The following is a 922,746-nucleotide window of genomic DNA, read 5'->3' as shown; positions in this document are numbered from 1 at the left end:
AAACCAATTTCCACCCGTGGGCGACCTGTTTCCTGGACCTGCATTAAACGCTCATAGACGCCGGGCGCATGCACTAACAGGTTCAGCAATTGCGCCCCAGCCCAAAAGCAAAACAGCACAAACAACGCATAGGCAATGTTGCCAGGCGTTGAAGAGGCATTGCGATATTTTCCGCTAAACAGCGATTTTGACAGGGTGAAATCAGCCATAAAAACCTCCGGAAGTCATCTGCTTCTCTTCTGGTGTGATACCAGCGGCTTATGGCAAGTCTGACAGGTCATTTAGATTGTCAATATCAGAATCATGGTAAATTGATGTTGGGAATATTCCCGAAGCGTGAATCTTCGTTGTGAGTCACAAAATGGCAACCTTAAGTTAAATTTATTAACAATTACAAAAATGTTGTCTACACCACAGACGGTTGTTACAGAATATGCAAGGATGTTGTTTTTCGTTAACGGAGCTGCCATGAATCTGCCTGTAAAAATCCGCCGTGACTGGCACTACTATGCGTTCGCCATTGGCCTTATATTCATTCTTAATGGCGTGGTGGGGCTGCTGGGATTTGAAGCAAAAGGTTGGCAGACCTATGCCGTCGGTCTGGTGACGTGGGTGATTAGTTTCTGGCTGGCGGGGTTGATTATTCGTCGTCGCGATGAAGAAACTGAAAACGCCCAATAAGAATATTATCGGGCGTTAAAATATTACATTGTGGTTTTCAATGCGTTATCCGCAGCGTGACGCTCCAGCGCCAGCTCAATCAAACGTGTGATCAGATCGGTGTAACCCAGACCGCTGGCTTGCCACAGCTTCGGATACATACTGATGTTGGTGAAGCCAGGCAGTGTGTTGATCTCGTTGATCACCACTTCGTTCTCTGGGGTTAAAAACATGTCTACACGCGCCATGCCTGCGCATCCCAACGTCTGATAAGCCTGAACGGCAATCGCCCGGATCTTATCGTTGATCTCTGGTGCAATGGCTGCCGGAACTACCACTTTCGCGCCATCTTCGTCAATGTACTTGGTGTCGTAGGCATAGAAATCGCTGGTGAGTACGATCTCGCCACAGGTGCTGGCTTGCGGATTGTCGTTGCCCAGAACTGCGCATTCGATCTCACGACCTTTGATCCCTTGCTCAACGATCACTTTATGATCGAACTCGAACGCCAGATCGACGGCAATTGCGTACTGTTCTTCACTGGTTACTTTGCTGACACCAACAGAAGAGCCCTGATTAGCCGGTTTTACAAACAGTGGTAACCCCAGTTTAGACTCCACTTCGGCAAAACTGATGTTGTGACGATTAGCGCGCGTCAGAGTAATAAATGGCGCAATGTTCAGCCCGGCATCGCGTAGCAGACGTTTGGTGACATCTTTATCCATACAGGCTGCTGAAGCCAGAACATCAGAACCTACAAACGGTAAATTGGCGACCCGCAGCATTCCCTGCAAGGAACCATCTTCGCCCAGCGTACCGTGGACAATCGGGAAAATGACATCCACCGTCAGCAACGGCTGACCGTTTTGCGCGTCGATAAGCTGATGCTCATGTTTACCTGGCACCTGCGCAAGGCTGGTCGCCGAAGGGCGTAACGCAATATGGGCAGGATCGTCTGCATTTAGCAGATAATTGCTGGCATCGCTGACGTGCCATTGCCCTTGTTTATCAATGCCCAGCAGCACAACGTCGAAGCGACTTTTATCAATGGCATCGACAATGTTTTTTGCCGATTGCAGAGACACTTCATGTTCCGCTGATTTACCACCAAAAACGATTCCTACCCGCAGTTTTTCCATCTTAAAAACCTATCCCGTCTAACACAAAGTGCATACATTACCACGACAAAACGGGGGATTCGCGGCCTTCTGAAAGATTGTTGCAATCTTCTGCTGACGAAGCGTGCAACGTACTGGTGAAGAAAGTGCGTTATCTCAAAGATGTGCGCAAGATCACAAAAATGATGAACGGGAAGCTAATTTATTCCTGGCTTAAATGGCCATGCGGTGAGTTTTTTTCTCTTAATTATAAGTTAACGAAGAGAATATATTTCATAACTTTTATTTATAATAAAGGTTGATAATTAAAAGCCTATATTTTGTGTGGGTAATTATTTAAATAAGAGAAACGTTTCGCTGGTAATCAAACAAAAAATATTTGCGCAAAGTATTTCCTTTGTCATAAAAATAATACTTCCAGACACTATGAAGTTGTGAAACATAATGTTAACTTCTCCATACTTTGGATAAGGAAATACAGACATGAAAAATCTCATTGCTGAGTTGTTATTTAAGCTTGCCCAAAAAGAAGAAGAGTCGAAAGAACTGTGTGCGCAGGTAGAAGCTTTGGAGATTATCGTCACTGCAATGCTTCGCAATATGGCGCAAAATGACCAACAGCGGTTGATTGATCAGGTAGAGGGGGCGCTGTACGAGGTAAAGCCCGATGCCAGCATTCCTGACGACGATACGGAGCTGCTGCGCGATTACGTAAAGAAGTTATTGAAGCATCCTCGTCAGTAAAAAGTTAATCTTTTCAACAGCTGTCATAAAGTTGTCACGGCCGAGACTTATAGTCGCTTTGTTTTTATTTTTTAATGTATTTGTACATGGAGAAAATAAAGTGAAACAAAGCACTATTGCACTGGCACTCTTATCGTTACTGTTTACCCCTGTGACAAAAGCCCGGACACCAGAAATGCCTGTTCTGGAAAACCGGGCTGCTCAGGGCGATATTACTGCACCCGGCGGTGCTCGCCGTTTAACGGGTGATCAGACTGCCGCTCTGCGTGATTCTCTTAGCGATAAACCTGCAAAAAATATTATTTTGCTGATTGGCGATGGGATGGGGGATTCGGAAATTACAGCCGCACGTAATTATGCCGAAGGTGCGGGCGGCTTTTTTAAAGGTATCGATGCCTTACCGCTTACCGGGCAATACACTCACTATGCGCTGAATAAAAAAACCGGCAAACCGGACTACGTCACCGATTCGGCTGCATCAGCAACCGCCTGGTCAACCGGTGTCAAAACCTATAACGGCGCGCTGGGCGTCGATATTCACGAAAAAGATCACCCAACGATTCTGGAAATGGCAAAAGCCGCAGGTCTGGCGACCGGTAACGTTTCTACCGCAGAGTTGCAGGATGCCACGCCCGCTGCGCTGGTGGCACATGTGACTTCGCGCAAATGCTACGGTCCGAGCGCGACCAGTGAAAAATGTCCGGGTAACGCTCTGGAAAAAGGCGGAAAAGGATCGATTACCGAACAGCTGCTTAACGCTCGTGCCGACGTTACGCTTGGCGGTGGCGCAAAAACCTTTGCTGAAACGGCAACCGCCGGTGAATGGCAGGGAAAAACGCTGCGTGAACAGGCACAGGCGCGTGGTTATCAGTTGGTCAGCGATGCTGCCTCACTGAATTCGGTGACGGAAGCGAATCAGCAAAAACCTCTGCTTGGACTGTTTGCTGACGGCAATATGCCAGTGCGCTGGCTAGGACCGAAAGCAACGTACCACGGCAATATCGATAAGCCCGCAGTCACCTGTACGCCTAATCCGCAACGTAATGACAGTGTACCAACCCTGGCGCAGATGACCGACAAAGCCATTGAATTGTTGAGTAAAAATGAGAAAGGATTTTTCCTGCAAGTTGAAGGTGCGTCAATCGATAAACAGGATCACGCTGCGAATCCTTGTGGGCAAATTGGCGAGACGGTCGATCTCGATGAAGCCGTACAACGGGCGCTGGAATTCGCTAAAAAGGATGGCAATACGCTGGTCATAGTCACCGCTGATCACGCCCACGCCAGCCAGATTGTCGCGCCGGATACCAAAGCTCCGGGCCTCACCCAGGCGCTAAATACCAAAGATGGCGCAGTGATGGTGATGAGCTACGGGAACTCCGAAGAGGATTCACAAGAACATACCGGCAGTCAGTTGCGTATTGCGGCGTATGGCCCGCATGCCGCCAATGTTGTTGGACTGACCGACCAGACCGATCTCTTCTACACCATGAAAGCCGCCCTGGGGCTGAAATAAAACCGCGCCCGGCAGTGAATTTTCGCTGCCGGGTGGTTTTTTTGCTGTTAGCAACCAGACTTAATGGCAGATCACGGGCGCATACGCTCATGGTTAAAACATGAAGAGGGATGGTGCTATGAAAATAACATTACTGGTTACCTTGCTTTTTGGTCTGGTTTTTTTAACCACCGTCGGCGCTGCCGAGAGAACCTTAACCCCACAACAACAGCGTATGACATCCTGTAATCAGCAGGCGACGGCGCAGGCGTTGAAAGGGGATGCTCGTAAGACCTACATGAGTGATTGCCTGAAGAACAGCAAGTCTGCGCCTGGTGAAAAAAGTTTGACGCCACAGCAGCAAAAGATGCGCGAATGTAATAATCAAGCAACGCAACAATCTCTGAAAGGTGATGATCGTAATAAGTTTATGAGTGCCTGCCTCAAGAAAGCCGCCTGATACCTGATAGTGCTAACGGGTGAGCTACGAAAGTGGCTCACCCGAAATTTCATACTTCTGCCTTTAGCCCCGTCTCTATAATTTGGGAAAATTGTTTCTGAATGTTCCCAAAAATAATGAATGATGAAAACTTTTTCAAAAAAGCGGCGGCGCATGGGGAGGAACCTCCTTTAACTCCTCAAAACGAACATCAGCGGTCCGGGCTGCGCTTCGCCCGTCGCGTCAGACTACCCCGTGCGGTTGGCCTGGCTGGCATGTTCTTACCGATTGCTTCAACGCTGGTTTCGCACCCGCCGCCGGGCTGGTGGTGGCTGGTGTTGGTCGGCTGGGCGTTCGTCTGGCCGCATTTAGCCTGGCAGATAGCGAGCAGGGCCGTCGATCCGCTTAGCCGGGAAATTTACAACTTAAAAACCGATGCAGTATTAGCGGGAATGTGGGTAGGCGTAATGGGCGTAAACGTGCTGCCTTCCACCGCTATGTTGATGATTATGTGTCTGAATTTGATGGGGGCAGGCGGCCCCCGTCTGTTTGTCGCGGGTCTGGTGTTGATGGTGGTTTCCTGCCTTGTCACCCTCGAGCTTACGGGCATTACCGTGTCGTTCAATAGTGCGCCGCTGGAATGGTGGCTCTCCCTTCCCATTATTGTCGTTTATCCTCTGCTGTTTGGCTGGGTCAGCTACCAGACGGCAACCAAACTGGCGGAACATAAACGCAGGTTGCAGGTCATGAGTACCCGCGACGGCATGACGGGCGTGTATAACCGACGTCATTGGGAAACTATGTTACGCAATGAATTTGATAACTGTCGGCGGCATAATCGCGATGCAACGTTACTGATTATCGATATCGACCATTTCAAGAGCATCAACGATACCTGGGGTCATGATGTGGGCGATGAAGCGATTGTGGCGCTTACCCGACAGTTACAAATTACCCTGCGCGGTAGCGATGTGATTGGTCGGTTTGGCGGCGATGAGTTTGCAGTAATCATGTCCGGTACGCCAGCTGAGAGCGCCATTACCGCCATGTTACGGGTGCGTGAAGGGCTAAACACGTTACGCTTGCCGAATACGCCACAGGTAACTTTACGGATTAGTGTGGGGGTTGCGCCGCTGAACCCACAAATGAGTCACTATCGTGAGTGGTTGAAATCGGCAGATTTGGCGCTTTACAAAGCAAAGAAAGCCGGACGTAACCGCACCGAAGTGGCGGCCTGACGTCCGGCGAAAGTCATCAGGATTTGCTGAGTTTTTCTGATTTTTCCATACACTTCGTCATCGCTTCGATCACTGCGGCACGGAAGCCTTTCTCTTCCAGTACGCGTACCGCTTCAATGGTGGTGCCTCCCGGTGAGCAGACCATATCTTTCAGTGCCCCCGGATGTTCTCCCGTTTCCAGCACCATTTTTGCGGAACCCATTACCGCCTGAGCGGCAAATTTATACGCCTGGGCGCGTGGCATCCCGCCCAGCACGGCGGCGTCGGCCATCGCTTCGATAAACATAAATACGTAGGCTGGCGAAGAACCGCTCACACCGACCACCGGGTGGATCATCGGCTCAGCAATTACTTCCGCTTCGCCAAAGCAGCGGAAAATATTCAGCACATCAGCGGTATCTTCTGGGGTTACCAGCGCGTTTGGCGTTACGGAGGTCATCCCGGCATTAACCAGCGCGGGAGTGTTCGGCATGGCGCGAATAATTTTCCGGTCATGGCCCAGCGCGCGGGCAAGCTGGTCGAGCGTGACACCTGCAGCAATAGAAACGACCAGAGAGTCTTTATTCAGGCTGGAGGTGATTTCGCTAAGCACTTTAATCATGATGCCAGGTTTAACGGCGGCAAAAATGATGTCGGCGATTTGCGCCACTTCTTGCGCCGATTCTGCGGCGTTGATGCCGAACTGGTCATGCAGGGCGGCGACTTTATCCGGGGAGGGGGTGTATACCCAGATTTGCCCTGGAAGCACCTGACCGCTGGCAATCAGACCGCCGAGAATGGCTTTTCCCATATTGCCGCAGCCAATAAAACCGATTTTCTTTTCCATTGCCTCACTCCTGCCGTGAAATTCATTGTTTTGATAATCGCTGGCAGAAGCATAAACAGAACTATGCCGGAAGGCAAAAGCGCGACACAATAGAGGATTACCCAACAAAGGATGACTTTATGACAATTTGGGTGGATGCCGACGCGTGTCCCAATGTAATTAAAGAGATTTTGTATCGCGCGGCGGAACGTATGCAGATGCCGCTGGTACTGGTAGCAAACCAGAGTTTACGCGTGCCGCCATCGCGATTTATTCGTACGCTGCGCGTCGCGGCAGGTTTCGACGTTGCCGATAACGAAATTGTCCGGCAGTGTGAAGCGGGCGATTTGGTGATCACCGCAGATATACCTTTGGCTGCTGAAGCCATCGAGAAAGGCGCAGCGGCGCTTAATCCGCGCGGCGAACGTTACACGCCAGCGACCATTCGTGAGCGCCTGACGATGCGCGATTTTATGGATACCTTACGTGCCAGTGGGATCCAGACCGGCGGACCAGATAGCCTTTCACAACGTGACCGCCAGGCCTTTGCCGCGGAGCTGGAGAAGTGGTGGCTGGAAGTGCAACGTAGTCGTGGCTAAATGTAATTTATTATTTACACTTCATTCTTGAATATTTATTGGTATAGTAAGGGATGTATTGATATTTTCACTTTAAGTGGAATTTTTTCTTTACAATCGAAATTGTACTAGTTTGATGGTATGATCGCTATTCTCATGACACCGGCTTTCGCCGCATTGCGACCTATTGGGGAAAACCCACGATGACACAACCTCTTTTTCTGATCGGGCCTCGGGGCTGTGGTAAAACAACGGTCGGAATGGCCCTTGCCGATTCGCTTAACCGTCGGTTTGTCGATACCGATCAGTGGTTGCAATCACAGCTCAATATGACGGTCGCGGAGATCGTCGAAAGGGAAGAGTGGGCGGGATTTCGCGCCAGAGAAACGGCGGCGCTGGAAGCGGTAACTGCGCCATCCACCGTTATCGCTACAGGCGGCGGCATTATTCTGACGGAATTTAATCGTCACTTCATGCAAAATAACGGGATCGTGGTTTATTTGTGTGCGCCAGTATCAGTCCTGGTTAACCGACTGCAAGCTGCACCGGAAGAAGATTTACGGCCAACCTTAACGGGAAAACCGCTGAGCGAAGAAGTTCAGGAAGTGCTGGAAGAACGCGATGCGCTATATCGCGAAGTTGCGCATATTATCATCGACGCAACAAACGAACCCAGCCAGGTGATTTCTGAAATTCGTAGCGCCCTGGCACAGACGATCAATTGTTGATTTTAGAGCGCCTATACTTAACGTTCATCCCGTGAAATAAGGAAGAACGATGCCAACGAAACCGCCTTATCCTCGTGAAGCATATATAGTGACGATTGAAAAAGGAAAGCCAGGACAGACGGTAACCTGGTACCAACTCAGAGCCGATCATCCTAAACCAGACTCGTTGATCAGTGAACATCCGACGGCTCAGGAAGCGATGGATGCGAAAAAACGCTATGAGGACCCTGACAAAGAGTGACCGCATCAGACTGCTCGGAAGGGATTCTGAGTGCCACTACAAGGGATCTGCGTCACATTTTTCATAATTCATGTTTTTCTAATAATTAGAATATTAAACAATAACAATCCATTACTGGAATCATTTGGAATCTTTACATTATGCCGTGCACGTCTGCTGCTACGCTTTTTGTCATTTGTAGCACAAGTAAGTGTCAGCAGTGGTGCTTCACACTTGCCCGGTAATTAACGACGAAAGAAAAGTAAGGTGGATGAACAATGAGTGCGTCGTTGGCGATCCTGACCATCGGCATTGTACCTATGCAGGAGGTTTTGCCGCTCCTGACGGAATACATTGACGAAGATAATATTTCCCATCATAGCTTGCTGGGGAAGTTAAGTCGTGAAGAAGTGATGGCGGAGTACGCGCCAGAAGCAGGCGAAGACACCATTCTCACATTATTAAATGACAACCAGCTGGCCCATGTTTCGCGTCGTAAAGTGGAGCGAGACCTGCAAGGTGTGGTTGAAGTGCTCGATAATCAGGGTTATGACGTCATTTTATTAATGAGTACAGCAAACATTAGTAGTATGACTGCGCGTAATACGATCTTTCTTGAGCCGTCGCGAATATTGCCTCCACTGGTTTCCTCTATTGTTGAAGATCATCAGGTGGGGGTTATCGTTCCGGTTGAGGAGATGCTGACCGTTCAGGCGCAAAAATGGCAAATTTTGCAGAAATCGCCGGTATTTTCATTGGGCAACCCCATTCATGATTCAGAACAAAAAATCATTGATGCCGGGAAAGAATTACTGGCAAAAGGGGCTGATGTCATCATGCTGGATTGTTTAGGATTTCACCAACGTCATCGCGATTTACTGCAAAAACAGCTCGATGTTCCTGTCTTGCTGTCTAACGTATTGATTGCACGGCTGGCTGCGGAATTACTGGTGTAATTTTGCGTGACAGCCAGCGCCTCTGGCCCCTATAGTGAAGTAGATGTTCAACTACCAGACAGGGCCAGTTTATGCTTCAAAGTAATGAGTACTTTTCCGGCAAAGTGAAATCAATCGGCTTTTCCAGCAGCAGCACTGGTCGCGCCAGCGTGGGTGTTATGGTTGAAGGCGAATACACCTTCAGCACCGCTGAGCCGGAAGAGATGACGGTAATCAGTGGCGCGCTGAATGTGTTACTGCCTGACGCGACCGACTGGCAGGTGTATGAAGCCGGTTCGGTGTTTAATGTTCCCGGTCACAGTGAGTTTCATCTGCAAGTTGCCGAACCCACCTCTTATCTGTGCCGCTATCTGTAATTCCTCGCCTTCCCCTTGAACGGGAGGGCATTTTTCTGAAATATCCTCTCTTTAACCCATAATAATATTTCCTTTGCTGCGATTTTTTCAATTTCCGATATATTCATAATTCATCAAGGTTGATATAAATATCAGTGAAGATCTCCAGATATTGTTGCGGAACTGGCTACGATAAAAGATAAATCAGATGATGAATGGTGGCGTGCATTGCTGCAAAGTCGCAATGATCATTTGCGCCAAACGGCATTACGCAACGCACATACCCCGGCGTCGTTGTTAACGACATTGACCGAGTCTCGGCATCGGTCGCTAGCTATGAATAATCCACAGCTCGCTGCCGATGTGAAAACGACGTGGTTAAAAGAGGATCCATCATTACTCTTATTTGTCGAACAACCCGATCTTTCGCTGTTACGGGATTTAGTGAAAACCGGGGCAATGCGGAAAATTCGCAGTGAAGCGCGTCACTGGCTTGAGGAAAAACAATGACACAACGTCCATGGAGCAAGTTACAGCATAAAACGCATAATATTGCTGCGCTAAAAATTATTGCCCGCCGTAGCGAATAATTATATGCCTGGTGTGGCTTCGTACGCCGGATAAGACGCGGCAGGCGTCGCATCCGGCATTAAAGGAAAATCAGCAATTAACGTTGTGCTTCGCCACCTAATCCTTCAATCAGGTTTTGAATTAACGCTGCCAGTTCACCAGTCATCAGGATGAAATCGGCATCAAAACGCTGGGCGAAATCTTCACGGTCGATATCTTCGTTTTGATCGCGCAGCTCGTCGCAGAACTTCAGACGCTTAAGCGAACCATCGTCGCACATCACAAACTGAATGCGCTGCTGCCAGTCGAGCGCCAGTTTAGTCACCACTTTTCCGGCTTCAATGTGATTGGTGATCTCTTCGCTGGTCAGATCTTGTTTCTTCGCGCGGATCACGCCGCCATCTTCCAGCAACGATTTCAGCTCGGCTTCATCAAGCAGCTGGAAGCCCTGTGCCGCACTACCGGAGCGAACCCATTCGGTCAGCGTCAGTTCAATCGGGTTTTCCATGCTCAATGGTACAACCGGTAACGACCCCAGGCTTTTACGCAGTAATGCCAGCGTATCTTCCGCTTTTTTGGCACTGGCGCAGTCCACCATAATCAAACCGTTAACCGTGTCGATCCACATCATTGTCTGGCTAAAACGGCTGAAAGCACGCGGCAGCAGAGAGTGCAGCACTTCGTCTTTCAGCGAATCTTTTTCGGTTTTCTTCAGCTTACGCGCCTGTTCCGCTTCCAGTTTGGCGATTTTCGCTTCCAGCGCCTGTTTAATCACCGGAGACGGGAGGATTTTTTCTTCTTTGCGCGCGCAGATAACAATTTGACCATTGGCAACGTGCGTTAACGCATCGCTGTGCGATCCCATCGGAGGAACCCAGCCCATCTTCGCCATGTCCTGGCTGCCGCATGGGGTAAATGCCATCGAGGCTAGCTGTTTTTCCATCTCTTCTGCACGCAGCGAAATCTCGCGGCTAAGACGGTAAACCATTAAATTTTTGAACCACAGCATGATAATTTCCACGGCCTTGTCGTTAAATTTAGCGGGCATGATAACGAATTGTCGGCGGCCTTGCATTGCCAATCCGGTTGTCCGTCTCTACGCTATTGATATTGAAAAAAATAAGGAGAGTACCGTGCGTATAGGTATCGATTTAGGCGGCACCAAAACTGAAGTGATTGCACTGGGCGATGCAGGGGAGCAGTTGTACCGCCATCGTCTGCCCACGCCGCGTGATGATTACCGGCAGACTATTGAAACGATCGCCACGTTGGTTGATATGGCGGAGCAGGCGACAGGGCAGCGCGGAACGGTAGGTATGGGCATTCCTGGCTCAATTTCGCCTTACACCGGTGTGGTTAAGAATGCCAATTCAACCTGGCTCAACGGTCAGCCATTCGATAAAGACTTAAGCGCGAGGTTGCAGCGGGAAGTGCGGCTGGCAAATGACGCCAACTGTCTGGCGGTTTCAGAAGCAGTAGATGGCGCGGCAGCGGGAGCGCAGACAGTATTTGCCGTGATTATCGGCACGGGATGCGGCGCGGGCGTGGCATTCAATGGGCGGGCGCATATCGGCGGCAATGGCACGGCAGGTGAGTGGGGACACAATCCGCTACCGTGGATGGACGAAGACGAACTGCGTTATCGCGAGGAAGTCCCTTGTTATTGCGGTAAACAAGGTTGTATTGAAACCTTTATTTCGGGCACGGGATTCGCGACGGATTATCGTCGTTTGAGCGGACATGCGCTGAAAGGCAGTGAAATTATCCGCCTGGTTGAAGAAAGCGATCCGGTAGCGGAACTGGCATTGCGTCGCTACGAGCTGCGGCTGGCAAAATCGCTGGCACATGTCGTGAATATTCTCGATCCGGATGTGATTGTCCTGGGGGGGGGGATGAGCAATGTAGACCGTTTATATCAAACGGTTGGGCAGTTGATTAAACAATTTGTCTTCGGCGGCGAATGTGAAACGCCGGTGCGTAAGGCGAAGCACGGTGATTCCAGCGGCGTACGCGGCGCTGCGTGGTTATGGCCACAAGAGTAAAAAACGTAGGCAATTGGCGCATCATGCCTGATGCGACGCTTGCCGCGTCTTATCAGGCCTACAAAATGTGCCGGAACCGCGTAGGGCGGATAAGGCGTTCACGCCGCATCCGGCAATAAGCAACGCGCAACGTGACTGCAATCTACCCCAGTGGTTTCGCCAGCACCGGACTATCCGCCGCTTGCTGGCGCTTATAGCGACCATACAGCAGCAATGACGACATCGCAGCAAACGAAAGCAGGGCGGCAGGCAGCGCCACGTAATTATATGCCAGCCCCAGCGTCAGCATCATACCACCGCAATATGCGCCGACGGCGCTACCAAGGTTAAACGCTATTTGCCCACCTGCGGCACCTAATAACTCTCCGCCTTTGGCATTTTGTAGTAATAATATTTGCAGAGGTGCTGAAAGGGCAAATAATCCCGCGCAACAAATAAAAGCAAAAATAAGCGACGTTGTTTTCATGCCGCCGCAGAAAAAGAGCATCAGCAGTGCCAGTACAATTATAAAGTCAGTCACTGCTGCAATGCGCAGTGGTGAATAACGTCCTGAAATCCTGCCACTTAGCATATTTCCCAACACCATCCCTAGCCCAACTAACATCATAATAAAGGTCATCGCCGTTTCCGAAAAACCGGAAATAAACATCATGTATGGCTTTACGTAGCTGAACCAGGCAAACACACCTGCGTTGCCAAACATCGTGGCGGCGAAAATTAACCACGGGGCCGGGCTGCGTAAAAAGTGAAATTGTTCGCGCAGCTTTCCTTTCGCCTCGTCGCGAATATCCGGCACCCAAAAATAGACCGATGCCATCACCGCAATATTAAAAACAGCGATCAATAAAAAGGTGTAACGCCAGCTAAATTCCTGACTTAAATACGTTCCCAGCGGAATGCCCAGCAAATTGGCGACTGTCATCCCGGAAACCATCCCCGCCACGGCGGCGGTGACTTTTCCGGGTTTGATAATTTTTGATAACACGATCGCGCCGACGCCAAAAAATGCGCCATGCGGAAAGCCGGAAACCAGGCGACCAATGGCAAGCATCAGGTAAGACGAAGAGAGCGTGAACATGGCGTTGCCAATGACGCACAACGCCACCAGAAACAACAAGATATGTTTGAGTGAGTAGCGGCTGGAAAAGAGTGCGATGATTGGCGCACCGACCACCACCCCCAGTGCATAATACGAGATCATATGCCCGGCAGCAGGAATCGAAATTCCTACGTTATGCGCCAGCTCCGTGAGCACGCCCATAATGCCAAATTCGGCCATCCCCAAACCAAACGTGCCCAGAGCCAAAGATAAAATGACTTTTTTCATACCACCATCACAACCACCAGAACGGCTACCAATCACCGTAGCCAATAAAGTGATAGCTTGCAGGATAACGACCAGCAAGGCCAAGAGATAATTCGCCCCTCTGTATTCATTATCCTGCTGAATAGTTATTTCACTGCAAACGTACTTTCCAGTTTGCTGTAGCCCAGGCCGTTGATCTTTTTCACTTTGATCTGCACCGGAATACGCTCTTTCATCGCTTCTACGTGGCTAATCACACCGATGGTTTTGCCACTGGCGTTCAGGGCATCCAGCGCATCAAGGGCGGTATCCAGCGTTTCGCTATCCAGCGTGCCAAAACCTTCATCAAGGAACAGCGAGTCAATACGTGTTTTATGGCTGACCAGATCCGAAAGCGCCAGCGCCAGCGCCAGACTAACGAGGAAACTTTCGCCGCCGGAAAGGGTACGGGTATCGCGTACCGCATCTGCCTGCCAGGTATCAACAACCTCGACTTCCAGCGCCTCGCTGGCTTTGCGCTGTAACAGATAGCGCCCGTGCAGCCGGGTAAGTTGCTGATTAGCGAGATGGACTAAATTATCCAGCGTCAGCCCCTGGGCAAACTTGCGGAATTTATCGCCCTCTTTGGAACCTATTAGCGAATTCAGGTATCCCCAGTCCTCAACCTGCTGCGTCATTTGAGCAATTTGCTGCATTAAGGTTTGTTGTTGCTGACGGTTATCTGCATCCTGCTTCAGCTGCTGGCGAATCTCGCCTTGACTCGTGGTGTTTTCACGCAACTTTTGGTGAGTTTGCGCTAACTCTTGCTGAATCTGCTCCACCGTCACAGTGAGAGCCAACCCGTCAGGTCGGTGTTGTTGATGCTGTGCCAGCGTTTCTGCTGTCTGAGTGACCAGCGTTTGCGCCTGACGGCGCTGGTTTTCCAGATTCTGCTTGAGCTGTTCCAGCTGCGTTAGTGTTTGTTCATCCATTAGCGCCGCAAGGAACGCCTGCTGATCGTCAAAGACGCTGGCCTGTAGCGCGGTGTCAAACTGCGCCTGGGCTTTTTGCAGACTTTGCGCCGCCAGAACATCCTGTTGCTGTAATGTCTGCTGCTGGCTGTGTAATGCGAGACATTGTTCATGAACCTGCCGCCAGTTATCCAGCGCCACAGTTTCTTCGCTGTGCGGGAGATCATCACTTTGCGGCAACGTTTCCAGAATCGGCGTCAGCTGCTGAATACGGTTTTGCAGCGCGGTTAATTCGTTCTGGCGTTGCTGCCAGCTCTGCGCTTCTTGCTGACGTGTCGCCAACCAGCTCTCTTCTTCATCTTCCTGTGGCAATGTCAGTGCATAACCCGCCAATGCCGTTAAGAGCTGCTGCTGGCGTTGTTCAATTTGCTGTTGATACTGGATAATTTGCTGATTATGCGCGGCAATCTGCCCTTGTAATTCATGTCGTTGGCTGAGTAACCGCAGCTGGCGTTCGTGCTCATCTTGTGCATCAAGCCACGGTTGAATATCGTCCTGTGGCTGCAAGGTGATATTGAGGCTGGCCGTGACGGCTTGCCATTGTTGAGTAAGTGCTTGCTCATCTTGTCGGAGGCTTTGCGCTTCGTTTTCATCGCGCTGAAGCTGCTTCGTTAATGCATCCAGTTGCCCGCGCAGCGCCGCACCTTCTTCGCCGAGCTTTTTAACTTCGTTTTCCAGCGCCAGTAATCGAGACTGATTAACGCCAGGCTCCAGCGCCTGATACGCCTCGACCGCCGGGTGGCTGGTGGAACCACAAAGTGGACAAGGCTGACCCGCCTGTAACTGTGCACGTTGAGCTTCCAGCGTTTTGATGCGCGCTTCCTGCTCGCAAATGGTTTTCACATCGGCAAGTTGCTGCGTCTTTTCTTTATAACGCTGGCGCATTTCGTTAAGTGCGGCGTTACGTTGCGTCTGTTCTTGCGTGACATTCTGGATAGCGACCTGTAACTGCGCCAGACGTTTTTGTTGGGGAACAATCTGCCCATGCAGCGCGACCAGGCGCTGACGCAGTGGGCGTTGCTCGGCATGTTGCGCCAGGGCGCTAGCAACTTCATCGGCGGTTAACGTCAACGTGATCGCCGCAAGCGTATTAAGTTTTTGCTCAGCATGGGTTAACTGTTGCTGCCATTGCCGCAGATGCTCGCGATCGCTGGTTTGTTGGGAGAACTGCGCACGCCAACCCGCCAGTTCGTTGTTCCACTGACGGAAGCGGTCGTGTTCCTGTAACCAGGTATTCAGGCTTTGTTGCTGCTGCTGTAATTCTGCTGACTGATTCGCCGCGTGGTGGCGAATGCTCGCGCGAAGCGCCATTGTGCTCTGTAAGCGAGTATTTACTTCTTCAATCTGCTGGCGAGTATGCGCCAGCGCCGCGCTGTGTTCTGCGATGCGTTCCCAGTGCGGACGAAGATTTCGTGCCGGTTGTGCCAGACTGAGCGCCGCCAGTTGAGGTTGCGCTTTTTCTTCTTCGGCTAACGCCTGTTGCAAGGCCTGCTGACGGCGGCTGGCTTCTTGCTGCAATTCGTCCAGACGCGTTAACCAGTTTAGTGATTGTTGTTCTTGCTGCTGCGCGGTAAGTAACTGTTTTTCTTCGTCAGTAAGTACCTGCAAACTCGCTGTCAGCGATTGCACTTGTTCCGGCGTGAGCAACGCGACGCCGCTGGCCTGCGCTTGCAGCTTCTCCAGCTCTGTGCGGGCCGATTTGTGCTGCTCAAAAACCATCGCCGAGATTTGCCCGTAGATTTCAGTGCCGGTTAACTCCTCGAGCAATTCCGCGCGTTCTTTGGGTTTGGCATTCAGGAAGGCAGCAAATTGCCCCTGCGAAAGCAGCATCGAACGGGTGAAGCGCCCGTAATCCAGCCCGGTTAACGTCGCTGTCAGTTCCAGCTTATCTTTCACTTTGTCGGCGAGAATTTTGCCGTCGGCGCAGCGCGCCAGCTCTACGCGTGGCACCTGCAAATTACCGTCGGGTTGGTTACGCGCCCGATTCTGGCTCCAGAATGCACGGTACGCTTCACCTTTCACTTCAAACTCCACCTCCGCCAGACATTCGGCGGTATCGCGGGTCATGAGATCATTTTGCGATTGTGAAACGTTAGAGAGACGCGGAGTTTCGTGATACAGCGCCAGACAAATGGCGTCCAGCAGGGTGGTTTTCCCCGCACCTGTTGGGCCGGTAATAGCAAACAGCCCGTTGCTGGCGAACGGCTCGCGGGTGAAATCAATCTTCCATTCGCCTTTTAATGAGTTCAGGTTTTTCAGGCGCAGGCTGAGAATTTTCATGCTTCGTGTTCTCCGGCGAGGGTATGCAACGTCGTGGTGAAAAGATGCTGCAGACGTTGCTGCTGCGATTCATCCAGTTCTTCCAGTGCCAGACGGCGATTGAACACCTCTTCGACGCTGAGTTCGCTGAGGGTTTCACGCTGTTGGCTGGCTAACACACGCTCGCGCTGTTCACGACTCCGGCGTACCAGCAATACTTCGACAGGCAATGATTCGGTTAATGCCTGGATTTTGCGCTGAATATCATGCAGATACTCATCAGTAGTGATTTCGATATCCAGCCAGACAGGTGGCTCCTGCGATACATCGCGCCACTGTTCCAGCTGTGCGGTAATCGACGCCAGATCGCCTTTCAGCACTGCCATGGGTTGCGTTACCGGTACGTTCAGGTTTTCCACGCTCTCTAATTTGCCGTTTGAAAATGTCACCAGATGGACATATTTACTCTTACCGCATTCATCAAAACTCAGTGGAATGGGGGAGCCGCAATAGCGAACATGTTCCATGCCGCCAATAATCTGTGCGCGGTGAATATGCCCGAGCGCGATGTAGTCGGCTGGTGGAAAGTTTTGTGCCGGAAACGCGTCCAGCGTGCCAATATAAATGTCACGCACGGCGTCACTTTTACTGGCCCCCACGGTCGTTAAATGTCCCGTGGCGATGATGGGCAGAGGCTGATCGCCGCGCAGTTTGCAGGCATCGGCATAGTGTTGTTGGTAATAATCGGTAATCGCTGCCAGTAAATGCTGCTGTTTTTCAATACCGTTAAGCCCCGCCTGGCTGGTAATAATGTCACGCGGACGTAAAAACGGAATGGGGCACAGCACTGCGCCTGGCGTCCCGTCGCGACGAGGCAAGATTTGCGGCGCATGTCCGGCGCTGGCGACCACGGTAGTATTGAGGAACGCCATGATATCGCGCGATTCATTCAGCGTGGCGACCGAGTCATGGTTTCCTGCCAGTACCACCAGATGACAGCCAGTTTGCTGTAAATTGACAACAAAACGGTTGTATAACGTGCGGGCGTAACTGGGCGGCGAGCCGGTATCGAAAACATCACCGGCAACAATAATCGCATCCACCTGATGGGTTTGTGCTGTCTCCAGCAGCCAGTCAAGAAAAGCCTGATGTTCAGCTTCGCGGCTTTTACTGTAGAAGTTCTGGCCGAGATGCCAGTCTGAGGTGTGAAGGATGCGCATAACGGTTCCCTGGCGAAAAAGCATGGGCGCGATTATACCCAAACAGATGTGCCATTTGCTTTTTTCTGCGCCACGGAAATCAATAACCTGAAGATATGTGCGACGAGCTTTTCATAAATCTGTCATAAATCTGACGCATAATGACGTCGCATTAATGATCGCAACCTATTTATTACAACAGGGCAAATCATGGCGAGACGTATTCTGGTCGTAGAAGATGAAGCTCCAATTCGCGAAATGGTCTGCTTCGTGCTCGAACAAAATGGCTTTCAGCCGGTCGAAGCGGAAGATTATGACAGTGCTGTGAATCAACTGAATGAACCCTGGCCGGATTTAATTCTCCTTGACTGGATGTTACCTGGCGGCTCCGGTATCCAGTTCATCAAACACCTCAAGCGCGAGTCGATGACCCGGGATATTCCAGTGGTGATGTTGACCGCCAGAGGGGAAGAAGAAGATCGCGTGCGCGGCCTTGAAACCGGGGCGGATGACTATATCACCAAGCCGTTTTCGCCGAAGGAGCTGGTGGCGCGAATCAAAGCGGTAATGCGCCGTATTTCGCCAATGGCGGTGGAAGAGGTGATCGAGATGCAGGGGCTAAGTCTCGACCCGACATCTCACCGGGTGATGGCGGGTGAAGAGCCGCTGGAGATGGGGCCGACAGAATTTAAACTGCTGCACTTTTTTATGACGCATCCTGAGCGCGTATACAGCCGCGAGCAGCTGTTAAACCACGTCTGGGGAACCAACGTGTATGTGGAAGATCGTACGGTCGATGTCCACATTCGTCGCCTGCGTAAAGCACTGGAGCCAGGCGGGCATGATCGCATGGTGCAGACCGTGCGCGGTACAGGATATCGTTTTTCAACCCGCTTTTAACGCCTTGCTCATCGGACGCAGAGCAGGGCTTATGATTTCTTAACTGGAGTATCTTACGTGCTGGAACGGCTGTCGTGGAAAAGGCTGGTGCTGGAGCTGCTACTTTGCTGCCTCCCGGCTTTCATCCTGGGTGCATTTTTTGGTTACCTGCCCTGGTTTTTGCTGGCATCGGTAACAGGACTGCTTATCTGGCATTTCTGGAATTTATTGCGCCTTTCATGGTGGCTGTGGGTGGATCGCAGTATGACCCCGCCACCGGGGCGTGGTAGCTGGGAACCGCTACTATACGGCTTACACCAGATGCAGCTGCGAAATAAAAAACGCCGCCGTGAACTGGGCAATCTGATTAAACGCTTTCGTAGCGGCGCGGAGTCGCTGCCCGACGCGGTGGTGCTGACCACGGAAGAGGGCGGTATTTTCTGGTGTAACGGTCTGGCGCAACAGATTCTTGGTTTGCGCTGGCCGGAAGATAACGGGCAGAACATCCTTAACCTGCTGCGTTACCCGGAGTTTACGCAATATTTGAAAACGCGTGATTTTTCTCGCCCGCTCAATCTGGTGCTCAACACCGGGCGGCATCTGGAAATTCGCGTCATGCCTTATACCCACAAACAGTTGCTGATGGTGGCGCGTGATGTCACGCAAATGCATCAACTGGAAGGGGCGCGGCGTAACTTTTTTGCCAACGTGAGCCATGAGTTACGTACGCCATTGACCGTGTTACAGGGTTACCTGGAGATGATGGATGAGCAGCCGCTGGAAGGCGCGGTACGCGAAAAAGCGTTGCACACCATGCGCGAGCAGACCCAGCGGATGGAAGGGCTGGTGAAGCAGTTGCTGACGCTGTCGAAAATAGAAGCCGCACCGACGCATTTGCTCAATGAAAAGGTTGATGTGCCGATGATGCTGCGCGTTGTTGAGCGTGAGGCTCAGACTCTGAGTCAGAAAAAACAGACATTTACCTTTGAGATAGATAGCGGCCTCAAGGTGTCTGGCAACGAAGATCAGCTACGCAGTGCGATTTCGAACCTGGTCTATAACGCCGTGAATCATACGCCGGAAGGCACGCATATCACCGTACGCTGGCAGCGAGTGCCGCACGGTGCCGAATTTAGCGTTGAAGATAACGGACCGGGCATTGCAGCGGAGCATATTCCGCGCCTGACCGAGCGTTTTTATCGCGTTGATAAAGCGCGTTCCCGGCAAACCGGCGGTAGCGGATTAGGGTTAGCGATCGTGAAACATGCTGTGAATCATCACGAAAGTCGCCTGAATATTGAGAGTACAGTAGGAAAAGGAACACGTTTCAGTTTTGTTATCCCGGAACGTTTAATTGCCAAAAACAGCGATTAATCCGCCTTTGTCATCTTTTATTGCCATAAGCCAGCCGATGCTGGCTTATTTTCTTTGCAGTCAAAATATGGGCGTTAGATTTTACAACGGTTGGTGATTTTTTGTTCGCATGATTAGCCATGTCTTTTTCACGGAAATAGTGTTTTATACTGGTTGGTGATTTCTTATCGCTATATACCTCTGGTTTTTAGATCCCTCCTTGCTTTAAAACGTTATAAGCGTTTAAATTGCGCTTCAGGTGCTGTCATACTGACTGCATTAACGCGGTAAATCGAAAAACTATTCTTCGCCGCGCCTGGTTGGGAGTATTTCCCGCTAAAATTGTTTAAATATACCGCTGTATCATCCCCAGGGATTGGCACAAAAATTTAACGTTACAACACCACATCCACAGGCAGTATGATTTATGACCCATCAATTAAGATCGCGCGATATCATCGCTCTGGGCTTTATGACATTTGCGTTGTTCGTCGGCGCAGGTAACATTATTTTCCCTCCAATGGTCGGCTTGCAGGCAGGCGAACACGTCTGGACTGCGGCATTCGGCTTCCTCATTACTGCCGTTGGCCTGCCGGTATTAACGGTAGTGGCGCTGGCAAAAGTTGGCGGCGGTGTTGACAGCCTCAGCACGCCAATCGGTAAAGTCGCTGGCGTGCTGCTGGCAACGGTTTGTTACCTGGCGGTGGGGCCGCTTTTCGCTACGCCGCGTACAGCTACCGTTTCCTTTGAAGTGGGGATTGCGCCGCTGACTGGTGATTCCGCGCTGCCGCTGTTTATCTACAGCCTGGTCTATTTCGCTATCGTTATTCTGGTTTCGCTCTATCCGGGCAAGCTGCTGGATACCGTGGGCAACTTCCTTGCGCCGCTGAAAATTATCGCGCTGGTCATCCTGTCTGTTGCCGCGATTGTTTGGCCGGCGGGTTCTATCAGCACGGCGACTGAGGCTTATCAAAACGCTGCGTTTTCTAACGGCTTCGTTAACGGCTATCTGACCATGGATACGCTGGGCGCAATGGTGTTTGGTATCGTTATTGTTAACGCGGCGCGTTCTCGTGGCGTTACCGAAGCGCGTCTGCTGACCCGTTATACCGTCTGGGCTGGCCTGATGGCGGGTGTTGGTCTGACTCTGCTGTACCTGGCGCTGTTCCGTCTGGGTTCAGACAGCGCGTCGCTGGTCGATCAGTCTGCAAACGGCGCTGCTATTCTGCATGCTTACGTTCAGCACACCTTTGGCGGCGGCGGTAGCTTCCTGCTGGCGGCGTTAATCTTCATCGCCTGCCTGGTAACGGCAGTTGGCCTGACCTGTGCTTGTGCAGAATTCTTTGCCCAGTACGTACCGCTCTCTTATCGTACGCTGGTGTTTATCCTCGGCGGCTTCTCGATGGTGGTTTCTAACCTCGGCTTAAGCCAGCTGATCCAGATCTCCGTACCGGTGCTGACCGCTATTTATCCGCCGTGTATCGCACTGGTTGTATTAAGTTTTACACGCTCATGGTGGCATAATTCGTCCCGCGTGATTGCTCCGCCGATGTTTATCAGCCTGCTTTTTGGTATTCTCGACGGGATCAAAGCATCTGCATTCAGCGATATCTTACCGTCCTGGGCGCAGCGTTTACCGCTGGCCGAACAAGGTCTGGCGTGGTTAATGCCAACAGTGGTGATGGTGGTTCTGGCCATTATCTGGGATCGCGCGGCAGGTCGTCAGGTGACCTCCAGCGCTCACTAAATCACTGAACATTTGTTTTAACCACGGGGCTGCGATGCCCCGTGGTTTTTTATTGTGTTGATGGGTTAGGAATTGATGGAAAGTAAGAACAAGCTAAAGCGTGGGCTAAGTACCCGCCACATACGCTTTATGGCACTGGGTTCAGCAATTGGCACCGGGCTGTTTTACGGTTCGGCAGACGCCATCAAAATGGCCGGTCCGAGCGTGTTGTTGGCCTATATTATCGGTGGTATCGCGGCGTATATCATTATGCGTGCGCTGGGGGAAATGTCGGTACATAACCCGGCCGCCAGCTCTTTCTCGCGTTATGCGCAGGAAAACCTCGGCCCGCTGGCAGGTTACATTACCGGATGGACCTACTGCTTTGAAATCCTTATTGTCGCCATCGCCGATGTGACCGCTTTTGGTATCTATATGGGTGTCTGGTTCCCGACGGTGCCGCACTGGATTTGGGTACTGAGCGTGGTGCTGATCATTTGCGCCGTAAACCTGATGAGCGTGAAGGTCTTCGGTGAGCTGGAATTCTGGTTCTCGTTCTTTAAAGTCGCCACCATCATCATCATGATTGTCGCCGGTTTCGGCATCATCATCTGGGGGATTGGCAACGGCGGGCAACCGACCGGTATTCATAACCTGTGGAGCAACGGCGGCTTCTTCAGTAACGGCTGGCTTGGCATGGTAATGTCGTTGCAAATGGTGATGTTTGCTTACGGTGGGATCGAAATTATCGGGATTACCGCCGGTGAAGCGAAAGATCCTGAGAAATCGATACCGCGTGCGATTAACTCCGTGCCGATGCGTATTCTGGTGTTCTACGTCGGTACGCTGTTCGTCATTATGTCTATCTACCCGTGGAATCAGGTTGGCACTGCCGGTAGCCCGTTCGTGCTGACGTTCCAGCATATGGGCATTACCTTTGCCGCCAGCATTCTTAACTTTGTTGTGCTGACTGCTTCGCTGTCGGCAATTAACAGTGATGTATTTGGCGTAGGCCGTATGCTCCACGGTATGGCAGAGCAGGGCAGCGCGCCGAAAATTTTCAGCAAAACGTCGCGTCGCGGTATTCCGTGGGTTACGGTGCTGGTGATGACTACCGCGCTGCTGTTTGCGGTGTATCTGAACTACATCATGCCGGAAAACGTCTTCCTGGTGATCGCTTCGCTGGCAACCTTCGCCACGGTGTGGGTGTGGATTATGATCCTGCTGTCGCAAATTGCCTTCCGTCGCCGTTTGCCGCCAGAAGAAGTTAAGGCGCTGAAATTTAAAGTGCCGGGTGGGGTAGCAACGACCATCGGCGGGCTGATTTTCCTGCTCTTTATTATCGGGTTGATTGGTTATCACCCGGATACGCGTATCTCGCTGTATGTCGGTTTCGCGTGGATTGTTGTGCTGTTGATTGGCTGGATGTTTAAACGCCGCCACGATCGTCAGCTGGCTGAAAACCAATAATACTTGCGTTCTGTAAGCCGGTTCAGGAGGAAATCCTGATCCGGCTATTCCGAAAGTTATCCGCCCCCGTCCTCCTCCCCCAAATATCCTTCAGATGATGAGTGATCCTGCATTAGGCTATGGCAAGGTGATCAGATTTTCATCACAGGGGAATTATGATGTTAAATGCATGGCACCTGCCGGTGCCCCCATTTGTTAAACAAAGCAAAGATCAACTGCTCATTACACTGTGGCTGACGGGCGAAGTCCCACCGCAGCGCATTATGCTGCGTACAGAACACGATAACGAAGAAATGTCAGTATCGATGCATAAGCAGCGCAGTCAGCAGCAGCCTGGCGTCACCGCATGGCGTGCGGCGATTGATCTCTCCAGCGGACAACCCCGGCGGCGTTACAGTTTCAAACTGCTGTGGCACGATCGCCAGCGTTGGTTTACACCGCAGGGCTTCAGCCGAATGCCGCCGGCACGACTGGAGCAGTTTGCCGTCGATGTACCGGATATCGGCCCACAATGGGCTGCGGATCAGATTTTTTATCAGATCTTCCCTGATCGTTTTGCGCGTAGTCTTCCTCGTGAAGCTGAACAGGATCATGTCTATTACCATCATGCAGCCGGACAAGAGATCATCTTGCGTGACTGGGATGAACCGGTCACGGCGCAGGCGGGCGGATCAACGTTCTATGGCGGCGATCTGGACGGGATAAGCGAAAAACTGCCGTATCTGAAAAAGCTTGGCGTGACGGCGCTGTATCTCAATCCGGTGTTTAAAGCTCCCAGCGTACATAAATACGATACCGAGGATTATCGCCATGTCGATCCGCAGTTTGGCGGTGATGGGGCGTTGCTGCGCTTACGCCACAATACGCAGCAGCTGGGAATGCGGCTGGTGCTGGATGGCGTGTTTAACCACAGTGGCGATTCCCATGCCTGGTTTGACAGGCACAATCGTGGCACGGGGGGAGCTTGTCACAACCCTGAATCGCCCTGGCGCGACTGGTACTCGTTTAGTGATGATGGCACGGCGCTCGACTGGCTTGGCTATGCCAGCTTGCCGAAGCTGGATTATCAGTCGGAAAGTCTGGTGAATGAAATTTATCGCGGGGAAGACAGTATTGTCCGCCATTGGCTGAAAGCGCCGTGGAGTATGGACGGCTGGCGGCTGGATGTGGTGCATATGCTGGGGGAGGCGGGTGGGGCGCGCAATAATATGCAGCACGTTGCTGGGATCACCGAAGCGGCGAAAGAAACCCAGCCGGAAGCGTATATTGTCGGCGAACATTTTGGCGATGCACGGCAATGGTTACAGGCCGATGTGGAAGATGCCGCCATGAACTATCGTGGCTTCACATTCCCGTTGTGGGGATTTCTTGCCAATACCGATATCTCTTACGATCCGCAGCAAATTGATGCCCAAACCTGTATGGCCTGGATGGATAATTACCGCGCAGGGCTTTCTCATCAACAACAATTACGTATGTTTAATCAGCTCGACAGCCACGATACTGCGCGATTTAAAACGCTGCTCGGTCGGGATATTGCGCGCCTGCCGCTGGCGGTGGTCTGGCTGTTCACCTGGCCTGGTGTACCGTGCATTTATTACGGTGATGAAGTAGGACTGGATGGCAAAAACGATCCGTTTTGCCGTAAACCGTTCCCCTGGCAGGTGGAAAAGCAGGATACGGCGTTATTCGCGCTGTACCAGCGAATGATTGCGCTGCGTAAGAAAAGTCAGGCGCTGCGTCGTGGCGGCTGTCAGGTGCTGTATGCGGAAGATAACGTAGTGGTATTTGTCCGCGTGCTGAATCAGCAACGTGTACTGGTGGCAATCAACCGTGGCGAGGCCTGTGAAGTGGTGCTCCCCGCGTCACCGTTTCTTAATGTCGCGCAATGGCAACGCAAAGAAGGCCATGGGCAACTGACAAACGGGATTCTGGCTTTGCCTGCCATTTCGGCTACGGTATGGATGAACTAACGTTTTATAACGCCTTGTGTGACGCCTGCGCCATCATCCGCGGATAAAACTGCCAGAAGCGGGTTTCGAGGGCGTCATAATGAGCGTCTAAATCGTACCAGGAGTCACGCAGGGCATCCAGACGTGGGCGGCGGCTTGCCATGCCGTTTAACACGTTCTGGATGAAATCCATATCGCGATAGCGCACCAGCCACTGCTCTGACCACAAGTAATTGTTCAGATTGATAAAACGTGGCGGTGAGTCCGGCAAAATCGTCATCACTTGCTCGCGGGCATAACAGACAAATTCCTGTAGCGGAAAGTCCGGCGACAGCTGCGACCAGTGGCGGGAAAGAAAGTGATCCCACATGACATCCAGCGTAATAGGCGCAACGCGGCGAGTTTCACTACGAAACCATTCCCGTGCTTCGCGGACTTCCGGCAGATTGTCGGTTAATACGTCGATACGTCGATGCATATGAATGCCAGCCACGACGTCGGGCGGAAAACTTTCTTCAGGATTTCCGCGTACGAAATCAGCCAGTAAATTGCCGGAAAGCGAGCTTTCCGCGAGATGGGCTAAATGCAGGTGAGCTAAAAAATTCATCGATTATATTCTATCCAAAAGGGGGTAAAGGTTGCAGGGAGAGCGCCCCGGCACTAGACTACCCGCCTCTTATTTTAGTCTGAGTCAGTGTCATGCGCGTTACCGATTTCTCCTTTGAATTGCCCGAATCCCTGATTGCCCACTATCCCATGCCTGAACGCAGTAGCTGTCGTTTACTGTCGCTGGACGGGCCGACGGGCGCGCTGACGCACGGTACTTTCACCGATTTACTTGATGAGCTCAACCCCGGCGATCTTCTGGTTTTTAATAATACCCGCGTGATCCCGGCGCGCCTGTTTGGGCGTAAAGCCAGCGGCGGCAAGATTGAAGTGCTGGTTGAACGGATGCTCGACGACAAACGCATTCTTGCGCATATTCGCGCCTCGAAAGCGCCAAAACCTGGCGCAGAACTGCTGCTGGGCGATGACGAAAGTATTAACGCAACAATGACCGCGCGCCACGGCGCACTGTTTGAAGTCGAATTCAATGATGATCGTTCGGTACTGGATATCCTCAACAGTATCGGCCATATGCCGCTGCCGCCGTATATCGACCGTCCGGACGAAGACGCTGACCGCGAACTTTATCAAACCGTTTATAGCGAAAAACCGGGCGCGGTTGCAGCCCCGACCGCTGGTCTGCATTTTGACGAGCCTTTGCTGGAAAAATTGCGCGCCAAAGGCGTGGAGATGGCGTTTGTGACGTTGCACGTTGGTGCGGGCACCTTCCAGCCGGTGCGCGTCGACACCATTGAAGATCACATCATGCACTCGGAATACGCTGAAGTACCGCAGGATGTGGTAGACGCGGTACTGGCGGCGAAAGCGCGCGGTAACCGGGTGATTGCGGTTGGCACCACTTCAGTACGTTCGCTGGAAAGCGCGGCTCAGGCAGCGAAAAACGATCTCATTGAACCGTTCTTCGACGATACCCAAATCTTTATCTATCCGGGCTTCCAGTACAAAGTGGTCGATGCGCTGGTGACGAACTTCCACTTGCCAGAGTCGACGCTGATTATGCTGGTTTCGGCCTTTGCCGGTTATCAACACACCATGAACGCCTATAAAGCAGCGGTAGAAGAGAAATATCGCTTTTTTAGTTACGGTGATGCGATGTTTATCACGTACAATCCGCAGGCAATTAATGAGCGCGTCGGGGAGTAATTCCGCGGCGCTGGTTTAAAACGTTGGACTGTTTTTCTGACGTAGTGGAGAAAAAATGAAATTTGAACTGGACACCACCGACGGTCGCGCACGCCGTGGCCGCCTGGTCTTTGATCGTGGCGTAGTGGAAACGCCTTGTTTTATGCCTGTTGGCACCTACGGCACCGTAAAAGGGATGACGCCGGAAGAAGTTGAAGCCACTGGCGCGCAAATTATCCTCGGCAACACCTTCCACCTGTGGCTGCGCCCGGGCCAGGAAATCATGAAACTGCACGGCGATCTGCACGATTTTATGCAGTGGAAGGGGCCGATCCTCACCGACTCCGGCGGTTTCCAGGTCTTCAGCCTTGGCGATATTCGTAAAATCACCGAACAGGGCGTGCACTTCCGTAACCCGATCAACGGCGATCCGATTTTCCTCGATCCTGAAAAATCAATGGAGATTCAGTACGATCTTGGTTCGGATATCGTCATGATCTTTGATGAGTGTACGCCGTATCCTGCTGACTGGGATTACGCAAAACGCTCCATGGAGATGTCTCTGCGTTGGGCGAAGCGTAGCCGTGAGCGTTTTGACAGTCTCGGAAACAAAAATGCGCTGTTTGGTATCATTCAGGGCAGCGTTTACGAAGATTTACGTGATATTTCTGTTAAAGGTCTGGTAGATATCGGTTTTGATGGCTACGCTGTCGGCGGTCTGGCTGTGGGTGAGCCGAAAGCAGATATGCACCGCATTCTGGAGCATGTATGCCCGCAAATTCCGGCAGACAAACCGCGTTACCTGATGGGCGTTGGTAAACCAGAAGACCTGGTTGAAGGCGTACGTCGTGGTATCGATATGTTTGACTGCGTAATGCCAACCCGCAACGCCCGAAATGGTCATTTGTTCGTGACCGATGGCGTGGTGAAAATCCGCAATGCGAAGTATAAGAGCGATACTGGCCCACTCGATCCTGAGTGTGATTGCTACACCTGTCGCAATTATTCACGCGCTTACTTGCATCATCTTGACCGTTGCAACGAAATATTAGGCGCGCGACTCAACACCATTCATAACCTTCGTTACTACCAGCGTTTGATGGCGGGTTTACGCAAGGCTATTGAAGAGGGTAAATTAGAGAGCTTCGTAACTGATTTTTACCAGCGTCAGGGGCGAGAAGTACCACCTTTGAACGTTGATTAATATTAATAATGAGGGAAATTTAATGAGCTTTTTTATTTCTGATGCGGTAGCGGCAACGGGTGCACCGGCGCAAGGTAGCCCGATGTCTTTGATTTTGATGCTGGTGGTATTCGGTCTGATTTTCTATTTCATGATCCTGCGTCCACAGCAGAAGCGCACCAAAGAACACAAAAAGCTGATGGACTCCATTGCCAAAGGTGATGAAGTTCTGACGAACGGTGGCCTGGTTGGTCGCGTAACCAAAGTAGCGGAAAACGGCTACATTGCTATCGCGCTGAATGACACCACTGAAGTAGTTATTAAACGTGACTTCGTAGCTGCCGTCCTGCCGAAAGGCACCATGAAGGCGCTGTAATTAAAATTTTTCCCTAAGGGAATTGCCGTGTTAAACCGTTATCCTTTGTGGAAGTACGTCATGCTGATCGTGGTGATTGTCATCGGTCTGCTGTATGCGCTTCCCAACCTGTTTGGTGAGGATCCGGCTGTTCAGATCACTGGTGCGCGCGGAGTCGCCGCCAGTGAGCAAACGCTGATCCAGGTCCAGAAAACGTTACAAGAAGAAAAAATAACTGCTAAGTCTGTGGCACTGGAAGAGGGCGCTATTCTTGCGCGCTTCGACTCCACTGACACCCAGCTGCGCGCTCGTGAAGCATTAATGGGCGTTATGGGTTACAAATACGTCGTGGCGCTTAACCTTGCCCCGGCAACGCCGCGCTGGCTGGCAGCTATTCACGCTGAGCCGATGAAGCTCGGCCTTGACCTGCGTGGCGGCGTTCACTTCCTGATGGAAGTGGATATGGACACCGCGCTTGGCAAACTCCAGGAACAAAATATCGATAGCCTGCGCAGCGATCTGCGTGAAAAGGGCATCCCGTATACCACCGTTCGTAAAGAAAACAACTACGGCCTGAGCATTACTTTCCGCGATGCTAAAGCTCGTGATGAAGCCATTGCGTATCTGAGCAAGCGCCATCCGGACCTGGTGATTAGTAGCCAGGGCAGCAACCAGCTGCGTGCGGTAATGAGCGATGCTCGTCTGAGTGAAGCGCGTGAATATGCGGTGCAGCAGAACATCAATATCCTGCGTAACCGTGTAAACCAACTTGGCGTGGCGGAGCCGGTGGTTCAGCGTCAGGGTGCTGACCGTATCGTTGTTGAACTGCCAGGTATTCAGGACACTGCGCGTGCGAAAGAGATTCTGGGTGCGACGGCAACGCTGGAATTCCGTCTGGTAAACACCAACGTTGACCAGGCCGCTGCGGCATCCGGTCGCGTACCGGGCGACTCTGAAGTGAAACAGACCCGCGAAGGTCAGCCAGTTGTGCTGTACAAACGCGTAATTCTGACCGGTGACCATATCACCGACTCCACTTCCAGCCAGGACGAATACAACCAACCGCAGGTTAACATCTCGCTCGATAGCGCTGGTGGTAACATCATGTCTAACTTCACTAAGGACAACATCGGCAAACCGATGGCAACCCTGTTTGTGGAGTACAAAGACAGCGGTAAGAAAGATGCAAATGGTCGTGCGGTTCTGGTGAAACAGGAAGAGGTGATTAACATCGCCAACATCCAGTCTCGTCTGGGTAACAGCTTCCGTATCACCGGCATCAACAACCCGAACGAAGCCCGTCAGCTGTCACTGCTGCTGCGTGCCGGTGCGTTGATCGCGCCGATTCAGATTGTTGAAGAACGTACCATTGGCCCAACCCTGGGTATGCAGAACATTGAACAGGGGCTGGAGGCTTGCCTTGCCGGTCTGCTGGTTTCTATTCTGTTCATGATCATCTTCTATAAGAAGTTTGGTCTGATTGCGACCAGTGCTCTGATTGCCAACTTGATCTTAATCGTCGGCATTATGTCGCTGTTGCCAGGCGCAACGCTGAGTATGCCAGGTATCGCGGGTATCGTCTTAACCCTTGCGGTGGCGGTCGATGCGAACGTACTGATCAACGAACGTATTAAAGAAGAGTTGAGCAACGGACGTACTGTTCAACAGGCAATTGATGAAGGTTATCGTGGCGCATTCAGTTCTATCTTCGATGCGAACATCACCACGCTGATTAAAGTCATCATCCTGTACGCAGTGGGTACCGGGGCAATTAAAGGGTTCGCGATTACTACCGGTATCGGTGTGGCGACGTCGATGTTTACCGCGATTGTCGGTACGCGTGCCATCGTAAACCTGCTATATGGCGGCAAGCGCGTCAAGAAGCTGTCAATCTGAGGAGTGCGATGTGGCACAGGAATATACTGTTGAACAACTAAACCACGGCCGTAAAGTCTATGACTTTATGCGCTGGGACTACTGGGCTTTCGGCATCTCTGGTCTGCTGTTAATCGCCGCTATCGTTATTATGGGCGTGCGCGGCTTTAACTGGGGGCTGGATTTCACCGGTGGTACGGTTATCGAAATTACGCTCGAAAAACCGGCTGAAATTGACGTAATGCGTGATGCATTGCAAAAAGCCGGTTTTGAAGAGCCAATGCTGCAAAACTTTGGTAGCAGCCACGACATCATGGTCCGTATGCCGCCTGCTGAAGGCGAAACCGGCGGTCAGGTGCTGGGCAGCCAGGTTCTGAAGGTGATTAACGAATCCACCAATCAGAATGCAGCAGTGAAGCGTATTGAGTTCGTCGGTCCGAGCGTGGGGGCAGACCTTGCGCAAACCGGTGCGATGGCGTTGATGGCGGCGCTGCTGTCTATCCTTGTGTACGTAGGTTTTCGCTTTGAGTGGCGACTGGCGGCAGGGGTGGTTATTGCGCTGGCGCACGACGTTATCATTACGCTGGGTATTTTGTCGTTATTCCATATCGAGATTGACCTGACCATTGTGGCATCGTTGATGTCGGTTATCGGTTACTCGCTTAACGACAGTATCGTGGTATCGGACCGTATTCGTGAAAACTTCCGCAAGATCCGTCGCGGTACGCCTTACGAAATCTTTAACGTGTCCTTGACCCAGACGCTGCACCGTACCTTGATCACATCCGGTACTACCTTGATGGTTATCCTGATGCTGTACCTCTTCGGTGGTCCGGTACTGGAAGGCTTCTCGCTGACCATGCTTATCGGTGTTTCCATCGGTACTGCATCTTCCATCTATGTGGCATCTGCGTTGGCTCTGAAACTGGGTATGAAGCGCGAACACATGTTGCAGCAGAAAGTGGAAAAAGAAGGGGCGGATCAGCCGTCAATTCTGCCGTAATCAAGTTCCCGTTGATGTTGAAAATCCCGGTCAGAAGATCGGGATTTTTTTTGATGTATGGAGATTGCGAAAATCCCCGCATCTTGGGAAACTGCGCGTAACCCTACATTTCATCCAGGTAACTCTTCATGGCTATCATCCCAAAAAACTATGCGCGGTTAGAAAGCGGCTATCGCGAAAAAGCATTAAAAATATATCCGTGGGTCTGCGGTCGCTGTTCCCGCGAGTTTGTTTATTCCAACCTGCGTGAACTTACTGTTCACCACATTGATCACGACCATACCAATAACCCGGAAGATGGCAGTAACTGGGAATTGCTTTGTCTCTATTGCCACGATCATGAGCATTCGAAATATACCGAAGCGGATCAGTATGGTACGACCGTTATCGCAGGGGAAGATGCGCAGAAAGATGTCGGTGAAGCGAAGTACAACCCATTCGCTGACCTGAAAGCGATGATGAACAAGAAGAAGTGATTAAAACGTAAAATTGCCTGATGCGCTACGCTTATCAGGACTACGTTATTTCAGCAATATATTGAATTTACGTGCTTTTGTGGGTCGGACAAAGCGTTTACGCCGCATCCGGCATGAACAAAGCGCACGTTGTTAACAATCTGAAATGCCGGGAATAAATCCCGGCATTTTCATAATCAGAAGTTGTAACCTACAACCAGGTAACCACCCCAGCCGGTAGAGCGAACGTTGAAGTTGCCGTTGCCGAAGTTCAGTTCTGCATCGTCGTTCCACTGACCACCGTCGTGCCAGTAACGAGCTACGACAGAGTAGTGCCAGTGATCGTAGTTCAGAGCCAGAATATGGCTGGAAGCGATAGAGTTATTAGTACGGGTCTTAATACCGTTGATTGCGTTACCGCTGTCATCCCCTAAATCGGAACCCCAGTCGAAGTTGGTGAAGCCGATGTAGCTCAGCTGACCGCCCCACAGATCGGTAATCGGCACAAAGTATTTAATTTTGAAACGGTAACCGTCCCACTCGTTTTCGTTCGCTGCGCCATAGTTCTGCCACTGGTATTTCGCATAGACGTTCATGGACAGGCTCATCGGCAGACCAGTATCGATGTCGGTACCCAGACCCATGTACCAGGTGCTCTGGCGACCATCTTTATTACGACCCATGTCGTAAATGTAGTTGTTCGCGAAGTACCACTCTTTGAACGGACCGAAGCTAAGGTCAGTATTGGTCAGCTTGTCGATGGAGAAACGTGGTTCGATTTCCATAAACAGCGGAGAACCGTGGTTCCAGATACCTTTAGCATCGGAGTTACCGCCGAAGAATACCGGCGCATCCGCATAACCATAGAAGTCGAACCAGTCTTTTTTAGCGAATGCTTCGTACTCAAGGTAGGTATCGTTGCGGATCTGCGGTCCGAAACGGGTGTGATAGCTTCCGACAACGTTAACGCTCTGGTGCCACCAGTCGGAAAGATACTGCGGTTTGTCGTTTTCAGCTGCGTTGACAGTAAAAGACGAAGAGAGCGCCAGTACCGCACCGGCTGCCAGTAATGTTTTTTTCATATGTATGCCACTGTTTGAAAATCCCTTGCGGGAGTGAAAAAGGCGCAAATTGCGTTTCTAAATATTTCGTATACAGAGGAGCCTATTATAAAAATCATTGCTCACAAAAATATGTTTCGTTTCACAGTTCTATCATTTACGTAATCGATTGCGTTCACGTTTACACACATTCGGGCAGGGATTGTACTGACTTTCACCCTTGTTGCAAACTTTTACTATCAATCAGGGTGATGTAAGCGGAGTAACAAAATGACGGGGAAAGATGTTGCGAGACGCACAAAATCGCCCCGAAATACGTTTACTGCATAACAGGTTGAATATCGTGGATACGTACGAAGTCTAACTGTTCTACAGAAATACCCTTTAACTGTAACGGAATATCAACATCGCTGGGGGCGAGGACGCTGGCAGGGGCATTAATCAATTGATTCTGCACATTGATTTCCTGAAAGTTGTCTATTGTTCCCTGAATTTGCCCATATTCAACAGTTCCGCTGAATGCGGGCAAGGGATCATTCGACTCGCCCTGAATACGTAGCGTCAGGGTGGTGCCATCTGCATCAGGCGTAATATTCACCAGCGACATACGTAAAGTACCGATCTGGCTTTCCAGTCTTGCCGGTGTTTTCGCTCCTGGCAGAAGGTAAACCCCACTGCTGGATTTTGCATTCAGCCTGTTTTGCTGAGTGATTTTGACCGTTTCTTTATTGAGTTGCGTCATCTCTTGGTTCAGCGTGCTGACGCTGTGTTTCATCTGTCGCACTTCGCTCTGCTGCACACAGGCGCTAAGGCTGAACAGGCTTCCCAGCAGGAGCAGTCGAAAAACGTTAGTATTCATAGGTCGTCCCTTTCTCGTCGCAATTAGCCTAATGGTAGAGGGTAAAAGCAGCGAAAGCATCGATCCTTTATCTCAAAAGCGTTGCGCCTTTGTTGTATCGTCAGTTCAGGGTAAAATAGATTTCTGTTAACCACCTGGTCAGGACGCCGTATGCATTGCCCATTCTGTTTCGCCGTGGACACTAAGGTAATTGACTCTCGTCTCGTGGGCGAGGGTTCATCCGTACGCCGCCGTCGGCAGTGTCTGGTGTGTAATGAACGTTTCACCACCTTTGAAGTGGCGGAGCTGGTTATGCCGCGTGTTGTAAAAAGCAACGACGTGCGTGAACCGTTTAATGAAGAGAAATTGCGTAGCGGAATGCTGCGGGCGCTGGAAAAACGTCCGGTGAGTTCCGATGACGTCGAAATGGCAATCAATCATATTAAATCGCAGCTGCGCGCCACCGGTGAGCGCGAAGTGCCGAGCAAGATGATTGGCAATCTGGTGATGGAGCAATTGAAAAAGCTCGATAAAGTCGCCTATATCCGTTTTGCCTCTGTCTACCGCAGTTTCGAAGATATCAAAGAATTTGGCGAAGAGATCGCGCGCCTGGAGGACTAAGCCGTGCAGGACGAGTATTACATGGCGCGGGCGCTAAAGCTGGCGCAACGAGGACGTTTTACCACGCATCCCAACCCGAATGTCGGGTGCGTCATTGTCAAAGATGGCGAAATTGTCGGTGAAGGTTACCACCAACGTGCGGGTGAACCACATGCCGAAGTACACGCGTTGCGTATGGCGGGTGAAAAAGCCAAAGGTGCGACCGCCTATGTCACACTCGAACCCTGTAGCCATCATGGTCGTACGCCACCGTGCTGTGACGCACTCATCGCCGCTGGCGTAGCGCGCGTGGTTGCCTCGATGCAAGATCCTAACCCGCAGGTCGCTGGGCGTGGACTTTACCGTCTGCAACAGGCTGGCATTGACGTCAGCCACGGGCTGATGATGAGTGAAGCCGAGCAATTGAATAAAGGCTTTCTCAAGCGGATGCGCACCGGCTTTCCTTATATTCAGTTAAAACTTGGCGCATCGCTTGATGGCCGCACGGCGATGGCGAGCGGCGAAAGCCAGTGGATCACTTCGCCTCAGGCGCGGCGCGACGTACAACGACAGCGCGCACAAAGTCATGCCATTTTAACCAGCAGCGCCACGGTGCTGGCGGATGATCCAGCCTTAACAGTGCGTTGGTCTGAACTGGATGAACAAACTCAGGCGCTCTACCCGCAACAAAATCTCCGCCAGCCAGTACGTATTGTGATTGATAGCCAAAATCGCGTGACGCCGGAACATCGCATTGTGCAGCAGCCCGGCGAAACCTGGTTCGCGCGTACGCAGGAAGATTCTAGTGAGTGGCCGGAAACGGTGCGTACCTTGCTGATTCCAGAGCATAAAGGTCATCTGGATCTGGTTGTACTGATGATGCAACTGGGTAAACAGCAAATTAACAGCATCTGGGTGGAAGCGGGGCCAACGCTCGCTGGCGCATTGCTGCAGGCGGGTTTAGTCGATGAGCTGATTGTCTATATCGCACCTAAACTATTAGGCAGCGACGCCCGCGGATTATGCACGCTGCCAGGGCTTGAGAAATTAGCCGACGCCCCCCAATTTAAATTCAAAGAGATACGTCATGTAGGCCCGGATGTTTGCCTGCATTTAGTGGGTGCATGATCTCCCGGCTCGAAAGGGAAGCAGCGCACGAAATATTATGCTAAAATCCGCCCCCCTGCGGGGCCATACTCGAACCCGAAGGAAGAAAATGAACATTATTGAAGCTAACGTTGCTACCCCGGACGCTCGCGTCGCCATCACCATCGCGCGTTTCAACAACTTTATCAATGACAGCCTGCTGGAAGGTGCAATTGACGCACTGAAACGTATCGGTCAGGTAAAAGATGAAAACATTACCGTTGTTTGGGTGCCTGGTGCCTATGAGCTGCCGCTGGCGGCGGGTGCACTGGCTAAAACCGGTAAATACGACGCGGTGATTGCGCTGGGTACGGTTATTCGTGGTGGCACTGCCCACTTTGAATATGTCGCTGGTGGTGCAAGCAACGGCCTGGCGCATGTTGCCCAGGACAGCGAAATTCCGGTTGCTTTTGGGGTTCTGACCACTGAAAGCATTGAACAAGCGATCGAACGTGCTGGCACCAAAGCTGGCAACAAAGGTGCAGAAGCTGCACTGACCGCGCTTGAAATGATTAATGTATTGAAAGCCATCAAGGCCTGAAATTAGTAAGGGGAAATCCGTGAAACCTGCTGCTCGTCGCCGCGCTCGTGAGTGTGCCGTCCAGGCGCTCTACTCCTGGCAGTTGTCCCAGAACGACATCGCTGATGTTGAATACCAGTTCCTGGCTGAACAGGATGTAAAAGACGTTGACGTCCTGTACTTCCGTGAGCTGCTGGCCGGGGTGGCGACTAACACCGCATACCTCGACGGACTGATGAAGCCATACCTGTCCCGCCTGCTGGAAGAACTGGGACAGGTAGAAAAAGCAGTACTGCGCATTGCGCTGTACGAGCTGTCTAAACGTAGCGATGTGCCATACAAAGTGGCCATTAACGAAGCGATCGAACTGGCGAAATCGTTCGGCGCAGAAGACAGCCATAAGTTCGTCAACGGCGTACTCGATAAAGCAGCACCTGTGATTCGCCCTAACAAAAAGTGATATCCAGGCCGGTAGATTCACGGAAGACCGTTCCGCGATCGCCGGCCTTTTCTTTTTTACCTGCTGAGGCATAACGTATGGCATGTGGCGAGTTCTCCCTGATTGCCCGTTATTTTGACCGTGTAAGAAGTTCTCGTCTTGATGTCGAACTGGGCATCGGCGACGATTGCGCTCTTCTCAATATCCCCGAGAAACAGACCCTGGCGATCAGCACTGATACGCTGGTGGCGGGCAACCACTTCCTCCATGATATCGATCCTGCTGATCTGGCGTATAAAGCACTGGCGGTGAACCTAAGCGATCTGGCAGCGATGGGGGCCGATCCGGCCTGGCTGACGCTGGCATTAACCTTACCGGACGTAGACGAAGCGTGGCTTGAGTCCTTCAGCGACAGTTTGTTTGATCTTCTCAATTATTACGATATGCAACTCATTGGCGGCGATACCACGCGTGGGCCATTATCAATGACGTTGGGTATCCACGGCTTTGTTCCGATGGGACGAGCCTTAACGCGCTCTGGAGCGAAACCGGGTGACTGGATCTATGTGACCGGTACACCGGGCGATAGCGCCGCCGGGCTGGCGATTTTGCAAAACCGTTTGCAGGTTGCCGATGCTAAAGATGCGGACTACTTGATCAAACGTCATCTCCGTCCATCGCCGCGTATTTTACAGGGACAGGCACTGCGCGATCTGGCAAATTCAGCTATCGATCTCTCTGACGGTCTGATTTCCGATCTCGGGCATATCGTGAAAGCCAGCGACTGCGGCGCACGTATTGACCTGGCATTGCTGCCGTTTTCTGATGCGCTTTCTCGCCATGTTGAACCGGAACAGGCGCTGCGCTGGGCGCTCTCTGGCGGTGAAGATTACGAGTTGTGTTTCACTGTGCCGGAACTGAACCGTGGCGCGCTGGATGTGGCTCTCGGACACCTGGGCGTACCGTTTACCTGTATCGGGCAAATGACCGCCGATATCGAAGGGCTTTGTTTTATTCGTGACGGCGAACCTGTCACGTTTGACTGGAAAGGATATGACCATTTTGCCACGCCATAAAGATGTCGCGAAAAGTCGCCTGAAGATGAGTAATCCGTGGCATCTGCTTGCTGTCGGATTCGGAAGTGGATTAAGCCCAATCGTTCCTGGCACGATGGGATCGCTGGCAGCGATTCCGTTCTGGTATCTGATGACCTTTTTACCCTGGCAGCTCTACTCGCTGGTGGTGATGTTGGGGATCTGTATCGGCGTCTATCTTTGTCATCAAACGGCGAAAGATATGGGCGTGCACGATCACGGCAGCATTGTCTGGGACGAATTTATTGGTATGTGGATCACGCTCATGGCGCTGCCGACCAATGACTGGCAGTGGGTTGCCGCCGGGTTTGTGATTTTCCGTATTCTGGATATGTGGAAGCCGTGGCCGATCCGCTGGTTTGATCGCAATGTACATGGCGGCATGGGGATCATGATCGACGATATTGTCGCCGGGGTGATTTCCGCAGGCATCCTGTACTTTATCGGTCATCACTGGCCGCTGGGTATTCTGTCGTAGTTGTGCACCGATGCCTGATGTGACGCTTGTCACGTCTCATCAGGCCTGGACTCTTATTTAAATCCTACGACCGCATGCGGTTTATACGGCGTTTCCAGTTCGGCAATCTGTTCTGGCTTCAAAGTGATATCCACCGCGTTCAGCAGCTCATCAAGCTGTTCTTCCCGCGATGTACCGATAATCGGTGCGGCAATGCCCGGTTTACTCAACAACCAGGCCAGCGCAACTTGTGCTCGTGTTGCACCGAGTTCTTCACTGACGCCCGTTAACCGCTCTGCGATCTGCGCGTCATTTTCATCGCTTTCTTTATAGAGATTTCTCCCCACCTCATCAGACACCAGTCGTGCGGTAGTTTCTCCCCACGGACGCGTCAGTCGCCCCCGCGCCAGCGGGCTCCACGGAATCACCGCCACGCCCTCCTGATAACACAGAGGCAGCATCTCGCGCTCTTCTTCGCGATAAATCAGATTGTAGTGATCCTGCATACTGATAAACTGCGCCCAGCCGTGCTGTTTTTGTAGCTTCAGGGCCTGAGCAAACTGCGAAGCGTGCATGGATGACGCGCCGATATAACGCGCTTTCCCGGCTTTTACCACGTCGTTCAGGGCTTCCAGCGTCTCTTCGATCGGCGTGTTGTAATCCCAGCGATGAATTTGCAGGATATCGACATAATCCATGCCGAGACGGCGCAGGCTGTCGTCGATAGAGCGCAAAATTTGTGCACGGGATAATCCTTCCGGTAAATCACCAACGCGATGGAACACTTTCGTCGCAACGACCACGTCTTCACGACGGGCGAAATCCCGCAGTGCGCGACCAACGATCTCTTCGCTGCTGCCATCGGAATAGCTATTGGCGGTATCAAAGAAATTTATGCCGCCTTCCAGCGCGCGTTTAATGATGGGACGGCTACTCTCTTCCGGCAGTGTCCATGCGTGATTACCACGATCTGGCTCGCCAAAGGTCATACAGCCGAGGCAAAGTCGGGAAACGCGAAGGTCGGTTTTTCCTAAGGGGTTGTATTGCATGCTGCCACTCCTGCCATGAATAATTTCTTAAGCATAGCAGGAGTGGAGTAGGGATTATGCCAGCCAGGCCTTGATTTTGGCTTCCATACCGGCGGCATCGAGGCCGAGTTCGGCGCGCATTTCTTCCTGAGTTCCTTGTGGAATAAAGAAGTCAGGCAGGCCAATGTTCAGCACGGGTACTGGTTTACGATGGGCCATTAGCACTTCGTTCACGCCGCTGCCTGCGCCGCCCATAATGGCGTTTTCTTCTACGGTGACCAGCGCTTCATGGCTGGCGGCCATTTCCAGAATTAACGCTTCATCAAGCGGTTTCACAAAACGCATATCGACCAGCGTAGCGTTCAGCGATTCAGCGACTTTCGCCGCGTCTGGCATCAGCGTACCAAAGTTAAGGATCGCCAGTTTCTCGCCACGACGCTTCACAATGCCTTTGCCAATTGGCAGTTTTTCCAGCGGCGTCAGTTCCACGCCAACCGCGTTACCGCGCGGGTAGCGCACCGCGGACGGGCCGTCGTTATAGTGATAGCCGGTATAGAGCATCTGGCGACATTCGTTTTCATCGCTCGGGGTCATAATGACCATTTCCGGTATACAGCGCAGGTAAGAGAGGTCAAAAGCGCCCTGATGGGTTTGACCGTCAGCACCAACAATGCCCGCGCGGTCGATGGCGAACAGGACCGGGAGCTTTTGAATCGCCACGTCATGCAGCACCTGATCATAGGCGCGTTGCAGGAAAGTGGAGTAAATCGCGACAATGGGTTTGTACCCACCAATCGCCAGACCGGCGGCAAAGGTCACCGCGTGTTGCTCGGCGATTGCCACGTCGAAGTAACGATCCGGGAATTTACGTGAAAACTCGACCATGCCGGAACCTTCACGCATCGCCGGAGTAATCGCCATCAGCTTGTTGTCTTTCGCTGCCGTTTCGCACAACCAGTCGCCAAAGATTTTTGAATAGCTCGGCAAACCGCCGCTACTTTTCGGCAAACAACCGCTGGAGGGATCAAATTTAGGCACGGCGTGGAAAGTGATGGGGTCTTTTTCTGCCGGTTCATAACCACGACCTTTTTTGGTCATGATATGCAGGAACTGCGGGCCTTTCAGGTCGCGCATGTTCTTCAGCGTGGTGATAAGCCCCAGCACATCGTGACCGTCAACCGGGCCGATGTAGTTAAAGCCCAGCTCTTCAAACAACGTGCCAGGCACTACCATGCCTTTAATATGTTCTTCGGTACGTTTGAGCAGCTCTTTAATTGGCGGAACGCCAGAGAAAACTTTTTTCCCGCCTTCGCGCAGCGAAGAGTAAAGCTTACCGGAAAGCAGCTGTGCCAGATGGTTATTGAGCGCGCCGACATTTTCGGAAATCGACATTTCATTGTCGTTGAGGACCACCAGCATATCAGGACGGATATCGCCCGCGTGATTCATCGCTTCAAACGCCATGCCAGCGGTAATCGCGCCATCGCCAATGACACAGACGGTGCGGCGATTTTTGCCTTCTTTCTCGGCAGCAACCGCAATACCAATTCCGGCACTGATGGAGGTTGATGAATGCCCGACGCTTAATACGTCATATTCGCTTTCGCCGCGCCACGGGAACGGGTGCAGGCCGCCTTTCTGACGGATGGTGCCGATTTTGTCGCGGCGTCCGGTCAAAATTTTATGCGGATAAGCCTGATGCCCCACATCCCAAATCAATTGGTCAAACGGGGTGTTGTAGACATAGTGCAGCGCCACGGTCAGTTCGACCGTGCCCAGCCCGGAGGCGAAGTGCCCGCTGGAACGGCTCACGCTGTCGAGTAAATAGCGGCGCAGTTCGTCGCAGAGTTTCGGTAAACTCTCTTTCGGCAACAGTCGTAACTCCTGGGTGGAGTCGACCAGTGCCAGGGTCGGGTATTTGGCAATATCAAAACTCATCAGGGGCCTATTAATACTTATTGTTTATTTATTACGCTGGATGATGTAGTCCGCTAGCGCTTCCAGTGCCGAGGTATCGAGTGATTGTTCAGCCAGTTGTTTCAGCGACTGGCGGGCATCGTCGATCAGATCCCGGGCTTTCTTCCGGGCTTGCTCAAGACCCAGAAGTGCAGGGTAGGTACTTTTACCAAGTTGCTGGTCGGCACCCTGGCGTTTTCCCAACGTTGCAGTATCTCCTACCACATCCAGGATGTCATCCTGAACCTGGAAGGCAAGGCCGATGCTCTCTGCGTACTTGTCGAGTACTGGCAGAGCACGACGCCCTTTATCTCCGGCGCTTAATGCACCAAGGCGAACGGCGGCGCGAATCAATGCGCCGGTTTTATGACGATGAATACGCTCAAGCGCGTCCAGAGGTACGTGTTTGCCTTCCGCGTCTAAATCTAATGCCTGACCACCGCACATTCCGGCAATACCGCTGGCGCTCGCCAGTTCAGAAATCATCGAAATTCTGTCGCGATCCGACACTTCCGGCATATTGGCATCGCTTAGAATCGAGAACGCCAGCGTTTGTAAAGCGTCGCCAGCGAGAATCGCGTTTGCTTCGCCAAACTTCACATGGCAGGTCGGCAAACCGCGACGCAGATCGTCATCATCCATCGCCGGTAAATCATCATGAATTAATGAGTAAGCGTGGATACACTCTACGGCGGCAGCGGGTGCGTCCAGCGTGTTTGTGCTAACGCCAAACATATGACCGGTGGCATAAACCAGGAAGGGTCGCAGACGCTTACCACCTAATAATGCGCCATACTGCATGGTTTCGACCACGGGAGTGTTCTGAAAGGGCAGTGGGGCGATAAAACGGCTCAGCGCCTGGTTGGCCTGCTTAACGCAGGCTTCGAGTTGCTGCGGAAAGTCCATTACTCATTGTCCGGTGTAAAAGGGGTTAGAGAGGCGTCTTCATTGTCAGACAGCAGAATTTGTACGCGCTGTTCGGCTTGTTGTAATTTGGCCTGCCCCTGACGTGCCAGCTGCACGCCGCGTTCGAACTCGTTCAGCGCCTCTTCCAGCGGCAGGTCGCCACTTTCCAGACGGGTTACAATCTGTTCCAGCTCGCTCAGCGCCTTTTCAAAGCTGGCGGGAGCCTCATTTTTCTTCGGCATAATGAATGTCTGACTCTCAATATTTTTCGCCCCGTCATGGTAACGGACTCAGGGCAAATAGCAAATAACGCGCAATGGTAAGGTGATGTGCGCAGCAAAGCGATGTTAGTGGTATACTTCCGCGCCTGGATGCAGCCGCAGGTGTGGGCTGCTGTATTTTTCCCTATACAAGTCGCTTAAGGCTTGCCAACGAACCATTGCCGCCATGAAGTTTATCATTAAATTGTTCCCGGAAATCACCATCAAAAGCCAATCTGTGCGCTTGCGCTTTATAAAAATCCTTACCGGGAACATTCGTAACGTTTTAAAGCACTATGATGAGACGCTCGCTGTCGTCCGCCACTGGGATAACATCGAAGTTCGCGCAAAAGATGAAAACCAGCGTCTGGCTATTCGCGACGCCCTGACCCGTATTCCGGGTATCCACCATATTCTCGAAGTCGAAGACGTGCCGTTTACCGACATGCACGATATTTTTGAGAAAGCGTTGGTTCAGTATCGCGATCAGCTGGAAGGCAAAACCTTCTGCGTACGCGTGAAGCGCCGTGGCAAACATGATTTTAGCTCGATTGATGTGGAACGTTACGTCGGCGGCGGTTTAAATCAGCATATTGAGTCCGCGCGCGTGAAGCTGACCAATCCGGAAGTGACTGTCCATCTGGAAGTGGAAGACGATCGTCTCCTGCTGATTAAAGGCCGCTACGAAGGTATTGGCGGTTTCCCGATCGGCACCCAGGAAGATGTGCTGTCGCTCATTTCCGGTGGTTTCGACTCCGGTGTTTCCAGTTATATGTTGATGCGTCGCGGCTGCCGCGTGCATTACTGTTTCTTTAACCTTGGCGGCGCGGCGCATGAAATTGGCGTGCGTCAGGTGGCGCATTATCTGTGGAACCGTTTTGGCAGCTCCCACCGCGTGCGTTTTGTCGCTATTAATTTCGAACCGGTCGTTGGGGAAATTCTCGAGAAAATCGACGACGGTCAGATGGGCGTTATCCTCAAACGTATGATGGTGCGTGCCGCGTCTAAAGTGGCTGAACGTTACGGCGTACAGGCGCTGGTCACCGGCGAAGCGCTCGGCCAGGTGTCCAGTCAGACGCTGACCAACCTGCGCCTGATTGATAACGTCTCTGACACGCTGATCCTGCGTCCGCTGATTTCTTACGACAAAGAGCACATCATCAACCTGGCCCGCCAGATTGGCACTGAAGACTTTGCTCGCACGATGCCAGAATATTGTGGCGTGATCTCCAAAAGCCCGACGGTGAAAGCGGTTAAATCGAAGATTGAAGCGGAAGAAGAGAAGTTCGACTTCAGTATTCTCGATAAAGTGGTTGAGGAAGCGAATAACGTTGATATCCGCGAAATCGCCCAGCAGACCGAGCAGGAAGTGGTGGAAGTGGAAACCGTCAATGGCTTTGGCCCGAACGACGTGATCCTCGATATCCGTTCTGTCGATGAGCAGGAAGATAAGCCGCTGAAGGTTGAAGGTATCGACGTGGTTTCTCTGCCGTTCTATAAACTGAGCACCAAATTTGGCGATCTCGACCAGAACAGAACCTGGCTACTGTGGTGTGAGCGCGGGGTGATGAGCCGTCTGCAGGCGCTCTATCTGCGCGAGCAGGGCTTTAACAATGTGAAGGTGTATCGCCCATAATTTGTGGTTTTTACGTCGCATCTGGTCAGATGCGACGTTTGCCGCATCCGACACTACTCGTAATAATTATAAATCCCTGCCGCCATCACCAGTTGTGATGCCACTTCATGGGCTTTCTCGCGCCCAACCAGCAGGTCGATAATTTTCAGACCAAAATCAATAGCCGTACCCGGCCCCTGGCTGGTCAGCAATTTTACCCGTGCATCCCAGACGACGCGCTTGTCCTGCCATTGTTCGGCGGGAATTTTGTCTTTCAGCGTCGGGAAGCCGGTCATATTGCCAATCGGGAAGATATCGTGCGGTACCAGCACGGTGGCTGGCGCGGCGCAAATAGCCGCGACGATACGCCCGGAACGGTGGAACTGTTTAACGGTTTCAACCAGCAGGGTACTATCGCGAAAACACTCTGCGCCTTTAATGCCACCAGGCAGTACGATCACGTCATATTCGCCATCAGCCACCTCGACCAGCGGCGCATCCGCCAGCAGCTTCACGCCGCGCGAGCAGGTAATGGCCAGGTTGCCATCGCTGGCGACGCTGGCAGTGGTGACTTTGATACCGCCGCGAACCAGCAGATCGATAGTGGTGACGGCTTCAGTCTCTTCACTACCAGGGGCGAGGCAAACCAGTGCCGATGCGCTCATATTCACTCTCCTTTCTTTTTACCATTTCAAACAGGCGGGTGTTTTCCGGTACGGCAATCCCATGCGCGCGGGCGCGGCGTAAGAGAAAACCATTGATATAGTCGATTTCGGTGTGGCGCAGCGCGCGGATATCCTGCAACATCGACGAGATATTTTCCGCTGTGGCATCAATCACCTGCATCACGTAATCACGCAAATCTTCTGCTGAAGTATGATGCCCTTCGCGCTCGATCACTGCCGCGACTTCTTCGCATATCTGCATAATTTCTTGCGGATGATGACGTAATTCACCATTCGGGCAATTCCAGATGGCGGTCAGTGGATTAATCACACAGTTGACGGCCAGCTTGCGCCACAGCTCGGCGCGAATATTGTTATGCCAGGCAACGTCAGGCAACACGGTTTGCAAAATATCCGCCAGATAACTGTAATCGCCATCCTGTTGCCGTGCCGGACCAATATGCGTGATTCCGTTTGCCACATGAATAATGACATTGCCGTCGCGGCGGGCGGCATGGGTGGTGGTGCCCATCAGTAATGGCTGCTGAATGTTTTGCAACTCTTCGATGGTGCCCATGCCGTTGTGAATTAACAGTATTGGCGTGGTTACAGGCAGTGTGGACGCGAGGCTTTTGACGGCATCGTAAACCTGCCATGCTTTCAGCGTCACCAGGAGCAGATCGCTGGTGGCAAGAAAATCGGGATCGTTGGCGGTCAGCGATTCGTTAAATATCGAACCATCAGTCTCAACCAGATTCACACTACAATAAGGTTGCGGTACGCGCAGCCAGCCCTGAACTTCGTGACCCTGTTTACAAAGTGCTGTAAGCCATAATTGCCCTAAGGCACCGCATCCCAATACGGTAATTTTCATTGTTCCTCCTCACCCGCAACCACTCCGGGTGTTCAATAAGGCTATCCCTTAATTGTGCATGCTGTTGCGACTATGCACAATTAAGGGATACGTCCTGGTGCAGGACTGTTGGTTATTTAACTTTGCAGGTATTATGCTTCGCATCAAAAATGAAGGGAGAGGAAAAGATGCCATCTTTCGATATTGTCTCTGAAGTTGATCTTCAGGAAGCACGTAACGCGGTCGATAACGCGAGTCGCGAAGTGGAGTCCCGTTTTGACTTCCGTAACGTTGAAGCCTCATTTGAGCTGAACGACGCCAGCAAAACCATCAAAGTGTTGAGCGAGTCCGACTTCCAGGTCAATCAGTTGCTGGATATTCTGCGTGCCAAGCTGCTGAAGCGCGGCATTGAAGGCAGTTCACTGGATGTACCGGAAAATATCGTTCATAGCGGTAAAACCTGGTTTGTGGAAGCGAAACTGAAACAGGGCATTGAGAGCGCGACCCAGAAGAAAATCGTCAAGATGATCAAAGACAGCAAACTGAAAGTGCAGGCGCAAATTCAGGGCGATGAAATCCGCGTAACGGGCAAATCTCGTGATGATTTGCAGGCTGTCATGGCGATGGTACGTGGTGGCGATCTCGGTCAGCCGTTCCAGTTCAAAAACTTCCGCGATTAATCGCGACTATGTGCGTTTTGTTCATGTCAGATGCGGCATGAACGCCTGATTCGGCCTACAAAGGTTTGTAATTCAGAAACTTTGTAGGCCTGATAAGCGTAGCGCAGCAGGCAATTCGCCGCGTTTTTTATGCCTGACGAATTGCCTGTTCTATCTCAAAGCGATTCGTCACTTTGCTGTCGATTTTCACATAAGCTGAATGTTCTTCTTCTGCAATCAACACTTCTTTGATGCCTTCAGTTTCTAGCAAACGCACTTTTAACGCCTCGTTTGCGGCAATGTTCGCCGGGATTTCAATGCGCAAACTGCTGACATACGGCGGTTCTTTCATGGTACTGGCGACTGTCAGCCACACTGCGGCCAGCATTGCGCCAGCGAGAAATACCCCCTGACCGTCAAACATGCCGTCAATCCAGCCGCCCAGCGAACCGCCAATCGCCACGCCAAGAAACTGGCTGGTGGAGTAAACACCCATCGCCGTACCTTTGTAACCTGCTGGCGACTCTTTACTGATAAGTGAGGGCAGGAGGGCTTCCATCAAATTAAACGCCACAAAGAAAAGCTGCACGCCGACCACCAGTTGCCAGAACTGCGTTTGCGCGTTCCACAACACAATTTCCGCAACCACGATCAACCCGACGCAGAAGACAAAGACTTGCTTCATTTTGCGCTTAACTTCAGCGTAGATAATGAAAGGCACGACCGAGCCAAAGGCGATTAGCATTGTCGCCAGATAGACCTTCCAGTGTTCAGCCGCCGGGAACCCTGCATCAGCCAGTTGTCCGGGCAGGGCAACAAACGTCGACATCAGCAAAATATGCAGACACATAATGCCAAAGTTGAGTTTCAGCAGCCGCGGTTCCGCCAGCACTTTACTGAAACTGCCTTTCACCATTCCGGACTCACGATTAAGTACGTGAGTGCTACTGTTGGGCACAACCCAAATGGTCAACGCAATGCCGGTCGTTGCCAGAATAGCGATCATCCAGAACAGCGCGTGCAGCCCAAGTTTGTGAGTGATGATCGGGCCAAGCACCATCGCAATAGCAAAGGTAATGCCAAAGCTCACGCCGATAAACGCCATTGCTTTGGTACGGTTTTGTTCGCGCGTGAGATCGGAAAGCAGCGCCATAACGGCAGCGGCAATTGCTCCAGAGCCTTGTAGCGCCCGGCCCAGAATAATTCCCCAGATGGAGTCGGAAAGCGCAGCGATAACGCTACCGGCGGCAAACACCGCCAGCCCACCGACAATTAATGGTTTGCGACCAATGCGGTCGGAAAGCAGGCCAAACGGAATCTGAAAAACGGCCTGAGTCAGACCATAAATACCAATGGCAATACCGATTAATGCTTCGCTGGCACCTTGCAGAGCCATGCCGTACGTGGTCAGAACCGGCAGAACCATAAACATGCCCAGCATGCGCAACGAGAATACGGTCCCTAAACCCCAGGTCGCGCGCCTCTCACCTGGCGTCATTTTATAATCGTTCATTACCACCCCTTAAAAAAATGCCCACATAGTGTAGTGCGGAGCGCATGTTGGGTAAACAGAGTGTTAATGAGAAAATATTACAGAGGAGAGTAATTTGTGTGTCAGGTATGTTTTTTTGCATTCATAAAATGAATGCTCTATATGTTGAAAAAATGAATTTTAAAACTAAATAGTTTTACATCAAAAAAGTAATAATATCATTTCTTGATTGCCATGTGCATTTTTTATCTTACGAATATGCTAGTTTTATCTCACTAAATAAACGATTTGGTGACATGGATGATAATGTTTCAGGCTAAATGTGTGCTTATTATTTGGACCTTTATGGCACTGTATTTATTCATTAAATGGATATTTGGTGGTTAATTATTATGGAAATATATGACAGTGAGGACATAAAGGTATACATGTTAACTAAAAGAATATTATTTTCTGTAATGCTGATAGTTTCACCAAGCGTGGTGGCCAGCGAGAAAGCGCATGAATTGTATGACAGCATATACGGTGGTAAACCTGCTCCCGATGTTATAAATACACTGCATAAAATGGCTGAATCGGGAGATATCGACGCGCAGAGCCTGTTAGGCTGGGAATATTATCAGCCTCGTTATGATACCAAACCTGATGTTCAGGAAGCGATTAAATGGTTCGAGTTAGCGGCTAAACAAGGTGACAGAGAAGCTCCGTTAGCGCTGGGGGGTATCTACTACGACGGTGAGCAGGTGCGGGTGGATTATGCCAAAGCGTATGCACTATTTAATCAGGCCGCGCAGCACGGTGTGAATTTAGCATGGTCCAGGTTGGGCATTATGTACGCCAATGGTCAGTATGTTGAGGTAGATTGTAAGAAAGCGAAGGAATATCTTGATAAAGGTGTCCACATTTATGGTGGCCCGGAAGACTTTCTGGCTACTTGTCGAAAAGACATGATTGACAGAAAAACGGTTGACGATACGTTACCCGTGATTACGGTTACCCGTTCTGGGATGCGAGATAATTTTTTAGATAAAGGTTTTTCCTGCATGGATAGCCTCTTCGCCACCACCAATAAATTAGGCGAAGTGGCCAATCTTCGCGTGACATTCAGCATTCGTCGCCCATCCGGTAAGGAGATTAACCAAACGGTTGGCTTCGCGCCTTTCGGTTTAAACCGGCTGAATATTAGCTTTACTGATTACCTATTTGGTTCATTTACCAGTAATTCGTCTCTTATTCTTTATAAACCGGAATTTGAGCGAAAATCTTGTGCAACTGTAAGGACCACAATCGTTGCCGCAACGGCAACCATTAACGGCAAGGATGTGGAGTTGCTGAAAGCGGGGGCAATTGAACAAAAGTGGTAACGCTGCTCAGCCCCCGGCTGAGGCAAAACTTGCCCTGGCGGGTGGCGATAATAATCTAAGCCGCGAGAATATGCTGAATCGCCAAAAACATAGGTACAGCACCAAAAGCATTTGGTGTCGCTGAAAGCTGAACAAAGCCGAGACGAGCATAAAAATTAATGGCGGCAGGGTCAGCATCAAGATAAACCCCTTTAATTGGTAATGCCTGGTGAATTATTTTTACATGTTCAAAAAAATCACATAGTAGGTCCTGACCAAAGCCCCGCTTTTGATACTTCCGTGCTACCCCCAACATGACTAATCTGACAACACCAATTTCTGAAGGTTGTGAACCCTGAAGGACGCCAGAAACGCGTTGTTTTTCCAGCGAATATGCCGTAAAAGTACAGATGCCGATCAGTTCACCACTTTGTCTGTCAATAAGTGCTTTAGCCGCACAGTCGCTATTACGCACACTTTTCTTTAGCGATGCGCGTACAAATTTATCGATAACAGGGTTACCGCAATCAAACTGTTTTTGCCCAGGATAAGTAATATCAGACTGATAATTACAGGAGAGGACTATGGGCAGAGTAATCTCTTCATGCTTGTCGACCATCGCTGTTTTTCCTTTTCATTAACGCCTTGAGGGCGAGCGTCGGTTGAGCAGGTTCAGCGATGAGTTGGTTCATCAGTTCCCAGCTTTGATTCGAAAGCTCACGGCGACGTTGGTTATCAAGCACACTTTCGGCGCGTTCCATAGCAGCGCTCAAAATAAAAGCGCTTAAATCTACCCCAACGGCTTGCGCAGCTTCACGAAGTTTGTTTTTGGCGTCGGGACTAGTTTTGAGTTCGACCCGCGCATTTTTCAGCGTTTTATCGACATCGGGTAGAGTGGCTGTTTTTCCAGGCATTATGACCTCTTTGATTAACTGAATGAAATCGTAGGGAGTCGATCTCATACATAATACGGCTATCAACCGTATGATTAATTTATGTTCATCTGCTCACTCTGTCAAGACATACGGTTATTAGCCGTATCTCTGATCTCAGACAATAAAAAAGGTGCCGTAGCACCTTTTTAATAGAGAGGTTTTGTTACCACACAGCAGCCAGCAGCGTATGCGAGTCCGGTACCATAAAATCAACGGACATCATCACCGAGAGGGCAGTGATGGCGATGATAGAGAAGCCGAACAGCTTGCGCGCCCAGATTCTGTCATCAGCAACTTTATAACCGCGCAGAGCCATACCTAACCACCAGACGCTAACCGCCGCGGCGACCACCAGATATTTATATCCAGCGTAACCGCCAAGAGAGAGCATCAGCGTGGCAACGGCAAAGGCGATGATATACAGCGTGATGTGATTCTTCGCCACCGAAATGCCTTTTACCACTGGCAATACCGGAATGTTTGCCGCCTGGTAATCCTTAAAGCGGAAAATGGCGATGGCATAGGAGTGAGGCATCTGCCACAGGCTGAAGATAGCCAGCAGGATCGCTGCGCCGCTATCGAACTCGCCGGTTACTGCACAGTAGCCAATCACCGGCGGCGCAGCGCCGGAGAGCGAACCAATCAATGTGCCGTAGACTGAGTGGCGTTTCATGTACAGGCTATAGACGCCGACATAAACCACAAAGCCCATCACCCCCAGCCAGCAGGCCAGCGGATTCGCGCCAAACCACAGCAGCATAAAGCCAGCAATACCCAGCAAGGTGGCGTACACCAGCGAGACAGCAGGAGAGATCAGGCCTTTAACCAGCACCCGATTCTTCGTCCTTTCCATCTTTCTGTCGATATCCCTGTCGATGTAGTTGTTAAACACACAACCCGACGCCACAACCAGTGACACCCCAACCAGCGTGTAGATAAACAGGGGATAATCAATGCTGCCCTTTGAGGCCAGCAGGAATCCCCCAATCACCGAGATCAGGTTGCCAAAGATGATGCCTGGTTTCGTTACTTGCAGGTATTGCTTAAACATCATAACCGCCGCTCTTAGTGCATCATCATGTTGTAGTTGAGGTTCCACATAATCCAGATGGAGCCTACAACCAGGATAGCGATGATTAGCACGGTGAAGACAAACGCCGTCATGTTCCAGCCTTCATCTGATTTGGTATTCATGTGCAGGAAGCACACCAGATGCACCAGAACCTGTACCACTGCCATTGCCAGGATTGTTCCCAGAATTACGGCCGGAGAGGCAGCCCCTGTCATCACCATCCAGAACGGAATCACCGTCAGAATGATCGACAGGATAAAGCCTGTCATGTAGGTTTTTACGCTGCCATGGGACGCGCCGCTGTGATCGGTAGAATGACTCATTACATCGCCCCCATCAGATAAACAACAGTGAACACACAGATCCAAACCACATCCAGGAAGTGCCAGAACAGGCTCAGGCACATGATGCGGGTACGGTTAGTGCTGGTCAGGCCGCGACGAGCGATTTGCACCATCAGCACCGCCATCCAGATAAGACCAGAAGTGACGTGCAGACCGTGCGTGCCGACCAGCGCAAAGAACGCTGACAGGAAGCCGCTGCGCTCCGGACCCATGCCGTTAACAATCAGGTGATGGAATTCATAGATTTCCATCCCGATAAATCCGGCACCAAACAACCAGGTCAACGCCAGCCAGGAGATAACCTGGCTTTTGTTGTTTTTGTACATGGCGATAGCCGCCATGCCGTAGGTGATGGAGCTGAACAACAGCAAGAAAGTTTCAACCAGAACGAACGGCAGTTCGAAAATGTCCTTACCTGTCGGGCCGCCTGCGGTGCCGTTCACCAGAACGGCATAGGTAGCAAACAAGATTGAGAACAGAATGCAGTCGCTCATCAGGTAGATCCAAAATCCGAAGATTTTGGTTCCGCCTGCATCGTGGTGCCCGTGTTCGTGCGCGTGGGCAGTCGCGTGCGTCAAAGTATCAGTTGCCATTTTTCAGCCCTGCCTTAGTAATCTCATCGAAATGCTGGTTTTCCAGTTTTTCGATTTCTGCCACCGGCACGTAGTAATCCACGTCCTCGTCGAAGCTTTTCACGATCCAGGTGATGATCATGCCTGCGAAGCCAACAATCGCCAGCCACCAGATATGCCAGATCATGGCGAAACCGAAGATGGTGGAGAAAGCTGCAATGACGATACCTGCACCGCTGTTTTTCGGCATATGAATTTCTTCATAGTGGTCAGGCTTTTTATACGCTTCGCCTTTCTCTTTCATTTCCCAGAATGCATCACGCTCGTGAACGTGCGGCACAACGGCAAAGTTATAGAACGGAGGCGGGGAAGAGGTTGCCCACTCCAGCGTACGGCCACCCCACGGGTCGCCAGTCAGGTCACGGTTCTGGTCGCGGTCGCGAATAGAAACGTACATCTGAATAACGAGGCAGAGAATACCCAGCGCAATCAGTACTGCACCGCTAGCTGCAATCATCAGCATGGTGTGGAACTGCGGGTCAATCTGCTGGCTCAAACGACGGGTCATGCCCATGAAGCCCAGCGCATACAGCGGCATAAAGGCAACGAAGAAGCCGATGATCCAGAACCAGAACGCGCGTTTACCCCAGGTTTCATTCAGTTTGAAACCGAAGGCTTTAGGCCACCAGTAGGTCATCCCTGCGAAGCAGCCGAAGACCACGCCGCCGATGATCACGTTATGGAAGTGCGCAATCAGGAACAGGCTGTTATGCAGAACGAAGTCCGCGCCCGGTACTGCCAGCAGCACGCCAGTCATCCCGCCCACCGAGAAAGTGACGATAAAACCGATGGTCCACAGCATCGCAGAATGGAACACGATGCGGCCCTGATACATGGTGAACAGCCAGTTGAAGATCTTCACCCCGGTCGGGATGGCGATAATCATTGTGGTGATACCAAAGAAGGCGTTTACGTTCGCGCCCGCACCCATCGTAAAGAAGTGGTGCAGCCAAACGATGAACGACAGCACGGTGATACAGACGGTTGCCCATACCAGCGAGGTATAACCAAACAGACGTTTACGCGAGAAGGTTGCCGCAATTTCGGAGAACACACCGAAAACAGGCAGGATCAGGATGTAAACTTCCGGGTGGCCCCAGGCCCAAATCAGGTTGATGTACATCATCATGTTGCCACCCATATCGTTGGTAAAGAAATGGGTGCCCAGATAGCGATCCATGGTCAACAACGCGACGGTAACCGTCAGAATTGGGAAGGAAGCAATAATCAGTACGTTCGCGCACAGTGATGCCCAGGTAAATACTGGCATCTTGAACATGGTCATGCCCGGTGCGCGCATCTTCAGAATGGTAACGAAGAAGTTGATACCGGTAAGCGTCGTACCTATACCGGATAGCTGGAGACTCCATATCCAGTAATCGACACCGACTCCCGGACTGTACTCTATTCCCGATAGCGGTGGATAGGCCAGCCAGCCGGTCTGCGCAAATTCGCCCACGCCGAGAGAAACGTTAACCAGAATCACACCAACAACAGTAAACCAGAAGCTTAAGTTGTTGAGGAACGGGAACGCAACGTCACGCGCGCCGATCTGCAGCGGAACCACCAGGTTCATCAGACCGATAACGAAAGGCATCGCCACGAAGAAGATCATAATCACGCCGTGCGCGGTGAAGATCTGATCGTAGTGGTGAGGTGGCAGGAAGCCCGCTTCGCCCGCCGAGGCAAGAGCCTGCTGGCTACGCATCATAATGGCGTCAGCAAAACCACGCAGCAACATCACAATCGCCACGATGATATACATGATACCGAGGCGTTTATGGTCGACGGAGGTCAGCCACTCTTTCCACAGGTAGGTCCACTTACCGAAGTAAGTGATCAGGCCAACGAGCGCCAGACCTCCCAAAATAATGCCAGCGATCGTAACCATGACGATAGGTTCATGGAACGGGACTGCATCAAGTGATAATTTTCCGAACATCTTTATTCTTCCTCAACCCCTTTAATGGGCGGATTCCGCGTGGCTCATGTCCATGCCTTCCATACCTTCGTGTGCACTGTGCTCACCTTCTGGCTGGGTCATGTCCATGCTCTTACCGTGAGCCATAAACTTGTTAATCACATCGGCAAATAAGTCTGGTTTCACGTTGGAGAAATATTCCACCTGGTTGTATTCGCTAGGCGCGGCCAGTTTTTCGAACGCTGCCATGTCAGACATGGTGTTCGGCGACTGTTTCGCTTTTGCGACCCACTGGTCGAATTCGGCGCGATCCGGTGTTGCAATAGCTTTGAACTTCATGCCTGAGAAGCCCGGGCCGCTGTAGCTGGCGGAGATACCGTCATAAGTACCGGGTTCGTTGGCGATCAGATGCAGGCGAGTCTGCATACCGGCCATGGCATAAATCTGGCTACCCAGACGCGGAATGAAGAAGGAGTTCATCACGGAGTTGGAGGTCACTTTGAAGTACACCGGAGTGTTCGCCGGGAAAGCGATTTCATTCACGGTAGCAATGCCCTGTTCCGGGTAGATGAAGAACCATTTCCAGTCCATGGAAACCACTTCGATGGTAATGGGCTTCTCGTCGTGTGCCAGCGGCTTGCTAGGCTCAAGAGCGTGAGTGGTTTTCCAGGTCAGTACCGCAAGGAAGATGATGATTAAGATAGGTACCGTCCAGACCACAGCTTCCACTTTATTGGAGTGTGACCAGTTCGGGCTGTACTTAGCATCTTTATTGCTCGCACGGTACTTCCAGGCGAAACCAACAGCCATCAAGATTGCGGGAATAACGACAATCAACATCAGGCCAAATGCCGTCAGTATCAGTGAACGTTGCTCCAGACCAATCTGTCCTTTGGGATCTAACAGCGCAGAATTACAGCCACTGAGCAATACAGTGCCTGCAAATAATGACAACCATCCCAAACTTTTATTGTATTTCCTGAGTCTCATTTAACGACCTCAATTCCACGGGATCTGGTGGCGTTTAAAGTGTGTGGGCATTTTACGGGAAGGTTACATTACTGTAAACATGATTAAATTCCTGTTACTTGGATTTGGCTGTCAGGTCACATATGTTGCAAAACATATCAAGTTGATTTTAAGAAGCTGTTGCAAAAGGGCGTTATAACGAAAGGGGAGTGCAGAAGGAGTTTGGACGGGCAATTGGTATAACCAATATGGAATAAAACAATTGTTTAACAAATAATTATCATTATGGTGACAATTGGGTGGGGAGAAAATAAAGACTCATTAGCTGAATCGTGTAAGAAAAAATAGAATTCATAAATAGCGTCAATAATTTCCAAACGCTAAGCCGCACAAAAGAACAAATATTATTAAGCGATACTGATGTTTATTTAGCCGTAATAATTACGGCGAGTGATTACTACAGCTAAATAATATTTACAGATTACGTCAGATGCGTTTTTCGTAGAGCCAGATAATCCAGCAAACCACCAAGCACGACGCCAGAAAGGGCGACTAAAACCCCGACTTCCAGCAGAGCAGGCAGGAAAGAGAAGTGCGTCAAATCCAGCGTGTCCATCGTCAACAGCAGTAACCACACGGCCAACAGGCTGACGCCCGCCGCCAGTGTCCACATGGCAAAGGCATAACCTGCCGGATATTCGGTACGGGAGATAAAGTTGTCATTTACTCGTGTATATTCAAGCGTCTGGCGGCAAACCAGCAGCAAAATAAGCCCCGGTACGGCAGCGGCGACGGAGAATAGATAGAATGTCGACCAGCCGTGTGCTTCAACAAACCAACCCGCCACGGGGCCGACATAAACTCGTCCTACAGCGGAAAGCGCTGAGAGCAGGGCAAATTGAGTAGCGGAAAATGACTTATTACACAGCGTCATTAACAGCGCGACAAAGGCTGATGTGCCCATCCCGCCACAGAGGTTTTCGAAAAAGACGGCTGCGCCCATGCTGTAGAGATGCTTATCAGTAATCGACAGCAGCCAGTAACCAGCGTTAGACGCACCTTGTAAAATGCCGAAAATTAGCAGCGCCCGGAACAGCGACAGGCGCTGCATCAAAATCCCACCGTACAATGCGCCCACAATGGTCGCCAGTAAGCCAAGCGTTTTGTTAACCACGCCTACTTCACCCGCATCAAACCCGACGCCGCGAATCAAAAACGTGGTTGTCAGGCTCATGGCGAATGCGTCGCCCAGCTTATACAGCACGATAAGAAGCAAAATAAGCCAGGCATTATTGCGACCAAAGAAATCTCGCAGAGGTGCAACAACCGCTTGTTCCAGCGTTTTTGGCACAGGAATGGTGTCGGTCGGTTCTGGTGCAAGCAACGTCGCGATAATACAAGGGATCAACAGCGCCGCCATCAACCAGTACATGCCCTGCCAGCCCAGCCATTTATCTGCCAGCCACAGGGCTAAGCCGCCGGAAACCAGCATCCCTAAACGGTAACCCAGCACGCTGATTGCCGCGCCCGCACCACGTTCTTCTGCCGGGAGCACATCGGTTTTCCACGCATCGAAGACAATATCCTGGGAGGCCGAGCAAAAAGCGATCACCACCGCCAGTGCCGCCATCCAGCGGAGTTGGGTGCCAGGTTCGAGAAAACCCATCGCCGCAATGGCGACTAATAACAGGATTTGCGTGGCGAGCAGCCAACCGCGCCGCCGCCCAAAAAATGGGGGCGTGTAGCGGTCCATCAGCGGTGACCAGAGGAATTTAAAAACGTAAGCCTGGCCTACCAGAGAGAAGAAACCAATGGTTTTGAGATCAATATTCTCGACCGTCATCCAGGCCTGTAAAGTACCGGATGTCAGGGCGAGCGGTAGCCCGGAAGCAAAACCCAGGATCAGCAATATGGCTGAACGCGGCTGTTGAAAAATACGTAAATATTGACTGGACATGGGCGTCTACAGGCCCGGTTTGCACCGGGCCAGAGGGCAGAAATTAACGCGCGTTCTGCTTGATGAATTCGTGGATGCTGGTGTCCTGAGACATATCAGCGATGGTATCGGTCAGCACACTGTTAACCGCATCGGCGATATTTTTGTTGGAGGCCTGGAACGCACCTTCAACGTTGTAGCTGGCACGATAGTTTTTGGTCATTTTGTTGCCATTCTGCGCGGTAGCGATGATGGCGATATCCGCTTTGGTCGCGATGTTGTAGCGCACGTTGCCCTGGGACACGTCAGCATACAGTTGGCTAACGATGATTTGCAGATTAACCGGGCCATTCGGACCAACCATGTAACCACGCGCGGTCATCTGTTTTTCCAGCACTTCTTGCAGCAGGAAACGCAGATCGCGGGAGGCGGTCAGGGTAACGATTTGATTATCGCGGGTGACTTTTGCCAGCGCCTGATCGGTACGCTGATCGGCACCATTAATGCTTACGGTGACGCCCATCAGGCTTGGATCCTGCTGTGGCAGTGTAATCGTCGGGGAAACTTCAATAGTTGTTGGCGGTTTTGCGCATCCTGCAAGCATAAACAGAGCAACTAACGGGAAGAGGATTTTTTTGAACATGTTCGGGCTCTCAGAGACTCTTAAGCGTGTTTGGTAAAAATTCCCGCCATCATAACATTGCCAACGGCGAGGGGAAGTGGGTAAGGCATGTAAATTCATCATGTTGACGAAATAATCACCCCTGGTAAAAGAAACGCTGATGCGAGGCCTGTGTTTCAATCTTTAAATCAGTAAACTTCATACGCTTGACGGAAAAACCAGGACGAAACCTAAATATTTGTTGTTAAGCTGCAATGGAAACGGTAAAAGCGGCTAGTATTTAAAGGGATGGATGACATCTCAGCGTTGTCGGAGGAGATATTTCATGATGATACGTGAGCGGATAGAAGAAAAATTAAGGGCGGCGTTCCAACCCGTATTCCTCGAAGTAGTGGATGAAAGCTATCGTCACAATGTCCCAGCCGGCTCTGAAAGCCATTTTAAAGTTGTGCTGGTCAGCGATCGTTTTACGGGTGAACGTTTTCTGAATCGTCATCGAATGATTTACAGTACTTTAGCGGAGGAACTCTCTACTACCGTTCATGCGCTGGCTCTGCATACTTACACTATTAAGGAGTGGGAAGGGTTGCAGGACACCGTCTTTGCCTCTCCTCCCTGTCGTGGAGCAGGAAGCATCGCGTAAAAACGCATTTGCAACTGTCGGCGCTTTTCCAGTATGTTGCTAAAGATTTTATGAAAAACGGCCTGCGGGCCGTTTTGTTTTGTCTGGATTTTGCGCTTTTTGCCCAGCATTCAGACGAAAATTGCCCGGGAATTGTGAAAAAATACGCGACAGCGCGCAATAACCGTTCTCGACTCATAAAAGTGATGCCGCTATAATGCCGCGTCCTATTTGAATGCTTTCGGGATGATTCTGGTAACAGGGAATGTGATTGATTATAAGAACATCCCGGTTCCGCGAAGCCAACAACCTGTGCTTGCGGGGTAAGAGTTGACCGAGCACTGTGATTTTTTGAGGTAACAAGATGCAAGTTTCAGTTGAAACCACTCAAGGCCTTGGCCGCCGTGTAACGATTACTATCGCTGCTGACAGCATCGAGACCGCTGTTAAAAGCGAGCTGGTCAACGTTGCGAAAAAAGTACGTATTGACGGCTTCCGCAAAGGCAAAGTGCCAATGAATATCGTTGCTCAGCGTTATGGCGCGTCTGTACGCCAGGACGTTCTGGGTGACCTGATGAGCCGTAACTTCATTGACGCCATCATTAAAGAAAAAATCAATCCGGCTGGCGCACCGACTTATGTTCCGGGCGAATACAAGCTGGGTGAAGACTTCACTTACTCTGTAGAGTTTGAAGTTTATCCGGAAGTTGAACTGCAGGGTCTGGAAGCGATCGAAGTTGAAAAACCGATCGTTGAAGTGACCGACGCTGACGTTGACGGCATGCTGGATACTCTGCGTAAACAGCAGGCGACCTGGAAAGAAAAAGACGGCGCTGTTGAAGCAGAAGACCGCGTAACCATCGACTTCACCGGTTCTGTAGACGGCGAAGAGTTCGAAGGCGGTAAAGCGTCTGATTTCGTACTGGCGATGGGCCAGGGTCGTATGATCCCGGGCTTTGAAGACGGTATCAAAGGCCACAAAGCTGGCGAAGAGTTCACCATCGACGTGACCTTCCCGGAAGAATACCACGCAGAAAACCTGAAAGGTAAAGCAGCGAAATTCGCTATCAACCTGAAGAAAGTTGAAGAGCGTGAACTGCCGGAACTGACTGCAGAATTCATCAAACGTTTCGGCGTTGAAGATGGTTCCGTAGAAGGTCTGCGCGCTGAAGTGCGTAAAAACATGGAGCGCGAGCTGAAGAGCGCCATCCGTAACCGCGTTAAGTCTCAGGCGATCGAAGGTCTGGTAAAAGCTAACGACATCGACGTACCGGCTGCGCTGATCGACAGCGAAATCGACGTTCTGCGTCGCCAGGCTGCACAGCGTTTCGGTGGCAACGAAAAACAAGCTCTGGAACTGCCGCGCGAACTGTTCGAAGAACAGGCTAAACGCCGCGTAGTTGTTGGCCTGCTGCTGGGCGAAGTTATCCGCACCAACGAGCTGAAAGCTGACGAAGAGCGCGTGAAAGGCCTGATCGAAGAGATGGCTTCTGCGTACGAAGATCCGAAAGAAGTTATCGAGTTCTACAGCAAAAACAAAGAACTGATGGACAACATGCGCAATGTTGCTCTGGAAGAACAGGCTGTTGAAGCTGTACTGGCGAAAGCGAAAGTGACTGAAAAAGAAACCACTTTCAACGAGCTGATGAACCAGCAGGCGTAATTTACGCAGCATAACGCGCTAAATTCGCACAAAGGCCCGTCACCGCCAGGTGGTGGGCTTTTTTTTGTCATGAATTTTGCATGGAACCGTGCGAAAAGCCTCTTTCGGTGTTAGCGTAACAACAAAAGATTGTTATGCTTGAAATATGGTGATGCCGTACCCATAACACAGGGACTAGCTGATAATCCGTCCATAAGGTTACAATCGGTACAGCAGGTTTTTTCAATTTTATCCAGGAGACGGAAATGTCATACAGCGGCGAACGAGATAACTTTGCACCCCATATGGCGCTGGTGCCGATGGTCATTGAACAGACCTCACGCGGTGAGCGCTCTTTTGATATCTATTCTCGTCTACTTAAGGAACGCGTCATTTTTCTGACTGGCCAGGTTGAAGACCACATGGCTAACCTGATTGTGGCGCAGATGCTGTTCCTGGAAGCGGAAAACCCAGAAAAAGATATCTATCTGTACATTAACTCCCCAGGCGGGGTGATCACTGCCGGGATGTCTATCTATGACACCATGCAGTTTATCAAGCCTGATGTCAGCACCATCTGTATGGGCCAGGCGGCCTCGATGGGCGCTTTCTTGTTGACCGCAGGGGCAAAAGGTAAACGTTTTTGCCTGCCGAATTCGCGCGTGATGATTCACCAACCGTTGGGCGGCTACCAGGGCCAGGCGACCGATATCGAAATTCATGCCCGTGAAATTCTGAAAGTTAAAGGGCGCATGAATGAACTTATGGCGCTTCATACGGGTCAATCATTAGAACAGATTGAACGTGATACCGAGCGCGATCGCTTCCTTTCCGCCCCTGAAGCGGTGGAATACGGTCTGGTCGATTCGATTCTGACCCATCGTAATTGATGCCAGAGGCGCAACTGTGCCGCTATACTTATCCAGGGCGGCACAACGCTGTAAGCGGCTTGCGCCTGAGAATGGCATTTGCGTCGTCGTGTGCGGCACAAAGAACAAAGAAGAGGTTTTGACCCATGACAGATAAACGCAAAGATGGCTCAGGCAAATTGCTGTATTGCTCTTTTTGCGGCAAAAGCCAGCATGAAGTGCGCAAGCTGATTGCCGGTCCATCCGTGTATATCTGCGACGAATGTGTTGATTTATGTAACGACATCATTCGCGAAGAGATTAAAGAAGTTGCACCGCATCGTGAACGCAGTGCGCTACCGACGCCGCATGAAATTCGCAACCACCTGGACGATTACGTTATCGGCCAGGAACAGGCGAAAAAAGTGCTGGCGGTCGCGGTATACAACCATTACAAACGTCTGCGCAACGGCGATACCAGCAATGGTGTCGAGTTGGGCAAAAGTAACATTCTGCTGATCGGTCCGACCGGTTCCGGTAAAACGCTGCTGGCTGAAACGCTGGCGCGCCTGCTGGACGTCCCGTTCACCATGGCCGACGCAACCACGCTGACCGAAGCCGGTTATGTGGGCGAAGACGTTGAAAACATCATTCAGAAGCTGTTGCAGAAGTGCGATTACGACGTACAGAAAGCGCAGCGCGGGATTGTCTACATCGATGAAATCGACAAGATTTCTCGTAAGTCAGACAACCCGTCCATTACCCGAGACGTTTCCGGTGAAGGCGTACAGCAGGCACTGTTGAAACTGATCGAAGGTACGGTAGCTGCTGTTCCACCGCAAGGTGGGCGTAAACATCCGCAGCAGGAATTCTTGCAGGTTGATACCTCTAAGATCCTGTTTATTTGTGGCGGTGCGTTTGCCGGTCTGGATAAAGTGATTTCCCACCGTGTAGAAACCGGCTCCGGCATTGGTTTTGGCGCGACGGTAAAAGCGAAGTCCGACAAAGCAAGCGAAGGCGAGCTGCTGGCGCAGGTTGAACCGGAAGATCTGATCAAGTTTGGTCTTATCCCTGAGTTTATTGGTCGTCTGCCGGTTGTCGCAACGTTGAATGAACTGAGCGAAGAAGCTCTGATTCAGATCCTCAAAGAGCCGAAAAACGCCCTGACCAAGCAGTATCAGGCGCTGTTTAATCTGGAAGGCGTGGATCTGGAATTCCGTGACGAGGCGCTGGATGCTATCGCTAAGAAAGCGATGGCGCGTAAAACCGGTGCCCGTGGCCTGCGTTCCATCGTAGAAGCCGCACTGCTCGATACCATGTACGATCTGCCGTCCATGGAAGATGTCGAAAAAGTGGTTATCGACGAGTCGGTAATTGATGGTCAAAGCAAACCGTTGCTGATTTATGGTAAGCCGGAAGCGCAACAGGCATCTGGTGAATAATTAACCATTCCCATACAATTAGTTAACCAAAAAGGGGGGATTTTATCTCCCCTTTAATTTTTCCTCTATTCTCGGCGTTGAATGTGGGGGAAACATCCCCATATACTGACGTACATGTTAATAGATGGCGTGAAGCACAGTCGTGTCATCTGATTACCTGGCGGAAATTAAACTAAGAGAGAGCTCTATGAATCCTGAGCGTTCTGAACGCATTGAAATCCCCGTATTGCCGCTGCGCGATGTGGTGGTTTATCCGCACATGGTCATCCCCTTATTTGTCGGGCGGGAAAAATCTATCCGTTGTCTGGAAGCGGCGATGGACCATGATAAAAAAATTATGCTGGTCGCGCAGAAAGAAGCTTCAACGGATGAGCCGGGTGTAAACGATCTTTTCACCGTCGGGACCGTGGCCTCTATATTGCAGATGCTGAAACTGCCTGACGGCACCGTCAAAGTGCTGGTCGAGGGGTTACAGCGCGCGCGTATTTCTGCGCTCTCTGACAATGGCGAACACTTTTCTGCGAAGGCGGAGTATCTGGAGTCGCCGACCATTGATGAGCGGGAACAGGAAGTGCTGGTGCGTACTGCAATCAGCCAGTTCGAAGGCTACATCAAGCTGAACAAAAAAATCCCACCAGAAGTGCTGACGTCGCTGAATAGCATCGACGATCCGGCGCGTCTGGCGGATACCATTGCTGCACATATGCCGCTGAAACTGGCTGACAAACAGTCCGTTCTGGAGATGTCCGACGTTAACGAACGTCTGGAATATCTGATGGCAATGATGGAATCGGAAATCGATCTGCTGCAGGTTGAGAAACGCATTCGCAACCGCGTTAAAAAGCAGATGGAGAAATCCCAGCGTGAGTACTATCTGAACGAGCAAATGAAAGCTATTCAGAAAGAACTCGGTGAAATGGACGACGCGCCGGACGAAAACGAAGCCCTGAAGCGCAAAATCGACGCGGCGAAGATGCCGAAAGAGGCAAAAGAGAAAGCGGAAGCAGAGTTGCAGAAGCTGAAAATGATGTCTCCGATGTCGGCAGAAGCGACCGTAGTGCGTGGTTATATCGACTGGATGGTACAGGTACCGTGGAATGCGCGCAGCAAGGTCAAAAAAGACCTGCGTCAGGCGCAGGAAATCCTTGATACCGACCATTATGGTCTGGAGCGCGTGAAAGATCGCATCCTTGAGTACCTTGCGGTTCAAAGCCGTGTCAACAAAATCAAGGGACCGATCCTCTGCCTGGTAGGGCCGCCGGGGGTAGGTAAAACCTCTCTTGGTCAGTCCATTGCCAAAGCCACCGGGCGTAAATATGTCCGTATGGCGCTGGGCGGCGTGCGTGATGAAGCGGAAATCCGTGGTCACCGCCGTACTTACATCGGTTCTATGCCGGGTAAACTGATCCAGAAAATGGCGAAAGTGGGCGTGAAAAACCCGCTGTTCCTGCTCGATGAGATCGACAAAATGTCTTCTGACATGCGAGGCGATCCGGCCTCTGCACTGCTTGAAGTGCTGGATCCAGAGCAGAACGTAGCGTTCAGCGACCACTACCTGGAAGTGGATTACGATCTCAGCGACGTGATGTTTGTCGCGACGTCGAACTCCATGAACATTCCGGCACCGCTGCTGGATCGTATGGAAGTGATTCGCCTCTCCGGTTATACCGAAGATGAAAAACTGAACATCGCCAAACGTCACCTGCTGCCGAAGCAGATTGAACGTAATGCACTGAAAAAAGGTGAGCTGACCGTCGACGATAGCGCCATTATCGGCATTATTCGTTACTACACCCGTGAGGCGGGCGTGCGTGGTCTGGAGCGTGAAATCTCCAAACTGTGCCGCAAAGCGGTTAAGCAGTTACTGCTCGATAAGTCATTAAAACATATCGAAATTAACGGCGATAACCTGCATGACTACCTCGGTGTTCAGCGTTTCGACTATGGTCGCGCTGATAACGAAAACCGTGTCGGTCAGGTAACCGGTCTGGCGTGGACGGAAGTGGGCGGTGACTTGCTGACCATTGAAACCGCATGTGTTCCGGGTAAAGGCAAACTGACCTATACCGGTTCGCTCGGCGAAGTGATGCAGGAGTCTATTCAGGCGGCGTTAACGGTGGTTCGTGCGCGTGCGGAAAAACTGGGGATCAACCCTGATTTTTACGAAAAACGTGACATCCACGTCCACGTTCCGGAAGGTGCGACGCCGAAAGATGGTCCGAGTGCCGGTATTGCTATGTGCACCGCGCTGGTTTCTTGCCTGACCGGTAACCCGGTTCGTGCCGATGTGGCAATGACCGGTGAGATCACTCTGCGTGGTCAGGTACTGCCGATCGGTGGTTTGAAAGAAAAACTCCTGGCAGCGCATCGCGGCGGGATTAAAACAGTGCTAATTCCGTTCGAAAATAAACGCGATCTGGAAGAGATTCCTGACAACGTAATTGCCGATCTGGACATTCATCCTGTGAAGCGCATTGAGGAAGTTCTGACTCTGGCGCTGCAAAATGAACCGTCTGGCATGCAGGTTGTGACTGCAAAATAGTGACCTCGCGCAAAATGCACTAATAAAAACAGGGCTGGCAGGCTAATTCGGGCTTGCCAGCCTTTTTTTGTCTCGCTAAGTTAGATGGCGGATCGGGCTTGCCCTTATTAAGGGGTGTTGTAAGGGGATGGCTGGCCTGATATAACTGCTGCGCGTTCGTACCTTGAAGGATTCAAGTGCGATATAAATTATAAAGAGGAAGAGAAGAGTGAATAAATCTCAATTGATCGACAAGATTGCTGCAGGGGCTGATATCTCTAAAGCTGCGGCTGGCCGTGCGTTAGATGCTATTATTGCTTCCGTAACTGAATCTCTGAAAGAAGGGGATGATGTAGCACTGGTAGGTTTTGGTACTTTTGCCGTTAAAGAGCGTGCTGCCCGTACTGGCCGCAACCCGCAGACCGGTAAAGAGATCACCATCGCTGCTGCTAAAGTACCGAGCTTCCGTGCAGGTAAAGCACTGAAAGACGCGGTAAACTAAGCGTTGTCCCCAGTGGGGATGTGACGAAGTTCAAGGGCGCATCTACTGATGTGCCTTTTTTATTTGTATTCGGTGACTTTCTGTGTCTTGTGGGCTGACAATTGCCCCCGTTTCTTGTCACAATAGGCCTTTGCGCGCATCGATACGTTGCGTGAGGTACACAGTCATCTACAGCGGAGTGTTGTTACACCATGATGGACAGCTTACGCACGGCTGCAAACAGTCTCGTGCTCAAGATTATTTTCGGTATCATTATCGTGTCGTTCATATTGACCGGCGTGAGTGGTTACCTGATTGGCGGAGGCAATAACTACGCCGCAAAAGTGAATGACCAGGAAATCAGCCGTGGGCAGTTCGAGAACGCCTTTAACAGCGAGCGTAATCGCATGCAGCAACAGCTGGGCGATCAATACTCCGAGCTGGCAGCGAACGAAGGCTATATGAAAACCCTGCGTCAACAGGTGCTGAATCGTCTGATCGACGAGGCGCTGTTGGATCAGTACGCTCGTGAGCTGAAACTGGGTATCAGTGATGAGCAGGTTAAACAGGCGATTTTCGCGACCCCAGCCTTCCAGGTTGACGGCAAATTTGATAACAGCCGCTATAACGGTATCCTCAACCAGATGGGGATGACCGCCGATCAGTACGCCCAGGCGCTGCGTAACCAGCTCACTACCCAACAGCTGATTAACGGTGTTGCCGGTACCGATTTTATGCTGAAAGGTGAAACCGACGAGCTGGCGGCACTGGTCGCGCAACAACGCGTGGTGCGTGAGGCGACTATCGATGTTAACGCGCTGGCGGCGAAGCAACCTGTGACCGAACAGGAGATTGCCAGCTACTACGAACAAAACAAAAACAATTTCATGACGCCGGAACAATTCCGCGTGAGTTACATCAAGCTGGATGCCGCAACGATGCAGCAACCGGTTAGCGATGCGGATATCCAGAGCTACTACGATCAGCATCAGGATCAATTCACTCAGCCGCAGCGTACCCGCTACAGCATCATCCAGACCAAAACTGAAGATGAAGCGAAAGCGGTACTTGATGAGCTGAATAAAGGCGGTGATTTTGCTGCATTAGCCAAAGAAAAATCTGCCGATATTATCTCTGCCCGTAACGGCGGCGATATGGGTTGGTTAGAAGATGCCACTATCCCCGACGAACTGAAAAATGCTGGTCTGAAAGAAAAAGGGCAACTGTCTGGTGTCATCAAATCTTCGGTCGGTTTCCTGATTGTACGTCTGGACGACATTCAGCCAGCGAAAGTGAAATCGTTAGACGAAGTACGTGACGACATTGCGGCGAAAGTGAAACACGAAAAAGCCCTCGATGCGTACTATGCGCTGCAGCAGAAAGTGAGCGATGCGGCAAGCAACGACACCGAGTCTCTGGCCGGTGCAGAGCAAGCTGCCGGCGTTAAAGCCACTCAGACGGGTTGGTTCAGCAAAGATAACCTGCCGGAAGAGTTGAACTTCAAGCCGGTTGCCGACGCTATCTTTAACGGCGGTCTGGTAGGTGAAAACGGCGCGCCGGGCATCAACTCTGACATCATCACCGTAGACGGCGACCGCGCATTCGTGCTGCGCATCAGCGAGCACAAACCGGAAGCGGTGAAACCGTTGGCAGATGTTCAGGAACAAGTTAAGGCACTGGTTCAGCACAACAAAGCTGAACAACAGGCGAAAGTGGATGCTGAGAAACTGCTGGTTGATTTGAAAGCCGGCAAAGGTGCGGAAGCTATGCAGGCTGCCGGTCTGAAATTTGGCGAGCCGAAAATCTTAAGCCGTTCCGGTCGTGACCCGATTAGCCAGGCGGCGTTTGCACTGCCACTGCCAGCGAAAGACAAACCGAGCTACGGTATGGCGACCGATATGCAAGGTAATGTGGTTCTGCTGGCGCTGGATGAAGTGAAACAAGGTTCAATGCCGGAAGATCAGAAAAAAGCGATGGTGCAGGGTATCACCCAGAACAACGCACAAATCGTCTTTGAAGCTCTGATGAGTAACCTGCGTAAAGAGGCGAAAATCAAAATTGGCGATGCGCTGGAACAGCAATAATCCTGAAGCCGCCTCGCAAAAAAATGCGTTGCAGCTGTAACAAGAAAAGGTCGCTTTCGCGGCCTTTTCCATTTCTGAACATTGCCATTTGTTTACTGTTTTCACTGCCGTTAAGGTGATTCCACTGTTAACAAACAAGGAGAAAACAGTATGAAACACGGAATTAAAGCACTGCTCATTACCCTGTCCCTGGCCTGTGCCGGAATGTCTCATAGCGCGCTGGCGGCAGCTTCTGTGGCGAAACCGACGGCGGTAGAAACCAAAGCGGAAGCTCCTGCAGCACAAAGTAAAGCAGCAGTACCGGCGAAAGCCAGTGACGAAGAAGGCACCCGGGTCAGCATTAATAATGCCAGCGCGGAAGAGCTAGCCCGCGCGATGAATGGCGTTGGCCTGAAGAAAGCGCAGGCGATTGTCAGTTATCGCGAAGAGTACGGTCCGTTTAAAACGGTGGAGGATCTAAAGCAGGTGCCGGGGATGGGCAATTCGCTGGTGGAACGTAATCTGGCGGTATTAACCCTGTAATTAATTTGCATAGTGGCAATTTTTTGCCAGACTGAAGAGGTCATACCAGTTATGACCTCTGTACTTATAACAACAACGTAAGGTTATTGCGCTATGCAAACACAAATCAAAGTTCGTGGATATCATCTCGACGTTTACCAGCACGTCAACAACGCCCGCTACCTTGAATTTCTCGAAGAAGCCCGCTGGGATGGGTTGGAAAATAGCGACAGTTTTCAGTGGATGACGGCCCATAACATCGCCTTCGTCGTGGTCAATATCAATATTAACTATCGTCGCCCAGCGGTATTAAGCGACCTGTTAACTATTACCAGTCAGTTGCAGCAATTAAACGGTAAAAGCGGCATCTTAAGCCAGGTCATTACACTGGAGCCGGAAGGGCAGGTGGTAGCGGATGCGCTTATTACGTTTGTTTGTATTGATCTTAAAACGCAGAAAGCATTAGCTCTGGAAGGGGAATTGCGCGAAAAGCTGGAGCAGATGGTTAAGTAAACGTTTTGTGGTGCCGGATGCTCAAGCCGCATCCGGCGACACCCGGAATAATTACCTCAACCCGGTTTTCTGCTTCATCGCTGCCATCACCGTCGGTTTATCGGCCAGATAATGATTCAAACCGTTGGCGCGTAAATTACATGCCGCACAATGACCGCAACCGTCGCCTTTAATGCCGTTATAGCAGGTCAACGTTTCGTTACGGACTAAATCCAGTTTGCCGTAATAATCTGCCAGCGCCCAGGTTTCCGCTTTATCAATCCACATCAGCGGCGTTTCAAAACGAATATCTTTCGCCATGCCCAAACTGACGGCATGGTTTAGTGCTTTCACAAACTCATCGCGGCAATCCGGGTAGCCGGAGAAATCCGTTTCACAGACGCCGGTAATTACGGCTTCTGCTTTTACCTGATACGCATATATTGCCGCCAGCGTCAGGAACAAAATATTACGCCCTGGGACAAACGTATTCGGGATGCCATCGGCTTCAGGTTCATAATCAGGCACCGGAATGCTGTCACGTGTCAGGCTGCTGACCGCCAGCTCGTTGAGCAGCGTTACATCAAGAACCTTATGCGCGCGTGCTCCCAGTTTCAGCGCCAGTTCGCGTGCCACGTCGATTTCTGCGCGATGTCGCTGACCGTAATCGAACGTCACGCAATGGACTTCATCATATTGTTGTAATGCCTGCACCAGACAGGTGGTGGAATCCTGGCCTCCACTGAACACAACGACAGCACGTTTCATAGATAATCCTGCTTGAACAATAAAAGCGTTATGGTAACGCCTGCGATTAACCCGGACCAGCTATTCATTGCGACGGCGCGGGAAGCCAGGCTTCGGTAAATTCAAACCAGCCGCGCGGTGTCAGTCGCACACCGTTCACGCCGGGAGGGGCACTAATGCGATAGTGATAGTTGAACAGCGGCGTCAGCGTCGCGTCTGCCATTAACTGGCTAAAAACCGCTTTCAGGGCATTAAATCGGTTTTCCTCATCAGGCATTACTTGCACCGCGTCCAGCGTCGATTGCAGATGTGCATATGCTGGAGCGTCGAAAACATGTGGCCATAGTGGATCGCAACGTAGCCATTGCTCCAGAGTATATTCCGGTGCTTCGCCAATTAATCTGTCGCCCATCATGAGGTCTGCGTGTGCCAGTAGGGTCGTGTCGTCCCAGTTTTTTGCGTTATGAAAAATAATTGTGAGTTCACAGCCTTCCGCTGCCAGTGTCGCCTGTAGGCGTTCTGCCATGGTATGAAGTTCTATCGGTAAGTGATAAACCAGCGTCAAGGTTTTCGGTAGTTTGACTTCATCCGGTACTTGCCAGTGCGGAATAGTCCAGCCTGGCAGTAATGCATGACTGGCGGTGATCAGGTTTTCTCCGACTTCTGACGTTTGTAATAAACCGGATTGATGAATAATGGAGATCACTTTTCGCGCCTGCCAGAGGGAGAGTCGGGGACTTTTGCGCAACGTTAAATAGCAAAAACCTAAACTGATGCCACTACTGACCTGGCTGACCCGTTGCAGCTCCTCCGGTTTGCCGATGGTGATTTGCACGGGATGCCGACAACTGGTTCCCAAATCTTTTTCGAAAAGCGGCGGAGTTATCCAGTACTCAACCGCTTTAAGCAGCGGATGACGCAAATGGTAATAATCATGGCTCTCCAGGCGCACCAGCTCCGCTGTGAATTGTGTTAAGCGAAAAGGACCAGTGCCGATCAGTGGGAATTGCGGATGCGCCAGATGGCTGCAATAGCTCGCCAGCCGGTGCGCAAGCCAGTAATCGGGGCGATGTAAAAAGAAGGTCAGACACTGCGGATGGGTGACTTCAATACGCTTCACGCTAATAAATAATTGATCCAGTGCTGGCAGTTGTAACAGCATCAATAATCGCTGGTGTAAGTGTGAGGCTTTTACTGCATCGCCGTTATGCCAGTGTAGGGTTGAACGAAGATAAAAGTCCCAGCGTAACCCGTCAGTAGAGGTTTCCCAGTGATGCGCTAAATCGCCAATCGGGCGCTGAGTATTATTATCGAAGCGGGTCAGGCCGGAAAATATCTGCCCGGCGAGATGCTGCTCGGCACGGCCGGGCAAAAAGCCTGGTTGTAGCGGTTCGAGCGGGCGATAGTAGGGAATACGCAACGTGGGTGTATCGTTTTGCCATTGTCCGCCCATAAACGGCTGTAACAGAGTGCGCAGCTCACCTGGGGCCAGTTGCGCCAGCTCCAGCACATCTTGCTGCTTTCCGGTTTCCAGTGCCTGTTCCATCATCGCATTGCGTAGCGATTCCGGCGTGACCAGAAAGCGTAATTGTCCGCGCTTTCCGCGTCCTGACTGCGCCTGCCACTCCAGCCATCCCGCCTCCTGTGCCTGACGCAACAGCGTACGAACATGGCGTTCGCTGCAAAAACAGCGTTCGGCCAGTTCGCTGACGGTGACGGTTTGCGGCTTTCCGGCTGAAGGTTGCCACAGACGTTGATACTGGTTAAGACGGTTGAGCAATCGCATATAAACCCGGAACAATATTATTTAACTATTCACTATTACTTCCGTATATATCAGGTGATACTCAATCACCATTAACCGTGTCACAGAGTGGAGAAAGAAATGGCTCGTCTGGCAGCATTTGATATGGATGGCACTTTATTGATGCCTGACCATCATTTAGGTGAGAAAACCCTCTCTACTTTGGCGCGACTGCGTGAACGCGACATTACCCTCACTTTTGCCACGGGGCGTCATGCGCTGGAGATGCAGCATATTCTCGGGGCGCTATCGCTGGATGCATATTTGATTACCGGCAACGGAACGCGCGTGCATTCTCTGGAAGGTGAACTTTTACATCGTGATGATTTACCTGCGGATGTCGCAGAGCTGGTGCTGTATCAGCAATGGGATACCCGAGCCAGCATGCATATCTTCAATGACGACGGTTGGTTTACCGGGAAAGAGATCCCTGCGTTGTTGCAGGCATTTGTCTATAGCGGTTTTCGTTATCAGATAATCGATGTCAAAAAAATGCCACTCGGCAGCGTCACCAAGATCTGCTTCTGTGGCGATCACGACGATCTTACACGCTTGCAGATCCAGCTATACGAAGCATTAGGCGAGCGTGCACATTTGTGTTTTTCCGCCACGGATTGCCTCGAAGTGCTGCCGGTGGGCTGCAATAAAGGCGCTGCATTGACGGTGCTGACCCAACATTTAGGTTTATCGTTGCGCGATTGCATGGCCTTTGGTGATGCGATGAACGATCGCGAAATGTTAGGCAGCGTCGGTAGCGGGTTTATTATGGGCAATGCGATGCCGCAACTGCGCGCGGAGCTCCCGCATTTACCGGTGATTGGACATTGCCGAAATCAGGCTGTCTCTCACTATTTGACGCACTGGCTGGACTATCCACATCTACCTTATTCCCCCGAATAACGAGATCCCTTCCAGCACCGGGCAATTGCCCGGTTTTTTTTGCGTTGAATTTGTCATTTTGTGCCGTGGTGTTTAAACCGCACAGAATAAATTGTCGCGATTTCACCTTTAAAATAGAATTAAAAGAGAAAAAAATTCTCCGTGGAAGGGCTATGTTAGATAAAATTGACCGTAAGCTGCTGGCCTTACTGCAGCAGGATTGCACCCTCTCTTTGCAGGCACTGGCTGAAGCCGTTAATCTGACAACCACCCCTTGCTGGAAGCGCCTGAAACGGCTGGAGGATGACGGTATCCTTATCGGCAAAGTCGCCCTGCTGGATCCGGAAAAAATAGGCCTCGGCCTGACCGCCTTTGTGCTGATAAAAACGCAACATCACAGCAGCGAATGGTATTGCCGCTTTGTCACGGTGGTTACCGAAATGCCAGAAGTGCTGGGGTTCTGGCGCATGGCTGGTGAATACGATTATCTGATGCGCGTCCAGGTTGCCGACATGAAACGCTACGACGAGTTTTATAAGCGTCTGGTAAACAGCGTGCCGGGGCTGTCGGACGTCACTTCCAGCTTCGCGATGGAACAGATTAAATACACCACTTCTTTACCCATCGAATAAATATCCAGAATCAGGTCAGGACACAACGCGTGCGATTATTTGCTCAATTAAGCTGGTATTTCCGTCGGGAATGGCGTCGCTATCTCGGGGCTGTCGCCTTGCTTGTCATTATCGCGATGCTGCAACTGGTTCCGCCAAAAGTGGTTGGTATTGTTGTCGATGGCGTGACAGAACAACACTTTACTACCGGGCAGATCCTGATGTGGATCGCCACCATGGTGCTGATTGCCGTTGTGGTTTATTTCCTGCGTTACGTCTGGCGGGTATTGCTGTTTGGTGCGTCTTATCAACTGGCTGTTGAACTGCGTGAAGATTATTACCGTCAGCTAAGCCGGCAGCATCCTGAGTTTTACCTGCGTCATCGCACGGGTGACCTCATGGCTCGTGCGACCAATGACGTCGATCGCGTCGTGTTTGCCGCCGGAGAAGGGGTGCTGACGCTGGTGGATTCACTGGTGATGGGCTGCGCTGTGTTGATTATGATGTCTACGCAAATTAGCTGGCAGTTGACCTTATTTGCCCTGTTGCCGATGCCAGTGATGGCGATCATGATTAAGCGCAACGGCGATGCCTTGCATGAACGCTTTAAGCTGGCACAGGCGGCGTTTTCCAGTCTTAATGACCGCACCCAGGAAAGCCTCACCAGTATCCGCATGATCAAAGCCTTTGGTCTGGAAGATCGCCAGTCGGCGTTATTTGCCGCGGATGCCGAAGATACCGGCAAAAAAAACATGCGGGTGGCGCGTATTGATGCTCGTTTCGACCCGACAATCTATATCGCGATTGGTATGGCGAACTTGCTGGCGATTGGCGGCGGTAGTTGGATGGTGGTGCAGGGCAGTTTAACGCTGGGCCAGCTCACCAGTTTTATGATGTATTTAGGTCTGATGATTTGGCCAATGCTGGCGCTGGCATGGATGTTTAACATTGTGGAACGTGGTAGTGCTGCGTACAGCCGTATTCGTGCGATGCTGGCGGAAGCGCCGGTGGTGAACGATGGTAGCGAACCCGTGCCGGAAGGGCGTGGCGAACTTGATGTAAATATTCACCAGTTCACGTATCCGCAGACTGACCATCCTGCGCTGGAAAACGTCAATTTCGCCCTGAAACCCGGTCAGATGCTGGGTATCTGCGGGCCGACTGGTTCCGGCAAAAGTACCCTGTTGTCGCTCATTCAGCGTCATTTCGACGTCAGCGAGGGGGATATTCGCTTTCATGATATTCCTCTGACGAAGTTACAACTCGATAGCTGGCGTAGCCGCCTGGCGGTAGTTAGCCAGACACCGTTCCTTTTTTCCGACACCGTAGCGAACAACATCGCGTTGGGTTGCCCGAATGCCACCCAGCAAGAGATTGAGCATGTCGCGCGGTTAGCCAGCGTACATGACGATATTTTGCGTTTACCGCAAGGTTACGATACAGAGGTGGGCGAGCGCGGCGTGATGCTTTCCGGCGGGCAAAAACAGCGTATCTCTATTGCTCGTGCGTTATTAGTCAACGCGGAAATCCTCATCCTTGATGATGCGCTTTCGGCGGTGGACGGACGCACAGAGCACCAGATCCTGCATAACCTGCGTCAGTGGGGACAGGGAAGAACGGTAATCATCAGTGCCCATCGCCTTTCGGCACTGACGGAAGCCAGTGAAATTATTGTGATGCAGCACGGACATATCGCCCAGCGTGGCAATCATGATGAGCTGGCGCAACAAAGCGGCTGGTATCGCGATATGTATCGCTATCAACAACTGGAGGCGGCGCTCGACGACGCTCCGGAAATTCGCGAGGAGGCCGTCGATGCGTAGTTTTAGCCAACTGTGGCCGACTCTCAAGCGTCTGTTAGCGTACGGTTCGCCGTGGCGTAAACCGCTGGGGATTGCGGTCCTGATGATGTGGGTTGCGGCAGCGGCAGAAGTCAGTGGGCCGCTGCTTATCAGCTATTTTATCGACAATATGGTAGCGAAAAATAACCTGCCGTTGAAAATGGTTGCAGGGCTGGCTGCGGCGTATGTTGGGCTACAACTGTTTGCCGCCGGGCTACATTACGCGCAGTCGCTGCTGTTTAATCGGGCGGCAGTAGGCGTAGTGCAACAGTTGCGTACCGACGTGATGGATGCCGCATTGCGCCAGCCATTAAGCGAGTTTGATACCCAACCCGTCGGGCAGGTGATTTCCCGCGTCACTAATGACACTGAAGTGATCCGCGATCTCTACGTTACCGTAGTGGCAACTGTCCTGCGTAGCGCCGCACTGGTGGGCGCGATGCTGGTGGCGATGTTCAGCCTCGACTGGCGAATGGCGCTGGTGGCGATAATGATTTTCCCGGTGGTGCTGGTGGTAATGGTGATATACCAGCGTTACAGCACGCCGATTGTCCGTCGTGTGCGCGCCTATCTAGCGGATATCAACGACGGCTTCAACGAAATCATCAATGGCATGAGCGTTATCCAGCAGTTCCGTCAGCAGGCGCGATTTGGCGAACGTATGGGGGAGGCCAGTCGTTCACACTATATGGCCAGGATGCAAACCCTGCGCCTCGACGGTTTTCTGCTGCGTCCGCTGCTGAGTCTGTTTTCATCGCTCATTCTTTGTGGCTTGTTGATGCTGTTTGGCTTCTCCGCTAGCGGCACCATTGAAGTGGGCGTGCTGTATGCGTTTATCAGCTATCTTGGGCGACTTAACGAACCATTAATCGAACTGACCACGCAACAGGCGATGCTGCAACAGGCTGTTGTTGCTGGTGAGCGCGTGTTTGAACTGATGGACGGACCGCGCCAGCAATATGGCAATGATGATCGCCCGTTACAGAGTGGCACCATCGAAGTCGATAACGTGTCATTTGCTTATCGCGATGACAATCTGGTGCTAAAGAACATTAATCTCTCTGTGCCTTCGCGTAACTTTGTGGCACTGGTCGGGCATACCGGCAGTGGCAAAAGCACCCTCGCCAGTTTATTGATGGGCTATTACCCGCTAACGGAAGGTGAGATTCGCCTTGATGGTCGTCCATTAAGTTCGCTAAGTCACAGCGCGCTGCGCCAGGGCGTGGCAATGGTGCAGCAAGATCCGGTGGTGCTGGCGGATACCTTCCTCGCCAACGTGACGCTGGGGCGTGATATCTCCGAAGAACGCGTCTGGCAGGCGCTGGAAACCGTGCAACTGGCGGAGCTGGCGCGCAGCATGAGTGATGGTATTTATACGCCGCTGGGCGAGCAGGGGAATAATCTCTCCGTCGGGCAAAAGCAACTGCTGGCACTGGCACGCGTGTTGGTGGAGACGCCGCAAATCCTGATCCTTGATGAGGCAACCGCCAGCATTGACTCCGGTACTGAACAGGCGATTCAACATGCTCTGGCGGCTGTGCGTGAACATACCACGCTGGTGGTGATTGCTCACCGCTTATCGACCATTGTTGATGCCGACACCATTCTGGTGCTTCATCGTGGGCAAGCCGTGGAGCAGGGCACTCACCAGCAACTGCTGGCGGCCCAGGGACGCTACTGGCAGATGTATCAACTGCAACTTGCGGGCGAAGAGCTGGCAGCCAGCGTGCGTGAAGAAGAATCATTGAGCGCCTGAATAGCGCAATATTTCATCGTTGGTGCAAAAATGTAACGCACTGTGCACTGTCATAGTGCGTTTTCATTTTTAATCTTCTTAACTTCCTGCTCTCTTTCTCGTTTTTCATTTCTGGCACACCGCTTGCAATACCTTCTTCGTGTAGCAGAACCATTACCGAATTCTGACCGGAGGGGATCTATGAAGCTGGTGACCGTGATAATCAAACCATTCAAGCTGGAAGACGTTCGTGAAGCGTTATCTTCCATTGGTATTCAGGGCCTGACCGTCACCGAAGTGAAAGGTTTCGGGCGTCAGAAAGGGCATGCCGAGCTGTACCGGGGGGCGGAATACAGCGTCAACTTCCTGCCAAAAGTAAAAATTGATGTGGCAATTGCTGATGACCAACTCGATGAAGTGATCGATATCGTCAGTAAGGCGGCTTACACCGGAAAAATTGGCGACGGCAAAATCTTCGTCGCTGAATTGCAACGCGTCATTCGTATTCGTACCGGCGAAGCCGACGAAGCGGCGCTGTAATCTCTGGCACACAGCAACAGGAACGAAAAATGAAGATAGCGACGATAAAAACTGGGCTTGCTTCACTGGCGATGCTGCCGGGACTGGTAATGGCTGCACCTGCGGTGGCCGATAAAGCCGACAATGCGTTTATGATGATTTGTACTGCGCTGGTGCTGTTTATGACTATTCCGGGGATTGCCCTGTTTTACGGTGGGTTGATTCGCGGCAAAAACGTGCTGTCGATGCTCACGCAGGTGACGGTGACATTTGCACTGGTCTGTATTCTCTGGGTGGTTTACGGTTACTCGCTGGCGTTTGGTGAGGGTAACAACTTCTTCGGCAACGTTAACTGGTTGATGCTGAAAAACATCGAACTGACGGCGGTGATGGGCAGCATTTATCAGTATATCCACGTAGCGTTTCAGGGATCGTTTGCCTGCATTACCGTAGGCTTGATAGTTGGGGCGCTGGCGGAACGAATCCGCTTCTCAGCTGTGTTGATTTTCGTGGTGGTATGGCTGACGCTCTCTTACATTCCGATTGCGCATATGGTGTGGGGCGGTGGTTTGCTGGCTTCTCACGGTGCGCTGGATTTCGCGGGTGGCACGGTGGTGCACATTAACGCAGCAATCGCCGGTCTGGTGGGCGCGTATCTGATAGGCAAACGCGTGGGCTTCGGTAAAGAGGCGTTTAAACCGCACAATCTGCCGATGGTCTTCACCGGGACTGCCATTCTCTATATCGGTTGGTTTGGCTTTAACGCCGGGTCAGCGGGCACGGCGAATGAAATCGCGGCACTGGCATTTGTGAATACTGTGGTCGCAACGGCGGCGGCAATTCTTGGCTGGATCTTCGGTGAATGGGCGCTGCGTGGTAAGCCTTCACTGCTGGGGGCGTGTTCTGGCGCGATTGCCGGTCTGGTCGGCGTGACGCCAGCGTGTGGCTACATTGGGGTTGGCGGCGCGTTGATTATCGGCGTGGTAGCTGGTCTGGCGGGCTTGTGGGGCGTTACCATGCTCAAACGCTTGCTGCGGGTGGATGATCCCTGCGATGTCTTCGGTGTGCACGGCGTTTGTGGCATTGTCGGCTGTATCATGACCGGGATTTTTGCCGCCAGTTCGCTGGGCGGCGTGGGCTTCGCTGAAGGTGTGACGATGGGCCATCAGTTGCTGGTACAGTTGGAAAGCATCGCCATTACAATCGTCTGGTCCGGTGTGGTGGCATTTATTGGCTACAAACTGGCGGATCTGACGGTTGGCCTGCGTGTGCCGGAAGAACAGGAGCGCGAAGGGCTGGACGTCAACAGCCACGGCGAGAATGCCTATAACGCGTAACAAGCACTGCAAAAAACAGCCGGACGGTTTTCACCTCCGGCTATTTTTTTAATTGTGATTACGCATCACCCCTTCCTGAACGGTCGAGGCAACCAGTACGCCGTCCTGGGTATAAAACTCACCGCGCACAAAGCCGCGTGCGCTGGACGCCGAGGTGCTCTCCACGCTATACAGCAGCCATTCATTCAAATTAAACGGGCGATGGAACCACATGGAATGGTCAATGGTGGCAATCTGAATCCCCGGTTCGAGAAAACCGATGCCGTGCGGCTGTAGAGCTACCGGCAGGAAGTTAAGATCAGAAGCGTAACCGAGCAGATACTGATGAACGCGCAGGTCATCCGGCACGCTACCATTTGCGCGGATCCACACCTGACGATGTGGTTCTGCGACGTGACCTTTCAGTGGGTTATGAAACTCCACCGGACGGACTTCCAGCGGACGATCGCAGATGAATTTATCTTTCAGCACTGGCGGCAGCAGGTGCGCCAGCGATTGGGCGATTTGCGTTTCCGAAGGCAGGCCATCAGGCGCTGGCGCGGACGGCATTGTTTTTTGATGTTCGAAACCCGCTTCTGGTGCCTGGAAAGAGGCCGTCATATAAAAAATCGGTTTGCCGTTTTGAATAGCAGCAACCCGGCGGGCGCTGAAGCTGTTACCGTCACGCAGCGTTTCGACATCATAAATAATCGGCTTCTTACTATCGCCAGGGCGAAGAAAGTAGCTGTGAAACGAATGTACCAGCCGCTCTTCAGGGACGGTCTCTTTTGCAGCATACAAGGCCTGACCCACGACCTGGCCGCCAAACACCTGGCGTAAACCTAAATCTTCACTCTGGCCGCGAAAGAGTCCTTCCTCAATTTTTTCCAGATTTAACAATGTCAGTAAATTTTTTAGCGCCTGACTCATATAACTCTCCAGTAACAAAGCTGCCGCAGCAAGCCAAAGTGAGTTGAGTATAACGCAAATTTGCTACTGGTCCGATGGGTGCAATGGTCTGAATTACGGGCTAATTACAGGCAGAAATGCGTGATGTGTGCCACACTTGTTGACGTTACTATTTTGTTAACCACTCTTCCGGCGAGGAAAGTTAGCCCGCTGGTGCATTGATAATAAGGAGAAATGAATGAAACTCGTGCACATGGCCAGTGGTTTAGCGGTTGCGATTGCGTTGGCGGCTTGCGCAGATAAAAGCGCGGATATTCAGACGCCAGCCCCGGCTGCAAATACGTCTATTTCAGCAACACAACAACCTGCTATCCAGCAACCGAATGTCTCCGGTACCGTCTGGATCCGGCAGAAAGTCGCACTGCCGCCTGATGCTGTGCTGACCGTGACACTTTCTGACGCGTCGTTAGCCGATGCACCGTCAAAAGTGCTGGCGCAGAAAGCGGTGCGTACCGAAGGTAAACAGTCACCATTCAGCTTTGTTCTGCCATTTAATCCGGCAGATGTTCAGCCGAACGCGCGTATTCTGTTGAGTGCGGCGATTACCGTGAATGACAAACTGGTATTTATTACCGATACCGTTCAGCCGGTGATCAACAAGGGCGGAACTAAAGCCGACCTGACATTGGTGCCGGTGCAGCAAACCGCCGTGCCGGTTCAGGCCAGCGGTGGTGCAACGACTACCGTACCTTCGACTTCACCAACTCAGGTGAATCCGTCTTCGGCAGTTCCAGCTCCTACGCAATATTAAGCGACGTTAACCCTCTCCGCCCGGAGAGGGTTAGTAGTTCCAGCGATAACGCTGCAAGTCGATTTGCCCGCTTCCCGATACCATCACACCTTCTGCCAGTAATGCCTGTCGCTGACGCTGTAAATCCGGTCCGGTTAGCGAAATTGTGCCGTGGCGATTAACCACCCGGTGCCAGGGTAAGGTGCTGCCTTCAGGGAGACGCTTTAACACACCGCCCACCTGGCGCGCGGCGCGGGGCGATCCCGCCAGTTTCGCCACATCACCGTAAGTGGTGACATAGCCTTCGGGAATAGCGGCGACGATTTGCCAGACGCGTTGGGGAAATGAATCTTCTTTTTCCATCTTTTCTTCCTGAGGTAATTTTTCAGCATAATCTGGAAAAACGCCCGAGTGAAGTCGCATTGCGCAAGAAACCAGCATCTGGCACGCGATGGGTTGCAATTAGCCGGGGCAGCAGTGATAATGCGCCTGCGCGTTGGTTCTCAACGCTCTCAATGGGGGCTCTGTTGGTTCTCCCGCAACGCTACTCTGTTTACCAGGTCAGGTCCGGAAGGAAGCAGCCAAGGCAGATGACGCGTGTGCCGGGATGTAGCTGGCAGGGCCCCCACCCATTTCTGCCTCCCACCGTTTCGTCAAAAAACCCCAACATGGCTAAACTTTAACCACAACTGACGTCGCAAGAATTGTCTGGCTGCGCAGTACGCTTCGGAGGTATGTCTGATGAAGTATGTTGATGGTTTTGTGGTTGCCGTTCCTGCCGATAAAAAGGATGCCTATCGGGAAATGGCCGCTAAGGCTGCGCCATTGTTTAAAGAGTTTGGCGCGCTTCGTATTGTCGAATGCTGGGCCAGCGATGTACCGGATGGCAAAGTGACCGATTTTCGTATGGCGGTGAAAGCGGAAGAGAATGAAGAGGTTGTCTTTAGCTGGATTGAATACCCTTCAAAAGAGGTCCGCGACGCTGCTAATCAAAAGATGATGTCGGACCCACGGATGAAAGAGTTCGGCGAGTCCATGCCGTTTGACGGCAAGCGAATGATCTATGGCGGATTCGAGTCAATCATCGACGAATAGGTAGCGTGACGGGCTGTGCGGCGTGCCGTCAGCCCAAAAATTCACAAATGTTGCTCGGCCCAGCGTAAGAAATCTTCTTTCGGTAATGCCTTGCTGTAGAGCCAGCCCTGACCGTAGTGCACGCCATGCTGGCGTAGCCACTCTTCTTGTTTACTGGTTTCGATTCCCTCCGCTACCATTTTCAGTTTCAGTGTTTTTGCCATTTCGATGATATGCGGCGTGACATTTTTATATTCCAGCGCATCAACGAAAGATTTATCGATCTTCAGAATGTCGACATCCAGATCCTGTAAATAACTTAAACTTGAATATCCCGTACCAAAATCATCAAGATAAATTTCATGGCCCGCCTCCCGGTAGCGAGAAATTATCGGGGCGCTGGTTTTCGGATCGGCAAACTCGCGTTCAGTGAGTTCAAGCGCGATCTGTCTGGGATTAACCTGATAGTGATTGATCATTTCACGCAGCAATTGCGGGATTTTTTCCGAGGTGAGCACGGTGGATTCAAGATTGATCGAAATATGCTGCTGTGGATGCTGACGCAGCCAGTCGCCCATATCTTCAAAGGCGCTTCTTATAATCAGTAGCGTCAATGGCTCAGAAAGGCCCGTTTGCTGTGCCAGCGGAATAAAACTATCTGGTGACAACCAACTACCGTCTGTCTGCGGCCAGCGCGCCAGTGCCTCAGCACCGACAATTTTGCCATTGGCTAAGGAGACAATCGGCTGATAGTGCACGCAAATATCACGATTTTCGATAGCATCCTGCAGCCGATGATGCGGTGACTGGATACGGCGCAAAATACGCAGCACAAACATCGCTGCCAGCAGGCCAATCACCAACCCGAGCGGTAACCAAATAAAGACTTGCCGATGCCAGCCTTTCTGCAACATTTTCGTTGAAGCCCAGGTGATGATCGAAATATTCATCTCCGGGAAGGGCAGGATATCGTAAATGATTCCATTATTTTCGATATGCTCACCGGGTGTTTTTTGTAGCCTGGTAATAATTCCCTGAGCAATTTCATCGCTGCTGGTTATGACAACGTTATGGGCATTGCCAATAATGGCGGCATCAATTTGCCATGAGCTATAGGGAATGACATCAATAAAGGAAGCGGGGTCGATCATGACGACATAATGTGCCGTTCCCATGGCGACCATGTAACGGATAATGCCTAAATCGTTATGCGATGTTAACCAGACACGATAACCATCTTTCGAAATTTTACCTGGCTCGGGGAAGGTATCGGGCGGACTTTCATGCTCCAGAGACGAACACTGGGGAACGTTGTTATCGATATAAACCACTTCCTGAATATAGCGATAACTGTAAGATACCCGACGCATTTCCATGAGATGGGCTTCGCTACAGGCAGCGCCTTGCCATCTTTCCAGCTCTTGCAGCGCATCTTTCCCTTGTGTCGCCACCTTATTGGCCCGAATAGCGACGCGGGAGGAATAGGTATCCAGCTCTTCAATAAACGATGTTTCTACCTGCTGATGGGCCAGCCAGATGCTTAAGCCGACAGGCAGCAATACTGAAAGAATCAGTACTCCCGAAATAAGGCCGACCAGATGTCGTGTTCTCACCAGCATATCCTTATTAACACAGTGTAGGGAAAGTATATCTGATTGTGGAAAAAGGCTGGCAGGAGATAAGGAGGTAGAGCTGGTATTTCATGAAGTGATGGGTGGAAACGATCATTGTCATTTGACCAGGCGCAGAGCTTTACGCCTGGTATGTAACCCTAACTTAAGATGTTGATTCGGCGCGAGCGAGGGTAAAAATATCGTAAAAAGACAGTTCACCTTTACGGACGATCATTTTTTGCAGTTGTTCCTTATGAACATCCGCGACACGCGGAGAGTTCAAGATGGCTTCAACCAGCGCGGCAGGTACAAAGCGCGTGTTGTACCATTCGCCGTTATAGCAAACGCGGAAATCCAGCACGTCGATATCTTCATAGCGGTAGCGTGGGTAGACATCGAAAAAGAAGAAACCATTAAGCAGGATAAATAATACAACCAGTAGCCAGACAGAGCCTGACAGCGTTTCGGACTGCAACATCACCGCCAGGGTGGCAAAAAAAGCAACGTACATACCGATAAACAGCCCCGGATGTTTACGGATAAAACTGATACTAAAGCGGGGTTTGTTGTCGCGTTTTTCGCGGGTATTCAGAGACTCAATCGTTTCGGTCAGCAGGCGTTGTATTTCGGTCATCGTTTGCCTTCGTGGTATCTGCAACTTTCCAGGGAACACCCTATTTTAACGTGGGAATAGTAGAGGGGAAGTAACAGATTTACCACAATTTTGCATAACAGTTGCGAAAAACCGATTACAATTTTTTAATTATTCTGGCTGGATTACCGCCCACGACAACGTTGTCCGGGACATCTTTTGTGACAACTGCACCTGAGGCTACCACGACGTTATCACCAATGGTCACACCAGGGTTAATGACCGCGCGTCCGCCAATCCAGACGTTATTACCGATGGTGACGGGTTTCCCCAGTTCAGCACCGCTATTACGTGCTACAGGGTCGATGGGATGTGTTGCCGTGTAGATATGAACGCCTGGTGCCAACATACAGTTATCACCGATGCGAATAGGGCAGACATCAAGCATCACGCAATCGAAGTTGGCGAAAAAATTATTACCGAGAAAAATGTTATAGCCATAGTCACAGCGAAACGTTGGCTCAATATAAGCCTCTGTCACCTGACCGAATAGATCAGCGAGAATTTGCTGGCGTAATGTGTGCTCTTCCGCCAGGGAATGATTGTATCGGTGAATAAGCTGACGAGCGCGCAGGCGATCGCGAGATAACGTCTCATCTGCCGAGCGATACAACTCACCAGCAATCATCTTTTCTTTTTCTGTGCTCATTACTGACCTCCGGTTGCTGAAAATGCGGCAACACAGTAAGACGAAAAGTCAGTGAAGAGAACGTTCCCATTACATCTGTGTGATAAAGATCACATAGGGTATGTCTTCATGGTGAAAAGTATAAAATTCTTAATAAACAGCCGGTTATAGCTCCGAAAGCGAATTATTTATTAGCGAATAAATTTCCATACTGAGGAAGGGATCTTGTCGTATAGTTTATTCATGGTCAATTCGGCGAGGCGGTGATCTGCGGCTGAGTAAAATACCGCCAGTTCATTATCTGATAATTCGTATTTATTTTTCTCGATAACACGCTCCAGCGTGTCAATTGTCTGGCAACGACGTAAACGCATTAAATAATCGGTTTTCGTTAAAGGTTTTTCGGACATACTTCTACCCATGGTTGTAATAATTCTAACAAGATAAACTCGCAGGATTCTCTTTCGTCGCATTGACAAAACAACGGAATAGTCGATTACCTGACTTCCGCCATTTCTGAAGATCCTGCATATTAATACCATAACTGCTGAACAACATAAAGGTGTCATCCAGATATTCGTCGATCTGCTCAATGAGCTTATTGTCTTCATTATACTTAATTTTGTAATTAAGTGCGAAGGTCGCAATATGCTCAATCAGTTCATTCAACTGGAGGTTGATCGCCGAGGTTGGGTCGTTAACCCAGCCATGATTGCTTTCTTCAAGGTTTGCAAGACAGTCATGATACAGGGTTTCACAGAGAAACTTAAGCTGTGCGATATCATGTCTTTTGGGTGAGTATTCATCCATAACGCGTCCCCTTCTTAGTGGTTGAACTAACGGACACCTTTCGGGATGGAAAAAACTTACTGACCTGGACTTGCCCTCTCGTTTGTTAGCTTAACTATAAGCCACTCTTTGCAGGTTTTCATCGCATTATTACGAAAAATTACAATTAGGAAGGAATCGGGACAGGACTCACTTTTTCATACTAGCACTAACCCGCAGCAGGTAAAAGCAGTTTGCTCGAACTGTTCATAACATTTCAGGATTATCGCCAGATGAAATTGGTGACACTAATACCAGGATTGCTCTGAATATGACGTAATAACCGAGGAATGAATAAAGAATTACCGCAAATAATTAAGAATAGCCTCTAAATGATTATGGATTATTAAATCTATTAGCGCTACTTAATATAAATTAACTAACAATCAGTATTTTTTATGAATTTTATCCGTGGTTAATACTGGTTTTCGTATGAGATCCTGAGTTGGTGGTTCAATTACTCCTTAATGTTCGTAGGTTATGCATAAAAAAGGCCGCTTGCACGGCCTTAGTGATTACACGTTGTATCAATGATGATCGACAGTATGGCTGTGCTCGATATCTTCATTCTTGCGGCTAAAGCGGCGGCGAACCACCACAAAGAATACCGGAACGAAGAAGATTGCCAGTACCGTTGCGGTCACCATCCCGCCCATTACACCGGTACCTACTGCGTTCTGCGCGCCGGAACCAGCACCAGTACTGATAACCAGCGGCATAACGCCGAGGATAAACGCCAGCGAGGTCATCAGGATCGGACGTAAACGCATCCGCACTGCATCAAGCGTCGCTTCAATCAGACCTTTACCTTCTTTATCCATCAAGTCTTTGGCGAATTCGACGATAAGTATCGCGTTCTTCGCCGACAACCCAATGGTTGTGAGCAGGCCTACCTGGAAGTAAACGTCATTGGTCAGGCCACGGAAGGTGGCAGCCAGCAACGCACCGATAACCCCCAGCGGAACGACCAGCATAACGGAGAACGGAATCGACCAGCTCTCGTACAGCGCCGCCAGACACAGGAATACGACAATCAACGAAATCGCGTACAGTGAAGGTGCCTGGTTGCCGGAGAGGCGTTCCTGATAGGACATCCCCGTCCAGTCATAGCCAACACCGGTAGGCAGTTTGCTCGCCAGTTGTTCCATCAGCTCCATTGCTTCACCGGTACTTTTACCCGGTGCCGCCTGGCCTAAGATTTCCATGGATGGCAGGCCATTGTAACGTTCCAGACGCGGCGAACCGTACTCCCAACGAGAAGAGGAGAATGCCGAGAACGGCACCATCTGACCATCAGCAGCACGAACATACCAGTCGCCGATATCATCCGGCAGCATACGGTATTTCGCTTCTGACATGACGTAAACTTTCTTCACACGACCGCGGTCGATAAAGTCGTTCACATAGCTACCGCCCCATGCAGCGCCCAGAGTGGTGTTAATGTCATTGATAGAAACACCCAGCGCCTGCGCTTTTTCCTGGTCGATATCAATCTTAAACTGCGGGGTATCTTCCAGACCGTTTGGACGTACGCTGGTCAACATATCAGGGTGCTTCGCTGCTTCTGCAAGCAACTGGTTACGCGCCTGAGTCAGTTTTTCGTGACCAAGGCCAGCCTGGTCAATCAGCTCAAAGTCAAAGCCGGTTGCAGTACCCAGTTCCACGATTGCGGGCAGGTTAAAGGCGAAAACCATCGCATCTTTGATTTGCGAGAAAGCGCGTGTTGCACGCATGGTAATCGCTTCAACTTTGTTTTCTTCGCCCGGACGATCGGCCCAGTCCTTCAAGGAAACGAACGCAATACCGGTATTCTGACCACGTCCCGCAAAGCCGAAGCCGTTAACGGCGAACACCGACTCAACGTTGTTTTTTTCTTTGGTCAGATAGTAATGCGTTACCTCATTGAGCACTTTCTGCGTACGTTCCTGCGTTGCACCTGCTGGCAGCTGAACCATGGTCATAAATACGCCCTGGTCCTCATCTGGCAAGAAGGAGCTTGGCAGACGCACGAACAGATAGGCCATGCCGACCACGATGATCAGATACAGCACCAGGTAACGCCCCGTACTGCGCAGAATACCGCCTACGCTGTCGGTGTAGTGGTGCGTGCTCTTCTCGAACATGCGGTTAAACCAGCCGAAGAAGCCTTTTTTACCTTCCCCGTGATCGCCTTTGGCAATCGGTTTCAGCATGGTGGCACAAAGAGCCGGAGTCAGGATCAACGCTACCAGTACCGACAGCGCCATTGCTGAAACAATGGTAATAGAGAACTGACGATAGATAGCACCAGTAGAACCGCCAAAGAAGGCCATCGGTACGAATACCGCTGACAGTACCATCGCGATACCGACCAGAGCGCCCTGAATCTGCCCCATCGACTTACGGGTAGCTTCTTTTGGCGGCAAACCTTCTTCCGCCATAACACGCTCCACGTTTTCTACCACAACGATAGCGTCATCCACCAACAAGCCGATGGCGAGCACCATCCCGAACATTGTTAGCGTGTTTATCGAGAAGCCAAAGGCGGCAAGGACGGCAAAGGTCCCGAGCAATACCACCGGTACGGCAATGGTCGGAATCAACGTCGCGCGGAAGTTCTGCAGGAACAGATACATAACCAGGAACACGAGGATGATCGCTTCGACCAGCGTTTTAACCACTTCGTGAATAGAGATTTTCACGAACGGCGTGGTGTCGTACGGGTAAACAATTTTCAGACCCGACGGGAAGAACGGTTCCATCTTCGCCAGTTCAGCACGGATTGCCGCAGCGGTATCCAGCGCGTTTGCACCGGTCGCCAGCTTGATCCCCAGACCGGAAGCCGGTTGGCCGTTAAACTCTGCGATGATGTCGTAGTTCTCACCACCCAGCTCAATCTTCGCCACATCACGCAGCAGTACGCGGGAACCATCCTGATTCACTTTCAGCAGGATTTTGCCGAACTCTTCAGTAGAGGTCAGACGCGTCTGAGCAATAATAGAGGCGTTAAGCTGTTGGCCTTTCACCGGCGGCGTACCACCGAGCTGACCCGCCGCAACCTGGGCGTTCTGCGCTTTGATGGCGGTAATGACATCAACCGGCGTTAGCTGGAATTTGTTCAGCTCATTCGGGTTCATCCAGATACGCATCGCGTACTGTGAACCGAACAACTGAACATCACCCACGCCCGACGTACGGCTGATGGCATCTTTCATATTCGCCGCTACGTAGTCAGAGATATCCTCCTGCGTCATGGTGCCATCGGTGTTGATAACGCCGACAACCATCAGGAAGCTGCTGGATGATTTCTCAACGCTCACCCCTTGCTGCTGAACTTCTTGCGGCAGCAACGGCATCGCCAGCTGCAGTTTGTTCTGCACCTGAACCTGCGCGATATCCGCATCAGTACCAGACTCAAAGGTCAGGGTGATCTGCACGGTACCCGTGGAGTCACTGTTAGAGGACATGTACATCAGGTTATCGATACCGTTCATATTCTGTTCGATAACCTGTGTCACCGTGTCCTGCACTGTTTTCGCATCAGCGCCGGGGTAGGAGGCGGAGATCGTTACTGCCGGCGGTGCAATCGTAGGATATTGCGCCACCGGCAGTTTGAGGATCGCCAGCCCCCCTGCCAACATGATGATAATGGCGATCACCCACGCAAAAATCGGGCGATCGATAAAGAAATTAGGCATGTCTTAACGGCTCCTGTTTAAGTTAAGACTTGGACTGTTCAGGCTGAGCACCGCTTGCGGCTTGCTGGTTATTATCAGCGGTAACTTCTTGTGCTTTTACCTGGACACCAGGACGCACTTTCTGCAGCCCACTTATTACTACGCGATCGCCTGCTTTCAGACCTTCTGTCACCAGCCACTTATCGCCAATAGCCTGGCTTGCAACGATCGGACGGGTTTCCACTTTGTCATCCGCGCCAACTACCAGTACGGTGGCATCACCACGCGGCGTACGGGTTACGCCCTGTTGCGGGACTAAAATAGCGTTTGGATTAAGCCCTTCTTCCAGACGTGCGCGCACGAACATACCCGGCAGCAGAGTGTGATCCGGGTTCGGGAAGATAGCGCGTAGGGTGATAGACCCAGTGGTCTGATCAACGGTAACGTCAGAGAATTCCAGCGTACCGTCCTGCGGGAACTTAATGCCGTCACTGGTGATCAGCGACACTTTGGCTTTGCCGTTCTCTTGTTTCAGCGTGCCATTCGCCAGTTCCTGTTTCAGGCGCAGGAAGTCGTTGCTGGACTGGGTCACATCAACGTAGATCGGATCAAGTTGCTGCACGGTTGCCAGCGCAGTCGCCTGACCGTTCTGTACCAATGCGCCTTCCGTCACGTTCGACTTACCAATGCGACCGCTAATCGGAGAGGTGACTTTGGTGTAAGCCAGATTGATCCGCGCAGTTTCAACGGCAGCTTTCGCCGCAGTTACCGCAGCATTCGCCTGTTGCGCATCAGCCAGAGCCTGATCGTACTCTTGCTTACTGATGTACTGAGTACCGAGCAGTTTCTGATAACGATTCACCGTCAATTGCGCGATATTGGCTGCAGCCTGGGCTTTCGCCAGATCACCTTTCGCACTGTCGTATGTCGCCTGATAGGTCGCAGGATCAATCTGATAGAGAGAGACACCAGCTTCGATGTCGCTACCTTCTTTGAAATTACGCTTCAGGATAATCCCGCTAACTTGAGGACGAACTTCTGCGATCCGGTAGGCACTGGTGCGACCCGGAAGCTCGGTTGTGATCTGCAGAGGTTCAGTTTTGACTGTTACTACGCCAACGGCGGGCATCTGCTGGCCACCTTGTTGGGCCTGTTTGTCGTCACATCCTGTTAGGGCTAAGCTGCCTGAGAGCATCAGAACGACCGCCAGAGGCGTAAACCCTCTGTTTTTGTTCATATGTAAACCTCGAGTGTCCGATTTCAAATTGGTCAATGGTCAAAAGTTAATAAACCCATTGCTGCGTTTATATTATCGTCGTGCTATGGTACATACATTCACAAATGTATGTAAATCTAACGCCTGTAAATTCACGAACATATGGCACGAAAAACCAAACAAGAAGCGCAAGAAACGCGCCAACACATCCTCGATGTGGCTCTACGTCTTTTCTCACAGCAGGGGGTATCATCCACCTCGCTGGGCGAGATTGCAAAAGCAGCTGGCGTTACGCGCGGTGCAATCTACTGGCATTTTAAAGACAAGTCGGATTTGTTCAGTGAGATCTGGGAACTGTCAGAATCCAATATTGGTGAACTAGAGCTTGAGTATCAGGCAAAATTCCCTGGCGATCCACTCTCAGTATTAAGAGAGATATTAATTCATGTTCTTGAATCCACGGTGACAGAAGAACGGCGTCGATTATTGATGGAGATTATATTCCACAAATGCGAATTTGTCGGAGAAATGGCTGTTGTGCAACAGGCACAACGTAATCTCTGTCTGGAAAGTTATGACCGTATAGAACAAACGTTAAAACATTGTATTGAAGCGAAAATGTTGCCTGCGGATTTAATGACGCGTCGGGCAGCAATTATTATGCGCGGCTATATTTCCGGCCTGATGGAAAACTGGCTCTTTGCCCCGCAATCTTTTGATCTTAAAAAAGAAGCCCGCGATTACGTCGCCATCTTACTGGAGATGTATCTCCTGTGCCCCACGCTTCGTAATCCTGCCACTAACGAATAACCCTGAATCTGACTCCAGGATTTTTCCTGGACATTTTCGTCGTTGCTATTCTGGTTCACTGCGTCGTGATATTCTTGCGGTTTGACTTTTTCAGGTCGTTCTTCAGGTTCAGAAACCTTCATTCATCATGACTATGTTCCAGTATTACAAACGATCACGGCATTTTGTTTTTTCAGCATTTATTGCTTTTGTTTTTGTCTTGTTATGCCAGAACACGGCGTTTGCGCGGGCGTCATCGAATGGTGATCTGCCGACAAAAGCGGACCTGCAGGCGCAACTTGACTCACTAAATAAACAAAAAGATCTTTCTGCTCAGGACAAGCTGGTGCAGCAGGATCTGACAGATACATTAGCCACCCTCGATAAAATCGATCGCATAAAAGAAGAGACAGTTCAGCTACGGCAAAAAGTCGCTGAAGCGCCGGAAAAAATGCGCCAGGCGACCGCGGCGTTAACAGCACTTAGCGATGTCGATAACGACGAAGAAACGCGCAAAATTCTGAGTACGCTTTCGTTGCGCCAGCTGGAAACTCGCGTTGCCCAGGCGCTGGACGATTTGCAAAACGCACAAAACGATCTGGCGTCTTATAACAGCCAGCTGGTTTCGTTACAGACGCAGCCCGAACGCGTGCAAAATGCGATGTATAACGCTTCGCAGCAGCTGCAACAAATTCGCAGTCGTCTGGATGGGACTGATGTCGGCGAGACTGCCTTACGTCCCAGCCAGAAAGTGTTAATGCAGGCTCAGCAGGCGTTGCTGAATGCGGAGATTGACCAGCAGCGTAAAAGCCTGGAAGGGAACACCGTCTTGCAGGATACCTTGCAAAAGCAACGTGATTACGTGACGGCGAACAGCGCCCGTCTGGAGCACCAGTTGCAGCTGTTGCAAGAAGCGGTAAACAGCAAGCGCCTGACTTTAACTGAAAAAACGGCGCAGGAAGCCGTCTCCCCGGATGAAGCCGCGCGTATTCAGGCTAATCCGCTGGTGAAACAGGAACTGGAAATTAACCAGCAGTTAAGTCAGCGTCTGATTACCGCGACTGAAAACGGTAATCAGTTGATGCAGCAAAACATTAAAGTCAAAAACTGGCTGGAGCGGGCGCTGCAATCGGAACGCAATATTAAAGAGCAGATTGCCGTCCTGAAGGGCAGCCTGCTGTTGTCTCGTATCCTTTACCAGCAACAACAAACGCTGCCCTCGGCGGATGAACTGGAAAACATGACCAACCGCATCGCGGATTTGCGTCTCGAACAGTTTGAAGTTAACCAGCAGCGTGATGCACTCTTCCAGAGCGATGCGTTCGTCAACAAACTGGAAGAAGGTCACACCAACGAAGTCAACAGCGAAGTTCACGATGCGTTATTGCAAGTGGTTGATATGCGTCGCGAATTGCTGGATCAACTCAACAAACAGTTGGGTAACCAGCTGATGATGGCCATTAACCTGCAAATCAACCAGCAGCAGTTAATGAGCGTATCGAAAAACCTGAAATCCATCCTGACTCAGCAAATCTTTTGGGTGAACAGTAACCGTCCAATGGACTGGGACTGGATCAAAGCGTTCCCGCAAAGCCTGAAAGATGAATTTAAGTCGATGAAAATCACGGTGAACTGGGAAAAAGCCTGGCCTGCCGTTTTTATCGCTTTCCTCGCCGGTTTGCCGCTGCTGTTGATTGCCGGGCTGATCCACTGGCGTCTGGGCTGGCTGAAAGCGTATCAACAGAAACTGGCTTCCGCTGTGGGTTCCCTGCGTAACGATAGCCAGCTCAACACACCAAAAGCGATCCTTATCGACCTGATCCGCGCGCTGCCGGTGTGCCTGATTATTCTCGCGGTTGGCCTGATTCTGTTGACCATGCAGCTCAACATCAGCGAACTGCTATGGTCGTTCAGTAAAAAACTGGCGATTTTCTGGCTGGTGTTTGGCCTGTGCTGGAAGGTACTGGAGAAAAATGGCGTTGCCGTGCGTCACTTCGGCATGCCGGAGCAGCAGACCAGCCACTGGCGTCGGCAAATTGTCCGCATCAGTCTCGCGTTGCTGCCTATCCATTTCTGGTCTGTGGTGGCAGAACTTTCCCCGCTGCATCTGATGGATGATGTGCTGGGGCAGGCGATGATTTTCTTCAACCTGCTGCTGATTGCCTTCCTGGTATGGCCAATGTGCCGCGAAAGCTGGCGTGATAAAGAGTCGCACACCATGCGACTGGTCACCATTACCGTGCTGTCGATTATCCCGATTGCATTGATGGTGCTGACTGCCACGGGTTATTTCTACACCACGCTGCGCCTCTCCGGGCGTTGGATTGAAACCGTTTATCTGGTGATCATCTGGAACTTGCTCTACCAGACGGTATTGCGCGGCTTAAGCGTAGCGGCGCGGCGTATCGCCTGGCGTCGTGCGCTGGCGCGTCGGCAGAATCTGGTGAAAGAGGGCGCAGAAGGTGCCGAACCGCCGGAAGAACCCACCATTGCACTGGAACAGGTTAACCAGCAGACGCTGCGTATTACCATGTTGCTGATGTTTGCGCTGTTCGGTGTCATGTTCTGGGCAATTTGGTCCGATTTGATCACCGTGTTCAGCTATCTCGACAGCATCACGCTCTGGCATTACAACGGCACTGAAGCTGGCGCTGCGGTGGTGAAAAACGTCACCATGGGCAGTCTGTTGTTTGCGATTATCGCCTCAATGGTGGCCTGGGCGTTGATTCGCAACCTGCCTGGTTTACTGGAAGTGCTGGTGCTCTCGCGACTGAATATGCGTCAGGGCGCGTCGTATGCCATTACTACCATCCTTAACTACATCATTATTGCCGTTGGTGCGATGACGGTGTTCGGATCGCTGGGCGTCTCTTGGGATAAACTCCAGTGGCTGGCCGCAGCATTATCCGTAGGTCTTGGTTTTGGTTTACAAGAAATTTTCGGTAACTTCGTCTCCGGTTTGATCATTCTGTTCGAACGTCCGGTGCGTATTGGCGATACGGTAACCATTGGTAGCTTCTCGGGGACGGTAAGTAAGATCCGTATTCGTGCGACAACGATTACCGATTTCGATCGCAAAGAAGTGATCATCCCGAACAAAGCGTTTGTTACCGAGCGTCTGATCAACTGGTCGTTGACTGACACTACTACGCGTCTGGTGATCCGTCTCGGCGTGGCCTATGGCTCCGATCTGGAAAAAGTGCGTAAAGTGTTACTGAAGGCGGCGACTGAGCACCCAAGGGTGATGCACGAACCAATGCCGGAAGTCTTCTTTACGGCGTTTGGTGCCAGCACGTTGGATCATGAGCTGCGTCTGTATGTGCGTGAACTGCGTGACCGTAGTCGTACTGTCGATGAGCTGAACCGTACTATCGATCAGCTGTGCCGTGAAAACGACATCAACATTGCCTTTAACCAGCTTGAAGTGCATCTGCACAACGAGAAGGGCGATGAGGTGACGGAAGTCAAACGCGACTACAAAGGCGATGACCCGACGCCAGCGGTAGGGTAATAACCAAAGGGGGCGACATTTAGTTGCCCCGAGATTACTGACAAAGTGCGCGTTGTTCATGCCGGATGCGGCGTGACCGCCTTATCCGGCCTACGAAACCGCAAGAATTCAATGTATTGCAGGAGCGGTGTAGGCCTGATAAGCGTAGCGCATCAGGCAGTTTTGCGTTTGCCCACAATCTTAGGGGACATTTAGCGGCCCCATTTATTTCTCACTTTTCCGCCTCATCATCGCGCGTTAATTTCTTTTCATAATCGCGTTTTACAATATCCAGCGCGCGCAGCACGGTGCGGGCTGGGATCTGATTTTCTTCCAGCAGCACAATCAAATCGACAGCCAGTTTGACATCGTCAGGGGCATTTTCCAGTGACATACTCTCTCCATTGCTAGCGGGTTAAGCGCGCTAGCCTGTTTTCGATTTTTTCCAGCGCATGGCGGCAGCGTGCCAGGCGCGCTTCATAGGCTTCCACTTCACGATGCAGCGTTTGCTGTTCCACGAGATCGGTCACCCGCGCCAGGCGGGCTCTGCGTTCGGCAACCATCTCACGTAGCCGCCGCTCAAAATCCTGATGCTGAATACGTTTACGCTGCCAGCGGGCAATTTTCGGTGGCGCACTGTCCCACTCGCGCAATGACCAGGCGGAGGCTTCACGCGCGATGGCTTCCAGTTGTGCCGCCAGATGTTCCGCCAGCCAGGCCACTTGCGGCAGCTGTTGCTGCTCAACTGCATGACGAAGCGCAGCCAGATTATCGCCCGCCTCATCGAGACAAGCCTGCAGTGTTGTCGCACGGGTTTGAAAAAGGTGTCTGTCAAAACGGGCACTTAGCGTGGCAAATTGCGCTACCGGGGCACAACGCTGACGCAGCGTAGCGAGCTGTCCTTCCAGTTTTTCCAGCAGCAGGGCGGTTTTCACGATAAGACCTCAATGAAAATGATAATTGTTATGCTAAAGTAGCCACTCTGTAAGCTGACAACACTCAATATGCAACGAATCATTTTAATCATCATTGGCTGGCTGGCGGTAGTGCTGGGTACGCTGGGCGTGGTATTACCGGTATTACCGACGACGCCGTTTATCCTGCTGGCGGCCTGGTGCTTTGCCCGTTCTTCCCCGCGCTTTCACGCCTGGTTGCTGTACCGCTCATGGTTTGGCAGCTATCTACGTTTCTGGCAGAAACATCATGCGATGCCGCGCGGCGTCAAACCGCGGGCGATTTTGCTTATTTTGCTCACGTTTGCCATTTCTCTGTGGTTCGTCCAGATGCCATGGGTGCGCATCATGTTGCTGGTAATTCTCGCCTGTTTGCTTTTCTATATGTGGCGAATTCCGGTGATTGATGAAAAGCAAGAAAAGCACTGAAGCACAACAATCGCAGTTGCAATTATTGCGTACAGCCAGTACATTCTGGCGTTTTCGAGCACAGGCGCAGGCGGTCAAAGGTTAAACAACTGTTACTTTTGATACGTTTAAAACGCGCCGTGAGTACCACCGTAACAAGCAGGCATACACTTATGACCGCGACTGCACAGCAGCTTGAGTATCTCAAAAATAGCATCAAAAGCATTCAGGACTACCCAAAACCCGGCATTCTTTTCCGCGATGTCACCAGCTTACTGGAAGACCCGAAAGCTTACGCTCTCAGCATCGACTTGCTGGTTGAGCGTTACAAAAATGCGGGCATTACCAAAGTTGTCGGCACCGAAGCGCGTGGCTTCTTGTTTGGCGCTCCGGTAGCTCTGGGTCTGGGCGTTGGCTTTGTACCGGTCCGTAAACCGGGCAAACTGCCGCGTGAAACCATCAGTGAAACTTACGACCTGGAATACGGCACCGATCAGCTGGAGATCCACGTTGATGCCATCAAACCGGGCGACAAAGTTCTGGTGGTGGACGATCTGCTGGCAACCGGCGGCACTATCGAAGCGACCGTTAAACTGATCCGTCGTCTGGGTGGTGAAGTGGCTGACGCTGCGTTCATTATCAACCTGTTCGATCTCGGCGGCGAACAGCGTCTCGAAAAACAGGGCATTACCAGCTACAGCCTTGTCCCGTTCCCGGGCCATTAATTATCGCCAGTCTTGTGCTGCCCACGCTACGGACAGCACAAGATGTGCATTCAGCCTCGCCGTTCTGACGGGGCTGTGTTAGCATTACCCCTTCGTGAATCCACCTTCCAGCGTTTCAGAGCCTGCCAATGAGTTATCAGGTCTTAGCCCGAAAATGGCGCCCACAAACCTTTGCTGACGTCGTCGGCCAGGAACATGTGCTGACCGCACTGGCGAACGGCTTGTCGTTAGGGCGTATTCATCATGCTTATCTTTTTTCCGGTACCCGTGGCGTCGGAAAAACCTCTATCGCCCGACTGCTGGCGAAGGGGCTAAACTGCGAAACCGGCATTACCGCGACGCCGTGCGGCGTGTGCGATAACTGTCGTGAAATCGAGCAGGGGCGCTTTGTCGATCTGATTGAAATCGACGCCGCCTCGCGCACCAAAGTTGAAGATACCCGCGACCTGCTGGATAACGTCCAGTACGCTCCGGCGCGTGGTCGTTTCAAAGTTTATCTGATCGACGAAGTGCATATGCTGTCGCGCCACAGCTTTAACGCACTGTTAAAAACCCTTGAAGAGCCGCCGGAGCACGTTAAGTTTCTGCTGGCGACGACCGATCCACAGAAATTGCCGGTGACGATTTTGTCGCGCTGTTTGCAATTTCATCTCAAGGCGCTGGATGTCGAGCAAATTCGCCATCAACTTGAGCACATCCTCAACGAAGAACATATCGCTCACGAGCCGCGGGCGTTGCAATTGCTGGCGCGCGCCGCTGAAGGCAGCCTGCGAGATGCCTTAAGTCTGACCGACCAGGCGATTGCCAGCGGTGACGGCCAGGTTTCAACCCAGGCAGTCAGTGCGATGCTGGGTACGCTTGACGACGATCAGGCGCTGTCGCTGGTTGAAGCGATGGTCGAGGCCAACGGCGAGCGCGTAATGGCGCTGATTAATGAAGCCGCTGCCCGTGGTATCGAGTGGGAAGCGTTGCTGGTGGAAATGCTCGGCCTGTTGCATCGTATTGCGATGGTACAACTTTCGCCTGCTGCACTTGGCAACGACATGGCCGCCATTGAGCTGCGGATGCGTGAACTGGCGCGCACCATACCGCCGACGGATATTCAGCTTTACTATCAGACGCTGTTGATTGGTCGCAAAGAATTACCGTATGCGCCGGACCGCCGCATGGGCGTTGAGATGACGCTGCTGCGCGCGCTGGCGTTCCATCCACGTATGCCTCTGCCTGAGCCAGAAGTGCCACGCCAGTCCTTTGCGCCCGTCGCGCCAACGGCAGTAATGACGCCAACCCAGGTGCCGCCGCAACCGCAATCAGCGCCGCAGCAGGCACCGACTGTACCGCTCCCGGAAACCACCAGCCAGGTGCTGGCGGCGCGCCAGCAGTTGCAGCGCGTGCAGGGAGCAACCAAAGCAAAAAAGAGTGAACCGGCAGCCGCTACCCGCGCGCGGCCGGTGAATAACGCTGCGCTGGAAAGACTGGCTTCGGTCACCGATCGCGTTCAGGCGCGTCCGGTGCCATCGGCGCTGGAAAAAGCGCCAGCCAAAAAAGAAGCGTATCGCTGGAAGGCTACCACTCCAGTGATGCAGCAAAAAGAAGTGGTCGCCACGCCGAAGGCGCTGAAAAAAGCGCTGGAACATGAAAAAACGCCGGAACTGGCGGCGAAGCTGGCGGCAGAAGCCATTGAGCGCGACGCGTGGGCGGCACAGGTGAGTCAACTTTCGCTACCAAAACTGGTCGAACAGGTGGCCTTAAATGCCTGGAAAGAGGAGAGCGACAACGCAGTATGTCTGCATTTGCGCTCCTCTCAGCGGCATTTGAACAACCGCGGTGCACAGCAAAAACTGGCTGAAGCGTTGAGCACGTTAAAAGGTTCAACGGTTGAACTGACTATCGTTGAAGATGATAATCCCGCGGTGCGTACGCCGCTGGAGTGGCGTCAGGCGATATACGAAGAAAAACTTGCGCAGGCGCGCGAGTCCATTATTGCGGATAATAATATTCAGACCCTGCGTCGGTTCTTCGATGCGGAGCTGGATGAAGAAAGTATCCGCCCCATTTGATCGTAAGCACAGCTTACGTTCGTCATCCTTAACGTGATTGAGAGAGAAACCTATGTTTGGTAAAGGCGGTCTGGGTAACCTGATGAAGCAAGCCCAGCAGATGCAAGAAAAAATGCAGAAAATGCAGGAAGAGATCGCGCAGCTGGAAGTCACCGGCGAATCTGGCGCAGGTCTGGTAAAAGTGACCATCAACGGTGCACACAACTGCCGTCGCGTAGAGATCGACCCGAGCCTGCTGGAAGACGACAAAGAGATGCTGGAAGACCTGGTGGCTGCAGCATTCAACGACGCAGCACGTCGTATTGAAGAAACGCAGAAAGAAAAAATGGCCTCTGTATCCTCCGGAATGCAGCTGCCGCCTGGCTTTAAGATGCCGTTCTGATGCAAACCAGCCCGCTGTTAACACAGCTTATGGAAGCACTGCGCTGTCTGCCGGGCGTTGGCCCGAAGTCGGCGCAGCGTATGGCGTTCACGCTGCTTCAGCGCGATCGTAGCGGCGGGATGCGTCTGGCGCAGGCGCTCACCCGGGCGATGTCGGAAATCGGCCACTGCGCCGATTGCCGCACTTTCACCGAACAGGAAGTCTGTAACATCTGTTCGAATCCGCGTCGTCAGGAAAACGGTCAAATCTGTGTGGTGGAGAGTCCGGCGGACATCTACGCCATTGAGCAGACGGGGCAGTTTTCAGGCCGTTATTTTGTGTTGATGGGGCACCTGTCACCGCTGGACGGCATCGGTCCGGATGATATCGGCCTTGATCGTCTGGAACAGCGTCTGGCAGAGGAAAAAATCACTGAAGTGATCCTCGCCACCAATCCCACGGTTGAAGGTGAAGCTACCGCTAACTACATTGCCGAGCTTTGCGCGCAATATGACGTGGAAGCCAGCCGAATCGCTCATGGCGTACCGGTTGGCGGCGAACTGGAAATGGTCGATGGCACCACGCTGTCACACTCCCTTGCCGGGCGTCATAAGATTCGTTTTTAAGCAAACGAGAGCAGGATCACCTGCTCTCGCTTGAAATTATTCTCCCTTGTCCCCATCTCTCCCTCATCCTGTTTTTAACCTTAAAATGGCATTATTGAGGTAGACCTACATGAAAGGACAAGAAACTCGTGGTTTTCAGTCAGAAGTGAAACAGCTTCTGCACCTGATGATCCATTCTCTCTATTCCAATAAAGAAATCTTCCTGCGTGAGCTTATCTCTAACGCCTCCGATGCGGCGGACAAGCTGCGTTTCCGTGCGCTATCTAACCCGGACCTGTACGAAGGTGATGGCGAACTGCGCGTTCGTGTCTCTTTCGATAAAGACAAGCGCACGCTGACCATCTCCGATAACGGCGTGGGGATGACCCGCGACGAAGTGATTGACCATCTGGGGACTATCGCTAAATCCGGTACCAAATCATTCCTCGAATCCCTGGGTTCTGACCAGGCGAAAGACAGCCAGCTGATCGGTCAGTTTGGTGTTGGTTTCTACTCTGCGTTTATCGTGGCCGACAAAGTGACCGTGCGTACTCGCGCGGCAGGCGAAAAACCAGAAAACGGCGTCTTCTGGGAATCGGCTGGCGAAGGTGAATATACCGTTGCCGACATCACCAAAGAAGATCGTGGTACTGAAATCACCCTGCATCTGCGTGAAGGCGAAGACGAGTTCCTCGATGACTGGCGCGTGCGTTCCATCATCAGCAAATACTCCGACCATATCGCGCTGCCGGTAGAGATCGAAAAACGCGAAGAGAAAGACGGCGAAACCGTTATCTCCTGGGAGAAAATCAACAAAGCGCAGGCGCTGTGGACTCGTAACAAGTCGGAAATCACCGATGAAGAGTACAAAGAGTTCTACAAACACATCGCCCACGACTTTAATGATCCGCTGACCTGGAGCCACAACCGCGTTGAAGGTAAGCAGGAGTACACCAGCCTGCTGTACATCCCGTCCCAGGCTCCGTGGGATATGTGGAACCGTGATCATAAACACGGCCTGAAACTGTACGTCCAGCGTGTGTTCATCATGGACGACGCAGAACAGTTCATGCCGAACTATCTGCGCTTCGTGCGTGGTCTGATTGACTCCAGCGATCTGCCGCTGAACGTTTCCCGTGAAATCCTCCAGGACAGCACGGTAACGCGTAACCTGCGCAATGCGCTGACCAAGCGTGTGCTGCAAATGCTGGAAAAACTGGCGAAAGACGACGCGGAAAAATACCAGACCTTCTGGCAACAGTTTGGCCTGGTACTGAAAGAAGGTCCGGCGGAAGATTTCGCTAACCAGGAAGCGATCGCCAAACTGCTGCGTTTTGCTTCTACTTATACCGATTCTTCTGCGCAGACCGTGTCTCTGGAAGACTACGTTTCCCGCATGAAAGAAGGGCAGGAGAAAATCTACTACATCACTGCAGACAGCTATGCGGCAGCGAAGAGCAGCCCGCACCTGGAACTGCTGCGTAAGAAAGGCATCGAAGTTCTGCTGCTTTCCGACCGCATCGATGAGTGGATGATGAACTATCTGATTGAGTTCGACGGTAAACCGTTCCAGTCGGTGTCTAAAGTTGACGAGTCGCTGGAAAAACTGGCTGACGAAGTTGATGAGAGCGCGAAAGAAGCGGAGAAAGCACTGACTCCGTTCATCGACCGTGTGAAAGCCCTGCTCGGCGAGCGCGTGAAAGATGTCCGTCTGACTCACCGTCTGACCGATACGCCAGCGATCGTTTCGACCGACGCGGACGAAATGAGCACTCAGATGGCGAAACTGTTCGCTGCGGCGGGCCAGAAAGTGCCAGAAGTGAAATACATCTTCGAACTGAACCCGGATCACGTACTGGTGAAACGTGCGGCAGATACTGAAGATGAAGCGAAGTTCAGCGAGTGGGTAGAACTGCTGCTGGATCAGGCGCTGCTGGCAGAACGCGGCACGCTGGAAGATCCGAACCTGTTTATTCGTCGTATGAACCAGCTGCTGGTTTCCTGATGTCATGCCGGATGACCTTTGTGTCATCCGGCATTTTTCTTTTCATCATCTGCACTTTCCGCAAATTATCTCGCCATTAACCGTTTCAGCCTCAGGTGCCTTTCTTGAGGCAATCGCCTGTTGGTGGTATCGTTTATCGCTTTTTCAAAAAATTCGACACATTTTAAGGGGATTTTCGCAATGCGTATCATTCTGCTTGGCGCTCCGGGCGCGGGGAAAGGGACTCAGGCTCAGTTCATCATGGAGAAATATGGTATTCCGCAAATCTCCACTGGCGATATGCTGCGTGCTGCGGTCAAATCTGGCTCCGAGCTGGGTAAACAAGCAAAAGACATTATGGATGCTGGCAAACTGGTCACCGACGAACTGGTGATCGCGCTGGTTAAAGAGCGCATTGCTCAGGAAGACTGCCGTAATGGTTTCCTGTTGGACGGCTTCCCGCGTACCATTCCGCAGGCAGACGCGATGAAAGAAGCGGGCATCAATGTTGATTACGTTCTGGAATTCGACGTACCGGACGAACTGATTGTTGATCGTATCGTAGGCCGCCGCGTTCATGCGCCGTCTGGTCGTGTTTATCACGTTAAATTCAATCCGCCGAAAGTAGAAGGCAAAGACGACGTTACCGGTGAAGAACTGACTACCCGTAAAGACGATCAGGAAGAAACCGTGCGTAAACGTCTGGTTGAATACCATCAGATGACTGCACCGCTGATCGGCTACTACTCCAAAGAAGCGGAAGCGGGTAACACCAAATACGCGAAAGTTGACGGCACCAAGCCGGTTGCTGAAGTTCGCGCTGATCTGGAAAAAATCCTCGGCTAATTCGAAAGCGCGCACGGACAGTCCCCTCGCCCCCTCGGGGAGAGGGTTAGGGTGAGGGGAACAGGCCCGCACAAGCAAACTTATCAGCAATCTCAGGCCGGATATTCATTCGGCCTTTTACAAAAACCTCAATCTGCGCTATTCCTTTTTCTGATTTGACCTCTCACAGCAATTAGTTCTTCTTCCTCACTTTTCCGCTACAATTATCAACAAGTTGAATCGATAAGAGGCGGTAATGCGTCAGACTAAAACCGGTATCCTGCTGGCAAACCTGGGTACGCCCGATGCCCCCACACCTGAAGCGGTAAAACGCTATCTGAAACAATTTTTAAGCGACAGACGCGTGGTTGATACCTCACGGTTGTTATGGTGGCCGTTGCTGCGCGGCGTGATTTTGCCGCTGCGCTCGCCGCGTGTGGCGAAGCTGTACGCCTCGGTCTGGATGGAAGACGGCTCGCCGCTGATGGTTTACAGCCGCCAGCAACAGCAGGCGTTGGCACAACGTTTACCGGATACGCCCGTAGCGCTGGGCATGAGCTACGGCTCGCCATCACTGGAAAGCGCCGTCGATGAACTCCTGGCAGAGCATGTAGATCATATTGTGGTGCTGCCGCTTTATCCGCAATTCTCCTGTTCTACGGTCGGTGCGGTATGGGATGAACTGGCACGCATTCTGGCGCGCAAACGTAGCATTCCGGGGATATCGTTTATTCGTGATTACGCCGATAACCACGATTACATTAATGCACTGGCGAACAGCGTACGCGCTTCTTTTGCCAAACATGGCGAACCGGATCTGCTGCTGCTCTCTTATCATGGCATTCCCCAGCGTTATGCAGATGAAGGCGATGATTACCCGCAACGTTGCCGCACAACGACTCGCGAACTGGCTTCCGCACTGGGGATGGCACCGGAAAAAGTGATGATGACCTTTCAGTCGCGCTTTGGCCGGGAACCCTGGCTGATGCCTTATACCGACGAAACGCTGAAAATGCTCGGAGAAAAAGGCGTAGGTCATATACAGGTGATGTGCCCGGGCTTTGCTGCGGATTGTCTGGAGACGCTGGAAGAGATTGCCGAGCAAAACCGTGAGGTCTTCCTCGGTGCCGGCGGGAAAAAATATGAATATATTCCAGCGCTTAATGCCACGCCGGAACATATCGAAATGATGGCTAATCTTGTTGCCGCGTATCGCTAAAGCTGAGCGGTAAAGAACTGAGCGCCGTCGCGAAGAGCCTCGTCGGCGGTTTTCATCATTCGTGAATAATGCAAAAAGGCATGCAGCGTACCTGGGTAGAGTTTGAACTCACAGGGCTGCTGATGCGCCGCTAACGTCTGGTAAAGCAGACGGCTGTCATCCAGCAGCGGATCGAACTCCGCCCCGGCAATAAAACAGGGCGGAACTTCGCGAGTGAGATCATTATTAAACAGACAGTAATACGGTGACTCGCGGTCCGCGTCGTTGCTTAAATACGCCTCTTCATACATCTGCAAATCCTGTTGCGTTAAGCCATCCCAGACACCGCCCAACAGACGACGAGTCACGGAATCCCGTAATCCGTAAAGCCCATACCACAGCAAAACACCCGCAATTTTACCGCAATCGATCTGTTTATCACGCAACCACAACGCACTGGCGAGCGCCAGCATGGCACCTGCGGAATCACCGGCAAAGCCAATGCGGGACATATTGATTTGATAATCCTCCGCCTGCTGGTGGAAATAACAACAAGCAGCCACAATTTCCTCTATCGCTTGCGGAAAACGCGCTTCAGGTGAAAGGGGGTAATCAATACCAATCACCGTACATTGGCTGTAGCTTGCCAGCAGGCGCATGATGCGATCGTGGGTATCGAGATTGCCGAGAATAAAACCGCCTCCATGCAAATAAAATAGCGTCGCCGGGCTATCTGGCTGCGGACAAAAGAGACGTGTTTCCACCTGCCCATATTTTGTTGGAACCATGTAAGCTCTGGTTGCCATTTCTGGAGCGCCCGCATTCCAGAATCGGCGCTCAAGCGTGTAATACTGTCGTTGCTCAGCAATCGTTCCCGTTGCGGGCCAGGACGGTAAATCCGGCTGAAGAGTATTCACAACGGTCTTCATTTCAGCAGAAATAAGGTCCAGAACAGGTAGTTTGTTTTCCGGCTTCATACAAAAACTCCTTTCAAATTACGTCATTGTAAGGAACCACTGCCATGAAAATGCGATCCCGCCTGCTGATATTGAAACTGGCTGCGTCTCGCGCGCTCCCGTCAGATTGTGTTAACATTCGCCGCTCAGTTAACCACCCGTAAAAACAACCATGAAATTTCCCGGTAAACGTAAATCCAAACATTACTTCCCTGTAAATGCACGCGATCCGCTGCTTCAGCAATTCCAGCCAGAAAACGAAACCAGCGCCGCCTGGGTCGTAGGTATTGACCAGACGCTGGTCGATATTGAAGCGAAAGTGGATGATGAATTCATTGAGCGTTATGGATTAAGCGCCGGGCATTCACTGGTGATTGAGGATGATGTAGCCGAAGCGCTTTATCAGGAACTAAAACAGAAAAACCTGATTACCCATCAGTTTGCGGGTGGCACCATTGGTAACACCATGCATAACTACTCGGTGCTCGCGGACGACCGTTCGGTGCTGCTGGGCGTCATGTGCAGCAATATTGAAATTGGCAGCTATGCCTATCGTTACCTGTGTAACACCTCCAGCCGTACCGATCTTAACTATCTACAAGGCGTGGATGGCCCGATTGGTCGTTGCTTTACGCTGATTGGCGAGTCCGGGGAACGTACCTTTGCTATCAGCCCTGGCCACATGAACCAGCTGCGGGCTGAAAGTATTCCGGAAGATGTGATTGCCGGAGCCTCGGCTCTGGTTCTCACCTCTTATCTGGTGCGTTGCAAGCCGGGTGAACCCATGCCGGAAGCAACCATGAAAGCCATTGAGTACGCGAAGAAATATAACGTACCGGTGGTGCTGACGCTGGGAACTAAGTTTGTCATTGCCGAGAATCCGCAGTGGTGGCAGCAATTCCTCAAAGACCACGTCTCTATCCTTGCGATGAACGAAGATGAAGCCGAAGCGTTGACCGGAGAAAGCGATCCGTTGTTGGCATCTGACAAGGCGCTGGACTGGGTAGATCTGGTGCTGTGCACCGCCGGGCCAATCGGCTTGTATATGGCGGGCTTTACCGAAGACGAAGCGAAACGTAAAACCCAGCATCCGCTGCTGCCGGGCGCTATAGCGGAATTCAACCAGTATGAGTTTAGCCGCGCCATGCGCCACAAGGATTGCCAGAATCCGCTGCGTGTATATTCGCACATTGCGCCGTACATGGGCGGGCCGGAAAAAATCATGAACACTAATGGAGCGGGGGATGGCGCATTGGCAGCGTTGCTGCATGACATTACCGCCAACAGCTACCATCGTAGCAACGTACCAAACTCCAGCAAACATAAATTCACCTGGTTAACTTATTCATCGTTAGCGCAGGTGTGTAAATATGCTAACCGTGTGAGCTATCAGGTACTGAACCAGCATTCACCTCGTTTAACGCGCGGCTTGCCGGAGCGTGAAGACAGCCTGGAAGAGTCTTACTGGGATCGTTAAGTTATCGACCAGACCGGACGACGATGGCATCCGTAGGCCGGATAAGATGCGCTAGCATCGCATCCGGCAATAACGTCTTGTTTTACCCCGTCACCACCTCACCTGCCGGTGGCGTTTCCAGCAATTCCAGCATAGTACGGGCAATTTCACGTTCACCCATCACTACCTGATTCGCGCCACGTTCGGTGATATACGTCACTTCATCGTCATAATGGGCGCGGGCGATAATCTCAATATCCGGGTTTTTCGCGCGGGCAGACGCCACAATCTCACCCGCTTCATAACCGTTGGGGATCGTCAGGATCAGCCATTTTGCACATTCCAGATGCGCCAGTTGCATAATTTCTTCGTTCGCTGCATTGCCCAATACAGCGCGGACCCCACGCTCTCGCAGCTCATCAACACGGGTTCGTGACGTCTCAATCACCACCAGCGGAATATCAGAGGCGAGCAATTTCTCCCCCAGCAGGCTGCCTACACGACCGTAACCCACCAATAGCGCATGGTTGCAAATATCCACTGGGATCTGTTTCTCTTCTTCGATTGCCTCTTCCAGCGTCTGCTCTTCCAGCGTTTCGGTCTTCGCCAGATATTTCTCCAGTAGTGCGAACAGTACCGGGTTGAGCATAATCGACAGGATCGCCCCTGCCAGTACCAGGTTTTGTCCGGCCTGCGGCAGTAAATTCAATGCCATTCCCAGTCCCGCCAGGATAAACGCGAACTCACCAATCTGCGCCAGGCTGGCGGCGATGGTTAATGCCGTACGTTGGGAGTGACCAAACAGTCGCACCAGGAAAAATGCGGCTAACGACTTACCAAACAGAATAATCGCCAGCGTCGCCAGCACTGCCAGCGGTTGCTGAATCAGAATTAACGGATCAAACAACATCCCGACGGAGACAAAAAACAGCACCGCAAACGCGTCGCGCAATGGCAGCGTATCGTGGGCGGCACGGTGACTCAGTTCAGATTCGTTCAGTACCATCCCGGCAAAGAACGCACCGAGTGCAAAGGAGACATCAAACAGCTCTACCGCACCAAAGGCAATCCCTAACGCCAGCGCCAGCACCGACAGGGTAAACAGCTCGCGAGAACCGGTTGCCGCGCTGCGTGCCATAATCCACGGCACCAGACGGCGACCTACCAGCATCATAATGGCGATAAATGCGATCACCTTGCCGATGGTGATCCCCATATCGACTGCAAGAGTGGCAAAGCCCACATCGCCTTGTTCCATCATTCCTGCCACTGCGGGCAGCAACACCAGCGTCAGAACCATTACCAGGTCTTCCACAATCAACCAACCGATGGCGATTTGCCCACGCTGACTGTCAATTAATTGCCGTTCTTCAAGTGCGCGCAGTAACACCACGGTACTGGCGGTGGAAAGACATAAACCGAACACGATACCGGTCATTAACGACCAGCCCAGCACGGCAGAGAGCGCCATACCCAGCAGCGTCGCCACGGCTATCTGGGCGATTGCACCGGGAATGGCGATGGCCTTTACCGCCATCAAATCCTTCAGCGAAAAGTGCAAACCGACGCCAAACATCAACAGAATGACGCCCAGTTCAGCCAGTTCCGGCGCAAGCTTGGTATCGGCAACAAAGCCCGGAGTGAATGGTCCTGCCAGCACACCCGCTAACAGATATCCCACCAGAGGAGAAATACGTAGTTTATTGGCCAGCATGCCGAGGATAAAGGCGAGCACAAGGCCGCCAACAATGGTGGTGATAAGCGGGGTGGCGTGATGCATTCCGTCTCCTTTTCCTGGTGGTTATTGTCCATTTTTGGCCGGGGAAACCAAAATTACAGGTAATAGTTTATGACAATTTCATTGATGATGTTCATGAATAATTATTGAATTTTGCAGAAAAATGGAATTAGCTGCAAAAAAAGCACGGATCGGAAAACAGAAGGCGGTTTAACAGAGGAAAGGCTTATGGCGACTGTAAAACGATGCAGCCAAAGTTTGCCTTTGGCTGCAATGAAATCAGTCTTTATGCCGGTTATCAGGCAGGAATATGGTCAACATCCCCAATAGTGGCAGGAAAGCACAGATTTTATAGACTAACTCGATACTGGTGTGATCGGCGATAAGCCCCAGAACTGCCGCTCCCAGACCTCCCATACCAAAAGCAAAACCGAAAAAGAGTCCAGAAACCATACCGATACGTCCCGGAAGCAGCTCCTGAGCGTAAACCAGAATGGCAGAGAATGCCGAAGCGAGGATAAATCCAATAATCACCGTTAAAACCCCCGTCCAGTGCAGGCTGGCGTAGGGTAAAATCAGCGTAAACGGCGCAACGCCGAGGATAGAGCCCCAAATCACATATTTCCGCCCAATTTTATCCCCTACAGGCCCGCCGATCACCGTACCTGCCGCAACGGCAAACAGGAAGGCAAACAGATGAAGCTGAGCATTCTGGATAGATAATCCGAATTTTTGCATCAGATAAAAGGTGTAATAGCTGCTGATGCTCGCCATATAGAAATATTTCGAGAAAATGAGGATTAACAGAATGCTGACCGCCAGTACCACTTTGTTGCGCGGCAGTGGATTGATAATCGTCGCTTTGGGTTTTCCTTTATTCATTCGGTGCTGTGCCGAGTACCAACGGCTGATTTGCGCCAACACCACGATCGCCAGCAGTGCCGCAAGCACAAACCAGGCAACGTTGCCTTTGCCATAAGGCGCGATAATCACCGCCGCCAGCAAGGGTCCCAGGGAACTGCCAAAGTTGCCGCCGACCTGAAAGATAGATTGCGCCAGGCCATGCCGCCCGCCGGAAGCCATACGGGCTACGCGAGAAGATTCCGGATGAAAGACCGATGAACCGGTACCGACCAGCGCCGCCGCCAGCAGAACTGCGCCAAAACTGCCCGCCAGCGCAAGCAGCACCAGACCACTTAAGGTAAAGCACATGCCAATTGGCAACGACCACGGCATCGGATATTTATCGGTCCAGTAGCCGACCACTGGTTGCAGTAGCGAAGAGGCGAGCTGGAAGGTGAGGGTTATCATGCCAATCTGCATAAATGTCAGAGAAAATTCTGACTGAAGCAGCGGATAAATCGCCAGAATCAGCGATTGGATCATGTCGTTCAGCAGATGTGAGAGGCTGATAGCACCTAAAATACCAAACGATGTTCGGGCCTTGGTCGTTGACGCAGCCGCGCCCGCCACAGGCTGGGGTTGTTCACTCATTGCCATAGGAAAGTCACTTTTTCAGGGTTGCGATGTAAAGAATGATCTTATTTGTGATTATTACCCGACTAACATACCTGTATGCGTCGTCTGAAGGAAGTCTCAACGCCGAATACAGAATTTCTAATCTGGATGCAGATTTATCTTCACCGGACGCAGACTTGTCTATGATGTCGCGTCATACTATTTTTCAACACGTTGAAATCAGGTCAGGGAGAGAAGTATGAAATTATTGCAGCGGGGCGTGGCGTTAGCGCTGTTAACCACATTTACACTGGCGAGTGAAACTGCTCTGGCGTATGAGCAGGATAAAACCTACAAAATTACAGTTCTGCATACCAATGATCATCATGGGCATTTTTGGCGCAATGAATATGGCGAATATGGTCTGGCGGCGCAAAAAACGCTGGTGGATGGTATCCGCAAAGAGGTTGCGGCTGAAGGCGGTAGCGTGCTGCTACTTTCCGGTGGCGACATTAACACTGGCGTGCCCGAGTCTGACTTACAGGATGCCGAACCTGATTTTCGCGGTATGAATCTGGTGGGCTATGACGCGATGGCGATCGGTAATCATGAATTTGATAATCCGCTCACCGTATTACGCCAGCAGGAAAAGTGGGCCAAGTTCCCGTTGCTTTCCGCGAATATCTACCAGAAAAGTACTGGCGAGCGCCTGTTTAAACCGTGGGCGCTGTTTAAGCGTCAGGATCTGAAAATTGCCGTTATTGGGCTGACAACCGATGACACAGCAAAAATTGGTAACCCGGAATACTTCACTGATATCGAATTTCGTAAGCCCGCCGATGAAGCGAAGCTGGTGATTCAGGAGCTGCAACAGACAGAAAAGCCAGACATTATTATCGCGGCGACCCATATGGGGCATTACGATAATGGTGAGCACGGCTCTAACGCACCGGGCGATGTGGAGATGGCACGCGCGCTGCCTGCCGGATCGCTGGCGATGATCGTCGGTGGTCACTCGCAAGATCCGGTCTGCATGGCGGCAGAAAACAAAAAACAGGTCGATTACGTGCCGGGTACGCCATGCAAGCCAGATCAACAAAACGGCATCTGGATTGTGCAGGCGCATGAGTGGGGCAAATACGTGGGACGGGCTGATTTTGAGTTTCGTAATGGCGAAATGAAAATGGTTAACTACCAGCTGATTCCGGTGAACCTGAAGAAGAAAGTGACCTGGGAAGACGGGAAAAGCGAGCGCGTGCTTTACACTCCTGAAATCGCTGAAAACCAGCAAATGATCTCGCTGTTATCACCGTTCCAGAACAAAGGCAAAGCGCAGCTGGAAGTGAAAATAGGCGAAACCAATGGTCGTCTGGAAGGCGATCGTGACAAAGTGCGTTTTGTACAGACCAATATGGGGCGGTTGATTCTGGCAGCCCAAATGGATCGCACTGGTGCCGACTTTGCGGTGATGAGCGGAGGCGGAATTCGTGATTCTATCGAAGCAGGCGATATCAGCTATAAAAACGTGCTGAAAGTGCAGCCATTCGGCAATGTGGTGGTGTATGCCGACATGACCGGTAAAGAGGTGATTGATTACCTGACCGCCGTCGCGCAGATGAAGCCAGATTCAGGTGCCTACCCGCAATTTGCCAACGTTAGCTTTGTGGCGAAAGACGGCAAACTGAACGACCTTAAAATCAAAGGCGAACCGGTCGATCCGGCGAAAACTTACCGTATGGCGACATTAAACTTCAATGCCACCGGCGGTGATGGATATCCGCGCCTTGATAACAAACCGGGCTATGTGAATACCGGCTTTATTGATGCCGAAGTGCTGAAAGCGTATATCCAGAAAAGCTCGCCGCTGGATGTGAGTGTTTATGAACCGAAAGGTGAGGTGAGCTGGCAGTAATCCGAAAGTGCCGGATGTTTGCATCCGGCACAATGCTTAATCGCGGCGGGCGATATCAGCAAATTTGGCATCGAGGATCTTTGCCAGATCGCCTGCCGCCAGTTCGATATCCAGTCCGCGCTTGCCGCCGGAAACATAAATAGTGGCAAATTCTTGTGCGGGGGCGTCGATAATCGTTGGCAGACGTTTTTTCTGCCCCAGTGGGCTAATCCCCCCAACCAGGTATCCCGTCGAACGCTGCGCGACCATCGGATCGGCCATCTCAACTTTCTTGGCACCCAGCGCTTTTGCTACTTTTTTAAGATCCAGTTGACCTGCGACCGGCGTAACGGCCACGGCAAGGTGTTTCATATCACCGTTCACTGCCACCAGCAGCGTTTTGTAGACCTGATCCGGATTCAAACCTAATTTTTTGACGACTTCATCGCCAAAATTGGTTTCAGCCGGATCGTGCTCGTAGGTATGGATTTGAAACGAAATCTTGTTTTTTTCGAGTAATTTAACTGCGGGTGTCATGGTAATTTTCCTGCCTTAAACAAAAAAACGAAGCAAGCATACGCCTGATGGCGGTCCAAAAAAAAGAGTCATCTTGCCTAAGAGTATTGGCAGGATGGTGAGATTGAGCGACAATCGAGTTACACCGTCGCTTAAAGTGACGGCATAATAATAAAAAAATGAAATTCCTCTTTGACGGGCCAATAGCGATATTGGCCATTTTTTTAGCGCAACATTTGCGGCAAATTCCCTTCTCCATACAGGTGTAGTGCACCGACCGCGACCACATATCGCCCCGGCGGCATGGCGCGTAATTTATCCCGCCAGGCGAGATTTCGCTGATGCATCAGCACATCGTACAGCGACTGACTGAACGTATTGGGCAGCGTTATATCATTATTTTGCGGCGGTGCATTCAGCCACCAGCTCATCATTTGTTGCAGCAACCGTGCGTTGGTATGCCAGTGGGTCAGCGTATCGTCCAGCAGCGCCAGTCCTTTGTCAGGGAGCTGGAGCAACATGGTAATCTGGTTTTCAGCCCCTTCCAGTTCAATCACGGGTTTATGTTGTTGCTTCGCCGCCTGCAATAACTGGTAATCGATACCGTATTCTGCCCGCAGCCCCAGTTTTTGTGCCTGCGTCGCCTGAAGAACCATCGCGATTTGCCACAGCGGTTGAGTAGAAAAGAGCGACGGAGAAATGCCCATCTCCTGGCTAATGTGCTGCAGATTTTGGAGTTGCTCCTCGTTAATGCGCTCTTCCAGCGCCTCGCAAGTAGGCACATTAGCAAAAGGCGTATCGCTGGTGGAAACATCCGCCTCGACGATCAGCGCATCGGCGTTTTTGAGCTTTTTGAGCAAACGGGTGGGCAGGGGAGCCATATCGTGGCTACCCATATGAATACTGCCAATCAGATGAAAATGGCGATTGCCGGGAAGGGTGATATCGATGGCAGGCCAGGTGTAATGATTACCGCGCAGCGCGGCCCAAAGCGTTTTTACCCGGTACAACAGATCCATACGACCTCCCTTTGTGAAATATCATGCTAGCGCGCGGTGAGGGATGGCGCAAATGGAGTTGGGGACTTGTTTAATGTGTTTGTATGATTCAGTATGTTCTTGCATCGCTATTCACAGGGAAGCAACAGTTAAAAACCATGAAACAGGCAACAAGAAAACCGACGACACCCGGAGATATTCTTCTCTATGAATATCTGGAACCGCTCGATTTGAAAATCAATGAGTTAGCAGAGTTGCTGCATGTTCATCGTAATAGCGTCAGTACACTGATCAATAATAATCGTAAACTCACCACTGAGATGGCATTCCGTCTGGCGAAAGTTTTTGATACCACAGTCGATTTTTGGCTAAACCTCCAGGCGGCAGTTGATCTTTGGGAAGTTGAAAACAACATGCGCACCCAGGAAGAATTGGGACGGATTGAAACAGTGGCTGAATATTTGGCACGCCGTGAAGAGCGTGCAAAAAAGGTCGCGTAAGGCCAAAACATCGCTTCATCTCGTAGGCCGGATAAGGCGTTTACGCCGCATCCGGCAGTCATGCGTCGATGCCAAATGTGCCACCCTAAAGCAGCGCATCCGCAATGACGTACTTATTCCTTCGGTTTAAACCGCAGCAACCGGTTGGCGTTACTCACTACGGTAATCGACGAGAGCGCCATTGCCGCTCCGGCAACTACCGGGTTAAGCAGTGTTCCAGTAAACGGCCACAAAATACCGGCGGCGACCGGAATACCGATACTGTTGTAGATAAACGCGCCGAGCAGGTTCTGTTTCATGTTGCGCAGCGTTGCGCGGGAAATAGCGAGCGCATCCGCAACGCCCATCAGGCTATGGCGCATCAGGGTAATCGCCGCGGTTTCAATGGCAACATCACTGCCGCCCCCCATCGCAATACCGACATCCGCCTGGGCCAGCGCTGGCGCGTCGTTAATGCCGTCGCCCACCATTGCCACCTGACGTCCTTCACTTTGCAGATGTTTGATCGCTTCGGCTTTACCGTCCGGCAACACTCCGGCGATCACCTCATCAATCCCTGCTTCTTTGGCGATCGCATTGGCGGTGGTTGGGTTATCCCCGGTCAACATCACCAGACGATATCCCGCTTTATGCAGGCGTTGCAGCGCCGCCACGCTATCACTACGCAACGGATCGCGTACAGCCAGCAGGGCTACTGCTTTCCCGTCAATCGCCAGCAGCACAGGCGTTGCTCCTTGCGATGCCTCAGCTGAAATATCGGCTTCAATCGCTTTAGTATCGACTTGCTGGTCATTTAACAGCGCCTGATTGCCCAGCAATAACGCATGACCTTCAGCTTCACCGCTCACGCCCAGCCCGCGCAATGTGCGGAAACCGTTGACCTGCGGCAGCTGCATATCACCTGCTTTATCGAGGATCGCCCGTGCCAGCGGATGGCTGGAACCTTGCTCCAGTGCCGCCGCCAGACGCAATGCCTGCGCTTCATCAACATCAGCAAACGTTTTCACTGCGACAACCTGCGGCTTCCCTTCGGTCAGCGTCCCGGTTTTATCGAACACGACGGTATCGAGTGTACTGGCGCGTTGCAGCGCGTCGGCGTCCCGCACCAGCACGCCAAACTCAGCCGCCCGCCCGACGCCGGAAATAATCGACATCGGCGTCGCCAGCCCCAGCGCACACGGACAGGCGATAATCAGTACCGTGGTGGCAATCACCAGGGTATAAACAATTTGCGGTGCCGGACCAAAGAAGTACCAGATTGCCGCACTGACCAGCGCAATCACCACCACCACAGGTACAAATACGGCTGAGATTTTATCCGCCAGCTGACCGATTTCTGGCTTGCTGCTCTGGGCCTGGCGCACCATGCGAATGATCCGTGACAGCGTGGTATGGCTGCCAACCGCACTGGCACGAAACAGCACGCTACCGTCCTGTACCACTGTCCCGGCATGGACGCTTTCGCCTTCGCCTTTTTGCTGCGGGATTGGTTCGCCCGTCAGCATCGCTTCATCCAGCCATGCTTCGCCCTGGGTAATCTCGCCATCTACCGGCACGCGATCGCCGGTCGTCAGGCGCAGCAACATACCTGGCTGCACTTCCGCCAGAGGCACGCTTTTTTCACCTTCGTCAGTAACCAGGCGCGCCGTCGGTGGGGTTAAATCGAGTAATTTCTCCAGCGCCTTAGAAGAACGCTGACGTGCGCGCGCTTCCAGCATATGGCCGAGATTAATCAGACCGATAATCATCGCACTGGCTTCATAGTAAAGATGCCGCGCTTCCATCGGGAACCACTGCGGCCACAGGTTGACGCTCATCGAATAGAGCCACGCCACACCCGTTCCCAGCGCCACCAGCGTATCCATCGTCGCTGCACCGTTCAGCAGGCTTTTCCATGCACTGCGGTAAAAATGGCCGCCGGCGAAAACCATCACTGCCAGGGTTATCAGGCCGATAACTAACCACAAGCTGCGGTTGTCAGCGGTGACCATCATGTTATCGCCGATCATCCCCCAGACCATTACCGGGATACCCACAGCCAGTGCAACAATTGCCTGCCAGCGGAAGCGCTTCATCGTAGCTACGGCGGTTTCTTGCTGGCGCTCGCGGCGTTTAGCGTCATCTTCAATCGCTTCCGCACCGTAGCCCGCTTTTTCCACCGCCTGCACTAAATCTTGTGGGGAGGCACTGCCCATCACCAGCGCAGTACGCTCCGCCAGGTTTACCCGTGCCTGAGTGACGCCCGGTACGCTTTGCAGCGCATTTTGTACGCGGGTGACACAGCTGGCGCAGCTCATGCCGCTCAGCAGCAACTGCTGGCTGTCATCGTCATCGGCGGTCGCTGCCGGAAGCGCCTCAGAAACCGCTGTCAGTGCTTCCGACGGGATTGATGACTCCGCCAGCGGTTTAGCCTTTGGGTGGCTTACAGATGCGTCATAACCCGCTTGTTTGATGGTTTCGATCAGCTGTTCTGCACTGGCAGTCCCGGTAACGTGCGCTTCAGTGATAGACACATCCGCTTGTTCCACATCCGGGCGCTGTTCGAGACTTTCTTTCACGCGTTTAACGCAGTGACCGCAGGACAGGCCGTCCAGGGTCAGGTCGATAGTTTGTGACATAAAACACTCCTTTAAGACAGTTTTGACTGGCTGTGATAAAGGTTAAACCTTCCAGCAAGGGGAAGGTCAAGAAATTAATAAACCAGGCGAGTAAAAGTCCGTAAAGATTAAAAAATTGGCTCAATTTGCATCAGGATTAGACATTTATCTCTTTGTTTTCCTGTAGTTAAGTTGCGGGTGCTAAGTTAAATCAGGATGCCTCAAAATCGGCACCGGGGTGAGGAATTACCTCCCGCATCTATAAAAAGGAGTTAACAAAAGATGTTAGATGCAAACAAATTACAGCAGGCAGTGGATCAGGCTTACACCCAATTTCACTCACTTAACGGCGGTCAAAATGCCGACTACATTCCCTTTCTGGCGAATGTGCCTGGTCAACTGGCGGCAGTGGCTATCGTGACCTGCGATGGCAAGGTCTATAGTGCGGGTGACAGTGATTACCGCTTTGCGCTGGAATCCATCTCGAAAGTCTGTACGTTAGCCCTTGCGTTAGAGGATGTCGGCCCGCAGGCGGTACAGGACAAAATTGGCGCTGACCCGACCGGATTGCCCTTTAACTCAGTTATCGCCTTAGAGTTGCATGGCGGCAAACCGCTTTCGCCACTGGTAAATGCTGGCGCCATTGCCACCACCAGCCTGATTAACGCTGAAAATGTTGAACAACGCTGGCAGCGAATTTTACATATCCAACAGCAACTGGCTGGTGAGCAGGTAGCGCTCTCTGACGAAGTCAACCAGTCGGAACAAACAACCAACTTCCATAACCGGGCCATTGCCTGGCTGCTGTACTCCGCCGGATATCTCTATTGTGATGCAATGGAAGCCTGTGACGTGTACACCCGTCAGTGCTCCACGCTCCTCAATACTGTTGAACTGGCAACACTTGGCGCGACGCTGGCGGCGGGGGGAGTGAATCCGCTGACGCATAAACGCGTTCTTCAGGCCGATAACGTGCCGTACATTCTGGCCGAAATGATGATGGAAGGGCTGTATGGTCGCTCCGGTGACTGGGCATATCGCGTTGGTTTACCGGGCAAAAGCGGTGTAGGTGGCGGTATTCTGGCGGTCGTCCCTGGTGTGATGGGAATTGCCGCGTTCTCACCACCGCTGGACGAAGAAGGCAACAGTGTTCGCGGTCAAAAAATGGTGGCATCGGTCGCTAAGCAACTCGGCTATAACGTGTTTAAGGGCTGATCATGATGAACACGGAAGGTAATAACGGTAACAAACCCCTCGGTCTATGGAACGTCGTTTCCATCGGCATTGGGGCAATGGTGGGGGCGGGGATCTTCGCGCTGCTGGGGCAGGCTGCATTGCTAATGGAAGCCTCGACCTGGGTCGCCTTTGCTTTTGGCGGTATTGTGGCGATGTTTTCCGGTTATGCCTATGCGCGTCTGGGGGCGAGCTATCCCAGCAATGGCGGCATTATCGACTTCTTTCGTCGCGGATTAGGCAACGGCGTCTTTTCGCTGGCGCTCTCGTTACTGTACCTGTTGACGCTGGCGGTGAGCATCGCCATGGTCGCCCGTGCTTTTGGCGCTTATGCCGTGCAGTTTTTGCATGAAGGCAGCCAGGAGGAGCACCTTATTTTGCTCTACGCGTTGGGGATCATTGCGGTGATGACGCTTTTCAACTCCTTAAGCAACCATGCGGTAGGGCGGCTGGAAGTGATCCTCGTCGGCATTAAAATGATGATCCTGTTATTGCTGATTATTGCCGGTGTCTGGTCGCTGCAACCGGCGCATATTTCCGTCTCTGCGCCCCCCAGCTCCGGTGCGTTCTTCTCCTGTATCGGGATAACCTTCCTTGCCTATGCGGGCTTTGGCATGATGGCGAACGCGGCGGATAAAGTGAAAGATCCGCAGGTCATTATGCCGCGGGCGTTTCTGGTGGCGATTGGCGTTACCACGTTGCTTTATATCTCGCTGGCACTGGTTTTGCTTAGCGATGTATCGGCATTAGAGTTAGAAAAATATGCCGATACCGCCGTAGCGCAGGCTGCTTCTCCGCTGCTCGGACATGTGGGTTATGTGATCGTCGTCATCGGCGCTTTACTGGCGACGGCTTCAGCCATTAACGCGAACCTGTTCGCCGTGTTTAACATCATGGACAACATGGGCAGCGAACGCGAACTGCCGAAGCTAATGAATAAATCCCTGTGGCGGCAGAGTACCTGGGGCAACATCATTGTCGTGGTGTTGATTATGCTGATGACGGCGGCGCTAAATTTAGGCTCACTCGCCAGTGTTGCCAGCGCCACCTTTTTGATTTGCTACCTGGCGGTGTTTGTGGTGGCGATCCGCCTGCGTCATGATATTCACGCCTCGTTGCCGATTCTTATCGTTGGTACGTTGGTGATGTTGTTGGTGATCGTTGGCTTTATCTACAGTCTGTGGTCCCAGGGTAGCCGTGCGTTGATATGGATTATTGGCTCACTCTTACTCAGCCTTATTGTGGCAATGGTCATGAAGCGCAATAAAACCGTATAACATCTCTCTGTGCGCAGTACTTCCTGTATTATTGTGGTGGCGGTCGATATTCGCACTGGCAAAAAAACGTGCTTGAATATCTGTTGAAACCCTTTAACAAAGCACAGGAGGCGTTGCGCGAACGATGAACATCAGCGATGTAGCAAAAATTACCGGCCTGACCAGCAAAGCCATTCGCTTCTATGAAGAGAAGGGGCTGGTGACGCCGCCGATGCGCAGCGAAAACGGTTATCGCACCTACACGCAGCAGCATCTCAACGAACTGACCTTACTGCGCCAGGCACGGCAGGTGGGCTTTAACCTGGAAGAGAGCGGCGAGCTGGTGAATCTGTTTAACGACCCGCAGCGGCACAGCGCCGACGTCAAACGGCGCACGCTGGAGAAGGTGGCGGAGATCGAACGACACATTGAGGAGCTGCAATCCATGCGCGACCAGCTGCTGGCACTGGCGAATGCCTGCCCTGGCGATGACAGCGCCGACTGCCCGATTATCGAAAATCTCTCCGGCTGCTGTCATCATCGGGCAGGGTGATTAAGACGAGACGGCTCGGATATGTAGGGTTATCCCTTCTATCGCAATGACTTCAACATGCGTACCTGCACCGAGATCCTCGCTGGCGCTGACAGGCCATGAACTGTCACCGACGCGCATATGACCGCGCCCGTTGACCAGCGGAGATTCCAGCACAAAACGTCGGCCAATCAGCTGCTGCCCGCGCTGGTTTAAATGACTATCGCTGTGCTTTTGTTCGCGCACCCGCCGCGACAACCATTTCCACCACAGCCAGGCGGCGAGCAGCGTCAGGATGGCAAACATCACCCCTTGCCACTCCCAACCCAGCGGCACCAGCCAGACCACCAGGCCGGTAATCACCGCTGACACGCCGCTCCACAGCAAATAACCATTTCCGCCCAGCATCTCGGCTGCCAGCAGCAACCCGCCGAGACTGAGCCAGAAAATATGTGGATGAACGACCATTAACTCCATCATGGCTGAGTCCGTTTGTTGGCGCTGTCTTTCACCAGCTCGGCAATCCCGGCAATCGACCCCATCAGGCTGCTGGCCTCTAATGGCATCATCACTACTTTGCTGTTACTGGAGGAACCGATCTGCTGTAACGCTTCGGTGTATTTCTGCGCTACGAAGTAGTTCACCGCCTGAATATCACCGGAGGCAATGGCTTCAGATACCATTTTGGTGGCGCGGGCTTCTGCTTCGGCAGAACGTTCACGCGCTTCGGCCTGTAAGAATGCCGACTGACGTTCACCTTCCGCTTTCAGAATTTGCGACTGTTTTTCACCTTCCGCTTTGAGTATTTCCGCCTGACGGATCCCTTCCGCTTCAAGGATGTAAGCGCGTTTGGTACGTTCCGCTTTCATCTGCGCGTTCATTGAAGAGATAAGCTCTGCCGGTGGGCGCACGTCGCGAATTTCAATACGGGTGACTTTAATCCCCCACGGGTTGGTGGCTTCATCGACAATACGCAGCAGGCGTGAGTTGATGCTGTCGCGCTGAGAGAGCATTTCGTCAAGTTCCATTGAACCCAGCACGGTACGGATGTTAGTCATGGTCAGGTTGATGATCGCCAGCTCCAGATTGCTGACCTCATAAGCCGCGCGTGGCGCGTCAATCACCTGAATAAAGCACACGGCGTCGATGGTAACGTTGGCGTTATCTTTCGAGATAACTTCCTGGGAAGGGATATCGAGCACTTGCTCCATCATATTGATCTTGCGACCAATGCGATCCATAAACGGCACCACCAGACTGAGCCCCGGCTGTAACGTTTTGGTATAGCGACCAAAACGTTCTACCGTCCATTGATAGCCCTGCGGCACGATTTTGACGCCCGCGCCGACAATGACCAGCGCGACAAAAATGAGAATCGGGATAAAGATAAGCATCGGAAAAACCTCCTGTTGTACCGTCCATAATCAGCAAAATTGCTGCTTGATTAAACAAATTATACCTGATTACTGAAAGAGAGTTCCCCCTTATTCCTGCGAAGGATAAACTGTTTTTAGTAAAAATCAGAAAAAGGGAACAGTGATGCAGGAAAATAGTCCTTTGCTTCAGCTACAAAACGTAGGATATCTGGCGGGTGATGCGAAGATTCTTAATAACATCAATTTTTCGCTGCGTGCTGGCGAATTTAAGTTAATTACCGGTCCTTCCGGTTGTGGCAAAAGTACGCTGCTAAAAATAGTTGCTTCATTGATCAGCCCAACCAGCGGAACGTTACTGTTTGAAGGTGAGGATGTCAGCACACTAAAGCCAGAAATCTACCGCCAGCAAGTCTCTTACTGCGCCCAGACGCCGACGCTGTTTGGCGATACGGTATACGATAATCTGATCTTTCCCTGGCAGATCCGTAACCGGCAGCCTGACCCGGCCATTTTTCTCGATTTTCTCGAACGCTTCGCTTTGCCGGACAGCATTTTGACGAAAAATATCGCCGAGCTATCTGGTGGTGAAAAACAACGCATCTCACTGATTCGTAACCTGCAATTTATGCCGAAGGTTTTATTGCTGGATGAAATCACCAGTGCGCTGGATGAAAGTAATAAACATAACGTTAATGAGATGATCCATCGTTATGTGCGCGAGCAAAATATTGCCGTGCTGTGGGTGACACACGATAAAGACGAAATTAATCATGCGGATAAAGTGATTACACTGCAACCGCATGCCGGAGAAATGCAGGAAGCACGCTATGAACTCGCATAATATTACTAACGAATCATTGGCACTGGCATTAATGCTGGTGGTGGTGGCAATCTTAATTAGCCATAAAGAAAAACTGGCGCTGGAGAAAGATATTTTCTGGAGCGTCGGGCGAGCGATAATTCAGCTGATTATTGTCGGCTATGTGCTGAAGTATATTTTCAGCGTGGATGATGCCAGCCTGACATTATTGATGGTGTTATTTATCTGCTTTAATGCGGCGTGGAACGCGCAAAAACGCAGTAAATATATTGCTAAAGCTTTTATCTCATCGTTTATTGCCATTACGGTCGGGGCGGGAATTACCCTGGCGGTGCTGATTCTCTCTGGGTCGATTGAATTTATCCCGATGCAGGTGATCCCTATCGCCGGGATGATTGCCGGTAACGCCATGGTAGCGGTGGGGTTGTGTTACAACAATTTAGGGCAACGGGTCATTAGCGAACAGCAACAGATTCAGGAGAAACTGAGTCTTGGTGCGACGCCGAAGCAGGCTTCAGCGATATTGATTCGCGACAGTATTCGCGCGGCTTTAATTCCGACGGTCGATTCAGCAAAAACGGTTGGCTTAGTGAGTTTACCAGGAATGATGTCCGGGCTGATATTTGCCGGGATTGATCCGGTGAAGGCGATTAAATATCAGATTATGGTGACCTTTATGCTGCTCTCAACCGCCAGCTTGTCGACCATTATTGCCTGCTATTTAACCTATCGTAAGTTTTATAATTCGCGCCACCAGTTGGTGGTGACGCAATTGAAGAAGAAATGATGCGATGCCGGATGCGCAGCATCGCATCCGGCGTTGTGGTTCATGTGCCGATCAACGGAATATCAATACAACAATGCATACAGCTGGCGGCGATACTTCGACGCCAGTGCATCACCCGTACCCAGCGCAGCGAGGATCTCCTGGAACGTTTTACGCGTCTGACCGTCTGCGGCGGTGAGATCTTTACGCAGATGCCCGAACAGCAACTCCAGCGCCTCTTCATTGCGCCCAACCTGGTGCAGTTGCAGAGCCAGTTGCGTCGCCAGTGCGGCATCTTCTGGATTCTCCGCCACCTGCTGTTGCAACTGTTGAATTTCCGGCGTATCAGCCGCCTGCTTCAGCAGTTCGATTTGCGCCACCAGCCCCTGGTAGCGGGTGTCCTGATCCTGCAACGGAATGGTTTTCAGCACCGCTTCCGCATCTTCAGAACGGTTCAGCGCAATCAGCGTTTCTGCCAGCAGCAGGCCGATCTCCCCGTTCTGATTCGACAACTGCCAGGCGTCTTTCAGCAATGGCAGGGCATCGGTGTAATTGCCTTCCTGCATCAGTTGCATCGCCTGCTGCGCTTTCAGCTCTTCTTCGCGCGGCAGCACTTTATCCAGCAGGGCGCGGATCGCCTCTTCCGGTTGCGGCCCCTGGAAGCCATCTACCGGTTGCCCGTTCTGGAACAGATACACGGTCGGAATCGCGCGCAGACCAAACTGGGCGGCAATCATCTGCTCCGCGTCGCAGTCCAGCTTCGCCAGAATAAATTGCCCGTTGTACTGCGCCGCGAGGCTTTCCAGGATCGGGGTTAACTGCAAACAGTGCTGGCTACGTTCAGACCAAAAATAGAACAGCACCGGAGTGGTCATCGACTGTTCAAGAACCTGTTGCAGGTTAGATTCGTTAATGTTGACAATATTTTCTACGGACATGGAGTCGCTCTCTGTTGTCGATATTTTCTTTGACATGGGGGCTTAAGCGCGCGCTTCAACTCACCCCTGCAATATTTTGTCCATCACGCGCCCCGGCAGCAGGCGCTTGAGCACCATTACTGCCCAGGTCACCAGCGTTACCGGATAGCGCATCTTCGGCTTCTCGCTAATAAAAGCATGGCGTACTTTGTCCACCACCGCTTCCGGTCCCAACGTAAAGCGGGCGGCGATGCCGGGATTTTCGACTGGTTTATCACTTTGCGTCTGGTTGACGTTGTCGGTGAAGCGAGTACGAATGGGACCGGGTTCGATCAGGCTGACTTTAATTCCGCTGTGGCGCAGCTCCATGCGCAGTGCGTCTGACCACGCCTCCAGCGCATATTTACTGGCCGCGTAAGCGCCACGACCCGGCGTGGAGATTAATCCCATCACCGATGATGTCATCACAATACGCCCTTCACCGTGCGGTAACATCGCGGGTAACAGGCGCATGGTGAGCTGGTGTGCGCCGAAAAAGTTGGCGGAAAACTGCTGTTCCATCTGCGCACGGCTGATGGTGGAAAGGGGGCCATACATGCCGAATCCGGCATTGTTAAAGATCCCATACAGACAATTATCGGTCAGGGCGATCACCTCGTCTGCTGCGCGATCAACACTTTCTGGTGAATCCAGATCGATCAACACGCCGGTAAATCCCATGTTGTTCATACGCTCAACATCATCCGGTTTTCGGCAACCTGCCAGCACATGAAAACCCTGGCGTTTTAATTCGAGCGCGCTTTCCAGGCCAATTCCACTGGAACATCCGGTAATTAAGACCGATTTTTGCATAACTTTACCTGTCAGGATCTCCGTTGCTTTATGAGTCATGATTTACTAAAGGCTGCAACTGCTTCGCCATCCAGTCGGCAATAAACGGCTGGGCGTCGCGGTTGGGATGAATACCGTCATCCTGCATCCATTGTGGCTTGAGGTAGACCTCTTCCATAAAAAAGGGCAGCAGCGGAACATCAAACTCTTTGGCGAGTTTGGGGTAAATGGCGCTAAAGGCTTCATTATAACGGCGACCATAGTTTGCAGGCAGACGTATTTGCATTAACAATGGTTCAGCGTTGGCGGCTTTGACATCCTGCAAAATCTGGCGCAGCGTTTGCTCGGTTTGCTGTGGCTGAAAACCACGCAAACCGTCATTGCCGCCCAGTTCAACCAGCACCCAACGCGGCTGATGCTGTTTCAGCAGAGCCGGAAGGCGCGCCAGTCCTTGTTGCGAGGTGTCGCCGCTGATGCTGGCATTAACTACCGACGTTTTACTCTGCCACTTATCATTCAACAAGGCAGGCCAGGCCGCGCTGGCAGACATTCGATACCCGGCGCTCAGGCTATCACCCAGAATCAATAACGTGTCCGCTGCGGCGGCACGGAAGGTTAACAGGACCAGGAACAGGAAGGGCAAATGCCAGCGGAAAACATTGTTGAAGTTCATCATCTTAAGAAGTCCGTCGGTCAGGGGGAGCATGAACTCTCCATCCTCACCGGAGTTGAGCTGGTTGTCAAACGTGGCGAGACCATCGCACTGGTGGGCGAGTCGGGATCGGGTAAGTCAACCTTGCTGGCGATCCTCGCCGGGCTGGATGACGGCAGCAGTGGCGAAGTGAGTCTGGTGGGACAACCGCTACATAATATGGACGAAGAAGCGCGGGCAAAGTTGCGCGCGAAGCACGTCGGCTTTGTTTTTCAGTCATTTATGTTAATTCCTACCCTTAACGCGCTGGAAAACGTCGAGCTTCCGGCGCTGCTGCGCGGTGAGAGTAGCGCGGAAAGTCGTAACGGAGCGAAAGCGTTGCTCGAACAGTTAGGGCTGGGTAAACGTCTTGATCATCTTCCGGCACAGCTTTCCGGCGGCGAACAGCAACGAGTGGCGCTGGCGCGAGCCTTTAATGGTCGACCTGATGTGCTGTTTGCCGACGAACCCACCGGCAACCTTGACCGCCAGACGGGCGATAAAATTGCCGACTTGCTGTTTTCCCTCAACCGTGAGCATGGCACCACGTTGATTATGGTGACCCACGACCTGCAACTGGCGGCACGCTGCGACCGCTGCTTACGGCTGGTGAACGGGCAGTTGCAGGAGGAAGCATGATTGCACGTTGGTTCTGGCGCGAATGGCGTTCGCCGTCGCTATTAATTGTCTGGCTGGCGCTAAGCCTGGCGGTGGCCTGCGTGCTGGCGCTGGGCAATATCAGCGATCGCATGGAGAAGGGCTTAAGCCAACAAAGCCGGGAGTTTATGGCGGGCGATCGGGCGTTGCGCAGTTCGCGCGAAGTGCCGCAAGCATGGCTGGAGGAAGCGCAAAAGCGCGGCCTGAAAGTCGGCAAGCAGCTGACTTTCGCCACCATGACATTTGCAGGCGACACACCGCAGCTGGCGAACGTCAAAGCGGTGGATGATATCTACCCGATGTATGGCGATCTGCAAACTAATCCCCCTGGCCTGAAACCGCAGGCGGGCAGCGTATTGCTGGCCCCACGCCTGATGGCGCTGCTTAACCTGAAAACGGGCGACACCATTGACGTGGGCGATGCCACCTTGCGGATTGCCGGAGAAGTGATTCAGGAACCGGATTCCGGTTTTAACCCCTTCCAGATGGCTCCGCGTCTGATGATGAATCTGGCGGATGTCGATAAAACCGGAGCCGTGCAGCCGGGGAGTCGGGTCACCTGGCGTTATAAATTCGGCGGCAACGAGAACCAGCTCGACGGCTATGAGAAATGGTTGTTACCCCAGCTTAAACCCGAACAACGCTGGTACGGTCTGGAACAGGACGAAGGCGCGCTGGGGCGATCGATGGAACGCTCGCAACAGTTCCTGCTGCTTTCGGCGCTTCTGACCTTGCTGCTGGCAGTGGCAGCAGTGGCGGTAGCGATGAATCATTACTGTCGCAGTCGCTACGATCTGGTGGCGATCCTCAAAACGCTGGGGGCAGGGCGAGCGCAACTGCGTAAGCTAATCGTCGGTCAGTGGTTGCTGGTGCTGGCGCTTTCAGCCGTTACCGGTGGGGCGATAGGCCTGTTGTTCGAAAACGTGTTGATGGTGCTGCTCAAGCCCGTTCTGCCTGCTGCACTACCGCCAGCCAGCCTCTGGCCGTGGCTATGGGCGCTGGGCACCATGACGGTTATCTCGCTGCTGGTGGGGCTACGACCGTACCGCTTGTTGCTGGCAACGCAGCCTTTACGCGTATTACGTAATGATGTGGTCGCGAACGTCTGGCCGCTGAAGTTTTATCTGCCGATTGTCAGTGTGGTGGTTGTGCTGCTGCTCGCCGGATTAATGGGTGGCAGCATGCTGCTTTGGGCGGTGCTGGCGGGCGCGGTAGTACTGGCTTTGCTGTGCGGTGTGCTGGGCTGGATGATGCTGAATGTACTTCGCCGCATGACGCTGAAATCGCTACCTCTGCGCCTGGCGGTTAGCCGCCTGTTACGTCAGCCGTGGTCAACATTAAGCCAGCTTTCGGCATTTTCGCTCTCCTTTATGCTGCTGGCGCTGTTGCTGGTATTGCGTGGCGATCTGCTTGACCGCTGGCAGCAGCAGCTACCTCCAGAAAGCCCGAACTACTTTTTAATTAACATTGCCACAGAACAGGTAGAACCGCTAAAAGCGTTCCTCGCGGAACATCAGATAGTCCCGGAATCATTTTATCCGGTAGTGCGGGCGCGGCTGACGGCGATTAACGATAAGCCGACAGAAGGTAATGAAGATGAGGCGCTTAACCGCGAACTCAATCTTACCTGGCAAAATACGCGACCCGATCATAATCCGATTGTCGCCGGTAACTGGCCGCCAAAAGCCGATGAAGTGTCGATGGAAGAGGGGCTGGCGAAACGCTTAAACGTTGCCCTCGGTGATACCGTGACTTTTATGGGCGATACCCAGGAGTTCCGCGCTAAAGTGACCAGCCTGCGCAAAGTGGACTGGGAAAGTCTGCGGCCTAATTTCTATTTTATTTTCCCTGAAGGGGCATTAGACGGGCAACCGCAGAGCTGGCTTACCAGTTTCCGCTGGGAGAATGGCAACGGCATGTTGACACAACTCAACCGCCAGTTCCCGACCATTAGTCTGTTAGATATTGGCGCGATTTTAAAACAGGTCGGTCAGGTGCTGGAGCAGGTAAGTCGGGCGCTGGAAGTGATGGTGGTACTGGTCACCGCCTGCGGTATGTTGCTGTTGCTGGCTCAGGTGCAGGTGGGAATGCGTCAGCGTCATCAGGAGCTGGTGGTGTGGCGCACACTCGGTGCGGGGAAAAAGCTGCTGCGCACGACATTGTGGTGTGAGTTCGCCATGCTTGGGTTTGTTTCTGGCCTGGTAGCCGCAATTGGTGCGGAAACGGCGCTGGCAGTGTTGCAGGCGAAAGTGTTTGATTTTCCGTGGGAGCCAGACTGGCGATTGTGGATTGTTCTGCCGTGCAGCGGTGCGCTGCTGCTGTCGCTTTTCGGCGGCTGGCTGGGTGCGCGACTGGTTAAGGGTAAGGCGCTGTTCAGGCAGTTTGCGGGGTGATGAGAGTAAATAAGGGGCGTTCTGGTTGAATGGAACGCCTTGTTTAAATTAATTCTACAATATGTTTCATTGATGATGTTATTGAATTGGTGATTTCCTATCTTTCTATTGCGATATTAATCTGAATCGGTGGGGTTTAATAATTTTAAATATAGCCCTACAAAAATAACTCAGACTAATAAAATCATAAATCATATGCGTTGAATGGATATTATCCATATAGTGAATTTGTTGATGATGAATTCATCTGTGCTAAAAATTTTAGTTTAATAAAATATTGAAAGTGACCTGTAATAACAGTTGTTGTTGATTGAGAACAAATAAGTTTATGTGAAAAATATATAAATACATTAGCTGGTCTTGTGTGTCATTTTATTTTTTTTGTTGCTAACACAGGGATATGAACAATAACTAAAAGGGCACTTTATATGAGCGGAAAACCAGCGGCGCGTCAGGGAGATATGACTCAGTATGGCGGTCCCATTGTCCAGGGTTCGGCAGGTGTAAGAATTGGCGCGCCAACTGGCGTGGCGTGCTCGGTGTGTCCGGGCGGGATGACCTCGGGCAACCCGGTGAACCCGCTGCTCGGTGCAAAAGTACAGCCCGGCGAGACGGACCTTGCGCTGCCCGACCCGCTGCCGTTCATTCTCTCCCGCACCTACAGCAGCTACCGGACGAAGACGCCTGCGCCGGTGGGCATTTTTGGCCCCGGCTGGAAAGCGCCTTCTGATATCCGCTTACAGATACGCGATGATGCACTGGTACTCAACGACAACGGCGGGCGGAGCATTCACTTTGAGCCGCTGCTGCCGGGGGAGGCGGTGTACAGCCGCAGTGAGTCAATGTGGCTGGTGCGCGGTGGTAAGGCAGCACAGCCGGACGGCCATACGCTGGCGCGGCTGTGGGGGGCGCTGCCGCCGGATATCCGGTTAAGCCCGCATCTTTACCTGGCGACCAACAGCGCACAGGGGCCGTGGTGGATACTCGGCTGGTCAGAGCGGGTGCCGGGTGCTGAGGACGTACTGCCAGCGCCGCTGCCGCCGTACCGGGTGCTTACCGGGATGGCGGACCGCTTCGGGCGGACGCTGACGTACCGGCGTGAGGCCGCCGGTGACCTGGCCGGGGAAATCACCGGCGTGACGGACGGTGCCGGGCGGGAATTCCGTCTGGTGCTGACCACGCAGGCGCAGCGTGCGGAAGAGGCCCGCACCTCTTCGCTATCTTCTTCTGACAGTTCCCGCCCTCTCTCAGCCTCAGCGTTCCCCGACACACTGCCCGGTACCGAATACGGCCCCGACAGGGGTATCCGCCTTTCGGCGGTGTGGCTGATGCACGACCCGGCATACCCGGAGAGCCTGCCCGCTGCGCCACTGGTGCGGTACACGTATACGGAAGCCGGTGAACTGCTGGCGGTATATGACCGCAGCAATACGCAGGTGCGCGCTTTCACGTATGACGCGCAGCACCCGGGCCGGATGGTGGGGCACCGTTATGCAGGCAGGCCGGAGATGCGCTACCGCTACGACGATGCGGGGCGGGTGGTGGAGCAACTTAACCCGGCAGGCCTGAGTTACCGCTACCAGTATGAGCAGGACCGCATCACCGTCACCGACAGCCTGAACCGGCGTGAGGTGCTGCATACAGAAGGCGGGGCCGGGCTGAAGCGGGTGGTGAAAAAAGAACTGGCGGACGGCAGCGTCACGCACAGCGGGTATGACGCGGCAGGAAGGCTCACGGCGCAGACGGACGCGGCGGGACGGCGGACAGAGTACGGTCTGAATGTGGTGTCCGGCGATATCACGGACATCACCACACCGGACGGGCGGGAGACGAAATTTTACTATAACGACGGGAACCAGCTGACGGCGGTGGTGTACCCGGACGGGCTGGAGAGCCGCCGGGAATATGATGAACCGGGCAGGCTGGTATCGGAGACATCGCGCAGCGGGGAGACAGTACGCTACCGCTACGATGACGCGCACAGTGAGTTACCGGCGACGACAACGGATGCGACGGGCAGCACCCGGCAGATGACGTGGAGCCGCTACGGGCAGTTGCTGGCGTTCACTGACTGCTCGGGCTACCAGACCCGCTATGAATACGACCGCTTCGGCCAGATGACGGCGGTTCACCGCGAGGAAGGTATCAGCCTTTACCGCCACTATGACAACCGTGGCCGGTTAACCTCGGTGAAAGACGCACAGGGCCGTGAAACGCAGTATGAGTACAACGCCGCAGGCGACCTGACTGCCGTTATCACCCCGGACGGCAACCGGAGCGAGACACAGTACGATGCGTGGGGAAAGGCGGTCAGCACCACGCAGGGCGGGCTGACGCGCAGTATGGAGTACGATGCTGCCGGACGTGTCATCAGCCTGACCAACGAGAACGGTAGCCATACAGAATTTAGCTGGGATGTGCTTGACCGCCTGATACAGCAGCGCGGCTTTGACGGGCGGACGCAGCGTTACCGTTATGACCTGACCAGAAAACTCACGCAGAGTGAAGACGAGGGGCTTATCACCCTCTGGCACTACGATGCGTCGGACCGCATCACGCACCGGACGGTGAACGGCGACCCGGCAGAGCAGTGGCAGTATGATGAGCACGGGTGGTTAACCACCCTCAGCCATACCAGTGAAGGCCACCGCGTGTCGGTCCACTACGGCTACGACGATAAGGGCCGCCTGACGGGCGAACGGCAGACGGTGGAGAACCCGGAGACGGGGGAACTGCTGTGGCAGCATGAGACGAAACACGCCTACAACGAACAGGGGCTGGCAAACCGCGTCACGCCGGACAGCCTGCCGCCGGTGGAGTGGCTGACCTACGGCAGCGGTTACCTGGCGGGCATGAAGCTGGGCGGGACGCCGCTGGTCGAGTATACGCGGGACAGGCTGCACCGTGAGACGGTGCGCAGCTTCGGCAGCAGGGCAGGCAGTAATGCCGCATACGAACTGACCAGCACATACACCCCCGCAGGCCAGTTACAGAGCCAGCACCTGAACAGCCTGGTATATGACCGTGACTACGGGTGGAATGACAACGGCGACCTGGTGCGCATCAGCGGTCCGCGACAGACGCGGGAATACGGCTACAGCGCCACGGGCAGGCTGGAGAGCGTGCGCACCCTCGCACCGGACCTGGACATCCGCATCCCGTATGCCACCGACCCGGCGGGAAACCGCCTGCCGGACCCGGAGCTACACCCGGACAGCACGCTCACGGCGTGGCCGGATAACCGCATCGCAGAGGATGCGCACTATGTTTACCACTATGATGAATACGGCAGACTGACGGAGAAGACGGACCTTATCCCGGCGGGTGTTATCCGGACGGACGACGAGCGGACCCACCACTACCACTACGACAGCCAGCACCGTCTGGTGTTCCACACGCGGATACAGCATGGCGAGCCACTGGTCGAGAGCCGCTACCTCTACGACCCGCTGGGACGGCGAATGGCGAAACGGGTATGGCGGCGGGAGCGTGACCTGACGGGGTGGATGTCGCTGTCGCGTAAACCGGAGGAGACATGGTACGGCTGGGACGGCGACAGGCTGACGACGGTACAGACCGACACCACGCGTATCCAGACGGTATACCAGCCGGGGAGCTTCACGCCGCTCATCCGGGTCGAGACAGAGAACGGCGAGCGGGAGAAAGCGCAGCGCCGCAGCCTGGCGGAGAAGTTACAGCAGGAAGGGAGCGAAGACGGTCACGGTGTGGTGTTCCCGGCTGAACTGGTGGGGCTGCTGGACAGGCTGGAGGGGGAAATCCGGGCAAACTGCGTGAGCAGTGAAAGCCGCCAGTGGCTTGCGCAGTGCGGGCTGACGGTGGAGCGGCTGGCGGCACAGATAGAGCCGGTTTATTTGCCTGAGCGAAAAATACATCTTTATCACTGTGACCACCGGGGCCTGCCGCTGGCGCTTATCAGTGAAGACGGCAATACGGCGTGGAGCGCGGAATATGATGAATGGGGCAACCAGCTTAATGAGGAGAACCCGCATCACCTGCACCAGCCGTACCGGCTGCCGGGGCAGCAGTATGATAAGGAGTCGGGGCTGTACTATAACCGTCACCGGTACTACGATCCGTTGCAGGGGCGGTATATCACTCAGGACCCGATAGGGCTGGAGGGGGGGATGGAGTCTGTATGCGTACCCGCTGAATCCGGTGAATGGTATTGATCCATTAGGGTTAAGTCCCGCAGATGTAGCGCTAATAAGAAGAAAAGATCAACTAAACCATCAAAGAGCATGGGATATATTATCTGATACTTATGAAGATATGAAGAGATTAAATTTAGGTGGGACTGATCAATTTTTCCATTGTATGGCATTTTGTCGAGTGTCTAAATTAAATGACGCTGGTGTTAGCCGATCGGCGAAAGGGCTGGGTTATGAAAAAGAGATTAGAGATTACGGGTTAAATCTGTTCGGTATGTACGGCAGAAAAGTAAAGCTATCCCATTCTGAAATGATTGAAGATAATAAAAAAGACTTGGCTGTAAATGACCATGGGTTGACATGTCCATCAACAACAGATTGCTCAGATAGATGTAGTGATTATATTAATCCAGAGCATAAAAAAACGATAAAGGCTTTACAAGATGCTGGCTATCTCAAGTAATCTATCAAAGATGATAATATTTATTTTTGCTATTATAATCATTGTTGTTTTATGCGTAATTACTTATCTTTATTTATACAAAGATGAATCTCTTGTAAGTAAACATTACATAAACTATATGGCAATACCAGAAAATGATGGAGTTTTTACATGGCTCCCAGATTTTTTTCCGCACGTAGCGGTGGATATATCAATATACACAAATGTAGAAGATGATTATTTTTTTTCTTATTTTTCCCTAACAAATGATGATGGGGGTAGGTTTAAGAAAACATTGACAGTGAGGGCCAGGGAACAAGTGGCGAAAATCGTATCAAAGAATGATCCAGATACAAAAAAAAGTGTGGTGTAAATATGGTAAGATACCAGGGCAAGGGGATGGTGTAAACCTTTTTTTGTTGGTGAAATTAATGTTACGCATTATTTTATAACAAATATTGGAGCTGGATTGCCTGATGCTTGTGCAGAGTAATTGCTTGAATTAAGAGTCTATCCCATATCGAAGTCGTCAACTTCGTAGTGAGGAAAAGTAAAATTCCTGACTGAGAAAAGACATGTCGGCTATTGTGTAAAGCCATATAGCTCAGACGATGAATATCTACTCGTATTCAGTTGTTTATTGAGGGTGAGTTCCGACCCTGAAACAACAAATAAAATGAACAGTCAGAGAGTTTACATAGAATTGCACTGGTCTTTTACGATATCTGACATTGTGTAATACATATTCAGCCATGCATTAATTAAAATGTTACGTGTTTAATGTGAGTCCCTATCTGAAAATAAATAATCCTTCCGGATTAAAATAAATTCTTGCCGGGAAAGAAAGAGGAAATAAACCATTAGCGGAAAACCAGCGGCACGCCAGGGTGACATGCCCCAGTACGGCGGCCCGATAGTCCAGGGTTCAGCGGGGGTACTGATAGTCGCGCCGACTGCATCGAGAACTCCATACAACTTTTTACGGAACGTCACCTGATAAAATTTGTTCAGTATCGTCTTTTGAGATTCTCAAGGTTATGGAGTAACCAGACAGAACGGACACCACTGTCGGAGATAAAAACCCCCTGTTTACGCAGCTCGTTGCTGGCCCGGTGCTGACCATGTGTCGGGAAAGCGACGGCGTAATCAACAACAGCCTGTTCAGTTGCCTCATCGGTACGGTTCTTAAGGTTAGGAGCGCGGCGACTACGATTAATCTGCGCATCCACACCGCCTTCAGCGACCAGTTCGCGGTAACGATAAAACGTATCACGCGAAACGCCCATGATTTTACAGGCTTTTGATACGTTGCTGAGTTCTTCAGCCAGATTGAGCAAACCGGCTTTGTGTTTGATGACGGGATTGGCAGTATGAAGCATGAGAGTTACCTCTTGTTTTGGATAAGGATTCGACACTCATATCAAAACCGGTAACTCTCAACCTTTCAAGGCCATGTGTCAGATCAAGTCGCGACTAATACAAATACGTCCCTCATTACCGCGCCTTAACCCATTCCGCCACTTCCGCCCACTCACCGCGAAAGACAACTTTTTCCGCTTTTTTCTCAAGCTGATAGCGATACATTGGGTCGTAATATTCTTTAAGTAACGGCACCAGCCAGGCCAGATGACCGTCGGTGCTGCCGGTGGTGAGTTGCGTTGTCAGCGCCGTATCCAGCTGGGCAGCGAGTTCGTTTTAGCGCTGTAACCCCAGCCGACGCTTAATCGCCGAAAGTCCGTGATGCAGGTATTCGCAATATTCCTGCCAGCCCTGTTCGTCGCCATAAGCGTGGGTAAAATCATGATGCATACGCAAGAAATACTCTTCGTTCAGGCGCTCAAGACGGATCTCAAACGGATCTTCTACCACCGCAATCGCCGCCTGAGTCATTCGCTCGCGCAGGCATTCCGGCAGGTGATTCGAACCGATCATCCGGCTTTCGTCTTCCAGCACCCACAGGCGCAAATCCTGACGGGCGTCGGTTTTCAGCATTTCGGCAGCCAGCAGGTTTTCAAAACTCGCCTGGCTAAGTTGTGGTTGTAACGTGCGACCAAACGCCGAACCGCGATGGCGCGCCAGCCCTTCCAGATCAACACCGTTCGGCTGTTGCTGCACTAACAGCGTTTTACCGCTGCCAGTACAACCGCCAATCAGCACTATCGGTTTTTGTGCCAGTTCAATAGTCGCCTGAATCGCGGTCTGGCGCAGTGCCTTATAACCGCCTTCCACCAGCGGATAATCAATCCCCGCTGCATACAACCAGCTTTGCACAATATGTGAGCGCTGACCGCCACGGGCGCAGCAGAGAATACCTTGCGGATTTTGCAGGCACGCTGCCCGCCAGGCGTCCATGCGCTGCTGACGAATTTCACCCGCCACCAGTTTATGCCCCAGCGCCAGCGCTGCGTCTGAGCCTTGCTGTTTATAGCAGGTGCCAACGGCGGCGCGTTCATCGTTATTCATTAACGGCAGATTGATAGCGGCGGGCATTGCGCCTTGCTCAAACTCGATAGGGGCGCGAACATCAATAATGGGCGTATCAGCAATCAGCAGGGCACGATAGTCCTGTTCCGTGTGTCTCTCTTGCATAGTTAAAAGTGAACCTCAAATCAGCTTGCGCGCTATTTTACGCGCCAACGCGCAAGGAAACTTGATTTTTAACTGCGTGGGTTGCCGAAAATTTCTAAAAATCCGCTGATTTCCGGCCTGCGCTGGGTAAACAAGGTCACAATATCTTCTACCGCTTTGCCGCTGCCAAATTTGCGCCATGCCAGACTCAATGGCGAAGGAGGGCGCATCGTTGGGATTACCCGGCTAACCAGTTGTTGATTATCGATCATTGACTGGCAAAGCGATTTTGGCAAAAAACCAATGCCAACGCCCGCAAGATGGGCGGCGATTTTCGTTTCCATATCAGGAACAATAATCTCTTTTTGCCCTGGCAATCGCCAGGCGACGCGTTTGGTTAAGGTGCGGGCGCTGTCTTCAATATTGACCGCCGGAAAGCGCCGCAACTGCGCTTCTGTTAGCGGCTCTTCAACGTTCGCCAGCGGATGATCCGCCGCCATGACAAAGCGCCATTGCACCGATCCTAAGGGATCAAGACTAAAGGTATTTGCCAGCGCCTCGGTTCCCGTGACGCCGATAGCCAGTGAAAAACCTTCGTACAATAGCGAATCCCAGACGCCCATATAGATTTGTCGGGAGATGTGAAACTGGGTAAAGGGGTAACGTTCATTCAGCCACGCCAGCAACTGGGCGACGGCCTGGGGGTTGTAGAGCAGGTTGTTGATGACAATATTCACCTGGCGTTCCACGCCATCATTCACCTGTTGCAGCTCGCTTGGCATACTTTCCAGCCAGCTCAGCCAGTCTCTGGCCTGGGAAAGTAGATGCTCGCCAGCCGCTGTCAACGTCACGCTACGAGTCGTACGGAAAAACAGCGCTACTCCGGTATTCTCTTCCAGAAGTTTAATGCGATAACTGATCGTCGCCGTGGTTTTACATAATCGTTCTGCCGCTTTTGAAAAACTTCCTGTTTCAGCAACCGCAATGAAAGTCCGCAAGGTTTCTGGATCGAACATCTTCAGGTATCCCCTTTTAAATCCGCAAGTTGCGTGATTTTCTTATCCTCTGATTTATCAGTATTTTTACATGATAACCCTGTTCAATTTGTGGACTAAATCTAGTTTTGGAAAAATATTCCAACTTTTGTATTGATGTTGTTCTCTTAAGGTTTTAGATTGCCTGTTATTGAAACCAAGCTGACCGGTCGGCGATGGTTGAACGGAATTATGTTACAAGGACAAAAAGATGAAACTTCAGGTATTACCGTTAAGTCAGGAAGCCTTTAGTGCTTATGGCGACGTAATCGAAACTCAGCAACGGGATTTTTTCCATATTAACAATGGCCTGGTGGAGCGTTACCACGATTTGGCGCTGGTTGAGATTCTTGAGCAAGACCGTACGCTTATCAGCATTAACCGCGCGCAACCGGCGAATCTGCCGCTGACCATTCACGAACTCGAACGTCATCCGCTGGGCACTCAGGCCTTTATCCCGATGAAAGGTGAAGTGTTTGTGGTGGTCGTGGCGTTAGGCGACGACAAACCAGACCTGTCAACGCTGCGGGCGTTTATCACCAACGGCGAACAGGGAGTGAATTACCATCGTAACGTCTGGCATCACCCACTTTTCGCCTGGCAGCGCGTCACCGATTTTCTGACCATCGATCGCGGCGGCAGTGACAACTGTGATGTTGAAAGTATTCCTGAACAGGAACTCTGTTTTGCGTGACGCCTGCAACCGACTTGCATAAGATAAACTAATTGTTCATTGTTTATGCTCACTTGTAGGTCGGAGTTAACGTAGGTATGACGGAAGTTAGACGGCGCGGCAGGCCAGGACAGGCGGAGCCTGTGGCACAGAAGGGCGCACAGGCGTTAGAGCGGGGAATTGCGATTCTGCAATATCTGGAAAAAAGTGGGGGAAGTTCGTCGGTTAGCGATATTTCTCTCAATCTGGATTTGCCGCTCTCCACGACCTTTCGCTTGCTGAAGGTTTTACAAGCAGCGGATTTTGTCTATCAGGACAGTCAATTAGGCTGGTGGCATATAGGATTAGGTGTCTTTAACGTCGGTGCGGCGTACATCCATAACCGCGATGTCCTCTCCGTCGCCGGGCCGTTTATGCGCCGCCTGATGTTACTTTCCGGCGAAACGGTCAATGTCGCGATCCGTAACGGCAATGAAGCAGTATTAATTGGTCAGTTAGAGTGTAAATCAATGGTCAGGATGTGTGCGCCACTGGGCAGTCGTCTGCCGCTGCATGCTTCCGGTGCGGGCAAAGCGCTGCTTTATCCGCTGGCGGAAGAGGAGTTGATGAGCATCATTCTGCAAACCGGTTTGCAGCAGTTTACGCCAACTACGCTTGTGGATATGCCCACCTTGCTGAAGGACCTGGAACAAGCGCGTGAACTGGGCTATACCGTAGATAAAGAAGAGCATGTTGTAGGTCTGAATTGCTTAGCTTCAGCAATTTACGATGATGTAGGTAGTGTTGTTGCCGCTATCTCCATCTCCGGGCCTTCATCAAGACTGACAGAAGATCGTTTTGTCAGTCAGGGTGAGCTGGTCAGAGACACCGCCCGCGATATCAGCACGGCGTTGGGACTGAAAGCACATCCATAATGTCTGTCGCATCCCGCTCTGCGGAGCGGGTTTTTTTGACAAAATTTGAAAGTTGGAAAAATTTTCCAATAAATAGAGGTAGGAATAAAATGGCAAAAATGAGAGCCGTTGACGCGGCAATGTATGTGCTGGAGAAAGAAGGTATCACCACCGCCTTCGGTGTTCCGGGAGCTGCAATCAATCCGTTCTACTCAGCGATGCGTAAGCACGGCGGTATTCGTCACATTCTGGCGCGTCATGTGGAAGGTGCTTCGCACATGGCGGAAGGTTATACCCGCGCAACGGCAGGAAATATCGGCGTATGTCTGGGGACTTCCGGTCCTGCGGGCACGGACATGATCACCGCGCTCTATTCCGCTTCTGCTGATTCCATTCCTATTCTGTGCATTACCGGCCAGGCACCGCGCGCCCGTCTGCATAAAGAAGATTTTCAGGCCGTAGATATTGAAGCAATTGCTAAACCGGTCAGCAAAATGGCGGTTACAGTTCGTGAAGCGGCGCTGGTGCCTCGCGTGCTGCAACAGGCATTTCACCTGATGCGTTCTGGTCGTCCGGGTCCGGTACTGGTGGATTTACCGTTCGACGTTCAGGTTGCGGAAATCGAGTTTGATCCTGACATGTACGAACCGCTGCCGGTCTACAAACCTGCTGCCAGCCGTATGCAGATCGAAAAAGCTGTAGAAATGTTAATCCAGGCCGAACGTCCGGTGATTGTTGCCGGGGGCGGGGTAATTAATGCTGACGCAGCTGCACTGTTACAACAGTTTGCTGAACTGACCAGCGTTCCGGTGATCCCAACGCTGATGGGCTGGGGCTGTATCCCGGACGATCATGAACTGATGGCCGGGATGGTCGGTCTGCAAACCGCGCATCGTTACGGTAACGCAACGTTGCTGGCGTCCGACATGGTGTTTGGTATCGGTAACCGTTTTGCTAACCGTCATACCGGTTCGGTAGAGAAATACACCGAAGGGCGCAAAATCGTTCATATCGATATTGAGCCGACGCAAATTGGCCGCGTGCTGTGTCCGGATCTGGGGATTGTCTCTGATGCTAAAGCGGCGCTGACACTGCTGGTTGAAGTGGCGCAGGAAATGCAAAAAGCAGGGCGTCTGCCATGCCGTAAAGAGTGGGTTGCTGAGTGCCAGCAGCGCAAACGTACTTTGTTGCGTAAAACACACTTCGACAACGTGCCGGTGAAACCGCAGCGCGTGTATGAAGAGATGAACAAAGCTTTTGGACGTGATGTTTGCTATGTCACCACCATTGGTCTGTCGCAAATTGCCGCTGCGCAAATGCTGCATGTCTTTAAAGACCGCCACTGGATCAACTGTGGTCAGGCTGGTCCGTTAGGCTGGACGATTCCGGCTGCGCTAGGGGTTTGTGCCGCTGATCCGAAACGCAATGTGGTGGCGATTTCTGGCGACTTTGACTTCCAGTTCCTGATTGAAGAGTTAGCCGTTGGCGCGCAGTTCAAAATTCCGTACATCCATGTACTGGTCAATAACGCTTATCTGGGGCTGATTCGCCAGTCGCAGCGCGCGTTTGATATGGACTACTGCGTGCAACTCGCTTTCGAGAATATCAACTCCAGCGAAGTGAACGGTTACGGCGTCGACCACGTAAAAGTAGCGGAAGGTTTAGGTTGTAAAGCGATTCGCGTCTTCAAACCGGAAGATATTGCGCCAGCCTTTGAACAGGCGAAAGCCTTAATGGCGCAATATCGGGTACCGGTAGTCGTGGAAGTTATTCTCGAGCGTGTGACCAATATTTCGATGGGCAGCGAACTGGATAACGTCATGGAATTTGAAGATATCGCCGATAACGCAGCGGACGCACCGACTGAAACCTGCTTCATGCACTATGAATAAGGGAGATAAATAATGTTACGTTTCTCTGCTAATTTATCGATGTTATTTGGAGAATATGATTTTCTCGCCCGTTTTGAGAAAGCTGCGCAGTGTGGTTTTCGCGGCGTTGAATTTATGTTTCCTTATGACTACGACATTGAAGAATTAAAACAGGTGCTGGCGAGTAATAAACTCGAACATACGCTGCACAATCTACCGGCGGGTGACTGGGCGGCGGGGGAGCGCGGTATTGCCTGTATTCCTGGCCGTGAAGAAGAGTTTCGGGATGGCGTAGCAGCAGCGATTCGTTATGCCCGTGCGCTGGGGAATAAAAAAATTAACTGTCTGGTCGGTAAAACGCCGGCTGGTTTCAGTAGTGAACAGATTCACGCAACGCTTGTAGAAAACCTGCGTTATGCCGCGAATATGCTGATGAAAGAAGATATTTTATTACTGATTGAACCTATTAACCATTTTGATATTCCTGGTTTCCATCTCACCGGAACTCGGCAGGCGCTGAAATTGATTGATGATGTTGGTTGCTGCAATTTGAAAATTCAGTATGACATTTATCACATGCAGCGGATGGAAGGTGAATTAACCAACACCATGACTCAGTGGGCCGATAAAATTGGTCACCTGCAAATTGCTGATAATCCGCATCGCGGCGAACCGGGAACCGGAGAAATTAATTACGAATATCTCTTTACGGTAATTGAAAACTCTGACTACAACGGTTGGGTTGGGTGTGAATATAAACCCCAAACCACCACGGAAGCTGGTTTACGCTGGATGGATCCGTACCGTTAAAACGTAACGCTATTCAGACAATGCTTTTTTAGGCCGCTAAGTTGGCAGGGGATCGTGTTGTCTGAATTCAGGAAAAGCGAAATTTAAAAGAGGTTAATTATGAAACTGGGATTTATTGGCTTAGGCATTATGGGTACACCGATGGCCATTAATCTGGCGCGTGCCGGTCATCAACTGCATGTCACGACCATTGGACCGGTTGCTGATGAATTACTGTCACTGGGTGCCGTCAGTGTTGAAACTGCGCGCCAGGTAACGGAAGCATCGGACATCATTTTTATTATGGTGCCAGATACACCACAGGTTGAAGAAGTTCTGTTCGGTGAAAATGGTTGTACCAAAGCCTCGCTGAAGGGCAAAACCATTGTTGATATGAGCTCCATTTCCCCGATTGAAACTAAGCGTTTCGCTCGTCAGGTGAATGAACTGGGCGGCGATTATCTCGATGCGCCAGTCTCCGGCGGTGAAATCGGTGCGCGTGAAGGGACGTTGTCGATTATGGTTGGCGGTGATGAAGCGGTATTTGAACGTGTTAAACCGCTGTTTGAACTGCTCGGTAAAAATATCACCCTCGTGGGCGGTAACGGCGACGGTCAAACCTGCAAAGTGGCAAATCAGATTATCGTGGCGCTCAATATTGAAGCGGTTTCTGAAGCCCTGCTATTTGCTTCAAAAGCCGGTGCGGACCCGGTACGTGTGCGCCAGGCGCTGATGGGCGGCTTTGCTTCCTCACGTATTCTGGAAGTTCACGGTGAGCGCATGATTAAACGCACCTTTAATCCAGGTTTCAAAATTGCGCTGCACCAGAAAGATCTCAACCTGGCACTGCAAAGTGCGAAAGCACTTGCGCTGAATCTGCCAAACACCGCGACCTGCCAGGAGTTATTTAATACCTGTGCGGCAAACGGTGGCAGCCAGTTGGATCACTCTGCGTTAGTGCAGGCGCTGGAATTAATGGCGAATCATAAACTGGCCTGATACCCGCAATAAAAATGGCCGATATCAGAATATGAATCGGCCAGCAATATTAAAAAAGAAAGCAGCCAAAGATGTTGCTTCAGTATTAAAAATAATATTTTTATTTTATTTGTTCCTCATAGCTAGATTAAAACAACGTTATTCGATACGTGAAATTAAGAGGGATTTATGGAACATCAGAGAAAACTATTCCAGCAACGCGGCTATAGCGAAGATCTATTGCCGAAAACGCAAAGCCAGCGGACCTGGAAAACATTTAACTATTTTACCTTATGGATGGGTTCGGTTCATAACGTTCCCAATTATGTGATGGTCGGCGGCTTTTTTATTCTCGGCTTGTCTACCTTTAGTATTATGCTGGCAATTATCCTCAGCGCCTTTTTCATTGCCGCGGTAATGGTATTAAACGGCGCTGCGGGCAGTAAATACGGCGTACCGTTTGCCATGATCCTGCGTGCTTCTTACGGCGTACGTGGCGCACTGTTTCCCGGATTATTAAGAGGCGGTATTGCTGCCATTATGTGGTTTGGCCTGCAATGTTACGCGGGGTCACTGGCCTGCTTGATTCTGATTGGCAAAATCTGGCCGGGATTTTTAACTCTCGGTGGTGATTTCACGCTGTTAGGGCTTTCTCTACCGGGCTTAATTACTTTCTTACTCTTCTGGCTGGTCAACGTTGGTATAGGTTTTGGCGGTGGCAAAGTTTTAAATAAATTCACTGCCATTCTTAACCCGTGCATCTATATCGTTTTCGGCAGTATGGCGATTTGGGCGATTTCGCTGGTCGGGCTCGGTCCAATCTTTGACTACATTCCGAGCGGTATTCAGAAAGCAGAAAACAGTGGATTCTTGTTCCTGGTGGTGATTAACGCGGTAGTTGCGGTCTGGGCGGCACCGGCGGTGAGCGCATCCGACTTTACGCAAAACGCCCACTCGTTTCGTGAGCAAGCGCTGGGGCAAACGCTGGGTTTAGTTGTGGCCTATATTCTGTTTGCGGTCGCTGGGGTATGTATTATTGCCGGAGCCAGTATTCACTACGGCGCTGACACCTGGAACGTGCTGGATATTGTTCAGCGTTGGGACAGCCTGTTTGCCTCGTTCTTTGCGGTACTGGTTATTCTGATGACGACTATTTCCACTAACGCCACCGGTAATATTATTCCGGCCGGTTATCAGATTGCTGCCATTGCACCGACAAAACTGACCTATAAAAACGGCGTACTGATTGCCAGTATTATCAGCCTGCTGATCTGCCCGTGGAAATTAATGGAAAATCAGGACAGTATTTATCTGTTCCTCGATATCATCGGCGGAATGCTGGGTCCGGTAATTGGTGTCATGATGGCACATTATTTTGTGGTGATGCGTGGGCAAATTAATCTTGATGAACTGTACACCGCACCTGGCGATTATAAATATTACGATAACGGTTTTAACCTCACCGCGTTTTCAGTAACTCTGGTGGCCGTTATTTTATCTCTTGGCGGTAAGTTTATTCCCTTTATGGAACCGTTATCGCGTGTTTCATGGTTTGTCGGCGTCATCGTCGCCTTTGCGGCCTACGCCTTATTAAAGAAACGTACAACAGCAGAAAAAACAGGAGAGCAAAAAACCATAGGTTAATTAATCCCGATATTGAACATTGAGTTAAAAACCAATCTGTATTTTACAAGGAGTTTGTTATGTCTTTTGATTTAATCATTAAAAACGGCACCGTTATTTTAGAAAACGAAGCTCGCGTTGTAGATATCGCCGTTAAAGGCGGGAAAATTGCTGCTATCGGTCAGGATCTGGGCGATGCAAAAGAAGTTATGGATGCGTCTGGTCTGGTGGTTTCGCCGGGCATGGTTGATGCGCACACCCATATTTCTGAACCGGGTCGTAGCCACTGGGAAGGTTATGAAACCGGTACTCGCGCAGCGGCAAAAGGTGGTATCACCACCATGATCGAAATGCCGCTCAACCAGCTGCCTGCAACGGTTGACCGCGCTTCAATTGAACTGAAGTTCGATGCCGCTAAAGGCAAGCTGACTATCGATGCGGCACAACTCGGTGGCCTGGTGTCTTACAACATCGACCGTCTGCATGAGCTGGATGAAGTGGGCGTTGTCGGCTTCAAATGCTTCGTTGCGACCTGTGGCGATCGCGGTATCGACAACGACTTCCGTGATGTAAACGACTGGCAGTTCTTCAAAGGTGCGCAGAAGCTGGGCGAACTGGGGCAGCCGGTGTTGGTGCACTGCGAAAACGCGCTGATCTGTGACGCACTGGGCGAAGAAGCGAAACGTGAAGGTCGCGTAACTGCCCATGACTATGTGGCTTCGCGTCCGGTATTTACCGAAGTGGAAGCGATTCGCCGCGTGCTGTATCTGGCGAAAGTTGCCGGTTGCCGTCTGCACGTTTGCCATATCAGCAGCCCGGAAGGCGTTGAAGAAGTGACTCGTGCACGTCAGGAAGGTCAGGACGTTACTTGTGAATCCTGCCCGCATTACTTTGTACTGGATACCGATCAGTTCGAAGAAATCGGCACTCTGGCGAAGTGTTCACCGCCGATCCGCGATCTGGAAAACCAGAAAGGCATGTGGGAAAACTGTTTAACGGTGAAATCGACTGCCTGGTTTCCGACCACTCACCATGCCCTCCGGAAATGAAAGCCGGCAACATCATGGAAGCATGGGGCGGTATTGCCGGTCTGCAAAACTGTATGGACGTGATGTTCGATGAAGCGGTACAGAAACGCGGAATGTCTCTGCCAATGTTCGGCAAATTAATGGCGACTAACGCAGCAGATATTTTCGGTCTGCAGCAAAAAGGCCGTATCGCCCCAGGAAAAGATGCCGACTTCGTCTTCATTCAGCCGAATAGCAGCTATGTTCTTACCAATGACGATCTGGAATATCGCCACAAAGTCAGCCCGTATGTTGGCCGTACCATTGGCGCGCGTATCACGAAAACCATCTTACGTGGTGATGTGATTTACGACATTGAACAGGGCTTCCCTGTTGCGCCGAAAGGTCAATTTATCCTTAAACATCAGCAGTAATCTGGCCCCTGCAATGCCCGTCCTTGCGGCGGGCATTCTCCGGTTAAGGTGTGTTTATGTTCAATTTTGCAGTGAGCCGCGAAAGCCTGTTATCAGGATTTCAGTGGTTTTTCTTTATTTTTTGCAACACGGTTGTGGTTCCTCCTACGCTACTTTCTGCTTTTCAGTTGCCGCAAAGTAGCCTGCTTACGCTCACGCAATATGCTTTTCTTGCTACCGCACTGGCCTGCTTCGCTCAGGCGTTCTGCGGTCATCGTCGCGCTATTATGGAAGGGCCGGGTGGCCTGTGGTGGGGAACCATCCTTACTATCACCCTTGGCGAAGCATCGCGCGGGACACCGATCAACGATATCGCTACCAGCCTGGCGGTGGGGATTGCGCTCTCCGGCGTGCTGACGATGTTGATTGGTTTTAGCGGATTAGGCCATCGCCTGGCACGGTTATTTACGCCGTCGGTGATGGTCTTGTTTATGTTGATGCTGGGCGCGCAGCTGACCACTATCTTTTTCAAAGGTATGCTCGGGCTGCCGTTTGGCATAGCCGACCCAAATTTTAAAATTCAGTTACCGCCGTTCGCGCTCTCGGTGGCGGTGATGTGCCTGGTACTGGGGATGATTATCTTCCTGCCGCAACGTTTTGCCCGTTATGGCCTGCTGGTCGGCACCATAACCGGCTGGTTGTTGTGGTACTTTTGCTTTCCTTCTTCGCACTCGCTCTCCGGTGAGTTGCACTGGCAGTGGTTCCCGCTCGGCAGTGGAGGTGCTTTGTCTCCGGGAATTATTCTGACGGCGGTGATTACAGGTCTGGTGAATATCAGCAATACCTACGGTGCGATTCGGGGCACGGATGTTTTTTATCCGCAGCAGGGCGCGGGGAATACGCGTTATCGTCGTAGCTTTGTGGAGACCGGATTTATGACACTGCTAACCGTACCGCTGGCAGTAATTCCATTTTCACCGTTTGTTTCATCCATTGGTTTATTAACCCAGACAGGCGATTACACGCGGCGTTCGTTTATTTATGGCAGCGTTATTTGCCTGCTGGTGGCGCTGGTTCCGGCACTCACACGACTGTTTTGCAGTATCCCTTTACCCGTGAGTAGCGCGGTCATGCTGGTTTCTTATCTGCCTTTACTCTTTTCCGCGCTGGTGTTTAGCCAGCAAATAACCTTTACCGCTCGCAATATTTATCGACTCGCATTGCCGTTATTTGTCGGCATATTTTTAATGGCATTACCGCCTGTGTATCTGCAAGACCTTCCATTAACGCTTCGTCCTCTGCTCAGTAACGGCTTATTGGTCGGGATTTTACTGGCTGTTCTTATGGATAACCTTATTCCGTGGGAACGTATCGAATAATTTGTTGAAAAAGGATTGATAATGAAGATTGTCATTGCGCCAGACTCTTTTAAAGAGAGCTTAAGTGCAGAAAAATGTTGTCAGGCAATTAAAGCCGGGTTTTCGACCCTCTTTCCCGATGCGAACTATATCTGTTTGCCGATAGCGGATGGCGGCGAAGGAACGGTGGATGCGATGGTCGCCGCGACGGGCGGCAACATCGTGACGCTTGAAGTCTGCGGGCCGATGGGCGAAAAAGTGAATGCTTTTTATGGCCTTACCGGCGACGGGAAAACGGCGGTGATTGAGATGGCGGCAGCAAGTGGCCTGATGCTGGTCGCGCCTGAAAAGCGTAATCCGTTGCTGGCCTCCAGTTTTGGTACGGGGGAGTTAATTCGTCATGCGCTGGATAACGGCATTCGCCATATTATTCTCGGCATTGGCGGCAGTGCGACGGTCGACGGTGGTATGGGTATGGCGCAGGCGCTCGGTGTGCGTTTCCTTGATGCCGACGGTCAGGTGCTGGTGGCTAACGGCGGTAATTTAGCGCGCGTGGCAAGCATTGAGATGGATGAATGCGATCCGCGTCTGGCGAATTGCCATATTGAAGTAGCATGTGACGTTGATAACCCGCTGGTAGGGGCACGCGGCGCGGCGGCGGTGTTTGGCCCGCAAAAAGGGGCAACGCCGGAAATGGTCGAAGAACTGGAACAGGGGCTGCAAAATTACGCCCGTGTTTTACAACAGCAAACTGAAATTAATGTCTGCCAGATGGCGGGCGGCGGCGCTGCGGGCGGTATGGGTATTGCGGCGGCGGTATTTCTCAATGCGGATATTAAACCAGGTATTGAGATTGTGTTGAATGCGGTCAATCTTGCGCAGGCAGTGCAGGGCGCAGCACTGGTGATCACCGGGGAAGGGCGCATCGACTCGCAAACGGCAGGCGGTAAAGCGCCGCTGGGTGTGGCGTCGGTGGCGAAACAGTTTAATGTACCGGTGATTGGAATTGCTGGCGTATTGGGTGATGGCGTGGAAGTGGTGCACCAGTACGGCATTGATGCGGTATTCAGCATTTTGCCACGTCTGGCACCTTTAGCCGAAGTGCTCGCCAGCGGTGAAACCAATCTCTTCAACAGCGCGCGAAATATTGCCTGCGCCATTAAAATAGGTCAGGGAATTAAAAATTGACTCTTGCCTTTAAAGCGGATGCTATTTATTTCGTATAAGAGCGCAGTGCTCATGCCGGATGCGGCATGAGTACTATATCCTTCCTGAAAATCGCGCAAATTCTATATATTGCAGAGATCATGTAGGCCTGATAAGCGAAGCGCATCAGGCAATGTTACAAAAAAAGCCACGGTATAAACCGTGGCAAAATCCAACATAGCTAAAAATAATCAGGCGAGTGGTATGACTTAAATCTCTACGTCGCGGTTGCAATCTTTCGAGTAAATATAGCTGAACGCTTCACCACGCCCTACACCATAACCAGCCTGTAAAGAATAAGCGCCCATAAAGATGTAATCGCCTTTTTTCACCGGGATCCAGTTATTGTCGAGGTTATAAACCCCCTGACCGGAAAGAATATAGGCACCGTGTTCCTGAACGTGTGTTTCGATATAACCGTGGCTGGCACCTGGTGCAAAAGAGAGGATATGCATGTTCATATCAAAACCTAACTCTTTGGGCAGAAAATCCAGCAGAATAACATCGTCCATACCTTCATAGTGAATGCGTTCCAGTTCGCTGGCATTGCCAGAAACCAGCCACGGTGCATAGCCTTCTACCGGAACATAGCGGCGCTTATATAAAAAGATTTGGCTGTCTTCGGCCTGGGCGTTAACAAACGTCATTAAGGAGCCTGGCGGGCAATAAAGATAGCCACCTTCGCTTAAGGCAAATGTTTTGCCTTCGGCTTTGGCAGTGATATTTCCAGAGATCACATACAGGAACGTTTCAATGCCTTCGCCACCGAAGCCCTGTTGGTTGCCACCGTTTTGATGCAGTGTGACCAGATAATCAACAAAAGAGGCACCCAGCTTTGGCGTGGAGAGGATTGTCGCGTCACAATTTTCAAAGCCCGGAATAATATTTTTTACCAGACCGTCTGGTGTTAACAGTGCGAAATTACCGTGTTTCACAATCGCACGGTTAGCCAGTAAATCATCGCGGTAACCGGTGACGTTATTTAAATATCCCATTTATAACTCCTTATTTCTGCCAGGCAAGTTGATAAAGCATGAGTGCCAACGTTTTGACCCCTTCGGCAAGGTCGGTAATATTGGTGCGTTCCGCCGGGTTATGGCTGATCCCGTTGATGCTGGGGATAAAAATCATGCAGGTTGGTACGCGAGGCGCGAAAATTTGCGCGTCGTGCCCGGCACCACTGTGCATCACCCGGTAATTCAGTTTTTCTCTTTCACACAATTCTGTCAGGGTGGCGACCAGCTCCTTATTCATCGGCACGGGTTCTTCGTCCATCCATAAATCGATATCAATACCAATGTCCATTTCATCGCAAATCGCCCGCATGTCGTTTTCTAACTGTTGGGTGAAATCGCGCAGCACGGCAGCGTCGGTATGACGACAATCAATGGTGAACGTGGTTTTACCCGGCACCACATTTACCGTATTCGGGTGCGGCTCTACTTTGCCAAAGGTCAGAACCAGCGGATCGCCCATCCTTTTCGCTTTTTCGACCGACTGATGGCAAATGCGACTGAAAGCGTAAACTGTATCACGACGATAACCCATCGGCGTGGTGCCTGCATGGTTTGATTCGCCGTTCAGCGTTACCGTATAACGACGCTGCCCGACAATTGCATTCACCACGCCAATTGATTGCCCATTACTTTCCAGCACACAGCCCTGTTCAATATGCAGTTCAACAAAGGCTTTAATATCCTGACGCGGAGTTAGTGGGGCGTTCGGAAGAGTAAATCCGCAAGCCTTCATCGCATCGACAAAACTATTTCCTTTGGCATCACAGATATTCCGCACGTCGTCAGGATTCGCCAGCCCAAAGATATTTTTACTGCCCCAGAAGACATACGGGAAGCGGCTGCCTTCTTCTTCTGCCATCGCCACTACTTCGACCGTACGTAGCGGCGCGCCGTATTGCGTTTTCAGCCAGTCAATTGCCAGCCACGCCGCCAGCGCGCCGAATTGCCCGTCGAGGTTACCGCCGTTAACCACGGTATCGATATGCGAACCGCTCAGAATCACTTCCTGTGGATATTCGGTACCATTCAGGCGACCGTATAAATTCCCTACTTCATCGAAACGTGTTTCCAGCCCACTTGCTGCCATTCTTTTTTTAAATTGCTGCTGGGTTTCCAGCCATTCCGGCGAATAAAGTAAACGGGTCATCCCACCCGTTGGGTCAGCGCCAAAAGAGGAAAGCCAGGGCAGCGTTTCTTCTATGGCTTGACGAAAATGTGTAATCATAAGAAAGTCCTGTCTCAATAATTATTGCGCAAAGGGATTTTTCGTTTCGTATGACGTGTTATAAAGCGCGTCGGAAATTAAATACTGGTAAATATCATCAACAATTTCGATGCCTTCGACGGCGGCTTTGCGTTGTTTAATATCCTGATCCTGTCCGGGATAATAAACTTGGTTAAAACCGGGCGCGGGGGTAATGGCATTTAATTCGCGCATGGTCTGGCTAAGATGTTGACGGAATAATTCGCTGGAGGAGAAAAAGTTCGGATTAATAACTATATGTAATTGCCCCAAATTACGCCCTGCGTGTAAATCGTCATACATCGAACTAACCTGTCGCCCGAACGGTAAGCCGAGTAAGACGCCTGAGAGGACGTCAATCATCATCATCAGGCCATACCCTTTTGGCCCGGCGGCGGGGAGCAGAGCATGTACCGCGAACGGATCGGTTGTTGGTGCACCGTTTTTATCGACCGCCCAGGTATCCGGGATAGACATATTACGCGAGCGGGCGTCGAGCACTTTTCCCCATGCCTGTACGGTAGTCGCCATATCAAAGGTAAGGATCTCGTCGCCTTCTCCCGGCGCGGCAAAGGCCAGGGGGTTAGTACCGTAGTAAATTTCCGCGCCGCCAAACGGCACCACCATTGGATCGGACTGGCACATCGAAATGCCAATGAATCCGGCGCGGGCTGCCTGCTGCACAAAATAAGAGATTGCGCCGCTGTGACCCATCCGGCTGATACCGACCACCGCAACGCCATTTTGCTGGGCGGTTTTGATGGCATGTTCCATACCCATTTTCGCCGCGACCTGTCCGGCGGCATTGTCGGCATGTAAAATTGCCGAGCACGGCCCGGTTTCCTCAAGACGAAACTCCGGTTCGCGGTTGGTGCCGCCTTTTGAAATGCGTTCCGCGTAGTATTCCACGCGCACCGCGCCATGAGAGTGGATCCCTCTGGCATCGGCGTAAACCAATACTTCAGCCACGGTTGCAGCGTGCTCACGTTTTAACCCAGCCTGGCAGAGTTTATTCTCAATTAGCTGGTGGAGTGTTTCCCGACTGATTTTCATCTGTCTTCCTTTTTAACGACGGTGTGAAGCATGACTGCAATTAACATACAGGGAAAATATCTGGATTATGTGATCCAGACAGGCAAAAAAATATAGTTAGAATTTATTTGATAATCCGCTCGCTTTTAACCTGGTTTTTAAAACAACCACGCTTATTAAAAAATAACACGTAATAGCATGGCGGTTATTTGAATTCTTTTGTTAATAATCCCTGTGTGATATTCATCACCTTATTTACCCGTTGTCATCGATACCGTAATCGCCACATTAACACTGCTCGTGCAATTGCCATGGGTGCAATTTTTAAGGAGTTGTTATGATCCACGCCTTTATTAAAAAAGGGTGTTTTCAGGATTCGGTCAGTTTAATGATTATTTCACGAAAACTCAGCGAATCAGAAAATGTTGATGATGTTTCCGTAATGATGGGTACGCCCGCCAATAAAGCGTTATTAGATACCACAGGTTTCTGGCATGACGATTTTAATAACGCCACGCCGAACGATATTTGCGTGGCAATTCGTAGCGAAGCGGCGGATGCGGGGATCGCGCAGGCGATTATGCAGCAGCTTGAAGAGGCGCTAAAACAACTGGCGCAGGGGTCAGGCAGCAGCCAGTCCTTGACGCAGGTGCGTCGCTGGGACAGTGCCTGTCAGAAATTATCCGATGCCAGTCTGGCGCTGATTTCAGTGGCTGGCGAGTATGCGGCGGAGCTGGCGAATCAGGCGCTGGATCGCAACCTCAACGTGATGATGTTCTCCGATAACGTCACGCTGGAAGATGAAATCCAACTTAAAACCCGCGCGCGAGAAAAAGGCTTGCTGGTGATGGGGCCGGACTGCGGTACGTCGATGATTGCCGGCACGCCGCTGGCTTTTGCTAACGTGATGCCGGAAGGCAACATTGGCGTCATTGGCGCTTCCGGTACCGGGATTCAGGAGCTGTGCTCACAGATTGCGCTGGCAGGGGAGGGAATTACTCACGCGATTGGCCTTGGCGGGCGCGACCTCAGCCGTGAAGTGGGCGGCATCAGTGCGCTGACGGCGCTGGAAATGCTCAGTGCAGACGAGAAAAGCGAAGTGCTGGCATTTGTTTCAAAACCGCCTGCCGAAGCTGTGCGTCTGAAAATTGTTAATGCCATGAAAGCAACCGGCAAACCGACGGTGGCGCTGTTTTTAGGTTATACCCCGGCGGTGGCCTGCGACGAGAATGTCTGGTTTGCCTCCTCGCTGGATGAGGCCGCACGCCTGGCTTGCCTGCTTTCACGCGTTACGGCGCGACGTAACGCGATAACGCCTGCCAGCAGCGGATTTATTTGCGGTTTGTATACCGGCGATACGCTGGCTGCCGAAGCGGCGGGATTACTTGCCGGGCACCTTGGCGTGGAAGCCGACGATACCCATCATCACGGCATGATGCTCGACGCCGATGGTCACCAGATTATTGACCTCGGCGATGATTTCTACACCGTCGGGCGTCCCCATCCGATGATCGACCCAGCCTTACGCAATCAGTTAATTGCCGATCTCGGCGCTAAACCGCAAGTGCGCGTATTGCTGCTTGATGTCGTGATTGGCTTCGGTGCGACCGCCGATCCTGCCGCCTCGCTGGTAAGCGCCTGGCAAAAAGCCTGTGCCGCGCGTTCAGACAATCAACCACTGTATGCCATTGCCACGGTGACAGGCACTGAACGTGACCCGCAATGCCGCTCGCAGCAAATCGCCACGCTGGAAGATGCAGGGATCGCGGTAGTGAGTTCGCTGCCGGAAGCCACCTTGCTGGCGGCGGCACTGATTCGTCCGCTTTCGCCTGCCACTCAGCAACACACACCGTCATTACTGGAAAACGTCGCCGTGATTAACATCGGATTACGCAGCTTTGCGCTGGAGCTACAAAGCGCCAGCAAACCGGTTGTGCATTACCAATGGTCGCCAGTCGCCGGCGGCAATAAAAAACTGGCTCGTTTATTAGAACGTTTGCAATAAGGGGTTCCCATGTTTACATCAGTGGCGCAAGCCAATGCTGCGGTTATCGAACAAATTCGTCGCGCTCGTCCACACTGGCTGGATGTGCAACCGGCTTCTTCACTTATCAGCGAACTAAACGAGGGCAAAACACTGCTTCACGCCGGGCCGCCAATGCGCTGGCAGGAGATGACCGGACCCATGAAAGGGGCGTGCGTGGGCGCATGTCTGTTCGAAGGCTGGGCGAAAGATGAAGCGCAGGCGCTGGCAATACTGGAGCAGGGGGAAGTGAACTTCATTCCTTGTCACCATGTGAATGCCGTCGGGCCAATGGGCGGCATTACTTCTGCCAGTATGCCGATGCTGGTGGTCGAGAACGTGACCGACGGCAACCGGGCGTACTGCAACCTCAACGAAGGTATCGGCAAAGTGATGCGTTTTGGCGCTTACGGCGAAGATGTCCTGACTCGCCATCGCTGGATGCGCGATGTGTTAATGCCAGTATTAAGCGCGGCGCTGGGGCGCATGGAGCGCGGTATCGATCTCACGGCGATGATGGCGCAGGGCATTACGATGGGCGATGAGTTCCATCAACGCAATATTGCTTCCTCTGCACTGTTAATGCGTGCGCTGGCCCCACAAATTGCTCGCCTCGATCATGATAAACAGCACATCGCCGAAGTGATGGATTTCCTCAGCGTGACCGATCAGTTCTTCCTCAACCTCGCGATGGCTTACTGCAAGGCGGCGATGGATGCTGGCGCGATGATCCGCGCAGGCAGCATCGTCACGGCAATGACCCGCAACGGCAATATGTTCGGGATTCGGGTAAGCGGGCTGGGCGAACGCTGGTTTACTGCGCCTGTAAACACTCCGCAAGGTCTGTTTTTCACCGGCTTCTCGCAGGAGCAGGCGAACCCGGATATGGGCGATAGCGCGATTACCGAAACCTTTGGTATCGGAGGTGCGGCAATGATCGCAGCGCCTGGCGTAACGCGCTTTGTCGGTGCGGGTGGCATGGAAGCGGCCAGAGCGGTATCTGAAGAGATGGCGGAAATTTACCTTGAGCGCAATATGCAGTTGCAGATCCCAGGCTGGGATTTTCAGGGCGCGTGCCTGGGACTGGACATTCGTCGCGTGGTAGAAACCGGCATTACGCCACTCATCAATACCGGTATCGCCCATAAAGAGGCGGGGATCGGGCAGATTGGCGCAGGCACTGTGCGGGCACCGCTGGCGTGTTTTGAACAGGCGCTGGAAGCACTGGCTGAAAGCATGGGGATTGGTTGAGGAACGCGCAATGACGATCATCCATCCTCTGCTTGCCAGCCGTAGTGCACCGAATTATCGCCAGTCCTGGCGGTTAGCGGGAGTGTGGCGACGGGCGATTAACCTGATGACGGAAAGCGGCGAACTGTTAACGCTGCATCGTCAGGGTAGTGGTTTCGGCCCCGGAGGATGGGTGCTTCGCCGCGCGCAATTCGATGCGTTATGCGGTGGATTATGCGGCAATGAACGACCACAGGTTGTGGCTCAAGGGATTCGCCTCGGGCGTTTCACGGTTAAACAGCCACAGCGTTATTGTTTGCTGCGTATTACGCCGCCTTCACATCCTCAACCGCTTGCAGCTGCATGGATGCAACGCGCGGAGGAAACCGGACTTTTCGGACCACTGGCGATGGCGGCAAGCGATCCGCTGACCGCTGAATTACGCCAGTTTCGTCACTGTTTTCAGGCCGCGCTCAATGGCGTTAAGACCGACTGGCGGCACTGGCTGGGTAAAGGCCCCGGATTAACGCCAAGTCATGATGACACGTTGAGCGGAATGCTGCTGGCGGCCTGGTATTATGGCGCTTTAGATGCGCGCTCCGGTCGCCAGTTTTTTGCCTGCTCCGACAATCTTCAACTCGTTACCACAGCGGTGAGCGTCAGTTATTTACGCTACGCCGCGCAAGGATATTTCGCCTCGCCACTCCTGCACTTTGTTCATGCTCTGAGTTGCCCGAAACGTACCGCTGTTGCGATTGATTCGCTGCTGGCGCTGGGGCACACGTCAGGGGCAGATACGCTGCTGGGGTTCTGGCTTGGTCAACAATTATTACAAGGAACACCATGAAAACACTGGTTGTAGCTCTTGGGGGCAACGCCTTACTCCAGCGCGGTGAGGCGCTGACGGCAGAAAATCAATATCGCAATATCGCCAGTGCTGTACCCGCGCTGGCGCGCCTGGCCCGTTCTTATCGGCTGGCGATTGTTCACGGCAATGGGCCGCAGGTGGGGCTGCTGGCATTGCAGAATCTGGCGTGGAAAGAGGTAGATCCGTATCCGCTGGATGTGCTGGTGGCGGAAAGCCAGGGGATGATTGGCTATATGCTGGCGCAGAGTTTGAGCGCACAGCCGCAGATGCCGCCTGTCACGACGGTGCTGACGCGCATTGAGGTTTCGCCTGATGATCCGGCGTTTTTGCAGCCAGAGAAATTTATTGGTCCGGTTTATCAGCCAGAAGAACAAAAGGCACTGGAAGCGGCTTACGGCTGGCAGATGAAACGTGATGGTAAATATTTGCGCCGGGTGGTGGCGTCTCCGCAACCGCGTAAAATTCTCGACAGCGAAGCCATCGAGTTGTTGCTCAAAGAGGGGCATGTGGTGATTTGCAGTGGCGGCGGCGGTGTGCCTGTGACGGAAGATGGGGCAGGGAGTGAAGCGGTGATTGATAAAGATCTCGCCGCTGCGTTGCTCGCCGAGCAGATTAATGCCGATGGACTGGTGATCCTCACCGATGCTGACGCGGTTTATGAAAACTGGGGAACGCCGCAGCAACGCGCCATTCGCCATGCCACACCGGATGAGTTAGCGCCATTTGCCAAAGCCTATGGTTCGATGGGGCCGAAGGTAACGGCGGTAAGTGGTTATGTCAGAAGCCGTGGTAAACCCGCGTGGATTGGGGCGTTATCGCGAATTGAAGAGACGCTGGCGGGCGAAGCGGGGACCTGTATTTCGCTGTAGTGATGAGAGCATCCGGCAATCGGTGCACCATGCCTGATGCGACGCTTGACGCGTCTTATCAGGCCTACAATGGGTACCGGAGCGGTAAGCCGGATAAGGCGTTTACGCCGCATCCGGCAATCAAATGAGCACCTGCTTAACTGAACTTACTCTGCGCCCACATCACGCCGCTGGCATACTCCGGCGGCAGCAGCGGGATCAAGGCTTCCAGCGTCGCGGTCAGACGCGATGTGTCGCTGTCGGTCAAATTCAGATGCCCCACTTTACGCCCCGGACGGACTTCTTTGTCGTACCAGTGCAGATGCACCAGCGGCAGTTTCAGCCAGTCATAATTCACATCGCTACCAATCAGGTTGATCATCACCGACGGACTATTCACTACCGGTTGCGGTAACGGCAGATCGGTAATCGCCCGCAGATGCAGCTCAAACTGGCTGATGCTGGCACCGTTTTGTGTCCAGTGACCGCTGTTATGCACACGCGGTGCCAGTTCGTTGATCAGCAGACCTTGCGGGGTGACAAAACACTCCATCGCCATCACGCCCACATAGCCCAGCTCCTGCATAATCGCCGACAGCATCTCTTCGGCTTGCGCTTGCTGCTGCGCATTGGCCTGCGGAAAAGCGACGCTGGTGCGCAAAATACCGTCCTGATGCAGGTTATGCGTCAGCGGATAAAACACGGTGCTGCCATCAAATCCGCGTGCGCCAACCAGCGACACTTCACCAGAGAAGTTAATGCCCTGCTCGACAATACATTCGCCGTAACACTCTGCCGGTAACTGTTCGGTTTCATTGGCACGTAAACGCCATTGACCGCGACCGTCATAGCCACCAGTGCGACGCTTAACAATCGCCAGTTCACCTAAACGCTCAAACACCGCAGGCCACTCGCTGCGATCGGCAAGTAACTGCCACGGTGCGGTCGGCAGGTGGAGCTTATCGAAAAGCTGCTTCTGAGTCAGACGGTCGGCAATAATCGGGAACACATCGCGGTTCACAAAGGCCGGATGACGCGCCAGCTCGCGGGTTAATGCGGTTTCCGGCCAGCGTTCGATCTCAGCGGTAATCACGCTTTGTTGAAAAGGCACCGCCGCCGGTTCAGCGTCCAGCCCGACCGGCCAGACAGCAATGCCTAACGGTTCACCTGCCTGGCGCAGCATACGGCCTAACTGCCCGTTACCGAGGACGCAAACCTGTTTCATGCCGCACCTCGCGGGTCCGGGTTTTCCAGCACTTCGTCGGTCTGGGCTTTGCGCCAGTCATTCAGACGCTGGTGCAGTTCTTTATCATGAGTCGCAAGAATTTGTGCTGCCAGTAACGCCGCGTTTGCCGCGCCAGCTTTACCAATCGCCAGCGTACCCACCGGAATGCCGCGCGGCATTTGTACGATGGAGTAGAGGCTATCGACACCGCTCAGTGCGGCGCTCTGTACTGGCACGCCCAGCACTGGCACCAGCGTTTTGGCGGCAATCATACCAGGCAGGTGCGCTGCGCCGCCTGCGCCCGCAATAATCACCTGATAACCGTTCTCTTCGGCGCTTTCGGCGAAGCTGAACAGCTTATCGGGGGTGCGGTGAGCAGAAACCACTTCAACGTGGTGCGGGACATTCAGGATTTCGAAGATTTCGGCGGCGAACTGCATGGTAGCCCAGTCGCTTTTGGACCCCATCACGATGGCGACACGCGCCGGATTATTGCGGGAAGACATGCGTCTTAAAACTCCTGTGGTGCACAACTCTCGGCTTTAGAGGGCACAGAGAATAGCACGGAAAGAGAGCAAGGAAAACGGTTGCGTGGCTGTGAAATCAGCAAAGTTGCGGGTTTTTTAAAACGGAAAATGAATCAGCTCAACGTCATCCGCCGTGACTTTCACCATCGAACCTTCCGTATGCCAGGCACCGAGTACCACGCGAAAAGCAGGTTGCTGGTTGGCGATAAGTTCATGTACCGCCGGGCGATGGGTATGTCCGTGGATCAGCCATTGCACCTGATGTTTTTCCATCGCACTGACTACCGCGTTTTGGTTAACGTCCATGATCGCCAGCGATTTACTGCTGTTGGCTTCTTTACTGTTCGCTCGCATTCGCGCGGCAATGCGTTTGCGCACAAACAACGGCAGGGCGAGGAATAGCATTTGCAGCCAGGGTTTGTGGACTTTGGCGCGAAAAGCCTGATAACCCGCGTCATCGGTGCACAGCGTGTCGCCATGCATAATCAACACCCGGCGACCATAAAGTTCGAGCACCTTTTCTTCCGGCAATAATGTCATGCCGCTTTCACGGGCAAAGCGTTTGCCGAGCAGAAAATCACGGTTGCCATGAATGAAATAACAGGGAACGCCGGAATCGGACACCGCTTTGATCGCTGCCGCCATCTGGCGATGGAGTGGGTTGGGATCGTCGTCGCCAATCCATGCTTCAAACAGATCGCCAAGAATATACAGCGCTTCGGCCTTGCGGGCTTCCCCCGCTAAAAAACGCAGAAAACCGGCGGTGATCGCCGGTTCTTCCACGCAGAGATGAAGATCTGCAATAAAGAGTGTCGCCACGATTACTCGCTAACGGTCACGCTTTCAATGATAACGTCTTCTTTTGGCACGTCCTGGTGCATACCGCTACGACCGGTTGCAACACCTTTGATTTTGTCTACCACGTCCATGCCTTCAACCACTTCAGCAAACACGCAGTAGCCCCAACCTTGCAGGCTTTCGCCAGAGAAGTTCAGGAAGTCGTTATCAACCACGTTGATGAAGAACTGTGCAGTTGCAGAGTGCGGAGCCTGAGTACGGGCCATTGCCAGCGTACCACGGGTATTTTTCAGACCGTTGTTGGCTTCGTTTTTGATCGGTTCTTTGGTGGCTTTTTGTTTCATGCCCGGTTCAAAACCGCCGCCCTGAATCATAAAGCCGTTGATAACACGGTGGAAAATGGTGTTGTTGTAAAAACCTTCGCGGCAGTAGTCCAGGAAGTTTTTAACTGTTTCAGGTGCTTTATCGTCAAAAGTTTTGATGACAATATCGCCGTGATTGGTGTGGAAAGTAACCATTTTTGCATCCTGTTCCGTTTGATTGGTGCTTCAACCCAGTTCGGGTCATATATAGGGTGGTGTTATAGCATAACCGCACGATCGGATCATCACGCAATGTATGCTGATTCGCGCGGGAAATATGGGTATTATACGCAACTCAATTACCCACACATGTCTAAACGGAATCTTCGATGCTAAAAATCTTCAATACTCTGACACGCCAAAAAGAGGAATTTAAGCCTATTCACGCCGGGGAAGTCGGCATGTATGTGTGTGGAATCACCGTTTACGATCTCTGTCATATCGGTCACGGGCGTACCTTTGTTGCTTTTGACGTGGTTGCGCGCTATCTGCGTTTCCTCGGCTATAAACTGAAGTATGTGCGCAACATTACCGATATCGACGACAAAATCATCAAACGCGCCAATGAAAATGGCGAAAGCTTTGTGGCGCTGGTGGATCGCATGATCGCCGAAATGCACAAAGATTTTGATGCTTTGAACATTCTGCGCCCGGATATGGAGCCGCGCGCGACGCACCATATCGCAGAAATTATTGAACTCACTGAACAACTGATCGCCAAAGGTCACGCTTATGTGGCGGACAACGGCGACGTGATGTTCGACGTCCCGACCGATCCGACATATGGCGTGCTGTCGCGTCAGGATCTCGACCAGCTGCAGGCAGGTGCGCGCGTTGACGTGGTCGACGACAAACGCAACCCGATGGACTTCGTTCTGTGGAAGATGTCGAAAGAGGGCGAACCGAGCTGGCCGTCTCCGTGGGGCGCGGGCCGTCCAGGCTGGCACATTGAATGTTCGGCAATGAACTGCAAGCAGCTGGGTAACCACTTTGATATCCACGGCGGCGGTTCAGACCTGATGTTCCCGCACCACGAGAACGAAATCGCGCAGTCCACCTGTGCCCATGATGGCCAGTATGTGAACTACTGGATGCACTCGGGGATGGTGATGGTTGACCGCGAGAAGATGTCCAAATCGCTGGGTAACTTCTTTACCGTGCGCGATGTGCTGAAATACTACGACGCGGAAACCGTGCGTTACTTCCTGATGTCGGGCCACTATCGCAGCCAGTTGAACTACAGCGAAGAGAACCTGAAGCAGGCGCGTGCGGCGCTGGAGCGTCTCTACACTGCGCTGCGCGGCACAGATAAAACCGTTGCGCCTGCCGGTGGCGAAGCGTTTGAAGCGCGCTTTATTGAAGCGATGGACGACGATTTCAACACCCCGGAAGCCTATTCCGTACTGTTTGATATGGCGCGTGAAGTAAACCGTCTGAAAGCAGAAGATATGGCAGCGGCGAATGCAATGGCATCTCACCTGCGTAAACTTTCCGCTGTATTGGGCCTGCTGGAGCAAGAACCGGAAGCGTTCCTGCAAAGCGGCGCGCAGGCAGACGACAGCGAAGTGGCTGAGATTGAAGCGTTAATTCAACAGCGTCTGGATGCCCGTAAAGCGAAAGACTGGGCGGCGGCAGATGCGGCGCGTGACCGTCTTAACGAGATGGGGATCGTGCTGGAAGATGGCCCGCAAGGGACCACCTGGCGTCGTAAGTAATTGCGCTGTTGCCGGATGCGAGTTTTCGCATCCGGTTATCGCCTGCGCCACCACAACATTCCCATAAGCACCATCCCCGGCAACCACACCCACATCAATTCAGAAATTATCACCTGATGCCCGTACGGCGTGGTGTAACGAGACAATGCAAACGGCGCGACTTTAATCACCTGCCAGGGAGCGAAAAAGCGTTCATCTGACCACGGCCACAGCCAGCCAACGCCCTTACCGCCAGTGGTTACCGAATCCAGCAAGCTGTGCGATAGCAACGAGACGGTTAAAAACAGCCAGCAGCGAATCAGCCCAGCCCTGAACCATCGGCGTCCAATCAGCACACATAACAGCGGGACAACAAACGCAAACACCAGCGAATGGGTAAACCCGCGATGACCAAAAACATTGCCGTAAGCAACGCCAAATTTAAACGACAATACGTCGGCGTCGGGCAGCATCGCCAGGATGATTCCGGCAAATAACAGACGCGGAGGGATGACTTTCGAACCCAACCCTAAACCAATGCATAGGGGAACGGCGGCGTGCGTAATAACGGTTGGCATGATGGTCGCTTCGGCAAAATGTCGATGCTATCAGCATGGATGAACGGGGCGTAGAGGGCAAAAGTCTGAAAAGAGAACCGGCCTGTTGATACAGGCCGGGAAAGGGATCAGGCAACAACCTGTACGCTGTGACCTGCAAAACTCACTGTCTGACCGGCGACGATTTTGCAGCGTTTGCGCGTTTCAACCGCACCGTCGACTTTCACCTGGCCTTCGGCAATCGCGATTTTCGCCTGCGCGCCGCTTTCGCTCCAGCCTTCCAGTTTCAGCAAGTCGCACAGCTCAACGTGCGGATGTTTACCTAAAGAAAATGTCGCCATGTTACTCATCCTGTGGATCATGATATTCAACGCACGCCTGTAGCGTGTTTTCAATCAGCGTGGCAACCGTCATCGGGCCAACGCCGCCGGGAACAGGCGTAATGTATGAGGCGCGTTTAGCCGCGTCTTCAAACACGACGTCGCCCACAACTTTGCCATTTTCCAGACGGTTGATGCCGACATCAATCACAATTGCGCCTTCTTTGATCCAGTCACCGGGAATAAAGCCTGGCTTGCCAACGGCAACGATCAACAGATCGGCATTTTCTACGTGATGACGCAGATTTTTAGTGAAGCGGTGAGTCACGGTAGTGGTGCAACCTGCGAGCAACAGTTCCATGCTCATTGGGCGACCGACGATATTCGATGCGCCAATCACCACGGCGTTGAGGCCGAAGGTATCAATGTTGTAACGCTCAAGCAGCGTGACGATACCGCGCGGGGTGCAGGGACGCAGACGCGGCGCGCGCTGGCACAGACGACCGACGTTGTAAGGATGGAAACCGTCCACGTCTTTGTCCGGATGAATACGTTCCAGCACTTTGACGTTATCAATACCCGCCGGTAACGGCAGTTGAACCAGAATGCCATCGATGGTGTTGTCGGCATTCAGCGTATCGATAAGCTCCAGCAGCTCCGCTTCGCTGGTGGTTTCCGGGAGGTCATAAGAGCGGGAGACGAACCCGACTTCTTCACAAGCCTTGCGTTTGCTTGCGACATAAATTTGCGATGCAGGGTTACTACCCACCAGCACAACGGCCAGTCCTGGTGCCCGCAGTCCGGCTGCAATACGCGCCTGAACTTTTTGAGCAACTTCAGAGCGCACCTGCTGCGCAATCGTTTTACCGTCAATAATCTTTGCTGCCATCAGAGAGAGGATTCCATCTGTTACGTAGGTCGAAGGGGATGCGTCTATTTTGTCAGAAGCGGGGCGCGCTGTCAGGTTTCGTTTCAGATTTATCGCGTGAAGCGACCTCTTGCGAAGGTTAGGCGCACCGTCGCTGAGGTCGCTGAGATTGAAAGCTTCATTTTTCGTCCATGATGGCGTTGTAAATCTGGAACTGATTTATTTCCTTGTTTAAGGATTAAGATAATTTAAGAAATACCTGACAATATAAAAAGAATTTTCAGCCTGGTGATTTACCGCTTCAGGTCTATATTTGTGTTGAATATATTTTGCGCGGAAGTATTCATCTAACGGGGCTCTCTATTTTTTAGATTAGAGTGCATATTTTCAATTAAGACATTCTTAGAGGATAAAAAGGGATTTTACTACTATCAGTGTCTTAAATAAAGTAATCGGTTATATACGGATGTGGAGTCGATAAATGAGATTGAAGGAATATATATGAAATTAAGATTTATTTCGTCTGCGCTGGCTGCCGCACTATTCGCCGCTACGGGTAGTTATGCTGCCGTTGTAGATGGCGGTACAATTCACTTTGAAGGCGAACTGGTGAATGCTGCCTGTTCAGTGAATACTGACTCGGCAGACCAGGTTGTCACACTCGGTCAATATCGTACCGATATTTTCAATGCTGTTGGTAATACCTCTGCATTAATTCCATTCACCATTAAGTTGAACGACTGCGATCCTGTTGTTGCCGCTAATGCTGCCGTTGCATTTTCTGGTCAGGCTGATGCAATCAATGATAATTTATTGGCCATTGCATCCAGTACCAATACAACAACAGCAACGGGTGTCGGTATTGAAATACTTGATAATACATCCGCAATTCTCAAACCTGATGGGAATAGCTTCTCAACCAACCAGAACTTGATCCCCGGGACCAACGTTCTTCATTTTTCTGCACGTTATAAAGGCACCGGTACAAGTGCATCAGCAGGGCAAGCAAATGCTGACGCGACTTTTATTATGAGATACGAATAATCAAAACCACGTTGTTTTGAATTATATATCACGTCTTATAACAAAGTAATGTACCGGTTGTCTGAAGCGGTATGGTGGCAATGTAAATCGAAATCATGTTCACTTTGTATCATGCCGCTTTATTAAATGAAAAGGGAATGATGTGTTGTAAGAAACCAAAGCAATCATTTCTTTATATTTCTTATTTTTGCCGTCAGGAATACACAAGGCGTATTAACTATGATGACTAAAATAAAGTTATTGATGCTCATTATATTTTATTTAATCATTTCGGCCAGCGCCCATGCTGCCGGAGGGATCGCATTAGGTGCCACGCGTATTATTTATCCCGCTGATGCTAAACAGACTGCGGTATGGATTAGAAATAGCCATACCAATGAGCGCTTTCTGGTCAATTCGTGGATTGAAAACAGCAGCGGTGTAAAAGAAAAGTCATTCATCATTACACCGCCACTGTTTGTTAGTGAACCCAAAAGCGAAAATACCTTGCGTATTATTTACACCGGTCCACCGCTGGCGGCAGATCGTGAGTCTCTGTTCTGGATGAATGTTAAGACGATCCCTTCGGTAGATAAAAATGCATTGAACGGCAGGAATGTTTTGCAACTGGCGATTTTATCGCGCATGAAATTATTTCTCCGTCCAATTCAATTACAAGAATTACCCGCAGAAGCGCCGGACACACTCAAGTTTTCGCGATCCGGTAACTATATCAATGTTCATAATCCATCACCTTTTTATGTCACCCTCGTTAACCTGCAAGTGGGCAGCCAAAAGTTGGGGAATGCTATGGCGGCACCCAGAGTTAGTTCACAAATTCCCTTACCCTCAGGAGTGCAGGGAAAGCTGAAATTTCAGACCGTTAATGATTATGGTTCAGTAACCCCGGTCAGAGAAGTGAACTTAAACTAACCGAATCATCTGACAATATCAGAGCTAATTATGAAAATACCCACTACTACGGATATTCCGCAGAGGTATACCTGGTGTCTGGCCGGAATTTGTTATTCATCTCTTGCCATTTTACCCTCCTTTTTAAGCTATGCGGAAAGTTATTTCAACCCGGCATTTTTATTAGAGAATGGCACATCCGTTGCTGATTTATCGCGCTTTGAGAGAGGTAATCATCAACCTGCGCGCGTGTATCGGGTGGATCTCTGGCGTAATGATGAGTTCATTGGTTCACAGGATATCGTATTTGAATCGACAACAGAAAATACAGGTGATAAATCAGGTGGGTTAATGCCCTGTTTTAACCAGGTACTCCTTGAACGAATTGGCCTTAATAGCAGTGCATTTCCCGAGTTAGCCCAGCAGCAAAACAATAAATGCATCAATTTACTGAAAGCTGTACCTGATGCCACAATTAACTTTGATTTTGCAGCGATGCGCCTGAACATCACTATTCCTCAGATAGCGTTGTTGAGTAGCGCTCACGGTTACATTCCGCCTGAAGAGTGGGATGAAGGTATTCCTGCTTTACTCCTGAATTATAATTTCACCGGTAACAGAGGTAATGGTAACGATAGCTATTTTTTTAGTGAGTTCAGCGGGATTAATATTGGCCCGTGGCGTTTACGCAACAATGGTTCCTGGAACTATTTTCGCGGAAATGGATATCATTCAGAACAGTGGAATAATATTGGCACCTGGGTACAGCGTGCCATTATTCCGCTGAAAAGTGAACTGGTAATGGGAGACGGCAATACAGGAAGTGATATTTTCGATGGTGTTGGATTTCGTGGTGTACGGCTTTATTCTTCCGATAATATGTATCCTGATAGCCAGCAAGGGTTTGCCCCAACGGTACGTGGGATTGCCCGTACGGCGGCCCAGCTAACGATTCGGCAAAATGGTTTTATTATCTATCAAAGCTATGTTTCCCCCGGCGCTTTTGAAATTACAGATTTGCACCCGACATCTTCAAATGGCGATCTGGATGTCACCATCGACGAGCGCGATGGCAATCAGCAGAATTACACAATTCCGTATTCAACAGTGCCGATTTTACAACGCGAAGGGCGTTTCAAATTTGACCTGACGGCGGGCGATTTTCGTAGCGGTAATAGTCAGCAATCATCACCTTTCTTTTTTCAGGGCACGGCACTCGGCGGTTTACCACAGGAATTTACTGCCTACGGCGGGACGCAATTATCTGCCAATTACACCGCCTTTTTATTAGGACTGGGGCGCAATCTCGGAAACTGGGGGGCAGTGTCGCTGGATGTGACCCATGCGCGCAGTCAGTTAGCCGACGACAGTCGTCATGAGGGGGATTCCATTCGCTTCCTCTATGCGAAATCGATGAACACCTTCGGCACCAATTTTCAGTTAATGGGTTACCGCTATTCGACACAAGGTTTTTATACCCTTGATGATGTTGCGTATCGTCGAATGGAGGGGTACGAATATGATTACGATTACGACGGTGAGCATCGGGATGAACCGATAATCGTGAATTACCACAATTTACGCTTTAGCCGTAAAGACCGTTTGCAGTTAAATATTTCACAATCACTTAATGACTTTGGCTCGCTTTATATCTCTGGTACCCATCAAAAATACTGGAATACTTCGGATTCAGATACCTGGTATCAGGTGGGGTATACCAGCAGCTGGGTTGGCATCAGTTATTCACTCTCATTTTCGTGGAATGAATCTGTAGGGATCCCCGATAACGAACGTATTGTCGGACTTAATGTTTCAGTGCCTTTCAATGTTCTGACCAAACGTCGCTACACCCGGGAAAATGCGCTCGACCGCGCTTATGCCTCCTTTAACGCCAACCGTAACAGCAACGGGCAAAATAGCTGGCTGGCAGGTGTAGGTGGGACCTTACTGGAAGGCCACAACCTGAGTTATCACGTAAGCCAGGGTGATACCTCGAATAATGGGTATACGGGCAGCGCCACGGCAAACTGGCAGGCCACTTACGGTACGCTGGGGGGCGGGTATAACTACGACCGCGATCAACATGACGTTAACTGGCAGCTGTCTGGCGGTGTGGTCGGGCACGAAAATGGCATAACGCTGAGCCAGCCTTTAGGGGATACCAATGTTTTGATTAAAGCGCCTGGCGCAGGCGGTGTACGCATTGAAAATCAAACTGGCATTTTAACCGACTGGCGCGGCTATGCGGTGATGCCGTATGCCACGGTTTATCGGTATAACCGTATCGCGCTTGATACCAATACGATGGGGAATTCCATCGATGTTGAAAAAAATATTAGCAGCGTTGTGCCGACGCAAGGCGCGTTGGTTCGTGCCAATTTTGATACCCGCATAGGCGTGCGGGCGCTCATTACCGTTACCCAGGGCGGAAAACCGGTGCCGTTTGGATCACTGGTACGGGAAAACAGTACCGGAATAACTAGTATGGTGGGTGATGACGGGCAAGTTTATTTAAGTGGTGCGCCATTGTCTGGTGAATTACTGGTTCAGTGGGGAGACGGCGCGAACTCACGCTGCATTGCGCACTATGTATTGCCGAAGCAAAGCTTACAGCAAGCCGTCACTGTTATTTCGGCAGTTTGCACACATCCTGGCTCATAAAGGAAATTATCAATGAAGATAATCTGCAGATTATTATTGGCGATGGCATGTTTGTGTCTGGCAAACATATCCTGGGCTACTGTTTGTGCAAATAGTACTGGCGTAGCAGAAGATGAACACTATGATCTCTCAAATATCTTTAATAGCACCAATAACCAGCTAGGGCAGATTGTTGTTTTACCGGAAAAATCCGGCTGGGTAGGTGTGTCAGCAATTTGTCCACCCGGCACGCTGGTGAATTATACATACCGTAGTTATGTCACCAACTTTATTGTTCAGGAAACTATCGATAATTATAAATATATGCAATTAAATGATTATCTATTAGGTGCGATGAGTCTGGTTGATAGTGTTATGGATATTCAGTTCCCCCCGCAAAATTATATTCGGATGGGAACAGATCCTAACGTTTCGCAAAACCTTCCATTCGGGGTGATGGATTCTCGTTTAATATTTCGTTTAAAGGTTATTCGTCCCTTTATTAACATGGTGGAGATCCCCAGACAGGTGATGTTTACCGTGTATGTGACATCAACGCCTTACGATCCGTTGGTTACACCTGTTTATACCATTAGTTTTGGTGGCCGGGTTGAAGTACCGCAAAACTGCGAATTAAATGCCGGGCAGATTGTTGAATTTGATTTTGGTGATATCGGCGCATCGTTATTTAGTGCGGCAGGGCCGGGGAATCGACCTGCTGGTGTCATGCCGCAAACCAAGAGCATTGCGGTCAAATGTACGAATGTTGCTGCGCAGGCTTATTTAACAATGCGTCTGGAAGCCAGTGCCGTTTCTGGTCAGGCGATGGTGTCGGACAATCAGGATTTAGGTTTTATTGTCGCCGATCAGAACGATACGCCGATCACGCCTAACGATCTCAATAGCGTTATTCCTTTCCGTCTGGATGCAGCTGCGGCAGCCAATGTCACACTTCGCGCCAGGCCTATCAGTATTACCGGTCAAAAACCGACCGAAGGGCCGTTTAGCGCGCTGGGGTATTTACGCGTCGATTATCAATGAGGTACGGAGAATGAGAAGAGCACTCTTTAGCTGTTTCTGCGGGTTACTGTGGATTTCCAGTGGATGGGCAGCTGACCCTTTGGGAACGATTAATATCAATTTGCACGGTAACGTTGTTGATTTCTCCTGTACCGTAAACACTGCGGATATTGATAAGACGGTAGATTTAGGCAGATGGCCTACGACACAATTACTGAACGCTGGCGATACCACGGCACTCGTCCCTTTTAGCCTGCGGCTGGAGGGATGTCCTCCGGGTTCAGTTGCGATTTTATTTACGGGAACGCCGGCATCCGATACCAACCTGCTGGCTCTGGATGATCCCGCAATGGCGCAAACCATCGCCATCGAATTACGTAATAGCGATCGCTCCCGGCTCGCACTGGGAGCGGCGAGCCCGACTGAGGAAGTAGATGCAAATGGCAATGTCACACTAAACTTTTTTGCCAATTATCGAGCGTTAGCCAGCGGTGTTCGGCCAGGTGTGGCGAAAGCGGATGCGATATTTATGATCAATTATAATTAATATTATATTAATTCGTATAATTTGGCGTAGTCGATAAGCTCTACAATTGAATGCAAACCTAGCTTGCCATAAATATTAGATTTATGCGCACTAACTGTTTTATTGCTAAGTAATAACTTATCGGCAATTTCTTTATTAGATAATCCGCTAACCAGATAACGTAATATGGTCACTTCACGATTAGATAGCACAGTGACCGTTGAACTATTCGTACTACATTTATTGCTTTTTATATAGTTAAGCGTTTCGCTGGGAAAAAACGTGTATCCGGAGAGGATCATCTGAACGGCATGAAAAATATCATTCTGATCATTGCATTTACTGACAAAACCGTTAGCACCAGCTTGTATCGCTCTGCCAGCATAAAAGCATTCTGATTTCGATGATAAAAATAACACTTTCACTGTGCTCTGGATTTGTTTGATCCTTTTCAGGAAGGTAAAACCGTCTGTTCCGGGCAAGTCTATATCCATAATGATTAAATCAACAGGACGGGTTCGGAGATAATCGATGGTTATGCGGTAATCATCCGTTTTCAGGACAATCTGCAATTCACTGTTTTTTTGCAACAGAACTTCAATAGACATTCTGATGATAGGATGAGTATCCATAATGATCACCGACGTTGGTTTCATAGTTACCAGTCTCATAGGAGCGGACAATTTTCCGTTAGGGCGGTAAATTGTACTTTGATACATGAAAATACGGGTTTTCTTGATTCAGACGCGCAGCGGTGTGTGTTTGTTTGCCGCTATAGCGAAATAAATCAGAAAATCAGACGCGGTCGTTCACTTGTTCAGCAACCAGATCAAAAGCCATTGACTCAGCAAGGGTTGACCGTATAATTCACGCGATTACACCGCATTGCGGTATCAACGCGCCCTTAGCTCAGTTGGATAGAGCAACGACCTTCTAAGTCGTGGGCCGCAGGTTCGAATCCTGCAGGGCGCGCCATTACAATTCAATCAGTTACGCCTTCTTTATATCCTCCATAATTCCAGAGTGGGACATATTTGGGACATTATCACCAAAAATGTCGTCTATTTTCCTCGCATGCTCTGTCAAATGATTAGGCGCAAGGTGAGCATACCTACGAACCATTTCTATGGACTCCCATCCGCCCATTTCCTGAAGCACTGATAATGGGACGCCTGACTGAATCAGCCAGCTTGCCCAGGTGTGTCTGAGGTCATGGAAACGGAAATCTTCAATTCCTGCACGACGACAAGCTGATAGCCATGATGTCTTGCTGTCGATGCGCATCTTCCTGACCGCAGGCGTTGATGTTCCATCTGCTCGCTTAGCCGCCTTGGTATGTACAAACACCCATTTGTGATGCTTGCCTATTTGATCACGCAACACTTTACAGGCGGTATCGTTCAGCGCCACACCAATGGCGCGGTTTGATTTGCTCTCTTCTGGATTCACCCAGGCAACTCGTCGCTGCATGTCGATTTGTTGCCATTCCAGATTTATGATGTTCGACTTTCTCAGACCAGTTGCCAGCGCAAACTTGACGACAGATTTCAGTGGTTCGGGGCACTCATCAATAAGGCGTTTTGCTTCCTCCTTTTCCAGCCATCTGACTCGCTTGTTTCTGACCGCTGGTATCTTGATGACAGGCGCTTTTTCCAGCCACTTCCAGTCGCGTTCTGCAGCACGGAGAATGGCCTTTATCATGGCAAGATGCTTTGCCTTTGTCTGAGTTGATACTGGCTTTGGTTCATAAACAGGCGGTTCTTTACCTTTCCTGATGGCGGCCTGAACTTTCTGTTTCCATATTTCTTTCGTCTTTCTGTTATGCATTCTGCTTACAGCAGAGTAAATCTTTGCCTCCGAGATATCTTTAAGCCTTATACCCTCAAAATGTTCAAGCCAGAACTCAATCCGGCTTTTATCTGAATCGAGAGATTTTTTATCAGCTTTTTCCTCAAGCCATCTTAGGCAGGCCTCTTCAAAAGTGACATCAGGTAAATCCCCTAGCTTTTCTACTCGCCAGAGTTCTGCTTTTCGCTTGTCGTGCAACTCCTGAGCTTGCCGCTTGTCCTTTGTGCCAAGAGATTCCTTAATTCGTTTCCCGCCCGGGAGCGAATACGAGGCATACCATATTTCATTTCTGCGGAAGAGTGACATTTTCTTTCCTCTGTTATGCCATCACCCGCGCTCACCTGGACAGTATGCAGCGGAGACTGAAGCGCCGCAATGCAGGCTTGCCGTGTTGTGAGGTAAGGAGATTTTGGCTTGGTTGGATCTTTACGTGTTGCCTGTAGGCGGCCTGTTCGTATCCAGTTGGTGGCGGTTGGTCTGGATATCTTAAGAAACTGACAGGCCTCATCGAGTGTGAGGCTGTATGATTCCATGGTTACCTCTGCTTTTTGAACGCATGTCACGTAACTTCTTAATGTGTTCTGCCGTTTCGATCTCTTCTGCTATCCGATCTGCATCAGCTTTATTCACAGGTTCAAAGTCATGATTAAAGCGGAACATGCTGGCGATACATGTTCTGCCTTTTCGGATGTAGTGAACTTTGTTGTGGGTAGAACGCAGGATTTTGCAGGGAGTGCCGTGGTGGTCGACGTACCAGGTGTTAGGAAAAATGATTCTGAACATTTTTACACCTCAGTTGGACGATGTTGAAATTTGCTGCTTTGAGGCCATCACAGTCCCCATTGTTTGTTCTTAAGTTCGATCTCCTCCTGGCAACTTGCACAAGTCCGACAACCCTGAACAGCCAGGCGTCTTCGCTCATCTATCGGATCGCCACACTCACAACAATGAGTTGCGGATACAGTCTGGTAGTTCTGACGACGCATTTTTATTGCTGTATTGCGCTGTAATTCTTCGATTTCTGATGCTGAATCAATGATGTCTGCCATCTTCCATTAATCCCTGAATTGTTGGTTAATACGCTTGAGGATGAATGCGAACAATAAAAAAGGAGCCTGTAGCTCCCTGATGATTTTGCTTTTCATGTTCACCGTTCCTTAAAGACGCCGTTTAACATGCCGATCGCCAGGCTTAAATGAGTCGGTGTGAATCCCATCAGCGTTACCGTTTCGCGGTGCTTCTTAAGTACGCTACGGCAAATGTCATCGACGTTTTTATCCGGAAACTGCTGTCTGGCTTTTTTGATTTCAGAATTAGCCTGACGGGCAATGCTGCGAAGGGCGTTTTCCTGCTGATGTGTCATTGAACAAGTCCCATGTCGGCAAGCATAAGCACACAGAATATGAAGCCCGCTGCCAGAAAAATGCATTCCGTGGTTGTCATGCAGCCTCCCGACGGGCAAGAATCCTTGAGCCGAACGCCATCAACTCTCCACGATCAACGGTCGTAAAGTGGCAGTGTGTACGGGGGTATGGGTGCCAGATAATGAGCATCGAGCCTTTATTATTTCCACTGACGGGTTTCTCAGTGAGTGGGTTAATAAATGCCAGTCGTCCTGCCGTGATGAATCTGACCTCACTGGCGGTTTGTATCGCTTCATGAAACCATCCGACAGATGTGTCAGCAGGCAATAACATTACACATCCCACACTACTGAATTTGTTTTCAGTGGCTGCCTTTTTCACAAAAGGGGAAATATTGCTGTATGGTGGATTCAACCAGACATAACCAGAGGCATATCCCATTGCTTCAGGCCATGAAGTGGTTAATGTGTTCTGCTCCTGTGAGATAAAAAGCCGACATAGTCGGTTTTTTTCGCTGGCGGCAGCATCAAGTTGAAAAACGAACTCTGCATTAAGCGCAGCAAAAATCTCTGGTGGTGTGCGCCAGCTGTCGCGATGTTCGGCAGGAGTATTGCTTCCGGTGAAATCAGTCATACAGCCCCCGTTTATTATTTATCGCCTCAGCCAGCCGCTGTGCTTTCAGTGGATTTCTGATAACAGAAAGGCCGGGAAATACCCAGCCTCGCTTTGTAACGGAGTAGATGAAAGTGATCGCGCCTACCCGGATATTATCGTGAGGATGCTTCATCGCCATTGCTCCCCAAATACAAAACCAATTTCAGCCAGTGCCACGTCCATTTTTTCGATGAACTCCGGCACCATCTCGTCAAAATTCGCCATGTACTTTTCATTCCGCTCAATCACGACATAATGCAGGCCTTCACGCTTCATACGCGGGTCATAGTTGGCAAAGTACCAGGCATCTTTTCGCGTCACCCACATGCTGTACTGCACCTGGGCCATGTAAGCCGATTTTATGGCCTCGAAACCACCGAGCCGGAACTTCATGAAATCCCGGGAGGTAAACGGGCATTTCAGTTCAAGGCCGTTGCCGTCACTGCATAAACCATCGGGAGAGCAGGCGGTGCGCATACTTTCGTCGCGATAGATGATCGGGGATTCAGTAACATTCACGCCGGAAGTGAATTCAAACAGGGTTCTGGCGTCGTTCTCGTACTGTTTTCCCCAGGCCAGCGCCTTAGCATTAACTTCCGGAGCCACACCGGTGCAAACCTCAGCCAGCAGGGTGTGGAAGTAGGACATTTTCATGTCAGGCCACTTCTTTCCTGAGCGGGGCTTTGCTATCACGTTGTGAACTTCTGAAGCGGTGATGACGCCGAGCCGTAATTTGTGCCATGCATCATCCCCCTGTTCGACAGCTCTCACGTCGATCCCGGTACGCTGCAGGATAATGTCCGGTGTCATGCTGCCACCTTCTGCTCAGTGGCTTTCTGTTTCAGGAATCCAAGAGCTTTCACTGCTTCGGCCTGTGTCAGTTCTGACGATGCGCGAATGTCGCGGCGAAATATCTGGGAACAGAGCGGCAATAAGTCGTCATCCCATGTTTTATCCAGGGCGATCAGCAGAGTGTTAATCTCCTGCATGGTTTCATCGTTAACCGGAGTGATGTCGCGTTCTGGCTGACGTTCTGCAGTGTATGCAGTATTTTCGACAATGCGCTCGGCTTCATCCTTGTCATAGATACCAGCAAATCCGAAGGCCAGACGGGCACACTGAATCATGGCTTTATGCCGTAACATCCGTTTGGGATGCGACTGCCACGGCCCCGTGATTTCTCTGCCTTCGCGAGTTTTGAATGGTTCGCGGCGGCATTCATCCATCCATTCGGTAACGCAGATCGGATGATTACGGTCCTTGCGGTAAATCCGGCATGTACAGGATTCATTGTCCTGCTCAAAGTCCATGCCATCAAACTGCTGGTTTTCATTGATGATGCGGGACCAGCCATCAACGCCCACCACCGGAACGATGCCGTTCTGCTTATCAGGGAAGGCGTAAATTTCTTTCGTCCACGGATTAAGGCCGTACTGGTTGGCGACGATCAACAATGCGATGAACTGCGCATCGCTGGCATCACCTTTAAATGCCGTCTGGCGAAGAGTGGTGATCAGTTCCTGTGGGTCGACAGAATCCATGCCGACACGTTCAGCCAGCTTCCCTGCCAGCGTTGCGAGTGCTGTACTCATCCGTTTTATACCTCTGAATCAATATCAACCTGGTGGTGAGCAATGGTTTCAACCATGTACTGGATGTGTTCTGCCATGCGCTCCTGAAACTCAACATCGTCATCAAACGCACGGGTAATGGCTTTTTTGCTGGCCCCGTGGCGTTGCAAATGATCGATGCATAGCGATTCAAACAGGTGCTGGGGCAGGCCTTTTTCCATGTCGTCTGCCAGTTCTGCCTCTTTCTCTTCACGGGCGATCTGCTGGTAGTGACGCGCCCAGCTCTGAGCCTCAAGACGATCCTGAATGTAATAAGCGTTCATGGCTGACCTCCTGAAAATGGCTGTGAAAATATCGCCCGCGAAATGCCAGGCTGATTAGGAAAACAGGAAAGGGGATTAGTGATTCAGGCCGTTACCGCGTCCGTCGAGAAAAACTTCCACGAGCAAATCACGGGTATAAGTGCGCTCGATGCCGCGATGCAGATAAAGCCGTCCGCGTAAATTAGCTGATGCAGTCCAGGTACCATCTTTGTGTTTGACCAGCATTCCTGGCATGACCGCACCTCGATTAACGGTCTGCGTTCCATAATGTTGATGAACCATAAAAACTCCTGCCCGTAAGCTGGGCTGCTGAACATATAGAGACTTCTGCGCGTATTCAGGCGGTGGATGGCCGCCGGTTGTCATAACTAAGCCGCCTCGTTGAAGCGACTAAGGTATGAAATGTTGAGTTAATTTCCGCTGGTCACACCGACGTTCACGCGTCCGTTTCACCCCTCGCACTCCCCGAAGCCTGCTGAAATTCAAACTGCGGATCTAAGCGGTCATCGCAACGGTGAATCAGGTAGTTGCCGTATCGTTGTGTTGTTGCGATGAACTTATTTAAAACTATAGTTGTTTTATCGTCAACAACAAAAGTTGTTTTATTGGTTGTTTTAGATATAACTGGTTGTATTTAGGATGGATTTATTTTGTGACTTGAATCGCATAGCGATAACTGAAGCGAGGTTATGGTGGTTTTTTTAACGGTGTGTGTGATGAGGGGAGGGCAAAAGAAAACCCGGCACGGTGACCGGGATTCTTACGCCGTTAGGTAAAGATATTATTGCGGTGGCTTAATATTACTACCTAGAGCAAAGATAGGAATTAGTTCTTTACTGAATGAGCACAATGCCCAGTTGATAATTTTTAATTGGTACTACCCATGCTTCCTATATGTCTGCGGCATGCTCCCAATAACCTTACCGAAGATGAACACCCGGTTCATCTCGTCTTTCTCGATCGGGTCCCACGGTGAGTAGCTTTTGTTATCAGAGATGACCAGCAGCTTATCCTTCATCATTTGCAGGCGCTTTACATGGGCTGTGTCGTCGTACAGAAACGCATAGATACCATCACCGTCGAAAGATTTAACTGTGATATCAACGAACAGCAGATCACCTGGTTCGATCGTTCCTGACATGCTGTCACCACGCACGTTAATGATGCGGATATTTTCCGCCTTCCTACCATCGAACATGTGACGAGCATCGTCAAACGAGTACTCAACCGAGCGTAGAACTTCTACAAACTCACGGTTGATGACTCCCGGCCCAGCACTGACTTCTATATCAAGAACGTCAATCTTGAAGTATTTGGAATGGCTGACAGTTGATTGTATTGGTTGCACTGTACTGTCTGACATATTTCCAACGCCAGAAGATAACCATTCTGCGCGCACACCCAAAGCGTTCGCGATCTCCACGATTTTAGTTGTTTGATTAGCTTTCCCTGTTTCGATTTTCTGAATAGCAGCCTGGCTAACCCCGACCAAATCCCCAAGCGCCTTTTGTGTAAGGCCTCGCGCTAATCTGGCTTCTTTAAGTCTTTCTGAGAGTGTTGTTTTCATAGTCCAAATGTACAACCAAGGTTTTATTTCATCAAACGAAAATGGTTGTTGACTAAAAACAACCATAGTTTTAATCTTGATTCAAATTAACCACGGAGGTTGTTATGAACCCAGCTATCAAAACAGCGATCAATATCGTTGGTTCACAAAAGAAACTGGGCGCTGCTTGCGAAGTTTCACAGCAGGCCGTCTATAAGTGGCTTCACAACAAAGCAAAGGTATCCCCTGAACATGTCGGCAGCATTGTTACGGCTACTGGTGGAGTAGTGAAGGCATACCAGATTCGCCCGGATCTTCCGAAGTTGTTTCCACACACCGAAAAGAACGCAGCTTAAATTTCCATTTCACGCTCTTTAACAATAAGCAATCAACTTAACAGTCAATTCAAACTAAAGGAGTCAATTATGCAACCACTTACATACCAACAGACTAGCGGATTTAGCCCGACTGCGGTGATAAATCGTTCTCAAACAAAACAGGTGCCAGGCCACGAAAAAATCCGTGATGCCGTCCGCGCCTGGTCGGCTGTAGATAATCAGGATGTCGTTGCCACACTCATTGTGAATGAGTATCGGGAGCAGGGCGGCGGCACCATCGATTTCCCTGATGATGTCAGCCGTGCACGCCAGAAGCTGTTCCGCTTCCTCGATAACAAATTCGATTCTGAAAAATACCGAAATAACGTGCGTGAACTGACCCCGGCAATTCTGGCGGTACTACCGCTGGAATATCGCGGTTACCTGGTTGAGCAGGATAGCTTCATGGCTAGGTTGGCTGAAATGGAAAAGGAACTCAGTGAGGCAAAACAGGCTGTCATTCTCAACGCACCACGCCACCAGAAACTGAAGGAAATTAGTGAAGGTATTGTGTCGATGTTTCGTGTGGACCCAGATCTGGCTGGTCCATTGATGGCGATGGTTACTACCATGCTGGGGGCGATATGACAGGTTCAGAAATGGCGAAAGCCGGTCTGCTGGAACAGAACCGACTTTCAGGTGCAAATCGTAACACACTCATTGCGGGAGGAATTATGGCAAACACTGCTGAGATATTCAATTTTCCAGTGCCGGATGCGGCACAAAAGGAGCCGCGCGTGGCAGATCTCGATGATGGTTATACGCGCATTGCAAATGAGTTGCTGGAAGCTGTGATGCTGGCCGGATTAACACAGCACCAGCTTCTGGTCTTTCTGGCTGTCATGCGCAAAACATATGGCTTTAATAAAAAACTGGATTGGGTTAGCAACGAGCAACTTTCCGAATTAACCGGGATATTGCCGCACAAGTGTTCTGCTGCAAAAAGTGTTCTGGTAAAGCGTGGGATTTTTATTCAGAGCGGGCGGAATACCGGCATTAATAATGTGGTCAGTGAATGGTCAACATTACCCGAATCAGGTAAGAAAAATAAAGTTTACCTGAAAGAGGTAAATTTACCTGAATCAGGTAAAAAAAGTTTACCCAAATCAGGTAAAGGCGTTTACCCGAATCAGGTAAACACAAAAGACAAACTAACAAAAGACAATATAAAACCTTTTTCGTCCGAGAATTCTGGCGAATCCTCTGACCAACCAGAAAACGATCTTCCTGTGGTGAAACCGGATGCTGCAATTCAGAGCGGCAGCAAGTGGGGGACAGCAGAAGACCTGACCGCCGCAGAGTGGATGTTTGACATGGTGAAGACCATCGCGCCATCAGCCAGAAAACCGAATTTTGCAGGGTGGGCTAACGATATCCGCCTGATGCGTGAACGTGACGGACGTAACCACCGCGACATGTGCGTGCTGTTCCGCTGGGCATGCCAGGACAACTTCTGGTCCGGTAACGTGCTAAGTCCGGCCAAACTCCGCGACAAGTGGACCCAGCTCGAAATCAACCGAAACAAGCAACAGGCTGGCGTGACAGCCGGCAAACCAAAACTCGACCTGACGAACACTGACTGGATTTACGGGGTGGAGCTATGAAAAACATCGCCGCACAGATGGTTAACTTTGACTGTGAGCAGATGCGCCGGATCGCCAACAACATGCCGGAACAGTACGACGAAAAGCCACAGGTACAGCAGGTAGCGCAGATCATCAACGGTGTGTTCAGCCAGTTACTGGCAACTTTCCCGGCGAGCCTGGCTAACCGTGACCAGAATGAACTGAACGAAATCCGCCGCCAGTGGGTTCTGGCTTTCCGGGAAAACGGGATCACCACAATGGAACAGGTTAACGCTGGAATGCGCGTAGCCCGTCGGCAGAATCGACCATTCCTGCCATCACCCGGGCAGTTTGTCGCCTGGTGCCGGGAAGAAGCATCTGTTAACGCCGGGCTGCCAAACGTCAGCGAGCTGGTTGATATGGTTTACGAGTATTGCCGGAAGCGTGGCCTGTATCCGGATGCAGAGTCTTATCCGTGGAAATCGAACGCGCATTACTGGTTGGTTACCAACTTGTACCAGAACATGCGGGCCAATGCGCTGACTGACGCGGAATTACGGCGCAAGGCTGCCGATGAACTGACCTGTATGACAGCGCGAATTAACCGTGGTGAGACGATACCTGAACCAGTAAAACAACTTCCTGTTATGGGCGGTAGACCTCTAAATCGTGCACAGGCTCTGGCGAAGATCGCAGAAATTAAAGCTAAGTTCGGACTGAAAGGAGCAAGTGTATGACGGGCAAAGAGGCAATTATTCATTACCTGGGGACGCATAAGAGCTTCTGTGCACAGGACGTTGCCGCGGTAACAGGCGCAACCGTAACCAGCATAAATCAGGCTGCGGCTAAAATGGCGCGGGCAGGAATCCTGGTCGTTGATGGTAAGGTCTGGCGAACGGTGTATTACCGGTTCGCTACCAGAGAAGAACGGGAAGGAAAGGTGAGCACGAATCTGATTTTTAAGGAGTGTCGCCAGAGTGCCGCGATGAAACGGGTATTGAGGGTATATAAAAGAACATCAATGGGTACACAATGATGAAACAGGTGAGTTGAGTTCAAACTGTAGTACAATTCTCTCCAGTTTGAACAGGAAAGAATATGCTATGAACCCTTATATTTATCTTGGTGGTGCAATACTTGCAGAGGTCATTGGTACAACCTTAATGAAGTTTTCAGAAGGTTTTACACGGTTATGGCCATCTGTTGGTACAATTATTTGTTATTGTGCATCATTCTGGTTATTAGCTCAGACGCTGGCTTATATTCCTACAGGGATTGCTTATGCTATCTGGTCAGGAGTCGGTATTGTCCTGATTAGCTTACTGTCATGGGGACTTTTCGGCCAACGGCTGGACCTGCCAGCCATTATAGGCATGATGTTGATTTGTGCCGGTGTGTTGGTTATTAATCTATTGTCACGAAGCACACCACATTAAAAATAATTTGTTTCTAAACGACTAAAATATGGAGGCTCTTATATTTATATGAGCCTCGTTTTATGCTTTTTGTTAATGTCTTTATTTTTTTTATGTGTTCTTTTGTGCTTTCAAGATTATGGCGTAAGAAAATTGCAATACGATTATTGTTGTATATTCAAGATAATGTGACCTTAATTGTTTTTTTAAATAAAAATTAAACAAAAATTATATCCCACCACTAAGGTTTATAAAAGCATACGTTAGCAGGTGTCACCATGAAAAAAGCCATAGCATATATGCGATTTTCATCACCAGGTCAGATGTCTGGTGACTCATTAAACCGACAGAGAAGACTTATTGCTGAATGGTTAAAGGTAAATAGTGATTATTATCTTGATACCATAACATATGAAGATTTAGGATTAAGTGCATTCAAAGGAAAGCATGCACAATCAGGAGCTTTTTCGGAATTTTTAGATGCTATAGAGCATGGTTATATATTGCCAGGAACTACATTGTTAGTTGAAAGTCTGGACAGACTTTCAAGAGAAAAAGTCGGTGAAGCGATTGAACGTCTGAAATTAATTTTGAATCACGGTATTGATGTTATAACTCTTTGCGACAATACAGTCTATAATATTGACTCTTTGAATGAGCCATATTCATTAATAAAAGCCATACTTATAGCACAAAGGGCAAATGAAGAAAGCGAGATAAAGTCAAGTCGGGTTAAATTATCATGGAAGAAAAAACGGCAGGATGCACTGGAATCAGGTACGATTATGACGGCGTCTTGTCCGAGATGGCTCTCCTTAGATGACAAAAGAACGGCTTTTGTTCCAGACCCCGACAGGGTGAAAACTATTGAGCTAATTTTTAAACTCAGGATGGAAAGGCGCTCATTGAATGCAATAGCCAAGTATTTAAATGATCATGCTGTAAAGAATTTCTCAGGAAAAGAAAGTGCATGGGGACCTTCTGTAATTGAAAAATTATTAGCGAATAAAGCTCTGATAGGTATATGCGTACCTTCATATCGTGCAAGAGGGAAAGGGATAAGTGAAATCGCTGGCTATTATCCCAGAGTCATATCAGATGATTTGTTTTACGCTGTACAGGAAATTCGGTTGGCACCTTTTGGTATTAGCAATAGTAGCAAGAATCCTATGCTAATAAATCTACTTCGAACAGTTATGAAGTGTGAGGCTTGTGGTAATACCATGATTGTTCATGCGGTATCTGGAAGTTTGCATGGCTATTATGTTTGTCCGATGAGAAGATTACATCGATGTGACAGGCCATCAATAAAAAGAGATTTGGTTGATTATAATATCATTAATGAATTGCTTTTTAATTGTAGCAAAATTCAACCAGTTGAAAACAAGAAAGATGCTAATGAAACTTTAGAGTTAAAAATTATTGAGCTTCAGATGAAAATTAATAATTTAATCGTTGCATTGTCTGTCGCGCCTGAAGTTACCGCTATAGCAGAGAAAATAAGACTATTAGATAAGGAATTAAGAAGGGCTTCGGTATCATTGAAAACTTTGAAGAGTAAAGGTGTAAATTCATTCAGTGATTTTTATGCTATTGACTTAACCAGTAAAAATGGACGAGAGTTATGCCGTACACTTGCCTATAAAACATTCGAAAAAATCATAATTAATACGGATAATAAAACCTGTGATATCTATTTTATGAATGGCATTGTTTTTAAACACTATCCTTTAATGAAAGTAATATCCGCCCAGCAGGCGATAAGTGCTCTCAAATATATGGTTGATGGTGAGGTTTATTTTTGAGTAATAATCACTTTTTCAACCGTGCTATAGTAAGAAAGTTAGGTAAGTACAATAAAATTATCTATCCTGAACGAAGCGTCCTGAGCTATGGTTTTACTATAGGGACTGCCAATGGATGCTGGCGTTCTCGTTCTAGCAGTTCAACAATCCCCAATCACAAAACAATTCACTGATAACGAACTTTGCACACTCGCCTGGTTATGGCGAGCAGGGAATGTGATGTTAATTACCTACCAGAACGTTACTCCTCTTCTTCAGGTTGCGGAGCATCGTGAAGCTGGTCGCTTCACTTCTATCGAGCAAGAATATCCCCAGATACTCAATAAGGCACAGGCAATCCTTGCCAGAGAAACGGCACATGTAAAATTCCGGCCGTGGCAGGATGATAAGTGGAGTCGAGTTTTGCCGCATTTACGTTCGGATCGATTACAGTAGATTCCAATTAACAATGAGAAACACATAGCCACCCCGTGGTATTGAAACCATATAATGTTGGATTTGAAAACAGATCTTTTTCCATGTATTAATAACTACATCCCCGCGAGTGATTCAAAAAGGAGGGCCCAATTTTGTCCGAGTTTTTGTATTCCCCCGCATGCCGCTGCGGAGCACTACATCTGAGTGTCTGACTAGGGGATAAAATTAGACTGGATAGTGAGAAGAAAGTGGCGTGCTAGGCTGTGCCGAGTGCTACCAGTACACCCTGGGGGTGTGCAGCTTTCGCCGAGACTGTAGTGGGTATCGGTTAATGCACGAAAAACCGAGAGGTCAGACAACCAATTTGCCGTAGGATTGTTTCCGGTGCGATACCGGTGTACTAACTGAAAGCAATGCGAAAAAGCATAAACTCGGTCCTTCAGTCGCCCTACACACTATTTACTAAGAAGGGCTAAAGCATGGATACAATTATCACATGGATGGGAGATCGTCTGTTGGGGTGGATAACAAACAAATCCGATCTGCGGCAGAGGGCAATCACTGGATTAACTCCTGCGATTTGTTCAACAATTTTATATACTGAAAAATTAAAACGTGGTGAGCCTAATAACCCAAACGAAGAAGAAAAACTTTATAGGCTTTGGTATGAAGCGTCTTCCCAAGTCGTAGACTTTGATCGAGAGCTGGCTAAAAGATGTTTAGATAAATCAGAATATTGGCTTCATTCTGAATTATATAGCCCTGAGAAAGTTGGAGAGCTAAACATTTCTTTGGTTGGTATGAAGGCAACGCTTGAAGGAATAAAGCACAATTAAAACCTTTGATTTGCGATAATCAACTCGCCATAATCATGTCATCGGAGCCTGAACAACTCCGGTGACTTCTGCGCTAAACGGGGACGTTTATGCGCACACACAATCCAAACTCTCTTCTCCCTCCACAGATGCAGAAATGCACCTGCGATATATTGTATCCAGCGTTTGACCTCTGCGGAGGTGAAGCGTGAATCTCCCACAAGATGGCATCAAATTACATCGCGGTAACTTCACCGCTATCGGTCGGCAGATCCAGCCTTATCTGGAGGAGGGCAAATGCTTTCGCATGGTGCTTAAACCGTGGCGTGAGAAACGCAGTCTTTCCCAGAATGCACTCAGCCACATGTGGTACAGCGAAATCAGTGAATACCTCATCAACAGGGGTAAAACGTTCGCCACTCCAGCTTGGGTAAAAGATGCTCTCAAACACACATATCTCGGTTATGAAACCAAAGACCTGGTTGATGTCGTAACCGGTGATATCACCACTATCCAGTCGTTACGCCATACCTCCGATCTTGATATCGGAGAGATGTATGTCTTCCTGTGTAAGGTTGAAGCCTGGGCGGTGAATATTGGCTGCCACCTGACTATTCCGCAGAGCTGCGAGTTCCAGCTGCTCCGTGACAAGCAGGAGGCGTAATGGCTACACCGCTTATTCGTGTCATGAACGGACACATCTACAGAGTATCAAATCGTCGTAAGCGTAAGCCTGAGCCGAAGCCATCCGAAATACCAACACTGCTCGGATATACCGCTAGCCTGGTTGATAAAAAATGGTTGCGACTGGCAGCAAGGAGGAATCATGGCTGATTTGAGAAAAGCAGCGCGTGGTCGGGAATGCCAGGTAAGAATCCCTGGCGTATGTAATGGCAATTCTGAAACGTCTGTACTGGCACATATCCGGCTGGCTGGATTGTGCGGTACCGGTATCAAACCGCCAGACCTGATTGCCACCATTGCATGTTCTGCCTGCCACGACGAAATCGACCGCCGCACACATTTTGTCGATGCTGCATATGCAAAAGAATGCGCGCTGGAAGGTATGGCGAGAACACAGGTTATCTGGCTGAAAGAGGGGGTTATTAAGGCGTGAATACCTACAGTATCACATTACCCTGGCCTCCGAGCAATAATCGCTATTACCGCCATAATCGCGGGCGCACGCACGTCAGCGCAGAGGGGCAGGCATACCGCGATAACGTCGCCCGAATCATTAAAAACGCAATGCTGGATATCGGCCTGGCTATGCCTGTGAAAATCCGCATTGAGTGCCACATGCCGGATCGCCGTCGCCGTGACCTGGATAATCTGCAAAAAGCCGCTTTTGACGCACTCACTAAAGCAGGTTTCTGGCTGGATGATGCTCAGGTCGTTGATTACCGCGTTGTGAAGATGCCTGTTACCAAAGGTGGGAGGCTGGAACTGACCATCACCGAAATGGGGAATGAATGATGTTTGAGTTTAATATGGCAGAACTTCTTCGCCACCGCTGGGGGCGTCTGCGCTTATATCGTTTCCCCGGTTCTGTTTTGACCGATTACCGAATACTGAAGAATTACGCCAAAACCCTGACAGGAGCAGGAGTATGAAGTCAGAGATAACAATCAACTAATACTGTTTTGTTGATTTTTGCTTGTAATTGGCGTTCTGGTCTGATTTTTGTGGAGTAAGTTGATGCGTGATATTCAGATGGTTCTTGAGCGTTGGGGAGCGTGGGCGGCTAATAATCATGAAGATGTGACCTGGTCGTCCATTGCCGCCGGTTTTAAGGGATTAATTCCTTCAAAAGTAAAATCTCGCCCGCAATGTTGTGACGATGACGCGATGATCATTTGCGGGTGCATGGCCCGTCTGAAAAAGAACAACAGCGATTTGCACGATTTATTAGTAGATTATTATGTAGTCGGTATGACATTCATGTCACTGGCAGGTAAGCATTGCTGCTCTGATGGTTATATCGGGAAAAGGTTACAGAAGGCTGAGGGCATAATTGAAGGGATGTTAATGGCATTAGATATCCGGTTAGAGATGGATATCGTTGTTAATAACTCTAATTAATATGCCAATTGTTTACTAAAAATTATTAAAAATGGGGCGTTGCAACGCCCCCAAAAATAAAGGGTAATATATAACAGAAGGTTTATATAGTTAGAAGCAAGGTTGTGCTCCTAAAGGAAGTGGCTTGAGGGAGCCACTTATATGTTGGGGAGGCAAAGCCTCCCGCAACATATCTTTTTCGTAATCAGATTAGAACTGGTAAACCAGACCTACAGCAACGATGTCATCAGTGCTTACACCGAGTGCTTTAGTGAAGTCATTTTTGTCAAGCAGGTTGATTTTGTAATCAACGAAAGTAGACATATTTTTGTTGAAGTAATAGGTTGCACCTACATCAACATATTTGACTAAGTCCTGATCGCCCCATACTCCAAGATCCTTACCTTTAGATTGCAGGTAAGCAACGGACGGACGCAGACCGAAATCGAACTGATATTGTGCAACAGCTTCGAAGTTTTGAGCTTTATTAGCAACGAAGTGATCAGCAAATACAGTCATATTCTGGGTTTCAGAATAGGTAGTGGCCAGGTAAATGTTGTTAGCGTCATATTTCAGACCTGCGGCCCAAACTTCTGCATTTTTACCGGAAGCAAATACTTCAGGAAGAACTTTCCCTGCATTAACTTGAGTGTCGGTACGATCAGATTTCGCATAAGTTGCACCGATACCGAACCCTTCGTATTCATAGGTAGCAGAGAAACCGAAGCCATCACCGTTACCTTCGGTGTAGTTATCGAAATCGCTACGATCGTTTTTGCCTTGGTACTGAGCAGCAAAGTTCAGACCATCAACCAGACCAAAGAAGTCGTTGTTACGATAGGTTGCAACACCAGTGGTGCGACCAGTCATGAACACATCTGTTTGGGTCCAGGTATCGCCACCGAATTCTGGCAGAACGTCAGTCCACGCACCGATGTCGTATGCTACACCGTAGTTACGGCCGTAATCGATTGAGCCGTAGTCACCGAATTTCAGGCCTGCAAATGCAAGACGGGTTTTGTCTTTGGAGGAACCTTGAGATTCAGCGCGGTTGCCTTTGAATTCATATTCCCACTGACCGAAACCAGTCAGCTGATCGTTGATTTGGGTTTCGCCTTTGAAGCCCAGACGAACATAAGTAGTATCACCATCATCTGCATCGTTAGAGGAAAAGTAGTGCTTGGCATTAACTTTTCCGTACAGATCCAGCTTGTTACTGTCTTTATTATAAATTTCAGCTGCCTGAGCAGACATCGCCATCAGTACTGATGCAGTTACAGCAGAAATTGCCACTGTTAATTTTTTCATCGTGAGCCCTTTTTTTTGAACTATTATTAAAAAATGATGTCACTGCGCGATAAATATTCATCTAATCAATGTGATTATTTCAAGATGTAAGTTTTAGTTTCTCATTTAATTTGTGAAGTAGATCTCTATTTTTATCTGAACTTTTTCTATCGAAACCTATTTATGGCTCTTATTTGAACAAAAATAAACCTATTAGCTAATTTATATTAATGGCTGTTATTTATGGGGGGGGTATAATTCGGTGGTTTAATTTAAATTAACTAAAAATAACGCCGGAAATTATTTATTGGTTATTTGTTGAGGTTTTCTTATGTATTTGTGGTGGTGTTTTGAACACTCGGTAGCATTCTCATAAATATCATTCAGTGGTTTACGTACGTAAAAAATTGGTTATGCTGTTAAGAGTGGTTACTTCGTCACACAGCTTAAACCCGCCGTCGAGCTGGTTTTTCCATTTTTTGAGTCTCGATATTAGCTGATAACTCAATACCTGAGTTATTCACTGACTCCGAGTCTGTTACGTTTCTGCTTTTTTGCGATACGTTGTATTCCCTCAATTTACACCCGCTTTGTCTGCGAGGTGGGGTTATGAAATCCATGGATAAGTTAACAACGGGTGTCGCCTATGGCACCTCAGCAGGTAGTGCCGGTTACTGGTTTTTACAGCTGCTCGATAAAGTCACGCCCTCACAGTGGGCAGCAATAGGTGTGCTGGGTAGCCTGGTATTTGGCCTGCTGACGTACCTGACAAACCTTTATTTCAAGATTAAAGAAGATAAGCGCAAGGCTGCGAGAGGTGAATAATGCCTCCATCATTACGAAAAGCCGTTGCTGCTGCTATTGGTGGCGGAGCAATTGCTATAGCATCAGTGTTAATCACTGGCCCAAGTGGTAACGATGGTCTGGAAGGTGTCAGCTACATACCATACAAAGATATTGTTGGTGTATGGACTGTATGTCACGGGCATACAGGAAAAGACATCATGCTCGGTAAAACGTATACCAAAGCAGAATGCAAAGCCCTCCTGAATAAAGACCTTGCCACGGTCGCCAGACAAATTAACCCGTACATCAAAGTCGATATACCGGAAACAATGCGCGGCGCTCTTTACTCATTCGTTTACAACGTGGGTGCTGGCAATTTCAGAACATCGACGCTTCTTCGCAAAATAAACCAGGGCGATATCAAAGGCGCATGTGATCAGCTACGTCGCTGGACATATGCTGGCGGTAAGCAATGGAAAGGTCTCATGACTCGTCGTGAGATTGAGCGTGAAATCTGTTTGTGGGGTCAGCAATGAACAGAGTAACCGCGATTATCTCCGCTCTGGTTATCTGCATCATCGTCTGCCTGTCATGGGCTGTTAATCATTACCGTGATAACGCCATTACCTACAAAGCCCAGCGCGACAAAAATGCCAGAGAACTGAAGCTGGCGAACGCGGCAATTACTGACATGCAGATGCGTCAGCGTGATGTTGCTGCGCTCGATGCAAAATACACGAAGGAGTTAGCTGATGCGAAAGCTGAAAATGATGCTCTGCGTGATGATGTTGCCGCTGGTCGTCGTCGGTTGCACATCAAAGCAGTCTGTCAGTCAGTGCGTGAAGCCACCACCGCCTCCGGCGTGGATAATGCAGCCTCCCCCCGACTGGCAGACACCGCTGAACGGGATTATTTCACCCTCAGAGAGAGGCTGATCACTATGCAAAAACAACTGGAAGGAACCCAGAAGTATATTAATGAGCAGTGCAGATAGAGCTGCCCATATCGATGGGCAACTCATGCAATTATTGTGAGCAATACACACGCGCTTCCAGCGGAGTATAAATGCCTAAAGTAATAAAACCGAGAAATCCATTTACGAATGTTTGCTGGGTTTCTGTTTTAACAACATTTTCTGCGCCGCCACAAATTTTGGCTGCATCAACAGTTTTCTCCTGTCCAATTCCCGAAACGAAGAAATGATGGGTGATGGTTTCCTTTGGTGTTACTGCTGTCGGTTTGTTTCCAACAGTAAACGTCTGTTGAGCACATCCTGTAATAAGCATTGCCAGAGCGGCAGAAAACAACATTTTTTTCATCTTATTATCCTGCATTGTTAAAAACGGCAGAATCCTATGTGACAACAATTAAACGATAGTTAAATGGATTGATGAAAATTAAAACTATATAGGTGGATGCTCAGCCTATTGGAGGAGGGGGGCACTCAGAATCCTGTGGAATGAAATAAACCGCTCTATCTGTCCATTACCCTTTTAGCTGCGCTGTATCGTCGCCGTATTCCCGCATTAACCATGACCGTAGCCCGACGGGGAATTCCTTCTGCGTGAGTGTGCGGGAATAATCAAAAACGATGCACACCGGGTTTTACTGTGCTGACAGACGCAGGGTTACCCTCATAGTCGCTTTTCCGGTGCGATGGTGGAAGAAACCGGGATGTTCATCCATCATCACTTTGGATTGATGTATATGCTCTCTTTTCTGACGTTAGTCTCCGACGGCAGGCTTCAATGACCCAGGCTGAGAAATTCCCAGACCCTTTTTGCTCAAGAGCGATGTTAATTTGTTCAATCATTTGGTTAGGAAAGCGGATGTTGCGGGTTGTTGTTCTGCGGGTTCTGTTCTTCGTTGACATGAGGTTGCCCCGTATTCAGTGTCGCTGATTTGTATTGTCTGAAGTTGTTTTTACGTTAAGTTGATGCAGATCAATTAATACGATACCTGCGTCATAATTGATTATTTGACGTGGTTTGATGGCGTAGATGCACGTTGTGACATGTAGATGATAATTATTATCATTTTGCGGGTCCTTTCCGGCGATCCGACAGGTTACGGGGCGGCGACCTCGCGGGTTTTCGCTATTTATGAAAATTTTCCGGTTTAAGGCGTTTCCGTTCTTCTTCGTCATAACTTAATGTTTTTATTTAAAATACCCTCTAAAAAGAAAGGAAACGACAGGTGCTGAAAGCGAGCTTTTTGGCCTCTGTCGTTTCCTTTCTCTGTTTTTGTCCGTGGAATGAACAATGGAAGTCAACAAAAAGCAGCTGGCTGACATTTTCGGTGCGAGTATCCGTACCATTCAGAACTGGCAGGAACAGGGAATGCCCGTTCTGCGAGGCGGTGGCAAGGGTAATGAGGTGCTTTATGACTCTGCCGCCGTCATAAAATGGTATGCCGAAAGGGATGCTGAAATTGAGAACGAAAAGCTACGCCGGGAAGTTGAAGAACTGCGGCAGGCTAGCGAGACAGATCTCCAGCCAGGGACTATTGAGTACGAACGCCATCGACTTACGCGTGCGCAGGCCGACGCACAGGAGCTGAAAAATGCCAGAGACTCCGCTGAAGTGGTGGAAACCGCATTCTGTACTTTCGTGCTGTCGCGGATCGCAGGTGAAATTGCCAGTATTCTCGACGGGATCCCCCTGTCGGTGCAGCGGCGTTTTCCGGAACTGGAAAACCGACATGTTGATTTCCTGAAACGGGATATCATCAAAGCCATGAACAAAGCAGCCGCGCTGGATGAACTGATACCGGGGTTGCTGAGTGAATATATCGAACAGTCAGGTTAACAGGCTGCGGCATTTTGTCCGCGCCGGGCTTCGCTCACTGTTCAGGCCGGAGCCACAGACCGCCGTTGAATGGGCGGATGCCAATTACTATCTCCCAAAAGAATCCGCATACCAGGAAGGGCGCTGGGAAACACTGCCCTTTCAGCGGGCCATCATGAATGCGATGGGCAGCGACTACATCCGTGAGGTGAATGTGGTGAAGTCTGCCCGTGTCGGTTATTCCAAAATGCTGCTGGGTGTTTATGCCTACTTTATAGAGCATAAGCAGCGCAACACCCTTATCTGGTTGCCGACGGATGGTGATGCCGAGAACTTTATGAAAACCCACGTTGAGCCGACCATCCGCGATATTCCGTCGCTGCTGGCGCTGGCTCCGTGGTATGGCAAAAAGCACCGGGATAACACGCTCACTATGAAGCGTTTTTCCAATGGTCGTGGCTTCTGGTGCCTGGGCGGTAAAGCGGCAAAAAACTACCGTGAAAAGTCGGTGGATGTGGCGGGTTATGATGAACTTGCTGCCTTTGATGAGGATATTGAACAGGAAGGCTCTCCGACGTTCCTTGGCGACAAACGTATTGAAGGCTCGGTCTGGCCAAAGTCCATCCGTGGCTCCACGCCCAAAGTGAGAGGCACCTGCCAGATTGAGCGTGCAGCCAGTGAATCCCCGCATTTTATGCGTTTTCATGTTGCCTGCCCGCACTGCGGGGAGGAGCAGTATCTTAAATTTGGCGACAAAGAGACGCCGTTTGGCCTCAAATGGACGCCGGATGACCCCTCCAGCGTGTTTTATCTCTGCGAGCATAATGCCTGCGTCATCCGCCAGCAGGAGCTGGACTTTACTGATGCCCGTTATATCTGCGAAAAGACCGGGATCTGGACCCGTGATGGCATTCTCTGGTTTTCGTCATCCGGTGAAGAGATTGAGCCGCCGGACAGTGTGACCTTTCACATCTGGACGGCGTACAGCCCGTTCACCACCTGGGTGCAGATTGTCAAAGACTGGATGAAGACGAAAGGGGATACGGGAAAACGTAAAACCTTCGTGAACACCACGCTCGGTGAGACATGGGAAGCGAAAATTGGCGAACGTCCGGATGCTGAGGTGATGGCGGAGCGGAAAGAGCATTATTCAGCGCCCGTTCCTGACCGTGTGGCTTACCTGACCGCCGGTATCGACTCCCAGCTGGACCGCTACGAAATGCGCGTATGGGGATGGGGGCCGGGTGAGGAAAGCTGGCTGATTGACCGGCAGATTATTATGGGCCGCCACGACGATGAACGGACGCTGCTGCGTGTGGATGAGGCCATCAATAAAACCTATACCCGCCGGAATGGTGCAGAAATGTCGGTATCCCGTATCTGCTGGGATACTGGCGGGATTGACCCGACCATTGTGTATGAACGCTCGAAAAAGCATGGGCTGTTCCGGGTGATCCCCATTAAAGGGGCATCCGTCTACGGAAAGCCAGTGGCCAGCATGCCACGTAAGCGAAACAAAAACGGGGTTTACCTTACCGAAATCGGTACGGATACCGCGAAAGAGCAGATTTATAACCGCTTCACACTGACGCCGGAAGGGGATGAACCGCTTCCCGGTGCCGTTCACTTCCCGAATAACCCGGATATTTTTGATCTGACCGAAGCGCAGCAGCTGACTGCTGAAGAGCAGGTCGAAAAATGGGTGGATGGCAGGAAAAAAATACTGTGGGACAGCAAAAAGCGACGCAATGAGGCGCTCGACTGCTTCGTTTATGCGCTGGCGGCGCTGCGCATCAGTATTTCCCGCTGGCAGCTGGATCTCAGTGCACTGCTGGCGAGCCTGCAGGAAGAGGATGGTGCAGCAACCAACAAGAAAACACTGGCAGATTACGCCCGTGCCTTATCCGGAGAGGATGAATGACGCGACAGGAAGAACTTGCCGCTGCCCGTGCGGCACTGCATGACCTGATGACAGGAAAACGGGTGGCAACGGTACAGAAAGACGGACGGCGAGTGGAGTTTACGGCCACTTCCGTGTCTGACCTGAAAAAATACATTGCGGAGCTGGAAGTGCAGACCGGCATGACACAGCGACGCAGGGGACCTGCAGGATTTTATGTATGAAAACGTCCACCATTCCCACCCTTCTGGGGCCGGACGGCATGACATCGCTGCGTGAATATGCCGGTTATCACGGCGGTGGCAGCGGATTTGGTGGGCAGTTGCGGGCGTGGAACCCACCGAGTGAAAGTGTGGATGCAGCCCTGCTGCCCAACTTTACCCGTGGCAATGCCCGCGCAGACGATCTGGTACGCAATAACGGCTATGCCGCCAACGCCATCCAGTTGCATCAGGATCATATCGTCGGGTCTTTTTTCCGGCTCAGTCATCGCCCAAGCTGGCGCTATCTGGGCATCGGGGAGGAAGAAGCCCGTGCCTTTTCCCGCGAGGTTGAAGCGGCATGGAAAGAGTTTGCCGAGGATAACTGCTGCTGCATTGACGTTGAGCGAAAACGCACGTTTACCATGATGATTCGGGAAGGTGTGGCCATGCACGCCTTTAACGGTGAACTGTTCGTTCAGGCCACCTGGGATACCAGTCCGTCGCGGCTTTTCCGGACACAGTTCCGGATGGTCAGCCCGAAGCGCATCAGCAACCCGAACAATACCGGCGACAGCCGGAACTGCCGTGCCGGTGTGCAGATTAATGACAGCGGTGCGGCGCTGGGATATTACGTCAGCGAGGACGGGTATCCTGGCTGGATGCCGCAGAAATGGACATGGATACCCCGTGAATTACCCGGCGGGCGCGCCTCGTTCATTCACGTTTTTGAACCCGTGGAGGACGGGCAGACCCGCGGTGCAAATGTGTTTTACAGCGTAATGGAGCAGATGAAGATGCTCGACACGCTGCAGAACACGCAGCTGCAGAGCGCCATTGTGAAGGCGATGTATGCCGCCACCATTGAAAGTGAGCTGGATACGCAGTCAGCGATGGATTTTATTCTGGGCGCGAACAGTCAGGAGCAGCGGGAAAGGCTGACGGGCTGGATTGGTGAAATTGCCGCGTATTACGCCGCAGCACCGGTCCGGCTGGGAGGCGCAAAAGTGCCTCACCTGATGCCGGGTGACTCACTGAACCTGCAGACGGCTCAGGACACGGATAATGGCTACTCCGTTTTTGAGCAGTCACTGCTGCGGTATATCGCTGCCGGGCTGGGTGTCTCGTATGAGCAGCTTTCCCGGAATTACGCCCAGATGAGCTACTCCACGGCACGGGCCAGTGCGAACGAGTCGTGGGCGTACTTTATGGGGCGGCGAAAATTCGTCGCATCCCGTCAGGCGAGCCAGATGTTTCTGTGCTGGCTGGAAGAGGCCATCGTTCGCCGCGTGGTGACGTTACCTTCAAAAGCGCGCTTCAGTTTTCAGGAAGCCCGCAGTGCCTGGGGGAACTGTGACTGGATAGGCTCCGGTCGTATGGCCATCGATGGTCTGAAAGAAGTACAGGAAGCGGTGATGCTGATAGAAGCCGGACTGAGCACCTACGAGAAAGAGTGCGCAAAACGCGGCGACGACTATCAGGAAATTTTTGCCCAGCAGGTCCGTGAAACGATGGAGCGCCGCGCGGCTGGTCTTAAACCGCCCGCCTGGGCGGCTGCGGCATTTGAATCCGGGCTGCGACAATCAACAGAGGAGGAGAAGAGTGACAGCAGAGCTGCGTAATCTCCCGCATATTGCCAGCATGGCTTTTAATGAGCCGCTGATGCTTGAACCCGCCTATGCGCGGGTTTTCTTTTGTGCGCTTGCAGGCCAGCTTGGGATCAGCCGCCTGACGGATGCAGTATCCGGCGACAGCCTGACTGCCGGAGAGGCACCCGCGGCGCTGGCGTTATCCGGTGATGATGACGGACCACGACAGGCCCGCAGTTATCAGGTCATGAACGGCATCGCCGTGCTGCCGGTGTCCGGTACGCTGGTCAGCCGGACGCGGGCGCTGCAGCCGTATTCGGGAATGACCGGTTACAACGGCATTATCGCCCGTCTGCAACAGGCTGCCAGTGACCCGATGGTGGACGGCATTCTGCTCGATATGGATACGCCAGGCGGAATGGTGGCGGGGGCATTTGACTGCGCTGACATCATCGCCCGTGTGCGTGACATAAAGCCGGTATGGGCGCTGGTCAATGACATGAACTGCAGCGCAGGTCAGCTGCTTGCCAGTGCCGCCTCCCGGCGTCTGGTCACGCAGACCGCCCGGACAGGCTCCATCGGCGTCATGATGGCTCACAGTAATTACGGCGCTGCGCTGGAGAAACAGGGCGTGGAAATCACGCTGATTTACAGCGGCAGCCATAAGGTGGATGGCAACCCCTACAGCCATCTACCGGATGATGTCCGGGAAACACTGCAGTCCCGGATGGATGCAACCCGCCGGATGTTTGCACAGAAGGTGTCGGCATATACCGGCCTGTCTGTGCAGGCTGTGCTGGATACCGAGGCTGCAGTGTACAGCGGTCAGGAGGCCATTGATGCCGGACTGGCTGATGAACTTGTTAACAGTACCGATGCGATCACCGTCATGCGTGATGCACTGGATGCACGTAAATCCCGTCTCTCAGGAGGGCGAATGACCAAAGAGACTCAATCAACAACTGTTTCAGCCACTGCTTCGCAGGCTGACGTTACTGGCGTGGTGCAAGCGACGGAGGGCGAGAACGCCAGCGCGGCGCAGCCGGACGTAAACGCGCAGATCACCGCAGCGGTTGCGGCAGAAAACAGTCGCATTATGGGGATCCTCAACTGTGAGGAGGCTCACGGACGTGAAGAACAGGCACGCGTGCTGGCCGAAACCCCCGGTATGACCGTGGAAACGGCCCGCCGCATTCTGGCAGCTGCACCACAGAGTGCACAGGCGCGCAGTGACACTGCGCTGGATCGTCTGATGCAGGGGGCACCGGCACCGCTGGCTGCAGGTAACCCGGCATCTGATGCCGTTAACGATTTGCTGAACACACCAGTGTAAGGGATGTTTATGACGAGCAAAGAAACCTTTACCCATTACCAGCCGCTGGGCAACAGTGACCCGGCACATACGGCAACCGCGCCCGGCGGATTGAGTGCGAAAGCGCCTGCAATGACCCCGCTGATGCTGGATACCTCCACCCGTAAGCTGGTTGCGTGGGATGGCACCACCGACGGTGCTGCCGTTGGCATTCTTGCGGTTGCTGCTGACCAGACCAGCACCACGCTGACGTTCTACAAGTCCGGCACGTTCCGTTATGAGGATGTGCTCTGGCCGGAGGCTGCCAGCGACGAGACGAAAAAACGGACCGCGTTTGCCGGAACGGCAATCAGCATCGTTTAACTTTACCCTTCATCACTAAAGGCCGCCTGTGCGGCTTTTTTTACGGGATTTTTTTATGTCGATGTACACAACCGCCCAGCTGCTGGCGGCAAATGAGCAGAAATTTAAGTTTGATCCGCTGTTTCTGCGTCTCTTTTTCCGTGAGAGCTATCCCTTCACCACGGAGAAAGTCTATCTCTCACAAATTCCGGGACTGGTAAACATGGCGCTGTACGTTTCGCCGATTGTTTCCGGTGAGGTTATCCGCTCCCGTGGCGGCTCCACCTCTGAGTTTACGCCGGGATATGTCAAGCCGAAGCATGAGGTGAATCCGCAGATGACCCTGCGTCGCCTGCCGGATGAAGATCCACAGAATCTGGCGGACCCGGCTTACCGCCGCCGTCGCATCATCATGCAGAACATGCGAGACGAAGAGCTGGCCATTGCTCAGGTCGAAGAGATGCAGGCCGTTTCTGCCGTGCTCAAGGGCAAATACACCATGACCGGTGAAGCCTTCGAGCCGGTTGAGGTGGATATGGGCCGCAGTGCGGCGAATAACATCACACAGTCCGGCGGCACGGAGTGGAGCAAGCGTGACAAGTCCACGTATGACCCGACCGACGATATCGAAGCCTACGCGCTGAACGCCAGCGGTGTGGTGAATATCATCGTGTTTGATCCGAAAGGCTGGGCGCTGTTCCGTTCCTTCAAAGCCGTCAAGGAGAAGCTGGATACCCGTCGCGGCTCTAATTCCGAGCTGGAGACAGCGGTAAAAGACCTGGGCGAAGCGGTGTCCTATAAGGGGATGTATGGCGATACGGCGATCGTCGTGTATTCCGGACAGTACGTGGAAAAAGACGTCAAAAAGAACTTCCTGCCGGACAACACGATGGTGCTGGGGAACACTCAGGCACGCGGTCTGCGCACCTATGGCTGCATTCAGGATGCGGACGCACAGCGCGAAGGCATTAACGCCTCTGCCCGCTACCCGAAAAACTGGGTGACCACCGGCGATCCGGCGCGTGAGTTCACCATGATTCAGTCTGCACCGCTGATGCTGCTGGCTGACCCTGATGCGTTCGTGTCCGTACAACTGGCGTAATCATGGCCCTTCGGGGCCATTTTCTCTGTGGAGGAGTCCATGACGAAAGATGAACTGATTGCCCGTCTTAAGGTGCTGGGTGAGCAACTGAACCGTGATGTCAGCCTGACGGGGACGAAGGAAGAACTGGCGCTCCGTGTGGCAGAGCTGGAAGAGGAGCTTGATGACTCGGATGACACTTCCGGCCAGGACACGCCTGTCAGCCCGGAAAATGCGCTGACCGGGCATGAAAATGAGGTGGTATCAGAGCCGCCGGATACCGTAATTCAGGATACGGCTGATCTGGTCACGGTCGTGGCACTGGTGACGCTGCATACCGATGCACTTCACGCCACACGGGATGAGCCTGTGGATTTTGTGCTGCCGGGAACGGAGTTCCGTGTCTCTGCCGGTGTGGCAGTTGAAATGACAGAGCGCGGCCTGGCCAGAATGCAATAACGGGAGGCGCTGTGGCTGATTTCGATAACCTGTTCGATGCTGCCATTGCCCGCGCCGATGAAACGATACGCGGGTACATGGGAACGTCAGCCACCATGACATCCGGTGAGCAGTCCGGCGCAGTAATACGTGGTGTTTTTGATGACCCTGAAAATATCAGCTATGCCGGACAGGGCGTGCGCGTTGAAGGCTCCAGCCCGTCCCTGTTTGTCCGGACTGATGATGTGCGGCAACTGCGGCGTGGAGACACGCTGACCATCGGTGAGGAAAACTTCTGGATAGACCGGGTTTCGCCGGATGATGGTGGAAGCTGTCATCTCTGGCTTGGGCGGGGCGTACCGCCTGCCGTTAACCGTCGCCGCTGAAAGGGGGATGTATGGCCATAAAAGGTCTTGAGCAGGCCGTTGAAAACCTCAGCCGTATCAGCAGAACGGCGGTGCCTGGTGCCGCCGCAATGGCCATTAACCGCGTTGCTTCATCCGCGATATCGCTGTCGGCGTCACAGGTTGCCCGTGAGACAAAGGTACGCCGGAAACTGGTAAAGGAAAGGGCCAGGCTGAAAAGGGCCACGGTCAAAAACCCGCAGGCCAGAATCAAGGTTAACCGGGGGGATTTGCCCGTAATAAAGCTGGGTAACGCGCGGATTGTCCTGTCCCGACGCAGGCGTCGTAAAAAGGGGCAGCGTTCAGCCCTGAAAGGTGGCGGCAGCGTGCTTGTGGTGGGAAACCGTCGTATTCCCGGCGCGTTTATTCAGCAACTGAAAAATGGCCGGTGGCATGTCATGCAGCGTGTGGCCGGGAAAAACCGTTACCCCATTGATGTGGTGAAAATCCCGATGGCGGTGCCGCTGACCACGGCGTTTAAACAGAATATTGAGCGGATACGGCGTGAGCGTCTTCCGAAAGAGCTGGGCTATGCGCTGCAGCATCAACTGAGAATGGTAATAAAGCGATGAAACATACTGAACTCCGAGCAGCCGTACTGGATGCACTGGAGAAGCATGACACCGGGGCGACGCTTTTTGATGGTCGCCCCGCTGTTTTTGATGAGGCGGATTTTCCGGCAATTGCCGTTTATCTCACCGGCGCTGAATACACGGGCGAAGAGCTGGACAGCGATACCTGGCAGGCGGAGCTGCATATTGAAGTTTTCCTGCCTGCTCAGGTGCCGGATTCAGAGCTGGATTCGTGGATGGAGTCCCGGATTTATCCGGTGATGAGCGATATCCCGGCACTGTCAGATTTGATCACCAGTATGGTGGCCAGTGGCTATGACTACCGGCGCGACGATGATGCGGGCCTGTGGAGTTCAGCCGATCTGACGTATGTCATTACCTATGAAATGTGAGGACGCTATGCCTGTACCAAATCCAACAATGCCGGTGAAAGGTGCCGGGACCACACTGTGGGTTTATAAGGGGAACGGTGACCCTTATGCGAACCCGCTTTCAGACGTTGACTGGTCGCGTCTGGCAAAAGTTAAAGACCTGACACCCGGCGAACTGACCGCTGAGTCCTATGACGACAGCTATCTCGATGATGAAGATGCGGACTGGACTGCGACCGGGCAGGGGCAGAAATCTGCCGGAGATACCAGCTTCACGCTGGCGTGGATGCCCGGAGAGCAGGGGCAGCAGGCGCTGCTGGCGTGGTTTAATGAAGGTGATACCCGTGCCTATAAAATCCGCTTCCCGAACGGCACGGTCGATGTGTTCCGTGGCTGGGTCAGCAGTATCGGTAAAGCGGTGACGGCGAAGGAAGTGATCACCCGCACGGTGAAGGTCACCAATGTGGGACGCCCGTCGATGGCTGAAGATCGCAGTACGGTGACGGCAGCAACCGGCATGACGGTAACGCCAGCCAGTGCTTCCGTAGTGAAAGGGCAGAGCACCACGCTGACCGTGGCATTCCAGCCGGAAGGTGTAACCGACAAGAGCTTCCGTGCGGTGTCTGCGGATAAAACAAAAGCCACCGTGTCGGTCAGTGGTATGACCATCACCGTGAACGGCGTTGCTGCAGGCAAGGTCAACATTCCGGTTGTATCCAGTAATGGTGAGTTTGCTGCGGTTGCAGAAATCACCGTCACCGCCAGTTAATCCGGAGAGTCAGCGATGTTTCTGAAAACCGAATCATTTGAATATAACGGCGTGACCGTCACGCTTTCTGAACTGTCAGCCCTGCAGCGTATTGAGCATCTCGCCTGGTTGAAAGAGCAGGAAAAAAAGGCTGAATCCAGTGGCAACCTGCAGGTGTCTGTAGAGGATCTTATCAGAGGCGGGGCGTTTCTGGTGGCGATGTCTCTGTGGCATAACCATCCGCAGAAGACAAAGCTGCCGTCCATGAATGAAGCCATTACGCAGATTGAGCAGGAAGTGCTTACCACCTGGCCCACGGAGGCAATTGCTCAGGCTGAAAACGTGGTGTTACGTCTGTCCGGAATGTCTGAGTTTGTGGTGAATAATGCCCCTGAACAGGCAGATGACGCCGGGCCTACAGAGCCTGTTTCTGCGGGAAAGTGTTCGACGGTGAGCTGAGTTTTGCCCTGAAACTGGCGCGTGAGATGGGGCGACCCGACTGGCGCGCCATGCTTGCCGGGATGTCATCCACGGAGTATGCCGACTGGCACCGCTTTTACAGTACCCATTATTTTCATGATGTTCTGCTGGATATGCACTTTTCCGGGCTGACATACACCGTGCTCAGCCTGTTTTTCAGCGATCCGGATATGCATCCGCTGGATTTCAGTCTGCTGAACCGGCGCGAGGCTGACGAAGAGCCTGAAGATGATGTGCTGATGCAGAAAGCGGCAGGGCTTGCCGGAGGTGTCCGCTTTGGCCCGGACGGGAATGAAGTTATCCCTACTTCCCCGGATGTGGCGGACATGACGGAGGATGACGTAATGCTGATGACAGTATCAGAAGGGATCGCAGGAGGAGTCCGGTATGGCTGAACCGGTAGGCGATCTGGTCGTTGATTTGAGTCTGGATGCGGCCAGATTTGACGAGCAGATGGCCAGAGTCAGGCGTCATTTTTCCGGTACGGAAAGTGATGCGAAAAAAACAGCGGCAGTCGTTGAACAGTCGCTGAGCCGACAGGCGCTAGCTGCACAGAAAGCGGGGATTTCCGTCGGGCAGTATAAAGCCGCCATGCGTATGCTGCCTGCACAGTTCACCGACGTGGCCACGCAGCTTGCAGGCGGGCAAAGTCCGTGGCTGATCCTGCTGCAACAGGGTGGTCAGGTTAAGGACTCCTTCGGCGGGATGATCCCCATGTTCAGGGGGCTTGCCGGTGCGATCACCCTGCCGATGGTGGGGGCCACCTCGCTGGCGGTGGCGACCGGTGCGCTGGCGTATGCCTGGTATCAGGGCAACTCAACCCTGTCCGATTTCAACAAAACGCTGGTCCTTTCCGGCAATCAGTCGGGGCTGACGGCAGATCGTATGCTGGTCCTGTCCAGAGCCGGGCAGGCGGCAGGGCTGACGTTTAACCAGACCAGCGAGTCACTCAGCGCACTGGTTAAGGCGGGGGTAAGCGGTGAGGCTCAGATTGCATCCATCAGCCAGAGTGTGGCGCGTTTCTCCTCTGCATCCGGCGTGGAGGTGGACAAGGTCGCTGAAGCCTTCGGGAAGCTGACCACAGACCCGACGTCAGGGCTGACAGCGATGGCACGCCAGTTCCATAACGTGACGGCGGAGCAGATTGCGTATGTTGCTCAGTTGCAGCGTTCCGGCGATGAAGCCGGGGCATTGCAGGCGGCGAACGAGGCCGCGACGAAAGGGTTTGATGACCAGACCCGCCGCCTGAAAGAGAACATGGGTACGCTGGAGACCTGGGCAGACAGGACAGCGCGGGCATTCAAATCCATGTGGGATGCGGTGCTGGATATTGGTCGTCCTGATACCGCGCAGGAGATGCTGATTAAGGCAGAGGCTGCGTTTAAGAAAGCGGACGACATCTGGAGTCTGCGCAAGGATGATTATTTTGTTAACGATGAAGCGCGGGCGCGTTACTGGGATGATCGTGAAAAGGCCCGTCTTGCGCTTGAAGCCGCCAGAAAGAAGGCTGAACAGCAGAGTCAACAGGACAAAAATGCGCAGCAGCAGAGCGATACTGAAGCGTCACGGCTGAAATATACCGAAGAGGCGCAGAAGGCTTACGAACGGCTGCAGACGCCGCTGGAGAAATATACCGCCCGTCAGGAAGAACTGAACAAGGCACTGAAGGACGGGAAAATTCTGCAGGCAGATTACAACACGCTGATGGCGGCGGCGAAAAAGGACTATGAAGCGACGCTGAAAAAGCCGAAACAGTCCGGCGTGAAGGTGTCTGCGGGCGATCGTCAGGAAGACAGTGCTCATGCTGCCCTGCTGACGCTTCAGGCTGAACTCCGGACGCTGGAGAAGCATGCCGGAGCAAATGAGAAAATCAGCCAGCAGCGCCGGGATTTGTGGAAGGCGGAGAGTCAGTTCGCGGTACTGGAGGAGGCGGCGCAACGTCGCCAGCTGTCTGCACAGGAGAAATCCCTGCTGGCGCATAAAGATGAGACGCTGGAGTACAAACGCCAGCTGGCTGCACTTGGCGACAAGGTTACGTATCAGGAGCGCCTGAACGCGCTGGCGCAGCAGGCGGATAAATTCGCACAGCAGCAACGGGCAAAACGGGCCGCCATTGATGCGAAAAGCCGGGGGCTGACTGACCGGCAGGCAGAACGGGAAGCCACGGAACAGCGCCTGAAGGAACAGTATGGCGATAATCCGCTGGCGCTGAATAACGTCATGTCAGAGCAGAAAAAGACCTGGGCGGCTGAAGACCAGCTTCGCGGGAGCTGGATGGCAGGCCTGAAGTCCGGCTGGAGTGAGTGGGAAGAGAGCGCCACGGACAGTATGTCGCAGGTAAAAAGTGCAGCCACGCAGACCTTTGATGGTATTGCACAGAATATGGCAGCGATGCTGACCGGCAGTGAGCAGAACTGGCGCAGCTTCACCCGTTCCGTGCTGTCCATGATGACAGAAATTCTGCTTAAGCAGGCAATGGTGGGGATTGTCGGGAGTATCGGCAGCGCCATTGGCGGGGCTGTTGGTGGCGGCGCATCCGCGTCAGGCGGTACAGCCATTCAGGCCGCTGCGGCGAAATTCCATTTTGCAACCGGAGGATTCACAGGAACCGGCGGCAAATATGAGCCAGCGGGGATTGTTCACCGTGGTGAATTTGTCTTCACGAAGGAGGCAACCAGCCGGATTGGCGTGGGGAATCTCTACCGGCTGATGCGCGGCTATGCCACCGGTGGTTATGTCGGTACACCGGGCAGTCTGGCTGACAGCCGGTCGCAGGCGTCCGGGACGTTTGAGCAGAATAACCATGTGGTGATTAACAACGACGGCACGAACGGTCAGATAGGGCCACAGGCACTGAAGGCTGTTTATGACGTAGCCCGTAAGGCGGCAATGGATGTTGTGACCGGGCAGATGCGCGATGGTGGTCTGTTCTCCGGAGGTGGACGATGAAAACCTTCCGCTGGAAAGTGAAACCCGGTATGGATGTGGCTTCGTCCCCTTCTGTAAGAAAGGTGCGCTTTGGTGATGGCTATTCCCAGCGAGCGCCTGCCGGGCTGAATGCCAACCTGAAAACGTACAGCGTGACGCTTTCTGTCCCCCGTGAGGAGGCCACGGTACTGGAGTCGTTTCTGGAAGAGCACGGGGGCTGGAAAGCCTTTCTGTGGACGCCGCCTTATGAGTGGCGGCAGATAAAGGTGACCTGCGCAAAATGGTCGTCGCGGGTCAGTATGCTGCGTGTTGAGTTCAGCGCAGAGTTTGAACAGGTGGTGAACTGATGCAGGATATCCGGCAGGAAACACTGAATGAATGCACCCGTGCGGAGCAGTCGGCCAGCGTGGTGCTATGGGAAATCGACCTGACAGAGGTCGGTGGAGAACGTTATTTTTTCTGTAATGAGCAGAACGAAAAAGGTGAGCCGGTCACCTGGCAGGGGCGACAGTATCAGCCATATCCCATTCAGGGGAGTGGTCTTGAACTGAATGGCAAAGGCACCAGTACGCGCCCCACGCTGACGGTTTCTAACCTGTACGGTATGGTCACCGGGATGGCGGAAGATCTGCAGAGTTTGGTCGGCGGAACGGTGGTCCGGCGTAAGGTTTACGCCCGTTTTCTGGATGCGGTGAACTTCGTCAACGGAAACAGCGACGCCGATCCGGAGCAGGAGGTGATCAGCCGCTGGCGCATCGAGCAGTGCAGCGAACTGAGCGCGGTGAGTGCCTCCTTTGTACTGTCCACGCCGACGGAAACGGATGGCGCTGTTTTTCCGGGACGTATCATGCTGGCCAACACCTGCACCTGGACCTATCGCGGCGATGAGTGCGGTTATCACGGTCCGGCGGTCGCGGATGAATATGACCAGCCGACGTCCGATATCACGAAGGATAAATGCAGCAAATGCCTGAGCGGTTGTAAGTTCCGCAATAACGTCGGCAACTTTGGCGGCTTCCTTTCCATTAACAAACTTTCGCAGTAAATCCCATGACACAGACAGAATCAGCGATTCTGGCGCACGCCCGGCGATGTGCGCCAGCGGAGTCGTGCGGCTTCGTGGTAAGCACGCCGGAGGGGGAAAGATATTTCCCCTGCGTGAATATCTCCGGTGAGCCGGAGGCGTATTTCCGTATGTCGCCGGAAGACTGGCTGCAGGCAGAAATGCAGGGTGAGATTGTGGCGCTGGTCCACAGCCACCCCGGTGGTCTGCCCTGGCTGAGTGAGGCCGACCGGCGGCTGCAGGTGCAGAGTGATTTGCCGTGGTGGCTGGTCTGCCGGGGGACGATTCATAAGTTCCGCTGTGTGCCGCATCTCACCGGGCGGCGCTTTGAGCACGGGGTGACGGACTGTTACACGCTGTTCCGGGATGCTTATCATCTGGCGGGGATTGAGATGCCGGATTTTCATCGCGAGGATGACTGGTGGCGTCACGGTCAGAATCTCTATCTGGATAATCTGGAGGCCACAGGGCTGTATCAGGTGCCGTTGTCATCAGCACAACCGGGCGATGTGCTGCTGTGCTGTTTTGGTTCATCGGTGCCGAATCATGCCGCCATTTACTGTGGTGATGGCGAGCTGCTGCACCATATTCCTGAACAACTGAGCAAACGAGAGAGGTATACCGACAAATGGCAGCGACGCACACACTCCCTCTGGCGTCATCGGGCATGGCGCGCATCTGCCTTTACGGGGATTTGCAACGATTTGGCCGCCGCATCGACCTTCGTGTGAAAACGGGGGCTGAAGCCATCCGCGCACTGGCCACACAGCTCCCGGTGTTTCGTCAGAAACTGAGCGACGGCTGGTATCAGGTACGGATTGCCGGGCGGGACGTCAGCACGTCCGGGTTAACGGCGCAGTTACATGAGACTCTGCCTGATGGCGCTGTGATTCATATTGTTCCCAGAGTCGCCGGGGCCAAGTCAGGTGGCATATTCCAGATTGTCCTGGGGGCTGCCGCCATTGCCGGATCATTCTTTACCGCCGGAGCCACCCTTGCAGCATGGGGGGCAGCCATTGGGGCCGGAGGTATGACCGGCATCCTGTTTTCTCTCGGTGCCAGTATGGTGCTCGGTGGTGTGGCGCAGATGCTGGCACCGAAAGCCAGAACTCCCCGTACACAGACAACGGATAACGGCAAACAGAACACCTATTTCTCCTCACTGGATAACATGGTTGCCCAGGGCAATGTTCTGCCCGTTCTGTACGGTGAAATGCGCGTGGGGTCGCGGGTGGTCTCTCAGGAGATCAGCACGGCAGACGAAGGGGATAGTGGTCAGGTTGTGGTGATTGGTCGCTGATGCAAAATGTTTTATGTGAAACCGCCTGCGGGCGGTTTTGTCGTTTATGGAGCGTGACGAATGGGTAAAGGCAGCAGTAAGGGGCATACCCCGCGCGAAGCGAAGGACAACCTGAAGTCCACGCAGCTGCTGAGTGTGATCGATGCCATCAGCGAAGGGCCGGTTGAAGGTCCGGTGGATGGATTAAAAAGCGTGCTGCTGAACAGTACGCCGGTGCTGGACAGTGAGGGGAATACCAATATCTCCGGCGTCACGGTGGTGTTCCGGGCAGGTGAGCAGGAGCAGACACCGCCGGAGGGATTTGAATCCTCCGGCTCCGAGACGGTGCTGGGTACGGAAGTGAAATATGACACGCCGATCACCCGGACCATCACGTCGGCAAACATTGACCGTCTGCGTTTTACTTTCGGCGTGCAGGCACTGGTGGAAACCACCTCAAAGGGTGATCGGAATCCGTCGGAAGTCCGCCTGCTGGTTCAGATACAGCGTAATGGTGGCTGGGTGACGGAAAAAGACATCACCATTAAGGGCAAAACCACGTCGCAGTATCTGGCCTCGGTGGTGGTGGATAACCTGCCGCCGCGCCCGTTTAATATCCGGATGCGCAGGATGACGCCGGACAGCACCACAGACCAGCTGCAGAACAAAACGCTCTGGTCGTCATACACCGAAATCATCGATGTGAAACAGTGCTACCCGAACACGGCACTGGTCGGTGTGCAGGTGGACTCGGAGCAGTTCGGCAGCCAGCAGGTGAGCCGTAATTATCATCTTCGCGGGCGCATTCTGCAGGTGCCGTCGAACTATAACCCGCAGACGCGGCAATACAGCGGTATCTGGGACGGAACGTTTAAGCCAGCATACAGCAACAATATGGCCTGGTGTCTGTGGGATATGCTGACCCACCCGCGCTACGGCATGGGGAAACGTCTTGGTGCGGCGGATGTGGATAAATGGGCGCTGTATGTCATCGGCCAGAATTGCGACCAGTCAGTGCCGGACGGCTTTGGCGGCACGGAGCCGCGCATCACCTGTAATGCCTGGCTGACCACACAGCGCAAGGCGTGGGATGTGCTCAGTGATTTCTGCTCGGCGATGCGCTGTATGCCGGTATGGAACGGGCAGACGCTGACGTTCGTGCAGGACCGGCCATCGGATAAGGTGTGGACCTATAACCGCAGTAATGTGGTGATGCCGGATGATGGCGCGCCGTTCCGCTACAGCTTCAGCGCCCTGAAGGACCGCCATAATGCCGTTGAGGTGAACTGGATTGACCCGGATAACGGCTGGGAGACGGCGACAGAGCTTGTGGAGGACACGCAGGCCATTGCCCGTTACGGTCGTAACGTCACGAAGATGGATGCCTTTGGCTGTACCAGCCGGGGGCAGGCACACCGAGCCGGGCTGTGGCTGATTAAAACGGAACTGCTGGAAACGCAGACCGTGGATTTCAGCGTGGGCGCAGAAGGGCTTCGCCATGTGCCGGGCGATGTCATTGAAATTTGCGATGATGACTATGCCGGTATCAGCACCGGCGGGCGCGTGCTGGCGGTGAACAGCCAGACCCGGACGCTGACGCTCGACCGTGAAATCACGCAGCCATCCTCCGGTACCACGCTGATAAGCCTGGTTGACGGAAGTGGCAATCCGGTCAGCGTGGAGGTTCAGTCCGTCACCGACGGTGTGAAGGTGAAAGTGAGCCGTGTTCCTGACGGCGTTGCCGGATACAGCATATGGGGGATGAAGCTGCCGACGTTGCGCCAGCGCCTGTTCCGCTGTGTGAGTATCCGTGAGAACGACGACGGCACGTATGCCATCACCGCCGTGCAGCATGTACCCGAAAAAGAAGCCATCGTGGATAACGGGGCGCACTTTGACGGCGACCTGAGCGGCACGGTGAATGGCGTCACGCCGCCCGCGGTGCAGCACCTGACTGCCGAAGTCACCGCAGACAGCGGGGAATATCAGGTACTGGCCCGCTGGGACACGCCGAAGGTGGTGAAGGGCGTGAGTTTCCTGCTTCGCCTGACCGTGGCAGCGGATGACGGCAGTGAGCGGCTGGTCAGCACGGCCCGGACGACGGAAACCACATACCGCTTCACGCAGCTGGCGCTGGGAAACTACAGGCTGACAGTCCGGGCGGCAAATGCCTGGGGACAGCAGGGCGATCCGGCATCGGTATCGTTCCGGATCGCCGCACCGGCAGCGCCGTCGCGGATTGAGCTGACGCCGGGCTATTTTCAGATAACCGCCACGCCGCATCTTGCCGTTTATGATCCGACGGTACAGTTTGAGTTCTGGTTCTCGGAAAAGCGGATTGCGGATATCAGGCAGGTTGAAACCACAGCACGCTATCTTGGTACGGCGCTGTACTGGATAGCCGCCAGTATCAATATCAAACCGGGCCATAATTATTATTTTTACGTTCGCAGTGTGAACACCGTTGGCAAATCGGCATTCGTGGAGGCTGTCGGTCGGGCGAGCGATGATGCGGAAGGTTACCTGGATTTTTTCAAAGGCAAGATAACCGAATCTCATCTCGGCAAGGAGTTGCTGGAAAAAGTCGACCTGACGGAGGATAACGCCAGCAGACTGGATGAGTTTTCGAAAGAGTGGAAGGATGCCAACGATAAATGGAATGCCATGTGGGCTGTCAAAATTGAGCAGACCAAAGACGGCAAACATTATGTCGCGGGACTTGGCCTCAGCATGGAGGATACAGAGGAAGGCAAACTGAGCCAGTTTCTGGTTGCCGCTAACCGTATCGCGTTTATTGACCCGGCAAACGGGAATGAAACGCCGATGTTTGTGGCGCAGGGCAACCAGATATTCATGAACGACGTGTTCCTCAAACGCCTGACGGCTCCCACCATTACCAGCGGCGGTAATCCTCCGGCATTTTCCCTGACACCGGACGGAAAGCTGACCGCTAAAAATGCAGATATCAGTGGCAGTGTGAATGCGAACGCCGGGACGCTCAACAACGTCACGATTAATGAGAACTGTCAGATTAAGGGGAAACTGTCAGCCAACCAGATTGAAGGCGATATTGTCAAAACGGTCAGCAAGTCTTTCCCCCGCACGAACAGTTATGCCAGCGGCACCATCACGGTAAGAATCAGTGATGATCAGAAATTTGACCGGCAGGTCATGATACCGCCAGTGTTATTCCGCGGTGGTAAGCATGAGAATTTCAACAGTAATAACCAACAGTCATACTGGTATTCAACCTGCCGGTTAAGAGTGACCCGCAATGGTCAGGAGATTTTTAATCAGTCCACGACGGATGCTCAGGGCGTATTTTCTTCAGTTATAGATATGCCTGCCGGACAGGGGACACTGACACTGACATTCACCGTATCTTCATCAGGAGCGAATAACTGGACACCAACAACCAGTATCAGCGATCTGCTGGTTGTGGTGATGAAGAAATCCACAGCAGGTATCAGTATCAGCTGAATTTTATAACCCATAACGGGCGTCAGAAATGACGCCTTTTTTATTGCAGAAAAGCGAGAGGTAATTATGCGTAAACTTTATGCCGCCATTTTGTCCGCAGCCATTTGTCTGGCCGTATCCGGTGCGCCTGCATGGGCGTCTGAACATCAGTCCACGCTGAGCGCGGGGTATCTTCATGCCTCGACGAACGTTCCCGGCAGCGATGATCTGAACGGGATTAACGTGAAATACCGTTATGAGTTTACGGACACACTGGGGCTGGTGACGTCATTCAGCTATGCAGGAGACAAGAATCGCCAGCTGACCCGTTACAGCGATACCCGCTGGCATGAAGATTCCGTTCGTAACCGCTGGTTCAGCGTGATGGTGGGGCCGTCTGTGCGCGTGAATGAATGGTTCAGCGCGTATGCGATGGCGGGTGTGGCTTACAGCCGTGTGTCGACTTTCTCCGGGGATTATCTCCGCGTAACTGACAACAAGGGGAAAACGCACGACGTGCTGACCGGAAGTGATGACGGTCGCCACAGCAACACGTCTCTGGCGTGGGGAGCTGGCGTGCAGTTTAACCCGACCGAATCCGTGGCCATTGATATTGCTTATGAAGGCTCCGGCAGTGGCGACTGGCGCACTGACGGTTTCATCATGGGTGTCGGTTATAAGTTCTGATTAGCCAGGTAACACAGTGTTATGACAGCCCGCCGGTTCAGGCGGGCTTTTTTGTGGGGTGAATATGGCAGTAAAGATTTCAGGTGTACTGAAAGACGGCACAGGAAAACCGGTACAGAACTGCACAATCCAGCTGAAAGCAAAACGTAACAGCACCACGGTGGTGGTGAACACGCTGGCCTCAGAAAATCCGGATGAAGCCGGGCGTTACAGCATGGACGTTGAGTACGGTCAGTACAGCGTTATTCTGTTGGTGGAAGGATTCCCGCCGTCACATGCCGGGACCATCACCGTGTATGAAGATTCCCGACCCGGTACGCTGAATGATTTTCTCGGTGCCATGACGGAGGATGATGCCCGTCCTGAGGCACTGCGCCGTTTTGAACTGATGGTGGAAGAGGTAGCGCGTAACGCGTCCGTGGTGGCACAGAACACGGCAGCCGCGAAGAAGTCAGCCAGTGATGCCAGCACATCTGCCCGTGAGGCGGCAACCCATGCGACTGATGCTGCAGATTCAGCACGTGCAGCCAGCACGTCAGCCGGACAGGCCGCTTCGTCGGCTCAGTCAGCGTCTTCCAGCGCAGGAACGGCATCAACAAAGGCCACTGAAGCCTCAAAAAGTGCTGCCGCTGCAGAGTCCTCAAAAAGCGTGGCAGCTACCAGTGCCGGTGCGGCGAAAACGTCAGAAACGAATGCCGCAGCGTCAGAACAATCAGCCGCCACTTCTGCATCCACCGCGATCACGAAAGCGTCAGAAGCTGCCACCTCAGCCCGGGATGCGGCGGCCTCAAAAGAGGCAGCGAAATCATCAGAAACGAACGCATCCTTGAGCGCCAGTAGCGCAGCTTCCTCGGCAACGGCGGCAGGAAATTCCGCGAAGGCGGCAAAAACGTCCGAGACGAACGCCAGGTCTTCTGAGACGGCAGCGGGACAGAGCGCCTCAGCTGCGGCAGGCTCAAAAACAGCGGCTGCGTCGTCTGCCAGTGCCGCGTCAACAAGTGCCGGGCAGGCCTCAGCCAGTGCCACCGCCGCCGGAAAATCGGCAGAAAGCGCCGCATCATCCGCTTCAACAGCCACAACGAAGGCTGGCGAAGCCACTGAGCAGGCCACGGCAGCAGCGAGGTCAGCTTCCGCAGCGAAGACATCCGAAACGAACGCGAAAGCGTCGGAAACCCGTGCAGAATCCTCAAAAACGGCAGCGGCATCGTCCGCCAGTTCGGCGGCGTCATCGGCATCATCGGCGTCTGCTTCAAAAGATGAGGCGACCAGACAGGCGTCAGCAGCGAAGGGCAGCGCCACGACGGCATCCACAAAGGCGACAGAGGCAGCTGGTAGTGCGACGGCAGCAGCTCAGAGCAAAAGTACGGCGGAATCTGCAGCAACGCGCGCTGAGACAGCGGCAAAACGGGCAGAGGATATTGCATCCGCCGTGGCGCTTGAGGATGCGAGCACGACGAAAAAGGGGATAGTACAGCTCAGCAGTGCGACCAACAGCACTTCCGAGTCACTGGCGGCAACGCCAAAAGCAGTTAAGGCCGCGTATGACCTGGCTAACGGGAAATACACAGCACAGGATGCAACGACAGCACAGAAAGGGATAGTCCAACTAAGCAGCACGACCAACAGCACGTCTGAAACGCTGGCGGCAACGCCAAAGGCAGTAAAAGCAGCCAATGACAATGCTGAGAAACGTCTGCAGAAAGATCAGAACGGTGCGGATATCCCTGGCAAAGACACCTTTACGAAAAATATTGGTGCCTGCCGTGCCTTCGGTGGGTCAGTAAGCACAACAACAGGAAACTGGACGACTGCACAGTTTATCGAGTGGCTGGATTCTCAGGGAGCATTTAACCATCCATACTGGATGTGCAAGGGTTCCTGGTCTTATGGCAATAATAAAATCATTACTGATACTGGCTGCGGTAATATTCATCTCGCCGGAGCTGTCATTGAAGTAATGGGGATAAAGTCAGCGATGACGATCCGCATTACCACTCCGACCACATCCAGCGGTGGCGGAACAACCAACGCCCTGTTTACCTATATTAATCACGGAACAGATTATTCACCTGGCTGGCGAAGGGACTATAACTCCAGAAATAAGCCAACGGCATCAGAGATCGGGGCGCTACCGTCAGGTGGAACAGCAGTATCATCAGTTAATCTGGCTTCAAAAGGTCGGGTAGCCGCGCTGACAGACAATACGCAGGGGGCAGCAGGTCTTGAGTTATACGAGGTGTATAACAACGGATATCCAACAACGTATGGAAATATCATTCACCTGAAAGGGATGACAGCCGTTGGCGAAGGTGAGTTACTCATCGGCTGGAGTGGTACAAGCGGTGCTCATGCTCCGGCATTTATTCGTTCACGACGGGATACGACCGACGCAAACTGGTCGCCGTGGGCGCAGCTTTACACCTCGGCTCATCCTCCTGCAGAGTTTTATCCAGTCGGTGCACCAATCCCGTGGCCATCAGATACCGTTCCGTCTGGTTATGCCCTGATGCAGGGGCAGACTTTTGACAAATCTGCATACCCGAAACTTGCAGCCGCTTATCCGTCAGGCCTGATCCCTGATATGCGTAGCTGGACGATTAAGGGCAAACCTGCCAGTGGTCGGGCCGTATTGTCTCAGGAACAGGACGGCATTAAATCGCACACCCACAGCGCCAGCGCATCCAGTACGGATTTGGGGACGAAAACCACATCGTCGTTTGATTACGGCACTAAATCCACGAATAACACCGGGGCGCATACGCACAGTGTGAGCGGTACAGCCGCAAGTGCCGGAAACCATACTCATAGTGTCACAGGCGCATCAGCAGTCAGCCAGTGGTCACAAAATGGGTCAGTACATAAGGTAGTGTCTGCGGCCAGTGTGAATACAAGTGCTGCAGGAGCGCACACTCATAGTGTCAGCGGCACCGCTGCATCTGCAGGTGCACACGCACATACTGTCGGTATTGGTGCTCATACGCACTCGGTTGCGATTGGCTCACATGGACACACCATCACCGTTAACGCTGCTGGTAACGCGGAAAACACTGTCAAAAACATCGCATTTAACTATATTGTGAGGCTTGCATAATGGCATTCAGAATGAGTGAACAAGCACGGACCATAAAAATTTATAATCTGCTGGCCGGAACTAATGAATTTATTGGTGAAGGTGACGCATATATTCCGCCTCATACAGGTCTGCCAGCAAACAGTACCGATATTGCACCACCAGATATTCCTGCTGGCTTTGTGGCTGTTTTCAACAGTGATGAGGCATCGTGGCATCTCGTTGAAGACCATCGGGGTAAAACGGTTTATGACGTAGCGTCAGGGGACGCGTTATTTATTTCTGAACTCGGTCCGTTACCGGAAAATGTTACCTGGTTATCGCCGGAAGGGGAGTTTCAGAAGTGGAACGGCACAGCCTGGGTGAAAGATGCAGAAGCAGAAAAACTGTTCCGGATCCGAGAGGCGGAAGAAACAAAAAACAGCCTGATGCAGGTAGCCAGTGAGCATATTGCGCCACTTCAGGATGCTGTAGATCTGGAAATCGCAACGGAGGAAGAAACCTCATTGCTGGAAGCCTGGAAAAAGTATCGGGTGTTGCTGAACCGTGTTGATACATCAACTGCACCTGATATTGAGTGGCCTACGAACCCTGTCAGGGAGTAATCATTGGGATTATGCCGCAGCACGTCTTAAGCAAGAACGTGCTGCGGTTGGATGCTATTTTTTCCCTGAAGCGGAAAGCATTACTACAGTACCTTGAACCTTGGTTTTAACATTCTCGAAATGCTCTGAGAGTATATGTGTTAAGCCTTCTTCGGAATCTTTTGTGTTTGAAAAGATGCCTTTCTGATTGTAAATACGCATCAGTTTTTGACCGAAGCTATTGTGCACAACTCCATCGCCAAGAATTGTGGCTCCGTATAGAGTTCCATCGTCAGTTAAGGCCTGCGCCGCATTGCGTATTACACAGCTTTTTGTAGATATATTTCCAGGCAGGCAGTGAAGAAGGTAAAACATGGAAATGGAATCAAATTGACCATGTAACGCCGCGGGATAAGGTTCAAAAACATCATGGCTAATTTTATGTTTAATTTTTGATTCCCCAGCCCTTGTAGATGCCGCGTTCAGGCTAGCTTCGTTCAAATCCATTAAAGATATCAGACTACTCTCAGGTACGTGAGTAAGGTAAAACCCAGTTCCAACACCAATATCCAGATGGTTGTTACCTAAATGTTCCAGAAAGTGTGGAAGAAGGTGTTCCTTTGTAGGACATCCCCATGCAAGCCGATTTGATACTCCCAAAACCCACCAGTCATAAAGCTTTAGGGTAAGTGGTGTGTAAATTTTAGCCCCATCATCTGTGTTTTTTTTCATTAATTTCACCATGTTATAGTTTTATTTGTGAATTAAATCAATTATGGCGATGAATTACAAGGGGTTAAATGCTGCCGCAGCATAGCGATATTGAAATAGCCTGGTATGCTTCGATACAGCAGGAGCCGAATGGCTGGAAGACCGTCACCACACAGTTCTACATCCAGGAATTCAGTGAGTATATTGCGCCACTGCAGGATGCTGTAGATCTGGAAATCGCAACGGAGGAAGAAAGATCGTTGCTGGAGGCATGGAATAAATATCGGGTATTGTTGAATCGTGTTGATACATCAGTAGCTCTGGGTATGAAGCTGTTTGTAACTCATGTTACAGTAACAGCCATTACTATCTCGAAGGTGCAAAATGTATATTGATTTGATATTTTATAAATTTACTTCGAATCTGGCACGTCAACTTTTGATTAAAGTAATATCAGTTTTCGGCGAAAAAGGACCGTGTACATGAGACGATTTCATACAAGAATAACAAAAATATGAATATGCTCCCAATGCAATATATGTTTTGCATTGGGAGCAAATAGCGGAATATTTTGAAATTATTGTATTTCTGCTTCAGAATTTCCTGGGCAGTATATATTTTCTATTTTTTGTGGAGTGATCAGGTGATGTACAACTGCTTTATCTACACATAAATTAACTCCGGTGAGAGCTAATGTATGCCCATCACCATTTATTGTTAGTAACGGGCTGGAAAATTTCTCTGCCATCTTACGGGCATTAATCCAGGGCGTTGTTGGGTCGTATTTGTGTGCTACAAACAGTAAACCAGAGGGCAGAACAGTATTTTTCAGGCGAGTTTTGTTCAGGTCGCTATGTATTGGCCATAATTCACAAAAATCAGGTGAATCGGAACGTCCATTGTCAAAGTTAATAGCCGGGAAGGCATTCGCAAGAGCGTCTTTTCGGGATTTTCGCTCTTCTGGTGTTAATTGCTCATCCCCCTGATCTACACAGAGGATTACCCCCGAAGCATCGCTTGACTCTTCTGAGGCTATCGGAGCACTGAGCGCAGTTTCAATTTCATTACTGACAATCCCCTGAGAGAACTGGCGTATGGCAGTTGCAAGGGTTGGCCATGATGAACGCCATAGCAGAAGGTCTGTTGTTAATGATATGAGTTCATCTGAAGATATATTTTCTCCCTTACTGTCTAATAAAGGTTTGTGATGTAATTTTGATAATAGCTCATGGAACTGAGTTATTGCCTTATCTCTGTCTGAAGAAAGCGGGCAACTTTTTGTACGCGCACACCAGGATGCAAAGCGATCAAACGTTTCCTGATAACTCTGTGCCTGTTTGAGTTGCCATGTGAAGTTGTCCTCCAGGTCATCGATATCGACGACTCCATCAAGAACGATAGATCTTACGTTGTAGGGAAAACGTTCTGCATATAAGGCTGCAATTTGAGTTCCATACGAATACGCCACGGCTGTCAGTTGTTTATCCCCCAAGGCTTGCCTAATACGATCAATATCGTATACAGCCTCGTTAGAGCCGATATGGCGAATGACTTCGGCTCCGGTATTATGGATACAGGCATTAATTTTATTTAATACTTGTTGCTTTTCAGTTATGTTTTCCTGAGTCTCTGTATCTGATTGCCGGCAGTTTATTGTCGGAGTGGACTGTCCGACGCCTCGAGGATCAAATCCAATAATATCCCATGACTCACGAAGATTTGTGACTGGCCAGTCAAAGTTAATATAAGGATTTATGCCTGGTAACCCGGGACCACCACTTATTATCAGGATACTTCCTTTATGCTTGCTTTTTGCCGGCAATTTTGTCAACGCTAGTTTGACTTGTGATTTTTTTTCATAAGAAGCATCTCCGCCTGTGTCTGTATATTTTAATGGAACAGACAAATAACCACATAGTAAGTCAGGAGACGGTTTTTCCTCACCAAACCAGTGGTTGAATTGACTGGCCATACAGGATTGCCACTGTATCTGCTGGGCAGATACGGTTACTGGTAGAAGTAACGTTAAAACAACTTTGAAATGAGTAATTATTTTTCGCATTGTGTCTCTGAATATCGGAATAAAGATAAGATTTGAATATATTGAGGTCTTGTGTTGCGGTAAGAGATTACACGTTATGACATAGGTTAAATGCTTACAAAATTAGTGGATATTGTCTACTTGTAACTGTAAACAAATTCCCCGGGGTTATACAATACCACCGGGGAGAAAATCTGGTTAACTTCGTTAAAAGGTGTACTTAAGACCAGCAGTAGTGATGAAGTTATAGTTTTCTATGCCTGCACCATTTTTGCTGTAGTCTGAAGTGTTATCATTGTGATCATAAAGTGAAGTATTACCTTTTTTATTCGTAACCCGATTCCATGCGCCTTCAACATAAACTTTTGCGTTAGGTGTTACGTAATAACCTGCATTGACTGCAACAGAATAGTAATTTTGGTCTTTGACTTTACTGCGATAAGTGATTCTTTTTCCTGGGTCATAGTGCTCATCGTTATCAGATGCTTCCACCCAGCCGCTGTATTTAAATGTGCCACCTAGCTCAAAATCTTCATAACGATAACTTCCAGTCAAGCCAATGTAGGGCATTTTAAAACGTTGTTTGTAGCCGATTGCTCTTTCTCCATTCGGGAAGGAGCCGATATCATCTCTGAATCCCTCCTCAGAACTGTAGATATAGGAACCACCTCTGGCTGTAAAGCTATAACGGCTTTCCTGATATCCGGCCATGAGTCCCAGGCGGTAATTGGGTTCGTTGAGGAGCCAGCCTTTGATATTCAGATCAAATTCGTTGGCATAATTGAGTTGTGTATCAGGGTGCCTACTTTCATCTGTCCAGGTTCCGGGGTTACTGGAATCCATCCAGTCCTGATCGACCATATTGCCACCTCGGCTGCCGAGAGTAGTCCAGCCCGCAGCCCCAATAGATATCTGGGGCATCAAATCCCAATTAATTGCACCTTTAATAATTGCAGCGTTATTGAATTTCCAGTCGAGTTGACTGACTTTTCGGCCTCCTTCTTCAGCTAGATAAACGCGCTCTTTTGTTTTTCCGCTCAGAGTTCCAAGACTAATGTCCGCATTTATGTTGTCAGGAGTAAACGATATAGTCTCGGTAGAAGCAAAAGAGCTGATCGCAATAGGGGTTGTCAGGACTATTCCCAGAAGTTTCGCCCGCATAAAAGTTCTCCATTCAATCGTTTTAATGATTGAATATGTATTTTTTATATCTAACTTAATGAGTCAATTACATATTGCTCCACTGTTTATATTTTGTTTAGTATTGAATGATTATCACAATGCGTCTATCTGTTTTTGGTTTAATTATCTGTTATTGTTTTATATTGCGGTTTTACTGTGTGGTTTTTTTATGCTTTTGTGGTGTTTTTATCTATTTAAGCGCCATGCCTTTAGAGGCATATAAGCGAAAATAGCATGAGGTTTATCCTCAATTGCTATGTTTTTTAGTACAAAAAAGAGGGACAAAACTGAGACACATAAGGCCTCACAATGGCTTGCAAGGCTTTACATGTTTTGAGGTAGTGGGACGTGTGAGCGCAGAGATGGCGCGGTAAGTTGTTGACTTAAAATGTCGTTCTAGGAACTTCTAAGTCGTGGGCCGCAGGTTCGAATCCTGCAGGGCGCGCCATTTCTTCTTCATTTATGCCCGTCTTATCCGTTTCCGCTTTGCCCTTCACCACATCACTTTTTGTCGCTGTTTGGCGAGATAATTCAACGGTGTCAGGCCGTAAAACGCCTTAAAAACAGAGATAAAGTATGACGTGCTGCTATAGCCACATAATTGCGCCACCTGAGTGATATTTTTGTTATCCATCAATAACATCTGTACGGCGTAACGCATACGACACTCTGTGACAATCTGGCTATAGCTGGTATTTTCGTTTTTTAATTTCTTTTTGAGCAGGCTGGGGCTTAAACATAGCGAACTGGCGACAATTCGCAGATTCCAGTAATGCTGAATATCGCTTTGAATAATGCGGCAGACGCTGTCGCGGACGCTGCTGCGTAAGATATACATCAGTAGGGCAATAAACCGCGATTGCTCAAGAAAGTTAGACAATACGGTAAAAAGCAATACGCGCGTCAACTCCGCTTCGCAGGGTTTGCTGGGTTGCTGCTTGCTGTGGTTGGCGGCTAGCCGGAACACTTCCGGTGTACGGCTATGACAAGCAATAACCGGGGTTGCCAGCCGCGACCAGGGCTTTACACAGGTTAAGTTCTTATTTAAAAACAACAGATAATCGTTGATGATGTTACGGTTGATGTGGGTGATTAATACGTGATTTAACGTTGAGAGTTCAATGACGTTATTGTTGCACGCGAAGGCGGCCAGGTAGTTTTTCGGAAGGGTAAACGTAGCATGGTTATTGACGCTTACCTCTACCTCTTTTTCGGTCAGGATCACCACGCAAGGTTCACTGCTGCTCAATTGCATTTCGCACTCCTCAGATATCAGAAACTCCGCTCAAAGGATCTATGCTTCCTGCATGAGTGATCGGCCCGTTCGCCGATAACGATCTTCTTTCTTTAGCACGCTTTTTAGCAATTAATCTTGATGGAATTCTGACGAGAGCGAAAGAGGTAAGCCAGGTCGTACCCGACTTACCTGGAGGAGATTTAATACTCGAGAATGCCGTGCGCGACGGGCAAATAGCGCAGAGAGAAATAGAGAGTGTCTTTACCGCAAGAGGAACGTTTCGCTAACAGCGAGGCGATCTCTGCATCCGGTTTCGGTTTCGCTGTAAAGGTTTTGCCTTTGCCGGCGACAAACAGTTCATAAACAATGCCGCTGGCAGGGGCGGGACTTTGGCAATCGGCGCTGGCCTGTAGATAACGTTCACGCTGTTCAGCGGTAAGTTTATCCACGCCGCTGCCATCCTGTACCCAGACATTAACGCCGGTTGCTTTAACGTGTTCCAGCAGTTGGCGATAGCCATCGGGCGACATGTTTCCGGCGAAAAAACTACTGATATAAACCGGTTTTGCTGAAACATCGCTAATCAGCCGCTGCGCGTTGTTTAACCATGTTAGCAAAGGCTGACGGGCAGCTTCGCTGCGCCAGTTCAGGTCGTCAATTTCCGCGCTGATGTACCAGCCATCCGGCGTTACGCCAGGCGCGGCGCTCCATAATCTGGCTTGCTGGAGATCGGCAGCCAGCAGGCGATTAAGATAGCTTTCCAGCGCTGCGGACGACTGTTTCTGGTGCATAAAAAATTCCGGATCGGCGTTCAGCCCGACAATCAGCTTCAGGCCAGCCTGTTGCGCAGCTGCGGCACGCTTAAACAATAACGCGCGCTGTTCTGGCTGGGTGAATGCATCGCCGTAACGGGTCCATTGCAAAACCAGGGTATCGAAGCCTTGCAAACGTAACTGACTCATCAGCCCCTGCCACTGGGTATCGGTAACCTGACTATCTCGGTTTTGTGGTTGCCAGATAATACCTTTCATCGCAAAGGAAAAAGGGCTGACCAAAAGCAGTGTCAGCAATACGAAAATGAACTTACGCATTTACCAGTGCACTCCAATGGTGAGAAACGCGTTGTTGCGCTCTCCGTTACGTTGATTAATCGCCTTAAAGGTATGTTGATACTCGACGCCGAGACTGACTTTGTGCGGCCAGGCGTCGTAGTGCGTCTCGCCGGTCCAGATATTCCAGCGGACTCCGACTCCGCCAAGCTGCGCGCCCTGAGTGCCTTTATCACGATAGCCGTTGTCCTGAACGTGAGCGTAAGGCTCAATAGTCTGTCCGTTAGCTACCTTCTGATGCCAGCTGACGCGATAATCTGCCGTCCACGCCTGAATATCCTGGCGGATATATTGCGCCGCATCGAGGTACAGGTTTTGGGCAAACCAGCCTGAACCGTTCGGGTGCCATTCGTCGCTGTATTTGCCGCCATTAAAGAATGAGGCGCTGGCGCGCAGCATGGTATCGGATGCGCCATTTTGGCCGTTCAGCGGCAACTGCTGTTCGACGGCGAGGAAAAAGATCTGATCGCGCAGCGGCTTCCAGCGCAGACCGGTGCCGGACATCGGATTTTTCACCGGCATCATCACCCCGTTTTCTCCGGTATCGGCAAAGACGCGGCTATAAACTGAGAGCAGGTCGCCTTCCAGCAGCATATTGCGTCCGATGCGGTACTCGGCTTCCAGTTGTCCGTAGCTACGATAGCTTTTCCCTGGCGCTGCGCCGCCGACATTATTGTTAGCGGTACTCATTGCGCCGGAACGCAAGCCGATGGAAGAATCGAAACTGAACGTCCAGCGGCGACCGACCTCCTCATGCAAACGGCGGAAATTGAAGCGTTTCTGATTTTGCTCTGGGGTCAGTGGGGTTATCAGCGCCTGATTATCAATGTCATCAATCACCAGCCGGGCGTAATGCTGCGTCGCAGGCATGTCATCCAGACGCTGGTTCACATAGGCCAGTTGTCGGATCAGTGCCGGATCGTCCGGAAGCCCTTTATGCGCCTGTTCGAGCATTTCCCGCGACTGTGCGATATCACCGCTATCCCACAAGGCGTAACCAAGCGCTGCCTGGATGTTGCTATTATTCGGTTCCAGTTCCAGCGCGGCGCGCAAATCACTCACCGCCGCCGGGACATTATGACGTTGGCGATAAATTGTCGCCCGCGCAACGTAAGCGTTGGCAGAAGGCGCAATATTGATTGAGCGCGTGAGATCGCTCAGTGCGAGTTCCGGCTGACCAGGAATGTAACGTTGCGCATGCAGCCACCAGTAGAGGGCATTGTTTCCCAGTCCACGTTGTTCTGCCTGTTGTAGCCAGCGATCGCGAGCTGCACCATTTCCTGCCGCCTGGGCGGTATTGGCAGCAGCAAGCAGATCCTCATTGCTCATGTCGTGAAGACTGATTTTCTGCCAGGCCGCCAGTGCGGTGGCGTAGTCCTCAACCTGATACGCCTGATAGGCTACCGCACGATGTTGCCAGGCGTTCGGTTGTCGTTGTTCGGCCTGAAGCCATGCATACAGCGCCACACCGGGTAGCGTGTCCCGATAACACTTTGCCAGACGGTTCCAGGCGGAAGCATCGTAGGAAGGCGACATATCGCCCAGCAAGCGAACTATTGCCGGGCAATTATCTGCAATACCCGGCAACTGACTTTGCCACTGACGTTGCTCCGCCAGCGGTAAGGGTTTCGATAAAATCGCCACCTTCGCCGGCGTTGCCAGGTAAGGATGACTTTCCAGCAGAGACGCCAGTCGCGCCATTAAAGTCTGGCTGACACGCGCATCGCCCTGGAAAGGATAGCGTTGCAGCAATAAATCGGCAGCTTCGCGTGACTGCTCGTTCTGCATCAGTTGCCAGGTCAGTTGATCCAGGCGGGTAAGATTTGCCGGTTCTTGCTGATACAGCAATCGTGCCAGACGCAGAGATTCAGCCTTGTTACGGGTCGCCACGCTGACAGCATAACGCTCCTCAAGCATTTCATTGGCGGGGAGGGTGGCGAGCAGTTTTTGCGCTGCGTCGTACTGACCTTCTTTTAACAGCACCGGTAGCGTCGCGCCAACAACATACTGGCGGTTATCGGCAAACTGCACCGTATAATTCGCCAATGCCTGAACGGGGTTGGCGCTGTATTTAGATAACAGATAGAGCCAACTTTTCTCTTGTGCGTCCGTGGTAAACAGCGGCTTATTTTCATTGAGATAATGCTGGAGGCGTGCTTTTTCGCCACGATAAGCCAGCGCGGTCGCGTAAGTAATATATGACTGAGGATCGGTGAAGATCCCCTGTGATTGCAGTGCCAGGATCCGATCGTCCAGCTGCCCGGCAAGAAGCACGTCAAACCACTGACGGCGTTCTGCCGCGCTTAATGTGTTCTGCTGGCGTGCTTCATTGTATAGCGTATCTGCCTGGGACCATTGTTTCAGGTAGATTGCCCGTTGCAGCAGATCGGTTCGCAGCGTTTTTCCTTCTGGCGATGCAGCAAACGTCGCATCGTTCAGTTGCGCTCTGGCGACAGGTAATTGTGCCAGCCGCAGGGCATTCTGCCCGACTTCACTGCGACAACGCAGGGTCGGCGCAGCGTCGCACGCTTTTTGCTGGGCAAGCAGTTCTTCAACAGTCGTAACGCTTTTCACTTCAACCGGAATAGCCGCCAGACTGCGCTCAAGTCGGGCATCTCCTGGGTGACGTTTCAGTTGATCCTCAAGCAACAGCCGCGCCCGGTCATCATGACCAAAATGGCGATAGGCTTCCGCAAGGTATAAAGTCAGCGGAATATTATCCGGCACCTGCTGGTGTATATATTCAAATTCGCGGATGGCGGTTGCTTCGTCGTTATTTTTCTGTGCCTTCAGCGCCTTATCGAGACGGGGATAAATAACAAAATGGCGATAATCGCTCAGCCCCAGCTCTTCTGCGCTGGTGCCGATATTGTCTGCGAGTGCGCTGGTACTCAATAAAGACGTCAGCAGTAAACCAGACCATCCGATGACGCGATTAAGGTTATTCTCCTTCATTTTCGGACTCCAGTTGCGCAACCTGTTCTGTGTTTAAACCTGCTTTGAGTAATAGTGATTGCATCGAAACTTGTAATTCGCGTTGAATTGTCAGGACGCGATCCAACGTTTCCTAGCTGATAACGCCTTCGGTGACCAAAAACTTGCCGAGCGGCAGAGAACTGCGTTCATGGCGCAATAACAACACGTTAATTGCTGAACGATTAATATGACCGAGCGTGGTCAGTATTTCGGCGAACAGGAACTGATGCGGCACATATTGCCGCCAGATTTCACCGGTCTGCTGTTCCGTGAGCCACTGATGCTGAACCGCATTGTACAACATTGCCCGCGGATCGTGACCGCGTCGGCGTGCATACCAGTGACGTAACCCCGTGACAATTTGTCCCCGCAGAACAATGACGTAACGCACTTTGCGTCCGACTTTACGCGTCAGGGCCGCCAGCGAAACCGGGTCAATACCATCTTCACTGCCGACAATTAACTCATCATTTTCCAGACGCAGCGGCAGTACTGCATAATGCAGCGCTACGGAGGCTGGCATTTCGGCAATCAGCGAGGACGGGATCTGCCAGGCATCGATGGATTCCCACGCCACGCCGTTTTGCTCTGCCAGCGCCTGTGCCAGCTGCTCGGCGCTAATCAGCCCCTGCATCAGCATTGAACCGCCCAGGCGTAGACCTTCGACGCGATTACGCAGTGCTGTATCGAGTTGTTCTTCAGTGATGACCTGATTTTCCAGCAGAATTTGGCCTAACGGGCGCAACGAGCGGGTATCGCCAGTCACGCTGGGGAAGTCATGCGTTGTTTTATCCCACGCGACGCGACGTGGATCGCCGTGTTGAAGTACCTGTTTTAGCGCGCGCCAGTTGGCCATGAAGTTAATCAGGTTGCCCCAGAAAAGACGCAGGACAGATAGCAGCCCCTGCGTCAGACCGTAGTAGCCAGTGACGAAAATCACCCGCTGCACGATGCGGTTAACCATCAAGCCAAAGTTTAGCCACAGCAGGGTCATTAACCATGCGCTGCCGCTAAAAATAGAAAGGAAATGCCAGGCATTGGGCCACAAACTTTCATACGCCAGCAACAGCAAAAGCTGGAGCATCACCAGCATCGCGAGGAAGCTGACAAAGTTACTGATTGCCCCTTTGCGGTCGCGCCAGAGAAAGTAGTTCAGCGTCAGGCTGGAGGTCCATTTGTGGGTTTTAAAGCCCTGGAAAACAATGCCGATGATCCAGCGAGATTTTTGTCGAACTGCAGTCGAAAAGGTATCGGGGAAATATTCGCGCACGCAGATCATGTTTGACGTCCGTGCGTGCTGTAAAAATTTGCGCTGCTCGCGTTCTTTGGCTTCGTCCACCACCGGAAAACGGACAAAAATTTCCGTCATACCTTTCTCTTTCAGGCGGAAACCAATGTCGTAATCTTCAGTCAGACTCTGCACGTCGAAAGCAATACCGTCACCGTCAGCTAACAGAGCGGTCACGGCGCGGCGGCTGAAACAGGTGCCGACGCCTGCGCTGGGCACTTGTCCGGCGAGGGCTTCACGCACCGGAACATCTTTGCCATGCAGCTCTGAAAACTCATCAATGTAAGTCATGCTGGTGAAGTGCGTCCATTCGCGTTCGAACGGATACACCGGGATCTGAATCAGATCTTTACGCTCGACCAGATAGTTGAACAGACGCAATTCCATCGGTGAAATCACATCTTCGGCGTCATGCAGAATAAAACCAGCAAAAGCGAAATTGGCGCTACGTTCAAACTGGGTGATGGCGTCCAGCACGTTGTTCAGACAGTCGGCTTTGCTGGTGGGACCAGGACGCGCGCAGACTACCTTATGCACGTTCGGAAAGCGAGCGCACACTTCGTCAACATCACGTTGAGTATCGGGGTCGTTGGGGTAGGTGCCAACAAAGATATGATAGTTTTCGTAGTCGAGCGTGGTCGCCGCCAGCTCGGCCATATTGCCGATGACGCCCGTTTCATTCCACGCCGGAACCATAATCGCTAACGGTTTTTCATCTGGTTTATACAGTTCGCGGTAACTCATTCGCGGGTAGCGGCGATAAACACTCAACTTGCGTTTAATGCGGCGTACCCAGTAGACGACATCAATAAAAAAATCGTCCAGCCCGCTGATGAACATGATGACCGCTAACGTTATCGCGATTACTTTTAAGCCGTAGAGCCAGGTTGCAAAAACATCAAGAAGCCAGTCCACACAAAAACCTTACATTAACGCTGGTTATGTTTAGGGTGGCGTATATTAAGGTTTTTTATGAATTGTGACAGCTTTTTACCATTAATAGGTATGACTATTGCGGCACGTTATTTTTACACTGGTTATAAAAGTTGCCGTTTGCGTAGAATGTAGACAAAAGCATGGTGTCAAGGAGGGGAGGTTAACGTCATAGTGAAAAGGAGCGGTGGCACCGAGCAGGTCATAATGTAGTGGAAGTGCCTGGAGGAGGTGAGCAGGCAGGGCAAGATTACGAAAGCCCGCTCCCCGCAAGGACTGACGCGAGATAGTTTCTGTCCATGGCTGCTTTTCGCATCTTACGTCTTAACCCTGCCTTGAATACCTTATCATTCGTTAAAATATTAATAGCGATGTGCCGTATCCCTGAAAATAATTCTGCGGCGTTTCCTCTTCTTATTTTGCAGTCGTCTTCATTCATTACCACGTCCAGACGCCAGTGCAGCTTATTCTCCACGTGCCAGTGGTTTCGGATTGCTGTGGCGAACTTCTCTGCGGTTAAATCAGCAGAACTGATATAATATCTGACCATCATTTCGGGCTCTTTCTTTTGTTCTGCTATTATTGACCGAAAGGAGACTGCCACGCATAATTTCTTCAGACCTTTCCATTCAAACGTGAAATCAATAAGTTCATCAGGGACATCGCAAACAATATGAAGACGGATTTCTTCTCTGCCGTGACTCTTTTCACTGATTGCGTAACTGTCATGCTCTGGATTATTTAATTCTTTCAGCGGAAATTTTTCCTCAAAGGCTTTATTTAGCCGCCCCTGGTTTCCTTTTACCGCGAATAAATAATCACCTCCCTGTTTTTGTATCTTCTCTGCAATATCTTTCTGGCAACCCATCGCATCAGTTGTGATGATTTTTCCTTTAATATCCAGCATGTTAAGAAGTTCTGGGATAGCTGTAATCTCATTAGATTTCTCATCCGTCTTGATCTGTCCGATGACCAGACTGTGCATTGTTGAGAACGCACTAATGACATGAATCGCTCCCCTGCGGCGACTCTTGTCATAAGAGTGCCGGAGCGTTTTTCCATCAATTGCAATGACGTCTTTATCATCTGAAGAATGGCAGTCACGCATCCAGTTAATAAAGCACTCATGAAATTTTGCAGGACTGATACAGGATACAACTCTGGCAATAGTATCGTGAACAGGAATACCATTTTCAAAATCACCATATTGCTTCAAGAAATCGAGATGTGTTTCCCCGAAATCCTCTATATCTTCCCAACTTTCTGCACCAGAAATAACGGCACAAATAGTCAACAATAGAATATCCGATAATTTATGTTCCACTTTCCAGGCTTGTCTGTAATCGGGGATAATAGAAATATGTTCCATCAATTTTTTAAGTTCCATTTTGTTCTCCTTAATTATGTAAGGAGTATTTGATCATGTATAAGCAATAAAAAACAGCTTCAGGTAATAAGGAATATCTCAATTTTTAAACATAAAATGCTAATTATTTAGTACAAAAAGTGAACTTCTGATGATCTTTCCTTGGTTAATATCCAGGCATCATGTTACGTGACATGGTGTAGCTATTGAAAAACTACGTTAGCGGATATTTGTTTGCCTCCTTTTTTTTACCCAGCATACCCCATCCCAACAATTTGAATTAAATGTCGTAAAATTGATAACTTCTTTACCTTTTGAAAAATATGTTATTGGGCAAAACTCATCTCCACTTAATGGTTTAAAGCTGGTTATTATGTCACAATTTAATTGTTGTGATAGTGATTGAGCGATGAAATCAGTTAGAGATGGAAGATACTTGCTTTCAATCGATGTTGTTGATGTGCCGAAATCAACTTCATAAGAAAAATCAATCTTCGCTAGTAATTCAATATATTCTGCATCTTTGTCAATAAAAGATGTGTCATAAGTAATGTTTTTTTATACTCATTTACATCAAAGTAGTCATATTTTAATATCGAAAAGTCAATGTCTAGAGCATTTACAAACTTATAAATACTATCGGTTAGTTTACTTTTATCTTTATACTCTATGAGTATACTTGATTTGGTGATCATATTTTTAAAATCTCCAAAAAGGTTCTAAAACGGATTGATCAATCACTTCAACTCGAGCTGTTGAATTATTAGGTTTGAAGTTTCCAAAGAATTCATGAAATTCCTCAAGTGTATTTTTGGAATTGGAACTTCTAATTACCAGGACGATACCATTATCTCCCACCAGGCCAACTCCCTTGTTAACATTTTTTACCTCATGATATACCTCATATAATGTAGCATTATTTCTAAGATAAAAATTACGAAGTTCATTGTTAAAAGATGGGTATTGTCCCGTTCTACATATTGGATTAATCTTTTTTTATTTCTTTTTGTAATAAGGCCAATGCACACTCGCCAGCAATAATTTCATCAAATAAGTATTCCAATGTTCCTCTTAACACTAAAGCACGACAATCATTTTCCGTAGTGCGTTTAATAAATAACTCTTTTTCAATATATAACTCTTGCATAACTTCAGAATTTGAAGATAGAAATTGGCAGCGGCATGGGAACTCAAGATGTTCATTGTATAAAACGCTAAAAACTATGTTTCCCGCAATAATAAATATATCTTTTATCGGCAGAATTATATTCATCACAACCCCTTGTCTTTCAATATTTTGAGTATTGCTACATCCTCATCAGATAACCCAAGCATTTTTTGTGTCTTATCATGAAATCCTTAACGTGCGTTTCTGCACTCCCTAGTCCATAACGTCCTAATTTTTCAGCTATTCCTAGTTTCTCTTGTGTACCATGTAAAAACTCTTCAAGAATAGCGGCTTTACTCGGATTTGAACGAACAATAATCGTCATGTCTAATACCGAAGCTTCGGCTCCAAAATGTTCAAGCATTCTGAATTCATCTGAGCCTGGTAATGCTATTATTAAATGTCTTTTCCGCGATATAGCCGCCAGAAGTTCTGGGGCTGCCTTCTCAACCCCATGAGATCACTGGAGCTATTCATCATTTTAGATAATGAAGCTCCTTTATTTAATCCTAAGGGATCTATCCATCTTAAAGGATTCGGCACATACCGGTAAGTCTGCTCCCCTCCCTGCAACCCCAGTGGATCACTCACCAGGTACATCCCGCTCTCCGGCTCGTAATACCGGAACCGGTTATAGCACAGCCCCGATTCCGCATCCCGCCACTGCCCCGCATACAGCAGGCCGGGGTCGGCTTCCGGGTCCAGTTCCCCGCGCGGGTCCGGGTAGCCGGTGTCTGCGGGCAGGCTGAGTGCCAGCCCCCACAGGCTGGTCTGCCCGGTCGCCAGACGGTTTTACCTTCACTGTTAAAGAGCATCAGCGGACGGCCCGTCAGGTCGCTCACCGCATGATTCGTCCGCGTCACCCACTGCGGGGCCACGGACGGGTGCGGCTGCCGTACCCGGCTGAACTGCTGGCTTATCAGCTCAAAGCCGTTAAACACCAGGTGCCGTACGCTGTACAGTTCATCATCGCGGTATTCCCGGATTTCCGCAATACTGTCGCCGTCCCACAGGTACGTGAAGCGGATTTTCTTCCGGTCGCAGCGTTTCTCTGTTCGTCTGCCGCTGGCGTCGTGGCGGTATTCCCACAGCTCCCCCTGTGCGCTGCAATACCCGGTCAGCTGGTCCCGGCTGTCCCACCGGAACCGCTCTGTTTCCGGGCGGTAGCCGTCACGGTGTTTTGTCCGGCTGACCATCCGGCCTGCGGCGTCATAGTCATACTGCGTGTTTCCGGCCTGTTTCAGCCGGTGGCCTCCGGCATACTGGTCAGTCTCTTCACTTATCCGGTGCCTGCCCGCAGACTGCGCCTTCAGGTAGCCGCAGCTGTCATAGCCATAAGTCTCGTCGCCTTCGCCATAGCCCAGCCCGGTGCCTGAGGCTGTCACCGCCGTGACCTGGCCGTTCCGGTCCAGCCGGTATTCCCGCCGGGTTTCCCGTCCGTAATCTTCCCGGCTGGTGACGCCTGACACATTACCCGCGCTGTCGTAACGGTACTCCCGCGCCAGTGACGGAACCAGCCCGCCCCATGTGGCTTCTTCCGGGAAAAAACCGGCGCGCTGACTGACAGGCTGACCGGCTGCATTCCAGCCCTGTTCACAGGCAAAACCCCGGTTACTGTGCCGGAGCACTTCACGTCCTGCCTCATCACGGCTGAACGTCAGCGTCTCATCCCCCGGCAGGATAACCTCCGTCAGTTCTCCGGCGGCGTTGTAGCGGTACGTGGTTTTCAGCAGGGATTCACCGGGGTGTCTGTCGCGTTCATCTTCCGGTGGCAGGATACAGCGGATGACGGTGTGTTCATCGGGGTAGTGGTATTCAATGGCCCGTCGGCCCTGAGTGGTGACATTCACCCGCCCGCGTTCATCATAGCCGGTGCGCTGTGATGTACCGTCCGGGCTGAAGATACCCGTCAGCCTGCCGGATTTGTCATACGCATACTGCGTTTTGCCTTCCGGCGTGATGATTTCTGCCAGGCGGCCTGCGGCGTCCCGGCTGTAGAGGATAGTTTCCTCCAGGCCGTTAACCCTGGCGGTACACAGGCCATCGGCGTCATAGCGGTAACGCCAGACCACGCCGCCCCAGTCATGCTCTTCCGTCACCCGGCCACAGTTATCCAGAACATAAAGGTATGATTCGCCCTGCAGGTTAATGACTTCTGTCAGTTGCAGCGTGTCTTTATCGTAGCGGTACTGCCAGCGGTGGCCTTCACCGTCCGTTCGCGCCACCGGCAAATCGAACGGGCCGTATTCCATCGTCCAGTCAACGCCGTTGCCGTCCGTCCAGGCCAGCAGGTTGCCGTGGCGGTCATAGCGGTACGGGTTAGATGTTCAATGCATTAAGTTATATCTCACCAACTTTTTTAAAAATTACCCCGCGAAAATAATTCTGAAAAATATCCACAAAACGATCTGTAACAAAATAGTTTGAAGGTAATATTTCATCACGGAATATTAACATTTCATTTATGGAGTTATTGAATTTATATTCTTGTGTTCTACTCATAATTTGTAGCTCTTGTCTGTTGTTATAATGTAAGGCTGGTATTTTTCCTACCACGTTTGCATAATAAAAATCACGATCATCACTGGTGATTACTTTTAACAACTCAATATTATTTACCTGACGAGATAATACATCTGCGAGAGAATGTTCGACGTATAATAATCCTGAGCTAAAACATGATGAATTAAAATCGCCTTTTAATGATCTCTCAGCTTTAGTTTTTCCTTTAAATAGCTCTATTTTGTATGGTTTCCATCCATTAAATAGAGACTCTCCACAAAAATCAAAAGCAGCAACTGAAAAAAAATCACTCTCGTCTTGCAAGTAAAACTTGAAGTTGTCCACATCATGCCGAATTAAATAAACATTCATTACTATGCCCTTATTAATAAATTAGTCTATTAAAAAGCAGGTCATCCCTGATAGCATCTAACTCATCAAGAACACCTTGTTTCCCATTAGCCTTAGCTGCGTCTGCGAGTCGTCCCTCAACATCAGCATAATATTTGTTCGTATGAATAACACGATGATAAGACCCTGGCTGAAGAGAGTTTGGATCTACATGTTTCAAAAATATTCCATTTTCTGCGGAATCAATGTGTATACCATATTTTTCCAGAATTTTTCTTGCGCCTAAAGCACGGGGGTCATCCCAGGCAACAATATGATGGGCGGCAGAACCTTTGAATTTATACCAAGCTCGATTCATGTATCCGGCACTCTTAGCTAGGTTTCTGTTAGCCCGTTTCATTGCCCTTGCCAGAGCTCTGGGGCAACCAGCAAGTCCATACTGGTCAATCCAACCCAGAGGATTAGGCACATACCGGTAAGTCTGCTCACCCCCCTGCAACCCCAGTGGATCACTCACCAGGTACATCCCGGTTTCCGGCTCGTAATACCGGAACCGGTTATAGCACAGCCCGGATTCCGTATCCTGCCACTGTCCCGCATACAGCAGGCCGGGGGCGGCTTCCGGGTCCAGTTCCCCGCGCGGGTCCGGGTAGCCGGTGTCTGCGGGCAGGCTGAGTGCCAGCCCCCACAGGCTGGTCTGCCCCGGTCGCCAGACGGTTTTACCTTCACTGTTAAAGAGCATCAGCGGACGGCCCGTCAGGTCGCTCACCGCATGATTCGTCCGCGTCACCCACAGCGGGGCGACGGACGGATGCGGCTGCCGTACCCGGCTGAACTGCTGGCTTATCAGCTCAAAGCCGTTAAACACCAGGTGCCGTACGCTGTACAGTTTATCATCGCGGTATTCCCGGATTTCCGCAATACTGTCGCCGTCCCACAGATACGTGAAGCGGATTTTCTTCCGGTCGCAGCGTTTCTCTGTTCGTCTGCCGCTGGCGTCGTGGCGGTATTCCCACAGCTCACCCTGTGCGCTGCAATACCCGGTCAGCTGGTCACGGCTGTCCCACCGGAACCGCTCTGTTTCCGGGCGATAGCCGTCACGGTGTTTTGTCCGGCTGACCATCCGGCCTGCGGCGTCATAGTCATACTGCGTGTTTCCGGCCTGTTTCAGCCGGTGGCCTCCGGCATACTGGTCAGTCTCTTCACTTATCCGGTGCCTGCCCGCAGACTGCGCCTTCAGGTAGCCACAACTGTCATAGCCATAGGACTCATCGCCTTCGCCATAGCCCAGCCCGGTGCCTGAGGCTGTCACCGCCGTGACCTGGCCGTTCCGGTCCAGCCGGTACTCCCGCCGTGTTTCCCGTCCGTAGTCTTCCCGGCTGGTGACAGCCGACACATTACCCGCGCTGTCGTAACGGTACTCCCGTACCAGTGACGGAACCAGCCCGCTCCATGTGGCTTCTTCCGGAAAAAATCCGGCGCGCTGGCTGACAGGCTGACCGGCTGCATTCCAGCCCTGTTCACAGGCAAAACCCCGGTTACTGTGCCGGAGCACTTCACGTCCCGCCTCATCACGGCTGAACGTCAGCGTCTCATCCCCCGGCAGAATGACCTCCGTCAGTTCTCCGGCGGCGTTGTAGCGGTACGTGGTTTTCAGCAGGGATTCATCGGGGTGTCTGTCGCGTTCATCTTCCGGTGGCAGGATACAGCGGATGACGGTGTGTTCGTCGGGGTAGTGGTATTCAATGGCCCGTCGGCCCTGAGTGGTGACATTCACCCGCCCGCGTTCGTCGTAGCCGGTGCGCTGTGATGTGCCGTCCGGGCTGAAGATACCCGTCAGCCTGCCGGATTTGTCATACGCATACTGTGTTTTGCCTTCCGGCGTGATGACCTCTGCCAGGCGGCCTGCGGCATCCCGGCTGTAGAGGATGGTTTCCTCCAGGCCGTTAACCCTGGCGGTACACAGGCCATCGGCGTCATAGCGGTAACGCCAGACCACGCCGCCCCAGTCACGCTCTTCCGTCACCCGTCCACAGTTGTCCAGAATATAACGGTATGACTCGCCCTGCGGATTGATGACTTCTGTCAGTTGCAGCGTGTCTTTATCGTAGCGGTACTGCCAGCGGTGGCCTTCACCGTCCGTTCGCGCCACCGGCAAATCGAACGGGCCGTACTCCATTGTCCAGACAACACCATTGCCGTCCGTGTACGCCAGCAGGTTGCCGTGGCGGTCATAGCGAAATCCTTCCGCACCGGTTCCAGCACGTTCAATGCCGCTCAGTTTATGGTGCTGCTGCCACTGTAACCGCACTGACTGACCGCCGGGGCCGCGCATCTTCACCGGCAGGTCGTGACCACTGTATTCGGTGTGGTGTTCACGGCCCATCACGTCGGTGAGTGTTTCCGGCCGGTTGTGGTGGTCGTACTCTATGCCCAGACGCCGTTCATCCTGGCGGAATATCCCCGACAGCAGCCCCTGCGGCGTGTACGCCAGCCGGGTCTCTTCGCCCTGTGGCGACACCAGACTTACCGGCAGGCCGCGTTCATCACACTGCTGTGTCCACGTCTGCCCGGCTGGGTCGGTGATGTTGCTGAGCAGGCCGCGCTCATCATAGCGGTACTGCCACTCCGCGCTGTCTGCCGCCGTATAACGGCTTAACTGACCGTGTGCGGCGTTGTATTCAAACTTCTCCACCCGCCCGGCAGGGGAGTGGCGGGCCAGCAGGTGATGGAATTCATCCCATTCATACGTGGTGGTGCTGCCGTCCGGCGCTGCTTCCCGCAGAATATTGCCGTCAGGATCATAGTAATAACGGTGAGTGCCCTTGCCGTCCGTCAGGGTGGTGCAGCCGTCACCATAGTCCAGCGTGGCGTTGTAATAGCCCTCCGCCCCGGTGACGGTCACGCACCGGCCCTGTTCATCGTAGGTGAAACGGCTCCACGTCTGGTCGTTATCGGACCAGCGGATGATCCGGTCCGCAGCGTCGTACTCATAAAACAGGTGGTAGTCCAGCCGCGCATCCGCTTCGGTCAGCCGCCCCCGCGCATCCTGTTCGTAGGTCGCCAGCGTCTGTATGCCGTTATCCGTGCGGTGAATGGCTTTCAGGTAGCCGCTGGCATGGTACGTCAGTTTAAGCCGGATCCCGTCGGTGTGACTGACACCTGTGATCCGGTACTGGCTGTCGCGCTCAAACGTGATGCGGTTGCTGGCGGTGTCGCTCATCCCGCCCAGCATGTACATCCGGTCTGCGGGGCTGTGTGCCAGACGGTCATCGTCGGTATCGTCAGTCACCGGGTGGCGCAGGCGCATTCCCGGAAAGGCGTCATAAAAGAAGCGGCTGCTCAGGGCATCCCTGTCGAACAGCTCCAGGTAATCATCGCGGCGGCGCAGAATGTACTGGGCGTGATACGGGTTAACCGCCGTATCACTGTCACCGTCGAAGGCAAATCTCAGCGTGGCTCCCTGGCTGATGATATCCACCCGGTTTCCCTGTTCACGCACCCAGGCGTATTCGCTCCAGGAGTCGCTCCAGCCCACGCCCGTCAGGCCATGCAGTGGCAGTACAGAACTGTGGAAACGGGTGAAGGAGAGGGGGAGGGTCTGGCCAAGGGTGAAGTCGGTACGTTCGTCGCAGTATGCGCCGGTTACCGGATCGACAGGATCTGTTACCCATCTGATGACTTTATTGGCAATACTTTTTAACGACTTACCTGTTTTCCCCAGCAACGCGCCGAGCTTTGCGCCCAGCAGCTTCCCGCTTTTCCCCAGCAGGTTTCCCAGTTTGCCGAGTCTCGCCAGATTCTTCAGTTTTCCCAGCAGTCCCGCTGGCGGCAGAAGATAGCTGGCTATCGTTATTCCTCCCAGGATCATTCTCTGCCATGGCGGGAACTCCGGCTGGATATCCAGATAGGTGACCTGCTCACCGCCAATAAAGACGTCCGGCGAACCTTCCACGATTGCCGCGCTGCACTCCAGTTTGTCGCCCTTGCGCGCGGCAGGCTGATTGTTGATAAAGACGTTGCTGCTGCCCTGGGCTATCCTCGGTGGTTTGTTCTCCTTGTCGCAGAGCGCCGAGTCCTCACCGGCTTCCGGGAAATCCACCTCTTTTTTGATTTCGCCACGCCCGCCCACCATGGTGGCAAACTCCATTAATACCGGACCGGCGGGAAACAGAAGCGATGCGCCGGCGCTGACGCGATCCATAAAACCGGCATTGCTGTCCGTCAGGGTGATAACAGCGTTCCCCCAGGCCTTCGCCAGTGGTACTGCTTTTTCCGCTGCCGATTCAAGCAGGTCAGTGGCAATATCACCCCATGAGGGTTCCCCCTGTGGGACTTCAGGTATTGCTCCAGGTGGGGGAGGAGGGGGAAGGGTGACCGCTGCACGTGCGGCCAGCTCGCCGTTAATTTTTACGTTTTCAGAACCGGTATTGATGGCGCCGTCCGTGTCACAAAAGCTGTTTATCCATGATTCAAGCTGGTTCTGTTTCTCCTCCACATAATCACTCGCCTTATAGCTGGCATACATCAGCGCAGGCACCAGAACCAGCGCATAAGGGCCGGTGGCGCAGGCGGCCATAATCAGGCAACCTTCTGCGATGGTCACTATCGCCCCCAGCACGGCCCCTGCCAGTGCCCCCAGAAAACTTTTATGCTGAATTTCATCGCCCTGCCTGGCGGCAGGTGGGCCGGACTTCTTTGCTGCCAGCATCTGTGCAATGGCTTTGTCGTTGGCTGCCCGTTTCATCTGACTGGCGACCATCGCCTGCTGTGACAGCATTCGCATTGCCAGCGTACCGCCTGCGGTCGCTCCCTGTGGCCCGCCTGGTCCTTCACTCATGTGTTATCCCTCGTTTATGTCAGCGCGGCTGGTCCTTTTGGATGTCATTCTCCGGTGGCAACGGGGTGAAGCTCTTTATCACCTCCAGCAGCATCGTCTTTTGACTGTTCTTCAGGGATAAGGAGGTGCTGAAAGTGAAGGTCAGCAGCGTATCCCCACGCCGCTGGAATACGGCTATCTGGTCAATCCGTCCCTGGTTCCCCTCATCTTCCGGACCGTTCCAGGAATAATCCAGCAGCCAGGCCGGGGCCTCTGCCAGAGTGATTTCCCGGCAGGCATGTTCGGTGTACCCATCAAGTTTGCCCTGGTACAGCGCCAGCGTTTCCTGGTACAGTTCGGGTGTCAGAGTTCCCTGTGGAACGGCTTCGCGGGTAATGACCAGGTTGATGCCACTGTTATCTGTGGACACCAGGACCTGCATTGACTGATCCTGCCATTGAGACGGCAGTTGAATGTGGCCTTCATTAAAAGTGAACTGCATAAAATACTCCCTGATAATCTGAGTGAATTAGTTGATGAAAACAGAACCGCCCACGATGGTGATGCCATCCTTCGACAGCCTGATTACCGTCGATTCCCCGACCTGTAGCTGAATGCCATCCGGCGTCAGCGCAATTTTGCTTTCCTCCACGGCCAGCAAAATTTCCTTAATCGCCGTATAAGCCTGTATACCGTCGCCTTCGCCACCATTGTTTACAGCGTCAACATGCACCGAACCGGCAATCGTGCCTCTGTCCTGAAAGACATCCTCAGATAAAGACCCTTTCAGTACTCCGGTGATCTTGTGGCCTTTTTCCACCGTAAGAAGGCGGTTACCTTCCTGGATCGTGACCGTCTGGTCATTTTTTACGGTTTCGCGATGATCGTGTTTTACGGTGGTGGTACGGTCGTTGAGCACTTCGGTATCCATGTTCTTCTGCGCGTGGATGTAGACCTGTTCTCTCCCTGTCGCATCATCAAACTTCAGCTCATTAAATCCGCTGCCCATGTACGTTTTGGAGCGGATGGTCATCTGCGTCTTTGTTCCCGGCAGGCTGCCGGGGGTGCGGTTTTCCTGGTGGTAGGTGCGCCCCATAATGATCGGCTGGTCCGGATTGCCGTTGAGGAAGTCTACAATCACCTCCTGACCCACACGCGGTATCGCCAGGTGGCCAAAACCGGTGCCTGCCCACGCCTGTGCCACACGGATCCAGCACGAACTGTCTTGGTCTGCCGGGTTATAACGGTCCCAGTTGAACTTCACCCGCACGCGACCATGTTCGTCGCAGAAGATTTCCTCGCCTGCCGGTCCTGTCACGACAGCGCTCTGCGGGCCGTCGACCAGCGGTTTCAGCAACGGCTGTGGTCGCCATGTTCTGTCTGCCGGGATCACCGCAAAATGGTTCTCCAGCGCCGTCCCCGCTCCCTGCCGTCCTGGCACCGCCTGTGGCTGTTCGCCGTGCAGTTCACTTGCCACCACCTGCCATTCCCGGTTCAGGTTCGCCTGCGGATGCCCCGTCAGCACAATTCGCCGTCCCGGCCATATCTCCGGCGAGCGGCTCATTCCCCGCGCGGTTTCTGCGTTGTTTCGCCAGCCGTCCATCTGCCAGCGGGCAAAGTTCTGCCCGTGGGCGCTCTTGAAACGTCCGGGGTAGTCATACACTTCATACTGCGTGCGCTGGTAGTCCTGGTGCTGGCCTTCCTGTTCAAAACGTCCGGCCCAGCCGGGGCGTTTAAAGGTGTAGTCTTTGGTCACCACGGAAGAAGGGCGGATTTGTGCGCTGTAGCGGAACTGGCTGATGCAGAGGGTGCTCACCTCGGTACGGGTGTTCGGATTCCAGGGGATTTCAAAAGATTCGGGCAGATGGCGGACTGTGTCGCACAGCACCAGGCTCTGGTCGGTACTTTTGTAAGCATGCTCCTCATAAAAGAAGATGCCTTCCTCCGCCGCCATCCGGCACAGGAAATCGTAATCAGTCTCACCGTACTGGACACAAAACTCACGGGAAGGATGCGGCTCGCTGAACAGCGGACTCCATTCGGTCACCCCGTTTTCCTGCAACATCGTGCCGAGGATGCTTTTGATGTCCTCGTTCTGGAAGATACGGAAGTTCTGGCGCAGACCGGCACGCCACAGCGGCGGGTGCACCTTCATGCTGTACAGCATCTGGTTTTTGTCGTTCTCCCCGAGTTCAAACCAGGTCACCACGCCTTTCACCCGGCGCTGTACGTCATCGCCCTGCCATATCGTCAGGTAGGCCATTTTGTCCAGCACCTGCGCAAATTCAAGGGAGAGAAACTGCTGGCTGACCAGGGAGAGATCGAGGGAAAAGAGCGAAGAGAGTGACTGGTTCAGATGAAAGGAAACCACCGCAAAAGCGTCCGGCGGCAGGCCGTCCACTTCCAGTGTGAAACGTAATCCGGTTGACATAGCAACCTCCAGTAAAATGAATAATGATCCGTACCGTACAACTGCGGATAATGTGATAAGCGGGACGACTTCAGACGTTATTAGGGAAGGAACAGAAAATGCTATGGTTATGTGAGAATTTTGTTTAAATATTACTTTACAGAAACGGGTGTCTGTTCAGTCAAAAAAATAATCACAAGCTCAACCTCTTGTTTCTTGGCGTTATTCAGGACAGGTACGCATATCACAACGAGTAACAAAAACGTAAAGTTAAACCAATATTCATAATATATTTTTATTCACAGCAATAAATAATCCAATTAACATTATTAAAATGAATGATTGCATAAGAAATATATGCTACCGCTCCACCCTGATAACATGATCTGCACATTGCACATCTTAACGTTGTTAAATACTGGCTCAATAGTGGATATTTTAAATTAGGAATTTATCAAATTCACTTGATAAATAGATTGAGTGAATAATATAACAATTAATGATGATTAATCGCGATTAAATTATTCATTGCTTTATATGATAGATGGCTTGTTTATAACGATGAAAATTTAGAAAGGGCATTGTGATCTACAATTGGAAGAAACACAGATTTAACTAAGTTTCATATACAAACATCTCGTGAAACTTTGAAAAATAAAAGCCTTCGATATTTCATATGTTTAATAAGTTTTTCTCTAATTTGTTGATCAACAATACCAGGAGGTGATGCACCACGCCCTGAATTTGAACTTAATAATCACTCTCTCTCCGGCAGCATAATCACAAACCTTGTCCCCCGCGCATCTGACGTTACTGCAACCGTGCCTTTATGCGCGACAACAATCGATTTCACTATCGCCAGCCCAATGCCGCTACCTTCGCCTTTTCGCTGGCGGGAAGGGTCAACGCGGTAGAAACGGTCAAACAATCGCGGTAAGTGCTCGGGCGCAATGGGCGTACCGGGGTTTTCGACGGTAACTTGCACCTGGTGATCGACCGTCTGGCAGCGCACTACAATTGCCTCTCCGGGCGGCGTATAACGCAGGGCATTAGAAAGCAGGTTGCTTAACGCCCGACGCAGCATCAGCGGATCGCCCGCAACCTGACATTCGTCGCCAACAAATCGCAACTCCACGCCGCGATCTTCCGCTAACGCCTCGAAAAAATCGAACACTTTGCCGACTTCATCCGCCAGGTTGAGCATTTTCTTTTCGGGGATTAGCTGGTTGTTATCGGCCTGAGCGAGAAACAGCATATCGCTGACCATTTTCGCCATTCGCGTCAGCTCTTCGAGATTAGAGTAGAGCACATCTTCCAGCTCCTTCTGGCTGCGAGACTGGCTGAGGGCGATTTCCGTTTGCGTGATGAGATTGGTAATCGGCGTGCGAATTTCGTGAGCGATATCCGCTGAGAAATTGGACTGGCGGGTAAAGACATCCTCAATACGCTCGATCATATGGTTGAACGACAGTACCAGCTGTTCCAGCTCAATGGGCACGGTCTGCGGGTCAAGGCGAACGTCGAGATCTTTCGAGGTGATATTCTGGATTTGACGGCTGACGCTGCGGATCGGCGCGTGACCTTTATGTACCGCCAACAGTACGATAAAGACGATCAGGATGCTGATTACCGATGCGGTCATAATAAGTTTATTCATCAAATCATTTATGTAATGAAGATGAAAATCGATCGAAAGCGCGATGTAGAGCGTATAAATCGGTTTGCCGTCCACCAACGGGCCAACCGACAAGTTAATCATCCGCCAGTTGCTGTGTTCCATATGCCCGTGACCGTGGCCTGGCATCATAATCGTCGGGCCGGAAAGGAGATACACCTCGCCACCCCGCGCGTCTTTATCGGGTATGGCATCACGTGCAAACTCGCGGATATCAGGCGCACCGGGGGAGTGATACACCGTTTTGCCGTGGCTATCTGCCAGGGAAATCAACACGTTGGAATAACCACTGACGATATCTTCCAGCGTCATTAAGCGTCGGGCTTGCGTTTCGTCAGGGTGATTAAGTACCCGTTCAAGCGTGGCGCTAATCTCTTTTAAATCATTAATATCCTGCTCGGCAAAATGCACTTTTACTGAGTGGATCATGATCCATGCAAAGGCGAAAAACGCCGCGATGGTGGCCAGGCTGATAAAAAAGGTCAGGCGGGTTGCCAGCGAAAACGGGCGCTGAAATGGCTTACTGACCATCCGGCACCTCAAGCATGTAGCCCACGCCGCGCACGGTCTGAATTAGCTTCGGCTCAAAGTCGTTGTCGATTTTGCCGCGCAGCCGCTTCACCGCTACATCAATGGCGTTAGTGTCGCTGTCGAAATTCATGTCCCACACCTGCGAGGCGATAAGCGAGCGGGGCAGCACTTCGCCCTGATGGCGGAGGAAAAACTCCAGCAGAGTAAACTCTTTACTGGTCAGAGTGATGCGCGTGCCGCTGCGGGTGACTTTGCGGCTGACGAGATCGACCATCAGATCGGCAACCTGAAACTGACTTTCGATAATCACCGCCGCCCCGCGCCGCAGGAGAGTGCGCACCCGCGCCAGCAGTTCAGCAAAAGCGAACGGCTTCACCAGATAGTCATCCGCCCCCAACTCCAGCCCCTTGACGCGATGTTCAATGGTGCCAAGCGCGGTAAGCAACAGAATCGGCATCCCTTTATTGGCGGAACGCAACATGCGCACGATATCCCAGCCGTTCACGTCCGGCAGCATAATATCGAGGATTATCAGATCATAATCACCGGTCATCGCCAGATGGTAGCCATTCAACCCGTTGTCGGCCAAATCGACCACAAAACCGGCTTCGGTTAACCCTTTGGTCAAGTATTCTCCGGTTTTCTTTTCATCTTCGACAATCAACAGTTTCATATTTCCTCCGCATGTTGCCCGGGCAATTCTAGAGTAGCGGGATCAGATGGCAATCGCTTATTGGCAAAATGACAATTTTGTCATTTTTCTGTCACCGGAAAATCAGAGCCTGGCGAGTAAAGTTGGCGGCATAAAATCACCAGAAATTATGAGCCTATGTCTCCTTGTAAACTTCTGCCATTTTGTGTGGTCCTTGCGCTAACCGGTTGTTCACTGGCACCGGATTATCAGCGTCCGGCAATGCCCGTGCCGCAGCAGTTCTCACTCAGCCAGAACGGCCTGGTTAACGCAGCAGATAAATATCAGAACGCGGGCTGGCGCACCTTTTTTGTTGATAATCAGGTGAAGACGCTGATTAGCGAGGCGCTGGTGAATAATCGGGATTTGCGCATGGCGACGCTGAAAGTGCAGGAGGCACGGGCGCAATATCGTCTGACCGATGCCGACCGCTACCCACAGCTCAATGGCGAGGGCAGCGGCAGCTGGAGCGGTAATCTTAAAGGGAATACCGCCACGACACGGGAGTTTTCGACCGGCCTTAACGCCAGCTTTGACCTCGATTTTTTCGGTCGCTTAAAGAACATGAGCGAAGCCGAGCGACAAAATTATTTAGCCACTGAGGAAGCTCAGCGCGCGGTGCATATTCTGCTGGTTTCTAATGTCGCGCAAAGCTATTTCAATCAGCAACTGGCGTATGCGCAATTGCAAATAGCCGAAGAAACGCTGCGTAATTATCAGCAGTCATATGCGTTTGTCGAAAAACAACTGTTGACAGGTAGCAGTAATGTTCTGGCGCTGGAACAGGCTCGCGGGGTGATAGAAAGTACCCGCAGCGACATCGCTAAACGTCAGGGGGAACTGGCGCAGGCGAATAATGCATTGCAACTGTTGCTGGGAAGCTACGGCAAGCTGCCGCAAGCGCAGACAGTAAACAGCGACAGCCTGCAAAGCGTTAAATTACCGGCGGGATTGTCGTCGCAAATCTTATTGCAGCGCCCGGATATTATGGAAGCTGAACACGCGTTAATGGCGGCTAATGCCAATATTGGCGCTGCACGCGCGGCATTTTTTCCGTCTATAAGCCTGACCAGCGGAATATCGACCGCCAGTAGCGATCTATCGTCATTATTTAACGCCAGCAGCGGGATGTGGAATTTTATACCCAAAATTGAGATCCCCATTTTTAATGCCGGACGCAACCAGGCCAATCTGGATATCGCCGAAATTCGCCAGCAGCAGTCGGTGGTGAATTATGAACAGAAAATCCAGAACGCCTTTAAAGAAGTGGCAGATGCGCTGGCATTACGTCAAAGCCTGAACGATCAAATTAGCGCCCAGCAGCGTTATCTGGCATCGCTGCAAATTACTTTGCAACGGGCGCGGGCATTATATCAGCACGGCGCAGTAAGTTATCTGGAAGTGCTGGATGCCGAGCGTTCTTTATTTGCAACCCGACAAACTTTACTTGATCTGAATTATGCCCGTCAGGTTAACGAAATTTCTTTGTATACCGCCTTAGGTGGCGGTTGACAGCAATATACTCGTCATACTTCAAGTTGCATGTGCTGCGTCTGCGTTCGCTCACCCCAGTCACTTACTTATGTAAGCTCCTGGGGATTCACTCGCTTGTCGCCTTCCTGCAACTCGAATTATTTAGAGTATGACTTTTAACTCCAGGAGAGAATAAATGAAAAAAGCACTGCAAGTCGCAATGTTCAGTCTGTTTACCGTTATTGGCTTTAATGCCCAGGCTAACGAACATCATCATGAAACCATGAGCGAAGTACAACCGCAGGTTATTAGCGCCACTGGCGTGGTAAAGGGTATTGATCTGGAAAGCAAAAAAATCACCATCCATCACGATCCGATTGCTGCCGTGAACTGGCCGGAGATGACCATGCGCTTTACCATCACTCCGCAGACGAAAATGAGTGAAATTAAAACTGGCGACAAAGTGGCGTTTAATTTTGTCCAGCAGGGCAACCTTTCTTTATTACAGGATATTAAAGTCAGCCAGTAACCCAGGTTTAATGAGATGAAAAAAATCGCGCTTATTATCGGCAGCATGATCGCGGGCGGTATTATTTCTGCGGCAGGTTTTACCTGGGTTGCAAAGGCGGAACCGCCTGCAGAAAAAACGTCGACCGCAGAACGTAAAATCTTATTCTGGTACGACCCGATGTATCCCAATACGCGGTTCGATAAACCAGGTAAATCGCCGTTTATGGATATGGATCTGGTGCCGAAATATGCCGATGAAGAGAGTTCTGCGTCTGGTGTGCGCATTGACCCGACTCAGACGCAGAATCTGGGGGTGAAAACGGCTACCGTCACGCGCGGACCGCTGACTTTTGCCCAGAGTTTCCCGGCGAATGTCAGTTACAACGAGTATCAGTATGCCATTGTGCAGGCTCGCGCTGCCGGGTTTATCGACAAGGTGTATCCGCTTACCGTGGGCGATAAAGTACAAAAGGGCACACCGCTTCTCGACCTGACCATTCCTGACTGGGTGGAAGCGCAGACTGAGTATTTACTGCTGCGCGAAACCGGCGGTACGGCGACCCAGACTGAAGGCATTCTTGAGCGGCTGCGACTGGCGGGAATGCCGGAGGCGGATATTCGCCGCCTGATCGCCACGCAAAAAATCCAGACTCGCTTTACGCTCAAAGCGCCCATTGATGGCGTGATCACCGCGTTTGATCTGCGCGCGGGAATGAATATCGCCAAAGATAACGTGGTCGCGAAAATTCAGGGTATGGACCCGGTGTGGGTCACTGCTGCGATCCCGGAGTCCATCGCCTGGCTGGTGAAAGATGCCTCGCAGTTTACCCTCACCGTTCCGGCGCGACCGGATAAAACACTCACCATCCGCAAATGGACGCTGCTACCTGGCGTGGATGCCGCGACCCGCACGCTGCAGCTGCGTCTGGAAGTCGACAACGCCGACGAGGCGCTAAAACCGGGCATGAACGCCTGGTTGCAACTCAACACCGCCAGCGAACCGATGCTGCTCATTCCGTCACAAGCGCTGATTGATACCGGCAGCGAACAGCGGGTGATTACCGTTGATGCCGACGGGCGCTTTGTACCGAAACGCGTTGCTGTTTTCCAGGCATCGCAAGGCGTCACCGCATTACGCTCTGGTCTGGCGGAAGGTGAAAAGGTGGTTTCCAGCGGCCTGTTCCTGATTGATTCCGAAGCCAATATTTCTGGCGCACTGGAGCGGATGCGCTCTGAAAGTGCTACCCATGCGCATTGAGGGAATAACCAATGATTGAATGGATTATTCGTCGCTCGGTGGCGAACCGTTTTTTGGTGCTGATGGGCGCGTTGTTTCTGAGCATCTGGGGCACCTGGACCATCATTAATACGCCAGTGGATGCGCTGCCGGATCTCTCCGATGTGCAGGTTATTATTAAAACCAGCTATCCCGGTCAGGCACCACAAATCGTTGAAAATCAGGTGACTTATCCGCTAACCACCACCATGTTGTCGGTGCCTGGCGCGAAGACTGTGCGCGGTTTCTCACAGTTTGGCGACTCTTATGTGTATGTCATTTTCGAAGATGGCACCGATCCGTACTGGGCGCGTTCGCGGGTGCTGGAGTACCTCAACCAGGTACAGGGTAAGCTGCCTGCGGGAGTCAGCGCCGAGCTGGGACCAGATGCCACGGGTGTTGGCTGGATCTATGAATATGCACTGGTGGATCGCAGCGGTAAGCACGATCTGGCCGATTTACGCTCATTGCAGGACTGGTTTCTCAAATATGAGCTGAAAACCATCCCTGACGTTGCGGAAGTGGCGTCGGTGGGCGGTGTGGTGAAAGAGTATCAGGTGGTTATCGATCCCCAGCGCCTGGCGCAGTATGGCATCAGTCTCGCCGAAGTAAAAAGCGCGCTGGATGCTTCAAACCAGGAAGCGGGCGGTTCGTCGATCGAACTGGCGGAAGCGGAATATATGGTGCGCGCCAGCGGCTATCTGCAAACGCTCGACGACTTTAATCACATCGTTTTAAAAGCCAGTGAAAATGGCGTGCCCGTTTATCTGCGTGATGTTGCGAAGGTCCAGATTGGCCCGGAGATGCGCCGGGGCATTGCCGAACTGAATGGCGAAGGTGAAGTGGCGGGCGGGGTGGTGATCCTGCGATCCGGCAAAAACGCCCGAGAAGTGATCGCCGCCGTGAAGGACAAACTGGAAACGCTGAAAAGTAGTCTGCCGGAAGGCGTGGAGATAGTTACAACATACGATCGCAGCCAGCTCATTGACCGCGCCATCGACAACCTCAGCGGCAAGTTGCTGGAAGAGTTTATTGTGGTGGCGGTAGTCTGTGCGCTGTTTCTCTGGCATGTGCGCTCGGCGCTGGTGGCGATTATTTCGTTGCCGCTGGGGTTGTGTATTGCTTTTATTGTCATGCACTTCCAGGGACTGAATGCCAATATTATGTCGTTGGGCGGCATTGCGATTGCCGTCGGGGCGATGGTCGATGCCGCTATCGTCATGATCGAAAATGCACATAAACGGCTGGAAGAGTGGCAGCACCAGCATCCTGACGCCACGCTGGATAATAAAACGCGCTGGCAGGTGATCACCGATGCATCTGTTGAAGTGGGTCCGGCGCTATTTATCAGTCTGCTGATTATCACGTTGTCGTTTATCCCGATCTTCACCCTGGAAGGGCAGGAAGGGCGTCTGTTTGGCCCGTTGGCGTTCACTAAAACCTATGCGATGGCGGGCGCGGCGCTGCTGGCGATCGTAGTGATCCCTATCCTGATGGGGTACTGGATCCGTGGCAAAATTCCGCCGGAAAGCAGTAACCCGCTCAATCGCTTTTTGATTCGTGTTTATCATCCGCTGTTGCTGAAAGTACTGCACTGGCCGAAAACCACGCTGCTGGTGGCGGCGCTTTCGGTGCTGACGGTTCTCTGGCCGCTCAATAAAGTTGGCGGGGAATTTTTACCGCAGATCAATGAAGGCGACTTGTTGTATATGCCATCGACGCTGCCGGGGATTTCCGCAGCAGAGGCGGCGAGTATGTTGCAAAAAACCGACAAGCTAATTATGAGCGTACCTGAAGTGGCGCGGGTATTTGGGAAAACCGGGAAAGCGGAAACCGCCACCGATTCTGCTCCGCTGGAGATGGTAGAAACGACCATCCAGCTTAAGCCGCAGGAGCAGTGGCGGCCAGGCATGACGATGGACAAAATCATTGAGGAACTGGATAACACCGTGCGTCTGCCGGGGCTGGCGAATCTGTGGGTGCCGCCAATTCGTAACCGTATCGATATGCTCTCGACTGGCATTAAAAGCCCCATCGGAATTAAAGTTTCCGGCACTGTGCTGGCGGATATCGACGCGATGGCGGAGCAAATTGAAGAGGTGGCACGAACGGTACCAGGCGTGGCTTCTGCGCTTGCCGAGCGTCTGGAAGGTGGGCGCTATATCAACGTTGAGATTAACCGTGAAAAAGCCGCGCGTTACGGTATGACGGTGGCGGATGTGCAGTTGTTTGTGACTTCTACGGTGGGCGGGGCGATGGTTGGCGAAACGGTGGAAGGAATTGCCCGTTATCCAATTAATCTGCGTTATCCGCAAAGCTGGCGCGATAGTCCGCAGGCACTGTGCCAGCTGCCGATTCTGACGCCGATGAAGCAGCAAATCACCCTGGCAGACGTGGCCGACATTAAAGTCTCTACCGGACCGTCAATGCTGAAAACCGAGAATGCGCGCCCGACGAGCTGGATTTATATCGATGCCCGCGATCGTGACATGGTGTCGGTGGTTCACGATTTGCAAAAAGCGATAGCTGAAAAAGTGCAGTTAAAACCGGGCACCAGCGTGGCATTCTCCGGGCAGTTCGAGCTACTGGAGCGCGCCAACCATAAGCTTAAACTCATGGTGCCGATGACGTTGATGATTATCTTCGTGCTGTTGTATCTGGCATTCCGTCGGGTGGGCGAAGCGTTGCTGATTATCAGCAGCGTACCGTTTGCGCTGGTGGGCGGCATCTGGTTGCTGTGGTGGATGGGCTTTCATCTTTCTGTGGCGACGGGTACTGGCTTTATTGCCCTTGCCGGGGTCGCCGCCGAATTTGGCGTGGTGATGCTGATGTATTTACGTCACGCCATAGAGGCCGAGCCGTCGTTGAATAATCCGCAAACATTCAGTGAGCAGAAGCTGGATGAGGCGTTGTATCACGGCGCGGTACTGCGCGTGCGCCCGAAAGCGATGACGGTGGCGGTGATTATCGCCGGTCTGCTGCCGATTCTGTGGGGAACGGGGGCTGGTTCAGAGGTGATGAGCCGGATTGCCGCACCGATGATTGGCGGCATGATCACCGCACCTTTGCTGTCGCTGTTTATTATCCCGGCGGCGTATAAGCTGATGTGGCTGCACCGACATCGGGTACGGAAATAAAAGCAGGATACCCCGTTTAACCGTGTGGATTGTGTCTTGCGACGATGGGCACTAAATGTTAAAAGGTGCCCCTCAACAAAAAAGACACACAGGGGAAAGGCGTGAAAAACGCGTCAACCGTATCGGAAGATACTGCGTCGAATCAAGAGCCGACGCTTCATCGCGGATTACATAACCGTCATATTCAACTGATTGCGCTGGGTGGCGCAATTGGTACTGGTCTGTTTCTTGGCATTGGTCCGGCGATTCAGATGGCGGGTCCGGCTGTATTGCTGGGCTACGGCGTCGCCGGGATCATCGCTTTCCTGATTATGCGCCAGCTTGGCGAGATGGTGGTCGAAGAGCCGGTATCCGGTTCATTTGCCCACTTTGCCTATAAATACTGGGGACCGTTTGCGGGCTTCCTCTCTGGCTGGAACTACTGGGTAATGTTCGTGCTGGTGGGAATGGCAGAGCTGACCGCTGCGGGCATCTATATGCAGTACTGGTTCCCGGATGTTCCAACGTGGATTTGGGCTGCCGCCTTCTTTATTATCATCAACGCCGTTAACCTGGTGAACGTGCGCTTATATGGTGAAACCGAGTTCTGGTTTGCGCTGATTAAAGTGCTGGCGATCATCGGTATGATCGGCTTTGGCCTGTGGCTGCTGTTTTCTGGTCACGGCGGCGAGAAAGCCAGTATCGACAACCTCTGGCGCTACGGTGGTTTCTTTGCCACCGGCTGGAATGGGCTGATTTTGTCGCTGGCGGTAATTATGTTCTCCTTCGGCGGTCTGGAGCTGATTGGGATTACTGCCGCTGAAGCGCGCGATCCGGAAAAAAGCATTCCAAAAGCGGTAAATCAGGTGGTGTATCGCATCCTGCTGTTTTACATCGGTTCACTGGTGGTTTTACTGGCGCTCTATCCGTGGGTGGAAGTGAAATCCAACAGTAGCCCGTTTGTGATGATTTTCCATAATCTCGACAGCAACGTGGTAGCTTCTGCGCTGAACTTCGTCATTCTGGTAGCATCGCTGTCAGTGTATAACAGCGGGGTTTACTCTAACAGCCGCATGCTGTTTGGCCTTTCTGTGCAGGGTAATGCGCCGAAGTTTTTGACTCGCGTCAGCCGTCGCGGTGTGCCGATTAACTCGCTGATGCTTTCCGGAGCGATCACTTCGCTGGTGGTATTAATCAACTATCTGCTGCCGCAAAAAGCGTTTGGTCTGCTGATGGCGCTGGTGGTAGCAACGCTGCTGTTGAACTGGATTATGATCTGTCTGGCGCATCTGCGTTTTCGTGCAGCGATGCGACGTCAGGGGCGTGAAACACAGTTTAAGGCGCTGCTCTATCCGTTCGGCAACTATCTTTGCATTGCCTTCCTCGGCATGATTTTGCTGCTGATGTGCACGATGGATGATATGCGCTTGTCAGCGATCCTGCTGCCGGTGTGGATTGTATTCCTGTTTGTGGCATTTAAAACGCTGCGTCGGAAATAAGGCATTCACGCTACATCCGACAAAACGATGTCCGCTCTCATCCATTCGATGAGAGCGGTTTTTTTAATTACTGCTTAAATGCACCCGCCAGAGAGCGAATATCATTGCCGGTTGGCGACTGATGAAGTCGCAGACCAAACTCTTCGACAATCGCAAATATGTGATCGAATATATCAGCCTGAATGCTTTCATATTCCAGCCACACCACGGTGTTAGTAAACGCGTAGATCTCGAGCGGTAAACCGTTATCACCTGGAGCCAGTTGGCGTACCATTAAGGTCATATCTTTACGAATCCGCGGATGGTTACGCAGATATTCGTTCAGATAGGCACGAAAGGTTCCAATATTGGTCATTCGGCGCAGGTTTAATATCGACTCCGTAGAACCTTGCTGGCGATTCCACTCATTAATTTCCTGATGGCGGCTGGTTAAATAAGGTTTTAACAAGTGCGCTTTATTCAGACGTTGCATTTCGTCTTCATCAAGAAAACGAATACTGGTGACATCAATACTGATACTGCGCTTAATACGTCGCCCGCCAGATGCTGACATCCCGCTCCAGTTTTTAAAGGAGTCAGAAACCAGAGACCAGGTGGGAATAGTGGTAATGGTATTGTCCCAGTTACGCACTTTGACGGTGGTTAACCCAATATCGATCACCGCGCCATCCGCGCCGTATTTCGGCATCTCCAGCCAGTCGCCCAGTTTCAGCATATCGTTCGCGGAAAGCTGAATACCTGCCACCAGACCAAGAATCGGATCTTTAAAAACCAACATCAGCACGGCAGCCATTGCACCAAGACCGCTGATCAGAATCGCTGGTGACTGACCAATCAGCAGCGAGATCATCAAAATGCCGACCAGGATTGCGCCGATCAGTTTAATCCCCTGAAATATCCCTTTCAGCGGTAACTGAGATGCCGCCGGGAATTTCTGCGCCAGATTCAAAATAACATCCAGCAACGAGAAGACTGAAAGCAGCGCATACATCATGATCCACAACTGCGCGCAGGTAGTCAGAATATCTGCCGCTTCGGTGCCTTTTTGCAGCCAGAATACCGCCTGAATATTGACGATAATCCCCTGCAGGGTAAAAGCTAAACGGTGGAAGAGTTTATTCTGGGTAATGATTTGCAACCAAAGCCGTGAACTGGCGATGGCACGTTTTTCGAAGGTCCGCAGTACCACCCAATGCAAAATAATATGCACCACGACGGCGGTCAGAAAAATAATACCGAAAATCATCACCATCGAGGTGGTGTGATCGATCTCAATACCCGCTAAATCTTCAACCTGGGATATTAAATCCTGCATAACGTCTCCTTTATACAACAGCAGCCTATGATGACGGCTGAAACAGGGTTATGCAAATCAGGAGAATCTGAGGGGAAATAGCCGGGCAGATGCCCGGCAAGAGAGAATTACACTTCGGTTAAGGTTATGTTTTGCGGCAGACGAGATTTCGGCAGCGTAGCGTTAAAATCTTCAACGCTGTGATGACCTACCGGAACAACCACCAGACTGGTGTAGCCTTTCTCTTTCAGACCAAATTCTGCATCGAGGATGGCGGCGTCAAAACCTTCGATGGGTACCGCGTCCAGACCCAGCGCCGCCACGCCGAGCAGGAAGTTACCGACGTTGAGATAAACCTGTTTTGCCATCCACTCTGCATCATCATGCAGATCTTTACGGTGCATATCAGCGAAGAACTTGCGACCTTTATCGTTCGCGGCTTTCGCTTCCGGCGTGGCAAAGCGGCCATCAGCATCTTCCTGGTCAACAACCAGCTTCAGCCAGGCATCGTCCATCGCGGTTTTTGCACAGAACACCACGACGTGCGAGGCATCAAGTATTTTACGTTCGTTGAACACATAATTACCGGCAGCGGATTTGGCAACACGCGCTTTACCTTCTTCCGTGCTGGCAACAATAAAATGCCACGGCTGGGAGTTGGTGCTGGATGGGCTGTATTGCAGGAGAGTTTTGATCTGCTCGGCCTGTTCCGGGGTAAGTTTTTTACTGGCATCAAATGCCTTAGTGGAATGACGCTTTAAGGCGACAGAAATGATATCCATAAAGACTCCATGTGAAAGTAATTTTGCGTGCCAGCAGATTACAAGGTTCAACGAGAAATGGTAAGCGAGAAAAATGCGCTATAGATTTCCGCTTTAGCCTGGACGCACTCTTTTTTGATCGCGTTTAGCCAGACCATCAACCACCAGATTCCACGAATCGTTGATCAGATCGCGAAGTAACGCTTCGGAGATTTCCTCGCCGGGATACACCGAAATCCAGTGCTTTTTATTCATGTGATACCCTGGCTTAATGCTCGGGTATATCTGCTGATTTAACAGGGATTTTTGTGGATCGGACTTCAGATTGATAAAGGGGACGCCGCGCAGCTCCGACGACAGCATAAAAATTTTGCCGCCAATTTTAAAAACATCGAACTCCGGGCCAAAAGGCCAGCAAAGCTCGACAAAGGGTAACTCAAGGGCCAGGCGTTTCGCCGTTTCGTGCAGTGATTGCTTATCCATAAACGTTCCTTTAGGCGAAGGAGAATAAGCAAAGTATGCCGCGAAGTACGGCGATAATCGACGTTTAATCCGCCAGCGAGAACCAGCGTCGCCAGATAAAGCGCAGAACAAAATACTCAATAGCGCCCAGCACTAAAAACCACAGACAAAACAATAAAGTGTAAAGCTGGCTAAGATCCATCAGATGGAACATGGTCACCAGTTTTTGTGCCAGCGTCAGCCCCAGTGCGGGGGCGGGCAGCAGCAGGCAAGAGAGGAAAGCCATCAGCAAAATGCCTGCTGCGGTAGTCAAGGTTTCTAAAGGGTGTTTCATAACATTGTTAAATGTAAGTTAAAACACCATTGTCAGGGATATTCTTCTGTAAGGCAATTCCCTACTTAGTCACCAGCCCAGATCTCACAATGCTTTTTCACCAGCCCAATCAGCGAGCCACCATCGGCGACGAAATCGCGCATCAGCTGCGCTTCATTCAGACCGCTGACGACCTGGCGATGCAGGGCCTCAATCGCGCTCGATGCACCCATTTTATGTGCGGAAGGGGCGATTTTTTCCAGCAATCGCAAGGTATCTTCCGTTAGCGGTCGACGATCGCCAGTGTGCGGATCGGTAATGACGCCTTCCAGCCCATAGCGGCAGGCCTGGAAACGGTTGAATTTATACAGCAGGTAATCTTTCTCCTGATGTTTAAACGGGCGTTCCGTCAGTAACCAGTGGGCGGTGGCCTGAATTAATCCCGCCATATTTACCGCGTGGCTAAGGGTTAACGGGGTATCCATCACCCGAACCTCCACCGTGCCAAAATGAGGACTGGGGCGAATATCCCAGTGCAGATCTTTAATGCTGTCGATCATCGTGGTGTAACTCAGGCAGCGAAACAGGGCTTCAAATTGTTGCCAGTTACTGACCCACGGCATCGGGCCATTATCGGGAAAGGCGGAAAAAATATTCGGTCGTGAGGAGGCAAAACGCGTATCCGTTCCCTGCATATACGGCGACGCGGCGGAAAGGGCGATGAAGTGCGGCACAAACCGTGACAGGCCGTGCAGCAAATAAATGGCGTCATCGCCACTGGCGCAGCCAACATGGACATGCTGACCAAAAACGGTCGCCTGCTGGATGAGATAGCCAAAGTTTTCCAGCGTTCGTTGATAGCGTTCGTTGTCGCATACCTCCTGACGCTGCCATTTCTGAAACGGGTGCGTGCCACCGCCGCAAATTTCCAGATGATGGTCTGCGGCTGCCTGCAATACGACTTTCTGCATCGCTGAAAACTGCCCGGCAGCCTGGTTGATATCACGGCAAACATCCGTCGCCAGCTCCAGCATACTTTCGGTGATATCGTGCTTTACCTCTCCGGCCGTGATCTCATTTTTAACCGCGTCAATCAGCATTGAAGAGTCCTGGCTTAAGTCATAGCCCGGCGGATTAACCACCTGCATTTCCAGTTCAATACCGAGGGTAAAAGGTTCAGAAACATGAAAATCGGGTAATGGCATAGGTTTCTCTTAAGTTGGCGTTTTCTATTCAGTATAGAAGTCGGAGCGGCTGGGCGAGATGCGGAAGTTCTGGAATGTTTCTTTTTTTGGTGATGGTGACTGAAGCAATTTGGCTACTTTTGCAATGTGACAAGTTATGGCACGGCTGGCTGGTGGCGAAGAATTTTGACGATTGAGGCATGCAGAAAAAAACGGGTTCAGCTTCAGTTGATCAAATGGGGAGTGAGAAGTCCGAAACAGGACTTACTGTATAAATAAACAGCTATTTTGCTAAGCAAGGGTAAGATAACTGCGGGTGCCTGAAGCTTTCCGGTTTCAGGTTTACTCTGAGGTCTGGAAAGATGAAGCCCCAGGACGATATTTCTATCAACCCTGGGGCTACCTACCCAAACCTGAACAATTTGGATGGTAGTCCCTTCTTCGCATGGAGGCAATATAAACATGCTGACGAAATATGCCCTTGCGGCAGTCATAGTGCTGTGTTTAACGGTGCTGGGATTTACGCTTCTGGTCGGGGATTCGCTGTGTGAGTTCACCGTAAAGGAACGTAATATTGAGTTTAAGGTTGTTCTCGCTTACGAACCGAAGAAGTAGCCGTTGTGCGGGGAGCAATCCCCGCATATCCGGTTGTCAGGTCAGGATGGTAAGGCACCTGCTTTACACTTTCGCCCGCGGTCAGTGATGGCTGCGGGCGATTTCGTTTTAAGAGCAATGATGAGTTTTGCCGACAGAAGTCCGAAACAGGATTCACTGTATAAATAAACAGCTATTTTGTTGAGGAAGGGTAAGATAACGGCGGGTGCCTGAAGCTTTCCGGTTTCAGGTTAACTCTGAGGTCTGGAAAGATGAAGCCCCAGGAGATATTTCTATCAATCCTGGGGCTGCCACTCCGAGCCTCAACAACTCGGATGGTAGTCCCTTCTTCGCATGGAGGCAATATAAACATGCTGACGAAATATGCCCTTGTGGCAGTCATAGTGCTGTGTTTGACGGTACTGGGATTTACGCTTCTGGTCGGAGACTCGCTGTGTGAGTTCACCGTAAAGGAACGTAATATTGAGTTTAAGGCTGTTCTCGCTTACGAACCGAAGAAGTAGCCGTTGTGCGGGGAGCAATCCCCGCATATCCGGTTGTCAGGTCAGAGTGGTAAGGCACCTGCTTTACACTTTCGCCCGCGGTCAGTGATGGCTGCGGGCGAATCGTACCAGATGTTGTCAATTAATCGTGTTGGCACAGAGTTATGACTATTTTTTCTTTTATCTGCCAGTGCACAGCAAACATCTCATTCTCACGATGAATGATGACCTGCTGTTTATTCCAGCTAATTATCTGATAGTCCAGAAAACCTGCATCAGTTTGGATCTCACTTGCCTTAAATGCGCTCTCTTTGGCGGAAAATGCCAGTGTCAGCGCCAGAGAAAAGGCTAAACCGCAGTCTGCGAGTCGCTCGTGTTCTGCTGGTGTAATAATGTTGTCTGTCAATTCGGTCGCTGTTTGCGCAGAAAAAATTTCTTCGATATCAACGCCAATCGGTTGACGGGAAACCACGGCCAATGCCGTAGCCCCGCAGTGGCTAATACTGCCGTATACCTCCGCAGGCCACACCGGTTGGCGTAGCTCGCCGATTGCGGGCACACATTTATAGCCATATTCCCGCAGCGCATAAATTGCAGCGATCCGCCCGGCTAAATGTTCGGCTTTGCGCTTCCGTCCAGCGTGTTGCAGTTGCGCGTAATGCGGCAGCCAGAGTAAATCCTGCTCACAAAAATTCGCCGGATCGAACTCAACAAAATGCAGCGTATGTCCGGCAAAGGGGAGGGAGGTATGCGTAGTTTTCATGTCGACCATATTAGAGACTGATGACAAACGCTAAACTGCCTGATGCGCTACGCTTATCAGGCCTACATGGTCCTGCAATATATTGAATTGGCAAGATTTTTGTAGGCCGGATAAGGCGTTCACGCCGCATCCGGCATGAACGACGCGCACTTTGTCAACAATCTGACGTTAGCATCAGAAGTGAGTGTTTACGCTCATGTACCACGTACGTCCCGGCTCGTTATAGGTATACGCCCCGGCACCCGCGATATAGTTGGCCCCTGCCAGATCGCCCGTGGTCTGGGCATTACCCGCACGCCACAAACGTTTGTCGAACAGGTTGTCCACGCCGCCGGTCAGACTGACATTCTTCGTCACATCCCAGGTCGCGCTCAGACCCACAATGCTGTAAGGACTGATTTCTTTGGTTTCCGGGCCAACCGCTGGCTGACCTTTATAGTTGTACTTCTTCGGCTGCTGCTTACCGTACCAGGTGAAGGTCGTTTGCATCGACAAATCTTCTCGTGCCTGCCAGCTCAGCGTTGAGTTCAACGTATACTCCGGGATGATCGACAAACGGTCGCCCGTGGTTTTGTTTTCACTCTTCAGCATATAAGTGATGTTATTGGTCCACATCACCGTTTCGCTAACCGGTACGTTTAACGATCCTTCCAGACCTTCAACCACTGCTTTCGGCACGTTATCCCACTGATAGAGATCGGTGCCGACTGCGTTTTGTCCTACAGCCACATAGCCCGCTTCAATCTTATTGCGATAATCGTTACGGAACCAGGTGACGCCCGCCAGCCAGCCGTCGCGTTTGAACTCCAGACCAATCTCTTTGTTGATGCTGGTTTCTGCTTTCAGGTCATCGTTACCTTGCAGATAGCAGCCGCCCGCGCTGGCATAGCAACCCTGACCTTTACTGTAGAGAATGTAGTTCGGGTTAGTCTGGTACAGGCTCGGTGCTTTATAAGCACGGGCAATGCCCATTTTGAGCGTGAAGTCATCGCCTAAACCTTGCGATATGTTCAGCGCCGGGCTCCAGTTATTGCCGACAATACTGTGATGATCGAAACGCAGCCCCGGCGTTACGATGGTGCTGTCAGTCAGCTCCATGTTGTTTTCGGCAAACAGCGAGAAAATTTCTGCTTTTGAATACGGGCTACGGTCGGTGGCACTCACACCATCAATAGCGCCGCCGGTGTTCGCCCCGGTCAGCGCCTGGGTATTGGAACTCAAGTCCTTCATCCGTTGCTGATTCCACTCCGTACCCAGCGTCAGCGTCTGGTTAACGAGGAAATCAATCGGCAGGTTAACTTCGCTGTGCAGCATCACGTCATCAAGATCGATATCGACGAAATCCTGTGTCGCTTTTTCGTTAAATTTCCCTTCGGTACCGCCCGCCAGACCTTCCGGAATACGCGAGTTACGGGTGTGTTCGTACTGCACCCAGTTGCTGGTGGTCACGCCGTTATCCCAGCCACCGTTCCAGGTCAGCGAGTAGTTCTGGCGATACAGGCGGTTGGTTTCATCGCCATATTTCGAGCGAGTGTAAGCGTCAGAGTTGGTGTTCTGGGTATCGCCCGCATACAGGTTACCCTGGCGGCTGTAACCCGCTTCCAGTTCGAGTGATTGCAGAGGCGCGAAGTCCCAGCGCACCACGCCATTAATATCTTTGTTGATCACCCCTTCGCGCCCGGCTGGTAACGTCGTGGCATACGTTCCGGCACGCGCGGACTGATGGCCCTGGTTGATATCCCACGCGTCAGCCTGGGTTTTGTCGAGGTTGCCATACAAGCGGAAGCTGAATTCGTCGCCCAGCGGACCGGTCAGGCTGAAGTTGGTACGTTTGGTGGCACCTTCCTCTTTATGTTCTGGCGCATTGAAATAAGCATCCCAGGAGCCGTGCCACTCACCACTGCCTTTTTTGGTAATGATGTTAACCACGCCGCCCGCAGCGCCGTTGCCATAACGCGCAGCTGCCGGACCACGCAGAACTTCAATACGTTCAATCATTTCAGGTGGCACCCAGGAGGTATCACCACGGGTATCGCGCTCACCACGCCAGCCCTGACGCACCGAATTACGGCTGCTTACTGGCTTGCCGTCAATCAAAATCAGCGTGTTTTCCGGACCCATGCCGCGAATATCAATCTGGCGGTTATTACCACGCTGACCACTGGTGGAGTTACCGGTCAGGTTAACGCCTGGCATGGTACGGATGATCTCCGACACATCGCGGGCAACGGGGTTTTTGCGGATTTCATCTGCGGTGATGGTCGAAACGCCAGGTGCCTGCAAGTTCTGCTCGGCGGCGGTAACGACAATAGTATCGTCATGTGAAACAGGAGTATCGGTCGGCTCTTGTGCCTGCGCTACCCCATAAATCCCCAGATTGACCAACAAGGCCAGGGAATGAATCTTCTTGTTCATTGTTTTATTCCTGCATTTTTGCCACGAATTGCAACTGTCGGGCATGGTCGTCATCAACACGACGCATCCCGCTACCGCGAAAACCTTTGATCCTGAAAGACACGCAGTGCAGTTGGTTAATTAATGTCCGCGCTTCCCACGGCGCGCCATTACGCTATTGCAAATGCAAATAGTTATCAATAATATTATCAATATATTTCTGCAATCAATGAAAAATTGCACAGTAAACATGGGGTTATGGTGTGACGGCGTTAAAAGTAGGAAGTGAGAGCTGGTGGCAGTCGAAACATGGCCCGGAATGGCAGCGTCTGAATGACGAAATGTTTGAGGTCACTTTCTGGTGGCGTGATCCCCAAGGTTCTGAAGAATACTCGACGATAAAGCGCGTATGGGTCTACATCACTGGTGTGACCGATCACCATCAGAACAGCCAGCCCCAGTCGATGCAGCGAATTGCAGGCACCAACGTCTGGCAGTGGACGACACAACTCAATGCCAACTGGCGCGGCAGCTACTGTTTTATTCCCACCGAACGCGATGACATTTTTTCTGCACCATCCCCCGATCGCCTCGAATTACGTGAAGGCTGGCGAAAACTATTACCCCAGGCAATAGCCGATCCGCTGAATCCACAAAGCTGGAAAGGCGGGCGAGGGCACGCTGTTTCTGCACTCGAAATGCCGCAAGCGCCTCTGCAACCGGGATGGGATTGTCCGCAAGCGCCAGAAACGCCTGCCAAAGAAATTATCTGGAAAAGTGAACGGTTGAAAAATTCACGCCGTGTATGGATTTTTACCACTGGCGATGCAACAGCAGGAGAACGCCCGCTGGCAGTTTTGCTCGATGGCGAATTTTGGGCGCAGAGTATGCCTGTCTGGCCTGTGCTGACTTCGTTGACCCATCGTCAGCAACTTCCTCCCGCCGTGTATGTGTTGATCGACGCTATCGACACTACGCACCGCGCTCACGAACTGCCGTGTAATGCGGATTTCTGGCTGGCAGTACAGCAAGAGTTATTACCCCTGGTGAAAGCTATTGCCCCTTTTAGCGATCGCGCCGATCGCACCGTGGTCGCCGGGCAGAGTTTTGGTGGACTTTCCGCGCTGTATGCCGGACTGCACTGGCCTGAACGCTTTGGCTGTGTATTAAGCCAGTCAGGATCGTACTGGTGGCCGCATCGGGGCGGGCAGCAAGAGGGCGTGTTACTTGAAAAGCTTAAAGCTGGTGAAGTTAGCGCCGAAGGTCTGCGCATTGTGCTGGAAGCGGGTATTCGCGAGCCGATGATTATGCGGGCCAATCAGGCGCTGTATGCGCAATTACACCCCATAAAAGAATCCATTTTCTGGCGTCAGGTTGACGGCGGACATGATGCGCTTTGTTGGCGCGGTGGCTTGATGCAGGGGCTAATCGACCTCTGGCAACCACTTTTCCATGACAGGAGTTGAATATGGCATTCAGTAATCCCTTCGATGATCCACAGGGAGCGTTTTACATTTTGCGCAATGCGCAGGGGCAATTCAGTCTGTGGCCGCAACAATGCGCCTTACCGGCAGGCTGGGACATTGTGTGTCAGCCGCAGTCACAGGCGTCCTGCCAGCAGTGGCTGGAAGTCCACTGGCGTACTCTGACACCGGCCAATTTCACCCAGTTGCAGGAGGCACAATGAGCCAGCATTTACCTTTGGTCGCCGCACAGCCCGGCATCTGGATGGCAGAAAAACTGTCGGATTTACCCTCCGCCTGGAGCGTGGCGCATTACGTTGAGTTAACTGGAGATGTTGATGCGCCATTACTGGCCCGCGCGGTGGTTGTCGGACTAGCGCAAGCAGATACGTTGCGGATGCGTTTTACGGAAGATAACGGCGAAGTCTGGCAGTGGGTCGATGATGCGCTGATATTCGAACTGCCAGAAATTATCGACCTGCGAACCAATATTGATCCGCACGGTACTGCGCAGGCATTAATGCTGGCGGATTTGCAACAAGATTTGCGCGTCGATAGCGGTAAACCACTGGTCTTTCATCAGCTGATACATGTTGCGGATAACCGCTGGTACTGGTATCAGCGTTATCACCATTTGCTGGTCGATGGCTTCAGTTTCCCGGCCATTACTCGCCAGATCGCCAATATTTACTGCACATGGCTGCGTGGCGAACCAACGCCTGCTTCGCCGTTTACGCCTTTCGCTGATGTAGTGGAAGAGTACCAGCAATACCGCGAAAGCGAAGCCTGGCAGCGTGATGCGGCATTCTGGGCAGAACAGCGTCGTCAACTGCCGCCGCCCGCGTCACTTTCTCCGGCACCTTTAGCGGGGCGCAGCGCTTCGGCAGATATTCTGCGCCTGAAACTGGAATTTACCGACGGGGAATTCCGCCAGCTGGCTACGCAACTTTCAGGTGTGCAGCGTACCGATTTAGCCCTTGCGCTGGCAGCCTTGTGGCTGGGGCGATTGTGCAATCGCATGGACTATGCCGCCGGATTTATCTTTATGCGTCGACTGGGCTCGGCGGCGCTGACGGCTAGCGGACCCGTGCTCAACGTTTTACCGTTGGGTATTCACATTGCGGCGCAAGAAACGCTGCCGGAACTGGCAACCCGACTGGCAGCACAACTGAAAAAAATGCGTCGTCATCAACGTTACGATGCCGAACAAATTGTCCGTGACAGCGGGCGAGCGGCAGGAGAGGAACCGCTGTTCGGTCCGGTACTCAATATCAAGGTATTTGATTACCAACTGGATATTCCTGGTGTTCAGACGCAAACCCATACCCTGGCAACCGGTCCGGTTAATGACCTTGAACTGGCCCTGTTCCCGGATGAACACGGTGATTTGAGTATTGAGATCCTCGCCAATAAACAGCGTTACGATGAGCCAACGTTAATCCAGCATGCTGAACGCCTGAAAATGCTGATTGCCCAGTTCGCCGCGGATCCGGCGCTGTTGTGCGGCGATGTCGATATTATGCTGCCAGGTGAGTATGCGCAGCTGGCGCAGATCAACGCCACTCAGGTTGAGATTCCAGAAACCACGCTGAGCGCGCTGGTGGCAGAACAAGCGGCAAAAACACCGGATGCTCCGGCGCTGGCAGATGCGCGTTACCTGTTCAGCTATCGGGAAATGCGCGAGCAGGTGGTGGCGCTGGCGAATCTGCTGCGTGAGCGCGGCGTTAAACCAGGGGACAGCGTGGCGGTGGCACTACCGCGCTCGGTCTTTTTGACCCTGGCACTCCATGCAATAGTTGAAGCTGGCGCGGCCTGGCTACCGCTGGATACCGGCTATCCGGACGATCGCCTGAAAATGATGCTGGAAGATGCGCGTCCGTCGCTGTTAATTACCACCGACGATCAACTGCCGCGCTTTAGCGATGTTCCCAATTTAACAAGCCTTTGCTATAACGCCCCGCTTACCCCCCAGGGCAGTGCGCCGCTGCAACTTTCACAACCGCACCACACGGCTTATATCATCTTTACCTCTGGCTCCACCGGCAGGCCGAAAGGGGTAATGGTCGGGCAGACGGCTATCGTTAACCGCCTGTTATGGATGCAAAATCACTACCCGCTTACAGGCGAAGATGTCGTTGCCCAAAAAACGCCGTGCAGTTTTGATGTCTCGGTGTGGGAGTTTTTCTGGCCGTTTATCGCAGGGGCAAAACTGGTGATGGCTGAACCGGAAGCGCACCGTGACCCGCTCGCTATGCAGCAATTCTTTGCCGAATATGGCGTAACGACCACGCACTTTGTGCCGTCGATGCTGGCGGCATTTGTTGCATCGCTGACGCCGCAAACCGCTCGCCAGAATTGCGCGACGTTGAAACAGGTTTTCTGTAGTGGTGAGGCCTTACCGGCTGATTTATGCCGCGAATGGCAACAGTTAACCGGCGCGCCGTTGCATAACCTGTATGGCCCGACGGAAGCGGCGGTAGATGTCAGCTGGTATCCGGCTTTTGGCGAGGAACTGGCACAGGTGCGCGGCAGCAGTGTGCCGATTGGTTATCCGGTATGGAATACGGGTCTGCGTATTCTTGATGCGATGATGCATCCGGTGCCGCCGGGTGTGGCGGGTGATCTCTATCTCACCGGCATCCAACTGGCGCAGGGGTATCTTGGACGACCCGATCTGACCGCCAGCCGTTTTATTGCCGATCCTTTTGCCCCAGGTGAACGGATGTATCGTACCGGAGACGTCGCCCGCTGGCTGGATAACGGCGCGGTGGAGTACCTCGGGCGCAGTGACGATCAGCTAAAAATTCGCGGGCAGCGTATCGAACTGGGCGAAATCGATCGCGTGATGCAGGCGCTGCCGGATGTCAAACAAGCCGTTACCCACGCCTGTGTGATTAACCTGGCGGCAGCCACCGGTGGTGATGCGCGTCAGTTGGTGGGCTATCTGGTGTCGCAATCAGGTCTGCCGTTGGATACCAGCGCATTACAGGCACAGCTTCGCGAAACATTGCCGCCGCATATGGTGCCGGTGGTTCTGCTGCAACTTCCACAGTTACCTCTTAGCGCCAACGGCAAGCTGGATCGCAAAGCCTTACCGTTGCCTGAACTGAAGACACAAGCGTCGGGACGTGCACCGAAAGCGGGCAGTGAAAAGATTATCGCCGCGGCATTCGCGTCGTTGCTGGGTTGTGACGTGCAGGATGCCGATGCTGATTTCTTTGCGCTGGGCGGTCATTCGCTACTGGCAATGAAACTGGCAGCGCAGTTAAGTCGACAGTTTGCTCGTCAGGTGACGCCGGGGCAGGTGATGGTCGCGTCAACCGTCGCCAAACTGGCAACGATTATTGATGGTGAAGAGGACAGCTCCCGGCGCATGGGATTCGAAACCATTCTGCCGTTGCGTGAAGGTAATGGCCCGACGCTGTTTTGTTTCCATCCGGCATCCGGTTTTGCCTGGCAGTTTAGCGTGCTCTCGCGTTATCTCGATCCACAATGGTCGATTATTGGCATTCAGTCGCCGCGCCCTCATGGACCCATGCAGACAGCGACAAACCTGGATGAAGTCTGCGAAGCGCATCTGGCAACGTTACTTGAGCAACAACCGCACGGCCCTTATTACCTGCTGGGGTATTCCCTTGGCGGTACGCTGGTGCAGGGTATTGCGGCGCGACTGCGTGCCCGTGGCGAACAGGTGGCATTTCTTGGCTTGCTGGATACCTGGCCGCCAGAAACGCAAAACTGGCAGGAAAAAGAAGCTAATGGTCTGGACCCGGAAGTGCTGGCGGAGATTAACCGCGAGCGCGAGGCCTTCCTGGCGGCACAGCAGGGAAGTACTTCAACGGAGTTGTTTACCACCATTGAAGGCAACTACGCTGATGCTGTGCGCCTGCTGACGACTGCTCATAGCGTACCGTTTGATGGTAAAGCGACGCTGTTTGTTGCTGAACGCACGCTTCAGGAAGGTATGAGCCCCGAACGCGCCTGGTCGCCGTGGATTGCGGAGCTGGATATCTATCGTCAGGATTGTGCGCATGTGGATATTATCTCTCCAGGGGCGTTTGAAAAAATTGGGCCGATTATTCGCGCAACGCTAAACAGGTAAATTAACATTATCTATTAACCCATAATTATAGGAAATAATTATGGGTTAATCATTTATTTAGTTTATAAGTTTGCTAGTTATTTCTCTTAAATAGAGTGAATGTTGCATTCAGTGGAAGGAATTTACAAACTTCAGCTTCGGATAATTCTCACCAACTGGTAAAGTGAGCGCCGTGGAGATTTTCCCCTATTGGACTCATTTTCAGGTTATACCCCATGTCATCATTGAATATTAAACAGGGAAGTGACGCTCATTTTTCTGAGTATCCTCTGGCGTCGCCCAGTAATAATGAAATTGATTTACTTAATCTAATCGAAGTTTTATGGCGGGCCAAAAAAACGGTCATGGCGGTCGTTTTTGCATTTGCCTGCGCAGGTTTACTGATCTCTTTCATCCTGCCGCAAAAATGGACCAGCTCAGCCGTTATTACTCCCGCCGAAGCCATTCAGTGGCAGGACCTGGAGAAAACCTTTACCAAACTCCGCGTTCTTGATCTCGATGTTAATATCGACCGTGGCGGTGCATTTAACCTGTTTATCAAGAAGTTTCAGTCTGTTAGCTTGCTGGAAGAGTACCTGCGTTCATCACCTTATGTGATGGACCAATTAAAAGAGGCGAAAATCGATGAACTGGATTTGCATCGCGCTATTGTTGCATTGAGCGAAAAAATGAAAGCGGTTGATGACAATGCCAGTAAGAAAAAAGATGAACCGTCACTGTATACCTCCTGGACGCTAAGTTTTACCGCGCCAACCAGTAAAGAGGCGCAGACCGTTTTGAGCGGGTATATCGATTATATCTCTGCGTTGGTGGTGAAAGAGTCGATAGAAAACGTCCGTAATAAACTGGAGATCAAAACCCAGTTTGAAAAAGAAAAACTGGCTCAGGATCGCATTAAAACGAAAAATCAACTTGATGCAAACATTCAGCGCCTCAATTATTCACTCGACATTGCCAACGCGGCGGGAATTAAAAAGCCCGTATACAGTAATGGTCAGGCCGTTAAAGATGACCCCGATTTCTCTATTTCTCTCGGCGCAGACGGTATTGAACGCAAACTGGAAATTGAAAAAGCGGTCACTGACGTTGCGGAACTGAACGGTGAATTACGTAATCGTCAGTATCTTGTTGAGCAGTTAACAAAAGCAAATATCAACGATGTGAATTTTACGCCGTTTAAATATCAGTTAAGCCCGTCATTGCCAGTGAAAAAAGACGGTCCGGGTAAGGCGATTATTGTGATCCTTTCCGCGCTGATCGGCGGGATGGTGGCTTGTGGTAGCGTGTTATTGCGCTATGCGATGGCATCCAGAAAACAGGATGCCATGATGGCAGACCACTTAGTTTAACTATTTGCGGTTGAAGGTGCCGTTCGTCCGAGCGGCACCACAAGCGGCGTTCCGGCTACCGGATCGTCAATGATCATGCATCGCAGACCATAAATGCGCTCAATCAGTTCAGCAGTGACAATCTCCTTCGGCGCTCCCTGAGCAACAATTTTCCCTTCCCGCAATGCAATCAAATGGCTGGCGTAACGACAGGCCTGATTAAGATCGTGCAGCACCGCCGCCAGGGTATAGCCTTTCTCGCGGTTCAGTTCGCTTAACAGTTCCAGTAGATCAATCTGATGACTGATATCCAGCCAGGTCGTGGGTTCGTCGAGCAGCATAATTGCCGTTTCCTGGGCCAGCACCATCGCGATCCACGCTCGCTGGCGTTGTCCGCCAGAAAGGGTATCCACGCTTTGATCTGCCAGATGAGTTATTCCCGTGGCCTGCATCGCTTTCGTTACCGCTTCTTCATCCTCTTTGCGCCAGCGGGTAAACAGCGGTTGATGCGGATAACGTCCACGCGCCACCAGCTCCTGCACGGTGATATCGCCCGGCGTGGTAGCATTTTGCGCCAACAGACCAATCCGGCGTGCAACTTCTTTACTGGCGTAATGTTGAATGTGCTCGCCATCCAGCCAGACATGCCCGTGAGCAGGCGTCATCAGGCGGCTTAAGGTACGCAGTAACGTGGATTTACCACAGCCATTTGGTCCGATAATTGCCGTGAAGTGACCATCAGGAATTTCTACAGTCAGATTTTCCGCAACGGTATATTTGCCATATCCCAGGGTTAACTGTTCGCCGCGCAAACGGGCTACTGATTCGGTCATTTTTTGCGAGACTCCTGAATTAACAAGACGATAAGGTAAATACCGCCGAGGCTGACGGTAACGACGCCAACCGGAAGTTGATACGGCATAAACAGTTGTTGGGCGCAGAGATCGGCCGCCAGCAGTAACAGCGCTCCGCACAGCGCCGCCTGGGTCAGCCCCCAGCGAGCGGTGCCGCTAATGCGTCGGGCAATGTGCGGCGCGACTAAAGCAATAAAGGAAATCGGCCCGGCAAGCGCCGTTGCCGCAGCGGTAAGCACCACTGCAACCAGCATCATTAACAGACGCGAACGCTCGACGCTGACGCCCAGCGCGCAGGCGGTATCATCGCCCATCTCCAGCAAGCGCATTCGCCGCACCAGCAAGGCGGCGGCAATGAGCATCAATATAATGATGGGTGCGGAAGGCGAAGTTTTTGCCCACGTCAGGCCATTGAGCGATCCGGCATTCCACAAACCCGCTGTTAGCGCCGTTTCTAAAGACGCTTTCAGCAACAGCCAGGTATTAAAGGCCACCAGCATGGCGCGAACGCCGATGCCGATAATAATCAACCGAAAGGTGTCGATACCGTTACGCCAGGCGAGCAGCCAGACCAACAGAGAAGTGACAATGCCGCCCACCATTGCTGCCAGCGCGATAGCCGTCAGGTCCTGACCAAACAGCACCATCGCCACCAGCACGCCGCTCCACGCCCCGGTGTTAAAGCCCATTACGTCAGGGCTGCCGAGCGGGTTACGCATCAGCGACTGAAAAATCGCACCGCTGACGCCCAGTGCCGCGCCAATCAACAGCGCCATCAGCACGCGTGGTAAACGCCATTCGGTGACCACCATCGTCATACTGCGCGGCGCATCGCCCATCAGCGCGGCGAATACCTGCGAGGTTTCCAGCGTGACGGCACCGCTGCGTAATCCCCAGATACCTGCAACCACACAGGCGGAAATAAGCAGCAAACAGGTGATGAGTAATCGGCGAGAGACGTAAATCATGCACCACCTCGCGTTTTACGTCGCACGAGGAAGATCAGCACCGGTGCACCAATAAACGCACTGACCACAGAAACGCGCAACTCGCCGGGCACAATCACCCGCCCGATGATATCGGCAAACAGCAGCAGGGCAGGGGTGGCGAGTAGCGTGACGGGCAGCGACCAGCGATGATCGGCACCCACCAGCCAACGCGCCATATGCGGCATCATCAGGCCAATAAAGGCAATCGGGCCAACTACCGCTGTCGCACTACCACAAAGCACGGTAATCGCCAGCAGACCAATTAACTGTGTGCGCGCCACGCGACTGCCCAGCGCCGTCGCGGTGTCACTGCCGAGGCTCAAACTGTTCAGCGCGCGACTCAGTAATAGCGCAGTTGCTCCGGCGATCAGAACCGGGATCAGCACCACTTTTAAGGTATGTAGATTGCGAATATCCAGCGAACCGGCTTGCCAGAAACGCAGTTGATCGTAGACGTCAGGATTAAGCAGGGCGATGCCGCTGGTCAGTCCTTCCAGCACCGCCGCCAGCGCCACGCCCGCCAGGGTTAAACGCACCGGACTTAACTGCCCGCCGCCCTGACTGCCGGTAAAGGCAACAATCAATGAGGCCACCAGCGCCCCGGCGAAGGCCATCGCCAGTTGTTCCTGCGCGGATGAGTAACCAAACAGCGCCGCACCCAGCACAATGGCAAAGCTGGCTCCGGCATTCACGCCAAGCAAGCCGGGGTCGGCAAGTGGATTTCGGGTGAGGGTTTGCATCAACGCCCCGGCAAGGCCAAGCGCGCCGCCTGCAAGTAAACCGGCAAGGGTGCGCGGCAGTCGCGCGTCGAGCACGATGGTGCAGTCGGCGCTCTGGCAGGTGCCGGAGAGGGCCTCCAGCACTACGGAAGCGGGGAGTGATTTTGCCCCAATGAGCAGGCTTAATGCCGTCGCGATAATCAGTAATAACAGCAATCCGGGCACGGCAATGGCGCGTGTCACGGCAACAGAACCAGACATACGAATTTCCATGATAATGAAATTAATTATCGTTATCGATCTTATTTGGATATGTTAGCATGTGCAGCCTAAGAATAGGTATTTAAAATATTTGATGGCAAGGCATTGTAATGAATAAACAATCCTGGCTGCTTAACCTCAGCCTGTTGAAAACGCACCCGGCGTTTCGCGCAGTATTCCTCGCTCGTTTTATCTCAATTGTGTCTCTGGGTTTGCTCGGCGTCGCGGTGCCGGTGCAGATCCAGATGATGACGCATTCTACCTGGCAGGTGGGGCTTTCGGTGACGCTGACCGGCGGCGCGATGTTTGTTGGCCTGATGGTTGGCGGTGTGCTGGCGGATCGCTATGAGCGCAAAAAAGTGATTTTGCTGGCGCGCGGCACCTGTGGCATTGGCTTCATTGGACTGTGCCTTAATGCACTGCTGCCGGAGCCGTCATTGCTGGCAATCTATTTACTTGGTTTATGGGATGGTTTTTTCGCATCGCTTGGCGTTACGGCGCTATTGGCGGCGACACCAGCACTGGTAGGGCGTGAAAACTTAATGCAGGCCGGGGCGATCACCATGTTGACCGTGCGTCTGGGGTCGGTGATTTCGCCCATGATTGGCGGTTTATTGCTAGCGACCGGTGGCGTAGCCTGGAACTACGGGCTGGCGGCGGCGGGCACGTTTATTACCTTGCTACCGTTGTTAAGCCTTCCGGCGTTGCCACCGCCACCGCAGCCGCGTGAGCATCCGTTGAAATCATTACTGGCAGGATTTCGTTTTCTGCTTGCCAGCCCGCTGGTGGGCGGGATTGCGCTGCTGGGTGGTTTATTGACGATGGCGAGCGCGGTGCGGGTACTGTATCCGGCGCTGGCTGACAACTGGCAGATGTCAGCGGCACAGATTGGTTTTCTCTACGCGGCGATCCCGCTCGGCGCGGCTATTGGTGCGTTAACCAGCGGGAAGCTGGCACATAGTGCGCGACCAGGGTTATTGATGCTGCTCTCCACGCTGGGATCGTTCCTCGCCATTGGTCTGTTTGGCCTGATGCCGATGTGGATTTTAGGCGTGGTTTGTCTGGCGCTGTTCGGCTGGCTGAGCGCGGTTAGTTCGTTGCTGCAATATACAATGCTGCAAACGCAAACCCCGGAAGCGATGTTAGGGCGGATTAACGGTTTGTGGACGGCGCAGAACGTGACGGGCGATGCCATAGGCGCGGCGCTGCTGGGTGGTTTGGGCGCGATGATGACACCGGTTGCTTCCGCAAGCGCGAGCGGTTTTGGTTTGTTGATTATCGGCGTGTTGTTATTGCTGGTGCTGGTGGAGTTGCGACGTTTTCGCCAGACGCCGCCGCAGGTGACAGCGTCTGACAGTTAATGCTTAAAACAGCGCCTTAAGTCGTTCCAGCACTTGCATGGCGCTGTAGTAATCCAGGCGGAACGTCTCGGTTCCCAGCGCATAAACCTGCTTGTTTTGTACTGCGGGCAGGTGCGCGAGCAGTGGATTGGCATAAATCGCATCGGCATCTTTCTGATCACCGGCGAACAGGAATAGTGACTCGCCATTTAACCCAGCAGCCAGATTTTCCCCACCAAGCTGAATGATGTCATGGCGTTTGCCCTGGCTTTGGCTGGCGTTTAACCCTGCGGGCAACTTCGCCAGCGTAAAGCCGAGTTGTTCCAGCATCTGCCCTTGTGCTGATTCCGGCGTCCAGAGATTGGCACTGTGTGCAGCGGCGGTATAGACAATGGCAGTGACCGGCTGCGGCGGTAATTTGATTTGCTCTTTCGCCGCTGCCAGTTGCTTATCAAACTGTGCAATCCGCTCTGCCGCTTGTTTCTCATGCCCGGTAATTTCGCCAAGCTGCGTTAACAGCGACTGCCAGCTTTTGTCGTCGTAATTGATGATTAATGTCGGGGCGATGGTGGAAAGCTGATCATACAGTGCCAGCGCCGAATCCCCGCCGGTTGCGCTAATTAAAATCAGATCCGGCATTTGCGCGGCAACGGCTTCGGCGCTCGGTTCGCCGATATAGAGCCGTTGCAGTTTGCGTTCTTTCGCCACCTTGCTCCACTGGCGTAAAAAGCCCTGGTCATCCGCGACGCGGTTATTCGGCGTGGTCGCGCCGCTGGCGATCACCGGAGCATCAATCGCCAGCAGTGAGCCGGTCAGGGTGACGCTGGTGGAAACAATACGCTGCGGCTGGCTTTCCAGTGTATGTGTGCCACGGCTGTCAGTAATCTGACGCGGCCAGTCAGCGGCCTGAACTGCGGCTATTCCTGAAAGTAAAAGTCCTGTTAATAGAAGGGCGTTGCGGTAGAGCGGGGCGAGTCTCACAAATCAGCTTCCTGTTATTAATAAGGTTAAGGGCGTAATGACAAATTCGACAAAGCGCACAATCCGTCCCCTCGCCCCTTTGGGGAGAGGGTTAGGGTGAGGGGAACAGCCAGCACTGGTGCGAACATTAACCCTCACCCCAGCCCTCACCCTGGAAGGGAGAGGGGGCAGAACGGCGCAGGACATCACATTGCGCTTATGCGAATCCATCAATAATGCTTCTCATTTTCATTGTAACCACAACCAGATGCAACCCCGAGTTGCAGATTGCGTTACCTCAAGAGTTGACATAGTGCGCGTTTGCTTTTAGGTTAGCGACCGAAAATATAAATGATAATCATTATTAAAGCCTTTATCATTTTGTGGAGGATGATATGGATACGTCACTGGCTGAGGAAGTACAGCAGACCATGGCAACACTTGCGCCCAATCGCTTTTTCTTTATGTCGCCGTACCGCAGTTTTACGACGTCAGGATGTTTCGCCCGCTTCGATGAACCGGCTGTGAACGGGGATTCGCCCGACAGTCCCTTCCAGCAAAAACTCGCCGCGCTGTTTGCCGATGCCAAAGCGCAGGGCATCAAAAATCCGGTGATGGTCGGGGCGATTCCCTTCGATCCACGTCAGCCTTCGTCGCTGTATATTCCCGAATCCTGGCAGTCGTTCTCCCGCCAGGAAAAACAGACCTCAGCCCGCCGTTTTACCCGCAGCCAGTCGCTGAACGTGGTGGAACGCCAGGCAATTCCTGAACAAACCACGTTTGAACAGATGGTTGCCCGCGCCGCCGCACTTACCGCCACGCCGCAGGTCGACAAAGTGGTGTTGTCACGATTGATTGATATCACCACTGACGCCGCCATTGATAGTGGCGTATTGCTGGAACGGTTGATTGCGCAAAACCCGGTTAGTTACAACTTCCATGTCCCGCTGGCTGATGGTGGCGTCCTGCTGGGGGCCAGCCCGGAACTGCTGCTACGTAAAGACGGCGAGCGTTTTAGCTCCATTCCGTTAGCCGGTTCCGCGCGTCGTCAGCCGGATGAAGTGCTCGATCGCGAAGCGGGTAATCGTCTGCTGGCGTCAGAAAAAGATCGCCATGAACATGAACTGGTGACTCAGGCGATGAAAGAGGTACTGCGCGAACGCAGTAGTGAGTTACACGTTCCCTCCTCTCCACAATTGATTACCACGCCGACGCTGTGGCATCTCGCAACTCCCTTTGAAGGTAAAGCGAATTCGCAAGAAAACGCACTGACTCTGGCCTGTCTGCTGCATCCAACCCCCGCGCTGAGCGGTTTCCCGCATCAGGCCGCGACCCAGGTTATTGCTGAACTGGAGCCATTCGACCGCGAACTGTTTGGCGGCATTGTGGGTTGGTGTGACAGCGAAGGTAACGGCGAATGGGTGGTGACCATCCGCTGCGCGAAGCTGCGGGAAAATCAGGTGCGTCTGTTTGCCGGAGCGGGGATTGTGCCTGCGTCGTCACCGTTGGGTGAGTGGCGCGAAACAGGCGTCAAACTTTCTACCATGTTGAACGTTTTTGGATTGCATTAAGGAGCGAGGATGAGCATTCCATTCACCCGCTGGCCGGAAGAGTTTGCCCGTCGCTATCGGGAAAAAGGCTACTGGCAGGATTTGCCGCTGACCGACATTCTGACTCGCCACGCTGCGAGTGACAGCATCGCGGTTATCGACGGCGAGCGACAGTTGAGTTACCGGGAGCTGAATCAGGCGGCGGATAACCTCGCGTGTAGTTTACGCCGTCAGGGCATTAAACCTGGTGAAACCGCGCTGGTACAACTGGGTAACGTCGCTGAATTGTATATTACCTTTTTCGCGCTGCTGAAACTGGGCGTTGCGCCGGTGCTGGCGCTGTTCAGCCATCAGCGTAGTGAACTGAACGCCTATGCCAGCCAGATTGAACCCGCATTGCTGATTGCCGATCGCCAACATGCGCTGTTTAGCGGGGATGATTTCCTCAATACTTTCGTCACAGAACATTCCTCCATTCGCGTGGTGCAACTGCACAACGACAGCGGTGAGCATAACTTGCAGGATGCGATTAACCATCCGGCTGAGGATTTTACTGCCACGCCATCACCTGCTGATGAAGTGGCCTATTTCCAGCTTTCCGGCGGCACCACCGGCACACCGAAACTGATCCCGCGCACTCATAACGACTACTACTACAGCGTGCGTCGTAGCGTCGAGATTTGTCAGTTCACACAACAGACACGCTACCTGTGCGCGATCCCGGCGGCTCATAACTACGCCATGAGTTCGCCGGGATCGCTGGGCGTCTTTCTTGCCGGAGGAACGGTTGTTCTGGCGGCCGATCCCAGCGCCACGCTTTGCTTCCCATTGATTGAAAAACATCAGGTGAACGTCACCGCGCTGGTGCCACCGGCAGTCAGCCTGTGGTTGCAGGCGCTGACCGAAGGTGAAAGCCGGGCGCAGCTTGCCTCGCTGAAACTGTTACAGGTCGGCGGCGCACGTCTTTCTGCCACCCTTGCGGCGCGTATTCCCGCTGAGATTGGCTGCCAGTTGCAGCAGGTGTTTGGCATGGCGGAAGGGCTGGTGAACTACACCCGTCTTGATGATAGCGCGGAGAAAATTATCCATACCCAGGGTTACCCAATGTGTCCGGACGATGAAGTGTGGGTTGCCGATGCCGAAGGAAATCCACTGCCGCAAGGGGAAGTTGGACGCCTGATGACCCGCGGTCCGTACACCTTCCGTGGCTATTACAAAAGCCCGCAGCACAATGCCAGCGCCTTTGATGCCAACGGTTTTTACTGTTCCGGCGATCTGATCTCTATTGATCCAGAGGGGTACATCACCGTGCAGGGGCGCGAGAAAGATCAGATCAACCGTGGCGGTGAGAAGATCGCTGCCGAAGAGATCGAAAACCTGCTGCTGCGCCACCCGGCGGTGATCTACGCCGCACTGGTGAGCATGGAAGATGAGCTGATGGGCGAAAAAAGCTGCGCTTATCTGGTGGTAAAAGAGCCGCTGCGCGCGGTGCAGGTGCGTCGTTTCCTGCGTGAACAGGGTATTGCCGAATTTAAATTACCGGATCGCGTGGAGTGTGTAGATTCACTTCCGCTGACGGCGGTCGGGAAAGTCGATAAAAAACAATTACGTCAGTGGCTGGCGTCACGCGCATCAGCCTGAAGGAGAGAACACGATGGCTATTCCAAAATTACAGGCTTACGCACTGCCGGAGTCTCACGATATCCCTAAGAATAAAGTTGACTGGGCCTTTGAACCGCAACGTGCCGCGTTGTTAATCCATGATATGCAGGACTATTTTGTCAGCTTCTGGGGCGAGAACTGCCCGATGATGGAGCAGGTGATCGCGAATATTGCTGCGCTGCGCGACTACTGCAAACAGCACAATATTCCGGTTTATTACACCGCCCAGCCGAAAGAGCAGAGCGATGAAGATCGGGCGCTGTTGAATGATATGTGGGGGCCGGGCCTGACCCGTTCGCCGGAACAGCAAAAGGTGGTGGATCGCCTGACGCCAGATGCCGACGACACGGTGCTGGTGAAGTGGCGCTACAGCGCGTTTCATCGTTCTCCGCTGGAGCAAATGCTCAAAGAGAGTGGACGTAACCAGCTGATTATTACCGGGGTATATGCCCACATTGGCTGTATGACTACCGCAACCGACGCATTTATGCGCGATATTAAACCGTTTATGGTGGCGGATGCGCTGGCCGATTTCAGCCGTGACGAGCATTTGATGTCGCTGAAATATGTGGCCGGACGTTCTGGCCGGGTGGTGATGACCGAAGAATTGCTGCCAGCACCTGTCCCCGCCAGCAAAGCGGCGCTGCGTGAGGTGATCCTGCCGTTGCTGGACGAGTCCGATGAACCGTTCGATGACGACAACCTGATCGACTACGGTCTGGATTCGGTGCGCATGATGGCGCTGGCGGCGCGCTGGCGCAAAGTGCATGGTGATATCGATTTTGTCATGCTGGCGAAAAACCCGACCATCGACGCCTGGTGGAAGCTACTCTCCCGCGAGGTGAAATAATGGATTTCAGCGGTAAAAATGTCTGGGTAACCGGCGCAGGTAAAGGTATCGGCTACGCCACGGCGCTGGCGTTTGTTGAGGCGGGAGCGAAAGTTACAGGTTTTGATCAAGCGTTCACTCAGGAGCAATATCCCTTTGCGACCGAAGTGATGGATGTTGCCGACGCTGCGCAGGTGGCGCAAGTGTGTCAGCGACTGTTAGCTGAAACGGAGCGACTGGACGCGCTGGTCAATGCGGCGGGAATTTTACGCATGGGCGCGACAGACCAACTGAGCAAAGAGGACTGGCAGCAGACTTTTGCGGTTAACGTCGGCGGTGCGTTTAACCTGTTTCAGCAAACCATGAACCAGTTTCGCCGTCAGCGGGGCGGGGCGATTGTCACTGTGGCGTCCGACGCCGCACACACGCCGCGTATTGGTATGAGTGCTTATGGCGCATCGAAAGCGGCGCTGAAAAGCCTGGCGTTGAGCGTCGGGCTGGAACTGGCGGTTAGCGGCGTGCGCTGTAATGTGGTTTCGCCTGGCTCCACCGACACCGATATGCAACGCACGCTGTGGGTGAGCGATGACGCCGAAGAACAGCGTATTCGCGGCTTTGGCGAGCAGTTTAAACTCGGCATTCCGCTGGGGAAAATCGCCCGTCCACAAGAGATCGCCAACACGATTTTGTTCCTCGCCTCTGACCTCGCCAGCCATATCACCCTACAGGATATTGTGGTCGATGGCGGCTCAACGCTGGGGGCATAAGCATGATCTGGAAACGCCATTTAACGCTCGACGAACTGAACGCCACCAGCGATAACACAATGGTGGCGCATCTGGGAATTGTGTATACCCGTCTGGGAGATGATGTGCTGGAAGCCGAAATGCCGGTTGATACCCGTACTCATCAGCCGTTTGGCCTGCTGCATGGCGGCGCGTCAGCGGCGCTGGCTGAAACGCTGGGATCGATGGCCGGATTTATGATGACCCGTGACGGGCAGTGTGTGGTGGGTACGGAACTTAACGCCACCCATCATCGCCCGGTGTCTGAAGGCAAGGTACGCGGCGTCTGCCAGCCGCTGCATCTTGGGCGGCAAAATCAGAGCTGGGAAATCGTCGTTTTCGATGAACAGGGGCGGCGTTGCTGCACTTGTCGGCTGGGTACGGCAGTTTTGGGATGAGCCCGACAGAATTAAATGAGATTGCAGGAAAACTCGGTTAACGGAGTGATCGAGTTAACATTGTTAAGTTAAATATTGGTTTCAACTCCGATTTACATGGTTACCGTGTTGTTAAATCGTACAAAGATGTTATAGAAACAAAATGTAACATCTCTATGGACACGCACACGGATAACAACTATGAACAAATCAGGGAAATACCTCGTCTGGACAGTGCTCTCTGTAATGGGAGCATTTGCTCTGGGATACATTGCTTTAAATCGTGGGGAACAGATCAACGCGCTGTGGATTGTGGTGGCGTCGGTCTGTATCTATCTGATCGCTTACCGTTTTTATGGGCTGTATATCGCCAAAAATGTGCTGGCGGTTGACCCGACGCGTATGACGCCAGCGGTGCGCCATAACGACGGGCTGGACTATGTGCCGACGGACAAGAAAGTGCTGTTCGGTCACCATTTTGCGGCCATTGCCGGAGCAGGTCCGTTGGTTGGGCCGGTACTGGCGGCGCAAATGGGTTACCTGCCAGGGATGATCTGGCTGCTCGCCGGGGTGGTTCTCGCCGGTGCGGTGCAGGATTTCATGGTGCTGTTTGTTTCTACGCGCCGTGACGGTCGATCGCTGGGTGAGCTGGTCAAAGAAGAGATGGGGCCAACCGCCGGGGTGATAGCGCTGGTGGCCTGCTTTATGATCATGGTCATTATCCTTGCAGTACTGGCGATGATCGTGGTGAAAGCCCTGACTCATAGCCCGTGGGGAACGTATACCGTTGCGTTCACCATTCCGCTGGCGCTGTTTATGGGGATCTACCTGCGCTATCTGCGTCCGGGGCGTATTGGTGAAGTGTCGGTCATCGGTCTGGTATTCCTGATTTTCGCCATTATCTCTGGCGGCTGGGTGGCAGAAAGTCCGACCTGGGCACCGTACTTTGACTTTACCGGCGTGCAGCTGACCTGGATGCTGGTGGGTTACGGTTTTGTGGCGGCGGTGCTGCCGGTGTGGTTGCTGCTGGCCCCGCGTGACTACCTCTCTACCTTCCTGAAAATCGGGACGATCGTCGGTCTGGCGGTAGGCATTTTGATTATGCGCCCGACGCTGACCATGCCTGCGCTGACCAAATTTGTCGATGGCACTGGCCCGGTATGGACCGGTAACCTGTTCCCGTTCCTGTTTATCACCATCGCCTGTGGCGCGGTGTCTGGCTTCCATGCGCTGATCTCTTCCGGCACCACGCCGAAGATGCTGGCGAACGAAGGGCAGGCTTGTTTTATCGGCTACGGTGGAATGTTAATGGAATCCTTCGTGGCGATTATGGCGCTGGTTTCCGCCTGTATCATCGATCCGGGCGTTTACTTTGCCATGAACAGCCCAATGGCGGTGCTGGCTCCGGCAGGGACGGCGGATGTGGTCGCTTCTGCCGCGCAGGTGGTGAGTAGCTGGGGCTTTAGCATTACACCAGATACGCTCAACCAGATTGCCAGCGAAGTGGGTGAACAGTCGATCATTTCCCGTGCGGGCGGTGCGCCGACGTTGGCGGTGGGGATGGCTTACATCCTGCACGGTGCGCTGGGTGGTATGATGGATGTGGCGTTCTGGTATCACTTCGCCATTCTGTTTGAAGCTCTGTTTATTCTGACGGCGGTAGATGCGGGTACGCGTGCTGCGCGCTTTATGTTGCAGGATCTGCTGGGCGTGGTGTCTCCTGGCCTGAAGCGGACCGATTCACTGCCTGCTAACCTGCTGGCAACGGCGCTGTGCGTACTGGCGTGGGGCTACTTCCTCCATCAGGGCGTGGTCGATCCGCTGGGCGGTATTAACACTCTGTGGCCGCTGTTTGGTATTGCCAACCAGATGCTGGCAGGGATGGCGCTGATGCTCTGTGCCGTGGTGTTGTTCAAGATGAAACGTCAACGTTACGCCTGGGTGGCGCTGGTACCAACGGCCTGGCTGCTGATTTGTACCCTGACCGCAGGCTGGCAGAAAGCGTTTAGCCCGGATGCGAAAGTCGGCTTCCTGGCCATTGCTAATAAGTTCCAGGCAATGATCGACAGCGGCAATATTCCGTCGCAGTATACTGAGTCACAGCTGGCGCAACTGGTGTTCAACAACCGTCTGGATGCCGGGTTAACCATCTTCTTTATGGTGGTCGTGGTGGTTCTGGCGCTGTTCTCGATTAAGACGGCACTGGCGGCATTGAAAGATCCGAAGCCAACGGCGAAAGAAACGCCGTATGAGCCAATGCCGGAAAATGTCGAGGAGATCGTGGCGCAGGCAAAAGGTGCGCACTAAAGTCAGAGTGAGGGGGGATGTTGGCGAATGTTGGCATAGTGCCGAGGGTTCCTCCTCACCCTAACCCTCTCCCCGATGGGGCGAGGGGACTGACCGAGCGCGTTGATAGCATTTGTAGGCCGGATAAGGCGTTCACGCCGCATCCGGCACTCTTTCAGCAACATGGTTAGCGGAGGCCAAGATGTTTGATTCACTGGCAAAAGCCGGAAAATATTTAGGTCAGGCGGCGAAGCTGATGATTGGTATGCCTGATTACGACAACTATGTCGAACATATGCGGGTTAACCATCCCGATCAAACGCCGATGACCTACGAAGAGTTTTTCCGTGAGCGGCAGGACGCGCGCTACGGTGGAAAAGGCGGCGCGCGCTGCTGCTAAATTTGCACGTCAGGCTTTAAACGATTCCACTTTTTCGAACGCTGCACGCAACGTATCTGGTGTCAGCGTGACTGGCAGGTAATGAATGGATTCCACCGGACGCAGGGTGTGGGTAATCACTTTGTCGATCTCCGCATGATTATTGATATCCACTTCCAGCTCCGCCAGCGTGGTCGGCAGATGAAAACGCTGATACGCCCCGGTTAATTGCGCCAGCACATCATCCTGACCCAGCAAGGCGCTTTGTACCAGAATGCCATAAGCGACTTTGGTGCCGTGGAGAAATTTCTCGGTTTGCGGCAGGACAGTCAGACCGTTATGCACGGCATGAGCCGCCGCCACACGCGTAAAACGATCGCCCAGACCACCGACCATCCCACCACCAGCAATAATAGCATCCACCACATCGCAAAATGATTGCGTTAACTGTTGATTTTGCTGATCGCTCAGCGCCTGTTCGCTACTGTTTAACAATACGTCGCGAATGGCCTGCGCATTATTGATCCCCAGTCGCACGGTTAGCGGCAACGTTTCTGGTTGCGGAGCCAGCACCACCGCTTCATACCATTTCGCCAGCGTGTCACCGATCCCCGCCAGCAGATATTGTTGCGGTGCATTGAGGATAATCTCCGGTTCCACCAGCACCATAAAATTGGCGTCGTCGAAAATCTCATAATGCAGCGCCTGTCCGGCATCGTTATACCAGACGGAGAGCGGTGTCCAGGCGGCGCAGGTGGCGGCGATCGTCGGAACGGCAACAAACGGCAGACCGAGACGGCGGGCGAGGGCTTTCGCGGTGTCGAGCAGTGCACCGCCACCGACGCCAATCACCACGCTGCGGTCGTCACCGGACTTAGCCGCCAGTTGTTGTACATCGCTTTCGCTGCAATGACCGCGAAACAAAATATGCTTTGCCCCTGGCAGTTCAAACGCTGGCGGAAGTTTGGTTTGCGCCGCAGCAATGGCGCGTTTGCCGTAGATCCACACCGCGCGAGAAAGTTGTTCATCAGTGAAAAAATCGTTCAGGTGATTGAAACTTCCTGGATGTGAAAAGTAGTTAGCCGGGCCGACGACCACGCGGATAGGATTGTGAGGCATGTTGTGTTGTCCTTATTGTTTTATTTGGACATCTAAACGTCTTGATTGCCAAATACTAGCATCGTGTTATAGTGCCTTCAACACGCAACTTCGTCAGGTACAATAAAAATGACAAATAACCCTCTGATTCCACAAAGCAAACTTCCACAACTTGGCACCACTATTTTCACCCAGATGAGCGCGCTGGCGCAGCAACACCAGGCGATTAACCTGTCGCAAGGCTTTCCTGATTTTGATGGTCCGCGCTATTTACAGGAGCGGCTGGCGTACCACGTTGCCCAGGGGGCAAACCAATACGCGCCCATGACCGGCGTGCAGGCCTTGCGCGAGGCGATTGCTCAGAAAACGGAACGTTTGTATGGCTATCAACCAGATGCCGATAGCGATATCACCGTAACGGCAGGGGCGACGGAAGCGTTATACGCGGCGATTACCGCACTGGTGCGCAATGGCGATGAAGTGATTTGTTTTGATCCCAGCTATGACAGTTACTCCCCCGCCATCGCGCTTTCTGGGGGAATAGTGAAGCGTATGGCACTGCAACCACCGCATTTTCGCGTTGACTGGCAGGAATTTGCCGCATTATTAAGCGAGCGCACCAGACTGGTGATCCTCAACACTCCGCATAACCCCAGTGCAACTATCTGGCAGCAGGCTGATTTCGCCGCTTTGTGGCAGGCGATCGCCGGGCACGAGATTTTTGTCATTAGCGATGAAGTCTACGAGCACATCAACTTTTCACAACAGGGCCATGCCAGTGTGCTGGCGCATCCGCAGCTGCGTGAGCGGGCAGTGGCGGTTTCTTCATTTGGCAAGACCTATCATATGACCGGCTGGAAAGTGGGTTATTGTGTTGCGCCAGCGCCCATCAGCGCCGAAATTCGCAAGGTACATCAGTATCTGACCTTTTCGGTGAATACCCCGGCACAGCTGGCGCTTGCTGATATGCTACGTGCAGAACCTGAGCATTATCTTGCGTTACCGGACTTTTATCGCCAGAAGCGCGATATTCTGGTGAATGCTTTAAATGAAAGCCGGCTGGAGATTTTACCGTGTGAAGGTACATACTTTTTGCTGGTGGATTACAGCGAGGTTTCTACCCTGGATGATGTTGAGTTTTGCCAGTGGCTGACGCAGGAGCACGGCGTAGCGGCGATTCCGCTGTCGGTGTTTTGCGCCGATCCCTTCCCACATAAACTGATTCGTCTCTGTTTTGCCAAGAAGGAATCGACGTTGCTGGCAGCAGCTGAACGCCTGCGCCAGCTTTAGCTATTTAACCGTCCAGGCGCGGGAATATTGACGGTCGGCAAACAACTCTTGCAGGCCGTTAATTTGCTTCAGGCGCAGCACTTCGTCGCTGTCCATTCCTAGCTCTTTGCCAATTTTATTATCGTCCCATCCCAACTGGCTAAGTTCACGGACGATTTCCGACATGGCGGTGATTTGATGGCGTCCACGAGCGCGATTATGACGAATAGTCGCGGCGATGCGTTGATTACGCGTACCTTCCAGACAGGTCACCGGCAAATAACCTTTTAAGCGTAATTTTAATGATGATGAGCCTTTACCAATTTCATGGCGGTGAAAACCATCCACGATTTCCAGGGCATTTTTATCCGTATGCGTGACCACAATGGGTTGGGTAAAACCATCTATTTCAATGGATTTTTTCAGCAGTTTTTTTTCGGGTGGTGCCACGTTGTTTGGGTTGTAATCATTAGGCATAAGTTGGCTGTTTTTAACCCACAGAACGCAATCCACTGGCTCTTCACGAAAGGGGCTAACCTGATGGATCGCCATGCGGATTTCATTAATCGCTTTGATGCGATCATCTTCCGGCAAGCTGGCGAGAAATTGCGTTAAATCCTGCGTTAATCGTTGTTGCATAGTATCCCCCATTCCTGACGTTTTCCTTTTATCCGTTCGTTATAACGCTGATAGTTCTTCGCTTTCGTAGGACTAAATGATAATGCTCGACACCAGTAATCGTTATTGAGTAAAACTTTGCATATCCGCCGCCAGGAGGGGATATCTTTCGCGCCAATGTCCCCTTGCTGGGTTTGTGGAACCTCGATGCCTTTTTTCTGATACCAGTGCAAATAAATGGCGATTTTATTGCGGTAATGCTCAGCTGTTTTTTCCGGCATGCTATTGAGCAGCAATAATGCATATTCTTGCCAGTCTAAATGTTCTGGCTTGAGGATTTTCCGATGCCCATAGAAATGATTGTCATGTCCGGCGTAAATGCCGCCACTTTTTACCCCGCTGACTCGTGCGCACATAGCTGCCCAGCGATCCGGTTCGATAACGTGATAGAGCCATAATCCTTGTCGTTGCTCCGGGCCAAAAGGTTCGCAAATTCGCATATGACGCAGAGGAACGCCTGCCTGATACATTAGGTTATACAGTGGGTTGCAGAGACTTTGATGATTTGCATACCAGGTCCAGATATCAGCCACTTTCCAGTCGTAAATGGGGTAAATGTACCAGCTATGACCGCCTGGTGCGGCCGTAGTCCATGGTTTATCGTCGGCAAAACGTTGTTTATTTAAACTGGCGATGGCGACAAAACGGTTGTAGGACTCATCCGCACGGATGCCGATCATCATCGCCGCCGGACGTTTTTGTGAAAACCATTCGGCAAACTCACGTACAAATTGTTCGAAGGTCATGCCAGGCTGGTAAAAGCAGAAAAAGTCAGGATCGGTTATCGCATCTTGCGGGGGCTGACGCACCCATTCGACATCAGGTTCCCAGCACTGCCATTCGGGTTGGAATTGTGAAAGGGAATTTTGCGTCGTAAGCGGGAGCGCAACCCAGTAAAACTCTTCGATGACATCGGTGTACAACTCGCGCAGGGACTGAACATAGTTAATGGTGCAAGAGAATTGCGCCTCCCAGTCGATAAACAAAACGCAGATTTTTTTGCCCATTTGTCGGGCAAGTTCGGCTGTCAGATGCAGCATTAAACCAGAGTCTTTGCCGCCAGAAAATGAGACACAAACGCGGGGTAGGGTGTTGAGTGTCCAGGTAATACGCTCTCGTGCAGCTTCCAGAATATTGAGCGGAAGAGGAATTTTATAAATAGACATCTGAAGACGCTCTCTGAACGTTACAGGGTGATCAGTGAGATAAGTCTGTTAATTATAAAGTAAACACTGCAAAGCAGAGTGTTTTATTTTTCATTCGCGCTGTGAATAAATAGATGAAAGTTATAGTAGCTGTCTGTAGTTATATATCAAAAACTCTCATTTAGACGGTCAATAAATCGGGAGAACACCAAATTATTTAAAGAAGATTTATTATAGGAAATGTAAAGCTTTATTGAAGGTAACGGATGTTCTAGTTTTATCTCTTTTAAATTAAGAAAGTCACGGTAGGAATTATAAAGCTCATAGGGGACTATTCCCAGTAAATCTGTAACTGCAATGCTATTAATGATTGTCAGCAAAGAGGAACCACGAAATGAAATTTTGCGATTCATAAACTTCTCGTCTATTTCCATTTGAATATCATCAACTCCTGCTGATTTGGATATTAATTGGGTGAACTCTTCTGCCATAATTTGTTCATAAGTGCTATTGTCAGTAATTCGCGGATGCTTATTACTACAAATTAGAGTATTGCGAATTGTATGCAATGGCATGCAAATGACGGAACGGCTGATCACTGGCATTTGGGTGATCACCAGATCGGCTTTGCGGTGAACCAACAGTTCTTCAGCATTCTCTGCTGACATGAGGATATCATGGCACTCAATCTCGACAGAGGCATCTTGCCGTAGGCAGCGGATCAGCATACTATTATTAGAGCAAGAAATGAGCTGAGGGCCGTAAATAATAAAGTTTTTCTTTAGTTCGGACTTATTGACTATATTAATTGTTTGTTCAAGGCCTTTGAGGTTTTTCTCAAGATGGTGATGCAGATTCAACCCTGTTGTCGTCGGCGCGATACCTTTTCCTGAGCGAATGAATAAAGGGTCATTAAATTGCGCACGTAAGCGTTGTAACGACTGGCTCACGGCTGATGGGGTGATATATAGTGATTCAGCAGCTTTGCTAATGCTTAAATGCTGGTAAATACACTCAAATATGACAAGAAGGTTTAAGTCGAACTTTTTCAAGTCGTAGAGATTGGCCATACACTACTCCGGTTATATTTCTCTTCCATGGTATATTCACTTAATCAATGTTTTTTGCGTATATATTTTTATTGATTATATTTTTTTGCTTAACTCAGGATTAAGTTTTTCTAAAATAGCATAGCCACTTAGGGCAGAGCGAGCAATTCATGCTTTTTTAGGATGGTTGAAAAGCAGGGATGTATTTCAACCATCCATGAATTATCTTTTATTTATTCCCCATAATGATATTAAGCGTTTTCTGATCGGGCAACCCCACGGCCTGTTGCAGCGTATTTTCCTTACTCATGTAATAGATCGCTGGTGTGACATTTGCCCCCAGATCGTCCATGAGTTTCTCGTTGGCGCTTAACACTTTCATTTGTTCTGTACTTACGTTTGCAGGCACGTTTAGCTTAAGCTTGCCACCAGAGGATTCATATTCTTGCCAGGTTTTTGCGGGATCTTTGGAGGCAAGAATTGCCGCTGCTGTCGCCGGGCTTTCTGGCTTGATAACCCCAACCAACAATGTTCTTAATTGCACTTTGCCAGAATCTACCCACGGGCGCGCCTGCTGCCAGAACTGTTTACAATATGGGCAGAACGGATCGGCGAACACGTAGACAATGACCGGCGCATCTTTTTTACCGTCGAGGAGCCAGTGGGATTGTTCCATCCGTTGCCACATTTCGCGTCCGGCTGGTGCGTAAATTTCTTTTTCGATAAGTGTGTTACTCAGGTTTTCACCTTTCTCGTTGTACATGTAACCAGAGATAGCGTGCTTACCATCTGGAGTCAGGTAGATGGTGACGCCCATATCCTGATACTTTCCGAGATAACCTTTCATTCCTCCGGGGGCATCGAATGTTTTGATGATTGTAATGCCCTGTTTTTCAATCGCTTTTACTGGAGCAGGAAGTTCCTCTGCGAAGGCGATTGCAGGAAGCAGAGCCAGTAAAAGTATCTTTTTTAACATTAATTTGTCCTTTTCAGTCAGTGCAAAAGTCGAGTAAAAGGCATAACCTATCACTGTCATAGGTAAGAGCTTAGATCAGGTGATTGCCCTTTGTTTATGAGGGTGTTGTAATCCATGTCGTTGTTGCATTTGTAAGGGCAACACCTCAGCCTGCAGGCAGGCACTGAAGATACCAAAGGGTAGTTCAGATTACACGGTCACCTGGAAAGGGGGCCATTTTACTTTTTATCGCCGCTGGCGGTGCAAAGTTCACAAAGTTGTCTTACGAAGGTTGTAAGGTAAAACTTATCGATTTGATAATGGAAACGCATTAGCCGAATCGGCAAAAATTGGTTACCTTACATCTCATCGAAAACACGGAGGAAGTATAGATGTCCTTGATTAACACCAAAATTAAACCTTTTAAAAACCAGGCATTCAAAAACGGCGAATTCATCGAAATCACCGAAAAAGATACCGAAGGCCGCTGGAGCGTCTTCTTCTTCTACCCGGCTGACTTTACTTTCGTATGCCCGACCGAACTGGGTGACGTTGCTGACCACTACGAAGAACTGCAGAAACTGGGCGTAGACGTATACGCAGTATCTACCGATACTCACTTCACCCACAAAGCATGGCACAGCAGCTCTGAAACCATCGCTAAAATCAAATATGCGATGATCGGCGACCCGACTGGCGCCCTGACCCGTAACTTCGACAACATGCGTGAAGATGAAGGTCTGGCTGACCGTGCGACCTTCGTTGTTGACCCGCAGGGTATCATCCAGGCAATCGAAGTTACCGCTGAAGGCATTGGCCGTGACGCGTCTGACCTGCTGCGTAAAATCAAAGCAGCACAGTACGTAGCTTCTCACCCAGGTGAAGTTTGCCCGGCTAAATGGAAAGAAGGTGAAGCAACTCTGGCTCCGTCTCTGGACCTGGTTGGTAAAATCTAAATTTCCTTCGTCTTTCGCGCTACCAACTCCGGCGCGAAATACTTCGGAAATTCACCTAATTCTTCGGGTGCTGCGGCACCCGATTTTCTTCCCCGCACCATGATGCAAGCTGCATCCAGGTAGCCGCAGAGGCCGCTTGCATGATGATGTTTAAAGCCCAGGAGATAAACATGCTCGACACAAATATGAAAACTCAACTCAAGGCTTACCTTGAGAAATTGACCAAGCCTGTTGAGTTAATTGCCACGCTGGATGACAGCGCTAAATCGGCAGAAATCAAGGAACTGTTGGCTGAAATCGCAGAACTGTCAGACAAAGTCACCTTTAAAGAAGATAACAGCTTGCCGGTGCGTAAGCCGTCTTTCCTGATCACCAACCCAGGTTCCAACCAGGGGCCACGTTTTGCAGGCTCCCCGCTGGGCCACGAGTTCACCTCGCTGGTACTGGCGTTGCTATGGACCGGTGGTCATCCGTCGAAAGAAGCGCAGTCTCTACTGGAGCAGATTCGCCATATTGACGGTGATTTTGAATTCGAAACCTATTACTCGCTCTCTTGCCATAACTGCCCGGACGTGGTGCAGGCGCTGAACCTGATGAGCGTACTGAACCCGCGCATCAAGCACACTGCAATTGACGGCGGCACCTTCCAGAACGAAATCACCGATCGCAACGTGATGGGCGTTCCGGCAGTGTTCGTAAACGGGAAAGAGTTTGGTCAGGGCCGCATGACGTTGACTGAAATCGTTGCCAAAATTGATACGGGCGCGGAAAAACGTGCGGCAGAAGAGCTGAACAAGCGTGATGCTTATGACGTATTAATCGTTGGTTCCGGCCCGGCGGGTGCAGCTGCAGCAATTTACTCCGCACGTAAAGGCATCCGTACCGGTCTGATGGGCGAACGTTTTGGTGGTCAGATCCTCGATACCGTTGATATCGAAAACTACATTTCTGTACCGAAGACTGAAGGGCAGAAGCTGGCAGGCGCACTGAAAGTTCACGTTGATGAATACGACGTTGATGTGATCGACAGCCAGAGCGCCAGCAAACTGATCCCAGCAGCAGTTGAAGGTGGTCTGCATCAGATTGAAACAGCTTCTGGCGCGGTACTGAAAGCACGCAGCATTATCGTGGCGACCGGTGCAAAATGGCGCAACATGAACGTTCCTGGCGAAGATCAGTATCGCACCAAAGGCGTGACCTACTGCCCGCACTGCGACGGCCCGCTGTTTAAAGGCAAACGCGTAGCGGTTATCGGCGGCGGTAACTCCGGCGTGGAAGCGGCAATTGACCTGGCGGGTATCGTTGAGCACGTAACGCTGCTCGAATTTGCGCCAGAAATGAAAGCCGACCAGGTTCTGCAGGACAAACTGCGCAGCCTGAAAAACGTCGACATTATTCTGAATGCGCAAACCACGGAAGTGAAAGGCGACGGCAGCAAAGTCGTTGGTCTGGAATATCGAGATCGTGTCAGCGGCGATATTCACAACATCGAACTGGCCGGTATTTTCGTCCAGATTGGTCTGCTGCCGAACACCAACTGGCTGGAAGGCGCAGTCGAACGTAACCGCATGGGTGAGATTATCATTGATGCGAAATGCGAAACCAACGTCAAAGGCGTATTCGCAGCGGGTGACTGTACGACGGTTCCGTACAAGCAGATCATCATCGCCACTGGCGAAGGTGCCAAAGCCTCTCTGAGTGCTTTTGACTACCTGATTCGCACCAAAACTGCATAAGAAGAAGTAAGATTCACCTGCAATTGCTTAGCCGCCGGGGTCAAACCTGGCGGCTTTTTTATGGCATTAAAAAGCCCTGCCGGGATGGCTCCGGGCAGGGCGGGATATTTATTCTGGCAATTAACGCACAACCAGCACCGGCAGATTGGCATGGCGGATCACGCTCGAGGCGTTAGAACCTAACAGATGGGTCGAAATCGATGGGTTGCGAGAACCAATAACTACAACATCAGCCCCCAGTTCTTCTGCCAACTCATTGACTTCATCCCGCACGCTACCAAAACGGACATGTTGTTTAATGCGGGAAGGATCGATGGTGAAGTGGCTGACCATCGTTTGCAGACGTTCTTCTGCTTCATGTTGCAGATGCTCTTCAAAACGACGCACATCAGCGGCAAAACGGTGCAGGCTCAGGCTGGCTGACCCGGGTAGTACGTGAAGTAGATGAATAACTCCGTCATCCTGGGCGAGGAATTCAGCGTGGCGAACAGCTTTGTCGCTCAATTCCATTTCAAATACATCAACTGGCATAATGATTGTCTTATACATAACCCTTTCTCCCTGTTAATCATGAACAAATCATTCGCCATGATTATAATATTTATCCCTGATATTTGTCTGGTTCTTTTTCCTTACGAACGGTTTCTGTGATTAATATATTCTCACTGAACACCAGGAATTCTCCCAAAACCTGCGGTACCGCCCGTTTTCCCGCTGTGATAGCTACCCTTAAAGACTGACTCTTTTTTGAACTGTCTCTGGAGGTTGCATGAAAGCATTGACTTATCACGGCCCACATCACGTTCAGGTAGAAAATGTTCCCGATCCGGGCATTGAACAGGCTGATGATATTATTCTGCGTATTACGGCAACGGCGATCTGTGGCTCTGACCTCCATCTTTATCGAGGCAAAATACCCCAGGTTAAACATGGCGATATTTTTGGTCATGAATTTATGGGGGAAGTCGTTGAAACCGGAAAGGACGTAAAAAATTTGCAAAAAGGCGACCGGGTGGTAATTCCGTTTGTCATTGCTTGTGGCGACTGTTTTTTCTGTCGAATGCAGCAATATGCCGCCTGCGAAAATACCAATGCGGGTAAAGGCGCTGCGCTCAATAAAAAACAGATACCAGCTCCCGCGGCATTGTTTGGTTATAGTCACCTGTATGGTGGCGTTCCTGGTGGACAGGCGGAATATGTCCGCGTCCCTAAAGGGAATGTGGGGCCGTTTAAAGTACCGCCTTTGCTTTCAGATGATAAAGCCCTTTTCCTTTCTGATATTCTGCCAACGGCATGGCAGGCAGCAAAAAATGCGCAGATCCAACAAGGTTCAAGCGTTGCAGTCTATGGTGCCGGTCCAGTGGGATTGTTGACAATCGCCTGTGCACGGTTGCTCGGTGCGGAACAGATTTTTGTTGTTGATCATCATCCCTACCGCTTGCGTTTCGCCGCTGACCGCTACGGCGCGATCCCGATTAATTTCGATGAAGATAGCGATCCGGCACAGTCAATTATTGAACAAACGGCAGGTCACCGGGGCGTGGATGCAGTAATAGACGCCGTCGGTTTTGAAGCGAAAGGCAGCACCACGGAAACGGTGCTGACTAACCTGAAACTGGAGGGCAGCAGCGGTAAAGCGTTGCGCCAGTGTATTGCGGCGGTCAGGCGTGGCGGCATTGTTAGCGTACCGGGCGTCTACGCTGGATTTATTCACGGTTTCCTGTTTGGCGACGCCTTTGATAAAGGGTTGACGTTTAAAATGGGACAGACCCACGTTCACGCATGGCTGGGAGAATTATTACCGTTAATTGAGAAAGGATTACTGAAACCAGAAGAAATTGTTACCCACTATATGCCGTTTGAAGAGGCCGCCCGGGGATATGAGATTTTCGAAAAACGTGAAGAGGAGTGCCGTAAGGTGATTCTGGTACCCGGTGCACAAAGCGCAGAGGCGGCGCAGAAGGCGGTTTCAGGTCTGGTGAATGCGATGCCGGGGGGAACAATATGATCGTCAGGAGTGGTTTTCGAGGTAAAGGACAGCCATGACGATAATCGCCGCCATAATCAGAAATCCTATCAGGATGTAAAATGCTTCTGCCATGGTTATTCCCACAAACGAAACGGAATAATTTTGCAGCAAAAGTGAACAGTGAGAACCAGGAAAAATTGCTGATTTTGCGTAAAGAGGATGCGAGTGCATCCTCTGGGCAAAGCGAGTTATCGCTTGTGCAGATGGGATTAAAGCAGGTAGTCGCCAGCAGCTTCTGGCTGGTATTCGAGTTCCAGCACTTCAAGGTGGGTTGCAACGCCGCCCGGAAGTTCCCAGTGAATGGAATCGCCAACGCGCAGCCCCAGCAGTGCGGCACCTACCGGAGCCATAACGGAAAGCTGAGTATTGCTATCGGTCATTTTTGCCGGATACACCAGCGTGCGCACACGCACTTCGCCATCGCTAAGATTGCGGAATTTAACCCGGCTGTTCATTGTCACCACGTCGTGTGGCATCTCTTCTGGCGAACACATTTGGGCGCGATCCAACTCTGCGTTTAACGCGTCGGCGATTGGCAAACCAGCATAGGCGGGTTGCTCCAGCAGAATATCGATGCGTTCGGCATCCAGGTCGTTAATGATGATAGTTGGTCTGGACATTTTTACTCCATGTCGTCGGTACTGCGAGTGTCGCAGATAAACATACCCAAAAGAAAACCCTCACCGTCAGGCGGCGAGGGTTTAACTCACATGATGATACTGACTGTTGCTCACTCTTTGAAGTGATTTGCGTCACATTCAGGGAATTCCTCAATGCAGCGCATTATGTATAATTCTTAATCGTCACGGTTTATGGAAGACGAATTAGCGTGTTTTGTAAATCAGATGATTAATAACCCACTTTATCAATCACAAAGGTTTTGCCACAGTTGCCTGGGTGTGGTTGTGGCAAGAATGAGTTTGCAGAAAGCGGAGCGTTGATGGCGTCAGCTTTGATCGAGATCTGAATTTCAGTCAAATACGCAGGGTTACCCTGGCACGTTAGCTTAACTGCTTTCACGTTCTCTTTTCCCCAGCTTTTGGCAAAGGCGGCGTCAAAGTCACGGCGGCTCACTGTTTTACCGTAATTATCCGCAAGGAATTTTCCGGCTTCGCTCTCTTTAATTTCTTGATTCAGGCGTACCATCGTACCGAAGTATGCGTCCGGATCAAAACCAAAGCAGGCACCGTGTTTGGCATATTCGTAGCGTTCCAGGCAGGAACGTCCGCCAGCTCCTGGCATGACTTCACTTAGTTTAGCGGCCGTTTCCAGTGATAATCCGGTTTCCGGCGATGAACACATCCGGCTGGCGTGCGCTTCTGGTAGATTCGGGATTGGGCGAGTAGCGCAACCGAAGCGCATCCAGCGGCGTTCATCAACACCACGGGCAGCAACCGATTTAGGCAATCCTGGCCACAGACCATGTACGGTCAGAAAATCAGCTTTGTTGGTCGTTTCGGTTTGCAGGCGACATTCATCTCGTTCGTTACGATTTCGATCGTGTTGACTCTGGCAAAATCCGGTTTGCCAGGAGAGGGCCAGGACATAGCGATCAAAATCGCCATACTGTTTTGCCTGCAACGCTAAGGCGTTGGCAGAAGAGAAGGGAAGCAGAGAAACCGCGAGCAACGCGGCGTTACGCCAGAATGCTTTCATAATGGGTGTGGAACTCATACATACACTGAATACTATCTATTAAATCATCACGCCCGCCAGGTGGGCTTACCTGGCGGGCGTGATGATTTATTCAGCGTTTGGCGAACGTATTAGTTCCACATGGCGAGAATCGGCCAGCCAACCAACAGCAACATAGAGATGTAAATCACCCCGAAGATTGCGCCAAGACGCCAGTAATCTTTTGATTTCACATAGCCACAGCCGTAAATAATCACCCCAGGACCGGTTGCATACGGCGTCAGACAGCCCATGATACCGATAGACAGCACCAGCAGGATACACAGTTGTTCCATTGGTACGCCCGGAATACCTTTACCGACGGCCAGAATAACCGGCAGCATGGTTGCGGTGTGCGCAGACAGGCTGGCAAACAGGTAGTGTGCAAAGTAGAACACCAGAACCAGTACAATCACCGTTGCGTTTGGTGAGAATCCTTCCAGGTGCGTACTCATGGTACCGGCGAACCAGTCAATAAAGCCAGAACGAGTCAGGCCGTTAGCCATCACAACCAGAGTTGCCAGGTTGACCAGCGTGTTCCATGCGCTGTTATAGCGGGTAATATCTTTCCAAGGCACAACGTGCAGGGCCAGCATTAGCGAAACTGCCAGCAGACCAACTGCAGTAGCATTAATGACTTCACTGCCAAAAACCCACAAACCTAAGCTGAGCAATACAAGGCCAATCAGTGTCCACTCTCTGCGTGTCAGCGCACCCATGGTTTTCAGTTCATCACCCGCCCAGGTTGCCACTTCTTCACTGTGTGTGATTTCCGGTTTGTACAGCACGTAGGAAAGCCACGGCGCAATGATAAGCAAGATAACCCCAACCGGCAGGAAGCAGAGGAACCACTGCAACCAGCTAATCTGGATACCGGCAATTTTGCTGACGAACTCCAGACCCAGCACGTTTGGTGCCGCACCGGTGACAAACATGGACGAACTCAGACTGGTACTAATGACCATCATCCACATCAAATAGCCGCCAATACGACGCGCGGACGGATCGTTGGGGAATGATTTAAACAACGGTGGCAGGTTTTTAATGACCGGAAAAACCGTACCCCCGGTACGCGCGGTGTTGGACGGTGTAAACGGTGCCAGCAGAATGTCGATAATGACAATCGCATAACCCAACGTCAGCGTGCGTTTGCCCATGAATTTCACCAGGAAAAGGGCAATGCGACGACCTAACCCGGAAACTTCATACCCTAATGCAAAAATAAATGCGCCAAATACCAGCCATACCGTGGTGCTGGAAAAACCAGCCAGACCCCATTTCAGCGCCTGTTTTTGCGCATTAAACGCTGGGTCAGCTAATTCTTTGGCATCAAAGAGCAGGTAATTACTGCCAATAACGCAAATAGTAACCGCAATAAAACTGATCGCTGTTGCCGGAATTGGCTCGAGGATCATGCCGACAATCATTGCCACAAACACAGCGAAGTAATGCCATGCCTGTGGTGGCATACCGTCGGGGACAGGGATAAGAAACATGACACCCATCACCACCAGTGGGGCCAATAGTTTCCATATATTATCTTTTGCTAAAGACATACGGGTTCTCCGAAAATTAATATTTTCAAATTTATCAAGTGCTTAAATAATTAAATCTGTGCTAAAAACCAGGTAAGGATCAGCAGGTCGGCACTGCCGCCTGGACTGAGATTTCGTTCGATACACTCCCTGTCGAACTGCCGGAGATAATCGAGATCGGCGGGGGTTCGAATGCCCCCTTTTTGCAATAATGTTTGCGCCTCGCGCTGTAGCCAGCGCAGGCCCCCCTCGCCACCGCGCGATGCAACGTTGGTATCGCCGTTGATCGCCATCAGTAGGAGCAAGGTATCGAGCAATGCCAGTTCAGGATCTAACCCCTGATCCAGCAGAGTGAGGTAATGCGGCAAGGCGTGATTGATCACCAGTGGATAACCCGCTTCGGCTTCACCGCGTGCGCCGGTAAGGCCAAGCTGTTGGTACAACCGTTGACCTGCCGTCAGTTGTGAATTATTGGTACGCAGTTCTCGATCGGTCAGGCCACGGCAGAAACTTGCCGCCGTAGAACAAACGGTTGTTGGCGTTACCGGTTGGTTGAGTTGAAGCAAACGACCAATTGCCGCACATAGCAGCCCTAAAGAAAAAATGCTGCCTTTATGCGTGTTTACGCCCGCAGTGGCGCGGAACATATCACCTTCGCAAGCCATACCAATTGGGCGTAATCCGTGGAGTACCGCTTCCGGTGCCATTTCTGCACTACAGGCACCAAATTCAATGAAACGGGGTAACCAGCCCTGAATCGCCAGCGCGCTGCGGTGGAAATCTTCCAGCGCCATATCTTTGTGCGCACCGCAGTTAATGCGATCCACGAGGCCTGGTTTCGGTGACAGATTGACTTCAGTCAGCATGGCGCGCCAGCCCAGCAGGGCGTACTCATCGATTAATGACGTCGCAAGCTTTGTGGTTTTAGTTGACGTTGCAGGCATCGACATCGTTCAGCAGTGCCTCCATGCGGTTGAGTAAATCGGTCAGTTGATGGGTTTTTCCACGCGCGCAGACGGCTGCGCTTTGCTCGCACAACAGGCAGCGGCGAGGCGGCAGTGAATAGTCGCGGCGGGAGAGAATTTCGCCTTCGGGCGTCAGGACATCGATATCCCATAACCGCCCGAGAGGATGACTATGTTCAAGCTCAATGGTGGCGAGCTTGAGGTCGCGAGCCGGGGCGGCAATGCTCAACATGCCCTCCGGCCCGCTGGCGGAAACCAGTGCAGCCTGCTCCTGAATTTGCCAGCCCTGTTTTGCGGCTAAGGCACGCAAGGCTGTCACGCCATGATTAAAAATTCGGCGTGTGACCTCGCTGTCTTTAATCGGCCCAGGCGCAACCACGGTAAAGGAGACCAGTGGAACAGGATGGCGCTTGAGCCAGACGTGTTGCCGTGCTTGCCTTTCATCCCGGCTGACGAGCAGCTCGGGAATTGACACCGCATGGTGGCTGGCGAGTTCAGGAAGCAGGTGCATGGCTTATTCCTTCACCTGATGCACAACATCGATCACCGAGCCATCGCGGTAACGCACAACGGCAACGACGCGGTCGGTGAATTCAATCGGCTGTGGTTCACCGGTCAGCAGACGCGCACGTTCGCGCAGCCACTCAATGGAAACCACTTTAATGCCCGCTTCCTGCAGACGTTCTGCCAGTTCCGGACGTGCCGGGTTAACTGCGATACCGTGGTCTGTGACCAGAATATCGACACTGGAGCCCGGGGTGATGCAGGTCAGCACGTTATCCACCAGAGTCGGAATACGACCGCGTACCAGCGGCGCGACGATGATGGAAAGCGCAGAGGCAATCGCGGTATCGCAGTGACCACCGGAAGCACCACGCAGTACGCCGTCAGAGCCGGTCAGCACGTTAACGTTGAACTGGGTGTCAATTTCCAGCGCGCTCAGTACCACCACGTCGAGACGATCAACCGATGCGCCTTTCGAACCCCAGTTAGCGTACTGGTTGGCGCTGATTTCGATGTGATTGGGGTTACGGGCCAGCGATTGCGCAGCATGGCTGTCAAAGCTCTGTACATCCAGCAGTTTGCGGATCAGACCTTTTTCGTGCAGATCAACCATCGTCGCGGTAATACCACCGAGGGCGAAGTCGGCGCGAATATCGCGGCTACGCATTTTGTCTTCCAGGAAACGGGTTACCGCCAGCGATGCGCCGCCGGTGCCGGTTTGCATGGAGAAACCTTCTTTGAAGTAGCCTGAGTTGACAATCACATCCGCAGCGCTACGGGCAATAAGCAGTTCGCGCGGGTTAGTGGTCATACGGGTCGCGCCAGCGCCGATTTTTGCAGCATCGCCAACGCGGTCAACTTTGACGATCAAATCAACCTGATCTTGCTCAATGCTTGCCGGATTATGCGGATAAGGCAGCAGTTCTTCGGTAAGCATCACGACCTGCTTTGCGTTGTCGGCATCAACCATTGCATAGCCGAGGGAGCCGCAGCAGGCTTTACCGGTGTAGCCGTTGGCATTACCGAATTCATCGCAGGACGGGACGCCGAGGAAAGCCACGTCGATATTCAGTTCGCCGCTCTGTACCAGATGCACGCGACCGCCGTGAGAGTGGATTTGCACCGGTTCTGCCAGCAGACCACGGGAGATCTCTTCCGCCAGTGGACCGCGCAGGCCGGAGGTATAAATGCGGGTAACCACGCCCTGGCGAATGTGTTCTACCAACGGCGCATGGCAATCACTCAGGGAGCTGGACGCCAGGGTCAGGTTTTTAAAGCCCATCTTCGCGATGACGTCCATCACCATATTGACGGTCAGGTCACCGCCACGGAAAGCGTGATGGAAGGAAACCGTCATGCCGTCCTGTAAACCAGAGCGACGAATCGCTTCTTCCAGGTTGGCGCACAGTTTGCGATCGCGCGCTTTTTCAGCCTGGTAGGTTTGCTTTGGCGAGTTCTGGAAAGCGGCAAGATCGCATTCAGCGCGACGATTCCAGGCCGCTACCCGTTCTTGTCGTTGAGATTGTTCAATTTTCTGCGTCATTTTGATTGCCTTATTCTTCGCGGATGCCGGAAAGTTCTGCACGAGAGAGCACCAGACGGGCGCGATCGATAACCGGACCGTCCACCATCTTGCCGTTCAGGGAAACCACGCCGAGGCCTTCGCGAGCGGCGGCTTCAGCGGCTTCTACGACGCGGCGGGCGTGATCCACTTCTTTCTGGGTTGGTGCGTAGAGGTTGTGCAACAGATCAATCTGACGCGGGTTGATCAGCGATTTGCCGTCAAAGCCCAGCTGTTTGATGTGGGCGGCTTCTTGCAGGAATCCGGCTTCGTTGTTAGCGTCGGAATAGACGGTATCGAACGCCTGAATACCCGCAGAGCGCGCGGCCTGCAAAATGGAACAGCGTGCGAACAGCAGTTCAGTTCCTTCCGGGGAGCGTTCTGTACGCAGGTTGCGCACATAGTCTTCTGCACCGAGGGCGATACCGATCAAACGCTCGGAAGCGTGAGCGATTTCCACTGCGCGGGTAATGCCCAGCGGAGATTCAATCGCCGCCAGCAGGCCGGTGCTGCCGGGTTCACGACCACAGGCTTTTTCGATACGCAGGATCTCTTTTTCAATATCCAGAACATCCTGAGCGGTATCGGTTTTCGGCAGACGCACAACGTCCGCACCACCGCGAACGACGGCTTCCAGGTCGTTAACACCCCATTCGGAATCCAGCGCGTTGACACGCACAATGGTTTCAATATCGCGATACAGCGGATGTTGCAGCGCGTGATAAACCATGCGGCGGGCGGTGTCTTTTTCACGTAATGCCACGGAGTCTTCGAGGTCAAACATCAGGGCATCAGCCGGGTAGATGAAGGAGTTGCTGACCATCGCGGCATTGGCACCAGGCACAAACAACATGCTGCGGCGGGTGCGAGTTTTACGTTGTTGCAGCGAAGCGGAAATCATTGGCAATCCTCCCATGGCAGAGCCGGGATACCGCTGGCGCGTGCCAGCAGGGCTTCCAGTCGTGCACGTAAAATGCAGTCCAGTGCGCCTTTGTCATCGACATTCAGCTGTACGCCGCGCACGTTGTAGCGGGCGAGAACGTCCAGAATGGTGGTGCGAATTGCATCGCCAAACTGTTTCTCAACGCTGCTACTGATTTGCAGGTCGATATCCTGCGTATCGAGTGGGGCGATGCGTATCATCACATCCCCAGACTCAAGGGTGCCTGCAACGGCGGGCTGGTTTATTTTCATTTTTCACCTGTTTCTCATGCGGGGGTCTTTTGACGAGCTGCCGCGTCCTGGCGGGAGTGCTCAAGCAGGTTCTGCAAATAATGCAGCGTGACTGCAGGGACCAGCGGCGCGATAGCCGTGAGATCGTTTTTCGCCAGCAGTTGACGTACCCGGGAAGCGGATATCGGCATCTCCTGGTAACGCAGCCGCTCAATTTCAACCAGTTCGATGGGCGGTGCGGAGATAGTCGGCGTTTCCAGCCAGTAGCGCATATCCTGGTTGTACTGGGCGGTAACGCGACAAAAGGGTTCAGTACCGACAAAGCGGTGAGTTACACCCAGCGCGGGAGCGAGGTACTGACGGAAAATCTTCAGATCAATTTCGGTGTAACAATGGTTAATGACGCTCTGTTCTTTAATGAAGTAGCAAGGGAACGTAGCGCGGGAGATGATGTATTCGGAGCCGCGATGCACAGTCAGGCGTGGAATATCGGCGGTGCCTTTTAACACCAGATCCAACCGGTCTTCATAGGGGAAGCGTGAAGAATCTTCTTTGACTAAAAACAGATGCAACCAGTCGCACTGTGCCGCAGCTTGTTGAATCAGATAACGGTGACCATTCGTGAAGGGATTGGCGTTCATCACAATGCAGCCAATCTTGTTCCCTGGATGACGAAATTTTTTCAGCGATTCGGCATAGCGTTTCAGTCGCGTGGCGCTGTTTTCCATCAGCACCATCACGCCGGGTACGCTGGTCAGCGTGGAAAAACCGCACTGGCGGAACAGCGCCTCGTATTCGGTTTTGGTATAAATAAACAGATGCGTGCTGTGCCGCTCATAGGCGAGGTTTATCAGTTCAGTGGCTAATGTCAGCGCCAGTCCTTCACCGCGAACGGATTCACTGATCGCAACGCATTTAATAATATTTCCGGCAATTCCACCGCACGCGATAAGCTTTTCATCGCGGGTTACGGTAATAAATACTTCGACTGTGGTGTCAACGCTCAAATCATTTTCATGCAGGAATTGGGCGATTTCCGCCATTTTTTTATTTTCTGAACGTTTTACGCGGGTGAAAATATCATTGCCGAACATAATAAATAGTATCCTGAAGGTGCATGTTGTTATCGATTTGCAACGAATGTTGTTCAATGTTGCAAACTGATAACCTTTTATTTTCACTTGGGAGAAAGGGGGGTGATCGAGGTATATCTTTTTCTCCTTTCGCTATACATCCTAAGGAGTATTTCTGCGTGAAATTTTGATTTATTTCACATAGAGTTAGTGGTTTTTTATTTATTTAATGGTTTTAAGTTTTTTAATTAATGTAATTACGAAATGACCTGCAGGTTTAAGTGATTTAATTGATTTAATGAATAAAATTTGCCACGATCATAATTAATATCTATGTATTTTGATTCAACATTTTAATTACATCCGTCAAAGAGGCTCGGGACAACCCGCAAGGAAAACAATGTTGCAGCTTAACGAGAATAAACAGTTTGCATTTTTCCAAAGACTGGCATTTCCGCTGCGTATCTTTTTGCTGATTCTGGTGTTCTCAATATTTGTCATTGCAGCCCTGGCGCAATATTTTACGGCCAGTTTTGAGGACTATTTAACGCTTCATGTACGCGACATGGCAATGAATCAGGCGAAAATTATTGCCTCCAATGACAGTGTCATCTCTGCGGTGAAAACGCGTGACTACAAACGGCTGGCGACCATCGCTAACAAATTACAAAGAGATACCGATTTTGATTATGTGGTGATTGGGGACCGGCACTCGATCCGCCTTTACCATCCTAATCCGGAGAAAATTGGTTATCCTATGCAGTTCACCAAACAGGGCGCGCTGGAGAAAGGGGAGAGCTACTTCATTACCGGGAAAGGGTCAATGGGGATGGCGATGCGCGCCAAAACGCCAATCTTTGATGACGATGGAAAAGTCATCGGCGTGGTGTCGATTGGCTACCTGGTGAGTAAAATCGATAGCTGGCGGGCTGAGTTTTTATTACCGATGGCAGGCGTGTTTGTCGTGCTGTTAGGGATTCTGATGTTGCTGTCGTGGTTCCTGGCAGCGCATATCCGTCGGCAAATGATGGGCATGGAGCCAAAGCAAATCGCACGCGTGGTCCGTCAGCAAGAGGCGCTGTTTAGTTCGGTTTATGAAGGGCTGATTGCGGTGGATCCGCATGGTTACATTACCGCCATCAATCGTAACGCAAGAAAGATGCTGGGGCTGAGCTCTCCCGGACGGCAATGGTTGGGTAAACCCATTGCTGAAGTGGTCAGGCCCGCCGATTTCTTTACCGAACAGATTGATGAAAAACGTCAGGATGTGGTGGCTAACTTTAACGGTCTGAGCGTTATTGCCAATCGGGAAGCTATTCGTTCAGGTGATGATTTGCTGGGGGCCATTATCAGCTTTCGTAGTAAAGACGAAATTTCCACCCTCAATGCGCAACTGACGCAAATAAAACAATACGTCGAGAGCCTTCGTACATTGCGACACGAGCATCTCAATTGGATGTCGACGCTCAATGGTCTGTTGCAGATGAAAGAGTATGATCGCGTGCTGGCGATGGTGCAGGGGGAGTCTCAGGCCCAGCAACAGCTTATTGACAGCCTGCGTGAGGCGTTTGCCGATCGCCAGGTGGCGGGGCTGCTTTTTGGTAAAGTGCAGCGCGCCCGGGAACTGGGGCTAAAAATGATCATTGTCCCCGGTAGCCAGCTTTCGCAACTGCCGCCAGGACTGGATAGCACCGAGTTTGCAGCCATTGTGGGCAATTTACTTGATAACGCCTTCGAAGCCAGCCTGCGTAGCGATGAAGGAAACAAGATCGTTGAATTATTCCTCAGCGATGAAGGCGATGATGTGGTGATTGAAGTCGCCGATCAGGGCTGCGGCGTTCCAGAGTCTCTACGAGACAAAATATTTGAGCAGGGGGTCAGTACGCGTGCTGACGAGCCCGGTGAACATGGCATTGGGTTGTACTTGATTGCCAGCTACGTAACGCGCTGCGGTGGTGTTATCACTCTCGAAGATAATGATCCCTGCGGTACCTTGTTTTCAATCTATATTCCGAAAGTGAAACCTAATGACAGCTCCATTAACCCTATTGATCGTTGAGGACGAAACGCCGCTGGCAGAGATGCATGCGGAATATATTCGTCACATTCCCGGATTCAGTCAGATATTACTGGCGGGAAACCTGGCGCAGGCCCGAATGATGATCGAGCGTTTTAAGCCGGGGCTAATCTTGCTCGATAACTATCTTCCTGACGGCAGAGGGATTAATTTATTGCATGAACTGGTGCAGGCGCATTATCCCGGCGACGTGGTGTTTACCACTGCAGCCAGCGATATGGAAACGGTGTCTGAAGCCGTACGTTGTGGTGTATTTGATTATCTCATTAAGCCCATTGCCTATGAACGGCTGGGGCAAACGCTAACCCGTTTCCGCCAGCGTAAACATATGCTGGAAAGTATTGATAGCGCCAGCCAGAAGCAAATTGATGAGATGTTTAATGCCTATGCTCGCGGTGAACCTAAAGACGAACTGCCGACCGGCATTGATCCCTTGACGCTAAACGCGGTGCGAAAACTGTTTAAAGAGCCTGGTGTGCAACATACGGCAGAAACGGTGGCGCAGGCACTGACCATCAGTCGCACCACTGCCAGGCGTTATCTTGAATATTGCGCCAGCCGCCATCTGATTATTGCTGAAATTGTTCACGGCAAAGTTGGCAGACCGCAACGCATATACCACAGTGGGTGACATGATAAAGCCGGAGGAAACTTGCCTCCGGCATTACTATTTACTTGCCTGTGACCGCTGCTGCCGTTCCTGGCACCATCAGCTCTGTAGCAACGATAACAATCACTAGCCCAACAAGCACCGGCACCGAGGTGCGTTTTACGACTTCAAATGGTGAGATTTTCGCCATCCCGGCAACCGCAACGACTACGCCAGAAACGGGTGATAGGGTACGACCCAGGTTTGACGCCTGCAGCATCGGGATAGTCAAATACGCCGGGTTAATGCCGGAAGAGTGCGCCAGTTTCGGGATCATCTCAACAAACGCATAAAACGGCGCATTGCCTGAACCGGTCGTGACTGCCGCCAGCATGGTCAGAATCACCAATACCAGCATCAGGATGATACTCGCCGAACCAAACGAGGTAGCGATAGAAATCAGACTTTGAATAAAGCCGATGGTGCTAAGCCCCTGAGCGAATACCCCAGCGGCAACCAGCAGCATCACCACGTTAGCAAACGCATCTGCCATCCCGCGATAAGCCACTTCCAGACCAGAGAAAACTTTCTGGGTATTAAAGCTGCGGAGGAACTCCAGAATGGAGGCAATCAGCATACAAATCACCAGAATAGTGATGATGTGTAATTGCGGACCCCATTTACCGTCAAAAATCAGTACACCGATGATCGGCGTGAACGGCAAAATGGCATAAAACGCAGGAGCAGTGGTGGTGATTTCACTGACATCTAACATTTCATGAGAGATGTGCTCTTTTTTATCCAGATAACGTTGCCAGAAGAAGTGGGCGATCGCCATGCCGATAATTGCAGCAATTGAGATAGGCAGCGTCGTTTTGAAGGCGAAGTCAATCAGCGACATTTCGGAAGCTTGCGCCGCCAGCACCACATCCCCTGAAGTCGGTGCGAGAATAATCGCCGCCGGGGAGGCACAAATGGCAGCAGCTGCGCCACGACTGATACCAACGTTTACCATCACCGGAAATAGGGTTGCCATCAGCAAAACACCCAGACCGGTTGCGGAAGAGACGGCCAGAGACATCAGACAGGCGACAAAATAGGCGGCAATCATCAGCAGGTAAGGGGAGTTAATATACTGCAATGGTTTTGACGCCAGCTTGACCACCATATCATTCGCGCCGATATGGGTCATGTAAGCGGCAAATCCACACAGCATCATAATCATCATGCCGAGGTCGCCGCCGCGGCTCATTAGTAATATTTTAACGTATTCAACGATATCCGTGGCGCTGTAGCCTGTTGAAGCCTGGCTGGACGGTAACACTTTGTGCCCCATAATGGCACTGATAATCAGCAATAACAGGCCACCGACAAATAACACACCAGTGGCGGAATACCCTTTAATGATGTAGCGAGCTACACCCACAATAACCACAACCCCAATAAGGAGTTCAATGAATGTCAGCATAATTTTTCCTGTCTCCAGGCCCCAAAGTAAATAATAAAAAATTCCTAAAGCTTAAGGAAAAAATATGCCCAATAAATTGTCGATGAATGCTGATTAAAATCAAGAAAAACTGCCATTAAGACATTGAAGTTGCTGTTTTTATACATAGATAACAAAACGCATATTTAGCGGTTGGCAATTATCACATAATAATGTGTGCAAATTGATGGTGGATTGATGCAAATTTGTTAATTGCAATGGTGTTAGCTGCGGCTGTGCGCTCAAAAAATAATCTAATATGAGCACAGGTTGACGATATATATTATATACTTCGTTAAGATGATTGTTGTATCTCGTTAAAAAATAAAATAATTTTTCCTTGATTGCATTTTGTCATCAAAAAAGACTTGGTTTTTCTTTTTTGACTATTCCCATCGCAGAAAACGACGCATCATCTTTAATCGATGCGCGGAAATATTTAACTTGAACAATCGGAAATAAATGAGCAGCTATTCAGATTATTCTTTATGTTGGGTCTATTAAGGTTATGTTAATTGTAGCTTTGCTATGCTAGAAGTAGATTTTTGATAAATGTTTTATGGTCACAAATGAACGTGAGTAAATATGTCGCTATCTTTTCCTTTGTTTTTATTCAGTTAATCAGCGTTGGTAAAGTTTTTGCTAACGCAGATGAGTGGATGACAACGTTTAGAGAAAATATTGCACAAACCTGGCAACAGCCTGAACATTATGATTTATATATTCCTGCCATCACCTGGCATGCACGTTTCGCTTACGACAAAGAAAAAACCGATCGCTATAACGAGCGACCGTGGGGTGGCGGTTTTGGCCTGTCGCGTTGGGATGAAAAAGGAAACTGGCATGGCCTGTATGCCATGGCATTTAAGGACTCGTGGAACAAATGGGAACCGATTGCCGGATACGGATGGGAAAGTACCTGGCGACCGCTGGCGGATGAAAATTTTCATTTAGGTCTGGGATTCACCGCTGGCGTAACGGCACGCGATAACTGGAATTACATCCCTCTCCCGGTTCTACTGCCATTGGCCTCCGTGGGTTATGGCCCAGTGACTTTTCAGATGACCTACATTCCGGGTACCTACAACAATGGCAATGTGTACTTTGCCTGGATGCGCTTTCAGTTTTGAGACAAATGAAGTTTTAGTAACTTCTTTAAAATCAATAGCTAAAATAAGTAACATCAAAAATAACGCGACTTTTATCACTTTTTAGTAAAGTTGCACTGGACAAAGCGTACCACAATTGGTGTACTGGTAACCGACACAGCATTTGTGTCTATTTTTCATGTAAAGGTAATTTTGATGTCTAAGATTAAAGGTAACGTTAAGTGGTTTAATGAGTCCAAAGGATTCGGTTTCATTACTCCGGAAGATGGCAGCAAAGACGTGTTCGTACACTTCTCTGCAATCCAGACTAATGGTTTTAAAACTCTTGCTGAAGGTCAGCGCGTAGAGTTCGAAATCACTAACGGTGCCAAAGGCCCTTCTGCTGCAAACGTAATCGCTCTGTAAGATACGTCAGCAAGAATTCAAAACCCGCTTAATCAGCGGGTTTTTTTTTGGTCTTTAGTGTGCGGTTGAGGCCGAAAACAGCCAGAAAGCCAGTGCTGTCATGGCAAAAGACCCCAGAAGGTTGACGAAAACGTTCAGTAACGCCCAGCCAAAGCGGCCCTCTTGTAACAAAAACACCACTTCTGCCGAAAATGTTGAGAAGGTTGTTAGACCGCCACAAAATCCGGTGGTGATTAATACTTTCCACACTGGATCAATGTTCGTCATCCTGCTGAACCAGGCGAATCCCATTCCTATGATGAATGCCCCAATCAGGTTTGCTGCCAGCGTCCCCAACGGAATCGCCTGATGCAGCGGGTTAAATCGCATACTTAACAGCCATCTCGCCACGCTTCCCGTACCACCGCCAATAAAAACTGCTAAAAGAAGTTGTAACACTGCAAAATCCTGCTATTTGATTTGTATGAGTGATAAGTGTAACGCCGAATAATCGTCGTTGGCGAATTTTACGACTCTGACAGGAGGTGGCAATGCTGGTTGCCGCAGGACAGTTTGCTGTTACATCTGTGTGGGAAAAGAACGCTGAGATTTGTGCCTCGTTGATGGCGCAGGCGGCGGAAAACGACGTATCGCTGTTCGTCCTGCCGGAAGCATTGCTGGCGCGCGATGATCATGATGCAGATCTATCGGTTAAATCAGCACAGCTGCTGGAAGGCGAATTCCTCGGACGTTTACGGCGAGAAAGTAAACGTAACATGATGACGACAATTCTGACGATTCATGTTCCTTCAACGCCGGGGCGCGCATGGAATATGCTGGTGGCGCTACAGGCAGGAAACATCGTCGCCCGTTATGCCAAATTGCATCTCTATGATGCATTTGCCATTCAGGAATCACGCCGTGTTGATGCTGGTAATGAAATCGCTCCGTTACTCGAGGTGGAGGGGATGAAGGTCGGTCTGATGACCTGTTATGACTTACGCTTTCCAGAGCTGGCGCTGGCACAGGCATTACAGGGAGCTGAAATCCTGGTACTTCCTGCCGCCTGGGTTCGCGGGCCGCTCAAAGAGCATCATTGGTCAACGTTGCTTGCCGCTCGTGCGCTGGATACCACCTGTTATATGGTGGCGGCGGGGGAGTGCGGGAACAAAAATATCGGTCAAAGCCGGATTATAGATCCCTTTGGCGTCACCATTGCGGCAGCGTCAGAAATGCCTGCACTCATTATGGCGGAAGTGACGCCCGAACGTGTGCGTCAGGTGCGCGCGCAACTGCCCGTCTTAAACAACCGTCGCTTTGCGCCGCCGCAATTATTATGATGTTTTTTTACTCGGCGCTTGATTCACCTTGTTACAGATTGCTATTGTGTGCGCGCGTCGAATGACCGTTAATATTCTCTGGTTTTTAAGGCGCGTTCTGTTGCCGGTTATATGTCAAGAAGGTATCTATGGGTGAGATTAGTATTACCAAACTGCTGGTAGTTGCGGCGCTGGTCGTTCTGCTGTTTGGGACTAAGAAGTTACGTACGCTGGGCGGAGACCTTGGAGCGGCCATTAAAGGGTTCAAGAAGGCGATGAATGATGACGATGCTGCGGCGAAAAAAGGCGCAGACGTTGATCTTCAGGCTGAAAAGCTCTCTCATAAAGAGTGACGTGGCGAGCAGGACGCTCCCTCAATATCTTGTTCGATACAAAAAACCCGCTTCAAAAAGCGGGTTTTTTATCAGACAGATGTAAGTAATTATTACAGGATTACTTAACTTCCATCCCTTTCGCCTGCAAATCGGCGTGGTAAGAAGAGCGGACAAACGGACCGCATGCAGCATGGGTAAAGCCCATCGCCAGCGCTTCGGCTTTCATTTCGTCGAACTCATCCGGGCTAACGTAACGTTGAACCGGCAGGTGATGGCGGCTTGGCTGCAAATATTGCCCCAGCGTTAACATCGTCACACCATGACGGCGCAGGTCGCGCATTACCTCAATAATTTCTTCATTGGTTTCACCCAGTCCCACCATCAGACCAGACTTGGTCGGGATTTCCGGATGCGCTTCTTTAAAGCGTTCCAGCAGCTTCAGCGACCAGTTGTAATCTGCACCAGGCCGTACCTGACGGTAAATACGCGGTACGTTTTCCAGGTTATGGTTGAACACATCTGGTGGCGTTGCAGTCAGAATATCCAGAGCACGATCCATACGACCACGGAAATCCGGCACCAGAGTTTCAATTTTGATTTGCGGGCTTTTTTCCCGAATGGCAGTAATGCAATCCGCAAAGTGCTGGGCACCGCCATCGCGCAGGTCATCACGGTCAACGGAGGTGATAACCACATAACGCAGCGCCATATCGGCAATGGTCTGCGCCAGTTTCACTGGTTCATTGGCATCAGGAGCTACCGGGCGACCGTGGGCAACATCACAGAACGGACAACGGCGGGTACAAATAGCGCCGAGGATCATAAACGTTGCTGTGCCGTGGTTGAAGCATTCCGCCAGGTTAGGGCAGGAGGCTTCCTCGCAGACAGAATGCAGGCCATTTTTGCGCATTGCGGCTTTGATGCCCTGGATACGTGTAGAGTCCGCTGGAAGCTTGATTTTCATCCATTCCGGCTTGCGCAGCAGGGCTTCGCGCTCTGTTGCCACGTTTTTAACCGGGATAAGGGCCATCTTATCGGCATCGCGGTATTTAACACCGCGTTCCATCACAATGGGTTTACTCATAGCGTGCGTGTTCCAGTTGCGAATTACGAAGGAAAGCGTTTCAATTCAATAGATTGTTGTAATTATCAACTATTTTTGAATTAACGACTGGCAGTATATCATTGAAACGGACCTGAAAGCAGCCAAAGCGGTCGCGAAAATGTAAAATTGTTGTTGGATTGTGCCATTTTATCGTTCTGCGCTGTGATCTGGCTGTAACAATACTTTTTCAAAATGCATTACGGATAACATCTATTACTCCGTGCAGGATGGGATCACGCAGGCTGAATTTGTTGTAGTGGATAGAGAAATCTATTTGCTCCTCATTTAAGGACGGAAAAGGCAGTTTTTCCAGCGGCCAGCAGCGGCTAAACAGGTTATAAAAACGGCTGGGAATAATCGCTAACATGTCACTGTTGGCAACCAGTGCAGCGATTGTCAAAATGTTGTAGCTGGTGAAATTGATTTGCCGGTCCGGAAACATTTCTTGAACTCTCTGCCGCAGACCGCTGAAATTTTGCTCTTCCGGTAACAGAAGTACATGCGCAGCGTTGTCGATAGTCTCTCTGTCATCTTCTAAAGAGAGTAGTGGATTTCCCTCGCGGCAAATTAACACCATATTGTCGGTGAACAGAACATGATGTTGCACCGTACGATTGGTGCAAAACATGTTATCGATGATGAGATCGGTTTGAAACTGACTGAGTTGGTTTTCCGCGTCGCTGATGGGCGGGTTGCGCAGTAAAAGCTGCGGATAGTGAGTTTTAATCGCCCGATAGATGACAGGAAGGACCAGGGCTCCGACCGAGGGAGTGGTCGCAATAGTTATCGTTCGTTGCTTATCATAGCTTCCTTCGATATCCAGCGCGCCAAGAATGGACTCAAGGCCCTGACTGATATACTCATGTAGATGCATCGCAAATGCGGTAGGAGTGACACCCTGGCCTTTGCGAATAAACAATGGGTCAGGGAATATAACGCGCAGTTTCTGAATAGACTGACTGATTGCCGAGGGGGTCAGATTAAGCACTTTCGCTGCATTAACGATCCCTTTATGTACATATACAGCTTCAAAAATAGTCAGAAGGTTAAGATCAATATTTCGTAAGGTTGTAAATATTTGTGGTTTACCTTCTGACGACTTTCTGCTTAAACAGGGTTCAATTTGATTATTACTATCCACGCACTTACTCCAATTTTATTCATGGAAAAATAATATTTAAAAAATTACAATAATCTTATGTCTAATTGGAACGGAACGCTTTTGCTCACCATAATCAACTATTTCAATAGGTTAATCAATGGGGTGAGTTGCGGAGCAAGGCGTGGCACCGCATTTCTGCAAGTGATAAAGAAAATATACAAACGCGAAGGAGATGTAAAGCATTAGCAGGTATTATGAGTAATGACCCAGTGTAAATTGGGCCATTGATGTATGGAATTAAGCGGTAATATATTCGAAGTCCGGATTGTTTAGTAGCGCTAAAATATTTTCCAGTAAACGTGGAGCAATATTATTAGTCGTCGCTTCGGGTTTCCATTGTGATATTTTAGCCATTTCCATTCCGGCATACCCACAAGGATTAATACGTAAAAATGGTGAAAGATCCATATTGACGTTTAATGCCAGACCGTGGAATGAACAACCGCGTCGAATTCGTAAACCCAGTGAGCAAATTTTCTTTTCCCCGACATAGACACCAGGCGCGTCAGCCCGAGGATGCGCTTCTATACCCAGTTCAGCCAGGGTATTCACCACTGTTTGCTCAAGCAAGGTCACCAGTTCACGCACACCGAGTTTACGGCGTTTCAGGTTAAGCAACACATACATCACCTGTTGTCCCGGCCCGTGATAAGTCACCTGCCCACCGCGATCGCTCTGGATCACCGGAATATCACCCGGCATTAAAATGTGCTCCGCTTTTCCTGTCTGACCTTGGGTGAATACCGGATAGTGCTCGACCAGCCAGATTTCATCAAGGGTACTATCATCGCGGGTATCGGTGAATTCATGCATAGCCTGGGAGATTGGCTCGTAAGGCTGAAGACCGAGCTGGCGGACAAGAATTTTATCCTGATACAAAACGGCATCTCCGTGGAGAATGAGTAAAAGTGGGGGAAAAGTATATCACAGCGAGGAGAGGGGAGTTACCCGACCAGGAGCCGGGTAACGGAGAAGCGAGTTACAGAACCATGCGGACAATATCGATTTTGCCCAGTTCTTCATACAGTGTTTCAACCTGCTCGATATGAGTGGCGTTGATAGTGATAGATACCGAGTGGTAGTTGCCTTTGCTGCTTGGTTTTACCGTTGGGGTGTAGTCACCTGGCGCATGGCGCTGTACCACTTCAACCACCTGATCAACCAGCTCAGGTAACGCCTGCCCCATAACTTTGTAAGTAAAAGGAGTAGGGAATTCAAGCAGTTCGTTAAGTTTGGTTTTCATGTCAGCTCCGGCGTAACGTAATTAAATAGCAACTCCCGCCAGAAGGCGGGAGTTTTTTTACTGATGCTTAGTATATGGGGACGGAAATTACACTTTCAAGTGTTCAATTTTTAACCAAACCAGTGATGGAACATTAATTTAATGTAATCAATGATTTTGCCGAAGAAGTTACCTTCCGGGATTTCTTGCAACACAACCAGCGGGCGTTGTTCGATCGTTTTGCCATCAAGCTGGAAGTTGATAGTTCCGACGACCTGATTCTTTTGCAGCGGCGCATGCAATTCACTGCTGTTCAGCACATAGCTGGCTTTCAGATCTTTCATGCGACCACGCGGAATGGTCAGGTACACGTCTTTATCAACCCCTAACGAAGCGCGATCAGAATCACCAAACCAAACCGGTTCAGAGGCGAACTCTTTACCTACTTTCAGTGGGTTAACGGTTTCGAAGAAACGGAAGCCCCAGGTTAGCAGTTTTTTACTTTCGGCTTCACGGCCTTTAAAAGTACGTCCGCCCATCACCGCAGAGATCAAGCGCATCTGGCCTTCAGTCGCAGAAGCAACAAGGTTGTAACCTGCTTTGTCAGTGTGTCCGGTTTTGATGCCGTCGACATTCAGGCTGTTATCCCATAACAGGCCGTTACGGTTCAGCTGGCGAATACCGTTAAACGTAAATTCTTTTTCTTTATAGATCGAGTATTCATTCGGTACGTCACGGATCAATGCCTGGCCGATCAGCGCCATATCTCGCGCGGAGCTGTACTGACCATCAGCATCCAGACCATGTACCGTCTGGAAGTGGGTATTTTTCAGGCCCAGTGCGTTAACGTAGCTGTTCATCAAGCCAACAAAAGCGTCCTGGCTACCAGCGGCAAAATCGGCCATGGCGACACAAGCATCGTTACCCGATTGCAGGTTAATACCGCGGATCAGCTGAGAAACCGGAACCTGCATGCCCGGTTTGAGGAACATCAGCGAAGAACCTTTAAACACCGGGTTACCGGTGGCCCATGCGTCGTTGCCGATAGTGACTAAATCAGTTTCTTTAAATTTACCGGCTTTCATTGCCTGGCCGATAACGTAACTGGTCATCATTTTGGTCAGGCTGGCAGGATCGCGGCGGACATCTGCGTTCTGTTCAGCGAGCACTTTGCCGGAGTTATAGTCAATCAGGATGTAGGACTCCGCATCGATCTGCGGTACACCCGGGATCATAGTTTTGATATTCAGGTCATCGGCATGTGCAGCAGAGATAAAGGCTGTGCAAAGAGCCGTGGTGAGCGCCAGGCGCTTCATGATACGAGCGGAAAAAATGGTATTCATGGTCTGAACTACGACATCCGTGATGGAATTAAAAAAGTGCCCTACTATAGCAAATGCACTACCGGCAGGCATCTGACTTTCCGCGTGACTTTGTTAACGTCATTTACAGAAATTGACACATCAGATGCCTGCTTTACGCTACTGCGCGGTGGTAATAAATGACTGTAATTGGGCTTCGGTTTGCAAACGTTGCTGCAAGGTACTGGCTTCGGCTTTACTGGCGAATGGGCCAAGCTGGATACGCCAGACCGCGCCATTTTGAGTTACGCGACCGGGGACGCCGAACTTCTGTCCCAGTTGCTGTTGGTACTGTTGCGCACGAGCCTGATCGCTAACGGCCCCGACTTGCACCATAAAGTTGCCGCTGGCGCTTTGCGAGGCGGCTTGCGGTGTCACCATTGCAGGCGAGGTTGCAGGCGTTGTCGACGGAGCTGTAACAACGGGCTGTGGTGCAGGTGTCGGTTCGCTGCTTTCCAGTACACCAGGCGCTAAGGTCGTTGGTGCGCCGAGGAAACCGCTGCTGGTTACCGGCGCGCCGGTCGGATCTTCGCTTTTTAGCGTCGAGTTACTGACCGGAAGAATGTCACCCTGCGGGCCAGACACTGAACTTGCCCCCGCGCCACCGCTTAAATCGGGAGGTGCAGGCAGGGCGTAAGTCTGTTTGGCGACTGTGGTACAAGCCATACCAGGACCAGAAAGCGAACCATCCTGGGCGACAATAATCGGATCGATACGAACTTTGGTGTTGTTTGACGTGTTAAGACGGTCAGCTGCTGCGCGAGAAAGCGAAATTACGCGGTCGTTGCCGTAGGGGCCGCGATCATTAATGCGCACCACGATCATTCGCCCGTTAGCCAGGTTAGTGATTCTGGCGTAGCTGGGGATCGGAAGCGTTGGATGGGCCGCCGTCAACTGTGTCGGATCGAAAGCTTCGCCAGAGGCCGTCAGGTTACTGCCAGGTTCGGCATCATAGATTGCCGCCAGTCCCGCCTGGCTAAATCGAGACGGATCCTGCACGATTTTGTAGCTTTTACCGTCGCGCTGGTAATCCTGATTTGCCGTCGCGTTCAGTGGTTCGAAACGCGGGTCCGCCCCGCTAATTTCAACTATGGGGCCGTTACATACCGCAGGCTGCGGTACACTTACCGTCTGTTGCTGACCATCATCGCTTGTACATGCCGCGAGCATTCCTGCCGCGATGCAGATCCCGAGCCACTGCTTACGCATTGCGCACCTCTTACACGCTTTTCGACAACATTTTCCTGTGGGTGTGGATTGACATTACAATCCCGAACCCAGCCATCAGCACAATTAGCGCTGATCCTCCATAACTGACCAGTGGGAGCGGAACCCCTACAACCGGCAGAATACCGCTTACCATACCAATATTTACGAAGACATAAACGAATAATATCAGCATTAAGCCGCCAGCCATGACGCGACCAAAGGTGGTTTGCGCTCTGGCGGCTATCCACAGCCCGCGCATGATCAGCAGAATGTAGAGAGCGAGCAGAATCAGAATGCCCACTAATCCCAGCTCTTCCGCCAGTACCGCGAAGATAAAGTCGGTATGGCGTTCGGGGAGAAATTCAAGTTGTGACTGAGTGCCATGCAGCCAGCCTTTGCCGCGTAATCCGCCGGAGCCAATAGCAATTTTAGACTGAATAATGTGATAGCCCGCGCCGAGTGGGTCTGATTCCGGGTCCAGGAGCATCATTACGCGCTGGCGCTGGTAATCATGCATCAGGAAGAACCACAGAATAGGAATGAACGCCGCCACCAGCACTACTGCGACGCCAATCAGACGCCAGCTAAGGCCAGAGAGGAACAGTACAAACAGACCGGAAAGCGCAACGAGGATTGATGTTCCCAGGTCAGGCTGTGCAGCCACCAGCAGCGTGGGCATAAATATCAGCACCAGCGCGATGCCAGTGTTCTTCAACGATGGCGGGCAAACGTCGCGGTTGATAAAGCGCGCAACCATCAGTGGTACGGCTATTTTGGCAATTTCCGACGGCTGAAAACGAACAATACCGAGGTCCAGCCAGCGTTGAGCGCCTTTAGAGATGGCACCGAAAGCATCTACCGCCACCAGCAAAATAATACAGATGATATAGAGATAGGGGGCCCAGCCTTCATAAACGCGTGGAGGAATTTGCGCCATCACCACCATGATGACCAGACCCATCGCGATTTGGCCTATTTTACGCTCCATCATGCCAATATCCTGACCGCTGGCGCTCCAGATAACCAGGGCGCTGTAAACCAGCAATGCCAGTAAGATCAGCAGCATTGTGGGATCGAGATGGACTTTATCCCAGAATGTTTTTTTATTCGGATTATCCGTCATGATTAATGGTCCTCCGCTGCGGCAACCGCAGGATTTTCCGCAGGCAGATCGGTATTGTTATCACCCAGCATAATGTGGTCGAGGATCTGGCGCATCAGCGTACCAACCGCCGGACCCGCGCCGCCGTTCTCCAGAATCATGGCGACAGCCACTTGCGGATTGTTGTATGGCGCAAAGGCGGTCATCAGTTTGTGGTCACGTAAACGCTCGGCAATTTTGTGCGCATTATAGGTTTCGTTCGCTTTCAGACCGAAGACCTGAGCGGTACCAGATTTCGCCGCAATTTTGTACGGTGCGCTGGCAAAGTATTTATGCGCCGTACCGTTAGGGCGGTTAGCAACACCGTACATACCGTCTTTCGCCAGCTCCCAGTAACCGGAATGAATATCGCCGACGGGCGGTTCATGCGGTTGTACCCATGGCACCTGTTTGCCGTCTTCGGCGGTGCTCATCAGCAAATGCGGAACCTTCACGATACCGTCATTAATCAGGATCATCAGTGCCTTACTCATCTGGATTGGGGTCGCTGTCCAGTAACCCTGGCCGATACCAACCGGAATGGTGTCACCCTGATACCACGGTTTTTTAAAGCGTTTCTGTTTCCATTCGCGGGTAGGCATGTTGCCGGAACGTTCTTCCGCCAGGTCGATACCGGTGTAATGACCATAACCGAATTTACCCATCCATTCGGAGAGGCGATCGATCCCCATATCGTAGGCCACCTGATAGAAGAAGGTATCCGCAGATTCTTCCAGCGATCTTGTGACATTCAGACGCCCGTGGCCCCATTTTTTCCAGTCACGATAACGTTTTTCCGACCCTGGTAGTTGCCACCAGCCTGGGTCAAACAGCGTCGTATTGCGCGTGATCACCCCGGCGCTTAATGCCGAAACCGCCACATAGGGTTTAACTGTAGACGCAGGAGGATAAACCCCCTGTGTGGCGCGGTTCACCAGCGGTGTATTCGGGTCGTTCAGCAAGGCGGAATAATCTTTGCTGGAGATACCGTCAACAAACAGGTTTGGGTCATAACTAGGCGTGGAAACCAGTGCCAGCACCCCACCTGTACGCGGATCGGTGACTACCACAGCTGCGCGGCTACCCGCCAGCAGCGTTTCAATATATTGCTGGAGTTTGAGATCCAGCGTCAGGTAAATATTGTGTCCGGCTTGCGGTGGTACTTCTTTTAACTGGCGGATAACACGCCCACGGTTGTTAACTTCAACCTCTTCATAACCGGTCTGACCGTGCAGCACGTCTTCATAGTAACGCTCAATGCCCAGCTTACCGATATCATGCGTTGCCGCATAGTTGGCCAGTTTGCCGTCATTATTCAGGCGTTCGACGTCTTTATCGTTGATTTTCGACACATAGCCGATGACGTGGGTCAACGCCGAACCGTAAGGATAGTAACGACGTTTATAGCCTTTAACTTCGACACCCGGAAAACGGTACTGATTGACGGCAAAGCGAGCTACTTGTACTTCGGTCAGGTTAGTTTTCACGGGAATAGAGGTGAAACGGTGTGAACGTGCGCGCTCTTTTCGGAATGCAGCAATATCGTCATCGGTCAGATCAACCACGCTGCGCAAAGCGTCCAGCGTTTGCTGCACGTTATCGACTTTCTCCGGCATCATTTCTATCTGGTAGATAGTGCGGTTGAGTGCCAGAGGGATACCGTTACGGTCGTAGATAATGCCGCGGCTGGGCGCGATAGGCACCAGCTTAATGCGGTTTTCATTAGAGCGGGTCTGGTAATCGGTAAAGCGAACAATTTGCAGATTATACAGGTTGGCGATAAGCACGCCGGTCAGCAGCAAAATCCCCAAAAAGGCGACCAGCGCCCGGCGCACAAACAGCGCGGACTCTGCCGTATAGTCGCGAAAAGAGTTCTGTAGTTTCATCCGCTGCGTTTTCTACTCAAAGCTCCCTTATCACTCACGGTGATAAGGATGGTTGGTGGTGATGCTCCACGCCCGGTACAGACTCTCTGCGACCAGCACGCGAACCAGCGGATGGGGGAGGGTAAGCGCCGACAGCGACCAGCTCTGCTCCGCCGCCGCTTTACAGGCAGGCGACAACCCTTCAGGCCCGCCAATCAGTAGACTGACGTCGCGACCATCCAGCTTCCAGCGTTCCAGCTCAGCGGCTAACTGCGGCGTATCCCAGGGCTTGCCTGGAATATCGAGGGTGACAATGCGGTTTTTGCCTGCGGCCGCCAACATCTGCTCACCCTCTTTGTCGAGTATGCGCTTGATGTCCGCATTCTTGCCGCGTTTTCCGGCCGGAATTTCAATCAGCTCGAAGGGCATATCTTTCGGAAAACGACGCAGGTACTCGGTAAAACCGGTTTGTACCCAGTCCGGCATTTTCGTTCCCACGGCGACAAGTTGCAGCTTCACGCATTAACTCCAGAGTTTTTCCAGTTCATACAGGCGACGGCTCTCTTCCTGCATGACATGGACAATCACATCGCCCAAATCCACGACAATCCAGTCGGCGCTGTTTTCACCTTCTACGCCGAGCGGTAACAGGCCCGCTGCGCGAGACTCCTGCACAACGTGGTCAGCAATGGACATAACATGACGGCTGGACGTACCCGTACAGATGATCATGCAGTCGGTGATGCTGGATTTGCCTTGAACGTCTAAGGCGATGATGTCCTGACCTTTGAGGTCATCAATTTTGTCGATAACAAAATCCTGGAGTGCTTTACCCTGCAAGTTTTCCCCCTGGGTGAATCAAATAGATAAAAATGGTCTGTCAGTATACCTGAACCAGAGGCGATTTCGGGACAATTGTCGCCGAATCGGCTTTCGAAAGTGGGCTATCATCCCACCCCGCGCCGCAGATTGCATCGCCATTTTTGTAAAACAATTTCTACAAAGTCGTGTCTGGCGAAAAAAGTCTGGCTGCGGAGAATATCAGCCTGCCCGGGTCTGTCAATGGTCGTTGCGGCTTACCCGTAAAAAAACAGAAAAGTCATGCATTCTCGACCCCGATGGCACGGCTATTGAGGACGCGTAGCGTCGCGAATTTTTGGTTGATATCAATGGCGCTCCAACACCCCTGGTCAACGCGAAAATGCCACATAGCCTCGGCAGGCATGCCAATTAAACGGGCGATTAACAGACTCAGTACACCCTGATGGCTGACGACTAAAATATTCTGATAGTGCTGAAATTCACTAAGCCTTGCGATAAAGCGTTCCACACGTTGCGAAAATGCCTGAAATCCTTCACCGTTCGTGGGGATTGCATGCTGCCAGTCATTGCACCACGCGCTATAGTTTTCGGCATCTTCTTGCATGAGGTCGCGATGATGTCGCATCTCCCAGTCGCCAAAAAACATTTCGTTGAGTTCAGGGATGATATGAACGGGGAGCTGGCGGTCACTGAGAACCAGTCGCGCGGTATGCTGTGCCCGTTCCAGTTCACTGCATAAAACCAGATCAAAGGAAACACCATGTAGCAGCGTATGCAGATTTTGCGCTTGCTCAATACCGCGCGCGGTCAGGGGGGTGGGCGCATGACCGCTGTATAGACCATCGATATTCGCTTGCGTTTCACCATGACGAATTAACCACAGTCGCATCATGCCCTCCGTAACGACAGGTATCAGCGATACAAGCCTTGTTGGTTAATGTAAGTCAGTACCGGTTCCGGCAATAAATCCTCACACGATTCACCGTTTTGCAAACGTTCGCGGATGATGGTCGCCGAGATGTTAAACCACGGCGTTTCAGCCAGATAAATTTTACCGGCAGGCTGAAGGTGAAGATCTTCCGGGTTATGTGTCAAATGATCTTCCAGCCATTGCTGGTATTGCGGTTGCGCCATTTCAAGTGGGTAACCTGGACGCCGACAGACGATCAAATGTGCATTGTCGAGTATCGTTTCGTATTCGTACCAGGTCGGAAAGGTCAGCAGTGAATCCTGACCAATAATAAACGCCAGCGGCACGTCCGGTCCTTGTTCCTGCCGCCACTCTTTCAGTGTTTGCGCAGTGTAAGAGGGGGCATTGCGCTTTAGCTCGCGTTCATCAAGAGTAAATAATGGCTTGTCGGCAATCGCCAGTTCAAGCATGTGTTTACGCTGCACGCTGTTCGCTTCCGGCTGGGGACGATGCGGAGGAACATTATTAGGGATGATTGTGACCCGCGTCAGACCAATCAAATTCGCCAGCGTTTCCACGGGTTTAAGATGACCATAGTGCACCGGATCAAAGGTGCCGCCAAACAGAGCCTGTAAAGATTTCATATCAACCGTCGATAAATACGTCCGCCAGGGGTTTATGGCACAACAGAAGAGATAACCCTTCCAGCTCTGCCCACACTGACTGACCGTAATCTTGTTTGAGGGTGAGTTCCGTTCGTGTCAGGAGTTGCACGGCCTGACGTAACTGCGGCTGGCTTAAGCGATTTAACGCCTCGCCCATCATGCCCCGGCGGTTCTGCCATACCCGATGCTTATCAAACAACGCACGCAGTGGCGTATGGGCAGACTGGCGTTTCAGGTTAACCAGTAACAACAGTTCACGTTGTAATGTGCGCAACAAAATAACCGGCTCGCTGCCTTCCAGACGCAGTTGCTGAAGAATATGCAACGCGCGCTTACTTTTTCCCATCAACAAAGCATCAACCCAATGAAAAGGGGTGAAATGCGCGGCATCATTCACCGCCTGTTCAACGCGCGGTAATGTCAATTTGCCGTCTGGCCAGAGCAGCGATAAACGCTCCAGTGCCTGAGCCAGCGCCAGCAGGTTACCTTCATAACAGTAGCAGAGCACCTGATTTGCAGCGTCATCCAGTTCTAAGTTGAGCTGTTTTGCGCGCGCAGCAACCCAGCGGGGAAGCTGAGCCTGCTCCGGTGTCTGACAGGTCACCTGCACGCTGCGATTCGCAAGAGCAGTAAACCAGGCGGCATTTTCTTGCGCTTTGCTTAATTTATTACCGCGGACGATCAACAGCAGGTCGTCATGCAGAAGTCCGGTGAGTGTGAGAAGTTGTTCATTGATCGCCGCATTCGGTCCGTTTTCTGGTAACAACAGCAATAGCGTTTGTCGACTGGCAAACAGACTCATAGCCTGGCATAACGAAAAGATCGCATTCCAGTCAGTGTTGGGATCAATGGAAAAAGTGTGGTGTTCTTCGAATCCTTGTGCCGCAGCTACCTGACGAACAGCGTCCTGGCTTTCCTGCAATAACAGAGGATCGTTACCAAGTAAAAGATACGCCGCGCGCAGCCCTTCATTGAGCTGCGCGCGGAGTTGTTCCGGGTACAACCGAATCATCAGTTACCCAGCGTGGTGGAGACGCGTGCAGGCGTTGCCGGAGTATCCGTTGTGGTCGACGTCTGTTCTTCGTCGGAACGAATATCCGCAGCACGGATGCTTGGCAGCTTACGAATCAGCTGTTCGGCAGCACGGTCGTACATCTCTTTTACGATCATGTCTTGTTCGTTATCTTTCGCTAACGCCATTTGCGGGTTATCAAAGAACGAACGGAAGACTTTGGCACTAATCGGGTAGATATCACGGCCGGGGATCAACACGGTCGCATTCACCGTCATGATCATCTGATACTCTGCTGTTTGACCGTTACGGAATACCGATGCGGTATCTTTCGCGATGCTCACTTTACCCAAACGCAGGGATGGAACGTCCTTACGCGTGGTTTCTTTATCAAGCAACTCGACACCATTCAGACGTAACTGGTTACGCACCGCACGGCTTAATGGCCCGTTCGGATCGCCTGAGTCCAGGATCATGACCTTCATAGTGGAAGGAACCTGCGTGGTATCACGCAGATGCCAGCCACACCCGGCGGTGATTAACACCGCCAGAGATAACAACAATGTTGCCAGATATCGCACGCTTCCTCCCGCGCTTAGCCAACGACCAGATTGAGGAGTTTACCTGGTACGTAAATCACTTTACGCACGGTAACGCCATCAAGATATTTTGCTACCAGATGTTCCTGGCCAGCACGTTCGCGAACCTGTTCTTCCGTTGCGTCCACCGGAACGGTGATTTTGGCACGGACTTTACCGTTAACCTGCACCACGACCAGCGTGGAGTCTTCCACCATCGCTTTTTCGTCAGCAACCGGCCACGGCGCGTTGTCGATATCGCCTTCGCCTTTCAGTTCCTGCCACAGCGTGAAGCAGATGTGCGGGGTGAACGGGTTAAGCATACGGACAACGGCCAGCAGCGCTTCCTGCATCAGAGCGCGATCCTGCTCGCCATCGGTTGGTGCTTTCGCCAGTTTGTTCATCAGCTCCATAATCGCCGCAATTGCGGTGTTGAAGGTCTGACGACGGCCGATATCATCGGTCACTTTAGCGATCGTTTTATGCACATCGCGACGCAGCGCTTTCTGATCTTCAGTCAGCGCATCAACGTTCAGTGCCGCAACATCACCTTTTGCTGTGTGCTCGTAAACCAGTTTCCAGACACGTTTCAGGAAGCGGTTAGCCCCTTCCACACCGGATTCCTGCCATTCGAGAGTCATATCAGCCGGAGAAGCAAACATCATAAACAGACGAACGGTGTCCGCGCCGTAACGTTCAACCATCACCTGCGGGTCGATACCGTTGTTCTTCGACTTGGACATTTTGCTCATGCCGGTATAAACCAGTTCATGGCCTGCCGTATCTTTCGCTTTCACGATACGGCCTTTCTCGTCACGTTCAACGATAGCATCAACCGGGGAAACCCAGTTACGTTCGCCGTTTTCGCCAACATAGTAGAAGGCATCTGCCAGCACCATACCCTGACACAGCAACTGTTTCGCTGGTTCGTCAGAGTTCACCATGCCTGCATCACGCATCAGTTTGTGGAAGAAGCGGAAGTAGAGCAGGTGCATAATGGCGTGTTCGATACCACCAATGTAGATATCCACCGGCAGCCAGTAGTTAGCCGCTTCGGAATCCAGCATACCTTCTTTGTACTCTGGGCAAGTGTAGCGCGCATAGTACCAGGAGGACTCCATAAAGGTGTCGAAAGTGTCGGTTTCACGCAGCGCTGGCATACCGTTAACGGTAGTTTTTGCCCACTCCGGATCTGCTTTAATCGGGCTGGTAATGCCGTCCATTACCACATCTTCCGGCAGGATCACCGGCAGCTGGTCGTCCGGGGTCGGCATTACGGTACCGTCTTCCAGCGTCACCATCGGAATCGGCGCGCCCCAGTAACGCTGACGAGAAACACCCCAGTCGCGCAGGCGGTAGTTCACTTTACGCTCGCCAACGCCCATCGCAGTCAGTTTATCGGCGATGGCGTTGAAGGCCGCTTCATGGTCAAGACCGTTGAATTCGCCAGAGTTGAACAGCACGCCTTTTTCAGTCAGGGCTTGCTGAGAAAGATCTGGCTCAGAGCCGTCAGCAGCCAGGATAACTGGTTTGATGTTCAGGCCGTATTTAGAGGCAAACTCGTAGTCGCGCTGGTCGTGACCCGGAACCGCCATAACTGCGCCCGTGCCGTACTCCATCAATACGAAGTTTGCTGCCCAAACGGGAATTTCTTCGCCCGTTAATGGGTGAACAGCTTTAAAGCCAGTATCGACGCCTTTTTTCTCCATCGTCGCCATTTCAGCTTCGGCAACTTTGGTGTTACGGCATTCGTCAATAAAGGCCGCCAGTTCAGGATTATTTTCCGCCGCTTTCTGCGCCAGCGGATGACCCGCAGCTACCGCCAGGTAGGTACAACCCATAAAGGTGTCCGGGCGGGTAGTGTAAACGGTCAGCGTGTTGTCATAGTCGTTAACGTTGAAGGTGATCTCCACGCCTTCGGAACGACCGATCCAGTTACGCTGCATGGTTTTAACGGTGTCTGGCCAGTGATCCAGTTTATCCAGATCGTTGAGCAGCTCGTCAGCGTAAGCAGTGATTTTGATAAACCACTGCGGGATCTCTTTACGTTCAACTTTGGTATCGCAGCGCCAGCAGCAGCCGTCGATAACTTGTTCGTTCGCCAGTACGGTCTGGTCGTTCGGGCACCAGTTGACCGCAGAAGTCTTCTTATATACCAGGCCTTTTTTATACAGCTCGGTGAAGAATTTCTGTTCCCAACGGTAGTATTCCGGCGTACAGGTTGCCAGCTCGCGGCTCCAGTCATAACCAAAGCCCAGCATTTTGAGCTGGTTTTTCATATACGCGATGTTGTCGTACGTCCACGGTGCCGGAGCGGTGTTGTTTTTCACCGCCGCGCCTTCCGCAGGCAGACCAAACGCGTCCCAGCCGATCGGCTGCAGGACGTTTTTGCCCAGCATACGCTGGTAGCGGGCGATCACGTCACCGATGGTGTAGTTACGTACGTGGCCCATGTGTAGTCGACCAGAAGGATAGGGAAGCATAGACAGGCAGTAATACTTCTCTTTGCTCTCGTCTTCGGTTACTTCAAATGTGCGCTTCTCATCCCAATGAAGCTGTACTTTGGATTCTATCTCTTCCGGGCGGTATTGCTCTTGCATGGCAGCCAGTGGTCCTGTTTTCAATACGGCTACAAATGTAGCGTTGAGGTGGTTTTTCAGATCCGCATAGCATAGCCCAAACGTCCGCGTCAAAACAGCCTTTCGCGCACTCGACGTTGAAATGATGCCCGGATTATTCATACATTAATTTACAGAGTTTGTGGGCGTATTAGCAAAGCAAGGAACAAAGAACGTCTATTATTATAGTCAGTTAACGACCCGGGAGATGAAACGATGAACAAGGTTGCTCAATATTACCGTGAACTGGTCGCGTCACTGAGCGAACGCCTGCGCAATGGCGAACGTGATATCGACGCACTGGTGGAACAGGCGCGCGAGCGCGTAATAAAAACAGGGGAGTTAACGCGAACCGAGGTCGATGAGCTGACGCGAGCTGTAAGACGTGACCTGGAAGAGTTCGCCATGAGCTATGAAGAGAGCCTGAAAGAAGAATCTGACAGCGTCTTTATGCGGGTGATTAAAGAAAGCTTATGGCAGGAGCTGGCAGATATCACCGATAAAACGCAGCTTGAATGGCGCGAAGTTTTCCAGGACCTCAATCATCATGGGGTTTATCACAGCGGAGACGTGGTCGGGCTGGGAAATCTGGTCTGCGAGAAATGTCACTTCCATCTCCCGATCTACACACCGGAAGTGCTGACGCTATGCCCGAAATGTGGTCATGACCAGTTCCAGAGACGCCCGTTTGAGCCGTAATAGTCTGATTTCGCACAGCAATAAAGAGAATATGGGCCGAATGAAATTCCCCGGCCCTTGTTTTTATCTCTACAGTAAATCTTCAGTCTCACGAATTTCCTGACTGACATCTCTGGTTCCGGATGACTGAACTTTACGATACAGGTCGAGAGCCTGTCGGAGATCGACAGGTCTTCCTTCTCCGTAGTGATACATAATGGCCAGGTTATACCAGGCAGTGGCGTCATTGCATTCAGCGGCTTTCGTAAACCATTCAAAGGCAGCCTGATAATCTTTCTCAACGCCTTGTCCGTGTTTATACATATAACCGATGTTGACGTAAGCGCCGACGCTTTCCTGAGCGGCAGCCTTCAGATACCAGTACATCGCTTGCTTATAGTCCTGGTCCACCCCTTCGCCAGCGTTATAATCCCATGCAATTTGAAACTGGGCGTGCCGATTACCCTGCTGTGCGCTTTTCAAATACCAGAATGCGGCGAGTGTCTTGTTTTGAGCAACGCCTTTTCCGTCTTCATAAAGATCGGCCAGATTGTTTTGCGCGTCACTATGGCCTTGTAATGCAGCTTGTTTGTACCAGAAAAATGCCAGCGCATAGTCTTTTGCGACTCCGTTGCCATTTCTGTACATCCACCCAAGATTATTTTGCGCATAAGACATTCCGCTCTCCGCGGCTATCTGATACCAGACAACCGCTTCTTTATAATTGGGGGCTTCTCCACGATCCAGTGTCCAGCCAAGGGCGTTGGAAGCGAAAGTATGGCCTTGTAGGGCAGCTTTTTTCAGCCAGAAGATGGCTTGCTCATTATCTTTATGACGGCTTTTATCCTCGGTATACTTTTGCCCTAAGGAATACTGTGCTTCACAATGACCTTGCTCAGCGGCCAGCTTCAGCCAGTAAAAGGCTTTTTCGTCGTCCGGAGAATCAATTGCGCTATCGCGATTATAATAAAACCCAACAATATATTGAGCCTCGCAATCGCCTTTTTCAGCACGTTCGATAATCTCATCTATTGATAAATTATCGCAGCAACTTGACGTGAAAATCATTATCATTTCCTTATGGTTGCAGATAAAACATATTATATTTTTATGTGTTCCATTTTTGCGTAAGCCTTATTTTATGCGTATTATGTCGCGTCAGAAAAGTATAAATAAACGAGCCTCGCAATGCGGCTAATATTCATTTAATGAATATTTAAGGATAAATTATATGGACATGGAGTCGCAAAAAATATTGTTTGCACTTTCCACTCCGATGGAAATACGCAATGAATGCTGTTTACCTTCGCATTCATCACCCAAAATGTATTTAGGTACATGCTTTTTTGACCTTTCTTCCTCCTGGGGAATTGATGCCCGTGATGACCTGCTGCGCACAATTCACCGAATGATCGATAACGGTCATGCCGCTCGGTTGGCAGGGTTTTATCACCGCTGGTTTCGTTATTCGCCATGTGAATGGCGTGACTATCTTGCTGAACTAAATGAGCAAGGTCAGGCTTATGCGCAATTTGTCGCCAGCACCGCCGAATGCTGTGGTGAGGGAGGAATTAAAGCCTGGGATTATGTCCGGATGGGTTTTTTAAGCCGAATGGGCGTACTTAATAACTGGTTGAGCGAAGAAGAAAGTCTATGGATCCAGTCGCGCATTCATCTACGGGCTCTACGTTATTATCGTAACTGGCGGCAATACTTTGCCGGTTATACCTTTGGTCGGCAATATTGGCAGTCTCCCGAAGATGATCATCTGCAGTTATTACGCGAATTCTTAGCGCGTAAAGAATACGACGATTCCGGCAATGATATGTTTTATCAATTATTTGCCAGTGATGATGCGTATTACCCTACCTTGTCCTGGCAACCATTGGCTTACTATTCTGCATGCCCGGAAACGCTTAAGGATATGAGCGACCTATGAAAAATTGCTGGAAGATTCTCGAAATAGAGGAAACGACTGACGTCGATATTATCCGCCGCGCTTATCTGGCGCTGTTACCGTCCTTTCATCCAGAAACCGATCCGCAGGGTTTTAAACAACTTCGTCAGGCGTATGAGGAGGCGCTACGGATTGCGCAGTCGCCTGCTAAATCTGTTTGGCAACCAGAAGAATATGAGGTAGCAGAACATGAAATTCTGCTCGCCTTTCGTGCGTTACTTGCCTCTGATAGCGAACGTTTTCTGCCCTCTGCCTGGCAGCAATTCATTCAGCAATTAAATTATTGCTCGATGGAAGATATTGATGAATTACGCTGGTCGCTGTGCACAATAGCCATGAACACTGCCCATTTATCCTTCGAGTGCGTGGTGTTATTAGCAGAAAGATTGCGGTGGTTGCAGGAGGAAAACGTCGGGGAAATAGACGAAGAAGAACTGGAATCCTTTTTATATGCCATTGCGAAGGGGAATGTTTTTAACTTCCAGACCATTCTGCATCTGCCCGTTGCCGTGCAAAATGACACCATCGATTTTTACCAAATGTTCGCTCGGATTTGGTCATCGCATCCAGAATGGCTGACATTGTATTTAGCGCAACATCGCGCAGTGATCATCCCCGATGATGCAAAACTGCACAGAAATTTACTCCGCTGGTATAGCGCAGGTCGCCTGGATATCCCCGAACTTCTGGATTACGCCCGGTCGTGGCGGGAAGCTGAACCTGATAATGAAGATGCGCGTTATTATGAATACGCGCAACGCGTCTATTGTGGAGAAGGCGAAAGCTTGCTGGCAGAACTTTGTGACTACTGGCGCGAGTATCCCTCCACCCAGGCGGATGCTTTAATATTGCAATGGTGCCGTCAGCATCGGGTCGATTATTACCCGTTAGTGGTGATGATGATTGAAGCTCGTGAACTGGTTAACGATCAGGGTAAACAGCTACTTTATGTCCCCGGCGACAGCGCCCGTACGCGTTTTCATTTATACGAAATACTCAGCGATGAAAAACTCTCTGCGCTGGGGCGTTCACTGGTCGAGATGGTTTTGCACAAAGGACGTAAGCCGCGGATCTCACTCACGCGTGATACAGAACATCCCTTATGGCCATTATATTTAGTTGCCAAACAATTAGTGCAGGCTAGCCAACCGACAGAAGAATCATTAATGCCGATTGTGAGCCGCCTTGATGCGGAAGATCGTTGTCCACTGGAAGCATTAATTATTCGTCGATTATTAATTCAGGCGGCGAATTTTACCGAGAAGCAAACTGTTGAACCGGAGCCGCAACCGCAGCCAATGCCCGTTGACGATGGTGGGCCAGGCTGTCTGGGCATCATTAAAATTATTTTCTATATTTTTATCTTTGCTGGTTTGATAGGGAAAATACTCCATCTGTTCGGGTGACAGTCGACGTTAATGTGCGGGAAGCCCGGCAAGTAATCTTTCCGCATTTTTGTAATGTTGTTTGGCGGCCAGTTTTAACCATTTTTGAGATTCATAATGGTTAACATTAATACCTGAGCCATTTCTGTAGATCAAACCTAAAGTATATTGAGCATGAGCATACCCTTGTTCAGCTGCTTCCTTATACCAGAGAATTGCTTTACGGGTGTCGGGTTTGACCCCCAGACCTTTGAGGTAGATCCACCCCAGTTTACTTTGCGCGCGTGGATTTTCCTGTTCCGCTGATTGCTCATACCAGTATCTCGCCTGTGTATAATCCAGTGGTTTACCGTCGCTACCATGAAGATAAAATTCTCCAAGGCGATATTGCGACGTTGAGTGACCATGAATCGCGGAAAGCTCCGTGGCTGCCGTGGTGAATGGAAGACTGCCCGGTGATCTTAAATAATCAAAGGCATAATTCACCATGGCTTTATCACGCAACGTCGTTTTCTTGGGTTGGCTAATACAGGTAATTGCTGCAACTATAAAAATTGCGAATATATACATTAATTTTTTATTCATGTGTGAATGCTTCGATTTTCTTTTTATTTTGAAAGCGTCAAGTTTATACTCATCAATAATAAAAAAGTAGTCAGTTAATGCACTTAAGGGATTATTAACAAATGAATAAGGAAGAACAATATCTTCTTTTTGCGCTTTCTGCGCCCATGGAAATACTTAATCAGGGTTGCAAACCCGCGCATGACTCGCCAAAAATGTATACCGGTATAAAAGAATTCGATCTCTCATCATCCTGGGGAATAAATAATCGTGATGATTTAATTCAGACTATTTATCAGATGACTGATGATGGTCATGCCAATGATTTAGCTGGCTTATATCTGACATGGCATCGCTCTTCCCCTGAAGAGTGGAAAGCATTAATTGCTGGTGGCTCGGAGAGAGGGTTGATTTATACCCAATTCGTTGCCCACACCGCTATGTGCTGTGGAGAAGGGGGAATCAAAGCCTGGGATTATGTTCGAATGGGGTTTCTGTCACGGGTCGGTGTGCTCAACAACTGGCTGACGGAAGAAGAGAGTTTATGGCTGCAATCGCGCGTCTATGTACGAGCTCACCATTACTATCACAGCTGGATGCACTATTTTTCCGCCTATTCGTTAGGACGTCTCTACTGGCAATCTTCTCAGTGCGAAGACAACACTTCGCTACGCGAGGCGCTAACCCTGTACAAATACGATAGCGCCGGGAGTCGGATGTTCGAAGAGCTGGCAGCGGGAAGCGATCGTTTCTATGCCACGCTTCCCTGGCAGCCATTAACTGTCCAGCCTGAATGCCCGGTAACGCTTAAGGATGTGAGCGACCTATGAAAACATGTTGGCAAATCCTCGAAATTGAAAGCACGACGCAAATAGACATTATCCGCCAGGCTTATCTTGCTCGCTTACCGTTATGTCATCCCGAAACCGATCCGCAGGGGTTTAAAGCATTACGCCAGGCCTATGAAGAGGCCCTGCGACTGGCGGTAAATCCTGTCGGGGAAGCAGATAATGAAGATAAAGATGCCGCCGCTGAACATGAAATACTACGTGCATTCAGGACATTACTGGATTCAGAAAGTGATCGTTTTCAGCCCTCCGCCTGGCAGAAATTTATTCAGCAATTAAATACCTGGAACATGGAGGATGTCGATCAATTACGCTGGCCGCTGTGTGCAATCGCTATAGAAGCGCGATATCTTTCATTAAATTGTGCTTCTTTGCTGGCAGAGCGTTTGAACTGGCATTCGTTTAATGACAGCGAAGGAATGGATGAGGAAGAAAGGGAGGCTTTTCTTGAGGCCATTCAGGCTGGTGATTGTTTCGATTTCCTTAGCCTTCTGGAATATCCCGTCGCGTTACAGAACCAGACTGTTGAATATTACTTCGCGCTGGAACGTTGCTGCCGTTACCATCCTGACTATGTCACTGCGTTTTTGGCGATGGAAGGTCCGTGGTTCATTCCTGATGATGCAAAGTTACATCGCAAACTGTTGCGCTGGTACAGCTCGGTGCAAACAGGTATGGCGGAACTCATTCCTGTAGCCAAACAGTGGCAAGCGGAAGAACCAGAAAGCGAAGATGCCCGGTATTACCAGTGTGCACAACGTTTGTACTGCGGCGAGGGGGAAAGCCTGCTTGCTGAGCTCTGCGCATACTGGGAGAGTTACCCATCTACACAAGCTGATAATTTGTTGTTGCAGTGGAGCAAGCGTCATTGCCCGGATTATTTCGCGTTATTAGTGATGGTTATCGAAGCGCGGAGCATGGTAGATGCGCAAGGTCAACCGCTGAAATATGTTCCTGGTGAGAGCGCCCGGACGCGGCTGTTATGGGCGGAAATTTTACATAGCGGAAAATTATCGCCGTTAGGTCAATCGTTTATTGAGTCGTTATTCTTCAAACGCAAAGCATGGGCGTGGTGGAAATCGAGAGTCGGTAGCGAGACAGAAGAAGATTCACCGTTACTGGATTTGTATCGGGTAGCGGAACAGGTAGTACTTGAAGCGTTTCCGAAACAAGAGATGCTGGCCCGTCTTAATACAAGGCTGGAAGGCGGAGATGCTCATCCATTAGAGGCCATTATCACCCGGTTGCTGTTGACGAAAGTAAAACTCGAGCCGGAGGATGAAGATGTCGATGAGCCAACACCTGAAAACCATGAAGAAAAAAATGATGAGGGTGAAAAACCACAGAGCATTACCAGCATTATCAAAATCAGTTTAACGGTGCTGGTTATAGGTTATGCTCTCGGCAAAATCGCGATGTTGTTTAGTTGACGATGTGTTTTTTGCGCCGATGCCGGATGCAGCATTTACGCCGCATCCGGCAGCCGTGATTATGAGGTCTCAATGGCTAAATAAACGCTCGCCCGCCGCCTGACCTCATCGACGCGGGCCATATCGTTTGACTGCAGCGCCGCATCAAAATCGGTGATCACCTGGCCAATCTCTTCTCGCTCGTCACCCAGCGCCCGCGCCCACAACTCTTCCAGTTTGGCTTTAAAGGTGCGATTGATGAGCATATCGCGCGGATAAATTTTCAATGCGGATAACCGCGTCCGACTCTCTTCAATCTGCTGCGCGCTCAATGTTACCGGGCTGTGGTTAATCACTCTGGACTTAACGCTGCCGTCTTCCAGAAGCACGTCAACTTCAAGCAACCCGTTGATATCATAACTAAAGCGAATATCAATCGACTGATAAGCCCCGGTTTTCTTCAACGGCACATCGAAGGATTCCACCAGAATGTTGTTTTTAACTTTGTGGTTTTCTCCCTGATAGACGTTAACCGTAATTGAATCCTGTTCCGGGTGCATGGTTGAATAAGTTTCTACACGCGACACGGGCACAGTGGTGTTTCGTTCAATAATCGGCGAGAAAATGCCGGAAACGCCCTGACGGTTAACTTCAACGCCCAACGAGTAAGGGCAAATATCAGTGAGGATTACCTCTTCAATATCTTCACTGCGTAAGCGGCAGGCGGCCTGGATTGCTGCGCCCAGCGCGACAATGGTGCTCGGATCGTAACTTTGATACGGTAATTTGCCAAACAGACGCACGGCGATTCGCTGCACCAGCGGCATTTGTGACGCGCCGCCAACCAGCACCAGACTGTCGATTTGACTCGGCTTCAGACGTGCATCGCGCAACGCCTGTTCAATCGGCACTCGCAAGCGATTGAGCAGCGGCAACCACAAATCTTCCAGTTCGTTCTCGTAAAATTCGCACTCCCGCGTTTCATCCTGGTACTGCCAGCGAATGTGCAATGGCGATTGATTGCTACATTTTGCCGCTTCCACACAGGCGTACAAGGCTCCCAGTTCACTCTCGTTAAGCGTGGTCCTGGCGACATCCGCGCGTTTTAAAACCTCATCGACCAGCATATGGGTAAAATCTTCGCCACCAAGAAAGTTGTCGCCAGCGGAGGCGTGAACTTCAATCACCGGCGTGGCGTACTCAAGCACCGTAACGTCAAACGTGCCGCCACCGAGATCAAACACCAGCGAACGGGTATTTTGTTGGGTATGCAGGCCATACGCCATCGCAGCTGCTGTGGGTTCATTAATTAAGCGTACCGCATTTAACCCGGCTAACTCCGCTGCTAAACGGGTATGCTTGCGTTGTTCATCGCTGAAATAAGCCGGAACGGAGATCACCACATCTTTAATCGGACGTTGCAGAAATTCTTCGGCATCTTCTTTTAATGAGCGTAATACCAAAGAGGACAGTTCTGGCGCGTTAAATGTGTCGCTGCCTAACCGCCAGTTGGTATTACTGCCCATTGCACGTTTAAATAACGCTGCCGTTTTATCCGGATGCGAAGTACGCCGTGATACAGCCGGTTTTCCGACTAAAATATGATTATTTTCATCCATGCTAATTATGGATGGTGTTAAATATTCACCGAACTTATTTGGAATTAATTGCGCGGCACCGTCTTTCCAGACGGCAATTAAACTATTGGTAGTGCCGAGATCGATACCAATGGCGAGTTCTGCATTATCCATTGCATTTATATCTTGAAAGAAAAAGAGATAAACAGATTAAGACCACCCAGGTAACGCGTGGTGATCTTAATCAATGACGTGTGTTAAGCGTAAAATTTCAGACGATCAGCCAGTAAATCAACAAAGCCCTGACGATCAACATCGACCATTACAGTGGCATTCGGTTTATTGCCAGTCAGATAATAATAATCAACAACCGTCATACCCTGGCTATATTTCCCCTGTGTTTCCACGCCAACCCAGCGCTCAACAGAGGTAAACAACTCGGGTTTCAACAGCCAGGCGATGGTGCATGGGTCATGCAGCGGTGCACCGACAAAGCCCCATTTTTCGTCTTTATGATATTCGAGGAAGAAATCCAGCAGTTCGGCAACAATGGTTGAAACAGGGTTGCCAATCGCGCGGAAACGCTCGGTGTCTTCAACGTGGATTTGTGCTTTGTGAGTAACATCCAGACCGGCCATCACCACTGGGATCCCTGACTGGAAGACAATTTCTGCCGCTTCCGGGTCAACGTAAATATTAAATTCAGCCGCAGGCGTCCAGTTACCAAGCCCCATTGCGCCGCCCATAATCACGATACGGGCAATTTTGCTATGCAGTTCCGGATGGCTATTGAGCAGCAAGGCAACGTTAGTTTGCGGTCCGGTAGACACAATCGTGACAGGTTCCGCACTTTCGCGCAGCGTTTTCGCCATCAGCTCTACCGCCGTACAGTTTTGCGGTGCGAACGTCGGTTCCGGTAATGCCGGGCCATCCAGACCGCTTTCGCCGTGCACATTGTCCGCGATAATCAACTCACGCATTAACGGTTTTACCGCGCCGCCTGCTACCGGAATATCGGTGCGATTAAGCAAGGTCAGCATACGAAGAACATTGCGTAAGGTTTTTTCTGGTGTCTGGTTTCCGGCGGAAGACGTAATTGCTTTGACATCAAGCTCTGGTGAGGCGAGGGCGAGAACTATTGCGATAGCGTCGTCATGACCTGGGTCGCAATCTAACAGAATTGGCAGTGCCATTGTTGCTCCTTGTTGTGTGCTTCTTTGCGACAAGGGTAACGCCAGGATGTAACAGATACGAGGGGCGAAACGATAAAGCGTGAGATGGCGCGCACTTGGGTATGCGCGCCAGAGTGATTAATGCAGGATTTTCGCGAGGAAGTCTTTCGCGCGGTCCGATTTCGGATCATCGAAGAAAGCGTCTTTCGGCGAGTCTTCGACAATTTTACCCTCGTCCATAAAGATCACCCGATTCGCCACTTTACGGGCAAAACCCATTTCGTGGGTCACCACCATCATGGTCATTCCTTCGTTTGCCAGTTCCACCATCACGTCCAGCACTTCGTTGATCATCTCCGGATCCAGCGCCGATGTCGGTTCGTCGAACAGCATCGCAATAGGATCCATACACAACGCGCGAGCGATTGCCACACGCTGCTGCTGACCGCCGGAAAGCTGCGCCGGAAATTTATTGGCATGTGCGGAAAGTCCCACGCGCTCCAGCAATTTCAATGCTTTTTCACGAGCGGGCGCTTTATCGCGTTTAAGCACTTTCACCTGCGCCAGGGTCAGGTTTTCGATAATCGACAGATGAGGGAACAGCTCGAAATGCTGGAATACCATCCCGACGCGGGAACGCAGCTTTGCCAGATCGGTTTTCTTGTCATTAACCACGATACCATCGACGGTGATTTCACCTTGCTGCACTGGTTCGAGGCCGTTGACGGTTTTAATCAGCGTTGATTTGCCGGAACCAGACGGGCCGCAAACCACCACCACTTCGCCTTTTTTCACTTCGGTTGAGCAGTCGGTCAGCACCTGAAAGTGACCATACCATTTTGAAACATTTTTCAGGGTAATCATTATGCTGTCCTTCTTTTCAAGTAGCTGACCAACAACGACGCGCTAAGACTAATAACGAAATAAACAAATCCGGCAAACAGGATCATCTCAACCTGCGTACCATCACGCTCACCAATGGTTGAGGCGGTACGGAAGAAATCGGCCAGAGATAACACATACACCAGTGAGGTATCCTGGAACAGTACGATGCCCTGAGTGAGCAGAAGCGGCACCATCGCGCGGAACGCCTGCGGCAGAATAATCAGTTTCATCGACTGCCAGTGAGTCATTCCCAACGCCAGCGCGGCGCTCGACTGACCACGAGAAATACTTTGAATACCAGCACGGATAATCTCTGAATAGTAGGCCGCTTCAAACATCGAAAACGCCACCATCGCCGAAATTAAACGGATATCATTTTTTGGTGATAATCCCAGCACGTTTTGCAGAAAACCTGGCACGATCAGGTAAAACCACAGCAAAACCATAACTAAAGGAATCGAGCGGAATACGTTAACGTAGGCTTTGGCAAACCACGCTACGGGCGCAAAGCTGGACAAGCGCATCACCGCCAGCATGGTGCCCCACAAAATACCAATCACGACTGCCGTGACGGTGATTTTCAGCGTGATCACCAGCCCGTCGAGCAGATATGGCAGGGAAGGGACAATGGAACTCCAGTCAAACTCGTACATTATTTGCCCCCCATGTTGCCAGGCAGGCGAACTTTACGTTCAACCAGCGTCATTACCAGCATGATAACCGCGTTAATCAACACATACGCCAGCGTAATAGCGGTAAACGACTCCCAGGCGTGGGCTGAGTAATCAAGCAATTTACCCGCCTGCGCCGCCATATCCACCAGACCAATAGTCGAGGCGATGGCGGAGTTTTTCACCAGGTTCATCATCTCGGAAGTCATCGGCGGGACGATAACGCGATACGCGTTAGGCAACAGCACGTATCGATAAGCCTGCGGTAGCGTCAGGCCCATCGCCAGCGCGGCATTTTTTTGCCCACGCGGCAACGACTGAATGGCGGCGCGTACCTGTTCGCAAACACGGGCGGCGGTAAACAGCCCCAGGCAGAGCATGGATGAAAGGAAAAACTGAATATTGGGATCCAGCTCGGCCTTAAACCACATGCCGATTTTCTCCGGCAACAGCTCCGGGATCACCAGATACCAGGTAAAGAATTGCACAATCAACGGCACGTTGCGGAACAGTTCGACATACAACGTACCCAGACCGGAGAGAAAACGGTTTGGAACGGTACGTAAAATGCCGAAAAATGAACCGACGAGGAAAGCGATAATCCAGGCGCAGATCGACAAAGCGATCGTCACCTGAAAACCACTCCAGATCCAACCAAGATAGGTGGTGTTGCCGAACGGGGCTTGTTGTAAAAAAATACCCCAGTTCCAGTCTATAGACATAAATCTACTCCAGAAAAAAGAGGGTAGCAGCGTTAACTGCTACCCTCGAAGATTGTTACCCAGCGTATTGCGGTTTTCAGGCCCGATGGGGAACGACCATCAGGCGTATAGTCTGTCCGTGCTACGTAACAATCGAGAGGGCTGGAATTTCCGCCCCTGGTTCTTGTAATTAGTTCAGTGCCTTGTCATTCGGTTCTTTGAACAGTGCTTTCATTTCGTCTGACAGTTCGAAATTCATGTTCAGGTTTTTCGGCGGAATTGGATTTTTGAACCATTTATCAAACCATTTTTCCGCTTCACCGGAAGTCTGCACCTGAGCGATAGTGTCATCCATCAGCTTTTTGAACTGCGGATCATCTTTACGCAACATGCAACCGTAGGCTTCCTGAGACTGCGGCTTGCCGACGATATCCCAGTTGTCTGGTTTCTTCGCTTTCGCACGTTCACCGGCCAGCAGAGCGTCATCCATCATAAAGGCAACGGCACGACCGCTTTCCAGGGTACGGAAAGAGTCACCGTGATCTTTGGCGCTAATGATGCGCATATTCATTTTTTGCTCTTCATTCAGTTTGTTGAGCAAAACTTCAGAAGTAGTGCCGGAAGTGACGACTACGGCTTTGCCTTTCAGGTCGGCAAAATCTTTGATATCGCCGCCCTTTTTGGTCAGCAGGCGCGTACCGACCACGAAAATAGTATCAGAGAAAGCCGCCTGTTTTTGGCGTTCGACGTTGTTGGTGGTAGAACCACATTCAAAATCGAAAGTGCCGTTTTGCAGCAGTGGAATACGGTTTTGTGAGGTAATCGGAATCAGTTTTACCTGCAAGTCCGGTTTGTTGAGTTTCTTTTTCACTGCTTCAACAATGGCGTTGGAGTAATCCTGCGAGTAACCCACCACTTTTTGCTGATTGTCGTAATAAGAGAAAGGTACTGAAGATTCACGGTGACCGACGACAATCACGCCGTTTTTGGCGATTTTGTCCAGCGTACTGCCCGCTACCGGGGCGGCGTCATCTGCCTGTGCCAGTCCTGCGGAAAGCGCCAGGGCGAGGATTGCTGTGGCAGGTTTACGTAATTGCATATCCAACTCCTTTATCTTCTGCGTTAAGAACGCATGGATACCCGTTGTGAGTGTTTGTGTTGTTATCGTCTGCAACTTTATTGTGCAGTGTTGTGCCTGTTAGGTAACATTTAGTTTGGCTAAATGTAAAGATATTGCTGTTTTATTGTTTGTTTTTGCGAGATGCGCCGCACCATTCCGAAGCAAAATTCTTAAACCGCACCTTTTTGGTGCTACCGCTGATTTGTGGTGGTGCAACCTGGTTGCGTCGCGGCTGATTTCATCGCTTACACAGTAAATAAAGCAACTTACATGCCAAAAAATACTTAGGGGCGAATTAATTACGATTGTAATTTTAGGCTGAAAAAGTCATATTTCGGACAGAATTATCTTTTCGGCATGGGACGTTTGCCGGGATGATAACTGCACACGGGAAAAATGCTTTTTACCTGTCTTTTCAAGGAAGAAACACCTTATGTCTGCATCTTCGGTTAAGCCGTTAAATGTTCAATTACCCGCAATAACCCTTATCCTTTTTGCACTCTGTATTGGGATATTTTGTTATCTCGCACAATGGATGAGTTATGAAGAGGTCGATCAATCCGCACTTATCCATCTCGGCGCAAACGTTGCGCCTCTTACTTTGTCGGGTGAACCCTGGCGCTTATTGAGCAGTATCTTTCTGCACAGTAGTGTTTCTCATCTGCTGATGAATATGTTTGCATTCCTGGTCGTGGGAGGCGTGGCGGAACAGATTCTGGGGAAATGGCGACTCCTGATTACCTGGTTATTCTCCGGCGTCTTTGGTGGGCTCATCAGCGCCTGTTATGCGTTACGCGAAAGTGAGCAGATAGTCATCAGCGTTGGGGCATCCGGGGCGATTCTGGGAATAGCTGGTGCAGCGATAGCAACACAGTTTGCTTCAGGTGCGGGCACATACCATAAAAACCAGAGGCGAGTATTTTCTCTGTTGGGTATGGTGGCGCTGACACTGTTGTATGGTGCCCGGCAAACAGGAATAGATAATGCTTGTCACATTGGCGGCCTGATTGCGGGTGGCGCGTTGGGTTGGCTGAGCGCGCGTTTATCTGGGCAAAACCGACTCGTTACGGAAGGCGGGATTATTGTTGCGGGCAGTCTTCTTCTGACCGGGGCTATCTGGCTTGCGCAGCAGCAGATGGATGAGTCAGTTTTACAAGTCAGGCAAAGCCTGCGTGAAGCGTTTTATCCACAGGAGATTGAACAAGAGCGACGGCAAAAAAAGCAGCAGTTAGCGGAGGAACGCAACGCCCTCAGGGAAACATTATCCGCTCCGGTAAGTCGTGAACAGGCCAGTGGTGATTTGCTCGCTGAGATTGCCGATATCCATGATATGGCGATCAGTCGGGATGGTAATATGTTGTATGCCGCAATTGAAAACACGAACAGCATTGTTGTTTTCGACCTCGGACAAAAGAAAATCCTGCATACCTTTACAGCGCCCATAGCGAAAGAAAAGTCAGTCAAACATTGTGGTGGCTGTAAAGATCAGGGCGTCAGATCGCTGGCATTAAGCCCGGATGAAAAGTTGATTTATGCGACTTCATTTGAAGCGAATGCGTTATCGGTCATTAACGTGGCGACAGGGGAGATTATTCAGTCGATTACCACCGGTGCACATCCTGACAGCCTTATCCTCTCGCGTGATGGCACAAAAGCCTGGGTGATGAATCGCACCAGTAATAGTGTGTCAGCGATTGATCTGGTGACTTATCAGCATGTGGCGGATATCCCGCTGGAGAAATACGACGGGACGGGGACGAGTAATAAACCTGGTGCCTGGGTTATGGCTCTTTCCCCGGATGAAAAAATATTGTTGATACCCGGTATGGTCAGAGGTGACATTGTACGCATCAATACCATCACGCATCAGAAAGAAAGCTATCCGGCTAGTGATGCGCGAGGAACGATATCGGCGATGCGTTTTCGACCTGAAAACGGGGATGTAATTTTTGCCGACAGCCAGGGGATTTCACGTATAAGCGTAGGGGATCAACAAGCCAGCATTATGACGCAATGGTGTAGCAGGAGCGTTTATTCCGTTGAGGGTATTAGCCCGGACGGTCAGTATTTAGCGTTGGTGTCATATGGCCTGCAAGGTTATGTCATCCTGCTCAATATTAATGCCGGGCAGATTATTGGCGTTTATCCTGCCAGCTACGTTAATCACCTTCGTTTTTCAGCGGATGGTAGAAAAATATTTGTTATGGCGAAGAACGGGTTGATCCAACTGGACAGGACGCGCTCGCTTGATCCGCAGGCAATTATTCGTCATCCCCAATATGGCAATGTGGCTTGTATCCCTGAACCGTAAGAAAAAGGGGCATGATAACCATGCCCCAAAGCTCAATGAGAAAGTACGTTTTGCTCATGCAGGATACATCAGGCACATCAACGTTTACGTGCTCGCAGACTCATCAGCACAGCGGCAAAACCAAACAGTGCCGTCAGCACCCACAGCGGCCAGTTGCCGGTTCGTGCGTACGGTGTGAGTCCGGTGGTCGGCGTCACGTTAGTGGTCAACACCTCGCGGGTGAACTGCGGGATCATCGCCTGAATCTCACCCTGCGGGCCAATCACCGCCGTAATGCCGTTGTTGGTGCTGCGCAACAGTGGGCGCGCCAGCTCCAGCGCACGCATTCGCGCCATCTGGAAGTGTTGCCATGGACCAATAGATTTACCAAACCACGCATCGTTGGAGATAGTCAGCAGATAGTCGGTATCCGGGCGGAAGTTATCGCGCACTTGCTCGCCAAGAATGATCTCGTAGCAAATGGCCGCAGTAAGCTCAATACCATTTACCGACAGCGGCGGCTGGATATATGGCCCACGGCTGAACGACGACATCGGCAGATCAAAGAACGGTGCTAACGGACGCAGAATCGACTCCAGCGGGACAAACTCGCCAAACGGCACCAGATGGTTTTTGTTATAGCGATCGGCTGATTCGTAGCTGTACGGTGCACCTTTACCCAGTGTGATGATGGTGTTGTAGGTATCGTAGCGGTTCTGCTTATTGAGACGCGCGTCGACAATCCCGGTTACCAGCGAGCTACCTTTATCGCGCAACTCACCGTCCAGTGCTTTGAGGAACGGTTGCTGATTAATTTCCAGATCGGTTATCGCCGACTCCGGCCAGATAATCAACGATGATTTGCCCATCAGCGGAGCCGTTGCGTTGTAGTAAATCTTCAGCGTATTAAGAAGCTGATCTCCATCCCATTTCAGTGATTGCGGAATATCGCCCTGAACCATCGAAACCTGAATGGTTTTCTCCGGTTGTGGGGTAAACCATTGGATGTAACGCAGCGGGAAGGGTAGGGCAAACAGCACGACGGCCACCACCAGCGGACGCCAGTTGCGTTTGACCAACGCCAGTGCCAGCAGGCCACTAACCATCATCAGCAGGAAGTTAATGGCTTCCACGCCCATTATCGGTGCCAGCCCTTTTAACGGGCCATCAATCTGGCTATAGCCGAACTGTAACCACGGGAAGCCTGTCAGTACCCAACCGCGCAGAAACTCGGTCACTTGCCAGAGAGAAGGGGCGGCAATCGCCACGCGCAGCCAGGTGGTTTTCGGCCACAGACGCGACAGCACGCCAGCAAACAGTCCGGTATACAGCGACAAATACGCCGCCAGCAGCACCACCAGGAAGATGTTAACCGGGCCAGGCATCCCGCCAAAGGTCGCGATGCTGACATAGACCCAGTTAATACCGCTGCCAAAGAGGCCAAATCCCCAGCAAAAGCCAATAGCGGCAGACTGGAGTGGACGGCGGTTAAAGGTCAACGCCTGAAGCCCCATCAACGAAATAATCGCCGCAGGCCAGACGTCGTAAGGAGAGAAGGCCAGCGTTCCGCAGGCACCGAATAATAACGCCAGCAGCAGGCGAATGCGCTGGCGTTCAATTAATGAGGCAAAAGCCATGTAGTTATCTATCCAGTTTCGGTTTTATTCATCCAGCTTCGGCTGGGGTGAGTCATCCGGGATTTTGACATGAACCTGAATAATACGCCGACTGTCGGCCATCGCCACTTTGAACTGGTAACCGTCGATGTCGATAGTTTCGCCACGCGCCGGAAGATGCCCAAATGCCTGCATCACCAGACCACCGATAGTGTCAACCTCTTCATCGCTAAAGTGGGTGCCGAACGCTTCGTTGAAGTCTTCAATGGAAGCCAGTGCGCGCACGGTCCAGGTATGACGACTCAGCTGACGGAAGTCGATATCATCTTCTTCGTCATACTCGTCTTCAATCTCACCAACAATTAGTTCCAGGATGTCTTCAATGGTCACCAGACCGGAAACCCCACCGAATTCGTCAATAACGATCGCCATGTGGTAACGCTGAGAGCGAAACTCTTTCAGCATCCGGTCTACGCGCTTACTTTCAGGAACGACAACCGCCTGACGTAACACTTTGTCCATGCTGAAGGCTTCAGCATCGCTGCGCATAAACGGCAGCAAGTCTTTCGCCATCAGAATCCCTTCAATGTGATCTTTGTCTTCGCTAATCACCGGGAAACGTGAGTGGGCGGACTCGATGATGACATCAAGGCATTCGTCCAGCGTCTGGTTGCGTTTCAGGGTAATCATCTGGGAGCGGGGGATCATGATGTCGCGAACGCGTTGGTCTGCGATGTCCATCACCCCTTCGAGCATATCGCGCGTATCTTCGTCGATAAGGTCGTTCTGCCCGGAATCACGGATCAGCGCCAGCAGTTCGTCACGGTTTTTCGGTTCACCGTGGAAAAGTTGGCTGAGTAACAGGGAGAAAAATCCCTTCTTGTTGCTTATCGTGTCACTACTGTGTGAATTGTCGTCGCTCATGGCGTCGTATGGGTTCTCATGTTAGTTAATCAAAACGCCGTCGTTAATCACCAACGGCGGGGACGTCTGCCAGTCAAATGCCTGGCAAATTATTCTTTCTCGGCAATGTACGGATCCTCATAGCCCAGAGCAAGCATAATCTCTGTTTCGAGGGCTTCCATTTCTTCTGCTTCGTCATCTTCGATGTGATCGTAACCTAACAAATGCAGACTGCCGTGCACCACCATATGCGCCCAGTGCGCCTCCAGTGGTTTGCCTTGCTCCTGAGCTTCCTTCTCAACCACCTGACGGCAGATAACCAGATCGCCCAGTAGCGACATTTCCATGCCAGGCGGCACTTCAAACGGGAAGGAGAGCACGTTGGTCGGCTTATCCTTACCGCGATAGGTCAGATTCAGACTGTGGCTTTCGGCGGTATCGACCACGCGAATAGTCACTTCCGATTCTTCCTGAAACTGCGGGATCACCGCATTCAGCCATGTTTGAAACTGGCTCTCTTCCGGTAACCCGGAATTATCTTCACATGCCAGTTGTAAATCGAGGATCACCTGACTCATTTTTGTTCCTGTTCTTCGCGCTTGCGTTCTGCCGCCAGCGCCGCTTTTCGTTTTTGTTCGGCTTCTTCCCAGGCTTCATAGGCGTTAACGATACGCGCCACCACAGGGTGACGAACCACGTCTTCGCTGTGGAAGAAGTTAAAGCTGATCTCTTCGACATCGGCCAGCACTTCGATGGCGTGACGTAAGCCTGATTTAGTATTACGCGGCAGGTCGATCTGTGTGACGTCGCCGGTGATAACCGCTTTTGAGTTAAAACCGATACGGGTCAGGAACATCTTCATCTGTTCGATGGTGGTGTTCTGGCTCTCATCGAGAATGATAAACGCGTCGTTCAGCGTACGACCACGCATATAGGCCAGCGGCGCGACTTCAATAACGTTGCGCTCAATCAGTTTCTCAACTTTCTCAAAGCCCAGCATTTCAAACAGCGCGTCGTACAGCGGGCGCAGATACGGGTCTACTTTCTGGCTTAAATCGCCAGGCAGGAAGCCCAGTTTCTCACCGGCTTCGACCGCCGGACGAGTCAGCAGAATACGGCGAATCTCCTGACGCTCCAGGGCATCAACTGCCGCAGCCACTGCCAGGTAGGTTTTACCCGTACCCGCCGGGCCAACGCCGAAGGTAATGTCATGGTCGAGAATATTGGCGATGTACTGCGCCTGGTTTGGCGTGCGCGGCTTAATTACGCCGCGTTTGGTTTTGATATTGACCGCTTTGCCGTACTCCGGCACGCTCTCCGCACTTTGCTCCAGTACTCGCGCTTCTTTAATCGCAAGGTGGATCTGTTCCGGTTCGATATCCTGAATCTGACCGCGCATCGGGGCTGTATCGACATACAGGCTACGCAGAATGTCTGCCGCAGCGGTGACGCAAATCGGACGGCCGGTCAGTTTAAAGTGGTTGTCGCGGCGATTGATCTCGATGCCGAGACGGCGTTCGAGCTGCTTGATGTTGTCATCAAACGGGCCGCACAGGCTCAACAGACGCGCGTTGTCTGCTGGCTCCAGGGTGATTTCGCGAGTGTCTATGTTCAAACCGTTCCTCTTATCTGTATGTCGCCGGAAGCTGAACATTCACCGGCCTATAAGGAAATTATTCACGCCACAGGAAAAAGGCGCAAGCATTGCGATAAAGATGGGGATAAAGAGAGAAAAAACAAGGCCCACCGGAACGGCGGGCCTGAGAATTACGGCTGATAATAACCCACGCCAAGGTCGTTTTCTTTGCGGGTACGGGCAATCACCGATTCCGGTGTTTCTGCCACGCGCAGACCCATTTCATCTTCAGTACGCACCACTTTACCGCGCAGAGAGTTCGGGTAGACGTCGGTAATTTCTACATCGACGAATTTACCGATCATATCCGGTGTGCCCTCGAAGTTGACCACGCGGTTATTTTCGGTACGCCCGGAAAGCTCCATGATGCTCTTACGCGAAGTCCCTTCTACCAGAATACGCTGGGTGGTGCCGAGCATCCGGCGGCTCCATGCCATCGCTTGCTGATTGATACGTTCTTGCAGAATATACAGACGTTGCTTCTTCTCTTCTTCCGGAACATCATCAACCATATCGGCGGCTGGTGTACCCGGACGTGCAGAGAAGATAAAGCTGTAGCTCATGTCGAAATTGACGTCGGCAATCAGCTTCATCGTTTTCTCGAAGTCTTCGGTGGTTTCGCCAGGGAAGCCAACAATGAAGTCAGAACTGATCTGAATATCTGGACGCGCCGCACGCAGTTTACGGATGATCGCTTTGTACTCCAGCGCCGTATGGGTACGGCCCATCAGGTTCAGAATGCGATCGGAACCGCTTTGTACCGGCAGATGCAGGAAGCTCACCAGCTCAGGCGTGTCGCGGTACACTTCGATGATATCGTCGGTGAATTCGATCGGATGGCTGGTGGTAAAGCGAATACGATCGATCCCGTCGATCGCAGCAACCAGACGCAGCAGATCGGCAAACGATCCGGTGGTGCCGTCGTAGTTTTCACCACGCCAGGCGTTCACGTTCTGACCGAGCAGGTTGACTTCACGCACGCCCTGAGCAGCAAGCTGGGCAATCTCAAACAGAATATCGTCAGACGGACGGCTTACCTCTTCACCACGGGTGTAAGGCACCACGCAGTAGGTACAATATTTATTGCAGCCTTCCATGATGGAGACAAACGCGGTCGGCCCTTCGGCGCGCGGTTCCGGTAGACGGTCAAACTTCTCGATTTCCGGGAAGCTGATATCTACAACCGGGCTGCGGTCGCCGCGCACGGAGTTGATCATCTCCGGCAGACGGTGCAGCGTTTGCGGCCCAAAAATAATATCGACATAGTGGGCGCGCTGGCGAATGTGCTCGCCTTCTTGCGATGCCACGCAGCCACCGACGCCGATAATCAGGTCTGGATTCTTCTCTTTTAACAGTTTCCAGCGACCCAACTGATGGAAGACTTTTTCCTGAGCCTTCTCGCGGATTGAGCAGGTGTTCAGCAGCAGCACATCCGCTTCTTCCGCCACGTCGGTCAGTTGATAGCCGTGGGTGGCATCCAGCAGATCGGCCATCTTCGATGAATCGTACTCGTTCATCTGACAGCCCCAGGTTTTAATATGGAGTTTTTTGGTCATCGACTTGCTCTTGCGAAATAGTAGCCAGGAATGCAGGGCGCATAGTGTAATGCTTTGCTGCCGTTGTGACCAGTATGAGCGTTATCAGCCCTTAGGGGTAAAAATCCTGTAAACTTAAAGCATATTGCTAACAGGATGATTGACCATGACAAATCAACCAACGGAAATTGCCATTGTCGGCGGAGGAATGGTCGGCGGCGCACTGGCGCTGGGGCTGGCACAGCACGGATTTTCGGTAACGGTGATCGAGCACGCAGAACCTGCACCGTTTGTCGCTGATAGCCAACCGGACGTGCGGATCTCGGCGATCAGCGCCGCATCGGTATCATTGCTTAAAGGGTTAGGGGTCTGGGATGCAGTACAGGCTATGCGTTGCCATCCTTACCGCAGACTGGAAACGTGGGAGTGGGAAACGGCGCATGTGATGTTTGACGCCGCTGAACTTAAGCTGCCGCTGCTTGGCTATATGGTGGAAAACACCGTCCTGCAACAGGCATTGTGGCAGGCGCTGGAAGCTCATCCGAAAGTAACGTTACGTGTGCCAGGCTCGCTGATTGCATTACATCGAGATAATGATCTTCAGGAGCTGGAACTGAAGGGCGGTGAAGTGATTCGCGCGAAGCTGGTGATTGGTGCTGACGGCGCAAATTCGCAGGTGCGGCAGATGGCGGGAATTGGCGTTCATGCCTGGCAGTATGCGCAGTCGTGTATGTTGATTAGCGTACAGTGTGAGAACGATCCCGGCGACAGCACCTGGCAGCAATTTACCCCGGACGGACCGCGTGCGTTTCTGCCGTTGTTTGATAACTGGGCATCGCTGGTGTGGTATGACTCTCCGGTACGTATTCGCCAGTTGCAGAATATGAATATGGCGCAACTCCAGGCGGAAATCGCGAAGCATTTCCCGTCGCGTCTGGGTTACGTTACACCGCTTGCCGCTGGTGCGTTTCCGCTGACGCGCCGACATGCGTTGCAGTATGTGCAGCCGGGGCTTGCGCTGGTGGGCGATGCCGCGCATACCATCCATCCGCTGGCGGGGCAGGGGGTGAATCTTGGTTATCGTGATGTCGATGCCCTGATTGATGTTCTGGTGAATGCCCGCAGCTACGGTGAAGCGTGGGCCAGTTATCCTGTCCTCAAGCGTTACCAGATGCGGCGCATGGCGGATAACTTCATTATGCAAAGTGGTATGGATCTGTTTTATGCCGGATTCAGTAATAATCTGCCGCCGCTGCGTTTTGTGCGTAATCTCGGGTTAATGGCGGCAGAGCGTGCTGGCGTGTTGAAACGTCAGGCGCTGAAATATGCGTTAGGGTTGTAGCCTTACAACATTGCCGGATGCGTGCCAACCGTAGGTCGGATAAGACGCGGCAGCGTCGCATCCGACATTGAAGGATAAGACGTGTCAACATCGCATTCGACATTGAATGAACGCAGAAAAGCAAAAAGCTCGCCGAAGCGAGCTTTTTTAATGTGGCTGGGGTACGAGGATTCGAACCTCGGAATGCCGGAATCAGAATCCGGTGCCTTACCGCTTGGCGATACCCCAACTGGGCGCACTTACGATGTAAGCGTCTTGAATAAATTGGCTGGGGTACGAGGATTCGAACCTCGGAATGCCGGAATCAGAATCCGGTGCCTTACCGCTTGGCGATACCCCAACAAATTGGTTTTTGAATTTGCCGAACGTATTCGACACATTCAGAATTTGGTGGCTACGACGGGATTCGAACCTGTGACCCCATCATTATGAGTGATGTGCTCTAACCAACTGAGCTACGTAGCCAGATTGTTTCTTCGATGGCTGGGGTACCTGGATTCGAACCAGGGAATGCCGGTATCAAAAACCGGTGCCTTACCGCTTGGCGATACCCCAATAACCGGGCGGTGAACCGCTTACTCGAAGAAGATGGCTGGGGTACCTGGATTCGAACCAGGGAATGCCGGTATCAAAAACCGGTGCCTTACCGCTTGGCGATACCCCATCCGTACAACGCTTTCTGGTGAATGGTGCGGGAGGCGAGACTTGAACTCGCACACCTTGCGGCGCCAGAACCTAAATCTGGTGCGTCTACCAATTTCGCCACTCCCGCAAAAAAGATGGTGGCTACGACGGGATTCGAACCTGTGACCCCATCATTATGAGTGATGTGCTCTAACCAACTGAGCTACGTAGCCATCTTTTTTTTCGCGATACCTTATCGGCGTTGCGGGGCGCATTATGCGTATAGAGCCTTGCAGCGTCAACCTCTTTTTCAAGGAAAATTGCTCGAAAGTGACTGTTTGGTTAGGTTGCGAACAGCGTGGCGCTATATTCGTCAATTATTGTTTACTTTGTGTTTTTTCCCCACCCTACAGCCATTCTTTTGTCGTACAGGATGAAATTCGGAATTCAACAATAGTGGTGGGAAATTAATCTATGAAATACTGGCCTACAGTGATGAGTTGTCAAACAGTGATGTGGCAAACCCGGAACATTTCCTTACTGCATATCAGAATTAACAAGCACCTCAATAACTGAAACAGCCCCGGATTTCACCGGGGCTGTTTCGCATTTCTTACTTATACGCCGACTGGTGAACGCCAACCGCACGACCAGACGGATCGTCCATTTTCTTGAACGCCTCATCCCACTCAATCGCTTTAGCGGAAGAACACGCGACGGAAGGACCGCCCGGTACGCACTCAGCGGCGCTCGGAAGTGGGAACAGTTCTTCAAAGATCTCCCGGTACAGATACGCTTCTTTGGACGTCGGCGTGTTGTACGGGAAGCGGAAGCGGGCAGTTTCCAGCTGTTGATCAGAAACCTGCTGCGCCGCCACTTCTTTCAGGGTGTCGATCCAACTGTAACCGACGCCATCGGAGAACTGCTCTTTCTGCCGCCAGGCCACGCTTGCAGGCAGGTATGACTCAAAACATTCACGCAGGATGTGTTTTTCCATTTTGCCGTTACCGCACATTTTATCCTGTGGGTTAATACGCATCGCCACATCAAGGAATTTTTTGTCGAGGAACGGAACGCGCGCTTCCACGCCCCAGGCGGACATCGCTTTGTTGGCGCGCGCGCAGTCATACATATGCAGGGCCAGCAGTTTACGCACCGTCTCTTCATGCAGTTCTTTAGCGTTGGGCGCTTTATGGAAGTAAAGATAACCGCCAAACACTTCATCAGAACCTTCACCGGACAGCACCATTTTAATGCCCATCGCCTTGATCTTACGCGACATTAAATACATCGGTGTTGAAGCGCGAATAGTGGTCACATCATAAGTTTCGATGTGGTAAATCACGTCGCGGATGGCATCCAGACCTTCCTGTACAGTGAAGTGAATTTCGTGATGCACCGTGCCCAGATGGTTTGCCACTTCCTGGGCTGCTTTAAGATCCGGTGAACCCGGCAGACCTACAGCAAAGGAGTGTAACTGCGGCCACCAGGCTTCAGAGCGTTCCTGATCTTCCACGCGACGGGCTGCGTATTTCTTGGTGATAGCGGAAATAATTGAGGAATCCAGACCACCAGAAAGCAGCACACCGTAAGGCACATCAGACATCAGATGGCTTTTAACGGAATCTTCCAGAGCCTGACGCAGCTCGTTTTTGTCGGTCACGTTATCTTTCACTGCATCAAAGTCGAACCAGTCGCGATGATAATAAGAACGGATTTCGCCGTCCTGGCTCCACAAATAGCTCCCCGCCGGGAACTCTTTAATCGTGCGGCAAACTGGCACCAGCGATTTCATTTCTGAGGCCACATACAGCTGACCGTGCTCGTCATAGCCCATATACAGTGGGATGATCCCCAGATGGTCGCGACCAATCAGATATGCATCTTTTTCGCTGTCGTACAGGGCAAAGGCAAACATGCCCTGCAAGTCGTCGAGAAATTCCGGCCCTTTTTCCTGATACAGCGCGAGGATCACTTCGCAGTCAGATCCGGTCTGGAACTGATAACGATCGCCATATTCGGCGCGCAGTGCCTGGTGGTTGTAGATTTCACCGTTTACCGCCAGCACATGAGTTTTTTGTTGGTTGTAGAGAGGTTGCGCCCCCGCGTTAACGTCAACAATTGACAGACGTTCGTGGGCGAGAATGGCGTTATCGCTGGCATAAATACCGGACCAGTCCGGGCCACGATGACGCATCAGGCGTGACAGCTCGAGTGCTTTCTTACGCAGCTCAACTGCGTCTGTTTTGATATCGAATACGCCAAAAATTGAACACATAACCTTCTCCGTTAACCTGGTATTTGTTGCTTGTTGTGTTTGCTTGTTTAAAAAAATGCCGCAAAGCAGCACTGTGCGCAAGCGATTTGGCGGTGAAAAAATAAAAAACGTAATGGTGATTGCTGATTTGTGAAAAAGGATAGGGTGTGGTGGCGTATTTATTGATGGATCGATAATTTTTGACGGGTTTTATTGAATGGGATGATTTTAATGATGGGTAAAAATAAGAAACCACGTCCGCAGACGTGGTTGCTATTCAGATAACGTCGATTTCAGCGACCGATGGGTAAATCCAACTTGGGCGGAACGGCATACTGTCGATATCGTCGAGCGACGAAACACCAGAAAGCACCAGAATCGTCTCCAGACCTGCCTGGAAGCCCGCCAGAATATCGGTACGCAGGTTATCGCCGACAATCACCGTTTCTTCCGAATGCGCCTGCATTTTGTTTAATGCCGCGCGGATGATCCACGGGCTGGGCTTACCAACATAGAACGGTTTGCGCCCGGAGATTTTCTCAATCCCTGCACACAACGCGCCACAAGCGGGATAAAAACCGCGCCCGTGGGTGTCCGGATTGGTGGCGATAAAACGTGCACCGTTAGCGACGAAATAGGCTGCTTTATGCATCATGTCCCAGTTGTAGGAACGCGTTTCGCCAACAATCACGAAATCAGGGTTCACATCGGTAATAGTGAAACCGGCTTTGTACAGTTCATGAATCAGTGCGCCTTCGCCCACCACATACGCTTTCTTGCCTTCCTGGCGACGCAGGAAATCGGCAGTCGCCATCGCAGAGGTATAAAACACGCTGTCAGGTACATCGACACCTGCGGTGGCAAAGCGGTTCGCCAGATCTTGCCCAGTCTGCGAAGGATAGTTGGTCAGCAACACCAGCGGCAAGCCTTTATCCATAATCCCGTGCAAAAATTCCGCTGCACCCGGTACGGCGACGTTATCGTGCATCAGCACGCCGTCGATATCGCAAATTACATTTTTAATGGTCATGGACTACCCAGAATATTGACAACAATAAGCGCCACTATAAAAGCACATTAATTTTCCAGCAAATGCTGGAGCAAAATACCGTTGAGCATGGCGCGTTTTACCAGCGCAAAAGCGCCGATTGCCGAGCGGTGATCCAGCTCAGAACGTACCACCGGCAGATTAGTGCGAAACGCCTTCAGCGCCTGGGTATTAATGCAGCTTTCAATAGCAGGGAGCAGCACTTTATCGGCTTCGGTGATTTCACCGGCAATAACAATTTTTTGCGGATTAAATAAGTTGATAGCAATGGCGATGGTTTTACCCAGATGACGACCGACATACTCAATTACTTCCGACGCCAGACTATCGCCTTTGTTCGCGGCTTTGCAGATAGTTTTGATGGTGCAGTCGTCCAGCGGCACGCGGCTCTGGTAGCCCTGCTTTAACAGATTCAACACCCGTTGTTCAATGGCAGCGTTGGCGGCGATAGTTTCCAGGCAGCCAAAGTTGCCGCAGTGGCAGCGTTCACCCAGCGGTTCGACCTGAATATGGCCAATTTCACCGACGTTGCCGTTGCGGCCAATAAAAATGCGCCCGTTAGAGATGATTCCGGCCCCGGTTCCGCGATGGACACGCACTAAAATGGAGTCTTCGCAATCCTGACTTGCACCGAAGTAGTGCTCCGCCAGCGCCAGACTACGGATATCGTGACCAACGAAACAGGTCACTTTAAAACGTTCTTCCAGAGCTTCTACCAGCCCCCAGTTTTCTACCTGAATATGCGGCATGTAATGAATTTTGCCGCTGTCCGGGTCAACAAGCCCTGGCAGGATCACCGAAATCGCGATCAGCTCGCGCAGTTTGCGCTGGTAGCTATCAATAAACTGAGCAATGGCATTCAACAGGGCATGTTCCAGCGTTTGCTGGGTACGTTCCGGCAGCGGGTAATGTTCTTCTGCCAGCACTTTGCTGCTGAGATCAAACAGGGTGATGGTGGCGTCGTGACGACCAAGCCGTACGCCGATTGCGTGGAAATTGCGGGTTTCGGTGACGATGGAGATAGCGCGGCGGCCCCCGGTGGAGGCCTGCTGATCAACTTCTTTGATCAGCCCGCGTTCGATAAGCTGACGCGTAATTTTGGTTACGCTGGCGGGGGCAAGCTGGCTTTGCTCGGCAATCTGAATCCGCGAGATTGGCCCGTACTGGTCAATCAGGCGATAAACCGCCGCGCTGTTAAGCTGTTTTACGAGATCAACATTACCTATCTGAGCTTGTCCGCCTGGTGTCATACTTTCTCTTATTGAGTTACGACCTCGTTACCGTTAACGATGGTCTTGGTGATTTTAAAATCAGGTGTGAATGCGGTCAGGTTGGCTACTTTACCTGCGGCGAGCGTGCCGAGACGTTTTTCAACGCCAATCGCACGCGCCGGATAGAGCGTCGCCATACGCAGCACTTCATCCAGTGCGATACCGCAATGTTCGACCAGATTACGCACGCCTTCAATCATGGTTAAGGATGAACCGCTTAACGTACCGTTCTCATCCACACAAAGTCCGTTACGGTAGTATATTGTTTTACCCGCAAAAATGAACTGTTCAATGTTGGCACCTGCTGGCGCGGTGGCGTCGGTAACCAGACACAGTTTGTCGCCTTTAAGGCGTTTAGCGTTACGAATGTTGGCGTAATCAACATGCAGGCCATCAGCGATAATACCGCAATAAATGTCAGCTTCGTCGAGGATCGCGCCCGCCAGGCCCGGTTCACGACCGGTAATATACGGCATCGCGTTGTACAGATGGGTGGCAAAGGTAATCCCCGCGCGGAAACCGGCTTTTGCTTCTTTCAACGTCGCGTTGGAGTGACCGGCAGAAACCACAATCCCGGCATTTGCCAGTTTGCTGATGACTTCCGCAGGAACCATTTCCGGTGCCAGGGTCACTTTGGTAATGACGTCGGCGTTTTCACACAGGAAATCGACCAGCGCGGCATCAGGCTTACGCACAAAATTCGGATTATGGGTGCCTTTTTTTACCAGATTCAGCCACGGACCTTCCAGATGCAGACCTAACGCCTGATTCGGATGTCTTGCCAGGTACTCGCGCATAACGCGCACGCCCTGTTTCATCAGCTCATCGCTGGTGGTGATAAGCGTCGGCAGATAGTTAGTACAGCCTGATTTCTCATTGGCTTTCTGCATGATTTCCAGCGTTTCCACGCTGACCGCTTCAGCGGTGTCGTTAAACTGTACGCCGCCGCAGCCGTTTAACTGCACATCGATAAAACCGGGGGAGAGAATGGCCCCGTTCAGTGAACGTTGTTCGATCTCTGGCGGCAGTTCCGCTACCGGACAGACGCTTTTAATCAGGCCATCAGCGATAACAACCGCGTGGTCATCAAGAAATTCGTGGCCGGTAAAGATCCGGCCCTGGGTTAATGCATACATTCTGACCCCCGATTTTAAAAAATATTGCCCTGAGCAAGGAGCCAGGGCAGGGATAACAATTACAGACCTTTGATATTTTCTGCTTCTAATTCATTGAAATATCTTAAAGTCTTAACTTTCAGCTCCATGGTGGAAGGTTCATCGCACACCATGATCGCTTTTGGATGCAGTTGCAGACAGCTGATGGTCCACATGTGGTTCACGCAACCTTCAACTGCAGCCTGCAGTGCCAGTGCTTTCTGGCTACCCAGCACCAGAATCATCACTTCTTCGGCATCCAGCAATGTACCAACACCGACAGTCAGGGCATATTTTGGCACCTGATTGACATCGTTATCAAAGAAACGAGAGTTCGCGACGCGAGTGTCATGAGTCAAGGTTTTGATACGAGTACGAGAAGCCAGAGAAGACGCCGGTTCGTTAAATGCAATATGACCGTCGTTACCTACACCGCCCATAAACAGATGAATTTTTCCGTAAGAACGGATTTTTTCTTCATACTGGCGGCATTCGGCGTCGATATCCGGGGCGTTGCCGTTGAGAAGGTTGATGTTTTCTGCTGGAATATCAACGTGATCGAAGAAATTACGGTGCATAAAGCTGTAGTAGCTTTCCGGATGCTCTTTCGGCAGACCGACATATTCGTCCATGTTGAAGGTGACAACGTGCTTAAAGCTGACCTGGCCTGCTTTATGCATTTCAACTAACGCTTTATAGGTGGTCATCGGCGTGCCGCCAGTCGGCAGGCCCAGAACAAACGGACGATCGGCAGTCGGTTTGAACGCATTGATACGATTGACGATATGGCGAGCAGCCCATTTGCCGACCTGTTCAGCGGTAGTCAGGGGGATCAGTCTCATTATTCACCTCAATAAGTAAAATGTAAGCCGTTGGCGGATTAGGCATCTTTAAGCGTAACCTGGATTTGCGCAGACAGGCGTCAATCCGACCTGATTTTTTGAATGATAAAATAAGTTTTCTGCTTTAGCCAGTAAAAGGGAGTGATGATAACGATATTTGGTGACAAAACTCACAAAAGACACGCGTTTAATTTGCGATACGAATTAAATTTTCACACACTCTGTAGCAGATGATCTAACAATCTGATTACAGAACATCGGCAGTACAATTTGCAGCAAAATAAAAATACGGCTTTAAACGAGCCAAATAGGGTTCTCGTAGGGGGAATAAGATGAATATTTTAGGTTTTTTCCAGCGACTCGGTAGGGCGTTACAGCTCCCTATCGCGGTGCTGCCGGTGGCGGCACTGTTGCTGCGATTCGGTCAGCCAGATTTACTTAACGTTGCGTTTATTGCCCAGGCGGGCGGTGCGATTTTTGATAACCTCGCATTAATCTTCGCCATCGGTGTGGCATCCAGCTGGTCGAAAGACAGCGCAGGTGCGGCGGCGCTGGCGGGTGCGGTAGGTTACTTTGTGTTAACCAAAGCGATGGTGACCATCAACCCAGAAATTAACATGGGTGTACTGGCGGGTATCATTACCGGTCTGGTTGGTGGCGCAGCCTATAACCGTTGGTCCGATATTAAACTGCCGGACTTCCTGAGTTTCTTCGGCGGCAAACGCTTTGTGCCGATTGCCACCGGCTTCTTCTGCCTGGTGCTGGCGGCCATTTTTGGTTACGTCTGGCCGCCGGTACAGCACGCTATCCATGCAGGAGGCGAGTGGATCGTTTCTGCGGGCGCGCTGGGTTCCGGTATCTTTGGTTTCATCAACCGTCTGCTGATCCCAACCGGTCTGCATCAGGTGCTGAACACCATCGCCTGGTTCCAGATTGGTGAATTCACCAACGCGGCGGGTACGGTTTTCCACGGTGATATCAACCGCTTCTATGCCGGTGACGGCACCGCGGGGATGTTCATGTCCGGCTTCTTCCCGATTATGATGTTCGGTCTGCCGGGTGCGGCGCTGGCGATGTACTTCGCAGCACCGAAAGAGCGTCGTCCGATGGTTGGCGGGATGCTGCTTTCTGTTGCTGTTACTGCGTTCCTGACCGGTGTGACTGAGCCGCTGGAATTCCTGTTCATGTTCCTTGCACCGCTGCTGTACCTCCTGCACGCACTGCTGACCGGTATCAGCCTGTTTGTGGCAACACTGCTGGGTATCCATGCTGGCTTCTCTTTCTCTGCGGGGGCTATCGACTACGCGTTGATGTATAACCTGCCGGCCGCCAGCCAGAACGTCTGGATGCTGCTGGTTATGGGTGTTGTCTTCTTCGCTATCTACTTCGTGGTGTTCAGTTTGGTTATCCGCATGTTCAACCTGAAAACGCCGGGTCGTGAAGATAAAGAAGACGAGATCGTTACTGAAGAAGCCAACAGCAACACTGAAGAAGGCCTCAATCAACTGGCGACCAACTATATTGCTGCGGTTGGCGGCACTGACAACCTGAAAGCAATTGACGCCTGTATCACCCGTCTGCGCCTGACCGTGGCTGACTCTGCCCGCGTCAACGATACGATGTGTAAACGTCTGGGTGCTTCTGGTGTAGTGAAACTGAACAAACAGACTATTCAGGTGATTGTTGGCGCGAAAGCAGAATCCATCGGCGATGCGATGAAGAAAGTCGTTGCCCGTGGTCCGGTAGCCGCTGCGTCAGCTGAAGCAACTCCGGCAACTGCCGCGCCTGTAGCAAAACCGCAGGCTGTACCAAACGCGGTATCTATCGCGGAGCTGGTATCGCCGATTACCGGTGATGTCGTGGCACTGGATCAGGTTCCTGACGAAGCATTCGCCAGCAAAGCGGTGGGTGACGGTGTGGCGGTGAAACCGACAGATAAAATCGTCGTATCACCAGCCGCAGGGACAATCGTGAAAATCTTCAACACCAACCACGCGTTCTGCCTGGAAACCGAAAAAGGCGCGGAGATCGTCGTCCATATGGGTATCGACACCGTAGCGCTGGAAGGTAAAGGCTTTAAACGTCTGGTGGAAGAGGGTGCGCAGGTAAGCGCAGGGCAACCGATTCTGGAAATGGATCTGGATTACCTGAACGCTAACGCCCGCTCGATGATTAGCCCGGTGGTTTGCAGCAATATCGACGATTTCAGTGGCTTGATCATTAAAGCTCAGGGCCATGTTGTGGCGGGTCAAACACCGCTGTATGAAATCAAAAAGTAATCTGCTTTATGCCTGATGCGACGCTTGAGCGTCGCATCCAACAATGACAAGCGGTGGAGATCTTCTCTGCCGCTTTTTTTTTCATCAATCATCCCCATAATCCTTGTTAGATTATCAATTTTAAAAAACTAACAGTTGTCAGCCTGTCCCGCTTATAAGATCATACGCCGTTATACGTTGTTTACGCTTTGAGGAATCCACGATGAGTGAGGCAGAAGCCCGCCCGACTAACTTTATCCGTCAGATCATCGATGAAGATCTGGCCAGTGGTAAGCACACCACAGTACACACCCGTTTCCCGCCGGAGCCGAATGGCTATCTGCATATTGGCCATGCGAAATCTATCTGCCTGAACTTCGGGATCGCCCAGGACTATAAAGGCCAGTGCAACCTGCGTTTCGACGACACTAACCCGGTAAAAGAAGATATCGAGTATGTTGAGTCGATCAAAAACGACGTAGAGTGGTTAGGTTTTCACTGGTCTGGTAACGTCCGTTACTCCTCCGATTATTTTGATCAGCTCCACGCCTATGCGATCGAACTGATCAATAAAGGCCTGGCGTACGTTGATGAACTGACGCCGGAACAGATCCGCGAATACCGCGGCACCCTGACGCAACCGGGTAAAAACAGCCCGTACCGCGACCGCAGCGTTGAAGAGAACCTGGCGCTGTTCGAAAAAATGCGTGCCGGTGGTTTTGAAGAAGGTAAAGCCTGCCTGCGTGCGAAAATCGACATGGCTTCACCGTTTATCGTGATGCGCGATCCGGTGCTGTACCGTATTAAATTTGCTGAACACCACCAGACTGGCAACAAGTGGTGCATCTACCCGATGTACGACTTCACCCACTGCATCAGCGATGCCCTGGAAGGTATTACGCACTCTCTGTGTACGCTTGAGTTCCAGGACAACCGTCGCCTGTACGACTGGGTGCTGGACAACATCACCATTCCTGTTCACCCGCGCCAGTACGAATTCTCGCGCCTGAATCTGGAATACACTGTGATGTCCAAGCGTAAGCTGAACCTGCTGGTGACCGACAAGCACGTTGAAGGCTGGGATGACCCGCGTATGCCGACCATTTCCGGTCTGCGTCGTCGTGGTTACACTGCTGCTTCTATTCGTGAGTTCTGCAAACGCATCGGCGTGACCAAGCAGGACAACACCATTGAGATGGCATCGCTGGAATCCTGCATCCGTGAAGATCTCAACGAAAATGCGCCGCGCGCAATGGCGGTTATCGATCCGGTGAAACTGGTTATCGAAAACTATCAGGGCGAAGGCGAAATGGTTACCATGCCGAACCATCCGAACAAACCGGAAATGGGTAGCCGCCAGGTGCCGTTTAGCGGTGAGATTTGGATCGATCGCGCCGATTTCCGCGAAGAAGCTAACAAGCAGTACAAACGTCTGGTGCTGGGTAAAGAAGTGCGTCTGCGTAATGCTTACGTCATTAAGGCAGAACGCGTGGAGAAAGATGCCGAAGGCAATATCACCACCATCTTCTGTACTTATGACGCCGACACCTTAAGCAAAGATCCGGCAGATGGTCGTAAAGTCAAAGGTGTTATTCACTGGGTGAGCGCGGCACATGCGCTGCCGGTTGAAATCCGTCTGTACGACCGTCTGTTCAGCGTGCCGAACCCTGGTGCTGCGGATGATTTCCTGTCGGTGATTAACCCGGAATCGCTGGTGATCAAACAGGGCTTTGCTGAACCGTCGCTGAAAGATGCGGTTGCGGGTAAAGCATTCCAGTTTGAGCGTGAAGGTTACTTCTGCCTCGACAGCCGCCATTCCACAGCGGAAAAACCGGTATTTAACCGCACCGTTGGGCTGCGTGATACCTGGGCGAAAGTAGGCGAGTAATTTTAAGTTCTACCAGGCCGGGTGAGGCATTTACGTCGCATCCGGCAAGAAATAGCAAACAATCCCAAACGCCGCACTCTGCGGCGTTTTTTCTGCTTTTCTTCGCGAATTAATTCCGCTTCGCAATTTATCCATAAAATAAATTTAAAATCACAAACCATAATTAAATAAAATGTAACCGCTTTCATCTTGCTGGAAATTCACGCTTTTATTCTTCTGCAAGCCTTTCAACCGCAAACTTAAGCCTTGTAACAAAAATCATCAAAATATGTGCGGTTGCTCATGTTCTTACATTCTGGTTACAGAAAGAGATTGATAATTCGCGTCGCGAAAAATAGTCTGTTCCTGTAGTCAGCGAGACTTTTCTCAACGCTACTTTTTTAATTTTTATTTTTTCGCTGTTCACCTTTGGTGCAGCAATTTATACGTCAAAGAGGATTAACCCATGCGTACGTTTAGTGGCAAACGTAGTACGCTGGCGCTGGCTATCGCCGGTGTTACAGCAATGTCGGGCTTTATGGCAATGCCGGAGGCTCGCGCCGAAGGATTCATCGACGATTCAACCTTAACCGGCGGTATATATTACTGGCAGCGTGAACGCGACCGTAAAGATGTTACCGACGGCGACAAATACAAAACCAACCTTTCTCACTCCACCTGGAATGCCAACCTCGATTTTCAGTCCGGTTATGCTGCTGATATGTTCGGCCTTGATATTGCTGCGTTTACGGCGATTGAAATGGCGGAAAACGGCGACAGCTCCCACCCGAACGAAATCGCGTTTTCAAAAAGTAATAAAGCCTATGACGAAGACTGGTCCGGCGACAAAAGCGGTATAAGCCTGTATAAAGCTGCGGCCAAATTTAAATACGGTCCGGTTTGGGCGAGGGCAGGTTACATTCAGCCAACTGGTCAAACGCTGTTAGCGCCGCACTGGAGCTTTATGCCAGGTACTTATCAGGGGGCGGAAGCCGGGGCGAATTTTGATTACGGCGATGCTGGTGCGTTGAGTTTCTCCTACATGTGGACCAACGAATACAAAGCGCCGTGGCATCTGGAAATGGATGAGTTTTATCAGAACGATAAAACCACCAAAGTTGATTATCTGCACTCCCTTGGGGCGAAATACGACTTCAAAAATAACTTCGTACTGGAAGCGGCATTTGGTCAGGCGGAAGGGTATATCGATCAATATTTTGCCAAAGCCAGCTACAAATTTGATATCGCCGGTAGCCCGTTAACCACCAGCTACCAGTTCTATGGTACGCGCGATAAAGTTGACGATCGCAGCGTCAACGACCTTTATGACGGCACCGCCTGGCTGCAAGCGTTGACCTTTGGTTACCGGGCGGCTGACGTAGTGGATTTGCGCCTCGAAGGCACCTGGGTTAAGGCTGACGGTCAGCAGGGATACTTCCTGCAACGTATGACTCCAACCTACGCTTCCTCCAACGGCCGCCTGGATATCTGGTGGGATAACCGTTCCGACTTCAACGCCAACGGCGAAAAAGCGGTCTTCTTCGGTGCGATGTATGACCTGAAAAACTGGAATCTTCCAGGCTTCGCCATCGGCGCTTCCTACGTTTACGCATGGGATGCTAAACCTGCGACCTGGCAGAGCAATCCGGATGCGTACTACGACAAAAACCGGACTATTGAAGAGTCTGCCTACAGCCTGGATGCGGTCTACACCATTCAGGACGGCCGCGCCAAAGGCACGATGTTCAAACTGCACTTCACCGAATACGACAACCACTCTGACATCCCAAGCTGGGGCGGCGGTTACGGTAACATCTTCCAGGATGAGCGTGACGTGAAATTTATGGTAATCGCACCATTCACCATCTTCTGATGCCCGACGCGGCAGGTTTTGTGCCTGCCGCACGTTTGAGGAATTTGCTATGAAAAAACTGATTCTCATCGCCATGATGGCATCGGGGCTGGTAGCTTGTGCGCAATCAACCGCGCCACAGGAAGACAGTCGTCTGAAAGAGGCATACAGCGCCTGTATCAACACCGCACAAGGTTCGCCAGAAAAAATTGAAGCCTGCCAGAGCGTGTTAAACGTGCTGAAGAAAGAAAAACAACATCAGCAGTTTGCCGACCAGGAAAGTGTACGCGTACTGGATTATCAGCAGTGTCTGCGCGCAACGCAAACCGGTAATGACCAGGCGGTGAAAGCCGATTGTGATAAAGTTTGGCAGGAAATTCGCAGTAATAACAAATAAGTGAGAGCTGTAACTCTCGCTTTTCTTATTTCCCTTGCATAAAAAAGCCAACCCGCAGGTTGGCTTTTCTCGTTCAGGCTGGCTTATTTGCCTTCGTGCGCGTGCTCATCTTCGCGGCAATCGCCTTCGGCACAGTGACCGTAAAGATAGAGACTGTGGTTAGTCAGGCGAATGCCATGTTTTGCGGCAATTTCACGCTGACGCGCTTCGATGGAATCATCACTAAATTCGATAACCTTGCCGCAGTCGAGGCAGATCAGGTGATCGTGGTGATGTTGCTGTGTCAGTTCAAATACGGATTTACCGCCTTCAAAATTGTGGCGGGTGACGATACCAGCGTCGTCAAACTGGTTCAGTACGCGATATACCGTAGCCAGACCAATTTCTTCACCCATATCGATCAGACGTTTGTATAAATCTTCCGCACTGACGTGATGGTTGTCCGGCTCCTGAAGAACTTCCAGGATTTTTAAACGAGGAAGCGTTACTTTCAGGCCAGCTTTCTTTAGGGCGGTATTGTTATCAGTCATGCGGAATCTGTCCTGTTACTAAGCGGTTCACTTCATTAGAAGAAGTGACAGAATTTGCTCTTGAGATAATGCGTATCATTATAGAATTGCCACGCCTAAATGAAAACCACAAGTCCCTGGCAAATATTGTTAATAAAAACGTGGCACAGCTTACATTTACAACGGCAAGGCCACTTGAACACCGGGACATTGTACAGGTACAACAGCAAAAGTTACAAATTTGTAGCAATTATTTTGATTGGCATTATCTATTAATACGGCGTAGACATGAGTCTACGCCGCATCACATCAGGCATTGAGAATTTCGTCGAGATGCAACTCTTCAGAAATCTGTTTAACCCATTTTTCTACACGTTCAGCGGTCAGTTCCGGCTGACGGTCTTCGTCGATAGCCAGACCGACAAAGTGGTCGTCATCTGCCAGACCTTTTGATGCTTCGAAATGATAGCCCGCAGTTGGCCAGTGACCAACGATGGTTGCACCGCGCGGTTCAATGATGTCGCGGATGGTGCCCAATGCGTCGCAGAAATATTCGGCGTAATCTTCCTGGTCACCACAACCAAACAGCGCAACCAGTTTGCCATTGAAATCAATCTCTTCGAGAGTCGGGAAGAAGTCATCCCAGTCACACTGCGCTTCGCCGTAATACCAGGTTGGGATGCCCAGCAGCAGAATGTCATAAGCTTCCAGATCTTCTTTGCTGCTTTTTGCAATGTCATGGACATCGGCAACGTCTTTACCAAGCTGTTTTTGAATCATTTTTGCGATATTTTCGGTATTACCGGTGTCGCTGCCGAAAAAGATGCCAGTGATAGCCATGAGTGAAATAACCTCTTGAAACTTATTGAAATGGGGGTGGAAAATTGCCCACGGATAAAGGCAATCATAGCAGAACAGGCAGTCTTGCGGAATCAGCAAACGAGCAGGACTGCACACTGTGCTACATGAAAGTGGAAATTTAAACGATGCCCTGACTACGCAGCGCCGCCAGTTGCTGCATTAACATCTCTTCGATCAGTTCGCTACGGCTCATATTGCGCGATTCCGCCAGCTCGTTCAGCGCCTCGACAGCTTCCGCGTTCAGCTTCAGTTCGACACGCTTAAGGCCACGTACTTTGTCGCGTTTTAGTTGGTTGCGTTTATTAATACGCAGCTGTTCATCGCGCGAAAGCGGATTAGTTTTCGGTCGTCCCGGTCGACGCTCGTGCGCGAACAGATCTAATGTCGTACGGTCCGTTTGTTCTTTGGCCATGATCTTGGTGACTTCGGGGGAAACAATCAGCCAGGCCTCTGCCCGGATGGATAGCGCGCCATAATACATCAGCGCGATGAGTCACGCCAACGCCCACGCGCGGAAAGCGACGCGGACGCTGGGTTTTTAATCAGTTGCGTTAATCATTGAGATAGCGACGGATAGCGCGTAATACCGCATCCGGTTTTTCAGCATGGACCCAGTGACCCGCGCCTGCAATCACATGCGCCCGTGCCTGTGGAAATTGTTCCAGTAAATCATCACGGTACTGCTCGCTAACATACGGAGAATTGCCGCCAGGGATAAACAGGGCAGGGTGATCCCATGCCAGGATTTTCTCCCAACCCACAATATGCGGATACTGATCCCACAATACCGGCACGTTAAAGCGCCACTCCCCGTCAACAAAAGATTTCAACAGAAACTGAATCACCCCTTCTTCATTAAGATGCTGGCGCATTATTGCTGCTGCTTGCTGGCGAGTTTGTGCGTCCGATTCACTGACCGCGTTGATAGCTGCGAAAATCTCATCATGACGGCGTACGTGATAGTCGACCGGCGCGATGTCAATCGCCACCAGTTTATCGATGCGATCGGGGGCCAGTGCAGTAAGTGCCATTACCGCTTTACCGCCCATGGAGTGACCGATAAATGTTGCTTTGTCGATCTGCAGTGCATCCAGAGTATCAACAAGATCCTGCGCCATCGTCGGGTAATTCATCACCGGATCTCTCGGTGAAAGACCGTGGTTACGCATATCAACCTGGATGATATTGTGATCATTTACCAGATCGCGAGCCAGTACGCCAAGGTTGTCGAGGCTACCAAACAGACCATGGACAAGAACGATGGGAGAATTATTGTGCTGGTTTTGTGCAGTTTGCGCGCGGATATTCAATTTCATGGCAAAGTTCTTTTTTTCGCGTTGTCGGGTTAGGGTATTATGTTGACCATTGTGCCACAGGGCTGCAACAAATAAGGTTTATTCCGAGTTTTTCTGCAAGCCAGGCTTGACGCTATCCGCTGCCGGGATTTATTCATATACTCCTGGCGACTTGTATTCAGCTAAGACACTGCACTGGATTAAGATGAAAACGATTGAAGTTGATGATGAACTCTACAGCTATATTGCCAGCCACACTAAGCATATCGGCGAGAGCGCATCCGACATTTTACGGCGTATGTTGAAATTTTCCGCCGCATCACAGCCTGCTGCTCCGGTGACGAAAGAGGTTCGCGTTGCGTCACCTGCTATCGTCGAAGCGAAGCCGGTCAAAACGATTAAAGACAAGGTTCGCGCAATGCGTGAACTTCTGCTTTCGGACGAATACGCAGAGCAAAAGCGAGCGGTCAATCGCTTTATGCTGCTGTTGTCTACACTATATTCTCTTGACGCCCAGGCGTTTGCCGAAGCAACGGAATCGTTGCACGGTCGTACACGCGTTTACTTTGCGGCAGATGAACAAACGCTGCTGAAAAATGGTAATCAGACCAAGCCGAAACATGTGCCAGGCACGCCGTATTGGGTGATCACCAACACCAACACCGGCCGTAAATGCAGCATGATCGAACACATCATGCAGTCGATGCAATTCCCGGCGGAATTGATTGAGAAGGTTTGCGGAACTATCTAAAACGTTGCAGACAAAGGACAAAGCAATGGCAATCCACAATCGTGCAGGCCAACCTGCACAACAGAGTGATTTGATTAACGTCGCCCAACTGACGGCGCAATATTATGTACTGAAACCAGAAGCAGGGAATGCGGAGCACGCGGTGAAATTCGGTACTTCCGGTCACCGTGGCAGTGCAGCGCGCCACAGCTTTAACGAGCCGCACATTCTGGCGATCGCTCAGGCAATTGCTGAAGAACGTGCGAAAAACGGCATCACTGGCCCTTGCTATGTGGGTAAAGATACTCACGCCCTGTCCGAGCCTGCGTTCATTTCCGTACTGGAAGTGCTGGCAGCGAACGGCGTTGATGTCATTGTGCAGGAAAACAATGGCTTCACTCCGACACCTGCCATTTCCAATGCCATCCTGGTTCACAATAAAAAAGGTGGCCCGCTGGCAGACGGTATCGTGATTACACCGTCCCATAACCCGCCGGAAGATGGTGGTATCAAGTACAACCCGCCAAATGGTGGCCCGGCTGATACCAACGTCACCAAAGTGGTGGAAGACAGGGCCAACGCACTGATGGCCGATGGCCTGAAAGGCGTGAAGCGTATCTCCCTCGACGAAGCGATGGCATCCGGTCATGTAAAAGAGCAGGATCTGGTGCAGCCGTTTGTGGAAGGTCTGGCCGATATCGTTGATATGGCGGCAATTCAGAAAGCGGGCCTGACGCTGGGCGTTGATCCGCTGGGCGGTTCCGGTATCGAATACTGGAAGCGTATTGGCGAGTATTACAACCTCAACCTGACCATCGTTAACGATCAGGTCGATCAAACCTTCCGCTTTATGCACCTTGATAAAGACGGCGCGATCCGTATGGACTGCTCCTCCGAGTGTGCGATGGCGGGCCTGCTGGCACTGCGTGATAAGTTCGATCTGGCGTTTGCTAACGACCCGGATTATGACCGTCACGGTATCGTCACTCCGGCAGGTTTGATGAATCCGAACCACTACCTGGCGGTGGCGATCAACTACCTGTTCCAGCATCGTCCGCAGTGGGGCAAAGATGTTGCTGTCGGTAAAACGCTGGTTTCTTCTGCGATGATCGACCGTGTGGTCAATGACTTGGGCCGTAAGCTGGTAGAAGTACCGGTAGGTTTCAAATGGTTTGTTGATGGTCTGTTCGACGGCAGCTTCGGTTTTGGCGGCGAAGAGAGCGCAGGGGCTTCCTTCCTGCGTTTCGACGGCACGCCGTGGTCCACCGACAAAGACGGCATCATCATGTGTCTGCTGGCGGCGGAAATCACCGCGGTCACCGGTAAGAACCCGCAGGAACACTACAACGAACTGGCAAAACGCTTTGGTGCGCCGAGCTACAACCGTTTGCAGGCAGCTGCGACTTCCGCACAAAAAGCGGCGCTGTCTAAGCTGTCTCCGGAAATGGTGAGCGCCAGCACCTTGGCAGGCGACCCGATCACCGCGCGCCTGACGGCGGCACCGGGCAATGGTGCTTCTATCGGCGGTCTGAAAGTGATGACTGACAACGGCTGGTTCGCCGCGCGTCCGTCAGGCACGGAAGACGCATATAAGATCTACTGCGAAAGCTTCCTCGGTGAAGAACATCGCAAGCAGATTGAGAAAGAAGCGGTTGAGATTGTTAGCGAAGTTCTGAAAAACGCGTAAACACATTTAATAAAAAAAGGGCGGTCGCAAGATCGCCCTTTTTTGCTTTGCTTTTTTAACCGTGTTTATTTTTCAGTTCAAAGCGTGGTGATACCAAGACCATACAGTGTCCAACCAAGGAAGGTCACGATGGAACCGTACAGCATGGCTTCTTCCCCGGATGAGTACAGCGCATAAAAGCTATACATCGCGCCAACAAAAGCAACAAAGTTTGCAACTTTCGCTTTTGAGGGGGGCACATTAGCGACCTTCTGAATAATGACTAATGCCGCCATTGACAGAATATACGGAATGATATTGGTCACCACGGCCAGGTTAACCAGCACGTTGAACTGACTGTTTAGCGACGGGCTAATCGTCATCAGCGCCAACCCGCTCTGGATAATCACAATGGTCAACATTCCCTGCACCGGTGCATCCACTTTGGTTACACGGGAGAAAATTTTAGGGAAGTAGCCTTCATCAGATGAAGATTTAAACACCTGGGCAATGGTGAACTGCCAGCCAAGCAGCGAACCGCAGCAGGACATCACCATCAGCGCCATAATGACTTTACCCACTTCTGGTGTGAACATCTGTGCGAAGGCCAGGCCAAATGGTGCCGTTGAATTTGCCAGCTCCATATTAGGCACAATCCCTGCAATCACGTTGGTGGAGACGATATAAATCACCGCCGCACCTAACGTACCGCCGAGTACCGCGATTGGCACATTACGTTCCGGGTTTTCCACTACATCAGTATTCGCACACGCAGACTCCAGACCGAGAAAAGCCCACAGCGTCATAGCGATGGAAGAACCTACTGCACTGAAGAACGGTGCATGATGCGGATTCCAGGAATCAACGTAAAGCGTCGGGCTAAACCAGAACCAGCCGATAATGCACAGGCCTACCACCGGAATAATGACCCCCCACACAGTAATGCTACTGATTTGCCCGGTAATGCGCGCACCACCAAAGTTAGCCACGGTACAAATCCACAGCACTCCGATGGTCGCAAGACCAATCTGCACTGGCGACAAACTCGCGCCGAGCAGTTCGGTGCCGTAACCAACCGCCGAAATAGCAATCGCGACGTTAGCAATCAGCAGCGAGACACCGTAGGTGTAGTTCGCCATAAAATTGCCGGACTTACCGAAAGCATACTCGGCATAACCGCCCATACCACCTGATTTACGGCTGAACATACCGCATTTTGCGAATGCCCATGCCAGTGCCATTGAGCCTACGGCTGTCACCAGCCAGGAGATAATTGAAATTGTCCCAACTTCGGCAAGCTTTGTCGGCAGCATGATGATACCGGAGCCCATCATGTTGACCATCGTCAGTATGGTTAACTGAACGACGCCCATTTTGTTCGATTTAGCCTGACTCATAATTTTTCCCCTTTCAACAGGGTGCTTTGCGCATCACGAGGCTTGATGACATAGCACCAAACTTGCTTACGACCATCATGTTCTTCGATATAGACACCCTGAAGCTCCGGTGCAAAACCTGGCAACAGGTTGATCCCTTCTTCCAGAGCGCTGAAGTAACGCAGAACAGCACCACCCCAGATTTCACCCGGAACAACGCACAGCACACCCGGAGGATAAGGAAGCGCACCTTCGGCAGCGATACGGCCTTCTGCATCCGGCAGACGAACCAGCTCCACTTCACCGCGTAAATAGGCGTAGTTGGCTTCTTGCGGATTCATGCTTACGCGTGGGAAGTGTTCCTTACGGAACATCTCTTTTTGCAGTTGTTTCACGTTGTGACGGGCATACAAATCATGCATTTCTTGACACAACTGACGCAGGGTATAACCGGCGTAGCGCTCTTCATGCTGTTTGTAGATGGAAGGCAGCACTTCTGCTAATGGCGCGTCGGACTCAAGCAGTTTTTCGAAGCGTACCAGCAGGGCAACAAGTTGCTGAAGCTTGGCCATATCTTCTGCCGGAGTCAGCAGGAAGAGGATGGAGTTAAGATCGCATTTTTCCGGCACTACGCCATTTTCGCGCAGGAAGTTAGCAAGAATCGTCGCGGGTACACCGAACGCTTCATATTCGCCGTTACGTGCATCAATACCTGGGGTTGTCAGCAACAGTTTGCAAGGATCGACAAAGTATTGATTCTCTGCATAGCCTTCAAAAGAATGCCAGTGTTCCCCTGGTACAAACTGGAAGAAGCGCAGATCAACCGCAATTTGCGCTGTTTCATACGACTGCCAGGGTTTACCATCCACCAGTTCAGGTACGAACGGACGAATATGCTGACAGTTATCGAGGATCAGTTTGCGGGCATTAATGCCATTTACCACACAATCCATCCACATATTACGACCGCTGACACCTTCATGCATTTTGGCGTTGATATCCAGTGCGGCAAACAGCGGATAGAACGGGCTGGTGGAGGCGTGCATCATAAAGGCGTTGTTCATGCGTTTGTGCGGTACATAACGCTGTTGCCCTTTGATGTGGCTGTCTTTTTTATGGATTTGTGAAGTTTGAGAAAAACCAGCCTGCTGTTTATGTACGGATTGCGTAACCAGAATACCCGGATCGTTCTCATTAAGATCCAGCAACAGCGGCGAACAGTCAGCCATCATCGGAATAAACTGTTCATAGCCGACCCATGCGGAGTCAAAGAGGATGTAGTCACACAGATGACCAATTTTATCCACCACCTGACGGGCGTTATAAATCGTACCGTCGTAAGTGCCTAGCTGAATAACGGCGAGGCGGAAAGGACGAGCCTCTTTTGCCCGCTGCGGTGCAACTTCTGTAATCAGCTCACGCAGGTAACTTTCTTCAAAACAGTGAGCGTCAATACCACCGATAAAACCATACGGGTTACGTGCGGTTTCCAGATAAACCGGTGTCGCGCCAGCCTGTAGCAACGCACCGTGGTGGTTAGATTTATGGTTATTGCGGTCAAACAACACCAGATCGCCCGGCGTCAGCAATGCGTTTAAGACCACTTTATTAGAAGATGAAGTACCGTTTAAAACGAAATAGGTTTTATCGGCATTAAAGACTTTAGCCGCATGCTGTTGTGCAATACATGGCGCACCTTCATGAATCAGCAGATCGCCCATTGCTACGTCAGCATTACACAAGTCAGAGCGGAAGAGCATTTCGCCAAAGTATTCCACGAACTGATTGCCTGCCGGATGGCGACGGAAAAACTCACCCCCCTGATGACCAGGGCAGTCAAAAGCACTATTGCCCTGATTAACATAATCGACCAGTGCGCGGAAGAAGGGCGGGCGCAGTTGCGTTTCATAATGGCTGGCAGCGGTTTCTAACTGACGTCCATAAAACTCTTTACGTGATTCGCAATGTTCGAAGACACCAGAAATACGTGGCAGATATTCTGCGGGTACACGTTCTTCATTTTCCGTTGCAATAAAAACAGGAATGTCATAGCCAGTAGCGTCTATTTCATCGAGTTTTCCACGTTCAACATCACTGACTGATAAAATAATGGCGGCAACGTCAATATAATTACTTTCGTCTATATTCACGCATGCACGATGAGTGGAAAAACAATCAGGGCAAGAACGACTAACGGCAATTTTTAATTCTGACATTTTGTTCATCTCTTTATTTCAGGTAATAGCAGGTCCTCAATTTCTCAAAGGAGAAATCGATCACGCCGGAAAAAAAGCAAAGCTCCACCGCTGATAAATAAATCAGTAGTTTGCTTTTTGCAGATGCAATAACCCAGACCAGCCCGGTAACTGGCTATACTCGTCATACCTCAAGTTGCAAGTGCTGCGACTCGAATTATTTAGAGTTTAAAAGGGTTAGCAGTATATGAGCACCGAGGAATACAGGTATTAACCTGTAATGCTTAAAGTCAGGGAGACCTGTACGTTGGGGTGCCCTTTAGTCAGAAGACTAGCGGGCATTAAAGAAATGAAAGTCAAAACTATTACGATGGGCAAACTTCATGATATGGGTTGTCCGCCTTATATGAGGCATTAAGCGGTTATTATTTTCCATTTACCTTTACCTCTTGCTGTGTCAGTTGAAGGTAGAGTTATTCTATCCATGAAATGGCTATAATCTGTGAAGAAGATCAACAAAAAACGATCATACCCCAAATAATAAATCATTAATTATGAATAGCGCCATATTAGATGCTGTTTTGTTATTTAAATGTTGTAATTTTGTGTTTTATATTTGCGTTAAGAAATTAAACCTGCCAAATAATAATATTCTTGGCAGGTTTAATAATAAATTAATAATTATTTAAGCGCATTTATTGAATAAACATTCATGGCATAAACCGATACCCAATACCGGTTTCAGTAATGAAATGGCGGGGGCGAGCGGGATCCTGTTCCAGTTTTTGTCGCAGATGTCCCATATAAATACGCAAATAGTGACTGTGTTCGACCGCGTTTGGCCCCCACACCTGATTGAGTAACTGGCGCTGGGTGAGCACTTTCCCGGCATTATTCAGCAGCACCGCCAGCAGGCGGAACTCAATCGGCGTGAGATGCACCTCTTCCTCACCCCGGTGAATCACGCGGGCGGCTAAATCGACGGTAACATCGGAAAATTTCACCAGCGGATCGGGCGCGGCGGTGGCGGAGTGGCGGCGTAAAGCGACGCGCAGACGGGCCTGCAATTCGCCAATGCCAAACGGCTTACTCAGATAATCATCCGCTCCGGCATCCAGCGCGGCGATTTTGTCGCTCTCTTCGCTGCGTGCGGAAAGCACAATCACCGGCACCGCGCTCCACTGGCGCAGGTCGCGGATAAACTCAATCCCATCACCATCGGGCAGGCCGAGATCGAGAATAATCAAATCTGGCTTACGGGTAGCCGCTTCCAGCAAGCCGCGTTGCAGCGTTTCGGCCTCATAGACGCGCATCCCGTCGCCCTCCAGCGCCGTGCGCAGAAAGCGACGAATAGCCTGTTCATCTTCAACAATCAGAACGTTTGTCACATATCCTCATGAAAGTCTTCAAGTTCAGGAGCGGTTTGCTGGGGAAGTGTAACACGAAAACAGGCACCACCTTCCGGTCGGTTGAACGCGGTAATAGTGCCCCCGTGTACATCCACTATCGCCCGACAAATTGCCAGTCCAAGCCCTACCCCCGGTACTGCCGACTCTTTATTCCCGCGAGCAAACTTATCAAATATCGTCTGCTCCTGGCCTGGCGGAAGACCGGGGCCGTTATCCCAGACATCCAGTTGTAGATTTTCGCCCTCAACGTGGGCATCGATACCAATTTCGGCCTGCGCACCCGCATATTTCACCGCGTTCTCCAGCAGATTAATCAGCACCCGTTCAAAGAGTGGCCCGTCAACGTGGATTAAGGTCAGCGGTTCTGGCAGAGAAAGATTGATGGGCGACGATAAACCCGGTTCCAGCATTTGCAGCGCGCTGCCGACTACTTCTTCCAGCGTTAACCACTCTTTCTTTAAATTAAAGCCGCCGGACTGAATTCGCGCCATATCCAGTAGATTATTCACCAGTCGGGTAGTGTTCAGCACATGCTGACGAATCTCGCTGGCCTGGCGGGCGTGGGGCGATCCTTCGCTTGCCAGATCGAGCGTTAAGATTTCTGCCTGACCAAACAGCACCGTAAGCGGCGTGCGTAAATCATGCGAAAGCGCCGCCAGCAGGGCGTTGCGGATCTGTTCACGTTCGCTTGCCATCCGCGCCTGTTCTTCACTGGCGGTCAGCGTCAGCCGCTCAAACGCATTGGCGACTAACAGCGTAAACGTCTCTAGCAGGCGCTGCTGCTCCGGGATCATCAACTGACGCAGATTCCCCGGTTCCACCACCACCAGTCCGTAGGTTTTCTCGCCGCTTTTTAGCGGCAAAATCTGGTACGGCACGCCGGGTAACGTGTCGGTGCCCGCACCCGCAGGCAGGCCTTTATCAAAACTCCACTGCGCGATGGCATCGTCCCATGGCGTCATTCCTTGCGGATGTGTTAACGGCTGCAATTTACCGTTGTCATCGGGCAACAACACCTGACTGCGGGCATGAAACGTGGAGGCAATAAATTGTTCGCTGGTGGCGGCGATGTCCTGCGGACTGCGGCCCACCGCCAGAGCTTTCGACATTTCATATAAGTGCCGTGTGCGTTGCTCGCGGTAACGGGCTACCCGCGCCTGATAACGCACACCCGCAGTAAGGTTCCCGATCACCAGCCCGACGGTTAACATCACCGCGAAGGTCAGCAGATATTGCACATCAGAGACAGCGAGCGTGCCGCGTGGGGCGATAAAAAAGAGATCGAAACTCACCACATTAATGACGGTAGCAACCACCGAAGGCCAGCGTCCATAAAATAGCGCCACCACCACCACGCCAAGCAGATACAGCATCACCAGGTTGGCGGCATCAAACGCCATCAGCCACTGCATGGCAATTAAAGTGATAACGGCGCATAACGCGGCGGCAACCACGCATCCCTGAATCTGTACCCGCCACTTGTCTTTAAAAGAGCGGCTATCCGGCGCGTTGTTAATCGTGCGGGCGGGTGGTTCATCAAGCGCGACCAGCACCTGATCGAGATCGGGGGCGATGCGCGCCAGTCGGTCAGCAAACGTTTCCCGACGCCACCAGCGGCGCGAGGCCGGGCGACCGAGAATAATCTTGCCGAGATTATGTTCACGGGCATAACGCACTACTGCTTTTTCTTCCGCTGGATCAGAAAGTGTAGCCGTCTCCGCGCCCAGCTCCTGCGCCAGACGTAAGGCGCTGAGAATTGCCCGACGTTTTTTTTCCGGTAAGCGATGCAGGGCAGGGGTTTCAACATACACCGCGTGCCAGACGCTACCCAGGCGCGAGGCCAACCGCGCCGCCGCGCGGACCAGTTTCTCACTGCCGGTGTTATGCCCGATGCATAAAAGGATCGCGTCGCGCGTGTGCCACACTTTCTCTTCACCAGGATGCCCCCGCCAGGCGCGCATTTGCTCATCTACGCGATCGGCAGTACGGCGCAGTGCCAGTTCACGCAGGGCGATCAGATTGCCTTTGCGGAAAAAATGTTCAATGGCGCGCTCCGCCTGCCCGGCAATATAGACTTTGCCTTCTTTCAGCCGCTGGCGCAGATCGTCCGGGGGCAAGTCCACCAGCACTACGTCGTCGGCGGCATCGAAAAAAGGATCGGGCACGGTTTCCCGTACCTGAATTCCGGTGACGCCGCTGACCACATCATTCAGACTTTCCAGATGCTGAACGTTGACGGTTGTGAAAACATCAATGCCAGCTTCCAGCAGTTCTTCGATATCCTGCCAGCGTTTAGGATGACGAGAACCTGGCGCATTACTGTGCGCCAGTTCGTCCATTAAGATCAGCGCCGGACGGCGGGCGAGGGCGGCATCGAGATCAAACTCGCTGATATGCCGCCCACGGTACGCCTGGCGTTTGGGCGGCAGAACAGCCAGCCCTTCAAGCATGGCGGCGGTATCTTTCCGCCCATGGGTTTCTACCACGCCAACCACAATATCCAGCCCTTGCGCCCGCAGTCGCTGGGCTTCTGCCAGCATCGCCCAGGTCTTCCCGACGCCTGCACAGGCACCGAAGAAAACTTTCAGCTTCCCCCGATGCGGCGCGGCAGTTTGTTCCAGCAGACGATCGGGGTCGGGACGTAAGGGTTCGTTATTCATCAAGTTTATCCAGCGCCAGATTGAGTTCAACAATGTTGACGACCGGCTGGCCGATATATTTCACCAGCGGTTGTTGGCTGTATTTTGCGATCAGTTGCGTGAGCTGTTCAACGCTGAGATTACGCGCTTTCGCCACGCGTGGGATTTGCCAGACCGCCGCTTGCGGGGTGATATTATTGTCCAGCCCGCTTGCCGATGCCGTCACCAGTTCAACCGGAACGTTCGTACTGGCATCCGGGTTAGCGGCCCGTAATGCAGCAACGCGTGCGGCTATTTGTTTATCCAGCTCAGGGTTACTGACCGCCAGATTGCTCCCGCCAGAAGCCTGTGGATTATAGGGCATTTCTGCCGTTGCCGACGGGCGACCCTGAAAATAGCCGTTGCCGGTAAAATTCTGCCCGATTAATGCCGAACCCCGCACCGTATCACCTTCACGAATCAACGAACCGTTGGCCTGCCAGGGAAACCACCATTGCCCCAGCACGGTGGTCAGCAGCGGGTAAACGCCGCCAGTAATCAATAACAGAAAGATAAATGTCGATAATGCCGGACGTAAGCCACGCATGGTAAACCTCACACCAGACCGCAAACGGTCAGCAGTAAATCAATGACTTTGATACCAATAAACGGCACCAGCAGCCCACCCAGACCGTAAATCCATAAGTTACGGCGCAACATGGCAGAAGCGGTAAGCGGTTTATAACTCACGCCTTTTAACGCCAGAGGAATCAAAAAGACGATAATCAAGGCGTTGAAAATGACCGCACTGAGAATGGCGGAGTCGGGCGAATGAAGGCGCATGATGTTCAGCGCATTTAACTGCGGATACGTTGCCGCGAACGCCGCCGGAATAATGGCGAAGTATTTCGCCACATCGTTGGCAATGCTGAAGGTGGTCAGCGAGCCACGGGTCATCAGCATCTGTTTGCCAATATGTACCACCTCGATCAACTTGGTCGGGTTAGAGTCGAGATCGACCATATTGCCCGCTTCTTTCGCCGCCTGAGTACCGGAGTTCATCGCCACCGCGACATCTGCCTGCGCCAGCGCTGGAGCATCGTTGGTGCCGTCGCCGGTCATCGCCACCAAACGGCCTTCCGCCTGATACTGACGAATCAATGCCAGCTTGGCCTCCGGTGTCGCTTCGGCGAGAAAATCATCGACGCCCGCTTCCGCAGCAATGGCGGCGGCAGTCAGACGGTTATCGCCGGTAATCATCACCGTTTTAATGCCCATTTTGCGCAGCTGGGCGAAGCGCTCTTTAATACCGCCTTTGACGATATCTTTCAGCGCAATAACGCCCAGCACACGGGAACCTTCCACCACCACCAGCGGCGTGGCCCCCTGACGCGCAACCTGATCGACTTTTTGATCAACATCGGTAGGGAAGTGACCGCCGTTAGCCTCAACATGGCGGCGAATGGCATCGACAGAACCTTTACGGATCATGCGGTTGTCGATGTTGATCCCGCTCATCCGGCTTTGCGCAGTAAACGGTACAAAGGTGGCATGGAGCGACTGCACATCGCGCTCGCGCAGGTTAAAACGTTGCTTGGCGAGGATCACAATACTGCGGCCTTCCGGCGTTTCATCAGCCAGCGAAGCCAGTTGTGCGGCGTCAGCCAGCGTTTTTTCATCCACGCCCTGCGCAGGGATAAACTCCGACGCCTGACGGTTACCGAGTGTGATGGTGCCGGTTTTATCCAGTAGCAGAACGTCAACGTCACCTGCCGCTTCAACTGCACGTCCGCTGGTGGCAATCACATTCGCGCCCAGCATCCGACTCATCCCGGCGACGCCGATCGCTGACAACAGGCCGCCAATAGTGGTTGGGATCAGACAGACCAGCAGCGCCACCAGTACCGTTACACTCACGGCATTACCGCCCCACGCGGAAAACGGCCACAGCGTGGCGGTTGCCAGTAAAAAGACGATGGTCAGAGCAATCAGCAGGATAGTCAGGGCAATCTCGTTCGGTGTTTTGCGTCGCTGTGCGCCTTCCACCATCGCGATCATCCGATCCAGAAATGTCTCACCGGGGTTAACGCTACACTCAATCACCAGCCAGTCAGAAAGAATACGCGTGCCGCCGGTGACGGAGGCAAAATCGCCGCCGGATTCACGGATCACCGGTGCCGATTCCCCGGTGATGGCGCTTTCATCGACCGATGCGCCGCCTTCAATGACTTCACCATCGCAGGGGATAATATCGCCAGCTTCTACCAGCACGATGTCACCTTTACGCAGTTGATCGGCAGGAACTTTGTCCGCCGCAGCGCCATATTTCGGCTCACGCAGCTTGCGGGCAAAGGCAGTTTTTTTCACCCCTTTAAGACTGTTGGCCTGCGCTTTACTGCGGCCTTCTGCCAGCGCCTCGGCGAAATTAGCGAACAGTACGGTGACCCACAGCCAGCCGCTAATTGCCGCGCTAAACAGCGCATTGCCAGGCATCGCACCGCTTGCCATCGCGATGCTAATACAGGTGGTCAGCAGACTGCCGATCCAGACGATAAACATCACCGGATTGCGCCATTGCGCCTGCGGGTTTAATTTTTTCACCGCTTCTTTCAGCGCCTGAACGACAAGTGTTGGTTCGAATAGCGCCAGTTGTTTACGACTCATATTCAGTGCTCACTCAATATCATCAGGAGAGATATTCCGCCACCGGACCAAGCGCCAGGGCAGGGATAAAGGTCAGTGCGCCAACCAGCAACACGGTTCCGATTAACAGGCCAACAAACAGCGGGCCGTGCGTTGGCAGCGTGCCGGAGCTGGCGGGTTGGCTCTTTTTACTCACCAGCGAACCGGCAATTGCCATCACCGGGATAATCACCCCGAAGCGACCGACAAACATGCAGAACGCCAGTAAACAGTTCCAGAACGGGGAGTTGGCGCTTAATCCGGCAAAGGCGCTGCCGTTGTTGTTAGCGGCGGATGACACGGCGTACAGCACTTCGCTAAAACCATGCGGGCCAGGGTTGAGCATGGCGCTACGTCCGGCGTCGGTCATCATTGCCAGCGCCGCGCCCATCAGCACCAGCGTCGGGGTAACCAGAATCGCCAGTGCAGTCAGTTTCATCTCGCGTACGTCGATTTTTTTACCCAGATATTCCGGTGTACGACCAATCATCAGCCCGGCAATAAACACCGCCAGCAGGACAAACAGCATCATGCCGTAAAGACCAGAACCGACACCGCCGAACACCACTTCACCAATTTGCATCAGCCACATCGGCACCATGCCACCGAGAGCGGTAAACGAATCATGCATCGCAATCACCGCGCCACAGGAAGCCGCCGTAGTCACGACCGCAAACAGGCTACTGACCAGCACGCCGAAACGGCTCTCTTTACCTTCCATATTGATGCTGCTGTCTGCGCCGAGCGCCAGCAGATGAGGATTACCCTGAACTTCTGCCCACATCACCACGCCTACGCAGATGACAAAAATCACTGACATCGCCCACAGCAACATGCGCCCCTGGCGGCGATCGCCCGTCACTTCACCAAAGGCAAAGCACAGCGCCGTTGGGATCAAGAAGATCGCCAGCATCTGCACGAAGTTGGTCAGTGCGGTTGGGTTTTCAAACGGATGCGACGAGTTGGCATTAAAGAAGCCACCGCCGTTAGTACCGAGCATCTTGATCGCTTCCTGAGAAGCTACAGGCCCCATGGGTAACAGCTGTTGCGCTCCTTCAACGGTATTCACAGCCTGATAAGGCTGAAAGTTTTGCAGCGCACCTTGTTGAATAAAAAACAGTGCGATCAACAACGCCACAGGGACGAGCACCCATAACGTGATGCGTAGCAGATCGACCCAGGCATTCCCGAGTGTGCTCATGCTCTGGCGGGTAAACGCACGGATGAGGGCAAAAATCACCGCAATCCCGCTGGCGGCAGAAAGAAAGTTTTGCACCGTTAAGCCAGCCATCTGGCTGAAATAGCTCAACGTGGTTTCACCGCTGTAAGATTGCCAGTTGGTATTCGTGACAAAGCTGACGGCGGTATTCAGCGCCAGATCCCACGACAGCCCCGGCAACTGCTGTGGATTAAGCGGCAGATAGTGCTGACCGAGCAACATAAAAAACAGCACCGCCAGCCCCAGCATGTTCAGGCCGAGAATGGCACAAAGATATTGCTTCCAGTTCATCTCACGGTCAGAGACGCCAAGTGCGCGAAAAAGTACGCGCTCAACGCCCGTTGTACCGGGAAGAGGAATGTCATTAATCAGCCGCGCCAGCCCGCTGCCTAAAGGACGTGCCAGCACCATTAACACCAGTAAAAACGTGGCGATCAGTAAGAACCCTTGCGCAGCCATCAGAACGCCTCCGCATTGATCAGGGCATAAACCAGATAACCCAGTAATAAAAACACCAGCAATACGCCGGTTATCACGCCTGCACTCACAGTGCACCTCCAGTGGCCTAAAAGTGATACCGGAAGGGTAGAATTCTGGCTGCAAAGATTTCGCAAAAATCTGCGGGCGGGGTGTAAAAAAAGTATAAAAATGGCAAAAGCCATGATTTAACTAATGTTTAGTATTAATTTAACTTTTGTGTAACTTAATTACAGGATGAATGTAAATAAACCATCAATAAGCAAAAATAAGTGGTCGGATGAGTAGTAAAATTACACAAAAGGCGGTACTATTTTCATCAGATAAACAAATTCATTTTTCCGGTGCCATTCACCGGGTAGATACAAAAGGGGGAGAAAAGTATGGAACTCTACAGAGAATATCCTGCATGGCTTATCTTTTTACGCCGTACTTATGCGGTTGCAGCGGGCGTTCTGGCGCTGCCTTTCATGCTTTTCTGGAAAGACCGCGCCCGCTTTTACAGCTACCTGCATCGCGTCTGGTCGAAAACCAGCGATAAACCGGTGTGGATGGATCAGGCCGAAAAGGCAACTGGTGATTTTTATTGATTGCTGAGTTTTGAATACATTGAAAACCGCCAGCGGAAACGCTGGCGGTTTTTTGTATCAGGAAGATGTTCAGAGGAATATTTAGACATCGTTATACCAATCGAAACATATATTCATGAAATATATATAAATATTTTCCTAATTGTTCTTATCTGACAGATATCTCACTTAAGGCTTTCTTATAAATCTGTAGGGTTTCGCCTGTCAGCAGACAAATAACCCGATAAAACAAGGATGAGCAGATGAGCGGAAAACCGGCGGCGCGTCAGGGCGACATGACGCAGTATGGCGGTAGCATTGTTCAGGGTTCAGCCGGGGTGCGCATCGGTGCCCCAACCGGTGTGGCCTGTTCGGGGTGCCCCGGCGGGGTGACGTCCGGCCATCCGGTCAATCCGCTGCTCGGTGCAAAGGTCCTTCCCGGTGAAACCGACATCGCCCTGCCCGCCCCGCTGCCGTTCATCCTCTCCCGCACCTACAGCAGTTACCGGACAAAAACGCCCGCGCCGGTGGGGAGCCTCGGCCCCGGCTGGAAAATGCCTGCGGATATCCGCTTACAGCTGCGCGATAACACACTGATACTCAGTGATAACGGCGGCAGAAGCCTGTATTTTGAGCACCTGTTTCCCGGTGAGGACGGTTACAGCCGCAGCGAGTCACTGTGGCTGGTGCGCGGCGGCGTGGCGAAACTGGATGAAGGTCACCGGCTGGCCGCACTCTGGCAGGCGCTGCCGGAAGAACTCCGCTTAAGTCCGCATCGTTATCTGGCGACAAACAGTCCGCAGGGGCCGTGGTGGCTGCTCGGCTGGTGTGAGCGGGTGCCGGAAGCGGATGAGGTGCTGCCTGCGCCGCTGCCGCCGTACCGGGTACTGACCGGGCTGGTGGACCGCTTCGGGCGCACACAGACGTTCCACCGCGAAGCCGCCGGTGAATTCAGCGGCGAAATCACCGGCGTGACGGATGGTGCCGGGCGTCACTTCCGGCTGGTACTGACCACGCAGGCGCAGCGGGCAGAAGAAGCCCGGCAGCAGGCCATTTCCGGCGGGACGGAACCGTCCGCTTTTCCTGATACCCTGCCGGGTTACACCGAATATGGCCGGGACAACGGCATCCGTCTGTCTGCCGTGTGGCTGACGCACGACCCGGAATACCCGGAGAATTTACCTGCCGCGCCGCTGGTGCGCTATGGCTGGACGCCGCGCGGCGAACTGGCGGCAGTGTATGACCGCAGCAATACACAGGTGCGCAGCTTTACTTACGATGATAAATACCGGGGCCGGATGGTGGCGCACCGTCACACGGGCCGACCGGAAATCCGTTACCGTTACGACAGCGACGGGCGGGTGACAGAACAGCTAAACCCGGCAGGCTTAAGCTACACGTATCAGTATGAGAAAGACCGCATCACCATCACCGACAGCCTGGACCGCCGTGAAGTGCTGCACACGCAGGGCGAAGCCGGGCTGAAGCGGGTGGTGAAAAAGGAACACGCGGACGGCAGCGTCACGCAGAGTCAGTTTGACGCCGTGGGCAGGCTCAGGGCACAGACGGATGCCGCAGGCAGGACAACAGAGTACAGCCCGGATGTGGTGACGGGCCTCATCACGCGCATAACCACGCCGGATGGCAGGGCATCGGCGTTTTACTATAACCACCACAACCAGTTAACGTCAGCCACCGGGCCTGACGGGCTGGAATTGCGCCGGGAATATGATGAATCCGGCCGTCTGATTCAGGAAACCGCCCCTGACGGCGATATCACCCGCTACCGTTATGATAATCCACACAGTGACCTCCCCTGCGCAACGGACGATGCCACCGGCAGCCGGAAAACCATGACGTGGAGCCGTTACGGTCAGTTGCTGACCTTCACTGACTGTTCCGGTTATGTAACCCGCTATGACCATGACCGTTTTGGTCAGGTGACGGCGGTGCACCGCGAGGAAGGCCTGAGCCAGTACCACGCATACGACAGCCGTGGACAGTTAACTGCGGTGAAAGACACGCAGGGCCATGAAACGCGGTATGAATACAACGCCGCCGGTGACCTGACCACCGTCATTGCCCCGGACGGCAGCAGAAACGGGACACAGTACGATGCGTGGGGAAAAGCCATCTGTACCACGCAGGGCGGTCTGACGCGCAGTATGGAATACGATGCTGCCGGACGGGTCATCCGCCTGACCAGTGAAAACGGCAGCCACACCACCTTCCGTTACGATGTACTCGACCGGCTGATACAGGAAACCGGCTTTGACGGCCGCACACAGCGTTATCACCACGACCTGACCGGCAAACTTATCCGCAGCGAGGATGAGGGGCTGGTCACCCACTGGCACTATGACGAAGCAGACCGCCTCACGCACCGCACCGTGAATGGCGAAACCGCAGAGCAGTGGCAGTATGACGAACGCGGCTGGCTGACAGACATCAGCCATATCAGCGAAGGGCACCGGGTGACGGTGCATTACGGGTATGATGAGAAAGGCCGGCTGACCGGTGAGCGTCAGACGGTGCATCACCCGCAGACGGAAGCACTGCTCTGGCAGCATGAGACCAGACATGCGTACAACGCGCAGGGGCTGGCGAACCGCTGTATACCGGACAGCCTGCCCGCCGTGGAATGGCTGACCTACGGCAGCGGTTACCTGGCAGGCATGAAACTCGGCGACACACCGCTGGTGGAGTACACCCGCGACCGCCTGCACCGGGAAACGCTGCGCAGCTTCGGCCGTTATGAACTCACCACCGCTTATACCCCTGCCGGGCAGTTACAGAGCCAGCACCTGAACAGCCTGCTGTCTGACCGCGATTACACCTGGAACGACAACGGCGAACTCATCCGCATCAGCAGCCCGCGCCAGACCCGGAGTTACAGCTACAGCACCACCGGCAGGCTGACCGGCGTTCACACCACCGCAGCGAATCTGGATATCCGCATCCCGTATGCCACAGACCCGGCAGGTAACCGCCTGCCCGACCCGGAGCTGCACCCGGACAGCACCCTCAGCATGTGGCCGGATAACCGTATCGCCCGTGACGCGCACTATCTTTACCGGTATGACCGTCACGGCAGGCTGACAGAGAAAACCGACCTCATCCCGGAAGGGGTTATCCGCACGGATGATGAGCGGACTCACCGGTACCATTACGACAGTCAGCACCGGCTGGTGCACTACACGCGGACACAATATGCAGAGCCGCTGGTCGAAAGTCGCTATCTTTACGACCCGCTGGGCCGCAGGGTGGCAAAACGGGTGTAGCGGCGTGAACGGGACCTGACGGGCTGGATGTCGCTGTCACGGAAACCGCAAGTGACCTGGTACGGCTGGGACGGCGACCGGCTGACCACGATACAGAACGACAGGAGCCGCATCCAGACGATTTATCAGCCGGGGAGCTTCACACCACTCATCAGAGTTGAAACTGCCACCGGTGAACTGGCCAGAACGCAGCGCCGCAGCCTGGCGGATGCGCTTCAGCAGTCCGGCGGCGAAGACGGTGGCAGTGTGGTGTTCCCGCCGGTGCTGGTGCAGATGCTCGACCGGCTGGAAAGTGAAATCCTGGCTGACCGGGTGAGTGAGGAAAGCCGCCGCTGGCTGGCATCGTGCGGCCTGACCGTGGAGCAGATGCAAAACCAGATGGACCCGGTGTACACGCCGGCGCGAAAAATCCACCTGTACCACTGCGACCATCGCGGCCTGCCGCTGGCGCTTGTCAGCACGGAAGGGGCAACAGAATGGTGCGCAGAATATGATGAATGGGGCAACCTGCTGAATGAAGAGAACCCGCATCAGCTGCAGCAGCTTATCCGGCTGCCGGGGCAGCAGTATGATGAGGAGTCCGGCCTGTATTACAACCGCCACCGCTATTATGACCCGCTGCAGGGGAGGTATATCACTCAGGATCCGATTGGGCTGAAGGGGGGATGGAATTTTTATCAGTATCCGCTGAATCCGGTTCAGTATATAGATTCAATGGGACTGGCATCAAAATATGGACACTTAAATAATGGCGGATATGGAGCGAGACCCAACAAACCGCCTACGCCCGATCCAAGTAAATTGCCGGACATAGCGAAACAATTAAGACTGCCATATCCTATTGACCAGGCCAGTAGTGCGCCTAATGTTTTCAAAACATTCTTCAGAGCATTAAGCCCTTACGACTACACACTGTATTGCAGGAAGTGGGTAAAACCAAATCTGACTTGTACGCCACAGGATGATTCCCAGTATCCAGGGATGGATACAAAGACAGCAAGTGATTACCTGCCACAGACAAATTGGCCAACAACTCAATTACCACCAGGATATACTTGTGCAGAACCCTATTTATTCCCAGACATTAATAAACCCGATGGGCCAGCAACAGCAGGGATAGATGATTTGGGTGAAATTTTAGCTAAGATGAAACAGAGAACATCGAGAGGAATAAGAAAATGAAAAGAGTTTTGTTCTTTTTGCTGATGATATTTGTTAGTTTTGGTGTTATAGCTGATTGCGAAATACAAGCTAAAGATCATGATTGTTTTACTATTTTCGCTAAGGGTACTATTTTTTCCGCGTTTCCTGTCTTAAATAATAAAGCCATGTGGAGATGGTATCAGAATGAGGACATCGGTGAGTATTATTGGCAAACAGAACTGGGTACATGTAAAAATAATAAATTCACACCAAGCGGGGCGAGACTCTTAATTCGCGTCGGGTCACTACGCTTTAATGAAAATCATGCCATCAAAGGAACGTTGCAGGAGTTGATAAATACAGCAGAAAAAACGGCGTTTCTCGGCGATCGGTTTAGAAGTTATATAAGAGCGGGTATCTATCAAAAAAAGAGCAGTGATCCAGTTCAGTTGTTGGCAGTCCTTGATAATTCAATCATGGTAAAATATTTTAAAGATGAGAAACCAACTTATGCTCGAATGACAGCACATCTCCCGAACAAAAATGAGTCTTACGAATGTTTAATAAAGATACAGCATGAACTAATTCGTAGTGAAGAGAAATAAAATCTCTTCCTGAGAAAACAAATTAATCATTGTGAAAAATTATATAACTCATGGAATAGGTGTTTATTTTGCGTTCCATTTGCAGGGAAAGATCACGTAACGCTACTTTTTTGTACTAAATAATTCGAATTTTAAGTTCAACAATTGAGATACTACTTATTGTCTAAAGCTGTTTTTCATAGCTTATACATGATCAAATACTCCTTACATAAATAAGGTGAACAAATGGAACTTAAAAAATTGATGGAACATATTTCTATTACACCCGATTACAGACAAGCCTGGAAAGTGGTGCATAAATTGTCAGATATTCTACTGTTGACTATTTGTGCCGTTATTTCTGGTGCAGAAGGTTGGGAAGATATAGAGGATTTCGGGGAAACACATCTCGATTTTTTGAAGCAATATGGTGATTTTGAAAATGGTATTCCTGTTCACGATACCATTGCCAGAGTTGTATCCCAGGGAAAGATCACGTAACGCTACTTTTTTGTACTAAATAATTCGCATTTTATGTTTAAAAATTGAGATATTCCTTATTACCTAAAGCTGTTTTTCATAGCTTATACATGATCAAATACTCCTTACATAAATAAGGTGAACAAATGGAACTTAAAAAATTGATGGAACATATTTCTATTATTCCCGATTACAGATAAGCCTGGAAAGTAGAGCATAAATTGTCAGGCATCCTACTATTGACTATTTTTGCCGTTATTTCTGGTGCAGAAAGTTGGGAAGATATAGAGGATTTCGGGGAAACACATCTCGATTTCTTGAAGCAATATGGTGATTTTGAAAATGGTATTCCTGTTCACGATACTATTGCCAGAGTTGTATCCTGTATCAGTCCTGCAAAATTTCACGAGTGCTTTATTAACTGGATGCGTGATTGCCATTCATCAAATGATAAAGACGTCATTGCAATTGATGGAAAAACGCTCCGGCACTCTTATGACAAGAGTCGCCGCAGGGGAGCGATTCATGTCATTAGTGCGTTCTCAACAATGCACAGTCTGGTCATCGGGCAGATCAAGACGGATAAGAAATCCAATGAGATCACAGCTATCCCAGAACTTCTTAACATGCTGGATATTAAAGGAAAAATCATCACAACCGATGCGATGGGTTGCCAGAAAGATATTGCAGAGAAGATACAAAAACAGGGAGGTGATTATTTATTCGCTGTAAAAGGAAACCAGGGGCGGCTAAATAAAGCCTTCGAGGAAAAATTTCCGCTGAAAGAATTAAATAATCCCAAGCATGACAGTTACGCAATTAGTGAAAAGAGTCACGGCAGAGAAGAAACCCGTCTTCATATTGTTTGCGATGTCCCTGATGAGCTTATTGATTTCACGTTTGAATAGAAAGGGCAGCTATGGTTAGAAACTACCTGACGTCAGTCCTTGCGGGGAGCAGGCTTTCGTAAATTTGTCCTGCTACAACAGGATTAACTTCACAAATATCATTTCTCAACGTCTACACTTACTCCTGTAAACCGTTCAGGAGCAGTAATGAATCAGCAACGATTTGATGACAGCACCCTAATCCGTATCTTCGCCCTTCATGAGTTACATCGACTGAAAGAACATGGCTTAACGCGCGGGGCGCTTCTCGATTATCACAGCCGCTATAAACTCGTCTTTCTGGCGCATTCTCAGCCGGAGTACCGCAAACTTGGCCCGTTCGTGGCTGATATTCACCAGTGGCAAAATCTGGATGATTTTTACAACCAGTACTACCAACGCGTAATTGTTTTGCTTTCTCATCCCGCCAACCCGCGCGATCACACCAACGTTTTGATGCACGTTCAGGGTTATTTTCGCCCGCATATTGATTCCACAGAACGCCAGCAGTTGGCGGCGCTTATCGACAGTTATCGCCGTGGCGAGCAACCACTTCTTGCGCCGCTGATGCGTATCAAACACTATATGGCGCTTTATCCTGACGCCTGGCTTTCAGGGCAGCGTTATTTCGAACTTTGGCCGCGTGTGATTAACTTGCGCCATTCAGGAGTTTTATGATTACCCATCTGGTCTGGTTTCGCCAGGATTTACGTCTGCACGATAATCTCGCACTGGCTGCCGCCTGCCGCAATTCGTCTGCACGCGTGCTGGCGTTATATATCGCTACACCACGCCAGTGGGCGACGCATAACATGTCGCCGCGTCAGGCTGAACTTATCAATGCTCAACTGAATGGGCTACAAATAGCGCTTGCGGAAAAAGGTATTCCTTTATTGTTCCGTGAAGTGGATGACTTTGTCGCCAGTGTCGAAATAGTTAAACAGGTGTGCGCGGAAAACAGCGTTACCCACCTGTTTTATAACTATCAGTATGAAGTGAATGAGCGGGCGCGGGATGTGGAAGTTGAAAGAGCGCTGCGTAACGTGGTGTGTGAAGGATTTGATGACAGCGTGATCCTGCCGCCTGGCGCGGTGATGACCGGTAATCACGAGATGTACAAAGTCTTTACGCCTTTTAAGAATGCCTGGCTGAAACGGCTGCGGGAAGGGATGCCGGAGTGTGTCGCTGCGCCAAAAGTTCGTAGTAGCGGATCGATAGAGCCCGCGCCATCCATTACGCTGAATTATCCTCGTCAGTCTTTCGATACTGCGCATTTCCCGGTGGAAGAAAAAGCGGCGATTGCGCAATTACGCCAGTTTTGCCAGAACGGTGCCGGAGAATATGAGCAACAACGAGATTTTCCGGCAGTGGAAGGCACCAGTCGTTTGTCCGCCAGCCTGGCAACGGGCGGGTTATCGCCTCGCCAGTGTTTGCATCGCTTGTTGGCGGAACAGCCGCAGGCGCTGGACGGTGGGGCCGGTAGTGTCTGGCTTAGTGAGCTGATCTGGCGCGAGTTCTACCGTCATCTGATGACGTATTACCCCTCGTTGTGTAAACATTGTCCGTTTATTGCCTGGACGGATCGTGTGCAGTGGCAAAGCAATCCCGCACATTTACAGGCCTGGCAGAAAGGCAAAACGGGATACCCGATTGTTGATGCCGCTATGCGTCAGCTTAACAGTACTGGCTGGATGCATAACCGGCTACGGATGATTACAGCCAGTTTTCTGGTGAAAGATTTGTTGATCGACTGGCGCGAAGGCGAGCGATATTTCATGTCGCAGCTGATTGATGGTGATTTGGCAGCTAATAACGGTGGCTGGCAGTGGGCGGCTTCTACGGGTACTGATGCTGCGCCGTATTTTCGTATTTTCAATCCGATAACTCAGGGCGAGAAATTTGACCGTGAGGGCGAGTTTATCCGCCGATGGTTACCGGAGCTGCGCGATGTACCAGGGAAAGCGGTGCATGAGCCGTGGAAGTGGGCGCAGAAAGCAGGTGTGATGCTGGATTATCCGCAACCGATAGTTGATCACAAAGAGGCAAGGCTGCGAACGCTGGCAGCGTACGAAGAAGCGAGGAAAGGAGCCTGATAAAACGCAGCGAGCGTTTTATCAGGTATGGTGCTGGCCTATTAAGATTCCAGCGCCAGCGCGCGGTTTCTGAATTTCAGCGCCTGATACAGCCAAATCATCAGTACCAGTCCTACACACGCCAGTGCGCCCCAGGTAATTTGATCAAATACTTCAATATATGCATTGATGGAGTAGTTGATCGCCCCGGAAGCATCAAACGAAGCCTGCGATGTCTGATCGGCAATCACGCCCGCGAGATAGTTCGCAATCGCGCCGGAAAGCAGCATATAAATGCCGGTTAATACGCCGGTCACACCGGGGATTTCAATGCGCGTAATTTGCGACATGGCAACCGGGTCGATAAACAGTTCCGCAAAGCCCATCACCGCCAGGCCTAATACCATCAGTGGCAGAGAAGAGTGACCATACATTGAGGACCAGCGGGCGCTTAAGGTCAGAATGCAGAACCCGGCGCTCATCAGGCCGAGACCAAGAGCAAATTTTCCCCAGATGCGCACGGTACGATTACCTGCGACGCTTTCTTTAACCACCCACGCCAGGAACACACCGCACAGCATAACTGCGAAGGCATTAATCGACTGGAACATAGCAGTCGGAACGGTATAACCAAACATATCGCGGTTAACGAAGCGGTCGATATAAAGGCTAATCGAGCTGCCGCCCTGTTGTGCGAAGGCCCAGAACAACATACTGAAGAAGGTGAGCGTCACAATCAGCCCCAGCTCCTTACGCTGTTTCTGGTTTTCTGCTTTGCGATAAATTTTTGCCAGTACACCCAGGCCAATAATAGTCGCGACAATTAAGGCGTATACCGACCACTCTTTCCAGAACAATACGGTAATCAGCGCAGGCGTTGCCACCAGCAGAACCAGCAGCCATCCCCAGTTAGGCAGGAGAAAGTTTGTCGCACGCAGTACTTTTTTATTAACGCCGCGGGTATGTGTGAAATGACGATTGCCACATAAGAAAATGACCAGACCCGCGATCATACCCACCGCCGCCAGGCCAAAGCCCATCGCCCAGCTGTACTCTTCCTGGGCGTAACCACAGGCGATAGGTGCGATAATAGACCCCACGTTACCCGCTGCATACATCAGCGAGAAACCGCCATCACGACGCGGATCGGTTGGCTCATACAGCTCGCCGAGCAGGCAACTGACATTGGATTTAAACAGACCATAGCCACAAACGATAATCGCCAGGGACAGATAGAGGAATGACGGATGGATCTCACTGGCACCCAGCACCACATGACCGATCGCCATCAACAACGCCCCCAGCATCACCGCCATGCGATTGCCGAGAACTTTATCCGCCAAAAAGCCACCGAGGATTGGCGTGACATACACCAGCGAACAGTAGGCGCTAAATAACTCGTAGGCGTGAGTATCGTTGTATTTTAGTTGATTGGTGAGATAGAGAATCAGCAGGGCACGCATGCCGTAAAAGCTAAAATATTCCCAGATTTGCAGCGCAACGACATAGTAAATAGCGCGCGGTTGTGATGCGTGTTTATTCATAATAATTCCACAATTGACGGCAACGTCACGTAATAGTTGCGCGGCGTGCTTGTGTTTCCTTAAAGTTAAAACTTTGATACAGATCTGATTATTTATGCAATATGCTGTCTGATTGCATAAATATACATTAGCTGAAGCGTGATGATATAAACAATTTGCGTCTTTTGGCGTCGGGTTTGTTTCTTAATATGTCAAAAGATTGGCTATCGACGAACAGGCGAGGTAACGCTATGTTAACGGTGTAGCTATCAGAATACGGAAGGCGCGAAGATGAAAAACACCGAACTGGAACAACTGATTAACGAAAAACTGAACAGCGCGGCGATTAGTGATTACGCGCCGAATGGTTTGCAGGTGGAAGGCAAAGAGACGGTGCAAAAAATTGTTACCGGTGTCACCGCCAGCCAGGCTTTGCTCGATGAGGCAGTGCGTCTGGGCGCGGATGCGGTCATTGTGCATCATGGCTACTTCTGGAAAGGAGAGTTTCCGGTCATTCGCGGAATGAAGCGTAACCGTTTAAAAACGTTGCTGGCGAATGATATCAACCTGTATGGCTGGCATTTGCCGCTTGACGCACATCCTGAGCTGGGCAATAACGCACAGCTGGCGGCGTTACTGGGGATCACGGTCATGGGCGAAATTGAGCCGTTGGTGCCGTGGGGAGAGCTGACCATGCCTGTGCCGGGACTGGAACTAGCCTCCTGGATTGAAGCGCGTCTGGGACGTAAGCCGTTATGGTGTGGCGATACCGGACCTGAGGTGGTCCAGCGCGTCGCCTGGTGCACGGGCGGCGGGCAAAGTTTTATCGATAGCGCCGCGCGTTTTGGCGTGGATGCTTTTATTACTGGCGAAGTTTCTGAACAGACCATTCATTCAGCCCGCGAGCAGGGGTTGCATTTTTATGCTGCAGGTCACCATGCCACTGAACGTGGTGGTATTCGCGCATTGAGCGAGTGGCTGAATGAAAATACCGATCTTGATGTGACCTTTATTGATATTCCTAATCCTGCATAACGAATAATCAGAGGGATCGAAAGTGCAACGAGCGCGTTGTTATCTGATAGGTGAAACGGCGGTAGTGCTGGAACTGGAACCGCCGGTGACGCTGGCTAGCCAGAAACGGATCTGGCGACTGGCGCAGCGTCTGGTGGATATGCTGAATGTGGTTGAAGCCATTCCCGGCATGAACAATATCACGGTGATTTTGCGTAATCCTGAGTCGCTGGCGCTGGATGCCATAGAGCGTTTGCAACGCTGGTGGGAGGAGAGCGAGGCCCTGGAACCTGAGTCTCGCTTTATTGAAATTCCGGTGGTTTACGGTGGTGCAGGCGGACCGGATTTGGCGGTGGTCGCGGCGCATTGCGGGTTGAGCGAAAAACAGGTTGTTGAATTGCACTCCTCCGTGGAATACGTGGTCTGGTTTTTAGGTTTTCAACCGGGCTTCCCGTATCTCGGGAGTTTGCCGGAACAACTACACACGCCACGGCGCGCTGAACCGCGCTTACTCGTTCCGGCAGGTTCTGTCGGGATCGGCGGGCCGCAGACTGGTGTTTATCCGCTGGCAACGCCGGGTGGCTGGCAGTTGATTGGTCATACCTCACTCAGCCTGTTTGATCCGGCGCGTGACGAACCCATCTTATTACGTCCGGGAGACAGCGTGCGCTTTGTACCGCAGAAGGAGGGAGTATGCTGAAGATTATTCGTGCGGGCATGTATACCACTGTGCAGGATGGCGGTCGTCACGGTTTTCGCCAGTCGGGTATCAGCCACTGCGGCGCACTGGATATGCCCGCGCTGCGCATTGCTAACCTGCTGGTGGGTAATGACGCCAATGCCCCCGCGCTGGAGATCACGCTCGGTCAGTTAACGGTTGAGTTCGAAACTGATGGGTGGTTTGCTCTGACAGGGGCCGGTTGCGAAGCGCGGCTGGATGATAATGCCGTCTGGACCGGCTGGCGATTGCCGATGAAAGCAGGCCAGCGTTTAACGCTTAAACGCCCGCAGCACGGGATGCGCAGTTATCTGGCGGTCGCGGGTGGTATTGATGTTCCGCCGGTAATGGGGTCATGCAGCACCGATCTCAACGTGGGGATTGGCGGGCTGGAAGGCCGTTTACTGAAGGATGGTGACCGACTCCCGATTGGCAAATCGAAGCGTGATTTTATGGAAGCGCAGGGCGTTAAACAGCTGCTGTGGGGCAACCGCATTCGCGCCTTGCCGGGGCCGGAATATCATGAGTTCGATCGCGCCTCGCAGGATGCATTCTGGCGTTCGCCCTGGCAGCTTAGCCCGCAAAGTAACCGCATGGGCTATCGCTTACAGGGGCAAATTTTAAAACGCACCACCGATCGCGAACTGTTATCTCACGGTTTGTTACCGGGTGTGGTGCAGGTGCCGCATAACGGGCAGCCTATTGTGTTGATGAACGACGCACAGACCACCGGTGGTTACCCGCGTATTGCCTGTATCATTGAGGCTGATATGTACCATCTGGCGCAAATTCCGCTCGGTCAGCCGATTCATTTTGTCCAGTGTTCACTGGAAGAGGCACTGAAAGCGCGGCAAGATCAACAACGTTATTTCGAACAATTAGCGTGGCGGCTACACAATGAAAATTGACCTGAACGCCGATCTGGGCGAAGGCTGCGCCAGCGACGCAGAGCTATTAACGCTGGTTTCCTCTGCCAATATTGCTTGTGGATTTCATGCAGGCGATGCCCAAACCATGCAGGCTTGCGTGCGTGAAGCAATAAAAAATGGTGTCGCGATTGGCGCTCACCCGAGTTTTCCCGACAGGGAAAATTTTGGTCGCAGCGCCATGCAGCTGCCGCCAGAAACCGTTTACGCCCAGACGCTGTATCAAATTGGCGCGCTGGCAACGATTGCCCGTGCGCAAGGCGGCGTAATGCGTCATGTCAAACCGCACGGCATGTTGTACAACCAGGCGGCGAAAGAAGCACAACTGGCAGACGCCATCGCCAGAGCGGTATACGCTTGCGATCCAGCATTGGTTCTCGTTGGGCTGGCAGGAAGCGAGCTGATTCGTGCAGGCAAGCAATATGGCCTGACAACGCGCGAGGAAGTGTTTGCCGATCGCGGTTATCAGGCTGACGGCTCGCTGGTGCCGCGAAGTCAGCCAGGCGCGTTGATTGAAAACGAAGAACAGGCGCTGGCGCAAACGCTAGAGATGGTGCAACACGGCAGAGTCAAAAGTATCACCGGCGAATGGGCAACGGTCACGGCGCAAACAGTCTGCCTGCATGGCGACGGCGAGCACGCACTGGCGTTCGCCCGCCGACTACGCTCTACATTTGCCGAAAAGGAGATTGTTGTCGCAGCATAACCCCGATTAATAAAGAATGAAAAAAGGATATCACCATGCCTGAAGGCCCGGAGATCCGCCGTGCAGCGGATAACCTGGAGGCGGCGATCAAAGGCAAACCACTAACTGATGTCTGGTTTGCCTTCCCGCAGTTAAAAACTTATCAATCACAACTTATCGGTCAACACGTTACCCATGTGGAAACGCGTGGTAAGGCGTTGTTAACTCATTTTTCCAACGACTTAACGCTCTACAGCCATAATCAGCTTTACGGCGTCTGGCGCGTGGTTGATACCGGCGAAGAGCCGCAGACCACGCGAGTATTGCGGGTAAAACTGCAAACGGCTGACAAAACCATTCTGCTTTATAGCGCCTCGGATATTGAGATGTTGAGGCCGGAACAACTGACCACGCATCCGTTTTTACAACGCGTTGGTCCCGATGTGCTGGATCCGAATCTGACGCCGGAGGTGGTAAAGGAACGGTTATTGTCACCGCGCTTTCGTAACCGTCAGTTTGCAGGATTACTGCTCGATCAGGCGTTTCTGGCTGGGCTTGGCAATTATTTGCGGGTGGAGATCCTCTGGCAGGTTGGGTTGACTGGAAATCATAAAGCGAAAGATCTCAATGCGGCGCAACTGGATGCACTCGCACACGCGTTACTGGAGATTCCTCGGTTTTCTTACGCTACGCGGGGGCAGGTGGATGAGAATAAGCATCATGGGGCGCTGTTTCGCTTTAAGGTTTTTCATCGTGATGGCGAACTGTGCGAACGCTGTGGCGGCATCATTGAGAAAACCACGTTGTCCTCGCGCCCGTTTTACTGGTGTCCAGGCTGCCAGCACTAGGCCGACCGCTTCGGCGCATAGGTTGAAATAAACCGCGCAATGGCTGGCCCCGTCAGCAAAATACTGAACAGGCGCAGGGTTTGCATCGCCATAATAAGCGCCATATCGGCATTGCTCCCTGCGGCGATGACCGCCACGGTATCAAGCCCGCCGGGACTGGTGGCGAGGTAGGCAGTCATAAAATCAATATGCATAAACCGGGTCAGCCCCCACGCCATACCCGCACAAATAGCCAGCAGAGCAAAAATCGACAGCAGGATTTGCGGTAGCGGGCGTAGTGCCCGCAGTAAGATTTGTTTATCGAAACCAAGACCAATCCGCCAGCCAATTGCCATATACGCCATCGCCAGCAGCCATTCCGGTAGTTCGATGGTGATGAGCTGACCAGACTGGAGCACTGCGCCCGCCAGCATCGGGATGAGCATCGTGCCGGAAGGAAGACGCAGCATGCATCCCGCCGTACCGGCAACGACTGCGAGCAAAATCGTAAGCAGGAGATTAATGCTCACTGGCGGGAACCAGACGATTTGCTGGTTAACCGCTTCAGCGTTATCACCCAGCATCATGCGGGTGACCGGAACAGCGGCCCCCGCGACGAACAGCACTCGCAGATATTGCATAAACGCCACCAGGCGAATATCTGCGCCGTAATCTTGCGCCATAGCGACCATTGCCGCTGCGCCGCCTGGAGAAGAACCCCAGGCACCGGTATTTCCAGGCAGTGAGCTATAGCGCACCAATAACCAACCCACGATGGCGCTGGAAAGCAGCGTCACCAGTAAAATAGCAAGCACGATCGGCCAGTTGGCGGCCAGCGTGGTGAGAATCGAACCAGTGAGGTTTTGCGCAATCATGCAGCCAAGAATGGCCTGCGCGGCGAGAAAAGCGGAGCGGGGAAGTTGCAGAGTAATTCCGCGCATACTGAAGATGATCCCGGCGATCATCGGCCCAAGTAATAGCGCCGCCGGGAGATGTACCGCGAGGAAACCAATAGAAAGGAGAAGTGATAGCACACATAACATTCCCCACTGCAAAACTGGCATCCTTCGCTCCCTCATTATTTTCTCTTTGGTGTATCGATACAGCATAAAGAAAGCCGGGCCAGGAAAAAATAACAGCAATCAAGGAAAGGGGAAAATCAGCAATTTTCTGAAAGAGATGCCCTTTCCGGCTGCAAAGGGCATCATGGCAAATCAGTTATAGTTAATTTTAAAAAGCACCACTGTATCGAAGGGCCCAGCCTCGATGGGGGTACCTGCAATGGACGAAAGTTCAGCTGTATAGGTTTTTTCGTAGACCAACATGTCGCTGGTGAAATCGGCGTATTCAGCATATTTATTGAAGGTATAAGGCGAGGCGTTTTCATCCAGCAAACGTAGCTTCAGACCATTACCAATCAACAATGCTTTATCTTCTTCAACCAACGTTTCTTCGGTATAAAAGGAGGAACTGACTTTAAATCCGTCGGTGCATTGGTCATTTTGTGATTTTGTCGTCTTAATACTGAATGTTTTCGACATTGTGTGGCGACGAATATCCAGCAAATTAAATTTACCAAAATCAATCACCTGTGTTTCCGGTGAAATGGAAAAATTGACGCTGCAATCCAGCACGCGAATGTTTTCCAGACCAGTAATATGATATTTCAGGTTTTGGGCAGTAGGGTCTTCGTTAACGCTACCGGCACCGTCAAATTGCACGACGATATAGTCGCTAAGCGTACTTTGATAATCATGCGGCGGCATTTCTCGTATTTTGACGTATAACCGCATGCGAGCGAGAAAGGTACGCGACATGTGAATATTAGCGGGATCACCCGAGCAAATTTTGTTCTGCCATCCCATCGCGATAATCTGCTCAGGGGTATAAATGTCAATGTTCTTACTGTCAATACACTGGTTAGTGTCGATGCGGCTTTTTCCCTGGTTGGCGTCATAATCAACGCCATTGTAAGTTACGCCGAGTTGATAATAGCGATCCTGCACCCCCGGGTAGGGGGTTACCCAGGCATAAACATGCTCACTTTCAAAATTGCCGTTGGTATTGTTGTCACAATAGACGGGAATTTTAATATCGTCAGATTCCCAAATCTTATCGCCGAGTTTGGCATTGCCTGGTACAGCAAAAGGTTGAATCGCTTCTGATTTTTCTACCGAGCCACCGGATGAACCAAAGTAGCAGTTCAGGGCAAGCGCAGACTTCAACGGCAGAAATAACAGACAGATGACGAGCAACACTCCCTTGCCAGCACTCATTTCTTCGCCTCCACGGCTTGTAAATGGCATTGTCCGCTGCAGTTGAGCGTCGTCATGCGTAACGCGCCGTAATCATCCATATAACCGAGATAAAACTGGCTGCCGCTATAATTTCCGGTGTTTGTGTTGACCGTACTAAAAGGCGCAACCATCACGGTTTTGAAGCCGGGGAGAACGCCTTTTTCATTTCGTCCCAGGTAGGCAATGGTCAGATAATACGCGGTAGGATTTTTCAGTGTCAGTTGGTTGCCCTGCTGGCTGACCTGTAACTGCAGTTCGACCTTTTCTCCTGCTTTCTTGCGTAATGCAGCCGGTCGCCAGAACACCTTGATACGACTCTGAATGGCGACTTGCAGAACGGCATGGTCGCTGTTTTTTTCCGGGGCGGGAGGAATTTCACGCATATTGTAGAAAAATAGCGTTTCGCGATCGCCCGGTAATTTTGTGGTCGAGGCTTGCTTTACTATCCGTACCTGCGTTGTTGCTTTCGGTTCCAGACGTTGTATCGGCGGTAGGGCGACCAGAAGATCATCGCTTTTCTCCCCTTTTTCATTTTCGAGCCAGGAATAAGCGAGGTAGGGGAGTTTATCGCTACGATTATCCACCCGCAAACTGGTAGCTTTATCATTAGCGTTAAACACAATACGAGTGCGATCGGGTTGTAGTGCAGCGTGGCTGCACAGACTGGCAACCAACAACAAAAGGGGTAGTCCTTTCATAAATGTCATTTTCATTTCCTTAATTAATGACAAGGTAAAATCAGGCGATTTGCGGTGTCTTCCATATGTTCAGGAAGATGGAGCGAGCAATGCTGGCTATCACCCCAGACCACGGTAAACTTTTGATTTTCAGCGACTCCGCTTAACCAGGCATGTCCTTCCTCGCCAACCATCCCCACGCTAATGCCGCTGTCATCCTGGCGGATATCCGCTCCGAGGGGAGGAAACTGACCGCTGGCGTTGCGAATGATGACGTTAACGTCTTTACCGGAACGGGAAGCCAGTGATTTGTAACCTATCGCGCCTTCAATCCACGTTTCTTTGATAACGTTTTCTGCAACTGTTACGCCGTCGGGTAAGTCATTCATGTTCACCGCCACGGTGGAAGGCTGGTAACTGGAAATCAACGGCACCACCGCAATGCCAAAATGGTTGGTGTAGTCGAGATTGCCCTGAACCGGAATATCTGCCACGCCATCGGTGCTGACCATCAGGCGTGGTTCATTGGTGGAGCTGCGGCGATGAAACGCTGCACCATATTGGGTTGCGGTGAAAGAACCGCTCCAGCTGCTGCTGACGGAACTGTAATCATTGGCGGCATAGGTACCAGAAATATCCCACTCACCCGCTGATAGTTACCGCTCACCTGGGCTCCATTGTCCGGACGGTCGGATTGCAGTCCGGCAGACATGCCCCAGCTATTACGTTCATCCAGCGTATCGTTCCACGACATGCGGTGTGTGGTGCTGTGGCTACTGTTTTGCATGTCATAGCCAACCCGACCACCGTTACCGAAGGGGAGCGAAATCGACAGGTAAATCTGGTTGTCGCGATCTTTATCTTCGTAATGGGTTGTATTGAATGACGTCGAAATAGAGATATCTCTCCAGTCACCAATATCAACATTAAAACCTGCCGTGATGTTGGCGGTCGTGGAGGCGTCTGCATTCCACCAGGTTTGATGTAGCAGGTTGGCGTAAAGATTGAGGTTTAGTGGGGTAATCGGTTGGCCCACAGATAAGCTGATCGTCTGTTTTTCGTCCTGCGCATCGCTGTCGTTGTATTTGTGATCCAGATAGTTGGCGTAGCTGTGAAAATGACGATCGGAGAAACGATAAGCGGCGAGGGAAATCGTGCTGTTGGTGGCATCCACTTGTTTGCTGTAATTAAAACGGTAGCTTAAGCCCCGCTCGTCCTGCTGAGTATCAAAGTGACTACTGGCCCACGTGACATCAAACGACAGCGCGCCAAGCCACAGCATATTTTGCCCGATACCTATTGCGGCAGAATGGTAGTCATCACCAGAAAGCAGCAGGCCGCCGTACAGCGAGGTGTTTGACAGCATCCCCCAGGAAACTTCATTGCTAAAAAAGGTTTCATTTTCAGTTTGATGTGACATGGAGGGCCGTGGCTGACCCGCGGCCAGTTTATAGCGAACCTGTCCCTGACGAGTCAGGAAGGGCGTCGATGCTGCCGAAACCTGGAAATTGTTCACCCGACCATCTTCTTCCGTCACTTTGACATCCAGTGTGCCCTGAACAGACTGATTAAGGTCGTCAATGATAAATGGGCCTGGTGGGACTTTTTTCTGGTAAATGACGCGGCCTGATTGACTGATCGTCACCGTGGCATTGGTCTGTGCAATACCGCTAATTTGTGGGGCGTAGCCGCGTAGTTCCCATGGCAACATTCGATCGTCACTTGCCAGTGCCGCGCCGGTATAAGAAAAACCGTCGAAAATATTGGAACTAAAATCCGTTTCGCCGAGGGTTAATTTTGAACCTAATTGCGGTAACGGGCGAAAAAGATAGGTACGTGATATTTCGCCTGACTGTTCATGGTTATCATCGCTATCAGTCTGATTCAACTGATAATCACTGCGTAAGCGCCATGCCCCCGTGTTGATTCCGGCTGTTCCATAGGCGTTAAGATTAGTGCTGCTGCTGCCATCCTGTGGGCGGTAGCTGCTGGCAAACAAGTTGTAATCCATCAGGACACCGGCGACACCTTCTTTCCATGTGGAGGGTGGGGTCCAGTTTTCTGAGTGCCACGCCAGCCAGGCTTGCGGAATGGTGATATTTAGTTGCTGATTGGCTTGATCGAAATTGAAGAGCATTTCAGGTCGGGAGCTAAAATCGACGCACTGATTTATCAATGGTAACGACTGACGGACTTCAGGTTTTAAGCCAAATTTATCGACCAGTAAATCATTGATGCACGGAATGGTTTTATCGTCATTTTTGTGCCAGTTAATCTTTTGCCCGTTACTGATTTGGTTATTATTTACCGCAACGCTAACAAAATACTCACCGGGAGCAATGACTCCTTTTTCCTTTAATAATGAAATATCAATGCGGTCGCGCATTGATTTATCGAGAACATTAAGGTTGAATTCGACCGCCAATGCGCAAGGCATCGCCACGACCAGGCAGGATACAAAAGAGAGTCGATAAATATTCACGGTGTCCATACCTGATAAATATTTTATGAAAGGCGGCGATAGCGCCGCCAAAGTAATACTTATTTATAATCCAGCACGTAGGTTGCATTCGCCGTAACTGCGCCTGGCGTTACAGGTGTAGCCTGATCAATTTGTTCCATCCAGGCAAAGAAATTCAGCGTTTGTTCGCTGGAGGTCGGAGCCAGGTCGATATCTGGAGTAGCGGTGCCTAAAACGATATTGCTTTGATCTTTATTCATTAAACGTACGCCGACGCCGGTGGCTTCACCCGTGCTGGTGTTGTTGAGAATCGGATCTGCGCCGGTGGTTTTCGCTGAGCTATCAAAGGTGACTGCAACTTTAGAAATCTTGCCACCGGAACCGTTGCTGGAGTTTTCCAGATCACAGTTGACTAAGCGCAGGTCGACAGCAACGGCATCGCTGTGATGTGACTGATTAATGTGGCTGGTGGTCACCTGACCGAGTTCAACCTCTTTATCAATATCATCCTGATGTATTTCACACGGTGCTTCAATAACTTCACCTTTAAAGTGAATTTCACCGGATCCTTCATCAGCCGCATAAACAGGTGCTGTGAACAGCAGAGATACGGCCAGTGCGGCCAATGTTTTTTGTCCTTTAAACATAACGGAGTCCTTTAACAGAAAAGAAAAAAGTATATCGGTGCAAGAATATCTTATTTGATTGTCGAATGTTTTTAGTTTTTCTTAAAAATATTATTAATTTTATTAAATGTAAAAGTAATTAATTGATGGTATAAATTAAATGTTTGATGAATAACGTATTGGAAATTATAGGGGTGCGCTATATTTGGTGGTTTATTCATGTAACTGAGAGGAAAATAGATGATTAAAAATCATCGATTTGTTTATAATTTATACCGATATATTTTTTTTTAGAATATATGAATGTCCGATAGTGGATTTTATTTTTACAATTTTTTGTGTTTAGGCATATAAAAATTAACCCGCCATTTGAACGGCGGGTTAAAATATTTACAACTTAGCAATCAACCATTAACGCTTGATATCGCTTTTAAAGTCGCGTTTTTCATATCCTGTATACAGCTGACGCGGACGGGCAATCTTCATACCGTCACTGTGCATTTCGCTCCAGTGGGCGATCCAGCCAACGGTACGTGCCATTGCGAAAATGACGGTGAACATGGAAGACGGAATACCCATCGCTTTCAGGATGATACCAGAGTAGAAATCGACGTTCGGGTACAGTTTCTTCTCGATAAAGTACGGGTCGTTCAGCGCGATGTTTTCCAGCTCCATAGCCACTTCCAGCAGGTCATCTTTGGTGCCCAGCTCTTTCAGAACTTCATGGCAGGTTTCACGCATTACGGTGGCGCGCGGGTCGTAATTTTTGTACACGCGGTGACCGAAGCCCATCAGGCGGAAAGAATCATTTTTATCTTTCGCACGACGAACAAATTCCGGAATGTGTTTAACGGAGCTAATTTCTTCCAGCATTTTCAGCGCCGCTTCGTTAGCACCACCGTGCGCAGGTCCCCACAGTGAAGCAATACCTGCTGCGATACAGGCAAACGGGTTCGCACCCGAAGAGCCAGCGGTACGCACGGTGGAGGTAGAGGCGTTCTGTTCATGGTCAGCGTGCAGGATCAGAATACGGTCCATAGCACGTTCCAGAATCGGATTAACTTCATACGGTTCGCACGGCGTGGAGAACATCATATTCAGGAAGTTACCGGCATAGGAGAGATCGTTGCGCGGATAAACAAATGGCTGACCAATGGAATACTTGTAACACATCGCGGCCATGGTCGGCATTTTCGACAGCAGGCGGAACGCGGCAATTTCACGATGACGAGGATTGTTAACATCCAGCGAGTCGTGATAGAACGCCGCCAGCGCGCCGGTAATACCACACATGACTGCCATTGGATGTGAGTCGCGACGGAAAGCGTGGAACAGACGGGTAATCTGCTCGTGGATCATGGTATGACGGGTCACCGTAGTTTTAAATTCGTCATACTGTTCCTGAGTCGGTTTTTCACCATTCAGCAGGATGTAACAAACTTCCAGGTAGTTAGAATCGGTCGCCAGCTGATCGATCGGGAAACCGCGGTGCAGCAAAATACCTTCATCACCATCAATAAAAGTAATTTTAGATTCGCAGGATGCGGTTGAAGTGAAGCCTGGGTCAAAGGTGAACACACCTTTTGAACCGAGAGTACGGATATCAATAACATCTTGACCCAGCGTGCCTTTCAGCACATCCAGTTCAACAGCTGTGTCCCCGTTGAGGGTGAGTTTTGCTTTTGTATCAGCCATTTAAGGTCTCCTTAGCGCCTTATTACGTAAGACTGCCGGAACTTAAATTTGCCTTCGCACATCAACCTGGCTTTACCCGTTTGTTATTTGGCTCGCCGCTCTGTGAAAGAGGGGAAAACCTGGGTACAGAGCTCTGGGCGCTTGCAGGTAAAGGATCCATTGATGACGAATAAATGGCGAATCAAGTACTTAGCAATCCGAATTATTAAACTTGTCTACCACTAATAACTGTCCCGAATGAATTGGTCAATACTTCCACACTGTTACATAAGTTAATCTTAGGTGAAATACCGACTTCATAACTTTTACGCATTATATGCTTTTCCTGGTAATGTTTGTAACAACTTTGTTGAATGATTGTCAAATTAGATGATTAAAAATTAAATAAATGTTGTTATCGTGACCTGGATCACTGTTCAGGATAAAACCCGACAAACTATATGTAGGTTAATTGTAATGATTTTGTGAACAGCCTATACTGCCGCCAGGTCTCCGGAACACCCTGCAATCCCGAGCCACCCAGCGTTGTAACGTGTCGTTTTCGCATCTGGAAGCAGTGTTTTGCATGACGCGCAGTTATAGAAAGGACGCTGTCTGACCCGCAAGCAGACCGGAGGAAGGAAATCCCGACGTCTCCAGGTAACAGAAAGTTAACCTCTGTGCCCGTAGTCCCCAGGGAATAATAAGAACAGCATGTGGGCGTTATTCATGATAAGAAATGTGAAAAAACAAAGACCTGTTAATCTGGACCTACAGACCATCCGGTTCCCCATCACGGCGATAGCGTCCATTCTCCATCGCGTTTCCGGTGTGATCACCTTTGTTGCAGTGGGCATCCTGCTGTGGCTTCTGGGTACCAGCCTCTCTTCCCCTGAAGGTTTCGAGCAAGCTTCCGCGATTATGGGCAGCTTCTTCGTCAAATTTATCATGTGGGGCATCCTTACCGCTCTGGCGTATCACGTCGTCGTAGGTATTCGCCACATGATGATGGATTTTGGCTATCTGGAAGAAACATTCGAAGCGGGTAAACGCTCCGCCAAAATCTCCTTTGTTATTACTGTCGTGCTTTCACTTCTCGCAGGAGTCCTCGTATGGTAAGCAACGCCTCCGCATTAGGACGCAATGGCGTACATGATTTCATCCTCGTTCGCGCTACCGCTATCGTCCTGACGCTCTACATCATTTATATGGTCGGTTTTTTCGCCACCAGTGGCGAACTGACATATGAAGTCTGGATCGGTTTCTTCGCCTCTGCGTTCACCAAAGTGTTCACCCTGCTGGCGCTGTTTTCTATCTTGATTCATGCCTGGATCGGCATGTGGCAGGTGTTGACCGACTACGTTAAACCGCTGGCATTGCGCCTGATGCTGCAACTGGTGATTGTCGTTGCACTGGTGGTTTACGTGATTTATGGATTCGTTGTGGTGTGGGGTGTGTGATGAAATTGCCAGTCAGAGAATTTGATGCAGTTGTGATTGGTGCCGGTGGCGCAGGTATGCGCGCGGCGCTGCAAATTTCCCAGAGCGGCCAGACCTGTGCGCTGCTCTCTAAAGTCTTCCCGACCCGTTCCCATACCGTTTCTGCGCAAGGCGGCATTACCGTTGCGCTGGGTAATACCCATGAAGATAACTGGGAATGGCATATGTACGACACCGTAAAAGGGTCGGACTATATCGGTGACCAGGACGCGATTGAATATATGTGTAAAACCGGGCCGGAAGCGATTCTGGAACTCGAACACATGGGCCTGCCGTTCTCGCGTCTTGATGATGGTCGTATCTATCAACGTCCGTTTGGCGGTCAGTCGAAAAACTTCGGCGGCGAGCAGGCGGCACGCACTGCGGCGGCGGCTGACCGTACCGGTCACGCACTGTTGCACACGCTTTATCAGCAGAACCTGAAAAACCACACCACCATTTTCTCCGAGTGGTATGCGCTGGATCTGGTGAAAAACCAGGATGGCGCGGTGGTGGGTTGTACCGCACTGTGCATCGAAACCGGTGAAGTGGTTTATTTCAAAGCCCGCGCTACCGTGCTGGCGACTGGCGGGGCAGGGCGTATTTATCAGTCCACCACTAACGCCCACATTAACACTGGCGACGGCGTCGGCATGGCTATCCGCGCAGGCGTACCGGTGCAGGATATGGAAATGTGGCAGTTCCACCCGACCGGTATTGCCGGTGCGGGCGTACTGGTCACCGAAGGTTGCCGTGGTGAAGGCGGTTATCTGCTGAACAAACATGGCGAACGCTTTATGGAGCGTTATGCGCCGAACGCCAAAGACCTGGCGGGCCGTGACGTGGTGGCGCGTTCCATCATGATTGAAATCCGTGAAGGTCGCGGCTGTGATGGTCCGTGGGGGCCACATGCGAAACTGAAACTCGACCACCTGGGTAAAGAAGTTCTCGAATCCCGTCTGCCGGGTATTCTGGAACTCTCCCGTACCTTCGCTCACGTTGATCCGGTGAAAGAGCCGATTCCGGTTATCCCAACCTGTCACTACATGATGGGTGGTATTCCGACCAAAGTGACCGGTCAGGCGCTGACGGTGAACGAGAAAGGCGAAGATGTGGTTGTTCCGGGGCTGTTTGCCGTTGGTGAAATCGCTTGTGTATCGGTACACGGCGCTAACCGTCTGGGCGGCAACTCGCTGCTGGACCTGGTGGTCTTTGGTCGCGCAGCGGGTCTGCATCTGCAAGAGTCTATCGCCGAGCAGGGCGCATTGCGCGATGCCAGCGAGTCTGATGTTGAAGCATCTCTGGATCGTCTGAACCGCTGGAACAATAATCGTAACGGTGAAGATCCGGTGGCGATTCGTAAAGCGCTGCAAGAATGTATGCAGCATAACTTCTCGGTCTTCCGTGAAGGTGATGCGATGGCGAAAGGGCTTGAGCAGTTGAAAGTTATCCGCGAGCGTCTGAAAAATGCCCGTCTGGATGACACTTCCAGCGAGTTCAACACCCAGCGCGTTGAGTGCCTGGAACTGGATAACCTGATGGAAACGGCGTATGCAACGGCTGTTTCTGCCAACTTCCGTACCGAAAGCCGTGGCGCGCATAGCCGCTTCGACTTCCCGGATCGTGATGATGAAAACTGGCTGTGCCACTCCCTGTATCTGCCAGAGTCGGAATCCATGACGCGCCGAAGCGTCAACATGGAACCGAAACTGCGCCCGGCATTCCCGCCGAAGATTCGTACTTACTAATGCGGAGACAGGAAAATGAGACTCGAGTTTTCAATTTATCGCTATAACCCGGATGTTGATGATGCTCCGCGTATGCAGGATTACACCCTGGAAGCGGAAGAAGGTCGCGACATGATGTTGCTGGATGCGCTTATCCAGCTGAAAGAGAAAGATCCCAGCCTGTCGTTCCGCCGCTCCTGCCGTGAAGGTGTGTGCGGTTCCGACGGTCTGAACATGAACGGCAAGAATGGTCTGGCCTGTATTACCCCGATTTCGGCACTCAACCAGCCGGGCAAGAAGATTGTGATTCGCCCGCTGCCAGGTTTACCGGTGATCCGCGATTTGGTGGTAGACATGGGACAATTCTATGCGCAATATGAGAAAATTAAGCCTTACCTGTTGAATAATGGACAAAATCCGCCAGCTCGCGAGCATTTACAGATGCCAGAGCAGCGCGAAAAACTCGACGGGCTGTATGAATGTATTCTCTGCGCATGTTGTTCAACCTCTTGTCCGTCTTTCTGGTGGAATCCCGATAAGTTTATCGGCCCGGCAGGCTTGTTAGCGGCATATCGTTTCCTGATCGATAGCCGTGATACCGAGACTGACAGCCGCCTCGACGGTTTGAGCGATGCATTCAGTGTATTCCGCTGTCACAGCATCATGAACTGCGTCAGTGTATGTCCGAAGGGGCTGAACCCGACGCGCGCCATCGGCCATATCAAGTCGATGTTGTTGCAACGTAATGCGTAATTAAATGTTGATGCCGGGGAAATCCCCCGGCTATTCAGGAAATCTTTAAAAACTGCCCCTGACACTAAGACAGTTTTTAAAGGTTCCTTCGCGAGCCACTACGTAGACAAGAGCTCGCAAGTGAACCCCGGCACGCACATAACTGTGCGTGGTAGTATCCACGGCGAAGTAAGCATAAAAAAGATGCTTAAGGGATCACGATGCAGAACAGCGCTTTGAAAGCCTGGTTGGACTCTTCTTACCTCTCTGGCGCAAACCAGAGCTGGATAGAACAGCTCTATGAAGACTTCTTAACCGATCCTGACTCGGTTGACGCTAACTGGCGTTCGACGTTCCAGCAGTTACCTGGTACGGGAGTCAAACCGGATCAATTCCACTCTCAAACGCGTGAATATTTCCGCCGCCTGGCGAAAGACGCTTCACGTTACTCTTCAACGATCTCCGACCCTGACACCAATGTGAAGCAGGTAAAAGTCCTGCAGCTCATTAACGCATACCGCTTCCGTGGTCACCAGCATGCGAATCTCGATCCGCTGGGACTGTGGCAGCAAGATAAAGTGGCCGATCTGGATCCGTCTTTCCACGATCTGACCGAAGCAGACTTCCAGGAGACCTTCAACGTCGGTTCATTTGCCAGCGGCAAAGAAACCATGAAACTCGGCGAGCTGCTGGAAGCCCTCAAGCAAACCTACTGCGGCCCGATTGGTGCCGAGTATATGCACATCACCAGCACCGAAGAAAAACGCTGGATCCAACAGCGTATCGAGTCTGGTCGCGCGACTTTCAATAGCGAAGAGAAAAAACGCTTCTTAAGCGAACTGACCGCCGCTGAAGGCCTTGAACGTTACCTCGGCGCAAAATTCCCTGGCGCAAAACGCTTCTCGCTGGAAGGCGGTGACGCGTTAATCCCGATGCTTAAAGAGATGATCCGCCACGCTGGCAACAGCGGCACCCGCGAAGTGGTTCTCGGGATGGCGCACCGTGGTCGTCTGAACGTGCTGGTGAACGTGCTGGGTAAAAAACCGCAAGACTTGTTCGACGAGTTCGCCGGTAAACATAAAGAACACCTCGGCACGGGTGACGTGAAATACCACATGGGCTTCTCGTCTGACTTCCAGACCGATGGCGGCCTGGTGCACCTGGCGCTGGCGTTTAACCCGTCTCACCTTGAGATTGTAAGCCCGGTAGTTATCGGTTCTGTTCGTGCCCGTCTGGACAGACTTGATGAGCCGAGCAGCAACAAAGTGCTGCCAATCACCATCCACGGTGACGCCGCAGTGACCGGGCAGGGTGTGGTTCAGGAAACTCTGAACATGTCGAAAGCGCGTGGTTATGAAGTTGGCGGTACGGTACGTATCGTTATCAACAACCAGGTTGGTTTCACCACCTCTAATCCGCTGGATGCTCGTTCTACACCGTACTGTACTGATATCGGTAAGATGGTTCAGGCACCGATTTTCCACGTTAACGCGGATGATCCGGAAGCCGTTGCCTTTGTGACCCGTCTGGCGCTCGATTTCCGTAACACCTTTAAACGTGATGTCTTCATCGACCTGGTGTGCTACCGCCGTCACGGCCACAACGAAGCCGACGAGCCGAGCGCAACCCAGCCGCTGATGTATCAGAAAATCAAAAAACATCCGACACCGCGCAAAATCTACGCTGACAAGCTGGAGCAGGAAAAAGTCGCGACGCTGGAAGATGCCACCGAGATGGTTAACCTGTACCGCGATGCGCTGGATGCTGGCGATTGCGTAGTGGCAGAGTGGCGTCCGATGAACATGCACTCTTTCACCTGGTCGCCGTACCTCAACCACGAATGGGACGAAGAGTACCCGAACAAAGTTGAGATGAAGCGCCTGCAGGAGCTGGCGAAACGCATCAGCACGGTGCCGGAAGCAGTTGAAATGCAGTCTCGCGTTGCCAAGATTTATGGCGATCGCCAGGCGATGGCTGCCGGTGAGAAACTGTTCGACTGGGGCGGTGCGGAAAACCTCGCTTACGCCACGCTGGTTGACGAAGGCATTCCGGTTCGCCTGTCGGGTGAAGACTCCGGTCGCGGTACCTTCTTCCACCGCCACGCGGTGATCCACAACCAGTCTAACGGTTCCACTTACACGCCGCTGCAACATATTCATAACGGCCAGGGCGCGTTCCGTGTCTGGGACTCCGTTCTGTCTGAAGAAGCAGTGCTGGCGTTTGAATACGGTTATGCCACCGCAGAACCACGCACTCTGACTATCTGGGAAGCGCAGTTCGGTGACTTCGCCAACGGTGCGCAGGTGGTTATCGACCAGTTCATCTCCTCTGGCGAGCAGAAATGGGGCCGGATGTGTGGTCTGGTGATGTTGCTGCCGCACGGTTACGAAGGGCAGGGGCCGGAGCACTCCTCCGCGCGTCTGGAACGTTATCTGCAACTTTGTGCTGAGCAAAACATGCAGGTTTGCGTACCGTCTACCCCGGCACAGGTTTACCACATGCTGCGTCGTCAGGCGCTGCGCGGGATGCGTCGTCCGCTGGTCGTGATGTCGCCGAAATCCCTGCTGCGTCATCCGCTGGCGGTTTCCAGCCTCGAAGAACTGGCGAACGGCACCTTCCTGCCAGCCATCGGTGAAATCGACGAGCTTGATCCGAAGGGCGTGAAGCGCGTAGTAATGTGTTCTGGTAAGGTTTATTACGACCTGCTGGAACAGCGTCGTAAGAACAATCAACACGATGTCGCCATTGTGCGTATCGAGCAACTCTACCCGTTCCCGCATAAAGCGATGCAGGAAGTGTTGCAGCAGTTTGCTCACGTCAAGGATTTTGTCTGGTGCCAGGAAGAGCCGCTCAACCAGGGCGCATGGTACTGCAGCCAGCATCATTTCCGTGAAGTGATTCCGTTTGGGGCTTCTCTGCGTTATGCAGGCCGCCCGGCCTCCGCCTCTCCGGCGGTAGGGTATATGTCCGTTCACCAGAAACAGCAACAAGATCTGGTTAATGACGCGCTGAACGTCGAATAAATAAAGGATACACAATGAGTAGCGTAGATATTCTGGTCCCTGACCTGCCTGAATCCGTAGCCGATGCCACCGTCGCAACCTGGCATAAAAAACCCGGCGACGCAGTCGTACGTGATGAAGTGCTGGTAGAAATCGAAACTGACAAAGTGGTACTGGAAGTACCGGCATCAGCAGACGGCATTCTGGATGCGGTTCTGGAAGATGAAGGTACAACGGTAACGTCTCGTCAGATCCTTGGTCGCCTGCGTGAAGGCAACAGCGCCGGTAAAGAAACCAGCGCCAAATCTGAAGAGAAAGCGTCCACTCCGGCGCAACGCCAGCAGGCGTCTCTGGAAGAGCAAAACAACGATGCGTTAAGCCCGGCGATCCGTCGCCTGCTGGCTGAACACAATCTCGACGCCAGCGCCATTAAAGGCACCGGTGTGGGTGGTCGTCTGACTCGTGAAGATGTGGAAAAACATCTGGCGAAAGCCCCGGCGAAAGAGTCTGCTCCGGCAGCGGCTGATCCGGCGGCGCAACCGGCTCTGGCTGCACGTAGTGAAAAACGTGTCCCGATGACTCGCCTGCGTAAGCGTGTGGCAGAGCGTCTGCTGGAAGCGAAAAACTCCACCGCCATGCTGACCACGTTCAACGAAGTCAACATGAAGCCGATTATGGATCTGCGTAAGCAGTACGGTGAAGCGTTTGAAAAACGCCACGGCATCCGTCTGGGCTTTATGTCCTTCTACGTGAAAGCGGTGGTTGAAGCCCTGAAACGTTACCCGGAAGTGAACGCGTCTATCGACGGCGATGACGTGGTTTACCACAACTATTTCGACGTCAGCATGGCGGTTTCTACGCCGCGCGGCCTGGTGACACCGGTACTGCGTGATGTCGATACCCTCGGCATGGCAGACATCGAGAAGAAAATCAAAGAGCTGGCAGTCAAAGGCCGTGACGGCAAGCTGACCGTTGAAGATCTGACCGGTGGTAACTTCACCATCACCAACGGTGGTGTGTTCGGTTCCCTGATGTCTACGCCGATCATCAACCCGCCGCAGAGCGCAATTCTGGGTATGCACGCTATCAAAGATCGTCCGATGGCGGTGAATGGTCAGGTTGAGATCCTGCCGATGATGTACCTGGCGCTGTCCTACGATCACCGTCTGATCGATGGTCGCGAATCCGTGGGCTTCCTGGTAACGATCAAAGAGTTGCTGGAAGATCCGACGCGTCTGCTGCTGGACGTGTAGTAGTTTAAGCTTCACCTGCACTGTAGACCGACGTGGATAGGGTGTCGGTCTACGGTTTAAAAGATAACGATTACTGAAGGATGGACAGAACACATGAACTTACATGAATATCAGGCAAAACAACTTTTTGCCCGCTATGGCTTACCAGCACCGGTGGGTTATGCCTGTACTACTCCGCGCGAAGCAGAAGAAGCCGCTTCAAAAATCGGTGCCGGCCCGTGGGTAGTGAAATGTCAGGTTCACGCTGGTGGCCGCGGTAAAGCGGGCGGTGTGAAAGTTGTAAACAGCAAAGAAGACATCCGTGCTTTTGCAGAAAACTGGCTCGGCAAGCGTCTGGTAACGTATCAAACAGATGCCAATGGCCAACCGGTTAACCAGATTCTGGTTGAAGCAGCGACCGATATCGCTAAAGAGCTGTATCTCGGTGCCGTTGTAGACCGTAGTTCCCGTCGCGTGGTCTTTATGGCCTCCACCGAAGGCGGCGTGGAAATCGAAAAAGTGGCGGAAGAAACTCCGCACCTGATCCATAAAGTTGCGCTTGATCCGCTGACAGGCCCGATGCCGTATCAGGGACGCGAGCTGGCGTTCAAACTGGGTCTGGAAGGTAAACTGGTTCAGCAGTTCACCAAAATCTTCATGGGCCTGGCGACCATTTTCCTGGAGCGCGACCTGGCGTTGATCGAAATCAACCCGCTGGTCATCACCAAACAGGGCGATCTGATTTGCCTCGACGGCAAACTGGGCGCTGACGGCAACGCACTGTTCCGCCAGCCTGATCTGCGCGAAATGCGTGACCAGTCGCAGGAAGATCCGCGTGAAGCACAGGCTGCACAGTGGGAACTGAACTACGTTGCGCTGGACGGTAACATCGGTTGTATGGTTAACGGCGCAGGTCTGGCGATGGGTACGATGGACATCGTTAAACTGCACGGCGGCGAACCGGCTAACTTCCTTGACGTTGGCGGCGGCGCAACCAAAGAACGTGTAACCGAAGCGTTCAAAATCATCCTCTCTGACGACAAAGTGAAAGCCGTTCTGGTTAACATCTTCGGCGGTATCGTTCGTTGCGACCTGATCGCTGACGGTATCATCGGCGCGGTAGCAGAAGTGGGTGTTAACGTACCGGTCGTGGTACGTCTGGAAGGTAACAACGCCGAACTCGGCGCGAAGAAACTGGCTGACAGCGGCCTGAATATTATTGCAGCAAAAGGTCTGACGGATGCAGCTCAGCAGGTTGTTGCCGCAGTGGAGGGGAAATAATGTCCATTTTAATTGATAAAAACACCAAGGTTATCTGCCAGGGCTTTACTGGTAGCCAGGGGACTTTCCACTCAGAACAGGCCATTGCATACGGCACTAAAATGGTTGGCGGCGTAACCCCAGGTAAAGGCGGTACTACCCACCTCGGCCTGCCGGTGTTCAACACCGTGCGTGAAGCTGTTGCTGCTACTGGCGCTACCGCTTCTGTTATCTACGTACCAGCACCGTTCTGCAAAGACTCCATTCTGGAAGCTATTGATGCAGGCATCAAACTGATTATCACCATCACTGAAGGCATCCCGACGCTGGATATGCTGACTGTGAAAGTGAAACTGGACGAAGCCGGCGTTCGTATGATCGGCCCGAACTGCCCGGGCGTTATCACTCCGGGTGAATGCAAAATCGGTATCCAGCCGGGTCACATTCACAAACCGGGTAAAGTGGGTATCGTTTCCCGTTCCGGTACACTGACCTATGAAGCGGTTAAACAGACCACGGATTACGGTTTCGGTCAGTCGACCTGTGTTGGTATCGGCGGTGACCCGATCCCTGGCTCTAACTTTATCGACATTCTCGAAATGTTCGAAAAAGATCCGCAGACCGAAGCGATCGTAATGATCGGTGAGATCGGCGGTAGCGCTGAAGAAGAAGCGGCAGCGTACATCAAAGAGCATGTTACCAAGCCAGTTGTGGGTTACATCGCTGGTGTGACTGCGCCGAAAGGCAAACGTATGGGCCACGCGGGTGCCATCATTGCCGGTGGGAAAGGGACTGCGGATGAGAAATTCGCTGCTCTGGAAGCCGCAGGCGTGAAAACCGTTCGCAGCCTGGCGGATATCGGTGAAGCACTGAAAACTGTTCTGAAATAAATATCTGTAATAAGAAATAGCCCTCGCCGCTTCCCTCTACAGGAATGGCGAAGGGCTGTCGGTTTCGACATGGTTGGCCATCGTATGATGGCCTTTTTTGTGCTTATCGCGATGATTTTCGTTGCGCTATCAGGGTAAATTTATAGTCATCGGTATTAAAAGCGTTGCGGCTATATTCAAACACCCGACCATCAACTAAATATCCACGCGATACTTTTTCAAGAATCGGCTTTGTCTGGCTGATATTAAGCAGACGGCTCATCTCTTCGGTTGGCATCAGAGGAATGATTTCCTGTTCGCTACGATCGATAACCATTTTCTTCACTTCTTCAATAAAGTGATATTTTGAATTTTCCATGACCTGCCAGGTGAGATCCGGGAACAACGCAAGCGGCATCCAGGTTTCTTCCAGCGCCATTGGCTTTTGCTTGCGATAGCGCACGCGCTTCACATGCCACACACGATCCTGCGCGGTGATTTGTAGCTGTTGCTGAAGAAAATCGTCAGCCGGAATCACTTCAAATATCAGGACTTCACTGTGTGTATCGACGTGACGGTCTGACAGTTTTTCATCAAAACTGGTTAACTGAAAAATATCGTAATTGACCCGCTCTTCTTTGACGTAAGTCCCGCTGCCCTGAATGCTTTCGAGGATCTGTTGCTCGACTAACTGGCGCAAAGCCTGACGCACCGTAACCCGGCTGACGCCAAACTCTGTTTGTAATGCCGATTCGGTAGGTAACGCATCGCCAGGTTTAAGCTCGCCACGCGCAATTTGTTCACGAATGCGATCGGCAATCTGCCGGTATAAGGGCTTGTGTCCCATTTTTAGTATCTCATTAATACGAATTTAGCCATTATGCCCGATAAATTCATCCTGTAAATAATACAAATACAATACAAATAATTTCAACCAAGTGAAATTGATCACATAATGGTATTGTTTTATCGGGCACACTGGCGCGACTATAAAAACGATCAAGTGAGGATCATGATGAATCTGACGACTCTGACCCACCGCGATGCGTTGTGTCTGAATGCGCGCTTTACCAGCCGTGAAGAGGCCATCCACGCGTTGACTCAACGTCTTGCTGCTCTGGGGAAAATTTCCAGTACTGAGCAATTTCTGGAAGAAGTGTATCGCCGTGAAAGCCTTGGCCCGACCGCCTTAGGTGAAGGGTTGGCTGTGCCGCATGGCAAAACTGCTGCGGTAAAAGAAGCGGCGTTTGCGGTCGCCACACTCAGCGAGCCGCTTCAGTGGGAAGGCGTTGATGGCCCGGAAGCGGTTGATTTAGTGGTGCTGCTGGCGATTCCCCCCAATGAAGCGGGTACTACGCATATGCAACTGCTGACAGCGCTGACCACGCGCCTGGCGGATGATGAGATTCGGGCGCGTATACAGTCGGCGACGACGCCTGATGAGTTGCTCTCGGCGCTGGATGACAAGGGAGGCACGCAACCTTCTGCCTCTTTTTCCAACGCGCCAACTATCGTCTGCGTAACGGCCTGTCCGGCGGGTATTGCTCACACCTATATGGCTGCGGAATATCTGGAAAAAGCCGGACGCAAACTCGGCGTAAATGTTTACGTTGAAAAACAAGGCGCTAACGGCATTGAAGGGCGTTTAACGGCGGATCAACTCAATAGTGCAACCGCCTGTATTTTTGCGGCTGAAGTCGCCATCAAGGAGAGTGAGCGTTTTAATGGCATTCCCGCGCTTTCAGTGCCTGTTGCCGAGCCGATTCGCCATGCAGAAGCGTTGATCCAACAAGCGCTTACCCTCAAGCGTAGCGATGAGACGCGTACCGTACAGCAAGATACGCAACCGGTGAAAAGTGTCAAAACGGAGCTGAAACAGGCACTGTTGAGCGGAATCTCTTTTGCCGTACCGTTGATTGTCGCGGGGGGCACGGTGCTGGCGGTCGCGGTATTACTGTCGCAAATCTTCGGGCTACAAGATCTGTTTAATGAAGAAAACTCCTGGCTGTGGATGTACCGCAAGCTGGGCGGCGGGCTGCTCGGAATTTTGATGGTACCGGTGCTCGCGGCCTATACCGCCTATTCTCTGGCAGATAAACCGGCGTTAGCGCCAGGCTTTGCGGCTGGACTTGCCGCCAACATGATCGGCTCCGGGTTTCTCGGCGCGGTCGTTGGCGGATTGATAGCCGGTTACTTGATGCGCTGGGTGAAAAATCACTTGCGTCTTAGCAGTAAATTCAATGGATTCCTGACTTTTTATCTCTACCCGGTGCTCGGTACGTTGGGAGCGGGCAGTCTGATGCTGTTTGTGGTGGGAGAACCTGTCGCCTGGATCAATAACTCGCTTACCGCCTGGCTGAACGGTCTGTCAGGAAGTAACGCGCTGTTGCTGGGTGCCATTCTCGGTTTTATGTGTTCCTTTGACCTTGGAGGGCCAGTGAACAAAGCCGCTTATGCATTCTGCCTGGGCGCAATGGCGAACGGCGTTTACGGCCCGTATGCCATTTTCGCCTCCGTCAAAATGGTTTCGGCATTTACCGTAACCGCTTCCACGATGCTCGCACCGCGCCTGTTTAAAGAGTTTGAAATTGAGACCGGGAAATCCACCTGGCTGTTAGGGCTGGCAGGTATTACCGAAGGGGCGATCCCGATGGCGATTGAAGATCCGCTGCGGGTTATTGGTTCGTTTGTGCTGGGCTCTATGGTAACGGGCGCTATTGTCGGTGCGATGAATATCGGCCTTTCGACACCCGGTGCCGGCATTTTCTCGCTCTTTTTACTTCATGATAATGGCGCGGGCGGCGTCACGCGGTTAAGCATGGCAACTATCTGACTGATGGCGTAATGCCATAAACAAAAAGGAAACGACGATGAAAGCGGTATCTCGCGTTCACATCACCCCGCATATGCATTGGGATCGGGAGTGGTATTTCACCACCGAAGAGTCACGCATTCTGCTGGTCAATAATATGGAAGAGATCCTGTGCCGACTGGAACAGGACAACGAATACAAATATTACGTACTTGACGGGCAAACGGCGATCCTCGAAGATTATTTCGCGGTGAAACCGGAAAACAAAGACCGCGTGAAGAAACAGGTAGAAGCCGGCAAGTTGATTATCGGCCCCTGGTATACCCAGACCGATACCACGATTGTTTCTGCGGAATCCATCGTCCGTAATCTGATGTACGGAATGCGTGACTGCCTCTCGTTTGGCGAGCCGATGAAAATAGGTTATTTACCAGATTCCTTTGGCATGTCCGGGCAACTGCCGCATATCTACAATGGATTTGGCATTACCCGCACCATGTTCTGGCGCGGATGTTCGGAGCGCCACGGTACTGATAAAACCGAGTTTTTGTGGCAAAGCAGTGACGGTAGCGAAGTGACGGCGCAGGTGCTGCCGCTGGGCTACGCCATCGGTAAGTACTTAACTGCCGACGAAAACGGATTACGTAAACGCCTCGACAGTTATTTTGACGTGCTGGAAAAAGCGTCTGTAACCAAAGAGATTTTGCTGCCGAATGGGCATGACCAGATGCCATTGCAGCAAAATATCTTCGAAGTGATGGATAAGCTACGTGAGATCTACCCTCAACGTAAGTTTGTGATGAGCCGCTTTGAAGAGGTATTTGAGAAGATCGAAGCGCAGCGTGAAAGTCTGGCCACCCTGAAAGGTGAATTTATCGATGGCAAATATATGCGCGTACATCGCACCATCGGTTCCACGCGCATGGATATCAAAATTGCCCACGCACGTATTGAAAATAAGATTGTTAATCTGCTGGAACCGCTGGCAACGCTGGCCTGGACGTTGGGTTTTGAATACCACCACGGCTTGCTGGAGAAAATGTGGAAAGAGATCTTAAAAAATCATGCCCACGACAGTATCGGTTGTTGTTGCAGTGACAAAGTTCATCGCGAAATTGTCGCCCGCTTCGAACTGGCTGAAGACATGGCGGATAATCTGCTGCGTTTCTACATGCGCAAAATTGCCGATAACATGCCACAGAGTGATGCCGACAAACTCGTGCTGTTTAACCTGATGCCCTGGCCGCGGGAAGAAGTTATTAACACCACTGTGCGGCTGCGCGCCAGCCAGTTTAATCTACGAGACGATCGCGGTCAGCCTGTACCGTATTTTATTCGCCATGCCCGTGAGATCGATCCAGGCCTAATCGATCGGCAAATAGTTCATTACGGTAATTACGATCCCTTTATGGAGTTTGATATACAGATCAACCAGATTGTCCCTTCTATGGGCTATCGCACGCTTTATATCGAAGCGAATCAGCCTGGCAACGTGATTGCGGCAAAAAGTGACGCTGAAGGGATACTGGAAAATGCTTTCTGGCAAATTGCGCTCAATGAGGATGGAACGCTACAACTGGTAGATAAAGATAGCGGTGTGCGCTATGACCGGGTGTTGCAAATTGAAGAAAGCTCTGATGATGGTGATGAATATGACTATTCACCCGCAAAAGAAGAGTGGGTAATGACTTCTGCAACAGCGAAACCGCAATGCGAGATTACTCATGAGGCCTGGCAGAGCAGGGCTGTTATCCGCTATGACATGGCGGTGCCGCTCAATTTGTTGGAACGAAGCGTCCGGCAATCCACGGGCAGAGTAGGGGTGGAGATGGTTGTCACTCTGAGTCATAACAGCAGACGTATTGATGTGGATATCAACCTTGATAACCAGGCTGACGATCATCGCCTTCGCGTCCTGATCCCTACATCTTTTAACACCGATAGTGTTCTGGCAGATACCCAGTTTGGTTCGCTAACGGGCCCCGTGAACGACAGTGCAATGAACAACTGGCAGCAAGAAGGCTGGAAAGAAGCGCCGGTTCCGGTATGGAATATGCTCAACTATGCAGCCTTACAGGAAGGGCGTAACGGCATGGCTGTCTTTAGCGAAGGGCTACGTGAATTTGAAGTCATCGGTGAAGAGAAGAAAACCTTTGCCATTACGTTGCTGCGTGGCGTGGGCTTACTGGGCAAAGAAGATCTGTTTTTAAGGCCTGGGCGGCCTTCGGGAATTAAAATGCCAGTCCCGGACTCACAACTACGTGGTCTGCTTTCTTGTCGCCTAAGTTTATTGAGTTATACCGGTACGCCAACCGCCGCTGGTGTAGCTCAGCAGGCGCGAGCATGGCTGACTCCAGTACAGTGTTACAACAAAATCCCATGGGATGCGATGAAGCTCAACAAAGCCGGATTCAACGTGCCGGAAAGTTATAGTTTGTTGAAAATGCCCCCAGTGGGATGCCTGATAAGCGCACTTAAGAAAGCTGAAGACCGACAAGAAGTGATTTTACGGCTGTTTAATCCGGCTGAATCAGCAACCTGTGATGCGACTGTTGCTTTCAGTCGCGAGGTGATTTCTTGCTCAGAAACGATGATGGATGAACACATTACCACCGAGGAAAATCAAGGTTCAAATCTATCGGGGCCTTTTTTACCCGGCCAGTCACGGACGTTCAGTTACCGGCTTGCCTGAATAGCAATCAAACCGAAGCCACATATGCGCGGCCAGATTGTTGACAAAGGGCGCTTTGTTCATGCCGGATACGGCATGAACGCTTTATTCGGTCTACAAAAGCAGGCAAATTCAATATATTGCAGAGATGATGTAGACACTGGCAAGCGTAGCGCATCAGGTAATTTTGCGTTTATCTTCACTCTCAAGCCACGTATATGTGGCTTTATTTTTAACAAAATAATAACCCTGGGTGAGTTAATTATAATATAATTATAAGTTAATTAAATGTTAATATCAGCGGGGTGGATTTATGCCTTTATTAGTAATCCTGAAACTCTGCGTCGTATTAGCCAGTGACCAAAAAAAGAATTAAGGTCAACCGTGCTGTTTTTGCTTCGTCTCTTTTTATCTTTAATTGCCAACCGAAACTAATTTCAGCCTTATAACTCACACATTTTAAACATAAATGTCACTAAAGTTACCTTATTGAAACATGATTAACATAATTTGTAGGAATTGATATTTATCAATGTATAAGTCTTGGAAATGGGCATCAAAAAGAGATAAATTGTTCTCGATCAAATTGGCTGAAAGGCGGTAATTTAGCTATAAATTGATCACCGTCGAAAAATGCAAATTTGCTTCAACAAAAACCTGTTTATTGTAAGGATTTTGCGGCGTAATATATACGTGGGATCAATTTGAGTTTTTATTAACATGTTTGCAACCTTTCTTTACGCCGTTTTTGTGTGCATTCACATGGTATGATGAAAGTGTTCAAACAAATTTCTATTGGGGCATGCGTGTGACCCTTTCTAACGGGGTTCACTCTCGGAGTCTTCATGCGATGAGCAAGGAGTCATGATGTTAGATATAGTCGAACTGTCGCGCTTACAGTTTGCCTTGACCGCGATGTACCACTTCCTTTTTGTGCCACTGACGCTCGGTATGGCGTTCCTGCTGGCCATTATGGAAACGGTCTACGTCCTCTCCGGCAAACAGATTTATAAAGATATGACCAAGTTCTGGGGCAAGTTGTTTGGTATCAACTTCGCTCTGGGTGTGGCTACCGGTCTGACCATGGAGTTCCAGTTCGGGACTAACTGGTCTTACTATTCCCACTATGTAGGGGATATCTTCGGTGCGCCGCTGGCAATCGAAGGTCTGATGGCCTTCTTCCTCGAATCCACCTTTGTAGGTCTGTTCTTCTTCGGTTGGGATCGTCTGGGTAAAGTTCAGCATATGTGTGTCACCTGGCTGGTGGCGCTCGGTTCAAACCTGTCCGCACTGTGGATTCTGGTTGCGAACGGCTGGATGCAAAACCCAATCGCGTCCGATTTCAACTTTGAAACTATGCGTATGGAGATGGTGAGCTTCTCCGAGCTGGTGCTTAACCCGGTTGCTCAGGTGAAATTCGTTCACACTGTAGCGTCTGGTTATGTGACTGGCGCGATGTTCATCCTCGGTATCAGCGCATGGTATATGCTGAAAGGTCGTGACTTCGCCTTCGCTAAACGCTCCTTTGCTATCGCTGCCAGCTTCGGTATGGCTGCTGTTCTGTCTGTTATTGTTCTGGGTGATGAATCCGGCTACGAAATGGGCGACGTGCAGAAAACCAAACTGGCTGCTATTGAAGCCGAGTGGGAAACGCAACCTGCGCCTGCTGCCTTTACTCTGTTCGGCATTCCTGATCAGGAAGAGGAGACGAACAAATTTGCGATTCAGATCCCTTACGCACTGGGCATCATTGCAACGCGTTCCGTGGATACCCCGGTTATCGGCCTGAAAGAGCTGATGGTGCAGCATGAAGAACGCATTCGTAACGGGATGAAGGCGTACTCTCTGCTCGAACAACTGCGTTCTGGTTCTACCGACCAGGCGGTTCGTGACCAGTTCAATAGCATGAAGAAAGACCTCGGTTACGGTCTGCTGCTGAAACGCTATACGCCAAACGTGGCTGATGCGACTGAAGCGCAGATTCAACAGGCAACCAAAGACTCCATCCCGCGTGTAGCGCCGCTGTACTTTGCGTTCCGTATCATGGTGGCGTGTGGCTTCCTGCTTCTGGCAATCATCGCGCTCTCTTTCTGGAGTGTCATCCGCAACCGCATTGGCGAGAAAAAATGGCTTCTGCGCGCCGCGCTGTACGGTATTCCGCTGCCGTGGATTGCTGTAGAAGCGGGCTGGTTCGTGGCTGAATATGGCCGCCAACCGTGGGCTATCGGTGAAGTGCTGCCGACAGCTGTGGCGAACTCGTCACTGACCGCAGGCGATCTCATCTTCTCAATGGTGCTGATTTGCGGCCTGTATACCCTGTTCCTGGTGGCAGAATTGTTCTTAATGTTCAAATTTGCACGCCTCGGCCCAAGCAGCCTGAAAACCGGTCGCTATCACTTTGAGCAGTCTTCCACGACTACTCAGCCGGCACGCTAAGACAGGAGTCGTCAAATGATCGATTATGAAGTATTGCGTTTTATCTGGTGGCTGCTGGTTGGCGTTCTGCTGATTGGTTTTGCAGTCACTGACGGTTTCGACATGGGGGTGGGCATGCTCACCCGTTTCCTCGGTCGTAACGACACCGAGCGTCGAATTATGATTAACTCCATTGCACCACACTGGGACGGTAACCAGGTTTGGCTGATCACCGCGGGCGGCGCACTCTTTGCTGCCTGGCCGATGGTCTATGCCGCTGCGTTCTCCGGCTTCTATGTGGCGATGATCCTCGTGCTGGCGTCTTTGTTCTTCCGTCCGGTCGGTTTTGACTACCGCTCCAAGATTGAAGAAACCCGCTGGCGTAACATGTGGGACTGGGGCATCTTCATTGGTAGCTTCGTTCCGCCGCTGGTAATTGGTGTAGCGTTCGGTAACCTGTTGCAGGGCGTACCGTTCAACGTTGATGAATATCTGCGTCTGTACTACACCGGTAACTTCTTCCAGTTGCTTAACCCGTTCGGCCTGCTGGCAGGCGTGGTGAGCGTAGGGATGATCATTACTCAGGGCGCAACCTATCTGCAAATGCGTACCGTGGGCGAACTGCACCTGCGTACCCGTGCAACGGCTCAGGTGGCTGCGCTGGTGACACTGGTCTGTTTCGCACTGGCTGGCGTATGGGTGATGTACGGTATCGATGGTTATGTCGTGAAATCGACAATGGACCATTACGCAGCCTCTAACCCACTGAATAAAGAAGTGGTTCGTGAAGCTGGCGCATGGCTGGTTAACTTCAACAACACGCCAATTCTGTGGGCTATTCCGGCACTGGGTGTGGTTCTGCCGCTGCTGACCATCCTGACTGCACGTATGGATAAAGCCGCGTGGGCGTTTGTGTTCTCCTCCCTGACGCTGGCCTGCATCATCCTGACAGCCGGTATCGCAATGTTCCCGTTTGTGATGCCGTCCAGCACCATGATGAACGCAAGTCTGACAATGTGGGATGCAACTTCCAGCCAGCTGACGCTTAACGTCATGACCTGGGTTGCGGTGGTTCTGGTACCGATCATTCTGCTCTACACCGCCTGGTGTTACTGGAAAATGTTCGGTCGTATCACCAAAGAAGATATTGAACGTAACACCCACTCTCTGTACTAAGTAAGGAGCTAAAAATGTGGTATTTCGCATGGATTCTGGGAACGCTTCTTGCCTGTTCGTTTGGGGTAATCACCGCGCTGGCGCTTGAACACGTCGAATCAGGCAAAGCCGGTCAAGAAGACATCTGATGAGTAAGATTATCGCGACTTTGTATGCGGTAATGGACAAGCGCCCCCTGCGGGCGCTTTCCTTCGTGATGGCGCTTCTGTTAGCAGGATGTATGTTTTGGGACCCATCTCGTTTTGCCGCGAAGACCAGTGAACTGGAAATCTGGCATGGTTTATTGCTGATGTGGGCCGTCTGTGCTGGTGTGATTCACGGCGTGGGCTTTCGTCCGCAGAAGGTTCTTTGGCAAGGGATTTTTTGCCCATTGCTTGCCGATATTGTTCTCATTGTCGGGCTGATTTTCTTCTTCTTTTAAATCAGAATTCTCTTTAAAAAATTATGGGCCGCTCCAGGCCCATAAATTTTTACGCTCCCTTAACTTGCCCTCATTCCCAAACCTCAATCGCGCGCGTATAGTAGCAGCGTTTAAAAGCTCTAACTTTTGTTGCATTACCGGGATGTAAAGTGAATACAACGCTGTTTCGATGGCCGGTTCGCGTCTACTATGAAGATACCGATGCCGGTGGTGTGGTGTACCACGCCAGTTACGTCGCTTTTTATGAAAGAGCACGCACAGAGATGCTGCGTCATCATCACTTCAGTCAGCAGGCGCTGATGGCTGAACGCGTTGCCTTTGTGGTACGTAAAATGACGGTGGAATATTACGCACCTGCGCGGCTCGACGATATGCTCGAAATACAGACTGAAATAACATCAATGCGTGGCACCTCTTTGGTTTTCACGCAACGTATTGTCAACGCCGAGAATACTTTGCTGAATGAAGCAGAGGTTCTGGTTGTTTGCGTTGACCCACTCAAAATGAAGCCTCGTGCGCTTCCCAAGTCTATTGTCGCGGAGTTTAAGCAGTGACTGACATGAATATCCTTGATTTGTTCCTGAAGGCTAGCCTTCTGGTTAAACTTATCATGTTGATTTTGATTGGTTTTTCAATCGCATCTTGGGCCATTATTATCCAGCGGACCCGTATTCTTAACGCAGCGGCGCGCGAAGCCGAAGCGTTTGAAGATAAATTCTGGTCTGGAATCGAACTCTCTCGCCTCTATCAAGAGAGCCAGGGGAAACGGGATAATCTGACTGGTTCGGAACAAATCTTTTACAGCGGGTTCAAAGAGTTTGTGCGCCTGCATCGTGCCAATAGCCATGCGCCGGAAGCCGTAGTGGAAGGGGCGTCGCGTGCTATGCGTATCTCCATGAACCGTGAACTTGAAAATCTGGAAACGCACATTCCGTTCCTCGGTACGGTTGGCTCCATCAGCCCGTATATTGGTCTGTTTGGTACGGTCTGGGGGATCATGCACGCCTTTATCGCCCTCGGGGCGGTAAAACAAGCAACACTGCAAATGGTTGCGCCCGGTATCGCAGAAGCGTTGATTGCGACTGCAATTGGTCTGTTCGCCGCAATTCCGGCGGTAATGGCTTATAACCGCCTCAACCAGCGCGTAAACAAACTGGAACTGAATTACGACAACTTTATGGAAGAGTTTACCGCGATTCTGCACCGCCAGGCGTTTACCGTTAGCGAGAGCAACAAGGGGTAAGCCATGGCCAGAGCGCGTGGACGAGGTCGTCGCGATCTCAAGTCCGAAATCAACATTGTACCGTTGCTGGACGTACTGCTGGTGCTGTTGCTGATCTTTATGGCGACAGCGCCCATCATCACCCAGAGCGTGGAGGTCGATCTGCCAGACGCTACTGAATCACAGGCGGTGAGCAGTAACGATAATCCGCCAGTGATTGTTGAAGTGTCTGGTATTGGTCAGTACACCGTGGTGGTTGAGAAAGATCGCCTGGAGCGTTTACCACCAGAGCAGGTGGTGGCGGAAGTGTCCAGCCGTTTCAAGGCCAACCCGAAAACGGTCTTTCTGATCGGTGGCGCAAAAGATGTGCCTTACGATGAAATAATTAAAGCACTGAACTTGTTACATAGTGCGGGTGTGAAATCGGTTGGTTTAATGACGCAGCCTATCTAAACATCTGCGTTTCCCTTGCTTGAAAGAGAGCGGGTAACAGGCGAACAGTTTTTGGAAACCGAGAGTGTCAAAGGCAACCGAACAAAACGACAAGCTCAAGCGGGCGATAATTATTTCAGCAGTGCTGCATGTCATCTTATTTGCGGCGCTGATCTGGAGTTCGTTCGATGAGAATATAGAAGCTTCAGCCGGAGGCGGCGGTGGTTCGTCCATCGACGCTGTCATGGTTGATTCAGGTGCGGTAGTTGAGCAGTACAAACGCATGCAAAGCCAGGAATCAAGCGCGAAGCGTTCTGATGAACAGCGCAAGATGAAGGAACAGCAGGCTGCTGAAGAACTGCGTGAGAAACAAGCGGCTGAACAGGAACGCCTGAAGCAACTTGAGAAAGAGCGGTTAGCGGCTCAGGAGCAGAAAAAGCAGGCTGAAGAAGCCGCAAAACAGGCCGAGTTAAAGCAGAAGCAAGCTGAAGAGGCGGCAGCGAAAGCGGCGGCAGATGCTAAAGCGAAGGCCGAAGCAGATGCTAAAGCTGCGGAAGAAGCAGCGAAGAAAGCGGCTGCAGACGCAAAGAAAAAAGCAGAAGCAGAAGCCGCCAAAGCCGCAGCCGAAGCGCAGAAAAAAGCCGAGGCAGCCGCTGCGGCACTGAAGAAGAAAGCGGAAGCGGCAGAAGCAGCTGCAGCTGAAGCAAGAAAGAAAGCGGCAACTGAAGCTGCTGAAAAAGCCAAAGCAGAAGCTGAGAAGAAAGCGGCTGCTGAAAAGGCTGCAGCTGATAAGAAAGCGGCAGCAGAGAAAGCTGCAGCCGACAAAAAAGCAGCAGAAAAAGCGGCTGCTGAAAAGGCAGCAGCTGATAAGAAAGCAGCGGCAGAAAAAGCCGCCGCAGACAAAAAAGCGGCAGCGGCAAAAGCTGCAGCTGAAAAAGCCGCTGCAGCAAAAGCGGCCGCAGAGGCAGATGATATTTTCGGTGAGCTAAGCTCTGGTAAGAATGCACCGAAAACGGGGGGAGGGGCGAAAGGGAACAATGCTTCGCCTGCCGGGAGTGGTAATACTAAAAACAATGGCGCATCAGGGGCCGATATCAATAACTATGCCGGGCAGATTAAATCTGCTATCGAAAGTAAGTTCTATGACGCATCGTCCTATGCAGGCAAAACCTGTACGCTGCGCATAAAACTGGCACCCGATGGTATGTTACTGGATATCAAACCTGAAGGTGGCGATCCCGCACTTTGTCAGGCTGCGTTGGCAGCAGCTAAACTTGCGAAGATCCCGAAACCACCAAGCCAGGCAGTATATGAAGTGTTCAAAAACGCGCCATTGGACTTCAAACCGTAATCGCGATGTTGACTGTTCGGACGGTCAACATCAGGCACCGGTTGCCACGGGGTTCTGGTAGTTTTGTGTATTTTAGTTTGTTAACATTCTGCTAAATTATCGTGGGCCATCGGTCCAGATAAGGGAGATATGATGAAGCAGGCATTACGAGTAGCATTTGGTTTTCTCATACTGTGGGCATCAGTTCTGCATGCTGAAGTCCGCATTGTGATCGACAGCGGTGTAGATTCCGGTCGTCCTATTGGTGTTGTTCCTTTCCAGTGGGCGGGGCCTGGTGCGGCACCTGAAGATATTGGCGGCATCGTTGCTGCTGACTTGCGTAACAGCGGTAAATTTAATCCGTTAGATCGCGCTCGTCTGCCACAGCAGCCGGGTAGTGCGCAGGAAGTACAACCAGCTGCATGGTCCGCACTGGGCATTGACGCTGTAGTTGTCGGTCAGGTCACTCCGAATCCGGATGGTTCTTACAATGTTGCTTATCAACTTGTTGACACTGGCGGCGCACCGGGTACTGTACTTGCTCAGAACTCGTACAAAGTGAACAAGCAGTGGCTGCGTTATGCTGGTCATACCGCCAGTGATGAAGTGTTTGAAAAACTGACCGGCATTAAAGGTGCGTTCCGTACTCGTATTGCCTACGTTGTTCAGACCAACGGCGGTCAGTTCCCGTATGAACTGCGCGTATCTGACTATGACGGTTACAACCAGTTTGTCGTTCACCGTTCACCGCAGCCGCTGATGTCTCCGGCGTGGTCACCAGACGGTTCTAAACTGGCTTATGTGACCTTCGAAAGCGGTCGTTCCGCGCTGGTTATTCAGACGCTGGCAAATGGCGCTGTACGTCAGGTGGCTTCATTCCCGCGTCACAACGGTGCACCTGCATTCTCGCCAGACGGCAGCAAACTGGCATTCGCCTTGTCGAAAACCGGTAGTCTGAACCTGTACGTAATGGATTTGGCTTCTGGTCAGATCCGCCAGGTGACTGATGGTCGCAGTAACAATACCGAACCGACCTGGTTCCCGGATAGCCAGAACCTGGCATTTACTTCTGACCAGGCCGGTCGTCCGCAGGTTTATAAAGTGAATATCAACGGCGGTGCGCCACAACGTATTACCTGGGAAGGTTCGCAGAACCAGGATGCGGATGTCAGCAGCGACGGTAAATTTATGGTAATGGTCAGCTCCAATGGTGGGCAGCAGCACATTGCCAAACAAGATCTGGCAACGGGAGGCGTACAAGTTCTGTCGTCCACGTTCCTGGATGAAACGCCAAGTCTGGCACCTAACGGCACTATGGTAATCTACAGCTCTTCTCAGGGGATGGGATCCGTGCTGAATTTGGTTTCTACAGATGGGCGTTTCAAAGCGCGTCTTCCGGCAACTGATGGACAGGTCAAATTCCCTGCCTGGTCGCCGTATCTGTGATAATAATTAATTGAATAGTAAAGGAATCATTGAAATGCAACTGAACAAAGTGCTGAAAGGGCTGATGATTGCTCTGCCTGTTATGGCAATTGCGGCATGTTCTTCCAACAAGAACGCCAGCAATGACGGCAGCGAAGGCATGCTGGGTGCCGGCACTGGTATGGATGCGAACGGCGGCAACGGCAACATGTCTTCCGAAGAGCAGGCTCGTCTGCAAATGCAACAGCTGCAGCAGAACAACATCGTTTACTTCGATCTGGACAAGTACGATATCCGTTCTGACTTCGCTCAAATGCTGGATGCACATGCAAACTTCCTGCGTAGCAACCCGTCTTACAAAGTCACCGTAGAAGGTCACGCGGACGAACGTGGTACTCCGGAATACAACATCTCCCTGGGTGAACGTCGTGCGAACGCCGTTAAGATGTACCTGCAGGGTAAAGGCGTTTCTGCAGACCAGATCTCCATCGTTTCTTACGGTAAAGAAAAACCTGCAGTACTGGGTCATGACGAAGCGGCATACTCCAAAAACCGTCGTGCGGTACTGGTTTACTAAGAGAATTGCATGAGCAGTAACTTCAGACATCAACTATTGAGTCTGTCGTTACTGGTTGGTATAGCGGCCCCCTGGGCCGCTTTTGCTCAGGCACCAATCAGTAGTGTCGGCTCAGGCTCGGTCGAAGACCGCGTCACTCAACTTGAGCGTATTTCTAATGCTCACAGCCAGCTTTTAACCCAACTCCAGCAACAACTTTCTGATAATCAATCCGATATTGATTCCCTGCGTGGTCAGATTCAGGAAAATCAGTATCAACTGAATCAGGTCGTGGAGCGGCAAAAGCAGATCCTGTTGCAGATCGACAGCCTCAGCAGCGGTGGTGCAGCGGCGCAATCAACCAGCAGCGATCAAAGCGGTGCGGCGGCATCAACGACGCCGACAGCTGATGCTGGTACTGCGAATGCTGGCGCGCCGGTGAAAAGCGGCGATGCAAACACGGATTACAATGCAGCTATTGCGCTGGTGCAGGATAAATCCCGCCAGGATGACGCAATGGTGGCATTTCAGAATTTCATCAAAAATTACCCTGATTCAACTTACCTGCCAAACGCCAATTATTGGCTGGGTCAGTTAAACTACAACAAGGGTAAAAAAGATGATGCGGCGTACTATTTTGCTTCGGTAGTGAAAAACTATCCGAAGTCACCAAAGGCTGCTGATGCGATGTTTAAAGTCGGCGTCATCATGCAGGACAAAGGTGACACCGCAAAAGCGAAAGCCGTATACCAGCAGGTTATCAGTAAATACCCTGGTACTGATGGCGCTAAACAGGCACAAAAACGTCTGAACGCGATGTAATGCATAACACACGACCAGAAGTCGCATTATTTCTGGTCGTGTCGTGCGAATCATAAGCAGTTGAGTGATCTGCATCGAAATTTTTGTTGCGCTCAAGTCTGAAATCAGTAATATATGCCGCCGTTGCCACGGGATATCAAACAAACCGAAAGCAACGAAAAAGTGGGTCGTTAGCTCAGTTGGTAGAGCAGTTGACTTTTAATCAATTGGTCGCAGGTTCGAATCCTGCACGACCCACCACTAACATAGTTAGTTGTAGTATCCAGCGTAGTATTGGGTGATTAGCTCAGCTGGGAGAGCACCTCCCTTACAAGGAGGGGGTCGGCGGTTCGATCCCGTCATCACCCACCACCGGGTCGTTAGCTCAGTTGGTAGAGCAGTTGACTTTTAATCAATTGGTCGCAGGTTCGAATCCTGCACGACCCACCAGTTTTAGCATCGAAGACAGATGTTAAGCGTGTAGGATAACGTTGCGTCAGCAACGGCCCGTAGGGCGAGCGAAGCGAGTCATCCTGCACGACCCACCACTAATTACGGTGGGTTCGGTGGAAGTAGTTTGTAGTATCCAGCGCAGTATCGGGTGATTAGCTCAGCTGGGAGAGCACCTCCCTTACAAGGAGGGGGTCGGCGGTTCGATCCCGTCATCACCCACCACTCGGGTCGTTAGCTCAGTTGGTAGAGCAGTTGACTTTTAATCAATTGGTCGCAGGTTCGAATCCTGCACGACCCACCAATTTTAACATCAAACTCAGATGTTAAGCGTGAAGGATAACGTTGCGCCAGCAACGGCCCGTAGGGCAAGCGAAGCGAGTCATCCTGCACGACACACCAATCTTAAAGATTGGCCCCGAGTAGAAATCTTTCAGGTAACACCCGTATGGGTCGTTAGCTCAGTTGGTAGAGCAGTTGACTTTTAATCAATTGGTCGCAGGTTCGAATCCTGCACGACCCACCATCCTGAATGATTAAAGCAGCATAATCCCGCAAGGGGTCGTTAGCTCAGTTGGTAGAGCAGTTGACTTTTAATCAATTGGTCGCAGGTTCGAATCCTGCACGACCCACCAATGTAAAAAAGCGCCCTAAAGGTGCTTTTTTGCTATTCAGGCATCCTCAATTTCACTTTGTAAACCTGATGACATCGTCAGAGCTTACTGTGCAAGCAACTCTACGTCGGTGGAATTAGGCGTAATTCGAGTGACTTTTCCCCACCATTCGACTATCTTGTTTAGCATATAAAACAAATTACACCGATAACAGCGAATATTACGCTAATGTCGGTTTTAACGTTAAGCCTGTAAAACGAGATGGTAAGATGAGCGTAATGTTTGATCCAGACACGGCGATTTATCCTTTCCCCCCGAAGCCGACGCCGTTAAGCATTGATGAAAAAGCGTATTACCGCGAGAAGATAAAACGTCTGCTAAAAGAACGTAATGCGGTGATGGTTGCCCACTACTATACCGATCCCGAAATTCAACAACTGGCAGAAGAAACCGGTGGCTGTATTTCTGATTCTCTGGAAATGGCGCGCTTCGGTGCAAAGCATCCCGCTTCTACTTTGTTAGTCGCTGGGGTGAGATTTATGGGAGAAACCGCCAAAATTCTCAGTCCGGAAAAAACAATTCTGATGCCGACACTTCAGGCTGAATGTTCACTGGATCTCGGCTGCCCTGTTGAAGAATTTAACGCATTTTGCGATGCCCATCCCGATCGTACTGTCGTCGTCTACGCCAACACTTCTGCTGCGGTAAAAGCGCGCGCAGATTGGGTGGTAACTTCAAGCATTGCCGTCGAACTTATTGATCATCTTGATAGTTTGGGTGAAAAAATCATCTGGGCACCCGACAAACATCTGGGGCGTTACGTGCAAAAACAGACGGGTGGAGACATTCTATGCTGGCAGGGTGCCTGTATTGTGCATGATGAATTTAAGACTCAGGCGTTAACCCGCTTGCAAGAAGAATACCCGGATGCTGCCATACTGGTGCATCCAGAATCACCACAAGCTATTGTCGATATGGCGGATGCGGTCGGTTCCACCAGTCAACTGATCGCTGCTGCGAAAACATTGCCACATCAGCGGCTTATCGTGGCAACCGATCGGGGCATTTTCTACAAAATGCAGCAGGCAGTGCCAGATAAAGAGTTACTGGAAGCACCAACCGCAGGTGAGGGTGCAACCTGCCGCAGCTGCGCGCATTGTCCGTGGATGGCCATGAATGGCCTTCAGTCCATCGCAGAGGCATTAGAACAGGAAGGAAGCAATCACGAGGTTCATGTTGATGAAAGGCTGCGAGAGAGGGCGCTGGTGCCGCTCAATCGTATGCTGGATTTTGCGGCTACACTACGTGGATAACGAATAATAAGGCGTAACGTTACGCTTTGGGGGAAAGATGGATTTTTTTAGTGTGCAGAATATCCTGGTACATATACCAATAGGGGCAGGCGGTTATGATCTCTCATGGATCGAAGCGGTAGGCACGATCGCCGGGTTGCTGTGTATTGGCCTTGCCAGTCTGGAGAAGATCAGCAACTACTTCTTTGGCCTGATCAACGTTACCTTGTTTGGCATTATTTTCTTTCAGATTCAGCTGTATGCCAGCCTGCTATTACAGGTGTTTTTCTTTGCCGCGAATATTTACGGTTGGTATGCGTGGTCGCGACAAACCAGTCAGAACGAGGCGGAGTTGAAAATTCGCTGGTTGCCATTGCCGAAGGCACTCAGCTGGTTGGCGGTTTGCGTTGTTTCGATTGGTCTGATGACGGTATTTATCAATCCGGTGTTTGCATTTTTGACCCGCGTGGCAGTCATGATCATGCAAGCATTAGGATTACAGGTTGTGATGCCTGAACTGCAACCGGACGCTTTCCCGTTCTGGGATTCATGCATGATGGTGTTATCTATCGTGGCAATGATTCTGATGACGCGTAAGTATGTGGAAAACTGGCTGTTGTGGGTGATTATTAACGTGATTAGCGTCGTTATTTTTGCACTTCAGGGCGTTTACGCCATGTCTCTGGAGTACATCATCCTGACCTTTATTGCGCTCAACGGCAGCCGGATGTGGATCAACAGCGCACGTGAAAGAGGCTCACGCGCGCTGTCCCATTAATGGTGATGATGTGAATGGCCAGACACCCCTTCATTCAGGTGGCAGTCTGGCCCATGACAAGGTTGATATTCCATCTGAATGGTGGCGTGCTCAATCTGATAGTGATCCATCAGGTAGTGTTGGATCTGATCCAACAAGGCATCGTGATCGTGTGGCGGGATCACCTGCACATGCAACGTCATCACCGGCTTCTCGCCTACCATCCATACATGTACATGGTGCACATTGCGGACTTCCGGGATTTCCCGGCACATACGACGCTTCAGTTCAGCGATATCCAGCGATACCGGTGCACCTTCAAGTAATTCATTCACGCTATCTTTCAACAGTCGCCACGCGCTACGCAGAACCAGAAGCGACACCAGTATCGAGAGAATGGGGTCAGCAGGTGTCCAGCCAGTCCAGATAATAATCAACGCGGCAATAATAGCCCCAACCGAACCCAGCAGGTCCCCGAGCACATGCAGTGCCGCTGCTCGTACGTTGAGGTTTTTCTCTTCGCTGCCGTGATGAAGTAACCAGAAAGAAAGTATATTTGCCAGCAACCCAGCCACGGCAATTGCCATCATCATGCCGCGCTCGACCGGACGCGGCGTGCGGAAGCGTTCTATCGCCTCCCAGACAATCAAAATGGTAATTACCACGAGGGCTATGGCATTCACAAACGCCGCGAGCGTGGTCAGTCTTAGCCAACCGAAAGTGTGGCGAATGGTGGGAGGACGACGTGAAAATTGCACGGCGAGTAGGGCGAAAAGCAGGGCGGCAGTATCGGTCAACATATGACCCGCATCGGCCAGCAATGCCAGAGAACCAGAAAGAAAACCACCAACGACTTCTACCAGCATAAACCCGGCAGTCACGCCGAAAGCATACAACAAGCGACGAGCATTATTATCTTCTGGCAGGTGTGAGGACGTGTGTGAGTGTGAGTGCGCCATGACGAGTCATCCCTTAATTATTCTCACTTAACTTTATGACATCATACTGCTTTTAGAAGTGAAAAATTAAAAGGGAGAGACTCCGCTCTCCCATTATTGGCTATTTTGCAGGGTTACTGCGTGGTACCGTCGGTTTTGGTATCGACATCATTATTGATGCCATCACCGGTTTGTACCTTTTTATTGATATCCGGACAGCGACCATCTTTGCACATGGTGTTCTTGTGCTCTTCATCTTTGGTCATTCCGTCATTGTTCATTGAAGAACCATCCGAATGCAGCATTGTGCCACCAGAACCGGTATTTACCCCGTTATTGTCGACGTTATTTGGCGCGACATTTTCACGGGCGTCAGGGGCTACCTGGCCCGCATCAGCTGCGGCGTTTGCCTGGCCGTTATTAGTTTGCGCTCCGCTATCGGCAGCCAGTGCGGCACCGCTGGCAAGGCTTAGAGTGGCAGTCAGAAATAATGTGGCCAGTTTTGTCATTTTCATAGGATGCTCCTGTTATGGTCGTTATGTCGGATAACCTCTTCCAACAGTGCATTTGCAGGTGAATATAAGGCATTGGTTTAAGATTTCAGCCAGGTTATGAAACGCAGCAGAGAATCTTGAAATAATTAACAAACAAAGGAGTTACAGTTAGAAATTGTAGGAGAGATCTCGTTTTTCGCGACAATCTGGCGTTTTTCTTGCTAATTCCAGGATTAATCCGTTCATAGTGTAAAACCCCGTTTACACATTCTGACGGAAGATATAGATTGGAAGTATTGCATTCACTAAGATAAGTATGGCAACACTGGAACAGACATGAATTATCAGAACGACGATTTACGCATCAAAGAAATCAAAGAGTTACTTCCTCCTGTCGCATTGCTGGAAAAATTCCCCGCTACTGAAAATGCCGCGAATACGGTTGCCCATGCCCGAAAAGCGATCCATAAGATCCTGAAAGGTAATGATGATCGCCTGTTGGTTGTGATTGGCCCATGCTCAATTCATGATCCTGTCGCGGCAAAAGAGTATGCCACTCGCTTGCTGGCGCTGCGTGAAGAGCTGAAAGATGAGCTGGAAATCGTAATGCGCGTCTATTTTGAAAAGCCGCGTACCACGGTGGGCTGGAAAGGGCTGATTAACGATCCGCATATGGATAATAGCTTCCAGATCAACGACGGTCTGCGTATAGCCCGTAAATTGCTGCTTGATATTAACGACAGCGGTCTGCCAGCGGCAGGTGAGTTTCTCGATATGATCACCCCACAATATCTCGCTGACCTGATGAGCTGGGGCGCAATTGGCGCACGTACCACCGAATCGCAGGTGCACCGCGAACTGGCATCAGGGCTTTCTTGTCCGGTCGGCTTCAAAAATGGCACCGACGGTACGATTAAAGTGGCTATCGATGCCATTAATGCCGCCGGTGCGCCGCACTGCTTCCTGTCCGTAACGAAATGGGGGCATTCGGCGATTGTGAATACCAGCGGTAACGGCGATTGCCATATCATTCTGCGCGGCGGTAAAGAGCCTAACTACAGCGCGAAGCACGTTGCTGAAGTGAAAGAAGGGCTGAACAAAGCAGGCCTGCCAGCACAGGTGATGATCGATTTCAGCCATGCTAACTCGTCCAAACAATTCAAAAAGCAGATGGATGTTTGTGCTGACGTTTGCCAGCAGATTGCCGGTGGCGAAAAGGCCATTATTGGCGTGATGGTGGAAAGCCATCTGGTGGAAGGCAATCAGAGCCTCGAGAGCGGGGAGCCGCTGGCCTACGGTAAGAGCATCACCGATGCCTGCATCGGCTGGGAAGATACCGATGCTCTGTTACGTCAACTGGCGAATGCAGTAAAAGCGCGTCGCGGGTAAGGTTTAATTGTCGGATGCGCCGTCAGAGTGGCGTATCCGATGAATCACCACAGGCCTGATAAGTCGCGCAGCGTCGCATCAGGCAATGTGCTCCATTGTTAGCAACAAAAATGCCGACTCACTTGCAGTCGGCTTTCTCATTTTAAACGAATGACGTTTACTTCGCTTTACCCTGGTTTGCAACCGCCGCTGCTTTCGCTGCGATCTCGTCAGCATTACCCAGATAATAGCGTTTCAGCGGTTTGAAATTCTCGTCGAACTCATACACCAGCGGCACGCCAGTCGGGATATTAAGCTCAAGAATCTCTTCTTCGCTCATGTTATCAAGATATTTCACCAGCGCACGTAAAGAGTTACCGTGTGCAGCGATGATCACGCGCTCACCGCTCTTCATACGCGGCAGAATAGTTTCATTCCAGTAAGGGATCACGCGGTCAATGGTCAGCGCCAGGCTTTCCGTCAGCGGCAGTTCTTTTTCGCTCAGTTTCGCGTAACGCGGATCGTGACCCGGATAACGCTCATCATCTTTAGTCAGTTCCGGCGGAGTCACTGCAAAACCACGACGCCACTGTTTCACCTGCTCGTCGCCATACTTTTCAGCAGTTTCCGCTTTGTTCAGACCCTGCAACGCACCGTAGTGACGTTCGTTCAGTTTCCAGGATTTCTCAACGGGCAGCCATGCCTGATCCAGTTCGTCCAGCACATTCCACAGGGTATGGATAGCGCGTTTCAGCACAGAGGTGTAAGCAAAGTCAAAGCTGTAACCTTCCTCTTTCAGCAGCTTACCTGCTGCTTTTGCTTCGCTTACGCCTTTCTCAGACAGATCCACGTCGTACCAACCGGTGAAACGGTTTTCTTTGTTCCACTGACTTTCGCCATGACGAACCAGAACCAGCTTAGTTACAGCCATATACTTACTCCTCAAATCATTTTTTAATGATAATAATTCTCATTATATTGCCGTGACGAAGCAACAGCAATGCTTACGCATAACCATAGCGAAAATAGTGTCGCAGTGTAAGGTTGTTGTGAATATTGAGTTGCAAATATGTCGGTGTTTGCTGGTGATTTGAGCAATATAAGGATAAAGCCCTCATTACGAGGGCTTCAGGTGCTACTCAGCAATAAACTGATATTCCGTCAGGCTGGAATACTCTTCGCCAGGACGCAGGAAGCAGTCCGGTTGCGGCCATTCAGGGTGGTTTGGGCTGTCCGGCAGAAACTCGCTTTCCAGTGCCAGGCCTTGCCAGTCGGCGTAAGGTTCAGTTCCTCTTGATGGCGTGCCGCCGAGGAAGTTGCCGGAGTAGAATTGCAGAGCCGGAGCGGTGGTGTAGACCTTCAGCTGCAATTTTTCATCTGCTGACCAGACATGCGCCGCCACTTTCTTGCCATCGCCTTTGGCCTGTAACAAGAATGCGTGATCGTAACCTTTCACTTTGCGCTGATCGTCGTCGGCAAGAAACTCACTGGCGATGATTTTGGCGCTACGGAAATCAAAAGACGTTCCGGCGACAGATTTCAGGCCGTCGTGCGGAATGCCGCCTTCATCAACCGGCAGATATTCGTCCGCCAGAATCTGCAACTTGTGATTGCGCACGTCAGACTGCTCGCCGTCAAGATTGAAATAGACGTGATTAGTCATATTCACCGGGCAAGGTTTATCAACTGTGGCGCGATAAGTAATAGAGATACGGTTATCGTCGGTCAGACGATATTGCACCGTCGCGCCGAGATTACCCGGGAAGCCCTGATCGCCATCATCTGAACTCAGGGCAAACAGCACCTGACGATCGTTCTGGTTCACAATCTGCCAGCGACGTTTGTCGAACCCTTCCGGGCCGCCGTGCAGCTGGTTAACGCCCTGACTTGGCGAAAGCGTCACGGTTTCACCGTCAAAGGTATAACGGCTATTGGCGATGCGGTTGGCATAACGACCAATAGAGGCCCCCAGAAACGCAGCCTGATCCTGATAGCATTCCGGGCTGGCACAGCCGAGCAGCGCCTCGCGGACGCTGCCATCGGAAAGCGGAATACGAGCTGAAAGTAAAGTCGCACCCCAGTCCATCAGCGTGACTACCATCCCTGCGTTGTTACGCAAAGTTAACAGTCGGTACGGCTGACCATCGGGTGCCAGTGCGGGAGTTTCGTTCAGCACTGTCCTGCTCCTTGTGATGGTTTACAAACGTAAAAAGTCTCTTTAATACCTGTTTTTGCTTCATATTGTTCAGCGACAGCTTGCTGTACGGCAGGCACCAGCTCTTCCGGGATCAGCGCGACGATACAGCCGCCAAATCCGCCGCCGGTCATGCGTACGCCACCTTTGTCGCCAATCACAGCTTTGACGATTTCTACCAGAGTGTCAATTTGCGGCACGGTGATTTCGAAATCATCGCGCATAGAGGCATGAGATTCCGCCATCAACTCGCCCATACGTTTCAGGTCGCCTTGCTCCAGCGCGCTGGCAGCTTCAACGGTGCGGGCGTTTTCAGTCAGGATATGCCGCACGCGTTTCGCCACGATTGGGTCCAGCTCATGTGCAACAGCGTTGAACTCTTCAATGGTGACATCGCGCAGAGCTGGCTGCTGGAAGAAACGCGCACCGGTTTCGCACTGTTCACGACGGGTGTTGTATTCGCTGCCAACCAGGGTACGTTTGAAGTTACTGTTGATGATGACGACAGCCACACCTTTCGGCATGGAAACTGCTTTAGTCCCCAGTGAGCGGCAGTCAATCAGCAAGGCATGATCTTTCTTGCCGAGTGCGGAAATTAGCTGATCCATGATCCCGCAGTTACAGCCAACAAACTGGTTTTCTGCTTCCTGACCGTTAAGCGCGATTTGTGCGCCGTCCAGCGGCAGATGATAAAGCTGCTGCAATACGGTTCCGACCGCGACTTCCAGTGAAGCGGAAGAACTTAACCCGGCACCCTGCGGCACATTGCCGCTGATCACCATGTCCACGCCGCCGAAGCTGTTGTTACGCAGTTGCAGATGTTTCACCACGCCACGAACGTAGTTCGCCCATTGATAGTTTTCATGCGCGACAATGGGCGCATCGAGGGAAAACTCGTCGAGCTGATTTTCATAATCGGCTGCCATTACGCGAACTTTACGGTCATCGCGTGGCGCACAGCTGATCACGGTTTGATAATCAATCGCGCAGGGCAGAACGAAACCGTCGTTGTAGTCGGTGTGTTCACCAATCAAATTCACGCGGCCAGGCGCCTGAATGGTGTGAGTGGCAGGGTAGCCAAATGCGTTGGCAAACAGAGATTGTGTTTTTTCTTTCAGACTCATTTCTTACACTCCGGATTCGCGAAAATGGATATCGCTGACTGCGCGCAAACGCTCTGCTGCCTGTTCTGCGGTCAGGTCTCGCTGGGTCTCTGCCAGCATTTCATAACCAACCATAAATTTACGTACGGTGGCGGAGCGCAGCAGAGGCGGATAAAAGTGCGCGTGCAGCTGCCAGTGTTGATTCTCTTCGCCATTAAATGGTGCGCCGTGCCAGCCCATAGAGTAGGGGAAGGAGCACTGGAAGAGGTTGTCATAACGACTGGTCAGCTTTTTCAACGCCAGCGCCAAATCGCTGCGCTGGGCGTCGGTCAAATCGGTGATCCGCAAAACGTGGGCTTTGGGCAGCAGTAGCGTTTCGAACGGCCAGGCAGCCCAGTAAGGCACGACGGCTAACCAGTGTTCGGTTTCGACAACGGTACGGCTACCGTCTGCCAGCTCGCGCTGAACATAATCCACCAGCATTGGTGATTTCTGTTCGGCAAAATATTCTTTTTGCAGGCGGTCTTCGCGCTCAGCTTCGTTAGGCAGGAAGCTATTTGCCCAAATCTGACCGTGCGGATGCGGGTTAGAGCAGCCCATCGCAGCGCCTTTGTTTTCAAAAACCTGCACCCATGGGTACGTTTTCCCCAGTTCTGCGGTTTGCTCCTGCCAGGTTTTGACGATTTCCGTCAATGCTGCAACGCTGAGCTCTGGCAGCGTTTTACTGTGATCCGGTGAAAAGCAGATCACCCGGCTGGTGCCGCGCGCGCTCTGGCAACGCATCAAAGGATCGTGACTTTCTGGCGCATCTGGCGTGTCAGACATCAAAGCCGCAAAGTCATTAGTGAAAACGTAAGTCCCGGTGTAATCGGGGTTTTTATCGCCTGTCACCCGCACATTACCTGCGCAGAGGAAGCAATCTGGATCGTGCGCAGGTAACACCTGTTTGGCTGGCGTTTCCTGCGCCCCCTGCCAGGGGCGCTTAGCGCGGTGCGGTGAAACCAGAATCCATTGCCCGGTGAGCGGGTTGTAGCGGCGATGTGGATGATCAACGGGATTAAATTGCGTCATGGTCGTTCCTTAATCGGGATATCCCTGTGGATGGCGTGACTGCCAGTGCCAGGTGTCCTGCGCCATTTCATCGAGTGTGCGCGTTACGCGCCAGTTCAGTTCACGGTCGGCTTTGCTGGCGTCCGCCCAGTAGGCCGGAAGGTCGCCTTCGCGACGCGGTGCAAAATGATAGTTAACCGGTTTGCCGCAGGCTTTGCTGAAGGCATTAACCACGTCCAGCACGCTGCTGCCTACGCCAGCACCGAGGTTGTAGATGTGTACGCCTGGCTTGTTCGCCAGTTTTTCCATCGCCACGACGTGACCGTCCGCCAGATCCATTACGTGGATGTAATCGCGTACGCCAGTACCATCTTCGGTCGGATAATCGTTACCAAAAATCGCCAGCGAGTCGCGACGGCCTACAGCAACCTGGGCGATGTATGGCATCAGGTTATTCGGAATGCCTTGCGGATCTTCGCCCATATCGCCCGACGGATGCGCGCCAACCGGGTTGAAGTAGCGCAGCAGGGCAATGCTCCAGTCCGGCTGGGCTTTTTGCAGGTCGGTGAGGATCTGTTCCACCATCAATTTGCTTTTGCCATAAGGGCTTTGCGGTGTGCCGGTCGGGAAGCTTTCAACGTATGGAATTTTGGGCTGATCGCCATAAACGGTAGCGGAGGAGCTAAAAATAAAGTTTTTGACGTTAGCGGCGCGCATGGCGCTAATCAGGCGCAGAGTGCCGTTGACATTGTTGTCGTAATATTCCAGCGGTTTTTGTACCGATTCGCCGACGGCTTTCAGCCCGGCGAAGTGGATCACGGTGTCGATAGCGTGATCGTGCAGTATCTCGGTCATCAACGCTTCGTTACGAATATCGCCTTCAACAAACGTTGGATGTTTGCCGCCTAAACGCTCGATAACAGGCAGTACGCTGCGCTTACTGTTACAGAGGTTATCAAGAATGATGACATCATGACCGTTTTGCAGTAATTGCACGCAGGTATGACTTCCAATGTAACCGCTACCACCGGTAACCAGAACTCTCATAATTCGCTCCATTAGGCTTATGGTATGAAATAACCATAGCATAACAAAGATGCGAAAAGTGTGACATGGAATAAATTAGTGGAATCGTTTACACAAGAATTTAGCCGTTTTTTATGCGCGATTAAGTGATTATAAAACAGAGGGTTTATGAATGATTGCGCTTTTTATCTGAAAAAAGAAGCGGTTTCATGCCTGCATGCGTCGAACCGTTGGCCGGAGAGGGCGCTTAGGCCGCCTCCGGCAAGGTCAGCACTACCGACTCAATATATTTTTGTCAGCACATAGCGATAGAGTCCACCGTCCGGCACGAACTCAAGGCGATGGGTAATACAGGCAGGCGCATCTTCAGCGTGGTGCGAAACAAACAACAATTGCGTTTCACCTTCGCTAATCAGCACATCAACAAAACGGCGGATAAGCTGGCGATTGAGCGGATCAAGCCCCTGTAGTGGTTCATCGAGAATAAGCAACGTCGGATGTTTCACCAGTGCGCGGACGATCAGCGCCAGACGCTGCTGTCCCCAGGAAAGACTATGGAACGGAGCGTCAGCCGTACGTTTATCAATGCCGAGAATATCCAGCCACTGCTGCACCAGTTTTTGCTGGCGATCCGAAACGGCCTGATAAATGCCAATCGAATCAAAATAGCCAGAAAGAATCACATTACGCACGGTAGTGCTGACCCGGTAATCCAGATGCAAACTACTGCTGACGTAACCGATATGCTTTTTGATATCCCAGATGGTTTCGCCGCTGCCGCGACGTCGTCCGAAAAGCGTCAAATCGTTGCTGTAACCTTGCGGATGATCGCCAGTAACCAGGCTTAATAACGTCGATTTTCCTGCACCATTTGGCCCGACAATTTGCCAGTGTTCGCCTGGATTCACCTGCCAGCTAAGGTTATTAAGAATGGGGCGATCGTTATAAGAAACCACGCCATTGTTCAGCACAATGCGCGGTTCGTTGGCGGGTAAGGCGTGACGTGCTGAAGGTTCATCCGGCTCCGGCAGTTGCACACCTTCAAGCTGTTCACTATGCGCCAGTTGCGCGACGAGTGCTTGTTGGAGCAGTTCCTCTTTAGCGCCAGTTTCCGCTAACGTGCAATCCGCCAGCACGCCAGCAAACTGGACAAACTCCGGGATCTCATCGAAGCGATTGAGCACCAGTACCAGAGTAATACCGGACTGATGTAACGAGGCGAGTCGCTCAGCCAGCTGCTGACGTGAGGCAACATCCAGGCCATCGAACGGCTCATCAAGAATCAACAAGTCAGGCTCCGACATCAGCGCCTGACACAGCAGGGTTTTTCGCGTCTCGCCAGTGGAAAGGTATTTAAAGCGTCGGTCGAGGAGGGCGGTAATACCGAACTGCTGCGCCAGTTGCATGCAACGCGGTGCATCCTTTACTTCATCCTGAATGATCTCAGCCGTAGTGCGTCCGGTGTCATCTTCGCCAGGGCCGAGCATATCGGTGTTATTCCGCTGCCATTCGTCGCTGACGAGTTTTTGCAATTGCTCGAAGGAGAGACGAGTGATGTGGGAAAACTGGCTTTGCCGTTCACCTTTCAAAAGCGGAAGTTCCCCCGCCAGCGCGCGGGCCAGGGCCGATTTCCCGCTTCCATTCGAACCGACAAACGCCCAACTATCACCCGCGTTTAACGTTAGCTGAGGCAATTGCAGCGTTTTTGTGTCGCTAAGACGAAACGTGCCTTGCAAAATTTGCAACGATGACATTTTATATCCCATTTTGTGCAGCGATTACTGACAGGGATACGTGTTTCATAACAAATTGTCAACACGCTTAGCACAGCGTGGCGATAATCACGCTGTCGGCATTAAAGTAGGCCGTGACATTCTGCCCTTGCTGAAGAGAAGTCGCTTCATTTACCGGCACTGTGGCGCACAGTGTTTGCCCGTCGGGTAGCGCCATTAATACTTCGCACTGCTCTGCGCCGCGCTCAATATGACTAATAATACCCGGTAATTGGTTGTCAGCGTTTTGCGCGACCGCCTCGTCCTGAGTAATACCTACCCACGGCGCTTTTAGCAATATCAACACTTCTTTGCCTTCATCCAGCCCCAGACGCGCGCCGCTTTGTGCGGTAATTGCGACTTTCAGGCGTGTTTTTCCGTCAGCCAGTAAGACATCAACATGCTGTTGAACGTCATCATGATCGCGGGCGGTGATGGTGCCGAACCACTGGTTACGGGCGCTGGTTTGCAGTGAAAAACGTGAGATCGCGGCCAGCAGGCTGTTCAGCGGCAGGGCGTCATCGTCACTTAACACATCAAAGGCTTTTTGCTGGATTTGCGCCAGTAAGTCATAGAGCTGAATCAGTCGCTGACCATAGCGGGTCAGTACTGCGCCGCCGCCACCTTTACCGCCTGTTGCGCGCTCGACCAGAATATGCTCACTTAACTGATTCATCTCGTTAATGGCATCCCAGGCGCTTTTATAGCTGATACCGGCATCTTTCGCTCCCTGGCTAATGGAACCGGAAAGCGCAATGTGTTTTAGTAGCGAAATCCGGCGCGGGTCGGCGAATAATTTTTGTTGGAGCTTAAGGGTGAGAAGGATTTCGGCCTGCATAACAATGTCCTGGCAAAAGTCTTATTGTGACGGAAAACGAACGCCACGCAAAGCTGACCGCACAAAAGGGGAGTGCTTTTCTGTGCTTAGCGGTTAGAATAGTCTCATGACTATATCTGGAGTTGACCATGTTAGAGTTATTAAAAAGTCTGGTATTCGCCGTAATCATGGTACCTGTCGTGATGGCCATCATCCTGGGTCTGATTTACGGTCTTGGTGAAGTATTCAACATCTTTTCTGGTGTTGGTAAAAAAGACCAGCCCGGACAAAATCATTGATTCCCTGAATGCCCGCTTAGTCGGGCATTTTCTTTTTCTCAACTTCCTGCTTTTCCTGCCGATATTTTTTCTTATCTACCTCACAAAGGTTAGCAATAACTGCTGGGAAAATTCCGAGTTAGTCGTTATATTGTCGCCTACATAACGTTACATTAAGGGGTTACCAATGGCTCGTAAATGGTTGAACTTGTTTGCCGGGGCGGCACTCTCTTTCGCTGTTGCTGGCAATGCACTGGCAGATGAAGGGAAAATCACGGTGTTCGCCGCCGCATCACTGACTAACGCAATGCAGGACATTGCTACGCAGTATAAAAAAGAGAAAGGCGTGGATGTGGTTTCTTCTTTCGCTTCGTCATCTACTCTCGCCCGTCAGATTGAAGCGGGTGCCCCTGCGGATCTGTTTATTTCTGCCGATCAGAAATGGATGGATTATGCGGTTGATAAAAAAGCGATCGATACTGCTACGCGTCAGACACTGCTCGGCAATAGCCTGGTCGTTGTAGCACCGAAAGCCAGCGAGCAGAAAGATTTCACCATCGACAGCAAAACCAACTGGACTTCGCTGCTGAATGGCGGTCGTCTGGCGGTTGGCGATCCGGAACATGTTCCCGCTGGCATTTATGCAAAAGAAGCACTGCAAAAACTGGGCGCATGGGATACGCTCTCTCCGAAACTGGCTCCGGCGGAAGATGTTCGTGGCGCGCTGGCGTTGGTCGAACGCAATGAAGCGCCGCTGGGCATAGTTTACGGTTCTGACGCAGTTGCCAGCAAAGGGGTAAAAGTGGTCGCCACCTTCCCGGAAGATTCGCATAAAAAAGTGGAATACCCGGTTGCTGTTGTGGAAGGGCATAACAATGCGACAGTGAAAGCATTTTATGATTATTTGAAAGGGCCGCAGGCTGCGGAAATCTTTAAACGTTACGGATTTACAACCAAGTAATGATACTGACCGATCCAGAATGGCAGGCAGTTTTATTAAGCCTGAAAGTTTCTTCCCTGGCTGTGCTGTTTAGCCTGCCGTTTGGGATCTTTTTTGCCTGGTTACTGGTGCGTTGCACGTTTCCGGGCAAAGCTCTGCTCGACAGCGTACTGCATCTACCGCTGGTGTTACCGCCCGTGGTCGTCGGTTACTTATTATTAGTTTCGATGGGACGGCGCGGGTTTATCGGTGAACGTCTGTATGACTGGTTTGGCATTACCTTCGCCTTTAGCTGGCGCGGCGCGGTTCTCGCTGCCGCCGTCATGTCGTTTCCGCTGATGGTGCGGGCAATTCGTCTGGCGCTGGAAGGGGTTGATGTCAAACTCGAACAGGCCGCAAGAACACTGGGGGCCGGGCGCTGGCGCGTTTTCTTTACTATCACGTTACCGCTGACCTTACCGGGAATTATTGTTGGTACGGTACTGGCTTTTGCTCGTTCTCTCGGTGAGTTTGGTGCAACCATCACCTTTGTGTCGAACATTCCTGGTGAAACGCGAACCATTCCTTCTGCCATGTATACCCTGATCCAGACCCCCGGCGGGGAAAGTGGCGCGGCGAGACTGTGCATTATTTCTATTGCGCTGGCGATGATCTCCCTGTTGATTTCAGAATGGCTGGCCAGAATCAGCCGTGAACGGGCGGGGCGCTAATCATGCTGGAACTGAATTTTTCCCAGACCTTGGGCAACCATTGCCTGACCATTAATGAAACGCTGCCCGCCAATGGCATCACTGCTATCTTTGGCGTCTCCGGTGCCGGAAAAACTTCGCTGATTAACGCCATCAGTGGACTGACGCGCCCGCAAAAAGGGAGGATTGTCCTCAATGGTCGGGTACTAAATGATGCCGAAAAAGGTATCTGCCTGACGCCAGAAAAGCGTCGCGTTGGCTATGTTTTTCAGGATGCGCGGCTGTTTCCGCATTACAAAGTGCGTGGCAATCTGCGCTACGGCATGGCGAAAAGCATGGTCGATCAGTTCGATAAGCTGGTGGCGCTTTTAGGCATTGAACCGTTGCTTGACCGTTTACCAGGCAGCCTGTCCGGAGGCGAAAAACAGCGCGTAGCGATTGGGCGGGCTTTGCTGACGGCACCAGAATTGCTGTTGCTGGATGAACCGCTGGCGTCACTGGATATTCCGCGTAAACGCGAACTGTTGCCTTATCTGCAACGTCTGACGCGGGAAATCAACATCCCGATGTTGTATGTCAGCCATTCGCTGGATGAGATCCTCCATCTGGCAGACAGAGTGATGGTACTGGAAAACGGTCAGGTGAAAGCCTTTGGCGCACTGGAAGAAGTCTGGGGTAGTAGCGTGATGAATCCGTGGCTGCCGAAAGAGCAACAAAGTAGCATTCTGAAAGTGACGGTACTTGAGCATCATCCGCATTACGCGATGACTGCGCTGGCGCTGGGCGATCAGCATTTGTGGGTCAATAAGCTGGACGAACCGCTGCAAGCTGCGCTACGTATCCGCATTCAGGCTTCCGATGTTTCTCTGGTTTTACAACCGCCGCAGCAAACCAGCATTCGTAACGTATTGCGGGCAAAAGTTGTTAATAGTTATGACGACAACGGCCAGGTGGAAGTGGAACTGGAAGTCGGAGGTAAAACGCTGTGGGCGCGTATCAGCCCGTGGGCCAGGGATGAACTGGTGATCAAACCTGGCCTGTGGCTGTACGCGCAAATTAAAAGTGTGTCGATAACCGCCTGATTAAATCAGGTGGCTATAAATGAACTGGGCAATGCTGTCGGTGGTGTTATCACCAATCACAATGTTGGCGCGCGCTTTTACCGCGTCATCGGCGTTGCCCATCGCCACGCCTGTACCAGCGGCCTCCAGCATACTGATATCATTAAAGTTATCGCCGAACGCCACGACGTTTTCCATCGACCAGCCTTGCGCCTCAACCCATTTCGTCAAACGTTTACCTTTGCTGTTGCCGCCGCGTGCAATATCAACCTGATCGTGCCAGGACCATTCACACTCCAGTCCCAGTTCATGTTCGACATGCTTACCAAAATGCTGCAATTGCGGCAGGTCATCGTGCGTCAGGGCGAACTTCCATACGGCGTTAACTTGTTGCGCCGTTTCAGCCAGAGAAGCGACTTGTGTGAAAGTCGGACGCTGTTCCGGCGGCAGGGTTTGCGCCCAGTTAGACGTGCGAATGACATGCCCGGTCGGGTGCTCATAGACCATTGCATCATCCACATACATCAGACCGTGAATGTGGTGTTCATTCAGCATCTCAATGAGTTGCAGGGCTTTATTAACGGGCATTGGGTCCGCTTCCAGCACGGTTTTTGCATGATAATCATACAAATAGGTGCCATTACAGCAAATAGCAGGTGTATCCAGCGCCAGCGCCTGATAAAAAGGATGAATAGCGACGTGATGGCGACCTGTGACGATGATTAATTGATAGCCTGCTTCGCGAGCGCGGGCCAGGGCTTCTATCGATGAAGGAAGCAGGGTCTTTTTCGGGGTCAATAAGGTGCCGTCTAAGTCGAGAGCAATCACGCGTGTGGTCATGGCGTATTCCAGATTAAGGTTAAGAATTTTCGTCTGCGCGAATGGTACACCGATACCACTATCGGACAAAATTCTGCGTTTTAATTCAGCATTCACCGCCAAAAGCGACTAATTTTAGCTGTTACAGTCAGTTGCTAAATGCAAAGGAGCATTCATGAAGCAAACAGTTTATATCGCCAGCCCTGAGAGCCAGCAAATTCACGTCTGGAACCTGAATCATGAAGGCGCACTGACGCTGACACAGGTTGTCGATGTGCCGGGGCAGGTGCAGCCGATGGTGGTCAGCCCGGACAAACGTTATCTCTATGTTGGTGTTCGCCCTGAGTTTCGCGTCCTGGCGTATAGTATCGCCCCGGACGATGGCGCACTGACCTTTGCCGCAGAGTCTGCGCTGCCGGGTAGTCCGACGCATATTTCCACCGATCACCAGGGGCAGTTTGTCTTTGTAGGTTCTTACAATGCGGGTAACGTGAGCGTAACGCGTCTGGAAGATGGCCTGCCAGTGGGCGTCGTCGATGTGGTCGAGGGGCTGGACGGTTGCCATTCCGCCAATATCTCACCGGACAACCGTACGCTGTGGGTTCCGGCATTAAAGCAGGATCGCATTTGCCTGTTTACGGTCAGCGATGATGGTCATCTCGTGGCGCAGGACCCTGCGGAAGTGACCACCGTTGAAGGGGCCGGCCCGCGTCATATGGTATTCCATCCAAACGAACAATATGCGTATTGCGTCAATGAGTTAAACAGCTCAGTGGATGTCTGGGAACTGAAAGATCCGCACGGTAATATCGAATGTGTCCAGACGCTGGATATGATGCCGGAAAACTTCTCCGACACCCGTTGGGCGGCTGATATTCATATCACCCCGGATGGTCGCCATTTATACGCCTGCGACCGTACCGCCAGCCTGATTACCGTTTTCAGCGTTTCGGAAGATGGCAGCGTGTTGAGTAAAGAAGGCTTCCAGCCAACGGAAACCCAGCCGCGCGGCTTCAATGTTGATCACAGCGGCAAGTATCTGATTGCCGCCGGGCAAAAATCTCACCACATCTCGGTATACGAAATTGTTGGCGAGCAGGGACTACTGCATGAAAAAGGCCGTTATGCGGTCGGGCAGGGACCAATGTGGGTGGTGGTTAACGCACACTAACCGCTGATTTAACCGGCGCAGTCTCTCCTGCGCCGGTGTATTAACCTATCTCCTGTAACGCATGTCTCTGGCGTTCGACGATATTGGTCCACAAATTGTCTTTATCGTCAGTCCACAAATTAATCAGCAAGGCAAAAAAGCGTTCTGCTGCCGGAGAAAGCACGGCATCTTTGCGGCGAATAATCCCCAATGTCCGACGTATAACGGGTTCCACCAGTGGAATACCAATAATCGAAGAATAGGGCGCATGGGGCATTGCCAGACCAGGAAGCGCCGAAATCCCCAGTCCCGCCTCTACCAGTCCTAATGACGTCGAAAGATGACGCACTTCGTAAAACCAGTCCAGCTTCCAGGGCTTGTCGGCTAGCTGTTGTTCTATCAACAATCGGTTGCCGCTGGAGGAACGTACGCCAATCATTTTGTAACCCACTAACTCCTGCCATTCTACAAGCTGCTTTTTGGCCAATGGATGGTCACGCCGACAGGCCAGCACGAATGGCTCGTTGACCAGTGGGGTAAAATCAATGGATGAATTTGTGACGTTGTTCATGTTTATGCCAAAGTCTGATTCGTTACACAGCACCGATTCCATGCAATTATTCGTGCCTTGTTCCAGAATCCGCACTTTAATATTGGGATACAGCTCATTAAATTTACCGATTGCCAGCGGTAAAAAATAAAATACTGCGGTCGGAATACACGCTAACGTCACCATACCACGATGATAAGCATTCATATCACGAATATTAAAAAGCGTTTCATCGAATTTCTTTATTAATTCCCGCGCCTCCGGGAGCAACCTTTTTCCTGCTTTTGTTAACGTAACCTTGCGAGTTGTACGCTCAAATAGTTGAATATGTAAATCTTCCTCCATCTTTTTTATTCTTCGCGTTAATGCAGGTTGCGTAATATTGAGTAATTTAGCAGCATTGTTAAATGAACTGGACTCTGCCAGTATGACAAATGCCTTCATACTTGATAATTCATGCTTCATTATTACTCCGGAAAATGGAAGCGACGATTTTGGGTGGCTGGTCGTTAAAAATTTTAACTGCATTTAGCCAACTTAAATTAATGAAAAAATGTTATTAATCGTTGAGCTAAAGTCATTAGAGATGCTTTGTCCTTAATGTAACCATATCGCAATAAGTTATGTTTTTAAATTGAGGGCATTATTATGAAAAAAATACCCTGCGTGATGATGCGAGGTGGAACCTCGAGGGGCGCGTTCCTGTTAGCGGAACATTTACCCGAAGATCAAACGCAGCGCGATAAAATATTGATGGCAATTATGGGTTCCGGTAACGATCTGGAAATTGACGGTATTGGCGGCGGTAATCCACTGACCAGTAAAGTCGCCATTATTAGCCGTTCCAGCGATCCGCGTGCTGATGTTGATTATCTGTTTGCTCAAGTTATCGTCCATGAGCAACGTGTCGATACCACGCCTAACTGCGGCAATATGCTTTCTGGCGTTGGGGCATTCGCCATTGAAAATGGTTTGATTGCAGCGACATCACCGGTCACCCGTGTGCGTATCCGCAACGTCAATACGGGTACGTTCATCGAAGCTGATGTGCAAACGCCAAATGGTGTTGTCGAGTACGAGGGTAGTGCCAGAATTGACGGCGTACCGGGTACTGCCGCACCGGTTGCGCTCACTTTCCTGAATGCCGCTGGAACCAAAACCGGAAAAGTTTTCCCGACTGATAATCAGATTGATTATTTTGACGATGTCCCGGTGACCTGTATCGATATGGCGATGCCAGTCGTCATTATTCCGGCTGAATATCTGGGAAAAACAGGTTATGAATTACCGGCGGAACTGGATGCCGACAAAGCATTATTAGCCCGCATTGAATCTATCCGTCTACAAGCGGGTAAAGCAATGGGCTTAGGTGATGTCAGTAATATGGTTATCCCTAAACCTGTGCTTATTTCTCCAGCGCAGAAAGGCGGGGCAATTAATGTGCGTTATTTTATGCCGCATTCTTGCCATCGCGCGTTGGCGATAACCGGTGCTATTGCTATTTCCAGTAGTTGTGCATTGGAAGGCACCGTCACCCGACAAATCGTCCCTTCTGTAGGATACGGCAATATCAATATTGAACACCCCAGTGGTGCGCTCGACGTTCATTTAAGTAATGAAGGTCAGGATGCCACGACGTTACGCGCATCTGTTATTCGGACGACCAGAAAAATATTTTCCGGTGAAGTTTATCTTCCCTGAAAAAATTCGTTGTCAGGATAAGGACAATCAATAAAGGACTTCTGTATGAGTCATACAGAAAGAACAGGATTTTAAATGAATAAGAAATCGTTATGGAAGCTAATTCTGATATTAGCGATCCCATGTATTATTGGTTTTATGCCAGCTCCGGCAGGATTAAGCGAACTGGCGTGGGTGCTTTTTGGTATTTACCTGGCGGCCATTGTGGGGCTGGTTATCAAGCCTTTCCCGGAACCTGTCGTACTGTTAATTGCCGTTGCTGCCTCCATGGTGGTGGTCGGTAACTTATCCGACGGTGCGTTTAAGACCACCGCCGTATTAAGCGGTTACTCTTCAGGTACTACCTGGCTGGTGTTCTCGGCGTTTACCTTAAGCGCCGCATTTGTGACCACCGGTTTAGGTAAACGTATTGCCTATCTGCTGATTGGTAAAATCGGTAACACCACGCTGGGTCTGGGTTACGTTACGGTATTCCTCGATCTGGTACTGGCTCCGGCAACACCGTCTAACACCGCGCGTGCGGGCGGCATTGTGTTACCGATCATCAACAGCGTGGCGGTGGCTTTGGGGTCCGAACCGGAAAAAAGTCCGCGTCGTGTCGGACATTACCTGATGATGTCCATTTACATGGTCACCAAAACCACCAGCTATATGTTCTTTACCGCAATGGCGGGGAACATTCTGGCGCTGAAAATGATCAACGACATTCTGCACCTGCAAATTAGCTGGGGTGGATGGGCACTGGCCGCCGGATTGCCGGGCATCATTATGCTGCTGGTCACCCCACTGGTGATTTATACCATGTATCCGCCAGAAATTAAGAAGGTGGATAATAAAACCATCGCTAAAGCGGGCCTTGCCGAACTGGGACCGATGAAAATCCGCGAAAAAATGCTGCTCGGTGTCTTTGTGCTGGCGCTGCTGGGCTGGATTTTCAGTAAGTCTCTGGGGGTTGATGAATCCACCGTGGCAATCGTTGTTATGGCGACCATGCTGCTGCTGGGTATCGTTACCTGGGAAGACGTGGTTAAAAATAAAGGCGGCTGGAATACCTTAATCTGGTACGGCGGTATTATCGGATTAAGCTCCTTATTATCGAAAGTTAAATTCTTCGAATGGTTAGCTGAAGTCTTTAAAAATAACCTGGCATTTGATGGTCACGGTAACGTTGCTTTCTTCGTTATTATTTTCCTCAGCATTATCGTGCGTTATTTCTTCGCTTCCGGTAGTGCCTATATCGTTGCTATGTTACCGGTATTTGCCATGCTGGCGAACGTCTCCGGCGCACCGTTAATGTTAACCGCGCTGGCACTGTTGTTCTCCAACTCCTATGGCGGCATGGTTACTCACTATGGCGGCGCGGCAGGTCCGGTCATCTTTGGCGTGGGTTACAACGATATTAAATCCTGGTGGTTGGTCGGTGCGGTACTGACGATATTAACCTTCCTGGTGCATATCACCCTCGGCGTGTGGTGGTGGAATATGCTGATCGGCTGGAACATGCTGTAAATATACTCGTCATACTTCAAGTTGCATGTGCTGCGTTTGCGTTCGCTCACCCCAGTCACTTACTTATGTAAGCTCCTGGGGATTCACTCACTTGTCGCCTTCCTGCAACTCGAATTATTTAGAGTATATCCATTTATTATCTTTCTGCGCACTTCACGGTGCGCAGATATCTGGAGCATTTGATGATCAAGTTATCTGAAAAAGGCGTGTTTCTCGCCAGTAATAACGAAATAATTGCCGAAGAACATTTCACCGGCGAAATTAAAAAAGAAGAAGCCAAAAAAGGCACTATTGCCTGGTCTATTCTCTCTTCTCATAATACGTCCGGAAATATGGATAAACTTAAAATTAAGTTTGATTCATTAGCCTCTCACGATATTACCTTTGTTGGTATTGTACAGACCGCTAAAGCGTCCGGAATGGAACGTTTCCCGCTGCCGTATGTGCTGACCAACTGCCATAACTCACTCTGCGCCGTCGGCGGCACCATTAACGGTGATGACCATGTTTTTGGTTTATCGGCGGCCCAGCGTTATGGCGGTATTTTTGTGCCTCCGCACATTGCGGTCATCCATCAATATATGCGTGAGATGATGGCAGGCGGCGGCAAAATGATCCTCGGGTCAGACAGCCACACCCGTTACGGTGCATTAGGGACAATGGCAGTCGGTGAGGGTGGCGGTGAGTTGGTAAAACAGCTGCTTAATGACACCTGGGATATCGACTATCCGGGCGTGGTTGCGGTGCATCTGACCGGAAAACCTGCGCCGTATGTGGGGCCACAGGATGTGGCGCTGGCTATCATTGGCGCGGTGTTCAAAAACGGTTACGTCAAAAACAAAGTCATGGAGTTCGTTGGACCGGGCGTTAGCGCGCTCTCTACCGATTTCCGTAACAGCGTTGACGTGATGACCACGGAAACCACCTGTTTAAGCTCCGTCTGGCAAACTGATGAAGAAGTGCATAACTGGCTGGCGCTGCACGGTCGCGGCCAGGATTACTGCCAGCTTAACCCTCAACCGATGGCGTACTACGATGGCTGCATCAGCGTTGATTTAAGCGCCATCAAACCAATGATTGCGCTGCCGTTCCACCCGAGCAACGTGTATGAAATCGACACACTGAACCAGAACCTGACCGACATTCTGCGTGAGATTGAAATTGAGTCCGAACGCGTGGCGCACGGTAAAGCCAAACTCTCGCTGCTGGATAAAGTGGAAAATGGTCGCCTGAAAGTGCAGCAGGGGATTATCGCGGGCTGTTCTGGCGGTAACTACGAAAACGTCATCGCGGCGGCGAATGCACTGCGCGGTCAATCCTGTGGCAATGACACCTTCTCGCTGGCAGTTTACCCGTCATCACAGCCGGTGTTTATGGATCTCGCCAAAAAAGGTGTGGTAGCAGATTTGATTGGCGCAGGGGCAATCATCAGAACCGCGTTCTGCGGCCCATGCTTTGGCGCGGGCGATACGCCAATCAACAACGGTTTGAGTATTCGCCACACCACGCGTAACTTCCCGAACCGCGAAGGCTCTAAGCCAGCTAATGGGCAGATGTCAGCGGTGGCGTTGATGGACGCTCGTTCTATCGCTGCGACTGCGGCAAACGGTGGCTATTTAACCTCTGCCAGCGAACTTGATTGCTGGGACAACGTGCCGGAGTACGCCTTCGATGTAACGCCGTATAAAAACCGTGTTTATCAGGGCTTTGTGAAAGGGGCAACTCAGCAACCGCTGATTTACGGACCGAACATTAAAGACTGGCCGGAATTGGGTGCGCTGACTGACAATATCGTCCTGAAAGTGTGCTCGAAGATCCTCGACGAAGTGACCACCACCGACGAACTGATTCCTTCCGGTGAAACCTCTTCTTATCGTTCAAATCCGATTGGTCTGGCGGAGTTTACCCTGTCACGCCGCGATCCCGGTTATGTTGGCAGAAGTAAAGCGACTGCTGAGCTGGAAAATCAGCGTCTGGCGGGGAATGTCAGCGAGCTGACAGAGGTGTTTGCGCGCATTAAGCAGATTGCTGGTCAGGAGCATATTGATCCGCTGCAAACTGAAATTGGCAGCATGGTATATGCGGTGAAACCAGGCGATGGTTCTGCGCGTGAACAGGCGGCGAGCTGCCAGCGTGTGATTGGCGGTCTGGCGAATATTGCCGAAGAGTACGCGACTAAACGCTACCGTTCTAACGTCATCAACTGGGGGATGTTACCGCTGCAGATGGCGGAAGTGCCAACCTTTGAAGTGGGGGATTACATTTACATCCCTGGCATTAAAGCGGCGCTGGATAATCCGGGTACGACGTTTAAAGGTTATGTGATCCATGAAGATGCGCCGGTAACGGAAATTACGCTCTATATGGAAAGTCTGACTGCTGAAGAGCGCGAGATTATCAAGGCGGGTAGTTTGATTAACTTCAATAAAAACCGTCAGATGTAAAAAGCGCCATGTGAATGTAGGTCGCATTCGGCACTTATTGTCGGATGCGATGCTTGCGCATCTTATCCGACCTACGAATCGCATCGAATCTGTAGGCCAGATAAGGCATTTTCGCAGCATCCGGCACTTATTGTCGGATGCGATGCTTGCGCATCTTATCCGACCTACAAATCGCATCGAACCGTAGGCCGGATAAGGCGTTTACGCCGCATCCGGCAAATAGTTAATTGCTCTTACTTCTTCGCCTCTGCAACCACTTTACTACCCACGCCGCGGTTATTGTATTCCCACATGCGGTTGTAGTTAGTGTCATTCAGATTGCGCTGTATTTCGTCGTTATCATCTACGCTGCCGGTATTACCCGCAAACGGACGATTAGAGATCACCGCATCGGCCCACGGTTTAGCCGTGTTAAAACCTTCGTTGATGGCGCTATCACGGATCACCACCTGACCGTTGGTATTGGCATCAACATCCAGCGAGCGGCCCAGTTGCGCCACACCATCACCGAAAGCATTGAAACGGCTGTTTACGGCGAGGAAACCGTAGTAAATGTTGGACAGCGTAGCCGGTGCAAACACATACGCTTCTTGCTGAGTACGTGAGTTCACCACGCGGAATTCGGTGTTATCGAACACCACTGCGCCGCGACCAGAAACGATATCCACATCCCCTTCAATGTAGCTGTTGGTCACCAGCGTACGCGGCTGACGGTTGGTTTCCAGACGGTTCTGCACACCGCTGTTGGTGACAAAGAAGGTGTTCTGACGACCGAGAATGTTAACGTTGTTAATCTGTACCTGGTCACCATCAGTACGCAGTGCCACCGCCGGATGGTTACCTGCATCTACGCTATCGCCCAGCGTGTTTTCGATGGTCAGATTTTGCAGTTGCAGGCCATTGTTTTGTGACCAGAAGACCGCAGAGCAGAGAACACCGATACTGTCGCTGCGTTTGCTCTGGCAGCTATCGTACATATACCACGCTGGTTTACCTGGCATATATTTGCCGCGCGGGTTGACGTCGTGACGCCAGTCGGCAGGGCTCATGCCACCATCAAGGGAAAGCCCAATCTTCACATCAATCGGTTTTTCACCTGTACCGTACAGAGTAATTCCACCCGGAGCGGCAGGGACATATACCGTTCCCTGATACTCACCAGGCATCACGGCAATATACTGGCGCTTGTTGGTACGCTTGATAATTGCCGCATCTACCGCCGCCTGAATCGTGGTATGCGTTACACCTTGAGTGCCCGCCGGGCCGACAACAAAGTCAGGTTGCGCAGGCAGGGTAATCGGGGAAGGATTCCACGCTGCAGCACCTGGTGTCAGGGATGCAAAATAGTGTTGAGCATCGAAATTCTGCGCTTCTTTTGCCGACAGAATCGGGCGAGAAGAGGTACCAGGCGCGGTTTGATCAGAAGGACGTTGATCGGGCGGGGTTGAGCTACAGGCGGTCAGCGTCACGCCAAAAGCCAATGCCAGCGCCAGACGGGAAACTGAAAATGTGTTCACAGGTTGCTCCGGGCTATGAAATAGAAAAATGAATCCGTTGAAGCCTGCTTTTTTATACTAACTTGAGCGAAACGGGAAGGTAAAAAGACAAAAAGTTGTTTTTAATACCTTTAAGTGATACCAGATGGCATTGCGCCATCTGGCAGAGTGATTAACTAAACATCGCAGTAATCGAGGCGCTTGCCAGAGAGTGGAAATGAACGTTAAACCCGACCATCGCGCCGCTGGCACCTTCATCGACATCAATACGTTCTATATCCAGCGCGTGAACGGTAAAAATGTAGCGATGAGTTTCGCCTTTCGGCGGTGCTGCGCCATCGTACCCGGTTTTACCAAAGTCGGTACGCGTCTGCAAAACGCCGTCTGGCATTGCTACCAGACCAGAGCCAAACCCTTGCGGTAATACGCGGGTATCAGCGGGTAAGTTAACAACTACCCAGTGCCACCAGCCGGAGCCGGTTGGCGCATCCGGGTCGTAGCAGGTGACAACAAAACTTTTCGTTCCCGCAGGAACATCATCCCACGCCAGATGCGGTGAAATATTATCGCCATCGTAACCCATGCCGTTAAAGACATGACGATGCGGCAATTTATCGCCATCGCGCAGATCGTTACTGATGAGTTTCATGAACCCTCCTTTCTTGTTTGCAGAAAGTGTAGCCAGAAACCCTCACGCGGACTTCTCGTTATTGGCAAAAAAATGTTTCATCCTGTACCGCGCGGTTAACCGCTGCGGTCAGACGCTGCAACTGTTGCGGGAGAATAATATAGGGCGGCATCAGGTAAATCAGTTTGCCAAAAGGCCGGATCCAGACACCCTGTTCGACAAAGAATTTTTGCAGCGCCGCCATATTCACCGGATGAGTGGTTTCGACTACGCCGATTGCCCCCAGCACGCGCACATCGGCAACCATTTCGGCATCACGGGCGGGGGCAAGTTGCTCGCGCAGCTGTACTTCAATAGCCGCCACCTGTTGCTGCCAGTCGCCAGATTCGAGAATCGCCAGGCTGGCGTTTGCTGCCGCGCAGGCCAGCGGATTGCCCATAAAAGTTGGCCCATGCATAAAGCAACCGGCTTCGCCGTTACTGATGGTTTCCGCAACCTCGCGCGTGGTGAGCGTGGCGGAAAGGGTCATTGTGCCGCCGGTTAAGGCTTTACCGAGGCACAAAATGTCGGGCGCGATTTCTGCATGTTCACAGGCAAACAGTTTGCCGGTACGACCAAATCCGGTGGCGATCTCGTCGGCAATCAGCAAGATACCTTCGCGATCGCACATTTTGCGGATTCGTTTTAACCATTCCGGATGGTACATGCGCATCCCGCCTGCGCCCTGGACAATCGGTTCAATGATCACCGCCGCGATTTCATGACGATGCGCCGCCATCAGGCGGGCAAAGCCAACCATATCACGTTCATCCCATTCACCATCCATGCGGCTTTGCGGGGCGGGAGCAAACAAGTTTTCTGGCAGATAGCCTTTCCACAGGCTGTGCATTGAGTTGTCCGGATCGCACACCGACATCGCGCCAAAGGTATCGCCATGATAACCATTGCGGAAGGTCAGAAAACGCTGGCGCGCTTCGCCTTTGGCCTGCCAGTACTGCAACGCCATTTTCATCGCCACTTCCACCGCTACGGAGCCGGAGTCCGCGAGAAAAACGCATTCCAGCGGTTGCGGCGTCATTGCCACCAGTTTGCGGCATAGCTCGATGGCGGGCGCATGGGTGATACCGCCAAACATCACATGCGACATAGCATCAATTTGCGACTTCATCGCCGCATTAAGCTGCGGGTGATTATAGCCGTGGATCGCCGCCCACCAGGACGACATACCGTCAACCAGGCGTCTGCCGTCAGACAAAATTAGCTCGCAACCTTCGGCGCTCGCGACCGGATAAACCGGCAGAGGGGAGGTCATGGATGTGTATGGGTGCCAGATATGGCGTTGGTCAAAGGCAAGATCGTCCGTTGTCATAATCGACTTGTAAACCAAATTGAAAAGATTTAGGTTTACAAGTCTACACCGAATTAACAACAAAAAACACGTTTTGGAGAAGCCCCATGGCTCACCGCCCACGCTGGACATTGTCGCAAGTCACAGAATTATTTGAAAAACCGTTGCTGGATCTGCTGTTTGAAGCGCAGCAGGTGCATCGACAGCATTTCGATCCTCGTCAGGTGCAGGTCAGCACTTTGCTGTCGATTAAGACCGGAGCTTGTCCGGAAGATTGCAAATACTGCCCGCAAAGCTCGCGCTACAAAACCGGGCTGGAAGCCGAGCGGTTGATGGAAGTTGAACAGGTGCTGGAGTCGGCGCGCAAAGCGAAAGCTGCGGGATCGACGCGTTTCTGTATGGGCGCGGCGTGGAAGAATCCCCACGAACGCGATATGCCGTACCTGGAACAAATGGTGCAGGGGGTAAAAGCGATGGGGCTGGAGGCGTGTATGACGCTGGGCACGTTGAGTGAATCTCAGGCGCAGCGCCTCGCGAACGCCGGGCTGGATTACTACAACCACAACCTCGACACCTCGCCGGAGTTTTACGGCAATATCATCACCACCCGCACTTATCAGGAACGCCTCGATACGTTGGAAAAAGTGCGCGATGCCGGGATCAAAGTCTGTTCTGGCGGCATTGTGGGCTTAGGCGAAACGGTAAAAGATCGCGCCGGATTATTGCTGCAACTGGCAAACCTGCCGACGCCGCCGGAAAGCGTGCCAATCAACATGCTGGTGAAGGTGAAAGGCACGCCGCTTGCCGATAACGATGATGTCGATGCCTTTGATTTTATTCGCACCATTGCGGTCGCGCGGATCATGATGCCAACCTCTTACGTGCGCCTTTCTGCCGGACGCGAGCAGATGAACGAACAGACTCAGGCGATGTGCTTTATGGCAGGCGCAAACTCGATTTTCTACGGTTGCAAACTGCTGACCACGCCGAATCCGGAAGAAGATAAAGACCTGCAACTGTTCCGCAAACTGGGGCTAAATCCGCAGCAAACTGCCGTGCTGGCAGGGGATAACGAACAACAGCAACGTCTTGAACAGGCGCTGATGACCCCGGACACCGACGAATATTACAACGCGGCAGCATTATGAGCTGGCAGGAGAAAATCAACGCGGCGCTCGATGCGCGGCGTGCTGCCGATGCCCTGCGTCGCCGTTATCCAGTGGCGCAAGGAGCCGGACGCTGGCTGGTGGCGGATGATCGCCAGTATCTGAACTTTTCCAGTAACGATTATTTAGGTTTAAGCCATCATCCGCAAATTATCCGTGCCTGGCAGCAGGGTGCGGAGCAATTTGGCGTCGGTAGCGGCGGTTCCGGTCACGTCAGCGGTTATAGCGTTGCGCATCAGGCGCTGGAAGAAGAACTGGCCGAGTGGCTGGGCTATTCGCGGGCACTGCTATTTATCTCTGGTTTTGCCGCTAATCAGGCGGTCATTGCCGCGATGATGGCAAAAGAGGACCGCATTGTCGCTGACCGGCTTAGCCATGCCTCATTGCTGGAGGCTGCCAGTTTAAGCCCGTCGCAGCTTCGCCGTTTTGTTCATAACGATGTCACTCATCTGGCGCGACTGCTTGCTTCCCCCTGTCCGGGGCAGCAACTGGTGGTGACAGAAGGCGTGTTCAGCATGGACGGCGATATTGCGCCACTGGCGGAAATCCAGCAGGTAACGCAACAGCACAATGGCTGGTTGATGGTCGATGATGCCCACGGCACGGGCGTTATCGGGGAGCAGGGGCGCGGCAGCTGCTGGCTGCAAAAGGTAAAACCAGAATTGCTGGTGGTGACTTTTGGCAAAGGATTTGGCGTCAGTGGGGCTGCGGTGCTTTGCTCCAGTACGGTGGCGGATTATCTGCTGCAATTCGCCCGCCACCTTATCTACAGCACCAGTATGCCGCCCGCTCAGGCGCAGGCATTACGTGCGTCACTGGCGGTCATTCGCCGTGATGAGGGGGATGCACGGCGCGAAAAACTGGTGTCACTCATTGCGCGTTTTCGTGCCGGAGTACAGGATTTGCCGTTTACGCTGGCTGATTCATGCAGCGCCATCCAGCCATTGATCGTCGGTGATAACAGCCGTGCGTTACAACTGGCAGAAAAACTGCGCCAGCAAGGCTGCTGGGTCACGGCGATTCGCCCGCCAACCGTACCCGCTGGTACTGCGCGACTGCGCTTAACGCTAACCGCAGCGCATGAAATGCAGGATATCGACCGTCTGCTGGAGGTGCTGCATGGCAACGGTTAATAAACAAGCCATTGCAGCGGCATTTGGTCGGGCAGCCGCACTCTATGAGCAACACGCAGATCTACAGCGCCAGAGTGCTGACGTCTTACTGGCAATGCTCCCACAGCGTAAATACACCCACGTACTGGACGCGGGTTGTGGACCTGGCTGGATGAGCCGCCACTGGCGGGAACGTCACGCGCAGGTGACGGCCTTAGATCTCTCGCCGCCAATGCTTGTTCAGGCACGCCAGAAGGATGCCGCAGACCATTATCTGGCGGGAGATATCGAATCCCTGCCGTTAGCGACTACGACGTTCGATCTTGCATGGAGCAATCTCGCAGTGCAGTGGTGCGGTAATTTATCCACGGCACTCCGCGAGCTGTATCGGGTGGTGCGCCCCGGAGGCGTGGTGGCGTTTACCACGCTGGTGCAGGGATCGTTACCCGAACTGCATCAGGCGTGGCAGGCGGTGGACGAGCGTCCGCATGCTAATCGCTTTTTACCGCCAGATGAAATCGAACAGTCGCTGAACGGCGTGCATTATCAACATCATATTCAGCCCATCACACTATGGTTTGATGATGCGCTCAGTGCCATGCGTTCGCTGAAAGGCATCGGTGCTACGCATCTTCATGAAGGGCGCGACCCGCGAATATTAACGCGTTCGCAATTGCAGCGATTGCAACTGGCCTGGCCGCAACAACAGGGGCGATATCCTCTGACGTATCATCTTTTTTTGGGAGTGATTGCTCGTGAGTAAACGTTATTTTGTCACCGGAACGGATACCGAAGTGGGGAAAACCGTCGCCAGTTGTGCACTTTTACAAGCCGCGAAGGCAGTAGGTTATCGGACGGCAGGTTATAAACCGGTCGCCTCTGGCAGCGAAAAGACCCCGGAAGGCTTACGTAATAGTGACGCGCTGGCGTTACAGCACAACAGCAGCCTGCAGCTGGATTACGCAACGGTAAATCCTTACACCTTCGCAGAACCCACCTCGCCGCACATCATCAGCGCGCAAGAGGGCAGGCCGATAGAATCATTGGTAATGAGCGCCGGATTACGCGCGCTTGAACAACAGGCTGACTGGGTGTTAGTGGAAGGTGCTGGCGGCTGGTTTACGCCGCTTTCTGACACTTTCACTTTTGCAGATTGGGTAACACAGGAACAACTGCCGGTGATACTGGTAGTTGGTGTGAAACTCGGCTGTATTAATCACGCGATGTTGACTGCGCAGGCAATACAACACGCCGGACTGACTCTGGCGGGTTGGGTGGCGAACGATGTTACGCCTCCGGGAAAACGTCACGCTGAATATATGACCACGCTCACCCGCATGATTCCCGCGCCGCTGCTGGGAGAGATCCCCTGGCTTGCAGAAAATCCAGAAAATGCGGCAACCGGAAAGTACATAAACCTTGCCTTGTTGTAGCTATCCTGTATTTGGTTAAATTGCGAGCGAGATCGCGTCTTCGATTGACTGCAATTTAACCAATTAAATTCTAAAATAATCACGAAAAAAATTTTACTTCCGCCTCATGCGGCGAATGTGGGAATTGCCCAGGCAGCGGGGGATAGGGGCTGGAGACAGTTATCCACTATTCCTGTGGATAACCATGTGTATTAGAGTTAGAAAACACGAGGCAAGCGAGAGAATACGCGGCTTGCACGCGAATTGGCGTTAAAGACGGCTCAAAGAAATATCTTTTATTTTTTAACTGGTTAGATAAATGCAATGGCAGTCACTGAACAGGCATCTCTTGCCATAAAACTGTCATCACTCATCTTGACAAATGTTAAAAAAGCCGTTGTTTTGGGGATAACCCGGTAAGGCCGGAGTTTTATCTCGCCACAGAGTAAATTTTGCTCATGATTGACAGCGGAGTTTACGCTGTAACAGAAATATTATGGTGATGAACTGTTTTTTTATCCAGTATAATTTGTTGGCATAATTAAGTACGACGAGTAAAATTACATACCTGCCCGCCCAACTCCTTCAGGTAGCGACTCATGAGTAAACCGTTCAAACTGAATTCCGCTTTTAAACCTTCTGGCGATCAGCCAGAGGCGATTCGACGTCTCGAAGAGGGGCTGGAAGATGGCCTGGCGCACCAGACGTTACTTGGCGTGACTGGCTCCGGGAAAACATTCACCATTGCCAATGTCATTGCTGACCTTCAGCGCCCAACCATGGTACTTGCGCCCAACAAAACGCTGGCGGCCCAGCTGTATGGCGAAATGAAAGAGTTCTTCCCGGAAAACGCGGTGGAATATTTCGTTTCCTACTACGACTACTATCAGCCGGAAGCCTATGTACCGAGTTCCGACACTTTCATTGAGAAAGATGCCTCGGTTAACGAACATATTGAGCAGATGCGTTTGTCCGCCACCAAAGCGATGCTGGAGCGGCGTGATGTGGTTGTGGTGGCGTCTGTTTCCGCGATTTATGGTCTGGGCGATCCTGATTTATATCTCAAGATGATGCTCCATCTCACGGTCGGTATGATTATCGATCAGCGCGCGATTCTGCGCCGACTGGCGGAGCTGCAATACGCTCGTAATGATCAAGCATTCCAGCGTGGTACTTTCCGCGTTCGTGGCGAGGTGATAGATATCTTCCCGGCAGAATCGGATGACATTGCACTTCGCGTGGAACTGTTTGACGAGGAAGTGGAACGATTGTCGTTATTTGACCCGCTGACCGGGCAGATTGTTTCCACTATTCCACGTTTTACCATCTACCCGAAAACGCACTACGTCACACCGCGCGAGCGCATCGTACAGGCGATGGAGGAGATCAAAGAAGAGCTGGCCGCCAGACGCAAAGTGCTGTTGGAAAACAACAAACTGCTGGAAGAGCAGCGGCTGACCCAGCGTACCCAGTTTGATCTGGAGATGATGAACGAGCTGGGCTACTGTTCGGGGATTGAAAACTACTCGCGCTTCCTCTCCGGTCGTGGACCGGGTGAGCCACCGCCGACGCTGTTTGATTACCTCCCTGCTGATGGGCTGCTGGTGGTCGATGAATCTCACGTCACCATTCCACAAATTGGCGGCATGTATCGCGGTGACCGGGCGCGTAAAGAGACACTGGTGGAGTACGGCTTCCGCCTGCCATCAGCGCTGGATAACCGTCCGCTTAAGTTTGAAGAGTTCGAAGCATTAGCGCCGCAAACCATCTATGTTTCGGCGACGCCGGGTAATTACGAGCTGGAAAAATCCGGCGGCGATGTGGTGGATCAGGTGGTGCGTCCAACCGGATTGCTTGACCCGATTATCGAAGTGCGGCCGGTGGCGACACAGGTTGATGATCTTCTTTCGGAGATTCGTCAGCGAGCGGCAATTAACGAACGCGTACTGGTCACCACACTGACCAAGCGAATGGCGGAAGATCTTACCGAATATCTCGAAGAACACGGTGAGCGCGTGCGTTATCTTCACTCAGATATCGACACCGTCGAGCGTATGGAGATTATCCGCGACTTGCGTCTGGGTGAGTTCGACGTATTGGTAGGGATCAACTTACTGCGTGAAGGTCTGGATATGCCGGAAGTTTCGCTGGTGGCGATCCTCGACGCTGACAAAGAAGGCTTCCTGCGTTCCGAACGTTCGTTGATCCAGACCATTGGTCGTGCGGCACGTAACGTTAACGGTAAAGCGATTCTCTACGGCGATAAGATCACCCCATCAATGGCGAAAGCGATTGGCGAAACCGAACGTCGCCGCGAGAAACAGCAGAAGTACAACGAGGAACACGGCATTACGCCGCAAGGCTTGAACAAGAAAGTGGTCGATATCCTGGCGTTGGGGCAGAACATTGCTAAAACCAAAGCGAAGGGCAGAGGAAAATCGCGACCGATTGTTGAGCCGGATAATGTGCCGATGGATATGTCGCCTAAAGCGTTGCAGCAGAAAATCCATGAGCTGGAAGGGTTGATGATGCAACACGCGCAGAATCTGGAGTTCGAAGAAGCGGCGCAAATTCGTGACCAGTTGCATCAGCTGCGTGAGCTGTTTATCGCGGCATCGTAACAGGATAGCGAAGAAGACTGATGACAAACGGAAAACAGCCTGATGCGCTACGCTTATCAGGCCTACATTTTCTCCGCAATATATTGAATTTGCGCGGTTTGTAGGCCGGATAAGGCGTTCACGCCGCATCCGGCATAAACAACGCGCACTTTGTCTTCAATAGGAAGCCGGAATTTTCCTTCGGATTTCCGTTAACCTAAAGCCTGTAACGCCTTTTCCAGCGCGTTATGTAACAACTGGCGGTCATGACGATACGGAATATCGCTGGCCTCCAGTACCTCCTGGATCACAATCCGCTCTTTCACCGCCGAGACATCCACTTTTGGCCCGACGATGACCGCATCAATGACCTTTTTACCAACATACTGCTCCATAATTGCCAGCTTGCTTTCCAGCTTCAAATTAGCCGCAGGTAAACTCAACTCACGCCCCAGATTGCCGATATAAACCATCGGCGCTGGCGTGCGGCGTAATGCCTGGGCGATTTCCTTCAGCAGCAGAATTGGCATCAGGCTGGTATAAAAACTGCCAGGCCCAATAATGATGAGATCCGCTTCATTGATAGCGTGAACCGCCTCACGCGTTGCGGGTACATTAGGCGTTAACAATAACTCTTGAATCGGCGTAGTTAACTGGTCGATATTGACCTCGCCGTAAACTTCATGCCCCTGATCGTCAATCGCCATCAGATCAACAGGATGCTCTGACATTGGAATCAAATGCGTATCCACTTTCAGCAGATTACGAATTAAATTGATGGCTTCCAGAGGCCGCACGCTAAGGTGATCCAGCGCCTTTAACATCAAGTTTCCGAGATTATGACCGGAAAGTTCGCCATTGCCACCAAAACGGTATTCAAACATCGCGGAGGCGACGCTCGGTTCCGTTATCAGCTGGTTGAGGCAGTTGCGCATATCGCCCCAGGCAATGCCGCCTTCTGAACGGCGAATACGCCCCGTCGAGCCACCATTATCGGTGGTGGTGACGATACCCGTTAAACGAGAACCCAAAGACGAAAGTGATGAGAGAACGCGTCCCAGTCCATGCCCTCCGCCGAGAGCAACGACACGATCAAGATCAGCCAGCGTACGATTGCGCATATAGTTTCCTGGAGTCAGATTATCCGCGCTACAGTAGCGCAAATTGCGGGGAAACAGCAATTAACCTGCCAATATTGAGGATACAAACTATTTTCTTCTACCTCTAAAGGACGATGCACGCTATGCCTCCCTGATGATGTATATCAAAGTAAAACCGCCATTTTCCCTTATTCTGTAGCGAAATAGCACGATCATGACGCTATATACATGATTACATAGCGAAAGTATGGATGGTAAAAATCTCATTTACACGCTAGTATCGGCATAACCACTAAACACTCTAGCCTCTGCACCTGGGTCAACTGATACGGTGCTTTGGCCGTGACAATGCTCGTAAAGATTGCCACCAGGGCGAAGGAAGAAATGACTTCGCCTCCCGTATCTGGAAAGGTGTACATGGCTTCACAACTGACTGATGCATTTGCGCGTAAGTTTTACTACTTGCGCCTGTCGATTACCGATGTGTGTAACTTTCGTTGCACCTACTGCCTGCCGGATGGCTACAAACCGAGCGGCGTCACCAATAAAGGCTTTCTTACCGTCGATGAAATTCGCCGGGTTACGCGCGCCTTCGCCAGTCTGGGCACCGAAAAAGTGCGCCTGACAGGCGGTGAGCCGTCTTTACGCCGCGACTTTACCGATATCATCGCCGCTGTGCGGGAAAACGACGCTATCCGCCAGATTGCGGTCACCACCAATGGTTACCGTCTGGAACGCGATGTGGCGAACTGGCGCGATGCGGGACTTACTGGCATTAACGTCAGTGTCGACAGTCTGGACGCCCGCCAGTTTCACGCTATTACCGGGCAGGATAAATTCAACCAGGTCATGGCGGGGATTGATGCTGCATTTGAGGCCGGTTTTGAGAAGGTCAAAGTCAATACCGTGCTGATGCGTGATGTTAATCATCACCAGCTCGACACCTTTCTGAACTGGATCCAGCATCGCCCTATCCAGCTGCGTTTCATCGAACTGATGGAAACGGGCGAGGGCAGCGAGCTCTTCCGTAAGCATCACATCTCTGGTCAGGTTCTGCGTGACGAGCTACTGCGTCGCGGCTGGATCCACCAATTACGTCAACGCAGCGACGGTCCCGCGCAAGTCTTTTGCCATCCAGATTACGCCGGAGAGATTGGCCTTATCATGCCGTATGAAAAAGACTTCTGCGCCACTTGCAACCGCCTGCGCGTTTCCTCCATTGGTAAACTCCATCTCTGCCTGTTTGGTGAAGGCGGCGTTAACCTGCGCGATCTGCTGGAAGACGATACCCAGCAACAGGCGCTGGAAGCGCGTATTTCAGCGGCGCTGCGGGAGAAGAAACAGACCCATTTCCTGCATCAAAACAACACCGGTATTACGCAAAACTTATCGTACATTGGCGGCTAAAACGTCAAAAGGAGAGATCAGATGAGTCAGGTAAGCACTGAATTTATCCCGACCCGTATTGCTATTCTTACGGTTTCTAATCGTCGCGGTGAAGAAGACGATACCTCCGGTCACTATCTGCGCGATTCGGCGCAAGAAGCGGGCCATCACGTTGTCGATAAAGCCATTGTGAAAGAAAACCGCTACGCTATTCGCGCTCAGGTATCTGCGTGGATCGCCAGCGACGATGTACAAGTGGTATTGATTACGGGTGGTACTGGCCTGACGGAAGGTGATCAGGCTCCCGAAGCATTGCTGCCGTTGTTCGACCGTGAAGTTGAAGGTTTTGGTGAAGTGTTCCGGATGTTGTCTTTTGAAGAGATTGGCACTTCCACGTTGCAATCTCGTGCGGTAGCGGGCGTCGCCAACAAAACGCTGATTTTCGCCATGCCGGGTTCGACCAAAGCGTGCCGTACCGCATGGGAAAATATCATCGCGCCGCAGCTGGATGCCCGTACGCGTCCGTGTAATTTCCATCCACATTTGAAGAAATAAGTATGTCGCAACTGACCCATATCAACGCCGCTGGCGAAGCGCACATGGTGGATGTCTCCGCCAAAGCGGAAACCGTGCGTGAAGCGCGGGCGGAAGCCTTTGTCACCATGCGCAGCGAGACGCTGGCGATGATTATTGATGGTCGCCACCACAAAGGCGACGTATTTGCCACTGCGCGTATTGCCGGTATTCAGGCGGCAAAACGCACCTGGGATCTGATCCCGCTCTGTCATCCGCTGATGCTCAGCAAAGTTGAAGTCAATTTACAGGCCGAGCCGGAGCACAATCGGGTGCGTATAGAAACCTTATGCCGCCTGACCGGGAAAACCGGTGTCGAAATGGAAGCATTAACCGCGGCCTCCGTGGCGGCGCTGACCATTTATGACATGTGCAAAGCGGTGCAAAAAGATATGGTGATTGGTCCGGTACGTTTGCTGGCGAAGAGCGGCGGCAAGTCGGGTGACTTTAAGGTGGAAGCGGATGATTAAAGTTCTTTTTTTCGCCCAGGTGCGCGAGTTGGTGGGAACAGATGCAACCGAAGTGGCTGCGGATTTCCCAACTGTTGAAGCGTTACGCCAGCACATGGCTGCGCAGAGCGATCGCTGGGCGCTGGCGCTGGAAGATGGCAAATTACTGGCTGCCGTCAACCAGACGCTGGTGAGTTTTGACCATCCGCTGACTGACGGCGACGAAGTAGCTTTCTTCCCGCCGGTAACCGGAGGTTAAGATGGCAGAAACCAAAATTGTTGTTGGTCCGCAGCCGTTCAGCGTAGGAGAAGAGTACCCGTGGCTGGCGGAGCGTGACGAAGACGGTGCGGTAGTCACCTTTACTGGTAAGGTGCGCAACCATAACCTGGGCGACAGCGTCAAAGCATTAACCCTCGAACACTATCCGGGGATGACTGAAAAAGCACTGGCAGAAATTGTTGATGAAGCGCGTAACCGCTGGCCGCTGGGGCGCGTCACTGTGATTCACCGCATCGGGGAATTATGGCCGGGCGATGAAATCGTTTTTGTCGGTGTCACCAGTGCGCATCGCAGCAGTGCGTTTGAAGCCGGGCAGTTTATTATGGATTATCTCAAAACCCGCGCACCGTTCTGGAAGCGCGAAGCCACGCCGGAAGGCGACCGCTGGGTTGAAGCCCGGGAGAGCGATCAGCAGGCGGCAAAACGCTGGTAGTTTTTTGTTAGCCGGATAAGGCACCGCTGCGTCCGGCAATTTCACCGCTCAGTACATACGTTTACGCTGCGTCGATGCACAGCCTCATCATTTTGCAGTATCCTTAAGATATTCCTTATATCTTCAGGAGATCGTCATGGACAGATTCCCACGTTCTGATTCAATCGTACAACCCCGGGCTGGCTTGCAAACTTATATGGCGCAAGTCTATGGCTGGATGACCGTTGGCTTGTTGCTGACCGCATTTGTTGCCTGGTATGCGGCTAATTCCGCGGCCGTGATGGAGCTGTTGTTCACTAACCGTGTCTTTTTAATCGGTCTGATCATCGCGCAATTAGCATTGGTTATTGTGTTATCAGCGATGATTCAAAAGCTGAGCGCAGGTGTAACGACGATGCTCTTTATGCTTTATTCGGCGCTGACGGGTCTTACGCTTTCCAGTATATTCATTGTCTATACCGCTGCTTCTATCGCCAGTACTTTCGTCGTTACTGCCGGGATGTTCGGCGCAATGAGCCTGTACGGTTACACCACGAAGCGCGATTTAAGTGGCTTTGGCAATATGCTGTTTATGGCGTTAATCGGCATTGTGCTGGCATCGCTGGTCAACTTCTGGTTGAAAAGCGAAGCATTGATGTGGGCAGTTACCTACATCGGCGTGATTGTCTTTGTCGGATTGACGGCGTATGACACGCAGAAACTGAAAAATATGGGTGAGCAGATTGATACCCGCGACACGTCGAACCTGCGCAAATATTCCATTCTTGGCGCGTTAACCTTGTATCTGGACTTCATCAACCTGTTCCTGATGTTGTTGCGGATCTTCGGCAACCGCCGTTAAATTCTCTTCTTCCTGCTGATCCCGGCCTGGAGCCGGGATTTTTTTCGGATTTTATAAAGACTATTCCGCTCATTTACATGAGAACTGAATCGCGGCAAATGCCAGACTATGTCCACTACGTAATTTCAGGGACAGATAACGCATTTGAACAGACAATCCACTGCTACTCAATTACAGCAAAAAAGTGCTTCGCTCAGCAAAATGCTGCTTCTCATTTGGTGGTTAACAGCAGCTGGAGTATGGGCTACGGCAGGCTGTGCCTGGATATTTCAGCATTTGCATTGGGTTACGTCACAAAAGTCTCCAGGTGCGTTTGTCTTCGCTTTGGCTGCGCTGATAATAGGTGGTCTCTGGTTAAACAACGCCCTGAAAAGACTGAATGTATCAGGCGCATGTCTGGTCTATCTGCTAATAATCCTTCTTGTTGGCTTTCTCTTCGCCAGCCTTTATACCTTTTCGAGCATAGCGACGGTAATGGGAATTACGGGAGGGATGTTTGCCGCAATGGCGCTGATTTGCTCTTGTAGTAATAGGGTTATCCCACCAGTCAGACAGTTATATTCATATATTTTCTGTGGTTTGAGTATTGCTTTTGTTGTTAACCTGATCCTTACCAGCAGTTTTTCCGTGTGGTTAGCGAGTATTTTGACTGTCTTTATCTGGGGCATTACGGCTGCCTGTGAAGCAACAACACTGGAAGATTTGATCCGTGTTGCCGACACCTCTGAAATTTCAGGTTCTCTTCGCTGTATCGTTCCTGGGGCAATAACACTCTATTTTAGTATTTTAAGCGTCCTCTTTAGAATTACTGTAACAGTTCTTGAATTTATTAATGGTTTAGTGTGGTAGTGCGAATTGACGAGTTTTATTGCGTTAATTGGAATAGATAATGATATTTAACTTAAGGATATAAAAATAATGAATTCGCGCTCAGCAAATAACATAACTAATGATTTTCAGCACGAAGCCAGGATATTAAACAGCATATGGCTCATTACCGCTTTAGGTTTGGTGACAACCGCAGGACTGGCCTGGGTAGCGAAGTATCTCGAAATTACGGCAACAAAATATGATTCACCGCAAATGTATGTCGCCATAGGATTATTATTACTTTGTATGTATGGCTTAAGTAAGGATATCAACAAGATAAATGCCGTCATCGCAGGCGTAATATATCTATTTTTACTCTCTTTGGTGGCGATTGTCGTTGCTAGTTTAGCTCCTGTACCTGCCATTATCGTCGTGTTCAGCACTGCGGGCGCGATGTTTTTAATCAGTATGCTGGCCGGTTTATTATTTAATGTTGATCCTGGTTCTCACCGTTTTATCATTATGATGACGTTGACAGGGTTGGCCCTGGTGATCATCATGAATGCCGCATTAATGAGTGAACGACCCGTTTGGGTAATAAGTTGCTTAATGATTGTGTTATGGTCAGGCATTATCTCGCATGGACGAAATAAGCTCCTTGAATTGGCGGGGAAATGCCATAGTGAAGAGTTGTGGAGTCCGGTTCGTTGCGCTGTTACAGGTGCATTAACACTCTATTACTATTTTATCGGCTTCTTTGGGATACTTGCCGCGATAGCTATAACGCTTGTCTGGCAAAGGCATACGCGTTTTTTTCATTAGTCGTAAATGCAGATACTAAAGAACTTAACTAAACTTCACATCGCCGCTTCATTTTTCGCCCGTAGCTTCTTCGCCTGGCTTTCCAGTAGCAGGTAACAGATCAGCGCCAGCAGCAGCGGGATAAAGTAATACAGGACGCGATAAGCGAGCAGGGCGGCGATAATGCTCCCTTTCGAGGTATGCTCCCCAGCCAGTAGTGCGATAAACACCGCTTCCAGCACACCGATCCCCGCCGGAATATGCACGATGACGCCAGCAATACTACTAACCAGTAACACGCCCAGTACAAAGAAATAGTTCACGCTTTGACCAAGTAACAGCCAGATAATCGCCCCCATTACCATCCAGTTAACGCTGGAAATCAGCATCTGAGCGAGGGCGAATTTCCATGAAGGCAGCACCAGCTTTTGCCCTTTGATGGTCATATGGCGGTGCTTCGCGAAAGCGCAAAACCACAAATAAACCGCGATAATCATCAGTAAGCCAATGCCGAGAATACGCAGCGTAGTTTGATCGACATACCAGTGATCCGGCAACTCCACCACGCCTGCGGTAAAGATAATCCCTGCCAGTAAAATATAGCCCAGCCAGTTGGTGGTAATACTGAGCGAGAAAATCCGCGTAATAGTGCTGCCCGGTAACCCTAGTCGGGAGTACAAACGATAGCGCATACCAATGCCGCCGACCCAGGTACTGAGCGTCAGGTTGAAGGCGTAGCAGATAAACGACACCAGCATCACCTGGCGCTTCGCCAGTTTGTGACCGCAGTAAAAGCGGGCGAGCAGGTCATAGCAGCCGTAAATCAGATAGCTGACGACCACCAGCCCGACCGCACTAAGCAGCGCAACGCGATTGTAGTCGCGGATGACCTTCCAGACCTCTTCCCAGTCCACTTTTTTGGCGTAGACCACCAGCAACACAATCACCGCGATAAAAAACAGCCAGGTGAGGATCTTCTTTGCTAAGCGCCAGCGCGGGTGTGATTTACTCATCAGGGTTTTACCCCCGTGTTTTCAGTTTCTACCCGATCCTGCGTTTCCATTGTCGGTTGTGCGGGCGGATCAACCTGCGCCAGACGTGGTGTGTGTGCCGGAAGCCAGCCAACCAGCGCCGGGAAGTGGCGTAAAAAGTGGAACGCCAGCACGCTTTTGGTCAGGTTCCACCAGGTGCGTTTCGGCAGCATGGTCTCATCGACCTGCTGACAATCTGCGGCAATAATGCCGTTCAGATTATCGCGCAGCGTCTGGTTAAAATGACGATCGTGGATGATGACATTTGCTTCGAGATTCAGTGACAAACTGAGCGGATCGAGATTACTGGACCCTACTGTCGCCCAGTGATCGTCCATCAATGCCACTTTGCCGTGGAGCGGGCAGCGGCGGTACTCAAATACCTGAACGCCGCCTTTAACCAGATAGTTATACAGCAAGCGCGCACCGACTCTGACAATCGGCATATCCGGTTCGCCCTGAATGATCAGTTTGATCCGCACCCCGCGCCGTGCCGCTTTACGCAAGGCGTGTAAAAATCGATAGCCGGGGAAGAAGTAGGCGTTGGCGATAATGACTTCTCGCCGCGCCTGAGTGAGCATTTTCAGATAGTGACGTTCAATATCATCGCGATGTTCTTCGTTATCGCGCCAGACCAGCAATACCTGCGCTTCTCCCGGCTGGCGGTTCTCTTCCGCTTTGTGATGACGTCGCCACCAGCGTCGTGCCGCGCTCTGTCCAGGCAGGTTTTCCAGCTCAAACTGGAGAATATCTTCGACAATCGGCCCTTCAAGGCGTACCGCGTAATCCTGTTTAGCCTCTGGACCGTAGCTGGACATATGCTCGGCGGAGTAATTCAGCCCGCCAATAAAGGCGATACGCGCGTCGATCACCACAATTTTGCGATGCATCCGGCGAAACACATTGGTGCGCATACCAAAAAGGCGAGGGCGGGGATCGTAGTAGCGAAATACCACGCCAGCTGCCGTCAGTTCATTGACAAACTCATCGCTGAGATCCGGCGAACCGTAGCCATCCAGCAAGACTTCCGCTTTAACCCCGCGTTGCGCTGCTGCCAGTAGTGCCGCATGCAGCTGTTTGCCGACGTCATCCTCAAACCAGATAAACGTTTCAAGAATGATGCGTTCTTGTGCCTCGCCAATCGCCTTAAACACCGCGGGATAATATTGCTCGCCGTTTTCCAGCAACTGGATCTTATTGCCTTCGCGCCAGCTACATTTCATAAATGAATCTCCGCACTTAAAGGGGCATGATCAGAAAGGTGTCGCCATGTCCGCAGCGGCAACGCGGTTGGCGCGCTGGCGCTGGCATTTTTGACGTAGATCCTGTCCAGTCGTAGTAGAGGAAATTGCACCGGAAACGTGCGCGCCGGGCGTCCGTGGGCGCGGGTAAAAATCTCATCCAGTCCGGCCTGCACTTTTAACGGATGATTAGCTTTTTGCCGCCAGTCATTGAAATCACCCGCCACCAATACCGGTTCGCCGTCCGGTAGCTCATTCACCCATTCGGCGAGCATCGCAAGCTGCGCCTGACGGTGCGCCTCACGCAGGCCCAGATGTACGCACATCACATGAATCGCTTTTCCGGTCATCGGTGGCACAATGCGGCAGTAGAGCACGCCGCGCTTTTCCGCACCATCGACCGAAACATCGCGATTCTCATAATGTTCAATGGGATAACGCGACAGTACGGCGTTGCCGTGATGCCCTTCCGGGTATACGGCATTGCGACCGTAGGCAAAATCGCTCCACATCGTGTCGGCGAGAAACTCGTAGTGCGAGGTATCGGGCCAGTTTTCCACATGCAGCGGATGAACTTCGTGCGCGCCCATCACTTCCTGCAGGCAAACAATATCGGCGCTGACGGTACGCACCGCGTCGCGAAGTTCCGGCAAAATGAAGCGTCGGTTAAACGCGGTAAAACCTTTGTGAATGTTGATGGTGAGCACCTTGAACGAAAATTGTTGTGTTTGATCGGGCATAATTTTCCTGTCTTTGCCTCTTATCTCATTGAAATAGTGTAGTCGGCGTCACAAAAAGGTGCGGTCTTACGGAATTTTCCGTAAAGTTCGGTACTCTGAGTAAGTAGAGATAAATTCTTCAGGAGAGAAGCCATGAAGTGGCAACAACGTGTTCGTGTCGCAACTGGTCTAAGTTGCTGGCAGATTATGTTGCATTTACTGGTAGTGGCGCTGCTGGTGGTGGGCTGGATGAGTAAGACTCTGGTTCACGTCGGCGTGGGATTATGCGCACTGTATTGTGTCACGGTAGTGATGATGTTGGTGTTTCAGCGCCACCCCGAGCAACGCTGGCGTGAGGTGGCAGACGTGCTGGAAGAGCTGACCACGACCTGGTATTTTGGCGCAGCGCTGATTGTGCTGTGGCTGTTGTCCCGTGTACTGGAAAACAACTTTTTGCTGGCAATTGCAGGGCTGGCAATCCTTGCCGGCCCGGCGGTAGTGTCTTTGCTGGCGAAAGATAAGAAGTTACATCACCTTACGTCTAAACATCGCGTACGCCGCTGACCCTGTCGTGGCCGTTATCACCAGTAGCGGCCACAAACTATTCCACACAATATCCAGACTCGCATCCTTCAAATAAATCTGCTTGGTAATGTCCGTAAAGTGGCGAATAGGGTTAATCCACGTCAGGTTTTGCAGCCATACTGGCATGTTTTCCACCGGAGAAACGTAACCGGAAAGGAGAATGGCGGGCATCATAAAAACAAACACGCCGATAAACGCCTGCTGTTGTGTCGAGCAGAGTGATGAAATCAACAGACCGAATCCCACCAGCGATAAACCGTAAATCACCATCGTAAAGTAGAACAGCGCCAGCGATCCGGCGAAGGGGATTTGATACGCCCAGATACCAATCGCCAGCACAATGGTGGCCTGGAAGGTGGCGACAATTAACGCCGGTACGGCTTTGCCGATGAAGATCTGCCAGGTGGTGAGCGGCGAAACCAGTAGCTGATCGAGCGTACCTTGTTCACGTTCGCGGGCGACGGAAAGTGAAGTGACGATCATTACGCCGATAGTGGTGATCATGGCGATCAGCGACGGCACCACAAACCATTTGTAGTCAAGATTCGGGTTATACCAGTTGCGTACCACCAGCTCGCTGTTGTTAGGTTTCGGTTTTCCTTCCAGCAGCTCCTGCTGATAATTTTTGACGATCTGTTGCAGGTAGTTGGCGGCAATTTGCGCACTGTTGGAGTTACGCCCGTCGAGGATCAACTGCAACGGCGCGGTCTGGAAGGTATCCAGTTTGCGCGAGAAGTCAGCCGGGAAACGCACCAGTAGTAACGCCTTTTGTGTGTCGATGGTTGGGCGGATCTCCTGTGGGCTTTTCAGCAGCAGCACATGAGTAAAGGCGCTGGCGCGGGCAAAACGTTGGGTCAGCTCCACCGAATGCTCGCCGTTATCTTCATCGTAGATGGCGATGGTGGCGTTAGTCACTTCCAGCGTGGCGGCGAACGGGAACAGAATCACCTGAATAAGCACAGGTAAAATCAGAATCGCGCGGGTTTGCGGTTCGCGCAGCAGCGACTGCAACTCTTTGCGGATTAACGTCCATAAGCGATGAAACATGCTCTTCTCCCTAATCCAGCCGACGTTTGGTTTTCAGCCACGTCAGGCCGATAAACATCACCGCCGAAGCGATCAAAAACAGCACGTTTACCACCAGCACCACTGGAATATTCCCGGCGAGGAACAGGCTTTGCAGGGTGCTGACGAAATAACGAGCGGGAATAATGTACGTCACCGCGCGGATCACCGCGGGCATACTGTCGATCTGAAAAATAAAGCCGGAAAGCATAATCGACGGCAGAAAAGCGGCGTTCAGGGCGACCTGAGCGGCATTGAACTGGTTGCGGGTAATCGTGGAAATCAGCAGCCCCATCCCCAGGGTACTGAGTAAAAACAGGCTGGAGATAAAAAACAGAATCAGCAGCGACCCGCGATACGGCACGCCGAGAATAAACACTGACACCAGCATACACAGCAACATCGCCAGCATCCCGAGAAAGTAATAAGGGATCAGCTTACACAGCAGCAGTTCCGTGCGGGTAATCTCCGTAGAGAGCAGAGCCTCCATGGTGCCGCGTTCCCATTCTCGCGCCACCACCAGCGAGGTGAGAATCGCGCCGATGACCGTCATGATAATGGTCACCGCACCGGGGATAATGAAGTGCTGGCTAATCGCCGCCGGGTTAAACCAGTAGCGGGTTTGTACATCAATAAGCGGTTCAAAAGTCTGCCCGTTGTCCTCCGCTCGCTGCATTTGCCAGATCTGCCAGATCCCTTCGACATACCCCTGTACAAAGTTAGCGGTATTCGGCTCACTGCCGTCGGTGATCACCTGAATCGGTGCGGTGGCGTTGGCGCGCTCCATCTGTTCCGCAAAATCCACCGGAATAACCACCAGACCGCGAATTTTCCCCGCCTGCATTTTGGCGATCAGTTCCTGACGGTTATCGCTGATGGTGGCGTCGATGTAGGGCGAACCGGTCATGGTGTGGGTGAAATCCAGCGCCGCTTCGCTACGCTGTTCCAGTAAAATCCCGACCCGCAGCTTGCTGGAGTCGAGGTTAATGCCGTAACCAAAAATAAACAGCAGCAACAGCGGGATCACTACCGCAATCAGCCAGCTACTCGGATCGCGAACGATCTGCCGCGTCTCTTTGACGCACAGCGCCCGCACGCGACGCCAGGAAAGGATCGGGTTACTCATTGCTATGCTCCTTATCCCAGTCGTGGATCAACTGAATAAAGGCTTGCTCCATGGTGGGATCGGGTTGCTCATCGTTAGCCGACTGTGCTTTCAAATCGTCCGGCGTGCCGCTGGCGATTAATTTCCCGCGGTACACCAGGCCGATGCGGTCGCAATATTCCGCTTCATCCATAAAGTGGGTGGTGACCATCACCGTGACGCCTTTCTCTACCATGCTGTTGATGTGCAGCCAAAATTCACGGCGGGTGAGGGGGTCAACGCCGGAAGTCGGTTCGTCGAGAAACAGAATATCCGGTTCATGCATCAGCGAACAGGCCAGCGCCAGCCGCTGTTTAAAACCTAATGGCAGTTCATCGGTGGCGTGGGAGGCAATACTTTTCAGGCCAAATGCCTCGCTCATACGGGAGATTTTTTCGTTCTGCGCCCGACCGCGTAAGCCATACACACCAGAGAAAAAGCGTAAATTCTGTTCGACCGTCAGGTTGCCATAGAGCGAAAACTTTTGCGCCATATAGCCGAGATGCTGGCGCGCTTTACCGGAACTCTCTTTCAGATCCATCCCCAGCACCAGCGCCTGACCGGAGGTCGGCACCAGCAAGCCGCACATCATCTTAAAGGTGGTCGATTTCCCCGCGCCGTTTGGCCCGAGCAGACCAAAAATCTCCCCTCGTTTAACGGCAAAGTTGACGTGATCGGTGGCGGCAAAATCACCAAATTTCTTGGTTAGTTCTTTCGCTTCGATCACCGTCTCGCCGGGTGTGCCTTCTACCGTATGCAATATTGCACCCAGCGGCGATTCCGAGGTTCCGGCACCGCCCAGCAAATCAATAAACGCATCTTCAAAACGCGGCGTAGTTTCGTTGATGTTGATTTCCGGCATCCCTTCGGCATGGCGAATATCGTCTGGTGTGGCCTCTTTTTTGAGGATCAGACGTACCGATTTCCCCTGAATCATGCCGTCGCTGACCTGTGGCAGTTTCAAGGCGCGTTGCAATAGTTTGCGGTTGCCCTCGTGTGGACTGGTCATCAGAAAACTGCGTCCGGCCATGGTTTGTGTCAGGGCTTTTGGTTCCCCCTGATACAGCAACTCGCCTTCGTTCATCAGTAACACGTCACGGCACTGCTCGGCTTCGTCGAGATACGAGGTACTCCAGAGGATTAACATCCCTTCGCCTGCCAGCTCATGCACCATCTGCCACAGTTCGCGCCGTGAGATAGGGTCAACGCCGACGCCGGGTTCATCGAGCAGCAACACTTTCGGTTCGCCCACCAGGGTACAGGCCAGACCGAGTTTTTGTTTCATCCCACCGGAGAGCTTGCCCGCCAGGCGTCCGGTAAACGGCCCAAGAGACGTAAACTCCAGCAGGCGAGCAAAAGTTTGCTTACGTGCCTCGCCGGTGACGCTGCGCAAATCCGCGTACAGATTGAGGTTCTCCATCACCGTGAGATCTTCATACAGACCAAATTTCTGCGGCATATAGCCGAGCACGGCGTGCAGCGCGCCGTCGTTTTTGATTGGATCAAAGCCAATCACCGTGGCATTGCCGCTGTCGGGTTTCAGTAATCCCGCCAGCATCCGCATTAGCGTGGTTTTACCTGCACCATCCGGCCCCACCAGCCCCGTCACATAACCGGTGTGAATGGTACAATCGAGCGGCGCGACGGCGGGCTTGTCCATGCCCGGAAAGCGTTTTTCTAGGCCGTTCAGCGTGATAACGGCATCATTCATGTCCTGCCTCGTTACCGAATTGCACCGTCACCGGCATTCCCTGGCGTAACGCATCATCGGCGTCGGTCACCACAATACGCAGGCGATAGACGAGGTCGGTACGCAGATCCGGTGTTTCGACGGTTTTCGGGGTAAATTCAGCAGTCGGCGAAACGAAACCAATCTGTCCGTGATAGGGCTTGTCCGGGCGACCATCGGTATAAAGCAGCACTTTGCGCCCCGGCTGGGCCTGGTCAAGATTCCGTTCATCAACATAGGCACGTACCCACACCGGACGCGTTAGTGAAACGGTAAACACCGTGCCACCTTCATTGAGAACCGTGCCTGGCTCCACCGCGCGCGTTAACAGCGTGCCATCAGACGGTGCTATCAACGTTGAGTCCTGTAAATTCAGCTCCGCCTGCGCCAGTTGCGCCTGCGCCTGTTCGAGGCTGGCTTTCGCCTGAGCGATGTCCTGTTCACGGTTACCGGAACGGTACTGACGCAATTTATCCTGTGCTGATTTCAGCGTTGCCTGTGCCTGGTCGCGCGAGGAGCGGGCATTTTCCAGGTCATTTGCCGAAATGGTGCGGCTTTTCCACAGTCCTTGCTGGCGGTTATAGAAGTTCTGCGCATAGTCATAGGCGGCTTGAGCCTGTTTCACCGCTGCGGCGGCCTGAGCGATTTCTTCATCGCGATACCCGGCAAGCATCAGATCATACTGCGCCTGTGCCACCGAGACGCCCGCTTTCGCCTGCATCAGGGCAATCTCATACGGCTTGTGATCCAGTTCGCCCAGCACCTGGCCCGCTTTGATAGCATCACCTTCGTCCACCGCCAGCGATTCAACGCGCCCCCCAACACGGAAACTAAGATTTACCGTACGAATATCCACGTTGCCATACAGCGTCAGGCCGTTATCCTGGCGGCTTTGATACCACCAGTAGCCTCCGGCAACCACGGCGGCAAGTACCACTACCGCCAATCCGATCACGACAGGTTTTTTCATCACTACAAACTCCTTTGCGATAATCCTTGCAAAATCAGGTCGATATGACAGGTCACCGTCTGGTTGATCAGTTCGGTCTTTTCTTCATCGAACGCGGTCCAGCCGGTACGTAACAGAATTGTTTCTTTGCCAAGACGGAACGCCAGAATCTCACCAATCAACGCATGAGTATGGAGGATCATGCGGGTATCGTTGGCGTCGCAGCCGGTCCAGGCGGCAATCAGGCGTGTCAGGTGGCTGTGTAGCGGGCTAATCACCTGTTCGTGCACCAGGTGATAGGCTGCCGTGGGAGAGAGCTGCTCACGGGAGATAAACTTGCTGAGGTTGACGGTGTCATCCTGGGTGAGCAGCTTAATCATGTTCCTGCAGGCGCGAAGGATCAGTTCACGGATGGCTGCGCGATCAGGCTGTGGTTGTGCGAACAAGCGTTCGGCCTCTTCGGCGTGCGGACGGAACTGCTCGCCAATAAAATCGGCAATCCACTGGGCGCAGGCGAGGTACAAATCTTCTTTCGAACCGAAGTAGTAGGTGATGGCAGCGATATTCTGCCCGGCCTGGGCGGCTATCTCGCGGGTGGTGGCGTTCATTCCATATTCACCAAACTGCGCCAGTGCGGCAGCAATCAGCTGTTTTTTCGCCTGTTCACCCTTGATTGTCATGGCAGGATTATTCATCGCACAGTCCATTCTTAATCAAATGATTGATTAAGATTATGACTCCATATGGGAGTTGTCCAGTATGGCTAAGAATTTTAGCTACGCCAGTCACAGGGATAATTTATGCGCTGCGTCACAAAAACTGCTACACTCCGCTCCCTCATGACATTGTGGTTTTTGTCATTTTCCTTTTCAGTATCTCCCTGAAAACTACACCGGTAACGGTCGGGGCGGTTCGGAGTAGTTATGTCTTTCGATTCTTTGGGTTTAAGCCCTGATATCCTGCGCGCCGTTGCCGAGCAGGGTTACCGTGAACCCACCCCTATTCAGCAGCAGGCGATCCCTGCGGTGCTGGAAGGCCGCGACCTGATGGCTAGCGCCCAGACCGGTACCGGTAAAACAGCGGGCTTTACGCTGCCGCTGTTGCAACACCTGATCACTCGCCAGCCGCACGCCAAAGGGCGTCGTCCGGTACGTGCGCTCATTCTTACCCCGACCCGTGAACTGGCTGCGCAGATTGGCGAAAACGTCCGTGATTACAGCAAATATTTGAACATTCGTTCGCTGGTGGTGTTTGGCGGTGTCAGCATTAACCCGCAAATGATGAAGCTGCGCGGCGGCGTTGATGTTCTGGTGGCAACACCGGGACGTTTGCTGGACCTGGAACATCAAAATGCAGTGAAGCTGGATCAGGTTGAAATCCTCGTCCTCGATGAAGCTGACCGCATGCTCGACATGGGCTTTATCCACGATATCCGTCGCGTGTTAACAAAACTGCCAGCGAAACGCCAGAACCTGCTGTTCTCTGCGACCTTCTCTGACGATATTAAAGCCCTGGCGGAAAAACTGTTGCACAACCCGCTGGAAATCGAAGTGGCACGCCGCAATACCGCGTCTGATCAGGTGACCCAGCACGTTCACTTTGTTGATAAGAAACGCAAACGCGAATTGCTGTCGCACATGATTGGTAAAGGGAACTGGCAGCAGGTGCTGGTGTTTACCCGTACCAAACACGGCGCTAACCATCTGGCTGAGCAGCTCAATAAAGATGGCATCCGTAGTGCGGCGATCCACGGGAATAAATCGCAAGGTGCGCGTACCCGTGCGCTGGCTGATTTTAAATCGGGTGACATTCGCGTACTGGTGGCGACCGATATCGCTGCGCGCGGTCTGGATATCGAAGAGTTGCCGCACGTCGTCAACTATGAACTGCCAAACGTACCGGAAGATTATGTCCACCGTATCGGGCGTACCGGTCGTGCGGCTGCTACCGGTGAAGCGTTGTCGCTGGTGTGTGTTGATGAACACAAACTGCTGCGTGATATCGAAAAACTGCTGAAAAAAGAGATCCCGCGCATTGCGATTCCGGGCTATGAGCCGGACCCGTCAATCAAAGCCGAACCGATCCAGAACGGTCGCCAGCAACGTGGCGGCGGCGGTCGTGGGCAAGGTGGTGGTCGCGGTCAACAGCAACCACGCCGTGGGGAAGGTGGCGCAAAATCTGCAAGCGCGAAACCTGCAGAAAAACCGTCTCGCCGCCTCGGCGATGCCAAACCGGCAGGCGAACAACAACGTCGCCGCCGTCCGCGTAAACCTACCGCTGCGCAGTAATCTTTTATGCCGGGCTATGCCCGGCATCAGGCTGATGAACAAACGCAAAACTGCCTGATGCGCTACGCTTATCAGGCCTACGTGAACTCTGCAATATATTGAATTTGCATGCTTTTGTAGGCCGGATAAGGCGTTTACGCCGCATCCGGCATTTCACAACAAGCACTTGTCAGCAATTTGAGAACACGGGAAAAAATTTATCTGTTTTACCGCCCATAAGCCACCGAGACGTTACTTCTCTATAGCCAATTGTTCGCGCAACTCCATTAAAAGGTAGCCCAGTCGATTCTTGCCCTTACCATTACCACCGTCTCCCCAGTAAGCATCGTTTTCCGTATGCTCAACCAGTTTTGCGGGCGCGGTTGCCAGCAAGAGCGCACGCAGTTCTGGATGCTGTTCGAATTTAGCGCGAAGTGCTTTTCGCATCACCTGTTCTTTGACCGACTCCCAGTTTTTACGCAGAGGCTTAGAACGATCGCGCCCCATGCGTGCGGCGACCATAGGGGAAGAAACCCGACGGATCTCTTCGCGGTATTTTTCATCAAGGAATTTTTGTGCCTGAAAATAGTGTTCTGAGGTGGGCCAGGTTTTCCCGTCAACCTTGATGGGCCAGGCGGCAAAGTTAGAAAAATCACCGTAGTCATCGCTGGTGCTGTAGAAATTTATGATGGTGTCTTGCATGACGTGTTGGATCCTTTGTGCTCGAACGGGCATTAAACCGCATTATGTTGGTGGTTATTGCGAGTCGCTTTCCAGAAACAGAAAAACCATTACCCCTGAAAACCGAAAAATGCCACAATATTGGCTGTTTATACAGTATTTCAGGTTTTCTCATGGCATTAACCGCCGCGCTTAAAGCGCAAATTGCCGCCTGGTATAAGGCGCTTCAGGAACAGATCCCCGACTTTATTCCCCGTGCGCCGCAGCGGCAGATGATTGCGGACGTCGCCAAAACGCTGGCCGGAGAAGAAGGGCGGCATCTGGCGATTGAAGCCCCCACCGGCGTTGGGAAAACGCTCTCCTATTTGATCCCCGGCATCGCCATTGCCCGCGAAGAGCAAAAAACGCTGGTGGTGAGTACCGCCAACGTGGCGTTGCAGGATCAGATTTACAGCAAAGATTTACCGCTGCTGAAAAAGATCATTCCCGATCTTAAATTCACTGCCGCTTTTGGGCGTGGGCGCTACGTTTGCCCGCGTAATCTGACGGCGCTCGCCAGCACTGAGCCCACGCAACAGGATCTGCTGGCGTTTCTTGACGACGAACTGACGCCAAATAATCAGGAAGAGCAAAAACGTTGTGCGAAGCTGAAGGGCGATCTCGACACTTATAAATGGGATGGTCTGCGCGATCATACTGATATCGCTATAGATGACGATCTCTGGCGTCGTTTAAGTACCGACAAAGCCAGCTGCCTCAACCGCAACTGTTACTACTATCGTGAATGCCCGTTTTTTGTTGCTCGTCGGGAGATTCAGGAAGCGGAAGTGGTGGTGGCAAACCATGCGCTGGTGATGGCGGCGATGGAAAGCGAAGCCGTACTACCTGACCCGAAAAATCTGCTGCTGGTGCTGGACGAAGGTCATCACCTGCCAGATGTGGCCCGGGATGCGCTGGAGATGAGTGCCGAAATCACCGCGCCCTGGTATCGACTACAGCTGGACTTGTTCACGAAACTGGTCGCTACCTGCATGGAGCAGTTTCGCCCGAAGACCATCCCACCGCTGGCGATCCCTGAACGTTTGAATGCGCATTGTGAAGAGTTGTATGAGCTTATCGCCTCGTTAAACAACATTCTCAATCTCTACATGCCTGCCGGGCAGGAGGCAGAGCACCGTTTTGCGATGGGCGAACTGCCTGATGAAGTGCTGGAGATCTGCCAGCGGCTGGCAAAACTCACCGAGATGCTGCGTGGTCTGGCGGAGTTATTTCTTAACGATTTAAGTGAGAAAACCGGCAGCCACGATATTGTGCGTCTGCATCGGTTGATTTTGCAGATGAACCGCGCGTTGGGGATGTTCGAGGCGCAAAGCAAACTCTGGCGGCTGGCGTCTCTGGCGCAATCTTCCGGTGCGCCGGTGACCAAATGGGCGACGCGGGAAGAGCGCGAAGGGCAGCTGCATCTCTGGTTTCACTGCGTGGGGATACGTGTCAGCGATCAGCTGGAAAGGCTGCTGTGGCGCAGTATTCCGCACATTATTGTTACCTCCGCAACCTTGCGTTCGCTGAATAGTTTTTCGCGTTTGCAGGAGATGAGTGGTCTGAAAGAGAAAGCGGGCGACCGTTTTGTGGCGCTGGATTCCCCCTTTAACCACTGCGAACAGGGCAAAATTGTTATTCCCCGGATGCGCGTTGAGCCTTCCATCGACAACGAAGAGCAGCATATTGCCGAAATGGCGGCCTTTTTCCGTAAGCAGGTGGAGAGCAAAAAACATCTCGGTATGTTGGTACTGTTTGCCAGCGGACGGGCGATGCAGCGCTTTCTCGACTATGTGACGGATTTACGCCTGATGCTGCTGGTGCAGGGCGATCAGCCGCGTTATCGCTTAGTTGAACTGCACCGCAAACGCGTTGCCAACGGTGAGCGTAGTGTGCTGGTGGGCTTACAGTCATTTGCCGAAGGGCTTGATTTGAAAGGTGATCTGCTCAGCCAGGTGCATATCCACAAAATCGCTTTTCCGCCCATCGACAGCCCGGTGGTGATCACCGAAGGGGAATGGCTGAAAAGCCTCAACCGCTATCCGTTTGAGGTGCAAAGCCTGCCGAGCGCCTCGTTTAACCTGATTCAGCAGGTTGGGCGACTGATTCGAAGCCACGGTTGCTGGGGCGAAGTGGTTATCTACGACAAACGCTTGCTGACCAAAAATTATGGCAAGCGACTACTGGATGCATTACCGGTATTTCCGATAGAGCAACCGGAAGTCCCTGAAGGTATAGTTAAAAAGAAAGAAAAAACGAAATCCCCACGCCGTCGGCGGCGTTAATGATGTGAGTCAGGTAAGGAGTCGTAAATGGACTATCGCAAAATCATTAAAGAGATCGGGCGCGGGAAAAACCACGCGCGCGATTTAGACCGGGATACTGCGCGCGGTCTGTATGCCCATATGCTCAATGGTGAAGTCCCTGACCTTGAGTTGGGCGGCGTATTGATTGCGCTACGTATCAAAGGGGAAGGGGAAGCAGAGATGCTCGGCTTTTACGAAGCCATGCAAAATCACACCATCAAGCTGACGCCGCCAGCAGGCAAGCCGATGCCGATTGTCATCCCCAGTTACAACGGCGCGCGTAAACAGGCCAACCTGACGCCGTTGTTGGCGATTCTCCTGCACAAACTCGGTTTTCCTGTGGTGGTTCACGGGGTTAGCGAAGATCCAACCCGCGTGCTGACTGAAACCATTTTTGAATTGATGGGTATTACGCCAACGTTGCACGGCGGGCAGGCGCAGGCGAAGCTCGACGAACATCAACCGGTGTTTATGCCAGTCGGCGCGTTTTGCCCGCCGCTGGAAAAACAACTGGCGATGCGCTGGCGGATGGGCGTGCGTAACAGTGCACATACCCTGGCGAAACTGGCGACGCCATTTGCCGAAGGTGAGGCGCTGCGTCTTTCCAGCGTTTCGCATCCGGAATACATTGGACGCGTCGCGAAGTTCTTTAGCGATATCGGCGGGCGGGCGCTACTAATGCATGGTACTGAAGGTGAAGTGTATGCTAATCCGCAGCGCTGCCCGCAGATCAATCTCATTGACCGTGAAGGGATGCGGGTGCTGTATGAAAAACAGGACCCTGCTGGTAGCGAGTTACTGCCACAAGCAAAAGATCCGGAAACCACGGCGCAGTGGATTGAGCGTTGCCTTGCTGGCAGCGAACCGATTCCCGAATCGCTGAAAATCCAGATGGCTTGCTGCCTGGTGGCTACGGGTGAAGCGGCAACTATCAGCGACGGCCTGGCGCGCGTTAATCAGGCATTTTAATTCTTTTCTCAGCCGGATGAGCCATGTCATCCGGCTTTTACCCCACCGCAATATGAAATTCCTGCATCTTTATTGACCTTCCCGCGCCCGGCGTGCAGCATAAAAAAACAACAAACACATAACATAAACAGGAGTTAACCATGGAAAGTGGTCATCGCTTTGATGCTCAGACGCTGCACAGTTTTATTCAGGCTGTATTTCGTCAGATGGGTAGCGAGGAACAAGAAGCGAAATTAGTGGCCGATCATTTAATCGCGGCAAACCTGGCAGGGCATGATTCTCATGGTATTGGCATGATCCCAAGCTATGTGCGTTCCTGGAGTCAGGGGCATCTGCAAATTAACCATCATGCCAAAATCGTTAAAGAGGCGGGGGCGGCAGTCACGCTCGATGGCGATCGCGCATTCGGTCAGGTCGCGGCACACGAAGCGATGGCGCTGGGGATTGAGAAAGCGCATCAGCACGGTATTGCTGCCGTGGCGCTACATAACTCGCATCATATCGGCCGTATCGGTTACTGGGCGGAGCAGTGTGCAGCGGCGGGGTTTGTCTCTATCCACTTTGTTAGCGTGGTCGGTATTCCAATGGTCGCACCGTTCCACGGTCGCGACAGCCGCTTTGGCACCAATCCGTTCTGTGTGGTTTTCCCTCGTAAAGATAATTTCCCGCTGTTGCTTGATTACGCCACCAGCGCCATTGCATTTGGCAAAACCCGCGTCGCCTGGCATAAAGGCGTCCCCGTGCCGCCAGGTTGCCTGATTGACGTTAACGGCGTGCCGACGACCAATCCGGCGGTAATGCAGGAGTCGCCGTTGGGTTCGCTGTTGACCTTTGCCGAACATAAAGGCTACGCCCTTGCAGCGATGTGTGAAATTCTTGGCGGGGCGCTTTCCGGCGGTAAAACGACGCATCAGGAAACGTTACAAACCAGTCCCGATGCCATTCTTAACTGCATGACCACTATCATCATCAACCCGGAACTCTTCGGCGCGCCGGATTGTAGCGCGCAGACCGAAGCCTTTGCCGAGTGGGTGAAAGCCTCGCCGCATGATGATGATAAGCCGATTTTGCTACCGGGCGAGTGGGAAGTGAACACGCGTCGCGAACGGCAGGAGCAGGGGATTCCATTGGATGCGGGAAGCTGGCAGGCCATTTGTGATGCGGCGCGGCAGATTGGTATGTCGGAAGAGACGTTGCAGGCTTTCTGTCAGCAGTTAGCCAGCTAAAAAAAAGCCCGTCCAGTGGCGGACGGGCAAACAAGGGTAACATAGGATCAATGAGGGTTAGAGCATATGCGTCTGTCGGCAAACAGACAGGGAAATACTTGTGCTGGACGTAGCGTAAACGCCTGATCCGTCCAACGGTTCGGATTTTGTAGGCCTGATAAGACGCGGTAGCGTCGCATCAGGCATCTGTTGCCGGATGCGGCGTAAACGCCTTATCCTTCCTACGAATTACTTATAAATTACCGCAGTACCGCTTAATTTATTGTTGTTGGTGGCGGAAGTGATGCTGTATCCACTGGCACCGGCTGCCGCGGCTTTCTCAGCCAGTTTCGCTTCCAGGGCATCGAGGGTGGATGCGCCATCGGCAGAAACCACGCCGATTTTATTCATGTTCTGTGCCTGGGATGCCGTTACCGGTTCCGCGGCAAACACGCCAAATGACAGAGTTGAAAGAGCCATAGCAGCAACAACAGTATTGATAGTTTTCATAATTAATCTCTCGCAGGTGATTTTTGTATAAGTGACGTTGTTTCGTCGATGTGATGAGTATCACGTTTTTTTACGAGAGATAAAATCGAAGAGAATTGACCGCCTTGTTCAAATAAATTGATTGATATCTAACATACTGATAAACCATTTATTTGTTGTACTTATGGACTTGTTTTATGCAGCGTGGCAGTCACGACAGCGTTAAAGGCACGGAATGCCACGCAAAATACAAATTATACTCGCTATACATCTCGCCAGTTGTAGTTAACGTAACTGGCTGTCTTTCGAACCTCTGCGATTATATCCTGTATACGCTGGTTTTTGTAAATCTTTCTCCTGCTGACAATGAATGCATAAGCGCACGCCAGGAATGGCTTCCCGACGGGCTTGCGGGATGGGGGCACCGCACTCTTCACATTCATCCAGGCTTTCGCCACGCGGAATTTCACCCCGAGCGCGGGCAATCGCATCTTCAATTGTACTGTTGATCTGTTCGTTGACGGCGTCATCGTTAGCCCAACCGGATGCCATATCGTCCTCCCCATATCAATGCTTGTACAGTTAAGTGTAGCTAATCCAGGGACGAACTTGGGCAGTTCAAGCATCAGATCTCCGACCATTCCCGCAGCAGATTATGATAAAGATTAAGCAGCGACAGGATCTCTTCATTTTCACCATAGCGGCTTTTCAGCGACTGAATATTGTTGTCCAGTTCAAACAGCATGGCGCGCTTTTTATCATCACGGATCATCGACTGGATCCACATAAATGATGCCACTCGTACGCCGCGGGTTACGGGTGTCACGCAATGCAGGCTGCTGGAGGGATACAACACGAGATCGCCTGCCGGGAGTTTTACCCGATGTTGTCCGAAGGTGTCATTAACGACCAGTTCGCCGCCGTCGTAGCTTTGTGGATCGCTTAAAAACAGCGTGGCAGAAAGGTCAGTACGCATCCAGCCGTTTTGTGGATGGCTGCGTACTGCGCCATCCACATGGAAACCATAGGTTTCATTGTTCTGATAGCGATTAAACAGCGGCGTGGAAAGGGTACGCGGCAAGGCCGCGGCAAAGAATAAAGCATGTTGGTTAACCGCGTTCAGCACCTCATTTTGCAGGGCGGCGTATAACGTGCTGCGGGTGTCGACCTGTTGATTGTTCTTAACTTGCGCACCTTGTGCGCCGGTGGTGACGCGTCCATCCACCCATTCGGCTTGTTCCAGTTGTTCGCGAAACCGGGCGACGTCCTGTGGCGATAACACGCCGGGAATGTGGTACATCATACAAGTTCTCCAAAAAGTGGGGCCTGCGCCCCACATCTGAATCAGAAATGCATATTGGCTGTGAGCAAGAAGGTTCTTGGCTCGCCCGGGTGATAACGGTAGCCGCTCTTGTTGATTGAGGCGACGTAATCGGTATCAAACAGGTTGTAAACGTTTAGCTGGAAGTCGAGATTGCGATTAACCCGATACCCCAGTTTGGCATCGGCGACCCAGTAACCTTCGGTAAACGCTGGCGTTCCCACCGCGCCGTCTGAACCTTTATGCATACTGCCGATATAGCGTGCGCCCGCGCCAACAGAGATATCATCTGTTGCCTGATACTGGCTCCATAAGGTGAAGGCGTGCTCCGGGGTATACGGCAGCGATGAGGAACCATCCTGGGCAACATCTTTGCCGTTTTTGATGGTTGCTTTTTGCTGGGTATAGCCGCCAATCACCTGCCACGCGGGCGTGATATTCCCGGCCACGGATATCTCATAGCCTTCGACACGTTTCTTACCGTATTGCGAGTAAGTTCCGTCATCATTTTGCTCAACTTCATTTTCGATATCAGTACGGAATAGCGCGGCGGTGAGCAACAGGCGTTTATCCAGAACCTGCCATTTGGTGCCAATCTCGCTGGTGTTGGCTTTTTGCGGTTTAAAATCGGTGCGGTTGGCACTGTTACCGCTGCCAGACTGCGCAAGGGCGAAGTTGTTGCCGCCCGGAGGCTGCTGGGAAACGGCATAGTTAATATAGACATTACCGTTTTCCGTCAGGTGATACAGCGCCCCGGCTTTCCAGTTCACCAGATTGCCCGACTTGGCGGTGTCGACGGTGGTGACCGGAGAACCTTTTGCCACACCAGCTGGGCAGGTGATGGCACCGCGTCCGCTGCCGCCGCAGGCGGTGGCACTGTCATATTCAGTATGATAATTATCCAGACGGATCCCGCCGTTCAGCTCAAAATCACGGGTGATTTGCAGCGTATCGAAGGCGTAAATTGCGAAGGTATCCGTCTGACCATTGGCGTTTGCGCCGTTGCGCGTCAGGCCGCCGGGATGAATGCTGCTGTCAGGATGATAAATATTTACCGCGGGTAACGTCACCGGATTAACGCCGTAGTTAGTCTGCGTTTCACGGGTAAATTCCACGCCGGTACTGACATCATGACCGATAGAACCGGTATAGAACGTCGAGGTCAGGTTGGTCTGGTTGGTGAGAATTTTATTACTCACATCTTTGGTATTCGCCGTGCGTGACCAGGTCCAGCTATTCACATCGCTGGTGGGCTGAGTAATATTCGACGCCCCGCCCATAATCGCCGTCATCAGGTAATCCTGCTTTACGCGCGACCAACGGGTAGTATTGCGAATGGTGGTGTTATCGTTGATGTCGTGCTCAAAACGCATGGTGGCGGTGTCGGTGGTCGAATCGTCGTAATCGGAATCCGTGCCGTAAAAGTTATGAGTATCAACTTTTCCGGAATGATTCAGAGCCGCTGTTCCCGCAGATGGGGCAGAATAACCCGGCAAACCGATGGTCGGAATGCCGCCGTCTGGCGTGTTGTGCTGGGTGACATGCAGATAATTAAGATACAAACGATTCGCTGTACCAAGGCCAAAAGCGATAGAAGGGGCGACGCCGTAACGCTCATTTTTGACTTTGTCGCGTCCGGCATCGTGCGTTTTTTCGCCCATCACATTCAGGCGCACCGCAGTGGTATCACCAATGACCTGATTGACGTCCAGCGTGCCGCGGCGGAACCAGGCGCTGCCAATACTGGCGGAGGCGTCAATGCCGGAATCATTGCGCGGCTGCTTGCTGATCATATTGATCGAGCCCGTCGGCGCGCTGCGCCCGTAGTCGGTGCCGGAAGGCCCTTTAATCACTTCGACCTGCTCAGTATTGAAGGTGTCGCGCGAGACGCTGCCGATATCGCGAATGCCATCAATATAAATACTGTTAGAGGTATCAGCACCGCGCATATAAATGGCGTCGCCAGTGGTGGAGTTACCGTTCTCACCCGCAAAAAACGCACCCACGCCGGGGACGTTTTTGAGCGCGTCGGTAAGGTTGGTTGCGCCCTGATCTTTAATCACTTGTTCAGAAATCACCGTCATCGTGCGGGTAGTATCCGCTACCGGACGCGAGAATTTCGGATCGGCAGATTGTTGTGGCGCATAAAGCGAAGGCGTTGATGCTTCGACAACCAGCGTGTCATCCGCGTTAGTTTGCCCTTCGGCGGCGAGTGCCTGAGCCACAGGCGTGATGCCAATACAAAGACCGGCAAAGAACGTGAGCGAATGAAATTGTCTGGCAGGGAAATTGCGATTGTTTTCCATTTTGCAGGTGACTTTTTTTTATATGTTGAAATTTTCACTGCCACGAGAAAGCCTCTCTGCGGATGCGATGCCACTGTTAATCTCGTGATAGTGTTCGTGCAAGTGATAATAATTTTGATAAGCATTATCACTTGGCGCGATTTTCTATCACCCATTGCGCGAAAAAGAAATACATTTATTTACATTGCGTTCATATTTGATGTTTTTTGATTACAAAACAGGCGAAAACTGCATCCAGAGGCGAATGCAGTTACGTTGGTGGGGTTATTTGTAGATGGTTGCAGTACCGAACATCTGGTCATTTCCGCCTGCGGAATTAATGACATAACCTTTCGCGCCTTGCTCGCGCGCTTTTTCTGCCAGTTTATCCTCCAGATCGCTTAGGTTTGATGCGCCAGTTGCCGAAACGGTACCGGCGGGCCGTAGCTGACCGCTGTCCAGGTTACTCATCGGTTGCGCGGCATAAGCCGTGAGAGAGATTCCGCTCAGGACGGTGGCAATCAGTAGTGTGAGGCACTTTTTCATAATGACATCCTCATAAATACAACGGGTAGTGCCTGATAAGTGTAGGTCGCCTGGGCGATGAAAATGACGCAAAAAATTGACAGAGATGTGCTTATTTTTTGAACGATATATTTTTACAAAATAAGACAAATCAATGACATGCATAATGCTGATTTTTATGATGAATTGCCATAAACCATAGCCATGTTAAGGTTTTGGGGAATGATAAACGCAGCCAGATATTTACCCTGTCGCGTTATGCGGGTATCTTACGCCGCTGCTTAAAGGAGAATGCTATGTCCGCCCAGAAACCGGGGTTGCATCCGCGCAACCGTCATCACAGCCGCTACGATCTCGCCACGCTTTGTCAGGTCAATCCTGAACTCAGGCAATTCCTCACGCTTACACCCGCAGGGGAGCAAAGCGTAGACTTTGCCAATCCGCTGGCGGTGAAGGCGCTCAATAAGGCATTGCTGGCCCATTTTTACGCCGTAGCGAACTGGGATATCCCGGACGGTTTTCTCTGCCCGCCAGTACCGGGCCGGGCGGATTATATTCATCACCTTGCCGATTTACTGGCAGAAGCAAGCGGAACAATTCCATCTAATGCCAGCATTCTGGATATCGGCGTTGGTGCGAACTGTATTTATCCGCTGATTGGCGTACATGAATATGGCTGGCGTTTTACCGGTAGTGAAACCAGCAGTCAGGCGTTAAGTAGTGCGCAGGCGATCATCAGTGCTAATCCGGGGCTTAACCGCGCCATTCGTCTGCGTCGGCAAAAAGAGAGTGGGGCGATTTTTAACGGCATCATCCATAAAAACGAGCAATACGACGCGACCTTGTGTAACCCGCCATTCCACGATTCCGCCGCTGCGGCACGGGCAGGTAGTGAGCGTAAACGCCGTAACCTGGGGCTGAACAAAGACGATGCACTGAACTTTGGCGGCCAGCAACAGGAGTTGTGGTGTGAAGGTGGTGAAGTCGCCTTTATCAAAAAGATGATTGAAGAGAGCAAAGGCTTCGCGAAGCAGGTGATGTGGTTTACCTCGCTGGTTTCTCGTGGTGAAAACTTACCGCCGTTGTATCGTGCTCTGACGGACGTGGGCGCGGTGAAGGTGGTTAAAAAAGAGATGGCCCAGGGGCAAAAGCAGAGTCGCTTTATTGCCTGGACCTTTATGAACGACGAGCAGCGCCGCCGTTTTGTTAATCGCCAACGTTAAAGCGTTGGCTCCCCCGGCGGCAGCGGTTCAGCCGGGGCCGCGCCCGGAGCAGGCAGCACCTGATAAGTCTGCACTGGCGCGCGAACACCTGCCAGGTCGAAATGCTTTTTCACCTGGCTGTCGAGGGCAAAGCGGACCGTCCACTGTTTGAGTGGCAGCGTGGTGAACGAAACACGCAGTGTAAACGCGGTATTGCTTAAGCCGACAATCCCGGCAAAGTTTGGTTCACCAATAACCAGCCCGCGAATTTCTTCGTTTTCCATCAATTCCGCTACCGCATCTTTCAGTGCCTGATTGGCTTTATCAGCATCTTCATGGCGATCAACATCGTAGTTTGCCACCACCGAACCAATGCCGCGGACGAAGTTAGCAAAGGTGGTTATCGAAGACCAAGGAATGATGTGATACGCCCCGGTATCCTGACGCACGCCCACGGAGCGAATCGACATCCGTTCCACAGTGCCGGTCAACGGCCCGATAGTAACCAAATCTCCAGTGTTCATGCCGTTTTCAAACTGAATAAATACCCCGGTGATAATATCTTTCACCAGCGTTTGCGAACCAAACGAGATAGCCAGACCTAATGCCCCAGCACCTGCCAGCAATGGCGCGATATTGACGCCGATTTCCGACAACACAATCATGATGGTGATGGTACTGATAATCACCGCCAGCGCGTTACGGAACAGCGTCAGCAGGGTACGCGTACGGGCGCTGGGTAGCGGGCGGCCATGAATATCCGAAGCCAGCCGGTTTTCGATCAAACTGGCGAGCACTGTCCAGCCAACCGCCGAGAAGAAAAGAATGAGTGCGATGCGGATCAGGATATCTACGGTTTTCTGCCCCGCGCCGTTTTGCAGCCAGTTCCAGAAATCGAACAATCCCCATGCGCTCAACAGCAACATTACCGCCACGCAGACGGTCAGAATACGCGCCGTTTTCAGCGCCGCCGAAAGCCAGCCATTCAGCCGTTTTTGTAGCTCCGGATAGTTACGCTGAGTATGTGGCGAGAGGGTGATGGTTTTCGCCAGCCAGCGGGAAAACATACCGGAAACAAACGCTGCGATACCAATAATCGCCAGGCTGCGCACCGTTGCACCCATCATAAATTTCAGGCTGTTGCCCGGATCGAACAACGAAAAGAAAAACAGCACGATAAAATAGGCGCTTGCCAGCCAGTGCCACACCAGCGCAAAGGCGCGGATAAACAGGCTGAAAAAGGCCAGCGAATGCTCCGCAAAGTTGAGCAAATGTTGGGTAATCTCTTTTTTATTGCGAAAGATCAGGTACAACGCCCAGACGGTCATGCACAGCATAATGATGACGTTCGCCAGCGCACCTATCTGTACATTCACCTGATTAGAGATAATCGGCACGGCCACAATCAGGCCATAACCTATCAAACTGCTTAACCAGCTCAGGCGACGACTCCAGTAACGGGCGCTCTCGTCCTGAATCGTGAACGGGCGCAGTTCAGCCACGTTTGGGCAAAAAATCAGGCGTAGTACGGCTTTGAAAAATTCAATCAGGGCAAAGGCGTTGAGAAACAAACTTTGTTGGAAAGCGATGGTGCGACTGCCCGCATTCAGGTTGTCGCTTAATACCTGGCCGACAAACAATGTCAGTGCCAGTAACAGTAGGTCGATAATAAACGCCCCGATAATCATCGCCGGAAGCTGCAGCCAGTTGCTGCGTTCGCGATTTTTTTGCCGCGCCCACTGGCCCATTTTGCGATACAGCGGCAGTGCGCACAGACGAATCAGCCAGTAAAAACCAAACACTAATACCGCTAACATTGAAAAATGGGTCAACGCATTGCTGAAGGTTTGTGGATTAAACGGCTTATGCGGGGAGCCGGTGATATTGCGATAAAGTTGTCCGAAGCGGGCGGAAAGGGCTTCACCATAATGGCGGCTGACTTCGGTGACCTTTTGCAGCACGGTTTGCTCTTCAACCAGCGTCGGCGGCACGATCTTCGGGACCGGTTCCGCAGGGGGCGTCGCGGCGACAGTACGCAACTGGTCGATCAATTCTTTACGCGAGGTGTCGTTATCCAGCACATCCGCCAGTGCGCCATAGGCCGCTTTTTTTTGTTCGATATCCGGTTCCGGGGCCGGTTCAGTCGTTGAGTCCGTTGTCGTTGTGGTTGTAACGCCGGGTATGGATACCGCGTGGGCAGGTGCGCCCAGCAGGCAGAAGAGGATGAACAGGATCCACCGCATGACTCCTCCAGTGAGAAAACAGAGCAAAAAGATAAGTATAGATGCTGGGGGAGGGGCGATTTTAAATGAGAGGAATCTGGTGTGCCTCCCTTTCGGGTGAAAGGGAGGCAGAGAAGTTAAGAGACGTGCTGCAAAAATTCCTGCAAGCGCTGGCTCGGCGGGTTCTTGATCAATACCTGCGGATCGCCATCTTCCGCAATCCGGCCTTTGTCGATAAAGATCAGCCGCGAAGCTACTTTCTCGGCAAAACCGATTTCGTGGGTCACGATCACCATCGTCATCCCTTCTTCAGCCAGATCCTGCATAACCTTCAGCACTTCATGGCGCAGTTCCGGGTCAAGAGCGGAAGTCGGTTCATCAAACAGCATCATTTTCGGCTTCACCGCCAGCGCGCGGGCAATCGCCACACGCTGCTGTTGACCACCAGAAAGTTCGGAAGGGTAGTGATGTGCACGTTCTGCCAGACCGACTTTCGCCAGCAGCTCACGCGCCAGTTTTTCCGCCTCTTCTTTGTTCGCGCCACGCACGCGTAGCGGACCAAACATGACGTTTTCCAGCGCCGTCAGATGCGGGAAGAGGTAAAACTGCTGGAACACCATACCTGCTTCCTGGCGAATCAGGCGCTCGTCAACTTTCGGATCGTTAACCTTCAGGCCATCGACAATCAGATCGCCGGAGGTGATTTCTTCCAGTTTGTTGATGCAGCGCAGCAGGGTCGATTTACCGGAACCGGACGGCCCGATAATCACCACGACTTCGCCCTGGGCAATGTTCAAATCGATATTGTGCAGCACCTGGGTTGGGCCAAAGTGCTTGGAGACGTTTTTAAATTCAATCACAGGATTTTCATCCTTCTTTCCAGACGACGCAGAATAAAGCTCAGCACCAGGGTAATAATCAGATAGAACACCGCCACGGCGCTCCAGATCTCAAGGGCGCGGAAGTTACCGGCAATAATTTCTTGCCCCTGACGGGTCAGTTCCGCCACGCCGATCACAATAAACAGCGAGGTGTCTTTAATGCTGATGATCCACTGGTTACCCAGCGGCGGCAGCATACGACGCAGTGCCAGCGGTAAAATGACGTAGCGAATGGTTTCCCAACGTGAAAGACCGAGCGCCAGTCCTGCTTCACGAAAACCTTTGTGGATAGACAGCACCGCACCACGCGTGATTTCCGCAATGTACGCGCCGGAGTTGATCATGATGGTGACCACCGCCGCAGTAAATGGGTCGATGCGTAAGTCGTTAAACGCCATCGGCAGGGCGAAATAGATAAACATCACCTGGACGACGATAGGTGTGCCGCGGATCACTTCAATAAAGACCAGCGCGACGTGGTTGGCTATCCAACCACCGAAGGTGCGTGCAAAACCTGCCAGCAATCCGATTACCAGACCGCCTGCCAGACCGAGGACCGAAATCCACAGGGTCATTTTGGCACCTTCAATCAGAAGCGGAATGGCAGGCCAGATGGCACTCCAGTCAAACTGCATATGTTGTTCCTGTTACCGTGGTGTAAATAATCAAATTCAGGGTAATTAATGGCCCCGGAGCGGGTTTGCGCCCCTCACCCTAATCCTCTCCCCATAGGGGAGAGGGAACTGCCAGTGCGTTTTACAGGTGTAGCGTTATTATTTCGGTTCAGTACCGAACCATTTTTTGTAGATTTCGTTGTAAGTTCCGTTCTCGCGCAGGGTTTTCAACGCGCCGTTGACTTTGTCACGCAGCTCGTCGCTACCTTTCGGGAACGCAATACCGTATTGCTGCGCTTCCAGAGAGTCACCTACCGCTTTGAACTGACCGTTACCGGCGGTTTTGATGAAGTACAGAATGTTTGGCGTATCGTGCAGAACGGCGTCTGCGCGGTTGGTGCCCAGTTCCATATAGGCGTTATCGATGTTCGGGAACTGACGCAGATCTTTAGTTTTGATGTTTGCTTTCGCGTAATCAACGGAGCCAGTACCGCTCTTCACAGCAACCACTTTCCCGTCGAGATCTTTCACGCTTTTCACATCGTTATTGTTAGCTTTCACCATCACTAACAGGCCGCTTTTGTAGTAGCCGTCAGAGAAATCGATCGCTTTTTTACGCTCGTCGGTGATGGTAATGCCCGCCAGCGCCAGATCGACGTTTTTGGTTTGCAGTGCCGGAATGATCCCACTGAAATCCATCGGCTTCAGTTCGTAATCCAGCTTCAGCTCTTTAGCGATGGCAGCCCACAGATCAACGTCAAAGCCCACATATTTATCGCCCTGTTTAAATTCAAACGGAACGAAGGCGGTATCCGTCGCGACAACTAATTTTTTATCCGCGGCATGAGAAGAAACCGCAAAAGCCAGGGTCAGTGCAGCCAGTGAAACTTTTAATACAGACTTCATAGCATTTCCTTTTTTCTATCCACGGGACGATCCCCTGCGTGACATTCACATATATGAAAAAATCGTGCCAGTTTTGCAACTCCTTGATTTTTCGAGATGCGGCAAAAACGTGATGCACGATTTATAGGGCAATACCCTGAAGATGCACCATTCTGGGGCACCAATCTGGTGCGCTAAAATTGTGCACTCAACACAGTGATTATTTAGCGTAAAACCTGATGAAAAAACAATCTTTATGTAACGATTGTGTGATGATGTGGATACAAAAAATTTACTTAATCAGCTGGAGATAGCAGATGGATGCACTAAATAAGTGCGTTGAGGTGGGCTGCAAAACAAAACGGCCTCCTGTCAGGAAGCCGCTTTTATCGGGTACTAAAGTTCTGCACCATCAGCGATGGATTTATTCGATGTTAGACTCGATAAACCACAGGAATTTATCCAGGTCGCGAGACGCGGCGGTCAGGATATCTGCGGTGTCGTCATCTTTCGCTTCGCCAATCGCTTTGCGTACGTCATTAGCGACGATTGCGTAACGGTCAGCCAGTTCTTTCAGGTGATCCTGAACGTTGTGGATGTCCAGCGGGTAACTTTTCAGCGGGGTTTTGCTGTTGATAACTTGAGTGGTCCCCAGAGCTACACCGCCCAGCTGCACTGCACGTTCTGCCATGGTATCCAGATGATCGATCAGTGCGGTGCGGAAGCCATCCAGCATTTCATGTACGGCAATGAAGTTAGCGCCGCGCATGTTCCAGTGCGCTTGTTTGGTAATCAAAGAAAGATCAATAAACTGGATAACCTGGCGATTCAGCAACTCTACTGTTGCTTTTTTCTCGCTGTCGGAGACATCGTTGCGGGTATAAAGCAGATTGGTCGCTTTTGATTTAACTAATTTAGCGGTACTCATAATTTCATATCCTCTTGATGTTATGTCCCAGTAATTAACGAGACTAAGTATAGCACCGGCTATGTGTTCCGCTATTCTGGCTGTTCCTATCACACTAATAGTGGTAACAAGCGTGAAAAACAAAACTAATAAAGATTCAATGAGTTAGATATATTGATAAGAACAATTCTTATTTATCTGCTCGCCAGGAATTTTCGGAATAAATATGCTTTTGCATAATTCGATATATAAAGACGGTGTAGAGGAAAAGTAGCGAGAAATTCTGCATGGTTATGCATAACCATGCAGAAATGTAAATTTAATTAATGTCTAATTCTTTTATTTTGCTCTCTTTGCGTACTGTCAGCGTAGACCCCATTGAAGCGGCGATGATAGCGCCGAGCGCCAGCAGCTGTATGGGTGTCAGTGTTTCTCCGAGGAAAATCATCCCGGAAACGGCAGCCAGCGCCGGTTCCATGCTCATCAGCGTACCAAATGTCCGTGTTGGCAAACGGGTGAGGGCAATCATTTCCAGCGAATAAGGCAGAGCGGTCGAGAGAATAGCGACAGCCAGACCCAATGGAATAACCGACCAGTGCCAGAGTGCTTCACCAGCCTGAAGCGCTCCAATTGGCACGAAAATTAACGCTGCAATCAACGAACCAATTGCCACCGTCGCAGGGCCATGTTCCGCTCCTGCGCGTTGCCCACTTAAAATGTAAATAGCCCAACAAGCCCCGGCCCCCAGTGCCAGCGCACAGCCGGTTAAATCGACATGGGAAACGTCTTGCCCCAGCGGTAGCAGGAACCACAGACCAAGAACCGCCAGCACAACCCAGACGAAATCTACCGGGCGACGAGAAGAGAACAGCGCCACCGCCAGTGGTCCGGTGAACTCCAGCGCCACCGCAATACCCAGCGGTACTGTCTGAATAGAAAGATAAAAAAGATAATTCATCCCACCCAGCGAAACGCCGTAAAACAACAGCGGTAACCGTTGCTCTTTGGCAAAGCGCAGTCGCCATGGCTTAAAGAACGCGATGAGGATCAGCGTTCCTAATGCCAGACGCAGCGCAGTGACACCCGGTGCGCCCACCAGAGGAAAAAGTGACTTAGCTAACGAGGCTCCACCCTGAATAGACGCCATGGCAACGAGCAATATGATTATTGGTAACCAGACCGGCATTTTACGTAATGAACCAGGCATCCTTTCTCCCACAAATATCTAGACTTAAGTAAAGCGTGGAGTGTACTGGATATACCCAATGCTGGTTGAGCATTTGTTGAAAAAATTTTCCCCCGTTTTGACTAAAATGCGCCAGGATTGATGGAATCATTAGTCTGGTGATTAGGAATAATCTGGATGAATGACAGGGAAAACATGCGTAATACTTACGCAGTTCTCTGAAAAAGTGATTTAAATTTAGATGGATAGCGGTGTATGGAAACGTTCTGTTACATGAAATGGCCCGTTAGACATCACAAATCGCGAAGAGTTTCCCATTAATTTTTGATATATTTAAAACTTAGGACTTATTTGAATCACATTTGAGGTGGTTATGAAAAAAATTGCATGTCTTTCAGCACTGGCCGCAGTTCTGGCTTTCACCGCAGGTACTTCCGTAGCTGCGACTTCTACCGTAACTGGCGGTTACGCACAGAGCGACGCTCAGGGCCAAATGAACAAAATGGGCGGTTTCAACCTGAAATACCGCTATGAAGAAGACAACAGCCCGCTGGGTGTGATCGGTTCTTTCACTTACACCGAGAAAAGCCGTACTGCAAGCTCTGGTGACTACAACAAAAACCAGTACTACGGCATCACTGCTGGTCCGGCTTACCGCATTAACGACTGGGCAAGCATCTACGGTGTAGTGGGTGTGGGTTATGGTAAATTCCAGACCACTGAATACCCGACCTACAAACACGACACCAGCGACTACGGTTTCTCCTACGGTGCTGGTCTGCAGTTCAACCCGATGGAAAACGTTGCTCTGGACTTCTCTTACGAGCAGAGCCGTATTCGTAGCGTTGACGTAGGCACCTGGATTGCCGGTGTTGGTTACCGCTTCTAATCACTTTGGTGATATAAAAAATCCGCCTCTCGGGGCGGATTTTTGTTTTTAAGGCTTCGGGTCGAAAATATCGGTTCCGAGATGGTTGTAATCCACCTTCTGTAACTGGAAGTTGGTGATGTATATCGACCCGGCTTTCTTCTCAGATATAAACGGGTATTTGATGTTAATTTCCTTCGCTTTAATTCCCGTCCACTGGGAGAAAAAACCTAAGAAGTCATTGGCTGAGCGGCGGGCTTTAATCACCCGATGCGCTTTATCGTCGCTGGAAATGACCATAAAAGGCACCTGGAAATTTTGCTGATACTTATCATCATGGGCAAGGTATTGCACGTCTTTGCCGCGCTCTTTAAAGGCCAGACCGTGGTCAGAAAAGTAAACCAGCGAGAAGCTGCTGCCGCTGTTGCGTAACTGATCGTACAGCTTGCGCAGTAAATCGTCCGTTTGCGTCATGGTATAGAGATAGCACGACGTTTCTTTCGACTGCACAAAGGTTTCGTATTTGCCTTGTGTCCTGTCGCAGGCCTGCGGATGTGAGCCCATCAGATGTAGAACAATCAGCTGCGGTTGCGAGTGCTCTTGCGCCAGCACTTGAGCGGTCATATCCAGTAACGCTTCGTCTTTGGTATTTTTATCTGCTTCAAAATTACCTTCTTTCAGGAAGTACACTTCATCTGCTCGTTTGGCGATGCTGGCGATAGCGGTATCGTATTCGCCGATTTGACCCTGGTTGGAAAACCACCAGGTCTGGAAGCCCGCGCGATTTGCCAGGGTGACAAAGTTATCCTGAAACTGTGGTTTGCCATCGACTACGCGATTGAGCGTTAAGCCAAGCGATTTCTGCGTGGAGCCACTGGCGGCAATGTAGTCAGCAAATATCAAACCGTTAACGCTGCTGGCAAACGGGGTATTGTCCCAGTGACCGCCAAAGGCACCGAGGGCATCGCGACGCGCGCTTTCACCGATCACCACCACATAGGTCTGATACTTCGGCTTAACGGCAGTGACCGTCCAGGTATCTTTCATTCCGGAAAGTTTTGCCATCCGTTCTTGCTCTTCAATCACCTCGTTATTATTGACGATGACATCCTTAGCAAAACGAAATACCGGATAGCCAGTATCTTTCAGTTTAAATACGCCGCCCCAGGCCAGGTTTTGCACGGGAGCAACAAAAAATGTCGCCACACTGAATACCAGACACAGGCTGTCGAAGGTATTCCAGCGCGCTTTTTCACTCTCTTTTTTTCGCCTGATTGCTATTACGCCGAGCACAAAAATAAATATGCCGACCATGTAGCTGTACCACGGAAAAATCGTCAGGATTTCGGTCGACTCTTCCATATTGGTGGAGTGCAATGCCAGCAATGTATTGAAATTAGGCGCGCCGTAGGCCTGAGCAAAAGGGAAATAACAAGCCGCCACCAGCGAACTGACACCGACCAGAACTTTTTGTACGCGAGGCAATGTTCGCCATAGCAAAAGCAAAATAGCCGTAAACGCAGCGGTGTAGAGCAAACTGAAGGGGTAACCTAAGCCGAGGTTAATTAATAGCGACTGTAAAAAGTAGAACGCAGTCCACGGGCTAAATACCCGGCTACGGGTAACAAGCGATTCTTTGAGGGTTAAATTCATATGCCACTATCGTAACAAACGCCATGTGCTTACCCTGGCGTCAAGGGTCAATACCTGCAAGAGTGCGTGAAGAGTGGAAAGGGGTCCGCATCCGCGAGCCGCAATATACGCAGGGCTGCAAGAAGATAGAGCGAGCCGCCGTTCAGGTCAACTACTGACGAACAAATCTTTTGCGAAGGGGATTGCAAATCCGACAAAAAGTGGGGTTTTTCAGACCAAAACGCGTTATGCCTGCATGAAAGCAGGAGTGAAGCGGCGTACCGCGACGCCGCTATTTATCGGAAGGTTTATCTTGCTGCGGTTTGTTGTTGACCATATCGCACAACATAGAGAGCAGCATTAACCGTACTTTAAAGGGAGAATGACTAAACACGCGCATACACCTCTTGAACTCATTCATAAGACCTCCTGACTTGCTAATCCCGTCGATCCTTGAGGGATGATTGCATTACATACAGATATAGCACAGGCTATATTATATAGCTATTGCTAAAACGTTAATTTTTTGTACCTTCGCAACTCTGGTTTACAATGTGCGCACGAAATGAGAACGCTATGTATGCGTCACCATAATGAGGAAGCACAATGAGTCGTCGCGCAGGTACGCCAACAGCAAAAAAAGTGACGCAGTTAGTGAACGTGGAAGAGCACGTTGAAGGGTTCCGCCAGGTCAGAGAGGCGCATCGGCGCGAGCTTATTGATGATTACGTTGAGCTGATTTCTGACTTGATCAGGGAAGTGGGGGAAGCTCGTCAGGTGGACATGGCTGCTCGTCTGGGAGTTTCGCAACCGACGGTGGCTAAAATGCTTAAGCGGCTGGCAACCATGGGGCTGATTGAAATGATCCCCTGGCGTGGCGTGTTTTTAACGGCAGAAGGAGAGAAGCTGGCGCAGGAAAGCCGCGAGCGACATCAGATAGTCGAAAATTTCTTGTTGGTGTTGGGCGTCAGTCCGGAAATCGCCCGTCGCGACGCGGAAGGCATGGAGCACCATGTTAGTGAAGAGACGCTCGACGCTTTTCGTTTGTTTACCCAGAAACACGGTGCCAAATGAGCCTGCCTTTTTTACGCACGCTGCAAGGCGATCGTTTTTTTCAGTTATTAATTCTTGTTGGTATCGGATTAAGCTTTTTCGTGCCCTTTGCACCGAAATCCTGGCCTGCTGCTATCGACTGGCACACCATCATCACCTTAAGCGGCCTGATGCTGCTGACCAAAGGTGTGGAGTTAAGCGGTTATTTTGATGTGCTGGGGCGCAAAATGGTGCGCCGCTTTGCTACGGAGCGTCGGCTGGCGATGTTTATGGTGCTGGCGGCGGCGCTGCTTTCTACCTTTCTGACCAACGATGTCGCGCTGTTTATTGTTGTTCCGCTGACTATCACGCTAAAAAGACTGTGTGAGATCCCGGTTAATCGGCTGATTATTTTTGAGGCGCTGGCAGTCAACGCTGGTTCGCTACTGACGCCAATTGGCAACCCGCAAAATATTCTTATCTGGGGACGTTCTGGTCTTTCGTTTGCCGGATTTATTGCCCAAATGGCACCGCTGGCTGGCGCAATGATGCTGACGCTCCTGCTCCTGTGCTGGTGTTGTTTCCCTGGAAAGGCGCTGCAATACCATACGGGGGTGCAAACACCGGAGTGGAAACCGCGGCTGGTGTGGAGTTGTCTGGGGCTGTATATCGTCTTTCTGACGGCGCTGGAGTTCAAACAAGAGCTGTGGGGACTGGTGATTGTGGCGGCAGGCTTTGCGCTGCTGGCACGTCGCGTGGTGCTCAGTGTGGACTGGACGCTGCTGCTGGTGTTTATGGCGATGTTTATCGACGTCCATTTACTGACCCAGCTTCCAGCGTTGCAAGGCGTGTTGGGTAACGTGAGTCATCTATCTGAACCCGGGTTATGGTTAACGGCAATCGGTTTATCGCAGGTGATCAGTAACGTGCCGAGTACCATATTGTTGCTGAACTATGTGCCGCCGTCTTTATTACTGGTATGGGCGGTAAACGTAGGTGGCTTTGGGTTATTACCCGGATCGCTGGCAAATTTGATTGCGCTACGTATGGCGAACGATCGCCGCATCTGGTGGCGTTTCCATCTCTATTCAATACCGATGCTGTTGTGGGCGGCGTTGGTGGGATATGTTTTGTTAGTTATACTCCCGGCCAACTAGGGTCTGGCAAATAAAAAAGGCGGATTATGAGTCCGCCTTTTGCTTTAAGTTTTGAAGATTAATTCAGACGAACCGGCATCCCGGAGCGGTTTTTAATCGCTTCATCAAGAACAACCTGGTCAACATCTGGCTGACCGGTCACTGTTTGCACGCTCTTCGTCAGGGTAATTGGCACAATTTCCTGACCTTCAAACTGGGCTTCGGTGGTAGACAGCGGGTTATGGACTTCAATATAACGGCTGCCGTCTGGCTCGGTGGTCGCTTTTACCGGCTCATCAATAAACTGTACGCGGGTACCGACCGGTACTTTCTCGAACAGGAATTTGATGTCTTCGTTACGCAGACGCACACAACCATGACTTACACGCAGGCCGATACCGAAGTTGGCGTTGGTGCCATGGATAGCGTACAGGCGACCGATGTAGAGTGCATACAGCCCCATCGGGTTATCCGGACCTGCCGGAACGACAGCCGGAAGCGGTTCGCCCGCAGCGCGGTACTCTGCGTGCATTTTGGCGGTCGGCGTCCAGGTCGGGCCTGCTTTCTTACGCTCAACTTTAGTGGTCCAGTTGATAGGCGTATCTTTGCCTAACTGACCAATGCCGATCGGCAGCACGATAACGGTGTTGGTCCCTTTCGGATAGTAATACAGACGCATCTCTGCACTGTTAATGACGATGCCTTCATGAACGGTATCCGGCAGGATCAGCTGCTGCGGAATGTTCAGTACAGTACCGCCTTTCGGCAGGAAGGTATCCACACCCGGGTTCGCTTCCATCATATTGGAAAGCCCCATCTGGTACTCCGCGGCAAAATACTCCAGCGGCTGAGTGTTACCTTCAGGAATGGTGATCACCTGATTCTGACCAACCAGGCGACTCCCGTCGGTTGGCAGAGGATAAGTTACCGCAGAGGCGGTACTGCAAAAGCCGACAACAGCGAAGGCCGCTGCGAATAATGTTTTCAATTTCATATTCATGTTAAGCGAGATTTTGTGCCTGGCAGGCCATTGGGTTGAGAATATTAGAGTATTGGAAGCGCATTATAAGTTCATTCCAGCTCACAGTGAAATCAGATGTGTACGAAATCACATTTTTTGCCTTTGGCTTGAGTGTAGACCTTAAGCGAGGAGCAGGATCTTCTTTCAGACTTATGGCATAATGCGCGGTTTGTCATATCTCTTTTCAGGATACGCCTGTGTTAGTTTCCAGTAACGTCACCATGCAGTTCGGCAGTAAGCCGTTGTTTGAAAACATTTCCGTCAAATTTGGCGGCGGCAACCGTTACGGCCTGATTGGCGCGAACGGTAGTGGTAAATCCACCTTTATGAAGATCCTCGGCGGCGACTTAGAGCCGACTTTGGGTAACGTTTCCCTCGATCCCAACGAGCGCATTGGTAAGCTGCGTCAGGATCAGTTTGCCTTTGAAGAGTTCACTGTGCTGGATACGGTGATCATGGGGCATAAAGAGTTGTGGGAAGTGAAGCAGGAGCGTGACCGCATCTATGCTTTGCCGGAAATGAGTGAGGAAGACGGCTATAAAGTGGCCGATCTGGAAGTTAAATACGGCGAAATGGACGGTTACTCTGCGGAAGCTCGCGCCGGTGAATTGTTGCTTGGCGTGGGAATTCCAGTGGAACAGCACTACGGCCCGATGAGTGAAGTTGCTCCTGGCTGGAAGCTGCGTGTGCTTCTGGCGCAGGCGCTGTTTGCTGATCCGGATATTCTCCTGCTCGACGAACCGACCAATAACCTCGACATCGACACCATTCGCTGGCTGGAACAGGTGCTGAACGAGCGTGACAGCACCATGATCATCATCTCGCACGACCGTCACTTCCTTAACATGGTTTGTACCCACATGGCGGATCTGGATTACGGCGAGCTGCGCGTTTATCCGGGCAACTACGATGAGTACATGACGGCGGCGACCCAGGCGCGTGAACGTCTGCTGGCTGATAACGCCAAGAAGAAAGCGCAGATTGCTGAGCTGCAATCTTTCGTTAGCCGCTTTAGCGCCAACGCCTCGAAATCTCGCCAGGCAACTTCGCGCGCGCGCCAGATTGATAAAATCAAACTGGAAGAGGTGAAAGCCTCCAGCCGTCAGAACCCGTTCATCCGTTTTGAACAGGATAAGAAACTGTTCCGTAACGCGCTGGAAGTGGAAGGTCTGACCAAAGGGTTTGATAACGGTCCACTGTTTAAAAATCTCAACTTGCTGCTGGAGGTCGGTGAAAAACTTGCGGTACTGGGTACCAACGGCGTCGGTAAATCAACGCTGCTGAAAACGCTGGTGGGCGATCTGCAACCGGACAGCGGCACCGTAAAATGGTCTGAAAACGCGCGCATTGGGTACTATGCTCAGGACCACGAATATGAGTTTGAAAATGATCTGACCGTGTTCGAATGGATGAGCCAGTGGAAGCAGGAAGGCGATGACGAGCAGGCGGTACGCAGCATTCTCGGTCGTTTGCTGTTCAGCCAGGACGACATCAAAAAGCCAGCTAAAGTGCTTTCCGGTGGGGAAAAAGGGCGGATGCTGTTTGGTAAGTTAATGATGCAGAAGCCGAACATTCTGATCATGGACGAACCGACCAACCACCTGGATATGGAATCCATCGAGTCACTGAACATGGCGCTGGAACTGTATCAGGGCACGCTGATCTTTGTTTCACACGACCGTGAGTTCGTAAGCTCCCTGGCGACCCGCATTCTGGAAATCACCCCGGAACGCGTGATCGACTTTAGCGGTAATTACGAAGATTACCTGCGTAGTAAAGGGATCGAGTAAGTGATTATCCGTCACCCCGATACTGTCGGGGTGACGGCGGCTGATGACAAATGCAAAATAGCCTGATGCGCTACGCTTATCAGGCCTTGTATTATCCCTCCAGTGCAGAGAAAATCGGCCAGTTTTCTCTGCCTGCAGTCCGCATGCCGTATCGGGCCTTGGGTTCTAACCTGTTGCGTAGATTTATGCAGCGGACTGCCTTTCTCCCAAAGTGATAAACCGGACAGTATCATGGACCGGTTTTCCCGGTAATCCGTATTTGCAAGGTTGGTTTCACTATGGAACATGAACTTCATTATATCGGTATCGACACCGCTAAAGAGAAACTGGATGTCGATGTGTTGCGTCCTGATGGTCGTCATCGCACCAAAAAATTCGCTAACACCACTAAAGGGCACGATGAGCTGGTGAGCTGGCTGAAAGGTCACAAGATTGACCATGCGCATATCTGCATCGAAGCGACCGGCACCTATATGGAACCTGTCGCTGAGTGCCTTTACGATGCTGGCTACATAGTGTCAGTCATTAATCCTGCGCTGGGTAAAGCTTTCGCTCAGAGTGAAGGACTGCGTAACAAGACTGATACCGTGGATGCGCGCATGCTGGCAGAGTTCTGTCGTCAGAAGCGCCCTGCAGCCTGGGAAGCGCCTCACCCGCTTGAACGCGCGTTGCGTGCCCTGGTAGTCCGCCACCAGGCGCTGACAGATATGCACACGCAGGAACTGAATCGCACTGAAACGGCGCGGGAAGTCCAGAGACCGAGCATTGATGCTCACCTTCTGTGGCTTGAAGCAGAGCTGAAGCGTCTTGAGAAGCAGATAAAAGACCTGACAGACGATGATCCGGATATGAAACACCGCAGGAAACTGCTGGAAAGCATCCCGGGTATCGGAGAGAAAACATCTGCGGTATTGCTGGCTTATATCGGTCTGAAGGACCGCTTCGCCCATGCCAGACAGTTCGCCGCTTTTGCGGGTCTGACACCACGGCGTTATGAATCAGGTAGCAGTGTGAGAGGGGCGAGCCGGATGAGTAAGGCCGGACATGTGTCGCTTCGCAGGGCGTTGTATATGCCCGCAATGGTAGCCACCAGTAAGACTGAGTGGGGACGGGCGTTCCGCGACCGTCTGGCGGCTAATGGCAAGAAAGGAAAGGTGATTCTCGGCGCGATGATGCGCAAGCTGGCACAGGTGGCGTATGGAGTGCTGAAGTCAGGCGTGCCGTTCGATGCGTCACGGCATAATCCGGTAGCGGCGTAAAAATCGCGGAAGGGATGAAAAAAACAGCGCCTGACGGCGCTGTGTCTGGCATGCCTGCAATCCGGGAAACCGGACCAGGAAAAAACTTGCAGGCCATAACAGTATCTACGCAGTACCTGTAATATATTGAATCTGCAGGACTTTGTAGGCCAGATAAGCGTAGCGCATCAGGCATTAAGAAAGCGCACTTGTCAGCAATCTGAGTAACGTCGAATCGATTTTCTTAATCCCACATCAATTCACTTCCATTAACTCTCAAACATCCATGCCCAACGCTCGCTTACCGTGAATGTTGAGGTCGGCAAGCGTAAAGCGTCCTTCCCAGTTTGTTTCATAGTCCTCGCGCGGGAAGTCGCCCGGCGATGCGCCTTTTTCCAGTGCGGCCTTCACCTTGTGCGCGTAGGCAAGATTTTTCTCGCACATCGGTGCCGCAGGAATGTACATCACGTTGCCCCAACCCTGTTGATTTTCAACGGGGGCAACGGAATGGATGACGTCGCAGTGCCACCAGACGGAGTCTCCGGCCTCGAGTTTTGGAATGCTGGTTAACGCCTCAATTAACAGTGGATGCCATTGCTCTGATACCGGCAACACTCTTCCGGGCGCTACGCCGCACAGTTCATCCTCCGGCACATCATCAAGCAGCGGACGTAACAGTACGTACGCCATGGCTTCAGGAATGGGCACAACGTGCAGCAACCCCTGACCAGGCAGCATATCAGAGAGCGCTGTCCAGCCCTGGAATGTCCGAAACACGGAACATTTGGTGGTGTTGTCCACCGTGTACTCTTCAACTTCCGTACGATGTGCCGCATGCCAGGGATCATATTGCGCCAGATTGCCATTAAAGACGTTGGCGAAAACGCGCTGATACGCTGGAAGCAGCCAGCGTTCCAGCGCCCCGGAGTCGGTATGCGCTCCAAGACCTTTGGAGGTCGTTCCGGGCGGACGGCGGCGGATACGGTCAGGGTAGATGACGCTCACATCCGGGTTAAACCATTGCTTTCCATCACTTTCAAATGTCCACAGACGATTGAGAAACGACTGCGCATTCGCCATTTCTTCACTCTGGCGGGCCTGCATTTGCGCCTGCGACCAGTAGATGGGGTAAATCTCGGGACGTGAAGCGCTGAGCGTCCCGAAGAAATTATCGCCGGGGCCTTTGTAGACCTCGTCAAAGCGGTTGCGGTCCAGATAGTCCAGCATCGACTGATCCCAGCCTAGCGCTTGTTCGCGGGGGAAATGGCCTTTTATCACCGCACAACCGCGACGTTTAATCTGTTCGCGCTGCTCTGCAGTAACATGACCTGCTTTGATATCGGCATAAGACAGCACCGGCCAGACGGCATCGCCCTGTGCTTTGAGTGCGTTGATTTCAGCCACTCGCGTGGCAATGTCATCGCTTAGCTGATTAAAGATCTGCTGGACGTCGCCAAGCTGCGCCCGCAGCGCGTGCTTCATCTGACGGATAGCTGCTTTGTGATCGGCAGGCAATGTGTCGCTGGTAAAAGTAGAAGCCATAACCACCTCTCATTAACTTTCATTCGAAACCATTCTGATTTGCATGTGACAATATAAGTTATAAATAAGTTAATGCAAGTTTAATGATTTGATGTGATGTACAGGATGTAAAAAGAAGGGAAAACCGGAGCGCACGGCTCCGGTAGAGAGGTCAGCTGTTAAAAGGGGATGTGTTATCCAGCACCGCCTGAATCACATTCAGCGCGCCTTCATGATTATTATCATCGGTAGCGTAACGGGCGATTTGTTTAATGTTTTCCGCAGCATTGCCCATCGCAAAGGAATAACGCGCCATTTTCAGCATCTCCGCATCGTTACCGCTGTCGCCAATCGCTACCACATTTTGCGGTGACAGATCCCAGCGTTTCAGTAACCGCGAAATACCGTTTGCTTTATGTAGACCGGGAATAATCAGGTCGATAAAGCCAAAACCACTGGTGACGGGTTTCATAATGCCATCGAGCGCTATGTGCAGTTTGTCGATCACTAACGGGATTTGTTCATCTGGCAGGTTGAGCGAAAACTTGAACAGTACGTCGTCAATCTCCTGATAATCTTTTACAGCTTTCAGGCGATGGTAGTGTTTTGCCATCAGTGCGACAAATGCTTCGGGGGCATTTTCGCTGACATATGCACTTTGCAGACCGCAGGCGACAAAATTGAGTTGCTTATCTTTTAGCAACTCGCCAATAACAATCCGCGATTCATGTCGGGTCAGTTCGCCGTGGAACAGTTGCTTGCCATGTTCGTAAACCAGTGCGCCGTTTTCCGCGACAAAAGAGATCTCATCCTTTAGCTCAGGAAAGAACGAAATAAGCTGGTAATACTGATTACCGCTGGCGACAACGAACTTAATGCCGCGCTTTTTCAGTTCCTGATATTGCGCCATAAAATGTGGTTGGTTGTACGTTTTGGCGTCGTTAAGAAAAGTACCGTCCATGTCTGTGACGATAACTTTTACGCTCATAGGTGTGCTCCTGGCTCGAAAATGAAACCGTAACAGTGTAATAACAATGTGACGCAGAGCACAAATTATATTTCGAATGAAAGTAAGGATGAAATTGATGATGTGAATGATTTAGCCCGGCGACGACGCCGCCGGGCCGAGGAGATTACAGCATATGTTCAGTACGGGCGATGATATCGTCCTGTGCGTCTGGAGAGAGCGCGGTGAAGAAGGCGGAATAGCCCGCGACACGCACTACCAGATCGCGGTACTGATCCGGATGTTTTTTCGCCTCCAGCAGCGTTTCGCGGGAAACGATGTTGTACTGAATATGCCAGCCTTTATGCACTTCAAAGAAGGTGCGCAGCAGGATCATCAGTTTCTGCTTGTCAGATTCGTTCTCCAGCGTTGCCGGATTCAGTTTCTGGTTGAGCAACACGCCGCCGAGAATCGCTGCCGTAGGCAGTTTACCCACCGAGCCAATGACCGCAGTAGGGCCGAGATGGTCAGTACCAGAGGCCGGACTAGCGCCTTCTGCCAGCGGGGTGTGGGCTTTACGCCCGTCCGGTGTTGCCATAGTTTGCGCGCCAAACGGTACGTTAGCGGAGATAGACGAGGTACCCGCGTAATAGTTGCCGCCAACCGGACCACGACCGTAGCGCGGGTTATGGTACTGTTTCAGTTCGTCGATATAGGTCTGATAAGCGCGAGCCAGCAGCGTATCGACGGTATCATCGTCGTTGCCGTACTTCGGCGCACCGTTAATCAGCCGCTGACGCAGTTGCTCATGAGTCAGGCCATCGAAGTCATCCGCCAGTGCGGCAGCCAGCTGTTGCTGACCAATCGCGCCCTGTTCAAATACCAGTTTCTTCACTGCCGCCAGGCTGTTGCCGAGGTTGGCAATGCCAACCTGCAGGCCAGAAACCCAGTCATATTTCGCGCCGCCTTGCTTGATACTTTTCGCTCGCTCAATACAGTCATCCACCAGCGCCGAGCAGAGAATATCGTGTACGTTCTCTTCCAGCATGGTGTCGACGACATATTCGATTTCGATTGATTTACGCGTGTAATAACGGATTTGCGTATCCCACGCGTCCATTACTTCATCGAAATTGTTAAAGTTGCCTGCCGACAACGCTTTTTCTTGTGGCAGGAACACTTTGCCGCTGGTGGCATCACGCCCGCCTTCCAGCGCCGCCAGCATCACGCGGGCGAAGTTGATAAAGCTCATGCCGGTACAGCGATAGCCCCATTTGCCACCGACGGCGGTTTCGATACAACCAATCGCTGCGTAGTCGTAAGCGTCCTGCGGTTCAATACCGAGTTTAATAAATTCCGGGATCACGATTTCGTCGTTGTTGAACGCCGGCATCCCGAAGCCGCAACGGATCACCTGTACGCAGGCGTCGAGGAAATCATTACTCATTCCTGCATGGTAACGCACGCTGAGGTTAGGCTGAGTGGAACGCAGGCGACCGCAGGATTCGAGGATCGCGTAAGAGAGGGGATTCACTGCATCCATTGGTTGACCATCAACCAGATTTTGTCCGCCAATGGTAACGTTCTGATACAGCGGACTTCCCGCAGAGGCTTTTGAGTGTGAGCCGGAGCGGATCTTGTTCACTTCCAGCAGTTTCAGCCAGCAGCTATGCAGCATCTCGATGGCGTGTTCGCGATCCAGCGTCTGGTTGAGTTCAACGTCGCGGCGATAGTACGGGTAGAGATACTGGTCCATACGACCAAACGATACCGAGTGACCGTTAGATTCGATCTGCAAAATCAATTGGATGAAGTAACACAGTTGCAGCGCCTGCCAGAAAGTCTGCGGCGGCTGGTGGGCGATAAGATCGCAGTTTTCTGCCATCGTCAGCAGTTCATCGCGACGGCTTTCGCGAGTTTCGGTAGCAGCCATTTCACGCGCCAGGGCAGCGAAACGTTCAATGTGTTCACTGACTGCCACCAGCACGATATCAATCGCTTTCAGGAATTGTTCGCCATGTAAATCTTCCAGCACCGTCAGATTGATGCGCGAGCGACGTTCCGCTACTTTCTCACGCAGACCATCAAGACCTTTTTCCAGCAGCAGCGGGAAATTCACCGCCAGGTGCGCATCGCCGGAGGTCATATTGCCTTCCGCTTTAATGATTCCGGTCGCCAGCAGACCTTTTTGCTCATCGGTAAACATGCCGTAGCAGCGATCCTGTACGGTCTGACCGCGCCACCACGGGCACACTTCATGCAGAACGCGTTTGTTCTCTTCGCTCACCGCAAAGCCAGCACCGGGACGATCTGCCAGATCATCAATCTCTTTTTCGATCCACGAGACAGTATATTCCGGGAAGATCGGCGCGGCGCGAACTTCGCTTGCCTGGTTGCCAATGATCAACTCATCGTGTTTGATCCAGATGGTGCGATTCGCCAGGTGATGCGCCAGTGCCAGCGCGCGACGTACCGGGATCGGCTTATCGAGATGTTGTTGATACATCTCGGTATAGTGCTGCGCGCGCTCGGTACAGACTGGCGGTTTCACAATATGCACCAGCGCATTTTTGTGCGCTTTAATGCGGTCGCTGAGCGTGTCCAGTTTCAGTGTGGTCATGGTTGTTATCCTCGTAAGGTCGCGGTTAACCCTTTCTGGCAGGCATACTGCTGGGCAAAGTCGAGCAGTTCTGGCGCATCAAGCGGTTTTTCCGGGGCGTCATAGGGCAGATTAAGTAAGTGATATTTGTTGATGCCCAGCGTGTGGTAGGGCAGAAAATGAATTTCGCCAACGTGCAGCTCGTCGGCGGCAAAATCGGTAATGGCTTTTACAGAGGTTTCGTCGGCATTAAAGCCCTGAATCAGCGGCACGCGGATAATGATTTTTTTGCCCGCTGCGGCGAGTTTTTTCAGGTTATCCAGCACTCTGGCGGCGTTACCGTCGGTCCACTGTTTAAACGGCGCGTCGGCAACGTGTTTTAAATCGGCAAGAAACAGATCGATATAGGGCAGAGAAGGGGCGATATATTTCCACGGCACATGCAGACAGGTTTCTACCGCAGTATGAATGCCTGCCTCGTGGCTGGCTTGCAGTAGCGCCATCGCCATTTCCGGCTGCATAAAGGGCTCACCACCCGAAAGCGTTAAACCGCCGCCGCTGCGATCGTAAAACGGTTTATCGCGCAGAACGGTCGTCATGATCTCCTCAACGCTTTTCACTTCACCACACACGGTTAATGCCTGTGTCGGACAGCAGTCGGTTAACGCCGTCAGATGCTCCGGGGTTAACTTTTCCCGATGAATAAGCAAACCATTCAGCGCGCGCTCAATCACTTCCGGCGCGGCCTTAGCGCACAGCTCGCAGCCTTCCAGACACAGTCGTGCGTCATACAGCAGATCCTGCGTGCGGGCGCGGCTTTCCGGGTTCTGACACCAGCGGCAGCCCAGCGAACAGCCTTTAAGAAATACGACCGTGCGGATACCGGGGCCATCATGGGTCGAGTAGCGCTGAATATTGAAAATCATAGTTGCCTCTCTGTTTCGTTCAAACATTAAAATACTTTCGAATGAAAGTTAGATTGATGTGCGTCAACTGTTCAGAGAGTTTTCCCGTGATAGTCTACATTCAGACAAAAAGTACATTTTGAGGATGGTTATGGAACTGTATCTGGATACTTCAGACGTTGTTGCGGTGAAGGCGCTGTCACGTATTTTTCCGCTGGCGGGTGTGACCACTAACCCAAGCATTATCGCCGCGGGTAAAAAACCGCTGGATGTTGTGCTTCCGCAACTTCATGAAGCGATGGGCGGTCAGGGGCGTCTGTTTGCCCAGGTAATGGCTACCACTGCTGAAGGGATGGTGAATGACGCACGTAAATTGCGTTCTATTATTGCGGATATCGTGGTGAAAGTTCCGGTGACCGCCGAGGGGCTGGCAGCTATTAAGATGTTAAAAGCGGAAGGGATTCCAACGCTGGGAACCGCGGTATATGGCGCAGCACAAGGGCTGCTGTCGGCGCTGGCAGGTGCGGAATATGTTGCGCCTTACGTTAATCGTATTGATGCTCAGGGCGGTAGCGGCATTCAGACTGTGACCGACTTACACCAGTTATTGAAAATGCATGCGCCGCAGGCGAAAGTGCTGGCAGCGAGTTTCAAAACCCCGCGTCAGGCGCTGGACTGCTTACTGGCAGGATGTGAATCAATTACGCTGCCACTGGATGTGGCACAACAGATGATTAGCTATCCGGCGGTGGAAGCCGCTGTGGCGAAGTTTGAACAGGACTGGCTGGGAGCGTTTGGCAGAACGTCGATTTAACCGGACGTTCTGCATCCTCATAAATTGCTGATGACGTGGCGGAGTGCCGCGTCTTATCTGGCCTGGAGGTGGCAATTACTGCCCGCACACCTCACACCCCGGATTGCGCATCAGTTTCATTTCGCGAAACTGACAGGTCATCGCATCGTACATGACGATTTTCCCGCTGGCCGGTTTGCCATAACCTGCCAGCAGTTTGATCGCTTCCATTGCCTGCAACGAACCAATTACGCCGATCAACGGTGCCATCACGCCTGCTTCTACGCAGGTTAATGCGTTCTCGCCAAACAAACGGCTAAGGCAGCGATAGCACGGTTCGCCGTCCTGATAAGTGAAGACCGTGATTTGCCCTTCCATACGAATTGCCGCGCCGGAAACCAGCGGCACCTTCGCGGCAAAACAGCCAGCGTTCAGTTGATTACGCACCGCAACGTTATCCGTACAGTCGAGTACCAGATCGTGTTTTGCAATCATCGCAGCAAGTTCAGCGTCATCAAGCAGTGCATTGACTGGCGTAATCGCGATATGTGGGTTGATCCGCGTCATGGCGTCACGGGCGGATTCTACCTTCGGTTGCCCGACCGTAGCATCACTGTGCAGCGTCTGGCGTTGCAGATTCGAGAGCGAAACCGTGTCGAAGTCGAGCAGCGTCAGGTTGCCGACACCGGCGCTTGCCAGATACTGCGAAGCTGCGCAGCCGAGTCCACCGAGGCCGACTACCAGCACACGAGAATCTTTTAGCGCCTCCTGACCGTCAAAATCAAAACCGCGCAGAATGATTTGCCGGTTGTAGCGCAGCATCTCCTGATCGCTGAGTTCCGCCATTACAGGCCTCCGAACAACGCGTTAAACGGTTCTACTTCCACCCATTCGCCCACGTCCACATTGCCGCGATCGCGTTCCAGCACGATAAAGCAGTTGCCGAGACTAAAGGAGCTAAATATATGTGAACCCTGATGTCCGGTGGTCGTCACTTCAAGTTCACCGTCGGCGTTGCGTTGCAGCACGCCGCGCTGGAAATCAAGACGTCCTGGCGTTTTTTTCAGGCGGGACGCTGTGCGTACGCGCTGGCGCGCGGGCAGGCCGCTGGCGGTGTTGCCGCTTAGTTTTGCCAGCAAAGGCTGTACCAGTTGATAGAAGGTCAGCGTCGCTGAAACCGGGTTGCCCGGCAGGCCGCAGAACCAGCTATTGCTGAGTTTACCGAACGCGAACGGTTTACCTGGTTTAATCGCCAGCTTCCAGAAGGCGATCTCCCCCAGCTCTTCAAGAATCGTTTTGGTGTAATCCGCTTCACCCACTGAAACACCGCCGGAACTGATCACTACATCCGCCTGGCTGTCGGCTTCAATAAATGCGGCGCGCAGGGCATGGGGATCGTCGCGGATAATCCCTAAGTTGATTACCTCGCAACCCAGCTGTTCTAACATCAGGTGTACGGCGAGACGGTTGGTGTCGTAGATTTGGCCGTCGCCCAGCGGCTGACCGGGCAACTGGAGTTCATCACCGGTAGAAAAAAGCGCTACACGCACTTTACGAATCACCGGAACTTCGGCAATCCCCAGTGAAGCAATTACTGGCAGCTCTGCGGTAGTCAGGCGAGTTCCCGCCGGGAAAACAACCGCACCTGCAGAGATATCTTCACCGCGACGGCGAATATTTTGCCCGCTACGCACTTCAGCAGTAAAACGCACGCCATTGTCCGTTTGTTCAGTCTGCTCCTGCATCACCACCGCTTCGCAGCCTTCCGGCACCGGCGCACCGGTCATAATACGAATGCAGGTGCCCGCAGGCCATTCACCATGGTACGGCTGACCGGCAAAGGATTTACCGGCAACGGGCAGCGGTTGCCTGGAGGCAATATCGGCTAAACGCACCGCGTAGCCGTCCATTGCGGAGTTATCAAACCCCGGAACATCAAGCGGCGAAACGACATTGCTCGCCAGAATACGACCAAAACACTGTACCAGTGGCAGCGTTTCCTGGGCGGTCAGTGGGGTGACGCGAGAAAGCATCTCATTAAGCGCGGTGTCGAGCGACATCAATCCGGTGGTAAATTCCATGAAAACACTCCTGCGGAGGCAAAATCGAATTTGCCTATTATGTCAGAAAAACGCCACAGACTGTATGCCACCTCGGGCGTAGCGTTGGCTCCTGCCTTTACATGCCATATCCATCTTTCTATATTCAAAAATTGAATGAGTAATTCATAAAAATTCTGATATTTATAGCAAAAGTGGCGAGCCACCATTAATGGACGAATACTATGGGCAAAGCAGTCATTGCAATTCATGGTGGCGCAGGTGCAATTAGCCGCGCGCAGATGAGTCTGCAACAGGAATTACGCTACATTGAGGCGTTGTCTGCCATTGTTGAAACCGGGCAGAAAATGCTGGAAGCGGGCGAAAGTGCGCTGGATGTGGTGACGGAAGCGGTGCGTCTGCTGGAAGAGTGTCCACTGTTTAACGCCGGAATTGGCGCTGTCTTTACGCGTGATGAAACCCATGAACTGGACGCCTGTGTGATGGATGGTAACACCCTGAAAGCCGGTGCGGTGGCGGGCGTTAGTCATCTGCGTAATCCGGTTCTTGCCGCCCGGCTGGTGATGGAGCAAAGCCCGCATGTGATGATGATTGGCGAAGGGGCAGAAAATTTTGCGTTTGCTCGTGGCATGGAGCGCGTCTCGCCGGAGATTTTCTCCACGCCTTTGCGTTATGAACAACTACTGGCAGCGCGCAAGGAAGGGGCAACCGTCCTCGACCATAGCGGTGCGCCACTGGATGAAAAACAGAAAATGGGCACCGTGGGGGCCGTGGCGTTGGATTTAGACGGCAATTTGGCGGCAGCCACGTCCACAGGCGGAATGACCAATAAATTACCCGGACGAGTTGGCGATAGTCCCTTAGTGGGTGCCGGATGCTACGCCAATAACGCCAGTGTGGCGGTTTCTTGTACCGGCACGGGCGAAGTCTTCATCCGCGCGCTGGCGGCATATGACATCGCCGCGTTAATGGATTACGGCGGATTAAGTCTCGCGGAAGCCTGCGAGCGGGTAGTAATGGAAAAACTCCCTGCGCTTGGCGGTAGCGGTGGCTTAATCGCTATCGACCATGAAGGGAATGTCGCGCTACCGTTTAACACCGAAGGAATGTATCGCGCCTGGGGCTACGCAGGCGATACGCCAACCACCGGTATCTACCGTGAAAAAGGGGACACCGTTGCCACACAGTGATGAACTTGATGCCGGTAATGTGCTGGCGGTTGAAAATCTGAATATTGCCTTTATGCAGGACCAGCAGAAAATAGCTGCGGTCCGCAATCTCTCTTTTAGTCTGCAACGCGGTGAGACGCTGGCAATTGTTGGCGAATCCGGCTCCGGTAAGTCAGTGACTGCGTTGGCATTGATGCGCCTGTTGGAACAGGCGGGCGGTTTAGTACAGTGCGATAAAATGCTGTTGCAGCGGCGCAGTCGCGAAGTGATTGAACTTAGCGAGCAGAGCGCTGCACAAATGCGCCATGTTCGCGGTGCGGATATGGCGATGATATTTCAGGAGCCGATGACATCGCTGAACCCGGTATTTACTGTGGGTGAACAGATTGCCGAATCAATTCGTCTGCATCAGAACGCCAGTCGTGAAGAAGCGATGGTCGAGGCGAAGCGGATGCTGGATCAGGTACGCATTCCTGAGGCACAAACCATTCTTTCACGTTATCCGCATCAACTCTCTGGCGGGATGCGCCAGCGAGTGATGATTGCGATGGCGCTGTCATGCCGCCCGGCGGTGCTGATTGCCGATGAGCCAACCACCGCGCTGGATGTCACTATTCAGGCGCAGATCCTGCAATTAATCAAACTATTGCAAAAAGAGATGTCGATGGGCGTTATCTTTATCACTCACGATATGGGCGTGGTGGCAGAGATTGCCGATCGGGTACTGGTGATGTATCAGGGCGAGGCGGTGGAAACGGGTACCGTCGAACAGATTTTTCATGCACCGCAACATCCTTACACCCGTGCGCTGTTAGCTGCTGTTCCGCAACTTGGTGCGATGAAAGGGTTAGATTATCCCCGACGTTTCCCGTTGATATCGCTTGAACATCCAGCGAAACAGGCCCCCCCCATCGAGCAGAAAACGGTGGTGGATGGCGAACCTGTTTTACGAGTGCGTAATCTTGTCACCCGTTTCCCTTTGCGCAGCGGTATGTTGAATCGCGTAACGCGGGAAGTGCATGCCGTTGAGAAAGTCAGTTTTGATCTCTGGCCTGGCGAAACGCTATCGCTGGTGGGCGAGTCTGGCAGCGGTAAATCCACTACCGGGCGGGCGTTGCTGCGCCTGGTCGAATCGCAGGGCGGCGAAATTATCTTTAACGGTCAGAGAATCGATACCTTGTCACCCGGCAAACTTCAGGCATTGCGCCGGGATATTCAGTTTATTTTTCAGGACCCTTACGCTTCGCTGGACCCACGTCAGACCATCGGTGATTCGATTATCGAACCGCTGCGTGTACACGGTTTATTGCCAGGTAAAGACGCGGCTGCACGCGTTGCGTGGTTGCTGGAGCGCGTGGGCCTGTTACCTGAACATGCCTGGCGTTACCCGCATGAGTTTTCCGGCGGTCAGCGCCAGCGCATCTGCATTGCTCGCGCGTTGGCATTGAATCCAAAAGTGATCATTGCCGACGAAGCCGTTTCGGCGCTGGATGTTTCTATTCGCGGGCAGATTATCAACTTGTTGCTCGATCTCCAGCGTGATTTCGGCATTGCGTATCTGTTTATCTCCCACGATATGGCCGTGGTAGAGCGGATTAGTCATCGTGTGGCGGTGATGTATCTCGGACAAATTGTTGAAATTGGTCCACGGCGCGCGGTCTTCGAAAACCCGCAGCATCCTTATACGCGTAAATTACTGGCGGCAGTTCCGGTCGCTGAACCGTCCCGACAACGACCGCAGCGTGTACTGCTGTCGGACGATCTTCCCAGCAATATTCATCTGCGTGGCGAAGAGGTGGCAGCCGTCTCGTTGCAATGCGTCGGGCCGGGGCATTACGTCGCACAACCACAATCAGAATACGCATTCATGCGTAGATAACATTCAGGCGGAGAATAAAATGGCAAGAGCTGTACACCGTAGTGGGTTAGTGGCGTTGGGCATTGCGACAGCGTTGATGGCATCTTGTGCATTCGCTGCCAAAGATGTGGTGGTGGCGGTAGGATCGAACTTCACCACGCTCGATCCGTATGACGCAAATGACACGTTATCTCAGGCCGTAGCGAAATCGTTTTACCAGGGGCTGTTTGGTCTGGATAAAGAGATGAAACTGAAAAACGTGCTGGCGGAGAGTTATACCGTTTCCGATGACGGCCTTACATACACCGTGAAATTGCGGGAAGGAATTAAATTCCAGGATGGCACCGATTTCAACGCAGCGGCGGTAAAAGCGAATCTGGACCGGGCCAGCGATCCGGCGAATCATCTTAAACGCTATAACCTGTATAAGAATATTGCCAAAACGGAGGCGATCGATCCAACAACAGTAAAGATTACTCTCAAACAGCCGTTCTCAGCGTTTATTAATATTCTTGCCCATCCGGCGACCGCGATGATTTCACCGGCAGCGCTGGAAAAATATGGCAAGGAGATTGGTTTTCATCCGGTGGGAACCGGACCGTATGAACTGGATACCTGGAATCAGACCGATTTTGTGAAGGTGAAAAAATTCGCGGGTTACTGGCAGCCAGGATTGCCCAAACTGGACAGCATAACCTGGCGTCCGGTGGCGGATAACAACACCCGCGCGGCAATGCTGCAAACCGGTGAAGCGCAGTTTGCTTTCCCCATTCCCTACGAGCAGGCCACACTGCTGGAGAAAAACAAAAATATCGAGTTGATGGCCAGTCCGTCAATTATGCAGCGTTATATCAGTATGAACGTGACGCAAAAGCCGTTCGATAACCCGAAGGTCCGTGAGGCGCTGAATTACGCCATTAACCGTCCGGCGCTGGTGAAAGTTGCCTTTGCGGGCTATGCAACGCCAGCTACTGGTGTGGTACCGCCAAGTATCGCCTACGCGCAAAGTTATAAACCGTGGCCTTACGATCCAGTGAAAGCGCGCGAATTACTGAAAGAGGCGGGATATCCCAACGGTTTCAGTACCACGCTGTGGTCGTCACATAACCACAGCACCGCGCAGAAAGTGCTGCAATTTACCCAGCAGCAGTTAGCGCAGGTCGGGATTAAAGCCCAGGTGACTGCGATGGATGCCGGACAGCGGGCGGCAGAAGTTGAAGGTAAAGGGCAAAAAGAGAGCGGCGTGCGGATGTTCTACACTGGCTGGTCGGCTTCAACCGGCGAAGCCGACTGGGCACTATCGCCGTTGTTTGCCTCGCAAAACTGGCCACCGACGCTGTTTAATACCGCGTTTTACAGCAATAAACAGGTGGATGACTTCCTGGCTCAGGCACTGAAAACTAATGATCCGGCGGAAAAGACCCGTTTATATAAGGCGGCGCAGGATATCATCTGGCAAGAGTCGCCGTGGATCCCGCTGGTGGTAGAAAAACTGGTGTCGGCACACAGTAAAAACCTGACCGGTTTTTGGATCATGCCAGACACCGGCTTCAGCTTTGAAGATGCGGATTTGCAATAAGCAACGCAGGGAGTGGAATGCTTAATTACGTTATCAAACGATTACTGGGGTTGATTCCGACGCTGTTTATCGTCTCGGTGCTGGTGTTTTTATTTGTCCATATGCTGCCCGGTGATCCGGCGCGATTGATTGCCGGGCCCGAAGCTGATGCGCAGGTTATAGAACTGGTGCGTCAGCAGCTGGGGTTGGATCAGCCGCTGTATCACCAGTTCTGGCACTATATCAGCAATGCTGTGCAGGGGGATTTTGGCCTGTCCATGGTGTCGCGTCGTCCAGTTGCCGATGAGATTGCCAGCCGCTTTATGCCAACGCTGTGGCTGACCATAACCAGTATGGTCTGGGCGGTGATATTTGGTATGGCGGCGGGAATTATCGCCGCCGTCTGGCGTAACCGTTGGCCGGATCGATTGAGTATGACCATTGCGGTGTCGGGGATCTCGTTTCCGGCATTTGCTCTGGGGATGCTTTTAATTCAGGTATTCTCCGTTGAACTGGGCTGGCTGCCTACTGTGGGAGCAGACAGTTGGCAGCACTACATTTTACCCTCCCTGACGCTCGGCGCGGCAGTGGCCGCCGTGATGGCGCGCTTTACCCGTGCGTCATTTGTCGACGTTTTAAGCGAAGATTATATGCGTACCGCGAGGGCGAAAGGGGTGAGCGAAACCTGGGTTGTCCTCAAACACGGGCTACGCAACGCGATGATCCCGGTAGTGACCATGATGGGCTTACAGTTTGGCTTTTTGCTCGGTGGATCTATCGTGGTGGAGAAAGTTTTCAACTGGCCCGGACTTGGACGCTTACTCGTTGACTCCGTAGAAATGCGCGATTACCCGGTGATTCAGGCGGAAATTCTGCTTTTCTCGCTGGAATTTATTCTTATCAACTTAGTGGTGGATGTGCTTTACGCCGCCATTAACCCGGCTATCAGGTACAAGTAAGGATGCGACTATTTAACTGGCGACGTCAGGCGGTGTTAAACGCCATGCCACTGGTCAAACCTGACCAGGTGCGTACACCGTGGCATGAATTCTGGCGACGATTTCGCCGTCAGCATATGGCGATGACCGCCGCATTATTCGTTATTTTATTGATTGTGGTGGCCATTTTTGCACGCTGGATTGCTCCCTATGACGCCGAAAATTATTTTGATTATGACAACCTGAATAACGGACCTTCTTTGCAGCACTGGTTTGGCGTCGATTCACTGGGGCGCGACATTTTCAGCCGTGTCCTGGTTGGTGCGCAAATCTCGCTGGCGGCGGGCGTGTTTGCCGTGTTTATCGGTGCGGCGATCGGGACGTTGCTGGGCTTGTTGGCTGGATATTATGAAGGCTGGTGGGATCGGTTGATCATGCGCATTTGCGATGTGCTGTTTGCCTTCCCGGGTATTTTACTGGCGATCGCTGTTGTTGCGGTGTTGGGAAGCGGCATTGCTAACGTGATTATCGCAGTCGCCATTTTTTCCATCCCCGCGTTTGCCCGACTGGTGCGCGGCAACACGCTGGTGTTGAAACAGCAAACCTTTATTGAGTCAGCACGCAGTATTGGTGCCAGCGATATGACCATTTTATTGCGTCATATCTTGCCTGGGACCGTCTCGTCTATCGTGGTGTTTTTCACCATGCGCATTGGCACCTCGATTATCTCTGCCGCCAGCCTGTCATTTCTCGGCCTCGGTGCGCAGCCGCCGACACCAGAGTGGGGAGCAATGCTCAATGAGGCACGAGCGGATATGGTTATCGCGCCGCATGTCGCTGTTTTTCCGGCCCTGGCTATTTTTCTGACCGTACTGGCGTTCAATTTGTTGGGCGATGGTTTACGCGATGCGCTGGATCCGAAAATTAAAGGATAGTTACGTTTGAATATTGCGTGAAAGGGTAATCACCTCACAGGAAATTATTGCCCTAAGCAAGTGTTGTAACTTTCTGCTGATTTTGTAGAATCGGGTAATTTGGTTAAAAAGCCGCAGCAAGGGACTATTTTTGCAGCGGCACAGCGTTCAGATAGTTATTTTGTTAAATGTATTAACATGCTGAGTTTATACGAAAAGATAAAGATAAGGCTGATAATTTTATTTTTATTGGCAGCACTGTCATTTATTGGTCTTTTTTTCATCATTAACTATCAACTGGTATCGGAACGCGCGGTAAAACGTGCCGATAGCCGCTTTGAACTTATTCAGAAAAACGTTGGCTATTTCTTTAAAGATATTGAACGTTCGGCCCTGACATTAAAGGACTCACTGTATTTATTAAAAAATACAGAGGAGATTCAACGTGCCGTGATTCTGAAAATGGAAATGATGCCATTTTTAGACTCGGTGGGACTGGTACTTGATGATAATAAATATTATCTCTTTTCGCGGAGGGCGAATGATAAAATCGTTGTTTATCATCAGGAACAAGTAAATGGACCGCTTGTCGACGAGTCAGGGCGGGTTATTTTTGCCGATTTTAACCCATCGAAACGACCGTGGTCGGTGGCTTCAGATGACTCTAACAACAGCTGGAATCCGGCATACAATTGCTTTGATCGTCCGGGTAAAAAATGTATCTCTTTTACGCTACGTATCAACGGCAAAGATCACGATTTGTTAGCGGTAGATAAAATTCATGTCGATTTAAACTGGCGGTATCTGAACGAGTATCTTGATCAAATCAGCGCTAATGATGAAGTTCTATTTTTGAAACAAGGTCATGAGATCATTGCCAAGAATCAACTCGCTCGTGAAAAACTGATTATTTATAATAGCGAAGGTAATTATAATATTATTGATTCTGTCGATACGGAGTATATTGCAAAGACATCAGCAGTGCCAAATAATGCATTGTTCGAAATCTATTTTTATTATCCTGGCGGTAATTTATTGAACGCATCAGATAAACTTTTTTATCTACCGTTTGCTTTCATTATTATCGTGTTGCTGGTGGTATATTTCATGACCACTCGTGTGTTCCGTCGGCAATTTTCTGAAATGACCGAGCTGGTTAATACGCTGGCGTTTTTGCCCGACTCAACGGATCAAATCGAGGCTCTGAAAATTCGCGAAGGCGATGCGAAAGAGATTATCAGCATCAAAAATTCGATCGCGGAAATGAAAGATGCCGAAATTGAACGGTCAAATAAATTGCTCTCACTGATCTCTTACGATCAGGAAAGCGGTTTTATTAAAAATATGGCGATTATTGAGTCCAACAATAATCAGTATCTGGCTGTGGGGATCATCAAACTGTGTGGTCTGGAAGCCGTGGAAGCGGTGTTTGGTGTTGATGAACGCAATAAAATCGTCAGGAAATTGTGTCAGCGAATTGCCGAGAAATATGCGCAATGCTGCGATATCGTGACATTCAATGCCGATCTCTATTTACTTCTGTGTCGGGAAAATGTACAGACATTTACCCGTAAAATAGCGATGGTAAACGATTTTGACAGCAGCTTTGGCTACCGCAATCTGCGCATCCATAAGTCTGCCATTTGTGAACCTTTGCAGGGGGAAAACGCCTGGAGTTACGCAGAAAAACTGAAACTGGCGATTTCCAGTATCCGTGACCATATGTTCTCCGAGTTTATTTTTTGTGATGACGCGAAACTCAACGAAATAGAAGAGAATATCTGGATTGCGCGTAATATTCGCCATGCAATGGAAATTGGCGAACTATTCCTCGTCTATCAACCGATCGTTGATATTAACACCCGCGCCATTCTGGGCGCGGAGGCGTTGTGCCGTTGGGTGTCTGCGGAGCGGGGGATCATTTCACCGCTGAAGTTCATTACCATTGCTGAAGATATCGGGTTTATCAATGAGCTGGGTTATCAGATTATTAAAACGGCAATGGGTGAATTTAGACATTTTAGTCAGCGTGCGTCGCTGAAGGATGATTTCTTACTGCATATTAATGTTTCGCCCTGGCAGTTAAACGAACCGCACTTTCATGAGCGTTTTACCACCATCATGAAAGAAAATGGCCTGAAGGCGAACAGCCTCTGTGTTGAGATCACTGAAACCGTGATCGAGCGAATTAATGAACATTTTTATCTCAATATTGAACAACTGCGTAAACAAGGGGTACGGATATCGATTGATGACTTTGGCACCGGTTTGTCAAACCTGAAACGTTTTTATGAAATTAATCCAGATAGCATAAAAGTGGACTCGCAATTTACCGGCGATATTTTCGGTACTGCGGGAAAAATTGTGCGCATTATTTTCGATCTGGCGCGCTATAACCGGATCCCGGTGATTGCGGAAGGCGTAGAGAGCGAAGACGTTGCGCGCGAATTAATCAAATTAGGATGTGTTCAGGCCCAAGGGTATCTGTACCAGAAACCCATGCCATTCTCCGCCTGGGATAAAAGTGGAAAATTAGTAAAAGAGTAGTTTACGTATGTCCAGAATCAATAAGTTCGTACTTACAGTCAGTCTGCTGATTTTTATCATGATTTCAGCAGTTGCCTGCGGGATCTACACTCAAATGGTAAAGGAACGGGTGTATAGCCTGAAACAGTCCGTTATTGATACTGCTTTTGCGGTGGCAAATATTGCTGAATATCGGCGTAGCGTGGCAATTGATCTTATCAATACGCTAAATCCCACGGAGGAACAGCTGTTGGTTGGCTTACGCACAGCTTACGCTGACTCGGTTTCACCCTCTTACTTGTACGATGTCGGTCCTTATCTGATTTCCAGTGACGAATGTATTCAGGTAAAGGAGTTCGAGAAAAATTATTGTGCAGATATTATGCAGGTTGTGAAGTATCGACATGTCAAAAATACAGGGTTTATCTCTTTTGACGGTAAAACCTTCGTCTATTACCTCTATCCGGTAACTCACAATCGTAGTCTGATATTTTTGCTTGGTCTGGAGCGTTTTTCTTTACTGTCAAAATCGCTGGCGATGGACAGCGAGAACCTGATGTTCTCTCTGTTTAAGAACGGTAAACCGGTGACCGGTGATGAATATAATGCTAAAAACGCCATCTTCACCGTTTCGGAAGCGATGGAGCACTTCGCCTATTTGCCGACCGGATTGTATGTATTTGCGTATAAAAAAGATGTTTATTTGCGGGTTTGTACATTGATTATTTTCTTTGCCGCATTGGTGGCAGTGATATCGGGTGCCAGTTGCCTCTATCTGGTACGCAGAGTGATTAATCGTGGTATTGTGGAGAAAGAAGCCATCATTAATAACCATTTTGAACGCGTACTGGATGGCGGGCTTTTCTTTTCGGCTGCCGATGTCAAAAAACTCTACAGTATGTATAACTCGGCGTTCCTGGACGACCTGACCAAAGCAATGGGCAGAAAATCCTTTGACGAAGATTTAAAAGCGCTGCCGGAAAAAGGCGGTTATTTGTGCCTGTTTGACGTCGATAAATTCAAAAACATTAACGACACCTTCGGTCATTTGCTGGGCGATGAAGTGTTGATGAAAGTGGTGAAAATCCTTAAATCACAGATCCCGGTAGATAAAGGTAAAGTCTACCGCTTCGGCGGTGACGAATTTGCGGTGATTTATACGGGTGGAACGCTGGAAGAGTTGCTATCGATTCTAAAAGAAATCGTTCATTTCCAGGTGGGAAGCATTAATTTAAGTACCAGTATCGGTGTAGCACATTCAAATGAATGTCCTACCGTCGAACGCTTGAAAATGCTGGCGGATGAGCGGCTGTATAAGAGTAAGAAAAACGGCAGGGCACAGATTAGCTGGCAGTAATCATTATTCGCAGGCCGGACAAATGATTTTGCCCGGCCTGAATTAATTAAACCCGGCTACCCCACAAATCGTACTCATCGGCGTGCTCGACTTTCACACGCAGGATATCACCCGGCTTAACGTTGGTTTCACCATTGAGATAAACCGCGCCGTCGATTTCCGGTGCATCTGCCATGCTGCGACCAATTGCGCCTTCTTCGTCCACTTCGTCGATAATCACCAGAATTTCACGGCCCACTTTCTCTTGCAGGCGCTCGGCGGAAATCTGCTGCTGCAGCTGCATGAAACGGTTCCAGCGTTCTTCTTTCACTTCTTCCGGAACCTGGTCAGGCAGGGCATTGGCGTCTGCACCTTCAACCGGGCTGTATTTAAAGCAGCCAACGCGATCCAGACGCGCTTCTTTCAGGAAGTCGAGTAGCATCTGGAAATCTTCTTCTGTCTCGCCAGGGAAGCCGACAATAAAGGTTGAGCGTAGGGTCAGTTCCGGGCAGATTTCGCGCCACTGTTTGATGCGCGCCAGTTGGCGATCTACAGAACCCGGACGCTTCATCAGTTTGAGAATGCGCGGGCTGGCGTGCTGCAACGGAATGTCCAGATACGGCAGGATTTTGCCTTCTGCCATCAGTGGGATGACGTCGTCCACATGCGGATAAGGGTAAACGTAGTGCAGACGTGTCCAGATCCCCAGTTTCGATAACTGTTCGCACAGGCTGACCATGCTGGTTTTTACCGGCTCGCCGTTGTGGAAGCCAGTACGATGTTTAACATCAACGCCATAGGCGGAAGTATCCTGCGAGATCACCAGAATCTCTTTAACGCCCGCATCTACCAGACGTTTCGCTTCACTTAACACTTCGCCAATCGGACGGCTCACCAGGTCGCCGCGCATAGACGGAATAATGCAGAAGGTGCAGCGGTGATTACAGCCTTCTGAAATTTTCAGATAGGCATAATGACGCGGTGTCAGTTTCACACCTTGTTCTGGCACCAGGCTCAGGAATGGGTTGTGTTTCGGTTTTGGCACGTAGTGATGAACGTGCTCCAGAACCTGCTCATAGCTATGAGGCCCGGTGATTTCCAGCACTTTCGGGTGGACTTCGCGGATCTGATCTTCTTTTGCCCCCAGACAACCGGTCACAATTACCTTGCCGTTTTCATTCAACGCTTCACCAATGGCTTCCAGTGATTCTTGTACCGCGCTGTCAATAAAGCCGCAGGTGTTGACGATCACCATGTCCGCATCGTCATAGCTCGGTACCACGTCATAACCTTCAGTGCGTAGTTCGGTGAGAATACGCTCTGAATCGACAAGGTTTTTCGGACAGCCAAGGGAAACAAAGCCGATTTTCGGCTGGGGAGTTACTTTGCTCATAGCTTAAAAAATATTCAGTTACAGGAAAGGTCAGGGCAGGGATTCTACAGAGTTCTGGATAAAATTTGTATCGCAATCTCATTCGCTGGCGGAGGCGAAGGAAATGTAAATTTTGTTAATTTGGCGTGAAGAATTGATCCTGGACAGCATTTTGCTCAAAAAATAGCCATACTATTTAATTGCAACAAGGCTGGAAAGAGGAGGATCGAAGTATGTTCGTTGACAGACAGCGAATCGATCTGCTGAACCGGTTGATCGACGCACGCGTTGACCTCGCCGCATACGTGCAACTGAGGAAGGCAAAAGGATACATGTCCGTCAGCGAAAGCAATCATCTACGAGATAACTTTTTTAAACTGAATCGCGAACTGCACGATAAATCGCTGCGGTTGAATCTTCATCTGGATCAGGAAGAGTGGAGTGCTCTTCATCATGCTGAAGAAGCATTAGCGACAGCCGCAGTATGTTTGATGAGTGGGCACCATGATTGCCCGACTGTTATTACCGTCAACGCCGATAAGCTTGAAAATTGTCTGATGAGCTTAACGCTGAGTATCCAGAGCCTGCAGAAGCACGCCATGCTTGAGAAGGCCTGAAAACTAAGGGGGAGAAAGCGTCTCCCCCTTCATGTTTAAGTTTTTGTAAAAATGAATTTGTTATCTCCTCCACTGACTACGCTTTAAGCCAGAGTCAATCCGGAGGCGTTATGCATCGACAATCCTTTTTCCTTGTGCCCCTTATTTGTCTTTCTTCCGCTCTCTGGGCGGCTCCTGCAACGGTAAATGTCGAAGTACTGCAAGACAAACTCGACCATCCCTGGGCACTGGCCTTTTTACCCGATAATCACGGTATGTTAATCACTCTGCGCGGCGGCGAGTTGCGTCACTGGCAAGTAGGAAAAGGATTATCTGCGCCGCTTTCCGGAGTTCCGGACGTTTGGGCGCACGGGCAGGGCGGCCTGCTGGACGTGGTTTTAGCGCCTGATTTTGCTCAGTCTCGCCGCATCTGGTTAAGTTATTCCGAAGTTGGCGATGATGGCAAAGCCGGAACTGCTGTGGGTTATGGCCGCTTAAGTGATGATCTCTCAAAAGTGACCGACTTCCGCACCGTCTTCCGCCAGATGCCAAAACTGTCTACCGGCAACCATTTTGGCGGGCGGCTGGTATTCGACGGTAAAGGTTATCTTTTTATTGCTCTGGGCGAAAACAATCAGCGCCCGACGGCGCAGGATCTGGATAAATTACAGGGCAAACTGGTGCGTCTGACCGACCAGGGCGAAATCCCGGATGATAATCCTTTTATAAAGGAATCCGGTGCGCGCGCCGAGATCTGGTCTTATGGCATTCGTAATCCGCAAGGAATGGCGATGAATCCGTGGAGTAATGCACTGTGGCTGAATGAACATGGCCCGCGCGGTGGTGATGAAATTAATATCCCGCAAAAAGGCAAAAACTACGGCTGGCCGCTGGCAACCTGGGGAATCAACTATTCAGGCTTTAAGATACCGGAAGCGAAAGGGGAGATCGTCGCCGGGACCGAGCAACCTGTTTTTTACTGGAAAGATTCGCCCGCTGTGAGCGGCATGGCCTTCTATAACAGCGATAAATTCCCCCAGTGGCAGCAAAAATTATTTATAGGCGCGCTGAAAGATAAAGATGTCATTGTGATGAGCGTCAACGGCGACAAAGTGACAGAAGATGGCCGTATTTTAACGGACAGAGGGCAGCGAATTCGTGATGTTCGCTCTGGACCCGACGGTTATTTATACGTTCTCACCGACGAGTCCAGTGGGGAATTACTTAAAGTTAGCCCACGCAATTAGCTAACGGGAATCATCACCACTTTGCGCACTGCGGGGCGTTCAGTGAGTTGCTGATACCAGCGTTGCAGATTTGGACGCGGTGTCCAGGTCAGGCCAACGTTAAACAAATTGTAGATGAACGGTGCGATAGCGATATCGCCCACACCAAACTCGTCGCCAGAGAACCATTTTACTTTTGCCAGTTCCGCATCGAGCAGGGCAAACAGGGCGTCGCACTCTTTGCAACTGGCATCAATGGCGGCCTGATCGCGCTCTTCGGGTGGTGTTCTGACTAATCCCATCAGGATCCCGCGATGAGCATTACTGAGTGTCTGGTTTGCCCAGTCCATCCATTTTTCCGCTTCCGCACGACGTGCCGGTGAGTCGATCCACAGGCGTTTTTGCCCGTACTGTGCCGCCAGATAGCGGACAATGGCGTTTGATTCCCAAAGAATGAGATCACTTTCGTCGTCACGCAACAACGGCACCAGCCCGTTAGGGTTCATCGCCAGAAAATCAGCATCGTGATTTATCCCAAACTCACGGCCCGCGAGAATTTGCTCATAAGGTAGTTCCAGTTCTTCGAGCGTCAGCAATACTTTTTTTACGTTAGTTGAATTATTCCGACCCCACAGCGTAATCATACTCACCCCTTTTCCGACAGGCAGCCACAGGCTGAACAGGACTCCGATGGTGAAGTAAAGTTAACTTTTAAGCAACAGCTGGCAAAAAAATGACACCAGAAGCAGCGAAGCGGCAGGATATTGCATAAACTTTAAAAACTTTACCAACTTACGGTTTCTTTAAGTTTGTGTGTGCGTTATTAATCACCGAACTTATCATACGGCGATATAACGTATTTTTTTTGAATGGATACTCGGGTGGCATTTATGACGCAATACTCCTCTCTCCTTCGTGGTCTTGCAGCGGGTTCTGCATTTTTATTCCTTTTTGCCCCAACGGCATTCGCGGCGGAACAAACCGTTGAAGCGCCGAGCGTGGATGCGCGTGCATGGATTTTAATGGATTACGCCAGCGGTAAAGTGCTGGCAGAAGGCAACGCGGATGAGAAACTGGATCCCGCGAGCCTGACTAAAATCATGACCAGCTATGTGGTTGGGCAGGCGCTTAAGGCCGATAAGATTAAACTCACCGATATGGTGACGGTCGGTAAAGATGCCTGGGCGACGGGAAATCCGGCACTGCGTGGTTCATCGGTAATGTTCCTCAAACCGGGCGATCAGGTTTCGGTGGCAGACTTGAACAAAGGTGTGATTATCCAGTCCGGTAATGACGCCTGTATTGCGCTGGCCGATTACGTTGCCGGGAGCCAGGAGTCATTTATTGGTTTGATGAATGGTTATGCCAAAAAACTGGGTCTGACCAACACTACCTTCCAGACGGTGCACGGTCTGGATGCGCCGGGGCAGTTCAGTACCGCGCGCGATATGGCATTGCTGGGTAAAGCATTGATCCACGATGTGCCGGAAGAGTACGCCATTCATAAAGAGAAAGAGTTCACCTTCAACAAAATTCGTCAGCCTAACCGTAACCGTCTGCTGTGGAGCAGCAATCTGAATGTTGATGGCATGAAGACAGGAACCACGGCAGGCGCGGGATATAATCTGGTTGCTTCGGCTACCCAGGGCGATATGCGTTTAATCTCCGTAGTGCTGGGGGCGAAAACTGACCGTATCCGTTTTAATGAGTCTGAGAAATTATTGACCTGGGGTTTCCGCTTCTTTGAAACCGTGACGCCAATTAAACCTGATGCCACCTTTGTGACTCAGCGCGTCTGGTTTGGTGATAAGAGCGAAGTGAATCTTGGGGCAGGTGAAGCGGGCTCAGTGACCATACCGCGTGGGCAGCTGAAAAACCTGAAGGCGAGCTACACGTTAACGGAACCGCAGCTTACCGCACCGCTGAAAAAAGGTCAGGTTGTCGGGACCATTGATTTCCAGCTTAACGGTAAATCCATTGAGCAGCGTCCGCTGATCGTGATGGAAAATGTGGAAGAGGGCGGATTCTTTGGTCGGATGTGGGATTTCGTGATGATGAAATTCCATCAGTGGTTCGGCAGCTGGTTCTCTTAATCTTCTGATAACCGGATGGCGCGAAACGTCATCCGGTTATACGTCATTAATACATCAACTTAATACGGTGCGTCTGCGCGTACTTCACATACTCATCTTCCGGGCAACAATCACTCACCACAATATCAAAGCGTTTCAGGTCACCCATGCGCGCCGGACGCACCTTGCCAAATTTACTGTGGTCGACAACCAGCACATGCTTTTGCGCCATCGACATGGCCCAGTGTTTTACCGGCAACTCTTCAAGATTAAAACAGGTAGCGCCTTTACTGACATGCACGCCCGCCGCGGAATAAAAAGCGATATCCGGGCAAAAATTATTCAACGTTTGCTGAAAATCGATGGGTTTGAAAATGGCGTTGCTGGCGTGAAATTCACCACCGCACAGAAATGCGCGGCAATGGGGTTTCTCTTTCAGCGCCAGAAAGGTATTTAGCGAATAACAAACGGCGGTAAAAGGGATTTCATTATCAATCGCTTCAATAATCCACGGCGTGGTGGTGCCACAGTCAAAAAAGAGAGTCTGATCGGGTTCTACCAGTGTCGCAGCCATTTTTGCCGCCCGGCGTTTTTCTTCCACCAGGCGGGATTTTTGATCGCTTAACAGGTAATGGCTGGCACTGCGCGGTTCCAGAACAATATAGCCGCCGAGCAAAACGACGGGCGCACTGTGGTTGTTCAGATCGCGACGAATCGTCATCTCCGAAACCCCAAGCAGGGCGGCGGCGTCTTTAAGATGTAACTTATCGCTGCGTTTTAATTCTTGCAGCAGCTGCCCGATACGCTCTTCGCGACGTGTTTCCATAATCCCTCTGAATAGTTATTGAAGCGAGCCGCTCAATACTACACTTTTTAGCAGAGATCAGTCACGCACCCAGCCTTTGCGGATCGGTAATGCAAAACAGAAGCGATACCACGATTGCAGACGTTGATAGAGTTTATGCCCCATCGCTTGCCAGATAATCTGAGCGCTAAGGCAGCCAATCATACCTGCCAGCAATCCACCGAGCATATCCAGCGGCCAGTGCACGCCAAGATAAACGCGCGACCAGGCAATGACGACGGCCAGCACCATTAAAAGTGAGCCGGACCACCGGCGATGCCAGCATAAAAATGCCAGTGCAAAGGTGAAAATCACCGTACCGTGGTCGCTTGGGAATGAGTCATCCGCCGCATGATGCAGGAAGTTATAGCCGATATTTTCGACAAAGGGTCGGTCGTGCGGAAAAAGATGTCCCATCGTCCAGGACACAAACAGGCTGACCGCCAGCGCGATAGCGATTTTTATCACCAGTTGCCGTTGTGCTGTAAGCCCCCACAACCAAAGCACCGCGGCCAGCAGCGGTACCACGGTAATCAAATCTTTAGCAATAAAAATCGCCAACGAGATCATCCACGGAGCCGAGTCTGGCGTCGCGTTAATAAGAGAGAATAGAGAGAGATTCAAATTTTCCAGCATAACTTCCCGACGCAAAGTGATTAAAAGGGAGCCAATACAGGCAAGTCGTTGAGAATAAAGTGCAGGTTAAACTGGGTAAAGCGGCATCGTCTTATTTCCCTCAAGCGGCCTGTTTACGGTGGGTAATTGTAACGGGCATAGGTTAAATAAAACTTAAAGAAAGCGTAGCTATACTCGCAATAATGTAAGAATGTGCTTAACCGTGGTTTCAGCTACAAAATTCGCTTTCTCGTTAGCTGTGCTTTTATTAAACTCTGCGCGATTATTATTGGCGAAGAAATTGCATGCAAAATAAATTAGCTTCCGGTGCCAGGCTTGGACGTCAGGCGTTACTTTTCCCTCTCTGTCTGGTGCTTTACGAATTTTCAACCTATATCGGCAACGATATGATTCAACCCGGTATGTTGGCCGTGGTGGAACAATATCAGGCGGGCATTGATTGGGTTCCTACTTCAATGACCGCATATCTGGCGGGCGGGATGTTTTTACAATGGCTCCTGGGGCCGCTGTCGGATCGTATTGGTCGCCGTCCGGTGATGCTGGCGGGGGTGGTGTGGTTTATCATCACCTGTCTGGCAATATTACTGGCGCAAAACATTGAACAATTCACTCTGTTGCGCTTCTTGCAGGGCATAAGCCTCTGTTTCATTGGCGCTGTGGGATACGCCGCAATTCAGGAATCCTTCGAAGAGGCGGTTTGTATCAAGATCACCGCGCTGATGGCGAACGTGGCGCTGATTGCTCCGCTACTTGGTCCGCTGGTGGGCGCGGCGTGGATCCATGTGCTGCCCTGGGAAGGGATGTTTGTCTTGTTTGCCGCATTGGCAGCGATCTCCTTTTTCGGTCTGCAACAAGCCATGCCTGAAACCGCCACGCGTATAGGCGAGAAACTGTCACTGAAAGAACTCGGTCGTGACTATAAGCTGGTGCTGAAGAACGGCCGCTTTGTGGCGGGGGCGCTGGCGCTGGGATTCGTTAGCCTGCCATTGCTGGCGTGGATCGCCCAGTCGCCGATTATCATCATTACCGGCGAGCAGTTGAGCAGCTATGAATATGGCTTGCTGCAAGTGCCTATTTTCGGGGCGTTAATTGCGGGTAACTTGCTGTTAGCGCGTCTGACCTCGCGCCGCACCGTACGTTCGCTGATTATTATGGGCGGCTGGCCGATTATTATTGGTCTGTTGGTCGCTGCTGCGGCAACGGTTATCTCATCGCACGCGTATTTATGGATGACCGCCGGGTTAAGTATTTATGCTTTCGGCATTGGTCTGGCGAATGCGGGACTGGTGCGATTAACCCTGTTTGCCAGCGATATGAGTAAAGGTACGGTTTCTGCGGCGATGGGAATGCTGCAAATGCTGATCTTTACCGTCGGTATTGAAATCAGCAAACATGCCTGGCTGAACGGGGGCAACGGACTGTTTAATCTCTTCAACCTTGTCAACGGAATTTTGTGGCTGTCGCTGATGGTTATCTTTTTAAAAGATAAACAGATGGGAAATTCTCACGAAGGGTAAAAAAATGCCTGATTGCTTTGTGCGATCAGGCATTCTCGAATTAATGGTGATGGTCGTCAATCTGGTGTTCGATAACCATCCCTTCACCTACGCTGGCAAGATGGCGAACATAAGGATGCGGGCGGTAAGCCGGAGCTGGCGCAGGAGCCACATAGACGGTTTGCGGCACAGTCGCGACGCTGACCGCTTGTGGAACGCTGACTGAATCAGGAACCACAACCACTTTGTATCCACTCGGCACATCGACGGTGACACTTTGCGCCATCGCCACACCAGTAAAGCCCATTAAAAGCGCGCCCAACAGTAGACAATTTTTCATAAACATTTCGCCTGAAATAATGCAGCGGGTTAATTTCCGCGAATTATGCAGCCTTCATTCAGGTATTGTGTTGCCGGGCGTGCTGCCGTTTTTATTGGTCAAATGGCGCTTCGTGTTTAAGCACTTTATCGATCACATCCAGTACGCCTTCACGGTTATTGGAGCCTGCCCGGTATTTTGCCGCTGCGACGACCGCATTGCCGGCATTTTCCATTGCAAAACTAAAGCCTGCCTGACGCAGCATCTCAATATCGTTACCGCCATCGCCAAAGACCACCACTTCGCTGTCGTCTATTCCCCATAATTTCTGCAGTTGGCGAAGGCCATTGGCTTTATGTACGCCGGGGATAATCAGATCGATGCTGCCGTTGCCGGTGTGGACCGGCACCATAATATCGCCGATGGCCTCATGTAATGCTTTTTGTACTTGTGGAATCAGTTCATCGGAAAGATTCAGGCCAAACTTAAAGAAGATATCCTCTAAGTTGTCAAAGTTATCGACGTATTCCAGACGGTGATAATACATTTCCGCCACCGTTTTCATGGCATCGTCATATTTTTTGAGCGTATAGGCGCTATTTTTTCCGCAGGCAATAATTTCCACTTCCGGGCGCGTCAGCAAATGTTCCACGACAGTAGTAAACGCATCCTTCGACAGCTCGCCATTAAAAACATCTTTGCCTTCGCTCACTACCCAGCCGCCGTTTTCAGCCACAAAGGCAATTTCATTAGCAATTTCAGGGAAGAAAGAGATCAACTGATAATATTGATTCCCGCTGGCGACTACAAAGCGAATTCCTTGTGCTTTCATTTGCTGATACTGAGCCATAAATCGCTCACGGTTATAGGTTTTTTGATCGCTTAAGAAAGTACCATCCATGTCTACCGCAATTAATTTAATGCTCATCAACTATTCTCCATCGCCGTCTGCGTTTTGGTATCGGGTTTGGCGACGGCTTTCGCGACAATAGCCGCGAGAATAACCAGCGCCAGTACAACCAGCATTGCACTACGTAATCCATAATGTTCGCCGAGATAGCCCAGCAGCGGCGGCCCGACGAGGAAAGCCAGATAACCGGTCGTTGCTACCACACTGACGCGGGTTGGTGCATCGGGGCCGGTATCGCTGGCGGCAGAAATGGTCAGCGGGAAGCCCAGCGAGGCACCCAGTCCCCAGAGTACAACAGACACCCCAGCGACCCAGGCGCTATCGACAAAAATAATCAGCCCAATACCCAACGCCCCCATTAGTGCACTGGCCCGAACCACGGCAACGCGACTGTAACGGTCGATGAACCAACCGCCGGTGAAGCGTCCAACGGTCATCCCCAGGGTAAAACCGGCATAAATCAGCGAGCCGGAAGTAGGGCTAAAACCGTGACCGTCAACCATTAATAAGGGTAACCAGTCGTTGGCAGAACCTTCGGCAAAGGCCATCGCCAGCACCACAACACCTATCAGCAGCAACTGGATATCGCGATAAAAAGGAATGCCTTTTTCGCCATGCTGGGTGCCATCGGCAGCATTTTTGCCCGTACCGTCAGGGATTGCCTGAATGGCGATATAAATAGGCGCGATACCTACCAGCGCCGCCAATAAAATGTGCACCGTTGCCGGAACGCCAAAGGCCGTCAGTGCCATCCCGACACCAGCGCCTGCCAGCGTGCCCAGGCTATAAAAACCGTGCATCATTGGCAAAACCGTTTTATTCATTTCTCGCTCAACGGCGGCACCTTCAACGTTTATCGCCACTTCCGCAGAACCAAAACTTGCCCCAAAGACGCCGAGACCAACGGCAAAGAGCAGGGGCGATGTCAGCCAGAGTGCCAGACTTAATATCATCATCCCGATCAATGCGCAGGACATCGTGACCAGGATGACATTACGCGTGCCAAAGCGTTTCACTAACCACGCCGAGCAGAGAATACCGCTCATCGAACCGATCGACAGACCAAAGAGAACACCGCCCATTTCAGCGATCGAGACAGAGAGAATATCGCGGATAGCAGGCGTACGGGTTGCCCAGGACGCCATTAACAGGCCTGGCAAAAAGAAGAACATAAACAGCGCCCAGGTTCGGCGTTTCAATGCATTACGTGAAGAATTTACGGTCATAGATCACGTCAAAATAAGAAGAGGGAAGACAACATTAGCAAGGTTGTGTACATTTGTACACAATTGCAGAGAGAGGAAATGACATGCGTCGCGCTAACGATCCGCAACGGCGAGAAAAAATTATCCAGGCCACGCTGGAGGCGGTGAAACTTTACGGAATACATGCTGTTACGCACCGCAAAATTGCTACCCTTGCCGGGGTACCGTTGGGATCGATGACCTACTATTTTTCAGGAATTGATGAGTTGTTGCTGGAGGCGTTCAGCAGTTTTACTGAGATTATGTCCCGGCAATATCAGGCATTTTTTAGCGATGTTAGTGATGCTCAAGGCGCATGCCAGGCTATCACCGATATGATCTACAGCTCACAGGTTGCAACGCCGGATAATATGGAGCTGATGTACCAGCTCTACGCGCTGGCTAGCCGAAAACCGCTATTAAAAACGGTAATGCAAAACTGGATGCAGCGCAGTCAGCAAACGCTCGAACAATGGTTTGAACCCGGAACCGCCCGCGCGCTTGATGCGTTTATTGAGGGGATGACGCTGCATTTTGTCACCGACCGTAAGCCGCTATCGCGCGAGGAGATTTTGAGGATGGTTGAGAGGGTTGCAGGGTAGTAGATAAGTTTTAGATAACAAAAAACCCATTTATGTAAACGGGTTAATGAAAACAATAAGTTAGATTAAAAACAATAAGTTAGATTGGTGGTCAGTGGTGGTTATTACGGGGTAATGCCAACCGCTGCCGCCACTTTGTCGCCACTTGGCAGCGTTGCCAGAGGATTGAAACGAAGCGCCGTTTCCAGATGATCCGGTGCCAGATGTGCGTAACGCATAGTCATTTTTATATCGTGGTGTCCGAGAATTTTTTGTAAGGCCAGAATGTTTCCACCCGACATCATGAAGTGCGCCGCAAACGTATGGCGCAGAACGTGTGTGAGTTGACCGCGAGGGAGCACGATAGACGTTTTTTCCATCACGGATAAAAATTGAAAATAACAGTCTGTGAAGAAATTGAACCCATCAAGCGCCATGATCTCTTCGTAAAGCTCTTTACTGATAGGGATGCTTCTGTTTTTCTTCCCCTTCGTTCTTACAAAGGTAATTCGGTATTTGGTCACCTGTGAGCGGGTAAGATTTACGGCTTCACGCCAGCGTGCGCCAGTGCTTAAGCATATCTTAACTACCAGTGCCAGAATTGGGTCCTGACGTTTACAATCAGCCAGCAATTCAACAATCTGCTCATGGGTAAGCCATGCCATCTCTTTTTCTGCGATGGTGAATTTTCGCATGTTCTCCAGTGGGTTCGGATACGACCATTCGCCCAGGCGGGATAGTTCGCTAAAAACACTACTAAGATAGCTTTGCTCCAGGTTAATAGTGACTGGGCTTGCTCCTTTTTTCCATTTCTCGCTGAAGTAGATCTCACCCGTCAGGCGTTTATCTCGATAGTGGGCAAACATTTTAGATGTGAGATCGGTTGCAAGGGGATTGCCCAGAGCGTCAACCATCAACAGCAATTTGTCATAGACATGCTGCCCAGCGGTTAGAGATTTACCATGTAGTTTGAACCATAGCTCAACTACGTCTTTCAGTGTTCGACGATCCACTGATTCACCCAGCCAGGGCTTTGCTTCGGTTTCTTCCATCGTGTGGCGCTCAAAAGCCAGAGCTTCGCCTTTGGTGGCGAATTGTTTACGCACACGACGCCCACTACGTCCGGCGGGGTAACATTCGCAAAGCCATTTCCCTGTGGTGAGTTTTCGTACTGCCATAAAAAATGCCCTCCAGTAGAGAGCATTTTTACTGTATGTATAACCAGTGTCAATGTATGAAATCCTACGACCATACATCTCACTGAAGCCATAATGAAGTTGGCTATTCTTTTTGCTATGTGAGCATGTAACTTTTGCGGTTAACCTGCGGCTCATTTTTATTTTAGACGCAGATATAAAAGCAAAAGTTATCGTGAGTTTTTAGTACAGATTTTTTTGGATTTACTAATAGTTCCATCATTGCAAACGAATTTGCCATCTGAGGTACAGTGAGAAACACCTCCCTTTTTCCCTGAGCAGGGATAATTTCTAGCATAGGTAGTTAGTGGGTTTAATAACAAAGAACATGACAAAACCACAAAAAATACCTTACCAAGCATAGTTTCCTCCCGGTACTATTTAACATACTTGACTGTTAAACTTATAATTTTACCAATTATTTCAATGTCTTCTATCTTGCATTCGAAGGCTCTGTTTCCACCCTCGACGAAGATTCTTCCACCGGGTAAACGAGTAATGTCACGGATCGTTATTTCGCCATCAATACTTATTACCCATTTACCATCACGTATATCATCAAATTCTTTATCACAAATAAATTCAGAATTGTTATCTGTGATGACAAAAGGTTTTTTAAACGTAGAGGGTAGAAATTCCTTATCAAAAATATAAAAACCGTCTTTCTGCAATGCTCCATCAGACAATAAATATTTTTCTACTTCTATAGTATTTGTATTTGCTGATGCTTGCTTTGAACCATGCCCTGTTGTTAGCCAATTAAGCGAGGTGCCCGTTTCAAGGGCGCACTGGATTACCCAATCTGCTGGAAAAATATCACGCATATAGCGCGTTGCCATGGTGCTCTTAGAAACACCTAAATGATCACAGAGAGCCTGACGGGTACCGAACCCATATGCTTCAACTAAACGTTCTATGGCTTTCTTACCGCCGCTATTGAAATCCACAAGTCCTCCAAAGAAATCCAAAATTCGTTGACAGATTCCAAAAGCGATCTTAAAGTTGAACCAGAAGTGTTCTTTTGGAGCCTTCACTACTAATCACGACAAACAACGGCTCGCCACAAGCCATATCTAGAAGGAATGTTGCCTTATGACACCTAACATTTCAATTACTCTGAATACACCACATGTCACAATCGAACGTTATAGCGAACTGACTGGCCTTTCTATTGATACGATTAACGACATGTTGGCTGATGGCCGACTACCTCGTCATCGTCTTCGTAAAGACAAAAAACGTGAAAAGGTAATGATTAACCTGGCTGCTCTGACTGTTGATGCTTTGTCTGCTTAATAGACGTCTATTTTCGCAATAAGACGCTGAGTTCGATTTTGCGATAAGTTCGGAGTTGAAAACCATGTTTGATTACCAAGTTTCCAAACATCCACATTTTGATGAAGCCTGTCGTGCATTCGCACTGCGCCACAATCTGGTGCAACTGGCAGAACGTGCGGGCATGAATGTGCAGATTCTGCGGAACAAGCTGAACCCAGCTCAACCTCATTTATTAACCGCACCAGAAATCTGGCTGCTTACCGATCTGACTGAAGATTCAACGTTGGTAGATGGTTTTCTGGCACAGATTCACTGCCTGCCATGCGTACCAATTAATGAGGTGGCAAAAGAGAAACTGCCACATTACGTCATGAGTGCAACCGCAGAGATCTGGCGTGTTGCTGCAGGTGCGGTATCTGGCGATGTAAAAACCAGTGCAGGTCGTCGTGATGCTATCAGCAGCATTAACTCTGTAACACGACTGATGGCGTTGGCTGCTGTTTCATTGCAGGCCCGTTTACAGGCTAACCCTGCGATGGCGAGTGCAGTTGATACCGTGACTGGCCTCGGTGCTTCATTCGGTTTGCTGTGAGGTGCTTATGCTGACGAAAGAACCATCATTTGCATCGCTGCTGGTAAAACAAAGCCCGGCAATGCACTACGGTCACGGCTGGATCACGGGTGAGGATGGAAAACGCTGGCATCCATGTCATTCACAAGATGAATTGCTGTCTGAATTGACCACGAGGAAACGGAGAAAGTCCAAATGTATGCGGCAGAAAGTGAAGTGGTTTATCAGTTTCGTTACAGAGGGGAGAGTTATTCAGTACCTGAAGATGATTTGCTCTGTTGCTATCCGTCATTGTCGGGCGATGGCAGTTACTTTTTCGCGTTAAAGGATGGGACGTTTTTACGGGGAGAGCAGGTTAAAGAGACGATACGAAAAAATGTATCTCCTCTTGAGCGTTACCGTAAGAACAAAGAACGATAGCTGCGTTTGGGGGATATGAAGTATGGCAATTAATGGCGCTGCAGCAACTGTTCCATTAAGCCCCGGTGAACGCCTGAATGGACTTAATCACATTGCGGAGTTAAGGGCGAAAGTATTTGGCCTGAATATTGAGTCAGAGCTTGAGCGGTTTATTAAAGATATGCGTGATCCACGGGATATCAATAACGAACAGAATAAACGAGCACTGGCTGCCATATTCTTTATGGCAAAAATTCCAGCTGAACGCCATAGCATCAGCATTAATGAGCTGACCACTGACGAAAAGCGGGAGTTGATTAAAGCAATGAATCATTTTCGTGCAGTGGTGAGCTTATTTCCCAGACGGCTAACCATGCCGAATTAACCAACTAATGAAATTAATGGCGTAAACCCGCCGGGTATCCCTTTATCTAAATTCAGGAGAATTGATTATGCGTAATATTGAAACCCTCAAGACTAAAACCGGACCGGATGATGCAGGGCTTAATATTTTACTGACAGAGGCTCGTCTGGAAGAACGCCGGGCAAGGGCTGAAGCAATGGCAGCTCGCCTTGATAGCCTGGCGTGTCATATCACATCCCGCCAGCTAAACCACGTCGAAGCAGCAGAACTACTGCGTGTAACTGCTGAAGCAATCCAGAACGAAGCGCAGGAGATCCACTAATGGCTGATGCAATGGATCTCGTACAGCAGCGCGTTGAAGAAGAACGCCAGCGCCATATCCGTGCTGCCCGTGCCAAAACGCCGGGCGTGTCCCGCGTGCTTTGCATTGAGTGTGAAGCGCCAATTCCGCCAGCACGCCGCCGCGCCATTCCAGGTGTGCAGCTTTGCATTACCTGTCAGGAAATCGCAGAGCTGAAAGGCAAACATTACAACGGAGGTGCTGTATGAGCACCATCCTGAAATGGGCGGGAAATAAAACCGCCGTAATGTCCGAACTGAAAAAACATCTTCCAGCTGGCCCGCGACTGGTTGAACCTTTCGCGGGTTCCTGTGCTGTGATGATGGAGACGGATTATCCCAGCTATCTGGTTGCGGATATTAATCCTGATTTAATCAACCTCTATAAAAAGGTTGCCGCTGATTGTGAATCGTTTATATCTCGCGCCAGAGTTTTATTTAAGGAAGCAAACAGGGAGGTGGCTTATTACAACATAAGGCAGGAGTTTAATTACTCAACTGAAATTACTGATTTCATGAAAGCGGTATATTTCCTGTATCTCAATCGTCACGGTTACCGTGGGTTATGTCGCTATAACAAGAGCGGGCATTTCAACATTCCCTACGGTAATTATAAAAATCCGTATTTCCCTGAAAAAGAAATTCGCGCATTTGCAGAGAAAGCCCAACGAGCAACGTTTATCTGCGCCAGCTTTGATGAAACGCTGGCGATGTTGAAGGCGGGGGATGTGGTGTATTGCGATCCGCCGTATGACGGTACGTTTTCCAGCTATCACACTGATGGTTTCACTGAAGATGACCAGTATCACCTGGCATCCGTTCTTGAACATCGGTCATCAGAAGGACATCCGGTCATTGTTTCTAACAGTGACACATCCCTGATCCGTTCGCTGTATCGCAATTTTACTCACCACTACATCAAGGCAAAACGCAGCATCGGCGTAGCAGCTGGTGAGAGTAAATCTGCAACAGAAATCATCGCTGTTTCTGGGGCGCGCTGCTGGGTGGGATTTGATCCTTCGCGTGGCGTGGATAGTTCTGCCGTGTACGGAGTACGTGCATGAGACATGCTGATATGAACAACTGCAGCGGCTTTAACGAGGCCGCCGCAGCATTCTCATGGAACAGCCCGAAAAAGGCGATTAACCCTTATCTGGACCCGGCGGAAGTTGCGCCGGTTTCTGCGCTTTCAAACCTGATCACTCTGTACGCTGCCGATAACAAGCAGGAACAACTGCGCCGCGAGGCACTGAGTGATCAGGTCTGGGAGCGTTATTTCTTTAATGAATCCCGTGATCCTGTCCAGCGCGAAATGGAGCAGGATAAGCTCATTAGCCGGGCAAAGCTGGTGCATGAGCAGCAGCGTTTTAATCCGGACATGGTCATACTGGCGGACGTTAACGCCCAGCCTTCCCATATCAGCAAGCCGCTGATGCAACGTATTGAATACTTCAGCAGCCTGGGCAGGCCAAAGGCTTATTACCGCTATTTGCGTGAGACGATTAAACCATGTCTGGAACGACTAGAGCATGTACGCGACAGCCAGCTATCTGCATCTTTTCGTTTTATGGCAAGCCATGAAGGGCTGGACGGCCTGCTGATCTTGCCTGAAATGAGTCAGGATCAGGTGAAGCGCCTGTCTACCCTTGTTGCCGCGCATATGAGCATGTGCCTTGATGCAGCTTGTGGTGATTTGTATGCCACCGATGACGTTAAGCCAGAAGAAATCCGCAAGACATGGGAAAGGGTGGCGGCGGAAACCCTGCGTCTGGATGTCATCCCTCCTGCGTTTGAGCAACTCCGCCGGAAAAGAAACCGCCGTAAACCCGTACCCTATGAACTCATTCCGGGTTCGCTGGCGCGTATGTTGTGCGCCGACTGGTGGTATCGGAAATTATGGAAGATGCGTTTCGAATGGCGGGAAGAGCAGTTGCGTGCTGTTTGCCTGGTCAGCAAAAAAGCATCTCCCTATGTCAGCTATGAAGCCGTGATGCATAAACGTGAGCAGCGCCGTAAGTCGCTGGAGTTTTTCCGTTCTCATGAACTGGTGAACGAAGACGGCGACACGCTGGATATGGAGGACGTGGTAAACGCCAGTAGTAGCAACCCGGCGCATCGCCGCAATGAGATGATGGCATGTGTTAAAGGTCTGGAGCTTATCGCGGAAATGCGCGGTGACTGCGCCGTTTTCTACACCATCACCTGTCCGTCACGTTTCCATTCCACGCTAAATAACGGCAGGCCCAACCCGACCTGGACAAATGCGACGGTAAGACAAAGCAGTGATTATCTGGTCGGCATGTTTGCTGCATTTCGTAAGGCGATGTACAAAGCCGGATTGCGCTGGTATGGCGTGCGGGTGGCTGAGCCGCATCATGACGGTACAGTTCACTGGCACCTGTTGTGTTTTATGCGCAAAAAAGATCGCCGCGCCATTACTGCTTTGTTGCGTAAGTTTGCCATTCGTGAAGACCGCGAGGAGCTGGGTAATAACACAGGACCACGCTTTAAGTCTGAGCTGATAAACCCGCGCAAAGGTACACCAACAAGCTACATCGCGAAATACATCAGTAAGAACATTGACGGGCGTGGTCTGGCTGGCGAGATCAGCAAGGAAACGGGTAAATCTCTGCGTGATAACGCTGAATACGTTAATGCCTGGGCGTCTCTGCATCGTGTTCAGCAATTCCGCTTCTTTGGCATTCCGGGGCGTCAGGCTTACCGTGAACTGCGATTGCTGGCTGGTCAGGCGGCAAGGCAACAGGGTGACAAAAAAGCAGGTGCGCCGGTACTGGATAACCCGCGCCTTGATGCCATTCTGGCTGCAGCTGATGCTGGTTGCTTTGCCACCTACATCATGAAGCAGGGCGGCGTACTGGTTCCCCGTAAATATCACCTCATCAGAACCGCTTATGAAATCAACGAAGAGCCGACCGCCTATGGCGATCACGGTATTCGTATTTATGGCATCTGGTCACCCATTGCAGAGGGCAAGATCTGCACTCATGCAGTGAAGTGGAAAATGGTCCGTAAAGCCGTTGACGTTCAGGAGGCGGCAGCCGACCAGGGCGCTTGCGCCCCTTGGACTCGTGGCAATAACTGTCCCCTTGCTGAAAATTTGTACCAACAAGGGAAAGACAAATCAGCTGATGGAGATACCAGAACGGATATCACCCGTATGGATGACAAGGAGTTGCACGATTACCTGCACAGTATGAGCAAAAAAGAGCGCCGGGAACTGGCAGCAAGGTTACGCCTGGTGAAACCGAAACGGCGTAAAGACTACAAACAGCGAATTACAGATCATCAGCGACAGCAGCTCGTGTATGAACTGAAGTCCAGGGGATTTGATGGCAGCGAGAAAGAGGTCGATTTACTCCTTCGCGGCGGCAGTATTCCGTCAGGAGCAGGCCTGCGTATCTTCTATCGGAACCAGCGTTTGCAGGAAGATGATAAGTGGCGGAACCTGTATTAATTACGCGGGTTAACAATTCGTGCTCTTAATAATACCAGGCATTTCTGGCTGATGAACGTAAAAAAACGTTTTACATCAGTAAGATTATTATATACTGTAAATATAAACAGTGGTTATGTATACAGTATCGCTTTGGTGTCATAGGAGGAAAGATGCAGGACTATTTTTTGGAGTCTTTGAAGCTCCAGCGCATTGATTTTTTTCTTAAGCTTGTAGCGGCTAGTGAGTGTAGTGATGAAGAGAAGGGGCTGGCTCTGCAGTGGGTTTCTGAATTGACTGATGAACTCATGGCAAAAATCAGAACCCACGAATACAACCGCTCAATGGATGTCATCAGTTGAGGTGACTTTTATGCGCATTGAAATAATGATCGATAAAGAGCAGAAGATTAGCCAGTCTACCCTGGACGCCCTTGAATCCGAGCTTTACCGCAATCTGCGCCCCCTGTATCCCAAAACGGTAATTCGTATCCGCAAAGGTAGCTCTAACGGTGTGGAACTGACCGGACTGCAACTGGATGAAGAAAGAAAACAAGTGATGAAAATTATGCAGAAAGTGTGGGAAGACGACAGCTGGCTGCATTAAGAAACGTTGCCTCCAGGAGGATTCATTCTGATGGGGGCTAGTTTGGGCAACGAGTGAAACGAGGCGTAAGGTGGGCGGGCATTTTGATAAGTGATCGTCCGCTTTGTGCTAGAAGCGGTCGTTACCGCTTCAGCACTTTGTTAATTAGTGAGGGCTGGTTATTACGTAGTCGCTCTGGTCATCCTCTCCCAGCCTCTCAGGTATTAAATCGTTGAAGGAAATAGTATTACTCTTAGGTTTTTCTTCAATTGGAAGTTCAGCTACCCTTAATTTGAGCGGCATGGGGCAGACGATACCACTAAAAATACAGGTTCCTGTAGATAGCGTTGGAATCGACTCTTCAGTCAGTCGATCTATATATGATACTGATTTTTCAATTGCGTACAGATCATTCTGATTAATAAGGCGATGAATAAAATAATTGTGTGCTTGGGATATGATTGTCGACGATATATCATTAGGGCGTTGACTGGAAATTGTGATAAAAACTCCAAATTTTCTCCCCTCCTTTATGATTTCCTCAAAAGTTTCCAGACGATAATCTCTCCAACTTTCCGTTTCCCGAAAAGAAGTATTAGACAAAATATTGTGGGCTTCATCTATAATGATGTGCAGTGTAGATTTCTCTGTAGACATTTTCTTCATATTGTAAGCCCACTTGGCTATCAAAAGAGGAAGCGTTTTTTTCATGGTTATATTAACCATATTTAGATTCACAACCGTGAAATTATGTTCACCCCAAAAGTCAGACTGTCCGGAAGTATCAAATATTTTGGCTATATCTTTACGGTTAGCACTCATTCTATTTATAACTGGTGAAATATGTTCAGGGTTAGACTTGTTAGATAAATATTCCTGTATTAACTGTAAGTACATAAAGTCCAACAGTTCTTCAATCATATCAGTTTTAAATGAAAAATTGCTTGCAAGACTGAATAGATAGGAGCGCTCAGTATCAGCTTCTGTATTGAAAATACTACCACCCCTCAATTTCCATTTATATGCAGTTGAATGATACTCAAGATCAGATATAAGTTCTGGGTCATCTTTGAAAATTGGGCTAAGAAACTGATTTATAGTATCGCATTTGGGTTTGTCGCTACTAAAGAGATTTTGTCTGACTTTTTTCTTCAGGATATTGCGCATAAACTCAAGAGGATTATCAGCAGTCATCACTTTCTTGCGAAACTCAAGAACTCTCTTCAGGAAAGGTTTCTGTGTTTTGTCTGTTGCATCGGTTAGAACTGAGAGCATATCATGCTCAAGTAGAACCTCTCTGGGTAGAGGAAGTTTGTCACCATTTGCATGGTGCGTGTTGAGATTATAAACCGTCTTCTCGTCAGTAATACAGCGTGGGGCAGTATATTCTCCATTAAAGTCGAATAGAATAAATTTGCATCTTTCACTAAAGTGGTTGCCGAGAATATGTTTAACTTGGGCAATACCTGCTTTGTATAGCGCGGCTAGGGTATTTGACTTTCCGCTGCCTGTATTACCGAAAATGGCAATGTGGGAATTAATAAGACCATTGATTGGTAGTGCAATTTCAATATCTTCAAGATCTGTACGAGTAAACCTCATTACAGTTTCGTCTGCATCAGCTATCTGATGAACCGTCTGTATCATCTCTTCAGTTACCACGAAGACTTCATTGCCGATGAGAGGTAGTTCACGCGAACCACCAATGAAGCAACCAGTACGATCAATGTAACCCGTAAGAGTAGAGGTCAGGTATCGCCGATATCGCCAGGCATCACTGCCGCTCCCAGCGAGATGTTTTTCCTCAATGATTCGTTCCGCTTCAACCTTGCCGATCAGGCTCATGAAACCTTTTTTGATCTCAATGAAGCTACCCACTGATACATTTCTTAGAACTTTTCCCTGATAAAACAAGTCACTGAGATTTTTGTTTTTATCGACCAAAATTGTCACAGCGCGTCCAGAAACCTCACAGACTTCGCCTATACGGAGCACCGCTTCCTCTTCAGTAAAATGCCTGCTCATCTCGAGCCTCCCAGATAGCACGTGATAATGTTATTCATTACCGGAAAATCAACATTTCTTCCCGGCCGATAAATAATCTCTACGTTTGAGTAATCCCGAAATTTCTCCATAAAGCCGTTAACACTGGCCTCATCGAAAGCAAAGATCAGTAGCTTCAGGGTGGCGTTGCGCAGGGCTTTTTTAGTTATCGTTTCAATGTGCTCATCAGCAAACGAGAACCCAAAGACAATTAGTAAAGTTGCTTCTTTATCAAGCTCGTTGGAATAGGTTCTCAGTAAATCATAATAAACGTTCTGTAGTAGAGTCTCTTTAAACTTCTCCTTACGTGGAAGAATAAGTGCATGAGCAAGTACCCATCCTTTCATTTCGGCTAGGGTGGGAAAGTCAAGCGGCTTAATATCTGCAATACGATAAATGATTTTCCCTTTAGAATGCTGCCAAGAGAGCGAACCATGAAGTTTTATAAGGTTAACAGTAGGAAGCTCAACTTTATAATTATACAGATTTCCGGTTGCACTTACAGAATGATTAAAGCTACCCGCATCAAATTCCGCATCTCCCAAAATACTTGCTCTTCTATTGAATCCATCATTAAAAAGAATATTGTTATTACGTGTGGCAGCTTCTTCGATGAATAAATCATAATTAGTTGTAAAAACGTTAATACGCCTCGGAAGTAGGCCAGTTCGGCGGCGGGTCAGTATCTTTTCCAGTGAAGACATAAATGCATCATAATTTGCACGGGTACATTCCAAATCGGTGATCACCTGAGGTGCGAAGGGGGTGCCGTAGCCGCGCTTCAACATGCATTCATGAGGTAGCCAAACATCTGACAAAAAGTCAGCTGCCATCCTTAAGTATTCATCTTCCTGTTCATCATTAATAAGCTGCTGAAGATCCGTTTCGATTGTCCCCAGTACTTTAATCGCTGGGAGGGATGCACCTGATCCGATGAGAAAGTTAATGTTAGCTGACTGAAATATCCGCTCTAAGTAGTCTCGGTCACTATCGTTACCGTAGTATGCGCGCTTGACTGCCATCTTATCCTTCCACAAAACATTGGATTAGTCTGTAATTTATTTAATCTTAACGCCGAGCTCAATACTTTAACATCACTTCTTCTGGCGATTGCTATGAGCCCTTCTTGATAAAAAGTTCGATCGGGAAACTGATCCTTTATGCCACAAGTTTTCTAGCTATCCTCAAAAAATTGGTGTTAAAACTGTGCCAACAAAGTTGCAAGGTTCGCTTCTCGCTCACAGCGAACTTTCATCTTTGTAAACCCGTATGATTCGCTTTTCAGCAGTCATTCAGATACGGATTTACGCTTCCCTTGGCAGCGCATGACTATGACGCATGAGATCGCATGATCGTTTGAGGATCGTTTTTGCTGAAGTCAGCCAGAACTGGCGTGCTTTTGCTTATGTCATGCAGGTGCATGAAAACCACTACATAAAGCGGGCAGGCGTGGCGGGGATACGAGCGCGCGCAATGCTATGATCTGGCTCTTTCAAAACTGTTAACGGTTCTTCACATTCTTAAATGATCATGGTAGCTTAAGCATGCACATGTAGGCAGATTTGTTGGTTGTGGTATCGCAATCAGTGATCTAAATGTTAGATGGATTCGCCTTCTGACATCCTTGTAGCCATTCTTGGGCTGTCCTATGCTTTGCGTAAGAGTGCCTACATGTGCCTACCCTAACTGATAATCAAGGTTGATTTTTAGATATGGCACCCCTATCAATTTTAGAACGTTTACAAAACGCTGCTAACAGGCAAGATTTGGCTAGTATCTTGAATCTTAAAACTGCTTTTCTTACGGATGTTATTTATCGTTTAAAAGCTGAAACGCAGTATACACAATTTACTATCCCTAAAAAAAACGGAGCGCCGAGAGTCATATCAGCACCTACCACTAAGCTCAAAGATATTCAACGTAGATTAGCTGATGTTTTATATTTATGTCGTGCAGAAATTTATAAAAAATATAATATTAATCAAGTTTTATCTCATGGGTTTGAAAAAGAAAAGTCAATTATTACGAATGCTGAACGGCATAGAGGTAAAACGCTACTACTAAATATAGACCTTGAGGATTATTTTGATAGTTTTAATTTTGGACGTGTTAGAGGTTTTTTCTTATCAAACAGAGATTTTAGATTAAATAATACTGTTGCTACAACGATCGCACAAATTGCATGTTTTCAGAATGGACTTCCTCAAGGAAGCCCATGCTCTCCAATTATAAGTAACTTAATCAGTGGAATTCTTGATATAAGATTATCAAAGTTAGCAAAGAAATACGGATGCAATTATTCACGGTATGCTGATGATCTTACATTTTCAACTAATAAAAAAACATTTCCAAAAGAGATTGCTGATGTTGGCGGAGAGTCTGTAACCCTAAGTCCAACTTTAATTAAAGAGATTATAAAGGCTGGCTTTAAAATAAATGATAAAAAGACAAGGGTTTGTTATAAAACATCACGACAAGATGTTACTGGGTTGACTGTTAATAAAAAAGTGAATGTTGGCAAAGAATATGCAAAAGTAACGCGTGCCATGGCTCATTCTCTTTATAAAGATGGTTCTTTTGTTATTGTTACTGAATCAGGAAAGATTGAAAAAGGTACATGTGCTAAATTAGAAGGCCGTTTTGGATTTATTGACTCAATAGATAAATATAATAATTTAAAACTAAAGAACGCAAGACAGTTGGAAAAGTACCAAAGTGTAAATCATGGATTAAACTACACTGCAAAATTGAATTCGAGAGAAAAAGCCTACAGTTATTTTCTATACTATAAAAATTTTCATGGAATGGAAATGCCAACAATACTCACTGAGGGTAAAACAGACCGTGTATATTTAAAGTGTGCTTTGAAGTCATTGGCGAATTCATATCCTTTATTGTTTAATTCTTCTGATGATAGCTCTAAAAATGAGTATCGTGTTAATTTTTTTAAAGCAACTGAAAAAACAAGCTATTTTCTTGACATTTCTGGCGGTGCTACAGACTTCAAAAGATTTATATTAAGATACCAAGAACAAAAAAAGAGGTTCGAGAAATTTAAACCAAAGCACCCTGTTATTATGCTTCTTGATAATGACTCAGGCCCTAAAGATTTATTAAATCACTTAAAGGATAAAGTAAAAAATTGTCCAAATGATGTTGATACTATTCGTAAGGCAAGGTATACCCACATATTTGACAATCTCTATTTGTTATTAACACCATTGCTTCCTGGAGGGAAAGAGTCTTGTATGGAGGATTTATTTGATAGCACGGTACTATCAACGGTGCTTGATGGAAAGACATTTAATAAATCTAATGATACGGATACAAAAACAGAATATGGTAAGCATGTGTTTTCAACAAAGGTTATAAAGGCAAATTGTAAAACAATTAGTTTTGAAAAGTTTAAAGTTATTTTTGATGGTATTGAGGAAATTATTGCAGATTATTCAAAGAGGTGCAAAGTATAACTGTAATCACAGGCAAAGAGTATGCTCTTTGCCTTGTATTGTGGGACGATTACATATCTAAGTTATATTCTGTAAATGCGATAATATCTGTACCTAACCAGACATTAATCTCCTTGATCCGTTTTTGCATTGATATCAATTCGTTTCTTACGAATACTTTACTAGCCTTTTTCACATCCCCAAATCCCCCGACATTATTTGGCATTATCCCCATCATCTGTGGCGGAACGCGATGTGCTGCCATCATGTCATCCCGGCTCACGTTCTTGATATTTAGAAACTCATCCTTCGCCGCAACTTCTGACAAAGGGATGATCTGAAGGCCGTCCTTTTTGCCGTTAGGCGAGTACATAAACAGGTTGCGGAAGTTACCCGGACCTTTGGCACTTTTCATTGCATTGCGGAGGTTGTTCACGTCCTCCTGGTTCTGCGCAGCATCGGTCATGTACATGATGAAGCCTGCATGACTACCGTTAATGTAATACTTGCGGCGGAACAGCGTGGCGGACTCATTGAGCAGGGCGGACGGAATGGCAGAAAGATAGCCGGGTAGGCCGTAGATCTCCTGGTTAATGTCCGGTTCCATCAGATGAAAAATGCTGCCTTTCGTGAACTGATACGGCTGGGTTGTCATACCATATTGCACAAACCAGTAGGTATCCAGGTCTAACCCGCGTCGGGTGTATTTTGCCAGAGCAGGCTCAAGGGCGATAACTTCACCGAAGCGGTTCGTGCGTTTCTCCAGGTAGGCGTTACCAAATACCAGATAGTCCTGCACAAAACGTGAAAAAGCCTGCTGGCTGAGCAGCGGGTGAGGGATGTAGGTACTGGTCAGAATGTTGCATTTTACTGCAATCGGTGAGCTGTGATGCACGGCAGCGCGGAAGGTTCGTGCCAGTCCGTCAAAGCTGACGGGCGGCTCATACCAGCGGTCCATCTGTACGCATTCCACATAGTCCAGCAGTTCACGGCGGTCCAGAACAGGAACGGGATCGCCAAAGCTGAATGCTTCGGCTGAAGTCTGGCTTTTATGCTTGAGCTGATTCGTCGCCGCAGCGCGGTTTTTCTTACTCTTTCCCATCAAAAAATCTCCACAATATTGCTGGTATTGGCGGATTCGCCCTGCAGCGGTTCGTTAAACAGTGCGTGCATCGTTGCCCAGGCCAGATCGGCGTGGCTGGCTTCTTCGCTGCGGCTGGCTTCATAGGTCGGGCGGTTGCCGCTGGCGGTGGTGGCGCGACGGATTGCCATGAATGACTGCGCAATGTCGGTGTGCCCGGCGTCAAACTCCAGACGGCGGTGGCTGATAATGTCGTAGGCCTTGAGTACCAGGGCGTTTTTAACATTGGGGTTGTAGACAAACTCCCGGACGGCAGGAAAGAACGCTTTCACGTTCTCATAAACCCCGTGACCAACGCCGGTTGAGTCGATACCGATATAGGTCACGTTGTACTGTTCGGTGAGTTTTTTGATGGCGTCAGCCTGGGCGCGGAAGTCCATCCCGCGCCACTGGTGACGCTCAAGAATGCGGAACTTACCACCCGGCACGGCTGGCGGAGCCACCACCACGCATCCGGCACTGTCGCCGTTCTGCGTACCTTTTGCCGGGTCATAACCGATCCACACTTCGCGCCAGCCAAACGGGCGCAGGGCCAGTGCATGAAAGTCAGTCCAGACTTCCCAGCTGTCCACCATGCACGCCTGCAGTTCGCTGAGCGGGAACACGGACGCGAGATCGTCCACGAACTCGCACATCAACAGGTTCTGGTATTCGTCCGGGCTGTACTCCATGCGTAGCTGGTCGAGGTCGAACAGGTTACAGCCGCCGCGCACCGCATCTTCCACGGTGACTATCTGGCGGTATTGCCCGTCTGCGCACAGCAGGCCGGGGGCCAGATTGCTGTGGGACAGGTCGATGTCCACCTTGTCAGCTTTGTTGCGTCCACGGTTGAACAGCGCACCGGACCAGAACGGATAAGCACTGTGGGTCAGGCTGGATGGCGTGGAAAAATAGGTTTGTCGCCATTTTTTGTGAATAGCCATCCCGGAAGCCACTTTGCGCAGCTCCTGGAATTTCGGTATCCAGAAATATTCATCCAGATACAGGTTGCCGTGATAACTCTGGGCCGTGCGGGCATTGGTGCCGAGGAAGTAAAGCGTGGCTCCGTTAGGAAGCACCATCGGATCGCCTTTTAGCTCCACCTCGACTTCTTTGGCGAAGTCGATGATGTATTGTTTAAAGACGTGGGCCTGAGCCTTACTGGCAGAAAGGAAAATCTGGTTACGTCCGGTAAGCAGGGCGTCAATCAGGGCTTCACGGGCAAAATAGAAGGTCGCGCCGATCTGGCGTGACTTCAGCAGGTTGCGGATGCGGTTGGTTTTTCCGGCTTCCCACCAGTGGCGCTGGTAGTTGAACATGGAGGAATGGAAGATTTCTTCCAGCTTCTCAATCTGCTCATCGGTGAAAACATTCTTTTCCGGCTGACGGCGTGGGCCTTTATTGCGGTTGGCGACGTTAGGGTTTAAGTCGGCTTCGTTGCCGCCATTGTTAAACTTGCCGATCCGCGCGTGGCGCTCAGACTGGCGCGCCAGCAGGTCAATCTCTTTGAAATCTTTCCCTTCTTTGTGCTCCTTCATAATGAGCTGGCAGTAGCGTGCGGCGGTGGTGAGCTGCATCTGATCCAGCGGCCCATAGTCACCCCACTTGTCGCGTTTTTTCCAGCTGTGAACGGTTGCAACTTTCTCGCCCAGCATTTCAGCAATGCGGGCTACGCGGTATCCCTGAAAGTACAGCAGCATGGCCTGCCGACGGGGATCGAGATCTGCGGGTGTCAGTGTGGTGTTCATGGCACAAACCTACAGCCTTGAATGACGGCTTTCCCCGCCTGCGGTTTGTGTGGTTGTCGGTACAAATACCGCGCATTGTTTCACTGCCCCCATCACCGCAACCATAAGGCTCCAGTAAGTTTTTTCTAACGGAGCACGGCTCATGACAGTGAAAGCAAAGCGTTTTCGCATCGGGGTGGAAGGTGCCACCACCGACGGACGCGAAATCCAGCGTGAATGGCTGGAACAGATGGCAGCCAGCTACAACCCGGCGGTGTATACCGCGCTGATTAACCTTGAGCACATCAAGTCTTATCTGCCGGACAGCACCTTTAACCGCTACGGCAAGGTGACGGCGCTGTTTGCTGAAGAAATCACGGAAGGTCCGCTGGCAGGCAAGATGGCGCTGTATGCCGACGTTGAGCCAACGGAGTCCCTGGTGGAACTGGTGAAAAAAGGCCAGAAATTATTCACCTCTATGGAAGTCAGCCCGAAGTTCGCTGATACGGGCAAAGCCTACCTGGTCGGCCTGGCTGCCACTGATGACCCTGCCAGTCTGGGCACTGAAATGCTGACATTCAGCGCCAGTGCAGCCCATAACCCGCTGGCAAACCGCAAGCAGAATCCCGCCAATCTTTTTACCGCTGCAGAGGAAACGGTGATCGAACTGGAAGAAATCCAGGATGACAAACCGTCCCTGTTTGCCCGTGTCACGGCGCTGTTCACCAAAAAAGAGCAGTCCGATGACGCCCGGTTCTCTGATGTGCATAAGGCCGTGGAGCTGGTCGCCACTGAGCAGCAGAACCTGAGTGCGCGCACCGAAAAATCCCTGTCTGAGCAGGAAGAACGTCTGTCTGAGCTGGAGACTGCCCTGCAGGCACAGCAGACCGCCTTTAACGAACTGGTGGACAAGCTGAGCCATGAAGACAGCCGCCAGGACTACCGCCAGCGTGCAACAGGCGGTAACGCCCCCGCTGACACTCTGACCAATTGCTGATGGAGCACAAAACCTGATGAAGAAGAATACCCGCTTTGCTTTTAACGCTTACCTGCAGCAACTGGCGCGTCTGAACGGTGTGGCAGTTGAAGAACTGTCCAGCAAGTTCACCGTAGAGCCGTCCGTGCAGCAGACATTGGAAGACCAGATCCAGCAGTCCGCCGCTTTCCTGACGCTGATTAACGTCACGCCAGTGACTGAGCAGTCCGGTCAGCTGCTGGGGTTGGGAGTTGGCAGCACCATTGCCGGAACCACTGACACCACCGCGAAAGAGCGTGAACCTGTCGATCCGACGCTGATGGTCGATGTGGAATATAAATGCGAGCAGACCAACTTTGACACGGTGCTGACCTACGCGAAGCTGGACCTGTGGGCGAAGTTTCAGGATTTCCAGGTGCGTATCCGTGACGCCATCGTGAAACGTCAGGCACTGGACCGCATCATGATCGGCTTTAACGGCGTGAAGCGTGCAAAAACCTCCAACCGTAGTGAAAACCCGCTGCTGCAGGATGTGAACAAAGGCTGGCTGCAGAAAATCCGTGAGGATGCACCGGATCACGTCATGGGCAGCACCACCACGGGCGGCGAAACCACACCGGGTGCGGTGAAAGTCGGGAAAGGTGGCGAATATGCCAACCTGGACGCTGTGGTGATGGATGCGGTCAATGAGCTTATCGACGTGGTCTACCAGGACGATGACGATCTGGTGGTGATTTGTGGTCGTGAACTGCTGTCTGACAAGTATTTCCCGCTGGTCAACAAAGAGCAGGAAAACAGTGAAAAACTGGCTGCCGACATGATCATCAGTCAGAAACGCATGGGTGGCCTGCAGGCCGTGCGTGCGCCGTTCTTCCCGCCGAATGCGCTGCTGATCACCCGTCTGGATAACCTGTCCATCTACTGGCAGGAAGACACCCGCCGTCGTTCAGTTATCGACAACCCGAAACGTGACCGGATTGAAAACTTTGAATCCGTTAACGAAGCCTATGTGGTTGAGGACTACCGCTGCGCCGCACTGGTGGAAAACATCCAGATTGGTGATTTCAGCGCCGCCGCAGCCGAAACCGGAGCGTAATCCATGAGCCTGAGTCCCGCACGGCAGCATCGCCTGCGCGTTCAGGCTGAACAGGCCGCCCGCGAGGGCGGCAGTGTTCGCCACGCATCGGGCTATGACCTGATGCTGCTGCAACTGGCGGAAGACCGCCGCCGTCTCAAGGGCGTTCAGTCCACGGTCAAAAAAGCGGAAATCAAGGTGGAGCTGCTGCCGAAGTACGCCGCCTGGGCAGAGGGTGTCCTGGCTGCCGGAGGCGCTCAACAGGATGACGTGCTGATGTACGTGATGCTGTGGCGCATTGATGCCGGAGATTATGCCGGAGCGCTGGAGATCGGGCGTCATGCCCTGCGTCATGGCTGGGTGATGCCGCTGGGTAACCGCAACGTGCAGACCGTGCTGGCAGAGGAAATGGCAGACGCCGCGCAGAGCGCAATGCTTGCCGCCACCGGCTTTGATGCCGATCTGTTGTTGCAGACGCTGGAGCTGACAGACGGTCTGGATATGCCGGACCAGTCACGGGCGCGTCTGCATAAAGCGATTGGCGCTGTCCTGAGTGAAAGCAATCCGGCTTCCGCCCTTAATCATCTCAACCATGCGTTACAGCTCGATCCCCGCTGTGGCGTGAAAAAAGACAAACAGCAGCTGGAGCGCAGACTGCGCAATGACAGCCGCTGACAGAACGTGCCCCCGCGCACGGGCGGCACGGGGTGGCGAAAGGCACCGCCACATCAAAACCCCGTCCACCGCCCTCTATTTCAGGAGAAAGCAGCATGAAGTTTGTTGCGCCAGAACAGGCACCGGAACAGGCGGAAATCATCAGAAATACGCCGTTCTGGCCTGATGTGGACCTGTCGGAGTTTCGCAGTGTCATGCGCACTGACGGCACGGTGACGCAGCCGCGTTTAAAGCAGGTTGCGCTGTCGGCAATTTCGGAGGTCAACGCAGAGCTGTATGAGTTTCGCAGACGCCAGCAGATGCTGGGATATTCCTCGCTGGCAGAGGTTCCGGCTGAACAGCTGGACGGCAAAAGTGAGTGCATTCATCACTATTTCAACGCGGTTTACTGCTGGGCACGCGCCATGCTCAACGAACGTTACCAGGACTATGACGCCACGGCATCCGGTGTGAAGCGGGGCGAGGAACTGGCGGAAGCAAGCGGTGATTTGTGGCGTGACGCCCGCTGGGCCATCAGCCGGGTGCAGGATGCGCCGCACTGCACAGTGGAGCTTATTTGATGAAAGTGCGTGCGTATCAGTATGACACGGTGGACGCGCTTTGCTGGCGTCATTACGGGCGCACGCAGGGTGTCACGGAGCAGGTACTGAAGGCAAATCCGGGGCTTGCCGAATACGGCCCCTTTTTACCTCACGGGCTGCTGGTGGAGCTGCCGGACATTCCGACCACCACCACCGTGCAGACCGTCCAGCTATGGGACTGAATTATGACGCTTGAGCGAATCAGCGCCTTTATCACGTATTGCATCGCCGTCGTGCTGGCCTGGCTGGGCGATTTGTCCATCAAGGATGCCTCAACGCTGGGCGGCCTGATGATTGGTGTGCTGATGCTGGCTATCAACTGGTACTACAAACACAAAGCCTACCAGCTTCTGCGCGACGGGCAGATCTCGCGGGAGGACTATGAATCCATCAATCGTTAAACGCTGCCTTGTCGGGGCCGTGCTGGCTATTGCTGCCACGCTGCCGGGTTTTCAGCAGCTTCACACCTCCGTGGAGGGGCTGAAACTGATTGCTGATTACGAAGGCTGTCGTCTGCAGCCGTATCAGTGCAGCGCGGGTGTCTGGACTGACGGCATTGGTAATACATCGGGCGTTATTCCCGGCAAAACAATCACGGAACGACAGGCAGCAGAAGGGCTGATCTCCAACGTGCTGCGTGTGGAGCGGGCACTGGAAAGGTGTGTGAAGCAACAGCCACCGCAGAAGGTGTATGACGCTGCGGTGTCGTTTGCCTTCAACGTGGGTACGGGCAATGCCTGCAGTTCCACGCTGGTGAAATTGCTCAATCAGCGGCGCTGGGCGGATGCGTGCCGACAGTTGCCGCGCTGGGTGTATGTAAAAGGTGTGTTTAATCAGGGGCTGGATAACCGCCGTGCGCGGGAGATGGCCTGGTGCTTACAGGGAGCAAACTGAAATGAAAAAGAAAGTAATTAGCGGGCTGTTTCTGATGTTATGGATAGCTCTGTTAATCGCCGCAATGGTGTATCCGCAGGGGATTTTTCCGGTACTGGCTGCATCTGGTGTCTGGGTAGCCTGTCTGCTGACATGGGCAGTAATTCCGGTATCACTGGCTGCGTTAATTAAGAACGGCCCGCTCTGGCAGGAGTTGAGGGCATCTTTGCTGAAGAAAATTACCCGAAAAGAAAACGTATTTATCAGCTGGATGATGCGATTGCTGATTGTCGTCAGTCTCGCCTGGACGGGGTGGGCTATTACCCTGGTCTTTTATCTGCTGACCGTTATTGCCTTCTGGATCACCCGTAATCAGATGGCGCAACAGGTAGCAGCATGAACCGGGTACTGCTGGTTGTGCTGGCGTTATTACTGGCGGCGCTGGGCTGGCAGACGTGGCGGCTGGCTGATGCCAGCCAGACCATCAGCACGCAGGCAGACGAGCTTCGGAGCAAAAGCCAGGCACTGGCAAAGAGCAACAGCCAGCTGATCAGCCTGTCCATTCTGGCTGAAACCAATAACCGGGAGCAGGCGCGGCTCTATGCCAAAGCAGAACAGACCAGCGCACTGCTGAGACAACGACAACGCCGGATCGAGGAACTGAAACGTGAGAACGAGGATTTACGCCGCTGGGCTGATACTCCTTTGCCTGCTGACATTATCCGGATGCGGGAACGCCCCACACTCACCGGAGGTGCAGCTTACCGTCAGTGGTTGTCCGCGAGTGACGCCGTGTCTGCTGGATCAGGCAACGCTGCGCACTAACGGTGATCTGAACGCGTTGCTGGATGAAACGGAGGCCGCCTGGGCGGTCTGTGCAGACAAAGTGGACATGATTATTGCGTGTCAGGAGCGAAACAGTGAACAAACCACAATCCCTGCGCCACGCCCTCAATAAAGCAGTGCCTTATGTCCGCAATAACCCGGACAAACTGCATCTGTTTGTGGATAACGGTTCGCTGGTTGCCACGGGGGCCAGCTCCATGTCATGGGAGTACCGCTACACCCTGAACGTGGTGATTGAGGATTTCAGCGGCGACCAGAATCTGCTGATGGCCCCGGTTTTGCTGTGGCTGCGTGATAACCAGCCCGATGCCATCAATAACCCGGCGTTACGGGAAAAGCTATTCACCTTTGAGGTGGATATTCTGCGCAACGATGTCTGTGATCTCAGCCTCAACCTGCAACTGACGGAGCGTGTGCTGGTCAGCACTGACGGCAGTGTGTCGAGCGTTGAAGCTATAGCGGAACCTGATGAACCTGAAGAATTGTGGACGGTGAAACGTGGCTGAACTGCAGAAAGTTGACGACTGGCTGAGTGCCTTGCTGGCGAATCTGGAGCCAGCCGCAAGAAGCCGCATGATGCGCCAGCTGGCGCAGGAACTACGCCGGACACAGCAGCAAAATATCAGAATGCAGCGCAATCCAGATGGCAGCAATTATGAACCGCGACGGGTAACAGCACGCAGTAAAAAAGGCCGTATCAAACGTCAGATGTTTGCAAAGCTGCGCACCACAAAATACCTGAAAACTGCCGCCAGCGCCGACTCTGCCAGCGTGCAGTTTGAAGGCAAGGTACAGCGCATTGCCCGTGTTCATCACTACGGCTTACGTGATCGCGTCAGCCGCAAAGGACCGGAGGTCCGTTACGCAGAGCGTCGCCTTCTGGGTGTAAATGATGATGTTGAGGCAATGACCCGCGACATGATTCTGCAATGGCTGGCGGGGTGATTTTTGTATCAGCACTGATACAAGTTGCAGCACTGCCGCCTTTCTTCCCCTGATGGCAACCTTTCCCTATGAACGCACAATTAACCGAAATCATGCGCCTTATCACCAACCTGATCCGCACTGGGGTAGTCACCGAAGTGGACAGGACAAACTGGCTTTGCCGGGTGAAAACGGGCGACCTTGAAACCAACTGGATCAGCTGGCTGACGCTGCGTGCCGGGAATACCCGGACATGGTGGCGACCATCGGAAGGTGAGCAGGTGGTGCTGCTGAGTATGGGCGGTAATCTGGAAACAGCTTTTGCGCTGCCCGCCATCTATTCGAATCAGTTCGCACCACCGTCGACGTCGGCGGACGCCTGCGTGACAGAACATCCTGATGGTGGCTGGTTTGAATATGAACCCGCCACCGGGCGCTGGTATGTCAGGGGCATCAAATCTATGGTCATTGAGGCCGTCGACAACATCACCCTGAAAACCAGTGAGTTTGTGCTGGAGGCTGACCGCACGCGTATTAACAGCGAAGTAGTGATCAATGGTGGCGTTACCCAGGGCGGCGGTGCAATGAGTTCTAACGGGATCGTGGTTGATGCGCATCAGCATACTGGCGTTCTGAAAGGCGGTGACACCACCGGAGGCCCGGTATGACGCTTTATAGCGGGATGAACAATACCAGCGGTAAGGCCATTACTGATATTGACCATCTGCGCCAGTCGGTGCGGGACATTCTGCTGACACCGCAGGGTAGCCGCATTGCCCGCCGGGAATATGGTTCCCTCCTGTCGGTTTTAATAGATCAGCCACAAAATCCGGCATTACGCCTGCAGGTCATGTCGGCAGTGTATGTGGCGCTGAGTCGCTGGGAGCCACGGCTGACGCTGGATTCCATCACCATCAACAGCAACTTTGACGGTTCTATGGTGGTGGAGCTGACCGGGCGGCGGAATAACGGTGTGCCTGTGTCCCTTTCCGTATCAACAGGAGCAGAGAATGGCAGTGATTGACCTTTCGCAGTTGCCTGCACCGCAGATTGTGGATGTGCCGGACTTTGAGACGCTGCTTGCCGAACGCAAGGCTGAATTTGTGGCGCTTCATCCTAAAGATGAACAGGAAGCCGTGATCCGCACGCTGGAACTGGAATCTGAACCCGTCACCAAATTGTTGCAAGAGAACGCTTACCGTGAGTTGCTTCTGCGCCAGCGCATTAACGAAGCCGCGCAGGCGGTGATGGTGGCTTACGCGATGGGCGGCGATCTTGACCAGCTCGCTGCCAACTACAACGTGAAACGCCTGACGGTGACGCCTGCTGATAATGACGCTGTGCCGCCCGTTGCTGCTGTGATGGAAAGTGATGAAGCGTTACGCCTGCGTGTGCCTGCAGCCTTTGAAGGGCTTTCAGTTGCGGGGCCAACTGCAGCTTATGAATTTCATGCCCGAAGCGCCGACGGTCGGGTGGCGGATGCCAGTGCAACCAGTCCGGCACCTGCAGAGGTGGTACTGACTGTCCTGAGCCGTGAAGGCGACGGAACTGCAGAAAAAGACTTGCTGGATGTGGTGGAGAAAGCCCTGAACAGTGAGAACGTCCGCCCGGTGGCTGACCGTCTGACGGTTCGCAGCGCAGAAATCATTCCGTATCGCGTGGAAGCCACCATTTTTCTCTATCCGGGACCGGAAGCAGAGCCGGTAATGGCAGCGGCAAAAGCCAGTCTGCAGAAGTACATTGCCAGCCAGACGAGGCTTGGTCGGGATATTCGCCGTAGCGCCATCTTTGCTGCTCTGCATGTTGAGGGTGTTCAACGTGTGGAACTGGCTTCTCCGCTGGCGGATGTGGTCCTGAACAAAACACAGGCGGCATCATGTACGCAGTGGAGCGTAACCAACGGAGGAACGGATGAATAGTCTGCTGCCACCGGGTTCAACTTCACTGGAGCGCCGACTGGCGCAAACCTGTAGCGGGATTTCTGATTTGCAGGTGCCGCTGCGTGACTTGTGGAATCCGGCTACCTGTCCGGTCAGTTTCCTGCCTTATCTCGCCTGGGCGTTCTCTGTGGATCGCTGGGACGAGGGCTGGACAGAAAGCGTCAAGCGCCAGGTGGTGAAGGATGCTTTTTATATTCATCAGCATAAAGGGACCACCAGTGCCGTGCGGCGGGTGGTGGAGCCGTTCGGCTTTCTGATCCGCATTATTGAGTGGTGGCAGACCGGAGAAACACCCGGCACGTTTCGCCTGGATATCGGCGTGCAGGACCAGGGCATCACTGAAGATACCTATCAGGAACTTGAGAGGCTGATAAGCGATGCCAAACCATGTAGCCGTCACATGATCGGCATGTCCATCAATCTACAGACCAGCGGCCCGTATTGGTTGGGGGCAGCCAGCTATCTTGGTGAAGAAATCACGATCTTTCCGTATATCAACGAAACAATTATTTCCGGCGGCACCGCGCATGAAGGCGGGGCGGTCCATGTTATTGACACAATGAGAGTGAATCCATGAGCACAAAATTTTATACCCTGCTGACGGATATTGGCGCGGCGAAACTTGCCAGCGCCGCCGCGCTCGGTGTGCCTTTAAAAATTACCCATATGGCGGTCGGCGATGGCGGCGGAACATTACCAACGCCGGACGCAAAGCAGACAGCACTGGTAAATGAGAAACGCCGGGCTGCGCTGAATATGCTCTATATCGACCCGCAGAACAGCAGCCAGATTATTGCTGAACAGGTGATCCCTGAAAACGAGGGCGGTTGGTGGATACGTGAAGTGGGCCTGTTTGATGAGTCCGGAGCATTGATTGCCGTGGGCAACTGCCCGGAAAGCTATAAGCCGCAACTGGCTGAAGGCAGCGGGCGTACCCAGACCGTGCGTATGGTGTTGATTACCAGCAGCACGGACAATATCACCCTGAAAATCGACCCTGCCGTAGTGCTGGCAACCCGCAAGTATGTGGATGACAAAATATCAGAGCACGAACAGTCACGACGTCACCCGGACGCCTCGCTGACCGCAAAAGGTTTTACTCAGTTAAGCAGTGCGACCAACAGTGAATCCGAAATACTGGCCGCAACACCGAAGGCTGTGAAGGCTGCATATGATCTTGCAGCAGGTAAAGCATCCGCCAGTCACACACACCCGTGGAATCAGATAACGGATGTGCCTGCAGCTTCACTGACGGTAAAAGGCACCGTGCAACTCAGCAGCGCCACTAACAGCACGTCAGAAACGCAGGCTGCCACACCAAAGGCAGTGAAGGCGGCATATGACCTTGCAGCAGGTAAGGCACCTGTCAGTCACACGCACCCGTGGAGCCAGATAACGGATGTGCCTGCAGCTTCACTGACGGTAAAAGGCACCGTGCAACTCAGCAGCGCCACTAACAGCACGTCAGAAACGCAGGCTGCCACACCAAAGGCAGTGAAGGCGGCATATGACCTTGCAGCAGGTAAGGCACCTGTCAGTCACACGCACCCGTGGAGCCAGATAACGGATGTGCCTGCAGCTTCACTGACGGTAAAAGGTACCGTGCAACTCAGCAGCGCCACTAACAGCACGTCAGAAACGCAGGCTGCCACACCAAAAGCTGTGAAGGCTGTATATGACCTTGCCAATGGAAAACAACCTGCCGACGCCACACTGACCGCACTGGCAGGCCTTGCCACTGCGGCAGACAAACTGCCGTATTTTACGGGGAATGATACAGCCAGCCTGACAACCCTGACTAACGTTGGACGGAATATTCTGGATAAAGCAAGCACACAGGCGGTTATTCAATATCTTGGTCTGAGCGATGCAAGTGGATACGTTGGACGCTGGGTGAATACCCGGGTTTTCACGTCATCAGGTACGTACACCCCGACGCCAGGAACAAAACGGATCAGGGTCACAATAACGGGCGGCGGTGGCGGAGGGGGCGGCTGCAAGGCTATATCCAATAATGAAACGTTTTTCGGTGCTGGCGGTGGGGCCGGTGGAACAATAATTTCAATAATGACCCCGACACAGAATAGTTATCCAGTCACTATCGGCGCAGGTGGGGCCGGTGGTGTTAGTGCGACGAACGGCACCAGGGGCGGGAATAGCGTATTCGCATCGTTAATTGCTCCTGGTGGCGCAGGCGGCGGAAAGTCAGGAGTCACAAACACAAACGGTGGTAACGGAGGTGTGCCGAGTACTGGCGATATAAACATCATTGGTGGATGTGGAGGCGACGGTCAGTCCGGAAATATCGGCGTCAGCGGTGAAGGCGGAACATCGTACTGGGGTGGCGGTGGACGCGCAGGCGCTGGCGGTGGTGTTAGCGGCAAGGCATATGGTTCAGGTGGCGGTGGTGCATACGATGCCGGTTATAGCGGAACCAGTATGACGGGCGGGAAAGGCGCTGCAGGGATTTGTATTATCGAGGAGTTTGCATAATGAATGCGTCATATGCAGTTATTGAAAATGGGATGGTTGTGAATGTCATTGTCTGGGATGGCGAGGCTGAATTCACAGTGCCGGATGTTCAGCAGCTCATTGATATTTCTGATATCAGTGAGCAGCCCGGAATCGGCTGGGTTTATTCAGACGGGGGATTTACTGCACCACCCACTCAGGAACGTTCTCATGATGAACTGGTAGCTGACGCTGAACAGAAAAAACAGTCGCTGTTAGACGCAGCAATGGCCAATATCAGCGTGATTCAGTTAAAGCTGCAGGCCGGGCGCAAACTGACGCAAGAGGAAACTACCCGACTTAACGTTGTGCTGGATTATATCGAGGCTGTGACGGCAACAGATACCAGCACCGCACCTGATATTATTTGGCCTGTTTTCCCTGCAAGCAGATAAATACCGTCATTTTGTGTGAATAACGGTACAACTGCGCTTAGCTGCTTGTCAGACACAATCACTTCAACATAGGGCGAAGCCTAATCCAATCAGGAGGTTCGCCACTATGGCTCAGGATTACCACCACGGAGTGCGTGTTGTTGAAGTCAACGAAGGCACTCGATCCATTACTACGGTGAGCACCGCCATCGTGGGCATGGTCTGCACGGGCGATGATGCCGATGCAAAAATGTTCCCTCTTAATAAACCCGTGCTGATCACTGATGTGCTTACTGCCAGCGGTAAAGCGGGTGAGTCAGGTACGCTGGCCCGTTCGCTGGATGCCATCGCTGACCAGGCAAAACCCGTGACCGTTGTTGTGCGTGTGCCGCAGGGTGAAACGGAAGAAGAAACCACGACCAATATCATCGGCGCAGTGACTGCTGAAGGTAAAAAAACTGGTATGAAAGCCCTGTTATCTGCCCAGTCACAGCTCGGTGTTAAACCGCGCATTCTCGGCGTGCCGGGGCACGATAACAAAGCCGTTGCTACTGAGTTGCTGGGCGTGGCGCAAAGCCTGCGTGGGTTTGCTTACCTGTCAGCGTATGGCTGCAAGACGGTGCAGGAAGCAATCACTTACCGTAAAAACTTCAGCCAGCGTGAAGGGATGCTGATCTGGCCCGACTTTACTGGCTGGGACACGGTGCTGAATGCCGAAGCAACGGCATATGCCACCGCCCGTGCGCTTGGTCTGCGCGCCAAAATTGATGAGCAGACCGGATGGCACAAAAGCCTGTCCAACGTGGGCGTGAACGGTGTCACCGGAATTTCTGCTGATGTATTCTGGGATCTGCAGGACCCGGCAACTGATGCGGGACTGCTTAACCAGAACGATGTTACCACACTTATCCGCAAAGACGGCTTTCGCTTCTGGGGTTCCCGCTGTCTGAGTGATGACCCACTCTTTGCCTTTGAAAACTACACCCGCACGGCGCAGGTGCTGATGGACACGATGGCAGAAGCGCCAATGTGGGCGGTCGACAAACCGCTGAATCCGTCGCTGGCCCGCGACATTATCGAAGGTATCCGCGCCAAAATGCGCAGCCTGATCAGTCAGGGCTATCTCATTGGTGGCGATTGCTGGCTGGATGAGTCGGTGAACGACAAAGACACTCTGAAAGCTGGAAAACTCACCATCGACTACGACTACACACCAGTGCCGCCACTTGAAAACCTGATGCTGCGTCAGCGCATCACCGATCAGTACCTGGTGAATTTCGCCAGCCAGGTCAGCGCGTAAGGGGACAACATGGCTTTACCACGCAAATTAAAACACCTGAACCTGTTTAACGACGGGAACAACTGGCAGGGGATCGTTGAGTCGCTGACGCTGCCGAAATTCACCCGCAAATATGAGAAGTATCGCGGCGGCGGAATGCCGGGAGCAGTGGATGTGGATCTGGGGCTTGATGACAGTGCGCTGGACACAGAATTTTCCATTGGTGGTACTGAACTGCTGCTGTTTAAGCAGATGGGCAAAGCCACGGTGGATGGCATCCAGTTGCGCTTTACCGGCTCTATCCAGCGTGATGATACCGGGGAAGTGCAGGCCGTGGAGCTTGTGGTGCGTGGACGTCACAAAGAAGTGGATTCCGGCGAGTGGAAGACGGGCGAAAGCAACACCACCAAAGTGACCAGTACCAACAGCTACGCGAAGCTGACTATCAATGGTGAGGTGCTCTATGAAGTGGACCTTATCAACATGGTGGAAATTGTGGACGGTGTGGACCTGATGGAAGCGCACCGCAACGCCCTCGGCCTCTGATGTATCTGAACGGCGCGGAATGCCGCGCCAGAACCTAATTTACAGGACAGCAAAATGAGCGATAAGCAGACTGAAAAGACCATTCAACTGGATACCCCCATCATGCGTGGTAAAACTGAAATCACCGAAATTGTGCTGCGTAAACCGCAGTCCGGTGCGCTGCGCGGTACACGCCTGCAGGCCATTATGGATATGGATGTGAACGCGATGATGACCGTGATCCCCCGCATCTCCAGCCCGGCGCTGACTGCACAGGAAATTGCAGAGATGGACCCGGCAGATCTCACTGCCATGTCGGTTGAGGTTGTCACTTTTTTGTTGAAGAAGTCGGTGCTTGCCGGTTTACCGACAGCCTGACGGTTGATGATCTGGTGGCAGATATCGCCACCATTTTTCACTGGCCGCCATCCGTTACTGACGTTATGCCGCTGACCGAAGTGCTGGAATGGCGGTATAAAGCGATTCAGAGAAGCGGGGCCAACGATGAGTGATAATAACCTGCGCCTGCAGGTCATTCTTAATGCGGTTGACAAACTCACCCGCCCATTCCGTGCTGCACAGGCCAGTTCGAAAGAGCTGGCTGGCGCAATCAGAAACTCCCGTGACGCATTAAAGCAACTCAATCAGGCGGGTAACAGCCTGGAAAAATTTCGCAAGCTGCAGGCCGATAACAAAAAGTTAGGCGACAGGCTGAACTATGCCAGACAGAAGGCAAATTTGCTTAGTTCTGAGCTGGAAGCGATGGAACAACCATCACAAAGGCATCTTGTGGCTTTAGGTCGGCAAACGCTGGCAGTCCAACGCCTGGAAGAACAACAAAAATATTTGCAGAAGCAAACGGCGCTTGTGCGTGCAGAACTGTACCGGGCGGGAATTTCTGCGAAAGATGATGCGGGAGCAACTGCCCGTTTAGCCCGTGAAGCATCACGTTATAACCAGGAACTTTCGAAACAAGAGGCGCGGCTGAAGCGACTGGGGGAAGCTCAGCGCAGGATGAATGCGGCGCGTGCCAGTTATGCCCGTTCGCTGGAGGTGCGTGATCGTATTGCAGGTGCCGGAGCCACCACCACGGCTGCAGGGCTGGCAATGGGCGCACCAGTGATGGCGGCAGTAAAAAGCTATACCAGCATGGAAGATGCCATGAAAGGTGTAGCAAAGCAGGTCAATGGTCTGCGTGACGATAATGGCACCCGCACTGCACGTTTTTATGAAATGCAGGATGCCATCAAGGCTGCCAGCGAACAGTTGCCGATGGAAAACGGTGCGGTGGACTTTGCCGCACTGGTTGAAGGTGGTGCGCGCATGAACGTCGCAAACCCTGACGACAGCTGGGAAGACCAGAAACGTGACCTGCTGGCCTTCGCCAGTACGGCAGCAAAGGCGGCAACAGCCTTTGAGCTGCCAGCGGATGAACTGTCAGAAAGTCTGGGGAAAATCGCCCAGCTCTACAAAATACCAACCCGCAATATTGAACAGCTCGGCGATGCGCTGAACTATCTGGATGATAACGCCATGTCGAAAGGGGCGGACATCATTGATGTGATGCAACGTCTGGGTGGTGTGGCTGACCGTCTGGATTATCGTAAAGCGGCGGCACTGGGTTCCACCTTTCTGACACTGGGCGCTGCGCCGGAGGTTGCAGCCAGTGCAGCAAACGCGATGGTGCGTGAATTGTCCATTGCCACCATGCAGAGCAAGAGTTTCTTTGAAGGGATGAATCTGCTGAAACTCAATCCTGAAGTGATTGAAAAGCAGATGACGAAGGATGCGATGGGAACTATCCAGCGTGTGCTGGAGAAGGTGAACGCACTGCCGCAGGACAAGCGTCTGTCTGCCATGACCATGTTGTTTGGTAAAGAGTTTGGCGATGACGCGGCGAAACTGGCAAACAACCTGCCGGAACTGCAGCGTCAGTTAAAACTGACAGCGGGCAATGATGCGCTCGGCTCCATGCAGAAAGAATCCGACATCAATAAGGACTCACTTTCTGCTCAGTGGTTACTGGTCAAAACCGGAGCGCAGAACACCTTCAGCAGCCTGGGCGAAACGCTGCGCCAGCCGCTGATGGATATTCTGTACACGGTGAAAAGCATCACGGGGGCGTTGCGCCGCTGGGTGGAAGCTAACCCGGAACTGACAGGCACACTGATGAAAGTAGCGGCTGTTGTGGCTGCGGTTACCGTAGGCCTCGGCACCTTAGCGGTGGCGCTGGCTGCAGTGCTGGGGCCGCTGGCAGTCATCCGTCTGGGATTCTCTGTGCTGGGTATCAAAACGTTACCTTCCGTTACGGCAGCAGTAACACGAACCAGCAGAGCGTTGTCCTGGTTAGCTGGCGCCCCACTGGCACTGCTGCGACGCGGGCTTGCTTCATCGGGCAACGCAGCGGGTTTACTTACTGCGCCGTTGTCGTCTTTGCGCCGCACGGCATCACTGACGGGGAATGTCCTGAAAACTGTAGTAGGTGTACCGGTTGCACTGTTGCGGTCTGGATTATCCGGTTTACGTGCTGTTGCTGTGATGTTTATGAATCCACTGGCAGCACTACGCGGTGGACTGGCTGCCGCAGGCGCGGTGCTGCGAGTACTGGCATCCGGTCCGCTGGCGATGCTGCGCGTTGCCCTGTATGCCATATCGGGTCTGTTAGGTGCTCTGCTCAGTCCGATAGGTCTTGTGGTTACTGCACTGGCGGGCGTGGCGCTGGTTGTCTGGAAATACTGGCAACCCATCACCGCATTTCTCGCTGGTGTGGTGGAAGGATTCAAAGCGGCGGCAGGTCCCATCAGTGCAGCATTCGAACCACTTAAGCCTGTGTTTCAGTGGATTGGCGACAAAGTGCAGGCGTTGTGGGGCTGGTTTACTGATCTGCTGACGCCCGTTAAGTCGACCTCTGCCGAACTGCAGAGCGCAGCGGCAATGGGGCGACGATTCGGGGAGGCACTGGCGGAAGGGCTGAATATGGTCATGCATCCGCTGGACTCCCTGAAATCCGGCGTTTCCTGGTTGCTGGAGAAACTCGGCATTGTCAGTAAAGAGGCTGCAAAGGCGAAACTGCCGGAAAGAGTGACGCGTCAGCAACCTGCGACGGTGAATGCAGACGGTAAAGTGATGATGCCATCGGGTGGTTTTCCGTCATGGGGATATGGCTTTGCGGGGATGTATGACAGCGGCGGCTATATCCCGCGCGGGCAGTTTGGCATCGTCGGTGAAAACGGGCCGGAAATTGTTAACGGCCCGGCAAATGTGACCAGCCGGAGAAATACAGCTGCACTGGCTGCCGTTGTTGCCGGAATGATGGGCGTTGCTGCCGCGCCTGCAGAGCTTCCACCGTTGCATCCTTTGGCACTTCCCGCGAAAGGCGGCGAAGCGATGGTGAGTCGTGCAGCCACTGTGCCGCCCGTTCACCGGATTGAGGCACCGACGCAGATCATCATTCAGACGCAGCCAGGACAAAGTGCGCAGGATATTGCGCGGGAGGTGGCACGCCAGCTTGATGAACGTGAACGCAGGCTGAAGGCAAAAGCCAGGAGTAACTACAGCGATCAGGGGGGATACGACGCATGATGATGGTGCTGGGATTGTACGTGTTTATGCTGCGCACCGTTCCGTATCAGGAACTGCAGTATCAACGCAGCTGGCGACATGCGGCAAACAGCCGGGTAAACCGTCGTCCGTCCACGCAGTTTCTGGGACCGGACAACGACATGCTGACGCTTTCTGGTGTTCTTATGCCGGAGATAACGGGCGGCAGGCTGTCGTTGCTGGCTCTGGAGCAGATGGCAGAACAGGGAAAAGCATGGCCCCTGATTGAAGGCAGCGGCACGATTTACGGCATGTATGTGATTGAGGGACTGAATCTGACTAAAACGGAGTTTTTCCGCGACGGTATGCCGCGCCGGATTGAGTTCACCCTGTCGCTCAAACGGGTGGATGAATCCCTGTCCGATATGTTCGGTGATCTCAGTGCGCAGCTGAATAATTTGCAGGATACGGCAACGTCTGCCTTAAGCGATATCAGTAAAACGGTGGGAGGGCTGCTGTCGTGAATTTCAGCTCTGAACTGCTTAACAAAGGCAACAAAACTCCCGCATTCAGCATCAGTATTGAGGGCAGGGATATCACCACTGTGCTGGATAACCGCCTGATGAGTCTGACGTTGACGGACAATCGGGGCTTTGAAGCAGACCAGCTTGATCTGGAGCTGGACGACGCCGACGGAAAAATCGTGCTGCCGCGCCGTGGTGCGGTCATCACGCTGGCGCTGGGCTGGAAGGGGCAGCCGCTTTTCCCGAAAGGGGCATTCACGGTGGACGAGATTGAACACACCGGCGCACCGGATCGCCTGACTATCCGGGCGCGAAGTGCTGATTTTAGGGAAACGCTGAATACCCGCCGTGAAAAATCGTGGCACAAGACCACTGTCGGGGAACTGGTGAAGGAAATAGCCGCGCGTCATAAGCTGAAGATGGCACTGGGTAAAGACCTGTCGGATAAGCCCGTGGAGCATATAGACCAGACTAATGAGAGTGACGGCAGTTTTCTGATGCGGCTGGCGCGCCAGTACGGTGCCATCGCGTCGGTGAAAAATGGCAATCTGTTATTCATCCGGCAGGGACAGGGCAAAAGCGCCAGCGGTAAACCACTGCCGGTGATCTCAATCACACGTAAGGACGGCGACAGTCACCGCTTTACCCTGGCAGATCGCGGAGCCTACACGGGCGTAATTGCCAGTTGGTTGCATACCCGCGAACCCGCGAAGAAAGAAAGCACCACGGTGAAGCGTAAGCGCAGGACTAAGAAGCAGAAGAAAGAGCCGGAAGCGAAGCAGGGCGATTACCTGGTGGGTACGGATGAAAACGTGCTGGTACTTAATCGCACTTATGCCAACCGGAGCAACGCCGAACGGGCAGCGAAAATGCAGTGGGAACGCCTGCAACGCGGCGTTGCATCATTCTCGCTACAACTGGCGGAAGGGCGGGCAGATCTCTACACGGAAATGCCAGTGAAAGTCAGTGGCTTTAAACAGCCGATAGATGATGCGGAATGGACCATTACGACTCTGACGCATACCGTCAGCCCGGATAACGGTTTTACGACCAGTCTGGAGCTTGAAGTGAGGATTGATGATTTCGAAATGGAATGATTCTTTACAATGGAGAACTTTTAAGTTTGAAAAATAGAATAATGCGATATCATTATTGTGAATTTAGCAAAAATGGGGAGAACTCGAAAAATGATGATTTGCCCACTGTGTGGAAGTGCCGCCCATACTCGCAGCAGTTTTCAGGTATCTTCATTGACCAAAGAGCGTTACAACCAGTGCCAGAACATTAACTGCAGCCATACTTTTGTTACCCATGAAACTTTTGTTCGTTCGATTGCAACGCCAAAAGAGTCAAATCCGGTTCAGCCGCATCCAATGAAATCAGGACAGGTGGCGCTCTCTCTTTGACGCTGCCGCCATTTTGTCGCCATCGTTAAAAAACAGTGTTTCTAACATCATGATTTTAAATAGCTTAAATTTCAGGCAACAAAAAACCCATCAACCTTGAACCGAAATGGCGGGGTTGATGGGCTCCACAAAATGGGGACATCAAAGAAAAGCAGTGGCACTAATTAAGACTGATGCCCTGCGGAAAAGTTCTGCGGTTGTGCAAAAAAATTTCATTTTCAGGGCAACTTCAGTTTTATCCTAATCCTGGCCATACCATGACGATGATTGTCCCTGCCAGCGTCAGCAGGACGTTGGCGATTGCGTAGGTGCCCGCATAGCCCAGCGCAGGGATGTTACTGCGAGCTGTATCACTGATGATCTCCATTGCCGGCGCGCAGGTGCGTGCGCCCATCATTGCGCCGAACAACAGTGCGCGGTTCATTCGCAATACATAAGCACCGAACAAGAAACAGATAACCACGGGCACAAGACTGACAATTAATCCGGCAATCAACATCTGACCGCCAATCGCGCCCAGGCCGTTATTAATACCGCTACCGGCGCTCAGACCAACGCCTGCCATAAACACCATCAAGCCGAACTCTTTCACCATGCTTAATGCACCTTGCGGAATGTAACCGAAGGTCGGGTGGTTAGCACGCATAAAGCCCAGCATAATTCCGGCGAATAACAACCCGGCAGCGTTCCCCATGCCGAAACTGAATGTGCTGAACTGGAAGGTGATCATCCCGATCATCAGCCCAATAACAAAGAAGGCGCAAAATGCCAGCAGGTCAGTGACCTGGCTGTGAATCGAGATAAAGCCGATGCGATCGGCGATGGTTTTTACGCGACGGGCATCACCGCTGACTTGTAAAACGTCACCTTTGTTAAGCACGACGTTGTCATCTATCGGCATCTCAATCTGGCTACGAATGACGCGGTTAAGGAAGCAACCGTGATCGGTCAACTTCAGTTGTGCGAGACGTTTACCTACAGCGTTATGGTTTTTAACGACCACTTCTTCAGTGACGATACGCATGTCGAGAAGGTCACGATCGAAAACTTCTTTACCGTTACGGAAGCTGGGATCGAGTCGGGCATGGGCGTCGGGATAGCCTACCAACGCTATTTCATCGCCCATTTGTAGCACGGCATCACCGTCTGGATTTGCCAGAATCCCGTTACGTCGAATACGTTCAATGTAGCAGCCGGTTTGTCGATAAATACCCAGTTCACGCAGATTTTTGCCGTCGGTCCAGGCCACCAGCTCCGGGCCGACGCGATAGGCGCGGATCACCGGTAAATAAACCTTACGGTTGGCATCAGTGTCCAGGCCACGTTCGCGGGCGATTTGCTGGGCGCTGGTCTGTAAGTCCTGATGCTGCAATTTCGGCAAGTAACGCGCACCAACAATCAAACTCACCAGACCGATTAAATAGGTTAAGGCATACCCGAGGCTTAGATTATCCAGTGCCAGTGAGAGCTGCCTGCTTTCCATGCCGGAATGACGCAGTGTATCGCCAGCACCGACCAGAACCGGTGTCGACGTCATAGAGCCTGCTAACATACCGGCCGTCAGGCCAATATCCCAGCCAAACAGCTTACCTAACCCTAAGGCGATCACCAGCGCACTGCCAACCATCACCAGTGCTAACATTAGGTAATTTTTCCCATCGCGAAAAAAAATGGAAAAAAAGTTCGGTCCGGCTTCGACCCCGACGCAGAAAATAAACAGCATAAAGCCAAGATTAAGCGCATCGGTGTTAATGCTGAAATGTTGTTGGCCTAATAACAGCGATACGACTAAAACGCCAATGGAATTACCCAGTTGGATCGAACCAAGTCGTAACTTTCCGAGACATAGCCCAAGCGCGAGGACCACAAATAATAACAGAATGTAATTCCCATTTAACAATTCGGCGACGTTTATATTCACGGAGGCTAACTTCTTGTTTACTAGTAAGCTGTTGAAAGAAATGGTAATTTACGATAATGTTTTTTACCAGAATTCAGGGCGCAGATTCATTCAGCGCACCTAAACGATAGTAAAGTAACAATATATTTTACTAGTGTAATCACATTAGGTATCAACGGCTATATGAATTGCGTTGGCCTATATTAGCATGGAATGCGAAGCGGCTTTATCTTACTGAACGCCACACTGGCGAAAAATGTGTTCGATAGACGCAGTGTCAGGAGGAACGAGTGAAACATAAACAACGTTGGGCGGGGGCAATCTGCTGTTTTGTCCTCTTCATTGTGGTGTGCCTTTTTCTGGCGACGCACATGAAAGGCGCTTTTCGGGCTGCCGGGCATCCTGAAATCGGTTTGCTATTTTTCATTCTTCCTGGAGCAGTGGCCAGCTTCTTTTCACAGCGTAGAGAAGTCCTGAAACCTCTGTTTGGCGCAATGCTGGCGGCACCCTGTTCGATGCTCATTATGCGGCTGTTTTTTTCACCGACGCGCTCATTCTGGCAAGAGCTGGCATGGTTACTAAGCGCGGTGTTCTGGTGTGCGCTGGGGGCACTGTGTTTCTTATTTATCAGTAGTTTGTTTAAACCACAGCACAGAAAAAATCAGTAAAGCCCTCAACGCGAGGGCTTGTCAGACGATCAGGCGTCCAGATTTTCTTTCACCCATGCAGCAAAATCGGTATAGCCGCCGATATGTTGCTGATCGACAAAAATCTGCGGCACGGTTTCTACGGGTTTACCTGCCTTTTGTTGTAGATCTTCTTTAGTGATCCCTTCCGCACGAATATCTACATACTGATACTGAAAATCATCGCGTTCATTGCTCAATTTCTCAGCCAGATCTTTTGCACGCACACAGTAAGGGCAACCCGAACGACCAAAAATAACGGTTTGCATTATTTCTCTCCTCATAGATTTATGCCTGTAATGATCACGCTAAAATGTATTCGCTGAAAGTAGGTTTAACCTGTTGCATTAATTGCTAAAAGCTATAACTGTTAAACACAATACAGTGAAAAGTTTTAGACTGAAGGCTCACTTTGCAGAGGGAAGCGTATGCGCGCGATCGGTAAATTGCCTAAAGGCGTGTTGATACTGGAATTTATCGGAATGATGCTACTGGCGGTGGCGCTGCTGTCGGTAAGCGACTCCCTGTCGCTGCCTGAGCCATTTTCTCGGCCAGAAGTGCAGATTCTGATGATTTTTCTCGGTGTTTTGCTCATGCTTCCCGCTGCGGTGGTGGTTATTCTTCAGGTGGCAAAACGTCTTGCCCCACAGCTGATGAACCGTCCACCGCAATATTCACGTTCAGAAAGAGAAAAAGATAATGACGCCAACCATTGAACTTATTTGTGGCCATCGCTCCATTCGCCATTTCACTGATGAACCCATTTCCGACGCGCAGTGTGAGGCGATTATTAACAGCGCCCGTGCGACGTCCAGTTCCAGTTTTTTGCAGTACAGTAGCATTATTCGCATTACCGACAAAGCGTTACGTGAAGAACTGGTGACGCTGACCGGCGGGCAAAAACACGTAGCGCAAGCGGCGGAGTTCTGGGTGTTCTGTGCCGACTTTAACCGCCATTTACAGATCTGTCCGGATGCTCAGCTCGGCCTGGCGGAACAACTGTTGCTCGGTGTCGTTGATACGGCAATGATGGCGCAGAATGCATTAATCGCAGCGGAATCGCTGGGATTGGGCGGGGTATATATCGGCGGCCTGCGCAATAATATTGAAGCGGTGACGAAACTGCTTAAATTACCGCAGCATGTTCTGCCGCTGTTTGGGCTGTGCCTTGGCTGGCCTGCGGATAATCCGGATCTTAAGCCGCGTTTACCGGCCTCCATTTTGGTGCATGAAAACAGCTATCAACCGCTGGATAAAGGCGCACTGGCGCAGTATGACGAGCAACTGGCGGAATATTACCTCACCCGTGGCAGCAATAATCGCCGGGATACCTGGAGCGATCATATCCGCCGAACAATCATTAAAGAAAGCCGCCCATTTATTCTGGATTATTTGCACAAACAGGGTTGGGCGACGCGCTAAAACCGCCACGTCGATGTATGATACGCGGGCTTTTGACCAGGTCTGACAGAGAGGTGCAGGGTGAAAATTGCCATATTGTCCCGGGATGGAACGCTCTATTCGTGTAAGCGGCTGCGTGAAGCCGCTATACAGCGCGGTCACCTGGTTGAAATTCTTGATCCGCTTTCTTGCTACATGAACATAAATCCTGCGGCGTCTTCTATTCACTACAAAGGCCGCAAGTTACCCCATTTTGACGCAGTGATCCCGCGTATTGGCACCGCCATTACCTTTTATGGGACGGCGGCACTGCGCCAGTTCGAGATGCTGGGGAGCTATCCGCTCAATGAGTCGGTCGCCATTGCCCGGGCGCGTGACAAATTGCGTTCCATGCAACTGCTGGCGCGTCAGGGCATCGACCTGCCTGTCACGGGCATTGCGCATTCGCCGGATGATACCAGCGATTTAATCGACATGGTCGGTGGTGCGCCGCTGGTGGTCAAGCTGGTTGAAGGCACGCAGGGAATTGGCGTCGTGCTGGCGGAGACGCGTCAGGCGGCGGAAAGCGTGATTGACGCTTTCCGCGGTCTGAACGCGCATATTCTGGTGCAGGAATATATCAAAGAGGCGCAAGGGTGCGATATCCGCTGTCTGGTTGTTGGCGATGAAGTGGTCGCTGCGATTGAACGGCGGGCGAAAGAGGGCGATTTTCGTTCCAATTTGCATCGTGGCGGCGCGGCAAGCGTCGCCAGTATCACACCACAGGAGCGTGAAATCGCGATAAAAGCCGCGCGAACGATGGCGCTGGACGTTGCTGGTGTGGATATTCTGCGTGCTAATCGCGGGCCGTTGGTGATGGAGGTGAATGCGTCGCCGGGGCTGGAAGGAATAGAAAAAACCACCGGTATCGACATCGCGGGTAAAATGATCCGCTGGATCGAACGCCACGCTACGACAGAATATTGCCTGAAAACGGGTGGTTAGTCGCAATCACATTACTGATCATGGTTTTGCCTGCGCTTTTTGCGTAAGCTGTGCCGGTCTTTTTATCGAAAGAGGTTGTACAAAATTATGACATCGCTGGTCGTTCCTGGTCTGGATACGCTGCGTCAATGGCTCGATGACCTGGGGATGAGTTTTTTTGAATGTGATAACTGTCAGGCTCTGCATCTGCCCCATATGCAGAATTTCGACGGTGTCTTTGATGCCAAAATCGATCTGATCGATAACACGATCCTGTTTTCTGCCATGGCGGAAGTCCGACCTTCAGCCGTATTGCCGCTGGCGGCGGATTTATCTGCCATCAATGCCAGTTCGCTGACCGTGAAAGCATTTCTTGATATGCAGGATGATAATCTGCCAAAGCTGGTGGTTTGCCAGTCTTTATCCGTTATGCAGGGCGTAACCTATGAGCAGTTTGCATGGTTCGTGCGTCAGAGCGAAGAGCAGATTTCGATGGTCATTCTTGAAGCTAATGCCCATCAACTGCTGTTACCGACTGATGATGAAGGGCAAAACAACGTTACCGAAAACTATTTCCTCCACTGATAACTCCTTTCGAGCACGCAGTCGCTGGTGCAGTGGCTGCGCGCTGCAAAATTATCTGCTGTTTTTAACCTTTTCTTAAAGATTATTTCACTTCTCTTGTGTCGATTTGGCTTTATCACATAGAGCAAATACGCATAAAAATTTGTTAAATACCGTTTTTTAATCCGAGCTATAGTCTCAAACCCTGGCTAAAGTTATTCTTGCGATGCTTTTATATAGCGAGCAGTGCTGGCCGGGAGAGAGTTCTCTTTTCTTACACCGCGCCGATAAAAAATATGCACGTTTATTGCATATCTTTCAGTGTGACAACTTTTGTTCGTTTGTTAACGAACTTTCAGAAGGAAAGAGATATGACCGCCTTAAATAAAAAATGGCTATCGGGTCTGGTTGCGGGTGCTCTGATGGCCGTCTCTGTCGGCACGCTCGCGGCTGAACAAAAAACACTCCACATTTATAACTGGTCTGATTATATCGCCCCGGACACGGTGGCCAATTTTGAAAAAGAAACCGGTATTAAAGTCGTCTACGATGTTTTCGACTCTAACGAAGTACTGGAAGGCAAATTAATGGCCGGGAGCACCGGCTTTGACCTGGTGGTGCCGTCAGCAAGCTTTCTTGAACGCCAGCTGACAGCGGGAGTTTTCCAGCCGCTGGATAAAAGCAAATTGCCGGAGTGGAAGAATCTCGACCCGGAACTGCTGAAGTTGGTCGCCAAACACGATCCCGACAATAAATTTGCTATGCCCTATATGTGGGCGACGACCGGGATTGGCTATAACGTTGATAAAGTTAAAGCGGTGCTGGGCGAAAACGCGCCCGTCGATAGCTGGAACTTGATCCTCAAGCCTGAAAATCTGGAAAAACTGAAAAGCTGCGGTGTCTCTTTCCTGGATGCGCCAGAAGAAGTTTTTGCTACCGTGCTGAATTATCTCGGCAAAGATCCCAACAGCACTAAAGCGGATGATTACACCGGACCGGCTACCGATCTGCTGTTAAAGCTGCGCCCGAACATTCGTTATTTCCATTCATCTCAATACATTAACGACCTGGCAAACGGCGATATCTGCGTCGCTATTGGCTGGGCGGGCGATGTCTGGCAGGCGTCAAACCGCGCGAAGGAAGCGAAGAATGGCGTTAATGTCTCGTTCTCGATTCCAAAAGAAGGGGCGATGGCGTTCTTTGATGTCTTCGCCATGCCTGCGGATGCCAAAAACAAAGACGAAGCCTATCAGTTCCTGAATTACCTGCTGCGCCCGGATGTAGTAGCGCATATTTCCGACCATGTGTTCTATGCCAACGCCAATAAAGCAGCCACGCCGCTGGTGAGTGCGGAAGTCCGTGATAACCCGGGTATTTATCCGCCTGCGGATGTCCGTGCGAAGCTGTTCACTCTGAAAGTGCAGGATCCGAAAATCGACCGTGTGCGCACCCGCGCGTGGACCAAAGTGAAGAGCGGAAAATAATCCGCAGCCTTAGATGCCGGGCGGGCGCACCACACCCGCCGGCAATTCGCACCATCATGGTGCGCTTGCACACATTCAATGCCGGAGAGCAGCCGTGAATGACGCTATCCCTCGCCCGCAGGCGAAAACCCGTAAGGCGCTGACGCCGCTATTAGAAATCCGCAACCTCACCAAATCCTACGATGGTCAACATGCGGTGGATGATGTCAGCCTGACTATCTACAAAGGTGAAATCTTCGCGCTGCTGGGCGCTTCCGGCTGTGGTAAATCCACGCTGCTGCGTATGCTAGCAGGTTTTGAACAACCCTCTGCCGGACAGATTATGCTTGATGGCGTCGATTTGTCACAGGTGCCACCTTATCTACGCCCCATCAATATGATGTTTCAGTCTTACGCATTGTTTCCCCATATGACTGTGGAGCAGAACATCGCCTTTGGCCTGAAACAGGACAAACTACCGAAAGCGGAAATTGCCACCCGGGTCAACGAGATGCTTGGGCTGGTGCACATGCAGGAGTTCGCCAAACGCAAACCGCATCAGCTTTCCGGTGGTCAGCGACAGCGTGTGGCCCTGGCCCGAAGCCTTGCCAAACGCCCGAAACTATTACTGCTCGATGAGCCGATGGGCGCGCTGGATAAAAAGCTGCGTGACCGGATGCAGCTTGAAGTGGTGGATATTCTGGAGCGCGTCGGTGTGACTTGTGTGATGGTCACCCACGATCAGGAAGAGGCGATGACCATGGCGGGGCGTATCGCCATTATGAATCGCGGGAAATTTGTCCAGATTGGCGAGCCGGAAGAGATCTACGAGCATCCAACTACCCGCTACAGCGCTGAATTTATCGGTTCGGTTAATGTCTTTGAAGGTGTACTCAAAGAGCGTCAGGAAGATGGCCTGGTGCTTGATTCGCCGGGGCTGGTGCATCCACTGAAAGTCGATGCGGATGCTTCAGTGGTCGATAACGTGCCGGTACACGTAGCGCTGCGCCCGGAAAAAATCATGCTTTGCGAAGAGCCGCCCGCCAATGGTTGTAACTTCGCGGTGGGGGAGGTGATACACATTGCCTATCTCGGCGATCTTTCGGTGTATCACGTTCGTCTGAAAAGTGGGCAGATGATTAGCGCCCAGCTACAAAACGCCCATCGTCATCGTAAAGGGTTACCGACCTGGGGCGACGAAGTGCGTTTGTGCTGGGAAGTGGACAGCTGTGTGGTGCTGACGGTTTAAGGAGCAAAGATGAATACACTTGAACCTGCTGCCCAGTCGAAACCGCCGGGCGGATTTAAGCTGTGGTTGTCGCAGCTGCAAATGAAGCATGGGCGCAAACTGGTCATTGCGTTGCCATATATCTGGTTGATCTTGCTGTTTCTGCTGCCATTTCTGATTGTCTTTAAAATAAGCCTGGCGGAGATGGCGCGCGCTATTCCACCTTATACCGAACTGATGGAGTGGGCTGACGGGCAACTGTCCATCACTCTTAATCTCGGTAATTTTCTGCAACTGACTGACGATCCGCTCTATTTCGATGCTTATCTCCAGTCGTTACAAGTGGCGGCGATTTCGACACTTTGCTGTTTACTGATCGGCTATCCGCTGGCGTGGGCGGTGGCGCACAGTAAGCCCTCGACCCGTAATATCTTATTACTACTGGTGATCCTGCCGTCGTGGACCTCGTTTCTGATCCGCGTTTATGCCTGGATGGGAATATTAAAAAACAACGGTGTGCTGAATAATTTTCTGCTGTGGCTGGGGGTTATCGATCAACCGCTGACCATTCTGCATACCAATCTGGCCGTTTATATCGGCATTGTTTACGCTTACGTGCCGTTTATGGTACTGCCGATTTATACCGCGTTGATTCGTATTGATTATTCGCTGGTGGAAGCAGCGCTGGATCTCGGTGCACGACCGCTGAAAACGTTCTTTACTGTGATCGTGCCGCTGACTAAAGGTGGGATTATTGCCGGATCGATGCTGGTGTTTATCCCGGCTGTGGGCGAGTTTGTGATCCCGGAACTGCTCGGTGGCCCGGACAGCATCATGATCGGGCGCGTGCTATGGCAAGAGTTTTTCAATAACCGCGACTGGCCGGTGGCCTCGGCGGTAGCGATCATCATGTTGCTGCTGCTAATTGTGCCGATAATGTGGTTCCACAAACACCAGCAAAAAAGCGTGGGAGAACACGGATGAATAATTTACCGGTAGTTCGTTCACCCTGGCGGATTGTGATTTTGCTGCTGGGCTTTACCTTTCTCTACGCGCCAATGCTGATGCTGGTTATCTATTCGTTTAACAGCTCGAAGCTGGTGACGGTGTGGGCCGGCTGGTCAACGCGCTGGTATGGTGAGTTATTGCGCGATGACGCGATGATGAGTGCGGTTGGTTTAAGCCTGACAATTGCTGCCTGTGCGGCAACGGCGGCGGCGATCCTCGGGACTATTGCGGCGGTGGTGCTGGTGCGCTTTGGCAGGTTTCGCGGATCAAATGGCTTTGCCTTTATGATCACCGCGCCGCTGGTAATGCCAGATGTCATCACGGGCTTGTCGCTGTTGTTATTATTCGTCGCGCTTGCTCATGCCATTGGCTGGCCTGCGGACCGCGGTATGCTCACCATCTGGCTGGCGCATGTCACTTTTTGTACGGCTTATGTGGCGGTCGTTATTTCTTCAAGATTGCGGGAACTGGATCGCTCGATAGAAGAAGCAGCGATGGATCTCGGTGCGACGCCGCTGAAAGTGTTTTTCGTCATTACGCTACCGATGATCATGCCAGCGATCATTTCTGGCTGGTTACTGGCTTTTACTTTGTCGCTTGATGATCTGGTGATCGCCAGCTTTGTTTCCGGGCCGGGAGCCACCACGTTACCGATGCTGGTCTTTTCCAGCGTGCGGATGGGGGTGAATCCGGAAATCAACGCCCTGGCAACATTGATCCTCGGCGCGGTCGGAATTGTCGGATTTATCGCCTGGTATCTGATGGCTCGCGCAGAAAAACAGCGGATACGCGACATCCAGCGTGCAAGACGTGGCTGAAGACACTAAAATTTGCCAACCTGGCTACATAATGCCGCGCATGTCGCGGCATTGTTTTCATGGAAGACGAAACGTTGGGATTTTTTAAGAAAACATCTTCATCTCATGCTCGCCTGAATGTGCCTGCGCTGGTGCAGGTGGCGGCGCTCGCCATTATTATGATCCGTGGCCTCGACGTGCTGATGATTTTCAATACGCTGGGCGTGCGCGGTATTGGCGAGTTCATTCATCGCAGCGTACAAACCTGGAGTTTAACGCTGGTCTTTTTAAGCAGTCTGGTGCTGGTTTTCATTGAGATCTGGTGTGCGTTTTCACTGGTGAAAGGGCGTCGCTGGGCGCGCTGGCTATATCTGCTGACACAAATCACCGCCGCAAGTTACTTGTGGGCGGCTTCGCTGGGGTACGGTTATCCGGAGCTGTTCAGCATTCCCGGTGAATCAAAACGTGAAATCTTCCATAGCCTGATGCTGCAGAAGCTGCCGGATATGCTCATCCTGATGCTGCTGTTCGTTCCCTCGACCAGTCGGCGGTTCTTCCAGTTGCAATAATGTGTATAATCGTCGCCCCTGATGATGTGAAGGTCAATGTATGCAGTGCGCACTTTACGACGCGGGTCGCTGTCGTTCCTGTCAGTGGATAACGCAGCCGATTCCAGAGCAACTCTCCGCTAAAACCGCCGATCTTAAAAATCTGCTCGCCGACTTTCCGGTTGAGGAATGGTGCGCGCCGGTGTCAGGCCCGGAACAAGGGTTTCGTAATAAGGCCAAAATGGTGGTGAGTGGTAGCGTTGAAAAACCACTGCTCGGTATGCTGCATCGCGACGGCACACCAGAAGACCTTTGTGACTGCCCGCTTTATCCTGCCTCATTTGCGCCCGTTTTTGCGGCGCTAAAACCGTTTATTGCCCGAGCGGGGTTAACGCCCTACAACGTGGCGCGTAAGCGTGGCGAACTGAAATACATTCTGCTGACTGAAAGCCAGAGTGATGGCGGCATGATGCTGCGCTTTGTACTGCGTTCTGATACCAAGCTGGCGCAACTGCGTAAGGCGCTGCCGTGGTTACACGAACAACTACCGCAGCTGAAAGTTATTACCGTCAATATTCAGCCGGTACATATGGCGATTATGGAAGGGGAGACGGAGATCTACCTGACCGAACAACAGGCACTGGCAGAGCGTTTTAATGACGTACCGCTGTGGATCCGTCCGCAAAGTTTCTTCCAGACGAATCCGGCGGTCGCCAGCCAGTTGTACGCCACCGCGCGCGACTGGGTACGACAGCTGCCGGTTAAACATATGTGGGATCTGTTCTGCGGTGTGGGGGGCTTTGGTTTACACTGCGCGACGCCTGACATGCAGTTAACCGGGATCGAAATTGCGCCAGAGGCCATTGCCTGTGCAAAGCAGTCAGCCGCTGAACTGGGTTTAACGCGTCTGCAATTTCAGGCGCTGGACTCCACTCAGTTTGCCACCGCTCAGGGGGATGTGCCGGAGCTGGTGCTGGTTAACCCGCCGCGCCGCGGCATTGGTAAACCGCTGTGTGATTATCTCTCAACGATGGCACCGCGTTTTATTATCTACTCCAGCTGTAACGCCCAAACCATGGCGAAAGATATCCGCGAACTGCCAGGTTACCGCATCGAACGGGTACAGCTTTTTGATATGTTCCCGCACACCGCGCACTATGAAGTGATGACGCTGCTGGTGAAGCAATAAAAAAGCCGCAGGTGCGGCTTCAGATTGCTGATCAGGTGCGCTTTGTTCATGCCGGATGCGGCGTGTACGCCTTATCCGGCCTACAAAATCATGCTAAATCAATACATTGCAGAGTTGATGTGGGCCAGATAAGCGCAGCGCATCTGGCAATCTTACTTTTGTCATCAGTCTCAATTACTGCGGGAACCACTGGTCATTGATTTTCTGATATGTACCGTCAGCTTTAATTGCTGCCAGCGCGTTATTCAGTTTTTCCAGCAGAGCTTTGTTATCCGGACGTACAGCGATACCCAGGCCGGTGCCGAAGTATTGCGGATCGGTCACTTTTTCAGTCGCAACGCCCAGTTGCGGATTGGTTTTCAGCCATTCGTTTACCACCGCTGTGTCACCAAATACCCCATCAATACGACCATTTTTCAGATCGATAAAGGCATTCTGATAACTGTCATAGGAGACAGTTTTCACTTCGGGGTGCTGATCCTGAATATATTTCTGGTGCGTAGTACCGTTTTCCATCCCAATGCGTTTGCCTTTCAGGTCGGCAAACGTTTTGTAGGTATCTTTTTTGGCAATCACGACGGCTGAGTTTTCATAGTAGGGCGTGGTAAACGATACCTGTTTGCTACGCTCCGGGGTGATATCCATACCGGAGATTACGGCGTCATATTTTCTGAATTTCAGTGACGGGATCAGGCTGTCGAACGCGTGATTAGTAAAAGTACATTCTGCCTGCATTTGTTTGCACAAGGCTTTTGCCAGATCGATATCAAAGCCGACAATCTCATTATTAGCACCTATAGATTCAAAGGGTGGATAGGTGGCTGAAACGCCAAAATTGATTTTCTCTGCGGCAGAAGCACCGAAAGTAAAGGAAGCAAGTAAAGCGGCAAGAACTAACTTTTTCATGATGGAACTCCCGTCTGTCAATCTTATGATTTTTGGCCGTGTCTGCGGCATGGGATAACAATGCCATCAAGTGAATTTATATGCAATAAATATGATTAAATAATTTAAGTGAAATAAAAAAAGACGGACAACTTAGTGGGTTGCCCGTCTTCATTATAAGAATTTATGCACTATGTAGGCCGGATAAGGCGTCCGCGCCGCATCCGGCACAGGCACCGTGCTGATGTCTGATGCGACGCTGGCGCGTCTTATCAGACCTTGTATTATCCCTCCAGTGCAGAGAAAATCGGCCAGTTTTCTCTGCCTGCAGTCCGCATGCCGTATCGGGCCTTGGGTTCTAACCTGTTGCGTAGATTTATGCAGCGGACTGCCTTTCTCCCAAAGTGATAAACCGGACAGTATCATGGACCGGTTTTCCCGGTAATCCGTATTTGCAAGGTTGGTTTCACTATGGAACATGAACTTCATTATATCGGTATCGACACCGCTAAAGAGAAACTGGATGTCGATGTGTTGCGTCCTGATGGTCGTCATCGCACCAAAAAATTCGCTAACACCACTAAAGGGCACGATGAGCTGGTGAGCTGGCTGAAAGGTCACAAGATTGACCATGCGCATATCTGCATCGAAGCGACCGGCACCTATATGGAACCTGTCGCTGAGTGCCTTTACGATGCTGGCTACATAGTGTCAGTCATTAATCCTGCGCTGGGTAAAGCTTTCGCTCAGAGTGAAGGACTGCGTAACAAGACTGATACCGTGGATGCGCGCATGCTGGCAGAGTTCTGTCGTCAGAAGCGCCCTGCAGCCTGGGAAGCGCCTCACCCGCTTGAACGCGCGTTGCGTGCCCTGGTAGTCCGCCACCAGGCGCTGACAGATATGCACACGCAGGAACTGAATCGCACTGAAACGGCGCGGGAAGTCCAGAGACCGAGCATTGATGCTCACCTTCTGTGGCTTGAAGCAGAGCTGAAGCGTCTTGAGAAGCAGATAAAAGACCTGACAGACGATGATCCGGATATGAAACACCGCAGGAAACTGCTGGAAAGCATCCCGGGTATCGGAGAGAAAACATCTGCGGTATTGCTGGCTTATATCGGTCTGAAGGACCGCTTCGCCCATGCCAGACAGTTCGCCGCTTTTGCGGGTCTGACACCACGGCGTTATGAATCAGGTAGCAGTGTGAGAGGGGCGAGCCGGATGAGTAAGGCCGGACATGTGTCGCTTCGCAGGGCGTTGTATATGCCCGCAATGGTAGCCACCAGTAAGACTGAGTGGGGACGGGCGTTCCGCGACCGTCTGGCGGCTAATGGCAAGAAAGGAAAGGTGATTCTCGGCGCGATGATGCGCAAGCTGGCACAGGTGGCGTATGGAGTGCTGAAGTCAGGCGTGCCGTTCGATGCGTCACGGCATAATCCGGTAGCGGCGTAAAAATCGCGGAAGGGATGAAAAAAACAGCGCCTGACGGCGCTGTGTCTGGCATGCCTGCAATCCGGGAAACCGGACCAGGAAAAAACTTGCAGGCCATAACAGTATCTACAAACCCCCCCGGCGAATGTACGCAGCTACATTAATTCCGCCGTTCGAATGCCAGTGCTTTGCGCTCGATCAGACGCATCATCAGCGTCAGCAGGCCGTTGACGACCAGGTAAATAATCCCTGCCGCGCCGAACACCATTACATCGTAGGTGCGTCCGTACAACAACTGGCTGTATCCCATCACTTCCATCAGCGTAATGGTGTAAGCCAGAGAGGTACTTTTGAACACCAGCACCACTTCGTTGGAATAAGAAGAGAGCGAGCGTTTAAAGGCATACGGCAGCAGGATCGCCAGCGTATCTTTTTTGCTCATTCCCAGGGCGCTACAGGACTGCCACTGACCTTCTGGGATCGCACGAATTGCACCGTAAAACAGCTGCGTGGTATACGCCGCACTGTTCAGCGATAACGCAATCAGCGCACATAACCACGGTTCTGACAACAAATGCCACAGTGCCGGATACTCCTGCAAAGTCGGAAACTGGCCCGGCCCGTAATAAATCAGGAAGATCTGCACCAGCAGCGGCGTACCGGTAAACAGCGTGATATAACCCCGCACCAGCCACACCAGCACCGGCGTTTTCAGCGTCAGGATGATGGTAAAAATCAATGCCAGAATCAGTGCCACAATCAGCGAGGCAACGGTTAGCGTCAGGCTGGTGTGTAGCCCTTTCATCAGTTCGGGTAAATACTCAAACATTAGCTGGGCCTCCGCTCAAAACGTGTCGCGCGCAGGTCAATGCGTTTGAGAATGTACTGACTGAGCAGGGTGATCACCAGGTAAATCGCCGCCGCCACAATGTACCAGGTAAATGGTTCCTGGGTACGAGTAGCGATGCTTTTTGTTTGCAGCATTAAATCATTCACACTAATCAAACTGACCAGCGCGGTATCTTTCAGCAGCACCAGCCACTGGTTACCGAGGCCAGGCAGCGCATGACGCCACATCTGCGGCATCACCAGACGGAAAAAGATAGCCGATTTCGACAGCCCCAGCGCCTGACCAGACTCCCACTGACCCACCGGCACCGCTTTCAACGCGCCCCGAAGCGTTTGCGAGGCATAGGCGGCATACAGCAGCGACAGAGCGATGACACCACAAAGGAACGGGCTAACGTCGAAGTTCTCAATGTCCATCTGCACCGGGATCTGCACGAGCCCAAGATTGATGTTGAAGCCATCCGAAAGCGTCAGCAGTAACTGCGAGGAGCCAAAATAGATAAACAGCACCACCAGAATTTCTGGCAGGCCACGCAGAATGGTTACCAGCGCTGAACCTGCCCACGCGACAGGACGCCATTTTGCAGACTCCCATACCGCAAAGAACATCGCCAGCGCCAGCCCGACAATCAATGCACAAACGGCAAGGCCGACGGTCATCCCGGCGGCGCTTGCTAAAGGAAAAAATTCATTCATCAGGAATTACTTCTGGAACCATTTGTTGTAGATGGTTTCGTAAGTGCCATCTTTCTTCACTTTTTCCAGCGCAGTGTTGAGTTTCTGCTGCAGCTCAGTGTTGCCCTGACGTACCGCGATGCCGAGGCCAGTACCGAAATAATCTTTATCGGTCACTTTATCGCCCACTGCCGCCAGTTTCGGGTTGTCTTTCAGCCATTCGGTTACCACTGCGGTGTCACCAAATACGCTGTCGATACGACCGTTTTGCAGATCCAGTTTTGCGTTCTGGTAGCTGTCATACGGAACGGTGGTGATTTCCGGGTGCTTATCCATAATGAATTTCTGGTGTGTCGTCCCGTTCTGTACGCCGACTTTTTTGCCTTTCAGCTGATCAACACTGGTGTATTTGCCTTGCTGACCCACAAACAGGGCAGAGTTGTCATAGTATGGGGTGGTAAACAGTACCTGCTTTTCACGCTCCGGAGTGATATCCATGCCCGCCATCACTGCTTCTACGCGACGGAATTTCAGGCTTGGGATCAGGCTGTCAAACGCCTGGTTAGAGAAAGTGCAGGTTGCATCAATCTCTTTACACAGCGCCTGTGCCAGGTCGACGTCAAAACCAACGATCTGGTTGTTTGCATCAATCGATTCAAACGGAGGATAGGAGGCTTCGGTAGCAAAACGAATGGTTTCGGCAGCTGTGGCGGAAAGACTAAAACCTGCAATTAACGCGGCAATCAGAACTTTTTTCATTGTTGTTATCCCGAATCTTAGTGAGAGAGATAGTTTTTAAATGCTTCGGTTTGCGGCTCGGTAAAGCAGCTCGCGTCGCCTTGTTCTACGATATGACCATTTTCCATATACACCACTCGGCTGGCGGTTTTACGCGCCACTTCAACTTCGTGGGTGACGATCACCTGGGTAATATTCGTTTCTGCCAGCTCACGAATGATGCTGACGATTTGTGCCGTAATTTCCGGGTCCAGTGCGGCGGTCGGTTCATCGAACAGCAGTACCTGCGGTTCCATCATCAACGCACGGGCAATAGCAACACGTTGCTGCTGACCACCAGAAAGATGCAGCGGGTAACGATCGCTATAAGGTTTGAGACGCAGACGTTCCAGCAGTTTTTCTGCACGGGCCAGCGCCTGATCTTTACTCAACCCCAGTACACGGCAGGGCGCTTCAATCAGGTTTTGCTGCACGGTCAGATGCGGCCACAGGTTGTATTGCTGAAACACCATGCCAACGTTACGACGCAAATCGCGAATCGCTTTGTCAGAGGGTGTTTTGGTGAAATCGAAATGGTTGCCTGCAATGTTGAGCGTACCGGAGCGCGGCATCTCAAGCAGATTGAGTACACGCAGCAGCGAGCTTTTACCCGCGCCGCTGGGGCCAAGTAACACCAGCGTTTCGCCCTGTGGGCAATCCAGCGTGATATCGAACAGCGCCTGATGCGCGCCGTAGAAGCAATTAATGCCGTTTAATTGAATACTCATTGACACTCGTATACTGGCAGTCTGATAGCTATTGAGGTCGAAGATAGTACCTTTGACAGAATAATTATGCAATATTTCTGCTTTAAAAGTTAAAAGCAAAGCGCATTATTCAATAAACATAGCACAAAATAACGGGGGCGGTGGTCGGCGAGCATAAATGTCGGCATTCCTCACGAAATGCCGGACAATTTACGGGGTTTATTGGTTGATCAAGGCGTTAGCGATTCTCGATGGACTGACGGAGCGTACCCGCCGTGGCATGAACGCTGCCGCCTAAGTAGCGTACATCGTCGATCACCCAACACTGGCCTTCCTGAATCATTAACACTTCATCCTGCCAGCTCTGATCACCCTGTTTTAGATCCACACGCAGAGGAATATTTCGCGCATCACGATTCGGGATTGTTGAGGCACTGGCAACACGGGCGCTCTCTGGCAAGGTTGTGCGACTGGAGAATGGATCGTTGGTCAGTAGTTCCCGATGGTTATTATCCCGGGAGGCATCGCTAAGCAGTGTCGCCAGTTTGTCGCTCAGATAAGGGCGCAAGGCGGTGATGTCGTTGCTGCGGTGCAAAATGCGGTAGTCATAAAATTGCTGGGCCACGTTATCCGGGCCTCCTTCAACGCAAGGACCACTGCGTGTGCCGTTATCTTTATAAGCTGGAGTGACTGTGGTGCAGGCACTGAGGAGCAGTGCGCAGGGGATAAGCATTGTCAATTTGCTGTAGCGCATAATGATTTCCTTATAAGCGATCGCTCTGAAAGCGTTCTACGATAATAATGATATCCTTTCAATAATAGCGTATCAGTCTGATAATGCTTTTGAGATCGAAGGCTTAGCAAACAAGGAGATCGATCATGCAATTTTCTACAACCCCAACTCTGGAAGGCCAGACCATCGTTGAATATTGCGGTGTGGTGACCGGCGAAGCGATTTTAGGTGCCAATATTTTCCGTGATTTCTTTGCCGGTATCCGCGATATCGTTGGCGGACGTTCCGGTGCGTATGAAAAAGAACTGCGTAAAGCACGGGAGATCGCCTTTGAGGAATTAGGCTCCCAGGCGCGGGCGCTGGGGGCCGATGCCGTCGTCGGTATTGATATCGACTACGAAACGGTCGGGCAAAACGGCAGTATGCTGATGGTTAGCGTCAGCGGTACGGCGGTGAAAACGCGTCGATGAGAAGAGTCTTCTGGCTGGTCGCTGCCGCTCTGTTATTGGCAGGGTGTGCAGGCGAAAAAGGCATTGTCGAGAAAGAGGGATATCAGCTTGATACCCGACGCCAGGCGCAGGCGGCGTATCCGCGCATTAAAGTGCTGGTGATCCACTACACCGCAGATGATTTTGATAGCTCGCTGGCGACACTGACCGATAAGCAGGTCAGCTCGCATTATCTGGTCCCTGCGGTACCACCGCGATACAACGGTAAACCGCGCATCTGGCAACTGGTGCCGGAACAAGAACTGGCCTGGCATGCGGGGATTAGCGCCTGGCGCGGGGCAACGCGCCTTAACGACACCTCTATTGGCATTGAGCTGGAAAACCGTGGCTGGCAAAAATCGGCCGGAGTGAAATATTTTACCCCGTTTGAACCGGCACAGATTCAGGCGCTTATTCCACTGGCGAAAGATATTATTGCCCGTTATCACATCAAGCCGGAAAACGTAGTGGCACATGCGGATATCGCACCGCAGCGCAAAGACGATCCGGGGCCATTATTTCCCTGGCAGCAACTGGCGCAGCAGGGGATTGGTGCCTGGCCGGATGCGCAGCGGGTTAACTTTTACCTTGCCGGGCGCGCGCCGCACACACCGGTAGATACCGCGTCATTGCTGGAGCTTTTGGCGCGCTACGGTTATGACGTTAAACCTGATATGACACCGCGCGAGCAGCGGCGCGTGATTATGGCATTCCAGATGCATTTCCGCCCGACGTTATATAACGGCGAAGCGGATGCAGAAACTCAGGCGATTGCCGAAGCATTGCTGGAGAAATACGGGCAGGATTAGCGCGGCAGTTTTCCGTGGTCGCGTAGCCAGGCGGCAGTTTTCTCGATACCTTCATCCAGGGTGATGACCGGCTGATAACCTAACTCTTCCTGCGCACGCGTAATATCCAGCGTAAAGTCAAAATTCAACTTGGAGACGCCGTAGTGGGTCAGCGGCGGCTCTTTTGCTGACTTGCGGCCTAAACGCTCCATGCTGCGGGCGATCATATCCAGCATCGGGTAGGGGACGGAACGAATACGACAGTCAATATTCAACTCGTCGATCAGCTTCTGCACGATGCTGCGCAGTGTGCGATGCTCGCCGTTGGTGATGTTGTACACACGCCCGGAAGGTAGCTTATCGCAGGCTTCCTGGCTTGCCAGCCACATTGCGTGCACGGCATTTTCATAGTAGGTCATATCGACCAGCGCACTGCCGCCATGCGGTAACAGAATACTGCCGTAGTGGTGCATCATATGCGCCAGACGGGGAATAAAGACTTTATCGTGCGGTCCGAACAGACTTTGTGGGCGCAGAATAGTAAAGCGCGTTTGTGGATTCGCCTGCGAAAGCATATTGATCACTTCTTCGCTGGCTGCTTTGCTGCGGGCAAACTCGTTGGCGAAGCGGTGAGGGCGAAAATCTTCTTTAATATCGCGATGGTGGTGATAATCGAAGTACAGGGAGGGGGAAGAGATATGAATAAAGTTACGCACACCCCAGGCGACAGCCCATTCACCCAGGCGGCGAGTGGCGCGAACGTTAGCCAGATCGAAAGCCTGTTGTGTCCCCCAGGGTGAGGTAAAGCTGGAGCAGTGCCACAGCGTATCAATGCCCGCGAGCATCACTTTAGCTTGTGATGAAACCAGCTCGGTCAGATCCGCCGGAACAAACTCTGCGCCCATTTTTTCCAGCAATTTGCCCATTGCCTCGTTGCGACCGGTCGCTCGCACGCTGATGCCTTTCTGGCATAAAAACTCTACCGCGTTTCGACCTAAGCCGCTGGTGGCGCCGGTAACCAGTACCTTCATATCAATCCACTGTTGTTGAGAAAATAACGTGCGCATTCTTCCGTGATTTCCCCCATGATGCAATGGGAAACATGAAAGAATAACGCAGGTTTTGTCGATTAATCTGTGCTTTGTTCTGCCAGTCTGGCGATTTGTTTTGCCATTCCGCGAAAAATAAACAGATGCGCGGGGATCATCAATAACCAGTAAAACAGCCCCGGCATACCGTGCGGATGCCAGAAAGCGCGGACATCGATAGTACGATAGTCGCCTTTATCTTCCAGGCTAAAACACAGTCGTCCCAGCCCCGGCGCTTTCATGCCAAATAACAACGTAAGTTGTTTTTCCGGTTCAACGACAATCACTTTCCAGCTATCTACCGCATCGCCAGTCTGTAAATATTCGCGCTCCGGGCGGCCTTTCGCCAGCTTATGACCGATCGCGCGGTCCATCAACGCCCGTGTCTGCCACAAAATATTGCCAAAGAAATAACGCTCTTTACCGCCGATTTGGTTCACTACCTGCCATAAAGCAGCAAGGCTGGCGGACGTTTTAACGGTAAACCCCGCCTGTTTGGCAAAATAACCGTACTCCGGTCGCCAGCGGGCAAAGGCCTGAGCGTCGTAGCCCCAGTCGCTGGAGTTGACCAGTTTTTCCTCCTCTTTCAACGTGCTACGTACCGCGTCATCGAAAGCGATCAGCCGTTGTGGGATGAGTGCACGTAGCGCGGTATCATCCGCCAGCAGATCGTGTTTCAGCCCCTGAATCAACGCCCTGGCGGTGGTGGGCGGTACGGAAGTAATCACATTGAGAAACCACACCGAAATCCAGCGGGTGGGGAGGGGGATGGGGATCAACCAGCGGCGCTTACCGCTCACCGCCATAAAATGTTCAAACTGTTGCTGATAACTGAGCACCTCTGGTCCGGCGGCTTCGAAGATGCGGTGTTCGCTGGCCGGATGATCTAACAACGCCACCAGATAGTGCAGCAAGTTTTCCAGCGCGATGGGCGTGGTGCGTGAACGTACCCAGCGTGGCGGCGTTAACACTGGCAGGTTGTAGACCATATCGCGCATGACTTCGAACGCCGCTGAACCTGCGCCAACGATAATTCCGGCCCGAAGTTCGGTCACAGGTACATTCGCTTCACGAAGAATGTCCGCCGTAGCCTGACGAGCACGCAGATGATCCGACTGCTCATGTGGCGGGGCCTGCAACGAACTGAGAAAGATTAATTGCTTAACTGGTACTTCACGTAGCGCATCGCGGACGTTGAGAGCCACCTGGCGCTCCTGAGCGATAAAATCGCCGCCTTCGCCCATGCTGTGCACCAGAAAATAGACGGTATCGATATCCTGCAACAGGGCCGGAAGGTTATCCGGCCAGCTGAGATCGACTTTATGGCAACTGACGTTTGCCAGTTGCAGCTTTGCAAGCCTGTCGACATGACGTGCCGCCGCCAGGATCTGATGCCCTTGCTGGCTGAGTGTGCGCACCAGATGCTGACCAATGTAGCCACTGGCACCGAGAACTAAAATGCGTTGCGGCACGTCTCTCTCCTTAACGCGCCAGGAATGCGCGCCAGTGGGCGGCGACTTCCGCCAGTTGTTCGCGCGAGACGTCAAGATGCGTCACCAGGCGGACAATCGGCGAGGCGTTAATCAGCACGTTTCTCGCTTTCATGTATTCGCCTAACGCGGCAGCATTTTCTTCCCCGACGCGAACAAACAGCATATTAGTGTCCTGACGCATCACATCCGCGCCTGCTTCACGCAGTTGCTCCGCCATCCAGGCGGCGTTGTCGTGATCTTCCTGCAACCGTGCGACGTTATTTTTCAGGGCATACATCCCGGCGGCAGCCAGAATCCCGGACTGACGCATCCCGCCACCGGCCATTTTCCGCCAGCGGATGGCACGTTTAATGTAATCACGATTACCGACGAGTAATGAACCGACTGGCGTCCCAAGACCTTTCGACAGGCAAATGGTGAACGAATCACAATATTGCGTGATCTCTTTCAGTTCGCAGCCGTAAGCCACCACGGCATTAAAGATGCGCGCACCGTCAACATGCAGCGCCAGATTGCGCTCGCGGGTAAATTCCCATGCTTCTTTCAGGTATTCACGCGGCAGCACTTTGCCGTTGTGGGTGTTTTCCAGACTGAGTAATTTGGTGCGGGCGAAATGGATATCGTCGGGTTTGATTTTCATCGCCACTTTATCCAGCGGTAGCGTGCCGTCGGCAGCCGCGTCGATGGGTTGCGGCTGAATACTGCCCAGCACCGCTGCGCCACCGGCTTCAAACAGATAGTTATGCGCGGCCTGACCGACAATATACTCTTCGCCACGTTCGCAGTGACTGAGCAGAGCGACCAGGTTGGCCTGAGTGCCGGTAGGCAGAAAAATGGCGGCTTCTTTACCGGAAAGCTCTGCTGCATAGTCCTGCAGAGCATTAACGGTAGGGTCGTCTCCGTAAACGTCGTCCCCAACCGGGGCGGCCATCATCGCTTCGAGCATGGCGCGGCTCGGTCGGGTAACGGTATCACTGCGTAAATCAATCATGGCATGTCCTTATTATGACGGGAAATGCCACCCTTTTTACCTTAGCCAGTTCGTTTTCGCCAGTTCGATCACTTCATCGCCGCGTCCGCTGATAATTGCGCGCAACATATACAGGCTAAAACCTTTGGCCTGTTCGAGTTTGATCTGCGGTGGAATGGCTAATTCTTCTTTGGCGACCACCACATCCACCAACACCGGACCGTCGATAGAGAAGGCGCGTTGCAGGGCTTCATCAACTTCAGACGCTTTTTCTACACGGATACCCGTAATGCCGCACGCTTCGGCAATGCGGGCAAAGTTTGTGTCGTGTAGTTCGGTGCCGTCAGTCAAATAGCCACCAGCTTTCATCTCCATCGCCACAAAGCCCAGCACGCTGTTGTTAAAGACGACAATTTTCACTGGCAGTTTCATCTGCACTACTGAGAGGAAATCGCCCATCAACATGCTAAAACCGCCATCGCCGCACATGGCGACCACCTGACGTTCTGGCTCTGTCGCCTGCGCACCCAGCGCCTGCGGCATGGCGTTAGCCATCGAACCGTGGTTAAACGAACCTAACAGGCGACGCTTGCCGTTCATTTTTAGATAACGTGCCGCCCACACCGTTGGCGTACCAACGTCACAGGTGAAAATAGCGTCATCGGCGGCAAAATGACTAATTTGCTGCGCCAGATATTGCGGGTGAATGGCTTTCTCGCTCGGTTTAGCTAAATCGTCCAGCCCTTTGCGGGCGTCGCGGTAATCTTCCAGCGCTTTATCCAGAAACTTGCGATCGGCTTTTTCTTCCACCAATGGAAGCAATGCACGCAGAGTCGACTTGATATCGCCGACCAGTGCCATATCCACCTTGCTGTGAGCGCCGATGCTGGCTGGGTTGATATCAATCTGAATGATTTTGGCATCGGTCGGGTAGAAGGCGCGGTAGGGAAATTGCGTGCCGAGTAGCACTAACGTGTCGGCGTTCATCATGGTATGGAAACCTGACGAGAAGCCGATTAACCCGGTCATTCCAACATCATACGGATTATCGTATTCGACATGTTCTTTACCGCGCAGGGCATGAACAATAGGCGCTTTAATTTTCCCGGCAAACTCAACTAACTCTTTATGCGCCCCCGCGCAGCCGCTGCCACACATCAGGGCGATATTGCTGGAATAACGCAGCAGTTGCGCCAGTTTGCGTAACTCTTCTTCTTCCGGCGTCACGACTGGTTGTGGCGCATGATACCAGTGCGTGGTTGCCCCTTCTGGCGCAGGTTTTAACGCCACGTCGCCTGGTAACACGACAACCGAAACGCCACGGTTAAGCACCGCTTTGCGCATGGCAATCGCCAGTACTTGTGGGATCTGCTCCGGGCTGGAAACCAGCTCGCAATAGTGACTACATTCGCGGAATAGCTCTTGTGGGTGGGTTTCCTGGAAATAGCCGCTGCCAATTTCGCTGGAGGGAATATGAGCGGCAATCGCCAGTACCGGAACGTGATTGCGGTGGCAATCGAACAGGCCGTTGATTAAGTGCAGGTTGCCGGGGCCGCACGATCCGGCGCAGACCGCCAGTTCTCCGCTAAGTTGTGCTTCAGCGCCAGCGGCAAAGGCCGCCACTTCTTCGTGGCGGGTGGACATCCACTCGATGGTGCCCATGCGATTAAGACTGTCACTAAGACCGTTCAGAGAGTCGCCTGTGACTCCCCAGATGCGTTTCACCCCTGCCGATTCGAGTGTTTTGGCGATATAAGCTGCAACCGTTTGTTTCATGGTTCTCCATCTCCTGAATGTGATAACGGTAACAAGTTTAGTTCATCTGACGGAGGGGGAAGGGATGGGAGAGAAAGGAGGCACTAACGGTTAAATAGCCCGATGAAAGGAATATCATCGGGCATAAGGCGATTATGCGAGAACCAAATCCCCCTGCGGATGGCAGGAGCAGGCCAGTACGTAACCTTCAGCGATTTCGGCGTCGGTCAGCGTCATTGTACTGCTCACCGTATATTTACCGGAAACCACTTTTGTCTTACAGCAGCCGCAAACACCCGCACGGCAGGCAGCGACAACCGGAACGTTATTGCTTTCCAGCGCCTCCAGTAGCGTGGTGCCAACCGGGGCGTAAAATTCTCGTGCCGGTTGCAGTTTGGTGAATTTCAGACCGCTGGTCGCCGCTTCTGCTACTGGGGTGAAGAATTTCTCTTTAAAGAAACGCGTCACGCCGAGCGCTTTCACTTCCTGCTCTACCCAATCCATATACGGAGCCGGGCCGCAGGTCATCACGGTACGTGAAGCTAAGTCAGGTACACCTGCCAGCAGTTCGCGAGTGAGACGACCAGCGATAAAGCCTTCGGTAACGTTATTTTCTGCCACCAGCGTTACCGGATAGTTACGCCACTCATCGGCGAAAATAACATCCTGCGGCGTACGCACGTTGTAGATCACCCGCACATCGGCCTGTGGACGGTTCTTCGCAAGCCAGCGACGCATCGACATAATCGGCGTGACACCGCAGCCTGCCGCCAGCAACAGGAATTTATCTTCTGCTTTATCGTCGCAGGTAAATTCCCCCATCGCGTCCGAAAGCCAGAGATAATCACCGCGTTTTACATCGCGCGTCAGCCACTGGGAGCCGACACCGTCATCAATCCGCCGCACGGTCAGGGTGATATATTCACTCACGCCTGGCGTGGAGGAAATGGTGTAAGCACGCAGCGTTTCCGCTGAGTTTCGCACGCTGACCAGTGCATATTGCCCGGCGCGATATGGGTAGTAATCGTGGCAAATCAGGGAAATCGTCCACACATCCGGCGTTTCTTGCGTAATGTGATGAACCTGCATCCGCCACGGGCATTGATTCGTTGGCATCGTCATCGACAAACTCCTTACGCGCTCAACAGTTGCTTCATGTCTTCTTCAACAGTGGTGATAGAACGCAGGCCGAATTTCTCGTTCAGCACCGCCAGCAGGTCTGGTGTCAGGAAACCAGGTGCAGTCGGGCCGGTGACGATATTTTTCACGCCCAGAGAAAGCAGCGTCAGCAGAATGACGATCGCTTTCTGTTCAAACCAGGAGAGCACCAGCGACAGCGGCAGATCGTTCACACCACAGCCCAGTTTCTCTGCCAGAGTGACAGCCAGAATAATTGCTGAGTAAGCATCGTTACATTGACCTGCATCTACCAGACGCGGCAGACCTTCGATATCGCCAAACTCAAGTTTGTTAAAGCGATATTTACCACAGGCGAGGGTCAGGATCAGGCAGTCATCCGGCACGCTGGTGGCGAAATCGGTGAAGTAGTGGCGCTCGCCGCGTGCGCCGTCACAGCCACCAAGCAGGAAGATATGACGCAGTTTTTCACGGCTAACCAGATCAATCAGCGTATCGGCTGCACCAAGCAGCGTCTGGCGACCAAAGCCCACGGTGATCAGGTGAGGAATTTCGCTGTACGGGAAGCCCGCCATTTGTTGCGCCTGGGCGATGACCGCAGAGAAATCTTCGCCATCCAGATGACGCACGCCAGGCCAGCCAACGATGCTGCGGGTCCAGATACGATCGTCATAAGCGCCTACGGTTGGGTCGATGATGCAGTTCGAGGTCATCACGATGGGGCCAGGGAAACGAGCGAACTCTACTTGCTGATTCTGCCAGCCGCTGCCGTAGTTACCGACCAGATGCTTGAATTTACGCAGCTCCGGGTAGCCATGCGCAGGCAGCATTTCGCCGTGGGTGTAGACATTAACGCCCGTGCCTTCGGTCTGTTCCAGCAGGTTGTAGAGATCTTTGAGATCGTGACCGGAAATCAGAATGCATTTACCCGCCGTCGCTTTGACGTTGACCTGGGTTGGCGTCGGGTGACCGTATTTACCGGTTTCGCCTGCATCCAGAATGCTCATCACTTTGAAGTTCATCTGGCCGATTTCCATTGAACACTCAAGAAGCGCGTTCATATCGGCAGGCCAGGTCCCCAGCCACGCCATGATTTTATGGTACTGGGCATAAATATCGTTGTCGTATTGACCGAGAACATGCGCGTGTTCCATATAGGCCGCCGCACCTTTCAGGCCATACAGGCACAGCAGACGCAGGCCGAGAATGTTTTCGCCAATCGCCGCTTTATCTTTGTTAGGGGTAAATTCTGCTGCCTGACGTTGCAGCTCGCCGAGATCGTCGCTCACCAGTTGCAGGTCAGCCATCGGGTTATCGACGCGCGCGTTGGCATCTACAGCCAGGCATTGCGCTTTCAGCGCCTCGCGCAGGGCAATCGCTTCACGAGCGTAGCCGACAATACGCGGAGAATCGAAGTTAACGTTGGTCAGGGTTGAGAAAAAGGCACGTGGCGCGAAGCTGTCAACATCGTGGTTGATGATGCCGTATTCACGCGCTTTTACCGCCCAGGCAGAAAGCCCTTGCAGCGCCGCGATGAGTAAATCCTGAAGGTCAGAAGTTTCCGCCGTTTTACCACACATCCCCTGCGCGTATGAGCAGCCGTTTCCTGCCGGAGTACGGATAGTTTGTTCACATTGCACACAAAACATGATCACACCTTTTAAAGTTATATTTAATATACATGTTTAAGGTTAAGACGCTTAACGCGGGGATAAAAGGGATTTTTCATGCAACTTTAAGGGAGATTGATTTAGCGCAATTTTGGCGGCAGGGATCTACCGCCAGAGAGGTATTACGCAGAGAAAAAGGCGATGAGGATCGGCACTAACAGGCTAAGAATAAAACCGTGAACAATTGCCGCCGGGACCATATCCAGCCCGCCAGTACGTTGAAGAACGGGCAGGGTGAAATCCATTGATGTGGCACCGCATAAGCCCAGTGCAGTAGAGCGGCTGCGGCGAATCAGCCCAGGGATCAACATAATAGCAATCAGTTCACGGGCCAGATCATTAAAAAACGCCGCGCTCCCGATTACCGGACCAAAAGATTCGGTCAATAAAATACCGGAAAGAGAATACCAGCCGAAACCGGAGGCCATTGCCAGCGCGGTATTGATGGGGAGATCAAGAATAAAGGCGTTAATTAAACCACCAATTAATGAACTGACAACCACCACCACGGCGACAATCATTCCCCGGCGATTAAGGACAATCTGCTTTAAGGTCATGCCATTATTGCGCAACTGAATACCAACGAGGAAAAGTAGCAAAATTAACGTGTATTCACTGGCTTCGGTCGCGTGTTGTAAGAAAGCCAGTCCACTCAGACCAATGGCAAAACCAATCACTACTACGCCGCACAGTTTTAGCGACTCCAGCGCCATCGCAATACGCGACGGGAGTTTTTCTTGCTGATGGTGGTTGCGCCACGGCAGGCCTCGCTCCAGCCACATCAGGGCGGCAATATTACACAGTAAAATAACGGTAATACTGACGGCAGAATAATGCAGAATCGCCAACAGGTTACTGGCGAGGTTATCGAGAAACGCCAGACTGATACCCATAAAAAAGAGAATAAGGTAAACCATCCAGCTTAATAGCTGATTAATAACTTTTAACGCAGCTTGTTGGCGAAGCGGAATGAGGTAACCCACAATCAGGGGAACCAGAATGATTAACAGCCCAGAAAACATGAAAACCCAGTCCTTGCAAAGATGAAGTCGAAATGCGCGATGACACACTACTGAAAGCGGAAGGACGAGTAAAGTTGCAATTAAAAGGAAATGTTATGCATAAGGAGCAGTAGAGTATTCGTTTTCATTTAAAGATATTCTTGCGCTTTAATTACAAACTGCACCGATGTTGGTGGCGTCAAAATCGCCGAGGCGTTCCCTGAAGGCCGGGGCAGCCCACATGGATGTGGGCTGAGGGCGCGTTTTACAGGGATGTTACCTCGCGCCCGACCCGGTAGCCGTAAGGGATAAGTCGAGGGCACCGCGCAGCGGCGATTTTGTTCGCCAGAGCCCGGGGGGCAGGGGGCGGCGGCGATTGGCCGCCCCCTGCGCGCTCCTTGCGCCAGTGGCAATATGTGGCTTAGCTCATGAAAGGAGCGCAACAAGATGATGAATCAACATATAACAACATCTTAAAAAAAGGCCTGACATTACGCCAGGCCTTCTGCGTTAATTAATCACGCTTTTCCAGCAGGGTCCGGTAAATCAGACCACCGATAATGCCGCCGACAATTGGCACCACCCAGAAGAACCACAGTTGTTCTAATGCCCAGCCGCCCTGGAAGATAGCAACCGCGGTGCTGCGCGCCGGGTTAACAGAAGTGTTAGTCACCGGAATACTAATTAAGTGAATCAGGGTTAAGGCCAGACCAATAGCGATCGGCGCAAAACCTGCCGGCGCGAATTTGTCGGTTGCGCCGTGGATCACCAACAGGAAACCTGCACTCAATACCAGTTCAACTACCAGCGCGGAAAGCATGGAATAACCGCCTGGTGAATGCTCGCCATAACCGTTAGAAGCAAAACCGCTGGCTGCCGCGTCAAAACCCGTTTTACCACTGGCAATTAAATACAGCAGCGCCGCTGCAACAATACCGCCGACAACCTGGGCAATTACGTAGCCAACGACTTCTTTTGCCGGAAAACGTCCGCCAGCCCATAAACCAATAGTGACCGCCGGGTTAAAATGACCACCAGAAATATGACCAACAGCAAAGGCCATCGTCAGAACGGTCAGACCGAACGCCAACGCCACGCCGGCAAAACCAATGCCTAATTCCGGGAAGCCTGCGGCCAGTACAGCACTACCACAGCCCCCAAAAACAAGCCAGAAAGTACCAAAACATTCAGCTGCTAATTTTCTGAACATATCCACCTCAATTAAAAATTGACCCTGTGAAAAATATGGTCGTTTTATAGGGTCGTCGTAAAAAAGTGACGACGGAAATAATGCGCGGCTATTTTAAAAACGAAGGCGAGTCATTCACCAGATAAATAAATCCAGTAAATTTGATTTAGGGCAACAGCGGGTTGCCCCATATAGTCATTTGTCTGATTGACAGTGTAGTGCAAGCAAAAGATTTAATCCTTTAGGCGTAATAAAAAATAATTTATCATGCTAATTATTTGATTTTGTTGTTTTTTGCAGACTTATCAGCAAGAGGGAGTATAACGCGATTATTCGCTCATTTTTCAGACATTTGCCATGCTTAAATGTGATGTCATCACGTATTAGCAAGGCCTTTCCCGTTATACTGCCAGCGTAAAGGATAAGTCACATATTTCTGGAGGGGATATGATTCTTGAGCGCGTTGAAATTGTGGGTTTTCGCGGTATCAACCGTTTGTCGTTGATGCTGGAACAAAACAACGTCCTGATTGGGGAGAACGCGTGGGGTAAATCCAGCTTGCTGGACGCCTTAACCCTGCTGCTATCGCCAGAATCAGATCTCTACCATTTTGAGCGCGACGATTTCTGGTTCCCGCCGGGAGATATCAACGGGCGAGAACATCATCTGCATATTATTTTGACCTTCCGCGAATCGCTGCCAGGCCGACATCGGGTTCGCCGTTATCGGCCGCTGGAAGCGTGCTGGACGCCATGCACCGATGGCTATCACCGTATTTTTTATCGTCTGGAAGGGGAGAGTGCGGAAGACGGCAGCGTGATGACACTGCGCAGTTTTCTCGATAAAGACGGACATCCGATTGATGTCGAGGATATTAACGATCAGGCACGCCATCTGGTGCGTTTAATGCCGGTGCTGCGCTTGCGTGATGCCCGTTTTATGCGCCGTATTCGTAACGGCACGGTGCCAAATGTCCCCAATGTGGAAGTCACCGCGCGCCAGCTCGATTTCCTCGCCCGTGAGTTGTCCTCACATCCGCAAAATCTCTCTGATGGACAGATTCGTCAGGGACTTTCCGCAATGGTGCAGTTGCTTGAGCATTATTTCTCTGAGCAGGGGGCTGGACAGGCGCGATATCGTTTAATGCGGCGGCGGGCCAGCAATGAGCAACGAAGCTGGCGCTATCTGGATATCATCAACCGGATGATTGACCGACCTGGAGGGCGCTCGTATCGGGTTATTTTGCTCGGCCTGTTTGCAACTTTATTGCAGGCAAAAGGCACATTGCGACTGGATAAAGACGCCCGTCCATTGTTGCTGATTGAAGATCCAGAAACCCGTTTACACCCCATTATGCTTTCAGTTGCCTGGCATCTGTTGAATCTTCTGCCATTGCAGCGCATTGCCACCACCAACTCGGGTGAGTTGCTTTCGTTAACTCCAGTGGAACATGTTTGCCGCCTGGTGCGTGAATCTTCTCGTGTTGCCGCCTGGCGTCTGGGGCCAAGTGGCTTGAGCACCGAAGACAGCCGCCGCATCTCTTTTCACATTCGTTTTAATCGTCCGTCATCGCTGTTTGCTCGCTGCTGGTTGCTGGTGGAAGGGGAAACAGAAACCTGGGTTATCAACGAACTGGCGCGCCAGTGTGGACACCATTTCGATGCCGAAGGGATTAAGGTCATTGAGTTTGCCCAGTCCGGGCTAAAGCCACTGGTTAAATTTGCCCGCCGAATGGGGATTGAATGGCATGTACTGGTCGATGGCGATGAAGCAGGGAAGAAATATGCCGCTACGGTACGCAGCCTGTTGAATAATGATCGGGAAGCCGAACGAGAACATTTAACGGCGTTACCGGCGCTGGATATGGAACATTTTATGTATCGCCAGGGATTTTCCGATGTGTTCCACCGCGTGGCGCAAATCCCGGAAAATGTACCGATGAATCTGCGCAAAATTATCTCGAAAGCGATCCATCGCTCTTCCAAACCCGATCTTGCCATTGAAGTGGCAATGGAGGCCGGACGTCGTGGTGTGGACTCCGTACCGACGCTGCTGAAAAAAATGTTCTCACGCGTGCTGTGGCTGGCGCGCGGTCGCGCGGATTAACCGCGAAACATCGTGGCCATTTGTGGCTGAATAGCGTCGAGCATCTCATAGCGCCGACGGTATTCAGCCCGTTTTTTACTGGCGATTTCGGCAATCTCTTTTCGTGCTATCTGTGCTGGAAGGCGGTAATGGCGTTCAGCATCACATACGCCGCCAACCGATTCCCAGAAAGCGTTGTAATCAGCGTGGATCTTGCCTTCTTTATCGCGATAACGCAGGCTGCGGTAAATATGCGTTTCATTGCTGACGGCAATAATCTGCTCTACCTGCAAACGTTGGGCAAACAGACAGGCCGCTTCCATCACGAGGCGTTTGGGAAATAGCCCGTGGCAGGCTTTCGTCGCATTCTGGATTTCCTGATGTGGAATTTCCCATTTTGCGCCTTGCAGTCCGCCAATAAACATCGTTCTTTTCCCCTGATATTCACACAGGGTAAACGTGATCTCTGCCAGAGGAATACCTTCGCTGTTGCGGAACAGGATTGTGCTGTCACCTTCTTTATCCATTGAGATCATCATGGTCAGCTCAAGCGTGAACTGCTCGCCGTTTTTGCCTTCCAGCTTCGCCAGTTGCAGCCCGGGGGTATTCAAATATAAGCTGAATTCTTCCGCCGACATACATCCGCGGAGTAACGCATAATGGTAACGTAACGCCTCCAGCAATTGCTTACGGCTAAGATTCGCCGCAAGGTAAGGGCGATGCAGACGCACAGGCAGTCGCGGCTGGCGCGTTAACAACACATTGAGATTAGGCCAGTGGGAAAGTTCGTTCATCCACTCAACGCTTAAACGCGGCATAATCAACGAGCGCAGCAAAAATTTCTGGCGAAAACTACGGCGATGCCAGAATTTACCCGGCCGACACTGTCCACGTGCCAGACTAAGAAAAAGTGACAGGCTGCTGAGAGATTCAGATGGCGTAAAGGTCCGTTCAGTTAGCTGCGACATATTCATGAAATAAATGGTTATACATGACGTCGATTTCACCATTGCGTATCTTAACCAAACATCAATAGTGTGATTACTAACGTAAATTTTATGGTTTTGTTGATATTTCGTTGAAGTTAATGACCCGGATTGGCATATGGAGTATTCAGAATATTTATGAAAAAGCGGAAAACCGTGAAGAAGCGTTACGTTATTGCGCTGGTGATAGTCATCGCCGGACTGATTACGTTGTGGAGAATTCTTAACGCACCCGTGCCGACTTATCAGACGCTGATTGTGCGCCCCGGTGATTTACAGCAAAGCGTGCTGGCGACCGGAAAGCTGGACGCGCTGCGTAAGGTTGACGTGGGCGCGCAGGTCAGCGGTCAGTTGAAAACTCTGTCGGTGGCGATTGGCGATAAAGTAAAAAAAGACCAGCTTTTAGGGGTTATTGATCCTGAACAGGCTGAAAACCAGATTAAGGAGGTCGAAGCAACGCTGATGGAGCTACGTGCGCAGCGGCAGCAGGCGGAAGCGGAGCTGAAACTGGCGCGGGTGACGTATTCCCGTCAGCAACGTCTGGCACAAACGCAGGCTGTTTCACAGCAGGATCTCGACACCGCCGCGACGGAGATGGCTGTGAAACAGGCGCAAATTGGCACCATTGACGCGCAAATCAAGCGCAATCAGGCTTCTCTCGATACGGCTAAAACCAATCTCGATTACACTCGCATCGTTGCCCCGATGGCCGGGGAAGTCACGCAAATCACCACTCTGCAAGGCCAGACGGTGATTGCCGCACAACAAGCACCGAACATTCTGACGCTGGCAGATATGAGCACCATGCTGGTAAAAGCGCAGGTTTCTGAAGCGGATGTAATCCACCTGAAGCCGGGGCAAAAAGCCTGGTTTACGGTGCTTGGCGATCCACTGACGCGCTACGAGGGGCAAATCAAGGATGTACTACCGACGCCGGAAAAGGTTAACGACGCTATTTTCTATTACGCCCGTTTTGAAGTCCCCAACCCCAATGGTTTGCTGCGGCTGGATATGACTGCGCAAGTGCATATTCAGCTCACCGATGTGAAAAATGTGCTGACGATCCCTCTGTCGGCGTTAGGCGATCCGGTTGGCGATAATCGTTATAAAGTCAAATTGTTGCGTAATGGTGAAACACGCGAGCGTGAAGTGACGATTGGCGCACGTAACGATACCGATGTTGAGATTGTCAAAGGGCTTGAAGCGGGCGATGAAGTGGTGATTGGTGAGGCCAAACCAGGAGCTGCACAATGACGCCTTTGCTCGAATTAAAGGATATTCGTCGCAGCTATCCTGCCGGTGATGAGCAGGTTGAGGTGCTGAAGGGCATCACCCTCGATATTTATGCCGGTGAGATGGTAGCGATTGTTGGCGCTTCAGGTTCCGGTAAATCGACCCTGATGAATATTCTCGGCTGTCTGGATAAGGCCACCAGCGGCACCTATCGCGTCGCCGGTCAGGATGTTGCCACACTGGACGCCGATGCGCTGGCGCAACTGCGCCGCGAGCATTTCGGCTTTATTTTCCAGCGTTACCATTTACTTTCGCATTTAACCGCCGAGCAGAACGTTGAAGTACCCGCCGTCTATGCCGGTCTTGAGCGGAAACAGCGGCTGCTTCGCGCCCAGGGGTTACTGCAACGACTGGGGCTGGAAGACCGTACAGAGTATTATCCGGCACAGCTTTCGGGTGGTCAGCAACAGCGCGTCAGCATCGCGCGGGCATTGATGAACGGCGGTCAGGTAATTCTTGCCGATGAACCAACCGGCGCACTGGACAGCCATTCTGGCGAAGAGGTGATGGCGATCCTGCATCAGCTGCGCGATCGCGGGCATACGGTGATTATCGTCACCCACGATCCGCAGGTCGCTGCTCAGGCCGAGCGGGTGATCGAAATTCGCGACGGCGAAATTGTGCGCAATCCTCCCGCCATTGAAAAAGTGAATGTTGCTGGCGGGACGGAGCCTGTTGTCAACACGGTGTCTGGCTGGCGGCAGTTTGTCAGCGGTTTTAACGAGGCGCTGACGATGGCATGGCGGGCGCTGGCAGCGAATAAAATGCGTACTTTACTGACCATGCTGGGGATTATTATCGGTATTGCGTCGGTGGTTTCCATTGTCGTGGTGGGTGACGCCGCCAAACAAATGGTGCTGGCGGATATTCGTTCTATTGGTACGAATACTATTGATGTCTATCCCGGGAAAGATTTTGGCGATGACGATCCGCAATATCAGCAGGCGCTGAAGTACGACGACTTAATCGCCATCCAAAAACAACCGTGGGTCGCCTCAGCCACACCTGCCGTCTCGCAAAACCTGCGCCTGCGTTATAACAATGTTGATGTTGCTGCCAGTGCCAATGGCGTGAGCGGCGATTATTTTAATGTCTATGGCATGACCTTCAGTGAAGGAAACACCTTTAATCAGGAGCAGCTGAACGGTCGTGCGCAGGTCGTGGTTCTCGACAGTAATACTCGCCGCCAGCTTTTCCCCCATAAAGCAGATGTGGTTGGCGAGGTGATTCTGGTCGGCAATATGCCCGCCAGAGTCATTGGTGTGGCGGAAGAAAAACAGTCGATGTTTGGTAGCAGTAAAGTGCTGCGTGTCTGGCTACCTTACAGCACGATGTCCGGGCGAGTTATGGGCCAGTCGTGGCTGAACTCCATTACTGTCAGGGTAAAAGAAGGATTTGACAGCGCCGAGACGGAACAGCAACTCACGCGTTTACTTTCACTGCGCCACGGAAAGAAGGATTTCTTTACCTGGAACATGGACGGCGTCTTGAAAACTGTTGAAAAGACCACACGTACTTTACAACTGTTTCTGACGCTGGTGGCGGTGATTTCGCTGGTGGTGGGCGGTATTGGTGTAATGAATATTATGCTGGTGTCAGTGACCGAGCGGACGCGGGAAATTGGCATTCGCATGGCTGTAGGTGCGCGAGCAAGCGATGTTTTGCAACAGTTCCTGATCGAAGCCGTACTGGTTTGCCTGGTCGGTGGCGCGTTGGGAATAACTCTGTCACTGTTAATTGCTTTCACCTTGCAGCTTTTCTTACCCGGCTGGGAGATTGGTTTTTCACCGTTGGCACTGCTGCTGGCGTTTCTCTGCTCGACGGCCACCGGGATTTTATTTGGATGGTTACCCGCACGAAATGCGGCACGACTGGATCCAGTAGATGCTCTGGCACGAGAGTAATTTTTGAGATAAAAATGCCAGCCGATCGGGCTGGCATTTTGCCTTTAGGATGTACACAATGAGACAGAAGAGCTATGCGACTGCCGCTTCTACTTCGACGGGCACAATAACACTGGCGTGATTGCCTTTTGGCCCCTGGTGGACATCAAACTGAACGGATTGTCCAGCTTTTAGCGTTCTGTAACCATCCATCTGAATGGTGGAATAATGAGCGAAAATATCTTCGCCGCCGCCTTCAGGGCAGATGAAACCAAACCCTTTGGCATTGTTGAACCACTTAACAGTACCCTTTTCCATGCTTCGACATCCTTCGCAAATCTTATACAAGTAAGATGGAATAAACCGGGGTCAGAGAGGGGGCTGTTCAAAACCTCGCCAACTCTAGAAATACAATTTAGAGAATTAGGGCGAGCCGTCAAGCGTTTGACAGGGGCCAGGGGGCAGGTATGAATCAAAAATTTGAAGCAGTTAACGCTATTGACAGGAATGTGACAGATGTCGCTGATGCCAACGATAGATGATAGTTATTTATCAGTTAGTGTTCGCGGGTGTTCGTCGTGGTGTATCTATCTCATTTATTGCTATGATTATAAAGGAAAATTTCGTTTTTCTTGTTCGCCCTTGTTCGTCGCTGTTTGCCCTTGTACGATGCACGGTGTAGTCAATGGTGTAGTTAATTTTGATGACCGGAAATGCGAAACATGAGCAGGGCAATTCATAGACTTAGCGACACTCTTTTACGAAAATTAAGCGGATCACCAACCACAAAAAACACCTTTTTTAATGATGGTGGCAACCTTAGCGTAAGGCATTCAACCAATGGCCTGTTAACCTGGTATTTCACTTACAGGGCCGGAACTGGCAGGCAGGTATCACCGGAACGCCTGAGACTGGGCAACTATCCCGATCTGAGCCTGAAAGCAGCCAGAGAAAAAGCGGCACAGTGTCGCGCCTGGCTGGCGGAGGGGAAAAATCCACGCCATGAGCTTAATCACACAGTGCAGGAAGCGTTAGCACCTGTAACGGTTAAGGACGCGATCACTTACTGGCTTGAGTCATACGCGAAGGAAAAGCGCACTGACCACGAATCACTGAAAAGCCGGATCAATAAGCACATAATCAGCCAGATTGGTGCTATGCCGCTGGATAAATGCGAGTTACGCCACTGGCTGGCCTGTTTTGACCAGCTTGCTAAGCGTAATCCGGTATCAGCCGGCTTTTTGTTGCAGGTATGCAAGCAGGCGCTTAAGTACTGCCGTAAACGTCGCTACGCCGTCAGTAACGTTCTTGATGATATGGTCGTAGGTGATGTGGGAAAAAAAGCAGAAATAAGCGAGCGAGTGCTAACAAACAAGGAGCTTGGCGAGCTACTCCGCGCACTGGATGAAAAAATTTTCCCGCCGTACTACAGCGCCTTAATTCGCCTTCTGATTGTCTTTGGATGCCGTACCACTGAGCTAAGACGCTCCGAGGTTCAGGAATGGGATTTTAAAGAAATGCTCTGGACTGTGCCGAAAGAACACAGCAAAACGAAGGTAGCAATATTCAGGCCAATACCGGAAGCGATCTTGCCGTTTGTCATGAAGCTGGTGGAGAAGAACAGGCACACGGGCTTATTGCTTGGAGAACTGAAAGGGCAATCATCCGTAGCAGAGTACGGAAGAACGGCACACAGACGCATTAATCAAGCCCCCTGGTCGTTGCATGACATCCGGCACACATTTACAACCATGCTGAACGATTTAGGCGTGGATCCGCATATTGTCGAGCAGCTTACCGCCCACCAGATGCCGGGGATGCAACGAGTCTATAACCACTCCCGTTATCTTGATGCAAAACGTGATGCTCTTAATCTATGGGTAGACCGTCTCGAGCTTCTCCAGAACAATGATGAAAAAATCGTTGTTATGACCCCGCGAATTTACCCCCAAAATTCTTGACAAATTACGGCTGTTTTTTCTTTAAGAGATTACAGCCGTGAATAAATCGTAGAATATCGGAAAATATCTGCAAATATCTTCGCTTTATATATGTCAACCATCAAAAAATTGGAATGTCTTCTTCTGAACTTTTATTCTCTGTTTCTTGATTGTTCCAACACTTGATGGTTTATCTATTTGTTTTTAATGAGATAATTCAAGCGTAATGCCAAGTAACGACATTTTTTGTTGCATCGCTTAAAAACTCGTGACACGATTTTAAACACTAACGAGCTTCTACGAACCTTAGCGAACAAAGCCTTTAGCAAGGTTGTGTTTTTAATTTAAGAGGTGAAAAAAGAATCTAAGTAATATCCGATCTCATATATCTACAGCTAAGAGAAAAGTTTATATACGTAATTTTTTATGTAGGTTTTTGTATGCGTGAAATAAATGAAGATCGCGTAATCCGTGAGGATGAATGTCGTAAGTTAACTGGAGTGTGTCGCACTACACGCTATGAACTGGAGAAAAAAGGGAATTTCCCGTCACGCCGTAATCTGGGCGGTCGTTCTGTAGGTTGGCTGCTGTCCGAGGTTATGGAATGGGTTAAAAGCCGGGATCGCATTAATTCAGGCAAGGCAGCGTAAAGGGGAGCATATGACATATAAAACAAAGGCGACCGGGGGCGGTCGCCAATGGATACACACTAAACTTGAACGCATCACCAACAATGCCACATTTGCGGCTGGTGGGCAATGTGATCAGTCAGATTTGGTTCGTTCCAAGGTTTGCAACGAGAGCTTTTTCCTGTGCTCTTTAAGGAATTTCTCAAGAGCAAAAGCACATGGCGCGAATCTTTCTGATTCATGCTCTATCTTTCTGCGCCGTCTTTTCCGTGCCGGTGATAATGTTTTGGTCAATTCTTTATCGGTCATTGTGTTGTCCTGCATAGCAATGCGCCGTAGTTACTCACACCACGGCGCTGGTGATGGTTACTCCTGCTCTTTGGCCTTGCGGCGCTGGCGGCGTTTGATCTCGCCTTTAACGGCAGTAACTATAAATTGCGCCTTGCTTTCACCTTCATCTAAATTTTTTTCTAAGTCTGCAACAACATCATGCGGGAATCTGGCATTTAACTGTTGCGACTTATTATTTGTTGAACCTGTTGCCATTACTGAATCCTCTCTAAGTTGGTGCGATTCAGTATACACAAAAAAAATTTCAGAGAAAGGCTTGAAGTGCGATTCACTTGCTGATAGGTTAAAAACGAATGGTGCGATGCACCAAGCAACAACGCCCCGCAGTGGTGGCACACATGCAGGGCGTCTAACCACCAACGATAGCAACAGTATCGAGGCAGCTATGAGAAATTATACCAGACACCCGCAAGGGCGGGACTCGTACAACCTGAATAAATACATCTGGCGTTTTATCGCCCTGAGCACGGCACAACCGCGCGTGATTACCATTGAGGCCACCAGCGAACAGGAAGCACGCCAGCAATCCCCGGCTGGCTACGTGATGGTATTCGCCGCCCGTATTCGTCAGGGGGTGTGCCATGCCTGATATGTCAAATTACCAGTACCTGATTAATCCGCATTTTAACTGTGAGCATGATATTGCTAAAAAGGTTTATTCCGCTGCTGATGGGGCTACTGACAATATATCAATGGCTGTTGCGTCAATTGGTAGCCTGATGTGGCATGCGTCAGAAAATGAGGACTATGACGAAAAGGCCATGCGCATTGATATGGGTAATATCGGTTTGTTACTGGTAATGCTTGGGCAGTTTGATATTTCGTTACGGTGCACCATTGAAAATGCCACAGATGCATTAAATGCCATAAAGAAAGCGAATACTGATTCAAATCGGGGATAAATAATCATGAGAACATATTTATCTGGCTTGACTGCCAGCGGTTATGCACACCCCAAAATTATCCCCGGCGCTATTTATCTGGATAAGAACGGTAACAGAGTAACGGTAAAAGAACTGATGTTTGACCGTGTGTATTTTATTCGTGATGGCTATTCATTTCATAGTTCGCTGAACGTGGAGATCTTTATTAGCAGATTCCGGCGGGAAATCCCGACTTCCAGAAATAACCATGTGTCACGTGTGGATGTGGATAAAAAACTGCAGGAACTGAAAAACATGATTGCCGCGTGGAGAGAGCCGAAATGAAAAAAGCGCCAAATTTAAAACACCAGCCGCGTGACAAAATGACGGAAGTCATCATTTTTGCGGGTAGTGATGCGTGGGCACATGCGAAGCAGTGGCAGGAACAGGACGGGCGACTGGCTGGCGATAACGTGCCACCTGTCTGGCTTGGAGAGCAACAACTTGCCGAACTGGACAACCTGCAAATCGTACCGGACGGACGCTATCGCGTGCGTCTCTACCAGGCGGGGTTATTGCGTCCGGGGCTTGTTAATACCATCGGGCAGAAACTGGCAGCGGCAGGTGTCAGGGATGCTGATTATTACCCTGAAGGAATGCACAGCCAGAAACGGGAGAACTGGCGCGAATATCTGGAACGTGAACGGGCAGAGCAGGCGGAAAAGAAAAAGGTAGTTGAACTGCCTGTAAAGAAAAAAGAGCGGGTAAAAGACGATAACGCTTCATCACTGGCGCTTAACCAGATGGGAGCAAGTCAACGCGGCGAAGTTCTCCTGGCACATTATGGCGGTGAACTGGCGATTCATGCTGACTCTGACACTGTTCACCATTACAACGGCGTTGTATGGGAGCCAGTACAGGATAAAGAATTACAGCGAGCTATGGCACAGATTTTCATTGATGCGGAGATCAGCTATTCGCAGAACGCCATTAAATCGGCGGTCGATACCATGAAGTTAAGTTTGCCTGTTATGGGGAATACAGCCCGTAACCTGATTGGATTCAGTAACGGGGTATTTGATACCAGAACAGGTAATTTTCGGGAGCATAACAAAAACGACTGGTTGTTAATTGCCAGTGAATTACCTTTCAGCCCACCAGCAGAGGGGGAAACGCTGGCAACACATGCGCCGAATTTCTGGAAGTGGTTACGCCGTTCGGTGGCTGAGAATGACCGCAAGGCGGATCGCGTACTGGCTGCATTATTCATGGTGCTGGCGAACCGGTACGACTGGCAGTTATTCATTGAGGTAACAGGTCCAGGGGGAAGTGGTAAAAGCGTGATGGCGGAGATTTGCACCATGCTGGCGGGTAAGGCCAACACAGTATCGGCAAGCATGAAGGCGCTGGAAGATGCAAGGGAACGCGCGTTAGTGGTTGGCTTTTCGCTGATTATCATGCCGGATATGACCCGCTACGCTGGTGATGGGGCAGGAATTAAGGCCATTACAGGCGGTGACAAGGTGGCAATTGACCCGAAACACAAAGCCCCCTACTCAACGCGTATTCCGGCAGTAGTGCTGGCGGTTAACAATAACGCCATGTCATTCAGTGACCGCAGCGGGGGGATCTCACGTCGTCGGGTGATATTCAATTTTTCGGAAGTTGTACCGGAGAACGAACGCGATCCAATGCTGGCGGAAAAAATAGAAGGTGAGCTGGCGGTAGTGATTCGCCATCTGCTTACACGGTTTGCTGACCAGGACGAAGCCAGACGCCTGTTATATGAGCAGCAGAAATCTGAAGAAGCACTGGCGATAAAGCGAGAGGGGGATTCGCTGGTGGACTTCTGCGGCTATCTCATGGCGTCGGTAATGTGTGATGGCCTGTTAGTGGGTAATGCTGAAATTGTGCCATTCAGCCCACGCAGGTATCTCTATCATGCCTATCTGGCTTATATGAGGGCACATGGGTTTGGTAAACCTGTAACACTGACGCGCTTCGGTAAAGATATGCCGGGGGCAATGGCGGAATATGGCAGGGAGTATATGAAACGGAAAACGAAGCACGGTTTGCGTTCAAACGTGACACTGACGGAGGAATCAGAAGACTGGATGCCATCATGTGTATCGGTCACTAATGACGATAGCAAAAATTAAACTTATGGAATAACTGTTCACCACTGTTCACCCTGTCATAAATATCTTTTGTATCAGTATGTTATAGGGTGAACAGTTATTTATGAACTGTTCACCAAACTATTCACTGTTCACCTTTTTGATTGTTTATTGAGCTTCAAGGGTGAACAGTGGTGAACAGTTGGTGAATAGTTTTTGTGAAACTGTTCACCCCTTAACATTATGAATTAAAAGATAAAATATCAAAAGGTGAACAGGTGAAGGGTTAAAACGCAAAAATTTTAATTTACTGCTGTGAGATAAAGCCTATGACAGCGAAGCACACAAAAAAATCACAATCGCACGCCCTTGATTTGACGGAACACTGGTTAAGGGTGTCGATAAAAATCATCGACCGCAACGCCGGGGAAGGATATGCGAAAGCACATCCCGAACTGATTAGCTCATTCATGACAACGGCAGCTGCAAACTTTGCCACGCTGACAGAACGGGAGATTGCCGAAGCGGAACAGGTGACAACCATCAACGTTAAAACCGGAGAGCAGACAGCATGACAGCACAGATAGCGGCTTACGGGCGGCTGGTGGCTGACCCGCAGTTAAAGACCACCAGCAAGGGTACACAAATGACGATGGCGAGTATGGCGGTCCCACTTCCGTGCAGCCAGGCAGATGACGGAACGGCGACGATGTGGTTATCCGTCCTGGCGTTTGGCAGACAGGCCGAAGCACTGGCAAAGCACCGCAAGGGTGAACTCCTGAGCGTGGCGGGTAACATGCAGGTGAGCCAGTGGACCGGACAGAACGGGGAGACGCGGCAGGGCTGGCAGGTTATCGCAGACAGCGTAATCAGTGCGAGAACGGCGCGACCGGGCGGCAAAAAAGGCCAACAGGGGCAGGCTACTGATGCACTGAGCAGAGCAAAACAACAGGCGGGAAATGATGATCCGTACGGGGATAACATACCGTTTTAAGCAACGAGTAACAGAAGCCGGAGCAATCCGGCTTTTTTATGGGTCCTCCCGGTGTAGTGACCTGCCACGGGGCGGGAGCGTCGCGGAAAAAGGCTGGTTTTTGCATTTTCATGGCGGCGGCAGCATGTGTAGTAATTTATTGATAATTAAAAGTTATTTCTGTTTTCACCTGTACAATATTTTTTTCTCCCTGTCATTAGACCAGTTTGCAATTAATTGAAATATATAAATAAATTTGTTTTTCACCTGCCAGATGGAGTTGCCTGTGCAAAACGTGTTCAGATGGCGGGATATTTATGCCGGATTCTCTCCGGCTTTTTTGTGTCTGAATCTGATTAATCTATTTTTATGATAGAAATATGTTTATCTACCACTTTTATCGATCAATAATGCGCGCAGTTTAGTCAGTAAGAGGAAGTTACTGTGAATTGTATTAACGACCTGAACACAGGCGAGGTAAAAGGTGGTTCCGTTCATCTGGATGCGCAGACCGTTATGCGCCTTAAGCAGTACAGGATCGACCACATAAATCATCATCCTGACCAACCATTACCAGGTGCGGCGCAGATTGTCAGACACGCGGTTAACGCGTGGCTTGATAAGAATGGTTTTGCATCTGGGGGGGAGCAATGAATCACTGGTACACCATTAAGGCGCTGGGTGTTCGCGGAGCGGCAGAAATATCCATCTATGAAGAAATTGGCGGCTTCGGTATTACCGCGAAGCAGTTTGCGGAAGACCTGAAAGCCCTGGGCGATGTCTCACATATCGACCTGCGGATCCATTCGCCAGGTGGTGACGTGTTTGAAGGCATCGCCATCTATAACCTGTTACGGAATCATCCGGCAGAAATTACGGTTTATATCGATGGTGTTGCGGCTTCAATGGCTTCGGTTGTCGCAATGGCTGGCGATCGTGTTGTGATGCCGGAAAACGCCATGATGATGATACATAAGCCGTGGGGTATCTCTGGCGGAAATGCTGGTGATATGCGTGATTATGCTGATTTGCTGGATAAGGTGGAAACCGTGTTAGTCCCTGCTTATGCCAGAAAAACGGGCAAATCAGCACAGGAAATTACCGCCATGCTGGAAGATGAAACCTGGATGGACGGGAAAGAATGCCTTAAGCACGGTTTTGCTGATGAATTGTTGCCATCTGTCACAGCAATGGCGCGAATTGAATCGAAACGCACAGGAGATTTTTCACACATGCCTGAAACCATTAAAGGAATGATTACCCCGCCACAGGGAGCAGCCAATATTGCTGGTAATGAACAGAAGCGCATCAACGGAATAAGTGAAGTGTTTAGCCTGTTCGGCAGTCGTTACGACGGGATCAAAATGGCGTGCCTGGAGGATGCATCATGTACACCGGAGATGGCCCGTGAAAAGTTGTTGAACGAGCTGGGGCGCGAGTCCACGCCATCCAATAAAAATATCCCGACTCATATTTATGCCGGTAACGGGAACATAACAGGCGATGCAATTCGTCAGGGGCTTTATTCTCGTCTTGGGTATGAACGCCCAGAGCGGGGAAATCCTTACGCGATGATGAGCCTTTTTGAAATGGCCCAGGCATCACTAACTGATCGTGGTATCAGTGTTGGCAGTTTTTTAAATCGCTCGCAGGTCGTTAATGCAGCTTTCACACACAGCAGCAGCGATTTTTCTCATATTCTGGCTGGTGGTGCTGAAAAATCAGTGCTGAAAGGCTGGCAGGACAGCGGCGAAACGTTCCAGAAATGGACGCGTACCGGATCGCTTTCAAACTTTCATGAAGCAAAGCGCGTTGGTCTGAATGGTTTTTCAAAGCTGGATAAAGTACCGGAAGGTGCGGAATATAAATACATCACCACCAGCGATAAAGGTGTACCTATTGCGCTGGCCACATACGGTAATATTTTTTCTGTTACCCGTCAGGCCATTATCAACGATGACCTGACCCAGTTAACTACAATCCCCATGGCGATGGGGCGTGCGGCCGCCAGAACAGTAGGTAATCTGGTTTATCTTCTGTTAACCAGCAACGGCAAATTTACGGATGGTAAAGCGTTATTCCATGCCGATCATAAAAATCTTATTGCGAAGGATATGGACATGGTGGGGCTTGATGAAGCCCGTAAGCTGATGCGCCTCCAGGAGGATGCTAACGGCGACTCACTGAATATTACCCCTGCTTTTGTTCTGGTCCCTGCCGCGCTGGAATCTGCCGCGCGTCGCGCCATTCTGTCATCGTCATCAGTCTTTCCGGTTGGTGATGAGAGCACTATCAATCAGAACCCCGGCATCATTAACGTGGTGAAAGATATGGCAGAAGTAATTGTTGAGCCACGTCTTGATAAGGCCAATAGCAAGGAATGGTATGTAGCCGCAGCTAAGGGGATGGACACAATAGAAGTCGCTTATCTTGATGGTATGGATACGCCATATCTTGAGGAGCAGGTGGGCTTTACTGTTGATGGTGTCGCCTGGAAAGTGCGCATAGATGCAGGTGTCGCGGCCCTCGATTATCGCGGATTACTGAAATCGAGTGGAGCATGACAACAAGGGCGGCGACAGCCGCCTTTTTTACGGGTCCTCCCGGTGGAGTGGTCTGCCACGGGGCGGGAGCGGCGCGGAAAAAGGCTAGTTTTTGCATTTTCATTCGTCATCATCATCTTCATATTGTATTGAATTTTAAGTATTTTTATTTTTGGCATGTTAATTTTGCTTGTTTTATGCTCAACATATAGCGCATTTTTTGACCTCTTCTGAAAGTTGTTCGCAAGATGCATGTTTAAAACATTCTGGAGCGGGTATGGATCGAGAACTGAAAAATCTGATGCTGAACATTAATCAACTGGCGGCGATAGCGGGAATATGTCGTCAGACTGCGGCGGCAAGGCTGAAAAACATCCAGCCAGCCGGAGGGCATGACAAGCTGAAACTCTATCGGGTGACTGACATTCTGACCTGTTTTCTTGATCTTCCCGTTCCGGCATCACTGGAAGAAATGGAGCCACATGACCGTAAGGCCTGGTATCAGTCCGAACGTGAACGCCTCAAGTTCGAACAGGAAACGGCGCAACTCATACCCGCCGATGATGTGCGAAAAGAGATGGCTATATGGGGGGAAATCGTAAGCGAGGAACTGGCAAAACTCCCCAATATTCTGGCACGTGATGCCGGGCTTAAACCGATGGCAGTAAACAGAGTGCAGTCAATTATTGACGATTTGTGTAATCAGATTATCAGCCGGATGGTAAAAAATGACGTAGTGAATGAGGTCGCAAAACAGGCATGATAATGACCGAATCTGAAATACTGCGATTAATCCGCTGTGCTGGTGGAATCAGCCAGTTGGCTGACGAACAGGCCGCGCAGCCGGATACAGTCACCGCTGAAAATTACGCGCGTGTTGTTGCTGAGGTGATGCGCCGTGATGGTATTGAGCTTAACGGCGTGGATATGCGCAACATACGAACCAGAGTCCTTGAGTTGCTGGCATACCGTCGCCGTTCTCAACAACGGAGGGAGAGCGCGAAAAATACTTACCAGTGGAAGAAGCCGGAACGACTGCGGCGGTAACTTGCTGATATTCCCGATAACGCAAAATTGCGTTGGCTGGTGGGTGAGTTGCAGATTTGCAACTCGACCATGAAACTACGGAAACTACCCGTAGTTTGGGTAGTAAGAGTAACACCCAGATTTTGGGGCTTACTCGCAATACCCAAATAAAGGGTATCGGTGGAAGAAATATCGTTTCTCATATGTAAGTACCGAGGGCGGAATTCCGCCTTCGGTTACTTATTGTGCTCATGCACAGGGAGGGGCGGGTCAAATCTCCGTACCCTGACGTCTTCAGGACTGCCCGCCCCATCGATTTTTTATACCCGCGAAAAATGAAAAACGCTTCACGCTGGTGGGCCTGATGCCGATATGGGGAGCCGCATACCGGAGAATATCCACCAGCACGGCAACAGCAGAATAGCCCCGACACAGAAAAACCACGAATATGGGGTTTTTGTTATGGCATGGTCATGATGACCGCCCCTGCTCTGAATGGTGGAAATCACCACGCAGATCATCCACCAGCTTCATGACGGATAGCCGGAAAATGATAATGATTAAAGCGTGTTGATCTTTGTTCGCGGTTGTTCGATATTGTTCGTGAAGCGGTGTAGTTAATGGTGTAGTTAATATCACTGTTTTTGACGGGGTTGTTATTTGCAACATAATGAAAAATAAAGACTAATTAACTAAATGATATAAATGATAGTTATCTATCATGTGGAGTAGATTGGTCAGGCAAATAAGCTCTTGTCAGCGGCAGGGCGTTCTGCCGATAACCGTAACCGAAGATGATAACTGACAATGGGTAAAACGAACGACTGGCTGGACTTTGATCAACTGGCGGAAGAAAAAGTTCGCGACGCGCTAAAACCGCCATCTATGTATAAAGTGATATTAGTCAATGATGATTACACTCCGATGGAGTTTGTTATTGACGTGTTACAAAAATTCTTTTCTTATGATGTAGAACGTGCAACGCAATTGATGCTCGCTGTTCACTACCAGGGGAAGGCCATTTGCGGAGTCTTTACCGCCGAGGTTGCAGAAACCAAAGTGGCGATGGTGAACAAGTACGCGAGGGAGAATGAGCATCCATTGCTGTGTACGCTAGAAAAAGCCTGAATGCAGGCATAAAAATTGGGGGAGGTGCCTATGCTCAATCAAGAACTGGAACTCAGTTTAAATATGGCTTTCGCCAGAGCGCGCGAGCACCGTCATGAGTTTATGACCGTCGAGCACTTGTTACTGGCGCTGCTCAGTAACCCATCTGCCCGGGAGGCGCTGGAAGCGTGTTCTGTGGATTTGGTTGCGCTCCGTCAGGAACTGGAAGCCTTTATTGAACAAACCACACCCGTTCTGCCTGCCAGTGAAGAGGAGCGCGACACACAGCCGACGCTGAGTTTTCAGCGTGTACTGCAACGTGCGGTCTTCCATGTCCAATCCTCCGGTCGCAATGAGGTAACCGGTGCAAACGTTCTGGTCGCTATCTTTAGCGAACAGGAGTCGCAGGCGGCATATCTGTTGCGTAAACATGAAGTCAGCCGTCTCGATGTGGTGAACTTTATCTCTCATGGCACGCGTAAAGACGAGCCGACACAGTCTTCTGATCCTGGCAGCCAGCCAAACAGCGAAGAACAAGCTGGTGGGGAGGAACGTATGGAGAATTTCACGACGAACCTGAATCAGCTTGCGCGCGTGGGCGGAATCGACCCACTGATTGGTCGTGAGAAGGAGCTGGAGCGTGCTATTCAGGTTCTCTGCCGTCGCCGTAAAAACAACCCGCTGCTGGTGGGGGAATCTGGTGTCGGTAAAACCGCGATTGCGGAAGGTCTTGCCTGGCGAATTGTTCAGGGCGATGTGCCGGAAGTGATGGCTGACTGTACGATTTACTCTCTCGATATCGGTTCTCTGTTAGCGGGCACTAAATATCGCGGCGACTTTGAAAAACGTTTTAAAGCGTTGCTCAAGCAGCTGGAGCAGGACACTAACAGCATCCTGTTTATTGATGAGATCCACACCATTATCGGTGCGGGGGCAGCGTCTGGTGGCCAGGTCGATGCGGCTAACCTGATCAAACCGTTGCTCTCCAGCGGTAAAATTCGCGTAATTGGTTCGACAACCTATCAGGAGTTCAGCAACATTTTCGAGAAAGACCGTGCTCTGGCGCGTCGCTTCCAGAAAATTGATATTACTGAACCGTCGATCGAAGAAACTGTTCAAATCATCAATGGCCTGAAACCGAAGTATGAAGCGCACCACGACGTGCGTTATACCGCAAAAGCGGTGCGTGCAGCGGTAGAGCTGGCGGTGAAATACATTAACGATCGTCATCTGCCGGATAAAGCCATTGACGTTATCGACGAAGCGGGCGCTCGCGCACGCCTGATGCCGGTAAGCAAACGCAAGAAAACCGTTAATGTGGCGGATATTGAGTCCGTGGTGGCCCGTATTGCGCGCATTCCAGAGAAGAGTGTTTCTCAGAGTGACCGCGATACCCTGAAAAACCTCGGCGATCGCCTGAAAATGCTGGTCTTCGGTCAGGATAAAGCCATTGAGGCGCTGACTGAAGCCATTAAGATGGCGCGTGCAGGTTTAGGTCACGAACATAAACCGGTTGGTTCGTTCCTGTTTGCCGGCCCTACCGGGGTCGGGAAAACAGAGGTGACGGTACAGCTTTCGAAAGCGTTGGGCATTGAGCTGCTGCGCTTTGATATGTCCGAGTATATGGAACGCCATACCGTCAGCCGTCTGATTGGTGCGCCTCCGGGATACGTTGGTTTTGATCAGGGAGGTTTGCTGACTGATGCGGTCATCAAGCATCCACATGCGGTGCTGTTGCTGGACGAAATCGAGAAAGCGCATCCGGACGTGTTCAATATTCTGTTGCAGGTGATGGACAACGGTACGCTGACCGATAACAACGGACGCAAAGCGGACTTCCGTAACGTGGTGCTGGTGATGACCACCAACGCCGGGGTACGTGAAACTGAGCGTAAATCCATTGGTCTTATCCACCAGGATAACAGCACCGATGCGATGGAGGAGATCAAGAAGATCTTTACACCGGAATTCCGTAACCGTCTCGACAACATTATCTGGTTTGATCATCTGTCAACCGACGTGATCCATCAGGTGGTGGATAAATTCATCGTCGAGTTGCAGGTTCAGCTGGATCAGAAAGGTGTTTCTCTGGAAGTGAGCCAGGAAGCGCGTAACTGGCTGGCCGAGAAAGGTTACGACCGGGCAATGGGCGCACGTCCGATGGCGCGTGTCATCCAGGACAACCTGAAAAAACCGCTCGCCAACGAACTGCTGTTTGGTTCGCTGGTGGACGGCGGTCAGGTCACCGTCGCGCTGGATAAAGAGAAAAATGAGCTGACTTACGGATTCCAGAGTGCACAAAAGCACAAGGCGGAAGCAGCGCATTAATCTGATTGTTAGGTAGGTTGGTCAAGTCCGTAATCTCGAAAGAGGTTACGGACTTTTTGTTTATGGGGTGGAGGAGGTTCAGACCCTTTTTTTAATGATGATGGTAAGTTGTTGATAATTAGTGCTGCGGGAAGGTAAGGATAAAAAAGGGTGCTGCAGGAGAATGGGATGGTTTTGCTTTATTAACAACGGGCTAAACGTGTAGTATTTGAGTTCACTGCCGTACAGGCAGCTTAGAAATCGACGGGGTGCGGTAAAACCTTTGCGAACGCGTTCACTGCCGTACAGACAGATAAAATGCGAAAAAAAAGCTCGCACTTTCGTACGAGCTCTTCTTTAAATATGGCGGTGAGGGGGGGATTCGAACCCCCGATACGTTGCCGTATACACACTTTCCAGGCGTGCTCCTTCAGCCACTCGGACACCTCACCAAATTGTTTTGTCGCCTGACCTCATGGGTGGCAACGGGGCGCTACTATAGGGAGTTGGAGTAAAACGGTCAAGAAGAATTTTAATGATAATTATTGTTTGCTCATACTGTAAACAAGTTGTGCAGTATATCTACATCGAGACAAGTTACGGACTTATACTTCCAAAGTACTTCATACATATCACAAAATAAAAAGGCCGGTTAAACCGACCTTTTACTCGTTCTTTCTCTTCGCCCATCAGGCGGTAAAACAATCAGCGACTACGGAAGACAATGCGGCCTTTGCTCAGGTCGTACGGGGTCAGTTCAACAGTCACTTTGTCGCCCGTCAGGATGCGGATGTAGTTTTTGCGCATTTTACCGGAGATGTGTGCAGTAACCACGTGACCGTTTTCTAACTCTACGCGGAACATGGTATTAGGCAACGTTTCAAGAACGGTACCTTGCATTTCAATATTGTCTTCTTTGGCCATCTAATCCTCTGGGGTATCACTACCGTAATTTGAACCGGCAAGATAATGCCGAAGTTCTGTAAATAAGTAAAGATTTGCGCGCTAAATCGCAACAAACAGGTTCGGCACATTACTCCGAAAACACACGGCTAAGCCGCACCAAAAGCGCAACGTATAAGGGAGCGGTGAGATAAACGATGGGCGTTACCTGACGCGAAAAATTCCTTATCGGCAGCGGGGTAATGAGCGTAACCAACTCTGCGACCGCAATTATAACACTCTGGGGAGAAATGTGCCGAAAACATTCATTCTTGTGGTGAAAACAAGCATCGTGGTACCCAGAAATTATTCGGCAATCGTCCGAGGCGCATTTGATTGAGATAATTAAGGTAATCCCGGCGGGGAATTTCGCAGGCACCAAGCGATGCTGTGTGATCGTTAAGGACCTGGCAGTCGATAAGCTTACCGCCATGACCGATAAATTCCTCACAGAATACCAGAAGCGCCGTTTTAGATGCATTTTCCATCCGGCTGAACATGGACTCGCCACAAAATAGCGTTCCCTGGGCCACGCCGTACATACCGCCGACAAGCTCATCTTCACGCCAGACTTCAATGGAGTGGGCATGGCCGAGTTCGTGAAGGCGATGGTAGGCTTCGACCACGCCACGCGTGATCCAGGTTCCTTCTTCGCGATCGCTGGCACAGCCTTCAATGACCTGACCAAAAGCGTAATTCATCGTGACACGATAGGGCGAGCGTTTATGAAATCGCTTCATACTACGGCTGATATGCAGTGATTCTGGCCATAGCACCGCGCGGGGATCGGGCGACCACCAGAGGATGGGGTCGCCTGGAGAAAACCACGGAAAAATACCACGCTGGTAAGCCATTAACAGGCGCGCAGGGCTAAGATCGCCCCCAAGTGCCAGCAGGCCGTTAGGCTCACGTAATGCGCCTTCCGGGGAAGGGAAGGCTATTGAATGGCGAGAAAGCTGAACCAGGCGCATGACCGCAAAACTCCACGCAAGTCGGATCGTTCAATAATAGCTTACAAACCCTGCTTGAACTGGTAATAACGCCCCTGTCTGGCAAGCAGCTCTGCGTGAGTACCTTGCTCAATAATTTGCCCGTTGTCCATCACTATTATTTGTTGGAAACGAGAGAGTCCGCGAAGTCGATGGGTGACCATTAACACCGTTTTCTCACGCATCATTTCTGCAAGCAATTCAAGGATCTGGCTTTCGGTTGTGGCATCTAAGCCTTCGGTAGGTTCATCCAGCAACACCAGTGGCGCATCATGTAACAGCGCACGGGCGATAGCCAGACGGCGCAGTTCACCACCGGAGAGCTGGCGTCCGCCTTCACCTAACCAACTGTTGAGACCTGCATCCTCGAGCAGCTTCTCCAGGCCAACGCGACGCAAGCTCTCCGCCAGAGCCTCATCACTACTGCCAGGCGAGGCGAGTAACAGATTATCACGCAGCGTGGCGCTAAACAGATGCACTCGCTGAGGAACAACGCTGATGGTCTGTCGTAGAGCCGCTTCATTCAGGCTGGCTATGGGGCTATCGTTAAGCAAAATCTCGCCCTGTTGCGGGTCCCAAGCGCGGGTCAGCAGTTGTAACAGTGTTGATTTGCCGCATCCGGTTCGCCCGAGAATCGCAATATGTTCCCCGGCGTTTACCTGAAGAGAAATCCCTTTAAGTGCCTGTTGGGATTGCTCCGGATAAGTGAACTGAACATCCCGTAATGTCAGCGAAACGCGATCGGCAACACGAGTTTGGGTATCAGGGAAGGTGACTTCCGGTTTTTGATCCGTTAAATCAGTGATCCGAACGGCAGAGGCAATGACTTGCCCCAGATGCTGAAATGCACCCGTTACTGGTGCCAGTGCTTCAAACGCGGCTAACGCGCAGAAGACAAACAGGGCAATTAACGCGCCGGGTTGAGCATTGCCGCCAACGCCGCCAGACGCCATCCACAGCATCAGGATCACCGCTAACGCGCCAATGAGTAGCATTATCGCTTGCGACAATGCGGTCAGTTCAGATTGACGGCGTTGCGCTTCCAGCCATTGAATTTCTGTATTCTCTAGTTGCGTGCGATAACGATCGCTGGCACCAAAAATGGTCAGCTCAGCTTGCCCTTGCAGCCAGGCCGTCAGTTGTTGGCGATACTGTCCGCGAAGATGAGTCAGATTTTGCCCGGTGCTTTTTCCCGCACGATAAAACAGCGGTGGCATCAGGAAAAGCGTCAGTAACATAATGCCGCCCAGCGTAAAGGCGAGGGTGAAATCAAGGAAACTTAACCCGATTGTCACCACCATAATCACCACAAAAGCGCCCACCAGCGGCGAGATAACGCGCAGATAAAGATGATCGAGCGTATCAACATCCGCCACCACGCGATTGAGCAATTCGCCCTGACGATAGCGCGCCAGTCCGGCAGGGGAGAGGGGCAGCAATTTGCTGAAGGTGTAAATGCGCAGATGCTGCAACACGCGGAAAGTCGCGTCGTGACTTACCAGACGTTCAAAATAACGCCCGGCAGTACGGGTGATTGCTGCGCCACGCACGCCCGCAGCGGGTAGCATATAGTTGAAGCTGTACAGTCCGGCAACCCCCGCAACCGCTGAGGCCGAGAGGAACCAGCCGGAAAGTGTCAACAGACCGATACTGGCGAGCAGCGTGACAATTGCCAGCACGATACCAAGACTTAACATCCATTTATGACGTTTATACAGTGCCAGATAGGGTAGCAAAGCGCGCATTTAAATCTCCTCCTGACGATGGGCCAGTAATGTGGCGAATGGGCCACCAGCCACACTTAATTCCGCGTAACGTCCTTGCTCAATAATCCGGCCATCCTGCATAACCCAAATGACATCCCAGTCAGCAAGATCTTCTAACTGGTGGGTGACCATTAACGTTGTCTGGCGCAGAGAGGCGGCATTCAGCGCCTCCATTACGCGCTGTTCACTGTGAGCATCAAGGCTGGCAGCGGGTTCATCCAACAGTAATAGCGAACAGGGATTTAGTAACGCACGGGCCACCGCCACGCGCTGCGCCTGCCCCACGGAAAGGCGGGCAGCCTGGTCGCCAACAGGCGTATCAACGCCTTGTGGCAGGAGCGGTAGAAACTCGCTGACCCAGGCGTTATCCAGCGCTGCTTGTAATTCTTGTTCGCTGGCATCAGGTCGCGCCAGTAGTACGTTATCCCGCAATGTTGCTGCCGGTAATTGTGGGTTTTGCCCAACCCAGGAGAGATGTTTACGCCATGATTCTGGTGATAAATCGCGTAATTCTATCCCGTTGATTCGTAATGATCCCTGATATGAAAGAAAACCAGAAAGCGCGTTCAGCAGTGAGCTTTTACCTGAACCGCTGCGACCAACCAACACTGCACGTTGGCCTGCTGGCAAAGTAAAGTTCAGCGGTCCGGCCAGCGTTTTACCTTCCGGCGACGTGATAAACAGATCCTCGGCCTCAATGGTCACCGGATCGGTCGATGCTAATTCCGCCTCACCGCGCTGCGGATGGGCGAGCGGGGTTTCCATAAACGTTTTCAGACTGTCAGCTGCACCAACAGCCTGGGCTTTAGCATGATAAAACGTACCGAGATCGCGCAATGGCTGGAAAAACTCTGGCGCAAGGATCAGGGCCAGAAAACCCGCAGCCAGCGTCACACCGGTATCGTAGTGACCAAAATCCAGCTCGCCGAGATAGGAAAAACCAAAGTAGACCGCCACCAGAGCAATTGACAGCGAGGTAAAAAATTCGAGAATGCCGGAGGATAAAAACGCCAGCCGTAGCACTTCCATTGTCCGTTGGCGGAAATCTTCCGAAGCAGAACGAATACTTTCAATTTCAGCTTCACCACGACCAAAAATACGCAATGTTTCCATGCCGCGCAGGCGATCGAGGAAATGCCCACTTAAGCGAGCAAGAGCGAGAAAGTTACGCCGGTTAGCATCGGCAGCCCCCATCCCAACCAGCGCCATAAACAACGGAATTAACGGTGCTGTGCCCAGCAGAATGAGCGCCGCAGCCCAGTTAGAGGGGAAGATCGCCACCACAATCAGCAACGGCACCGACACTGCCAGCGCCATTTGCGGCAGGTAGCGTGCATAGTAATCATGCATATCGTCAATTTGCTCGAGTACCAACGTCGCCCAGCTCCCCGCAGGTTTACCCTGAATCCACGCTGGCCCTGCTTGTTGCAGACGGTCGAGAACCTGACGGCGGATGGCAAAGCGGATATGCTGCCCGGCGTGATAACCCACCCGTTCGCGTAACCAGACCACCCATGCGCGCAGTACAAAGGTCAGAACCAGTAACGTAAAGGGAAGCAGCAGGGCTTCACGGGGAATATTCTCCATAATCATATGTTGCAGAATTCGCGCCATGAACCAGGCCTGGGCAATGATCAATATGCCGCTTACAAAGCCCAGCAGACGAGAAATATTCAGCCAACGTTGGGAGATGACGCTTTGCTGTTTTAACCAGCGGGTTAACTCTTTTTGACGGGATTTATTCATTGCACGCTTAGCAGGTGAGTTATCAGAATTATTTGCAGAGCAATGTTACAACGGGGAAAAAATAAAGGCGACCCATAGTCGCATGGTGTCGCCTTCTTTACTTTTGTTACTGATTTGTAAAATTATTTTGCGTCAGCTAAACCATCGAGGTAGCGTTCCGCATCAAGTGCTGCCATGCAGCCTGTACCGGCCGAAGTAATGGCCTGACGATAAATATGATCCATCACGTCACCCGCGGCAAAGACGCCAGGGATGCTGGTCTGGGTGGCATTACCATGAATACCCGACTGCACTTTGATGTAGCCGTTTTCCAGTTCCAGCTGCCCTTCGAAAATGGCAGTATTCGGGCTGTGACCGATAGCAACAAACAGACCAGCAACGTCGAGTGACTCGATGTTATCGCTGTTTTGCGTATCGCGCAGACGAACGCCAGTGACACCCATTTGATCGCCGGTCACTTCTTCCAGCGTACGGTTGGTGTGCAGAATGATGTTGCCGTTCTCCACTTTATCCATCAGACGCTTAATAAGGATTTTTTCCGCGCGGAAACCGTCACGGCGGTGAATCAGATGCACTTCCGAAGCGATGTTAGACAGATACAGCGCCTCTTCAACCGCGGTATTGCCGCCGCCGATGACCGCAACTTTCTGGTTGCGATAGAAGAAACCGTCGCAGGTTGCACAAGCAGAAACCCCACGGCCTTTAAAGGCTTCTTCAGAGGGCAGGCCGAGATAGCGTGCAGAAGCTCCGGTGGCAATAATCAGCGCGTCGCAAGTGTATTCGCCGTTATCGCCATTCAGACGGAACGGACGGTTTTGCAGATCCACCTTGTTGATATGATCAAAAATGATCTCAGTTTCAAACTTGGTGGCATGTTCGTGCATGCGCTCCATTAATAACGGACCGGTCAGATCGTTTGGATCGCCAGGCCAGTTTTCCACTTCCGTGGTGGTGGTCAGTTGGCCGCCTTTTTCCATGCCGGTAATCAGCACAGGTTGCAGGTTGGCGCGCGCCGCGTAGACAGCAGCGGTGTATCCCGCCGGGCCTGAACCCAGGATAAGCAGTTTACTGTGTTTGGTCGTGCCCATGAGATCCCCATAGTTGTTGGCAGACAATGGGCAGGATTGTAGGGAATTTACAGACGTAAAAAAAGAGTATGACGATTTTGTTAACAATTTGTGCAATCGGCAGCATCGATAAGCAGGTCAAATTCTCCCGTCATTATCACCTCTGCTACTTAAATTTCCCGCTTTATAAGCCGATTAAATGATGAATAAACGCCCCTGTTAATGAATATCTGGCATGTTGTACTAAAAATCGATGTTTTGCTTTGACAATCCCCTGGTGTTTTGCGAAAACATTCGAGGAAGAAAAAAAACAGTATTCTTATATGCGCATAACCATGCATGTAAATACCATGTTTACCGTGCTAGTGAAATCTACGTATGGCGTGGACAGACGCCATTCGTGATGTCGATAGCTGCCACAAGGCAACGGTCTTCTCACCGTAGACCCAGGCATTGCGCGCCGTGAATCTTCATGATTTCGGTCTATCGTGACGGGTAGCGACTCTGAACAGTGATGTTTCAGGGTCAGACAGGAGTAGGGAAGGAATACAGAGAGACAATAATAATGGTAGATAGCAAGAAGCGCCCTGGCAAAGATCTCGACCGTATCGATCGTAACATTCTTAATGAGTTGCAAAAGGATGGGCGTATTTCTAACGTCGAGCTTTCTAAACGTGTGGGACTTTCCCCAACGCCGTGCCTTGAGCGTGTGCGTCGGCTGGAAAGACAAGGGTTTATTCAGGGCTATACGGCGCTGCTTAACCCCCATTATCTGGATGCATCACTTCTGGTATTCGTTGAGATTACTCTGAATCGTGGCGCACCGGATGTGTTTGAACAATTCAATACCGCTGTACAAAAACTTGAAGAAATTCAGGAGTGTCATTTAGTATCTGGTGATTTCGACTACCTGTTGAAAACACGCGTGCCGGATATGTCAGCTTACCGTAAGTTGCTGGGGGAAACCCTGCTGCGTCTGCCTGGCGTCAATGACACACGGACATACGTTGTTATGGAAGAAGTCAAGCAGAGTAATCGTCTGGTTATTAAGACGCGCTAACACGGAACAGGTGCAAAATCGGCGTATTTTGATTACACTCCTGTTAATCCATACAGCAACAGTACTGGGGTAACCTGGTACTGTTGTCCGTTTTAGCATCGGGCAGGAAAAGCCTGTAACCTGGAGAGCCTTTCTTGAGCCAGGAATACACTGAAGACAAAGAAGTCACATTGACAAAGTTAAGTAGCGGCCGTCGCCTTCTGGAAGCGTTGCTGATCCTTATTGTCCTGTTTGCCGTCTGGTTGATGGCTGCCTTACTAAGCTTTAACCCTTCGGACCCCAGCTGGTCGCAAACGGCCTGGCATGAACCTATCCATAATTTAGGTGGGATGCCCGGTGCGTGGCTGGCAGATACGCTGTTCTTTATTTTTGGCGTGATGGCTTACACCATTCCCGTCATTATTGTCGGCGGTTGTTGGTTTGCCTGGCGTCATCAGTCCAGTGACGAATACATTGATTATTTTGCCGTTTCGCTACGCATCATTGGCGTTTTGGCGCTCATCCTTACCTCCTGTGGTCTGGCGGCAATCAACGCTGACGATATCTGGTATTTTGCCTCCGGTGGCGTCATTGGCAGCTTACTAAGCACTACGCTACAACCACTGCTACACAGTAGCGGGGGAACTATTGCGCTGCTCTGCGTTTGGGCTGCGGGCCTGACGCTGTTCACCGGTTGGTCATGGGTGACCATTGCTGAAAAACTCGGCGGCTGGATTTTAAACATTCTCACCTTCGCCAGTAATCGTACCCGTCGCGATGATACCTGGGTCGATGAAGATGAATATGAAGATGACGAAGAGTATGAAGATGAAAACCACGGCAAACAGCATGAATCACGCCGTGCCCGTATTCTTCGCGGCGCGCTAGCGCGTCGTAAACGGTTGGCGGAAAAATTCATTAATCCGATGGGGCGGCAAACAGACGCTGCGTTGTTCTCCGGTAAGCGGATGGATGATGACGAAGAGATTATCTACACTGCACGCGGTGTGGCTGCCGACCCGGACGACGTCCTATTTTCGGGCAATCGTGCAACGCAGCCAGAATATGACGAATACGATCCATTATTAAACGGTGCGCCAATTACCGAACCTGTCGCTGTAGCAGCTGCTGCTACCACGGCGACACAAAGCTGGGCTGCGCCGGTTGAACCTGTGACTCAGACGCCGCCTGTTGCCTCTGTTGATGTTCCACCTTCGCAACCTACAGTAGCCTGGCAGCCTGTACCGGGTCCACAAACGGGAGAGCCGGTTATTGCTCCTGCACCGGAAGGTTACCCACAGCAGTCACAATATGCGCAGCCTGCAGTGCAATATAATGAGCCGCTGCAACAACCAGTACAGCCGCAGCAGCCGTATTATGCACCTGCAGCTGAACAACCTGCGCAACAACCTTACTACGCTCCTGCGGCGGAACAACCTGTTCAGCAACCGTATTACGCCCCTGCGCCAGAACAACCGGTGGCAGGTAACGCCTGGCAAGCCGAAGAGCAGCAATCCACTTTTGCTCCACAGTCTACATACCAGACTGAGCAAACTTATCAGCAACCAGCCGCTCAGGAGCCGTTGTACCAACAGCCGCAATCCGTTGAACAGCAGCCTGTTGTGGAGCCTGAACCCGTTGTAGAAGAGACAAAACCCGCGCGTCCGCCGCTTTACTATTTTGAAGAAGTGGAAGAGAAGCGAGCCCGTGAACGTGAACAACTTGCGGCCTGGTATCAACCGATTCCAGAACCGGTTAAAGAACCAGAACCGATCAAATCTTCGTTGAAAGCGCCTTCTGTTGCAGCAGTACCTCCAGTAGAAGCCGCTGCCGCTGTTTCTCCGCTGGCATCTGGCGTGAAAAAAGCGACACTGGCGACGGGGGCTGCCGCAACCGTTGCCGCGCCAGTCTTCAGTCTGGCAAATAGCGGTGGACCGCGTCCGCAAGTCAAAGAGGGGATTGGCCCGCAGTTGCCACGACCGAAACGTATCCGCGTGCCAACTCGTCGTGAACTGGCGTCTTACGGTATTAAGCTGCCCTCACAGCGTGCGGCGGAAGAGAAAGCCCGTGAAGCCCAGCGCAATCAGTATGATTCTGGCGATCAGTATAACGATGATGAAATCGATGCGATGCAGCAGGATGAACTGGCACGTCAGTTCGCCCAGACACAGCAGCAACGCTATGGCGAACAGTATCAACATGATGTGCCCGTAAACGCAGAAGATGCAGATGCTGCGGCAGAGGCTGAACTGGCTCGTCAGTTTGCGCAAACTCAACAACAACGTTATTCCGGCGAACAACCGGCTGGGGCGAATCCGTTCTCGCTGGATGATTTTGAATTTTCGCCAATGAAAGCGTTGCTGGATGATGGTCCACACGAACCGTTGTTTACGCCAATTGTTGAACCTGTACAGCAGCCGCAACAACCGGTTGCACCGCAGCAGCAGTATCAGCAGCCGCAACAACCAGTTCCGCCACAGCAGCAATATCAGCAGCCGCAACAACCGGTTGCACCGCAGCAGCAGTATCAGCAGCCACAACAGCAGGTTGCGCCGCAGCCACAATATCAGCAGCCGCAACAACCGGTTGCGCCACAGCCGCAATATCAGCAGCCGCAACAACCAGTTGCGCCGCAGCAGCAGTATCAGCAGCCGCAACAACCGGTTGCACCGCGGCAGCAGGATACCCTGCTTCATCCGCTGTTGATGCGTAATGGCGACAGCCGTCCGTTGCATAAACCGACGACGCCGCTGCCTTCTCTGGATTTGCTGACACCGCCGCCGAGCGAAGTGGAGCCGGTAGATACCTTTGCGCTTGAACAAATGGCTCGTCTGGTGGAAGCGCGTCTGGCTGATTTCCGTATTAAAGCCGATGTCGTCAATTACTCTCCGGGGCCGGTTATCACTCGCTTTGAACTTAACCTGGCTCCTGGCGTAAAAGCGGCGCGCATTTCTAACTTGTCACGGGACCTTGCCCGTTCACTTTCGACGGTGGCGGTGCGTGTCGTTGAAGTTATTCCTGGCAAACCCTATGTAGGTCTGGAGTTACCAAATAAAAAACGACAAACCGTTTATCTGCGCGAAGTTTTGGATAACGCCAAATTCCGCGATAATCCGTCGCCATTAACCGTGGTGCTGGGTAAAGATATCGCCGGTGAGCCGGTGGTTGCCGATCTGGCGAAAATGCCGCACTTGTTGGTTGCGGGGACTACCGGTTCCGGTAAATCTGTCGGTGTGAACGCGATGATCCTGAGCATGCTTTATAAAGCACAGCCAGAAGATGTGCGTTTCATCATGATCGACCCGAAAATGCTGGAGCTTTCGGTGTATGAAGGCATTCCGCACCTGTTAACGGAAGTCGTTACTGATATGAAAGATGCCGCCAACGCGCTGCGCTGGTGTGTTAACGAGATGGAGCGTCGGTATAAACTGATGTCTGCGCTGGGTGTGCGTAATCTGGCGGGTTATAACGAAAAAATTGCTGAAGCCGATCGCATGATGCGTCCGATTCCAGACCCGTACTGGAAGCCGGGTGACAGTATGGATGCCCAGCATCCGGTGCTGAAAAAAGAACCATACATTGTGGTGTTGGTTGACGAATTTGCCGACCTGATGATGACGGTAGGTAAAAAAGTGGAAGAGCTGATAGCACGTCTGGCGCAAAAAGCCCGTGCCGCGGGTATCCACCTCGTACTGGCAACTCAGCGTCCATCGGTTGATGTTATTACTGGTCTGATTAAAGCGAATATTCCGACCCGTATCGCCTTTACCGTATCCAGTAAGATTGACTCACGTACCATTCTTGATCAGGCTGGCGCGGAATCACTGCTGGGTATGGGGGATATGCTCTACTCTGGGCCGAACTCCACGTTGCCGGTACGTGTCCATGGTGCTTTTGTTCGCGATCAGGAAGTTCATGCCGTGGTGCAGGACTGGAAAGCGCGTGGTCGCCCACAGTATGTTGATGGCATCACCTCCGACAGCGAAAGCGAAGGTGGTGCGGGTGGTTTCGATGGCGCTGAAGAACTGGATCCGTTGTTCGATCAGGCGGTGCAGTTTGTCACTGAAAAACGCAAAGCGTCAATTTCTGGCGTACAGCGTCAGTTCCGCATTGGTTATAACCGTGCAGCACGTATTATCGAACAGATGGAAGCGCAGGGGATTGTCAGCGAACAGGGGCACAACGGTAATCGTGAAGTGCTGGCCCCACCGCCGTTTGACTAATTAATGCATTGCCGGATAAGGCGCGGTAGCGTCGCATCCGGCACTCTATCAACTGAAAATTCAGTATTTTCTTCTTTCCTCAAGCTGATTATTAGCCTGGAATAGAGAGTAGAGGGAACTCCCGATCGGGAGTGACGTAATTTGAGGAATAATGATGAAAAAAATTGCCATCACCTGTGCATTACTCTCAAGCTTAGTAGCAAGCAGCGTTTGGGCTGATGCCGCAAGCGATCTGAAAAGCCGCCTGGATAAAGTCAGCAGCTTCCACGCCAGCTTCACACAAAAAGTGACTGACGGTAGCGGCGCGGCGGTGCAGGAAGGTCAGGGCGATCTGTGGGTGAAACGTCCAAACTTATTCAACTGGCATATGACACAACCTGATGAAAGCATTCTGGTTTCTGACGGTAAAACACTGTGGTTCTATAACCCGTTCGTTGAGCAAGCTACGGCAACCTGGCTGAAAGATGCCACCGGTAATACGCCGTTTATGCTGATTGCCCGCAACCAGTCCAGCGACTGGCAGCAGTACAATATCAAACAGAATGGCGATGACTTTGTCCTGACGCCGAAAGCCAGCAATGGCAATCTGAAGCAGTTCACCATTAACGTGGGACGTGATGGCACAATCCATCAGTTTACCGCGGTGGAGCAGGACGATCAGCGCAGCAGTTATCAACTGAAATCCCAGCAAAATGGGGCTGTGGATGCAGCGAAATTTACCTTCACCCCGCCGCAAGGCGTCACGGTAGATGATCAACGTAAGTAGAGGCACCTGAGTGAGCAATCTGTCGCTCGATTTTTCGGATAATACTTTTCAACCTCTGGCCGCGCGTATGCGGCCAGAAAATTTAGCACAGTATATCGGCCAGCAACATTTGCTGGCTGCGGGGAAGCCGTTGCCGCGCGCTATCGAAGCCGGGCATTTACATTCTATGATCCTCTGGGGGCCGCCGGGTACCGGCAAAACAACCCTCGCTGAAGTGATTGCCCGCTATGCGAACGCTGATGTGGAACGTATTTCTGCCGTCACCTCTGGCGTGAAAGAGATTCGCGAGGCGATCGAGCGCGCCCGGCAAAACCGCAATGCAGGTCGCCGCACTATTCTTTTTGTTGACGAAGTGCACCGATTCAACAAAAGCCAGCAGGATGCATTTCTGCCACATATTGAAGACGGCACCATCACTTTTATTGGCGCAACCACTGAAAACCCGTCGTTTGAGCTTAATTCGGCACTGCTTTCCCGTGCCCGTGTTTATCTGTTGAAATCCCTGAGTACAGAGGATATTGAGCAAGTACTAACTCAGGCGATGGAAGACAAAACCCGTGGCTATGGTGGTCAGGATATTGTTCTGCCAGATGAAACACGACGTGCCATTGCAGAACTGGTGAATGGCGACGCGCGGCGGGCGTTAAATACGCTGGAAATGATGGCGGATATGGCCGAAGTCGATGATCGCGGTAAGCGGGTCCTGAAGCCTGAATTACTGACCGAAATCGCCGGTGAACGTAGCGCCCGCTTTGATAACAAAGGCGATCGCTTTTACGATCTCATTTCCGCACTGCATAAGTCGGTACGTGGTAGCGCACCCGATGCGGCGCTGTACTGGTATGCGCGAATTATTACCGCTGGTGGCGATCCGTTATATGTCGCGCGTCGCTGTTTGGCGATAGCGTCTGAAGATGTGGGTAACGCTGATCCACGAGCGATGCAGGTGGCAATTGCGGCCTGGGATTGCTTTACTCGCGTTGGCCCGGCGGAAGGTGAACGCGCCATTGCTCAGGCGATTGTTTACCTGGCCTGCGCGCCAAAAAGCAATGCTGTCTACACTGCGTTTAAAGCCGCGCTGGCCGATGCTCGCGAACGCCCGGATTATGACGTACCGGTTCATTTGCGTAATGCGCCGACGAAATTAATGAAGGAAATGGGCTATGGGCAGGAATATCGTTACGCTCATGATGAAGCAAACGCTTATGCTGCCGGTGAGGTTTACTTCCCGCCGGAAATAGCACAAACACGCTATTATTTCCCGACAAACAGGGGCCTTGAAGGCAAGATTGGCGAAAAGCTCGCCTGGCTGGCTGAACAGGATCAAAATAGCCCCATAAAACGCTACCGTTAATGTTATCGTTGCGGTAATGTTGTTACTGTATCCCTGTGGTCGCAGGCTGTGGCCACATCTCCCATTTAATTCGATAAGCACAGGATAAGCATGCTCGATCCCAATCTGCTGCGTAATGAGCCAGACGCAGTCGCTGAAAAACTGGCACGCCGGGGCTTTAAGCTGGATGTAGATAAGCTGGGCGCTCTTGAAGAGCGTCGTAAAGTATTGCAGGTCAAAACGGAAAACCTGCAAGCGGAGCGTAACTCCCGATCGAAATCCATTGGCCAGGCGAAAGCGCGCGGGGAAGATATCGAGCCTTTACGTCTGGAAGTGAACAAACTGGGCGAAGAGCTGGATGCAGCAAAAGCCGAGCTGGATGCTTTACAGGCTGAAATTCGCGATATCGCGCTAACCATCCCTAACTTGCCTGCAGATGAAGTGCCGGTAGGTAAAGACGAAAATGACAACGTTGAAGTCAGCCGCTGGGGCACCCCGCGTGAGTTTGACTTTGAAGTTCGTGACCACGTGACGCTGGGTGAAATGCACTCTGGCCTCGACTTTGCAGCCGCAGTTAAGCTGACAGGTTCGCGCTTTGTGGTGATGAAAGGGCAGATTGCTCGCATGCACCGCGCACTGTCGCAGTTTATGCTGGATCTGCATACCGAACAGCATGGCTACAGTGAGAACTATGTTCCGTACCTGGTTAACCAGGACACGCTGTACGGTACGGGTCAGCTGCCGAAATTTGCTGGCGATCTGTTCCATACTCGTCCGCTGGAAGAAGAAGCAGACACCAGTAACTATGCGCTGATCCCAACGGCAGAAGTTCCGCTGACCAACCTGGTACGCGGTGAAATCATTGATGAAGATGATCTGCCAATTAAGATGACCGCCCACACCCCATGCTTCCGTTCTGAAGCCGGTTCATATGGTCGTGACACCCGTGGTCTGATCCGTATGCACCAGTTCGACAAAGTTGAAATGGTGCAGATCGTGCGCCCGGAAGACTCAATGGCGGCGCTGGAAGAGATGACTGGTCATGCAGAAAAAGTCCTGCAACTGCTGGGCCTACCGTACCGTAAAATCATCCTTTGTACCGGCGACATGGGCTTTGGCGCTTGCAAAACTTACGACCTGGAAGTATGGATCCCGGCACAGAACACCTACCGCGAGATCTCTTCCTGCTCCAACGTTTGGGATTTCCAGGCGCGTCGTATGCAGGCTCGTTGCCGCAGCAAGTCGGACAAGAAAACCCGTCTGGTTCATACCCTGAACGGTTCTGGTCTGGCTGTTGGTCGTACGCTGGTTGCAGTAATGGAAAACTATCAGCAGGCTGATGGTCGTATTGAAGTACCAGAAGTTCTGCGTCCGTATATGAACGGACTGGAATATATTGGCTAATACCCAATTTTTCTGAATCTAAAAAGCGCCTGCGGGCGCTTTTTTTGTCTCCCTTTGATACCGAACAATAATTACTCCTCACTTACACGTAATACTACTTTCGAGTGAAAATCTACCTATCTCTTTGATTTTCAAATTATTCGATGTATACAAGCCTATATAGCGAGCTGCTATAGAAATAATTACACAATACGGTTTGTTACTGGAATCAATCGTGAGCAAGCTTGAGTGAGCCATTATGAAAACGAAAATCCCTGATGCGGTATTGGCTGCTGAGGTGAGTCGCCGTGGTTTGGTAAAAACGACAGCGATCGGCGGCCTGGCAATGGCCAGCAGCGCATTAACATTACCTTTTAGTCGGATTGCGCACGCTGTCGATAGCGCCATTCCAACAAAATCAGACGAAAAGGTTATCTGGAGCGCCTGTACAGTTAACTGTGGTAGTCGCTGCCCGCTACGTATGCACGTCGTGGACGGTGAAATCAAATATGTCGAAACGGACAATACCGGCGATGACAATTACGACGGCCTGCACCAGGTTCGCGCCTGTCTGCGTGGACGTTCCATGCGTCGCCGTGTCTATAATCCGGACCGCCTGAAATATCCGATGAAACGAGTCGGGGCGCGCGGTGAAGGCAAATTTGAGCGCATTAGTTGGGAAGAAGCCTACGACATCATCGCGACCAATATGCAGCGCCTGATCAAAGAGTACGGCAACGAATCCATCTATCTGAACTATGGCACCGGTACGCTGGGCGGCACCATGACCCGCTCCTGGCCCCCGGGAAATACCCTGGTCGCGCGCCTGATGAACTGCTGCGGCGGTTATCTGAACCATTACGGTGACTACTCTTCCGCGCAAATTGCGGAAGGTTTGAACTATACCTACGGCGGCTGGGCAGATGGTAACAGCCCGTCGGATATCGAAAACAGTAAACTGGTAGTGCTGTTTGGTAATAACCCTGGCGAAACGCGAATGAGTGGCGGTGGGGTGACTTACTATCTTGAACAGGCACGCCAGAAATCTAATGCCCGCATGATCATCATCGATCCGCGCTATACCGACACCGGTGCCGGGCGCGAAGATGAGTGGATCCCTATTCGTCCGGGAACAGATGCCGCACTGGTTAACGGTCTGGCGTACGTCATGATCACTGAAAACCTGGTGGATCAGGCATTCCTCGATAAATATTGCGTTGGCTACGATGAGAAAACCCTGCCAGCCAGTGCGCCGAAAAATGGCCACTATAAAGCTTATATTCTGGGTGAAGGGCCAGATGGCGTGGCTAAAACACCGGAATGGGCCTCACAAATCACCGGTGTTCCGGCAGACAAAATCATCAAACTGGCTCGTGAAATCGGCAGTACCAAACCGGCGTTTATCAGCCAGGGATGGGGCCCGCAGCGTCACGCTAACGGTGAAATCGCAACCCGTGCTATCTCGATGCTGGCGATTCTGACCGGTAACGTTGGTATTAACGGAGGCAACAGCGGCGCGCGTGAAGGTTCATACAGCTTACCGTTTGTCCGTATGCCGACCTTGGAAAACCCGATCCAGACCAGCATTTCGATGTTTATGTGGACCGATGCCATTGAACGTGGCCCGGAAATGACAGCGCTGCGTGATGGTGTACGCGGGAAAGATAAGCTGGATGTGCCGATCAAAATGATCTGGAACTATGCCGGTAACTGCCTGATTAACCAGCATTCTGAAATCAACCGTACCCATGAAATCCTTCAGGATGATAAGAAGTGCGAGCTGATTGTGGTTATCGACTGCCACATGACCTCATCGGCGAAATATGCTGACATCCTGCTGCCTGACTGCACCGCTTCCGAACAGATGGACTTTGCACTGGATGCATCCTGCGGGAATATGTCTTACGTGATTTTCAACGATCAGGTGATTAAACCGCGCTTTGAATGTAAGACCATCTATGAAATGACCAGCGAACTGGCAAAACGTCTTGGCGTTGAGCAACAGTTTACTGAAGGCCGTACACAGGAAGAGTGGATGCGGCATCTGTATGCCCAGTCGCGGGAAGCGATTCCTGAACTGCCAACGTTTGAAGAGTTCCGCAAGCAGGGGATCTTTAAAAAGCGCGACCCACAAGGGCACCACGTTGCTTATAAAGCTTTCCGTGAAGATCCTCAGGCAAATCCACTGACCACGCCATCGGGCAAAATTGAGATTTATTCGCAGGCGCTGGCTGACATTGCCGCTACCTGGGAATTGCCAGAAGGCGATGTAATCGATCCACTGCCGATCTACACGCCGGGCTTTGAAAGTTATCAGGATCCGTTGAACAAACAGTATCCGCTGCAGCTTACGGGTTTCCACTATAAATCTCGCGTTCACTCAACTTACGGCAACGTTGATGTGCTGAAAGCAGCTTGCCGTCAGGAAATGTGGATCAACCCGCTTGATGCGCAAAAACGCGGTATCAACAACGGCGATAAAGTCAGGATCTTTAACGATCGTGGTGAGGTTCATATTGAGGCGAAAGTGACGCCACGAATGATGCCGGGTGTGGTCGCACTGGGTGAAGGTGCCTGGTATGACCCGGATACAAAACGTGTCGATAAGGGCGGTTGTATCAACGTACTGACCACTCAACGTCCGTCTCCTCTCGCTAAGGGGAATCCGTCACATACAAACCTTGTTCAGGTTGAAAAGGTGTAAGGAGTAACCGATGACAACCCAGTATGGATTTTTTATTGATTCCAGCCGTTGCACCGGTTGCAAAACCTGCGAGCTGGCCTGTAAAGACTACAAAGATTTGACGCCAGAAGTCAGCTTCCGCCGCATTTATGAATATGCTGGCGGCGACTGGCAGGAAGATAACGGTGTCTGGCACCAGAACGTGTTTGCCTACTATCTGTCGATTTCATGTAACCACTGCGAAGATCCGGCTTGTACTAAAGTCTGCCCGAGCGGTGCGATGCATAAACGTGAAGATGGTTTTGTTGTGGTCGATGAAGATGTGTGCATTGGCTGCCGCTACTGCCATATGGCTTGCCCGTATGGCGCACCGCAATATAACGAAACGAAAGGCCATATGACCAAATGCGATGGTTGTTATGACCGTGTTGCGGAGGGTAAAAAGCCGATCTGTGTTGAATCTTGTCCGCTGCGGGCGCTGGATTTCGGCCCTATCGACGAGCTGCGTAAAAAACATGGCGATCTGGCGGCCGTTGCGCCGTTGCCGCGAGCTCACTTTACCAAACCGAATATTGTGATCAAACCCAATGCCAATAGCCGCCCGACCGGGGATACCACTGGCTATCTGGCAAACCCGAAGGAGGTGTGAGATGGGAAGTGGATGGCATGAATGGCCGCTGATGATCTTCACGGTCTTCGGGCAATGTGTAGCAGGTGGTTTTATCGTTCTGGCTTTGGCGCTGCTCAAAGGCGACCTGCGAGCAGAAGCCCAGCAGCGTGTTATCGCCTGCATGTTTGGTTTATGGGTGCTGATGGGCATTGGCTTTATCGCCTCTATGCTCCATCTTGGTTCACCAATGCGCGCTTTTAACTCGCTCAACCGGGTAGGGGCTTCAGCACTCAGTAACGAAATCGCCAGCGGTTCGATCTTTTTTGCCGTAGGCGGCATCGGCTGGTTGCTGGCAATGCTGAAAAAGCTGTCACCGGCATTGCGTACGCTGTGGCTGATAGTGACGATGGTTCTTGGCGTCATCTTTGTCTGGATGATGGTGCGTGTGTATAACAGCATTGATACCGTTCCGACCTGGTACAGCATCTGGACGCCGATGGGCTTCTTCCTGACGATGTTTATGGGCGGCCCGTTACTGGGTTACCTGTTGTTGAGTCTGGCTGGCGTCGATGGCTGGGCGATGCGTCTGCTGCCAGCAATTTCTGTACTGGCACTGGTAGTGAGTGGCGTGGTGTCAGTGATGCAGGGCGCAGAGCTGGCGACTATTCATAGTTCTGTGCAGCAGGCCGCAGCGCTGGTGCCGGACTATGGTGCGCTGATGTCCTGGCGGATCGTGCTTTTGGCCGTTGCCCTGTGCTTGTGGATTGCACCACAGCTAAAAGGTTATCAGCCTGCGGTTCCGCTACTATCCGTCTCATTCATTCTGCTTCTGGCAGGGGAATTAATCGGTCGCGGCGTATTCTATGGTTTGCATATGACCGTGGGGATGGCCGTCGCAAGCTAATCAGTAACAACCGGGGTTTCGGCCCCGGTTCTCTTTTATTTCTTCTTCGTTAACGTGTCATAACTGGTCATCAAATTACGATAATCAGGAATATGGTTAGAGAACAACGTCGCCAGTCCTTCAATATCATTACGCCAGTCACGGTGCAGCTCGCACGCCACGCCGAACCATGTCATCAATTGCGCACCTGCTTGCGACATGCGATCCCATGCCGAATGCCGGGTAATTTCATTAAAGGTCCCTGACGCGTCAGTCACGACAAAGACGTCAAACCCTTCTTCAATGGCTGAAAGCGCCGGGAATGCCACGCAAACTTCGGTTACCACACCGGCAATAATTAACTGTTTTTTACCTGTCGCTTTGACTGCTTTTACAAAATCTTCGTTATCCCAGGCGTTAATATTTCCCGGGCGAGCAATGTAAGGTGCATCGGGGAATTGTGCTTTCAGTTCTGGAACTAATGGACCGTTAGGACCGGTTTCAAAACTGGTGGTAAGAATAGTTGGTAAGTTGAAATACTTAGCCAGGTCACCCAGCGCCAGCACGTTATTTTTAAACTTATCGGGTTCGATATCCCGTACAAGGGAAAGTAAACCAGCCTGGTGATCAACAAGCAAAACGGCAGCATCATTTTTATCAAGACGAACATACGGTTTGGTCATCCTCTTCTCCTTTCGAGAGTCAGTGGTACGTCTGAAATCGGTCAGACGCGATGCATTGCTCTGAAAGCATAGACGGGAAATATGAGTTTGCTGTGACCATGAAATTTTTCGACTGAACGAAGCGTATGAAATTTGTGTTAGATCAATAAAAACAATCAGATGAGATTAATCGTCTCTTCAGCATTAGCGTTATGAATGAGTAATATAAATCGATAATACCGCCGCTGCGATATGCGCGTATTTTCACCCATTGACAATGTTTTTGGCGGTGGCATGATGCGCATGAAATTTGAACTTCCTCACGGTTTTAATTCATGTCCACGTATACCCGGCCTGTCATGCTTTTGCTGTCTGGCCTGCTTTTGTTGACTCTGGCGATCGCGGTGTTAAATACACTCGTGCCGCTTTGGCTCGCCCAGGAACACATGTCCACATGGCAGGTAGGCGTTGTCAGCTCATCCTATTTTACCGGCAACCTTGTCGGTACATTGCTGACAGGGTATGTCATTAAGCGCATTGGCTTTAACCGCAGCTATTATCTGGCCTCCTTCATTTTTGCCGCTGGCTGTGCCGGCCTTGGCCTGATGATTGGATTCTGGAGCTGGTTGGCTTGGCGTTTTGTCGCGGGCGTCGGCTGTGCCATGATTTGGGTGGTTGTTGAGAGCGCGCTGATGTGCAGTGGGACGTCACGTAACCGTGGGCGTTTGCTTGCTGCGTATATGATGGTTTATTACGTGGGAACGTTTTTAGGCCAGTTACTGGTCAGCAAAGTTTCAACCGAGCTGATGTCCGTATTGCCGTGGGTTACAGGTTTGACGTTGGCAGGGATCTTACCGCTGTTGTTTACGCGTGTGCTGAATCAGCAGGCTGAAAACCATGATTCGACGTCAATTACGTCAATGCTAAAACTCCGTCAGGCGCGGCTTGGCGTGAATGGCTGCATTATCTCAGGAATCGTTCTGGGATCTCTATATGGCCTGATGCCGCTGTACCTCAATCACAAAGGGGTGAGCAATGCCAGCATTGGTTTCTGGATGGCGGTACTGGTCAGTGCGGGTATCCTTGGACAATGGCCGATTGGACGTCTGGCGGATAAGTTTGGTCGACTGCTGGTGTTGCGTGTTCAGGTCTTTGTCGTCATTCTCGGCAGTATCGCGATGCTTAGCCAGGCGGCGATGGCCCCAGCGTTATTCATCCTCGGTGCCGCTGGCTTTACGCTATATCCGGTGGCGATGGCATGGGCTTGCGAGAAAGTTGAACATCATCAACTGGTGGCGATGAACCAGGCCTTACTGTTGAGTTATACTGTGGGAAGTCTGCTTGGCCCGTCATTTACCGCTATGCTAATGCAGAATTTCTCCGATAATTTATTGTTTATCATGATCGCCAGCGTATCGTTTATCTATTTGCTGATGCTGCTGCGCAACGCCGGTCATACGCCGAAACCCGTTGCTCACGTGTAAATGAATTCAAGCAGAGTGTGAACTTACTGTTTCACACTCTGCTTTTTTGTTTCTTCTATCTGACTTGCTTTATTCCAAATTTTATTCGTTTAAAAATAAAATGTGCAGCAGGTTATAATTTTGCATTTCGCTATTTCCGCACTTCTTATTTGCCGCGCATAATCCCTCGTTTTACAGATGCCCCTTTAATTTTGGCGAAGGATTTGTCTATGGCTGGGAATGTTCAGGAAAAACAGTTGCGATGGTACAACATTGCGCTGATGTCTTTTATCACTGTCTGGGGTTTTGGCAACGTTGTTAATAACTATGCCAACCAGGGGCTGGTGGTTGTTTTTTCATGGGTGTTTATCTTTGCACTCTATTTCACACCTTATGCGCTAATTGTTGGTCAGTTAGGCTCGACCTTCAAAGATGGGAAGGGCGGGGTCAGTACCTGGATTAAACACACGATGGGACCCGGACTGGCTTATCTCGCCGCGTGGACCTACTGGGTGGTGCATATTCCCTATCTGGCACAAAAACCCCAGGCAATTCTGATTGCGCTCGGTTGGGCGATGAAAGGCGACGGTTCGCTAATCAAAGAATATTCAGTCGTAGCGTTACAGGGGTTAACGCTGGTGCTGTTTATCTTCTTTATGTGGGTTGCTTCACGCGGTATGAAATCGCTGAAAATCGTCGGTTCTGTGGCAGGGATTGCGATGTTTGTTATGTCGCTCCTGTATGTGGCGATGGCGGTAACCGCGCCTGCGATTACTGAAGTGCATATTGCGACCACAAACATTACCTGGGAAACGTTCATTCCTCATATCGACTTTACCTACATTACCACTATTTCAATGCTGGTTTTCGCGGTTGGCGGAGCAGAGAAGATTTCTCCTTACGTTAATCAAACGCGCAACCCAGGAAAAGAATTTCCAAAAGGGATGCTATGCCTGGCGGTGATGGTTGCGGTTTGTGCCATTCTGGGCTCACTGGCGATGGGGATGATGTTTGACTCGCGTAATATCCCGGATGACTTAATGACTAACGGTCAATATTACGCCTTTCAGAAGCTGGGCGAGTATTACAACATGGGTAATACTTTAATGGTGATTTACGCCATTGCGAATACCCTGGGACAAGTAGCTGCGCTGGTATTCTCGATTGATGCCCCGCTTAAAGTGCTATTAGGTGATGCTGACAGCAAATATATTCCAGCCAGTTTATGTCGTACCAACGCTTCTGGTACGCCCGTTAATGGCTATTTTCTGACCCTGGTGCTGGTGGCAATTCTGATTATGCTGCCGACTCTCGGCATCGGTGATATGAACAATCTCTATAAATGGCTGTTGAATCTTAACTCGGTAGTGATGCCGCTGCGTTATTTATGGGTATTTGTTGCATTTATTGCAGTCGTTCGCCTGGCGCAGAAATATAAACCAGAATATGTCTTTATTCGTAATAAGCCTCTGGCAATGACCGTCGGGATTTGGTGTTTTGCCTTTACCGCCTTTGCCTGCTTGACGGGGATCTTCCCGAAAATGGAAGCCTTCACTGCAGAGTGGACCTTCCAGTTGGCGCTGAATGTTGCAACGCCGTTTGTGCTGGTAGGATTAGGACTGATATTCCCGCTGCTGGCGCGTAAAGCGAATAGTAAATAATTATTGTGGTCGGTGACGCTGACTCTGGCAGATCTGACCCGTTTTTACATAATCGAGAAATGCGCGCAAGCCGCAGGACATATACTGGCGGTTTGGATAATAGATCTGGAAGCCTGAACGCTCTGTGCTCCAGTCTTCCAGTACACATTCTAAACGACCAGTATCAAGGTACTCCTTGATCTGTTCATAGAGCAGATACCCGATACCAGCACCCATCAAAACGGCCTCCAGTTCAGCATCAACATCATCCAGAATGATATTTCCTGCGACAGCAATTTCCAGCTCCTTTGCAAATTGCCAGTGGAAAGGTTTGCCGCTGGGATAACGAAAAACAACACATTGATGATTAAGCAGATCATGAGGATGGCGGGGTTTGCCATATCTTGCAAAGTACTCTGGCGTTGCTGCTACACATAATTTCACTGGTGGGCCGATCGCCACGCTGATCATATCTTTTTCGACGATGCCACTAAGTCGAACGCCAGCGTCAAAGCCCTGTTGGACGATATCGACAAGAGAATCGTCAGTTGTGAGCTCGACTTTAATATCAGGATATTCACGTGTGAAACCAACCAGTAAAGGCATTAAAAATATACGTGCAGCTACCCGGGCGGCATTGATTTTGAGCGTTCCTGTCGGTGTCAGACGAAAATCATTCATCTCATCTAACATGATCTGAATTTCGTCGAAAGCTGGGCGCAATCGTTCATAGAGATTAGAACCCGCTTCCGTTAACGATACGCTTCGGGTTGTCCGATTGAATAAGCGAATTTTAAGACGTTGTTCCAGTGTTTTAATACTATGGCTAATGGCGGACGAGGATAAGCCTAATTCATCGCCCGCTGCACGAAAGCTTTGATTACGGGCCACGGCAAAGAAAGTGGCAAAGTCAGACATATTCATCCGCATTAGTGAAAATCCTTCATTAACTCATCCTGAATCATCACGTTTACAGGATTATGCCGCCTGCGTAAAGTGCGCTCCAGAACTTAACGTGGAGGTAAAATTATGCAGTCTGAACGTATTTATTTGGTATGGGCCCATCCTCGTCATGATTCATTGACCGCACATATTGCTGATGCGATCCATCAGCGGGCAATGGAGCGGAAAATACAGGTGACGGAACTCGATTTATATCGGCGTAATTTCAACCCGGTGATGACGTCGGAAGATGAACCAGACTGGAAGAATATGGATAAACGTTATTCTCCAGAGGTTCATCAGCTTTATTCAGAGCTGCTTGAGCATGACACGTTAGTGGTGGTTTTTCCTCTCTGGTGGTACAGCTTCCCGGCAATGCTAAAAGGATATATTGACAGAGTATGGAATAATGGGCTGGCTTATGGAGATGGGCACAAATTACCATTCAATAAAGTTCGTTGGGTGGCGCTGGTTGGAGGAGACAAAGAATCATTTGTCCAGATGGGCTGGGAAAAAAATATAAGCGATTATTTAAAAAATATGTGCAGTTATCTTGGTATTGAAGATGCCGATGTCACTTTCTTGTGTAATACAGTGGTATTCGATGGGGAAGAACTTCACGCGAGCTATTATCAGTCGTTATTATCTCAGGTACGGGATATGGTAGATGCACTATAAGATGTGTTAAAAACGCTGTAGCAGAATGAAGCGCGGAATAAAAAAGCGGCAACTCAATAAAGTTGCCGCTTTACGGGGAAATTAGAACATTACCTTATGACCGTACTGCTCAAGAATGCCTTTCACGCGTTCCATGGTCTCTTTCTTAGGTGGTTTAACACCGTCGAGTTTGTACTCTTCACCCATTGCCACCCATTTGTGTTTGCCCAGCTCGTGGTAGGGGAGGAGTTCGATTTTCTCAACGTTGCCCATATCACGGGTAAATTCACCGAGGCGATGCGCTGAATCGTCATCGTCAGACCAGCCTGGGACAACAACGTAGCGGATCCACACCTTCACATTTTTGTTCGCCAGATATTTGGCGAACTCCAGCGTGCGGTGGTTGGAAACTCCAACCAGATTTTGGTGGATCTCGTCGTTCATCTGTTTGAGATCGAGCATTACCAGGTCGGTTACTTCCAGCAGTTCATCAATCACCGGATCGTAACGACGAACAAAACCGTTGGTGTCCAGACAGGTATGAATGCCTTCTTTTTTGCAGGCGCGGAACCAGTCACGAACAAACTCAGCTTGTAGGATTGCCTCACCGCCGGATGCGGTAACGCCGCCGCCGGAAGCGTTCATAAAGTGGCGATAGGTCACCACCTCTTTCATTAAATCTTCAACGGTAACTTCTTTACCGCCATGCGTATCCCAGGTGTCGCGGTTATGACAATACAGGCAGCGCATCAGGCAGCCCTGGAAAAAGGTGATAAAGCGAATACCTGGGCCGTCTACGGTTCCACAGGATTCAAAGGAGTGAATGCGACCAATAACTGACATTGCGGTGTTTCTCCAGATGTGGCCCATCTGAGGCCGTGTTGGTGCGCAGCTCGAAGGCTACGTCGAGTCTGTTTTGGCAGTCACCTTAAAGTATAGATAGCTGACAAAAAAGGCTCTCGTGCTAAAAAAGGCCCCACTTTCGTGGAGCCTTTATTGTACGCTTTTTACTGTACGATTTCAGTCAAATCTAATTACATAGATTGAGTGAAGGTACGAGTAATAACGTCCTGCTGCTGTTCTTTAGTCAGCGAGTTGAAACGTACTGCGTAGCCAGATACACGGATGGTCAGCTGCGGATATTTTTCCGGGTTTTCCATCGCGTCGAGCAGCATTTCACGGTTCATCACGTTAACGTTCAGGTGCTGACCACCTTCGATGGATGCTTCGTGGTGGAAGTAACCATCCATCAGACCAGCCAGGTTGGTCTTACGAACTTCGTCGTCTTTACCCAGTGCGTTCGGAACGATAGAGAAGGTGTAGGAGATACCATCTTTAGCGTAAGCAAACGGTAGTTTAGCAACGGAAGTCAGAGACGCTACAGCACCTTTCTGGTCACGACCGTGCATCGGGTTAGCACCCGGTCCGAACGGCGCGCCAGCACGACGACCGTCTGGGGTGTTACCAGTTTTCTTACCATACACAACGTTAGAAGTGATGGTCAGAACAGACTGAGTCGGGATAGCGTCACGGTAGGTGTGCAGTTTCTGAATTTTCTTCATGAAACGTTCTACCAGGTCAACAGCCAGGTCATCTACACGCGGATCATTGTTACCAAACTGCGGGTATTCGCCTTCGATTTCGAAGTCGATAGCCAGACCGTCTTCGTCACGAATCGGTTTAACTTTCGCATATTTGATTGCAGACAGGGAGTCAGCAGCAACGGACAGACCAGCGATACCACACGCCATGGTGCGGATAACGTCACGGTCGTGCAGCGCCATCAGAGAGGCTTCGTAGCTGTACTTGTCGTGCATGTAGTGGATGATGTTCAGTGCAGTGATGTACTGTTTAGCCAGCCAGTCCATGAAGTGATCCATGCGCTCCATCACTTCATCATAGTTCAGGACATCGCCTTTGATCGGTTCAGACTTCGGACCAACCTGCATTTTCAGTTTTTCGTCAACGCCGCCGTTGATTGCGTACAGCATGGTTTTCGCCAGGTTTGCACGCGCACCGAAGAACTGCATTTGTTTACCAACGATCATCGGGCTTACGCAGCAAGCAATAGCGTAGTCATCGTTGTTGAAGTCCGGACGCATCAGGTCATCGTTCTCATACTGCAGAGAAGAGGTGTCGATGGACACTTTAGCGGCGAATTTCTTGAAGTTCAGCGGCAGTTTTTCAGACCACAGAATGGTCATGTTCGGTTCCGGAGACGGACCCATGGTGTACAGGGTGTTCAGGAAACGGAAGCTGTTTTTGGTAACCAGGGTACGACCGTCGAGGCCCATACCACCGATAGATTCGGTTGCCCAGATCGGGTCGCCAGAGAACAGTTCATCGTACTCCGGAGTACGCAGGAAGCGAACCATACGCAGTTTCATGACCAAGTGGTCAACCATTTCCTGCGCTTCTTGTTCGGTGATCTTGCCAGCTTTCAGGTCACGTTCGATGTACACATCCAGGAAGGTGGAGGTACGACCGAAGGACATTGCAGCACCGTTCTGAGACTTAACAGCAGCCAGGTAGCCGAAGTAAGTCCACTGGATAGCTTCCTGAGCGTTGGTAGCCGGACCAGAGATGTCGTAGCCGTATTTCGCAGCCATTTCTTTCATCTGACCCAGAGCGCGGTGCTGTTCAGCGATTTCTTCGCGCAGACGGATAGTCTGTTCCAGGTTTACGCCGTTTTCCAGATCAGCCTGCAGAGAAGTGAACTGTGCCAGTTTGTCTTTCATCAGGTAGTCGATACCGTACAGCGCAACGCGACGGTAGTCACCGATGATACGGCCACGGCCATATGCATCTGGCAGACCGGTCAGAACACCAGATTTACGGCAACGCAGGATGTCCGGAGTGTAAACGTCGAACACGCCCTGGTTGTGAGTTTTACGGTATTCAGTGAAGATTTTTTTGATCATCGGATCCAGTTCGCGGTTGTACGCTTTGCAGGAACCTTCGATCATTTTGATACCACCGAACGGGATAAGAGCACGTTTCAGCGGAGCTTCAGTCTGCAGACCAACGATTTTCTCAAGCTGCTTGTTGATGTAGCCAGCGTCGTGAGAGGTGATGGTGGAAGCAACAGCGGTGTCAAAGTCAACTGGCGCGTGAGTGCGGTTTTCCAGTTTAACGCCTTCCATTACTTTGTCCCACAGGGTGGTGGTCGCTTCAGTAGCGCCAGCCAGGAAGGACTCGTCACCCTCGTACGGAGTGTAGTTTTTCTGAATGAAGTCACGGACGTTTACTTCATTCTGCCAGTCACCTTTGGTAAAACCTTCCCAGGCTGTGGCTAACTTTTCATTAAGCTCGGACATGTAACACCTACCTTCTTAAGTGGATTTTTTATTTACTGCGTACTTCGACAACCATTAATGGTGGTCGTTTTCACGCAGGTAAATGACCCAGTATGTCAACCCAACCAACAAACCACCACCGATAATGTTGCCGATCGTAACCGGAATCAGGTTATCAGTGATGAAATTCATCACGGTCAGGTGAGAAAAATTTTCCGGTGCAGAACCGACTGCGGTCCAAAATTCCGGGGATGCGAAGTCGCGGATTACAATACCCATCGGGATCATAAACATGTTTGCGATACTGTGCTCAAAACCGCTGGCAACAAACATCGCGACCGGCAGCACCATAATGAACGCTTTGTCCATCAGGCTGCGGCCAGAATAACTCATCCATACTGCCAGACATACCATCAGGTTTGCCAGGATACCAAGACAGACGGCCTCAATAAAAGTATGGTGCACTTTGTGGTCGGCGGTTTGTAGGACGTTTAGTCCCCATTGACCATTTGCGGTCATATACTCGCCGGAAAGCCACATTAAAAGTACAAACAGCAGTGCGCCGACCAGGTTGCCAAAATAGACATTTAGCCAGTTTTTCGCCAACTGACCCCAGGTGATGCGCCCACTCGCCTTAGCAACAACAATCAACACGGTGGAAGTAAAGAGATCGGCTCCGCAGACAACACAAAGAATCAGCCCCAGAGAGAAGCAAATGCCGCCAACCAGTTTTGCCATGCCGAAGGGCATTGTGCCTGTGCCAGTGGTTGCTGTGATATAGAAGACGAATGCGATTGAGATGAAAACACCGGCGGTAATCGCCAGATAGAAAGTCTTAAGCGGATGTTTCGTTGCTTTATAGACACCCGCCTCTTCGGCCACTTTGGCCATTGCAGCAGGAAGTAAAAGATCAAAAGGGTTGTCAGCTTTCACACTAACTCTCTCTTTATTAAGTCGGCGACGAGATACTAACAAAGCATTATAGATGAGAAATTGATATAGATCATATCTCGCCTGGCTTATAGGCCCGTAACTCGCATGGTTTTTATGCAAATACGGAGTAAATATTTGATTATCCAAATAAAAATAAATTTTAAAAATTAACAAATGAGTTGAATTTTTTCCGCATCCTCCGCTAAAACAGTTAATTAAAAGGGAGCATCAGGCGAATAAAGTAACAATATCGATCGTATTTATTAAATACAAATTACCGATATTTAACCTTATAATTACAATTATTTTATTAATGCAAATATATGTAAAGCGGGGCATTAAAAAAACGCCCCGTAATATAACTCAGACTAATCATTAAGCCTACATTGCGTAGGCTATTTGATTTTATTTTGCCCAGAATGCTGCTTTGGCGCGCTGCAGCTTTTCGTAGGCCTTCAACAACGACTGATGTGCAGCAAACGCGTGCAGATCGCTATCTACCGGTTGCAGGCCGTAAAACGCCGCTTCGCCGCTCATTGCCGCACTGGCGGCTTCTACGGCATCTGCGCCGTACATGCGAACAAACGCATTCAGATATTGCAGCGGCTGGCGATCTTCTTCCTGTGCCAGTAATAACAACGTTTGCAGGCAGCGATAATAGTTGGCGCGTTCCGGACTAAATACTGATGAGTTAAACTCCATCGTCCATTCGGTCCAGACCAGAGCCTGTTCCAGATCGCCACCAGCCAGCGCCAGCATGGCTTTTAATTCACCGATACGCAGGGTGTACCAACCGTTATCCGACCCGGTCGCCAGACCCAACAGCTCACGCACGCGGGTAAAGTCATCAAAACCTTCTTCATCCAGTTGCTCGATGAGGTTCAGGTAATCTTCTTTTTCCCACTCGCTGCCTGGTAGCGAAAGAATCGTTTCACGTAAATGGCTGCCCATACTGTTATTCGCGAGCCACAGATCTTCAGCCGGATAAATATCGGACATGCCAGGCACGATAATGCGGCAAGCGTAGACACCCAGATGCTCGTAATCGGCAATATAAACTTCTTTATCTTCCTTTTTGAAGATAGCCATCAGCGTGGCGAACTCTTCTTCCGTGGTGCCGGAGAAATTCCAGTCCACAAACGGATAATCGGCATCCTGCTTGAACAGGTCCCAGGAGATTAAACCGCTGGAATCGATAAAGTGCGTTTCGAGGTTGGTATGTTCAGCGACTTCTTCATCATCGAAGGTTGGCGGAGTAAACACATCCAAATCTTTCAGGCCACGACCTTGCAGCAGCTCGGTCACGGTACGTTCCAGTGCTACGCCAAAATCAGGATGCGCACCGAAAGAGGCAAAGCAGGTACCGTTAGCAGGATTGAACAGTACCACGCAAATCACCGGATACTGGCCGCCAAGCGAACCGTCATAAGCGAAGATTGGGAAACCCTCCGCTTCCAGCGTTTCGATGGCTTCAACTACTGCTGGGTAACGCGCCAGCACGTCTGCCGGGATCTCTGGCAGGCTGATGCTTTCAGCAATAATGCGGTTTTTCACGTAGCGTTCGAAAACTTCAGACAATCCCTGAACGCGTGCTTCGTTGCGGGTATTACCTGCGGACATACCGTTGGAGACGTACAGGTTACCAATGATATTCATCGGAATATAAACGGTCTGATTGTCGGACTGACGCGTAAACGGCAGGCCGCAAATACCACGATCTTCGTTACCGGATTGTAGGTCAATCAGCATGCTGCCGGTCAGTTCATTCTCCGGATCATAAAACGCGCGCAGACGGTCATCGAGTAGTCCTTCTGGCACATCGTCATTTTCGATCAGTGGGAACCATTTTTCGTTGGGATAATGCACGAACGGACCGTTGGCGATGGTTTCGCCCAGCCAGAAATCAGCAAAAAAGTAGTTGGTTGAGAGACGCTCGAAATATTCACCAAGTGCAGAAGCCAGCGCCGCTTTTTTGGTTGCGCCTTTACCGTTGGTAAAACACAGTGCGCACTCTTTGTCGCGAATATGTACAGACCAGACGTTAGGCACAGGATTCAGCCAGGAGGCCTCTTCAATCTGAAAGCCGAGGTCTGAAAGTTTTTGCTGGAAGCGAGCGATGGAATCTTCCAGAGCGGCATCTTTGCCGGGGATAAATGTTTGCGTCATGAAAATCACTTTAGTCGTACGGAAAGCGCGCAATAATACGGGTTTTATCTCAAAGGCGCTATCACCGCCGCCATGCCGATGAACTGTTGACTATGCTTTTAGCGGATAAACCACGATAAGAGCATAAAAATGAAGGCGTTCGATCTCCACCGTATGGCATTTGATAAAGTGCCTTTTGATTTCCTTGGCGAAGTTGCACTACGTAGTCTTTATACCTTTGTACTGGTTTTTTTGTTCCTCAAAATGACCGGAAGACGCGGTGTGCGACAGATGTCGCTGTTTGAAGTGTTAATCATTCTCACGCTGGGTTCAGCGGCGGGAGATGTGGCGTTTTATGATGATGTGCCGATGGTGCCGGTACTTATCGTCTTTATCACTCTGGCGTTGTTATACCGCCTGGTAATGTGGTTGATGGCGCACAGTGAAAAACTGGAAGATTTACTGGAAGGTAAGCCGGTTGTTATTATTGAAGATGGCGAGCTGGCCTGGTCGAAACTCAATAACTCCAACATGACGGAATTTGAGTTCTTTATGGAGCTACGATTGCGTGGCGTGGAGCAGCTGGGGCAGGTACGTCTGGCGATTCTCGAAACCAACGGGCAAATCAGTGTCTATTTCTTTGAAGATGACAAGGTGAAACCGGGTTTACTTATTTTACCCAGTGATTGTACGCAGCGTTACAAAGTGGTGCCGGAGTCGGCGGACTATGCCTGTATTCGTTGTAGTGAAATCATTCATATGAAAGCGGGGGAAAAACAATTATGTCCGCGCTGTGCAAATCCAGAATGGACGAAGGCAAGTCGGGCAAAACGGGTGACCTGACAGTAAAAACATCGGCTTTTTGCTAATAATCCGAGAGATTCTTTTGTGTGATGCAAGCCACATTTTTGCCCTCAACGGTTTTACTCATTGCGATGTGTGTCACTGAATGATAAAACCGATAGCCACAGGAATAATGTATTACCTGTGGTCGCAATCGATTGACCGCGGGTTAATAGCAACGCAACGTGGTGAGGGGAAATGGCTCAAATCTTCAATTTTAGTTCTGGTCCGGCAATGCTACCGGCAGAGGTGCTTAAACAGGCTCAACAGGAACTGCGCGACTGGAACGGTCTTGGTACGTCGGTGATGGAAGTGAGTCACCGTGGCAAAGAGTTCATTCAGGTTGCAGAGGAAGCCGAGAAGGATTTTCGCGATCTTCTTAATGTCCCCTCCAACTACAAGGTATTATTCTGCCATGGCGGTGGTCGCGGTCAGTTTGCTGCGGTACCGCTGAATATTCTCGGTGATAAAACCACCGCAGATTATGTTGATGCCGGTTACTGGGCGGCAAGTGCCATTAAAGAAGCGAAAAAATACTGCACGCCTAATGTCTTTGACGCCAAAGTGACTGTTGATGGTCTGCGCGCGGTTAAGCCAATGCGTGAATGGCAACTCTCTGATAATGCTGCTTATATGCATTACTGCCCGAATGAAACCATCGACGGTATCGCCATCGACGAAACGCCAGACTTCGGCAAAGATGTGGTGGTCGCCGCCGACTTCTCTTCAACCATTCTTTCCCGTCCGATTGACGTCAGCCGTTATGGCGTGATTTACGCTGGCGCGCAGAAAAATATCGGCCCGGCTGGCCTGACAATCGTCATCGTTCGTGAAGATTTGCTGGGCAAAGCGAATATCGCGTGTCCGTCGATTCTGGATTATTCCATCCTCAACGATAACGGCTCCATGTTTAACACGCCGCCGACATTTGCCTGGTATCTATCTGGTCTGGTCTTTAAATGGCTGAAAGCGAACGGCGGTGTAGCTGAAATGGATAAAATCAATCAGCAAAAAGCAGAACTGCTATATGGGGTGATTGATAACAGCGATTTCTACCGCAATGACGTGGCGAAAGCTAACCGTTCGCGGATGAACGTGCCGTTCCAGTTGGCGGACAGTGCGCTTGACAAATTGTTCCTTGAAGAGTCTTTTGCTGCTGGCCTTCATGCACTGAAAGGTCACCGTGTGGTCGGCGGAATGCGCGCTTCTATTTATAACGCCATGCCGCTGGAAGGCGTTAAAGCGCTGACAGACTTCATGGTTGAGTTCGAACGCCGTCACGGTTAATGCCGAAATTTTGCTTAATCCCCACAGCCAGCCTGTGGGGTTTTTATTTCTGTTGTAGAGAGTTGAGTTCATGGAATCCCTGACGTTACAACCCATCGCTCGTGTCGATGGCACTATTAATCTGCCCGGTTCCAAGAGCGTTTCTAACCGCGCTTTATTGCTGGCGGCATTAGCACACGGCAAAACAGTATTAACCAATCTGCTGGATAGCGATGACGTGCGCCATATGCTGAATGCATTAACAGCGTTAGGGGTAAGCTATACGCTTTCAGCCGATCGTACGCGTTGCGAAATTATCGGTAACGGCGGTCCATTACACGCAGAAGGTGCCCTGGAGTTGTTCCTCGGTAACGCCGGAACGGCAATGCGTCCGCTGGCGGCAGCTCTTTGTCTGGGTAGCAATGATATTGTGCTGACCGGTGAGCCGCGTATGAAAGAACGCCCGATTGGTCATCTGGTGGATGCGCTGCGCCTGGGCGGGGCGAAGATCACTTACCTGGAACAAGAAAATTATCCGCCGTTGCGTTTACAGGGCGGCTTTACTGGCGGCAACGTTGACGTTGATGGCTCCGTTTCCAGCCAATTCCTCACCGCACTGTTAATGACTGCGCCTCTTGCGCCGGAAGATACGGTGATTCGTATTAAAGGCGATCTGGTTTCTAAACCTTATATCGACATCACACTCAATCTGATGAAGACGTTTGGTGTTGAAATTGAAAATCAGCACTATCAACAATTTGTCGTAAAAGGCGGGCAGTCTTATCAGTCTCCGGGTACTTATTTGGTCGAAGGCGATGCATCTTCGGCTTCTTACTTTCTGGCAGCAGCAGCAATCAAAGGCGGCACTGTAAAAGTGACCGGTATTGGACGTAACAGTATGCAGGGTGATATTCGCTTTGCTGATGTGCTGGAAAAAATGGGCGCGACCATTTGCTGGGGCGATGATTATATTTCCTGCACGCGTGGTGAACTGAACGCTATTGATATGGATATGAACCATATTCCTGATGCGGCGATGACCATTGCCACGGCGGCGTTATTTGCAAAAGGCACCACCACGCTGCGCAATATCTATAACTGGCGTGTTAAAGAGACCGATCGCCTGTTTGCGATGGCAACAGAACTGCGTAAAGTCGGCGCGGAAGTGGAAGAGGGGCACGATTACATTCGTATCACTCCTCCGGAAAAACTGAACTTTGCCGAGATCGCGACATACAATGATCACCGGATGGCGATGTGTTTCTCGCTGGTGGCGTTGTCAGATACACCAGTGACGATTCTTGATCCCAAATGCACGGCCAAAACATTTCCGGATTATTTCGAGCAGTTGGCGCGGATTAGCCAGGCAGCCTGAATGAACAACGGGCAATAAATAGCCAAATCTTTCTTTATCAAAACGTCGGCACAATGTCGGCGTTTTTTTTCGGACCTTGTGAGTCATTTTGATTAATGGTAGCGTCGCTTGTCAATGTAAGTTGTTGATACATAATATTTATATATGATTAATCAACGGATGATTCACATGAAGAATACTAAATTACTGCTGGCGATTGCGACCTCTGCAGCATTACTGACAGGGTGTCAAAATACCCACGGTATTGATACCAATATGGCTATCAGCTCCGGTTTAAATGCCTATAAAGCAGCAACATTAAGCGATGCCGATGCAAAAGCGATTGCCAATCAGGGCTGTGCCGAAATGGACAGCGGCAATCAAGTCGCAAGTAAATCCAGCAAGTACGGTAAACGTCTGGCAAAAATCGCCAAAGCATTGGGTAACAATATTAATGGCACGCCGGTCAACTATAAGGTTTATATGACCAGCGACGTCAACGCATGGGCGATGGCGAACGGCTGTGTCCGTGTCTACAGTGGCCTGATGGACATGATGAATGACAACGAAATTGAAGGTGTTCTGGGCCATGAACTGGGCCACGTCGCGTTGGGTCACTCGCTGGCTGAAATGAAAGCTTCTTATGCGATCGTTGCCGCACGCGATGCCATTTCAGCTACCAGCGGTGTGGCTTCCCAGCTTTCCCGCTCACAATTGGGTGATATCGCAGAAGGCGCTATTAATGCTAAATACTCCCGTGATAAAGAGTCCGAAGCAGATGATTTCTCCTTTGATCTGTTGAAGAAACGTGGCATCAGCACCCAGGGGCTGGTTGGCAGCTTTGAAAAACTGGCTAGTCTGGATGGCGGTCGCACCCAGTCCATGTTTGACTCTCACCCACCATCAACAGAGCGTGCGCAACACATCCGTGATCGTATCGCCTCTGGTAAGTAAATCATTGTCATCTTTCGGGCTGGTCTTCTGCCAGCCCGCTATAATTGCGCAATAAATCCCCATCTGAATACAGACAAAACTGGTTTTTGCACACAACGTTAACGATTTGTGGCGTCGGCGCGTATAATGCGCGCGGTTATGTTAACGGTACGCCTGTTTTAAGGAGATAAAGATGACGGCAATTGCCCCGGTTATTACCATTGATGGCCCAAGCGGTGCAGGGAAAGGCACCTTGTGTAAGGCTATGGCGGAAGCATTGCAATGGCATCTGCTGGATTCGGGTGCAATTTATCGCGTACTGGCATTGGCGGCATTACATCACCATGTTGATGTTGCGTCAGAAGATGCGCTGGTACCGCTGGCATCCCATCTGGATGTACGTTTTGTGTCAACCAATGGCAATCTGGAAGTGATCCTCGAAGGGGAAGATGTCAGCGGCGAAATTCGTACTCAGGAAGTGGCGAATGCAGCTTCACAAGTCGCGGCATTCCCACGCGTTCGTGAAGCATTATTGCGTCGCCAACGCGCGTTTCGCGAATTACCAGGCCTGATTGCCGATGGCCGCGACATGGGAACGGTGGTATTCCCTGATGCGCCAGTGAAAATTTTCCTTGACGCCTCCTCGGAAGAACGTGCACATCGCCGCATGCTACAGTTGCAGGAGAAGGGCTTTAGTGTTAACTTTGAGCGCCTTTTGGCCGAGATCAAAGAACGCGACGACCGCGATCGTAACCGAGCGGTAGCGCCACTGGTTCCGGCAGCCGATGCTTTAGTGTTGGATTCCACCACCTTAAGCATTGAGCAAGTGATTGAAAAAGCGCTACAATACGCGCGCCAGAAATTGGCTCTCGCATAAGCGACCGAATTTGCAGTACCCCCGTTGCAATGGAATGACAGCGGGTATGTTAAACAACCCCATCCGGCATGGAGCCAGGTGGACGTTAAATATAAACCTGAAGATTAAACATGACTGAATCTTTTGCTCAACTCTTTGAAGAGTCCTTAAAAGAAATCGAAACCCGCCCGGGTTCTATCGTTCGTGGCGTTGTTGTTGCTATCGACAAAGACGTAGTACTGGTTGACGCTGGTCTGAAATCTGAGTCCGCCATCCCGGCTGAGCAGTTCAAAAACGCCCAGGGCGAGCTGGAAATCCAGGTAGGTGACGAAGTTGACGTTGCTCTGGACGCAGTAGAAGACGGCTTCGGTGAAACTCTGCTGTCCCGTGAGAAAGCTAAACGTCACGAAGCCTGGATCACGCTGGAAAAAGCTTACGAAGATGCTGAAACTGTTACCGGTGTTATCAACGGCAAAGTTAAGGGCGGCTTCACTGTTGAGCTGAACGGTATTCGTGCGTTCCTGCCAGGTTCTCTGGTAGACGTTCGTCCGGTGCGTGACACTCTGCACCTGGAAGGCAAAGAGCTTGAATTCAAAGTAATCAAGCTGGATCAGAAGCGCAACAACGTTGTTGTTTCTCGTCGTGCCGTTATCGAATCCGAAAACAGCGCAGAGCGCGATCAGCTGCTGGAAAACCTGCAGGAAGGCATGGAAGTTAAAGGTATCGTTAAGAACCTCACTGACTACGGTGCATTCGTTGATCTGGGCGGCGTTGACGGCCTGCTGCACATCACTGACATGGCCTGGAAACGCGTTAAGCATCCGAGCGAAATCGTCAACGTGGGCGACGAAATCACTGTTAAAGTGCTGAAGTTCGACCGCGAACGTACCCGTGTATCTCTGGGCCTGAAACAGCTGGGCGAAGATCCGTGGGTAGCTATCGCTAAACGTTATCCGGAAGGTACCAAACTGACTGGTCGCGTGACCAACCTGACCGACTACGGCTGCTTCGTTGAAATCGAAGAAGGCGTTGAAGGCCTGGTACACGTTTCCGAAATGGATTGGACCAACAAAAACATCCACCCGTCCAAAGTTGTTAACGTTGGCGATGTAGTGGAAGTTATGGTTCTGGATATCGACGAAGAACGTCGTCGTATCTCCCTGGGTCTGAAACAGTGCAAAGCTAACCCGTGGCAGCAGTTCGCGGAAACCCACAACAAGGGCGACCGTGTTGAAGGTAAAATCAAGTCTATCACTGACTTCGGTATCTTCATCGGCCTGGACGGCGGCATCGACGGCCTGGTTCACCTGTCTGACATCTCCTGGAACGTTGCAGGCGAAGAAGCAGTTCGTGAATACAAAAAAGGCGACGAAATCGCTGCAGTTGTTCTGCAGGTTGACGCAGAACGTGAACGTATCTCCCTGGGCGTTAAACAGCTCGCAGAAGATCCGTTCAACAACTGGGTTGCTCTGAACAAGAAAGGCGCTATCGTAACCGGTAAAGTAACTGCAGTTGACGCTAAAGGCGCAACCGTAGAACTGGCTGACGGCGTTGAAGGTTACCTGCGTGCTTCTGAAGCATCCCGTGACCGCGTTGAAGACGCTACCCTGGTTCTGAGCGTTGGCGACGAAGTTGAAGCTAAATTCACCGGCGTTGATCGTAAAAACCGCGCAATCAGCCTGTCTGTTCGTGCGAAAGACGAAGCTGACGAGAAAGATGCAATCGCAACTGTTAACAAACAGGAAGATGCAAACTTCTCCAACAACGCAATGGCTGAAGCTTTCAAAGCAGCTAAAGGCGAGTAATTCTCTGACTCTTCGGGATTTTTATTCCGAAGTTTGTTGAGTTTACTTGACAGATTGCAGGTTTCGTCCTGTAATCAAGCACTAAGGGCGGCTACGGCCGCCCTTAATCAATGCAGCAACAGCAGCCGCTTAATTTGCCTTTAAGGAACCGGAGGAATCATGACCAAGTCAGAATTGATAGAAAGACTTGCCACCCAGCAATCGCACATTCCCGCCAAGACGGTTGAAGATGCAGTAAAAGAGATGCTGGAGCATATGGCCTCGACTCTTGCGCAGGGCGAGCGTATTGAAATCCGCGGTTTCGGCAGTTTCTCTTTGCACTACCGCGCACCACGTACCGGACGTAATCCGAAGACTGGCGATAAAGTAGAACTGGAAGGAAAATACGTTCCTCACTTTAAACCTGGTAAAGAACTGCGCGATCGCGCCAATATTTACGGTTAAGTTTTTACTCAAACTTGAACGCGAGAAAAGCACCTGTCGGGTGCTTTTTTCATTTCTCTAATCAGGAACTGGAAGCTGCCTCGCAGAGTTTTGAGCAGTTTTCACCCTTTCGTTAAATTCTTCTGAATGTGCCTCGGGGAACGCAAAATTCCCACCAGACAACCGCTCAACAAAGTTGCACACTTTCCATAAACAGGGAGGGGTGCATGAAAATAACGACAGTCGGCGTATGCATAATTTGCGGAATTTTTCCGTTGCTGATTTTGCCCCAATTGCCTGGGACATTAACCCTTGCGTTTCTGACTCTCTTCGCCTGCGTACTGGCATTTATCCCTGTTAAAACCGTCCGTTATATCGCGCTGACGTTGCTGTTTTTCGTTTGGGGCATATTATCAGCAAAGCAAATTTTGTGGGCAGGAGAAACCTTAACTGGCGCGACGCAGGATGCAATTGTTGAGATCACTGCAACTGACGGCATGACCACTCATTACGGTCAAATTACTCATCTACAAGGTCGACGTATATTCCCTGCGCCAGGCCTTGTGCTGTATGGCGAATATCTTCCGCAAGCGGTTTGTGCTGGACAACAATGGTCAATGAAACTCAAAGTTCGTGCAGTTCATGGCCAACTTAATGATGGCGGCTTTGATAGCCAGCGTTATGCCATTGCCCAGCATCAGCCGCTCACCGGCCGTTTTCTGCAGGCAAGTGTCATTGAACCGAATTGTAGCCTGCGTGCACAGTATCTGGCGTCACTACAAACAACGCTGCAACCCTATCCGTGGAATGCGGTTATTCTTGGTTTAGGTATGGGGGAACGGTTATCCGTCCCCAAAGAAATCAAAAATATCATGCGCGATACTGGAACGGCGCATTTAATGGCGATATCGGGATTGCACATCGCTTTTGCGGCGTTGCTGGCTGCCGGACTCATTCGCAGTGGACAAATTTTTCTGCCTGGGCGCTGGATCCACTGGCAAATACCATTAATTGGCGGAATCTGCTGTGCTGCTTTTTATGCCTGGTTGACGGGAATGCAACCTCCTGCATTGCGTACCATGGTGGCGCTTGCTACGTGGGGAATGCTTAAGTTAAGTGGGCGACAGTGGAGTGGCTGGGATGTATGGATATGTTGTCTGGCGGCAATTTTGCTGATGGATCCTGTTGCCATTCTCTCGCAAAGTTTATGGCTCTCTGCCGCTGCGGTCGCGGCATTGATATTTTGGTATCAGTGGTTTCCCTGTCCTGAGTGGCAACTGCCGCCGGTATTGCGTGCAGTTGTTTCCCTCATCCATCTGCAACTGGGAATCACACTTCTGCTTATGCCCGTGCAAATCGTCATATTTCATGGCATTAGTCTGACCTCGTTTATTGCAAATCTATTAGCAATTCCCTTGGTGACATTTATCACGGTTCCGTTGATCCTCGCCGCGATGGTTGTGCATTTAAGCGGGCCGTTAATCCTGGAGCAAGGGTTATGGTTTCTTGCCGACCGGTCTTTGGCTTTACTTTTCTGGGGGTTAAAGAGTTTGCCGGAAGGGTGGATCAACATTGCTGAATGTTGGCAATGGCTATCATTTTCCCCATGGTTCTTACTGGTGGTATGGCGATTAAACGCCTGGCGAACGTTGCCAGCAATGTGTGTGGCTGGAGGCTTGCTGATGTGCTGGCCGCTGTGGCAAAAACCTCGACCTGACGAGTGGCAGGTGTACATGCTTGATGTCGGGCAAGGGCTGGCAATGGTGATAGCCAGAAACGGCAAAGCGATTCTCTATGACACAGGACTGGCCTGGCCTGAAGGGGATAGTGGGCAACAACTGATTATCCCCTGGCTCCACTGGCATAATCTTGAACCGGAAGGCGTTATTCTGAGCCATGAACATCTGGATCACCGGGGAGGGCTGGATTCAATATTGCATATATGGCCGATGTTATGGATCAGAAGTCCGTTAAACTGGGAACATCATCAGCCCTGTGTGCGTGGCGAAGCGTGGCAATGGCAAGGATTGCGTTTCAGCGCGCACTGGCCTTTACAAGGTAGCAACGATAAAGGAAATAACCATTCCTGTGTGGTTAAGGTTGATGACGGGACGAATAGCATTCTTCTAACCGGTGATATTGAAGTCCCCGCTGAACAAAAGATGCTAAACCGTTACTGGCAGCAAGTGCAGGCAACATTGCTTCAGGTACCTCACCATGGCAGTAATACCTCATCATCGTTGCCATTAATTCAGCGAGTGAATGGAAAAGTGGCACTCGCATCGGCATCGCGCTATAACGCATGGCGACTGCCCTCTAACAAAGTTAAGCATCGCTATCAACTGCAAGGATATCAATGGATTGATACTCCACATCAAGGTCAAACAACGGTCAATTTTTCAGCGCAAGGCTGGCGGATTAGCAGCCTCAGGGAGCAAATTTTACCTCGTTGGTATCATCAGTGGTTTGGCGTGCCAGTGGATAACGGGTAGAATATGCGGCTATTTCAACAAATGCTGGTTTTTTGAATGCATAACGACAAAGATCTCTCTACGTGGCAGACATTCCGCCGACTGTGGCCAACCATTGCGCCTTTCAAAGCGGGTCTGATCGTGGCGGGCGTAGCGTTAATCCTCAACGCAGCCAGCGATACCTTCATGTTATCGCTCCTTAAGCCACTTCTTGATGATGGCTTTGGTAAAACAGATCGCTCCGTGCTGGTGTGGATGCCGCTGGTGGTGATCGGGCTGATGATTTTACGTGGTATCACCAGCTATGTCTCCAGCTACTGTATCTCCTGGGTATCAGGAAAGGTGGTAATGACCATGCGTCGCCGCCTGTTTGGTCACATGATGGGAATGCCAGTTTCATTCTTTGACAAACAGTCAACGGGTACGCTGTTGTCACGTATTACCTACGATTCCGAACAGGTTGCTTCTTCTTCTTCCGGCGCACTGATTACTGTTGTGCGTGAAGGTGCGTCGATCATCGGCCTGTTCATCATGATGTTCTATTACAGTTGGCAACTGTCGATCATTTTGATTGTGCTGGCACCGATTGTTTCGATTGCGATTCGCGTTGTATCGAAGCGTTTTCGCAACATCAGTAAAAACATGCAGAACACCATGGGGCAGGTGACCACCAGCGCAGAACAAATGCTGAAGGGCCACAAAGAAGTATTGATTTTCGGTGGTCAGGAAGTGGAAACGAAACGCTTTGATAAAGTCAGCAACCGAATGCGTCTTCAGGGGATGAAAATGGTTTCAGCCTCTTCCATCTCTGATCCGATCATTCAGCTGATCGCCTCTTTGGCGCTGGCGTTTGTTCTGTATGCGGCGAGCTTCCCAAGTGTCATGGATAGCCTGACTGCCGGTACGATTACCGTTGTTTTCTCTTCAATGATTGCACTGATGCGTCCGCTGAAATCACTGACCAACGTTAACGCCCAGTTCCAGCGCGGTATGGCGGCTTGTCAGACGCTGTTTACCATTCTGGACAGTGAGCAGGAGAAAGACGAAGGTAAGCGCGTGATCGAGCGTGCGACTGGCGACGTGGAATTCCGCAATGTCACCTTTACTTATCCGGGACGTGACGTACCTGCATTGCGTAACATCAACCTGAAAATTCCGGCAGGGAAGACGGTTGCTCTGGTTGGACGCTCTGGTTCAGGTAAATCAACCATCGCCAGCCTGATCACTCGTTTTTACGATATTGATGAAGGCGAAATCCTGATGGATGGTCACGATCTGCGCGAGTATACCCTGGCGTCGTTACGTAACCAGGTTGCTCTGGTGTCGCAGAATGTCCATCTGTTTAACGATACGGTTGCTAACAACATTGCTTACGCACGGACTGAACAGTACAGCCGTGAGCAAATTGAAGAAGCGGCGCGTATGGCCTACGCCATGGACTTCATCAATAAGATGGATAACGGTCTCGATACAGTGATTGGTGAAAACGGCGTGCTGCTCTCTGGCGGTCAGCGTCAGCGTATTGCTATCGCTCGAGCCTTGCTGCGTGATAGCCCGATTCTGATTCTGGATGAAGCTACCTCGGCTCTGGATACCGAATCCGAACGTGCGATTCAGGCGGCACTGGATGAGTTGCAGAAAAACCGTACCTCTCTGGTGATTGCCCACCGCTTGTCTACCATTGAAAAGGCAGACGAAATCGTGGTCGTCGAGGATGGTGTCATTGTGGAACGCGGTACGCATAACGATTTGCTTGAGCACCGCGGCGTTTACGCGCAACTTCACAAAATGCAGTTTGGCCAATGATCGAAAAAATCTGGTCTGGTGAATCCCCTTTGTGGCGGCTATTGCTGCCACTCTCCTGGTTGTATGGCCTGGTAAGTGGCGCGATCCGTCTTTGCTATAAACTAAAACTGAAGCGCGCCTGGCGTGCCCCCGTACCGGTTGTCGTGGTTGGTAATCTCACCGCAGGCGGCAACGGAAAAACCCCGGTCGTTGTCTGGCTGGTGGAACAGTTGCAACAGCGCGGTATTCGCGTGGGGGTCGTATCGCGGGGATATGGTGGTAAGGCTGAATCTTATCCGCTGTTATTGTCGGCAGATACCACAACAGCACAGGCGGGTGATGAACCTGTGTTGATTTATCAACGCACTGATGCGCCTGTTGCGGTTTCTCCCGTTCGTTCTGATGCGGTAAAAGCCATTCTGGCGCAACACCCTGATGTGCAGATCATCGTAACCGACGACGGTTTACAGCATTACCGTCTGGCGCGTGATGTGGAAATTGTCGTTATTGATGGTGTGCGTCGCTTTGGCAATGGCTGGTGGTTGCCGGCGGGGCCAATGCGTGAGCGAGCGGGGCGCTTAAAGTCGGTTGATGCGGTAATCGTCAACGGCGGTGTCCCTCGCAGCGGTGAAATCCCCATGCATCTGCTGCCGGGTCAGGCGGTGAATTTACGTACCGGTACGCGTTGTGACGTTGCTCAGCTTGAACATGTAGTGGCGATGGCGGGGATTGGGCATCCGCCGCGCTTTTTTGCCACGCTGAAGATGTGTGGCGTACAACCGGAAAAATGTGTACCGCTGGCCGATCATCAGTCTTTGAACTATGCGGATGTCAGTGCGTTGGTAAGCGCCGGGCAAACGCTGGTAATGACTGAAAAAGATGCGGTGAAATGCCGGGCCTTTGCAGAAGAAAATTGGTGGTATTTGCCTGTAGACGCACAGCTTTCAGGTGATGAACCAGCGAAACTGCTTACGCAACTAACCTCGCTGGCTTCTGGCAACTAGTTACGCCGCGGCAGCGTTCGATTGATGGAGTCATGAATGTCGCTGCCGCACCTCTCCCTTGCTGATGCGCGTAATCTTCACCTTGCCGCACAAGGCCTGTTAAACAAACCCCGCCGTCAAGCGTCGTTGGAGGATATTCCGGCAACGATCTCCCGCATGTCCTTGCTGCAAATCGATACCATCAATATTGTTGCCCGTAGTCCATATCTGGTGCTTTTCAGTCGTCTGGGAAATTATCCTGCCCAGTGGCTGGATGAGTCTCTGGCGCGTGGCGAATTAATGGAATACTGGGCGCATGAAGCCTGCTTTATGCCGCGTAGCGACTTTCGTCTTATTCGCCACCGCATGCTGGCACCTGAAAAAATGGGCTGGAAATACAAAGACGCCTGGATGCAGGAACATGAGGCGGAAATTGCACAGTTAATTCAGCATATTCATGATAAGGGGCCGGTACGTTCAGCCGATTTTGAGCATCCTCGTAAAGGTGCAAGCGGCTGGTGGGAATGGAAGCCGCATAAACGGCATCTGGAAGGTTTATTTACTGCCGGAAAGGTGATGGTGATTGAACGGCGCAACTTCCAGCGCGTTTATGATTTAACCCACCGTGTCATGCCTGACTGGGATGATGAGCGCGATCTCGTTTCGCAAACAGAAGCAGAAATCATCATGCTGGATAACAGTGCGCGTAGCCTGGGAATATTCCGCGAACAGTGGCTGGCAGATTACTATCGGCTGAAACGTCCGGCACTGGCGGCGTGGCGCGAAGCGAGGGCTGAACAGCAGCAAATCATTGCTGTGCATGTTGAAAAATTGGGCAATCTTTGGCTGCATGCTGATTTGCTGCCGCTACTCGAGCGTGCGCTGGCCGGAAAGCTCACTGCAACGCACAGCGCGGTACTTTCGCCTTTTGATCCTGTTGTCTGGGATCGCAAACGCGCAGAGCAGCTTTTTGATTTTAGCTACCGGCTGGAGTGCTATACCCCAGCGCCGAAACGCCAGTATGGCTATTTTGTTCTGCCATTATTACATCGTGGGCAATTAGTTGGGCGAATGGATGCCAAAATGCATCGCCAGACAGGCATCCTTGAAGTTATCTCTCTGTGGTTACAGGAAGGCATTAAACCAACGACAATGCTGCAAAAAGGGTTACGTCAGGCGATTACTGATTTCGCGAGCTGGCAGCAGGCAACGCGGGTGACATTAGGACGCTGCCCGCAAGGTCTCTTTACTGATTGCCGCACTGGCTGGGAAATAGACCCCGTCGCATAAATGATTATGATAAGATTTATGCATTCATAACCCGATCCATCTGGAGGAACTATGGATCATCGTCTGCTTGAAATCATTGCCTGCCCGGTTTGCAACGGAAAACTTTGGTATAACCAAGAAAAACAAGAACTTATTTGCAAACTGGACAACCTGGCTTTCCCGCTGCGTGATGGCATTCCAGTGTTGCTGGAAACGGAAGCCCGCGTGCTGACTGCTGATGAGAGTAAATCATGAGTTTTGTGGTCATTATTCCCGCGCGCTACGCGTCAACGCGTCTGCCCGGTAAACCATTGGTTGATATTAATGGCAAACCCATGATTGTTCATGTTCTTGAACGTGCTCGCGAATCAGGTGCCGATCGCATCATCGTGGCAACCGATCATGAGGATGTCGCCCGCGCCGTTGAAGCCGCTGGCGGTGAAGTATGTATGACGCGCGCCGATCACCAGTCAGGGACAGAACGCCTGGCGGAAGTTGTCGAAAAATGCGCATTCAGCGACGACACGGTGATCGTTAATGTGCAGGGTGATGAACCGATGATCCCTGCGACAATCATTCGTCAGGTTGCTGATAACCTCGCTCAGCGTCAGGTGGGTATGGCGACTCTGGCGGTGCCAATCCACAATGCGGAAGAAGCGTTTAACCCGAATGCGGTGAAAGTGGTTCTCGACGCTGAAGGGTATGCACTGTACTTCTCTCGCGCCACCATTCCTTGGGATCGTGATCGTTTTGCAGAAGGCCTTGAAACCGTTGGCGATAACTTCCTGCGTCATCTTGGTATTTATGGCTACCGTGCAGGCTTTATCCGTCGTTACGTCAACTGGCAGGCAAGTCCGTTAGAACACATCGAAATGTTAGAGCAGCTTCGTGTTCTGTGGTACGGCGAAAAAATCCATGTTGCTGTTGCTCAGGAAGTTCCTGGCACAGGTGTGGATACCCCTGAAGATCTTGAGCGCGTTCGCGCTGAAATGCGCTAATTTCACTTCACGACACTTCAGCCAATTTTGGGAGGAGTGTCGTACCGTTACGATTTTCCTCAATTTTTCTTTTCAACAATTGATCTCATTCAGGTGACATCTTTTATATTGGCGCTCATTATGAAAGCAGTAGCTTTTATGAGGGTAATCTGAATGGAACAGCTGCGTGCCGAATTAAGCCATTTACTGGGCGAAAAACTCAGTCGTATTGAGTGCGTCAATGAAAAAGCGGATACGGCGTTGTGGGCTTTGTATGACAGCCAGGGAAACCCAATGCCGTTAATGGCAAGAAGCTTTAGTACGCCCGGAAAAGCCCGACAACTGGCATGGAAAACCACCATGCTGGCAAGAAGTGGGACTGTCCGTATGCCGACTATTTATGGTGTGATGACGCATGAAGAACACCCCGGCCCCGATGTCCTGCTACTGGAGCGGATGCGTGGTGTTTCGGTGGAGGCACCAGCCCGAACACCAGAACGCTGGGAACAACTCAAAGACCAAATCGTTGAAGCCTTACTGGCCTGGCACCGTCAGGACAGTCGCGGTTGCGTCGGCGCGGTCGACAATACTCAGGAAAATTTCTGGCCCTCATGGTACCGGCAACATGTTGAAGTGCTATGGACCACGCTCAATCAGTTCAATAACACCGGTCTGACGATGCAGGATAAGCGGATCCTGTTTCGCACTCGCGAATGTCTCCCGGCATTATTTGAAGGCTTTAACGACAATTGTGTGTTGATTCACGGTAACTTCTGTTTACGCAGCATGCTGAAAGATTCGCGCAGCGATCAGTTACTGGCGATGGTCGGGCCGGGACTAATGCTTTGGGCACCGCGAGAATACGAACTGTTCCGACTAATGGATAATTCTCTGGCGGAAGATTTGCTCTGGAGTTACCTGCAACGCGCGCCAGTGGCGGAGTCGTTCATCTGGCGGCGTTGGTTGTATGTGTTATGGGATGAAGTTGCGCAACTGGTTAATACCGGACGATTTAGTCGGCGCAACTTCGATCTGGCATCAAAATCACTCTTGCCGTGGCTCGCCTGACGGACCTTTCAGCCACTGCCAGATGCGGCCAAGCGTTTCATAGCCAACACGATCGCTATGCATCAGCCAGACCGGAGAAGGGATTGCCCGTTCCCACGGATTAAGCGGCGAGTCGATGGCCAACTGATTCGCCGGGGCTGGTAGCGGATTTAACCCTTCCTGCTGAAAAAAGATCATCGCCCGCGGCAGATGTGATGCGGAGGTCACCAGCAGGAAAGGGGCGTCACCAATCGCCTGTTTCACTGCCGCAGCTTCTTCTTCGGTATCTTTTGGCAAATCCAGGGTGATAATTTGCTCGCGCGGCACGCCCAGCGATTGCGCAACTCTGGCACCTACTTCCGCTGTACTCACCGTATTGGTTTTTGCTACGCCTCCCGTGAAGATCAGTTTTGATCCCGGATTTTCGCGCCATAAGCGAATACCTTCATTCAGGCGTGGCAGACTGTTATTGATTAAATTAGAGCTCGGTGCCCACTGCGGGTTCCAGGTATAACCACCTCCGAGCACCACGATATAGTCCACTTTTTGCGAATTATTCCATGTCGGATAGGTGCTTTCGATGGGACGCAGCAGGCGGTCGGCTACCGGTTGCAAACTCAATAACAAGAGTGCCAGCCACCCAATGCTAATAAAAATCTTCCCGGTTTTTTGAAAACGGCTAAACCACAGCAGCGCCAGGCCAGCGCCAATAATTAACAACATCAGCGGAAGTGGCAGCAACATATTGCCAATCACTTTTTTCAGTGTAAAAAGCATCCTTTCTGGTTCCTTTTTTAACCATATAGCAAGGGATCGCCAGCGATATTACACCAGACGGGTTCATTCTCGCCGTGGCTGTGACAAAATAGCGTCTTTATCAGAAAACGTCTTAGCCAACCGGTGGAGAAAGCAATGCAGGATCGCAATTTTGATGATATTGCGGAAAAGTTTTCCCGTAACATTTACGGCACCACCAAAGGGCAGCTTCGACAGGCTATTCTGTGGCAGGATCTCGATCGCGTGCTGGCGGAAATGGGCCCGCAAAAACTGCGTGTGCTGGATGCTGGCGGTGGAGAAGGGCAGACCGCAATCAAAATGGCCGAGCGTGGGCATCAGGTCATTTTATGCGATCTTTCTGCGCAGATGATCGACCGCGCAAAACAGGCGGCAGAAGCAAAAGGTGTGAGCGACAACATGCAATTTATACATTGCGCCGCTCAGGATGTTGCTTCGCATTTGGAAACGCCCGTTGATCTGATATTGTTCCATGCGGTGCTCGAGTGGGTGGCCGATCCCCGCAGTGTATTGCAGACCCTGTGGTCAGTGTTGCGTCCAGGCGGCGTGTTGTCGTTAATGTTCTACAATGCGCATGGTTTGTTGATGCATAACATGGTCGCCGGGAATTTTGATTACGTGCAGGCGGGAATGCCGAAAAAGAAAAAACGGACGCTTTCGCCAGATTATCCACGCGACCCGGCGCAGGTTTATCTGTGGCTGGAAGAAGCTGGTTGGCAAATTATGGGTAAGACAGGCGTTCGCGTGTTTCATGATTATCTGCGCGAGAAGCACCAGCAGCGCGACTGCTATGAAGCATTACTTGAATTAGAAACGCGTTATTGCCGTCAGGAACCGTATATTACCCTGGGGCGTTATATTCATGTCACCGCGCGCAAACCGCAGAGCAAGGATAAAGTATGAGTGAATTTTCCCAGACAGTCCCCGAACTGGTTGCCTGGGCCAGAAAAAATGACTTCTCCATCTCGCTGCCGGTAGACCGACTCTCTTTTCTGCTGGCGGTTGCCACGCTGAACGGCGAGCGTCTGGATGGTGAGATGAGTGAAGGCGAGCTGGTGGATGCATTCCGCCATGTGAGTGATGCGTTTGAGCAAACCAGCGAAACCATCGGCGTGCGCGCCAATAACGCGATCAACGACATGGTGCGTCAACGTCTGCTGAACCGCTTTACCAGCGAGCAGGCGGAAGGGAACGCAATTTACCGTCTGACGCCGCTCGGCATCGGCATCACTGACTATTACATTCGTCAGTGCGAGTTTTCTACGCTGCGCCTTTCTATGCAGTTGTCGATTGTGGCGGGTGAGCTCAAACGCGCAGCAGATGCCGCCGAAGAGGGCGGTGATGAATTTCACTGGCACCGTAATGTTTATGCTCCACTGAAATATTCGGTAGCAGAAATTTTCGACAGTATCGACCTGACGCAACGTCTGATGGATGAACAGCAGCAGCAGGTGAAGGATGATATCGCCCAGTTGCTGAACAAAGACTGGCGGGCGGCGATTTCCAGCTGTGAATTGTTGCTTTCGGAAACTTCCGGAACGCTGCGTGAATTGCAGGATACGCTGGAAGCGGCAGGCGACAAATTGCAGGCTAATCTGTTGCGCATTCAGGATGCGACGATGACCCATGACGATCTGCATTTCGTCGATCGTCTGGTGTTCGATCTGCAGAGCAAACTCGATCGTATTATCAGTTGGGGCCAGCAATCCATCGACTTGTGGATTGGCTACGACCGCCACGTACACAAATTTATTCGTACCGCGATCGATATGGATAAAAACCGCGTCTTTGCTCAGCGGTTACGTCAGTCGGTACAAACCTATTTTGATGAGCCGTGGGCGCTAACTTATGCCAATGCCGATCGTCTGCTGGATATGCGTGACGAAGAGATGGCACTGCGCGATGAAGAAGTGACTGGGGAACTTCCTGAGGATCTGGAATACGAAGAGTTTAACGAGATCCGCGAACAGCTGGCGGCGATCATCGAAGAACAACTTGCCGTGTACAAAACCAGACAAGTGCCGCTGGATCTTGGTCTGGTGGTACGCGAATATCTGTCACAGTATCCGCGTGCACGTCACTTTGACGTTGCGCGCATTGTTATTGATCAGGCGGTACGTCTTGGCGTAGCGCAAGCAGATTTCACCGGACTGCCAGCGAAATGGCAGCCGATTAATGATTACGGAGCCAAGGTACAGGCGCATGTCATCGACAAATATTGAACAAGTGATGCCGGTTAAGCTGGCGCAGGCGCTGGCGAATCCGTTATTTCCGGCGCTGGACAGCGCCTTACGTTCAGGCCGCCATATTGGCCTCGACGAACTGGATAATCATGCATTCCTGATGGATTTTCAGGAATATCTGGAAGAGTTTTACGCGCGTTATAACGTTGAGCTTATTCGCGCACCGGAAGGGTTCTTCTATTTACGCCCACGTTCCACCACTCTTATCCCGCGTTCCGTCTTGTCGGAACTGGATATGATGGTCGGGAAAATCCTCTGTTATCTCTATCTCAGCCCGGAACGGCTGGCGAATGAGGGGATTTTCACCCAGCAGGAACTGTACGACGAACTGCTCACCCTGGCCGATGAAGCAAAACTGCTGAAACTGGTGAACAACCGTTCAACCGGTTCAGACGTTGACCGTCAGAAGTTGCAGGAGAAAGTACGTTCTTCGCTCAACCGTCTGCGTCGTTTAGGCATGGTGTGGTTTATGGGCCACGACAGCAGCAAGTTTCGCATTACCGAATCGGTGTTCCGCTTCGGAGCCGATGTGCGTGCTGGCGACGATCCCCGTGAAGCACAGCGTCGCCTGATTCGTGATGGCGAAGCAATGCCGATTGAAAATCATCTGCAACTCAACGATGAAACCGAAGAGAATCAGCCAGATAGCGGAGAGGAAGAATAATGATTGAACGCGGTAAATTTCGCTCACTGACGCTGATTAACTGGAACGGCTTTTTTGCCCGAACTTTTGACCTTGACGAGCTGGTCACGACGCTTTCTGGCGGTAACGGGGCGGGTAAATCCACCACCATGGCGGCGTTCGTTACGGCGCTGATCCCCGACCTGACCCTGCTGCATTTCCGTAACACTACGGAAGCCGGGGCCACCAGCGGTTCGCGCGATAAAGGTCTGCACGGTAAGCTGAAAGCGGGTGTCTGTTATTCGATGCTCGACACCATTAACTCGCGCCACCAGCGCGTGGTGGTCGGTGTGCGTCTGCAACAGGTTGCCGGACGCGATCGTAAAGTGGATATCAAGCCGTTTGCCATTCAGGGACTGCCGATGTCGGTGCAGCCGACACAGCTGGTGACCGAAACCCTGAACGAACGCCAGGCGCGCGTGCTGCCGCTTAACGAGCTGAAAGACAAGCTCGAGGCGATGGAAGGCGTGCAGTTTAAACAGTTCAACTCCATTACTGATTACCACTCGCTGATGTTCGATCTGGGCATCATCGCGCGTCGTCTGCGCTCCGCATCTGACCGTAGCAAATTCTATCGTCTGATCGAAGCTTCGCTGTATGGCGGGATCTCCAGTGCCATTACCCGTTCTCTGCGCGACTACCTGTTGCCAGAAAACAGCGGCGTGCGTAAAGCGTTCCAGGACATGGAAGCGGCGCTGCGTGAAAACCGTATGACGCTGGAAGCGATTCGTGTCACCCAGTCGGACCGCGACCTGTTTAAGCATCTGATCAGCGAAGCCACCAACTACGTGGCGGCGGACTACATGCGTCACGCCAACGAGCGCCGTGTCCATCTCGACAAAGCCCTGGAGTTTCGTCGCGAGCTACATACTTCGCGTCAGCAACTGGCGGCTGAGCAGTACAAACACGTCGATATGGCGCGTGAGCTGGCAGAGCACAACGGTGCCGAAGGCGATCTGGAAGCGGATTATCAGGCGGCCAGTGATCACCTGAACCTGGTGCAAACCGCACTGCGTCAGCAGGAGAAGATCGAACGCTACGAAGCGGATCTCGATGAGCTGCAGATCCGTCTGGAAGAGCAAAATGAAGTGGTGGCAGAAGCCATCGAACGCCAGGAAGAGAATGAGGCTCGTGCGGAAGCTGCCGAACTGGAAGTGGACGAGCTGAAAAGCCAGCTTGCTGACTACCAGCAGGCGCTGGACGTCCAGCAAACGCGCGCGATCCAGTATAACCAGGCGATTGCTGCGCTTAATCGTGCCAAAGAACTGTGCCATCTGCCGGACTTAACCGCCGACTGCGCCGCCGAATGGCTGGAAACCTTCCAGGCGAAAGAGCTGGAAGCGACTGAAAAAATGCTCTCTCTTGAGCAGAAAATGAGCATGGCGCAAACCGCGCACAGCCAGTTTGAGCAGGCTTATCAGCTGGTGGTGGCAATCAACGGCCCGCTGGCGCGTAACGAGGCGTGGGATGTCGCTCGCGAACTATTGCGCGAAGGGGTCGATCAGCGTCACCTGGCAGAGCAGGTTCAACCGTTGCGGATGCGCTTAAGTGAACTGGAACAGCGTCTGCGCGAGCAGCAAGAAGCCGAACGCCTGCTGGCAGACTTCTGCAAACGTCAGGGCAAGAATTTTGATATTGATGAACTGGAAGCTCTGCATCAGGAGCTGGAAGCGCGCATTGCCTCTCTTTCCGATAGCGTGTCTAACGCCCGTGAAGAGCGCATGGCACTGCGCCAGGAACAGGAACAGCTGCAGTCTCGCATTCAGAGTTTGATGCAGCGTGCGCCGGTTTGGCTGGCAGCGCAAAACAGTCTCAACCAGTTGAGCGAGCAGTGCGGTGAAGAGTTTACCTCCAGCCAGGACGTCACCGAATATCTGCAACAGTTGCTGGAGCGTGAGCGAGAGGCGATTGTTGAACGCGATGAAGTGGGCGCGCGCAAAAACGCTGTCGATGAAGAGATCGAACGTTTAAGCCAGCCTGGCGGCTCTGAAGATCAGCGTCTGAACGCGCTGGCGGAGCGTTTTGGCGGCGTGCTGCTGTCAGAAATTTATGACGACGTTAGCCTGGAAGATGCGCCGTACTTCTCAGCGCTGTATGGCCCGTCACGCCACGCCATCGTGGTGCCAGATCTGTCACAGGTAACTGAACACCTGGAAGGCTTGACCGATTGCCCGGAAGATCTCTATTTGATCGAAGGGGATCCGCAGTCATTCGATGACAGCGTGTTCAGCGTTGATGAGCTGGAAAAAGCGGTAGTGGTGAAAATCGCCGATCGTCAGTGGCGTTATTCACGTTTCCCGGAAGTGCCGCTGTTTGGTCGTGCTGCGCGTGAAAGCCGTATTGAAAGCCTCCATGCCGAGCGTGAAGTGCTTTCCGAACGCTTCGCCACGCTCTCCTTTGATGTACAGAAAACTCAGCGTCTGCATCAGGCGTTCAGCCGCTTTATCGGCAGTCATCTGGCGGTTGCGTTTGAGTCTGACCCGGAAGCAGAAATCCGTCAACTGAACAGCCGTCGCGTCGAACTGGAGCGGGCGTTGAGTAATCATGAAAATGATAACCAGCAGCAGCGTATTCAGTTTGAGCAGGCGAAAGAAGGCGTTACGGCGCTGAACCGCATTCTGCCGCGTCTCAACCTGTTGGCTGATGACAGCCTGGCGGATCGCGTCGATGAAATCCGCGAACGTCTGGATGAAGCCCAGGAAGCCGCGCGTTTTGTTCAGCAGTTTGGCAATCAACTGGCGAAACTGGAACCGATCGTTTCGGTATTGCAGAGCAACCCGGAACAGTTCGAACAGCTAAAAGAAGATTACGCGTACTCTCAGCAGATGCAGCGCGATGCCCGTCAGCAGGCGTTTGCCCTGACGGAAGTGGTGCAGCGTCGTGCGCACTTTAGCTATTCTGACTCGGCAGAAATGCTGAGCGGTAATAGCGATCTCAACGAAAAGCTGCGTGAACGTCTGGAACAGGCGGAAGCGGAGCGTACTCGCGCTCGTGAAGCGTTGCGTGGTCACGCAGCGCAGTTGAGTCAGTACAACCAGGTGCTGGCTTCGCTGAAAAGTTCTTACGACACCAAAAAAGAGCTACTCAACGATCTGCAACGTGAATTGCAGGATATCGGCGTGCGCGCCGATAGCGGGGCAGAAGAGCGGGCGCGAATTCGCCGTGACGAGCTGCATGCGCAACTGAGTAATAACCGGTCCCGCCGCAACCAGCTGGAAAAAGCACTGACTTTCTGCGAAGCGGAGATGGACAATCTGACCCGCAAACTGCGCAAGCTGGAGCGGGATTACTTTGAGATGCGCGAGCAGGTAGTGACCGCCAAAGCGGGCTGGTGTGCAGTGATGCGCATGGTGAAAGATAACGGCGTTGAACGGCGCTTACACCGTCGCGAGCTGGCTTATCTCTCCGCTGATGATTTGCGCTCTATGTCGGATAAGGCATTGGGTGCGCTGCGTCTGGCGGTGGCGGATAACGAACATCTGCGCGACGTGCTGCGCATGTCGGAAGATCCAAAACGTCCGGAACGTAAAATTCAGTTCTTCGTGGCGGTTTATCAGCATCTGCGTGAACGTATTCGTCAGGATATTATTCGTACCGATGATCCGGTGGAAGCCATCGAGCAGATGGAAATCGAACTTAGCCGACTGACCGAGGAGTTAACCTCCCGCGAACAGAAACTGGCGATCAGTTCCCGCAGCGTGGCGAACATCATTCGCAAAACCATTCAGCGCGAGCAGAACCGTATCCGTATGCTCAACCAGGGGTTGCAGAACGTATCGTTTGGTCAGGTGAACAGCGTACGTCTGAACGTGAACGTGCGTGAAACGCACGCCATGCTGCTGGATGTGCTCTCTGAACAGCACGAGCAGCATCAGGATCTGTTTAACAGCAACCGTCTGACCTTCTCGGAAGCGCTGGCGAAATTGTATCAGCGTCTTAATCCGCAGATTGATATGGGGCAGCGCGCGCCGCAGACCATTGGCGAAGAACTGCTGGATTACCGCAACTATCTGGAAATGGAAGTTGAGGTTAACCGTGGTTCCGATGGCTGGTTGCGCGCAGAGTCTGGTGCATTGTCGACCGGTGAGGCGATTGGTACCGGTATGTCGATTCTGGTGATGGTGGTACAAAGCTGGGAAGATGAATCTCGCCGCCTGCGCGGTAAAGATATCTCTCCTTGCCGCCTGCTGTTCCTCGATGAAGCAGCGCGACTGGATGCTCGTTCTATCGCCACGCTGTTTGAATTGTGTGAACGTTTGCAAATGCAGCTCATCATCGCAGCGCCGGAAAATATCAGCCCGGAGAAAGGCACCACCTATAAACTGGTGCGTAAAGTCTTCCAGAATACCGAACACGTTCACGTCGTCGGCCTGCGAGGATTTGCGCCGCAACTCCCTGAAACGCTTCCAGGAAGTGACGAAGCGCCTTCTCAGGCGAGTTAAAATTAAGGCGGCAGCAATGCCGCCTTTTCTTTTTCCGAAAACTCCGTTTCTGCACTAAAAAAGTGGCACATTACGGCGCGCTTTTCTTTAAACTTCTTTACATTAGGTTATGTAAAAACGTATCGGCGTTTATATACTGAAGATAAGCCTGATGAGTAACAGGCTTGCTCGTCATACTTTCGTGAGTATTGGCGTTGTACAGGCAAGTCGTAAAATAACAGCCTGGCTATTCAGAGTATGATAAAAACAGGGGGCAAGGGATGTTGCTTAATATGATGTGTGGTCGTCGGCTGTCGGCAATCAGTTTGTGCCTGGCCGTAACATTCGCTCCACTGTTCAATGCGCAGGCCGATGAGCCTGAAGTAATCCCTGGCGACAGCCCGGTGGCTGTCAGTGAACAGGGCGAGGCACTGCCGCAGGCGCAAGCCACGGCAATAATGGCGGGGATCCAGCCATTGCCTGAAGGTGCGGCAGAAAAAGCCCGCACGCAAATCGAATCTCAATTACCCGCAGGTTACAAGCCGGTTTATCTTAACCAGCTTCAACTGTTGTATGCCGCACGCGATATGCAACCCATGTGGGAAAACCGTGATGCTGTTAAAGCCTTCCAGCAACAGCTGGCAGAGGTGGCGATTGCCGGTTTCCAGCCGCAGTTTAATAAATGGGTAGAGTTACTGACCGATCCTGGTGTTAACGGGATGGCACGCGACGTAGTGCTCTCTGATGCGATGATGGGCTATCTCCATTTCATTGCAAATATTCCGGTCAAAGGCACTCGCTGGCTATATAGCAGTAAACCTTATGCACTTGCAACGCCGCCGCTCTCGGTGATTAACCAATGGCAGCTGGCGCTGGATAAAGGTCAATTGCCTACGTTTGTTGCTGGACTGGCACCGCAGCATCCGCAATATGCGGCGATGCATGAATCGTTACTGGCCTTACTCAGTGACACCAAACCGTGGCCCCAACTGACCGGCAAAGCAACGTTGCGCCCAGGGCAGTGGAGTAACGACGTACCGGCGTTGCGCGAAATATTGCAACGCACAGGCATGTTGGACGGGGGGCCGAAAATTACTCTACCTGGCGATGACACGCCAACTGACGCGGTAGTCAGCCCATCCGCTGTTACTGTTGAAACAGCAGAAACTAAGCCGATGGACAAGCAAACGACATCTCGTAGTAAACCTGCGCCTGCCGTTCGCGCCGCCTACGATAATGAACTGGTGGAAGCCGTTAAACGTTTTCAGGCATGGCAAGGATTGGGGGCAGATGGTGCTATTGGCCCGGCAACACGTGACTGGTTAAACGTAACGCCCGCCCAGCGTGCTGGCGTGTTGGCTCTCAACATCCAGCGATTGCGCTTGCTGCCAACAGAGCTTTCTACCGGGATCATGGTTAACATTCCGGCCTATTCGCTGGTCTACTATCAGAACGGCAATCAGGTGCTGGATTCGCGAGTCATTGTCGGTCGCCCCGATCGCAAAACGCCGATGATGAGCAGTGCCCTTAACAACGTAGTGGTAAACCCGCCGTGGAACGTACCTCCAACTCTGGCACGCAAAGATATTCTGCCAAAAGTGCGCAACGATCCGGGATATCTCGAAAGCCATGGCTATACGGTGATGCGCGGCTGGAACAGCAGAGAAGCGATTGACCCATGGCAGGTTGACTGGTCTACAATCACGGCCTCGAATTTACCGTTCCGCTTCCAGCAGGCTCCAGGCCCACGGAACTCGCTGGGGCGCTATAAATTCAATATGCCGAGTTCAGAGGCCATTTATTTGCATGACACGCCGAACCACAATCTGTTCAAGCGTGATACACGCGCATTGAGCTCAGGCTGTGTACGAGTGAATAAAGCTTCCGATCTGGCGAATATGCTGTTGCAGGATGCAGGCTGGAATGACAAACGTATTTCTGATGCGCTGAAGCAGGGTGATACACGTTACGTCAATATTCGGCAGTCGATTCCGGTGAATCTCTACTACCTGACGGCCTTTGTTGGTGCAGATGGTCGTACCCAGTATCGTACAGATATTTACAATTATGATCTGCCTGCGCGATCCAGCTCGCAAATCGTATCGAAAGCGGAACAATTAATCAGGTAAATGAAGTAGTTCGGGGAAATCAGTTGTCGTAATAATTAGCATGATTGGGGGCGATTCTCTGCAGCCCCCGTCACTGCTGGGGTTGAGTCATCTTGACGTCTGCTTTACGGGCGGTTAAGGTGCCTCTTGTGCGCCAGAAGTGCATATAAACGATAACATTGACCTGTAGACTTGATTATCATGGACAAATTCGACGCTAATCGCCGCAAATTGCTGGCGCTTGGTGGCGTTGCACTCGGTGCCGCCATCCTGCCGACCCCTGCGTTTGCAACACTCTCTACCCCACGCCCGCGCATTTTGACACTCAATAATCTTCATACCGGAGAGTCAATCAAAGCGGAGTTTTTCGATGGCAGAGGCTATATTCAGGAAGAATTGGCAAAACTTAACCATTTTTTCCGCGATTACCGCGCGAACAAAATAAAGTCCATCGACCCAGGATTATTCGACCAGTTGTATCGCCTGCAAGGGTTGTTAGGCACGCGCAAACCGGTGCAACTCATTTCCGGTTATCGTTCTATTGATACCAACAATGAACTACGCGCCCGCAGCCGTGGAGTAGCGAAGAAAAGCTATCACACTAAAGGCCAGGCGATGGATTTCCATATTGAAGGTATCGCGTTAAGCAATATTCGCAAAGCCGCGTTATCTATGCGCGCAGGTGGTGTAGGATATTATCCACGTAGTAACTTTGTGCATATTGATACCGGGCCAGCACGGCACTGGTAGTAATTGCTTAACGAAACAGGGGCAGTATGAACTATCGTATTATTCCGGTCACCGCATTCTCCCAGAACTGTTCATTAATCTGGTGTGAACAAACCCGTCTGGCCGCACTGGTCGATCCTGGCGGCGATGCGGAAAAAATCAAACAGGAAGTTGATGACAGCGGCCTGACACTGATGCAGATCCTGCTGACGCATGGTCATCTGGACCACGTTGGCGCAGCGGCGGAACTGGCGCAACATTACGGCGTGCCGGTTTTTGGCCCGGAAAAAGAAGATGAGTTCTGGCTGCAAGGCTTGCCTGCGCAAAGTCGTATGTTTGGTCTGGAAGAGTGCCAGCCGCTGACGCCAGATCGTTGGCTGAACGAAGGCGATACCATCAGCATAGGGAATGTGACTTTACAGGTGTTACATTGCCCTGGGCATACGCCGGGTCATGTCGTGTTTTTTGATGATCGGGCAAAGCTGCTGATTTCTGGCGATGTTATTTTCAAAGGCGGAGTAGGGCGCAGTGACTTCCCGCGTGGCGATCATAATCAACTGATTTCTTCAATCAAAGATAAATTGCTGCCACTGGGGGATGACGTGACATTTATTCCGGGTCACGGACCATTATCCACACTTGGTTATGAACGCCTGCATAATCCCTTCCTGCAAGACGAAATGCCCGTCTGGTAAGGCACATAAAAAAGCCCGCTTTTAATGCGGGCCTGGATTTCTGGCAAAGTGCGCTTTGTTTATGCCGGATGCGGCACGAGCGCCTTATCCGGCCTACAAAATCGTGCAAATTCAAAATATTGCAGGGGACGCGTAGATACTGTTATGGCCTGCAAGTTTTTTCCTGGTCCGGTTTCCCGGATTGCAGGCATGCCAGACACAGCGCCGTCAGGCGCTGTTTTTTTCATCCCTTCCGCGATTTTTACGCCGCTACCGGATTATGCCGTGACGCATCGAACGGCACGCCTGACTTCAGCACTCCATACGCCACCTGTGCCAGCTTGCGCATCATCGCGCCGAGAATCACCTTTCCTTTCTTGCCATTAGCCGCCAGACGGTCGCGGAACGCCCGTCCCCACTCAGTCTTACTGGTGGCTACCATTGCGGGCATATACAACGCCCTGCGAAGCGACACATGTCCGGCCTTACTCATCCGGCTCGCCCCTCTCACACTGCTACCTGATTCATAACGCCGTGGTGTCAGACCCGCAAAAGCGGCGAACTGTCTGGCATGGGCGAAGCGGTCCTTCAGACCGATATAAGCCAGCAATACCGCAGATGTTTTCTCTCCGATACCCGGGATGCTTTCCAGCAGTTTCCTGCGGTGTTTCATATCCGGATCATCGTCTGTCAGGTCTTTTATCTGCTTCTCAAGACGCTTCAGCTCTGCTTCAAGCCACAGAAGGTGAGCATCAATGCTCGGTCTCTGGACTTCCCGCGCCGTTTCAGTGCGATTCAGTTCCTGCGTGTGCATATCTGTCAGCGCCTGGTGGCGGACTACCAGGGCACGCAACGCGCGTTCAAGCGGGTGAGGCGCTTCCCAGGCTGCAGGGCGCTTCTGACGACAGAACTCTGCCAGCATGCGCGCATCCACGGTATCAGTCTTGTTACGCAGTCCTTCACTCTGAGCGAAAGCTTTACCCAGCGCAGGATTAATGACTGACACTATGTAGCCAGCATCGTAAAGGCACTCAGCGACAGGTTCCATATAGGTGCCGGTCGCTTCGATGCAGATATGCGCATGGTCAATCTTGTGACCTTTCAGCCAGCTCACCAGCTCATCGTGCCCTTTAGTGGTGTTAGCGAATTTTTTGGTGCGATGACGACCATCAGGACGCAACACATCGACATCCAGTTTCTCTTTAGCGGTGTCGATACCGATATAATGAAGTTCATGTTCCATAGTGAAACCAACCTTGCAAATACGGATTACCGGGAAAACCGGTCCATGATACTGTCCGGTTTATCACTTTGGGAGAAAGGCAGTCCGCTGCATAAATCTACGCAACAGGTTAGAACCCAAGGCCCGATACGGCATGCGGACTGCAGGCAGAGAAAACTGGCCGATTTTCTCTGCACTGGAGGGATAATACAAGGCCTGATAAGCGTAGCGCATCAGGCAATGTTGCGTTTGTCATCAGTCTCAGCCCGCTTTTCAGCGGGCTTCATTGTTTTTAATGCTTACAGCACTGCCACAATCGCTTCGCACAGCGGAGCCATGTTATCTGGTGTCATCCCGGCCACATTTACGCGACCAGAAGCAACCGCATATACGCCAAACTCTTCGCGCAGACGCAGCACTTGTTCTTTTGTCAGGCCACTGAAGGAGAACATGCCGTTCTGTTTGATGATAAAGCTGAAGTCGCGGTTTGCGCCTTTTTCCTGCAGCGTATTGACGAACAACTGACGCATACGCTGAATACGCTGGCGCATATCAGTCAGCTCTTGTTCCCAAATCGCACGTAACGCATCGTTGCTCAGGATGGTGGCAACAACAGAAGCGCCGTGTGCTGGTGGGTTAGAGTAGTTAGCGCGAATCGCCGCTTTCATTTGGCTGAATGCGCGATCAACGGTTTCACTGTCGGCAGCAACCAGAGTACAAGCGCCAACACGCTCGTTGTACAGGCCAAAGTTTTTAGAGTAGGAACTGGCAACAATCAGCTCTTTATGCATAGCCGCGAAAGCGCGCAGTCCTTCAGCATCTTCTTCCAGACCACGGGCAAAACCCTGGTAAGCGAAGTCAAACAGCGGTAACCAGCCTTTCTCAACGGAGAGTTGTGCCAGTGTCTGCCATTGTTCCAGCGTAGGGTCGATACCGGTTGGGTTATGGCAGCAGCCATGGAACAGCACTACGTCGCCAGCCTGAGCTTCATTCAGGCTGTTAATCAGTGCATCGAAGTCAAGAGTGTGATTTTCCGCATCATAATAAGCGTATTCACGAACTTCCAGACCTGCAGAGTTAAAGACGCTCTTATGGTTCGGCCAGCTTGGGTTGCTCACCCACACTCGCTTAACGCTGGTATTTTTTGCCAGGAAATCGGCAGCTACGCGTAGTGCGCCAGTGCCCCCCGGAGTCTGTGCCGTGCGAGCACGTTTGTCATTGATCAGGGCGCTACCTTTACCAAACAGCAGTTCCTGAGTGCAGCGACCAAATTCAGGGATGCCGTCAATGCCGAGGTAATTTTTGGTGGTTTCATTTTCGAGCAGATACTGTTCAGCCTTTTTCACGCTGGTCAGTACCGGGGTTTTGCCCGTCTCATCTTTATAGACACCAATCCCGAGGTTAATTTTGCCGGGACGTTCATCGGCACGAAACAGATCGGCCAGGCCCAGAATCGGGTCGGCAGGAGCGGCGGTAATGTTCTCAAACATGACGAGGTTCCATTATGGTTACAGAAGGGAAGTCCGCTATCAGGGTAACGGGAGATTTACAAAATTCCAACTATTACTGATGAAAACGCAGGCTGTTTTTGCAAGACGTGAGATTGCTCTGGAAGGTATAAAAAAAACAGGACCAAAGTCCTGTTTTTTCGGCATTTAACAAAGAGGTGTGCTATTAGAACTGGTAAACGATACCCACAGCAACGGTGTCGTCTGAACCTACGCCCAGTTTGTTGTCAGAATCGATCTGGTTGATGATGTAGTCAACATAGGTGGACATGTTTTTGTTGAAGTAGTAGGTTGCGCCCACTTCAAAGTAGTTCACCAGATCAACATCACCGATACCTTCTACGTCTTTCGCTTTAGATTTGGTGTAAGCGATGGACGGACGCAGACCGAAATCGAACTGGTATTGCGCAACTAACAGAACGTCTTGCGTTTTGTTGGCGAAGCCGCTGGTGTTTGTAAATTTATTAGTGATCGGCGTAGCGTTACGGGTTTCACCGTAGTTCGCTGCCAAGTAGATGTTGTTCGCGTCGTACTTCAGACCAGTAGCCCACTGTTCAGCTTTTTTACCGTTGCCAAGAGGTTGAGCTTCTTGCAGGTTGGTACGGTCAGCTGCACCATAAGCACCAACGATACCAAAGCCTTCGTATTCGTAGCTGATAGAACCGCCAACACCGTCGCCGTTAGAACGGCGTGCAGTGTCACGCTCGTTTTTACCCAGGTACTGAACAGCGAAGTTCAGGCCATCAACCAGACCAAAGAAGTTGGAGTTACGATAGGTAGCAACGCCGCCAACACGACCAACGAAGAAGTCATCGCTGTATGCAGTATCACCACCAAATTCTGGCAGCATATCGGTGTAACCCAGTGCATCATAAACCACACCGTAGTTACGGCCGTAATCGAAAGAACCAACGTCAGCGTATTTAAGCCCCGCGAATGCCAGACGCGTTTTGTTACCAGTTTGAGCGTCAGCGCCTTCAGAGTTGTTACCCTGGAAGTTATATTCCCACTGACCATAACCGGTCAGATCGGAATTGATTTGAGTTTCCCCTTTAAAACCAAGACGGGCATAGGTCATGTCGCCATTGCCACCGTAACTGTTTTCACCGTTACCCTTGGAAAAATAATGCAGACCAACAGCTTTACCGTACAGATCTACTTTGTTGCCATCTTTGTTATAGATTTCTGCAGCGTTTGCAGTACCTGCTACTAACAGAGCAGGGACGATCACTGCCAGAATATTGCGCTTCATCATTATTTATTACCCTCATGGTTTTTTTTATGACACCTGCCACTGCCGTCAATAAGTTCTGTCAATAAAAGTTTACGGAACTATTGATGAGAGTTTGGTGTCTTTATGTGTCTGCAGGCATCTTTCCATTCAAACTAACGTTTCGCTACCGTGAAAGTGCTACAAAGATAAAGATTTAGTTTCAAAAAGAAAAAATATGTAACCAAAAGTAAAAATTAAGGAACTTTGTGAACACCGTCATATTTCCATAGAAACGTGATGATATTTACAGCAATTTTTATCTATTTATATGATTTACTTATATTTAAATTAACTAAACGGAAATTTTGTTTCTGATGGAAACTTTATCGACCTGGCACAAAATCCTCTTTCAGACATCCAGAATGCCAAAAAATAGTATGAAAATTGTGCTATCAGCTAAGAAAAAACTAATCCGCAATAAGAATGCGGGTTATTTTTTGTGCGTAAATGTTGCAATGTAATATTCCGTAACAGGATGATCGTTATGGCGGGGTTGCAAATAGATTGCTTGACTTAACAAACAGATAACTTGACAGAAAGGATAAAAAAGAGCCAGCAGGCGCTGGCTCTTTGAGGAAGAAAATCAGAAGCTGGCGTTGCGCGGAGTACGTGGGAACGGAATCACATCACGCACGTTTTGCACGCCAGTTACGTAAGCAATCAGGCGTTCAAAACCAAGACCGAAACCTGAATGCGGAACAGTACCGTAGCGACGCAGATCGCGATACCACCAGTAATCTTCTTTATTCAGGCCCATTTCCAGCATACGCTCGTCCAGAACGTCCAGACGTTCTTCACGCTGGGAGCCACCAATGATCTCACCGATGCCCGGAGCCAGAACGTCCATAGCCGCAACGGTTTTACCGTCTTCGTTGAGGCGCATATAGAACGCTTTAATATCTTTCGGATAGTTTTTAACCACTACCGGTGCTTTAAAGTGTTCTTCCGCCAGATAACGCTCATGCTCAGAAGAGAGATCGACGCCCCAGTAAACCGGGTTTTCAAACTTCCTGCCGCAGTTTTCGAGAATGGTCACTGCGTCGGTGTAATCCACCTGCGCGAAATCGGCCTCAATGAAGCGTTCCAGACGTGAAACGGCATCTTTATCTACGCGTTCAGCGAAGAATTTCATGTCGTCTGCGCGTTCTTCGAGAACCGCTTTGAAGACATATTTCAGCATGGCTTCAGCCAGACCCGCGATATCGTTCAGGTTAGCAAACGCCACTTCCGGCTCCAGCATCCAGAATTCCGCCAGGTGACGGCTGGTGTTGGAGTTTTCAGCACGGAAAGTCGGGCCGAAGGTATAAATTTTGGATAATGCGCAAGCGTAGGTTTCGCCGTTCAACTGGCCAGATACGGTCAGGAAAGACTCTTTACCAAAGAAGTCTTTGTCGAAATCCACTTTGCCCTGATCGTTACGCGGCAGGTTTTCCAGATCCAGCGTAGAAACGCGGAACATTTCGCCTGCACCTTCGGTATCAGATGCGGTAATCAGTGGCGTTGAAACCCAGAAGAATCCCTGCTCGTTAAAGAAGCGATGCAGCGCCTGCGCCAGCGTATGGCGAACGCGCGCGACGGCACCAATCAGGTTTGTGCGCGGACGCAGGTGAGCGACTTCACGCAGATACTCAATGCTGTGGCGTTTTGCCGCCATCGGGTAAGTGTCTGGATCTTCAACCCAACCAGCAACTTCAACTTTGCTGGCCTGAATTTCAAATTGTTGCCCCTGGCCCGGCGACGCCACGACTTTACCCGTCACAATGACCGAGCAGCCGGTGGTCAGACGCAGGACGTCTTCATTGTAATTGGGCAGAGAATTATTGATGACAGCCTGTACAGGATCAAAGCAGGAACCGTCATAAACGGCGAGGAAGGAGATGCCAGCTTTTGAATCTCGGCGGGTACGTACCCATCCGCGTACGGTGACTTCGCTGTCAACGGCTACGCGGCCCTGGAGTACGTCGGCTACAGGCACAACGCTCATAATATTCTCTCTGTTAATAGTCGGAAAAAATAAACACTTGTCCACCCGTAAATGGGGGGATACCTATGTTACCTGGCATCTGCAATCAGACAAGCAGAATTCGCAAATGCAGCGAAAGATTTCGGAATTAAAGGTAAAAAAAGGGAGCCGATTAGCTCCCTGATGATATTAACTGGCTTTTTTAATATGCGGAAGGTCGAACGCTTTGCGCAGCGCCCGAACAAACGCTTTATCGTGGCAGATAGTTTTGCCAGGGCTGTCAGAAAGTTTCGCCACCGGTTTACCGTTACACTCAACCAACTTAATCACAATATTCAGGGGTTTTACCTGGGGGATATCGCAGGTCAGGCGAGTCCCAATACCAAAACTTAATTGCACGCGGGAAGAGAAGTGGCGGTATAGCTCAACCGCTTTGCGTAAATCCAGATTGTCAGAGAAAACCAGAGTTTTACTCTGTGGATCAATTCCCAGCTTTTCATAATGTGCAATGGCTTTTTCACCCCATTCAACCGGGTCGCCAGAGTCATGACGCAGGCCCTGATAGCGACTGGCGAACTCGACACCGAAATCACGCAGGAAAGCATCCATAGTGATGCAGTCGGTTAATGCAATGCCAAGTTGGTCGGGATATTCTTCCAGCCAGGCAGCAAGTGCAGCTCGCTGGCTGTTGGCTAGATCCGGGCTGATTTGCTGATGTGCCTGGAACCATTCGTGTGCCTGTGTTCCCATCGGCGTGAGGGAAAGCCGACGCGCCAGATCGTAGTTGCTGGTGCCCACGAACCAGGATTCCTGTTGCAGACGCTTAACGATGGTTTCTTGTACTTCGCGAGAAAAACGGCGACGGGTGCCAAAATCCATAAGATGGAAGCGCGACATATCAAGGCCGGCGGTTAACGCCGAGAAGTCGACTAATTTGCTTTCCAGCGTGTCGAGGGCTTGCGCAACGTCGGCCTGCGGTGAGCGATAGCGATGTACCATTTCACTGATAACCGCCAGCAAAGGAACTTCCCAGAGGATGACTTCACGCCACGGGCCGCTTAAACGAATATCCAGCTTGCCATTATCGTTGGATACGGTGACTTGTTCCGGGTTAAAGCGGAACTCGCGTAACCAGTTAAGATAGTCGGCCTTAAAGAAAGGCAGAGCAGAGAGCCACTGATATTCATCATCCTGCAGGCGCAGGTGCTGCATCGCCTGAATCTGTTCACGAATAGCATCGGCATAAATACCCAGCAGATCGTCACCTCGGCAACGAAACTCCGCCGCGACATGCACATCGTAATAGTGATGAAACACGGCTTGCTGCATATGCAACTTATAAGCATCTGTATCCAGCAACGAGTGCAGAACAGGAGAAGCGAATTGTGTCATAGGTGCGCAGTAGCGTCCTCGTACAGGAGCGTTTAGTACAATAAACATCTTCAGGAACTGCTGGAGTATACCTTGTTTCGCAATTTATTGAACCCCGATCACACCATATGCCACCTTTCTGGTCGATGGCATTACGCGGTGTATGTTATAAAAATGTAGCAATAAAGGCGTTTGTACCTGAAAAGATGAAGATTCTGCATAGCGCGATTTACGCAACAGGAATAGACTGAACACCAGACTCTATAAAAGATGCTAAAGGTTATTTATGACTCAACAGCCACAAGCCAAATACCGTCACGATTATCGTGCGCCGGATTACCAGATTACTGATATTGACTTGACCTTTGACCTCGACGCGCAAAAGACGGTCGTTACCGCGGTCAGCCAGGCTGTCCGTCATGGTGCATCAGATGCTCCGCTTCGTCTCAACGGCGAAGACCTCAAACTGGTTTCTGTTCATATTAATGATGAGCCGTGGACCGCCTGGAAAGAAGAAGAGGGCGCACTGGTCATCAGTAATTTGCCGGAGCGTTTTACGCTTAAGATCATTAATGAAATAAGCCCGGCGGCGAATACGGCGCTGGAAGGGCTTTATCAGTCAGGCGATGCGCTTTGCACCCAGTGTGAAGCCGAAGGTTTCCGCCATATTACGTATTATCTCGACCGCCCGGACGTGCTGGCGCGTTTTACCACCAAAATTATTGCCGATAAAATCAAATATCCCTTCCTGCTTTCCAATGGTAACCGCGTTGCGCAAGGCGAACTCGAAAACGGACGCCATTGGGTACAGTGGCAGGACCCGTTCCCGAAACCGTGCTACCTGTTTGCGCTGGTGGCAGGCGACTTTGATGTACTGCGCGATACCTTTACCACGCGTTCTGGTCGCGAAGTAGCACTGGAGCTGTACGTCGATCGCGGCAACCTTGATCGCGCGCCGTGGGCGATGACCTCGCTGAAAAACTCCATGAAATGGGATGAAGAACGCTTTGGCCTGGAGTATGACCTCGACATCTATATGATCGTCGCGGTGGATTTCTTCAATATGGGCGCAATGGAGAATAAGGGGCTGAATATCTTTAACTCCAAATATGTGTTGGCCCGCACCGACACCGCCACCGACAAAGATTATCTCGATATTGAACGCGTTATCGGCCATGAATATTTCCATAACTGGACCGGTAACCGAGTGACCTGCCGCGACTGGTTCCAGCTCAGCCTGAAAGAAGGTTTAACCGTCTTCCGCGATCAGGAATTCAGCTCTGACCTTGGTTCCCGCGCGGTAAACCGTATCAATAATGTGCGCACCATGCGCGGATTGCAGTTTGCGGAAGACGCCAGCCCGATGGCGCACCCGATCCGCCCGGATATGGTCATTGAGATGAACAACTTCTACACCCTGACCGTTTACGAGAAGGGCGCGGAAGTGATTCGCATGATCCACACCCTGCTGGGCGAAGAAAACTTCCAGAAAGGGATGCAACTCTATTTCGAGCGCCATGATGGCAGCGCGGCAACCTGCGACGACTTTGTGCAGGCGATGGAAGATGCGTCGAATGTCGATCTCTCCCATTTCCGCCGTTGGTACAGCCAGTCCGGCACGCCGATTGTGACCGTCAAAGACGACTACAATCCGGAAACCGAGCAGTACACCCTGACCATCAGCCAGCGCACGCCAGCCACGCCGGATCAGGCAGAAAAACAGCCGCTGCATATTCCATTTGCCATCGAATTGTATGACAACGAAGGCAAAGTGATCCCGTTGCAGAAAGGCGGTCATCCGGTGAATTCCGTGCTGAACGTCACCCAGGCGGAACAGACCTTTGTTTTTGATAATGTCTACTTCCAGCCGGTGCCTGCGCTGCTGTGCGAATTCTCTGCGCCAGTGAAACTGGAATATAAGTGGAGCGATCAGCAACTGACCTTCCTGATGCGTCATGCGCGTAATGATTTCTCCCGTTGGGATGCGGCGCAAAGTTTGCTGGCAACCTACATCAAGCTGAACGTCGCCCGTCATCAGCAAGGGCAGCCGCTGTCTCTGCCGGTACATGTGGCTGACGCTTTCCGCGCGGTGCTGCTCGATGAGAAGATTGATCCGGCGCTGGCGGCAGAAATCCTGACGCTGCCTTCTGTCAATGAAATGGCTGAACTGTTCGATATCATCGACCCGATTGCTATTGCCGAAGTACGCGAAGCACTCACTCGTACTCTGGCGACTGAACTGGCGGATGAGCTGCTGGCTATTTACAACGCGAATTACCAGAGCGAGTACCGTGTTGAGCATGAAGATATTGCAAAACGCACTCTGCGTAATGCCTGCCTGCGCTTCCTTGCTTTTGGTGAAACGCATCTGGCTGACGTGCTGGTGAGCAAGCAATACCATGAAGCAAACAATATGACCGATGCGCTGGCAGCGCTTTCTGCGGCGGTTGCTGCACAGCTGCCTTGCCGTGACGCGCTGATGCAGGAGTACGACGATAAGTGGCATCAGGACGGTCTGGTGATGGATAAATGGTTTATCCTGCAAGCCACCAGCCCGGCGGCGAATGTGCTGGAGACGGTGCGTGGTCTGTTGCAGCATCGCTCATTTACCATGAGCAACCCGAACCGTATTCGTTCGTTGATTGGTGCGTTTGCGGGCAGCAACCCGGCAGCGTTCCATGCCGAAGATGGCAGCGGTTACCAGTTCCTGGTGGAAATGCTTACCGACCTCAACAGCCGTAACCCGCAGGTAGCTTCACGTCTGATTGAACCGCTGATTCGCCTGAAACGTTATGATGCCAAACGTCAGGAGAAAATGCGCGCGGCGCTGGAACAGTTGAAAGGGCTGGAAAATCTCTCTGGCGATCTGTACGAGAAGATCACCAAAGCACTGGCTTGATACTTTTGAGCCAAAATGCCTGATGCGACGCTTGACGCGTCTTATCAGGCCTACAACTCCGTTGAAATTGCTGGTTTTGTAGGCTGGATAAGGCGTTCACGCCGCATCCGGCAGCCGTGCCCAACTGCCTGATGCGATGCTTGACGTGTCTTATCAGGCCTACTAGTCCGTTGAAAATGCTGGTTTTGTGCGCCACATCCGGCATATTAACCATGACGCCGAATCAGTTGTTCAGAATGCCCACGCCGCATTACCCGTTGCAATACTTCCGCTTCCAGCTCCGCTAATCGCACCGACCCTAATCGACGCGGACGGGGGATATCCACTGTCAAATCCAGACCAATTTTTCCCTCTTCAATTAACAACACCCGGTCAGCCATTGCTACCGCTTCGCTCACATCATGCGTCACCAACAGTACGGTAAAGCCGTGCTCCTGCCAAAGTGACACAATCAAATCCTGCATCTCGAGTCGCGTTAAGGCGTCCAGTGCCCCGAGCGGTTCATCAAGCAACAATAAACCCGGTCGATGAATCAACGCTCTTGCCAGCGCCACTCGCTGTTTCTGCCCGCCTGAAAGTGCGGCAGGCCATTCCCCGGCGCGATTCTCCAGTCCTACCGCAGCCAACGCCCGACGCGCGGCATCGCGCCACTGGCCTTTAAGGCCTAACCCAACGTTATCAATCACCGATTTCCACGGTAGCAGACGCGCATCCTGAAACATCATTCGCGTGTCTTCCTGAATTTCAGCCAGCGGTGTGGTGCCTGCCAACACATCGCCTGCGGTTGGCGTTTCCAGCCCGGCCAGCAGGCGCAGCAGGGTACTTTTGCCACCACCGCTGCGGCCCACCACCGCCACAAACTGACCTGCCGGAATATGTAAATCCAGTTGGTTCAGGACGATATTTTCCGCGTAATGTTTGCTTACTGCATTGAGCAACAATGGTGTGCCCTGGTTCAGACGAGCAGTATTCATACCGTGGCCTCCTTCAAATGATAAGCCGGGTTCCAGCGCAACCAGAGGCGCTCTAACAGCTGCGCGCTGACGTCAGCAAGTTTGCCGAGCAGGGCGTAAAGAATAATAGCGACTACCACCACGTCCGTTTGCAAAAACTCCCGCGCATTCATCGCCAGATAACCAATGCCTGAATTGGCAGAAATGGTTTCGGCAACAATCAGCGTCAGCCACATCAGGCCCAACGCAAAACGCACGCCGACCATAATTGAGGGCAGGGCACCAGGCAGGATCACATGGATAAACAGCGGTATGCCGGATAATCCATAGCTACGCGCCATTTCCACCAGACCGCGATCGATATTACGGATGCCATGCCAGGTGTTGATATAAATGGGGAATAGCGTGCCGAGCGCCACCAGAAAGATTTTTGCGGATTCATCAATGCCAAACCACAAAATCACCAGCGGGATCAGCGCCAGATGCGGTACGTTGCGCAACATCTGAATTGAGGTATCCAGCAGCCGTTCTCCCCAGCGAGATAGCCCGCTAATCAGTCCCAAAATCAACCCCAGCGATCCGCCAATTGAAAAGCCAATCAGCGCCCGCCAGGAACTGATCGCCAGATGCTGCCACAGTTCGCCGCTGGCGGAGAGCGTCCAGAACGCCGTCACCACCCCTTCCGGTGAGGGCAAAATACGCGTCGACAGCCAGCCAACTGAGGAGGCCAGTTGCCACACCGCCACGATGCCCACCGGTAAAAACCAGGGGGCAACGCGCAATAACCACTTCTTCACTGGCGTTGCCATTATTTCTTCCTTAGCTTTGCGCGACTTTACGGGGGATAAAATCATTCGCCACCGCTTCGCCTTGCGGATTCAGCGGCTGCGGCTGGGGAATTTCCGGAATGGCGACATCCAGATGTGGGAACAGCAACTCGCCGACCCGATACGCTTCTTCCAGATGCGGATAGCCCGAAAGCACAAAGCTGTCGATGCCAAGCGCGGCGTATTCGTTGATTCGCGCAGCGACCGTAGGACCATCGCCCACCAGCGCCGTTCCGGCACCGCCGCGCACTAAGCCAACGCCCGCCCATAAATTGGGGCTGATCTCCAGATTGTCGCGCTTGCCGTTATGTAACGCCGCCATTCGCTGTTGTCCTACGGAATCCGTCCGGGCGAATGCGGCCTGTGCTTTGGCGATAGTTTCATCATCAAGATGCGAGATTAACCGCTCGGCGGCCTGCCACGCTTCGTCGTTAGTTTCACGAACAATCACATGCAGACGAATACCGAAACGAATTTTGCGTCCATGCGCGGCAGCTTTCGCCCGCACTTGTTCGATCTTCTCTTTTACTAGTTCTGGCGGTTCGCCCCAGGTGAGGTAGAGATCAACTTGTTCTGCCGCCAGCTCCTGGGCGACGTCTGACGATCCGCCAAAGTAAAGCGGAGGATAAGGCTGTTGAATCGGCGGGAAGAGCAGTTTTGCTCCGCGCACATGAATATGTTTACCGTTGAAATTGACGGTTTCCCCCAGCAATAAGCGCCGCCAGACCTGGGTAAATTCCGCCGAGGCTTCGTAGCGCTCGCTATGATCAAGGAACACGCCGTCGCCTGCCAGCTCTTGTGGATCGCTGCCTGTGACCAGATTAAACAACGCACGACCATTTGAGAGACGGTCAAGCGTGGCGGCCTGGCGAGCGGCAACGGTAGGTGAGGTTACGCTGGGGCGCAGGGCGACAAGAAACTTCAGCCGCTGCGTCACCGGGATCATCGACGCCGCCACCAGCCACGCATCTTCACACGATCGCCCCGTTGGGATCAGCACACCGGTATAGCCCAGACGATCCGCCGCTTGCGCAATTTGTTGCAGATAACCGTGATCAACCGGGCGTGAACCTTCTTCCGTTCCCAGATAGTGCCCGTCACCGTGGGTCGGTAAAAACCAGAACATATTCAGACTCATAATTGTTTTCCTTCCAGTTGAGTGGGCTGCCAGATGCGCTGGCGAATATCGACTTTTTTCGGCACCAGACGATTTTCATAAAACAGATCTGCCGTTTGCTGCTGTAAGGCGGCAATCTCGGCGTTAACCGGTTTGATGGTGGTAGGAGGGCGATGATCTAAGTAAGAGGCAATCACCGGTGCCGGTAAGCCCATCGTTTTTGCCAGTAAAGCGATGCTTTGCTCGCGCTGGCTGCGGGTTAACGCATCGGCCTCACTAAAGGTTGCCAGTACGCCCTGAATAAAAGCGCCGTTTTTTTCTGCATAGGGGCGAGCTGCCAGATAAAACGATCCGGTTTGATTGAGATCGGTGCCGTCTTTCAACACCCGCACGCCGCCCTGTAATAACGCAGCGGAGTAGTAGGGATCCCAGATAGCCCAGGCGTCAACGTTACCTTGCTGGAACGCGGCGCGGGCATCGGCAGGTGTCAGGTAAGTGGGTTGTATATCGGTAAACTTAAGTCCGGCCTGACGCAGTGCACGCAGTAAAAGGTTGTGTGAACTGGAACCTTTCTGAAAGGCAACTTTGTGACCTTTAAGATCGGCTACGGTTTTGATCGGGCTGTTTTCTGCCACCAGAATCACTTCGGCTTTGGGCTTCGGTGGCTCGACGCCCACATATACCAAATCAGCCCCGGCAGCCTGGGCAAAGATTGGCGGAATATCCCCGGTACTGCCGAGATCAATACTGCCAACGTTTAACGCTTCCAACATTTGCGGACCCGCGGGGAACTCCACCCAGGAGATTTTTGATTGCGGATAGCGTTTTTCCAGTAACTGGTGGCTTTTTGCCAGCACCATACCAATACTGCCTTTCTGATAGCCTATACGTAACGCTTCAGGCGAGGATTCTGCAGCAACCGCAAAAGTAGAGACGCTAAGCAATCCCGCCAGCGCCAGTTTAATGATGTTACGCATGGACATTACCTCGCAGAGACAGAAGGTCAGGAACCTGAACATCGCGGCGGTGCAATGCCTGCCAGAAAGTTTCTAGCGCGGTATCAAGACGGGTTTGCAGATTTGGCGTGAACTGGGGTCTGTGATGGTAATCAATGACTTGTGAGTCATCGGCAAACACGCCGTGCAGGATCTCCTGGGCTTTCAGTGCGCTTAAAACTGGTTTAAGGGCATAATCGACCGCCAGCAGATGGGCCACGGTATCGCCCGTCGCCAGCGGTAGCACCACTTTGCCTTGCAAAGCGCGCTCTGGCAGCAGGTCGAGCAGGGTTTTCAGCGCGCCGGAATAGGCGGCTTTATACACAGGTGTAGCGACTATCAGTCCATCAGCCTGTTGCAGCTGTTCGGTGAAGGTCTTGAGTGCCGGACTATCGAAACGAGCATAAAGCAGATCTTCCGGGGCGAAGTTTTGCAGATTCCAGTGATAAACCTCTACATCGAGGCCATTTAGTTTTTCCCGCGCATATTCCAGCAAGGAGCTGGAGCGAGAAGGAAAGCGAGGACTACCCGCCAGGGTGATGACACGCATACTCTCTCCTTATAACCAATTGTTCTTTTTTTGTTAACATTGATAACAATTCGATCAGTCTGTCGGAGAGACAAGAAAATGCCAAATATAAATTTTGTGTATCTTTTTCTGAAAATAAACTAAAGAAAGGGCTTTATATATCACGCATATTTATTTGTTGGATAGTCATTAGATGTTGAATCAATGAATTACTCGTTCAGTTAATATTTAAATATTCATGAAATCTATAAATTAAAGATTTGTCACTTATTGGATTTAGTATGCTTGATTTAAATGGCGGTCAATTATTGTTATTATTAAGTCTAATGTCATTTAAAGGCATTATCATATTTACGAAGAGATCAGGATGATGACGATGAAAAAAAGTGTATTGACGGCGTTTATAACTGTGGTATGTGCAACGTCCAGCGTTATGGCAGCTGATGATAATGCTATCACGGATGGCAAAGTAACATTTAATGGTAAAGTTATTGCTCCAGCTTGTACCCTGGTAGCTGCGACGAAAGATTCAGTAGTCACATTGCCAAATGTCAGCGCCACCAAGTTGCAAACTAATGGAGCAGTCTCTGGCGTTAAAACTGATGTACCAATTGCCTTAGAAGGCTGTGATGTTACTGTAACTAAAAATGCGACGTTTACCTTTAGTGGTACGGCTGACGGCGTGCAACCTACAGCATTTGCCAACCAGGCTACCACCGATGCAGCGACGAATGTTGCTCTACAAATGTATCTGCCAGATGGTTCTACATCGGTAACTCCCGGTACCGAAACGTCGAATATTCAGTTAGCGGATTCTGCTGAGCAAACAGTGACCTTTAAAGTTGATTATATCGCTACGGGGAAAGCGACTTCTGGTAATGTGAATGCGGTAACAAATTTCCATATTAACTATTATTAATAGAACTCATTAATTGTTTTATTAATTAGTACCCCTCTAGTGTTCTGGAGGGGATATTCATATTTTTTAAGAGTGACTATTTATGAAAACTTGCATAACAAAGGGAATTGTGACCGTAAGTTTAACGGCAATATTACTCAGCTGCTCATCCGCATGGGCGGCAGGTAAAGGCGGGATTGGACTTGCAGCAACACGTCTTGTTTATTCAGAAGGTGAAGAGCAAATTTCACTGGGTGTACGTAACACCAGTCCGGATGTTCCTTATCTTATTCAGTCATGGGTGATGACCCCAGATAATAAAAAATCAGCAGATTTTATTATTACACCACCGCTATTTGTGCTGAATCCGGCTAATGAGAATCTGTTACGCATTATGTACATTGGTGCGCCGTTGGCGAAAGACAGAGAAACCCTTTTCTTCACTAGCGTACGGGCAGTCCCTTCAACAACGAAGCGGGAAGAGGGAAATACCCTGAAGATTGCCACACAAAGCGTCATCAAACTTTTCTGGCGACCAAAAGGTTTAGCGTATCCCTTAGGCGAGGCTCCGGCGAAACTGCGTTGCACTTCGTCAGCTGACATGGTTACGGTCAGTAACCCAACACCTTATTTCATTACCCTGACAGACCTGAAAATAGGTGGAAAAGTAGTTAAAAATCAAATGATTTCCCCCTTTGATAAATACCAATTTTCTCTGCCAAAGGGGGCCAAAAATAGCAGCGTAACGTATCGAACCATCAATGACTACGGGGCGGAAACGCCGCAACTCAACTGTAAATCGTAAGCCGTCTTCAGTTAAGAGAGCGAGATGTATAGAACTCATCGACAACACAGCCTGTTAAGCTCTGGTGGAGTGCCATCGTTTATTGGTGGGCTGGTGGTGTTTGTGTCGGCAGCGTTCAATGCACAAGCTGAAACCTGCTTCGATCCTGCTTTTTTCAAAGATGATCCCTCAATGGTGGCCGATTTGTCTCGTTTCGAAAAAGGACAAAAAATAACGCCAGGGGTTTATCGTGTCGATATTGTTCTGAATCAGACAATTGTAGATACGCGCAACGTCAATTTTGTTGAGATAACGCCAGAGAAGGGGATTGCCGCCTGTTTGACGACTGAAAGCCTGGATGCAATGGGTGTTAATACTGATGCGTTTCCGGCTTTTAAACAACTGGACAAACAAGCGTGTGTGCCATTGGCGGAGATTATTCCGGATGCCAGCGTAACGTTTAATGTGAATAAACTCCGTCTGGAAATTTCAGTACCGCAAATCGCCATCAAAAGTAATGCCCGTGGTTATGTCCCCCCTGAACGTTGGGATGAAGGGATCAACGCGCTATTACTGGGATATTCGTTTAGCGGGGCTAACAGTATTCATAGCAGCGCAGACAGTGATTCTGGCGACAGCTATTTTCTGAATTTAAACAGTGGCGTTAATTTAGGCCCATGGAGATTGCGCAACAATTCAACATGGAGTCGCAGTAGTGGCCAAACCGCAGAATGGAAGAATCTCAGCAGCTATTTGCAGCGGGCGGTTATTCCACTAAAAGGCGAACTGACCGTAGGTGATGATTATACTGCAGGCGATTTTTTCGATAGTGTCAGCTTTCGTGGTGTGCAGCTGGCGTCAGATGACAACATGCTGCCAGACAGCCTGAAAGGGTTTGCGCCTGTGGTGCGTGGTATCGCCAAAAGCAATGCCCAGATAACGATTAAGCAAAATGGTTACACCATTTACCAAACTTATGTATCGCCTGGTGCTTTTGAAATTAGTGATCTCTATTCCACGTCGTCGAGCGGTGATTTGTTAGTTGAAATCAAAGAAGCGGACGGCAGCGTCAATAGCTACAGCGTACCGTTTTCCAGCGTGCCATTACTCCAGCGTCAGGGGCGAATCAAATACGCGGTGACACTGGCGAAATACAGAACCAATAGTAATGAACAGCAGGAGAGCAAATTTGCCCAGGCCACGTTGCAGTGGGGCGGACCGTGGGGAACGACATGGTATGGTGGTGGACAATATGCTGAATATTACCGTGCCGCCATGTTTGGTCTGGGATTTAACCTTGGCGATTTCGGAGCAATTTCGTTCGATGTGACCCAGGCGAAGAGTACGCTGGCAGACCAAAGCGAACATAAAGGTCAGTCATATCGTTTTCTGTATGCCAAAACGCTCAACCAATTGGGCACTAATTTTCAATTGATGGGCTATCGCTATTCGACGTCGGGTTTCTACACCCTTTCCGACACCATGTATAAACATATGGATGGCTACGAATTTAATGACGGTGATGATGAAGATACGCCGATGTGGTCGCGTTATTACAATTTGTTTTACACCAAACGTGGCAAACTGCAGGTCAATATCTCCCAGCAATTAGGCGAGTACGGTTCGTTTTATTTAAGTGGTAGCCAGCAAACTTACTGGCATACCGATCAACAGGATCGGCTATTACAGTTTGGCTACAACACGCAAATTAAAGATCTCTCGCTGGGGGTTTCCTGGAACTACAGTAAGTCCCGTGGTCAACCTGATGCTGATCAGGTGTTTGCACTAAATTTTTCCCTGCCGCTCAATCTGTTGCTCCCCAGAAGTAATGATAGCTATACCAGGAAAAAAAATTACGCCTGGATGACCTCTAACACCAGTATCGATAACGAAGGGCACATTACACAAAACCTGGGTTTAACGGAGACACTACTCGATGACGGTAACCTGAGCTACAGCGTGCAACAGGGATATAACAGCGAGGGGAAAACGGCTAATGGTAGCGCCAGCATGGACTACAAAGGGGCGTTTGCAGATGCCCGAGTGGGCTACAACTACAGCGATAACGGCAGTCAACAACAACTGAACTACGCTCTTTCAGGCAGTTTAGTTGCCCATTCACAGGGCATTACCCTGGGGCAATCGCTGGGGGAAACTAACGTCCTGATTGCAGCACCAGGCGCAGAGAATACTCGTGTGGCGAACAGCACCGGGCTGAAAACTGACTGGCGCGGATATACCGTTGTCCCCTATGCCACTTCTTATCGGGAAAATCGAATCGCACTTGATGCGGCATCGTTAAAACGTAACGTGGATCTTGAAAATGCAGTAGTCAACGTGGTTCCCACCAAAGGGGCGTTGGTTCTGGCGGAGTTCAATGCCCATGCGGGAGCAAGGGTATTAATGAAAACATCAAAGCAGGGTATACCGCTGCGTTTTGGCGCGATAGCGACGCTGGACGGCATACAGACTAATAGCGGCATTATTGATGATGATGGCTCGCTCTATATGTCCGGTTTGCCCGCTCAGGGAGCGATAACTGTACGCTGGGGCGAAGCTCCCGATCAAATTTGTCATATCAGTTACCAGCTTACCGAACAACAAATTAACTCTGCGATTACGCGAATGGATGCCATATGCAGATAATCTTTGGAGAAAAATGCGTGTTATTACTACGACTATTTTTTGCCGCCGTCTTAATGCTATGGTGCGCTCAAACTGCTGCTTATAGCGGGCAGTGTCATACCACTCAGGGGAATCCGTATATTGGCGTCAATTTTGGCGTTAAAACCCTGGAGGAAGAAGAAAATACGGCTGGAGTAGTTAAAGACAAATTTTATCAGTGGAACGAATCGAATGATTATTATGTTTCCTGTGATTGCGATAAAGACAATGTCAGAAGTGGCCGATGGGCATTCGCCGCGGATTCACCGTTAGTCTATTTAGGCGACAACTGGTACAAAATTAATGACTATCTTGCCGCCAAAGTTTTATTGCAGGTTAAAGGCAGTTCTCCTACTGCGGTTCCTTTCGAAAACGTGGGCACAGGGGCAGATACACGATGGCATATTTGCGATCCCGGCGGTCAACGTTTAGGTGGCCAGGGGGCTAGCGGTAATAGCGGTAGCTTTTCCCTGAAAATATTGCAGCCGTTCGTTGGTTCGGTCGTCATTCCTCCTATGGCGCTGGCGCGATTATTTGAATGCTACAACATACCCGCAGGTGATTCCTGCACGACTACAGGTACACCGGTTTTAGTGTATTACCTGTCTGGTACGATCAATTCACTTGGCTCATGTTCCGTCAATGCCGGAGAGACTATCGAGGTCGATCTGGGCGACGTATTTGCGGCTAACTTTCGTGTTGTAGGGCATAAACCCCTTGGGGCCAGAACGGCAGAACTCGCAATTCCAGTCAGGTGTAACACGGGAAACGCGGGGTTAGTTAACGTCAACCTGAGTCTGACGGCAACCACAGACCCCAGCTATCCCCAGGCGATTAAGACGTCACGTCCTGGCGTGGGCGTGGTGGTGACCGATAGCCAGAACAACATTATTTCCCCTGCTGGTGGAACATTACCGCTCTCTATTCCTGATGATGCAGACAGTATCGCGCGAATGAATGTCTATCCAGTCAGCACGACAGGTGTACCACCAGAAACCGGGCGATTTGAAGCCACGGCAACGGTGAGAATAAATTTTGATTAACGCGTGAACGTATGAAGAAAAAAACGATATTTCAGTGCGTTATCTTGTTCTTTAGCATTCTTAACATCCATGTCGGGATGGCTGGGCCTGAACAAGTTAGTATGCATATTTATGGGAATGTGGTCGATCAGGGCTGTGATGTCGCCACCAAAAGTGCATTACAAAATATTCATATTGGTGATTTTAATATCAGTGATTTTCAGGCCGCGAATACCGTAAGCACTGCTGCTGATTTGAATATCGATATCACCGGTTGTGCCGCTGGTATTACTGGCGCGGACGTCCTTTTTAGCGGCGAGGCTGACACCCTTGCGCCGACACTGCTCAAACTAACTGACACAGGCGGAAGCGGTGGTATGGCAACGGGGATTGCCGTGCAAATTCTTGATGCGCAAAGTCAGCAAGAAATCCCGCTCAATCAGATCCAGCCTCTTACGCCCTTAAAAGCCGGGGATAACACACTCAAATATCAACTTCGTTATAAGTCCACAAAGGCGGGAGCAACGGGCGGTAATGCGACGGCGGTTCTCTATTTTGATCTGGTTTACCAGTGAAGGAGTGATGTTGAAACGGATAATCTGGATTCTGTTCTTACTGGGATTAACGGGGGGCTGTGAGCTATTTGCCCATGATGGCACAGTCAACATTAGCGGATCGTTTCGCCGTAATACATGCGTGCTGGCACAGGATAGCAAGCAAATCAATGTGCAGTTAGGCGATGTCTCGCTGACACGTTTTTTTCATGGGAATTATGGCCCGGAGAAATCTTTCATCATTAATTTGCAGGATTGCGGAACAGATGTCAGCACGGTTGACGTCACCTTTTCAGGAACCCCCGACGGAGTGCAGAGCGAAATGCTGTCCATTGAAAGTGGTACGGATGCAGCCAGCGGGCTGGCAATTGCGATTCTGGATGATGCGAAGATATTGATTCCGCTTAACCAGGCGAGTAAAGACTACAGCCTACATAGCGGTAAGGTGCCATTAACTTTTTATGCGCAATTGCGACCTGTCAATAGCGATGTGCAGTCGGGTAAAGTGAATGCCAGCGCGACATTTGTACTTCATTATGACTAATACGTGGAACAGATTGGCGCTCTTGATTTTCGCCGTTTTATCGCTGCTGGTGGCGGGTGAATTGCGGGCAGGAGTGGTGGTCGGCGGAACGCGATTTATCTTTCCGGCAGACAGAGAATCGATATCTATTTTACTGACTAATACCAGTCAGGAATCCTGGCTTATTAACAGTAAAATCAACCGCCCAACGCGTTGGGCCGGGGGGGAAGCGTCGACAGTGCCAGCACCATTACTGGCCGCTCCGCCACTTATTCTCCTGAAGCCCGGTACTACAGGCACGTTGCGCTTGCTGAGAACGGAAAGCGACATCTTGCCTGTGGATCGCGAAACGCTATTTGAGTTAAGCATTGCCAGCGTGCCATCCGGCAAAGTTGAAAATCAGAGCGTAAAAGTGGCGATGCGCTCGGTATTTAAACTGTTCTGGCGACCCGAAGGTTTGCCGGGCGACCCGCTGGAAGCTTATCAACAATTACGCTGGACACGGAATTCGCAGGGTGTACAACTCACTAACCCAACGCCTTACTACATTAACCTGATTCAGTTGAGCGTAAATGGTAAAGCGTTAAGTAATGCGGGAGTTGTGCCGCCTAAAAGCCAGCGTCAGACAAGCTGGTGTCAGGCAATCGCACCGTGTCATGTCGCCTGGCGGGCGATAAATGATTACGGCGGGTTGAGTGCAAAGAAGGAGCAAAATCTGCCCTGAAACAGGTTCGGAAAACGTTTGCGTTTTTTTTGCCGCAGGTCAATTCCCTTTTGGTCCGAACTCGCACATAATACGCCCCCGGTTTGCACACCGGGAATCCAGGAGAGTTCATGTACTACCCCTTCGTTCGTAAAGCCCTTTTCCAGCTCGATCCAGAGCGCGCTCATGAGTTTACTTTTCAGCAATTACGCCGTATTACAGGAACGCCGTTTGAAGCACTGGTGCGGCAGAAAGTGCCTGCGAAACCTGTTAACTGCATGGGCCTGACGTTTAAAAATCCGCTTGGTCTGGCAGCCGGTCTTGATAAAGACGGGGAGTGCATTGACGCGTTAGGCGCGATGGGATTTGGATCGATCGAGATCGGTACCGTCACGCCACGTCCACAGCCAGGTAATGACAAGCCGCGTCTCTTTCGTCTGGTAGATGCCGAAGGTTTGATCAACCGTATGGGCTTTAATAATCTTGGCGTTGATAACCTCGTAGAGAACGTAAAAAAGGCCCATTATGACGGCGTCCTGGGTATTAACATCGGCAAAAATAAAGATACGCCAGTGGAGCAGGGCAAAGATGACTATCTGATTTGTATGGAAAAAATCTATGCCTATGCGGGATATATCGCCATCAATATTTCATCGCCGAATACCCCAGGATTACGCACGCTGCAATATGGTGAAGCGCTGGATGATCTCTTAACCGCGATTAAAAATAAGCAAAATGATTTGCAAGCGATGCACCATAAATATGTGCCGATCGCAGTGAAGATCGCGCCGGATCTTTCTGAAGAAGAATTGATCCAGGTTGCCGATAGTTTAGTTCGCCATAATATTGATGGCGTTATTGCAACCAATACCACACTCGATCGTTCTCTTGTTCAGGGAATGAAAAATTGCGATCAAACCGGTGGCTTAAGTGGTCGTCCGCTTCAGTTAAAAAGCACCGAAATTATTCGCCGCTTGTCACTGGAATTAAACGGTCGCTTACCGATCATCGGTGTTGGCGGCATCGACTCGGTTATCGCTGCGCGTGAAAAGATTGCTGCGGGTGCCTCACTGGTGCAAATTTATTCTGGTTTTATTTTTAAAGGTCCGCCGCTGATTAAAGAAATCGTTACCCATATCTAATTATTTCTTCGAATTCCTCTTTATAAGATAATCAGGGCTTTATTTTCAGCCCTGGTTGTTTTATATTCATCGCTGTTGCTTATTTAGACATTTTGTACTTTTATTGTTGAGGTTATTAAGCGAAGCGACAATGGATTGTGTTGCTGCGGTTTTATAGGGTAGGGGAGAGGCAGATGCGAATTAAACCAGACGATAACTGGCGTTGGTATTACGATGAAGAGCACGATCGAATGATGCTCGATTTAGCCAATGGTATGCTATTTCGCTCACGTTTTGCGCGCAAGATGTTGACTCCAGATGCCTTTTCTCCCGCAGGCTTTTGCGTTGACGACGCCGCGCTCTATTTCTCTTTTGAAGAAAAGTGCCGCGATTTTAATTTATCTAAAGAACAAAAAGCCGAACTGGTGCTGAATGCACTGGTAGCAATTCGCTATCTCAAACCGCAAATGCCGAAAAGCTGGCATTTTGTTTCCCATGGTGAAATGTGGGTGCCCATGCCGGGCGATGCGGCCTGCGTTTGGTTGAGCGATACTCACGAGCAGGTCAATTTGCTGGTCGTTGAATCTGGCGAAAATGCCGCACTATGCCTGCTGGCACAACCCTGCGTTGTTATTGCGGGTCGCGCGATGCAGTTGGGCGACGCCATTAAAATCATGAACGACAGGCTGAAACCGCAGGTTAATGTTGACAGCTTCAGCCTCGAACAGGCTGTCTAACGCGCCAACTTAAGTGCAGTCTTCGGTACACAGCTACAGCAAAGAATGGTGCCATCATCGCCCATTGCTGATTTTTTCAGCGGCGTGACTTCGCCTTCTAAAAGCTGAACACGGCAACTTCCACAAATGCCCGCGCGGCAAGAATAAGGGATACGAATTCCCTGATTTTCTAATTGCTCCAGCAACACCTGTTGGTTATTTCCACGAAATGCCTGTCCCTGCCAGTCAATATCTACATTTGCGTCCGGTTGTTGCGTGATGTTGGCGGTATCATCAGCGGCAGCTGCGCCGTAAATTTTTGCCGGAGCCGTTGCCAGAATTTCCACCTCATCGCCAACGCGAATCACGCCGCTATTACGGGCAATTAAATTCTGACCAAAATCGACATCGCCGTTATCCTGGGCAGTGCGGAAAGATTGCAATGTTTTTAATGGTTCGCCTGCCGGATGTTTTTGCCCTTTTTCTGGGCTGACGGTGGTGAAAATACAGCGGCTACAAGGTTTAACCACATCAAACACCACATCACCAATGCGAATCACTTTCCAGCTATCTTCTTCCCAGGCTGACGCGCCGGAAACCACCAGATTGGGGCGGAATTGCTCCATTTTTACACTGGCCGGACAACGTTGTTGGAGATCACGTAACGAGGCTTCGTTAGCAAGAAGGTAAGGATAGCCATCAGCAAATGACAGGGGTACAGTGTTGTGGCGTTTCACGCGCCGGGTCATTTGTGGCCCCACCCAGCGTAATTGCACTTCGCGGGAGAAAAATCCACTTAGCCATTTGTTGATCGCGTCTGGCGCAATTCGCGCGGTAAAATGTGTGCCCCAAACTTCGGTTGGTGCGTCTTGTGTGGCGAAATCAGCAAAACGAACATATGCGCTACTGCCATCTGGTGCGGTGAGATGCAAGCCATCATGCACAGGTGAAGGAGTAAACCGTACCATCTGGGGAAACTGGCGAGCGGTAATAAACGTACCGTCAGGTTCCGTGATCATAAAGATGCGATCGAAGGCCAGACCACTGACATCAGCCAGAGCATGTGTAAGACCAATGCCGCGCATCGATTTAACAGGATGAATAAAAAGCCGGGTTAATGTCGCCACGGTGCGGTCCTCAAATGAAAATAAGCCCTCAACTTTATGACATGACGCGCTTATTAGCTATAATGCGCAACAATTTTCTTAGCGCCTGTCCCATTAGGCTATTTTATTTGTCAGTTTGGCCCTGGGTTGTGCTCGAAATCCTCACGTACTTGTGTACGCTCCGGTTTCTCCGCGCTGTCCATGTCCAGACTGACTGCAACAATTACGCCTACTGCGGTAGGCTCTTAGAGTAAAAGTGACGATATGAATTCTCTGTTTGCCAGTACGGCCCGTGGGCTGGAAGAGCTGTTAAAAACTGAACTGGAAAACCTGGGGGCCGTTGAATGCCAGGTGGTTCAGGGTGGGGTCCATTTCAAGGGCGACACACGGCTTGTTTACCAGAGCCTGATGTGGAGCCGCCTGGCCTCGCGTATTATGTTGCCGCTGGGCGAGTGTAAGGTTTACAGCGATTTAGACCTCTATCTCGGTGTTCAGGCGATCAACTGGACAGAGATGTTTAATCCTGGCGCGACCTTCGCTGTCCACTTCAGTGGTTTGAATGACACCATCCGCAACAGTCAGTACGGCGCGATGAAAGTGAAAGACGCGATCGTCGATGCTTTCACGCGGAAAAATCTGCCGCGTCCAAATGTTGATCGCGATGCGCCGGATATCCGCGTTAACGTCTGGCTGCATAAAGAAACCGCCAGTATCGCTCTTGATCTGAGTGGTGATGGTTTACATCTGCGTGGCTATCGCGATCGTGCTGGTATTGCGCCGATCAAAGAAGCCCTGGCAGCCGCTATTGTGATGCGATCCGGCTGGCAGCCAGGAACACCGCTGCTCGATCCGATGTGTGGTTCCGGTACGTTGCTGATTGAAGCGGCGATGCTAGCGACCGATCGCGCACCAGGCTTGCACCGTGGGCGTTGGGGCTTTAGCGGCTGGGTGCAGCATGATGAAGATATCTGGCAGGAAGTGAAAGCGGAAGCGCAAACTCGTGCCCGTAAAGGCCTGGCTGAGTATAGCTCTCATTTTTACGGTTCGGACAGCGACGCACGGGTGATTCAACGTGCGCGCACTAACGCCCGTCTTGCGGGGATTGGTGAACTGATCACCTTTGAGGTGAAAGATGTCGCGCAACTGACCAATCCGCTGCCGAAAGGGCCGTACGGCACAGTGTTGAGCAACCCGCCATACGGGGAACGTCTGGACAGCGAACCGGCGCTGATTGCGCTGCATAGCCTGCTGGGTCGGATCATGAAAAACCAGTTTGGTGGCTGGAATCTCTCTTTGTTTAGTGCCTCGCCGGATCTGCTAAGCTGCTTGCAGCTGCGTGCAGACAAACAGTACAAGGCGAAAAACGGCCCGCTGGACTGCGTACAGAAAAATTACCACGTTGCCGAAAGCACTCCAGACAGCAAACCGGCGATGGTAGCGGAAGACTACGCCAACCGCCTGCGTAAGAACCTCAAAAAATTCGAGAAGTGGGCTCGCCAGGAAGGAATTGAATGTTACCGCCTGTATGACGCCGATCTACCGGAATATAACGTTGCCGTTGACCGTTATGCCGACTGGGTGGTGGTGCAGGAGTATGCGCCGCCAAAAACTATTGATGCTCACAAAGCGCGTCAGCGTCTGTTCGATATTATCGCTGCAACCATTTCGGTACTGGGGATTGCGCCAAACAAACTGGTGCTGAAAACCCGTGAACGCCAGAAGGGCAAAAATCAGTACCAGAAACTGGGCGAGAAGGGCGAGTTTCTTGAAGTTACCGAATATAACGCTCACTTGTTGGTGAACCTGACGGATTACCTCGATACCGGTCTGTTTCTCGATCACCGTATCGCCCGTCGTATGCTCGGTCAGATGAGCAAAGGCAAAGATTTCCTCAACCTGTTCTCTTATACCGGCAGCGCCACCGTGCATGCGGGATTAGGCGGTGCACGCAGCACCACCACCGTGGATATGTCGCGTACTTATCTGGAGTGGGCAGAACGCAACCTGCGTTTGAATGGCCTGACCGGGCGTGCGCATCGCCTGATTCAGGCCGATTGCCTGGCGTGGCTGCGTGAGGCAAATGAACAGTTCGATCTGATCTTTATCGATCCGCCAACCTTCTCTAACTCAAAACGAATGGAAGATGCGTTTGATGTTCAGCGCGATCATCTGGCGCTGATGAAAGATTTGAAACGTCTGCTGCGTGCAGGTGGGACGATCATGTTCTCGAACAATAAACGTGGCTTCCGTATGGATCTCGACGGCCTGGCAAAACTGGGACTGAAAGCACAAGAAATTACGCAAAAAACGCTCTCCCAGGATTTCGCCCGTAACCGCCAGATCCACAACTGCTGGCTGATTACCGCAGCCTAAAGGAATAGTAATGTCATTAATCAGTATGCATGGCGCATGGCTGTCGTTCAGCGACGCGCCGCTTCTCGATAACGCAGAACTGCATATCGAAGATAACGAACGTGTTTGTCTGGTGGGCCGCAACGGCGCGGGCAAATCGACGTTAATGAAAATCCTCAACCGTGAACAAGGGCTGGATGACGGTCGCATTATTTACGAGCAAGATTTGATTGTAGCTCGTCTGCAACAGGATCCGCCGCGTAACGTTGAGGGTAGCGTTTATGATTTCGTTGCCGAAGGCATTGAAGAACAAGCGGAATATCTGAAACGCTATCACGATATTTCGCGCCTGGTGATGAACGACCCGAGCGAGAAAAATCTCAACGAACTGGCGAAGGTTCAGGAACAGCTGGATCACCACAACCTGTGGCAGCTGGAAAACCGCATCAACGAAGTGCTGGCGCAACTGGGGTTAGATCCTAACGTTGCGCTGTCGTCGCTTTCCGGCGGCTGGTTGCGTAAAGCGGCATTAGGACGCGCGCTGGTGAGTAATCCGCGCGTGCTGTTGCTTGATGAACCGACAAACCACCTGGATATTGAAACCATCGACTGGCTGGAAGGGTTTTTGAAAACTTTCAACGGGACGATTATTTTCATCTCCCACGACCGTTCGTTTATCCGCAATATGGCGACGCGCATTGTTGATCTCGATCGCGGCAAGCTGGTGACCTATCCAGGGAATTACGACCAGTACCTGCTGGAAAAAGAAGAAGCCCTGCGCGTGGAAGAATTACAAAATGCCGAGTTCGATCGCAAACTGGCGCAGGAAGAGGTGTGGATCCGCCAGGGGATCAAAGCACGCCGTACCCGTAATGAAGGCCGCGTACGCGCCCTGAAAGCGATGCGTCGCGAGCGTGGTGAACGTCGCGAAGTGATGGGTACCGCAAAGATGCAGGTGGAAGAGGCCAGCCGCTCCGGTAAGATCGTTTTCGAAATGGAAGACGTTTGCTACCAGGTTGACGGTAAGCAACTGGTGAAAGATTTTTCGGCCCAGGTTCTACGTGGCGACAAAATTGCCCTGATTGGTCCGAATGGGTGCGGCAAAACCACGCTGCTGAAACTGATGCTCGGTCAGCTTCAAGCGGACAGCGGGCGTATTCACGTTGGCACCAAACTGGAAGTGGCTTATTTCGATCAGCACCGCGCGGAACTGGATCCCGATAAAACGGTGATGGATAACCTTGCCGAAGGTAAGCAAGAGGTGATGGTTAACGGCAAGCCACGCCACGTATTGGGCTATTTGCAGGACTTTCTGTTCCATCCGAAACGGGCGATGACGCCGGTACGTGCGCTTTCTGGCGGTGAGCGGAACCGCTTGCTGCTGGCGCGTTTGTTCCTCAAACCAAGCAACTTATTGATTCTTGACGAACCGACCAACGATCTTGATGTCGAAACGCTGGAACTGCTGGAAGAACTGATCGACAGCTATCAGGGCACGGTATTGCTGGTTAGCCACGATCGTCAGTTTGTCGATAACACCGTTACAGAATGTTGGATCTTCGAAGGCGGCGGTAAAATTGGTCGTTATGTCGGCGGTTATCATGATGCCCGTGGTCAGCAAGAGCAGTATGTGGCGCTCAAACAGCCTGCGGTGAAAAAAACCGAAGAAGCCGCCGCGGCAAAAGCAGAAACTGTAAAACGCAGCAGTAGCAAACTAAGCTATAAATTGCAGCGCGAACTGGAGCAGCTACCGCAATTGCTCGAAGATCTGGAGGCGAAGCTGGAAGCCCTACAGACGCAGGTGGCGGATGCTTCCTTCTTCAGTCAGCCACATGAGCAGACACAAAAAGTGCTCGCCGATATGGCTGCTGCAGAGCAGGAGCTGGAGCAAGCCTTTGAACGCTGGGAGTATCTTGAAGCGTTAAAAAATGGTGGCTGATCGCAAAATAGTCGATTTAAACAGAGACAGCTGACAACGGTAAAATTGCCTGATGAACTGGGTTTATCAGGCATGAAAACCAACACTTTGTTAGTCATCTGTAAAATAGCGCATCATTAAGGAGTACCAATGTGCGAACATCATCATGCCGCGAAGCACATCCTGTGCTCGCAGTGTGACATGCTGGTGGCGTTACCGCGCCTTGAGCATGGTCAGAAAGCGGCATGTCCCCGGTGTGGCACAACGTTAACCGTGGCGTGGGATGCCCCTCGGCAGCGTCCCACCGCCTATGCGTTGGCTGCACTGTTCATGCTGTTGCTGTCCAACTTGTTTCCTTTTGTGAATATGAACGTTGCAGGAGTTACCAGTGAAATTACATTACTGGAAATTCCCGGCGTGCTTTTTTCTGAGGACTACGCCAGCCTCGGCACCTTTTTCCTGTTGTTTGTGCAACTGGTTCCCGCGTTTTGTCTGATAACCATTCTGTTACTGGTGAATCGCGCGGAATTACCGGTCCGTTTAAAAGAGCAACTGGCACGGGTGCTTTTTCAACTCAAAACCTGGGGAATGGCGGAGATTTTCCTCGCTGGTGTGCTGGTCAGTTTCGTTAAACTGATGGCTTACGGCAGCATTGGGGTAGGCAGCAGCTTTCTCCCCTGGTGTTTATTTTGTGTCCTGCAACTGCGCGCTTTTCAGTGCGTTGATCGTCGCTGGTTATGGGACGACATCGCCCCGATGCCAGAACTGCGCCAGCCGCTAAAACCAGGCGTCACGGGGATACGTCAGGGGCTGCGTTCGTGCTCCTGTTGTACGGCAATCCTTCCTGCTGATGAACCCGTGTGCCCGCGTTGTAGTACCAAAGGGTACGTTCGGCGTAGAAACAGCCTGCAGTGGACACTCGCGCTGCTTGTAACGTCCATCATGCTGTATCTTCCGGCTAATATTTTGCCCATCATGGTGACGGATTTATTAGGCTCGAAGATGCCGTCGACGATTCTCGCTGGGGTCATTCTGTTATGGAGCGAAGGCTCTTATCCCGTCGCTGCGGTGATCTTTCTGGCCAGTATTATGGTGCCAACGTTAAAGATGATCGCCATCGCGTGGCTGTGTTGGGATGCCAAAGGGCATGGCAAGCGCGACAGTGAAAGAATGCATTTGATTTATGAAGTTGTTGAGTTTGTAGGCCGCTGGTCGATGATTGACGTTTTCGTTATCGCGGTGCTCTCGGCGCTGGTGCGTATGGGAGGTTTAATGAGTATTTATCCGGCAATGGGTGCATTAATGTTTGCTTTAGTCGTCATAATGACAATGTTTTCTGCTATGACGTTTGACCCGCGTTTGTCGTGGGATCGTCAACCTGAATCAGAGCATGAGGAGTCCTGACAGTATGGAATCTAATAATGGGGAAGCCAAAATCCAGAAAGTGAAGAACTGGTCTCCCGTGTGGATATTTCCTATCGTCACGGCGCTCATTGGGGCCTGGGTTCTTTTTTATCATTACAGCCATCAGGGACCGGAAGTGACCCTGATCACCGCGAATGCGGAAGGAATTGAAGGTGGCAAAACCACCATTAAAAGCCGTAGCGTTGACGTCGGCGTGGTTGAAAGCGCCACACTGGCTGATGATTTGACGCACGTTGAAATCAAAGCGCGGCTGAATTCCGGTATGGAAAAATTGCTGTATAAAGACACCGTCTTTTGGGTGGTGAAACCGCAGATTGGTCGCGAAGGGATTAGCGGCCTGGGAACGCTGCTGTCTGGAGTTTATATCGAACTGCAGCCAGGCGCGAAAGGCAGCAAAATGGATAAATACGATTTGCTGGACTCGCCACCGTTGGCCCCGCCTGATGCGAAAGGTATCCGTGTGATTCTCGATAGCAAAAAAGCCGGGCAGCTCTCGCCAGGAGATCCGGTGCTGTTCCGTGGCTATCGGGTAGGTTCGGTTGAAACCAGCACCTTCGATACACAAAAACGCAATATCAGCTATCAACTGTTCATCAATGCACCTTATGACCGACTGGTGACCAACAATGTTCGCTTCTGGAAAGATAGTGGCATTGCGGTTGATCTGACGTCAGCAGGGATGCGTGTGGAGATGGGCTCATTGACAACGCTGCTGAGTGGCGGTGTCAGCTTTGATGTGCCGGAAGGTCTGGATTTAGGGCAGCCAGTGGCACCGAAAACAGCTTTCGTTTTGTATGATGATCAGAAGAGCATTCAGGATTCGTTGTACACCGATCACATTGATTATCTGATGTTCTTTAAAGATTCGGTACGCGGTCTGCAACCGGGAGCTCCGGTAGAGTTCCGGGGTATTCGCCTGGGTACCGTAAGCAAAGTGCCATTCTTTGCGCCGAATATGCGTCAGACATTTAACGATGATTACCGTATTCCGGTACTGATTCGTATCGAGCCAGAGCGGCTGAAAATGCAGCTTGGCGAAAATGCGGATGTTGTTGAGCACCTTGGCGAATTGTTGAAACGTGGTTTACGCGGATCGCTGAAAACCGGAAACCTGGTCACTGGTGCACTGTATGTTGATCTCGATTTCTATCCAAATACGCCTGCAATAACCGGTATTCGTGAATTTAATGGTTATCAGATTATCCCGACCGTTAGCGGCGGCCTGGCGCAAATCCAGCAACGACTGATGGAAGCGTTGGATAAGATCAACAAACTGCCATTGAATCCGATGATTGAACAGGCAACCAGTACGCTTTCTGAAAGTCAGCGCACAATGAAAAACCTGCAAACGACGCTGGATAGCATGAACAAGATCCTCGCTAGCCAGTCGATGCAGCAGTTGCCGACGGATATGCAGTCAACGTTGCGTGAATTGAATCGCAGCATGCAGGGCTTCCAGCCTGGCTCCGCAGCCTACAACAAGATGGTGGCGGATATGCAGCGCCTTGATCAGGTGTTGCGAGAACTGCAACCGGTGCTGAAAACGCTCAATGAGAAGAGTAACGCGCTGGTATTTGAAGCGAAGGACAAAAAAGATCCAGAGCCGAAGAGGGCGAAACAATGAAAAAGTGGCTAGTGACGATTGCAGCACTGTGGCTGGCCGGATGCAGCTCCGGCGAAATTAATAAAAACTATTACCAGTTACCTGTGGTGCAGAGCGGTACACAAAGTACCGCCAGCCAGGGCAATCGTCTGTTATGGGTAGAGCAGGTCACTGTTCCTGACTATCTGGCGGGGAATGGTGTGGTTTATCAAACCAGTGATGTGACGTATGTGATTGCCAACAACAACTTGTGGGCCAGCCCGTTGGATCAACAGTTGCGCAACACCCTGGTTGCCAACCTGAGTACGCAACTGCCCGGCTGGGTGGTTGCCTCCCAGCCTCTGGGAAGCGCCCAGGACACGCTCAATGTTACCGTAACGGAGTTTAACGGTCGCTATGATGGCAAGGTCATTGTCAGTGGTGAGTGGCTGTTGAACCACCAGGGACAACTGATCAAACGTCCGTTCCGTCTGGAAGGAGTGCAAACTCAGGATGGTTACGATGAGATGGTTAAAGTACTGGCCAGTGTCTGGAGTCAGGAAGCCGCTTCTATTGCGCAAGAGATAAAGCGTCTACCTTAATTATAAAGATTTGTAAATATAACCGTCTCCGGTATGTTGCCTGAGGCGGTTTTTTTGTTTCTAACGTGCGGAAAAATTTGTTCCTCTTCACATTTTTTGTACAACCGACATGCCCGTGTAGCTCACAAATATGACAGTGGCGTGAATTTTGCGCATTGACGGCAGTTATGATTCGCGGTATTGCTTAACTGTGATTGCACATTTAGTAATCACTGTTTTCTTTTCCACCAGAAACCAGTATGAGGGAAACGAGGCATGAAGAGACAAAAACGAGATCGCCTGGAACGGGCACATCAACGTGGTTATCAGGCCGGCATCGCCGGACGCTCAAAAGAAATGTGTCCCTATCAGACGCTGAATCAAAGGTCACAATGGCTGGGAGGCTGGCGAGAAGCCATGGCGGACAGGGTAGTAATGGCCTGATTCTGTCTCTTTAAAAAGAAACCTCCGCATTGCGGAGGTTTCGCCTTTTGATACTCTGTCTGATTATAATCAGAAGGCAGACGTATCCTGGAACAGACCGACTTTCAGGTCGCTGGCGGTATAGATAAGACGACCATCAACCAGCACTTCGCCATCCGCCAGGCCCATAATCAGACGACGGTTAACAATGCGTTTAAAGTGAATACGGTAGGTCACTTTTTTCGCTGTCGGCAGTACCTGACCAGTGAATTTCACTTCGCCAACGCCCAGCGCGCGGCCTTTACCTTCGCCGCCCAGCCAGCCGAGGTAGAACCCTACCAGCTGCCACATTGCGTCCAGGCCCAGGCATCCCGGCATAACCGGATCGCCAATAAAGTGGCATCCGAAGAACCACAGATCCGGATTGATATCCAGTTCTGCTTCAACATACCCTTTGTCGAAGTTACCACCCGTTTCGGTCATTTTGACCACACGGTCCATCATCAGCATGTTCGGTGCTGGCAATTGCGGGCCTTTAGCGCCAAACAGTTCACCGCGACCAGAGGCAAGAAGGTCTTCTTTTGTATAGGATTCGCGTTTATCTACCATGTTCTCTGTAAGCCTTATTTTATTGAAGCACGCAGGATAGCTAACACGTGTACGCTGAACAAGTCCGATCAGTTCGGAATAAACCAGTTCAGCCAACGTAATGGCCATGGAAAACGGTGACGTCCTTCCTGTTGCGATGCTTGCGCGATACGTTCCTGGATGGTTTGCATCAGCGTCGTTTGGCCTTCGCCATCCCACACCAGATTTAATAATAACGGCAGTGCGTCAGTCACATCGTCTACTGCCCAGATGGTGAATTTGCCTTCTTCTACCGCTTTCACCAGTTCACTGTGAAGACTTAAATGGCGAACGTTAGCTGTGGGGATAATGACACCTTGTTTCCCGGTTAACTCACGTTGCTGGCAAATAGCAAAGAAGCCTTCGATTTTCTCATTTAAACCACCGACCGGCTGGGCGCGACCGAACTGATCGACTGAACCTGTGATAGCGATACTCTGATTCACCGGCACATCGGCGAGGGCGCTTATCAGGGCGCAGAGTTCAGCCATCGAGGCACTATCTCCATCAACTTCACTGTATGACTGCTCAAATGTCAGCGATGCTGAGAAGGGGATCTGTTGCTCAAGCTGTAGTTCCGACATCAGGAACGCTTGCATGATCATCATCCCTTTCGCATGGATATTGCCGCCAAGCTCCGCTTTGCGTTCGATGTCGGTGAATTCACCATCGCCAATATGCACAACGCAGCTAATGCGAGAAGGTTCGCCAAAAGCGCGTGGATGACCCGGAAATTCAATGACCGAAAGGGCGTTAATTTGCCCGATGCGTTCGCCTTCGGTTTCAATCAGGATTTGCTCCTGAAGGATCTCATCCTGCATACGTTCAGCGAGGAAACCTTCGCGCCATTCACGCTGCTGCAGCATTAAGTTTAGCTGCTCGCCGGAGAAGGTGTCGCCATCACACAGGGAGGCGACCTCTTTACACTGGCGGAGGATCCACTGCGGGCTAAGCGGAAGTGTTTCTTGTTCACCGGTGTAGCGTGCTGCTTCGCGGATAAGTACCGGCCAGGCATCCGCTCCCGGTGCAGGTAAGTGATTATGTCTGGCGGTAAATGTCACCCAGCGACACCACTGGGTTACTGACTCTGCATCGACAATCTGCAGAGTATCTTCAAATTCGCTATAAATAGCCTGCTCTGAAAGCTCTGGCTCCATCTCCTGGAAATCAGCCAATGATTCGCGTTCGCCTACCAGAATGACTTTCAGCTTCAATGGCATCGAAGGCACAGAGACGGGGAGAGGGCGCGACTCATCAAACGCAACCCAGTCAAAACGCTCGCGGTTAACGATATTTTTCAGCCGCATCCACAGCAGAGGTTGCGCCAGCAGTGTACGCAAAGAGATGATGAGAATACCGCCATTTGCCTGATGCACCAGACCAGGCTGCAGGGTAATGTCGCCATTAAACTGGCGCAGGCAGCCAAAGAGTTGCTCCGCTTCTACCCAGTCGGCAGCGACAACTTGCGTTAAAGTCGCAAAATTATCATCTGCACTCACTGCGTGACGTAAGCGGATGGAGTGGCCGGAAACCTCATAGTGACCGCCCACCAGTTGGCCCGCATCGCTTTGTAGCGTACGCGCGGCATTGGCAATAAGATTCAGATACTCAGACTCTTCCGGGGCCTTCGCCAGCATAAAAGAGGAGGATGCTCGCGTATGCAGCAACTGCTCCAGTGCGAATTGCAGTCGCGGTTGAGTATCACTGAATAAAGGATCGTTTTCGTCAATCAAATGTGGCTGAGCAAATATTTCCTGATAGCTATCGGTATCAGGAACCAGGTCACGCCATGCAAGTTTCGTAATGGTCAAAGTTGATGTTTTTTAGTCTGTTGTCAAAGCCGCGATTATACCGTAACCGGCACTACAGCACACGTAGAAAGCACCGACAATACTCCTGGCATGGGCGTTAAAGCTCACAGGATGGAGATTCTTTTCTTCACTGGCCTAAAAAGCTGATATTCTGTAAAGAGTTACACGGTAACATTGAGATCGCTATGAAATATCAACAACTTGAAAATCTTGAAAGCGGTTGGAAATGGAAGTATCTGGTGAAGAAGCATCGCGAAGGGGAGTTAATCACCCGTTACATAGAAGCCAGTGCCGCCCAGGAAGCCGTCGATGTGTTGCTCTCGCTCGAAAATGAACCCGTGCTGGTAAATGGCTGGATTGACAAGCATATGAATCCGGAACTGGTCAATCGCATGAAGCAAACCATTCGGGCAAGACGAAAGCGCCATTTTAATGCGGAACACCAGCATACGCGCAAAAAATCGATCGATCTGGAATTTATTGTCTGGCAACGTCTGGCTGGTCTTGCGCAGCGTCGCGGTAAAACGCTTTCTGAAACGATTGTTCAGCTGATTGAAGATGCGGAAAACAAAGAGAAATACGCGAATAAAATGTCTTCTCTGAAGCAGGATCTGCAGGCATTGCTGGGTAAGGAATAACTGACGAAAGTCAGTTCAATTTACTAAAGGCAAAAAAAACCCCGCAGCAGCGGGGTTTTTCTACCAGACGAGAACTTAAGCTTGCGGCTGAGTTACAACGTCTTTGATACCTTTAACTTCGATCTCTACGCGACGATCCGGAGCCAGGCAGTCGATCAGTGCAGCACGCTGTTTCACGTTGTCACAGGTGTTGCCAGTAACCGGGTTGGATTCGCCCATACCACGTGCGGAGATCTTGTCTGCCGGGATACCTTTGGAGATCAGGTAATCAACAACAGACTGAGCACGGCGCTCGGACAGACCCTGGTTGTAAGCGTCAGAACCGATGCGGTCGGTGTAACCCAGAACAACTACGGAACCGTCTTTCGGATCCAGGTTGCTCAGCTGGCTGTACAGCTGATCCAGAGCAGCCTGACCTTCCGGTTTCAGGGTTGCTTTGTTGAAGTTGAACAGAACGTCAGACTTCAGAGTGAAGTGCTTGGTCTGTACTTCCGGTGCCGGAGCTGGAGCCGGAGCAACTACTGGAGCTGCTTCGCCCTGACCGAAACGGTAGGAAACACCCAGGCTCAGCATGCCGTTGTCCGGACGAGTGCCGATGGTGTGTGCGTCACCGATGTTGTTGGTCCACTGGTATTCCAGACGGGTAGCGATTTCAGGAGTGATCGCGTACTCAACACCGCCAGCGAAGACCGGAGAAACGCCGGTGTCGTGGTTTTTACCATAAACGTTGGATTTAGTGTCTGCACGCCATACCATACCACCCAGACGAGTGTAGATGTCCAGGTCGTCAGTGATTGGGTAACCCAGTTTAGCGGTCAGTTGAACGCCCTGAGCTTTGTATGCACCGTTTTCAACGCTGCCTTTGTACGGCATACGACCTAACCAGTCGTAACCCATTTCAAAGCCAACATACGGGTTAACCTGGTAACCACCAAAAGCACCAGCGCCCAGTTGGTTTTCATGGGTCGGGCCATTGTTGTTGATGAAACCAGTGTCATGGTACTGGGACCAGCCCAGTTTAGCACCAGTGTACCAGGTGTTATCTTTCGGAGCGGCCTGCGCTACGGTAGCGAAACCAGCCAGTGCCACTGCAATCGCGATAGCTGTCTTTTTCATTTTTTGCGCCTCGTTATCATCCAAAATACGCCATGAATATCTCCAACGAGATAACACGGTTAAATCCTTCACCGGGGGATCTGCTCAATATTAACTCTACCGATATCTTCGGCTTATGCCGAGCACCCCTGGCGATGTAAAGTCTACAACGTAGTTGAAAACTTACAAGTGTGAACTCCGTCAGGCATATGAAAAAAAAGTCTTGTATAAGGTATGTTTAATCTTTTTTGTCAGCGACAATTTACAGAAGAAAATCGCGGAAACCGCTTCAGACAAGCCTCCGCAAGGAAAATTAGTCACGACTGAAAGCATTGGCTGGGCGACAAAAAAAGTTCCAGGATTAATCCTAAATTTACTTAATGATACAAATTAGAGTGAATTTTTAGCCCGGAAAGTTGTCTCGTGGCGTGAGAGGATGCGCTTACCGGACGCATAATAAACCCCATAGCGTTACCTTCATTTGCCGCATCAACAAGTTCAGCATGCTCTTCTTCAGTCAAATCATCTGCCAACCAACCGATCACCACACTGTAATTGCCCGTGCGTAAAGCGCGAACCATTGACTCCACAGTGTGGCAAGGGGAGAGCTGGCTAATCTGCATTACTTTCGTTAAGGGTAGCCCAGATGCCTGAACCCATTCCCGACTCAGTTTTTGTTGCGGTGTTAACCAGAGTTGCCAGCGCGATTGCTGACCGAGTTGCTGTAACAATGGCAACAGTAGAAGTTGCGTCATCATGGGCTGATCTTCGCGATAGACAACTTCACTGATAAGCCCGGCTGTAGTGTTTTCCGTAGAGACACGCGCAATTTTACTTGCTGCGGATGAGAACGACGAAGAACGATGTGCATAGCCTGAAGTGTACATAATCAATCCAGCCCCTGTGAGTTACTGTATGGATGTACAGTACATCCAGTGACAACAAAGATCAACCCTATTTTCGGAAAGAGCCTCGCAAATTTTGTCGTTGGTGACGGGAAAACATAAATTAATCTTGCCCCTTAAGAATAAGTTGCCTATTTTCGTAGTTAACGGATCCGTTAATGTGAATCATTCTTTTATGTTATGATTTTAAAAGGAATTTTATGAAAAGCCTCTCCTATAAGCGGATCTATAAATCACAAGAATACCTGGCAACGTTGGGCACAATTGAATACCGATCATTGTTTGGCAGTTACAGCCTGACCGTTGACGACACGGTGTTTGCGATGGTTTCTGATGGTGAGTTGTATCTTCGGGCTTGTGAGCAAAGTGCACAGTACTGTGTAAAACATCCGCCTGTCTGGCTGACATATAAAAAGTGTGGCCGATCCGTTACCCTCAATTACTATCGGGTTGATGAAAGTCTATGGCGAAATCAACTGAAGCTGGTGCGTCTGTCGAAATATTCTCTCGATGCAGCGCTGAAAGAGAAAAGCACGCGCAATACCCGGGAAAGACTGAAAGATTTGCCCAATATGTCTTTTCATCTGGAAGCGATTCTCGGGGAGGTGGGGATTAAGGATGTACGGGCGTTACGTATACTTGGGGCAAAAATGTGTTGGTTGCGACTGCGGCAGCAAAACAGTCTGGTGACAGAAAAGATTCTGTTTATGCTTGAAGGTGCCATTATCGGCATTCATGAAGCTGCGCTCCCGGTGGCACGCCGCCAGGAGCTTGCAGAATGGGCTGACTCTCTTACGCCGAAACAGGAGTTTCCTGCGGAACTTGAGTAATCTGGCGTTGCAGACGACCAATCTCAGGCAGTAATGCAATCAATAATCCAACTTGTTGTACGACCAGAGGTTCTTTGCTGTCTGCCCGTGGTTCAAGTTGCTGCATCCGCTGTTTCAGGCTAGCTAATGCCTCATTGACGCGTTCTTCATCAGCAGGTTGATGATGTAACGCGTCATCAACATAGCAAACTGCGTCATCAAGAAACGCCAGAATTTCAGGATTAGTTAACTGCTCCCGGTGAGCACCGAGGGCTGAGATATAGCTGGTAAACGTATGGTTAAGGCACAGCAACCGAAACGCGGCTTCGCGAATTTGCGGGGTAACGTTCGGTTCGCTGGACATATTTGATACCACCGACGCCAGTTCAGCATCACGGTTGTGTGCATCGCGGCGGGCAATACGATACGCCAGACGGTTATCACGCCCCTGATGGTATTGCTCCAGTATGGCATCGAGATACCGGCAGTTGGCCTCTGTGGCGCGTTCGAGCATTCGCGGCAGATTGCGAAACTGCCAGTCAGGCCAGATGTAGCTCACTGCCGCCCACGCAATGGCACAACCAATCAGCGTATCGATTACGCGAGGTAACGCTACTTCAAAACCTTCACCCAGTAAGTTAAAACACAGTAGCACCAAAAGTGTGATGAACATCGTTGCATGAGCGTATTGCACGTTACGGAAGGCAAAAAAGAGCACGCCGGTAATAACCAGCAGCACCAGCTGCCCTTCCAGTGATGGCACAAACCACAGCACAGGAATGCCAATGGCGATACCTACCAGCGTACCAATAATCCTTAACTTCAGGCGGTGGCGCGTGGCGTTATAGTTTGGCTGGCAGACAAACAAACTTGTCAGCAAGATCCAATACCCGTGATGCATTCCGGTTATTTGAATGATGGCGTAGCCGAAGCACAACACCAGCGACATTCTTACCGCATGACGGAAGAGGGCGGATTCCGGCGTGAAGTGACGGCTAAGACGCAGCCAGATATCACTCAACCCGTGCGGGCTGTCATCAGCGAGCTCATTTTCGTCATTATTATGGGGTAGTGCCTGGGCCTGTTCTGATTCAATTGTTGCCAGTTGGGCATCAATGGCGCGTAAATTGTTCAGCAAAAATCCCAGTGTTTTGAGTAAATCGGCGGGTGCGCCGTTATCGCGCATCCGCTCCAGCGCAGCATCAATATGCGTAAAAGCGCGCTCAAAATGCGGATCATGTTGATAAGGCTGACGCAACAAAATACAGCGTGACAGTTGCTGGCACGCCTGGCCCTGCATCGACATCAGCCGCTGAAAACGGAACAGCACGTCGCTGTGGCGAAAATGTTCACGCAATGTTTGATACTGAATATGAGAAGAGCTGGCACGCTCGTGAATATCCTGTGCGACAAAGTAATAATGCAGCGTGCGACGCGTTCCCCGTTGACCACGATCGCCACGTAAGCGGGTCAGCAGCGAGAGTTTCGTCTGATTCAATGTCGCCATCAGCAGACCGTTGGCGAGAGCCAAATCGTACAGCGGTGCCTGGCTTTCATCTTCAATATCAGGATCAAACATGCGCGACTTGAGCTCAAGATAACGCGCCAGTTGTTCATAGCAACGCGCCAGGTTGTCCTGCAGCGGGCGGACCGGGAACAGCAGATGACCAATAAGTGTCAGGACGTTGTACCAGACGGCACCGGCCAGCAGATACATCGGCTGCTGATACCAGTGCTCATACAGTGATGTTCCCAACATAGTGTAAATGGCGATCAGCAATGCACCGAAGGCAATTGTTGCATAGCGTTGACCCAGACCGCCGAGCAAAATGAAGCCGCTGGTAGAGAGCGTTAAGCCAATCGCAAATAGCCAGGGCCAGGGAAACAGCAATTCTACTGAGGCCGAGGCGATAAAAAAGCAGAACAGCGTAATGATGAGGTTACGCAAACGTCCCGCCAGTCGGTCATCGAGATCGGTCAGCGCCGCTGCCACCATCCCCAGCGTTAGCGGAATCGTCAGTTTTACATCACCCAGCCACCACGGAAACGCTGTGGTTCCACAAAGCGCAATAAAAATACGCGCGTAATACAGCCAGGCGCTGTTCCAGGTATAGCGTTTGAGCAAAGGACTTAGCATAAAGGCCATATTAGTGGATTATTCAAAACGACGACGTGCATTGGCTTCACGCGCAGCTTGCGCTGTTTCTACCGATACCACGCGACGACCAACCGGCCATAGTGCAATAGCGGCAATTTTAAAGTTCGCAATGCCGACAGGAATGCCAATGATTGAAATACATTGTGCGATGCCCGTTGCAATGTGCATCAGGCATAACCACCAGCCAAAGAAAATCAGCCAGAAAATATTCAATACCGTACCGCCAGTATTCAGCAGCACATTTTTGCCAGCCGGGTTCAGTTCATCGACATGAATAGCTTCATTGCCATAAGGCACCAGAGACAGTTTAGTGATCTCCCAGCAGGATCGTGTCAGCGGTAAGGTAAAAATCAGCACAATACTGACCAGAGTCGCCAACAGCCAGCCCAGAGTGGTGGCAAATCCGCCAAGCACAAAGTTCAGAATGTTCAAAACGGTACGCATAAAACCTCGCTTTACTGTAGTTTTCAGTAATGGGCGGCAATTGTAACGTTTTTTTGGGCTGGAGCACGTTTTCTCTGACGGTTACACTGATAAGAAATAATTTCGTGTGGATCTACAGAGTCATGGAACTGAAAGCGACAACGCTTGGAAAACGTCTGGCACAGCACCCTTACGATCGGGCGGTGATCCTCAATGCCGGGATTAAAGTCTCCGGCGATCGCCACGAATACCTTATTCCTTTCAATCAATTACTGGCGATTCACTGTAAGCGCGGTCTGGTATGGGGCGAGCTGGAATTTGTACTGCCGGACGAAAAAGTGGTGCGTCTGCACGGCACCGAATGGGGCGAGACGCAGCGTTTTTACCATCATCTTGATGCTCACTGGCGGCGGTGGAGTGGCGAGATGAGCGAAATTGCGTCTGGTGTTTTACGCCAGCAACTGGATTTGATTGCCACGCGCACTGGAGAAAATAAATGGCTGACGCGTGAGCAAACCTCTGGCGTTCAGCAACAAATCCGCCAGGCTTTGTCGGCGTTGCCGTTGCCGGTTAACCGACTGGAAGAATTCGATAACTGCCGTGAGGCGTGGCGTAAATGTCAGGCCTGGTTGAAAGATATTGAAAGCGCTCGGTTGCAGCATAACCAGGCGTATACCGAAGCCATGCTTACCGAGTATGCGGATTTTTTCCGCCAGGTCGAGTCTTCACCGCTGAATCCGGCGCAGGCCCGGGCAGTCGTTAATGGCGAGCATTCTCTGTTAGTGCTGGCAGGTGCAGGAAGCGGAAAAACGTCGGTGCTGGTGGCCCGTGCAGGCTGGTTGCTGGCGCGTGGTGAAGCGTCCCCTGAGCAAATTTTATTGCTGGCGTTTGGTCGCAAAGCCGCTGAAGAGATGGACGAGCGTATTCGCGAACGGCTACATACCGAAGACATTACCGCACGCACGTTTCATGCGCTGGCGCTGCATATTATTCAGCAGGGCAGCAAAAAAGTTCCGATAGTCAGCAAACTGGAAAATGATACCGCTGCCCGTCATGAACTCTTTATTGCTGAGTGGCGCAAGCAATGCAGCGAAAAGAAAGCGCAGGCGAAGGGCTGGCGGCAATGGCTGACGGAAGAAATGCAGTGGTCAGTGCCAGAAGGTAACTTCTGGGATGATGAAAAATTACAGCGTCGTCTTGCCTCACGCCTCGATCGTTGGGTAAGTCTGATGCGGATGCACGGTGGTGCACAGGCAGAAATGATTGCCAGTGCACCCGAAGAGATTCGCGATCTGTTCAGTAAACGTATCAAGTTGATGGCCCCGTTATTAAAAGCCTGGAAAGGTGCGCTGAAGGCAGAAAACGCTGTCGATTTTTCGGGCCTTATTCATCAGGCGATTGTGATTCTGGAGAAAGGCCGCTTTATCAGCCCGTGGAAGCATATTCTGGTTGATGAATTTCAGGATATCTCGCCGCAGCGGGCAGCGTTGTTAGCGGCATTACGCAAGCAAAACAGTCAGACGACGTTGTTCGCCGTTGGTGATGACTGGCAGGCGATTTACCGATTCAGCGGTGCGCAAATGTCGCTCACCACCGCTTTCCATGAAAACTTTGGTGAAGGCGATCGCTGTGATTTAGACACGACTTACCGTTTTAACAGTCGTATCGGTGAGGTGGCAAACCGGTTTATTCAGCAGAACCCAGGCCAGCTGAAAAAGCCGCTAAACAGCTTAACCAATGGAGACAAAAAAGCCGTCACGTTATTGGATGAGAGTCAACTTGACGCTTTGCTGGATAAGCTCTCTGGTTATGCCAAACCGGAAGAGCGCATTCTGATCCTGGCGCGTTACCATCACATGAGGCCTGCCAGCCTGGAAAAAGCGGCAACACGCTGGCCGAAGTTGCAAATCGACTTTATGACCATTCATGCCAGCAAAGGGCAACAGGCGGATTACGTCATCATCGTTGGCTTGCAGGAGGGAAGTGATGGTTTTCCGGCTGCGGCGCGGGAGTCGATTATGGAAGAGGCGCTACTGCCACCGGTTGAGGATTTCCCGGACGCTGAAGAACGGCGGTTAATGTACGTGGCGCTGACCCGGGCACGCCATCGGGTATGGGCACTGTTTAACAAAGAGAATCCCTCTCCCTTTGTGGAAATACTGAAAAATCTGGATGTGCCGGTGGCGAGAAAACCGTAAGAAACAGGTGGCGTTTGCCACCTGTGCAATATTACTTCAGACGGTCCGCGAGATAACGCTGATAATCGGGGATCAGAATATCGACCGCGTCGTTGAAATGCGGCGACTGGATTATGAAGTCTGCCGTTGCCACGTTGGTGGCGACCGGAATGTTCCATACCGTCGCCAGACGCAGCAAGGCTTTCACGTCAGGATCGTGCGGCACGGCATTTAGTGGATCCCAGAAGAAAATCAATACATCAATTTTCCCTTCTGAGATCAATGCGCCAACCTGCTGGTCACCCCCCATTGGGCCACTCAACATCGCGTTGACGTTCATGCCGGTCGCGCGGGAAATTAAGTTACCGGTAGTGCCTGTTGCATACAGTACGTGTTGTTCCAGTAACGGTTGATGCCGTTCCACCCAGCTCATCAGCATTTGTTTGCAGTGATCGTGTGCCACCAGCGCAATATGTTTCCGCGCAGGTAAAGTGCGAGTCGTCAGTTCCATAATGTACATCCGTAGTTAACTTTCCTACAGATTACTGTAAGCACTTATCGCTGCAAGATAAAGACCGAAAAAGCCTGCGCACAGGCACAAAAATCTCAGGAAGATGGTTGTTTTTCCGCCCACTGCAGGAAAGTATTTCGCGTTTGTGGGTCAGCCAGTTTAAACCAATACTTCAGCCGTTGTTCTGTGAGCACCTGAGACTGCGGTGGAATAGCATCCAGCTCGGAAACACCCGAAAGCAGCGTACTGTCATCTGCCATCATCGTGGCAAATTGCGGTAGTGAAGCGCGTTTCGCGGATTTGTTATAGCGTTCAACCTCGACCTCATAATCAATCGTTTTTGCCGTTGAGGTAATGGCGAGAATATCCAGCTTTACCGGAATCGGCGTCGCATCGCCATCCAACAATTCAAGGCGCGGCGCGGCATCAAAATGGTTAGCTTCCCGCTCATTCTCCAGGCGAGGCAGGCGAAAATTGACCTGGTTGATGAGCTGGGTATTAAAACTGACCACCAGCGGTGGGGAGATATACAGCCGTTCTTCACTATTGGAAAGATGAATCGTCTTCTCAACGCGAAACACTAACTGATGCGGTCCATTATCCAGTTCAATGCTGTCCGCACCGCGCAGCAGAGAGCTGGAAACCTTCTTGCCGTCGAGTACCAGAAGATCGACATCGGTTGAAAGCCGCAGCGTGGTGGCAAAAACGGATACCGGCAAACATAATGCAATCAAGGTGGTCACGATGCCGGTTTTCATAGGTAGCTCCTGTCAAAAGACCGCCCGAATAATAATGTGTCAAAATTTTTCTTTAATCATACTTACTAACATATAGACATATTTCCCGCTTTTGCTCTCATTCATTCGTATTAGCTGCATGGTTGGCATGTCGGCTTTGTCGTACACTTTGTTAAACAGTCTGGAGGAAATAATGAAAGAAACCGATATTGCAGGTATTTTAACGTCCACTCACACCATTGCGCTGGTGGGGGCAAGCGACAAACCCGATCGTCCCAGCTATCGCGTGATGAAATATCTACTCGACCAGGGGTATCACGTCATTCCGGTTTCGCCAAAAGTTGCCGGCAAAACGCTGCTGGGCCAGCAGGGGTATGGCACGCTGGCAGATGTTCCGGAAAAAGTCGATATGGTCGATGTTTTCCGTAATTCAGAAGCTGCGTGGGGCGTGGCGCAGGAAGCTATCGCCATTGGCGCGAAAACCCTCTGGATGCAACTGGGGGTGATTAATGAGCAAGCGGCAGTACTGGCACGGGATGCCGGGTTAAATGTGGTGATGGATCGCTGCCCGGCTATTGAGATCCCTCGCCTGGGCCTGGCCAAATAAAAAATCCCCGGAAGGCAAAAACCTTCCGGGGATTCGTTCAGGGATCAGTTACGCAGACGCGGGGCCTGGAGTTGTTTGCGGATGGTCTGCGCCAGCTCATCCATGGATGGCTGTTCAGGATGTTCATCCTGCAATTCGCTACTTAGCTGGGCTTCAGCCAGGTAGGTATGAACCGGTAGGCCGTTATCGTCCTCCATCACCACGTGATACCACGGAGCGGCGCGAAGCTCGTCATTCACCGCCAGCTCATCAGGCGACGGTTCAGAGAGCGAATAAACCGGGTCGATATCCACGACCACTCCGAGATAACCTAACAGGGAATGGCGGACCTGCTGGCCGATACCGAATTTGCTGGCAATCATAGTCACCTCCCGGGAAATCTTTACCTTTGATATAAGGGTAAAATTCCACATTTCAAGTTACATGACGCGACAGGCAAACCCTTTCAGATATAGCCCTTCCGGGTAGGTAGCGATCACCGGATGATCGGCTGCCTGACGGAACTGCTCTATAAATTGTACATCACGGCCGGCATCAATTGCGGCATCCGCGATGATTTTCTGAAATAAATCGCTGGTCATCAGACCGGAACAGGAGAAAGTCAGGAGAATACCGCCTTCATTCAGCAACTGAATCGCCAGCATGTTGATATCTTTATAGCCCCGACACGCGCCCATCAACTGGCTTTTATTCTCAACAAACTTCGGCGGGTCCATCACGATAACGTCAAATTTTTCACCGCGATCGCGATAAGTACGCAGCAATTTAAAGACATCATCACGGACAAACTCAGCCTTGCTCAGATCCAGTTTGTTCAGCTCAACGTTCTGCCGTGCAATATCCAGCGCTTCCTGGGAGGTATCAACGCTGACAACCTGGCTGCAACCGCCCATCAGTGCCGATACGGCGAAACCACCGGTATAGGAGAAACAGTTCAGCACACGTTTATTTTCAACGTAGCGGCGGGTAGCCAGGCGGCTATCACGCTGGTCCAGGTAGTAGCCCGTTTTGTGTCCGTGCTGAATATCCACCAGCAGTTTCATTCCGTGTTCTTCAATCGGCAGCAGGGCAGGTGGCAACTCGCCGGTGACGGGGCCCTGGGTCAGCTCCATTCCTTCTTTTTTACGTACCGCGACGTCGCTGCGATCGTAAATCGAACATTCCGGGTACAGCGTTTGCAGGGCACTAATTAATGCCGCGCGCTGATATTCTGCCCCAGCACTCAGCAGTTGCAGCACCAGAAAATTACCGAAACGATCGATAGTAATACCCGGCAGGCCATCAGATTCTCCGGCGATTAAACGATAGCTGTCGAGGCCATCTTTTTGCGCCAGCCAGTCACGCCATTTTTGTGCTTGTTGCAAACGGCGGGAAAAAAAAGCAATGTCGATAGACTCAGACGGGTCAAACGTCCAGACGCGCGCCCGGATTTGCGAAGCTGGCGAATAAGCGCCGCGTGCTAACCATTTTCCCTGATGATCAACAATATCGATGGTTTCACCGAGGCTGGCTTTACCTTCCATGGGGGCAACGGCCCCGGAAAAGACCCACGGATGGCGACGAAGTAATGATTTTTCGCGCCCTTTGGCTAACACTAAACGTACACTCATAATTTACTTTTCTGTCGATGCAAAGAAATGGGCGTCATTGTCCGGAGTTTTCCATGGATTTGCAACGCGTCCATTAAGGATAAGGAGAGCAGCAATGTCGAAAGTCTGCATAATTGCCTGGGTTTACGGGCGAGTTCAGGGCGTAGGATTTCGCTACACCACACAGTATGAAGCGAAAAGACTGGGTTTAACCGGGTACGCCAAAAATCTTGACGATGGCAGCGTGGAAGTGGTTGCCTGCGGTGAAGAAGGGCAGGTGGAAAAATTAATGCAGTGGTTAAAGAGTGGCGGCCCGCGTTCTGCGCGTGTGGAACGGGTGCTTAGCGAGCCGCATCATCCCTCGGGGGAATTAGCCGATTTTCGTATCCGTTAAATACATTTTACCGGTTTTGGCAGGCCAGCAATTTTGGTGGCTTGCTTAGCCGGACCTTTCGGAAACAGTCGATATAAATAGCGGCTGTTACCTTTTTCTTCGCCAAATTTATTCGCCATCGCTTTTACCAGCATACGAATCGCCGGAGAAGTATTGAATTCCAGATAGAAATCACGCACAAAACGCACCACTTCCCAGTGTTCTGGCGACAGCGAAATCCCTTCGTTCTCTGCAATCACCACAGCCAGCGGCTCACTCCACTGGCTGCTTTCTTTGAGATAGCCTTCGGTATCCGTTTCTATCTCTTTACCTTCGAAGATCAGCATAATTATTACTACCTTAATCAGACTGGCGGCAGTGTAACAAAAAACAAAGCCCCGCATAAAGCGAGGCTATGAAAGTGTTAGCGGGTGAGATTAATCGCGGCTAGCGAAGCCCAGAATGCTCAGCAGGCTGACGAAGATGTTGTACAGCGAAACATACAGGCTAACCGTGGCACGAATATAGTTCGTCTCACCGCCATGAATGATGTTGCTGGTTTCAAACAAGATAGCGCCAGAGGAGATCAGAATGAAGACCGCGCTGATCGCCAGATGCAGAGCAGGCAGTTGCAGGAAGATATTAGCAACCATACCAATCAGCACCACCACAATACCCGCCATCAGCATACCGCCGAGGAACGACATATCTTTGCGGGTGGTCAGCACATATGCAGAGCAGCAGAAGAACACTAACGCCGTTCCGCCCAGTGCCATAGCGATTACGTCACCCATTCCGGCAGACAGATAGGTGTTCAGAATAGGTCCGAGGATATAACCCAGAAAACCGGTAAAGGCGAATGCGGAGATAATCCCGGTCGGCTTATTCGCCGTTTTATAGGTCAGGAACATCAAACCATACATACCCACCAGCGTCAGAATCAGACCCGGAGATGGCAGCATCAGCACCGTACTGGCAGTTGCGGTAATCGCCGAAAAGGCCAGCGTCAGGCTCAGCAGAAAATAGGTATTACGCAGCACCTTATGGGTGCTAAGCAGTGATGTACGGTCATGTGAAGAACTAACAATACGATCCATTGAGTCACTCTCTATGACAGATGTAATTAATTAAGCAGCATAATGATAATGCGTAAGGGCACCCAGAAGTTTTACCCATCTTTACGCATTTGATCTGGAACAGGTTTAACAGCGGATTATCAGGTCATTAAGCAAATATAACGCCCTGAGAATTTCGACAGGCAAAAGAAAAAGGGGTTAGCATTTAGCTAACCCCTTATCTTATTTGGCGGAAGCGCAGAGATTCGAACTCTGGAACCCTTTCGGGTCGCCGGTTTTCAAGACCGGTGCCTTCAACCGCTCGGCCACACTTCCGGAATGACGCGCACTATAAACATCCCGATGCGGCGTGTAAACCCCTAATTTGTTTGTTTGCCTGAAAAACAGCCAAAAGTGCATTGATAGCGTGAAATAACAGCAGATTGATCATTTCATCACCATGAATTCCTTCTCTTTTACTCGTTTAGCAACCGGCTAAACATCCCCACCGCCCGGCAAAAAGAAAAATAGGTCCATTTTTATCGCTAAAAGATAAATCCACACAGTTTGTATTGTTTTGTGCAAAAGTTTCACTACGCTTTATTAACAATACTTTCTGGCGACGTGTGCCAGTGCAGAAGGATGAGCTTTCGTTTTCAGCATCTCACGTGAAGCGATGGTTTGCCTTGCTACAGGGACGTCGCTTGCCGACCATAAGCGCCCGGTGTCCTGCCGGTGTTGCTAGGAGAAGAGACGTGCGATATGAATAACGAGGAAACATTTTACCAGGCCATGCGGCGTCAGGGCGTTACCCGGCGCAGCTTTCTCAAATATTGTAGTCTGGCTGCCACGTCGCTGGGATTAGGCGCGGGAATGGCACCAAAGATTGCCTGGGCGCTGGAGAACAAACCCCGCATTCCGGTGGTATGGATCCACGGTCTGGAATGCACCTGCTGTACCGAATCTTTTATCCGCTCCGCTCACCCACTGGCGAAGGACGTCATCCTTTCCCTGATTTCCCTCGATTATGACGATACTTTGATGGCTGCCGCCGGAACCCAGGCGGAAGAAGTCTTCGAAGACATCATCACGCAATACAATGGCAAATATATCCTCGCAGTAGAAGGTAATCCGCCGCTGGGCGAGCAGGGGATGTTCTGTATCAGCAGCGGTCGACCGTTTATTGAGAAACTCAAACGTGCCGCTGCCGGAGCCAGCGCGATTATCGCCTGGGGAACCTGCGCGTCCTGGGGCTGCGTGCAGGCCGCGCGGCCCAATCCGACGCAGGCAACGCCTATCGACAAAGTCATCACCGACAAACCCATTATCAAAGTACCTGGCTGCCCGCCGATCCCGGATGTGATGAGCGCCATCATTACTTACATGGTGACCTTTGATCGCTTGCCAGATGTCGACAGAATGGGCCGTCCGCTGATGTTCTATGGTCAGCGAATCCACGATAAATGCTATCGCCGCGCCCACTTCGACGCCGGAGAGTTCGTCCAGAGTTGGGATGATGACGCTGCCCGCAAAGGTTACTGCCTGTACAAAATGGGCTGCAAAGGGCCTACCACCTATAACGCCTGTTCCTCCACACGCTGGAATGATGGCGTTTCTTTTCCAATCCAGTCTGGTCACGGCTGCCTGGGCTGTGCGGAAAATGGTTTCTGGGATCGCGGTTCGTTCTACAGCCGCGTGGTCGATATTCCGCAAATGGGTACTCATTCCACTGCCGATACCGTCGGTTTAACTGCGCTTGGCGTGGTGGCAGCGGCTGTTGGTGTGCACGCAGTCGCCAGCGCCGTTGACCAGCGCAGACGTCATAACCAGCAACCTACAGAAACCGAACATCAGCCAGGCAATGAGGATAAACAGGCATGAGCACTCAGTACGAAACTCAGGGATACACCATCAATAATGCCGGACGCCGCCTGGTGGTCGACCCGATTACGCGCATCGAAGGCCACATGCGCTGCGAAGTGAATATTAACGATCAGAATGTGATCACCAATGCCGTCTCCTGCGGCACCATGTTTCGCGGGCTGGAGATCATTCTGCAAGGGCGCGACCCGCGCGATGCGTGGGCGTTCGTTGAACGTATCTGCGGCGTCTGTACTGGCGTACACGCCCTGGCTTCGGTTTACGCCATCGAAGATGCTATCGGTATTAAAGTGCCGGACAACGCCAATATCATCCGCAACATTATGCTGGCAACGCTCTGGTGCCACGATCATCTGGTGCACTTCTATCAGCTTGCCGGGATGGACTGGATCGATGTGTTAGATGCGCTGAAAGCCGACCCGCGGAAAACCTCCGAACTGGCGCAAAGTCTCTCCTCTTGGCCGAAATCATCCCCGGGCTATTTCTTCGACGTACAAAACCGCCTGAAAAAATTCGTTGAAGGCGGGCAGTTGGGGATCTTCCGCAATGGCTACTGGGGGCACCCGCAGTACAAGTTGCCGCCAGAAGCCAACCTGATGGGCTTTGCCCACTACCTCGAAGCTCTCGATTTCCAGCGTGAAATTGTGAAAATCCACGCGGTCTTTGGCGGTAAAAACCCGCATCCAAACTGGATTGTCGGCGGGATGCCTTGCGCCATCAACATTGACGAAAGCGGCGCGGTCGGGGCAGTCAATATGGAACGCCTGAACCTGGTGCAGTCAATTATCACCCGCACGGCGGACTTCATTAACAACGTGATGATCCCCGACGCCTTAGCCATCGGTCAGTTCAACAAACCGTGGAGCGAAATCGGCACTGGTCTTTCTGATAAATGCGTTCTCAGCTACGGCGCATTCCCGGATATTGCCAACGACTTTGGCGAGAAAAGTCTGCTGATGCCTGGCGGCGCGGTGATTAACGGCGACTTCAACAATGTGCTGCCAGTGGATTTGGTTGATCCGCAGCAGGTGCAGGAGTTTGTCGACCACGCCTGGTATCGATATCCCAACGATCAGGTCGGGCGTCATCCGTTCGATGGCATCACCGACCCGTGGTACAACCCCGGCGATGTCAAAGGCAGCGATACCAACATTCAGCAGCTGAATGAACAGGAACGCTACTCGTGGATCAAAGCGCCACGCTGGCGCGGTAACGCGATGGAAGTGGGGCCGCTGGCGCGCACGTTAATCGCTTATCACAAAGGCGATGCTGCGACCGTTGAGTCGGTCGATCGCATGATGTCGGCGTTGAACCTGCCGCTTTCCGGTATCCAGTCAACGTTAGGCCGCATTTTGTGCCGCGCGCACGAAGCGCAGTGGGCCGCAGGTAAGTTGCAGTATTTCTTCGACAAGCTGATGACCAACCTGAAAAACGGCAATCTCGCCACTGCTTCCACGGAAAAATGGGAACCTGCAACCTGGCCGACAGAGTGCCGTGGTGTCGGTTTTACCGAAGCGCCGCGCGGGGCGTTAGGCCACTGGGCCGCCATTCGCGATGGCAAGATTGATCTCTACCAGTGCGTGGTGCCGACCACCTGGAACGCCAGCCCGCGCGATCCCAAAGGGCAGATTGGCGCTTATGAAGCGGCGCTGATGAACACCAAAATGGCGATCCCCGAGCAACCGCTGGAGATCCTGCGTACTCTGCACAGCTTTGACCCGTGCCTCGCCTGTTCAACACACGTGCTGGGCGACGACGGTAGCGAGCTGATCTCCGTGCAGGTGCGTTAACAGCGAAGGAGAATCATCATGCAACAGAAAAGCGACAACGTTGTCAGCCACTATGTCTTTGAAGCGCCAGTCCGCATCTGGCACTGGTTGACGGTGTTATGCATGGCGGTGTTGATGGTCACCGGATACTTTATCGGCAAGCCGCTACCTTCCGTCAGCGGCGAGGCGACGTATCTGTTCTATATGGGCTACATCAGGTTAATTCACTTCAGCGCCGGGATGGTTTTTACCGTGGTTTTGCTGATGCGGATCTACTGGGCTTTTGTTGGCAATCGATACTCCCGCGAGCTGTTTATCGTGCCGGTATGGCGTAAAAGCTGGTGGCAGGGCGTGTGGTATGAAATCCGCTGGTATCTGTTTCTGGCAAAACGTCCGAGTGCCGATATAGGCCATAATCCCATCGCCCAGGCGGCGATGTTCGGCTATTTCCTGATGTCGGTCTTTATGATCATCACTGGTTTTGCGCTGTACAGCGAACACAGCCAGTACGCTATTTTTGCGCCGTTCCGTTATGTGGTGGAATTTTTCTACTGGACGGGTGGCAACTCAATGGACATTCACAGCTGGCATCGGCTGGGGATGTGGCTGATTGGCGCGTTTGTGATCGGTCATGTCTACATGGCGCTGCGTGAAGACATCATGTCCGACGACACGGTGATCTCCACCATGGTCAACGGCTACCGTAGCCACAAATTTGGCAAAATAAGTAACAAGGAGCGTTCATGAGCGAGCAACGCGTGGTGGTCATGGGGCTGGGCAACCTGCTGTGGGCCGATGAAGGCTTCGGCGTGCGGGTGGCGGAACGGCTGTATGCCCATTACCACTGGCCCGAGTATGTGGAGATTGTCGATGGCGGTACTCAGGGACTGAACTTGCTGGGGTATGTCGAAAGCGCCAGCCATCTGTTGATTCTCGATGCCATTGACTACGGGCTGGAACCTGGAACGCTGCGAACCTATGCCGGAGAACGCATTCCGGCTTATCTCAGCGCGAAGAAAATGAGCCTGCATCAGAACAGTTTCTCCGAAGTGTTGGCGCTGGCGGATATCCGCGGACATCTGCCAGCACATATTGCCCTCGTCGGTCTGCAACCCGCAATGCTCGACGACTACGGCGGTAGCCTGAGCGAACTGGCACGGGAGCAACTGCCCGCTGCGGAACAGGCGGCGCTGGCGCAGCTGGCTGCGTGGGGAATTGTGCCGCAACCGGCTAATGAATCGCGCTGTCTCAATTATGACTGTCTGTCGATGGAAAATTACGAAGGCGTTCGCTTGCGCCAGTACCGGATGACACAGGAGGAGCAGGGATGAGCAACGACACGCCATTTGATGCGTTGTGGCAACGAATGCTGGCGCGCGGCTGGACGCCAGTCAGTGAATCCCGTCTTGACGACTGGCTTACGCAAGCGCCAGACGGCGTGGTGTTATTAAGCAGTGACCCGAAACGCACGCCAGAGGTCAGCGATAATCCGGTAATGATTGGCGAATTACTGCGCGAGTTTCCCGACTATACATGGCAGGTGGCGATTGCTGACCTTGAGCAGAGCGAAGCCATCGGCGATCGCTTTGGCGTCTTTCGCTTTCCTGCCACTTTAGTGTTTACCGGCGGAAACTATCGCGGCGTGCTGAATGGTATTCACCCGTGGGCGGAACTGATAAACCTGATGCGCGGGCTTGTCGAACCGCAGCAGGAGCGTGCCTCATGAGCGAAACTTTTTTCCATCTGCTGGGGCCAGGAACGCAACCGAACGATGACAGTTTCAGCATGAATCCACTGCCGATCACCTGTCAGGTGAATGATGAACCGAGTATGGCGGCCCTGGAGCAATGTGCTCACAGCCCGCAGGTGATTGCGCTGTTAAACGAGTTACAACATCAACTAAGCGAACGCCAACCGCCGTTGGGCGAGGTGCTGGCAGTCGATCTGTTAAATCTCAACGCCGACGATCGTCACTTTATCAATACGCTTCTCGGGGAAGGGGAAGTGTCAGTGCGCATTCAGCAGGCTGACGACAGTGAAAGTGAAATACAGGAGGCGATCTTCTGCGGATTATGGCGGGTGCGCAGACGTCGCGGCGAAAAGTTGCTGGAGGACAAACTGGAGGCTGGCTGCGCGCCGCTGGCGTTGTGGCAGGCGGTAACGCAAAATCTCTTGCCGACAGATTCGCTGTTACCGCCGCCCATTGATGGCCTGATGAATGGCCTACCGTTGGCGCATGAGTTACTGGCACATGTACGTAACCCCGACGCGCAGCCGCACAGCATTAATCTGACGCAATTACCCATCAGCGAGGCTGATCGGCTTTTTCTCTCACGTCTCTGTGGGCCGGGAAATATTCAGATTCGTACCATTGGCTATGGCGAGAGCTATATCAACGCCACGGGGTTACGCCATGTCTGGCATTTACGCTGTACGGACACCTTAAAAGGCCCGTTACTGGAAAGTTATGAAATCTGCCCAATACCGGAAGTGGTGCTGGCAGCGCCAGAAGATTTGGTCGACTCTGCGCAGCGGCTTAGCGAGGTATGTCAGTGGCTGGCGGAAGCTGCACCGACGTAAAAAGACGGTAAGTATCGCTTTCAGTCTTATGAATATCGCAATCGGCGAATACCTCTGGTCGTAGAGTTTCAGGATAAAGAGGGAGATCTACCATTATCGGGTTATTTTTCTCTCTTCGCCTACAGGAGTGCGCATGTGGGATGTCATTGATTTATCGCGCTGGCAGTTTGCTCTGACCGCGCTGTATCACTTTTTATTTGTACCCCTTACCCTGGGGCTGATTTTTTTGCTGGCTATCATGGAAACCATTTACGTGGTCACCGGCAAAACAATCTACCGCGATATGACGCGCTTCTGGGGTAAGCTCTTCGGTATCAATTTTGCTCTTGGCGTGGCTACCGGCCTGACCATGGAGTTTCAGTTTGGTACTAACTGGTCATTCTATTCCAACTATGTGGGCGATATTTTTGGCGCACCACTGGCGATGGAAGCATTAATGGCCTTCTTCCTCGAATCCACCTTTGTCGGGCTGTTCTTCTTCGGCTGGCAACGGCTGAATAAATACCAGCACCTGCTGGTGACGTGGCTGGTGGCGTTCGGTTCAAATCTCTCTGCGTTGTGGATATTGAATGCCAACGGTTGGATGCAATACCCGACCGGTGCGCATTTTGATATCGACACCCTGCGTATGGAGATGACCAGCTTCAGCGAGCTGGTCTTTAACCCGGTCAGCCAGGTGAAATTTGTGCACACCGTAATGGCGGGCTACGTGACCGGGGCCATGTTTATTATGGCGATCAGCGCCTGGTATTTACTGCGCGGACGGGAGCGCGATGTCGCATTACGTTCGTTTGCCATCGGTTCCGTCTTCGGTACTCTGGCGATTATCGGTACCCTGCAACTCGGAGACAGTTCTGCGTATGAAGTCGCGCAAGTACAACCGGTAAAACTGGCGGCGATGGAAGGGGAGTGGCAAACGGAACCTGCACCTGCACCGTTCCATGTGGTTGCCTGGCCGGAACAGGATCAAGAGCGTAACGCCTTTGCCATCAAAATTCCCGCGCTGCTAGGGATCCTCGCCACTCACTCATTAGATAAACCCGTGCCGGGTCTGAAGAATTTGATGGCTGAAACCTACCCACGCTTGCAACGCGGACGTATGGCCTGGCTGTTAATGCAGGAAATATCGCAAGGCAATCGTGAGCCGCATGTGTTGCAGGCATTCCGGGAACTGGAAGGTGACCTGGGCTACGGCATGTTGCTCTCCCGCTATGCGCCGGATATGAATCATGTCACAGCCGCACAGTACCAGGCGGCGATGCGTGGCGCGATACCTCAGGTTGCGCCGGTATTCTGGAGTTTCCGCATCATGGTGGGCTGTGGTTCCCTGCTGCTACTGGTGATGCTGATTGCGCTTGTCCAGACGCTGCGTGGCAAAATCGACCAGCATCGCTGGGTGCTGAAAATGGCGCTCTGGAGTTTGCCGTTGCCGTGGATTGCGATTGAAGCCGGGTGGTTTATGACCGAGTTTGGTCGTCAGCCGTGGGCGATACAGGACATCTTACCGACATACTCCGCGCACTCCGCTTTAACCACAGGACAACAGGCTTTCTCACTGATCATGATCGTAGGGCTTTACACCCTGTTCTTAATCGCCGAAGTCTACCTGATGCAGAAATATGCCCGTCTGGGGCCGAGCGCGATGCAGAGTGAACAACCGACGCAGCAACAGGGGTAAAGGAGAAAATCATGTTTGATTATGAAACATTGCGCTTCATCTGGTGGCTGCTGATTGGCGTGATCCTGGTGGTCTTTATGATCTCCGACGGATTTGACATGGGGATCGGCTGTTTGCTGCCGCTGGTGGCGCGTAATGATGATGAACGCCGGATAGTGATTAATAGCGTTGGTGCGCACTGGGAAGGCAATCAAGTCTGGTTGATCCTCGCAGGTGGGGCATTATTTGCCGCCTGGCCCAGAGTGTATGCAGCGGCGTTTTCCGGCTTTTATGTGGCGATGATCCTGGTGCTGTGCTCACTGTTCTTCCGCCCGCTGGCCTTTGATTATCGCGGAAAAATCGCCGATGCACGCTGGCGTAAAATGTGGGATGCCGGTCTGGTCATCGGCAGTCTGGTGCCGCCGGTAGTCTTCGGTATCGCCTTCGGCAACTTGTTGCTCGGCGTGCCGTTTGCCTTCACACCGCAATTACGCGTGGAGTATCTCGGCAGCTTCTGGCAACTGCTGACGCCATTCCCTTTATTGTGCGGATTGCTCAGCCTTGGGATGGTGATTTTGCAAGGTGGCGTCTGGTTACAACTGAAAACTGTTGGTGTGATTCATCTGCGTTCACAGCTGGCCACCAAACGCGCTGCACTGTTGGTGATGCTGTGCTTTTTGCTGGCGGGTTACTGGCTGTGGGTCGGTATTGATGGCTTTGTACTGCTCGCCCAGGATGCTAACGGTCCTTCCAATCCGTTAATGAAACTGGTGGCAGTGCTACCTGGTGCCTGGATGAATAATTTCGTCGAATCGCCCGTTTTGTGGATCTTCCCGCTGCTGGGGTTCTTCTGCCCATTGCTGACGGTGATGGCGATTTATCGTGGTCGCCCGGGTTGGGGATTTTTAATGGCGTCATTGATGCAATTTGGCGTGATTTTCACGGCAGGCATCACGCTGTTCCCCTTTGTCATGCCGTCAAGCGTGAGTCCAATCTCCAGCCTGACGTTGTGGGACAGCACTTCCAGTCAGCTGACGCTGAGCATTATGTTGGTAATCGTGCTGATATTTTTGCCCATTGTGTTGCTCTACACTCTCTGGAGCTACTACAAAATGTGGGGACGCATGACAACAGAAACTCTCCGCCGTAACGAAAACGAGTTGTACTAAGGAGCAGGAACAATGTGGTATTTACTTTGGTTCGTCGGCATTTTGTTGATGTGTTCGCTCTCCACCCTTGTGTTGGTATGGCTGGACCCGCGTCTGAAAAGTTAACGAACGTAGGCCTGATGCGGCGCATTAGCATCGCATCAGGCAATCAATAATGTCAGATATGAAAAGCGGAAACATATCGATGAAAGCGATCTTAATCCCATTTTTATCTCTTCTGATTCCGTTAACCCCGCAATCTGCATTCGCTCAGAGTGAGCCGGAGCTGAAGCTGGAAAGTGTGGTGATTGTCAGTCGTCATGGTGTGCGTGCTCCAACCAAGGCCACGCAACTGATGCAGGATGTCACCCCAGACGCATGGCCAACCTGGCCGGTAAAACTGGGTTGGCTGACACCGCGCGGTGGTGAGCTAATCGCCTATCTCGGACATTACCAACGCCAGCGTCTGGTAGCCGACGGATTGCTGGCGAAAAAGGGCTGCCCGCAGTCTGGTCAGGTCGCGATTATTGCTGATGTCGACGAGCGTACCCGTAAAACAGGCGAAGCCTTCGCCGCCGGGCTGGCACCTGACTGTGCAATAACCGTACATACCCAGGCAGATACGTCCAGTCCCGATCCGTTATTTAATCCTCTAAAAACTGGCGTTTGCCAACTGGATAATGCGAACGTGACTGACGCGATCCTCAGCAGGGCAGGAGGGTCAATTGCTGACTTTACCGGGCATCGGCAAACGGCGTTTCGCGAACTGGAACGGGTGCTTAATTTTCCGCAATCAAACTTGTGCCTTAAACGTGAGAAACAGGACGAAAGCTGTTCATTAACGCAGGCATTACCATCGGAACTCAAGGTGAGCGCCGACAATGTCTCATTAACCGGTGCGGTAAGCCTCGCATCAATGCTGACGGAGATATTTCTCCTGCAACAAGCACAGGGAATGCCGGAGCCGGGGTGGGGAAGGATCACCGATTCACACCAGTGGAACACCTTGCTAAGTTTGCATAACGCGCAATTTTATTTGCTACAACGCACGCCAGAGGTTGCCCGCAGCCGCGCCACCCCGTTATTGGATTTGATCATGGCAGCGTTGACGCCCCATCCACCGCAAAAACAGGCGTATGGTGTGACATTACCCACTTCAGTACTGTTTATTGCCGGACACGATACTAATCTGGCAAATCTCGGCGGCGCACTGGAGCTCAACTGGACGCTTCCCGGTCAGCCGGATAACACGCCGCCAGGTGGTGAACTGGTGTTTGAACGCTGGCGTCGGCTAAGCGATAACAGCCAGTGGATTCAGGTTTCGCTGGTCTTCCAGACTTTACAGCAGATGCGTGATAAAACGCCGCTGTCATTAAATACGCCGCCCGGAGAGGTGAAACTGACCCTGGCAGGATGTGAAGAGCGAAATGCGCAGGGCATGTGTTCGTTGGCAGGTTTTACGCAAATCGTGAATGAAGCACGCATACCGGCGTGCAGTTTGTAATGCATAAAAAAGAGCATTCAGTTACCTGAATGCTCTGAGGCTGATGACAAACGAAGAACTGTCTAATGCGTAGACCGGAAAAGGCGTTCACGCCGCATCCGGCCACTTTCAGTTTTACTCTTTCTCGGAGTAACTATAACCGTAATAGTTATAGCCGTAACTGTAAGCGGTGCTGGCGCGTTTAATCACACCATTGAGGATAGCGCCTTTAATATTGACGCCTGCCTGTTCCAGACGCTGCATTGACAAACTCACCTCTTTGGCGGTGTTCAAGCCAAAACGCGCAACCAGCAGGCTGGTGCCAACAGAACGCCCCACGACCGCAGCATCGCTCACCGCCAGCATCGGCGGCGTATCGACAATCACCAGATCGTAATGGTCGTTCGCCCATTCCAGTAATTGACGCATCCGATCGCGCATCAGCAGTTCAGACGGGTTAGGTGGCACCTGACCGCGAGTAATCACATCAAAGCTTCCTTTGCCAAAATGCTGGATCACTTTGTTGAGCTCATCTTTACCTGCCAGATATTCCGACAAGCCATGTTCATTACTCACGGTAAACAGGTTATGCGAATAACCACGGCGTAAGTCGGCATCAATAAATAACACTTTTTGATCGGACTGGGCGATCACCGCTGCCAGAGTTGAACTGACAAACGTTTTACCACTGTCTGGCGTCGCACCGGTGATCATCAGAATGTTATTCTCCGTCTCCATCATAGCGAAATGCAGACTGGTTCGTAGCGCACGTACGGCTTCCACAGCAGAATCCGCCGGGTTATCCACCGCCAGGAAGGGGATATTTTTAGTACGATGGCGCTGCTGATTAGAAAATAAATTTTTCTTACGCAGACGGGTGCGTTTATCCAGCCACTCGGACATTGGGATAGTGGCATAAACGCTGATGCCGTGCTCTTCCAGTTGTTCCGGGGCTTCTACACCACGACGCAACATCGCACGCGCCAGCACGGCACCCACAGAAATAAACAGGCCAAGAATAAAACCAAGCACCACATTCAACGCTTTTTTCGGTTTCACTGGCTGCGGCTGAGTGACTGCCGGGTCGATAATCCGCACGTTACCAATGGCACTGGATTTCGAAATACTCAACTCCTGCTGGCGGTTAAGTAATTGCAGATATACCGCACGGCCCGCTTCTACGTCACGACTTAAACGCAACACTTCCTGTTGGGTGGAAGGCATTGCCGATACCCGCTTATTCAGGCGTTTGCGTTCTTGCTCCAGCGTCTGGCGTTTTTCCAGCAGCGCACGATAAGTTGGGTGATCTTTCTTATACAGCTGGGAGATCTCTGCCTCGCGGAAGGTCAGCTCATTGAGTTGATTATCAACGTTCACAATCTGCTCAAGAACGGCTTTGGCTTCCAGGTTAAGGTCAACCGAATCGCGCTGCTGGCGATAAACGTTGAGTTTTTCTTCCGCCTGGTCCAGCTCGCTGCGCACTTCAGGTAACTGGCGCTGTAAGAATTCAAGGCTTTGTGAATCCTGCGCCGCCTGGCGAGCGATATTCTGTTGCAAATAGTTGTTAGCGATGCTGTTCAGAATACGAGTAATCAACTGGGGATCATCACCAGTCATGGTAAGTTCCAGCATCCCGCTTTCTTTACTGCGTTCGCTAACGGTAAAGGTTTCCTGCAATGCGTTAATCGCTTCCAGTTCGGTACGCTGGCTCAGGACAAACTGTGTTCCTGGTTTGGCCTTAATGTCCGCGATAGTCAGCGCAACGCCATCTTTTTCCAGACGCTGGCCGACCATACCATTGACGGTGAACTCTTCACCTTCCAGTGTATAGTGGCCGTTTTCCCCAACCGTGAGTGTCAGTTGCTGATCCTGACCATTCAGTTGTGGAATATGCATCCAGCTGATCGCCAGCTCACCTGGTTTTTCTTTGGTTAATCTCGCCCAGCCGCGACCCACAATCGGAAAATACTTCTGCTCAACTATGTCGCGCAGATTCAGTTCAGCAATGGTTTTACCGAGAATCATGCGCGATTGCAGCAGTTGGATCTCCGGTGCAGACTCGGGCGATGAGTTAGGGATCATATCGCTCAGGCCGCTGAGAATGGCGTTGCCCTGTTTTTGCTCAACCTGGACCAGAGTATCTGCCTGATAAATTGGTGTGCTTAACAGCGAGTAAGCGACAGCGATCAGCGTGAATAACGCGGTCACGCTGATAATAAACTTACGGTGATCCCATAACTCGCCGACCAGACGAAGCAGATCGATCTCATTTTCCTGAGTGCTGCCTGGTGGCGTATTCATATTTTTAGTTGTCATCGTATTTTATAAACTCAAATTACCGGCTGAGGCGCTTCGCCCATTCCTGACTGGCGCGCTCCAACATACCGTAGACATGTTCAAATGCGTCCTGACTTTTACGATAGGGATCCGGGATCTCTTTCTGTTCCAGCCATTGCCCAAACAGCATTGTCTTCCCGCGGACCTCGGGAGCGATTGCGGTAACCTGAGCAATATGCTCTGACTCCATTGCCAGAATCAGATCGTAATTTCGTGCCATCTCAGCAGTGAGCTTACGTCCGGCATGTCCTTCAAGAGATACGCCATGATTAGCGGCAACATCTGCTGCTGTCGCATCTGCAGGGTGTTTTACCAGACCATGAACACCTGCCGATTTGACTTTTACGCCTGGCAGACGTTTACGCAGCAAGCGCTCGCCAATGGGCGAACGGCAAATGTTGCCGGTACAAACCACCAGGATTGAGTTAAATTTTAGTTGGGCCATGTTTGAATCCACCGTGAAGTCTCTGTCAGGTCATGCACCCCGGAAATCGTCGGTACCAGCAGAGAAATCACACGGTTCCAACGAGCCAGCGGCGCGGTAGTGACATAAACAATGTCGTAAGGTTCAAGCTGGAATTCCGTTCCGAGTATCATTGCCGATGCGTCCTTCGCATTCAGCTGATAAATATTGGCGATTTTGCCATTCTGCTTGTTTTGCGTTGCACGAATAACAAAAATCCCCGTCGCATCAGCGACATCCTGATTCATACCCTCAGCGTTACCCAGCGCTTCCGCCAGGGTCATACCGCTGCGGTCCATTTTCAGCGTGCTCTGTTTACCCACTTCACCCATCACGAAGACTTTCAGATCATCGTTGCGCGGAATAAATAAAATATCGCCCGGGTGCAGCAGTTTGTTCTGGCGCAAGTCGCCACGCTGCATCAGCGCATAGAGGTTCACTTTGGTCTTTACGCCATTCTGGGTGAGCACCACGTTGCGCCAGTCTGCATCTGCGGTCAGACCGCCCGCGGCGTTAATCGCATCCATGATGGTCAGAGGAATATTGGTAATCGGCTGCTGACCCGATTTGCTGACTTCGCCGGTGACGTACGCTTTTTGCGAGCGGAACGCCGCGACGCTGACATCGACTTGCGGGCTTTCAATGACTGAATCCAGACGCGCTGTAATCTCGTTGCGTACCTGGGTAAGTGTTTTCCCGGCCACTTTCAGGCGACCAATATAGGGGTAGAAAATCGCACCATCGGCGTTAACCCAGTTGCCGGTATCACTGGCGCTACGGTATTGCCCTGCGGGGGTGGTTAGTTCCGGGTGATCCCAGACCGTAACCATCAACACATCCCCAATGCCGATACGATATTCATAGTTTGCGATTTGCTGCTCCAGCTCCGGGTTAGCCTGCGACATAATCGGTTTGGCGCGCAACTGATCAATCAATCCTGGCGTGACGGGATAGATATTGACCATTTTGTCCAGGTCATACTGATTGTCAGGTAGTTCAATGACATCCTTGTTACTGGTCGATAAATTCTGACCAGGAACAAGGGTACATGCTGTCAAAGACAGAACAGCCAATGTCAGTACCGAAAACTTAAAAATGTTCTTTTTCATTGGTTTATATTTATCAGTCAATGTAATGTTATGAATTACGTCAGGTTATTGTCCAACCGGTACTTCTCGCTCTGCCGTCATTGGATAGAGCTGGTATTTGCGTGACAGCATTTGTCCACCATCACGCGTCAATGGTGTCCACGAAACCACCGCGCGGTTGCGGTTAGGTCCAATGGTCATCAAGTCGAATGGAATCGAGATATAAAAACCTTTACTAAAGCCGCCTTCGCCGTAGTCATCTTTAGATACGTTACTGATTGCCGCCCATACCCCTACCGCCACGCCGCTGTCAAAGCGTTTGGCGACGTCGATCGTTGCGCCTTTATCTTTTGCCAGATATTGCCCAACGCTAAGTTTCATCAGTACGCCATTGAGCGTCGGCGGGTTCCAGTAAGCCGTCACGAAACCTGTTGGCGTGGAATAATCGGTGAAACGCATCATGTTGTCCCAGTCACGCTGCTTCACGTAGTTAACGTCCACACCCAGCGCCCAGCTGGCATCTAGCGGGCGATAAAGCAGCTCGGAACCGACACCGGCATACATCGTTTCCAGATAACCGCCATACACCTGGCCATAGAAACCATTGCCTAAGTCAGCAAAATAGTTCGCCTGCAAGTTGTTGAGATAAACGTCATTGCGAACGTAGTCACGGATATGCGTGCGCACGCGGGGCAGGGTAGAGTCCGCGGGCAACAGCGAAGACTTAAACTTGTCGTAGTTGTTGTAAATATTGGTGAAAATACCGCCATCAAGCAGCAGGTGGTCGGTAAACCAGTAGCGGGCACTGGACATCAGCCCCAGCTGGAACATATAGAAATCTTCCGGGCCGCCCAGCGACTGTGAAAGTGTTGGGTTGAAAGAGTAGCTAAAGCGATCTTCACGAATACGGTAGCCCCGACCAAAGGCAGAAAGATCTTCTGCTTCAACACGTTGTTGTTGAAGTTGCTCTGATTGACCAGGCGCTGTACCAGCCAGCTGTTTGCGCAGGCTGGCTACGTCGGTTTCGGTAGTCACCATCGCCATATGCTCGCGCTTTTGCGTCACGCTAATCTTCTCAACGCCTTGCGGCAGGTTATTCACCAGAATCCGGTTGGCACGATCGACCGCTTCGCGAGAATCACGGTATTTGTATTGTTGACCAGACATATACAGCGTCTTATCGCGCAGCTGAATTTCCGGTGCTTCAAAACCTGCGTTGTACTTCAGCGCGGTAAGTTGGTTCGCTACTGTGGTGTACTGCAATCCTTCAGATTCAGGCGCAGGTTGATATGCCGGTTTTGGCGTATCGCGCAGGGCAGGGCGCAGATCGTTGAAATTGGTCCGTAACGTGAAGCCAAACATCAACGTGTTACCGCGTTCATAACTCAGGTTGAGATCTGCCCAGCTGGCAGCGCGATAAACTGCGCCGACGTTGAAATGGCTTGCCTGAGGCAGTTTGCCAGCGAAATCATTCTGGTAATTGTTGCCATCGTATTCGAGTTTCAGACGCAGGGGATTCCACGGCGTTTGATACTCAATGCCGCCAAAGATGGAAGCCGGGCCACGAAAGATATCGCTAAAGCTGATATCGCCCGCATCGTGAGACTCTGCGCGATGACAATATTTATCGCTCACCCGGCAAAACGGGTTGGTAATATTGCCCGCATTACCGGCGTAGCCCCATGCCATCCCGAGGGTGAAATCAAATGGCCCCGCTTGCTTGCTGGCCACCAGATACTCACCGTCAAACAGACCCGTACCAGCAATATCACGTTTACCAAACGCCACTTGCGGTAGCCAGTAACCTTCTTCCCACAGGCGAAGTTTAAAATCGAATGATTTGTCTTTGTATGACTGATCGCCGCTGAAATCTTCCCACTGGCTATATTTGCGTGTGCGCACATCCGTATAACGAATGGTGCCTTCCAGCCATGGGAACAGCGCCACGGAGGTGGAGTAGAACCGGTATTGATCGTTATCCCGGTAGTTGACGCTGAATTCACCTTCCGGTGCGATGCGCGCATTTGGCATCTGCAACAATCCTGTGCCGCCAAAGTCTGATTGCGACGAACCCAGCGGATCCGGGTAGGTTAATACTTCAGCATGACAGGCACTGGAGACGGCAATGGCCAGGCAGCTTAAAAGATAAGAATTCTTCTTCATCAGTCAGGAACACGTTGCGTTAAAACAGACACAATCTGGTCATTTAAATCAGCATATTTTTCGGGCAGTACATGCGCAGAAAAGCCCAACCAAAGCTGGCTGCCAGGCGGTGGTTCCACATGTCTTTTATTCCACAGGGCAACAGGGGCGACGACAGTCTCACCCTCAGGCGTAATCACCATAACGTTATTCTTGTCCGCGCCTGCAAGGCGGGGGTGATCTTGCAGATAATCGGTAACGCTACGGCCTGCCTGCCAGGGCAATTGCCCAGCCCCAGAAACCGCACCCAGCAGAGTAATAGTCACCGGACGCTGTACGGTATAGAGCGTATAGTCCCCGACCAACGGGGGATTGCTGTTCTCATCCACTCGTACAAAATCAGGGTCCAGTTTGACCGGTAAGCGACCAGTGATATTGAGATTGAGTAACTGCTGGCGCACGGATTTAATCGTTGCCGCCACATCGTCGTCAGCTTCTGCTTCCCAGGAAGCAAGCTGTGCCATGACATGTTGGTAGTCTTTAAGCGCTTTAGCTTTCGCCGCAGAGTCGGTCAGCAAGGCACCAGGCCACCAGAGGCGATCGCGCAGTTGCGGTTGTGTCACCAACTGGACAACATTTTCCACGGGGCCAACGGAAAGTGTCTGTTGTTCGCCAGGCAGATAAATAGTCACCGTTCCTTGCGCAAAGGCATGGGGTGTCATTACGTAAAGTACGCTGGCAATGAAATACGACTGTAATTTATTCATGGTGCGGGTTTAAGAAACGTCATTTCTACGGGAATAACCCCTGCGCCTAACATTTGCCGACTTTGACGAACCTGGCCAGTAGCCGAATCGACCCAGAATGTGTTTTGCCACTGTTTTTCTGGCCGCGTGGAAGTCACCTCTTCCTGCCAGACATTACACAGCACATTGCGACCCGCAATATTCAGCGTCTCTAATCCAGCAAAGGAAAAAGTAGAACTCAGGGTCGCAGAGCGAAAATGGTTGTCTTCACTCCAGAGAATATCGCGCGTCCAGCGGCTGCCATCTTTTATTGCCAGCGCGTTACGCAGAGGGTCCTGCCCGGAATTTGTCACTTCCAGCAGATTATTATTAAGTTTGACGGTTTTTAAAAGACGTCCATTGTGGGTAACCAGCATGGCGTTATCCTGGGATAACCATTTGCTTTGTTCTTGTTCTATATATCCCAGTACCACAAAGATTCGTTGCCCTTCATTAAGGCGTAAATACATCGTGGAATAAGGCAACGCCTGGATCTGCTGATCCGCTACGGTGATATCCTGATTATCGAAAAGGCTGGCGCGAAATGTATCGACCATACTTTGCTGGCTGTGCGTACATCCCGCAAGAAATAGTGCGAAAATCGATAAAATAAGAGGGCGCACCTTTAATCCTTGAAAGGTTAATTAAAAAAATGCAAATCTCTAAAGCCCGGTACGAATATCGCAACCGGGTATCATTTAACTTTAATTTCGACGCGTTAAAGCAGTATTAGCGTGTAGTGGACGTGGTGGTTGAGGTGTTATGAGAACCGCCATCGCCACTGTCATTTGCTGCAACAACTGCCAACGTCGCCACACCAACAGCCGTTGCCACACCGACAACTGTCGCCGTGCCGACAGCGCCAGCAGCCACGCCACCAGTGGTAGTAGCAGTCGTGGTTGCGCCGGTAGTGGTCGTTGTGGTGCCAGTAGTACCCGTCGTTGCCTCGGTCCCGTTTGTTGCTTCAGGGGCAGCAAACGCAGCTGGCGTCGTCAACATGAAGGCCATAAGGATTGCAGAAAGCTTGTGTTTCATAACTTTTCCTTTATTCATCGCATGGACAATACGTACGCTTGAGATCAGGATTGTCTACTTTGAGTATAACATCCTTGTGAAATCTCCCTTTCCTCATACCGCTTGCACTATATACTGCGGGTAGGAAAGGCGCGCAGAGGGAAATATAAGATTGTTAACTATCCCCCTCTGGAAATACGACTTGTGAGCATAAGATAAATCTTAGCAAAATACAAATTAAAGATACGGAAATTGTTACGAAAGCTATTAATTATTGTTGGTAATATAGTTTCAAGTGGTACTATAACTGGCTGTTAAATGGCATTTATAACTATTAGGTGCAGAGATATTCGCTTAAATGGATTAGTTTCTTTGTGGAAAAGTAACTGATGTTATAATGTATGATGTTGACTATTGCACTATTCCAATAAAACCAGTCAGCTTTAAACAAGCAGCGTCATATTAAGAGAGATAAACATTTGCCGCTGTTGGTCCTCGCAGGCCATTTACGCGGCAAAATTCCACACGTAATCCGGTAATGACTCCAACTTATTGATAGTGTTTTATGTTCAGATAATGCCCGATGACTTTGTCATGCAGCTCCACCGATTTTGAGAACGACAGCGACTTCCGTCCCAGCCGTGCCAGGTGCTGCCTCAGATTCAGGTTATGCCGCTCAATTCGCTGCGTATATCGCTTGCTGATTACGTGCAGCTTTCCCTTCAGGCGGGATTCATACAGCGGCCAGCCATCCGTCATCCATATCACCACGTCAAAGGGTGACAGCAGGCTCATAAGACGCCCCAGCGTCGCCATAGTGCGTTCACCGAATACGTGCGCAACAACCGTCTTCCGGAGACTGTCATACGCGTAAAACAGCCAGCGCTGGCGCGATTTAGCCCCGACATAGCCCCACTGTTCGTCCATTTCCGCGCAGACGATGACGTCACTGCCCGGCTGTATGCGCGAGGTTACCGACTGCGGCCTGAGTTTTTTAAGTGACGTAAAATCGTGTTGAGGCCAACGCCCATAATGCGGGCAGTTGCCCGGCATCCAACGCCATTCATGGCCATATCAATGATTTTCTGGTGCGTACCGGGTTGAGAAGCGGTGTAAGTGAACTGCAGTTGCCATGTTTTACGGCAGTGAGAGCAGAGATAGCGCTGATGTCCGGCGGTGCTTTTGCCGTTACGCACCACCCCGTCAGTAGCTGAACAGGAGGGACAGCTGATAGAAACAGAAGCCACTGGAGCACCTCAAAAACACCATCATACACTAAATCAGTAAGTTGGCAGCATCACCCGTAATCCTGGTATAAGCACTTCTGCGTCGCGGGGAGTGAATGCGGAAATATGGACCTGAACTTCTTTACGACCGTCGGAGGGGATAATGAATCCTTTGCCGCTTTTGCGATCAAAGGTTTTGACAATTCCTGTCATTTTACGGGACAAACAAATTCCTTACTGAAAATACTGCGCTGCACTATACGGGGTTAATAAAATAAAGCCAGCGATATTTAAGACCGCCGGACGGCTAAAATAAAATTTGCTTAATCTCAATTATCATGCGTTAATAGCTGCGTCGGTTTGAAAGACAGACAGCATACAAAGTAGTTTACTAAAGCAGTTCTCATTATCAGGCATTATCCCCTTCTTTTGAGTCTCTCTCCTGAACACTAAGTAGTTTCTGTATTAAAGCCCTGTTTGCCGAAAGGCCCAAAATGAAGGAAGTAAAATATGTCTAATAAAATGACTGGTTTAGTAAAATGGTTTAACGCAGATAAAGGTTTTGGCTTTATCACTCCTGATGATGGCAGCAAAGACGTTTTCGTCCATTTCACTGCCATCCAGAGCAATGAATTCCGCACGCTGAACGAAAATCAGAAAGTTGAATTTTCTATTGAGCAGGGGCAACGTGGCCCCGCGGCAGCGAACGTTGTTACGCTCTAAGGTTGCCGTTATTACTCAACATCTCCATTTCCGCTGTCCATGTTGTCATGGTTCACAGTACCGTACATCGGCATTCGATGTGACGGAGCGAAACCCTTTGGGCGCTAAGTGTATTTTTTGTAAATCGACGATGATCACCTTTGATAACGTCGCGCTGCAAATACGCACGGACCATGCGCCGCTGGATTTCACAAAATAATATCAGGCTCCCTCGTGGAGCCTTTTTTATATCTGCCTTATTTTTCTTCAACGCTGTATGTATAGTAAGCGATAACCTGTTGATTATTGAATCTTTCGGGGAGATGGCTTATAACATTTCTTACCTGACCAGGGTACCGGGAACCAACACCTTACTGGCGTGTTGCTGTCTTTCAAGACCAGAAGAGGTTAACAGTGAATATTGAAGAGTTAAAAAAACAAGCCGAAACGGAAATCGCCGACTTTATCGCGCAAAAAATCGCCGAGCTGAACAAGAATACAGGGAAAGAAGTCTCTGAAATTCGCTTCACCGCACGAGAAAAAATGACCGGGCTTGAAAGTTATGATGTCAAAATCAAAATAATGTGATTTTGTGAACATCACCCGTGCGAGGTGATGTTCCGCTTGTTGCTAATTTAGTGACCAATCATTGGCGCTTGTGGAATTAAGCGTCGGTACAATTCATCCGGTACCGGGCTTTGCCATACTCCCGCATACATTGCGTAACCAATCACCGCAAACATAATCCCCAGAACCAGTAGCGTCATTAACCAGCCAGACAACGCAAAGGCTTTTTTATTTGCCGCAGGTTTTTGCAGTGAAAAGGTCAATGTTGAGGCTACCGGACATGACTCTACGCAAGTCATACAGCCGGTACATTCCACTGTTCGTACCTGAATTAATTTATCGACCGGGATCCGTGATGGACAATTTTTTGCGCATTTGCCACAGTCGATACAACTTTCGGCATTGCGACGAATCTTAAACGGCGACAATAGCGAAACCACGCCCATCAGCGCGCCATATGGGCAAAGATAACGACACCAGGCATGGCGAATAAACAGGCTGGCAATCAGCAAAACGGTCACGCTGATTAATGTCGCGGTCCCCATATGACGAAAGAAATCGAGCATTTTAACGTCCATCACCACGCTGTAGGGCGACAACATAAAATAGTGAATCGCCTGAGCGGGCATCAATAACGCGATATAGAGAAAAAAACTCAACAGCAAATACTTCACGCCGCGCAGAGGAATATCCAGCCAGCGGGGAAGGACACATTGCCGACCAAACAGTTTGTTACCGAGATCGCCGATTAATTCAGAAAGCGTACCAACCGGGCATAACCATGAGCAAAAGGCCTTTTTGAGTAATAGACTGATGACGATAAAAGCGACCAATAACAGCATCGCGGCGGCGTGGACGGACGGTAACTGACCTGTTACAAGGCTATATTTCAGATTCATCAGCCCGGCAATCGGTAGCCAGCCTTCGATACCTCCCGGTCTGGCGACAAATGTCGTGCTACTTGCCGTTTCGTAATAGCGCACCCAATACCAGAACGTGATGGCAATATAAATATTCATTGCCAACAGTAATAATTGCGTCGCTTTACGCCAGGTCGTGGCATTACGCCAGTCATTCCACGGTAATTTGCCGCCCGTCGTGCCTGGCCGCCGCTGCCAGCGGGTTCTTTTATTCTCTGCCATGATTTTGCCAGTCCGTTAAGTTGTATACCAAATGCCACTATTCTAGTTGTTCTTAACTGGCTGATATTGATTCAAATCGCGTTCAGGTCTTTCTTATGCAACCATGCTTCCAGAGCGGCAACACTGCGTGTAATTTCTTCGTGTGGAAGGGGGGCAGATAATGGCTGCTGCTCCAGTTGTGCGCATAGCTGGCTGGCGATACGCATTCCCAGACTCGAGCAACTGCTTTTTAGCTGATGCGCGGCACGCTTTATTTTCTCGCTATCCTGACTGGCGCGGGCAATGTCGATTTCATCGAGAAGCGGCAGGGCATGTTGTGTAAATAATACCAGCCATTCGTGGATCTTCTCCGTCCCCATTAACTGAGCATCTTCATTGAGTTGCGATACATCCAGCGATTGATCGTTATTGACTTGCCGTTGGAGATAGTGCGCCAGTAACTGACCGAGCACTTCACGCGGCACCGGTTTAGGGATAATCCCGCGGAATAATGAACTGGTACGCTGGCGCAGCGTTTCGTCAATGACATGGGCGCTAAAGCCAATCAAAACCAGCGACGGATATTGCTGTGCCAGTTGTCGGGCAAGCGTAATGCCGTCGACATCCGGCAGATCAAAATCCACCAGTGCGGCAGCAAACGGTTCGCTATTTTGCAGTGTCTCTAAAGCCTGCGCGGCATTGCCAACAGCAACAACCTGCGCACCACTGGTGTTCAGCATCTCAACGGTAATTCGCTGGGTTAGCGGGTTATCTTCAATTAACAGCAAACGTAAACCGTCAAGACGCACCGCCTGATTGACTGTTTTTGGCACGGGTGCCGTGGCAACACGTAACGGCAAGCGTAAACAAAAACAGCTTCCAACCTCCGGCGTGCTGGTGGCGCTCAGTTCGCCGCCCATCGCCTGGGCCAGACGGCTACTGATAGTCAGCCCCAGCCCGGTGCCGCCGCGTTTGCCGCTTACCTGCACAAATGGCTGGAAGATTTCTGCCAGTTTCGCGGGATCAATACCGCAGCCGCTGTCTTCCACTTCGACCAGCCATTGCTCGCCATCAGTGCGACTACGCAGGATAATGTACCCTTCGTCAGTAAAACGCAGGGCGTTGCTCAACAGGTTGGTTATAACCTGACGAATACGTCGTGGATCGCCCATTAACGCGCACGGCATATCATCGGCAATTGCCGTTGCCAGGCGAATCGGGCGACCTTTCACCCGTCCGCTCATTAATTGCAGGGTACTTTCCAGCAGCGGGCGCGGTTCAAAGGGCTCATCGCTGACCGAAACATTCTTGCCACCTGCTTCGATAGCGGAATAATCGAGAATATCGTTGAGGATGGTCAGCAACGATTCACCAGAGTCAGTAATTGCCCGCAAATCATCACGCTGGGCGTTAAGTGCGGGGTTATCTGCCAGCAGTTGAGCAGTGCCGAGAATACCGTACAGCGGTGTGCGGATCTCATGGCTCATCGCCGCCAGAAACGCCGATTTTGCCTGGCTGGCTTTTTCTGCTTCCGCCCGTGCCTGTCGGTGTTCTATCACCAGTTCCTGCAATTCAGCTGTACGCGCTTTGACCTGCGCCGCCAGCTGTTCGCGGTGGCGATTCAGTGCATGAACATTGCTGCGAAACGCATCCATCAGCCGCCCGATGGTATCCAGCTCCCGTACGCCAGCGGTTTCCGGGAAAGGGGAGTCAATATCACCGTCCAGCAGCCGTTGCAGCGCCTGCGTTTGTTCGGCAAGTGGACGCGTGACTGAGCGATAAACCACGCGCCAAAGGATCAGAATCAGTGCGCAAAGTGAAACCATCCCCAGCAATAACAGGCTGTATTGCCCGCGTGCACTGGCTTTTTCCAGATGCGCCAGTCCGTGCTGATTACGCAGCTCAATGGTGTCGACCAGCTGACTGACTTCGCTACTAAACTGCGCGAACTGGGCGATGTTATTTTGTGCGAGAGTTTGTAGGTGATTGCTGATTTCACTGTCCTGCTGATACAGCGCCAGCAAATCGCTATATTGGCTAACGGTAGTTAACGTTGTTGCGACCTGCGCACGAACACCCGGATCTTCAATGCGTATTTGCCGACGTTGCAGAATTTTCACCGCATTATTGAGCTGCTTTTCCAGCGTTGGTGCATTTTTCTGGATCTGCTCCAGCCCCAGATTCATCACCATTTGCTGCACCCGCAGAGCGCTAAGGCGCAGTTCATTCATCTGGTTAACATACTCAAGATCGATATCAATCAGCCGATCGAGTGCACTTTCAGCAGCCTGACGCTGATCTTGTTCGATCAAATCGTAAATCCCGGCCTGGGTCGCTCCAGCGGAAGTTGTCGCATTATTCGCCTGACCTTGCGCCAGGCGTGCGATCTCATCGGCGGCAGCGACTATCTGCTGACTGAGTTGCCGTTGTTGCTGGCGTAGTTGCAGACGCCGCCCCACCAGTTCCCCTTGCTGACGTAATGAACGGGAGATCTCCTGCTCCTGTTGTTCAATAGCGGTGGTATCAAAACCTTGTTCCCGTAACGCTTGCAGCAACGCATTAATCTTCAGGCTTTGTGCGGTGAGCATTCGCCCCTGCGCCTGCCACATCTTTTCGTTATCGGCACTGGTCAGGTTCTGCGCGGCGAAAAGTTCCCAGGCGCTGGCTTCGCTCAACTGGCGCGCCATATTCATGGTAGGAATCAATGCCTGAGTGTTGTCTTTTTCCACCTGGCTGATAAAGCGCAGGTTGTACCATCCCACCAGGGTACTGGTCAGGGTTAACAGCGCCATCAGGGCAAAGCCCATCCAGAGTCTTCGGGTCAGGGTTAAATTCACGGTCGGTGCACTTAAGGTGAAAAAGGTTGAGTCGCAAAGCGGAATGCATCTAGCATAAAGCCTTATTATTGATGAGGCTATCATGCGCGTACTGCTATTTTTACTTCTTTCCCTTTTCATGTTGCCGGCATTTTCGGCTGATAACCTGTTGCGCTGGCATGATGCGCAGCATTTCACGGTGCAAGCCTCTATGCCGCTTAAAGCCAAACGCGCATGGAAACTGTGCGCGCTTTATCCCAGCCTGAAAGATTCATACTGGTTATCGTTGAACTATGGTATGCAGGAGGCAGCTCGCCGCTATGGTGTGGATTTAAAAGTGCTGGAGGCAGGCGGCTACAGCCAGTTGGCTACCCAGCAAGCACAAATCGACCAGTGTAAACAGTGGGGCGCAGAGGCCATTTTACTCGGTAGTAGCACGACCTCATTTCCCGATCTGCAAAAGCAGGTAGCAAGTCTGCCGGTGATCGAACTGGTAAATGCTATTGATGCTCCCCAGGTGAAAAGCCGCGTTGGTGTACCCTGGTTTCAGATGGGCTATCAACCTGGGCGATATTTGGTGCAATGGGCGCACGGTAAACCACTGAACGTGCTGTTGATGCCCGGACCCGATAATGCCGGGGGCAGTAAAGAGATGGTCGAGGGTTTTCGCGCAGCCATTGCCGGAAGCCCGGTGCGTATTGTTGATATTGCGCTTGGTGATAACGATATTGAAATCCAGCGTAACCTGTTGCAGGAGATGCTGGAACGCCACCCAGAAATCGACGTCGTTGCCGGAACGGCCATTGCGGCAGAGGCGGCAATGGGTGAAGGGCGTAACCTGAAAACGCCGCTTACCGTGGTGTCGTTTTATCTTTCACATCAGGTGTATCGCGGGCTGAAGCGGGGAAGAGTGATTATGGCTGCCAGCGATCAAATGGTCTGGCAGGGGGAACTGGCGGTTGAGCAGGCCATCAGGCAATTACAGGGGCAATCGGTGTCTGATAATGTCAGCCCACCGATTTTAGTTCTGACGCCGAAAAATGCCGACCGTGAACATATTCGCCGCTCGCTGTCACCAGGGGGATTTCGTCCGGTCTATTTTTATCAGCACACATCAGCGGCTAAGAAATAACCTTCACCATGTTGCGTCACCAGTAAATCCGCGCTGAGTTTATGACGTAAACGACGAATTAACACATCGACGGTGCGCAGGTCAGGGTTTTCCACCCGACGCGCAGAAAGCATACGTAGCAGACGTTCACGGCTGAGAATTTCGCCCGGATTCGTCACAAATGCCACCAACATTTCATACTCTGCGCGGGTCAGTTTAATCGGCTCGCCATCCCGCTCCAGCGTATGGCGCGACACATTCAGGCAATAACCGGCAAAGCGATAGCAGTTGTCCTGAGTGTGCGGTTGAGCTTGTCGCGCGAGGTCGATTCGCCAGAGCAGATTTTTCACCCGTACTACCAGTTCGCGCAGTTCCAGCGGTTTGGTGACGTAATCGTCTGCGCCCATTTCCAGCCCAACAATACGGTCAATCCGATCGCTGCGTCCGGTAACCAGAATAATCCCCACCGTTGAGCGTTCTCGCAGGGCGCGGGTTAACATCAGGCCATTTTCATCGGGTAAGTTGATATCCAGCAGAATTAAATCTACCGGCTGATTCTGCATAATTTCCCGCAGCCCGGCACCGCTCGCTGTAACGGAAACGGTATACCCCTCCTGAGTGAAGTAAGATTGTAATCGCGCCTGGGTAACCGGCTCATCTTCAACAATAACAATGTGATGTGGCATCAGAGGGTTTTACTCATTCTGTTCATATCTGTTCATATTCTGCCGTAAGCCGTTCATCCTAACCAGTGCCGCTGTTCATATTTGCTCATTAAGATCGCTTCACTAAACCATAATTTTACAGGGGCTATTATGCGGAAACTCTGGAACGCGCTACGCCGACCCAGTGCTCGTTGGTCGGTACTGGCGCTGGTCGCAATTGGGATTGTGATTGGCATTGCGCTGATTGTATTGCCACACGTTGGGATCAAAGTCACCAGCACAACCGAATTTTGTGTCAGTTGCCACAGTATGCAACCGGTGTATGAAGAATATAAACAGTCGGTGCATTTCCAGAACGCCTCCGGCGTGCGAGCTGAATGCCATGACTGTCATATCCCGCCGGATATTCCAGGCATGGTGAAGCGCAAACTGGAAGCGAGCAATGATATCTACCAGACCTTTATTGCTCACTCCATTGATACACCTGAAAAATTCGAAGCCAAACGCGCGGAACTTGCCGAGCGTGAATGGGCGCGAATGAAAGAAAACAACTCGGCAACCTGCCGCTCCTGCCATAACTACGATGCGATGGATCATGCGAAGCAGCATCCTGAAGCGGCACGTCAGATGAAGGTGGCAGCGAAAGATAATCAATCCTGCATCGACTGTCATAAAGGTATTGCCCACCAGTTACCGGATATGAGTAGCGGCTTCCGTAAGCAGTTCGATGAGCTGCGCGCCAGTGCTAATGACAGTGGTGACACGCTGTACTCTATTGATATTAAGCCAATTTATGCGGCGAAAGGCGATAAAGAAGCCTCTGGTTCTCTGCTGCCTGCTTCGGAAGTGAAAGTCCTTAAACGTGACGGCGACTGGCTGCAAATTGAAATTACCGGCTGGACGGAAAGCGCCGGACGTCAGCGTGTACTCACCCAATTCCCAGGTAAACGCATCTTTGTTGCCTCGATTCGTGGTGATGTGCAGCAGCAGGTAAAAACGCTGGAGAAAACCACCGTTGCCGACACCAATACCGAGTGGAGCAAGTTGCAGGCCACTGCGTGGATGAAGAAAGGCGACATGGTGAACGATATCAAACCGATCTGGGCTTATGCGGATTCGTTGTACAACGGCACCTGTAACCAGTGCCACGGCGCACCGGAAATCGCCCACTTTGACGCTAACGGTTGGATCGGCACGCTCAACGGCATGATTGGCTTTACCAGTCTCGATAAACGTGAAGAACGCACCTTGTTGAAATATCTGCAAATGAATGCGTCTGACACCGCAGGTAAGGCTCACGGCGATAAGAAGGAAGAAAAATAATGAACAATAACGATCTCTTTCAGGCATCACGTCGGCGTTTTCTGGCACAACTCGGCGGCTTAACCGTCGCCGGGATGCTGGGGCCGTCATTGTTAACGCCGCGCCGTGCGACTGCGGCGCAAGCGGCGACTGACGCTGTCATCTCGAAAGAGGGCATTCTTACCGGGTCGCACTGGGGGGCTATCCGCGCGACGGTGAAGGATGGTCGCTTTGTGGCGGCAAAACCGTTCGAACTGGATAAATATCCGTCGAAAATGATTGCCGGATTGCCGGATCACGTACACAACGCGGCGCGTATTCGTTATCCGATGGTACGCGTGGACTGGCTGCGTAAGCGCCATCTCAGCGATACCTCCCAGCGCGGTGATAACCGTTTTGTGCGCGTGAGCTGGGATGAAGCCCTCGACATGTTCTATGAAGAACTGGAACGCGTGCAGAAAACTCACGGGCCGAGTGCCTTGCTGACCGCCAGTGGTTGGCAATCGACGGGGATGTTCCATAACGCTTCGGGGATGCTGGCGAAAGCTATTGCCTTGCATGGTAATAGCGTTGGTACGGGCGGAGATTACTCTACCGGTGCTGCGCAGGTGATCCTGCCGCGCGTGGTTGGCTCAATGGAAGTGTATGAACAGCAAACCTCCTGGCCGCTGGTATTGCAGAACAGCAAAACCATTGTGCTGTGGGGCTCTGATTTGCTGAAAAACCAGCAAGCGAACTGGTGGTGCCCGGATCACGATGTTTATGAATATTACGCGCAGCTAAAAGCGAAAGTCGCCGCCGGTGAAATTGAGGTCATCAGCATCGATCCGGTTGTCACATCCACCCATGAGTATCTGGGGCGCGAGCATGTGAAGCACATTGCGGTTAACCCGCAAACTGATGTGCCGCTGCAACTGGCGCTGGCGTATACGCTGTACAGTGAAAACCTGTACGACAAAAACTTCCTCGCTAACTACTGTGTGGGTTTTGAGCAGTTCCTGCCGTACCTGCTGGGTGAGAAAGACGGTCAGCCGAAAGATGCCGCATGGGCTGAAAAACTGACCGGCATTGATGCCGAAACCATTCGTGGGCTGGCGCGGCAGATGGCGGCGAACAGAACGCAAATTATTGCTGGCTGGTGCGTGCAGCGTATGCAGCACGGTGAACAGTGGGCGTGGATGATTGTGGTTCTGGCGGCGATGCTGGGGCAAATTGGCCTGCCAGGTGGTGGCTTTGGTTTTGGCTGGCACTATAACGGCGCAGGCACGCCGGGGCGTAAAGGCGTTATTCTGAGTGGTTTCTCCGGCTCTACGTCGATTCCGCCTGTTCACGACAACAGTGATTACAAAGGCTACAGCAGCACCATTCCGATTGCCCGTTTTATCGATGCGATCCTCGAACCGGGGAAAGTGATCAACTGGAACGGTAAATCGGTAAAACTGCCGCCGCTGAAAATGTGTATTTTTGCCGGAACTAACCCATTCCATCGCCATCAGCAGATCAACCGCATTATTGAAGGCTGGCGCAAGCTGGAAACGGTTATCGCCATAGATAACCAGTGGACCTCAACCTGCCGCTTTGCCGATATCGTGCTGCCTGCGACCACGCAGTTTGAGCGTAACGATCTCGACCAGTACGGCAACCACTCCAACCGTGGCGTTATCGCCATGAAACAGGTGGTGCCGCCGCAGTTCGAGGCGCGCAACGACTTTGATATTTTCCGCGAGCTGTGCCGTCGCTTTAATCGCGAAGAAGCCTTTACCGAAGGGCTGGACGAAATGGGCTGGCTGAAACGCATCTGGCAGGAAGGTGTACAACAAGGCAAAGGACGCGGCGTTCATCTGCCAGCGTTTGATGACTTCTGGAATAACAAAGAGTACGTCGAGTTTGACCATCCGCAGATGTTTGTTCGCCACCAGGCATTCCGCGAAGATCCGGATCTCGAACCGCTGGGCACGCCGAGTGGCCTGATTGAGATCTACTCGAAAACCATCGCCGATATGAACTACGACGATTGTCAGGGGCATCCGATGTGGTTTGAGAAAATCGAACGCTCCCACGGTGGGCCCGGCTCGCAGAAGTATCCGTTGCATCTGCAATCTGTGCATCCGGATTTCCGACTTCACTCGCAGTTATGTGAGTCGGAAACTCTGCGTCAGCAATATACGGTAGCGGGTAAAGAGCCAGTGTTCATTAACCCGCAGGATGCCAGCGCGCGCGGTATTCGTAACGGTGATGTGGTACGCGTCTTTAACGCTCGCGGTCAGGTGTTGGCAGGGGCAGTCGTTTCTGACCGCTATGCACCCGGCGTGGCACGAATTCACGAAGGGGCATGGTACGATCCAGATAAAGGCGGCGAGCCTGGTGCGCTGTGCAAATACGGTAACCCCAACGTGCTGACCATCGACATCGGTACTTCGCAGCTGGCGCAGGCGACCAGTGCGCACACTACGCTGGTGGAAATTGAGAAGTACAATGGAGCAGTGGAGCAGGTGACGGCGTTTAACGGCCCTGTGGAGATGGTGGCGCAGTGCGAATATGTTCCCGCGTCGCAGGTGAAATCATGACCACGCTGACAGCACAACAGATTGCCTGTGTTTACGCCTGGCTGGCGCAGTTGTTCTCCCGTGAACTGGACGATGAACAACTGACGCAAATCGCCAGTGCGCAGATGGCTGAATGGTTTTCGTTGCTGAAAAGCGAACCGCCGCTGGCTGCGGCGGTGAATGAGCTGGAAAACTGTATTGCCACGCTGACAGTACGTGACGATGCCCGTCTGGAACTGGCCGCTGACTTTTGCGGCCTGTTTCTGATGACCGACAAACAAGCGGCGCTGCCGTATGCATCGGCCTACAAACAGGACGAGCAAGAGATTAAACGCTTGTTAGTTGAGGCAGGGATGGAAACCAGCGGCAATTTCAACGAACCGGCAGACCATCTGGCGATCTATCTCGAGTTGTTGAGTCATCTGCATTTTTCGCTGGGAGAGGGGACCGTTCCTGCGCGAAGAATCGACAGTTTGCGGCAAAAAACACTGACGGCGCTGTGGCAATGGTTACGAGAGTTTGCTGCGCGTTGCCATCAGTATGACAGCTTTGGTTTTTACGCGGCACTAAGCCAGTTATTGCTGGTGTTAGTGGAGTGCGACCACCAAAACAGATAACGTCGTTTATGCGCCTGAAAAGACGCGTTTAGCGTCGCATCAGGCATTATGGCGCAGTTGCCGGATGCGTCATCACATCCGGCAAACACACATCACGGATGAGCTACAAACCGGGAAAGCCGCTGGCGTAGCAGGCGGTTTTCCTGCTTCAGGTGTGCAATATCATCCATTAACGTCAGCGCCACCGCGATCCCCGGCCAGTCCAGAGCCAGTTCATGACGCAGGCGTACCGCGCGTTGCACCACAATGGCGGCATGGTCGTCAAATACCCAGGTTGTTTCCTGGATCTCACGCGGTTCAACCACCCCCAAACCGACAATTTCATTCAACTCCTCTTCAGAGATGCCGGTATGCAGGCAAAATTCGGTAATAGTAAAAGTCACCGTAACATTAGCCATCATGCTTTCCCCCAATCTTTACGTGGATCAAAAGACGACTGGGCGTCTGCCAGTTGCTGCCACAGCGCGGCAGTGTTTTCATCCGGTTTCGGCGGCATCACGATTTTCAGTACCGCATACAGATCGCCGGTCTGTTTTTTGCTCACCAGACCTTTGCCTTTAACGCGCAATCGTTGCCCGGCCTGGCTGCCTGGCGGGATAGTCAGCAAAATGCTTTCTTTCAGTGTTGGAACGGTGACTTTAGCACCCAGCGCCGCTTCCCACGGGCTAACCGGCACCACAATTTCCAGATCCTGGCCGACAATATCGAACAGCGGATGTGGCGCAATATGAATCACCAGCCACAAATCGCCATTTGGACCACCGTTTTCGCCCGGCGTCCCCTGGCCTTTCAGACGGATGCGTTGACCATTGCCGACGCCCGCCGGGATCTTCACATTCAGCGTTTTCGGGATTTCCTGTTCGATCATGCCAAAGGCGTTATAAACCGGCAGGTTATAGCTGATGGTACGCTTATGCTCAGTCAGCGTTTCTTCGAGGAATACCGCCACTTCGATTTCAATATCGTGGCCGCGTGCGGCGGGGCGTTGACGGCTCTGGCGGGCATGCTGACCGAAAATTGACGAGAAGATATCGTCAAAATCTTCGGCATTAAAACTCTGACCGTCGCCATGATGGAACTGACGGTTAAATTGCGGATCGTTGCGATGTTGCCACATCTGATCATACTCAGCGCGACGTTGTTCATCACTTAACACTTCCCAGGCTTCAGCGACCTCTTTGAAGCGGGCTTCGGCATCCGGTTCTTTGCTGACATCAGGATGGTATTTGCGGGCAAGTCGACGATAGGCGGTCTTGATTGTCTTGAGATCGTCCGTCGGTTTCACGCCCATGATGGCGTAATAATCCTTTAATTCCATAGCGTTATCTCGCGTAAATCAACACAAATTGAAGGAACCCCTGTAAGGTAACTCCTATAAGTGTAGGGTAATCCTCAAAATTTCATATGCCAACACAGAATATGTTATTGAAATCATCGCGGAGAGGAGGTCGCCATCAAGATGGGTTACTGAACATATTTTAAACAGGTGAAAAAGGGTGAGCGATTTTTGATAGTTGAACCAGGCACTTTAAGTTTAACTGGGGCGTCATTATTTATTAAATTTTATAGACGCTATATATGGGTAGTAATATACATGGAATTAGTTGCACTGCAAATAATTATTTGAAACAGGCCTGGAACGATATAAAAAATGAGTACGAAAAAAATCAAACATATTCAATCACGCTTTTTGAAAACACACTGGTGTGTTTTATGCGGTTATACAATGAACTCAGACGTAAAGTAAATGAAGAGGATACTCCATGTCTGGAATGTGAATCACTAGAAAAAGAATTTGAGGAAATGCAGAATGATAATGATCTATCATTATTTATGAGAACATTGCGTACTAATGATACACAAATTTATTCAGGGGTTTCAGGAGGTATTACATATACTATACAATATGTTCAAAATGTTGATATTGTTAGAGTGTCCTTGCCGGGCAGAGGTTCAGAGTCTATCACAGATTTTAAAGGTTATTATTGGTATGGCTTTATGGAATATATTGAAAACATTACTGCGTGTGATGATGTTTTTTCTGAGTATTGTTTAGATGATGAAAATATGAGTATCCAGCCAGAACAGATAAATACGCCGGGAATATCTGATTTAGATTCTGGTATTGATTTGTCTGGTATATCTTTTATTCAGAGTGAAATTAATAAAACTTATGGATTAAAATACGCTCCAGTAGATGGCGATGGCTATTGTCTGTTAAGGGCCATACTGGTTTTAAAAGAACATGAGTATTCATGGGCGCTGGGCAGCCATAAGACGCAAAAGCAAGTATACGAAGAGTTTATTAAAATTGTTGATAAACAAACGATCGAGGCTCTTGTTGATACGGCATTCTATAATCTCAGGGAAGATGTAAAGACGTTATTTGGCGTTGATCTACAATCTGACAACAAAATTCAGGGGGAGGGTAGTCTTATGTCATGGAACTTTCTGTTTTTTAAAAAATAATTTATTGATAGTTGCTTGAATGACAAAAAATGCATACTGCATTTACCCGAGTTTATATTTAATGATAACAAGGCACGCCTTGTTTTAGACACCGACCCAGAGAAGAGGATTAATGAGGTGAAAAATTTCCTCACTGCTCTTTCAGATAGCATTTGCTCATTATTTATTGTTAATAGTAATGTGGCATCAATCTCCTTAGGGAATGAATCCTTTTCAACAGATGAAGATCTTGAGTATGGTTATTTAATAAACACTGGCAATCATTATGATGTTTACCTCCCTCCTGAACTTTTTGCTCAGGCTTACAAGTTAAAAAATAAGGAAATGAATGCGCAACTCGACTATTTAAATCGTTATGCAATTTAATGGCAAAGGCATATGCTAAAAACCATTGTTATTAGTCTCACACTTTTTTATTGGTAAATATTGTCTCTGTATTGGTAACGCCGCAGATATTCTGTTTAGCCACAGGTGCAATTATCAGCGGCGTACGCGAGGCAGGGGCTAATCAGGCATAGTTTGCGTCAAACCTTGCCTGTTTTTGAAGATGTATATAGAAAAACAGGCGTTCAACAAGCCATTTTGCGAACCTGTTCCCGGAAAAAAGTCATATTTCTGTCACACTCTTTAGTGATTGATAACAAAAGAGGTGCCAGGAATGAACAAAACGCTAATCGCCGCAGCTGTGGCAGGGATAGTTTTACTCGCTTCAAACGCTCAGGCACAAACCGTACCGGAAGGCTATCAGCTACAGCAAGTGCTCATGATGAGCCGCCATAACTTACGTGCGCCGCTGGCGAACAATGGCAGTGTGCTGGAGCAGTCGACGCCGAATAAATGGCCAGAATGGGACGTCCCCGGTGGGCAACTCACCACCAAAGGTGGCGTGCTCGAAGTGTATATGGGCCATTACATGCGTGAATGGCTGGCAGAGCAGGGGATGGTGAAATCGGGGGAATGCCCGCCGCCGTACACCGTTTATGCCTATGCCAATAGTCTGCAACGTACCGTTGCGACCGCACAGTTCTTTATTACCGGCGCATTCCCGGGGTGTGATATTCCTGTGCATCACCAGGAAAAAATGGGCACTATGGACCCAACCTTTAACCCGGTGATCACCGATGATTCCGCCGCATTCAGTGAACAGGCGGTGGCGGCAATGGAGAAAGAGCTCAGCAAACTCCAGCTTACCGACAGCTACCAGCTACTGGAAAAAATCGTTAACTATAAAGATTCCCCTGCCTGTAAAGAGAAACAACAGTGTTCGCTGGTGGATGGCAAAAATACCTTTAGCGCCAAGTATCAACAAGAACCAGGTGTTTCCGGGCCGCTGAAAGTCGGCAACTCGCTGGTAGATGCGTTTACTTTGCAATATTACGAAGGTTTTCCGATGGATCAGGTGGCCTGGGGAGAAATCAAATCTGACCAGCAGTGGAAGGTGTTGTCGAAGCTTAAAAACGGCTACCAGGACAGCCTGTTTACCTCACCGGAAGTGGCGCGCAATGTTGCGAAACCGCTGGTCAGTTATATCGACAAAGCTCTGGTCACCGATCGCACCAGCGCACCGAAAATTACAGTGTTGGTTGGGCACGACTCCAACATTGCCTCTCTGTTAACGGCGCTGGATTTCAAACCGTATCAGTTGCATGACCAGAACGAACGCACGCCGATTGGCGGCAAAATCGTTTTCCAGCGTTGGCATGACAGCAAAGCCAATCGCGATTTGATGAAAATTGAATATGTGTATCAGAGTGCGGAACAGTTACGTAATGCCGATGCGTTAACCCTGCAGGCACCTGCTCAGCGTGTGACGCTGGAATTAAGCGGTTGCCCGATAGATGCCAACGGTTTCTGCCCGATGGATAAATTTGATAGCGTGTTGAATGAAGCGGTGAAATAACAGAAAACTCCCCCGCGAGAAGCGGGGGAGTCGCTGGTTAAACGTTTTTACGTTCGATGGTCTGTTCGCCCCAAAAAAGCGAATCTTTATCGGTCTTAGCAAAGGCTTTGACTAACACTTCATCGCTACCTTCTTCCCAAATCTTTTCCGCCATTTTTTCGTCGTACCCGGCGACTTCGAAAATGGCCTCGGCTATTTCCGGCGACGTATTGCGCAGAGATGCCCATTCACCGACGTGATGAGCTTTCGCTTCTTGAGTTGGCATGCGTATCCTCCTGTTGAAGATTAGCCGTTAAGTTTAACTGCCAGACCTGCGACATATTCCCCTTGATAACGAGCAATAGACAGTTCTTCCTGGCTTGGCTGGCGTGAGCCGTCACCGCCTGCGATGGTGGTTGCGCCGTACGGCGTACCGCCGCGAACCTGTGTAACGTCAAATAATTCCTGCGCTGCGTAGCCAATGGGGACAATTACCATGCCGTGATGCGCAAGGGTCGTCCAGGTTGAAGTAATAGTTTGTTCCTGACCGCCGCCAGTACCGGTGGAACTAAAGACGCTCGCCAGTTTTCCGTATAGTGCGCCGGAAGCCCACAGGCCGCCCGTCTGGTCGAGGAAGGTACGCATTTGACCGGACATGTTGCCAAAGCGGGTAGGTGTACCAAAAATAATGGCGTCGTAATCGGCCAGTTCTTGCGGGGTTGCAACCGGTGCAGTTTGCGTTTTACCGCCTGCTTTTTCAAATAATTGCGGCGGCATGGTTTCCGGTACACGCTTAACGACAACTTCTGCGCCATCGACTTTGCTTGCACCCTCAGCGACTGCGCGTGCCATCGTTTCAATATGTCCGTACATGGAATAATAAAGCACCAGAACTTTAGCCATTTCTAACCACTCCTCGTGTTATCTCTATTCCGTAGCGATTCGCTACCACTTATTTAAAGATAAGACGTCCTTTTCAGAGTGCAAATTTCACAACCACTTATTTGATTTATAACAACTTTCACAAGCACGTAATTTTGTCGCAAAATGACACATTTTTATCTCATCGCGTTTTTTTAATCATAAGAGCGGCTTATGGATAATTATTTGAGATGATATCTATTCTCGCTAAGAAGCTGTTGCAGGATATTACCAAACGCGGGTCTGCCCGCGTCAGTTCACTAAGCTTAGTCCCACGTAGCGAAAATATGGCAGCCGCCATACGCCGCGTTAATTCTATGCAATATGATGTCTATACCCAGACGGAGGTCAGTAATGGCAAACCATCGAGGCGGTTCCGGCAATTTTGCAGAAGACCGCGAAAGAGCATCAGAAGCAGGTAAAAAAGGTGGACAGCACAGCGGGGGTAATTTCAAGAATGACCCGCAGCGCGCATCTGAAGCAGGTAAAAAAGGTGGCAAGAGCAGTCACGGCAAAAGCGACAACTAGCCGGGCTAATCAATGACGAATGCATTTTTTTCTTAGGCTCGTCAAAAAGTCATCACCGCCGGTAATCCCGGCGGTTTTCTGTTTATGGCTCCTGATGAACAACTTCTGGCGGTGGAACGTCAACCAACTTTCTGCTTAACAACGCATTGAGTAAAATCGCGCCAAAGGTTGCTGTACCAATCCCTCCCAACGTAAAACCGCCCAGCGTGAGAGCAAAATCACCCGCGCCCAGCACTAAGGTTACTGCGACCATAATCAAATTACCGTTCTGGCTTAAATCGACACGGTTTTGTACCCATATCCTTGCGCCTGCGACGGCAATCAGCCCGAACACAACAATTGATGCACCACCAATCACCGCGGCCGGAATGGTATGAATCAGCGCGCCAAATTTCGGTGAAAAGCCCAACAGCATGGCGATGACGGCAGCAGCGACAAACACCAGCGTCGAGTAGACTTTTGTCACGGCCATTACACCGATATTCTCGGCGTAGGTGGTTACGCCGCTGCCACCGACAGAACCAGAAAGCATCGTCGCCAGCCCATCACCGACGAATGCCCGCCCCATATACGGGTCCATATTGCGTCCGGTCATCCCGGCGACCGCCTTGAGATGACCTAAGTTTTCCGCCACCAGAATCACCGCCACGGGCGCAATCAGCATCATTGCCTGACTATTAAAAGCAGGAGTGGAAAAATGTGGCAAACCGAACCAGGCAGCATGGCTGACGAGAGTAAAATCGACGGCTTTTCCCAGCCCTAAAAGGTTGGTCATCACGCCATACAGCAGACAGGCGACAATTAAACCTACGAGAATCAATAACCGCTGGATCATGCCACGGGTAAACACCGCCACCAGCCCAATACACAGCACCGTCATTACCGCCATCCAGCTATCAAAGGCCGAAGCCGATACACTTTTCACTGCGATAGGCGCTAAGTTCAGGCCAATCGCCATCACCACCGCACCCGTCACCACCGGCGGCATTAGTCGTTCAATCCAGCGTGTACCAATTTTCATCACCACCAGGCCAATGACGGTATAAACCAGCCCACAGGCGATAATCCCGCCCAGCGCAATGCTGATATTCGGGTTAATGCCCTGACCGTTAAAGCCCGTCGCGGCAATCACCACGCCGACAAAAGCCGCGCTGGAACCGAGATAACTGGGGACGCGCCCGCCGGTAATAAAGAAAAACAGTAACGTGCCGATCCCCGACATTAAAATGGAAAGATTGGGATCCAGCCCCATCAGAATCGGCATTAACACCGTCGCGCCAAACATCGCCACCGCGTGTTGAACGCCCATTACTGCCGTCTGAGCAAACGGCAATCGTTCATACGGCGCGACCACGCCGCTCTCTGTAGAGGTCGATTTTAACTGCCAGTGAGGAAAACCGAACATTGCCATCAGCTGTCTCCTTTAGGAGGTTAACAAGCAGGGCGCATCAGCGCGTGATAACTGCGATCGAACCACACCAGCCCGTAGGGTGTGGCGTGACGATGAATCGCTTCGATGGCGCAAAACAGAATGTCGTGGGTGCCGACGCTCACCACCTGGCTGATACGGCAGTCAAACGAAACCAGAGCCTCTTCCAGTTGCGGGCATCCGGTCACACCCGTCTGCCAGCGGGCGGCGGCAAAGCGGTGTTCCATGGGCGTTTTGCCGCCAAAAAGATTTGAAAGCGGCTCCTGCCCGGCGCTCAGTGTATTTACACACAGCGTTCGATTTTCATTGAATACCGGCCAGACGGACGCCCCACGATTCAGGCACACCAGTAATGTAGGCGGCGTGTCGGTCACGCTGCAGACCGCGCTGGCGGTGAACCCGGCGCGCCCGGCTGGACCATCCGTGGTGATGATATTGACTGCCGCGCCCATACAGGACATCGCATCGCGAAAGGTTTGTTGATCGACAATGTTCATGGTTTGCTCCTTACAACAGCCCGCAGGCTTCTTCAAAGGACAGACGTGGCAGGCGCGCAAAAAGTTTGCTGCTATCGCCATAGCCGATATTAATCAGCAGATTGCTCTTCAGCGTGCTGCCCGCAAAAAAGGCGTCGTCAACGTGTTGACGGTCAAAACCCGACATCGGGCCGGTATCCAGTCCCAGCGCACGGCAAGCGACGATCAGATAGGCCGCCTGCATGGAACTGTTGCGAAACGCTGTTTCTTCGGCAAGTTGTGGGCTGGAGGTAAACCAACTGCGGGCATCGCCGTGAGGAAACAGTTGCGGTAACCGTTCATAAAATTCACTGTCCCAGGCGACGATAGCGGTGACGGGCGCGGTCAGGGTTTTTTGCAGATTGCCGCTGGAAAGTGCCGGGCGCAGACGTTCTTTTCCTTCTGCCGTGCGGATAAACACGATCCGTGCCGGAGAACAGTTAGCTGATGTCGGCCCCCATTTCATCAGGGCATAAATCTCCCGTAACGTCTCATCGCTGACGGGTGTCTCCCGCCAGCCGTTGTGAGTGCGGGCATCGGTGAACAAGGTGCTAAGCGCACCTGGGCTAACGGCTTCGTTCATAGCAATTCCTTACAGGGCGGCTTCACGGTGATGTAACAGGCTGGCAAGCCCGTTGAGTAACAGAGCATTAAACGTTTCGGGATCGGTCACGTTGCAGGCGTGTCCGCCATAGGGCATCACCATTTTCTGGCTATCGGGCAGGGCGGCATGAAGTTCACTGGAACATGCTGTTGGCACCAGCAGATCATCACTGGCGCAGATGATTTGCACCGGGCAGCGGATGCGATCCGCATGGTGACTAAAGTCAGCGCGTTTGAGGGCGTTAAGTCGACGCAGTAAATTATTTTTGCCCTGAAAATGCGCCAGTGCCAGCGCGTCTTCTGCCTCCAGGCGAGGTACGCGGGCCGCCATCCAGTCGGCGGGATAGAGGAACAACGGCTGCGCTTCCACCCATGCCTGCGCGCCGCCGCTATACAGTAATCGTTCGCGAACCTGAAAACAGCGGCGCGTATGGGCGTTTATTCGTAGCCAGCCGTTAACGCTGACCAGCATAGTTACCGACGCGGGATAATCCAGCGCCAGCTGCATCCCCACCAGCGCACCGAGCGCATGGCCGACCACCGCGTAACGCTCAATCCCTGCGGCTACCAGCGCCTGATGCAGTTCCGCTGCCATCTGGGTGATACTGTAATCTTCTGCCAGCGTGTCGGGATTATTGCCGGTGCCGCGCTGGTCGTAACAGACTACCTGATACTCCTGCTCCAGCACCGCCAGTTGCGGTAACCAGTAACTGCCGCTACCGCCAAGACCCGAAATCAACACCACTACGGGTGCATCAGCATAAGGGGGAGGTGAGAGTGATAGTTTCATCGCGGCCTCACTTGGCGATATGCGCAATTGTGGCGATTTCCACCAGCGCGTCAGGTTTTACCAGTCCGCACTGAATGCAGAATCGCGCCGGTTTATCACCCGGAAAAAACTCGGCGTAGATTTCGTTAATCGCGGCGTAATTTTTCCAGTCGGTAATAAAGATGCTGTTGAAGGTCACATCCGCCATCGTGCCACCCGCCGTCTCGATCACCTTGCGGATAGTTTCCAGAACGTGGCGGGTTTGCGCCTTTGGGTCATCGGCAAACAGCACGTTATTATGTTGATCAAAAGCCAGCGTACCGGAGACATACACCACGCCATCAGCCAGCGTGCCGGGAACGAAGGGGGCCAGCGGTGCGCTGCTGCCAGCGGGAATAATTACGGATTTTGGCATCGTTAAACTCCTTAAGCGATACGAGCAAAGGACGTGGGAGAAAGCGCGTCGCAGAACGTTTCGACGTCGCTGACCCAGCCAAAAAAGGTTTCGATATTGAACAACGCGGCTTTCTGTACAAATTCCGGCCCCGCCTGGTGTGTTGCGTCTTCCAGCACCACGCCGAAATACTCCAGAAAAAAGCCATCGCGTAGCGTCGATTCGACGCAGACGTTGGTAGCGATACCGGTGAAAACCAGATGGCGTATTCCACGGCTGCGCAAAATGCTGTCCAGCGGCGTATTGAAGAAACCGCTGTAGCGCGGCTTCGGCAGCACAATATCGCCAGGCTGCGGCACCAGTTCATCCACCAGTTGATAATCCCAGGAGCCTTTCGCCAGCAATTTCCCCTGCAGCTGCGGCTGCTTACGCATGGTTTTCAGGGCGTTCGATTTATGAAAATTCGGTGAGCCGGGTCCGCCTGCTTCGACATACTGTTCATCCCAGCCATTTTGAAACCAGATGATCAGCATCCCTGCCGCTCGCGCTGCGGTCACGGCGGTTTGAATGTTGGCAATGACCGGGCGAGTGGTTGAGACATCAAACCCGGCGAGATCTAAGTAGCCTCCTGGCGTGGCATAAGCGTTTTGCATATCCACCACGATCAGCGCACTTTGCTGCGGATCGAAGGTAATGGCTTCCGGTCGAGCGGTTAAGGTCGTCATCATGCCACCTCCTGAGTCAGCGCAGGGAGATGGGCGCGGCACTGCATCAGTGGTTGAATGCGCTCGCCGAAGGTTTCGATTCCCGACAGAAAATCATCGAAGGTCAACAGCACGCCTTCGGCACCAGGCACGCTTGCGACTTCATCTAACATGCGCGCGACACTGGCGTAAGAACCGACTAACGTCCCCATATTGATGTTTACCGCCGAAGTGGGATCGGCCATCTGACGGACGTTGGTGTCAGTACCGGAGCGGGTATCTTTCTGACTTTGTTCGGTTAGCCAGCTTAACGCCTTTTCATCCGCGCCCGCTTTGTAGTGTTCCCATTTGGCGCGAGCGGCATCGTCGGTTTCATCGGCAATCACCATAAACAATACATAAGAGCCAACGTCGCGCCCGGTTTGCTCTGCGGCCTGTTTCATCCGCGCAGCGGTCGGGGCGAAAGCCGTGGGTGTATTTACGCCTTTGCCGAAACAGAAGTTGAAATCGGCATACTGGGCGGAGAACGCCATGCCAGCGTCGCTTTGCCCGGCGCAGATCACTTTCATGGGTACACTCGGTTGCGGACTGACGCGACAATCATTCATGGTGAAAAAATCGCCTTTAAAATCGCTTTTCCCCGAGCCCCACAGGTCGCGCAGCACCTGAACATATTCGGTGAGATAGTCGTAACGACGGGAGAAATAGTCATCGCCAGGCCAGATACCCATCTGCTCATACTCGGGCTTTTGCCAGCCAGTCACGAGGTTGACGCCAAAACGCCCGCCAGAGATGGAGTCAATGGTTGCGGCCATACGGGCGACGATTGCCGGAGGTAACGTTAAGGTGGCAGCTGTCGCGTAAATCTGAATGCGTGAGGTGACGGCTGCCAGCCCCGCCATCAAGGTGAACGACTCAAGGTTGTGATCCCAGAACTCAGTTTTGCCGCCAAAGCCACGCAGTTTGATCATCGACAGGGCGAAATCGAAATGGTAGTGCTCCGCTTTTTGCACAATGGCTTTATTCAGTTCAAAGGTCGGCATGTACTGCGGCGCGTGGGTCGAAATGAGCCAGCCGTTGTTGCCAATAGGTACGAATACGCCAATTTTCATCATCAACCTCTCTTCGTCTCGTAAAGTGAAAGTCAGACGGGGCACTGCGTCCTGCATATCCTTTTCAGCCGCGTAATGGCTTGTTTGCAAAGTGGATGCCAGTTTTTAAAAAGTGAATGTTATTAATGTGTTAATGCTAAGTTATCTAAAATATCTGGTAAAAAGTGGACTAAACGGTCAAAACAGTTGCACATAAAACATGCATCCGTGCGCGATGAGAGTGCAGAAGGTCGAGGCCGGACGGGGGTTTTGCTATCCTGTTGCCAATCTACAAGAGGGGAGAGCGCATGACGCAAGGCGCAGTCAAAACAACGGGTAAACGTTCGCGTACAGTAAGCGCGAAGAAAAAAGCGATTCTTAGCGCAGCGCTGGACACTTTTTCACAATTCGGTTTTCACGGCACAAGGCTGGAGCAGATCGCAGAGTTGGCGGGTGTTTCAAAAACCAATCTGCTGTATTACTTTCCGTCAAAAGAGGCGCTGTATATTGCCGTGCTGCGGCAGATTCTCGATATCTGGCTGGCACCGTTAAAAGCGTTTCGTGAAGATTTCGCCCCGCTGGCGGCGATCAAAGAGTACATCCGTCTGAAGCTGGAAGTCTCACGCGATTATCCGCAGGCTTCGCGCCTGTTCTGTATGGAGATGCTGGCAGGCGCGCCGTTGTTAATGGATGAACTGACGGGCGATTTGAAGGCATTAATTGATGAGAAATCGGCGCTGATTGCCGGTTGGGTCAAAAGCGGCAAACTCGCGCCGATTGATCCGCAGCATTTGATTTTTATGATTTGGGCTTCCACTCAACATTACGCCGATTTCGCCCCTCAGGTGGAGGCGGTGACAGGCGCGACGTTGCGCGATGAGGTATTTTTCAATCAAACGGTTGAAAACGTGCAGCGGATTATTATTGAGGGGATTCGACCACGTTAAAGATGCCGGAGGAGGTTGTAACATCCTCCGGCTACCTGTTTAACCTATAGTCATTAAGCTGGCGTTACCGCCAGCGGCAGCGGTATTCACACTCAGCGAACGCTCGATATACAGCCGTTCCAGAAGGATATTGCTTTCGCCACGGGCAAAACCCTGCACCGAAACAATTGCGCCATCCCGCGCGGCAACGGCTTCACACAATGCGCGAAGCTGATCCGAATCACCGTGGAAGATCACCGCATCAAACGGTTGAGCGGTTATATTTTCCGCTTTCGCCAGTTGAATACGTTCGCTGACTGCCGATGGCAATGCCTTCACTAGCTGACGATGCAGCGCGTCATCCGGCCACAGTACCTGGCTGCCCACCGCCAGCACGGCGGCGAGCTGAGTCAGCGCATCCTGCTCATCATCGGCAATACACAACACGCGCTCACGCGGCAGCAGCGTCCAGGTGTTGCGTTCACCCGTCGGCCCCGGCAGCAATCGTTGTGTTCCTGCCTGCGCCAGCTCGCCATATTGCGTACATAACGCCTGCAATTCTGGACGATTTGCTGCCCATTCCCGCAGTGCATTTAGCGGCTGAGTCAATGCGGCTTTCAACTGTGCATCGACCGGATACTCTGCATCCTGACGCGCGAGCGTCACTGCCAGCGCACTTTCCGGGCGATTCGCCAGCAGACGGTAGAGATAGAGCGGACCGCCTGCTTTCGGCCCGGTACCGGACAACCCTTCGCCGCCGAATGGCTGCACACCCACCACTGCGCCCACCATATTACGGTTAACATACAGGTTACCAACATGGGCCGAGCCAGTGACCTGGGCGATGGTTTCATCAATACGCGTATGGACACCAAGCGTCAGACCATAGCCGGAAGCGTTAATCTGCTCGATCAGCTCTGGTAGCTGGTTACGGTTGTAACGCACCACATGCAGCACCGGACCAAAGACCTCTTTTTGCAATTCGGCAAAGTCATCCAGTTCGATCAGCGTCGGGGCGACAAAGGTGCCGCTTTGCCATTCACGGGCATCTTCGCTGTTTTCCCGCACCGCCTGGAACACCGGACGGCCTTTGCTACGCATGGTCTGAATATGGCGCTCAATATTGGCTTTCGCTTCGCTATCAATCACCGGACCGATATCGGTGGTCAGGCGACCCGGATTACCCATCCGGCATTCGGCCATTGCACCGCGCAGCATTTTCAACGTGTGGTCGGCAATCTCATCTTGCAGGCACAGCACGCGCAGTGCCGAACAACGCTGACCCGCACTGTCGAACGCCGAGGCCAGCACATCCACGACGACTTGTTCGGTCAGTGCTGAAGAATCGACAATCATCGCGTTCATGCCGCCGGTTTCAGCGATGAGCGGAATAGGGCGACCCTGAGCGTCCAGGCGGCTGGCGATATTGCGCTGCAGTAACGTAGCGACTTCGGTTGAACCGGTAAACATCACCCCGCGCACGCGATCATCACCCGTCAGTTGCGCGCCCACGGTTTCCCCCTGACCTGGCAGCAATTGCACCACGCCAGGGGGTACACCCGCTTCCAGCAAAATGGCGATCCCTTGCGCGGCAATCAGCGGCGTTTGTTCTGCCGGTTTTGCCAGCACGCTGTTACCTGCCGCCAGTGCGGCAGCGATCTGCCCGGTGAAAATCGCCAGCGGGAAGTTCCACGGACTGATACACACCACAGGCCCTAATGGACGGTGGGTTTCGTTAGCGAAATCATCCCGCACCTGTCCGGCATAGTAGTGGAGAAAATCGACCGCTTCGCGCACTTCGGCAATGGCGTTACTGAAGGTTTTTCCGGCTTCACGCACCAGAATACCAATCAGTTGCTGCATCTGGCTTTCCATTAGCACGGCAGCGCGATGCAAAATCGCCGCGCGTTCAACCGGAGGAGTGGCAAACCAGATTGGCGCGTTATTAACCGCACTTTCCAGCGCCTGTTCTACTTCACGCGGCGTGGCTTCACGCACAAAGCCCACAATATCTTTCGGTTCCGCAGGGTTAATAACGGGCGACATCTCACCTGCCGCTACCGGTTGTTCCAGCATTGGCAAGGCCTGCCATTTTTGCAGTGCACTATTGAGCAGGGCAGAGGAGAGCGAGGCCAGACGGTGTTCGTTAGCGAGATCCAGCCCTGCCGAGTTGTCGCGCCCGTGACCGTAAAGATCGCGCGGCAGGGGAATTTTCGGATGCGGTAATCCAGTTTGCCCTTCCTGTTGCGCCAGTTTTTCTACAGCAGTGACCGGATCGGCGACCAGTTCATCCAGTGGCAAAGAGGTGTCGGCAATACGGTTAACAAACGAGGTGTTAGCACCGTTTTCCAGCAGGCGACGCACCAGATACGCCAGCAGCGTTTCATGTGTGCCAACCGGGGCATAAATACGACACGGTCGGTTAAGTTTACCGTCGGCAACTTTCCCGGTGACCTGCTCGTACAGTGGCTCGCCCATACCATGCAGGCACTGGAACTCGTACTGACCCGGATAGTAGTTCTGACCTGCCAGTTGATAAATCGCTGCCAGCGTATGGGCGTTGTGCGTCGCGAACTGCGGGTAGATTAGATTCGGCACCGCCAGCAGTTTTTTCGCACAGGCGAGATAAGAAACGTCGGTATACACCTTGCGGGTATAAACCGGATAACCTTCAAGGCCGTCCATCTGCGCACGCTTAATTTCACTATCCCAGTACGCGCCTTTCACCAGACGAATCATCAGACGGCGACGGCTACGGGTGGCGAGATCAATCAGGTAATCAATCACCAACGGGCAGCGTTTTTGATAAGCCTGAATAACAAAACCGATGCCGTTCCAGCCTGCCAGTTCCGGCTCGAAACAGAGTTTTTCCAGCAGATCGAGGGAGATCTCCAGACGATCGGCCTCTTCTGCATCGATGTTAATACCAATATCGTACTGACGCGCCAGCAGGGTGAGTGATTTCAGACGTGGGTAAAGCTCTTCCATTACCCGGTCATACTGGGCGCGGCTGTAACGCGGATGCAGCGCCGACAGCTTGATTGAAATGCCTGGACCTTCATAGATGCCACGACCATTGGACGCTTTACCAATGGCGTGAATCGCCTGCTGATAGGAAACCATATATGCCTGTGCATCTGCGGCGGTCAGTGCAGCTTCGCCCAGCATATCGTAAGAGTAACGGAAACCTTTTTCTTCCAGCTTGCGGGCATTGGCTAACGCTTCTGCAATGGTTTCACCCGTGACGAACTGCTCGCCCATCAGGCGCATCGCCATATCCACACCTTTGCGGATCAGCGGTTCACCGCTCTTACCGATAATGCGGTTCAGCGAGCGGGAGAGGCTGGCTTCGTTATGGGTGGAAACCAGTTTGCCGGTAAACAGCAGCCCCCAGGTAGCGGCATTAACAAACAGGGACGGGCTACGACCAATGTGTGACTGCCAGTTACCGTTGCTGATTTTGTCGCGAATTAACGCATCACGGGTGGCTTTGTCGGGAATACGCAACAACGCTTCCGCCAGACACATCAGCGCCACGCCTTCCTGCGATGACAGCGAAAACTCCTGCAATACCCCCTGGACCATACCTGCGCGGCCACTGGCATTTTTTTGATTACGCAGTTTATCGGCCAGTTGATACGCCAGTTTGTGCGCCTGTTCAGCAACTGGCTGCGGCAGGCGGGCTTGTTCCAGCAGCATAGAAACCGCTTCGGTTTCCGGGCGGCGATAGGCCGCGGTGATCGCGGCGCGGGAAACCGACTGGGGCAATATTTGCTCGGCAAAGTCGAGGAATGGCTGGTGTGGTTCCTCTGCCGGAGTCGGTGCTTCATCGCTCTCATTGGCAGCGCCAGAAAGCAGCGCAGGTAGCTCTGGCAGAGTATCGCTGTTTTCCAGTTGTTCGAGATAAGAAAAAATCGCCTGCTTAATTAACCAGTGTGGTGTGCGATCGATACGTGTCGCGGCAGACTTAATACGCTCACGCGTCGCGTCGTCCAGCTTAACCCCCATGGTGGTGGTTCCCATGCCATTACTCCTGTTGTTCTGAAAGGTGCAACTTAACGTTATCGTGAAATATCCATGATGTTGCAACTTTGTGCAACCATGTTAAATGTGACCTGCGTAGCAAGCTTAAAAATGAATGAAATGTTAATAAAAGAAATCGATATGACAGGGATTAAAAAAATAACTCAGACTTTTTCTCTGCGGCAGTTAACATTTTTGAAAGGTGCAACCGCAAAAAATGTGAGAGAGTGCAACCTGATGAAAAATAGTGTCGCTGAGCACTAAAATTTAATGTAAATGGTGTGTTAAATCGATTGTGAATAACCAGCGCTTCCGGCAGGATACGGTCGCCCTGGTAAAACATAAACTCTGTTACCCCGTTCCGGTGGCAGATATAACGGCAAGTTTCGACATTGCCGATAATAATTTTTTGGAGACTTTAGATGGCTATTAGCACACCGATGTTGGTGACATTTTGTGTCTATATCTTTGGCATGATATTGATTGGGTTTATCGCCTGGCGATCAACGAAAAACTTTGACGACTATATTCTGGGCGGTCGTAGTCTTGGGCCATTCGTGACGGCATTATCGGCGGGTGCGTCGGATATGAGCGGCTGGCTGTTAATGGGGTTGCCGGGCGCGGTTTTTCTTTCCGGGATTTCCGAAAGCTGGATCGCCATTGGCCTGACATTAGGCGCGTGGATCAACTGGAAGCTGGTGGCCGGGCGGTTGCGTGTGCATACCGAATACAACAATAACGCCTTAACCCTGCCGGATTATTTCACCGGGCGCTTTGAAGATAAAAGCCGCATTTTGCGCATTATCTCCGCGCTGGTTATTTTGCTGTTCTTCACCATTTATTGCGCTTCGGGCATTGTGGCAGGCGCGCGTCTGTTTGAAAGTACCTTTGGCATGAGCTACGAAACGGCTCTGTGGGCGGGAGCTGCGGCGACGATCCTTTACACCTTTATTGGCGGTTTCCTCGCGGTGAGCTGGACTGATACTGTACAGGCCAGCCTGATGATTTTTGCCCTGATCCTGACACCGGTTATCGTCATTATCAGTGTCGGTGGCTTTGGTGACTCGCTGGAAGTGATCAAACAAAAGAGCATCGAAAACGTTGATATGCTCAAAGGTCTGAACTTTGTTGCCATTATCTCACTGATGGGTTGGGGGCTGGGTTACTTCGGGCAGCCGCACATTCTGGCGCGTTTTATGGCGGCGGATTCTCACCACAGCATTGTCCATGCGCGTCGTATCAGTATGACCTGGATGATCCTCTGCCTGGCAGGGGCGGTGGCTGTCGGCTTCTTTGGGATTGCTTACTTTAATGAGCACCCGGCGGTAGCAGGCGCGGTAAACCAGAACGCCGAGCGCGTGTTTATCGAACTGGCGCAAATTCTGTTTAACCCGTGGATTGCCGGGATTCTGCTGTCGGCAATTCTGGCGGCGGTAATGTCAACGTTAAGCTGCCAGCTGCTGGTGTGCTCCAGTGCGATTACCGAAGATTTATACAAAGCGTTTCTGCGTAAACATGCCAGCCAGAAAGAGCTGGTGTGGGTAGGGCGTGTGATGGTGCTGGTGGTGGCGCTGGTGGCGATTGCGCTGGCGGCAAACCCGGAAAACCGCGTGCTGGGCTTAGTGAGCTACGCGTGGGCAGGCTTTGGCGCGGCGTTTGGTCCGGTGGTGCTGTTCTCGGTGATGTGGTCACGCATGACGCGCAACGGTGCGCTGGCGGGGATGATCATCGGTGCGCTGACGGTTATCGTCTGGAAGCAGTTCGGCTGGCTGGGACTCTACGAAATTATTCCGGGCTTCATCTTCGGCAGTATCGGGATTGTAGTGTTTAGTTTGCTGGGTAAAGCGCCGTCAGCGGCGATGCAAAAACGCTTTGCCGAGGCCGATGCGCACTATCATTCGGCTCCGCCGTCACGGTTGCAGGAAAGCTAAGGGACTTAGCCTGCGGCGGTTTTGTTTGGCTTCAGCAGCGGGTTGCGCTCCCTTAATGTGCCTCGCCATATAAATTGAATGGTGCAGGGAGCGCGCAGGGGGCGGCCAATCGCCGCGGCCCCCTGCACCCCCGGGCTCTGGCGAACAAAATCGCCGCTGCGCGGTACCTTCAGCTTATCCCCTTCGGCTACCGGGTCGGGCGCGAGGTAACGTCCTGTAAGACGCGCCCTCAGCCCACATCCATGTGGGCTGCCCCGGCCTTCGGGGAACGCTTCAGCGATTTTGACGCCACCAACACCCGCGCTGTTCTTATGTTCCGGGCAAAAAGTTAGATTTGATAATCGAGGATGGACGAAATTGCTTGATACACCCGCTTATCAGTTTTACATGGAAGTTTTGATGTATTGAGTCAGGACGGTTTTGTCGGCTGGATACGGCGTTTACGCGGCATCCGGCAAGAACACATGGCTCGTTGTAAACAATCCCATCTTTGTACCTGGAATAATCGTTTATATCCCCTGGCATTACCTCTCTTTGTTTACATTTCAACATCATTTTATAAACATTCCGCTTGTATTTTTCTTTACCGTAATGATAATCGCTATCACTGCGATTTACTTTTCTTTGCATAGATTGACTCAGAAAAACGTTTAAGGGTGGGTGGCATGTTTGTTCCGTTTCTCATTATGTTGCGCGAAGGACTTGAAGCCGCGCTGATTGTCAGTTTGATTGCCAGCTATCTTAAGCGTACCCAGCGAGGCCGATGGATTGGTGTGATGTGGATTGGCGTGTTGCTTGCCGCTGCGTTGTGCCTGGGCTTGGGGATCTTCATTAACGAAACCACCGGCGAATTTCCGCAAAAAGAGCAGGAACTGTTTGAAGGTATCGTGGCGGTGATCGCCGTGGTGATCCTTACCTGGATGGTTTTCTGGATGCGCAAAGTGTCGCGCAACGTCAAAGTACAACTGGAGCAGGCAGTCGATAGCGCATTGCAGCGTGGAAATCATCATGGCTGGGCGCTGGTGATGATGGTCTTTTTTGCCGTTGCAAGGGAAGGGCTGGAGTCGGTCTTTTTCCTGCTGGCGGCATTTCAACAAGATGTCGGGATCTGGCCGCCGCTGGGTGCAATGCTCGGTCTTGCTACTGCCGTGGTGCTAGGCTTCCTGCTCTACTGGGGCGGTATTCGCCTCAATCTTGGTGCATTTTTTAAATGGACCAGCCTGTTTATTCTCTTCGTCGCCGCAGGGCTGGCAGCTGGTGCCATTCGCGCATTTCATGAAGCCGGATTGTGGAACCACTTTCAGGAAATCGCCTTCGATATGAGTGCGGTGCTCTCAACTCACTCGCTGTTTGGCACGCTGATGGAAGGGATTTTTGGCTATCAGGAAGCGCCGAGCGTCAGCGAAGTCGCCGTCTGGTTTATTTATCTCATCCCGGCGCTGGTGGCATTTGCTCTGCCACCACGCGCAGGGGCGACAGCGTCTCGCTCCGCGTAACAAATACGACGCAAAATCTTGCTTAGTTACAACATACTTTAAAGGGATAGTCTCGTCATGACCATTAACTTCCGCCGTAACGCATTGCAGTTGAGCGTGGCTGCGCTGTTTTCTTCTGCTTTTATGGCTAACGCCGCTGATGTGCCGCAGGTCAAAGTGACCGTGACGGATAAGCAGTGCGAACCGATGACCATTACGGTTAACGCCGGGAAAACACAGTTCATTATTCAGAACCATAGCCAGAAGGCGCTGGAGTGGGAGATCCTCAAAGGCGTGATGGTGGTGGAAGAGCGGGAAAATATCGCCCCTGGTTTTAGCCAGAAAATGACGGCGAATTTACAGCCTGGCGAATACGATATGACCTGCGGTCTGCTGACTAACCCGAAAGGGAAGTTGATCGTCAAAGGTGAGGCAACGGCGGATGCGGCGCAAAGTGATGCGCTGTTAAGTCTTGGTGGTGCAATTACTGCATATAAAGCGTATGTCATGGCGGAAACCACGCAGCTGGTGACCGACACCAAAGCCTTTACCGACGCGATTAAAGCTGGCGATATCGAAAAAGCGAAAGCACTGTATGCGCCGACGCGCCAGCACTATGAGCGCATTGAACCGATTGCTGAACTGTTCTCCGATCTGGATGGCAGCATTGACGCCCGTGAAGATGATTACGAGCAAAAAGCCGCCGACCCAAAATTCACTGGTTTCCACCGCCTGGAAAAAGCATTGTTTGGCGACAACACCACCAAAGGGATGGATCAGTACGCTGAGCAGCTTTATACAGATGTGGTCGATTTGCAAAAACGCATCAGTGAACTGGCTTTCCCACCTTCAAAAGTGGTCGGCGGCGCAGCCGGACTGATTGAGGAAGTGGCAGCCAGCAAAATCAGCGGTGAAGAAGATCGCTACAGCCACACCGATCTGTGGGATTTCCAGGCTAACGTTGAAGGCTCGCAGAAAATTGTCGATCTGCTGCGTCCACAACTGCAAAAAGCCAACCCGGAACTGTTGGCAAAAGTCGATGCCAACTTTAAAAAGGTCGATACCATTCTGGCGAAATACCGTACTAAAGACGGTTTCGAAACCTACGACAAATTGACCGATGCCGACCGGAATGCGCTGAAAGGGCCGATTACTGCGCTGGCGGAAGATCTGGCGCAACTTCGCGGTGTGCTGGGACTGGATTAAGCGTTATGCAGTATAAAGATGAAAACGGCGTGAATGAACCGTCACGCCGACGTTTACTGAAAGGGATTGGTGCGCTGGCGCTGGCGGGAAGTTGTCCGGTCGCTCATGCACAAAAAACGCAAAGTGCACCGGGCACGCTTTCACCGGATGCTCGCAATGAGAAACAGCCGTTTTATGGTGAGCATCAGGCAGGGATCCTGACGCCACAACAGGCCGCAATGATGCTGGTGGCGTTTGATGTGCTTGCCAGCGATAAAGCCGATCTTGAGCGGTTGTTTCGCTTGTTGACTCAGCGTTTTGCTTTTCTGACTCAGGGCGGAGCAGCACCAGAAACGCCAAATCCGCGCCTGCCACCACTCGATTCCGGCATTCTTGGCGGCTACATTGCGCCCGATAATCTCACCATCACGTTATCGGTGGGTCACTCATTGTTTGATGAGCGCTTTGGCCTTGCGCCACAGATGCCAAAAAAGCTGCAGAAGATGACGCGTTTCCCCAACGACTCGCTGGATGCGGCGTTATGTCATGGTGATGTGTTGCTACAGATTTGCGCCAACACCCAGGACACGGTTATCCATGCGCTGCGCGATATCATCAAACACACGCCGGATTTGCTCAGTGTGCGCTGGAAGCGGGAAGGGTTTATTTCCGATCACGCGGCGCGTAGTAAAGGCAAAGAGACGCCGATTAATTTGCTGGGTTTCAAAGACGGCACTGCCAATCCCGATAGCCAGAATGATAAGTTGATGCAAAAAGTGGTGTGGGTAACGGCAGATCAGCAGGAGCCTGCGTGGACAATCGGTGGCAGCTATCAGGCAGTACGCTTGATTCAGTTTCGAGTGGAATTTTGGGACAGAACGCCGCTGAAAGAACAGCAGACGATTTTTGGCCGTGATAAGCAAACCGGTGCGCCGCTGGGAATGCAGCATGAGCATGATGTGCCTGATTACGCCAGCGACCCGGAAGGGAAGGTGATTGCGCTGGACAGCCATATCCGGCTGGCGAATCCCCGCACGGCGGAGAGTGAGTCCAGCCTGATGCTGCGTCGTGGCTACAGTTATTCACTGGGCGTCACCAACTCCGGGCAACTGGATATGGGGCTACTGTTTGTCTGTTACCAACACGATCTGGAAAAAGGCTTCCTGACAGTACAAAAAAGGCTCAATGGCGAAGCGCTGGAGGAATACGTTAAACCTATCGGCGGCGGTTATTTTTTTGCGCTGCCGGGAGTGAAGGACGCGAACGATTATCTCGGAAGCGCGTTATTGCGGGTTTAATGTTTTTAGACGGATAAGGCGTTCTTGCGCAGATGCCTGATGCGATGCTTGCGCGTCTTCTTATGCCTACAATCGGTGCGGGTTCGGTAGGCGGATAAGGCGTTCACGCCGCATACGGCGATCGTGCACTGATGCCTGATGCAAATCCTGCTGAAAGCACACAGCTTTTTTCATATCTGTCATCACTCTGTCATCTTTCCAGTAGAAACTAATGTCACTGAAATGGTGTTTTATAGTTAAATATAAGTAAATATATTGTTGCAATAAATGCGAGATCTGTTGTACTTATTAAGTAGCAGCGGAAGTTCCCGGCAGTGATAGTCAGTCACTATGGAGATCGCGGATGGTAACGTCCTGTACTGGACATGTTTTAGATAATCAACGCGCCACCACTCGCGGAGTTTTCTCCTCCGGTAGTCATCTCGTCACTTTGCATTTTCAACCTCATCCTTTCTTTTCATGTGTTACCGACGCCGTAAACGGTGCGCGTAGCCGTTTTTCGGCATTTTATCCAAAAGCAAACTATGGCTTACAAGGAAGCCAACCCTCTGATGTTCGTGCGCATAATCGCGCTGCCAACGGCGCGTGTGATGAATACAAACAACTCAAGGTGCTCTCCATGGGAAGACAAAAAGCAGTGATCAAAGCTCGTCGCGAGGCAAAACGTGTGCTGAGACGGGATTCGCGCAGCCATAAGCAGCGTGAAGAAGAATCGGTCACCTCGCTTGTGCAGATGGGCGGCGTAGAAGCCATTGGTATGGCCCGCGACAGTCGCGATACTTCGCCCATCCTCGCGCGAAATGAAGCGCAATTGCACTATCTGAAGGCTATTGAGAGTAAGCAGCTGATATTCGCCACGGGCGAAGCCGGGTGCGGAAAAACCTGGATCAGCGCAGCAAAAGCGGCAGAAGCCCTGATACATAAGGATGTCGACAGGATTATCGTCACCCGTCCAGTTCTGCAAGCCGATGAAGATCTTGGCTTCTTACCTGGAGATATCGCAGAAAAGTTTGCTCCCTATTTTCGCCCGGTCTACGACGTGCTGGTCCGGCGCTTAGGGGCTTCCTTTATGCAGTACTGCCTGCGACCGGAAATAGGGAAGGTGGAAATTGCGCCGTTCGCCTATATGCGTGGACGTACCTTTGAAAATGCAGTCGTCATTCTTGACGAGGCGCAGAATGTGACTGCCGCGCAAATGAAAATGTTTTTAACCCGCCTCGGGGAGAACGTGACGGTTATCGTCAACGGTGATATCACGCAATGCGATTTGCCTCGCGGCGTGTGCTCCGGATTAAGTGACGCGCTGGAACGTTTCGAAGAAGATGAAATGGTTGGGATCGTCCGGTTCGGTAAAGAGGACTGCGTACGTTCGGCACTTTGCCAACGTACGCTGCATGCATACAGTTAAGTGTATTATCGGTGCAGAGCCCGGGCGAACCGGGCTTTGTTTTGGGTGTTTATGCCCGGACTAGCGCTTTTTCTGAAACAACCATTTTTATTTGCCCCTGGCTGGTGAAGTGTACGCTCATCCTGTGGCTTTTTTGTAGTTGCTGATAGAGCTCATCAGGTATTGCTAAGCTCTCTGCATATTCTTGCGGCGTATATTGGTAGGCTGCATGATGCTGCTGTTTTTGAAAACGCAGCTTATTGTACAGCGCCCAGACAATTAACACGACGGCATTCGCCACTGCCAGCAAAAAATAGAACTGAAGTCGGCTTCTGGCCTCGCTTTGCCAGTAATAACCCGTCAGCAGATCCATGGCGAATAAGAATATGAACAACGCAAATAATGTCCACAAGATGGTTGTGGCAACATAATCAACCAGTAAACGTACTGGTGATTGTCGGGTCGTAATAATTAAATTGTTCATATTAACCTCTCAGAATCCCGCGATCGGGACTTACCCAACGGGCGCGTTGCTTTTTAGGCATCAACATGACTCGTGTAAATGATACCAATGTCGTTGCCAGGCTCAGCATCCAGAAAATAACCGGGAACCAAATAATCCAGAAAAGCGATGAAGTCAGATTATGCTCATAGCGATTCTCGATCATCAGGCTGACAATAAATTGCAGTAAACATAACGTACACAATAATATTCCGGCAGTATGTGTCGCAGCGATATGTGTCAATTCAATATTTAACGGTACACCGGCAAGTTGGACTGCGTAAATAATGAAACCGACCAGGCAGGTGAAGGCCCATATTGTCGTCAGGCAGTATTCAAAAAACAGCGGCCACATTCGAAAGTTTTCTTTGCGCCACAACCTTGTCATATTTTTGAGGAATACTTCTGCACCGCCCTGAGCCCAGCGCAGGCGCTGTTTCCACAGCCCTTTTAACGTTTCAGGCATTAATATCCAGCACAGCGCCCGTGGCTCGTAAAAAATCGTCCACTGATTCAACTGCAGCTTCCAGCTAATATCAATATCTTCGGTGATCATATCGTCACTCCAGTAACCCACTTCTGCCAGGGCGCTGCGACGAAATGCGGCAATAACACCGGAAACGGTAAATACGTTTCCATAGATACGCTGGGTTCGCTTGATCAAACCAATAATTGAGGAATACTCGCCAACCTGAATTTTACCCACCAGGGTAGAACGTGTTCGAATACGAGGATTACCGGTTACGGCACCCACACGCGGGTTGTACAACATCGGTTCCACAATATATGCCGCCGCATCGCGGTCTAATAACGCATCGCCATCAATGCACACCAGATATTCACTTTTCGCCGCGGCAGCTCCGGTTTTAAGCGCAATGGCTTTCCCCTGGTTTTGCGCCAGATGAATGACCCGCAAATGGGGAATTTGTGCAGCCATGCGATCCAGGATGGCACGGGTTTTATCTGTTGAACCGTCATTTACGGCAATAACTTCAATGTTCTCATAACGCTGTGCTAAAGCGGCGTGTATGGTTTCCTCAACGTTTTTCTCCTCATTAAAACAGGGAATGATAATGGAGATAGACGGATTATCTTTCAACTGGGGAGCTGGTGCGTTTTCTCCCCACGGCCAGTGGCGTTCACGATAGACCCAGAAATAGACGCCGCCAACAATCCACATAATGGACATAAAAAACGGCCAGAAGAAAACGAACCTCATCATCAGTTCACCAGAGTGAAAGTACGCTACGCATAGGGGTATGCATAACACCAGACATAATATAAAAAACGATACGATGCGATTAATCATTTTTCGGATACCAGGCTGTTGAAAACTCAGGACGAATAAGGTCTATTTCAGGTTGGTTATGCAGAAAATTGTCGGGATAATAACCATAGTTTTTCACTCCATTCAGTTGTAATAGGCTCATCCAGTGAGCGAGTTGTTGCGAAGAAATAGCCTGATGCTGACCATTTTTCTGCCAGTTTTGTGCCTGTAATTCTAAAATAGATTTGTCTTTAGCCTGAGGGATGTTTTTAATTTGATTGGTCAATTGTATTAACCATTGGTCAGCCGATTTTTCTGCGACACCTTCCAGATAAGGCATAGCCATAATAGCGGTCCAGTCATAGCTTTTTAGGAAATCAGCATAATTCTGTGCAAACCAGGCTTCACTTTCAGGTTGTATTACCGGAAGTGCAAAAATATTTCGTGCAGTTTTAATATGTGGACCGCGAATGGCTTTTACGCGCGCACTAAGTTCTAAAGTGAAGTCAGTTAACGCACGACTTTTAAAGCGGGCCCACTGTTTAAATTGCTCCGGGTTTTGTCGAATTTCGCTCAGACTCCCGCTAAAGCCTGCTTGCTGATAAGCCGTGATAGCCGGTGCACTGGCATCTTCATAATCTGAAAGCAAAGCATCATCGTGGAACAATATGCCATCAAAAGCAGCATGTCCGGCAAGATCTTCATATAACATGCCAACTTGTGCTCTGACTCTGTCATCGAAAGGAGAGAGACGGTGATATTGTTCAGGATGAATTTGTGCTTTTTTCTCCCCTGTTGGTAAGTATTTTACTCGCGTTAATGTGGGATCTAAATCCCAGCTTAATACCGGCATCCACGCATAGATGTTTACACCTGAGCGGGTACGTAATTGCCAGGCAACCCGACTAAAAATATCTGCTTTCATTGGTAGCAAACGATTTGGAAACCAGACCTCTTTGACCAGCCCATCACCATCGGGATCAGCAAATGCCTGCAAATACACGGTTGATATTTGCATATCTTTCACCCGCTGAATTAGCACATCAATATTGCGATCCATTTGCTGGAGGTTTTCGTCATAAACGTAATCAAGATCGATATGCATTATCCGTTGTGGTGATTTTTCCTGTACGGTAATAATTTGCTGGGCAAACTCTTTTAATGAGGGATTATTGGCGATTAATACCCGCGGAATGGAATCCAATTGCGACGCATTTGCCAAACCTGATTCAAGGGTGAAGAACATGTCATAACCGAGTTTTTTTAATTCCTCTATCGCTATGCCATTCGCTTCGCCATAAGGCCAAACAAAAACGTGTGGATTTACCTCAACCTTTGTACGCAGGTATTCCGTCATTTTTACAGCATCCAGACGAATTCTTTCCCGGTATTCTGCTGCGGTTTCATACCGTGCGTGGTCAGTAAAATATGCACGATTTACATATACAGGCAATAAGCTGCCGGTGGCATTAGCCTGAATACCGTAGTGAGAATTCCATGTATGAGAAGCGAGCTCAACGAGCCGGGAACGCGCAACTTCTCGCACTTGTTGCCACGTGGCAAAATATTCTCGATCGACCAACTCATCGCCAAATTTTACTTGTTTATCCGCTGGCGTATCGACCCAACTGCCGACGGGGGCCCATACAGCAGGCCACTGGAAGGCCTGAAGAATTGGGAAGACGCGGGTATAAAAACTCTGGTAGCCGTCATCAAAAGTCAGCACTACAGCTTTTTCCGGTAGCGGTTTTCCTCCTCGATGTGCTTCACGAATTTGAGCAATACTGACCGGTTGATAACCGTTCTCGCGCAGCCAGGCAAATTGTTCACGCAGTGCTGATGTCCGCACTGACATAAAACGCTGGTCGGCAGCTTCGTCTTCAACGTTATGCCATGAAATCGCTACAAAACCATTATGCGGCCACGGTTGCTCGGCGAGTAAAGATTCGCGATCCTGTGGCGGTATAAATGATGTTCTTGACTGGCTAATGCACGCGGTGAGCATAATTATACTCACCAGCATCAGGAGATATTTATTTCCATTACGTAACATATTTATCCTTAAAATCTGAATGTCATATCGAATTCAACGTATAAGTTGTGTTCTCTGTCACCGTCATAAGGTCGTTTTTCCCAGCGTAGCGTTGCGCCAGCATCAATCACGTCATTCCAGCTAATGCGTTGCCCGTAGCCGAGTTGGGTGACGACATCCGTGCCATAATGTTTTTGCCAGGAGGCACCAACACCTGCGCTGAATATTTGCTCCCAGCTATTTTCATAGCTTCGCCATAACAAATGGCTTGCCTCAAATGCCGGAACAATATCGAACGTTTTTATAGGGTTGTAGTATGGGGTATCGTGTTCTGTATTTTGTTCGTAATACAGACTGGGTAGGAAATCGACAATCAAATATGGTGAAGACCAGATGCGTTCCTGACCCTCAAGTGAGACTTCATGACGCTGGTTACTGTCGGAAAAATCAGTGAAAGCCCAGGAGACACCGTACTTACGCCGCTCATTTTGATACCAGCGAACATAAGCCTGAGCACTGTTGCCTGTAACACCATTTTTCATTGCCCGTAATGGAACGCGGTGAGAGAGGCGTTCCAGTTGCGAACCAATACGCCAGTTATCATTAAAATCATACCAGCCAGACAGGCGCGCGCCGGGTTTATGCTCATGATTGAAAACGCGTTCAGCGTACTCTGCCTCGAGCCAGATATTACGTGACCGCCACTCAACACCCGCAAGCCAGTCGCGAACAATCCCTTTTCCTTCGCTAAATTGTCCATCGGCATAACCGAATCCAGCAAAACCGCGCCAGTTATCCTTCAGCGGTGGTGAATAAACGATGGTGGTTAAGTCGACATCATGTTTACCACTATCCGGGCCTTCGGCATCAATTCCTGTTGAGCCAGCGATACGAAGCTCTGCAAGATTATGTACATCAACCGCACGTTTTAATCGTACAACGCCGGGATCTTGCGGTTCACGTTCGACAACATCGTGCGTTAAGACAGCTGCCTGCTGCCATTCTTGTAACGTTAATGCTGTCCAGGCTTGTTCAACCTCCAGATTAATATTACGTGGCTCGATCACTTCTGCTTTTTTTAATTCATTTTCTGCTGCACGAGGCCAACCGCGGGCTTGTAACACACTCGCGTAATCAATGCGCAGTCCCTGATTTCCTGGTGCGTTATAAGCAAGCTCTCTGGCTGTCATTTCAGCCTGAGGAAGATCATTACTATATTTTGCTACGGTTGAGAGAAACGAATGCCCCTGTAACCAGGTATCATTCGGGATGCTCGTAGGCGTGCCCATTAACCGAAGGAAAGGCGGCGAAGTATTAATGGTATGTTGGGTGACAGTTAGCGCGCCCGGATAATTTTCACTCTCCAGGTGGCTGTAAAAGAGATCCGCAAGTTCTTCATCGGATAAATCCGGGGCAATGGTCTCCTTGTGATAAAAGAGCTCGGTCATTATTGACTGTGCTTTTTTCGGCTGATGATCTTTGAGATAAGCCGATGCAACCCAATATTGCCCCCAGGGCGGAATAATTTGCCCCGTCTTTTTTAATCGCTGATAGTGAGAAATAACGTCTTTATAACGATCGCGAGTTAATAACGCGCCAAGATGATCAACCTGAATACGCTGGTACTGGGCAGTACGGTCTGGGTTATCGTGCCACAGAATTTCTAATGCAGCGTATTGGGCGAGGGCGCGATCGGCAATGGCATAACGTTCACTTTCACTGCGCGTAGGCATAAACGACAGTCTGACCAGTTCGGCATGAATATCAGCGCGAATATCTGGCGTTAAATTGGCATCGTCAATCGCGGCAGCAAGTTGATTATTACGTAATGCCTGCACGTATTCTGTGGGATATTGTTGCGTAGATGCATTTTCAGGTAATGACTCTGTCATCGCCCGTAATTCATCCTGATGACGCCCCGCCAGTTTATAGATATAGGCTTCTGCGAGTAAATTGGCTTTGTCCGGTGCTCCAGAGTTAAGCTGCTTAAGTTTAACCAGCGCAGTATCATAGTGACCAGCATCTGCCAGGGTTAAAATTTGTCCCCGTTGATAATCCTTATTTTGCGGCTCCAGAGAGAGCGCCTTTTGCCACAGTGTAAGCGAGTTTTGCCATTGTTGCAGGTTACGATAAGCGACGGCGACAGCTGCATAACCACGCGCTGGTAATTGCTGATGACGGTAGCGGTTGTAAACGGTAATAACCTGTTTATCTTGCCCGGCCCATAAGGCAATCTGTAACCAGTCAGCAATTTGGTTATTGCTGAGTGCTGATTTTAGTGCAAACCATGACAAAGCTGGCTGAGTATTACCCTTGCGAGCTTCAATAATCAATGCATCATAGGCGTTATTAACAGCACTCTTCGCCGCGGGACTCGCTGCTAAAAATGCGGCAGTAAGAAGTTTCAAAGCCCATTTGGTTTTCGGGCACCTTTTTCTGCTACTTGAATACATCCTGTATTACTCCATGTATTGCCAAAATCTCTCTCTGTATCTAATTACAGGTAACTGAAAAGAAAGATATTTTTGCACCTCATAATCCGTTATTAAACGCGGAAGAGAGACGTGAATTGTTGATGATGAGAAGAAGAAATGATGAGCAGAGTGTCCATATAAAATCCTTTTCTCGCCCGAAAATCCATTCCAATGATGAGGATCTTCAGGAATACGGCATAAATCCCAATGCCTTTTTCAAAATAAATTAGGATTAAAATAATTAAATCAGTAAATTCCGATGCATGATTTCGGATTTTTCGAAAGTCCTGATGAAAGGCTGCGCTACGGCACTCACGGATTTAATTGTTATTCCTAATGTATCTATGAATTAATGTTTTATAAGGATTTTCTATAACCATTTATAAGTATTTTCAAGCCTGGCTTGTTGCAAACAATGTATAAAGCACTTAGGCAATAATAATTACATCCAGCAACTATCATCATCGGTATTGTTTGTGGGCGGAATTTCATATTGACAACAGTACAGTTCTTATATCTATTAATAATAGAAAGGGATCTACAACCTACAGATTGGTGTAGCTTTATGGAAAAAGACTATTTGAGAATTAGTAGTACTGTATTAGTGAGCTTATTGTTTGGGCTTGCTTTGGTTTTGGTGAATAGTTGGTTTAATCAGCCAGGCGTTGAGGAAGTTGTTCCACGATCAACCTATCTGATGGTAATGATTGCTTTATTTTTTATCGATACTGTTGCATTTATTTTTATGCAGTTGTATTTCATTTATGACCGTAGGCAATTTTCAAACTGTATACTTAGTTTGGCTTTTCTGAGTTGTTTGATTTACTTTGTTAAAACCGTCATTATCATTCAGCAAATTATTGAGGGGCGTTTGACAAGCAGTGTTGTCCAAAATGACATTGCAATCTATTATTTGTTTCGTCAGATGAGTTTGTGCATATTAATATTTCTGGCATTGGTGAATAAAGTTAGTGAAAACACAAAACAGCGCAATTTATTTTCCAAAAAAATGACTTTGTGCATAAGTTTGTTTTTTGTTTTTGGGGGGCCGATAGTTGCTCACATACTTTCTAGTCATTATGAGAGCTACAATTTACACATTGCCGAGTTAACCAATGAAAATGGTCAGGTGGTTTGGAAAGCCTCATATGTTACCATAATGATTTTCATGTGGTTAACCTTGCTTTCGGTTAATCTATACTTTAATGGTTTACGCTATGATATCTGGAATGGAGTGACGGTGATTGCTTTTTGTGCCGTACTGTACAATATCTCTCTGTTATTTATGAGTAGGTATAGCGTGTCCACTTGGTATATTAGTCGCACTATTGAAGTAGTCAGTAAGTTAACCGTTATGGTAATATTTATGTGCCATATATTCAGTGCGCTACGAGTAACAAAGAACATTGCACATCGCGATCCCTTAACCAATATATTTAACAGAAATTATTTTTTTAATGAACTGACAGTTCAATCAGCATCAGCCAAAAAAACGCCTTATTGCGTCATGATTATGGATATCGACCACTTCAAAAAAGTCAACGACACCTGGGGGCATCCGGTTGGCGATCAGGTGATAAAAACAGTGGTGAATATCATTGGGAAAAGCATACGACCAGATGACCTTTTAGCGCGCGTCGGCGGCGAAGAGTTTGGCGTCTTGCTGACGGACATCGATACTGAACGTGCGAAAGCTTTAGCGGAAAGGATTCGGGAAAATGTTGAGCGTTTAACTGGCGATAATCCTGAATACGCTATACCACAAAAAGTGACGATTAGTATTGGCGCTGTTGTGACTCAGGAAAATGCGTTAAACCCGAATGAGATCTATCGACTGGCTGATAACGCACTTTACGAGGCGAAAGAGACCGGGCGTAATAAGGTGGTTGTGAGGGATGTGGTGAATTTTTGTGAGTCACCATAAAGCGGCATTTTGATCCTACCCACGTAATATGGACACAGGCCTAAGCGAGGTTCTTGTTTTCAAATTGTTCCGGACTGAGGCCGCCACACCAACTGTGCCGCCGCCACCGATTGTAATCACATTCGATATAATTAAACACCGTTGCCCGCATTATTTCCCGGCTGATAAAGTGTTCTCCATGGATACATTCCACTTTCAGCGAATGAAAGAAGCTTTCCACGCAGGCATTATCGTAGCAGCAACCTTTTGCGCTCATACTTCCACGCAGATTATGCCGCTTCAGTTGCGCCTGATAATCTGCTGAACAGTACTGGCCTCCACGGTCCGTGTGAACGATAACGTTCCGGGGCCTCTTACGCCGCCACAGCGCCATCTGCAGGGCATCGCAGGCCAGTTGCGCCGTCATGCGTGGCGACATTGACCAGCCAATAACGGCACGTGACCACAGGTCAATGACCACTGCCAGATACAGCCAGCCTTCATCTGTACGTAAGTACGTGATGTCTCCTGCCCACTTCTGGTTCGGGCCACTGGCGTAAAAATCCTGCTCCAACAGATTTTCTGACACAGGCAGACCGTGTGCGCGGTAGCAGACCGGGCTGAACTTCCGGGAGGCCTTTGCCCTCAGTCCCTGACGGCGCAGGCTTGCCGCCACGGTTTTTACGTTAAAGGGGTAACCCTGAGCACGCAGTTCATCCGTCAGGCGTGGGGCACCGTAACGCTGTTTTGACCGGGTAAAAGCCGCGAGGACAACGCTGTCGCAGTGTTGGCGGAACTGCTGACGCGTGCTTATCCTTGTCCGCCGCTGACACCACGTATACCAGCCGCTGCGGGCCACCCGGAGCACGCGGCACATTGCTTTGATGCTGAACTCAGCCTGATGTTTTTCAATAAAGACATACTTCATTTCAGGCGCTTCGCGAAGTATGTCGCGGCCTTTTGGAGGATAGCCAGCTCTTCATCCCGTTCTGCCAGCTGGCGTTTGAGACGTGCAATCTCGGTAGACATCTCCAGTTCACGTTCAGAAGACGTCTGCTGATTTTGCTGTTTACTGCGCCAGTTGTAGCGCTGTGATTCATACAGGCTGAGTTCACGGGCTGCGGCAGTAACACCGATGCGTTCAGCAAGCTTCAGGGCTTCACTGCGAAATTCAGGCGAATGCTGTTTACGGGGTTTTTTACTGGTTGATACTGTTTTTGTCATGTGAGTCACCTCTGACTGAGAGTTTACTCACTTAGCCGCGTGTCCACTATTGCTGGGTAAGATCAGGCGGTTAAAGGCATCAACCGCGAACAACTGCAGACGATGATTACGGAATCAGGCATTGCGCTGGATATTAGCTGTGATAACACGCCGCGCCAGCAGGTTATTGGGGGAACGCAGGCTGCGTTGAATGAATTTGCCACGCTGCTGATGGCCGCTGGATACGAACCGGTTAAACTCGGTGTGAGCGGTGCCTGGCACACGCGTTTGATGGAAGACGGCGTTCAGGCAATGCGCGATTATCTTGCCGGACTGGATATCGCTTCGCCAGAGCATCAGGTTCTGATGAACGTAACAGCAAAAAGCGAGGTCGCTCCGTCAATTATCAAAGAAAATCTCTCATTACACTTAACTCATACGGTGAAATGGACTGAATCTTTCGATACATTTCTGAATATGCCAACCCCGGTAGCTTTCCTTGAAATAAGTAATAAGCCCTATTTGGGGAATATGTTAAATGATTTTGCTGGCGTGGATCAGCAACGAGTTATGCATTGTCGTAAAGCATTTAGTGATGCAAAGGTATTCAAATGATTCCTGATTATTTAACTTTTATTCGCTTTCAGGATAAACGAAATCTGATATACATTTATGCTATTGGACTTATTCTGATAGGCTTTTATTGGAAGAATGCAGGGTTTACTTTTCCATCAGAGGATATTGGTGTAGTTAGTGGGATTCTGGCCCTGGTGCTGTATAATTTTATTTTTGATCTCAAGGCGTACTGGGCTTATAAATGCGTCACGAAGAATATCGATTTTTCGTGGTTTAAGAAAAAGCAGAACCACAAAATAGAATTATTTCTTACACAACCTCTGGTGGCAGGATTTCTGTCGTTAATCATGTTGAGTGCAATGAGTTGGGGGCTATACCAGCTTCTACCCTCGTTATATGCGCTGTTCCTGATTTCGTTACTTGGGCCGTTGGTCATCTTTCTGCTGTTTCGGATGATCCGCACCAGTTATGTCAAGCAGGTCGCTATTTCAGTAGCGAAAAAAGTAAAATATAAAAGTCTGACTCGCTATGTGCTGCTTTCGGTGTGCATCTCAACGGTTGTTAACCTGCTTACTATCAGCCCGTTGCGTAACAGTGATTCTTTTGTGACAGAGGGGCAGTGGTTAACGTTTAAATCGATAATTGCATTGCTCATTCTTTGTGGCGTAGTGTTGGCGATTAATCTGTTTTTTCTGCGCTTCTCCAAGCGGTACGCTTTTCTGGGCAGGCTTTTTTTGCAGGAAATCGATCTGTTTTTCTCCAGTGAAAATGCGTTGTCGACCTTTTTTGCCAAGCCGCTTTGGCTTCGGTTATTCATATTGCTGGTTATTGAAATGATGTGGATTACGCTGGTGTCGGTATTGGCAACGCTTGTGGAATGGCGGATTTGGTTTGAAGCCTATTTTTTACTCTGCTATGTACCGTGCTTAATTTACTATTTTTTCCATTGTCGATTCCTCTGGCATAACGATTTTATGATGGCATGTGACATGTATTTCCGTTGGGGGCATTTTAATAAGTGAGGAAGTTACAGGAAGTGACCAGATAACGCATATATGTTCTCTACTATCTTGCGCATTTTGATTGTTGACTGAGTAACCAGACAGTTGATGTGCACAATTTCCCCTCGCCCTAACAGACGTGGGCGGGGGCACCCGGTGTGTGCAATATACGAAAAAAAAGCCCGTACTTTCGTACGGGCTCTTCTTTAAATATGGCGGTGAGGGGGGGATTGACTCGCTTCGCTCGCCCTGCGGGCAGCCCGCTCACTGCGTTCACGGTCTGTCCAACTGGCTGTCGCCAGTTGTCGAACCCCGGTCGGGGCTTCTCATCCCCCCGGTGTGTGCAATATACGAAAAAAAAGCCCGTACTTTCGTACGAGCTCTTCTTTAAATATGGCGGTGAGGGGGACCGCCTGAAATAAATCTGACTTAATCCGGGAGTGTTATATAACCTCATTATAAACAATGCATTACAATTTTTGCTGTCCGATGTTATCTAATGTATTCTTAGTGAAGTGAGAGACTAATGGCATACTGAATGGCATACCAGAGTAACAGGAATTAGCGTATGGCAGTATTGACGGATACTAAAGCAAGGCATATCAAACCTGATGACAAACCATTGCCCCATGGGGGAATTACAGGACTGACTCTTCATCCTTCTTCAGTAAAGGGGAGGGGTAAATGGGTTTTTCGTTATGTAAGTCCGGTGACACAAAAAAGGCGTAATGCTGGATTGGGAACTTACCCTGAGGTCAGTATTGCTGAAGCTGCACGTACTGCCCGGATAATGCGAGAGCAACTTGCTGCAGGTGATGATCCTCTGGAGATTAAAAAGGCTGAAGCTGAAAAAGTTGTTATCCCAACATTTGCCGATGCAGCCCGGCGTGTACATGCAGAATTGTCTCCTGGATGGGAAAATCCAAAGCATGTAAGGCAGTGGTTATCGACGCTTGAGAATTACGCGTTTCCTCAACTGGGAGCAAAAACGCTGGATTCGATTACGGCTGCGGACGTGGCAGAAACACTGCGTCCAGTCTGGTTAACCTTGTCAGAAACGGCAAGCCGGGTTAAACAGCGCATTCATGTTGTTATGCAGTGGGGCTGGGCGCATGGTTTTTGTGTGGCGAATCCTGTTGATGTGGTTGATCATTTGCTTCCACAGCAATCAAGAGGACGTGATGAACACCAGCCGGCAATGCCCTGGAGGCAGTTACCGCTTTTTGTGGCGACCAGTGTGTATACAGATGAACCTTATAATGTTACCCGGGCACTGTTATTAATGGTGATACTGACAGCAACCCGCTCGGGCGAAGCAAGGGGAATGCGCTGGGCTGAAATTGATTTTCATAAGCGGATATGGACGATACCCGCAGAAAGAATGAAAGCCAGGATACAGCATCGTGTTCCTTTATCCCGACAGGCCATTCACGTTCTGGAAAATATACGTGGTCTGCATGACGAACTGGTGTTTCCTTCTCCCAGAAAGCAGCAGATCCTTTCAGATATGGTGTTGACGAGTTTTCTGCGTAAAAAGAAGGCCATCAGTGATATACCCGGACGAGTGGCTACAGCACATGGTTTTCGTTCAACATTCAGGGACTGGTGTAGCGAACAGGGATATTCGCGGGATTTGGCGGAAAGGGCGCTTGCCCACACGCTGAAAAATAAGGTTGAGGCGGCATATCACCGGACTGATCTGCTGGATCAGCGTATACCGATGATGCAGGCATGGGCGGATTATGTGATGTCTCAGATTATGGAAAACCAGCGATGAAATCACATCTCACAGATTTGCAGATGCCGTCTGTAATCACGAAAAATATACTTATTGAGTTATAATGCTTGTTTGTCTGATATTTGCAATGACATAAATATAAAAATAATACGTAATATTGTAGTTTATAAATTGAATGATAAAAACAATGCCAGTCTGTAACCGATGTCTGGCATTGTTTCAGATATTCAGGTTGGTAACTGAATGATAAAAGACGGGAACTTTAATTTTTTGTAGTTATGTTCCATATTTTAGTCTGTTCTTCATTTCTGTACTTATTCAGCTTATGGTCCCAACAGACTATAAACATTCCACGCTCCATTATCGGGATGTTTGCCTCATTTGCTAATTCACAAGGTGTAATCGCGTCACCGATATAAATGATTTTTTGGCCGATTGAATAATCAATTACGATTTTTTTCTGTTCTGCAAGTATATCAAGTGCTTCATCAAGAACACATTTATTCCTGAGAGCATATGGACCATATTGTAGTATATGGCTTTTTTGATATTCGTATCCTTTTACCCGGATGATATTTTCTCTGAGCCATTTATCCAGTTTTTCTGCAGGAGATATTTCCCGAAGTGATTCCAGTTTGGATATAAGATGCTGAAAATAAAAATCAACGAGATAAATAGCACTATTGATACTTTCTCGTGTTATTACTGTACCATGTGGATTGTTCTCCAGCTCCAGAAGTGCGGCTATTCGAACAGCCTGTTCTCTTTTCCTGACGATAATGTCTTCGAAAGTGGTCATACGTGGGTTCTGCCTGACAGCACTCATATTTTCTTCGTGAAAGATTTCCAGATCGTGGGATGCTGCGTGTGATAATGTCATGCGGATGCGTTGCTCACCTTTTGCACGCCTTTCCCGGGACGCTCTCAGAGAGTCTCTGATCTGACTGCCAAAACTTTTCTCATGAAAACAGGTTGCACATTGCTGCGTTACAACAGGAGTGGCAGTATGCGGTTCTGTCGTCATTATTTTATTTGCTCCGGGTTCGCAAAATAGCACCCGGGCCAGAAAGCCATTGCCCCGGATCTGGTCGCCAGTGAGAGTAAAAAACTTATCAAATATTACCGGTTGAGTCAGTATAAGCATAGTGAGACGGGAATCCTTTACCCGGAACCCGGGTCTGGATGCCCGTTCTACGGTGACTGGTTGCCCACTCCATAATGTGTTGTACAGCGCCGATTTGCGTTCGAAACGCTTATCCAGAATGGTTCCTCCTTCATCAGACAGCAACAGAAGAGAAGGTGACTGGCTGAGTTTCAAAGCTATCCCTTCTGGTGTCGCGTCATTCACGATGAGAACCTGTTGTACGGGAGGTACGGGTTTATTTGCTATACACTTTTCAAGCGCTGCTCGTGCAGCAGCAGCATTTTCCGGGGATCTTTCCATTTCCTTTTTATATCTCCGCTCCAGGATTTTTTTATCTGTTGTCCACATTTCCATCATGCGATCATAGTTTTTTTTATCGTCGATATATGCCTGATGTAGTTCTTCTTCTGTTTCATGAACAGGGGCGATTAATTTTGCGCAGGCAGAGGTTTTTCCACTGCCTGATGCTGATGAAAGACACATATATATCTGAAGACTGGTACGCTGCCCTCCAGAAAGTTCAACTTCATGCGTATCCTGGACCGAGGCAGCCTTGACCGTCAGCATAACAGACAGCAGTATTTCACGGCTTATTCCCGTTTCTTCATGCATTTCATCAAGTAATGCCTGGCACCTGTCAGGCAGTTTAGTTATGTCAAGTTCAGGGGGGGATAATTTTGTCATGGCGTACAGTTTTCCTTATTTATCCTTAGTTACGGATCTGGTTGGTGTTGTATGTAAAGTTAACCACTCATCAATGGCAGATGCCCGCCAGCCTACAGCCGAACTCCCAAGCCGGACAGGCCGGGGAAAGGTGGCATCGTAGTATTTTGATGCCGGATTCATTTTTTCGTAGATGGTCGATCTTGATATACCAAGGAGTCGGGTAAGTTCAGCCATACGCAGGATGCGTGAGGGGGTATAAAAATGTCCGGTCTGGGTTGACATATTGTTCTCCATGTGAGTTGAAGGCTATGTCATTAATTTGCTACGTTAAGGCCAGAATGTCCCCTGTGATAAAACGGAAACCAACCGGAGATCAGAGCAGATGCGCATGTTTACAAATCTTTTGTATGATATTTGTACAGTTTTTGGGTTGTTTAAGGAAGGAGAGAGTCCGAGAGATAAGCGGAAGAGTACTGATTTTGGAGCGCATCAAAGATTCTGGGATCAACGTTATAATGAGCTCAGTCACATTATTGATGCTGAAGGGGTGTATAGTCTGGAACAACGGCGAATTATATTTTCCCGGTATGAATATTTTTATTACATGATGAATTCTTACCCTGTGTATTCAACATTAAAGTCCGAATATATCCGTAACTATTTTCTGAAAAGCTTTGGAGTTGTTTTTATTGTGCTGGATATATATAACACATATCGTCCGGAGAATGAAACAGGGTTTTATTATCATATCTATAATTTTTTGCAAAAATCATATTGTCCCTGCCTGGATTACTCTGGTACAGAAAGCGATGAGGCTGCCGTTAAACGTTATCTCCGGGAGTATCTTGCTGAACTGGGATTTAACAGAGAAGATTTTCGGGAAAACGGAAAAATGTATGAGCTGGGAAAATACCAGGGAACTATTCGAAAAGGGTACGGTAAAAGGAAGAGCCTTATGAAACAATATATAAAGGCCTGTAAGAATGAATACAAGAAGGATTACAGAGAGAAGAAGCTTGATAAGAGTGAGCTGGACAGAATACTCAACAACATTGACAAGTTCTATTATGCATTTTATTCATTAAGTATTTTGCTTGATATGCAACGGAAGGTAAAGATACTTGACAGTATTGCATATTATCTCAGAGTGCTGATAAGAGAAGGGCTTTGGGTACATGGGTTGTATGGCTACGCTGCACGCTATCTTTATGATTTTAATATTTTTGACACAACGCCTTATGCAAGAGCATTACTTGAACGGTTTCATGAGTTTGAGAGTGGCCCCAAAGGAGCATTAACTCGTTATATTGTGTCACTTGATGATAAATCACAAGAATATATCGAATCTTTAAAAGATATGGTGTTTAATCTTTCTGATAAGAAAAGTTATGATGATGTATATCTGGAAAACATTATTAATTATTTTGAACAGTTGCAGAATGCCCGTGGTTATGTGACCAGGTGCTACATGTTACTGGCCGTCTTTATTTATCTGATTCGGCGGAACAAACTCCACAAAGCTCTTCGGTTTTATGATGAATCCCCAAAATACGAGTTACCTTCTGGGTATCTTCCCGGCGCTTTTTCAGTTCTCAGGATAGCGCTGGAGATCAAATTAAACAGGGAGAAAATAAAGCATGGTTCACTGTTCGAATTACTTGATTATGTAAAAGCTTATCAGGATGCATTTATGGACTTAAGGGTCGTGACGGATCCTGCGTATAATGAAGATGAAATACAATATGATGCGAATAATTTTACTCTGATGCGTGTCATTAAAATGTATAATTCGATGCTTGCAAATATTAGTACAAAGTCAGATATTCAGCCTCCGTATATTACAGGTCTTCTTGATAATGTAGAGAGGGCGTTAGATAAGATAAATATTCTGATAGATAAAGAACGTGTTTACGATGGTGAAACGTTGGCTGAATTAATTACAGAGAACAAAATATTATCCAGTCGTGAAAGTAAAGAAAACCTGATAGGATTATTTACGGGCAGACACAAATATACTTTACTGCAATGTATTGAGAAGCTTGGCGTATTGGTTGATTATGTAATATCACCGGTTGATGATATTAAAAACGTCATGATGTTGTATGGAAATAATGCTGAAAACAAGAACAGACGCAGACTGATCTACAACGCATTAACCATCATTTGTGGTGATGATACTAAAAACAACCAGTCAGATCCTCGATGATATTATCGGAACGTGTTTTTGGCATCCGATGTTTGTATATCCCTGCTATTGTTGCTAGCCGGCTAGCAACAATAGCAGAGGGGGCATGCATGTCTGAAAAAATAAAAAATCGCAACGCATTGATTTTTATGTTGTTTATATTTCGCAAATACTATCTCTCGTTTTTGTGATTAGTGTCATGTTTTATCGTCTCGCGGATAACCGAGAGGAGTGAACAGTAACCCTGATTATATGATGAATTGTTTCTGTATTGTATGTGTGAAATATGCTTCTGGTGATATGAAAACATATCCATAACGTGGTGTTTCACGCTGTATTTTTGGGGCTGATATTTTATTTTGCGGGTTTTATTTTTTTGTTTGTGCAGAAGTACACATTGAACATCCAATACAAAAGTGTATGACCTGAAGAGGTCTGGAGCTATGTTGATTTCCTGTTCAAAAAAGAATTAAGGTTAATTAGTATTATTAGTGGGAGTTTTGTTATGTTCTTATTATGCTATCTTATGTCTTTATGTTGTAATGTCTGCTCGCCACTATATGCTAACTGTACACTTTACTCTGTAAGTATGTGTACAGCATTATCTCCATACTACTGGTGTGAGAGTTTACCTGTGTGGTGAATTATACTCTTTGAGAGTACCATAAATGTTGGGAATGTTAATCCTGAGTATGTGTCTGGTGCATAGTTAGTGTTAAGTGTGTACCAAAACGCTATTAGTGTGTTATTAGTCTATTGAGGTGCGGTGGTATTAATAAATATTATCTTTTTGTATGGGCTAATCATCTCTGGTGTGGGCGTATCTCTCATATCGTTATTCTTTATGCTACTGGTCAAATATTGGTGAGGCTTCCTCACAGAGTTTCTGTTTTTACTTAATGGCAGGACAATATTAATAGCGATGTTATCTGAGGCTACCTGGTACTGACTTTTGTGAATGTCAGGTTGAGTGAATGGTGTTTTCTTAAACTCAATTCTATGGGTGTGTTTTTACCATTGTAATTCTTACTGGTCCTCTGTTTAAGAGAGCCTCACTGAATTCTGAAGTATTACCTCGTTACAGCGATGCGGTAATACAAAACAGTTTTATCAGGGTGTCTGTGCTGCTGGTTTACTTCGTTTATTAATGCCGTGCTACGGCGTTTATGTTCTCTCAGTATTTACATAATTTCCTCTTCCTGTGAGTTTTATAAATTAAGGACTATAAAATGTATAATGCCAATCCCAATTACGAAATGAATTTCGCGATTCTGAAAGATGTGAATGAACACATGGAGGGATTGTTTCAACGTTTTTCTAAACTGTTACCTTTCAGAATTGATTTTGCCTACAGGAAAGACACGCCCAGTTTCGGGCATTCCTGTAAGCACAGTATGTGTATGGAAATATACCGTTTACTTAGCGAAACCCAGACGATGTTGGCAGGATATTACTGGGTTATGGAATATACACCAGACAAAGGGCTTCATATTCATTTTATCGGCTATCTGGATGGACAACGTCACAAGAACTCTTATCAGATATCCAGGCAACTGGGAGATATCTGGAGGCGGATCACGGAAGGGGAGGGTTATTTTCATCTGTGCCGGGCTAAAGATAAATACCCGGTGCGTATCGATCACGTGATTCACTATAGTGATAAGTCTGCGGTAGACGACTTACGTTACGCCCTCAGCTACCTGGCTAAACAGGATCAGAAAGAACACGGTATTATTCTGGGCCGTAGCAGGCTTCCCGAAAAAAGTAACCGCGGCCGACCGCGACTGGACAGCACCCTGCCGGGGATATGTTCTCAGGTATAAGGTTCTGAGCAAGAACTGCGGACTGGCTCTAATCTTTGCAGTCGGTTCCGGAGGCCACTTCAGCGGCACTGCACATTTTTTACGACATGGCTATTCCGTATGAACCATACGGAGATTTAACCATGGCACATTCTTTACCAGTCCTTCCGGCAACCGATACAGCACATTCTCTGATGTCCATCTCTGCTTGCAGACAGTTTTTTACGTCGGTGGGCCATTGTGTGACAACCACAGTGCTGTAACAGCAGCCTGCCTGTTTTACCTCACCCCCATTCCAGATTTTTAACTGAACCGCCATTCACACCTGACCACACTGCCCGTACCGGGACGGCTGTTGCCTGCGTGTCGTCTGGCGGCTGAGGAATATGACGATGTACGCAAAATCTTTTCTCGCATTCGATGGCAACGGACGCCTGACCGGTGCCCGTACTGCACAGGCCGCACCTTATGCTAACTACACCTGCCACTTGTGTGGCAGTGCACTCAGATACCATCCGCAATACGAAACTGAACTTCCCTGGTTTGAACACACTGACGACAGACTGACAGAGCACGGTCAACAGTGCCCTTATGTCAGGCCGGAGCGCAGAGAAATACAGTTGATTAAACGTCTGCAGCAATTCGTACCGGATGCCTTACCCGTGGTGCGTAAAGCCAGCTGGCACTGCAGACAATGTCATCACGATTATTATGGGGAGCGGTACTGCACTCACTGCCATACAGGGCACTTCAGTGAGGAGGGAGTGGCTGAATGAACGGTATAAAAACGGGGCTGGGGATGACGCCGGGTGAACACATTATCAGTGCCGACTCTGCGCTCAGCAGAAATATCCGGCAGTGTTTCTGCCTTTCCTGTCGTGGCCGGTTGATTTTGCAGACAGATGCTCAGGGGGCGTGGTTTGAGCATGATTTACATGCCCTGAGCGCGCAACAGAAGGCGGCCTGCGTGGTGCTGAATCCGGAAAAGTCCCACCCTTACATTGAGGATATGGCGATGTTTCTATCGCCATTACCGGTCGTGCTGGAGTGGCATTGTGTGATGTGCGGGCAGCATTTTCCCGGGAAAAAGTTCTGCGAAGCCTGTGGCACGGGGATCTATTCCAGAGCAACATGTACGAAGTCTGTTTACAGCTACCAGCCAGACTTGTTTCAGGACTGCGGAGGTGCGAGTACTTAATCCAAACTATCCGCTCTGCGCAGGGCGTTCAGAGGTATTGCCAGCCTGCATTTTATCCGGTGTTTCGCACCTACCCCGTTCGTGACACAAAGGCGCGACACCGGATATCCGCAATCCTGCTTACCTGAATAAAACCCGGGGTATTGATTGTGTAGTGTGGTGCGGAATTGTACCGTGATCTCGCATTCACCGAATTCGCACTGTGGTGTCAATCAACCACACGCGTGCGTCGTCTCAGCCTTTTCCTGCCTCAGGAGGATGAACCCCGGTGGCTGCAATGATAGATAGCTTGCCCGATCTGATGACCGTCACTTCTGACCTGCTCCCGATATGCCGGAATATAACGTGTTGTAGTGTACCCGAAAGGTGTATTTCGACACTCCTGTTCTGGATCAGTTGATGATGGATGCCATGGGCAATGTAAGCGCTTTGTGTCACCGGACGAAGCACGCAGTACCAGAAGCCCCTGGGGTTCATTGGTGAGTTGACAGCGAAGATAGATTCAAAGAGCGTCAGTGATTTTTCCTGCGCTCGTCGTGGTGTACGCAATCAGGAATCCCGTTATCTCATTGTGAAATGCAAGAAGTGCGACTGAAGGTGAATGCGCCCAAAATCCGTTCGAGAGTACAAAATCATTTTTATGAAAAACATGTATTGTACATCGAAAATCTTACTTATGGCGCTTGGCTACAATTGCATGCTTGGTAATATAGATTATAAAACAGCAGACTAGCTGCCTAGTAAGTAATGTAATAGCTGAGGAAATATCACGATGGATCTTGTAGATAGTGTCGAAGCAGGCAAGCTGACGATCAGAGAATTGATTGATGCCCTGGTGAAAGATAAAAATTACACAGCTTCCAAGTGGGAGCAGCGATACCGGGAATTTACGACCTTGCTACAACAAACCTCAACTTTTGCTGAGCCTGAAACGGATGATTTAGTCAAGAGGCTCTGGTATGAACGTGATAACGGTATTGCCAGTATTCGTCAGGGCGTTCCATCATTAGCAGAATATCAGCAAAGCCTCCCATTGCTTAGAGAACTCACCGAACGTGTTCGTCAACAACCAAATGAAGTTACCTACCAATACGTAGGCACTGCACTGCAGCAGGCCAAAAAGATCGGACAGCTTAAACGCATGTATTGGAGTTTAAGAAATCGTGTCTTTGCCGCGTTCTCGCCAGAAAACTACACCAGTACTGTGGATGAGAATGCTTTCAATAAAACAGCAGAATTCCTAAATCAACGCTTCCATCTCGGTTTGGTACTGACTGGAAATTGGTTACAGAAAAACTATGAATTGAAACAAGCCATACACGCCCAATCTCCTGACACAGATCCCTATTACGTGAATATGGCTATCTGGCATATCTATGAATTGCTCCGTGAGCGCGATAATGAACAGAAGCAAGAGAAAGTAGCAAGCAGTGAGCCCATCGAGAACAAGACTATTCCACATTCACCAACTAACGTGATCTTCTTTGGCCCTCCAGGCACTGGCAAGACCTTCAGGTTGCAGCAAAAAATGAAAGAGTATACTTCTCATGCAGTTCCTGCTGATCGTGAAGCCTGGCTGGATTCTCGTCTTGAATCGTTGAACTGGATGCAGGTTATAACACTGGTGCTGCTCGATCTTGGGAAACTAGCCAAAGTTCGCCAAATTATTGAACATATGTGGTTTCAACGTAAGGCATTATTAAACGGTCGTAATGGCAATCTATCGAATACTGCCTGGAAGGCTTTGCAAGCCTATACAATTCCCGAATCGTTAACTGTTGATTATAAAAATCGGCGTGAGCCTGCCGTATTTGACAAAACGGATAACAGCGAATGGTTTCTAGTTGATTCACAGCTCGAGCAAGTGGAGGATTTGTTAGCGCTCTACGCCGAACTTAAACGTGGTCCAAAATCTGCCGAAGCCATCCAGCGTTTTGCGGTTGTTACGTTCCACCAATCTTACGGCTATGAAGAATTTATTGAAGGTATGCGTGCACGCTCTGACGAGAGTGGCAATATATCTTATCCCATTGAGCCGGGTATTTTTATGCGCCTTTGCCAACGTGCTAATGCCGATCCAGCACATCGCTACGCCATTTTCATTGATGAGATCAATCGCGGAAACATATCCAAGATCTTTGGCGAACTAATCTCACTCATTGAAGTAGACAAGCGTGCGGGTATGCCCAATGCAATGAGTCTGCAACTGTCTTATAGCGGTGATTACTTTAGCGTGCCCGCCAATGTCGACATCATCGGAGCCATGAATACAGCAGACCGTTCTTTAGCTCTGCTGGACACGGCTTTGCGCCGTCGCTTTGACTTTGTCGAAATGATGCCAGATCTTTCTTTACTGAGTGGAGCTAAGGTGAAAGGCATAGAGCTTGAGTCGTTGTTAGAAAAACTCAATAGCCGCATCGAAGCTCTTTACGATCGTGAGCATACACTAGGACATGCATTCTTTATGCCGGTAAAAAATGCTCTCGATACCGGTGATGAAGAAACTGCGTTTAAACAATTGAAGATCGCATTTCAGAAAAAGATCATTCCGCTTTTACAGGAATACTTTTTCGATGACTGGAACAAGATCCGGTTGGTGCTGGCAGACAATCAAAAGCAAGACGACAACCAGCAATTCGTGATTGAGAAAACTGACGATCTCGATACGCTTTTTGGTAACAACCATGGTTTACGACGCCATGATCAGCAATCAACAACTTACGAGCTCAAAGATCTCGATCAAGGGGTCTGGAATATGCCAAAGGCTTATCGTTCAATTTATCAGCCACAGCGGACCACTCCTGATGAGCAGGTCGTAAACCATGAGTGAAGTTATCTCAATTTTTGAATATGACCTGTTGGGGAGTGGAAAAGCGGCTTCAGTTGGCGCAAAGTTGGTGCCTCAACAGGTCTTTGATTATTTAGAAACACTTAGCCTAACAAGTGAGCAAGGAAGCCAGTTTCTCAAACTCACCTCTCGTTCAGGTTTCAAATTGCTGCAGGTACAAAACTACGCGGGGATGCTTTCTACACCTCACGGTTTGCAGCTTGAGATACTGCCCAAGATTGGTAAAAACCTCACGCTTGCGAGTGCGCGAGAAACATTCATTACGATGCTAAGTCACCTACCTAGGTTTCGACACATTCAAACCCAGCAGGCCACTCTTCAGGCGCAACGCATGCCTTTGCTCGAGATTTTTATCAGCCAATTTTTGCAAAGCGTCAGCCAATTGCTTAAACAAGGTTTACGCTCCGACTATGTGAGTGAGAAAGGTAATCTGGCTTTTATGAAGGGCAAACTGATGCTCTCTGCACAACTGCGACATAACGCGGTGAATCGCCATAAGTTTTGTGTCGATTATGATGAGTATATGCCTGATTGTGCTGCCAATCGGCTCTTACACTCCACACTGGATAAGTTACTTAGTCTGAAGCTGTCATCAGAGAATCAACGCTGGCTTTACGAACTGTGCTTTGCTTTTGACGGTATTCCACTTAGTAGGGATATAGAGAGCGATCTGAACAGCTTACGCATTGAGCGTGGTATGACTCATTACAGCGAGCCAATAGCTTGGGCGCAGTTGATCCTGAGAGGAATGAGCCCAAGTGCATTGCAAGGAAACACCAAAGCGATATCACTTTTGTTTCCTATGGAAGCGGTATTTGAATCCTTTGTGGCACAGACCCTACCCTACGAATTACCTTCTCACCTAAAAGTTTTTTCTCAAGCAGCAACGTATTCTTTGGTAAAGCATGGACTCAAAGATTGCTTTAAGCTTCGCCCAGACTTGCTGATTCAATCTCGGCAACCGATTCAAACCAAAATGGTGATGGATACAAAATGGAAGCAGGTGAATAGCAGCCAGCAAAAAAAATCACTTTATGGGCTAGCGCAATCCGACTTCTATCAAATGTTTGCCTACGGCCAAAAATACCTTGGCGGAACAGGCGAAATGTACCTGATTTACCCTGCGCATGATGACTTTAGCCAACCGATACCGCAGCACTTTGCTTTTTCAGAGACTTTAAAATTATGGGTTGTGCCATACCGGATAATGGCAAAACGTGGTGAGAGGATGATGTGGGCAAGTGATGTGTTAGCTACATAGTGACTAAGCCATTTAGAATGGGCCAGTCCAAAACATCGACGCTGTCTCAGGCAAAGTGGTTGTGTTGACAGGAATGGAGACAGTAGTGAACCGCCCCGGGTTTCCTGGAGATTGTTTTATCTGTGAACTCAGGCTGCCAGATCGTAAGCGTAAACTGACCGCCGTATGTAGCCATGATGCCAGTATTGGTAACGTAGGTGCACCCCTATCTATTTTTGTAGAACCGGAGGAAACAGACCAGATAGTTTAAATGAGCTGGTTATGCGTAACATAATTTATCTATTTTGGCTCTTACAAAATAGATAAAGAAGGAGTATCTGATGAGATACTCCATTGGCTTTGTTGAATAAATCAGATTTCGGGTAAGTCTCCCCCGTAGCGGGTTGTGTTTTCAGGCAATACGCACGCTTTCAGGTATACCTGCTTTCGTCATTTTGTTCAGCGCTCGTACCAGGGCCATAGCCTCCGCAACCTGACCATCGTAGTCACGCAGCGTCAGTGCCCCCCCGAACAGCTGTTTTACCCGGTACATCGCCGTTTCCGCTATCGAGCGACGGTTGTAATCTGTTGTCCATTTCCACCGCGCATTACTCCCGGTCATTCGCTGATTAGCCACTGCACGGTTACGGTCTGCATATTCACCGGGCCAGTAACCCGCACCTTTTCGGGGAGGGATAAGCGCGCTGATTTTCTTACGCCGCAGTTCATCGTGACAGAGCCGGGTATCGTAAGCGCCATCGGCGGCGGCTGACCTGATTTTCCGGTGGGTTTGCCGGATTAACCCGGGGAAGGCCTCTGAGTCCGTAACGTTGTTCAGCGACAGGTCTGCACAGATGATTTCATGTGTTTTACTGTCAACGGCGAGATGCAGCTTACGCCATATACGACGGCGTTCTTTGCCGTGTTTTTTGACTTTCCATTCGCCTTCACCAAAGACCTTCAGCCCGGTGGAATCAATCACCAGATGCGCGATTTCACCCCGGGTGAACGTTTTGAAACTGACATTAACCGACTTTGCGCGCTTGCTGACACTGGTGTAATCCGGGCAGCGCAACGGAACATTCATCAGTGTAAAAATGGAATCAATAAAACCCTGTGCAGCCCGCAGGGTCAGCCTGAACACGCGTTTAATGACCAGCACAGTCGTGATGGCGAGATCAGAATAGCGCTGAGGTCTTCCCCGTGATGAAGGCGTTGCCGACTCATACCAGGCCTGAATAGCTTCATCATCCAGCCAGAAAGTTATGGAGCCACGGTTGATGAGGGCTTTATTGTAGGTGGGCCAGTTGGTGATTTTGAACTTTTGCTTTGCCACGGAACGGTCTGCGTTGTCGGGAAGATGCGTGATCTGATCCTTCAACTCAGCAAAAGTTCGATTTATTCAACAAAGCCTCATCATCCTTATGTTTCATAAGAATTTCAGCCTCCGTCATAACAACCTTATTACGCCCAGCCTCTTTCGCATTATAAAGCGCATTATCAGCCAGCCGATAAATCTCATTCGGTTTTAACGTATTTCCATGCACCACCACGGCACCAATGCTAATCGTCACTTTTTGCGGGATTGCATATTCAGGATTATCACCCGTCAAACGCTCAACATTTGCCCGAATCCTTTCAGCTAAGGCTTCCGCATTTTCATGATCGATCTCCGTCAGCATGACACCAAACTCTTCTCCGCCAACGCGTGCTAAAAGATCGTTTGGCCGTATACTTTTCCCGATGATTTTCACCACTGTTTTAATCACTTGATCGCCAACCGGATGCCCCCAGGTGTCATTGACTTTTTTGAAGTGGTCAATATCCATAATCATGACGCAGTACGGTTTTTTTTTGGCTAATGCTGATTGATTTTTCAGTTCATTGAAAAAATAATTTCTGTTAAAAATATTGGTTAATGGATCGCGATGTGCAATATCCTTTGTCACGCGCAACGCACTGAATACATGACACATGAATATCGCCATAACTGTTAACTTGCTGAACAACTCAATAGTTCGACTAATATACCAAATGGATACACTATACCTCCCTATAAATAAAAGAGAGACATTATATAGCACAGCACAAAAAGCAATCACCGATACCCCATTCCAGATATCACTACGCAAACGATTGAAATATAAATTAACTGCCAACAGCATTAACCACATAAATATCAGCATGATAACATAAGACGTTTTCCACACAACTCGGCCATTTTTATTTAATAACTCAGCTATAGTTAAACTATAGTTCTCACATTGGCTACTAAATATGAAAGCAATAATGGGCAGGCCAACTATAAAAATCACACTGATGTAAAAAACGATTCTTTTATGCCACCTTTCACACAAATCATTTTTTTCATTCAACTTAATTACCAGCGCCAGATTAATCAATAAACATAAGCTTACCTGCCTGAAAAAATAATAAATAGCAGTATCATTTTGAATAATGCTGTTAGTTAGCCCCCCCTCAATAGGTTGCTGAATGATAATGACTGTTTTAATGAAGTAAATCAGACAGCTAAGAAAGGCTAAACCAAGTATACAGTTTGAAAATTGTCGACGATCATAAATGAAATATAACTGCATAAAAATGAATGCTATTATATCAATAACAAACAAAGCAATCATAACCATCAGATATGTCGATTGCGGAACAGTCTCCTTAACAGTCGGCTGATGAAACCAACTATTCACCAAAATAAATGCAAGCCCGAACAACAAACTCACAAATACCGTACTACCAATTCCAAAATAGTCCTTCCTCATAAAGCCACTCCACCCGAAGGTTGTAAACTCCTTTTACACTATTAATAGATATAAGAAACATACCGTTGTCAATATGGATATCTAAATATAATAGATACTAACAAGCATAGTTGCGTAAGGGAATAATCACCATTTCAACATTTTACTGATTCACTACTGTTTAAAAGCAGTAAATACTCATAAATCTTTATAAGCCCACCCCCATAAAACAATAATTCTTATAGTCATTAAGAGTAATTATCGCAGAAAATAATGCTGCAACATCGCATTGCATCAGGGTTTTCGGAAAATCCGAAAGCACCATTCGGAATTTACTGATTTAATTATTTTAATCCTGGATTACTTTGAAAGACGCATAGAGAATTATGCAGCATCCCCGTAGTTCTTCCCTTTTGGGATGGATTTTCGAGGAAAGTTAAGGATTTGATATGAACACTCAGCTCACCCTTTCTTCTTCTCACTATCAACAATTCGCGTCTTTATTCCTCGTTTAATTACGGGCTTTGATGTGAATAAATCTTTTCTTTTCAGCTAACTAGAAGTTCGCGAAGAGAGTATTTTTTGCAATACATGGAGCAATACAGGATGTATTCAAGTAGTAAAAAAAGGTGCCCAAAAACCAAATTGGTTTTGAATTTTCTTACCGCTGCATTTTTAGCGTCGAGTCCCGTTGCGAATAGTGCCGTTAATAACGCCTATGATGCATTGATTATTGAAGCTCGCAAGGGTAATACTCAGCCAGCTTTGACATGGTTTGAACAAGAGTCTGTACTCAGTAATAACCAGATTGCTGACTGGCTACAGATTGCCTTATGGGCGGGACAAGATAAACAGGTTATGACCGTTTACAACCGCTACCGTCACCAGCAATTACCCGCGCGCGCTTATGCGGCGACTGCCATCGCTTATCGTAACACGCAGCAATGGCAAAACTCACTGACACTGTGGCAAAAGACTCTCGCTCTGGATCCGCAAAATAAAGATTATCAACGGGGACAAATTTTAACCCTGGCAGATGCGGGTCACTATGACACTGCACTGGTTAAACTTCAGCAGATTAAGTCCGGTACACCTGACAAAGCCAATTTACTCGCAGAAGCCTATATCTATAAACTGGCAGGTCGTCATCAAGATGAATTACGGGCAATGACAGAATCATTACCTGAAAATTCCTCTACGCAATATACGGAAGAATACATACAGGCATTACGTAATAATCAGCTTTCTGCCGCCATTGACGATGCCAATTTAACGCCGGATATCCGCGCTGATATTCATGCCGAATTGGTCAGACTGTCATTTATGCCTACGCGCAGTGAAAGTGAACGCTATGCCATTGCCGATCGCGCCCTCGCCCAATACACCGCATTAGATATTCTGTGGCAAAACAACCCAGACCGAATTGCACAATACCAGCGTATTCAGGTTGACCATCTTGGCGCATTGTTAACCCGCGAACGCTACAAAGATGTTATTTCCCACTATCAGCGTTTAAAAGATACAGGACAATCTGTTCCCCCCTGGGCACAGTATTGGGTGGCTTCCGCTTATCTGCACGATCGTCAACCGGGAAAAGCACAAGCGATGATGACCCAACTGTTCTATCACCAGGTACAACCAGATATTGAATTATCCGAAGAAGAGCGTGCAGATCTCTTTTACAGCCATCTGGAAAGTGAGAATTATAGTGGGGTGTTAATGCTCACTGATCACACCATTACTACAGCATCTCCATACCGTCGGATTATGGGTTCTCCTGTAACGATACCTAATGACAAGTGGCTACAGGGTTATTCGTTCCTTTCAGCGGCTGCGCAATACGGTAATGATTTACCACAAGCTGAAGCAATAACCCAAAATATGAGCAATAACGCACCGGGTAATCAGGGATTACGCATCGACTACGCCAGCGTATTACAGGCTCGTGGTTTACCTCGTGCTGCAGAAACAGAATTAAAAAAAGCCGAACTACTTGAGCCAAGAAATATACTGCTGGAGGTTGAACAGGCCTGGAATGCATTAACATTGCAGGAGTGGAAACAGGCGAAAGTATTAACTGAGGATGTGGTCGCCCGCAATCCTGAAGCCCCCGCGGTAAAACGTATACAGCGTGCGCTTGAAGTACATGACATGGCTGAACTACGTATTTCAGGTTCTTCTGGATTGGATTCCGAAGGTCCGGATAATGGCAAACATGATGTGAATTTTACCAGCGTTGTGTACTCACCACCGCTGAATGAAAACTGGCGTGCTTTTGCTGGTTTTGGCTATGCTGATGGTCAATTCAGCGAGGGGAAAGGGATTGTTCGTGACTGGTTAACTGGCCTCGAATGGCGTTCGCGCGACATCTGGCTGGAAGCAGAATTTGCCGGACGTTATTTTAATGGCGAACATAAACCCGGTGCACGTTTATCTGGCTGGTACGATTTTAACGACAACTGGCGACTCGGTACTGAACTGGAACGCATCTCTCATCGAGTCCCTCTACGGGCAATGAAAAATGGCATAACCGGCAACAGTGCGCAGGCATATTTACGCTGGTATCAGAATGAGCGCCGTCAATACAGCAGTTCATGGGCATTTACTGATTTTTCCGATGGAAACCAACGTCACGAAGTATTTATCAATGGTAGTGAACGGATGTGGTCTTCATCCCGACTGATTATTGATTTTCAGCCCACAATTTATTACGGCCAGAATACAAAAAAAGATACCCCCTATTTTAACCCGGAAAAAACGCTCGATATTGTTCCGGCACTGGAGGCAAGCCATTTATTGTGGCGTAAATACGAGAATAGCTGGCAGCAAATATTTAGCGCAGGCGCTGGTACCTCATGGCAAAAAAATTATGGTACCGATCTAGTTACACAACTAGGGTATGGGCAACGCGTTGCGTGGAATGACGTAATAGATGCAGGTGCAACGGTACGTTGGGGAAAGCGGCCTTATGACGGCAACAGAGAGCATAATTTATATGTTGAATTTGATATGACATTCAAATTTTAAGGATCATTATGTTACGCAAAGGAATAAGATATCTGTTTTTGTTGATTAGCATTGCTATGCTTTCTGCATGTTTTAATCACCAAAACAATAAGTTTACGCCACCACAAAGTCGAGAATCTTTAAAGGCAGAACATCCGTGGCCACAAAATAACTTTGTAGCCATCTCCTGGCATAATGTTGAAGACGATACTGCTGATCAGCGTTTCATGTCAGTGCGAACTTCTGCGCTTCGTGAACAATTTGCATGGCTGCGCGAAAATGGCTATCACCCCGTCAGCGTTGACCAAATTCGGGAAGCTCACCGTGGGGGAAAACCGCTACCTAATAAAGCGGTTTTACTCTCCTTTGATGATGGATTTCAGAGTTTTTACACCCGTGTATTCCCTATTCTGCAAGCATTCCAGTGGCCCGCATTATGGGCACCGGTTGGCAGTTGGATAGACACGCCGATGAATCAACAAGTGAAATTTGGCGATGAAATGGTAGACAGAGACTATTTTGCCACCTGGCAACAAGTGCGTGAAATAGGACGTTCGAAGTTGGTTGAGATAGCCTCGCATACCTGGAATTTTCACTACGGCATTGAGGCTAATCCCACTGGCAGCAAATTACCCGCTTTTGTTAATCGCATGTATTTTTCAAATAATGAGCGATACGAAACCGAAGCGGAATATCGCAACCGCATTCGTCAGGATGCCGTAAAAATGACCGAAAAGTTGAAAGCAAATGCTGGCGTAAATGCCCAGGTTTTTGTCTGGCCCTATGGTGCAGCAAACGGTATTGCGATTGAGGAATTAAAAAAACTGGGTTATGACATGTTCTTCACTCTGGAGTCCGGACTGGGAAATACTTCCCAGTTAGATTCTATTCCGCGCGTATTAATCGCCAATAATCCATCACTTAAAGAGTTTGCTCAGCAAATCATTGGTGTGCAGGAAACATCACCGGAGCGAGTTATGCATATCGATCTCGATTATGTTTATGATGCTGACCGCCAACAGCTGGAGCGAAATCTGGATGTGTTGATTCAGCGGGTGAAAGATATGCAAATTTCCAGTGTGTATTTGCAGGCTTTCGCCGACCCAACAGGTGATGGTCTGGTTAAAGAGGTCTGGTTTCCTAATCGCCTGTTACCCATGAAAGCGGATTTGTTTAACCGTGTTGCATGGCAATTAAAGACTCGTGCCGGAGTGGCCGTTTACGCCTGGATGCCGGTATTGAGTTGGGATTTAGATCCCGCATTACCCCGGGTGGAATATTTGCCATTTGATAAGCAAGCATCACAAATTCATCCAGCGCAATACCGTCGTCTCTCCCTTTTCGATGACCGGGTACGTGAACAAATTAGTACCCTTTATGAGGATCTTGCAGGTCATGCGTCTTTTGATGGCATTTTGTTTCATGACGATGCCGTGTTGTCAGATTACGAAGATGCCAGTGCTCCAGCAATAGCTGCTTATAAGAAAGCAGGATTTGCGACGAGTATTCGTGAAATCCGCGAGGATCCTGAGCAATTTAAACGCTGGACGCAATTTAAACGCAATGCCTTAACAGACTTCACATTAGCGCTAAGCGCCAAAGTCAAGGCTGTTCGCGGCCCACAAATTAAGACTGCGCGAAATATTTTTGCCCTCCCCGTTATGCAGCCAGAAAGTGAAGCATGGTTTGCCCAAAACTATGCCGATTTTCTACAAAGCTATGACTGGACGGCAATCATGGCAATGCCCTATATGGAAGGAGTTGATGAGAAATCTGCTGATCAATGGTTAATACAACTGGTCAATCAGATTAAAAGCATCCCTCAAGCAAAAGATAAATCTATTTTAGAATTACAGGCACAAAACTGGCAGAACAATGGTCAGCATCAGGCTATTTCTTCGCAAAAACTTGCTCACTGGATGAGCCTTTTCCAACTGAATGGAGTGAAAAATTATGGTTATTATCCCGATAACTTCCTGCATAACAAACCTGAAATAGACGTTATTCGTCCTGAGTTTTCCACAGCCTGGTATCCGAAAAATGATTAATCGTATCGTATCGTTTTTTATATTATGTCTGGTGTTATGCATACCCCTATGTGTAGCGTACTTTCATTCTGGCGAATTGATGATGAGGTTCGTTTTCTTCTGGCCATTTTTTATGTCCATTCTGTGGATTGTTGGCGGAGTCTATTTCTGGGCCTATCGTGAACGCCATTGGCCGTGGGGAGAAAACGCACCAGCTCCACAGCTGAAAGATAATCCGTCTATCTCCATTATCATTCCCTGTTTTAATGAGGAGAAAAACGTTGAGGAAACCATACACGCAGCTCTGGCACAGCGTTATGAGAACATTGAAGTTATTGCTGTAAATGACGGTTCAACAGACAAAACCCGTGCGATCCTGGATCAACTGGCTGCGGAAATTCCCCGTCTGCGAGTCATTCATCTGGCGCAAAACCAGGGGAAAGCCATTGCGCTTAAAACCGGAGCAGCCGCGGCGAAAAGCGAATATCTGGTGTGTATCGATGGCGACGCGTTGTTAGATCGCGATGCGGCGGCGTATATTGTTGAACCAATGTTATACAATCCTCGCGTGGGTGCTGTAACCGGTAATCCTCGCATACGTACACGTTCAACTCTGATAGGTAAAATTCAGGTTGGCGAGTTTTCCTCAATTATTGGTTTGATCAAGCGCACCCAGCGTATCTATGGAAACGTATTTACTGTTTCCGGCGTTATCGCTGCATTTCGTCGCAGTGCCCTGGCTGAAGTGGGTTACTGGAGTGACGATATGATCACCGAAGATATTGATATTAGCTGGAAGCTGCAGTTGAATCAGTGGACAATTTTTTACGAGCCACGGGCGCTGTGCTGGATATTAATGCCGGAAACATTAAAAGGGCTATGGAAACAACGCCTGCGCTGGGCCCAGGGTGGTGCAGAAGTATTCCTCAAAAATATGACCAGATTATGGCGTAAAGAAAACGTACGAATGTGGCCGCTGTTTTTTGAATATTGCCTGACGACAATATGGGCCTTTACCTGTCTTGTTGGTTTCATTATTTACGTGGTCCAGCTTGCAGGTGTACCGTTAAATATTGAATTGACACATATCGCCGAGACACATACTGCAGGAATATTATTATGTGCGTTATGTTTAGTGCAATTTATTGTCAGCCTGGTAATTGAGAATCGCTATGAGCATAATCTTGCTTCATCGCTTCTCTGGATTATCTGGTTCCCAGTTATTTTCTGGGTACTGAGTCTTGCAACGACGTTGGTTTCATTTACACGAGTCATGTTGATGCATAAAAAGCAACGCGCCCGTTGGATAAGCCCAGAACGTGGTATTCTGAGAGGTTAATATGAACAATTTAATTATTACGACCCGACAATCGCCAGTACATTTATTGGTTGATTATGTAGCTACGACTATCCTGTGGGCGTTATTTGCTTTGTTTATATTCTTATTCGCCATGGATCTGCGGTCGGGTCATTACTGGCAAAGCGATGCCCGAAGCAGACTTCATTTCTATTTTTTACTCGCGGCGGCGAATGCCGTCGTGTTAATTATCTGGGCGCTGTACAACAAGCTGCGTTATCAAAAACAGCAGCATCATGCAGCATACCAATACACGCCGCAAGAATATGCAGAGAGCTTAGCAATACCTTATGAGCTCTATCAGCAACTGCAAAAAAACCACAGGATGAGCGTACACTTCACTAACCATGGGCAAATAAAAATGGTGGTGTCAGAAAAAGCGCTGGTCCGGACATAACCCCCTCAAAATGGAGCCCGGTACGCCCGGGCTCTGCACCAATAATACGCTTAACTGTATGCATGTAGCGTACGTTGGCAAAGTGCCGAACGTACGCAATCCTCTTTACCGAATCGGACGATCCCGACCATTTCATCTTCTTCGAAACGTTCCAGCGCGTCACTTAATCCGGAGCGCGCGCCGCGAGGTAAATCGCATTGCGTGATATCACCGTTGACAATAACCGTCACATTTTCCCCGAGGCGGGTTAAAAACATTTTCCTTTGCGCGGCAGTCACATTCTGCGCCTCGTCAAGAATGACGACTGCATTTTCAAAGGTACGTCCACGCATATAGGCGAACGGCGCGATTTCCACCTTCCCTATTTCCGGTCGCAGGCAATACTGCATAAAGGAAGCTCCTAAGCGCCGCAGCAGCACGTCGTAGACCGGGCGAAAATAAGGAGCAAACTTTTCTGCGATATCTCCAGGTAAGAAGCCAAGATCCTCATCGGCTTGCAATACTGGACGGGTGACGATAATCCTGTCGACATCCTTATGTATCAGGGCCTCTGCCGCTTTTGCCGCACTGATCCAGGTTTTTCCGCACCCGGCTTCGCCCGTGGCGAATATCAGCTGCTTACTCTCAATAGCCTTCAGATAGTGCAATTGCGCTTCATTTCGCGCGAGGATGGGCGAGGTATCGCGACTATCGCGGGCCATACCAATGGCTTCTACGCCGCTCATCTGCACAAGCGAGGTGACCGATTCTTCTTCACGCTGTTTATGGCTGCGCGAATCCCGTCTCAGCACACGTTTTGCCTCGCGACGAGCTTTGATCACTGCTTTTTGTCTTCCCATGGAGAGCACCTTGAGTTGTTTGTATTCATCACACGCGCCGTTGGCAGCGCGATTATGCGCACGAACATCAGAGGGTTGGTGGATTTGCCCCTATATTTCCAGACACCTGTTATCACTTAACCCATTACTGGCCCGCTGCCGTAGATATTCCCGTGGCGAGCGATAACCCAGTGCACTATGCGGATGCCATTCGTTATAATGCTCGAACGCCTCTGCAAGGTTCTTTGCTGCCGTTAACCCGTCTGGTTTGGGCATGATACTGATGTAATCACGCTTTATCGTTTTCACGAAGCTCTCTGCTATGCCGTTACTCTCCGGACTCCGCACCGCCGTGTTCTTCGGTTCAAGTCCCAGCATCCGGGCGAACTGGCGTGTTTCATTAGCCCGGTAGCATGAACCATTATCCGTCAGCCACTCCACTGGAGATGTCGGAAGCTCGCTGCCGAAGCGGCGTTCCACCGCTCCCAGCATGACGTCCTGTACTGTTTCACTGTCGAAGCCGCCCGTAGTGACCGCCCAGTGCAGTGCCTCACGGTCACAGCAGTCCAGCGCGAACGTGACCCCCAGTTTTTCTCCGTTATCACAGCGGAACTCGAACCCGTCAGAGCACCATCGTTGATTGCTTTCTTTCACGGCCACTTTGCCAGTATGTGCCCGTTTCGATGGCGGTACAGCGGTTTTTCGCTCAAGCAACAGCGCATTCTGGCGCATGATCCGGTAAACACGTTTGGCATTGATAGCAGGCATACCATCAAGTTCGGCCTGTCTGCGAAGCAGCGCCCATACCCGACGATAACCATACGTGGGCAGCTCTCCGATAACATGGTGTATACGGAGAAGCACATCCGTATCATCTGAGTGACGGCTGCGGCGACCATCTTTCCAGTCATCGGTTCGTCTGAGAATGACGTGCAACTGCGCACGCGACACCCGGAGACAACGGCTGACTAAGCTTACTCCCCATCCCCGGGCAACAAGGGAGACCGTCATTCCCGGTTCAAAGCTCTGCTGAACAATAGCGATCTTTTCCTGTGTAGTACGCCGTCTGCGTTTCTCCGGCCCTAAGACATCAATCATCTGTTCTCCAATGACTAGTCTAGAAACTAGTATTAAGACTATCACTTATTTAAGTGATATTGATTGTCTGGAGATTCAGGGGGCCAGTCTATATATCAATTAATCATTAGTTTAAAAGCTTGTTCAACTGCATACATCATTAGCGTTTAAGCCAGTGAACAGGAAGTTTACTGGCTTAATTACAGTAATATAGTGTATCGCTATGCTCACTGAGTCTTAGATCTCCACCGTCGGTCTAATATTCGCACTCCTGCTAACAACCGGTAATCAAATCGTCCTCCGGTATTGAAAGTTAATACACAAATCAGGATGATGGAGGCTCATACTGGTACAGCGCGACCACTTATGCAGGCGTCTCTGTCAGGTTTGTTGCCCGGATCACCCGCATCAGGGACAGGGCTGTTCAGTTATCCGCAGGAGAAAATATGTCACTCAAGGCTATCGCCGCCGAACTCGGGATCTCTGTCACCACAGTCAGCCGGGCGCTTGGCGGATTTTCGGACGTTTCCGCTTCGACCCGTGCACGTGTAGAAGCGGAAGCTCGGCGTCGTGGTTATCGCCCGAATACCCTGGCAAGACGTCTCAAAACCGGTAAAACCGATGCGGTCGGCCTGGTCTTCCCTGAACATGCTGTACTGTTCAGCAGTAGTGTGTTTGTGGATATGGTCAGTTGTATCAGCCGGGAACTGGCCCGCCATGATATTGACTTACTGCTGATAGCCGATGATGAACGGGCTGACAGCCACAGCTATATGCGTCTGGTCGAAAGCCGCCGGGTTGATGCCCTTATCGTGGCGCACACGATGGATAATGACCCGCGTCTTACACACCTGCAGGAGGCCGGTATTCCGTTTCTGGCACTCGGTCAGGTGCCGTCCGGTCTTCCCTGTGCCTGGTTTGACTTTGATAACCATGCAGGAACCTGGCAGGCCACACAGCACCTGATTGCCCTGGGCCATCAGCGAATTGCCCTGCTGAGTGAGGACAACTCCCGTGCCTATGTCACTGCACGACGTCAGGGATGGCGCGATGCCCTGAGTGAACATGGTCTGCCTGAGACCTGGCTACGCCGGGTCTCTCCCACCCGACGCTCAGGTTTCCAGGCAGTGACTGAGTTAATGTCACTTCCGCTTCCCCCGACGGCCATTATTACCGACAGTGACCTGATCGGTGATGGCGCGGCCATGTCGCTGCAGTTATCCGGTCATCTGTCCGGAGAGGATGCCGTCTCTCTTGTGGTTTATGATGGTCTGCCGCAGGACAGTATTATTGAACAGGATGTGGCTGCAGTTCTTCAGTCAACACGACATCGCGTCGGTCGTCAGATTGCCGACATGATACGCCAGCTGGTCACGAATGTTTCACCTGAAATGCTACAAGTACTCTGGCAGCCGGAATTTCATCCTGGCAAGACAACGCTTGCTCCCTCCGCCTGATTTTTAATCCCGCTCACAAATTCGAATCGTTTCGGTTGCTATCCGAAACGATTCGGATCAACAGTAAGGCATACCCGAAAACGGAGATGTCTTATGGAACCGATGTACCGCAGGCTGACCAGTCCCCACTCAGACCTGATTATTAAAACCCACCCGTATGCAGAGATTGTCTGGTGGGGATCCACCCTGAAACACTTTTCACCGGATGACTGTATCAGCCTGGAAAGGCCGGTTGCGAATGGTCGTCTGGATACCGACACCCCACTGACGCTGATGGCCGAAAACGGCGCGGGACTTTTTGGCTCGCCGGGGCTGGAGGGACACCGCAACGGGCTGGATGCGTCCCCTGTGTTCCGTACCATCAGCGTGGTACAGGCCGGAGAATCACTCACCCTGACCAGTGAGGATGCAGTGGCGGGTCTGCGCATGGTCAGTGAACTGGTGCTGACATCGTCCGGTGTGCTGAAGATGCGTCATGCCCTGACGAACCTCCGTGAAGGGGACTGGCAGGTGAACCGCTTCGCCATCACGCTCCCTGTGGCTGAAAGGGCAGAGGAAGTCATGGCCTTCCACGGACGCTGGACTCGTGAGTTTCAGCCGCACAGGGTCCGTCTCACACATGACGGTTTTGTGCTGGAGAACCGCCGGGGCCGCACGTCCCATGAGCATTTTCCGGCACTGATTGCCGGTGCCCCCGGTTTCTCAGAACAGCAGGGCGAGGTGTGGGCCGTACATCTGGGCTGGAGTGGCAACCATCGCATGAAATGTGAGGTCAAAACTGACGGACGGCGTTACCTCCAGGCGGAAGCACTGTGGATGCCCGGAGAAAAAGCCCTGAAGAAGGATGAGACCGTGTACACGCCGTGGCTGTACGCCAGCTATTCCCCGGAGGGGCTCAATGGTATGAGTCAGCAGTACCACCGTTTTCTGCGCGATGAAATCATCCGTTTTCCTGAGCAGAAACCCCGTCCGGTGCACCTCAATACCTGGGAAGGTATTTATTTTGACCACGACCCGAACTACATCATGCAGATGGCCGGACGTGCGGCAGCGCTTGGCGTTGAACGTTTCATTATCGACGACGGCTGGTTTAAGGGACGCAATGATGACCATGCGGCTCTGGGCGACTGGTATCTGGATGAACAGAAGTATCCGGACGGACTGATGCCGGTGATTAACCATGTGAAATCACTCGGCATGGAGTTCGGTATCTGGGTGGAACCGGAAATGATTAACCCGGACTCTGACCTCTTTCGCCGCCATCCTGACTGGGTACTGTCAATGCCGGGGTACACACAACCAACCGGGAGACATCAGTATGTTCTCAACCTGAACATTCCTGAGGCCTTTGCTTACATTTATGAACGCTGTTTATGGCTGCTGGGCGAACACCCAGTTGACTATGTGAAATGGGACATGAACCGCGAGCTGGTCCAGGCCGGGCATGAAGGTCGGGCGGCGGCGGACGCGCAGACCCGTCAGTTTTACCGGCTGCTGGATCTCCTGCGCGAACGTTTTCCCCGTGTTGAGTTTGAGTCCTGCGCTTCCGGCGGTGGACGTATCGACTTTGAGGTTCTGACCCGCACGCACCGCTTCTGGGCTTCTGACAACAATGACGCCCTGGAGCGCTGCACCATACAGCGTGGCATGAGTTACTTTTTCCCGCCGGAGGTTATGGGGGCACACATCGGTCATCATCGCTGCCATGCCACCTTCCGGCAGCACAGCATTGCCTTTCGCGGTCTGACGGCCCTGTTCGGTCATATGGGACTGGAGCTGGATCCGGTAACGGCCGGAGAAGAGGAATCCGCCGGTTACCGCCGCTATGCCTCGCTCTACAAAGAATGGCGGCAGCTTATCCACACGGGCACCCTATGGCGGGTGGATATGCCGGATGCGGCGACACAGGTGCAGGGGGTGGTCAGCCCGGATCAGTCGCAGGCGCTCTTCCTGGTGAGCCAGCTTGCCATGCCGGATCACACCCTGCCGGGTGCTCTACGTTTTCCGGGGCTGGCACCACAGGCCCGTTACCGGCTTCGTGTTGTTGACCATCCGGATATTCAGCTGGTCGGTGAAGGCGGGCATACCATGCGCAGGCTGCCCGGCTGGATGAACCAGACCTCCGACATCAGTGGGGAATGGCTGGCGCAGGCCGGTATTCAGCTTCCCGTACTGGATCCGGAAAGCGCCATGCTGATTGCCCTTGAACGTTTGGCATAAAAGGACCGGAGCCGGTCACGGCTCCCTGCACTCAGTCCCGTGAGGATAACAATAATGAATACTGTCAGTACTCATAAAAACCCCGATTTCTGGATATTTGGTCTGTTCTTTTTTCTCTACTTTTTCATCATGGCAACCTGTTTCCCGTTTCTGCCCGTCTGGCTGTCAGACATTGTGGGGCTGAGTAAAACGGATACCGGGATTGTTTTTTCATGCCTCTCCCTGTTTGCCATCAGCTTCCAGCCGCTGCTGGGGGTCATCTCAGACCGTCTTGGCCTGAAAAAACACCTGATGTGGATCATCAGCCTGCTGCTGGTCCTGTTTGCACCGTTCTTTCTGTACGTTTTTGCGCCGCTGCTGCGGTTCAACATCTGGGCCGGAGCACTGAGCGGCGGGATTTTTATCGGCTTCGTTTTTTCTGCGGGAGCCGGTGCCATCGAAGCCTATATTGAACGTGTCAGCCGCAGCAGCGGATTTGAATACGGTAAGGCCCGGATGTTCGGCTGTCTGGGCTGGGCGCTGTGTGCCACCACGGCAGGGCTGCTTTTCAACGTGGATCCGTCCCTGGTATTCTGGATGGGGTCCGGCTGCGCATTGCTGCTGGTCCTTCTGGTGGCGCTGGCGCGTCCCGGAACCAGTCAGACAGCGATGGTCATGAATGCGCTGGGTGCCAACTCGCCCGTGATTTCCGCCGGAATGGTGTTCAGTCTGTTTCGTATGCGTCAGATGTGGATGTTCGTGCTTTACATGATTGGGGTGGCCTGCGTCTATGACGTGTTTGACCAGCAGTTTGCCACGTTCTTCCGTGCATTTTTTGACACGCCGCAGGCGGGGATCCGGGCATTTGGTTTTGCCACCACGGCTGGCGAGATTTGCAATGCCATCATCATGTTCTGCTCCCCCTGGATAATCAACCGCATTGGTGCCAAAAACACACTGCTTGTCGCGGGTCTGATTATGACCATCCGCATCACAGGGTCGGCCTTTGCCACCACGGCTACTGAAGTGGTGATCCTGAAAATGCTGCATGCCCTTGAAGTCCCATTCCTGCTGGTTGGTGCGTTCAAGTATATCACCGGCGTGTTTGATACCCGGCTGTCGGCCACCATTTATCTGATTGGCTTTCAGTTCTCCAAACAACTGGCGGCGATATTCCTCTCAACCTTTGCAGGTCACCTGTATGACCGCATGGGGTTCCAGAACACCTATCTGGTTCTGGGCGGTATTGTCCTTGCGGTCACCGTGTTATCGGCTTTCACCCTGAGCAGTACCCGTAAAACGGCTGCCCCGTCAGCAGAAACCGCTACAGCACAGACGGAGGTTCGCTTATGAAACAGCGTCTTGCCTCTGCACAGGTTGCACTTGATACACTCCGCGCCCGTCGTGGTGATACCTGGTACCCGGTTTTTCATCTGGCTCCACCTGCCGGATGGATGAATGATCCGAACGGGCTTATTTATTTCAGCGGTCGCTATCACGCATTCTTTCAGCACCATCCGGCAAGTGAACATCAGGGGCCGATGCACTGGGGACATGCCACCAGTCCGGACATGCTGCACTGGCAGCATGAGCCGGTTGCGCTGGCACCCGGTGATGAATATGACCGGGATGGCTGTTTTTCCGGCAGCGCAGTGGACGACAACGGCGTGCTGTCGCTTATCTACACCGGTCATCTCTGTCTGGAGGATCGGGGGGATGACAGCATCATCCGCGAAGTCCAGTGTCTGGCAACCAGCCGTGACGGCATTCACTTTGAGAAACAGGGCTGCGTGCTGACGCCACCGGAAGGCATCATGCATTTCCGTGACCCGAAGGTCTGGCGGGAAGGGGGATACTGGTGGATGGTTATCGGCGCGCGGGATACCTCTGACACCGGTCAGGTGCTGCTGTATCGCGGCACATCCCTGCGGGACTGGCGCCAGGAACGGGTTCTAGCGCAGTCGGCAGCCGGAGAAAGCTATATGTGGGAATGTCCGGACTTTTTCCGCTGTGGCGACCATCACTGGCTGATGTTCTCCCCGCAGGGGATGACGCCCGGCGGATACCGGTTCCGCAACCGCTTTCAGAGCGGAGTTTTACCGGGTCACTGGCAGCCGGGGGCCGCCTTTGCCCTGAGCGGGGCATTTGAAGAACTGGATCACGGTCATGATTTTTATGCCCCGCAGTCCCTGGTCGCGGAGGACGGACGGCGCATCATCATGGCCTGGATGAATATGTGGGACTCCCCGATGCCTACAAAGCGTGAGGCCTGGGCCGGATGTCTGACCCTGCCGAGGGAACTTTTTGAACGCCATGGTCGTCTGTGTCAGCGTCCGGTTCGCGAAGCCGAATCCCTTCGCGGGACGTGCCAGCCGTTACACCCTGTAAGGCTCAGTGGCACGCAGTTGCTGGCTGAGGACGCACAGGCCGTGGAACTGGTGCTGACGTGGCATACCCTCGACAGTCAGGCAGAGCATTACGGCATCCACCTGGGAGACGGGCTCCGGCTGTATGTGGATAACCAGGCAGGACGGCTGGTGCTTTGGCGTCACTACCCGGATGAGGGGCTGGACGGTTACCGCAGTATCGCGCTGCCTGGCGCAGAATATCTGACGCTACGGGTTTTCCTGGACCGTTCATCGGTGGAAGTGTTCGTTAACGATGGCGATGCCACCCTGTCCAGCCGTATTTACCCGCAGCCCGGAACCCGCCGGTTGTCGCTATATGCAGCTCACGGCGAGGCTGTGCTGACGGACGGCTCACTGTGGACGCTGGCCTGAAATAATTCCACTGCCGTCGGTGACGGCAGTACTTTCGGTTCACCCGTAATGAAGGAAAGCACAATGGGATTACTGGGCAGGATTAAACAACTGATAAGTGAAAATGAGAAACCGGCGGAAGTCACCCGCGTGATGGCACCGCTGTCCGGTGAAATTGTCCCTCTGGACACGGTTCCGGATGCTGTGTTTGCCGGGAAAATAGTGGGGGATGGTATTGCTATCCGTCCTTCCGGCGGCGATACCTTGATGGCTCCTGTCAGCGGCACTATCGGTAAAATACTGGAGACAAACCACGCGTTTTCCATCCGCACCGACAGTGGCACTGAACTGTTCGTGCACTTCGGTATTAACACAGTTGACCTCAGGGGAGAGGGTTTCCGGCGTATTGCCCAGGAAGGCCAGCTGATCAGCACCGGTGACCCCGTCATCGGGTTTGACCTTGCGTTACTTCAGCAGAAAGCACAGTCCACGCTGACACCGGTGATTGTGGCGGACTCTGACCGTGTCCAGGAGATAACCCTGTTCTCCGGCCCGGTCATCGCCGGAGAAACACCGGTTTTTGATATCAGCAGCCAGTAAGCGCCATGAGTGACAATATCGCCAGCGGGCAGCTGGTATCAGGGAAAGCCGCACATCTGGCCTGGTGCGGGCTGGTAGCCCTGCATCTGGCCCGCCGGGATGGCCGGATTGCGTCAAAAATCCAGGAAAACCTGTTTCTAAACCGCTGGCGGAGCACAGCACTGAAACAGCACCGTTTTCCCCGCACATATCAGAGCCCTGCAGAGTGAAAGCGGGGCGAAAGATATCCGCAGCAGGCTGGAGTATCTGTGGCAGGCCTGCTCTGGTGATGTGTCGGTACAGACTGACCTGTTCCGCCTGACATTCGCCCTGGAAACCATCAGGGAGCAGGGCTGGTGCTGGCGGATACTGAGCGACCGGAAATGGGAGGGGCGTAATGTCGTGGTTCCGAACGGGGATGCCGGCAGCTTTTATCTTTCCCGCTCACGTCTTGAGGCGGCATTTGATTATCAGGGGAGGTTGCTGCATCCCCTGACCGGCGATGTGTCTGCCCTCGCTGCCCTGCTCCGGAATGCGGGTTGGTATCCAATTCCAGCCGGAACCACGGATATGGCGATGTTTGAGCTGTCTGTCATCCGCTGAATATGACTGATGAAAATCATGGAGTATGAATGAGTACAGTAAAAGTATGGGGTCTCGGTGATGCCGTGGTGGATTTATTACCGGAGAAGCCGGGCACGCTGTTGCAGTGCCCTGGTGGTGCGCCTGCCAATGTTGCCGTGGGCGTGGCCCGACTGGGGGGCCTGAGCGGGTTTGTCGGGTGTGTGGGGGATGACCCTTTCGGGCGTTTTATGCGCAAAACCCTGGCTGATGAGGGTGTGGACACGGCGTATATGCATACCGACCCTCTGTACCGGACTTCCACAGTGGTGGTGTCGCTGGTGCCGGGTGGTGAACGAACCTTCACATTTATGGTGCGCCCTTCGGCAGACCTTTTCCTTACCCCTGATGATTTACCGCCCTTTCGTGCCGGTGAATGGCTGCATACCTGCTCCAATGCCCTGAGTGCAGAGCCCTGCCGCAGCGCCACGTTTCAGGCCATGGAGAACATCCGGCAGGCTGGCGGCAGGGTCAGCTTTGACCCCAACATCCGGACTGACCTGTGGCAGAGCACATCGCAACTGCGTGAGTGTCTGCACCGGGCGCTCATGCTGGCGGATGTGGCAAAGGTATCGGAAGAGGAACTGTTCTTTATCAGCGGTGAACAGGATGTCCGGAAGGGAACCGATGTTCTGGCATCACATTATCCCCTGGCACTGCTGCTGGTAACCCAAGGAAAGGATGGCGTGATGGCTCGCTGGCAGGGAAAAAACCTGTACTTCCCGGCAACACCGGTGGTGAGTGTGGACACGACCGGTGCCGGTGACGCCTTCGTGGCAGGTCTGCTGGCAGCGCTGGCGGCAGAGGGGATGCCCTCCGGTGAGCAGGCACTCGCATCCGTCATCGAACAGGCCCAGCGCTGTGGTGCGCTTGCCACGACAGCAAAAGGTGCCATGACAGCGTTACCCCGTCGCCAGGATTTACTGAAACACCCCTGACCGTTTCCTGCCCGTAACCGTTGTGCACGTCATTTTTGTTGCGGGTGACTAAATCGATTTAGCTGTCAACAATACCTCTGTTTTTACAAGGATATAAAAATGAAAAAACACCTTCTCTCGTGTGCCATTCTGCTGGCCTGTTCCCCGGTCTTTGCGGCGGGGAATACCGACAGTATTGAAGCCCGGCTGGCGGCCCTGGAAAAACGGCTTCAGGATGCTGAAACCCGTGCTCAGAAGGCTGAATCACGGGCAACCGCTACAGAACAGCAGGTGCAGCAACTGGCCGCCACCCCGGCGACACAACCTGTTGTGCCACAGACCGTATCCGTACCACCGGAAAAGAAAGCGGACAATAGTGGTTTTGAGTTTCACGGCTATGCCCGCTCGGGTCTGCTGATGAACGATGCCGCATCCGGCAGCAAAAGTGGTCCGTATCTGACGCCTGCCGGAGAGACCGGTGGCTCGGTCGGGCGCCTCGGGAATGAGGGAGACACTTATGTGGAAACCGTGTTTGAGCACAAAAAGACGCTCGAAAGCGGGGCCACCACCCGGTTTAAGGTGATGCTGGCGGATGGTCAGAAAACCTATAACGACTGGTCGGCGAACTCCAGTGACCTTAACGTCCGCCAGGTGGTGGCTGAACTGGGAAATCTGCCGGACTTCACCGGGCCGCTGAAGCACAGTACGGTATGGGCGGGTAAACGTTTCGATCGTGACAACTTTGATATCCACTGGCTGGACTCGGACGTGGTTTTCCTCGGCGGAACCGGGGGCGGTATCTATGACGTGAAATGGAACGACACTCTGCGCAGTAACTTCTCCCTGTATGGACGCAATTTCGGGGAGATGGAGGATATCGATAACAACGTCCAGAACTATATCCTTACCATGAACCACTTTGCCGGGCCGTTCCAGCTTATGGTCAGCGGTATGCGGGCAAAGGATAATGATGACCGCAGGGACAATAATGGCGACCTTATCCATGCCAGTGCCGCCAGCCACGGTGTGCATGTGTTGGCCGGACTTCATAATGACAGTTTCTGGGGATTACGTGAGGGAACGGCGAAAATAGCACTTCTGTACGGGCATGGTCTGGGGGCGGAAGTGAAGGGGATTGGCTCTGACGGTGCACTACGCAGTGATGCGGATACTTGGCGTCTTGCTGCATATGGTACCACCCCGCTCGGAAACGGCTGGCATATCGCCCCGTCAGTCATGGCGCAGGGCAGTAAGGATCGCTATGCCCGTGGAGACAGTTATGAATGGGTGACCCTGAACACCCGCTTGATTAAGGAGGTGACGCAGAATTTTGCGCTGGCGTTTGAGGGCACTTACCAGTACATGGATCTGAAACCTGAAGGGTATAAGGACCGCAATGCTGTTAACGGCAGTTTTTACAAGCTGACGTTTGCGCCCACCCTCAAGGCAGGAGGTCTGGGGGACTTCTTCAGCCGTCCGGAACTGCGTCTGTTCGCCACCTGGATGGACTGGAGCAGCAGACTGGATAACTACGCCAGTGATGATGCTTTCGGCGGTAGCGGGTTTAATGCAGGCGGGGAATGGAATTTTGGCGTTCAGATGGAAACCTGGTTCTGAACACTAACGCTCCCGGTGTACCGGGAGCGTTGCCGGTCATTGTCCCGTAAATGAAAGCGTTGTTCATCAATAGGAATTTAAACCCCAAAAAGATTAAAAAAACACCTGAAAAAGGGCGCTTTCTCAGCATCGTCACACATGCCATAACTTCGACGTCATCAATTAAATGGACTTCATTGATTGATACCGGGTATCGTGACGGGAGCCTGTTTAGGATTCTGTGTAAATGCCTTTTCTCAGAAGTGACCGTCCAGGCGGTCACCGAACTCGATAATAAAGCGGCTCATTGCCATTCGCCAGTCCTTCAACGGCATCGTCCATTTCTGGGACGCAGACTGGATTGCCAGCCACACCACTTTTTTCACCGAGTCGTCTGTCGGGAACACTTTACGCTTTTTGATCGCATGGCGGATCACGCTGTTTAGCGACTCGATGGCATTCGTCGTATAGATCACTTTGCGGATGTCCGTTGGATAAGCGAAGAACGTGGCAAGATTCGGCCAGTTAGCCTGCCAGCTTCGGCTTATCTGAGGATAGCGACTGTCCCAGGCCGCAGCGAACGCTTCCAGTGCCTGCTGACCTGCCTCTTCCGTGGGAGCTTGATAAATCGCTTTCAGGTCGCGAGTGACGGCCTTGTAGTCCTTCCATGACACGAAGCGCAGGCTGTTGCGCACCATATGCACGATGCATAACTGGATGCGGGCCTTCGGATATACTGTGTTGATGGCATCCGGGAAGCCTTTCAGGCCATCCACACAGGCGATGAGGATATCGTTCAGACCGCGGTTTTTCAGTTCAGTCAGCACATTGAGCCAGAACTTCGCCCCTTCATTTTCGGCCAGCCACATACCCAGCAGTTCCTTCTGACCTTCGATATTGATGCCCAGTGCCAGGAACACCGATTTGTTGATGACGCGACTGTCCTGCCGAACTTTCAGGACGATACAGTCAAGATAAACAATGGGGTAAACAGCATCCAGTGGTCTGTTTTGCCATTCTACAACCTGCTCCATCACGGCATCGGTGACCTGAGCCGCCCCGGGAATCCTGGAGACTAAACTCCCTGAGAAAGAGGTAAACAGAATGACTAAAAATACTCGTTTTTCCCCCGAAGTCCGTCAGAGGGCGATTCGTATGGTTCTGGAAAGTCAGGGCGAATATGACTCACAGTGGGCGGCAATTTGTTCCATTGCCCCAAAGATTGGCTGTACACCGGAGACTCTGCGTGTCTGGGTGCGCCAGCATGAGCGGGATACCGGAGGCGGTGATGGCGGGCTCACCACCGCTGAACGTCAGCGTCTGAAAGAGCTGGAACGTGAAAATCGTGAACTGCGCCGCAGTAACGATATCCTTCGCCAGGCTTCCGCTTATTTTGCGAAGGTGGAGTTCGACCGCCTCTGGAAAAAGTGATGCCACTGCTGGATAAGCTGCGTAAGCTGTACGGGGTCGGACCGGTATGCAGTGAACTACATATTGCCCCGTCAACGTATTACCACTGTCAGCAACAGCGACATCATCCTGATAAACGCAGTGCCCGTGCGCAGCGCGATGACTGGCTGAAGAAAGAGATACTGCGCGTATACGATGGGAATCATCAGGTATACGGTGTGCGTAAAGTCTGGCGTCAGTTGTTACGGGAAGGAATCAGGGTAGCCAGATGTACAGTGGCGCGCCTCATGGCGGTTATGGGACTTGCCGGTGTTCTCCGGGGTAAAAAGGTCCGCACTACCGTCAGCCGGAAAGCCGTTGCCGCAGGCGACCGCGTAAACCGTCAGTTTGTGGCAGAACGTCCTGACCAGTTGTGGGTGGCTGATTTTACTTACGGTGTGCCCGGAGTTCAGGGCGGGCATGGATGCTTAAATGAACCGCGAGTCTGTCTGGAATATTGAACCGGTAACTCACGATGAGAAACCCAACAATCCCACCGGGTGTGACGGTGGAGAACCTGAGCGGCAGTGACCTGCGGCATGCCCGCAGGGTGATGTAACCCGCTGACAACGGGGATTGAGGCGAGATCACTAAGCCGAGATGATCCTCAAGGTTAAGTACTGAAAGGCTGAAGAACATGAACCCGTTAATCCGCCTCTGTGGGTTGAAAACGTCACCACGGCCTACGTGATCTGACAGGCCGTGCAGGAGGAACTGGCAGTGATACGTAAGCACTGCCGGTCGAAGGTGTTTTGACATGTATGCGAAACACCGGGGCAGCAGCGTCTATCACGCTTGCATTGCTGACTTCTGCCAACTTGCGGCAAGCAAGGATAAAGAGTGCGACGGGCAGCCTCCTCAGTATGCCTGAGTCCAGGCCGGTAAACCGGGGAAGGTCAGCGACGGATGTTAAGGGGGCATGGCTCCGATGACGCGCTGGCTGGCGGAGCTTCCGTAGTAGTCCGCGATGGGGAAAGCCCATTACATGGCGAAGGGAAGCAGTTTGAATGTGTTTGCGACGTGAATTAACTGACCTAACGAGGTGAAGACCTTTGATAATCAGCGAAATGCAACGCAAGCTTGCCACATGGGCAGCCACCGATCCGTCCCTACGGATTCAACGGCTGCTGCGTCTGATAACACAACCAGAATGACTGGCTGAAGCGGCGCGGATCACGCTTTCATCAAAGGGGGCCCATACCCCCGGCGTTGATGGCGTGAACAAAACAATGCTACAGGCCAGACTGGCTGTTGAGCTGCAAATCCTCAGGGATGAATTACTCTCAGGCCACTACCAGCCCTTGCCCGCCAGACGGGTTTACATCCCTAAAAGCAACGGCAAACTGCGACCACTGGGTATCCCCGCGTTGCGGGATCGTATTGTTCAGCGGGCCATGCTGATGGCGATGGAGCCGATATGGGAGAGTGATTTTCATACGCTCTCATATGGCTTCCGGCCTGAGAGCAGTGTCCACCACGCGATCCGCACGGTGAAATTACAGCTCACAGACTGTGGTGAAACCCGGGGACGCTGGGTGATTGAAGGCGACCTGTCCAGTTACTTCGACACCGTACATCATCGACTGCTGATGAAGGCTGTACGCCGCAGGATCAGTGACGCACGTTTCATGACTCTGCTGTGGAAAACCATCAAGGCGGGACATATCGATGTCGGTCTCTTTCGGGCGGCCAGTGAAGGTGTGCCACAGGGCGGTGTTATATCGCCGCTATTATCGAACATCATGCTGAATGAGTTCGATCAATACCTGCATGAGCGCTACCTGAGCGGGAAAGCCAGAAAAGATCGGTGGTACTGGAATAACAGTATCCAACGGGGCCGAAGTACGGCGGTCAGAGAAAACTGGCAGTGGAAACCCGCGGTGGCGTACTGCCGCTATGCCGATGATTTTGTCCTCATCGTCAAAGGCACCAAAGCACAGGCGGAAGCCATCAGGGAGGAGTGTCGGGGTGTGCTCGAAGGCAGTCTGAAACTCAGGCTGAACATGGATAAGACTAAAATCACCCATGTTAATGACGGCTTTATCTTTCTGGGGCACAGGATCATTCGCAAACGCAGTCGTTATGGCGAGATGCGAGTGGTCTCAACGATCCCGCAGGAGAAAGCCAGAAACTTCGCCGCATCGCTGACAGCACTGTTATCAGGCAACTACAGTGAAAGCAAAGTCGATATGGCTGAACAACTCAACCGAAAACTGAAAGGCTGGGCCATGTTCTATCAGTTCGTTGATTTTAAGGCCAAAGTCTTCAGTTATATCGACCGTGTCGTGTTCTGGAAGCTGGCTCACTGGCTGGCCCGCAAATACCGTACAGGTATCGCTTCCCTGATGAGGTGGTGGTGTAAATCACCGAAACCGGGTCAGAGCAAAACGTGGGTTTTATTTGGTAAAACCAATCACGGCAAGCTCAGCGGCGAAATACTGTACCGGTTGGTGGGGCAAGGCAAGAAGCTGTTCCGCTGGCGGCTACCCGAAGGTAATCCCTATCTGAGGACGGAGACCAGAAACACGTATACATCGCGCTTTACAGAAGTGGCAATGGCGTTCGCCAGCATTTAAATGGAGAGCCGGATGCGCTGAAAGGTGCACGTCCGGTTCGGGGAGGAGAGGCAGGGAAATAGTCCGACTACGCCCTGCCTCTTACTCTACTCTGGACGGGTAAGCGCTGGGCGTACCTCGCCGTTGTTCTCGACCTGTTCGCAAGAAAACCAGTGGGCTGGGCCATGTCGTTCTCGCCGGACAGCAGGCTCACCATGAAATCGCTGGAAATGGCATGGGAAACCCGTGGTAAGCCCGGCGGGGTGATGTTCCACAGCGATAGTAATAATGCCGATGTCAGTCTTTACCACCACTTAGTTTGCCGTTTAACCAGATTGGTGTGATTACTGATGCAGTGAAGACCTTCCCGCATCCTGACTCACACAGCGATCGACCTTTTGTGTCCTGCCCTGGACCCGTCGGTTGCCGGAAGCGCCTTCATGCGAGGCATCTCCTCACCGATGCGCGTGACTCAAGAAGGGCCTGACGGCTTGTCTCGTTACTGTCCTGTCCGGGTTATCTGTCTGGAGATTCAACTCTGTTTCCTCACAGGAGCTCTGTCATGGTTGATAAAGTTACCAAAGCTGCCGTTGTGGGTGGCGTGGATACACATAAAGATTTGCACGTTGCCGCTGTCGTAGATCAGAACAATAAAGTCCTTGGGACTCAGTATTTCTCCACAACACGACAAGGTTACCGGCAGATGCTGGCATGGATGACCTCGTTTGGGACATTAAAGCGAATTGGTGTTGAGTGCACAGGTACCTATGGTTCCGGTTTGCTTCGTTATTTTCAGAACGCCGGGTTAGAGGTTCTTGAGGTGACTGCTCCAGACCGGATGGAGCGACGCAAACGGGGTAAAAGTGACACAATTGATGCTGAATGTGCCGCTCATGCAGCATTCTCAGGCATCAGGACAGTTACTCCCAAAACGCGTGATGGCATGATTGAGTCCCTGCGGGTATTAAAAACTTGCCGAAAAACAGCAATATCAGCCCGCAGAGTCGCTCTCCAGATTATCCATTCAAATATTATCTCTGCCCCGGATGAATTACGTGAACAGCTCAGAAATATGACGCGCATGCAGCTCATCAGGACCCTGGGTTCCTGGAGACCTGATGCCAGTGAATACCGCAATGTAACCAACGTTTATCGCATTTCATTAAAGTCCCTTGCCCGACGCTATCTCGAGTTACATGACGAAATCGCTGATCTGGATGTCATGATTGCGGCAATTGTCGACGAGTTGGCACCTGAGCTGATTAAACGTAATGCTATCGGATACGAAAGCGCTTCACAGTTGCTGATCACTGCCGGAGACAATCCTCAACGGTTAAGATCAGAATCAGGATTTGCGGCACTGTGTGGTGTCAGCCCGGTCCCCGTTTCTTCTGGAAAAACGAACCGTTACCGACTTAATCGTGGTGGAGATCGTGCTGCAAATAGTGCACTTCACATCATCGCCATCGGACGCTTACGAACTGACGCAAAAACAAAGGAATATGTCGCCAGGCGTGTAGCCGAAGGACATACAAAAATGGAAGCGATACGCTGTCTAAAGCGATATATCTCCCGCGAAGTTTACACGTTACTGCGCAATCAAAACAGGCGGATCAACAGTATCCCGATAACAGCTTGACTCTTAGAAGGGCGTCCAGGGCAGTCATTATACGAGCAGGCAGTTCCGGCAGTTATTGTGGCGATACCAGATCAGGCAGAGTATGAGCCGGCGCGGAAATTGCTGGGATAACAGCCCAATGGAACGCTTCTTCAGAAGTCTGAAGAACGAATGGGTGCCGGCGACGGGCTATGTAAGCTTCAGCGATGCAGCTCACGCAATAACGGACTATATCGTTGGATATTACAGCGCACAAAGACCGCACGAATATAACGGTGGGTTACCGCCAAACGAATCAGAAAACCGATACTGGAAAAACTCTAACGCGGTGGCCAGTTTTTGTTGACCACTTCAGTGGGTGGTGGTGTTAAGAGCATGCGGTCTGCGTAAGAGAAAGGGGTGAGCATTTTACGCTGCTGTTGCTGCCGGATGCGGCTCGCGCCTTATCCGGCCTATAAATGAGCGTGAAACGCAGGCCTACAAATGAGTGTGAAATGTAGGCCTGATAAGCGAAGCGCCATCAGGAATAAGTGCCAGGTATTACACGCGGAAGTAGCGTGGTGGAATCAACGCGGAAAAGGCGTCGAACTTCTTCACCATCTTTTTCCAGAACAACATAACAACAATCCTCGATTTGAAACATCGGCGCTATTTTAGTCAGCGCCGACAAATCGTAAAGCCTGTCGCCTTGTTCCGTTTCTGGGGTGGTATAAACCTTTTTGGTCACTGTGTCGTCAAATACGATTGCCGCGAATTTGACGGGGTTGACAATGGCTTACGCCATAAACCAGTAATAAAAGAGACCGACTTTCAGGCCAAGGATCACAATGTAGGCACAGCAGTATTTCATGGTGCCAGACATGATCTGATTGGCCTGACCGTCCATTTTGGTGGCAGAAACCGCGATGGCGATGCTTTGCGGCGAAATCATTTTGCCCCCCGTAGCGCCAGAGGTATTGGCCGCCGCCAGCCAGTTGGGATCGATATGTAACTTGCTGGCAGCTATGGTTTGCAGCTTGCCAAACAGAATGTTCGAGTTGGTATCGCTGCCGGTAACGAACGTGCCCAGCGCGCCAATCACCGGGGCGAGGAAGACGTACGAGCTGCCGGTCAGATCGACAATCGACTGCGCCAGTGTGGAGATAATCCCGCTGAGATCCATCACCGTGGCCAGCGCGACGATCGCCATAATTGCCACGATAGAGTTTTTAAGCTGGAAAATCGTTTTGATAAATACTTCCAGCATCCCGCGTGCGGACGCTCCCTGAATAAAACCGCCGATAATGGTCGCAAAGATAATCAGCATCCCTGGTGTGGTCACCCATTCAACTTTCAGTGCCATCGTTTTGCCGTCAGCCAACGTGAAATGCAGCACCGAAGCCAGTTGGGATGCCGCGCCTTTTATTGTCGGAAACAGCGGCGAACACAGCAGGATAAACACAAAAATAAACAGATAGATAGAGCCCACGCGGAACAACACTTTTGCCGAGCGCGGCGTGGTTTCGCGGGTATGGCTGACCTCAATGCGCCACTCTGGATCGGTTTTCCCTTTGCGCAGGCGACTGACCATCGCCACGGCAAACAGGCTGACCAGGCTACCGGCAAAAGCGGGTAATTCCGCGCCAAGATGGATGGCGACAAAATATTGCGGAATCAGCGTGGAAATGCCGCAAATCAACGTGATCAGAAATACGCCGCGAATGGCTTTCAGGCCACCGCCAATAATGCAGACAATCACAAACGGCAGCAGGATATTAAACAGCGCGAGCTGCAAAATAATGGTTCCGCCTAAGGTATAAACCGGCAGATTAACCTGCTCTGCCAGAATAGAAACCGGGATCCCAACCGCGCCAAATGCGGTCGGAACGGTATTTGCTACGAGGGAAGCAATCGCCGCCTTCAACGGGTTGAATCCCAGCGCAATGAGAATACCGATCGGAATAGCGACCGCCGTGCCATAGCCCGCAGCGGCTTCAAGAAATCCACCAAAACACCATGAAATCAGCAGCACCTGAATACGCTTATCTTCGCTAATGCTGGCGAGAATATCGCGCAGAATATCCAGCGCTTTGGTCGCCTGCATGACGTTATAACTGAAGATAGCGCCGAGGATAACAATTACGATCGGCCATAGTCCCTTCAGTGCACCATAGCCTATCGCGGCTTTCAAATTTTGTACGGGCATTTCCCAGAATATTGCCGATAGTGCAGCGGTGAATACCAAAGAGATCAGTACGGAATAATGGATGGGCATTTTTAATTTCAGTATTAAAAATACCATCAGCAGCAAAGGAGAGAGTGCCAGAGCAAACATTAAATATTCGTGCATTACAATTCCCGATTTACTTTTTTAGACTGAGCTATATTTATGGGGAAGGAAGCTACCTGAATAATAAAATAAAAAATGCTAACTGAATCGCTTCAGTGAAATAAAGTTATAAAGGTTAATAATTGTATAAATAATGTTATTTTTTTATTAAATATGAATAACCACTAAATATTACAACACCCATTAGAGTTAATCATTAATAGGTATGGGATGATCTTTGCAATAAATAAGTGTTTTGGCATCCCCTCAAAGGGCGAGGTATGAATTATATGGCGGTGGTAATTTCATTAAAAAATGTGAGCGGTACCGAAAGAAATAAAATGGGGTATTGCATGTGGATATTGATTGAGGGAATATTCTGCTTTGTCATACAAATGAACTTATAGCCATTTTCACTGGCCCTGATATAAGGAGCGGAGAGCCGCCCTCCATGAAACATACTGATAATAAGACCTTTTTGACGACTCTTACCCAATTGGTTGGCCCTGCTCATATCCTCACCGAACCGTCAAAAACTGCGCGTTACCGTAAGGGATTCCGCTCGGGTCAGGGTGATGCTCTGGCGGTGGTTATCCCCGGCTCTTTGCTTGAACTCTGGAAAGTCCTCAGCGCCTGCGTTGAGGCTGATAAAATAATCCTGATGCAGGCGTCGAACACAGGCCTGACCGAGGGTTCGACGCCAAATGGTAATGACTACGACCGCGAGATCGTCATTATCAGCACGCTGCGGCTGGACAGTCTGCATGTGCTGGATGAGGGCAAGCAGGTGCTGGCTTATCCGGGCACCACGCTGTACTCGCTGGAAAGGGCGCTGAAGCCGTTTGGCCGTGAGCCGCATTCGGTGATCGGCTCTTCGTGCATCGGCGCGTCGGTTATCGGCGGTATCTGTAATAACTCGGGCGGTTCTCTGGTCCAGCGAGGCCCGGCTTACACCGAGATGTCGCTGTTTGCCCGCATTGATGAACAGGGACGCTTGCAGCTGGTCAATCACCTTGGCATTGAGCTAGGTCAGACGCCAGAGCAAATCCTTGCCCGGCTGGATAACAATGTGATTGAAGCCGCGCTCGTCAACCATGACGGACGTCACGCGCACGATCACGACTATGTTAGCCGCGTGCGGGACATCAATGCCGACACGCCAGCACGTTACAACGCTGACCCGGATCGCCTGTTTGAATCCTCTGGCTGCGCGGGCAAGTTAGCGGTGTTTGCCGTACGTCTGGATACCTTTGAAGCCGAGAAGAACCAGCAGGTCTTTTATATCGGTACCAATCAGACTGATGTCCTGACTGAGATTCGCCGCCACATCCTGGCGAATTTTACAAACCTGCCGGTTGCTGGGGAGTATATGCACCGCGATATCTATGATATTGCAGAGAAATACAGCAAAGATACCTTCCTGATGATCGACAAACTTGGCACGGACAAAATGCCGTTCTTCTTCAACCTGAAGGGGCGTACCGAGGCCATACTTGAGAAGGTGAAGATCTTTCGCCCGCACTTTACTGACCGCGCGATGCAGGCTTTTAGCCATCTGTTCCCGAGCCATCTCCCGGCGCGGATGAAGACCTGGCGCGATAACTATGAACACCATCTGATGTTGAAAATGTCCGGCGAGGGTGTGGCCGAAGCCCAGGCATGGTTAACGGACTATTTTAAATCGGCCGAGGGCGCGTTCTTTACCTGTACCGCGGAAGAGGGCAGTAAGGCGTTTCTGCATCGTTTTGCCGCCGCGGGTGCTGCCATTCGTTATCAGGCCGTTCATTCTGACGAGGTTGAGGATATTCTCGCGCTGGATATTGCATTACGCCGCAATGATACCGAATGGTATGAGTATTTACCTGCGGAAATTGACAGTCAGTTGGTGCATAAACTCTATTACGGCCATTTTATGTGCCATGTATTCCATCAGGATTATATCGTTAAAAAAGGCGTAGATGCCCACGCGTTAAAAGAACAGATGCTGGAATTACTGCGCCAACGCGGAGCGCAATATCCGGCGGAACACAATGTCGGCCATCTGTATAAAGCGCCGGAAAATTTGGCACGTTTTTATCAGGAAAATGATCCGACCAACACTATGAATCCAGGTATTGGTAAAACCAGCAAACATAAAAACTGGGCATGAAATACGAATGAACATTTGTTTGATATCGCGATATCAAGCGCAATAAACAGAAATGAAGCAATGGAGTAGTTATTGTGAATGTAAATTTCTTTGTCACCTGTATTGGTGACGCACTGAAATCACGGATGGCACGAGACTCCGTATTGCTGCTGGAAAAACTGGGTTGTCGCGTTAATTTCCCCGAGAAGCAAGGGTGTTGCGGTCAGCCAGCCATCAACAGCGGTTACATCAAAGAGGCGATCCCCGGGATGAAAAACCTGATCGCCGCGCTGGAAGACAACGACGATCCGATTATCTCCCCGGCGGGCTCCTGCACCTACGCGGTTAAAAGCTACCCGACGTATCTGGCCGATGAACCGGAATGGGCGCTGCGTGCTGAGAAAGTTTCCGCGCGTATGCAGGATCTCACCTCCTTTATCGTCAACAAACTGGGTGTGGTGGACGTTGGTGCCAGCCTGCAGGGCCGCGCTGTGTATCATCCTTCCTGTAGCCTGACCCGCAAACTGGGAGTGAAGGAAGAGCCGCTTACGCTGCTGAAAAACGTGCGCGGACTGGAGCTGTTGACGTTTGCCGATCAGGATACCTGTTGCGGCTTTGGCGGGACGTTCTCGGTCAAGATGGCCGAGATATCCGGTGAGATGGTGAAAGAGAAAGTATTACATCTGATGGACGCAAAGCCGGAATTTTTGATTGGCGCAGACGTTAGCTGTCTGCTGAACATTGGCGGTCGACTGCAACGGGAAGGCCAGCCGGTCAAAGTGATGCATATTGCTGAAGTGCTGATGAGCCGCTGAGGGGAAAGAGATGTCGATAAAAACCAGCGATGTAGAATTTAAACTGCGTATTCGTCAGCAGATAGAAGATCCGATTATGCGCAAAGCCGTGGCTAATGCGCAGGAGCGTATCGGCGCGAATCGGCAAAAAATGGTCGATGAGTTAGGCCACTGGGAAGAATGGCGCGATCGTGCCAGCCAGATCCGCGATCACGTTCTGAGCAACCTCGACGCTTACCTGTACCAACTCTCCGAGAAAGTGACGGAAAACGGCGGACACGTCTATTTCGCCAAAACCAAAGAAGATGCCACTCGCTACATTTTGCAGGTCGCGCAGAGTAAAAATGCGCAGAAGGTGGTGAAGTCCAAGTCGATGGTGACCGAAGAAATCGGCGTCAACCATGTGTTGCAGGATGCCGGAATCCAGGTGATCGAAACCGATCTCGGGGAATATATCCTGCAGTTGGATCAGGATCCGCCTTCGCACGTCGTGGTTCCGGCGATTCATAAAGATCGCTACCAGATCCGCCGCGTGCTGAACGAACGTCTGGGGTACGACGGCCCGGAAACCCCGGAAGCTATGACCTTGTTCATTCGTCAGAAGATCCGCGAGGATTTCCTCAGTGCCGAAATCGGTATTACTGGCTGTAACTTTGCCGTGGCGGAAACCGGCTCGGTGTGTCTGGTGACCAACGAAGGCAACGCGCGCATGTGCACCACGCTACCGAAAACGCACATTGCGGTGATGGGCATGGAGCGTATCGCGCCGACCTTTGCCGAGGTGGATGTGCTGATTACCATGCTGGCGCGCAGCGCCGTGGGCGCACGTCTGACGGGCTACAACACCTGGCTGACCGGCCCGCGTGATGCGGACAACGTTGACGGACCGGAAGAGTTCCATCTGGTGATTGTCGATAACGGTCGCTCGCAGGTGCTGGGCTCAGAGTTTCGCGATGTGCTGCGCTGCATCCGCTGCGGAGCCTGTATGAACACCTGTCCGGCGTACCGCCACATCGGCGGGCACGGCTATGGCTCTATCTATCCCGGCCCTATCGGCGCGGTGATTTCTCCGCTGCTCGGCGGCTATAAAGATTTTAAAGACCTGCCGTACGCCTGTTCTTTGTGCACGGCTTGTGACAGCGTCTGCCCGGTGCGTATTCCGTTGTCAAAACTGATCCTGCGTCATCGCCGGGTGATGGCCGAGGAGGGCATTACGCCGAAAGCCGAGCGACGGGCGATCAAGATGTTCGCCTATGCCAATAGCCATCCGGGGCTGTGGAAAGTCGGGATGATGGCGGGCGCGCATGCGGCGAGCTGGTTTATCAATGGCGGCAAAACCCCGCTCAAGGTTGGCGCGATTGGTGACTGGATGGAGGCGCGCGATCTGCCTGATGCTGACGGCGAGAGCTTCCGCAGCTGGTTTAAGAAACATCAGGCGCAGGAGAAAAAGAATGGATAACCGTACCGCGTTTTTAAACACCATCGCCCAGGCGCTGGGTCGCCCGCTGCGCTTCGAACCGCAAGCGGATGCCGCACCGGTTAACAACTATGCCAACGAGCGCCTGACCGAGCTTAGCCCCGAGCAGCGCTGCTCTGCGTTTATCCAGTTTGCCAGCGAAGTGATGCTGGCCCGCTGCGAACTGACCAGCGAGGACCAGGCCGCAGACGCGACACTGCGCCTGTGCGAAGAATTGGGTCAGCAGCCGGTGGTGCTGAGCGGCGACAGCCGGCTGGTGGAGCTGGGCATCACCGAACGCTTGCAGCAGGAATGCAACGCCGTGGTCTGGGATCCGGCGCGTGGTAGCGAAAATATTACCCAGGCCGAGCAGGCGAAAGTCGGCGTGGTGTATGCCGAATATGGCCTGACCGAGTCCGGCGGCGTGGTGCTGTTTTCCGCACCGGAGCGCGGGCGCTCCCTGAGCCTGTTGCCGGAGTCCTCTATTTTCGTGCTGCGTAAAAGCACCATCCTGCCGCGCGTGGCGCAGCTGGCAGAAAAACTGCATCAGAAAGCACAGGCCGGTGAGCGTATGCCATCGTGCATTAATATCATCAGTGGACCCAGCTCGACGGCGGATATTGAGCTTATCAAGGTGGTTGGGGTGCATGGTCCGGTGAAGGCGGTATATCTGATTATTGAGGATTGTTGAGGCAGGATGGAAAACCGCTCTGGCGCTGTGGGCCAGAGCGGTATCAACGTTATGCAATCATGCTGATGATCAACACGATTATCAGGCCAACCACGGAGTTTACCAGCTCCAGCAGACCCCAGGTTTTCAGCGTATCCTTCACCGACAGATCAAAGTAGCCTTTGAACAGCCAGAACGAAGCATCGTTGATATGGGTCAGCGTGTTGGAGCCAGCCGCTGTTGCCAGCACCAGCAACGCCGGGTCGACGCCCACCAGTTGACCGGTTGCCGGGTCGAGGATTGCTGCGCTAATAATCCCCGCCGCCGTCATGGCTGAGACCACGCCCTGACCCGTTGCCAGACGGATCAGCACGGTTATCAACCACGCCATGATGTAGGGAGAAATATTGCCGTGTGACATCAGCATGCCGATGGTATCGCCGATGCCGGTATCGATAATGGTTTGCTTCAGTACGCCGCCTGCCACTGACTGCCGGAGCAGGGACTGCGCTGACTCTCTAAATCCGCCGCTCTGTACGTTGGGATTGTTAATCCGAGTAACTAAGTAACACGCTATACCTTGACTCCTTATGCTTACATGCTTGCACATCGTTACGGCACAAAATTCAACTGTGGCAAAGCAAGTGCGCTGTTGCGTTCTCTTGGGAAGGTGCGAACAAGTTCCTGATATGAGATCATCATATTCATCCGGAGCGCATCCCAGAGGGACATCATGAGCCATCAACTCACCTTCGCCGATAGTGAATTCAGCACTAAGCGCCGTCAGACCCGAAAAGAGATTTTCCTCTCCCGCATGGAGCAGATTCTGCCATGGCAGAATATGACCGCTGTCATCGAGCCGTTTTATCCCAAGGCGGGCAATGGCCGACGGCCCTATCCGCTGGAGACCATGCTGCGTATTCACTGCATGCAGCATTGGTACAACCTGAGCGACGGTGTCATGGAAGATGCCCTGTACGAAATCGCCTCCATGCGCCTGTTTGCCCGATTATCCCTGGATAGCGCCCTGCCGGACCGCACCACCATCATGAATTTCCGCCACCTGCTGGAGCAGCATCAACTGGCCCGCCAATTGTTCAAGACCATCAATCGCTGGCTGGCCGAAGCAGGCGTCATGATGACTCAAGGCACCTTGGTCGATGCCACCATCATTGAGGCACCCAGCTCTACCAGGAACAAAGAGCAGCAACGCGATCCGGAGATGCATCAGACCAAGAAAGGCAATCAGTGGCACTTTGGCATGAAGGCCCACATTGGTGTCGATGCCAAGAGTGGCCTGACCCACAGCCTGGTCACCACCGCGGCCAACGAGCATGACCTCAATCAGCTGGGTAATCTGCTTCATGGAGAGGAGCAATTTGTCTCAGCCGATGCCGGCTACCAAGGAGCGCCACAGCGCGAGGAGCTGGCCGAGGTGGATGTGGACTGGCTGATCGCCGAGCGTCCCGGCAAGGTAAAAACCTTGAAGCAGAATCCGCGCAAGAACAAAACGGCCATCAACATCGAATACATGAAAGCCAGCATCCGTGCCAGGGTGGAGCACCCGTTTCGCATCATCAAGCGGCAGTTCGGCTTCGTGAAAGCCAGATACAAGGGGCTGCTGAAAAACGATAACCAACTGGCGATGTTATTCACCCTGGCCAACCTGTTTCGGGTGGACCAAATGATACGTCAGTGGGAGAGATCTCAGTAAAAACCGGAAATAACGCCAGAAATGGTGGAAAAAATAGCCTAAATAGGCCGATTCGATGTGTTTGCGGGAAAAAAATCGGCCCAGATCCGCGAAATTTTAATCAGCGAGTCAGCTTGGGAAGAAATGACCTGCTTATTCGCACCTTCCCTAATAATCCATTAATTTTATGGTGATATTATTTGTGACCTTGATCACAAATAATATCTCTATATAGATGTGCAAACTTGAAAAGTAGATTCATAAAAGATAAACATTAGCTCGCAGTGACTTCTTTTCTATTGAAAAGTTCAACTTAAAAGGCAAAAAAAATGAAAAAAATTACAGTGGCACTCTCTGCGGTTGCAGTATCTGTTCTGATGGCAACGTCTGCTCAAGCTGCAGAAATCTATAACAAAGACAGTAATAAACTCGATCTGTACGGAAAAGTTAATGCTAAGCACTACTTCTCCTCTAATGATGCAGATGATGGTGATACTACTTATGCCCGTCTTGGCTTCAAAGGTGAAACCCAAATCAACGATCAACTGACTGGTTTCGGTCAGTGGGAATATGAATTCAAAGGCAACCGCGCTGAATCTCAAGGTTCCTCCAAAGATAAAACCCGTCTTGCCTTCGCTGGCCTGAAATTCGGTGACTACGGCTCCATCGATTACGGCCGTAACTACGGTGTAGCATACGACATCGGTGCGTGGACTGACGTCCTGCCAGAATTCGGTGGTGACACTTGGACTCAAACCGACGTGTTCATGACTCAACGTGCAACTGGTGTTGCAACCTATCGTAACAACGACTTCTTTGGTCTGGTTGATGGTCTGAACTTTGCTGCTCAGTACCAAGGCAAAAACGATCGTAGCGATTTCGATAACTACACTGAAGGTAACGGTGATGGCTTCGGTTTCTCTGCTACCTATGAATACGAAGGATTCGGTATCGGTGCAACTTATGCGAAATCTGATCGTACCGACACTCAAGTTAATGCAGGGAAAGTTCTTCCTGAAGTATTTGCTTCCGGTAAAAATGCAGAAGTTTGGGCCGCAGGTCTGAAATATGACGCTAACAACATTTACCTGGCCACTACCTATTCTGAAACCCAGAATATGACTGTATTTGCTGATCACTTCGTTGCTAATAAAGCCCAAAACTTCGAAGCTGTTGCACAATATCAGTTCGATTTCGGTCTGCGTCCGTCCGTTGCTTACCTGCAATCTAAAGGTAAGGATCTTGGAGTATGGGGCGATCAGGACTTAGTCAAATATGTTGATGTAGGTGCAACCTATTACTTCAACAAAAATATGTCTACTTTCGTTGATTACAAAATCAACCTGCTTGACAAAAATGACTTCACTAAAACACTCGGTGTAAGCACTGATGACATCGTTGCTGTTGGTATGACCTACCAATTCTAATTTTGGTAGGTGAGAATATGTGGGAAGGGAGTGATGTCACTGCCCGCATATAGGTAGCACCCTCATGCTACCGTTGAAGAGGCAATTAAATTGCCTCTTCTTAATTTAACTTCATGTTATTTATTACCATTTTATTTATTTTAAAACTCTGTTGTTTGGGCGCTTTATTGCGCCCATTTTTTGTGCACAGAAAACTCTCTGCTAGGCTCTGTCTCTTGATCAGATCTCCTGATCAAGAGACTTCATCATCAGGTAACCCTGAATCGCCACGGATAATCTAGACACTTCCGAGCCGTTGATAATACTGGTTTTCATATTCTGTCGGTGACATCTGTTCGCTGGAACCATGCCGACGCTTACTGTTATAAAACATTTCGATGTAATCAAAAATATCACTGCGGGCTTCTTCCCGCGTTCCGTAGATCTTTTTCTTTATCCGTTCACGTTTCAACAACTGGAAAAAACTTTCTGCAACCGCATTATCATGGCAGTTACCGCGACGGCTCATGCTACCCTCCAGGCCGTGTGATTTCAGGAACGACTGCCACTCATGGCTTGTGTACTGACTGCCCTGATCCGAATGAACCAGCACCTGTTTTTCGGGATTACGCCGCCATACAGCCATCAGCAGTGCGTTCAGGACAATGTCCTTTGTCATCCGGGATTGCATGGACCAGCCGATAATTTTGCGTGAGAACAGATCAACAACAACGGCAAGATACAGCCAGCCTTCGTGGGTCCTGATGTAGGTTATGTCCGTTACCCAACGCTCATCAGGAGCATCCGGATTGAACTGTCGCTGGAGCCTGTTGGGTGACACGATACTGGCCTCGCCTTTACGTGCCCGCGGGCTTCGGTATCCGACCTGAGCCTTTATTCCGACACGTTTCATCAGTCTCCAGACTCTGTTTACTCCGCACTGTTGCCCGCTGTCACGCAGATCCAGATGGATTTTGCGATAACCATAGACGCATCCCGATTCCAGCCAGAACTGTTTAATCTGTCCTGTCAGTCTCAGGTCTGCCTGATGGCGTTGTGAATGCGGCTGCTGAAGCCAGGCGTAAAAACCACTGGGATGAACATCCAGCACCCGACAGAGCAGGCGAACAGGCCAGCAACAGGAGTTGTCACGGATAAAGGCGTACCTCAGTCGGACAGCTTTGCGAAGTACGCCGCTGTAGATTCAATTGGTCAACGCAACAGTTATGTGAAAACATGGGGTTGCGGAGGTTTTTTGAATGAGACGAACATTTACAGCAGAGGAAAAAGCCTCTGTTTTTGAACTATGGAAGAACGGAACAGGCTTCAGTGAAATAGCGAATATCCTGGGTTCAAAACCCGGAACGATCTTCACTATGTTAAGGGATACTGGCGGCATAAAACCCCATGAGCGTAAGCGGGCTATAGCTCACCTGACACTGTCTGAGCGCGAGGAGATACGAGCTGGTTTGTCAGCCAAAATGAGCATTCGTGCGATAGCTACTGCGCTGAATCGCAGTCCTTCGACGATCTCACGTGAAGTTCAGCGTAATCGGGGCAGACGCTATTACAAAGCTGTTGATGCTAATAACCGAGCCAACAGAATGGCGAAAAGGCCAAAACCGTGCTTACTGGATCAAAATTTACCATTGCGAAAGCTTGGGTGATGCTGCCAACTTACTGATTTAGTGTATGATGGTGTTTTTGAGGTGCTCCTGTGGCTTCTGTTTCTATCAGCTGCCCCTCCTGTTCAGCTACTGACGGGGTGGTGCGTAACGGCAAAAGCACTGCCGGACATCAGCGCTATCTCTGCTCTCACTGCCGTAAAACATGGCAACTGCAGTTCACTTACACCGCTTCTCAACCCGGTACGCACCAGAAAATCATTGATATGGCCATGAATGGCGTTGGATGCCGGGCAACCGCCCGCATTATGGGCGTTGGCCTCAACACGATTTTCCGCCATTTAAAAAACTCAGGCCGCAGTCGGTAACCTCGCGCATACAGCCGGGCAGTGACGTCATCGTCTGCGCGGAAATGGACGAACAGTGGGGCTATGTCGGGGCTAAATCGCGCCAGCGCTGGCTGTTTTACGCGTATGACAGGCTCCGGAAGACGGTTGTTGCGCACGTATTCGGTGAACGCACTATGGCGACGCTGGGGCGTCTTATGAGCCTGCTGTCACCCTTTGACGTGGTGATATGGATGACGGATGGCTGGCCGCTGTATGAATCCCGCCTGAAGGGAAAGCTGCACGTAATCAGCAAGCGATATACGCAGCGAATTGAGCGGCATAACCTGAATCTGAGGCAGCACCTGGCACGGCTGGGACGGAAGTCGCTGTCGTTCTCAAAATCGGTGGAGCTGCATGACAAAGTCATCGGGCATTATCTGAACATAAAACACTATCAATAAGTTGGAGTCATTACCTGCAAATTGAGCAAGTACAGTTAAATTATTTGTTGAATAATTTTACGACGATTTCTTTGCCCTGGTAAATATCCTTTAATAACGTTGCTGACATTTTATCTGAGTTGGTTGGGCAAACGGTCAGTAGTTGTTCCTTTTGTTACTACTAAATCTTTCCACCCACCCCCTTAAATTTTTCAATAAATGCGCTAATTTTTTGAAAAACAGTCTGTTTTTTCGTTTTATATTGCGGATTTAAAGGACTGAGTCTGGGCAGTGTCTCGTTTAATTCCGTGCCATTTTCGGTGGCGTATTCGCGTTTTAAAGATGTGCGAATATAGCGTTTCGCCGCCTCTTCATTGAGATTTTCTTCTTTGATCAAGGCTTCTGCTTCACGTTGCTGTTCGCGTTGAGCAAACGTAAAGAATGCCTCAATGATACTGGCTTTGTCTGGTAAATCATCCAGGTTCGTTTGCTGAATAAAATCGACCACCAGGCCCTCTTTCGCCCGGTTCCCCAGGCTTGAACGAATTAAGCGTTTGACCTCTTCGATCATTTCGCCCTTGCCTTTATTTTGTCTGTTGTGTTCGAAAATCAGTCCAAGGATATAATCCAGGTTTATTTCCTGAGACTTCAGCAAATCGACCTCAAAAACTACGTCATCCCAGTCAGTGGTTGATTTCTCTTTTTTCTCAGCTTCTTTCTCACGGCGCTGCCAGTCGCGAATATCGTTATAGGCAGAACGATAATCCTGAATCTTGCGATCAGCAGGGAGACGAATTGTTTGCAATTCAGCGAACTTTTCATCATCCACATAATGTTCTGCTTTGAATTTTTCTACCGCAACAGGATCGCTAAGATCGATTTGTTGCAGGGCTTTTAGCGTGGCAAATTCATCATAGTTTTGCAGGATGTTCTCGGCACGCAGGTATTCGCCAAACAGTTTAACGAAGTCTTTCTTCTTTTTTTCACTTTCAATACTGGCAGGGTCAGGGAACCGTTGTTCCAGTTCTGAAACTACTGTCATGAAGCCGCGTTTAGCTTCACCAGTGGCAGCATCAGTAAAGCCTTCCATATACTCTGCATAACTCTTTTCTAAAACCACATTTTTGGTATTTTTGTCACCAAACAGCGTTATGGCATCAATGGTTGAGCGTTCCAGATCCCGGAACGTGACAATATTACCGAAGGTTTTAGTCGCGTCATAAATGCGGTTGGTGCGGGAGAATGCCTGCATCAGGCCGTGAAAACGCAAGTTTTTATCGACGAATAGCGTGTTTAATGTTGGAGCATCGAAGCCGGTTAAAAACATTCCCACGACAATTAACAGATCGATATCCTGATTTTTAACCCGTTGGGCTAAATCACGATAGTAGTTCTGAAAACCGTTATTGTCGGTGCTAAAGTTAGTTTTAAAATGGCTGTTATATTCACGAATTGCAGCGTCCAGAAACTCTTTAGCACTGCTGTCCATTGCGCTGGTATCAAAAGTTTCATCGGAAATTTCACCAATGGCATTTTGTTCTTCATTGGCGGCAAAGGAGAAGATTGTCGCAATACGCAGCGGTTTATAGGTAGCCGATTTATTAGCGGCTTCTTCTTGTAACCGTTCAAACGTCGCATAATAGGCTTTCGCGGCATCCACGCTGCTCACTGCCAACATAGCATTAAAACCTTTTGAGCCAGGGAAGGTACGGTGGGTTTTCTGGCGGAAATTATTCAGAATATATTGCGTGATTTCCTGAATACGCATGGGATGAAGAAACGCCTGCTGATTTTCAGCCGCACTTAGTTTTTTCTCGTCAGTTTCTGTCTCTAAAGACTTAAACTGTGGCCGCACATCGTTGTAGTCCACCTTGAATTTGAGCACTTTTTCGTCACGAATCGCATCGGTAATTACATACGAATGCAATTCACGACCAAATACGCTGGCGGTTGTTTCTGAGCCTAAGGCGTTTTCCCGGAAAATAGGGGTGCCGGTAAAACCAAACTGATAATAGCGTTTGAATTTCTTCTTCAGATTTTTCTGCGCTTCTCCAAACTGGCTGCGGTGGCATTCATCAAATATAAACACCACTTGCTGATTATATACAGGCAGGTCGCTTTCTGCTTTCATCAGGTTATTGAGTTTCTGAATAGTAGTGACGATAATTTTGTTATCGTCCTTATCCAGATTTCGTTTAAGGCCTGCGGTATTTTCCGAGCCGTTGACGCTGTCTGGCGAAAAACGCTGATATTCCTTCATCGTCTGGTAATCGAGGTCTTTTCTGTCGACCACGAAGAAGACTTTATCAATAAAGTCCAGTTCTGTTGCCAGACGCGCGGCTTTAAAGCTGGTCAGTGTTTTACCGGAACCGGTGGTGTGCCAGATAAAGCCACCACTTTCGGGAGTGGACCAGTTTTTCGCTTTATAGGAACTGTTGATTTTCCATAAAATTCGTTCGGTAGCTGCAATCTGGTACGGTCGCATCACCAGTAGCGTCTGACTGCTGTCAAAAACGCTGTAGTTCACCAGAACATTAAGCAGAGTATGTTTCTGGAAAAAGGTAGCGGTAAAATCTTTGAGGTCTTTAATCAGCGTGTTGTCTGATTTCGCCCAGTTCATGGTGAAGTCAAAACTGTTTTTATCGCGCTTTGTTGTGTTGGCAAAATAACGGGTATCGGTGCCGTTAGAAATGACAAACAGTTGCAGATACTTAAACAGGGAATTTTCGCTGTTAAAACTCTCTTTACTGTAACGATGTATCTGGTTGAAAGCCTCACGAATCGCCACGCCGCGTTTTTTCAGTTCGATTTGCACCAGAGGCAAGCCATTAACCAGGATCGTGACGTCATAACGGTTAGCATGAGAACCCGTCTGTTCAAACTGCTGGATAATCTGCACCTTATTGCGCATGAGATTCTTTTTATCTATCAAATAGATGTTCTCAAGACGCCCGTCGTCAAAAATAAAGTCGCAGATGTAGTCGATATGAATTTTACGGGTTTTATCCAGGATGCCATCGCTCGGATTATCCAGAAACTGCTCCGTGAAACGCCGCCACTCGCTGTCATTAAACATCACACCATTGAGGCTCTGAAGCTGTTCCCGAACATTAGACAGCATTGCCGACTGTGATTTTACGGAAATAAATTCATAACCCTGATTCCGCAGGTCCTGAATCAGTTCACGTTCCAGGTCCGATTCGCTCTGGTAGCTGTCGCCTGTTGGCTCAGCTTTGATGTACTTATCAAGGACGATAAAGTCATTGGATTCAGCAATGGTGTGTGTTTGATGAGTCATAGCGCATCCTTTGTGCCGCCTGGCAAGAGCCGGAAGGGCGTTAAGAGTGACTTCCGGCGCGTAAAAAATAGTCTATATACTGACCGGATGTTAAGGAGGCCCGGTCGGTAGCAATGGTCAATTATTTACTGACAGTTTCAGGTTTTGGGAAACTGAGCAGTAAATCACGATAGTATTCGTATTGTTTTTGACGTAACTCGATTTCACGCGGGAGACCTTCGGTGATGGAAGCTGCGATTGCATCAAACTTATCCAGAATATCCACAATACGCCCCTGTTCGTCTAAAGATTTTTGAGGGTGAGATGGGTATGGAATAGGTACTCTGACTTGTTTCAGTGCATTAGCATTAAACTGTGGTTGCCCACCACCAGATACTAATTTATTAGCCTGTTCCCAAAAAAAATCACTTTGTGCAAAGTGCCAGTAATATTTGGCATTAATAATCGTTTTATTTAGATTCAACTTTATTAAAAAACCAGCGTATACTGCTGGATAATCTTCTTCAAAAATCATTGTTTTACCAAAGGTTGCCCCAGTTCTTGCCATGAGTAAATCATTTTTGTCTAAGGTATATTTCTCATTTTCCTCATTTAATTCAACGTACATTGGGTTTTCTTTCGATAGCTTCCCGTCTTTATTTATGTCAGTAATTCTCACGAAACGGGCATCTCCTGAATCCATGGCTTTGGCTGCATATCCATATGTAAAATCTCCAATTTCCCCCAAAGTCTTCCACTCAACCTCACCCTCTTTAAAACTCAACAACTGGTCGCGATAGTAGTTATACTGTTTTTTACGCATGTTAAGCTCAGCGGTAAGCTCAGCGGTAAGTGCAGTAAATTTGTCCAGAATCCGAACGATTTCAGACTGGATGGCAAGGGATTTTTGGGGGTTGCCTGGGCAGGGGATGGGGATAGGGAAATTCTCTAAGGTTGATAGCACGATATATGTCATTGCCGCGCTATTTGTTCTTTCCTCGAGATATTTCTTCAGGCTATGGCTAAGCACAAAATACAAAAATCTAACACTTACATTTTCGTCGAAATTTGTCAGAACATAGGTGCGCTGATAAGCCTCAAACTTGCCGATGTAATGCTTCACCTCACCAACATTCGCATTGCCTGCAATCAGCAATGCCTCTGTATCCCAGCGGAATTTATCAATTTTGCTTGTCTCTTTGGCTGTCGTGAAGAACATATACTCTCCATCATCAACAGCCGCATTCGCATTAAGCTTTCCTGTTTCAATTTTGCAAGTTTGCCCAAGTGTCTTCCACTCGACCTCAACGCCATCCAACAGCTTTTCCAAGAAGTTCACGCTACTCATGCCTCCTGCTCCTCGCCTTCAATTTCAGCGACGATGGCATCAATATCCCTGCGAAGCTGGTCAATCCTGGCGACAGTAGATTTCAGCTCGGCGTTGAGCTGAGCAATGTCCACCACTTCGCGGTTATCTTTCGCTTCCACATAGCTGCTCACCGACAGGTTATAGTCATTCGCGACAACAGTCTCAAACGTGACAGATTTCGCCAGATGAGCAACATCTTCCTTGCCGGCAAATACCTGCATAATCTGTTCGATATGAGCATCGGTCAGGATGTTGTTATTAGTCTCTTTTTTGAACAGTTCGCTGGCGTCAATAAACTGAACTTTGGTATCCGTTTTATGTTTAGACAGCACCAGAATATTGACGGCAATGGTGGTGCCAAAGAACAGGTTCGGTGCCAGTGAAATCACGGTTTCGACATAGTTATTATCGACCAGATACTGACGGATTTTCTGCTCCGCGCCGCCACGGTAAAAAATACCCGGGAAGCAGACAATCGCGGCGCGACCTTTGGCAGAAAGATAGTTCAGCGCATGTAGTACAAAGGCGAAGTCAGCTTTTGATTTGGGGGCCAGAACGCCAGCCGGGGCAAAACGTTCATCGTTAATCAGCGTCGGGTCATCGCTGCCAATCCATTTCACCGAATACGGCGGGTTAGAAACGATGGCATCAAACGGTTTTTCATCTCTGAAGTGTGGCTCAGTCAGTGTATTACCCAGCTTGATATCAAACTTGTCGTAGTTGATGTTGTGCAAAAACATGTTCATACGCGCCAGGTTATAGGTCGTATGGTTGATTTCCTGACCGAAAAAGCCTTCTTCGATGATGTGGTTATCAAACTGTTTTTTCGCCTGCAACAACAGTGAGCCGGAACCCGCTGCCGGGTCGTAGATTTTGTTAACGCTGGTCTGCCCGTGCATAGCCAGTTGTGCAATCAGCCTGGAGACGTGCTGCGGTGTAAAGAACTCACCGCCTGACTTACCGGCATTTGCCGCATAGTTAGAAATCAGGAACTCATAGGCATCGCCGAACAGGTCAATCTGATGTTCGTTAAAGTCGCCAAGCTTTAACCCTTCAACCCCTTTCAGAACCGCAGCCAGGCGGGCATTTTTATCCTTAACGGTGTTACCCAGGCGGTTACTGGTGGTATCGAAATCAGCAAACAAACCTTTGATGTCAGCTTCTGAAGGGTAACCGTAAGCAGAGCTTTCGATAGCAACGAAGATACTGTTTAAATCTGCATTCAGTCTGTCATTGGTATTTGCTTTCGCCGCTACGTTGCAGAAAAGCTGACTTGGGTAGATGAAGTAGCCTTTAGTTTTGATGGCATCGTCTTTAATGTCATCAGTAATTACGCTGTCATCCAGTTTCGCATAACAGATACTGTCATCACCGGCTTCAATATAGCTGGAAAAATTCTCACTGATGAAGCGGTAGAAAAGTGCGCCCAGAACGTATTGCTTAAAATCCCATCCGTCAACAGAACCTCTGACATCATTGGCAATTTGCCATATCTGGCGGTGCAGTTCTGCTCGTTGTTGAATACTTGTCATTTTTAATCCATTTTCCTGGTTTGGACCTGAATCATTGGAGGCAATTCTACAGCAATCTTGTGGTTCAGGCAGCCCCGGAGTAAGTCGGTGTACATTGTGAGATACCTGGGGTATTCACGACAAGGAGGAGGAACGGAATATTGCCTTTCCTTTGCAGTGCACCAGGTGCATTCTAAATAATTTCAGACAGATATTATCTCCGTGAATCCCCCGCCACCTTTCCGGTGCGCGGGGTTTTGTCTTTTTTCACCGGGAATACATGTATGAATCCGTCTGATGCCATTGAGGCAATTGAAAAACCACTTTCTTCCCTGCCTTACTCACTTTCCCGTCACATCCTGGAACATCTGCGCAAACTCACCAGTCACGAACCCGTGATTGGCATTATGGGTAAAAGCGGGGCCGGTAAATCCTCACTCTGTAATGCACTGTTTCAGGGGGAGGTCACCCCGGTCAGTGATGTTCACGCCGGCACCCGGGAAGTGCGGCGCTTCCGTCTGAGTGGACATGGTCACAGCATGGTTATCACTGACCTGCCCGGGGTGGGCGAGAGCCGGGACAGGGATGCAGAGTATGAAGCCCTGTACCGTGACATTCTGCCTGAACTTGACCTGGTACTGTGGCTGATTAAAACCGATGACCGTGCCCTGTCTGTGGATGAGTATTTCTGGCGACACATCCTGCACCGGGGACATCAGCAGGTGCTGTTTGTGGTGACGCAGGCCGACAAAACGGAGCCCTGCCATGAATGGGATATGGCCGGCATTCAGCCTTCTCCCGCACAGGCACAGAACATTCGGGAGAAAACGGAGGCGGTATTCCGTCTGTTCCGGCCCGTACATCCGGTTGTTGCCGTATCGGCCCGCACCGGCTGGGAACTGGATACGCTGGTCAGTGCGCTCATGACAGCACTTCCCGACCATGCCGCCAGTCCCCTGATGACCCGACTGCAGGACGAGCTGCGCACGGAATCTGTCCGGTCTCAGGCCCGTGAACAGTTTACCGGTGCGGTGGACCGGATATTTGACACAGCGGAGAGCGTCTGTGTTGCCTCTGTTGTCCGTACGGCCCTGCGCGCTGTTCGTGACACCGTGGTCTCTGTTGCCCGCGCGGTATGGAACTGGATTTTCTTCTGAACCCGGTGGTGATGCACCAGACTCTCGTTACAGATTTTTAACTCCATGAAAACACAATGCAAACACAGCCATACCCGGGTTGTCCCCTTGCGTTGTGTTTCTCAAGTTAATAGAATGAATCGATCGTTACTATCATATCGATCGTTATAAACGATCGTTTGTGGTAAATGACCTCCTCCGTGGTTGTCATGAAAATGCGTCTCAGGAAGGTTAAATAATGCACGAAAAGAACATCGCCCTGCTTTGTGATGAAGCCGACCGACTTTTGCAACTGAACATTAATCTGCTCCGGCAAATGGTTGATGAACCGGATGTGTTATCTGACAGTAAGAACGAAAACAGACTGCTTTTTGATAAACAGAAAGCACTGAAAAGAATTGAGGAGTTGGAGGGCGAACAAATCAAAACCGCCCGCAGGGAGATGGTGCTGGCTGTTGTCGGCACGATGAAAGCAGGTAAATCAACTACCATCAACGCCATTGTGGGGCAGGAAATTCTGCCTAACCGTAACCGCCCCATGACCTCTGTACCGACGCTCATCCGCCACGTTCCCGGAAAAACTGAGCCGGTCCTCCATCTGGAACATATTCAGCCCGTCCGCAATTTATTAAGCACACTGCAACAAAAACTCGACACCCCGGCAGGACAGCAAGTCGCACAGACCCTGCAGCAAACCGGGGATACCTGCGAACTGCTGGATATTCTGGCAAATGATGGCTGGCTCAAAAATGAATACCACGGGGAGGAGGAAATCTTTACCGGACTGGCATCGTTAAACGATCTGGTTCGCCTTGCTGCGGCAATGGGGAGTGAGTTTCCTTTTGATGAATACGCAGAAGTGCAGAAACTGCCGGTGATCGACGTGGAATTCAGCCATCTGGTGGGGATGGATGCATGCCAGGGAACACTCACACTGCTGGATACCCCCGGCCCTAATGAGGCCGGACAACCGCAGATGGAAGTGATGATGCGGGATCAACTGCAGAAAGCCTCTGCGGTGCTGGCGGTGATGGATTACACCCAGATGAACTCAAAAGCGGATGAAGACGTCCGTAAAGAGCTTAATGCCATTGCTGACGTATCAGCCGGCCGCCTGTTTGTGCTGGTCAATAAATTTGATGAGAAAGACCGCAATGGCGATGGGGCAGATGCCGTACGCCAGAAAGTTCCGGCAATGCTGAACAGTGATGTGCTGCCCGCCTCCCGCGTTTATCCAGGCTCATCACGTCAGGCGTACCTGGCTAACCGTGCGCTTCATGAGTTACGGAAAAACGGAACCCTTCCTGTTGATGAAGCCTGGGTCGATGATTTTGTCAGGGAAGCCTTCGGTCGCATGAAAAAAGAATACGTCTGTAAAGACAGTGAAATGGCAACCGAAGGGGCGACAGACCTGTGGGAAGGTTCACTTATCGATCAACTGATAACGGAAGTCATACAGAGCTCCCATTCCAGAGCGGCGGCACTGGCGGTTGATTCTGCCGCCGCAAAACTGATGCAGAATGCGGAAAATGTCAGCGAATATCTGTCATTACGCCATCAGGGGCTACAGCAAAGCATTCAGTCACTGCAGTCGCATATCACCAGCCTGCTTGCGGATATCCGGGAAATCGCGGACTGTCAGGAGCAGGTGACCGCTGATGTCAGAATGGCCATGGAGGAGATCGATGCCAGAACCCGGGAATTACTCACGGGGGTCTGCACCTCACTGGAAGAGGAGCTGAATGACTATTTCAGAACCGGTAAACGCAAAGAACAGCAAATGCTGGAGGAAGAAGACGCAGAACAACGAAGGTCCCGGTCCGGATTATGGGGAATGATTTCTCAATGGTCCGGTATCAACTACCCGGGCCGGGAGGATTACAGGAAACGAGATTTTGCCCCGGACAGCCCCGAAATAAAATTCAGTGATCGCAGGGAAGCCCTTGAACTGATGACGCAAATCGAATCGACTGTGACCAGCCTGCACCGTGAAGCCGAAGCACAGTTCCGGCCTGAGCTGGAGAAAATCGTCAGGGGTATTGAAACAGGTTTTCGTGGTACGGCACTGTATGCCACAGAAAATATTGCCGGACGCATCAATTCCCGCCTGGAGGATGAAGGTTTCACTGTAAAAATCAGTTTTCCGGCAGTCAGCCAGTTACAGACCCGGCTCGCGGTAAAAACAAATCTGAGCGCGCTTATGGAGGAAAGAACGGAGACAGTAACCCGTCGCTGTCGACAGGATGGTGTCTGGGGTACGCTTTGTCGATGGGCAAACACCAGTGACTGGGGCTGGAAAGAGTACAGTGTGGATGTGAGCCGCAGCGTGATCAATATCAACAAGGTCAGAGAGGAAGTGATGTCACTGACCCGGGCATATTTCGGGGAGCTGCAGGCATCCATTGAGCATGATATTAACCAGCCCGTCCGCCAGGAAATCGATGCCTTTTTCTGCGCATTCAGGGAGAAAGTTGAACAGCTGCGTAACACGCTGATTCAGAGCTCTGAAGATCATAAACGCGATCAGCAGGCGCAGGAACGGCTTACCGGGCGACTTCAGGCATTAAATGAAAGGGTTCCTGAGCTCATTACTGACAGTAAGGCGCTGAGGGAAGAGCTGGAGACAATGCTGTGACTTCACCATTTATTCAACAAATTGCTGATAACCGGGTATGTCAGGTACTCACCTGTCTTCCTGAAAAATTTGTGGTTGATTTCGCAAACGGTATCGATGTTGCACAGGAGCATATCCGCACGGCCGGAGAGCGCACGTTCTTCCGGCGTTTAAAAGAGGGGCTGACAGGCGAAGGCGCTGCACGGCAGAATGCCATCAATGCTTCGCTTGCACAGGGCGTTGAGGCGTCCCTGCGCTGGCTGACGGAGCTGACAACGTCGCTTGCCACCACAAATTACGCAATTACCCGGGTAAACGACAGGGTTAGTTCACTGGTCAGTGATACTGCTAGGCTGGCGCATTATTCGGCTGACACGCGGGAGCAGTTACTCACCCTGGCCGATCAGGTTCACCAGAAACTGAATCATCTTGAAGAGAGACTCCACCGTGTTGACCAGGTTCAGCGGGCACAGTTACATCTTGAGCAGATATTCTCATGGTGGAGCGCCGGGCGATACGCGTCATTTTCTCCTGCCGGACGCTGTTATGTGGCACTTGAAGAACTCCGTTGGGGCGCGTTTGGTGATGTGATACGTCAGGGCGAAACAGGCCAGGTTAACCAGTTACTGGATATTCTCAGACATAAAGCATTAACGCAGATGGCACAGGAGAGTGGCGGTAGCGCAACAGTGCGTCTGAACACACTGGACTGGCTTGGTGGTCAGAGCCGGGAGCAGGCAGATAACGAATGGCATGAAGCGATTAACTGGCTGGGGGACTGGTGCAGTGAAGAGCGGCATCCGGTGATCTGGTCAACCACGCAGGCTGCAGAATACTTACCGGTTCGCATGCCCCGTCTCTGCTCTGCAGAACGTCTCTCTGAAAGTATGGTCGATGAAATATTTCAGAAGGGGGCTGCATGAGTACAGAAATGAAAACGGGGCTGGTGCTGTCCGGCGGCGGGGCGGTGGGCGCTTATCAGGCGGGAGTGGTTAAGGCACTGGCAGAGTGTGGGGCACAGATCAGTATGGTTTCAGGGGCCAGTATCGGGGCTCTCAATGGTGCCATTATCGCGGCTTCTCCCGATTTGTCAGAAGCTGCCGCACGCCTGGAGGCGCTCTGGGAGCATCTGGGGAATAATCAGGTGCTGTCGGTAAACCGATCGGTTTACTTTTCATTGCTGAAAAAATTGTTCCAGGCAATGAACCTCTGCCAGATCCCCGGACGTGCAGGAGTACTGCTTACGACGCTTTTTCGCCATATATCGACAATCAACGGGTTCGAAAATCTGATGACTCAGCCGTTGTTGTCAGATGGGCCCCTGACTGCGCTGATGGATCATTATCTTGATACTGATGCTCTGGCAGACGGGCTACCGTTGTATGTGTCGCTGTACCCCACAGAAGGAGGCATGCAGGATATTATTGACTGCATTCGTGCTGAACTGGGTGCCGGAACCACGAAAAACGCCGTTTTTCAGCATATCCAGAGTCTGCCCCGCGGACAGCAGAAAGAGGCTCTGCTTGCGTCAGCCGCACTGCCCCTGTTGTTCCGTCCCCGTGAAGTTCAGGGAAAAATGTACTGTGATGGTGGTATGGGCGGATGGCGAAATATGCAGGGAAATACTCCTGTAACGCCTCTGGTCGATGCCGGATGCAATATGGTGATTGTGACACATCTGAGTGACGGTTCTTTATGGGATCGCCAGGCTTTTCCGGACACCACAATCCTTGAGATCCGTCCCCGGAAAAGACTGAAACATGCAGGTGATGGTGGCAACAGTGGCGGTCTGCTCAGTTTCACATCGGCACATACCGACACCTGGCGTCAGCAGGGCTATGAAGACACGATGCTGGCGATGGAGCATATCCGGAAACCGCTGGCAGCACGTCAGGCACTGACCCGGTCAGAGGCGGTATTGCAGAAAAGCCTGGATATAACGGAAGAGGCAGATTTGGCACTGAGAAACGCGATGGCCCGGATTAAATAAAGACGCCCCAAAGAAACGCCACCGCCTGTGGTGGTGTTTTTCCTGTCTGGTGTTATTGAAAATATTTTCATATATATATTACCTGAGAGAAAGTTTTACCCCTCACCTGTCAATTCACTCACTGGAAATTTAATTATGAAATTACCTGTAAAGTTATTAATGAGCCTTATATCTCTGGTCAGCGTTATTGCACGTGCCGGGGAATATAAAAATTACAGCCGGGATGAAATAAAATACTGGCGATATACATCATACAAGGGGGGGAAACTTCCGGAAGGTTTCACTGATGAGAAATTTTCCAGCGCCATTTACAACGGAAGAATATTTACAATGAAACGTTTACATACCCTTATGTTATTTCTGGCGGTTCTGTTCACGGGCTTTAACTTTAACGCAGAAGCGGCTAGTGTAAAACAAGCACTTAGCTGTAACCCGGAAGCCTGGGCTGAACAACCTGGTGCGTGTCCTGATATCAATACGCTCTATACCGACGACGCTACTTATAAAGCCGCAATCGATAAAGCGTTGAAACCTGTCGGACTAGACGGGTTATTCGGTAAAGATGGCGTGATGAATGGTCCTGGCGGCGATGTTATTCCCGTGCAAATCAACGGCAAAATCTGGCTTGAATCTACCGCTTGCAAAAGCAATGCTTGTGGTTGGGAATACATCACGACGCTTTATAACCCGCAGACCCATGTCGTGGTAGGTTACTATTACAACGTCGACCCAGGTTATCTAGTTTGGTTTGGTGATATCGGCGTTAATGAATTCGCTTATCTGGTTAAGAAATACGTAGCTACGGTTAACTAATTTAAGGAGTCTATCATGAAAACTTTTATCAAAACTTTACTCGTTGCTGTAACTATTCTGTTCTCTGTCTTCGCTACTGCGAAACAAGTAAAACTGCCAAATAACATCAAATACGTTAATACTACAGAAGCGTTTTCCTGTACCGAAATTGACGGTATGAATTGCCAGACAAAGAATCAGTTCAACTATAAAGATAACAGCTATGTTTTCGTGCTTGAACGTGGTGGTGCCTGGTGCTACGACTACACTGTCTCGGTAGTTAACCTGAAAACCGGGAAAGCACAAATGATTGAATACGGGGACAATCAACTGTGCTCAGGTAGCAACAAACCGTTCTTCGAAATCAAAAATGGCGTACCGACGGTAGGAGTCATCGACACATCCGGAAAACCTGTCGTTGTAGCCCAGGACAAACTTAAAATCTAAGGAGTAAACCATGCGTTTCTCTGCACATTATTAATATCAAAGGTAAATACAGCCCCAGCCATTGTTACCGGAAAGCCGCTTAATGCGTGGCTCGCCAGTGAAAGGCCTCTCAGACAATAAACCTTATTCATTTCACCCGTCAGGCCGCGTCTTCTCCGGGAGACGCGGCTTTTTTCATTTATTGCACCAGTAAATCTTAACCACCGATAAGGAGCAAAGTATGCGATTAGCAAGTCGTTTTGGTTATGCTGCAAACCAGATACGCCGTGACCGTCCGCTGACACATGAAGAACTGATACGCCATGTACCCAGTATTTTTGGGGAAGACCGGCACACCTCCCGCAGTGAACGGTATGCGTACATTCCCACCATTACCGTCCTGGAAAATCTGCAGCGGGAAGGCTTTCAGCCGTTCTTCGCCTGCCAGACCCGTGTGCGCGACCCGGGCCGCCGGGGATACACAAAACACATGCTGCGTCTGCGGCGGGCCGGAGAGATAAACGGAGAACATGTCCCTGAAATTATTCTGCTCAACTCTCATGACGGTACCTCCAGCTACCAGATGCTGCCGGGTTACTTCAGGTTCGTCTGCCAGAACGGATGCGTCTGTGGTCAGTCTCTGGGGGAAGTGCGTGTTCCACACCGGGGAGACGTAGTGGAGAAAGTTATCGAAGGGGCTTACGAGGTGGTGGGGGTTTTTGACCGGATTGAGGAGAAGCGTGATGCCATGCAGTCGCTGGTCCTGCCGCCACCGGCACGCCAGGCGCTGGCACAGGCGGCACTGACTTACCGTTATGGTGATGAATATCAGCCCGTCACCACTGCTGACATTCTGACACCGCGACGCCGGGAGGATTACGGTAAGGACCTGTGGAGTGCTTATCAGACCATCCAGGAGAATATGCTGAAAGGCGGGATTTCCGGTCGCAGTGCCAGAGGAAAACGTATCCATACCCGTGCCATTCACAGCATCGACACAGACATTAAGCTCAATCGCGCATTGTGGGTGATGGCAGAAACACTGCTGAAGAGTATGCGCTGATGCCTTTTCCCTGAAAGCGCAGTTCTGACTCATGTCCGTCCCTGCCCCGCGACTTCTTCCATTCATTTACTTTTTATAAGGAATAATCTCATGACAACCGTTTTGCATAATTCCACCACACCTTCTGTTTCCGTAACCGCTGTATCAGAGAATAACCCGCCTCAACTGGTTGCCACCCTCGTCCCTGATGAACAGCGCATCAGCTTCTGGCCGCAGCATTTTGGCCTCATTCCACAGTGGGTGACCCTGGAGCCCCGTGTCTTCGGCTGGATGGATCGTCTGTGCGAAGACTACTGTGGTGGTATCTGGAATCTGTACACCCTGAACAACGGCGGGGCATTTATGGCACCCGAACCGGATGACGATGATGACGAAACATGGGTACTGTTCAGTGCCATGAACGGTAACCGCGCTGAAATGAGCCCGGAAGCCGCCGGCATTGCTGCCTGTCTGATGACGTACAGCCATCATGCCTGTCGTACGGAGTGTTATGCCATGACGGTCCATTATTACCGGCTGCGGGATTACGCCCTGCAGCATCCGGAATGCAACGCCATTATGCGCATCATTGACTGAAAGGGGCCGGAACAATGCAACAGCTTTCCTTTCTGCCCGGAGAGATGACGCCCGGCGAGCGCAGCCTCATTCAGCGGGCCCTGAAAACCCTGGACCGCCATCTTCATGAACCCGGCGTGGCCTTCACCTCCACGCATGCGGCACGGGAGTGGCTGATTCTGAACATGGCGGGACTGGAGCGGGAAGAGTTCCGGGTGCTGTATCTGAACAACCAGAATCAGCTGATTGCCGGTGAAACCCTCTTCACCGGCACCATCAACCGCACGGAAGTCCATCCCCGGGAAGTGATTAAACGTGCCCTGTACCACAATGCCGCTGCCGTGGTGCTGGCACACAATCACCCGTCCGGTGAAGTCACACCCAGCAAGGCAGACCGCCTTATCACGGAACGTCTGGTACAGGCACTGGGCCTGGTGGATATCCGGGTACCGGACCATCTGATAGTCGGTGGCAGCCAGGTTTTCTCCTTTGCGGAACACGGTCTGCTTTAACCCGTCACCGTCACCACCACATCACACCTGTTTTCACTTTTATCTTCTGTCTTAAGAGGTATCACACCATGAAAATCATCACCCGTGGTGAAGCCATGCGTATTCACCAACAACATCCGGCATCCCGTCTTTTCCCGTTCTGTACCGGTAAGTACCGCTGGCACGGCAGCACTGAAGCGTATACCGGTCGTGAAGTGCAGGATATTCCCGGTGTGCTGGCCGTGTTTGCTGAACGTCGTAAGGACAGTTTTGGCCCGTATGTCCGGCTGATGAGCGTCACACTGAACTGAATCAGGGCATTCTGATGAGCAGAATTATCACCACCACCGTGTATACGCTGGATGAACTTTCCTGCCCGGCACGGGAAAAAGCCCGCGACGGGTACCGTCAGCATCATGCTGACAGCAACTGGTATGAAAACGTGTATGAAGACTTCAGGGAGGTCTGTGACATTTTCGGGATTAACCTCCGCCAGCGCGTTTTCCGGCTCAGCAACGGCAGGTTTATGGAAGAGCCGAGCATCTGGTTCAGCGGATTCTGCAGCCAGGGGGACGGAGCCTGTTTTGAAGGACGCTGGCACTGGCAGTCAGCAACAGCCAGGAGAATCCGGGAGTATGCCCCGCAGGACCGTGAGCTTCATCGTATCGCGGATGCCCTGCAGGCGGTGCAGAAGCGTAACTTCTGGCAACTGCAGGCTGAAATCCACCACCGGGGACGCTACTGCCATCCGTACAGCATGGATATCACCGTCACCCGGAACAGCCCTGTCAGTCAGGCAATGACAACCGATGCGGAAGCCGCGGTCAGCGAAGCCCTGCGCGACCTGGCCTTCTGGTTGTACCGTCAGCTGGAAAACGAGTACGACTGGCTGACCTCAGACGCCGCTGTGGATGAGGCCATTCACATCAATGCATATACCTTCACCGACGCCGGTCTGCGCGCCGGCTGACCTGTCATCGTTAAACCATTCTTAACCGATTTTCTGTGAGGATTTTATCGTGTCAGACACGTTCCATGAAACAAATTATCCCGACGACAACAACGACCGCCCCTGGTGGGGGCTACCCTGCACCGTGACGCCCTGTTTTGGTGCCCGTCTGGTACAGGAAGGCAACCGGTTGCATTACCTTGCCGACCGCGCCGGTATCAGAGGGCGGTTCAGCGACGCGGATTCGTACCACCTGGACCAGGCCTTTCCGCTGCTGATGAAACAACTGGAGCTCATGCTCACCAGCGGTGAACTGAATCCCCGCCATCAACATACCGTCACGCTGTATGCAAAAGGGCTGACCTGCGAAGCCGATACCCTCGGCAGTTGTGGCTACGTTTATATGGCTGTTTATCCGACGCCCGAAACGAAAAAGTAACTCTCCAGAATAACCTTCTGCTCCGGCCTGGTGCTTTCACCACGCCACTTTTCCATTTTTCATCTCTGCATTTCAGGAAAATCTTCAGTATGAAAACATTACCTGTATTACCCGGGCAGGCGGCCAGTTCACGCCCGTCTCCGGTTGAAATCTGGCAGACACTGCTCACCCGACTGCTGGATCAGCACTACGGCCTTACGCTGAATGACACACCGTTCGCTGATGAACGTGTGATTGAGCAGCATATTGAGGCAGGCATTTCACTGTGCGATGCGGTGAACTTTCTCGTTGAAAAATACGCACTGGTACGTACCGACCAGCCGGGATTCAGCGCCTGTACCCGTTCTCAGTTAATAAACAGTATTGATATCCTCCGGGCACGCCGGGCAACCGGCCTGATGACACGCGACAACTACAGAACGGTAAATAACATTACCCTGGGTAAGTATCAGGAGGCGAAACAATGAAACTGGCTCTGACGCTGGAAGCCGACAGCATTAACGCGCAGGCGCTGAACATGGGGCGCATTGTCGTTGACGTCGATGGTATTGAGCTCGCTGAACTGATTAACAAAGTCGCTGAAAACGGTTATTCACTCCGCGTGGTGAATGAACGTGACGCTACCGAAACACCGGCGACTTCTGCCAGCCCTCATCAGTTGCCGGAAGACAATACAGTGATACAGAGCGTGATGCCATTAACCACTGAAACAGCGCTGGATATCCTCATTGCGTGGCTGCAGGACAATATCGACTGCGAATCGGGAATTATCTTTGACAACGATGAGGATAAAACGGATTCGGCAGCACTGTTGCCCTGTATCGAACAGGCGCGACAGGATGTCCGTACCCTGCGCCAACTGCAGCTTCAGCACCAGAACCGGTGAGTCTCACTCATCATCTCACTCACCAGACTTCATTCCACTGACGCCAGCCTGAACACGGCTGGCGTTTTCATTTATCTGCAAAAAGGAATATCGATTATGTCAGGCATCACAATCGCCCGTCCGGAAGTGGTCAACGGGCATACGGACGTTATCTGCTCCACCTCAGTCAGCCACATTCTGGCTGTACGAAAGAGTACACTGCTGCAAATCGACACACTTATCCGGCAACTGGCTGAAATATCAGCAATGACAGAAAGTATTGGAGGTAAAACTGCTCTGGACTGGGCCATGAAACAGGATTTTCGCTGCGGTTGCTGGCTGATGGAGAAACCCGAAACAGCAATGAAAGCCATTACCCGGAATCTTGACCGCGAAATCTGGCGTGACCTGATGCAACGTTCCGGGATGCTGTCATTAATGGATGCGCAGGCCCGTGATACATGGTACCGGTCACTGGAATACGATAATTTTCCGGAAATCAGCGAAGCGAACATCCTGAGCACATTTGAACAACTGCACCAGAATAAGGATGAGGTGTTTGAGCGAGGGGTGATCAACGTCTTCAGAGGGCTGAACTGGAATTACAAAACCAATTGCCCCTGTAAATTTGGCAGTAAAATTATCGTCAACAATCTGGTGAGATGGGACCGGTGGGGATTTCATCTGAACAGCGGGCAACAGGCAGATCGACTTGCCGACCTGGAAAGAATGCTGTATCTGTTCAGCGGCAAACCGATCCCCGACAACCGGGAAAACATCACCATTCATCTGGATGACCACATCCAGTCTGTTCAGGGTAAAGAGGACTATGAAGATGAGATGTTCAGCATCAGATACTTTAAGAAGGGCTCCGCGCATATCACGTTCAGAAAACCAGAACTGGTTGACAGACTGAATGATATTATCGCAAAACACTATCCTGACATGCTGGCAGTATAGCTTTGCCAGTATGCTCAAAGATCGGAAATTGTCCGATAAGATATGATCGTGGGGCATATAAACCGGTTTCAGATGGCATACCCGATGGCATACTGTCCGGAAGGACAAATAAAAAAGCGCATGTTAAACAATAACATGCGCTTGTAATCTGGCGGTGAGGGGGGGATTCGAACCCCCGATACGTTGCCGTATACACACTTTCCAGGCGTGCTCCTTCAGCCACTCGGACACCTCACCAAATTGTCGTTCCTGTCTTGCTGGAACGGGCGCTAATTTAGGGAAATCACGACCTGAGGTCAACAAACTTTTTGAAAAAATCGCGCGTTTATTCAAACTTCAATCAATGTGTGGTTTTAATAAGCGAAATCTGCTTTTTTTGCCACCGACCACGGATTTGTTATGCTGGTGGCCTTTGTAGATCATAACGATAAGTGCGAATAAATTTCGCACAACGCTTTTCGGGAGTCAGTATGGATATCATCTTTTATCACCCAACGTTCGATACCCAATGGTGGATTGAGGCACTGCGCAAAGCTATTCCTCAGGCAAGAGTCAGAGCATGGAAAAGCGGAGATAATGACTCTGCTGATTATGCTTTAGTCTGGCATCCTCCTGTTGAAATGCTGGCAGGGCGCGATCTTAAAGCGGTGTTCGCACTCGGGGCCGGTGTTGATTCTATTTTGAGCAAGCTACAGGCACACCCTGAAATGCTGAACCCTTCTGTTCCACTTTTTCGCCTGGAAGATACCGGTATGGGCGAGCAAATGCAGGAATATGCTGTCAGTCAGGTGCTGCATTGGTTTCGACGTTTTGACGATTATCGCATCCAGCAAAATAGTTCGCATTGGCAACCGCTGCCTGAATATCATCGGGAAGATTTTACCATCGGCATTTTGGGCGCAGGCGTACTGGGCAGTAAAGTTGCTCAGAGTCTGCAAACCTGGCGCTTTCCGCTGCGTTGCTGGAGTCGAACCCTTAAATCGTGGCCTGGCGTGCAAAGCTTTTCCGGACGGGAAGAACTGTCTGCATTTCTGAGCCAATGTCGGGTATTGATTAATTTGTTACCGAATACCCCTGAAACCGTCGGCATTATTAATCAACAATTACTCGAAAAATTACCGGATGGCGCGTATCTCCTCAACCTGGCGCGTGGTGTTCATGTTGTGGAAGATGACCTGCTCGCGGCGCTGGATAGCGGCAAAGTTAAAGGCGCAATGTTGGATGTTTTTAATCGTGAACCCTTACCGCCTGAAAGTCCGCTCTGGCAACATCCACGCGTGACGATAACACCACATGTCGCCGCGATTACCCGTCCCGCTGAAGCTGTGGAGTACATTTCTCGCACCATTGCCCAGCTCGAAAAAGGGGAGAGGGTCTGCGGGCAAGTCGACCGCGCACGCGGCTACTAATAAAGCATCAGGATTCCTGCTATCCTTGGCGGGAATTGAATACAGGAGAGAGTTATGTATCCCGTCGACCTTCATATGCATACCGTTGCCAGCACACATGCATATAGCACATTGAGTGATTACATTGCCCAGGCCAAACAAAAGGGCATTAAACTTTTTGCGATCACCGATCATGGCCCGGATATGGAAGATGCTCCGCATCACTGGCACTTCATTAACATGCGTATCTGGCCGCGAGTGGTTGATGGGGTAGGGATCCTGCGCGGCATCGAAGCTAACATTAAAAATGTTGATGGTGAAATTGATTGCAGCGGTAAAATGTTTGACTCGCTGGATCTGATTATTGCCGGTTTTCATGAGCCGGTTTTTGCACCACATGACAAAGCGACCAATACACAAGCGATGATCGCCACTATCGCCAGCGGCAATGTGCATATAATAAGCCATCCCGGAAATCCCAAATATGAAATAGATGTGAAAGCCGTTGCTGAAGCAGCCGCGAAACATCAGGTGGCGCTGGAAATCAATAATTCTTCATTTTTACACTCACGTAAGGGCAGTGAAGACAACTGTCGTGCGGTAGCCGCAGCGGTACGTGATGCTGGAGGTTGGGTGGCATTAGGCTCGGATTCTCACACCGCGTTTACCATGGGGGAATTTGAAGAGTGTCTTAAAATCCTCGACGCGGTAGATTTTCCGCCAGAGCGCATTTTGAATGTTTCTCCGCGCCGCTTACTGAACTTCCTTGAATCTCGCGGTATGGCACCGATTGCGGAATTTGCAGACCTTTAATTACTAGTAATGGAAATATATTAATGAACGAGTTTTCTATCCTCTGTCGTGTGCTGGGTTCGCTCTATTACCGCCAACCGCAAGATCCTTTACTGGTGCCGCTGTTTACCCTGATTCGTGAGGGGAAACTGGCTGCGAACTGGCCACTGGAGCAGGATGAGTTACTGACGCGTTTACAGAAAAGCTGTGATATGGCGCAAGTCTCTGCCGATTACAATGCGTTGTTTATCGGCGATGAATGTGCCGTGCCGCCATATCGTAGCGCATGGGTTGAGGACGCAACGGAAGCGGAAGTGCGCGCTTTTCTTTCCGAACGAGGGATGCCACTGGCGGATACGCCAGCCGATCACATCGGCACATTGCTGCTTGCGGCTTCCTGGCTGGAAGATCAGTCAACGGAAGATGAGAGCGAAGCACTGGAAACACTGTTCAGTGAGTATCTGTTACCCTGGTGTGGTGCGTTCCTCGGCAAAGTGGAGGCCCATGCAACCACGCCTTTCTGGCGCACCATGGCACCGCTAACCCGTGATGCCATTAGTGCAATGTGGGACGAGCTGGAAGAAGATTCTGAAGAGTAAATGTGATCATCGTCACTCATAACTGCAACAGATAATTTGTTGTTGCATAAAATGTGTGCTCGATCTCATTCATGGCCGCGTTTTCTGCTATCATGCGCGGCATGAACATACTTCTCTCTATTGCAATCACAACAGGCATTCTCTCCGGTATCTGGGGATGGGTGGCTGTTTCCCTGGGCTTACTAAGCTGGGCAGGCTTCCTGGGCTGTACGGCCTACTTTGCCTGCCCGCAAGGTGGGCTGAAAGGGCTGGCGATCTCCGCTGCAACCCTGCTTAGTGGCGTGGTGTGGGCGATGGTCATTATTTACGGTAGTGCACTGGCACCACATCTGGAAATTCTCGGTTATGTCATAACCGGTATTGTCGCGTTTCTGATGTGTATTCAGGCCAAACAGCTGCTGCTTTCATTTGTTCCGGGGACGTTTATAGGCGCATGCGCGACGTTTGCCGGGCAGGGTGACTGGAAACTGGTGTTACCTTCGCTGGCGCTTGGGCTGGTATTTGGTTACGCAATGAAAAACAGCGGCCTGTGGCTGGCGGCGCGTAGTGCAAAGACGGCTCACCGTGAGCAGGAAATCAAAAATAAAGCGTGAGGGGCACTCACGCTTTCGCTTAAACAGTAAAATGCCGGATGATAATTCCGGCTTTTTTATCTGTCAGGATTCCGGTGGAACCGACATATGGCGGTATTTCACCAGAATGTCGTTCTGCCGTTCTGCTTTGTTCTGCAAATCCCACAGACCACGGTCGATACCATCATTAATCAGGAAAATGACCCCTGTTTCGATAGCCGACATCAGACACAGCATAACGGGTTCGTTTGAGGTGTAACCCACTTCCCCTTCCAGCAAGCGCTGGTAGTCAATAAAGCGGAAAACCCCGGCCTGAACTTCATAGGAAAGTATCGTCTTACTGGTGTTCACCGAGGAGAGGATCTCACCGGTACTCACATTGACGACGCGCAGGTTCACGGCAATCTGATCGAGCTGGTATTGCGTGTCTGCACCGATCCCAAAATATCTTGCCCCAACACCGCCCGATTTAACGTTGCTTTCATAACCGATAATCGAACCTTCAACCATAATATTTGCCGCCGTTAAAGATTGCAGCGGGATTCGGTTATTAATGGCAACCGTGCCGTTTTCTTGTGCCGCACGAATAATCTTGCGCTCGTTAAGCAGGTTTTGTAAGCCCTGGCGCTCCAGCGGTATAAACCAGCGAGAATCTTTCAATGCCGTGACCAGCATTGCCGTGGCGCTTTGCGGAACAGCAGTGGAGAAGTTACTTGCCGGGTAGGGTTTAAATTGCCCGGTTTCGTCCTGAATGTTGTATACCGAAACAAAGATCTTACCCGTCGGCGCTGGCAGATGGGTCAAATCTTTGTAGCTCTGAGCTCGAGGCATTAATGTCGGTCTGGCGGCTTCTTTAGGCGGGGCGGTTAAGCATCCGCTCAGTAACATGACGGCAACCAAAAGAAATAAGCGCTGCATGATTATTTTCCTTATGAAGCTGGGGCTTAAAAATCGGTTGAGTTATTTTGTAAACCCGAAACCTGGATGGTCGAGGTTTGTCCGGTTTTACGATCTGTCACGTTCAACTGCAATTGACCATCGCGGTTAGCAATATCAACAATATAATCGTTGGTCACCATGCGGCCCGGTTTACCGGTATTAATATTCGACAGTAGCCCACCTAAAATTTGTGACTGGATGGCCTGAGTAAAGTTATCTAACGCTGAGGGTGTTTCAATACCAAAGTCATCGTTATAGCTCGGATCTTTATAAGAGTTTTGGGCCTGAGCGCTATTTAATAAAAAAGCGCCATTATTTGGGTTACCACCAAAGTTTGGATTACGGAACTGGAAAGTCATGGTTCCAGCCCAACTTAATGGCGAAATAAGCATGAGTAGAACTACTGCATGTTTGACACGCATTGCAGCCTCCGAACAATTTTTTATTTAGAATTCATCATGCGCCAAATCGCCCGTACTTAATAACGCCTGATTTATCTGGCGACGATTTAGTGCTTCTTCAGTTTGAATCAGTGCAAAGACGACAGTTTTCTCGAAGTCTCTTTTCAACGGAAATAAAAAAGTCTGGAAAATAACGTCCTGATTGACCGTTATAGTGATCCAGCTTCCCCATCGTGCACTGGGCCTTTCATTAATCGTTAAGTTACCCGTATAGTCACTTTCCCATTTATCACTAAAGGCTCGGTAAAAATCATGGCCAATAGATGAAACAGTATGGTCAGTTAACAATCCCGGGACTTCTACCTCAACGGCGTGAAGATTCCCTGCGGCGAACAGAAATTCTGCCGCCACAATCCAGCGTAAATAACGTTTCATGGCTTTATCGCCTGAGGTTATCGTTTGCCCAGGAAACCGCTTGTGTCCGGTTTTTTACGGCTATCTTCTTGAAAAGATTATAAAGATGCGTTTTAACCGTATTTTCGCTGATGAACAACGAACGAGCGATCTCGTTATTAGACGCGCCGATACGCAGCTTATTCAGGATCTCTTTTTCCCGATGAGTAAGGAGGGCTGATTCCGTGCTGTTATAACGATAGTTACCAGAATGTGTAATCAGGTAACTGGCAAGCTTTTGCGTAAAGTAGCATTCGCCGCGCAGGACGCCTTGCAACCCATTGACAACACGTTCTTGATCCTCCATGGCATAAAAAACGCCGTTGATATGAGGCCAGTTTTCAATGTCGCGGTACGGGTAATCTTCAGGCGTATTTAGCAACAATATTTTGATATTGTTGTTTTTCCTGCTCAAAGTATCCTGCCAATAATGGATAAGCTTTTTATCTGCTTCCATCATATCCAGAAGAATAATAGAGCCTGAAGATATATCGTCCAGAGAACGTTGAATATTATGTAATTTTCCTGTAATTGCCAGCGATTGTTTAAGGTGCTGCAAGAGAGCTGTCGCTTGCAAAGACGGTTTAGTGATCAACAATAATGTATGACCATGAATACTATGGACTTCATTAAACATGATGAAACCCCGCTTTTTTTATTGATCGCACACCTGACAGCTGCCTCTAAAATAGAAGCACCAGAAGTACTGACAGATGTTGCACTGCTGTGTGTAGTAATAAATCAGCCCTAAATGGGTAAAATATAAAACTAATGGATTACATCTGATTTCAATCTAGCCATTACAAATCTTAAATCAAGTGTTAAACATGTAACTAAATGTAACTCGTTATATTAAAATGTTAATCTTAAGGTTTTATTAAGTTTAGAAATGATAGAAAAGTTGTACATTTGGTTTTTATTGCACAATTTTAAAAAATCATACAAATGGTGATAACTTACTAATAATACATATAAAAAATATTTCGGTGTAGTCCTTTCGTCATGTAAAACGTTCTTGTTTTTTCTCCGCACCTCCGTGGACAATTTTTTACTGCAAAAAGACGAGGTTTGTCACGGCTTGTGCGCAAGACATATCGCAGCAATCAGCGACGGGCAAGAAAAATGACTGTCTGGTGATTTTTGATAGCGGAAAACGGAGATTTAAAAGAAAACAAAATATTTTTTGCGTAGATAACACCGTATTTACGTGGGTTTTAATACTTTGGTATGAACAAAAAAAGAAAAATACAACGCGCGGGTGAGTTATTAAAAATATTTCCGCAGACATACTTTCCATCGTAACGCAGCGTTAACAAAATACAGGTTGCGTTAACAACCAAGTTGAAATGATTTAATTTCTTAAATGTACGACCAGGTCCAGGGTGACAACATGAAAAACAAATTGTTATTTATGATGTTAACAATACTGGGTGCGCCTGGGATTGCAGCCGCAGCAGGTTATGATTTAGCTAATTCAGAATATAACTTCGCGGTAAATGAATTGAGTAAGTCTTCATTTAATCAGGCAGCCATAATTGGTCAAGCTGGGACGAATAATAGTGCTCAGTTACGGCAGGGAGGCTCAAAACTTTTGGCGGTTGTTGCGCAAGAAGGTAGTAGCAACCGGGCAAAGATTGACCAGACAGGAGATTATAACCTTGCATATATTGATCAGGCGGGCAGTGCCAACGATGCCAGTATTTCGCAAGGTGCTTATGGTAATACTGCGATGATTATCCAGAAAGGTTCTGGTAATAAAGCAAATATTACACAGTATGGTACTCAAAAAACGGCAATTGTAGTGCAGAGACAGTCGCAAATGGCTATTCGCGTGACACAACGTTAATTTCCATTCGACTTTTAAATCAATCCGATGGGGGTTTTACATGAAACTTTTAAAAGTAGCAGCAATTGCAGCAATCGTATTCTCCGGTAGCGCTCTGGCAGGTGTTGTTCCTCAGTACGGCGGCGGCGGTAACCACGGTGGTGGCGGTAATAATAGCGGCCCAAATTCAGAGCTGAACATTTACCAGTACGGTGGCGGTAACTCTGCACTTGCTCTGCAAACTGATGCCCGTAACTCTGACTTGACTATTACCCAGCATGGCGGTGGTAATGGTGCAGATGTAGGTCAGGGCTCAGATGACAGCTCAATCGATCTGACCCAACGTGGCTTCGGTAACAGCGCCACTCTTGATCAGTGGAACGGCAAAAATTCTGAAATGACTGTTAAACAGTTCGGTGGTGGCAACGGTGCTGCAGTTGACCAGACTGCATCTAACTCCTCCGTCAACGTGACTCAGGTTGGCTTTGGTAACAACGCGACCGCTCATCAGTACTAATACATCATTTGTATTACAGAAACAGGGCGCAAGCCCTGTTTTTTTTCGGGAGAAGAATATGAATGCGTTATTACTCCTTGCGGCACTTTCCAGCCAGATAACCTTTAATACGACCCAGCAAGGGGATGTGTATACCATTATTCCTGAAGTCACTCTTACTCAATCTTGTCTGTGCAGAGTACAAATATTGTCCCTGCGCGAAGGCAGTTCAGGGCAAAGTCAGACGAAGCAAGAAAAGACCCTCTCATTGCCTGCTAATCAACCTATTGCTTTGACGAAGTTGAGTTTAAATATTTCCCCGGAAGATCGGGTGAAAATAGTTGTTACTGTTTCTGATGGACAGTCACTTCATTTATCACAACAATGGCCGCCCTCTTCAGAAAAGTCTTAATTTGTTGAAATATCGAGCATAAGATGAATCTGGAGAGAATGGTCTGCTGCGAATCAGCCAACCTGAAAGTATGGATAACACAACCCTCAAGGATGACTAATCATTGAGGAAATAGAATAAATGTTCAGACCTTTTTTAAACTCTCTTATGCTCGGCAGTTTGCTTTTTCCTTTTATTGCCATCGCAGGAAGCACCGCGCAAGGGGGGGTGATCCATTTTTATGGCCAAATTGTGGAACCGGCATGTGACGTCAGCACCCAGTCATCACCCGTAGAAATGAACTGCCCACAGAATGGTTCTGTTCCGGGCAAAACCTATTCCAGCAAAGCGTTAATGAGCGGTAATGTTAAAAACGCGCAAATAGCCTCAGTAAAAGTGCAGTATCTTGATAAACAGAAAAAGCTGGCTGTAATGAACATCGAATATAACTAAGTTTCTGAACAACGCACGTTGCTGAGCAGAAAAATGCGATTTAACCAAAAAGCCTGCTGTACACTTAAGAAACAAGAAGGTGTAAGGAGGCGTTATGAAAACGCGTATTCATGTTGTGCAGGGTGATATTACCAAACTGGCCGTTGATGTGATTGTGAATGCGGCTAATCCGTCATTAATGGGAGGCGGCGGCGTCGATGGGGCCATTCATCGCGCAGCGGGTCCGGCCCTGCTGGATGCCTGTTTAAAAGTCAGGCAACAGCAGGGCGATTGCCCTACGGGGCATGCCGTTATTACGCTTGCAGGCGCTCTTCCCGCTAAAGCCGTAGTGCACACCGTCGGGCCAGTCTGGCGTGGTGGTGAACAAAACGAAGACCAGCTTTTGCAGGATGCCTATCTCAATAGCCTACGACTGGTGGCGGCAAACAGCTATACGTCAGTGGCTTTTCCTGCAATCAGTACTGGGGTTTATGGTTACCCTCGTGCGGCAGCGGCTGAAATCGCAGTTAAAACCGTTTCAGAATTTATTACCCGTCACGCTTTACCCGAACAGGTATACTTTGTCTGTTATGATGAAGAAAACGCCCGCCTCTACGAAAGACTCCTTACCCAACAAGGAGATGAATGATTTGCCCCGGCTGGCGAGCGCGGTGCTGCCACTGTGTTCGCAACATCCCGGTCAGTGTGGTCTTTTCCCTCTGGAGAAAAGTCTGGATGCGTTTGCCGCCCGGTATCGTCTGGCCGAAATGGCAGAGCATACGCTGGATGTTCAGTATTACATCTGGCAGGACGATATGTCGGGTCGGTTACTGTTTTCCGCCCTGTTAGCCGCAGCAAAGCGTGGCGTTCGCGTCCGTTTGTTGCTGGACGACAACAATACGCCCGGACTTGACGACATTTTACGCTTGCTTGACAGCCATCCCCGCATTGAAGTCCGGCTTTTTAATCCTTTCTCGTTTCGCTTGCTGCGTCCGCTTGGTTATATCACCGACTTTTCCCGTCTCAATCGCCGTATGCACAATAAAAGTTTCACTGTCGATGGCGTGGTGACGCTGGTAGGGGGGCGAAATATTGGTGATGCCTATTTTGGGGCAGGGGAAGAGCCACTTTTTTCGGATTTAGATGTTATGGCAATAGGGCCCGTGGTAGAGGACGTTGCCGATGATTTCGCCCGCTACTGGTATTGCAAATCGGTTTCACCCTTACAGCAAGTGCTGGATGTCCCGGAAGGTGAAATGGCGGATCGCATCGAGTTACCCGCCTCCTGGCATAACGATGCTATGACGCATCGTTACTTACGCAAAATGGAATCCAGTCCGTTTATAAATCATCTGGTTGATGGAACGTTGCCGCTTATCTGGGCGAAAACACGTTTATTAAGTGATGATCCGGCGAAAGGGGAGGGCAAGGCAAAACGGCATTCACTGTTACCGCAGCGCCTGTTCGATATCATGGGCTCACCCAGTGAACGCATCGATATTATCTCTTCCTATTTTGTACCGACACGCGCAGGTGTGGCGCAACTCTTACGGATGGTGAGAAAAGGGGTAAAGATTGCGATCCTAACCAATTCTCTTGCCGCTAACGATGTTGCTGTCGTCCATGCCGGATACGCGCGCTGGCGCAAAAAATTGCTCCGCTATGGCGTGGAATTATATGAACTCAAGCCGACGCGTGAACAAAGTAGTACGTTACACGATCGCGGCATAACCGGTAATTCCGGAGCCAGCCTGCATGCTAAAACCTTTAGCATCGATGGTAAAACGGTGTTTATCGGCTCTTTCAATTTCGATCCGCGTTCAACATTGCTCAATACTGAAATGGGCTTCGTGATAGAGAGCGAAACGCTGGCACAGTTAATTGATAAACGCTTTATTCAGAGCCAGTATGATGCGGCCTGGCAGCTCCGTCTGGACAGGTGGGGACGGATCAACTGGGTTGATCGTCATGCAAAGAAAGAGATTATTCTCAAAAAAGAACCCGCCACCAGTTTCTGGAAGCGGGTTATGGTCAGACTGGCGTCGATATTGCCCGTGGAATGGTTATTGTAAATGTGGCTTAACGGGCTGGTGCTTTATCGTTTTCACGCTTAACAACCGGTTTACCAGAGAACAAAAACTTCAGTAACGGGATGCGCAAATGAATTTCATACAGAATTATCGCAATCCCTACTACAAATATCAGGCCACAGAGAAAACCAAGCCAGTTGGAGGTGATGTGCGGTGTAATGTATGCGCCGAAAAACAGCGTTAACGGGTGGTGAACCAGATAGATAAACAGCGATGCGTTAACAAAATAAGTCACCCGCGCTGACTGGAAGTTAAGCAAACGGTGGCCAAAGGAGAAGACCACATTCACCATCCACAGACCGAGGACCATGGTGATCACCGACTCGGTTTCGTACATCCAGGCATCGCCACTGCCATAGCGCTGGTTGAGTAAATAAGCGACAAACGCCAATGCTGCTGCAAGGGTACAGCCACGAGACGGCGTGGTAAACAAGGCTTTAAGATGAGGGAAAATGAAAGCCAGTGCGCCGAGGATAAAGAACGGCAAATAAAACAGCGTTTGCATGACAATAAAATTGAACATGCCATTACTCAGAATGGGCGGATACACAATAAAAATCGTTCTTCTTATTACCGCATAACCGATGCCGAGGCATAAAAAAATCACCGATAGTTTTACCATCGAGAATTTTTTAATCGTTTTATCAGAATTTTCTAAATTATTTCTGATGCGTTTAAATATCCATACGCACAGCGTCGTCATGACCACTAACACCAGTAAAAACCACAGATGTGATATTAATTCCCAGGCCAACGTATTATATTTGTCATACAATGACAGCCCAGGCCAACTTTCCGCTTTCCCTTTGACGTATTGCAGCATAATAAATTGCGGCAATGTCAGTAAGGGGATGGCTGTTAACATCGGGATACCTACACGTTCGACACGTACTTTCCACCATTTTTTCAAGGGATAGCGTAAAAAAAGCATGTAGGAAAAGTAGCCGGATATAACGAAAAATACCTGCATGCGGAACGAGTGGATGAAGTCATTAAAAAGGGTCAGCCACAATGACGGTTCGGCGCTATTCACATGCCATGTATGGCTCGAATAGATTAAAGAAATATGAAAAGGGATCCCTAACAACATCAGCCAGGCGCGGATGGAGTCGAGGAAATATTCACGTTGCGCGGGTACTGGATTCATATATGGTTAACTAATCTCGGATTTTTCGTCTTATCCCTGTCGGGTTATGCCTTTAGGCTTGTTGCCATAGCGACACCGACCTGACCGCGCCAGGCGCAGGCTTCAAGGTTTTTATGCATAGCATCATCGCTACCACTAACCAGAATGGAAGCGTCTGTAAGACGGTTGATAAATAAAATTGCTGGCAAACCCTACACGAAGTCGATGCTTCTGTCTTTAGGAGAAGCACGGAAAGTGAAAACGGTTGCAATCAGGTGCTTAATCCATGAGCCAGCGTGCTGAACGATACCGGGATTCTGTTGTCGGAATGGCTGGTTATCCATTAAAATAGATCGGATCGATATAAGCACACAAAGGGGGAAGTGCTTACTAATTATGAAACATAAACTACAAATGATGAAAATGCGTTGGTTGAGTGCTGCAGTAATGTTAACCCTGTATACATCTTCAAGCTGGGCTTTCAGTATTGATGATGTCGCAAAGCAAGCTCAATCCTTAGCCGGGAAAGGCTATGAGGCGCCCAAAAGCAACTTGCCCTCCGTTTTCCGCGATATGAAATACGCGGACTATCAGCAGATCCAGTTTAATCATGACAAAGCGTACTGGAACAATCTGAAGACCCCATTCAAACTCGAGTTCTACCATCAGGGTATGTACTTCGATACCCCGGTCAAAATAAATGAAGTGACTGCCACCGCAGTCAAACGAATCAAATACAGCCCGGATTATTTCACTTTCGGCGATGTTCAGCATGACAAAGACACGGTAAAAGACCTTGGTTTTGCCGGTTTTAAAGTGCTTTACCCGATCAACAGCAAAGATAAAAACGATGAAATCGTCAGCATGCTCGGGGCCAGCTATTTCCGCGTGATTGGTGCAGGTCAGGTTTATGGCCTTTCTGCCCGCGGCCTGGCAATTGATACCGCCTTGCCATCGGGTGAAGAATTTCCACGCTTCAAAGAGTTCTGGATCGAGCGTCCAAAACCGACTGATAAACGTTTAACCATTTATGCATTGCTTGACTCGCCGCGCGCGACAGGTGCTTACAAATTCGTAGTTATGCCAGGGCGTGACACGGTTGTGGATGTGCAGTCGAAAATCTATCTGCGCGATAAAGTCGGCAAACTGGGGGTTGCACCGTTAACCAGTATGTTCCTGTTTGGGCCGAACCAACCGTCGCCTGCAAATAACTATCGTCCGGAGTTGCACGACTCTAACGGTCTCTCTATCCATGCCGGTAATGGCGAATGGATCTGGCGTCCGTTGAATAACCCGAAACATTTAGCGGTCAGCAGCTTCTCTATGGAAAACCCGCAAGGCTTCGGTCTGTTGCAGCGCGGTCGTGATTTCTCCCGCTTTGAAGATCTCGATGATCGTTACGATCTTCGTCCAAGCGCATGGGTGACTCCGAAAGGGGAGTGGGGTAAAGGCAGCGTTGAGCTGGTAGAAATTCCAACCAACGATGAAACCAACGATAACATCGTCGCTTACTGGACGCCGGATCAGCTGCCGGAGCCGGGTAAAGAGATGAACTTTAAATACACCATCACCTTCAGCCGTGATGAAGACAAACTGCATGCGCCAGATAACGCATGGGTGCAACAAACGCGTCGTTCAACGGGGGATGTGAAGCAGTCGAACCTGATTCGCCAGCCTGACGGTACTATCGCCTTTGTGGTCGATTTTACCGGCGCAGAGATGAAAAAACTGCCAGAGGATACCCCGGTCACAGCGCAAACCAGCATTGGTGATAATGGTGAGATAGTTGAAAGCACGGTGCGCTATAACCCGGTTACCAAAGGCTGGCGTCTGGTGATGCGTGTGAAAGTGAAAGATGCCAAGAAAACCACTGAAATGCGTGCTGCGCTGGTGAATGCCGATCAGACGTTGAGTGAAACCTGGAGCTACCAGTTACCTGCCAATGAATAAGACAACTGAGTACATTGACGCAATGCCCATCGCCGCAAGCGAGAAAGCGGCATTGCCGAAGACTGATATCCGCGCCGTTCATCAGGCGCTGGATGCCGAACACCGCACCTGGGCGCGGGAGGATGATTCCCCGCAAGGCTCGGTAAAGGCGCGTCTGGAACAAGCCTGGCCAGATTCACTTGCTGATGGACAGTTAATTAAAGACGACGAAGGGCGCGATCAGCTGAAGGCGATGCCAGAAGCAAAACGCTCCTCGATGTTTCCCGACCCGTGGCGTACCAACCCGGTAGGCCGTTTCTGGGATCGCCTGCGTGGACGCGATGTCACGCCGCGCTATCTGGCTCGTTTGACCAAAGAAGAGCAGGAGAGCGAGCAAAAGTGGCGTACCGTCGGTACCATCCGCCGTTACATTCTGTTGATCCTGACGCTCGCGCAAACTGTCGTCGCGACCTGGTATATGAAGACCATTCTTCCTTATCAGGGTTGGGCGCTGATTAATCCTATGGATATGGTTGGTCAGGATTTGTGGGTTTCCTTTATGCAGCTTCTGCCTTATATGCTGCAAACCGGTATCCTGATCCTCTTTGCGGTACTGTTCTGTTGGGTGTCCGCCGGATTCTGGACGGCGTTAATGGGCTTCCTGCAACTGCTTATTGGTCGCGATAAATACAGTATATCTGCGTCAACAGTTGGCGATGAACCATTAAACCCGGAGCATCGCACGGCGTTGATCATGCCTATCTGTAACGAAGACGTGAACCGTGTTTTTGCTGGCCTGCGTGCAACGTGGGAATCAGTAAAAGCCACCGGGAATGCCAAACACTTTGATGTCTACATTCTTAGTGACAGTTATAACCCGGATATCTGCGTCGCAGAGCAAAAAGCCTGGATGGAGCTTATCGCTGAAGTCGGTGGCGAAGGTCAGATTTTCTATCGCCGCCGCCGTCGCCGCGTGAAGCGTAAAAGCGGTAATATCGATGACTTCTGCCGTCGCTGGGGCAGCCAGTACAGCTACATGGTGGTGCTGGATGCTGACTCGGTAATGACCGGTGATTGTTTGTGCGGGCTGGTGCGCCTGATGGAAGCCAACCCGAACGCCGGGATCATTCAGTCGTCGCCGAAAGCGTCCGGTATGGATACGCTGTATGCGCGCTGTCAGCAGTTCGCGACCCGCGTGTATGGGCCACTGTTTACAGCCGGTTTGCACTTCTGGCAACTTGGCGAGTCGCACTACTGGGGACATAACGCGATTATCCGCGTGAAACCGTTTATCGAGCACTGCGCACTGGCTCCGCTGCCGGGCGAAGGTTCCTTTGCCGGTTCAATCCTGTCACATGACTTCGTGGAAGCGGCGTTGATGCGCCGTGCAGGTTGGGGGGTCTGGATTGCTTACGATCTCCCGGGTTCTTATGAAGAATTGCCGCCTAACTTGCTTGATGAGCTAAAACGTGACCGCCGCTGGTGCCACGGTAACCTGATGAACTTCCGTCTGTTCCTGGTGAAGGGTATGCACCCGGTTCACCGTGCGGTATTCCTGACGGGCGTGATGTCTTATCTCTCCGCTCCGCTGTGGTTTATGTTCCTCGCGCTCTCTACTGCATTGCAGGTAGTACATGCGTTGACCGAACCGCAATACTTCCTGCAACCACGGCAGTTGTTCCCGGTGTGGCCGCAGTGGCGTCCTGAGCTGGCGATTGCACTTTTTGCTTCGACCATGGTGCTGTTGTTCCTGCCGAAGTTATTGAGCATTTTGCTTATCTGGTGCAAAGGAACGAAAGAATACGGCGGCTTCTGGCGCGTTACATTATCGTTGCTGCTGGAAGTGCTGTTTTCCGTGCTGCTGGCTCCGGTACGCATGCTGTTCCATACGGTCTTCGTCGTCAGCGCGTTCCTTGGCTGGGAAGTGGTGTGGAATTCACCGCAGCGTGATGATGACTCCACTTCCTGGGGTGAAGCGTTCAAACGCCACGGCTCACAGCTGCTGTTAGGGTTAGTGTGGGCTGTTGGTATGGCGTGGTTGGATCTGCGTTTCCTGTTCTGGCTGGCACCGATTGTCTTCTCGTTGATCCTGTCACCGTTTGTTTCGGTGATTTCCAGCCGTGCCACCGTTGGTCTGCGCACCAAACGCTGGAAACTGTTCCTGATCCCGGAAGAGTATTCGCCGCCGCAGGTGCTGGTTGATACCGATCGGTTCCTTGAGATGAATCGTCAACGCTCCCTTGATGATGGCTTTATGCACGCAGTGTTTAACCCGTCATTTAACGCTCTGGCAACCGCAATGGCGACCGCGCGTCACCGCGCCAGTAAGGTGCTGGAAATCGCCCGTGACCGCCACGTTGAACAGGCGCTGAACGAGACGCCAGAGAAGCTGAATCGCGATCGTCGCCTGGTGCTGCTAAGCGATCCGGTGACGATGGCCCGTCTGCATTTCCGCGTCTGGAATTCCCCGGAGAGATATTCTTCATGGGTGAGTTATTACGAAGGGATAAAGCTCAATCCACTGGCATTGCGTAAACCGGATGCGGCTTCGCAATAAAAACGTAGTTGCCTGATGCGCTACGCTTATCAGGCCTACATCGTTCCTGCAATTTATTGATTTTGCAAGATTTTGTGGGTCGGATAAGGCGTTCACGCCGCATCCGGCAAAAACAACGAGCCAATAAAAATACCGGCGTTATGCCGGTATTTTTTTACGAAAGAGGTATCAAATGCGTTTAATTGTGGTGAGCATCATGGTGACCTTGCTGAGTGGCTGTGGCAGCATTATTAGTCGCACTATACCGGGGCAGGGGCATGGCAACCAATATTATCCCGGTGTGCAATGGGATGTGCGTGACTCCGCCTGGCGTTATGTCACGATCCTTGATCTGCCATTCTCTCTGGTTTTTGATACTTTACTGCTGCCGATCGACATTCATCATGGCCCGTATGAGTGATTAACGTTCATCCCACTCATCAGCTGCTGCGCGTCCTTCCTCGGTATCCAGCGGTGGCTCAAGCTGAAATTCCCCCTCGTCCCATTCATGTAATGTATTCTCTTCCTGCCACTCCTGGCGTATCTCTATCTCATCATAGTCGCCATCAAAAACACTTTGCGCGGCTTCACCGCTAAGCATAGGTAAACATTCACCTTCTTCCCCTTCGTCGGCAAAAAACTCAACTTGCCACATGATGTCGCCGTCCTGCAAAACGTATTTTTGGGCATTGAACTGTTGCACATTCGCATCTTCGGCGTCGATGCCGGGGTTGTCTGCAAGAAATTCTTCGCGTGCAGCGTCAATGGCTTCTTCAAGCGTTGCGTACATGGTCATCACGATTCTCCCTTTGAGTTGATGAGGTTTCAGGGAAAAGGATAGCTGATTCTCCGCTTTTGCAAGTATGAAAGGCGAAAAATCAGTTCGATACCTGGGGTATTCGACGACGACGTAGACTGTTCCATGAATAGACTGCGTTGAATAACACTACGCCAGCGGTGACGAGAAATACCGCTCTGAAACCGTAGTTCGCTGAAATCGCTGCTCCCATCAATGGTCCGGTAACGTTGCCAATATCACGAAACGATTGGTTATAGCTGAAGATACGCCCGGCGATCTGGTTGCTCGAGTTGTAAACCAACAGTGTCTGTACGGCGGGGAGTAGTGCACCATCGGCGGCACCGAGCAAAAAACGTAAAATCCCAAGTTGCAATGGCGTCTGAACGTAAGACATTGGGATCAACAGCAGTACAGAAAAGATCAGCGCTGTAATCAGGATCTTTTCGGGTCCGATTCGATCGCCAAGTTTGCCGAGTCGTGGTGCGCTTAGCAGAGCCGCCACGCCTGGCACCGAGGCGATCATGCCACTGATAAAGGCGACGTTACTGACGTTACCCGCCAGTTCGCGGACATACAGCGTCAGAATGGGGGCAATTGAGCCTGTCGCCACCTGGATGATTAACGTGGTGACAAACAGGCTGAGTACCAGTTTCGGGTTTTTAAGTGATGTCACCACTTCCCGCATGTGCAGCATCTCTTTTTTGCTGACCGGCTGGAATTTTTCTCTGATGCAGAACAGGGTGACGAAAAAGCAGAGTATGAGCACACTGGCGGTAATAAAGAATACCGGACGTAAGCCGTAGCTATCGGCGAGCAGGCCGCCAGCCATTGGACCGAGCAACGCACCACTAACGCCGCCTGTGGAGAGCGTACCCAGCGCCCAGCCGCTTTTATTACGCGGTACTTGTGTGGCGATAAGAGCATTAGCGTTGGGGACAAATCCGCCAAGTAACCCAAGAAGCGCCCGTAGGATCAAAAACTGCCAGATATTTTGTGCCAGTCCCATCAACACCATCACGATGCCCATGCCGAGGGCAGAGCGTAATAGCATGAGTTTTCGGCCTTTACGGTCGGCGAGTCCACCCCAAAACGGTGAGGCGATGGCCGAAAATAAAAATGTAATGCTGAAGACAATACCGGACCACATATTCAGGGCGGAGTGACCGGTAACGCCAAGCTGCTCAACGTAGAGGGGTAAGAAGGGCATTACCAGACTGAAGGCGGCCCCGGTAAGAAAACAGCCTAGCCAGGCGACGATCAGGTTTCGTTTCCAGTTTATAGGGGTGTCATTTTCACAGGGTGACATAGCAATCCGCTGTTGGTGCGCCAGGCGCGGTGAACATAAGAAGAAAAGATAAGCACACTAATTATGCGCCCGACTTCCAGGGGGCGCAATCCAGAGAGCTTTTATCGCTAAATCAGGGGGATTTGCTGTGGTAATGCCGGATGCCATTCTGAAGCATCCGGCATGGGAGATTTAATAGCGTGAAGGAACGCCTTCCGGGCGTGTTTTAAAGCGACGGTGTAACCACATATACTGCTCTGGTGCCATCATGATGCATTTTTCGACCACTTTGTTCATCCACGCGGCGGTAGTTTCGGCATCATCCAGTGGCGGAGAACACTCTGGCGGCAGCATAATCAATTGATACCCTTTGCCATCTGGCTTACGGCGTGGAACGAAGGGCACCAGACATGCGCCGGACATCCGTGCCAGCATCCAGGTTCCGGTCGTGGTCGCAGCCTGCTCAACGGCAAATAACGGGACGAAAACGCTTGAGCGCGGGCCGTAATCATGATCCGGTGCGTACCAGACCACTTCGCCTTTTTTCAGGGCTTTAATCATGCCTTTTAAATCTTTGCGGTCGAGCATCGATTTATTTGAGCGCAAACGGCCCCAGGTTTGTAGCCAGTCAATCAGTGGATTATCGTTCGGGCGGTAAACGCCAATCCCCGGTTCCTGCATACCAAACTGCCGCGCACCCAGCTCCAGTGTCAGAAAATGGATGCCAACTAACAGGATGCCGCGTTTTTGCGCCTGCACGTCACGAATGTGTTCCATGCCGATCACTTCCGTCCAGCGAGCGATTCGGCGGTCCGGCCAGAACCACGCCATGCCGGTTTCCATCAGGCCCATGCCAACGGATTCGAAATTCTTCACCACCATTTTACGGCGTTCTTGTTCGCTCATTTCCGGGAAGCACAGTTCCAGGTTGCGATGCACAATTTTTGCGCGTCGTTTCATAAAACGTAACGCCAGTTTTCCTAATCCACAACCGAGGCGGTAGATAACCGGGTAGGGCAATTGCACGACTAACCAAAGTACGCCAATACCCAACCAGGTTAACCAATAACGCGGATGAAGCAGTGCGGTGGAGAACTTGGGTAGATTCGTCATATCAATCCTGTTTTTCAACCTATTCGGGCAATTGTATGTATTGTCGCATTTTTTCGCCCGCAACCAAAATTTGTGGCTGAAGACTGGGCGAAATTGCCGCGCTTGTAAATAACAAATAATTTTTAATGCGCAAATGTAGCGTAAAATGTGTGGATGTTAATTATCGATAATTGCTATATCATGCCGCGGATTTTTACTTTCCCATCTCGCAGGAACCGTACACCATGCCAGTGTTACACAACCGCATTTCCAACGACGCGCTAAAAGCCAAAATGTTGGCTGAGAGCGAACCGCGAACCACCATTTCGTTTTACAAGTATTTCCACATCGCCGATCCTAAGGCGACCCGTGACGCTTTATATCAGCTGTTTACCGCGCTGAATGTTTTTGGGCGAGTGTATCTGGCGCATGAGGGCATTAACGCGCAAATCAGCGTACCTGCGAGCAATGTTGAAACATTTCGCGCGCAGCTCTATGCCTTCGACCCGGCTTTAGAGGGTTTACGCCTGAATATCGCGTTGGATGATGACGGGAAATCCTTCTGGGTACTGCGCATGAAGGTACGCGATCGCATTGTTGCCGACGGTATTGACGATCCTCACTTTGATGCCAGCAATGTTGGTGAGTATCTGCAAGCGGCGGAAGTGAACGCCATGCTTGACGATCCCGATGCACTATTTATCGACATGCGTAACCACTATGAGTATGAAGTGGGGCACTTTGAAAACGCGCTCGAAATTCCGGCAGATACCTTCCGTGAGCAGCTGCCAAAAGCAGTCGAGATGATGCAGGCACATAAAGATAAAAAAATCGTCATGTACTGCACCGGCGGCATTCGTTGTGAAAAGGCCAGTGCCTGGATGAAACATAACGGATTCAACAAAGTCTGGCATATCGAGGGCGGAATTATTGAATACGCCCGTAAGGCGCGCGAGCAGGGCTTGCCGGTGCGTTTTATTGGCAAAAATTTTGTTTTTGACGAGCGGATGGGCGAACGTATATCGGATGAGATTATCGCGCATTGCCACCAGTGCGGCGCGCCGTGCGACAGCCATACCAACTGTAAAAATGATGGCTGCCACCTGCTGTTTATTCAGTGTCCAGTATGTGCGGAAAAATACAAAGGTTGTTGTAGTGAGATTTGCTGCGAAGAAAGCGCGTTACCGCCAGAAGAACAGCGACGCCGTCGGGCAGGACGTGAAAATGGCAATAAGATCTTTAATAAGTCTCGTGGACGTCTGAATACAACACTGGGCATTCCTGATCCAACGGAATAAATATCATTGCCGGATGCGTGCCATCCGGCAACATTTCACTCTTACTTCTGCTGTACGCCTTCCACTGAAATAATCAGATCCACTTCCTGAGAAGCTGGACCTAAATCTGTCTTGATATTGAAGTCCTTGAGCTTAATTTTGCCTTCGGCCTCGAAGCCTGCACGTTTACCACCCCATGGGTCGTCGCCCTGACCAATTAATTTCGCTTCCAGCGTGACGGGTTTGGTTACGCCATTCAGCGTCAGATCGCCGGTAATATCCAGTTCGTCACCGTCTTTCTTCACGCTGGTGGAGGTGAATGTTGCCTGTGGATATTTTGCGGTATTGAGGAAATCTGCACTGCGAAGATGTTTATCGCGTTCGGCGTGATTAGTATCGACGCTGGTGGTGTTAATTGTCACATTCACTTTATCGGCAGCCGGATTTTTTTCGTCAAAGGTAAAAGTACCGTCGAAATCTTTAAAGGTGCCGTATAACCAGCTATAGCCAAGGTGCTGGATGCGGAAATTAACAAAGGCGTGCTGACCTTCTTTGTCAATTTTGTAATCGGCGGCAACCGCTGAACCGGCAGAGAACATCAGGGACGCGAAGGTTAAACCAAGCAGGCTTTTTTTCATTTTTTATACTCCATAGTCAGATGACGACTTTCCCAGCATGCGCTTCAGAGTGTCGTCTTTATCGATGAAATGATGCTTCAGGGCCATAAATCCGTGCATAACGGACAGTACTACGACGCTCCACGCGAGCCAAAAATGCAGGGCACCGGCAAAGTCTGCCTGTGCGCCAGCGTCGGCAAGGGTCGCGGGGACGTCAAACCAGCCAAAAACGCTGATCGGTTTACCATCGGCAGTTGAGATCAGATAGCCGCTGATGCCGATGGCGAACAGCAATAGGTACAATGCGAGATGTCCAGCCTTTGCGGCAAGACGAGTCATGGGCGAATAACTCGGCAGCGGACCCGGCGGTGGAGATATGACACGCCACAGAACGCGAATAACCAGCCCCATCATTAACAAAATACCGATGCTTTTATGCAGTTCGGGTGCTTTGTGATACCAGCCATCGTAATAACTGAGCGTGACCATCCACAGACCTAAAGCAAACATGCCGTAGACAATAATTGCGCTTAGCCAATGGAAGGCCGCAGATATAACACCATAGCGTTCAGGGGTATTTGTGAATGACATAAGTGCATCCAATGCGAATTTGCGAGAGAAAGAAAATGGCGTGTCGGAGAATGAATTGCAACACAAAAATAACAAATTGAATGATATTTATTTTTATTTCAATAATTTTGAATTAATAATGAAAGAATCTTCATAAGTTTAGTGGGTTCAGCATCAGAGATGTCTGGTGAGTGCTGTAGAAGCAGGAATAATCTCATTCAATTTTTCACGCTAAATGAAAGGGAGATTAAATATTTGTCAGTTTATGTCAGTGCGGAAAACTAAAAATAAAACACATAGATCAGATCCATAATTGCCAACAATCCCCAGAGAAAAAGATAAAGCATCAGATGCTCGCGAATATTATTGATGAGATAGTGCAACAGCCGACGCATTAAATACTCCTGTAAAAACGGCCTCATTCTGGAGGCCGTAATGATGATTATTGGAAGCGGGAAAGCCTGAATGGCGTCAAATCAAAATCGCTTTTTTTGTCTTGCGCAAAATCGGCAGCTATTTCCCCTAAAACTGACGCAAATTTAAAACCGTGCCCACTCAGGCCGGTAATGAGCAGTGTATTATCGTGGCCGGGTAGGGTATCGATAATAAAATCTTCGTCAGGCGAATTATCATAGGTGCAGGCAGCGCCGTACAGGCAGCAACCGATACCCGGCAATACATTGCGCAAGAACGGGAAGGCTTCCGAACCATCGCTGACCACTTCCGCAAACGGAACACGTTCATCCGCTGAATGGATAACCTGGCCTCCGTTATGTTTGCCAATCTTCAACGCGTCGTTTTCTGCCGGAAAACCATAATATTGATCGCCATTGGGCAGTTCACCGGTAAACGCCGGGAATTTATTCTTCACGCTATAGCGGCCATCGGCCTGATACCAGGCAAATACTTTACGTACGGGCTGGACAGGCAGCTCCGGGAGCAGGTCTTTTACCCATGTTCCCGCGCAGACAATCGCTTTTTTCGCCTGATACTCACCGTCAACGGTTTCAATAGTTACGCCATCATCGTCATGACGAATTGCGGTGACCGGGCAGTTGAACAGTTGCGCACAGCCCGCTTCCTTCGCCAGTTGGATCCAGGTTTTAATCGCCAGTTCGCTGCGCAAAAAACCGGAATCAGTCTCAAATAAGCCGATGTAGTTGTCCGGGACGCGTATTTCTGGCCAGCGGGCCATAATCCCTTGCGCATCGAGCTTTTCAACGTTGAGTTGCCACTGTTCGGCGCTGTGGGCGACGTTGGCGAGAAATGCGGAGTCAGCCGGGCCGAGGTTAATGACACCAGAGCGTACAAAAATGGGATCATCTTCGTTGTGGCGGGAAAGTTCATCCCACAGCGTTTGCGCGCGGAGGACCAGCGGGACATACTTTTCGCCTTCACCATAAGCATGGCGAATTAATCGCGTATCGCCATGGTGGCTGCCGTGTTGATGCGGTGGCATATGGGCGTCGGTCATTAGCACGTTTAAACCGGCGCGGGTTGCATAATACCCGGCGGCAGCGCCTACGGAACCGCTGCCAATAATGATGAGATCGTATTTCATTTTTTTCTCTCTGCTCTCATGGTTTAAGCAGAGTAATTAACTGAATGCAGATATACAACCCAGAAATGGTAAAGGCACCGGTGAGGTGCCTTTTGGGTGGATGGTCATGTCATGTTAATGACGCCGATACTCGTTTACCGGGAAATCACCGGATTCAATTTTGGCGATTCCTGCTTCTAATATCGAAATAAATTGTCTGGCAACATCAGTGGTTAACCAGAGCGTCTGACCAACTTCAGTCCCTTCCTGCTCGGACTTATTTGGGGTCTGGTAGTGCAAACGCAACATCAGCGCATCATAGCTATCAACGGTGCTGATGTCCCACCCTACGAGCGGATGAGTCTGAATGACTTCATTATTTTTTTCCATCATGGCCCCCTAATTCGTGTTACTAGACAACGTTATTCGAGGTTCAATGCGTTTTTATCTGAAGCAACTTCAGTATACCAATAAGTAAGGGTATTCACCGAATTTTTAAAGGGGGGAACAGATAAATTTCTGCTTTTAAGATTTATATGAACAATAAAACAGCATGTCATTCATATTTTTTTAGCATATTGTGCAATTATTTTGAGGAAGTGTAGAAATTTTGTACTCAAAATTTGTAAGTAAAATAAAAAAGCCGGGGCGACCCGGCAAAAACAAAAATCACTGCATATTATTCGCTGACAAACCAGTCATCGGCGCTTTCCCACGTTTCCTGGAGAATTTCGCTAATGCGCTGTTTATCTTCTTTTGTTGCGCCAATAACCGATAAATTATTCGCTGCGGCATAACGTACCGATACGTGGCCTTCATTATCAGGAAACGCATACTGAATACGGCGGGAAAGTTCGCCAGCCAGGGCGTCAATAGCCCCAGCTGGCAATGGAGAAGTTTTCGCTATGGTGACTTCAATTCGCATAATAGCCCCCTGTTGAATATACTGGTTATTTATACAGGCAAAATAACCTAATGACAACAGGAAGCTACGATTTTTATTGTTTAACGGACCAGCGTACCGTTTCCCCGGCGAGGAATGGCACCAGGGTGTCATCAGTCAGTGCGATGCTTTCAGCAACCTGTTGCTCTTCACGTACCAGTTCGATGAATGTGTCGTTGACCGGCAAGCCATAGAACTGCGGGCCGTTTACAGAACAGAATGCTTCAAAGTGCTGCAGAGCATTCATCTCTTCAAAGACGGTAGCGTAACTGCCCAGCGCGGTTGGGGCGTTGAAGCAGCCCGCGCAGCCGCAACTGCTCTCTTTGCGATGACGTGCATGTGGCGCAGAATCCGTACCGAGGAATACTCGATTAAAACCGCTGGCGACCAGTTCACGCAATGCCTGTTGGTGAATATTGCGTTTGAGGATGGGTAAACAATACAGGTGCGGACGCACGCCACCAACCAGCATATGGTTGCGGTTAAACATCAGATGCTGCGGAGTGATGGTGGCAGCCAGCCGTTCATTTCCGTCACGGACATAGTCGGCAGCATCTTTGGTGGTGATGTGCTCAAAAACGACTTTCAGCGCAGTCAGGCGCTGGCGCAGAGGTTCCATCACGCTTTCTATAAAGCGCGCTTCACGATCAAAAATGTCGATATCTGCATGTGTCACTTCACCATGCACCAGTAGCGGCATACCGATTTTTTCCATGCGCTCAAGTACCGGCATGATTGCGTCAATTGACGTCACGCCGTGGCTGGAGTTAGTGGTTGCGTTTGCCGGATAAAGTTTTGCAGCGGTGAACACGCCTTCGTTAAATCCGCGCTCCAGCTCATTAGGATCCAGCGAATCTGTTAAATAACAGGTCATCAATGGGGTGAAATTGTGCCCGGCAGGTACGGCATCAAGAATACGCTGGCGATACGCCACGGTAGCCTCAACAGTGGTCACGGGCGGAGCCAGATTGGGCATTACAATAGCCCGTCCATAAATTTCGCTGGTATACGGCACGACAGTTTTTAACATGTCGCCATCGCGGAGGTGAAGGTGCCAGTCGTCTGGGCGGCGGATCTTTAATACCTGGGATGGTGCAGTCATTAATCTCTATGCTCCGGCTGAAGGGATGTTTTTGCCGGACACAAAGGATAAGCGGAAACGTTTTCCTTTGCACGAAAAATAAAGGGCGCGAATGCGCCCTCGTCATTAATCCGTAAACGGAATGACAATTTCGCCTGGCTTCACTTCAATGCCTTTCGCCAGTTTTTTCGCCATTGCTTCGCCCTGACTGCCATCTTCGCGCAGGACGTAAGCAGGTTGCTGGTTAAAGTAATTGCGTAATGCCTGGTTCAAATAGGGAAGCAACGTTTGCATCACCGTTTGCATTTTTTCCGGTTGTACCGTCGCATCGACCACTTCCATCTCTTTCAGGAAGATCGCACCTTTTTCTTTATCAAACACGGGCAGCGCTTTCAGCTTCAGTTTCATGGTCGCTTTCTGACTACCGAACAGGGAGTTCATGTCCAGATTGGCGTCTCCGGTTAGGGTAACCTTATTCGGCTCTTCGCGACCAATTTGGCTGGTCAAGTTTGTCAGAACAATATGGGCGTCAGCCACGCCGGGTAAACCGATATCTTTTGAGAAATTATTATGTTTCGCAAGCGACTGGTTAATTTCTTGTTCGGTGATGGTGTATTGGGTGAGTTGATTACAGCCAACGAGCAGGCCACTGACGATCAATGCAGCGGCAAATAAAAACTTGTTCATGGTAGTCCTCGACATGAAATCTGCGTCAATATCCTGACACAACGCAGCATGTGTCACCAGCGATAAACTCGCCAGCAGAAAAAACTGAAAACGGCGGCAACCCGCGAATACAGGCTGCCGCGGCGGGTCAGGATTAAATCGCCATTGATGATAACAAATTGATTTGTGTCTGTTTCGCCATATTATCGCGGTAATCAGCAACGCGGCTTGGCCAGTTGATTCCGGCTACCAGCGTCAGATTACGCAGTAGCGGAAATAGCTGAATATCATCTTCCGAAAGTTCGCCATTCACGGCGTTCGGTTTGACGATCAGTTTGTCCAGCGCACGCAAATCATCGCTGATATTCTTAATCAGACCGTCAGAGTGGGCCAGCAGGTCGGCTAAATTACCCGCGCTGGCCTCTTTCTTGTCGACGAAATATTTGCGCGCGGCGGGAGTAGAAAACTCATCAAATGCCGATTTGGCAAAACGCGGCAACAGCAGTTTGTTTGCGTAGCCATTGACCTTGCGCAGCCACTCTTCAATGGCAGGGGAACGTTTGCCGGTCAGTAACGGTTTGCCGTCGAGTTTATCGACATAGTGAACGATGTCCATGCTTTCTGGCATATAGCGGCTGTCATCTTTTTGCAGAATGGGAACCTGTTTTTGACCGACCATCCGGGTGGGTGTTTCTGCGTCGTCGTTGAGCAGAACATGTAATTCGACGGGGATATTTTTCAGGCCGAAAATCATGCGGGCTTTGAGGCAGTAAGGGCAGTGATCGTAAATGTATAGCTTCACGTGACTCCTCCATTTGGCTGTCAGTTCACTTTCAGTATGGAGGAGTCAGGGGGGAGTATCAAATCAGGCGTCGCGTTCAAGCAAACGACGCGCGGCGCGTTTCTGACTAAACTGCCAACCCAGCGCAAGGAAAGTGAAGATGCCAATAATTCCCAGCATCATCCACGGAAGCTCTGGCTGGTGCGCCGATTTGCCCAGGTCAAACAGCCAGCCACCACCGATATAACCAATAGCGCCGCCAATCGCCAGACCCAGACGGCTAAACCCCATATAGCTGCCGCGAGCTCTTGCGTCCGCCAGCGAAGCACTTAAGGTTTCACGCGCAGGCTCGGCAATGATCGACCCGATATAAAACAGACAAATCAGGGTGAAAAGTTGTTGCAGGCCGCTGACCATGCCCACCGGCATCATGCTTAATGACATTATCAACAGCCCAGCCATCAACCGGTGTTCCAGACGAAAATGCTTTTCACTCCAGCGGGCGATAGGGTAGAGCAACGTTAACGACAGACACGCTTCAATGGCATACATCCATTTAACGGCAGAGGGTGCGCCAGCCACGTCGTTGACCATAATTGGCAGCATCAGCATCACTTGTACAGCCAGCATGTAGTAACCCGCCAGCGTCAGGACATAGGTGACAAAACGCTTGTCACGCATCACGCGGGTCATGCCTTCGCGAACGGGCGTGTGTACGGTGGAGAGTTTCCATGCCGGTAACAACCACGCATTGAACGCCGCACACAGCACAAACAAAACGGCCCCTGTGGCGCAGACCAGGCGAAAGTCGTATTGCAACAGCCAGCTCCCCAACAATGCGCCAATGACCGCACCGGCACTGTCCTGCATCATCAACAGCGAGAAAAAACGACCACGTTGTTGTGGACGGATTAGTTTCACCACCAGCGCCGAACGCGGCGGATCAAACAACGTGCCGCCGAGTCCCGAGAGCAGGCATGAAAACCACAATAGCCACGGTTCGTGGGCGATACCCATTGTGGCGAATCCGGCGGCGCGCATCAGCATACCGGTAACAATCATCGGTTTGGCACCAAAGCGGTCGGCAATTGCGCCGCCGAAAATACCCAGACCTTGCTGAATAAACTGGCGTAGACCGAGAGCAATACCGACCATGACGGCGGCCCAGCCCATTTGATCAACGAAGCGGATAGAGATCAGCGGGAAGACAACAAAGAACCCCAGCACGACCAGCATATTATCGATGAGCAGGAAATATTTACCCAGGTTCCTCGCCTGCGATACGCGGGACATTTCCCCTCCCGGGAAATAAAAGATGAGCACTTTCTATTCTGCATTGCCGCTAAGACTTTTCCCATCACTTCGGGGACAATATTTTTTTATCAAAACGTCGCTTTGATAGAGAGTTTTTATCAAATATGTGAATAATGCAGAAAATGGCATTTTGGACTTTTCACAGGGTCTGGTTGCGCAGGTATAGTAATACTTACAGCGTATTAAAGACGTTACGGGAAGGAGTAGGTATAGAATGTTTGGCTATCGCAGTAACGTGCCAAAAGTGCGCTTAACCACAGACCGACTGGTCGTGCGTCTGGTGCATGATCGTGATGCCTGGCGTCTTGCGGATTATTACGCAGAGAATCGCCATTTCCTCAAGCCCTGGGAGCCAGTGCGCGACGAAAGCCACTGTTATCCATCAGGCTGGCAGGCCAGGCTGGGGATGATTAACGAATTTCATAAACAAGGTTCAGCTTTCTACTTTGGCTTATTCGACCCGGACGAAAAAGAGATTATTGGCGTTGCCAATTTTTCCAATGTTGTTCGTGGCTCTTTTCATGCCTGCTATCTCGGTTATTCGATTGGGCAAAAATGGCAGGGCAAAGGACTCATGTTTGAAGCCCTGACCGCAGCCATTCGTTATATGCAGCGCACCCAACATATTCATCGCATTATGGCTAATTATATGCCGCACAATAAACGCAGCGGTGATTTACTGGCGCGACTGGGTTTTGAAAAAGAAGGCTATGCGAAAGACTATCTGTTGATTGATGGACAATGGCGCGATCACGTACTGACGGCATTAACTACCCCAGACTGGACGCCCGGCCGCTAAGGAGAATCTCATGAAATATCAACTTACTGCCCTTGAAGCTCGCGTGATTGGTTGCTTGCTGGAAAAGCAGGTGACCACGCCGGAGCAATACCCGCTCTCAGTCAATGGTGTAGTCACGGCCTGTAATCAGAAAACGAACCGTGAACCGGTCATGAATCTGAGTGAATCCGAAGTGCAGGAACAGCTGGATAATCTGGTCAAACGTCATTATCTACGCACAGTGAGCGGTTTTGGTAATCGGGTCACCAAATATGAGCAACGTTTTTGTAATTCAGAATTTGGCGATCTGAAACTGAGCGCAGCGGAAGTGGCGTTAATCACCACGTTGTTATTGCGTGGTGCCCAGACGCCAGGTGAACTGCGCAGCCGCGCCGCGCGAATGTATGAATTCAGCGATATGGCGGAAGTGGAGTCGACGCTGGAACAACTGGCAAATCGCGAAGATGGTCCTTTTGTGGTGCGTCTGGCCCGCGAACCGGGTAAACGCGAAAGCCGCTACATGCATCTTTTCAGTGGTGAGGTTGAAGATCAGCCGGCGGTGACGGATATGTCGAACGCGGTTGATGGTGATTTACAGGCCCGCGTCGAAGCCCTGGAAATCGAAGTGGCAGAACTGAAACAGCGTCTTGATTCGTTGCTGGCCCATCTGGGAGATTAAAGTGAAAAAATTACGTATCGGCGTAGTGGGATTAGGTGGCATTGCGCAAAAAGCGTGGTTACCGGTGCTGGCGGCAGCGTCTGACTGGACGTTACAAGGAGCCTGGTCGCCTACGCGCGCGAAAGCCCTGCCAATTTGTGAAAGCTGGCGCATTCCTTATGCCGATTCGTTATCCAGCCTTGCCGCCAGTTGCGATGCGGTTTTTGTGCATTCCAGCACCGCCAGCCACTTTGACGTGGTCAGTACGTTACTCAATGCGGGTGTACATGTCTGTGTCGATAAACCGCTGGCAGAAAATCTGCGCGATGCTGAACGGCTGGTGGAACTGGCGGCGCGTAAAAAACTGACGTTGATGGTCGGTTTTAACCGTCGTTTCGCACCACTCTACGGTGAGTTAAAAACGCAACTCGCTACCGCAGCTTCGCTAAGAATGGATAAACATCGTAGCAATAGTGTCGGGCCACACGATCTTTATTTCACGTTGCTGGATGATTATCTGCATGTGGTGGATACCGCGCTGTGGTTGTCGGGCGGCAAAGCCTCTCTGGATGGCGGTACGCTACTGACTAACGACGCTGGCGAAATGCTGTTTGCCGAGCACCATTTTTCGGCCGGTCCTTTGCAGATCACCACCTGTATGCATCGCCGTGCCGGAAGTCAGCGTGAAACCGTGCAGGCCGTGACTGACGGTGCGCTCATCGACATTACGGATATGCGCGAATGGCGTGAGGAGCGCGGGCAGGGCGTAGTGCATAAACCGATTCCTGGTTGGCAGAGCACTCTTGAACAACGTGGATTTGTCGGCTGTGCGCGGCACTTCATTGAATGTGTGCAAAATCAGACAGTTCCGCAAACCGCCGGCGAACAGGCCGTGCTGGCGCAACGTATCGTTGACAAGATCTGGCGCGATGCGATGAGTGAATAAACCCTGTAACATCTGGCGGTAGCAATTCACCATAATCCAGGTAGACTATTCGCCTCTTTCAGCGCCTGCCTTGCAGGCGTTTTGCCCGTGGGTCTGGATTAGAACACCGATGAATTTATTAAAATCGCTGGCCGCCGTCAGCTCGATGACCATGTTTTCGCGTGTGCTTGGCTTCGCACGAGACGCAATTGTCGCCAGAATCTTTGGCGCAGGGATGGCAACCGACGCCTTTTTCGTCGCTTTTAAACTTCCTAACTTGTTACGCCGTATCTTTGCCGAAGGGGCATTTTCCCAGGCATTTGTACCGATTCTGGCGGAATATAAAAGTAAGCAGGGTGAAGACGCCACGCGGGTCTTTGTCTCTTATGTTTCTGGCCTGCTGACACTCGCGCTGGCGGTTGTGACGGTCGCTGGCATGCTCGCCGCACCGTGGGTGATCATGGTGACCGCGCCAGGCTTCGCTGACACTGCCGACAAATTTGCCCTGACCAGCCAGCTACTAAAGATTACCTTTCCCTATATCTTGCTGATCTCCCTGGCGTCGCTGGTGGGAGCGATTCTGAATACGTGGAACCGCTTCTCGATTCCGGCGTTTGCTCCAACACTGCTTAACATCAGCATGATTGGTTTCGCGCTGTTTGCCGCACCGTACTTTAACCCACCGGTGCTGGCGCTGGCGTGGGCTGTTACGGTCGGCGGCATCCTGCAGCTGGTGTATCAGCTACCGCACCTGAAGAAGATCGGCATGCTGGTCCTGCCGCGCATTAACTTCCACGATGCCGGAGCAATGCGCGTGGTGAAACAGATGGGACCGGCGATCCTTGGCGTCTCTGTGAGCCAGATCTCCTTAATCATCAACACCATTTTTGCCTCGTTTCTTGCTTCCGGTTCGGTGTCTTGGATGTATTACGCCGACCGCTTAATGGAGTTTCCGTCTGGTGTGCTGGGCGTGGCGCTTGGCACCATTTTGCTGCCGTCGCTGTCGAAGAGTTTTGCCAGTGGCAATCATGATGAATACAACCGTTTGATGGACTGGGGGCTGCGTCTTTGTTTCCTGTTGGCGCTGCCGAGTGCGGTTGCGTTGGGCATTCTTTCCGGTCCGTTAACCGTTTCGCTGTTCCAGTACGGTAAATTTACCGCCTTTGATGCGCTGATGACCCAGCGGGCGTTAATTGCCTACTCGGTGGGTTTGATTGGCCTGATTGTAGTGAAAGTGTTGGCTCCTGGCTTTTATTCCCGCCAGGACATTAAAACGCCAGTGAAAATTGCCATCGTTACGCTGATTTTAACGCAATTGATGAACCTGGCGTTTATTGGTCCGTTGAAACATGCCGGGCTGTCACTTTCTATTGGTCTGGCGGCGTGTCTGAATGCTTCGCTGCTTTACTGGCAGTTGCGTAAGCAGAAAATCTTTACCCCGCAACCTGGCTGGATGGCGTTTCTGTTGCGTCTGGTGGTGGCGGTACTGGTGATGTCTGGCGTGCTTTTAGGTATGTTACATATCATGCCGGAGTGGTCATTGGGTACCATGCCCTGGCGCTTACTGCGTTTAATGGCGGTCGTGCTGGCGGGGATTGCCGCGTACTTCGCTGCACTGGCGGTACTGGGCTTCAAAGTTAAAGAATTTGCCCGCCGGACGGTGTAACAATGCATTCCGGCCTGCAGTGCAGGCCGGAGATAATATTCAGATCGAAATCTTTTTACCGCCGCGATGGGTTGTTGAGGTCTGACCGTTCGCCCCATATAGCGTCGGTTCCTGATGCGGTTTCAACATTTCCAGCGCCTGTTGATTGCGCTCAATCTGTCCTTCCAGTAACCAGCCGTTATGTTGATTCATTTGGCGTAGTTGCTGCGTTTTCACAGTAATTTCCTGCCAGCGTTGACTAATATCAACGCTATTTGCTGTATTGGGTTCTTTCTTGCGTAACTGTTCGAGGTAATCCAGCGTCGCCAGCAGTGAGCTTTTTTGTTCTGTAATCCATTGCAACTGGCTGCCGTTGATCTGCCCCATAGAGAGATGTTGCTGCTCTTGATCCATTACCGTTTTGAGATCGTTAAGCACAGCGGACATCTGGTCGAGGATCTCTGCAAGACGTGTCATACGATCAGTTACTCTGCAAGTCTTGCTGCGCTTCGTTGATCAGCGCATCGGCAATTTTGCCGGTGTCCATTTTTAGTTCACCGTTACGAATCGCCAGTTTTAACGCTTCGACACGTTCAAGATTGATATCACTGCTGCCGGGTTGCATCAGTTTTGCTTGCGCGTCGCTTAACGTCACACTGGTGCTGGTGGAGGCGGTTGTTTTTGCCGCCCGGCTGTTCGTTATCGGCGCGTCAGTGGTTTCGCGCGGTTGAACGGTGCTTACAGGCTTCAGAGGCGAAGTGCGATCAATACTCATGGTTTATTCCTCATTGAGGGCGCTTTTATCATGTGTTGCTTATTTATCGGCAAGGGACGGGTAATCTTTAACAGCTTACAGGTTTATAAGAATATTCCCATCTGCATCAACAACGCCGCTGACTACCTGTCCCGATACCATGCGCACCCGCGCATTCTGTGCGACGGCTGCATTGTTCAGCGCCTGACCTTCTGCGTTGGCGCTAAACCCATCACCGCTGGCGATCACATTGACGCGTTGTCCCGCTTTTACCCGCCATGCCTGGCGAAACTGGGTTAACTGGATAGGTTGATCGGGTGATAGATCGCGCAGGCTAATGGCATCAACAAGTTGATTGATATCCAGCACCGTACGCGGTGGCAGGGTATCCAGCCGTCCGCGTTTTAGTTTGACATTGCCAGCTTCCAGCTTTCCTCCCCGCACAATGGGCATCGCGGCAACCACATAATTTCCTGTGGCCTGCACATTAACCTGTAAATATCGTTTGTCGTTACCGCAGCGTGCCAACACATTCACATTGCCCCACAGGCGGGAATTATTGCTCATCGAAAGCAATGGCTGCTCGCATGGCGGTAGTAGATTGGGCGCTGTACGAATAGAAACACGAACCTCATCACTTACCCCCGCGAGTTGGGCGCTAAAAAAGTTGTGCAATTGCGATGTGAGATTGCTCGCCGTACTTAACGGACTGAACAGTATCGCCATGATCGCCACGCTACGTTTTATTGTCAGCATTTTCGCCCCCAGCCATTTCTACAACGTGAATTGTACCTGTCCGCAATGACCATCAACGGCATAAATAGCGACCCATTTTGCGTTTATTCCGCCGATAACGCGCGCGTAAAGGCATTTAAGCTGATGGCAGAATTTTGATACCTGCGGAGGAGATATGCTCGATAAGCTCGACGCCGCCTTACGTTTTCAACAAGAGGCGCTCAATCTGCGCGCCCAGCGTCAGGAAGTGCTGGCAGCAAACATCGCCAATGCCGATACCCCTGGTTATCAGGCGCGCGATATCGATTTTGCCAGTGAACTTAAAAAAGTCATGCAACGTGGACGGGATGCAACCAGTGTGGTTGCACTGACGATGACCTCAACGCAACACATCCCGGCGCAGGCGCTGACGCCTCCTACCGCAGAACTGCAATACCGTATTCCGGACCAGCCTTCGCTTGACGGTAATACCGTCGATATGGATCGCGAACGCACCCAGTTTGCCGATAACAGCCTGCAATACCAGATGAGCCTTAGCGCGTTGAGCGGGCAAATCAAAGGCATGATGAACGTTTTACAGAGCGGAAATTAACGGATGGCACTGCTGAATATTTTTGATATCGCCGGGTCGGCGTTAACTGCCCAGTCCCAGCGCCTGAACGTGGCGGCCAGTAATCTGGCAAATGCTGATAGCGTGACCGGTCCTGATGGACAGCCATATCGGGCAAAACAGGTGGTATTCCAGGTTAACGCTGCACCAGGTGCTGCGACAGGCGGCGTAAAGGTTGCCGATGTTATAGAAAGTCAGGCCCCGGACAAACTGGTTTATGAACCGGGTAATCCGCTGGCAGATGCAAAGGGCTACGTAAAAATGCCGAACGTTGATGTCGTCGGGGAGATGGTTAACACCATGTCGGCGTCACGCAGCTATCAGGCCAATGTTGAAGTGCTCAACACGGTGAAAAGCATGATGCTGAAAACCCTTACGCTCGGTCAATAAAGGAGAAAGCTATGTCCATTGCGGTAACCACCACCGATCCGACAAATACCGGCGTCAGTACCACCAGCAGTAGTTCGCTCACGGGCAGCAACGCCGCAGATTTACAAAGCAGTTTTCTGACTTTGCTGGTGGCGCAGCTGAAAAACCAGGACCCGACCAATCCAATGGAAAACAACGAGCTGACGTCGCAATTGGCACAAATCAGCACGGTCAGCGGGATTGAAAAACTCAATACCACGCTCGGCTCTATTTCCGGACAGATTGATAACAGCCAGTCGTTACAGGCCAGTAACCTGATCGGTCACGGCGTGATGATCCCCGGCACCACTGTTCTTGCGGGAACCGGTAGTGAAGAAGGGGCTGTGACCACGACCACGCCGTTTGGTGTTGAGCTGCAACAGGCGGCAGACAAAGTTACGGCCACCATCACCGATAAAAATGGCGCGGTTGTGCGCACCATTGATATTGGTGAACTGACCGCCGGAGTCCACAGTTTCACCTGGGACGGTACGTTGACTGATGGCAGCACTGCGCCGAACGGTTCTTACAATGTAGCGATTAGCGCCAGTAACGGTGGTACACAACTGGTTGCCCAGCCGCTGCAGTTTGCTCTGGTGCAGGGTGTGATCCGCGGCAACAGCGGTAATACGCTGGATCTCGGCACTTACGGCACCACCACCCTCGACGAAGTACGGCAGATAATTTAAGCCTTCACATTTCAGGAGTCAGTCATGGCCTTTTCTCAAGCGGTTAGCGGATTAAACGCTGCCGCCACCAACCTCGATGTTATTGGCAACAATATCGCCAACTCCGCCACCTACGGCTTTAAATCAGGCACGGCCTCTTTTGCCGATATGTTTGCCGGTTCGAAAGTGGGACTGGGGGTAAAAGTTGCCGGTATCACTCAGGACTTTACCGATGGCACGACCACCAACACCGGGCGAGGTCTGGACGTTGCTATCAGCCAGAACGGTTTTTTCCGTCTGGTAGACAGCAACGGTTCGGTGTTCTACAGCCGTAACGGACAATTTAAGCTGGATGAAAACCGTAACCTGGTGAATATGCAAGGTTTACAGCTGACGGGTTACCCGGCAACCGGTACGCCGCCGACTATTCAGCAAGGGGCGAATCCGACCAATATTTCGATCCCGAATACCCTGATGGCAGCGAAAACTACCACCACGGCATCGATGCAGATCAACCTGAATTCCAGTGATCCGCTTCCTACTGTTACGCCATTCAGCGCCAGCAATGCGGATAGCTATAACAAAAAAGGTTCGGTGACTGTTTTCGACAGTCAGGGTAATGCTCATGACATGAGCGTCTACTTTGTGAAGACCGGGGATAATAACTGGCAGGTCTACACCCAGGATAGCAGTGATCCAACAGGTACAGCCGAGCCTGCAATGAAGCTGGTGTTTAATGCCAATGGCGTTCTGACCTCAAATCCAACAGAGAATATTACCACTGGCGCAATTAACGGCGCAGATCCCGCCACGTTTAGCCTGAGCTTCCTCAACTCCATGCAGCAAAATACCGGCGCTAACAATATTGTGGCAACCACCCAGAATGGCTACAAACCGGGCGATCTGGTGAGTTATCAAATCAATGATGACGGTACGGTTGTCGGCAACTATTCCAACGAACAAACACAACTGCTGGGGCAGATTGTACTGGCGAACTTTGCCAACAACGAAGGTCTGGCATCCGAAGGCGACAACGTCTGGTCTGCGACGCAATCTTCTGGCGTGGCGCTGTTGGGGACAGCCGGGACGGGCAACTTTGGCACCCTGACCAACGGTGCGTTGGAAGCGTCCAACGTCGATCTCAGTAAAGAACTGGTCAATATGATCGTTGCCCAGCGTAACTATCAGTCTAACGCCCAGACCATCAAAACCCAGGACCAGATCCTCAACACGCTGGTTAACTTACGCTAATCGCTGACGGGATAGCTCAATGGATCACGCAATTTATACCGCGATGGGAGCAGCCAGCCAGACGCTGAATCAACAGGCGGTAACCGCCAGTAATCTGGCCAATGCCTCAACGCCCGGTTTTCGCGCGCAGTTAAACGCCTTGCGTGCAGTGCCGGTGGAAGGGCTTTCACTGCCCACGCGCACGCTGGTAACGGCGTCAACACCGGGTGCAGACATGACGCCCGGCAAGATGGATTACACCTCGCGCCCGCTGGACGTTGCATTGCAGCAGGATGGCTGGCTGGCCGTGCAGTCCGCTGACGGCAGCGAAGGGTATACGCGTAATGGCAGCATTCAGGTTGATCCCACCGGGCAACTGACAATTCAGGGGCATCCGGTGATAGGCGAGGCTGGGCCAATTGCTGTGCCGGAAGGGGCGGAAATCACTATTGCTGCCGATGGCACAATCTCGGCGCTCAATCCGGGCGATCCGGCAAATACGGTTGCGCCAGTGGGGCGTCTGAAACTGGTGAAAGCCACGGGCAGCGAAGTGCAACGCGGTGACGACGGCATTTTTCGTTTAAGCGCAGAAAGCCAGGCCACGCGTGGGCCGATACTGCAGGCAGATCCAACCTTGCGTGTGATGTCGGGGGTTCTGGAAGGCAGTAACGTCAATGCCGTTGCGGCAATGAGCGACATGATTGCCAGCGCGCGGCGTTTTGAAATGCAGATGAAGGTGATCAGCAGCGTCGATGATAACGCAGGCCGTGCCAACCAACTGCTGTCGATGAGTTAATTGAACGATTGATGACATTGCAATAAAAGCGCGCGGACTATTCCCTCGCCCCTTTGGGGAGAGGGTTAGGGTGAGGGGAAATTCACACTGTCGCGTGCTTCTGCTCTGCTTGTCACTAATCCACTACAGGACATTTTATGATCAGTTCATTATGGATCGCCAAAACGGGCCTTGACGCCCAGCAAACCAATATGGACGTCATTGCCAACAACCTGGCAAACGTCAGTACTAACGGTTTTAAGCGTCAGCGCGCGGTGTTTGAAGATCTGCTTTATCAAACCATTCGCCAGCCGGGGGCACAGTCTTCCGAACAAACCACCTTACCCTCCGGATTACAAATCGGCACGGGGGTACGCCCGGTCGCCACTGAACGCTTACACAGCCAGGGAAACCTGTCGCAGACCAACAACAGCAAAGATGTCGCGATTAAAGGGCAGGGCTTTTTCCAGGTGATGTTGCCAGATGGTTCATCAGCCTATACCCGTGACGGCTCTTTCCAGGTGGATCAGAACGGGCAGCTGGTGACGGCTGGTGGTTTTCAGGTGCAGCCAGCGATCACCATTCCGGCGAATGCGTTAAGTATCACCATCGGTCGTGATGGCGTGGTCAGCGTAACCCAACAAGGCCAGGCAGCTCCGGTTCAGGTTGGGCAGCTCAATCTCACCACCTTTATGAATGACACCGGGCTGGAGAGCATTGGCGAAAACCTCTACACCGAAACGCAATCCTCTGGTGCACCGAACGAAAGCACGCCGGGCCTGAACGGCGCGGGACTGCTGTATCAAGGGTATGTTGAAACGTCTAACGTCAACGTGGCGGAAGAACTGGTCAATATGATTCAGGTGCAACGCGCTTACGAAATCAACAGTAAAGCGGTGTCCACCACCGATCAGATGCTGCAAAAACTGACGCAACTCTAAGGCTTAACCGGTGGCAGGTTCACCGGTTTACTGATTTTTGAAGATGATAGCCATGCAAAAAAACGCTGCGCATACTTATGCCATTTCCAGCTTGTTGGTGCTTTCACTAACCGGCTGCGCCTGGATACCCTCCACGCCGCTGGTGCAGGGGGCGACCAGTGCACAACCGGTTCCCGGGCCGACGCCCGTCGCCAACGGTTCTATTTTCCAGTCTGCTCAGCCGATTAACTATGGCTATCAACCGCTGTTTGAAGATCGTCGACCACGCAATATTGGCGATACGCTGACCATCGTGTTGCAGGAGAACGTCAGCGCCAGCAAAAGCTCCTCTGCGAATGCCAGCCGTGACGGTAAAACTAATTTTGGCTTTGATACTGTGCCGCGCTATTTGCAGGGGCTGTTTGGTAACGCTCGTGCCGATGTCGAAGCCTCCGGTGGTAACACGTTCAACGGAAAGGGCGGGGCCAATGCCAGCAATACCTTTAGCGGCACGTTGACGGTGACGGTTGACCAGGTACTGGTCAACGGCAACCTGCATGTGGTGGGTGAAAAACAGATTGCCATTAATCAGGGTACCGAATTTATTCGCTTCTCTGGCGTGGTTAATCCACGCACTATCAGCGGCAGCAATACCGTACCGTCTACTCAGGTGGCGGATGCGCGCATTGAATACGTAGGCAATGGCTACATTAACGAAGCGCAAAATATGGGCTGGTTGCAGCGTTTCTTCCTTAACCTGTCGCCAATGTAAGTGAGGCTGTGGTGATTAAATTTCTCTCTGCATTAATTCTTCTACTGGTTACGACGGCGGCTCAGGCTGAGCGTATTCGCGATCTCACCAGTGTTCAGGGGGTAAGGCAAAACTCACTGATTGGCTATGGTCTGGTGGTGGGGCTGGATGGCACCGGTGACCAGACAACCCAGACGCCGTTTACCACACAAACGCTTAATAACATGCTCTCACAGCTGGGAATTACCGTTCCGACGGGCACCAATATGCAGCTAAAAAACGTCGCTGCGGTAATGGTGACAGCGTCACTTCCTCCGTTTGGACGTCAGGGGCAAACCATCGATGTGGTGGTTTCTTCCATGGGAAATGCCAAAAGCTTGCGTGGAGGTACGTTGTTGATGACGCCGCTTAAGGGCGTTGACAGTCAGGTGTATGCGCTGGCGCAGGGCAATATTCTGGTTGGCGGCGCAGGAGCCTCCGCTGGCGGTAGCAGTGTTCAGGTGAACCAACTGAACGGTGGACGGATCACCAATGGTGCGGTTATTGAACGTGAATTGCCCAGCCAGTTTGGCGTCGGGAATACCCTTAATTTGCAACTTAACGACGAAGATTTCAGCATGGCGCAGCAAATCGCTGACACCATCAACCGCGTGCGTGGATATGGCAGCGCCACCGCGTTAGATGCGCGGACTATTCAGGTGCGCGTACCAAGTGGCAACAGTTCCCAGGTCCGTTTCCTTGCAGATATCCAGAATATGCAGGTTAATGTCACCCCGCAGGACGCTAAAGTAGTGATTAACTCGCGCACCGGTTCGGTGGTGATGAATCGCGAAGTGACCCTCGACAGCTGCGCGGTAGCGCAGGGAAATCTCTCAGTAACAGTCAATCGTCAGGCCAATGTCAGCCAGCCAGATACACCGTTTGGTGGTGGACAGACTGTGGTTACTCCACAAACGCAGATCGATTTACGCCAGAGCGGCGGTTCGCTGCAAAGCGTACGTTCCAGCGCCAGCCTCAATAACGTGGTGCGCGCGCTCAATGCGCTGGGCGCTACGCCGATGGATCTGATGTCTATTTTGCAATCAATGCAAAGTGCGGGATGTCTGCGGGCAAAACTGGAAATCATCTGATGATCAGCGACAGCAAACTACTGGCAAGTGCGGCCTGGGATGCGCAATCACTCAACGAACTAAAGGCGAAAGCGGGCGAAGATCCGGCGGCAAATATCCGTCCGGTGGCCCGCCAGGTGGAAGGGATGTTCGTGCAGATGATGTTGAAAAGCATGCGCGACGCTTTACCAAAAGATGGCCTGTTCAGCAGCGAGCACACTCGTCTGTATACCAGTATGTATGACCAGCAAATTGCCCAACAGATGACGGCGGGCAAAGGTCTGGGGCTTGCAGAGATGATGGTTAAACAGATGACGCCAGAACAACCATTGCCAGAGGAGTCCACGCCAGCAGCACCGATGAAATTCCCGCTCGAAACTGTGGTGCGTTATCAAAATCAGGCGCTTTCGCAGCTGGTGCAAAAGGCCGTGCCACGTAACTACGATGATTCGCTGCCGGGTGACAGTAAAGCATTCCTCGCGCAACTCTCGCTGCCCGCCCAACTGGCAAGCCAGCAAAGCGGTGTGCCACATCATTTGATCCTCGCTCAGGCGGCACTGGAATCTGGTTGGGGGCAACGGCAAATCCGCCGCGAAAACGGCGAGCCGAGCTATAACCTGTTTGGTGTCAAAGCCTCTGGCAACTGGAAAGGGCCAGTTACTGAAATCACCACGACTGAATATGAAAACGGCGAAGCGAAGAAAGTAAAAGCGAAGTTTCGCGTCTACAGCTCGTATCTGGAAGCCTTGTCGGATTACGTTGGGCTGTTAACGCGTAACCCGCGCTACGCCGCCGTGACGACCGCCGCGAGTGCGGAACAGGGGGCGCAGGCCCTACAGGACGCGGGCTATGCCACCGATCCTCACTATGCCCGCAAACTCACCAACATGATTCAGCAGATGAAATCGATAAGCGACAAGGTGAGCAAAACCTACAGTATGAACATTGATAATCTGTTCTGAATAACTCAAGTCCGGCGGGTCGCTGCCGATAATACTCTGTAATTGAAGGCTTATAAGGAACCTCCATGTCCAGCTTGATTAATAACGCCATGAGCGGACTGAACGCGGCCCAGGCGGCGTTAAATACGGCAAGTAATAATATCTCCAGCTATAACGTTGCCGGATATACCCGCCAAACCACTATTATGGCGCAGGCCAATAGCACGTTGGGCGCTGGCGGCTGGGTTGGCAATGGCGTCTACGTTTCTGGTGTGCAGCGTGAGTATGATGCGTTTATTACCAACCAGTTACGTGCTGCGCAGACGCAAAGTAGCGGCCTGACTGCCCGCTATGAGCAGATGTCGAAAATCGACAATATGCTCTCCACCAGTACCTCTTCGCTGGCAACACAGATGCAGGATTTCTTCACCAGCCTGCAAACGCTGGTGAGTAACGCGGAAGACCCGGCAGCGCGCCAGGCGCTGATTGGGAAATCAGAAGGGTTGGTGAATCAGTTTAAAACCACCGATCAATATCTGCGCGACCAGGACAAACAGGTCAATATCGCGATAGGTGCCAGCGTTGATCAGATCAACAATTACGCTAAACAAATTGCCAGCCTGAACGATCAAATCTCGCGCCTGACAGGCGTGGGGGCAGGGGCGTCACCTAACAATCTGCTGGATCAACGCGATCAACTGGTGAGCGAATTAAACCAGATTGTTGGCGTAGAAGTCAGCGTTCAGGATGGCGGTACTTATAACATCACGATGGCCAATGGTTACTCACTGGTTCAGGGAAGTACGGCGCGGCAACTGGCGGCAGTTCCTTCCAGCGCCGACCCTTCTCGTACGACTGTCGCTTACGTTGATGGGACGGCAGGCAATATTGAGATCCCGGAGAAATTACTGAATACCGGGTCGCTGGGCGGCATTCTGACATTCCGTTCTCAGGATCTGGACCAGACGCGTAATACGCTTGGACAACTGGCGCTGGCATTTGCCGAGGCTTTCAACAGCCAACACAAAGCCGGATTTGATGCTAACGGCGATGCCGGTGAAGATTTCTTTGCTATCGGTAAGCCCGCGGTTCTGCAAAACACGAAAAACAAAGGTGACGTTGCGATCGGTGCCACGGTAACTGATGCCTCCGCGGTACTGGCGACAGATTACAAAATCTCGTTCGATAATAATCAGTGGCAGGTCACCCGCCTTGCCAGCAATACCACTTTTACGGTGACGCCGGATGCCAACGGTAAAGTGGCATTTGATGGTCTGGAGTTGACGTTTACAGGAACGCCTGCCGTTAACGACAGCTTCACGCTGAAACCAGTAAGTGACGCCATCGTCAACATGGATGTATTAATCACCGACGAAGCGAAAATCGCGATGGCGAGCGAAGAAGATGCAGGTGATAGCGACAACCGCAACGGTCAGGCCCTGCTGGATCTGCAAAGCAACAGTAAAACGGTGGGCGGTGCGAAATCCTTTAACGACGCTTATGCCTCGTTAGTGAGTGATATCGGTAATAAAACCGCGACGTTGAAAACCAGTAGCACCACGCAAGGTAATGTGGTGACGCAGCTTTCCAATCAGCAGCAGTCGATTTCCGGTGTCAATCTCGATGAGGAGTACGGAAATCTGCAACGTTTTCAGCAGTATTACCTGGCGAATGCGCAGGTTCTGCAGACGGCAAACGCGATTTTTGATGCGCTGATTAACATTCGCTAAGGGGAGATAAAATGCGTTTCAGTACCCAGATGATGTACCAGCAAAACATGCGCGGCATCACCAATTCTCAGGCAGAATGGATGAAGTACGGCGAGCAGATGTCGACGGGTAAGCGAGTCGTTAACCCTTCAGACGATCCCATTGCTGCATCACAAGCTGTTGTTCTCTCCCAGGCACAGGCGCAAAACAGCCAGTACACGCTGGCACGTACTTTCGCCACTCAAAAAGTGTCACTGGAAGAGAGTGTACTTAGCCAGGTCACCACTGCTATCCAGAATGCTCAGGAAAAAATTGTCTACGCCAGCAATGGCACCTTGAGTGACGATGACCGGGCCTCGCTGGCTACGGATATTCAGGGGCTTCGTGACCAGTTGCTGAATCTGGCGAACACCACTGACGGTAACGGGCGCTACATTTTTGCCGGTTATAAAACAGAGACTGCGCCGTTTAGCGAAGAGAAAGGGAAATACGTCGGTGGAGCAGAAAGTATTAAACAACAGGTCGATGCTTCGCGTTCGATGGTGATAGGGCACACGGGTGACAAAATTTTCGACAGTATTACCAGCAACGCGGTAGCGGAACCAGACGGTAGCGCTTCTGAAACCAATCTTTTTGCCATGCTGGATAGTGCCATCGCAGCCCTGAAAACGCCGGTCGCGGATAGCGAAGCGGATAAAGAAACCGCCGCTGCGGCGTTAGATAAAACCAACCGCGGACTGAAAAACTCGCTGAACAATGTGCTGACTGTTCGCGCGGAATTAGGCACGCAGCTGAACGAACTGGAGTCGCTGGATTCATTAGGTAGCGATCGCGCTTTAGGGCAAACGCAGCAGATGAGCGATCTGGTTGATGTGGACTGGAATGCAACTATTTCATCTTACATCATGCAGCAAACGGCATTGCAGGCATCGTATAAAGCATTTACCGATATGCAGGGATTGTCGCTCTTCCAGCTCAACAAATAATTTCGCTTTAAAACATATCATGAAACTGGGTATGTTTTGTCTGCCTGCTCTGGGATCGCTGGGGCGGGCATTTTTTTGCCTATTTTGCATTGTTGGTTAGCAAGGATGCCATTCGATGAATTTTAATATGTTGATTCAAAGATGAAATAAAAAAGCCCTGGCAGTTACCAGGGCTTGATTACTTTGAGCTAATTATTACTCAACAGGTTGCGGACGCGCAGGAGCGGCAGAGGCATGATGTGTTGCCGTATGACCACCTGCGGCACCTTTACCTTCGAAGGCAAAAGTAGGGCGCTGCCAGTCACTGTGACGCGGTGCCTCCGGAACATATTCCGGTGCTGGAGCGCGCGTCATTGGCGCGGTAGCGTGGTTATGCTCAACGGTGACCTCAGGTTCGACCGCAGCTACCGTTTCAACTTCTGCTGCGACTTCAGCGACTACTGGCGCGGCAGGTTGAGCAACAACTTCAGGTTCAGCAACTACAACCTCAGCAGTTTCGACAACTTCTTCAATATCTGCCGTCTCTTCCTGCGGTTCAACCACCGGTTCTGCTTGTTCTGCAACTTCCTGGGCTACGGCAACATCAGACTCGGTAATCACCTGCGGCTGTTCAGTTACCGCGGCAGCGATCACTTCAGGATGCGTCGTTTCAACCACTTCCGGTTGCGGTTCGGCAACCTGAACGGGGGCTTCTACGACACCGGCCACTTCTTCAACAACTGGCGCGCTAACAACCGGTTCGATAGCGGCGGCGACAGGGACCTCAGTCACCATCGGCTGCACATGTACTTCTTCCTGTTCGCGCTGCTCTTCAACCTGTACATCTTGCGGACGTACAATTGGATAGCGGATCCAGACTTTGCCAGAGGCCAGTTCCGGAGACGCGCACGCTACGGTCAACGGCATTGGCGACTGGGTTGGATAACGCTCGTCACGATAGCGACGACGACGCTGACCACTTACGCGCAGGTGACGAGGCGAGCGGCGAGAACGACGCGGCATGCCACCGTTGTCACGGTTATCAGCATTGTTCTCTTCTTGCTGTTCTGGTGCAGTTTGCGCTACGACTGGCAGCGGGACTTTCACCAGTTCTGTGCGTGGAGCTGGAGCTTCCTGAACAATTGGTTCGGCAGCGGCAGTTTCTTCAACCACCGGTGCGACTACCGCTTCTTCGGCTACGCTTTGCTCGTAACGCACTTTCTGATTGAGCTGACGCTGTTTACGACGCGGCTGAACCGGACGTACACGTTCTTCCTGTTCGGTTTCCTGAACAGATTGCTCTTCAACATTCAGCGCCTTCGCTTCTTGTTGCGCCTGACGTTTATCATCGTTACGGCGGCGGCTACGTTCACGACGCGGCGCTTGCTGCTCGTCGGTGGTACGTGCTTTTTCCGTTACCTCAGCTTGCTGACGGCTCTCACGCGTCTCGGCAGTCTGCTGCTGTGCCTGGCGACGATTACGACGGTTTTCTTCGCGATTATCGCTGCCTTCAGTACGTTCACTACGGGTGTCGCGGCGCTCATTACGGTCACGGCGGTTGTTCTGACGAGGCTTGCGACGATCCTGTTGACGTTCCGGTTTCGCTTCTGCTTTCGGTGCTGGTTGCTCGGTCGGTTTGGTTTCTTCACTACCGCTGAACAGCGCTTTCAGTGCGCCGAAGAAGCGGCTCAACAGCCCAGGTTGTGCAGGAGTTGCTGGTGTTGCCGGTGCAGCTTTCGGTGCTGGGGCTACAACAGGCGCGGCAGGTTCAGCTGGCGTTGGCGCTGGCGGCACATCCGGCATGGCAAAGGTTGCCAGCGCAGGTTGTTCCGGACGCTTACGTTCAGCGAACTCTTCTTCAGACGGCAGCGCCATCGCTTCTTCATGCAGCTTCGGCAGCATGTAGCTTAAGGTTGGGGTTTCTTCCCCTTTACGCACGCGCAGCACGTGGTAGTGCGGGGTTTCCATCTGATCGTTTGGCACAATTACACAGCGCACACCGTCCTGACGAGTTTCAATGGCATTTACCGCAGAACGTTTTTCATTCAGCAGGTAAGAAGCGATTGGCACAGGAACAATGGCGTGAACTTCCTGGGTGTTCTCTTTCAGCGCTTCTTCTTCGATCAGACGCAGAATAGAGAGCGACAGCGATTCGTTGTCACGCACGGTGCCAGTACCAGAACAACGCGGACAAACGTGATGACTGGATTCACCCAGTGATGGGCTCAGGCGCTGACGGGACATTTCCAGCAGGCCAAAGCGAGAAATATGGCTGATTTGAATACGCGCACGGTCCTGACGCACCGCTTCACGCAGACGGTTTTCTACCGCACGCTGGTGGCGTACAGGCGTCATGTCGATGAAGTCGATAACAATCAGGCCGCCGAGGTCACGCAGGCGCAGCTGACGAGCAATCTCATCGGCAGCTTCGAGGTTGGTGTTAAACGCAGTTTCTTCGATATCGCCGCCGCGGGTCGCGCGTGCGGAGTTGATGTCGATGGCGGTTAACGCTTCGGTGCTGTCGATAACAATGGAACCACCGGACGGCAGACGGACTTCACGCTGGAAGGCGGATTCGATCTGCGACTCGATCTGGTAGTGGCTGAACAGCGGGATCTCGCCGGTGTACAGTTTGATTTTGCTGCTGAAATCCGGGCGACCTAATGCAGCGATATGCTGACGTGCCAGTTCGAGCACTTTCGGGTTATCGATAAGGATTTCGCCGATGTCCTGACGTAAGTAATCGCGGAATGCGCGAACGATTACGTTGCTCTCCTGATGAATCAGGAACGGAGCCGGGCGGCTTTCAGCGGCTTTTTTGATGGCTTCCCAGTGTTTCAGACGGAAGCTTAAATCCCATTGCAGCGCCTCAGCAGATTTGCCGACGCCAGCGGTGCGCACGATAAGCCCCATGCCTTCCGGCAGTTCAAGGCTCGCCAGTGCTTCTTTTAATTCGGTACGGTCGTCGCCTTCGATACGGCGAGAAATGCCACCCGCGCGCGGGTTGTTCGGCATCAGAACCAGATAGCTACCCGCCAGACTGATAAAGGTGGTTAATGCCGCGCCTTTGTTGCCGCGCTCTTCTTTATCGATCTGAACAATGACTTCCTGACCTTCACGCAACACATCTTTAATGTTGGGACGACCATGAGCACTGTAGTTAGCAGGGAAATATTCGCGGGCAATTTCTTTTAGTGGGAGGAAACCGTGACGTTCAGCGCCGTAATCAACAAAAGCAGCTTCCAGACTCGGTTCAATGCGGGTGATTTTACCTTTGTAGATGTTTGCCTTTTTCTGCTCGTGCCCTGGACTTTCGATATCCAGGTCATACAGACGCTGCCCATCTACAAGGGCAACGCGCAACTCTTCCTGCTGAGTTGCGTTGATTAACATTCTTTTCATCGTAACTTACTCATTATTCTTACATTGACGACTAAGCTGCGGGCAAAGTAACGCCTTTCCGGGTGTGAACCGATGGCCTCGTGTCTAGTCGCGTCGCCAACCTCACGGTTATCGTCAGCTCAAAGAGGCGCAGAGTGTCGGTTGCCCGTTTTTCATGCGGAAAAACAGCGCAATTATCAAAGAAACAGACTGGGTATTACTCTCCAGAAATATTTCCATCTACCGGTAAGGACTGCAACCCGCAGCCCGCTAACTGCCTGAAAGATCAATACGTCTTACGCCATTGCTGCGTGGATGATCGGTCGGGCAAAATGGGTTATTCCGTAAAATTTCTTGTTTTAACAAGGATGGACACGGAAACGGCCTCATTATTCCACTGCAAGCCTTGTTATAGCAAGATGACTTTTACCATTTATCACCCGCTTACTCACAGTTTTTTCACTTCTTGCTGGTGATTGGTTTAATAACCATCAATAAAGTGATCACGTAGTGAAGTAATAAGGTGTAAAACTAAATATAAGCATAGAAAAATGAGTGGCGCGAATCCTGTTGGCTAATTAGAATCGCCCACCATGAAAACAGAGACTCCATCCGTAAAAATTGTTGCTATCACCGCTGACGAAGCGGGGCAACGTATCGATAACTTTTTGCGTACCCAATTGAAAGGCGTACCAAAAAGTATGATTTACCGTATTTTGCGTAAAGGTGAAGTGCGGGTGAACAAAAAACGTATTAAGCCTGAATATAAACTCGAAGCGGGTGATGAGGTGCGTATCCCACCGGTTCGCGTTGCTGAGCGGGAAGAAGAGGCGGTTTCGCCACATCTGCAAAAGGTGGCGGCGCTGGCGGACGTCATCTTATATGAAGATGATCATATCCTGGTGCTGAATAAACCTTCCGGTACGGCGGTACATGGCGGCAGTGGTTTAAGCTTCGGCGTTATCGAAGGTTTGCGGGCGTTGCGCCCGGAAGCGCGGTTCCTTGAACTGGTTCATCGTCTCGACCGGGACACTTCAGGTGTGTTGCTGGTAGCGAAAAAACGCTCGGCGTTGCGTTCTCTGCATGAGCAATTACGTGAAAAAGGAATGCAAAAAGATTACCTGGCGCTGGTGCGCGGTCAGTGGCAGTCGCATGTGAAGAGCGTTCAAGCGCCGTTATTGAAAAATATTCTGCAAAGCGGCGAACGTATCGTGCGTGTCAGTCAGGAAGGCAAACCGTCGGAAACACGCTTTAAAGTGGAAGAACGCTATGCATTTGCCACCCTGGTGCGTTGTAGCCCGGTAACCGGACGTACTCATCAGATCCGTGTGCATACACAGTATGCGGGTCATCCGATTGCCTTTGACGATCGCTACGGTGACCGTGAATTTGACAGACAGCTCACTGAAGCAGGCACGGGATTAAATCGTCTGTTCCTGCACGCCGCAGCGTTGAAGTTTACCCATCCGGGGACCGGTGAGGTGATGCGTATCGAAGCGCCGATGGATGAAGGTTTGAAGCGTTGTTTGCAAAAGCTGCGTAACGCGCGCTAATACAAGCATATAAGCCTGATAATGGGCGGTTGGCCTGATAAGGCGTTTACGCCGCATCAGGCCGCCTGCACCGATTGCCGGATGCGACGTAACCGCATCCGGCGCAAACAACTATCCCATCAGCGGGTTTTTCCCTTCCCGACGTAACATCTGACACAGCGCGATTAGCGGTAAACCAACCAGCGTGTTAGGGTCACGTCCCTCTAAACGCTCAAACAGCGTAATGCCAAATCCTTCACTCTTAAAGCTACCCGCGCAGTGCAGGGGATGCTCCTTACGCACGTAATTATCAATCTCCGCCTCGCTCAGGTGACGGAAATGGACGTCAAAAGGCTCCACTTCTGTTTGTAGATGCCCATTCGCCGAATTAAACAACGCCAGTCCAGTATAGAAGGTGACGATATTGCCGCTGGCTTTGCGTAATTGCAGACGGGCATTTTCTTCCGTTAACGGTTTACCGGTGATTTCGCCATCAAGAACACATACCTGGTCTGAACCAATAATTAAATGATCCGGATAACGTGACGCCAGAGATTGCGCTTTTTCTTGTGCCAGTCGAAGCACCAACTGTCGCGGTGATTCGTCGCTGCGTGGGGTTTCGTCGACCTCTGGTGCTGCACATTCAAAAGAGATTTGCAGTTTTTCCAGAAGAGCGCGACGCCATGGCGAGGTGGAGGCTAAAATAAGTTTAGGCATATTTTTTTCCATCAGATATAGCGTATTGATGATAGCCATTTTAAACTATGCGCTTCGTTTTGCAGGTTGATGTTCGTTATCAGCACTGAACGAAAATAAAGCAGTAACCCGCAATGTGTGCGAATTATTGGCAAAAGGCAACCACAGGCTGCCTTTTTCTTTGACTCTATGACGTTACAAAGTTAATATGCGCGCCCTATGCAAAAGGTAAAATTACCCCTGACTCTCGATCCGGTTCGTACGGCTCAAAAACGCCTTGATTACCAGGGTATCTATACCCCTGATCAGGTTGAGCGCGTCGCCGAATCCGTAGTCAGTGTGGACAGTGATGTGGAATGCTCCATGTCGTTCGCTATCGATAACCAACGTCTCGCAGTGTTAAACGGCGATGCGAAGGTGACGGTAACGCTCGAGTGTCAGCGTTGCGGGAAGCCGTTTACTCATCAGGTCTACACAACGTATTGTTTTAGTCCTGTGCGTTCAGACGAACAGGCTGAAGCACTGCCGGAAGCGTATGAACCGATTGAGGTTAACGAATTCGGTGAAATCGATCTGCTTGCAATGGTTGAAGATGAAATCATCCTCGCCTTGCCGGTAGTTCCGGTGCATGATTCTGAACACTGTGAAGTGTCCGAAGCGGACATGGTCTTTGGTGAACTGCCTGAAGAAGCGCAAAAGCCAAACCCATTTGCCGTATTAGCCAGCTTAAAGCGTAAGTAATTGGTGCTCCCCGTTGGATCGGGGATAAACCGTAATTGAGGAGTAAGGTCCATGGCCGTACAACAGAATAAACCAACCCGTTCCAAACGTGGCATGCGTCGTTCCCATGACGCGCTGACCGCAGTCACCAGCCTGTCTGTAGACAAAACTTCTGGTGAAAAACACCTGCGTCACCACATCACTGCCGACGGTTACTACCGCGGCCGCAAGGTCATCGCTAAGTAATCACGCGTCTGCGTGATGAAGCTTAGTGAGGATTTTCCCCAGGCAACTGGGGAAAGACCAAACCGGGCGGCGACGATACCTTGACACGTCTAACCCTGGCGTTAGATGTCATGGGAGGGGATTTTGGCCCTTCCGTGACAGTGCCTGCAGCATTGCAGGCACTGAATTCTAATTCGCAACTCACTCTTCTTTTAGTCGGCAATCCCGACGCCATCACGCCATTACTTGCTAAAGCTGACTTTGAACAACGTTCGCGTCTGCAGATTATTCCTGCGCAGTCAGTTATCGCCAGTGATGTCCGGCCTTCGCAAGCTATCCGCGCCAGTCGTGGGAGTTCAATGCGCGTGGCCCTGGAGTTGGTGAAAGAAGGTCGAGCGCAAGCCTGTGTCAGTGCCGGTAATACCGGGGCACTGATGGGGCTGGCAAAATTATTACTCAAGCCCCTGGAGGGGATTGAGCGTCCGGCGCTGGTGACGGTATTGCCGCATCAGCAAAAGGGCAAAACGGTGGTTCTCGATTTAGGGGCCAACGTCGATTGTGACAGCACAATGTTGGTGCAATTTGCCATTATGGGCTCAGTCCTGGCTGAAGAGGTGGTGGAAATTCCCAATCCTCGCGTGGCGTTGCTCAATATTGGTGAAGAAGAAGTAAAGGGTCTCGACAGTATTCGGGATGCCTCAGCGGTGCTTAAAACAATCCCTTCTATCAATTATATCGGCTATCTTGAAGCCAATGAGTTGTTAACTGGCAAGACAGATGTGCTGGTTTGTGACGGCTTTACAGGAAATGTCACGTTAAAGACGATGGAAGGTGTTGTCAGGATGTTCCTTTCTCTGCTGAAATCTCAGGGTGAAGGGAAAAAACGGTCGTGGTGGCTACTGTTATTAAAGCGTTGGCTACAAAAGAGCCTGACGAGGCGATTCAGTCACCTCAACCCCGACCAGTATAACGGCGCCTGTCTGTTAGGATTGCGCGGCACGGTGATAAAAAGTCATGGTGCAGCCAATCAGCGAGCTTTTGCGGTCGCGATTGAACAGGCAGTGCAGGCGGTGCAGCGACAAGTTCCTCAGCGAATTGCCGCTCGCCTGGAATCTGTATACCCAGCTGGTTTTGAGCTGCTGGACGGTGGCAAAAGCGGAACTCTGCGGTAGCAGGACGCTGCCAGCGAACTCGCAGTTTGCAAGTGACGGTATATAACCGAAAAGTGACTGAGCGTACATGTATACGAAGATTATTGGTACTGGCAGCTATCTGCCCGAACAAGTGCGGACAAACGCCGATTTGGAAAAAATGGTGGACACCTCTGACGAGTGGATTGTCACTCGTACCGGTATCCGCGAACGCCACATTGCCGCGCCAAACGAAACCGTTTCAACCATGGGCTTTGAAGCGGCGACACGCGCAATTGAGATGGCGGGCATTGAGAAAGACCAGATTGGCCTGATCGTTGTGGCAACGACTTCTGCTACGCACGCTTTCCCGAGCGCAGCTTGTCAGATTCAAAGCATGCTGGGCATTAAAGGTTGCCCGGCATTTGACGTTGCAGCAGCCTGCGCAGGTTTCACCTATGCATTAAGCGTAGCCGATCAATACGTGAAATCTGGGGCGGTGAAGTATGCTCTGGTCGTCGGTTCCGATGTACTGGCGCGCACCTGCGATCCAACCGATCGTGGGACTATTATTATTTTTGGCGATGGCGCGGGCGCTGCGGTGCTGGCTGCCTCTGAAGAGCCGGGAATCATCTCCACCCATCTGCATGCCGACGGTAGCTATGGTGAGTTGCTGACGCTGCCTAATGCTGACCGTGTGAATCCAGAGAATTCAATTCATCTGACGATGGCGGGCAACGAAGTCTTCAAGGTTGCGGTAACGGAACTGGCGCACATCGTTGATGAGACGCTGGCGGCAAATAATCTTGACCGTTCTCAACTGGACTGGCTGGTTCCGCATCAGGCTAACCTGCGTATTATCAGTGCAACGGCGAAAAAACTCGGTATGTCTATGGACAATGTCGTGGTGACGCTGGATCGCCACGGTAATACCTCTGCGGCCTCTGTCCCGTGCGCGCTGGATGAAGCTGTACGCGACGGGCGCATTAAGCCGGGGCAGTTGGTTCTGCTTGAAGCCTTTGGCGGTGGATTCACCTGGGGCTCCGCGCTGGTTCGTTTCTAGGATAAGGATTAAAACATGACGCAATTTGCATTTGTGTTCCCTGGACAGGGTTCTCAAACCGTTGGAATGCTGGCTGATATGGCGGCGAGCTATCCAATTGTCGAAGAAACGTTTGCTGAAGCTTCTGCGGCGCTGGGCTACGACCTGTGGGCGCTGACCCAGCAGGGGCCAGCTGAAGAACTGAATAAAACCTGGCAAACCCAGCCAGCGCTGTTGACTGCATCTGTTGCGCTGTATCGCGTATGGCAGCAGCAGGGCGGTAAAGCACCGGCAATGATGGCCGGTCACAGCCTGGGGGAATACTCCGCGCTGGTTTGCGCTGGCGTGATTGATTTCGCTGATGCGGTGCGTCTGGTTGAGATGCGCGGTAAGTTCATGCAAGAAGCCGTACCGGAAGGCACTGGCGCTATGGCGGCAATCATCGGTCTGGATGATGCGTCTATTGCGAAAGCGTGTGAAGAAGCTGCAGAAGGTCAGGTCGTTTCTCCGGTAAACTTTAACTCTCCGGGACAGGTGGTTATTGCCGGTCATAAAGAAGCGGTTGAGCGTGCTGGCGCTGCCTGTAAAGCTGCGGGCGCAAAACGCGCGCTGCCGTTACCAGTGAGCGTACCGTCTCACTGTGCGCTGATGAAACCAGCAGCCGACAAACTGGCAGTAGAATTAGCGAAAATCACCTTTAACGCACCAACAGTTCCTGTTGTGAATAACGTTGATGTGAAATGCGAAACCAATGGTGATGCCATTCGTGACGCACTGGTACGTCAGTTGTATAACCCGGTTCAGTGGACGAAGTCTGTTGAGTACATGGCAGCGCAAGGCGTAGAACATCTCTATGAAGTCGGCCCGGGCAAAGTGCTAACTGGCCTGACGAAACGCATTGTCGACACCCTGACCGCCTCGGCGCTGAACGAACCTTCAGCGATGGCAGCGGCGCTCGAGCTTTAAAAGAGGAAAATCATGAATTTTGAAGGAAAAATCGCACTGGTAACCGGTGCAAGCCGCGGAATTGGCCGCGCAATTGCTGAAACGCTCGCAGCCCGTGGCGCGAAAGTTATTGGCACTGCGACCAGTGAAAATGGCGCTCAGGCGATCAGTGATTATTTAGGTGCTAACGGCAAAGGTCTGATGTTGAATGTGACCGACCCGGCATCTATCGAATCTGTTCTGGAAAAAATTCGCGCAGAATTTGGTGAAGTGGATATCCTGGTCAATAATGCCGGTATCACTCGTGATAACCTGTTAATGCGAATGAAAGATGAAGAGTGGAACGATATTATCGAAACCAACCTTTCATCTGTTTTCCGTCTGTCAAAAGCGGTAATGCGCGCTATGATGAAAAAGCGTCATGGTCGTATTATCACTATCGGTTCTGTGGTTGGTACCATGGGAAATGGCGGTCAGGCCAACTACGCTGCGGCGAAAGCGGGCTTGATCGGCTTCAGTAAATCACTGGCGCGCGAAGTTGCGTCACGCGGTATTACTGTAAACGTTGTTGCTCCGGGCTTTATTGAAACGGACATGACACGTGCGCTGAGCGATGACCAGCGTGCGGGTATCCTGGCGCAGGTTCCTGCGGGTCGCCTCGGCGGCGCACAGGAAATCGCCAACGCGGTTGCATTCCTGGCATCCGACGAAGCAGCTTACATCACGGGTGAAACTTTGCATGTGAACGGCGGGATGTACATGGTCTGACCGCGATTTGCACAAAATGCTTATGTTGCGCGCAGTCTGCGTGGTTATGAGTAATAATTAGTGCAAAATGATTTGCGTTATTGGGGGGTAAGGCCTCAAAATAACGTAAAATCGTGGTAAGACCTGCCGGGATTTAGTTGCAAATTTTTCAACATTTTATACACTACGAAAACCATCGCGAAAGCGAGTTTTGATAGGAAATTTAAGAGTATGAGCACTATCGAAGAACGCGTTAAGAAAATTATCGGCGAACAGCTGGGCGTTAAGCAGGAAGAAGTTACCAACAATGCTTCTTTCGTTGAAGACCTGGGCGCGGATTCTCTTGACACCGTTGAGCTGGTAATGGCTCTGGAAGAAGAGTTTGATACTGAGATTCCGGACGAAGAAGCTGAGAAAATCACCACCGTTCAGGCTGCCATTGATTACATCAACGGCCACCAGGCGTAAGTGAACATCTCCAGGCGGTCGTTCGACCGCCTGAGTTTTATCTTTTTGTCCCACTAGAATCATTTTTTCCCTCCCTGGAGGACAAACGTGTCTAAGCGTCGTGTAGTTGTGACCGGACTGGGCATGTTGTCTCCTGTCGGCAATACCGTAGAGTCTACCTGGAAAGCTCTGCTTGCCGGTCAGAGTGGCATCAGCCTAATCGACCATTTCGATACTAGCGCCTATGCAACGAAATTTGCTGGCTTAGTAAAGGATTTTAACTGTGAGGACATTATCTCGCGCAAAGAACAGCGCAAGATGGATGCCTTCATTCAATATGGAATTGTCGCTGGCGTTCAGGCCATGCAGGATTCTGGCCTTGAAATAACGGAAGAGAACGCAACCCGCATTGGTGCCGCAATTGGCTCCGGGATTGGCGGCCTCGGACTGATCGAAGAAAACCACACATCTCTGATGAACGGTGGTCCACGTAAGATCAGCCCATTCTTCGTTCCGTCAACGATTGTGAACATGGTGGCAGGTCATCTGACTATCATGTATGGCCTGCGTGGCCCAAGCATCTCTATCGCGACCGCCTGTACTTCCGGCGTGCACAACATTGGTCATGCTGCGCGTATTATCGCGTATGGCGATGCTGACGTGATGGTTGCAGGTGGCGCAGAGAAAGCCAGTACGCCGCTGGGTGTTGGTGGTTTTGGCGCGGCACGTGCATTATCTACCCGCAATGATAACCCGCAAGCGGCGAGCCGCCCGTGGGATAAAGAGCGTGATGGCTTCGTACTGGGCGATGGTGCCGGTATGCTGGTACTTGAAGAGTACGAACACGCGAAAAAACGCGGTGCGAAAATTTACGCTGAACTCGTCGGCTTTGGTATGAGCAGCGATGCTTATCATATGACGTCACCGCCAGAAAATGGCGCAGGCGCAGCTCTGGCAATGGCAAATGCTCTGCGTGATGCAGGCATTGAAGCGAGTCAGATTGGCTACGTTAACGCGCACGGTACTTCTACGCCGGCTGGCGATAAAGCTGAAGCGCAGGCGGTGAAAACCATCTTCGGTGAAGCTGCAAGCCGTGTGTTGGTAAGCTCCACGAAATCTATGACCGGTCACCTGTTAGGTGCGGCGGGTGCAGTAGAATCTATCTACTCCATCCTGGCGCTGCGCGATCAGGCTGTTCCGCCAACCATCAACCTGGATAACCCGGATGAAGGTTGCGATCTGGATTTCGTACCGCATGAAGCACGTCAGGTCAGCGGAATGGAATACACGCTGTGTAACTCCTTCGGCTTCGGTGGCACTAATGGTTCTTTGATCTTTAAAAAGATCTAAGTTGTCATTTTCCACCCTTATAAAAGGTCCGCTTGCGGGCCTTTTTTCTTAGCTTTTATTCCGACTTGTTCCGTAGTGAACATGCTGCCACACTAACAATTCTCTGATAAGGAGCCGGTATGTTCTTAATTAACGGTTATAAGCAGGAATCGCTGGCAGTAAGCGATCGGGCAACGCAGTTTGGTGATGGTTGTTTTACCACCGCCAGAGTTATCGACGGTAAAGTCAGTTTGTTATCGGCGCATATCCAGCGACTACAGGATGCTTGTCAGCGGTTGATGATTTCCTGTGACTTCTGGCCACAGCTTGAACAAGAGATGAAAACGCTGGCAGCAGAACAGCAAAATGGTGTACTGAAAGTCGTGATCAGTCGCGGTAGTGGCGGGCGAGGGTACAGCACATTGAACAGTGGACCGGCAACGCGGATTCTCTTCGTTACGGCTTATCCTGCACATTACGACCGTTTGCGTAACGAGGGGATGACGTTGGCGCTAAGCCCGGTGCGGCTGGGGCGCAATCCTCATCTTGCAGGTATTAAACATCTCAATCGTCTTGAGCAAGTATTGATTCGCTCTCATCTTGAGCAGACAAACGCTGATGAGGCGCTGGTCCTTGACAGCGAAGGGTGGGTTACGGAATGCTGTGCGGCTAATTTGTTCTGGCGGAAGGGCAACGTAGTTTATACGCCGCGACTGGATCAGGCAGGTGTTAACGGCATTATGCGACAATTCTGTATCCGTTTGCTGGCACAATCCTCTTATCAGCTTGTCGAAGTGCAAGCTTCTCTGGAAGAGGCGTTGCAGGCAGATGAGATGGTTATTTGTAATGCGTTAATGCCAGTGATGCCCGTACGTGCCTGTGGCGATGTCTCCTTTTCGTCAGCAACGTTATATGAATATTTAGCCCCACTTTGTGAGCGCCCGAATTAGTCATGAAAAAAGTGTTATTGATAATCTTGTTATTGCTGGTGGTACTGGGTATCGCCGCTGGTGTGGGCGTCTGGAAGGTTCGCCATCTTGCCGACAGCAAATTGCTTATCAAAGAAGAGACGATATTTACCCTGAAGCCAGGGACCGGACGTCTGGCGCTCGGTGAACAGCTTTATGCTGATAAGATCATCAATCGCCCACGGGTTTTTCAATGGCTGCTGCGTATCGAACCGGATCTTTCTCACTTTAAAGCCGGGACTTACCGCTTTACACCGCAGATGACCGTGCGCGAGATGCTGAAATTGTTGGAAAGCGGTAAAGAAGCACAGTTCCCGCTGCGACTGGTAGAAGGGATGCGTCTGAGCGACTACCTCAAGCAATTGCGTGAGGCTCCGTATATCAAGCACACGCTGAGTGACGATAAGTACGCCACCGTAGCGCAGGCACTTGAACTGGAAAACCCGGAGTGGATTGAAGGTTGGTTCTGGCCAGACACCTGGATGTATACCGCCAATACCACCGATGTCGCGTTACTCAAGCGAGCGCACAAGAAAATGGTGAAAGCGGTCGATAGCGCCTGGGAAGGGCGTGCGGACGGTCTGCCTTATAAAGATAAAAATCAGCTGGTGACGATGGCATCAATTATCGAAAAAGAAACCGCCGTTGCCAGTGAACGCGATCAGGTTGCCTCGGTATTTATCAACCGTTTACGCATTGGTATGCGCTTGCAGACCGACCCAACCGTGATTTACGGGATGGGAGAGCGTTATAATGGCAAACTTTCTCGTGCAGACCTGGAAACGCCGACAGCGTATAACACCTATACCATTACCGGTTTGCCGCCGGGTGCGATAGCTACGCCGGGGGCGGATTCGCTGAAGGCTGCTGCGCATCCGGCAAAAACGCCGTATCTCTATTTTGTGGCCGATGGAAAAGGTGGTCACACGTTTAATACCAATCTTGCCAGTCATAACAAGTCTGTGCAGGATTATCTGAAAGTGCTTAAGGAAAAAAATGCGCAGTAAGTATATCGTCATTGAGGGGCTGGAAGGCGCAGGCAAAACTACCGCGCGTAATGTGGTGGTTGAGACGCTCGAGCAACTGGGTATCCGCGACATGGTTTTCACTCGGGAACCTGGCGGTACGCAACTTGCCGAAAAGTTAAGAAGCCTGGTGCTGGATATCAAATCGGTAGGCGATGAAGTCATTACCGATAAAGCCGAAGTTCTGATGTTTTATGCCGCGCGCGTTCAACTGGTAGAAACAGTCATCAAACCTGCGCTGGCTAACGGCACCTGGGTGATTGGCGATCGCCACGATCTCTCCACTCAGGCGTATCAGGGCGGCGGACGTGGTATTGACCAACATATGCTGGCAACACTGCGTGATGCTGTTCTCGGTGATTTTCGCCCCGACTTAACGCTCTATCTCGATGTTACCCCGGAAGTTGGCTTAAAACGCGCGCGTGCGCGCGGCGAGCTGGATCGTATTGAGCAAGAGTCTTTCGATTTCTTTAATCGCACCCGCGCCCGCTATCTGGAACTGGCAGCACAAGATAAAAGCATTCATACCATTGATGCCACCCAGCCGCTGGAGGCCGTGATGGATGCAATCCGCACTACCGTGACCCACTGGGTGAAGGAGTTGGACGCATGAGATGGTATCCATGGTTACGACCTGATTTCGAAAAACTGGTAGCCAGCTATCAGGCCGGAAGAGGTCACCATGCGCTGCTCATTCAGGCGTTACCGGGCATGGGCGATGATGCTTTAATCTACGCCCTGAGCCGTTATTTACTCTGCCAACAACCGCAGGGCCACAAAAGTTGCGGTCACTGTCGTGGATGTCAGTTGATGCAGGCTGGCACGCATCCCGATTACTACACCCTGGCTCCCGAAAAAGGGAAAAATATGCTGGGCATTGATGCGGTACGTGAGGTCACCGAAAAGCTGAATGAGCACGCACGCCTAGGTGGTGCGAAAGTTGTCTGGGTAACCGATGCTGCCTTACTGACCGACGCCGCGGCTAACGCATTGCTGAAAACGCTTGAAGAGCCACCAGCAGAAACCTGGTTTTTCCTGGCTACCCGCGAGCCTGAACGTTTACTGGCAACATTACGTAGTCGTTGTCGGTTACATTACCTTGCGCCGCCGCCGGAACAGTACGCCGTGACCTGGCTTTCACGCGAAGTGACAATGTCACAGGATGCATTACTTGCCGCATTGCGCTTAAGCGCCGGTTCGCCTGGCGCGGCACTGGCGTTGTTTCAGGGAGATAACTGGCAGGCTCGTGAAACATTGTGTCAGGCGTTGGCATATAGCGTGCCATCGGGCGACTGGTATTCGCTGCTAGCGGCCCTTAATCATGAACAAGCTCCGGCGCGTTTACACTGGCTGGCAACGTTGCTGATGGATGCGCTAAAACGCCATCATGGTGCTGCGCAGGTGACCAATGTTGATGTGCCGGGCCTGGTCGCCGAACTGGCAAACCATCTTTCTCCCTCGCGCCTGCAGGCTATACTGGGGGATGTTTGCCACATTCGTGAACAGTTAATGTCTGTTACAGGCATCAACCGCGAGCTTCTCATCACCGATCTTTTACTGCGTATTGAGCATTACCTGCAACCGGGCGTTGTGCTACCGGTTCCTCATCTTTAAGAGAGACATCATGTTTTTAGTCGACTCACACTGCCATCTCGATGGTCTGGATTATGAATCTTTGCATAAGGACGTGGATGACGTTCTGGCGAAAGCCGCCGCACGCGATGTGAAATTTTGTCTGGCAGTCGCCACAACATTACCGGGTTATTTACATATGCGGGATCTGGTAGGCGAACGTGACAACGTCGTATTTTCTTGTGGCGTGCATCCACTCAACCAGAATGATCCCTACGATGTAGAAGATTTACGCCGTCTGGCGGCAGAAGAGGGTGTTGTAGCGCTGGGTGAAACCGGGCTGGATTATTATTACACACCGGAAACTAAAGTACGTCAGCAAGAGTCCTTCATCCATCATATCCAGATTGGTCGTGAACTGAACAAGCCGGTTATCGTCCATACCCGTGACGCCCGTGCCGATACGCTGGCAATTCTGCGCGAAGAAAAAGTGACGGATTGCGGTGGCGTACTACACTGTTTTACAGAGGACAGAGAAACGGCGGGTAAATTACTGGATCTCGGATTTTACATCTCCTTTTCCGGCATTGTGACCTTCCGTAATGCGGAGCAACTGCGCGATGCTGCGCGTTATGTCCCCCTGGATCGATTACTGGTGGAAACTGACTCACCTTACCTTGCGCCGGTACCGCATCGAGGAAAAGAGAATCAACCTGCGATGGTTCGTGACGTTGCAGAATACATGGCTGTGTTGAAAGGTGTTGCCGTTGAAGAACTGGCGCAGGTAACCACCGATAACTTCGCCCGTCTGTTTCACATCGACGCTTCCCGCCTTCAATCCATCCGTTGAATGAGTTTTTTTAAAGCTCGTAATTAATGGCTAAAACGAGTAAAGTTCACCGCCGAAAATTGGGCGGTGAATAACCACGTTTGAAATATTGTGACATATGTTTTGTCAAAATGTGCAACTTCTCCAATGATCTGAAGTTGAAACGTGATAGCCGTCAAACAAATTGGCACTGAATTATTTTACTCTGTGTAATAAATAAAGGGCGCTTAGATGCCCTGTACACGGCGAGGCTCTCCCCCCTTGCCACGCGTGAGAACGTAAAAAAAGCACCCATACTCAGGAGCACTCTCAATTATGTTTAAGAATGCATTTGCTAACCTGCAAAAGGTCGGTAAATCGCTGATGCTGCCGGTATCCGTACTGCCTATCGCAGGTATTCTGCTGGGCGTCGGTTCCGCGAATTTCAGCTGGCTGCCCGCCGTTGTATCGCATGTTATGGCAGAAGCAGGCGGTTCCGTCTTTGCAAACATGCCACTGATTTTTGCGATCGGTGTCGCCCTCGGCTTTACCAATAACGATGGCGTATCCGCGCTGGCCGCAGTTGTTGCCTATGGCATCATGGTTAAAACCATGGCCGTGGTTGCGCCACTGGTACTGCATTTACCTGCTGAAGAAATCGCCTCTAAACACCTGGCGGATACTGGCGTACTCGGAGGGATTATCTCCGGTGCGATCGCAGCGTACATGTTTAACCGTTTCTACCGTATTAAGCTGCCTGAGTATCTTGGCTTCTTTGCCGGTAAACGCTTTGTGCCGATCATTTCTGGCCTGGCTGCCATCTTTACTGGCGTTGTGCTGTCCTTCATTTGGCCGCCGATTGGTTCTGCAATCCAGACCTTCTCTCAGTGGGCTGCTTACCAGAACCCGGTAGTTGCGTTTGGCATTTACGGTTTCATCGAACGTTGCCTGGTACCGTTTGGTCTGCACCACATCTGGAACGTACCTTTCCAGATGCAGATTGGTGAATACACCAACGCAGCAGGTCAGGTTTTCCACGGCGACATTCCGCGTTATATGGCGGGTGACCCGACTGCGGGTAAACTGTCTGGTGGCTTCCTGTTCAAAATGTACGGTCTGCCAGCTGCCGCAATTGCTATCTGGCACTCTGCTAAACCAGAAAACCGCGCGAAAGTGGGCGGTATTATGATCTCCGCGGCGCTGACCTCGTTCCTGACCGGTATCACCGAGCCGATCGAGTTCTCCTTCATGTTCGTTGCGCCGATCCTGTACATCATCCACGCGATTCTGGCAGGCCTGGCATTCCCAATCTGTATTCTTCTGGGGATGCGTGACGGTACGTCGTTCTCGCACGGTCTGATCGACTTCATCGTTCTGTCTGGTAACAGCAGCAAACTGTGGCTGTTCCCGATCGTCGGTATCGGTTATGCGATTGTTTACTACACCATCTTCCGCGTGCTGATTAAAGCACTGGATCTGAAAACGCCGGGTCGTGAAGACGCGACTGAAGATGCAAAAGCGACAGGTACCAGCGAAATGGCACCGGCTCTGGTTGCTGCATTTGGTGGTAAAGAAAACATTACTAACCTCGACGCATGTATTACCCGTCTGCGCGTCAGCGTTGCTGATGTGTCTAAAGTGGATCAGGCCGGCCTGAAGAAACTGGGCGCAGCGGGCGTAGTGGTTGCTGGTTCTGGTGTTCAGGCGATTTTCGGTACTAAATCCGATAACCTGAAAACCGAGATGGATGAGTACATCCGTAACCACTAATCCGTAAGACGTTGGGGAGACTAAGGCAGCCAGATGGCTGCCTTTTTTACAGGTGTTATTCAGAATTGATACGTGCCGGTAATGCTGAAATTACGCGGTGTGCCGTAGACGATAGAACCTTCCACGTTGGTATCGTAGGTTTTGTCGAACAGGTTATTGACGTTCCCCTGTAACGAGAAGTTTTTCGTCACCTGGTAGCGGGTGAAGAGATCCACCAGCGCGTAGCTACCTTGCTCGGCGCGGAAGGTGCCATACGGTGTCACGGTGTCGGTATACACGCGATTTTGCCAGTTAACACCACCGCCGACTGTCAACTCTGGCATGACAGGCAACCGATAGCTGGTGAACATTTTAACCGTGGTGCGTGGCAGATTAGGATTAACGGCGTTTCCTTCGTTATCCTCTGCAATATAGCGCGTTGCGCCAAATGTCAGCTGCCAGTTGTCGGTAATTGCGCCGTTGAGTTCAAATTCCACCCCTTTACTGACTGTCCCATCCACCGCTTTATAGGCGGTTTCGCCGTTGCTGCCGGGGATAGGTGTACCGGTGGACTGAGCGACATTATCCTGCTCAATACGGAAGATGGCTAACGTGGTGGTCAGACGGCTATTCATCCAGTCCGATTTCAGACCCAGCTCGTAGTTGTTACCGGTGATTGGAGCCAGATATTTGCCTGAACTGTCACGATCATTTTGCGGCTGGAAAATAGAGGTATAGCTGGCGTAGGTCGACCAGTTGTCATTGATGTCAAACACCAGACCAGCGTAAGGCGTGGTGTGGTTTTTCTCCATGCTGTAAGTCAGCGTATCAACCCGCCAGTTGGTATAACGTGCGCCGAGGATCAGATGCAGCGGATCGGCAAGGGTGACTCGAGTGGCAGCATATAACGATTTCATATGTGTGGTATCGTCCTGTGCCAGGCTCTGTGGTGACCAGTCGGTTTGTGGGAAATTGCCATTAAAGTTGTAGAAACTGCCAATTTCATCCGGGAAGATGTTGGCCCATGAACTGAAGTAACGATTGTTTTGTTTGCTGTAACTGCCACCAAACATTAGATTGTGCTGACGACCAAACAATTCATAAATACCGTCAGCGAACAAATCCAGCGCATCAACTTTACGTTTGCCACTGTTCCAACCGGTGCCGCCGACATAATCAAAGCCAGGTCCATAATTACTGTATGGCCCAACCAGCATACCATCCGCTTTGTTTACATAGGCATCGACATACATCATTTTGCTGTCAAATTCGACTTCAGAGTGGGTGGCATTCAGTGTCGCTTGCCAGGTATCAGCAAACCGCTGCTTCAGGGTCATAAAGACCTTGTTGATCTCTTTATCGTTGTACGCCCAGTCAGGTGCGGTACTGCGTGCACGATCGTAACTGTTGCTGCTGCCATCAGTATTCCAGCGCGGTAAACCGCCCCAGGTAGGGCTATTAACATCAATGCGCTGATATTCGTAACCGGCTGAAAGCGTCGTAAGATCGCCTAAATCAGCATCGACAATGCCCGAGAAGAAGGTCTTTTCACTGTTGTAGCGGTCCAGCCATGAGTCGTTATTCTGGTAGCCGCCGACAATTCGCGCGCGGATTTTACCGTCTTCGGTGAGTGGGCTTTGTAAATCCGCCACATACCGTTCTTTGTTCCAGCTACCGTATTCCGCCGAGACATCGCCTTTAAATTCACGACTGGTCGCGTGTTTTCGAACCATATTAATTGCCGCAGATGGATTACCCGTCCCGGTCATGAGTCCTGTCGCGCCACGCACTACTTCTACGCGTTCAAAGAGTGCCATATCAGAAAGTGCGTCGCCCAGATTCCAGCGCGATTCAAAATAGGTGGGGATACCATCAACCATATAGTTATCGATCTGGAATCCGCGGGAATAATAAAGAGCACGATCGGAATCCGCCTGACTTTTGCTGATCCCCTGCGTGTTTTCCATCACTTCGCCCAGCGTTTGTAACTGCTGATCTTCCATCCGCTGCTGGCTAACAATAGTGACCGACTGAGGAATATCACGTTGAGTCATCTGCATTTTGGTACCCGCAGAGGTAGACGTTACGCTGTAATCATTTTCGCCATCATCTGGAGCTGTGGCTGAACCCTCAACAATCACCGTTTCTTCAGTGGCTGGTGCAGCAAAAGCGGCAGAAGGTAATAGTGCCAGTGCTATGCAACCGGCAAGTAGTGACGGTTTGGTGATGGCTTGATATTGATTATCCCTGTTAAATTGTGTTGAAAGCATTTGAAATCTCTTGGTTTATGTTGTCGTCAGGCTCATGCCGGAGGAGGGTGATGAGCGATTATATTTAGTGTGCGAATAATTTTGTTTGTAAATGCAAATGAGAAATATACGCATTCATATTTGTCGTGTAAACCAAACAGAGAATGTCTTTTCAGCGCATTCGCAGGCAGAAATGGGAATAATGGCGATATATACGGCAGCAAAACGATTTTTTGCTTAAGAAATCGTGAGTTAAGGTTGAAAGAGCAGGTTTAACTCGACCATACTCTATACTCGCAGTGTGGCGCGGCGTAGCATGGCGCAACGCATGGCTATTTGAAAAAGGAAAATGTCGTGGCAGAAGAAACTATATTCAGCAAAATTATTCGTCGTGAGATCCCCTCCGATATCGTCTACCAGGATGATCTGGTAACGGCGTTTCGCGATATTTCGCCGCAAGCGCCAACGCATATTCTGATCATTCCGAATATCCTCATTCCGACTGTGAACGACGTCTCAGCTGAGCATGAGCAGGCGCTGGGACGCATGATCACCGTAGCGGCAAAAATTGCTGAGCAAGAAGGTATTGCCGAAGATGGCTATCGTCTGATCATGAATACCAACCGCCATGGCGGACAAGAGGTTTACCACATCCATATGCACTTGTTGGGTGGCCGTCCGCTGGGACCAATGCTGGCGCATAAAGGTCTGTAACGATGAGAAAAGGATGCTTTGGGCTGGTGTCTCTGGCGTTGTTACTGCTGGTGGGCTGTCGTTCACATCCGGAAATTCCGGTGAATGATGAGCAATCGCTGGTGATGGAGTCATCTTTATTGGCTGCGGGCATCAGTGCAGAAAAGCCCGTCCTTTCGACGTCTGATATTCAACCTTCAGCATCCTCAACGCTTTATAACGAAAGGCAAGAACCCGTTACCGTTCATTATCGTTTTTACTGGTATGACGCCAGAGGGCTGGAGATGCATCCTCTGGAAAGGCCACGCAGCGTTACCATTCCCGCACATTCGGCGGTAACGCTGTACGGCAGCGCCAATTTTCTGGGGGCGCACAAAGTCAGACTTTATCTATATTTGTAAGGGGTGAATCTTGATGACAAAAATGAGTCGCTACGCCTTGATTACCGCGCTGGCGATGTTTCTCGCCGGATGTGTGGGGCAACGTGAACCTGCACCGGTAGAAGAAGTGAAACCAGCGCCGGAACAACCAGCCGAGCCACAACAGCCTGTCCCCACAGTGCCCTCGGTGCCGACGATCCCGCAGCAGCCAGGCCCAATTGAGCACGAAGATCAAACGGCACCGCCTGCGCCGCATATTCGCCATTATGACTGGAATGGCGCAATGCAGCCGATGGTCAGTAAGATGCTTGGGGCTGACGGGGTGACTGCGGGTAGCGTCCTGCTGGTTGATAGCGTTAACAACCGTACTAACGGTTCGCTGAATGCCGCAGAAGCGACCGAAACGCTGCGAAATGCGCTGGCTAATAACGGGAAATTTACCCTGGTTTCCGCCCAGCAGCTGTCGATGGCTAAGCAACAGTTAGGTTTGTCGCCGCAGGACAGTTTAGGTACTCGTAGTAAAGCCATAGGCATTGCCCGCAATGTCGGCGCTCATTACGTGCTGTACTCCAGCGCCTCTGGCAACGTTAACGCTCCGACCCTACAAATGCAGCTGATGCTGGTGCAGACGGGCGAAATTATCTGGTCAGGTAAAGGTGCCGTTTCGCAGCAATAATCCCATCATGCGCGACGAATTGCTGTCGCGCTTTTTCCCGCAGTTTCATCCCGTCACGACGTTTCATAGTGGGCTTAGTGGCGGGAGTTTTCTCATTGAACACCAGGGCCAGCGTTTTGTTGTACGTCAGCCGCACGATCCTGATGCGCCGCGGTTCGCGTTCTTGCGCCAGTATCGGGCTTTATCACAATTACCCGCATGTATTGCACCGAAGCCGCATTTATATCTCCGTGACTGGATGGTGGTCGACTATCTGCCCGGCGAGGTAAAAACGTATTTGCCGGATACCAACGAACTGGCAGGCTTGCTGTATTATCTACATCAACAACCGCGTTTTGGCTGGCGAATAACGCTGTTGCCGTTACTGGAACTGTACTGGCAGCAAAGCGATCCGGCGCGGCGGACAGTGGGTTGGCTGCGAAGGTTAAAACGTCTGCGCAAAGCGCGGGAACCACGGCCTTTACGCTTAAGTCCATTGCATATGGATGTCCACGCCGGAAATTTAGTGCATAGCGCGTCAGGGTTAAAACTCATCGACTGGGAGTATGCCGGAGATGGTGATATCGCGCTGGAACTGGCGGCGGTGTGGGTGGAAAATACTGACCAGCACCGGCAATTGGTCAATGACTATGCCACTCGCGCGAAGATTTATCCGGCGCAATTATGGCGTCAGGTCAGGCGATGGTTTCCCTGGCTGCTGATGCTCAAAGCAGGGTGGTTTGAGTACCGCTGGCGACAAACCGGCGATCAACAATTTATCAGGCTGGCCGATGACACCTGGCGGCAGCTATTAATAAAACAATAAGGAGAGCAGTGTGGGTCCAGTAATGTTGGATGTCGAAGGTTACGAACTGGACGCGGAAGAGCGTGAAATACTTGCGCATCCGCTGGTGGGAGGGCTGATTCTCTTTACGCGTAACTATCATGATCCTGCCCAGTTGCGTGAACTGGTGCGCCAGATCCGCGCAGCTTCGCGCAATCATCTGGTGGTGGCGGTAGATCAGGAAGGTGGACGCGTGCAGCGTTTTCGCGAAGGTTTTACCCGCTTACCGGCAGCACAATCCTTTGCTGCGCTGTTGGGAATGGAAGAGGGCGGCAAACTGGCGCAAGAGGCGGGTTGGCTGATGGCCAGCGAAATGATCGCTATGGATATTGATATCAGCTTTGCGCCTGTGCTGGATGTCGGGCATATCAGCGCGGCGATTGGCGAGCGTTCTTATCATGCCGATCCACAAAAAGCCCTGGCAATTGCCAGCCGGTTTATTGATGGTATGCATGAAGCCGGAATGAAAACGACCGGGAAACACTTCCCAGGACACGGTGCAGTAACGGCAGACTCACACAAAGAAACACCGTGCGATCCACGTCCACAAGCGGAGATTCGCGCTAAAGATATGTCGGTCTTCAGTTCCTTAATCCGCGAAAATAAACTCGACGCCATTATGCCTGCGCATGTGATCTACAGTGATGTTGATTCGCGTCCGGCGAGCGGTTCTCCCTACTGGCTGAAAACCGTTTTGCGTCAGGAACTGGGTTTTGACGGCGTGATTTTCTCTGACGATTTATCGATGGAAGGTGCCGCGATTATGGGCAGTTATGCCGAACGCGGGCAGGCATCACTGGATGCGGGTTGCGATATGATCCTGGTCTGCAATAATCGTAAAGGGGCCGTCAGCGTGTTAGATAATCTGTCACCGATCAAGGCAGAACGTGTTACACGTTTGTATCATAAAGGTTCATTTTCGCGACAGGAACTGATGGACTCGGCTCGCTGGAAAGCGATCAGCACCCGTCTGAATCAGTTACACGAACGCTGGCAGGAAGAGAAAGCAGGTCACTAACCCTGGCTTATGTGAGGAAGCGATGATTATCTATTTACACGGTTTTGACTCTAACAGTCCGGGTAACCACGAGAAAGTCTTACAATTGCAGTTTATTGACCCGGATGTACGCTTGATAAGCTACAGTACGCGGCATCCGAAACATGATATGCAGCATCTGCTTAAAGAAGTGGACAAAATGTTGCAACTGAACGTTGACGAGCGTCCGCTAATTTGCGGCGTTGGCCTGGGCGGATACTGGGCGGAACGGATTGGTTTTCTTTGCGACATCCGCCAGGTGATCTTCAACCCTAATTTGTTCCCTTATGAGAACATGGAAGGCAAGATTGATCGCCCGGAAGAGTATGCCGATATTGCCACTAAGTGTGTGACCAACTTCCGCGAGAAGAATCGCGATCGTTGTCTGGTTATTTTGTCGCGTAATGATGAAGCACTTAACAGCCAGCGGACATCTGAAGAGTTGCATCATTATTACGAGATTGTCTGGGACGAAGAGCAGACGCACAAATTCAAGAATATCTCCCCGCATTTACAGCGCATTAAAGCGTTCAAAACCCTCGGGTAAATGCCCTCGTCGCATCAGGTAACCTTGCCGGTACCTGATGCGCTCCGAATTCTGTAAGTCGGATAAGGCGTCCACGCCGCATCCGACAGTCGAGCATCAATGCCTGATGCGATGCTGCGCATCTTATCAGGACGACCAAACGCCCTCGATATACGCTTCACCCTATATTACTCTTCCGAATTTGCTCAAATAATAAACAATAAACTCTATTTTTTGATCTCACCCGGTAAAGTCGCCTATCTTTTCAGCAACAAAACTTGATTAACATCAATTTTGGTATGACCAATGCACCATTCATGTTATTCTCAATAGCGAAGAACATTTTCATTGCTGTAACCTGTTGTTAATTAAGAGCTATGTTAATAACCATTAATTAACAATTGGTTAATAAATTTAAGGGGGTCACGTTGACTACGCCATTGAAAAAGATTGTGATTGTCGGCGGCGGTGCTGGTGGGCTGGAAATGGCAACACAGCTGGGGCATAAGCTGGGACGTAAGAAAAAAGCCAAAATTACGCTGGTCGATCGTAACCACAGCCACCTGTGGAAACCGCTGCTGCACGAAGTGGCGACTGGCTCGCTTGATGAAGGCGTCGATGCGTTGAGCTATCTGGCCCATGCGCGCAATCATGGTTTCCAGTTCCAGCTGGGTTCCGTCATTGATATTGATCGTGAAGCGAAAACAATCACTATTGCAGAACTGCGCGATGAGAAAGGTGAACTGCTGGTTCCGGAACGTAAAATCGCCTATGACACCCTGGTAATGGCGCTGGGTAGCACCTCTAACGATTTCAATACGCCAGGTGTCAAAGAGAACTGCATTTTCCTCGATAACCCGCACCAGGCGCGTCGCTTTCACCAGGAGATGCTGAATCTCTTCCTGAAATACTCCGCCAACCTGGGCGCAAATGGCAAAGTGAACATTGCGATTGTCGGCGGCGGCGCGACGGGTGTAGAACTCTCCGCTGAATTGCACAACGCGGTCAAGCAACTGCACAGCTACGGTTACAAAGGCCTGACCAACGAAGCCCTGAACGTAACGCTGGTAGAAGCGGGAGAACGTATTTTGCCTGCATTACCGCCACGTATCTCTGCTGCGGCCCACAACGAGCTAACGAAACTTGGCGTTCGCGTGCTGACGCAAACCATGGTCACCAGTGCTGATGAAGGCGGCCTGCACACTAAAGATGGCGAATATATTGAGGCTGATCTGATGGTGTGGGCAGCCGGGATCAAAGCGCCAGACTTCCTGAAAGATATCGGTGGTCTTGAAACTAACCGTATCAACCAGCTGGTGGTGGAACCGACGCTGCAAACCACCCGCGATCCAGACATTTACGCTATTGGCGACTGCGCGTCATGCCCGCGTCCGGAAGGGGGCTTTGTTCCGCCGCGTGCTCAGGCTGCACACCAGATGGCGACTTGCGCAATGAACAACATACTGGCGCAGATGAACGGTAAGCCGCTGAAAAATTATCAGTATAAAGATCATGGTTCGCTGGTATCGCTGTCGAACTTCTCCACCGTCGGTAGCCTGATGGGTAACCTGACGCGCGGCTCAATGATGATTGAAGGACGAATTGCGCGCTTTGTATATATCTCGCTATACCGAATGCATCAGATTGCGCTGCATGGTTACTTTAAAACCGGATTAATGATGCTGGTGGGGAGTATTAACCGCGTTATCCGTCCGCGTTTGAAGTTGCATTAATCGACGTACACTGGCGGATGTGGCATAAACGCCTCATCCGCCCTGGACAAATGGTACGAGCGGTAGGCCTGATAAGACGCGTTAAGCGTCGCATCAGGCATTCCTTCAGACTCCTCCGAATCCTTAAGTATTTCCAGCCATTCCCGCGCTTTTCATCTTCTGTCTGATAGCTGCTTTTCTCCTTCGCTTGCATGATTGGCATAACTGCAAAGAAGGAGGTGTTCCCGTGAATAAATCAATGTTGGCGGGTATCGGGATTGGTGTCGCAGCTGCGCTGGGCGTAGCGGCAGTGGCCAGTCTGAACGTGTTTGAACGGGGCCCGCAATACGCTCAGGTTGTTTCTGCAACCCCAATCAAGGAAACGGTTAAAACACCGCGTCAGGAGTGTCGCAACGTCACAGTGACCCATCGTCGACCGGTGCAGGATGAAAATCGCATTACCGGGTCGGTGCTCGGCGCTGTTGCTGGCGGCGTGATAGGGCATCAGTTTGGTGGTGGTCGTGGTAAAGATGTCGCCACTGTTGTGGGGGCGCTGGGTGGTGGATATGCCGGTAACCAGATCCAGGGCTCTCTCCAGGAAAGCGATACTTACACGACTACGCAACAGCGTTGTAAAACGGTGTATGACAAGTCAGAAAAAATGCTCGGTTATGATGTGACCTATAAGATTGGCGATCAGCAGGGCAAAATCCGCATGGACCGCGATCCTGGTACGCAGATCCCGCTAGATAGTAATGGGCAACTGATTTTGAATAACAAAGTATAACAAGGCTGTACTCTGCAATTTGGCCCCTCATTCGCTCAGGCAGAGGGGCTTTTTTTGCGCCTTATTTCACCAGTTCGGGCCATAAACGCAAAGTCGTT

853 protein-coding genes, 18 tRNA genes, 2 other RNA genes, 33 pseudogenes, 1 riboswitch and 2 other annotated features (2 of these 909 running past the window's edge) are annotated in these 922,746 nt (G+C 51.1%); of the genes and pseudogenes, 527 read left to right on the top strand and 379 right to left on the bottom strand.

All coding sequences use genetic code 11. From position 1 onward, the window contains the following. Positions 1-209 carry the 5' portion of a YaiY family protein gene (locus HGD79_RS09995; protein ID WP_000763151.1) on the bottom strand. Its footprint begins 100 nt before the window's first position, so 209 of the gene's 309 nt are visible here — the first part of the coding sequence; the start codon lies at positions 207-209; its stop codon lies off the left edge, out of view. Positions 210-468: 259 nt separating this feature from the next. On the opposite strand from HGD79_RS09995, the gene HGD79_RS09990 reads away from it, so the two are divergent. After that, positions 469-681, top strand: a complete 213-nt coding sequence (locus tag HGD79_RS09990) for a DUF2754 domain-containing protein (RefSeq protein ID WP_001295334.1) — start codon at positions 469-471, stop codon at positions 679-681. 23 nt (positions 682-704) lie between these two features. Here the strand turns inward: HGD79_RS09990 and ddlA are convergent, their stop codons facing one another. Next, a complete protein-coding gene (gene ddlA / locus HGD79_RS09985) occupies positions 705-1,799 on the bottom strand; it encodes a D-alanine--D-alanine ligase (RefSeq protein WP_168848379.1) in 1,095 nt (364 codons plus the stop codon). Positions 1,800-1,876: 77 nt separating this feature from the next. Between ddlA and HGD79_RS09980 the strand changes: the two genes are divergently transcribed. The 5 genes from HGD79_RS09980 to adrA all read left to right on the top strand — a co-directional run bounded on the left by HGD79_RS09980 (position 1,877) and on the right by adrA (position 5,694). Further along, positions 1,877-2,080, top strand: a complete 204-nt coding sequence (locus tag HGD79_RS09980; RefSeq protein ID WP_001297130.1) for a hypothetical protein — start codon at positions 1,877-1,879, stop codon at positions 2,078-2,080. Between the two features lie 181 nt (positions 2,081-2,261). Next, a complete protein-coding gene (gene iraP, locus HGD79_RS09975; RefSeq protein ID WP_000792970.1) occupies positions 2,262-2,522 on the top strand; it encodes an anti-adapter protein IraP in 261 nt (86 codons plus the stop codon). A 100-nt stretch (positions 2,523-2,622) separates the two neighbouring features. Then, positions 2,623-4,038, top strand: a complete 1,416-nt coding sequence (phoA, locus tag HGD79_RS09970; RefSeq protein ID WP_001297128.1) for an alkaline phosphatase — start codon at positions 2,623-2,625, stop codon at positions 4,036-4,038. A gap of 118 nt (positions 4,039-4,156) precedes the next feature. Then, the gene (gene psiF / locus HGD79_RS09965; protein WP_001295332.1) at positions 4,157-4,477 is read left to right on the top strand and encodes a phosphate starvation-inducible protein PsiF; all 321 of its coding nucleotides are present in this window, start codon (positions 4,157-4,159) and stop codon (positions 4,475-4,477) included. 101 nt (positions 4,478-4,578) lie between these two features. Then, on the top strand, positions 4,579-5,694 hold the full coding sequence (gene adrA, locus HGD79_RS09960) for a diguanylate cyclase AdrA (RefSeq protein ID WP_000484055.1): 1,116 nt from the start codon (positions 4,579-4,581) through the stop codon (positions 5,692-5,694). A 16-nt stretch (positions 5,695-5,710) separates the two neighbouring features. Here adrA and proC read toward each other — a convergent pair whose 3' ends face one another. Then, the gene (gene proC / locus HGD79_RS09955; RefSeq protein ID WP_001295331.1) at positions 5,711-6,520 is read right to left on the bottom strand and encodes a pyrroline-5-carboxylate reductase; all 810 of its coding nucleotides are present in this window, start codon (positions 6,518-6,520) and stop codon (positions 5,711-5,713) included. 119 nt (positions 6,521-6,639) lie between these two features. Between proC and HGD79_RS09950 the strand changes: the two genes are divergently transcribed. The 7 genes and pseudogenes from HGD79_RS09950 to HGD79_RS09920 all read left to right on the top strand — a co-directional run bounded on the left by HGD79_RS09950 (position 6,640) and on the right by HGD79_RS09920 (position 9,906). Next, complete coding sequence (locus tag HGD79_RS09950) at positions 6,640-7,098, top strand: YaiI/YqxD family protein (RefSeq protein WP_000158159.1); 459 nt, start codon at positions 6,640-6,642, stop codon at positions 7,096-7,098. A 182-nt stretch (positions 7,099-7,280) separates the two neighbouring features. Further along, positions 7,281-7,805 (top strand): shikimate kinase AroL, encoded by a 525-nt coding sequence (gene aroL / locus HGD79_RS09945; RefSeq protein WP_000193393.1) that lies wholly within the window; start codon positions 7,281-7,283, stop codon positions 7,803-7,805. A gap of 49 nt (positions 7,806-7,854) precedes the next feature. Continuing rightward, positions 7,855-8,046, top strand: a complete 192-nt coding sequence (yaiA, locus tag HGD79_RS09940; protein ID WP_001142439.1) for a protein YaiA — start codon at positions 7,855-7,857, stop codon at positions 8,044-8,046. A gap of 257 nt (positions 8,047-8,303) precedes the next feature. Continuing rightward, on the top strand, positions 8,304-8,981 hold the full coding sequence (locus tag HGD79_RS09935; protein WP_001276422.1) for an AroM family protein: 678 nt from the start codon (positions 8,304-8,306) through the stop codon (positions 8,979-8,981). Between the two features lie 71 nt (positions 8,982-9,052). Further along, on the top strand, positions 9,053-9,337 hold the full coding sequence (ppnP, locus tag HGD79_RS09930) for a pyrimidine/purine nucleoside phosphorylase (protein WP_000941942.1): 285 nt from the start codon (positions 9,053-9,055) through the stop codon (positions 9,335-9,337). A 147-nt stretch (positions 9,338-9,484) separates the two neighbouring features. Then, a pseudogene (locus HGD79_RS09925) lies at positions 9,485-9,826 on the top strand (DUF2773 domain-containing protein); the annotation flags it as partial. Continuing rightward, positions 9,823-9,906: a hypothetical protein gene (locus tag HGD79_RS09920; RefSeq protein WP_122367828.1), complete on the top strand. Its 84-nt coding sequence runs from the start codon at positions 9,823-9,825 to the stop codon at positions 9,904-9,906. The pseudogene HGD79_RS09925 and the gene HGD79_RS09920, both read left to right, overlap by 4 nt. A 77-nt stretch (positions 9,907-9,983) precedes the next feature. Here HGD79_RS09920 and rdgC read toward each other — a convergent pair whose 3' ends face one another. After that, the gene (gene rdgC, locus HGD79_RS09915; protein ID WP_001298537.1) at positions 9,984-10,895 is read right to left on the bottom strand and encodes a recombination-associated protein RdgC; all 912 of its coding nucleotides are present in this window, start codon (positions 10,893-10,895) and stop codon (positions 9,984-9,986) included. Between the two features lie 124 nt (positions 10,896-11,019). Here rdgC and mak point away from each other — a divergent pair, with 124 nt between their 5' ends. Further along, positions 11,020-11,928 carry a fructokinase gene (gene mak / locus HGD79_RS09910; protein ID WP_001219312.1) on the top strand — a complete coding sequence of 303 codons (909 nt, stop codon included), beginning with the start codon at positions 11,020-11,022 and terminating at the stop codon, positions 11,926-11,928. Positions 11,929-12,070: 142 nt separating this feature from the next. On the opposite strand, the gene araJ is transcribed toward mak, so the two are convergent. From araJ to sbcD, 3 genes are all read right to left on the bottom strand, one after another. Beyond that, positions 12,071-13,255, bottom strand: coding sequence for an MFS transporter AraJ (gene araJ, locus HGD79_RS09905; protein WP_001306939.1), 1,185 nt, complete (start codon positions 13,253-13,255; stop codon positions 12,071-12,073). A 125-nt stretch (positions 13,256-13,380) separates the two neighbouring features. Next, positions 13,381-16,524 (bottom strand): exonuclease subunit SbcC, encoded by a 3,144-nt coding sequence (sbcC, locus tag HGD79_RS09900; RefSeq protein WP_000698917.1) that lies wholly within the window; start codon positions 16,522-16,524, stop codon positions 13,381-13,383. Further along, on the bottom strand, positions 16,521-17,723 hold the full coding sequence (sbcD, locus tag HGD79_RS09895) for an exonuclease subunit SbcD (RefSeq protein WP_001221319.1): 1,203 nt from the start codon (positions 17,721-17,723) through the stop codon (positions 16,521-16,523). The genes sbcC and sbcD overlap by 4 nt, the downstream gene beginning before the upstream one ends. 189 nt (positions 17,724-17,912) lie before the next feature. Between sbcD and phoB the strand changes: the two genes are divergently transcribed. The 5 genes from phoB (at position 17,913) to malZ (ending at position 25,103) form a co-directional block, all read left to right on the top strand. Next, positions 17,913-18,602 (top strand): phosphate response regulator transcription factor PhoB, encoded by a 690-nt coding sequence (phoB, locus tag HGD79_RS09890; protein ID WP_000113933.1) that lies wholly within the window; start codon positions 17,913-17,915, stop codon positions 18,600-18,602. A gap of 57 nt (positions 18,603-18,659) precedes the next feature. Further along, positions 18,660-19,955, top strand: coding sequence for a phosphate regulon sensor histidine kinase PhoR (phoR, locus tag HGD79_RS09885; RefSeq protein ID WP_000893605.1), 1,296 nt, complete (start codon positions 18,660-18,662; stop codon positions 19,953-19,955). 406 nt (positions 19,956-20,361) lie between these two features. Further along, positions 20,362-21,681, top strand: coding sequence for a branched-chain amino acid transporter carrier protein BrnQ (gene brnQ, locus HGD79_RS09880; RefSeq protein WP_000149639.1), 1,320 nt, complete (start codon positions 20,362-20,364; stop codon positions 21,679-21,681). Positions 21,682-21,756: 75 nt separating this feature from the next. Continuing rightward, the gene (proY, locus tag HGD79_RS09875; RefSeq protein WP_001295329.1) at positions 21,757-23,130 is read left to right on the top strand and encodes a proline-specific permease ProY; all 1,374 of its coding nucleotides are present in this window, start codon (positions 21,757-21,759) and stop codon (positions 23,128-23,130) included. Positions 23,131-23,285: 155 nt separating this feature from the next. Further along, positions 23,286-25,103: a maltodextrin glucosidase gene (gene malZ, locus HGD79_RS09870; RefSeq protein WP_001367178.1), complete on the top strand. Its 1,818-nt coding sequence runs from the start codon at positions 23,286-23,288 to the stop codon at positions 25,101-25,103. Between the two features lie 4 nt (positions 25,104-25,107). Here the strand turns inward: malZ and acpH are convergent, their stop codons facing one another. Further along, positions 25,108-25,689, bottom strand: a complete 582-nt coding sequence (acpH, locus tag HGD79_RS09865) for an ACP phosphodiesterase (protein ID WP_001009884.1) — start codon at positions 25,687-25,689, stop codon at positions 25,108-25,110. A gap of 92 nt (positions 25,690-25,781) precedes the next feature. On the opposite strand from acpH, the gene queA reads away from it, so the two are divergent. From queA to yajD, 6 genes are all read left to right on the top strand, one after another. Continuing rightward, positions 25,782-26,852: a tRNA preQ1(34) S-adenosylmethionine ribosyltransferase-isomerase QueA gene (queA, locus tag HGD79_RS09860; RefSeq protein WP_001266482.1), complete on the top strand. Its 1,071-nt coding sequence runs from the start codon at positions 25,782-25,784 to the stop codon at positions 26,850-26,852. A 55-nt stretch (positions 26,853-26,907) separates the two neighbouring features. Beyond that, positions 26,908-28,035, top strand: coding sequence for a tRNA guanosine(34) transglycosylase Tgt (gene tgt / locus HGD79_RS09855; protein ID WP_000667319.1), 1,128 nt, complete (start codon positions 26,908-26,910; stop codon positions 28,033-28,035). A gap of 22 nt (positions 28,036-28,057) precedes the next feature. After that, positions 28,058-28,390, top strand: a complete 333-nt coding sequence (yajC, locus tag HGD79_RS09850) for a preprotein translocase subunit YajC (protein ID WP_000007629.1) — start codon at positions 28,058-28,060, stop codon at positions 28,388-28,390. Between the two features lie 27 nt (positions 28,391-28,417). Continuing rightward, positions 28,418-30,265 (top strand): protein translocase subunit SecD, encoded by a 1,848-nt coding sequence (gene secD, locus HGD79_RS09845; protein WP_168848378.1) that lies wholly within the window; start codon positions 28,418-28,420, stop codon positions 30,263-30,265. Between the two features lie 10 nt (positions 30,266-30,275). Next, positions 30,276-31,247: a protein translocase subunit SecF gene (secF, locus tag HGD79_RS09840; protein WP_000046637.1), complete on the top strand. Its 972-nt coding sequence runs from the start codon at positions 30,276-30,278 to the stop codon at positions 31,245-31,247. A gap of 128 nt (positions 31,248-31,375) precedes the next feature. Continuing rightward, on the top strand, positions 31,376-31,723 hold the full coding sequence (gene yajD, locus HGD79_RS09835; RefSeq protein WP_000974813.1) for an HNH nuclease YajD: 348 nt from the start codon (positions 31,376-31,378) through the stop codon (positions 31,721-31,723). A 176-nt stretch (positions 31,724-31,899) separates the two neighbouring features. Here the strand turns inward: yajD and tsx are convergent, their stop codons facing one another. Next, positions 31,900-32,784: a nucleoside-specific channel-forming protein Tsx gene (gene tsx, locus HGD79_RS09830; RefSeq protein WP_001295328.1), complete on the bottom strand. Its 885-nt coding sequence runs from the start codon at positions 32,782-32,784 to the stop codon at positions 31,900-31,902. Positions 32,785-33,082: 298 nt separating this feature from the next. Then, entirely contained in the window at positions 33,083-33,622 is a 540-nt protein-coding gene (locus HGD79_RS09825) for a DUF3251 domain-containing protein (protein ID WP_001295327.1), read from the bottom strand. A gap of 150 nt (positions 33,623-33,772) precedes the next feature. On the opposite strand from HGD79_RS09825, the gene nrdR reads away from it, so the two are divergent. The 6 genes from nrdR (at position 33,773) to pgpA (ending at position 37,878) form a co-directional block, all read left to right on the top strand. Next, positions 33,773-34,222, top strand: coding sequence for a transcriptional regulator NrdR (gene nrdR / locus HGD79_RS09820; RefSeq protein WP_000543535.1), 450 nt, complete (start codon positions 33,773-33,775; stop codon positions 34,220-34,222). A gap of 3 nt (positions 34,223-34,225) precedes the next feature. After that, complete coding sequence (gene ribD / locus HGD79_RS09815; RefSeq protein ID WP_001150472.1) at positions 34,226-35,329, top strand: bifunctional diaminohydroxyphosphoribosylaminopyrimidine deaminase/5-amino-6-(5-phosphoribosylamino)uracil reductase RibD; 1,104 nt, start codon at positions 34,226-34,228, stop codon at positions 35,327-35,329. 88 nt (positions 35,330-35,417) lie between these two features. Further along, positions 35,418-35,888: a 6,7-dimethyl-8-ribityllumazine synthase gene (ribE, locus tag HGD79_RS09810; RefSeq protein WP_001021161.1), complete on the top strand. Its 471-nt coding sequence runs from the start codon at positions 35,418-35,420 to the stop codon at positions 35,886-35,888. Positions 35,889-35,907: 19 nt separating this feature from the next. After that, positions 35,908-36,327 carry a transcription antitermination factor NusB gene (gene nusB, locus HGD79_RS09805; RefSeq protein ID WP_000801125.1) on the top strand — a complete coding sequence of 140 codons (420 nt, stop codon included), beginning with the start codon at positions 35,908-35,910 and terminating at the stop codon, positions 36,325-36,327. A gap of 77 nt (positions 36,328-36,404) precedes the next feature. Further along, a complete protein-coding gene (thiL, locus tag HGD79_RS09800) occupies positions 36,405-37,382 on the top strand; it encodes a thiamine-phosphate kinase (protein ID WP_000742089.1) in 978 nt (325 codons plus the stop codon). Further along, the gene (gene pgpA, locus HGD79_RS09795) at positions 37,360-37,878 is read left to right on the top strand and encodes a phosphatidylglycerophosphatase A (RefSeq protein ID WP_000154044.1); all 519 of its coding nucleotides are present in this window, start codon (positions 37,360-37,362) and stop codon (positions 37,876-37,878) included. Before thiL ends, pgpA begins: the two co-directional genes overlap by 23 nt. A gap of 53 nt (positions 37,879-37,931) precedes the next feature. On the opposite strand, the gene yajO is transcribed toward pgpA, so the two are convergent. The 4 genes from yajO to xseB are packed head-to-tail and all read right to left on the bottom strand — an operon-like array spanning position 37,932 to position 41,989. Continuing rightward, the gene (yajO, locus tag HGD79_RS09790) at positions 37,932-38,906 is read right to left on the bottom strand and encodes a 1-deoxyxylulose-5-phosphate synthase YajO (RefSeq protein WP_001199813.1); all 975 of its coding nucleotides are present in this window, start codon (positions 38,904-38,906) and stop codon (positions 37,932-37,934) included. A 54-nt stretch (positions 38,907-38,960) separates the two neighbouring features. Continuing rightward, a complete protein-coding gene (dxs, locus tag HGD79_RS09785) occupies positions 38,961-40,823 on the bottom strand; it encodes a 1-deoxy-D-xylulose-5-phosphate synthase (protein ID WP_000006806.1) in 1,863 nt (620 codons plus the stop codon). Positions 40,824-40,847: 24 nt separating this feature from the next. Continuing rightward, entirely contained in the window at positions 40,848-41,747 is a 900-nt protein-coding gene (ispA, locus tag HGD79_RS09780) for a (2E,6E)-farnesyl diphosphate synthase (protein ID WP_000347235.1), read from the bottom strand. Beyond that, a complete protein-coding gene (gene xseB, locus HGD79_RS09775) occupies positions 41,747-41,989 on the bottom strand; it encodes an exodeoxyribonuclease VII small subunit (protein WP_001124935.1) in 243 nt (80 codons plus the stop codon). Before xseB ends, ispA begins: the two co-directional genes overlap by 1 nt. A 205-nt stretch (positions 41,990-42,194) precedes the next feature. On the opposite strand from xseB, the gene thiI reads away from it, so the two are divergent. Next, positions 42,195-43,643 carry a tRNA uracil 4-sulfurtransferase ThiI gene (gene thiI, locus HGD79_RS09770; RefSeq protein WP_000668690.1) on the top strand — a complete coding sequence of 483 codons (1,449 nt, stop codon included), beginning with the start codon at positions 42,195-42,197 and terminating at the stop codon, positions 43,641-43,643. A 53-nt stretch (positions 43,644-43,696) separates the two neighbouring features. Here the strand turns inward: thiI and yajL are convergent, their stop codons facing one another. Next, positions 43,697-44,287: a protein deglycase YajL gene (gene yajL / locus HGD79_RS09765; protein ID WP_001276309.1), complete on the bottom strand. Its 591-nt coding sequence runs from the start codon at positions 44,285-44,287 to the stop codon at positions 43,697-43,699. Next, positions 44,250-45,161 (bottom strand): 2-dehydropantoate 2-reductase, encoded by a 912-nt coding sequence (panE, locus tag HGD79_RS09760; protein WP_000705874.1) that lies wholly within the window; start codon positions 45,159-45,161, stop codon positions 44,250-44,252. The genes yajL and panE overlap by 38 nt, the downstream gene beginning before the upstream one ends. 167 nt (positions 45,162-45,328) lie before the next feature. On the opposite strand from panE, the gene yajQ reads away from it, so the two are divergent. After that, a complete protein-coding gene (gene yajQ, locus HGD79_RS09755) occupies positions 45,329-45,820 on the top strand; it encodes a nucleotide binding protein YajQ (protein WP_001138904.1) in 492 nt (163 codons plus the stop codon). A gap of 127 nt (positions 45,821-45,947) precedes the next feature. Here yajQ and HGD79_RS09750 read toward each other — a convergent pair whose 3' ends face one another. After that, positions 45,948-47,312, bottom strand: a complete 1,365-nt coding sequence (locus HGD79_RS09750; protein ID WP_001000960.1) for an MFS transporter — start codon at positions 47,310-47,312, stop codon at positions 45,948-45,950. Positions 47,313-47,719: 407 nt separating this feature from the next. Between HGD79_RS09750 and HGD79_RS09745 the strand changes: the two genes are divergently transcribed. Continuing rightward, positions 47,720-48,655 carry a tetratricopeptide repeat protein gene (locus HGD79_RS09745; RefSeq protein ID WP_001297127.1) on the top strand — a complete coding sequence of 312 codons (936 nt, stop codon included), beginning with the start codon at positions 47,720-47,722 and terminating at the stop codon, positions 48,653-48,655. 55 nt (positions 48,656-48,710) lie between these two features. On the opposite strand, the gene HGD79_RS09740 is transcribed toward HGD79_RS09745, so the two are convergent. The 9 genes from HGD79_RS09740 to HGD79_RS09700 form a co-directional block, all read right to left on the bottom strand. Continuing rightward, positions 48,711-49,253, bottom strand: coding sequence for a GNAT family N-acetyltransferase (locus HGD79_RS09740; protein ID WP_000227784.1), 543 nt, complete (start codon positions 49,251-49,253; stop codon positions 48,711-48,713). Continuing rightward, positions 49,237-49,548 (bottom strand): DUF1778 domain-containing protein, encoded by a 312-nt coding sequence (locus tag HGD79_RS09735; protein WP_001297137.1) that lies wholly within the window; start codon positions 49,546-49,548, stop codon positions 49,237-49,239. Before HGD79_RS09735 ends, HGD79_RS09740 begins: the two co-directional genes overlap by 17 nt. A 184-nt stretch (positions 49,549-49,732) precedes the next feature. Next, on the bottom strand, positions 49,733-50,623 hold the full coding sequence (cyoE, locus tag HGD79_RS09730; protein WP_000971336.1) for a heme o synthase: 891 nt from the start codon (positions 50,621-50,623) through the stop codon (positions 49,733-49,735). Between the two features lie 11 nt (positions 50,624-50,634). Then, a complete protein-coding gene (locus HGD79_RS09725; RefSeq protein ID WP_000019869.1) occupies positions 50,635-50,964 on the bottom strand; it encodes a cytochrome o ubiquinol oxidase subunit IV in 330 nt (109 codons plus the stop codon). After that, positions 50,964-51,578 carry a cytochrome o ubiquinol oxidase subunit III gene (locus HGD79_RS09720; RefSeq protein ID WP_000179821.1) on the bottom strand — a complete coding sequence of 205 codons (615 nt, stop codon included), beginning with the start codon at positions 51,576-51,578 and terminating at the stop codon, positions 50,964-50,966. Before HGD79_RS09720 ends, HGD79_RS09725 begins: the two co-directional genes overlap by 1 nt. Continuing rightward, on the bottom strand, positions 51,568-53,559 hold the full coding sequence (gene cyoB, locus HGD79_RS09715) for a cytochrome o ubiquinol oxidase subunit I (protein WP_168848377.1): 1,992 nt from the start codon (positions 53,557-53,559) through the stop codon (positions 51,568-51,570). The genes HGD79_RS09720 and cyoB overlap by 11 nt, the downstream gene beginning before the upstream one ends. 21 nt (positions 53,560-53,580) lie before the next feature. Then, a complete protein-coding gene (cyoA, locus tag HGD79_RS09710) occupies positions 53,581-54,528 on the bottom strand; it encodes a cytochrome o ubiquinol oxidase subunit II (RefSeq protein ID WP_001239441.1) in 948 nt (315 codons plus the stop codon). A 460-nt stretch (positions 54,529-54,988) separates the two neighbouring features. Then, positions 54,989-56,464: a muropeptide MFS transporter AmpG gene (ampG, locus tag HGD79_RS09705; RefSeq protein WP_000098440.1), complete on the bottom strand. Its 1,476-nt coding sequence runs from the start codon at positions 56,462-56,464 to the stop codon at positions 54,989-54,991. Positions 56,465-56,507: 43 nt separating this feature from the next. After that, positions 56,508-57,086, bottom strand: a complete 579-nt coding sequence (locus HGD79_RS09700) for a lipoprotein (RefSeq protein WP_001295326.1) — start codon at positions 57,084-57,086, stop codon at positions 56,508-56,510. 304 nt (positions 57,087-57,390) lie between these two features. On the opposite strand from HGD79_RS09700, the gene bolA reads away from it, so the two are divergent. From bolA to fadM, 9 genes are all read left to right on the top strand, one after another. Continuing rightward, the gene (gene bolA / locus HGD79_RS09695; protein WP_000973448.1) at positions 57,391-57,708 is read left to right on the top strand and encodes a transcriptional regulator BolA; all 318 of its coding nucleotides are present in this window, start codon (positions 57,391-57,393) and stop codon (positions 57,706-57,708) included. Positions 57,709-58,051: 343 nt separating this feature from the next. Further along, positions 58,052-59,350: a trigger factor gene (gene tig / locus HGD79_RS09690; protein ID WP_001198386.1), complete on the top strand. Its 1,299-nt coding sequence runs from the start codon at positions 58,052-58,054 to the stop codon at positions 59,348-59,350. 245 nt (positions 59,351-59,595) lie between these two features. Further along, positions 59,596-60,219, top strand: a complete 624-nt coding sequence (gene clpP / locus HGD79_RS09685; RefSeq protein WP_000122253.1) for an ATP-dependent Clp endopeptidase proteolytic subunit ClpP — start codon at positions 59,596-59,598, stop codon at positions 60,217-60,219. 125 nt (positions 60,220-60,344) lie between these two features. After that, positions 60,345-61,619, top strand: a complete 1,275-nt coding sequence (gene clpX, locus HGD79_RS09680) for an ATP-dependent protease ATP-binding subunit ClpX (protein WP_000130305.1) — start codon at positions 60,345-60,347, stop codon at positions 61,617-61,619. A gap of 187 nt (positions 61,620-61,806) precedes the next feature. Further along, positions 61,807-64,161, top strand: a complete 2,355-nt coding sequence (lon, locus tag HGD79_RS09675) for an endopeptidase La (RefSeq protein ID WP_001295325.1) — start codon at positions 61,807-61,809, stop codon at positions 64,159-64,161. Between the two features lie 190 nt (positions 64,162-64,351). Then, a complete protein-coding gene (gene hupB, locus HGD79_RS09670; protein ID WP_254892905.1) occupies positions 64,352-64,642 on the top strand; it encodes a nucleoid-associated protein HU-beta in 291 nt (96 codons plus the stop codon). Positions 64,643-64,833: 191 nt separating this feature from the next. Further along, positions 64,834-66,705, top strand: a complete 1,872-nt coding sequence (ppiD, locus tag HGD79_RS09665; protein ID WP_000969368.1) for a peptidylprolyl isomerase — start codon at positions 64,834-64,836, stop codon at positions 66,703-66,705. A gap of 150 nt (positions 66,706-66,855) precedes the next feature. Beyond that, a complete protein-coding gene (locus HGD79_RS09660) occupies positions 66,856-67,227 on the top strand; it encodes a helix-hairpin-helix domain-containing protein (protein WP_000680312.1) in 372 nt (123 codons plus the stop codon). A 93-nt stretch (positions 67,228-67,320) separates the two neighbouring features. After that, positions 67,321-67,719 carry a long-chain acyl-CoA thioesterase FadM gene (gene fadM / locus HGD79_RS09655; RefSeq protein ID WP_001194534.1) on the top strand — a complete coding sequence of 133 codons (399 nt, stop codon included), beginning with the start codon at positions 67,321-67,323 and terminating at the stop codon, positions 67,717-67,719. A 51-nt stretch (positions 67,720-67,770) separates the two neighbouring features. Here the strand turns inward: fadM and queC are convergent, their stop codons facing one another. After that, entirely contained in the window at positions 67,771-68,466 is a 696-nt protein-coding gene (gene queC / locus HGD79_RS09650; RefSeq protein WP_000817229.1) for a 7-cyano-7-deazaguanine synthase QueC, read from the bottom strand. Positions 68,467-68,530: 64 nt separating this feature from the next. After that, entirely contained in the window at positions 68,531-70,231 is a 1,701-nt protein-coding gene (locus HGD79_RS09645) for an SgrR family transcriptional regulator (protein ID WP_168848376.1), read from the bottom strand. A 99-nt stretch (positions 70,232-70,330) separates the two neighbouring features. On the opposite strand from HGD79_RS09645, the gene cof reads away from it, so the two are divergent. The 6 genes from cof (at position 70,331) to amtB (ending at position 77,171) form a co-directional block, all read left to right on the top strand. Then, positions 70,331-71,149, top strand: a complete 819-nt coding sequence (gene cof, locus HGD79_RS09640) for an HMP-PP phosphatase (protein WP_000113027.1) — start codon at positions 70,331-70,333, stop codon at positions 71,147-71,149. A 152-nt stretch (positions 71,150-71,301) separates the two neighbouring features. Beyond that, on the top strand, positions 71,302-71,760 hold the full coding sequence (decR, locus tag HGD79_RS09635) for a DNA-binding transcriptional regulator DecR (RefSeq protein ID WP_000884589.1): 459 nt from the start codon (positions 71,302-71,304) through the stop codon (positions 71,758-71,760). A 29-nt stretch (positions 71,761-71,789) separates the two neighbouring features. Next, the gene (locus tag HGD79_RS09630) at positions 71,790-73,562 is read left to right on the top strand and encodes a SmdA family multidrug ABC transporter permease/ATP-binding protein (RefSeq protein ID WP_001235585.1); all 1,773 of its coding nucleotides are present in this window, start codon (positions 71,790-71,792) and stop codon (positions 73,560-73,562) included. Then, positions 73,555-75,336: a SmdB family multidrug efflux ABC transporter permease/ATP-binding protein gene (locus HGD79_RS09625; protein ID WP_001256174.1), complete on the top strand. Its 1,782-nt coding sequence runs from the start codon at positions 73,555-73,557 to the stop codon at positions 75,334-75,336. Before HGD79_RS09630 ends, HGD79_RS09625 begins: the two co-directional genes overlap by 8 nt. 180 nt (positions 75,337-75,516) lie before the next feature. Continuing rightward, complete coding sequence (gene glnK, locus HGD79_RS09620) at positions 75,517-75,855, top strand: P-II family nitrogen regulator (protein ID WP_000780338.1); 339 nt, start codon at positions 75,517-75,519, stop codon at positions 75,853-75,855. Positions 75,856-75,884: 29 nt separating this feature from the next. Next, a complete protein-coding gene (gene amtB / locus HGD79_RS09615; RefSeq protein ID WP_000685042.1) occupies positions 75,885-77,171 on the top strand; it encodes an ammonium transporter AmtB in 1,287 nt (428 codons plus the stop codon). 48 nt (positions 77,172-77,219) lie between these two features. Here amtB and tesB read toward each other — a convergent pair whose 3' ends face one another. After that, positions 77,220-78,080: an acyl-CoA thioesterase II gene (gene tesB / locus HGD79_RS09610; protein WP_000075876.1), complete on the bottom strand. Its 861-nt coding sequence runs from the start codon at positions 78,078-78,080 to the stop codon at positions 77,220-77,222. Between the two features lie 217 nt (positions 78,081-78,297). Between tesB and HGD79_RS09605 the strand changes: the two genes are divergently transcribed. Beyond that, the gene (locus HGD79_RS09605; RefSeq protein WP_000779826.1) at positions 78,298-78,870 is read left to right on the top strand and encodes a YbaY family lipoprotein; all 573 of its coding nucleotides are present in this window, start codon (positions 78,298-78,300) and stop codon (positions 78,868-78,870) included. A 30-nt stretch (positions 78,871-78,900) separates the two neighbouring features. Here the strand turns inward: HGD79_RS09605 and HGD79_RS09600 are convergent, their stop codons facing one another. Beyond that, the gene (locus HGD79_RS09600) at positions 78,901-79,212 is read right to left on the bottom strand and encodes an MGMT family protein (protein ID WP_000409911.1); all 312 of its coding nucleotides are present in this window, start codon (positions 79,210-79,212) and stop codon (positions 78,901-78,903) included. A gap of 162 nt (positions 79,213-79,374) precedes the next feature. Here HGD79_RS09600 and ffs point away from each other — a divergent pair. Next, an RNA gene (gene ffs, locus HGD79_RS09595) (signal recognition particle sRNA small type) lies at positions 79,375-79,471 on the top strand. 119 nt (positions 79,472-79,590) lie between these two features. Then, entirely contained in the window at positions 79,591-79,944 is a 354-nt protein-coding gene (locus HGD79_RS09590; RefSeq protein WP_000878140.1) for a DUF1428 domain-containing protein, read from the top strand. Between the two features lie 41 nt (positions 79,945-79,985). Here the strand turns inward: HGD79_RS09590 and pdeB are convergent, their stop codons facing one another. The 7 genes from pdeB to acrA all read right to left on the bottom strand — a co-directional run bounded on the left by pdeB (position 79,986) and on the right by acrA (position 88,537). Beyond that, on the bottom strand, positions 79,986-81,536 hold the full coding sequence (pdeB, locus tag HGD79_RS09585; protein WP_001364591.1) for a cyclic-guanylate-specific phosphodiesterase PdeB: 1,551 nt from the start codon (positions 81,534-81,536) through the stop codon (positions 79,986-79,988). A 163-nt stretch (positions 81,537-81,699) separates the two neighbouring features. Beyond that, positions 81,700-82,170, bottom strand: a complete 471-nt coding sequence (locus HGD79_RS09580; protein WP_000136192.1) for a YlaC family protein — start codon at positions 82,168-82,170, stop codon at positions 81,700-81,702. A 115-nt stretch (positions 82,171-82,285) separates the two neighbouring features. Beyond that, complete coding sequence (gene maa, locus HGD79_RS09575) at positions 82,286-82,837, bottom strand: maltose O-acetyltransferase (protein ID WP_000102564.1); 552 nt, start codon at positions 82,835-82,837, stop codon at positions 82,286-82,288. A 170-nt stretch (positions 82,838-83,007) separates the two neighbouring features. After that, a complete protein-coding gene (locus tag HGD79_RS09570) occupies positions 83,008-83,226 on the bottom strand; it encodes an HHA domain-containing protein (protein WP_001291435.1) in 219 nt (72 codons plus the stop codon). Between the two features lie 25 nt (positions 83,227-83,251). Beyond that, positions 83,252-83,626: an Hha toxicity modulator TomB gene (gene tomB / locus HGD79_RS09565; protein ID WP_000344800.1), complete on the bottom strand. Its 375-nt coding sequence runs from the start codon at positions 83,624-83,626 to the stop codon at positions 83,252-83,254. Positions 83,627-84,171: 545 nt separating this feature from the next. Next, positions 84,172-87,321, bottom strand: a complete 3,150-nt coding sequence (acrB, locus tag HGD79_RS09560; RefSeq protein WP_001132469.1) for an efflux RND transporter permease AcrB — start codon at positions 87,319-87,321, stop codon at positions 84,172-84,174. A gap of 22 nt (positions 87,322-87,343) precedes the next feature. Next, positions 87,344-88,537 (bottom strand): multidrug efflux RND transporter periplasmic adaptor subunit AcrA, encoded by a 1,194-nt coding sequence (gene acrA / locus HGD79_RS09555; RefSeq protein WP_001295324.1) that lies wholly within the window; start codon positions 88,535-88,537, stop codon positions 87,344-87,346. A gap of 141 nt (positions 88,538-88,678) precedes the next feature. Here acrA and acrR point away from each other — a divergent pair, with 141 nt between their 5' ends. The 3 genes and pseudogenes from acrR to HGD79_RS26860 all read left to right on the top strand — a co-directional run. Next, on the top strand, positions 88,679-89,326 hold the full coding sequence (gene acrR, locus HGD79_RS09550) for a multidrug efflux transporter transcriptional repressor AcrR (protein ID WP_000101737.1): 648 nt from the start codon (positions 88,679-88,681) through the stop codon (positions 89,324-89,326). A gap of 127 nt (positions 89,327-89,453) precedes the next feature. After that, on the top strand, positions 89,454-92,816 hold the full coding sequence (mscK, locus tag HGD79_RS09545) for a mechanosensitive channel MscK (RefSeq protein ID WP_000177726.1): 3,363 nt from the start codon (positions 89,454-89,456) through the stop codon (positions 92,814-92,816). A 60-nt stretch (positions 92,817-92,876) separates the two neighbouring features. After that, positions 92,877-92,975: pseudogene (locus HGD79_RS26860) on the top strand (hypothetical protein); the annotation flags it as partial. A gap of 52 nt (positions 92,976-93,027) precedes the next feature. Here the strand turns inward: HGD79_RS26860 and rsmS are convergent. Continuing rightward, on the bottom strand, positions 93,028-93,189 hold the full coding sequence (rsmS, locus tag HGD79_RS09540) for a pleiotropic regulatory protein RsmS (RefSeq protein WP_000051146.1): 162 nt from the start codon (positions 93,187-93,189) through the stop codon (positions 93,028-93,030). Between the two features lie 13 nt (positions 93,190-93,202). Next, a complete protein-coding gene (priC, locus tag HGD79_RS09535) occupies positions 93,203-93,730 on the bottom strand; it encodes a primosomal replication protein N'' (RefSeq protein ID WP_000844848.1) in 528 nt (175 codons plus the stop codon). Positions 93,731-93,799: 69 nt separating this feature from the next. Here priC and HGD79_RS09530 point away from each other — a divergent pair, with 69 nt between their 5' ends. The 8 genes from HGD79_RS09530 (at position 93,800) to hemH (ending at position 101,935) form a co-directional block, all read left to right on the top strand. Then, the gene (locus tag HGD79_RS09530; RefSeq protein ID WP_001188905.1) at positions 93,800-94,177 is read left to right on the top strand and encodes a DUF454 family protein; all 378 of its coding nucleotides are present in this window, start codon (positions 93,800-93,802) and stop codon (positions 94,175-94,177) included. Positions 94,178-94,329: 152 nt separating this feature from the next. Further along, positions 94,330-94,881, top strand: a complete 552-nt coding sequence (gene apt / locus HGD79_RS09525) for an adenine phosphoribosyltransferase (protein WP_000127356.1) — start codon at positions 94,330-94,332, stop codon at positions 94,879-94,881. 128 nt (positions 94,882-95,009) lie between these two features. Further along, positions 95,010-96,941, top strand: a complete 1,932-nt coding sequence (dnaX, locus tag HGD79_RS09520) for a DNA polymerase III subunit gamma/tau (RefSeq protein WP_000122008.1) — start codon at positions 95,010-95,012, stop codon at positions 96,939-96,941. Continuing rightward, positions 96,274-96,338 (top strand) — a sequence feature (DnaX frameshifting element). (Overlaps the previous gene by 65 nt.) A 52-nt stretch (positions 96,942-96,993) precedes the next feature. Next, positions 96,994-97,323 carry a YbaB/EbfC family nucleoid-associated protein gene (locus HGD79_RS09515; protein ID WP_000467098.1) on the top strand — a complete coding sequence of 110 codons (330 nt, stop codon included), beginning with the start codon at positions 96,994-96,996 and terminating at the stop codon, positions 97,321-97,323. Beyond that, positions 97,323-97,928, top strand: a complete 606-nt coding sequence (gene recR, locus HGD79_RS09510; RefSeq protein ID WP_001195025.1) for a recombination mediator RecR — start codon at positions 97,323-97,325, stop codon at positions 97,926-97,928. Before HGD79_RS09515 ends, recR begins: the two co-directional genes overlap by 1 nt. A gap of 109 nt (positions 97,929-98,037) precedes the next feature. Beyond that, the gene (gene htpG, locus HGD79_RS09505; RefSeq protein WP_168848375.1) at positions 98,038-99,912 is read left to right on the top strand and encodes a molecular chaperone HtpG; all 1,875 of its coding nucleotides are present in this window, start codon (positions 98,038-98,040) and stop codon (positions 99,910-99,912) included. A gap of 180 nt (positions 99,913-100,092) precedes the next feature. Continuing rightward, positions 100,093-100,737, top strand: a complete 645-nt coding sequence (adk, locus tag HGD79_RS09500; RefSeq protein WP_001220233.1) for an adenylate kinase — start codon at positions 100,093-100,095, stop codon at positions 100,735-100,737. A 235-nt stretch (positions 100,738-100,972) separates the two neighbouring features. Beyond that, positions 100,973-101,935 (top strand): ferrochelatase, encoded by a 963-nt coding sequence (gene hemH, locus HGD79_RS09495; protein ID WP_001250088.1) that lies wholly within the window; start codon positions 100,973-100,975, stop codon positions 101,933-101,935. Here the strand turns inward: hemH and aes are convergent. Beyond that, complete coding sequence (aes, locus tag HGD79_RS09490; protein ID WP_000801832.1) at positions 101,932-102,891, bottom strand: acetyl esterase; 960 nt, start codon at positions 102,889-102,891, stop codon at positions 101,932-101,934. The genes hemH and aes overlap by 4 nt on opposite strands. Positions 102,892-103,042: 151 nt before the next feature. Here aes and gsk point away from each other — a divergent pair, with 151 nt between their 5' ends. Continuing rightward, positions 103,043-104,347 carry an inosine/guanosine kinase gene (gene gsk / locus HGD79_RS09485; protein ID WP_000671574.1) on the top strand — a complete coding sequence of 435 codons (1,305 nt, stop codon included), beginning with the start codon at positions 103,043-103,045 and terminating at the stop codon, positions 104,345-104,347. A gap of 82 nt (positions 104,348-104,429) precedes the next feature. Here the strand turns inward: gsk and ybaL are convergent, their stop codons facing one another. Next, a complete protein-coding gene (ybaL, locus tag HGD79_RS09480; RefSeq protein WP_000546229.1) occupies positions 104,430-106,106 on the bottom strand; it encodes a YbaL family putative K(+) efflux transporter in 1,677 nt (558 codons plus the stop codon). 237 nt (positions 106,107-106,343) lie between these two features. Next, on the bottom strand, positions 106,344-107,564 hold the full coding sequence (gene fsr / locus HGD79_RS09475; RefSeq protein WP_001251608.1) for a fosmidomycin MFS transporter: 1,221 nt from the start codon (positions 107,562-107,564) through the stop codon (positions 106,344-106,346). 217 nt (positions 107,565-107,781) lie between these two features. Between fsr and ushA the strand changes: the two genes are divergently transcribed. Then, positions 107,782-109,434 carry a bifunctional UDP-sugar hydrolase/5'-nucleotidase gene (ushA, locus tag HGD79_RS09470; RefSeq protein ID WP_000771748.1) on the top strand — a complete coding sequence of 551 codons (1,653 nt, stop codon included), beginning with the start codon at positions 107,782-107,784 and terminating at the stop codon, positions 109,432-109,434. Between the two features lie 36 nt (positions 109,435-109,470). Here the strand turns inward: ushA and ybaK are convergent, their stop codons facing one another. After that, positions 109,471-109,950, bottom strand: coding sequence for a Cys-tRNA(Pro)/Cys-tRNA(Cys) deacylase YbaK (ybaK, locus tag HGD79_RS09465; protein WP_000186631.1), 480 nt, complete (start codon positions 109,948-109,950; stop codon positions 109,471-109,473). Between the two features lie 203 nt (positions 109,951-110,153). Beyond that, on the bottom strand, positions 110,154-110,948 hold the full coding sequence (locus tag HGD79_RS09460; protein ID WP_000365185.1) for a TraB/GumN family protein: 795 nt from the start codon (positions 110,946-110,948) through the stop codon (positions 110,154-110,156). A gap of 137 nt (positions 110,949-111,085) precedes the next feature. On the opposite strand from HGD79_RS09460, the gene HGD79_RS09455 reads away from it, so the two are divergent. Further along, positions 111,086-111,427: a HigA family addiction module antitoxin gene (locus HGD79_RS09455; RefSeq protein ID WP_001370330.1), complete on the top strand. Its 342-nt coding sequence runs from the start codon at positions 111,086-111,088 to the stop codon at positions 111,425-111,427. Positions 111,428-111,540: 113 nt separating this feature from the next. On the opposite strand, the gene copA is transcribed toward HGD79_RS09455, so the two are convergent. Then, entirely contained in the window at positions 111,541-114,045 is a 2,505-nt protein-coding gene (gene copA, locus HGD79_RS09450; protein WP_033557197.1) for a copper-exporting P-type ATPase CopA, read from the bottom strand. A gap of 261 nt (positions 114,046-114,306) precedes the next feature. On the opposite strand from copA, the gene glsA reads away from it, so the two are divergent. The 4 genes and pseudogenes from glsA to cueR all read left to right on the top strand — a co-directional run bounded on the left by glsA (position 114,307) and on the right by cueR (position 117,066). Beyond that, positions 114,307-115,239 carry a glutaminase A gene (gene glsA / locus HGD79_RS09445; protein WP_000883016.1) on the top strand — a complete coding sequence of 311 codons (933 nt, stop codon included), beginning with the start codon at positions 114,307-114,309 and terminating at the stop codon, positions 115,237-115,239. 2 nt (positions 115,240-115,241) lie between these two features. Next, positions 115,242-116,534, top strand: coding sequence for an APC family permease (locus HGD79_RS09440; RefSeq protein ID WP_000982172.1), 1,293 nt, complete (start codon positions 115,242-115,244; stop codon positions 116,532-116,534). A 30-nt stretch (positions 116,535-116,564) separates the two neighbouring features. After that, positions 116,565-116,662 (top strand): annotated as a pseudogene (locus tag HGD79_RS26605) (hypothetical protein); the annotation flags it as partial. Then, positions 116,659-117,066, top strand: coding sequence for a Cu(I)-responsive transcriptional regulator (gene cueR / locus HGD79_RS09435; protein ID WP_001026747.1), 408 nt, complete (start codon positions 116,659-116,661; stop codon positions 117,064-117,066). The pseudogene HGD79_RS26605 and the gene cueR, both read left to right, overlap by 4 nt. Here cueR and HGD79_RS09430 read toward each other — a convergent pair whose 3' ends face one another. Both HGD79_RS09430 and HGD79_RS09425 read right to left on the bottom strand, forming a co-directional pair. Beyond that, on the bottom strand, positions 117,067-117,525 hold the full coding sequence (locus tag HGD79_RS09430; RefSeq protein ID WP_000970335.1) for an NfeD family protein: 459 nt from the start codon (positions 117,523-117,525) through the stop codon (positions 117,067-117,069). It lies immediately after the preceding gene. Next, entirely contained in the window at positions 117,522-118,439 is a 918-nt protein-coding gene (locus tag HGD79_RS09425) for an SPFH domain-containing protein (protein WP_000904502.1), read from the bottom strand. The genes HGD79_RS09430 and HGD79_RS09425 overlap by 4 nt, the downstream gene beginning before the upstream one ends. A gap of 145 nt (positions 118,440-118,584) precedes the next feature. Here HGD79_RS09425 and fetA point away from each other — a divergent pair, with 145 nt between their 5' ends. Together fetA and fetB are read left to right on the top strand one after the other, a co-directional pair. Beyond that, entirely contained in the window at positions 118,585-119,262 is a 678-nt protein-coding gene (fetA, locus tag HGD79_RS09420) for an iron ABC transporter ATP-binding protein FetA (protein ID WP_001157540.1), read from the top strand. Then, on the top strand, positions 119,249-120,028 hold the full coding sequence (fetB, locus tag HGD79_RS09415) for an iron export ABC transporter permease subunit FetB (RefSeq protein ID WP_001297299.1): 780 nt from the start codon (positions 119,249-119,251) through the stop codon (positions 120,026-120,028). The genes fetA and fetB overlap by 14 nt, the downstream gene beginning before the upstream one ends. Positions 120,029-120,090: 62 nt before the next feature. On the opposite strand, the gene cnoX is transcribed toward fetB, so the two are convergent. Genes cnoX through tesA form a run of 3 tightly spaced genes read right to left on the bottom strand, consistent with a single transcriptional unit; the run spans position 120,091 to position 122,428 of the window. Further along, a complete protein-coding gene (cnoX, locus tag HGD79_RS09410) occupies positions 120,091-120,945 on the bottom strand; it encodes a chaperedoxin (protein WP_001295322.1) in 855 nt (284 codons plus the stop codon). Positions 120,946-121,005: 60 nt separating this feature from the next. Beyond that, entirely contained in the window at positions 121,006-121,815 is an 810-nt protein-coding gene (gene ybbO / locus HGD79_RS09405) for an NADP(+)-dependent aldehyde reductase (protein WP_000148941.1), read from the bottom strand. Further along, the gene (tesA, locus tag HGD79_RS09400) at positions 121,805-122,428 is read right to left on the bottom strand and encodes a multifunctional acyl-CoA thioesterase I/protease I/lysophospholipase L1 (RefSeq protein WP_001295836.1); all 624 of its coding nucleotides are present in this window, start codon (positions 122,426-122,428) and stop codon (positions 121,805-121,807) included. The genes ybbO and tesA overlap by 11 nt, the downstream gene beginning before the upstream one ends. On the opposite strand from tesA, the gene ybbA reads away from it, so the two are divergent. From ybbA to HGD79_RS26600, 4 genes and pseudogenes are all read left to right on the top strand, one after another. Next, positions 122,399-123,085, top strand: a complete 687-nt coding sequence (ybbA, locus tag HGD79_RS09395; protein ID WP_001110573.1) for a putative ABC transporter ATP-binding protein YbbA — start codon at positions 122,399-122,401, stop codon at positions 123,083-123,085. The two genes, tesA and ybbA, sit on opposite strands and share 30 nt — an antisense overlap. Continuing rightward, positions 123,082-125,496: a putative ABC transporter permease subunit YbbP gene (gene ybbP, locus HGD79_RS09390; protein ID WP_000561845.1), complete on the top strand. Its 2,415-nt coding sequence runs from the start codon at positions 123,082-123,084 to the stop codon at positions 125,494-125,496. The genes ybbA and ybbP overlap by 4 nt, the downstream gene beginning before the upstream one ends. 428 nt (positions 125,497-125,924) lie before the next feature. Then, positions 125,925-130,128: pseudogene (locus HGD79_RS09385) on the top strand (RHS element core protein). Further along, a pseudogene (locus HGD79_RS26600) lies at positions 130,109-130,354 on the top strand (hypothetical protein); the annotation flags it as partial. The pseudogenes HGD79_RS09385 and HGD79_RS26600, both read left to right, overlap by 20 nt. A gap of 766 nt (positions 130,355-131,120) precedes the next feature. Here the strand turns inward: HGD79_RS26600 and HGD79_RS09375 are convergent. From HGD79_RS09375 to allS, 3 genes and pseudogenes are all read right to left on the bottom strand, one after another. After that, positions 131,121-131,486: pseudogene (locus tag HGD79_RS09375) on the bottom strand (helix-turn-helix domain-containing protein); the annotation flags it as partial. A gap of 115 nt (positions 131,487-131,601) precedes the next feature. Further along, positions 131,602-132,696: pseudogene (gene mnmH / locus HGD79_RS09370) on the bottom strand (tRNA 2-selenouridine(34) synthase MnmH). A 68-nt stretch (positions 132,697-132,764) separates the two neighbouring features. Next, on the bottom strand, positions 132,765-133,691 hold the full coding sequence (gene allS, locus HGD79_RS09365; RefSeq protein WP_000460145.1) for an HTH-type transcriptional activator AllS: 927 nt from the start codon (positions 133,689-133,691) through the stop codon (positions 132,765-132,767). A gap of 229 nt (positions 133,692-133,920) precedes the next feature. On the opposite strand from allS, the gene allA reads away from it, so the two are divergent. From allA to glxK, 9 genes and pseudogenes are all read left to right on the top strand, one after another. Beyond that, positions 133,921-134,403 carry an ureidoglycolate lyase gene (allA, locus tag HGD79_RS09360; RefSeq protein ID WP_000776388.1) on the top strand — a complete coding sequence of 161 codons (483 nt, stop codon included), beginning with the start codon at positions 133,921-133,923 and terminating at the stop codon, positions 134,401-134,403. A 77-nt stretch (positions 134,404-134,480) separates the two neighbouring features. Next, positions 134,481-135,296, top strand: a complete 816-nt coding sequence (allR, locus tag HGD79_RS09355) for an HTH-type transcriptional repressor AllR (protein ID WP_000141276.1) — start codon at positions 134,481-134,483, stop codon at positions 135,294-135,296. A gap of 89 nt (positions 135,297-135,385) precedes the next feature. Then, on the top strand, positions 135,386-137,167 hold the full coding sequence (gene gcl / locus HGD79_RS09350; protein ID WP_001297446.1) for a glyoxylate carboligase: 1,782 nt from the start codon (positions 135,386-135,388) through the stop codon (positions 137,165-137,167). A gap of 12 nt (positions 137,168-137,179) precedes the next feature. Continuing rightward, positions 137,180-137,956, top strand: coding sequence for a hydroxypyruvate isomerase (hyi, locus tag HGD79_RS09345; RefSeq protein WP_000943560.1), 777 nt, complete (start codon positions 137,180-137,182; stop codon positions 137,954-137,956). Between the two features lie 99 nt (positions 137,957-138,055). Beyond that, positions 138,056-138,934, top strand: coding sequence for a 2-hydroxy-3-oxopropionate reductase (gene glxR / locus HGD79_RS09340; RefSeq protein ID WP_000765839.1), 879 nt, complete (start codon positions 138,056-138,058; stop codon positions 138,932-138,934). Positions 138,935-139,102: 168 nt separating this feature from the next. Beyond that, complete coding sequence (locus tag HGD79_RS09335) at positions 139,103-140,557, top strand: putative allantoin permease (protein WP_139496557.1); 1,455 nt, start codon at positions 139,103-139,105, stop codon at positions 140,555-140,557. 59 nt (positions 140,558-140,616) lie between these two features. Further along, positions 140,617-141,977, top strand: a pseudogene (allB, locus tag HGD79_RS09330) (allantoinase AllB). A 56-nt stretch (positions 141,978-142,033) separates the two neighbouring features. Next, positions 142,034-143,335: a uracil/xanthine transporter gene (locus HGD79_RS09325; RefSeq protein ID WP_168848374.1), complete on the top strand. Its 1,302-nt coding sequence runs from the start codon at positions 142,034-142,036 to the stop codon at positions 143,333-143,335. A 21-nt stretch (positions 143,336-143,356) separates the two neighbouring features. Beyond that, positions 143,357-144,502: a glycerate 3-kinase gene (gene glxK / locus HGD79_RS09320; RefSeq protein ID WP_000706355.1), complete on the top strand. Its 1,146-nt coding sequence runs from the start codon at positions 143,357-143,359 to the stop codon at positions 144,500-144,502. Positions 144,503-144,729: 227 nt separating this feature from the next. Here glxK and allE read toward each other — a convergent pair whose 3' ends face one another. From allE to allD, 3 genes are read right to left on the bottom strand one after another with little or no spacing between them, the layout of a single operon-like run. Then, positions 144,730-145,515 (bottom strand): (S)-ureidoglycine aminohydrolase, encoded by a 786-nt coding sequence (allE, locus tag HGD79_RS09315; protein WP_000540949.1) that lies wholly within the window; start codon positions 145,513-145,515, stop codon positions 144,730-144,732. Between the two features lie 10 nt (positions 145,516-145,525). Then, a complete protein-coding gene (gene allC / locus HGD79_RS09310; protein WP_001297443.1) occupies positions 145,526-146,761 on the bottom strand; it encodes an allantoate deiminase in 1,236 nt (411 codons plus the stop codon). A gap of 21 nt (positions 146,762-146,782) precedes the next feature. After that, positions 146,783-147,832: an ureidoglycolate dehydrogenase gene (gene allD / locus HGD79_RS09305; protein ID WP_000703894.1), complete on the bottom strand. Its 1,050-nt coding sequence runs from the start codon at positions 147,830-147,832 to the stop codon at positions 146,783-146,785. Between the two features lie 316 nt (positions 147,833-148,148). Here allD and HGD79_RS09300 point away from each other — a divergent pair, with 316 nt between their 5' ends. The 4 genes from HGD79_RS09300 to HGD79_RS09285 are packed head-to-tail and all read left to right on the top strand — an operon-like array spanning position 148,149 to position 152,801. Next, positions 148,149-149,816 carry an acyl-CoA synthetase FdrA gene (locus HGD79_RS09300; protein WP_168848373.1) on the top strand — a complete coding sequence of 556 codons (1,668 nt, stop codon included), beginning with the start codon at positions 148,149-148,151 and terminating at the stop codon, positions 149,814-149,816. A 9-nt stretch (positions 149,817-149,825) separates the two neighbouring features. Then, positions 149,826-151,085, top strand: a complete 1,260-nt coding sequence (locus HGD79_RS09295) for a DUF1116 domain-containing protein (protein ID WP_000495365.1) — start codon at positions 149,826-149,828, stop codon at positions 151,083-151,085. Between the two features lie 10 nt (positions 151,086-151,095). Next, on the top strand, positions 151,096-151,911 hold the full coding sequence (locus HGD79_RS09290; RefSeq protein ID WP_001298986.1) for a DUF2877 domain-containing protein: 816 nt from the start codon (positions 151,096-151,098) through the stop codon (positions 151,909-151,911). Beyond that, entirely contained in the window at positions 151,908-152,801 is an 894-nt protein-coding gene (locus HGD79_RS09285) for a carbamate kinase (RefSeq protein WP_000855356.1), read from the top strand. Before HGD79_RS09290 ends, HGD79_RS09285 begins: the two co-directional genes overlap by 4 nt. A gap of 136 nt (positions 152,802-152,937) precedes the next feature. Here the strand turns inward: HGD79_RS09285 and purK are convergent, their stop codons facing one another. The 4 genes from purK to ppiB all read right to left on the bottom strand — a co-directional run bounded on the left by purK (position 152,938) and on the right by ppiB (position 155,848). Next, positions 152,938-154,005: a 5-(carboxyamino)imidazole ribonucleotide synthase gene (purK, locus tag HGD79_RS09280; protein ID WP_000815553.1), complete on the bottom strand. Its 1,068-nt coding sequence runs from the start codon at positions 154,003-154,005 to the stop codon at positions 152,938-152,940. Next, positions 154,002-154,511: a 5-(carboxyamino)imidazole ribonucleotide mutase gene (purE, locus tag HGD79_RS09275; RefSeq protein WP_001295318.1), complete on the bottom strand. Its 510-nt coding sequence runs from the start codon at positions 154,509-154,511 to the stop codon at positions 154,002-154,004. Before purE ends, purK begins: the two co-directional genes overlap by 4 nt. Positions 154,512-154,628: 117 nt before the next feature. Continuing rightward, on the bottom strand, positions 154,629-155,351 hold the full coding sequence (lpxH, locus tag HGD79_RS09270) for a UDP-2,3-diacylglucosamine diphosphatase (protein WP_000212264.1): 723 nt from the start codon (positions 155,349-155,351) through the stop codon (positions 154,629-154,631). Positions 155,352-155,353: 2 nt separating this feature from the next. Beyond that, positions 155,354-155,848: a peptidylprolyl isomerase B gene (gene ppiB / locus HGD79_RS09265; protein ID WP_000256002.1), complete on the bottom strand. Its 495-nt coding sequence runs from the start codon at positions 155,846-155,848 to the stop codon at positions 155,354-155,356. A gap of 173 nt (positions 155,849-156,021) precedes the next feature. On the opposite strand from ppiB, the gene cysS reads away from it, so the two are divergent. Beyond that, positions 156,022-157,407 (top strand): cysteine--tRNA ligase, encoded by a 1,386-nt coding sequence (gene cysS, locus HGD79_RS09260; RefSeq protein WP_000912345.1) that lies wholly within the window; start codon positions 156,022-156,024, stop codon positions 157,405-157,407. 35 nt (positions 157,408-157,442) lie between these two features. Here the strand turns inward: cysS and HGD79_RS09255 are convergent, their stop codons facing one another. From HGD79_RS09255 to folD, 3 genes are all read right to left on the bottom strand, one after another. Next, positions 157,443-157,964 (bottom strand): metal-dependent hydrolase, encoded by a 522-nt coding sequence (locus tag HGD79_RS09255; protein WP_001143552.1) that lies wholly within the window; start codon positions 157,962-157,964, stop codon positions 157,443-157,445. A 107-nt stretch (positions 157,965-158,071) separates the two neighbouring features. Further along, positions 158,072-158,284, bottom strand: a complete 213-nt coding sequence (gene ybcJ, locus HGD79_RS09250) for a ribosome-associated protein YbcJ (RefSeq protein WP_000190288.1) — start codon at positions 158,282-158,284, stop codon at positions 158,072-158,074. Position 158,285: 1 nt separating this feature from the next. Continuing rightward, the gene (folD, locus tag HGD79_RS09245; protein ID WP_000729160.1) at positions 158,286-159,152 is read right to left on the bottom strand and encodes a bifunctional methylenetetrahydrofolate dehydrogenase/methenyltetrahydrofolate cyclohydrolase FolD; all 867 of its coding nucleotides are present in this window, start codon (positions 159,150-159,152) and stop codon (positions 158,286-158,288) included. 480 nt (positions 159,153-159,632) lie between these two features. Here folD and fimA point away from each other — a divergent pair, with 480 nt between their 5' ends. The 5 genes from fimA to sfmF all read left to right on the top strand — a co-directional run bounded on the left by fimA (position 159,633) and on the right by sfmF (position 165,273). After that, positions 159,633-160,175 (top strand): type 1 fimbrial major subunit FimA, encoded by a 543-nt coding sequence (fimA, locus tag HGD79_RS09240; RefSeq protein ID WP_001369891.1) that lies wholly within the window; start codon positions 159,633-159,635, stop codon positions 160,173-160,175. 219 nt (positions 160,176-160,394) lie between these two features. Further along, positions 160,395-161,087, top strand: coding sequence for a type 1 fimbria chaperone FimC (fimC, locus tag HGD79_RS09235; protein ID WP_000988366.1), 693 nt, complete (start codon positions 160,395-160,397; stop codon positions 161,085-161,087). A 30-nt stretch (positions 161,088-161,117) separates the two neighbouring features. Beyond that, complete coding sequence (locus tag HGD79_RS09230) at positions 161,118-163,727, top strand: fimbrial biogenesis usher protein (protein ID WP_168848372.1); 2,610 nt, start codon at positions 161,118-161,120, stop codon at positions 163,725-163,727. 12 nt (positions 163,728-163,739) lie between these two features. Further along, entirely contained in the window at positions 163,740-164,747 is a 1,008-nt protein-coding gene (gene fimH, locus HGD79_RS09225; protein WP_000691043.1) for a type 1 fimbria D-mannose specific adhesin FimH, read from the top strand. A 10-nt stretch (positions 164,748-164,757) separates the two neighbouring features. After that, entirely contained in the window at positions 164,758-165,273 is a 516-nt protein-coding gene (sfmF, locus tag HGD79_RS09220; protein ID WP_001250422.1) for a fimbria assembly protein, read from the top strand. A 2-nt stretch (positions 165,274-165,275) separates the two neighbouring features. Here the strand turns inward: sfmF and fimZ are convergent, their stop codons facing one another. Further along, positions 165,276-165,908: a fimbria biosynthesis transcriptional regulator FimZ gene (gene fimZ, locus HGD79_RS09215; protein ID WP_000805428.1), complete on the bottom strand. Its 633-nt coding sequence runs from the start codon at positions 165,906-165,908 to the stop codon at positions 165,276-165,278. A gap of 242 nt (positions 165,909-166,150) precedes the next feature. Between fimZ and HGD79_RS09210 the strand changes: the two genes are divergently transcribed. Next, positions 166,151-166,227, top strand: a tRNA-Arg gene (locus tag HGD79_RS09210). A gap of 15 nt (positions 166,228-166,242) precedes the next feature. Here HGD79_RS09210 and HGD79_RS09205 read toward each other — a convergent pair. From HGD79_RS09205 to HGD79_RS09155, 12 genes and pseudogenes are all read right to left on the bottom strand, one after another. Further along, positions 166,243-167,406 carry a site-specific integrase gene (locus HGD79_RS09205; RefSeq protein WP_000051902.1) on the bottom strand — a complete coding sequence of 388 codons (1,164 nt, stop codon included), beginning with the start codon at positions 167,404-167,406 and terminating at the stop codon, positions 166,243-166,245. Between the two features lie 162 nt (positions 167,407-167,568). Next, a pseudogene (locus tag HGD79_RS26595) lies at positions 167,569-167,633 on the bottom strand (helix-turn-helix domain-containing protein); the annotation flags it as partial. Further along, entirely contained in the window at positions 167,605-167,883 is a 279-nt protein-coding gene (locus HGD79_RS09200) for a DUF4222 domain-containing protein (protein WP_000488407.1), read from the bottom strand. The gene HGD79_RS09200 and the pseudogene HGD79_RS26595, both read right to left, overlap by 29 nt. A gap of 47 nt (positions 167,884-167,930) precedes the next feature. Further along, a complete protein-coding gene (locus HGD79_RS09195) occupies positions 167,931-168,149 on the bottom strand; it encodes a TraR/DksA family transcriptional regulator (RefSeq protein ID WP_000763390.1) in 219 nt (72 codons plus the stop codon). Positions 168,150-168,247: 98 nt separating this feature from the next. Beyond that, a complete protein-coding gene (locus HGD79_RS09190; RefSeq protein WP_000149655.1) occupies positions 168,248-168,463 on the bottom strand; it encodes a hypothetical protein in 216 nt (71 codons plus the stop codon). A 76-nt stretch (positions 168,464-168,539) separates the two neighbouring features. Further along, positions 168,540-169,097, bottom strand: a complete 558-nt coding sequence (locus tag HGD79_RS09185; protein WP_000129285.1) for a phage N-6-adenine-methyltransferase — start codon at positions 169,095-169,097, stop codon at positions 168,540-168,542. Further along, entirely contained in the window at positions 169,090-169,251 is a 162-nt protein-coding gene (locus tag HGD79_RS09180) for a DUF1317 family protein (RefSeq protein ID WP_000682294.1), read from the bottom strand. Before HGD79_RS09180 ends, HGD79_RS09185 begins: the two co-directional genes overlap by 8 nt. Next, a complete protein-coding gene (locus HGD79_RS09175; RefSeq protein ID WP_000186833.1) occupies positions 169,248-169,928 on the bottom strand; it encodes a lambda exonuclease family protein in 681 nt (226 codons plus the stop codon). Before HGD79_RS09175 ends, HGD79_RS09180 begins: the two co-directional genes overlap by 4 nt. Continuing rightward, the gene (gene bet / locus HGD79_RS09170; protein ID WP_000100847.1) at positions 169,925-170,710 is read right to left on the bottom strand and encodes a phage recombination protein Bet; all 786 of its coding nucleotides are present in this window, start codon (positions 170,708-170,710) and stop codon (positions 169,925-169,927) included. The genes HGD79_RS09175 and bet overlap by 4 nt, the downstream gene beginning before the upstream one ends. 5 nt (positions 170,711-170,715) lie before the next feature. Further along, positions 170,716-171,012: a host-nuclease inhibitor Gam family protein gene (locus HGD79_RS09165; RefSeq protein WP_000995433.1), complete on the bottom strand. Its 297-nt coding sequence runs from the start codon at positions 171,010-171,012 to the stop codon at positions 170,716-170,718. A gap of 75 nt (positions 171,013-171,087) precedes the next feature. Next, positions 171,088-171,294 (bottom strand): phage encoded cell division inhibitor protein, encoded by a 207-nt coding sequence (locus HGD79_RS09160; RefSeq protein ID WP_000233576.1) that lies wholly within the window; start codon positions 171,292-171,294, stop codon positions 171,088-171,090. A 595-nt stretch (positions 171,295-171,889) separates the two neighbouring features. Further along, complete coding sequence (locus HGD79_RS09155) at positions 171,890-172,579, bottom strand: helix-turn-helix transcriptional regulator (protein WP_000858975.1); 690 nt, start codon at positions 172,577-172,579, stop codon at positions 171,890-171,892. Positions 172,580-172,683: 104 nt separating this feature from the next. Here HGD79_RS09155 and HGD79_RS09150 point away from each other — a divergent pair, with 104 nt between their 5' ends. From HGD79_RS09150 to quuD, 17 genes and pseudogenes are all read left to right on the top strand, one after another. Next, positions 172,684-172,914 carry a helix-turn-helix domain-containing protein gene (locus HGD79_RS09150; protein WP_001067458.1) on the top strand — a complete coding sequence of 77 codons (231 nt, stop codon included), beginning with the start codon at positions 172,684-172,686 and terminating at the stop codon, positions 172,912-172,914. A gap of 69 nt (positions 172,915-172,983) precedes the next feature. Beyond that, positions 172,984-173,523: a toxin YdaT domain-containing protein gene (locus HGD79_RS09145; protein WP_001182903.1), complete on the top strand. Its 540-nt coding sequence runs from the start codon at positions 172,984-172,986 to the stop codon at positions 173,521-173,523. Next, positions 173,520-174,539, top strand: a complete 1,020-nt coding sequence (locus tag HGD79_RS09140) for a replication protein (RefSeq protein ID WP_000147893.1) — start codon at positions 173,520-173,522, stop codon at positions 174,537-174,539. Before HGD79_RS09145 ends, HGD79_RS09140 begins: the two co-directional genes overlap by 4 nt. Further along, entirely contained in the window at positions 174,536-175,237 is a 702-nt protein-coding gene (locus HGD79_RS09135) for a replication protein P (protein WP_000788813.1), read from the top strand. Before HGD79_RS09140 ends, HGD79_RS09135 begins: the two co-directional genes overlap by 4 nt. Further along, a complete protein-coding gene (locus HGD79_RS09130; RefSeq protein WP_000145915.1) occupies positions 175,234-175,536 on the top strand; it encodes a protein ren in 303 nt (100 codons plus the stop codon). The genes HGD79_RS09135 and HGD79_RS09130 overlap by 4 nt, the downstream gene beginning before the upstream one ends. Positions 175,537-175,603: 67 nt before the next feature. Next, entirely contained in the window at positions 175,604-175,936 is a 333-nt protein-coding gene (gene emrE / locus HGD79_RS09125) for a multidrug efflux SMR transporter EmrE (RefSeq protein ID WP_001070451.1), read from the top strand. Between the two features lie 48 nt (positions 175,937-175,984). Further along, a pseudogene (ylcJ, locus tag HGD79_RS09120) lies at positions 175,985-176,136 on the top strand (protein YlcJ). A 57-nt stretch (positions 176,137-176,193) separates the two neighbouring features. Next, entirely contained in the window at positions 176,194-177,720 is a 1,527-nt protein-coding gene (locus HGD79_RS09115) for a recombinase family protein (protein WP_000709083.1), read from the top strand. Positions 177,721-177,831: 111 nt separating this feature from the next. Further along, entirely contained in the window at positions 177,832-178,155 is a 324-nt protein-coding gene (locus tag HGD79_RS09110; protein ID WP_032351880.1) for a P22AR C-terminal domain-containing protein, read from the top strand. A 461-nt stretch (positions 178,156-178,616) separates the two neighbouring features. After that, positions 178,617-178,973 (top strand): hypothetical protein, encoded by a 357-nt coding sequence (locus tag HGD79_RS09105; RefSeq protein WP_000379698.1) that lies wholly within the window; start codon positions 178,617-178,619, stop codon positions 178,971-178,973. An 89-nt stretch (positions 178,974-179,062) separates the two neighbouring features. Then, positions 179,063-179,164 carry a hypothetical protein gene (locus HGD79_RS09100; protein ID WP_072130332.1) on the top strand — a complete coding sequence of 34 codons (102 nt, stop codon included), beginning with the start codon at positions 179,063-179,065 and terminating at the stop codon, positions 179,162-179,164. Next, on the top strand, positions 179,161-179,616 hold the full coding sequence (gene ybcN / locus HGD79_RS09095) for a DNA base-flipping protein YbcN (protein ID WP_001053032.1): 456 nt from the start codon (positions 179,161-179,163) through the stop codon (positions 179,614-179,616). The genes HGD79_RS09100 and ybcN overlap by 4 nt, the downstream gene beginning before the upstream one ends. Continuing rightward, a complete protein-coding gene (locus HGD79_RS09090; protein ID WP_000224919.1) occupies positions 179,616-179,786 on the top strand; it encodes a NinE family protein in 171 nt (56 codons plus the stop codon). Before ybcN ends, HGD79_RS09090 begins: the two co-directional genes overlap by 1 nt. After that, positions 179,779-180,069 carry a DUF1364 domain-containing protein gene (locus tag HGD79_RS09085; RefSeq protein WP_000774488.1) on the top strand — a complete coding sequence of 97 codons (291 nt, stop codon included), beginning with the start codon at positions 179,779-179,781 and terminating at the stop codon, positions 180,067-180,069. The genes HGD79_RS09090 and HGD79_RS09085 overlap by 8 nt, the downstream gene beginning before the upstream one ends. Further along, the gene (gene rusA / locus HGD79_RS09080) at positions 180,066-180,428 is read left to right on the top strand and encodes a crossover junction endodeoxyribonuclease RusA (RefSeq protein ID WP_001099712.1); all 363 of its coding nucleotides are present in this window, start codon (positions 180,066-180,068) and stop codon (positions 180,426-180,428) included. Before HGD79_RS09085 ends, rusA begins: the two co-directional genes overlap by 4 nt. Continuing rightward, positions 180,425-180,565: a YlcG family protein gene (locus HGD79_RS09075; RefSeq protein ID WP_000971055.1), complete on the top strand. Its 141-nt coding sequence runs from the start codon at positions 180,425-180,427 to the stop codon at positions 180,563-180,565. Before rusA ends, HGD79_RS09075 begins: the two co-directional genes overlap by 4 nt. 85 nt (positions 180,566-180,650) lie before the next feature. Next, on the top strand, positions 180,651-181,034 hold the full coding sequence (gene quuD / locus HGD79_RS09070) for an antitermination protein QuuD (protein WP_001204780.1): 384 nt from the start codon (positions 180,651-180,653) through the stop codon (positions 181,032-181,034). A 189-nt stretch (positions 181,035-181,223) separates the two neighbouring features. Here quuD and HGD79_RS09065 read toward each other — a convergent pair whose 3' ends face one another. Further along, complete coding sequence (locus HGD79_RS09065; protein ID WP_139496555.1) at positions 181,224-182,321, bottom strand: porin; 1,098 nt, start codon at positions 182,319-182,321, stop codon at positions 181,224-181,226. Between the two features lie 588 nt (positions 182,322-182,909). Here HGD79_RS09065 and essD point away from each other — a divergent pair. From essD to rzoD, 3 genes are all read left to right on the top strand, one after another. Further along, on the top strand, positions 182,910-183,125 hold the full coding sequence (gene essD, locus HGD79_RS09060; RefSeq protein ID WP_000839596.1) for a phage lysis protein EssD: 216 nt from the start codon (positions 182,910-182,912) through the stop codon (positions 183,123-183,125). Beyond that, complete coding sequence (gene rrrD / locus HGD79_RS09055) at positions 183,125-183,622, top strand: lysozyme RrrD (RefSeq protein ID WP_001135277.1); 498 nt, start codon at positions 183,125-183,127, stop codon at positions 183,620-183,622. Before essD ends, rrrD begins: the two co-directional genes overlap by 1 nt. Positions 183,623-183,838: 216 nt before the next feature. Further along, positions 183,839-184,021, top strand: a complete 183-nt coding sequence (rzoD, locus tag HGD79_RS09050; protein WP_001228695.1) for a prophage lysis lipoprotein RzoD — start codon at positions 183,839-183,841, stop codon at positions 184,019-184,021. A 90-nt stretch (positions 184,022-184,111) separates the two neighbouring features. On the opposite strand, the gene iss is transcribed toward rzoD, so the two are convergent. Together iss and HGD79_RS09040 are read right to left on the bottom strand one after the other, a co-directional pair. Next, a complete protein-coding gene (iss, locus tag HGD79_RS09045) occupies positions 184,112-184,405 on the bottom strand; it encodes an increased serum survival lipoprotein Iss (RefSeq protein WP_000738421.1) in 294 nt (97 codons plus the stop codon). Positions 184,406-184,764: 359 nt separating this feature from the next. Further along, positions 184,765-184,959 (bottom strand): YlcI/YnfO family protein, encoded by a 195-nt coding sequence (locus HGD79_RS09040; protein WP_001307652.1) that lies wholly within the window; start codon positions 184,957-184,959, stop codon positions 184,765-184,767. Positions 184,960-185,347: 388 nt separating this feature from the next. Between HGD79_RS09040 and HGD79_RS09035 the strand changes: the two genes are divergently transcribed. The 24 genes from HGD79_RS09035 to HGD79_RS26975 all read left to right on the top strand — a co-directional run bounded on the left by HGD79_RS09035 (position 185,348) and on the right by HGD79_RS26975 (position 208,510). Then, a complete protein-coding gene (locus HGD79_RS09035) occupies positions 185,348-185,893 on the top strand; it encodes a DNA-packaging protein (RefSeq protein ID WP_000453587.1) in 546 nt (181 codons plus the stop codon). Continuing rightward, on the top strand, positions 185,868-187,793 hold the full coding sequence (locus tag HGD79_RS09030; RefSeq protein WP_139496554.1) for a phage terminase large subunit family protein: 1,926 nt from the start codon (positions 185,868-185,870) through the stop codon (positions 187,791-187,793). Before HGD79_RS09035 ends, HGD79_RS09030 begins: the two co-directional genes overlap by 26 nt. Continuing rightward, the gene (locus HGD79_RS09025) at positions 187,790-187,996 is read left to right on the top strand and encodes a gpW family protein (protein WP_000198149.1); all 207 of its coding nucleotides are present in this window, start codon (positions 187,790-187,792) and stop codon (positions 187,994-187,996) included. Before HGD79_RS09030 ends, HGD79_RS09025 begins: the two co-directional genes overlap by 4 nt. After that, positions 187,993-189,594, top strand: coding sequence for a phage portal protein (locus HGD79_RS09020; protein ID WP_168848371.1), 1,602 nt, complete (start codon positions 187,993-187,995; stop codon positions 189,592-189,594). The genes HGD79_RS09025 and HGD79_RS09020 overlap by 4 nt, the downstream gene beginning before the upstream one ends. Next, entirely contained in the window at positions 189,575-190,894 is a 1,320-nt protein-coding gene (locus HGD79_RS09015) for a S49 family peptidase (RefSeq protein ID WP_168848370.1), read from the top strand. Before HGD79_RS09020 ends, HGD79_RS09015 begins: the two co-directional genes overlap by 20 nt. A gap of 9 nt (positions 190,895-190,903) precedes the next feature. Next, a complete protein-coding gene (locus HGD79_RS09010; RefSeq protein WP_001299443.1) occupies positions 190,904-191,236 on the top strand; it encodes a head decoration protein in 333 nt (110 codons plus the stop codon). Between the two features lie 55 nt (positions 191,237-191,291). Next, the gene (locus HGD79_RS09005) at positions 191,292-192,317 is read left to right on the top strand and encodes a major capsid protein (protein ID WP_000063288.1); all 1,026 of its coding nucleotides are present in this window, start codon (positions 191,292-191,294) and stop codon (positions 192,315-192,317) included. A 39-nt stretch (positions 192,318-192,356) separates the two neighbouring features. After that, on the top strand, positions 192,357-192,755 hold the full coding sequence (locus HGD79_RS09000; protein WP_000158854.1) for a DNA-packaging protein FI: 399 nt from the start codon (positions 192,357-192,359) through the stop codon (positions 192,753-192,755). Positions 192,756-192,766: 11 nt separating this feature from the next. Beyond that, complete coding sequence (locus HGD79_RS08995; RefSeq protein ID WP_000752996.1) at positions 192,767-193,120, top strand: head-tail joining protein; 354 nt, start codon at positions 192,767-192,769, stop codon at positions 193,118-193,120. 11 nt (positions 193,121-193,131) lie between these two features. Further along, complete coding sequence (locus tag HGD79_RS08990; protein ID WP_000975111.1) at positions 193,132-193,710, top strand: phage tail protein; 579 nt, start codon at positions 193,132-193,134, stop codon at positions 193,708-193,710. Beyond that, positions 193,707-194,102, top strand: coding sequence for a phage minor tail U family protein (locus tag HGD79_RS08985; RefSeq protein WP_000683128.1), 396 nt, complete (start codon positions 193,707-193,709; stop codon positions 194,100-194,102). The genes HGD79_RS08990 and HGD79_RS08985 overlap by 4 nt, the downstream gene beginning before the upstream one ends. A gap of 7 nt (positions 194,103-194,109) precedes the next feature. Then, the gene (locus tag HGD79_RS08980; protein ID WP_001360166.1) at positions 194,110-194,850 is read left to right on the top strand and encodes a phage tail protein; all 741 of its coding nucleotides are present in this window, start codon (positions 194,110-194,112) and stop codon (positions 194,848-194,850) included. Positions 194,851-194,865: 15 nt separating this feature from the next. Next, on the top strand, positions 194,866-195,288 hold the full coding sequence (locus tag HGD79_RS08975) for a phage minor tail protein G (RefSeq protein ID WP_000479206.1): 423 nt from the start codon (positions 194,866-194,868) through the stop codon (positions 195,286-195,288). Beyond that, positions 195,270-195,704 (top strand): phage tail assembly protein T, encoded by a 435-nt coding sequence (locus HGD79_RS08970; RefSeq protein ID WP_000459458.1) that lies wholly within the window; start codon positions 195,270-195,272, stop codon positions 195,702-195,704. The genes HGD79_RS08975 and HGD79_RS08970 overlap by 19 nt, the downstream gene beginning before the upstream one ends. Continuing rightward, positions 195,697-198,258 carry a phage tail tape measure protein gene (locus HGD79_RS08965; RefSeq protein ID WP_000840260.1) on the top strand — a complete coding sequence of 854 codons (2,562 nt, stop codon included), beginning with the start codon at positions 195,697-195,699 and terminating at the stop codon, positions 198,256-198,258. The genes HGD79_RS08970 and HGD79_RS08965 overlap by 8 nt, the downstream gene beginning before the upstream one ends. After that, positions 198,255-198,584 (top strand): phage tail protein, encoded by a 330-nt coding sequence (locus HGD79_RS08960; protein ID WP_000847362.1) that lies wholly within the window; start codon positions 198,255-198,257, stop codon positions 198,582-198,584. The genes HGD79_RS08965 and HGD79_RS08960 overlap by 4 nt, the downstream gene beginning before the upstream one ends. Next, complete coding sequence (locus tag HGD79_RS08955) at positions 198,584-199,282, top strand: phage minor tail protein L (RefSeq protein WP_001152652.1); 699 nt, start codon at positions 198,584-198,586, stop codon at positions 199,280-199,282. The genes HGD79_RS08960 and HGD79_RS08955 overlap by 1 nt, the downstream gene beginning before the upstream one ends. A gap of 5 nt (positions 199,283-199,287) precedes the next feature. Continuing rightward, on the top strand, positions 199,288-200,031 hold the full coding sequence (locus tag HGD79_RS08950) for a C40 family peptidase (RefSeq protein ID WP_000194779.1): 744 nt from the start codon (positions 199,288-199,290) through the stop codon (positions 200,029-200,031). Further along, entirely contained in the window at positions 200,028-200,600 is a 573-nt protein-coding gene (locus HGD79_RS08945) for a tail assembly protein (protein WP_176553936.1), read from the top strand. The genes HGD79_RS08950 and HGD79_RS08945 overlap by 4 nt, the downstream gene beginning before the upstream one ends. A gap of 60 nt (positions 200,601-200,660) precedes the next feature. Then, the gene (locus tag HGD79_RS08940; RefSeq protein WP_168848368.1) at positions 200,661-204,059 is read left to right on the top strand and encodes a host specificity protein J; all 3,399 of its coding nucleotides are present in this window, start codon (positions 200,661-200,663) and stop codon (positions 204,057-204,059) included. 66 nt (positions 204,060-204,125) lie between these two features. Beyond that, a complete protein-coding gene (locus HGD79_RS08935; RefSeq protein ID WP_001230378.1) occupies positions 204,126-204,725 on the top strand; it encodes an Ail/Lom family outer membrane beta-barrel protein in 600 nt (199 codons plus the stop codon). 64 nt (positions 204,726-204,789) lie between these two features. Further along, complete coding sequence (locus tag HGD79_RS08930) at positions 204,790-207,816, top strand: phage tail protein (RefSeq protein ID WP_045133724.1); 3,027 nt, start codon at positions 204,790-204,792, stop codon at positions 207,814-207,816. Next, positions 207,816-208,400, top strand: a complete 585-nt coding sequence (locus HGD79_RS08925; RefSeq protein ID WP_000885570.1) for a tail fiber assembly protein — start codon at positions 207,816-207,818, stop codon at positions 208,398-208,400. The genes HGD79_RS08930 and HGD79_RS08925 overlap by 1 nt, the downstream gene beginning before the upstream one ends. Next, the gene (locus tag HGD79_RS26975) at positions 208,373-208,510 is read left to right on the top strand and encodes a nucleocapsid protein (RefSeq protein ID WP_348772621.1); all 138 of its coding nucleotides are present in this window, start codon (positions 208,373-208,375) and stop codon (positions 208,508-208,510) included. The genes HGD79_RS08925 and HGD79_RS26975 overlap by 28 nt, the downstream gene beginning before the upstream one ends. Here the strand turns inward: HGD79_RS26975 and HGD79_RS08920 are convergent. Then, the gene (locus tag HGD79_RS08920) at positions 208,455-209,123 is read right to left on the bottom strand and encodes a class I SAM-dependent methyltransferase (RefSeq protein ID WP_168848367.1); all 669 of its coding nucleotides are present in this window, start codon (positions 209,121-209,123) and stop codon (positions 208,455-208,457) included. The genes HGD79_RS26975 and HGD79_RS08920 overlap by 56 nt on opposite strands. Positions 209,124-209,272: 149 nt before the next feature. Here HGD79_RS08920 and HGD79_RS26590 point away from each other — a divergent pair. After that, positions 209,273-209,485 (top strand): annotated as a pseudogene (locus tag HGD79_RS26590) (tail fiber assembly protein); the annotation flags it as partial. A gap of 182 nt (positions 209,486-209,667) precedes the next feature. Here HGD79_RS26590 and HGD79_RS08910 read toward each other — a convergent pair. The 16 genes and pseudogenes from HGD79_RS08910 to cusR form a co-directional block, all read right to left on the bottom strand. Further along, the gene (locus HGD79_RS08910) at positions 209,668-211,152 is read right to left on the bottom strand and encodes an alpha/beta hydrolase (protein WP_001226375.1); all 1,485 of its coding nucleotides are present in this window, start codon (positions 211,150-211,152) and stop codon (positions 209,668-209,670) included. Between the two features lie 186 nt (positions 211,153-211,338). Further along, complete coding sequence (gene ompT / locus HGD79_RS08905; RefSeq protein WP_001201825.1) at positions 211,339-212,292, bottom strand: omptin family outer membrane protease OmpT; 954 nt, start codon at positions 212,290-212,292, stop codon at positions 211,339-211,341. A 514-nt stretch (positions 212,293-212,806) separates the two neighbouring features. Beyond that, entirely contained in the window at positions 212,807-213,568 is a 762-nt protein-coding gene (gene envY / locus HGD79_RS08900; protein WP_001177469.1) for a DNA-binding transcriptional regulator EnvY, read from the bottom strand. 182 nt (positions 213,569-213,750) lie between these two features. Then, a complete protein-coding gene (locus HGD79_RS08895; protein WP_001224566.1) occupies positions 213,751-214,641 on the bottom strand; it encodes a DUF4434 family protein in 891 nt (296 codons plus the stop codon). Then, complete coding sequence (nfrA, locus tag HGD79_RS08890; RefSeq protein WP_001580085.1) at positions 214,642-217,614, bottom strand: bacteriophage adsorption protein NfrA; 2,973 nt, start codon at positions 217,612-217,614, stop codon at positions 214,642-214,644. Beyond that, positions 217,601-219,838: pseudogene (nrfB, locus tag HGD79_RS08885) on the bottom strand (cyclic di-3',5'-guanylate-activated glycosyltransferase NrfB). Before nrfB ends, nfrA begins: the two are co-directional and overlap by 14 nt. 268 nt (positions 219,839-220,106) lie before the next feature. Further along, a complete protein-coding gene (locus HGD79_RS08880; RefSeq protein WP_168848366.1) occupies positions 220,107-221,243 on the bottom strand; it encodes an ISAs1-like element ISEc1 family transposase in 1,137 nt (378 codons plus the stop codon). Between the two features lie 964 nt (positions 221,244-222,207). Next, positions 222,208-222,495 carry a hypothetical protein gene (locus tag HGD79_RS26585; protein ID WP_247653387.1) on the bottom strand — a complete coding sequence of 96 codons (288 nt, stop codon included), beginning with the start codon at positions 222,493-222,495 and terminating at the stop codon, positions 222,208-222,210. A 34-nt stretch (positions 222,496-222,529) separates the two neighbouring features. Next, a complete protein-coding gene (locus HGD79_RS08870; protein WP_241040720.1) occupies positions 222,530-222,754 on the bottom strand; it encodes a hypothetical protein in 225 nt (74 codons plus the stop codon). Between the two features lie 32 nt (positions 222,755-222,786). Next, positions 222,787-224,705 (bottom strand): annotated as a pseudogene (locus tag HGD79_RS26580) (RHS repeat domain-containing protein); the annotation flags it as partial. A gap of 25 nt (positions 224,706-224,730) precedes the next feature. After that, complete coding sequence (locus HGD79_RS08855) at positions 224,731-225,264, bottom strand: hypothetical protein (RefSeq protein WP_001103753.1); 534 nt, start codon at positions 225,262-225,264, stop codon at positions 224,731-224,733. A 13-nt stretch (positions 225,265-225,277) separates the two neighbouring features. Beyond that, positions 225,278-230,083, bottom strand: coding sequence for an RHS repeat-associated core domain-containing protein (locus tag HGD79_RS08850; protein WP_168848365.1), 4,806 nt, complete (start codon positions 230,081-230,083; stop codon positions 225,278-225,280). Between the two features lie 19 nt (positions 230,084-230,102). After that, a complete protein-coding gene (locus HGD79_RS08845) occupies positions 230,103-230,564 on the bottom strand; it encodes a DcrB-related protein (protein WP_001561594.1) in 462 nt (153 codons plus the stop codon). 27 nt (positions 230,565-230,591) lie between these two features. Next, on the bottom strand, positions 230,592-232,493 hold the full coding sequence (locus HGD79_RS08840) for a type VI secretion system tip protein VgrG (protein ID WP_168848364.1): 1,902 nt from the start codon (positions 232,491-232,493) through the stop codon (positions 230,592-230,594). A gap of 736 nt (positions 232,494-233,229) precedes the next feature. Further along, positions 233,230-234,678, bottom strand: coding sequence for a Cu(+)/Ag(+) sensor histidine kinase CusS (gene cusS / locus HGD79_RS08835; protein WP_000253805.1), 1,449 nt, complete (start codon positions 234,676-234,678; stop codon positions 233,230-233,232). Further along, positions 234,668-235,351 carry a copper response regulator transcription factor CusR gene (cusR, locus tag HGD79_RS08830; RefSeq protein ID WP_000770953.1) on the bottom strand — a complete coding sequence of 228 codons (684 nt, stop codon included), beginning with the start codon at positions 235,349-235,351 and terminating at the stop codon, positions 234,668-234,670. The genes cusS and cusR overlap by 11 nt, the downstream gene beginning before the upstream one ends. A gap of 156 nt (positions 235,352-235,507) precedes the next feature. Here cusR and cusC point away from each other — a divergent pair, with 156 nt between their 5' ends. From cusC to pheP, 5 genes are all read left to right on the top strand, one after another. Beyond that, entirely contained in the window at positions 235,508-236,881 is a 1,374-nt protein-coding gene (gene cusC, locus HGD79_RS08825) for a Cu(+)/Ag(+) efflux RND transporter outer membrane channel CusC (RefSeq protein WP_168848363.1), read from the top strand. A 157-nt stretch (positions 236,882-237,038) separates the two neighbouring features. Beyond that, a complete protein-coding gene (cusF, locus tag HGD79_RS08820; protein ID WP_000709879.1) occupies positions 237,039-237,371 on the top strand; it encodes a Cu(+)/Ag(+) efflux RND transporter periplasmic metallochaperone CusF in 333 nt (110 codons plus the stop codon). A gap of 15 nt (positions 237,372-237,386) precedes the next feature. Then, a complete protein-coding gene (gene cusB / locus HGD79_RS08815) occupies positions 237,387-238,610 on the top strand; it encodes a Cu(+)/Ag(+) efflux RND transporter periplasmic adaptor subunit CusB (protein ID WP_000717162.1) in 1,224 nt (407 codons plus the stop codon). Between the two features lie 11 nt (positions 238,611-238,621). Further along, complete coding sequence (gene cusA / locus HGD79_RS08810) at positions 238,622-241,765, top strand: Cu(+)/Ag(+) efflux RND transporter permease subunit CusA (protein WP_168848362.1); 3,144 nt, start codon at positions 238,622-238,624, stop codon at positions 241,763-241,765. A 101-nt stretch (positions 241,766-241,866) separates the two neighbouring features. Beyond that, complete coding sequence (pheP, locus tag HGD79_RS08805; protein ID WP_000786320.1) at positions 241,867-243,243, top strand: phenylalanine transporter; 1,377 nt, start codon at positions 241,867-241,869, stop codon at positions 243,241-243,243. A gap of 67 nt (positions 243,244-243,310) precedes the next feature. Here the strand turns inward: pheP and ybdG are convergent, their stop codons facing one another. The 6 genes from ybdG to HGD79_RS26970 form a co-directional block, all read right to left on the bottom strand. After that, the gene (gene ybdG / locus HGD79_RS08800; protein WP_001153146.1) at positions 243,311-244,558 is read right to left on the bottom strand and encodes a mechanosensitive ion channel YbdG; all 1,248 of its coding nucleotides are present in this window, start codon (positions 244,556-244,558) and stop codon (positions 243,311-243,313) included. Between the two features lie 107 nt (positions 244,559-244,665). Next, positions 244,666-245,319: an oxygen-insensitive NAD(P)H nitroreductase gene (nfsB, locus tag HGD79_RS08795; protein WP_000351464.1), complete on the bottom strand. Its 654-nt coding sequence runs from the start codon at positions 245,317-245,319 to the stop codon at positions 244,666-244,668. Between the two features lie 93 nt (positions 245,320-245,412). Further along, entirely contained in the window at positions 245,413-245,781 is a 369-nt protein-coding gene (locus HGD79_RS08790; RefSeq protein WP_000360951.1) for an MmcQ/YjbR family DNA-binding protein, read from the bottom strand. 64 nt (positions 245,782-245,845) lie between these two features. Next, complete coding sequence (locus tag HGD79_RS08785) at positions 245,846-246,094, bottom strand: DUF1158 domain-containing protein (RefSeq protein WP_000682518.1); 249 nt, start codon at positions 246,092-246,094, stop codon at positions 245,846-245,848. A gap of 65 nt (positions 246,095-246,159) precedes the next feature. After that, positions 246,160-247,278, bottom strand: coding sequence for a YbdK family carboxylate-amine ligase (locus HGD79_RS08780; protein WP_001130618.1), 1,119 nt, complete (start codon positions 247,276-247,278; stop codon positions 246,160-246,162). A gap of 203 nt (positions 247,279-247,481) precedes the next feature. After that, a complete protein-coding gene (locus HGD79_RS26970; protein WP_009008364.1) occupies positions 247,482-247,751 on the bottom strand; it encodes a hypothetical protein in 270 nt (89 codons plus the stop codon). On the opposite strand from HGD79_RS26970, the gene hokE (HGD79_RS08775) reads away from it, so the two are divergent. Both hokE (HGD79_RS08775) and hokE (HGD79_RS08770) read left to right on the top strand, forming a co-directional pair. After that, the gene (hokE, locus tag HGD79_RS08775; protein ID WP_000956456.1) at positions 247,720-247,872 is read left to right on the top strand and encodes a type I toxin-antitoxin system toxin HokE; all 153 of its coding nucleotides are present in this window, start codon (positions 247,720-247,722) and stop codon (positions 247,870-247,872) included. The genes HGD79_RS26970 and hokE (HGD79_RS08775) overlap by 32 nt on opposite strands. 350 nt (positions 247,873-248,222) lie before the next feature. Beyond that, positions 248,223-248,375: a type I toxin-antitoxin system toxin HokE gene (gene hokE, locus HGD79_RS08770; protein WP_000956465.1), complete on the top strand. Its 153-nt coding sequence runs from the start codon at positions 248,223-248,225 to the stop codon at positions 248,373-248,375. A 121-nt stretch (positions 248,376-248,496) separates the two neighbouring features. Here hokE (HGD79_RS08770) and entD read toward each other — a convergent pair whose 3' ends face one another. The 3 genes and pseudogenes from entD to fepA all read right to left on the bottom strand — a co-directional run bounded on the left by entD (position 248,497) and on the right by fepA (position 251,532). Next, the gene (entD, locus tag HGD79_RS08765; RefSeq protein ID WP_001298903.1) at positions 248,497-249,117 is read right to left on the bottom strand and encodes an enterobactin synthase subunit EntD; all 621 of its coding nucleotides are present in this window, start codon (positions 249,115-249,117) and stop codon (positions 248,497-248,499) included. A gap of 36 nt (positions 249,118-249,153) precedes the next feature. Then, positions 249,154-249,252: pseudogene (locus tag HGD79_RS26855) on the bottom strand (hypothetical protein); the annotation flags it as partial. 39 nt (positions 249,253-249,291) lie between these two features. Further along, the gene (gene fepA, locus HGD79_RS08760) at positions 249,292-251,532 is read right to left on the bottom strand and encodes a siderophore enterobactin receptor FepA (RefSeq protein WP_001034897.1); all 2,241 of its coding nucleotides are present in this window, start codon (positions 251,530-251,532) and stop codon (positions 249,292-249,294) included. Positions 251,533-251,774: 242 nt separating this feature from the next. Between fepA and fes the strand changes: the two genes are divergently transcribed. The 4 genes from fes (at position 251,775) to wzz(fepE) (ending at position 258,425) form a co-directional block, all read left to right on the top strand. Next, the gene (gene fes / locus HGD79_RS08755; protein WP_000125839.1) at positions 251,775-252,977 is read left to right on the top strand and encodes an enterochelin esterase; all 1,203 of its coding nucleotides are present in this window, start codon (positions 251,775-251,777) and stop codon (positions 252,975-252,977) included. A 2-nt stretch (positions 252,978-252,979) separates the two neighbouring features. Then, positions 252,980-253,198: an enterobactin biosynthesis protein YbdZ gene (gene ybdZ / locus HGD79_RS08750; protein WP_000885781.1), complete on the top strand. Its 219-nt coding sequence runs from the start codon at positions 252,980-252,982 to the stop codon at positions 253,196-253,198. Continuing rightward, complete coding sequence (entF, locus tag HGD79_RS08745; RefSeq protein ID WP_000077709.1) at positions 253,195-257,076, top strand: enterobactin non-ribosomal peptide synthetase EntF; 3,882 nt, start codon at positions 253,195-253,197, stop codon at positions 257,074-257,076. Before ybdZ ends, entF begins: the two co-directional genes overlap by 4 nt. 215 nt (positions 257,077-257,291) lie before the next feature. Beyond that, positions 257,292-258,425 (top strand): LPS O-antigen length regulator Wzz(fepE), encoded by a 1,134-nt coding sequence (wzz(fepE), locus tag HGD79_RS08740; protein WP_000096744.1) that lies wholly within the window; start codon positions 257,292-257,294, stop codon positions 258,423-258,425. Here wzz(fepE) and fepC read toward each other — a convergent pair. Genes fepC through fepD form a run of 3 tightly spaced genes read right to left on the bottom strand, consistent with a single transcriptional unit; the run spans position 258,422 to position 261,227 of the window. Further along, on the bottom strand, positions 258,422-259,237 hold the full coding sequence (gene fepC, locus HGD79_RS08735; RefSeq protein WP_000140647.1) for an iron-enterobactin ABC transporter ATP-binding protein: 816 nt from the start codon (positions 259,235-259,237) through the stop codon (positions 258,422-258,424). The two genes, wzz(fepE) and fepC, sit on opposite strands and share 4 nt — an antisense overlap. Next, the gene (fepG, locus tag HGD79_RS08730) at positions 259,234-260,226 is read right to left on the bottom strand and encodes an iron-enterobactin ABC transporter permease (RefSeq protein ID WP_000640969.1); all 993 of its coding nucleotides are present in this window, start codon (positions 260,224-260,226) and stop codon (positions 259,234-259,236) included. Before fepG ends, fepC begins: the two co-directional genes overlap by 4 nt. Next, positions 260,223-261,227, bottom strand: a complete 1,005-nt coding sequence (gene fepD, locus HGD79_RS08725; RefSeq protein ID WP_001295314.1) for a Fe(3+)-siderophore ABC transporter permease — start codon at positions 261,225-261,227, stop codon at positions 260,223-260,225. The genes fepG and fepD overlap by 4 nt, the downstream gene beginning before the upstream one ends. Positions 261,228-261,337: 110 nt before the next feature. On the opposite strand from fepD, the gene entS reads away from it, so the two are divergent. Beyond that, on the top strand, positions 261,338-262,588 hold the full coding sequence (gene entS, locus HGD79_RS08720; protein WP_001041789.1) for an enterobactin transporter EntS: 1,251 nt from the start codon (positions 261,338-261,340) through the stop codon (positions 262,586-262,588). A 3-nt stretch (positions 262,589-262,591) separates the two neighbouring features. Here entS and fepB read toward each other — a convergent pair whose 3' ends face one another. Then, positions 262,592-263,548 (bottom strand): Fe2+-enterobactin ABC transporter substrate-binding protein, encoded by a 957-nt coding sequence (gene fepB, locus HGD79_RS08715; protein ID WP_001234312.1) that lies wholly within the window; start codon positions 263,546-263,548, stop codon positions 262,592-262,594. A gap of 374 nt (positions 263,549-263,922) precedes the next feature. On the opposite strand from fepB, the gene entC reads away from it, so the two are divergent. The 7 genes from entC (at position 263,923) to HGD79_RS08680 (ending at position 271,416) form a co-directional block, all read left to right on the top strand. Continuing rightward, a complete protein-coding gene (gene entC, locus HGD79_RS08710; protein WP_001295313.1) occupies positions 263,923-265,098 on the top strand; it encodes an isochorismate synthase EntC in 1,176 nt (391 codons plus the stop codon). A gap of 9 nt (positions 265,099-265,107) precedes the next feature. Continuing rightward, positions 265,108-266,718, top strand: coding sequence for a (2,3-dihydroxybenzoyl)adenylate synthase EntE (gene entE / locus HGD79_RS08705; protein WP_000026805.1), 1,611 nt, complete (start codon positions 265,108-265,110; stop codon positions 266,716-266,718). Positions 266,719-266,731: 13 nt separating this feature from the next. After that, the gene (entB, locus tag HGD79_RS08700; protein WP_001007122.1) at positions 266,732-267,589 is read left to right on the top strand and encodes an enterobactin biosynthesis bifunctional isochorismatase/aryl carrier protein EntB; all 858 of its coding nucleotides are present in this window, start codon (positions 266,732-266,734) and stop codon (positions 267,587-267,589) included. Next, positions 267,589-268,335, top strand: coding sequence for a 2,3-dihydro-2,3-dihydroxybenzoate dehydrogenase EntA (gene entA / locus HGD79_RS08695; protein ID WP_000347652.1), 747 nt, complete (start codon positions 267,589-267,591; stop codon positions 268,333-268,335). The genes entB and entA overlap by 1 nt, the downstream gene beginning before the upstream one ends. A 2-nt stretch (positions 268,336-268,337) precedes the next feature. Beyond that, entirely contained in the window at positions 268,338-268,751 is a 414-nt protein-coding gene (gene entH / locus HGD79_RS08690; RefSeq protein ID WP_000637953.1) for a proofreading thioesterase EntH, read from the top strand. Between the two features lie 180 nt (positions 268,752-268,931). Continuing rightward, positions 268,932-271,037, top strand: coding sequence for a pyruvate/proton symporter CstA (gene cstA / locus HGD79_RS08685; protein ID WP_001043156.1), 2,106 nt, complete (start codon positions 268,932-268,934; stop codon positions 271,035-271,037). 181 nt (positions 271,038-271,218) lie between these two features. Then, on the top strand, positions 271,219-271,416 hold the full coding sequence (locus HGD79_RS08680; protein ID WP_000460431.1) for a YbdD/YjiX family protein: 198 nt from the start codon (positions 271,219-271,221) through the stop codon (positions 271,414-271,416). 9 nt (positions 271,417-271,425) lie between these two features. Here HGD79_RS08680 and hcxA read toward each other — a convergent pair whose 3' ends face one another. Beyond that, positions 271,426-272,514, bottom strand: coding sequence for a hydroxycarboxylate dehydrogenase HcxA (hcxA, locus tag HGD79_RS08675; protein ID WP_001120452.1), 1,089 nt, complete (start codon positions 272,512-272,514; stop codon positions 271,426-271,428). Positions 272,515-272,622: 108 nt separating this feature from the next. Here hcxA and ybdL point away from each other — a divergent pair, with 108 nt between their 5' ends. Beyond that, positions 272,623-273,783, top strand: coding sequence for a methionine-oxo-acid transaminase (gene ybdL / locus HGD79_RS08670; RefSeq protein WP_000183936.1), 1,161 nt, complete (start codon positions 272,623-272,625; stop codon positions 273,781-273,783). Here the strand turns inward: ybdL and HGD79_RS08665 are convergent, their stop codons facing one another. From HGD79_RS08665 to dsbG, 4 genes are all read right to left on the bottom strand, one after another. Next, positions 273,784-274,413 (bottom strand): ParB/RepB/Spo0J family partition protein, encoded by a 630-nt coding sequence (locus HGD79_RS08665; protein ID WP_000502941.1) that lies wholly within the window; start codon positions 274,411-274,413, stop codon positions 273,784-273,786. It abuts the gene before it with no gap. Continuing rightward, a complete protein-coding gene (locus tag HGD79_RS08660; RefSeq protein ID WP_000029802.1) occupies positions 274,386-275,606 on the bottom strand; it encodes a phosphoadenosine phosphosulfate reductase in 1,221 nt (406 codons plus the stop codon). The genes HGD79_RS08665 and HGD79_RS08660 overlap by 28 nt, the downstream gene beginning before the upstream one ends. Before the next feature lie 146 nt (positions 275,607-275,752). Next, complete coding sequence (locus HGD79_RS08655) at positions 275,753-276,655, bottom strand: LysR family transcriptional regulator (protein ID WP_000002446.1); 903 nt, start codon at positions 276,653-276,655, stop codon at positions 275,753-275,755. A gap of 208 nt (positions 276,656-276,863) precedes the next feature. Continuing rightward, a complete protein-coding gene (dsbG, locus tag HGD79_RS08650) occupies positions 276,864-277,610 on the bottom strand; it encodes a thiol:disulfide interchange protein DsbG (RefSeq protein WP_001342038.1) in 747 nt (248 codons plus the stop codon). Between the two features lie 371 nt (positions 277,611-277,981). Here dsbG and ahpC point away from each other — a divergent pair, with 371 nt between their 5' ends. After that, positions 277,982-278,545: an alkyl hydroperoxide reductase subunit C gene (ahpC, locus tag HGD79_RS08645; RefSeq protein ID WP_000052796.1), complete on the top strand. Its 564-nt coding sequence runs from the start codon at positions 277,982-277,984 to the stop codon at positions 278,543-278,545. Between the two features lie 170 nt (positions 278,546-278,715). Continuing rightward, a complete protein-coding gene (ahpF, locus tag HGD79_RS08640; RefSeq protein ID WP_000887629.1) occupies positions 278,716-280,281 on the top strand; it encodes an alkyl hydroperoxide reductase subunit F in 1,566 nt (521 codons plus the stop codon). Positions 280,282-280,401: 120 nt separating this feature from the next. Here ahpF and uspG read toward each other — a convergent pair whose 3' ends face one another. Then, positions 280,402-280,830, bottom strand: a complete 429-nt coding sequence (gene uspG, locus HGD79_RS08635) for a universal stress protein UspG (RefSeq protein ID WP_000278505.1) — start codon at positions 280,828-280,830, stop codon at positions 280,402-280,404. 220 nt (positions 280,831-281,050) lie between these two features. Between uspG and HGD79_RS08630 the strand changes: the two genes are divergently transcribed. Then, complete coding sequence (locus HGD79_RS08630; RefSeq protein WP_000646150.1) at positions 281,051-282,289, top strand: zinc-dependent alcohol dehydrogenase; 1,239 nt, start codon at positions 281,051-281,053, stop codon at positions 282,287-282,289. A 3-nt stretch (positions 282,290-282,292) separates the two neighbouring features. On the opposite strand, the gene yldA is transcribed toward HGD79_RS08630, so the two are convergent. The 10 genes from yldA to citC all read right to left on the bottom strand — a co-directional run bounded on the left by yldA (position 282,293) and on the right by citC (position 290,816). Next, a complete protein-coding gene (gene yldA / locus HGD79_RS26850) occupies positions 282,293-282,382 on the bottom strand; it encodes a small membrane protein YldA (RefSeq protein ID WP_000796528.1) in 90 nt (29 codons plus the stop codon). 137 nt (positions 282,383-282,519) lie between these two features. Beyond that, the gene (gene rnk / locus HGD79_RS08625) at positions 282,520-282,930 is read right to left on the bottom strand and encodes a nucleoside diphosphate kinase regulator (protein WP_000089731.1); all 411 of its coding nucleotides are present in this window, start codon (positions 282,928-282,930) and stop codon (positions 282,520-282,522) included. A 229-nt stretch (positions 282,931-283,159) separates the two neighbouring features. After that, on the bottom strand, positions 283,160-283,966 hold the full coding sequence (gene rna, locus HGD79_RS08620; RefSeq protein ID WP_001297277.1) for a ribonuclease I: 807 nt from the start codon (positions 283,964-283,966) through the stop codon (positions 283,160-283,162). A 110-nt stretch (positions 283,967-284,076) separates the two neighbouring features. Next, complete coding sequence (gene citT / locus HGD79_RS08615) at positions 284,077-285,540, bottom strand: citrate/succinate antiporter CitT (protein ID WP_000050323.1); 1,464 nt, start codon at positions 285,538-285,540, stop codon at positions 284,077-284,079. 50 nt (positions 285,541-285,590) lie between these two features. Next, complete coding sequence (citG, locus tag HGD79_RS08610; RefSeq protein WP_000062457.1) at positions 285,591-286,469, bottom strand: triphosphoribosyl-dephospho-CoA synthase CitG; 879 nt, start codon at positions 286,467-286,469, stop codon at positions 285,591-285,593. Next, the gene (gene citX / locus HGD79_RS08605) at positions 286,444-286,995 is read right to left on the bottom strand and encodes a citrate lyase holo-[acyl-carrier protein] synthase (RefSeq protein WP_000550422.1); all 552 of its coding nucleotides are present in this window, start codon (positions 286,993-286,995) and stop codon (positions 286,444-286,446) included. The genes citG and citX overlap by 26 nt, the downstream gene beginning before the upstream one ends. Positions 286,996-286,998: 3 nt before the next feature. Beyond that, positions 286,999-288,531 carry a citrate lyase subunit alpha gene (gene citF, locus HGD79_RS08600; RefSeq protein WP_000192245.1) on the bottom strand — a complete coding sequence of 511 codons (1,533 nt, stop codon included), beginning with the start codon at positions 288,529-288,531 and terminating at the stop codon, positions 286,999-287,001. Between the two features lie 10 nt (positions 288,532-288,541). Next, positions 288,542-289,450, bottom strand: coding sequence for a citrate (pro-3S)-lyase subunit beta (gene citE, locus HGD79_RS08595; RefSeq protein WP_000622357.1), 909 nt, complete (start codon positions 289,448-289,450; stop codon positions 288,542-288,544). Then, positions 289,447-289,743 (bottom strand): citrate lyase acyl carrier protein, encoded by a 297-nt coding sequence (citD, locus tag HGD79_RS08590; RefSeq protein ID WP_168848361.1) that lies wholly within the window; start codon positions 289,741-289,743, stop codon positions 289,447-289,449. Before citD ends, citE begins: the two co-directional genes overlap by 4 nt. Positions 289,744-289,757: 14 nt before the next feature. After that, positions 289,758-290,816 carry a [citrate (pro-3S)-lyase] ligase gene (citC, locus tag HGD79_RS08585; protein ID WP_000467705.1) on the bottom strand — a complete coding sequence of 353 codons (1,059 nt, stop codon included), beginning with the start codon at positions 290,814-290,816 and terminating at the stop codon, positions 289,758-289,760. Between the two features lie 379 nt (positions 290,817-291,195). Between citC and dpiB the strand changes: the two genes are divergently transcribed. Both dpiB and dpiA read left to right on the top strand, forming a co-directional pair. Beyond that, positions 291,196-292,854 carry a sensor histidine kinase DpiB gene (dpiB, locus tag HGD79_RS08580; RefSeq protein ID WP_000939766.1) on the top strand — a complete coding sequence of 553 codons (1,659 nt, stop codon included), beginning with the start codon at positions 291,196-291,198 and terminating at the stop codon, positions 292,852-292,854. Further along, entirely contained in the window at positions 292,823-293,503 is a 681-nt protein-coding gene (gene dpiA, locus HGD79_RS08575; protein WP_000126500.1) for a two-component response regulator DpiA, read from the top strand. Before dpiB ends, dpiA begins: the two co-directional genes overlap by 32 nt. 40 nt (positions 293,504-293,543) lie before the next feature. On the opposite strand, the gene dcuC is transcribed toward dpiA, so the two are convergent. After that, positions 293,544-294,929 carry an anaerobic C4-dicarboxylate transporter DcuC gene (gene dcuC / locus HGD79_RS08570; RefSeq protein WP_000955063.1) on the bottom strand — a complete coding sequence of 462 codons (1,386 nt, stop codon included), beginning with the start codon at positions 294,927-294,929 and terminating at the stop codon, positions 293,544-293,546. Positions 294,930-295,516: 587 nt separating this feature from the next. On the opposite strand from dcuC, the gene pagP reads away from it, so the two are divergent. Both pagP and cspE read left to right on the top strand, forming a co-directional pair. Beyond that, positions 295,517-296,077, top strand: coding sequence for a lipid IV(A) palmitoyltransferase PagP (pagP, locus tag HGD79_RS08565; RefSeq protein ID WP_001103094.1), 561 nt, complete (start codon positions 295,517-295,519; stop codon positions 296,075-296,077). 174 nt (positions 296,078-296,251) lie between these two features. Further along, entirely contained in the window at positions 296,252-296,461 is a 210-nt protein-coding gene (gene cspE / locus HGD79_RS08560) for a transcription antiterminator/RNA stability regulator CspE (protein WP_000034825.1), read from the top strand. A 54-nt stretch (positions 296,462-296,515) separates the two neighbouring features. On the opposite strand, the gene crcB is transcribed toward cspE, so the two are convergent. Then, entirely contained in the window at positions 296,516-296,899 is a 384-nt protein-coding gene (gene crcB / locus HGD79_RS08555) for a fluoride efflux transporter CrcB (protein ID WP_000939738.1), read from the bottom strand. 92 nt (positions 296,900-296,991) lie between these two features. On the opposite strand from crcB, the gene HGD79_RS08550 reads away from it, so the two are divergent. Together HGD79_RS08550 and tatE are read left to right on the top strand one after the other, a co-directional pair. Further along, entirely contained in the window at positions 296,992-297,780 is a 789-nt protein-coding gene (locus HGD79_RS08550; protein ID WP_000959109.1) for a deaminated glutathione amidase, read from the top strand. 128 nt (positions 297,781-297,908) lie between these two features. Then, positions 297,909-298,112, top strand: coding sequence for a twin-arginine translocase subunit TatE (gene tatE / locus HGD79_RS08545; RefSeq protein ID WP_000503931.1), 204 nt, complete (start codon positions 297,909-297,911; stop codon positions 298,110-298,112). 100 nt (positions 298,113-298,212) lie between these two features. Here tatE and lipA read toward each other — a convergent pair whose 3' ends face one another. The 15 genes from lipA to leuS form a co-directional block, all read right to left on the bottom strand. Beyond that, positions 298,213-299,178 carry a lipoyl synthase gene (lipA, locus tag HGD79_RS08540; protein WP_000042632.1) on the bottom strand — a complete coding sequence of 322 codons (966 nt, stop codon included), beginning with the start codon at positions 299,176-299,178 and terminating at the stop codon, positions 298,213-298,215. A 208-nt stretch (positions 299,179-299,386) separates the two neighbouring features. Further along, on the bottom strand, positions 299,387-300,340 hold the full coding sequence (locus HGD79_RS08535; RefSeq protein WP_000378026.1) for a YbeF family transcriptional regulator: 954 nt from the start codon (positions 300,338-300,340) through the stop codon (positions 299,387-299,389). Positions 300,341-300,598: 258 nt separating this feature from the next. Then, a complete protein-coding gene (gene lipB, locus HGD79_RS08530) occupies positions 300,599-301,240 on the bottom strand; it encodes a lipoyl(octanoyl) transferase LipB (protein WP_033561080.1) in 642 nt (213 codons plus the stop codon). A gap of 100 nt (positions 301,241-301,340) precedes the next feature. After that, positions 301,341-301,604, bottom strand: a complete 264-nt coding sequence (gene ybeD / locus HGD79_RS08525) for a DUF493 family protein YbeD (RefSeq protein WP_000850550.1) — start codon at positions 301,602-301,604, stop codon at positions 301,341-301,343. A 110-nt stretch (positions 301,605-301,714) separates the two neighbouring features. Next, the gene (gene dacA, locus HGD79_RS08520) at positions 301,715-302,926 is read right to left on the bottom strand and encodes a D-alanyl-D-alanine carboxypeptidase DacA (RefSeq protein ID WP_001092082.1); all 1,212 of its coding nucleotides are present in this window, start codon (positions 302,924-302,926) and stop codon (positions 301,715-301,717) included. Positions 302,927-303,064: 138 nt separating this feature from the next. Next, a complete protein-coding gene (rlpA, locus tag HGD79_RS08515; protein WP_001231415.1) occupies positions 303,065-304,153 on the bottom strand; it encodes an endolytic peptidoglycan transglycosylase RlpA in 1,089 nt (362 codons plus the stop codon). A gap of 10 nt (positions 304,154-304,163) precedes the next feature. Then, positions 304,164-305,276 carry a peptidoglycan glycosyltransferase MrdB gene (gene mrdB, locus HGD79_RS08510; RefSeq protein ID WP_000131719.1) on the bottom strand — a complete coding sequence of 371 codons (1,113 nt, stop codon included), beginning with the start codon at positions 305,274-305,276 and terminating at the stop codon, positions 304,164-304,166. A gap of 2 nt (positions 305,277-305,278) precedes the next feature. Then, positions 305,279-307,180: a peptidoglycan DD-transpeptidase MrdA gene (gene mrdA / locus HGD79_RS08505; protein ID WP_168848360.1), complete on the bottom strand. Its 1,902-nt coding sequence runs from the start codon at positions 307,178-307,180 to the stop codon at positions 305,279-305,281. A 30-nt stretch (positions 307,181-307,210) separates the two neighbouring features. Beyond that, positions 307,211-307,678: a 23S rRNA (pseudouridine(1915)-N(3))-methyltransferase RlmH gene (rlmH, locus tag HGD79_RS08500; RefSeq protein WP_000776104.1), complete on the bottom strand. Its 468-nt coding sequence runs from the start codon at positions 307,676-307,678 to the stop codon at positions 307,211-307,213. A 3-nt stretch (positions 307,679-307,681) separates the two neighbouring features. Continuing rightward, positions 307,682-307,999, bottom strand: a complete 318-nt coding sequence (gene rsfS / locus HGD79_RS08495) for a ribosome silencing factor (protein ID WP_001161664.1) — start codon at positions 307,997-307,999, stop codon at positions 307,682-307,684. Positions 308,000-308,258: 259 nt separating this feature from the next. Then, positions 308,259-308,870: an adenosylcobalamin/alpha-ribazole phosphatase gene (locus HGD79_RS08490; RefSeq protein ID WP_001241867.1), complete on the bottom strand. Its 612-nt coding sequence runs from the start codon at positions 308,868-308,870 to the stop codon at positions 308,259-308,261. A gap of 23 nt (positions 308,871-308,893) precedes the next feature. Beyond that, on the bottom strand, positions 308,894-309,535 hold the full coding sequence (gene nadD / locus HGD79_RS08485; protein ID WP_000838889.1) for a nicotinate-nucleotide adenylyltransferase: 642 nt from the start codon (positions 309,533-309,535) through the stop codon (positions 308,894-308,896). A gap of 1 nt (position 309,536) precedes the next feature. Continuing rightward, entirely contained in the window at positions 309,537-310,568 is a 1,032-nt protein-coding gene (gene holA / locus HGD79_RS08480; protein WP_000620532.1) for a DNA polymerase III subunit delta, read from the bottom strand. Then, positions 310,568-311,149, bottom strand: a complete 582-nt coding sequence (lptE, locus tag HGD79_RS08475; RefSeq protein WP_001269673.1) for an LPS assembly lipoprotein LptE — start codon at positions 311,147-311,149, stop codon at positions 310,568-310,570. Before lptE ends, holA begins: the two co-directional genes overlap by 1 nt. A gap of 14 nt (positions 311,150-311,163) precedes the next feature. Then, positions 311,164-313,746, bottom strand: coding sequence for a leucine--tRNA ligase (gene leuS / locus HGD79_RS08470; protein ID WP_168848359.1), 2,583 nt, complete (start codon positions 313,744-313,746; stop codon positions 311,164-311,166). A 234-nt stretch (positions 313,747-313,980) separates the two neighbouring features. Between leuS and HGD79_RS08465 the strand changes: the two genes are divergently transcribed. Continuing rightward, positions 313,981-314,463 carry a zinc ribbon-containing protein gene (locus tag HGD79_RS08465; protein ID WP_139496510.1) on the top strand — a complete coding sequence of 161 codons (483 nt, stop codon included), beginning with the start codon at positions 313,981-313,983 and terminating at the stop codon, positions 314,461-314,463. A 69-nt stretch (positions 314,464-314,532) separates the two neighbouring features. On the opposite strand, the gene ybeQ is transcribed toward HGD79_RS08465, so the two are convergent. Further along, positions 314,533-315,510 (bottom strand): Sel1 family TPR-like repeat protein YbeQ, encoded by a 978-nt coding sequence (ybeQ, locus tag HGD79_RS08460; RefSeq protein ID WP_000578177.1) that lies wholly within the window; start codon positions 315,508-315,510, stop codon positions 314,533-314,535. 163 nt (positions 315,511-315,673) lie between these two features. Between ybeQ and HGD79_RS08455 the strand changes: the two genes are divergently transcribed. Then, positions 315,674-316,381, top strand: coding sequence for a DUF1266 domain-containing protein (locus HGD79_RS08455; RefSeq protein WP_000367017.1), 708 nt, complete (start codon positions 315,674-315,676; stop codon positions 316,379-316,381). After that, entirely contained in the window at positions 316,378-317,805 is a 1,428-nt protein-coding gene (locus tag HGD79_RS08450) for a J domain-containing protein (protein ID WP_168848358.1), read from the top strand. The genes HGD79_RS08455 and HGD79_RS08450 overlap by 4 nt, the downstream gene beginning before the upstream one ends. A gap of 9 nt (positions 317,806-317,814) precedes the next feature. Here HGD79_RS08450 and HGD79_RS08445 read toward each other — a convergent pair whose 3' ends face one another. Then, positions 317,815-318,369, bottom strand: a complete 555-nt coding sequence (locus HGD79_RS08445) for a tetratricopeptide repeat protein (protein ID WP_001035666.1) — start codon at positions 318,367-318,369, stop codon at positions 317,815-317,817. 101 nt (positions 318,370-318,470) lie between these two features. On the opposite strand from HGD79_RS08445, the gene HGD79_RS08440 reads away from it, so the two are divergent. Next, positions 318,471-319,178 carry a DUF1266 domain-containing protein gene (locus tag HGD79_RS08440; protein WP_096147230.1) on the top strand — a complete coding sequence of 236 codons (708 nt, stop codon included), beginning with the start codon at positions 318,471-318,473 and terminating at the stop codon, positions 319,176-319,178. Further along, on the top strand, positions 319,175-320,626 hold the full coding sequence (gene djlC, locus HGD79_RS08435; protein WP_001306979.1) for a co-chaperone DjlC: 1,452 nt from the start codon (positions 319,175-319,177) through the stop codon (positions 320,624-320,626). The genes HGD79_RS08440 and djlC overlap by 4 nt, the downstream gene beginning before the upstream one ends. Positions 320,627-320,685: 59 nt before the next feature. Here djlC and hscC read toward each other — a convergent pair whose 3' ends face one another. The 6 genes from hscC to gltI all read right to left on the bottom strand — a co-directional run bounded on the left by hscC (position 320,686) and on the right by gltI (position 326,710). Continuing rightward, on the bottom strand, positions 320,686-322,356 hold the full coding sequence (gene hscC, locus HGD79_RS08430) for a molecular chaperone HscC (protein ID WP_137591665.1): 1,671 nt from the start codon (positions 322,354-322,356) through the stop codon (positions 320,686-320,688). 83 nt (positions 322,357-322,439) lie between these two features. Continuing rightward, positions 322,440-323,375: a pyrimidine-specific ribonucleoside hydrolase RihA gene (gene rihA, locus HGD79_RS08425; protein ID WP_001207519.1), complete on the bottom strand. Its 936-nt coding sequence runs from the start codon at positions 323,373-323,375 to the stop codon at positions 322,440-322,442. Positions 323,376-323,492: 117 nt separating this feature from the next. Further along, complete coding sequence (gltL, locus tag HGD79_RS08420) at positions 323,493-324,218, bottom strand: glutamate/aspartate ABC transporter ATP-binding protein GltL (RefSeq protein WP_000631384.1); 726 nt, start codon at positions 324,216-324,218, stop codon at positions 323,493-323,495. Continuing rightward, positions 324,218-324,892: a glutamate/aspartate ABC transporter permease GltK gene (gltK, locus tag HGD79_RS08415; protein ID WP_000272824.1), complete on the bottom strand. Its 675-nt coding sequence runs from the start codon at positions 324,890-324,892 to the stop codon at positions 324,218-324,220. Before gltK ends, gltL begins: the two co-directional genes overlap by 1 nt. Further along, positions 324,892-325,632 carry a glutamate/aspartate ABC transporter permease GltJ gene (gene gltJ, locus HGD79_RS08410; protein WP_000020944.1) on the bottom strand — a complete coding sequence of 247 codons (741 nt, stop codon included), beginning with the start codon at positions 325,630-325,632 and terminating at the stop codon, positions 324,892-324,894. The genes gltK and gltJ overlap by 1 nt, the downstream gene beginning before the upstream one ends. A 169-nt stretch (positions 325,633-325,801) precedes the next feature. Next, positions 325,802-326,710 carry a glutamate/aspartate ABC transporter substrate-binding protein GltI gene (gene gltI, locus HGD79_RS08405; protein WP_001177088.1) on the bottom strand — a complete coding sequence of 303 codons (909 nt, stop codon included), beginning with the start codon at positions 326,708-326,710 and terminating at the stop codon, positions 325,802-325,804. A gap of 454 nt (positions 326,711-327,164) precedes the next feature. Between gltI and HGD79_RS08400 the strand changes: the two genes are divergently transcribed. Beyond that, complete coding sequence (locus tag HGD79_RS08400) at positions 327,165-329,042, top strand: rhomboid family intramembrane serine protease (protein ID WP_001276717.1); 1,878 nt, start codon at positions 327,165-327,167, stop codon at positions 329,040-329,042. A 77-nt stretch (positions 329,043-329,119) separates the two neighbouring features. Here HGD79_RS08400 and lnt read toward each other — a convergent pair whose 3' ends face one another. The 5 genes from lnt to miaB all read right to left on the bottom strand — a co-directional run bounded on the left by lnt (position 329,120) and on the right by miaB (position 334,732). Next, a complete protein-coding gene (lnt, locus tag HGD79_RS08395) occupies positions 329,120-330,658 on the bottom strand; it encodes an apolipoprotein N-acyltransferase (protein ID WP_000853051.1) in 1,539 nt (512 codons plus the stop codon). 24 nt (positions 330,659-330,682) lie between these two features. Continuing rightward, entirely contained in the window at positions 330,683-331,561 is an 879-nt protein-coding gene (gene corC / locus HGD79_RS08390) for a CNNM family magnesium/cobalt transport protein CorC (protein ID WP_001278605.1), read from the bottom strand. Positions 331,562-331,650: 89 nt separating this feature from the next. Further along, on the bottom strand, positions 331,651-332,118 hold the full coding sequence (gene ybeY / locus HGD79_RS08385; protein WP_000084469.1) for an rRNA maturation RNase YbeY: 468 nt from the start codon (positions 332,116-332,118) through the stop codon (positions 331,651-331,653). Then, positions 332,115-333,155, bottom strand: a complete 1,041-nt coding sequence (locus tag HGD79_RS08380) for a PhoH family protein (protein WP_001018040.1) — start codon at positions 333,153-333,155, stop codon at positions 332,115-332,117. Before HGD79_RS08380 ends, ybeY begins: the two co-directional genes overlap by 4 nt. A gap of 152 nt (positions 333,156-333,307) precedes the next feature. Further along, positions 333,308-334,732: a tRNA (N6-isopentenyl adenosine(37)-C2)-methylthiotransferase MiaB gene (gene miaB / locus HGD79_RS08375; RefSeq protein WP_000162740.1), complete on the bottom strand. Its 1,425-nt coding sequence runs from the start codon at positions 334,730-334,732 to the stop codon at positions 333,308-333,310. 145 nt (positions 334,733-334,877) lie between these two features. On the opposite strand from miaB, the gene ubiF reads away from it, so the two are divergent. Further along, positions 334,878-336,053: a 3-demethoxyubiquinol 3-hydroxylase gene (gene ubiF / locus HGD79_RS08370; protein ID WP_000184573.1), complete on the top strand. Its 1,176-nt coding sequence runs from the start codon at positions 334,878-334,880 to the stop codon at positions 336,051-336,053. A gap of 153 nt (positions 336,054-336,206) precedes the next feature. Here ubiF and HGD79_RS08365 read toward each other — a convergent pair. The 12 genes from HGD79_RS08365 to nagB form a co-directional block, all read right to left on the bottom strand. Next, positions 336,207-336,281: transfer RNA gene (locus tag HGD79_RS08365), tRNA-Gln, on the bottom strand. A gap of 37 nt (positions 336,282-336,318) precedes the next feature. Next, a tRNA-Gln gene (locus HGD79_RS08360) sits at positions 336,319-336,393 on the bottom strand. Positions 336,394-336,441: 48 nt separating this feature from the next. Then, positions 336,442-336,518: transfer RNA gene (locus HGD79_RS08355), tRNA-Met, on the bottom strand. Positions 336,519-336,533: 15 nt separating this feature from the next. Further along, positions 336,534-336,608: transfer RNA gene (locus HGD79_RS08350), tRNA-Gln, on the bottom strand. Positions 336,609-336,642: 34 nt separating this feature from the next. Beyond that, positions 336,643-336,717 (bottom strand) — tRNA-Gln (locus tag HGD79_RS08345). Positions 336,718-336,740: 23 nt separating this feature from the next. Beyond that, positions 336,741-336,825: transfer RNA gene (locus tag HGD79_RS08340), tRNA-Leu, on the bottom strand. Between the two features lie 8 nt (positions 336,826-336,833). Then, positions 336,834-336,910, bottom strand: a tRNA-Met gene (locus tag HGD79_RS08335). 380 nt (positions 336,911-337,290) lie between these two features. Next, a complete protein-coding gene (gene asnB, locus HGD79_RS08330; protein WP_000337088.1) occupies positions 337,291-338,955 on the bottom strand; it encodes an asparagine synthase B in 1,665 nt (554 codons plus the stop codon). A 256-nt stretch (positions 338,956-339,211) separates the two neighbouring features. After that, positions 339,212-339,964, bottom strand: a complete 753-nt coding sequence (gene nagD, locus HGD79_RS08325) for a ribonucleotide monophosphatase NagD (RefSeq protein ID WP_000153129.1) — start codon at positions 339,962-339,964, stop codon at positions 339,212-339,214. Between the two features lie 47 nt (positions 339,965-340,011). Beyond that, positions 340,012-341,232: a DNA-binding transcriptional regulator NagC gene (nagC, locus tag HGD79_RS08320; RefSeq protein WP_000187594.1), complete on the bottom strand. Its 1,221-nt coding sequence runs from the start codon at positions 341,230-341,232 to the stop codon at positions 340,012-340,014. A gap of 8 nt (positions 341,233-341,240) precedes the next feature. Next, positions 341,241-342,389 carry an N-acetylglucosamine-6-phosphate deacetylase gene (gene nagA, locus HGD79_RS08315; protein WP_000271168.1) on the bottom strand — a complete coding sequence of 383 codons (1,149 nt, stop codon included), beginning with the start codon at positions 342,387-342,389 and terminating at the stop codon, positions 341,241-341,243. Positions 342,390-342,448: 59 nt separating this feature from the next. Next, positions 342,449-343,249 (bottom strand): glucosamine-6-phosphate deaminase, encoded by an 801-nt coding sequence (gene nagB, locus HGD79_RS08310; RefSeq protein WP_001237072.1) that lies wholly within the window; start codon positions 343,247-343,249, stop codon positions 342,449-342,451. A gap of 332 nt (positions 343,250-343,581) precedes the next feature. Between nagB and nagE the strand changes: the two genes are divergently transcribed. Continuing rightward, positions 343,582-345,528 (top strand): PTS N-acetyl glucosamine transporter subunit IIABC, encoded by a 1,947-nt coding sequence (gene nagE, locus HGD79_RS08305; RefSeq protein WP_001023104.1) that lies wholly within the window; start codon positions 343,582-343,584, stop codon positions 345,526-345,528. Here the strand turns inward: nagE and HGD79_RS26845 are convergent. Beyond that, on the bottom strand, positions 345,498-345,620 hold the full coding sequence (locus tag HGD79_RS26845) for a hypothetical protein (protein WP_001297734.1): 123 nt from the start codon (positions 345,618-345,620) through the stop codon (positions 345,498-345,500). The two genes, nagE and HGD79_RS26845, sit on opposite strands and share 31 nt — an antisense overlap. A gap of 110 nt (positions 345,621-345,730) precedes the next feature. On the opposite strand from HGD79_RS26845, the gene glnS reads away from it, so the two are divergent. The 3 genes from glnS (at position 345,731) to chiQ (ending at position 349,623) form a co-directional block, all read left to right on the top strand. Next, positions 345,731-347,395 (top strand): glutamine--tRNA ligase, encoded by a 1,665-nt coding sequence (gene glnS / locus HGD79_RS08300; protein WP_001287154.1) that lies wholly within the window; start codon positions 345,731-345,733, stop codon positions 347,393-347,395. A 445-nt stretch (positions 347,396-347,840) separates the two neighbouring features. Continuing rightward, positions 347,841-349,247 (top strand): chitoporin, encoded by a 1,407-nt coding sequence (chiP, locus tag HGD79_RS08295; protein WP_001258839.1) that lies wholly within the window; start codon positions 347,841-347,843, stop codon positions 349,245-349,247. Positions 349,248-349,296: 49 nt separating this feature from the next. Beyond that, a complete protein-coding gene (gene chiQ / locus HGD79_RS08290) occupies positions 349,297-349,623 on the top strand; it encodes a ChiQ/YbfN family lipoprotein (protein ID WP_000733592.1) in 327 nt (108 codons plus the stop codon). 83 nt (positions 349,624-349,706) lie between these two features. Here chiQ and fur read toward each other — a convergent pair whose 3' ends face one another. The 5 genes from fur to ybfF form a co-directional block, all read right to left on the bottom strand. Further along, positions 349,707-350,153, bottom strand: a complete 447-nt coding sequence (gene fur / locus HGD79_RS08285) for a ferric iron uptake transcriptional regulator (RefSeq protein ID WP_000131702.1) — start codon at positions 350,151-350,153, stop codon at positions 349,707-349,709. Continuing rightward, a complete protein-coding gene (uof, locus tag HGD79_RS08280; protein ID WP_001406816.1) occupies positions 350,146-350,232 on the bottom strand; it encodes a fur leader peptide in 87 nt (28 codons plus the stop codon). Before uof ends, fur begins: the two co-directional genes overlap by 8 nt. A 209-nt stretch (positions 350,233-350,441) precedes the next feature. Then, positions 350,442-350,972, bottom strand: coding sequence for a flavodoxin FldA (gene fldA, locus HGD79_RS08275; RefSeq protein WP_001018618.1), 531 nt, complete (start codon positions 350,970-350,972; stop codon positions 350,442-350,444). 139 nt (positions 350,973-351,111) lie between these two features. Beyond that, entirely contained in the window at positions 351,112-351,405 is a 294-nt protein-coding gene (gene ybfE / locus HGD79_RS08270) for a LexA regulated protein (protein ID WP_001300829.1), read from the bottom strand. 139 nt (positions 351,406-351,544) lie between these two features. Next, positions 351,545-352,309 (bottom strand): esterase, encoded by a 765-nt coding sequence (ybfF, locus tag HGD79_RS08265; protein WP_021534187.1) that lies wholly within the window; start codon positions 352,307-352,309, stop codon positions 351,545-351,547. Positions 352,310-352,493: 184 nt separating this feature from the next. Here ybfF and seqA point away from each other — a divergent pair, with 184 nt between their 5' ends. Together seqA and pgm are read left to right on the top strand one after the other, a co-directional pair. Beyond that, positions 352,494-353,039 carry a replication initiation negative regulator SeqA gene (gene seqA, locus HGD79_RS08260; RefSeq protein ID WP_000848387.1) on the top strand — a complete coding sequence of 182 codons (546 nt, stop codon included), beginning with the start codon at positions 352,494-352,496 and terminating at the stop codon, positions 353,037-353,039. A 25-nt stretch (positions 353,040-353,064) separates the two neighbouring features. Continuing rightward, positions 353,065-354,705: a phosphoglucomutase (alpha-D-glucose-1,6-bisphosphate-dependent) gene (gene pgm / locus HGD79_RS08255; protein ID WP_000974363.1), complete on the top strand. Its 1,641-nt coding sequence runs from the start codon at positions 353,065-353,067 to the stop codon at positions 354,703-354,705. A 55-nt stretch (positions 354,706-354,760) separates the two neighbouring features. Here pgm and potE read toward each other — a convergent pair. The 10 genes and pseudogenes from potE to kdpF all read right to left on the bottom strand — a co-directional run bounded on the left by potE (position 354,761) and on the right by kdpF (position 366,731). Then, positions 354,761-356,081, bottom strand: a pseudogene (gene potE / locus HGD79_RS08250) (putrescine-ornithine antiporter). Further along, a complete protein-coding gene (speF, locus tag HGD79_RS08245; RefSeq protein WP_001297242.1) occupies positions 356,078-358,276 on the bottom strand; it encodes an ornithine decarboxylase SpeF in 2,199 nt (732 codons plus the stop codon). Before speF ends, potE begins: the two are co-directional and overlap by 4 nt. Positions 358,277-358,586: 310 nt before the next feature. Continuing rightward, complete coding sequence (gene speFL, locus HGD79_RS08240; RefSeq protein ID WP_001312672.1) at positions 358,587-358,691, bottom strand: leader peptide SpeFL; 105 nt, start codon at positions 358,689-358,691, stop codon at positions 358,587-358,589. Then, positions 358,670-358,804, bottom strand: a complete 135-nt coding sequence (locus HGD79_RS26965) for a hypothetical protein (RefSeq protein ID WP_001299172.1) — start codon at positions 358,802-358,804, stop codon at positions 358,670-358,672. The genes speFL and HGD79_RS26965 overlap by 22 nt, the downstream gene beginning before the upstream one ends. Positions 358,805-358,965: 161 nt before the next feature. Next, on the bottom strand, positions 358,966-359,643 hold the full coding sequence (kdpE, locus tag HGD79_RS08235) for a two-component system response regulator KdpE (RefSeq protein ID WP_000186103.1): 678 nt from the start codon (positions 359,641-359,643) through the stop codon (positions 358,966-358,968). Next, a complete protein-coding gene (gene kdpD / locus HGD79_RS08230; RefSeq protein ID WP_001297245.1) occupies positions 359,640-362,324 on the bottom strand; it encodes a two-component system sensor histidine kinase KdpD in 2,685 nt (894 codons plus the stop codon). Before kdpD ends, kdpE begins: the two co-directional genes overlap by 4 nt. After that, complete coding sequence (gene kdpC / locus HGD79_RS08225; RefSeq protein ID WP_001297248.1) at positions 362,317-362,889, bottom strand: K(+)-transporting ATPase subunit C; 573 nt, start codon at positions 362,887-362,889, stop codon at positions 362,317-362,319. The genes kdpD and kdpC overlap by 8 nt, the downstream gene beginning before the upstream one ends. An 8-nt stretch (positions 362,890-362,897) precedes the next feature. Continuing rightward, positions 362,898-364,946, bottom strand: a complete 2,049-nt coding sequence (gene kdpB, locus HGD79_RS08220; RefSeq protein ID WP_000087967.1) for a potassium-transporting ATPase subunit KdpB — start codon at positions 364,944-364,946, stop codon at positions 362,898-362,900. A 22-nt stretch (positions 364,947-364,968) separates the two neighbouring features. Continuing rightward, the gene (gene kdpA / locus HGD79_RS08215) at positions 364,969-366,642 is read right to left on the bottom strand and encodes a potassium-transporting ATPase subunit KdpA (RefSeq protein ID WP_000741137.1); all 1,674 of its coding nucleotides are present in this window, start codon (positions 366,640-366,642) and stop codon (positions 364,969-364,971) included. Beyond that, positions 366,642-366,731, bottom strand: coding sequence for a K(+)-transporting ATPase subunit F (gene kdpF / locus HGD79_RS08210; protein ID WP_001272653.1), 90 nt, complete (start codon positions 366,729-366,731; stop codon positions 366,642-366,644). Before kdpF ends, kdpA begins: the two co-directional genes overlap by 1 nt. 312 nt (positions 366,732-367,043) lie before the next feature. On the opposite strand from kdpF, the gene HGD79_RS08205 reads away from it, so the two are divergent. From HGD79_RS08205 to phrB, 7 genes and pseudogenes are all read left to right on the top strand, one after another. Next, the gene (locus tag HGD79_RS08205; RefSeq protein ID WP_000424924.1) at positions 367,044-367,250 is read left to right on the top strand and encodes a YbfA family protein; all 207 of its coding nucleotides are present in this window, start codon (positions 367,044-367,046) and stop codon (positions 367,248-367,250) included. Between the two features lie 242 nt (positions 367,251-367,492). Further along, positions 367,493-371,692 (top strand): annotated as a pseudogene (locus HGD79_RS08200) (RHS element core protein). Beyond that, positions 371,689-372,258 (top strand): protein YbfC, encoded by a 570-nt coding sequence (ybfC, locus tag HGD79_RS08195; RefSeq protein ID WP_021564973.1) that lies wholly within the window; start codon positions 371,689-371,691, stop codon positions 372,256-372,258. The pseudogene HGD79_RS08200 and the gene ybfC overlap by 4 nt, the downstream one beginning before the upstream one ends. A 225-nt stretch (positions 372,259-372,483) precedes the next feature. Next, positions 372,484-372,720, top strand: a pseudogene (locus HGD79_RS08190) (ISAs1 family transposase); the annotation flags it as partial. A gap of 143 nt (positions 372,721-372,863) precedes the next feature. After that, positions 372,864-373,622, top strand: a pseudogene (locus tag HGD79_RS08185) (ISAs1 family transposase); the annotation flags it as partial. Between the two features lie 150 nt (positions 373,623-373,772). Further along, positions 373,773-374,282, top strand: a complete 510-nt coding sequence (locus tag HGD79_RS08180; RefSeq protein ID WP_001076004.1) for a YbgA family protein — start codon at positions 373,773-373,775, stop codon at positions 374,280-374,282. Continuing rightward, a complete protein-coding gene (gene phrB, locus HGD79_RS08175) occupies positions 374,279-375,697 on the top strand; it encodes a deoxyribodipyrimidine photo-lyase (RefSeq protein WP_000628039.1) in 1,419 nt (472 codons plus the stop codon). Before HGD79_RS08180 ends, phrB begins: the two co-directional genes overlap by 4 nt. A 41-nt stretch (positions 375,698-375,738) precedes the next feature. Here phrB and dtpD read toward each other — a convergent pair whose 3' ends face one another. Further along, complete coding sequence (dtpD, locus tag HGD79_RS08170) at positions 375,739-377,220, bottom strand: dipeptide permease DtpD (protein ID WP_001032700.1); 1,482 nt, start codon at positions 377,218-377,220, stop codon at positions 375,739-375,741. A 270-nt stretch (positions 377,221-377,490) separates the two neighbouring features. On the opposite strand from dtpD, the gene ybgI reads away from it, so the two are divergent. From ybgI to nei, 5 genes are read left to right on the top strand one after another with little or no spacing between them, the layout of a single operon-like run. Further along, the gene (gene ybgI, locus HGD79_RS08165) at positions 377,491-378,234 is read left to right on the top strand and encodes a radiation resistance protein YbgI (protein ID WP_168848357.1); all 744 of its coding nucleotides are present in this window, start codon (positions 377,491-377,493) and stop codon (positions 378,232-378,234) included. Positions 378,235-378,256: 22 nt separating this feature from the next. Next, entirely contained in the window at positions 378,257-378,913 is a 657-nt protein-coding gene (pxpB, locus tag HGD79_RS08160; RefSeq protein ID WP_168848356.1) for a 5-oxoprolinase subunit PxpB, read from the top strand. Then, positions 378,907-379,839 (top strand): 5-oxoprolinase subunit PxpC, encoded by a 933-nt coding sequence (gene pxpC, locus HGD79_RS08155; protein ID WP_000912736.1) that lies wholly within the window; start codon positions 378,907-378,909, stop codon positions 379,837-379,839. The genes pxpB and pxpC overlap by 7 nt, the downstream gene beginning before the upstream one ends. After that, complete coding sequence (pxpA, locus tag HGD79_RS08150) at positions 379,829-380,563, top strand: 5-oxoprolinase subunit PxpA (protein WP_000687142.1); 735 nt, start codon at positions 379,829-379,831, stop codon at positions 380,561-380,563. The genes pxpC and pxpA overlap by 11 nt, the downstream gene beginning before the upstream one ends. A 35-nt stretch (positions 380,564-380,598) precedes the next feature. Then, the gene (nei, locus tag HGD79_RS08145; RefSeq protein WP_001114025.1) at positions 380,599-381,390 is read left to right on the top strand and encodes an endonuclease VIII; all 792 of its coding nucleotides are present in this window, start codon (positions 380,599-380,601) and stop codon (positions 381,388-381,390) included. Here nei and HGD79_RS08140 read toward each other — a convergent pair. From HGD79_RS08140 to HGD79_RS08110, 7 genes and pseudogenes are all read right to left on the bottom strand, one after another. Next, on the bottom strand, positions 381,387-382,433 hold the full coding sequence (locus HGD79_RS08140; protein WP_168848355.1) for an AbrB family transcriptional regulator: 1,047 nt from the start codon (positions 382,431-382,433) through the stop codon (positions 381,387-381,389). The genes nei and HGD79_RS08140 overlap by 4 nt on opposite strands. A 150-nt stretch (positions 382,434-382,583) precedes the next feature. Next, complete coding sequence (locus tag HGD79_RS08135; protein ID WP_001272424.1) at positions 382,584-383,645, bottom strand: fimbrial protein; 1,062 nt, start codon at positions 383,643-383,645, stop codon at positions 382,584-382,586. Beyond that, a complete protein-coding gene (locus tag HGD79_RS08130) occupies positions 383,642-384,373 on the bottom strand; it encodes a molecular chaperone (RefSeq protein ID WP_000143529.1) in 732 nt (243 codons plus the stop codon). Before HGD79_RS08130 ends, HGD79_RS08135 begins: the two co-directional genes overlap by 4 nt. A 14-nt stretch (positions 384,374-384,387) precedes the next feature. Beyond that, positions 384,388-386,834, bottom strand: a pseudogene (locus tag HGD79_RS08125) (fimbria/pilus outer membrane usher protein). Positions 386,835-386,884: 50 nt separating this feature from the next. Further along, positions 386,885-387,451, bottom strand: coding sequence for a fimbrial protein (locus tag HGD79_RS08120; RefSeq protein WP_000472422.1), 567 nt, complete (start codon positions 387,449-387,451; stop codon positions 386,885-386,887). Positions 387,452-387,841: 390 nt separating this feature from the next. Continuing rightward, a complete protein-coding gene (gene gltA, locus HGD79_RS08115) occupies positions 387,842-389,125 on the bottom strand; it encodes a citrate synthase (RefSeq protein WP_000785834.1) in 1,284 nt (427 codons plus the stop codon). 205 nt (positions 389,126-389,330) lie between these two features. Continuing rightward, positions 389,331-389,438, bottom strand: coding sequence for a hypothetical protein (locus tag HGD79_RS08110; RefSeq protein WP_001305582.1), 108 nt, complete (start codon positions 389,436-389,438; stop codon positions 389,331-389,333). A gap of 380 nt (positions 389,439-389,818) precedes the next feature. Here HGD79_RS08110 and sdhC point away from each other — a divergent pair, with 380 nt between their 5' ends. The 8 genes from sdhC (at position 389,819) to sucD (ending at position 399,425) form a co-directional block, all read left to right on the top strand. Further along, positions 389,819-390,223, top strand: coding sequence for a succinate dehydrogenase cytochrome b556 subunit (sdhC, locus tag HGD79_RS08105; RefSeq protein WP_000263347.1), 405 nt, complete (start codon positions 389,819-389,821; stop codon positions 390,221-390,223). Continuing rightward, positions 390,217-390,564 (top strand): succinate dehydrogenase membrane anchor subunit, encoded by a 348-nt coding sequence (gene sdhD / locus HGD79_RS08100; protein ID WP_000254365.1) that lies wholly within the window; start codon positions 390,217-390,219, stop codon positions 390,562-390,564. Before sdhC ends, sdhD begins: the two co-directional genes overlap by 7 nt. Continuing rightward, on the top strand, positions 390,564-392,330 hold the full coding sequence (gene sdhA, locus HGD79_RS08095; protein WP_000775540.1) for a succinate dehydrogenase flavoprotein subunit: 1,767 nt from the start codon (positions 390,564-390,566) through the stop codon (positions 392,328-392,330). The genes sdhD and sdhA overlap by 1 nt, the downstream gene beginning before the upstream one ends. A 15-nt stretch (positions 392,331-392,345) precedes the next feature. Next, positions 392,346-393,062, top strand: coding sequence for a succinate dehydrogenase iron-sulfur subunit SdhB (gene sdhB, locus HGD79_RS08090; protein WP_001235263.1), 717 nt, complete (start codon positions 392,346-392,348; stop codon positions 393,060-393,062). Between the two features lie 200 nt (positions 393,063-393,262). After that, positions 393,263-396,064 (top strand): 2-oxoglutarate dehydrogenase E1 component, encoded by a 2,802-nt coding sequence (gene sucA / locus HGD79_RS08085; RefSeq protein ID WP_001181473.1) that lies wholly within the window; start codon positions 393,263-393,265, stop codon positions 396,062-396,064. Between the two features lie 14 nt (positions 396,065-396,078). After that, positions 396,079-397,296 (top strand): 2-oxoglutarate dehydrogenase complex dihydrolipoyllysine-residue succinyltransferase, encoded by a 1,218-nt coding sequence (gene odhB, locus HGD79_RS08080; protein ID WP_000099834.1) that lies wholly within the window; start codon positions 396,079-396,081, stop codon positions 397,294-397,296. A 93-nt stretch (positions 397,297-397,389) separates the two neighbouring features. After that, positions 397,390-398,556 carry an ADP-forming succinate--CoA ligase subunit beta gene (gene sucC / locus HGD79_RS08075; RefSeq protein WP_001048602.1) on the top strand — a complete coding sequence of 389 codons (1,167 nt, stop codon included), beginning with the start codon at positions 397,390-397,392 and terminating at the stop codon, positions 398,554-398,556. Continuing rightward, on the top strand, positions 398,556-399,425 hold the full coding sequence (gene sucD / locus HGD79_RS08070; protein WP_000025458.1) for a succinate--CoA ligase subunit alpha: 870 nt from the start codon (positions 398,556-398,558) through the stop codon (positions 399,423-399,425). Before sucC ends, sucD begins: the two co-directional genes overlap by 1 nt. A gap of 103 nt (positions 399,426-399,528) precedes the next feature. Here sucD and mngR read toward each other — a convergent pair whose 3' ends face one another. Further along, positions 399,529-400,251: a mannosyl-D-glycerate transport/metabolism system transcriptional repressor MngR gene (gene mngR / locus HGD79_RS08065; protein WP_000509899.1), complete on the bottom strand. Its 723-nt coding sequence runs from the start codon at positions 400,249-400,251 to the stop codon at positions 399,529-399,531. Positions 400,252-400,419: 168 nt separating this feature from the next. Here mngR and mngA point away from each other — a divergent pair. From mngA to pnuC, 22 genes and pseudogenes are all read left to right on the top strand, one after another. Beyond that, positions 400,420-402,257 (top strand): annotated as a pseudogene (gene mngA, locus HGD79_RS08060) (PTS 2-O-a-mannosyl-D-glycerate transporter subunit IIABC). Between the two features lie 17 nt (positions 402,258-402,274). Continuing rightward, positions 402,275-404,908: a mannosylglycerate hydrolase gene (gene mngB / locus HGD79_RS08055; RefSeq protein ID WP_168848353.1), complete on the top strand. Its 2,634-nt coding sequence runs from the start codon at positions 402,275-402,277 to the stop codon at positions 404,906-404,908. An 846-nt stretch (positions 404,909-405,754) separates the two neighbouring features. After that, on the top strand, positions 405,755-407,323 hold the full coding sequence (cydA, locus tag HGD79_RS08050; protein WP_000884361.1) for a cytochrome ubiquinol oxidase subunit I: 1,569 nt from the start codon (positions 405,755-405,757) through the stop codon (positions 407,321-407,323). Positions 407,324-407,338: 15 nt separating this feature from the next. Continuing rightward, positions 407,339-408,478: a cytochrome d ubiquinol oxidase subunit II gene (gene cydB, locus HGD79_RS08045; protein ID WP_000568275.1), complete on the top strand. Its 1,140-nt coding sequence runs from the start codon at positions 407,339-407,341 to the stop codon at positions 408,476-408,478. A gap of 14 nt (positions 408,479-408,492) precedes the next feature. Further along, positions 408,493-408,606 (top strand): cytochrome bd-I oxidase subunit CydX, encoded by a 114-nt coding sequence (gene cydX / locus HGD79_RS08040; RefSeq protein WP_000270282.1) that lies wholly within the window; start codon positions 408,493-408,495, stop codon positions 408,604-408,606. Next, positions 408,606-408,899 carry a cyd operon protein YbgE gene (ybgE, locus tag HGD79_RS08035; protein WP_000034602.1) on the top strand — a complete coding sequence of 98 codons (294 nt, stop codon included), beginning with the start codon at positions 408,606-408,608 and terminating at the stop codon, positions 408,897-408,899. Before cydX ends, ybgE begins: the two co-directional genes overlap by 1 nt. A gap of 149 nt (positions 408,900-409,048) precedes the next feature. Continuing rightward, the gene (gene ybgC, locus HGD79_RS08030) at positions 409,049-409,453 is read left to right on the top strand and encodes a tol-pal system-associated acyl-CoA thioesterase (protein ID WP_001098384.1); all 405 of its coding nucleotides are present in this window, start codon (positions 409,049-409,051) and stop codon (positions 409,451-409,453) included. Further along, entirely contained in the window at positions 409,450-410,142 is a 693-nt protein-coding gene (gene tolQ / locus HGD79_RS08025; RefSeq protein ID WP_000131314.1) for a Tol-Pal system protein TolQ, read from the top strand. The genes ybgC and tolQ overlap by 4 nt, the downstream gene beginning before the upstream one ends. Before the next feature lie 3 nt (positions 410,143-410,145). After that, positions 410,146-410,574 (top strand): colicin uptake protein TolR, encoded by a 429-nt coding sequence (gene tolR / locus HGD79_RS08020; RefSeq protein ID WP_000090097.1) that lies wholly within the window; start codon positions 410,146-410,148, stop codon positions 410,572-410,574. Positions 410,575-410,638: 64 nt separating this feature from the next. Next, a complete protein-coding gene (gene tolA, locus HGD79_RS08015; protein ID WP_000030637.1) occupies positions 410,639-411,904 on the top strand; it encodes a cell envelope integrity protein TolA in 1,266 nt (421 codons plus the stop codon). Between the two features lie 132 nt (positions 411,905-412,036). Then, positions 412,037-413,329: a Tol-Pal system beta propeller repeat protein TolB gene (gene tolB / locus HGD79_RS08010; protein WP_001295307.1), complete on the top strand. Its 1,293-nt coding sequence runs from the start codon at positions 412,037-412,039 to the stop codon at positions 413,327-413,329. Positions 413,330-413,363: 34 nt separating this feature from the next. Beyond that, positions 413,364-413,885 carry a peptidoglycan-associated lipoprotein Pal gene (pal, locus tag HGD79_RS08005; RefSeq protein ID WP_001295306.1) on the top strand — a complete coding sequence of 174 codons (522 nt, stop codon included), beginning with the start codon at positions 413,364-413,366 and terminating at the stop codon, positions 413,883-413,885. A gap of 9 nt (positions 413,886-413,894) precedes the next feature. Then, entirely contained in the window at positions 413,895-414,686 is a 792-nt protein-coding gene (cpoB, locus tag HGD79_RS08000) for a cell division protein CpoB (protein ID WP_000097580.1), read from the top strand. A 164-nt stretch (positions 414,687-414,850) separates the two neighbouring features. Next, a tRNA-Lys gene (locus HGD79_RS07995) sits at positions 414,851-414,926 on the top strand. A 35-nt stretch (positions 414,927-414,961) separates the two neighbouring features. Next, a tRNA-Val gene (locus HGD79_RS07990) sits at positions 414,962-415,037 on the top strand. A gap of 2 nt (positions 415,038-415,039) precedes the next feature. Further along, positions 415,040-415,115, top strand: a tRNA-Lys gene (locus HGD79_RS07985). Positions 415,116-415,264: 149 nt separating this feature from the next. Further along, a tRNA-Val gene (locus HGD79_RS07980) sits at positions 415,265-415,340 on the top strand. A gap of 3 nt (positions 415,341-415,343) precedes the next feature. Next, positions 415,344-415,419 (top strand) — tRNA-Lys (locus HGD79_RS07975). Positions 415,420-415,565: 146 nt separating this feature from the next. After that, positions 415,566-415,641 (top strand) — tRNA-Lys (locus HGD79_RS07970). A 33-nt stretch (positions 415,642-415,674) separates the two neighbouring features. After that, a tRNA-Lys gene (locus HGD79_RS07965) sits at positions 415,675-415,750 on the top strand. A 248-nt stretch (positions 415,751-415,998) separates the two neighbouring features. After that, complete coding sequence (nadA, locus tag HGD79_RS07960; protein WP_000115295.1) at positions 415,999-417,042, top strand: quinolinate synthase NadA; 1,044 nt, start codon at positions 415,999-416,001, stop codon at positions 417,040-417,042. A 37-nt stretch (positions 417,043-417,079) separates the two neighbouring features. After that, positions 417,080-417,799 carry a nicotinamide riboside transporter PnuC gene (pnuC, locus tag HGD79_RS07955; protein WP_000345410.1) on the top strand — a complete coding sequence of 240 codons (720 nt, stop codon included), beginning with the start codon at positions 417,080-417,082 and terminating at the stop codon, positions 417,797-417,799. On the opposite strand, the gene zitB is transcribed toward pnuC, so the two are convergent. Together zitB and HGD79_RS07945 are read right to left on the bottom strand one after the other, a co-directional pair. Continuing rightward, entirely contained in the window at positions 417,796-418,737 is a 942-nt protein-coding gene (gene zitB, locus HGD79_RS07950; RefSeq protein WP_168848352.1) for a CDF family zinc transporter ZitB, read from the bottom strand. The genes pnuC and zitB overlap by 4 nt on opposite strands. 113 nt (positions 418,738-418,850) lie before the next feature. Next, on the bottom strand, positions 418,851-419,231 hold the full coding sequence (locus HGD79_RS07945; RefSeq protein ID WP_000784351.1) for a YbgS-like family protein: 381 nt from the start codon (positions 419,229-419,231) through the stop codon (positions 418,851-418,853). Between the two features lie 315 nt (positions 419,232-419,546). On the opposite strand from HGD79_RS07945, the gene aroG reads away from it, so the two are divergent. Beyond that, positions 419,547-420,599, top strand: a complete 1,053-nt coding sequence (gene aroG / locus HGD79_RS07940) for a 3-deoxy-7-phosphoheptulonate synthase AroG (protein WP_001109196.1) — start codon at positions 419,547-419,549, stop codon at positions 420,597-420,599. Between the two features lie 157 nt (positions 420,600-420,756). Here aroG and gpmA read toward each other — a convergent pair whose 3' ends face one another. From gpmA to modE, 7 genes are all read right to left on the bottom strand, one after another. After that, positions 420,757-421,509, bottom strand: a complete 753-nt coding sequence (gene gpmA, locus HGD79_RS07935) for a 2,3-diphosphoglycerate-dependent phosphoglycerate mutase (protein ID WP_001295305.1) — start codon at positions 421,507-421,509, stop codon at positions 420,757-420,759. Between the two features lie 204 nt (positions 421,510-421,713). Then, on the bottom strand, positions 421,714-422,754 hold the full coding sequence (gene galM / locus HGD79_RS07930; RefSeq protein WP_000931389.1) for a galactose-1-epimerase: 1,041 nt from the start codon (positions 422,752-422,754) through the stop codon (positions 421,714-421,716). Further along, on the bottom strand, positions 422,748-423,896 hold the full coding sequence (gene galK, locus HGD79_RS07925) for a galactokinase (protein ID WP_000053415.1): 1,149 nt from the start codon (positions 423,894-423,896) through the stop codon (positions 422,748-422,750). Before galK ends, galM begins: the two co-directional genes overlap by 7 nt. A 3-nt stretch (positions 423,897-423,899) precedes the next feature. Next, complete coding sequence (gene galT / locus HGD79_RS07920) at positions 423,900-424,946, bottom strand: galactose-1-phosphate uridylyltransferase (RefSeq protein ID WP_000191497.1); 1,047 nt, start codon at positions 424,944-424,946, stop codon at positions 423,900-423,902. 9 nt (positions 424,947-424,955) lie between these two features. Continuing rightward, the gene (galE, locus tag HGD79_RS07915; RefSeq protein WP_001265443.1) at positions 424,956-425,972 is read right to left on the bottom strand and encodes a UDP-glucose 4-epimerase GalE; all 1,017 of its coding nucleotides are present in this window, start codon (positions 425,970-425,972) and stop codon (positions 424,956-424,958) included. Positions 425,973-426,232: 260 nt separating this feature from the next. Then, on the bottom strand, positions 426,233-427,705 hold the full coding sequence (modF, locus tag HGD79_RS07910; protein ID WP_000096869.1) for a molybdate ABC transporter ATP-binding protein ModF: 1,473 nt from the start codon (positions 427,703-427,705) through the stop codon (positions 426,233-426,235). A 67-nt stretch (positions 427,706-427,772) separates the two neighbouring features. Beyond that, entirely contained in the window at positions 427,773-428,561 is a 789-nt protein-coding gene (gene modE / locus HGD79_RS07905) for a molybdenum-dependent transcriptional regulator (RefSeq protein WP_001147439.1), read from the bottom strand. 128 nt (positions 428,562-428,689) lie between these two features. Here modE and acrZ point away from each other — a divergent pair, with 128 nt between their 5' ends. The 4 genes from acrZ to modC all read left to right on the top strand — a co-directional run bounded on the left by acrZ (position 428,690) and on the right by modC (position 431,529). Then, complete coding sequence (gene acrZ, locus HGD79_RS07900; protein ID WP_000891515.1) at positions 428,690-428,839, top strand: multidrug efflux pump accessory protein AcrZ; 150 nt, start codon at positions 428,690-428,692, stop codon at positions 428,837-428,839. Positions 428,840-429,005: 166 nt separating this feature from the next. Then, a complete protein-coding gene (gene modA / locus HGD79_RS07895; protein WP_000101994.1) occupies positions 429,006-429,779 on the top strand; it encodes a molybdate ABC transporter substrate-binding protein in 774 nt (257 codons plus the stop codon). After that, positions 429,779-430,468, top strand: coding sequence for a molybdate ABC transporter permease subunit (gene modB / locus HGD79_RS07890; protein ID WP_000604034.1), 690 nt, complete (start codon positions 429,779-429,781; stop codon positions 430,466-430,468). The genes modA and modB overlap by 1 nt, the downstream gene beginning before the upstream one ends. Before the next feature lie 2 nt (positions 430,469-430,470). Then, the gene (modC, locus tag HGD79_RS07885) at positions 430,471-431,529 is read left to right on the top strand and encodes a molybdenum ABC transporter ATP-binding protein ModC (protein WP_000891685.1); all 1,059 of its coding nucleotides are present in this window, start codon (positions 430,471-430,473) and stop codon (positions 431,527-431,529) included. Here modC and ybhA read toward each other — a convergent pair whose 3' ends face one another. Continuing rightward, complete coding sequence (gene ybhA, locus HGD79_RS07880; RefSeq protein WP_000213425.1) at positions 431,530-432,348, bottom strand: bifunctional pyridoxal phosphate/fructose-1,6-bisphosphate phosphatase; 819 nt, start codon at positions 432,346-432,348, stop codon at positions 431,530-431,532. Between the two features lie 154 nt (positions 432,349-432,502). Here ybhA and pgl point away from each other — a divergent pair, with 154 nt between their 5' ends. Next, positions 432,503-433,498: a 6-phosphogluconolactonase gene (gene pgl / locus HGD79_RS07875; RefSeq protein ID WP_000815449.1), complete on the top strand. Its 996-nt coding sequence runs from the start codon at positions 432,503-432,505 to the stop codon at positions 433,496-433,498. Between the two features lie 40 nt (positions 433,499-433,538). Here pgl and HGD79_RS07870 read toward each other — a convergent pair whose 3' ends face one another. Next, positions 433,539-434,492, bottom strand: a complete 954-nt coding sequence (locus HGD79_RS07870; protein ID WP_000679972.1) for a LysR family transcriptional regulator — start codon at positions 434,490-434,492, stop codon at positions 433,539-433,541. A gap of 183 nt (positions 434,493-434,675) precedes the next feature. On the opposite strand from HGD79_RS07870, the gene HGD79_RS07865 reads away from it, so the two are divergent. From HGD79_RS07865 to HGD79_RS07855, 3 genes are all read left to right on the top strand, one after another. Next, positions 434,676-435,728 carry a 4-oxalomesaconate tautomerase gene (locus HGD79_RS07865; RefSeq protein WP_000723652.1) on the top strand — a complete coding sequence of 351 codons (1,053 nt, stop codon included), beginning with the start codon at positions 434,676-434,678 and terminating at the stop codon, positions 435,726-435,728. Between the two features lie 75 nt (positions 435,729-435,803). Continuing rightward, on the top strand, positions 435,804-437,237 hold the full coding sequence (locus HGD79_RS07860) for an anion permease (RefSeq protein WP_001036475.1): 1,434 nt from the start codon (positions 435,804-435,806) through the stop codon (positions 437,235-437,237). A 182-nt stretch (positions 437,238-437,419) separates the two neighbouring features. Further along, positions 437,420-439,681, top strand: a complete 2,262-nt coding sequence (locus tag HGD79_RS07855; RefSeq protein WP_000593936.1) for a hydratase — start codon at positions 437,420-437,422, stop codon at positions 439,679-439,681. Positions 439,682-439,914: 233 nt separating this feature from the next. Here HGD79_RS07855 and HGD79_RS07850 read toward each other — a convergent pair whose 3' ends face one another. From HGD79_RS07850 to bioA, 3 genes are all read right to left on the bottom strand, one after another. Next, positions 439,915-441,198, bottom strand: a complete 1,284-nt coding sequence (locus HGD79_RS07850; RefSeq protein ID WP_001091569.1) for a putative acyl-CoA thioester hydrolase — start codon at positions 441,196-441,198, stop codon at positions 439,915-439,917. 151 nt (positions 441,199-441,349) lie between these two features. After that, entirely contained in the window at positions 441,350-441,826 is a 477-nt protein-coding gene (locus tag HGD79_RS07845; RefSeq protein WP_000767389.1) for a kinase inhibitor, read from the bottom strand. A 58-nt stretch (positions 441,827-441,884) separates the two neighbouring features. Continuing rightward, positions 441,885-443,174 (bottom strand): adenosylmethionine--8-amino-7-oxononanoate transaminase, encoded by a 1,290-nt coding sequence (gene bioA, locus HGD79_RS07840; protein WP_001307065.1) that lies wholly within the window; start codon positions 443,172-443,174, stop codon positions 441,885-441,887. Between the two features lie 86 nt (positions 443,175-443,260). Here bioA and bioB point away from each other — a divergent pair, with 86 nt between their 5' ends. The 5 genes from bioB to uvrB all read left to right on the top strand — a co-directional run bounded on the left by bioB (position 443,261) and on the right by uvrB (position 449,464). Beyond that, a complete protein-coding gene (gene bioB / locus HGD79_RS07835; RefSeq protein WP_000951213.1) occupies positions 443,261-444,301 on the top strand; it encodes a biotin synthase BioB in 1,041 nt (346 codons plus the stop codon). Next, the gene (bioF, locus tag HGD79_RS07830; protein ID WP_000118840.1) at positions 444,298-445,452 is read left to right on the top strand and encodes an 8-amino-7-oxononanoate synthase; all 1,155 of its coding nucleotides are present in this window, start codon (positions 444,298-444,300) and stop codon (positions 445,450-445,452) included. The genes bioB and bioF overlap by 4 nt, the downstream gene beginning before the upstream one ends. Beyond that, positions 445,439-446,194: a malonyl-ACP O-methyltransferase BioC gene (bioC, locus tag HGD79_RS07825; RefSeq protein WP_168848351.1), complete on the top strand. Its 756-nt coding sequence runs from the start codon at positions 445,439-445,441 to the stop codon at positions 446,192-446,194. The genes bioF and bioC overlap by 14 nt, the downstream gene beginning before the upstream one ends. Continuing rightward, entirely contained in the window at positions 446,187-446,864 is a 678-nt protein-coding gene (gene bioD, locus HGD79_RS07820; RefSeq protein WP_000044868.1) for a dethiobiotin synthase, read from the top strand. Before bioC ends, bioD begins: the two co-directional genes overlap by 8 nt. A 578-nt stretch (positions 446,865-447,442) precedes the next feature. Then, positions 447,443-449,464 carry an excinuclease ABC subunit UvrB gene (gene uvrB, locus HGD79_RS07815; protein ID WP_000042533.1) on the top strand — a complete coding sequence of 674 codons (2,022 nt, stop codon included), beginning with the start codon at positions 447,443-447,445 and terminating at the stop codon, positions 449,462-449,464. 36 nt (positions 449,465-449,500) lie between these two features. On the opposite strand, the pseudogene HGD79_RS26840 reads toward uvrB, so the two are convergent. Both HGD79_RS26840 and yvcK read right to left on the bottom strand, forming a co-directional pair. Beyond that, a pseudogene (locus HGD79_RS26840) lies at positions 449,501-449,598 on the bottom strand (hypothetical protein); the annotation flags it as partial. Between the two features lie 57 nt (positions 449,599-449,655). Then, positions 449,656-450,564, bottom strand: a complete 909-nt coding sequence (gene yvcK / locus HGD79_RS07810) for a uridine diphosphate-N-acetylglucosamine-binding protein YvcK (protein ID WP_001295302.1) — start codon at positions 450,562-450,564, stop codon at positions 449,656-449,658. Positions 450,565-450,828: 264 nt separating this feature from the next. Next, positions 450,829-450,973, top strand: a riboswitch (molybdenum cofactor riboswitch). Here yvcK and moaA point away from each other — a divergent pair. The 8 genes from moaA (at position 450,961) to HGD79_RS07770 (ending at position 456,137) form a co-directional block, all read left to right on the top strand. Continuing rightward, the gene (gene moaA / locus HGD79_RS07805; RefSeq protein WP_001295301.1) at positions 450,961-451,950 is read left to right on the top strand and encodes a GTP 3',8-cyclase MoaA; all 990 of its coding nucleotides are present in this window, start codon (positions 450,961-450,963) and stop codon (positions 451,948-451,950) included. Its footprint overlaps the riboswitch before it by 13 nt. 21 nt (positions 451,951-451,971) lie before the next feature. After that, complete coding sequence (gene moaB / locus HGD79_RS07800) at positions 451,972-452,484, top strand: molybdenum cofactor biosynthesis protein B (protein WP_000084639.1); 513 nt, start codon at positions 451,972-451,974, stop codon at positions 452,482-452,484. 2 nt (positions 452,485-452,486) lie between these two features. Next, positions 452,487-452,972, top strand: coding sequence for a cyclic pyranopterin monophosphate synthase MoaC (moaC, locus tag HGD79_RS07795; RefSeq protein WP_000080885.1), 486 nt, complete (start codon positions 452,487-452,489; stop codon positions 452,970-452,972). Continuing rightward, the gene (gene moaD, locus HGD79_RS07790; RefSeq protein ID WP_000598619.1) at positions 452,965-453,210 is read left to right on the top strand and encodes a molybdopterin synthase sulfur carrier subunit; all 246 of its coding nucleotides are present in this window, start codon (positions 452,965-452,967) and stop codon (positions 453,208-453,210) included. The genes moaC and moaD overlap by 8 nt, the downstream gene beginning before the upstream one ends. 1 nt (position 453,211) lies before the next feature. Then, positions 453,212-453,664 carry a molybdopterin synthase catalytic subunit MoaE gene (moaE, locus tag HGD79_RS07785; protein ID WP_000852287.1) on the top strand — a complete coding sequence of 151 codons (453 nt, stop codon included), beginning with the start codon at positions 453,212-453,214 and terminating at the stop codon, positions 453,662-453,664. A 136-nt stretch (positions 453,665-453,800) separates the two neighbouring features. Beyond that, positions 453,801-454,505, top strand: coding sequence for a Bax inhibitor-1/YccA family protein (locus HGD79_RS07780; RefSeq protein ID WP_000373624.1), 705 nt, complete (start codon positions 453,801-453,803; stop codon positions 454,503-454,505). Between the two features lie 144 nt (positions 454,506-454,649). Beyond that, positions 454,650-455,354: a Bax inhibitor-1 family protein gene (locus HGD79_RS07775; RefSeq protein WP_001299026.1), complete on the top strand. Its 705-nt coding sequence runs from the start codon at positions 454,650-454,652 to the stop codon at positions 455,352-455,354. A gap of 69 nt (positions 455,355-455,423) precedes the next feature. Next, on the top strand, positions 455,424-456,137 hold the full coding sequence (locus HGD79_RS07770; protein WP_001088647.1) for a Bax inhibitor-1/YccA family protein: 714 nt from the start codon (positions 455,424-455,426) through the stop codon (positions 456,135-456,137). 35 nt (positions 456,138-456,172) lie between these two features. Here HGD79_RS07770 and HGD79_RS07765 read toward each other — a convergent pair whose 3' ends face one another. From HGD79_RS07765 to HGD79_RS07755, 3 genes are read right to left on the bottom strand one after another with little or no spacing between them, the layout of a single operon-like run. After that, positions 456,173-457,129, bottom strand: coding sequence for a YbhN family protein (locus HGD79_RS07765; protein WP_000045448.1), 957 nt, complete (start codon positions 457,127-457,129; stop codon positions 456,173-456,175). Further along, a complete protein-coding gene (gene clsB, locus HGD79_RS07760; protein WP_168848350.1) occupies positions 457,129-458,370 on the bottom strand; it encodes a cardiolipin synthase ClsB in 1,242 nt (413 codons plus the stop codon). Before clsB ends, HGD79_RS07765 begins: the two co-directional genes overlap by 1 nt. Next, positions 458,367-459,128, bottom strand: a complete 762-nt coding sequence (locus HGD79_RS07755) for an endonuclease/exonuclease/phosphatase family protein (protein ID WP_001113348.1) — start codon at positions 459,126-459,128, stop codon at positions 458,367-458,369. Before HGD79_RS07755 ends, clsB begins: the two co-directional genes overlap by 4 nt. A gap of 132 nt (positions 459,129-459,260) precedes the next feature. Here HGD79_RS07755 and HGD79_RS07750 point away from each other — a divergent pair, with 132 nt between their 5' ends. Further along, entirely contained in the window at positions 459,261-459,671 is a 411-nt protein-coding gene (locus HGD79_RS07750) for a YbhQ family protein (protein WP_000871982.1), read from the top strand. Here the strand turns inward: HGD79_RS07750 and HGD79_RS07745 are convergent. The 5 genes from HGD79_RS07745 to cecR are packed head-to-tail and all read right to left on the bottom strand — an operon-like array spanning position 459,633 to position 465,274. Continuing rightward, positions 459,633-460,739, bottom strand: a complete 1,107-nt coding sequence (locus HGD79_RS07745; protein ID WP_000469031.1) for an ABC transporter permease — start codon at positions 460,737-460,739, stop codon at positions 459,633-459,635. The genes HGD79_RS07750 and HGD79_RS07745 overlap by 39 nt on opposite strands. Before the next feature lie 10 nt (positions 460,740-460,749). Further along, positions 460,750-461,883, bottom strand: a complete 1,134-nt coding sequence (locus HGD79_RS07740; RefSeq protein WP_000070131.1) for an ABC transporter permease — start codon at positions 461,881-461,883, stop codon at positions 460,750-460,752. Further along, positions 461,876-463,612 (bottom strand): ATP-binding cassette domain-containing protein, encoded by a 1,737-nt coding sequence (locus HGD79_RS07735; protein WP_168848349.1) that lies wholly within the window; start codon positions 463,610-463,612, stop codon positions 461,876-461,878. Before HGD79_RS07735 ends, HGD79_RS07740 begins: the two co-directional genes overlap by 8 nt. Continuing rightward, positions 463,605-464,600 (bottom strand): secretion protein HlyD, encoded by a 996-nt coding sequence (gene hlyD / locus HGD79_RS07730; RefSeq protein ID WP_001296990.1) that lies wholly within the window; start codon positions 464,598-464,600, stop codon positions 463,605-463,607. Before hlyD ends, HGD79_RS07735 begins: the two co-directional genes overlap by 8 nt. Before the next feature lie 2 nt (positions 464,601-464,602). Then, complete coding sequence (cecR, locus tag HGD79_RS07725; RefSeq protein ID WP_001296991.1) at positions 464,603-465,274, bottom strand: DNA-binding transcriptional regulator CecR; 672 nt, start codon at positions 465,272-465,274, stop codon at positions 464,603-464,605. A 228-nt stretch (positions 465,275-465,502) separates the two neighbouring features. On the opposite strand from cecR, the gene rhlE reads away from it, so the two are divergent. After that, a complete protein-coding gene (rhlE, locus tag HGD79_RS07720) occupies positions 465,503-466,867 on the top strand; it encodes an ATP-dependent RNA helicase RhlE (RefSeq protein WP_000007102.1) in 1,365 nt (454 codons plus the stop codon). A gap of 231 nt (positions 466,868-467,098) precedes the next feature. Here the strand turns inward: rhlE and ybiA are convergent, their stop codons facing one another. Beyond that, a complete protein-coding gene (gene ybiA / locus HGD79_RS07715) occupies positions 467,099-467,581 on the bottom strand; it encodes an N-glycosidase YbiA (protein WP_001145128.1) in 483 nt (160 codons plus the stop codon). A 119-nt stretch (positions 467,582-467,700) separates the two neighbouring features. Here ybiA and dinG point away from each other — a divergent pair, with 119 nt between their 5' ends. The 4 genes from dinG (at position 467,701) to ybiE (ending at position 472,193) form a co-directional block, all read left to right on the top strand. Continuing rightward, on the top strand, positions 467,701-469,851 hold the full coding sequence (dinG, locus tag HGD79_RS07710; protein WP_001340191.1) for an ATP-dependent DNA helicase DinG: 2,151 nt from the start codon (positions 467,701-467,703) through the stop codon (positions 469,849-469,851). A 27-nt stretch (positions 469,852-469,878) separates the two neighbouring features. Further along, complete coding sequence (ybiB, locus tag HGD79_RS07705; RefSeq protein ID WP_000386540.1) at positions 469,879-470,841, top strand: DNA-binding protein YbiB; 963 nt, start codon at positions 469,879-469,881, stop codon at positions 470,839-470,841. 140 nt (positions 470,842-470,981) lie between these two features. Next, positions 470,982-472,067, top strand: a complete 1,086-nt coding sequence (gene hcxB / locus HGD79_RS07700) for a hydroxycarboxylate dehydrogenase HcXB (RefSeq protein ID WP_000443512.1) — start codon at positions 470,982-470,984, stop codon at positions 472,065-472,067. Positions 472,068-472,133: 66 nt separating this feature from the next. Then, on the top strand, positions 472,134-472,193 hold the full coding sequence (gene ybiE / locus HGD79_RS26575) for a protein YbiE (protein ID WP_211180490.1): 60 nt from the start codon (positions 472,134-472,136) through the stop codon (positions 472,191-472,193). A gap of 102 nt (positions 472,194-472,295) precedes the next feature. Here ybiE and ybiJ read toward each other — a convergent pair whose 3' ends face one another. From ybiJ to mcbA, 5 genes are all read right to left on the bottom strand, one after another. Then, positions 472,296-472,556: a DUF1471 family protein YbiJ gene (ybiJ, locus tag HGD79_RS07695; RefSeq protein ID WP_000849301.1), complete on the bottom strand. Its 261-nt coding sequence runs from the start codon at positions 472,554-472,556 to the stop codon at positions 472,296-472,298. Positions 472,557-472,820: 264 nt separating this feature from the next. Further along, positions 472,821-473,087, bottom strand: coding sequence for a C4-type zinc finger protein YbiI (gene ybiI, locus HGD79_RS07690; protein WP_000146343.1), 267 nt, complete (start codon positions 473,085-473,087; stop codon positions 472,821-472,823). A gap of 73 nt (positions 473,088-473,160) precedes the next feature. Beyond that, on the bottom strand, positions 473,161-473,838 hold the full coding sequence (gene ybiX, locus HGD79_RS07685; RefSeq protein ID WP_000990176.1) for a PKHD-type hydroxylase YbiX: 678 nt from the start codon (positions 473,836-473,838) through the stop codon (positions 473,161-473,163). Positions 473,839-473,879: 41 nt separating this feature from the next. Beyond that, positions 473,880-476,162 (bottom strand): catecholate siderophore receptor Fiu, encoded by a 2,283-nt coding sequence (locus tag HGD79_RS07680; RefSeq protein WP_000430036.1) that lies wholly within the window; start codon positions 476,160-476,162, stop codon positions 473,880-473,882. A 264-nt stretch (positions 476,163-476,426) separates the two neighbouring features. Next, entirely contained in the window at positions 476,427-476,687 is a 261-nt protein-coding gene (gene mcbA, locus HGD79_RS07675) for a DUF1471 family periplasmic protein McbA (protein WP_000710619.1), read from the bottom strand. 275 nt (positions 476,688-476,962) lie between these two features. On the opposite strand from mcbA, the gene rlmF reads away from it, so the two are divergent. Beyond that, the gene (rlmF, locus tag HGD79_RS07670) at positions 476,963-477,889 is read left to right on the top strand and encodes a 23S rRNA (adenine(1618)-N(6))-methyltransferase RlmF (RefSeq protein WP_167850732.1); all 927 of its coding nucleotides are present in this window, start codon (positions 476,963-476,965) and stop codon (positions 477,887-477,889) included. Here rlmF and ybiO read toward each other — a convergent pair. The 6 genes from ybiO to rhtA all read right to left on the bottom strand — a co-directional run bounded on the left by ybiO (position 477,886) and on the right by rhtA (position 484,584). Next, positions 477,886-480,111 (bottom strand): mechanosensitive channel protein, encoded by a 2,226-nt coding sequence (ybiO, locus tag HGD79_RS07665; protein WP_001267255.1) that lies wholly within the window; start codon positions 480,109-480,111, stop codon positions 477,886-477,888. The two genes, rlmF and ybiO, sit on opposite strands and share 4 nt — an antisense overlap. Before the next feature lie 116 nt (positions 480,112-480,227). Further along, the gene (gene glnQ / locus HGD79_RS07660; RefSeq protein WP_000569080.1) at positions 480,228-480,950 is read right to left on the bottom strand and encodes a glutamine ABC transporter ATP-binding protein GlnQ; all 723 of its coding nucleotides are present in this window, start codon (positions 480,948-480,950) and stop codon (positions 480,228-480,230) included. Continuing rightward, on the bottom strand, positions 480,947-481,606 hold the full coding sequence (gene glnP, locus HGD79_RS07655) for a glutamine ABC transporter permease GlnP (protein ID WP_001159065.1): 660 nt from the start codon (positions 481,604-481,606) through the stop codon (positions 480,947-480,949). Before glnP ends, glnQ begins: the two co-directional genes overlap by 4 nt. Before the next feature lie 138 nt (positions 481,607-481,744). Further along, positions 481,745-482,491 carry a glutamine ABC transporter substrate-binding protein GlnH gene (gene glnH / locus HGD79_RS07650; protein ID WP_000843866.1) on the bottom strand — a complete coding sequence of 249 codons (747 nt, stop codon included), beginning with the start codon at positions 482,489-482,491 and terminating at the stop codon, positions 481,745-481,747. A 403-nt stretch (positions 482,492-482,894) separates the two neighbouring features. Further along, positions 482,895-483,398, bottom strand: coding sequence for a DNA starvation/stationary phase protection protein Dps (gene dps / locus HGD79_RS07645; RefSeq protein ID WP_000100800.1), 504 nt, complete (start codon positions 483,396-483,398; stop codon positions 482,895-482,897). Between the two features lie 298 nt (positions 483,399-483,696). After that, positions 483,697-484,584 (bottom strand): threonine/homoserine exporter RhtA, encoded by an 888-nt coding sequence (rhtA, locus tag HGD79_RS07640; RefSeq protein WP_001119538.1) that lies wholly within the window; start codon positions 484,582-484,584, stop codon positions 483,697-483,699. 234 nt (positions 484,585-484,818) lie between these two features. On the opposite strand from rhtA, the gene HGD79_RS07635 reads away from it, so the two are divergent. Next, positions 484,819-484,884 carry a protein YliM gene (locus HGD79_RS07635; RefSeq protein WP_120795379.1) on the top strand — a complete coding sequence of 22 codons (66 nt, stop codon included), beginning with the start codon at positions 484,819-484,821 and terminating at the stop codon, positions 484,882-484,884. 52 nt (positions 484,885-484,936) lie between these two features. Continuing rightward, complete coding sequence (gene ompX / locus HGD79_RS07630) at positions 484,937-485,452, top strand: outer membrane protein OmpX (RefSeq protein WP_001295296.1); 516 nt, start codon at positions 484,937-484,939, stop codon at positions 485,450-485,452. A gap of 48 nt (positions 485,453-485,500) precedes the next feature. On the opposite strand, the gene opgE is transcribed toward ompX, so the two are convergent. Next, positions 485,501-487,084, bottom strand: a complete 1,584-nt coding sequence (gene opgE, locus HGD79_RS07625) for a phosphoethanolamine transferase (RefSeq protein WP_001054697.1) — start codon at positions 487,082-487,084, stop codon at positions 485,501-485,503. Positions 487,085-487,355: 271 nt separating this feature from the next. Further along, positions 487,356-487,484: a manganase accumulation protein MntS gene (mntS, locus tag HGD79_RS07620; protein ID WP_001001761.1), complete on the bottom strand. Its 129-nt coding sequence runs from the start codon at positions 487,482-487,484 to the stop codon at positions 487,356-487,358. 185 nt (positions 487,485-487,669) lie between these two features. Between mntS and mntR the strand changes: the two genes are divergently transcribed. Both mntR and HGD79_RS07610 read left to right on the top strand, forming a co-directional pair. Further along, the gene (mntR, locus tag HGD79_RS07615) at positions 487,670-488,137 is read left to right on the top strand and encodes a manganese-binding transcriptional regulator MntR (RefSeq protein WP_000091016.1); all 468 of its coding nucleotides are present in this window, start codon (positions 487,670-487,672) and stop codon (positions 488,135-488,137) included. Next, on the top strand, positions 488,134-489,252 hold the full coding sequence (locus HGD79_RS07610) for an anion transporter (RefSeq protein WP_000056442.1): 1,119 nt from the start codon (positions 488,134-488,136) through the stop codon (positions 489,250-489,252). Before mntR ends, HGD79_RS07610 begins: the two co-directional genes overlap by 4 nt. A 58-nt stretch (positions 489,253-489,310) precedes the next feature. On the opposite strand, the gene ldtB is transcribed toward HGD79_RS07610, so the two are convergent. After that, a complete protein-coding gene (gene ldtB / locus HGD79_RS07605) occupies positions 489,311-490,231 on the bottom strand; it encodes a L,D-transpeptidase (RefSeq protein ID WP_001056384.1) in 921 nt (306 codons plus the stop codon). A gap of 218 nt (positions 490,232-490,449) precedes the next feature. Here ldtB and HGD79_RS07600 point away from each other — a divergent pair, with 218 nt between their 5' ends. Together HGD79_RS07600 and HGD79_RS07595 are read left to right on the top strand one after the other, a co-directional pair. Beyond that, on the top strand, positions 490,450-492,042 hold the full coding sequence (locus HGD79_RS07600; RefSeq protein ID WP_000961458.1) for an ABC-F family ATPase: 1,593 nt from the start codon (positions 490,450-490,452) through the stop codon (positions 492,040-492,042). Between the two features lie 278 nt (positions 492,043-492,320). Next, a complete protein-coding gene (locus HGD79_RS07595) occupies positions 492,321-493,301 on the top strand; it encodes an IS110-like element IS621 family transposase (protein ID WP_000399648.1) in 981 nt (326 codons plus the stop codon). 255 nt (positions 493,302-493,556) lie between these two features. Here the strand turns inward: HGD79_RS07595 and HGD79_RS07590 are convergent, their stop codons facing one another. From HGD79_RS07590 to HGD79_RS07575, 4 genes are all read right to left on the bottom strand, one after another. Further along, entirely contained in the window at positions 493,557-494,822 is a 1,266-nt protein-coding gene (locus tag HGD79_RS07590; RefSeq protein WP_000168797.1) for a DUF1479 domain-containing protein, read from the bottom strand. A 151-nt stretch (positions 494,823-494,973) separates the two neighbouring features. Next, complete coding sequence (gene ybiV, locus HGD79_RS07585; RefSeq protein ID WP_000114234.1) at positions 494,974-495,789, bottom strand: sugar-phosphatase YbiV; 816 nt, start codon at positions 495,787-495,789, stop codon at positions 494,974-494,976. Between the two features lie 145 nt (positions 495,790-495,934). Beyond that, positions 495,935-498,367 carry a glycyl radical protein gene (locus tag HGD79_RS07580; protein ID WP_000209359.1) on the bottom strand — a complete coding sequence of 811 codons (2,433 nt, stop codon included), beginning with the start codon at positions 498,365-498,367 and terminating at the stop codon, positions 495,935-495,937. A 5-nt stretch (positions 498,368-498,372) separates the two neighbouring features. Continuing rightward, complete coding sequence (locus tag HGD79_RS07575) at positions 498,373-499,272, bottom strand: glycyl-radical enzyme activating protein (RefSeq protein ID WP_001295295.1); 900 nt, start codon at positions 499,270-499,272, stop codon at positions 498,373-498,375. A gap of 130 nt (positions 499,273-499,402) precedes the next feature. Here HGD79_RS07575 and fsa point away from each other — a divergent pair, with 130 nt between their 5' ends. Continuing rightward, a complete protein-coding gene (fsa, locus tag HGD79_RS07570; protein ID WP_000424890.1) occupies positions 499,403-500,065 on the top strand; it encodes a fructose-6-phosphate aldolase in 663 nt (220 codons plus the stop codon). A gap of 75 nt (positions 500,066-500,140) precedes the next feature. Here fsa and moeB read toward each other — a convergent pair whose 3' ends face one another. Then, positions 500,141-500,890, bottom strand: a complete 750-nt coding sequence (gene moeB / locus HGD79_RS07565) for a molybdopterin-synthase adenylyltransferase MoeB (RefSeq protein WP_000829258.1) — start codon at positions 500,888-500,890, stop codon at positions 500,141-500,143. Continuing rightward, positions 500,890-502,125, bottom strand: coding sequence for a molybdopterin molybdotransferase MoeA (moeA, locus tag HGD79_RS07560; RefSeq protein ID WP_000397392.1), 1,236 nt, complete (start codon positions 502,123-502,125; stop codon positions 500,890-500,892). The genes moeB and moeA overlap by 1 nt, the downstream gene beginning before the upstream one ends. 203 nt (positions 502,126-502,328) lie before the next feature. Here moeA and iaaA point away from each other — a divergent pair, with 203 nt between their 5' ends. From iaaA to HGD79_RS07525, 7 genes are all read left to right on the top strand, one after another. Continuing rightward, positions 502,329-503,294, top strand: a complete 966-nt coding sequence (iaaA, locus tag HGD79_RS07555) for a beta-aspartyl-peptidase (protein WP_000513775.1) — start codon at positions 502,329-502,331, stop codon at positions 503,292-503,294. Then, positions 503,281-505,152: a glutathione ABC transporter ATP-binding protein GsiA gene (gene gsiA, locus HGD79_RS07550; RefSeq protein ID WP_168848532.1), complete on the top strand. Its 1,872-nt coding sequence runs from the start codon at positions 503,281-503,283 to the stop codon at positions 505,150-505,152. The genes iaaA and gsiA overlap by 14 nt, the downstream gene beginning before the upstream one ends. Before the next feature lie 19 nt (positions 505,153-505,171). Beyond that, positions 505,172-506,710 (top strand): glutathione ABC transporter substrate-binding protein GsiB, encoded by a 1,539-nt coding sequence (gsiB, locus tag HGD79_RS07545; RefSeq protein WP_000090164.1) that lies wholly within the window; start codon positions 505,172-505,174, stop codon positions 506,708-506,710. 17 nt (positions 506,711-506,727) lie between these two features. After that, on the top strand, positions 506,728-507,648 hold the full coding sequence (gsiC, locus tag HGD79_RS07540; protein ID WP_000936043.1) for a glutathione ABC transporter permease GsiC: 921 nt from the start codon (positions 506,728-506,730) through the stop codon (positions 507,646-507,648). Between the two features lie 2 nt (positions 507,649-507,650). Continuing rightward, entirely contained in the window at positions 507,651-508,562 is a 912-nt protein-coding gene (gsiD, locus tag HGD79_RS07535) for a glutathione ABC transporter permease GsiD (RefSeq protein WP_001236044.1), read from the top strand. Positions 508,563-508,739: 177 nt separating this feature from the next. Then, positions 508,740-511,088 (top strand): EAL domain-containing protein, encoded by a 2,349-nt coding sequence (locus tag HGD79_RS07530; RefSeq protein WP_001307078.1) that lies wholly within the window; start codon positions 508,740-508,742, stop codon positions 511,086-511,088. Positions 511,089-511,095: 7 nt separating this feature from the next. Beyond that, positions 511,096-512,424: a GGDEF domain-containing protein gene (locus HGD79_RS07525; protein WP_000086904.1), complete on the top strand. Its 1,329-nt coding sequence runs from the start codon at positions 511,096-511,098 to the stop codon at positions 512,422-512,424. Positions 512,425-512,470: 46 nt separating this feature from the next. Here HGD79_RS07525 and rimO read toward each other — a convergent pair whose 3' ends face one another. After that, a complete protein-coding gene (rimO, locus tag HGD79_RS07520) occupies positions 512,471-513,796 on the bottom strand; it encodes a 30S ribosomal protein S12 methylthiotransferase RimO (RefSeq protein WP_000049367.1) in 1,326 nt (441 codons plus the stop codon). Positions 513,797-514,008: 212 nt separating this feature from the next. Between rimO and bssR the strand changes: the two genes are divergently transcribed. Then, complete coding sequence (gene bssR / locus HGD79_RS07515) at positions 514,009-514,392, top strand: biofilm formation regulator BssR (RefSeq protein WP_000497137.1); 384 nt, start codon at positions 514,009-514,011, stop codon at positions 514,390-514,392. Between the two features lie 110 nt (positions 514,393-514,502). Beyond that, positions 514,503-515,618 carry an aldose sugar dehydrogenase YliI gene (gene yliI / locus HGD79_RS07510; protein ID WP_000555053.1) on the top strand — a complete coding sequence of 372 codons (1,116 nt, stop codon included), beginning with the start codon at positions 514,503-514,505 and terminating at the stop codon, positions 515,616-515,618. On the opposite strand, the gene gstB is transcribed toward yliI, so the two are convergent. Further along, a complete protein-coding gene (gstB, locus tag HGD79_RS07505; protein WP_001295292.1) occupies positions 515,615-516,241 on the bottom strand; it encodes a glutathione S-transferase GstB in 627 nt (208 codons plus the stop codon). The genes yliI and gstB overlap by 4 nt on opposite strands. Before the next feature lie 246 nt (positions 516,242-516,487). Here gstB and dacC point away from each other — a divergent pair, with 246 nt between their 5' ends. Further along, positions 516,488-517,690 (top strand): serine-type D-Ala-D-Ala carboxypeptidase, encoded by a 1,203-nt coding sequence (dacC, locus tag HGD79_RS07500; protein ID WP_000195961.1) that lies wholly within the window; start codon positions 516,488-516,490, stop codon positions 517,688-517,690. Between the two features lie 46 nt (positions 517,691-517,736). Here dacC and deoR read toward each other — a convergent pair whose 3' ends face one another. Both deoR and ybjG read right to left on the bottom strand, forming a co-directional pair. Continuing rightward, positions 517,737-518,495, bottom strand: a complete 759-nt coding sequence (gene deoR, locus HGD79_RS07495) for a DNA-binding transcriptional repressor DeoR (protein WP_000450133.1) — start codon at positions 518,493-518,495, stop codon at positions 517,737-517,739. A 57-nt stretch (positions 518,496-518,552) separates the two neighbouring features. After that, positions 518,553-519,149: an undecaprenyl-diphosphate phosphatase gene (gene ybjG, locus HGD79_RS07490; protein ID WP_096147245.1), complete on the bottom strand. Its 597-nt coding sequence runs from the start codon at positions 519,147-519,149 to the stop codon at positions 518,553-518,555. Positions 519,150-519,433: 284 nt separating this feature from the next. On the opposite strand from ybjG, the gene mdfA reads away from it, so the two are divergent. Further along, positions 519,434-520,666 (top strand): multidrug efflux MFS transporter MdfA, encoded by a 1,233-nt coding sequence (gene mdfA / locus HGD79_RS07485; protein WP_001180076.1) that lies wholly within the window; start codon positions 519,434-519,436, stop codon positions 520,664-520,666. A 40-nt stretch (positions 520,667-520,706) separates the two neighbouring features. Here mdfA and ybjH read toward each other — a convergent pair whose 3' ends face one another. From ybjH to HGD79_RS07470, 3 genes are all read right to left on the bottom strand, one after another. After that, the gene (gene ybjH, locus HGD79_RS07480) at positions 520,707-520,991 is read right to left on the bottom strand and encodes a protein YbjH (RefSeq protein WP_000480892.1); all 285 of its coding nucleotides are present in this window, start codon (positions 520,989-520,991) and stop codon (positions 520,707-520,709) included. 85 nt (positions 520,992-521,076) lie between these two features. Continuing rightward, the gene (gene ybjI, locus HGD79_RS07475) at positions 521,077-521,892 is read right to left on the bottom strand and encodes a 5-amino-6-(5-phospho-D-ribitylamino)uracil phosphatase (protein WP_001297001.1); all 816 of its coding nucleotides are present in this window, start codon (positions 521,890-521,892) and stop codon (positions 521,077-521,079) included. Beyond that, complete coding sequence (locus HGD79_RS07470; RefSeq protein WP_000217848.1) at positions 521,892-523,100, bottom strand: MFS transporter; 1,209 nt, start codon at positions 523,098-523,100, stop codon at positions 521,892-521,894. Before HGD79_RS07470 ends, ybjI begins: the two co-directional genes overlap by 1 nt. Before the next feature lie 83 nt (positions 523,101-523,183). Between HGD79_RS07470 and rcdA the strand changes: the two genes are divergently transcribed. Beyond that, on the top strand, positions 523,184-523,720 hold the full coding sequence (rcdA, locus tag HGD79_RS07465) for a DNA-binding transcriptional regulator RcdA (RefSeq protein ID WP_001297003.1): 537 nt from the start codon (positions 523,184-523,186) through the stop codon (positions 523,718-523,720). A 104-nt stretch (positions 523,721-523,824) separates the two neighbouring features. Here rcdA and HGD79_RS07460 read toward each other — a convergent pair whose 3' ends face one another. From HGD79_RS07460 to HGD79_RS07450, 3 genes are all read right to left on the bottom strand, one after another. After that, a complete protein-coding gene (locus HGD79_RS07460) occupies positions 523,825-524,877 on the bottom strand; it encodes a tyrosine-type recombinase/integrase (RefSeq protein ID WP_000290937.1) in 1,053 nt (350 codons plus the stop codon). 188 nt (positions 524,878-525,065) lie between these two features. After that, positions 525,066-525,257: a hypothetical protein gene (locus tag HGD79_RS07455; protein WP_000900883.1), complete on the bottom strand. Its 192-nt coding sequence runs from the start codon at positions 525,255-525,257 to the stop codon at positions 525,066-525,068. 15 nt (positions 525,258-525,272) lie between these two features. Beyond that, on the bottom strand, positions 525,273-525,842 hold the full coding sequence (locus HGD79_RS07450; protein ID WP_024220196.1) for a phage repressor protein CI: 570 nt from the start codon (positions 525,840-525,842) through the stop codon (positions 525,273-525,275). A gap of 145 nt (positions 525,843-525,987) precedes the next feature. Here HGD79_RS07450 and HGD79_RS07445 point away from each other — a divergent pair, with 145 nt between their 5' ends. The 10 genes from HGD79_RS07445 to HGD79_RS07400 all read left to right on the top strand — a co-directional run bounded on the left by HGD79_RS07445 (position 525,988) and on the right by HGD79_RS07400 (position 531,906). Further along, the gene (locus tag HGD79_RS07445) at positions 525,988-526,191 is read left to right on the top strand and encodes a hypothetical protein (RefSeq protein ID WP_000188450.1); all 204 of its coding nucleotides are present in this window, start codon (positions 525,988-525,990) and stop codon (positions 526,189-526,191) included. A gap of 64 nt (positions 526,192-526,255) precedes the next feature. Then, positions 526,256-526,765 carry a phage regulatory CII family protein gene (locus HGD79_RS07440; protein WP_168848348.1) on the top strand — a complete coding sequence of 170 codons (510 nt, stop codon included), beginning with the start codon at positions 526,256-526,258 and terminating at the stop codon, positions 526,763-526,765. Between the two features lie 7 nt (positions 526,766-526,772). Next, complete coding sequence (locus tag HGD79_RS26960) at positions 526,773-527,069, top strand: phage filamentation protein Fil family protein (protein ID WP_000956192.1); 297 nt, start codon at positions 526,773-526,775, stop codon at positions 527,067-527,069. 117 nt (positions 527,070-527,186) lie between these two features. After that, positions 527,187-527,528, top strand: coding sequence for a DUF5347 domain-containing protein (locus HGD79_RS07430; RefSeq protein WP_000996717.1), 342 nt, complete (start codon positions 527,187-527,189; stop codon positions 527,526-527,528). 67 nt (positions 527,529-527,595) lie between these two features. Beyond that, positions 527,596-527,829, top strand: coding sequence for a DUF2732 family protein (locus tag HGD79_RS07425; RefSeq protein ID WP_001244209.1), 234 nt, complete (start codon positions 527,596-527,598; stop codon positions 527,827-527,829). Continuing rightward, positions 527,829-528,056: a TraR/DksA family transcriptional regulator gene (locus HGD79_RS07420; protein WP_000752613.1), complete on the top strand. Its 228-nt coding sequence runs from the start codon at positions 527,829-527,831 to the stop codon at positions 528,054-528,056. Before HGD79_RS07425 ends, HGD79_RS07420 begins: the two co-directional genes overlap by 1 nt. Further along, positions 528,053-528,910, top strand: coding sequence for a DNA adenine methylase (locus HGD79_RS07415; protein ID WP_029364117.1), 858 nt, complete (start codon positions 528,053-528,055; stop codon positions 528,908-528,910). Before HGD79_RS07420 ends, HGD79_RS07415 begins: the two co-directional genes overlap by 4 nt. Next, a complete protein-coding gene (locus HGD79_RS07410; RefSeq protein ID WP_168848347.1) occupies positions 528,907-531,321 on the top strand; it encodes a replication endonuclease in 2,415 nt (804 codons plus the stop codon). The genes HGD79_RS07415 and HGD79_RS07410 overlap by 4 nt, the downstream gene beginning before the upstream one ends. A 152-nt stretch (positions 531,322-531,473) precedes the next feature. Then, positions 531,474-531,662, top strand: a complete 189-nt coding sequence (locus tag HGD79_RS07405) for a hypothetical protein (RefSeq protein ID WP_001154434.1) — start codon at positions 531,474-531,476, stop codon at positions 531,660-531,662. A gap of 10 nt (positions 531,663-531,672) precedes the next feature. After that, positions 531,673-531,906 carry a DinI-like family protein gene (locus HGD79_RS07400; protein WP_001217575.1) on the top strand — a complete coding sequence of 78 codons (234 nt, stop codon included), beginning with the start codon at positions 531,673-531,675 and terminating at the stop codon, positions 531,904-531,906. A 144-nt stretch (positions 531,907-532,050) separates the two neighbouring features. Here HGD79_RS07400 and HGD79_RS07395 read toward each other — a convergent pair whose 3' ends face one another. After that, positions 532,051-533,910 carry an ATP-binding protein gene (locus HGD79_RS07395; RefSeq protein ID WP_029364119.1) on the bottom strand — a complete coding sequence of 620 codons (1,860 nt, stop codon included), beginning with the start codon at positions 533,908-533,910 and terminating at the stop codon, positions 532,051-532,053. Next, positions 533,907-534,950: an SIR2 family protein gene (locus HGD79_RS07390; protein WP_028985770.1), complete on the bottom strand. Its 1,044-nt coding sequence runs from the start codon at positions 534,948-534,950 to the stop codon at positions 533,907-533,909. The genes HGD79_RS07395 and HGD79_RS07390 overlap by 4 nt, the downstream gene beginning before the upstream one ends. A gap of 690 nt (positions 534,951-535,640) precedes the next feature. On the opposite strand from HGD79_RS07390, the gene HGD79_RS07385 reads away from it, so the two are divergent. Further along, the gene (locus HGD79_RS07385; protein WP_168848346.1) at positions 535,641-537,398 is read left to right on the top strand and encodes a retron Ec67 family RNA-directed DNA polymerase/endonuclease; all 1,758 of its coding nucleotides are present in this window, start codon (positions 535,641-535,643) and stop codon (positions 537,396-537,398) included. Positions 537,399-537,447: 49 nt separating this feature from the next. On the opposite strand, the gene HGD79_RS07380 is transcribed toward HGD79_RS07385, so the two are convergent. Both HGD79_RS07380 and HGD79_RS07375 read right to left on the bottom strand, forming a co-directional pair. Further along, a complete protein-coding gene (locus tag HGD79_RS07380; protein WP_168848345.1) occupies positions 537,448-538,479 on the bottom strand; it encodes a phage portal protein in 1,032 nt (343 codons plus the stop codon). Continuing rightward, positions 538,479-540,245 carry a terminase ATPase subunit family protein gene (locus HGD79_RS07375; protein ID WP_001098431.1) on the bottom strand — a complete coding sequence of 589 codons (1,767 nt, stop codon included), beginning with the start codon at positions 540,243-540,245 and terminating at the stop codon, positions 538,479-538,481. Before HGD79_RS07375 ends, HGD79_RS07380 begins: the two co-directional genes overlap by 1 nt. Before the next feature lie 142 nt (positions 540,246-540,387). Between HGD79_RS07375 and HGD79_RS07370 the strand changes: the two genes are divergently transcribed. From HGD79_RS07370 to HGD79_RS07250, 26 genes are all read left to right on the top strand, one after another. Continuing rightward, positions 540,388-541,221: a GPO family capsid scaffolding protein gene (locus tag HGD79_RS07370; RefSeq protein ID WP_000216237.1), complete on the top strand. Its 834-nt coding sequence runs from the start codon at positions 540,388-540,390 to the stop codon at positions 541,219-541,221. A gap of 16 nt (positions 541,222-541,237) precedes the next feature. Further along, complete coding sequence (locus HGD79_RS07365) at positions 541,238-542,296, top strand: phage major capsid protein, P2 family (RefSeq protein WP_000742511.1); 1,059 nt, start codon at positions 541,238-541,240, stop codon at positions 542,294-542,296. Between the two features lie 3 nt (positions 542,297-542,299). After that, on the top strand, positions 542,300-542,950 hold the full coding sequence (locus HGD79_RS07360; protein ID WP_000059191.1) for a terminase endonuclease subunit: 651 nt from the start codon (positions 542,300-542,302) through the stop codon (positions 542,948-542,950). A 95-nt stretch (positions 542,951-543,045) separates the two neighbouring features. Continuing rightward, on the top strand, positions 543,046-543,510 hold the full coding sequence (locus tag HGD79_RS07355; protein WP_029364121.1) for a head completion/stabilization protein: 465 nt from the start codon (positions 543,046-543,048) through the stop codon (positions 543,508-543,510). Continuing rightward, positions 543,510-543,713: a tail protein X gene (locus tag HGD79_RS07350; protein ID WP_029364122.1), complete on the top strand. Its 204-nt coding sequence runs from the start codon at positions 543,510-543,512 to the stop codon at positions 543,711-543,713. Before HGD79_RS07355 ends, HGD79_RS07350 begins: the two co-directional genes overlap by 1 nt. Positions 543,714-543,716: 3 nt before the next feature. Then, complete coding sequence (locus tag HGD79_RS07345; protein ID WP_000171568.1) at positions 543,717-543,932, top strand: HP1 family phage holin; 216 nt, start codon at positions 543,717-543,719, stop codon at positions 543,930-543,932. Beyond that, positions 543,913-544,425, top strand: coding sequence for a lysozyme (locus HGD79_RS07340; protein WP_001069905.1), 513 nt, complete (start codon positions 543,913-543,915; stop codon positions 544,423-544,425). The genes HGD79_RS07345 and HGD79_RS07340 overlap by 20 nt, the downstream gene beginning before the upstream one ends. Position 544,426: 1 nt before the next feature. Next, positions 544,427-544,804, top strand: coding sequence for a DNZ54_00345 family protein (locus HGD79_RS07335; RefSeq protein WP_038999994.1), 378 nt, complete (start codon positions 544,427-544,429; stop codon positions 544,802-544,804). After that, positions 544,801-545,229 (top strand): Rz-like lysis system protein LysB, encoded by a 429-nt coding sequence (lysB, locus tag HGD79_RS07330; RefSeq protein ID WP_032200198.1) that lies wholly within the window; start codon positions 544,801-544,803, stop codon positions 545,227-545,229. Before HGD79_RS07335 ends, lysB begins: the two co-directional genes overlap by 4 nt. Continuing rightward, positions 545,114-545,362, top strand: coding sequence for an Rz1-like lysis system protein LysC (gene lysC, locus HGD79_RS26565; RefSeq protein WP_223951628.1), 249 nt, complete (start codon positions 545,114-545,116; stop codon positions 545,360-545,362). The genes lysB and lysC overlap by 116 nt, the downstream gene beginning before the upstream one ends. Beyond that, on the top strand, positions 545,325-545,756 hold the full coding sequence (locus HGD79_RS07325) for a phage tail protein (protein ID WP_097565924.1): 432 nt from the start codon (positions 545,325-545,327) through the stop codon (positions 545,754-545,756). Before lysC ends, HGD79_RS07325 begins: the two co-directional genes overlap by 38 nt. After that, positions 545,749-546,195 carry a phage virion morphogenesis protein gene (locus tag HGD79_RS07320; RefSeq protein WP_032200200.1) on the top strand — a complete coding sequence of 149 codons (447 nt, stop codon included), beginning with the start codon at positions 545,749-545,751 and terminating at the stop codon, positions 546,193-546,195. Before HGD79_RS07325 ends, HGD79_RS07320 begins: the two co-directional genes overlap by 8 nt. 68 nt (positions 546,196-546,263) lie before the next feature. Next, on the top strand, positions 546,264-546,842 hold the full coding sequence (locus HGD79_RS07315) for a phage baseplate assembly protein V (protein WP_097565925.1): 579 nt from the start codon (positions 546,264-546,266) through the stop codon (positions 546,840-546,842). After that, positions 546,839-547,198: a GPW/gp25 family protein gene (locus HGD79_RS07310; RefSeq protein ID WP_038999997.1), complete on the top strand. Its 360-nt coding sequence runs from the start codon at positions 546,839-546,841 to the stop codon at positions 547,196-547,198. Before HGD79_RS07315 ends, HGD79_RS07310 begins: the two co-directional genes overlap by 4 nt. Beyond that, positions 547,185-548,093: a baseplate assembly protein gene (locus HGD79_RS07305; RefSeq protein WP_000268294.1), complete on the top strand. Its 909-nt coding sequence runs from the start codon at positions 547,185-547,187 to the stop codon at positions 548,091-548,093. Before HGD79_RS07310 ends, HGD79_RS07305 begins: the two co-directional genes overlap by 14 nt. Further along, positions 548,086-548,691 (top strand): phage tail protein I, encoded by a 606-nt coding sequence (locus HGD79_RS07300; protein ID WP_072664297.1) that lies wholly within the window; start codon positions 548,086-548,088, stop codon positions 548,689-548,691. The genes HGD79_RS07305 and HGD79_RS07300 overlap by 8 nt, the downstream gene beginning before the upstream one ends. Continuing rightward, positions 548,688-550,607 carry a tail fiber protein gene (locus HGD79_RS07295; protein ID WP_168848344.1) on the top strand — a complete coding sequence of 640 codons (1,920 nt, stop codon included), beginning with the start codon at positions 548,688-548,690 and terminating at the stop codon, positions 550,605-550,607. Before HGD79_RS07300 ends, HGD79_RS07295 begins: the two co-directional genes overlap by 4 nt. Then, complete coding sequence (locus HGD79_RS07290) at positions 550,607-551,020, top strand: tail fiber assembly protein (RefSeq protein WP_039000732.1); 414 nt, start codon at positions 550,607-550,609, stop codon at positions 551,018-551,020. The genes HGD79_RS07295 and HGD79_RS07290 overlap by 1 nt, the downstream gene beginning before the upstream one ends. Positions 551,021-551,126: 106 nt before the next feature. After that, complete coding sequence (locus HGD79_RS07285; protein ID WP_000046131.1) at positions 551,127-552,299, top strand: phage tail sheath protein; 1,173 nt, start codon at positions 551,127-551,129, stop codon at positions 552,297-552,299. 9 nt (positions 552,300-552,308) lie between these two features. After that, positions 552,309-552,824 (top strand): phage major tail tube protein, encoded by a 516-nt coding sequence (locus HGD79_RS07280; protein WP_001207660.1) that lies wholly within the window; start codon positions 552,309-552,311, stop codon positions 552,822-552,824. 54 nt (positions 552,825-552,878) lie between these two features. Continuing rightward, entirely contained in the window at positions 552,879-553,181 is a 303-nt protein-coding gene (locus HGD79_RS07275) for a phage tail assembly protein (protein ID WP_001281016.1), read from the top strand. A gap of 14 nt (positions 553,182-553,195) precedes the next feature. Continuing rightward, entirely contained in the window at positions 553,196-553,315 is a 120-nt protein-coding gene (locus HGD79_RS07270) for a GpE family phage tail protein (protein WP_000763311.1), read from the top strand. Beyond that, positions 553,308-556,385, top strand: coding sequence for a phage tail tape measure protein (locus HGD79_RS07265; RefSeq protein WP_097565893.1), 3,078 nt, complete (start codon positions 553,308-553,310; stop codon positions 556,383-556,385). Before HGD79_RS07270 ends, HGD79_RS07265 begins: the two co-directional genes overlap by 8 nt. Beyond that, positions 556,382-556,867 carry a phage tail protein gene (locus HGD79_RS07260; RefSeq protein ID WP_089560395.1) on the top strand — a complete coding sequence of 162 codons (486 nt, stop codon included), beginning with the start codon at positions 556,382-556,384 and terminating at the stop codon, positions 556,865-556,867. The genes HGD79_RS07265 and HGD79_RS07260 overlap by 4 nt, the downstream gene beginning before the upstream one ends. Beyond that, complete coding sequence (locus HGD79_RS07255) at positions 556,864-557,964, top strand: phage late control D family protein (protein ID WP_089069159.1); 1,101 nt, start codon at positions 556,864-556,866, stop codon at positions 557,962-557,964. The genes HGD79_RS07260 and HGD79_RS07255 overlap by 4 nt, the downstream gene beginning before the upstream one ends. A gap of 90 nt (positions 557,965-558,054) precedes the next feature. Continuing rightward, entirely contained in the window at positions 558,055-558,273 is a 219-nt protein-coding gene (locus HGD79_RS07250) for an ogr/Delta-like zinc finger family protein (RefSeq protein ID WP_000972391.1), read from the top strand. 235 nt (positions 558,274-558,508) lie between these two features. Here HGD79_RS07250 and HGD79_RS07245 read toward each other — a convergent pair whose 3' ends face one another. Further along, entirely contained in the window at positions 558,509-560,194 is a 1,686-nt protein-coding gene (locus HGD79_RS07245; protein ID WP_001024876.1) for an aspartate:alanine antiporter, read from the bottom strand. 269 nt (positions 560,195-560,463) lie between these two features. Between HGD79_RS07245 and HGD79_RS07240 the strand changes: the two genes are divergently transcribed. Beyond that, positions 560,464-560,841, top strand: coding sequence for an inner membrane protein YbjM (locus tag HGD79_RS07240; protein ID WP_000681108.1), 378 nt, complete (start codon positions 560,464-560,466; stop codon positions 560,839-560,841). Between the two features lie 29 nt (positions 560,842-560,870). On the opposite strand, the gene grxA is transcribed toward HGD79_RS07240, so the two are convergent. Next, on the bottom strand, positions 560,871-561,128 hold the full coding sequence (grxA, locus tag HGD79_RS07235; protein ID WP_001195240.1) for a glutaredoxin 1: 258 nt from the start codon (positions 561,126-561,128) through the stop codon (positions 560,871-560,873). Between the two features lie 159 nt (positions 561,129-561,287). Here grxA and HGD79_RS07230 point away from each other — a divergent pair, with 159 nt between their 5' ends. The 10 genes from HGD79_RS07230 (at position 561,288) to rlmC (ending at position 570,020) form a co-directional block, all read left to right on the top strand. Further along, on the top strand, positions 561,288-561,575 hold the full coding sequence (locus HGD79_RS07230) for a DUF1418 family protein (RefSeq protein ID WP_001201560.1): 288 nt from the start codon (positions 561,288-561,290) through the stop codon (positions 561,573-561,575). After that, positions 561,559-562,281, top strand: coding sequence for a nitroreductase NfsA (nfsA, locus tag HGD79_RS07225; RefSeq protein ID WP_168848343.1), 723 nt, complete (start codon positions 561,559-561,561; stop codon positions 562,279-562,281). Before HGD79_RS07230 ends, nfsA begins: the two co-directional genes overlap by 17 nt. A gap of 60 nt (positions 562,282-562,341) precedes the next feature. After that, positions 562,342-563,244, top strand: coding sequence for a 30S ribosomal protein S6--L-glutamate ligase (gene rimK, locus HGD79_RS07220; RefSeq protein WP_000684321.1), 903 nt, complete (start codon positions 562,342-562,344; stop codon positions 563,242-563,244). Positions 563,245-563,331: 87 nt separating this feature from the next. Further along, positions 563,332-563,808 (top strand): YbjN domain-containing protein, encoded by a 477-nt coding sequence (locus HGD79_RS07215; protein WP_000203025.1) that lies wholly within the window; start codon positions 563,332-563,334, stop codon positions 563,806-563,808. A gap of 350 nt (positions 563,809-564,158) precedes the next feature. Continuing rightward, positions 564,159-565,271, top strand: coding sequence for a spermidine/putrescine ABC transporter substrate-binding protein PotF (gene potF, locus HGD79_RS07210; protein WP_000126084.1), 1,113 nt, complete (start codon positions 564,159-564,161; stop codon positions 565,269-565,271). A gap of 94 nt (positions 565,272-565,365) precedes the next feature. Then, a complete protein-coding gene (gene potG / locus HGD79_RS07205; RefSeq protein WP_000996018.1) occupies positions 565,366-566,499 on the top strand; it encodes a putrescine ABC transporter ATP-binding subunit PotG in 1,134 nt (377 codons plus the stop codon). Between the two features lie 9 nt (positions 566,500-566,508). After that, on the top strand, positions 566,509-567,462 hold the full coding sequence (potH, locus tag HGD79_RS07200) for a putrescine ABC transporter permease PotH (protein WP_001093862.1): 954 nt from the start codon (positions 566,509-566,511) through the stop codon (positions 567,460-567,462). Continuing rightward, complete coding sequence (gene potI / locus HGD79_RS07195; protein WP_001061658.1) at positions 567,459-568,304, top strand: putrescine ABC transporter permease PotI; 846 nt, start codon at positions 567,459-567,461, stop codon at positions 568,302-568,304. The genes potH and potI overlap by 4 nt, the downstream gene beginning before the upstream one ends. A gap of 59 nt (positions 568,305-568,363) precedes the next feature. Next, positions 568,364-568,852 (top strand): YbjO family protein, encoded by a 489-nt coding sequence (locus HGD79_RS07190; protein WP_000389260.1) that lies wholly within the window; start codon positions 568,364-568,366, stop codon positions 568,850-568,852. Positions 568,853-568,892: 40 nt separating this feature from the next. Next, positions 568,893-570,020 carry a 23S rRNA (uracil(747)-C(5))-methyltransferase RlmC gene (rlmC, locus tag HGD79_RS07185; RefSeq protein ID WP_001149703.1) on the top strand — a complete coding sequence of 376 codons (1,128 nt, stop codon included), beginning with the start codon at positions 568,893-568,895 and terminating at the stop codon, positions 570,018-570,020. A 174-nt stretch (positions 570,021-570,194) separates the two neighbouring features. On the opposite strand, the gene artJ is transcribed toward rlmC, so the two are convergent. Beyond that, positions 570,195-570,926, bottom strand: coding sequence for an arginine ABC transporter substrate-binding protein ArtJ (artJ, locus tag HGD79_RS07180; protein ID WP_001295905.1), 732 nt, complete (start codon positions 570,924-570,926; stop codon positions 570,195-570,197). Between the two features lie 450 nt (positions 570,927-571,376). Here artJ and HGD79_RS07175 point away from each other — a divergent pair, with 450 nt between their 5' ends. Further along, entirely contained in the window at positions 571,377-572,357 is a 981-nt protein-coding gene (locus HGD79_RS07175) for an IS110-like element IS621 family transposase (RefSeq protein ID WP_000399648.1), read from the top strand. 139 nt (positions 572,358-572,496) lie between these two features. On the opposite strand, the gene artM is transcribed toward HGD79_RS07175, so the two are convergent. From artM to HGD79_RS07150, 5 genes are all read right to left on the bottom strand, one after another. Continuing rightward, complete coding sequence (gene artM / locus HGD79_RS07170) at positions 572,497-573,165, bottom strand: arginine ABC transporter permease ArtM (protein ID WP_000464491.1); 669 nt, start codon at positions 573,163-573,165, stop codon at positions 572,497-572,499. Next, the gene (artQ, locus tag HGD79_RS07165; RefSeq protein WP_001001684.1) at positions 573,165-573,881 is read right to left on the bottom strand and encodes an arginine ABC transporter permease ArtQ; all 717 of its coding nucleotides are present in this window, start codon (positions 573,879-573,881) and stop codon (positions 573,165-573,167) included. The genes artM and artQ overlap by 1 nt, the downstream gene beginning before the upstream one ends. Positions 573,882-573,887: 6 nt before the next feature. Continuing rightward, complete coding sequence (gene artI, locus HGD79_RS07160; protein WP_000756575.1) at positions 573,888-574,619, bottom strand: arginine ABC transporter substrate-binding protein ArtI; 732 nt, start codon at positions 574,617-574,619, stop codon at positions 573,888-573,890. A 17-nt stretch (positions 574,620-574,636) separates the two neighbouring features. Continuing rightward, positions 574,637-575,365 carry an arginine ABC transporter ATP-binding protein ArtP gene (gene artP, locus HGD79_RS07155; RefSeq protein ID WP_000027205.1) on the bottom strand — a complete coding sequence of 243 codons (729 nt, stop codon included), beginning with the start codon at positions 575,363-575,365 and terminating at the stop codon, positions 574,637-574,639. Positions 575,366-575,582: 217 nt separating this feature from the next. After that, positions 575,583-576,098 (bottom strand): lipoprotein, encoded by a 516-nt coding sequence (locus HGD79_RS07150; RefSeq protein WP_001270740.1) that lies wholly within the window; start codon positions 576,096-576,098, stop codon positions 575,583-575,585. A gap of 125 nt (positions 576,099-576,223) precedes the next feature. On the opposite strand from HGD79_RS07150, the gene HGD79_RS07145 reads away from it, so the two are divergent. Beyond that, positions 576,224-576,547 (top strand): heavy metal-binding domain-containing protein, encoded by a 324-nt coding sequence (locus HGD79_RS07145; RefSeq protein ID WP_001160737.1) that lies wholly within the window; start codon positions 576,224-576,226, stop codon positions 576,545-576,547. Beyond that, positions 576,544-577,374, top strand: coding sequence for an N-acetylmuramoyl-L-alanine amidase AmiD (gene amiD / locus HGD79_RS07140; RefSeq protein WP_063069787.1), 831 nt, complete (start codon positions 576,544-576,546; stop codon positions 577,372-577,374). The genes HGD79_RS07145 and amiD overlap by 4 nt, the downstream gene beginning before the upstream one ends. Here the strand turns inward: amiD and HGD79_RS07135 are convergent. The 8 genes from HGD79_RS07135 to aqpZ all read right to left on the bottom strand — a co-directional run bounded on the left by HGD79_RS07135 (position 577,371) and on the right by aqpZ (position 587,677). Next, complete coding sequence (locus HGD79_RS07135; protein ID WP_001338420.1) at positions 577,371-578,384, bottom strand: NAD(P)-dependent oxidoreductase; 1,014 nt, start codon at positions 578,382-578,384, stop codon at positions 577,371-577,373. The two genes, amiD and HGD79_RS07135, sit on opposite strands and share 4 nt — an antisense overlap. Positions 578,385-578,482: 98 nt before the next feature. Continuing rightward, the gene (locus tag HGD79_RS07130; RefSeq protein WP_001136554.1) at positions 578,483-579,913 is read right to left on the bottom strand and encodes an SDR family oxidoreductase; all 1,431 of its coding nucleotides are present in this window, start codon (positions 579,911-579,913) and stop codon (positions 578,483-578,485) included. 10 nt (positions 579,914-579,923) lie between these two features. Beyond that, on the bottom strand, positions 579,924-580,925 hold the full coding sequence (ltaE, locus tag HGD79_RS07125; RefSeq protein ID WP_000566372.1) for a low-specificity L-threonine aldolase: 1,002 nt from the start codon (positions 580,923-580,925) through the stop codon (positions 579,924-579,926). A gap of 36 nt (positions 580,926-580,961) precedes the next feature. Further along, positions 580,962-582,680 carry a ubiquinone-dependent pyruvate dehydrogenase gene (gene poxB / locus HGD79_RS07120; RefSeq protein ID WP_000815362.1) on the bottom strand — a complete coding sequence of 573 codons (1,719 nt, stop codon included), beginning with the start codon at positions 582,678-582,680 and terminating at the stop codon, positions 580,962-580,964. 132 nt (positions 582,681-582,812) lie between these two features. Further along, entirely contained in the window at positions 582,813-583,781 is a 969-nt protein-coding gene (gene hcr / locus HGD79_RS07115) for an NADH oxidoreductase (RefSeq protein ID WP_032178971.1), read from the bottom strand. A gap of 11 nt (positions 583,782-583,792) precedes the next feature. After that, the gene (gene hcp / locus HGD79_RS07110) at positions 583,793-585,445 is read right to left on the bottom strand and encodes a hydroxylamine reductase (RefSeq protein WP_000458817.1); all 1,653 of its coding nucleotides are present in this window, start codon (positions 585,443-585,445) and stop codon (positions 583,793-583,795) included. Positions 585,446-585,588: 143 nt separating this feature from the next. Next, positions 585,589-586,488 (bottom strand): L-lysine exporter LysO, encoded by a 900-nt coding sequence (gene lysO, locus HGD79_RS07105; RefSeq protein ID WP_000491142.1) that lies wholly within the window; start codon positions 586,486-586,488, stop codon positions 585,589-585,591. Positions 586,489-586,981: 493 nt separating this feature from the next. Continuing rightward, entirely contained in the window at positions 586,982-587,677 is a 696-nt protein-coding gene (aqpZ, locus tag HGD79_RS07100) for an aquaporin Z (RefSeq protein ID WP_001298299.1), read from the bottom strand. A 426-nt stretch (positions 587,678-588,103) separates the two neighbouring features. Here aqpZ and HGD79_RS07095 point away from each other — a divergent pair, with 426 nt between their 5' ends. Further along, on the top strand, positions 588,104-589,762 hold the full coding sequence (locus HGD79_RS07095; RefSeq protein ID WP_000599806.1) for an ATP-dependent endonuclease: 1,659 nt from the start codon (positions 588,104-588,106) through the stop codon (positions 589,760-589,762). Here HGD79_RS07095 and HGD79_RS07090 read toward each other — a convergent pair. Then, positions 589,759-590,715, bottom strand: coding sequence for a VirK/YbjX family protein (locus tag HGD79_RS07090; RefSeq protein WP_001355621.1), 957 nt, complete (start codon positions 590,713-590,715; stop codon positions 589,759-589,761). The two genes, HGD79_RS07095 and HGD79_RS07090, sit on opposite strands and share 4 nt — an antisense overlap. A 150-nt stretch (positions 590,716-590,865) precedes the next feature. Here HGD79_RS07090 and macA point away from each other — a divergent pair, with 150 nt between their 5' ends. Then, positions 590,866-591,981, top strand: a complete 1,116-nt coding sequence (gene macA / locus HGD79_RS07085) for a macrolide transporter subunit MacA (RefSeq protein WP_000746460.1) — start codon at positions 590,866-590,868, stop codon at positions 591,979-591,981. After that, entirely contained in the window at positions 591,978-593,924 is a 1,947-nt protein-coding gene (gene macB / locus HGD79_RS07080; protein WP_001594926.1) for a macrolide ABC transporter ATP-binding protein/permease MacB, read from the top strand. Before macA ends, macB begins: the two co-directional genes overlap by 4 nt. Before the next feature lie 72 nt (positions 593,925-593,996). Here macB and cspD read toward each other — a convergent pair whose 3' ends face one another. Then, positions 593,997-594,221 carry a cold shock-like protein CspD gene (gene cspD / locus HGD79_RS07075; RefSeq protein ID WP_000410785.1) on the bottom strand — a complete coding sequence of 75 codons (225 nt, stop codon included), beginning with the start codon at positions 594,219-594,221 and terminating at the stop codon, positions 593,997-593,999. Positions 594,222-594,370: 149 nt separating this feature from the next. Between cspD and yljB the strand changes: the two genes are divergently transcribed. The 3 genes from yljB to HGD79_RS07065 all read left to right on the top strand — a co-directional run bounded on the left by yljB (position 594,371) and on the right by HGD79_RS07065 (position 596,493). Continuing rightward, positions 594,371-594,445 carry a protein YljB gene (gene yljB, locus HGD79_RS26560; protein ID WP_001406719.1) on the top strand — a complete coding sequence of 25 codons (75 nt, stop codon included), beginning with the start codon at positions 594,371-594,373 and terminating at the stop codon, positions 594,443-594,445. 180 nt (positions 594,446-594,625) lie between these two features. Then, a complete protein-coding gene (locus HGD79_RS07070; protein WP_021533365.1) occupies positions 594,626-595,864 on the top strand; it encodes a site-specific integrase in 1,239 nt (412 codons plus the stop codon). A gap of 419 nt (positions 595,865-596,283) precedes the next feature. Next, entirely contained in the window at positions 596,284-596,493 is a 210-nt protein-coding gene (locus HGD79_RS07065; RefSeq protein ID WP_001206971.1) for an AlpA family phage regulatory protein, read from the top strand. A gap of 114 nt (positions 596,494-596,607) precedes the next feature. Here the strand turns inward: HGD79_RS07065 and HGD79_RS26555 are convergent, their stop codons facing one another. Both HGD79_RS26555 and HGD79_RS26550 read right to left on the bottom strand, forming a co-directional pair. Next, a complete protein-coding gene (locus HGD79_RS26555) occupies positions 596,608-596,781 on the bottom strand; it encodes a hypothetical protein (protein WP_157918692.1) in 174 nt (57 codons plus the stop codon). Positions 596,782-596,838: 57 nt separating this feature from the next. Continuing rightward, positions 596,839-597,018: a YlcI/YnfO family protein gene (locus HGD79_RS26550; protein ID WP_000190566.1), complete on the bottom strand. Its 180-nt coding sequence runs from the start codon at positions 597,016-597,018 to the stop codon at positions 596,839-596,841. A 190-nt stretch (positions 597,019-597,208) separates the two neighbouring features. Here HGD79_RS26550 and HGD79_RS26545 point away from each other — a divergent pair, with 190 nt between their 5' ends. The 6 genes from HGD79_RS26545 (at position 597,209) to HGD79_RS07035 (ending at position 600,797) form a co-directional block, all read left to right on the top strand. Beyond that, positions 597,209-597,412, top strand: coding sequence for a host cell division inhibitor Icd-like protein (locus HGD79_RS26545; protein ID WP_021525887.1), 204 nt, complete (start codon positions 597,209-597,211; stop codon positions 597,410-597,412). Beyond that, positions 597,405-597,725, top strand: coding sequence for a hypothetical protein (locus HGD79_RS07055; RefSeq protein ID WP_097404659.1), 321 nt, complete (start codon positions 597,405-597,407; stop codon positions 597,723-597,725). Before HGD79_RS26545 ends, HGD79_RS07055 begins: the two co-directional genes overlap by 8 nt. Before the next feature lie 6 nt (positions 597,726-597,731). Next, positions 597,732-598,031 carry a DUF4222 domain-containing protein gene (locus HGD79_RS07050; protein WP_001261491.1) on the top strand — a complete coding sequence of 100 codons (300 nt, stop codon included), beginning with the start codon at positions 597,732-597,734 and terminating at the stop codon, positions 598,029-598,031. Further along, positions 598,028-599,845, top strand: coding sequence for a primase-like DNA-binding domain-containing protein (locus tag HGD79_RS07045; protein WP_000710150.1), 1,818 nt, complete (start codon positions 598,028-598,030; stop codon positions 599,843-599,845). The genes HGD79_RS07050 and HGD79_RS07045 overlap by 4 nt, the downstream gene beginning before the upstream one ends. A 287-nt stretch (positions 599,846-600,132) precedes the next feature. Further along, positions 600,133-600,378, top strand: a complete 246-nt coding sequence (locus HGD79_RS07040; protein WP_000125509.1) for a hypothetical protein — start codon at positions 600,133-600,135, stop codon at positions 600,376-600,378. After that, the gene (locus HGD79_RS07035) at positions 600,375-600,797 is read left to right on the top strand and encodes a single-stranded DNA-binding protein (protein WP_000126661.1); all 423 of its coding nucleotides are present in this window, start codon (positions 600,375-600,377) and stop codon (positions 600,795-600,797) included. Before HGD79_RS07040 ends, HGD79_RS07035 begins: the two co-directional genes overlap by 4 nt. A 363-nt stretch (positions 600,798-601,160) precedes the next feature. On the opposite strand, the gene HGD79_RS07030 is transcribed toward HGD79_RS07035, so the two are convergent. Next, positions 601,161-601,334 (bottom strand): hypothetical protein, encoded by a 174-nt coding sequence (locus HGD79_RS07030; protein WP_001475270.1) that lies wholly within the window; start codon positions 601,332-601,334, stop codon positions 601,161-601,163. Between the two features lie 92 nt (positions 601,335-601,426). Between HGD79_RS07030 and HGD79_RS07025 the strand changes: the two genes are divergently transcribed. The 5 genes from HGD79_RS07025 (at position 601,427) to clpA (ending at position 607,780) form a co-directional block, all read left to right on the top strand. Next, positions 601,427-603,340, top strand: coding sequence for a ClpP-like prohead protease/major capsid protein fusion protein (locus HGD79_RS07025; RefSeq protein ID WP_063085899.1), 1,914 nt, complete (start codon positions 601,427-601,429; stop codon positions 603,338-603,340). Between the two features lie 256 nt (positions 603,341-603,596). Next, positions 603,597-604,082 carry a DUF1441 family protein gene (locus HGD79_RS07020; RefSeq protein ID WP_001504098.1) on the top strand — a complete coding sequence of 162 codons (486 nt, stop codon included), beginning with the start codon at positions 603,597-603,599 and terminating at the stop codon, positions 604,080-604,082. Positions 604,083-604,084: 2 nt separating this feature from the next. Next, positions 604,085-604,366 (top strand): hypothetical protein, encoded by a 282-nt coding sequence (locus HGD79_RS07015; RefSeq protein WP_001596797.1) that lies wholly within the window; start codon positions 604,085-604,087, stop codon positions 604,364-604,366. Positions 604,367-605,152: 786 nt separating this feature from the next. After that, complete coding sequence (clpS, locus tag HGD79_RS07010; RefSeq protein WP_000520781.1) at positions 605,153-605,473, top strand: ATP-dependent Clp protease adapter ClpS; 321 nt, start codon at positions 605,153-605,155, stop codon at positions 605,471-605,473. A 30-nt stretch (positions 605,474-605,503) separates the two neighbouring features. Beyond that, on the top strand, positions 605,504-607,780 hold the full coding sequence (clpA, locus tag HGD79_RS07005) for an ATP-dependent Clp protease ATP-binding subunit ClpA (RefSeq protein ID WP_000934041.1): 2,277 nt from the start codon (positions 605,504-605,506) through the stop codon (positions 607,778-607,780). 343 nt (positions 607,781-608,123) lie between these two features. Here clpA and HGD79_RS07000 read toward each other — a convergent pair. The 6 genes from HGD79_RS07000 to trxB all read right to left on the bottom strand — a co-directional run bounded on the left by HGD79_RS07000 (position 608,124) and on the right by trxB (position 614,290). Beyond that, positions 608,124-608,211: transfer RNA gene (locus HGD79_RS07000), tRNA-Ser, on the bottom strand. Between the two features lie 253 nt (positions 608,212-608,464). Then, positions 608,465-608,683, bottom strand: a complete 219-nt coding sequence (gene infA, locus HGD79_RS06995; protein ID WP_001040187.1) for a translation initiation factor IF-1 — start codon at positions 608,681-608,683, stop codon at positions 608,465-608,467. Between the two features lie 284 nt (positions 608,684-608,967). Further along, positions 608,968-609,672 carry a leucyl/phenylalanyl-tRNA--protein transferase gene (gene aat, locus HGD79_RS06990; protein ID WP_001241678.1) on the bottom strand — a complete coding sequence of 235 codons (705 nt, stop codon included), beginning with the start codon at positions 609,670-609,672 and terminating at the stop codon, positions 608,968-608,970. A 41-nt stretch (positions 609,673-609,713) separates the two neighbouring features. Beyond that, the gene (gene cydC / locus HGD79_RS06985) at positions 609,714-611,435 is read right to left on the bottom strand and encodes a cysteine/glutathione ABC transporter ATP-binding protein/permease CydC (RefSeq protein ID WP_001202188.1); all 1,722 of its coding nucleotides are present in this window, start codon (positions 611,433-611,435) and stop codon (positions 609,714-609,716) included. Next, positions 611,436-613,202, bottom strand: coding sequence for a cysteine/glutathione ABC transporter permease/ATP-binding protein CydD (gene cydD, locus HGD79_RS06980; RefSeq protein WP_001043587.1), 1,767 nt, complete (start codon positions 613,200-613,202; stop codon positions 611,436-611,438). It lies immediately after the preceding gene. Between the two features lie 122 nt (positions 613,203-613,324). Then, positions 613,325-614,290, bottom strand: coding sequence for a thioredoxin-disulfide reductase (gene trxB / locus HGD79_RS06975; protein WP_000537418.1), 966 nt, complete (start codon positions 614,288-614,290; stop codon positions 613,325-613,327). A 544-nt stretch (positions 614,291-614,834) separates the two neighbouring features. Between trxB and lrp the strand changes: the two genes are divergently transcribed. The 8 genes from lrp (at position 614,835) to dmsC (ending at position 627,210) form a co-directional block, all read left to right on the top strand. Continuing rightward, entirely contained in the window at positions 614,835-615,329 is a 495-nt protein-coding gene (gene lrp / locus HGD79_RS06970) for a leucine-responsive transcriptional regulator Lrp (protein ID WP_000228473.1), read from the top strand. 134 nt (positions 615,330-615,463) lie between these two features. Then, the gene (gene ftsK / locus HGD79_RS06965) at positions 615,464-619,531 is read left to right on the top strand and encodes a DNA translocase FtsK (protein WP_000077020.1); all 4,068 of its coding nucleotides are present in this window, start codon (positions 615,464-615,466) and stop codon (positions 619,529-619,531) included. Positions 619,532-619,685: 154 nt separating this feature from the next. Next, entirely contained in the window at positions 619,686-620,297 is a 612-nt protein-coding gene (gene lolA, locus HGD79_RS06960; RefSeq protein ID WP_001307085.1) for an outer membrane lipoprotein chaperone LolA, read from the top strand. A 10-nt stretch (positions 620,298-620,307) separates the two neighbouring features. Beyond that, positions 620,308-621,651: a replication-associated recombination protein RarA gene (rarA, locus tag HGD79_RS06955; protein ID WP_000067748.1), complete on the top strand. Its 1,344-nt coding sequence runs from the start codon at positions 620,308-620,310 to the stop codon at positions 621,649-621,651. A gap of 90 nt (positions 621,652-621,741) precedes the next feature. Beyond that, positions 621,742-623,034 carry a serine--tRNA ligase gene (serS, locus tag HGD79_RS06950; RefSeq protein WP_000886683.1) on the top strand — a complete coding sequence of 431 codons (1,293 nt, stop codon included), beginning with the start codon at positions 621,742-621,744 and terminating at the stop codon, positions 623,032-623,034. A 238-nt stretch (positions 623,035-623,272) separates the two neighbouring features. Further along, a complete protein-coding gene (dmsA, locus tag HGD79_RS06945; RefSeq protein ID WP_000850306.1) occupies positions 623,273-625,717 on the top strand; it encodes a dimethylsulfoxide reductase subunit A in 2,445 nt (814 codons plus the stop codon). A gap of 10 nt (positions 625,718-625,727) precedes the next feature. Next, positions 625,728-626,345: a dimethylsulfoxide reductase iron-sulfur subunit DmsB gene (gene dmsB, locus HGD79_RS06940; RefSeq protein WP_000213098.1), complete on the top strand. Its 618-nt coding sequence runs from the start codon at positions 625,728-625,730 to the stop codon at positions 626,343-626,345. A gap of 1 nt (position 626,346) precedes the next feature. Beyond that, complete coding sequence (dmsC, locus tag HGD79_RS06935) at positions 626,347-627,210, top strand: dimethyl sulfoxide reductase anchor subunit DmsC (RefSeq protein WP_000534637.1); 864 nt, start codon at positions 626,347-626,349, stop codon at positions 627,208-627,210. Positions 627,211-627,245: 35 nt separating this feature from the next. Here dmsC and ycaC read toward each other — a convergent pair whose 3' ends face one another. Further along, positions 627,246-627,872 carry an isochorismate family cysteine hydrolase YcaC gene (ycaC, locus tag HGD79_RS06930; protein WP_168848342.1) on the bottom strand — a complete coding sequence of 209 codons (627 nt, stop codon included), beginning with the start codon at positions 627,870-627,872 and terminating at the stop codon, positions 627,246-627,248. A 314-nt stretch (positions 627,873-628,186) separates the two neighbouring features. Between ycaC and HGD79_RS06925 the strand changes: the two genes are divergently transcribed. Further along, the gene (locus HGD79_RS06925; protein WP_000109295.1) at positions 628,187-629,335 is read left to right on the top strand and encodes an MFS transporter; all 1,149 of its coding nucleotides are present in this window, start codon (positions 628,187-628,189) and stop codon (positions 629,333-629,335) included. A gap of 209 nt (positions 629,336-629,544) precedes the next feature. Next, positions 629,545-630,975, top strand: coding sequence for an amino acid permease (locus tag HGD79_RS06920; RefSeq protein ID WP_000918506.1), 1,431 nt, complete (start codon positions 629,545-629,547; stop codon positions 630,973-630,975). Here HGD79_RS06920 and HGD79_RS06915 read toward each other — a convergent pair whose 3' ends face one another. Further along, complete coding sequence (locus HGD79_RS06915; protein ID WP_001242676.1) at positions 630,976-631,884, bottom strand: LysR family transcriptional regulator; 909 nt, start codon at positions 631,882-631,884, stop codon at positions 630,976-630,978. 99 nt (positions 631,885-631,983) lie between these two features. On the opposite strand from HGD79_RS06915, the gene HGD79_RS06910 reads away from it, so the two are divergent. Beyond that, a complete protein-coding gene (locus HGD79_RS06910) occupies positions 631,984-632,574 on the top strand; it encodes an NAD(P)H oxidoreductase (RefSeq protein ID WP_001190375.1) in 591 nt (196 codons plus the stop codon). A gap of 81 nt (positions 632,575-632,655) precedes the next feature. Here HGD79_RS06910 and pflA read toward each other — a convergent pair whose 3' ends face one another. From pflA to ycaO, 4 genes are all read right to left on the bottom strand, one after another. Continuing rightward, on the bottom strand, positions 632,656-633,396 hold the full coding sequence (gene pflA / locus HGD79_RS06905; protein WP_000111043.1) for a pyruvate formate lyase 1-activating protein: 741 nt from the start codon (positions 633,394-633,396) through the stop codon (positions 632,656-632,658). Between the two features lie 191 nt (positions 633,397-633,587). Then, the gene (gene pflB, locus HGD79_RS06900) at positions 633,588-635,870 is read right to left on the bottom strand and encodes a formate C-acetyltransferase (RefSeq protein WP_001292822.1); all 2,283 of its coding nucleotides are present in this window, start codon (positions 635,868-635,870) and stop codon (positions 633,588-633,590) included. A 54-nt stretch (positions 635,871-635,924) separates the two neighbouring features. Continuing rightward, complete coding sequence (focA, locus tag HGD79_RS06895; RefSeq protein ID WP_000642546.1) at positions 635,925-636,782, bottom strand: formate transporter FocA; 858 nt, start codon at positions 636,780-636,782, stop codon at positions 635,925-635,927. 405 nt (positions 636,783-637,187) lie between these two features. Then, positions 637,188-638,948 carry a 30S ribosomal protein S12 methylthiotransferase accessory factor YcaO gene (gene ycaO, locus HGD79_RS06890; protein WP_001585523.1) on the bottom strand — a complete coding sequence of 587 codons (1,761 nt, stop codon included), beginning with the start codon at positions 638,946-638,948 and terminating at the stop codon, positions 637,188-637,190. Positions 638,949-639,077: 129 nt separating this feature from the next. Here ycaO and HGD79_RS06885 point away from each other — a divergent pair, with 129 nt between their 5' ends. From HGD79_RS06885 to HGD79_RS06820, 14 genes are all read left to right on the top strand, one after another. Next, positions 639,078-639,770: a DUF421 domain-containing protein gene (locus tag HGD79_RS06885; protein WP_000642849.1), complete on the top strand. Its 693-nt coding sequence runs from the start codon at positions 639,078-639,080 to the stop codon at positions 639,768-639,770. Between the two features lie 198 nt (positions 639,771-639,968). Then, positions 639,969-641,057, top strand: a complete 1,089-nt coding sequence (gene serC / locus HGD79_RS06880) for a 3-phosphoserine/phosphohydroxythreonine transaminase (RefSeq protein ID WP_000057149.1) — start codon at positions 639,969-639,971, stop codon at positions 641,055-641,057. Positions 641,058-641,127: 70 nt separating this feature from the next. After that, positions 641,128-642,411 carry a 3-phosphoshikimate 1-carboxyvinyltransferase gene (aroA, locus tag HGD79_RS06875; protein ID WP_000445231.1) on the top strand — a complete coding sequence of 428 codons (1,284 nt, stop codon included), beginning with the start codon at positions 641,128-641,130 and terminating at the stop codon, positions 642,409-642,411. 168 nt (positions 642,412-642,579) lie between these two features. Then, complete coding sequence (ycaL, locus tag HGD79_RS06870) at positions 642,580-643,344, top strand: metallopeptidase YcaL (RefSeq protein WP_001295345.1); 765 nt, start codon at positions 642,580-642,582, stop codon at positions 643,342-643,344. Between the two features lie 172 nt (positions 643,345-643,516). After that, positions 643,517-644,200, top strand: a complete 684-nt coding sequence (gene cmk / locus HGD79_RS06865; RefSeq protein WP_000125016.1) for a (d)CMP kinase — start codon at positions 643,517-643,519, stop codon at positions 644,198-644,200. A gap of 110 nt (positions 644,201-644,310) precedes the next feature. Beyond that, the gene (rpsA, locus tag HGD79_RS06860) at positions 644,311-645,984 is read left to right on the top strand and encodes a 30S ribosomal protein S1 (protein WP_000140327.1); all 1,674 of its coding nucleotides are present in this window, start codon (positions 644,311-644,313) and stop codon (positions 645,982-645,984) included. Between the two features lie 159 nt (positions 645,985-646,143). Next, the gene (gene ihfB / locus HGD79_RS06855; protein ID WP_000167336.1) at positions 646,144-646,428 is read left to right on the top strand and encodes an integration host factor subunit beta; all 285 of its coding nucleotides are present in this window, start codon (positions 646,144-646,146) and stop codon (positions 646,426-646,428) included. A gap of 206 nt (positions 646,429-646,634) precedes the next feature. After that, positions 646,635-648,899 carry a ComEC family protein gene (locus HGD79_RS06850; RefSeq protein WP_168848341.1) on the top strand — a complete coding sequence of 755 codons (2,265 nt, stop codon included), beginning with the start codon at positions 646,635-646,637 and terminating at the stop codon, positions 648,897-648,899. A 36-nt stretch (positions 648,900-648,935) separates the two neighbouring features. Next, on the top strand, positions 648,936-650,684 hold the full coding sequence (gene msbA, locus HGD79_RS06845) for a lipid A ABC transporter ATP-binding protein/permease MsbA (protein ID WP_000551270.1): 1,749 nt from the start codon (positions 648,936-648,938) through the stop codon (positions 650,682-650,684). Next, positions 650,681-651,667 (top strand): tetraacyldisaccharide 4'-kinase, encoded by a 987-nt coding sequence (gene lpxK / locus HGD79_RS06840; RefSeq protein WP_168848340.1) that lies wholly within the window; start codon positions 650,681-650,683, stop codon positions 651,665-651,667. The genes msbA and lpxK overlap by 4 nt, the downstream gene beginning before the upstream one ends. Positions 651,668-651,703: 36 nt before the next feature. Next, complete coding sequence (ycaQ, locus tag HGD79_RS06835; protein ID WP_000056498.1) at positions 651,704-652,936, top strand: crosslink repair DNA glycosylase YcaQ; 1,233 nt, start codon at positions 651,704-651,706, stop codon at positions 652,934-652,936. 51 nt (positions 652,937-652,987) lie between these two features. Then, the gene (gene ycaR / locus HGD79_RS06830; protein ID WP_000350058.1) at positions 652,988-653,170 is read left to right on the top strand and encodes a protein YcaR; all 183 of its coding nucleotides are present in this window, start codon (positions 652,988-652,990) and stop codon (positions 653,168-653,170) included. Further along, positions 653,167-653,913: a 3-deoxy-manno-octulosonate cytidylyltransferase gene (gene kdsB, locus HGD79_RS06825; protein WP_000011589.1), complete on the top strand. Its 747-nt coding sequence runs from the start codon at positions 653,167-653,169 to the stop codon at positions 653,911-653,913. The genes ycaR and kdsB overlap by 4 nt, the downstream gene beginning before the upstream one ends. 153 nt (positions 653,914-654,066) lie before the next feature. Further along, positions 654,067-654,960, top strand: a complete 894-nt coding sequence (locus HGD79_RS06820; RefSeq protein WP_000436922.1) for a YcbJ family phosphotransferase — start codon at positions 654,067-654,069, stop codon at positions 654,958-654,960. Here the strand turns inward: HGD79_RS06820 and elyC are convergent. Beyond that, positions 654,937-655,716 carry an envelope biogenesis factor ElyC gene (gene elyC, locus HGD79_RS06815; RefSeq protein WP_000899599.1) on the bottom strand — a complete coding sequence of 260 codons (780 nt, stop codon included), beginning with the start codon at positions 655,714-655,716 and terminating at the stop codon, positions 654,937-654,939. The two genes, HGD79_RS06820 and elyC, sit on opposite strands and share 24 nt — an antisense overlap. Before the next feature lie 135 nt (positions 655,717-655,851). Here elyC and cmoM point away from each other — a divergent pair, with 135 nt between their 5' ends. From cmoM to gloC, 7 genes are all read left to right on the top strand, one after another. Continuing rightward, positions 655,852-656,637, top strand: a complete 786-nt coding sequence (cmoM, locus tag HGD79_RS06810; RefSeq protein WP_001298300.1) for a tRNA uridine 5-oxyacetic acid(34) methyltransferase CmoM — start codon at positions 655,852-655,854, stop codon at positions 656,635-656,637. Then, positions 656,634-657,956 carry a chromosome partition protein MukF gene (mukF, locus tag HGD79_RS06805; protein ID WP_168848339.1) on the top strand — a complete coding sequence of 441 codons (1,323 nt, stop codon included), beginning with the start codon at positions 656,634-656,636 and terminating at the stop codon, positions 657,954-657,956. The genes cmoM and mukF overlap by 4 nt, the downstream gene beginning before the upstream one ends. Beyond that, positions 657,937-658,641: a chromosome partition protein MukE gene (gene mukE, locus HGD79_RS06800; protein WP_001295347.1), complete on the top strand. Its 705-nt coding sequence runs from the start codon at positions 657,937-657,939 to the stop codon at positions 658,639-658,641. Before mukF ends, mukE begins: the two co-directional genes overlap by 20 nt. Then, on the top strand, positions 658,641-663,101 hold the full coding sequence (gene mukB / locus HGD79_RS06795) for a chromosome partition protein MukB (protein ID WP_096147291.1): 4,461 nt from the start codon (positions 658,641-658,643) through the stop codon (positions 663,099-663,101). The genes mukE and mukB overlap by 1 nt, the downstream gene beginning before the upstream one ends. A gap of 260 nt (positions 663,102-663,361) precedes the next feature. Beyond that, complete coding sequence (ldtD, locus tag HGD79_RS06790; RefSeq protein ID WP_000925997.1) at positions 663,362-665,209, top strand: L,D-transpeptidase; 1,848 nt, start codon at positions 663,362-663,364, stop codon at positions 665,207-665,209. Between the two features lie 180 nt (positions 665,210-665,389). Further along, the gene (locus HGD79_RS06785; RefSeq protein ID WP_001295932.1) at positions 665,390-665,938 is read left to right on the top strand and encodes a YcbK family protein; all 549 of its coding nucleotides are present in this window, start codon (positions 665,390-665,392) and stop codon (positions 665,936-665,938) included. Positions 665,939-665,964: 26 nt separating this feature from the next. Further along, positions 665,965-666,612, top strand: coding sequence for a hydroxyacylglutathione hydrolase GloC (gene gloC / locus HGD79_RS06780; RefSeq protein ID WP_001109487.1), 648 nt, complete (start codon positions 665,965-665,967; stop codon positions 666,610-666,612). Between the two features lie 241 nt (positions 666,613-666,853). Here gloC and HGD79_RS06775 read toward each other — a convergent pair whose 3' ends face one another. From HGD79_RS06775 to pncB, 5 genes are all read right to left on the bottom strand, one after another. Next, positions 666,854-667,834, bottom strand: coding sequence for an IS110-like element IS621 family transposase (locus tag HGD79_RS06775; RefSeq protein WP_000399648.1), 981 nt, complete (start codon positions 667,832-667,834; stop codon positions 666,854-666,856). A gap of 278 nt (positions 667,835-668,112) precedes the next feature. Beyond that, complete coding sequence (aspC, locus tag HGD79_RS06770) at positions 668,113-669,303, bottom strand: aspartate transaminase (protein WP_000462687.1); 1,191 nt, start codon at positions 669,301-669,303, stop codon at positions 668,113-668,115. Between the two features lie 184 nt (positions 669,304-669,487). Further along, complete coding sequence (gene ompF / locus HGD79_RS06765) at positions 669,488-670,576, bottom strand: porin OmpF (RefSeq protein ID WP_000977920.1); 1,089 nt, start codon at positions 670,574-670,576, stop codon at positions 669,488-669,490. 601 nt (positions 670,577-671,177) lie between these two features. Next, the gene (gene asnS, locus HGD79_RS06760; protein WP_000117881.1) at positions 671,178-672,578 is read right to left on the bottom strand and encodes an asparagine--tRNA ligase; all 1,401 of its coding nucleotides are present in this window, start codon (positions 672,576-672,578) and stop codon (positions 671,178-671,180) included. Between the two features lie 168 nt (positions 672,579-672,746). Continuing rightward, positions 672,747-673,949 (bottom strand): nicotinate phosphoribosyltransferase, encoded by a 1,203-nt coding sequence (gene pncB, locus HGD79_RS06755; RefSeq protein WP_001297200.1) that lies wholly within the window; start codon positions 673,947-673,949, stop codon positions 672,747-672,749. A 265-nt stretch (positions 673,950-674,214) separates the two neighbouring features. Here pncB and pepN point away from each other — a divergent pair, with 265 nt between their 5' ends. After that, the gene (gene pepN, locus HGD79_RS06750; protein ID WP_000193844.1) at positions 674,215-676,827 is read left to right on the top strand and encodes an aminopeptidase N; all 2,613 of its coding nucleotides are present in this window, start codon (positions 674,215-674,217) and stop codon (positions 676,825-676,827) included. A 206-nt stretch (positions 676,828-677,033) separates the two neighbouring features. Here pepN and ssuB read toward each other — a convergent pair whose 3' ends face one another. Genes ssuB through ssuE form a run of 5 tightly spaced genes read right to left on the bottom strand, consistent with a single transcriptional unit; the run spans position 677,034 to position 681,269 of the window. Further along, positions 677,034-677,801: an aliphatic sulfonates ABC transporter ATP-binding protein gene (ssuB, locus tag HGD79_RS06745; RefSeq protein ID WP_001090508.1), complete on the bottom strand. Its 768-nt coding sequence runs from the start codon at positions 677,799-677,801 to the stop codon at positions 677,034-677,036. Further along, entirely contained in the window at positions 677,798-678,589 is a 792-nt protein-coding gene (gene ssuC, locus HGD79_RS06740; protein WP_000235203.1) for an aliphatic sulfonate ABC transporter permease SsuC, read from the bottom strand. Before ssuC ends, ssuB begins: the two co-directional genes overlap by 4 nt. A 10-nt stretch (positions 678,590-678,599) precedes the next feature. Then, positions 678,600-679,745, bottom strand: coding sequence for an FMNH2-dependent alkanesulfonate monooxygenase (gene ssuD, locus HGD79_RS06735; protein ID WP_000055996.1), 1,146 nt, complete (start codon positions 679,743-679,745; stop codon positions 678,600-678,602). Continuing rightward, positions 679,742-680,701 (bottom strand): aliphatic sulfonate ABC transporter substrate-binding protein SsuA, encoded by a 960-nt coding sequence (gene ssuA, locus HGD79_RS06730; protein WP_001244318.1) that lies wholly within the window; start codon positions 680,699-680,701, stop codon positions 679,742-679,744. The genes ssuD and ssuA overlap by 4 nt, the downstream gene beginning before the upstream one ends. Beyond that, positions 680,694-681,269 carry an NADPH-dependent FMN reductase gene (gene ssuE, locus HGD79_RS06725; protein ID WP_168848338.1) on the bottom strand — a complete coding sequence of 192 codons (576 nt, stop codon included), beginning with the start codon at positions 681,267-681,269 and terminating at the stop codon, positions 680,694-680,696. Before ssuE ends, ssuA begins: the two co-directional genes overlap by 8 nt. Positions 681,270-681,624: 355 nt before the next feature. On the opposite strand from ssuE, the gene HGD79_RS06720 reads away from it, so the two are divergent. From HGD79_RS06720 to zapC, 9 genes are all read left to right on the top strand, one after another. Further along, positions 681,625-682,167 (top strand): fimbrial protein, encoded by a 543-nt coding sequence (locus HGD79_RS06720; RefSeq protein ID WP_000750284.1) that lies wholly within the window; start codon positions 681,625-681,627, stop codon positions 682,165-682,167. A gap of 82 nt (positions 682,168-682,249) precedes the next feature. After that, the gene (locus tag HGD79_RS06715; RefSeq protein WP_000845152.1) at positions 682,250-682,951 is read left to right on the top strand and encodes a molecular chaperone; all 702 of its coding nucleotides are present in this window, start codon (positions 682,250-682,252) and stop codon (positions 682,949-682,951) included. A gap of 24 nt (positions 682,952-682,975) precedes the next feature. After that, a complete protein-coding gene (locus HGD79_RS06710; RefSeq protein ID WP_168848337.1) occupies positions 682,976-685,576 on the top strand; it encodes a fimbrial biogenesis usher protein in 2,601 nt (866 codons plus the stop codon). Next, the gene (locus tag HGD79_RS06705; protein ID WP_001165655.1) at positions 685,567-686,637 is read left to right on the top strand and encodes a fimbrial protein; all 1,071 of its coding nucleotides are present in this window, start codon (positions 685,567-685,569) and stop codon (positions 686,635-686,637) included. Before HGD79_RS06710 ends, HGD79_RS06705 begins: the two co-directional genes overlap by 10 nt. Positions 686,638-686,648: 11 nt before the next feature. Continuing rightward, a complete protein-coding gene (locus tag HGD79_RS06700) occupies positions 686,649-687,191 on the top strand; it encodes a fimbrial protein (protein WP_000730612.1) in 543 nt (180 codons plus the stop codon). 7 nt (positions 687,192-687,198) lie between these two features. Continuing rightward, positions 687,199-687,714 carry a fimbrial protein gene (locus HGD79_RS06695; protein WP_000919489.1) on the top strand — a complete coding sequence of 172 codons (516 nt, stop codon included), beginning with the start codon at positions 687,199-687,201 and terminating at the stop codon, positions 687,712-687,714. After that, a complete protein-coding gene (locus HGD79_RS06690) occupies positions 687,680-688,417 on the top strand; it encodes a fimbrial chaperone (protein ID WP_001111470.1) in 738 nt (245 codons plus the stop codon). Before HGD79_RS06695 ends, HGD79_RS06690 begins: the two co-directional genes overlap by 35 nt. Positions 688,418-688,527: 110 nt before the next feature. After that, complete coding sequence (pyrD, locus tag HGD79_RS06685) at positions 688,528-689,538, top strand: quinone-dependent dihydroorotate dehydrogenase (protein ID WP_001295352.1); 1,011 nt, start codon at positions 688,528-688,530, stop codon at positions 689,536-689,538. 173 nt (positions 689,539-689,711) lie between these two features. Next, entirely contained in the window at positions 689,712-690,254 is a 543-nt protein-coding gene (zapC, locus tag HGD79_RS06680) for a cell division protein ZapC (RefSeq protein ID WP_001295353.1), read from the top strand. Here zapC and ycbX read toward each other — a convergent pair. Then, the gene (gene ycbX, locus HGD79_RS06675) at positions 690,251-691,360 is read right to left on the bottom strand and encodes a 6-N-hydroxylaminopurine resistance protein YcbX (RefSeq protein WP_000224273.1); all 1,110 of its coding nucleotides are present in this window, start codon (positions 691,358-691,360) and stop codon (positions 690,251-690,253) included. The genes zapC and ycbX overlap by 4 nt on opposite strands. A 243-nt stretch (positions 691,361-691,603) precedes the next feature. Here ycbX and rlmKL point away from each other — a divergent pair, with 243 nt between their 5' ends. The 6 genes from rlmKL (at position 691,604) to rmf (ending at position 699,641) form a co-directional block, all read left to right on the top strand. After that, a complete protein-coding gene (rlmKL, locus tag HGD79_RS06670) occupies positions 691,604-693,712 on the top strand; it encodes a bifunctional 23S rRNA (guanine(2069)-N(7))-methyltransferase RlmK/23S rRNA (guanine(2445)-N(2))-methyltransferase RlmL (RefSeq protein WP_096147294.1) in 2,109 nt (702 codons plus the stop codon). 10 nt (positions 693,713-693,722) lie between these two features. Beyond that, positions 693,723-695,630 carry an ABC transporter ATP-binding protein gene (locus tag HGD79_RS06665; protein ID WP_000053089.1) on the top strand — a complete coding sequence of 636 codons (1,908 nt, stop codon included), beginning with the start codon at positions 693,723-693,725 and terminating at the stop codon, positions 695,628-695,630. A gap of 129 nt (positions 695,631-695,759) precedes the next feature. Beyond that, positions 695,760-697,013: a membrane integrity-associated transporter subunit PqiA gene (gene pqiA / locus HGD79_RS06660; protein WP_000333176.1), complete on the top strand. Its 1,254-nt coding sequence runs from the start codon at positions 695,760-695,762 to the stop codon at positions 697,011-697,013. Positions 697,014-697,017: 4 nt separating this feature from the next. Continuing rightward, complete coding sequence (gene pqiB, locus HGD79_RS06655; RefSeq protein ID WP_168848336.1) at positions 697,018-698,658, top strand: intermembrane transport protein PqiB; 1,641 nt, start codon at positions 697,018-697,020, stop codon at positions 698,656-698,658. Continuing rightward, entirely contained in the window at positions 698,655-699,218 is a 564-nt protein-coding gene (gene pqiC / locus HGD79_RS06650; protein WP_168848335.1) for a membrane integrity-associated transporter subunit PqiC, read from the top strand. Before pqiB ends, pqiC begins: the two co-directional genes overlap by 4 nt. A gap of 255 nt (positions 699,219-699,473) precedes the next feature. Further along, a complete protein-coding gene (rmf, locus tag HGD79_RS06645; protein ID WP_000828648.1) occupies positions 699,474-699,641 on the top strand; it encodes a ribosome modulation factor in 168 nt (55 codons plus the stop codon). A gap of 69 nt (positions 699,642-699,710) precedes the next feature. Here rmf and fabA read toward each other — a convergent pair whose 3' ends face one another. Both fabA and HGD79_RS06635 read right to left on the bottom strand, forming a co-directional pair. Continuing rightward, on the bottom strand, positions 699,711-700,229 hold the full coding sequence (gene fabA / locus HGD79_RS06640; RefSeq protein WP_000227927.1) for a bifunctional 3-hydroxydecanoyl-ACP dehydratase/trans-2-decenoyl-ACP isomerase: 519 nt from the start codon (positions 700,227-700,229) through the stop codon (positions 699,711-699,713). Between the two features lie 68 nt (positions 700,230-700,297). Then, a complete protein-coding gene (locus tag HGD79_RS06635; RefSeq protein ID WP_000156526.1) occupies positions 700,298-702,058 on the bottom strand; it encodes a Lon protease family protein in 1,761 nt (586 codons plus the stop codon). Between the two features lie 185 nt (positions 702,059-702,243). Between HGD79_RS06635 and matP the strand changes: the two genes are divergently transcribed. Beyond that, on the top strand, positions 702,244-702,696 hold the full coding sequence (matP, locus tag HGD79_RS06630; RefSeq protein ID WP_000877161.1) for a macrodomain Ter protein MatP: 453 nt from the start codon (positions 702,244-702,246) through the stop codon (positions 702,694-702,696). Between the two features lie 75 nt (positions 702,697-702,771). On the opposite strand, the gene ompA is transcribed toward matP, so the two are convergent. Together ompA and sulA are read right to left on the bottom strand one after the other, a co-directional pair. Next, positions 702,772-703,812 (bottom strand): porin OmpA, encoded by a 1,041-nt coding sequence (gene ompA, locus HGD79_RS06625; RefSeq protein ID WP_000750416.1) that lies wholly within the window; start codon positions 703,810-703,812, stop codon positions 702,772-702,774. Positions 703,813-704,168: 356 nt separating this feature from the next. Further along, the gene (sulA, locus tag HGD79_RS06620; RefSeq protein ID WP_000288710.1) at positions 704,169-704,678 is read right to left on the bottom strand and encodes an SOS-induced cell division inhibitor SulA; all 510 of its coding nucleotides are present in this window, start codon (positions 704,676-704,678) and stop codon (positions 704,169-704,171) included. A gap of 218 nt (positions 704,679-704,896) precedes the next feature. On the opposite strand from sulA, the gene sxy reads away from it, so the two are divergent. Further along, the gene (gene sxy / locus HGD79_RS06615) at positions 704,897-705,526 is read left to right on the top strand and encodes a CRP-S regulon transcriptional coactivator Sxy (protein WP_000839153.1); all 630 of its coding nucleotides are present in this window, start codon (positions 704,897-704,899) and stop codon (positions 705,524-705,526) included. On the opposite strand, the gene yccS is transcribed toward sxy, so the two are convergent. Both yccS and HGD79_RS06605 read right to left on the bottom strand, forming a co-directional pair. Further along, positions 705,489-707,651 (bottom strand): YccS family putative transporter, encoded by a 2,163-nt coding sequence (gene yccS / locus HGD79_RS06610; RefSeq protein WP_000875023.1) that lies wholly within the window; start codon positions 707,649-707,651, stop codon positions 705,489-705,491. The two genes, sxy and yccS, sit on opposite strands and share 38 nt — an antisense overlap. A 9-nt stretch (positions 707,652-707,660) precedes the next feature. Then, positions 707,661-708,107: a YccF domain-containing protein gene (locus tag HGD79_RS06605; protein WP_001261235.1), complete on the bottom strand. Its 447-nt coding sequence runs from the start codon at positions 708,105-708,107 to the stop codon at positions 707,661-707,663. 122 nt (positions 708,108-708,229) lie between these two features. Between HGD79_RS06605 and helD the strand changes: the two genes are divergently transcribed. Then, a complete protein-coding gene (gene helD / locus HGD79_RS06600; protein ID WP_000420536.1) occupies positions 708,230-710,284 on the top strand; it encodes a DNA helicase IV in 2,055 nt (684 codons plus the stop codon). A 31-nt stretch (positions 710,285-710,315) separates the two neighbouring features. Here helD and mgsA read toward each other — a convergent pair whose 3' ends face one another. Next, complete coding sequence (mgsA, locus tag HGD79_RS06595; RefSeq protein WP_000424181.1) at positions 710,316-710,774, bottom strand: methylglyoxal synthase; 459 nt, start codon at positions 710,772-710,774, stop codon at positions 710,316-710,318. Between the two features lie 95 nt (positions 710,775-710,869). Beyond that, positions 710,870-711,532 (bottom strand): DUF2057 family protein, encoded by a 663-nt coding sequence (locus HGD79_RS06590; RefSeq protein ID WP_000847791.1) that lies wholly within the window; start codon positions 711,530-711,532, stop codon positions 710,870-710,872. Between the two features lie 172 nt (positions 711,533-711,704). On the opposite strand from HGD79_RS06590, the gene HGD79_RS06585 reads away from it, so the two are divergent. After that, complete coding sequence (locus HGD79_RS06585) at positions 711,705-712,118, top strand: CoA-binding protein (protein ID WP_000665217.1); 414 nt, start codon at positions 711,705-711,707, stop codon at positions 712,116-712,118. A 44-nt stretch (positions 712,119-712,162) separates the two neighbouring features. Here the strand turns inward: HGD79_RS06585 and hspQ are convergent, their stop codons facing one another. After that, positions 712,163-712,480, bottom strand: a complete 318-nt coding sequence (gene hspQ, locus HGD79_RS06580; protein WP_001295356.1) for a heat shock protein HspQ — start codon at positions 712,478-712,480, stop codon at positions 712,163-712,165. A 57-nt stretch (positions 712,481-712,537) separates the two neighbouring features. Continuing rightward, positions 712,538-713,728: a 23S rRNA (cytosine(1962)-C(5))-methyltransferase RlmI gene (gene rlmI / locus HGD79_RS06575; protein ID WP_168848334.1), complete on the bottom strand. Its 1,191-nt coding sequence runs from the start codon at positions 713,726-713,728 to the stop codon at positions 712,538-712,540. Positions 713,729-713,822: 94 nt separating this feature from the next. Between rlmI and yccX the strand changes: the two genes are divergently transcribed. Then, on the top strand, positions 713,823-714,101 hold the full coding sequence (gene yccX, locus HGD79_RS06570; protein WP_000048250.1) for an acylphosphatase: 279 nt from the start codon (positions 713,823-713,825) through the stop codon (positions 714,099-714,101). Here yccX and tusE read toward each other — a convergent pair. From tusE to HGD79_RS06555, 3 genes are all read right to left on the bottom strand, one after another. Next, positions 714,098-714,427: a sulfurtransferase TusE gene (gene tusE, locus HGD79_RS06565; RefSeq protein ID WP_000904442.1), complete on the bottom strand. Its 330-nt coding sequence runs from the start codon at positions 714,425-714,427 to the stop codon at positions 714,098-714,100. The two genes, yccX and tusE, sit on opposite strands and share 4 nt — an antisense overlap. Positions 714,428-714,517: 90 nt before the next feature. Next, complete coding sequence (gene yccA, locus HGD79_RS06560; protein ID WP_000375136.1) at positions 714,518-715,177, bottom strand: FtsH protease modulator YccA; 660 nt, start codon at positions 715,175-715,177, stop codon at positions 714,518-714,520. A 206-nt stretch (positions 715,178-715,383) separates the two neighbouring features. Further along, a tRNA-Ser gene (locus HGD79_RS06555) sits at positions 715,384-715,471 on the bottom strand. 426 nt (positions 715,472-715,897) lie between these two features. Here HGD79_RS06555 and hyaA point away from each other — a divergent pair. The 10 genes from hyaA (at position 715,898) to appA (ending at position 725,674) form a co-directional block, all read left to right on the top strand. Beyond that, positions 715,898-717,016 carry a hydrogenase 1 small subunit gene (gene hyaA / locus HGD79_RS06550; protein ID WP_001058323.1) on the top strand — a complete coding sequence of 373 codons (1,119 nt, stop codon included), beginning with the start codon at positions 715,898-715,900 and terminating at the stop codon, positions 717,014-717,016. Next, entirely contained in the window at positions 717,013-718,806 is a 1,794-nt protein-coding gene (gene hyaB / locus HGD79_RS06545; protein ID WP_000107384.1) for a Ni/Fe-hydrogenase large subunit, read from the top strand. The genes hyaA and hyaB overlap by 4 nt, the downstream gene beginning before the upstream one ends. A gap of 18 nt (positions 718,807-718,824) precedes the next feature. Beyond that, a complete protein-coding gene (gene hyaC, locus HGD79_RS06540) occupies positions 718,825-719,532 on the top strand; it encodes a Ni/Fe-hydrogenase b-type cytochrome subunit (RefSeq protein WP_001186424.1) in 708 nt (235 codons plus the stop codon). Continuing rightward, entirely contained in the window at positions 719,529-720,116 is a 588-nt protein-coding gene (gene hyaD, locus HGD79_RS06535; RefSeq protein WP_000003671.1) for a hydrogenase 1 maturation protease, read from the top strand. The genes hyaC and hyaD overlap by 4 nt, the downstream gene beginning before the upstream one ends. Beyond that, positions 720,113-720,511 carry a hydrogenase-1 operon protein HyaE gene (gene hyaE, locus HGD79_RS06530; protein ID WP_000063978.1) on the top strand — a complete coding sequence of 133 codons (399 nt, stop codon included), beginning with the start codon at positions 720,113-720,115 and terminating at the stop codon, positions 720,509-720,511. The genes hyaD and hyaE overlap by 4 nt, the downstream gene beginning before the upstream one ends. After that, positions 720,508-721,365, top strand: a complete 858-nt coding sequence (locus HGD79_RS06525; protein WP_000004904.1) for a hydrogenase expression/formation protein — start codon at positions 720,508-720,510, stop codon at positions 721,363-721,365. The genes hyaE and HGD79_RS06525 overlap by 4 nt, the downstream gene beginning before the upstream one ends. Positions 721,366-721,498: 133 nt before the next feature. Continuing rightward, the gene (gene appC / locus HGD79_RS06520; protein ID WP_168848333.1) at positions 721,499-723,043 is read left to right on the top strand and encodes a cytochrome bd-II oxidase subunit 1; all 1,545 of its coding nucleotides are present in this window, start codon (positions 721,499-721,501) and stop codon (positions 723,041-723,043) included. Positions 723,044-723,054: 11 nt separating this feature from the next. Beyond that, the gene (gene appB, locus HGD79_RS06515; protein WP_000460803.1) at positions 723,055-724,191 is read left to right on the top strand and encodes a cytochrome d ubiquinol oxidase subunit II; all 1,137 of its coding nucleotides are present in this window, start codon (positions 723,055-723,057) and stop codon (positions 724,189-724,191) included. Between the two features lie 12 nt (positions 724,192-724,203). Further along, positions 724,204-724,296, top strand: coding sequence for a cytochrome bd-II oxidase subunit CbdX (gene cbdX, locus HGD79_RS06510; protein ID WP_000270305.1), 93 nt, complete (start codon positions 724,204-724,206; stop codon positions 724,294-724,296). A gap of 79 nt (positions 724,297-724,375) precedes the next feature. Beyond that, entirely contained in the window at positions 724,376-725,674 is a 1,299-nt protein-coding gene (gene appA, locus HGD79_RS06505; protein WP_001297112.1) for a bifunctional acid phosphatase/4-phytase, read from the top strand. Positions 725,675-725,788: 114 nt separating this feature from the next. On the opposite strand, the gene etk is transcribed toward appA, so the two are convergent. From etk to HGD79_RS06455, 10 genes and pseudogenes are all read right to left on the bottom strand, one after another. Next, positions 725,789-727,969, bottom strand: coding sequence for a tyrosine-protein kinase (gene etk, locus HGD79_RS06500; RefSeq protein ID WP_000208653.1), 2,181 nt, complete (start codon positions 727,967-727,969; stop codon positions 725,789-725,791). Positions 727,970-727,988: 19 nt separating this feature from the next. Next, positions 727,989-728,435 (bottom strand): protein-tyrosine-phosphatase Etp, encoded by a 447-nt coding sequence (gene etp / locus HGD79_RS06495; RefSeq protein WP_000057871.1) that lies wholly within the window; start codon positions 728,433-728,435, stop codon positions 727,989-727,991. Beyond that, complete coding sequence (locus HGD79_RS06490) at positions 728,423-729,562, bottom strand: polysaccharide export protein (protein ID WP_001295357.1); 1,140 nt, start codon at positions 729,560-729,562, stop codon at positions 728,423-728,425. The genes etp and HGD79_RS06490 overlap by 13 nt, the downstream gene beginning before the upstream one ends. Before the next feature lie 45 nt (positions 729,563-729,607). Further along, the gene (locus tag HGD79_RS06485; protein ID WP_000742348.1) at positions 729,608-731,704 is read right to left on the bottom strand and encodes a YjbH domain-containing protein; all 2,097 of its coding nucleotides are present in this window, start codon (positions 731,702-731,704) and stop codon (positions 729,608-729,610) included. After that, on the bottom strand, positions 731,704-732,450 hold the full coding sequence (locus tag HGD79_RS06480; RefSeq protein WP_001038079.1) for a capsule biosynthesis GfcC family protein: 747 nt from the start codon (positions 732,448-732,450) through the stop codon (positions 731,704-731,706). Before HGD79_RS06480 ends, HGD79_RS06485 begins: the two co-directional genes overlap by 1 nt. After that, complete coding sequence (gene gfcB / locus HGD79_RS06475) at positions 732,447-733,091, bottom strand: lipoprotein GfcB (RefSeq protein ID WP_001247610.1); 645 nt, start codon at positions 733,089-733,091, stop codon at positions 732,447-732,449. The genes HGD79_RS06480 and gfcB overlap by 4 nt, the downstream gene beginning before the upstream one ends. Positions 733,092-733,197: 106 nt before the next feature. After that, entirely contained in the window at positions 733,198-733,503 is a 306-nt protein-coding gene (locus tag HGD79_RS06470) for a threonine-rich inner membrane protein GfcA (protein WP_001295358.1), read from the bottom strand. Between the two features lie 441 nt (positions 733,504-733,944). Then, a pseudogene (locus HGD79_RS06465) lies at positions 733,945-734,025 on the bottom strand (cold-shock protein); the annotation flags it as partial. 6 nt (positions 734,026-734,031) lie between these two features. Further along, positions 734,032-734,729, bottom strand: a protein-coding gene (locus HGD79_RS06460) for an IS1-like element IS1A family transposase (protein WP_094096600.1) whose coding sequence is annotated in 2 segments (ribosomal slippage) — positions 734,032-734,480 and positions 734,480-734,729 — 699 coding nt in all. Because the reading frame shifts where the segments join, the coding sequence is not laid out codon by codon here. Positions 734,730-734,762: 33 nt separating this feature from the next. Continuing rightward, positions 734,763-734,933, bottom strand: a complete 171-nt coding sequence (locus tag HGD79_RS06455) for a cold shock domain-containing protein (protein ID WP_168848332.1) — start codon at positions 734,931-734,933, stop codon at positions 734,763-734,765. A gap of 285 nt (positions 734,934-735,218) precedes the next feature. Between HGD79_RS06455 and cspG the strand changes: the two genes are divergently transcribed. Genes cspG through HGD79_RS06435 form a run of 4 tightly spaced genes read left to right on the top strand, consistent with a single transcriptional unit; the run spans position 735,219 to position 735,998 of the window. After that, a complete protein-coding gene (gene cspG, locus HGD79_RS06450) occupies positions 735,219-735,431 on the top strand; it encodes a cold shock protein CspG (RefSeq protein ID WP_000066490.1) in 213 nt (70 codons plus the stop codon). A gap of 10 nt (positions 735,432-735,441) precedes the next feature. Further along, positions 735,442-735,630 (top strand): cold-shock protein, encoded by a 189-nt coding sequence (locus HGD79_RS06445; RefSeq protein WP_071524879.1) that lies wholly within the window; start codon positions 735,442-735,444, stop codon positions 735,628-735,630. Continuing rightward, positions 735,605-735,835, top strand: coding sequence for a protein YmcE (ymcE, locus tag HGD79_RS06440; protein WP_001316982.1), 231 nt, complete (start codon positions 735,605-735,607; stop codon positions 735,833-735,835). The genes HGD79_RS06445 and ymcE overlap by 26 nt, the downstream gene beginning before the upstream one ends. Beyond that, positions 735,825-735,998: an addiction module toxin, GnsA/GnsB family gene (locus HGD79_RS06435; protein ID WP_001019197.1), complete on the top strand. Its 174-nt coding sequence runs from the start codon at positions 735,825-735,827 to the stop codon at positions 735,996-735,998. The genes ymcE and HGD79_RS06435 overlap by 11 nt, the downstream gene beginning before the upstream one ends. A gap of 47 nt (positions 735,999-736,045) precedes the next feature. On the opposite strand, the gene HGD79_RS06430 is transcribed toward HGD79_RS06435, so the two are convergent. Further along, complete coding sequence (locus HGD79_RS06430; RefSeq protein ID WP_000829668.1) at positions 736,046-737,119, bottom strand: 4Fe-4S binding protein; 1,074 nt, start codon at positions 737,117-737,119, stop codon at positions 736,046-736,048. A 71-nt stretch (positions 737,120-737,190) separates the two neighbouring features. Next, positions 737,191-739,935, bottom strand: a complete 2,745-nt coding sequence (gene torS / locus HGD79_RS06425; protein ID WP_071828255.1) for a TMAO reductase system sensor histidine kinase/response regulator TorS — start codon at positions 739,933-739,935, stop codon at positions 737,191-737,193. Positions 739,936-740,017: 82 nt separating this feature from the next. On the opposite strand from torS, the gene torT reads away from it, so the two are divergent. Then, complete coding sequence (gene torT, locus HGD79_RS06420) at positions 740,018-741,046, top strand: TMAO reductase system periplasmic protein TorT (RefSeq protein WP_001264919.1); 1,029 nt, start codon at positions 740,018-740,020, stop codon at positions 741,044-741,046. Here the strand turns inward: torT and torR are convergent. Beyond that, complete coding sequence (gene torR / locus HGD79_RS06415; protein ID WP_001120112.1) at positions 741,019-741,711, bottom strand: two-component system response regulator TorR; 693 nt, start codon at positions 741,709-741,711, stop codon at positions 741,019-741,021. The two genes, torT and torR, sit on opposite strands and share 28 nt — an antisense overlap. 129 nt (positions 741,712-741,840) lie before the next feature. Here torR and torC point away from each other — a divergent pair, with 129 nt between their 5' ends. Genes torC through torD form a run of 3 tightly spaced genes read left to right on the top strand, consistent with a single transcriptional unit; the run spans position 741,841 to position 746,155 of the window. Beyond that, the gene (gene torC / locus HGD79_RS06410; RefSeq protein WP_001230242.1) at positions 741,841-743,013 is read left to right on the top strand and encodes a pentaheme c-type cytochrome TorC; all 1,173 of its coding nucleotides are present in this window, start codon (positions 741,841-741,843) and stop codon (positions 743,011-743,013) included. Next, the gene (gene torA / locus HGD79_RS06405; protein WP_001062104.1) at positions 743,013-745,559 is read left to right on the top strand and encodes a trimethylamine-N-oxide reductase TorA; all 2,547 of its coding nucleotides are present in this window, start codon (positions 743,013-743,015) and stop codon (positions 745,557-745,559) included. Before torC ends, torA begins: the two co-directional genes overlap by 1 nt. After that, positions 745,556-746,155, top strand: coding sequence for a molecular chaperone TorD (gene torD, locus HGD79_RS06400; RefSeq protein WP_096147327.1), 600 nt, complete (start codon positions 745,556-745,558; stop codon positions 746,153-746,155). Before torA ends, torD begins: the two co-directional genes overlap by 4 nt. Positions 746,156-746,247: 92 nt before the next feature. Here torD and cbpM read toward each other — a convergent pair whose 3' ends face one another. Both cbpM and cbpA read right to left on the bottom strand, forming a co-directional pair. After that, positions 746,248-746,553, bottom strand: coding sequence for a chaperone modulator CbpM (cbpM, locus tag HGD79_RS06395; protein ID WP_000024560.1), 306 nt, complete (start codon positions 746,551-746,553; stop codon positions 746,248-746,250). Continuing rightward, positions 746,553-747,473, bottom strand: a complete 921-nt coding sequence (gene cbpA, locus HGD79_RS06390; RefSeq protein ID WP_000420617.1) for a curved DNA-binding protein — start codon at positions 747,471-747,473, stop codon at positions 746,553-746,555. The genes cbpM and cbpA overlap by 1 nt, the downstream gene beginning before the upstream one ends. A 260-nt stretch (positions 747,474-747,733) precedes the next feature. On the opposite strand from cbpA, the pseudogene HGD79_RS06385 reads away from it, so the two are divergent. Beyond that, positions 747,734-748,990: pseudogene (locus HGD79_RS06385) on the top strand (YccE family protein). A 292-nt stretch (positions 748,991-749,282) separates the two neighbouring features. After that, a complete protein-coding gene (agp, locus tag HGD79_RS06375) occupies positions 749,283-750,524 on the top strand; it encodes a bifunctional glucose-1-phosphatase/inositol phosphatase (protein ID WP_001044280.1) in 1,242 nt (413 codons plus the stop codon). Positions 750,525-750,561: 37 nt separating this feature from the next. Here the strand turns inward: agp and HGD79_RS06370 are convergent, their stop codons facing one another. Together HGD79_RS06370 and wrbA are read right to left on the bottom strand one after the other, a co-directional pair. Further along, entirely contained in the window at positions 750,562-750,789 is a 228-nt protein-coding gene (locus HGD79_RS06370; protein ID WP_001143120.1) for a YccJ family protein, read from the bottom strand. Positions 750,790-750,809: 20 nt separating this feature from the next. After that, entirely contained in the window at positions 750,810-751,406 is a 597-nt protein-coding gene (wrbA, locus tag HGD79_RS06365; protein ID WP_021534123.1) for an NAD(P)H:quinone oxidoreductase, read from the bottom strand. Between the two features lie 372 nt (positions 751,407-751,778). Here wrbA and HGD79_RS06360 point away from each other — a divergent pair, with 372 nt between their 5' ends. Further along, positions 751,779-751,952: a general stress protein gene (locus tag HGD79_RS06360; protein ID WP_001273658.1), complete on the top strand. Its 174-nt coding sequence runs from the start codon at positions 751,779-751,781 to the stop codon at positions 751,950-751,952. A gap of 82 nt (positions 751,953-752,034) precedes the next feature. On the opposite strand, the gene rutG is transcribed toward HGD79_RS06360, so the two are convergent. Genes rutG through rutA form a run of 7 tightly spaced genes read right to left on the bottom strand, consistent with a single transcriptional unit; the run spans position 752,035 to position 757,478 of the window. After that, positions 752,035-753,363, bottom strand: a complete 1,329-nt coding sequence (gene rutG / locus HGD79_RS06355) for a pyrimidine utilization transport protein G (protein ID WP_001240628.1) — start codon at positions 753,361-753,363, stop codon at positions 752,035-752,037. A 20-nt stretch (positions 753,364-753,383) separates the two neighbouring features. Beyond that, the gene (gene rutF / locus HGD79_RS06350) at positions 753,384-753,878 is read right to left on the bottom strand and encodes an NADH-dependent FMN reductase RutF (protein WP_001028095.1); all 495 of its coding nucleotides are present in this window, start codon (positions 753,876-753,878) and stop codon (positions 753,384-753,386) included. A 10-nt stretch (positions 753,879-753,888) separates the two neighbouring features. Further along, positions 753,889-754,479: a malonic semialdehyde reductase gene (locus tag HGD79_RS06345; protein ID WP_001001171.1), complete on the bottom strand. Its 591-nt coding sequence runs from the start codon at positions 754,477-754,479 to the stop codon at positions 753,889-753,891. A 9-nt stretch (positions 754,480-754,488) separates the two neighbouring features. Continuing rightward, positions 754,489-755,289, bottom strand: coding sequence for a pyrimidine utilization protein D (rutD, locus tag HGD79_RS06340; protein ID WP_096147329.1), 801 nt, complete (start codon positions 755,287-755,289; stop codon positions 754,489-754,491). A 7-nt stretch (positions 755,290-755,296) separates the two neighbouring features. Next, the gene (gene rutC, locus HGD79_RS06335) at positions 755,297-755,683 is read right to left on the bottom strand and encodes a 3-aminoacrylate deaminase (RefSeq protein WP_001126780.1); all 387 of its coding nucleotides are present in this window, start codon (positions 755,681-755,683) and stop codon (positions 755,297-755,299) included. A gap of 11 nt (positions 755,684-755,694) precedes the next feature. After that, positions 755,695-756,387: a peroxyureidoacrylate/ureidoacrylate amidohydrolase RutB gene (gene rutB, locus HGD79_RS06330; RefSeq protein WP_001345643.1), complete on the bottom strand. Its 693-nt coding sequence runs from the start codon at positions 756,385-756,387 to the stop codon at positions 755,695-755,697. Beyond that, a complete protein-coding gene (gene rutA / locus HGD79_RS06325; protein WP_124074553.1) occupies positions 756,387-757,478 on the bottom strand; it encodes a pyrimidine utilization protein A in 1,092 nt (363 codons plus the stop codon). The genes rutB and rutA overlap by 1 nt, the downstream gene beginning before the upstream one ends. A 287-nt stretch (positions 757,479-757,765) precedes the next feature. Here rutA and rutR point away from each other — a divergent pair, with 287 nt between their 5' ends. After that, positions 757,766-758,404 carry an HTH-type transcriptional regulator RutR gene (rutR, locus tag HGD79_RS06320; RefSeq protein ID WP_001295606.1) on the top strand — a complete coding sequence of 213 codons (639 nt, stop codon included), beginning with the start codon at positions 757,766-757,768 and terminating at the stop codon, positions 758,402-758,404. A gap of 39 nt (positions 758,405-758,443) precedes the next feature. Here rutR and putA read toward each other — a convergent pair whose 3' ends face one another. After that, complete coding sequence (gene putA / locus HGD79_RS06315) at positions 758,444-762,406, bottom strand: trifunctional transcriptional regulator/proline dehydrogenase/L-glutamate gamma-semialdehyde dehydrogenase (protein WP_139496397.1); 3,963 nt, start codon at positions 762,404-762,406, stop codon at positions 758,444-758,446. Positions 762,407-762,460: 54 nt separating this feature from the next. Between putA and HGD79_RS06310 the strand changes: the two genes are divergently transcribed. The 6 genes from HGD79_RS06310 (at position 762,461) to phoH (HGD79_RS06285) (ending at position 769,703) form a co-directional block, all read left to right on the top strand. Next, positions 762,461-762,670, top strand: coding sequence for a hypothetical protein (locus tag HGD79_RS06310; protein ID WP_000979516.1), 210 nt, complete (start codon positions 762,461-762,463; stop codon positions 762,668-762,670). A gap of 158 nt (positions 762,671-762,828) precedes the next feature. Then, positions 762,829-764,337 (top strand): sodium/proline symporter PutP, encoded by a 1,509-nt coding sequence (gene putP / locus HGD79_RS06305; protein ID WP_001018486.1) that lies wholly within the window; start codon positions 762,829-762,831, stop codon positions 764,335-764,337. A 665-nt stretch (positions 764,338-765,002) separates the two neighbouring features. Next, positions 765,003-765,833, top strand: a complete 831-nt coding sequence (efeU, locus tag HGD79_RS06300) for an iron uptake transporter permease EfeU (RefSeq protein WP_000497942.1) — start codon at positions 765,003-765,005, stop codon at positions 765,831-765,833. A 57-nt stretch (positions 765,834-765,890) separates the two neighbouring features. Beyond that, positions 765,891-767,018: an iron uptake system protein EfeO gene (gene efeO, locus HGD79_RS06295; protein ID WP_000154398.1), complete on the top strand. Its 1,128-nt coding sequence runs from the start codon at positions 765,891-765,893 to the stop codon at positions 767,016-767,018. A 5-nt stretch (positions 767,019-767,023) separates the two neighbouring features. Further along, positions 767,024-768,295, top strand: coding sequence for an iron uptake transporter deferrochelatase/peroxidase subunit (gene efeB, locus HGD79_RS06290; RefSeq protein WP_001199458.1), 1,272 nt, complete (start codon positions 767,024-767,026; stop codon positions 768,293-768,295). A gap of 619 nt (positions 768,296-768,914) precedes the next feature. After that, entirely contained in the window at positions 768,915-769,703 is a 789-nt protein-coding gene (gene phoH / locus HGD79_RS06285; RefSeq protein WP_000533522.1) for a phosphate starvation-inducible protein PhoH, read from the top strand. Between the two features lie 49 nt (positions 769,704-769,752). Here the strand turns inward: phoH (HGD79_RS06285) and pgaD (HGD79_RS06280) are convergent, their stop codons facing one another. From pgaD (HGD79_RS06280) to pgaA (HGD79_RS06265), 4 genes are read right to left on the bottom strand one after another with little or no spacing between them, the layout of a single operon-like run. Next, the gene (gene pgaD / locus HGD79_RS06280) at positions 769,753-770,166 is read right to left on the bottom strand and encodes a poly-beta-1,6-N-acetyl-D-glucosamine biosynthesis protein PgaD (protein ID WP_001061095.1); all 414 of its coding nucleotides are present in this window, start codon (positions 770,164-770,166) and stop codon (positions 769,753-769,755) included. A 1-nt stretch (position 770,167) separates the two neighbouring features. After that, positions 770,168-771,493: a poly-beta-1,6-N-acetyl-D-glucosamine synthase gene (gene pgaC / locus HGD79_RS06275; RefSeq protein WP_000610451.1), complete on the bottom strand. Its 1,326-nt coding sequence runs from the start codon at positions 771,491-771,493 to the stop codon at positions 770,168-770,170. Next, complete coding sequence (gene pgaB / locus HGD79_RS06270; RefSeq protein WP_000945561.1) at positions 771,486-773,504, bottom strand: poly-beta-1,6-N-acetyl-D-glucosamine N-deacetylase PgaB; 2,019 nt, start codon at positions 773,502-773,504, stop codon at positions 771,486-771,488. Before pgaB (HGD79_RS06270) ends, pgaC (HGD79_RS06275) begins: the two co-directional genes overlap by 8 nt. Before the next feature lie 8 nt (positions 773,505-773,512). Further along, on the bottom strand, positions 773,513-775,936 hold the full coding sequence (pgaA, locus tag HGD79_RS06265; protein ID WP_000287458.1) for a poly-beta-1,6 N-acetyl-D-glucosamine export porin PgaA: 2,424 nt from the start codon (positions 775,934-775,936) through the stop codon (positions 773,513-773,515). A 586-nt stretch (positions 775,937-776,522) separates the two neighbouring features. On the opposite strand from pgaA (HGD79_RS06265), the gene HGD79_RS06260 reads away from it, so the two are divergent. Beyond that, entirely contained in the window at positions 776,523-777,881 is a 1,359-nt protein-coding gene (locus HGD79_RS06260) for a GGDEF domain-containing protein (RefSeq protein ID WP_000409849.1), read from the top strand. A gap of 40 nt (positions 777,882-777,921) precedes the next feature. Here the strand turns inward: HGD79_RS06260 and HGD79_RS06255 are convergent. Next, a protein-coding gene (locus tag HGD79_RS06255; protein WP_085948468.1) for an IS3-like element IS3 family transposase occupies positions 777,922-779,084 on the bottom strand; the annotation gives its coding sequence in 2 pieces (ribosomal slippage) (positions 777,922-778,823 and positions 778,823-779,084; 1,164 coding nt in all). A 66-nt stretch (positions 779,085-779,150) separates the two neighbouring features. Here HGD79_RS06255 and HGD79_RS06250 point away from each other — a divergent pair. Both HGD79_RS06250 and ycdU read left to right on the top strand, forming a co-directional pair. Next, a pseudogene (locus tag HGD79_RS06250) lies at positions 779,151-779,678 on the top strand (ACP S-malonyltransferase); the annotation flags it as partial. Further along, the gene (ycdU, locus tag HGD79_RS06245; RefSeq protein WP_000611858.1) at positions 779,675-780,661 is read left to right on the top strand and encodes a protein YcdU; all 987 of its coding nucleotides are present in this window, start codon (positions 779,675-779,677) and stop codon (positions 780,659-780,661) included. The pseudogene HGD79_RS06250 and the gene ycdU, both read left to right, overlap by 4 nt. Before the next feature lie 192 nt (positions 780,662-780,853). Here the strand turns inward: ycdU and HGD79_RS06240 are convergent. Continuing rightward, positions 780,854-780,990: non-coding RNA, RtT sRNA (locus HGD79_RS06240), on the bottom strand. Between the two features lie 218 nt (positions 780,991-781,208). On the opposite strand from HGD79_RS06240, the gene HGD79_RS06235 reads away from it, so the two are divergent. Further along, on the top strand, positions 781,209-782,417 hold the full coding sequence (locus HGD79_RS06235) for a tyrosine-type recombinase/integrase (protein ID WP_000279862.1): 1,209 nt from the start codon (positions 781,209-781,211) through the stop codon (positions 782,415-782,417). Between the two features lie 223 nt (positions 782,418-782,640). On the opposite strand, the gene HGD79_RS06230 is transcribed toward HGD79_RS06235, so the two are convergent. Together HGD79_RS06230 and HGD79_RS06225 are read right to left on the bottom strand one after the other, a co-directional pair. Continuing rightward, a complete protein-coding gene (locus tag HGD79_RS06230) occupies positions 782,641-784,206 on the bottom strand; it encodes a DUF3987 domain-containing protein (protein WP_000164162.1) in 1,566 nt (521 codons plus the stop codon). Positions 784,207-784,221: 15 nt separating this feature from the next. After that, positions 784,222-784,470, bottom strand: a complete 249-nt coding sequence (locus HGD79_RS06225) for an AlpA family transcriptional regulator (protein ID WP_001349431.1) — start codon at positions 784,468-784,470, stop codon at positions 784,222-784,224. Positions 784,471-784,570: 100 nt separating this feature from the next. Here HGD79_RS06225 and HGD79_RS06220 point away from each other — a divergent pair, with 100 nt between their 5' ends. The 6 genes from HGD79_RS06220 (at position 784,571) to HGD79_RS06195 (ending at position 793,482) form a co-directional block, all read left to right on the top strand. Beyond that, the gene (locus HGD79_RS06220; protein ID WP_065304406.1) at positions 784,571-786,394 is read left to right on the top strand and encodes a hypothetical protein; all 1,824 of its coding nucleotides are present in this window, start codon (positions 784,571-784,573) and stop codon (positions 786,392-786,394) included. Positions 786,395-787,602: 1,208 nt separating this feature from the next. Next, a complete protein-coding gene (locus HGD79_RS06215) occupies positions 787,603-788,196 on the top strand; it encodes an inovirus-type Gp2 protein (protein WP_063082222.1) in 594 nt (197 codons plus the stop codon). A gap of 371 nt (positions 788,197-788,567) precedes the next feature. Beyond that, positions 788,568-788,951 carry a putative zinc ribbon protein gene (locus tag HGD79_RS06210; RefSeq protein ID WP_000270989.1) on the top strand — a complete coding sequence of 128 codons (384 nt, stop codon included), beginning with the start codon at positions 788,568-788,570 and terminating at the stop codon, positions 788,949-788,951. Continuing rightward, a complete protein-coding gene (locus HGD79_RS06205) occupies positions 788,948-789,373 on the top strand; it encodes a putative zinc ribbon protein (RefSeq protein WP_001013334.1) in 426 nt (141 codons plus the stop codon). Before HGD79_RS06210 ends, HGD79_RS06205 begins: the two co-directional genes overlap by 4 nt. Before the next feature lie 772 nt (positions 789,374-790,145). Next, positions 790,146-792,203: an AAA family ATPase gene (locus HGD79_RS06200; RefSeq protein ID WP_039025853.1), complete on the top strand. Its 2,058-nt coding sequence runs from the start codon at positions 790,146-790,148 to the stop codon at positions 792,201-792,203. Next, on the top strand, positions 792,196-793,482 hold the full coding sequence (locus tag HGD79_RS06195; protein ID WP_000005572.1) for an McrC family protein: 1,287 nt from the start codon (positions 792,196-792,198) through the stop codon (positions 793,480-793,482). Before HGD79_RS06200 ends, HGD79_RS06195 begins: the two co-directional genes overlap by 8 nt. Positions 793,483-793,873: 391 nt before the next feature. On the opposite strand, the gene HGD79_RS06190 is transcribed toward HGD79_RS06195, so the two are convergent. Together HGD79_RS06190 and HGD79_RS06185 are read right to left on the bottom strand one after the other, a co-directional pair. Next, entirely contained in the window at positions 793,874-794,797 is a 924-nt protein-coding gene (locus tag HGD79_RS06190) for an IS5 family transposase (protein WP_065304442.1), read from the bottom strand. 46 nt (positions 794,798-794,843) lie between these two features. Beyond that, positions 794,844-796,238, bottom strand: a complete 1,395-nt coding sequence (locus HGD79_RS06185) for a GGDEF domain-containing protein (protein WP_086598315.1) — start codon at positions 796,236-796,238, stop codon at positions 794,844-794,846. Between the two features lie 585 nt (positions 796,239-796,823). Between HGD79_RS06185 and pgaA (HGD79_RS06180) the strand changes: the two genes are divergently transcribed. From pgaA (HGD79_RS06180) to pgaD (HGD79_RS06165), 4 genes are read left to right on the top strand one after another with little or no spacing between them, the layout of a single operon-like run. Continuing rightward, positions 796,824-799,244, top strand: a complete 2,421-nt coding sequence (pgaA, locus tag HGD79_RS06180) for a poly-beta-1,6 N-acetyl-D-glucosamine export porin PgaA (RefSeq protein ID WP_168848331.1) — start codon at positions 796,824-796,826, stop codon at positions 799,242-799,244. Between the two features lie 8 nt (positions 799,245-799,252). Further along, positions 799,253-801,271 carry a poly-beta-1,6-N-acetyl-D-glucosamine N-deacetylase PgaB gene (pgaB, locus tag HGD79_RS06175; protein WP_020219276.1) on the top strand — a complete coding sequence of 673 codons (2,019 nt, stop codon included), beginning with the start codon at positions 799,253-799,255 and terminating at the stop codon, positions 801,269-801,271. Continuing rightward, positions 801,264-802,589 (top strand): poly-beta-1,6-N-acetyl-D-glucosamine synthase, encoded by a 1,326-nt coding sequence (gene pgaC / locus HGD79_RS06170; RefSeq protein WP_071961403.1) that lies wholly within the window; start codon positions 801,264-801,266, stop codon positions 802,587-802,589. Before pgaB (HGD79_RS06175) ends, pgaC (HGD79_RS06170) begins: the two co-directional genes overlap by 8 nt. A gap of 1 nt (position 802,590) precedes the next feature. Beyond that, a complete protein-coding gene (gene pgaD / locus HGD79_RS06165) occupies positions 802,591-803,004 on the top strand; it encodes a poly-beta-1,6-N-acetyl-D-glucosamine biosynthesis protein PgaD (RefSeq protein ID WP_020219278.1) in 414 nt (137 codons plus the stop codon). A gap of 50 nt (positions 803,005-803,054) precedes the next feature. Here pgaD (HGD79_RS06165) and phoH (HGD79_RS06160) read toward each other — a convergent pair whose 3' ends face one another. Both phoH (HGD79_RS06160) and HGD79_RS06155 read right to left on the bottom strand, forming a co-directional pair. Next, positions 803,055-803,843: a phosphate starvation-inducible protein PhoH gene (gene phoH / locus HGD79_RS06160; RefSeq protein WP_034167421.1), complete on the bottom strand. Its 789-nt coding sequence runs from the start codon at positions 803,841-803,843 to the stop codon at positions 803,055-803,057. 90 nt (positions 803,844-803,933) lie between these two features. After that, positions 803,934-804,920, bottom strand: a complete 987-nt coding sequence (locus HGD79_RS06155; protein ID WP_001354443.1) for an IS3 family transposase — start codon at positions 804,918-804,920, stop codon at positions 803,934-803,936. 425 nt (positions 804,921-805,345) lie between these two features. On the opposite strand from HGD79_RS06155, the gene HGD79_RS06150 reads away from it, so the two are divergent. The 9 genes from HGD79_RS06150 (at position 805,346) to HGD79_RS06110 (ending at position 815,048) form a co-directional block, all read left to right on the top strand. Then, complete coding sequence (locus HGD79_RS06150; RefSeq protein WP_000053329.1) at positions 805,346-806,356, top strand: substrate-binding domain-containing protein; 1,011 nt, start codon at positions 805,346-805,348, stop codon at positions 806,354-806,356. A 93-nt stretch (positions 806,357-806,449) separates the two neighbouring features. After that, a complete protein-coding gene (locus tag HGD79_RS06145) occupies positions 806,450-808,576 on the top strand; it encodes an alpha-galactosidase (RefSeq protein WP_000433621.1) in 2,127 nt (708 codons plus the stop codon). Between the two features lie 54 nt (positions 808,577-808,630). Beyond that, positions 808,631-809,908 carry an MFS transporter gene (locus HGD79_RS06140; protein WP_001099190.1) on the top strand — a complete coding sequence of 426 codons (1,278 nt, stop codon included), beginning with the start codon at positions 808,631-808,633 and terminating at the stop codon, positions 809,906-809,908. After that, positions 809,905-811,335 (top strand): glycoside hydrolase family 32 protein, encoded by a 1,431-nt coding sequence (locus HGD79_RS06135; RefSeq protein ID WP_000813683.1) that lies wholly within the window; start codon positions 809,905-809,907, stop codon positions 811,333-811,335. Before HGD79_RS06140 ends, HGD79_RS06135 begins: the two co-directional genes overlap by 4 nt. Before the next feature lie 63 nt (positions 811,336-811,398). Further along, positions 811,399-811,914 carry a PTS glucose transporter subunit IIA gene (gene crr / locus HGD79_RS06130; RefSeq protein WP_000523728.1) on the top strand — a complete coding sequence of 172 codons (516 nt, stop codon included), beginning with the start codon at positions 811,399-811,401 and terminating at the stop codon, positions 811,912-811,914. A 5-nt stretch (positions 811,915-811,919) separates the two neighbouring features. After that, entirely contained in the window at positions 811,920-812,123 is a 204-nt protein-coding gene (locus tag HGD79_RS06125; protein ID WP_001313182.1) for a DUF2913 family protein, read from the top strand. Positions 812,124-812,184: 61 nt separating this feature from the next. Beyond that, a complete protein-coding gene (locus HGD79_RS06120; protein WP_001313183.1) occupies positions 812,185-812,496 on the top strand; it encodes a DUF2913 family protein in 312 nt (103 codons plus the stop codon). 29 nt (positions 812,497-812,525) lie between these two features. Then, positions 812,526-813,452 (top strand): aminoimidazole riboside kinase, encoded by a 927-nt coding sequence (locus HGD79_RS06115; protein WP_000108760.1) that lies wholly within the window; start codon positions 812,526-812,528, stop codon positions 813,450-813,452. 99 nt (positions 813,453-813,551) lie between these two features. Beyond that, a complete protein-coding gene (locus HGD79_RS06110; RefSeq protein ID WP_000716410.1) occupies positions 813,552-815,048 on the top strand; it encodes a carbohydrate porin in 1,497 nt (498 codons plus the stop codon). A 236-nt stretch (positions 815,049-815,284) separates the two neighbouring features. Here HGD79_RS06110 and HGD79_RS06105 read toward each other — a convergent pair. Continuing rightward, positions 815,285-816,076: pseudogene (locus HGD79_RS06105) on the bottom strand (IS256-like element IS1414 family transposase); the annotation flags it as partial. 55 nt (positions 816,077-816,131) lie between these two features. Here HGD79_RS06105 and HGD79_RS06100 point away from each other — a divergent pair. The 5 genes and pseudogenes from HGD79_RS06100 to HGD79_RS06080 form a co-directional block, all read left to right on the top strand. Next, positions 816,132-816,871 (top strand): annotated as a pseudogene (locus HGD79_RS06100) (IS3 family transposase); the annotation flags it as partial. After that, positions 816,413-816,529: a sequence feature (AL1L pseudoknot), on the top strand. It overlaps the preceding pseudogene by 117 nt. Before the next feature lie 672 nt (positions 816,872-817,543). Then, a pseudogene (gene ltrA, locus HGD79_RS06095) lies at positions 817,544-819,052 on the top strand (group II intron reverse transcriptase/maturase). Positions 819,053-819,132: 80 nt separating this feature from the next. Beyond that, a pseudogene (locus HGD79_RS06090) lies at positions 819,133-819,312 on the top strand (DDE-type integrase/transposase/recombinase); the annotation flags it as partial. Positions 819,313-819,593: 281 nt separating this feature from the next. Further along, positions 819,594-820,670, top strand: a complete 1,077-nt coding sequence (locus tag HGD79_RS06085) for an IS110 family transposase (RefSeq protein WP_000227970.1) — start codon at positions 819,594-819,596, stop codon at positions 820,668-820,670. Between the two features lie 16 nt (positions 820,671-820,686). Then, a pseudogene (locus HGD79_RS06080) lies at positions 820,687-820,995 on the top strand (integrase core domain-containing protein); the annotation flags it as partial. Between the two features lie 429 nt (positions 820,996-821,424). Here the strand turns inward: HGD79_RS06080 and HGD79_RS06075 are convergent. After that, complete coding sequence (locus HGD79_RS06075; protein WP_000545263.1) at positions 821,425-822,978, bottom strand: L-lactate permease; 1,554 nt, start codon at positions 822,976-822,978, stop codon at positions 821,425-821,427. A gap of 430 nt (positions 822,979-823,408) precedes the next feature. Between HGD79_RS06075 and dld the strand changes: the two genes are divergently transcribed. The 4 genes from dld to HGD79_RS06055 all read left to right on the top strand — a co-directional run bounded on the left by dld (position 823,409) and on the right by HGD79_RS06055 (position 828,026). Further along, positions 823,409-825,106 carry a D-lactate dehydrogenase gene (dld, locus tag HGD79_RS06070; RefSeq protein WP_000683099.1) on the top strand — a complete coding sequence of 566 codons (1,698 nt, stop codon included), beginning with the start codon at positions 823,409-823,411 and terminating at the stop codon, positions 825,104-825,106. Positions 825,107-825,180: 74 nt separating this feature from the next. Further along, positions 825,181-825,900: a (Fe-S)-binding protein gene (locus HGD79_RS06065; RefSeq protein WP_001102105.1), complete on the top strand. Its 720-nt coding sequence runs from the start codon at positions 825,181-825,183 to the stop codon at positions 825,898-825,900. A gap of 10 nt (positions 825,901-825,910) precedes the next feature. Continuing rightward, complete coding sequence (locus HGD79_RS06060) at positions 825,911-827,338, top strand: LutB/LldF family L-lactate oxidation iron-sulfur protein (RefSeq protein WP_050019109.1); 1,428 nt, start codon at positions 825,911-825,913, stop codon at positions 827,336-827,338. Further along, entirely contained in the window at positions 827,331-828,026 is a 696-nt protein-coding gene (locus HGD79_RS06055) for a lactate utilization protein C (protein ID WP_065304411.1), read from the top strand. The genes HGD79_RS06060 and HGD79_RS06055 overlap by 8 nt, the downstream gene beginning before the upstream one ends. Before the next feature lie 49 nt (positions 828,027-828,075). Here HGD79_RS06055 and HGD79_RS06050 read toward each other — a convergent pair. Then, positions 828,076-828,489: pseudogene (locus tag HGD79_RS06050) on the bottom strand (gluconate permease); the annotation flags it as partial. Positions 828,490-828,738: 249 nt separating this feature from the next. Between HGD79_RS06050 and HGD79_RS06045 the strand changes: the two are divergent. From HGD79_RS06045 to HGD79_RS06040, 3 genes are all read left to right on the top strand, one after another. Next, positions 828,739-829,719 carry an IS5-like element ISKpn26 family transposase gene (locus HGD79_RS06045; protein WP_065304412.1) on the top strand — a complete coding sequence of 327 codons (981 nt, stop codon included), beginning with the start codon at positions 828,739-828,741 and terminating at the stop codon, positions 829,717-829,719. Next, on the top strand, positions 829,701-829,892 hold the full coding sequence (locus HGD79_RS26955) for a hypothetical protein (RefSeq protein WP_308017097.1): 192 nt from the start codon (positions 829,701-829,703) through the stop codon (positions 829,890-829,892). The genes HGD79_RS06045 and HGD79_RS26955 overlap by 19 nt, the downstream gene beginning before the upstream one ends. Before the next feature lie 135 nt (positions 829,893-830,027). Further along, positions 830,028-831,125, top strand: a complete 1,098-nt coding sequence (locus tag HGD79_RS06040) for a porin (RefSeq protein ID WP_059252017.1) — start codon at positions 830,028-830,030, stop codon at positions 831,123-831,125. 277 nt (positions 831,126-831,402) lie between these two features. Here HGD79_RS06040 and HGD79_RS06035 read toward each other — a convergent pair. Beyond that, positions 831,403-832,296: pseudogene (locus HGD79_RS06035) on the bottom strand (IS3 family transposase); the annotation flags it as partial. Positions 832,297-832,363: 67 nt separating this feature from the next. Between HGD79_RS06035 and HGD79_RS06030 the strand changes: the two are divergent. Further along, positions 832,364-832,765, top strand: a pseudogene (locus HGD79_RS06030) (helix-turn-helix domain-containing protein); the annotation flags it as partial. 56 nt (positions 832,766-832,821) lie between these two features. Further along, a protein-coding gene (locus HGD79_RS06025; protein ID WP_095033700.1) for an IS1-like element IS1B family transposase occupies positions 832,822-833,519 on the top strand; the annotation gives its coding sequence in 2 pieces (ribosomal slippage) (positions 832,822-833,071 and positions 833,071-833,519; 699 coding nt in all). A gap of 160 nt (positions 833,520-833,679) precedes the next feature. Here HGD79_RS06025 and HGD79_RS06020 read toward each other — a convergent pair. From HGD79_RS06020 to HGD79_RS06010, 3 genes are all read right to left on the bottom strand, one after another. Next, positions 833,680-836,796: an HsdR family type I site-specific deoxyribonuclease gene (locus HGD79_RS06020; RefSeq protein WP_168848330.1), complete on the bottom strand. Its 3,117-nt coding sequence runs from the start codon at positions 836,794-836,796 to the stop codon at positions 833,680-833,682. 121 nt (positions 836,797-836,917) lie between these two features. Continuing rightward, positions 836,918-838,123, bottom strand: a complete 1,206-nt coding sequence (locus tag HGD79_RS06015) for a restriction endonuclease subunit S (protein WP_059239974.1) — start codon at positions 838,121-838,123, stop codon at positions 836,918-836,920. Beyond that, positions 838,120-839,676 (bottom strand): type I restriction-modification system subunit M, encoded by a 1,557-nt coding sequence (locus HGD79_RS06010; protein WP_059239976.1) that lies wholly within the window; start codon positions 839,674-839,676, stop codon positions 838,120-838,122. The genes HGD79_RS06015 and HGD79_RS06010 overlap by 4 nt, the downstream gene beginning before the upstream one ends. 263 nt (positions 839,677-839,939) lie before the next feature. On the opposite strand from HGD79_RS06010, the gene HGD79_RS06005 reads away from it, so the two are divergent. From HGD79_RS06005 to HGD79_RS05930, 16 genes and pseudogenes are all read left to right on the top strand, one after another. Next, entirely contained in the window at positions 839,940-840,812 is an 873-nt protein-coding gene (locus HGD79_RS06005) for a GTPase family protein (RefSeq protein ID WP_059239978.1), read from the top strand. Between the two features lie 217 nt (positions 840,813-841,029). Continuing rightward, complete coding sequence (locus HGD79_RS06000; protein WP_059239980.1) at positions 841,030-843,426, top strand: dynamin family protein; 2,397 nt, start codon at positions 841,030-841,032, stop codon at positions 843,424-843,426. Further along, positions 843,423-844,328 carry a diguanylate cyclase regulator RdcB family protein gene (locus HGD79_RS05995; protein WP_048943270.1) on the top strand — a complete coding sequence of 302 codons (906 nt, stop codon included), beginning with the start codon at positions 843,423-843,425 and terminating at the stop codon, positions 844,326-844,328. Before HGD79_RS06000 ends, HGD79_RS05995 begins: the two co-directional genes overlap by 4 nt. Further along, positions 844,325-845,395 (top strand): patatin-like phospholipase family protein, encoded by a 1,071-nt coding sequence (locus HGD79_RS05990; protein ID WP_059239982.1) that lies wholly within the window; start codon positions 844,325-844,327, stop codon positions 845,393-845,395. The genes HGD79_RS05995 and HGD79_RS05990 overlap by 4 nt, the downstream gene beginning before the upstream one ends. A 135-nt stretch (positions 845,396-845,530) precedes the next feature. Further along, positions 845,531-846,208 (top strand): hypothetical protein, encoded by a 678-nt coding sequence (locus HGD79_RS05985; protein ID WP_059239983.1) that lies wholly within the window; start codon positions 845,531-845,533, stop codon positions 846,206-846,208. A 15-nt stretch (positions 846,209-846,223) separates the two neighbouring features. Then, the gene (locus tag HGD79_RS05980; RefSeq protein ID WP_000846713.1) at positions 846,224-846,634 is read left to right on the top strand and encodes a hypothetical protein; all 411 of its coding nucleotides are present in this window, start codon (positions 846,224-846,226) and stop codon (positions 846,632-846,634) included. A gap of 220 nt (positions 846,635-846,854) precedes the next feature. Next, positions 846,855-847,676 (top strand): DUF932 domain-containing protein, encoded by an 822-nt coding sequence (locus HGD79_RS05975; protein ID WP_106668205.1) that lies wholly within the window; start codon positions 846,855-846,857, stop codon positions 847,674-847,676. 90 nt (positions 847,677-847,766) lie between these two features. Continuing rightward, complete coding sequence (locus HGD79_RS05970; protein WP_000214317.1) at positions 847,767-848,252, top strand: antirestriction protein; 486 nt, start codon at positions 847,767-847,769, stop codon at positions 848,250-848,252. Positions 848,253-848,266: 14 nt separating this feature from the next. Beyond that, positions 848,267-848,743: a RadC family protein gene (locus tag HGD79_RS05965; RefSeq protein ID WP_001186747.1), complete on the top strand. Its 477-nt coding sequence runs from the start codon at positions 848,267-848,269 to the stop codon at positions 848,741-848,743. 68 nt (positions 848,744-848,811) lie between these two features. Continuing rightward, a complete protein-coding gene (locus HGD79_RS05960; RefSeq protein WP_000692312.1) occupies positions 848,812-849,033 on the top strand; it encodes a DUF987 domain-containing protein in 222 nt (73 codons plus the stop codon). Between the two features lie 14 nt (positions 849,034-849,047). Continuing rightward, a complete protein-coding gene (locus HGD79_RS05955; RefSeq protein WP_065304415.1) occupies positions 849,048-849,692 on the top strand; it encodes an antitoxin of toxin-antitoxin stability system in 645 nt (214 codons plus the stop codon). 49 nt (positions 849,693-849,741) lie between these two features. Then, a complete protein-coding gene (locus HGD79_RS05950) occupies positions 849,742-850,110 on the top strand; it encodes a type IV toxin-antitoxin system YeeU family antitoxin (RefSeq protein ID WP_001285390.1) in 369 nt (122 codons plus the stop codon). Between the two features lie 89 nt (positions 850,111-850,199). Next, positions 850,200-850,577, top strand: a complete 378-nt coding sequence (cbtA, locus tag HGD79_RS05945) for a type IV toxin-antitoxin system cytoskeleton-binding toxin CbtA (protein ID WP_065304416.1) — start codon at positions 850,200-850,202, stop codon at positions 850,575-850,577. Beyond that, positions 850,574-850,723: pseudogene (locus tag HGD79_RS05940) on the top strand (DUF5983 family protein); the annotation flags it as partial. The gene cbtA and the pseudogene HGD79_RS05940, both read left to right, overlap by 4 nt. 75 nt (positions 850,724-850,798) lie before the next feature. Further along, the gene (locus HGD79_RS05935) at positions 850,799-850,996 is read left to right on the top strand and encodes a DUF957 domain-containing protein (RefSeq protein ID WP_086598277.1); all 198 of its coding nucleotides are present in this window, start codon (positions 850,799-850,801) and stop codon (positions 850,994-850,996) included. Positions 850,997-851,092: 96 nt separating this feature from the next. Next, the gene (locus HGD79_RS05930) at positions 851,093-851,935 is read left to right on the top strand and encodes a DUF4942 domain-containing protein (RefSeq protein WP_065304417.1); all 843 of its coding nucleotides are present in this window, start codon (positions 851,093-851,095) and stop codon (positions 851,933-851,935) included. A 149-nt stretch (positions 851,936-852,084) separates the two neighbouring features. On the opposite strand, the gene HGD79_RS05925 is transcribed toward HGD79_RS05930, so the two are convergent. Beyond that, positions 852,085-852,172: transfer RNA gene (locus tag HGD79_RS05925), tRNA-Ser, on the bottom strand. Between the two features lie 233 nt (positions 852,173-852,405). Here HGD79_RS05925 and ghrA point away from each other — a divergent pair. The 4 genes from ghrA (at position 852,406) to HGD79_RS05905 (ending at position 855,307) form a co-directional block, all read left to right on the top strand. Then, a complete protein-coding gene (ghrA, locus tag HGD79_RS05920; RefSeq protein ID WP_096147332.1) occupies positions 852,406-853,344 on the top strand; it encodes a glyoxylate/hydroxypyruvate reductase GhrA in 939 nt (312 codons plus the stop codon). A gap of 54 nt (positions 853,345-853,398) precedes the next feature. Continuing rightward, positions 853,399-854,136 carry a zinc-binding phosphatase gene (gene ycdX / locus HGD79_RS05915; RefSeq protein WP_000283664.1) on the top strand — a complete coding sequence of 246 codons (738 nt, stop codon included), beginning with the start codon at positions 853,399-853,401 and terminating at the stop codon, positions 854,134-854,136. Between the two features lie 23 nt (positions 854,137-854,159). Next, complete coding sequence (ycdY, locus tag HGD79_RS05910; RefSeq protein WP_001001902.1) at positions 854,160-854,714, top strand: molecular chaperone YcdY; 555 nt, start codon at positions 854,160-854,162, stop codon at positions 854,712-854,714. Between the two features lie 101 nt (positions 854,715-854,815). Continuing rightward, positions 854,816-855,307 carry a DUF1097 domain-containing protein gene (locus HGD79_RS05905; protein WP_001297187.1) on the top strand — a complete coding sequence of 164 codons (492 nt, stop codon included), beginning with the start codon at positions 854,816-854,818 and terminating at the stop codon, positions 855,305-855,307. 63 nt (positions 855,308-855,370) lie between these two features. Here HGD79_RS05905 and csgG read toward each other — a convergent pair whose 3' ends face one another. The 4 genes from csgG to csgD are packed head-to-tail and all read right to left on the bottom strand — an operon-like array spanning position 855,371 to position 857,716. Further along, entirely contained in the window at positions 855,371-856,204 is an 834-nt protein-coding gene (gene csgG / locus HGD79_RS05900; protein WP_001189321.1) for a curli production assembly/transport protein CsgG, read from the bottom strand. Positions 856,205-856,230: 26 nt separating this feature from the next. After that, on the bottom strand, positions 856,231-856,647 hold the full coding sequence (gene csgF, locus HGD79_RS05895) for a curli production assembly/transport protein CsgF (RefSeq protein ID WP_001264088.1): 417 nt from the start codon (positions 856,645-856,647) through the stop codon (positions 856,231-856,233). A gap of 24 nt (positions 856,648-856,671) precedes the next feature. Beyond that, positions 856,672-857,061, bottom strand: coding sequence for a curli production assembly/transport protein CsgE (gene csgE, locus HGD79_RS05890; protein WP_000833288.1), 390 nt, complete (start codon positions 857,059-857,061; stop codon positions 856,672-856,674). 4 nt (positions 857,062-857,065) lie between these two features. Further along, on the bottom strand, positions 857,066-857,716 hold the full coding sequence (gene csgD / locus HGD79_RS05885) for a biofilm master transcriptional regulator CsgD (protein ID WP_000481500.1): 651 nt from the start codon (positions 857,714-857,716) through the stop codon (positions 857,066-857,068). Positions 857,717-858,469: 753 nt separating this feature from the next. Between csgD and csgB the strand changes: the two genes are divergently transcribed. The 6 genes from csgB (at position 858,470) to clsC (ending at position 862,295) form a co-directional block, all read left to right on the top strand. Then, positions 858,470-858,925, top strand: coding sequence for a curli minor subunit CsgB (csgB, locus tag HGD79_RS05880; protein ID WP_000791650.1), 456 nt, complete (start codon positions 858,470-858,472; stop codon positions 858,923-858,925). 40 nt (positions 858,926-858,965) lie between these two features. Further along, positions 858,966-859,421: a curli major subunit CsgA gene (csgA, locus tag HGD79_RS05875; protein WP_000771437.1), complete on the top strand. Its 456-nt coding sequence runs from the start codon at positions 858,966-858,968 to the stop codon at positions 859,419-859,421. Between the two features lie 58 nt (positions 859,422-859,479). Continuing rightward, positions 859,480-859,812, top strand: a complete 333-nt coding sequence (gene csgC, locus HGD79_RS05870) for a curli assembly chaperone CsgC (protein WP_000992834.1) — start codon at positions 859,480-859,482, stop codon at positions 859,810-859,812. Positions 859,813-859,932: 120 nt separating this feature from the next. Further along, positions 859,933-860,244, top strand: coding sequence for a protein YmdA (gene ymdA / locus HGD79_RS05865; protein ID WP_000489590.1), 312 nt, complete (start codon positions 859,933-859,935; stop codon positions 860,242-860,244). 94 nt (positions 860,245-860,338) lie between these two features. Continuing rightward, entirely contained in the window at positions 860,339-860,872 is a 534-nt protein-coding gene (ymdB, locus tag HGD79_RS05860) for an O-acetyl-ADP-ribose deacetylase (RefSeq protein ID WP_168848329.1), read from the top strand. After that, entirely contained in the window at positions 860,814-862,295 is a 1,482-nt protein-coding gene (gene clsC, locus HGD79_RS05855; protein ID WP_168848328.1) for a cardiolipin synthase ClsC, read from the top strand. Before ymdB ends, clsC begins: the two co-directional genes overlap by 59 nt. A gap of 7 nt (positions 862,296-862,302) precedes the next feature. Here clsC and mdoC read toward each other — a convergent pair whose 3' ends face one another. Then, positions 862,303-863,460, bottom strand: a complete 1,158-nt coding sequence (gene mdoC / locus HGD79_RS05850) for a glucans biosynthesis protein MdoC (RefSeq protein WP_168848327.1) — start codon at positions 863,458-863,460, stop codon at positions 862,303-862,305. 393 nt (positions 863,461-863,853) lie between these two features. Between mdoC and mdoG the strand changes: the two genes are divergently transcribed. From mdoG to HGD79_RS05835, 3 genes are all read left to right on the top strand, one after another. Next, positions 863,854-865,389 carry a glucans biosynthesis protein MdoG gene (gene mdoG / locus HGD79_RS05845; RefSeq protein WP_001300662.1) on the top strand — a complete coding sequence of 512 codons (1,536 nt, stop codon included), beginning with the start codon at positions 863,854-863,856 and terminating at the stop codon, positions 865,387-865,389. Beyond that, entirely contained in the window at positions 865,382-867,925 is a 2,544-nt protein-coding gene (mdoH, locus tag HGD79_RS05840; RefSeq protein WP_001295445.1) for a glucans biosynthesis glucosyltransferase MdoH, read from the top strand. Before mdoG ends, mdoH begins: the two co-directional genes overlap by 8 nt. Before the next feature lie 172 nt (positions 867,926-868,097). Beyond that, positions 868,098-868,325, top strand: a complete 228-nt coding sequence (locus HGD79_RS05835; protein ID WP_001237205.1) for a YceK/YidQ family lipoprotein — start codon at positions 868,098-868,100, stop codon at positions 868,323-868,325. Here the strand turns inward: HGD79_RS05835 and HGD79_RS05830 are convergent, their stop codons facing one another. From HGD79_RS05830 to lpxL, 3 genes are all read right to left on the bottom strand, one after another. Beyond that, a complete protein-coding gene (locus HGD79_RS05830; RefSeq protein WP_000180056.1) occupies positions 868,326-868,700 on the bottom strand; it encodes an acidic protein MsyB in 375 nt (124 codons plus the stop codon). Between the two features lie 82 nt (positions 868,701-868,782). Beyond that, complete coding sequence (mdtG, locus tag HGD79_RS05825) at positions 868,783-870,009, bottom strand: multidrug efflux MFS transporter MdtG (protein ID WP_000074172.1); 1,227 nt, start codon at positions 870,007-870,009, stop codon at positions 868,783-868,785. A gap of 171 nt (positions 870,010-870,180) precedes the next feature. Continuing rightward, complete coding sequence (gene lpxL, locus HGD79_RS05820) at positions 870,181-871,101, bottom strand: kdo(2)-lipid IV(A) lauroyltransferase (RefSeq protein ID WP_000183364.1); 921 nt, start codon at positions 871,099-871,101, stop codon at positions 870,181-870,183. 224 nt (positions 871,102-871,325) lie between these two features. Between lpxL and HGD79_RS05815 the strand changes: the two genes are divergently transcribed. Beyond that, positions 871,326-872,378 (top strand): rhodanese-related sulfurtransferase, encoded by a 1,053-nt coding sequence (locus HGD79_RS05815; protein WP_001144616.1) that lies wholly within the window; start codon positions 871,326-871,328, stop codon positions 872,376-872,378. A gap of 41 nt (positions 872,379-872,419) precedes the next feature. Here HGD79_RS05815 and HGD79_RS05810 read toward each other — a convergent pair whose 3' ends face one another. The 10 genes from HGD79_RS05810 to mdtH all read right to left on the bottom strand — a co-directional run bounded on the left by HGD79_RS05810 (position 872,420) and on the right by mdtH (position 879,848). Then, positions 872,420-872,995, bottom strand: coding sequence for a YceI family protein (locus tag HGD79_RS05810; RefSeq protein WP_000749261.1), 576 nt, complete (start codon positions 872,993-872,995; stop codon positions 872,420-872,422). Between the two features lie 3 nt (positions 872,996-872,998). Further along, positions 872,999-873,565 (bottom strand): cytochrome b, encoded by a 567-nt coding sequence (locus HGD79_RS05805; protein WP_000011108.1) that lies wholly within the window; start codon positions 873,563-873,565, stop codon positions 872,999-873,001. Positions 873,566-873,825: 260 nt separating this feature from the next. After that, complete coding sequence (locus tag HGD79_RS05800; protein WP_001253418.1) at positions 873,826-873,939, bottom strand: YceO family protein; 114 nt, start codon at positions 873,937-873,939, stop codon at positions 873,826-873,828. Between the two features lie 47 nt (positions 873,940-873,986). Continuing rightward, positions 873,987-875,105 carry an N-methyl-L-tryptophan oxidase gene (solA, locus tag HGD79_RS05795; RefSeq protein WP_000872815.1) on the bottom strand — a complete coding sequence of 373 codons (1,119 nt, stop codon included), beginning with the start codon at positions 875,103-875,105 and terminating at the stop codon, positions 873,987-873,989. A 114-nt stretch (positions 875,106-875,219) separates the two neighbouring features. Beyond that, positions 875,220-875,474 (bottom strand): biofilm formation regulator BssS, encoded by a 255-nt coding sequence (gene bssS / locus HGD79_RS05790; protein WP_000414437.1) that lies wholly within the window; start codon positions 875,472-875,474, stop codon positions 875,220-875,222. A 289-nt stretch (positions 875,475-875,763) separates the two neighbouring features. Next, positions 875,764-876,009: a DNA damage-inducible protein I gene (dinI, locus tag HGD79_RS05785; RefSeq protein WP_001217754.1), complete on the bottom strand. Its 246-nt coding sequence runs from the start codon at positions 876,007-876,009 to the stop codon at positions 875,764-875,766. 73 nt (positions 876,010-876,082) lie between these two features. Next, a complete protein-coding gene (gene pyrC, locus HGD79_RS05780) occupies positions 876,083-877,129 on the bottom strand; it encodes a dihydroorotase (protein WP_000126567.1) in 1,047 nt (348 codons plus the stop codon). 105 nt (positions 877,130-877,234) lie between these two features. After that, positions 877,235-877,795, bottom strand: a complete 561-nt coding sequence (locus HGD79_RS05775; RefSeq protein ID WP_001295443.1) for a lipoprotein — start codon at positions 877,793-877,795, stop codon at positions 877,235-877,237. A 133-nt stretch (positions 877,796-877,928) separates the two neighbouring features. After that, complete coding sequence (gene grxB, locus HGD79_RS05770) at positions 877,929-878,576, bottom strand: glutaredoxin 2 (protein WP_000780919.1); 648 nt, start codon at positions 878,574-878,576, stop codon at positions 877,929-877,931. Between the two features lie 63 nt (positions 878,577-878,639). After that, positions 878,640-879,848: a multidrug efflux MFS transporter MdtH gene (gene mdtH / locus HGD79_RS05765; protein ID WP_000092194.1), complete on the bottom strand. Its 1,209-nt coding sequence runs from the start codon at positions 879,846-879,848 to the stop codon at positions 878,640-878,642. Between the two features lie 235 nt (positions 879,849-880,083). Here mdtH and rimJ point away from each other — a divergent pair, with 235 nt between their 5' ends. The 4 genes from rimJ (at position 880,084) to murJ (ending at position 883,896) form a co-directional block, all read left to right on the top strand. After that, a complete protein-coding gene (gene rimJ / locus HGD79_RS05760; protein ID WP_000468186.1) occupies positions 880,084-880,668 on the top strand; it encodes a ribosomal protein S5-alanine N-acetyltransferase in 585 nt (194 codons plus the stop codon). A 10-nt stretch (positions 880,669-880,678) separates the two neighbouring features. Next, complete coding sequence (locus HGD79_RS05755; protein WP_000877116.1) at positions 880,679-881,326, top strand: YceH family protein; 648 nt, start codon at positions 880,679-880,681, stop codon at positions 881,324-881,326. Position 881,327: 1 nt separating this feature from the next. Next, the gene (locus HGD79_RS05750) at positions 881,328-882,251 is read left to right on the top strand and encodes a Gfo/Idh/MocA family oxidoreductase (RefSeq protein ID WP_000736158.1); all 924 of its coding nucleotides are present in this window, start codon (positions 881,328-881,330) and stop codon (positions 882,249-882,251) included. Between the two features lie 109 nt (positions 882,252-882,360). Then, positions 882,361-883,896 carry a murein biosynthesis integral membrane protein MurJ gene (gene murJ / locus HGD79_RS05745; protein ID WP_001050672.1) on the top strand — a complete coding sequence of 512 codons (1,536 nt, stop codon included), beginning with the start codon at positions 882,361-882,363 and terminating at the stop codon, positions 883,894-883,896. A 39-nt stretch (positions 883,897-883,935) separates the two neighbouring features. Here the strand turns inward: murJ and flgN are convergent, their stop codons facing one another. The 3 genes from flgN to flgA form a co-directional block, all read right to left on the bottom strand. Next, positions 883,936-884,352 (bottom strand): flagella biosynthesis chaperone FlgN, encoded by a 417-nt coding sequence (gene flgN, locus HGD79_RS05740; protein ID WP_000197340.1) that lies wholly within the window; start codon positions 884,350-884,352, stop codon positions 883,936-883,938. A 4-nt stretch (positions 884,353-884,356) separates the two neighbouring features. Next, positions 884,357-884,650 (bottom strand): flagellar biosynthesis anti-sigma factor FlgM, encoded by a 294-nt coding sequence (flgM, locus tag HGD79_RS05735; RefSeq protein ID WP_096147336.1) that lies wholly within the window; start codon positions 884,648-884,650, stop codon positions 884,357-884,359. Positions 884,651-884,725: 75 nt separating this feature from the next. Continuing rightward, a complete protein-coding gene (gene flgA, locus HGD79_RS05730) occupies positions 884,726-885,385 on the bottom strand; it encodes a flagellar basal body P-ring formation chaperone FlgA (RefSeq protein ID WP_168848326.1) in 660 nt (219 codons plus the stop codon). Between the two features lie 154 nt (positions 885,386-885,539). Here flgA and flgB point away from each other — a divergent pair, with 154 nt between their 5' ends. The 11 genes from flgB (at position 885,540) to flgL (ending at position 895,471) form a co-directional block, all read left to right on the top strand. Further along, the gene (gene flgB / locus HGD79_RS05725; RefSeq protein WP_000884702.1) at positions 885,540-885,956 is read left to right on the top strand and encodes a flagellar basal body rod protein FlgB; all 417 of its coding nucleotides are present in this window, start codon (positions 885,540-885,542) and stop codon (positions 885,954-885,956) included. Positions 885,957-885,959: 3 nt separating this feature from the next. Continuing rightward, positions 885,960-886,364: a flagellar basal body rod protein FlgC gene (gene flgC, locus HGD79_RS05720; RefSeq protein ID WP_001196460.1), complete on the top strand. Its 405-nt coding sequence runs from the start codon at positions 885,960-885,962 to the stop codon at positions 886,362-886,364. A gap of 11 nt (positions 886,365-886,375) precedes the next feature. Then, on the top strand, positions 886,376-887,071 hold the full coding sequence (flgD, locus tag HGD79_RS05715) for a flagellar hook assembly protein FlgD (protein WP_000020486.1): 696 nt from the start codon (positions 886,376-886,378) through the stop codon (positions 887,069-887,071). Between the two features lie 24 nt (positions 887,072-887,095). Then, a complete protein-coding gene (gene flgE, locus HGD79_RS05710) occupies positions 887,096-888,301 on the top strand; it encodes a flagellar hook protein FlgE (protein WP_000885878.1) in 1,206 nt (401 codons plus the stop codon). 19 nt (positions 888,302-888,320) lie between these two features. Next, positions 888,321-889,076: a flagellar basal-body rod protein FlgF gene (flgF, locus tag HGD79_RS05705; protein WP_000349300.1), complete on the top strand. Its 756-nt coding sequence runs from the start codon at positions 888,321-888,323 to the stop codon at positions 889,074-889,076. Positions 889,077-889,213: 137 nt separating this feature from the next. Next, a complete protein-coding gene (gene flgG / locus HGD79_RS05700) occupies positions 889,214-889,996 on the top strand; it encodes a flagellar basal-body rod protein FlgG (RefSeq protein ID WP_000625837.1) in 783 nt (260 codons plus the stop codon). A gap of 52 nt (positions 889,997-890,048) precedes the next feature. After that, positions 890,049-890,747, top strand: coding sequence for a flagellar basal body L-ring protein FlgH (gene flgH / locus HGD79_RS05695; protein WP_001295442.1), 699 nt, complete (start codon positions 890,049-890,051; stop codon positions 890,745-890,747). Between the two features lie 11 nt (positions 890,748-890,758). Beyond that, a complete protein-coding gene (gene flgI, locus HGD79_RS05690; RefSeq protein ID WP_000589326.1) occupies positions 890,759-891,856 on the top strand; it encodes a flagellar basal body P-ring protein FlgI in 1,098 nt (365 codons plus the stop codon). Next, on the top strand, positions 891,856-892,797 hold the full coding sequence (gene flgJ / locus HGD79_RS05685) for a flagellar assembly peptidoglycan hydrolase FlgJ (protein WP_001295441.1): 942 nt from the start codon (positions 891,856-891,858) through the stop codon (positions 892,795-892,797). The genes flgI and flgJ overlap by 1 nt, the downstream gene beginning before the upstream one ends. A 65-nt stretch (positions 892,798-892,862) precedes the next feature. After that, positions 892,863-894,506: a flagellar hook-associated protein FlgK gene (gene flgK, locus HGD79_RS05680; protein WP_000096460.1), complete on the top strand. Its 1,644-nt coding sequence runs from the start codon at positions 892,863-892,865 to the stop codon at positions 894,504-894,506. 11 nt (positions 894,507-894,517) lie between these two features. Further along, on the top strand, positions 894,518-895,471 hold the full coding sequence (gene flgL / locus HGD79_RS05675; protein WP_001212781.1) for a flagellar hook-associated protein FlgL: 954 nt from the start codon (positions 894,518-894,520) through the stop codon (positions 895,469-895,471). A gap of 195 nt (positions 895,472-895,666) precedes the next feature. Here flgL and rne read toward each other — a convergent pair whose 3' ends face one another. Then, positions 895,667-898,852 (bottom strand): ribonuclease E, encoded by a 3,186-nt coding sequence (gene rne, locus HGD79_RS05670; protein WP_000827375.1) that lies wholly within the window; start codon positions 898,850-898,852, stop codon positions 895,667-895,669. A 572-nt stretch (positions 898,853-899,424) separates the two neighbouring features. On the opposite strand from rne, the gene rluC reads away from it, so the two are divergent. Next, the gene (gene rluC, locus HGD79_RS05665; RefSeq protein ID WP_000846343.1) at positions 899,425-900,384 is read left to right on the top strand and encodes a 23S rRNA pseudouridine(955/2504/2580) synthase RluC; all 960 of its coding nucleotides are present in this window, start codon (positions 899,425-899,427) and stop codon (positions 900,382-900,384) included. 111 nt (positions 900,385-900,495) lie between these two features. Here rluC and yceF read toward each other — a convergent pair whose 3' ends face one another. After that, entirely contained in the window at positions 900,496-901,080 is a 585-nt protein-coding gene (yceF, locus tag HGD79_RS05660; RefSeq protein ID WP_001125202.1) for a 7-methyl-GTP pyrophosphatase, read from the bottom strand. Between the two features lie 198 nt (positions 901,081-901,278). Here yceF and yceD point away from each other — a divergent pair, with 198 nt between their 5' ends. The 14 genes from yceD to ptsG all read left to right on the top strand — a co-directional run bounded on the left by yceD (position 901,279) and on the right by ptsG (position 913,787). Next, on the top strand, positions 901,279-901,800 hold the full coding sequence (gene yceD / locus HGD79_RS05655; RefSeq protein WP_001174481.1) for a 23S rRNA accumulation protein YceD: 522 nt from the start codon (positions 901,279-901,281) through the stop codon (positions 901,798-901,800). 51 nt (positions 901,801-901,851) lie between these two features. Further along, entirely contained in the window at positions 901,852-902,025 is a 174-nt protein-coding gene (gene rpmF, locus HGD79_RS05650) for a 50S ribosomal protein L32 (protein WP_000290727.1), read from the top strand. A gap of 80 nt (positions 902,026-902,105) precedes the next feature. Then, on the top strand, positions 902,106-903,176 hold the full coding sequence (plsX, locus tag HGD79_RS05645; protein ID WP_000197585.1) for a phosphate acyltransferase PlsX: 1,071 nt from the start codon (positions 902,106-902,108) through the stop codon (positions 903,174-903,176). A 67-nt stretch (positions 903,177-903,243) separates the two neighbouring features. After that, positions 903,244-904,197: a beta-ketoacyl-ACP synthase III gene (gene fabH, locus HGD79_RS05640; RefSeq protein ID WP_000288132.1), complete on the top strand. Its 954-nt coding sequence runs from the start codon at positions 903,244-903,246 to the stop codon at positions 904,195-904,197. 15 nt (positions 904,198-904,212) lie between these two features. Continuing rightward, positions 904,213-905,142 (top strand): ACP S-malonyltransferase, encoded by a 930-nt coding sequence (gene fabD / locus HGD79_RS05635; RefSeq protein ID WP_000191372.1) that lies wholly within the window; start codon positions 904,213-904,215, stop codon positions 905,140-905,142. A 12-nt stretch (positions 905,143-905,154) separates the two neighbouring features. Beyond that, a complete protein-coding gene (gene fabG, locus HGD79_RS05630) occupies positions 905,155-905,889 on the top strand; it encodes a 3-oxoacyl-ACP reductase FabG (RefSeq protein ID WP_001008535.1) in 735 nt (244 codons plus the stop codon). A 210-nt stretch (positions 905,890-906,099) separates the two neighbouring features. Further along, positions 906,100-906,336, top strand: a complete 237-nt coding sequence (gene acpP, locus HGD79_RS05625; RefSeq protein WP_000103754.1) for an acyl carrier protein — start codon at positions 906,100-906,102, stop codon at positions 906,334-906,336. An 87-nt stretch (positions 906,337-906,423) separates the two neighbouring features. Then, positions 906,424-907,665 carry a beta-ketoacyl-ACP synthase II gene (gene fabF / locus HGD79_RS05620; RefSeq protein WP_000044679.1) on the top strand — a complete coding sequence of 414 codons (1,242 nt, stop codon included), beginning with the start codon at positions 906,424-906,426 and terminating at the stop codon, positions 907,663-907,665. A 119-nt stretch (positions 907,666-907,784) separates the two neighbouring features. Beyond that, positions 907,785-908,594 carry an aminodeoxychorismate lyase gene (pabC, locus tag HGD79_RS05615; RefSeq protein ID WP_096147338.1) on the top strand — a complete coding sequence of 270 codons (810 nt, stop codon included), beginning with the start codon at positions 907,785-907,787 and terminating at the stop codon, positions 908,592-908,594. A 2-nt stretch (positions 908,595-908,596) separates the two neighbouring features. Next, positions 908,597-909,619, top strand: coding sequence for a cell division protein YceG (gene yceG / locus HGD79_RS05610; RefSeq protein WP_000756838.1), 1,023 nt, complete (start codon positions 908,597-908,599; stop codon positions 909,617-909,619). Next, a complete protein-coding gene (gene tmk, locus HGD79_RS05605) occupies positions 909,609-910,250 on the top strand; it encodes a dTMP kinase (protein ID WP_001257000.1) in 642 nt (213 codons plus the stop codon). Before yceG ends, tmk begins: the two co-directional genes overlap by 11 nt. Beyond that, on the top strand, positions 910,247-911,251 hold the full coding sequence (gene holB / locus HGD79_RS05600) for a DNA polymerase III subunit delta' (protein ID WP_001267931.1): 1,005 nt from the start codon (positions 910,247-910,249) through the stop codon (positions 911,249-911,251). The genes tmk and holB overlap by 4 nt, the downstream gene beginning before the upstream one ends. 10 nt (positions 911,252-911,261) lie before the next feature. Beyond that, on the top strand, positions 911,262-912,059 hold the full coding sequence (locus tag HGD79_RS05595) for a metal-dependent hydrolase (protein WP_000480245.1): 798 nt from the start codon (positions 911,262-911,264) through the stop codon (positions 912,057-912,059). A 294-nt stretch (positions 912,060-912,353) separates the two neighbouring features. Next, the gene (ptsG, locus tag HGD79_RS05590) at positions 912,354-913,787 is read left to right on the top strand and encodes a PTS glucose transporter subunit IIBC (RefSeq protein WP_000475719.1); all 1,434 of its coding nucleotides are present in this window, start codon (positions 912,354-912,356) and stop codon (positions 913,785-913,787) included. A 59-nt stretch (positions 913,788-913,846) separates the two neighbouring features. On the opposite strand, the gene fhuE is transcribed toward ptsG, so the two are convergent. Next, positions 913,847-916,036 (bottom strand): ferric-rhodotorulic acid/ferric-coprogen receptor FhuE, encoded by a 2,190-nt coding sequence (gene fhuE / locus HGD79_RS05585; RefSeq protein ID WP_021578494.1) that lies wholly within the window; start codon positions 916,034-916,036, stop codon positions 913,847-913,849. 333 nt (positions 916,037-916,369) lie between these two features. On the opposite strand from fhuE, the gene hinT reads away from it, so the two are divergent. The 8 genes from hinT to HGD79_RS05545 all read left to right on the top strand — a co-directional run bounded on the left by hinT (position 916,370) and on the right by HGD79_RS05545 (position 922,648). Beyond that, positions 916,370-916,729, top strand: coding sequence for a purine nucleoside phosphoramidase (hinT, locus tag HGD79_RS05580; protein WP_000807125.1), 360 nt, complete (start codon positions 916,370-916,372; stop codon positions 916,727-916,729). A gap of 2 nt (positions 916,730-916,731) precedes the next feature. Further along, complete coding sequence (locus HGD79_RS05575) at positions 916,732-917,109, top strand: YcfL family protein (protein ID WP_001225281.1); 378 nt, start codon at positions 916,732-916,734, stop codon at positions 917,107-917,109. Between the two features lie 13 nt (positions 917,110-917,122). Beyond that, a complete protein-coding gene (gene lpoB, locus HGD79_RS05570; RefSeq protein WP_000164439.1) occupies positions 917,123-917,764 on the top strand; it encodes a penicillin-binding protein activator LpoB in 642 nt (213 codons plus the stop codon). After that, entirely contained in the window at positions 917,745-918,569 is an 825-nt protein-coding gene (gene thiK, locus HGD79_RS05565) for a thiamine kinase (RefSeq protein WP_001116548.1), read from the top strand. The genes lpoB and thiK overlap by 20 nt, the downstream gene beginning before the upstream one ends. Positions 918,570-918,579: 10 nt before the next feature. Beyond that, a complete protein-coding gene (nagZ, locus tag HGD79_RS05560) occupies positions 918,580-919,605 on the top strand; it encodes a beta-N-acetylhexosaminidase (protein WP_096147340.1) in 1,026 nt (341 codons plus the stop codon). 22 nt (positions 919,606-919,627) lie between these two features. After that, positions 919,628-920,170: an alpha/beta hydrolase YcfP gene (gene ycfP, locus HGD79_RS05555; RefSeq protein ID WP_000587933.1), complete on the top strand. Its 543-nt coding sequence runs from the start codon at positions 919,628-919,630 to the stop codon at positions 920,168-920,170. Positions 920,171-920,577: 407 nt separating this feature from the next. Next, entirely contained in the window at positions 920,578-921,882 is a 1,305-nt protein-coding gene (gene ndh / locus HGD79_RS05550) for an NADH-quinone dehydrogenase (protein ID WP_000211045.1), read from the top strand. Positions 921,883-922,108: 226 nt separating this feature from the next. Beyond that, positions 922,109-922,648 (top strand): glycine zipper 2TM domain-containing protein, encoded by a 540-nt coding sequence (locus HGD79_RS05545; RefSeq protein ID WP_001043459.1) that lies wholly within the window; start codon positions 922,109-922,111, stop codon positions 922,646-922,648. A 61-nt stretch (positions 922,649-922,709) separates the two neighbouring features. Here the strand turns inward: HGD79_RS05545 and comR are convergent, their stop codons facing one another. After that, positions 922,710-922,746 carry the 3' end of a TetR family copper-responsive transcriptional repressor ComR gene (gene comR, locus HGD79_RS05540; RefSeq protein ID WP_000179805.1) on the bottom strand. The gene runs 596 nt beyond the window's last position, so 37 of the gene's 633 nt are visible here — the last part of the coding sequence; the start codon falls outside the window, past its right edge; its stop codon occupies positions 922,710-922,712.

Origin of the sequence: Escherichia sp. SCLE84, assembly GCF_012584495.1 — a bacterium.
In the GTDB taxonomy this organism is placed as follows: domain Bacteria; phylum Pseudomonadota; class Gammaproteobacteria; order Enterobacterales; family Enterobacteriaceae; genus ECMA0423.
This window is presented reverse-complemented; position numbering and strand designations above follow the sequence as displayed.

Coding starts and splice junctions, on each gene's coding strand:
- HGD79_RS09990 (WP_001295334.1), top strand. CDS start 469: ATGAATCTGCCTGTAAAAATCCGCCGTGACTGGCACTACTATGCGTTC.
- ddlA (WP_168848379.1), bottom strand. CDS start 1,799: ATGGAAAAACTGCGGGTAGGAATCGTTTTTGGTGGTAAATCAGCGGAA.
- iraP (WP_000792970.1), top strand. CDS start 2,262: ATGAAAAATCTCATTGCTGAGTTGTTATTTAAGCTTGCCCAAAAAGAA.
- psiF (WP_001295332.1), top strand. CDS start 4,157: ATGAAAATAACATTACTGGTTACCTTGCTTTTTGGTCTGGTTTTTTTA.
- adrA (WP_000484055.1), top strand. CDS start 4,579: ATGTTCCCAAAAATAATGAATGATGAAAACTTTTTCAAAAAAGCGGCG.
- proC (WP_001295331.1), bottom strand. CDS start 6,520: ATGGAAAAGAAAATCGGTTTTATTGGCTGCGGCAATATGGGAAAAGCC.
- HGD79_RS09950 (WP_000158159.1), top strand. CDS start 6,640: ATGACAATTTGGGTGGATGCCGACGCGTGTCCCAATGTAATTAAAGAG.
- aroL (WP_000193393.1), top strand. CDS start 7,281: ATGACACAACCTCTTTTTCTGATCGGGCCTCGGGGCTGTGGTAAAACA.
- yaiA (WP_001142439.1), top strand. CDS start 7,855: ATGCCAACGAAACCGCCTTATCCTCGTGAAGCATATATAGTGACGATT.
- HGD79_RS09935 (WP_001276422.1), top strand. CDS start 8,304: ATGAGTGCGTCGTTGGCGATCCTGACCATCGGCATTGTACCTATGCAG.
- ppnP (WP_000941942.1), top strand. CDS start 9,053: ATGCTTCAAAGTAATGAGTACTTTTCCGGCAAAGTGAAATCAATCGGC.
- HGD79_RS09920 (WP_122367828.1), top strand. CDS start 9,823: ATGACACAACGTCCATGGAGCAAGTTACAGCATAAAACGCATAATATT.
- rdgC (WP_001298537.1), bottom strand. CDS start 10,895: ATGCTGTGGTTCAAAAATTTAATGGTTTACCGTCTTAGCCGCGAGATT.
- araJ (WP_001306939.1), bottom strand. CDS start 13,255: ATGAAAAAAGTCATTTTATCTTTGGCTCTGGGCACGTTTGGTTTGGGG.
- sbcC (WP_000698917.1), bottom strand. CDS start 16,524: ATGAAAATTCTCAGCCTGCGCCTGAAAAACCTGAACTCATTAAAAGGC.
- sbcD (WP_001221319.1), bottom strand. CDS start 17,723: ATGCGCATCCTTCACACCTCAGACTGGCATCTCGGCCAGAACTTCTAC.
- phoB (WP_000113933.1), top strand. CDS start 17,913: ATGGCGAGACGTATTCTGGTCGTAGAAGATGAAGCTCCAATTCGCGAA.
- brnQ (WP_000149639.1), top strand. CDS start 20,362: ATGACCCATCAATTAAGATCGCGCGATATCATCGCTCTGGGCTTTATG.
- proY (WP_001295329.1), top strand. CDS start 21,757: ATGGAAAGTAAGAACAAGCTAAAGCGTGGGCTAAGTACCCGCCACATA.
- malZ (WP_001367178.1), top strand. CDS start 23,286: ATGATGTTAAATGCATGGCACCTGCCGGTGCCCCCATTTGTTAAACAA.
- acpH (WP_001009884.1), bottom strand. CDS start 25,689: ATGAATTTTTTAGCTCACCTGCATTTAGCCCATCTCGCGGAAAGCTCG.
- queA (WP_001266482.1), top strand. CDS start 25,782: ATGCGCGTTACCGATTTCTCCTTTGAATTGCCCGAATCCCTGATTGCC.
- tgt (WP_000667319.1), top strand. CDS start 26,908: ATGAAATTTGAACTGGACACCACCGACGGTCGCGCACGCCGTGGCCGC.
- yajC (WP_000007629.1), top strand. CDS start 28,058: ATGAGCTTTTTTATTTCTGATGCGGTAGCGGCAACGGGTGCACCGGCG.
- yajD (WP_000974813.1), top strand. CDS start 31,376: ATGGCTATCATCCCAAAAAACTATGCGCGGTTAGAAAGCGGCTATCGC.
- tsx (WP_001295328.1), bottom strand. CDS start 32,784: ATGAAAAAAACATTACTGGCAGCCGGTGCGGTACTGGCGCTCTCTTCG.
- HGD79_RS09825 (WP_001295327.1), bottom strand. CDS start 33,622: ATGAATACTAACGTTTTTCGACTGCTCCTGCTGGGAAGCCTGTTCAGC.
- nrdR (WP_000543535.1), top strand. CDS start 33,773: ATGCATTGCCCATTCTGTTTCGCCGTGGACACTAAGGTAATTGACTCT.
- ribE (WP_001021161.1), top strand. CDS start 35,418: ATGAACATTATTGAAGCTAACGTTGCTACCCCGGACGCTCGCGTCGCC.
- thiL (WP_000742089.1), top strand. CDS start 36,405: ATGGCATGTGGCGAGTTCTCCCTGATTGCCCGTTATTTTGACCGTGTA.
- pgpA (WP_000154044.1), top strand. CDS start 37,360: ATGACCATTTTGCCACGCCATAAAGATGTCGCGAAAAGTCGCCTGAAG.
- yajO (WP_001199813.1), bottom strand. CDS start 38,906: ATGCAATACAACCCCTTAGGAAAAACCGACCTTCGCGTTTCCCGACTT.
- dxs (WP_000006806.1), bottom strand. CDS start 40,823: ATGAGTTTTGATATTGCCAAATACCCGACCCTGGCACTGGTCGACTCC.
- ispA (WP_000347235.1), bottom strand. CDS start 41,747: ATGGACTTTCCGCAGCAACTCGAAGCCTGCGTTAAGCAGGCCAACCAG.
- xseB (WP_001124935.1), bottom strand. CDS start 41,989: ATGCCGAAGAAAAATGAGGCTCCCGCCAGCTTTGAAAAGGCGCTGAGC.
- thiI (WP_000668690.1), top strand. CDS start 42,195: ATGAAGTTTATCATTAAATTGTTCCCGGAAATCACCATCAAAAGCCAA.
- yajL (WP_001276309.1), bottom strand. CDS start 44,287: ATGAGCGCATCGGCACTGGTTTGCCTCGCCCCTGGTAGTGAAGAGACT.
- panE (WP_000705874.1), bottom strand. CDS start 45,161: ATGAAAATTACCGTATTGGGATGCGGTGCCTTAGGGCAATTATGGCTT.
- yajQ (WP_001138904.1), top strand. CDS start 45,329: ATGCCATCTTTCGATATTGTCTCTGAAGTTGATCTTCAGGAAGCACGT.
- HGD79_RS09750 (WP_001000960.1), bottom strand. CDS start 47,312: ATGAACGATTATAAAATGACGCCAGGTGAGAGGCGCGCGACCTGGGGT.
- HGD79_RS09745 (WP_001297127.1), top strand. CDS start 47,720: ATGTTAACTAAAAGAATATTATTTTCTGTAATGCTGATAGTTTCACCA.
- HGD79_RS09740 (WP_000227784.1), bottom strand. CDS start 49,253: ATGGTCGACAAGCATGAAGAGATTACTCTGCCCATAGTCCTCTCCTGT.
- HGD79_RS09735 (WP_001297137.1), bottom strand. CDS start 49,548: ATGCCTGGAAAAACAGCCACTCTACCCGATGTCGATAAAACGCTGAAA.
- cyoE (WP_000971336.1), bottom strand. CDS start 50,623: ATGATGTTTAAGCAATACCTGCAAGTAACGAAACCAGGCATCATCTTT.
- HGD79_RS09725 (WP_000019869.1), bottom strand. CDS start 50,964: ATGAGTCATTCTACCGATCACAGCGGCGCGTCCCATGGCAGCGTAAAA.
- HGD79_RS09720 (WP_000179821.1), bottom strand. CDS start 51,578: ATGGCAACTGATACTTTGACGCACGCGACTGCCCACGCGCACGAACAC.
- cyoB (WP_168848377.1), bottom strand. CDS start 53,559: ATGTTCGGAAAATTATCACTTGATGCAGTCCCGTTCCATGAACCTATC.
- cyoA (WP_001239441.1), bottom strand. CDS start 54,528: ATGAGACTCAGGAAATACAATAAAAGTTTGGGATGGTTGTCATTATTT.
- ampG (WP_000098440.1), bottom strand. CDS start 56,464: ATGTCCAGTCAATATTTACGTATTTTTCAACAGCCGCGTTCAGCCATA.
- HGD79_RS09700 (WP_001295326.1), bottom strand. CDS start 57,086: ATGTTCAAAAAAATCCTCTTCCCGTTAGTTGCTCTGTTTATGCTTGCA.
- bolA (WP_000973448.1), top strand. CDS start 57,391: ATGATGATACGTGAGCGGATAGAAGAAAAATTAAGGGCGGCGTTCCAA.
- tig (WP_001198386.1), top strand. CDS start 58,052: ATGCAAGTTTCAGTTGAAACCACTCAAGGCCTTGGCCGCCGTGTAACG.
- clpP (WP_000122253.1), top strand. CDS start 59,596: ATGTCATACAGCGGCGAACGAGATAACTTTGCACCCCATATGGCGCTG.
- clpX (WP_000130305.1), top strand. CDS start 60,345: ATGACAGATAAACGCAAAGATGGCTCAGGCAAATTGCTGTATTGCTCT.
- lon (WP_001295325.1), top strand. CDS start 61,807: ATGAATCCTGAGCGTTCTGAACGCATTGAAATCCCCGTATTGCCGCTG.
- ppiD (WP_000969368.1), top strand. CDS start 64,834: ATGATGGACAGCTTACGCACGGCTGCAAACAGTCTCGTGCTCAAGATT.
- HGD79_RS09660 (WP_000680312.1), top strand. CDS start 66,856: ATGAAACACGGAATTAAAGCACTGCTCATTACCCTGTCCCTGGCCTGT.
- fadM (WP_001194534.1), top strand. CDS start 67,321: ATGCAAACACAAATCAAAGTTCGTGGATATCATCTCGACGTTTACCAG.
- queC (WP_000817229.1), bottom strand. CDS start 68,466: ATGAAACGTGCTGTCGTTGTGTTCAGTGGAGGCCAGGATTCCACCACC.
- HGD79_RS09645 (WP_168848376.1), bottom strand. CDS start 70,231: ATGCGATTGCTCAACCGTCTTAACCAGTATCAACGTCTGTGGCAACCT.
- cof (WP_000113027.1), top strand. CDS start 70,331: ATGGCTCGTCTGGCAGCATTTGATATGGATGGCACTTTATTGATGCCT.
- decR (WP_000884589.1), top strand. CDS start 71,302: ATGTTAGATAAAATTGACCGTAAGCTGCTGGCCTTACTGCAGCAGGAT.
- HGD79_RS09625 (WP_001256174.1), top strand. CDS start 73,555: ATGCGTAGTTTTAGCCAACTGTGGCCGACTCTCAAGCGTCTGTTAGCG.
- glnK (WP_000780338.1), top strand. CDS start 75,517: ATGAAGCTGGTGACCGTGATAATCAAACCATTCAAGCTGGAAGACGTT.
- amtB (WP_000685042.1), top strand. CDS start 75,885: ATGAAGATAGCGACGATAAAAACTGGGCTTGCTTCACTGGCGATGCTG.
- tesB (WP_000075876.1), bottom strand. CDS start 78,080: ATGAGTCAGGCGCTAAAAAATTTACTGACATTGTTAAATCTGGAAAAA.
- HGD79_RS09605 (WP_000779826.1), top strand. CDS start 78,298: ATGAAACTCGTGCACATGGCCAGTGGTTTAGCGGTTGCGATTGCGTTG.
- HGD79_RS09600 (WP_000409911.1), bottom strand. CDS start 79,212: ATGGAAAAAGAAGATTCATTTCCCCAACGCGTCTGGCAAATCGTCGCC.
- HGD79_RS09590 (WP_000878140.1), top strand. CDS start 79,591: ATGAAGTATGTTGATGGTTTTGTGGTTGCCGTTCCTGCCGATAAAAAG.
- HGD79_RS09580 (WP_000136192.1), bottom strand. CDS start 82,170: ATGACCGAAATACAACGCCTGCTGACCGAAACGATTGAGTCTCTGAAT.
- maa (WP_000102564.1), bottom strand. CDS start 82,837: ATGAGCACAGAAAAAGAAAAGATGATTGCTGGTGAGTTGTATCGCTCG.
- HGD79_RS09570 (WP_001291435.1), bottom strand. CDS start 83,226: ATGTCCGAAAAACCTTTAACGAAAACCGATTATTTAATGCGTTTACGT.
- tomB (WP_000344800.1), bottom strand. CDS start 83,626: ATGGATGAATACTCACCCAAAAGACATGATATCGCACAGCTTAAGTTT.
- acrB (WP_001132469.1), bottom strand. CDS start 87,321: ATGCCTAATTTCTTTATCGATCGCCCGATTTTTGCGTGGGTGATCGCC.
- acrA (WP_001295324.1), bottom strand. CDS start 88,537: ATGAACAAAAACAGAGGGTTTACGCCTCTGGCGGTCGTTCTGATGCTC.
- acrR (WP_000101737.1), top strand. CDS start 88,679: ATGGCACGAAAAACCAAACAAGAAGCGCAAGAAACGCGCCAACACATC.
- mscK (WP_000177726.1), top strand. CDS start 89,454: ATGACTATGTTCCAGTATTACAAACGATCACGGCATTTTGTTTTTTCA.
- rsmS (WP_000051146.1), bottom strand. CDS start 93,189: ATGTCACTGGAAAATGCCCCTGACGATGTCAAACTGGCTGTCGATTTG.
- HGD79_RS09530 (WP_001188905.1), top strand. CDS start 93,800: ATGCAACGAATCATTTTAATCATCATTGGCTGGCTGGCGGTAGTGCTG.
- apt (WP_000127356.1), top strand. CDS start 94,330: ATGACCGCGACTGCACAGCAGCTTGAGTATCTCAAAAATAGCATCAAA.
- dnaX (WP_000122008.1), top strand. CDS start 95,010: ATGAGTTATCAGGTCTTAGCCCGAAAATGGCGCCCACAAACCTTTGCT.
- HGD79_RS09515 (WP_000467098.1), top strand. CDS start 96,994: ATGTTTGGTAAAGGCGGTCTGGGTAACCTGATGAAGCAAGCCCAGCAG.
- recR (WP_001195025.1), top strand. CDS start 97,323: ATGCAAACCAGCCCGCTGTTAACACAGCTTATGGAAGCACTGCGCTGT.
- htpG (WP_168848375.1), top strand. CDS start 98,038: ATGAAAGGACAAGAAACTCGTGGTTTTCAGTCAGAAGTGAAACAGCTT.
- adk (WP_001220233.1), top strand. CDS start 100,093: ATGCGTATCATTCTGCTTGGCGCTCCGGGCGCGGGGAAAGGGACTCAG.
- hemH (WP_001250088.1), top strand. CDS start 100,973: ATGCGTCAGACTAAAACCGGTATCCTGCTGGCAAACCTGGGTACGCCC.
- aes (WP_000801832.1), bottom strand. CDS start 102,891: ATGAAGCCGGAAAACAAACTACCTGTTCTGGACCTTATTTCTGCTGAA.
- gsk (WP_000671574.1), top strand. CDS start 103,043: ATGAAATTTCCCGGTAAACGTAAATCCAAACATTACTTCCCTGTAAAT.
- ybaL (WP_000546229.1), bottom strand. CDS start 106,106: ATGCATCACGCCACCCCGCTTATCACCACCATTGTTGGCGGCCTTGTG.
- fsr (WP_001251608.1), bottom strand. CDS start 107,564: ATGGCAATGAGTGAACAACCCCAGCCTGTGGCGGGCGCGGCTGCGTCA.
- ushA (WP_000771748.1), top strand. CDS start 107,782: ATGAAATTATTGCAGCGGGGCGTGGCGTTAGCGCTGTTAACCACATTT.
- ybaK (WP_000186631.1), bottom strand. CDS start 109,950: ATGACACCCGCAGTTAAATTACTCGAAAAAAACAAGATTTCGTTTCAA.
- HGD79_RS09460 (WP_000365185.1), bottom strand. CDS start 110,948: ATGGATCTGTTGTACCGGGTAAAAACGCTTTGGGCCGCGCTGCGCGGT.
- HGD79_RS09455 (WP_001370330.1), top strand. CDS start 111,086: ATGAAACAGGCAACAAGAAAACCGACGACACCCGGAGATATTCTTCTC.
- copA (WP_033557197.1), bottom strand. CDS start 114,045: ATGTCACAAACTATCGACCTGACCCTGGACGGCCTGTCCTGCGGTCAC.
- glsA (WP_000883016.1), top strand. CDS start 114,307: ATGTTAGATGCAAACAAATTACAGCAGGCAGTGGATCAGGCTTACACC.
- HGD79_RS09440 (WP_000982172.1), top strand. CDS start 115,242: ATGATGAACACGGAAGGTAATAACGGTAACAAACCCCTCGGTCTATGG.
- cueR (WP_001026747.1), top strand. CDS start 116,659: ATGAACATCAGCGATGTAGCAAAAATTACCGGCCTGACCAGCAAAGCC.
- HGD79_RS09430 (WP_000970335.1), bottom strand. CDS start 117,525: ATGATGGAGTTAATGGTCGTTCATCCACATATTTTCTGGCTCAGTCTC.
- HGD79_RS09425 (WP_000904502.1), bottom strand. CDS start 118,439: ATGCTTATCTTTATCCCGATTCTCATTTTTGTCGCGCTGGTCATTGTC.
- fetA (WP_001157540.1), top strand. CDS start 118,585: ATGCAGGAAAATAGTCCTTTGCTTCAGCTACAAAACGTAGGATATCTG.
- fetB (WP_001297299.1), top strand. CDS start 119,249: ATGAACTCGCATAATATTACTAACGAATCATTGGCACTGGCATTAATG.
- cnoX (WP_001295322.1), bottom strand. CDS start 120,945: ATGTCCGTAGAAAATATTGTCAACATTAACGAATCTAACCTGCAACAG.
- ybbO (WP_000148941.1), bottom strand. CDS start 121,815: ATGACTCATAAAGCAACGGAGATCCTGACAGGTAAAGTTATGCAAAAA.
- ybbA (WP_001110573.1), top strand. CDS start 122,399: ATGCCAGCGGAAAACATTGTTGAAGTTCATCATCTTAAGAAGTCCGTC.
- tesA (WP_001295836.1), bottom strand. CDS start 122,428: ATGAACTTCAACAATGTTTTCCGCTGGCATTTGCCCTTCCTGTTCCTG.
- ybbP (WP_000561845.1), top strand. CDS start 123,082: ATGATTGCACGTTGGTTCTGGCGCGAATGGCGTTCGCCGTCGCTATTA.
- allS (WP_000460145.1), bottom strand. CDS start 133,691: ATGTTCGATCCAGAAACCTTGCGGACTTTCATTGCGGTTGCTGAAACA.
- allA (WP_000776388.1), top strand. CDS start 133,921: ATGAAACTTCAGGTATTACCGTTAAGTCAGGAAGCCTTTAGTGCTTAT.
- allR (WP_000141276.1), top strand. CDS start 134,481: ATGACGGAAGTTAGACGGCGCGGCAGGCCAGGACAGGCGGAGCCTGTG.
- gcl (WP_001297446.1), top strand. CDS start 135,386: ATGGCAAAAATGAGAGCCGTTGACGCGGCAATGTATGTGCTGGAGAAA.
- hyi (WP_000943560.1), top strand. CDS start 137,180: ATGTTACGTTTCTCTGCTAATTTATCGATGTTATTTGGAGAATATGAT.
- glxR (WP_000765839.1), top strand. CDS start 138,056: ATGAAACTGGGATTTATTGGCTTAGGCATTATGGGTACACCGATGGCC.
- HGD79_RS09335 (WP_139496557.1), top strand. CDS start 139,103: ATGGAACATCAGAGAAAACTATTCCAGCAACGCGGCTATAGCGAAGAT.
- HGD79_RS09325 (WP_168848374.1), top strand. CDS start 142,034: ATGTTCAATTTTGCAGTGAGCCGCGAAAGCCTGTTATCAGGATTTCAG.
- glxK (WP_000706355.1), top strand. CDS start 143,357: ATGAAGATTGTCATTGCGCCAGACTCTTTTAAAGAGAGCTTAAGTGCA.
- allE (WP_000540949.1), bottom strand. CDS start 145,515: ATGGGATATTTAAATAACGTCACCGGTTACCGCGATGATTTACTGGCT.
- allC (WP_001297443.1), bottom strand. CDS start 146,761: ATGATTACACATTTTCGTCAAGCCATAGAAGAAACGCTGCCCTGGCTT.
- allD (WP_000703894.1), bottom strand. CDS start 147,832: ATGAAAATCAGTCGGGAAACACTCCACCAGCTAATTGAGAATAAACTC.
- HGD79_RS09300 (WP_168848373.1), top strand. CDS start 148,149: ATGATCCACGCCTTTATTAAAAAAGGGTGTTTTCAGGATTCGGTCAGT.
- HGD79_RS09295 (WP_000495365.1), top strand. CDS start 149,826: ATGTTTACATCAGTGGCGCAAGCCAATGCTGCGGTTATCGAACAAATT.
- HGD79_RS09290 (WP_001298986.1), top strand. CDS start 151,096: ATGACGATCATCCATCCTCTGCTTGCCAGCCGTAGTGCACCGAATTAT.
- HGD79_RS09285 (WP_000855356.1), top strand. CDS start 151,908: ATGAAAACACTGGTTGTAGCTCTTGGGGGCAACGCCTTACTCCAGCGC.
- purK (WP_000815553.1), bottom strand. CDS start 154,005: ATGAAACAGGTTTGCGTCCTCGGTAACGGGCAGTTAGGCCGTATGCTG.
- purE (WP_001295318.1), bottom strand. CDS start 154,511: ATGTCTTCCCGCAATAATCCGGCGCGTGTCGCCATCGTGATGGGGTCC.
- ppiB (WP_000256002.1), bottom strand. CDS start 155,848: ATGGTTACTTTCCACACCAATCACGGCGATATTGTCATCAAAACTTTT.
- cysS (WP_000912345.1), top strand. CDS start 156,022: ATGCTAAAAATCTTCAATACTCTGACACGCCAAAAAGAGGAATTTAAG.
- HGD79_RS09255 (WP_001143552.1), bottom strand. CDS start 157,964: ATGCCAACCGTTATTACGCACGCCGCCGTTCCCCTATGCATTGGTTTA.
- ybcJ (WP_000190288.1), bottom strand. CDS start 158,284: ATGGCGACATTTTCTTTAGGTAAACATCCGCACGTTGAGCTGTGCGAC.
- folD (WP_000729160.1), bottom strand. CDS start 159,152: ATGGCAGCAAAGATTATTGACGGTAAAACGATTGCGCAGCAGGTGCGC.
- fimA (WP_001369891.1), top strand. CDS start 159,633: ATGAAATTAAGATTTATTTCGTCTGCGCTGGCTGCCGCACTATTCGCC.
- fimC (WP_000988366.1), top strand. CDS start 160,395: ATGATGACTAAAATAAAGTTATTGATGCTCATTATATTTTATTTAATC.
- HGD79_RS09230 (WP_168848372.1), top strand. CDS start 161,118: ATGAAAATACCCACTACTACGGATATTCCGCAGAGGTATACCTGGTGT.
- fimH (WP_000691043.1), top strand. CDS start 163,740: ATGAAGATAATCTGCAGATTATTATTGGCGATGGCATGTTTGTGTCTG.
- sfmF (WP_001250422.1), top strand. CDS start 164,758: ATGAGAAGAGCACTCTTTAGCTGTTTCTGCGGGTTACTGTGGATTTCC.
- fimZ (WP_000805428.1), bottom strand. CDS start 165,908: ATGAAACCAACGTCGGTGATCATTATGGATACTCATCCTATCATCAGA.
- HGD79_RS09205 (WP_000051902.1), bottom strand. CDS start 167,406: ATGTCACTCTTCCGCAGAAATGAAATATGGTATGCCTCGTATTCGCTC.
- HGD79_RS09200 (WP_000488407.1), bottom strand. CDS start 167,883: ATGTTCAGAATCATTTTTCCTAACACCTGGTACGTCGACCACCACGGC.
- HGD79_RS09195 (WP_000763390.1), bottom strand. CDS start 168,149: ATGGCAGACATCATTGATTCAGCATCAGAAATCGAAGAATTACAGCGC.
- HGD79_RS09190 (WP_000149655.1), bottom strand. CDS start 168,463: ATGACACATCAGCAGGAAAACGCCCTTCGCAGCATTGCCCGTCAGGCT.
- HGD79_RS09185 (WP_000129285.1), bottom strand. CDS start 169,097: ATGACTGATTTCACCGGAAGCAATACTCCTGCCGAACATCGCGACAGC.
- HGD79_RS09180 (WP_000682294.1), bottom strand. CDS start 169,251: ATGAAGCATCCTCACGATAATATCCGGGTAGGCGCGATCACTTTCATC.
- HGD79_RS09175 (WP_000186833.1), bottom strand. CDS start 169,928: ATGACACCGGACATTATCCTGCAGCGTACCGGGATCGACGTGAGAGCT.
- bet (WP_000100847.1), bottom strand. CDS start 170,710: ATGAGTACAGCACTCGCAACGCTGGCAGGGAAGCTGGCTGAACGTGTC.
- HGD79_RS09165 (WP_000995433.1), bottom strand. CDS start 171,012: ATGAACGCTTATTACATTCAGGATCGTCTTGAGGCTCAGAGCTGGGCG.
- HGD79_RS09160 (WP_000233576.1), bottom strand. CDS start 171,294: ATGGTTCATCAACATTATGGAACGCAGACCGTTAATCGAGGTGCGGTC.
- HGD79_RS09155 (WP_000858975.1), bottom strand. CDS start 172,579: ATGAAAACAACACTCTCAGAAAGACTTAAAGAAGCCAGATTAGCGCGA.
- HGD79_RS09150 (WP_001067458.1), top strand. CDS start 172,684: ATGAACCCAGCTATCAAAACAGCGATCAATATCGTTGGTTCACAAAAG.
- HGD79_RS09145 (WP_001182903.1), top strand. CDS start 172,984: ATGCAACCACTTACATACCAACAGACTAGCGGATTTAGCCCGACTGCG.
- HGD79_RS09140 (WP_000147893.1), top strand. CDS start 173,520: ATGACAGGTTCAGAAATGGCGAAAGCCGGTCTGCTGGAACAGAACCGA.
- HGD79_RS09135 (WP_000788813.1), top strand. CDS start 174,536: ATGAAAAACATCGCCGCACAGATGGTTAACTTTGACTGTGAGCAGATG.
- HGD79_RS09130 (WP_000145915.1), top strand. CDS start 175,234: ATGACGGGCAAAGAGGCAATTATTCATTACCTGGGGACGCATAAGAGC.
- emrE (WP_001070451.1), top strand. CDS start 175,604: ATGAACCCTTATATTTATCTTGGTGGTGCAATACTTGCAGAGGTCATT.
- HGD79_RS09115 (WP_000709083.1), top strand. CDS start 176,194: ATGAAAAAAGCCATAGCATATATGCGATTTTCATCACCAGGTCAGATG.
- HGD79_RS09110 (WP_032351880.1), top strand. CDS start 177,832: ATGGATGCTGGCGTTCTCGTTCTAGCAGTTCAACAATCCCCAATCACA.
- HGD79_RS09105 (WP_000379698.1), top strand. CDS start 178,617: ATGGATACAATTATCACATGGATGGGAGATCGTCTGTTGGGGTGGATA.
- HGD79_RS09100 (WP_072130332.1), top strand. CDS start 179,063: ATGCGCACACACAATCCAAACTCTCTTCTCCCTCCACAGATGCAGAAA.
- HGD79_RS09090 (WP_000224919.1), top strand. CDS start 179,616: ATGGCTACACCGCTTATTCGTGTCATGAACGGACACATCTACAGAGTA.
- HGD79_RS09085 (WP_000774488.1), top strand. CDS start 179,779: ATGGCTGATTTGAGAAAAGCAGCGCGTGGTCGGGAATGCCAGGTAAGA.
- HGD79_RS09075 (WP_000971055.1), top strand. CDS start 180,425: ATGATGTTTGAGTTTAATATGGCAGAACTTCTTCGCCACCGCTGGGGG.
- quuD (WP_001204780.1), top strand. CDS start 180,651: ATGCGTGATATTCAGATGGTTCTTGAGCGTTGGGGAGCGTGGGCGGCT.
- HGD79_RS09065 (WP_139496555.1), bottom strand. CDS start 182,321: ATGAAAAAATTAACAGTGGCAATTTCTGCTGTAACTGCATCAGTACTG.
- essD (WP_000839596.1), top strand. CDS start 182,910: ATGAAATCCATGGATAAGTTAACAACGGGTGTCGCCTATGGCACCTCA.
- rrrD (WP_001135277.1), top strand. CDS start 183,125: ATGCCTCCATCATTACGAAAAGCCGTTGCTGCTGCTATTGGTGGCGGA.
- rzoD (WP_001228695.1), top strand. CDS start 183,839: ATGCGAAAGCTGAAAATGATGCTCTGCGTGATGATGTTGCCGCTGGTC.
- iss (WP_000738421.1), bottom strand. CDS start 184,405: ATGAAAAAAATGTTGTTTTCTGCCGCTCTGGCAATGCTTATTACAGGA.
- HGD79_RS09040 (WP_001307652.1), bottom strand. CDS start 184,959: ATGTCAACGAAGAACAGAACCCGCAGAACAACAACCCGCAACATCCGC.
- HGD79_RS09035 (WP_000453587.1), top strand. CDS start 185,348: ATGGAAGTCAACAAAAAGCAGCTGGCTGACATTTTCGGTGCGAGTATC.
- HGD79_RS09025 (WP_000198149.1), top strand. CDS start 187,790: ATGACGCGACAGGAAGAACTTGCCGCTGCCCGTGCGGCACTGCATGAC.
- HGD79_RS09020 (WP_168848371.1), top strand. CDS start 187,993: ATGAAAACGTCCACCATTCCCACCCTTCTGGGGCCGGACGGCATGACA.
- HGD79_RS09010 (WP_001299443.1), top strand. CDS start 190,904: ATGACGAGCAAAGAAACCTTTACCCATTACCAGCCGCTGGGCAACAGT.
- HGD79_RS09005 (WP_000063288.1), top strand. CDS start 191,292: ATGTCGATGTACACAACCGCCCAGCTGCTGGCGGCAAATGAGCAGAAA.
- HGD79_RS09000 (WP_000158854.1), top strand. CDS start 192,357: ATGACGAAAGATGAACTGATTGCCCGTCTTAAGGTGCTGGGTGAGCAA.
- HGD79_RS08990 (WP_000975111.1), top strand. CDS start 193,132: ATGGCCATAAAAGGTCTTGAGCAGGCCGTTGAAAACCTCAGCCGTATC.
- HGD79_RS08985 (WP_000683128.1), top strand. CDS start 193,707: ATGAAACATACTGAACTCCGAGCAGCCGTACTGGATGCACTGGAGAAG.
- HGD79_RS08980 (WP_001360166.1), top strand. CDS start 194,110: ATGCCTGTACCAAATCCAACAATGCCGGTGAAAGGTGCCGGGACCACA.
- HGD79_RS08975 (WP_000479206.1), top strand. CDS start 194,866: ATGTTTCTGAAAACCGAATCATTTGAATATAACGGCGTGACCGTCACG.
- HGD79_RS08965 (WP_000840260.1), top strand. CDS start 195,697: ATGGCTGAACCGGTAGGCGATCTGGTCGTTGATTTGAGTCTGGATGCG.
- HGD79_RS08960 (WP_000847362.1), top strand. CDS start 198,255: ATGAAAACCTTCCGCTGGAAAGTGAAACCCGGTATGGATGTGGCTTCG.
- HGD79_RS08955 (WP_001152652.1), top strand. CDS start 198,584: ATGCAGGATATCCGGCAGGAAACACTGAATGAATGCACCCGTGCGGAG.
- HGD79_RS08950 (WP_000194779.1), top strand. CDS start 199,288: ATGACACAGACAGAATCAGCGATTCTGGCGCACGCCCGGCGATGTGCG.
- HGD79_RS08940 (WP_168848368.1), top strand. CDS start 200,661: ATGGGTAAAGGCAGCAGTAAGGGGCATACCCCGCGCGAAGCGAAGGAC.
- HGD79_RS08935 (WP_001230378.1), top strand. CDS start 204,126: ATGCGTAAACTTTATGCCGCCATTTTGTCCGCAGCCATTTGTCTGGCC.
- HGD79_RS08930 (WP_045133724.1), top strand. CDS start 204,790: ATGGCAGTAAAGATTTCAGGTGTACTGAAAGACGGCACAGGAAAACCG.
- HGD79_RS08925 (WP_000885570.1), top strand. CDS start 207,816: ATGGCATTCAGAATGAGTGAACAAGCACGGACCATAAAAATTTATAAT.
- HGD79_RS08920 (WP_168848367.1), bottom strand. CDS start 209,123: ATGGTGAAATTAATGAAAAAAAACACAGATGATGGGGCTAAAATTTAC.
- HGD79_RS08910 (WP_001226375.1), bottom strand. CDS start 211,152: ATGCGAAAAATAATTACTCATTTCAAAGTTGTTTTAACGTTACTTCTA.
- ompT (WP_001201825.1), bottom strand. CDS start 212,292: ATGCGGGCGAAACTTCTGGGAATAGTCCTGACAACCCCTATTGCGATC.
- envY (WP_001177469.1), bottom strand. CDS start 213,568: ATGCAATTGAGCAGCAGTGAACCTTGCGTGGTGATCCTGACCGAAAAA.
- HGD79_RS08895 (WP_001224566.1), bottom strand. CDS start 214,641: ATGCGTAAGTTCATTTTCGTATTGCTGACACTGCTTTTGGTCAGCCCT.
- nfrA (WP_001580085.1), bottom strand. CDS start 217,614: ATGAAGGAGAATAACCTTAATCGCGTCATCGGATGGTCTGGTTTACTG.
- HGD79_RS08880 (WP_168848366.1), bottom strand. CDS start 221,243: ATGGAACTTAAAAAATTGATGGAACATATTTCTATTATCCCCGATTAC.
- HGD79_RS26585 (WP_247653387.1), bottom strand. CDS start 222,495: ATGAATATAATTCTGCCGATAAAAGATATATTTATTATTGCGGGAAAC.
- HGD79_RS08870 (WP_241040720.1), bottom strand. CDS start 222,754: ATGCTTGAACATTTTGGAGCCGAAGCTTCGGTATTAGACATGACGATT.
- HGD79_RS08855 (WP_001103753.1), bottom strand. CDS start 225,264: ATGAATGTTTATTTAATTCGGCATGATGTGGACAACTTCAAGTTTTAC.
- HGD79_RS08850 (WP_168848365.1), bottom strand. CDS start 230,083: ATGAGTGAAGGACCAGGCGGGCCACAGGGAGCGACCGCAGGCGGTACG.
- HGD79_RS08845 (WP_001561594.1), bottom strand. CDS start 230,564: ATGCAGTTCACTTTTAATGAAGGCCACATTCAACTGCCGTCTCAATGG.
- HGD79_RS08840 (WP_168848364.1), bottom strand. CDS start 232,493: ATGTCAACCGGATTACGTTTCACACTGGAAGTGGACGGCCTGCCGCCG.
- cusS (WP_000253805.1), bottom strand. CDS start 234,678: ATGGTCAGTAAGCCATTTCAGCGCCCGTTTTCGCTGGCAACCCGCCTG.
- cusR (WP_000770953.1), bottom strand. CDS start 235,351: ATGAAACTGTTGATTGTCGAAGATGAAAAGAAAACCGGAGAATACTTG.
- cusC (WP_168848363.1), top strand. CDS start 235,508: ATGTCTCCTTGTAAACTTCTGCCATTTTGTGTGGTCCTTGCGCTAACC.
- cusF (WP_000709879.1), top strand. CDS start 237,039: ATGAAAAAAGCACTGCAAGTCGCAATGTTCAGTCTGTTTACCGTTATT.
- cusB (WP_000717162.1), top strand. CDS start 237,387: ATGAAAAAAATCGCGCTTATTATCGGCAGCATGATCGCGGGCGGTATT.
- cusA (WP_168848362.1), top strand. CDS start 238,622: ATGATTGAATGGATTATTCGTCGCTCGGTGGCGAACCGTTTTTTGGTG.
- ybdG (WP_001153146.1), bottom strand. CDS start 244,558: ATGCAGGATTTAATATCCCAGGTTGAAGATTTAGCGGGTATTGAGATC.
- nfsB (WP_000351464.1), bottom strand. CDS start 245,319: ATGGATATCATTTCTGTCGCCTTAAAGCGTCATTCCACTAAGGCATTT.
- HGD79_RS08790 (WP_000360951.1), bottom strand. CDS start 245,781: ATGGATAAGCAATCACTGCACGAAACGGCGAAACGCCTGGCCCTTGAG.
- HGD79_RS08785 (WP_000682518.1), bottom strand. CDS start 246,094: ATGAAACACCCTTTAGAAACCTTGACTACCGCAGCAGGCATTTTGCTG.
- HGD79_RS08780 (WP_001130618.1), bottom strand. CDS start 247,278: ATGCCATTACCCGATTTTCATGTTTCTGAACCTTTTACCCTCGGTATT.
- hokE (WP_000956456.1), top strand. CDS start 247,720: ATGCTGACGAAATATGCCCTTGCGGCAGTCATAGTGCTGTGTTTAACG.
- HGD79_RS26970 (WP_009008364.1), bottom strand. CDS start 247,751: ATGACTGCCGCAAGGGCATATTTCGTCAGCATGTTTATATTGCCTCCA.
- hokE (WP_000956465.1), top strand. CDS start 248,223: ATGCTGACGAAATATGCCCTTGTGGCAGTCATAGTGCTGTGTTTGACG.
- entD (WP_001298903.1), bottom strand. CDS start 249,117: ATGAAAACTACGCATACCTCCCTCCCCTTTGCCGGACATACGCTGCAT.
- fepA (WP_001034897.1), bottom strand. CDS start 251,532: ATGAACAAGAAGATTCATTCCCTGGCCTTGTTGGTCAATCTGGGGATT.
- ybdZ (WP_000885781.1), top strand. CDS start 252,980: ATGGCATTCAGTAATCCCTTCGATGATCCACAGGGAGCGTTTTACATT.
- entF (WP_000077709.1), top strand. CDS start 253,195: ATGAGCCAGCATTTACCTTTGGTCGCCGCACAGCCCGGCATCTGGATG.
- fepC (WP_000140647.1), bottom strand. CDS start 259,237: ATGACCGAATCAGTAGCCCGTTTGCGCGGCGAACAGTTAACCCTGGGA.
- fepG (WP_000640969.1), bottom strand. CDS start 260,226: ATGATTTACGTCTCTCGCCGATTACTCATCACCTGTTTGCTGCTTATT.
- fepD (WP_001295314.1), bottom strand. CDS start 261,227: ATGTCTGGTTCTGTTGCCGTGACACGCGCCATTGCCGTGCCCGGATTG.
- entS (WP_001041789.1), top strand. CDS start 261,338: ATGAATAAACAATCCTGGCTGCTTAACCTCAGCCTGTTGAAAACGCAC.
- entC (WP_001295313.1), top strand. CDS start 263,923: ATGGATACGTCACTGGCTGAGGAAGTACAGCAGACCATGGCAACACTT.
- entE (WP_000026805.1), top strand. CDS start 265,108: ATGAGCATTCCATTCACCCGCTGGCCGGAAGAGTTTGCCCGTCGCTAT.
- entB (WP_001007122.1), top strand. CDS start 266,732: ATGGCTATTCCAAAATTACAGGCTTACGCACTGCCGGAGTCTCACGAT.
- entA (WP_000347652.1), top strand. CDS start 267,589: ATGGATTTCAGCGGTAAAAATGTCTGGGTAACCGGCGCAGGTAAAGGT.
- entH (WP_000637953.1), top strand. CDS start 268,338: ATGATCTGGAAACGCCATTTAACGCTCGACGAACTGAACGCCACCAGC.
- cstA (WP_001043156.1), top strand. CDS start 268,932: ATGAACAAATCAGGGAAATACCTCGTCTGGACAGTGCTCTCTGTAATG.
- HGD79_RS08680 (WP_000460431.1), top strand. CDS start 271,219: ATGTTTGATTCACTGGCAAAAGCCGGAAAATATTTAGGTCAGGCGGCG.
- hcxA (WP_001120452.1), bottom strand. CDS start 272,514: ATGCCTCACAATCCTATCCGCGTGGTCGTCGGCCCGGCTAACTACTTT.
- ybdL (WP_000183936.1), top strand. CDS start 272,623: ATGACAAATAACCCTCTGATTCCACAAAGCAAACTTCCACAACTTGGC.
- HGD79_RS08665 (WP_000502941.1), bottom strand. CDS start 274,413: ATGGGGGATACTATGCAACAACGATTAACGCAGGATTTAACGCAATTT.
- HGD79_RS08660 (WP_000029802.1), bottom strand. CDS start 275,606: ATGTCTATTTATAAAATTCCTCTTCCGCTCAATATTCTGGAAGCTGCA.
- HGD79_RS08655 (WP_000002446.1), bottom strand. CDS start 276,655: ATGGCCAATCTCTACGACTTGAAAAAGTTCGACTTAAACCTTCTTGTC.
- dsbG (WP_001342038.1), bottom strand. CDS start 277,610: ATGTTAAAAAAGATACTTTTACTGGCTCTGCTTCCTGCAATCGCCTTC.
- ahpC (WP_000052796.1), top strand. CDS start 277,982: ATGTCCTTGATTAACACCAAAATTAAACCTTTTAAAAACCAGGCATTC.
- ahpF (WP_000887629.1), top strand. CDS start 278,716: ATGCTCGACACAAATATGAAAACTCAACTCAAGGCTTACCTTGAGAAA.
- uspG (WP_000278505.1), bottom strand. CDS start 280,830: ATGTATAAGACAATCATTATGCCAGTTGATGTATTTGAAATGGAATTG.
- HGD79_RS08630 (WP_000646150.1), top strand. CDS start 281,051: ATGAAAGCATTGACTTATCACGGCCCACATCACGTTCAGGTAGAAAAT.
- yldA (WP_000796528.1), bottom strand. CDS start 282,382: ATGGCAGAAGCATTTTACATCCTGATAGGATTTCTGATTATGGCGGCG.
- rnk (WP_000089731.1), bottom strand. CDS start 282,930: ATGTCCAGACCAACTATCATCATTAACGACCTGGATGCCGAACGCATC.
- rna (WP_001297277.1), bottom strand. CDS start 283,966: ATGAAAGCATTCTGGCGTAACGCCGCGTTGCTCGCGGTTTCTCTGCTT.
- citT (WP_000050323.1), bottom strand. CDS start 285,540: ATGTCTTTAGCAAAAGATAATATATGGAAACTATTGGCCCCACTGGTG.
- citG (WP_000062457.1), bottom strand. CDS start 286,469: ATGTCGATGCCTGCAACGTCAACTAAAACCACAAAGCTTGCGACGTCA.
- citX (WP_000550422.1), bottom strand. CDS start 286,995: ATGCACCTGCTTCCTGAACTCGCCAGCCACCATGCGGTGTCAATTCCC.
- citF (WP_000192245.1), bottom strand. CDS start 288,531: ATGACGCAGAAAATTGAACAATCTCAACGACAAGAACGGGTAGCGGCC.
- citE (WP_000622357.1), bottom strand. CDS start 289,450: ATGATTTCCGCTTCGCTGCAACAACGTAAAACTCGCACCCGCCGCAGC.
- citD (WP_168848361.1), bottom strand. CDS start 289,743: ATGAAAATAAACCAGCCCGCCGTTGCAGGCACCCTTGAGTCTGGGGAT.
- citC (WP_000467705.1), bottom strand. CDS start 290,816: ATGTTCGGCAATGATATTTTCACCCGCGTAAAACGTTCAGAAAATAAA.
- dpiB (WP_000939766.1), top strand. CDS start 291,196: ATGTTGCAGCTTAACGAGAATAAACAGTTTGCATTTTTCCAAAGACTG.
- dpiA (WP_000126500.1), top strand. CDS start 292,823: ATGACAGCTCCATTAACCCTATTGATCGTTGAGGACGAAACGCCGCTG.
- dcuC (WP_000955063.1), bottom strand. CDS start 294,929: ATGCTGACATTCATTGAACTCCTTATTGGGGTTGTGGTTATTGTGGGT.
- pagP (WP_001103094.1), top strand. CDS start 295,517: ATGAACGTGAGTAAATATGTCGCTATCTTTTCCTTTGTTTTTATTCAG.
- cspE (WP_000034825.1), top strand. CDS start 296,252: ATGTCTAAGATTAAAGGTAACGTTAAGTGGTTTAATGAGTCCAAAGGA.
- HGD79_RS08550 (WP_000959109.1), top strand. CDS start 296,992: ATGCTGGTTGCCGCAGGACAGTTTGCTGTTACATCTGTGTGGGAAAAG.
- tatE (WP_000503931.1), top strand. CDS start 297,909: ATGGGTGAGATTAGTATTACCAAACTGCTGGTAGTTGCGGCGCTGGTC.
- lipA (WP_000042632.1), bottom strand. CDS start 299,178: ATGAGTAAACCCATTGTGATGGAACGCGGTGTTAAATACCGCGATGCC.
- ybeD (WP_000850550.1), bottom strand. CDS start 301,604: ATGAAAACCAAACTTAACGAACTGCTTGAATTCCCTACTCCTTTTACT.
- dacA (WP_001092082.1), bottom strand. CDS start 302,926: ATGAATACCATTTTTTCCGCTCGTATCATGAAGCGCCTGGCGCTCACC.
- rlpA (WP_001231415.1), bottom strand. CDS start 304,153: ATGCGTAAGCAGTGGCTCGGGATCTGCATCGCGGCAGGAATGCTCGCG.
- mrdB (WP_000131719.1), bottom strand. CDS start 305,276: ATGACGGATAATCCGAATAAAAAAACATTCTGGGATAAAGTCCATCTC.
- mrdA (WP_168848360.1), bottom strand. CDS start 307,180: ATGAAACTACAGAACTCTTTTCGCGACTATACGGCAGAGTCCGCGCTG.
- HGD79_RS08490 (WP_001241867.1), bottom strand. CDS start 308,870: ATGCGACTGTGGTTAATTCGTCATGGTGAAACGCAAGCGAATATCGAT.
- nadD (WP_000838889.1), bottom strand. CDS start 309,535: ATGAAATCTTTACAGGCTCTGTTTGGCGGCACCTTTGATCCGGTGCAC.
- holA (WP_000620532.1), bottom strand. CDS start 310,568: ATGATTCGGTTGTACCCGGAACAACTCCGCGCGCAGCTCAATGAAGGG.
- leuS (WP_168848359.1), bottom strand. CDS start 313,746: ATGCAAGAGCAATACCGCCCGGAAGAGATAGAATCCAAAGTACAGCTT.
- HGD79_RS08465 (WP_139496510.1), top strand. CDS start 313,981: ATGAACAAGGTTGCTCAATATTACCGTGAACTGGTCGCGTCACTGAGC.
- ybeQ (WP_000578177.1), bottom strand. CDS start 315,510: ATGATTTTCACGTCAAGTTGCTGCGATAATTTATCAATAGATGAGATT.
- HGD79_RS08455 (WP_000367017.1), top strand. CDS start 315,674: ATGGACATGGAGTCGCAAAAAATATTGTTTGCACTTTCCACTCCGATG.
- HGD79_RS08450 (WP_168848358.1), top strand. CDS start 316,378: ATGAAAAATTGCTGGAAGATTCTCGAAATAGAGGAAACGACTGACGTC.
- HGD79_RS08445 (WP_001035666.1), bottom strand. CDS start 318,369: ATGAATAAAAAATTAATGTATATATTCGCAATTTTTATAGTTGCAGCA.
- HGD79_RS08440 (WP_096147230.1), top strand. CDS start 318,471: ATGAATAAGGAAGAACAATATCTTCTTTTTGCGCTTTCTGCGCCCATG.
- djlC (WP_001306979.1), top strand. CDS start 319,175: ATGAAAACATGTTGGCAAATCCTCGAAATTGAAAGCACGACGCAAATA.
- hscC (WP_137591665.1), bottom strand. CDS start 322,356: ATGGATAATGCAGAACTCGCCATTGGTATCGATCTCGGCACTACCAAT.
- rihA (WP_001207519.1), bottom strand. CDS start 323,375: ATGGCACTGCCAATTCTGTTAGATTGCGACCCAGGTCATGACGACGCT.
- gltL (WP_000631384.1), bottom strand. CDS start 324,218: ATGATTACCCTGAAAAATGTTTCAAAATGGTATGGTCACTTTCAGGTG.
- gltK (WP_000272824.1), bottom strand. CDS start 324,892: ATGTACGAGTTTGACTGGAGTTCCATTGTCCCTTCCCTGCCATATCTG.
- gltJ (WP_000020944.1), bottom strand. CDS start 325,632: ATGTCTATAGACTGGAACTGGGGTATTTTTTTACAACAAGCCCCGTTC.
- gltI (WP_001177088.1), bottom strand. CDS start 326,710: ATGCAATTACGTAAACCTGCCACAGCAATCCTCGCCCTGGCGCTTTCC.
- HGD79_RS08400 (WP_001276717.1), top strand. CDS start 327,165: ATGTCTGCATCTTCGGTTAAGCCGTTAAATGTTCAATTACCCGCAATA.
- lnt (WP_000853051.1), bottom strand. CDS start 330,658: ATGGCTTTTGCCTCATTAATTGAACGCCAGCGCATTCGCCTGCTGCTG.
- corC (WP_001278605.1), bottom strand. CDS start 331,561: ATGAGCGACGACAATTCACACAGTAGTGACACGATAAGCAACAAGAAG.
- ybeY (WP_000084469.1), bottom strand. CDS start 332,118: ATGAGTCAGGTGATCCTCGATTTACAACTGGCATGTGAAGATAATTCC.
- miaB (WP_000162740.1), bottom strand. CDS start 334,732: ATGACCAAAAAACTCCATATTAAAACCTGGGGCTGTCAGATGAACGAG.
- ubiF (WP_000184573.1), top strand. CDS start 334,878: ATGACAAATCAACCAACGGAAATTGCCATTGTCGGCGGAGGAATGGTC.
- asnB (WP_000337088.1), bottom strand. CDS start 338,955: ATGTGTTCAATTTTTGGCGTATTCGATATCAAAACAGACGCAGTTGAG.
- nagD (WP_000153129.1), bottom strand. CDS start 339,964: ATGACCATTAAAAATGTAATTTGCGATATCGACGGCGTGCTGATGCAC.
- nagC (WP_000187594.1), bottom strand. CDS start 341,232: ATGACACCAGGCGGACAAGCTCAGATAGGTAATGTTGATCTCGTAAAA.
- nagA (WP_000271168.1), bottom strand. CDS start 342,389: ATGTATGCATTAACCCAGGGCCGGATCTTTACCGGCCACGAATTTCTT.
- nagB (WP_001237072.1), bottom strand. CDS start 343,249: ATGAGACTGATCCCCCTGACTACCGCTGAACAGGTCGGCAAATGGGCT.
- nagE (WP_001023104.1), top strand. CDS start 343,582: ATGAATATTTTAGGTTTTTTCCAGCGACTCGGTAGGGCGTTACAGCTC.
- HGD79_RS26845 (WP_001297734.1), bottom strand. CDS start 345,620: ATGATTGATGAAAAAAAAAGCGGCAGAGAAGATCTCCACCGCTTGTCA.
- glnS (WP_001287154.1), top strand. CDS start 345,731: ATGAGTGAGGCAGAAGCCCGCCCGACTAACTTTATCCGTCAGATCATC.
- chiP (WP_001258839.1), top strand. CDS start 347,841: ATGCGTACGTTTAGTGGCAAACGTAGTACGCTGGCGCTGGCTATCGCC.
- chiQ (WP_000733592.1), top strand. CDS start 349,297: ATGAAAAAACTGATTCTCATCGCCATGATGGCATCGGGGCTGGTAGCT.
- fur (WP_000131702.1), bottom strand. CDS start 350,153: ATGACTGATAACAATACCGCCCTAAAGAAAGCTGGCCTGAAAGTAACG.
- uof (WP_001406816.1), bottom strand. CDS start 350,232: ATGATACGCATTATCTCAAGAGCAAATTCTGTCACTTCTTCTAATGAA.
- fldA (WP_001018618.1), bottom strand. CDS start 350,972: ATGGCTATCACTGGCATCTTTTTCGGCAGCGACACCGGTAATACCGAA.
- ybfE (WP_001300829.1), bottom strand. CDS start 351,405: ATGGCCAAAGAACAAACGGACCGTACGACATTAGATCTGTTCGCGCAC.
- ybfF (WP_021534187.1), bottom strand. CDS start 352,309: ATGAAATTGAATATCCGCGCGCAAACTGCACAAAACCAGCACAATAAT.
- seqA (WP_000848387.1), top strand. CDS start 352,494: ATGAAAACGATTGAAGTTGATGATGAACTCTACAGCTATATTGCCAGC.
- pgm (WP_000974363.1), top strand. CDS start 353,065: ATGGCAATCCACAATCGTGCAGGCCAACCTGCACAACAGAGTGATTTG.
- speF (WP_001297242.1), bottom strand. CDS start 358,276: ATGTCAGAATTAAAAATTGCCGTTAGTCGTTCTTGCCCTGATTGTTTT.
- speFL (WP_001312672.1), bottom strand. CDS start 358,691: ATGGAAAATAATAACCGCTTAATGCCTCATATAAGGCGGACAACCCAT.
- HGD79_RS26965 (WP_001299172.1), bottom strand. CDS start 358,804: ATGATTTATTATTTGGGGTATGATCGTTTTTTGTTGATCTTCTTCACA.
- kdpD (WP_001297245.1), bottom strand. CDS start 362,324: ATGAATAACGAACCCTTACGTCCCGACCCCGATCGTCTGCTGGAACAA.
- kdpC (WP_001297248.1), bottom strand. CDS start 362,889: ATGCGTGGCTTACGTCCGGCATTATCGACATTTATCTTTCTGTTATTG.
- kdpB (WP_000087967.1), bottom strand. CDS start 364,946: ATGAGTCGTAAACAACTGGCGCTATTCGAACCAACACTTGTCGTTCAG.
- kdpA (WP_000741137.1), bottom strand. CDS start 366,642: ATGGCTGCGCAAGGGTTCTTACTGATCGCCACGTTTTTACTGGTGTTA.
- HGD79_RS08205 (WP_000424924.1), top strand. CDS start 367,044: ATGGAACTCTACAGAGAATATCCTGCATGGCTTATCTTTTTACGCCGT.
- ybfC (WP_021564973.1), top strand. CDS start 371,689: ATGAAAAGAGTTTTGTTCTTTTTGCTGATGATATTTGTTAGTTTTGGT.
- HGD79_RS08180 (WP_001076004.1), top strand. CDS start 373,773: ATGAATCAGCAACGATTTGATGACAGCACCCTAATCCGTATCTTCGCC.
- phrB (WP_000628039.1), top strand. CDS start 374,279: ATGATTACCCATCTGGTCTGGTTTCGCCAGGATTTACGTCTGCACGAT.
- dtpD (WP_001032700.1), bottom strand. CDS start 377,220: ATGAATAAACACGCATCACAACCGCGCGCTATTTACTATGTCGTTGCG.
- ybgI (WP_168848357.1), top strand. CDS start 377,491: ATGAAAAACACCGAACTGGAACAACTGATTAACGAAAAACTGAACAGC.
- pxpC (WP_000912736.1), top strand. CDS start 378,907: ATGCTGAAGATTATTCGTGCGGGCATGTATACCACTGTGCAGGATGGC.
- pxpA (WP_000687142.1), top strand. CDS start 379,829: ATGAAAATTGACCTGAACGCCGATCTGGGCGAAGGCTGCGCCAGCGAC.
- nei (WP_001114025.1), top strand. CDS start 380,599: ATGCCTGAAGGCCCGGAGATCCGCCGTGCAGCGGATAACCTGGAGGCG.
- HGD79_RS08140 (WP_168848355.1), bottom strand. CDS start 382,433: ATGCCAGTTTTGCAGTGGGGAATGTTATGTGTGCTATCACTTCTCCTT.
- HGD79_RS08135 (WP_001272424.1), bottom strand. CDS start 383,645: ATGAGTGCTGGCAAGGGAGTGTTGCTCGTCATCTGTCTGTTATTTCTG.
- HGD79_RS08130 (WP_000143529.1), bottom strand. CDS start 384,373: ATGACATTTATGAAAGGACTACCCCTTTTGTTGTTGGTTGCCAGTCTG.
- HGD79_RS08120 (WP_000472422.1), bottom strand. CDS start 387,451: ATGTTTAAAGGACAAAAAACATTGGCCGCACTGGCCGTATCTCTGCTG.
- gltA (WP_000785834.1), bottom strand. CDS start 389,125: ATGGCTGATACAAAAGCAAAACTCACCCTCAACGGGGACACAGCTGTT.
- HGD79_RS08110 (WP_001305582.1), bottom strand. CDS start 389,438: ATGCGTAAAAGTTATGAAGTCGGTATTTCACCTAAGATTAACTTATGT.
- sdhC (WP_000263347.1), top strand. CDS start 389,819: ATGTGGGCGTTATTCATGATAAGAAATGTGAAAAAACAAAGACCTGTT.
- sdhD (WP_000254365.1), top strand. CDS start 390,217: ATGGTAAGCAACGCCTCCGCATTAGGACGCAATGGCGTACATGATTTC.
- sdhA (WP_000775540.1), top strand. CDS start 390,564: ATGAAATTGCCAGTCAGAGAATTTGATGCAGTTGTGATTGGTGCCGGT.
- sdhB (WP_001235263.1), top strand. CDS start 392,346: ATGAGACTCGAGTTTTCAATTTATCGCTATAACCCGGATGTTGATGAT.
- sucA (WP_001181473.1), top strand. CDS start 393,263: ATGCAGAACAGCGCTTTGAAAGCCTGGTTGGACTCTTCTTACCTCTCT.
- odhB (WP_000099834.1), top strand. CDS start 396,079: ATGAGTAGCGTAGATATTCTGGTCCCTGACCTGCCTGAATCCGTAGCC.
- sucC (WP_001048602.1), top strand. CDS start 397,390: ATGAACTTACATGAATATCAGGCAAAACAACTTTTTGCCCGCTATGGC.
- sucD (WP_000025458.1), top strand. CDS start 398,556: ATGTCCATTTTAATTGATAAAAACACCAAGGTTATCTGCCAGGGCTTT.
- mngR (WP_000509899.1), bottom strand. CDS start 400,251: ATGGGACACAAGCCCTTATACCGGCAGATTGCCGATCGCATTCGTGAA.
- mngB (WP_168848353.1), top strand. CDS start 402,275: ATGAAAGCGGTATCTCGCGTTCACATCACCCCGCATATGCATTGGGAT.
- cydA (WP_000884361.1), top strand. CDS start 405,755: ATGTTAGATATAGTCGAACTGTCGCGCTTACAGTTTGCCTTGACCGCG.
- cydB (WP_000568275.1), top strand. CDS start 407,339: ATGATCGATTATGAAGTATTGCGTTTTATCTGGTGGCTGCTGGTTGGC.
- cydX (WP_000270282.1), top strand. CDS start 408,493: ATGTGGTATTTCGCATGGATTCTGGGAACGCTTCTTGCCTGTTCGTTT.
- ybgE (WP_000034602.1), top strand. CDS start 408,606: ATGAGTAAGATTATCGCGACTTTGTATGCGGTAATGGACAAGCGCCCC.
- tolR (WP_000090097.1), top strand. CDS start 410,146: ATGGCCAGAGCGCGTGGACGAGGTCGTCGCGATCTCAAGTCCGAAATC.
- tolB (WP_001295307.1), top strand. CDS start 412,037: ATGAAGCAGGCATTACGAGTAGCATTTGGTTTTCTCATACTGTGGGCA.
- pal (WP_001295306.1), top strand. CDS start 413,364: ATGCAACTGAACAAAGTGCTGAAAGGGCTGATGATTGCTCTGCCTGTT.
- cpoB (WP_000097580.1), top strand. CDS start 413,895: ATGAGCAGTAACTTCAGACATCAACTATTGAGTCTGTCGTTACTGGTT.
- nadA (WP_000115295.1), top strand. CDS start 415,999: ATGAGCGTAATGTTTGATCCAGACACGGCGATTTATCCTTTCCCCCCG.
- pnuC (WP_000345410.1), top strand. CDS start 417,080: ATGGATTTTTTTAGTGTGCAGAATATCCTGGTACATATACCAATAGGG.
- zitB (WP_168848352.1), bottom strand. CDS start 418,737: ATGGCGCACTCACACTCACACACGTCCTCACACCTGCCAGAAGATAAT.
- HGD79_RS07945 (WP_000784351.1), bottom strand. CDS start 419,231: ATGAAAATGACAAAACTGGCCACATTATTTCTGACTGCCACTCTAAGC.
- aroG (WP_001109196.1), top strand. CDS start 419,547: ATGAATTATCAGAACGACGATTTACGCATCAAAGAAATCAAAGAGTTA.
- gpmA (WP_001295305.1), bottom strand. CDS start 421,509: ATGGCTGTAACTAAGCTGGTTCTGGTTCGTCATGGCGAAAGTCAGTGG.
- galK (WP_000053415.1), bottom strand. CDS start 423,896: ATGAGTCTGAAAGAAAAAACACAATCTCTGTTTGCCAACGCATTTGGC.
- galT (WP_000191497.1), bottom strand. CDS start 424,946: ATGACGCAATTTAATCCCGTTGATCATCCACATCGCCGCTACAACCCG.
- galE (WP_001265443.1), bottom strand. CDS start 425,972: ATGAGAGTTCTGGTTACCGGTGGTAGCGGTTACATTGGAAGTCATACC.
- modF (WP_000096869.1), bottom strand. CDS start 427,705: ATGTCATCGTTGCAAATTTTGCAAGGCACGTTTCGTCTTAGCGACACA.
- modE (WP_001147439.1), bottom strand. CDS start 428,561: ATGCAGGCCGAAATCCTTCTCACCCTTAAGCTCCAACAAAAATTATTC.
- acrZ (WP_000891515.1), top strand. CDS start 428,690: ATGTTAGAGTTATTAAAAAGTCTGGTATTCGCCGTAATCATGGTACCT.
- modA (WP_000101994.1), top strand. CDS start 429,006: ATGGCTCGTAAATGGTTGAACTTGTTTGCCGGGGCGGCACTCTCTTTC.
- modB (WP_000604034.1), top strand. CDS start 429,779: ATGATACTGACCGATCCAGAATGGCAGGCAGTTTTATTAAGCCTGAAA.
- modC (WP_000891685.1), top strand. CDS start 430,471: ATGCTGGAACTGAATTTTTCCCAGACCTTGGGCAACCATTGCCTGACC.
- ybhA (WP_000213425.1), bottom strand. CDS start 432,348: ATGACCACACGCGTGATTGCTCTCGACTTAGACGGCACCTTATTGACC.
- pgl (WP_000815449.1), top strand. CDS start 432,503: ATGAAGCAAACAGTTTATATCGCCAGCCCTGAGAGCCAGCAAATTCAC.
- HGD79_RS07870 (WP_000679972.1), bottom strand. CDS start 434,492: ATGAAGCATGAATTATCAAGTATGAAGGCATTTGTCATACTGGCAGAG.
- HGD79_RS07865 (WP_000723652.1), top strand. CDS start 434,676: ATGAAAAAAATACCCTGCGTGATGATGCGAGGTGGAACCTCGAGGGGC.
- HGD79_RS07860 (WP_001036475.1), top strand. CDS start 435,804: ATGAATAAGAAATCGTTATGGAAGCTAATTCTGATATTAGCGATCCCA.
- HGD79_RS07855 (WP_000593936.1), top strand. CDS start 437,420: ATGATCAAGTTATCTGAAAAAGGCGTGTTTCTCGCCAGTAATAACGAA.
- HGD79_RS07845 (WP_000767389.1), bottom strand. CDS start 441,826: ATGAAACTCATCAGTAACGATCTGCGCGATGGCGATAAATTGCCGCAT.
- bioA (WP_001307065.1), bottom strand. CDS start 443,174: ATGACAACGGACGATCTTGCCTTTGACCAACGCCATATCTGGCACCCA.
- bioB (WP_000951213.1), top strand. CDS start 443,261: ATGGCTCACCGCCCACGCTGGACATTGTCGCAAGTCACAGAATTATTT.
- bioF (WP_000118840.1), top strand. CDS start 444,298: ATGAGCTGGCAGGAGAAAATCAACGCGGCGCTCGATGCGCGGCGTGCT.
- bioC (WP_168848351.1), top strand. CDS start 445,439: ATGGCAACGGTTAATAAACAAGCCATTGCAGCGGCATTTGGTCGGGCA.
- uvrB (WP_000042533.1), top strand. CDS start 447,443: ATGAGTAAACCGTTCAAACTGAATTCCGCTTTTAAACCTTCTGGCGAT.
- yvcK (WP_001295302.1), bottom strand. CDS start 450,564: ATGCGCAATCGTACGCTGGCTGATCTTGATCGTGTCGTTGCTCTCGGC.
- moaA (WP_001295301.1), top strand. CDS start 450,961: ATGGCTTCACAACTGACTGATGCATTTGCGCGTAAGTTTTACTACTTG.
- moaB (WP_000084639.1), top strand. CDS start 451,972: ATGAGTCAGGTAAGCACTGAATTTATCCCGACCCGTATTGCTATTCTT.
- moaC (WP_000080885.1), top strand. CDS start 452,487: ATGTCGCAACTGACCCATATCAACGCCGCTGGCGAAGCGCACATGGTG.
- moaD (WP_000598619.1), top strand. CDS start 452,965: ATGATTAAAGTTCTTTTTTTCGCCCAGGTGCGCGAGTTGGTGGGAACA.
- moaE (WP_000852287.1), top strand. CDS start 453,212: ATGGCAGAAACCAAAATTGTTGTTGGTCCGCAGCCGTTCAGCGTAGGA.
- HGD79_RS07780 (WP_000373624.1), top strand. CDS start 453,801: ATGGACAGATTCCCACGTTCTGATTCAATCGTACAACCCCGGGCTGGC.
- HGD79_RS07770 (WP_001088647.1), top strand. CDS start 455,424: ATGAATTCGCGCTCAGCAAATAACATAACTAATGATTTTCAGCACGAA.
- HGD79_RS07765 (WP_000045448.1), bottom strand. CDS start 457,129: ATGAGTAAATCACACCCGCGCTGGCGCTTAGCAAAGAAGATCCTCACC.
- clsB (WP_168848350.1), bottom strand. CDS start 458,370: ATGAAATGTAGCTGGCGCGAAGGCAATAAGATCCAGTTGCTGGAAAAC.
- HGD79_RS07755 (WP_001113348.1), bottom strand. CDS start 459,128: ATGCCCGATCAAACACAACAATTTTCGTTCAAGGTGCTCACCATCAAC.
- HGD79_RS07750 (WP_000871982.1), top strand. CDS start 459,261: ATGAAGTGGCAACAACGTGTTCGTGTCGCAACTGGTCTAAGTTGCTGG.
- HGD79_RS07745 (WP_000469031.1), bottom strand. CDS start 460,739: ATGTTTCATCGCTTATGGACGTTAATCCGCAAAGAGTTGCAGTCGCTG.
- HGD79_RS07740 (WP_000070131.1), bottom strand. CDS start 461,883: ATGAGTAACCCGATCCTTTCCTGGCGTCGCGTGCGGGCGCTGTGCGTC.
- HGD79_RS07735 (WP_168848349.1), bottom strand. CDS start 463,612: ATGAATGATGCCGTTATCACGCTGAACGGCCTAGAAAAACGCTTTCCG.
- hlyD (WP_001296990.1), bottom strand. CDS start 464,600: ATGAAAAAACCTGTCGTGATCGGATTGGCGGTAGTGGTACTTGCCGCC.
- cecR (WP_001296991.1), bottom strand. CDS start 465,274: ATGAATAATCCTGCCATGACAATCAAGGGTGAACAGGCGAAAAAACAG.
- rhlE (WP_000007102.1), top strand. CDS start 465,503: ATGTCTTTCGATTCTTTGGGTTTAAGCCCTGATATCCTGCGCGCCGTT.
- ybiA (WP_001145128.1), bottom strand. CDS start 467,581: ATGCCCGTTCGAGCACAAAGGATCCAACACGTCATGCAAGACACCATC.
- dinG (WP_001340191.1), top strand. CDS start 467,701: ATGGCATTAACCGCCGCGCTTAAAGCGCAAATTGCCGCCTGGTATAAG.
- ybiB (WP_000386540.1), top strand. CDS start 469,879: ATGGACTATCGCAAAATCATTAAAGAGATCGGGCGCGGGAAAAACCAC.
- hcxB (WP_000443512.1), top strand. CDS start 470,982: ATGGAAAGTGGTCATCGCTTTGATGCTCAGACGCTGCACAGTTTTATT.
- ybiJ (WP_000849301.1), bottom strand. CDS start 472,556: ATGAAAACTATCAATACTGTTGTTGCTGCTATGGCTCTTTCAACTCTG.
- ybiI (WP_000146343.1), bottom strand. CDS start 473,087: ATGGCATCCGGTTGGGCTAACGATGACGCCGTCAACGAACAGATCAAC.
- ybiX (WP_000990176.1), bottom strand. CDS start 473,838: ATGATGTACCACATTCCCGGCGTGTTATCGCCACAGGACGTCGCCCGG.
- HGD79_RS07680 (WP_000430036.1), bottom strand. CDS start 476,162: ATGGAAAACAATCGCAATTTCCCTGCCAGACAATTTCATTCGCTCACG.
- mcbA (WP_000710619.1), bottom strand. CDS start 476,687: ATGAAAAAGTGCCTCACACTACTGATTGCCACCGTCCTGAGCGGAATC.
- rlmF (WP_167850732.1), top strand. CDS start 476,963: ATGTCCGCCCAGAAACCGGGGTTGCATCCGCGCAACCGTCATCACAGC.
- ybiO (WP_001267255.1), bottom strand. CDS start 480,111: ATGCGGTGGATCCTGTTCATCCTCTTCTGCCTGCTGGGCGCACCTGCC.
- glnP (WP_001159065.1), bottom strand. CDS start 481,606: ATGCAGTTTGACTGGAGTGCCATCTGGCCTGCCATTCCGCTTCTGATT.
- glnH (WP_000843866.1), bottom strand. CDS start 482,491: ATGAAGTCTGTATTAAAAGTTTCACTGGCTGCACTGACCCTGGCTTTT.
- dps (WP_000100800.1), bottom strand. CDS start 483,398: ATGAGTACCGCTAAATTAGTTAAATCAAAAGCGACCAATCTGCTTTAT.
- rhtA (WP_001119538.1), bottom strand. CDS start 484,584: ATGCCTGGTTCATTACGTAAAATGCCGGTCTGGTTACCAATAATCATA.
- ompX (WP_001295296.1), top strand. CDS start 484,937: ATGAAAAAAATTGCATGTCTTTCAGCACTGGCCGCAGTTCTGGCTTTC.
- opgE (WP_001054697.1), bottom strand. CDS start 487,084: ATGAATTTAACCCTCAAAGAATCGCTTGTTACCCGTAGCCGGGTATTT.
- mntS (WP_001001761.1), bottom strand. CDS start 487,484: ATGAATGAGTTCAAGAGGTGTATGCGCGTGTTTAGTCATTCTCCCTTT.
- mntR (WP_000091016.1), top strand. CDS start 487,670: ATGAGTCGTCGCGCAGGTACGCCAACAGCAAAAAAAGTGACGCAGTTA.
- HGD79_RS07610 (WP_000056442.1), top strand. CDS start 488,134: ATGAGCCTGCCTTTTTTACGCACGCTGCAAGGCGATCGTTTTTTTCAG.
- ldtB (WP_001056384.1), bottom strand. CDS start 490,231: ATGAATATGAAATTGAAAACATTATTCGCAGCGGCCTTCGCTGTTGTC.
- HGD79_RS07595 (WP_000399648.1), top strand. CDS start 492,321: ATGGAACATGAACTTCATTATATCGGTATCGACACCGCTAAAGAGAAA.
- HGD79_RS07590 (WP_000168797.1), bottom strand. CDS start 494,822: ATGGCTTCTACTTTTACCAGCGACACATTGCCTGCCGATCACAAAGCA.
- ybiV (WP_000114234.1), bottom strand. CDS start 495,789: ATGAGCGTAAAAGTTATCGTCACAGACATGGACGGTACTTTTCTTAAC.
- HGD79_RS07580 (WP_000209359.1), bottom strand. CDS start 498,367: ATGACCACACTGAAACTGGACACGCTCAGCGACCGCATTAAAGCGCAC.
- HGD79_RS07575 (WP_001295295.1), bottom strand. CDS start 499,272: ATGATTTTCAATATTCAGCGCTACTCGACCCATGATGGCCCCGGTATC.
- fsa (WP_000424890.1), top strand. CDS start 499,403: ATGGAACTGTATCTGGATACTTCAGACGTTGTTGCGGTGAAGGCGCTG.
- moeB (WP_000829258.1), bottom strand. CDS start 500,890: ATGGCGGAACTCAGCGATCAGGAGATGCTGCGCTACAACCGGCAAATC.
- moeA (WP_000397392.1), bottom strand. CDS start 502,125: ATGGAATTTACCACCGGATTGATGTCGCTCGACACCGCGCTTAATGAG.
- iaaA (WP_000513775.1), top strand. CDS start 502,329: ATGGGCAAAGCAGTCATTGCAATTCATGGTGGCGCAGGTGCAATTAGC.
- gsiB (WP_000090164.1), top strand. CDS start 505,172: ATGGCAAGAGCTGTACACCGTAGTGGGTTAGTGGCGTTGGGCATTGCG.
- gsiC (WP_000936043.1), top strand. CDS start 506,728: ATGCTTAATTACGTTATCAAACGATTACTGGGGTTGATTCCGACGCTG.
- gsiD (WP_001236044.1), top strand. CDS start 507,651: ATGCGACTATTTAACTGGCGACGTCAGGCGGTGTTAAACGCCATGCCA.
- HGD79_RS07530 (WP_001307078.1), top strand. CDS start 508,740: ATGCTGAGTTTATACGAAAAGATAAAGATAAGGCTGATAATTTTATTT.
- HGD79_RS07525 (WP_000086904.1), top strand. CDS start 511,096: ATGTCCAGAATCAATAAGTTCGTACTTACAGTCAGTCTGCTGATTTTT.
- rimO (WP_000049367.1), bottom strand. CDS start 513,796: ATGAGCAAAGTAACTCCCCAGCCGAAAATCGGCTTTGTTTCCCTTGGC.
- bssR (WP_000497137.1), top strand. CDS start 514,009: ATGTTCGTTGACAGACAGCGAATCGATCTGCTGAACCGGTTGATCGAC.
- yliI (WP_000555053.1), top strand. CDS start 514,503: ATGCATCGACAATCCTTTTTCCTTGTGCCCCTTATTTGTCTTTCTTCC.
- gstB (WP_001295292.1), bottom strand. CDS start 516,241: ATGATTACGCTGTGGGGTCGGAATAATTCAACTAACGTAAAAAAAGTA.
- dacC (WP_000195961.1), top strand. CDS start 516,488: ATGACGCAATACTCCTCTCTCCTTCGTGGTCTTGCAGCGGGTTCTGCA.
- deoR (WP_000450133.1), bottom strand. CDS start 518,495: ATGGAAACACGTCGCGAAGAGCGTATCGGGCAGCTGCTGCAAGAATTA.
- ybjG (WP_096147245.1), bottom strand. CDS start 519,149: ATGCTGGAAAATTTGAATCTCTCTCTATTCTCTCTTATTAACGCGACG.
- mdfA (WP_001180076.1), top strand. CDS start 519,434: ATGCAAAATAAATTAGCTTCCGGTGCCAGGCTTGGACGTCAGGCGTTA.
- ybjH (WP_000480892.1), bottom strand. CDS start 520,991: ATGTTTATGAAAAATTGTCTACTGTTGGGCGCGCTTTTAATGGGCTTT.
- ybjI (WP_001297001.1), bottom strand. CDS start 521,892: ATGAGCATTAAATTAATTGCGGTAGACATGGATGGTACTTTCTTAAGC.
- HGD79_RS07470 (WP_000217848.1), bottom strand. CDS start 523,100: ATGACCGTAAATTCTTCACGTAATGCATTGAAACGCCGAACCTGGGCG.
- rcdA (WP_001297003.1), top strand. CDS start 523,184: ATGCGTCGCGCTAACGATCCGCAACGGCGAGAAAAAATTATCCAGGCC.
- HGD79_RS07460 (WP_000290937.1), bottom strand. CDS start 524,877: ATGGCAGTACGAAAACTCACCACAGGGAAATGGCTTTGCGAATGTTAC.
- HGD79_RS07455 (WP_000900883.1), bottom strand. CDS start 525,257: ATGCTTGGTAAGGTATTTTTTGTGGTTTTGTCATGTTCTTTGTTATTA.
- HGD79_RS07445 (WP_000188450.1), top strand. CDS start 525,988: ATGACACCTAACATTTCAATTACTCTGAATACACCACATGTCACAATC.
- HGD79_RS07440 (WP_168848348.1), top strand. CDS start 526,256: ATGTTTGATTACCAAGTTTCCAAACATCCACATTTTGATGAAGCCTGT.
- HGD79_RS26960 (WP_000956192.1), top strand. CDS start 526,773: ATGCTGACGAAAGAACCATCATTTGCATCGCTGCTGGTAAAACAAAGC.
- HGD79_RS07430 (WP_000996717.1), top strand. CDS start 527,187: ATGGCAATTAATGGCGCTGCAGCAACTGTTCCATTAAGCCCCGGTGAA.
- HGD79_RS07425 (WP_001244209.1), top strand. CDS start 527,596: ATGCGTAATATTGAAACCCTCAAGACTAAAACCGGACCGGATGATGCA.
- HGD79_RS07420 (WP_000752613.1), top strand. CDS start 527,829: ATGGCTGATGCAATGGATCTCGTACAGCAGCGCGTTGAAGAAGAACGC.
- HGD79_RS07415 (WP_029364117.1), top strand. CDS start 528,053: ATGAGCACCATCCTGAAATGGGCGGGAAATAAAACCGCCGTAATGTCC.
- HGD79_RS07410 (WP_168848347.1), top strand. CDS start 528,907: ATGAGACATGCTGATATGAACAACTGCAGCGGCTTTAACGAGGCCGCC.
- HGD79_RS07405 (WP_001154434.1), top strand. CDS start 531,474: ATGCAGGACTATTTTTTGGAGTCTTTGAAGCTCCAGCGCATTGATTTT.
- HGD79_RS07400 (WP_001217575.1), top strand. CDS start 531,673: ATGCGCATTGAAATAATGATCGATAAAGAGCAGAAGATTAGCCAGTCT.
- HGD79_RS07395 (WP_029364119.1), bottom strand. CDS start 533,910: ATGAGCAGGCATTTTACTGAAGAGGAAGCGGTGCTCCGTATAGGCGAA.
- HGD79_RS07390 (WP_028985770.1), bottom strand. CDS start 534,950: ATGGCAGTCAAGCGCGCATACTACGGTAACGATAGTGACCGAGACTAC.
- HGD79_RS07385 (WP_168848346.1), top strand. CDS start 535,641: ATGGCACCCCTATCAATTTTAGAACGTTTACAAAACGCTGCTAACAGG.
- HGD79_RS07380 (WP_168848345.1), bottom strand. CDS start 538,479: ATGGGAAAGAGTAAGAAAAACCGCGCTGCGGCGACGAATCAGCTCAAG.
- HGD79_RS07375 (WP_001098431.1), bottom strand. CDS start 540,245: ATGAACACCACACTGACACCCGCAGATCTCGATCCCCGTCGGCAGGCC.
- HGD79_RS07370 (WP_000216237.1), top strand. CDS start 540,388: ATGACAGTGAAAGCAAAGCGTTTTCGCATCGGGGTGGAAGGTGCCACC.
- HGD79_RS07365 (WP_000742511.1), top strand. CDS start 541,238: ATGAAGAAGAATACCCGCTTTGCTTTTAACGCTTACCTGCAGCAACTG.
- HGD79_RS07360 (WP_000059191.1), top strand. CDS start 542,300: ATGAGCCTGAGTCCCGCACGGCAGCATCGCCTGCGCGTTCAGGCTGAA.
- HGD79_RS07355 (WP_029364121.1), top strand. CDS start 543,046: ATGAAGTTTGTTGCGCCAGAACAGGCACCGGAACAGGCGGAAATCATC.
- HGD79_RS07350 (WP_029364122.1), top strand. CDS start 543,510: ATGAAAGTGCGTGCGTATCAGTATGACACGGTGGACGCGCTTTGCTGG.
- HGD79_RS07345 (WP_000171568.1), top strand. CDS start 543,717: ATGACGCTTGAGCGAATCAGCGCCTTTATCACGTATTGCATCGCCGTC.
- HGD79_RS07340 (WP_001069905.1), top strand. CDS start 543,913: ATGAATCCATCAATCGTTAAACGCTGCCTTGTCGGGGCCGTGCTGGCT.
- HGD79_RS07335 (WP_038999994.1), top strand. CDS start 544,427: ATGAAAAAGAAAGTAATTAGCGGGCTGTTTCTGATGTTATGGATAGCT.
- lysB (WP_032200198.1), top strand. CDS start 544,801: ATGAACCGGGTACTGCTGGTTGTGCTGGCGTTATTACTGGCGGCGCTG.
- HGD79_RS07315 (WP_097565925.1), top strand. CDS start 546,264: ATGAACGCACAATTAACCGAAATCATGCGCCTTATCACCAACCTGATC.
- HGD79_RS07310 (WP_038999997.1), top strand. CDS start 546,839: ATGACGCTTTATAGCGGGATGAACAATACCAGCGGTAAGGCCATTACT.
- HGD79_RS07305 (WP_000268294.1), top strand. CDS start 547,185: ATGGCAGTGATTGACCTTTCGCAGTTGCCTGCACCGCAGATTGTGGAT.
- HGD79_RS07300 (WP_072664297.1), top strand. CDS start 548,086: ATGAATAGTCTGCTGCCACCGGGTTCAACTTCACTGGAGCGCCGACTG.
- HGD79_RS07295 (WP_168848344.1), top strand. CDS start 548,688: ATGAGCACAAAATTTTATACCCTGCTGACGGATATTGGCGCGGCGAAA.
- HGD79_RS07290 (WP_039000732.1), top strand. CDS start 550,607: ATGAATGCGTCATATGCAGTTATTGAAAATGGGATGGTTGTGAATGTC.
- HGD79_RS07285 (WP_000046131.1), top strand. CDS start 551,127: ATGGCTCAGGATTACCACCACGGAGTGCGTGTTGTTGAAGTCAACGAA.
- HGD79_RS07280 (WP_001207660.1), top strand. CDS start 552,309: ATGGCTTTACCACGCAAATTAAAACACCTGAACCTGTTTAACGACGGG.
- HGD79_RS07275 (WP_001281016.1), top strand. CDS start 552,879: ATGAGCGATAAGCAGACTGAAAAGACCATTCAACTGGATACCCCCATC.
- HGD79_RS07265 (WP_097565893.1), top strand. CDS start 553,308: ATGAGTGATAATAACCTGCGCCTGCAGGTCATTCTTAATGCGGTTGAC.
- HGD79_RS07260 (WP_089560395.1), top strand. CDS start 556,382: ATGATGATGGTGCTGGGATTGTACGTGTTTATGCTGCGCACCGTTCCG.
- HGD79_RS07250 (WP_000972391.1), top strand. CDS start 558,055: ATGATGATTTGCCCACTGTGTGGAAGTGCCGCCCATACTCGCAGCAGT.
- grxA (WP_001195240.1), bottom strand. CDS start 561,128: ATGCAAACCGTTATTTTTGGTCGTTCGGGTTGCCCTTACTGTGTGCGT.
- HGD79_RS07230 (WP_001201560.1), top strand. CDS start 561,288: ATGCGCGCGATCGGTAAATTGCCTAAAGGCGTGTTGATACTGGAATTT.
- nfsA (WP_168848343.1), top strand. CDS start 561,559: ATGACGCCAACCATTGAACTTATTTGTGGCCATCGCTCCATTCGCCAT.
- HGD79_RS07215 (WP_000203025.1), top strand. CDS start 563,332: ATGACATCGCTGGTCGTTCCTGGTCTGGATACGCTGCGTCAATGGCTC.
- potF (WP_000126084.1), top strand. CDS start 564,159: ATGACCGCCTTAAATAAAAAATGGCTATCGGGTCTGGTTGCGGGTGCT.
- potH (WP_001093862.1), top strand. CDS start 566,509: ATGAATACACTTGAACCTGCTGCCCAGTCGAAACCGCCGGGCGGATTT.
- potI (WP_001061658.1), top strand. CDS start 567,459: ATGAATAATTTACCGGTAGTTCGTTCACCCTGGCGGATTGTGATTTTG.
- HGD79_RS07190 (WP_000389260.1), top strand. CDS start 568,364: ATGGAAGACGAAACGTTGGGATTTTTTAAGAAAACATCTTCATCTCAT.
- rlmC (WP_001149703.1), top strand. CDS start 568,893: ATGCAGTGCGCACTTTACGACGCGGGTCGCTGTCGTTCCTGTCAGTGG.
- artJ (WP_001295905.1), bottom strand. CDS start 570,926: ATGAAAAAGTTAGTTCTTGCCGCTTTACTTGCTTCCTTTACTTTCGGT.
- HGD79_RS07175 (WP_000399648.1), top strand. CDS start 571,377: ATGGAACATGAACTTCATTATATCGGTATCGACACCGCTAAAGAGAAA.
- artM (WP_000464491.1), bottom strand. CDS start 573,165: ATGTTTGAGTATTTACCCGAACTGATGAAAGGGCTACACACCAGCCTG.
- artQ (WP_001001684.1), bottom strand. CDS start 573,881: ATGAATGAATTTTTTCCTTTAGCAAGCGCCGCCGGGATGACCGTCGGC.
- artI (WP_000756575.1), bottom strand. CDS start 574,619: ATGAAAAAAGTTCTGATTGCCGCGTTAATTGCAGGTTTTAGTCTTTCC.
- artP (WP_000027205.1), bottom strand. CDS start 575,365: ATGAGTATTCAATTAAACGGCATTAATTGCTTCTACGGCGCGCATCAG.
- HGD79_RS07150 (WP_001270740.1), bottom strand. CDS start 576,098: ATGCGCTACAGCAAATTGACAATGCTTATCCCCTGCGCACTGCTCCTC.
- HGD79_RS07145 (WP_001160737.1), top strand. CDS start 576,224: ATGCAATTTTCTACAACCCCAACTCTGGAAGGCCAGACCATCGTTGAA.
- amiD (WP_063069787.1), top strand. CDS start 576,544: ATGAGAAGAGTCTTCTGGCTGGTCGCTGCCGCTCTGTTATTGGCAGGG.
- HGD79_RS07135 (WP_001338420.1), bottom strand. CDS start 578,384: ATGAAGGTACTGGTTACCGGCGCCACCAGCGGCTTAGGTCGAAACGCG.
- ltaE (WP_000566372.1), bottom strand. CDS start 580,925: ATGATTGATTTACGCAGTGATACCGTTACCCGACCGAGCCGCGCCATG.
- poxB (WP_000815362.1), bottom strand. CDS start 582,680: ATGAAACAAACGGTTGCAGCTTATATCGCCAAAACACTCGAATCGGCA.
- hcr (WP_032178971.1), bottom strand. CDS start 583,781: ATGACGATGCCAACGAATCAATGCCCGTGGCGGATGCAGGTTCATCAC.
- hcp (WP_000458817.1), bottom strand. CDS start 585,445: ATGTTTTGTGTGCAATGTGAACAAACTATCCGTACTCCGGCAGGAAAC.
- lysO (WP_000491142.1), bottom strand. CDS start 586,488: ATGTTTTCTGGGCTGTTAATCATTCTGGTTCCCCTGATTGTGGGTTAC.
- aqpZ (WP_001298299.1), bottom strand. CDS start 587,677: ATGTTCAGAAAATTAGCAGCTGAATGTTTTGGTACTTTCTGGCTTGTT.
- HGD79_RS07095 (WP_000599806.1), top strand. CDS start 588,104: ATGATTCTTGAGCGCGTTGAAATTGTGGGTTTTCGCGGTATCAACCGT.
- HGD79_RS07090 (WP_001355621.1), bottom strand. CDS start 590,715: ATGAATATGTCGCAGCTAACTGAACGGACCTTTACGCCATCTGAATCT.
- macA (WP_000746460.1), top strand. CDS start 590,866: ATGAAAAAGCGGAAAACCGTGAAGAAGCGTTACGTTATTGCGCTGGTG.
- macB (WP_001594926.1), top strand. CDS start 591,978: ATGACGCCTTTGCTCGAATTAAAGGATATTCGTCGCAGCTATCCTGCC.
- cspD (WP_000410785.1), bottom strand. CDS start 594,221: ATGGAAAAGGGTACTGTTAAGTGGTTCAACAATGCCAAAGGGTTTGGT.
- HGD79_RS07070 (WP_021533365.1), top strand. CDS start 594,626: ATGAGCAGGGCAATTCATAGACTTAGCGACACTCTTTTACGAAAATTA.
- HGD79_RS07065 (WP_001206971.1), top strand. CDS start 596,284: ATGCGTGAAATAAATGAAGATCGCGTAATCCGTGAGGATGAATGTCGT.
- HGD79_RS26555 (WP_157918692.1), bottom strand. CDS start 596,781: ATGACCGATAAAGAATTGACCAAAACATTATCACCGGCACGGAAAAGA.
- HGD79_RS26550 (WP_000190566.1), bottom strand. CDS start 597,018: ATGGCAACAGGTTCAACAAATAATAAGTCGCAACAGTTAAATGCCAGA.
- HGD79_RS26545 (WP_021525887.1), top strand. CDS start 597,209: ATGAGAAATTATACCAGACACCCGCAAGGGCGGGACTCGTACAACCTG.
- HGD79_RS07055 (WP_097404659.1), top strand. CDS start 597,405: ATGCCTGATATGTCAAATTACCAGTACCTGATTAATCCGCATTTTAAC.
- HGD79_RS07050 (WP_001261491.1), top strand. CDS start 597,732: ATGAGAACATATTTATCTGGCTTGACTGCCAGCGGTTATGCACACCCC.
- HGD79_RS07045 (WP_000710150.1), top strand. CDS start 598,028: ATGAAAAAAGCGCCAAATTTAAAACACCAGCCGCGTGACAAAATGACG.
- HGD79_RS07040 (WP_000125509.1), top strand. CDS start 600,133: ATGACAGCGAAGCACACAAAAAAATCACAATCGCACGCCCTTGATTTG.
- HGD79_RS07035 (WP_000126661.1), top strand. CDS start 600,375: ATGACAGCACAGATAGCGGCTTACGGGCGGCTGGTGGCTGACCCGCAG.
- HGD79_RS07030 (WP_001475270.1), bottom strand. CDS start 601,334: ATGATGATTTATGTGGTCGATCCTGTACTGCTTAAGGCGCATAACGGT.
- HGD79_RS07025 (WP_063085899.1), top strand. CDS start 601,427: ATGAATCACTGGTACACCATTAAGGCGCTGGGTGTTCGCGGAGCGGCA.
- HGD79_RS07020 (WP_001504098.1), top strand. CDS start 603,597: ATGGATCGAGAACTGAAAAATCTGATGCTGAACATTAATCAACTGGCG.
- HGD79_RS07015 (WP_001596797.1), top strand. CDS start 604,085: ATGACCGAATCTGAAATACTGCGATTAATCCGCTGTGCTGGTGGAATC.
- clpS (WP_000520781.1), top strand. CDS start 605,153: ATGGGTAAAACGAACGACTGGCTGGACTTTGATCAACTGGCGGAAGAA.
- clpA (WP_000934041.1), top strand. CDS start 605,504: ATGCTCAATCAAGAACTGGAACTCAGTTTAAATATGGCTTTCGCCAGA.
- infA (WP_001040187.1), bottom strand. CDS start 608,683: ATGGCCAAAGAAGACAATATTGAAATGCAAGGTACCGTTCTTGAAACG.
- aat (WP_001241678.1), bottom strand. CDS start 609,672: ATGCGCCTGGTTCAGCTTTCTCGCCATTCAATAGCCTTCCCTTCCCCG.
- cydC (WP_001202188.1), bottom strand. CDS start 611,435: ATGCGCGCTTTGCTACCCTATCTGGCACTGTATAAACGTCATAAATGG.
- cydD (WP_001043587.1), bottom strand. CDS start 613,202: ATGAATAAATCCCGTCAAAAAGAGTTAACCCGCTGGTTAAAACAGCAA.
- trxB (WP_000537418.1), bottom strand. CDS start 614,290: ATGGGCACGACCAAACACAGTAAACTGCTTATCCTGGGTTCAGGCCCG.
- lrp (WP_000228473.1), top strand. CDS start 614,835: ATGGTAGATAGCAAGAAGCGCCCTGGCAAAGATCTCGACCGTATCGAT.
- lolA (WP_001307085.1), top strand. CDS start 619,686: ATGAAAAAAATTGCCATCACCTGTGCATTACTCTCAAGCTTAGTAGCA.
- serS (WP_000886683.1), top strand. CDS start 621,742: ATGCTCGATCCCAATCTGCTGCGTAATGAGCCAGACGCAGTCGCTGAA.
- dmsA (WP_000850306.1), top strand. CDS start 623,273: ATGAAAACGAAAATCCCTGATGCGGTATTGGCTGCTGAGGTGAGTCGC.
- dmsB (WP_000213098.1), top strand. CDS start 625,728: ATGACAACCCAGTATGGATTTTTTATTGATTCCAGCCGTTGCACCGGT.
- dmsC (WP_000534637.1), top strand. CDS start 626,347: ATGGGAAGTGGATGGCATGAATGGCCGCTGATGATCTTCACGGTCTTC.
- ycaC (WP_168848342.1), bottom strand. CDS start 627,872: ATGACCAAACCGTATGTTCGTCTTGATAAAAATGATGCTGCCGTTTTG.
- HGD79_RS06925 (WP_000109295.1), top strand. CDS start 628,187: ATGTCCACGTATACCCGGCCTGTCATGCTTTTGCTGTCTGGCCTGCTT.
- HGD79_RS06920 (WP_000918506.1), top strand. CDS start 629,545: ATGGCTGGGAATGTTCAGGAAAAACAGTTGCGATGGTACAACATTGCG.
- HGD79_RS06915 (WP_001242676.1), bottom strand. CDS start 631,884: ATGCGGATGAATATGTCTGACTTTGCCACTTTCTTTGCCGTGGCCCGT.
- HGD79_RS06910 (WP_001190375.1), top strand. CDS start 631,984: ATGCAGTCTGAACGTATTTATTTGGTATGGGCCCATCCTCGTCATGAT.
- pflA (WP_000111043.1), bottom strand. CDS start 633,396: ATGTCAGTTATTGGTCGCATTCACTCCTTTGAATCCTGTGGAACCGTA.
- pflB (WP_001292822.1), bottom strand. CDS start 635,870: ATGTCCGAGCTTAATGAAAAGTTAGCCACAGCCTGGGAAGGTTTTACC.
- ycaO (WP_001585523.1), bottom strand. CDS start 638,948: ATGACGCAAACATTTATCCCCGGCAAAGATGCCGCTCTGGAAGATTCC.
- HGD79_RS06885 (WP_000642849.1), top strand. CDS start 639,078: ATGAAGGCGTTCGATCTCCACCGTATGGCATTTGATAAAGTGCCTTTT.
- serC (WP_000057149.1), top strand. CDS start 639,969: ATGGCTCAAATCTTCAATTTTAGTTCTGGTCCGGCAATGCTACCGGCA.
- aroA (WP_000445231.1), top strand. CDS start 641,128: ATGGAATCCCTGACGTTACAACCCATCGCTCGTGTCGATGGCACTATT.
- ycaL (WP_001295345.1), top strand. CDS start 642,580: ATGAAGAATACTAAATTACTGCTGGCGATTGCGACCTCTGCAGCATTA.
- cmk (WP_000125016.1), top strand. CDS start 643,517: ATGACGGCAATTGCCCCGGTTATTACCATTGATGGCCCAAGCGGTGCA.
- rpsA (WP_000140327.1), top strand. CDS start 644,311: ATGACTGAATCTTTTGCTCAACTCTTTGAAGAGTCCTTAAAAGAAATC.
- ihfB (WP_000167336.1), top strand. CDS start 646,144: ATGACCAAGTCAGAATTGATAGAAAGACTTGCCACCCAGCAATCGCAC.
- HGD79_RS06850 (WP_168848341.1), top strand. CDS start 646,635: ATGAAAATAACGACAGTCGGCGTATGCATAATTTGCGGAATTTTTCCG.
- msbA (WP_000551270.1), top strand. CDS start 648,936: ATGCATAACGACAAAGATCTCTCTACGTGGCAGACATTCCGCCGACTG.
- lpxK (WP_168848340.1), top strand. CDS start 650,681: ATGATCGAAAAAATCTGGTCTGGTGAATCCCCTTTGTGGCGGCTATTG.
- ycaQ (WP_000056498.1), top strand. CDS start 651,704: ATGTCGCTGCCGCACCTCTCCCTTGCTGATGCGCGTAATCTTCACCTT.
- ycaR (WP_000350058.1), top strand. CDS start 652,988: ATGGATCATCGTCTGCTTGAAATCATTGCCTGCCCGGTTTGCAACGGA.
- kdsB (WP_000011589.1), top strand. CDS start 653,167: ATGAGTTTTGTGGTCATTATTCCCGCGCGCTACGCGTCAACGCGTCTG.
- HGD79_RS06820 (WP_000436922.1), top strand. CDS start 654,067: ATGGAACAGCTGCGTGCCGAATTAAGCCATTTACTGGGCGAAAAACTC.
- elyC (WP_000899599.1), bottom strand. CDS start 655,716: ATGCTTTTTACACTGAAAAAAGTGATTGGCAATATGTTGCTGCCACTT.
- cmoM (WP_001298300.1), top strand. CDS start 655,852: ATGCAGGATCGCAATTTTGATGATATTGCGGAAAAGTTTTCCCGTAAC.
- mukF (WP_168848339.1), top strand. CDS start 656,634: ATGAGTGAATTTTCCCAGACAGTCCCCGAACTGGTTGCCTGGGCCAGA.
- mukE (WP_001295347.1), top strand. CDS start 657,937: ATGTCATCGACAAATATTGAACAAGTGATGCCGGTTAAGCTGGCGCAG.
- mukB (WP_096147291.1), top strand. CDS start 658,641: ATGATTGAACGCGGTAAATTTCGCTCACTGACGCTGATTAACTGGAAC.
- ldtD (WP_000925997.1), top strand. CDS start 663,362: ATGTTGCTTAATATGATGTGTGGTCGTCGGCTGTCGGCAATCAGTTTG.
- HGD79_RS06785 (WP_001295932.1), top strand. CDS start 665,390: ATGGACAAATTCGACGCTAATCGCCGCAAATTGCTGGCGCTTGGTGGC.
- gloC (WP_001109487.1), top strand. CDS start 665,965: ATGAACTATCGTATTATTCCGGTCACCGCATTCTCCCAGAACTGTTCA.
- HGD79_RS06775 (WP_000399648.1), bottom strand. CDS start 667,834: ATGGAACATGAACTTCATTATATCGGTATCGACACCGCTAAAGAGAAA.
- aspC (WP_000462687.1), bottom strand. CDS start 669,303: ATGTTTGAGAACATTACCGCCGCTCCTGCCGACCCGATTCTGGGCCTG.
- ompF (WP_000977920.1), bottom strand. CDS start 670,576: ATGATGAAGCGCAATATTCTGGCAGTGATCGTCCCTGCTCTGTTAGTA.
- asnS (WP_000117881.1), bottom strand. CDS start 672,578: ATGAGCGTTGTGCCTGTAGCCGACGTACTCCAGGGCCGCGTAGCCGTT.
- pncB (WP_001297200.1), bottom strand. CDS start 673,949: ATGACACAATTCGCTTCTCCTGTTCTGCACTCGTTGCTGGATACAGAT.
- pepN (WP_000193844.1), top strand. CDS start 674,215: ATGACTCAACAGCCACAAGCCAAATACCGTCACGATTATCGTGCGCCG.
- ssuB (WP_001090508.1), bottom strand. CDS start 677,801: ATGAATACTGCTCGTCTGAACCAGGGCACACCATTGTTGCTCAATGCA.
- ssuC (WP_000235203.1), bottom strand. CDS start 678,589: ATGGCAACGCCAGTGAAGAAGTGGTTATTGCGCGTTGCCCCCTGGTTT.
- ssuD (WP_000055996.1), bottom strand. CDS start 679,745: ATGAGTCTGAATATGTTCTGGTTTTTACCGACCCACGGTGACGGGCAC.
- ssuA (WP_001244318.1), bottom strand. CDS start 680,701: ATGCGTAACATCATTAAACTGGCGCTGGCGGGATTGCTTAGCGTCTCT.
- ssuE (WP_168848338.1), bottom strand. CDS start 681,269: ATGCGTGTCATCACCCTGGCGGGTAGTCCTCGCTTTCCTTCTCGCTCC.
- HGD79_RS06720 (WP_000750284.1), top strand. CDS start 681,625: ATGAAAAAAAGTGTATTGACGGCGTTTATAACTGTGGTATGTGCAACG.
- HGD79_RS06715 (WP_000845152.1), top strand. CDS start 682,250: ATGAAAACTTGCATAACAAAGGGAATTGTGACCGTAAGTTTAACGGCA.
- HGD79_RS06710 (WP_168848337.1), top strand. CDS start 682,976: ATGTATAGAACTCATCGACAACACAGCCTGTTAAGCTCTGGTGGAGTG.
- HGD79_RS06705 (WP_001165655.1), top strand. CDS start 685,567: ATGCAGATAATCTTTGGAGAAAAATGCGTGTTATTACTACGACTATTT.
- HGD79_RS06700 (WP_000730612.1), top strand. CDS start 686,649: ATGAAGAAAAAAACGATATTTCAGTGCGTTATCTTGTTCTTTAGCATT.
- HGD79_RS06695 (WP_000919489.1), top strand. CDS start 687,199: ATGTTGAAACGGATAATCTGGATTCTGTTCTTACTGGGATTAACGGGG.
- HGD79_RS06690 (WP_001111470.1), top strand. CDS start 687,680: ATGCCAGCGCGACATTTGTACTTCATTATGACTAATACGTGGAACAGA.
- pyrD (WP_001295352.1), top strand. CDS start 688,528: ATGTACTACCCCTTCGTTCGTAAAGCCCTTTTCCAGCTCGATCCAGAG.
- zapC (WP_001295353.1), top strand. CDS start 689,712: ATGCGAATTAAACCAGACGATAACTGGCGTTGGTATTACGATGAAGAG.
- rlmKL (WP_096147294.1), top strand. CDS start 691,604: ATGAATTCTCTGTTTGCCAGTACGGCCCGTGGGCTGGAAGAGCTGTTA.
- HGD79_RS06665 (WP_000053089.1), top strand. CDS start 693,723: ATGTCATTAATCAGTATGCATGGCGCATGGCTGTCGTTCAGCGACGCG.
- pqiA (WP_000333176.1), top strand. CDS start 695,760: ATGTGCGAACATCATCATGCCGCGAAGCACATCCTGTGCTCGCAGTGT.
- pqiB (WP_168848336.1), top strand. CDS start 697,018: ATGGAATCTAATAATGGGGAAGCCAAAATCCAGAAAGTGAAGAACTGG.
- pqiC (WP_168848335.1), top strand. CDS start 698,655: ATGAAAAAGTGGCTAGTGACGATTGCAGCACTGTGGCTGGCCGGATGC.
- rmf (WP_000828648.1), top strand. CDS start 699,474: ATGAAGAGACAAAAACGAGATCGCCTGGAACGGGCACATCAACGTGGT.
- fabA (WP_000227927.1), bottom strand. CDS start 700,229: ATGGTAGATAAACGCGAATCCTATACAAAAGAAGACCTTCTTGCCTCT.
- matP (WP_000877161.1), top strand. CDS start 702,244: ATGAAATATCAACAACTTGAAAATCTTGAAAGCGGTTGGAAATGGAAG.
- ompA (WP_000750416.1), bottom strand. CDS start 703,812: ATGAAAAAGACAGCTATCGCGATTGCAGTGGCACTGGCTGGTTTCGCT.
- sulA (WP_000288710.1), bottom strand. CDS start 704,678: ATGTACACTTCAGGCTATGCACATCGTTCTTCGTCGTTCTCATCCGCA.
- sxy (WP_000839153.1), top strand. CDS start 704,897: ATGAAAAGCCTCTCCTATAAGCGGATCTATAAATCACAAGAATACCTG.
- yccS (WP_000875023.1), bottom strand. CDS start 707,651: ATGGCCTTTATGCTAAGTCCTTTGCTCAAACGCTATACCTGGAACAGC.
- HGD79_RS06605 (WP_001261235.1), bottom strand. CDS start 708,107: ATGCGTACCGTTTTGAACATTCTGAACTTTGTGCTTGGCGGATTTGCC.
- helD (WP_000420536.1), top strand. CDS start 708,230: ATGGAACTGAAAGCGACAACGCTTGGAAAACGTCTGGCACAGCACCCT.
- mgsA (WP_000424181.1), bottom strand. CDS start 710,774: ATGGAACTGACGACTCGCACTTTACCTGCGCGGAAACATATTGCGCTG.
- HGD79_RS06590 (WP_000847791.1), bottom strand. CDS start 711,532: ATGAAAACCGGCATCGTGACCACCTTGATTGCATTATGTTTGCCGGTA.
- HGD79_RS06585 (WP_000665217.1), top strand. CDS start 711,705: ATGAAAGAAACCGATATTGCAGGTATTTTAACGTCCACTCACACCATT.
- hspQ (WP_001295356.1), bottom strand. CDS start 712,480: ATGATTGCCAGCAAATTCGGTATCGGCCAGCAGGTCCGCCATTCCCTG.
- rlmI (WP_168848334.1), bottom strand. CDS start 713,728: ATGAGTGTACGTTTAGTGTTAGCCAAAGGGCGCGAAAAATCATTACTT.
- yccX (WP_000048250.1), top strand. CDS start 713,823: ATGTCGAAAGTCTGCATAATTGCCTGGGTTTACGGGCGAGTTCAGGGC.
- tusE (WP_000904442.1), bottom strand. CDS start 714,427: ATGCTGATCTTCGAAGGTAAAGAGATAGAAACGGATACCGAAGGCTAT.
- yccA (WP_000375136.1), bottom strand. CDS start 715,177: ATGGATCGTATTGTTAGTTCTTCACATGACCGTACATCACTGCTTAGC.
- hyaA (WP_001058323.1), top strand. CDS start 715,898: ATGAATAACGAGGAAACATTTTACCAGGCCATGCGGCGTCAGGGCGTT.
- hyaB (WP_000107384.1), top strand. CDS start 717,013: ATGAGCACTCAGTACGAAACTCAGGGATACACCATCAATAATGCCGGA.
- hyaC (WP_001186424.1), top strand. CDS start 718,825: ATGCAACAGAAAAGCGACAACGTTGTCAGCCACTATGTCTTTGAAGCG.
- hyaD (WP_000003671.1), top strand. CDS start 719,529: ATGAGCGAGCAACGCGTGGTGGTCATGGGGCTGGGCAACCTGCTGTGG.
- hyaE (WP_000063978.1), top strand. CDS start 720,113: ATGAGCAACGACACGCCATTTGATGCGTTGTGGCAACGAATGCTGGCG.
- HGD79_RS06525 (WP_000004904.1), top strand. CDS start 720,508: ATGAGCGAAACTTTTTTCCATCTGCTGGGGCCAGGAACGCAACCGAAC.
- appC (WP_168848333.1), top strand. CDS start 721,499: ATGTGGGATGTCATTGATTTATCGCGCTGGCAGTTTGCTCTGACCGCG.
- appB (WP_000460803.1), top strand. CDS start 723,055: ATGTTTGATTATGAAACATTGCGCTTCATCTGGTGGCTGCTGATTGGC.
- cbdX (WP_000270305.1), top strand. CDS start 724,204: ATGTGGTATTTACTTTGGTTCGTCGGCATTTTGTTGATGTGTTCGCTC.
- appA (WP_001297112.1), top strand. CDS start 724,376: ATGAAAGCGATCTTAATCCCATTTTTATCTCTTCTGATTCCGTTAACC.
- etk (WP_000208653.1), bottom strand. CDS start 727,969: ATGACAACTAAAAATATGAATACGCCACCAGGCAGCACTCAGGAAAAT.
- etp (WP_000057871.1), bottom strand. CDS start 728,435: ATGGCCCAACTAAAATTTAACTCAATCCTGGTGGTTTGTACCGGCAAC.
- HGD79_RS06490 (WP_001295357.1), bottom strand. CDS start 729,562: ATGAAAAAGAACATTTTTAAGTTTTCGGTACTGACATTGGCTGTTCTG.
- HGD79_RS06485 (WP_000742348.1), bottom strand. CDS start 731,704: ATGAAGAAGAATTCTTATCTTTTAAGCTGCCTGGCCATTGCCGTCTCC.
- HGD79_RS06480 (WP_001038079.1), bottom strand. CDS start 732,450: ATGAATAAATTACAGTCGTATTTCATTGCCAGCGTACTTTACGTAATG.
- HGD79_RS06470 (WP_001295358.1), bottom strand. CDS start 733,503: ATGAAACACAAGCTTTCTGCAATCCTTATGGCCTTCATGTTGACGACG.
- cspG (WP_000066490.1), top strand. CDS start 735,219: ATGTCTAATAAAATGACTGGTTTAGTAAAATGGTTTAACGCAGATAAA.
- ymcE (WP_001316982.1), top strand. CDS start 735,605: ATGCGCCGCTGGATTTCACAAAATAATATCAGGCTCCCTCGTGGAGCC.
- HGD79_RS06430 (WP_000829668.1), bottom strand. CDS start 737,119: ATGGCAGAGAATAAAAGAACCCGCTGGCAGCGGCGGCCAGGCACGACG.
- torT (WP_001264919.1), top strand. CDS start 740,018: ATGCGCGTACTGCTATTTTTACTTCTTTCCCTTTTCATGTTGCCGGCA.
- torR (WP_001120112.1), bottom strand. CDS start 741,711: ATGCCACATCACATTGTTATTGTTGAAGATGAGCCGGTTACCCAGGCG.
- torC (WP_001230242.1), top strand. CDS start 741,841: ATGCGGAAACTCTGGAACGCGCTACGCCGACCCAGTGCTCGTTGGTCG.
- torA (WP_001062104.1), top strand. CDS start 743,013: ATGAACAATAACGATCTCTTTCAGGCATCACGTCGGCGTTTTCTGGCA.
- torD (WP_096147327.1), top strand. CDS start 745,556: ATGACCACGCTGACAGCACAACAGATTGCCTGTGTTTACGCCTGGCTG.
- cbpM (WP_000024560.1), bottom strand. CDS start 746,553: ATGGCTAATGTTACGGTGACTTTTACTATTACCGAATTTTGCCTGCAT.
- cbpA (WP_000420617.1), bottom strand. CDS start 747,473: ATGGAATTAAAGGATTATTACGCCATCATGGGCGTGAAACCGACGGAC.
- agp (WP_001044280.1), top strand. CDS start 749,283: ATGAACAAAACGCTAATCGCCGCAGCTGTGGCAGGGATAGTTTTACTC.
- HGD79_RS06370 (WP_001143120.1), bottom strand. CDS start 750,789: ATGCCAACTCAAGAAGCGAAAGCTCATCACGTCGGTGAATGGGCATCT.
- wrbA (WP_021534123.1), bottom strand. CDS start 751,406: ATGGCTAAAGTTCTGGTGCTTTATTATTCCATGTACGGACATATTGAA.
- HGD79_RS06360 (WP_001273658.1), top strand. CDS start 751,779: ATGGCAAACCATCGAGGCGGTTCCGGCAATTTTGCAGAAGACCGCGAA.
- rutG (WP_001240628.1), bottom strand. CDS start 753,363: ATGGCAATGTTCGGTTTTCCTCACTGGCAGTTAAAATCGACCTCTACA.
- rutF (WP_001028095.1), bottom strand. CDS start 753,878: ATGAACATTGTCGATCAACAAACCTTTCGCGATGCGATGTCCTGTATG.
- HGD79_RS06345 (WP_001001171.1), bottom strand. CDS start 754,479: ATGAACGAAGCCGTTAGCCCAGGTGCGCTTAGCACCTTGTTCACCGAT.
- rutD (WP_096147329.1), bottom strand. CDS start 755,289: ATGAAACTATCACTCTCACCTCCCCCTTATGCTGATGCACCCGTAGTG.
- rutC (WP_001126780.1), bottom strand. CDS start 755,683: ATGCCAAAATCCGTAATTATTCCCGCTGGCAGCAGCGCACCGCTGGCC.
- rutB (WP_001345643.1), bottom strand. CDS start 756,387: ATGACGACCTTAACCGCTCGACCGGAAGCCATTACCTTCGATCCGCAG.
- rutA (WP_124074553.1), bottom strand. CDS start 757,478: ATGAAAATTGGCGTATTCGTACCTATTGGCAACAACGGCTGGCTCATT.
- rutR (WP_001295606.1), top strand. CDS start 757,766: ATGACGCAAGGCGCAGTCAAAACAACGGGTAAACGTTCGCGTACAGTA.
- putA (WP_139496397.1), bottom strand. CDS start 762,406: ATGGGAACCACCACCATGGGGGTTAAGCTGGACGACGCGACGCGTGAG.
- HGD79_RS06310 (WP_000979516.1), top strand. CDS start 762,461: ATGATGTTGCAACTTTGTGCAACCATGTTAAATGTGACCTGCGTAGCA.
- putP (WP_001018486.1), top strand. CDS start 762,829: ATGGCTATTAGCACACCGATGTTGGTGACATTTTGTGTCTATATCTTT.
- efeU (WP_000497942.1), top strand. CDS start 765,003: ATGTTTGTTCCGTTTCTCATTATGTTGCGCGAAGGACTTGAAGCCGCG.
- efeO (WP_000154398.1), top strand. CDS start 765,891: ATGACCATTAACTTCCGCCGTAACGCATTGCAGTTGAGCGTGGCTGCG.
- efeB (WP_001199458.1), top strand. CDS start 767,024: ATGCAGTATAAAGATGAAAACGGCGTGAATGAACCGTCACGCCGACGT.
- phoH (WP_000533522.1), top strand. CDS start 768,915: ATGGGAAGACAAAAAGCAGTGATCAAAGCTCGTCGCGAGGCAAAACGT.
- pgaD (WP_001061095.1), bottom strand. CDS start 770,166: ATGAACAATTTAATTATTACGACCCGACAATCACCAGTACGTTTACTG.
- pgaC (WP_000610451.1), bottom strand. CDS start 771,493: ATGATTAATCGCATCGTATCGTTTTTTATATTATGTCTGGTGTTATGC.
- pgaB (WP_000945561.1), bottom strand. CDS start 773,504: ATGTTACGTAATGGAAATAAATATCTCCTGATGCTGGTGAGTATAATT.
- pgaA (WP_000287458.1), bottom strand. CDS start 775,936: ATGTATTCAAGTAGCAGAAAAAGGTGCCCGAAAACCAAATGGGCTTTG.
- HGD79_RS06260 (WP_000409849.1), top strand. CDS start 776,523: ATGGAAAAAGACTATTTGAGAATTAGTAGTACTGTATTAGTGAGCTTA.
- ycdU (WP_000611858.1), top strand. CDS start 779,675: ATGATTCCTGATTATTTAACTTTTATTCGCTTTCAGGATAAACGAAAT.
- HGD79_RS06235 (WP_000279862.1), top strand. CDS start 781,209: ATGGCAGTATTGACGGATACTAAAGCAAGGCATATCAAACCTGATGAC.
- HGD79_RS06230 (WP_000164162.1), bottom strand. CDS start 784,206: ATGACAAAATTATCCCCCCCTGAACTTGACATAACTAAACTGCCTGAC.
- HGD79_RS06225 (WP_001349431.1), bottom strand. CDS start 784,470: ATGTCAACCCAGACCGGACATTTTTATACCCCCTCACGCATCCTGCGT.
- HGD79_RS06220 (WP_065304406.1), top strand. CDS start 784,571: ATGCGCATGTTTACAAATCTTTTGTATGATATTTGTACAGTTTTTGGG.
- HGD79_RS06215 (WP_063082222.1), top strand. CDS start 787,603: ATGTATAATGCCAATCCCAATTACGAAATGAATTTCGCGATTCTGAAA.
- HGD79_RS06210 (WP_000270989.1), top strand. CDS start 788,568: ATGTACGCAAAATCTTTTCTCGCATTCGATGGCAACGGACGCCTGACC.
- HGD79_RS06205 (WP_001013334.1), top strand. CDS start 788,948: ATGAACGGTATAAAAACGGGGCTGGGGATGACGCCGGGTGAACACATT.
- HGD79_RS06200 (WP_039025853.1), top strand. CDS start 790,146: ATGGATCTTGTAGATAGTGTCGAAGCAGGCAAGCTGACGATCAGAGAA.
- HGD79_RS06195 (WP_000005572.1), top strand. CDS start 792,196: ATGAGTGAAGTTATCTCAATTTTTGAATATGACCTGTTGGGGAGTGGA.
- HGD79_RS06185 (WP_086598315.1), bottom strand. CDS start 796,238: ATGAGGAAGGACTATTTTGGAATTGGTAGTACGGTATTTGTGAGTTTG.
- pgaA (WP_168848331.1), top strand. CDS start 796,824: ATGTATTCAAGTAGTAAAAAAAGGTGCCCAAAAACCAAATTGGTTTTG.
- pgaB (WP_020219276.1), top strand. CDS start 799,253: ATGTTACGCAAAGGAATAAGATATCTGTTTTTGTTGATTAGCATTGCT.
- pgaC (WP_071961403.1), top strand. CDS start 801,264: ATGATTAATCGTATCGTATCGTTTTTTATATTATGTCTGGTGTTATGC.
- pgaD (WP_020219278.1), top strand. CDS start 802,591: ATGAACAATTTAATTATTACGACCCGACAATCGCCAGTACATTTATTG.
- phoH (WP_034167421.1), bottom strand. CDS start 803,843: ATGGGAAGACAAAAAGCAGTGATCAAAGCTCGTCGCGAGGCAAAACGT.
- HGD79_RS06155 (WP_001354443.1), bottom strand. CDS start 804,920: ATGATTGATGTCTTAGGGCCGGAGAAACGCAGACGGCGTACTACACAG.
- HGD79_RS06150 (WP_000053329.1), top strand. CDS start 805,346: ATGTCACTCAAGGCTATCGCCGCCGAACTCGGGATCTCTGTCACCACA.
- HGD79_RS06145 (WP_000433621.1), top strand. CDS start 806,450: ATGGAACCGATGTACCGCAGGCTGACCAGTCCCCACTCAGACCTGATT.
- HGD79_RS06140 (WP_001099190.1), top strand. CDS start 808,631: ATGAATACTGTCAGTACTCATAAAAACCCCGATTTCTGGATATTTGGT.
- HGD79_RS06135 (WP_000813683.1), top strand. CDS start 809,905: ATGAAACAGCGTCTTGCCTCTGCACAGGTTGCACTTGATACACTCCGC.
- crr (WP_000523728.1), top strand. CDS start 811,399: ATGGGATTACTGGGCAGGATTAAACAACTGATAAGTGAAAATGAGAAA.
- HGD79_RS06125 (WP_001313182.1), top strand. CDS start 811,920: ATGAGTGACAATATCGCCAGCGGGCAGCTGGTATCAGGGAAAGCCGCA.
- HGD79_RS06115 (WP_000108760.1), top strand. CDS start 812,526: ATGAGTACAGTAAAAGTATGGGGTCTCGGTGATGCCGTGGTGGATTTA.
- HGD79_RS06110 (WP_000716410.1), top strand. CDS start 813,552: ATGAAAAAACACCTTCTCTCGTGTGCCATTCTGCTGGCCTGTTCCCCG.
- HGD79_RS06085 (WP_000227970.1), top strand. CDS start 819,594: ATGGTTGATAAAGTTACCAAAGCTGCCGTTGTGGGTGGCGTGGATACA.
- HGD79_RS06075 (WP_000545263.1), bottom strand. CDS start 822,978: ATGCACGAATATTTAATGTTTGCTCTGGCACTCTCTCCTTTGCTGCTG.
- dld (WP_000683099.1), top strand. CDS start 823,409: ATGAAACATACTGATAATAAGACCTTTTTGACGACTCTTACCCAATTG.
- HGD79_RS06060 (WP_050019109.1), top strand. CDS start 825,911: ATGTCGATAAAAACCAGCGATGTAGAATTTAAACTGCGTATTCGTCAG.
- HGD79_RS06055 (WP_065304411.1), top strand. CDS start 827,331: ATGGATAACCGTACCGCGTTTTTAAACACCATCGCCCAGGCGCTGGGT.
- HGD79_RS06045 (WP_065304412.1), top strand. CDS start 828,739: ATGAGCCATCAACTCACCTTCGCCGATAGTGAATTCAGCACTAAGCGC.
- HGD79_RS06040 (WP_059252017.1), top strand. CDS start 830,028: ATGAAAAAAATTACAGTGGCACTCTCTGCGGTTGCAGTATCTGTTCTG.
- HGD79_RS06020 (WP_168848330.1), bottom strand. CDS start 836,796: ATGACTCATCAAACACACACCATTGCTGAATCCAATGACTTTATCGTC.
- HGD79_RS06015 (WP_059239974.1), bottom strand. CDS start 838,123: ATGAGTAGCGTGAACTTCTTGGAAAAGCTGTTGGATGGCGTTGAGGTC.
- HGD79_RS06010 (WP_059239976.1), bottom strand. CDS start 839,676: ATGACAAGTATTCAACAACGAGCAGAACTGCACCGCCAGATATGGCAA.
- HGD79_RS06005 (WP_059239978.1), top strand. CDS start 839,940: ATGAATCCGTCTGATGCCATTGAGGCAATTGAAAAACCACTTTCTTCC.
- HGD79_RS06000 (WP_059239980.1), top strand. CDS start 841,030: ATGCACGAAAAGAACATCGCCCTGCTTTGTGATGAAGCCGACCGACTT.
- HGD79_RS05990 (WP_059239982.1), top strand. CDS start 844,325: ATGAGTACAGAAATGAAAACGGGGCTGGTGCTGTCCGGCGGCGGGGCG.
- HGD79_RS05985 (WP_059239983.1), top strand. CDS start 845,531: ATGAAATTACCTGTAAAGTTATTAATGAGCCTTATATCTCTGGTCAGC.
- HGD79_RS05980 (WP_000846713.1), top strand. CDS start 846,224: ATGAAAACTTTTATCAAAACTTTACTCGTTGCTGTAACTATTCTGTTC.
- HGD79_RS05975 (WP_106668205.1), top strand. CDS start 846,855: ATGCGATTAGCAAGTCGTTTTGGTTATGCTGCAAACCAGATACGCCGT.
- HGD79_RS05970 (WP_000214317.1), top strand. CDS start 847,767: ATGACAACCGTTTTGCATAATTCCACCACACCTTCTGTTTCCGTAACC.
- HGD79_RS05965 (WP_001186747.1), top strand. CDS start 848,267: ATGCAACAGCTTTCCTTTCTGCCCGGAGAGATGACGCCCGGCGAGCGC.
- HGD79_RS05960 (WP_000692312.1), top strand. CDS start 848,812: ATGAAAATCATCACCCGTGGTGAAGCCATGCGTATTCACCAACAACAT.
- HGD79_RS05955 (WP_065304415.1), top strand. CDS start 849,048: ATGAGCAGAATTATCACCACCACCGTGTATACGCTGGATGAACTTTCC.
- cbtA (WP_065304416.1), top strand. CDS start 850,200: ATGAAAACATTACCTGTATTACCCGGGCAGGCGGCCAGTTCACGCCCG.
- HGD79_RS05930 (WP_065304417.1), top strand. CDS start 851,093: ATGTCAGGCATCACAATCGCCCGTCCGGAAGTGGTCAACGGGCATACG.
- ghrA (WP_096147332.1), top strand. CDS start 852,406: ATGGATATCATCTTTTATCACCCAACGTTCGATACCCAATGGTGGATT.
- ycdX (WP_000283664.1), top strand. CDS start 853,399: ATGTATCCCGTCGACCTTCATATGCATACCGTTGCCAGCACACATGCA.
- ycdY (WP_001001902.1), top strand. CDS start 854,160: ATGAACGAGTTTTCTATCCTCTGTCGTGTGCTGGGTTCGCTCTATTAC.
- HGD79_RS05905 (WP_001297187.1), top strand. CDS start 854,816: ATGAACATACTTCTCTCTATTGCAATCACAACAGGCATTCTCTCCGGT.
- csgG (WP_001189321.1), bottom strand. CDS start 856,204: ATGCAGCGCTTATTTCTTTTGGTTGCCGTCATGTTACTGAGCGGATGC.
- csgF (WP_001264088.1), bottom strand. CDS start 856,647: ATGCGTGTCAAACATGCAGTAGTTCTACTCATGCTTATTTCGCCATTA.
- csgE (WP_000833288.1), bottom strand. CDS start 857,061: ATGAAACGTTATTTACGCTGGATTGTGGCGGCAGAATTTCTGTTCGCC.
- csgD (WP_000481500.1), bottom strand. CDS start 857,716: ATGTTTAATGAAGTCCATAGTATTCATGGTCATACATTATTGTTGATC.
- csgB (WP_000791650.1), top strand. CDS start 858,470: ATGAAAAACAAATTGTTATTTATGATGTTAACAATACTGGGTGCGCCT.
- csgA (WP_000771437.1), top strand. CDS start 858,966: ATGAAACTTTTAAAAGTAGCAGCAATTGCAGCAATCGTATTCTCCGGT.
- csgC (WP_000992834.1), top strand. CDS start 859,480: ATGAATGCGTTATTACTCCTTGCGGCACTTTCCAGCCAGATAACCTTT.
- ymdA (WP_000489590.1), top strand. CDS start 859,933: ATGTTCAGACCTTTTTTAAACTCTCTTATGCTCGGCAGTTTGCTTTTT.
- ymdB (WP_168848329.1), top strand. CDS start 860,339: ATGAAAACGCGTATTCATGTTGTGCAGGGTGATATTACCAAACTGGCC.
- clsC (WP_168848328.1), top strand. CDS start 860,814: ATGATGAAGAAAACGCCCGCCTCTACGAAAGACTCCTTACCCAACAAG.
- mdoC (WP_168848327.1), bottom strand. CDS start 863,460: ATGAATCCAGTACCCGCGCAACGTGAATATTTCCTCGACTCCATCCGC.
- mdoG (WP_001300662.1), top strand. CDS start 863,854: ATGATGAAAATGCGTTGGTTGAGTGCTGCAGTAATGTTAACCCTGTAT.
- mdoH (WP_001295445.1), top strand. CDS start 865,382: ATGAATAAGACAACTGAGTACATTGACGCAATGCCCATCGCCGCAAGC.
- HGD79_RS05835 (WP_001237205.1), top strand. CDS start 868,098: ATGCGTTTAATTGTGGTGAGCATCATGGTGACCTTGCTGAGTGGCTGT.
- HGD79_RS05830 (WP_000180056.1), bottom strand. CDS start 868,700: ATGACCATGTACGCAACGCTTGAAGAAGCCATTGACGCTGCACGCGAA.
- mdtG (WP_000074172.1), bottom strand. CDS start 870,009: ATGTCACCCTGTGAAAATGACACCCCTATAAACTGGAAACGAAACCTG.
- lpxL (WP_000183364.1), bottom strand. CDS start 871,101: ATGACGAATCTACCCAAGTTCTCCACCGCACTGCTTCATCCGCGTTAT.
- HGD79_RS05815 (WP_001144616.1), top strand. CDS start 871,326: ATGCCAGTGTTACACAACCGCATTTCCAACGACGCGCTAAAAGCCAAA.
- HGD79_RS05810 (WP_000749261.1), bottom strand. CDS start 872,995: ATGAAAAAAAGCCTGCTTGGTTTAACCTTCGCGTCCCTGATGTTCTCT.
- HGD79_RS05805 (WP_000011108.1), bottom strand. CDS start 873,565: ATGTCATTCACAAATACCCCTGAACGCTATGGTGTTATATCTGCGGCC.
- HGD79_RS05800 (WP_001253418.1), bottom strand. CDS start 873,939: ATGCGTCGGCTGTTGCACTATCTCATCAATAATATTCGCGAGCATCTG.
- solA (WP_000872815.1), bottom strand. CDS start 875,105: ATGAAATACGATCTCATCATTATTGGCAGCGGTTCCGTAGGCGCTGCC.
- bssS (WP_000414437.1), bottom strand. CDS start 875,474: ATGGAAAAAAATAATGAAGTCATTCAGACTCATCCGCTCGTAGGGTGG.
- dinI (WP_001217754.1), bottom strand. CDS start 876,009: ATGCGAATTGAAGTCACCATAGCGAAAACTTCTCCATTGCCAGCTGGG.
- pyrC (WP_000126567.1), bottom strand. CDS start 877,129: ATGACTGCACCATCCCAGGTATTAAAGATCCGCCGCCCAGACGACTGG.
- HGD79_RS05775 (WP_001295443.1), bottom strand. CDS start 877,795: ATGAACAAGTTTTTATTTGCCGCTGCATTGATCGTCAGTGGCCTGCTC.
- mdtH (WP_000092194.1), bottom strand. CDS start 879,848: ATGTCCCGCGTATCGCAGGCGAGGAACCTGGGTAAATATTTCCTGCTC.
- rimJ (WP_000468186.1), top strand. CDS start 880,084: ATGTTTGGCTATCGCAGTAACGTGCCAAAAGTGCGCTTAACCACAGAC.
- HGD79_RS05755 (WP_000877116.1), top strand. CDS start 880,679: ATGAAATATCAACTTACTGCCCTTGAAGCTCGCGTGATTGGTTGCTTG.
- murJ (WP_001050672.1), top strand. CDS start 882,361: ATGAATTTATTAAAATCGCTGGCCGCCGTCAGCTCGATGACCATGTTT.
- flgN (WP_000197340.1), bottom strand. CDS start 884,352: ATGACACGTCTTGCAGAGATCCTCGACCAGATGTCCGCTGTGCTTAAC.
- flgM (WP_096147336.1), bottom strand. CDS start 884,650: ATGAGTATTGATCGCACTTCGCCTCTGAAGCCTGTAAGCACCGTTCAA.
- flgA (WP_168848326.1), bottom strand. CDS start 885,385: ATGCTGACAATAAAACGTAGCGTGGCGATCATGGCGATACTGTTCAGT.
- flgB (WP_000884702.1), top strand. CDS start 885,540: ATGCTCGATAAGCTCGACGCCGCCTTACGTTTTCAACAAGAGGCGCTC.
- flgC (WP_001196460.1), top strand. CDS start 885,960: ATGGCACTGCTGAATATTTTTGATATCGCCGGGTCGGCGTTAACTGCC.
- flgD (WP_000020486.1), top strand. CDS start 886,376: ATGTCCATTGCGGTAACCACCACCGATCCGACAAATACCGGCGTCAGT.
- flgE (WP_000885878.1), top strand. CDS start 887,096: ATGGCCTTTTCTCAAGCGGTTAGCGGATTAAACGCTGCCGCCACCAAC.
- flgF (WP_000349300.1), top strand. CDS start 888,321: ATGGATCACGCAATTTATACCGCGATGGGAGCAGCCAGCCAGACGCTG.
- flgG (WP_000625837.1), top strand. CDS start 889,214: ATGATCAGTTCATTATGGATCGCCAAAACGGGCCTTGACGCCCAGCAA.
- flgH (WP_001295442.1), top strand. CDS start 890,049: ATGCAAAAAAACGCTGCGCATACTTATGCCATTTCCAGCTTGTTGGTG.
- flgJ (WP_001295441.1), top strand. CDS start 891,856: ATGATCAGCGACAGCAAACTACTGGCAAGTGCGGCCTGGGATGCGCAA.
- flgK (WP_000096460.1), top strand. CDS start 892,863: ATGTCCAGCTTGATTAATAACGCCATGAGCGGACTGAACGCGGCCCAG.
- flgL (WP_001212781.1), top strand. CDS start 894,518: ATGCGTTTCAGTACCCAGATGATGTACCAGCAAAACATGCGCGGCATC.
- rne (WP_000827375.1), bottom strand. CDS start 898,852: ATGAAAAGAATGTTAATCAACGCAACTCAGCAGGAAGAGTTGCGCGTT.
- rluC (WP_000846343.1), top strand. CDS start 899,425: ATGAAAACAGAGACTCCATCCGTAAAAATTGTTGCTATCACCGCTGAC.
- yceF (WP_001125202.1), bottom strand. CDS start 901,080: ATGCCTAAACTTATTTTAGCCTCCACCTCGCCATGGCGTCGCGCTCTT.
- yceD (WP_001174481.1), top strand. CDS start 901,279: ATGCAAAAGGTAAAATTACCCCTGACTCTCGATCCGGTTCGTACGGCT.
- rpmF (WP_000290727.1), top strand. CDS start 901,852: ATGGCCGTACAACAGAATAAACCAACCCGTTCCAAACGTGGCATGCGT.
- fabH (WP_000288132.1), top strand. CDS start 903,244: ATGTATACGAAGATTATTGGTACTGGCAGCTATCTGCCCGAACAAGTG.
- fabD (WP_000191372.1), top strand. CDS start 904,213: ATGACGCAATTTGCATTTGTGTTCCCTGGACAGGGTTCTCAAACCGTT.
- fabG (WP_001008535.1), top strand. CDS start 905,155: ATGAATTTTGAAGGAAAAATCGCACTGGTAACCGGTGCAAGCCGCGGA.
- acpP (WP_000103754.1), top strand. CDS start 906,100: ATGAGCACTATCGAAGAACGCGTTAAGAAAATTATCGGCGAACAGCTG.
- pabC (WP_096147338.1), top strand. CDS start 907,785: ATGTTCTTAATTAACGGTTATAAGCAGGAATCGCTGGCAGTAAGCGAT.
- yceG (WP_000756838.1), top strand. CDS start 908,597: ATGAAAAAAGTGTTATTGATAATCTTGTTATTGCTGGTGGTACTGGGT.
- tmk (WP_001257000.1), top strand. CDS start 909,609: ATGCGCAGTAAGTATATCGTCATTGAGGGGCTGGAAGGCGCAGGCAAA.
- holB (WP_001267931.1), top strand. CDS start 910,247: ATGAGATGGTATCCATGGTTACGACCTGATTTCGAAAAACTGGTAGCC.
- HGD79_RS05595 (WP_000480245.1), top strand. CDS start 911,262: ATGTTTTTAGTCGACTCACACTGCCATCTCGATGGTCTGGATTATGAA.
- ptsG (WP_000475719.1), top strand. CDS start 912,354: ATGTTTAAGAATGCATTTGCTAACCTGCAAAAGGTCGGTAAATCGCTG.
- fhuE (WP_021578494.1), bottom strand. CDS start 916,036: ATGCTTTCAACACAATTTAACAGGGATAATCAATATCAAGCCATCACC.
- HGD79_RS05575 (WP_001225281.1), top strand. CDS start 916,732: ATGAGAAAAGGATGCTTTGGGCTGGTGTCTCTGGCGTTGTTACTGCTG.
- lpoB (WP_000164439.1), top strand. CDS start 917,123: ATGACAAAAATGAGTCGCTACGCCTTGATTACCGCGCTGGCGATGTTT.
- ycfP (WP_000587933.1), top strand. CDS start 919,628: ATGATTATCTATTTACACGGTTTTGACTCTAACAGTCCGGGTAACCAC.